This is a genomic window from Acinetobacter calcoaceticus, assembly GCF_900520355.1.
Taxonomy (GTDB): Bacteria; Pseudomonadota; Gammaproteobacteria; order Pseudomonadales; family Moraxellaceae; genus Acinetobacter; species Acinetobacter calcoaceticus_C.
The window spans coordinates 1,210,089-2,132,834 of sequence record NZ_LS999521.1; the positions used below are offsets into that span (position 1 = coordinate 1,210,089).

Sequence of the window (922,746 nt, forward strand, 5' to 3'; positions counted from 1 at the left end):
ATTTTAGGACGTTTAAATGTCGCCGAAAAGCGTAAACCACAAGATGGTCGATTAAAAACTCGGACGCCAAAAGGGCAAGAAACAGAGCTACGTTTATCAACTTTGCCAACTGCATTTGGTGAAAAACTGGTTATGCGTATTTTCGATCCCGATGTCTTGGTACGTTCTTTTCATCAACTGGGTTTTGAAGAGAGCCTATTACAACAGTGGCAGCAATTAACAAAAAATAGTCATGGCATTATTTTAGTCACGGGTCCTACAGGTTCAGGTAAAACGACAACGCTATATTCTTCTTTAAAGCAGCTCGCAACAGATCAGGTTAATGTATGTACCATTGAAGATCCAATTGAAATGTTAGAGCCTAGTTTTAACCAGATGCAGGTCAACAATGCAATTGAATTAGGCTTTGCAGATGGTGTGCGGGCACTCATGCGTCAAGACCCCGACATTATTATGATTGGGGAAATTCGTGATCAAGATACGGCGAATATGGCAATTCAAGCGGCATTAACCGGTCATTTAGTATTATCAACTTTACACACCAATGATGCGCCGTCCAGTTTAACTCGCTTGCACGATTTAGGTGTTCAGCCATTTCTTACTGCCGCAACAATTTTGGGTGTTCTCGCGCAACGTTTAGTGCGACAGCTTTGCCCACACTGTAAACAACAAGCACAAATTAATGAGGACGAGTGGCAGCACCTAACATTCGATTACATTATAGAAATGCCAGAAAAAGTCTATCAGGCTGTTGGATGTGAACAATGTCGTCATACAGGTTATAAGGGGCGAATCGGTATTTATGAATTTATGCCAGTAAGTCTTGAGCTTAAGCATCTTATGAGTAGTCATGTGACGTTAAATGATTTGAGAACACAAACTAAAAAAGAAGGTATAGAACCCTTAAGAATTGCGGGTGCTCGTAAAGTCATTAATGGTGTTACGACATTAGAAGAGGTCTTGCGGGTTGTGCCCTTAAATTAAGTTTTTCTTAAGATTCACCTCATTTATGCATGATGTAATTGCTTTATCCCAAGAGGAAACCAAAAACAGAGGGTAATTATATGAATATGCTTAAAGTAATGATGATGACTGCTGGTATGACTGCCGCTGGTGTAGTTCTAGCGAATACACCAGTCAATCAGGCCGCAATTGCTCCTGTAACTGTAACTAAAGTAAAACAGGCATTAACGGCTAAAGATAGTACACCGATAAAATTACATGGTCAGGTTGTAAAATCTTTAGGTGATGAAAAATATCAATTTCGTGACAAGACAGGTAGCATTACAGTTGATGTAGATGATGAGCTTTGGCAAGGTCGTCCTATTTCACCAAATACAAATGTAACTTTAATTGGTGAAGTAGACATTGATTATAAACCTTTAAAACGCGTCGAAATTGATGTGGATCAAGTTCAGTTTTAATTAATAATCTTAGATGTATTGCCTTTAGCCGCATTTTAATAATGCGGCTTTGCTTTTTTAAAAAAGGCTAGGCAAGATTAAATCAGGATATAACAGGAAAAATAGATGAGAATTTTGCTTGCAGAAGATGATCGCTCTCAAGCTGAAAGTATTCAATCATGGTTAGAGTTAGATGGTTATCAGGTCGATTGGGTGGAAAGAGGTGATTATGCGCTTACAGCAATCGAGCAGCATGACTATGATTGTATTTTGCTTGATCGGGGGCTGCCTCAACTGGCTGGTGAAAAAGTTTTAACAACGATCCGCCATAAACAAAGAAATGTTCCTGTTATTTTTATTACCGCACGTGACAGTATTCATGACCGAGTCGAAGGACTAGATTTAGGTGCAAATGATTATTTGGTTAAGCCTTTTAGTTTAGAAGAGTTATCTGCCCGAATCCGCGCTCAATTACGCAAACAAACTTTGAGTCAGCAATCGGTTTTAACGTGGGGCGATCTGCAACTCGATACACAAGCGAAAGTTGTATCGTGTGCTGGCAAATCTATTGATTTAACAGCGAAAGAGTTCCAAATATTACGTAAGCTGATGGTTCATCCTGAACATATTATTACGCGTGATCAATTAGAAGAAGCGCTCTATGCATGGGGTGAGGAAATTGAAAGTAACGCAATAGAAGTATTTATTTATCAGCTTCGAAAAAAAATCGGGAGTAGCTGCATTAAAACCATACGGGGGCTAGGCTACCGTATGGGAGATTTAAAATGAAATCAAATCGCTCATCCTTGCAGTCACAACTAGTTAAAACCACGATTTGGAGTAGTGTGGTGGTTGGGTTGCTGGCTTTAAGCTTACTCACTATATTTTCTATTTATCACAACATGTCAGTGCAAGACGAAATCATGGACGAAATTTCAGACACATTGCTAGTTTCTGATCTTTCTGGGCACTCTATGAAACAGTTTGATGAGCTCAGTGATGAGTTTGATATTCAGTATGAGTTATTAGACGCAGGCCAATTACTTACTCATTCTCATAGCTATCAGCACGAGCTTTTTGAACAAGGTAATTTATCAGAAGGTTTTTCATATTTTTGGTTTGATGGTCAATTATGGCGTAGTTTGGCTACACAGCAAGAAGACTCCCAACTTCAAGTTGAAGTCTTTCAGCCAATGAGTACCCGTATTGAAGAAGTACTCAAGGCACTTGCTGGGTATAGTGGCCTTATGGTGTTGTTCTGGCTGTTACAATGGGTCATTGTCAGTTGGCGTACTGAACAACAATTGGCTGCGTTAAATCTACTTTCTAAACGTATTGCCCAAAAAACAGCATCAAATTTAGAACCTATTCAAGACCCAGATGTCATTACCGAAATTCAGCCTGTGATTGATGCGCTAAACCAATTACTTGCAAGGTTGCAAAGGGCTCTCGTTGCTGAACAGCGTTTTACCGCAGATGCTTCTCATGAGTTACGATCTCCATTATCTGCCATACAAATGCGTCTTCAGGTTTTGCAGCGTAAATATCAACATGTTCCAGAACTTCATCAGGACTTTGAGCGTATACAAGAAGACGTTTCTAGAAGTACAAAAATACTTGAAAATTTATTGCTTCTTGCTCGTTTGGAACCCAATGAAGCAGAGCAGCCGGAACTTCCCAAGGCGGTTATCGATTTAAATTACTTACTGGCCAGAGTCATTGAAACTGTAGATTTGGATGCACAAGCTAAACAGATGCTGATAGAGACAGATACCTTCTCGACAGAAACTAAAACGTTTGCGAATGAAGAATTGCTCTTTATCGCTTTTAGAAATTTATTTGATAATGCCATACGTTATAGCCCGACTTTAGGCTCTATTCATGTTGAGATTAGTCAGGATGAACAGCAAATTAAAATCTCTATACAAGATACTGGAAATGGTGTTGATGATGAAGTATTGCAACGTTTAGGACAGCGTTTTTTCCGGGTATTAGGTACTCAACAGCAAGGTTCAGGGTTGGGAATTTCGATTACACGAAAAATTATTGAATTGCATAACGGTGAATTACATTTTATGCATGCTGAACAGGGTGGTTTGAGGGTGGAGGTTAATCTTCCATTATAAAAAATAGCATGGTTACCCATGCTATCCATTTTTTGTTTTCCCACGAATATTATTGAAACGCGAGTGTATTTTTATTTAGTTAAAATAAGACGGTTATTGCGAGTGAGGCGTAAACGATATTCCTCGCCAGCATGCATAATGCGGATTTCGCGGCCTAATGCAAAGAGGTTATTAGAATGTAACATTGGTAAGGCGTGAGCTGTTTCATTGTTACGAGTAAATAAGCTAAAAGGTGCGTTCATTTGTTGTGCTCCGTGGTATGTTCTTGAACGATTTAAATGATAATCATTATCGAATAGGTCTGTCAATAATATTTTAAAGATTTTATAAAATGATAAAATTTGCTTACACTTGAGAAAAGTTTTAGAGAGTAGAAAAATGCCTAAACCGATCGTTGATGTCGCAATAGCCATCTTAATTCATCGTGGAAAAATATTAGTTGGATGGCGCGAAGAGCAGCAACATCAAGGTGGAAAGCATGAGTTTCCTGGTGGAAAGGTTGAGCAGGGGGAAACACCCGAAGAAGCCTGTCGCCGTGAAATCTATGAAGAAGTCGGTATCGGTTTAAAAGATTGGCATCAGTTTGATTATATTCACCATGAGTATGACGACATTATTGTCAATTTACATTTATTCCATAGTTATGTGCCTGATGAATTATTAAATCTTATTCATCAACCATGGGGATGGTACACACGGGAACAGCTACTTCACTTAAACTTTCCAAAAGCCAATAAAGACATCATAAAGCGACTCTATTGGCCTCATCTCATCAAAATCAGCCATACGCTTACGCCTGTAGAGCGTAGCAATACTTTATTGTACTGGCGTATAGAAGATGAATCTGAGCAGCAATATATAAAGCAATTAAGTGCTTTAGATGAAAATCAGTTATCAAACTTAATTATTAATACAGATATTTGGCAGCAGTTGAGCCCTGAGTTAAAGAAACAGATTAAGACCGTTCATTTAAAACAATCTCAGCTCATGAATTTGCAGAAGGGCGATTTAACAGTAGGCGTACGCTATATTGCCGCTTGTCATGATGCGGTTTCTTTAAAGCAGGCTGAGCAGATTGGTTGTGATGCTGTTTTTATTAGTCCTATACAACCAACAGCAACTCATCCAGAAGCTGTGGCATTAGGGTGGGAACGCTTTGCTGATCTAGCCCAAAAAAGCCAGATTCCAGTTTTTGCATTGGGAGGAGTGCATCCTGATGATTTAGCCACTGCACAGCAGCATGGTGCATATGGCCTAGCAGGCATTCGTAATTTCTAATAAGAAAATAAAAAGCATTAAAAGCTAGAGAGCTTTTAATGCTTTTTGCGCTTCTTGAACAGTTTTTTGATTATTACGTTGTTGCCCAGCTTTTAAAATGGTCAACCAAAGCTGCTTTTTCATGGCCTGACTTTGGGCAAAACTTAAACCACGTCGTGCTAAAGACTCAGCATTAGAATATTGCTGTTTATGATTTGCTGTAAGGGCAAGAAATAAATAAGTCTCAGCTGCTTGTGGTGCTAAACGCTGTGCTTGAAGTGCATAGCTTTCAGCTTCTGACCATTGCTGATTTTTGTAAGCTTGTTGTGTCTTTTGCATTAACACTTTAAATGCAGGTAACTGACTTCCATCATCATTAAAGCGTTGAAGCTTCTTTTGCTGCGGAACAATAACCTGCAAGTTCTTGCGGTGAATTTCTGGATGCTCATAAGGTGTAATTTTTACACCCGATGGAGTTTCCGTATTTTTCTTCACTGGCGGGGTTGGTGTTTTCTCTTTGGAGTCAGAATGATCAGGCAAAGTTGTACAGCCAACCATAAGAACAGCACCAATATAAAAAACACCTTTCTTCAACATATCCTACTTTCCTGTTAACGCTTAGTTGTTATAACTACCACTTGAAATGACTCGTGAGTTGTTTGACAGATCTTGTTCCATCTGGCTTTCACTTTCACGAATATAACTGTCGGTATTATCATCCTGAGAGTCAAGCGTTGTGTTATCACTTTGTGGCGTATATGTTGGATCAACTTGATAATACGGCGCTCCACATGGCGTAGCACGATGTGGAACCGTGTGCGTTAGCATCGGAATATACATAGCACCATCACAAGCCTGCGCAGATAAATCACCTGATGCACGATCAATCCACTGCCACTGTACAGTGTCTGGCTGACGTATATTTACAGGAGTCTGACGTAATTGCTTCATCACATTAATCCATACGGGCAATGCACCAGATGAGCCCGTTAGGCCAGTAACTTTGTTGTCATCTAAACCTAACCACACGACAGCCACATGATTACCTGAGTAACCTGCAAACCATGAATCACGTGTGTCGTTAGTCGTACCTGATTTACCTGCCAATTTTAACGCTGGAGATAAGCTGCTATAAGCTGCACGACCAGTACCCGAAGACATCACCTGTTGTAGGCCATAATTCATAATATAGCCGACAGAAGGATCAATCGTTTGTTGAACATTAAGGCCATAACGGTCAAGCAAACGACCATTCGCGTCTACGACAGATCGAATTGCACGAGTTGGATATTTAAAACCACCTGTAGCGAAGTTCTCATAGATTCCGAGCACTTCCATTGGTGACATATTGACTGCCCCAAGGAAAATTGAAGGGTAGGCAGGAATTGTTGATTCAACACCAAACTTTCTTAAATTATTGCTAAATGTAGATAGACCAAATTCTTGACCCATGCGTACAGCAGATAGGTTATATGAATTTGCTAATGCTTCACTCAGGCTGACTACACCATGTCCACCACCACTGTAGTTTTTAGGAGTCCAGCTTTTTCCTCCATCTACAGGAACACTAATCGGCGCATCTTCAATTTGGCTTGCCCAGTTATAGCGTCCAGATTCAATAGCACTTAAATAAATCACAGGTTTCAATAAAGAACCGACTTGACGTTTCGCATCTAAAGCACGGTTAAAACCAGTGAAGTCTTGTGTAGAACCAACCGCTGCAACTAACTCGCCATTTTCAGGATGCGCAATCAGTACCGCGCCTTGTAAGTTTTTCAAACGCGCTGGATTACTGTTAGCCAAACGATCTACTGAAGCTTTAAATGCGTTTTGAACTTGAGTTTGAGTAATTGGATCTAAGGTCGTAAAAATACGTAATCCCTGATTGGTTAAATCACTTTCTTGATACTCTGTACGTAATTGACGACGGACAATATCTAAAAAGTCTGGGAATTTTGCAGGGCCTAAACTTGGTTTACTTAACACATTTAAAGGACGTGCAATTTCATCTTCATATTCGGCTTGAGTTAAATAACCCATCACACGCATATTATTTAACACGGTATCGCGGCGTTTTTTTGCACCTTCAGGGTTTTTCCAAGGGTTATATAAAGAAGGACCTTGAACCAAACCTACTAAATAAGCTTGTTGTGCAACACTAAGTTCACGTAGCGGTAAACCGAAATAAAATTGTGAAGCCAAACCATAGCCATTAATTGAATAGCTACCATTTTGACCAAGGTTTACTTCATTTAAATAGGCTTCTAAAATTTCATCTTTGCTGTAATGCAGTTCGATGAGTAAAGCCATTAACGCCTCATTAACTTTACGTTTTAATGTGCGTTCTGGAGTGAGATAGAAATTTTTAACTAATTGCTGAGTCAGGGTTGATCCACCTTGACGTTTTCCACCTGTGACATTACTGACCAATGCACGAGCCGTACCGCGAATTGAAATACCATGATGATGATAAAAATTACGGTCTTCTGTAGAAATTAAAGCTTCAATGAGTGGTTTAGGGACATTATTCAGTTTAATGAGTACACGATCTTCATTGTGTTGAGGATAAATTCCTCCAATGAGTAGCGGTTCTAAGCGCGCAACGCCTGTTGAAGAAGGTTTGGTACTTCGAACTTCAACAACTTGATCATTGGCAAAACTTAACTCTAGTACTTGCTCTGGTTCAACACTATCACCGTAGTCAAAACCACGTGTGTGGATATACATATTGCTGCCTTGAGCAACATAACTTCCAGACTTGTCATAATTACTTGAAGTTTTGTAACCCAATAGCTTTAATTCTTGAGTGAAATTTGCTTGAGAAATAGGCGCGTTGTTATAAATTTCCAAAGGTCGTGCAAACACTTTGGCAGGAATATCCCAACGCTGTCCTTCAAATTTTTCACGGATAATATTATCTAAACGAATCAGATAGATACTAAGAGCAATAAAAGCACCAATGATTAAAATCGAAAAGATTAGTGCAAAGAAACCGATACCACGTTCAAACTTCATAAAAATGAGATAAAAACCCTAACAATGCCTGTAATGATGCGATAGCTTGTCATCAATTTGCAATGATAAAACTGTGAATAATTGGAAAAGTTAGATTGAATTTTACAGCATCTTGTAGTTATGTTTTTTTAAATTAATCGGGTTAATGTTATTATAGGCGAGTATCGCAGCGGAGCTTACTCATTCGTGCAAATTTCACATAAGTCCTTCAGAAACGTCGGGTTAATCGGTCGACCAGATAAATCATCAGTTGTAGAAACACTATGTTTAATTCATGATCATTTGTTGAACTTAGGTTTGAACCCCATTTTTGATCAGGAAACAGCCGAATTAGTGCCTTATGATCATGCACAGATAGTAAGTCGCCATTTATTAGGTGAAGTTGCTGATTTAGTTATTGTGGTTGGAGGCGATGGTTCGCTACTCCATGCGGCGAGAGCGTTGGTCCGTTACAATACGCCTGTAATAGGCATCAACCGTGGACGACTAGGTTTTTTAACTGATATCAAACCTTCAGAAGCGATTTTTAAACTTGATCAAGTCCTTCAAGGGCATTTTCAACTTGATCGCCGTTTCTTACTTGAAATGGAAGTACGAACAAATGGCGAAGTTATTTATGATGCAATCGCTTTAAATGATGTTGTTTTGCATTCGGGTAAGTCCGTCCATATGATTGACTTTGAACTCAACATTGATGGTCAATATGTTTATCGTCAGCATAGTGATGGTTTAATTGTTTCTACTCCAACAGGATCAACTGCCTATGCTTTATCAGGTGGTGGACCAATTTTACATCCAAGTATGGATGCGATTGCATTAGTTCCAATGCATCCCCATACATTGTCATCACGTCCCATCGTAGTCGGCGGGCAAAGCGAAATTAAAATTGTTATTCGCGAAAATCGAGTTTTGCCGATGGTGAGTGCTGATGGACAACATAGTATATCGCTGAATGTCGGAGATAGTTTACACATCCGTAAACATCCATTTAAACTAAGTTTATTGCATCCACCAGGTTATGATTTCTATATGGCCTGCCGTACCAAACTTGGTTGGAACCAAGATTTTGAATCTTTTCAAAGAGATGAATCATGAATATTGAACAAATGCTATCTGTTTTAAACCCTGAAATTGTAGAGCGTTTAAAAACAGCAGTAGAAATTGGTAAATGGCCAAATGGCGTTGTTTTAACAAAAGAGCAGCGTGAAACTTGTATGCAAGCTGTCATCGCTTGGGAATTAAAGAACTTACCGGAAGAAGAACGTACTGGTTATATTGACCGCGGTAAGAAAGAAGAAGGTGAAGTTTGTGAAGATGATCATCACAAGCATGAGCCAGAATTTAAGCCAATTCGTTTTGTTTAATTTAAGAAGCTCAGTGATTACTGGGCTTTTTTTATGTTTATCAAAATATAATAAAGAATCCTATGAAACGTTTAAAACCTATTTACGTACTATTATTTCTAATATTGTTTAGTGGTGCTGCATTAGCCAAACAGCCAATTGAATGTTTACTCAACGTGAAGGTTGTTGCGAGTCGGAAATACACTCCACCTCAAGCTAAATATACAAGTATAAAGAACGACGGTTATCCCATGTTATTGATTGGGATTCAGGTGCTGGAGTCGCAAACAATACGAAGCTCCCAAAAGATCAAAGCGCATCATTTATATTGTAAGACACTTATTGGTCAACAACGAGATGCTTATCTTTCGGGTTCCTACGATTCTAATAAGATTACAATCAAAATAGGTGATCACTTGAAACTAAGAAATATTCATTCTTCAGGTCAGGAATATCCATTTTGGCCAGATTTTTATTATATTGAACCTTAAAACCAAGGCTATCCGATATAACCTTGGTCATTCATATATTAGAAACGACTATTCCATAATGCTTTTGCTTTCAGCATTGCCTCTTCAAAACTAGTAACAACTCCCATGGTATATAGTGCAATTCCGATGGTTTCTGTTACTGCCATTTCTCCATATTCATGATGCTGCTGACCTAACCATACTGCTTTAAAAGTTGCTAAATCTAATTCTTCTTCAGTTGGACTACGTTCAGGTGTGAGCTTTGGTAACTCATGTTCATAGAGTTCACCATTTTTAATGCCACAAATGAGTGTTTTGGCATCCGGATTTCGCTCAAATTCACCGCCTTCACCCTTAATGACTGCACTATTTTGATAGCCTAAGCGCAGTGCACTATGTTGATGGGAAGTTCTATAAGCTGGATGGAATATAGCTTGTAAGGTGACCTTTGCATTAAAAGGATTTATTAAGCGGGCTAAAGTATGAATAGGCGAACGTAATCCCATCACATTTCTCAAGGAAATCAGTTCACTTAAAACAGGTGAAATCACGTCTAATGGTAAGTATGCGAAATTTTGCTCTGTTAGATGTGTACGAACGTCTTGTTCTGAATGACAAATTGGATAATCAAGATATTCTAAAACCTGCTCGGTATAAACTCGATTCAGTGTGTGACCTGATGCGCCGTGCATGACAATTTTATAACCGTGCTGTGCAAGGGTGAGGGCTGCTAACAAAAACCATGGGTAGTGTTTACGTTTACCTGCATAGGATGACCAGTCTAGATCGACATCTAAAGGCTTAAAATTAAGCTGGTCTCTAGTCGCTTGAACAAATCCCGCGAGTTCATCAATAGATTCTTCTTTAACCCGAAGCAGCATTAAAAAAGCGCCTAACTGCACATCAAGCACTTCACCTTTTAAAATCATGGTAAATGCCTGATAAGCTTCTTCATAGCTTAAAGAGCGTGAACCACTTTTTCCTTTCCCTAAAATACGGACATATTGAGCAAAGGGGTGTTCAGCATCTTTATAAATATTACGTTTAGTATTCATCATAGTTCAAAAGCAATAAAAATGTGGGATGTAGGCAGCTCAAAATGAAATGTCCACAAGTGTTTAATCAATATGACATAAAAAACCGCTGAAAAAATATCAAAAGTGTTTCTTATACTAAAGTCTTAGAGCTTCCTGAGTGTTTTTTGTGCGTATTAGCCAAAAAATTAACCGAATTGTTATTTAATTCGAGTAAACTTTCTTGTGCTTTTTTGAGCACTCATATCATAATTTTCTGTGATTCTCCTATATCTTCAGCTTTTTATTGAAAGAGTAAGAGGTTATTTCTAACTACTCAAAGTGGTTAGAAACTTTAGGTATTCTCCTGTTTTAGAAAACAACTTTTTTGTTTTCATTGAGGTAGTAGGAAGGTTTTTTGTTTACAAAGAACCGTTTCCCTTTTGCGGTGTTCATGTGAAAGGTTAGGGCTGTGTATTCGTAAAGAATAGACGTTTCATTTTGGTATTTCCAACGGACTTGGAAATATAGATTGAAGTAAAGTTATGGCTAAAAAACCGATTTATAAATCACTTTATTTTCAAGTGATTGTTGCGATTATTGCGGGTGTTTTGGTAGGGCATTTTTCCCCAAGCACAACGCAAATTGTCAATGGTGTCGAACAACATATCCCAGGTTTAGGTGAGCAACTCAAGCCATTAGGTGATGCCTTTATTCGTTTGATCAAGATGATCATTGCCCCTGTTATTTTCTGTACCGTGGTAAGCGGTATTGCTGGCATGGAAAGCATGAAGTCAGTCGGGAAAACGGGCGGCGTTGCATTATTATACTTTGAGATCGTTTCAACAGTTGCACTTCTGATTGGCCTTGTTGTAATTAACATTGCTAAACCAGGTGTAGGAATGAATATCGATCCTACAACGCTAGACACCTCGGGCATTCAAAAATACGTCAGTTCTGGTGAGTCACAATCTACCATTGATTTCTTAATGCACATTATTCCAGATACGGTTGTTGGTGCATTTGCAAATGGTGAAATCTTACAAGTCCTTCTTTTTGCAATTCTCTTTGGGTTTGCTTTACATAAGTTAGGTGATGCTGGACGTCCAGTTTTAAAATTTATTGATCAAGTTGCACATGTGTTCTTTAACATTGTGAATATGATCATGAAACTGGCTCCGATTGGTGCATTTGGTGCGATGGCATTCACCATCGGTAAATATGGCGTTGGTTCACTCGTACAATTAGGGCAATTAATTCTCTGTTTCTATATTACATGTTTACTCTTTATCTTCTTGATCTTGGGTACAATCAGCCGTATTAGTGGATTCAGTATCCTCAAGATGATTCGCCTGATTCGTGAAGAGCTATTAATTGTACTTGGTACATCTTCTTCTGAATCTGTTCTGCCGCGTATGTTACGTAAACTTGAAATTGCAGGTTGTGAAAAATCAGTCGTCGGTTTAGTCATTCCAACAGGTTATTCATTTAATCTTGATGGCACGTCAATTTATTTGACCATGGCTGCAATCTTTATTGCTCAGGCAACGAATACACAGCTTGATATTCAACATCAGATCACTTTATTGCTGGTTCTCTTAATTTCATCTAAGGGTGCTGCAGGTGTAACGGGCTCTGGCTTTATTGTGATGGCAGCAACTTTATCTGCTGTAGGACATATTCCAGTTGCAGGTTTGGCATTGATTTTAGGTATTGATCGGTTCATGTCAGAAGCCCGTGCTTTAACCAACCTTGTTGGTAACTCTTTAGCAACGATTGTGGTTGCTAAATGGGTCGGCGCTTTAGATAAAGATAAGCTCAACGATGCCTTAAATAATCCTGATGAAGTCGACAGAAAAATGATGGAACCAAAAACTCCTCAAGTCGCTGAAGGTCTAGATTAATTCAAATAAACCTATATAAAAAAGGAAGCTAAAGCTTCCTTTTTTATTGGCTGACTGAAAAGTACAGTTTTAATGAGCGGCTATGCCATGACAGTGGCTAAAAAAATGATTAGCATGCACAACAACGAGATTCGATAAAACAATAAAGCTGAAGGAAAATATTATGTTGGCATACGATGCAGATTTAGAATTATTCCGTGATAATTTTAAACGTTTTATGAGTGAGCATATTGCGCCTCACTACGACCAATGGGAACGCGAAGGAATCATGCCTCGTTCAGTTTGGAATCAACTGGGTGAAAATGGCTATTTATGCGTGGATATTCCAGAAGAATATGGTGGTTATGGAGTTCCAACATACTATTCGTTAATGCTCGTTGAAGAGTCTGCACGTGCTGGTTTTTGTGCATTATCAACAGCCATTTCTTGCCACTCTGAAATTGCTGCACCCTATATTCTACATATTGGGACAGAAGAGCAAAAACAATACTGGCTACCGAAAATGGTAACAGGTGAAGTCGTTGGTGCAATTGGTATGACTGAGCCAGGAGCAGGTTCGGATTTACAATCAATGCGTACCAGTGCCATCTTGCAAGACGATCATTATTTATTAAATGGTTCAAAAACATTTATTTCAAATGGACAACATGCTGATCTTGTTGTACTTGCAGTAAAAACAGATCCTCAAGCGCGTGCAAAAGGTGTTTCATTATTATTAGCTGACACTCACTTAGAAGGCTTTAAAAAAGGAACCAACCTCGACAAAATTGGCCTACATTCTCAAGATACCTCTGAGTTGTTTTTTGACAATGTGAAAGTACCGAAAGACCAGTTGCTTGGTCAAGCGGGGCAGGGTTTTACTTATTTAATGCAAGAATTACCACGTGAACGTACTGCCATTGCATCTACTGCAATTGGGGCAATTCGCGGCGCAATTGATTTGGCAACAGCGTATGTAAAAGAACGCCAAGCATTTGGTCAACCCATTTCACAATTCCAAAATACCCGTTTTGTTTTGGCACAAGCAAAAATTGATGAGCTTGCTACAGCTGCTTTTTATGAAAGAAACGTTGCTTTATATCAAGAAGGCAAACTTGATGTTGAAACGGCTGCGGCATTGAAAAGTTTCAGTAGCGATATGCAAATGAAAGTCGCAGATAATTTGCTCCAACTTTTTGGTGGTTATGGCTATATGACCGAATATCCAATTTCACGTTTCTTTGTAGATGCTCGTATTCAACGTATTTACGGTGGTACAAACGAGATTATGAAAGAAATCGTAGCACGTGGATTAATTGGTAAAGCCTAATTAAATAGATTTAAAAAAAAGCCTGCCTTCGAGTAGGCTGTTTTTTTACTATTTGGCAGGCCGATGAAGTACAGGATAGTTTTGTTGTTTCGGTAGTTGGTGTAATGCATGATTAATCTTTCTTAAAAACTCATCGGCTTCATCTTGACGAACTGAATCTTCGGTGTAGGTGCTACGCTTTTGAATATTGACACTACAACCAATTATTTCCATATTTTCAGGATTAAAAGTCCAGTCATTTGGATTCTTTAAATTAATATTTAAATCGCTTTCACAGCTTTTCCATAAACGTAAAAACTCATTTGATAATTCTGTTCTAAATCCTCGTACTGGATAAACCGAAAATCCTTTCATCTCGGGATTGGCAAATTGCACAAACATGTCTACAGGCATACCACCCCAAACGATTGCAGTATGTTCTGGTAAAGTGATGCTAGTTAAATTTTTCTCTTTTAATGCATGCGCTTGTTCATATTCCTGCTTAAAATGTTGTGATTGATAAGTGAGTTTGGTTTTAGGCGGTAAAGTAATACCTCGGATTTGATTGCTCACAGAAGTGATATAGTACGGGGAACGATCACTACCATTACAACCCGCAAGTGTTGAACATCCCCCACAGGCAGTTAAGCTAATACTCATAAAACTTAGCAGACCTAAAACAATAATTTTATTCATTCTATTTTACTGTTGTTATGACATCTTTAAGCAGTATAACCAATCTATGCTTTGATAGATCTATCTTTAAGAGAGGGGGGCATGCTTCTCTTTAATTTAGGTATGTTTTATTTAGCAGCTTGCTTTGTAGGCTCATCAAATAAAGATTTACAGCTTTCTAAGTTTTGGCACGAAGCAAACATAAGTGCTTTCGGTAAGCTACTATATAAATTAGTAATATGCTGTTCAGCAGGATTGTAAAAATGCCAATAAGTAAATTGATCTGAACGTTTATTTTCAAGAGCTTTAAAGAAATCTGTTTCATTAAACGTATTAGTAAGTTGAGTGCGAGGCCCGCCTTGTTCGTGTGTACCGACTGTGGTCATGAGCATTGGCGCTGTGAGTGGTTTTTGAGTTTGCCATTGATTCAACTTTTGAAATAGCATGCCTTGATCAAACCAGAGAGATGGGCTTGCAGCAAAGTAACGCTGGAACGCAGCAGGCTTTTGAAAAAAATGATAAAGCACAAATAAGCCGCCAAAAGAATGTCCATATAGGCTCTGTTGTTGGCTATTCATTGGAAACTGTTTGGCGATTTCTGGTTTGAGCTCATCGTTTAAAAATGCGATGAACTGGTCAGCACCACCATATTTATATTTACCTTGTGCCTGAAATTCAGCAGAAGGTTTTGGCGTGTAATCATAAGCACGTTTTTGTGCATCAAAAGTTTTTTGTTTAGGGTAACCGACCGCGACGATCATCAGCGGGCCTAAACCTAATTTTGTAGAACCAGTGCCAATAGATTGAGCGATATTGACTGCACTTGGAAAGGTTGCATTTCCATCTAAAATATAAAGTACCGGATAACCATGTTGTGGTGGGGCAACGGGTGGTTTATAGATTTGAATTAAATAATCATGGCCTGTATTTTTAGATTTAATTTGAAATTGTGCCTGATTATTTTGAAAAACGATTTTTGATTGATTTTGTATAGGATTTTGAGCTAAAGCAGCACAACTTATTAAAGAGCTCAGAAGAAAACAGCAAGGTAAAAAGAAAAATGAGTTATGCATAATGGACAATAGTAAAATTTATAACACAAATGATAAATGAAAATCATTATCAAATAAAGTGATCAAAGAAATGTGAGCAAAAAGGTTAATGAAAAAAGCTCTTACAGCCATATTGCCTAACAAATCAAAGCAGACTATTGTTATACTCTCGTTTAAAAGATGATTTTACTGAGGCTGCATTCTAATGATCAACGATGATCAAAACAAAACGACTTCTCTTAGTTTAGAACAAATTCGCGAAGATATTGATAGCGTAGATCAACAGATTCAAGAATTATTAAATCGACGCGCAAGCCTTGCTGAAGCTGTTGCAAAAGCTAAATTTGCTTCTGAAGAGAATCCTTTGTTTTATCGTCCTGAGCGTGAAGCGCAGGTATTACGTAAAGTCATGGAGCGCAACCAAGGTCCTTTGTCTGATGTAACCATGGCGCGTTTGTTCCGTGAAATTATGTCTGCTTGCCTTGCTTTAGAAGCGCCGCAAAGTATTGCATTTTTAGGACCAGAAGGGACTTTTACTCAGTCTGCTGTGCTTAAGCATTTTGGTAAAGATGCGGTTGTACGTCCACTTCCAACCATTGATGAAGTCTTCCGTGAAGTGGAAGCAGGCAGTGCACATTACGGTGTGGTTCCAGTCGAGAACTCATCTGAAGGTGTTGTGAACCATACTTTAGATTGCTTCAAAACATCGAATTTAAATGTGATTGGTGAAGTTGAATTACGTATTCATCATCAATTTCTTGTTTCTGAAAATACACGTAAAGACAGTATTAAGCAGATTTATGCTCATCAACAAACTTTGGCTCAATGTCGCCAATGGTTAGATGCGCATTATCCGGGTGTTGAGCGCGTTGCTTTAAACTCAAATGCAGAAGCTGCACGTCGTATTCGTAATGAATGGCATTCGGCAGCGATTGCATCTGATATTGCAGCAGGCATGTATAACCTTGAAATCTTACATAGCAATATTGAAGATAATCCGGAAAACACAACACGATTCTTAGTCATTGGCCGTGAAAAAATTCCACAAAGTGGCAATGATAAAACATCGTTATTGATTTCAGCGCATGACCGTGCGGGTGCTTTATTAGAAATTTTAGCGCCATTTGCAAAACATAATATTAGCTTAACAAGTATTGAGACTCGTCCAGCATTACCTGAAAAATGGGCATATGTATTCTTTATCGATTTAGAAGGGCATATCGAACAAGAGAATGTTGCTGCTGCGATTAATGATATTCGCCCAATGGTGAAAGAGATCCGTATTTTAGGTTCTTATCCTGCCGCTGTTCTGTAATCACTTATGTTGGAATAATGACATGCATGAAGATAAGCATGTCATTATGCTTAAAAACAAATTGCTCAATGGTTTAAATATCTTTGAGCAAAAGCAAAGTTGAAGTTATGTCACAACCCCTATTTAAAAAAGTTGCATTTATTGGTTTAGGACTCATCGGGTCGAGTTTAGCTCGTGTTATTGTTGCAGAAAAGTTGGCGACAACTATTGTGGCATCTACACGCTCACATAAAACTTTAGAAGATGCAAAATCACTTGGTTTAATACACGAAGGATTTTCTGATCCGGTTGAAGCCGTGAAAGGGGCAGATTTAGTCGTTTTAGCCTTGCCAGTGCGTGCTACACAAAAAGTGCTTGAGCAAATTAAACCTTATTTGTCGGCAACCACAATTTTAACCGATGTAGGAAGCACAAAAGGTAATGTCGTTGATGCAGCGAAAGCTGTATTTGGTGAAGATTTACCAGAAGGTTTTGTACCGGGGCATCCTATTGCGGGTAGTGAACACACAGGTGTTCACGCGGGTAAAGTTGACTTATTTGCAAATCATAAAGTGATTTTAACGCCGTTACCAACAAGTGCAGAATGGGCTGTTAATAAACTGATTCAACTTTGGTCGGCAGCAAAAGCTGAAGTCATTTGTATGGATGTTGCCAAGCATGATGAAGTGCTGGCACATACGAGTCATCTACCACATTTAATGGCATTTAATCTGGTCGAGCAACTTGCGAACCGTGAAGATAATCTCGATATTTTCCGTTATGCAGCAGGTGGTTTTCGTGACTTTTCGCGGATTGCTGCCAGTGATCCACAAATGTGGCATGACATTTTCTTTGCCAATAAAACAGCCATATTAAATGCTGTAGATGGTTTTGAAAAACAGCTTACAGTACTTAGAAAATTGATTGAAAACGAAGATTCTCATGCATTAATGGGTTTACTCGGCCATGCTCAAGCAGCACGTCAGCACTTCAATCATATGTTAGCCAAAAAACCTTTAATGGAGAAAAATAAGGTGACACAGCAATTCAGTATCTTACCGGGAAATAAAACTTTTAAAGGTAAATTTACCGTACCGGGTGACAAATCTGTGTCACATCGCTCCATTATGTTTGGTGCTATTGCCGAAGGCACTACTCATGTCACTGGCTTCCTTGAAGGTGAAGATGCATTAGCAACTTTGCAAGCTTTCCGTGATATGGGAGTAAGTATTGAAGGTCCTAACAATGGTGAAGTGACTATTCATGGTGTAGGCATGCATGGTTTAAAAGCACCAGTAAGTGCTTTATATATGGGCAACTCTGGAACAAGCATGCGTTTGCTTTCAGGTATGTTATCAGCTCAAAAGTTTGATTCTGTCATGACAGGTGATGCTTCACTTTCTAAACGTCCAATGGAGCGTATTGCTAAACCATTGCGTTTAATGGGCGCACAAATTCGAACTACGGGTGAAAAAGGTACACCACCTGTCAGCATTACTGGCGGTCAACAATTAAAAGCGATTCAATACGATTTACCAATGGCATCTGCTCAAGTGAAGTCTGGTATTTTACTGGCTGGCTTATGGGCTGAAGGTGAAATTTCTGTGACAGAACCAGAGCCAACACGTGACCATACTGAACGTATGCTTCGTGCATTTGGTTATGATGTTAAAACTGAAGGCAACAAAATTTCTCTAGTTGGTGGCGGCAAATTAGTAGGTACTGATATTCAAGTACCATCGGATATTTCATCTGCTGCTTTCTTTATGGTGGGTGCTGCAATTACTGAAGGTGCAGACGTTGTGCTTGAAGCAGTAGGGATTAACCCAACGCGTACTGGCGTAATCGAAATTTTAAAACAAATGGGTGCTGACCTAACTGTTGAAAATGAGCGTATTGCAGGCGGTGAACCTATTGCTGATATTCATATTAAAGGCTCGCGTACACTTAAAGGCATTCATATGCCAGAAGACCAAGTGCCTTTAGCAATCGATGAATTCCCAGCATTATTTATTGCAGCAGCTTGTGCTGAAGGACAGACCGTATTAACTGGCGCAGCAGAGCTTCGCGTGAAAGAGTCTGACCGCATTCAAGTGATGGCAGATGGCTTAAAAATTATGGGTATTGATTGCACACCAACTGAAGATGGCATCATTATTGAAGGCAAGGGTAAGTCTGGCGATTGGTCACCAATCTTTACAGGTGGTGAAGTTGAATCACACCATGACCATCGTATTGCCATGAGCTTTAGTATGGCAGGCCTTCGTAATTCTGGTCCGATTACGATTCAGGGTACGGAAACAGTTGCGACAAGCTTCCCAACTTTTACTGAGTTGGCGAATCGTGCAGGCTTAACGATTGAAGTTAGCCAATAACTTTTTACCTAACACATTTTATAATTGCTAACACAATAGCAACGGCAGCAGCGGGCTAAATGCTTGGCTGCTGTTTGTTTATTGCTTATGCTAAGTGCAGATAATGATAAAAGTGTTAGGACAAAGGATGAAAAAATTACAATTTATTGCCAGTTGCCCACAACATGGGGTGCTTGATCATCCACCAAATGAATGCCATATCACCCAAGAATATGTCGCGGCTTTATTATTTAAACAATTGGAACATTATGGTTTTGATGCGCAGCATATTGTGCATGAACATGAAAAAGTAGAAGTCAGTATTGATAATCATCTTTTACCCTTGTCTATTACTTGTCAAAAAACAGACCATGATGGGCATTTGATGTGTGAAATTTCTGCCAATCCCGATGAAGAGCAAGATTGGTTTGAGAAAATTGAAACACAAAGCATCATTCGTCAGCTTGCACAGGCAGTTGAAAATAGTCTGAAAGCTGATCAGAGTTTTTCACAATTTATTTGGAAGTCTTGATCAATTAATTATATTTTTATGAAGTAAGGGTGAACATATTTGTTCACCCTTTTAATTTATTAATATTGATAAGAATTATTTATTTTTGTAGTGACATTATTTAATAAAAATTAACAAACGAAAAAATAATATTGTTTGCATTTTGAACTAATTTTCTATTAATTTAAAAATGCTTTTTAACAAAAAACTACTCAATTTCTTCTTCTTATTTATATTATTTTACAGAGAATTAACATGAATATAATTTCCAGTTATTATTCAAAAGGCTTTGGTATATTGATTATCTCCTTATTATCAGCGTGTAATAGTGATGATCAAGATACAACCATAAATTCAACTAATCAGAAGCTGTTAGAAGAAACTATTACTTCCTTGGAGAATCTTAAGCAAAATTTAGTATGGCAAGAAAATCAGTGTGATAGTGTCTATTCTAAAGTTATCGGTGAGGTGGCAATTGCTCAAAAATCAGCGGCAGAACTAAGAGCTAATATCGCTAGTTCAGATAATTTAGGAGTTTTTCTTGATAATCAAATTATTCCTAAACTAGCTCAGCTTACCGATGAGTCGACTGTATTAAGAGTGAGGTGTAATGCCCCCGACTATGATGGAACAGGAGTAAGTATTGAGCGGCCTGCCATGCTAAGAGAAATGTTAAGTGAATGGCAAGGAACAATTAATTTATTAATTCGTCAAATAAATAATCCGCCCGATATGAATCCTGAAATTAAATTAGCTTCATTAACAAATATTAATATTAATCAATCAACATTAGCAAAGTCCAAATTTAAAGATTGTTCAGATAGTTTTTGTCCAGAAATGACGGTTATTCCATCTGGTAGTTTTTTTATGGGTGGAAACATAAATGAGCAAGAACAACAAAATGTACCGTCTCAATCTCGACCATATGAATTACCTCAACACTTAGTACAAATCGAAAAACCATTTGCAATGTCAACTTATGAAACAACAATTGCTGAGTTTCAGGCTTTCCAAAAAGAAACTGGATGGGAAGTCGAGGGATGCCGTAATTGGGAAACGCGCGATGGTGTTTTCAATATGTGGTATCGAGATGATTTAAATCCAAATAATTCGGGTATGAATCAAACACTTCAGGATCCTGTTGTATGTGTACGCCGTGAAGATGGAAGAGAATTTGCGAAATGGTTATCTAAAAAAACAGGTCAGACATACCGTCTACCAACAGAAGTTGAGTGGGAATATGCAGCGCGTGCTGGAACGACAACAGCATATTATTGGGGAGATGACCTTAATCTTGATCAAGCTTGTAAATATGCAAATGTATTAGATCCAACTACAGCGGTAGCACTACCCCAAACAAGTGGTTGGAATCTATTTAATTGTACGGATGGTTATGCATTTACGTCACCAGTCGGGAAATTTTTACCAAACAATTTTGGTTTATATGATATGAGTGCCAACGCACGAGAATGGGTGGATGATTGTTGGCATTCAAATTATGAAAGTGCTCCTAGCGTGAATCGTCGTTGGGGTGAGGAAAATAATGGACAGTGTAATTTCCCAGTTTTACGTGGAGGAGCATGGATATATAACACTTATAATGTACGAACTGCTTATCGTAATGCTTATGTAACCTCACAAGCTCGTTCAATTATGTGGGGATTCCGTTTGGTTCGTGAAATTTAGCTTTGATTTTTATATCTAATATATTCTACATTTAAAGCCATTTTTTAATTTATCAGCGTCGATTTTAATAAAAAGCTAAAACTGCGCTGATAAATTCTTATCTTTTAATAAACCTACGTTTATTAAGAATATTTGTGAGAGTATAAATATATGGTGTCATTTGATTTTTCGAACTTATCTCCTCAAGTCGTTTGGCAACATTTTCAAACACTTTGCACAATTCCTCGTCCATCAAAACATGAACAGCAACTTCGCCAATATTTGCAAGATTGGGCAGAAAGTCGAAATTTAGAAACTTATGTAGATGAAGTAGGAAATTTAATTGTTCGTAAGAATGCGACTGCGGGTAAAGAGCATGTGCCCGGAGTGATTCTTCAAGGCCATTTAGATATGGTCACACAAGCCAACACTGGCACAGTACACGACTTCTTTAAAGACCCGATTCGCCCAGTTCTTGAGGATGGCTGGTTAATTGCCAAAGACACTACATTAGGTGCAGATAATGGCATTGGAGTGGCATTGGCTTTAGCCGTTTTAGATTCAAATGATATTGCTCATGGACCAATTGAAGTTCTTTTAACGGTTGATGAAGAAGCAGGCATGAGTGGCGCACGGCTTTTACAGGCAGGTGTGCTAAAAGGCAAATGGTTGTTTAATATTGATACAGAAGAGTGGGGCGAGTTATATCTCGGATGTGCTGGTAGTATTGATGTTGAAATGGAACAGCTACTTAATTATGAAAAAATCCCTGAAAATTTGACCATTGTAAACATTCAGGTTGCAGGCCTCAAAGGTGGTCATTCTGGTGTAGATATTCATTTAGGACGTGGCAATGCCAACGTTATTTTAGCTCGCTTTTTAAATGAGTATTTAGCACAATTTGGCGGACATCTTGTTGAGTTTAGTGGTGGTTCAGCTCGTAATGCGTTGCCTAGAGAAGCAGTTGCCACTATTGCAATTTCGCCTAATCAGTTACCAGAACTAGAAAAGTTACTTGCTGAATATCAAACGACATGGAAAAAACAGCTACAGGGTATTGATGATAATCTGCAATTAACTATTCAACCGAATAGCGCTGACGTGACGGGAGTGATTACTCAGCAACAGCAAAACGAATGGTTGCAAGCTTTGGCAACAAGCCCATATGGTGTTGCAAGTATGAGTCAGGCTCTACCAGACGTGGTTGAAACTTCAAATAATCTTGGGGTTGTAAAACTAAATCGAGAGGGTGGAAAAGCTGTTTTAATGGTTCGCTCAATGGTAAATCAAGAAGCTGAAGATTTTGCAAAGAAAATTCAGGCACATTTTAGTCAATTTAATATTGGCTCTACACTCACACCGTTAGTTTCAGGTTGGACACCAAATCCTGATTCGGCTGCTTTAAAGTGCTTACAGCAAGCCTATCAGACCGCTTTTAATATCGAGCCAAATCTCAAAGTAATTCATGCAGGACTAGAGTGCGGGATTATTGCCGAGCATTATCCTGATTTGCAGATGGTTTCATTTGGACCAGACATTCAAGGAGCGCATGCACCGGGTGAGCGAGTAAAAGTAGATACGGTAGAGAAATGCTGGAAGTTGTTGGTGACGGCTTTAGCATCTGTAAAGTAATTTTTTAGAAATAAGAAGCTCATTAGTGAGCTTCTTAAACGTTGACCTTTACATGAAAATGATTTGTACCTAACTCGATAAATTCGATTTTATAACTCATATGATTTTTATTCGATTTTTAAAAGTTGTCCGGCTTCGTTTAAAGTAAACTCATCAAAATCATTTGCTAAATAAAAATGGCCTTTATAAAACTGGCGGACTTCTTCAGCAATAGCTTGCTGTCCAGCTTTATCCTGATGCCTAGGGCTAAAATGCGTCAGAATTAAATTATCCAAAGATTGCTGCTCTGCAAATTCAGCCACCATTTTTGCAGAGCTGTGCATTGGTCCTTTGCCTACTTTATCTAAAACCTTTTGCAAATACGTTGATTCATGGATGAGTAATTGAGCATCTTTGCAAGCATCGGCTAATAGTTCAGGCTGATCATTATCACCACCTATAATTGCATGAATCTGCTGATTTTGAATTTTGATAAAGTCTTTAGATTTTAAGATTTGTCCCTCAAACTCAACATCGTAGCCTTGTTTTAAATCACCCCAAATCTTGCCTTTAGGTACGCCAAGCTGAGTTAAAGTTTGGATATCTAACTTTTTCTGCATAGACTTTATGTAAATGCTAAAAGCAAAACTTGGAACACGATGGCTTAATGGATGTGCCTGAACGATGAATTCATCGGTGAGCTGTTGTGGCTGTATTGCTTCATTAACATCAATAAATTTGATTGGGTAGGGTAAATGCAAATCCGTAAGTCGGGCAGTGATTTCAAACCATTGCTGAATTTCTTTTGGTGCAATGACTATTAACGGTTTTGTACGGGCATTCATGCCTGCACTTGCCAGTAAACCAACTAAACCATAACAATGGTCGCCGTGAACGTGTGTAATACAAATGGCAATTAGGTTTTGTAGCGAAAGTCTGGCCTGTTGAATGCGGTGCTGAGTACCTTCTCCAGCATCAATTAAAATCCAGTCCTTATTTTTGTTGTTACGAATCGCTAATCCTGAAACATTGCGTGAAAGAGTGGGTACACCCGATGACGTACCTAAAAAATTAAAATGAAGCATATTCTTGGAGTTTTTAAGTCAAATGCGTATTGTATATTATAGACACTTATAAAATTTTATAGAAATTATGGCGAACAAATGATAGCGACCGAGTGAAAAAATATTTGGCCCGTTTTGGTTTAAGTTGGAATAATTTTTAGTCGTTACAGGGCTCATGAAATGATGGACATAGACTCAATCTATGCCCATCAAACCACAATTTATTTCATGATAATAAAGCGTGTAATGATTTGGCGAAGCTGTTTTAAATAGCCTGTAAAGAAATGATTAGCGCCTGGTAAAATCGTAATTGGGTGCTTTTGCGGTTTTGCCCATGCAATTGCATCTGAAAGCAAGGTAATGTCATCTTGCTCACCATGAATGAGTAGAATATCACCTTGAATTTCAGGTGTTTTATAGTGGCGCAAGCCCACTACGGTAGCCGTTGGTAAACCACATAGAATTAACTGTACAGGTTGTAATTCAGGATTAAGTTGTGCAAAGCATTTTGCCATAACATGTGAACCGAAACTGAAGCCACCTGCATAAAATGGCAAGCCTTCATGAAGCTTACGAACATGTTCAATTACAGCTAAAATATCTTCAGTTTCGCCATGGCCTTCATCATGAATACCTTCACTGCCGCCTAAGCCGCGGAAACTCGGACGATAAACAATACAGCCATATTCATTAAAGATTTGGGTTAAAAGTGCTGGGACTTTATGTTGAGGGGTTCCACCTTGCAATGGATGCGGATGGCATACAACCGCAAAGCCTTTGATTTCACCTTCAGGGCGGTCTACAAAAAGTTCAATTTTACCTACTGGACCCTGGATGAAAGTTTGCTCAGACATATAAGAACCGCTAAATAACAATACGTGGTGCTATTTTACCGATAGTCGTCATTGAAAACACGAGTTAGCATTAAAAAATATCTACTGTTATAGTTGGGATTAAGAATAATTTTTTCAGGTTGTCTATGCTTGCTTTAATTTCTCCTGCAAAAACTTTAGATTATGAAACAGCTTTACCCACAGATGAATTTACTCAACCACGATTGCTAGAGAACTCAGCACAATTAATTGATGTGTGTTGCAAACTTTCTGCATCGGAAATTGCGAGTTTAATGAGTGTGAGTGAGAAAATTGCCACACTTAATGTTAATCGCTTTAGAGATTGGAAGCCCGAATTTGATTTTTCAAATGCTCGTCAAGCGATCTATGCATTTAAAGGTGATGTATATACAGGTTTAGATGCTTATCATTTAAAAGACAAAGATATTGATTTTGCACAGCAGCATTTACGTATGCTATCTGGCTTATATGGTTTATTACGTCCTTTAGATTTAATGATGCCTTATCGTCTAGAAATGGGCACTAAATTAAAAAATTTACGTGGTCATAATTTGTATGAATTCTGGGGTGAGATTATCACCAACCAGATTAATGAAGACTTGCATGAAACTAAATCTGAATTACTTGTAAATCTAGCTTCAGATGAGTACTACAAATCGGTCAACGAGAAGAAAATTAAGGCTGAAATTGTTAAGCCTGTTTTTCTTGACCAGAAAAATGGCAAATATAAAGTCATTAGTTTCTATGCGAAAAAAGCACGCGGTTTAATGGCTCGTTTTATGATTGAAAACCAGTTAAATAAAGCTGAGGATATTAAAGCGTTTAATACTGATGGATACTACTTTGATGCTGAAAACTCATCAGCAAAAGAACTGGTATTTAAGCGAGATGAGCAATAATCCTAAGAAAGGATAGTATTTTATGATGCAGCTTTATTTATCAAAATTGGAACATGTTTGGTTTGAGCTGCATCAGTATTATCACTTATCTGGGCCGCAAAAAATCTTAGATATACTCATCGCTGCTTATAGTGAAAAGCAGCGGGCTTATCATACTGTTCAACATTTATATGAATGTTTAATTCTGTTCGAGTCAATTCGAGCAGAATTAAATGATGCGCCTGCAGTGGCATTGGCAATTTATTTTCATGATGTTATCTATGATCCACAAGCCAAAGACAATGAGCTTAAAAGTGCTGAACTCTTTGAGCAATATATGGCTCAAGACTTAACAGTAAATACAGTTCAGAAAATAAAACAGTGGATTCTTGCTACCCAAAAGCATGTGTCGACTGATGTCCCAGATTTACAGTTTTTATTAGATATTGATTTAGCTATTTTGGCAGCAACACCTGAACGTTTTACGGAGTATGAACAGCAGATTCAACAGGAATATTCTTGGGTTGACCCACAAGTATATTCAATTAAAAGAAAAGAAGTTTTAACGCATTTTTATCAGACTAAGCCACTTTACCAAACTGCATATTTTCAAAAGAATTTTGAGTTAAGAGCTAAGCAAAATTTAAAGCACATATTAGATATAGCCTAAGCTAAATATAATAATCTAGATCTATTAAGTAGAGTAGAGCGATATAGATTTTTAGACTTTTTAAAAAGTGGGAATGGCTAAGAGGAGAGAGGAATCACTGAAAAAGCAGTGATTCCTTAGAAATAAATTATTTAAAGAAATAACCTGTTTCTGGTGAGCTTGCATTTGCCATGCGTTTACGTGGCATGCGACCTGCTGAAAATGCTTCACGACCTGCTTCAACCGCTTTTTTCATTGCAGAAGCCATCAAAATAGGGTTATGAGCCGCAGCAATCGCTGTATTCATCAACACACCGTCACAACCAAGTTCCATAGCAATAGCTGCATCACTTGCTGTGCCAACGCCTGCATCTACCAAAACTGGCACTTTTGCATTTTCTTTAATAATTGAAATAGTATGCGGGTTTAAAATACCTAAACCTGAACCAATAAGACTGCCTAAAGGCATAATTGCAACACAGCCCATACTTTCAAGTTCTTGAGCAATGATCGGGTCATCAGAGGTGTAAACCATAATCTCAAAACCGTCATCAATCAAAGTGCGTGCAGCTTTTAAAGTCTCGGTTACATTTGGATATAATGTCTTTTCGTCGCCCAAAACTTCAAGTTTTACCAAGTTGTGACCGTCTAGAAGTTCACGCGCTAACATGCAAGTGCGTACTGCGCTATCAGCATCAAAACAACCTGCGGTATTTGGCAAAATTGTATACTTTTCTGGCGGAATGACAGACAGTAAATTTGGCTGATCTGGATGTTGTCCAATATTCACACGGCGGATTGCAACAGTAACGATTTCTGCACCACTTGCTTGAATGGCTAAATCTGTTTCATTTAAGTCTTTATATTTGCCAGTTCCTACCAATAAACGAGATTGAAAAGAACGTGAACCAATAATGAGAGGGGTGTCTTGCATGGATAACTCCGACTTAGCCGCCGCCAACAGCGTGAATAATTTCGATACGGTCATGTTGAGCAATAGTGATTTGCTCTAATTTGCTTTTTGGAATAATTTGCTGGTTGTATTCGACCGCAAATCTTTTTCCTTCAAGTGCCAAAGCCTGAATGAGCTGCATTAGGTTTTGACAAGGCGTGTCCGTTAATTCGCCATTTAAATAAATTTGCATGATCACATTCCAATTATTTTGCGTATTTGAGGGCATTCCAAGCCAAAACGAGCCATCCAGCTATCATAAATGCTCCACCAATTGGGGTAATTGCCCCTAAAATTCGCGGTAATCCAAGCGCCATGATATAGAGAGAACCACAGAAGAATAAAATACCGATCTGAATCAATATGAATGGCAATTTAATAGGAAACGTAAGGATGACTTTGCTTAAAATACCAAGTGCTAAGAGACCTAAAGCATGGTAGAAAAAATAGTCGGTTGCAGTATGCCACCAAACAAGTTGCTCAGGACTCGCGTGAGCTTTAAGACCATGTGCTCCAAAAGCACCCAACATGACTGCAAAGGCAAGATTAAGGGCTGAAATGGCAATCCACATAACAAAAAACGCAAATGAATAATGAAAGGCAACGTTATCATAGATTGGGTTGGCTAAACATAGCCAGATAAAACAAAAGGGCTAATCGCCCTTTTATTTTTAAACTTATTTTAGCTTGCAGACATAGCAATTTTAATTTTTTCCATTGCATTCTTTTCAAGCTGGCGAATACGTTCTGCTGATACATTATATTCGGCCGCTAACTCGTGGAGAGTAGACTTATCATCATCTAACCAACGACGTTGTAAAATGTTACGCGAACGGTCATCTAACTGATCCATTGCATTATGTAGGGCAGATGTACTTTGCTCTTCCCAGTCTTCATTTTCGACTAAACGAGCTGGATCATAGCGGTTATCTTCAAGATACAATGCAGGTGCAGTATGTGGGGTGTCATCATCGTCGTCGCCTTGAGCTTCGAAAGCAGCATCATAAGCGGTCAAACGACCTTCCATCTCCAGAACTTGCTCTGCCGTTACATTTAAGTCATTCGCAATCGATTGAGCTTCTTCGAGCGTTAATTTTTTACTCGATTTTTTTAAACTACGTAAATTGAAAAATAATTTACGCTGTGCTTTGGTCGTTGCAATTTTGACAATACGCCAGTTACGGATAACGTATTCGTGAATTTCTGCTTTAATCCAGTGGACGGCAAAAGATACAAGACGCACGCCCATATTTGGGTCGAAACGCTTCACGGCTTTCATTAAGCCTAAATTACCTTCTTGAATAAGGTCGCCTTGTGGTAGGCCATAACCTGCATAGCTGCGCGCAATGTGAACGACGAAACGTAAATGCGACATTACCAGCATTTTTGCGGCATCAAGATCTTGGTCATAATAATAACGTTCAGCAAGTTCTTTTTCTTGCTCAGCCGTTAAAATAGGAATCTGATTGACAGTACTGATATATGCACCAAGGTTTACACCGGGCGCAGACAATGACAGGGGCATCAATTGATTGCTGCTGTCACTCATGATTTCTCCTTGTGGGATCGGATGGGATAACCAATAAATTCATCTTAATTTGAATCAGCTTCATAATTAAGGAAAATTGGGTAGAAAAATGTAAAATTTTATGCAATTTCTAATCTTTTAGTTTAGCAAAGAATTATTGAGTTTCAATTAAATAGTGAAATTCTCTTTCGGATATATGTGTAGTCTGACACATAAAATGATGTAACCCACAGTAACGAGTTACATCTATTTCACTATGAGGGTCAGAAGATTTTAATAAGAATTGCTGTTTACCCGATACTTTTTTGAGTTCACGTTTTAGCATTAACAGGGGCATCGGACAGGGTTGGCCCAAAGCGTTAATTTCAATGACTGCTGTAGTAAAAGAAGAGTTGGTCATTCATTATCAAAACAACTAAAAAAAATATTCTAACAAATTTTTTATAAATGCGGCACATTTTATAAAAGAAGAAACATGCAATTACCTATAAAAAACATTGTAATAAGCTGTTTAAAAAAAGGACTAAAAATAGGGGGGATAATTGAAAAAAATTCTATTAATTGTCATAAACCCATGGTAAGCTCGAACCGTTTTAGGATTTACCACACACTTAAAATGGTTTAAAAACCCTATAACAAATGGATGTAACCGGAAATTGTTGATAGTTTTACAGAATGATTACAAGCTTTAAGATTATAAATATTTTAAAAACTTGTTTGCTCTGCTGTTTGCAACACCGGAAGGTCCTTTTTTCAACATCTGAGGATTGACTTATGACAGCTCGCGAACAAGGCGTAGTAAAGTGGTTTAACGACACTAAAGGTTTTGGCTTTATTCAACGTAACGGCGGTGATGATGTATTCGTTCATTTCCGTGCAATCGTTGGTGATGGTCACCGTTCTTTACGTGACGGCCAACGCGTAGAATTTAGTGTAGTACAAGGTCAAAAAGGTTTTCAAGCTGAAAACGTTCAGCCTTTAGACTAATTCATCTTTTGATGAATCACGGACGCTCCAATTTTTGAATTGGGGCGTTTTTGTTTATAATGATCTTCTCATTAGAGAGATTGTTTGTTAGAGCATGTATTTATGACATCTGGTTTTGAAACCTTGAATTTACATCCGCAACTTAAAAAGGCGATTGATGCTTTAGGGTTTAAGCAAATGACCCCGATTCAGCAAAAGGTTTTAAAATATACGTTGGGCGGGCATGATGCAATTGGTAGAGCACAAACAGGAACAGGTAAAACTGCTGCTTTCCTGATTAGTGTAATTAATGACTTGTTACATAACCCGATTCAAGAGCAGCGTTTTCGTGGTGAGCCACGTGCCTTGATTTTAGCGCCTACTCGTGAATTGGCATTGCAAATTGAAAGCGATGCGAAGTTACTCACAAAATTTTCAGATTTACACATCGTGACACTGTTAGGTGGCGTAGATTTTGATAAGCAAAAGAAACAGCTAGATGCTAATTTTGTAGATATCATAGTTGCCACTCCTGGACGACTAATTGATTTTGTAGAACAAAAAGAAGTTTGGCTCGATCAAATTGAATTCCTAGTCATTGATGAAGCTGACCGCTTATTGGACATGGGTTTTATTCCTTCTGTAAAACGTATAGTGCGTTATTCTCCGCGTAAGGAAGAACGCCAAACCCTCATGTTCTCGGCTACTTTTAGTTATGACGTGCTTAATTTGGCGAGACAGTGGTTATTTGAGCCAATCACTGTTGAAATTGAACCTGAGCAAAAAACCAATAGCGATGTTGAGCAACGTGTTTATGTCGTAGCTAAACAAGATAAATATCGTTTGCTACAAGATATTTTACGTGAAGAACCTATCGATAAAGTCATGATTTTTGCTAATCGACGTGATCAAGTACGCCGTCTTTATGATCATTTAAAGAGAGATGGATATCGGGTCGGGATGCTTTCAGGTGAAATTGCTCAAGATAAACGTTTAAAAATGTTAGACCAGTTTAAGCAGGGTAAAAATAATATCATGATCGCAACTGATGTTGCAGGCCGTGGTATTCATGTTGATGGCGTATCTCATGTGATCAACTATACTTTACCTGAGCAATCAGACGATTATGTGCACCGTATTGGTCGTACAGGCCGTGCTGGGTCGCAAGGTGTAAGTATTAGTTTCCTTTCAGAAGATGATGCTTTTTACTTGCCAGAAATTGAAAAAGCAATTGGTAAGAAATTACCATTAACCCGTATAGAGGGTTATTGCTAATAAAAAAATCCCAATCATTTGATTGGGATTTTTTTTGATTAATTAATTTTACAATAGAAAGTAAGTGTAGTTTGGTAGTCATCATCTTTTGCTAGAGATGCATTTTTGCCAGTTAAAGTACCAATCACACCAGCTGCTGCTTCAACCATTTGGCCTGTTTTCTCGCTTACTACATCTTTTAATACGCCGTTATATGTTGTTTTTTCATCTACAACAACTGGCGTAGTATTTTTTGAACAAGTTTTTTGAGCGGCAGTAATTGCATTATTTTTTGCAATTAGATTTGTCTTACCAATGCCCGTGACTTCAAATTGATTATTTTCTTTTTGAACAGCCAAGGTGTTTTTAGGGGTAGTGGCACAAGCACCTAGTAATAAAACAACACTGCTCAATGCACTCGCTAAAATTATTTTTTTCATGGTTCACCTAATATGTTTAATCGTCAAAAGATCTAACTATTTGAACACAAGTTTTCTAATTGATTTTGAAGAGGTTGTATTAGTTTTGATGTTTTGTCTTAGCAAAATGTCAAAATATGAACTCGTTATTTTTATGTTCTAGATACAATGGTGGATTATCGGTAGATTATGCTAATCTATTTTGAATTTTTTGAGTTAGATCAATATTAATGACGGATTCAGCAACACAGATAATTCATCAGAATATTCACCAACGTCAATCTATTGGTCAATTGATTGAGCCTGCACCAAATACAGATCAATTAGAATTGGCCTTTCAAGCTGCTTTAACTGCTCCTGACCATCATAGACTTAAACCCACACGTTTTGTCGTTATCGAGGCTGAACAGCGTGCTGCGTTTGGTGAGGTTTTAGCGAAAGCACTAGCTGATTTAGGTGAAACTGACTCAGCGCAACTTGAGCGAGTTAAGCAACATCCTTTTCGCGCACCTTTACTCATTTTAGCGCTTACGCAATTGCAAGATCATCCTAAGGTTCCGCATTTTGAGCAGATCTTAAGTACTGGGGCTGCCGTACAAAACCTTTTATTGTCTTTACAAGTTCAAGGTTTTTCCACCATGTGGCGTAGTGGGGCTGTTGTCGAATCAAACTGGTTAAAACAGCATTTAGGATTGCAACCACATGATTTAATTTCAGGTATTATTTATGTGGGCACAGCAGCTAAAGCGATTGCACCGCGTGCAGATATTGAAAGTAAAGAATTCGTAAAAGTTTGGCAGGCATAAAAGTCTGTAAAAGTAAGAAATAGGATAATAAAGCATGGCTGAATTTAAGTTTACAGATTTAGTGGAACCTGTTGAGGTCGATAAAAAAACAGCATTACGTATTACTGTGTTAGGTGGAGGCAGCTTTGGTACGGCTATGGCGAATTTAGCTGCACGTAATGGCTGTGACACCATGATCTGGATTCGTGATGCCGAAACAGCAGAAGAAATCAATAAAACCCATATTAATAAACGTTATTTGCCAGACTTTGTTTTAGAGTCATCATTACGTGCTGTGTCTGACCTTGAACAAGCCGTGTGTGATCGAGATATTATTTTGGTGGCAATTCCTAGTCATTCATTTCGTGATGTATTAAAACAAATTGCGCCTTTTATTACTGCACAAGCGGTTGTCTCTCTAACGAAGGGCGTCGAGGCTAAAACTTTTAGCTTCATGAGCGATATTATTCGTGAAGAATTGCCAGAAGTTCCTTATGGGGTGTTATCTGGACCAAATCTCGCTAAGGAGATTATGGCAGGTATGCCATCTGGTACTGTTATTGCCAGTGATTCTGAATTAGTTCGTTATGCTGTGCAGCATGCTCTTCATAGTGCCTTATTCCGAGTTTTCGGTAGTGATGATGTGCATGGTGTTGAACTAGGGGGCGCACTTAAAAATATTTATGCAGTTGCAATGGGAATTGGTGCTGCTTACAAAATTGGTGAAAACACCAAGAGTATGATTTTAACGCGCGCCTTGGCCGAAATGAGCCGTTTTGCAGTCAAACAAGGGGCAAATCCCTTAACGTTCTTAGGTTTATCTGGCGTTGGTGATTTATTTGCAACCTGTAATAGTCCTTTAAGCCGTAATTATCAGATTGGTTATGCTTTAGGTTCAGGTAAAACACTTGACCAAGCGAGTAAAGAGTTGGGGCAAACCGCGGAAGGAATTAATACGATTGTTCAAGTGCGTGGTAAAGCAGAAGAACTTGACGTATATATGCCTATTACCAATGCCTTATATGAGGTTATTTTCGAGGGTGCACCACCTTTAAATATTGCCTTATCTCTTATGAAAAATGGGCACCGTAGTGATGTTGAGTTTGTTTTACCTCATCATGAAGTCTGAAGAAGAAATGTCATAAATTACGGTTATAATGCAAGAATTATTAACAAGGAATATTTATGCAACTGACATTGGTTCGTCATGGGGAAGCCGCTCCTCCAGTGAATGGTAATGACACTAAACGTCCACTTACCGCTCGTGGGCATGCTCAAGCTGAGCAGACAGCAACATTTTTAAAGGATATTGTTAAGCCTGATATTTTTGTAGTTAGTCCTTTATTGCGTGCTCAAGAGACATTGGCACATATTCAAACTTATTTTAAAGATGTTCCTGTGCTGTTATGCGATAAAATTAAACCCGATGATAATGCGAAAGAAGCAGTTGAGTGGTTGTCTCAGGTTCCTTATGAGTCAATTGTCGTCGTGTGTCATATGAATGTAGTAGGGCATATTGCCGAATTACTGACACATGAAAACTTTAATCCATTTGCACTTGCCGAAGCTCGAATTTATGATCAGGCTGTTATTGCAACTGGTTTATCAACACAAAAAAATAGTTTTATACCCACAATATAATTAAAAAGGTCATTTAGCCCATTATGCTGTATTTATGGATGCCTGAAACCAATGAAATATGGCATTGGTCTAACGGAGAAAACTGGTTGCAGGCAGCAAGTCTTGATCAACTCATACAAGACCTGCAATTACATCAAGGAAAAGAGGCTGTCATCTTTTTCCCTAGTCGCCATGCTCAGGTACTCCAGCAGCACATGGCAAAGTCTCATTACAAGCAATTAGGAGCAGATGGCGTTAAATATTTGCTTGAAGAATTTGTAACTTTGCCTATTGATCATATGAAAGTAGTGCATCATTTTCATGCTGATCAACTCACCGTATTGGGAGTGGCAAAAACAACAGTAGAAACATGGCAGCATGCGATGGCTTTGCTGCCTATTAAACTCGTTGCTTTCTTGCCAGACTTTCTGGTTTTACCTGAACCTCAAGAGCAGCAAGTGGTTTTGTGTAATATTGACCAGAAATTACTTGTGCGTGAAAGTAAATGGGTGGGTAATTCACTCGATGATTTAGCATTATTTTTAGAGTTTCAATCAGTCGAAACTCATTATCAATATAGTGGTTTAACAACAGAGCAACTCGAAAGTTTGGTGGCAGCATCAGATGCCGAACATCATTCTGAATTTATCTATCAATTTCAGGGTTTAGATAAACCTAAACAGCATCCTTTTAATGTTCTACCGAAAGCCAAAGGGCAAGAGCATACGGTTTCTGGTTATTGGAAAGCGTGTGCCGCTATTGTTTTAGCAATTATAGTGGTTCAGTTTAGTTATGATTTTTTGCGTTGGATAAAGTTAAGAAATGTGGCTAATCAAACCGCGGAACAGACGGTCGAGCAATATAAATATTGGTTTGGTCCTTCAAGTCGGGTAAATGAGCAAAATATAAAAAGCCAATTTGAAAGTCATTTACGCATGAGTAAGCAAGGTGATACACAAGCACTTTCTTTATTGAGCCGTGTTGGTCCTATTTTAATGCAAAGACAAATTTTAGCTCAGCAGTTAGCTTATGATGCATCAACACTAACTATGGCATTAAAAGCAAAGTCAGCAGATGATTTGCAAGCTTTAACACAACAACTTAACCAGCAGGGATTCAAAGCTGAATTGGGTAATGTTCAAGCCGATGGTGGTGGGGCAATTGGAGTGGTGAAAATACAATAATGAAAATGATAACTCAATTGCAAAACCGCTTTGACCAGTGGATTGAACAGGTCACTCAATATTTAGACCGTTTGACTGTGCGTGAGCGGGTTATGGTGGTCTTTACTACAATTTTTCTTGTAGTGACTATTGTAGGGGCTTCACTTTGGAAAATGCATTCCTTGGCAGAGCAACAACAACAGCGCTTAAATGATTTAAAAGATTTGATGGTCTGGATGCAGAGTAATGCAGTTACCATGAAACCAGCGAGTGAACTTGAGTTGGGCCAATCGGAAAAAATACAACGAGTAGCTCAGCAACAAGGTTTAACGGTCACTTCTCAACAAAATGGTGAGCAATTACAAATTATTGTTACTCATCAGAATTATGCAATTTTAGCGAACTTTTTAACCCAACTTGCGCAAATGGGTTTAAGTATTCAAAAAATGGAAATGGTTTCAAGTGAAGGACAGATTAAATTAACAGCGACGGTTCAATAACATATTAAAATATGCTGTTCTTAAGCATGGTGTTTTGTGCTACCTGTGCCTATAATATGCCTACCTAAAATCAGTAGACTGTGATTGGTATGTTATATTCACTTGCTCGCCCGATGTTGTTTAGTTTAGCACCAGAGCGTGCCCATGAATTAACATTATCTATGCTTGATAAAGCACATAAGTTCGGCCTGCTACGCCAGAGCGTAGAATCGAAACCAACAACCTGTATGGGAATTGAATTTCCAAATCCGGTAGGTTTAGCGGCTGGGCTTGATAAAAATGGTGCACATATTGATTCTTTAGCCGGACTAGGTTTCGGTTTTATTGAAATTGGTACAATTACACCTCGTCCTCAGTCGGGTAATCCACAACCACGATTGTTCCGTATTCCTGAAGCGAAAGCCATTATTAACCGCATGGGTTTTAATAATGAGGGTGTTGATAAGCTTGTTGAGAATGTTAAAGCTTCAAAATTTAAAGGCATTCTAGGTATCAATATTGGTAAGAATGCAGATACGCCTGTAGAAAAGGCTGTTGATGATTACCTGATTTGCCTTGAGAAAGTTTATAACTACGCTTCTTATATTACCGTTAATATCTCATCTCCAAATACTAAGAACTTAAGAAGTTTACAAAGTGGCGATGCATTAACTGAATTATTGCAAACATTAAAAGAAAGACAACTTGAGCTTGCCGAGCAATATAACCATTATGTTCCTTTGGTTTTAAAAGTTGCGCCTGATTTAACAGCAGAAGATGTTGAGTTTATTGCAGCACAATTGTTGCAATTTAAAATTGATGGTCTAATCGTTACAAATACGACTTTATCGAGAGAAGGTGTAGAAAACCTTCCCTATGGTAATGAGTCAGGTGGCCTATCAGGTGCACCTGTTTTTGAAAAAAGTACAGAATGCTTGCGCTTATTTGCTCAAACGTTAAAAGGACAAATACCATTAATTGGTGTCGGTGGAATTTTATCGGGTGAACAAGCGGTAGCCAAACAGCAAGCTGGGGCAACATTAGTGCAGATCTATAGTGGACTGATTTATACCGGTCCTACTCTTGTAAAGCAATGTGTTGCAGCCATGACTTAAGTGAATATGAACACAATTGATATCATTATTCTGATACTTTTGCTCATTGGGGGGCTAAACGGTTTGCGACAAGGATTTATCAAAGCCTTTGCGAACTTGGTAGGATGGATCATTGCATTAATTATGGGTGCAAAATATGCTGTCCTTCTTGCGCCGTCAATGTCAGGTTTAAGTCATGATCCAGTGGTTCAAAAGATTGCAGCTTTCGCATTTATAGCACTTATGATCATTGTTTTAACATGGATCGTCACTGCATTTTTAAATGGCCTCTTGAAAAGTCTGAAATTGGGGCCATTAAATCGTTTAGCAGGTGGTGCTTTTGGTTCTTTAAAAGGCTTGTTGGTTGTGTTGATTACAATGCAGGGCGTAGGGCCTTGGGTTGAAAGTTCACCACACTGGAAACAGTCCAGACTTATACAATTTTTACTGCCTTATGCACCTTTAGCGACCGAGTTGTCTAAAGATGCAGCAAGTGAGGCACTTCATCAAATAACATCTGGGGGTAGTGCATCAAGCACCCCTTCAAAACCAGTGGACGAATCGGAAGATTTAGAAAACCGATCCGACCATTCGACAAAGAATCCTTTTTATTAATTCCTAGCTTGTCTGCGAGGTTGCTATGTGTGGAGTTGTTGGTATAGCCGGTAAATCGCCAGTGAACCAAATGTTGTTTGATGCTTTAACGATGTTGCAACATCGTGGGCAAGATGCAGCTGGAATAGTAACCTGCCATGAAGGCCGTCTTTTCCTTCGTAAGGATAACGGTATGGTGCGTGATGTTTTTCATACTCGTCATATGAGAGCATTACTTGGTAATTATGGTATTGGTCATGTACGTTACCCAACTGCTGGTTCTGCTAGCAGTGCTGAAGCACAACCATTTTATGTGAACTCACCTTACGGTATTACGCTCGCACATAATGGTAATTTAACCAATGCCGAAGATATTCATGATGACCTGTTTAAAACAGATTTACGTCATATGAATACTGATTCTGACTCAGAAGTTCTTTTGAACGTATTCGCGCATGAGTTGCAGAAGAACGGTACTTTAAACCCTACACCAGATGATATTTTTCACACAGTTACTCGTGTACACGAACGCTGTCTAGGTGCATATGGCGTAGTGGCAATGATTACCGGTCATGGTTTAGTGGGTTTCCGCGATCCAAACGGTATTCGTCCACTGATCTATGGTTCACGTATGACTGAACAAGGCGAGATGGAATATATCATCGCTTCTGAATCAGTTGCTATTACAGCGCTTGGTTTTAAAATTGAGCGTGATATTGAACCTGGTGAAGCAATTTTTATCACTGCTGATGGTGAATTGTTCACAAGACAATGTGCAGCTAATCCAAAATACCGCCCATGTATTTTTGAATATGTTTATTTTGCACGTCCTGACGCCATCATTGACGGAATTTCAGTTTATAAAGCTCGTTTAAAAATGGGTGAAAAGCTTGCTCATAAAATTTTACGTGACTGGGGCGAGGACCATGATATTGATGTGGTTATTCCAATCCCAGATACGAGCCGTACTTCAGCATTAGAACTAGCAAATATTCTAGGTGTGAAGTTCCGTGAAGGTTTTATGAAAAACCGTTATATCGGTCGTACCTTCATTATGCCTGGTCAGCAACAGCGTAAAAAATCTGTACGCCAGAAATTAAACCCTGTAGAACTTGAGTTTAAAGGCAAGAACGTTTTACTAGTTGATGATTCAATTGTTCGTGGCACAACCTGTAACGAAATCATCCAGATGGCACGTGATTCTGGTGCAAAAAAAGTATACTTTGCATCAGCAGCACCTCAGGTTATGTATCCAAACGTTTATGGTATTGATATGCCTGCTAAAACTGAGCTAATTGCTTCAGAACGCAGTGTAGAAGAGATCCAAGAAATTATTGGTGCTGATCGTTTGGTTTTCCAAGAATTGGAAGACTTGAAAAATGCTGTACGTACTAGCAAAGTGCCTGATCTAACTGAGTTTGATTGCTCTGTTTTTGATGGAATCTATGTAACAGGTGATATCGATGGAACTTATCTAAATAATTTGGAGCAGAAGCGTAATGATTCTGCTAAAAAGAAAAAAGATGGTTACATTGATGTTAATGTTGACGCAGCTTCTGTAGATTTAACAGGCATTAAAGAAGAATAGAAATAGCTGAAAAAAGCGGGTGTTTCCCGCTTTTTTCTTTTATGATGAAAACTAACAATGTAATTGGGAATATTTACATTGAAAGAAGTAAGCCACTATCTCATCGAAAATAAGAATATGGCATGGTCCATCACTATGTGTTTGGTTGCTGTGCTGCTTACTATTTTTATCTTAAATTTAATTTTAGGTCTACTCGTCCATTTTTTTGATTATAGTCAACCCATCTGGTGGCACACTTTAAGTCCTTATTTTGTCGCGCTTTTACTTTTTATTATGGTTTGGTCAGTAGTTACTGAACTTTATATCTTGCGTAAAGGTGGACATTCTTTAGCAAAACAGCTTAAAGCACGTCGGTTAGTAAAAGAAGAAAGTACGCCAGAAGAACTGGAAGCATTAAAAATTACTGAATATTTGGCGCAAAATTTTTCACTTAAAGTTCCAACCTTATATGTTTTACCTGATGAAGTAGGCGTAAATGCCCTTACGGCAGGTTTTCACCCTAAAGATATTGTGATTATTTTGACTTGGGGGGCTCTGCAAAATCTAGATAAACTTGAACTATATGGTTTGTTGGGCCATGAGTTTAATCAAATTTTGTCGGGTGAAGCCGTTGAGAATACTAAATTAAAGATTTTATATAGTGGATTAACAACTTTTAGCCAGTGGGGCAGTAAATTGGCGAAACAAGGTTTTAAGCGCTATAGCCCAGGTTATAAACATAAGTTTGAAACCGTCTTTGTTGCGGTGGGTGGCGTCATTTGGTTGGCTGGAAGCCTAGGTGTACTGATTACCCGCTTCATTAAATATTTAACTCTGAGTGGACGCACATTTCGTAATGACCAAAAAACGGTACGATTATTAAAAAATAGTGCCAATACTCAGACTTTGTTACGTATTTATGTTCATCATTCCGGTTCACAAATTCATAGCGCTTATTCTGAATCAATTGCGCATATGTGTTTTGCTAACTCACTTAGTCCTCAAAGCTGGATGAATATTCACCCGAGCATTCGTGAGCGTATTTATGAGTTAAACCCGACTTTGCTACAAGATTTGCAATTAGAAAATTTAAAAAAACTCCGCAATCGTCCGTTATTTAGCTTATTTCATTTTTTAGAGGAATCTGAGAAAGAAATTTATGTTCCGTGGTCATCTCCACAACCGCTACCTTTATTAAGATTGTCACCCATTAGTTTTGCATTAAATGATGCCATTAAGCCTCTTAATAGTGATGTGCGTCGAAATAAGAAGCGTCCTGAGCTAATCCAGCGTGCGCTACAAACTGCTACGGGTTCACGTGAGGTAATGGTCGCTATTTTGATGATTCGTCAATATCGAGAATTCATCCCTAAAGATGCACCAGTAAGTCATGCCATTATTGATGCCTTATTAAATCTTGATGGTCGTATTCATATTCAGATATTTCATGATGCTTGTAAAAACATTGGACATATGCCAGCAAGTATTGCGCGGCAATTTCTTACTAAGCTAGCGCTCATTATTCAGGAAGATGGTGAGATTGGTTTGCTAGATGCACTTTTGTTAGAGCAGGTTAAATATGAACTGAATTTGATGCCCCTGCATTTACCAACTGCATTTGAAGAAGTAAAACCTCAAATTGTTCGTTTGATTGATGCCTTGCTTCATGTTCAACAAATTAATAGTCCAAATCAGTTAGAAGTCCGTGATCGTATTTTACGTTCTCTGCTCAATCCTGATGAAATGAATATTTATGATGAAATTTCGGATGAGCCTTTAGATCTTGCTGAAATTTTAAATGATATTGCAGGTTTATTATTGCGTGATCGTCTTAGTATTTTAGCGATTGCGGAAATGTGCTTGTGGAGCGACCGCATTATCACTCAAGATGAATTAGATGTACTTGAATTACTTTATTGGCGTTTCGGCTTTGAGACAGAAGAAATTGTTGAGCAAATGCAAAAAAGAAATAGTGTTATGATTATTTAAAAGACATCTACAATTATAAAAACAGCTGAACGAAATAAAACACTGAAAAAAAACCTGAAGCCCGTTAGAATGTAGATTGAGTAGAGGTATTGATTCAAACATGATTGGGCAGCAAAGAAATATACTGGCAACTTTAGGAATTGATTTATGGATTCCTAAGACACAGGTGTGCCAAAAAAATAATGCTCAAAGCCTTTGGCGAGATCATGTTGTTGAAGAACCTGAACCGATTATATTGCCTTCTGTAGAACCAGTCGTTTTTGAGCAGCCCACAAAGCCGAAAATCAACGATATTCCAAAAGTTGAACCTGAAATTGTGGCGCCAGTTTCAATACAGGTTCAACCTGTTATAGCACCTCACAATGAAGTGCAAGCGCCTATCATTAAGATTGCATCATTTGAGTTACAGGCTTTTTCTCTTGAGAAATGTGTTATTTTTTTAGATGTTACGAATTTAAGTGAAGAAGAAAAACAGCTTTGGACCAATATACAAAAAGCAAAAATAGGGCAGTATGCTGAATTAAAATGGCCTTTTCCGTTAGCGACTTATCAAGATCAGCGGGGCGCTGGTTCATATATACAAGGCTTTTTAGATGCTGTCGCGGCGGAGAAGAAAATATTGTGTCTTGGTGACTGTTCTTATATTCAACACGCCAATATTATTCATTTAGCAAGTTTAAAAGAAATGCTGGAGAAACCACTCCTTAAAAAAAGGTTATGGAAATTAATGCAAGATAACAATGAGTAGTAGGGATTTACATGAAAAAAGTTGTAGTATTTAGCCAAATTGATGAAGAAATTTTGTCTCGATTACAACAGAATTATCATGTTGTAGTTCTTAACCCAAAATTGGGTGATATTAATGAACAAATACGACAACACGTTATAGATGCTGACGGAATGATTGGCGCAGGACGGTTACTCAATGAAAGTAATCTTGCACCAGCTCAAAAACTAAAAATTATTTCATCTGTAACGGTGGGCTATGACAATTATGATCTGGCTTATCTAAATCAAAGAAAAATCTGGTTATCAAATACACCTCATGTCTTAACTGAAACAACAGCTGATCTTGCTTTTACATTGTTACTAAGTGCTGCTAGAAAAGTTCCTTTTCTTGATCATTGGACTAAACAAGGTGAGTGGAAAAGAACAGTAGGGCCTCAGCAATTCGGTTTGGATGTTTTTGGAAAGACATTGGGAATTATTGGGCTTGGTAATATTGGTGCTGCAATTGCACGGCGTGGTTTTTATGGATTTAACATGAATATTGTTTATCATAATCGTCGTGAAAAGCCTGAATTAGCTGAACCATTAAATGCAGAATATCTTGGTTTAGAACAATTACTCCAGCAGTCTGATTTTGTAGTAACTGCGGTTGATTTAAATAACGAATCGAAAGCTTTAATGGGTAAAGCTCAGTTTGAACTTATGCAAAAACACGCTATTTTTATTAATATTGCGCGTGGTTCAGTAGTTGATGAGCAAGCTTTAATTGAAGCTTTGCAGCAAAATCAGATCTTTGCTGCTGGTTTAGATGTGTATGAAAAAGAACCTTTACAAGATTCAGCACTTTTTAAATTGCCAAACGTAGTCACTTTACCTCATGTAGGTTCAGCTACTGCTGAAACCCGTAAAAAAATGGCAAATCTTGCCTATAAAAATCTGGTTGAGGCTTTAGAGGATAAAATTCCTAGATATCTGGTAAACCAAAACTTTATATAAGTGATTAATAACACTTCATTGCAAAACTAGTCGATTTCGAGTGATATAGTAAAAGTCTATTGATTGAACATCATTTTTTATGGTTCACATCAGTAGACTTTTTTTATGGTTTAATTTTAATAGAGAAAAACTTTTGAGATTTTTGCCAGTTATTTTAAGTGCGACTTTTATAGCAAATGCTTCATTTGCACAGTCTTTCGACCCTCAGTCATCTGCAAATCAGGTGGAAATTCCGAATATTGGAAGTGGGATAGGCTTGCTTGATCAACAAAAAGAAAAATTTATTGGTGAAAAAGTATTCCGTGAAGTTCATAAGCAAATGCCAGTTCTCCAAGATATCTGGCTCGAAGACCAATTTTTCCAAGTATTTTCAAGTATTTTGAGTGAGACTCAACTTGGTCAGCCTATTGGTCTAGTTGTTATTAAAGATCCACAAATTAATGCTTTTGCTGTTCCGGGCGGCCTATTTGCGCTCAATACTGGGCTTATTGCTTCAGCTCGCAATATTGATGAAATTGCTGGGGTTATGGCGCATGAGATTGCGCATGTATCACAAAGACATTTTAGCCGTTCAGAGGAAGCCTTTAAGGGACAAACTTTATTAAGTTTAGCTGGGCTTTTAGCAGGGGTGGCAATAGCTGCACAGGGCGGTGGAGATGCAGGCGCAGCAGTGATGTTGGGAACACAGGCTGCACTAATGGATAGCCAGTTAACATATAGTCGAAATCAGGAACGTGAAGCAGACCGTATTGGCATGCAATATATGTATGCAGCGGGTTTTAACCCTCAAAGTATGGCAGACTATTTTGAAACAATGCATCGTGCAACGAGTCGGGTAAGTTTTTTACCAGATTTTTGGCTGACTCATCCATTGACGACCGAGCGTATGAGTGAAGCTCGGCTTCGTGCAAACCAAATGCCTAAAGTCAAAAATCGTATGTATGATGCAGATTTTGAAATTTTAAAATGGTACACAATGGTGGTTTCAAATCAGGCTACTGAAAACCAACTACAGAGTTTGGCTTCTCAGAAAAATATTGCTGGTCTTATTGGTTTGACAGCTTTTTATGCAAAACAGGGTGATTATGCACAGGCACAATCTACCTTAGATCAAGTGAAATCTAGTGGAAAACCCCTTGTTATCTTATTGCAGACAGATATTTATCTGGGGCAAAACAAACTTGATCAAGCTTATTCTTCAATCGCTTCTACACAAATGACTATGCCTGAAAATAGAGCTTTTAGTTATAAATTGGCTGAAGTGCTGTTACGTCAAGGAAAATTTGCACAAGTTCAAATGCTTGTTCAACGATTTATTAATAAAAACCCAAGAGATATACAAGGTTGGCAATTTTTACAGCAAGCCGCTAATTTGGACAAGGCAGGACCGTTGAGAGCAGTTAATGTTTTGCGCTATCGAGCAGAAGCTGAATATTGGTCTGGAAGTGAAGAAAATGCAATTAAATCAATGTTGCATGCTCAGCGTTTAGCAAAAGACAATCAAGCAATGTCAGCTAGAATAGACAGTAGATTAAAACAAATGCAAGATGAGCGAAGAATGAAAATTTGAAGATAGATCTTTCAAAATTTTCAGTTAGACAAATATGCATAAACTAAAAGGAATTTTAGTTTGAAGGAATATAAAATTTAAGAGAAGAAATTAAGCTAATTTAGCTTTAATTTTTGCTGAAACTATAGAAGGATCGGCACGCCCGGCTATGATCGGACGTAGAGAATTCATCACCTTACCCATATCTTTCATGCTAGTTGCTTCTTGAGCAGAAATCGTTTGCTCAATGAGAGAATCAAGCTCTTCCTCAGTCATAGCTTCTGGTAGAAACTGAGATAAAATCTCAGCTTCGGCTTGTTCTTTACTAGCTAAATCATCACGACCAGCACCTTCAAAGGCTTTGATCGATTCTTTACGTTGTTTAATTTGCTTTTCAATGACCGCAAGAACCTGAGCGTCGCCAAGCTCTTTGCGCTCATCGACTTCGATTTGCTTAATTGCTGCTTGTAGACCACGCAAAACCGTCACTGTTGCCATATCTTTGGCACGCATAGAAGTTTTTAATGCATCAGTAATTTGGTTTTTTAAAGTAGTCATAATTCAGCAGTCAATCACAAATTAATTAGTAAAGGCGAGTAGTACGTACAGATTCGCGAGCCAATTTCTTTTGGTAGCGTTTAACTGCAGCAGCTTTTTTGCGCTTACGTTCTTGAGTTGGTTTTTCGTAGAATTCGCGTTTACGAACGTCAGCTAAAACACCAGCTTTTTCGCATGAACGTTTGAAACGACGGATAGCTACGTCAACTGGTTCGCCTTCTTTCAACTTAACTTGTGGCATGTAAAATCCTCTAGATTATGGATAAGATCAAGCACACTATTGTGCCGGATCACAAGTGAAGGTCAGTATTTTACTCATTTACAACTCATATCACAAGTCTATAATAGCGATTGCAATATTTTGACTCATATAAAAGGCAGTTTTGATGATTGTTTTAGGCTTGGAAACTTCTTGTGATGAAACAGGGTTGGCACTTTATGATAGCGAACTCGGCTTACGGGGACAGGTTCTTTATAGTCAGATTAAACTTCATGCCGAATATGGTGGAGTAGTACCTGAACTTGCTTCTCGTGACCATGTTCGTAAATTAATTCCTTTAATGAATCAATTGCTTGACCAAAGCGGAATAAAAAAGCAAGAGATTGATGCGGTTGCTTATACGCGAGGTCCTGGCTTAATGGGAGCCTTAATGACAGGGGCTTTATTTGGAAGAACTTTAGCTTTTTCTTTAAATAAACCTGCAATTGGTGTTCATCATATGGAGGGGCACATGTTGGCACCTCTACTCTCAAGTCAACCACCCGAATTTCCATTTGTTGCTTTATTAGTTTCAGGTGGACATACACAATTAATGGCCGCTCACGGTATTGGTCAATATGAACTCTTGGGTGAGTCTATTGATGATGCAGCTGGAGAAGCTTTTGATAAAGTTGCAAAAATGATGAGTTTGCCGTACCCAGGCGGTCCAAATATTGCAAAATTAGCTTTAAGCGGTAATCCGTCAGCATTTGCATTTCCGCGCCCAATGCTTCATCAAGGTTTAGATTTTTCTTTTAGTGGTTTAAAAACCGCAGTTTCTGTGCAATTGAAAAAATTGAATGGTGAAAATCGAGACGCGGATATTGCAGCTTCATTCCAAGAAGCAATTGTAGATACCTTAGTAAAAAAATCAGTAAAAGCTCTAAAGCAAACTGGACTAAAACGTTTAGTTATCGCAGGTGGGGTGAGCGCAAATTTACGATTACGTGAACAGTTGGAAACTTCATTAGCTAAAATTAAGGCACAAGTTTACTATGCTGAACCTGCCTTATGTACTGATAATGGGGCAATGATTGCTTTTGCTGGTTATCAGCGCTTAAAAGCAGGTCAACATGATGGTTTAGCTGTAACCACAACACCACGTTGGCCAATGACCGAATTGTCTATTCCTGAATAAAACTATTTTTATTCAAAAGCTTTTTGGTTTTCGATATCAATGTATTCGATATAACCACGGCCTTGAACTTCGTTGCCGAAGTAATTACCAGTAAATTTATAGCCACTAGCATAACCTCGCCCATGACCATAACGGAGTGGGCAGTCAATTTCTGCCTGAATATTCAAAATAATTTGTTTATTCTCATTTCGAGCAATCCACGAAAAGTATTTCGGAAGTCGCATTTTTTCTCCAGTCGGTGAGATGTATTCATCGACTTGATGAGAAATAACGTCAAAGCTAACATCTGTATAAATTTCAGCTGGCTGATCAAGATGTCTAATATGCAGGGTATAAGCTACTGTCTGTCCAGCAATATCTGCTTTTGTAAGAAGAAGTTGAGTGGTCTCATTTAAATTAATAATTTGATAAGTAAAAAAATCAAGCGGCAGTTTATAAGCGTCAGGAAGAAGTTTGTTTATGAAACTATGTGGACCAACTGCTCGTGCATATTCATACGTACAGAGTCCCTCACTTTCAATGCGTTCTGCTTGATAAATTAAAAAGCCTTTAAACTTTGCCAATAAACTAAAATGATCATAAATTGGTGTTTTTATAAACCACGAAACATATGATGTAACATCAATATCAAAGTCGAAATCAAGTCCATCATAATGTCCATGGATATGAACTTGCGGAAATGTCCCTTGTATTGAAATTTCTTTGCCTAATTCTATCAAGCTTCCGTCTTTATCAATTTTTGTATCATTAGGAACGATGTAAGCCTTAAGCAAAGCTTGCTCAACTGCGGCGGTACTTGAAAAAAAAGTGGCAGTTTTTCTGGGGTCTTCATTAATTATGTCGTCATGATCAAAGGCTAGCGCACCAGGTGTGCCTAATAAAATCATAATATTTAGATAACGATGTGGTTTGGGTAAAAGGGGAAAAAAGATACCGTAATGTGTCCAGCTATAATATTTTTCATCAACTCGTGGGCGAATGATATGAGACTGCGTAAAAGGAATAGTTGAGTATTTTTCTGCTTGATCCAAGGCGCCTTGCGCGAGCAATAAGCTTTGACCTAAAACTTTGCTGCCTATAGAAATTTTGGGCAATTGTTTTTTCATATATAAACCTAAATAAGGATAGGACTATCTTTGTTTTAGATTATGAGAAACAACTGCCAAATCTAAGCGGTTTTTAGGCCAAAGCCAGGGCTTTGCGGGACATTTCGTTTAATTGTTAGACAACTGTTTTAACCCATTTAAACCAATCCAGTGCTTTGAGAACTGGTAAGCAGCACGTCCAGAGCGTTGACCACGCATTTGGCACCAACGTAAACTTTCAGCACGAACTTCGTCACTAAAAGTCATGTTTGCTTTATGAATATAATGCTCTACGATTTCTAAATATAAACTCTGGTCCATTGGATAAAAAGATAACCATAAACCAAAGCGATCTGACAAAGAGATCTTTTCTTCAATGGCTTCTTGTGGATGTAATTCAGTATATTGTGGAACATCAACTCTAGTTACAGGTGTATTCTCATGCATGAATTCGGGTAACAAATGGCGACGGTTACTGGTTGCATAAATAATAAAATTACTCGAACCAGATTGTAGTGAGCCATCTAATACACTTTTTAAACTACGATAGTTTTCATCTTCAGCATTAAAAGCTAAGTCATCGCAATATACGATATATTTTTCAGGTCGGTTTTGAATGAGTTTTTGAATTTTAGGTAAGTCTGCTAAATCATCACGCTCAATTTCAATTAAACGTAACCCTTGATTTGCATATTCAGTCAATAAAGCACGCACAATAGATGATTTACCTGTACCACGTGAGCCTGTTAAAAGTACATCATTTGCTGGTAAACCATTTAAAAATTGCAAAGTATTTTGAATAATTTTTTCTTTTTGGCGGGCGATACCTTTTAAGTCATCTAAATAAATATTTTTGGGCGTATAGATGGCTTTAAGCTGCTGATTTTCCCATCTAAATGCAGGTGCAGTAAAATCTGTCTCTTGTTTAGGTTCAGGTAAGACTTGCTGTAATTGATTTAATACAAGTGATAATGTCTGAACTAAATTGTCTGGTAAATCAATGGTAGCCATGGTAAGTCAATCATGTTAAACAGTAATTTACTAAGATACTAACACCGAAAATAACAGGCTGACAAAAAAGTTGTTGCTATACAGTTTATCGGTTTTGCAATTGATTGAAATCTTCAGACCGCGCATAGTGTTGTCATGTCTATTCAGTAAAATCATCTGTGAAGATGAGGACGAAATATGTTTGAAAAAATACGAAGTGATATGAATCCGCATCAGGCTTACCGTATCAAAAAATTACAACGTCAATTAGACATGGCTGAATCTTATGAAGAGTGGAAGTCTTTTGCATTAAAACTAGATGAAGAAACTGGTGTGCAAGAGTGGAAATTTGATAATAGTTCACCTTATTTCGATGCGGAACTTATTTCTTATCGATATACCTTACTGAAAAGATACCGCCAGCAACATCGAACATTAGATTTAATCTATCTACTCAAAGAAGGCCTAACATACGATATTGCAAACATTGGTCATCCAATGCTTTTTGCTGCAACGCATGTGGGCACAAAAAAACTAATTGAAGATTATATTGAAGAAGTTAGCCAAAGCTTGGCCTATATTGCTTCAAGTGAATGCATTACTTTCCAACGAAAAGAAAAAATTGAGTTTTTTGAAAATTGTGAAAAAGCATATGGACAACCGGCTCTTATGTTCTCAGGTGGGGCGACTCTAGGTCTTTTCCACACTGGGGTGTGTAAAGCTTTAATTGAACAAGACTTAATGCCTAAAGTGTTGTCTGGCTCAAGTGCAGGGGCAATTATGACAGGCATGCTCGGAACTTCTGCTAGTGAAGATGTTCAAAATTTATTAAATGGAGAACAATTCTTTAGCGATGCTTTTCATTTTAGAAAACTTCGTGAACTCATTAAGGGGAATGGTGGCATTGCCGATGTGCATTATTTGAAAAAATTCCTTGTTGAAAACTTAGGTGATCTTACTTTTGAGGAAGCTTTCAAAAAATCTGGTTTAAATATTAATGTTGCGGTTGCTCCCTATGATGCAACCGAAAACCCGCGGATCATGAATGCCATTATGACCCCAAATGTTTTAGTGTGGAGTGCTGTATTGGCTTCATGTGCTGTACCTGTATTATTTCCGCCAGTACGTTTAACCAGTAAACGTTATGACGGTGAACATACACCTTATATGGCAAACACAAAATGGGTAGATGGCAGTGTAAGAAATGATTTTCCGCAAGAGAGAATGGCACGTTTATATAATTTAAATTACACCATTGCCAGTCAGGTTAACCCACATATTGTGCCATTTATGCAAAATGATGCAGACCGCTTTCGTAAGGATGTTTTAAGCTGGCCAGAACGTATTTTAAGACGTCAAGGCAAAGTACTGTCGATGGGAATTATGGATTTTACCCGTCAAAGACTTGGTTCTATTTCTCCAGTCAGAAGATTGTTAGATCATGGATATGGCGTAATGGGGCAGCGTTATTATGGCGATGTTAATATTATTGCTAAATATGGCTTGAGTCACTATACCTATACTTTACAAAACCCACGTCCACATTTGTTTAAACGTTTGCAACGAGAAGGGGAGCGTGCGACTTGGCCAAAAATTTCTTCAATTGAGACCCATGCTCGTATTGGCAAGACGATTCAGCATTGCTTAGAAGTTTTGCGTTTTGAAGAAAAGCAACAACAGCCAGAGTCTTACTATGCTGAAGCATGATTTTGCTTCGCATATTGAGAACTTAAAAAGTGTGACAAAACCTGCGAGTGCCGCTTTAGGGCGGTATCTATGGACATTTAGCATAGATAACAAAGATTATTGGTTAAAATATCATTTGCCTAAAACGCATGTTCAAAGTGAGCAGGATTTTATCCATGAACAATTATTTTACGAAGAAATTAATCATCAGAAACCTGCGTGGCTTTTACCCCATAAATTAATCGAAGTGAGTGCCATTCCTCAGTTGAACCATTCTTTAGGCAGGGTTTTAATTTTACCTCATACTGATTTGTGGTTTGGATCATTGCTTTCTAAGACAGATTTAACTGATATATATCATACGATTTGGTTCGCGTTAGATAAGCTCGCAGAACTCCATAGATTTGGTTGGATTCATGGAGATATTAAGAAAGAGCATTTTCGAAAGTTTCAGCAAAATTCTTATTTGATTGATTTTGAGAAAGCCCGACTTTTATCAAGTTCAGATTCAAGGATGGATGCTACGCCACGATATATGGCGCCAGAGCTGTTTGGAGGGGCGTGTAAGGATATACAAAGCGATTTATACGCATTTGGTGTTGTTTTATATGAATGGTTAACCCAAACTCGCTTAGAAGCAAGCAATTACTATGATTGGGCAGTATTGCATTGCCAAAATTTAACCATTCAATTACCCGCACAGTTTATGAGTTTTTATCCATTACTTTCAGGCTTATTGCAAAAAAAGCAGCAAAATCGATTTACAAATGCTGCTGAAGCGATCAATTGCTTAAAAGCAGTTTCAATCTGATAAAAATCATTGATCTAGTTTCTGTATACAATTTACACGGTCAGATTTATTTAGAAAAAAAACACTTGTCACTGTTAGATCTTATCGCTAATATACACAGCCATCGGGGGCGTGGCGAAATTGGTAGACGCACTGGATTTAGGTTCCAGCGCCGCAAGGTGTAAGAGTTCGAGTCTCTTCGCCCCCACCACTTTAAGTTAAATCTTAAAGTTTAATGTAGATGTTAATTCATCTATATTTTGGAAGAGGATTGGTGTAATGGTAGCATGACGGTCTCCAAAACCGTTCGTCAAGGTTCGAGTCCTTGATCCTCTGCCACATTTATTTTAAATAAATGTCCCAGATGGGGGCGTGGCGAAATTGGTAGACGCACTGGATTTAGGTTCCAGCGCCGCAAGGTGTAAGAGTTCGAGTCTCTTCGCCCCCACCATTAGAAGAAGCAAGACGATGTTCTTGCTTTTTTTATGATTAAATCATTAGCTATTTAATCGTACATATAGAGGATTGGTGTAATGGTAGCATGACGGTCTCCAAAACCGTTCGTCAAGGTTCGAGTCCTTGATCCTCTGCCAATGATTTAAAAAAAAGCTCCTTTTTAGGAGTTTTTTTATTGCCTAGATTTTTTAAAGCTCAAATTATTTCATGCCTTCGTTCATATTTTCATTTAGCCATTGAATAAATTATGAGCGATTACCTTTCTGTTCCTTGATATTTTATCTAATCAGATCTAAGTCGTTGGTTAAGTAGAGAATATATTAATATTTTAGTTGCTCTATTAAGTTATTGTTTTTCTGTTTTTTATTATAATTTATAAAATTTTTTTAATAAAAAGCTTGAATAGAAATTTATTTCATGTATCATGCTCTTAACTAGAAAAAAGTCTTGTTAGTAAATCTTCTTTAAAGTATCGTAGTTTTAGTCATAATCCTTCGTTTTTTAAGATCTTAACTCAATTTGTTATTCTTTTTTCAAAGTTATGTTAGCGTCATTGTAAGATGATACTAAAATATTAGAAATCAGTAGGATATATCATGTCTAATACAGTAAGTGGTACAGTAAAATGGTTTAACGAAACTAAAGGTTTCGGTTTCATTCAACAAGATAATGGTCCAGATGTGTTTGCTCACTTCAAAGAAATTTCTGGCTCAGGTTTCAAAACTTTGCACGAAGGTCAACGTGTAACGTTTACTGTTACTCAAGGGCAAAAAGGCCCAAATGCTGTAAATATTATTCCACAATAATATTTCAGTAAGAAAAAAAAGCACTATTTAGTGCTTTTTTTTATTTCAGTCTTTTAAAAGAAATTCTGTTGTTCTTTTAAATACTATAAAAGCCTTATTAAAGAGGGCTTTTTTTATGTCTAATAGTTTGTATGTCTAATAAATCTTCGCGATCACTCATCGGTTGTTTTTAAAACATAGATTTAGTGTAGGTATAAAATATAAATGATCAGGAATAAATATGTGCTAGATTGAAAAATCTTTAGATAAAGAAATTTTATATTTCACGGAATTGTTAATGAACGTTAGACTGTGTTATGCCAGCCAACGAAACGAAAAAAATGAAGATTTATTACAAGATTTACGTGATATCCTGACAGAAGCTCGAAATTTCAATGATTTGAATCAAATTTGTGGTGTGCTCTATTATGCTGATGATGCTTTCTTTCAATGCCTAGAAGGTGAGCAAGAGTTAGTGGAACAATTATTTGAAAAAATTAAAAATGATCAAAGGCATTACAATGTTAAATGGCTGTGTACATATTCCATTGAGAAGAACTCTTTTCAACGTTGGTCAATGAAATATGTACAACGTAATACGAATATTGAATCTTTCTTTTTAAGTATGGGAGAAACTAGTTTTAATCCCATTCGTCTTGATGAGCAGAATTTAAAAATTTTCTTAAATGAATTATCAATTGCTGAGCAAAGCAAAATTAATACAGGTAAGAAAGTAGGTATGGTTAAGCGTGGGGTGAACCCTTTCTAGCTATCACCCCGATATGGATAGTCTTGAGTTTAGGAATCATTTTAGTCATAACAAGATATACAATGACTGAACTTGCGAGCATCCATATCACTTCTAAACTTTGGCTAATCACAAACATTGCCCAGTAAAAAAAGCTAAATAAAGCGAGACATAGTCCACTACCTTTGAAATACCAAGTAATAAATATTCCAAAAAGTGCTGAAGAGAGCAGAAGGTTGGTCGTCTCATTCATTCCTAAATAGTTAAAGAAAATAATCAGTAAGCATAAAGCTAACATTGATAGTAAATATACAAATATATTTTTTGCAATAAACATTTTTATATCCTATCTGATGATTAAAAAAATATCTTTCCTCTGCTTCCAGAGGAAAGATAGTACATATTAATTTTTTGAGATTCTTTTTCTATTATTAAGAATTTTTATATTAATAAAGATAATGTTACCGTTTCTCCAGATCTCTTCATTAATATTCAGCTTTCTATTTAATAGTAAAGAGTGCTTATATGTGCCGAAATTAATTATAAGAAAAACAATGAGTTAATTTGTAGGTTTTGACTTACATGGTTGTAAGAAATTGCCTACAATTGTATAAAATATAGACGAATTTTACAAAATAAAATTTACATTAAAACTTTATATATCAATTGGTTATTTGGTTTTATTGTTGAGATGGGTTTTACATAAATAACAAAAAGTAACATATGTTTTGAGCTATATATTTCTCAAAATAAAAAAGTATGAGTTCATTAAATGAATATTCAGTAAAAAGTTATTTTATGAAATTATCAGAATAAGTATTTATTAATATTAGAAAATTAATAATTAAAAGTTATATGCTCTAATTTATACATTAAAAATTAGATAGGATTGGTAACCATACAGAGATGAGTAGTGTTAGCGCCATCATTTTATTAAAAATATTCATATGCTTTGGTTTTGAAAATAATCGTTTGCTTAGCCTGCCAGCTAAAGCCCATGTGTAAAGACAAGGAATAGCTATAACAAAAAAAATGAAGGATAAAATTGAGATATTCACCCAGATATCTTGCCCCTGTTTTGTGTAGACACTAATCACTGCAAAAGCCATCATCCATGTTTTAGGATTAACTGCTTGCATAAAAAAGCCAGTAAGAAAACCAATCGGATCTTTTTCTTTGTCTTGCTCTAAATGAATAATAGGGTTGTAATTATATAATTTCCAAGCCAACGAGGTGAGCCAGATTAAACCAATGAGAGTCATAATTTTTTGAATAATTGGGTAAGCTAGAAGGGTTGAACCCAGCCCAATGCCAACGATGAGCACAAGTAGAGCAGCCCCGATGCAAGAACCTAAAATGACAGGAAATGTTTTAGAAATTTTATAACGGCTACTTAAATTTAAAATTATAAAATTAGTTGGGCCGGGAGTAATTGAGGCAACAATAGCAAATAATGAAAATGCAATAAGGTTTTCCATCTTGTCTGTTTTAGCGAATAGGGGGCTACAAGATGAAATAATTAAGATTTTTAATCTTGAAGATTTGTGCAAATTTTTCTATAGGCCGCAGGTGTTAAACCATAGCAGCGCTTAAACCACCGACTTAAATGACTTTGGTCAGCAAAGCATAAATCTGAAGCAACTTGTGCGGGAGATATGCTTCTGGCGAGTAAATCACGCGCTCGTGTAAGTCTAAGTTGAATGAGGTATTGATGAGGTGCCAAGTGAAAAGTTGCTTTAAAAATGCGGTGAATATGGTATCTGTCTAGGCCTATCATGCGAGCGATGTCTTCAAGTCCGATATCTTCAAATAGATGATCATGCAAAATATCTCGGATTTGGTATGCGATTCGAGGCGTGTGAGTATAAGGCGATTGGTGAGCTTTTTTTAGCCATTTCCCTTGTGCGATATACTGAATAAGTAGGTCTAGACTATTATCTTTGACGATATTCATTTCTTTATAGTGCAGATGCTGGAATGCTTGAGAAGTAATAATAGCGAGTTGTTCATCTGATTTTAATGGTGCATCAATGACTAACTCGTAGTGATCAGGGCTATTATGAAATAAGCCTTGGATTCGTTGTTTTAACCAGTCTGGATGTAGGTATAGCATTTGATAGGTAAAGCCATCAGACGCAGGAGCATGTCCATCATGGATTTCTTCTGGTTCAAGCATAAAGACTTGCCCCGCATGACTATTGATTTGCTTTTTACGACAGTGAAATTGTTGAATGCCGGATTCAGTTACACCAATTAAATAGCTCGAATGCCAGTGGGGATCATAAGCATGACCAGTAAAATGGGCACGGATTGTTTCAATACCTGTATTGGTATCTTTTGAAATATCCACCCAGTTACCCATAACAATCCACCAATAAATTTTTAAGTTTTGCCCTTAGAACGGTACAAAAGAGGTGAGTGTAGTTCTAGAAGATTTGTGCAAAATCTTTAAGAAAATTGAGCAATTTTTTGAACTCAATGCAATTTTATCTATGGATAAAATTTGCCAAGCAGGACACCAAACTAAATATCAAAGCACTCAGGCCAATAACTTGAAAGAAAGTTGATAAACTTGCATCAAAATATAGAACAGCGATACTTCCGATAACAGCTGCAATAATCATTCTGATGGTACCAGCTAAGATAGGGCCTAATAATCGTTTTGAACCTTGTCCTGCAAAATAAAGAGCCATACCTATACCTATTGCTCCGTAAAAAGGCGCAACATGCTGCAAGTAATTTGTTCCAGTCTGAAGGACAGATGGATCATGACTGAAAAAACCAAGCCAAATGGAAGGAAAAATACTAAAGAAAAGTCCTATTGAGCCAGTGATAAGGAATGTAATAAAAACCCCGATCCATGTGATATGACGTGCTCTTTGAAATTGCCCAGCTCCATAATTAATACCTACCATGGTCATGATTGCTGAACCGATGCCGAACATAAGCGGAACTTGCACGTAGTCTAGTCGGGAAGCAATACCGTACCCAGCGATTGCATCAGAACCAAATTGACCAACTAAGGTTGTTACGATGACAACAGTTAAATTGAGTTGAATTATTCCAATAGCAGACAGTGAACCAATACCAAGAATATCTTTGAAGAACTGAAAATTGATAGGCTTGATCGATAATTTGATAATGCTATGCGTTGTTCGCATGTGCCTAATTAAGCATATGATGGCAAAAATATAATAACTTAAGACAGCGAGCCCAGCTCCAGCTACACCCAATGAGGGAATGAATCCCCAACCAAAAATGAAAATAGGTGATAGGGGTAAAAGTAGTACTCCACCTAGAAGCGTTATGCGGGCCGGAGTTTTTGTATCACCTGCACCGCGTAATGCGGCTGAGAGTAGGGCTACAGCCCAGATGAGCGGTGAACCCATAAAAATAATATTGGAATATTTGAGGGCTGCATCTAAAGCTAAGCCACTAACGCCCATTAAGTGATATATCATCTGGGCTGAGGTGAGCATAACAATACTAAAAACTCCTCCCAAAATGCCAGCAAGAATTACACCATGCCAGACAAGGGATTGGACATCTTCTGATCGGCCTGCTCCAGAAGCCCGAGCAATTGCTGAAGCTAGTCCTCCACCAAATCCACCATTCGCTAGCATTTGCATGAGCATAAGAATTGGGAACACTACGGCTACACCAGCTATTACATCAGTTCCTAGAGAGCTAACAAAATATGTTTCTAGTAATCCAATCAGGGTTTGTACGAGTAGAACAGCTATGGTGGGTAACGCCAGTTTTAGCATTACTTGGGGAATTGGTCCGTTTAAGATCGCATGATTTAAATCATGTGTATTTAACGGCTGGCGTACTGATTGTTCCCGCATAATAATTCTCGCTTTATAAACTGCTTGTCATAGAGGTAATAGGGTTCCTTCAAAATTTTTGAGGTTGCCAGCCGCCACCCAGTGATTTATAAACTGCTACAGCAGCAAGGGCTGAATCAGTTTGTGCCTGTACTTTTCTATCTGAAAATTGCAAAGCACTCGAATTTGCTTGTAATACTTCTATTTGACTGTTAATTCCTTTTTGATAAGCAATTACAGCGATTTTCTGTGCATGCTTTAGTGCATTTTCTCCATCTTGAAGTGCTACGAGTTGTTCTTGTCGTTTAGATAAAGTTGATAATGAGTTCTCTACATCTTCAGCTGCATGTAAAACGGCTAACTGGTAGGCTGCAAGCATTTCGGCTTCTTGCCCCTTAGCTAAGCGAATTTGTGCATTAATTCGACCAAAATCAAATAAGCGCCAACGCAAGTCTAATAAGCCAGCAGCTTGATTGGCACCACTTGAAAATAGGTTTCCACTTGCTATGGTTGAACTACCAATTAAGCCGCTTAAAGAAATCTTGGGATAGTATTCTGCAATCGCACTGCCAATACGTGCATTTGAAGCTGCCAATTGTCTTTCAGCCATGATGAGATCTGGGCGTCTACTTAAAAGATCGTGAGGTGTTCCTGTTTCTGTAATGTTAGGAATAACAGGAATTGGTTTTACTTCCGCTAGTTCAGCTTGGTGAGTTCCTGGTACGGTTCCAAGCATGACGTCGAGTGCATTCATGGCAATGTCTAGATTCATTCCAAGTGCGGGAACTACAGCTTGAACTTGAGCAACATTCGCTTTAGCTTGTTTGACCTGAAATTCAGATGCCAATCCTTTGCTATATAAAAGTTGAATAATTGAAAGAAGTTTTTGTTGCGTTTGTAATTGTTGCTGGGCAATGTCTAATCGAGATTGTAATCCTCGAATATTAATATAAAGATTTGCTGTTTGCGCTGCGACCATTAAACGGACTGCTGATGCGCCTGCATTCGAAGCCTGATAGTTTGCTAGAGCACTTTCACGGTCTCTTCGAAGACCTCCGAAAATATCTAATTCCCAAGTGGCACTGAGGTTTGTCTCATAAGAACTACCATGTCGGTCAAAATTAGGCATTGAATTTAAAACTTGCCCCAGTGGAGTGTCAACGGATTGGTAAACTTTAGCTGCTTGCGCGTCAACAGTACCTATTGGGCGTAAAGAAGCATTGACTGCCGATAAGCCTGCTTGGGCTTGAGTTACACGGGTATATGCTTGGGTCAGATCAAGATTTTGTTTTAATGCTAATGTGATATATCGAGTAAGTTGAGGGTCATTAAAGCTTTTCCACCATACTTCAATATCTGCTTTGGTTTCGTCACTTGATGAGTTTAATGGAGCGCCAATGTATTGCTCGGGTAGCGATATATTGGGACGTTTATAATTAGGACCTACAGTACAAGCAGCAAGAATGCTGGTGAGTATTGGTAAGAAAACGATAGATCTAGATAACATATTTTCCCCAAGGCGAGATTTTGAACAATGGTTTAATTGTGACTATAATACAATTTAGTCACTTGTTGTCAATATCAGGGGCCAAGAGTTAAACTACGACTTTCACACAAAGGTTTGAATTGAAAATATGAGTAAAGAAAAAAGTAGTTATCCTGTTTCAAAGCGAGGACCGGAAGATCATGAGGTCAGGGACCAAATCGTGGTTGCTGCTACAGAGCATTTCAGCCGCTATGGTTATGAGAAAACTACAGTTTCTGATCTTGCAAAGTCTATAGGCTTTTCTAAAGCTTATATTTATAAATTTTTTGAATCTAAACAGGCAATTGGCGAAATGATATGTGCCAATTGTTTGCGTGAAATTGAAGATGAAGTTAATACAGCTATTAATGAAGCTGAATATCCAGCTGAAAAATTAAGAGTGTTATTTAAAGTAATTGTTGAAGCAAGCCTTCGTTTATTTTTTCAAGACCGCAAGCTCTATGAAATTGCCGTTTCTGCTGCTTCTGAGAAATGGGATGCTACAATCGCTTATGAAAATCGAATTCTTAAAGTAGTACAGAACATTATTCAAGAAGGTCGCCAATCAGGTGATTTTGAAAGAAAAACGCCAATTGATGAAGCAGTTAAGGCTATTTATTTAGTCATGAGACCTTACCTACACCCATTACTTTTACAACATAGCATTTCATATAACACGGATGCTCCAGTACTGCTTTCTAGTCTTGTACTGAGAAGTTTATCGCCATAATAAATTTGTGACTATTGACTAAATTGGTCACTTGATTAAAAATGAGTCTCCTGATTAATTTCTTCAAGGGGGGGACTCTAATATGCGTTATCGTCGCCTTATTCCATTTGCTGCAATATATTTATTTCCTTTTTTCTTGCTAGGTTGTGCTGAAAATACACAATCTGACCCTCGTACTTCGGCACCCTTAGTACGAGTCGCAACTGTGCAAGAAGAAATTACTTCTGACTCAAGAGCATTTACAGGCACGATAGGCGCACGGGTAGAAAGTGATCTTGGTTTTCGTGTCTCTGGCAAAGTAATCAAACGGTTTGTTGAAGCTGGCCAGACTGTAAAACGCGGACAGTTACTGATGCGTATTGATCCGGCTGATTTGGAACTTGCTGCCAAAGCTCAGCAAGAAGCTGTAGGCGCAGCCAAAGCACGTGCTGAACAAGCAGAAAAAGATGAAGCTCGATATCGCGATTTGCGTGGAAGTGGAGCTATATCTGCTTCCGCCTATGATCAGATTAAGGCCGCAGCAGATACGGCGAGAGCACAGCTAAGTTCAACGCAAGCTCAAGCTAAAGTTGCATTAAATGCCAGTCACTATGCCGAATTAACAGCCGATGGTGATGGCACAATTATGGAAACACTGGTTGAACCGGGGCAAGTTGTAAGCGCGGGTCAAACAGTAATTCGTTTAGCTCATTCTGGTCAAAGAGAAGCGGTTATTCAGCTTCCTGAGACCTTACGCCCTGCAATAGGAGCTATTGGTCAAGCCACTCTCTTTGGTAAAGAAAATATAAGTGTCCCAGCTAAACTTAGACAGTTATCAAATACAGCAGATCAACTCACTCGTACTTTTGAAGCACGTTTTGTATTAGACGGAGATTTAGCAAATGCTCCTTTAGGTTCAACCGTCACTGTACGGATTGGAGCTCAAAATCAGAGTCCACAACATTTTTTACAAGTACCGATTGGTTCATTACTTGATAAAGGAAAGGGGGCTGGGGTATGGGTAATTAATGGAAAAACTCAAAAAGTAACGTGGCGTTCTGTTGTTGTTAAACAGGTTGATGATGAATATGCGTATGTAACTGGCAATATTCAAAGTGGAGATCAAATTGTTGCTCTAGGTGCACATTTACTTCGAGAAGGCGAGTTAGTCCGTATTACATCACAGGCAAAAAATCCTTCAGTTAGAAATGAAGGAGGGCGCTCATGAGCGAGAAAGGTTTTAATCTGTCGGCTCTTGCTGTCCGTGAACGGGGTATCACGCTATTCCTGATTTTTCTGATTTCAATTGCAGGCATCGTTGCTTTTTTTAAATTAGGTCGAGCTGAAGACCCAGCTTTTACAGTGAAGGTCATGACCATTGTGACTGCTTGGCCCGGTGCAACTGCCCAAGAAATGCAAGATCAAGTCGCTGAAAAAATCGAAAAACGGATGCAGGAGCTGCGTTGGTATGACCGAACAGAAACCTATACCAGACCAGGGCTGGCTTTTACCACACTAACCTTACTTGATAGTACGCCACCTTCTCAAGTTCAGGAGGAGTTTTATCAAGCGAGGAAGAAAGTAAATGATGAAATGAGCAATTTACCAGCTGGTGTAATTGGACCGCTGGTTAATGATGAATATGCAGATGTAACTTTTGCATTATTTGCTCTGAAGGCAAAAAATGAAGCACAAAGATTATTGGTGCGTGATGCAGAAACCATAAGACAGCAATTGCTCCATGTGCCTGGTGTAAAGAAGGTCAATATTATTGGTGAGCAATCTGAACGTATCTATATTGAATTTTCACATGAGCGCTTGGCAACATTAGGCGTAAATCCACAAGATGTATTTGCTGCACTTAATAATCAGAATGTACTTACTCCCGCGGGTTCCATTGAAACCAAAGGTCCTCAAGTTTTTGTCAGATTAGATGGTGCTTTCGACAAACTACAAAAGATTCGTGATACGCCGATAACTGCCCAAGGTCGTACTTTGAAATTGTCAGATATTGCGAGTGTTAAACGTGGTTCTGAAGATCCGGCAACTTTCATTATCCGCAATGGCGGTGAACCTACCTTACTGTTAGGGGTAGTCATGCGTGAAGGATGGAATGGATTAGATCTAGGTAAAGCCTTAGAGAACGAAGTTGGCTCAATCAATGAAGATTTACCTCTTGGCATTAGTTTGAATAAAGTCACTGATCAAGCGGTTAATATTAGCTCGTCAGTAGATGAGTTCATGCTTAAGTTCTTTGCAGCATTGCTTGTGGTAATGTTTGTAAGTTTTATCAGCATGGGATGGCGCGTTGGCGTTGTTGTTGCTATGGCTGTGCCACTTACATTAGCTATTGTTTTTGTGGTGATGTTGGCAACGGGTAAAAACTTTGACCGAATTACACTGGGCTCTCTTATTTTAGCCTTAGGACTCTTGGTTGATGACGCCATTATTGCCATTGAAATGATGGTCGTCAAAATGGAAGAGGGCTTTAGTCGTATCGCGGCGTCTGCTTATGCATGGAGCCACACGGCGGCACCAATGCTCTCTGGAACACTGGTCACAGCGGTTGGATTTATGCCAAATGGCTTTGCTCGGTCTACGGCTGGTGAATATACCAGCAATATGTTTTGGATTGTCGGCATTGCACTTATTGCCTCATGGATTGTTGCTGTAGTTTTTACACCTTATTTGGGTGGGAAGATGTTACCTGATTTTAAAAAGGTCGAAGGTGGGCACAATGCAATTTATGACACCCCACGATATAACCGTTTCCGCCAAATTCTTGAACGTGTAATTGCTCGTAAATGGCTTGTTGCCGGCAGTGTTATAGGATTATTTGTTTTGTCAGTAGGTGGAATGGCATTGGTGAAAAAACAATTTTTCCCAATCTCTGACCGTCCTGAAGTCCTTGTTGAAGTACAAATGCCTTATGGCACATCAATTACACAGACTAGCGCTGCTACAGCCAAAGTTGAAGCTTGGTTAGCTAAGCAAAATGAAGCAAAGATCGTGACTTCGTATATTGGTCAAGGTGCACCTCGTTTTTATTTCTCAATGGGACCTGAGTTACCAGACCCATCCTTTGCCAAGGTTGTGATACGAACTGATACGCAAGAGGAACGTGAAGCCTTAAAACATCGTTTAAGACAAGCTATTTCGAATGGACTTGCTTCAGAAGCACAGCTACGTGTAACACAACTTGTCTTTGGGCCATATTCGCCATATCCAGTGGCTTACCGTGTTTCAGGTCCTGACCCAGAAAAATTACGTGTAATTGCAGCTCAGGTTCAGCATGTTATGAATGCCAGCCCAATGATGAGAACTGTAAATACCGACTGGGGAACACGTGTACCAGCACTTCATTTCACCTTGGAACAAGACCGCTTACAAGCAGTTGGTCTGACATCAAGCTCAGTGGCACAGCAACTACAGTTTTTATTAACAGGTATCCCGATTACCTCTGTGCGCGAAGATATTCGTACAGTACAAGTCGTTGCCCGTTCTGCAGGTGATATAAGACTGGATCCTGCAAAAATTGGTGATTTCACACTCACTGGGGCAAATGGACAACGTATACCTCTGTCACAAATTGGCAAGATCGAAGTACGGATGGAAGAACCTGTCATACGCCGTCGAGATCGGGTCCCAACCATTACTGTTCGGGGAGATATTGCTGAAGGGTTGCAACCACCAGATGTATCTACCGCAATTACCAAACAGCTTGAACCCGTTATGAAAAATCTACCGAAGGGTTATCGCATTATTGAAGCAGGTTCTATTGAAGAGTCGGGTAAAGCCACTAAAGCGATGCTTCCTATTTTCCCGATCATGTTGGCAATGACTCTGCTCATTATCATTCTTCAAGTGAGATCTATCGCTGCAATGATTATGGTGTTTCTCACCAGCCCGCTGGGATTAATCGGTGTGGTACCGACACTTCTTTTATTTCAGCAGCCATTTGGTATCAATGCATTGGTTGGGTTGATTGCATTGTCTGGAATTTTGATGCGCAACACACTCATTTTGATTGGGCAAATTCAACATAACAAACAATCTGGGCTAGATCCGTTTAATGCAGTTGTGGAGGCCACAGTACAACGTGCCAGACCCGTCATATTAACGGCCTTGGCTGCTATTTTGGCTTTCATTCCTCTGACTCATTCAGTGTTTTGGGGAACGCTGGCTTACACACTGATTGGTGGAACGCTTGCTGGAACGATTTTAACGTTAGTTTTCCTGCCGGCTATGTATTCAATCTGGTTCAAAATCGGAACTAAACCAGCGGTTTAATGATCAGATTTTTAAATTTAAAAATTATTGGAGTTCGTATGTCAAACTCAAAAGTGGTTGTAATTACAGGTGTTTCCTCTGGAATTGGTCGGGTTACGGCAGAAAAATTTGCTAAAAAAGGCCATAAAGTATTTGGAACAGTCAGAAATAAAGTAAAAGCCCAACCTATAGAAGGGGTTGAGCTCGTTGAAATGGATGTGTCTGATGAAGACTCTGTCCAGCTTGGGATTCATTCTATTATTGATAAGGCTGGGCGTATTGATATTTTAATTAATAATGCTGGAGCAAGCCTGATCGGTGCAGTAGAAGAAACCTCGATAAAAGAAGCAGAATTTTTATTTAATACGAATGTATTTAGTATTCTTCGTACCATACAAGCGGTATTGCCTTATATGCGAGTACAGCATTATGGGAGAATTATAAATATTAGTTCGGTATTGGGTTTCCTTCCTTCACCTTATATGGGGCTATATTCGGCAACCAAACATGCAGTTGAAGGGATGTCGGAGTCTTTAGATCACGAGCTTCGTCAATTTGGAATTCGAGTGACAGTTGTCCAACCTTCTTTCACCAAAACCAATCTGGATAAAAATGCGCCGTTGGTAAGTGCAAAAATTCCTGAATATGACAATGAACGTAGCTTAGCTACACAGGCCATATCGAATCAGATTAATCATGCATCTCAGCCGGACGGTGTTGCAGATACAATTGTCGCTGCTGCGATTGGCGATTGGCAAATGCGCCGTACACCATCTGGACAAGCATCTTTATTAAGTAAGTTACGTCGCTTCATGCCAAGTGGTCCTGTTGATAAAAGTATTAGAAAGACTTTCGGTTTGAAATAACTTATTTTTATCTTATAAAAACTAAGCATAAAATTTATGCTTAGTTTTTATTATTTTGAGTCGCTATTTAATTTTTGATTTTTAAATTCTGCCCATTCAATAAGTGCTTCCATAGAAGGGCCTAGTGCTAACCCTATTTCAGTAAGTTCATATTCAACTTTAGGGGGGACTTGTGGATAGACGGTCCGTTTAATAATCCCATCTTGTTCTAATTGTTTAAGTTGCTGAATCAGCATTTTTTGATTAACGCCTTCGATAAGTTTTTCTAATGCAGAGAAACGTAGGGGTTGTTTTGCTGCAAAAAGCTGACAAAGGATGATTATTTTCCATTTCCCCTCAATAACTTTAAGAGCTTCAGTGGTGATTTTTGCCCATACTAGCCGCTGTTGAGGGTCTTCACAATTCCAGTCGCGTTCTGCTTTCATACTTACCTTTTTGGGATATACTTACTTTTTTGTGTGTACTTCCTATTATCTCAGCTTATCTTTAAACTTAAAAGTGTTAACTGTATTAAACTTCTAAAAAGGTTGTTATATGAAAATAGGTATGATTGGTGTGGGTAATATTGGAAAGACCCTTGCATGTCTTTTTAAAGAAGCAGGCCATACTATATATGTTGCGAATTCTAGAGGTGTGGACGGTGTAAGAAAAATTGCGGATGAAATAAACGTAGAAGCAGTCGATATATATGGAGCTGTTAATTCTTCAGATGTTGTTATTTTATCAATTCCTCTCCCAGCTATAAAAGAATTGCCGGCAGATTTATTTTACTCAGCGCCTACAGATAAAATTATTATAGATACGAGTAATTATTATCCTGATTTCCGTGATCCGCATATTAAAGAAATTGATGATGGAATGACAGAAAGTGTTTGGGTATCCAAGCAGATTAATCGTCCTGTTATTAAAGCTTTTAATAATATTTTAGCTTATTCACTTGCAGAATTAGGCCAAGTTGAAGGAAGTAAAAATAGATTAGCGATAGCAATTGCTGGAGATAGCATCCCTTCAAAAAATGTTGTTATGAGCCTTGTTAACGACATAGGTTTTGACCGTGTAGATGCAGGGAATTTAGAGGATTCTTGGAGACAACAACCATGTACGCCAGCATATTGCTGTGATTATGATCAGCAAATGATGAGGAAAGGAGTCGCTATTGCTCAAAAAGGAGAGGCTCAAAAAAAACGTGATCGTTTACCTGAACTCTTCTCAAGCTTAGGGGCTAATCCAACGCATCAGGATATTGTGCAAATGAACCGAGACTTAAATCCAATAGTCGATTAAATTTTAAAGATTATGTTCTAAAACTTAATTTTAATAATATAAAGGCTTATTTTTTTATAATGATTAAATAAGCCTAATTTTTGGAATTAATAAAAACTCCTTTATTTAATAGATTTGGTGGCAACTATCTAAGAATTAAAAACTTATTAGTCGTAAAGTTTTGAATAAATAAAGATTTTTTAAGAGGGCAGATTAATGCTTTTCGATTCATAATTCCATAAATTAAATAGACATATTCTTGCGATGAGCCAACTAATGCAAAAAGTTGATCTTGCTGATCAATACCAATAAGGATTTCATTGGTTAATTTTAACATATCAAAAGGTGAGGCATTCTTGTTGGCCTCAACAGATATATTGAAATTCTCAAATGTTTTCTTGATATCAAGTAAGGAATAATAAAAATTTTGCTGGTTTCGGTAAGCCGGTAAATAGGTAGTAATATGTTCTATATCTATGGGTTTATTGTGCTTTGCAGCAATAGCCGAGGCAATAATAAAAGCAATATTTGAAGTATTTGAGTTTATTGAACTCATTTTTAATTTAGAGATAGAGTTCTGGATATTATCAGGTATATGTTTAACAGAAGCTGAGCACATATTTATTGACCTATAGACTGTAGTAGCTTGGGATGTATTCAGCCCTGCTAATAATGGTATAAAAATCATGAGTTGTTTTAATTTAAGCCTCATATCAAGCTTTATATGAAACTTTTTGCTTAACAAAATTTCAGGTTTCCGTAGCAGTTTTTAATACCTATCTGTCCAGAGTCAATAGGATTAATAATTAACTCTCTACCAACTAATCCTCCTAATGCCTCGCCAAGTCCTACATCAATCCGCTGTTGCGTTTCGATATCCGTGAGTAAAACTTTAGGTAAGGAAAGCCACCATCCAGGTTGAGCGGCTACAGTATTGTCGAAAGTTCCTGTACTTATTTTTTGCCAACGGATGGCCTCTTTTTGTAAGGACAATGATGCGTCACTAGTAGGGATTGTTCCTGCTGCATCTTGGGCTAGTAAAATTTCATGGAAACCAGATAGAGGATAATCTTTTAATGTGGCATTACTTAGAGTTAAACCTAAAGGTAGATCTAAGATACCTAATACACTTAGTGGACCAGTTTTAGCTACTACATTATCCAGCGTTGCTGATGTAGCTCGGTTAAGAATAAGCTGTTTGTTATAATCATTAATATGTGCTTCTGTAGAGATCAATCCATTTGCAATCACTACATTCTTCAGAACAGTATTAGTAAGCGTTAAATTCAAATCACCAGATAAAGAGTTAATTCCTGCTGTGTCATCCGCTAATGTTGTTAAATCTGTATTTGATCCCAATCCAAGTTTGCCTAATATTCCTAATGCTCCAAGACGAAAGCCAACAATTTCTCGAGTAGAAGCACTGTTCGGCGATTTTATAGCAAACTCGATAAAAGGATTAGTAATAACGGCATCTGATCCTGGATAACTACCATTTACGGGGAGGACACCTGCTAAACTAATATTTTCAATATCAATGTCACAACCCACTCCTTTAGTCCCACCGCAACCTAGCTGTAAACGTTTAATATTTGCATTTAACTCTACTTGTGCTTCCATTCCGAGACGATAAAAACCTATATCTGTATTTGGATTACCATTTTGATTAGCTGCAATATTGGTTAGATTAAATAATGCTTGGCCCGTTACACCAGATAAACTTTTGTCATCTAAGCGATTAAGTTCGGCGTTTACAAGAGAACTGACCAACATCAATGGTATTGTAAATAACAAAGCCTGTTTTATACTTCTAAGATTGTTCATATCAGTTCCTTTGCTTAAAGATAATTAGGCTCAAGAGAAAAGTTAAAAATTTACTTTATGAGCCCAGTATCCTTTGCTTCACAGCCTTATTGTTTGAGTGTGATTCTAGGTGATTGTTTTGTTTAAGCATTCTTACTGAACAAAAATAGGATTTATCTTCTGGGGAGGATAAAACTACAGTAAAAGCATAATGTGTTCAGTGCACACATTATGCTTATAATATGTGCGCGGTGTCAACATGTCGTCTATACAATCTCAAAAGTCAAATTATCATCATGGAAATGTACGTGAAGAATTATTAAATGCAGGACTAGTTCACTTAAAAGATAATGATGCCGAGAGTCTTAGTTTTCGGGAAATGGCGAGACAAATTGGAGTAAGTGCCAATGCGGTATATCGGCATTTTGAAAACAAAGATAGCTTTCTGACAGCGCTGGCTGCAAAAGGGTTTCAGAGATTAGAAACGGAGCAAAGCCAAACGTTGCAATATGCTAATTCTCAGCCCGAGGCTTTGAAACTATTTGGTTTGGCCTATATCAACTTTGCAAAAAATAATCGAAATCTTTTCGCTTTGATGTTTAATCCTGAATTACAAAAGAATGAAGGACTTGAGTTAAAAGAAGCCGTAGATAGTACATATACTCAATTACATCAATTAACCGCTTCAATATTAGGTGTAGATGAAAATGATGCTCAAGTTGAAGTATTAGCAATGTTAAGTTGCAGCCTTGTGCATGGCCTTTCCCATCTTTTATTAGAAGGGCGCTTAGCTGAATCAGAAGAAAAAGCGAATAATTTAGTCTTATTAATTATGAATTTTGCGACCAGTTTGCTTGCTGAAGCTGGCGTGGATAAACATTAGAATATTGAATCTAAATTTATTTTTGTAGCCTAAAATTTCGTGGTGAGACGCCTTTCCAGCGTTTAAAAGCTCTGGAAAATGCTGAAACTTCAGAATAGCCCAATTGAGTGGCCACTTCTTCAACGGTTAAATTGGTTGTTTTGAGTAGGTCTTCGGCTAAGTCTTTACGAATGTCGTCAATAAGCTGTTCATAGGTAATTCCTTCAATTGCAAGATGGCGTTGTAAGGTTCTAAGGTTGACCTTAAGATGTGCTGCCATTTCATCAATTTTAGGCATTTGAGAGGGTTGTAGGAGTAAAATATTCCTGACCTTTTGGCTGTAGCTGCCTAGAGAACTTCTTCGCGTCCAAAGCTGTTGGCATTCTTCTTCATATCGTGCACGAATAAATGGGTCTGCTTGAGGTAATGGTAAATCAAGCAAACGGCTTTCAAAAATAATGCAGCTACGCGGTTGATTAAATTGAATGGGATAACCTGCCAATTCGGGAAATTTATCGGCATACACAGGTGCAGGTAAAGCAACATTAATGCTCATTACAGGAAACTGGATAGGCAAGACATCTCGTTGAATTGATATAACAGTTATAAGATCTCTTTCAACCAGAAAACACGCTAAGTCATCAGGCAATTGACTATGGTCAAAAATCAGTAACGTATAGATACCTTCCTGAATAACTTCTAAATTGCAAAAAATGGAACTAAGTTGAAAGTATCGCATAGCAAAATATAAGGCTTCTTTCATGGTCTGACTGCTAAGAATGGCAAAACCCCACGCACCAAATGTCGTTGTATGGTGCCTTAGACCTGCTTCTATACTCAAGGGAAGTGTAGGATCTAGTAGTTTAAGTAAATTTCGAATAACTAAAAATTCTTGTTCTGCTTTTACCTCAAAGTTAGGTTGCGACAAATCATCCAAAGAAATATGTGTGTTTTCAATACAACTTTCAGGTGTTAAACCATATTGCTGACCTATCATAAGCAATATGCGAATAGCACTGATACTGCGAGGAAAATCCCAATATAATTGTATAGACATGCTTTATGTGTCATGAAATGTCAAGTTTGGTAGTATAAAGTCATTCTGCTAATGTTCAAAACTTTATATCTTTTCGGATAGGATCAAATCCGATAGGGATATATAAAATGCTAAATAATAAAGACGGCAAGCACGAAAGTTTAACGGTTGCTTTAAAAGCTTTATATGATCAAACTAAAGCAAAAGTTGGTGATGTAGACCTAGCACATATCAGAAATGTTGCCGCTTACTCTCAAGCGATTAAAGCGCGTAGTAATGAGTTGATCCAACAAGGTGGAAAACCTAATGCCATAATGCGTGGCGCGATATTAGGTGCATTGCATACATTACTTGAGTTTTCTGAACTTGGTCATAACATCATGCATGGTAGTTATGATCATTTGCCAAATGCAGGTTCTTTCCATTCTGAACGGTGGGTTTGGAATTTTATGGTGGATCCTTATGAATGGCGTGTGATGCATCATCAAAATCACCATCCTTTTACTAATATCGTTGGCGTAGACCATGATTTGGGATATTCCTTTTTACGTATTAAGCCAGGTCAGCCATGGTATGGTCACCATACTTTGCAACTTCCACTGTTGTGGGTTTTATTATTAACAACACCTAATCTTGTATTTTCTCTTTTTACTGGAGCATCAGCTGCTAAAACAGAAGGGCGTAAAGTACTTAGTCGAACAACCATTGAACAAACCTTAAAACTGACAAAAAAATATATTGCTCAGCATTTTTGGAAAGATCCTCTTTCGGTCTCTCCTCATCGGATATTGCCGACATTTTTTGGAAATTATCTGAGTACAGTTTTGGGCTATGATTTGACTGTTGCTGTCTTATTTCTGGAACACCATTCACCCAATGTTGAGTTATTTAGTGACCCGGGATTGAGTGAAACAGAAGAAGAGTATTTTCGCCGTCAAATTTTAGCAACGAGTAATTTTACGCCTTATGCCCAACTTGATCATTATTTTAAAACATTGTTGGAAGAGGAAGTTAAATTCGATAATCCACCTGCATTTGATGTGTTTTATGGTGGATTGGACACCCACTTAGAGCATCATTTATTTCCAGACCTACCATGTAATCGTCAAAGAGAAATTCAGCCCTTTGTTAAAGAAATCTGTTTGCAGCATGGCTTACCTTACAATGTTATGTCTCTTGAAGATGTTGTGCCAGATATGATGGTTAATGTACTCAAATTGGCGAGTCCTGTAGGCGAGCAAGAAAGAGGAAATTTTTTTAAAATACTAAAAAGTCCTAAGGAGTTATTACGTCGAGTCGTATATGGAGCCCGATATAAACTGCCAGATAATATGACGTATTTAAATAAGCCTCGTTTTTATAATGTACCTGTTAAGGTCCTTGCTGTTTTTCCGCAAGCAGGAAATCAGGCTTTAATGATACGTTTTGAAAAACCTCAAGGATGGGAGGGCGTAACTTGGGAAGCTGGTGCATTTATTTCTGTACGGGTTGACGTCGAAGATGAAAGTCTGGTTCGACAATATAGTTTGTTAAGAGACAGTCACGAGGCAGATAATTGTTTGGAAATTGCCGTCAAACGTGTAGAGGGCGGACGTGTTTCGAATTATATCAATGATCATATTAAGAAAAATTCACATATGATTTTGGTAGGAGTACCGCAGGCCTCTCCCGATTTTATTCTGAAAGAAGTACCTAAACAGATCGTTTTCCTTGCGGGTGGTGTTGGTATTACGCCAATTTTGAGTATGTTACGTAAGGCAAGACGTGAAGTTCCACATAGCCAAGTTAAGTTACTTTATTTTAACCGTAATGAGAGATCTATTATTTTTGAACATGAATTACGTGAAGTTGCCAACTTATCTGGTTTTGATGTGCATTTTATATGTAATAAGATAGACCCTAATTATTCGATTTCAGGGCAAATGTATCAGGCGAAACTAAATGCTGAATTACTAGCTAAAGTGGTTCCCGATATAACAGCACATGAAGTGTATGTTTGTGCTCCACCAGGATTTATTGCTGCCTCAAAATCTATGTTACTGGATTTAGGATTACCTGAAATACAATTTCATACAGAGAGTTTTACCCCTCCGGTAGTAGAGCACCCAACTGATGGTAAAGATCATGTTATCCACTTTGCACGGAGTGGTATTGAGATTGTGGTTGATGGAGGGACAACGCTATTAGAAGCTGCACGTTTGGCTGGCGTTAATATTCCATCGGGATGTGAAAGAGGGTTATGCCGTGCTTGTGTCTGTAATAAGCTACAAGGCGTTACTACTTTAGATCAATATAAGGCACAACCAGATTTGCGTATTACCACCTGCAACAGTTTGCCTCGTTCGGATAAGTTGGTACTGGATATTTAACATCTTTGAATATGGAATTATTAGTTTTTACTTTAAAGCTTAAGAGTTAATCACCACAATAATAAAAACCAGCGTATGGCTTGCTACGCTGGTTTTTATTATTGTTTAAACGAACTAACCTGAGCGCTCAACTAACCAGTTACTTATTTCAGGCCAGACCGCAGTAGGTGCTTGGCTTCCGGAAACGACACCCATGTGTCCACCCAGTACGACCTTAAACGTTTTATCTTGGCTGCTAATTAAATCCATGAGAGGTTTAACAGCATCAGCGGTCACAATAATGTCCGTACTACCACCCAGTGCTAACACCGAACATTCAATATCTTTTATATAGGCTGTAAGTTCACCGAATTTCACTACACCGTTGGATAATTCATTATCAATCCAGAAACGAAGGATGATGTCACGCATGACTCCACCCGGATAAGCCAGCATGTTGTCGATAAATGAACTAGAAGTTGCGTGGTCAATAATAAATTCTCGGTTATCGAGATTTTTAAAAAGTTCCCAATACGTTTTTAGATTTCCAATCGGGTCAGTTAATTTAAAGCCTAGCGTGTTTTGCCATCCATGAATATGAAATGCCTTACTCGGCACATGGTGACGAATACGAAACGGCGTATGTTTGCGAACCCATTGCGCAGGTTTGGTTAAGCTGCCATAGAGTTTCCCCATATAACCCGCTTTATGCGTATCGATAGGGGAAGCTAAAATAATTAAGTTTTTAATATCTTTGTCTTTAAATAATGCGGTATAGCAGAGTGAAAGTGCACCGCCCAAACTCCATCCATGTAAAGAAAGCTGTTGTTGACCACTGTGCAAGCGGACCTGCTTTAACATTTCAGGCATAAAGACTTTAATGTAGGTGCCGAAATTGTATTTTGCTTGATGTCGGGTGGGCACGCCCCAGTCAATTAAATAGACATCAAAACCTTGTGCTAAAAAGAAGCGGACAAAACTGCGAGTAGGAAATAAATCATAAATGAGCATGTTAACTGCTAGTGGTGGAACGATAACTAACGGTACGCGGTGTTTAGGTGTAGAAGTATTCGTCTCATTTCTATAATGCCGTAAGCTAATAATTTCATGCTTATAAATCACGTCAAATGGCGTTTTTCCTGACAAGGCAATTTGAGGACCTCTAAAAAATAGATCCGATGCATTGATCAGCATGTGAGGTATTTTTTGACCAGCACCTGTCTGAAGAGATTTTTTAATGGACTGTAGCTGTGGAACGTTCTGTCGAACTTTAAGCAATAAACTCATTGAATATAAAACCTATAAAGATGTTGCCCAGAACAATAACGAGCTGGTCTTTTAAGGATATTAAATGGAATGACAGCTAAGTTCAGTGACTTAAAAGACAGGATTTTCTGTTTAAGGTATCAAGGGGTAATTATTTCTAATTAAGAATATTTAAGGTTAAATATTTGAAATTAATAATTAAATTAATATTAGTGAATCATTTTATATAAAATATTTAAAAAATTAAGCTTTTTAAAAGAATGGTGAAAATTTATTGGTAGAGTAATTTTGTAAAGTTTGTTTGTGTTTTTTTTACATATTAAAAAATAAAATATAATTATTTTACAATCCTTTGGGAATGTAATTGGAAAGTAGTATATATGGAATTTGTATTTAATGGTTTTTATACACTAATTTCCGCGGTCATTGTCCTTTTATTGGGCCGCTTCCTTGTTAATCGAATTGATTTTTTAAAACGCTACAATATTCCAGAACCTGTAGCAGGCGGTTTAGTTGCTGCGGTCGTCTCGCTACTTGTCCATACCATATGGGGATATAGCATTGTTTTTAGTAGCGAATTACAAACCAGTTTTATGCTCGTATTCTTTGCTTCTATTGGTTTAAGTGCCAATTTTATGAAGCTTAAAGAAGGCGGCATGGCTTTGGTTATCTTCTTAGTCTGTGTAGCATCCTTCATTGTTGTGCAAAATGCGGTAGGCATGAGTCTTGCGACTTTGCTTGGCCTTGACCCACTTATTGGCTTGATTGCGGGTTCAATTACCTTAACGGGTGGTCATGGTACAGCAGGAGCTTGGGGGGAAATTCTAGAAACTCAGCATGGTATTCAGGGTGCTCTAGCTTTAGGTATGGCGAGTGCGACTTTTGGTTTGATTATTGGTGGTGTGATTGGTGGCCCATTAGCGAAATTACTCATTAATCGTTATAGCCTTGCACAACCAAAAACCAATGCTGAAATTCAACAGCGTGATGGTCATGTTGAGCAAAATTCTGATGACCTTGCTCCGTTTGAAAATCCACATCAAGTTCGTTTAATTACAGCCGATAATGCAATTACTACACTAGGTATGTTTGCAGCGTGTTTGGCATTTGCTGAATTTATGACAGGCTTTAGTAAGGGAACTTGGTTTGAGTTACCAACCTTCGTCTGGGCGCTGGGTGGCGGGGTAATTTTAAGAAACATCTTAGAAAGCGTGTTAAAAGTTGATATTTTCGACCGTGCGATTGATGTATTTGGTAACGCTTCATTGTCACTTTATTTAGCAATGGCATTACTTTCATTAAAGCTTTGGCAACTTGCAGATTTGGCTGGGCCTCTTGTTGTAATTTTGGGTGCTCAAACCATTACAATGGCGTTATATGCGGCATTTGTGACGTTCCGTGTAATGGGTAAAAACTATGATGCAGCGGTGTTATCAGCAGGGCATTGCGGTTTTGGTATGGGGGCAACACCAACGGCGGTTGCAAATATGCAAGCCATTACTAACATGTATGGACCGTCACATAAGGCGTTTTTAATTGTTCCACTTTGTGGTGCATTCTTTGTCGATTTAATTAATGCAACGGTTATTCAGCTGATGTTGAAATTCGTTGTTTAATCAAAAAAAGCCCGTAAGGGCTTTTTTTATGAGTGCTTATTTATGAGTATTAAGATAAAGAGGTATCTCGTTCATACATATAGGCTCAATTTTTATTTTTAGGATGCTTTTTCTCAAAACTAATAATCGCCCTTAAACATGGTTTCACATAGAATAAATTGCAGATAAATAAAATGAGAAATGTATGAGCTCAGAAGCGCATTCAATTAGCTTGGTTGCTCCCGTGGTTTTATTGGCGGCTGCTGTAATTGCAGTTCCTATTTTTAAACGTATTGGTTTAGGTTCGGTATTAGGTTATTTAATTGCAGGCCTAATTATTGGCCCATTCGGTTTTGCTTTTTTTCAAGATTCTGCTGCAATTTTACATATTGCCGAGTTGGGAATTGTGATGTACCTATTTCTGATTGGTTTGGAAATGCAACCATCACATTTATGGAGCCTTAGACGCGAAATTTTTGGCCTTGGCACATTACAGATCATCATTTGCGCACTGGCTTTGACTGGCGTCGGACTGTTATTTGGTTTTACGTGGCAAGTTGCTTTTATTGGTGCAGCAGGATTTGTATTAACGTCGACTGCTATTGTGATGCAGTTATTGGGCGATCGAGGTGACTTGACTCAACCTCGTGGGCAAAAAATTGTAGCCATCTTATTATTTGAAGATTTACTGATTGTACCCTTACTGGCTATTGTCGCTTTTATGGCGCCTAACCATGTTGTCGAAAGCACATCTGTACGTTTAGAAAATATAGGCATTGGTTTAATCGCAATTGCAGGTCTTATTGCCGCAGGTTATTGGTTACTTAATCCATTATTTAGACTCTTGGCGGCTGCTAAAGCCCGAGAAGTCATGACTGCTGCCGCATTATTGGTTGTATTGGGTGCGGCGTTGCTCATGCAAGTGAGCGGTTTGTCTATGGCGATGGGTGCTTTCTTAGCTGGTGTGCTTTTATCTGAATCGACCTTTAGACATCAAATTGAAGCTGATATTGAACCATTCCGAGGAATCTTGCTGGGCCTGTTTTTCCTTGGGGTTGGCATGTCCTTGGATTTATCAGTGGTTGCTCAAAACTGGCAGCTCATTGTTAGTGGTGTAGTTGCCCTCATGCTTGCCAAAGCGCTTATGATTTATATTGTCGCCCGAATAACGAAAAGCCCTCATACTGAAGCGTTGGACCGTGCCTTACTCATGGCTCAAGGCGGAGAGTTTGCCTTTGTACTTTTCTCTGCCGCGCTAAGTGCCCAAGTTATTGACAATACTATTAAATCTAATCTTACCGCTATTGTTGTGCTTTCAATGGTTTTGACACCAATTGTCGGTATTATTTTTAAACGGTTTACTCAATTTAAAGCGAATGTTTCATTAGAAAACGTCAATATTGCCGAGGGATTAAGTGGCAGTGTTTTAATGATTGGATTTGGGCGCTTTGGACAGGTCACCAGTCAATTATTATTGGCAAGAGGGGTAGATGTCACCATTATTGATAATAATACGGACATGATTCAAAACGCGGAAAAATTTGGTTTTAAAATTTATTATGGCGATGGCTGCCGCTTAGATATTCTACATGCTTCTGGCGCTGCAACAGCACAAGCGATTGTGGTGTGTGTAGACAGTAAAGAGACAACCAATAGAATTGTAGAACTCGTCACTCATGAATTTCCTTTAGCGAAATTATTAGTCCGTTCATATGATCGCGAGCACTCACTGCATTTAGTCAAACAAAAAGTAGACTTTATGATCCGTGAAACGTTTGAATCTGCGATTAAGTTTGGTGGTGTTATTTTACAAGAACTTGGTGTGGATGAAGACGAAGTAGAAAGAATTACCGAAGAAATTCGAGATCTTGATAATGAGCGCTTTGAAACTGAAATCGCAGCAGATGACGTAAATGCGGGAGTCGGTATGCAATATACACATACGCATCCCCGACCAACAGCGCCATTGATTCGACCAAAACGGGAAGGGCGGATTTTAAATAAAGAAGATGCCTCAGATAACGATTCTTGATGCGTATAAAGTTCTATAAAAGTTCTGTTTAGAAGAACTTTTATAGAACAATAAATCCGATTCGACTACCAATAAACCATCTTAACTGAGTGAGATTAGATTTTTAGTCACATTATAAGCCCGACTACAAATGCTCTAAAGCTGTGCCTTTAACTGGGTTTCTACGCCAGTAATAAGGTTGCAAAAATCTAAGAAAAAGCTTCCACGGCGTGATCCAAGCGATGCGTCGGTTGGTTTTTTTATTTTGAATAATTTGTTTTGCTAAATACGCACAAACAATTTCTGGCGGGTCAATCACAAAGAAAAATAACCGTTTCATCTTTTTCCAGTTTTGGATGTTGCCATTGGTCCAAGAAGAAACTAACAGGTCTGTTGCAACCATGCCTGGGCTGAGTGTGCCAGTTAAAATGGGCGTCGATTTTGTCTCTTTATAAAGCGCTTTACTGAAATAACTTACGGCCCGTTTTGTGGTTGCATAAGGCGTCATGCCTGCACTCCATTCGCCGTTGCTTCCCCAACCTTCCATATTAAAGATTTGACCATAACCTTGTTTAAGCATTCCCTTTAAGGCCACTTGTGAGCCCAACATCGTGCCTAAAATATTGGTTGAAACAGCCGCGTTTAACTCTTCTGGCTGAAGGTCAACAAAGTCTTTGGTTGGGTGGCAGCTTCCTGCATTATTCACCCAGACATTCACGTACCCAAAATGCTCAATTGCACCATCCCATAGGGTTTGCACATCAGAAATTTGAGTTACATCGCAACACAAGCCAATGAATTTTTCTTTATTGAAATGAGTTTCTAAATGAGAAAGAGCCTGCTTAAGATGCTCTGGGTTACGTCCAGCAATGACAACAGAACATCCAAGATCTAAAAAAGCATGGGCAAGGGCTAAACCTATACCTTTTGTGCTGCCTGTAATGACCACACTGCAAACTTCAGTTTTGGGTAAACTCATTGCACTCTCTATATAAAATCTTTAAAAATAGTTACATGAATGGCTGTAAGTTAATTTTGCTCACTTAATAAGATGAGATAGACAATAGATAAACTTATCATCGAAAGATTCATTACGATAGGGTTGTAGGGCAAGATCAGGGTAGAGGGTATTAAAAAACCAATTAAAAGAAGCAGTCCAAGCAAACCCAAAATACTTAAATAGTGAATATATTTATGCGCAGTAAAGAGAAAACATAAACCAAAAATTATTTCGGCTATACCAGTTGTGTGGCCTGCAAGTTTTGCATGTTCTAAAGACAATCCCACCCATTGCCATACAAAAATTTCATCAGAATTAAGAAAAAGAAATTTAGGAACGAGACCTTGATAAAACCATAAAAGAGCGAGAATAAGGTTTATAAATTTGAAGATATTAATATTTTTCATGAAAAGTACTTTAAGAGTTTAAAATTTTCTTTAGATTAGGTTTGACCTATTATCTTTAGGTTTATTTATTTGTTCAAGCTATATGGATGAAATCAGCTAACTTAGGACTTTTGATCAATCTTGATATACTATGAAGTCAAGGAAAATAATTAACACGTAATATATCTAAAATTTAGGGGCAAAAATGAAAAGAAAAAATACAAAGATAGGAGATGTATTTGCTGTTAAAGTCGATAGTGAGTGTAAAAAATACTTTCAATTAGTAGCTTTGGATTTAACTCAATTAAATAGTGATGTAATTCGAGTGTTTAAAAAAGAATATTCTGAAAATACTCATCTCGATTTATTTGAAATTATTAATGATGAGGTAGATTTCTATGCACATTGTATAACTGTTTTTGGTATTAAATTAGGTTTCTGGAAAAAAGTTGGGAACATGCCCGACGTTAGAAGTATTGATGTGTTATTTCGTAGTAGCAGCGATAGTCCAAAAACAAAAATATCTAATAATTGGTGGATTTGGAAAGTTAATGAGCCACAGCAATATGTAGGAAAATTAGAAGGGGAAAACAAATTTGCAGAAATTGGGAGTGTTATACCACCAGATAGTATTATTTATAGGATAAAAACAGGTAGGTATGATTTCTTATACCCTGAATTTGAATAAAATTCTCTTAATGTATTCTATTTGAAAGTTTTTTATTTTTAATAATAGATTTTTTAATTTCCTCAAGATGTCCCTTATTAACATTCAATTGCAATTTATCAAGTTCTAATATGGAACTCTGTTTTTGAGCAAATTAAAATAAAGGATCTTAAAAATGCTAATCTCAAGCCATAGATTACCGAAGAGTCTTAAGGACAAAGCCAATCAAAAAGTTGCTAAACTTTCAGGGTCATTGTTAGGAGCTGTTACACCAGAGCGGCAATCGGTATTGCCAAAAGAGTTTGAACTTACTCCTCATACTCTTTATAAACGCTTTGGGAGCACACATTACGGGATCATGGTACCTGACTTACCTGAACCATTCCGATACTTATCTTGGGCTTCAGTTTTAGGTTATGTAGGATTTACGATTACAGATACCAACTATCAAATGTCTAAGGATGGAAAAGGGGATACAGCTTCGTTAGTGCATGGAACAGCCTTATCGACAACTTCTGAAGCTTACAGAACATATTCAATTAAAGATGATATTAAATTTAGCCAAAATCCTTTTGCGATTAATTTTGATAATCAAACTATCATGCATGAGCAAGGTGATGGATTCTTACTCATTACTAAAAGAGAAGATTTAGAGCTAGAACTTTATTTAAAGCCCACAAAAGCTATTTCATGGTTTGCCTATAGTGGCCTGTATAAGCACTTTAGTGTGCTCATGCAATATGAAGGTCATATCAAACAAAAGGGAAATAGTGAAACCGTTCAAGGACTTTGCACGTTGGAGTCTTGGAAAGCTGTAGCTACCTCAATGCTCAAAAACAAATGGTTAGTTGAGAATATTCAACTTCCTGTAAAAGTCTTTAGCTATCAAGTTATTAATATTGACCACGAACAGCAGTTATTGCTGGCTTTTATTTGCTATGAAGACCAACCCATTTTGACTTCTGTTTACTATCGTCATATTGATGGAACATCAATTCAATACAATGGAGATATACTTTTTGAAGTAACGAGTCTTCAACAAGAACCGCAGATTACTCCCGATAATTTTTCAATGAATGTACCAAATACTTTTCGCTGGGTTGCTTATCACAAGAATCAAAAGGTTTTAAATATTTCAGCACATGTAGACACTCCATATTGTTTTGGATTGGCTGCTGGTTTTGTTTCTTCATATGTATGGCAAGGTGAATTCTATGATCAGGCATTGGTTGGCAGAGGTTATCTTGAATATATAGACCGAAGATAAAATCACTTTAAAGCTTAATCTTTATCTACGGCTTTAAGCGAATTGGGAAAATATCTGATTTATAAACCCAATTTAACAATAGATTTTAATTATTTATCCTTACTTTTTAATGATCTATTTTAAAACAGATGTCATTCTGTGTGCTTGACTGTAATAGGGTTGAGCACTATCCTTTGCCTGCTGGCCTACATCGCCAGCCGGCTTTGACAGGCTGTTTTTCATCTAGGGCACCAAGAAAGTAATTTTTTGGTGACGAACTCGTTCGTCCTGCCTTCGTAGCGGTAGGACGGAGGTGGGACGCCTTGTGCGTGCCGGTTCCTAGATGACTGGTCTGTCAACCCACCTTCGTTCTGCCACCATAATTATTTGACAGTAATTCGGTAGAACTTCTATTTCATCTAGGAGTCCGCCATGCGTACTATTTCTTGTTATTTTTTGGCCTTTGCCAAGCTCTCTCTATCCATACCGCTCAACTGGTCTTTAAAACGGTTTAAACATTTATAGGTTTAGCCTTTAGATCGTTACGACTAAAAAATCATATCAACAATAAAGCTTGAGATAGGTTAGCGCATCCTTTGTGTGCAGCTTTCGCATGCCTGTTTTTAGCACTCATTTTAAGAGTGAAGGCATTTCTATCTCTTTTATATACAACAAAAAATTATCTTTGAGCAGAATGTTTATGCCAAATTTAGAATCTTCATTCAGAGCATTAAGAGTGCTCCACGCGGCAAGAGACCTATTTAATCAACATGGCTTTCATAAGGTCGGTGTCGACCGAATTATTGCTGAAGCCAGAATTTCAAAATCCACTTTTTATAATGATTTTCACTCTAAAGAAAAGCTCATCGAGATGAGCCTAACTTTTCAAAAAGATGCATTAAAAGACGAGGTATTTTCAATTATCCATTCATATCGTGAACTCATGTTGTTCGATAAGCTCAAGAAAATTTTCTATTTACATGCAGATTTAGAGGGCTTTTACCATTTGCCCTTTAAAGCAATTTTTGAAATTGAAAAGCTTTATCCAACCGCCTATAAGGTCGTAATTGACTATCGAAATTGGCTCATTGATGAAATTTATAAACTACTTTTAACACTAAAAGTTACGGCCTCAATTGAAGATGCTCACCTGTTTTTATTTGTGATTGATGGCGCTATGGTTCAACTTTTAGGAGAAAATCAGCTAGATGACCGAGATAGATTATTAAACTATTTTTTAACCATGGTTAATTAAGAATCAACAAATGAAAAGCTCCTTATTTAAGGCGCTTTTTTATGTCTTTTCTCTTATTTATATAATTTAATAAAGTAAATCGAAAAAATCGTATTTAATTTTCTCTTGAAGAAATGAGATTAGTTTGGCACATTGCTAAGAAGTAGAATTCTATGCAAGCGTTGTAGCAAGCAGTTCTGACACAGTAAAAATTATAAATTTCAGAGTATAACTATGCGGCTTAATGAATTAGCAGGTTGTGAGGAGTGCGATACAGTCTATCGTAGAACCCCGCTTGCTTATGGAAAAAGAGCTTATTGCGTATGCTGCGGTGCTGAACTCTATCGGCACACCAAACCTTTTTCAACATTGTTAGCTTTGATTTTAACTGCCTTAATCGTATTTATTATTGCCAATAGCTTTCCTATCGTAAAAATTGAATTACAGGGAAATACCTCTGAAACCACCTTACTTGGTGCGGTGTGGGTGATGTTTCATTATGATCGGGCTTTCGTGGGCTTACTCATCTTAATCACTACTTTTATTGTGCCGCTTTCTTATCTTTTGTTACTTACCTATGTGTTGGGTACAGTGAGTGTATTGAAGAAAAGGCCAACGTTTTTGGTGATGGCATTGCGCACACTTTTTTTTATGAGAGTGTGGGGAATGGTTGAGGTGTTCTTAATCGGAATTTTGGTCACACTTGTAAAGTTAGTGGGAATGGTATTGGTGATTCCCGAGATTGCTTTGTGGGCATTCGCAGTCTTAAGCATATTGTTGGTCTATATTACTTCGATGAAGGTGAGTGATATATGGAACGAAATTGATAGGTCACTGCCATGAAAACAATAAAAAATGTGACCCAAGCAAAAAGTCCGCAACACGGATCGGTACTTAAGCCGTATCCACGAGCCAAAGATCTCTCATTAATTGTGTGCCATTGCTGTGGGGTCGTAAATTCTGCTCAAAATGAAAAAAGACGACGAAATAAAAGCCATCAAGTTTTACGTTGTATTCGGTGTAATAGCGTGCTGCATTCACGTAAACCAGCGAGTTTAAACCGAACCTTTGCTTTGGTAGTGGCTGCAACCATCCTTTATATTCCAGCCAATGTACTTCCAATGACGGTGACTGACTCACTTTTAGGTAGTCAGCAAGATACGATCATGAGTGGGGTAATTTACTTTTGGCAAAGTGGAGACTATTTGGTTTCAGTGGTCATTTTCATGGCTAGTATTTTTATTCCAATGTTAAAGCTACTGATTTTGTATTTTTTATTATTTGCGGTATATCTACAGAAATCGGCAGGTTGGAAATTTTTACCCGAGCAATGCGTTAAATTATATCGAATTGTCGAGTTTATCGGACGCTGGTCAATGATTGATGTTTTTGTGGTGGCACTTTTAACAGCCCTCATTCAGATTCAATCGCTGGCTACAATTTTAGCTGGGCCGGGTTCGATTGCTTTTGGTGCGGTTGTGGTGTTAACCATGTTCGCATCTTTAAGTTTTGACCCACGTATTATTTGGGATAACTTCTACACATCTCAGAATACAAACAAACCGTCTTCTGTTGCTTCTGAAAAAACAACAATTATTCAGGCAGAACATCCGCCGTTGAATAATGATTCTATTAATCCCAGTCAATAAAAGAACAATGAGTATGTCTGAAAATGAAATAACCACTGGTAACTCAGATCATCGTGATACAGATGTTGAACTGGATAGCATGAATGATTTGCCAGAACCCCAAGAAAAGAAAAGTCGATGGAAGCCTTTATTAATCTGGCTCATTCCATTAATTGCTCTTTTAATCGCGCTTTCATTAGCTGTAAAAGCGCTATTGTCTCATGGCCCTACAATTGATGTGTCTTTTCGGACAGCCGAAGGGCTAGTCGCTGGTAAAACCACAGTTCGCTATAAACAGGTGGATATTGGTGTAGTACGGCAGATTGATCTTTCAGATGACCGTTCACACGTTATTGCCAGAATTGATTTGCGCAAAGGTGCGAGTAATTTTGCAGCGAAAGATTCACGATTTTGGGTGGTGCGACCGCGTATTGGGACGAGTGGGGTTTCAGGAATAGACACCTTATTGTCAGGTTCATATATTGAAGTGGATGGGGGAAAATCAGAAGAGGATAAGTTTGAATTTACTGGATTAGAAGTGCCGCCAGTCATATCCTCAGACGTTCCCGGAAAAGTATTTTTCTTAAATGCAGATGATCTTGGTTCGTTAGATATAGGTTCTCCAATTTATTATCGTCGAATTAATGTAGGGCAAATTACTGCCTATAAATTATCTAATGATGGCAAGAATGTTGAACTACAAACGTTTATCCGCGCGCCGTATGACAAGTTTGTAACCACCGATGCACGTTTTTGGCAGGCAAGTGGGATTGATGTGACCTTAAACGCTTCAGGCTTTAATTTAGATACTCAATCTCTGGCAAGTATTGTCGCAGGGGGTATTGCTTTTGGATTCCCTGAAGGCTCACATGCTACGATGGCAGCGAATCAGAGTCGCTTTAATCTTTGGGACTCAAAATCTGATGCATTAAAAGAACCGGATGGTCAAGCTCGTGGTGTGATTATGTATTTTGATCATTCATTGCGTGGGCTTACGGTCGGTGCACCAATTGATTTCATGGGTATTGAAATTGGTAATGTTAAATCAATAAATGCCGAGTTTTATGACCACTATAAACAGATTCGTATGCGTGTTGAGGCGGTCATTTATCCTTCACGTGTTGAAAATGGTCAGGCGCTTAATCCAAACAGTGAAATTTTTAAAGATTTTGTTGAGCATGGATGGCGTGCTCAAATGAGAACCGGAAACCTTCTAACGGGTCAAAACTATATTGCGCTAGACAGGTTCCCTAAAGCCAAACCAGCCACATTACAAATCTTAGGTGATAACCGTGTGGTGATTCCAACTACACCAACTGAACTGAGTGGCTTACAAGCACAAGTTTCTCAAATTGCAGACAAATTAACGAAATTCCCGTTAGTTGAAATTGGGCAAGATGTGCGTAAAACGCTTAACAATATGAACACAGCCATTGAGTCTACCGACAAACTGGTTAAACAGTTAGATGGTAAAGTTGCACCTGGTTTACAAGCAACCTTAGACGATGTTCGTAAAACTGTAAGATCATCTGAGTCTATTTTGTCGAGCGATGCGCCGTTACAACAAGACGTACGTAAAGCATTACAGCAAATGACCCGTGCTGCTGCCTCTTTACAGTTAATGTCAGACTATATTGAACAACACCCTGAATCAATTATTCGTGGTAAGACACCAGAGACCGATGATGAAAAATAAAAACCATCTATCTTTTCAACTTCCTAAAGCAGCCAAATGGCTGCTTGGGAGTGGCTTGTTTTTAACGGCAGTTGCCATGACAGCATGTTCGAGTTCGCCAACGCCAAACTATTATACGATGTCCCCTAAAGTTACTCCGGTCACCAGCTCAACTGTGCAGGTGATTGAAGTATTGCCAGTCGGGATTCCAGACCGATTAGACCGTGCACCTTTGGTGCTACAAGACAGTAGCGGCAAGTCTACGGTGCTAAACAATGAGCGTTGGACATCGACCATGGGTACGCAATTACGCGATACTTTGTCTGCGGGTCTACAGCAAAAACTAGGGGCAATTGACAGTTATAGCAGTGGGCTTGCTGGAAACAATCAACCGTTATATCGAGTTTCTACAGACTTTTCTCATTTTGATATTATAGATCACAACAATATTAATATTGCTGTGTCTTGGGTTGTGAAGCGTCAGATACCTCCAACTCAATTAGAGTCAACTAATGCAAAAGTAATCACTAATAGAGGAGCTCAGCTCAATTGTAGAATTGCTTTTAAACAGCCGATTGATCAAAAAGCTAAAAAAATGGAAGCCATTGTAAGTGCTTCAAGTGAGGCCATGAGCCAAATTATTAATATTGTTTCTTCTTCGATCGTGGCGCTAGATTCAAACAAAAAAGCGGTTATTAGCAATGGTGTTTGTTCGTAAAACGTCTCGCTTTTAACCAACCCCTTTATTTGTGCAAAACAGATAAAGGGGTTTTTTATTTTAATTGCCTCGATAGGTTGAATAACCATAAGGGCTGAGTAGTAACGGAATATGGTAGTGATTTACACTTCCATCTACTTTAAAAATCACAGGTACTTCTGCAAAAAAAGTTTGTTGTTTGTTCTTTTTAAACCAGTCTTCAGTTTTAAAGGTAACTTTATAAACACCTTGCTCTAGTTTTTTATTTTCTGGATAGAGTGCACTAATACGGCCATTTGAGTCGGTCACTTGTTGGTTAAGTTTAATCCACTGGTTATTTGTGTTTTTTTCTAAAACCACTTCAACCTGAGAAGATGGCAAACCAGTTTCTAAATTTAAAACATGCACACTGAGTGGATTACTCTGTGCAAATGTAGCCGAAGCAATAAATAAAGAAGATAAGGCAATAAATGATTTAGACATGATGAATCCTTATGAATGAAAAATGGTTTCAATGGCTTTACTTGCACATAGATTGTCATTTTGAGCACCACCAGCACCCGCAACGCCAATCGCCCCGATCACTTGGTTCTCAAAACGAACAGGTATGCCACCTCCTAACAACAGTAAATTTGCCAGTGTGGTTAAATTTTTTGCATCGGGGTTTTGGTTACTGTTTTGGCTTAAAACCAAGGTCGAAGTTTTGGTAGATAGCGCCGTATAGGCCTTTTTCTCGGCAGCGATTAAATTATGTGGACCAACTAACTCATGCCGTTCAGCAGTTAAAGTGTTACCACCACGGTCAACAATAACGACTGCAATGTTTTGATTTAGTTTTTTGCATGCCTCTTTAGCACTGTCGGCTAGCATTCGTGCAGTTTTAAGATCTAATGAATAGACTTGATTCAAAGCAGGGGGCTGTGCAAAAGTACTATTACCCAATACCGCGGCTGTTAGCATCAGCCAGTTCAATTTGTTCATGATGATTGCCTCTATGTCGCTTTGAAAATCTTAAACAAATTGAATAATTCCAAGCATGACAATCACATTACAAAGTTGTCATCTTTCAAAAGAGTCTCTACAAAATGCGTATCCTTGTTATTGAAGACGAAATCAAAATCGCCACTTATTTGGTTAAAGGATTAAAAGAATCTGGATATCAAGCGGAGTGTGTTCATTTAGGGCTTCAAGGTTTAGAAATGCTAAAGAGAGATCAATATGACTTGCTTATTCTTGACGTGATGTTGCCTGACATAGACGGCTGGAGCGTATTACAAGTACTGCGCCAGTTCTCCAAAATTCCGGTTATTTTCTTAACGGCAAAAGATCAGGTGATGGATAGAGTCAAAGGTTTGGAATTGGGTGCGGATGATTACTTGGCTAAACCCTTTTCTTATATTGAACTATTAGCGCGTATTAAAAGCCTATTAAGAAGACAACAATATTTGCAGGAAAATGAACTGTCTATTAGTGATTTAAAAATGGACTTGGTCAGTCATAAAGTATGGCGTAATGGAAACCTGATTGAGCTGAGCAAAACTGAATTTAATTTGTTGCGTTACCTGTTACTCAACAAAGAGCAAATCGTGACGCGCAGACAAATTGGTTCCGAAGTCTGGAATATTAACTTTGATACCGATACTAATTTTATTGATGTGGCAGTACGCCGTTTACGAAGCAAAATTGATGAAGGGTATGAATTAAAGCTTATTCATACCATCCGTGGCTTGGGCTATAAAATTTCGGTTAGCTTATGAACTTTAAATTTCTACGTTCGCTTGAAGTCCGTATTACATTACTGGTCACGCTCTGTTCTGCCTTAATTTTATGTTCAGTCGGCTTTATGACCTATTTAGGTATTAACCAAATTTTATTAAAGCAGCAAGATAAAGCTTTAGCAGACAGAATTAATCGCTTGGAAATTTTGCTACAAGATAGCGAAAATGTAGAGCAAATCATTGCGCGGCCTAAGCTTTATCAAAACATGCTCGGCAACCAAGACAATTTGTTTCTGCTCATTCATAAAGATAAAACCTTAATTAATATCAATCCGCTCCATATTCAGTTACCTCAATTTGCAGAGCGTACAAGTCTCCAATTCCAAGACTTAGCTAGCAATGAATATCCAACGCGAATTGCGTGGAAAACCATAAAAATTAATAACGAGCCTTATCAGCTCATTGCAGGTAAACAATGGTCTGAGCGGATTAATATTATTTTACCTTTTCAAAAGAACCTTTTGATGTATGTGATAGGAGGTGTATTTGCAATCTTTGTGCTTTGTATTTTAGCGTGTCATCTGGGTTTAAGGTCGCTACAACAGCTTCGCAAGCAAACACACTCTATTAACGTAAATCAGCTCCAGAAAAGATTAAATCTCTTAAATTCACCTTTAGAAGTTGAGCTGCTTTCAAAAGATATAAATCACATGCTTGAGCGTATTGAAAAGGGCTATACCCAGCTCAACCGTTTTTCTGAAGATATTGCTCATGAGTTCCGTACACCTTTAAATAATCTGATTGGGCAAACTGAAATTGCTTTAACTGGCGAACGCTCAGTTGAGCAATATGAAGATTTGTTGGTGTCTCATTTAGATGATTACCACAGATTAAAACGCATGATTGATAGCATGCTTTTCTTGGCAAGAGCCGATCAGAAAATGGTTCTTGTAAACAAACAAGAAATAAACGTCCAAGATGTTATAGATGGGCTATGCCAGATTTTTGAATATCAGGCCGAGGAACAAGAGTGTCATTTTAGTTTCAACTTAGAAGCCCAGAAGTTATTTGCAGATCCAGAGTTATTTCAAAGAGCAGTCTACAACCTTGTTTTAAATGCGCTCGTACATGGTGGTGATAAGCGATCTATTTATATCGCCACTAGACATAAAATGACTGAGCATACGCAATGGGTGAGCCTGACTGTAATAACAGGTGGTATTTCAATTGCTGAACATCAAATTGAGCATCTTTTTGAAAGATTCTACCAATGCCACTCAAGTCGAAGTGATGAGAACCAGACAGGTGGCTTAGGTTTATCGATTGTCGCTTCAATTATGGATCTACATCATGGCCTATATCGGGTCTATAACACGCTCGAAGGGGTATGTTTTGAGCTTAATTTTCCAATTGCAGATGTTCCAAAGAAATACAATTAAATCCTTATTAATGTTCCTTAATCTTTAAAATTCACACTTTGTTCACAACCCTCTGGCGTATGTTTAAACATATGAAATAAATAGAAGAGGGTCGTTATGAAATTATTATTTAAGTCACTTGTCATGAGCAGCAGTCTTGCAGCGGTTAGCTTAATGCTTCCTTTGAGCACCTTTGCCGACACAAATACGAAACCAGTGGCTGTTGAGTCTATCGATATTAATAAATACGCAGGTAAGTGGTATGAGATTGCACATTTACCTATGTTTTTTCAGCGTAATTGTGTAGCCAATACAACTGCAAACTATTCCATTAACGCAGACAAAACCGTTGGTGTTTTAAATAGTTGTACCAACAAAGATGGCAAAATGATTTCATCTGAAGGTGTGGCCTATTCGCAAAATGAGGGCAACAGTAAATTAAAAGTGAGCTTTTTGCCTTCTGGTCTAAGATGGATTCCTTTTACAAAAGGCGATTATTGGGTTTTAAGAGTTGACCAAGATTATCAGGTCGCTTTAGTCGGTGGTCCAAGCCAGAAATATTTATGGATTCTTTCTCGTAGTCCTCAAATTGATGAGGTGACATATCAGTCTTATCTGCAAACCGCAAAAAGCTATGGCTACGACGTTTCTAAACTCGTTAAGACAATACAGTCTAAATAGCGAAGCTACTGATTAGGAAGATTCTTATATTTATCTCTTAATCGAGTGAACTTCACATAAAATTCATTGCGCATTTTCTAAATTAGAACCAAAAGAAATGCTTTAGATCAGGAAGAATCAATGTCTAAATTTTTTCTGCGCTGGATCGATAGCTGGTCAGATTCAGAAAATGCGCAAGTGGGTACTTCTAGCGAATATGTCCTTGAAAAGAAAATTCAATGGTTAAGAATAATTCCTTTTATTTTATTGCATATCGCTTGTTTAGCTGTGTTTTGGGTGGGGGTATCTTGGTTTGCAGTTGTCTTCATGCTGGGGTTTTATTTTCTACGCATGTTTGCAATTACAGCTTTTTTTCACCGTTATCTTTCACATAAAACTTTTCAAACATCACGTATTGTCCAGTTCATTTTTATACTGATCGGAACCATGAGTGCACAGCGTGGGCCGTTATGGTGGGCAGCACATCACCGTTATCATCATTATTTTACCGACACCAATCAGGACCCACATTCAGCGAAAGCAGGCTTTTGGTATTCCCATGTAGGCTGGTTTTTGAATGAGCAGAATTTTGCTATTCGAAAAAAAGTGATTAAAGACTGGTTGAAATATCCTGAGCTGATTTGGCTTGACCGATTTAGTTTGCCTATTGTGATTTTTACAGCTTTGGCAATTTATGGTTTTGGTTCGTGGCTTGCGCAACATTTCCCTGAGTTGGGAACTAATGGCTTACAGCTTTTGGTGTGGGGATTTGTGGTTTCTACCGTTCTCTTAACGCATGCAACCTTATGTATTAACTCACTCGCACATCGTTATGGTTCACGAGAGTTTAATACCCCAGATGACAGCCGTAATAACTTTTTACTTTCTTTAATTACCTTAGGTGAGGGATGGCACAACAACCATCACTTTTACGCGGGTAGTGTGCGTCAAGGTTTTTATTGGTGGCAGATTGATATCACCTTTTATGTGCTCAAACTGATGTCTTTATTTGGTTTGGTGTGGGGACTAAAGCCAGTACCAGCGAAGGTCTATCAATATAAAAAGATTAAAGATCTACCGATAGAAAAAATTGAAAATGGGGAAGTGTTATGAAGATTGCCATTGTGGGTTCGGGTATATCGGGACTTTATGCTGCATGGAAATTGTCAAAACAACATCAAGTTACCGTATATGAAAAAAATAGCTATTTAGGTGGTCATACTGACTCTCATGAGCTGGATATAGAGGGCGCTAAAGTTGCGGTAGATAGTGGTTTTATTGTGTTTAATGACTACAACTATCCGTTATTTACCGACATGCTTAAAAATTTGGGAGTTGAAACTCAAAGCAGTGACATGAGTTTTTCGGTGAATAATCTGGTCAGTGGGCTTCAATATAACCCCTCAAAAAAATGGTCGCTCTTTGCCCGTCCGCAGAACTTTCTAAACCGTAAATTTCTACAAATGCTCTCAGATTTGCTGCGTTTTTATGATGATAATAAAAATATTGATGTAGCAGATTTTGACCCTAATTTATCTATTGAAGGCTATTTAGACCTACACAAATATAGCCATGAGTTCCGTTATGAGCATCTTTATCCGATGTGTGGGGCATTATGGTCGGCTCCGGTTGAGCAGGTAGGTCAGATCCCATATCGATTTGTCGTGAGCTTTTTTCAGCATCACCGCATGCTACAGCTAAAAGAGCGGCCACAATGGCAAACAGTCAAACACGGTTCAGCAAGTTATATACATGCTATTCAACAAAACTGTCCATCCATTGAGTGGAAATTTGCAGAAGTAAAAGGTGTGAGCCGTTCACAAGAAACTGTGTTTATCGAAACAACTGAAGGGCAAGCAGAATATGACTGGGTGATTTTCGCAAGCCATGCCGACGATAGCCTAAGTTTAATTAACGATGCTTCATCGCTTGAACGAGAAATACTAAGTCAATTTAGCTATCAAGATAATCACATGGTGGTTCACCGTGACACTTCAATTATGCCTAAAAGTCGTTTGCAGTGGGCAAGTTGGCATGTACATGTAACGCCAACATCGCAAGTTCAAAGCAATGAGTCCGACATACATTATGGTTTTACCTACTGGATGAATAATTTGCAGAATTTACCCTGCAATACTCAAGTTTTTTCTACTTTAAATCCGAATATGAAAATTAAAGCCGAAGACATCTTGGTTGAACGCCAATATCGTCATCCTGTGTTTGATACTAAAGCGATTCAAACTCAATCTCGTTGGCAAGAAATTAACGGACAAAACAGAACTTCATTTTGTGGAGCGTATTGGGGCTGGGGGTTCCATGAAGATGGTGCCCGCAGTGCAGCACGTGTTGTAGAGCAAATTTTACACTTATAGAAATAGGTAAGGAGCTTTTCAAATGTTATTAAATAAACTTGCTATAGCTCCTACACTTATTCGTCACCGACGCTATAGCCCCAAACAGCATCAATTCACATCGACCTTAAATTACTTATGGTTCGATCCAGATCAATTAAATGAGATTGCAAAAGATTGCTCACTTTGGTCAACCAATCATTGGAATGTCTTAGAACTATCCAAAAATGATTTTTTAAATATGTATCACGGGTCTATAAAGGAAAAAGTAGAAAAAGCGATACTGCAAAATAACAACTTACATATTAGACCAGACTGGCAAATCAGAGTATTGGCTTTACCTCGTTGTTTGGGTTTTCGGTTTAATTCGGTCGTATTTTATTTTGTTTTAAATAAAGCCGGAAAACCCGTATTTATTGTCAGTGAAATTACTAATACCCCATGGAATGAACGAAAAGTTTATATACATGACTGCTCAAAACAACAAAGAAATATGAGTGATTATCAGAGTTTCGATTTTCATTTTGAAAAATCATTTCATGTTTCGCCGTTTATGCCCATGCAGTTGACTTACCGCTGGCGATTTAGTTTTTCAGACCAGCAAAATGTCATTCACATGCAGCTCTTTGAAGAACAAAAACAAGTGTTTGATGCAACTATGCGGTTTGAACTTGTGCCCATCACATTTCCTTCACAGCAGTATCGATATGCTCTTATGAACAGCCTAGCCCCTTTTAAAATGTTGTTTTCAATATATTTAGAAGCATTTAAGTTGTGGCGAAAAAAAGTTCCATTTTATCGTCATCCTAAAAAGATCAAGGTAGATAAGACATGATAAAAACATTTCTTTATGGTGAAGATGACTCACTACCGTTACTGCTCAAGAGTCTTCTCAAACTACGTCATGGACAGATCACTTTTCAGGGCGCGTGGAGTGGTACGGTTGGCGAGGTTTCAGACTTACATGCTGTGATTGAAGTTCGCAATCCTTTGCTGATGGATCTCATTTTAAAAAATGGTGTTTTAGGAGCAGCTGAAGGCTATATCCGTGGTGATTGGAGCAGCGAACAACTTGTAGAGTTGGTTCAGATATTGGCACGTAATCGAGATGTATTAGACCAGTTTAACCAGAATGTTATTGCACAGGCGAGCCAGTTTTTTCTGAAGGGTTGGTATAAAAATAGAAAAAACTCTATAAGCGGGAGCCGTAAAAATATTGCTGAGCACTATGACTTAAGTAATGACTTTTTTAAATTATTTTTAGACCCGTCGTTAATGTATTCGAGCGCCGTTTTTGAAAGTGAAAACATGTCACTCGAAGACGCATCTGATTTTAAAAAAGAGCTCATCTGTAAAAAGTTAGATTTAAAACCAATGGATCATTTGGTTGAAATTGGAAGCGGTTGGGGCGGTTTTGCCATTTATGCAGCCCAACATTATGGCTGTAGAGTGACCACCATTACCATTTCACAAGCTCAATACGATGAAGCCGTTACTCGTGTAAGTGAAGCTGGGTTGGCACATCGAATTGATGTGCAATTAAAAGACTATCGCTTGCTCGAAGGAAAGTTCGATAAGTTAGTTTCAATTGAAATGGTTGAGGCCGTTGGCGCGCAATATTTATCAACATATTTTGATCAGTGCAAAGCGCTGTTAAAACCGAAAGGTTTGGCATTTATTCAAGCCATTACCATTGAAGATTTTCGTTATAAAAAAGCATTAAATACAGTCGATTATATTAAGCGTTATATTTTTCCTGGTAGCTTTATTCCTAGCGTGAGTGTATTGACTCAAACCGCCTCTGAAAGTGGTTTAAGGCTAAAGCATTTAAATGACATCGGTTTAAGTTATGCAAAAACAATTCATCACTGGCGAGCACGGTTTTTAATCGCACGGGAGGAAGTATTGGCTCTGGGTTTCGATGAAAACTTCATTCGCATGTGGGATTTCTATTTATGTTATTGCGAGGGTGGTTTTAAAGAAGGCGTGATAAGCAATGTTCACTTGTTGTTTGAAAGTAGCAATTACTAACTCGAACACATCAAGCAAGGAGACTGCTCATGTTTTGGAATTTACTGATTCTAGATTTAATGATCATGTTGCTGAGCTGGCTACTTGCCACTGCAAATGGTCGAGCTGGAATTGTAGATGCCGCATGGAGCTGCTGTCTGGCAGTAAACATTATTGTGTCTTCTTTACTCATTTCAGTAGCTCCAGTTGAAGTGCGACTTTTTGTCGGTATTTTTAGCAGCTTATGGTTTTTAAGACTATTTTGGCACCTGTTAAGACGTTATCAATCCGAACAAAGAGAAGATGGTCGTTACGCGAACATGCGTCAAGCCATGGGTAAGTTCCAGCACGTTGGCTTTTTATTATTTTTTATCTTTCAAACCTTTTTGGTGCTTTTGTTCTTTTTTCCGATGTGGACGCTACTCAATGTAGAGGCAACTACATGGAGTGGCGGATATAAAATCGCTTTAGTGATTGCTGCTGTCATCATGGTGATTGCCTTTATTGGAGAGCAGCTCTCTGATCAGCAGTTATACCGATTTAAATTAAATCCAGAACATCATGGCAAAACGATGGATCAGGGTTTATGGCGTTATTCACGTCACCCAAATTATTTTTTTGAATGGTTACACTGGTTTGCCTATCCAATCATTGGTTTAGCTGCGGGCCAGTATTTATTGTGGATTTATCCGTTACTGATGTGGCTATTTTTATACTACGTCACGGGTATTCCATTTAGTGAAAAACAAGCAATTAAAAGCCGCGGTCAAAATTATCTTGATTATCAACAAAAAACATCAATGTTTATTCCGCGAAAACCCAAAAAATAGGTGCGCATATGGATTTTATTGTTCATCAGTCTTTAAAAATTGTTGAAAGTGGTGTGATTCCAGATCATGCAATTCGGGCAGCAATCCGTGCTTTAAGCAAAAAGCGCTTAATTCAAGAAGGGCGTTATGACCCTGAACAAGGGGCACAGCGGTATATGGATGTGCTTAATATGCTGAAACGGAGCGAAATCGCCGTTGAAACGGACAAGGCAAATGAGCAGCACTATGAATTGCCGACTGAGTTTTTTCAGGCAGTGCTTGGAAAAAGACTCAAATATAGTGCTTGCTATTTTCCGACTAAAACAACAACTTTAGATCAAGCAGAAGAGCTCGCACTTCAGCTTTACTGTGAAAGAGCACAACTTAAAAACGGCCAACATATTTTAGAGCTAGGCTGTGGATGGGGTTCTCTAACATTATGGATGGCAGAAAACTATCCGCGCTCACAGATTACTGCTGTTTCAAACTCTGCAACCCAGAAAAAGCATATTCTTGGGCAAGCAAAGTTGAAGGGTTTAACGAATCTTGAAGTGCTCACATGTGATGTGAATGTGCTCGAATTAGACCAAGATCAGTTTGATCGGGTTGTATCGGTTGAAATGTTTGAACACGTTCGTAACTATCAACGTCTTTTTGAGAAAATTCAGGGATGGTTGAAGGCAGATGGGCTACTTTGGTGTCATATTTTTTGCCATCGCTTTTTACATTATCCTTTTGAAGTAAAATCAGATTATGATTGGATGTCCAAGTATTTCTTTACTGGTGGTTTAATGCCTGCGACGTCAACTTTTTTACATTTTCAAGAGCATTTAGAATTGGCTCAACAGTGGCAGTGGTCGGGTGAGCACTATATGAGAACCGCAAATGCTTGGCTTGATAATATGGATAATCAAGAAGTTGAATTGAAGCCTCTGTTTAAAAAAATCTATGGAAAAGATGCCAATATTTGGTGGCAACGTTGGCGTATTTTTTTCATGGCTTGTGCTGAGCTGTTTGGTTTTGAGCAAGGACAAGAATGGGTCATTGGTCACTTTTTATTTAAAAAGAGAGCATTGTAATTTCTACAGCCTATCCCGGCGATAAAGATATGATAAGAACTCGACATGATGGCAAATCTAGTCATCCATTAGCCAAAATGTTCAATCGATATTATTGGTTGCAGATTGGTCTGATTGCATTATCGATCGTGGTCGGGTTGGCTTGTAGTGCATGGGTCATTAAAGGCTCTTTACTTAAAACCGCTTTAGAGCAGGAAATGGAGCATTACTGGTTACGTATAGATCGTGACCCAAATGCAGATTTACCGGATACGAAAAATTTATATGGATATCGGTGGAATACAGAGATTGCACCTCAACCATTTCGGGGCATGCATTTAGAGAGTGGGGTACATCGAATCTTTGTTGATGGTAAAGAGCGTATGACGGTCTATGGTGAGCGTAATGGTCAGCATGTTCTGTTGGTATTTGGCGAGAGCAATGTCAATAAGCTGATCTGGCTATTTGGGCTGGCTCCGCTCATGTTTAGTTTGTCTGTGCTATATAGCTTTTTATGGTGGTCAAATCGAAAAGCCAGACGCTATTTTTCCCCAATTACACGCTTGGCAAATGCTTTAGAAAATATCGATTGGGCACATCAAGATACCCAAGCATCTCCTTTTAGAGATATTAATACCAATGGCAACATGGAAGCAGAATATCTCAAGCAAGCCTTAGAAAAATATCATCAAGTTTTAAGTGATTTTATTCGACGCGAAAGGGAATTTACGGGAGATGTGAGCCATGAATTACGCACTCCGCTTACGATTTTAAAGGGTAATGTGCAACTTTGTCAGGCGAAATATGGAGAGGATAAAGCCTTAGTTCGTCTTCATAATACGATTGAGGATATGCAGTTATTAGTCGATACCTTACTGGCGATTGCACGTAATACAGTAAAAAGCTTACCGTCTGAGAAGAATTTTTTATCTAGAATTGTGAAGGATCTAGTCGAAAGTTTACAAGCAGTGAGTGAGAGTAAGGGAATTCATATTCATATTCAACCCGACCTTTCTGAACAGCCGCGCTGGTTATATCCCTCTATGACTAAAATGGTTTTAAGCAATATTTTACGTAATGCATTGAACTATTCTCAAGGCTCACAAATCGATATTATTCAACAAAAAAACAGCCTAATTATTGCTGATAATGGAATTGGAATTTCTCTACCTAATGATGTGAAAGTACAAGAGCTCAGTGACTCCCAACTTTCTTTAAAAGTTAAAGGCCATGGAATTGGTTTGCAATTGGTGCAAAAGCTTTGCAAACAATTAGGATGGCGAGTGGAGTTGTTTGATCGGCAGTACTATTTAGCTACTCATCCTGAGTTGGACTTAGAACAGGCAACAGGTTTAATTGTTGTGGTCTATTTGAGCTAACTTACAGAACTGTCTAAAGCAATTTTTAAACCGACGCCTGCCACTGTATGTAATAGCTTAGGGTCAAAAGGTTTATCAACCATTTTTCTTAAGTTATATATGTGACTGCGTAATGCATCACTTTCAGGTTCTTCATCGCCCCATAACTCCATCATCAGTTCTTGTTTGGTCACCACTTTTGGAGATTGACGCATCAAAATTTTTAATAATTTAAATTGAATAGGCGGCAATTCGATATTATTTCCGGCACGAATAACTGTTTGGGTTGCGCTATCAAGAATTAAGTCATGAATCTGAATTTTATGGTGAGTAACTTCGCCAGCTGCTCTTTTAATTAATGCACGAATCCGCATCACTAATTCATTAAAATCAAAGGGTTTAACCAAATAATCATCTGTTCCAGCGGTAAAGCCTTTAAGTTTGTCATCTAAAGTATCTCTTGCTGTCAGCATAAGGACAGGAATATCAACACCTTGTTCGGTGCGGAGCCAGTTACATAGGTCATAACCTGAGCCGTCCGGTAAGTTTATATCGAGCAGCAAAAGATGATAATGCTGCGATTTGAGAAAAGTCCGTGCAGCATCTAAATTACGCGCATGATCGATGATATAACCATGCACTTCAAGAAATTCGCAGACGGTTGCTGCAAGTTCAAAATGGTCCTCAACCATGAGGATAAAATGATTACCCATAAGATTTTATTAAGCCATTAATTTAATAATTGTTGTTTCAATTTAGCATTAAATGGTTCGCTACCAAACCAGATTTTAAAATATTGATTTGCATTCGGATTGTTTAAAGAACCGAGTAGCTTCTGGTTTAATTTTAGTTCCAGTTTTTGATTTTCTTGCTGGTAATACAAACTATATAAGTCTCCATTTTTGATGGGTCTATAAAGTTCATTAATATGATTAAGCGGAGATTTTGCATCAAATCCACTAATATTTTTCTTTAAATAATGGGTTGCTGCGCGCTTAAATGCCCACTCGGGAATATCGAGGTTATAGCTAAAGTCCATTTTGATGCTTTGACTCTGCCAATTTTTTAAGCAATCTTCAGCAAAGTAACTGACATTTCCCACCTTTTTACTCGTGACCATTAAAGGTGCTGAACTGCATTTTTTCAGTTCAGCCGCATTCGCTTGAGATACGATCAAGATTCCCAGAAATATTAAGACTCGACTTTTTTGAACGGCAATATCCATTTATAGACTCCTCCAAAGATTGGTAAAGAACGGTAGAGACCATTCGCCGGATCCCAATAATCTTGCTGGAAAATAATTTTTTGCTGATCATTAATCTTAATTTGACTAATTCCATAAGAAGCCATGGTTTTTGAACGACCTAACATTTTAAAGTCATAGGTCATGTACCAATGGATATAGGCTGTATCTTGATGGTGAGTTGCACTAATGAGTTTTACAGTGACATTACTTACTCTGGCATTCATGCCTTCAAAATGTTTGATCAGATCTGTTTTCTGAGAGAACTGCGAGAGTGTGTCGTTAATATAAAGCTGATCAGCATAGAGACTACCTGCATTGTTTACAAAAGAAGGGGTGCCAAGTGTATTAAATGCGGCAACAAAACGATTACCGATATCTAACGCCTCTTCGTCATTTAATATTATTCCATTAATTTTTTGTTCAGCTTTGCCGTAGTCACCTGAGTAGCTAGGCACACTTTTACACGCTGTTAAACCTACCAAGGTAATCAGCCCTAGGGCTGTGGTTATAATTTTCATGTCTATATCCGAGCCAACTTTATAAGATTAAATTAAAGAGCTGGTCGTGAAGTTTGCGTGAATTCTTATGTTTTTAGATTGACGTTTAGAGGCTGGTTTTTTAGAAAGGGTTAGATATCATCTCTCTCAAAATATTTTTGAAATAATGCTTTAAAAATTTACAGTTCTTTCCTGAAAAAGATAACATCCATATTTAAGAAGTTAGACGAATTCACTTTTATAAAACCGAGTTTATTTAATAGGTTGTGGGCGGGCAAATTATTTTCTTCTGAGAAAGCGATAACATGCTTAAAGTTTCGATTTTTCATGTCTTCTAGTAACTTAAGTGAAGCTTCAACAATATAGCCTTTATTTCGTTCACTTTTAATAAGCCTAAAACCTAGTTCAGCTTCCGTTTGACCATTAACTTCACACGTTTCAAAACCACAATAACCAATAATTCTGTGTGTTTCTTTTAAGATGATAGCCATTTTGCCAAAATTGTAATTTTTATAATGTTCTAAAATTTCTAAAAATCGACGAGTTGCAGCTTCAGTAGACAAAGCACCGTAAGGCGAAAAGGCCATAAAATCTTTGTTTTGAAACATCTCAATCATGATGGATAAGTCTTTATCGAGGAATGGTTTTAAAATTAAGCGATCTGTCTCTAACATAGTGTTCTTATTAAATGGTTTGAAAAGTATTTTTATCTATAAAGATTTTTTTGGATAGCTCAAATGCTATTTTTGAAGGTTCTTCATTTGTTAAAAACCTTTGGCATTTTAAGTTTATATATAAAGGAAATCTGTTTCTAATTTTCTTTTCTTCACTCCATGAAGAGCAATTTAAATATTCTCTTTGTAGTTGTCTTCTTACAATTTCCTTCACGCAAATTTCAAGCTCGAAAGAAGGTAAAAGTAAAAAGGTCAAAGAACTTTCTTCAATCTGAGCTTTGATCTCATGATAACTATCCATAAGTTCATTAGGGTAAGTCATAAATCCTGAGGAACATACAATTATGTTTATAAGATCAGGGTTTATAGTTGTTATTAGACTTCTATATAACTCAATGTTTTTAATAGCATATTCTTTATAACTATATTTGGCTATAAATTGAGAAATATCTCCTATTTTAAGCATAAAGTGCTCATCTAAATCATAATAAATAGCACCGAAATCTATAGCAAATTGTTTAGCAAGACTTGTTTTTCCAGCTCCACCTGGACCAATGAAATGTATAAGCAAGAGGCAACTTCCTTTATTAATTCAGCCTTATTTCACCAATAAATATAGTTTATGTTTTCACCAGAAATCTGTCTCATAGCAGCGATGAGCAATCTTTCAATTATCTTATCAAGAGCTAGATAATTTGGAGGAAAACTCTCTAACGTAATAACATCGGTACTTATTTCCCATAAGTTTTCTTTAACTCTCATACTCTTTTTTATTTGAATAGAATTTGTTTTTTGTTGAAGTAAATCAATACAATCATTTATTGGAGCTTCTACAAATCCTACTATCTCATTATCTTTCGGCTTGAGCTCGGATAAATCAATATTTAAAGGCAATAAAAAGATATGTTGAAATTCATTTGCAATGTAATTTTCTGCTATATGGCAAGCCGTTTGTCGAATTCCAATAGAAATTAATTGATTAAATCTCACATCAATTCCTAATTCTTCTTGGCATTCTCTTATGCCATCTTCAATGGTTTCACCTGCCTCGTAATGCCCACCAACAGAGATATCAAGAAAACTTTTTCTGTCGAAAGTATAGTTATCAGAATTTTTTAGCTGAAAATAAACATATTGAGTTGATGGGTTGTATACAAGGCAAGTAAAAACCCTATGCCATAGTCCCAATTGATGCGCTAATTTTTTATTAACAACACCCATGTATTCGTAATTATCATTAAATATATCAATATCCATGTTATTTTTTAATCGACTATAAAGTTTAAGAACATATTTTATGTGGTTTATAAGATAGAAATTAAAAGAAAGCAATTTTATTCTAGCTGCGCTTTACTCATAAGAGATATAGATAACTTTTGAATAAATAGAAGGATTCAATAATGAAAACAATTGGTTTATTAGGTGGAATGAGTTGGGAATCTACAGCGCTTTATTATCAACAAATTAATAAAATGGTTCACGGTAAATTAGGAAAATTGCACTCTGCTAAGGTCATTATTAATAGTGTGGATTTTGAAGAAATCGCAGCCTTACAAGCGAAGGGTTTATGGCAAGAAGCTGGCGCATATTTAGCTGAGCAAGCACAAAATTTAGAAAAAGCAGGGGCAGAGTGTATTTTGGTGTGTACGAACACCATGCATAAAATTGCATCGCAGATTGAGGATGCTATTACGGTTCCTTTCTTACACATCGCTGATGCGACAGCAAAAGAAATTGTGAGTCAAAACATTGGTAAAGTCGCACTGTTGGGAACAGCTTTTACAATGGAGCAAGATTTTTATAAGGCTCGACTACAGGAGCATGGAATTGACGTGATGATTCCAAATGAAGCCGACCGAAAGATAGTACATCGTATTATTTATGAAGAACTTTGTTTAGGTGTAATAAACCCAGATTCAAGGCAAAAATACGAGACTATTGTAGAGGCGCTTATAGCTGAAGGCGCAGAAGGAATTATCTTGGGTTGTACCGAAATTTGTATGTTGATTGGTGAGCTTAAATTCTCGGTTCCTTTATTTGATACGACTGCCATTCATGCAAAAGAGGCGGTGAGTTTTAGCTTAAATGAAAATAAAAACTCTAATGGTACCAATCTACGCATGACTGCTGGGAGTATTCTTTAGCAATATTTCAAATATCCTTTGTCATTAATCGTTAAGCCTGTGTCGTCAAATGTAAAGTGGCACATATCCTACTTATTGTAGTTTGAGTTATTGCTGTTATAGGCACTTAATAAAAAACCAAAATATGGGATAGGACATGACGTTGACGAAAGCTATACGTTTCTATGGAACAGGAACGCCTGAAGTAATGCGCTATGAAGATGTAGAAGTAGGAGACCCAAAAGCTGGAGAAGTACGCCTACGCCATGTGGCAGTCGGTTTAAATTATGCCGATACATATTTTCGTAATGGAACATATAAAATTCCAATGCCTAATGGCATGGGTGTCGAGGCTTCTGGTGTTGTCGAAGCTTTAGGTGAAGGGGTCACTCAGCTTAAAGTGGGTGATCGGGTCACTTATACAGGTTTTTTAAATACTTTAGGTGCATATAGCACCAACCGTCTAATTTCAGCAGATGCGCTGATTAAATTACCCGAAGAAATTTCTTGTGAAACAGCGGCAGCCATGACCATGAGAGGGTTGACCGCTGCTTATCTAATGCGCCGTATTTATAACTTTAAAGCTGGCGATTCAATTTTATTGCATGCAGCTGCAGGCGGTGTTGGGTTGATTGTTTCTCAATGGGCTAAATTACTTGGCTTAACAGTTATCGGTACCACATCTTCTGAAGAAAAAGCTGCCGTAGCACGAGCTCATGGTTGTGATCATGTCATTAATTATAGCCATGAAAATGTTGCTGAACGTGTACGCGAGCTAACTGGTGGCGTTGGTGTAAATGTCGTTTTCGATAGTGTCGGTCAAGCCACTTTCATGAGTTCATTAGATTCTCTAAAACGCCGTGGTTTATTAGTCTGTGTAGGCACTGCATCTGGTCCAATTCCTGCTTTTGATCCGGTATTACTTGCCATAAAAGGTTCACTGTTTGTAACGCGTCCAGCTTTAGCAGATTACATTGCAGATCCTGCCGAGAAAAAAGAACTGGCCAATGAATTATTCGATCATGTTCGACATGGACGAATCAAAATTGAAATTAATCAGCGCTATGAGCTAAAGGATGCCGTGCAAGCTCATCGTGATTTAGAAGCACGTAAAACAATAGGTTCATCAATTTTTGTAATTTGAAGGGATTTCTTATGCAAATTGAACAGCTAACTTGCAATATTGGTGCAGAGTTAAGTGGTATAAAACTGTCTGATGCAATTTACGACGATGGTTTATTTTCTGAAATTCGTACCCAACTGCTTAAACATCGTGTTTTGTTTTTACGAGATCAACATTTAACCCGTCAGGATCATGTCGCATTTGCAGAAAAATTCGGGCAATTAGAAGCTCATCCAGCGGTCAGGAGCCATCCTGATCATCCTGGTTTATTGCAGATTTATAAAAGCCCCGAAAGTCCAGTTGATCGTTATGAAAATTCTTGGCATAGCGATGCAAGCTGGCGCAAGGCCCCACCTATGGGATGTGTGCTGCATTGTGTTGAATGTCCATCTGTAGGTGGCGATACAATGTGGACAAATATGGTCATGGCCTATGAGTTTTTACCTGAAGATATTAAGGATAAGATTGCAGACTTACGTGCGTACCACAGCATAGAAGCGAGTTTTGGCGCTGCGTTGCCACTTGAGAAGCGTTTGGAATTAAAAGAAAAGTTCCCCGATGCAGAGCATCCAGTGGTACGTACTCATCCTGAAACGGGCGAGAAAATTTTATACGTCAACGCGTTTACCACCCATTTCAGTAACTATCACACCAAAGAGCGAGTCAGATTTGGACAAGATGCCAATCCGGGCGCAGCTGAACTACTACGTTACTTAATTTCTCAAGCCTATATTCCAGAGTTTCAAGTACGCTGGCGTTGGAAGCCTAACAGTATTGCAATTTGGGATAACCGCAGTACACAACACTATGCCGTGATGGACTATCCGCCATGTCATCGAAAAATGGAACGGGCCGGCATTATTGGTGACGCAACCTATTAAATCTACAGATTAAAAAATTCTATCTGATTGAAAATTCATAAAATATATAAGGAGATGCACATGCAATTCTTTGACGATTCTTTGCACCCAGAAAATATGGAAAAAGTGGTAATCACGGTTGCGCCGTATGGACCGGAATGGATGCCTGAAGACTTTCCCGAAGATATTCCTGTGACCATGGATGAGCAAATACAAAAAGCGGTCGAGTGTTATGAAGCGGGTGCTACGGTGCTGCATTTACATGTCCGTGAGCTTGATGGCAAAGGCTCTAAACGTCTCTCAAAATTTAATGAACTCATCGCAGGTGTTCGTGAAGCTGTGCCTGACATGATTATTCAGGTGGGTGGTTCGATTTCATTTGCACCAGAGAGTGAAGGTGAGGCGGCACTATGGCTAAGTGATGACACTCGACATATGTTAGCCGAACTTACACCAAAACCTGATCAGGTCACGGTAGCTATTAACACCACCCAAATGAATATTATGGAATTGCTCTATCCTGAATATTTAGAAGGGACTTCATTGGCACATCCAGCGACTCAGGCAGCCTATGCTGAGATGACCGTGCCAGCTGGTCCAGCATGGGTAACTGAACATATTAAGCGCTTGTGTAAAAACAATATTCAACCACACTTTCAGTTAACGGGAATGCATGGTCTTGAAACCCTAGAACGTATGGTGCGTAAAGGGTTGTATATGGGGCCGTTAAACTTAACTTGGATTGGAATTGGTGGTGGTTTTGATGGTCCAAACCCATTTAATTTCTTTAATTTTATTCATCGCGTACCTGATGGGTGTACTTTGACATCCGAATCTCTGCTCAAAAATGTATTACCTTTTAACACCATGTCGATGGCAATGGGGTTACATGCTCGTGTAGGTAACGAAGATACGATTATTGATCATCACGGACGCCGTTTTTCCTCTGTAGAGCAAATTAAGCAAACCGTTCGGATTGCCCATGAATTAGGTCGTGAAATTGCATCAGGAAAAGAAGCTCGTGAAATTTACCGCATTGGGGTGCAATACAACAGTATCGAAGAAACCCTAATCGCAAATGGTATGGCACCCAACCGTAAAGCAGGGCACAAAGGCGTTCCTCAGCGTAACTAATGTAACAAGGTCTAATGGAATTTAGACCTTAATTGTAGTGCAGCTTATTTGCTTTGAGTTTAAAGATGTAATGCTGCACTCGCTCAATAGAAATTATAAAAAATACAAGGAGGTCTTATGAATGCGCATCAGTATTCAGATCAGATGAGCGATGTTGATACGTCAATCAGTATACCTCGTCGTTATGCATGGCTTGTTTTTGCTTTAACTTTTGGTTTACTCATTTCAGATTACATGTCACGGCAAGTATTAAACGCAGTCTTTCCGTTGCTCAAAACTGAATGGTTACTCAGTGACAGCCAGCTAGGTTTGCTCAGTGGCATTGTCGCCTTAATGGTAGGTTTATTGACTCTGCCGTTATCTTTATTAGCAGACCGTTTTGGACGAGTTAAAAGCTTGGCCATTATGGCGGCATTATGGAGTTTAGCGACTTTAGGGTGTGCACTTGCTGAAAACTATGAGCAAATGTTTATTGCTCGTTTTATGGTTGGTGTAGGTGAGGCGGCCTATGGCAGTGTTGGTATTGCAGTGGTTGTAGCTGTTTTTCCAAGGGAAATGCGTGCAACACTTGCTAGTGCTTTTATGGCTGGCGGTGTATTCGGTTCATTTTTGGGTATGGCCTTAGGTGGTGTTCTCGCTCAGCACTTTGGCTGGCGTTGGGCTTTTGGCGCTATTGCTTTATTTGGCCTCATTTTGGCTTTTCTATATCCAGTTCTAGTCAAAGAAAAAAGAATAGCTTCTTCACATCAAAATAAGAATCGTAGCAAAACCAAGCACATTCAAAGTCCTTTAAAAACTTTATATTCAAGTCGTTCAGTCATTGCCACTTACATTGGTAGTGGGTTGCAACTATTTGTTGGTGGCACGGTGATTGTCTGGATGCCGAGTTATCTCAATCGCTATTACGGCATGAGTACTGACAAAGCAGGTGTAATGGCAGCAGTGATTGTACTCTGTAGTGCTGTAGGTACAATTCTATGCGGTATGTTATGTGATTATTTGGGCCGTAATTGTCCTGATCGTAAGGTTAGTTTAGCCATTACATACTGCTTGGTCAGTTGTGTGCTTTTATTAATTGCTTTTGCTGTGCCTGCGGGGCGCAGCCAGTTACTTCTAATTTGCCTTGGAATGTTTATTGCCCTAGGAACCAATGGTCCATCCAGTGCCATGGTAGCCAATCTCACACATAACTCAGTTCATGGCTCTGCGTTTGCAACGCTCACCTTAGCTAATAATTTTCTGGGTTTAGCGCTTGGTCCTTTGGTCGTTGGCAAAGTATCTGATGTGATCGGTTTACACAGCGCATTTCAGCTGATGCCATTGGTCAGTATTGCAGCCGCTGCCGTATTTTTTTATGCCAAACGCCATTATCACAAAGATATTGCACGCTTTGAACAGCAAGGAATGACTGAACTTAAAAATCATTCAGATAACCAAATACAAAAATGTAGGATGAATAATAAATGATGATTCGGCAATTACACATTGATGTATTTTTTGACTTTATTTGTCCTTGGTGTTTGATCGGAAAACGTCAGTTACTGATCGCTATAAATAGATTTTATCAGCTTCACCCTAGCGTCAAAGTTGTCGTGCATTGGCGAGGTGTTCAGCTCATACCAGACTTGGCAGTTGAAGGAGTGCCTTTTCAAACATTCTATTTGAAAAGATTAGGTAGCTTGACAGCAGTTCACATGAGACAGGAACAAGTCAATAAAGCCGCAAATAAGGTTGGCCTCAAAATCGATTTTGAACAGATTAAACGCATGCCAAACACGGCTAAGGCTCATCGCTTATTTGATAAAGCTTTAAAGATCGGTACTCCTGAGCAGTGCAATATGCTGTTAGAACAGCTCTTTGCTGCATATTTTTATGATGGCTTAGACATTGGAAATACCACCACTTTATACAAAATCGCGAAACGTTGTGGCTTCCCACCTGAGCTAATCAAAAATTTACTTATTCAAGATCATCAAGATTTTATCTCTGCAAGTACAGGAGGTAATGGTGTGCCTTACTTTATTTTTGATCGGGCCTCTGCATTAGTTGGAGCGCAATCAGCAGATGCACTTTATCAAGCGATGCACGAGGCACTTGTTGTTCAGGGAGAATTAATGTGACTACTCGATTTGAAGTACCTCTAGACAAAATACCGAATTCAGGCGAACGGGCTTTTTTTAAAGTCGGAGATAAAACTCTTGCGCTATTTAATATTGCGACTCAATTTTATGCAATCGATGACAGTTGTCCTCATCAGGGCGCATCGCTATTTAGCGGACGTTTAGAAGGACGAGTAATTCAGTGCTGTGCCCATGGTCTACGCTTTGATTTAACAAATGGCTGTTTAGTTAATTCTTCTCAGCTCAAAGTTGCAACCTATCCCGTAGAAGTGATTGAGGAAAAAGTATTTATTGTGATGGGTTCTGGGGAAAATCATGGCTAGCTTAGTTTTGAAAAATTTTACCCAGCGCACACGAGAATTAGCACCGGGTTTTGTGGTCAGTTCAGTCGTTGCTGCGGCTGCCTGTTTTTTATCTGAGCACTATGGTGCCCCAGTCATGTTATTTGCCTTACTGCTAGGTATGAGTCTAAATTTTTTAGCAGCCGAAAGTAAATGTAAGGCAGGTATTGAATTCACCGCACGTACTGTGCTTCGAATGGGTATTGCCTTACTCGGCATGCGTATAACTTTAGGACAAATCACTGCACTAGGGTGGCAGCCTGTAGCCTTAGTCATAACTCTGGTTATTGTAACAATCGCCGTTTCAGTGATTGCTGCTAAAATTTTAGGTTTCCAAAGACTATTTGGTATGTTGACCGGTGGATCAACCGCAATTTGTGGTGCTTCAGCTGCGCTAGCATTGTCAGCTGCCTTTCCAAATCATCCCCAAAAAGAAAAAGCGACCTTGTTTACTGTCATTGGGGTCTCTGCACTTTCAACATTAGCAATGATTGTCTATCCAATGATTGCGAAGTGGTTAGAGCTATCGCCACAAGCTGCGGGTGTCTTTCTCGGAGCTACCATTCATGATGTAGCGCAAGTGGTGGGAGCAGGTTATAGCATGTCTACCGAAACAGGTGATACTGCGACTGTAGTTAAACTGATGCGTGTAGCAATGTTACTTCCAGTGATTGTTTGTGCGGCAATGATTACCCGCATGCAAGGTGCAGATACAATGGGGGAGCGTCCACCATTACTGCCTTGGTTTGCAGTTGGCTTTTTAATACTGGCTTGTATTAACAGTACAGGGTGGGTACCAGTAATGATTCAAAATGGAATAAACGATTTATCACGCTGGTTTTTAGTCATCGCAATTAGTGCTTTGGGTATGAAAACTCAGTTGAAAGAATTGGCATCTGTCGGGATTAAACCAATTCTTCTCATGGTCGGTGAAAGCATATTTTTAGTGGTATTAGTTTTAGCCTTAATGCACTTTTGGTTTTAAGTTAATTTTAAATCTTTAGAGGAGGTTCTGGGTTATTCACAAAACTTCTTCTTTTATTTAAAGCTGTTTTGAATCAATTCATCTTCTTTACTCTAAATACACCCGTGTTTAATTCAGTAGCGATTTGTTATGACTACGCCACATATTCGGTGACATCCCAAATTGATTAATGAACCAACGCGTAAAAGAGCTCGGCATCGAATAACCTAAAATATCAGACACTTGAGCGAGTGAATAATTTAGATTTTTTAAATAGCGCAATACGAGGTCTTTACGTACTTCATTGATTAAATCACTAAAACTCGTCTGTGCTTCTTCTAAGCGACGCTGTAAGGTCCGGACATGAAGACCATGTGTTTGAGCGACTTGATCAATCGTAGCGCGACCCATTGGTAAAAGAAGATAAATACTTTTACGAATATCAAAAATCATGGTTGATTCATTACTATTCTGTAAAATATCTAAATAACGCTGTGCATGGTTGGCCATAGCCAGATTTGCTTGAGGATTTGTTGTATCAAGTTCGGCCGCGGTACAAACAATACCATTAAAGTCACTTCCAAATTCTAAGGCACAGCCAAAAATCCGCCGATGGAGGGTTAAATCGCTTGGTGGATTATGGGTGAAGTGAACACTTAATGGTCGCCATTTTTGCATCAGTAACGCTGCACAAAAACGATGGGTAATTCCTAAAGCAAGTTCAGTGGCTTGACGACTATATCCGCAAGTTGTAGTCACGACTTCTTCTCGAATAACCACCGTATCATCGACTTCCTCAATATAAATCTCAAGTGAGTTATTGAGTAAATTCCTATAACGAACAATCGTTTGTAAGGCATCTCGTAAAGTGTGCTGATAATTTAACAAAAGGCTAATTTCACCAAAATCTGCAATTTCGCGTTGCTCTGCCATATGTAAACCGAAAACATCGCAGCTACTCATTTGGGCTGAGTCTTCAAGCAAGGTAATGGCTTTATCTACAGGAATGCGTTGTTTAAGATCATTTAATTGAGTTTGACTAAGCCCAACACGTGATAATAAATGGTAGGGGTTTAGATCTAATTGTTGAGCAACTGCCAAATAATTTTTTAAAGAGGCCGTATGCGCAAGAGGTACCATTTTATTATCTCCTTGTTCTTAATCAGCCATATTCCTTACAGCTCATATCTAGTTATAACCAAAATATACACATTACAAAAGCTTTTATTTAAGAGCTTAATTGTTAAGTACGCTTAATTTGAAACTTCTTCTCTTAAGTTAATTGTAATTACAAAAATTATTTTAATGAATTTAAGAAATTTTAAAAAGATGTGTCGTCAAATGAAAAGTCCGTGACGCCTTATGTACACCATTAACTGAAATGAGCCTTTATTGTGAATGGAGTTTTATAAAAATTCTTGTGCATCCTAGATGGCAAAGTTCACAGGCGTCAAAATGGAAAAAATACAAACCAGAGCAACGATTTTAATTATTCCGGGGTTACGCGACCACGTTCCCGAGCATTGGCAAACGATCTTAGAAACAAGACTAGCGAAGGTTCGCTCCGTACCACCTGTACAAACCAATAAACTCAATTGTGAAAATAGAGTTGCTGCCATACAAGTACAGCTCGAACAAATACAAGGTCCTGTCATTTTAGTTGCCCACAGCGCGGGTGTTCTGATGACTATACACTGGGCTGCCAAACATCAAAGACCAATTCAAGGTGCTCTACTTGTTACCCCACCTGACTTAAACGAAAGTTGGCCTGCAAATTATCCGAGCCCAGTCGTACTTCATCAAGAAGGATGGAACCCTTTACCTCATCAAAAGTTACCTTTCCCTAGCATTTTGGTTGCAAGCACCAATGACCATTTAGCTCGCTATGAAGCTGTAAGTGATATGGCAGAAAAATGGGGTAGTCAACTCGTAAATTTAGGTGCGGTGGGACATTTGAACCCTGCATCAGGCTTTGGTTATTGGCCCTTAGCTGAGCAATTTATTCAACAGTTAGATCAGGGGGAACAACCTGCGTAGTACGAAAAAAATACCTGCTTATGTAAACCATTTAAAAGCCAATGGATGGCTTTGAGTAATAAGCAATAAATAAGAACAATCATATTTACAGGGAGATAATATGATGAGGCATTACGTATATTTAAATCAAACAAACCAACATATTTTATATATTCAAAAAATAGGTGTTTCATTAAGTCTGATTTTATTCATGTCTAAAGCAAATGCAGCTAGTTTTGATGTTGATAAAGACTGGAAGTTCGATACAAAAACGACATTAAGCCTTGGTGCCAGTTGGAGTACACAAGATCCATCCGTTTCATTACTTTATCGGCCTGACGCTAATAAAATAGGTAAGCAAGGTTCTAGCATTGATGTGAATGGTGATGATGGGCGCATGAATTTTAGTAAATATGATGCCATCTCACAGATCATTAGAGGCATAACTGAAGTCAAATTAAATGGAAAACAGCAGGGTGCGGTCATCAGTACTAAATACTGGTATGACCATGCCTATGAGACAGGAGAAGGAGACTTTAAACCCTTTAATGATTCAGCGTGGCCAAGGCTCGCAAAGTTCAAAGGAATTGATTTATGGAATGCCTATATATGGAAAGATTTTGAACTTAACAATGGACGAACTATAAACTTAAAACTGGGTAAACAGACTTTAAGTTGGGGGAAATCTCAGTTTTTCCAAAACGGTTTAAATTCGGTGAGTGCATTCGATTTTGCTGCAATCAACCGACCAGCTGGTGATGCAAAAGAAAGAATCATTCCAACCGGAATGTTCTCATTTGATACAAGCATTAATAAAAATTTGAAAATAGAAGGATTCTATCAATTTAAATTTAGGCCTTCAGTTGTTGATGGCAGCGGGACTTTCTTTGAGATTTCAGACTTTGTTCCCGAAAACGCGGGACCAGTTCTGATTGCTGGAGGGGGTGATAAGTTATCTGATACGGCAGTGCGTTTAGGTAGTTATATTCCACGTGCAGAAAGTAGAAAAGCAAAGGACAATGGCCAATATGGTATTGCTTTAAAACAGACATTACCAAGTTTAAATAATGCTGAGTTAGGTATTTACTATGCGAATTATCATAGCCGTAATGCAAACTTTGATGGAACGGCAGTAACAGCGCGGGGGCCAGAGCATTTTAATACCGCAAGTTATTTTTCTATCTATCCTGAAAATATAAAAATGTTTGGATTAAGTCTGACTGGGAAAGTTGGCACCACAACAGTTTTCAGTGAATTAGCACACAAGCCCAATCAACCTTTGCAATTAAACGGTACCGACATTGTGTATGCTCAAGTGTTATCGGATGGCACACCATTTTCCCCTCCAGGGGAAACTGTTGAATTAGGCCAATATATTCAAGGATATGTACGTTTACCTGTAACACAATTTTCGGTCGGAGCAACTGACAGCATATTTAATATTTTGGGCGCAAATTCGATGACATGGTCTACAGAGTTTGCCTTAAATCATATCGCAGATATTGGTAATCATCGAATAGGTCGGACAGGTGCATTTGGCCGTAGTGAGCTTTCAACAGGTGCTTATAATCCCGAAACAGGCGACTTTAAATGTACGCCGTATGGTACAGCTCATCTTACAAATGCAGAAATTGACAACTTAAATGAACGTTTTTGTAATAAAAATGGATTTTTTAATGAATGGTCATTTGGTTACCGATTACGTGGCGCATTAAGCTATCAAGATATTTTACCTTCTACAGTTATTACTCCAAGTCTTAGTTTTAGACATGACGTTCATGGATATAGCCAAAACTTTCAAGAAGGTCAAATGAGTGTAAGTGCCGCGTTATCTATGACTTACCAACAAAAATATACAACAGAGATTGCCTATAATAACTTTTTTGGTTCTAATGAATTTAGCACCATAGATGATCGAGATTTTATATCTTTAACATTTAGAGCTAATTTTTAGTTTAATTGTTTTCTTAAAAATTATAGAAAGCCCCTTTATAAATGAGATTTTAGAATGGAGAATAACTTTTGAAATTTAGATCAAAAATTGATTGGTGGCTTTTATTAATATTTATTGTTACTACTGCCATCATTGTTATGAAAATTTATGAAGCAAATCATAATTATTCTTTAGCTTCAAATTTTCCGCATCTCATTATTTATAGTTTAATTATTTTTGTCATTTGGCTTCCAATTTTTAACACTTATTACGTAGTAGAAAACGACACCTTAATTATTAAGAGCTTGGTATTCCGATGGAAAATTAATATTAATGATATTACTCAAATAGAACCTACTCATAATCCACTTTCATCTCCAGCGCTCTCATTAGATCGACTCAAAATTTATTATATGAAAAATGGAGAAGTCGCATCAGTGATGATTTCTCCGAAAGATAAAGAAGGTTTTTTTCAAGCGATAAACAAAAGACCCAATTAAAGTTTCTTGTTTAATTACCTATATCAATTACGCTATTTCCATGACGACAAAAAATAAATGGAGATAACCCATGCCTACACGTTTTTTACTGCCAATTTTTGGCACTACGGTTTTAATTATATTAGCTGGATGTGCTTCATCCTCTCAATATTCTATTAACGAGAGCTATGGGCCTGAACCAAAATTGCCTGAGCCTAAATCAAGTTTATTTCCAACCGTGAATATAGCACCAGCAGAAGGCTGGCCGAGTGGTGTTATGCCAACGCCTGCAGAAGGTCTGAAGGTAAAAGCATTTGTACAAGGGCTTGAACACCCGCGTTGGCTTTATGTGTTACCAAATGGTGATATATTGGTGGCTGAAACAGATGCTCCGTCTAAACCAGAAGATGGTAAAGGGATTAAGGGTAAAATTATGACTTTCGTGATGAGACGTGCAGGATCATCTCATCCGAGTGCTAACCGTATTAGTTTACTTCGTGACACCAATGGAGACGGAGTAGCTGATCAAAAAACCGTATTTCTCAAAGATTTGAATTCCCCATTTGGTATGGCACTGGTAGGTAATAACCTGTATGTCGCCAATACCGATTCACTTATGCGTTTTCCTTATCAAGAGGGCGAAACTCAAATTACAGCAAGTGGAACTAAAGTATTGGACTTACCGGGCGGTCCTTTAAATCACCACTGGACCAAAAATGTGATCGCTAACCCAGCAGGTACAAAGCTTTATATTACCGTCGGTTCTAACAGTAATGTTGCTGAAAATGGTATGGAAAAAGAAAAAGGTCGAGCACAAATTATGGAGTTTGATATTGCAAGTGGTCAGTCACGTCCATTTGCAACGGGACTGCGTAATCCAAATGGTATGGCTTGGCAACCTCAAAGCGGAAAACTCTGGACGGTTGTTAATGAGCGTGATGAAATTGGCAGTGATTTAGTCCCTGACTATATGACGTCAGTTCAAGATGGTGCTTTTTATGGCTGGCCTTATAGCTACTATGGTCAACATGTAGATATACGAGTAAAACCACAAAATCCTGAAATGGTTGCGCGTGCAATTAAACCTGATTATGCACTAGGTAACCATACTGCTTCTTTAGGCCTTACATTTTACGCAGCCGAACTCATGCCACAATTTCGTGGTGGTGCATTGATTGGTCAGCATGGTTCATGGAACCGTAAACCGCATAGTGGTTATAAGGTAGTGTATGTGCCATTTAGAAGTGGTCAACCATCTGGGCCGCCTCAAGATATTTTGACTGGATTCCTCAGTGATAAAGGTAAAGCTTATGGGCGTCCTGTAGGTGTAGCAATAGATTTTTCTGGGGCAGTGTTAGTCGCAGATGATGTGGGCAATACTATTTGGCGAGTTTCGCCAGTTGCAGAGACGACTTATGAGAGTCCAACCAAACAGCCAGTTAACAGCTCATTAGCTCAACCTTAAACTGAAGATTGATTAAAGATAGGTTTATTTTATGGAAATATTACGGTTATCTGACCATCCTAAATATAAAGAAATGGCTGCACATTGGTTTTCCGGAAAGTGGCAAGTACCTGTAGAAGCCTATCTTGACAGTATTCAGATTTCCATTGATCAAAAGCATATTGTTCCACAGTGGTATGCCGTTTTAGACGAAAATAATCGTTTAATTGCTGGTGCAGGAGTTATTGATAATGACTTCCATGAGCGCAAAGATTTAACACCAAATTTATGTGCTTTATTTGTAGAAGAAAATTATCGAAATCAAAATATTGCAAAGAAAGTTTTAGATTTTATACGTCAGGACTTAAGTAATCACGGCATCAAAACACTTTACTTAATAACAGACCATACTGAATTTTATGAAAAATGTGGCTGGCAATTTCTAACTATGGTGAAAGATGACGAGGGTGAGATGGTCCGTATGTATGTAGCAGAAACTTTCCAATAGAATTTCAATACCATCTAAAAGAGAAGTTTTCATATGGAAGGCTTCTCTATATTAAAAAATGCTTTTATTGCTTAATGTTTGAAATGCAGAGAGAGAAATATTATTTGACTTTAATAAGTTGATTTTTAAGAGGAACTATAAAAAATAATTAAATTTTTAAATATTTGAGGTTTTATAAAAACTATTTATAGCTATTTAAAATTTCATTTTCAGATTTATTGAGTTGATCTGATAAATTAAAGTTCTTTCCAATTTATTATTAAATTTTGATAGCATTCGCGGTATACACAATAAGAACTGTTGATACGAATTATGACCGATCAATTAAGAGCAAAATTTGAAAATTTAGAACTTAACGCAGGTTTAGGGAAAATCAGCGCCTTTATTTCAATGTCACTCAGCTTACTTTGTTTATTTGGTGCTTTATGTTTTTTATTTCCCAGTGTATTAACCACCCCAGAACTTCGTCCTCTTTACGCAAAGCACTATAATCTTTTCTATTATGGCCTGATCACTGGCATTGTGATTAGTGCAGGTTTTGGTGCATTCAGTGCAATTGTTCGTCAAAACCGATATGGGTTCTACGGGCTATGTTTTTCACTTCTGGCAGCAGTTTTGGGTTGCGGCGTAATTGAAGCACCCGTTTTACCAAGTGTACCGTTTTATGCAGGCATCGATTATTTTGTACTAACCCTATTCATTCTAGCGTTTGTTTTTATTCCGCTTGAAGGTTTTTTTGCTAAAAATCCTGAACAAAAAATATTAAGGGTGGGCTGGGTGACCGATATGAAATATTTCATGGTCAGCCATGTTGGGATTCAATTATTTAGCTTTTTAACGGTTATGCCAATTCAATATTGGATTACGCACCTGCCTGATAACCCGATTGTACCTTATGTACAAGCTCAACCGATTTGGCTTCAATTTATTGAGTTACTTATTGTGGTCGATTTTACGGTGTATTGGTTGCACCGTGCTATGCATGAAGTTAATTTCTTATGGCGCTTTCATGCGATTCATCATTCGACTGAATATATGGATTGGTTAGCATCTTCTCGTTTGCATGTCATAGAAGTACTGATGACTCGCTTTATTGCGACTTTACCGATTTTCCTGTTGGGTTTTCATACTTCAGCTGTTTTTGCTTATTTAGTTTTTATTTCATTTCACGCTATTTTTATTCATTCCAATGTACGTTTTCGTTTTCCATATTTGCGCTGGATTATTGCAACACCAGAATTCCACCATTGGCATCACTCTTCAGAAAAACCTGCGATTGATAAAAATTACGCTGCTTTTATTCCACTTTATGATGTTGTTTTCAAAACAGCCTATATGCCTAAACATTTGGCAAGTGTATATGGAACGGTTGGTTATAAAATCCCAAATAGTTTTGTAAAACAGTTTACTTGGCCCTTTAAAAAGTATGTAAAGCGGTTTTTAAAACCTTGGCGTGATCAGTAAATTCCTAAAGTCAGCTTCATTTGAGGCTGACTTTTTAACACATCATTATTTGCTTTTTATATTTTTAAAAATCATTACGAGGGCAATCAGAGCAAGGCTAATAATTAAACTCATATAAATATTAGCACTGTTCATAAGTCCGATTTTACCCACAAAGTAGCCTGCAAGAATTGCCGGAATACTAAAAGCCAAATAGCTTTCAACAAAAAATGCAGCCATCAGACCAGCACGTTCTTCTGGTAACGCTAGAGGCATTACTGTGCGAATAGCACCCATAAAAGCGGTACCAAAACCCACTCCAGTAATAATAGAACCTAAAAATAAAACTACTGCGTTTGTAAAATTAATCGCTAAAAATAAAACGGTTGCCCCAATAATGATGGATAAGGTACCCGTCAGCAAAATACGAAAATTTGTAGATTTTCTAAGTGTCAAAATGCCTGCTGCACCTGAGAGTGCAAGCGCCATAAACATAATCCCGTTTAACCATGGAGAAGAGGTTTGAAAAATTTTTGCCAGCAAAGAGGGCATAAGTGATAAGAAAAAACCACTGACCATCCAAAGTGCAATGTTAATCGGACTAATACTTAATAAAGCACTTCTCGCTTGGTGAGGAATAGCCATGTTGGGTTTTAAAGAAGCAAGTGCGCCCGATCTTTTTTGTGCAGTTTCAGGGTTAAAAAAACTTAAAATGAGCTGAAATATAAAGAGGACACATAAAAGCTCAAAAACGAGCTGCAAAGGTTGAGCTGAGAATTGCAAAATAATACAAGTGATAAAGATACCAGCTGCCATACCGACCATTGGAGCAATACTATTAATCAGAGACCCTTGATGCTTACTGAAATCTAAAATGGCGGCGCCTATAGCAGAAACGGCAAGTCCGGTCGCGATACCTTGCAGACCACGAGCAATAAATAGCATAGAAACATCTGAGGCAAACAGGAAAAAGCTCATTGAAACAATTTGCAGAAAAATCGCCGAAAGAATGACAGGCCGACGTCCAATATAATCAGATAAAGAACCAATAATGAGTAAAGAGGCAAGTAAGGTAAATGCGTAGGTTGCAAAAATTAAGGTTAATGTGACAGGCGAGAATTGCCAAGCTTGCTGATACAAGCGATATAGAGGAGTGGGAGAGCTGGATGCGGCCATAAAGGTCATGAGTGTGACGGTGTTTAAGGTCAACGCAATTTTTGAATCTAGTCGAAAAACAGATCTAGACACTTTCGAACTTGAATTGTTCATATAAGATGAATAACATAAAAGCGAATATTTAGCTTTTATACATTATTTTTACACTAAAGCAAATCCTTAGCTTTAGTGTATTTTGTATATACAAATAATATTTTAATTATTTTTTTATTGAAGTAGAGCTGATTAATGGCAAAAGTTGTTACTGGGTTACGACCAGGTGGCCGTAGTGAAAGAATTCAAACTGCGGTACACCAAGCAGTCAAAGAGCTTCAAAAAACATTGGAGCAAAGCCAAATCACCATACCCATGATCGCTCATGAGGCAGGAGTAACACCTTCAACAATTTATCGCCGTTGGGGAGACATTAATCAGTTATTTTCAGATGTTGCTCTAAATGAACTCAAACCTGATATGGAGCCAAAAGATTTAGGTTCATTTCAACTTGATGTTACCGCATGGGTCGAACAGTATTTTGAAGAGTATTCTTCTGAAGTAGGACAGGTCTTACTACGTGATGTGTTATATGCAGCTGAATCTTCGAATGCCCGACAATGCGAAACCTTAATTATTCAACAACTCGATATTATTCAAGCTCGAGCAAGATTACGTCATGAACCAACCATTTCGAATCAAGAAATTATTGAAGCAGTCATTGCCCCTATGCTATTTCGAATCTTATTCACTGATCGTGCATTAGGCTTAGATTATGTCCATATTTTATTAGAGCGTTTATTTAAGAACTATCCCAATTTTAATTAATTTATAGCAACCTACTAGTCTAAATATTTAATAAGAAATAGTCGTTTTTCTTATAAAAAACTATATATCAATTTTTCTTATTATTTTTAAAATAAATTTTCATAATTTATAATTCATATGTTTTATATAAAATCATTTATTTAATAAATGGTTGGCTTGAGGTAGATAAACAAGTACTCATGGCGGGTTTTATCACTTTTTATGGTATGAAATTTTAATATAAATAATGACTTATTTAAAAAATTAACTATTTTTTCGATATTTAAAACTTAAAAATAAAAAGTATTCTATACAATTTAACGCATGATTTTTGAATTTGACATTTTTTAAATTTATAACACAGGGTGTTTTTTATTCTTTACAATGGCTTTTCCTTGTTAAAGCAGCTTGTGGTGCTTGCTTTATATTTTATTTTTTTATCCCCATCGAAAAGGTATTTAGATAATGGATTTCAATACCCTTGACCAAGAAACGGTACAGAAAAAACAGAAATTTCACCAAATTTTGTATGTACAGGTCATTTTTGCAATTATTTTGGGCATTTTAATTGGTCATTTTTACCCAGAACTTGGCGAGAGTTTAAAACCACTTGGTGATGCATTCATCAAGATTGTTAAGATGATTATTGCTCCCGTCATCTTTCTAACTGTTGTTACCGGTATTGCCAGTATGACAAACATGAGCCGAGTTGGCCGTGTGACTGGTAAGGCTATGCTCTATTTTCTGACCTTCTCAAGCTTGGCTCTTGTAGTTGGTATGATCGTGGCAAATATTATCCAACCAGGTAAAGGCCTTAACATTGATCCAGCTACCTTAGTCAACGACAAAGTAAATACTTATGTTGAAAAGGCGCATGCAACAAATATTACCGATTTCTTCATGAATATTATCCCGCAAACATTGGTCAGTCCTTTGGCTGGTGGCGAGATTTTGCAGGTGTTATTTGTAGCGGTACTATTTGGTATTTCGTTGGCTGCTTTGGGTGACCGAGCACGTCCAATTACCGATTTCTTAAATAACTTAACAGCTCCAGTTTTCTACTTAGTTGGTATGTTAATGAAGCTTGCTCCAATCGGTGCTTTTGGTGCAATGGCTTTCACGATCGGCGCATATGGAATTGAATCAATTGGTAATCTATTACTGTTAATCATGACGTTCTACATTACTGCTGTGTTATTTATTCTAGTAATTTTAGGTGCAGTAGCTCGTTATAACGGCTTTTCAATTATTCATTTAATTCGTTATATCAAAGATGAACTTTGGTTGGTTTTGGGAACAAGTTCTTCTGAAGCAGCTTTGCCATCTTTAATGGACAAAATGCAAAAAGCAGGTTGTGAAAAATCAGTTGTAGGTTTAGTCATTCCAACAGGTTATTCATTTAACCTTGATGGTACAAATATCTATATGACTATGGCGGCTCTATTTATTGCGCAAGCTTGTAATGTAGATTTATCAATTAGTGAACAAGTTGCGTTACTTTTAGTCGCAATGGTAAGTTCTAAAGGTGCAGCAGGGGTGACTGGTGCAGGTTTTATTACTCTAGCTGCAACTTTATCGGTTGTACCAGCTGTTCCTGTCGCAGGTATGGCTTTAATTCTTGGTATTGACCGCTTTATGTCTGAGTGCCGTGCTTTAACAAATTTAGTGGGTAATGCATGTGCAACAATTGTTGTGGCACGTTGGGATAAGGCTTTAGATAAAGATCTTCTTGATAAAGCATTAAAGAACCCTAAAGCAGATTAACCTCATAAAAAAATCTGTAGCTAAGGGCAATTTGGGAGGGTAGCCCTGCTACAGATTTTTTTAATAACTAAAAAATATATTTTAATTAAGCCATTCTAAAGTTCTACAACATTACTTATCTTTTAAGAAAGACAATATTGTAATTAAAATCAAGTCGTGAAAAATTATGCTTTTAAGTGATCCTCAAACTCTTCACCTAATTGCATCGCTAATGAATTACCTGCTAACTCACAGGTTACTAAACCATATTCTTTTTTAAAACTAAAAGTAAAACCTTTCCCGTCAGCAAGATTTTTAACTGAATACCCTAACTTTTCTAACCAAATGCGAAACGCAATCAAATTTTTAGCTTTAACAACCTTTTTCACGTGAGAACTCCTTCTATCCGTGGCATTACATCTTATTTATTAATAGGGTTTTAATTAGATTTTTTAAAGGGGTAAAACTTTTTTTTATTTTGCAACTTGTAAAAAAAGTAAGATAAAGAAATAAAAGATTCCATTTTTACAAAATTATGAGTGAGTTATATGATTAAAAAATAATAACTTTTTATTTAAAGAGCTGTTTATGCGATTGTTTTTAAAAATTATAAATTCAACGTTGTTTTTAGAATAATGAGCAAATAAAAAACAGAGTAAATGTAAAAAATAATTACAAGCAGCAGGTAATAAGCAAAAAGATACAGTTCTTAAAATGAAACTGTATCTTCTTTGAAAGCTTAATTTTAGAAATTATCTTTAAGCGCACGCAGGTGAGCGAAGTCTTCAACACTTTCTGCGCGAAGAAAGGGGTTGGTTGCTAATTCAAGTTCAATCGTGCTCGGTAATGTGATTAATTTTTGTTTACGTAGCTCACGGACTTCTTCAGCTCGTTCTGATAGGGCATGGTTGTGAGGTTCTACTGTTAAGGCAAATTCAGCATTTGAAAGCGTGTATTCGTGCGTGCAATAAACTTTTGTGGGGGTTGGTAAAGCTGCCAGACGACTCAGTGAGTGAAACATTTGTTCGGCTGTGCCTTCAAATAATCGACCACACCCCATTGCAAATAAGGTATCACCACAAAATACAGCCTCTAATTCTTCAATAAAATAGACAATGTGCCCTAAGGTATGACCAGGGGTTGCAATAATCTCTACTTTTAAATCATTAAATTTTAGATGATCGTCATGCTGTAAAGGGTGGGTAATTCCCGGAATTTTGGTGAGCTCATCACGTGGGCCATACACAGTAATATTTTGAGCAGCTGTTAAATCAGCAACACCACCAATATGGTCTTTATGCCAATGAGTAAGCCAGATTTGTTTTAAATTTAACTGATGATTTTGACAAAATTGAATTACCAGCTGTGCTTCTGTTGGATCGACTGCTACAGCTTCTTGGGTTTCAGTATCTTCTAAAATCCAGATATAGTTTTGGAGGGCATTCTGCACATCGATAAAATGAATTCTATAACGCATTGTTTTATCCTGAAACTAAATCCAAAGAGTAAATGAATAATGACTAATTCTGATCATACCAGAAAATGGAATTGAGCCATGCACTCAACTGTTTTTAATAAAAGGGTTATATAAAACAAAAAAAAGCCCCCTAAAAGAGAGCTTTTTTGTATGGAGGACTTAACGGAGCTTAGCGAGCCAGTTCCCTAGCGTTTGTACAATCTGTACTAATAACAGTAGGATAATCACTGTTAAAATCACAACGCTGGTATCAAAACGTTGATAACCATATGAAATCGCTAAATCACCAATACCACCTGCACCAACTGCGCCAGCCATGGCGGTTGCACCAATAAGACTGATTGTCGCTGTGGTAAGGTTTAAAATCAGTGAGCTGCGTGCTTCAGGCAAAATAAAACGAGAGATAATTTGCCAAGGTGTAGCACCCATCGCTTGAGCGGATTCAATAATTCCTTCATTTACTTCAAGCAATGAAGTTTCAATCAGACGTCCCATATAAGGGCCAACATAAATAGTCAATGGAACAATAGCTGCCCATGTACCAATTGAAGTACCAACTAATAGCTTAGTGAGAGGAATTACTGCAATGAGTAAAATAATAAAAGGAAGAGAGCGTAAAGCATTTACAATTGGATTAAGTAAATGATAAATCACTTTATTGGGTAAAATGCCTTCCGGACGGGTAACTAATAAAATAATTCCCTGAATAAAGCCCCAAATGCCACCAAACAAAAGTGCGAAGAAAACCATATGAAAGGTTTCTTGCAAAGCTGTAACGAACTGATCAATAGAAAGGGAGCTGTGCCAGAAAGGTTGAGTGAGTTCAGTTAACCACTGTACGATTAAATCTCTCATACTTGATCTCCTGATTGAACTACACCTACTTCATTTTGTTCTAAAAACTCAATAGCCTGCTTAATGAGCTGAGGATCACCTAAAAGCTGCACAAACATTTGACCAATGACTGTGCCATTAATTTCAGTCATGTTGGCAAATAAAATATTTAAGCTAATATCGAATTTTTTAATTAGTGACTGAATTACAGGTTCTTGAGCAGAACGCCCTAAAAACTGTAAACAGTAAATACTATGATGATGCTGGTTTTCGAGCTGATTTAAAATATTCACAGGCAACTGTTGATGTAAAACAGTTTGAATGAAGTTTTTAGTGGTTGGATGTTGAGGTTTACTAAAGATATCAATCGTTGAACCTTGTTCAATGACTTTACCTGCCTCCATCACAGCTACATGATCACAAATAGTTTCAATGACATCCATTTCATGGGTCACCATAACAATCGTGATTTTTTGCTCTTGATTAATTTTTTTGAGTAGCTCTAAAACTGACTTGGTTGTTTGCGGATCAAGGGCAGAGGTTGCCTCATCACACAAAAGAATTTTTGGATGATTTGCTAAAGCACGGGCAATACCGACACGTTGCTTTTGTCCGCCAGAAAGTTCATCTGGATAAGCATCTTTTTTATGCTTAAGATCAATGAACTCCAATAACTCATTTAAGCGCTTTTCACGTTCTACTTTATTGTAATTCAGTAGACGCATTGGCATTTCAATGTTTTCAGCAACCGTCTTGGTTTGTAGTAGATTGAAGTGCTGAAAAATCATGCCAATACTGGCACGTTCCTGACGTAATGAGCGTGCATCTAAAGCGGTGAAATCTTTCTGATTAATAATGATTTGACCTTCTGTTGGTCGCTCAAGTAGGTTGATCAGGCGGATTAAGGTACTTTTACCTGCACCACTATAGCCAATGATGCCAAAAATACTGCCCTCTGGAATCTCTAAATTGATTTGGTCGAGTGCGCGTATGGTTTGACTTTTGAGCTGATAGTGCTTTGAAATGTTTTTAAATTGAATCATATCGTCAGAAGCTATGCTGGAAAGAAAAAACAGGCAAAGAGAATTTGCCTGTTTCACGTTTCGGCTATTATATTACTATTTAGCTTCTGAGAGATAGCTGATTGGTTGATCTACGTCAACTTTTGTTCCACCAAAACGCTCTGTTACATACTTTTTAGCTGCTGCACTATGATATAGCTGTCCAACTTTTTGCAAAACAGCATCATTTTTACGTGAATCAGCAGTTGCAAGAACGTTGACATTAAGTCGTGTGCTTTGATCAACAGGCTCATAGAAAATAGAATCTTTGAGTGCGTTCAAACCACCTTCCATTGCTAAGGTGTTACCTAATACAACGGCATCAACTTCATCTTTAATACGTAATGCTGTTGCCATTTGGATTGGTTTGATATCGATCTTTTTACTATTTTCGATGATATCGTTTGGACTGCCTTGAGCCGGGTTAAAATCAGCTTTAAGTTTGATTAAGCCAGCTGTTTGTAATAAAAGTAAAGCACGAGCTTCGTTGGCAGCATCATTTGGGATTGCAATAATTGCACCCTCTGCGAGCTCATCAATTTTTTTGTGTTTACTTGAGTAAATACCCATTGGCTCAAGATATGTGGTAGAAACTGGCGCAATCTTATCTTGGTTTGATTTATTAAATGCAACAAGATATGAATAAGATTGGAAAGCATTCAGATCTACTTCTTTGTTTGCAATGGCTGCATTCATAGAAACATAGTCTGTAAAGTTTTTCACTTCTAACTTTAAGCCAGCAGCTTGGGTTTCAGGTAAAGTTGCGATATAGCGCCAAATATCAGCATCTGAACCTGTAGAGGCAATCACTACCGTTTGTACTTGGGAGCTATCATTGTTTTGTTGTGTCTGTGGAGAACCTTCTTGTTTACCACACGCTGCCAATAGTACTACTGACATACTTAAAAAAAGACTGATCAGCTTTTTCATTTAAAAAAGTCCTGATTGAAGAGATATAGAAAAATAAGTATTGATCTATATCTATATGAAATGGGAGGAGTTGGAATTACAACAGGTTTAAACTCTGATATCTTTTTCAGGGGTTCCATAATTTGCTTGCATACTTTGGTGGTAAGTGAGGGTAATTGTTTTATAAACAAAAAACTGTTTCCCCAAACAGTTAATCCCAAACAATAGCCAAATGAGTGTTCATAAATTTAGAACATTAGAAAAACTCTCTACAGTTATAATGTGTAGAGCAAGTCGCTATGAAAATTATTAAAACAGCAGTGTTTATTGACAGTTCCAACGGTATGCCAATCATATCAATAAAAGGGTGGTTGATATAGGGTGCTTCTTTTCTATTTGTTGATATCTTTAAAAATATAATAAAGATTTATACGATTTTTTATATGGTTTCACATAATAGAAAAGCCTCTATATAGAGACTTTTCTATTAGAATTTTAAACTTGAAAGTTTTTAAGCTTTTTCACGTGCAATTGCGCGGTAGCCAATGTCGTTACGATATTGCATACCCGTAAAGGTAACTTGACCACATACTTCTAGTGCATTAATTTGTGCTTCAAGAACGCTATCGCCCAATGCCGTTACACAAAGAACTCGACCGCCAGAAGTCACGATATGACCATCTTCACGAGTTGCTGTGCCAGCATGGAAAATTTTAGTATCTTCAGGTGAGTGTCCGATACCTGAAATTACATCGCCTTTGCGTACGCTATCAGGATAGCCTTCTGCTGCGAGTACAATACCAATTGACTTGCGTTCATCCCATTCAGCTTCTTTTGGCAAATTACCAGCAATACCAGCTTCTACCAATTCAACAAGAGATGACTTTAAGCGCATCATGATTGGTTGAGTTTCAGGATCGCCAAAACGACAGTTAAATTCGATCACACGTGGTTGACCTTGCTCGTCAATCATTAGACCAGCATATAAGAAACCAGTGTAAACATGTCCGTCAGCAGCCATACCTTCTACAGTTGGGTGCATGATTTCAGACATAACGCGTTCGAAAATATCAGAAGTTACAACTGGAGCAGGAGAGTATGCACCCATACCGCCAGTGTTAGGACCTTGATCGCCTTCAAAAATACGCTTGTGGTCTTGTGAAGTTGCCATTGGTAAAATATTTTTACCATCAATCATACAAATGAAAGAAGCTTCTTCACCTGCAAGGAACTGTTCAATCACAACGCGTGAACCAGCATCACCAAATTTGTTGCCTGCAAGCATGTCATCAATTGCTGCAAAAGCTTCTTCGTTGGTCATTGCAACGATTACACCTTTACCAGCAGCAAGACCATCAGCTTTAATTACAATTGGTGCGCCATTTTTTTCAACATAAGCTTTAGCTGCATCTACTTCAGTGAAAACATCATAGAAAGCAGTTGGAATGTTGTGACGCTTTAAAAAGTGCTTAGCAAATGCTTTTGAACCTTCAAGCTGCGCTGCATATTGAGTAGGTCCCCAAATTTTTAAACCTGCTTCACGTGCAGCATCAACCACACCATTAACTAATGGTGCTTCTGGACCAACAATAATAAGATCAACATTATTTTCTTTAGCAAAAGCAATAATTGCTGAGTTGTCTAAAATATCAAGTTGAACATTAATACATTTATCTTCTGTTGCAGTTCCAGCATTACCTGGTGCAACAAAAACTTGAGTAACATTGGTATCTTGCGCAATTTTCCATGCTAAAGCATGTTCACGACCACCACTACCTAAAACTAAAATATTCATTTTTAATTTGTTCCTTAACTTTAATCCTTTTCATCCCCCTCTATCCCTCAAGGTGGAGAGTTAGCTCCATTATTGTGGAAAACCCTCCTGAATGAAAGGAGGGTTAGGGAGGACTAAATTTAAATTAGTGGCGGAAGTGGCGCATACCAGTGAAGACCATTGCAATACCAGCTTCATCAGCTGCTGCGATTACTTCTTCATCACGCATAGAACCACCTGGCTGAATAATGCATTTAATGCCAGCTTTAGCCGCATTATCAATTCCGTCACGGAACGGGAAGAATGCATCAGATGCCATTACAGCGCCTTCAACAACCAAACCAGCATGTTCAGCTTTAATGCCAGCAATACGAGCTGAGTTAACACGGCTCATTTGTCCTGCACCAACACCAATAGTTTGGCGGTTTTTTGCATAAACAATTGCATTTGATTTTACATATTTCGCAACTTTCCAAGCAAAGATGAGGTCATCAATTTCTTGTTCAGTTGGTGCGCATTTGGTTACTACTTTAAGATCATCTTTAGTAATCATACCTAAATCTTGATCTTGAACTAATAAACCGCCATTAACACGTTTGTAGTCAAGTTGTGGTGCACGCGCGTCTATTGCAGGTAATTCACCACATACTAGAACACGTACGTTTTTCTTCGCGCCAGTAATTTCAAGCACGCCATCAGCAATACTTGGAGCAATAATTACTTCAACGAATTGACGCTCTACAATTGCTTGAGCAGTTGCAACATCTAACTCACGGTTAAACGCAATAATGCCGCCAAAAGCAGATTCTGGGTCAGTCGCATAAGCTAAATCGTAAGCAGCTTTAATGCCGTCTAAAGAAACAGCAACACCACAAGGGTTAGCATGTTTTACAATTACACAAGCAGGTTTTGCAAATGATTTAACACATTCAAGTGCGGCATCTGTGTCTGCAATGTTGTTATAAGACAATTCTTTGCCTTGTAACTGTTTTGCCGTAGAAACTGATGCTTCTTTTGCATTTTCTTCAACGTAAAATGCAGCAGATTGATGTGGGTTTTCACCGTAACGTAAATCTTGTGCTTTGTTCAATTGAGTATTGAACGTACGAGGGAATAAATCAGCTTCGCCTTCGGTCTTACCAACGCGAGCGCCTAGGTAAGAAGCGATCATGCCGTCATATTGGGCAGTATGTTCAAATGCTTTAACAGCTAAATCAAAACGTGTTTCATAAGAAAGTGAACCAGCAACTTTTAATTCAGTAATAACTGTATCGTAATCTGAAGCATTTACAACAATACCGACTGAAGCGTGGTTTTTAGCAGCAGCACGAACCATTGTTGGACCGCCGATGTCGATATTCTCGATAGCATCAGCAAGTGAACAGTCAGGTTTTGCAACTGTTGCAGCGAATGGATAAAGGTTCACAACAACAAGATCAATCGGATCGATGTTGTGTTCTTCCATTACTGCTTCGTCTAAACCGCGACGAGCGAGAATACCGCCATGAATTTTTGGATGTAATGTCTTAACACGACCATCCATCATTTCAGGGAAGCCAGTATGTTCAGATACTTCAACAACAGCGATATTATTATCTTTAAGCAACTTGTATGTGCCGCCTGTAGATAATAGTTCTACCCCTAAAGCTGCAAGGTTTTGAGCAAATTCGACAATTCCTGTCTTATCAGATACAGAAATCAAAGCACGTTTAATAGTCATGATGTTTAATTCAACAATTTCAAGTCTACGGATTAAAACCAATAAGCATAAAAAAATGCCCACGACGTCGTGAGCATTTTATCATTTATTCACTCATTAAACCGTGAGCTTTTAACTTTTTGCGTAAAGTGCCACGGTTGAGTCCAAGAATCTCGGCAGCACGGGTTTGATTACCACGTGTATATTCAAGAACTACAGATAAAAGAGGTTTCTCCATTTCTGCTAGCACCATGTCATATACCTGAGATGGTTGCTCACCTTGCAATTGTGCAAAATAATGGCGAACTGCGCGATCAACGTGGATGCGAAGAGCAACATCAGATTGTGCAGTAAAAATAGGAGATTTGCTATTCATGCGAGTTAATCCGAAAATCAAATACTAGCTTGGATAAAGTAGTATATAAATGTGGTCTAAAAATACGGAGTCCTGTTTTAGATCCTAAAACAGTGACTCTAAAACATAAGAACAATTAGCTTGCCATATTTCTTCGTATTGAATAAAAAATAAGCGTAACAATAGTTAAATATTTGTTACAGCCCCCTCAAAAACAAAAAAAGTTAGGCTATGTGCTTAAAGTAGAAAAGCACACATGCTTAACAGTATTTTTTTTGGATTGAGAGCGAGGAGTATATGAGTCAAAGCTTTCGTGGCGCGTATCATACCATTGTCTAGGAAAAAGTGAGCAAATTAACTGCATTTTTTTTTATTTTTTTTTCACTTTTTTTACATTTTAGGGGTGGACAATTTCTAATCGATAATTTAGTAAGCTTTTTTTGCTTCTGTTTAGCTCAAATTGGAATCGGAAAGGGGTGTTAGAGGGAATACGTTGAATACCCCGTAAGTTTTCAACAAGATATTGTTGAGGAGTCAATATAACTTCTTCTGTTTTTTTTGAGTCTGTTGCAAAACTCAACTTTAGGTTGGGAAGTTCAATACTTTTATCATTCTGATTAAGCAATATGCCTGAAAATTGCGTATGACTTGTGTCAACTTTGCGGAGTTTTAACTTTTCTATATAAATAAGTTGATATTGTTCGGCTGACTTATTGCAGTGCAGTGTTTCGCAAACATAATTAAATGCATGGCTGACGGTTGGGCTTGCATGCATGAGCTTAGGGTTAAACCAGAGAATTTGAAAAGTAAAAACTAAAATCAAAATAAGGTTAGCAGAGCTCCAGAGCGTGTAGTACAGCCAACTATGCTTTTTATTATTGTCTTGTTCTTGTGCGGATGTTTGTTCAGCTAAATTAAGATTGGGTAGTGCGTTAATAGGTTCGTTGTGAAAATAATTTAAATTGTTGAGATAAGTTAAAAGATCAATATTTGAGTTTTCAACTTTTTGATCAAAGATATCTAACACATGAGAATGCGTCATATATCTTGCTTGCATAGAACCATTGGCTAATGTAGATGAGTTAACCATGACTGGTTGTTCAATATTAACCAAATGGGTGAGGGCATTAAAATTAAACTCACATTTAGGACAACAAACCATACCCTGAGCAACAGTCAATTGAGTAAGGGATACTTTATAAACTGTTAAGCACTTAGGGCAGCGGGTTTGTTTTTCATTCATGAGTTAAAATATTCTCAGTTTATTGTTTTGCGTTTTCCTGAAATGCGACACCAATTTTCTTCGCGTTTTTCGACATCTAATATATCAAAAAATTCAGAATAAACATCTGAAACATCAGCAACTTGCTCTTCAATCACACCAGCAAGCGCGAATTCACCATCAGATTTAAGCAATTTTGCAAACTCTGGTGCAAGTGCCATTAACGGACCTGCTAAAATATTTGCAACCAGAACATCTGCTTGTTGAGATCCGAATTCTTGATTAAATTCTTCAGGAAGGCCAACATATAGACGATCTAATACGCCATTAAGTTCAGCATTTTGTTTTGTTGCTAAAACAGCCTGAGGGTCAATATCAGTGGCATATACTTTTTTAGCGCCTAATAATAAAGCTGCTACACCTAAAATGCCTGAACCACAGCCATAATCAATAACGATTTTATCTTTAACGTCAGCTTTACCTAACCACTGTAAACATAAGAATGTACTTGCATGGTTACCTGTACCAAACGCAAGGCCTGGGTCTAACTTAATATTAGTTGCATCAGCTTCTGGTGGCTCTAGCCATTCAGGTACGATCCAGAACTTTTCCCCAATTTGAATTGGCTCGTAATAGTCCATCCATGAGCGTTCCCACACTTGATCTTCAAGCTCGGCATGGCGCATAGGGACATTTGGTAGCTGAGCTTTTAAGAAAGCTTCTAAAGTGTCGACATCAATAGGGTCTTGTTCGTCTTGTTGATAAATGCCGGTCACAATCACTTTATTCCATAAAGGTGTTTCACCTGGTAATGGTTCAAGTAAAGCCTGATCTTCAGCATCATCCAGAGTTACGCTTACCGCACCTAGAGACATTAAAAGTGTTTCTGTGAACTCAACTTGTGCTTGATCAACGGTAATGTGTATTTGTAACCACTTCACGAAAAGGACCTAAAAATTTTATTTAAAGGCGTATTGTAGCTGACTAGACGATTTTAAAAAAGAAAGCGGCCCATCTTTAATGGGCCGACTTTAAAAATACTGAGAAGGTATAGCGGAAAATAAATTGCTTCTTCTATACCTTATGCCGAAACAAATTAAGGAGCAGGGGCTTTAAATTGTAACTTACCGTTTTCATTCGGTTGGCAAGTACCATTAAAAGTTACGCCATTATGGCTGTAAGATACCCATTCGCCTTGCTGCTTTTTAGCACATGCTCTAACTTGTTTTTGAGTTTCGGCTTTGCTCATGTCTGCAGCATGTGTAAAAGTTACGCCTGAAAAACAAAGTAGAGATGCAGTTAAGATTTTTAACATGGTCGATTTCATTTTGTATTCCTTCTTGTCGCGTTAATTTTAAAGTCATAGAAGTGCTGTACATTTTTTATTCTAAGATGAATTTGTTTTAATAACATTCACTTTGTATTGAATTCATGAAACAAAATGTCAAATCTTGTGGCGTACCGTAAATTATGTGAAGACGATTTTGTAATTATGTACATCAATAAGCAGATAATTTTGCTATAATGTTCCGTCTTTTTTTTTCTGGTGTTTTGTACTCATGCACTACCCTAAAGTTTATGATGTTATCGTTATCGGTGGCGGTCACGCAGGTACGGAAGCGGCCCTTGCTGCTGCGCGTATGGGACGACAGACTTTGCTTTTGACCCATAACATTGAGACTTTGGGTCAAATGAGTTGTAACCCAGCAATCGGTGGTATTGGTAAGTCACATTTAGTACGTGAAATTGATGCACTTGGCGGAGCAATGGCTTTAGCTGCCGATAAAGGTGGTATTCAGTTCCGTATTTTAAATTCACGTAAAGGTGCGGCAGTACGTGCAACACGTGCTCAAGCTGACCGCGTTCGCTATAAAGCTGCCATTCGTGAAACATTAGAAAATCAAGCAAATCTTGATATTTTCCAGCAAGCAGCTGATGACCTGATTGTTGAAGGCGATACTGTTAAAGGTGTTGTTACTCAAATGGGCGTTCGCTTTGACGCTAAAACAGTGGTGTTGACTACTGGTACATTCTTGGGTGGTGTAATCCACGTTGGTTTAGAAAAATCAAGCGGTGGTCGTGCGGGTGATCCACCTTCTATTGCACTTGCTCAGCGTTTACGTGAATTAAAATTACCTGTAGGTCGCTTAAAAACTGGTACACCACCACGTATTGATGCACGTTCGGTTGATTTTTCAGTCATGATTCCGCAGCCGGGTGATTTCCCATCTCCGGTTATGTCATTCATGGGTGATGCCTCTATGCACCCTGAACAAGTAAATTGTTATATCACGCATACCAATGAAAAAACTCATGACATTATTCGTGGCGGTTTAGACCGTTCACCAATGTATACCGGTGTTATTGAGGGTGTTGGTCCGCGTTATTGCCCTTCAATTGAAGACAAGATTCATCGTTTTGCAGATAAAGATTCACATCAGGTGTTTTTGGAACCAGAAGGTTTAGATACACACGAGCTTTATCCAAATGGTATTTCGACTTCGCTTCCATTTGATGTGCAGTTTGAGCTTGTTCGCTCTATTCGTGGTATGGAAAATGCCCATATTTTGCGTCCAGGCTACGCGATTGAATACGATTATTTCAATCCACAAGCTTTAAAATTTACTCTCGAAACTAAAGCTATTAGTGGTCTATATTTTGCTGGCCAAATTAATGGTACGACCGGTTATGAAGAGGCTGGTGCTCAAGGTTTACTTGCTGGTTTAAATGCTGCGCGCCGTGCGTGGGAGCAAGAAGAGTGGACACCTAAGCGTGACCAAGCTTATATGGGCGTATTGGTTGATGACCTCATCACTTTAGGTACTAAAGAACCATACCGTATGTTTACCTCACGTGCTGAATACCGTTTAATGTTACGTGAAGACAATGCGGATCAACGTTTAACTCCTGTTGGTCGTGAACTTGGGTTGGTTGATGATGTGCGTTGGGCTGCTTATTGTGAAAAAATGGAAGCGGTTGAGCGTGAAACTTCTCGTTTACAACATTTGTGGGCAGCACCAAATAACCCTATGGGCAAAAAATTCGTTGAGATGACGGGTGCTGACTTAAGTAAAGAATGTAGTGCGATTGATTTGCTTAAACGCCCTAATATTAACTTTGGTCAAATTGCCGAACTTACGGGTTCTGAAGTTTCTGAACAAGTTGGTGAGCAAATCGAGATTGCTGTGAAATACGAAGGTTATATTAACCGTCAGCATGAAGATGTGGCACAGTTAAAGCGTCTTGAAGAAACTAAAATTCCTACCGACTTTAATTATGATGTAGTTTCTGGTTTATCACGTGAAATTACCCAGAAATTAAAAACGGTTCTTCCGGAAACATTAGCTCAAGCAAGTCGTATTCCTGGTGTTACACCAGCAGCTGTTCAGCTTGTAATGATCACAATTCGTAAAAATAATATGATTAAGAAAACAGCTTAATCTGTTAAATGCAAAAAAGCCCAGCTAAGACTGGGCTTTTTTATTTTCTGTTCAAAAATATATAAAAACTTCCTAAGGAAGAAAATAGATTTCGCTTCCTTTTTTTCTTATTTCACATATTTCAAGCAGCCAGTTATATTAAATTCACGTTCAAACAAGAGGGCTTTAACCATGACAATGAAATCAATTCGCTACAATAGAGATGAAATGGCATGCCAATGCTCATGTTCAAAATAGCGAAAAAGAAAGAGCAGATCAGTTTTGTAGGGGGAGAACACATTGATCTGAAAACAAGTATAAATATAAGAGCCAATATAAAATTAAGAAAATTATAATTCAAAATCTAAAGAGAACCTTATGGTTCTCTTTTTTATGTCTATTTGCTCTCAGATTCAATTTCCCGCACAGCGTTGTGTACCTGCACTGGTTCGATATGCAGTAATTTCTTACCAAAACTACGTAACCACCACACCAGTTGAGATGTAAAAGGTACGGTTGCTGTAACTTCTACGATATTTTCTGCAAGTGGGATTATGGTTTGGTCTTTACTTAACTGACTTTCATAGAAAGTTCTAGCAGTTTGCTCTGTCATGGTTAATGTGAGTTGAATTGATTCAGTTGGCTGTTTGTAGTCCACTCTAAAACCTAAGGCACCTGAATCGATATAATGATCAATATCAAAATTGACAGGATGCAGTGCTCGACTATCTAAGACTTTTGCTGATTTAAAACGGTGCAAGGCAAACGTTTGAACTTCAGTTTTATCATGTCGTGTGCAAATTAAATAAATTACCGCACCTTTTTGTACCAAAGCCAAAGGATTTAAAATATAGGTTTTGTCCTCGCCCTGATTGACTCGTGCTCGATAAATACATTCTATTTGTTTGTCTTGGAGTAGACCTTCATAAATTGCTTGTTGGGCATTTCGGTCCACTACAGGAGGAATAAGGGGTTGGCTTGCTGGTACGATGCGTACTCGGTTAATCCATTGCCTAACATTATTTTGTGTAGAGAGACTGCGTTTAGCCAAATCAAACCAAGGCCCCATCTCATCAAGCAGACTTGGTGGAAGTAAGTGTTTAAGATGTTCCTCAACCATCATAAATGTTACTGCCTGAGAGCTAGTCATGTGAGGTAAACTCTGAATAGGCGCATCGGATTGCCACCGCCAGCCTTGAGGTACAGCCTTATTACTTTCTATTGGAAAGCGCTGAGCAATTTGGTTTAAATCACGCTGAATAGTCCTTAAACTGATATCAATACCTTCACGTTCAAGCATTTCTTGTAATTCCCGTGTCCCGATCCATTTACCGGTAGGGAGGCGAGATAAAATCTGCCATTGGCGATATAAACTATTTGAAGTTTCTTTTTCTATTACAGACATAAGCGTAATACATCTATATCCAACTGCTTTGGTGTCAACACAATAAAAAATCTTTACACATTTAGCAAGTTTGTCAGATTCGGTTTATAGGTCCTTTTACAATCAATGTTAAGATTTAGAAGAAGAAAGTTATAACAAAGCACCGTAAAAATATTAAAGATATATAAATGGCACTGAAATTGCTTATTTAAAAATGAAATATAGATAAATGATAAGACGAGGTGGTTATGTCAGAACAAGAGCATGAATTACATATAGATAATGATTTTTTTATACAAGAGCAGACAACTACGGCACTCATTAACCCAACCTCTTTTTTAGAACATATTTCCGTACAAACCAACCTATTTGAGCAGCTAAAATCACAGTTTTTTAATGAGATGCTTGATGATGTAACATCAAATGGTGCGGCTTCTAAAAAAATTGAGCAATGGTTGAGTATCCGTACTCTAGATGAATTAAAAGAATTGAATGCTCAAGCGAAGCAACATTTTCTTTATCACGGCATTACTTTTAACGTATATGGTGATAAAGAAGGTGCAGAGCGAACAATTCCTTTTGATTTAATTCCAAGGGTGATTGAAAAAAAACAATGGGAGAAAATAGCTTCGGGCTGTGCGCAGCGTGTTAAGGCATTAAATTACTTTTTAGATGATATTTATCACGGACAACATATTTTAAAAGAACAACTCATTCCCGAAGAACAAATTATGGGGAATGATGCTTTTCAGCCACATATGCTTAAACATTCTCTGAAAGGTAAAATTTATTCACAAATTAGCGGAATTGATATTATCCGTGATGGCGAGGGAGAATTTTTTGTACTTGAGGATAATTTAAGAACACCTTCTGGTGTCTCTTATATGATCGAAAGCAGAAATATTAGTCAGCAATTGATGCCGGAGCTATGTGCAACCAATAATTTACAAGGAATTGAGCATTATCCCAGACTTTTAAAAGAAATATTGCAGGAAAATTCACCTGCGGACAGGCCTTTTATTGTGGTGTTAACACCTGGTCGCTTTAACAGTGCTTATTATGAGCATGCTTTTTTAGCCCGAGAAATGGATGTGCCATTGGTTACAAATCGGGATTTATTTGTAGAAAGTGACCAAGTTTTTGTTAAAACCATTCGTGGACGTCAAAAAGTAGATGTAATTTATCGCCGTCTAGATGATGATTTTTTAGATCCTTTGGCATTTCGACCAGATAGTGCTCTTGGAGTAGCAGGTCTGATGTCTGCCTATTTGCAAAAAAATGTTGTAATTGCGAATGCACCTGGGACAGGGGTGGCTGATGATAAATCTATTTATCCTTATGTTGATCAAATGATCCAATATTATTTGGGTGAAACGCCAATTCTAAAAAATGTACCTACTTACCAGTGCCGTAAAGAAGAACATTTAGATTATGTTCTTTCTAATCTTGAGCAATTGGTAGTTAAAGAAGCACAGGGTTCTGGGGGCTATGGCATGTTAATTGGCCCTAAGGCAAGCTCTTGTGAGATTGATGACTTTAGAAAAAAATTGATTGCTACACCCCACATGTATATTGCGCAGCCTACATTGGCTTTATCCGTTGCTCCTACGCTAACAACTGGCGGGGTGGCTGAACGACATATCGATTTACGTCCATTTGTATTAAGTTCACCTTATCGTACAGAGATAGTGCCGGGTGGCTTAACGCGAGTGGCCATGCAGGCTGGCTCTTTGGTCGTAAATTCTTCCCAAGGTGGCGGCATAAAAGATACATGGGTTGTCGAAACATTACATTCCTAATTGTGGGTTAAAGAGGAACTTTATGGTTTTACTCAATTCGAGTGCGCATCAAATATATTGGTTGGGTCGATATTTAATGCGAGTTAAATTTGCTGCCTCTCACTTACCCTTTACACAAGATGAGAAAGCAACAAAATTTGCAACAGCATTTGGTTTGGTAATAGAAAATGCTGAATTACTAAATCACTATATGTTAGACAAGAAGCAAACATTTTCGTTACTGAACCAGTTCGTTATTGCTAAAGATAATGTTCAGGAACTAAGAGGTATATTGTCATCAAATGCTTATGCAGAATTAAATAATGTTATTAACACGCTTCAAGCCCAACCTGAGGCTTTGAGAAAAGCTGTTGAACAATGTACTCAAATATTAGAAGCGGAGAATGAAGATGTTTGTTTATTTCTGCATTCAGGGCAAAAAATAGAGCAATTCGATATAGAGCTACGTTTTGGGCAAGATTTATCAGCCCTTGTATCTGAGTTGGATATTGTGGTGCAACGGCTTGCTGGCTTAGATTGGAAAAACATAGATCAAAATTGGCAGGTACTAAAGCATCAGCAAACGTGGGACGCTTATTATACTTTTACACAGCAGTTGGAACATATGTTTGAGGTGTGATTATGAAATTGATGGTGAATCATCAAACGCATTATAGCTATACTGAAACTGCTCAGAACAGTATCCAGTATATTAAAATGATGCCTCAAACATCGCCGCATCAACATGTTATGAACTGGGCAATTAGCGTGCCAGGTGACAAAACGATAAAAAGGGACATATTCAACAATGTATGGATGACGGCTAGTCAGCGTTATCAATACCAACATCTTACGTTTATGGCTCAAGGAATCGTTGAACTTCAAAATGTAGAGCTGGGTTGTGTAAATTTATCTACACCTACAAATTTGTTTTTGCAGATGACAAGTGCAACTCGATGTGATTCAGAAATGTTGGACTTTGCCAAAAATATTGTGGTGGTCAAAGACCGACAGCATATTGCGTTATTAAGTGAATACATTTTGCAGAAAATACTCTATCAGCCTGAAAGTACTTCGGTTCAGACAACTGCAACTGAAGCATTTCACGCTGGGCAGGGAGTATGCCAAGATCATGCCCATGTTTTAATTGCGATGTGTCGTGCGCTACAATTACCAGCACGCTATGTCTCTGGTTATCTATTTGATCAAAACTATCCGCACCTTGCTAGTCACGCTTGGGCAGAAGTATTTTTAGAAAATCAGTGGTATTGTTTTGATGTAAGCAATCAGTTGTTTACACCCAAACATCATATCTACCTTGCAGTTGGACGTGATTATCTCGATGTTGCACCTATTCGTGGTGTAAGAGAGCAAGGAGGAGTTGAGAACATGATGTCTGTGGTTCAAGTGTTGGCCTGTTGAATGTAAAGAGAATGAAATGACCTATTGTTGTGCGCTAAGATTGGAACAAGGTTTAGTGTTTATTAGTGACACTAGAACTAATGCAGGAGTTGATCATATTTCTGTGTTCCGGAAATTGCATACTTTCGGCGTTACTGGAGAGCGTTTCATGGCCTTACAAACAGCAGGTAATTTAGCGACGACACAAGCTGTTATAGGTCATTTGCAAAATGCGCTTACTTTGCAGCAAGAGCCTAATTTATATAGTGTTAATACTATGTTTGAGGCAGCTGAATTAATTGGTAAAACCTTGAAAACTGTTCTAGAAGATATTAGTACAGATACTCAAGAACAAATGAATTATGCCTGTAGTATTTTGGTGGGTGGACAGATTAAAGGTGGCGACATGCAGCTTTATAATGTCTACCCGCAAGGTAATTTTATTTGCGCAACTACAGATACACCTTACTTTCAAATAGGTGAGAGTAAATATGGCAAACCTATTTTGGACCGTGCTTTATATTATGCAATGCCATTAGATGATGCATTACGTTGTAGCCTAATTTCTTTTGACTCAACCTTGCGCTCAAATGTTTCTGTGGGCTTGCCGCTCGATGCATTAGTTTATAATAAAGATAGTTTTGTTATTCCGGTGGGTAAACGAATTACTGAAGATGATCCGTATTTTTCACAGATTAGTAAACAATGGTCAGATACTTTGCGTCGCGGTTTACAGGAAATGCCAAAACCCACTGATGATTACTGGCGATAAAATTATTAAAAGTTAATAAAAAAATCCAAGCATGCTTGGATTTTTTTATATTTTTTTTCTTTAACTGTTTTTTCGAGTGGGGCGATTACTTAAGCGGCAGAGCAATTCATATCCTATTGTTCCATTTGCATCAGCAACTTCATCCACTAGGCGGTGCTCACCCCAAAGTTCTACTTGGGTGCCTAATTTCACCTGCTTACCTGTAACATCAATTGCAAGCATGTCCATACTAACTCGGCCTACAACTGCACAGAGCTGTTTATTAATAGCGACATAGTTTTGTTTAATATAAGCTCGTGGATAACCATCGCCATAGCCAATAGAAACTATTGCAATATCCATTTTTTGTTGTGCGCAGAAGGTTGAACCATAACCTACATGTTCTCCAGCTTGAATATGATTCACTGCAATCACTTCTGCTGTAAAGGACATGACTGGTTTTAGGTCAAGATCATGGACTGTTTTATCTGCAAAAGGCGAAGCGCCGTAAAGCATAATGCCGGGACGAACATAGTCAAAATGTAAATCTGGCCATTTATAAATAGCAGCCGAATTACAGCAAGACGCTAAAACTGGATCACAAGCTTGCTTAATCTGTAAAAATTGTTGTTTTTGTTGCTCATTGAGTGGATGGTCTACATCTGCATTTGCGAAATGCATCGCCAGTACACAGCTAAAGCCTTCAGCTTTTAAAGTTTTAATAACTTCAATAATTTCAGGAACTTTAAAACCTAAACGGTTCATACCACTATTGAGCTTAACCCAGACTTTTAAACCTTGAGCGATGTATTCTTGCTTATGTTTAATTAGCCATTCAAACTGCTGTTGATGGTGAATTACACATTCAAATTTTTGTTCAATTGCAATAGGCATTTCATCTTCAGAAAATGCCCCTTCAATTAAAGTAACAGGTTGCTGAAATCCAAGTTCACGAATTTCTAAGCCTTCTTGTAGGCAGGCGACACCAAAGGCATCTGAGGCATTTAAGGCTGCTAAACAGTCTTTGATTCCATGTCCGTAAGCATTAGCTTTCACCATACTTACAATTTTTGAATTTGCTGCGAGTTGTTTGACACGGTTTAAATTATATTGAAGCGCATGGCGATCAATATAAACTGTTGCTTGGCGCACCCTCATTTACTCCTTTGGGCTAGAGATAGAGTTTATTCATCATCATCGTATTGGCTGTAATACTCAGGAGAGAGATTACTAAATCGGGTATATTGACCTTCAAAGGCAAGGCGAACTGAACCAATTGGACCGTTACGCTGTTTACCAATAATAATTTCTGCGGTACCGGCTTCTTTCGACTCTTTGTTATAAACCTCATCACGGTAAATAAACATAATCAAGTCGGCATCCTGCTCGATCGCACCAGATTCACGTAAGTCTGACATTACGGGGCGTTTATTTGGTCGGTTTTCCAGACTTCGGTTGAGCTGGGAAAGTGCGATAACAGGGCAGTGCATTTCTTTTGCTAATGCTTTCAAGCTACGTGAAATTTCTGAAATCTCGCCTACACGGTTATCACCCATACCTGGAACTTTCATGAGTTGTAAATAATCGACCATGATACAGCCGATTTTACCATCATGCATTTTGGCAATGCGTCGAGCACGGGCACGAAGTTCCGTTGGAGGTAGGGCAGATGAGTCATCAATATACAAATGCATTTGTTGAAGCTGCAAAATTGTGCCAGTAACTTTGGTCCATTCATCAGCATCTAAGTTCCCCGAGCGTAAATGTCCTTGGTGAACTTTACCCATTGCAGAAATAAGACGCATCGCAATTGAGTCCGCTGGCATCTCCATTGAAAATACCAGAGCGGGTAGCTTGTTATATTGTAGAACGCTTTCAACCAAATTCATGGCAAAAGTGGTTTTACCCATAGATGGACGTGCAGCAACAATAATTAAGTCACCAGCTTGCATACCTGATGTTTTATTATCAAGCTCTAAGAAACCTGTGGTTAAACCTGTAATATTGCCATCTAGTTTTGATAATTCATCAAGTTTACTAATTACATCTGCGGTGACAGAGCTAATAGATTTAGGACCTGCATCTTTTTTATTGTTATTGTGCTGTTCGGCTAGAGAGAAAATATTAGTTTCTGCTAGATCTAGAATTTCACTAACACCTCGACCTTTTGTGTCATAAGCATTTTGTAAAATTTCAGTACTAACTTTAATCATACTACGAAGCGTAGAGAACTCTTTAATTTTAGTGGCATACGTTTCTAAGTTGTAGAAACTTGATGGGGAATCAGCCATAAGCTGCATTAAATATTCTTCGCCACCAATAGCATCAAGTAAATTTTGTTTTAAAAGCCAATCATTCACCAAGACAGCATCATAAGGTGAATTTTCTTGCGCTAATTTTTCGATTGCACGGTAAATATATTTATGACGGGTCGCATAAAAATCATTTTCTTTTAACATATCACTAACTTGCTCGAACGATTCGGCAACTGTCATTAGTGCAGCAAGTACAGCTTGCTCAATGGCTAAATTGTGAGGGGGAGTGCGAAACTCTTTAAGTTGCCCTGATTCACTCGTTTTATTTTCTGTTCGAGATGAAAGAGTTAAAGAAGTGGCATTCGCCTGAGACATAATTAGACCTGATGATAAAGAAAGGTGTATGCAAATAGCCTGTAAGGCCGAAGACTATCTTAAAACAAAACTAAATAAACTACCTAATTAAAAAACCAATTAAACTAAAGAACTGATCAGGAATTAATATATCTTATTTTAAAAATAGGGCACATAAAAAAAGAGCATGCAAAAGCATGCTCTTTTTTTATGAGAAATTACTCAGATACGATAGTAACGAGAACTTCTGCAACAACATCATGATGCAATTGGATTGCGATGTTGAATTCACCAGTGTGACGAAGCGCGCCATTCGGTAAACGAACTTCTGCACGGTCAACTGTAAGACCAGCATTCGTTAAAGCGTCAGCGATGTCACGAGTACCGATAGAACCGAAGAGTTTACCTTCGTCACCAGCTTTAGCAGTGATAACGATGTTAACTTCATTCAATTGTTCAGCACGTGCTTGAGCAGCAGCTAAAATTTCAGCTTCTTGCTTTTCAAGTTCAGCGCGACGAGCTTCAAAAGCGGCAGTGTTAGCTTCAGTAGCTGCAACTGCTTTACCTTGAGGGATAAGGAAGTTACGGCCGTAACCAGCTTTAACTGATACTTTATCGCCTAATTTACCAAGGTTCTTAATGCGTTGTAATAAGATAACGTCCACAGATCACCTCACTTATGGTTGTCAGTGTACGGAATCAAAGACAAATAGCGAGCTTGTTTGATAGCAAGTGCTAATTGACGTTGATAACGAGCTTTAGTACCAGTGATACGGCTAGGAACAATCTTGCCGTTTTCAGTGATGTACTGTTTTAAAGTATCGATATCTTTGTAGTCGATGTACACAACATTCTCAGCTGTAAAGCGGCAGAACTTGCGACGACGGTAAAAACGTGCCATTGATGTTCTCCTTATTCAGCTTCTTGAGCAACTTGCTGTGCTTCTTCACGTTGAGCTTTACGCGCACGCTTTTCTTCAGCACTTTTAGCAAGCAATGACTCTTCAGTGATTGCGTGTTCACGACGGATGATAAGGCTACGAATGATCGCGTCATTATAACGGAATAATTCTTCTAGCTCATCAAGCGTAGTTTGACCACATTCAACATTCATAAGAATGTAGTGTGCTTTATGAATTTTGTTAATTGGGTAAGCCAATTGACGACGGCCCCAATCTTCTAAACGGTGAATTTGACCTTCAGCTTCTTTGATCTGAGAGATATAGCGTTCAACCATACCTACAACTTGATCGCTTTGATCTGGGTGTACTAAAAGTACGATTTCGTAATGACGCATTGTCAGCTCCTTACGGTTTAAACAGCCCCTAATAAATAAAAAATTAGAAGCAAGGAGTCATAACTTAAAAGTTATGTCGCAAAATTTGCGAAGGCTGAATTATAGGTAAAAGTTCGACTAAAAACAAATCTTTTGATGAGAAAAGTAAAATTTCTTTACTATAAGAGAAAATCCTCCCTTATTTAAAAGAGAGGAAGATTTGGAGCAGGGGATTGATAGGTAAAGCTAAAGCTCAAACTTAACAGGGTAATTAATATGACCGAGTAGAGGAAAAAACTTTTAGCCCAAAGTTGGTCATTTTCAGCTTTAAATCCAATAATTGATAAATAGAACCAATATGCTGTTAATGCATTAAAGGTTACTAGAAAGAATATATTGGTATAGCCAAAACAATACAAACCATTCAATACGGCTGCAAACAACAAGATATAAATGACACACTCTACTTTCGTGCGATAAATAGAACGTGCAACTGGCAGAATGGGGATTCCCGCATTTTTGTAATCGTCAAAACGATAAATAGCAATTGCCCATGAATGTGGCATTTGCCATAGCGCATAAGCCAAAAACAAAAGTAAGGCGGCTACATCAAAATGATGAGTTACTGCTGTATAACCAATAACAGGAGGACTCGCTCCAGAAATACTACCAATTACGGTTTGATGGATTGAGGTACGTTTTGTCCACAAACTATAAAAACCGACATAGACAATAAAACCAATTATTGCAAACAAAAAAGCGTAAGCATTTACACCGAACCACAAAATACTAAAACCGATAAGTCCCAGAACAAATGCATATATAAGTGCAACAGTGGGAGAGATAGTTTTTGTGACCAACGCACGATTTTGTGTACGCTGCATTTTGATATCGATGTCTTGGTCTATAACATTATTTACAACACAACCAGAAGCTACAACTAAAGTTGTTCCAATTAAGGTGAGTAGTAATAATAAGATGTCTATAGAGCCTTGGGCGGCTAAGAAAAAGCCGCCCAAGGTGGTAATGAAATTACCGAAGAGAATTCCTGGTTTAGTCAGGAATAGATATTTTTTCAACATGACAATCAGTTTAGATCATCATATTGTAGTGAAGGTAATTCATAATCCACACAGAACCGATTAAAAGCACCGCGATACATAAGATTGTGTAGATAAATGCGATCATATTCCAGCGTTGTTCAGATGATGTATTCATGTGTAGGAAGTACACAAGTTGTACAAGAACCTGAGCAACAGCAGTGATGGCAATTACTGTAACTAAGATGCCACGACTGAAACCACCCGCCATCACCATCCCGAACGGGATGATGGTGAGGATAACAGACAGGACAAATCCAACAGTGTATTGCTTAAAGTTACCGTGTGACGCACCTGCAGCATTATGGTCATGACTACTCATTAGAGAACTCCCATTAAGTAAACGACGCTGAATACACAGATCCAAACGATGTCAAGGAAGTGCCAGAACAAGCTTAAGCAAGCTAGACGACGTGTATTCGGTAATGTCAAACCTTTAGTTTTGATTTGATACATCAACACCAACATCCACACTAAACCAGAAGTTACGTGGATACCGTGTGTACCAACCAAAGTAAAGAACGATGATAAGAATGCACTGTGAGTTGGACCATGGCCTTCATGTACAAGGTGATGGAACTCATAGATTTCCATCCCGATGAACGTTGCACCAAAAAGGAATGTAATGAATAACCAAGTGATCACTTGATTTACATTCTTTTTATAAGATGCAAGTACAGCAAAACCAAAAGTTACCGATGAAATCAATAAGGCAAATGTTTCAGTTAACACATAGCCTAATGAGTCATGGAATAGGTCATATGCACTTGGAGTTCCTGGTGGAATATGACTGCTTAATACAGCGAACGCAATGAAGAGTGATCCGAAAAGAATCAAGTCACTCATCAAGTATGTCCAGAAACCAAAGACCGTTAAATCAGTGTCATCATGTTCATGATGACCATCGTGGCCGTGGTTGTCGTGATGAAGTACTTCAGCCATTTCCTTAGTCCTTCTTCAAGTGTTTTTCAAGTAAAGCATAGCGTTCGTTTTCAATACGCTCAACTTCAGCAGCTGGAACGTAGTAATCAACATTCTTAGTGAATGAGCTTACGATTAAGCTAACAACAGCTGAAACGAATGAAACGACAACAAGCCACCAAATATGCCAGATGAGAGCAAAGCCAAGGATCGTAATGAACATTGCAATGACAAAACCAGCAGCACGATCAGTCGGCATGTGGATGTCTTCATATTTAGTGTTGCGTGCGTATGCTACGCCATTTTCTTTGTCAGTCCAGAAACGGTCAATACCGCTTGCATCTGGTTCATGCGCAAAGTTATAGAACGGAGCAGGGGAAGAGGTTGCCCATTCAAGCGTACGACCATCCCATGGATCACCTGTAAGGTCCATGTTGTCTTTACGTTGTAAGAAACCAACAATGATTTGCATTAAGAAACATGCAATACCAATCGCAACAAGAACAGCACCAAATAATGCAATTGCAAGGTAAGGATCCCATTCAGGGTTGTCATACGTATTCAAACGACGAGTCATACCCATGAAACCAAGGATATAAAGTGGCATGAATGCAAAATAGAAACCGAAGAACCAGAACCAGAACGCAGCTTTACCCCATGCTTCATTGAGCTTCCAACCAAACATTTTTGGCCAGTAGTAAATGATGCCGGCAAACATACCAAACACCACACCACCGATAATTACGTTATGGAAGTGAGCGATCAAGAATAATGAGTTGTGTACCAAGAAGTCCGCAGGTGGAACAGCCATAAGTACACCAGTTAAACCACCGATACCGAATGTTACAAGGAAGCCAAGAGTCCATAACATTGGAGTAGTAAAGGTGATGCGACCTTTATACATGGTGAATAACCAAGAGAAGATTTTCACACCAGTAGGAATCGCAATAACCATGGTCATGATACCGAAGAACGCGTTAACGTTCGCACCAGCACCCATGGTAAAGAAGTGGTGAAGCCATACAACGAACGCAAGAACAGTAATCGCGATAGTTGCATACACCATAGACTTATAACCGAACAACGCTTTACGAGAGAAGGTTGCAACGATTTCTGAGTATAGACCAAATGCTGGTAATACCAAGATGTATACTTCAGGGTGACCCCATGTCCAGATCAAGTTCACATAAAGCATTGGGCTACCGCCAAGCTCATTTGTGAAGAAATGGAAGCCGAAGTAACGGTCTAGAGTTAACATTGCAAGTGTGCCTGTTAATACAGGGAACGAAGCAATGATTAATACAGCCGTACAAAGTGAAGTCCACGTAAAAATAGGCATATCCATCAGTTTCATGCCAGGTGCACGCATTTTGATGATGGTAACGAAGAAGTTAACACCAGATAAAAGCGTACCTAGACCAGAAACCTGAAGTGCCCAGATATAGTAGTCAACACCCACACCAGGAGAATATTGAATGCCAGACAGAGGAGGGTAAGCCATCCAGCCAGTCGCAGCAAATTCACCTAATACAAGTGAAAGCATCATCAAACCAGCAGCACCAGCGAATAACCAGAAACTTAAAGAGTTCAATAATGGGAATGCAACGTCACGAGCACCAATCTGTAAAGGTACAGAGATGTTCATCATACCAACAACGAGACCCATTGCTACGAAGAAGATCATAATTACACCGTGTGCGGTGAAGATCTGGTCGTAATGGTCTGGATGTAGATAACCTTCGCCGCCGCCTTTAGCGAGGAAAAGTTGTAGACGCATCATAATTGCATCGGCGAAACCACGCAAAAGCATGACCACAGATACAAGAATGTACATGATACCAATTTTTTTATGGTCTACCGTAATAAACCACTCATTCCACAAATATCCCCATTTTTTGAAATAGGTGATACCGCCAAGCACAACAATTGCACCAAGTGCCATAAGGACCATGGTGACAAGCACGATTGGCTCTGTCGGGATAGAGTCCCAACCCAGTTTACCAAAAATCATATCCATGTCTTATTCCCCTTGAGCAGCGTGTTCAGCTGTTGCATGCGCAGCAGAGTGGTCAACACCATGATAGTTACTCATATAATGGTTGATAATTGTTTCAAACAATTTTGGTTCAACTGAAGAGTAATAAGTCACAGGGTGTGGCTTAGTCGGGAACGGTTTCATAGCTTCAGCTTTAGCAAACGCTTCTTCATCACCAGCAGCTTTAGCACGATTTGCTAAATGCTCGATCTGATGCTTAGAGCGGTTACCATCACGTAAGGTTGCTAATTCAGCTTGGTCAAGCGTAGTTTTTTGAACTGCTTCTGGATTAATAGTAGAACCATTACCTGCTTTTACAGCTGCTACCCATTCGTTGAACTGTTGCTCTGTAACACTATGCGCCTTGAAACGCATTTGAGAGAAACCGTAACCTGAGTAGTTAGAAGAGAAACCACGATATACGCCAGTTTCATTTGCTAACAAATGAAGGTGAGTTTGCATACCTGCCATTGCATAAATCTGCCCGCCTAACTGTGGAATGAAGAATGAGTTCATTGTAAAGTTAGAGGTGATTTTAAAGCTTAACGGAGTTTTTTCAGGGAAACGTACTTCGTTAACAGTTGCAATGTTTTGTTCAGGATAAATGAAGATCCACTTAAACTGTTCTGCAACAACTTGAATAGTTAAAGGAGCTTTATCTGATTCTAAAGGACGGTATGGGTCATACTTGTGGGAACCCCACCAAGTTAACCAAGCTAAAATACCAATAATAATGACAGGGATACCCCATACTACAACTTCAATTGTAGTTGAGTGTGCCCATGTAGGTTTATAGTCTGCATCTTTATTTGACGCGCGATATTTCCAACCAAACCATAATGCCATGATGATTGAAGGAATCACCACAAGTAACATTAAATAGATCGCAGTCATCATAAGGTCACTTTGACCTTGACCAACTGGACCTTTAGAGTTTAGAAGTACCATATCACCACCACACCCAGTCAAAAGTGCGGCAAGCGTTGATAAAGACAATACAGCTAAAATCGTTTGTCTCATTTTACAACCTCGGTGAAGAGTCCCATTCCCTAATTAAATATGGGATAGCGATTAAAGTGTCGCATGATTGAGAACGCTAATCCTTAAATTTAGACTTCTCAATTATATGACACCGCTACGTTGTAGGGCATTATGCCTCATATCGACAAACTAAGCTATACATAAAGCAGGCTGAAATAATTGTTTTAAAACCCGATTTTTTTTGTAGGGTATCTATTTTATATAAAGCTTTTATTTAAATATCAACTCTCTATAGAAAAAAGGAGGCGGGGTGCCTCCTTTTTTTTTAGACCTTAAATGAATGAGTCATTCGCTATCATTTGATCACTTTTGTTCTTGCAATTTTGTCATGTAGCGCTTGTCGCTTTTGCCCTAATGCAAAAGCATAGTCAATAATTGTACTAATAGGCATAAACAGCAAGTTTAGTATGATGAAAACAATGCTTCTTAATAAGAAGATGCGAGTTAGATTAACTTTACCATTGCTCTCGGCATCTACAATTTTAATTCCAACAATTTTCTTACCTATACTCTGCCCAAACTTTGTTAAAAGAAAGGCTTGAATTGCAAGCATGATTACTACGTAAATAAGCATAGAATGCCAAGCTTCTATAGGAATTAAAGTGAAAAGCTGGTGTTGTAGTTCTGCTGCTTTAGTTGAAGCAACTTCAGTTGATTGCATTTGTTTTTGCAATTCAAATAATTGCTTATATTGAGATTCATTAAAGAAAAAAGAAGGAATTGCAGCTATTGGTAACCAAAGCAATAAATCAATAATTTTTGCCAAAGCTCGAGATGGAATAGAGGCAAGTTCGTGAATCTTAGGCTCTACACGAATTTGACGAATAGTTTCATTAGGGGAGCTGTTCGTGTTTATGACAGGTGCAGAATAACCGATAGGTTGATATACAAGTTTACCTTGGGTTAATTCTCCTAAAGCTTTCCACTCTGTCATGCCTTCATGCCAAGCTAAATCAGTTAACAAAATTTGTTGGCTAGCCAACATTTGATTTACTTGTTCTAAGGTGTAAGGCCCAGCTTGTTGATTATTACGTGCCAAGTAAATTTGCATAAATAAAAATTCTCTGTTCTAAAGATGAAAAAAGACCCACGGATGGGCCTTTTTTTATAACATATTAGATTTGCTTGATTTTTTCTTCAGCAAGGAAGAACCATGTATCTAAAACTGAGTCAGGGTTAAGAGAGACAGACTCAATACCTTGTTCCATTAACCATTTTGCAAGATCGGGATGGTCTGAAGGACCTTGACCACAGATACCTACATATTTACCCGCTTTACGGCAGGCATGGATCGCCATTGAAAGAAGCGCTTTAACTGCTGCATCACGTTCATCAAATAGGTGTGAAACAATACCTGAGTCACGGTCAAGACCGAGTGTTAACTGAGTTAAATCATTCGAACCGATAGAGAAACCATCGAAATGCTCGAGGAATTGTTCAGCTAATAGGGCATTAGTTGGTAATTCACACATCATGATTACTTTTAAGCCATTCTCACCGCGTCTTAAACCATTTTGTGCTAGTAACTCAATAACGCGTTTTGCTTCAGATACAGTACGTACAAAAGGAATCATGATTTGAATATTGGTTAGACCCATTTCATCACGAGCTTTCTTAAGCGCACGGCATTCTAATTCGAAACAGTCACGGAAGTTCTCAGATACATAACGGCTTGCACCACGGAAACCGAGCATTGGGTTTTCTTCTTCAGGCTCGTATAACTTACCGCCAATCAAGTTTGCATATTCATTTGATTTGAAGTCAGACATACGAACAATAACAGGCTTGTCACCGAATGCAGCAGCAAGAGTCGCAATACCTTCAACCAATTTTTCAACATAGAAATCTACAGGTGAAGCATAACCCGCAGTACGAGTCAGAACCGCAGCACGAGTTTCACGAGGTAGACTATCAATATTGAGCAGGGCTTTAGGGTGCACGCCGATCATACGGTTAATAATGAACTCAAGACGAGCAAGACCAATACCTTCATTTGGAATTTGAGCAAAGTCAAACGCGCGGTCCGGGTTACCTACGTTCATCATAATTTTGAACGAAAGCTTAGGCATAGATTCAATTGAGTTACGTTGAACTTCAAAATCTAAAGCACCTTCGTAAATGAAGCCAGTGTCACCTTCAGCACAAGAAACAGTTACTTCTTGACCATCAGTCAATACTTCTGTTGCGTTACCACAGCCTACAATAGCGGGTACACCAAGTTCACGTGCGATAATTGCCGCGTGACATGTACGACCACCACGGTTAGTAATAATTGCTGCAGCACGCTTCATTACCGGTTCCCAATCAGGGTCGGTCATATCTGATACAAGAACGTCGCCTTCTTGAACTTTGTCCATTTCTTTAATTGAGCTAATAATGCGGACTTTACCAGAACCAATACGTTGACCAATTGAACGACCTTCACAAAGAACAGTACCTCTTTGTTTAAGAAGATAGCGTTCCATTGTGCCTACATTTTGACGGCTTTTTACCGTTTCAGGACGAGCTTGAACAATATAGATTTGACCATCATCGCCATCTTTTGCCCATTCGATATCCATTGGCGCACCGTAGTGCTGCTCAATAATAAGCGCTTGTTTAGCTAGCTCTTGTAACTCATGATCATTTAAAGCAAATTGTTGACGCTCTTGTTTTTCAACATCAACAACGACAACCGATTTACCAGCAGAACCTTCTTCGCCATAAATCATTTTCTGGTGTTTTGATCCAAGGTTACGGCGTAAAACTGAATGTCTACCCGCATTTAATAATGGTTTAGATAAGTAAAATTCATCTGGGTTCACGGCACCCTGCACAACCATTTCACCTAAACCATAAGATGCTGTAATAAATACAACTTCACGGAAACCAGACTCGGTATCAAGGGTAAACATTACACCCGCAGCGCCAGTTTCAGAACGAACCATACGCTGAACGCCTGCAGAAAGTGCAACGACGTCATGGTCAAAACCTTGATGTACACGGTAAGAAATCGCACGGTCATTATATAAAGAAGCAAATACTTCTTTAATCGCAATAAGAACGTTATCAATACCGCGAATATTCAAGAAAGTTTCTTGCTGACCTGCGAATGAAGCATCTGGTAAATCTTCAGCAGTTGCAGATGAACGAACGGCAACCGCGATTTCTGGGTTGCCGTTAGAAAGTGTTGTAAAAGCGGCGCGAATTTCTTGTTCTAGGGTTGCAGTGAGTGGAGTCTCTACAATCCATTGACGAATTTTAGCGCCTGTTTCTGCAAGTGCATTTACATCATCAACATTGAGTTGAGCAAGTTCTGCTTGAATTCGAGCGTTAAGACCGCTTTGATCTAAGAACTCACGATAGGCATCAGCAGTAGTTGCAAAACCGCCAGGTACCGATACACCAGCATTTGATAAATGGCTGATCATTTCACCCAAAGATGAGTTTTTCCCACCTACGAGTTCGACATCGTGTTTCCCTAATTTTTCTAGACCGATTACGCGCGCTTCCAAAGTTTTCACTCCACTTTTGCAGTATTAATGTCTATCTTGGCATGAAATTATAAAAATAAAGTGCTTAGTTGAGAATTATACTAAGCGACAGTCATGTAAGATCAGTTTACTATAAAGATTATATAGTACTAAGACAAATGTTTAAGGAGAATTTTAATGTCAGAAAGTAAACAATTTAAGCGAAGCGTTTTTTTTATTTCTGATGGAACTGCAATTACTGCAGAGACTCTTGGACATTCGTTATTAGCACAATTTCCCAATGTAGATTTTGATATCCATATCATGCCGTATATTGCAACCGAAGAGGCGGCAATGGAGATTGTGGTTGAGATTAATCGATGCCAAACCAAAGATGGTTGTTTGCCTTTAGTATTTGATACTTTAGTTGATCCGCATGTACGAGAAATCATTAATACGGCTAAAGCAGTTAATCTTGATGTATTTGAAGGGCTAATCAGTAAGCTTGAGCAAGAGTTAGGAATCCCGCCGACAACTTTGGTTGGACAGACTCATGCGGTAACCGATTCTGAATCTTATAAAGCCCGTATTGATGCTGTTCATTTTGCGCTTGATAATGATGATGGAGCACGTACTCGTCATTATGATAAGGCGGATTTAATCTTAATTGGAGTTTCTCGTTCGGGTAAAACGCCGACCTCTATTTACTTATCGCTTCAATTCGGTATTCGTGTTGCAAACTATCCATTAACAGAAGAAGATTTGGACGATAACCGTTTGCCAGCAGTACTAAGACCACATCGTAGTAAATTGTTTGGTTTAATGATTGATGCTGAGCGATTAGTTGCGATTCGTAGTGAGCGTAAAGCTAATAGTCGTTATGCAAGTTTTAGCCAATGCCAAATGGAACTTAGAGCAATTGAAGGAATCTATATTTCAGAAGGCATTAAATATTTAAACGTGACTGAAATGTCAATTGAAGAAATTTCAACACGTGTTTTACAAATGACAGGATTAAAACGTCGTATTGGTTAATTTAATCAATTGCTTATTTTAACCATTCAATTTGTGTATATTAGTTTATAAATAAGTTGAATGGTTTTTTAAATATAAAATACAATAAAAATAAAAGTTTTAAATATAAAACTAAACATTATTAAATGTTTTTTATTGGTTATAAACCTGTAGTTCTTTTGCAACTCATTTGTAAATTTAAATAACACTATTGAAAAGAAGTGTATGTATTTTATTGTGCTGAAAAATAGTAATTATTTAATTTTACTAAATATTTTAAAAAAACAATCAAAAAAAATCCACATTTCAAAAAATGTTAACTAGGTCACACTATTTTACTGTTGTGTGATTATTTATTTATTTTTAATTATACTTTCCCACCTCGATATGGGACTATCCGATTATCAAAATGCTAAAAAAATGTGTTTTTTCATTGGTATACATCTTACCTCTCAATTTATATGCTGCTCAAGTGGACGAATTGAGAGAGCAGGCTATTCACACTTATAAAGCTGGACAAACTCACCAAGCAATATTTCAACTGGACCAATTGCTAAAAACTTATCCGCATGATCAAAAGTTGTTAGCTGATTATTTAGTTGTAATGTCAAATGAAAAAAAAGATCTATTAACTTTTTCTCAGCATTTAGCCAATATTAATTCGGTTACTTTTCCAGAATATGGACAGTTACCTTTAATACGTAATTTTCGTGATTTTAAACACTTTAAAAATGCGATTGATTGGTCGAATAAATTTAATATTCAAAAAACACTTGATGGGCAGATTTTGTTAGCAGTTTTATATGCTGAAGCTCAAGATATTGTAAATGCCAAAGCACAGTTAGCAAAAATTAATAGTAAAAATCTGAAGACTGATCAACTTGTACAAATAGCCTATGCATATCGTCTTATCAATTTACCTGTAGATGCTTTATCTGCAATTGAGCAAGCATATAAGCAGCAGCCCCAGTCTTTTGCAGTTTTACAAGAATACAGTTATGACTTAGCGGCTGTGGGGGCTTATAACAAGGCTCAGCAGTTATTGCTTACCAGTGATAAAAATACACAAATAGAATCGTTACAGCACTGGCTACAAGTTAGTGAGTATTCTCAACGTGTAAATAACGCTATTGCTCGTTATAAATATTTGAATCGGGAAGGAATGTCGGATAGTGAAGGCTTTGCTGAGCTTGATGCTGTGTTGAAGCAAGGTGAGCAAATGCAACCTTTGATTCAACCGTCAGACCCTAATTATTTAAGATTCCATTATGACTATATATATGCGTTAGATTTCCGTGGGCGTACTCGTACAGTACTGGATCAATTTACTAAACTAAATGTACCTTTAGAAAAACTACCTGCCTATATTCGTCATGCCATAGCTGATAGTTATTTGGCTGAAAGACAGCCACAACAAGCTGAGCTTGCTTTTAAAACCTTGTTTACTGAAAAAAACTATCCAGATATGACGGTATACACTGGACTGTACTATTCATATATTGAACAAGAAAAATATAAAGAAGCTGAACAATTTTTGGGTGAAGTTGATCGACTTGTTCCGATGTATAAATATAGTCAGGCAAAAGGGGTAGACAAAACAAGTCATCCCGACCGTGATGACTATATTACTTTACAAGGCATGCATTTAGCTTATGCAAATCATCTTGATCAAGCAGAAAAGCATTTTCAGAAACAAGTAGATTTGGCTCCTGCCAATGAGGGTTTAATTAATAATTTAGCTCGTGTCGAGCGTTGGAGAGATAAGCCTCTAGAGTCTAAGCAAACTATTTCTCGTTTAAATGGTTTAACACCAGTTTCCAAAGATACTCGAATTAATCAGATGCAAAATGCTCAGACTTTAGGGGATATTCCAGAGTGGCGTAAAAATACTGAAAGTCTTTTGGAATATTATCCTGAAGATGGCGGGGTAATTAAAAGTCGAAAAGAGTTAGATGACCGCAATAGACCGACAATTTCTCACTCAACCACTTGGGGCCAAAGTAAGGCAGCCGATAGTAGCGATTCTGTGAGTGGGCAAAATGGTTTAAAAGACCGAGAAATGGAAACTCGTCTTAATAGCCCATGGATTAAAGATAATTATCGTTTATTTGCTTGGCATCAAGATCGTTTCGGAGAGTACCGTTTTGGCGATGTACATGACCAACGTTATGGTGTTGGGGCTGAGTGGCAAGCGAACCGTAAGGCGTTGTCAGCGATTTTATCGCAAAGTACAGATGGCGGGCAAGCAGGTGTTCGTCTTGATTGGTCTCAATGGTTAAACGACCACTGGCAATACCAATTGCAATATGACAGCCAAGCTAATATTCCATTACAAGCAATTGATGCTGGTGAGGATGGGCAAGCTTACCGTGCTGCTTTGACATGGCAAAAAGATGAGTCACGCCAAATTGGGGCGAGTTATGGCTTAACCGATATAAGCGATGGTAATACACAACAAGAATTTTCAACTTTTTGGCGTGAACGATTATTTGATGCGCCGCATCATATTACTTACGGGACCGTTCGTGGATTTTATGGCAGCAATAGTCAAGATCAGACCGCTTACTTTAGTCCCAGCAATCATTACAGTGCTGAGTTGAATTTAAGCCATGACTGGGTAACTTGGCGAGAATATGAACGCTCATTTAAGCAGCATTTTGAGGCTGGAGTCGGACTTTATAAACAAGCAGATTATTCAGCTAGACCAACATACTCTTTGCAATATCAACATCAATGGCAGCTCTCACGGACTTGGCAGCTCAATTATGGAATTGGTTGGCAATACCATCCATATGATGGTCATGATGAACAACATACCTACGGTATTTTCGGATTTGAAGGGCGTTTTTAATGAATAATATGATGTCAAAAATGTTGAGCTGTGTGTTTGCTTCAACATTATTACCCGTACAATTTTCTCATGCCCGAATTGAAACTGAATTACCAAAAAATCATACGGTTTCTTTAACTTTTCATGACGTACGAGATGATGTACTAAAGGAAGGTGACCGTGATGTTTATGCGATTCAGACCAATAATCTGGCACAGTTTTTAGATTGGCTGAGTCAATCTGACTGGAAGCCGATTCGTTTAAAAGATATTGAGGAGGCCCGCCGACAAGGTAAGGAGTTGCCGCATAACTCTATTCTACTTACTTTCGATGATGGGGCCTTGAGTAGTTATAGCCGAGTATTTCCATTACTTAAGCAATATGATATTCCGGCAGTTTTTGCTCTTCCAACCAGTTGGATGAATGGCAATACGCAGGCAGGTTATGAAGCCTATGGTCAAGGTAACTTGGTGAACTGGGCTCAAGTTCGTGAAATGCAAGCATCAGGGTTAGCTGAGTTTGCAAGCCATAGTGACGATTTGCATCATGGCATATTAGCCAATCCTCAAGGTAATGAGCAGCCCGCTGCGACTTCGTATGCATATTTAAAATCTCAATCACGTTATGAAACAGATGCAGAATATCAACAACGTATTTTGCAAGATTTGAAGAAATCCTATGCCGTTTTGAAAAAAGAAGTCGGTGTTAATCCCAAAGCAATTATTTGGCCTTATGGCGCTGTAAATGAGCAACTGGAAAAACTAGCGCAGCAAGCAGGCTTTGAGTTTTCTTTCAGTTTGGGTCGTGACGGTATGAATCGGGTGGGTGATTCAACATTTAAACGAAGCTTGGTAATAAATAACCCTACAGCTGAACAGCTCACTGAAGGCATGTTAAATATTTTGAACTTTGAAGAGTCTGATTTATTTAAAGAACCTCGTCATTTTGTGAGTATGGATTTAAAGCAGTTAGCAGCTGCACAAAATACTCAAACAGATGAAAAATTAGGACAGTTATTATCAAAACTGTATAGCTTAAAAAACAATGCCTTAATTTTAAAACCTTTGGAAGATAAAAATGCCGATGGGAAATATGATGTTGCTTATTTCTCTACAGATAAAATGCCTGTGCAACAAGATATTTTAAACCGTAGTTTATGGCAGGCTCAAACTCGTGCAGGCCAAGCGGTAATATTAGAGTTGCCGGCTTACCCTCAGAAAGATAAGCCATTTTTAGCAGTAGATTTGGCAAAAGATATTGCACGCTTAAATAGTAATTTAAGTGGTATTCAGCTTAATGCGGGAACAGCTTTAAATTGCGAAATGCAAAAAGTAACTGTGCAAGAGGGTAGTTGTATTGAACAATCAAAACATCTAGCACAACTTAGCCAACTTACCAAAAATGCTGTAAAGCCGTATTTAAATATGAGTAACCAAGGGCAATTTATTTTATTGCTTACTCCTGATTTAGATCATGTAGAAAACTTACCAGCGCTTTTAAAAACACTTTTATCGCAACATGATTTGGTCAATTTAAAGTTCAATATGATTGGCAAGAAAAAACAATTTAATCAATTGTTAGCCCTATTAAATACGCTTAATGGAAAAGATAAGCAAAGAATAATGATGACTTTAGTATTGCCGGAAAACTCTCAAAAGACCAGTTGGGAAGAAGTACAGCAAGGGCTCTTTTCGATTCAGCGTATAGGAATTCAGAAATTCGGTATTGATGGCTATAATTTTGAAAAATCAAAAGATGTACATCAATATTTATATAATCCACTTAGCTTGAATTATAGCCCTGTTATGTATCAGCCTTTTGCTGGATTAGTAGAGGGGAAAAAGTAATGAGAGTATTACTCGATATTCTATTTGCTTTTGCCTTTTTATATCCTTTACTCATGGCTTGGACATGGATGGTAGGGGGGCTTTGGTTTTTCTTTAAAAGGGAATACCGTGAACAAACACTCCCTGAGCCAACCAGTGAAGGGTGCAGTATTATTATTCCGTGTTTTAACGAAGAAGCCCAAGTGCGACAAACAATTCGTTATGCACTGCAAACAAAATATCCTAATTTTGAAGTGATCGCTGTCAATGATGGAAGTAGTGACAGGACCGCCGAAATCCTTGATGAATTGTCAGCGCAAGATTCACGACTTCGGGTTGTACACTTAGCAGAAAATCAGGGTAAGGCTGTAGCTTTAAGATCGGGGGTGCTGGTCAGTAAATACGAATATCTTGTTTGTATTGATGGGGATGCATTGTTACATCCACATGCAGTACTTTGGTTAATGCAGCCATTTATTAATTTCCCGCGAATTGGTGCTGTAACGGGTAATCCACGAATTTTAAACCGATCTAGTATTTTAGGGAAATTACAGGTTGGTGAGTTTTCTTCGATTATTGGTTTAATTAAACGTGCACAGCGTACATATGGTCGTATTTTTACAGTATCTGGTGTGATTGCAGCGTTTCGTAAAACAGCGCTCGTTCGAGTTGGGTTTTGGTCAGACGATAAAATTACCGAAGATATTGATATTTCTTGGAAGCTACAGCTGGACCATTGGGATATTCAGTATATTCCACAAGCGCTTTGCTATATCTATATGCCCGAGACATTTACAGGTCTATGGAAACAGCGCCTTCGCTGGGCACAAGGTGGGGTAGAGGTTCTTTTAGAATATATCCCGCAAATGTTTAAGCTACGCGTACGCCGTATGTGGCCAGTGATGATTGAAGCTCTAGTTAGCATTATTTGGTCTTATGTGATGATTCTGATATTCATTCTGTTTTTTACAGGGTTATTTATTGAATTACCTTTGCAATGGCAGATCAAAACACTGATGCCACAGTGGTATGGCGTGATATTAGGCGGCACATGTCTGATACAGTTTTTGGTGAGTTTGTGGATTGACCAGCGTTATGACCGTGGTCGCTTCTTTAGAAACTATTTCTGGGTTATTTGGTACCCGTTATTTTTCTGGTTACTTACTTTATTTACAAGCGTTGTTGCCGTACCAAAAACTTTATTTAACACTAAAAAACGTGCTCGCTGGGTCAGCCCAGACCGAGGCTTCCGTGGAGATAACCCATGAAACCTGAGGAAAACAAAGATATAGAAGAGTTAGATATTCCTGAATATATTGACCAGCCGGAATATGTGAAAAATAAAACAGCAAACTATACATTGCAAACTGTTGGGTGGTTTTGCTTAATGTGGTTACTTTTCCCATTGGTTTCACTGTTCTTATGGGTTTTTGAAGGCCACCTAATTTATGATTATGTCTGGGTCGATCATTTATCCGAAGTTAAGACCTTACTTCATTTAGCATTACTCATCGGGATTAGTGCCCTCATTTTGATTTTGTGGGCGAGTTATAACTGGATTAGATTTAGTGGTGAGGACCGACGGATGAAAGCGGCAAATAGTTCTGTTGAACTGTTAGCAGCTCAATTTTCAGTTAGTCCTGAGATCTTAAGTGAGTTGCAAAAGAAACAACGCATCATTTTACATTACGATGATCATGGCAATTTTCAAAAATATGAGTAAGTGATAAAAAAGCATGGCCTAAAAACCATGCTTTTTATTTTTATGCAGTTATTCTAATAATGATGTCGACAGGTTGTTCTATACCATCCATGCTGTGAATTGATGTATTGTTAACTTTAACAATGGGCCAAGTTTGTAACTTACAATTGGGTTTTTGGAGTGCAGCATAATAACTATCAGATTTAAAAAATACTTTTTTAGTCGTTGCAGTATTGGGTGTTAAAAGGCGCTTAAGCCATGTTTCACTAACCTGAGTGTCAAGAAAACGTAAGGCCAAAAGACTTTTTACTCGATTGTTAAATAATCTTCGATTTTTAATAATGAGTGGATGAGTAATTAATTTATTTGTGCCCATTTGACTGTGGGGCAAAATAAAATGAGGTGTAATTTGAAATACGGTCACAAATTTTGCTTGTTGGCAAATTTTTTCAAGATGGGTCACGGTATCTTGATTTGTACCAATAATAGCGACAGATGAATGTGAAAAATCAAATTCTTTAATTGAGGTAGATGGAATAACTTGACCAGCAAAGTCTTCAAAATCTTGAGACGTATTTTGAAAAATTACTGATTTTGAAGCGTTATTTTTAATATTAATACTCATTTTCCAAAAGTCCTTTTGGTTTTTCAATCATGATGTTTTTATCGTTTTAATATAAATAACCAAGCAGGAAGTTGGGGTAAAGTCTTTTCAGATAGATGGTCATCTCACACTTGAAATCAATTCAAGCGTGAGAAAGAGAAGCGGAGTTTTAATGTTCTGTTTTTACATTCATGAGTTGCGTAAAACTCTCTAGACGTTTTGTTGTGTCGTATATATCACAGGTAAAAATAAACTCATCAACATCGTATGTCGCTAAAAGCTTTTGTAAACCAGTGCGGACAGTCTCAACCGAGCCTATTTGTGCCATTGCATAGAAGTTTTCAACAGAAAGCTGTTCTGCTGTATTCCATAGTCCCTGCATTGATTCAACTGGCGGTTTAAGCTTTAAGCTTTCGCCACGAATTAAGCCTAATACACGTTGGTATGCACTTGTTGCTAAAAACTGTGCTTCTTCATCAGTATTTGCGACTACAACAGGTACACCCATAGACACGTAAGGTTTATCTAAATAAGCAGAAGGCTCAAAGTTCTCACGATAGAGTTGAATGGCTTGGCCTAGCATACGTGGTGCAAAATGCGATGCAAATGAGTAGGGTAGACCAAGTTTTGCAGCCAATTGTGCACTAAAAAGACTAGATCCAAGTAACCAAACAGGAACATGAGTATTTTGCCCTGGCGTTGCAATAATCTTTTGTCCTGCTTGAGGTGCATCAAAATATTTTAGAATTTCGACAACATCTTTTGGAAATTGATCTTCTGTTTCTTGATGCCCACGACGTAAAGCTCGCATGGTGAGTTGATCTGTACCCGGAGCACGACCTAAGCCAAGTTCAATACGATCTGGATATAAAGTAGCAAGTGTTCCAAATTGTTCTGCGACAACTAAAGGAGCGTGGTTAGGAAGCATAATGCCGCCTGAACCTAAACGAATATGTTGTGTATGTGCGGCAATAAAACCTAGCAATACTGCTGTAGCAGAACTCGCAATTCCATCCATGTTGTGATGTTCTGCAAGCCAGAAACGTTCATAACCTAGTTTCTCTGCATGTTGTGCTAATTCTAATGCGTGACGTAACGAAAATTCGATGGTTTTATCATTACGAATAGGAGCAAGTTCCAAAATTGAAAACTTGGTATCTTGAAGTGATCGCATGCGATATTCTCGAATAAGGATATATCGAAATACTACGATATATAAGGGTTAATGTATATCGTTTTTTTTCGATATTAGATTTTGTCTCTCAATAAAAAAGCACCCGAAGGTGCTTTTTATGCATGTACAAATTAGCGATTTTTATACCAGCCACGATGTAAACCATTGTCATGACGACGGTTACCACCTTTATAGTGACGACGGTCGCCATCGTCATATCTACGATCATCTCGATCATAACGGCTACCACGATCATAGCGATCATTGTAGTCACGATCTTCAGAAACTTTACGCCCTAGTGCTGAACCACCCGCCGCACCTACCGCCGCACCGATGTAGCCACCGTTGGTACCGCCCATGTTCTTACCGACTGTATAACCAGCACCGCCACCTAAAGCACCACCAAGGGCAGCTTCAGTACGATTACGACGGTCACTAGCCGCCGCCGCACCACCAGCACCACCTAAAGCAGCACCAATTGTTGCGCCTGTTGTACCACCCATGCTTTTACCAATTGCTGTACCAACAACACTACCTAACGCAGAGGTTGCAGCAACACGTGTACCATTATCTGCATGTGCAACCGTCACCATAGACGATGTTGCAATTAATGCACTAGCTAACCAAATATTCATTTTCATCTTGCAGCTCCATGTCCTTTTTACTGAGAAGGACAGTATTTTTATCTTGAGATAAATGTAATCAAAAATTTCGTGATAATTATGGAGAAGCCACAAGGCGATACGATACTTTTGTGTCTGTTTGTATTGTTTATATTAATCTATGGATGAATCATGAGCAAAAGAGAGAAGCTGAATATTTGTTGGCCCTAATAAAAAAGCACCCGAAGGTGCTTATAATTATTTCATCAAATTTGATTAGTGATGACGACGGTGTTTTTTCTTCCAGTGCTTAGAAGATCTGTCAGCATCACGGTCTTTAGAGATTTTATTACCTAAAGCAGAACCACCCGCTGCACCTAAAGCAGCACCGATGTAACCACCGTTCGTACCGCCCATGCTTTTACCAACAGTATAACCTGCACCACCACCTAAACCACCGCCAATTGCAGATTCAGTACGGTGACGACGATCACTTGCAACAGCGGCACCACCAGCACCACCTAAAGCAGCACCAATTGTCGCGCCAGATGTACCGCCCATGCTTTTACCAATTGCAGTACCAGCGACACTACCTAGAGCAGAAGCAGCTGCTACATGTGTTGTATTATCAGCATGCGCTACAGTAACCATAGAAGTTGCTAAAACAGCGCTACATAACCAAGAATTTAATTTCATTTTCTACTCCGTGTCCTTAACTGCAGGACCCTAATCTTTTGTTACGGCAAATGTAACAAAACACGTTTCTTAAAATGTGGAGAACCATCAATTCATTATTGTAGTTTAGTGTCAGGTTTGTATGTTTTCTATTAAAATAGAATGTTTAATACTCATATAGATAAATATGAGTCTCATTTAGTTTTAAAGAGTTCATTACTCGCGATCTGAACAGAGAAAATTGATCAAAGCTCTTGTGGCAGAAGACATATGTTTATGTTGTGCGTACAGTAAAGAGAAGGGACGTGTGTGACCTGCATAAGCCTCAAGTAAAGGTTGTAATTTTCCTTGCCGAATTTTTTCATTAACGATAAATTCGTAACTCTGGCATATCCCTAATCCACTTTCAGCTAGAGAAACTACGCCTAAAATATCTTCTTTTACCAAAATCCGATTTGTCGGTGTCCACTGGATTTCGTGATCGCCATTTTTAAAGAACCATGGCGTTATCTTGCCACTACTTGGTAATTCAAAGGCAATACATTGGTGATGATTTAATTCTTCCAAGGTTTGAGGCACACCCACGCGTTTTAAATAATTAGGAGAGGCAACGAGTTGAAGAGGGGCAAGTTCCAGCGGTCTTGCTACAAGAGAGCTATTAGGAAGATGCCCTTGGCGAATAGCTAAATCAAAACCTTCAGCAATTAAATCAACATTTCGATTAGAGATACTGATCTCAATTTGAATGTCTGGATATTGCAAAAGAAATTTTTCTAATAAAGGTGGTAAGCGATAGTGTCCATAAGTTGTAGGAACGCTTAATTTGATTTTTCCTGAAATTTGCAGTTGTTCACCTTGAATCACACACTCTGCATGGTCAATTAGCTGAAAGGCATGCTGCATTTTCTCATAATAAAGTTGACCTGCTTCGGTCAGGCTTAAATGGCGAGTCGTTCTTCTAAAAAACTGGATACCTAACTTTTTCTCTAGCCGTGTAATTGTTCTACTAATGACTGAAGGCGTTGTGGACAAATAAATTGCAGCTGCACTAATAGAAAGCTTTTCAGCCACAATTAAAAACACTTCAACATCGGCAAGATGGTCAAATTGACGAGACATTTTGTCCTCAAACGCAAAAAAGATTTTCAAATGTGGTTGTTTATCTACCCCATTGGCAAAAATAGAATATATCCATCCAAAATATAAATCCAGCAAATGGTTGGAATGAAGGTTAAATGATGAAATCTCTAAATAAAATAATGCTTGCAATAGTTACCGCTTCAGCAGCATTCAGTGCAAATGCTGCCCATGTATTGATTGTATTGTCTGATGAAGGGCAGCTAGAGCTAAAAAATGGTCATATTTTTAAAACTGGTTTTTATTTAAATGAGTTAATGCAACCTACAAAAATGCTTTTAGATGCAGGGCACACAGTGACTTTCGCTACACCAAAAGGCAAAGCTCCAACGTTAGATGAGTCATCAAATAGTGTGATGTACTTTAACCAAGATGAAAAAGCATTAAAGCAGTACGTAGGCTTATTGCATGACCTTAAGTTAACGTCTCCTCAAGATTCTCCAATTTTGAGTCTATCTCGTATTGAGCAAATTGGTATTGATCAGTTTGATGCTATTTATATTCCAGGTGGACATGCACCTATGCAAGATTTGTTAAAAGATAAACAACTTGGGAAAGTTTTGACAGCTTTTCATAAAGCTAAAAAACCTACAGCACTGGTTTGCCATGGCCCTATTGCGTTGATGTCAACGTTACCGAATGCTTCGGAAGTCGTTCAGCAACTTGAGCAAGGCAAAACCGTAAAAACTGGAGAGTGGATTTATAAAAATTATCGGATGACTGTAATTAGTAACCAAGAAGAAGAACAAGCGAAGGCTTTGTTAAAAGGTGGTGAAATGAAGTTCTATCCACAAACGGCATTACAGTCAATTGGTGGTAAATATCAAAGTAATACGAATGCTTGGTCTCCAAATGTAGTGGTGGATCGTGAACTTATTACGGGACAAAATCCGGCCTCGGCTGTTCTGGTGGGTAAAACATTATTAGAAAAATTAAAATAAATAGTCAGGTAAAGAGGTTTTATGAATAAAGCCTCTATTGCCCGATTGGGAGAAAAAGGTGATGTATTATTTTCTATAGAAAAGCTAAATTATAAGCTGGTAATAAATCTCATCTGAAATCATTATATTTATAAGTCGTTACTTACTGTGAAAGTTGATGAATTGGCTGATTATATATGTCATTTGAGCGGCATAATCTGTAAACTATGCGCTATTTTTACGATTTTGCTTATCTTCTATACTTACATAGCATTTGATAAGCTTTTTGGACTTTTGAGATATTTCCTCTTATGAAAGCGTCACTCCGTTTACGACTTGATCAACTCTGTGATCGACATGAAGAACTTACCGCGTTGCTTGCAGATGTGGAAGTGATCTCCGATAACAAACGTTTCCGTAAATTGTCTCGTGAACATAGTGATTTATCTGAAATTACAGAAGTTTGGGGCAAATACCGTCAAGCAGAAGAAGATATTGAAACTGCTGAAATGATGAAGTCTGACCCTGACTTTAAAGATATGGCAGAAGAAGAAATTCAAGCGAATAAAGAATTGCTTGGGGAGCTAGAAAGCCAGCTCAATATTTTGATGATTCCAAAAGATCCAAATGATTCTAATGCAGCTTATTTAGAAATTCGCGCCGGAACGGGTGGTGATGAGGCTGCAATTTTCTCTGGTGATTTATTCCGCATGTACAGTAAATATGCCGAGACACAAAATTGGCGTATAGAAGTACTTTCTGAAAATGAAGGTGAGCATGGTGGCTTTAAAGAAGTCATTTGCCGTGTGGACGGTGATGGAGTATATGGTCGCCTAAAATTTGAAAGTGGTGCGCATCGTGTGCAACGTGTACCTGCAACTGAGTCACAGGGGCGTGTTCATACATCTGCTTGTACAGTTGCAATCTTGCCTGAAATTGATGTCGATACAAATGTCGAGATTAACCCAGCAGATTTACGTATTGATACTTACCGTGCATCTGGTGCAGGTGGTCAGCACATTAATAAAACCGATTCAGCGGTACGTATTACTCACCTTCCAACAGGTACAGTTGTTGAATGCCAAGAAGAACGTTCACAGCATAAAAACAAAGCCAAAGCGATGGCATTATTAGTTTCTCGTTTAGAAAATGCGAAACGCGCAGCGGCGGATGCAGCGACTTCTGAAATGCGTCGTGACTTAGTGGGGTCTGGTGACCGTTCTGAACGTATCCGTACTTATAATTACCCACAAGGTCGTATGACTGATCACCGTATTAACCTCACTTTATATAAGTTAGATGCCATTATGGAAGGTGATTTAACTGAATTACTTGATAGCTTACATCGTGAATATCAAGCAGATCAGCTTGCAATGCTTGCTCAGGAAAATGGCGGCTAATGAATATTGCTCAAGCGCTTGCAATTCGTGGTGAGCCTGACAGTTATGAACGTCAGGAAAATGCTTGGTTACTTGAGCATTTTCTAAAAATCAATTCACTTGAATTAAAGTTTAGACTCGAGCAAGAGTTAACAACCCAGCAAGAGCAAGACTATATAGCTGGTCTTGAGCGTATTAAAAATGGTGAACCTTTAGCTTATGTGACAGGTTCACAACCATTTTGGACGCTGGATTTAAAAGTGACTTCCGATACTTTAGTGCCACGGCCTGATACTGAGGTTTTAGTTGAAACCGTTTTAAATCTAAGTTTGCCAAATAATGCAAATATTGTTGATTTGGGAACAGGGACAGGTGCAATTGCACTCGCTTTAGCGAGTGAGCGTCCAGATTGGCAAGTTACAGCAACTGATATTTATGCGCCCACTTTAGAGGTCGCAAAAGAAAATGCTCAAGCACATAATTTGTATCACGTGAATTTTGCTTGTGGTGCTTGGTTTGAAGCACTTGAGCCACAAAAGTTTGATTTAATTGTATCTAATCCACCATATATTGACCCTGAAGATGAACACATGCAGGCACTGGCAACAGAACCACGCCGTGCATTGGTTGCAGATCAGCAGGGTCTAGCTGATATTGAAATTATTATTGCCCAAGGAAAAAACTGGTTAAAACCACAAGGCTGGATTGCTCTGGAACATGGTTATGATCAGGGACAGGCTGTTCGTACTATTTTTGCTGAGCATGGTTTTAGTGAAATTAAAACTATTCAGGACTACGGCCAAAATGATCGAGTCACTTTGGCATGCTGGATTTAAAATTACTTTTGTAGTGTATCACGCCAACGTAATAACCAGTTTTCTAGAAGTTTCATTAAGGTATCGGTTACTTTACCCAATAGGGCCAATAAAATAATTGCAATGATAACAATATCAGGTCGAGACGTTTCTCGACCATCACTGAGTAAATAGCCAATCCCTTGCGTGGCTGCAATCAGTTCAGCTGCAATCATAAACATCCAAGATAAGCTTAAGCTGTTGCGTAAACCCGTTAAAATACCGGGAGATGCTGCTGGCAAAATAATAGATATAATCCGCTGAAAAGTATTAAGCCGATAAACTTTTCCAACTTCAATCAGTTTTCTATCTACATTATGAATTGCTGCAACTGTATTGGTATAGGTTGGAAAAAAAGCTCCGATTGCAATCAATATAATTTTAGAGCCTTCATCAATTCCTAACCAAAGTAATAACAAAGGAATCCATGCAAGACTTGGAATTGATTTAATTGCTGAAAAAGTCGGTTCCAAATAAGCTTCTGCTTCTTTGCTTAATCCAACCCAAATCGCAAAAATTAAACCTAAACCACTCCCTGCAATGAAACCTACTAAAACACGCCATGTACTAATATAAATATGGGTAAAAAGATCACTGTGAGCTAAATCCAAAAAAGATTGCCACAAACTACTTGGCGCGGGTAGTAAATAAGCATCGACGTATCCATTTCTGACTAAAAACTCACAACCCACTAAAAAGATTACGGGAATGAGCAGTGCTTTAAACCAACGTTTAAATTTATTGTTTAAATGCTTTTTCTGAGATTTTAAAGCTTGCTGAGCTAAGAATTGATTTAGCTCAGCTTTGTTAAATGAATCACTCATATATTATTTCACGACTTTTTGAGCAAAACGTGGGTCTAACAACTGGTCAACCACTTGATTAACATTAGTGCCTTTTCTGACCAAGTCTTCTTCTGTCAAAATTTTGCCAGAACGTTTTAGTGCTTGTGCTTGAGTTGCCGATGGAATGCTTTGATCAAAGTTGGTTCGGCTCAATTGTAGTTTAGCCACAGGTAGGGGAAGTTTTGATTCTTGAGCTAAAAGTGCTGCCACTTTATCAGGATTAGCTTTTGCCCATTTTCGGGCTTTTTCATAGGCTTTAATCACTGCTTCAACCGCTTCAGGACTTTGCTTTGCAAAATCTTCTTTAACACTCAGTACGCTATAGCTGTTAAATCCAACATTACGATAAAGTAACTTAGCGCCTGATTGAATTTGAGCCGCAGCCATTAACGGATCAAGCCCAGCCCAAGCATCTACTTGACCACGTTCTAATGCAGTTTTTCCGTCAGGATGCTGTAAATGAACCAGTTGTACATCGCGTTTACTTAGGCCTACTGTGTCTAGTGCCTGTAAGGTAAATAAAAACGGATCTGTGCCTTTGGTTGCTGCAATTTTCTTACCTTTTAAGTCTTTTAGATTTTTAATTGGTGAGTCTTTTGCTACCACAAGAGCGGTCCATTCAGGTTGGCTTTGTACATAAACGGTTTTAATTGGGCTACCATTTGCTCGGCTTAATACAGCTGCTAATCCAGCGGTAGATGCAAAATCGATGCTATTGCTGTTGAGATATTCTAATGAACGATTGCTACCTTGACTGAAAACCCATTTAATTTGAGTATTTGGTAATGCTTTCTCGAGAAGTTTTTGATCTTTTACGACTAAGCTGGTTGGTGCATAGTAAGCATAATCAAGTTTAAGTGTAGTCGGAACTGCTGCAAAAGCAGATGAAGCAAATACAAACCCCAATGTTGATGCCAACAAAGTCTTTGGTAGAGAAATTTTTGATTTTAAAGACATAATAAAAGTAGAACCAGAATTAAATAATAGATCATCCTTGCATGGGTTCGATTCTTTCTAAACTTAGTTATTTTGATTTATAAATCAGATTGAAAGATAAAAGTTTAGAAGAAATTCTAAGTAACTGTTTTTATAGTGATTATTGAATTTTAAGTAATATACTTATCTGAAATATTGAATTTAAAATATATAAATATCATAAGCATAAGTATTAAAGTTTTAAGCTTTAGTTCGATATGTATATTATTGCTTGTGTGCGGTTAAATTATTTCGGTACGCACCTGGGCTGACACCAGTCCATTTTTTAAAGGCACGGTGAAATGCGCTTGGGTCTTGGAAGCTTAAATCTCCACTAATATCTTGAATTGAATCATGAGTTTTACTTAAACGTTCAACCGCAATATCACAGCGGATTTCATTTTTAATTTGCTGGTAACTGACACCTTCATGTTTCAGTCGGCGTTGAACGGTTGCTTCAGAAATATTGAGCTGTTGTGCAACATCTTTAAGTTCGGGCCATTGTGCAGGATGAAGTTTCAATAAATGACGACGAATAAGAAGACTTAATGCATTTTCATTTTTAAAGCGAACTAAAAGATTTTGCGGAGTTTGCTCTAAGAAATCATAAAGTGCTTTTTTATCTTTTTTAATTTTAATATCTAAATAGTGAGCATCAAATTCAATTCGGTTTATCTCGGCATTAAACTTAATGTCTCCACCAAAACGGACTAGATAGTCTTGAATATCTTGAGGTTGAGTACAACGTACTGAAATCTTGTTTAAGCCAATTCGTTGATCTACCAACCAGCACATAAGTCCATGCACCAATATTAAAAAAGTCGCATAGGTAAACATACGTTTGGGTTGTTCACGATCACGAATGACCAAATAGGCTTTTTGCTGATCCCGAATTAATTCACCCTGTAGATCATCTAGAATAAAGTTAAAAAACTTCAATATATCGTAAAGCGCCTTTTCTAAAGTTTCCGCCGTACTGACAAGTTTAGTCAATAATTTATAGCTACCTCGACGCATAGGGTGGCTGTCCATACCAAAAAACTCATCGTTCATGGCATTGGCAAGTTCTATCCATAGTTGCGCATATGTCGTAACGGGCACACGTGCCTTGGGAGACATCAGTAATTCGGCAGGAATTCCCGCTTTATTTAGAATTATTTGAGTATTTAGCCCTTTGGCATAAGCAGCACCCAGTGCTTCATGTACCAGTGCAATCGAAATAGTTCCTTTACTTAAAGAAGATTGGACAACCATGTCAAAGACTCATATTTTCTTCATATATTTCAAGTGAAATATTTCATATTTAAAATTTGGATTGATCAAAAGCTGCAAACATTTTGAGGCTTTTTGAAATTGTATCGGAAAACAACAACTTTTACTCTCACTACTAAGTTTAAAGAACATTTCTATAGGACATTACATAATGAAAATTCAAGGGAAGCATTTCGTGATTACAGGTGGTGGCTCTGGCTTAGGGGCTGCAACAGCTGAATATTTGGTGCAACAAGGTGCTTCAGTCACATTGGTAGACATGAATGTAGAAGCTGGTGAGCAGCAAATAAAAAAATTAGGATCAAAAGCTGACTTTGTAAAACTTGATGTAACCGATGAAGCTGCTGCTGAACAGTTCTTTAAGGATGTATTAGTAAAACATGGCAGTTTGCATGGTTTAGTTAACTGTGCGGGTATTGGCCCTTCTGCAAAAGTGATTGGCCGTGAAGGTGTACATGATTTAGGGTTATTTGCAAAGACTCTACAAATTAATGTTACAGGTACATTTAACATGCTGCGTTTTGCAGCGGATGCGATGAGTAAAAACACAGTTGAAGCAGGCGAAGAAGACCGCGGCGTAATTGTAAACACAGCCTCAGTTGCAGCATTTGACGGCCAAATTGGTCAGGCAGCGTATTCCGCATCTAAAGGCGCTATTGTGGCTATGACATTGCCAATTGCTCGTGAGCTTGCTCGCCATGCGATTCGAATTATGACCATTGCGCCAGGAATTATGGAAACTCCAATGCTTAAAGGGATGCCGAAAAACGTTCAGGATGCTTTAGGACAAATGGTGCCATATCCGTCTCGTTTAGGAAAACCAGAGGAATTTGCCCGTTTAGTTGGGCATATTGCTGAAAACTCATATTTAAATGGTGAAGTTATTCGTTTGGACGGTGCAATTCGTATGGCGGCAAAATAATAAAAATAAGGATGTTTAAATATTAATTTTTTTAATAATAAATTTTGACGACAAAAAACCGCAATTGCTCTGCGGTTTTTTGCAATTGAAACGAAATCAATTTTTTGATGATTAAAGCTTAGCTTTCACTTGTTCGCCAATTAAATAAAAGGTTCCACCCGCAATTTAGTGCAGGCTTCGAAGCTCTTTCGGTGCGTCTTGAAAGTACCAATGTCCATCTTTAAAAACGCGGCTATCTGCCCAAGCGCCCACAACAGAACCAATAAATAAATCATGAGCTGACTGATTGTGAGGTTCTGGAATAAGTTTACACACGAGCCATGCAATGCAACCTGATACAAGCGGGCTTGTAAGACCTTCTTGATAAAATAACTCAACCCCACAATGCTCAAGTTTTTGCGGGTCATCTAATTTACTAATTGTACCAAGTTGATGCGTCATATCGAGCTGCGCATAGCAGGGAACTTGTAGGGTGAAATAACCGCTTTGTTCAACAAGCTGACGAGTTTTAGTACTTTTATCGAGAACAACGGTCACTTTGGCAGGGGTGAGTTCTAATGCACATGCCCAAGCGGCTGCCATCACATTTCGGTCATCTCCATGCTGAGCAGAGACAAGTACAGTTGGGCCATGATTTAACAAACGATACGCTTTTTCTAACTCTACAGGTGCAATATATGATTGGGACATATTTAGCCTAAGTAATTAAAGAAAATAGATATTTCTATTGTTGCAGAAAGCTTAAAAGAAGTAATGCGTTGGATAAAAGTTTAAAGAATAAAACACTGTTTTTATTTTATGGCTTTCTTAATGCCCGACTTAATCATAAAATCATTTAGCCTCTAAGTGAAAGGATCAGTGCGTGACAGAGCTTCAAGATATCGATTTTGTAGAGTTAAGTGATGAAGAAATGCATCTCTATAGCCGTCAGATTTTACTTGATGGATGGGATATAGAAGCTCAGGAAAAACTCAAACTTGCCAATGTGCTGATTGTCGGGGCTGGTGGAATAGGTTGTAGCAGTGCAGAGCTACTAGCGCGAGCAGGGATTGGAAAGATTACACTCATTGATGCAGACACTATTGAGATAAGTAATTTGCAACGTCAAATTGCATTTGGTCATGAAGATATCGGACGTTATAAAGCTGAAATTTTAGCTAAACGTTTACAGAAAATTAACCCTTATATCTGTGTTGAATACTATAACGAACGTTTAGACGTACATAACATTGATAGACTTGTTGAACACCAAGATGTGGTTTTAGATGGATGTGATAATTTTACAACCCGCTATTTAGTAAATGCAGCTTGTAAGAAGCATCAGGTCGCATTAATTAGTGCTTCAGCAATTGGTTTTCAGGCACAAATGTTTATGGTTGAAGGAGATTCAGCGTGTTATGAATGTCTTTTTCCAAAAGAACAGCATAGCAACGAAGGCCTACGCTGTGCAGAGTCAGGCGTACTTGCTACTACTCCTGTAATGATAGCGTCATTACAAGCACATCACACTTTGTTATATTTAGGGTTAAATCGTGTACCTTTAAAACAGAAACTTTTACTGTGGGATGGCTTAAACATGACACAACGCATTGTGAGTTTTGATAAAGATGTAAATTGCCCACTTTGTCAGGCAAGCTAATCAGTAAATGAGATAAAATTTGCTACACTCAACCTGAATGATTTGGTTTTGAAGAAATATGAAAAAAAATATTTTGTTTGATGGGTTACGTTCCGTTGCCCGCATTGGTGAAACAGCAGTGGTTGCGGCCAAAGCTGGAATTAAATATGCAACTGAAAAACCAAGTAATGCCAAACTCATGAGAGAGACCTTTGAGTCACTTGGCTCAACTTATATTAAGCTTGGTCAGTTTATTGCGAGTACACCATCGCTTTTCCCTCGTGAATATGTAGAAGAGTTTCAAGGTTGTTTAGACCAAACACCAACACTGCCATTTAGTTATGTTCAAGGTGTGCTTGCATCTGAGTTTGAAGGGCGCGATTTAAATCAGATTTTTAGCTATATCGATGAAAAACCGTTAGCTTCTGCGTCAATTGCTCAGGTTCATGCAGCTAAACTCACTACAGGCGAAGATGTTGTTATTAAAGTACAAAAGCCTGGTGTTGAAACCATTTTATATACTGACTTAAATGTGGTGCATTGGGCTGCCAAGCTGCTTGAACGTGTAGTACCTAAAATCAAATTTGCTGCACTTTCTGAAATTGTCGATGAAATTAAAAGCCGTATGGTTCGAGAAGTTGATTTCATTGAAGAAGCACAAAACTTAGATGATTTTGTTGAATATCTTAATATTTCGCAAAACCATGCTGCGACTGCACCCAAAGTTTACCATCAGTTTTCTACACGCCGTGTTTTAACCATGCAACGTTTATATGGTGTGTCTTTGACAGATTTTAGTGTTGTAAAACAATACGCCAAAGATCCATCACAAGTACTTATTACGGCAATGAATACGTGGTTCGGTAGTTTGATGCTATGTAAGAGTTTCCATGCAGACTTACATGCCGGAAACCTAATGTTGCTCGAAGATGGTCGAATTGGTTTTATTGACTTTGGTATTGTAGGGCAGCTAAACCCAGAAGTCTGGACAGCATGTATGGCCTTTATGGATGCATTGCAAAAAACAGATTATCAGGCCATGGCTGAAAACATGCTGAAAATGGGCATGACACATAACAAAGTTGATGTTGAAGTATTGGCACAAGATTTAGAGCGCTTATTTAACGGCGTATTAATGTCTGATCCTCAGCAAATTTTGGCATCCAATCCTGCCGATTTAAACGACATTATGATGGATATGGTTGGGGTTGGAGAACGCCACGGCATTAAATTCCCTCGAGATTTTGCTCTGTTATTTAAGCAAATGCTTTATTTCGATCGTTTTATGCGCGTACTCGCACCATATACCGATATTTATGCAGACCAGCGTTTGAAAATGGTTCAAAATATGGAACCTGCTTCGTTGTTAAAGCACTAAGGTCAGTTTAAATTTATGGATGCCATTATTATTGAAGGGTTAAAGGTTGAAACAGTCATTGGTTGTTTCAACTGGGAAAGACAAATCATTCAACCTTTAATGTTGGATTTAACCATCCATAATGATTTGAGCCGAGCTGCACAGTCTGACAAACTTGAAGATACTCTCAACTATGCACAGATTTGTGAAATATCGGCTCAGACCATTCAGCAAGCGAAACCTGAGTTAATCGAACATGCGGCTCAGCTTGTTTTAGAGTGCTTGTTTAATACTTTTCCAACGATTGAGTCAATTACTATTACTATTCGTAAACCTGCCATTATTGCAGAAGCTAATGCAGTAGGAATCCGTCTTGAACGTACCCGAAACAATTTTTGCGCTCGCGTTAGCGAGTAATCTAGACTCAGAACAACACTTTACTTTTGCTTATACGCAATTGGCAACATTGGGGAAAGTGCAGTTTTCATCGGTTTATCAAATTCCATGCCGAGATGGCATTGGAGATGATTACTGGAATTCGGCATGTCTATTAAAAAGTTCTTTAAATTCTTCACAAATCGAAGCTTTTTTAAAAAAACTTGAATTAGATTCAGGTCGTGTTCGCCCATCTCATCATATTTCACTCGATGTGGATTTGATTGCATGGGGAAGCGACCTAGACCATATGCAATTTAATTCTAAAAAATTACCATTGGCACTAGATGTAAAAATTCCTTTATATGAGCTTTGGCATTGTGAAAATTTGAAGACAGATGAGATGCTTTATCCAATCGTCAATTTTAAAGTTTAATGTCTTTCAATTTAGATTTTACGCAAATTTTACGCGGGCTTTGAGTTCCTCAATAGAGAATTTACGAGCATTTTACCGATACTGAAATTCACTAAATTAGTGTTATTTCAGGACAATAAAGATGCTTATAAATTCTCAAATGCGCATCTTGCATCAGTCTGGCATTGTCTTATGCGGACTTAAAAAAAATGATATTTCTTCATTTCTCCTTATTTCCAGTTTGGCAAGTCAAGCCGTGGGATTTAGAGGAGAGTAATCATGCTAGAACTTATACTTGTTTTATTTATCGCTATTTTTTTAGCATGGTGTCTCAGTAAATATCTATCCAAAGTGATGGCAAATCAGCCGATGTGGGGTGATGGATTATTTCGTTGGATTGAAAATCCTGTTTATCGCTTGTTAGGTGTATCTCCACAACAACAAATGAACTGGAAACAATATTCTCTAGCATTTGTTGTTAGCTGTATTTTTCTTGCAGTGGCTATTATTGCTATTTTTATGATGCAAGCATGGCTACCATTAAATCCTAACCATGCACCAAATATGAGTTGGGACTTAGCGTTACACACTGTTATTTCATTTTTAACAAACACCAACCAACAGCATTATTCTGGCCAAGCTCAGTTATCTTATTTGTCGCAAATGACAGGTATTGTGGGCCTGCAAGTCATTACTCCAATGATGGGGCTGGCTTTGGTTGTCGCGACTTTAAGAGCGTTCTTTTATCAGCGTCCAAGCCACATTGCAGCCGATGTTGCCGAGCAACCAGATCAAATTTTAATTGGTAACTATTGGGCAGATGTAATTCGCCCTACAGTACGCTTTTTACTTCCACTCTGTTTTGTCTGGTCATTATTGCTCAATAGCCAAGGCGTCCCAGCAACTTTTCAGGGTGGACCAGAAGTACAACTTATTGATAAAGCCAACACTCTAGAAACTCAAAAAATTCCTTTGGGGCCAGTTGCACCGATGGTGGCTATTAAGCAATTGGGTAGTAACGGTGGTGGATGGTACGGTCCAAATAGTTCTGTGCCTTTAGAAAATCCAACACCACTTTCTAATTTGCTAGAAATGATTGCAATTTTACTCATTCCAATCACAGTAATTTTTATGGTTGGGCATTTTACTCAGCGTAAAAAGTTTGCTTACTTTGTCTTTGGTAGCATGCTTTTTATGTCGGTTATTTCAGGTGCAGCGGCTGTCTGGTCTGAGAGTATGTCATCTACAGCATCTCAACTTGCCGTAATGGAAGGTAAAGAACAACGATTTGGACCAGCCGCATCAGCAGTTTGGGCAGCTGTCACAACTCAAGTAAATAACGGTTCGGTCAATATGATGCATGATTCTTCTGCGCCGCTTACTGGTCTGGTTGAACTCATTAACATGCTGATTAATGCCATTTGGGGTGGTGTGGGCTGTGGTCTGCAACAGTTTATGATTTATCTATTACTTGCAGTATTTATTGCAGGTTTAATGACAGGTCGTACCCCTGAGTTGTTTGGACGCAAGATTGAAGCTGCTGAAATTAGGTTACTCGCGATTATTATCTTGATTCAACCTTTGGTCATCCTTACCTTTACTGCATTAACCCTCAGTATTCCGGGTCTATCAGGCATCAGCAATCCGGGACCGCATGGCATTAGCCAAGTGTTTTACGAATATGTCTCTGCATTTGCCAACAACGGTTCAGGTTTTGAAGGCCTTGGAGATAACACCGTATGGTGGAACGTCACTTGTAGTATTGCCTTACTTTTAGGACGCTTCCCGACCTTAATTTTACCCTTAATGATTGCTACACGCTTAGCTGCAAAAAGAAAAGCACCTGAAACAGAAGGTAGTCTTCAGGTTGAAACTCCAACCTTTGCTTTAACGCTGATTACGATTGTTGTTCTGCTTACCTTATTACAATTTATGCCAGTTCTTGTCCTTGGGCCAATTGCCGATCAACTTTTTTTGGTTAAAGGCTAAGGAGGCGAGTGAAAATGAATACACAAACTCATGTAAATAGCCATAAAAAAACCATGGCAGTACCAAATTTTGAAGTTTGGAAAAATGCATTTGTGAAATTGCTACCACAACATGCAATTAAAAATCCTGTGATGGCAATTGTATGGCTTGGCACAGTGGTTACTGCAATTAGTACCATTTTGGGTTACACCACACTGTTATTTGGTTTTGCAGTAACAGCTATCCTGTTCATTACCATTTTATTTGCCAACTATGCCGAAGCTGTTGCAGAGGCTAGAGGTCGTGGTCAGGCATCTTCATTGCGTGCAGCAAGAGAAAACTTAACCGCTCGAAGACTCAATTCTTTGACCGACCGTCAAGCGACTCAAGTTCCAGCAACTGAGCTTCAATTAAATGATTTTATTGAAGTTCATGCAGGTGAGCTTGTTCCAGCCGATGGTGAAATTGTAGAAGGTTTTGCCACTATTAATGAATCAGCTGTTACAGGTGAGTCTGCGCCTGTGTTACGTGAAGCTGGAACTGACCGTTCTGGTGTTATTGGTGGGACTAAAGTCCTTACAGACAGCATTATCGTGCAAGTGACTGCTGAATCTGGTCAAAGTTTCTTAGACCGTATGATTGCTTTGGTCGAAGGTTCAAATCGTCAAAAAACACCGAATGAGATTGCACTTGGCTTTTTGTTAATGGTGATGACACTCACGTTTTTAATTGTCGTGATTAGCTTGCCGTTTATTGCCAATTATTTACATGTTGAACTTGATCCAGTGGTGCTCGTGGCGTTATTGGTCTGTCTAATTCCAACAACCATTGGTGGCTTATTGCCTGCGATTGGGATTGCAGGGATGAACCGTGCACTCAAAGCCAATGTCTTGGCAAAATCGGGTAAAGCTGTAGAAGTTGCTGGTGATATCGATGTGCTTTTACTCGATAAAACAGGAACCATTACCTATGGTGACCGTCAAGCGACCTCTTTTTATCCTTTAACTTCGGTAACGGAGTCGGAATTGAGAGCTGCTGCTTGGGTAAGTTCGCTTGCAGACCCAACACCAGAAGGAAAGTCGATTGTTAAGTTAGCAAAAGAACAAGGGCTAAAACAGCAAGAACCTGAGCAGGCTGAATTTATCTCTTTTAGTGCATCAACCCGAATTTCTGGTGTGAATTTCCCTAATGGTGATCAAATTCGTAAAGGTGCGTTAGATGCCATTTTGAAATTTGTCGATGAAGATTATTCTCAAGATTTAGAGTTAAAAGCGCGTGTTGAACAAGTTGCCAAAAAAGGGGCAACACCATTAGTCGTAGCAAATCAAAATCATGTATTGGGCGTGATTGAACTCTCAGATGTGATTAAACATGGTATTAAAGAACGTTTTGCTCGTTTAAGAGAAATGGGCATTAAAACCGTCATGGTGACAGGTGATAACCCATTAACTGCTGCTGCGATTGCTGCTGAAGCTGGCGTAGATGACTATATTGCTGAAGCAAAACCAGAGGACAAATTGGCTTGTATTCGCATTGAACAACAACAAGGTCGTTTAGTTGCGATGGTCGGTGATGGAACCAACGATGCGCCTGCATTAGCGCAAGCCGATATTGGCTTAGCCATGAATTCTGGTACACAAGCTGCGAAAGAAGCAGGCAATATGGTCGATTTAGACTCAGACCCGACCAAACTACTGGCTGTGGTTGAAATTGGTAAACAGCAGTTGATTACTCGTGGTGCCTTAACAACGTTTTCTTTAGCAAATGATGTGTCTAAATACTTTGCAATTTTGCCTGCATTATTCGCTGCAGCGATACCGCAAATGCAGGTTTTAAATGTTATGCATCTGGCGAGCCCAAGCAGTGCGATTTTATCGGCATTAATCTTTAACGCGATTATTATCCCGCTATTAATTCCAATTGCTCTTCGAGGCGTGAAATTTAAACCTTCAACTGCAACTCAGTTACTACGTCGAAATATGTTGATTTATGGTGTGGGTGGTGTGGTTCTACCATTTATTGCCATTAAAGCGATCGATGTGGTGATTGTTCAATTATTTGGTTTGTAATCTGGAGTTTGAAATGAAAACTTATGTACAAAATTCAGAAGCAAATTTGGGTCAGACCTTAAGAGCATCTTTAGGATTATTAATTTTTACTCTAGTGGGGTGCGGTGCTATTTACAGTGCTATCGCTACTGGTGCTGGACAGGTTTTATTCAATAATCAAGCGAATGGTAGTTTGATTGAAATAGATCACAAAGTTGTTGGGTCAACTTTAGTGGCTCAGCCATTTGTCGGGAATGAATATTTTCATCCACGTCCTTCGGCAGCAAATTATGACCCCATGGCAATGGCGGGTACAAACTTAGCTCGTACTAATCCTGAGTTACAAAAGCAAATTGACGCTCAGATACTCGCAGTGAAAAAGCAAGATCATACAGGCAATGCACATATTCCAAGTGATTTGGTGACTAAATCGGGTAGTGGTATCGATCCACATATTAGCCCTGAATCTGCTCAGTTACAGGTTCATCGAGTAGCTCAAGCACGCCATTTAGACCCTAAAGTTGTGGAAGGGCTTTTGCAAAAACATATTGAACCTATGCAATTTGGTGTATTGGGACAAGCTTGTGTTAATGTATTAGAGCTCAATATTGCTTTAGATCAATTACAATCTACACAGTAACTTAAAAATAAAATTGTTAGTTTACCGGATGATATCAAGTGCAAAGCAATCGCGAAAATCAGGCTGAAGCCTTATTAAACCACGTTAATAGATATCAAGCCGGTCGACTAACGGTCTTTCTCGGTGCAGCGCCGGGTGTTGGAAAAACCTATGCCATGCTTGCCCGTGCCAAAGAGTTATTTCAACAGGGCACTGACGTTGTTGTAGGTATTGTCGAAACCCATGGAAGAATAGAAACTTTAAAAATTTTGGAAGGCTTACCTGAAATTGCTAGAAAGGAAATGCAATATCAGGGGCATACTTTAGACGAAATGGACCTAGATGCTATTTTGCTGAGGCATCCAGAAATTGTTCTGGTTGATGAGTTGGCTCATCGAAACATACCAAATAGTCGTCATGAACGGCGTTGGCAAGATGTCAATGAATTACTAGATGCAGGTATTGACGTATTCACCACCATGAATATTCAGCATTTAGAAAGCCTAAATGATGTGGTGTACCAGATTACTGGCATTAGGGTAAGTGAAACTGTACCAGATAGAGTGTTTGATCGTATTCGAGACATTCGTTTAATTGATTTGCCAGTCAGTGAGCTCATTGAAAGGCTCCATCAGGGAAAAGTCTATGTGCCCGATCAAGCAAATCTGGCATTACGAGGCTTTTTTAGCATTTCAAATTTAACTGCACTACGTGAACTAGCAATGCAATGCGTTGCTGAACATGTCGATTCAGATTTAAAAGAGAGTTATGCCTCTAAAGGCTTGAAGTCTATATCGTTGCAAAATGAATTAATGATTGCGATAGATGGACAAGGTTCTTCTGAGTATTTAGTACGGGCGGGTTGTCGTTTAGCAGAACGTTATGGTGCCGTTTGGACAGTAGTCAATGTTGCTAAAAGTTTAGGCACTCAGCAGACTTTAACAAACTCTGAAAGCTCATATAAGAAAGAATATATTGAAATTGATCGGGCGTTTGAACTAGCTCGGCAACTGGGTGGTCGGACAGAAGTTTTATACGGTCATCAAGTAGCATCAGTATTAATGGACGCTGCGGTAGATCGGGGAATCTCAAATCTGGTCATTGGTAAAAGTATTTCACCATGGTGGTTAAAGTTATTTAAGAAAAATTTGGCTCAGCAATTACTGAATCAAGAAAGCTCAATTGCATTAACTATTTTGCATCCGGAACAGGGCATTAAAAAGATAACTCAGTTTGAAAAGCCGTCTTTTCTATCTTTAAAAGAAAGTATTTTTGTTTTAGCCGTTACCTGTGCCAGTATTTTTATAGCGCACTTTGCCGAAGTTTTATTAGGTATTGAAGACTTTTCTGTCATTTTTATTATTTCAGTTTTAATTGTAGCAACGAAAACTAGAATGCTTGCTGCGGTAGTAGCCGCTCTTATTTGTTTCTTAGCCTATAACTTTTTCTTTATTGCACCGCGTTTTACTTTTCAGATTTCAGCACATCAAGGTGTGGTTACCGTTGTGGCTTTCTTTACAGCAGCTTTAATCGCTGGGCGCTTGGCTTCTCAATTACGTCAGCAGGTTTTATCGTTAAAAGCTGCAAATGCCTACACTACGGTGATGCAAGACTTGGCGCGTAAACTTTCTCGTGCAGTGAACCTTGAAGAAGTCATGCAAACAGGACTTATGACCTTAGAAACACAACTTCAAACTAAAGTGTGGATTTCTATTCAAGATAGAGTGATTTCATCTGACATAGAACTAAATGATAAAGAAAAAGTGGCAGCAGATTGGTGTTTGAAGCATCAACAACCATGTGGGCGTTTTACCGATACACTTAGTCAGTCAAACTGGTGGTTTTTACCATTTTTAGAACAGAAAAATAGCCTAGGTATTGTGGGAATTTACTTTAAAGATGAAGTTGTTTCTTTAAATTTTGAGCAAAAGAAACTGACTGAAAGTGTAATTGAATATATTGCGCAGGCAGCACTTCGAACCCAACTGGTTAATGAGCTTGAACAAGCAAAAGTCACCAGTGAAACAGAGCGATTACGTTCTGCTTTATTATCGTCGGTATCGCATGATTTACGCTCACCACTTGCTTCTATTATTGGAGCAGCTGATACGCTTGCCCATTTTAAAGCAGATATGTCAGAGCAAGATCAGCAAGATTTACTCGAAACCATTCATTTAGAAGGTGAGCGCTTAGATCGTTATATTCAAAATTTGCTTGATATGACACGTTTGGGGCATGAAGGCTTATCTCTAAAAAGAGACTGGATTGGTGTAGATGAATTAATTGGTTCGGCAACCCGCCGTTTGAAGCGTTATAAACCAGATACTCAAGTGTTGGTCGAATTACCTGAACAAACCATTAGTTTATATGTTCATCCAGCACTCGTAGAGCAAGCTATTTTTAATGTTTTAGAAAATGCTGCAAACTTTTCACCTCCAGATGAACCAGTCATGATTCGGGCTTCTCTTTTGTTGGATGATGAAATGAAAATAGAAATTGAAGACAGAGGAGCGGGAATTCCTGAAGATGAAAGAAACCGCATTTTTGATATGTTTTATACTATGGAACGTGGAGACCGCGGAAAATTCGGTACAGGTTTAGGACTGACAATTGTGAAAGCAATTATTGGTGCTCATATGGGTACAATAGAAGCATTTTCAGGACGTCAAAATAAAGGTACTTTAATTCAAATCAAACTACCCATTCATCCAGTAAAAGAATAAGTTGTAAAGTCATGATAAGTTCAGAAACATCGCCTGTAGAAACACGTATTGTGATTATTGATGATGAGCCTCAAATTCGTAAATTTTTAGACATTGCCTTAAGAACACAAAAATATAAAACCACTCTTTGTGAGACTGGTTACAAAGGTCTGGAGGCTTTGGCAACACAAGGTGCTGATTTAGTTATTTTAGATTTGGGTTTGCCAGATTTAGACGGTAAAGAAGTGCTTCAAGAGTTACGTAGTTGGTCGAATGTTCCTGTGATTGTGTTATCTGTACGCGCCGATGAATATGAAAAAGTTGCCTTGCTAGATGCGGGTGCAAATGACTACATGACCAAACCTTTTAGTGTTCAAGAGTTATTAGCGCGCATACGTGTCATTTTAAGAAGCCAACCCATTCAGCAAGAAGCTCATGTTTATGATGACGGCTACCTTAAAGTTGATGTCATGCAGCGTTTAGTGTGGATCGAGCAACAGCCAATTACTTTAACTCGAAAAGAGTTTCAACTGTTGACGCTGTTAATGCGCTATCAAGGGCAGCTTTTAACACAACCTCAACTGTTAAAAGAACTATGGGGACCAACCCATCAGGAAGATACTCATTATTTACGTATTTTAGTGGGCAAGTTGCGCGGTAAACTTGGAGATAATGCAATTCATCCACGTTATATTGCAACTGAACCTGGTGTTGGATTGCGTTTTTTAGCTAAACAAAATAATCATTAGGTTTATATTAATTAAAGATAAAAAAACCTTAGGGAATTTCTCCCTAAGGGTTCGCTAAATACAGTGTTTCTTTATTTTTATGCTATAGTATTTTTTTAGTTATATATCCCAATGTTGTTCTGCTTCGGTCATTTGACTATAAATATTTTGATATTCAGCCTGTTTAACTGTGTACCAATGCTCTACAAAGTCAGCTCCCAAATATCCTTTTAAAATAAGACTCCCTTTAAATATTTTTAATGCTTCTGGCTGATTGTTGGCTAATAGAATGTGCTCATCAGGAAATTTTAAAAGATGTGCAGGTTTTGGTAGTGGTAACTTATGAGATAAGCCGTAAGACACACCGGCTAAAATCGTAGCTGTAACCAAATAGGGGTTACAGTCGGCTCCAGCAACCCGATATTCTAAGCGTTGATTTTTTAAATCTGAGCATGGAATTCGAATTGCGACATTACGATTATTGGTACCCCAATTTGCTTCTAATGGCACATGATGACCAATTTTAAAGCGTCTATAAGAATTAATATTGGGCGCTAAAATAGCCATAGATGCAGGCATTAACTCAATGAGTCCGCTAATCGCGCTGAGTAATTTGGCCGAAGGTTCATCTTTTTCTACTGCTGAACTAAATACATTTTCATGGTACTGATTGAGCAAGCTCATATGAAAATGCATGCCACTACCAGCCTTTGCCAAGTTCGGTTTCGCCATGAAACAGGCAGTTAAATCATGCTTTCTTGCGACTTGTTTTACAATTCTTTTTAAAGCATTAATTTGATCGCAGAGCTTTAAAATATCATGAGTGTGTTGAAGGTTTAATTCGTATTGTCCAGGTGATGACTCTGCAACAATAGCGGTAATTTCAATAGATTGTAGTAGCGCGGCTTTTTCAACTTCTTCTAAGACTTGTTGATAGTTATTTGGTGCATCTATGTCAAAGCATTGGTTTTCCAAACATGTTTCAGTGTGATGGTTGGGTGAGAAAAGATAAAATTCCAGTTCAGCAGCCATAACAGGAAAATAATTGTTAGCGTGTAACTGATTTAATAATTTTTTTAATATATTGCGTGGTTCATATCGACAATCTGAGCCATCTTCTTCTTTCATTGATAGGTAAAGCTGGGCATTAAATTCAGGGGATAAGGCACTTGGTTGCAAGCTGCCTAAAATGGGCAGGCAAAGTCTGTCTGGTTCACCAATATATTTTCCTAGGCCTGTCTCTTCAATCACTTTTCCATCAAGACTCATTGCATAAACAGAAAGTGGAAAATAACATCCATTTGAGAGATTTTTGAGACTTTTAACATCAATTCGTTTGCCACGAATATGTCCATTTAAATCATGTAGACAAATATCAATGTGCTGAGTATGAGGATATGAGTTTAAATATTCATCGACTTCTTTCAAAAATAAATCGGGTTGGAAAGTACTGGCTTGTGTTGGTGGAGTAAAATCGTCTGATATTTTAAAAGCCTTAAGGTGAGAATCTTGTAAGTTTAAGTTTGGATAAATATGTGTACTCATTATAAAAACCTTGGTGGTTATTTAGCTAAAATCCTACCGCAAGCTGTGAGGTTAATAGCATAAAAAAAGAGTAAAATGATTAAAGAATAATTTTTGGAATATTTAGTTTTTTTGCATGAATAATCAATTGTTTGAGTCTAATCTTTATAATTAAAAATTTAAGTAAAATTAGCGTATAAGAGTGATCTAAAAGTTATCAAATTTCATTTGGTCTTATTTTTTAGGTTAAACAATGTTAGGAATTATAGCCTTTCAATTTGGTGAGATGATCAAACTGATTTAAACTTAAAGGCTTATCCAGTGAGTTAGTTTTTTTGAAGTCTTGAATAGAGCAAGATCTTTTAGGGTATTTACTGGAATTTTATTTTTGCGTTTTTTTTTAAATTTATTTTTTGAGTTCTCTTAATATGAAAAATATCGGTTTAGCCATTCTAGCAATCAGCCTCTCAGGTTGTGCTGCAATGAGCGTAGAAGAATGTAAGACTGCAAATTGGTCATTAGTGGGTGAGAAAGATGGTTCAAAAGGTTCGTCGCCACGTTTAGACCAATATTACAAAGCATGTGGAAAAGCCAATATTGTCCCAGATCAAAAGTCATATGAACGCGGGTATAAAGAAGGTCTTGGGTACTATTGCCAGCCAGCCAACATTTTTTATAACGCTTTAGAAGGTAGTGGCAGTATTAGCGTGTGCCCAGTTGAACAGCGTAGTCGTTTAAGACCTTATTATCAGGTGGCTTCCGATTACTATAATGCAAAAAATGAGTATGACCGTTATGACGAAAAGTTTAAGCAATATTCTGACAGTGCTTACAACGAAAAATTAAAGCCAGAAGAGCGTGAACGTTATCGTAAGCTTTTAAGAGAATTACAAATTGATCGTGACCGTATTAATCGAAACTATTGGAACTCAATTCGAGATATCGAGCGTTTCAAATACGATCATGGCTTAAAATAAAAATCGAATAAAGGATTGATCTGAACCAGATCAATCCTTTATTTTTTTAAAGATAATAACTGGTTTTTGTCATGAGTTTTGAAATGGCTGTCATGGTAATTTTTACAGCGTAAGGTAATTCAACGCCGCCTGCTTCCAGTGCAGTATGTCGATGATGTAATTCATCTTCATTCATTTGCTCTAAAATTTTACGAGAGCGTTCATCTTGAGCGGGTAACTGATTTAAATGATCCTGTAAATGAAGACTAACCTGACGTTCAGTTTCGGCCACAAAACCTAAGCTATATTTGTCACCTACAATACCGGCAAGAGCACCCATACCATAAGAAAGGCCATACCAAATTGGGTTTAATAAACTGGTATGACTATTTAGCTCTTTTAAACGAACTTCACACCAAGCTAAATGATCTTGTTCTTCAACTGCCGCTTGCTGCATTTCTTGACGTACATTCGGTAATTTTGCCGTTAATGCCTGACCATGATAAAGGGCTTGAGCACAGACTTCACCACTATGATTAACACGCATTAAACCCGCTACATGGCGAGCATCTTCTACCCCTAGTTTTGCTTCAACTGTTTCGGCTGGATTTTGGCGCTGCGCTGCTGTTGCACCCGGAACAAGACTACGTAATGCCTGATCAAAAGAGTTAATAAGTCGATCGATGCCTGTATATTGGCGCATAAATTAGTCCTCTAAAGAAAGGTGGGCTGTGGCAAGCATTGGTTTTAGTCGAGCTAGAAGCCAAATACTAAAGATTGCACTAAGTACAGCCGTAATAATAAAAAGTATTTTAATATCAATTTTTAAAACACTTAAGATTAAGATTGAAAAAATTGCAGAAGAAACCATAAAAACGGCATTTAAAATGTTATTCGCTGCTACAACACGAGCACGATGTGAACGTGGTGAATAAGCCTGCATCATGGCATAAAGAGGGACAATATAAAAACCGCCACTAATTCCCAGTAAAGTCACTGCTAACATGACATGATAGTAAACCCAGCCTTGGGTAAAAATATCTTTTAAAGTGAGTAATGCCCCAGTTCTTTCAGGTACGAAAGCTAAGCTAGCAGCAAGATATAATGCAAAAACAGTAAGACCTATTGCACCAATCGGTACCATTTTAATATTAATTTCTGAACCCCCAATTTTACGGCAAAGAAGAGATCCGACACCAATACCAACCGAAAAGAAAGTCAGCAAAAGGCTAACGACATTTTCTGAAGCGTGAAGGTTCTGTTGAGTGAGCTGTGGAATTTGCGTTAAATAAGTAGCGCCATAAAACCAGTACCATGAGTTACCTAATAAAATAGTGAATACTAAAGGTAAGCTTTTGGCATATTTAATTGTTTGAAAACTCGTACGAATAAAATTCCAGTCTATTTTTAAATCTGGTGCAGCAACTTTTTGCGGTAAGACAAATCGACTACACAAATAGCCTAAGCCAGCAATAATCACAACTGTAAGACTAATCCACAATAAATTTCCGTGTGATGATGCAATCACCGCACCACCTAAAATCATCCCAAATAAGATTGCCATTGAAGTGCCCGACTGAAACAGAGCATTACCGGACATCAACTCATGTGGTTTTAAAATTTCAGGCAAAATTGCATATTTGATAGGACCAAAAAATGTTGAATGTGTACCCATTAAGAATAAAGCAAGCAGAAGCAACCATAAGTGTCCCAATAAAAAACCGGCAGAGCCGATGAGCATAATGATGATTTCTAAAATTTTTATGCCGCGGACGAGTTGTGAACGCTCATATTTATCTGCAATTTGTCCGGCAGTGGCCGAAAAAAAGAAATAGGGCAAAATAAACAAGAGAGCCGCTAAATTATTAAGAGTACTAACAGGGGCAGATTGCTGCTGAATCAAACCATAAGTAATCACTAATAATAAAGATTGCTTAAAAACGTTATCATTTAATGCCCCGAAAAACTGGGTAAAAAACATCGGTACGAACCGACGTGATGTCATCAGGTGCTCATCTTGTTTCATCATGTGCAAACTTCATTGTGTTTTATAAAAAAATGTGACCGAGTGTTAATTTGCATCGAAAACCATGTATGATATTTTTAACGCTTGATTAAATGAAAAATCAATGGTTTTGAGTGAGTTTTACACTTACCTTGGTGCGTTTTATTAAAAATAAGTTAGAGTTTTCTATGTCTTCTAAAATTAAGTTTAAACAGTCAACTCTCTCTCATTCTATGCATTTAATTTTAAAAATGCAGGGGATTCCTAAACTTATTTGTAGCAGCTTGTTGTTAACCGTTTGTGTAACGCCAAGTTTTGCTCAAACTTCTGTTGAGAGTAACTCTTCAACTTTAAATCAGACGATGTCTGATGCGTCAACTGAACAATTAGCGTCAGTGGATCAGCAAAATAATGTTCCAATAACAGATATTGCTACCCTTGTGACTCAAGCTCAGCAACAACAAGATAGCTTGGCTATATTGCAACAACAAGAACAATTTCCAAATCAAATTGACGAATTTAAGCCAATTACACTTGATAATCTTGAGGATTTGCCTGATTTGCCTGTCGATCAAAACATGGCAAATGAAATTTATAAAGTTGCTGAAGAAGCTAAAAGTGAAGCGCAAAACTTCCAAAATGGGACTCAAAAGCTACCTGAAGTAACGGTAAGTGATGCAACACAGTCTGAAATACAGGAAATTAAACAAGCACCTGTAAATATTGATCAGCTTATGCAAGAGATTAAATCTGATAGCCAGATTGTAGTCGAAGCCAATGAAACTGGAAAAACCTTACCAGAGTTAACTCCAGAGACCGATGCCCCGCCTGAACAAGCTGGTTTCTTTAAACGTATTTTAAATAAAGTGCGTCCGCCACGTGCAATTCCAATGGAACAAGTACCGCGTATTAGTGCAGAAGTAAGCGGTGCTTCAGATGTGCTGGCTAAAAACATTAAAGGTAAGTTATCAACATTCACCCAAGAATCATTCGAAGATTTTAATGCAGCTTTACCTCAACTCAGAACATTAAGTAATCAGGCTGCTCAAGCAGTTGGTTATTATAATGCCGAGTTTAAATTTGAAAAATTAAGCCCGAGTCGGGTTCGTGTTAACGTTACGCCAAATGAACCAGTACGAATTAATGAACAAAATATTGAATTTACTGGTGCTGGTGAAAAACAACCCCAGTTTCAAGTTATTCGCTTAGTTCCTGATCAGGATGTAGGCGATATTTTTAACCATGGTTTATATGAAACTACGAAAACCCGAATTGTCAACGCAGCATCAGACAATGGTTATTTTGATGCTTTTTGGCGCTTACATGATGTAAAAGTAAGTCAGCCAGAAAATAAGGCTGATATTAATTTACGCTATGAAACAGGTGAGCGATACAAATTAGATAAGGTTGAGTTTCGTATGAGTGATCCATCGAAACCTTTACCGTTAAATTTGAATGTTTTAGAAAGTATGGCGCCTTGGAAAGATGGCGATGATTATGCTTTTTGGCGTGTCAATGTTTTAGCAAATAATCTAACCAACTCGCGTTATTTTAATTACACCTTAGTTGACTCAATCAAACCTGATCCAATTGAAAAACCACTTGAGTTACCACCAGATTTACAGGCTTTAGTTGACGAACAAAATATTGATGTTGATGAATCTAATTTACTTTCACCAGAAGAAAGACAACTTGCGAAAGCACGTCAATTAGCGACATCTAATAAAGAAGTGACACAAAATGTAATAGATGAAAAACAGTTTGCAGGAACACAAAATGTAAAAGGTGCAGAGGCTAAAATAGCGACTTTGCAAAGTGCTTCAGTTCAGCAAAATGAACAAGAAACTGAACAAGACCGCCTGCAAGCACAAGCACGTGAAACAAAAAGAATTCCAGTCATCGTGACCTTAAATGCAGACAGGCTAAATAGTTTAGAAACTGGTGTCGGTTACGGGACCGATACAGGCGCACGTTTACGTAGTCAGTATCGCCGTTCTATTGTGAATAAATATGGTCATTCTTTTGATGCCAACTTGGAAGTTTCTCAAATTCGTCAATCGATTGATGGGCGATATAGTATTCCTTATAAACACCCATTAAATGACTATTTTAATATCGTGGGCGGATATGAGCGTGAAACTCGTGATGATATTGGTCCAGATGTAAGTTTGTTAACTGAATCTGCTGTTGTTGGTGGTGAGCGTGTAATTAAACGGCCCTTAGGGAACTGGCAACATACCATTGGTGTCCGCTATCGTTTAGACCGTTTGACCCAACAGGGTGATGTTGATATTTCGGAATTACCAGATGCTTTTAAAACGGCTGCATCTGAGCAGGAAGCCTTATTATTTAGTTATGAAACGTCTAAAACCTCTAGTAATACACGTTTAAATCCAACGAAAGCTTTTAAACAAACCTATAAGGTAGAATTAGGCAGCGAGAGTTTACTGTCCGATGCCAATATGGCAATTGCAAGTGCAGGTTGGAGATTTATTTATTCTCTTGGTGAAAATGACGACCATCAATTCGTTGGAAGATCTGACCTTAGCTACATTTTTACCGATGATTTTGACAAGGTTCCGTACAATCTTAGATTCTTTACCGGTGGTGACCAAACCATTCGTGGCTTTGATTATAAGAGTCTTTCCCCAGAAGTCGATGGATATAAAATTGGGGGACAAGCTTTGGCTGTAGGTTCTTTAGAGTATAACTATCAGTTTAAAGACGGTTGGCGAGCCGCCGTTTTCTCTGACTTTGGTAATGCCTATGATAAAGACTTTAGTAATCCAGCAGCTTATAGCGTTGGGGTTGGAATTCGCTGGAAGTCTCCAATCGGGCCAATCCGTTTAGATGTCGCTTCGGGTATTTCAGATGAAAACCATCCGATTCGTTTACATTTCTTTATAGGCCCACAACTTTAAAAATAAAATTTTATTAGGTTTATTTTATGGCGGAAGTAGAACAGCAGCCAACTTCGGCACCTAGCTCTCCTAAGAAGCGGCGCATTTTGCGTAGTTTCGTGCTGACGATATTGATCATATTTTTATTATTAGCGTCTTCGTTAGTGATTATGATGTCAACAGATCGCGGAAGTCGTTTTTTATTAGATCGGGTTTTAGAGGCTCAGAAAATAATTAAATATGAATATGAAGGCGGTAACTTACTGCGCGGAATTATTCTTAAGAATGTTTTGGTGCAATTAAAGGACGTTGATGTTTCATTAGATAGAGCTGACGTAGGTTTAGGATGGCGCTCTTTATTATTAGAAAAAGAAGTACATTTAAGTCATGCAGATGTACGTAACTTACATATTATTAATAAAGCTCCGCCGTCTGGTAAAGCGTTCGAATTTAAGCCGATTAAGTTACCATTTGTTCTACGCGTTGATGAAGCCGATGTTGATCATTTAGAGATTAAGTTAGCGACCTCAGATGTAGATTTTCATGATGTTCATTTACAAGATGCGCTTTGGTCAGAGACCAAACTGGAATTTGAAAAATCTAGTATGGATATGGGCTATCTTTCTGTCCATAATGCCACAGGAAAAATGGATTTTAGTGGTAAATACCCATTAAATGCGACAGCAGATTTAAGAATCCCATCTCTAAAAAGTTTAAATATTCAAAATATTAAAGTCGCAGCTCGCGGAAGTTTAGATACTTTAAAAGCTGGTGTTGCAACAACAACTCCAGATTTGTTAACGGGTTGGGTGGTGTTACATCCTGTTCGTGATGAAGTTCCAATGCAAGGTGAGTTATTACTCAAAAATTATCACTTACCTTTATTGGTTGAACAAAAATTATTTGCAAAAAATGGTGTGATCAAGTTTCAAGGTGATATTAAACAACTTAATCTAGCGCTTGATACTGACTTAAAAGGTGAGAATTTACCTGAAGGTCAATACAACGCTTTAATGAATACTGACTTAGTTCATCAACTTAACATTACCGATTTTAATGGTCAGGTAATGAAAGGTGCTGTGAACCTTAAAGGTTTAGTGAACTGGAAAGACCATGTTACTTGGGATGTCAAAGGTCGTTTAGACCATATTAATCCTAAAGACAAAGCCATTCCTCAGGTTGTTCAAGACTTTTTACCGCCAAGTTTAGATGCTACTGTTGCTTCAACCGGCTCTTTGGAAAAAGGTACTGAAGTATTTGCTAATGTTGATTTTGACCGTTACGAGTCTTGGAAACTCAAGTTTAACCAGGCGCCAGAAAAAAATAATAAACCTCAACCAATGCTTATGAATGTAGCGTGGACGAAAATAGACCGCGCAATGCCTTATATTGGATGGTTAAGCAGTGACAATGGTCAGGTTGATTTGACATTACGTGATGGTCAGCAAGATATTAAAGTTGCTACAAAAGTTTATCAGCATGAAAAAACCTTATTGCCAGCAGGACAATATCTAGCCAATCTGAATGTTAAAGATAATGTTTTAAATGTTCCCAATTTTAGTTTTACTGCTGAAAAAGGTAGCTTAACTGGGCAGGCTAAAGTGTTGCTTCCTACTGAAAAACGTCAGTTGGTTTGGAACGCATTGTTAAATGCAAAAGATTTTAATCCACAAAGTATTCATGCGGCAGCACCTGTTAATCTTTTAAATGGTTCGATTAAAGCAAATGGTTTTGCTAAACCAAACCAGCAGATCATTCAATTTGAGAAAATTGACTTAACTGGTCGACTGGCTCAAGCAGGTCAAGAGACGATAAGTTTGGGTGGAAAGAGTACAGCAGCATTATTATTTCATGATGTGAAAGCTGGTGGTGGTTTTAAAGGTTTTGCAGTTAATTATGATGGATCTTTAAAAGCCTTAAAACAGGCAAATGGTTTATTGAAGTTTTCTATAGCGGGCACACCAGATTTTATTCGAATTAACCAGTTACAACATGATGGGATAGCTGGAAAAATCTATGCCACAGGTTCTGTAAATTTAAAAGATCGCATTGCATGGGATATTAATAGTTCATTGGTACGTTTTAAACCCCAATATTTTACCTCAGCTGTAAAAGGCGAAATTTCAGGGAATCTGAAAACTCAAGGGGTTTGGTCAGACCATTTGAAACGAATTAATATTCAACAATTGAATCTTGCAGGCTTTTTAAATAATAAGCCTGTTCGAGGTAAGGGTAATTTATCTTTATTGATGGATTCTAATCAAAAAGGCTTTTTACCTCAGCAATTTGAAGCAAATAATTTATTTTTAGTGTATGGCCAGAATCAGCTACAAGCGACAGGTAATGCCCAAAATCTAAAAATCAAGCTCAATGCGCCCGCACTCTACGAGTTATATCCGGGTCTACGCGGTCGAGCTTATGGCGACCTGAATGTACAATCACAGCCACGTTTAAAAGCAACAGCAAATATCGCAGTAGATGATTTTGCTTTTAATACTTTAGTCAGCGTGAAGAGATTGAGTATTCAGGGTGAACTTCCAACATCGGAAACAACACCGACTCAATTAACCGCAAAATTAGATAATTTGCGTAGTGGAAATAGACAAATTCAGTCTGCCGAATTGAATTTAACCGGAACAAGAAAAGCGCATTTATTGAAAGTACTCGGCAATAATAGTATTTCCAAATTCTATGTTCAGTTGGCAGGTGGGTTTAACCAAAATAATGATTGGTTAGGCCAGATTCAGAAAGGAAGTTTTGATTCAAGACGCATTCGTTTGGCACAAAATCAAAATGCTCCAGTGATTTTTTCTTCTGCACGGTCTGAGCTATATGTAGGTCAACACTGCTGGCAAAGTGCGAATAGCCAGCTCTGTTTTGACCAGCCGGTACGGGTAAGTAAAGCACGCGGTAATATCTCGTTTGTAACTCAAAACATGGATTTAAGTGACTTCGCGGCATTTATGCCAGAAGGTTTAGCGATAACTGGGCAATTAAATGGTTATGCCAAGGCATCGTGGGTAAATGGAGGTAATCCAAAACTTGACGCACGTTTAATTACACGCAAAGGTGAAATTGGTTTAGCTGCTGAAGATCCACAAGACCCAGCAACCACTCTGGCTTATGATGAGTTGGGTGTTATTGCAAAAAGTGTATCTGAAGGACTTTTATTCCGTGTTGATGTGAAAACACCTGATATTGGTACGGGTTATGCGAACGTTATTATCAACCCATTCCAACCATCAATGCCAATGCATGGTGAGGTCGCTTTTAATGATGTTCAATTAAAAGTCTTGAAACCATTTATTCAAGATGTCCGCAAACTGAGTGGGACTTTAGCTTTGGCTGGTAAAGTCAACGGTACATTAACTCAGCCACAATTTACTGGTGAAATGCGTCTGAAAAATGGTGCAATCAGTATGATTTCGCTGCCAGTTAATTTAACGAATGTTCAGGTTTATTCGTCAATTCGTCAGGACATGGCAACAATTGATGGCGCGTTTAACAGCGGTCAAGGTGTAGGACTTTTAAAAGGTAGTTTTGAATGGAAAGATGCACCACGTCTTCAATTAAACCTCAAAGGTGATAATTTACTTGTACGTCAGGCCCCATTAATTACTGCAATTGCCAATCCAAACCTTACACTTGATATGTATCCTTTCGATAAGCGTTTAAGCTTAAAAGGGTCGGTAGATGTTCCTCGTGCACGTATTTCAATGCCGGAAACAACGACCCCAGTCATTAATACCTCATCTGATGTCCGCATAGTTCGCCAAGGCCAAGATCCGCTTGCAATTTTACGTGCTGCTAAACCTTGGGATATTCGAGCGGATATTGCTGTTAATATTGGAAACCAAGTGATATTCCAAGGCTTTAACAGTAATATTCCATTAGTTGGTCGTTTAAATTTAAGCCAACGTGGTTACGAGACTGCAATGAGAGCTAATGGAGCAATTGGTGTCAGTCAAAAAGTGAAAATTGAGGCTTATGGGCAAAGTCTAGATTTGAATCGAGCGATTGCGCGTTTCAATGGTCCATTGGCAAATCCAACTTTAGATATAGACGCAAACAAAAATGTTCAGGGTAGTATGGTTGGAGTACGTGTTACAGGGACTGCGACATCTCCAAACATTCAGGTTTATAACGATGCAGGTCTATCTGAGCAAGAAGCATTGAACGCGCTCGTTACTGGGCGTATTAATGAAGGTTCGAGTGGTTTAAGTAATGCAGAAGGCTTTAAGTCTGATGTAAATAACACCATTGCCGCTGCGGGTATCAGTATGGGCTTGGGTGGTACACGAGCTTTAACTAACCAGATTGGACGTACTTTTGGTTTAAGTGGATTAGCTTTAGATGCACAAGGTACAGGGGATGATACGCAAGTAAGTTTAACGGGCTATATCACACCGGATCTGTTTATTCGTTATGGTGTCGGTGTGTTTACGCCAGTGAACAAGCTTACGTTGCGTTATCAAATGAACCGCCGTTTATATCTAGAAGCAAGTCAGTCTTTAGAAAGAGCGATCGATTTATTCTACAACTGGCGTTTCTAAATGTATGAATTAAAAGCTCACTCCAAGTGGGCTTTTAATTTAATAACACCTTCATAAGATTTAAAAAATTGAATATTTATTATATGAACCATGGTTTGTTTTCAAAGGAACCAAATCTTGAATATGGTTCTGATTAAAGAAAATTCACTTGAAAATTGCTGTTTTATAAATTAGTTTTCAGAAACATTAAATGAAATTAGATTGATAATACCTTGTTGATAAGTGCAAATAAGGTGAATTTTTCAAGGAAATAAACGTGAAAATAGATACTTATATTGAAATAAAATATGGCAAGGACAACGATACAAATATTAAATATCGTGGGCTAATTCAAAAATTAACAGCAACATTGTCGTTGACGCTTTTATCATTTGGATGGTGCTCCACTGTAAATGCTGCACAGCAACAAATCGCTTTAGTAGGGACATGGACATCGATTCCTGATGCACCGCTTGTGCAAAAACCAAAACAAGCCAGTGAAGGTTTGTACCAGCTTCAAGTTAATAGCGATGGGACTTTAACTCCTGTTAAGGTGTTGAAAATGAAAAGTCCTTCTTGGATTGTGAAATCTAAAGATGGCCGTTTTGCATATACCACTAATGAAGAAAATGATGGAGCGGTAACTGCGTTATCAATTCAAAACGGAAAGGTGAAGGTGTTGAACACAGTGAATAGCCATGGTGGACATCCAACACACGCATCAATCAGTTTAGATGGTAAATTCCTGTTTGTGTCGAACTATTCGGCATTCGATAAAGGTCGTGGTGGGGTGGCTGTTTTGCCAATTTTGCCAAATGGCCATTTGGGTGAAATGGTTCAAAATATTGTTTTTAGCGAAGGTTCTGGTCATGTTAAAGGTCGTCAAGAGAGTGGTCATGCACATTCGACAACTTTCAGCCCAGATGGCAAGTATTTATATGCGAGCGATCTTGGAAATGACAAAGTCTATACCTTTCGTTATAACCCGAATAAGCCTCAACCACTCGAAGCGGATAGTAGTCGAGATGTGACCTTTACGCACGGTTCTGGCCCGCGCCATATGGTCTTTTCACCAAATGGCAAATATGCCTACATTACCGCAGAAATGCGAAGTGAAATTGTGACATTTAACGTACAAGATGGTCATTTGAAAAAAGTAGCTGAGCTAAAACTAATTCATGAGGACAAAACACCTGAATTTAAGAGTGCGAGTGGAATTATCCTCAGTCCAAATGGCAAATATGTGATTGCTGCCAATCGTGGTACAGACAACAAACTTTTGGTATTTAAAATTCAACAAAATGGATTGCTAGGTAAGCCAACAGTTTATAAAGCGAATGGTATTGAACCACGGGCTTTCTCATTCGATGCATCTGGTAAATACCTATATGTGACAAACGTTTTTAGTAATAACATTAGTTTATTTTGCTTTGATGCAAAAAATGGCACCTTAAAACCTGCTGGTGATGCAGCAAAAATACCAACACCTACGGATATTAAATTTTTTAATTAACCCGAAACATTAAACTGACATTTCTAATGCTTGATATAAAAAGACCGAGGGTTTTCTATCTCGGTTTTTTTTATGGCAATTTTTGCAAAAATGATGATTTTCCGTATGATATCAACAGCAATAATTAGTGTAGTGAAATGATGAAAAAGATTTTATTGATTGCAATGAGTTTGTTCTTTGTCGGTTGTTCAGAAAAGAAGCCATTAACACCCGAAGAGCAGTGGCATGGCTTTTGTACTAGCGTAGGAAATGCGGCTAGAAGTATTGTTTTTGATCGCCAGCAAGCAATTGAAAAAGCTCAAGCAGTTGAGCATGCAAATAAAATTGAAGATGATGTTACGAAAAAGTTCATTCTTAATGTTATTGAAAAAGTTTATGCAATTCCAAAAGAAGAACTGACAAAAGATTCTCAAGCACTCCAAGAAAAAGTTAGAAAGCAAGCGATGGATGAGTGTTTGGCAACACCTCATGACAAAATGCCAAAATATAAATCGTTCTAATTGGGTAAGGTTATTGAATTTCCTCTCATCTGAGGCTATTCCGCTTAAAAATAGCCCAGATTTGGCTAATATGCTTATTATTTGTACATGGGTATTTAGATACAAAATAATGGGCATCACGGAGAAACACCCCGTTTTCATTAACTTTTACCTTGAACTCTAGTAAACTTTTGTAGTCCATATTACTTGTGAAGCTTTTTAAGAAAGCTGGAATTTGCAAGTAATTTTTCAAAAAAAGAGGAATGAACACCGTGCTAGAAGCTTACCGCCAACACGTTGAAGAACGTGCCGCACTCGGAGTCCCACCGAAGCCACTTGATGATGCTCAAACAGCTCAGCTTGTTGAACTATTAAAAAATCCACCAGCAGGCGAAGAAGCGTTTTTGGTTGATTTGCTTGAAAACCGTGTTCCTGCAGGTGTTGACCAAGCAGCTTACGTAAAGGCAGCGTTCTTGGCAGCGATTGCAAAAGGCGAAGCAACTTCATCACTCGTTTCTAAAGAGCGTGCAGTTTACTTACTTGGCACAATGCTTGGTGGTTATAACGTAGCACCACTCGTTGAGCTTCTTGACAATGCTGAACTTGCAGGCCTAGCTGCTGAAGCGTTAAAGAAAACACTTCTTGTATTTGATGCATTCCATGACGTAGCAGATAAAGCAAAAGCGGGTAATGCCAATGCTAAAGCTGTTTTACAATCTTGGGCAGACGCAGAATGGTTCACAAGCCGTCCTGACGTTCCAGAAGAAATTAAAATCACTGTGTTCAAAGTAACTGGTGAAACAAATACTGATGACTTGTCTCCAGCACAAGATGCTTGGAGCCGTCCAGATATCCCACTACACGCCAATGCAATGTTGAAAAACGAGCGTGATGGTATCAATCCTGAAAAACCAGGTGAAGTTGGCCCGTTAAACCAAATCAAAGAACTCATCGCGAAAGGCAACCAAGTTGCTTATGTGGGTGACGTTGTTGGTACAGGTTCTTCACGTAAATCTGCAACTAACTCTGTACTTTGGTTCTTCGGTGACGAACTTCCACACATTCCAAACAAAAAAGATGGTGGTGTGTGCTTAGGTTCTAAAATCGCTCCAATTTTCTTTAATACAATGGAAGACGCAGGTGCATTACCTGTAGAAATCGACGTTGCTAACATGAACATGGGCGACGAAGTAGTATTGAAAATTGACCATGCTGCTGCAAAAGTTACTGCTTTTAAAGATGGCGTACAAATTTCAGAAGCAGAACTTAAAACTCCAGTACTTTTAGACGAAGTACGTGCTGGTGGTCGTATTAACTTGATCATTGGTCGTGGTTTAACAACTAAAGCACGTGAAGAATTAGGTCTTGAACCTTCTACATTGTTCCGTACACCTGTACAACCTGCTGACACTGGCAAAGGCTTCACGCAAGCTCAGAAAATGGTTGGCCGTGCATGTGGTTTAGCTGAAGGTCAAGGTATCCGTCCGGGTACTTACTGTGAACCTAAGATGACTACAGTGGGTTCTCAAGATACAACTGGTCCAATGACTCGTGACGAGTTAAAAGACTTAGCTTGCTTGGGCTTCTCTGCTGACTTGGTAATGCAGTCTTTCTGTCATACTGCTGCATATCCAAAACCAGTTGACGTAACTACTCACCATACATTACCTGACTTCATCATGAACCGTGGTGGTGTATCTTTACGTCCAGGTGACGGTATTATCCATTCGTGGTTAAACCGTATGTTACTTCCAGATACAGTAGGTACTGGCGGTGACTCACATACACGTTTCCCAATCGGTATTTCATTCCCAGCGGGTTCTGGCCTAGTTGCGTTCGCAGCTGCAACTGGTGTTATGCCACTTGATATGCCAGAGTCTGTACTTGTTAAGTTCAAAGGTAAAATGCAACCTGGTATCACTTTACGTGACCTTGTACATGCAATTCCTTACTACGCGATTCAAGCGGGTGACTTAACTGTAGAGAAGAAAGGTAAGAAAAACATCTTCTCTGGTCGTATCCTTGAGATCGATTTATCAGAAATGGAAAATGACTTGACTGTTGAGCAAGCATTTGAACTTTCTGATGCATCTGCTGAACGTTCTGCTGCTGGCTGTTCAATCACACTTTCTGAAGAGAAAGTTGCTGAATACTTACGTTCTAACATCACTATGTTGAAGTGGATGATTTCTGAAGGTTATGGCGATGCTCGTACTATGGCGCGCCGTGCTGAAAACATGCAGAAGTGGTTAGAAAACCCAAGCTTGTTAAAAGCTGATGCTGATGCAGAATACTTAAAAGTTTACGAAATCGATCTTGCTGACATCAAAGAACCAATTCTTTGCTGCCCGAACGATCCAGATGATGCGAAACTTCTTTCTGACGTTCAAGGCGACAAAATTGATGAAGTATTCATCGGTTCTTGTATGACTAACATCGGTCACTTCCGTGCAGCGGGTCAGTTACTTGATAAAGTACCAAGTGGTTCATTAACTACTCGTTTATGGTTAGCTCCACCAACACGTATGGACGAGCACCAATTAATGGAAGAAGGCTTGTATAACATCTATGGTCGTGCTGGTGCGCGTACAGAGATGCCAGGCTGTTCACTTTGTATGGGTAACCAAGCACGTGTAGCGCCGAATACAACATGTGTATCGACTTCTACTCGTAACTTCCCGAACCGTTTAGGTCAAGGTGCAAATGTTTACTTAGCTTCTGCTGAACTTGCATCTGTAGCTGCGGTTCTTGGTAAATTACCAAGCCCAGAAGAATATCAACAGTATGCGTCGCAAATCGACAGCGCATCTGCTGACATCTACAAATACTTAAACTTCGACAAGATGAGCGAATATACTAAAGAAGCTGATCAAGTTGATACTAAGAAAATTTCTGCTGCTCAATTGACTTAATGAGCTAGGAACAAGAAAAGCCTATCGGCTTTTCCCTAGCGCAAGAGCAAAGCTATGCTTTGCTTGAGCAAAAAGATAAAATAAGGGCTGATTAATCAGCCCTTATTTTTATAATAATGAAAAGCATTGTAAATATAGAAGATAATATTCTTGATTTAGAAAAAATTCTTTATAAAGAACAAAATCTTGAAGAGTTAAATAGCTTAATTCAAAAATTATTTTCTAGGATATTAAAAGCGTATCCTTATATAAAATTGCCAATGTTTTCTATAATTCCAACAAAGGATCTAGAATTTACTGTTTGGTATCAAAATCCAAATGCTATTACTGAGACCTTATTAATTAAGCAGAATAATTTCGAAGCATATATATGGAAAAGTTCTGATCAGAAATGGTATTTAGATGATTTGTATTCTGAACCACATCAAATTGCCAAAAAAATAATAGAACGTATTCCTATGTTTCATTCTATTCCTGAAAATCCTAGAGAGGTAAAGTATCTATTGGAAATAGGGATAATACATTTTGATCCTAAATTCTTTCCAAAATTTTCTGAAATAAAACTTGAAGATACCCATGAGATTCTGACATGGGATGATCGTTTCTTATTGATAGGCACCCGACTCAATAACCTTAAAATCTATAGTCATGAAGAGTGGAAAGATTTGATTGATAGAGAAAACTACTATTTAGAGTAAGAGAATATTTTATGGCACTTGAACATAATTTTGTTTTATTAAATAAGAATAAGTACTCTTACGATGAATTTTGTGAGCTTGCTGGTAAGATTTATTATTTAAGTTTAGAGGAACACTCCTATTCGTAAGAAATATCCCTCAACTTTAAGTCACCAATAACCCAATACTTTCCACCAAAGTCCGCCAATTACTACAAAAATAATGATATTAACCACGCCCATGACAAAGCTAGCTTTCCACCATTCATCAAGTGGGGTGTAGCCTGAACCAAACCCAACCGAGGAAGTTCCAGTCGCATAATGGGCTAATGCCATGAGGCTGCTACCATCATTAAAGCAAACAATATTGGCGGTGAACCGAGTAAAAGTTTCGCCGTATAAAAGACTACAAACATTGCGGTAATATGTGCCGTGCTGCTAGCAAATATAATGATAAAAAAATTCAAAAACCTTAAAAATAAATAGCGGTAATTACAAGTTTTCATTTCTATGGAAAAGATAATTCTTTTAAAGTTAAGTATCTCTTGATTCAAATGAAGATTGTTAAGTTTTATTTTAAAATTGTGGCTTTGAAAATGATATCAGAATTATACATTCTCTATATGGGTATCAGTTTAATAAATAGTACTTAGTATTGTTAATTTTAAAAAAAGTCATAAAGATATTTATTTAAATTAATATATCCTCATATTATTTTTTAGAAAATTTTAAAGATTAAAAAATAAATTTTATATCTAGATTAAGCTATAAAGGGTATAAAAATTATTAAATAAAATAATTTAAATATATTATTGGGTAAAAAACAGTCTTTCTGAGTTTTAATTTCTATTAAAAGTGTGAATTGGTTCATGAGTTTATTTAAAAATACTACATATATCATTTTTTAATTTGATCCATATAAAATTAAATATAGTACTAGAAGTTAACTGGTGTTTTGTTTTAAAATAATTAAATGAACTTAAAAATAATTAAAAAAAATATAAGTATTTTATATAGGGAATTTGAGAATGTTAAAGACGGTAGTTGAATTTAAATTTGATGATTATCAATCATCTGAGCAAAAGGTGCATTCCAATGAAGGAGGCGTTTTAGTTCAAAAAACTGAAGATATTGCACAATATATTTTTAGTATATTGAAAAATAGATATCATTTAAATGTCGAGCTATATAGTGAAAACTGGGGGTGGCAAATTGAGATTCCTTTGCCTGAAATAACCATGCATCTTGGAATCAGTGTCTATAAAGAATATAGCAATGGATTTGCAGTTTTTATCTCTCCGAATACACCTATTTTAAGAAAGTTTTTATTTAGAAAACTTGATATTACCCATCATATTATGGTGCTGCAAAATTATATAAATATTATCTTAAAATCACACCCAGGGATCTATGATGTGTTGTGGTGGCAAGAAAATGAATTTCGATGTCTAGCAGCGATTTGAAGTGGGAAAAGTGAAAAATTTTAAATATTGAAGTGAGTGAAGGAAAATTTATTAAAGACTATATTGGTGAATAGAGGGCGAGAGCTTACTATATCTTCAATATCAAGTGGTCAGATCAATATGCAAAATTCAGCTTGGAAGGAATTGCGTAAGTTCTTCTATAATAATCTTCATAATCATGACTATGAAACTACGATAAGTAGATGTATTAATTATTTTTTAGTTGTTTTGATTGTTGGTAATGTCGCTGCTGTTTTATTAGAAACAGTAAATGATTTATACACAAGTTACCATGCTTGGTTCGACTATTTTGAAGTTATTTCAATTGCAGTTTTTAGTATTGAATATTTATTAAGATTGTGGAGTGTTGCAGATCGAGATACGACACAATCTGCATGGAAAATCCGCTTGAACTGGATGAAAAGCGGGGAAGCAATTATTGATTTGATGGCAATTTTACCTGCTTATCTCAATTTCTTTGTACGAATTGATCTTCGTATGCTCAGAATCCTACGGTTACTTCGTTTATTAAAATTGACACGGTATTTTATCTCCCTACAGATATTGTTGTGTGTGATTAAACGTGAGAAAGGGTCTTTTCAGGCAGTTATCTTTATTTTAATTATTATGATTATTATGACTGCTTCTGGCATTTATGTGGTTGAAAATAAAGCTCAACCAGAAGCTTTTAGTTCAATACCTAAATCTATGTGGTGGGCAGTGGTTACTTTAACTACAGTAGGTTATGGCGATGTGACCCCAGTCACCAGTTTAGGAAAGTTACTAGGCGCACTGATTACCATTTTGGGTGTTGGTATTGCAGCGTTACCAGCCGGTATTTTAGCATCTGGGCTTGCAAATGAACTTAATCAACGTAATCAAAGACTAGAGCAAGAATTTCGTGAATTACTTCAGTTACGAGGTATTGATATTTTACATGATGAAGCTGAAATAGAACGGATTCGCCAAAAAGTAGGCCTGCCAAAAGAACAGGCGCATAATCTGATTATTCAAATTATGCGAGAAAAAGTATTAGAGCAAGAAGAGTCGGTTAGAGAGCAAAAATGTTATTGCCCTCACTGTGGCGGAAAGCTAACTGATTAGAAATAATGAGTTAGCATCTTCTTTGATTAAATTTTCTTACTTGCTTTCTCTACGGCAAATGCAATAAGTAAAATGATAAGACCACCGAGGCTCAAGACAAAACCAACCCAGATTGGTGCGATCCAACCCATTTGGTGACTGAGTACCCATCCACCAAGAAATGCACCTAATGCATTGGCCATATTAAAGGCAGAGTGATTGAGAGATGCTGCTAATGTTTGAGCATCTCCTGCTACATCCATTAGACGAGTTTGCAAAGCTCCGCCTAACCCCATTACAGTGAGACCAATCAAAAATAATGAAGCAATAGCAGTATAGATATTGCTCATTAAGAAACTAGCAACAACAAAAGCGATAGCTGAGCTAATGAGTACGCCTACAATCGTTTTGTTCAGGTTTTTATCTGCAAGCCATCCAGCTGCTAAGCCACCAATAACCATACCGCTACCCCAAATAGCTAAAGCGATAGGGACAATTTGGATATTTACTTGTGTATATTCAGTCAAAATAGGTGAGACATAGCTGTAAACAGAAAACATGCCTCCAAAACCGATGGCGCCTACCGCTAGTGTTAACCACATGTTGATATTTTTAAGGCCAGCTAATTCTGTTTTTATACTTGCTTTTGCTTGGACTGGGATATTAGGTACAAAGAAGCCAACAGCAATTAAAGTAAGAAAAGCAATGGTTGCTGAAAACTCAAAACCAGCTCTCCAGCCAAAATTTTGACCTAACCAAGTTGCCAGAGGTACACCAATCACAGTTGCAACTGTAAGACCCATCATCATTTGAGCAACAGCAGATGCTCTTCGCGATGGACCCGCTAGTTCAGCTGCAACTAATGCTCCGACTCCAAAATAAGCTCCGTGTGGTAAACCAGCAATGAAACGTGAGATTAAAACAGTTTCGGGGGTATGAGCTAAAGCGGTACAGGCATTTGCAATGCCATAAAAAAGCATTAAGCCGAGCAATAAAGTTTTTCTAGGAACTTTGGCTCCAAGAATAGCGATGATAGGAGCGCCAATCACTACACCTAAAGCGTAGGCACTAATAAAGTGGCCAGCTTCTGGTACTGTAATATTTAAATTATTTGCAATTTCCTGAATCAGTCCCATTGCGACGAATTCGGTGGTTCCAATACAAAAACCACCTACAGCCAGTGAGAAAATTGCTAAAAAGAGTGAATAGTGTTGATGTGCAGAAGAAAGAGGGGATTGCGGGGACGCCATAATAAATTAAGAAGAGACTCAAAAAAGGAAGTATAAGGGAAAAGAGTGCAGAATAATAAAAACAAAAATTAAGATCGCCGAGGCTAAGTACAAAAACAACCAGATAAGGGTGATCCAAACCATTTGGTTAAGAACTCAACCACTTTCTTTTTGAATAAAAGATCAGAGAATTTTAAACTTGAATATTAAATGATAATAATAATGATTTTTATTTATGTATACTGTAGCTGCTATTTTTTGTCTGAAAACTTTCACCGTTGTGTACAACAGGATTTTGTAATAATGAATAAATTTTTAATACTTTCTCTTGCATTCGCATGTAGCTATAGCTTTGCTCATGAACCTTATGTAGCACCGTTAGCTTATAAAACTGAACAGACTCAAGTACCCGTAATTGCAGGTTATGCCGAAGAAGCATTAAATAGTGAATATGCTTTAAAGGATGCCAACCTTACCGTAATTACTCCTAAAAATGAGCTTAAGACCGTTAAGCCAGAAGCTTTACACAAGTCTGTAACTGTTTTTGATGTAGATTTGCCAGACGAGGGAACGTATATTCTTCAAACTCAAGCAAGTTATCCTTTAAGCTATGTATATGACCAAAAAACATGGCATTTATTTTTTGATATGCCAGCTGATAAAGCCCCACCAAAAGCAGAACGCGAATATTTGATTCCAGCTGACCTTAAAACAAAAACAATTAAAACAGAGCAAGTAACACGAGAGTGGACATTGCAAAGTTATCTTTCTAAAGGAAAAGTTTCAGATATTCAACTTCCGAATACACCAATAAAAGTTAATTTTTCTGTACACCCAAACCTGATAAAAGCTGCTCAATCGATTAAGTTATCTGTAACTGAAAAAGGACAGCCTTTAGCTTATGCTGAAGTTAATTTAAGAGAAAAAGGCACAACTGATAAACAAGCACAGCCATTTAAGGCAGATAATAAAGGGCAAGTTGAGCTCAAATTTCCAAAAGCTGGTGAGTATTTATTGGAAGTAACAACACCAGTAGATTTAAAACTAAAGCCTAAAAATCAAAACTATACAATTGTTAGCTTAAATGTGTTGGCCCAATAACTTTTAGCATTAATTAAAATTAGATCCAATACGGGTCTAATTTTAATTAGGGAGCAGAAATATATTCAATAACATAGGGAAGGAAGGGAGCTATCTCAATTTTAAAATTATAAGAATTCAACTAATAAAAAATAGTAAAATAAAATTCATGTTGAAGTTGACTAATTAATTTTGTGATAAGATGAATAGTATTCATTAGTAAGAATTTATCTAAAGTTGATCGATTTTTTGAAAAATAAAGATGAGATTAGAGCATTTATAGATAAATCTATTTTTCAAGCGTGGAACCATGTTAGAAATTCGTCATCTTAAAACCTTAGTTGCCTTGCGTGAACACGGTTCATTGGTCTCGGCAGCAAATGACCTTTGCTTAACGCCTTCTGCTATTTCTCATCAGTTAAAAGAATTAGACCATTGGTATGGGGTAGAGGTTGTTAATCGTCGCAGCAGACCTGTTAGTTTTTCTAATGTAGGGCAGCGCTTACTCAAGTTAGCCGATGACGTTTTGCCACAAATTCAGATTACTCACAGTGATATCACGCGTATTGTCCATGGACAGACTGGCAGAATTATTTTTTCATCGGAATGCCATAGTTGCTTTGACTGGTTAATGCCGTTATTAAATCAATATCGACAGCAATATCCAGATGTTGACTTAGATTTTGCTTCAGGTTTTGAAGCAAATCCGCATGAACTTTTACAAAATGCAGAATTTGATTTGCTCATTACAGCAGATCCAATTGCATTAAAAGGAATTGAATATTTCCCAATTTTTGAATATGAATCACGTTTGGTCTTATCAAACACGCATCCATTGGTACGTGCTGAAAATATTACAGTTCAAGAGTTAGCGGAAGAAGTTTTAATTACTTATCCAGTTGATAAGCATCGTTTAGATATTATGTCCAAACTTTTCATTCCTGCGAATATTCAGCCTAAACAAATAAGAACAACAGATTTAACTCAAATGCTTATTCAGCTTGTAGCAAGTGGTCGAGGCATTGCTGCATTGCCTGATTGGGTAGTGAATGAATATGAACAAAAGGGATGGGTCACAAGCCGCCGTTTAGATTGTGTTTCATCTACAGGCTTAAGACGAACTTTATATGCGGGCTATCGAACTGAAGAAAAAGAGAAAAGTTATTTTGAAGGTTTCTTGAAGCAATTGGAAAAGTTCTCTTTAAAACGAAACTCCTATTATTCTGGTTAAAGTAAATAATTTAGCCTAAGTATAAAAAGGTGCTTAATTGCACCTTTTTTAATATCGACACTTTATTTACCAATAAATAAGGAAAGTAAACCCGCTGCAATAAGAGGTCCGACTGGTACACCACGAAGTAAGGCCACGCCTGCAACTGTACCAATGAGTAAGCCTGCAACAACATCAGGCTGGCTTGACATAAGTTTTACTCCACGGCCGCCTAGCCAAGCGACTAACAAACCAATTGCGATAGCAACAAGTGATTTAATACTAATAAATGATTTTAAAATAGTCTCCCCACTGAGCTTTCCACTCGCAATGGGAGTGAGTACGCCAATCGTTAAAATAAGAATTCCTAAATTAAGACCATGTGCTTGAATGTAAGGGAAGAATTCACTTAAAGGTGTGATTTTAACGACAATCAGTACACCCGCTGCAATGGTTACAGCCGCATTTTGACTTAATAAACCGCAGACAAGCAGAACTAGTAAAACAACTAAATTAACATCAAATTGGGCAAGCATGAGAAGCAGAAATGGAAGTAAATAAAATGGAATTGTATAATATTTAAGAGCGGTAATGTGAAAGCTTTAAAAGATACAGCCGATTTCAGATCTTATTTTTAATAAAAATTCATTGTATATCTCTCAATGATAAAGAGTTTTAGTTCTTGGTTACGCTTGGAAACAATGTTATGTAAATTAACAAGTTAAAAGTTATAGTTTTAAAAAAATGTGATATAAAAATAGTCATTACTCATGAGTGCAGGACATTTTTATGGATATTATAGATATCAAAATTAAAGATCAGTTTGATCAGATACATAATGCAAAAGCTCAACTAAAGAAAAATTTAGTTGAACATGAAAATGAATCTTTAAAATTAAGTCAGCGTATTGAGCATATTATTGTTGATAATGAAATTATTTTACCTACTACAGAATTGTTATTTGAAAGTGAGCAGAATGAAAATATTTATCGGGTCATTGAAGAGTAGGGTGTGAATTGAATTAAGTAAATGCAAAGAGCTGCTCGTAGCGTTTAGTAAAAAGTGGAAACTACGTTAAAATGACGGCTTAGTTCTAATGAGAAAACTTCATGCTGCTGGAAAAAATTTTACAATCTCAAGGGTTTGGTTCACGTAAATATTGTCAGCAGTTAATAAAAAACGGATCTGTAAGTGTTGATGGAGAGGTTGCTGATGATCTAAAGAAGCAATTCTCTCCTGAAAATTTAGAGTTTTCTCTTTTTGGACAAACTTATCAATATCGAGAAAAAGTTTATATTGCTTTAAAAAAACCAAAAGGCTTTGAATGCTCACACCAACCTCAGCATCATCAAAGTGTTTTTAGTCTTTTACCTGAAATCATGATTCATCGAGGTGTGCAGGCGATTGGTCGTTTAGATCAAGATACAACCGGTTTACTCTTAATTACCGATGATGGTAAATATCTTCAAGCTTTAACTCATCCTCGTAAACATGTTCCGAAGGTTTATCATGTTACGACTATAGACCCGGTCACGCCTGAGCAAATTGAAATGTTAGCTCAAGGGGTGAGCTTACATCAGGAAAAAGGTATTTTTGCTGCAACTGATGTAGAAATATTGGAAACTCATCAATTAACGATGACCATTCATCAAGGCGTTTATCACCAAGTCAAAAGAATGATTGCCGCTGTAGGAAACAAAGTAGAAGCGTTGCATCGCCATCAAATAGGGCAATTGGCTATACCTGAAATTGCAGAGGGAGAATGGATTTATTTATCTGAAGAGCAAAAACATCTCGCCCAAAATATTACTTAAGAAAGCAATGAAATGTTTGGAATTCACTGTCCCGAATAAAGCCCATTTGTTCATATAGGCGATGAGACTCATGGTTATTACTTTGAGTTTCTAAACTAATTCGCAAAGCATTTTCTTGTTTTGCAAATAAAATTGCTGTATCGATTAGCTGTTTAGCCGAACCTTGACGACGGAAAACGGGTGTAACATATACATCATCTAAAATATAGTAAGTTGAGCAAGCAACTGAAGAAAAACCTAAATAGAGTAAAATAAAACCTGTGATTTTATCGTCTTTAATATGAATGAAAAACACACTTTCTCTATTCTCAAAACGCTGCTTGAGAAAGTGAAGTGATTCATTAAAATTAGAAGAGGCCCCATAAAATTGGCGGTATTCATCAAATAAAACGGCGAGTTGCTCTAAATCTTCAAAAGTCGCTCGTCTAACGATCATTTGGCACTCCTTGTAACTTATCATTATGTTTTTACAAAGAGAGCATAACCAAAAAAAGAGCTTTTTGACGTTAAAACTTGTTTATAAATGCAACAGTGTTAAATTTTGTCGCTTTCACCAAGAAGAGCATTTAGTTCTTCAAATAAATCTTCATGATCATCATCTTCAGCTAAAGTTGATGAATTTGGGTTTAATGATGATACTTTCGCTTTTCTCAGCTTTAATAATTGTTCCATATTAATCGTCTGATTTTCAATTGCAAACGGAATGGATTTAGTTAATACGACCTGTTTAAAAAAAAGTCGTACCGCTTGGGCAGGGGTAATTCCCAATTGTTTAAAAACAGCAAACGCCTGTTTTTTCTCTTGGGAGTCCAGTCGAACCTGATAAACTTCTGTTTTTCGCATGAATAACAAAACCAAATGATTTTTAATTTTTAGAAATTTATTTTAAACCATTGCAATGTAATTTCAATGTTTTTCGGCATAAAATACAATCTTTTTGTCATTACGCTTACATTACAATGTCAATTCAAACTTGGAATTAAAAGACATTTCCTCTTTTGTTAGCGGATCTAGAAATGAAATATGCTTAGCTAGAAGCTGCAATGACTCTGAGAAATCCTCTTCAGCCTTGTGCTGAACCGTGGGGTAAAATGGATCATTTTTAATCGGAATTTCTAAATAATTAAGATGTACACGAAGCTGGTGTTGCTTACCAGTAGTTGGTGTTAAACGGTATTTAGCCCAAGTTTGGTTGTGCTCAATAAGCTCAATATATGTTTGGCTATTTGCTTGAGCATTGGCCACAACTTGCATGGTGTAAAAAGGAGTACCTTTATCTAAATGCAAACATAGTGTTTGGGGGAGTTTTAATTCTTTTTTATAAGGTGCGACTGCGTGATAAATTTTATTGACTTGACGCTCTGCAAATAATTGTTGATAAACACCACGAGATTCAACCCGTTTGCAAAATAGAACTACCCCAGCAGTTTCACGGTCTAATCGATGTATCGGTGTTAAAAATTCATTGCCAGTCTGTTTTTTTAGTCGAACTAATAATGTTTCTTGCACATATTGTCCGGTTGGACTAATTGTTAAAAAATGAGGTTTATCGACCACCAGTAAGTCATCATTTTCAAATAAAATTCGATGTTCGAAAGGAACATGGGGCTCATAGGCAAGAAATCGATAATAAAAAATATGCGTATTGCTTTGATATGGACTATCTAGTGTTAATTTTTGTCCATTTGCCTCATAAATAAGCCCATCTTGAAATCGTTGTTGCCACTCTTGTACTTTAATATGTTGAAAATGTTGGCATAGATACTCATAAATAGTTTGAGTATTTGTTTGTGCAGGAAGATAGACTTGGCTTGCGCTCACCCCATCAATCATGGGCGGTAGAAATTCGTTTGGACTAGACATAAAAAATGTAAATATGTAAGAGAATTGATATAAAAAAAGCCAACTTCTAGGGCTTGAGTAGGCTTTTAAGGCAGGGCAATGTTATCATATCGATTATTTTGAATCATGTTATGTGTGCTATGTCGTATTCATTGAAATTGGTCTTAAATCATGAAGAAGATACTGGGCGTCTAGCTCAAGCGTTGGCGCAACATGTTCAGTCGGGTGTGATTTATTTAATTGGAGATTTAGGTGCGGGTAAAACCACACTTACGCGCTATTTCTTACAGGCTTTAGGTCATAAAGGCTCGGTTAAAAGTCCAACCTATACGCTGGTTGAGCCGTATAAAATCAATGACAAAGAAATTTTTCATTTTGACTTATATCGTTTGAATGACCCTTATGAACTTGAATTAATGGGAATCCGTGATTATTTAGATGTCACAGACGCATTATTTTTATTTGAATGGCCATCAAAAGGTGGTGATGAAATTCCTCAGGCCGATATCATCATCGATATTCAAAAGTCAGAGGATGAGTTGAGTCGTTTTGTAACTTTAACTTTACCCACAGAACATTTGTATCAGACTTTGCAGGAACAGCTTCATGACTGATGAAAAGCTAACACAACGTCGTATCCATACACTAGACGCAGCGTTAGCCAACCAGATTGCTGCTGGTGAGGTGATTGAGCGTCCTTCATCTGTTGTTAAAGAATTATTAGAAAACTCTATTGATGCTGGTGCAACTGAGCTCATTGTACGGATCGCTCAAGGTGGTTCGACCCTCATAGAAATTATTGATAATGGGCATGGTATTCATTCTGAAGATTTGGCATTGGCCGTCATGCGCCATGCGACAAGTAAAATTAAAACTGCAGAAGATTTACACGCGATTGTAAGTTTGGGATTTCGCGGGGAGGCACTTGCTTCGATTGCCGCAGTTTCAAGATTGACATTGACCAGTAGCCAAGATGAAAGTGGTATTGGCCATCAGGTTGAAGTCAATGGCACAGCCTTTGATCATCAAGAAGTACAAGCTGTTGCTGCTCAAAAGGGAACTCACATACGTGTTCAGGACTTATTTTTTAATGTACCGGCACGCCGTAAATTTTTAAAGAAACCAACGACTGAATTTGGTCATATTGAAGAGATTGTTCGTCGTCTGGCTTTAACACATTTTGATATACGTTTTGTGCTTGAACATAATGATAATATTAGAATTAATTTACCTATAGCAGATAGCGGTGAGTTACGTTTTCAGCGAGTACAGCAATTATTAGGTTCGCAATTTGTACAAAATGCATATTGGATGGATGCCGAAAGTATTAGCATGCGTTTATCGGGTTGGCTTGGCCATCCTTCAGATGCACGTGCGCAGGCTGATATGCAATATGTCTATGTAAATGGACGTATCGTCAAAGATAAAACGATTTCACATGCGCTACGTATGGCATATGACGGTATTTTACATGGACATCAACATTCATCTTATTTACTGTTTTTAGAAGTTGATCCTGAAAATATTGATGTAAATGTTCATCCTACAAAACATGAAATCCGGTTTTTAAATCAAAGAGAAGTGCATGAGTTTGTAAGGCATTATGCAAAAGAAACTCTGTCGCAATTTCAGACAGCGAGCGCTGATTTAGCTCAAGCGATGAAAGTGGATGAAACCTCAGATTATTCTGTACAGCCTCAACCTAAATATCAGGAACAATTTACGCTGCATCGTGCAAATGAAGCTTTAAATCCAGATAATGAAGCGCGAACTCAGAATGCATCGACAGAGCTATTAACTGATTTTAATGCTAGCCGTCCACAAACTATTCATTATGCCGATCAAACGCCAAAATATAATGGATCTCCTCAGCTAAATAATGCGTTAAAGACATACTTGGCGCCACTGCGTGATCAGCCCGCTAACTTTTCCGTGAATGAAAATATTGAGCCAGTAGCTAAGGTCGATGAATTTCCATTAGGTATCGCAATTGCACAACTTCATGGAATTTATGTTTTAGCGCAAAATACAGAAGGGCTAATTATTGTTGATATGCATGCAGCGCATGAGCGAATTTTATTACAACAAATGAAAAATGCTTGGGACAAACCAGAGTTTTGGACGTCTCAGCAGTTGCTTATCCCTAAAGTCATTTCTATTAGCCGTATGCAGGCAGTGCGTGTGGAAGAGTTGAAACCTCAACTTGAGCGCTTAGGACTGGAAATTGATTTATATGGGGATGAGCAGATTATTGTTCGGGGAGTGCCAGCCATATTACAAAAAGCTGACTTTGAAAATCTTATTCCTGAACTTTTAAACGATTTAGATCCAAATGATGAAGCACAAGGATTACTTCAAAAAAGAGACGAATTATTAGCTGGAATGGCATGCCATGGGGCAGTGCGTGCACATCGACAACTCAGTCTGTCTGAAATGAATGCTTTACTTCGCCAAATGGAACAAACCGAATTTGCCAGCCAATGTAACCATGGAAGACCAACTTGGCGTGCATTTCCATTATCTCAATTAGATAAATTATTTGCTCGAGGAGAGTAGTTTTACATGTCAAATCAATTGCCCGTCATCAATTTAATGGGACCAACTGCGAGCGGGAAAACCGCTTTGGCATGTGAATTATACGAACGTGGAAATTTTGAGCTGATTTCTGTTGATTCTGCACTCGTTTATAAAGATATGGATATTGGTACTGCTAAGCCAACTCGTGAAGAACAAGCGCTATATCCTCATCATTTAATTGATATTATTACACCTCTTGAAGTTTATTCAGCTGCTCAGTTTGTTGAAGATGCGTGTAAGTTGATTGATGACATGCATTCACGTGGGAAAACTCCTATTTTGGTGGGAGGCACAATGTTGTACTTTAAGTCATTATTAGAAGGCCTATCGAGTAATTTGCCAAGCGCAGATGCCCAAATTCGGGCAGCAATTGAAGAAAAAGGTTTAAATGAAGGGTGGCAGGCTGTTTATGATGAGTTAGCTTCCGTTGATCCTGCTGCGGCTATAAAATTTAATGTGACTGATAAGCAAAGAATTATTCGAGCACTAGAGGTTTATAAGCTTACGGGTGAGCCAATTACTAAATTACAGGCAGAACAACCAAAAAACGTACCATATCGATACATATTTCATAATTATGCTTTACTTCCAGATCGGGTAGAATTACATCAACGCATTGAGCAAAGATTAAGCAAAATGTGGGAAATCGGTTTTTTGAGTGAAGTTGAAGCTCTAATTGAAAAATACGATTTAGATGAAAATTTACCCTCAATGCGTTCAGTGGGTTATCGACAAGCACTAGAATTTCTATTAAAAAGTGATATAAGTCTCAAAAGTAAACGTGAAATGGAGGATAAAGCTTTATTTGCAACACGACAACTTGCCAAACGTCAATATACGTGGTTACGTTCTTTGCAAGAAATACACGATTTTAAAACTTACTTGACGATAAAGCAGGCGAAAGAAGACTTGCGAAACTCTTATGGATAAAGCAAAATTTGCACACTGTCTTTTTATAATTTTTAGTTGAAAAATAAAGATAGTTTTTTTGCGCTGATTTAAAAAATTTTTTTGGAGTTAAAAATGTCTAAAGGTCAAACTTTACAAGATCCGTTCTTAAATTCTCTCCGTAAAGAACGTATCCCTGTTTCTATTTTCCTTGTGAACGGTATTAAATTACAGGGTCATATTGAATCATTTGACCAATATGTTGTTTTATTAAAAAATACTGTAAGTCAAATGGTATACAAACACGCGATTTCAACTGTTGTTCCAGCGCGTAACCCACGCCCAGCAGGCGCACAAGGTACCGGCTTCCCAGCACAAGGTGGCACTCAAGGTGGCTTCGGTGGTCAACCTACTGGTGGCTTCGGTGGCGGCGCTCAAGGCGGCTTCGGTGGCGCTCAAGGTGGCTTCGGTGGCGCTCAAGGCGGTTTCGGTGGTCAAGGCGGCTTCGGTGGTGCTCAAGGTGGCGGCTTCGGCGGTCAAGGCGGCTTCGGTGGTGCTCAAGGTGGCGGTTTCGGCGGTCAAGGCGGCTTCGGTGGTCATCAAGGTGGTTTTGACAACGACACTAAATTTGAAGATGGTCAAGAAGACGAAAATAATCGTTAATTGAAATCTAAAAAGAAACCAGTCAGATAATGACTGGTTTTTTTATGTTTATTTATAGGTGAATTCAAAATATTAAACTCATCCAAGGTCATGATTTGATCGTGGTGACTCAAATATTTAAATAAATAGAGTTGTAAGTCATGTTATTGATATTGGCGGCTGCCTTAAGTAGCGTCTTGGTGTCTATTCTATTAAAAAATTTAAAGAAAAAAGGATATCAACCACTACAGATGATTGCATGGAACTATGCAAGTGCAAGTCTATTTTGCTTTTGGTGGTTTAAACCTAATATTCAACAGGTTTCTATACAACATACACCTTGGTGGTTAATTGTTGCTTTAGGGATAATTTTACCTAGTATTTTCTTGTGTCTTGCTAAATCATTGGAGTATGCAGGAATTGTTAAAACGGAAATCGCGCAACGTCTTTCTGTAGTACTTTCTTTATTAGCTGCTTATTTCTTTTTTCAAGAACAATTTAATACGTTAAAACTATGGGGTATAGGATTAGGTATTTTTGCAGTTTTACTAGTTTTATTTGGACAGCTAAGTTCCGCTTCAGGTCATCAATCCCGGAAATCAATTTTTGCTTTATTGAGCGTTTGGGTTGGCTATGCAGCAGTAGATATTTTATTAAAATACACAAGTAGTTTAGGTCTTCAATTTACACTCACTCTGAATCTTATTTTTATTACAGCTTTTATATTATCAATTTCATATTTATTGGTGCAGAAAACCCAAAAATGGCAGGTTAAAAGTACTATAGCTGGGTTGGTGTTGGGGGTACTTAATTTCTCAAATATTGCTTTATATGTGAAAGCTCATATTCTTTTAAAGGATTCGCCCGCAATTGTTTTTGCAAGTATGAATATTCTTGTTGTGTTATTAGGAATTGCAAGTGGAGTGATTTTATATAAAGAAAAATTAAAATGGCCTACCACTTTAGGTATTTTATTTGGGATAAGTGGCGTGATTTGTTTAGCTAAGGCAATGGCTTTATAGTTCAAGAGAGTTGAATCTCTTGAACTATTCTACTTTTATAAATAGGTAAAAATAACTTCATCTGGTAGGCGTGATTTAGGTAGTTTGGCATTAAAATCGTTTTCACTGCGATAACCTAGGGAAACAATGACTGAACTACGTAAGCCTTTCTCAGTTAAACCTAACTCAGTATTTAAAATCTCTTCATCAAAGCCACCCATTGGGGTTGCATCAATTCCTTCTAAACCTGCAGCAAAAAGTAGTTGCCCAAGAGCAATGAATGTTTGATTTTCCATCCATCCAAATAAATTTTTCTGCTCATTTCGATAGAACTCAACATAGCCATGGCGAGTATCTTTTTGGCCTAATTTAGCTTTTTCATCTTTAAAACGACCACTTAAATCATCTTGTTCAAGTAATTGATTTAAGTATTCAGATGAAATGTCTGTTTTTGTGCAAAATATAAGGGTGTGTGATGACTCAAGCACTTTAGGACCATTGTAAGCATATTTACCGGTTAAGGCTTTCGCTATTCTTTCTTTAGCTGCAAGGTTATCTGCAACGAAAAAGTGCCAAGGCTGTATATTCACTGAAGAAGGTGAAAAACGTAAAATTTCTAATAATTTATTAATTTTTTCTTGAGGAATTTTCTTTTCAGAATCATACGCTTTTGTTGTATAGCGACTTTTAACAGAATTCAATAGGTCCATAGGTCTACTCCATATCAATCTTATGGCAATTGAGAGAATTTAATCTTTGTCATCATACGCTATTTTATTCAAAAACATTTCCTATGTAATTTGATAAAGAAATATAATGCTCATATAAAGTTTTAGTAATCTATTGAAAATGATTGATTTAATGCCACCTGAGGCAAAGAGTAAGTTGCGAGAAACTAGAATTGTTAAAGCCTTTATCATTCTTATATTTGTATTGAGTCTGCTTATTTTATATATTGAGTATCACGATCATGCACATATAAGCTGGAAATTTATATTTATTGCCAGCATGTGTGTGATTTACGATTCTGATTTAAATAAAAAAATTAAAGAATTGAAAGTTGAAATAAAAAGTGACTAATTTCTAGCTAATAATTCCAGACAATCAATTCGAGCTGTTGCGTATTTGAGGAGGGATCAATTTCCAAAATATAAGCCTGATCTTCACGCCAATCGCCAAGAACAATTCGTTGTTTATCTTGCACTTGATGAATTGAAGGGCGATGAGTATGGCCATGAATCAGTGTATCTACATCTGCTAAAGCAGACAGAACTGCTTGCTCATTTACATCCATGATTTCATAGCTTTTTTGCTGTTTATCCGCGGAGCTTCTCTTGCGGAAGCCATTAACCAGCTTAGTGCGAAAACTGAGTGGAGTTCGACGTAAAAGAGCGACTAATAGAGGATTTCGAATAATCTTTTTAAATCTTTGATAAGAAACGTCATCTGTACATAATGCATCGCCGTGTTCTAGACGATATTGATGTCCTGCAATATTGAGGGAATAAATATCAGGGAGTAAGACGCCATTAAATTTATTGAGGAAAATTTGATTAAGAGCAAAATCACGGTTACCGACTTGAAAGTAAACCCGATTTCCTTTTTTGTTAAAGTCTTTTAGGGCCTCAACAATTTCATCAAGCCATGGTGCTGAATAATCATCTCCAATCCAAGCATTAAACCAATCGCCTAAAATGTAGAGTTGAGTATTTTTATCTTGGTAATGCGCCAATAAGTCTAAAAACCCTCGAACGAGTCGAGGGTGTTCAGGTGACAAATGTAAATCTGAGATAAACAGATAAGTCACAGCTTTATCCTAAAATTATTCAGAAATAATTTTAGCAGATTCGATTACAACGTTTTCTAATGGAACGTCAGCGTGATAACCACGGTTGCCAGTGCGAACACCTTTGATCGCTTCAACAACGTCTAAACCTTCAACAACTTTACCAAATACAGCATAACCCCAACCTTGAGCAGTTTTAGAGGTATGGTTTAAGAAAGAGTTATTTTTCACGTTAATGAAGAATTGTGCAGAAGCAGAGTGAGGAGCTTGAGTACGCGCCATTGCAATTGTACCTTCGTCGTTGCTTAAACCGTTATCAGCTTCATTTTCAATTGAGTCACGTGTTGCTTTTTCTTTGAAGTTTTCATCCATACCGCCACCTTGGATCATGAAACCATCAATGACGCGGTGGAAAATAACGCCGTCATAAAAACCGTCACGTACATATTCTAAAAAGTTTGCTACTGTTTTAGGTGCTTTTTCAGCATTCAGTTCAAGAACAATACGACCTTTATTGGTGTTTAATTCGACTTGAGGAAAACTCATTACATTAATCTCCTAAACATGGGCTTATGACCATGGGTTTTTGGTTGAGAGAAGCATAAGCAAACTGTAAACTACAAGGCAAGTAAAAAACGTTAAAATCTTTGTGAAAAATGAAGATAGCGTTTAAATTTTTCGAAATTTTATCTACAAAGAAGTGATTGATACACTATGAAGCCTAATGATGTTGTCTCGAGCCTGCCAAATAACCCGACACCGAATACTCATGCCTCTGTCGATTCTGCGCAGCAAGAACAACAGGCTGGCTTAGATTTTGTTCGCCAAGTCATTACTGAAGACTTGGCTGCTGGTCGCGCAAAGCAGATCGTAACGCGTTTTCCACCAGAACCAAATGGCTATTTACATATTGGTCATGTAAAAGCGATTTGCCTAAACTTTGGTGTGGCTGAAGAGTTCGATGGTTTATGTAATTTACGTTTTGACGATACAAACCCTGATGCTGAAGAACAAGAGTATGTAGACGGTATTGCGAATGATGTGAAATGGCTTGGTTTTAACTGGAATGGTGAGCCACGCTATGCATCAGGTTATTTTGATCAATTATATGCATGGGCTGTTCAATTGATTGAGCAAGGCGATGCCTATGTGGATTTACAATCTCCAGAAGAAATTAAGTTAAACCGCGGTAGTTTTGTTGAACCGGGTAAAAATTCACCATACCGTGATGCATCTGTTGAAGAAAACCTTGCTCGCTTTGAAAAAATGCGCAGTGGTGAATTTAAAGAAGGTGAAGCTGTTCTGCGTGCCAGGATTGATATGGCAAGCCCAAACGTACATATGCGTGACCCAATTTTATATCGCGTATTGCATTCAGAACATCACCAAACAGGTGACAAGTGGAAAATCTATCCAATGTATGACTACGCTCATCCATTGTCTGATGCTATTGAGGGGATTACTCACTCGCTTTGTACATTAGAGTTCCAAGATCACCGCCCGTTTTATGACTGGATTGTAGAAAAAGTAAAATCTGAAGCGGTTCCACATCAGTATGAATCTTCACGTTTAAATGTGGACTACACCATTACATCAAAACGTAAATTACGTAAATTGGTGGAAGGTGGTCATGTGAATGGTTGGGATGACCCACGTATGCCAACTGTAGTCGGTATGCGTCGTCGTGGCTTTACTGCTGAAGGTTTACGTGAATTCTGTAAGCGCGTAGGTGTGTCAAAAACTGACGGTATTGTAGATGTTGCAATGCTTGAGTTTTGTATCCGTCAATCTTTGGAAAATACAGCTTCGCGTGGTATGGCTGTTTTAAGTCCACTTAAAGTGACTTTAACCAATTTACCGGAAGATATGGATCTTAACCATGCTCGTCATCCAAACGTGGATATGGGTGATCGTGTAATTCCTTTAACCAAGGAAATCTATATTGACCGTAAAGACTTTGAGGAAGTACCGCCAAAAGGCTTTAAACGTTTAATTCCTGACGGTGAAGTGCGTTTACGCCATGCTTATGTCATTAAATGTGATGAAGTGATTAAGGATGCTAGTGGTGAAGTAGTTGAGCTGAAATGTTCAATTGACCCTGAAACTTTGGGTAAAAACCCTGAAGGCCGTAAAGTGAAAGGCGTAATTCACTGGGTATCTGCGACTAAAGGCATTCCTGCTGAAGTACGTATTTACGATCGTTTGTTCACAGAAGCAGACCCTGAAACAGGTGATGATTTCTTGGCAAACCTAAATCCGGATTCGATGAAAGTGTTAGAAGCTGTCATTGAACCTGCTTTGGCACAAGCGAGCCCTGAAGATCGTTTCCAATTTGAACGCGAGGGTTATTTCGTTGCTGATCAACATGATCATTCACCTGAAAAACCAGTGTTTAACCGTATTCTCGATTTGAAAGATAGCTTTAAGCCTGAGAAAAAGTAAGCCGAGTAACATGTTTTTGAGTAAATAGCAGATATAAAAAAGCCCAACTCAGTTGGGCTTTTTTATATCTATTTTCTTACCTATATTATTCTTTATTATGCTTTGGCAAATAAGCTAAGCTGGATTAACCACATAAAAATAAAGAACAATAATGATAAGAAGAATAAATGCTAGCGATAAATAAGTATTCACCGTGTTAAAGCTTTTAATAAATTTCAGGATTTCCATAGTAAATCAGCGTTTATTTTATGTTACAAAATGAATAAATTAATAATACACGGAAATTAATTATAAAGGTTCCCAAAGATAGATTAATAATCCATCTTTGGGTGAAAATTAAGCATTTGGTTTTATAGATATAATATAATTAATATATTGAATTAAAGATTAATCACTATATCCAATTCGTTTAAGAAATTTTTGAATAACGTCAAAAGCTGCTTGTTCAAGGCTCTGAGCATATTGCTGATTTTGTTGGCGAAGTTTTGGAATTGAGATATTTGCATGGCGAAGTTCACATGTATGACCAATTAACCATTTTTCAAAATGTTCTTCAGTACTTTCAATGTGAAACTGTAAGGCAAGAATATTATTACCGACTTCAAATGCCTGATTGGTGTAAATATCAGAGCTGGCTAAGAGCACTGCATTTTCAGGAAGGTCGAAAGTATCGCCGTGCCAATGTAGAACATGAACATTATTAAGCAAACCAGATAAAACCTGATTAGCGCGTAGGCTTAAGCTCAGTGGACCCCAGCCAATTTCTTTTTGATGTCCTGCATATACTTTTGCGCCAAGTGCATGAGCAATAAGCTGTGCACCTAAGCAAATTCCAAGTGTAGGTTTATCAGCTGCTAGACGTTGTTTGAGTAAAGCGATTTCATCTTTTAAGAATGGATAATCGTCAGTTTCATAAACGCCGATTGGGCCACCTAAAATAATGGTTAAACCTTCATGTACAAAAGCAGGGGTTAAATCATCAACACCCGCCTCAAAATAACGGACACGAAATCCGAGTTGATAAAAGACATCTTCTAATGAACCTAAGTCTTCGAAAGCAAGATGCTGAATGGCATAAATAGTTTTTGGGAAGGCGTTTGTTGTGCTCATACAAATGATTCATAGAAGATCAATATGTGGAGTATAGCGATAAATATAAAGAAGAGAATATCTGTATAAATCGCTAATACCCAGGAATTGATATTTTTCGTTGAAATGATGTTGTTATGCAAAGGATTATCTATTTATCAATAAATCCCTATACATATTCTATTGTTTAAAATAATAGCTTTTGAGTTCCCTCAAGACCTATATCTGAAAGTTGATGTTCATCTTTTAAATTAACGCCTGAAAAGCCGAGCTGTTTTGATTTTTTCATTAATGTCATTAAACGTTGTACCGCAACAGGAATGCTTAAACCTGCTGAGCGAACATTGGAAATACAATTGCGTTTCGCATCTGAACAACCTGCATAGGCATTCCATGTGTAGTAAATTCCCATACTGTCAGGAGAGCTTAAACCTGGGCGCTCACCAATCAGCATCACAAGCATGGATGCTTTAAATATTTCAGCAACTTCATCACCTAAGGCAACCCGACTGCCTGTCGCAAGTGAAATTGGTGCAAGACTCCAGTTTTCTTGCTGAATTTGTTCACTCAGCGCTGCAATAAATGCCAATGCATTCGCTTCAATTGCTCTTGCAGAGAGTCCGTCACCTACCACAATACAAACATCGTACTGTTGTGGGTTTTCTGCATATTCCTTAATTAAGACATCTTTTGATTGGCTTGAAAGCTGACGCCCTAAATCTGGACGCTTAAGGTAAATTTCTTTATTAGCGGAATTACTTTGAATATGAAGACTTTTGAGCTGCTTTTGCTGTAACTGTTCAGATAAATATGAAACATCTAGATTTTGATAAACCGCATCTTTTGCTTGTGCATGAGACAACTGAAACTCAAGTAAGGCTCGTGTTGGGATACTACAGCCTGCACGGCCCAGAGCAATACGGGCATCGGTAAACTGTTTGAGTTTTTCCCACTGATCTTGATGGGTAGAAGAGGGATATTGAATATCGCGATTAAGTTTCATGACGTTCTCCCTAGTTCATGAGCAGACGAGAGAATTGGTCAGGCATGTGATCTGCCCAACAAATTTGTGAATTCTGCTGTTTAAAAATACCTTGTTGTTCAAGCCAAGCAGAAAACTCAGGGGCTGGCTTTAATCCTAAAAGTTGTCTTAAGTAGAGGGCATCATGGAATGACGTCGTTTGATAGTTGAGCATGACATCATCTGAACCCGGAATACCCATAATAAAGTTGATGCCCGCGGCGCCAAATAGGGTAAGCAGAACATCCATATCATTCTGGTCGGCATCGGCATGGTTGGTGTAACAAATGTCGCAGCCCATTGGCACACCAAGCAATTTACCGCAGAAGTGATCTTCTAGGCCTGCGCGTATAATTTGTTTGCCGTTAAAGAGATATTCGGGGCCAATAAAACCGACTACTGTATTGACCAGAAGCGGGTTATATTTTCGGGCTACGGCATAGGCACGAGTTTCCAATGTTTGCTGGTCAACGCCGTGATGTGTATTGCTTGATAAGGCGCTGCCTTGACCAGTTTCAAAGTACATAACGTTTTGTCCAATGGTCCCGCGTTTGAGTGCTAGCGTGGCTTCATATCCTTCTTGTAGTAAGTCGAGCGATATTCCAAAACCCTCGTTGGCTTGTTGAGTGCCAGCAATTGACTGAAACATTAAATCAATCGGCACATTTTTTTCAGCGAGTTGAATACCTGAGCTGATATGCGTGAGCACACAAGATTGGGTTGGAATTTGATATTCCTGAATCACATGATCAAGCAATTTCAGTAGCTCTGACAAATTATGTAAGTTATCTGTCGCAGGATTAATGCCAATCACGGCATCGCCATTACCATACATCAAACCATCTAAAATACTGGCAGAAATACCGAGCACATCATCAGTCGGGTGATTGGGTTGTAAGCGAGTGGAAAGATGGCCTTTTAAACCGATGGTGTTGCGAAACTGGGTAACGACTTCACATTTGCTGGCAACATAAATCAAATCTTGATTGCGCATAATTTTGCTGACAGCAGCCACCATTTCTGGAGTTAAACCTGATGCTAATGCTTTTAAGCTTTGGGTGGTCGCTTCTTCTCCAAGCAACCAATTTCGAAAATCGCCCACTGTAAAGTGTGAAATAGGGGCAAAGGCTGCCAAATCATGTTCATCAATAATTAGACGGGTAATTTCATCTGTTTCGTAATCGACCACAACTTCATTTAAAAAGGTTTTAAGAGGTACATCGGCTAGAGTCATTTGTGCCGCAACATGTTCAGTTGCATCTGTTGCTGCAATACCAGCTAACTCGTCGCCTGAACGTAACGGCGTTGCTTTTGCCATTAATGTCTTTAAGTCAGCAAAGTGATAGTGTTGATTGGCAACAATATTACGATAACTCATGATTGCATCCTTATCTGGTTTTATAGTTCTTGTTCTGCGGCTTTAATATTTGCAAACTCTTCTTCTGGTGTACCTTTCACTAAATGATAACGGCTATAGAATAAAAAGTAAGCAATAAATACGACATAAATAGCGGCAGCAATAAACCAAACTTTTGGATTAACAACAAAGCCCGCAACTACAGCAGCGACTGCTAAAACTAATGCAATACTTGAAGTAACGATTCCTCCAGGAGTTTTATAAGGACGAGGCATGTCGGGTTTAGATAGGCGTAGTTTGATGTGGGATAAGAGAATCAACACATAAGAGATGGTTGCACCAAAAACGGCAATTAAAATCAGTGAATCGCCTTCTTTAGTAAGTGAAAGCAAGAAACCGATAATGCCCGGAATAATAATCGCAAGATAAGGTGCTTTATTTTTATTGGTTAATGAGAGTGAAGTCGGTAAATAGCCAGCACGTGACAGTGCAAAAATTTGACGCGAATAGGCATAGATAATTGAAAAGAAACTTGCGATTAAACCTGCTAAACCCACAAAGTTTACAAAGGTCGCTAGCCATGTATTAGCTCCATAAACTTTAACCAGAGCGTCTACGAGAGGAGCGCCAGAGTTTTGCAAAGTACTTGCACCCGCTGCGCCCGCACCCAAGAATAAAATGAGCATGGCAAACACCGTTAATATGAGCATTGCACCGATTAAACCCCGTGGGAGAGATTTGGCTGGATCTTTCGCTTCTTCGGCTGCTAAAGGAACACCTTCAACTGCAAGAAAAAACCAGATCGCAAAAGGAACTGCTGCCCAGATACCTAAGTAACCATGGGGTAAAAAACGACTTGCGCCTACCCCTGTACCAACTGGAATATCTAACAGGTTTTGTGCATTAAAATGCGGAATCATTGCAGCAATAAACACTATAAGAGCAACCGCTGCGACAAGCGTAATTGCAAACATGATTTTTAAGGCTTCACCAGCACCTTTCAAATGTATGCCCATAAAAATGGCATAGCAGGCGAGGTAAATCATCCAGCCATTAATACCAAATAAAGATTCGCAATAACCACCAATAAATACTGCAATCGCCGCAGGGGCAATTGCATATTCAATTAAAATAGCTGTTCCTGTTAAATAGCCACCAAAAGGACCAAAAGCCGCGCGGGCAAAACTATAACCACCACCCGCCGTAGGCATCATAGTGGACATTTCTGACATAGAAAGGCATAGGCACAGGTACATAAGTGCAGCAAGTGCGGTGGCAATAAACATACCGCCCCAACCACCTTGGGCAATGCCGAAGTTCCAACCGGCAAAATCACCCGATATCACATAAGCTACGCCTAAACCAATCAGGAGTAACCAACCGACCGTGCCTTGTTTAAGTTGGCGTTGTGCAAAATATTCTGCTGACGAGATTTCAGTGTTTGAAGAAATGACGGAAGCTGTTTCTGGTTGATTCATACAATACTCCTTGGAGTTGGTTTGTATTAATCAATGCAAAAGCAATGCCTAAATGAAGCGATTTAAAGGTTTGATGATGGTTTTTTATTCCAAATGATAAAAACTCATGGTTTAACAACATAAATAAAAAAGCCAGCAATCTAAATTACTAGCTTCTTACATAATTAATGATCTTACTTCTTTCTAGTGTTGATAGCCTGGTATCAACTTGGTGCAGAACTTAGAAGAAGCCCATTGGTTTCGTTGAATAACTCACCAACAAGTTTTTAGTTTGTTGATAATGATCTAACATCATCTTATGGTTTTCACGGCCAATACCTGACTTTTTATAGCCACCAAATGCAGCGTGAGCAGGGTAGATGTTATAGCAGTTTGTCCAGACACGACCCGCTTCGATCGCACGACCAGCACGATAAGAAATGTGTGCTGAACGTGACCAAACGCCTGCACCTAAACCATACATGGTGTCATTGGCAATTTTGATTGCGTCGTCAAAGTCTTTGAATGTTGTCACAGCAAGCACAGGTCCAAAAATTTCTTCTTGGAAAATTTGCATGCTGTTGTGACCTTTAAAAATAGTCGGATCAACATAGAAACCATCGCCTACTTCTTTACGGCCACTACCGCCAAGTAAGAGTTCTGCACCTTCTTCACGGCCCGTATTAATACAACTTAAGATTTTCTCTTGTTGTTGTAGAGACGCTTGAGCACCAATCATGGTTTCAGTATCAAGTGGGTGACCCGTTTTAATACGTTTTACACGCTCGACAGCCATTTCCAAGAACTGATCAGCAATGCTCTCTTGTACTAAAGCACGAGAAGGGCAAGTACATACTTCACCTTGGTTCAAGGCAAACATTGCAAAACCTTCAAGCGTTTTTTCTAAGAAATCATCTTCTTTGTCCATGATATCTTCAAAGAAAAGATTTGGTGACTTACCGCCAAGTTCTAAGGTTACTGGAATAATATTTTCGGTCGCATATTGCATGACCATTTGCCCAGTTTGGGTTGAACCTGTAAATGCAATTTTGGCAATACGTGGATTTGTGGCTAACGGGCGGCCAACTTCTGCACCGAAACCATTCACAATATTAAGCACACCCGGCGGTAAGATATCTTGGATGAGTTCAGCAACCAGCAAAATTCCTACTGGTGTTTGCTCTGCCGGTTTAATCACAACACAGTTACCCGCAGCTAAAGCAGGAGCAAGCTTCCATGCTGCCATTAAAATAGGGAAGTTCCATGGAATGATTTGACCCACGACACCTAGCGGTTCATGGAAGTGGTAAGCAATCGTATCTTCATCAATTTCAGAGATGCCGCCTTCTTGAGCGCGAATACATCCAGCGAAATAACGGAAATGGTCAATTGCAAGTGGAATGTCTGCTGCTAAAGTTTCACGTACTGCTTTACCGTTATCCCAAGTTTCTGCTACTGCTAACATTTCAAGATTTGCTTCTAAACGATCAGCAATTTTTAAAAGTATATTAGAGCGGACCGTTGGCGAGGCTTTATTCCATGTTGCTTTGGCTTTATGTGCTGCATCTAGAGCGAGTTCGATATCTTCGGCACTAGAGCGTGGAATACGGGTAAAAGCTTTTCCGTCAACAGGAGATACATTGTCAAAATAAGCACCTTTTACAGGTGCAACCCATTCACCGCCAATAAAATTTTCATATTGTGATTTGAATTGAACTTTTGAGCCCGATTGATTTGGATCGATATAGCGCATATAAATATTCCTTTGCTTTTTAGGACTAAAGACTAACAAGAACCCTGTCAGTAGGTACTTTCGTACTTTGTATAATTAGGATATAAAGAAGAAGGTTGGAGAAAGGTTGGAATAGAAATGTGGATATATAAGGAACTTACAAATGTTCACAAAAAAGGATTTATTGCAGCAACGGACGTTGATTGATCAACTGCGTACGCAAAATAGTCTCTCTCCTCAAAATGCTGCCAAACTGGGTCAAAGTATTGCAAGTTCATGGGAACGGTCAGCCTCTGCTGCGATTCCTAAAGAACGCTTTGCGGCCCCATTAGTCGAGAAAAAATCTGCTTCACAAAATGCTTTAGATATGGCCCTAACGCAATGTGCTGATGATTTACGCCATATTGCTGAGCAATCTTCAATGGTGATCGCTGTTGGTGATATTGGAAGTACGATTATTTGGACGGCAACAAGTGCGCAAATGCAAAGTGCTGCTGAGCGTGTTCACTTTGTGCAGGGTGGTCAATGGCGTGAAGAATTTGTCGGCACCAATGCACTGGCTTTGTCTTTAAAAACTCAACAATCAAGCTGTGTTTTTTCCAATGAACACTATATGGAATCGATTCATGATTGGGTGTGCTATGCCGCGCCAATTATCGATCCTTATTCAAAACAAACCCTTGGGGTAGTTGATTTATCGACGACTTGGAAGAACCATAATAGTTTAGGTATTTTGGCGGCTGAACGTTGTGCGTCAATTATTCAATCTGCCTTGCTAGAGCAGCAGCGTCAACAATTAAATATTCGGGCATTTTCGACGCCACAAGTTAAATTTAATGGCAAAAGCTTGTTATTAACACCGCGTCAAATTGAGATTTTAACCATATTGGCCTTATGCCCGCATGGTTTGACTTTAGAGCATCTTTATCAGGCGCTTTATGGCGAACGTAAAGTCAGTATGGGTACGCTTAAAGCTGAAATGTCTCAACTTCGAGATATTTTGGGTGGCTTGCTTGGTTCACGCCCATATCGTTTGCTTGTTCATGTAGAAGCCGATTTCTTGCAAGCTGAACAAGCACTGGATGCGGGATATGCGGCTTCTGCTTTGCAGCTTTACACAGGTGTTTTTCTGGCAAAAACTGAAAGTCCGTTTTTATGTGCATGGCGTGACTGCCTCGAATCACGTCTAAGCGATGCAATTTTTAAAACCCAAGAAACCGATTTATTACTTAAGCATTTGGCTCATTTCCCCGAAGCAATTGATGCGGTAGAACGCCTTATGGAGTTAGTACCGAGCGAACATCCTGCACATCAACTGCTGGTGAAATACCTTGACTCGCCTAAGCTCAGTTAAGTGACTTTTTGATCCAGCCACTGGAATAATTGTTGATAGACTTGTTCCCGTACTGGCTGGGCCGAAAGGACTAAATCATGTAATCCATTGTGAATAGAGACAATGGAGACATCACCTTTGATTTTTTTACCATGTTTTGCAATGTCTTTAACATCTAAAATCACATCACTTTGAGCCGCTTCTGCTCCCCATTTTTTAGGGTTTTTGGTTTGATGAGAATGCATAATCAGTGCGGGAACATTCAGTTTAACCCCGCGATGTATTTCTTTTTGTGCCGTATGAATTGCATGTAGAAAGCTGAGTTGAACAGTAGACGCAGACGTTGGTTTCCAGTCCAGATTAAAGTCCCATTCGCCTTTAAGTTCTTTATGAAGGCTCGCGGTGTACCATTTGTTCAGTTGGCTTGGGAATTTAACTTTTGGCAGATATTTTCCTACTCGGCTGAGCATTGGAATACCAAACTTTTTTTCGACCAAGCTTAAATTAAAGTCGTAAAACGGGCTGTTTGCCCACAGCGCTTTAATAAGAGGGTGGCTTGGGTTATGGGCAGCATAAAGCGTTGCTGTCAGACCGCCAGTTGAATGGCCTGCAAGCAAGACTTGAGTGTGTTGTTCTTTAGTAATAATATCTAATGCTTGAGTAATTTCGGCATCGTATTCACTTAAATCAAGCACATTATAGAAAATTTGATGGGGTAGCTTTGAACGGCCGTATTTTCTTAAATCCAAGGCATAGAAGTCATAACCATGCGCATTGAATTTTTCAGCCATTTCAGTTTGAAAGAAATAATCTAAAAACCCATGAATATAAAGCACAGCTTTTTGAGTAGATTGAGCGGCCTTCTTACGAACTAGAGTTGCTACAACTTTACCTTCATAATCATCGGGAAAGTTGAGTGTGAGCTGTTCGTAGCCAGTTCCTAAAATATCTGGGGCATATGTTTGAGTAGCTGAGGATGTATTCATTTTTATCGAGCTATTGTAATTAAGACATGCTGAGTATCCTTCAATGAAATGGGCGAATTGTCAATCAGGTTTAGAGGTTGGTTTGGAATAGAGGTTTTAAAAAAAGGGGAATACCGCTGGAGCTAAGTATTCCCCAAAAAGTAAGTCAATGGTCGGAGGGGTTTGACTTACTAGAGGGACATGCCATTTACATCAGTATTAAAGTGCTGCTTTAAAAATCTCCACAACTTGCGCATGATTTGCTTTACGTGGGTTGGTCAGCATACATGCATCTTTTTGAGCGTTATCGGCCATGACTGTAAGATCTTCAGTTTTCACGCCTAACTCTGTTAAACCAGATGGAATGCCGATGGATGAAGACAGTTTGCGGATGGCATCAATTGCAGCATACGCAGCTTCCATCACAGTTAGCCCATGAGTTTTTACGCCCATTAACTCAGCGATTTTTGCGTAGCGATCTGGGCAGGCAATCAGGTTAAATTCACATACGTGTGGTAATAAAATTGCATTACATACGCCGTGAGGTAGGTTATAGAAACCGCCCAATTGATGCGCCATCGCGTGAACATAACCTAAAGATGCATTGTTAAATGCCATGCCAGCTAAGTACTGTGCATAGCTCATGGCATCACGAGCTTCGATATTTTCACCATTTGCGACAGCAGGTTGTAGCCACTGACTAATCATGGTAATCGCTTTTTCTGCACAAGCATCGGTAATTGGGTTAGCCGCCGTAGAAACGTACGCTTCAACAGCATGAGTTAAAGCATCCATACCCGTTGCAGCTGTTAAACCAGCAGGTTTCGCAATCATGAGTTTCGGATCATCAATTGCAATAAGTGGAGTACAACGCCAGTCAACAATTGCCATTTTTACGTGAGTGTCTGTATTGGTAATAATACAGAAGCGAGTCATTTCAGATGCAGTACCAGCTGTGGTATTGATTGCAATCAGCGGCGTCATTGGTACTTTGCTTTTATCAATACCTTCGTAATCACGAATATGACCACCGCCAGCAGTTACTAATCCAATTCCTTTCGCACAGTCATGAGAAGAACCACCACCTAGCGAGACAATAAAGTCACAGCCATTGTCGTTATAGGCATTTACACCATTATGAACATTGACGTCTGTTGGGTTTGGTTCAGCACCCGGGAATATATGGCTAGCAACGCCTGATTCAGTTAAATAGTTTGCAATAAGATCTGCGACACCAAATTTAAATAAGCCTTCATCGGTCACAATTAATGCTTTTTTTGCGCCGAGGTTTTGTGCCTTTGTACCAATTTCTTTGGCACATCCTGGTCCAAAGAGTGATACACAGGGAATATAAAAACCGTTTGTTTGATCTGCAATATTTTTAAAAGCCATGGAGTGATTCCTTCTTCCATAAATCCATTGTTTGTTATTACAGGTGAGCCTCACCATGGCCTTAGTATTGAGATCTGAAGATCATTTTCCTACCTACCAAAAACCTACCAAATATTATTTTGCTATTAATTATTGATTTATATTGGTTTTATAGAAATTTTTTCACATTCATTTAATTTTTTCGGGAAAATCGTTAAGCTATGGGCTGTTGAAGATGTACTTACGAGATTATGAAACAGGAAACTGCGCTTAAACTGCTTAAAGCAGGGGAAAATGTCTTTTTAACCGGCTCGGCTGGTGCAGGGAAAACTTATACACTCAATCAGTACATTCAATACTTAAAAGCACGTAAAGTGCCTGTGGCTATTACGGCGTCTACAGGTATTGCTGCAACACATATGAACGGTATGACCATTCATACATGGGCAGGCATCGGCATTAAAGATCAGTTAACTGATGATGACCTAAAACGTATGAAAGAGCGTAAATATCTCAAGGAACACCTTGAAAATGCGCAAGTTCTCGTCATCGATGAAATCTCGATGTTGCATGCAAAACAGCTTAATCTTGTGAATCAGGTTTTAAAATATTTTAAAGAAAGCGATGAAGCTTTTGGTGGTATTCAAGTCATTGTGGCCGGAGATTTCTTTCAGTTACCGCCAGTTGGACGTAATAGTGAAGCCAACCGTGACAAGTTCTGTTTTATGTCGGATGCATGGGTCGAAGCCAAATTTCGCGTATGTTATTTAACAGAACAACACCGTCAGGATGATGAAATTCTTAACCAGATTTTAAATGCCATTCGTGCGCAAAATATTCAATCAGATCACCTACACGCACTGCGTCAATCACGTTCACATGATATTGGTGAAACCTTTACCCGTCTTTATACGCACAATATGGATGTTGACAATATCAATTGTCAGCACTTAAATGAAATTGATAATGAAGGGCATCAATTCAATGCGGTTTTAGATGGTAATGAAAAACTGGTAGAAACATTAAAATCTTCAGTTCGTGCACCAGAAGAACTTACCTTAAAGAAACATGCAAAAGTCATGTTTGTAAAAAACAACTTTGATATGGGATATATCAACGGGAGTTTAGGTGAAGTCATTGGTTTTGAAGAAGATGATGAAAATGGTTTGCTACCAAAGGTAAAACTAACCGATGGCACGACATTGCTTGTTGCGCCTGAAACTTGGTCAGTTGAAAACGATGCAGGCAAAGTAATTGCTAGTTTTCAGCAAATTCCACTTCGTTTGGCATGGGCAATTACCATTCATAAAAGCCAAGGGATGACCTTAGAAGCTGCTGAAATTAACCTCATGAACACCTTTGAAAAAGGTCAGGGCTATGTGGCATTGTCGCGTTTAAAATCTTTGACCGGTTTAAAATTATTAGGTATTAACGAGCAAGCTTTAGAGTTAGACAGTTTGGCTGTAAAAGCCGATCGCCGTTTTCAAGAGCTTTCTAAAGAAGCGGAAGTTAATTTTGCTGATGTAGATTTAACGCCGCAACACAAAGCCTTTATTCGTCACTGTGGCGGAACCTTAAATGAAACAGAAATTTCTCGTAATGAGAAAAAACTCTCAAAAGGTGCGAAACAAAATTACGCCTCGGCAACGTTAGATGAAACACGTGCCTTGTTTGAAGAAGGCTATGAAATTGAAGATATCGCCCATGAACGTGGCCTTACCCCAGCAACCATCATTAATCATTTGGCCCGACTTCATAAAGAGCAAAAACTGGATATTTCTGTTGCTCATCCTGGTGAAGAAGTGGTCGAAGAAATCCGTAAAATTTATAAAAAACTGAAAAAGCGACAAAATCCAGATCATTTTTCTGATGACGGTTCGATCAAACTAAGACCAATCGTTGAAGCAACCAGTCCTCGAATGGGATATGATCAAGTTCGATTAGCTTTATTATTTATTGAGTAAAGTTTAATTAATTTAATTACTTATTACATAAACTGAGGTGGCTATGCCGCACGTTGTAGTTGATTATTCAGATAACTTAACTGGATTAAATGCAAAACAATTACTTGAAGAAATTAATACCACGCTCATTGAAACAGAGTTATTTAGCCCAGAAGATATCAAAAGCCGTGCGCGTAAAGATGAAGTTTTCCTAATCGGTTTAGGAGCTGACCAAGCCTATATTCATGTGAAAGCCTACATTTTGTCAGGAAGAAATGCAGAGCAAAAACAGCTGATGGGTGATCAGTTATTAACGGCACTCAGTAATAAAAATTATCTAGAACAAGGGTTTAATAAAGAAATTCAATTGTGTGTTGAACTCATTGATATGCCGAGAGAAGATTACTTCAAGCAAGTTATATAATCTTAAAAAACGCAATTTCGATCAAGAATAGAGATCAGCACTATGTAAAAGTAGTGCTATCGAATGAACAGACATAAATGTATGGCTGTATATACCCAAAAGCTGCAACTGGTTTGCGATTATATTCAAAGACATTTAGATGAAGATTTAGATGTCGATCGACTGAGCCAGATTGCAGCCTTATCTAAGTTTCATTTTCATCGTATTTTTGCCATTCATATTGGTTCAAATGTGATGAAGTTTATTCAGCTTTCTCGTTTAAAACGAGCCTCTTTTCAAATGGCTTTTGAACCCGATCTCAAGATTATTGATATTGCATGGCAAGCAGGGTTTGATAGTCCAGAGGCATTTACTCGTGCATTTAAGCGCTCATTTGATCAAACTCCTCGCGCTTTTAGAGATAAACCAGACTGGGAATCTTGGCACCAGACGTTTGTTTTTATACTTCCGAAAAGTGAGCTAAAAATGAATGTAAATATTGTTGAGCGACCTGCTGAAAAGATTGCCTATCTGTCCCATTTAGGAAGTCCAGATAAAGTTTTTGAAACTGCTGCACGTTTTATTGCTTGGCGTAAAGAAACAGGGTTATCACCTGTGATGAAGTCTAGAACTTATGGTATTCCGTTTGCTGACCCTGAACAGACACCGTCTGATGAGTTTCGGTTTGATATCGCGGGTTCAATTGAAAAAATTGTGCCTGAAAATAGTTACGGCGTACAAACAGGAGAAATTCCTGCCGGTTGTTATGCGACCATAAGACATTTGGGTAGCCATGACCAGATCAAAGAAAGTGTGTATTACATTTTTAAAAACTGGTTACCTGAGCAACCCGAAGAAGCAGGGGATTATCCAGTCTTCTTTCACTATCATAACTTTGTGCATGATGTGAAAGAATGTGATCTTATTACAGATATTTATTTACTTTTAAGATAATTCTTTACCATGGAAGGCATAACTTGCGGTTATGCCTTTAAACCTAACAGCTTTATATTTGCATATTGCTCAATCAGGTTGGCATCTAACATATGGATATAATCCATAAAAATGTTACTAAAACTTCCCATAGTTTGTGCCTGATTCGCTGCAAGTTTACCCGCAATTGCAAAATGCACATGGGCTGAAAGTGCTGCAATGGTTGGAGCCGTTACTGCACTATATGCAGCGATTAATGCGCCCAAAGCACAGCCAGTTGCTGTAATTTTAGGTTGTAAGGGGCTACCGCCGTTAATTTGAATAACGACATCTAGTTCTTTAGATAAAATGTAATCTGACTCGCCTGAAATTGCGATACAGTCTGTATGTACTAATAACGCGTAGGCCTGTCGATAGGCATCATCACTACTTAGGGTGCTATCTACACCTTTAGATTGAACTTGATTGCCTGCAAGCGTACTGATTTCTGAAGCGTTACCACGAATTACGCTAGGCTTAAACTGTAAAAGTTCATCTGTCATTTGACTGCGCCAAGCTAAAATTGGTCCATAGCCCACCGGATCAAGCACCCATGGAATATCATTTAGCTGCGCTGTTTTAGCTGAGATCTGCATGGCTTGCATTTGCTCGGTGGTGGGCGTACCTAAATTAATACTTAAAGCTGATGAAATTTTTGTAAAACTTTCTGCTTCATAGGGATTATCAATCATCGCAGGTGACGCACCAGAGGCTAGTAATATATTGGCCGTATAGTTAGCCGCAACGCTATTGGTAATACATTGTACAAGAGGTGTTCTTGCCTGCATGTTCTGCCAAGCTTCAATGACCTGTTCAATCAATCTAGATGTTGATGTCATATTATTATCCCTATTAAGCCAAAGTGATTATAAATTTAGTGGGTAAAATAGTGATCTTGATGCTTACATTTTTGGCAAATCAATGAAACATAATCTGCTGCATCATAGTCAACGCTTAAGTCATTTGAACCACAATACATACAACGTTTGACAGAATAAAAATTTAAACGTGGTTCAATTTTTCGCCATGCTTTCCATACAGGCTGTACAAATATTTGTTCGTCATAACCTAAGAAACGGTTAAGCAGAATGTAGCTCATTTTACTATAGGGAATATTGTGCGGACGAGGCAGCATTGACGTTTCCCACTTTTCGGTCACGGCTCTTTCGCGATATTGTTCTAAAGTCTTCTTTAATAGATTCGTGTTAATAAATTTATCATTGCGAGTTTGCAAGGCTTTTTGCTTATAAAGATATTCAAGCGCGGTTTGTACAAGATAATAAATTTGTCCAATTGCCAATGAATCCATTAAACGATAACAAAAGCTTTGAAAATTTGAATTTCCAGCAATCTGGATGCCCCAAGTTCGACAATAGAATTGCATAAACTGAATAATTTCTTGATAGAGTACCTGAAAAAGTACGTCTTTAACTTCATCTGCACTACGAAAAGGAATACCAAAGCTTAAATTTTCATAAAACCAATTACGTAACTGTTGAGCCACACTAAATAAACTTGGATCGCTGTAGCCATCTAAACGAATATTTAAGTGAAAACATTGTGGGTCATCAGTTTGGTCATTTGCATTCAAAATGCCATCTTTATGCAACTGTTTAATTAAATAGTTCTGAAACATCCAGTTAGGCGTGATGTGATGGTATTTAATCTTATCCCAATGAATATATTCATCATGAGCGATGTCTTCGCGGGCATATTCGTCTAAAAGACTTAGCAAGAAAAGTTTATGTAAAAAGCTGAGTTGTTCTAGACTGCGTTGTGGCTGCTCTTTTGATTTAAATTGGCGTTGTTCTTGTAAGCGTGTTTGTTGTAAAAGCTTTTTCCGTTGTTTGGTACACGTTTCACAGTGGCAAGTCATCCTTTCATCTTTAAATATGCGGTGCTGACAATGACTGCATTCATGAAATTGAATGTCTTGTTCAAATTGCTCGGCATCTACCCAGTACATTGAAGCTTGGCAGAGAGGACAATGGCTACTTTCATCCAGTTGTTTCTGTAGAATTTGTAAGGCCATTTTGCTCCGAACATAAAATAAAAATGATGAGGCTATTATACACAGCCGCACTGTAGATGGCTGAGATTGCTAGTTTCGTTTGTTATTAAAATAAAAAGACCTAAAATTTATGTAGAGATTTTAGGTCTTTATTGAGAGTTAAATAGTTAATTAAACAGGGCACGGCAAGTTCTCATCGTTCTGTCCAAGTTTTTTGGCATTAATAAGTGCCTGCACTTTTTTACTTGGTAATTTTACTTTGCCTAGTGCATCGTAGGTATTCACAATGGTTGTAACCTCCTGAGTCGTCATAGAAATACCTTCCGCAGATAAGAACACGGCAATCACATGGTGATCGAGTCCTGCTGAAGATAGATCATGAATAGCTTTAATATTTTCTAAACGATGAAAATGTGCTTTTAATTCCATGTTGACACCTCTTGCTCTTATTGAAATACCCATATTGGTCTAGTTGATTAGGCAAGAACCATGCCCAAAATGTAAGCTGACTCTAAAAAATGTTAAAAGCTAAAGGTGTTTTATTTTTATTGTATAGATTGCTTATATAAACAACGATTATCGTAAATTTGGTCTAATCTGTGCTAATAAAACAAGATTCTAATTTGAAATGTATAAATGAAGTCCCATTAATTTCATAAAGGTAATTAAATACAGTATGTATGACTTGGCGTATGATATTTCATGGCGACTCATACTACCGTTTAGACGAGTATATAAGGAATAAAGATGAATATTGCGGCGCAGCCTCCAGTTCAGGCAGATCAAACAGTTTATTTAAAAGATTATCAAAAACCTGCCTTCTTGGTTGAATCAATTAATCTAGATATTCAAGTATATGATGACAAAACAGTTGTTGATTCAACACTGGTCATGAAGCGCCAAACTGAGGGTGATCTGGTTTTGCTAGGCCGTGATCTTGAGCTGCAATCTGTTCAGCTAAATGGTCAAATTCTTACTTCTGCACAATATTCACTCGATAGTGAGCAACTGGTGATCACTGATGCACCAGATGAAGTCATTTTACAAATACAAGTCATTATTCATCCTGAAACGAATACTCAATTAGAAGGCTTATATAAAGCAGATGACTTGTTTGTGACACAGAACGAACCTGAAGGTTTCCGCAAAATCACATTCTATCCAGACCGTCCAGACGTACTTTCTGTATTTACTACACGTGTAGAAGCAGACAAAAAATATCCAGTGTTACTTGCCAATGGTAATTTGCTTGAAACGGGTGAGGTAGGTGAAAACCGCCACTTTGCAATCTGGCAAGACCCAACCAAAAAGCCAAGCTATTTGTTCGCTTGTGTCATTGGTGATTTAGCAGTTCTTAAAGATCGCTATACGACTTCTGAAGGGCGCGATGTTGCTTTAGAAATTTATGCAATTGAGAAAGACATTCCAAAATGCCATATCGCAATGGAAGCATTAAAGCATTCTATGCGTTGGGATGAAGAACACTATGGCCGCGCCTACGACCTCGACAACTATATGATTGTTGCGGTAAGTCAGTTCAACATGGGCGCAATGGAAAATAAAGGTTTAAATATCTTTAATACTTCATGTGTGCTTGCTGATGAAGAATACACAACTGACGCTGCAATTATGCGTGTACAGTCTGTGATTGCCCATGAATATTTCCATAACTGGACAGGGAACCGTATTACTTGCCGTGACTGGTTCCAGCTCTGCTTAAAAGAAGGTTTAACCGTATTCCGTGATCAGTCTTTCTCTGAAGATTTACAATCTGCTGCTGTTCAACGTATTGATGATGTAGCTGTGCTTAAATCACATCAGTTCCCTGAAGATGCAGGTCCATTATCGCACCCACCACGTCCAGATCACTTTGTCGAAATTAATAACTTCTATACAGCTACTGTTTATGAAAAAGGTGCGGAAATTAACCGCATGATGTCGACCTTGTTAGGTAAAGAAAAATACCGTCAGGGAACCGATGAATATTTCCGCCGTCATGATGGACAAGCCGTGACTGTAGAAGATTGGGTTGCCGCGTTAACTGCTGGCTCAGGTGTCGATTTATCTGCATTCTTAACTTGGTATAACCAGCCTGGAACACCAAAGCTTGTAGCAAAAGGTGAATATGATGCAGTCGCTCAAACGTATCGTTTAAGCTTTAAACAGAGTTTAAAAGCGCATCCTAAATATCCAAATTTAAAAGCTGTGCCAATTCCTGTGGCATTGGCACTGTTTAATGCAAAAACAGGCGAGCAATATACATTGCATAGTGAAAGCTTGTTTGTAAACGATGTTAAAGATGGCGTGTATTTGTTTGACCAAGATGAGGCAATCATTGAGTTTACAGGTGTGACTGATCAACCAGTTGTTTCGCTACTCCGTAATTTCTCTGCACCCGTAAATCTTGTATTTAATTATACTGATGACGAGTTAGCTTTCTTAATTCAGCACGAAACAAACGGCTTTAACCAATGGCAAGCAACGCAAACTTTGCTTGAACGTATTTTGCTAGACGACCATTCTGCTGATGCATACATTCAGGCAATTCAACGTACTTTGCCTGAGTTAGTCGGTCGCGACCCGCTATTGGCATCGCGTTTGTTTGATGTACCAAGCGAAGGTTATTTGGGTAGTCGTATCGATCAGAACTATGCACCAGCTGATATTCATGTAAAACGTGAAGCATTGCTCAATCGTTTAGCACAAGAGTTGGGTTCATTCTGGAAAGATACTTACCTTACACTTGACCCAGATCTGCAAAAAGAATTTTCTTTGGCAATGGGTGTGCGTGCGTTAAAGAACATTATGCTGATGATGATGGCTCGTCAGGGGGATCAAACTGCATTTGAACTCGCACATGTGCAATATCAGAACACAGGTAATATGTCTGAACGATTAGGTGCGCTACGTGTACTTGTTTGGCAAAATGCACCTCAAGCTCAAGATGCGCTTGCTGATTTTTATGACCGTTTTAAAGATGAAGCTTTATCTTTAGATCAGTGGTTTATGATTCAGGCAGCAAACCCAAATGCGACAACAGAAACAATTGAGTATTTAACTCAACATCCGGACTATGATTTAACAACGCCAAACCGTATTCGTGCGGTGAGTGGAGGGTTGTCAAATAACCCTGAAAACACGTGGGGTTTTGGTGTAGCTCACTTCATTAATCTTGCACAATATCTTGATGAAAAGAATCCGATTTTAGGGTCTCGTTTACTACAGGTATTATCTCGTTGGTATACATTGGCAGAACCTCAGCGGACTCAAGTGCAACAGGCTTTGCAAGCATTACAGCCTAAAGTGAAGTCGAAAAACGTCTCTGAAACTTTAAATAGTATGTTGAGCATTTAATTAGGTTTAAATATAAAAATAAAGGTCTCGTAAGAGGCCTTTATTTTTATATATCTCTATAAAGATTTATAGCTTCAAAGAAATAATTGTCCTTATAGATGGTTCATCTCTAACGCTGCTGCTCATCATTTTATTTTTACTTAATTTATAATCTTTAATAGCTTATTTTAAATATATCTTTAAATGAGATGGGTAAAATTAAAAATTAGGTAGAATGACAATATAAAAAATAACTAATAAAATTTATAATTAGCCTTACTTTTATAAAATTAGCTAAATTTTTGACATATTTACTTAAATTTTACTTAATAAATTTTGTAAAGGGTTTATTTAAGTTATTAAAATCAAATGATTGGATTTTTTTAATGTTGGTTTTTGTAGTCATGAGGTTAATTTGAGTAATTATATTCTATTAATTGGAAATTAAAATAATAATAAGATCATACATTTTCATTGTTTTTATGTATGATGTTTAAAAATAGGGTAAAAAATAAACTTTAAAAGGAGCAGTCAAATAAAAATGATTGTAAGAATAAGTACCAAATTTTTATATCTATTAATTTTAACAATTTAATTTAAAAGGTTTTGACTATGAAAAAGATTTTTTTTCATTTATCAGTAATTGCTGTAGGACTATTTTCTCTCAATACAGCAAATGCTGCGACAGCAACAGGTACATTAACTGTTAGAGCTACAGTAACCAATAGTTGTGTCCTCAATACTTCCGCAACAGGCACCACGACAAATGCTGTTCTAGACTTTGGTACTTTAAGTTCTATTGCGAGTAATGTGGATGCTGATACGACAACGACTGGCGGCACACCAATCACAGTGTTATGTAATAACACTGTGCCATGGGCATTGTCATTCGATGGCGGCCAAAATGTTCTATCGACTCAACGTCGTATGATTGGCGGTGCGACAACTACTGAATATATTCCCTATAACCTTTTTTCTGACACAGGTCGTTCAACAGCGATTGGCATCGCAACGACAGCTTATAGTGGAACGGGTACAGGTAACGTTCAGACCGTGAATGTTTATGGCCGTATTCCTGCTGGGACGACTTTACCAAGTGCCGGTAGTTATGTTGATACCGTTACAGTGACAGTAACTTATTAATTTTTATAAAGTAAATATGTTGTTAGCCCTTTTTGAAGGGCTAATATATTAAAAATAGAAATTCGAGTAAAACATGAGAAAAAATATCTTTATTATTACAGGCTTAGTCTTGTCTTTATCTAGCACGGTTGATGCAGCTACAATTCGCCTTTCACCTGTAACTGTGGAACTTTTAAGTAATCAAAATGCATCTTCTTTAAGTCTTTATAATCAATCGAGTGAAAGTACTGATTTACAGGTACGTGTATTTGAATGGAATCAAAAGAATGGACAAGACCAACTCATACCTACCGATGAGATTGCTGTCAGCCCGCCATTTTTAAAATTAAAGCCTAATGATTCTTATAATCTACGTGTAGTCAGAATTAACCCTAAACCTGTTTCTGGCGAAAAAACCTACCGTATTATTATTGATGAGTTACCTAAGCCTGTAGATAGCCGTAAAGCTGATCAAGGTATAAATGTATTGCTACGTTCGTCATTACCTGTGTTTGTGGTGAATAAGGATGCAATAACCAAATTAAGTTGGAAAATTGATGCAAATCAAAAAGCACCATCTTTAAATATGAGTAATATCGGAAATCGACATGCACTTTTAAATAATTTAACGCTTGTAGATGCAACAGCAAATAAAAGTTATCCCATTCAAGTAAATACAATAAATGGTTATATTCTTGCGGAACAGACACGCAGCTACACTATTAATAATTTTACATATCAGCCAAATCATAAATACAGTGTTTCTCTAACAGTGAATGGTAAGAAAATCACACTTTAAGAGGCTTATATGAAATATATTATAGGTGTCTTATGTGTTGCATATTTTCCTGTCCATTCTTTTGCTGAACAATTACAAGATAGTACAAATACTTCAGTTGCCAGTATTCCTAACTCTATAGGTAGCAAAAATAAAAATGCACAGGTAAACATGAATGATCTAGAGCCAGTTAATAATTTCACTCAGCTTTTTCTCAATGTTTCTATTAATGCTAATACTTTTGAAGATTTAGTTGTTGTAAAGCAATTTAAGGATGGGAAATTATATATCCGGCCCAATGAATTAAAAAAATTAAGAGTTAAAGTAGATGAGAATATTGCTGATACCCAGTGGGTAAGTCTTAATGAACTTAAAGGTGTTGAGTTTAAATATCTGGAAAATGAGCAGTCTCTAAACTTACAAGTTCCTTCAAGCATGTTGACGGATTATTCAGTTGACTTAAATGGTCAACAGCTCACAAGCTCTCATTTACTCAAAATGAAACCCTTAAACGCTGCCATTCTGAACTATAGCCTCTACCATACCCTGACCAATGACGAGAATGTCTTCTCTGGTTCGGCAGAAGGGATCTTTAATAGCGCAATCGGTAACTTTTCATCAGGTGTTTTATATAACGGTAGTAATGAAAATAGTTATAGCCATGAAAAGTGGGTACGTCTGGAAAGTAAGTGGCAATATGTCGACCCTGAAAAGATCAGAATATATACCTTAGGAGACTTTATTTCCAATAGTTCGGATTGGGGAAATAGCGTACGTCTGGCAGGTTTCCAGTGGTCGAGTGCCTACACTCAACGAGGTGATATTGTCACTTCGGCATTACCGCAATTTTCTGGCTCGGCTGCATTACCTTCGACTTTAGATTTATATGTCAACCAGCAAAAAATTTATTCAGGATTAGTGCCTTCAGGGCCGTTTGACGTTAAACAGCTCCCGTTTATTTCCGGAAATGAAGTCACACTTGTGACCACCGATGCAACGGGGCAGCAGAGCATTACCAAACAGGCTTACTATTTTTCATCTAAAATTTTAGCTAAAGGCATTAATGAGTTTTCAGTAGATGTCGGGGTTCCACGTTATAACTTTGGACTGTATTCAAACGATTATGATGATGCCACCTTCGCTTCGGGTGCGATCCGATACGGCTATAGTAACTCACTGACCTTAAGTGGTGGTGCAGAGGCTTCAACAGATGGGCTATCAAATCTGGGCACTGGCTTTGCCAAGAACCTGTTTGGTATTGGGGTGGTCAATGCTGATATTGCAGCGAGCCAGTATAAAGATGAAAACGGTTATTCTGCCTTAGTTGGTTTAGAAGGGCGTATCAGTAAGAATATTTCGTTTAATACCAGTTACCGTAAAGTATTTGATAACTATTTTGACCTTGCCCGTGTGTCTCAAATTCGATATTTAAAAGATAACCAGACCGATGCTGAACCCAAAAACTATCTGAGCTACAGCGCACTGGCAGATGAGATTTTTAGAGCAGGGATTAACTATAATTTTTATGCAGGCTATGGGGCTTATCTAGGTTATAACCAGATTAAATTTAGTGACAACTCTTATAAGTTATTGTCTGCCAATTTAAGCGGAAGCCTGAACAAGAACTGGGGATTTTATACCTCAGCGTATAAAGATTATGAAAACCACAAAGACTATGGCATTTATTTTGCGCTGCGTTATACACCGTCTACCCGAGTTAATGCGATTACGAGTGTATCAAGTGATAGTGGCAGGTTGAGTTATCGCCAAGAAATATTTGGTTTATCAGAACCACAAATCGGTTCATTTGGATGGGGTGGCTATGTTGAGCGTGATCAGGATGCCAATCAAAACAATGCATCGGTGTATGCCTCTTACCGCGCCCGTGCTGCTTACCTGACAGGTCGATATAACCGAATTGGGGATAACGATCAGGTTGCAGTTTCAGCGACGGGATCGTTGGTTGCGGCAGCTGGAAGGATTTTTGCGGCCAATGAAATTGGAGATGGCTATGCGATCGTGACCAATGCTGGACCACAAAGCCAAATTTTAAATGGTGGAGTCAATTTAGGCGTAACTGATAAGTCTGGAAGATTTCTGATTCCTAGTTTAATGCCATATAAAGAGAATCATATTTATTTAGATCCGTCGTATCTTCCTTTAAATTGGAGCGTTAAATCTACAGATCAAAAAACGGTGGTGGGTTATCGCCAAGGCACTCTGGTTGACTTTGGTGCTCATCAGGTCATTTCCGGATTAGTGAAACTTATTGATCAGAACAACTCACCTTTATTGCCGGGTTATAGCGTTCGAATTAATGGCCAACAAGATGGAGTACTGGGTTACGACGGGGAAGTATTTATTCCAAACCTATTAAAACAAAACAAACTTGAAGTCGATCTTCTGGATCATGGTTCATGCCAAGTTGACTTCACCTATAACAGTAATCAGTACTCAACTAAAAAATTGGGACCTTACGTATGTCGCTAAATATTATGAATAAGGCTCAAATAGAGAGCTACAAGAAATTTTCATTATTTTTAAAATACTTCATAGGTATGAGCTTATTTTATTTTGTTTATGCACTTTTTAGTCCTGCACATGCGGCTTGTACAGTAAGCGGAACAACCAATAATACTTTTACCTACACGGCAGCAAATATTAATAATGATGCAACCGTAAACCTTTCAGGCACAATTACTTGCACGAATTTAGGACTTCCTCAGATTTCTAATTTCATGTGTATGAAAACCATATTTACCGGAACCACAAATGCCCATAATAGTGTGTCGTTACCCTATACAGTCACTGCAACTGTAGGTGGAGCTGGGTCTTCTAGCACAAACCAAACTTCGAATGTCTGGTACGGCCCAGTGAGAACCGTCGCTTCAAATAATATTGTGAGTTACTCGGTCAATGTAAAAGTACCAGCCCGAACGGGGTCGCTCATTGCATATCCTCAAGGGACATATACGGCTTCGGTTCGGTTGTATTGGGATATGGATCTTTTGGGTTTATCATGTGGTGATTTAATTGGTGGCTGGGATTCAGGCGATACGCTACTAACAGCAAACTTTGTGGTACCAAGTTTGTGTCAATTAAACTCAACTTCAACTGTAGATTTTGGCAATATTAATGATATTAGTACGACTAAGCGTGATTACACTGCGCAAGGGGCTGTAAATTCGACCTGTAATTATGGAACGCCATATAGTATTTATTTAGGGGATGGCAATAACCGTATAAGCGGTGGATTTAGGCGTATGACCAATGCTAATAATGAATATATTCCCTATCAGTTATATAAAGATTCTAACTATAGTACGGTGTGGGATGCTACAGGCGGTGTAACCAATGTTGGGGGAGCAGGGGGAGTGTCTGGTACAGGAACAGGTAGCGCTCAAACGACCCCAGTGTATGGAAAGATTCCGCAAGGTACTTCCATCGCAAGTACACCAGGAAACTATTCGGATAGTGTTGTTGTTACAGTAACTTATTAATTTATCGAGTCTATACACGGTTCTATTTTTATAACATGGTTCCGTGTAATTTTAATTATATTCAGTGAAATTAGCCGAGCATAAAAAGATATAAATCAAATGATTTTAGTTTTTTGAAACTTGTTCGTCATTAAAAATAGTTTGACTTAAAAATGCATACTGTATATTTATTGATTGGTTCTAAAAAAGAACTAGTAAGTAAAATAGGCAATTAAAATAAAGGTAAAGAAATGTCGGATATTATTTTGCATCAATGGGAGATTTCCCCATTTTGTCAAAAAGTTTCAAGAATTTTGAAATTTAAAGGAATTTCATTTGAAATAGTTAACTATAACGGCATTTTGGGAGCAAAAGTTCCTTTACTCAGTAAAGTAGGCAAGGTGCCTGTAATTGACCATAATGGACAGCGGATACAAGACAGTACTCAAATTGCCCGTTACCTAGAAGAAACCTACCCAAACACCCCTCGACTTTATCCGGCAGATCCAAATCAAAAGGCACTTGCAGAGTTATGGGAGGACTGGGCAGATGAATCTCTTTATTTTTATGAAGTCTATTTACGCGTAAATGATCCAGAAGCGTTAGATGAAGCAATTCGTATTAGCAGTATCGGTCGCCCAGCATATGAAAAGCCTATAGTAAAAGGATTTATTTTAGCTGAATTAAAAACACAGCTTTTCTTTCAGGGCCTTGGCCGAATGAAAGCTGAACATGTTCAAGCAGAGTTTAGAAGACACCTCGACCGTATTGAACAAGTTTTATCACAAAGTGAATGGTTAGTTGGAGATTCACAAACAATTGCAGACATTGCTGTTGTCGCTCAACTCGGTGAAGTGATTCGCACAAGCAAAAAATTTCGTAAAGAAATTTTGGATCGTCCGTTTATTGAATTATGGTATAAAAAACAAAAAGGGTGAAACGACCATGACATTAGCAACACCAGATAAAAAATTAGATTGTGTAGTTGTTATTGGCGTTGGGGCATCGCAGGGTATTGGTGCAGCTGTGAGCCGTCGTTTTGCAAAAGAAGGCCTAAAAGTTTATGTCGCTGGGCGTACTTTCCAGAAAATTGAAGCAGTGGCTGCCGAAATCCATTCGAAAGGTGGTAATGCTGTCGCATTTCGTTTGGATGCAGAAGATGTCAAACAAGTACAGGCCTTGTTTGACACAATCACCAGTCAAAATGAGCGCATTACCGCTGTCATTCATAATGTGGGAGGGAATATTCCCTCAATTTTTTTACGTAGTCCGCTGTCGTTTTTTACTCAAATGTGGCAATCCACTTTTTTATCAGCTTATTTAGTTTCTCAAAGCTGTCTAAAAATCTTTAAAGATCAAAACCACGGTACGCTTATTTTTACTGGAGCGAGTGCGTCTTTGCGAGGAAAACCTTTTTTTGCTGCCTTTACGATGGGTAAATCTGCCTTAAGAGCTTATGCCTTAAATCTAGCTCAAATGTATAAGTCACAAAGCATCCATATTGCTCATGTGATTATTGATGGAATGGTCGATGGCGATAGAGTCAATAAGGCATTATTTGGCCTAGGGCGTTTAGCCCGTCTTACGCGTGGAACGGGTGGGCTCAATATTGATGCAATTGCAGAAAACTATTGGATGCTTTACCAACAAATGCCTGAGCTTTGGACACATGAGTTGGATTTACGCCCTTATCAAGAAAAATTTTGAGAGACTAAAATGCTAAAAAAAATATGTCAAAGGTTTCAAAAAAAGCAGGGCTGTGTGGTCATTGCTGGTCATGATTTACACCTGATTGAGCGTGACTTTGTAATTCTAGATAAAAATGCACAATTTCCATTACATCTTTATCAAGTTGTGCATGATTCAGCCGAAAAAAATATGCAAGTCCATTCTATAAATGATGGCGTGACAGCAGTTCATTTGAACTTGGTAAATACTGATCATTTCAAAAGTTTGATGCGTTATATTTCCAGTCAAAGACACACAATTGAACTCTGTATGTTTCAGCCGAACTTTTCATCTTCACCAAATATTGAAGCTTTATCTTTAGAAGAGATTGAACACCATTGGCAAACCACAGGTTTAAGTGCGGTGAGTGTCGCGCAAGCTGTGATTAAGCCAATGTTAAAACAGCAGCGGGGCACAGTTATTTTTCTTGGAGCACCGTTTAGCAACTCGACTCATTATGATGTATTAAGCCAAAGCATGTTTGCGGGCGTTCGCGCTTTATCTCAGTCATTGGCAAGAGAGTTTCAACCTAAAGGCATTCATATCGCCTATTGTATGGTTGAGAAATGGGAAGGACAAAACCAACATTTTATTTCATCTGTTAAGCAAGTGTGCCAACACATCTATCAGCAACCTGATTCGGCATGGAGCCAAGAACTTAGCCTATCTTGAAATTTTACTTTCGCATGTTCTTAAAATACAGTACTGATCTGGAATGATGACAGAACAATAATTTCGATAGGTATTTACATGGCAAAAATTAAGAGCGCTCAGCAAGCGGTTAAAGTGGTTTGTACGTTGGTAGCTTTCATGGGTTTTTCTTCATTAGCGCAAGCGTATCAATATAATCAAACTGCCCATTTAATTAATGAGCGCTTATCTTATATGAAGGATGTAGCGGGTTATAAAGCAGAGCAGCATTTGCCGATTGAAGATTTAATTCAAGAAAAGAAAGTTCTTGATCAATCTGTTTCCGAAGCTGAATCTTTTGGTTTAAATAGCGAAACAGTGAAGCCATTTATTGTGACTCAAATGAATGTTGCTAAGGTAATTCAGTACCGATATCGAGCAGACTGGTTGTCGAGTCCGGAAACCAATTGGAAGCCTCAGGATTTACCAGAAGTACGTCTAAAAATTAGTACGTTAAACACTGAACTTCTAAAGAATATTGCCGATCAACTTAAAAAAAATAATAACAAAGCACCTCATAGCTGTGGCTACATGTGGTCTGTTCAGCATCCTCAACTTAAAGAAGCGGATAAGAAGGCTTTATGTGTGGCATTAAATAAAATTAAGTTAAAAGAATGAATTTATTTAAGATAAGTAAAACATTGAATTTATTATCAGGAGAGTTTTTATGAAAAAAACCTCTTCAATATCTTTTCTTTTTAAGAAGAGGTATTTACTGATATTTTTGTTAGTTGCACTCTTTGCTTATGGCAAATACCACAATTACAAAGAAAAGATTTTATTTAGAGAATATTATTTACATCCACCATTGTATAGAGAGATTTGGCCATCTGAATTTGACCCTAATGGAGTCACATTAGATATTCCAGCAAATTATCTTATGGATGCAACTGCTATTTCTGAATCTTCACGAAAGAAAGATCTGGAATTCAGAAAAAAGCAACGATATGAGAGTAATAAAGCCTTATGTGATAGATTTCAATGTACTGAGCTTTTTCAAGTTCTTTTACCTGATTACAAAGGTAAAACATTAGAGAATTTACATATTTTTAATCCTGAATCAATAAGAGCTGATTATGAAATACCTAAGGACTGGCAAGAGTTTTATAAGTATGTAATTTGGTTTTCCTTAAATAGCTGGATACCTAAGAACCATAAAGTGAATGCTAGTGATGCAGAAATTACAATGGGTATAAATTTAAGTTCAGTGTTTCATCCGAAAGAGTATTTTGAAACGCCAAAATTAATTAAATATATACAAACTAAACCAGCTCCAGAATTAGGCTTAACAGAAGTTGTATCACTAGATCCTAATTTACCAGGCGAGTTCTATAAAGTTCTTGTTTATAAGGATTGGCGAAAGAAATATCCTGATGATGTAACAGAGGATTATAATCATTATAAGATTTATTTTAAAAAAGATGCTGATGGAAATATAGCCTCTTATATTAGTTGTAGTACTTTTGCTCGTACTTATTTATTAAGTAAACCAGATCCTGAACAGGCTATTCTAGAAGACTATGCTAAACCAAATCAGCAATACTATTGTAGCCATACTTTTAATGTGAAGGGACTGCCGATGAGTATTACCGCACATTACAGTGATAAGCATTTAGCTGATTGGCAGAATATAGAAAATAATTTAACTCGGCTTATACAGTCATTTCATGTTAAAGAGACTAAGTAAGTTTCAATATTTAAAGCTCTTGTTATTTAAAGAGCTTTTTTTATATCTAATGTTTTGATTCTTTCTTTTTGAACATTGACACTCAAAACCTCTACGATTATTCTTTGCCTGCTGGCCACATTGCCAGTCGGCTTTGACAGGCTGTATACCCAAAGCACACGAAAAAGTCTTTCTTTTTTGTGGGCATCCCTGCGTGCCCCCTCTGCGGCGGAATGATCTGACCCCATAAAGTTGGACAGTTAATTAAGCAGTTTTTAAAAACTGATTTCTATATTGTACAGGGGATAAACCTTGTAGCTTCACCTTGATTCTCTCATGATTATAATAATGAATGTACTCTTTTACAGTTTTCTCTAATTCATCAATTGATTGAAATTTTTCACCATGAAAGCATTCCGATTTTAATATTCCAAAGAAGCTTTCTATTACAGCATTATCCAAACAATTTCCCTTACGAGACATACTCTGAATTAAACCATGTTGCTTTAATTGCTGCTGGTAATGGGCCATTTGATATTGCCATCCTTGATCGGAATGGAGAATTGGTTTTTCATGTCGCTTAAGTTTAGCCAAAGCATGAATGAGCATCTCTTTTACTAACTCATAATTGAGTTTGCGTTGGATTCGGAACGTAATAATTTCCCCATTAAATAAATCTATAATTGGGGATAGGTAAAGTTTTTCACCATTCACATTAAATTCCGTTACATCAGTTGCCCATTTCTGATTTGGCCGATTTGCTTTAAATTGCCGTTGTAAAATGTTATCAGCCACCATCCCGACACAACCACTTTTATATGAGCGATATTTTAGTGCTCTGATCCTTGATTTGAGTCCCATAGTTTTCATGAGGCGATATACGCATTTATGGTTAATCATTATTCCTGCACTTTTCAAAGCAAGAGTAATTCTACGATAGCCGTAACATCCTTTGTGCTTGTGATATATCGACTTAATATTTTGTTTTAGCTCAGTATATTTATCATTGGAGCGTAGAGCTTTCATGTGGTAGAAATAAGTACTACGGGCTATCTTCGCGATACCGAGTAATAGTTTCAATGGATAGATATGCCTTAATTCTGAAACAACCTGAACACTGTCTGCGGTAGAAATTGAACTTAAGTACGCTGCTTCAGTTTTAAGGCTTTTAGCTTTTTTAAGAAAGCGACCTCTGCGCGCAAAGCTGTAACCTCATCAATGAGTTCTTGTTGAGACTTGTCTTTATCATCTCTGATTGGCTTAACTACTTTGATTTTATCTTGCCTAGTCATATTGGTATAAGTCCGTTTAGTATTAAAACCAGCAATCCCTTCTTTATGATACTGAGCTAACCATCTTCTTAAAATTGACGTCCCGCTCAGATTTAATCGTCTTCTTACTTCTCTTACGGGTATCTTATCAAGAAGCATTTGTATCGCATTGATTTTAAATTCTGGAGAATAATAAGTCTTTTTAATTTTAACATTAAGCCCATCAGTACCATGTGCTTTATAGTTTTCAATCCATAACCGGATGGTTTGGAGATCTACATTAAACTCTTTGGAAAGAATTTTATAGCCTTTACTCCCATCTAAATAAGCCTGAATTACTTTTAGTTTTAACTCTTTTGAATGCTTTGGAACTGGCATAGGACACACCTTATAAGTTTAAAGAGTCTAACTTATGGGGTGCAGTTCAGAACGGGAGGGGGACACCTTCGGGTGTGCTGATCTTTTGGGTATCAGTCTGTCAACCCTCTCTCGTTTCGTCACCATTATTTGACAGTAATGTGGTGAAGCTTCTTTATTACCCAAAGGAGTCCGCTCATGCGTACTAATTCTTCTTATTTCTTGGCCTTTGCCAAATTCTCTCTATTCATACCATTCAACTGGTCTTTAAAACGGTTTAATCGACTCTAGGTTTTCTACACCTTTAGATCATTACGACTAAAAAATCATAGCAACAATAAAACCTGAGATAGGCGAACACACCACTTTTGTGTCGTTTTCACATGCCTGTTTTTAGTGCTCATTTTAAGAGTGACGGCATTTCTATCTCATTTATATACAACAAAAAATTATTTTAAACGGTATATATATGCCAAATTTAGAAGCTTCATTTAGAGCACTACAAGTGCTCCACGCAGCAAAAGATTTATTTAATCAACATGGGTTTTACATCGGGATAGATCGAATTATTGAGGAAGCCAAAATCCCTAAAGCCACTTTTTATAATTACTTTCACTCTAAAGAAAAATTGGTTGAGATGTCTCTGACTTTTCAAAAAGACGCATTAAAACATGAGGTGTTTTCTATTATTCATTCGTACCAAGAACTTATGGTTTTCGATAAGTTAAAGAAAATCTACTTCTTACATGCAGATTTAGAAGGCTTTTATCGTTTGCTATTTAAAGCGATTTTTGAAATTGAAAAGCTTTATCCAGCGGCCTATAAACACGTCATTGACTACCGTAATTGGTTCATTAACGAAATTTATAAGCTGCTTTTAACCGTAAAAGTTACAGCCACAGTTGAAGATGCTTACATGTTTTTATTTGTGATTGATGGGGCAATGGTTCAGCTTTTAAGTGCAAACAAGATCGATGAAAGAGATAAGTTATTAGAATATTTTATGTCGATGTTCGTTTAGATTAATTAATACTCTAGTGTTTAATACCTATAAAAAAGCCCTCCGAAGAGGGCTTTTTTTTCAATTAAATTTAGCTTTAAAAGTCAAAAGATGTTTGTAGATAGAAAGTACGTGGCAGTCCTACATATTTACCGCCCGTAGAGTCTGTTGAGCGAGTAAAGTATTGCTTATCAAAGACGTTTTTGATTCCGCCAGCAATTTTTAAACCTTTAACTTGTGAACTTAAGTCATAAGAGGTACGTAGAGCAAAAGTGGTATAACCTGGAATGTCTCCGTATTTACCGTCCGCAGTTTCTTCTGTTTGATAGAAATCACTATCAGGAACATCTGGTGAATGCTGCTTAGACTGTGCAAACATATCAGCATTTAAAGACCATTTATCCATGGTATAACCTAACCCAACATTACCGACATGACGCGAGTAAAATGGTAGGTCTTTATCTTTAAACTGACCTGCTTCAGCTACTGCTTTGGTAAAAGTATAGTTGCTATATACTTTTAAGCCTTCTAGTGCATCGGATAATTGACCAAAATCGTAACTAATACCTGTTTCAATACCCTTATGGCTAGTCGCACCTAAATCTGTCCAGATTCCGTTATTGCCAGCATCACGTACCAATGAAAGCTCTTTATCAAAATCTAGATAGAACACGGTAAATTCGGCATTTAAACCGTTACCTAAATATTTGGTTCCAATTTCGTAGTTGTTAGACTTCTCTGGGTGTAAACCTTCAGTTGTAGCAGTTGCAGTCGTTCCTTCAAGACGAGCCAACTGGCTGTACTGTTGTGGACCAAACGATACGCCAGCATTAGCAAATATATTCCAGTTTTCATTTGCTGAGTACACGACAGACAAACTTGGTAAAAACTCATCTGAATCAATTTTTGGATAAACTGCGTTCGCTAGACCATTTTTATCATATCCAGTGAAACTATTGTGGGTTTCAATTGATTCAAAGCGGACGCCGGGTGTGATCGTCCAACGACCGAGTTCTATACGGTTATCAACATATACCGCATGCGCTTTAGTACCACCCTCACTACTGCTACGTGGAGCAAAATCTGGAACTGCTGCACCTGAACCATAAGATGCGGTACGTCCGGCAAACTCAGAACTTTCTTCTTTTAAGTAGCGATAGCCAACTGTTACTTCATTTTGAGTATTACCAAGTTGATAAATACGTGAGTAACGCGGTTCAATTGCATAGACCTTGTAATCACGCGGAGCAGAATCAAGACGTTTTTGGCCATTCGCTAATACGGTCTCAAGATTACTTGTACGGAAAGAGTCAATGTAATAACTCAGAACTTCAAAATTATTTTTTTCATCTTTATGGCTATAACGTAAAGAGACATCTGTACGTCGACCTGCAAAATAGTTTTTTTCACCAGAAGACTGATAAGGGTTTTCAGCATACTGAGCCTGAGTTAAACCCTCTGGCATTTCGCCTCGACCTTCATAATGATGAAGATTTAAAGCAACTGAATCTTTATCATTAAATTGATAAGCTGACTTTAACATTACATCGTCAATATCAATCTTGTTGTTAGCTTCTCGATATCCATTTCCTTTAGTCCCTGAATATAAGAGAGCAAGGCCTAAACCGTTGTCTAGAGTTCCCCCAACAAAGAGATTAGGGCTAAGTTTTACTTGGTCCGTACCAGATGCATATTCTGAAGTTAAGCTAACAGTTCCACTAAAATCTTGTGGAATTGATCGAGTGGCAAAGTTAATAATTCCGCCTACGTTTTGAGGCCCAAAACGAACTGACCCAGCACCACGTACTACGTCAACTGATTCAATATTACCTATTGAAACGGGTGCTAAAGATAATTGTGGTTGTCCATAAGGAGCAAATGAAAGAGGAATACCATCGACAAGAACTGTTGAGCGTGGTGAAAGACGTGATGCTAAACCACGCACACCAATATTCAATGAAACGTCACTACCACCAGTTCCACTACTATCTTGTGCTTGAACTCCAGGAATTTGCTTTAGGGCTTCTCGAATTGAAGTTGCTGCTGTTTCATCCAAACGCTTGCGGTCAACAATAGTTCGAGCACCAGGGTGTTTGTGAACTGTTTCAGCATTTGCTTCTTCTAACCAGTTACCTTGCGCCTTAATAGTGATGGTTGGTAATGCGCTGGTAGCTGTATCTTCGGCATGTGCTGGAATTGCTAGATAAGTACAAGCAAGTCCGATCGCATAGCTAAGAGTAGAAACTTTGAACTTAAAATTTGGTTGTGAAAGAGCAGATGAGCGTTCCATGTTGATGTATCGAAGTCCTAAACGATAATTATAATCATTATAGCGAAAAAGTAACAAAATTTTATGAAAAGGTTTAATTTTTTCCTTGGAATTTTAAACAATTTCTAAAAAATGAGATTTGATATTAATTTAAAAAGTATGCTTATAATTTTTTATATAAAGAAAAAATTTTAGCAAGATTCAGGTGAACTGTATTTATGTAAAGCTTGCAGAGAGCTCATTGATATGCATACAACCCTCATTCTTAAAGACATTAGAAGTATAAAAGGGTTGGGGTACTTAAAATTAGGTTTTTCTAATAGTTGTAGGAAAAAATCAGCAATAAGTTGAGTTTGAAAGCTATTTGTGTGAAATTGAAAATAATTTAATAAATATTTTTAATAAAAATCAAAAGATTATTAATTTTTTTTGAACAATTGTTATAGTATTTTTATATTAAATTATTGTTTTAATAATCAATAATCATTATTATTCGCGCTAATATTTACATGAAGACACAAAATACATATGGAATTTATTAAGTCTCGCAAGAAGATTGCTAAATCAGCAATAGCCTCTTCATTATCAATTGTAGCTACAACTGCAATGGCTGCGCCAGAAAATTCTGTACCACTTCCATTAATTCATGTTCAAGCAGATGCAGAAGTTGCACAGAGCCTTAAAGTTGATAAATCGGCTAATTCTAAGTTCGTAGCACCTTTATTAAATACACCAAAATCAGTTTCGGTAATTTCTAAACAACTTATTGAAGATACGAAAGTAAATACATTAAGTGATGCACTTCGTACTGTACCAGGCATTACCTTAGGTGCTGGTGAAGGCGGTAACCCGAATGGTGATCGACCGTTTATTCGTGGTTATAACTCAGAAAGTTCAATGTATGTTGATGGTATTCGTAATGCATCATCACAAAACCGTGAAATGTTTGCGATTGAGCAAGTTGAAGTGACTAAAGGTTCTGCTTCTTCTATGGGCGGTGCAGGTTCTGTTGGTGGTAGCATCAATATGATTTCTAAAGTTGCTAAAAAAGGTGACTCTTTAGAAGGCTCTGTGCAAGCAGGTACCGATAACTACCAACGTATCACCTTAGATGGTAATAAAGACTTTGGTAATGGTACTGCTGCTCGCGTTGTCTTAATGGGACACAAAAATGAGAAAGCTGGGCAGAGTGATGGCGCTGAATACAAACGCGTAGGTATCGCGCCTAGTATTACATTTGGATTAGATACACCAACACGTGCGACCTTAAGTTACTACTATCTAAGATCAGATGACACTCCAGATTCAGGTGTTCCATATAATTATGATGCCTCTAAAAAAGCCACTGTTGGCAAGCCAGTAGATGTTAAACAAGGTATTTACTATGGTTTAAAAGGTCGTGATTTCCAAAAACAAGAAAATCACATTGGTACTTTTAAAGTAGAGCATGATTTAAATGAAAATCTTACTCTTGCTAACACCTTACTCTATAGCAAATCAAAAAATGATTACCTTTGGACTCAACCAGATGATTCAAAAGGTAATGTAGCAAACGGCAAAGTTTGGCGTCGTATCAACTCTCGAATTACAGACACTGATGTTTTCACTGACCAATTATCTTTAAGAGGTAAGTTTAATACTGGAGCTATCAAGCATAGTTTCAATATTGGCGCAGAATATAGTGATCAAGAGTCAGATAAAGGTAGCTACTCAACAACATATCCAGGTTATGCAGGCTCTACAACAGGCGGTTTTAATAGTGACTGTGCTATTAATGATGCATGGTGTACTTCATTAACTAATCCTAATTCTAAAGATGTGTGGTTAGGTGGCCGTATCGCCAATAAAGCAACAACGACAACGACTACAAAAAATACTTCTGTTTATCTATTGGATAATATTGAGTTTAATCCTCAATGGTTACTTGATTTAGGGGTTCGTTGGGATAAGTTTGATACTGAACAGGTTACAAATGCCACAGGAGCAAAAATTGAAAGTAATAAAGATTTTGTTACTTACAATACAGGCATAACTTTTAAACCTACTGAAAACGGTAGTATCTATGCAAGTTATGCAACTTCTGCCAACCCTGTAGGTGTTGATGGTGGGGACGGTTCTGAGTCAATTGGCCAAGCTTATATGGACCTTAAACCAGAAGAAAGCCAAACAATTGAACTTGGTACAAAGTGGAACGTTTTAAACGAAAAACTTAATTTGACTGCTGCCATTTTCCGTACAGAAAAACAAAATACTCGTATTCAAATTGATTCAAGCACTTATACCAATGGTGGTGATAGTAAAGTTGACGGTATTGAACTTTCAGCAAATGGTAATATCACTGATAAATGGGCTGTTAGTGCAGGGTATACGTACTTGGACAGTGAAAATACTGATCCAGGGCCAAGTTGTAGCCGTGCTGGTGTATGTACTCCTGAAAATGCAGCTAAAGGCAAGCAACTTCCAAACGTACCTAAAAACTCAGCATCATTGTGGACTACATATAAAGTCTTACCACAATTTACTTTAGGTGCTGGGGCTTTCTATGCTGACAAAGTATATGGTGATGCAGCTAATACAAAATGGGCTCCATCATATGTTCGCTATGACGCGATGGCTCGTTATGACGTTAACAAGAATGTTAACTTGCAACTTAACTTAAATAACTTATCTGATAAGCGTTACTTTACTAAAGCGTATGCTTCACACTATGCAACTGAAGCAGAAGGACGTAGTGCAGTAGTATCAGTTAACTTCAAATACTAATAAGTTTAAAAAATTATTAGTCTTAAGAAGTAACCTAAAATAGCCTCAATTTGAGGCTATTTTATTAATTAGAGCTATTTTTAGAGGTATCGCCGTGATTCACCATATTCCTAATGTACTTAGTAAAGAACAAGTCCAGTTTTTCCGTCAAGAAATGGACAAAGTAGAATGGGTGAATGGAAAAGTCACTGCTGGTACACTTTCGGCTATGGTAAAACATAATCAGCAATTGCCTGAAGATCATCCTCTAACTCATCAATTGAGTAATATCATCCTTGATGCTTTAGGAAAACATCCATTATTCCTATCTGCTGCAATTCCACTAAATATCATACCGCCTTTATTTAATCGCTATGAAAATCATGAGTCGTTCGGTTTTCATGTAGATAATTCAATACGGCTAATACGTGGTAGTAATCAGCGTTTAAGAACAGATTTGTCTTGTACTATTTTTTTAAGCGAGCCTGAGGAATATGAAGGTGGCGAGTTAGTTGTTGAAGATACATATGGTTATCATGAAATTAAATTGCCTGCTGGTGACATGATTTTGTATCCATCTACTAGTCTACATGAAGTGACAGCTATTACTTCAGGCTGTCGTATAGCATCTTTTTTCTGGGTACAAAGTATGATTCGTGATGATGCAGAGCGACATATGTTATTTAATCTAGATCAAACTATTCAAAACTTACGTATGCAACTAGGTGATGATCACAAAGAAGTTTTGAACTTAACAAACACTTATCACAACTTAATCCGTAAGTGGGCTGATGTTTAAACAAGCAAGAAGAGTAGCTAAGTAGCGTAAATTATTTAATATGCTACTTATAGACATTTACTTCAATATTTAATGCTTTTTCATCAATTTTTTTCAACAAACATTCTAATAGTTCTTCTACTTTATCATCATATTCGAAAGGATGAGATTTGCCAGTTTTTGTATTAATAAGATTTAAACTAATTTTATTAGAAGCTGGTCTATAAATTCCTCTATTACTTTTACCCAAAACAACTCTTTTAATTAATTTTCTATGTTCAAGTTCCGCTAAAGTACGATATGTAGTAGCTAGACTTATTTTTAGGTTTTTCTTTTGGGATAACAGATATATTTCTTCTGCGGTTATTCCTTTATCGTTCTCATGTAAAAAACGAAAAATAGCAACTCGCGAAGGCGTAGCTGATAAACCATTTTCAATTAACTCTTGATGATAATCCATTTAGTTCCTCTGCTAATGGCTTATTTGCATTTAAATTGATTACTAAGGCTTTTTTAGTAGTGGGTAAAAAAATCTATTTGAAAACCAATGATATTAATCTTTATTGTAAACCATTTGGTATAAAAAGTATTATGAGAAAAAGTAAAAATGCTGAATTCAAATGATAAAAGTTAGAAGCCGATTCTTTTTCGAAGAAAGCCATACCTAACATTAAACCTGAAACAGTATTTTTAGGGTTTTGGTACCAGAGGGATAATGGAGCGGGAGCCAGATTGATCGCTAATGCTTCATTGGTAATTTTTTGATCAACTAATGAGGGCAGTAAATTGATGAGTACTGATAAGCCAGCAGTGTAGGTTTGCAGATTAAATTGTTTTAAACATTTAATTAGTTCATCACGCCGAGCACTATAGGTTCTCTTTGTTCGTCTTGAATGTCTTAAAAAATGACCTTCATGCATAAACTCTTGAATTGAAAGTTGTAAATATAGTGATGGAGCTTATATTCTCATATTCATGTGAAATCACCTTTTATATGCCTATGTGGTTGAGGATAATATTGAGTCTAAAGTGAATAAGGAGAAGCCAAAAATTTATCAGGTAGGTCAGAGCGGGTTTAGCTTGGGCTGAGTCAGTAACTAAAGTCTCTACAACCGCAGTGCCTGATGACGTATATCAGCTTGTCTATTCTGTATTTGATGAAAAAGAACTTGTAGATTTAACTATCGTTATTAGTTTTAGAAATCCGCCTCAAGCTGCAAAGTAATAGTTAGGTGAATATTAAACTAAATAAAAAGCCCTCTAGCGAGGACTTCTAACTTATCTAAAAGAAGGTTGGCTTAAGATTTTGTAGACCTTTTCTTTGTATACATCATTGGAAATGACACCTTTATCTCGCTGTTGTTTTAGTGATCTAAATTGCTGGCCACGAATTTCTCTTTGAATATTCACATTATCATGATTTCTAATGTAGTAAAGACTACGCTCATGATCACTCATATTGACTGTTTCTTCAGTAGAGTAGGACGGCTTAGCTTCATTTTCTTGATACTGTTTTGCAATTTCAAAAAAATCTACATTTTGATTATTGGTGGCAGAATTAGAAAAGTCTTTCGGTTGCCCATTAAACTGATGGTTTTTAGAACTCACGTTCACTTCAAGAATGCTTTTGTGCTTATTAAATTGAGGGTGATTATATTCTTGTTTCATTTGAAACGTATTTGTGTCAGAAAATACTGCGGGATAAAAAAGACTAATATTTAAAAATAAAAAAGTTAATAACAATCTATTCATTTCTTTTGAAGTCCAATTGAAATTGAGTAAATCACTGTATTGTAACATTAAAGTTGGATTTTTAAAGGTTTAAGTTTCAGAGTATTTGATCATCTGGTCAATAATATGATGAATGGACTGGTTTGTGCGGAGTTCTATTGAGAGTTCCGCTCAAAAAAAACTTTATATAAGATGAGATCTAATATTTTTAATTTTAGGATATTAGCTATTATCTAATTTTAATATCTGTCCCGTAACAGATTCTGTTTTTCATAATGCTTCTTTTAAATTAATTGTTAAGTATTACTAAATAGTTTCGGTGTGACAACTGCGATTCAATTTGTTAAATTGTGTGGTTTTTATAACAGTGGGCGAAATTTATGAAGACATTTTTAGTTATATCTTTATTGGGTTTTGGGCTGATTGGCTGTGCTTCCTCTACATATAATTCTCAAGAAAATTATTTAAATAAACCTCCAATTGTTCCAGAAAATAAAGCTTTTAATAGTTTTAAAACACCTGATCATGGAATTTTTACAGATCAAGATATCTATAATATGCCAGAAAATTCAAACATGAATATCCGTTATGAAGCCCCTTTTTAAAGAAAAATAAATCATTAATCGAAGCAAAGGTAGATAAGGACGACTTACTACCTTTGCTGACTAGAGATAATCAATGATTAATGCCTCCTTCGGGTGGTTTTTTAAATTTTAAACTGTTAAATTTTAATTATTGAAAAAAGGTATTTTAAATGAAAAACTTCAGTATTATTGCTTCTTTATTTTTATTAGTTGGGTGTACGACTGGTCACAAACAGGTCATTCCTGTTCAAGTGACTGATAATAAAATTACTTCAGAGGCTGAGACATATAAAAAGCAATACCAAAAGAAAATTTATAAAATATGGGATATTCCAAAGTCTTCTACTGGCATGAGTGCAAGCGTTAAAGTATTTTTAACTGACAGTGGTGAAATTGAGCAAATCATCTTTTTAGATAAAGAAGAACAGAAATTTAAAACAAGTATTGAAAAAGCGATCTGGCGTGCAAGCCCCTTTGCTTTGCCTTCAAATCCTGAAGTAAGAAAACAAGCAAGAAAATTCAATATGAAATTTCAGGCGAAATAAATAAGTTCTTCTTAAGCATGAGGGGGGTGAATTTAGAATTGTTTAAGTATATAAATTTGTTCTCTAGCTTTATGAATACCGAAACTAGTTAGTTTAATCGCTATTAATATTTCCTTTAAAAGAAAAAGTAATCCCATTTTAGAGGGGTAAATGTATCTTAAAGTGTCAGTTACACAAATGATGATTGTTTGGTATTGAATGTATCCGTGAATTATTTAAGCATGGAGTGACACAAGTTAAGTAAAGGATGAATCTCATGATAGATGAAGAAAAACCCTTAAATTTTGACGATGATGAAGAGCCTCTTGAATTTGCTGATGAAGAATTTATCGATGATAAAAAAGAGGATGAATTATATAACAGTATTACAAAAGATGGCTCAAGTGTAGATCCCGCAGATGATGGCGAGCGGCACATTCGTCCTGAAGATGGGGATCCCATAGAAGTTGAAGAATAATTCAAAGCCCAATTCAATATTGGGCATTTTTAATAGGTTTGACTTTTATCTGAATAGTACGATATGCCCGAGGTTAATTAATCATTATCATTAATGACTCGAAAAATTAAGAACTACGCAATGAGCGTAGAGATGTATATTACGTTTTGAGTTATAGATAAAAACTAAGATCATAGGGCATTAAATGCAAAAAATATTGGATTATCTCCGCAAATTTTTTACTGCCAAGTCTCAGCAAGATGCAGCAGCGGGTCACCTCATTGCTACGGCAACTGATAATAGCGATGAATTGATAGGCGTCGCCGTTGATGAGATGTCTCTTAGTTTAGGAGGAATAGATCTGATCTGTAATTTTGAAGGGTTAAAACTCAGAGCTTATGATGATGGTAATGGCGTGTGGACTATTGGATATGGCACGACACGATATCCTAATGGTAAGCGTGTAAGTGAAGGAGACAGATGCACGCTTGATCAGGCTAAAGCCTATATGCAGCATGATTTAAAGATATTTGAACGTGCCGTAAATAGTTCTGTAAAAGTACCTTTAAAACAGAATCAATTTGATGCATTAGTATCTCTAACTTATAACATTGGGGTAGGTGCCTTTAAAAACTCGACTTTACTCAAAAAGTTAAATTTAGGTGATTACAAGGAGGCTGCAAACCAGTTTGATGTCTGGGTAAATGCAGGCGGTAAGCGTTTGCAAGGACTCGTTAATCGTCGTGCAATCGAAAAGAAATTATTTTTATCATCAAAATAGTTGCCTCAATTTTTTATTAAACTTATCAAAAAGACATGAAAAAGCCTCGGATAGTCTGGGCTTTTTCATATATAAATTAATTGGATTAACTTTTATCACCTAAAGTAATTCGAAGCCTGTTTAATGCTCCCATGAGTGAAATGCTGGTCGTTAACTCTACAATTTCTCTTTCACTAAAGTATTCGGTTAATTGAATTTTTACAGTTTCAATTTTTTCAGATAGAAAAGTGACTGCTTCTGCAAGTTCAAGAGCGAGAAGCTGCTTCTTTGAAAAGACATTCGAATGTTTATAGCCCGGAATTTTATCAATGACTTCTTGGCTTAGTCCCATATCCCTTAATTCCTGAGCATGAAAAGCGCAGCAGTAAGCACAGCCGTTGATTTGTGACACATATAACTCAGCTAAAGCAATTATTTGAGGATCAATGCCTGAGTTACGAATAGATGCATGTGCTGAGTACAAATGGCTAATCGTTTTTTTAGCAATTTCTTTATATTCCATAATATAGGCCAGTCTTTTCAAGATAAAAAACTATTATTTAGCACTAGGTATAGATTGTAAATTAGGCACTATTTTGTTATATAGGTATATTTTTTATACTTAATTAATCAATGAAAGATAATATTTCTGGCTGTTCTGTAGAAGAGGCAATGACAGTATTAGGTGGTCGCTGGAGAATGTTAATTATTTCATTTCTCATCGAAAGACCTATGCGCTTTAATGAGCTAAGACGTGCAATACCTAATATTTCTCAACGGATGTTAACTTTAGAATTACGTTTTCTTGAAGAAGAAGGGTTTATTAACAGAGAAGTTTTCGCGGAAGTTCCTGTTAAAGTTGAGTATTCATTGACGGAAGATGGCAAGAAATTAAACAGTTTAGTTGATGTGCTAAAAGAAGTTGGTTCTTGGCTAAAAATAAGATAATGCGGTTTATTTTATAGTTTTATTTAGTTTTTAGCTCAGGCCGAGATCGTATGTCATTATTTTAACAGGATCATTTATACAAATTTTAGGCGTAAAAAAGCCTGATGCTACGAATCAGGCTTCAGTATTCATCAACAATAGGAGTTAATGAACAAGACCAATCTAACAGACCTGCGCTATAAAGGCAAACTAATGGTCGACCGGACAGTTCATATGAGCATAATTTTTCTCAAATTATAGGCATTAAAAAAGCCCTTGCTCGAAAGCGAAGGGCTTAGTCGTTCATTGATCTAGCAATGAACTATATAAGGCTCATCTCATACTAAGTTCAGTATATCTGAAATTGAAGCAACAAAGAAGAAAACATTCTAACTATCTTCCTCATTCTATTTAAACTCAATTTATTCGTTCTTATTGCAACTTACATCTTTGATAAGCCAATACACAAAATTTGCACTTTGGTTTTTTGAGGGTGTGGTATTTGTGGGTGGGCTCCGATTAGATTGGCTTAGTAAGTAAAACCATAGCTGTCTGTAAATTATTCAAGATAAAATTCTATATGAATCTATTGAAGAATGACGGGGCTAGAGGTAGGCAAGGAAGTAGAGATGAATTTAATTAGATTAGAAGAACTTTCAATGGTGAGTAATGCTGTTTTGACACCCCAATTAAACAATTGGCCGTCTGTACTATCTACAAAAATGGGCGATGCTTCCTGTAAAAAGCATAAAGACAATTTTTTGGAACAGTTTGATAAAAAATTTTATAAAGAATGGCTAAAACAACAAAAGAAAATACTTAAAAGTATTCCGAGTAATGCTGTTTTACTCAGCATGAAAGATCCTATTTAGCTTAGACATTAGTTACGTTTTAAAATATGCATTACAAGGATGAGCATTTAGCTAAATAACTTTACGTAGGTATGCTTGTTAGTCATAACTTGTTCTAGAGATACTGACAATATAAATGAAAGCAAATGACATAAGGTGAAATAGGCAAATACAAAATAATAAAAAAGCATTTCCGTAGAGGTAAATTTTTATGGTTAATCTTCATCAGAAAACACTTTTTGATATCTTGACTCAACATCAGGCTTATCTATATCGGGCATCTTCAAGATCAGTCAATGAACTTCTCAATTTATTTAATTCTGAAACGGTTAATATGCTTACTAAGTTAGGAAATTTGTTAGATGAGCTAAATGAGAAGGAAAAAGCCGCATTGGCTGGTGGCGTTTATTCAACCGCTAATTTAAGAAAGATACGTACACTTATTTCTCAATGGTTTAATCTGATTAATGAAGCTCTGACTGACACTTTTACAATATCTGCTGTGGCATTGGCTGTATATGAAGCCAGATATATGTCAAAAATTTTTGGTGGTAAACATAAAGAATTAAAAGGCGAGCAGCTCTATAAAGCTGCTAAACGTGTTCCTTTAGCAGGTGGAGCATTAGTTGATGAGTTACTCTCTAAAATTGCTGAGGTTGCTCGCCAAAGAGTTGAATATGCGATTCGTGATGGTCTTAACAATGCCGCTACAACCCTGCAAATTGTTCAGCGTATTCATGGAACTAAACGCCTTAAATATGAAGATGGGCTACTAAATAGTACTAAAGCTGATATTGAACGAACTGTACGTACGATTCGAAGCCATATATCTAATCAGGCATATTTAAATAGCTATAAACAATTAAAGTTTGAATATGTCAGATTTGTAAGTGTTCTTGATGGTAGAACATCGAAAACATGCGCTGCACTTGATGGTACGGTATGGCAGCTTGACGACCCGACAAAAAAAGTTCCTCCTTTGCATCCGCATTGCCGCAGTATTTTAGTTCCAACTCACGAGGATGGTCAGCTTATTGGAAATCGAGCTTTCATTATGGATGAGAGGAAATTTAAGGATATTCCTAAAGATGAGCGTGAACAATTAACTGGTCAGCTAGATGCAAATACTTCTTTTAAAGAGTTTTTTAAGCTGACAGATAATTTCTTTCAAAAAGAATGGTTAGGGCCTAAAAGGTATCAACTATATAAAGAAGGGCAATTTGACTTTGATAAGTTCTTTGATCCAGAAGGGCGGTTATATACGCTTGAAGAGCTTAAAGAACTTGATGAGCGAGCTTTTAAAGTGTTGGGATTGTGAGTTAGAGCACAAGCATTTGGAAATAAGATTTTTATTTTTGATAAATTCTAGTTTTAACTAAACATACATACTTAAACAATTAGTTGAGAAAAGTTTCAGTAATTTCATCACATAGCATGTTAAGTTTTTCTCAATCATAAAAATTTAAAAGGGATGAAAAAATGAAATTTTCCTACCAAGATCTTGCTGGAAATAATGTTGAAGTAGAGTGTGAAAGTTATATTCATATACCCTCAGGAACAGCAATGAAATCTACAGAAGTTGGTAATTATCACCCTACTGAAAACTTCAATTTCTTTAAGAAAACTGAAGCTGATTCTGTACCCATCTATCGATTTGCTATTGACCGCAATTCTAATGTTTTTAATAGTGATGAACTTCCAGCATTAGCTCAAATTGGTAAAAACTGGAAAAATTTAGATTAAATTTATTACTTAAAATAAAGCCTTCAGTCGAGGGCTTTATTTTTTTTGAATACAAGCATTAAGCCTAGCAAAATTGCAATCATTCCTATTAAGCCTGCCAGCGGTAACTTATTTTTTAAAATTAAAAAATCTAAAATTGCAGTAACAATAGGAACCAGATAGAACAGGCTTGTCACATTTACAATATTGCCCTGATTTAAAAGCCGATAAAGTAAAAGCTGGGCTACTACAGAAATTAAGATTCCAAGAAATAAAATAGAAATAATCAGTTGTGAATTCCAATGTACTTCAAAATGTTCAAAAGGAACCAAAAACAGGCAGACTACCAGACTGACTATATATTGTAGCGGTAAGACATCTGTAGGGGCTTGTTGAATGTTCTTTTGCATGATGGCCCCAAAAGTCATACATAGGAGGGCAGTCAAGGCAAATAGCATTCCAATTGGGGCAATAAATGACATTGACAGGCTTTTCCACACTAAAAGTATGAGTCCGGCCAATGAAATGCATAAGCCCAAAAGTTTTTCTTTTGGCCAACTCTTTTCAATAAGACAAAGCGTTAAGATTGGCTGTATTCCCATAATTGTAGCCATTAAGCCAGGTGTGACCCCATACGCCATGGCTTTAAAGTAGCATATCGAATAACCAGCAATAATAAGAAGGCCAGTAAGCAGAACTTGTTTTCGAGTTCCATGTTTGGGTAAAAGTCTTTTTCTAAAAAGAGCAAGTACAAACAGAATAATTAAAGCAGTAGAAAAGCGCAGAATTAATAATGCTATGGGTGAGGCATTATCAAGGCCCCATCGAGTAAAAATTGCGGCACTACCCCAGAGTAAAACAAAAGCGGATGTTGCACTTTGTGATGCAAGCATCTGTTTATTTAGGCGCATAAAACCTTCTCCTAGTGCATAATACCTAAGAAATACGAAATGATGAAATTGTTAGTAGGTGTTGCTATTACCGTGTGATTTAGACATTAATCAATTCACAGATAGTTTCTTTAACAAAAGTGAATTGTTTTACCTTTTTCTAAATTCAGTATGGAAGAGAGAATAAATAAAGAAAAGCGCATAATTCTTTTATATACTATTTGAAAATCGAATAGATACATTGTAATGAATATAAAAAACTTACAAATTGATTGGCTAAAGTGTTTTGTCACAGTAGTAGATACTGGTTCATTATCAAACGCGGCGCCTGAGTTATATCGTTCACAATCTGCTGTTAGCATGCAGTTAAAAAAATTAGAAGAAGCACTACATTGCCAACTTTTAATACGAACGCACAGACAAATTGAATTAACCTCTCAAGGGCAACTACTTTTAGGCTATGCACGCCGTATTCTCGATTTGCATGCAGAAGCACAAATGGCATTTCATGGAGATGAATTAACGGGTCGTATACGCCTTGGAGTGCCCGATGATTATGCTTCTAAATATTTAACACCCGTACTTAAGCGTTTTGCGCCGCGTTATGGAGGTGTTGAAATCGAGTTGATCTGTGAGCAATCGACTTCATTAATTCCACGAGTAGAGAGTGGTGATATAGATTTGGCTTTAATTTCGAGAGATAACGCTCGTCAAGGTACACTTTTATTTCATGAACCAATGGTATGGGTAGGCTCTCCACAATTTGAACTCTGGCGAGAAGACCCACTCCCAATTGCAGTTTATGAAAGTACGAGCCAAGCCAAAAAGAGTGCTATTCATTCTTTAGCATTACAAGGACGCCGTTATCGTGCTGTATACAATAGTTCAAGTTTAGCAGGTCAAATCGCAGCAGTTGAAAGTGGTTTAGCAATCGCCGTGTTCACGCAGTGTAGTGCACCTGAACACTTAACCATATTAGGTGCTGATCATGGCCTAGGACCTTTAGAGCCTATGGAGACTGCTGTTTATCGAAGTCGGTCATCCTTAGAGTCAAAAGCTGTAGATCACTTATATGAATTACTCATTAAAACGCTCAGACATTCTGTTAATGTTTAATCGCCAAATATTAAGTTGATATTTAAAAATAAAACGAAAGAGCTTTACATTTTTGCGTTAAATCTACAAAAAAGCCTAGAAACGTATGCTGAACGTAAAACTAATAAAAAGTATTTATTAACTCACTATCTGAATAATTTATGAGGTGAAATATGAAAAAAATTATGGCTACCTTAAGTTTAGCTGCCATTATTTCTTTAAGTGTGAGTGCTTGCCAAGGTGAAAATGATACAAAACAGCAAGATAAAACGACCACCCCTCATTCAATGGACAATGATTCATAACCCAGATGAATACCGAAGCCCATCGTAAGATGGGCTTTTTTATATCTTTTTATTATCATCTGAAAATGTGATTTGTAACTCACAATATTTATTTTTAATGGCACTGTTCAAAATATGTTGACTAGTATGGTTGGTTTTAAATATATTTATATTCAACACGGATCATTTTAAATATAACCCTATATTTAAAATAAATTGATTCAAATGCCATCAGATCAGAAATTTAACCTTTAAATTTGATTATAAAAATATTAATTAATCAAGGAGGTGGGTATGGATGCTAAATTTCATTCTGAAAATGAATATGGTTTTATTCTAGACATATTGAATACTTATGTTGTGGTAAAGAAGACATTAAAAAATGATCATTATCCTTATGATTCATTTGGTTATCTTCTTGCTCTTTATCAACCCCTAAAAGTCTATATTCCTCAGCTTCCACATCCGAAAATTTATATTGAGATTGGTGGAATTTCATATGATCGAATGATTGTTATGCAAACAACAGACGAGACAGAAGCCATGAATGTTTTATTGGATTTAGGACAACTCGTCGTTTAACAATTAAGAGATATTTTTAGTAGTCAGTTTAATTTACTTAAGGAAAACTCTTTCTTAAGTAAATTAACGACACAACAATACGCTATAAAATAGTTATCGGAAGAGAAAATTTAAAGAAATTATTTGGTATTTTTATTCATCCTCATTAAACAAAGACTCTAATAAGATACAAAAAATCACAAAAGCTAAATCTATAACTTTAAAAGAATTTGTTTATATAACTAAGAACACTAAAAGTAGGTCATGGTAATGAAAAAAATATTCTTAGCAACACTCACTGGGTTGGCTTTATTGAGTAGTAATGCGGTATTGGCTAAACCAGATACTGCTTTGTTAAAAGAAGCGACAAAAAATGTAGTCACGGTGTCTAAAGCAAAAACTTTAGCTGATGAGTCCGGTGTTACGTTAACAGGCACCATCGTAAAGCATATTGCTGGTGATCATTTTGAGTTTAAAGATGCTACGGGTTCAATTGTAATTGATATTGATGATGACTTGTGGAAGCCTCTACAATTAAAAGCTGGAGATAAAGTACGTGTTGTAGGAGAGGTGGATACACATAGAGTTAAGCCTACCGATATTGAAGTTTTTCAGATTGAGCGTGTTAAATAAAGCCAGATTATTTATATAAATATTGCTCAGCTCAAATAAAAAAGAAAACTCCTGTTCTGAGGAGTTTTCTTTTTAAAGATTAAAATTTTTAATTATTGTGTTGCATTAAATGCCTCATGATAGCTGACATACCCTTTAGCAATATTGCCCGAGAAGCTTAAAGCTTGGAAATACTCACTTGGCACATCAGGCAAAATGAGTTCGGGATAGGTTCTAAAACCAAATCGGCTGTAATATTTGGGGTCACCGAGTAAAACACATCCTTTTGCATCTAAGTTTTTTAATTTTTCTAGTGATTTATTCATCAAAAGTGAGCCAATACCAAGCCCTTGTTTATTTGGATGAACCGAAATAGGCCCTAAACCATACCATCCCATTTCCCCTGAACTTATTTGAACTGGAGAAATAGTAACATGCCCAACAATAGCGCTATCTTCAATCGCAACTAGTGAGACTGTAAGTTGTCCGTGGTTTCTTAAACTATTCACAATAAAATGCTCGGTATGACTCGTGTGCTCAGCATTTTGAAAAGCTGCTTCTGTTAGTTTTTCTATTGCGTCAATATCCTCATTTCGTTCATCACGAATCGTAATATTCATTCAAGATTCTTCCTTATTTATTGAACAATCATACGCTTTAATTTTTTAAATAAGTAAAACTATAATTTAGATTTCTAAGATACCTTATTTGTTACTAATTATAAAAAACAACTACTACTTATGAAACTCATACATAAATTAAAATTTTATAAAAATTATTTTTAATATAATAATTTAAAAATATTTTGAGGGTTATAAATTGAAAAAAATCATTAAAACTTTATTATTATCTACACTCATTTCAACTACATCCTTCACTGTTTTAGCAAAAAATGTTGAGCAAAAAGTTAATTTTTTACAAGGTTCAACACATACCACATTAACTGGAAAATTTCAGGGTTATGATGATGTGAGATATAGGATTTATGCAAAGAATGGGCAAATATTGAAATTTAATATTAATAGTCTTAGTAATTTAGCCTATGTCAATATTTTTGCACCAGGGAAAAAACCAGGTAAAGATAATGCATTATTAATTGGCTCAACTGTAGGATCAAAAGGAGAGCTCACTTTACCTGTGGATGGCGATTATATTGTTCAAGTTTATCAAATGCGTAATAGTGCTCGTAAAAATAAAACAGTGAAATATAGTCTAGATGTCGAAATATTAAATAAAGTAAAAAAATAATAGTTGATAAAATTTACTAGCTTTCACATGAGAGCTAGTAAATTTGAAAAATGGTATAGATACTCATTATTCGATTAAAGAAAAGGACTCATGAATGCCACAACTTTCCACAAATGTTTGATCATGTGAAATGAGTAATACAGCACCTTCATAGCTCTGAATAGCAGTAGCTAATAATTCTCTAGATTCAATATCTAAATGATTTTCCGGTTCATCTAATAACAGGAGTTCCGGTGTAGGGTGGATCTGGCTAAGTGTCAATAAAGCTACTTTGAGTTTTTCTCCACCACTTAGTTGTGATAAGAGATAAGTACTTTTATCACCGCGAATTCGAAGTTGACCTAATAAATTTCTCCATTCTAATTCTGAAAGCTCGCTATTCATGTGAGTTAAATTCTCAATAACAGTCATCGCATCACATAAAAAGTTAAAGTTTTGATCGAGATAAAAGCACTCTACAAACAAGTGCATACTTTCATTGGGCAGATTTTTCTGTGCATTAATTGCTTTAAGTAGTGTTGATTTTCCAATACCATTTTGACCCGTTATGTGGATTTTTTGGGCTGCCTGTACAGCTAAATCTATGGGTTTGTGAGTTCCATATTTTAGTTTGAGTTTTTTAATTCGAAGAATTTCTCCAGATTTTTTATGGAAAGTAGGGAAGACAAACTGTTGTGGCTTAACGGTCTCAAGACGCATTTTTTTGTCTTTTAAATCATTTTGACTATTTGAAATTTGTCGTTGGTGCTGAGACTGTATAGCCGCAATACTTTGACCTGCTTGTTCCTTTTTAAAATCGAGCAGAATTTTGGCTTGAGAATTTGATTCGCGTAATTTATTCCCAGCACGTTCACGTTTTTGAGCTTTCATTAATACTTCATGTTGCTTTTGCTTCATGTGTTTAACGTCGCGTTGGTTTTGTTGAATAGATTGCTCTAAAGCTGCTACATGAGTTTGATATTGCTCATCAAATTTCTCATAGTTTCCTGTTGTGTGATGTAAACCATGTTCATTTAAATGATAAATATGATCTACTTCATTCAACAAAGTTCGGTCATGACTAATGATAAGCGCACCTGCGGGGTGTTTCTTCAACTGATCAATTAACCATTTTCTAGATTCCTGATCTAGATGGTTACTGGGTTCATCAAGCAGTAAATAATGATCTGATTTTAAAAATAAACAACTTAATGCCAATTTAGTTTTTTGACCTTCGCTTAGATTTTTAACGGGAAAGTCTAAATCAGTGGGCAAATGAGCAGACTCTAATAAGTTATTCCATAAGATGGGTAAATCCCATTTGCCTTCCAATAAATCATAATCATTGAAGCTGGCAACGCCTTCCTCAACTCTCTTAAAAGCCTGATAAATGTCTACGATATCTAATGCTTCGGCTATGGTCAGTCCTGTTAACCGATGCAATTGAGGTAAATATGCATGTTTTATATGCCACGATATTTGCCCAGATGTAAGAATTGAATCTAAGCTAAGCGTCTGATTTAACATTTGCATAAGCAAAGATTTGCCTTGCCCATTACGGCCAATTAAAGCCGCTATCTGATTCGATTCAAGACTAAAATTTAATTTTTTAAACATAACTTTAGATGAAAATTCTAAAGTGAGTTGTGATATTACACATGCCTGCTGAGTCATAGAAAACCTCATAAATACAGGATGTACAAAATAGGAAAAAGTAGTTTTAAGCAGGGACGTTAAATCACAAAAAATAGTCTATTTTGCACATCAAAAAAGAAAAAATGATGAGAAAAAGACTTACTTCATTGGCGTGACTCACGAAATTGGAAGAATGAGAAACTATTCTATCTGGGTTTTTAGCTAGTGTAAAATTTATACAAAAGGTTTTGTTAAAAAACCCAATCGTTAGATTGGGTCTTGTGCATCTAAAAAAATTTATTCTTTTACAACCAATACCTGAATTTTAGTACTGTTTAAAACATCTTGAGCAAAACTACCCAAAATAAGCTTTTGGAAGCCTTTGCGTCCATGAGAACCAATCACAATCAAATCGGAACCTAAGCCTTCTACTGCTTTAAGGATGCCATCTGAAGAAATCTCACCTTGGATAATTTGAGTTTCAGCATCAATACCTTCTTCGGCACATAAAGCTTTTACTTTTGCGAGAGTTTTTTCTGCATTTGCGCGTGCTTCAACAAAATAATCTTTTACAACAGGTGAGATGTAATAAAAATCTACACCGCTAAAAGGATCTACCGCAACTAAGCTAATAGCAGTCAATTTACTTCCAAAAGCCTTTGCAATATGAGCTGCTTGTCTTGCTGCTGCTAATGAAATTTCAGAACCATCGACAGGTACAATAATATGTTGGTAATTCATAATGTTATTCCTCTTATTTACAGTTGTTATATGTATGAAGCATTTATTAATTAAAGATTAACATATTTCATTCTGGGTAGACATCTATTCGACTAAAAGAAAGAGAAATTAAATAAAATCATTTTAAATCAGTTGTTTGTATTTATTTTCCTAATGGTTTTGATGGTGTCTAAGCGGCATTGCTAAATAATCGATAATATTTACATGAAAATTACAAAAAATTACCCTTCATATTTCTGTCATATAGAAATCGTATAACAAAATAGTAAATTAAGGGGAGAGAGGAAGATGGCTGATTTAACAGCAAAGAAAGTCAATAAACTCATTGAAGAGTTTCGTCAGACAGGTAAAGAACCCGAAAAGTTAGTGATTGGCTATAAAACCTATGCCAGACTGATGACCGAAGATAAATTTGCAGAAAAAATTGTCCCTTCACGGGAAGACTCAAAAGAACGGTTATATAAAAATCTAAAAATTAAACTTATAACTGAAAAACATTACTTTGAAATTAAATAAAATTTATGTGAAATACATCACTTGTTATTAAAGTAAAGTAACACTTAAATAAGTTTAATAACATGTTCAATGTATAATGATACAAATTAATAGTGTAGCAAACATTTGAAAACAGCAATCGTTTATAAACTCGATAGAATAAATTGCTTTTATTTTTAAGTAGTGGAATAAATTGAAATGCCAACACTCAGTGTAATTATATTTTATGTTTTAGCTATATTAGGCAGTATAGCTGTTATTTGTGGATTATTCAGTTTAAGTGTTTTTTTAATTATTATTGGATTAGCTCTATTATTTGCAGCATTATTATTAAAAAAAGAATTTAAATTAGATATTTTATTCTGGAAATAGATATAATATGTATTTGTATTTTTAGTTGTCTATAAAACTATTTCAATAGAACTGAAACGAAAAATTTCAGTTCTAAATAATTAAATTAGTTTTTATGATGAATATTGATGCAATAACGTTTTTTTGATCAAATTATTACAATAAAATATAAAAGTAGAAATTTTTAAATTTATTTAAGTATTTAAAAATAAAAAAGTTTCATTTAGGATGAAAGTAAAATTGTAAAAGCGTTTGTAGCGATTAAACAATAACAAAGCGAGGTGAGCATGACTTATAAGTATGAGTATGCAGGGTTCTGGTTAAGATTTGGTGCAATGATTATTGATACTCTTATTCTTTTTTTAGCGGTTATTCCTGCGGCATGGATTTTTTATCAGGGGGATTATGATCTAGTCTTTGCCACGGGCTTAAGTTCGAAACCACAAAATTATGGGTTCGATTTAATCGTGAACTATATATTTCCTTTATTGTATTCAATTTTATGCTGGCTGTATTTTGCAGGTACTCCAGGTAAACGATTGATGCGATTAAAAGTTTTAGATGAAAAAACCGGTAATAAGCTAACACTCATGCAGAGTATTATTCGATATATTGGCTATATTCCATCAATTTTAGTCTTTGGTATTGGTCTTTTTTGGGTCGCATTTGATGCAAAAAAACAAGGATGGCATGACAAAATGGCAAAATCAGTTGTAGTAAGAGAGCTATAAGAAATAAGATGAAAAAGCGTTCATAGCATTGGAAATAAGGGCTATGAACGCTTTTTTATTAACTTTTTTTGACTTTAAGTTTTAAAATAAAATATACAACTACACCTACAATAAGTCCCCAAAAGGCTGACCCGATACCGAAAAATTGAATGCCAGAAGCACTACATAAAAAGGTAAATAATGCAGCTTCACGGTCTTCAACCTGAGCAAATGCGATTGCAATGTTGTGGCTGATCGTACCAAATAATGCAATACCTGCTAAAGCCACAATAAAAATATGCGGAAAAGACATCAGTAAGCTTGTCAGTGTTGCAGCAAACAAGCCCATTAAAATATAGAAAAGACCACAGCTCATGCCTGCAATATATCGTTTACTTGGGTCTGGGTGGACTTGATCGTCTAAGCTTACCGCAGCACTGATGGCAGCAATATTAACGCTGTAACAACCAAAAGGTGCAAGCACCACTTGGGTTAAACCTGTCCAGCCGATTAACTGGTTGACGTTTGGTTTGTAGCCATAACTCTTGATCATGGCAATTCCAGGTAAATATTGCGAAGCCATGCTAATCACAAAAAGTGGCAGAGCTAATCCCAAAAGTGCTGACCAGCTAAAATCAGGACTAATCCAAACAGGTTTAGCCAAAGACCACTGAAGTGTAGGCATATGAAATTCTAAAAAGACAGGGCATAGGGCAATACCCGCAAGTGCCGTGAATACAATGCTATATCGGGGCCATAATTTTTTTGTTATTACATAAATAACCAGCAAAGATAAAACGAATTCCCAATCATTTTGCAAACTGGCGAATAGGGAAATACCAAATTTGAGTAAAACACCTGCAAGCATGGCACTGGTTAAGCTTTGCGGAATGTACGAAAGCGCTTTTTGAAATATACCTGAAAAGCCTAAAATAGCAGTCAGTAAACCGCCTATTAAAAAAGCACCAATCGCTTCATTTAAGCTATAGCCACTGCCTGTTGCCATAATTAAAGCGAGGCCAGCGGTTGACCATGCTGTCGCTACAGGATATTTAAATTTCCAAGAAAGTATGAATCCTGATAAACCAATACCTAAGCCTAAAGCCCAAAACCATGAGGTGATTTGCTCGGGTGAAGCACCTAAAGCTTGAGCCGCCTGAATTACTAAAATGGCCGAAACACTAATACCTATTAAAAAAGTGATAAAGCCAGCAAATACGGCCGGAATTGAAAAATCTTGAAGAATCTTTTGCATAGCTAAATGTTCTAAATCCCTGAAAAATTAATATGTTTCTGTCTTTGCTTTCAGCTAGGTAAATCTAACAATTTTTTTAAAGAAGGTGCTTTCTATTTTTAACTTAAAATAGAAATAATATTTTCAAAATATTGAATAATGCTATTATTCCTTTCTTAAATAATACTAAATTTGGGATATTGTTTTATGGGAGAACAGGCTGAAAATTTGACAGTGCTTGAACTTAAAATTATGCGTGCTTTACAAGAGAATGGACGTTTAAGTAATGCTGAACTGGCTAAACTGGTAGGTATAAGTACTTCATCTTGTTGGAATCACACACAGCGTCTTTTTAAGGTTGGAGCGATTCTAGATGTGCGTGCTCGGATCAATCCGAGTATGGTGCAGCGTGATACGGTGGTGCTCGTTGGTGTGGTTTTAGACCGCTCAACTCCAGACAGCTTTCAGGCATTTGAACAAGCATCTGGTGATTTGGAAAATGTTTTGGAATGTTATCTGGTGGCGGGAGAGGTCGATTATTTTTTAAAAATTCGTGTTAAAGATTTAGCTGCTTTTAACCGATTTCATAGTGAAAAAATTATTGCTTTACCGGGAGTAAGACAAGTCAGAACATTTTTTGTGCTCAATGAAGTTAAAACAGATGGCATGCTGGCATTTTAGCAGTTCATTATGTTTTAACTTGATAAATGCAAAAACGTATAGGGTACAGATTATTAGATTGTTGAGGTTGCCAGTTTTAAACCGAATCCGAAAAATAGAATCCCTACTAAAAAAATACTACTTGCTGCAATTTTATGGTTCTGTTTAAAAAATGCTGAAAGTTTAATTCCAGAGAAGATTAATGCAGTTAAATAGCTAAAGCTAATAATTTGTAAAATAACCGCTAAAATTAAAAAACTTAGTGCCGGATAGGCATAATCGGGTTCAACAAATTGAACAAAGAAAGATAAGAAAAATAAAATCGCTTTAGGGTTGAGTAAACTAATACTTAATGCCGTTTTATAAGGATGAATTTTATCTAAAGCGGGTAAATCAGCCATTTCTGGTTGTGGTTGATTACGTTGTTTCCATCGTTGAATACTACCTTGTAAGAGCTTAAAGCCTAAATAAGATAGATAAAGTGCACCTGTTAATTTAAGAATAACAAATACCCATGGGAATGCTTTTAATAAAGAGGCTGCACCTAGTACGGTACAAAGCATTAAAATGAGATCACCGGTAAAAATACCTAATGCACCCATATATCCAGTTTTAATGCCGTAACGTGAAGCAATTGACATCACATAAAGAGAATTGGGTCCCGGCAATAACACAATTAGGAACGTACCGATAATATATGTTGTTAAATCTGTTATACCGAACACGAGAAACCCAATAAAAAAACCGATTTTTGCCATGATAACAAAAATCGGTGATTTTGTATGAAAAGTGCAGTTTTTTAAGGTTTAATTTCTGCATCAATTCCAAAAGACTGACGTAATAAAAAACTTAATTGGTCACGAGCTTTAATAAAGCCATCAACACCACCTTGTAAAAGCTGGAATGCCATTAAGTCATGATTAAGTTCGTCTTTAAAACTTTGTTCATCTTGAGCTGGTCTAACAATAGCTTCTGCTTGCTTTGATTTAGTTGCATCAAGAGCTGCATCAACTGTACGTGTATCTTGCTCAAGCTGGGTAAGTAAGCCCGGAGAGATCGTCAGTAAATCACAACCTGCCAATCCAAGAACCTGATCGACACTACGGAAGCTCGCACCCATTACTTGAGTCGGGATATTTTGCTGTTTGTAATAGGTATAGATTTTTTTAACTGAAACCACGCCTGGGTCTTTTTCAATTGGATAAGAATCGACACCTTCAGCCTTTTTGTACCAGTCTAGAATACGGCCTACAAATGGTGAAATTAAAGTTACTTTTGCATCTGCACAGGCTTGAGCTTGATGTAAACCGAAAAGCAGAGTGAGGTTACAAGCAATCCCTTCCGCTTCAAGCACTTTAGCAGCTTGAATACCTTCCCAAGTCGACGCGATTTTAATAAGAATACGTGACTGGTCAATTCCATAACCTTTGTAAAGTTCACATAATTCATGTGCTTTTTGAATGGTTGCTTCAGTGTTATATGAAAGAGCAGCATCAACTTCGGTAGAAACACGGCCTTCAATAAGCTTTAAAATTTCTACGCCAAACTTTACGGTTAAAATATCAATGGTTCGTTCAATCAGCTCATCGTTGCTATAGCCTTCTTCTTTGGCTTGATAATAAGCATCTTCAATGAGTTCTTTACTTTCTGGTTGTTCTGCTGCTGCTGTAATCAACGAAGGATTGGTCGTCGCATCTAGAGGGCGAAATTTACGAATTGCATCAAGGTCACTACTATCGGCAACAACGGTCGTTAATGTTTTTAATTGGTCAAGTGCTGTATGAGTCATTGATATTCAACATCTTCAATAAAAAATCTTATGTTTTCTTTATAGCACAAAGTATATTCATGCTGTCGATATATCAATTGTTATATTTCAAATAAAAACGTTTAGGTTATGCATCTAAATTTAAACAATATTAAGGTGCATGTTGTGTTCGTTGCTTTCGGATATATTCAATAAGAAATCTGGCTGCTACACCAAGTTCACTTTCGCGGCTCCAGACCAAGTCGACATAATATTCAAATCTTGGAGTGAAATCTAATAAATCCAATACTTTAAGCTTGTTTTTTAATTCAGGATTTTCTTTAAACATTTCTTGCGGAAGAACTCCCCAACCTAGATTACGTAAAATCATTAAGCAAGCAGAGTGGTGGTTGTCTGTACGCCAGTAATGTTTTGAAAACAGTAATTCAGGTTTTAACGTCTCATCTCGACTTGCCACCACAATTTGCCGTGTGGTAAGGATCTGTTCGTAAGAAACCTGATTTTGGGTTGCAAGTGGGTGATTTTTTGCAATAACTGGAATTAAAGCCTCGCGTTTGAGCTCAACAAATTGTTCTCGGTTGTCCAGATGTTCACGTTCAAACATGAGTGCAAGTTGGGCTGAACCATCTAGTAACATTTGTAAAGCGTCTTCTTGAGGTGCCGAAACAATATTAATTTGGAGGTCAGGAAAACGACTCTCTAGCAGGCAAATATAGTCGGTCCAGTTAGTGTGTAGTAATTCAGAGACGATCACAATGGTTAAGTTAGCTTCTAAACCTGTGCTTAACGCATGGGCATGTTGTTTCCACTGGTTCATCTCAATTAAAAGCTGAGAAGTTTTTTCATATAATACCCGTGCTTGATCAGTAGGAACGGGTTCACGGCCCTTACGATCAAATAAGGTTAAGTTCAGATCAATTTCTAAGTTGGCAATAGACATGCTTACAGCCGAAGGAACTTTTCCAAGTTTACGCGCTGCTGCTGAAAAGGAGCCTGTTTCAATCACTGCTTGAAACATGAGTAGTTGTTCTTGATTAATATTCATCTGTCAAAAAAACTGAAAGAATCTGATTGGATTAATCAATATTATAAAAATAAAATACGTCTTATCCAAGTATTATTGAGTATTTAAAAATGTTGATTTCCAAGAGAAGGCTCATTCATGCAATCAGTTATGAAGGAATTTTATTGGTCATCATTGCGATTGCATTAAGTTTTATTTTTGATATGCCGATGGACGTCACCGGAACACTCGGTGTGTTTATGGCAGTGGTTTCAGTTTTCTGGAATATGATTTTTAACCACTACTTTGAGAAAGTAGAGCATAAATATAATTGGGAAAGAACAATCCCTGTAAGGATTTTGCATGCGGTTGGTTTTGAAGGCGGTTTGCTGATTGCAACAGTGCCGATGATTGCTTATATGCTACAAATGAATGTCATTGATGCGCTTATTTTAGATATTGGTTTAACCTTATGTATTTTGGTCTATACCTTCATTTTCCAATGGTGTTATGACCATATCGAAGATAAGTTTTTCCCTGAAGCAAAAGCTGCCTCACTACACTAAATTTATAAATCCTAAAATGAAATAAGCACCCATTTGGGTGCTTATTTTTTGTAGTTAGATGTAGAAATTATTTCTCTACAATTGCAACTACACCTTCACCGCCAGCAGTACAGATAGAGATTAATGCGCGGCCTGAACCTTTTTGATTAATCAATTTAGCAGCAGTTGCTAAGATACGACCACCAGTTGCAGCAAATGGGTGACCTGCACCTAAAGATGAACCATTTACGTTCAGTTTAGAGCGGTCAATTGAACCTAAAGGTGCATCTAAGCCAAGACGTTCTTTACAGAATTTTTCGTCTTCCCACGCTTTTAAAGTAGACAATACTTGAGATGCAAAAGCTTCATGAATTTCGTAGAAATCAAAATCTTGAAGTTTAAGGTTAGCGCGCTTAAGCATACGAGGTACTGCATAAGCAGGAGCCATCAATAAGCCTTCTTTAGGGCCATTTTTACCAATGAAGTCCACAGCAGCGGTTTCTGAGAAAGAAAGGTAAGCTAAAACTTCATGACCGTTTTCTTTTGCCCATTCTTCAGAAGCAAGTAACACAACAGATGCACCATCAGTCAACGGCGTTGAGTTACCCGCTGTCATTGTTGCAGTTTCGCCTTTACCGAAAACAGGCTTTAATTTAGCAAGTTTTTCAACTGTACTGTCTGCACGTAAGTTGTTGTCACGGTTAAGACCTAAGAATGGAGTGATTAAGTCGTCAAAGAAACCGCGCTCATAAGCAGCAGCAAGTTTTTGATGGCTGCTTGCAGCGAGTTCGTCTTGAGCTTCGCGAGTAATACCCCATTCTAATGCAGTAATTGCTTGGTGTTCACCCATTGAAAGGCCAGTACGTGGTTCACCATTGCTTGGTGCATCAAGAAGCTTTTTAAAATCAATTTTTGTTAATGCTTTAAGACGGTCTTTACCAGTTTTCGCAACGTTGAGCTCAAGTAATACTTTACGTAAGCCATCACCAACAGCGATTGGTGCATCAGAAGTGGTGTCTACACCGCCTGCAATACCGACATCAATTTGACCAAGCGCAATTTTGTTTGCCACAACAAAAGCAGCTTGTAAACCTGTACCACAAGCAATCTGAATGTCGTAAGCTGGAGTTTCAGGTGCAAGATCTGTGCTCAATACAACTTCACGAGTCATATTAAAGTCACGGCTGTGTTTTAAAACAGCACCAGCAACGACTTCACCAATACGCTTACCTTGTAAGTTAAAGCGCTCAACCAAACCATTCAATGCTGCTGTCAGCATGTCAGAATTCGATGCTTTAAAATAAGCAGTATTTGAACGTGCAAATGGAATGCGGTTGCCACCAATAATTGCAACGCGGCGAACAGTGTTTTGGCTCATGGTTTTATCCTGTTGAACAGAAGTTTTGGTTTTTGTTGCTTTTGGTGCTGCAGCTACATTAGAAGATGTAGAAGGGGGGGCAGAAGCAGCGCTCTTATTACGAGGGCTTCGTGCAGGTGCAGTCGTTGAACGAGTACGTGTCGTTTTTGGTGTATTAGTTGCTGCTTTAGGAGTAGTGCTGTTACGCTTAGCCGTGTTAGAAGCCGACTTTGATGTATTTGACACTTTTTCCTGAGCAGAATTCTCGACTGCTGGATTTTCTTGAGTTGTTTTGCTCATAAGGCTTTTCCAAGCATATTAACGATATTCTTATACGCTACCTTAACACAATTCAAATAGACCTGTATTGACTAGAATGACATTGTAGATAGCATTCAGGTCAAGACATCAAAAGATCAACTCAAGTATGATTTGGGATGACTCTAATGAACGACTGCTTTCATATTGTTTCTCCGCATTTCCTAACATAATGAAGCCTGTCGTAGAAAATCATTTTTTTGAGAGATAATAATCATGACTGATCAATACCAAGCATTTACACAATCTCCAATTGGTAAATTCGTTGTTAAAAATTTGGGTTTACCATCGCCTGTAGCATTAGAGCGTTTTGAAAATGCTCAGCCAGTAGTGAATGGGGCAGTATTGGTTGGCGCGGCGCCGTCAAGTGTATTGTCTGGTGCGATTGCACAAGTACTTAGCAATATTCATGCAGACAGCTATGTAGGCAATAATGTTGCACTACAACAAGACGCTGCAAAAGTTGGTTTAAATTTACGTCCATTCAATGCTGGCGATAAAGAATCAAAATTTAAAGCAGTTGTATTTGATGCTTCTGGTATTCAAAACTCAGAACAGTTAAATGAGCTTTATAAATTCTTTAACCCGATTGCACGTCAAGTTGCGACTTCTGGTCGAGTTATTGTGATTGGTACAACACCTGAAACTGCAAAAACTGTAAAACAGGCGATTGCTCAGCGCGCTCTTGAAGGTTTTATCAAATCTGTAGGTAAAGAATTTAAAAAGGGTATTACTGCTCAAGTTGTCTATGTAGATGAAGGTGCTGCTGCAAACCTTGAATCAACTTTACGCTTCTTGCTTTCTCCGCGTTCAGCTTATGTATCTGGTCAAGTTGTTCGTATTTCTAAAGCAGATGTCGTTGATGTTGATTGGGCAAAACCGCTTGCTGGTAAAACTGCGTTAGTAACAGGTGCAAGCCGTGGTATTGGTGAGGCAATTGCACATGTATTGGCGCGTGATGGCGCTCATGTCATTTGTCTAGATGTACCTCAGCAGCAAGCTGACCTTGACCGTGTAGCTGCGGACATTGGCGGTTCTACATTGGCAATTGATATTACAGCTGCTGATGCTGGTGAAAAAATTAAAACTGCTGCTGCAAAACAAGGCGGTTTAGATATTATCGTCCATAATGCGGGTATTACTCGTGACAAGACTTTGGCAAACATGAAGCCAGAGCTTTGGGATTTAGTGATTAACATTAACTTGTCTGCTGCTGAACGTGTAAATGACTACTTGTTAGAAAACGATGGTCTAAATGCAAATGGCCGTATTGTTTGCGTATCATCAATTAGTGGTATTGCAGGTAACCTTGGTCAAACGAACTATGCTGCATCTAAAGCAGGTGTGATTGGTTTAGTGAAATTTACTGCACCTATTCTAAAAAATGGGATTACCATTAACGCAGTAGCACCTGGTTTTATCGAAACTCAAATGACTGCTGCGATTCCATTTGCAATTCGTGAAGCTGGCCGTCGTATGAACTCAATGCAACAAGGCGGTTTACCTGTTGATGTAGCAGAAACGATTGCATGGTTTGCATCAACTGCATCTACAGGCGTAAATGGCAACGTGGTACGTGTCTGTGGTCAAAGCTTGTTAGGCGCTTAAGCACTCTGAGCTAAAGATAAGGGGTGCTTAGGCATCCCTTTTTTATTCAAGAATCTATAAATTATAAAAGGTTAGGTATGAATACTCGTCATTTTAGCCAGCTACCAAAAGCGGCATTGGCTTATCCAAAAGTTGTGCAAGGTTTAATCTTTAAAAAGCCTAAAGGGCCAAAAATCTTGCCGCAAGTTGAATATGTGGTTGATAGTCTTGAGATTGATCAAAGTCATCTCAAAGCTTATAACGAAGTATGTGGCTTTAAAAATAATGGCTTCGTACCAGCAATTTATTTGGCTGTGCTTTCTCAAAGTTTGCAAATGCACATGATGACGGCAGAAGCTTTTCCATTTCCGATTTTAGGCTTAGTCCATATTCGTAACCAGATTAAACAAACCAGACCGATTGGTGTGACTGAAAAATTAACTCTGTCATGTAAGTTTGGGGAATTAAAACCGCATGATAAAGGTGTTCAGTTTGACTTTATTACCACGGCAAAAGTTGGCAACGAAGTAGTTATGGAAGGCCTAACGACTTATTTATCTCGCCAAAAAGTCGAGAAAAGAGTTGGCGAAAAAGCTAAAGAAGAGCAGGTCCCAGCTTATGTGCCAAAGGCAGAGTGGGATATTTTAGAAAACACAGGTCGCCGTTATGCGAAAGTGTCAGGTGATTTCAACTTAATTCATATCCATGCCCTTACTGCGAAAGCATTTGGCTTTAAGCAAGCAATTGCACATGGCATGTGGAGCAAAGCTAAAGCACTAGCGAACCTTGAATTACCAAATGCTTATGAAGCAGATGTGTGGTTTAAGCTGCCAATGTTCTTACCTTCAAAAGTTGAGTTCTTAACTGCCAATGCAGATAAAAAGACTGATTTCTTGATTCGTAATACGAAATCACAAAAACCGCATGTTGCAGGAACTGTAAAAGCATTATAAAAATATCAGCAGCCTGAACAGGTGTTTGGGCTGCTTTTGAGCAAAATAACAAAAAATGCAAGGAACTTCATGTGATTAAAGACATTCTGTTGGCCGATACCCATAACTATCACGGTATTTTAGATGAACGTTTTATTGATTTAGCTCACCAGTTTAGCCGCCTTCAAGATGCCAGAACGGGACAAGGTGGAGCTGCATTAGCGGTTTATTTTAGAGGTCAGAAAGTTGTCGATATTTACACCGGTCTAAAATCACAAACTGAAGCTTGGCAACCAGATACCTTGGCAGTTTGCTACTCTACAGGTAAAGGTATACTTGCGACTTTAGCTCACATTGTAGTAAGTGAGGGTTTTTTAGAATACGACAAACCGATTTCGACTTATTGGCCTGAATTTGCACAAAATGGTAAAGAGCAAATGACATTACGTCATGTGCTGAGCCATCAAAGCGGTATGTTTGATATTCGAAATACCATCGAAAGTGCGAGAGAAATGCTCGACTGGCCACATATGTTAGATATGGTCGCGGCTGTTAAACCAAGATTTGTCGCGGGAGAGGGTAATGCTTATCAGGCATTAACATTTGGTTGGCTTGTTGGTGGGGTGCTTGAAAAAGCAACTGGTCAGTCTTTAGCTCAACTCATGCAAAAATATCTGGTTGAACCATTGGATTTAGATGGGGCATATTTTGGTGTACCAGCAAGCGAATTAGATCGTGTAGCACGTTTAATTATTCAATCGAAACCAGAAACTAAACCTGTATCTGCGTCATCTGAGAAGAAGAAAAGCTTTAAACCACGTAAAAGTTCACTTTCAGAAAAAATGATTACATGGACGGGACAAAACCCTCAAGATTTTCAAGATGCCATGATTCCTAAAGGCATGAAGCATTTTAGCTTTTTTAGTGATGAAGGGTTGCAAACCGTTATTCCGGCAGCAAATGGCGCTTTCACTGCAAATAGTCTGGCAAAAATTTATGGAATGCTTGCAAACCAAGGGGAATGGGATGGGCAACAACTGATTCGTCCAGAGATATTTAAAGAATTGAGTACCATCCAAAGTTACGCACGTGATCGGGTTATGCCGATTCCAATGAATTGGCGTTTAGGTTATCACCGTATTATTACCATGGGTAAGCGTGCTAAAAATGGCTTTGGACATATTGGCTACAATGGTTCAGGTGCGTGGTGTGATCCTGAACGTGATCTTAGTTTTGCTTATACTCATAACTTTCAGATTGGTTCAATCACGGGTGACTATCGTTTATGGGGGCTTACTCAAGAAGCTTTACGTTGCACCGACCAAATTTTAAAAGGCCGCAAAGGCTGGTTCTAAATTCTGTACTTTCAACCATGCTGGTATTTTAATAAATGCCAGCTTCTACATTTATAATAATTCTAGGCGAATAATCACTTCTGTATGGCGCTTAAAGTCATCTTCAGTTAAACCTTGTAATCCCAGTTTATAAATTCCTTCTAATCCACACACAAAAGCGATAAGCCGCCAAGCAATATCTGTCGAATTAGATATGTCTTTAAATTCGCCTTCCTTTTTTCCACTTTCAATTGCTTGAACAATCGTTTGATGCCAACTTTGCATGGCCAAGTTATAAGCTTTTTGTATTTCTACATCTTGTTCAATCAAGAGTTCAGCTTCATTCCATAATCGTAAGTAGGGCTGAAGTTTATCTATATTTTCTGCACCTAATAAAATGAAGAGTCTTTGAAATTGACTATTTGTTTGTAAGGTTTGTTCAATTTCATCAAGCTGTTCCATAAGCTTTAAAAAAGCTTCAGCTTTTAAGTGAGATCCCGACGAAAAGTGATGATGAACTTGTCCAGTAGAGGTTTGGGCTTCACTTGCGATTCTACGTACCGTCATGGCCGTAAAACCTTCAGCCAAAGCAACTTGCATGGCAGCTTGCAGAATCATTTCTCTGCGTTGATCACGATTAAGATAGGCCATGTTTATTTCACCTGACTGAATTCGAGACAAACTACATTAAAATTTAAAGTTGGACAAGTGTCCAATTGTGTATATAATAACCTTAATTTGAACACATGTCCAAGTTTTGGATATCGAAGAGCGTTATGCAAAAGAAATGGTTAATTCTGACAATCATCGTCCTTATTTATTTGCCGGTTACAATTGATGCAACAGTGATGCATGTTGCAACACCATCTTTAAGTGCAGCATTGAATTTAACTGCCAATCAGCTTTTATGGATCATTGATATTTATTCACTGATTATGGCGGGTTTGATTTTGCCGATGGGTGCACTCGGTGACCGTATTGGCTTTAAAAAATTATTATTTATTGGAACTGCAATTTTTGGAGTTGGTTCACTGGCAGCTGCTTTTTCACCAACAGCCTATGCCTTAATTGCTTCCCGTGCTCTTTTAGGGCTAGGAGCAGCCATGCTTATTCCTGCAACTTTATCAGGCATTCGTAATGCTTTTACCGAAGAAAAGCAAAGGAATTTTGCACTTGGCCTTTGGTCTACAGTAGGGGGCGGTGGTGCCGCTTTTGGTCCATTAGTGGGTGGTTTTTTACTAGAGCATTTCCATTGGGGAGCAGTATTCCTCATCAACATCCCAATTATTTTGGTTGTTCTGGTCATGATTGTCATGATCATTCCTAAGCAGGAAGAGAAAACTGATCAACCAATTAATTTAGGCCAAGCTTTAGTGTTGGTTGTGGCAATTTTAAGTCTGATCTATTCAATTAAATCAGCCATGTATAACTTCTCAGTACTTACAGTCGTGATGTTTGTAGTTGGGGTAAGTGCTTTAATTCACTTCATTCGAAGCCAAAAAAGAAGTACCACTCCAATGATTGATTTGGAGTTATTTAAACATCCAGTCATTTCTACCAGTATTGTTATGGCCGTTGTTTCAATGATTGCTTTGGTTGGCTTTGAATTACTCTTGTCTCAAGAATTGCAGTTTGTGCATGATTTTTCTCCATTACAAGCAGCCATGTTTATTATTCCATTTATGATTGCAATTAGTTTAGGTGGTCCATTAGCAGGAATCTGTTTAAATAAATGGGGACTTAGACTTGTATCTACTGTTGGGATTTTAATAAGTGGCTTTAGTCTATGGGGACTTGCCCAGCTTAACTTTTCGACCGATCATTTTTTAGCGTGGGCGTGTATGGTCTTTTTAGGTTTTAGCATTGAGATTGCCTTACTAGCTTCAACAGCCGCCATTATGTCTTCTGTACCACCAAACAAAGCAAGTGCAGCAGGTGCGATTGAAGGTATGGCCTATGAGTTGGGTGCTGGTTTAGGTGTCGCTATTTTTGGCCTAATGTTGTCTTGGTTTTATAGTCGCTCAATTATTTTGCCAGAGGAACTCCCGACGAACTTAATTGAAAAAGCGAGTATTTCGATTGGTGAAACCATGCAATTGGCTTCTAACCTTGAAAGTCCTTTGGGAGGACAATTAATTGCAGTTGCTCAGCAAGCTTTTAGCTATGCACATAGTTGGGTACTTACAATCTCAGCCATTTGTTTCTTCTTTTTAACAATATTTGTCTGGTTTAGTTTTCCAAAGAAAGTAAGTTAATGATCTAAACAAGCTTAACAGTTGTGGAAAAAGAGAGAGAAATTTCTCTCTTTTTCTTGTTATAAATATAATTTTTAAATACACATAAATTGATAAAGCTTTCTTCATCTCAGAATATTATTAGTTATTTAGTTCTCATAAAAAGATTATTCTTTAATAAGTTTCATATTTTTATTTCAAAATGATTCAGTGGTCATGTAATTGAAATTTAATAAAAAATTAATTGATCAAAAATTGACTGTAAAAAAATGGTTTGTTAATCTGCTACTCGAAAAATCTAAAAACAAATAAAAGAGGCTGCTGTGAATTTAAAATTAAAAACATCACTTATTATCGGAGCAATTGTTGCATCTTCACTTGTATATGCCGCAACTGTACTTTCACCCAATCAGAATAATAATAGTGGATCAATTCCATCTGGTTATTCAGATTTAGAATTTTCTTTAGCAAATGGGAATTGGGTCAAAAATCTCTCTTTACCAGCAAGTGCTAATAATTTAGACAAAATTACAATTCGCTCTAGTGCGGCTTATAGTAGTTATTTAGATACTTCTAATACGAATATTCCGTTAGAAGTGTTGAAGATAAATAGCGGGGATGTTTACCAATTTGTCTTTAATACCGCTCAAAATAAATGGATTGCTCAATTAGCGACAGTGAGTCCTACGAATGGTGCTAACTATGAGGTTGTACCGTTAACAACTGCATCCATACAAAAAGTACTTATTCAAAATGATAAATGGGCACAAACCATTGCATTACCAAGTGACGTACACGATGGAACGACTGTACGAATTGTTTCCACAGCAAGTGCTGATTCCAATATAGATAAAGCAAATTTGCTATTCCCAAGCAGTTTTTTATTAAAAAATGGGTCTGAATATTGGTTTAAATATTATTCGGCTTTAGGGAAATGGGTGCCAGAATATATTAAACCGCAGAAGTTAAATGTTCAGCAAATTGGAACATCTTTAGCAGTTGTAAATAGTCCACTTACAGAAGTTTCATTTGGGGATGGGAACTGGGTATCCAATTTCACTCTACCAGCGACTGCAAATGATCGGGATAGAATTGTTATTAAATCTACGGCGACTTGGTCTGCAAAAATTAATAATACCAATATTAATAGCCAAGCGACTTTAACGCTAAAAACAGGCGATCAATATGAGTTTATGTATGTCAGTGATAAAGGATATTGGCAGCTGATCTCTTCACCAACGAAGGTGATTGATTCATCGGCAACAATTCCTGCAATTTTACCGAATATGACTCAACCCGCTTTAAAGGTAAAACTTTCTACCTCAAATTGGCAGCCAACCTTGCAACTACCAGTTAAAGCTCAAGTCGGGGATAAGGTGGTTATTGCGTCAAATGCATCGGCAGACACCTTTATTAATGCGGCTAATGGTTTGTCTACAGCAATTAAAAATGGTGAAAATCGCCGTTTTATTTACACGGCTCAAGGCTGGTCAGTAGATAGCTACACAATTGATATGTTGTTGGTTTCTAGCCCAGAAGTAAATTCAATTTTAGGTGAAAGCGCTGCAAAATTGAGAATGATTGAAGGTGTAAATTTAACGAATTTAACTGCTGAAAATTCGAATGCACGTTTTTACTTAAGAGATGTGGGCTATTTAACTTATAAAATACCTGCTGCAACTTTAAAAGAAGCGATTTCTTTTGGACGTGATGACACGACTGTACAAAATGAACGCAAACGCGTATTGGCCGATGGCGTCTATTATCAAGGCAATGAACCAGGCGATGGCGGTTGTGGCTGGGCATGGATTAATGCATCTTCATATAACATGATTGGTGCAAATGATATTGCAGGTTGTTCTTTTGCTGCGATGCGTCATGAGGTGGGACATAATCTTGGCCTATACCATAATGGTTCAACCAATATTGGTTCAGGCTTTGCTCATCCTTTAGGGAGTACTGCGATGGGAGGCAACAATATTAATTTTTACTCTAACCCGTATCTATATAACCCTAAATATGGTGTTCGTTTGGGTGAGGAAGGAAAAATTGATGCGGTCAGTGTCATTAACCTAAATGCACAGAAAATTTCTTTATATAACTAATCTCTATTTTTAGCCGTAAATAATGAAAAAAAATAAATTGTTAATAGGAACTGCTATCGCTTGTTTAGCGCTAGCAGTTCTCATCTGGCTCGCATTTTCACAGCAAAGTTCTTCTGCTTTAACGTCATCTGCAGATAACCAGAAAGGTGAAGTTAGCTTAAAGCGAGTTGAAAGTCAGAATGGTTTTACTCGTCAAAATACAATGAATTTGAGTCCGTCAGAGAAAGAAAGATTATCTAAGCAACAAATTGTTTTTAATGAAATAGAAAAGGATCAGCTGCCTTCTAATGTTAATTTTCCATTGATTAAAAATGGACAAGGTATGGTGATTAAGTATGATCCAAACGTGATTGAACTCAAAAAAGTAGGTGATACGGTTAAGTTTCAAATGTTGGAATATGGCATTAACCGCACAGGGAAAATTGTAGAGATCGAGCCTGTTGACCAAGATATTGTTCGGTGGACTGGGAAATTTGATCAGGGAGATCCAAATCAGAATTTCTTTACCATCACCCAAAGTCAAAAAGACCACTATACGATCATGCAAATTTTTACCGAAAAAGGAAATTATTCGGCTGAAATTAAAGATGGGGTTGGGCTGGTACAAACGATGGATGACGGAGTCACTGATCAGGAGTTACATCATGATCACCCTTAGTCAAATAAATGGTTTGGATGGGAAAAGAGTATAGTTCGCAGTTTATCTGTACGGATATGAGCTTTATGCGTTCACTCTCTTTTAAAAACAAAGTATGCTTATACCTGTAACAAGGAGCATACATGTATCAAGTACTTGCTAGAAAATACCGTCCACGTAATTTCAATGAGTTAGTGGGGCAAAACCATGTTTCTCGTGCATTAAGCAGTGCATTGGAACGCGGTCGTCTACACCATGCTTATTTATTTACAGGAACGCGTGGTGTGGGGAAGACCACAATTGCACGTATTTTAGCCAAGTGTTTAAACTGTGAAACAGGTGTGACCTCTACACCATGTGAAGTCTGTGCAACTTGTAAGGCGGTAAATGAAGGCCGTTTTATTGACCTGATTGAAATTGATGCTGCTTCAAGAACAAAAGTAGAAGATACGCGTGAACTTTTAGACAACGTTCCATATGCGCCAACGCAAGGTCGTTTTAAAGTTTACCTGATTGACGAAGTACATATGTTATCTACGCATTCCTTTAATGCGTTATTAAAAACATTAGAAGAACCACCAGAACACGTTAAATTTTTATTTGCAACGACTGATCCACAAAAGCTGCCGATTACGGTCATTTCACGTTGTTTGCAATTTACATTGCGCCCTTTAGCTGTCGATGAAATTACAAAGCATCTTGGCACTATTCTTGAAAAAGAACAGATTGTTTCTGACCAAGATGCAATTTGGCAAATTGCCGAGTCTGCTCAAGGTTCATTGCGTGATGCATTATCTTTAACCGATCAGGCAATTGCCTATGGTCAGGGTGCTGTACAGCATCAAGATGTTAAAGAAATGCTCGGTCTAATTGACCGCACCATTATTTATGATTTGATTTTAGCGATTCATCAGAACCAACGTGAAAAAGTTAGTCAGCTTTTATTGCAATTTAGACATCAAGCGCTCGATGTTTCACTGGTGCTTGATCAGTTGATTTCGACATTGCATGAATTGGCAATTTTGCAATATCTGCCTGATTTGAGTTTGAAATATAGCGATGAAATCAATCGCAAAATCATGCAACTGTCCAAGCTGATTTCTGCTCAGGATTTACAACTGTATTATCAAATTGCATGTAAAGGGCGGTCTGACCTCCAACTTGCCGTGACGCAAGAACAAGGTTTTGAAATGTGTATTTTACGCTTATTGGCATTCCGTCCTTTAGCGCCAAATGAAATTGTGGTTTCAGAGCCTGTTCAACAAAATCAGCAAATTGTGTTGAATCCCCAAGTTCAACAAACAGCCCAAGATATTGCTCCTGTAAGTGCTATTCAGCCAGTTGAAGTTATTAGCCAACCCGCTATAGTTGAACCTGAACCTGAACCTGAACCTGAACCTGAACCTGAACCTGAACCTGAACCTGAACCTGAACCTGAACCTGAACCTGAACCTGAACCTGAACCTGAACCTGAACCTGAACCTGAACCTAATCAGGATTTAATGGTATTTGATCCAAGTCATCATGAGTTAATCGGATTTGAGTCAGCATCTGTTCAAGAAACAAGTAATGTTTTGGAGGAAGATTTTATTCCTGTACCAGAACAAAAGTCAGTACAAGTTCAGGCTGAAACCATCGCTAAAAATATTGAACCTGAACCAGCTTTTACTGCTGAGCCTATAGGTTTATTTGAAGCGCCTAGCACTGATTTTTCAATTGCCCAAGATACGCCCGTTACTGATGATTTAGCCTTAGAATCTGTTGTCGAGCAACCGTTACTGGTGGAAACCCCAGATGCGATTGAGAAGGTTGCAGTTGTAAAAGAAATTAGTGCAACTGATAACGGGCAGCTTATGCCTCAAGACATTTTGAAGCTAACCACGCAAACCTTAGAAGGCGAGTGGACACTAGCAAAATGGGAATATTGGTTTAGAACTAGTCAACTTTCTCCAGCTGTTCAAGAGCTTGCTCAGCATGGCGTGATGACAGGTCAAATTGGTGGCAATACAGTTTTCCATATTCCTCAAGAATATGAAAATATGTTGACTCAATTACAACAAGGTCTTATTGATGCATTAAATGAGCAATGGCCTGATACCCAATTTACAGTTGAATATGGTGCTGTAAATACGGCTACACCATATATCATTCAAAGTGCGCGTAAAGAAAAAGCCTTTCAAAGAGCAGCTGAGTTATTACAACAGCAGCCAGTCATTAAAAGCCTCATAGAGACCTTTGATGGCGAATTACAAAATATTCAATTAAAGCCTTAACTTTTTAGTCCTGTGATGAGCTTGGAAATTATACAATTCCATGCTTTTTCACGGGATTGAAACATTCAGGTCACGTCACTGTCATTGTACTTTTCTATGTTAGCCATTTTAGATTCTAAATGGATTGAACATAGATATGAAAAGGCAATACGCAGGAATAACTTCTTTTAAATATTCATATTTTTTATTGATCAGCGCACTTTTGCTGAGTGGTTGTAACGACTCGTCAAATGATAATTCAAATACACCAGATACAGGTAAAAAGCCTGTAATGCGCTGTGCTCCATAAACTTAAATAATAAAAAGAACCTGATCATGATTACACGTCGTAAATTTTTAAATTACTCTTTAAATATGGGTTTTGGTGCTGCGGCATTGGCAGCTTTCCCATCTAGTATTCAAAAAGCTTTGGCAATTCCTGCAAACAATAAAACAGGCACAATTCAAGATGTCGAACATGTCATTATCTTAATGCAGGAAAACCGATCTTTTGACCATTATTTTGGAACATTAAAAGGCGTTCGAGGTTTTGCTGATCGTTTTACGATTCCTTTACCAAGCGGCCGCTATGTATGGGAACAACTCAGAAGTAATGGGCAAGTTTTAACGCCATTTCATTTAGATGGTACAGCCAATAATGCACAGCGTGCAGATGGTACGCCACATACATGGAATGACAGTCAGTTGGCTTGGGACAGTGGGCGTATGGCGAATTGGCCAGCCCATAAAACCGATATATCAATGGGCTATTTTAAAGAAAAAGAAATTCCATATCAGTTTGCACTTGCAAATGCTTTTACGATTTGTGATGCCTACCATTGCTCTATGCACACTGGAACAGATGCGAATCGGTCTTTTCACTTAACAGGTACAAATGGGGCAACACCAACCAAGCGATCATTTGTAAATAATGAATGGGACTGGATTGATGGTAACCCAGCTACGGCAGATCGTGGTTATACGTGGAAGACTTATGCAGAACGTTTGGAAGAAGCCGGTGTAAACTGGATTTGTTATCAAAATATGCCAGATGAATGGGGCGATAATATGCTTGGTGCATTCCGCTCATTTAGAAAGGCAAATATCGCATCTGGTTATCCGGTTGCAAGTGGTGGTGAACCAAACAAACCGTATGCCGATACAGGTCAAAAGTTACCATATAAAGCTTATGATGCTGCGACTGATAATGCCAAAAATCCATTATATAAGGGCATCGCAAATACTTTACCGGGCAATAAACCAGAAGAATATCTCGACGCTTTTAAACGAGACATTCGTGAAGGGAAATTGCCACAAGTCTCTTGGATTAATGCGCCGTCAATTTACTGTGAACATCCAGACCCTTCAAGCCCAGTTCAAGGGGCGTGGTTTATTCAAGAAATTATTGATGCATTAACTGCTGTACCAGAAGTTTGGAGTAAAACAGCACTGATTATCAATTTTGATGAAAATGATGGTTACTTTGACCATATGCCATCACCATCAGCGCCATCTCGTCTTAAAAATGGTCAGTATGCTGGAAAATCGACATTAAGCAGTGCTGATATGCAGGACGAATATTTTGATCATGCTGCGCCTGAGGGAAGCCATTCTCAGCCTACACCTGATGGACAAGTTTATGGTCCGGGTCCTCGTGTACCGTTATATGTGATTTCTCCATGGAGCCGCGGTGGTTGGGTCAACTCGCAAGTTTTTGACCATACGTCCGTGCTGATGTTTTTAGAAAAACGATTTGGTGTAAAAGAGCCGAATATTAGTCCATACCGCCGTGCAGTGTGTGGTGATTTAACCAGCGCATTTAATTTTAAAACACCAAATGCAGATGTTCTACCACAGCTCAATGGAAAACAAACACGTTTACAAGCAGATGAGTTAAGAGAGCATCAAGAAGCCTTGCCTGCTGTTCCAGTACCAACAGATAGCAAATTACCGATTCAGCAAAGTGGTATACGTCTGTCACGTGCATTGCCTTATGAGCTGCATACGAGTGCACGTTGTAAAGCGGATGGTAAGGTGCAATTGATTTTCTCTAATACGGGGCAGCAAGCGGCGGTTTTTCATGTATATGACAAGCTCAATCTCGACCGTATTCCAAAGCGTTATATTGTCGAGCCGAATAAAACCTTAGATGATGAATGGGATGCTTTAAAAGATAACTTAGGTCGTTATGATTTATGGGTGTTAGGCCCAAATGGTTATCATCGTCACTTTAAAGGAGATACTCAACGTATTGTCGATAGTGGAATTAAACCTGAAATTCGAGTGTGTTATGACATCGCCAATGGTGATGTTTATGTAGAGCTGATGAATGATGGGACTAAGGATGCAATATTGACGGTAAAACCATGCGCATATCGACAGGATGCTCCATTACAACTGACCGTAAAAGCGGGTCAAATCGTTAAACAACACTGGGCTTTGGCTGAGGTTGGACATTGGTATGATTTTGAAATCACGAGTCAGAGTGATCCATATTATTACCGACGTTTTGCTGGCCGAGTTGAAACGGGTGAAGACTCTTTTAGTGATCCCGCAATGATGTAAGTTTAGGTGGGCAAAAAGAGCAGCTTATTTTCTTTTTGCCTCATTTTTTATAATAAAAATTTCTCTAAAACGTCACGAGTAGACTCAGAAATTGGAATCGTTTTTCGGGTTTCACGGTCAACAAACACATGTAAAAAATGTCCTTGGGCTGAAGCTTGTTGTTGACCTTGTTTAAAGATTGCCAATTCATAACGCAGTGAAGTGTTACCGATTTTACCAATCGCAACGCCTACTTGAATAATTTCTGGGAATGACAATTCTTGAAGAAAACTACAAGCTGAATCGACCACTAAGCCAATTGATTGTGATTGATGAATATCAAAACCTGTTTCTTGAATGAGTAAAGCATTTGCTGCTGTATCAAAATAGCTATAGTAAGTCACATTATTCACATGACCGTAGATATCGTTATCTGCCCATCGAGTTTGAATATCTAAAAAGAACTTAAATTGATCACGGGTTTTTAAAACGGGTTTAGTCATCAATGAATCGCCTGATAAATTGCCAAAGCAGCAGCTTCTGTCATGTCACGTGGGTTATTTTGCAGTAAGCGGGTTTGTAGCATGGCATCTTGCGCAAGCCTAGGTAAACTGGACTCTTCAATACCCAAATCTCTAAGTTTTAAAGTCAAACCACTGCGGTCTAAGTGGTTTTGCATATGATCAATAAACAAGTCACATAAACCGTCAGTGCTACCATTACTATATGGGTCTAGCCATTGCATAAGCTCTGCATAATATTGTTTGGCATTTGGCGTATTAAATTTTAAGACTTCAACCAATACTAAGGCATTGGTATGCCCATGCGATAAATGAAAATGCCCACCGAGTGGATAAGCCAAAGCATGCACAGCGGCAACTGGAGAATTAGCAAATGCCTGACCTGCAAGCATAGAACCGAAAAGCATGTTTTGTCGCGCTTCGAGGTCATTTTCATTCTTAAGCACTTTAGGCAAATTATGGTTCAGTAATTTCAAAGCATGTTTGGCTAAAATATCAGTATAAATATTCTTTTTATGTTTAGAGGTATATGCCTCAATGGCATGCACCATCGCATCAATACCCGTTGCAGCAGTAATATGAGCGGGTAAATTTTGAGTAAAGGTCGCGTCAAGAATTGCTGTATCGGCATAAAGCACTGGAGAGACAATTCCCATTTTAGTGGTTTCACCCGTTGTGACAATCGAAATTGGAGTGACTTCCGAGCCTGTACCCGCTGTAGTTGGAATTAAAATGAGCGGAAGACGAGTAGTTTTTATTTGATTTACGCCATACATGTCTTGCAAACTTTGAGTTTGGTCGGGGTGTGCCAACAAAGCAATTACTTTTGCAACATCTAAAGAACTACCACCACCAAAACCAATAATGGCATCTACATTTTGTTGTTTTGCATAATTGGCTGCATCTAATACCACTTGTTCCGGTGGGTCAGCCTGAACATCGGCATAAACGACATAATCAAGATTAAGCGTATCTAAAATTTGAAGAATGGGTAGGTGTAGCTGATTTTTGATCATTCCTGCATCGGTCACCAGTAATAATTTGCCGTAACCTTTTTGTGCTAAAACATTCTGTAATTCTTGTATAGAGCCTAAGCCTGAGATGATATTTGGAACGGTTTGCAATTGAAAATGGCTCATATACATTATTCCCTTATTTTTGAACATTATTGTTGAACGGTTCTATAAGACTCAATCTTTAAATAACTTAGCATAAGACACTCTAAAATAAAGTAGTTCTGAAGTGATTATATTTTATGTTGTACGAGCTAATCACTATTTTTACGGGGTTGGATTGGGATGGTAGGGGGCGATCACGCAAGATGTTTAAAAGCTCATCGGAAGGTGGGCTTTTTGTTATTTATACTGTTCGGTAGATTTTCCTGAAGGCTACTAATTCATATAATGCCCTAACAATTTATAATTTTATTTGGTTCAAAAAGTGAAAATTTCTAAAACTTTACTTAATCTTATTGGATGTACTTGTTTAATGCTGAGCTCCGCAGCAATGGCGAAAACTAGCTCTAGCGTCTATTCACCTAAAAAGGGTGTCATTTGTGACAAATATATCTGTGCTGACAAGAAGGGTGTATCTAAAAAACTTACAGCCAAATATTTAGGAACTAACAAAGCGAACAAAGCATTCTCTCAAGGCGATTTTGATACCTCAGCATTTACACTCTCAAACGGCGTATTCTGTGATACAAAAACAAAACTATGTCATGTCGACCGATACTTTGAAAATGGGCATCGTAGTAAAGTTGATAGAAAAATGACGGATAAACTTTTTAAATAAATAATTCTTGTCTTAGTTTTAAAAAAAAGCCCTTAATGATTGGACTTTTTTCTAGATGAATATTTTAAATTGAATTTTAATAAAACGATTATTAAATATTAAAAATGAATCTAAAAAGTTAGGTGATGAAAAAAATCTAATAAATTGTCTGATTACTTTTAGTGTTACTGGGTGTGTTTCCAATTAGCCTAAAGGTTACTTCATTAGAAGTAAAACCTAAAGATATTTATTTCATCCAGATGAGCCTAAAAGCTCAAAGGATAACCATTCATTTTATTATAGTGAAAATTAAATATTGATATTCCATAATAGAAGCTTTTTTAAAATTACCGCTTATCATTTTTTAATCAATGTTTATAAATGCTTAGCTATACTATTTGCTCAAATAAAAAAGGAAGATTACATGAATAAAATTATTTTGGGTTTATTAATCTGCAGTGGATTTTCAGTAAATATTTATGCTACCTGTACTTATAATTTTGATGCAACTCAAGCATCAAGTTGATGCGGTAAATGTAGCAGGAGGGAGACCGATTAAATTAATGTCTCCGATCAGTATTTCTGAGCAAAAAGGTACGGCAACAATTGGTTATATAGGAAGTACACCAGCTGACTAGATTGTAGCTTTAGGTAAAATGATAAGCCTACCTTCTATACAGACTACTTTAGTTGATAAGTCAGTAATAGGAACAAATATTGTTGCTGCAGAATTTATATTTGATGTTTTCAATATTAAAAACATTACATTAGGAGATAGCCATGAAGTTCAATAGTTAGCTTTTAATGTATCGGGAGCTTCTAATTTAAAGAATGAAATTAGTTTAGATCTTGATTATGGATTAATTAATAAAGATGCAAATTATGTTGATGGAAGCTATGTGACTCTCACGGGAGCAAGTACTAAAAGAGATACTTCTGGCTCAGTAGTTGCAAAGGAGCTTGATCGAAAGGTAATTCTTGTTACGGTACCAACAGATGGCAAAGTTAGGGTTGGACTTTATTTTAATCAGGTTAGTAAACAAATAGGTTATATCATCAATGGTACTAATTATGGATACCTTAACTTACTTGCTGAAAACTCTTTAAAAAGTATTGGATTTAAAGGGACAGGAATACAATCATCAAATGTCAACTCTAAATTTCTTGGTAAAATTATTGATAAAGCAAATATACAGTTTACCTATCCAACAGGTACCACTGATATTTGTGGCAGTACCATTTAAGAATTTTATTAAATTAGAAACCACTCATTTTAGTGGTTTTTTATGGGAGAAATTTATGGGGGGAAAGAAAAAAACGACTAGTTTTAGTTTTGATGTAGCTAAACAGGCAGAAGACAAAGTTAAGAAAATTACTATGAAAACTATATAATTATAGAAGTTAGTGATGCCAATAGTCACTTTTTAGGAGACGGGCTTCATATAAATTTAGCAGGTCTCGACAAGTTATGAAGAATTTCTATTTTATTCAAATCATTCAACGAATAATTTATTGATATAAAAGGCCCTGCAATTTGCAGGGTCTTTTTTAGAATCTGTTCTTTAAACTTAGAGCTGGTTTTTCTATTAGTTTCCAGCTTAATATAGCTAAAATTATTGTGACTATGAATGTAAGAAATATATAGATTGGTTCATGCAACAACCCAATGGTCACAAGAGTATTTACAACAAGCATATGATAAATATATATCCCATAAGAAATGTCATTGTGTTTTAACAACTTATCACTGAGATTTTTATGAGAAAATGCAAATGATAGAGTGACCAAAGAAAGCAAAGCTGTTGTAATTATTTGGAAAATGTTACTCATCTCATAAGCATGTGTCTCTTTACCTAAATACACTCCGAATATTAAAAAATAAACTACATAGATCGTGAACCAAACAATAAACTTATTCTCAATAAATTTAGATAATTTTGTCCAAAAAATATAGAAAGATGAACCGATCAAAAAATTAAAAAGATAAGGAATGATAGATACAAAACTTAATTTTTTAATAATATTTTCATCGAGCCCAGCAAAATAGAAGTTTGCAATAAGGGATAATATAAAAAGAAGAAGTAAAACAAATGCTCCTTTTAGTTTTTTCATAAGAAAAAATATAATGGGAACAAGAATGTAAAATTGAACTTCAACTGTAATTGTCCATAAAGCTCCATTGGGTGTACCTACACCCCAGAATTTTAAAATTTCTGGTGTATAAAACTGTAAAATTGTTAATTGACCAATTAACCATATATAAAAACTTGTATGTGTAAGTAGAGAAAATGAAGAGAAAAAAATGAGAAGTAAAACTGTAATAAATAAGCATACGTATAGAGCAGGATAAAGCCTTAATATTCGATTAATACTGTATTTTTTAATATCATGATTACGATCAAATGCCCAAAAGATAAGAAATCCACTGACAGTAAAGAATATTGGAACACCAGGAAAATATTGGAAAAATTTATCAAAAAATTCACGTAATAAACCATTTATTTTCAGGTGATTTAGACTATGCATATATACGACTTGACAGGCTGCTAGAAGTCGAATGAGGTCGAAATTATTAGTCCGGGGAATTGATAAGAGCATATCCGTATTGACTGTTGTTATTAAAATCGAAAGCAATTCTACAGGGCAGCTAAATCTTAGTCGTTGAGTTTTTTTTATGTTTATGTTTTTGTTTTTATCAAAATATGTTTTCTTAAATTCATAATTAAGTCAGTTTAAGTATTTGTAATTTAAATATTAAGAAAAGAATATTATGCAAGATGTTCCTCTAAAATTTAGCTACTATTAAAGAAGCTTTAAAGTGCTTGGTACTGCTTGCTAACTATCACCAAGGCGATGTAAAAGGCGTTATCTTGTAAGACCATTGCTACATTGAAATCTGTGAACAAAAAAACTAATCAAGAACAATTTTTCTATAGTTGAATTGTTAACCAGATTACATTGTGAAGGCGTTAGTTCTTTTATTAAAAAATATGCTCATATGATTAATAACAATGTTAATTTGAGTGTTTGCCTTTAAGTCCTTTGAAGGGGCATTAACCTAATAAAAAAATAATATAAAAAAGTTATTCCTTTATGTAAAAGCCTTCTGATGAGGGCTTTATTATTTTCCTGAAAATTAGAAGATCAGCTACTTTGTCGACTGATTTATCAACTTTTAATCTATTGATAAACATTATTTTCCTTTTCAAGCCATGTGAGTTTTGACAAAATGCATCACGTCACAATGGTCAATTCAATTCTGACAATAATTTATAGTTTTGTTAGGATTTTGCATGCACCATATTTATTTCTATGTAATTCAAATATTTGGAAGTAATTTCTAATGGAAACACAATATAAGGTGTTATGTGTCTGTTTAGGAAATATTTGCCGCTCTCCCACGGCTGAAGTAGTTTTTAGGCATTATTGTGATACACATCAACTCAATATATTTGTCGATTCGGCTGGAACCAGTAATTATCATCCAAACAAAGCACCAGATCAGCGTAGTCAGCTGCACGCTAAAAAAAGAGGTTATGACTTATCTTCATTGCGTGCAAGACAGCTTTCAACTCAAGACTTTTTAGAGTTTGATTTAATTTTGGCAATGGATCATCAAAACTTTGATGATATTCATGACATGCTACAAAGTGCGGTTTCTCAGTTTGGTACACATCAAATTCGTGCAAAAGTAGCGTTAATGAGCGAGCATGATCCCCAATATCCACAACAAGCCTTGCCTGACCCTTATTATGGTGGCGCTGAAGGCTTTGAACGCGTACTCGACCAATGCGAATCAAGTAGTTTGGCGTGGATTAATATTTTACAAAAACAATTGAATGTTTAAGAATAGGTTTTTCAATACGATGCAAATTCAAAATCAGGTACAGCTTAAGCCATTCAATACTTTGAGTTTAGATGTAACAGTTTCTCACTACACCAAAGTCCAAACTATTCAGGATATTGAGGAAGCTCTGGGTTTTGCTGAGCAGCATAATTTAAATGTACTTGTATTATCGGGCGGTAGTAATATGCTACTGCCGCAACAGATCAATGCGTTGGTTATTCATCTTGATATTCAAGGAATTGAAGTTTTATCGAACGATGATGATTTTGTTCGAGTTAATGTTGGTGCAGGCCAAGTCTGGCATGATTTCGTTTTATATAGCACTAATCAAAATTGGTTTGGCTTACAAAATCTCGCACTTATTCCTGGATTAGTCGGCGCTTCACCTGTACAAAATATTGGTGCTTATGGGGTAGAGGTGGGTGAGTTTATTGAGTCAGTACAAGTGTATGACCGTAAATTAAAAGAAACTCAGACAATTTTAGCGGCAGACTGCCATTTCGCCTATCGTCATAGTATTTTTAAAGATGATCCGAACCGTTACATTATTACGCACGTTACTTTTAAATTACTTAAACAACCACATTTCAAACTTAACTATGGTGATTTGAAGCAAGCAGTCGGAGACAACTTGACTGCCGAGAACTTACAAAATCAAGTCATCCATATTCGCCAAAGTAAGCTCCCTGATCCCAAAGAATATCCAAATGTGGGTAGTTTCTTTAAAAATCCGATCGTTAATCCTCAAGAATTTGAACGTTTAATCACACAATTCTCAACAATTCCACATTATCCTCAAGCCCATGGAAACGTTAAAATTGCAGCAGGCTGGTTAATTGATCAGGTGGGTTGGAAAGGTAAACAACTCGATATGGTGGGAATGTTTCATAAACAAGCGTTGGTTTTGGTCAATTATGCCAATGCATCTCTCACGGATGTAAAGAAAACTTATCAGGCTGTACAACATGATGTTGATCAGCGTTTCCATATTATGTTAGAACCAGAACCTGTGCTTTATAACAGTTTAGGTTTAATTGAAAATCATACGGAATAGTTTTATGCCACAAGTACACTTAATGGTACGTTTAGTACAAGTAGTCACCGCGCTATTTTTACTATTAGGCTGTTTCGTGGTTTTTTTATATTCGCCGTTTTATTCAAAATTAATTGTAGCTGGACTTAATTATTTTGTACCGGTTGATGTTAATCAAGTCGCCGCTGAAAGCCAGAGACAGGCTGCATTAAGTGAGCATGACAATTTAGAACCAGGTTCAAATCTATGGATTGCTCGTCAAGCATATTTAAAGCTGACTGAAAAAGCATTACGTGAAAAAAAGACAACTGATCTGACCTATATTCAAGAGAACTATAAAGCCTTGCAGCAAATTATTCTCTTAGAAGAAAAGGAACAAGATTTAGAGAAGGAAACAGCAACTGTAACTGTTCCTTTGGTCGTAAAAAAATCAGAAATTGATGCTGCAGATGAAGCAAGTAGCCCAGTTGACAAGTCATTTTTGATTAATAGCTCTGAAAATAAGGCACTTACAGAACAATATACAGAGTTCTTGGCAAGAAAGCCTGAAGTACCAGAGCATCAACAAGCTGTTAGTGAGCCTGAACAGAAAATTGAGTATGTCCGTAAAAACCCGATACCTATCCAGCCTAAAAAATTATCAGAACCTTATGCAATTGTTGTGTTGGGTGGCGGATTAACCTTAGATAAAAATGGAAAAGATATTGTAGTTAATGGTTATACACGCTTGAGACTGGAAAAAACCTTAGAAGTTGAAAAACAAAATCAGCTTCCTATTGTACTGAGTGGTGTTGAAGCCCCTTATATGCAAACTTGGTTAAAAGAGCGTGGTGTTGATGCAAAATTACTAGAAAATCGAAGTATGAATACCTGTGAAAATACACGATTTAGTTCTTTATTGCTTCAGAAAAAAGGTGGAGCACCTACGGTCATGTTGGTGACAGATGAATACCATATGCCACGTACACGTCGACTATTTGCTTTAAATGGTATAGAAACGATTCCTGTTGTAGCTCCGATGCCAACACCACTTACACGCTGGCAACCAAGTGTACAAAATTACGATCATAGCCGCCGTGCGAATTATGAATTACTTGCGACAATTCGCGACATGTTGTTTGGTTCAAGCGATTGTCGAGAGGTACCTTAATGTCAGATATCCCGTTTCTCAATCCTGCTGTATTAAAACAATTAGATTTACCGGTCCCGAATCGTGATCTCACACCCCAGGTTTTAAGCCCACTCAATTTAAATACACTAGAAGAACCATCTCGCGATTTGCTAGCCTATCGCAAGTTGTATGGTTTACATTTACTTGAATGTGACCATTGGCAGGGCTATGTTCAAATGCCATTATTTCGCTTACATGTGCAGGTTTTCAAACCTAAAATAGACAAAATACAAGGTACTGTCTGTTTATTACATGGTTATCTTGAGCATAGTGGTATTTATCAGCCCATCATTCGAGAAATTCTTGAACAAGGTTTCAGTGTAATTACCTATGATTTACCTGGTCATGGCCTCAGTAATGGTTCACCAGCAAGTATTCAAAATTTTGACCACTACCAACAAGTTTTGATGGCTGTTTATCAATATGTCAAAAATGCAGATCAGTTGCCTAAACCTTGGGTGGGAATTGGTCAAAGTACGGGTGGGGCAATTTGGATGCATCATTTATTAGAATATGCTGAAAAACGCCAAGACCCGATTGTAGATAGAGTCTTATTACTTTCTCCTTTGATTCGTCCTGCAAAAACAGCATGGTGGCATAACCCAGTCGGGTTAGGCATTATTCGTCGTATTAAAAGACAGGTTCCGAGACACTTTAGACGCAATAATCATAATCCAGAATTTTTGCGTTTTATTCGTTTAAAAGATCCGTTGCAGCCTCGAATGATGGGAATGGACTGGATTTTGGCAATGTCAAAATGGATGCAAGAAATGGAAGAGCGGCCTGCTTGCCGTATTCCTGTTTGGCTTGCTCAAGGCGCTCTCGACCAGACGGTTGATTGGCGTTACAACATCGAATTTATTCGTCGTAAATTTAGGCTTCAAACGCTATTAATGCTTGAAGAAGGTTCACATCAATTAATTAATGAACGTGCAGATATACGTGCGGCTTTAACAGGATTGATTCCAGCCTTTTTGCATGCAAAGCCAAAACATTTTTATTATTAAAAAATCATGCATCTATCCAATAATTCTGGATAGATGCATGACTTAATCTTTGTCGCTTTATTTTGAATTTTGATAAAGCTGCATAAAGTTTTTATAAACTGAAGATTGTTTTTGTGGACTATACATATTGCGTTCAATCGTTCCTTTATCTGTTTTGATTAAAACGTTTACATTTTGAGCATCTTTAAACTCTTGCAAGAATTTGCTTGGAATAATAAAGAATGTAGTTGAATGTTTAGGAACTAATCGGCTTACATTCGCTTTTTCAGTGGCTTGAGCGGGTTGATAATTAAATCGTTTCCCATCGATATCAAATATTAACTCGTTAATATCATAAAAGTTATAACTACTACTTAAATGAACATCTACGCGAAGCTGATCTTTTTGATTCTCGTTCCATTTAACGAGCATGCTAGGACATAATTCAGTTGGTAAACAGTTGAGCTGACCAGCTGTCTTTACTACTGTAGGAGCGGTTGCTTTATCTGTACCAAATTGTGTGGTGCTACAAGCCGTTGTCAGTAGACAAGAACTCAATAAGAGTAGAGATTTCTTCATCATATAAATTCCAAGACAGTATGTTTAATATTATTTATGTTAATGCCAATAAATTTTGGCATAAATTAACGAGTAGTTGGGCTTAAAAATAAAAAAGGTTTGGCAACTTTAAAGGAAGAAGTAGCATCACCTGCATAGATATGACTTTGATCGGGCCCTAAATCAAGTCTACGTGTTTTACCATCTTTAAAGTTAATCTTTTTTAAGTCGATCCAAAATACATTTGGGGATAGGGCAGATTCGAAAAAATAGAGCATCTGTTTATGATCGGCTACAGTTCGCCAACGAGTCGAAGAGATATTAGGTTCTTCTTGAGTATTTAGCCCATAGGGAACAGATGCATTTCGAATCACACTAAATACAGAGGCTTGAGCCTGTTTACTATCATCATTTTTAGGAATTGCATTAATATAAAATGATGCGCGTGCAAAGCGATCAGATGCTCGGTTTGTACCAGGAAGCATGATCGTTCCACCAATTTGTTTCCAATATTCGGCAAGTGCGAGTTGCTTATCGAAAGTAGGTGAGTTAGTCATGACTTGATAGTTACGACTATGGTGAATAGTCTGCTTTCCGTCAATATATTCAATAATTGCGCTATCACCTGTTTTGTCAGAAATAGATAAATGCAGAGTAGTAAGCCTTGATTCGCCTGGAACATTGTCGGTAACAATGGTGTAAGGTTCTTTTTCTAAGGCTTTGACAGCCTCATCTACAGTTGCAAAATTATCGAGTACATATTGTGCCCAAGCAGCAATGCTTAGTAATGGTTTATTAGTTTTTTTTACATCTGGATATTGAGATTCTACTAACCATAAAATATTGGCAACCAATCCAGCTTCATTCATGCCATCTGTTGTGGAAACTTCATAACCTGTAGCAATCACACTTCCATATTTAGATGTCCATTTTATTGAATTGGAGCCTGCACTACCATCACGGGTAACCCCGCTTGGCATAATCCATAAATTTGTACCCGTATCAACTTTCCAGTCCATCGAACGAGCCGTAATAATATGTTGATTATTACCTAAATATACAGCACGTGTACAAGCAACAGTATAGCTACTTAAGGCTACCGCCAGTGCAACAAAAGAAGAGATGAATGTTTTTTTCAACATGATGGAATACCTTCTTGTTATAAGCATTAAAATTTTTTATTAAATAAAATTAAAATGTGTACGTTATTTATACTTTTATATTAGGTGAAAAATCTATTAAATACAAATCAAAAGGAGAGTAAAATTTAATCAAAAAATCACAAATTAGTTTTAAAGATGGAAGAGCATCACACTATAAATGTAATGCTCAAATGATAGGATTAATATAAATTAGAAATGATTAGCATCAGCCATATTCCACATACGATAATAGAAATTATCATCGTCATTATTAAGTTCAGATTGTAAAAGTTCACCTTCTTTTAAGAAAAAATGCAGTTGAGCATAGTTCTTAATTTCGCGGTCATTTACTCGCTGAGCCAAATGGTGGGCTTTAATATCTGAAGGATGACGTAAACCAGCTGCCGCAATCATTTCTGATAACGCATGCAATGTATTTTTATGAAAATTAAATACCCGTTCTGATTTGGTTGGTACATCAATTGCTTTTTGACGGTCTTTATCTTGGGTTGCAACACCTACAGGGCATTGGTTAGTGTGACAGCTTTGTGCCTGAATACATCCAACAGCAAACATGAAACCACGTGCTGAGTTAACCCAATCTGCACCTAGTGCAAAAGTACTAGCAATATCAAATGCACTGATGATTTTACCACTAGCACCAATCTTAACTTGATCTCTTAACCCAGCACCGACAAGGGTGTTATGGACAAAGCGCAAGCCTTCGCGTAATGGAGTACCAATATTGTCGCTAAACTCAATTGGTGCTGCACCTGTACCACCTTCAGAACCATCAACCACAATAAAGTCAGGAACAATTTTTGTTTCGAGCATTGCTTTAACAATACTCATAAATTGCCAAGGTTGACCAATACACAGTTTAAAACCAACTGGTTTACCGCCAGATAATGTGCGCAATTTCTGTAAGAAATGCATCATTTCTATTGGGGTAGAAAAACTAGAGTGCTTTGCAGGAGAAATACAGTCATGATCGCGCGAAACGCCGCGGATTTCGGCAATTTCTGCGGTAATTTTATGTTTAGGTAAAATACCGCCATGGCCCGGTTTTGCACCTTGGGAAAGCTTCAGTTCAATCATTTTGATCTGTGGTAATTGGGATTGTTTGGCAAACTTTTGCTCGTCAAATTTCCCATCTACGGTACGACATCCAAAATAACCACTGGCAATTTGCCAAACAATATCACCACCATTTTCTAGATGATAAGGGCTTAAACTACCTTCGCCAGTATCATGATAAAACCCACCTAACTGCGCTCCTTTATTTAACGCAAGAATTGCATTCGCACTTAAACTACCAAAGCTCATGGCAGAGATGTTCATAATGGATGCGCTATAAGGTTGAAGGCATTGTGCATTACCAACCTGAATACGGAAACTCTTTGGATCTGCTGGTGGGCAAGGGCTTATTGAGTGGACAATAAAGCGATAGTTTTCTTGATAAACGTCAATAATTGAACCAAAAGGTTTATCTGCATTTTCATTTTTAGCGCGTTGATAAACTAGACTTCTTTGCATACGCGAAAAAGGTAGAGCATCTTGATCCGCTTCAATAAAGTATTGACGAATTTCTGGGCGTATATCTTCAAACAAAAAACGGAAATGCCCCATAATTGGGTAGTTTCTTAAAATTGAATGTTTATTCTGCAAAACATCATAAAGGCCTAATAAGCTTAGTGCACCCGTGAGTACCCATAAACCGTTAAGTAGAGTATCTGAAATAAAATAATAGATACTATGAGGGGTATATACAGTGCGAAACCATGTAATGCTGAGTGCAGTAAAAATACATAAGAACCAGAGAGAATGGCGTGAAAAAAATGTATTGAGAAATTTATGTCGAATGATTTGTGCTGGACTCGCCATATTGGAACAAATTCCTAATGTTTTACTGGCACATACCTTGCCAAGAAGCGAGTAAAACTACAAGTATGAAATTGTTAGTTTTAGGGGACAAGAAAGAGTACATTCAAAGGCTCGCTTGATTTAAAAATATATTTTTAAATAGAAAGTATTTTGACTATAAATAATATTTAATCTGAAGATTTTAGCATTAAGATAAATTATAAAATTAATGGATTTTATAAATGTTTAGTTGTACTGAAAAATATATTTTGTTAAATCAATTTATAAAAAACTATATATAAACTAAATGTAAATTTAGATTTATTTAAAAATAAGAGAATTATTTGAATGTTATTTTTTATTTTGGAATACTTAATGCTGTGCTATTTAATTATTGTTTGCTAATATAAATAAATTGAAATAATATTTTTTAATAGACATTACTAAAACTATATAAGATTCTAAAAATTATTTAAGGACTGAAATGAATTGGAAATTATTAATATGCTCTATTTTTCTAACAGGAGTCTTTTTCTTAACTTTAATGTTCTATCTAGGTTTTGACTTTGATACTTTCAAAAAAGTCGTTCTAATACAAAGTTTGTTAGTCGCTGTGGCTATCATCTTTGACTCTATGGAACGAAAGAATAATCCTATTTTTCCAGGATGTATTGTTTATCCCTTACTTGGCATTGTATTTGTTTTAGGATTTACACCTATTTTAGATTTTTTTGCTGAAAGACCTAAAGGATTTCATAGTTGGGATATTAGAAATATGTTTGTGATCAACTCTGGCAGTGCAGACTATCATTTTAGGAAACTGGCTTGGTATGGCAAAGCCTATATACAATTAGGTTTTGCTATGGTGGGTGGATTTCTCGGCCTGTTTTTTCATTTAATTTTTAGAAATAGTTAAGCTAATGCTACCTTCTTATGGTAGGTGAAAAGTTGTTTTAATTACTGAAAATTCTTAAAAAATCCTAGAACTGTTATAAGTTACTTAGATTTCTTATTCATAAAATATTGTTTTCTTATTCATTTAAAATATATAGAACAATCAGTAGTTTACTTTTTATTCTTGTTTTTTTGACCAAAGGTTAAAAAATTATAAATTACTAAAAGTGATGGTAAATTTTAACTAATGAAAATATATAATTTTTTTAGTAAAACTAATAAAAACTGAATAAAAGTATCGAAAATTCATATAAAAAGTGTAATAAACCATAAAACTTTTTCTAATTGAGAAATTCATCAGAAGTTGAACTATTAATTGATATTTAAAATGAAACTTATGTTAGTGTTTTTGTTGTTTTTTTGTATTATGCGCGGTCAGTAGAGTAAAAAAATAATGCTTTGAAAAAACAATCAGAAAAGCTAGTGATTGTGTTGGGGAAGGCTAGTTTTTACATCTATTAATTTTATTGGCGTAATGTAAAAAAGGTTTTTAACCATGAAAAAGTCTCTCATTTGTTTATCAGCAATTGCTATGGGTTTAATGTCTATCAATGCCGCAAATGCTGCAACTGCAACAGGCACCTTGACTGTTAAAGCAACAATTACGAATAGTTGTGTATTGAATACTTCAGCTACAGGTACAACAGCAAATGCAGTTTTAGATTTCGGTACTTTAAGTTCTCTTGCTAGCAACGTGGATGCAGACACCACAACGGGTGGTACTGCAATTAAAGTTTTATGTAACAACACTGTGCCATGGACTTTGGCTTTTGATGCTGGCAAAAATGCTCAAACGACTCAACGTCGTATGATTGGTGGCGCAACAAGCAACGAATATATCCCTTACAACCTCTTCTCTGACACTAATCGTGCAACAGCGATTGGTATTGCAACAACTGCATATAGCGGTACTGGTACTGGTGCGCCACAAGCAGTTAACGTATATGGCCGTATCCCTGCTGGGACGACTTTACCAAGCGCAGGTAGCTATGTTGACACCGTAACTGTAACAGTGACTTATTAATTTTTAATAAGTTTTATTGTGTCATTGCTAGCTCTTGATTGAGAGAGCTAGCCTAATTTGAGAAAAGTAGTTCTGGGCAAATCATGAGAAAAAATATCTTTGTTATTACAAGTTTATTGTTATTTTTGCCTAGTATGCTGAACGCTGCATCAATTCGTCTTTCGCCTGTAAGTGTTGAAATATTAAATGATCAATCGGCGTCCTCAATTAGCCTATATAACCAGTCAAATGAAAGCACTGATTTGCAGGTACGTGTATTTGAATGGCGCCAAAATGCTGGGCAAGATCAACTCATACCTACAGATGAGATTGCGGTTAGCCCCCCGTTTTTAAAATTACAACCTAATGATTCTTATAACTTACGTGTAGTTAGAATTAATCCAGCACCAGTTTCTGGTGAGCAAACATACCGTATTATTATTGATGAACTACCGAAACCGATTGATAACCGTAAAGCTGATCAAGGGATTAACGTACTACTACGTTCGTCATTGCCTTTATTTGTCGTAAATAAAGATGCAATGACTAAACTTACGTGGTCAATACAACAAGAACAAAATAATTCTTCTCTTATGATTAGCAATGTTGGCAATCGACACGCACTTTTAAATAATTTAACACTTGTTGATGTAACAGAAAATAAAAGCTATGCCATTAAAGTAAATACGGTGAATGGTTATATTCTTGCTGGCAAAGCAAAAAATTTTAATATTAGCCCTGATTTTAAATTTCAAGCGGATCATAAATATAATATTTCATTGAATATTAACGGTAAGCAAACATCTCTTTAAAGAGGCACATATGAAATATCTCGTAAGTGCCTTATGTGTTATGTACTTGCCGATTCATGCTTTTGCTGAATCATTGCAAGATAACACCAATATTGCTTTACCAAGTATTCCGGAAGTTACAAGCTCTTCTCATCAGGTGTTTAGTTCTGATAAGGCATATACACAGCTTTTCTTAAAGATTTCTATTAACTCGGATATTTCAACAGATTTAATATCGGTACGCCAAGATCAAGATGGAAAGCTATATATTCGTGCTCGTGACTTAAAAGTTTTAAGGGTAAAAATGGATGAACACACTCCAGATAGCCAATGGGTGTGTATTAATGAGCTAAAAGGAATCCAGTTTAGATATCTAGAGAATGAACAATCTCTAAACTTACAAGTTCCTTCAAGCATGTTGACGGATTATTCAGTTGACTTAAATGGTCAACAGCTCACCAGCCCTCATTTACTCAAAATGAAACCCTTAAACGCTGCCATTCTGAACTATAGCCTCTACCACACCCTGACCAATGACGAGAATGTCTTCTCCGGTTCGGCAGAAGGGATCTTTAATAGCGCAATCGGTAACTTTTCATCAGGTGTTTTATATAACGGTAGTAATGAAAATAGTTATAGCCATGAAAAGTGGGTACGTCTGGAAAGTAAGTGGCAGTATGTCGACCCTGAAAAGATCAGGATATATACCTTAGGAGACTTTATTTCCAATAGTTCTGACTGGGGAAATAGCGTACGTCTGGCAGGTTTTCAGTGGTCGAGTGCCTACACTCAACGTGGTGATATTGTCACCTCGGCACTACCGCAATTTTCTGGCTCGGCTGCATTACCTTCGACTTTAGATTTATATGTTAACCAGCAAAAGATTTATTCGGGGCTTGTGCCTTCGGGTCCGTTTGACATTAAACAGTTACCATTTATTTCCGGAAACGAAGTCACGCTTGTGACCACCGATGCAACCGGTCAGCAGAGCATTACCAAACAGGCTTATTATTTTTCATCTAAAATTCTGGCAAAAGGCATCAATGAATTTTCAGTAGATATAGGGGTGCCACGCTATAACTTTGGGCTATATTCAAACGATTATGATGATGCCACTTTTGCTTCGGGTGCGATTCGATACGGTTATAGTAACTCACTGACCTTAAGCGGTGGTGCAGAGGCTTCAACGGATGGGCTATCAAATCTGGGCACTGGCTTTGCCAAGAACCTGTTTGGTATTGGGGTGGTGAATGCCGACATTGCGGCGAGCCAGTATAAAGATGAAAACGGTTATTCTGCCTTAGTTGGTTTAGAGGGGCGGATTAGCAAGAATATTTCGTTTAATACCAGTTATCGCAAAGTATTTGATAACTACTTTGACCTTGCCCGTGTGTCTCAAATTCGATATTTAAAAGATAACCAAACCGATGCTGAACCCAAAAACTATCTGAGCTACAGCGCACTGGCAGATGAGATTTTTAGAGCAGGGATTAACTATAATTTTTATGCAGGCTATGGGGCTTATCTAAGTTATAACCAGATTAAATTTAGTGATAACTCCTATAAGTTATTGTCTGCCAATTTAAGCGGAAGCCTGAACAAGAACTGGGGATTTTATACCTCAGCGTATAAAGATTATGAAAACCACAAAGACTATGGCATTTACTTTGCGTTGCGTTATACACCGTCTACCCGAGTTAATGCGATTACGAGTGTTTCTAGTGATAGCGGCAGGTTGAGTTATCGCCAAGAAATATTTGGTTTATCAGAACCACAAATCGGTGCATTTGGATGGGGTGGCTATGTTGAGCATGATCAGGATGCCAATCAAAACAATGCATCGGTGTATGCCTCTTACCGTGCCCGTGCTGCTTACCTGACAGGGCGATATAACCGAATTGGGGATAACGATCAAGTTGCAGTTTCAGCGACGGGATCGTTGGTTGCGGCAGCTGGAAGGATTTTTGCGGCCAATGAAATTGGAGATGGCTATGCGATCGTGACTAATGCTGGACCGCAAAGCCAAATTCTAAATGGTGGCGTTAATTTAGGCGTAACTGATAAGTCTGGAAGATTTCTGATTCCTAGTTTAATGCCATATAAAGAGAATCATATTTATTTAGATCCGTCGTATCTTCCTTTAAATTGGAGCGTTAAATCTACAGATCAAAAAACGGTGGTAGGTTATCGCCAAGGTGGTCTTATTGACTTTGGTGCTCATCAGGTCATTTCAGGATTAGTGAAACTTGTTGATCAGAACAACTCACCTTTATTGCCGGGTTATACAGTTCGAATTAATGGCCAAGAAGATGGTGTACTGGGTTACGACGGTGAAGTATTTATTCCAAATCTATTAAAACAAAACAAACTTGAAGTCGATCTTCTGGATCATGGTTCATGCCAAGTTAATTTTGCGTATGAAAATAATCAATACAGTGCTAAAAAATTGGGGCCTTATGTATGTCAATAACTACTGCGAGCCATAGTTTTTGGATGAATAGTAAAAAGTTTTCATTGGCCATAAAGTATATTTTAGCACCTGTTCTGTTTTTTATATTATATGCATTTTTTAGCTCTGCACATGCGGCTTGTACGGTAACCGGAACCACTAATAGTACGTATACCTATACGGCTGCCACCATTAATAGTGATGCAAACATCAACTTTTCTGGCACGATTAGCTGTCTTGGTGGACGTACTACTCCTGAAATTTCAGCTTATATGTGTATGAAAACCGTATTTACGGGAACCACAAACACCAATAACAGTGTTTCATTGCCTTATACGGTCACTGCAACTGTAGGTGGCGCAGGTTCTTCTAGCACAAATCAGACCTCAAATGTTTGGTCTGGACCAGTGAGAACAGTCGCTTCAAATAATATTATTAATTACTCTGTAAATGTAAAAGTTCCAGCCCGCACTGGTTCTCTTATTGCGTACCCTAAAGGTACATATACTGGTACGGTTCAGCTTTTCTGGGATATGCAGGCAAGCTCTAGCACTGTTTGTGAAGGAAATAGTGGAGGCGGGTGGGACTCAGGTAATGCCACTATAACTGCTAATTATGTTATGCCAAGTTTGTGTCAATTAGATTCAACTTCAAATGTAGATTTCGGCAATATTAATGATATTGGCACAGCCACTCGTGATTACACAGCACAAGGCGCAGTGAATACGACTTGTAACAATGGAACACCATATAGCATTTATTTGGGGGATGGAAATAACCGTATTGTTGGCAGTTTTAGACGTATGACAAATGGTAGTAGTCAATACATTCCTTATCAGCTATATCAGAACTCGACTTATAGTACGGTATGGAACACAACTGGTGGTGTAACCGTAATTGGAGGCGCTGGGGGCGTATCTAAGACGGGATCGGGGAATGCTCAAAGTACAAATGTCTATGGAAAAATTCCGCAGGGTACAACTATTTCAACGACTCCAGGTAACTACTCAGACACTATAGTTGTTACAGTCACTTATTAATGATCTGTTGGAATTTGATATTGAGTAAGTTTCTGGAGTTGGATTGGTAATGCAAATACCCAAGAGTTTTAGATTTAATATTTAAGCTAAGCTTAATTTGAACATTTAAAGAAAAGATAGATGTAAAAAGGTGATTAACGGTAATGTTGTTTTAGAATAAGTAAAAACAGAAAAAGACAAATTAAAAAAATAAGAAAAAACATCTGATGAATAAATACCTTATGAATATTAAATGTATTTTTACACAAGTTAACACATTGTACAAATTAAATTACAGTTCTCTTATCTTTATTTAATCTTTCTTATCAATAAAAAAAGATTTTAAGGGCAAAACTGGTTATTAATAAATTATTTATTTGTATTGGAAAACAAAGTGTTAAAATTGTAGGGTTGGGGTGCTTTGATATATACAACTATCTCGAATTTTAACCTATTGAAAATACCAAGGTTTACAACTTGTTCCAACCACTTACAATCCGAACTAGACTCGGTGGATTCTACTTCTTCTGCTATTGCTGAAGAACTTTTAGATACCGATGGGAACTGTGGTACTGGCTTTGCAACACCACTTTTATAACCTGCTTTAAATTTACTGAATAACTAAGGTAAAGCAGGTTGGCGAGATCTTGCAGTAGATGGGATTCATGGATCAGCAACAATAAATGCCCTTAAAGTGTACTTGTCCAAACGTAGTAAAGAGGGTGAAAAGACTCTGGTACGTGTTTAATATCATGCAAGGTCAACGCTATATTGAAATTTGTGAGCATAATCCACGACAAGAACAATTCTTCTATGGCTGGACCGCTGCTAACCGAGTTTCCTTATGAAGGTTCTAGTCTTACTGTGTATTCTGCTTTGAGAATGTACATTTCAAGGTAAAGATAGAGACATGATAAGTAAGTAATGAGTCCTGCGGGAAATAGGACTCATATAATACAGAAGATTTTAATATTTTTTATCTAAACTTATTTCTTGGTGGCTATTGCTGCTAAGAGAAGTCCTCCAGTTAAAGCAATATGTTCTAAAACAATTTGGAAATCTTGAGTTCTCTGTGGTTCAGCTAATTCCCAAAAGGGGTGTCCAACAGGAATACAAAGTAAAGTGAAAACGGTAAGTATTCCTGCACCTAACCATGTAAGTCCTGCAAAATTTGAAATAAGTAGAATTGATCCTACAAGTTGAACAGCTATAGTTGCAAAAGCAAATAATTGAGGAAGCGGTAGATTCGCTCGAATCATTTCATTAACAACAGCATCAAAGTTAAAAACACCAAAAATACCAGCAATTAAAAAAAATGAAGATAAAACTATTCTTCCAATAACTAATGCGTAATTACTTGCTAAAGCATTTTGAATTAAGGATGCCATAAGAAGGTAATTCCTGTTCAGGGTTGATGGTAATGATCGTTACCATCATACTTTTGTACATGGTAATGTCAATAGCCATGGCACGCCTTTTATTTTGTAGGAAAGAATTGTGATAAGTGAAAGTAGCAAAACCAAGCAAATTGATAATAAAAATCGCCTTATAATTCAGACAGTAGGTGATATGTTTCTGGAGCATGGTTATTCAAGAGTCTCTATTAATGCAATTATTTCTAAGATAGGCGGATCTAAAAGGGACCTATATGCTCAGTTTGGAGATAAAGAAGGGCTTTTTAGGAGTGTGATTGCTGATGTATGCCAGCAAGTACTTGATCCACTAAAAGCTTTGCCTATAGAAGGTGGTTCTATTGAGCAAGCTCTCACTTCTTTTGGAAGAATATTTTTATCAGTACTTTTATCTTCACGCGTAATTGCTTTACAGAAATTGGTACTTTCCGAAGCGACTCGTTATCCCGAGTTTGCAAAGACATTCGTACAATTAGGCCCAGTTAGCGCATATACTTTAGCCGCAGATCTTTTAATGAGAAGAGCTGAAGTTGGGGAGATAAAAGTTTCAAAACCGAAAGTCATGGGTGCTTTATTTTGCGATATGCTCATCTCAGATCTACAATTCAAAATTATATCTGGTGAAATAGTTTCTGATAGCCAAATAGATGAACGTGTTGAGATGGCGGTTTCAACTTTTCTAAATGGTATAAAAAACTAAAGCTCTCTTTAGAGGGTTTTTATTATTTCTGTCAACAATAATTCATTTACGTTCTAATCGAAATGATAGAATTGCGACGATCAGTAATTTGATGAGTAGTTTCTGCTTAAAAAGCATGCAGTCTACAAATTTTTTTAAATTGATTGGAAATTAAATTTGTAGACTGATTTGTAGATTAGTGAAGTGCAAAATACAGCATATCAGTACAAATGGATGCAACTTTAATTATAATTAACTATTTGAAAATTCAAGATAAAGCAACTTAATGCAACCACTTACAATCCAAACTAGACTCGGCGGATTCTACTTTTTCTATTATTCAATTGTTGGCACTTTCATGCCTTATTGGAACTTATATCTTCAAGATCAGGGGTTTAACTATCAAGAAATTGGTATTTTATCATCAATTGCCATTGTAACGCGTTTTTTTGCGCCTTTAGTTTGGGGGTGGATTGCTGACAAATCTGGTAAAAGAATGCTACTAGTACGTTTGGCGACTTGGATGGAATCATGTATATGGTTGGCTATTTTTATAGTTCCAAATACCTTTCAATCTATTGCTTTACTCATGCTTATTTTTAGCTTCTTTCAAAATGCTATTTTAGCTCAATTTGAAGGAGTTACTTTATTTTGGTTGGGCGATCAAAAAGCTAAACTTTACGGCAAAATCCGTAAGTGGGGATCTGTTGGATTCATTGTGGGCGTTTTCGTTATTGGTACACTTCTAGAAATAGTACCTATTTCGATGCTTCCGATTTTATTATTAATTATTGCTTCATTGGCATTTATTTGGTCTTTCACAATTCGAGAACCGGATGGTGCGCCTACCTCACAAAAGCAGTTGGAGCCTTTACTTCCTGTACTTAAACGCCCGATAGTAGCTGCATTTTTTATAATTGAATTTATTTTACTTTTTTCACATGCGCCTTTTTATAGTTTTTATAGTAATTTTCTGAAATCTTTGAATTTTAGTACGACTGAAATTGGATTTTTATGGGCTATGGGGGTTTTTGCAGAAATTTTTATGTTTTCAATTGCTCCAAAGGTTTTTCAACGTTTTTCATGGCGTAGTTTGGTGATTGTATGTCTGCTAGTGACGAGCATACGTTGGATGTTAGTGGCACTATTTTCGCATTACTTTGTTGGTCAACTTTTTGCACAGTGTTTGCATGCTTTTAGTTTTGGTCTATTTCACTTAATTGCAATGCGAGTTATTTTTCAAAATTTCTCAGCTGGACAACAAGGGCGTGGACAAGCTCTTTACAGCACCATGTGGGGGTTGGGTGTGGCTTTTGGTAGTGTTCTGGCTGGGCATTTTTGGAAAATTCTTTCCGGTGAGCTCATCTTTATGTGTGCCAGCTTGGTTGTGCTCTTAGGTTTATGCTTTGTAATGTGGCTTCCTAAACACATCGATTCTTCAACGGCATAAGCTTGAGATAATGTAAAACAAGGCATTTATATTGAAAAAAGCAAGTAAATATAAAATTGTTTGATGACTTGTTGTAGCACGTTACAGTTGAAAAATATTGTTTTTATATGGTTATGAACCCGTGATTTTGTCAAAAAATATGCTAACTTAACTTCATGCGTTTAATGATTAATAAATCTATGAAAAATATTTATATTATTGGATTATTGTGGGCTTGTTCTGGTTTAGCTGTGGCAGAAACGGCTACTCAACAGCCAGCCGAACAACCCGTTCGGACTGCAAGTAATCCTAATGCTATACGTATTGTTACGCGTCCTGAAATTATGGGATTATGGGGAATGGAAATTCCAAATAATAAGAAATGTGTGGAATATTATAACTTCCGTAGTAGTAATGATGTAGTGATCAAAAGTGGTCAAGAATGGTCATATGGCTTATATGAATATCAACCGTCAGATGATCCTAAAGAGCAGTTAGCTGCTTTGGTCATGCAAATTAAATTTGATAATAATAAAATGGATTGTTCTGGACAGAAACAAGATCAAACAGGTGATGTTTCTCAATATTTTGTACAGTGGAAAAATGATCATACTATTAACTTCTGTTCAACCGCTAAGGGTGAACAGTGTTTTGCGACTTTGCGTAGAGTACTACCATAAAGTAATAGATATAAAAAAGCCTCTTTATAAGAGGCTTTTTTTATTATACAGTTTCAGCTTTCTTCTTTTCTTCCAATTGCTTTAGCAAGTGTTTTTCAAGGTAATGGATGTCCATTGCTTGAGAGCAGAAGCTCTTATCTTGCAAAATAAGATCTTTATGCAGAGGAATATTGGTTTTAATTCCTGTAAGGATCATTTCATCTAAAGCTTGACGCATACGTGCAATTGACGTTTCACGGTCTTTACCATGAGAAATCAATTTGGCAATCATAGAGTCATAGTAAGGTGGAATGCTATATTCTGGATAGATATGAGAGTCTAAACGAATACCAGCACCGCCTGGTGCATAGAAACTTTCGATTTTACCTGGTGAAGGTAAGAAAGTTGTTGGGTCTTCAGCATTGATACGACATTCGATTGCATGTCCTTGAACTTTGATATCTTCTTGTTGAAGTTCTAGTCCTAGGCCGCCTGCAATACGTAGCTGTTGTTCAATAATGTCAACACCAGTCACCATTTCAGTAACAGGGTGCTCTACCTGAACACGAGTGTTCATTTCGATAAAGAAGAATTCACCGTCTTCAAATAAAAATTCAAACGTACCAGCACCGCGATATTGCATTAACTGACATGCATGAACACATGCTTCTAGAATATCAGCTCGAGCTTGTTCTGGTAGATTTGGGGCAGGCGCTTCTTCTAGCACTTTTTGATGACGACGTTGTAATGAACAGTCGCGGTCATATAAATGAATCGCATGACCATTACCATCACCAAGAATTTGAACTTCGACATGGCGAGGTTTCTGTAAAAAACGCTCCATGTAAACTGTATCGTCACCAAACCACATTTCTGCATCGCGTTGTGCTGCTTGAACTGATTCAAGTAGTGTATCTACACGCTCAACAATACGCATACCACGTCCGCCACCACCAGATGCCGCTTTAACAATAAGCGGGAAGCCGATTTCTTTAGCTTCTGCCAAGGCATTGTGGATGGTCACAGCATGGTCGCAACCAGGTACAGTAGGTACACCAGCTTTTTTCATGGCAACAATCGCAGAAACTTTATTCCCCATAAGGCGAATATGTTCTGGGCGAGGGCCAATAAAAGTAAAACCTGAACTTTCTACAATTTCAGCAAATTCAGCATTTTCTGAAAGAAAACCATAGCCGGGATGAATAGCATCGGCACCGGTAATTTCTGCAGCAGTAATAATTGCCGGGATATTTAAATAGCTATCACTACTTGCACCCGGACCAATACATACTGCTTCATCAACAAAACGTAAATGCATCAAGTCCTTATCGGCATCTGAATAGATCCCAACAGTCTTGATTCCTAATGTTTTGCAAGCCCGGGTAATTCGTAAAGCGATTTCACCACGGTTTGCAATTAAAACTTTTTGCAACATAGACGTCCCCGAGGTAATTACGCGCGATAACGGAATAAAGGTTGACCGAATTGGATAACATCACCATTTTTCACTAAAATTTCTTCAACCACGCCACTTTGAGTTGCTTCAATTGGGTTCATGATTTTCATTGCTTCAATAATACCCAAAGTTTCACCAGCAGATACAGTTTGGCCTACTTTAACAAATGGTGCTTCACCTGGGCTTGGAGCAGCGTAGAACACACCAACCATTGGAGAAGGTTCAACTGCTCCACGTGGTGTTTTTGCTACTGGTGCTTCTGCAACAGAAGCTGCCGGAAGTGCTACACCAGCCGCAGCAACGACTGGATTACGGCGAGTTAAAGCGATTGATTGATCACCTTCTTTAACTTCAATCGCTTGCAAGTCAGACTCAATCATTAAATCGATGAGTTTCTTAATTTTGCGGATATCCATGGGCGACTATTCCTAAACTAGTTTGGGTTAGATGGTTGAATTTTTTCAATAGCGTAATCGAGTGCAAAGCTATAGCCTTTTGCACCTAGACCACAAATCACGCCAATTGCTTTATCAGATAAATATGAATGATGTCTGAATGCTTCTCTTGCATGAACATTCGACAAATGTACTTCAATAAATGGAATGGCAACGCCGAGTAGGGCATCGCGTAGGGCAACGGAAGTATGGGTGAGGGCCGCAGGATTAATAATAATAAGTTTTACGCCTTCGGTTTGTGCCTGATGAATACGGTCAACAATGGCACCTTCCCAATTGCTTTGAAAAGTATCTAATGTAATTGAAGCGTTTTGAGCTTGGATAACGAGTTGTTGGTTAATATCACCTAATGTAAGATGACCATATACTTCTGGTTCGCGTTTTCCCAGCAAATTCAAATTCGGTCCATGAATCACCAAAATGGTCGAACTCATTCAGATTGCTCCAGCTCTAAAGTTGCAAATATCCTTTGCAAGATGTCTGCAAAGTTTGCTTATTATGGCATAGGTTTCTACAATTTTTTTATAATTTGTTTTAATTGTCGCAGAAAGGGTATACCAAATTCGGCTTATATATTGTGAATTTTGCGATGATTTAGCAATGTTAAAAAATGACAAAATTTCAAGTAATTTAATGAAGCTTATTTTAAACTGAATTGACAAAAACAGTTCATGTATTTTGTGTAACGGTCATAGAATTCTCTCCAATTAAAAGTAGCTCATTCCATCGGGTTAGATAGTTTTTTGAACGGTGACATTGTTTCATATGCCAAGATGGGCTACGTGAATGATAGCCCACTTGTAAATAGTGACTACCGAATCGATTACGGACTGTACTTAGTGTTTTCATGAGTTGTTGTCTTTGCTGAATCAACTCAAGAGGTTGCCATAAATCATCAATGTGATGTTGACGGGCATGCAAACCACAAAATAAAACTCCAATCTTAATGTATTTTTTATTTTCTTTATATAAAACATCAATTTGTTGCATTGCTGCTTTAGTTATTATGCATAGATCATCTGTTGCATAATTTAAGCCAATCGCTTGAGATGAGGCTTTTTTATAAGGTGATTTATCTATTTTTTCATAAAGCATGACTTGAATGCAGGCACAGAGTTGCTCTTGTTTCATTAAACGGCGGTGAGCACGGTTGAGATGAAAGATAAGCGCTTGTTTAATAATCTCAAGGCTGGATAAAGCTTGAGCAAAACTGCGTGATGCTAAAATTCGTTTTGTTGAAATAGCGGGATCATCAAGTTGAATACAGGATTGGCCTTTTAGCTCACGAATGGTACGTGCCATAACCACAGAAAAAGCTTTTGCTAGATGATGTTCATTGGCAAAAGTTAAGTCTAGGCATGAATAAATTTCATAGCTTCGTAATTGTTTGACCAATTGGTAGCCAACTCCCCAAACTTCTTTGACCGAAGTGTGTTGCATGAGGTCTTCAAGAAGTAAGGGATCTAAGGTGGTAAAATTACAAATCCCATTAAAGCTTTTAATTTTTTTTGCATAGTGATTGGCTAACTTAGCTTGAGTTTTTGAATAGCCGATGCCAATACAGCAAGGTAAGCTTAACCATTTTTCTAAGGTTTTCACGACTTTGGCGCAATAAGAATGGATATCTAGAGATTGAAGATAAGGGGTCAGACGGATAAAGCATTCATCAATAGAATAAGCTTCTAAATCATCAGGGGAAAAAAATTCACCTAAAACTGAAAAAAAGCGACGTGACATTTCGGCATATAAAGTGTAGTTGCTTGAATAGACGTGTACGCCTGCTTGCAGAGCTTCTTTTTCAATTTGATACCATGGGATTGCCATTTTTATACCCAAGTCTTTTGCTTCTTCGCTGCGTGATACAACGCATCCATCGTTATTAGAAAGTACTACAACAGGCAAACCAATAAGTTTGGGGTTGAATAGTCGCTCACAGCTGACATAACAATTATTAATGTCTACAAGCGCATAAATTTCTCGATGTGAGATTTCCATTATGATTTCCCCTTAAAAATATTGGTAAAGCTACATGCATAAATTGAGTTTCACAGACACGATGTTGAAAAGTGTTGGTAGAAAGTTATATTTTGAATATGTAACAAAATCAAGTTAACAAAATTTCTGCTAGAAAGCTAGGGTAGTCCCGACAGTCGGCTTCAAGCCAATAAAGAAAAGAAGGTAAGACTTAAATAATTTTTAAATAAAAAAAGGAGACCGTAATAGATCTCCTTTTTTGTGACACATACTATGTAATTTTAATTACCATTTATGGCTATAAGAAACTTTAAGCGTTGCCCCATTTGCCACTAAATGGCTAGTGTTATCGCTAGTTCTTAATAATTGACTATAGAGAGGGTAGTACTTACGATTAAACATGTTTTCTAAACCAATCGTCACAGTGTCTTTCTTGTTAAGCGCAAAGCTACTGATTAAATCGGCTGTTGTGTAAGACTTCACATCATAGCGACCAAAACCATTTACACCATTTAAGCGGTAATCTTCTGAACCGAAGTAAGTTGCTTGTAGACGGTTGGTCCAAGTTTCTGTTGGACTATAAGAAACGTAAGCTGTGAGTTTTAAAGGCGGTATACGGAAGCCCGTCATATCACGGTCTGTATCACTGCCTTGAGGTGTTTCGCGCCCCTTCATCCACGTTACACTACCACCAGTTCCCCAAACATTTGCATCATTAAGATAGTCAACAGTTGCTTCAACACCAGTTACTTTTTCTTTTGTTCTAGCAAGCACCAGACCATTGTTGAAAGATTGCACAGCCCCAAGATCAGATGTTGAGTGGAATACCGCTAAACTTGATGAGAAGTTATTGAAATTACCTTTCCAGCCCAGTTCGTAGTTATCAACTTTTACAGGTTCTAAAAATGATGAGCCAAGGTTAAAACCTTCACCAGCATTACGGATAATTAAACCTACATCAGGCAACTGAAAACCTTGGTTAAACGATGCATAGATCGAGTTTTGATCATTTGGAGAAAAGGTCACATTAGCATTGTATAACCATGCACCAGCTTTCACTTTTCCGCCTGGAACAGTGTAAGGGTTGGTCTTACCTAATTGTGATAATGGAACAAAACTATCAATTTGCGCATAGCTGTCTTCATAGCGTGTACCTGCTTCAGCTGACCATTGGTCATTAAAGCGGTGTTTTAACTGTATAAAACCGCCAACACTTTGCGTGGTGAGTTCGGGTAAATAAATGAGCTTGCCAGTTTTTACAAATTCTAGACCACCTGATTGATCATAAATTTGAGGGTCAAAAATATCTAAAGGCATTTCGCTTTTTTCACGGCTGAAGTCACCACCCCAAACCAATGATGTATCGCCTAAAAACTCAAGTGGTGTTGTAACAGTTAAGCGGCTACCGAGTACATTATTTTCTTGATAAATCTGGTCGACTTGTTTGCCACGGTTCGCATTTCCACGAGCATCAAATGGTGAAAAACGGGTAAAGAAGTCGCGGTAATAAATTTGAGCATCAACCTTATTACCCAATAAGTCTTTATTGGTATAGGTTAAATTGTATATTTGGTTTTCATTTTTATTTTGGTCTTTAAGCTTTAATCCTTTGATGGCTTTCGCTGGCACAGTTCCAACTGGAGCTTTTTTTACACTTGGGTCAGATGCATAATCTGAGTCTTGCTCGGCATTATAGTAGTTTGCTGCGAATTGTAGGTATTGATTGTCATCAATGTGATAACCAAGCTTACCGCCTACGCTGTAGCCATCGGAATCATAAAGGTCGCCCTGACTTGGTTCAGGTGCAACACGATCACCACTTGCATCGTACGGACTACCAATACGTTGATAACCAAAGTCGAGTGCATAATCAAAAGCGTTAAAGCTGCCTGTGAAATATTGATGAATATCTCCGCTTAGGGCATTAGAACGGAAATTTGTTAAAGGTGTTTGAAGTCCAACTACAGTGTTTGCTGTAGGTTCGCCACCCGCAGCTTTCGTGGTAATTGAAATAATACCGCCGGCAGCACCGCCGCCATAAATTGCATTACTGCCTCGAATGACTTCAATGTTGGCAATACTTTCTGGGTCAATTGAGGAAAGTCCGCGTGAAGTATCTCGTGTTAAGTTCATCGGCACGCCATCAACCAAGATGAGGGCATTACGACCACGCAAAGTTTGACCGTAATCGGTAATAGTACGGCTTGAGTCAGACAGGCCCGGTACAGCTTTTGCTAATACAGTCGCAATACTTCCAGATGAACCATTTCTTAAAAGTTCAATTTGTTTTTCATCTAGCTTGGTGACTTGCTTGGCAGAAGTAGAGAGTTCATCTGCACGTGAAGCGGAAATTGTAATTGTAGGAAGTGCTTCGGGCTTTTTTTCTGTTTCTGTTGGCTCAGAGGGTGAGACCGCGAAAGCAGAGTTTGAAAGAAAGATGAATCCACTAAGTGAAAGAAGTGGAATGATATTTTTTACTTCAGACTTTCTTGTAAAAAGTTTATTACTTTTTATCTTATTTCCCATTTTCTCGCCCTGAGAGTGATTTTAAATTGAGCGAATTATAAATGAGAATCATTGTAATTAACAACATTATTAATTGCTGAAAAAATAATATATTTGAAATTTATTCAATGAATTAGGGGAATAGGTATTTATTCCCCCAAAAAATTGAATAGCGATCAGATTTCTTTGAAGGTATTTAAATGATTTTGATGGGCACGGCGAATAATGCTTCGGTCATCACCGAGTACAAAAAGCTGAACAGATTGTTGTTTCCAAGCTGTTATATCTTCTGGCTTTCGGGGAATTGCGCAGAAATACTTATTGCTCATTTTTGTCTTTACATACATCTTTTGGACTTTTTCTTTGACCTTCGGATGGCTGGTTTCCCATGGTATTCCCATAGACTGAGAAAGGTCGGCTGCACCTTCAAGAATAATATCAATGCCGTCAACTTTTAAAATTTCATCAAGATGTTCTAGTCCTTCCAGGCTTTCAATCATGGCAACCACAACCGTCTCGTTTTTCGCTTGTTGAACAAAACTGGCTAAATCATCAATGCCATATCTATTTAATCTTGTCGAGTTAAGACCTCTTTGCCCAAGCGGCATATAGTGGCAATAATTCACAGCTTCTCGTGCCTGCTGGGCATTTTCAATACGCGGAAAAACAATGCCTGTTACCCCTGCATCAAGCAGAGGTAGAACTAAATGGTTGGCGTTTAAAGGCACTCTGACAAAAACATCAAGACTCATGGCTCTAGCGGCTAAAATCATGGTCTCGACTTGGGACGTGGTAAATAAAGTATGTTCTAAGTCGATAATAATAAAGTCATAGCCCGCAAGTGCCAGTTGCTCGACATTAATCGGAGACACTACGGAACAAAATATTCCGTAGAGCGTCTCGCCATTTGCTATTCGTTTCTTAAAAGAAATCGAATATTTATTCATATTCAATTTCCTTAATGAGACTTAGCGGGTTTGGTATGGTTTGTACTCTTAGGCGAATTTCCGGAAGGAAACGACGGCTTGCTAATTGTTCAATATCAATGGTGTCATCTGTAAAGTTGAACAATTCATATCGCTCGGCAAACTCTGGATGAGCTTCCTTGTGCTGATTGATGACGGTTCTTAACATGGTCCAGAATTTGATTTCATCGAAGTCATAATGCTCATTTAAGAAAATCGCTAACTCTGCCAAATTTACAAACCAAAGCGCATCTTGAGTAAAGTCTCTTAACTCATTTGGAGAATGGGTTTCCAAGAATGAGTTTGGGTTAATTTTGGCATGCTCTTTTGGCGCATCTTGTAAATTTGGTAGAAGGTCTGGCTCACGTAAAAGATGACGACTAAAACGAATCCCATCGTGGAAGTCTTTCAAAGCAGCTTTAACTGGTAAGCCATTTTTATGAATCAGAACCATATTTTGCGCATGTGACTCTAAAGCTAAGCCATGGCACCACAAAATATGCATGATAGGTAAATAAGCATTGGTGAGTAACTTTTCCAACCAGAACTCGATACCGTATTCTTGAATCCATTCATCAATTAGAGGCTTTTGGTCAATGTCGACTTGCATGAGGCCAGTTACCGGTGTTGCCGATTCACCTTCTTTTAAGTAACTGTAAATACTTTCGCGCCAAATGCAGGCGAGTGCGCCGTATTGAACAGGTAAAGCAATTTGCTGCTTAACTGAAAGTCCAGCAATCTCTCTTAAAATAACAGGCTTGCGATGCTTTTCTAAAATATGGTCTTGCTCGACAATTTTATAAAGCCAGTCACTCATTTTTGCAGCATTTTGAACGGTATGCGGTGCCAATACACGAGATGTAGATGTATTTACCAAATTCATTGCCAACTTGAGAGAAAGCGCTGAGATATCACTAATATTCGATAAAGTTCTGATCGATTGCTGTGGTAAATAAGTTGGACCTTCAATATCTAACGGGATGATGAGTTGGTTGCTAATTGCATCTTGATAATATAATTCAATAATTTTATCCCACTGCCACGGATGAATTGGGGTGAGGATATATTCCTGAAAATCTACATTGTTATCTTTTAATTGATCACTAATTGCTTGTAGATCTTTTTCTGAAAAATGCTGTTTATAAAGCTGCTCTAAGTTAATCGTTTCGCTTAAAACTAATTTACACAGACTGTTATGAGTCGCGACCCATTTGACTGGAAAGCCTTCAGAAAGCTCAGGTGCATATTTTTGGTTTTCTTTTAAATCGAAGCCGATACGAGACTTAAAACTCGGATGATATAGGTGTGCATTGGTAATTCGTGCTTCTTGTTCTAGGTAAGGCAGGGTTCTTAAAGGTTGAGCAGGTGCTTGGCTTAAAGTCTGCGCATGTTTAACGTAAGTTAAATTGAGTTCATCATTAAAGTTTTGCCATTTAACTGGGTCAGCTTCAATAATATTTTTTAGATCGGCAAGTAGCATTTTTAAGTTAGGGCGAGTTTCAGCGCCCAAAGTAATATCAGAACGGACTAGGCTTAAAGGATCTAACTTAATTCGTTTAAAGCTGAAATGTCGTTTAGCGGCGCATGTATAGAAAACTGTATCTGAAATATAAAACTTGATCTGACCTTTAGAAAGTTCATATTTAAAGGTATTTTCAAAAATGAGCGCTTCTAATAATTGGCTCATCACGCGATTTTCTGCAAGAGTCTTATAGTTGGCTTGCTGTGTCGGCTGAAGAGGGCAAAGGGCTTCTGCGCCGCGATATTTATAAATAGGGTTTTCAACTTCAATCCAGATTGGATTGCCACCACTGTGGTAGAGCGTATTTAACATATTTGCCTTGATTGGTAGTGTGAGTGAATTAATTAATAAATCGCGGTAGTGCTGGCCTTTGGCGGTAAATTTTTCTTGTGTGAGCGTAAGGCGTGTGGCTTCCCAAAGTTCAGATTCTTCAATCACCGTAACTCGCGCAATTGCACTGATGAGATGCGCAATGTGATTGATCACGAGGTAATATTTTAAAAAGGTCCAAGCATCTTTTTGAGAGAACCAAACGGTACTATCTTCAGAAATAGATGAGTCATCTTCTATCATTTCTGGAACAATACTAATGCCTTCCATATCTCGAAGAATAAGGCGATGTGGATAGCCATTTTTAAATTCCATTAAACTGTTTTGCATATGGGCTTCTACGCTAATGCCTTTATTTGCAAACAACTCAACTAATGGAATAAGTGAAACTTTAACGTACTGTTTCCACCAAAAAGTAATAAAGTCTTTAGCATCGTTCGATTGTAAATTTTGGTTGGGTGCAGCTTGCTGAATAAAGCTTAATAGAGGAATTTCATGATGTTCGTTTTCTTCGACCAAGCCACCGAGCATTCTGGTATTTTCTAGTACATCAGGTGTAAGTCCAGCTCTATAAATAATGCCAAATGAACTCTCAAGCTCTGGAATTTTGACTGTTTTCGCCTCTAACTCTGGCAGAATAACAAGGTCTGGATATTGCTCATTAATCTTGTGATTAATAATAATTTTGCTTGCATCAATTGCTCGTTCCATTTCATCCATTGGATTATTACGAATGAAACTGGTAATTCGCACATCAATTGAGAGCTTTAAGAATAGGTTCGATTGAGGTAACCACACCGTGCGAACGGAGGAGGTTGGCCATACGGTTTGGCCTAATGCACCCAGATGTATGATTTCTTGACTGTCTAAATGTTTCTTTAAAGACGAGTGTTGAAGCAAGAAATTGGCTTGCCACGGATGGGTCGGCATGAGCTCATAATTTGCTAAGTTCTCTTGCAAACGCTCTTTTGCAGTTTCTAAAACTTCGTTTTCAATACGATTAGATGGCTGCTCTTCGCTTACAAGCTTTTCGATTAAAGAAGAATGAACTGCAAAGTAGTGGAGTTGAAAACTTGCGCCTAACTCTGGGCTATACTTGTTCATGTCTTCTTTCGAAAAACCTAAATTGGCTTTCGAGGTCACATGAAAAGGATGTCCATATAGCATTCCTTGTTCAGTAGCTTGAAAACCACTCAGCTCTTTAGATGTTGTTAGGGATGGTTTATTTTCTAAAAAGAATTTTGTGTTCTCGATACTATTGGCAATATCGGAATAAAGGTTCTTGTTTTGGTTTTTGTCTTTGAATAGGTTATTTAACTCATCTGTAATGAGCTTCACCAAATTTTTAGGATCAGTTAGCGAGTCAAATGTATTTTCGCTTAAGTTTTGCAGAGCAAAGCCACGCTGATATCGATGATAGCCAGTGGTGGAGAAGTGTTGAACTGCTCCGTAAACAATCGTATTAGACGCACTAAACGTATAAGAAAAATAGATCGAGTTAGGCTGTTCTGCATATATTGTGAATAAAGGAGAATCTTGAGCTGAGATAATGTGCTCTTCAAGATCTACTTTAAGTTCGCGAAAGAAAGTATTCAGGTACTGTTCGAAAAGTTTATAAGACCATGCATCGGTTGTAATAATTGAGTTCATTCTTGTGCCTCTTTTAAAATTGTATCCATTAAGAATCTGTTCAAAATCACCACTAATCCCGCACCGATAAAAAATAGTGAGGTGCAGATTAATGCAGCAGTAATATTGAAAAATGAGTAGGTTAGCGTGATAGTGATCGGACCAAAAAGTTGGCCTAAGACAAAAGCACTGTTAGAAATGCCAATCACTTTTCCTTGGCTTTGACTGCCAGCTTTTAGAGAAATCGTGTGTAAGATCGAAGGAATAAGCGCTGCAAAGCAAAAACCTTGTATGAGTCGTAATACGAGAATGAGCCAGAGATTAGACACCCATACCAACGCGAAAATCGTGATGCCACAAATTAAAGATGCATAAACGAAGTTATTAAAAGAATCTCCTTTATCATCATTTCTTTTTCCCCAATAGGTTGCCGCAATAAAAGCCGCTCCCCATGAAAGCGCATGGATTGTGCCTGTTAAACTTGCAGCAGATAACGATGAGTGAATGTTTTGGCTTATTTCACTAATGTATAGAACGAAGCAAGACACTAGACCAAAGCCACCGGCTTGAACCAAAATACCGGCGCTTAACCATGAAAAAATTGTTCTATCAAAAAAGTCTGGAATTTTAGATTTTTCTTTGGTTTTTACAGCCTCAGTTTTAACAGGATTGGCTAATAAAAAGGATGCGATCACAATTAATGTAACTACAATAAATGCAGTTGCATTGAGTAATATTTCAACCCGCCAGTGGTCTATAAATATACCGCCAAGCACGGGACCACATAGGCAAGCTAGTGCAACACTACTTTGTAGTTGCCCAAAAGCGGCACCTCGTTGTTGTTCATTAGAAAGATATGAAACATAGGCATTCAAAATGACTGAGAGACCGCAAAAACCGAGTAAAATTCGCGCGAAAATAAATACGAATAAATGCTGTGCGCTAGCCATGAGCAGTATTGAAATACAAAAACCAGCCAGTGAAAGTAACAAGGCTTTTTTATGGCCAAACGTATCTGCTAAATGACCAACAATCGGTGCTGTAAATAAACTGCCAATAGCCGGAGCCGCGAGTGCCAAACCTGCCCAGATAGTGGGAGCACTCATATGCGCCGTCAGTTTTTCCATATAAAGCGGCATGATCGGAATAAGCACCATGAGCCCGAAAGTGGAAAAAAACTGGCAGAGCAAAATAATGAAATGATCTAGGCGAGATGAGCGCATGATTTAGATATCCATGGTCTCATAGCTAGAAACAGATAAGCTGTGATAAGGGTTTGGCGTGCTTCCTATTTTGCTTGGCATTCCTGTTGAGTCGCTTTCTTGAGCGAGTAAAGGCGTAAGTAGCTGTTTGAATGGCCAAGTTTTATTGTCGAAAAGATAGGTTTGAATCTGGGATTTTGTCTGTTCTGAAATCGGTTGGGTTTCTACAAAATCTTGAATAATGTCTTGAACCATTTCCCAGAAATCGCTTTCTGAACGATCTGTATATTTCAAGGTAGCTAAAGCAATTGGGTAGAGGTTAATTTGAATCCCTAATGTGATGAAGTAATTAAATAAGTCTTCATTTCTAGTAAAGATAAGATTGTTCGGCGTACTCGTGTCGATGGTATAGGTTGGAGGTGTGAAGCCACTTTCTTCAATTGCTGTCGTACATATTCTTAATGTATCGTGGTCACGTAAAATAAAGCATTTGAACTTATTATTTTCATAACACACCATGGTGTTTTGCCCATGGCATTCAGGCATGATTCCTTTTGCCCAAAGCGTTAAGAATGTTTGAATAAAATGGACACTTAGATCTTTTAATAGTGTCCATTTATCACCTTCAACGCCTAAAGCTTCCCAAGGGTCAACATAAGTACAGCTTAAAGCTGACATGGTAATTGGGGTGACGTCTTTATCTTGGCAAAAATCGGGTAGGTGCCTTACTTGGCAACCGATTACACCTAAATTTTTTACAATGTGCTCTTGTTTACCCAGTACCCACCAGTGAGTTTCATTACTCAAAAAGAGACGATTTTTTAATAAAGGCGTTTCATTAATGACTTCATTTAAAAAATCATATGCCCTGTGACCATTCATTAAATAACGTCCCGGCATAGAACGGATCGCACCTAATGTTTTGGCATTCGTTGATAGTTTTAAATGTAGATTAGGGTTTGCGTTATGAATAAGCGTTCTTAAAGATGAGGTCGGTAAACCAATTGTCGTGACATGGATCAGGTCAATACCGTCATACTTATTTTCTTCAAATTTTAAATAGCGATGTTGAGTCTCTAGTAAAGGAAGGGCTAAGTAGTCATCTGAAAGCTCGGCCATTTTTTCAGTAATATTATTGTCCTCAGCTTCTGATAACAGAAGCTCTTTATGAGGAATCGAATCCATATTGTTGATCACGTCATCTTTCTTAAAAGCCCACCAATACACTTCAATTTCTTTTTGAGTTGTGAGTGGTGCGAGTTCACCTTTTGAGTGGGCGAACGGATGAAATGGACGATCAGCAACTAGAGAGAGCAATTCACTTGTAATTAAAGGTGAGGAAAATGAAAGTGCTGACTGTAAAATTTGAGGGATTTTTTCAGCCGTTACTAAGTTGTCGAGCCAATAGTCAATTGCCTTTTGATGATGAGGTGAGGGCCACCAAGATGCTTTTGTTAAATAAGTAAAAACTTCAGAAATAGAAATTTTAGAAGTCGTATTACTCAAGAGGTTGTGAAGCAAAACTTCGGGTTGAGTAACGCAGAAAGGATTTACACCATCTACTTTTAAACAGCTGAAATAGAGTTCCGATGCATGATTTAGAGTAATTGCCAAATAAGGCTTTTTATAGGAAATATGATCTCTAAAATTTCCATAATTCTCCATGTAAAGGGCATCTATCGTTTTTTGTAGTTGAGCTGTGTAAATCCGATCTAACATTTTAGTTATTCCTATTCTTATAAAAGTGGTAGAACCGTGCCAACGTTTTGTTCTTGTGCGGCATTGAAGAACCACTTAGCGCAAACAATATCGTCAATCGCCATGCCCATTGGGTTCAGCAAAATGATTTCATCTTCATGTTCGCGACCATTTTTATGGCCAATAATGATGTCGCCAAGTTCGGCATGCAGTTTTTCACGGCTGAATAAGCCATCTTCAACCAGTACGTTGATGACTTTCTTTTCTCGGTTTGATTGGTCCCAGTCATCTACAATCACTTTGTCAACTTTTAAGAACACTTCAGGTTCAATATCCATAATTGAAATATTGGAAACAAAGCAGCCCTTTTTAAGCCACTCAAACGGGATGTAAGGCTTATCTGAAACGGTACAGGTAATCAGCACATCTGCTTGCTGAATCGCAGACTTGGCACTGTCATGAATTTCAATTTCTAGATGTGGATATTCTGATAAGAACAATGCTTTGAGTTTTTCGGCAGCTTCAGGGTTCACATCAAATAAATGTATTTTTTTCACTTGAGCGTATTGTTCAAGTACAGTCTTAATCTGCATTTGAGCAATTGGTCCGCAGCCAATCACGGTAATGTCTGAAAAGTCTTTTTTCGCTAGATATTTAATCGAAACACCAGTAATTGCAGCAGTTCGCATTGCGCTAATTAAGCTGCCTTCCATCACTGCGACTGGGTAATTTGTTTCTGAATCATTCAGAACAATAAGCGCGCTGGCACGTGGAATATTGAATTTTTTAGGGTTATGTTGTCTTGAGCCAATCCATTTGATTCCAGCAATCGGGTCATTGCCGCCTAAATAACAAGGCATTGCAATAATACGGTCAGCAATATGATCTGCACCTTGCCAGCGGAGGTAAGGTTTTAAGGGTTGTACAAACTGTTTATTTGCATGCAGGGTTAAACCTTCGGTAATCGCTTCAATAAATGAATTGCTATGATTTGCGCCAAGATTTAATAAATCTGATTGACTCAGGTAACGAAGGGTAGCCAAATTGCTCATGAATATTTCCTAAGGAGAGGGTTAAACAACATTTTGTAAAGTAAGGTTTTCTTGACGTCGTAAGTTTCGATTGAAGTGACGTTTTTTGATCATTTCGAACCACTCATCTGCATAAACGAGATCTAGATAACGATCGCCTCGATCAGGCAGCAGCGTTAAGACACATGAACCTTCAGGAATGGTTGGAATGAGTTTTTTTATGGCTGAAATAGATGAGCCGCTGGAGCCGCCTGCAAAGATTCCTTCATGTTCAAGGAGTTCTCTGCAACCGACTGCTGACTCATAGTCATCTACATAAATGACATCATCAATTTCATCGGGAGAGAGTAGAGGGGGAACAGTACTTGCACCGATGCCAGGAATCTCGCGTGGACCAGAGGTGCCACCAAACAAGACAGAGCCGACAATATCGACTGCAATCACTTTTAATTCGGGGAACTTTTCTTTAAGGCGGCGGGATACGCCCATAATCGTGCCAGAGGTACTTGCTCCAATCACGAGGTAATCAATTTTGCGATCTATTTGATTTATGATTTCTTCTGCTTCACCAAAATAGTGGCTTTTCCAGTTGTTTGGATTTGCGTATTGATTAATCCATACAGCATTTGGTAATTGTTCACATAGTCGCTTTACAGTATCAATTCTGGTTTTTAAATAGCCTCCATTTTGATCTTTCTCAGAGACCATATGGATATTGGCTTTGTAGAGCTTCAACATTTGTAAGTTTGCTGAAGCAATTTTAGGGTCAATAACGGCAGTAAATTTTAACCCATATATTTTGCATGCCATTGCGAGTGCGATGGCCAAGTTCCCTGAAGAACTTTCAACAATATGGCTATCTTTATTAATTGCTCCAGATTTTAGACCTTCCTGTAACATGAATAATGCTGGACGGTCTTTAATACTTCCTCCTGGGTTTAACAATTCCATTTTCGCAATCACTGAGATCGATTGATGCGTGAATAGCCTTGATAATTGTAATAGTGGCGTTTTACCTATGCAGTCGAGAATATTTTCATGGATCATGGTAGATCTTCTCAGGTTTTTATGTGATGTGAATGATAATGATTATTAATTAAATTATCATTACTATTTGTGACAAGATTGTTGCGGTTTGTAATATGAAATTGAGGGTATTTATAGGATTTTTCACTAATTTTTTTTAAGTAATTATTTGAATCGTAATGTTTATATTTTATAGATGAGTTAATTAATAAACTTTTTAAATATAAGTAGATAGGCAGGAAATTACTTTTTGCTAAAAAAATAATTTAATGAGCATATGGTTTTGTAAATTAAAAGTGTTTTAAAAAATTAAAGTGGAAACCTATTCTGATTAACCTAATTTGCATGCCATTTTTTTCTGTGTTTATTAAGATTTTTATAGGAAGGAGTGGTAGGCAGAAAGTGCAATTTGCACTGCTTTTTAAAATTATAAGAATGGTAGAACGAAATTGATCAAGTGGCAGTTATTGATATGAAAATGTCTGAAAATGATAAATTTAGATGGCTATGATGAGTTCTATAAGCGCTATATTTTGAATGGATCAATTGAGTCCAGAAAGTATAGTAATGCGTGTTTCGCATTTTGTCTTATGGGTCTTTCAAGCTGTCTTTTTTATAAAAGACAGCTTTTTTTATGACTGATTAATTGAAAATGCTAGAAGTTATAATCGTTGTCTAGCTTGATTATAAGCCTCAAGGTTAATACATTGATGACTCAATATATTGATTTGAGCTTGCTCTAACTGAAGGTCATCCCACTTTTGCATTTGTTGGAAGAGCCAATAAAAATCTTCTACTTTTGGAAGTGCGTTTTCTTTTACCAAATGACGCACAATATCTTGAATCATGTAGTATTTGTCGACATGCACCTCTTCTGAGCAATGAAAACGAACAATTCCAGACTCGACCAATAATTTTAGAATTGGAGCAAAGTCTTGTAACTCACTCAATTCTTGTTGAGCTTTCATAATTGCAGCGGTGAGTGCAATCAAAGTTTGTGGATGTTGTTCAGCCCATTCCTGTGTTACGGCTAAAACTTTATCAGCCACAGTAGGAATAACGTTCTGACTTGAACAGATCATTTTGCTTAAGCCAAGAAGCTCACCTTGAGTATTCCAAGGTTCACCTACACAAAAACCATCTATCACATGTTTATCTAGTGCTTCAACCATATACGGTGGTGGTAAGGTTTTGAGCTGGATTGATTGAGCGAGTTTTGGATTTGCTAGAGCTAACCATTCTCTTAAACAATAATGATGAATGGAGTGCTTAAACACATGAGCTAAAGAAATGGAATGATCTTGTTCAAGATAATCTGCTAATTTTTGAGCCGTTACTTGAGCCGTATCATTTTCTTGAAGTTTAAGTTGATGCGTTAATTTCTGGCTTAAACTGATAAATGCACGATTTTCACTCAAAACAAGTGAAGTTTGTAGCGGCGTACCAATTTGATCTGACCCGACTGCGGCCGCAGGTAACATTGCAGATAAGCAGTGGGCTGCATCTAATAAACCAAAAGCAAGACGGTCGCGAAGACTTGCCCAAGATGCTTCTTTAACTAAAGTAACGTCTAAACCTACATCTTCAAAGAAACCTTGTTGTTTAGCCCAAAGCAACGCAAGGCAATCAAGTAAAGGAATATAGCCGAGTTGTAATTGAGTCTTTTCTAATGTGCTCATTTATTCATCCTTTAGTTGATTGCCAAGTAATTTTTGGGCGTCAAGTAAACGCCGTGCCATTTCTCCAATCGTAATACGGTGGCTCATAGCATTTTTTCTGAGGAGCTGAAATGCTGTATCTTCAGGAAGGCCATGGAGTTGCATCAGTAAAACTTTGGCTTTTTCAACATCTTTGCGGTCAGCGAGTTTGGTTTGAGCTTCTTTTAAGTCACCTTCGAGTTTTTTGTGTTTTTTATATTGCTCAATTGAGATTTCTAAAATGGTATGTAAGCGGGCAGGATCGATGCCATCGACAATATAAGCAGTTACTCCCGCATCTATGGCTTGTTTGATTGTGTCTTTATCTGAATTTTTGGTGAACAGTACGGTAGGCAAGTCATAACTACTGACACAGCTTTCGATAATGTCACGGTGAGGATGATCCATATCAAGCAAGATCACATCAGCTTGCAAATGTTCTATGCGAAAGATATTCAAATGATCCAAAGTAAGGCAGGCGACCACTTCAAAATCATTTTCAAGCAGACTTTTTCTTATATAGTCGGCTCGCGCATGATCATCATCAATAAGGGCTATTTTGAGTTTTGGCATAAGTTCAGAAAATCAGGCTAAGAAAATGCGCCAATACGACGCGTTTTTGTTATCAGTTTTTAAAGCAAGATTAGTGCCATAGAAAACTAAAGAAAAAATCAATATTTAATGGCACTTTAGCATGTTAAATGATCGGTCTGATCAATTTTGGTGCAAAAATACGGTTCATTTTGTAGCAAGGCGTATTTTTATTTAAACCATATAAGTGTACAGTGATAGAGCAGGCGAAATCAGGTTTGTTTCTTTACTTACCTATTGAAAATTTATATCTATATGAAATTAAATATAAAAAATATTATCAGCTTAAATATTTAAAATATTGGCATGCAAAGTGCTTACTTAATTACAGGTCGAAGACGACCATGAGTTTTAAAGACGGCCAACGATGTCCGTTCTGATCGAGTTTGTGAGTGCAACCGTACACACAAAGAAGTTACGTTCAGTCGGAGTGAAGGTCATGTCTTTATTTTTATTGCATAAAAAAGTTACATCTGAATTATTTAATTTTTCAGTTTCAGCGATGCGAGCCTTCTCTATGAGGGGGCTCGCTTTTTTTATTTCTTTTTATGACTTTGCTGTGCATTGGGTGTCGTCAACGAGTGAAAAAAATTGGTTTCAAGCAGCTATACGCTTTGTGAGCTTGATTCGCTTCTCGGTAGAGCACAAAGCAAAAGAACAACGTCTATTTGAGAACGGAATAACGCAGCTTAAAAGCAACGTGATTTGAGGAGAAACACTATGAAATTGGTAATGATTGGTCATGGTATGGTGGGCCACAAATTCATCGAAGCCATTTTAGAAAAAGCAGATGATGAACTAGAAATCACTATCCTCGCGGAAGAACCTCGTATCGCGTATGACCGCGTACATTTAACTGAATATTTCTCAGGGAAATCGGCAAAAGATTTATCTTTGGCGCGTTTTGACTTTGCCGATGCACATGGCATTGACTTACGTCTAAATACAAAAGCAACTGCAATTGATACGGCTGCACAAACCGTAACAACCAACCATGGCGATGTGATTAGCTATGACAAATTGGTGTTGGCAACGGGTTCTTATGCCTTTGTTCCACCCATTCCGGGTAATGACCGTGAAAACTGTTTTGTTTACCGTACCATTGAAGACTTAGATGCGATTCGTGCAGCGAGTCTAAATGCAAAAACTGGTGTAGTCATCGGTGGTGGTTTGCTTGGTCTTGAAGCAGCTAAAGCATTACGTGACCTAGATTTGGAAACACACGTTGTTGAGTTTGCGCCACGTTTGATGGCAGTTCAAATTGATGACTTGGGTGGTAAAGTTCTACGCCGTAAAATTGAAGATTTGGGTGTAAAAGTTCACACGCAAAAAGCGACTCAATGCATTGAATGCGGCGATAATACGACACATGTCATGAAGTTTGCTGATGGTAGTGAACTTGAAGCAGATATCATTTTATTTTCGGCAGGCATCCGCCCACGTGATGAACTCGCGCGTAATAGTGGTCTGGCGATTGGTGAACGTGGCGGTATCGTGATTAATGATTACTGTCAAACCTCAGATAACAACATTTACGCAATTGGTGAATGTGCGCTTTGGCAAAACAAAATCTATGGCTTGGTTGCACCAGGCTATGACATGGCACGTATTGCAGCAAAGCACATCTCAGATGAAGAATGTAACACTTTCGCTGGCGCGGACATGAGCACCAAGTTGAAGTTGATGGGTGTTGATGTTGCCTCTGTTGGGGATGCACATGCCATGACTCCAGGCGCATTAAGCTACTTCTATGCAGATGAGCATGCACTGGTTTATAAAAAGATTGTTGTAAATGCGGACAAAACTAAATTGCTTGGTGCAGTTTTGGTCGGCGATGCCAAAGAATATAACGACCTTTTACAAATGATGCTGAATGGTCTGGCGTTACCAGAAGTACCTGAAAGTTTAATCATGCCGGGCTTTGAACAATCAGCAGGTAAATCTGGTGGTAGCGGTGTAGATTTACTGCCAGACAGCGCAACCATCTGTTCATGTAACAACGTATCAAAAGCGGACATCTGCCAAGCAATTAGTGATGGTTCGACTTCTTTAGGTGCATTAAAGAAATGCACCAAAGCAGCAACTGCATGTGGTGGTTGTGCACCATTAGTGACTCAAGTTTTAAAGTCAGAGTTACAACGTCAAGGTGTAACCGTTAACAACCACATTTGCGAACATTTCCCGTACTCACGTCAAGAGTTACATCACTTGGTTCGTGTTAATGAAATCAAAACTTTTGATGATTTGATTCACCAGCATGGCCACGGTTTGGGTTGTGATATTTGTAAACCGACTGCGGCAAACATCTTGGCTTCTTGCTGGAATGATTTCGTACTTGAGCCAAGCCATGCTGGTCTACAAGACAGTAACGACTACTACTTGGGTAACATTCAAAAAGATGGTTCTTACTCGGTTGTACCACGTATGGCAGGCGGTGAAGTGACTCCTGATGGTTTGATTGCTATTGGTCAAATCGCGAAAAAATATAACCTTTATACCAAAATTACTGGTGGTCAACGTGTTGACATGTTCGGTGCACAAGTTCACGAGCTTCCATTCATTTGGGAAGAATTGAATGCAGCTGGTTTTGAATCTGGTCATGCATACGGTAAGTCATTACGTACTGTGAAATCTTGTGTCGGTAGCACTTGGTGTCGTTATGGTGTAGACAACTCGGTTGGTTTGGCTATTGAGCTTGAAAACCGCTACAAAGGTTTACGTTCACCACATAAATTAAAAATGGCGGTGTCTGGCTGTACACGTGAGTGCGCGGAAGCGCAAAGTAAAGACGTGGGTATTATCGCGACCGAAAAAGGTTGGAACCTTTATGTATGTGGTAACGGTGGTATGAAACCGCGCCATGCAGAATTGCTTGCATCTGACCTCGATAAAACAACGCTTATCCGTTATATCGACCGTTTCTATATGTTCTACATCCAAACCGCAGATCGTTTACAACGTACCAGCGTGTGGCGTGACAACATGGAAGGCGGGCTAGATTACCTTAAATCTGTAGTTGTTGATGACTCTCTTGGTTTAGCTGCTGAGCTTGAGCGCCGTATGGAACACATCATTGGAACCTACCAAGATGAATGGCGTACTGCGGTAGAAAACCCTGAAGTCCGTAAACGCTTCCAGACTTATATCAATGCAGGCGCGAGTGAACAGGCCGATCCACACATCCAATTTACGACTGAACGTGGTCAAATCCGTCCATTATCAGATGTTGAGCGTTCAGAAGACCGTATTCCAATGGTTGAAGCATAAGCAGGAGAAACTCTATGAATATTGTACAAGACAAAAATATGCTTCCTGATGGTCAATGGATTGATGTGTGTGCACTTGATGACTTAACACCAAACACTGGTGCAGGTGCGTTAGTAGATGGTCAAGCGGTTGCAATTTTCCGCGTGGGACATGAAAAACGCGTTTATGTGTTAAGCAATAAAGATCCGTTTAGCCAAGCAAATGTCATGAGCCGCGGCATTATTGGTGATTTACAAGGCGAACGTGTGATTGCATCACCGATTTATAAACAACACTTTAGTTTGGCAACTGGTCGCTGTTTAGAAGATAAAGATCAAAAACTTTCAGTTTATCCAAGCAAAATTGTTGATGGTCGTGTTTTGATCAACCCCGTGCCACAAAAAACTTATATTACCAATACAGGTGTCTCTCAAGACAAACTGAAATTGGTACTGATTGGCAATGGCTTAGCAGGTATGCGTTGCCTAGAAGATTTACTCGACATGGCGCCAGATCGTTATGAAGTCACGGTCATTGGTGAAGAACCTTGGGGTAACTACAACCGTATTATGTTATCTCCGGTTTTATCGGGTGAAAAAACCATTGAAGACATTATGCTGCACCCACCAAAGTGGTATAGCGACAAAGGCATCAAGTTTATTGCTGGTGACAAGGCCGTAAAAATTGATCGTCCACGTAAAGTGGTTTACACCGAAAAAGGTCAGACGGTTGATTATGACCGTTTGATCTTGGCAACCGGTTCGGCGCCATTTATTCCTCCAGTTCAAGGAATAGATTTAAAGGGCGTTTTAACTTTCCGTGATATTTATGATGTTAACACCATGATTGAATACTGCGGTTCAAAAACCAATGCAGTGGTGATTGGCGGTGGTTTACTCGGTTTGGAAGCAGCTTACGGTTTAAAACAACGCGGTATGAATGTGACCGTGCTGCATTTGATGGACCGTATTATGGAGCGTCAACTCGACGGCCGTGCGAGTCAGTTACTGCGTCACAGCATTGAACAAAAGGGCATTAATATTATTACCGAAGCCAATACAGAAGCCTTGGTAGGTGATGAAAATGGTCATGTAAAACAGATTCGACTCAAAGACGGTACTGTTTTAGAGGCAGACCTTGTGGTTTTTGCAGTCGGTATCCGACCAAATATTAGCTTGGCGCAAAGTGCAGGTTTACGCTGTAACCGCGGTGTATTGGTGAATGACACTATGCAAACCTTTGACCCAAGTATTTACGCAGTTGGGGAGTGTATTGAACACCGTGGACAGACCTTTGGTTTGGTTGAACCATTATGGGGCCAAGCTTTTATCTGTGCGACGCACTTGGCTGAGCACGGTAGCTTGACCTTTAAGGCGCCGACTGTACCGACTCAGTTAAAAGTCAGTGGTGTCGATGTATTCTCTGCGGGTAATTTTGAACCTAAAGATGATTATGAAGATATTATCCTGAACGATGAAAAACGCCAGATTTACAAACGCATTATTATTCAAAGCGATAAAGTGATTGGTGCAGTTTTGTTTGGTGATACTGAAGATGGCATGTGGTATGCAGAGTTAATTGCAGATCAAACCCCTGTTTCGTTATTCAGAAATAAACTGTTGTTTGGTCGAGATTTTGCATTAAAAAATGCAGGCTAAATAGGGAAAGGAGCAGTTATGAACAGTATTCCAAGCGTTGAAATCGATAGCTCCGATCATGTTGCAAAAACAACTAAAACAACATGTCCATATTGTGGTGTTGGTTGCGGTGTCAGTGTACACGTTCAACAAAATCCTCAAGGGCCTCTAGTTCAAGTTGAGGGGGATGCAGAGCATCCTTCCAATTTTGGACGCTTATGCATTAAAGGTAGCCGTCTTGCGGACACATTGGGGTTAGAAACACGTGTTTTACAGCCAATGATGGGGCGTAAGTCTAACCGGACTGTAACTACATGGGACGATGCAATCGATAAAATTGCCGATAAATTTCAGTCGTGTATCGACAAATACGGTCGTGACAGCATCGCCTTTTATGTTTCAGGACAATTGCTTACCGAAGACTATTATATTGTTAACAAGTTTGTAAAAGGCTATTTAGGTACAGCGAACATCGACACCAACTCAAGGTTATGTATGTCATCAGCAGTAGCCGGACATAAACGTAGCTTTGGTGAAGATCTTGTACCAGCAAGCTATGAAGATTTTGAACACGCAGACATGGTGGTATTGGTGGGTTCCAATACTGCATGGTGTCATCCGGTACTTTATCAACGGATTATGCAGGCAAAGAGCCAAAACCCAGATATGTTTGTGGTGGTGATTGATCCACGTTTTACCAGTACTTGCGAACAAGCCGATTTGCACTTGCCGATTTTACCAGGCCAAGATGTAGCCTTGTTTAATGGTCTATTTCAATACCTATATCAAAATGGTCATGTCGATCAAGCTTTTGTCGACGCTTACACCGAAGGCTTACAAGAAGTTTTGGCAAGCAGTCAACCAGAAATGGATATTGCATACGTTGCAAAACGTAGCGGCATCTCTTTAGACAAATTGCAGCAGTTCTTTGAGAAATTCGCTCAAACTGAAAAAGTGGTAACACTATTTTCAATGGGTGTAAATCAGTCAAGTCAGGGTGTAAATAAAGCCAATAGTATTATTAACTGTCATTTACTCACTGGAAAAATTGGCAAACTGGGCGCAGCACCATTTTCAATGACAGGGCAACCCAATGCGATGGGTGGTCGAGAAGTGGGTGGCTTAGCAAATATGCTAGCAGCTCACATGGACTTAGATAACCCAGTGCATCAAAAAGTCGTGCAAACCTTTTGGGATAGCCCATTTATTGCGACCCAAGCGGGTTTAAAAGCAGTTGATTTGTTCCGTGCTGTTGAAGATGGAAAAATTAAAGCAATCTGGATTATGGCAACTAATCCTGTTGTGAGTTTGCCTGATGCAGACCAAGTAAAACGTGCATTAGAAAAATGCGAGCTGGTCGTGGTGTCAGATATTTGTGCCGATACAGATACGACAGCATATGCTGATATTTTGCTTCCTGCCTTAGGTTGGGGAGAAAAAGACGGTACAGTAACTAACTCTGAACGCCGTATTTCACGTCAACGAGCTTTTTTACCTGCTCCGGGTGAAGCAAAAGCAGATTGGTGGTCAGTGAGCCAAGTTGCGAAAAAATTAGGCTTTAATGGTTTTGACTTTGCGGGTGCAAGTGACATTTTTAATGAGCATGCCGCACTATCTGCACAAGATAATGTAGATATTGATGCACGTGAAGAAAGTAATACATTCCGTTATTTCAATCTGAAAGGTTTAACAGACCTAAGGGTAGCCGAATATGATGCTTTAGAACCGATTCAATGGCCAGTATGGAACAAAAACCAAGACATTAAAAAGGTTCAACAACTGTTTAGTAAGGGCCAGTTTAGCCATAAAAATGCAAAGGCAAAACTAATTCCAACCGTTGCAATTGATCCAGTTCATGCAGTTTCAGAAGACTATCCACTCATTTTGAATACGGGGCGTATTCGTGATCAGTGGCACACCATGACCCGTACTGGTTTGTCAGCAAACTTGACGAGTCACCGTGCGGAACCATTCTGTGAGATTCATCCGAGTGATGCATTAAAGTTTGGTGTACGTGATCAAGGCTTGGTTGAAGTTCGTTCGAAATGGGGCAGTTGTGTTCTGCGTGTGACATTCTCATCGGGTGTACGTCGTGGGCAAATTTTCGCACCTATTCACTGGACTGAACAAGTTGCCTCCGATGCCCGTATTGGTAAAGTCGTTAACCCTGAAGTTGATGCAATTTCGGGCGAGCCTGAATTTAAGCATACACCTGTCACCATTCAACCGTTTTATACAGCATGGCAAGGCGTGTTATATATCCGTGAAGGTTTCGACTCTCATATTCAAGAATCGCTACATCACTGTGCATGGTGGACCAAGGTCAAAATGGTAAAAACCAACCGCTATGAACTTGCAGATCGCCAAACTTTTAATGATACTCAAAAGAACCTGAAAAGCTTTTTACCATTTGCAGATGAAACTTTTGAATGGTTAAGCATAGAAGATATTTCTTCTCAACTCAGCCACAGCATTATTTTGAAAGATGGCATTGTAATTGCAAGCTTATATATTGCACCGCCAGATTTATTGCCAGACCGTGACTGGGTGGCTAGTCTGTTTAAACGTGAACGTTTAAGTGCCTTACACCGCAAAGCTTTGCTAGCGGGTATGCCGATGTCGGCTACTAATAATGATGGGCCTTTAGTGTGTAGTTGTTTTAAAGTAGGTAAGAATAAAATTATTGAAGCGATAAAAACACAAAACATTACCCATGAAAAACAGGTCACTGCTTGTTTAAAAGCAGGTGGAAACTGTGGTTCATGTTTAGCTGAAATCCGTGGCCTGATTAAAGCTTGTCAACAGGAGGTGGAAGTGTGAATAAGGGATATCCCGTAACTGATCTAGTCATTCTGGCGGGTGGACAAGCCCGCCGTATGAACGGTTTAAATAAGTTGTTGCAGCAATTTGATGGTGAAACACAACTTTTTAAAATTCACCAAAAATTAAAATTATCGGTGTCTGAAATTTGGGTTAACAGTCATCGTGACTATTCAATTTATCAGAGTATCGTGCCTGATATTCGTTGTTATCAAGATGATGCATCAGGTTTTTTAGGCCCGCTTATGGGGATGAAAAGTGCATGGTCGAATGTTGAGGCAGATTATGTTTTGTTCATTCCTTGTGATGTGACTTATGTGCCTACGCAAGTTGTTGCAAAATTACATCATGCGATACGCAAAAATAAACAAGCTCAAGCGGCCTATGTTTCAATCAATGGGGATGCGCTGTATCCATTTTGTTTATTAAAACGCGAAAGTCTGGCAACCATAGTTCAGCAAATTGAAAAACAACAATTGAGTTTGAAGGAATGCTTTAAATTATTGCATGCACAAGTTGCCGTATTTCAGAAACAAAACTTATTTTTTCATAGCATTAATTCGTTGGATGAACTCCAACAATATAAGCAAATCAAAGCATTTAAAGAGATTTTTACAACGAGTTAAGTGTTTATCATAAATTTAAAATTCATATTGATCGCATGGAATAACTGTTTTTTAATTTTTGATTTCTTGACTATTTGTTGGATAAGTTCTATTTTGGAACTTGATATTTCATTCCAGTGAAATATATAAAAATAAAGGAGTCAATAGGAATGGTAGAAGCACTGAAGCAAAATACAACAGATGTTACCGCATGTATTTTGTGTTCAAGAAATTGCGGGTTAAGTGTCGAAATTAAGGATAATCAGTTTACCAAAATCAAAGGCAATCCTGAGCATCCTTTCTCTCAAGGCTACATTTGTCAAAAGGCAGCAAGATTACAACACTATCAGCAGCATGCAGACCGCTTGACTACGCCGTTAAAACGTCAGCCAGATGGTTCTTTTCAAGAAATTAGTTGGGACAATGCTATACAAGAAATTGCCGAGCGCTTAGTTCATATTCGAGATAATTTTGGCGGGACTGCTTTTGCTTCCGTAGGCGGCGGTGGCCAAGGTAACCATCTCGGTGCAGCTTATGGGCGTCAACTTTTACTAGCCATGAAAAGTTATTACGCATACAACTCTCTTGCCCAAGAAAAAACGGGTGATTTCTGGCTGAATGGACGTTTATTTGGAAGTCAGGCCTGCCATACCACCGAAGATGTTGAATACGCTGACTACGTTCTGTTCATTGGTACAAATCCATTTCAAGCACATGGGATTCCAAATGCACGAGACACGCTAAAGCATATTAAGAAAGACCCTAACCGGACTATGGTGGTATTTGACCCGCGCGTTACCGAAACAGCCAAACAAGCAGATATCCACGTGCAATTAAAGCCTGGAACTGATGCTTTTTTAATGTCAGCCATGATTGCTATTATTATTAAAGAACAACTTTATGATGTGCAGTTTATTGAGCAGCATACGCATGGCTTTGAAGAGGTAAAAACAGCTTTTAACCGTGTCCCGATTGAAGAATATATTGCTAAAGCGGATGTACCAGTCGATTTGATTTATCAAGTGACTAGAGATTTTGCCAAGGCTAAAAGAGGCTGTCTGCGCATTGATTTAGGTATTCAGCATACTTTAAATACAACATTAAACGGATATTTAGAAAAACTACTGTATTTAGTGACTGGTCACTTTGGAAAACAAGGTACCAATAATTTGCATACCATGTTTATTCCAATTTTAAGTGATACAGATGAAAGAAAATCGAAATATCGACGTAGTGTTTACCATAAAATGTTCCCGATTTCTGGATTTTTCCCACCAAATATTTTGCCGGATGAAGTATTAAAAGCAGGTGAAAAACGAATTCGCGCAATTTTTGTAGATAGCTGTAATCCTTTAATAACTTACCCCGATACACCTGCCTATGAAAAGGCATTTAAGGCGTTAGATTTATTGGTCGTGGTCGATGTTGCCATGACGGAAACGGCTAGGTTGGCAGATTATATTTTGCCTGCACATACTCAGTTTGAAAAATGGGAATTTACAGGTTTTAATCTTGAGTTTCCTAAAAACGGTTTTCATTTAAGACATCCTGTATTCACGGCTCAAAGCAATACTTTACCCGAAGCAGAAATTTACACGCGGTTGCTTGAGGCTATGCAGGTTATTCCTAAAAGCTTTCCATTGTTAGAAAAAATAGCTGCGGTCGACTCGAAAAAAACAGCATATTTACCTTATCTGTCGGCTTTAGGCGTGACCTTCGCTCGGCATAAAAAATATATTCCTTTTGCAGCCTCAATTCTTTATCGCACTTTAGGTAAGCGTTTAGAAAACTCAGCTGCTTCAACGGCATTTTTATTACCTCTGTCTATTCAATACGCTGTTTTACATACAAAAGCTGTTCGCCGTGTGGGCTATAAAGGTAATCCTTTAACCTTAGGTGTTCGCTTGTTTGATCAAATATTAAAGCAGAGGTCAGGCGTGGTGTTGTCGCAACATGAATATGAAGAAGTTTGGAAGCTGGTTGCCTATAAAGACAAAAAAATACGTCTGGCTATTCCCGAAATGTTAAATGAGTTGGCAAATTTAAAAAATCATCAATTTAGTATTGAAGAGTTTCCTTTCATCCTGTTGTCAGGTGAACGTCGTAGTTATAACGCCAATCAAATTTACCGCGACCCTGCATGGCGAAAAGTAGATGCAGAAGGGGCTTTGCGAATTCATCCTGAAGATGCGACAAACTTGAATGTAGCAGTAGGAGATCAACTCAAATGTATCTCACAACACGGAGAAATTCAGGTCACCGTAGATTTTGATGAAGGTATGAGAAAAGGTGTTGTTTCTCTTCCACATGGCTATGGCATGCGCTTTCAAGGTGGAGAGCCGATAGGACCACAATTAAATCTTCTGGTGTCTGCTGAACATTGTGATCCGTTGTCTAAAACCCCGTACCATAAATATGTACCCATCCGTTTAGAAAAATGCTAGAAATAATGTAGGGTATTTCAGAGATTAACGCCGCACTCATTTGATACAGCTTTCAAATTTAAGTTGAAAATAGTACGGCGATTAATCTAGCTGATGCCCAAAAAGTTATGGATGATAATTAGAATTGGAACAAATTTTGCATAAACAGCAGAGCACTATTGAAGAGCAATTTATTATTTTAATCGCCCATAAAAAGTGCCCGCAATATTTGAACTGTTCTCGACATGAGTGCAAATGATGAAACAATATCACTCTGAAACTGCGCCAATGCTTCTGCAAGATCAATATGGGCGCATCAAGCGGAAGTTACGTATTTCGGTAACGGATCGCTGCAATTTTAAGTGTGTATATTGCATGCCTGAACATCCAGAATGGCTAAACAAACAAGACCTGCTTAGTTTTGAGGCACTTTTTCAATTTTGCCATTTTATGGTGCAGCAAGGTATTGAAAGTATCCGTATTACGGGGGGCGAACCATTAATGCGTCAAGGTATTGTTCACTTTGTTCGTGATTTACAAGCTTTGAAAGTGTTAGGTTTAAAGCGGGTTTCAATGACCACCAATGGACACTATTTGGCTAAATATGCTCAGCAGTTAAAAGACGCGGGTTTAGATGATTTAAATATTAGTTTAGATAGTCTTGATGCTATTCAGTTTAAAGAACTCACCAAGAAAAAATTAGAACCTGTTCTAGAGGGTATCCAAGCTGCTAAAGATGCTGGATTACCTTTTAAAATTAACTGTGTATTAATGAAAAATAAAAACAACGATCAGATATTACCGATGGTGAAGTGGTCAATTGCCAATCATATTCCTTTACGCTTTATTGAGTTTATGCCTCTTGATGGCGATGCGCTTTGGTCGAGTAAAGATGTGGTGAGTGAAGCTGAAATATTACAAGTTTTGCAACCTCACTATTCAGTACAGGTCGTCGAACAAGAGCATGAACCAGCACGCCAATATTTGATTAACAATAGCTACGCCCTCGGAATTATTTCCACAATCACTCATTCATTTTGCCATCAATGTGACCGGATACGACTAACGGCGCAAGGTGAGTTATACAACTGTTTATTTGCACCGCAGGGGCTAAATATTAAACCCCTGCTTCAATCATTATTACGTGCAAATGACTCATCCGATCATGCGCTGCATATTCAACAGTTAACAGATATGGTTATGCCGTATATCTGGCATAAAGCTAAAGGTTTTTATGCCTTACAACATCAACAAGCCCGTAAAATCAGCATGCATATGCTTGGGGGATAAATGCAACAATCTATTCAAATTAAAATCGAAACGTTTGGTGCAATTGAAAAATTGCTTCCTCAAAATCTTTCGGTAGTTTTTCCTAACCAGATTTTGGTTAAAGATGTATTAGATGAAATTGTTTCATTACATCCGGAATGTACACAAGCCATGGAAAAATGTGCATGTGCAATTGGTGATAATGTCATAACGCGTCAATCTGCTTTAAGTGAACCATGTACTTTGGTTTTATTATCGCCAGTTGCTGGAGGTTAAGTCATGCAAGATTTTGCACGTATACAAGAGCAGGCTTTAAGTTTAGATACTTTTGATCCTATCCAATCATTTCCTGAATGTGGTGGAATCGATATTTTTATAGGTACGGTTCGTAATCACCATGAGGGTAAAGCTGTTAAGGCGTTGAAATATACGTCATATAAGCCACTTTCTGAAAAAATGATACGTGAAATTGAACTGGAAATTGAGAAAAAGTATCAGGTATCTTATGTGCGGGTTATTCATCGGATTGGATATTTGGATGTAGGTGAAACAGCCATTATTGCGATTGCTTATGCAGCTCATCGCCGTGAAGCGTTTCAGGCATGTGAGGAAGCGGTTGAGCGGGTGAAACATGAAGTACCAGTTTTTAAAGAAGAGTTCTTTACAGATGGTACAAGTCACTACGTAGAAGGTTGCTGTATTCGCAAAGATGCACCGCAAGAACACAAGCATCACCATCATACCGGCCATGAACACCAACACTGAATATGCACGACTAGGATAAAAAATGAAAAACGTAGGAATGAAGCCGGAAAGTTATCGTGTTGCTGAAGCACAGGCAATTTTATATGCACCGCCACATTGTATTGAGCTATTAAGACAAGGGAATACTGAAAAGGGTGATGCATTAAAAACCGCACGTGTTGCAGGAATCTTGGCAGCCAAACGCACCGATGAGCTAATTCCTTTATGCCACCCGTTACCGATTTATCGTGCAGACGTTGAATATGAATTAGAGCATGATTTCGTAAAGATTATTACCGTAGTTGAGACCATTGGCCCTACAGGGGTTGAAATGGAAGCCTTAACGGCTGCAAGCCTTGCAGGTTTAACGATTTATGACATGTTAAAACCACATTGTGAGCCAGAAGAACTCTGGATGGATCAATGTAAACTGCTTAAGAAAAAGGGTGGGAAATCACACTTTAAACGAGTACTTCGTCAACCCGTTTCGGCAGCGGTCATTGTGTTATCCGACACCGTTGCAGCCGGTAGAAAACCCGATACAGCCGGAAAATCTGTGGTTGAAACTTTAACTGAGGCAGGATTCGATCCGATTCATTACCAAATTTTGCCTGATGAAGCAGAAACTCTAAAAGATTTAGTGCTTGAGTTGAGCAAATCATATGCTTGCATTATGACGGTTGGTGGAACTGGAATTGGTAAGCGTGACATTACAGTCGATACATTAGAGCCACTTTTAGAACGTAAATTAGACGGTTTAATGGAAGCAGCGCGATCTTTTGGACAAAAACGCACGCCATATGCAGCAATGTCACGTGGGGTAGCAGGTTTTATCGATCGCTCTCTAGTGGTGACTTTACCGGGAAGCCGTGGTGGAGCAAGTGAATCAATGGCTGCTATTTTACCCGCCCTTGTTCATATTTTTGATGTTTGCCGTGATTTACCGCATCCAGGAGGTTATGAATAATGTCAGGTTGTGGTACAGAGCGTGGATTAATTAGTGTAGATGAAGCTCTTGAGCTGATTATTAAGCAGCCAAAAAAGTTGGGTTCGATTAACCAAGTTCTTCAAAATAGCCTAAGTAGATATCTCGCTAAAGAAATTTATTCAGAAATTAATCTGCCAAGTTTTTCTCAAAGTGCGGTAGATGGTTATGCACTTTGTAGCCATGCTGAAGATTTGCAACAACAAAAATTTCAGGTTACGGGCGAGATTCGTGCGGGAAGCGAAAGCCATGACACCCTTAAAGAGGGTCAGGCTATTCGTATATTCACAGGCGGTAAAATTCCAGAAGGAACAACCCATGTTGCTCGGCAGGAAGTCGTATCGGTTCTTGCAGCACAGGAAATTTGCTTAACTGAGCATATACGTCCTCAAGCTGATATACGTTTTACCGGAGAGGAAATTCAAAAAGGTCAATTGCTTGCCCAAATTGGACAGTTTCTAAATATTGGAAGTTTGGCCGCCTTAAGTATGGCTGGTGTGCGAAAAGTTAAAATTTACCGTGCGCCGAAAGTTGTTGTTTTAGTGACTGGAGATGAAGTCGCCGAAACCGCAGAAGATCTTATCGATGGCAAAATTTTTGATGCAAATGGACCATTACTAAAAGCTTGGTTTGAAGATTATGGCTTAGATGTTGAATTGATTCATGTGGCAGATGAGGCAGAGCAAGTCATGCATTACTTTAATCAGTGCAAAGACAGTCATGATGTTATTATAACGACAGGTGGAGTCTCTGTTGGTGATTATGACTTTGTACGACCATGTGCTTTTGAGGTTGGTTTTGAACAAATCTTTTGGAAAGTAAAACAGAAGCCGGGAAAACCTCTATTTTTTGCTGAATATTCCCAGCCAGAAAGAGGCCATCATTGTTACTTGTTAGGCTTACCGGGTAATCCTGCTGCTGTATATGTGGCTATGCAGATATATGGTAAAGCCTTGTTAGATAGCTTGCAGGGGAATCAGGCGGGGCCAGAGTGGTTTAGTGCGATTTTGGAGCATGACTTAAAAGAAGATGCACGTGAACGTTTTTTGCGCATGTATGCTTATTTTGAAAATGGACAGCTTAAAATAAAAAGTCTGGCAAAACAGCAATCACATATGCTGAGTAACTTAATGCAGGCCAACTGTCTTGTTCGAATTCCAGCGGGTGTAAAACTAGAAGCGGGTTATATATTAAAAGGTATATTTATTTCAAATTAAGTATAAAGAAAGAGAAATATGGCTCATTACGCCGTGAATGAGTCATATTTATTCAGCAATTTTATATTTTCTATAATGAATAATTTTTATAAAAGTTAATAAGCATTTATTTTTTTAGAATCAATCTTGCATATATTGTGACAAGTGGTTTAGGGTATAAACTATAGAGCCATTGGGCTAAATAATATCGAGGAATGCATAAAGATGAAATGGGACGACATCGGTGATCAGCCTTGTTCGGTTGCTCGTATGCTATCAGTAATTGGCGATCGATGGACGATGCTAATACTACGTAATGCTTTTATGGGAATACGACGTTTTGACGACTTCCAGAAATCATTAGGTGTAACTCGTCATGTTCTTTCAGATCGTTTAAAACGCTTAGTTGAATATGAAATTTTAGTCAAAGCACCTTATTTTGATAGACAAGAGCGTTTTGAATATCGACTAACTGATAAAGGCTTTGAGCTTTATCCAATTATTTTGTCTATGGCGAATTGGGGCGATAAATGGATGGATCAAGGTTTAGGTAAGCCATTAGAATATCGTCATAAAACTTGTGGGCATAAGTTTGAACCAGTTATGGTGTGCTCGGTGTGCCGTGAGCCTTTACATGCTAAGCAAGTACAAGTGTCAGCAGGACCAGGTTATTTTGCGTATATTCAACAAAAACAAGCCTAATATTTTGCTCTATAAACTATGAAAACTCTTGCTGAATGGCATTGGCGAGAGTTTTATAGATGTGTTCGTGGTTTGACTGTGCCACATTAAAACGTATGAATTGACCAGCATTAGATGCTTGGCTAAAAGCATTGCCTGGGGCAAGAATAACATTATGATTAATACAATATTTCGCAATTTTTGAAGCTTCTAAACCTTCAGGTAAATGACACCATACAAAAATTCCAGCTTGTGGCTTAATCCATGGTCTTATGCCAAGAGGTTCAAGTTTTGTGATGGTTTCATGCATGGCTTTTGCTAGACGTACTTTTAATAACTCTAAATGCTTGCGATAAGAGCCGTCTGTCAAGGCAGAGAGTAAAACCTCTGCGGAAACGCCGTTATGCGAGAAATTGGTGGCAATTTTTAAATCGGTAAGCTGATCAATCCATTCTGGTTTAGCAATAATATAGCCACAACGAATAGACGCAGATAATGTTTTAGAGAAGCTTCCAATAAAAATGACGCGTGAAAGATTATCTAAAGCTGCAAGTCTAGGGGCGGGAGTATATTCAAAATCTGAGAAAATATCGTCTTCAACTACAATCAGGTTAGATTGTTCAATCAGCTTTAACAGTTGGTATGCCGTAGATAGAGAAAGTGTGGCACCAGTTGGGTTGTGAATGCCTGAATTGGTGATATAGAGCCGAGGATTATATTTCTCTATGGTCTCTTTAAATGCTTCTAAATCTGGGCCATTTGCGGTGTAGGGTACTCCAACCACTTTAACTTGATGAACTTTGAGCAAGGCATGAAAATTAAAATAACACGGGTCATCAATGATCACTACATCATCAGGCTTTAATAAAAACCGAAAAACCAAATCAATCGATTGCGTTCCCGAATCTGTTAAAAGTACTTGATTTAGATTTGCATCTATTCCTTTCGATTGAGCACGTCTTGCTAATAAATCGCGTAAAGCTGGTAATCCTAACGGGGTTGAATAACCCATTAAACAAGCGTCTGTCCCTCTTGCAGCAGCTCTTAATCCTTTGCGAATACTCTCTAAGGGCATCCAGTCATCGGGTAGCCAACCGCATCCAGGTTTAAAAACATCAGCTTTTGCTTCTAAAGATTGACGAGAGATCCATAACGGGTCTACGGAACGTTCTAATTGAGGGCTTAATTCACTTAAAGCTAGAGGTGCAAGTGGGCCAACAATATAAAAGCCTGAGCCAGTTCGCGATTCAATTTTTCCAAGCGCAATTAGTCTTTCATAGGCTTCAACAACTGTTGAAACAGAAAAGCCAAGATCCTTGGCTAACTTACGAACAGAAGGTAAGCGTGCTCCAGGCATCAAAGATCGGTTTTTTATTTGTTGTTCAATCTCTGAAATGACAATTTCAATTTTTGTTTTTGCCTGATTCACTTGTTTGTAATCCTAACTGTACTGGTTATAGATACATAACAGTTCTTTTAAATTGTACTGCTTTGTATCTGGTTTTATCACCTTAGCACAGCTTAAATTCTTCGTATAGTGATGGAGAAAATTATGAATAGGTTTATGAATGGCTGGGTGAATGGATTTATTGGGGTAGCTATTTTTGCCGGGTCTCTACCAGCAACACGTGTTGCTGTAATGGGATTTGAACCTGGGTTTTTAACGGCAGCACGTGCAGCAATTGCTGGTATTTTGGGGCTTATTCTTATTTTAGTTTTAAAACAAAAAAAGCCAGCCAAGCAAGATTGGTGGCCACTTGCCATTGTTGCTATAGGCGTAGTGATCGGGTTTCCTTTATTTACAGCGCTTGCCTTGCAATATATGAATGCAGCCCATTCAATTGTCTTTGTTAGTCTTTTGCCACTTGCAACTGCAATCTTTGCTGTGCTGAGAGGTGGAGAAAAACCGAATCAATTTTTCTGGATATTTGCAGTCTTGGGGAGTGCAGTTGTTTTCGCTTATATGTTTTTCCTTTCTGGTGATACATCACTTGGAATAGGGGACTTTTACATGTTGATGGCGATTATTTTCTGTGGTTTTGGCTATGCAGAAGGTGGTGTACTTTCAAGAAAAATCGGTGGGTGGCAAGTCATTTGTTGGGCGCTCATTCTGTCATTACCCTTCATGCTGTTCTTTACTATTTTTTATATGCCAGCTTCATTTCAGAGTGTGTCTACATCAGCTCTAGTCGGTCTTATGTATGTGTCTTTGTTTAGTATGCTGATTGGTTTCTTTTTTTGGTATAAAGGGCTTGCTCAAGGTGGAATTGCTGCCATTAGCCAACTACAGCTCTTACAGCCATTAATGGGTCTAGCCATTGCGGCAATTTTATTGCACGAACATGTGAGTTGGTCCATGTTAGGAGTAACAGCAGCCACTATTTTGTGTGTCGCTGCTGCAAAAAAGTTTGCTTAACTTTATAAACAATTTGCTGGTTTAGGAATGCCTGCCAAACGACTCAAATGACGGGCAACTAAACCAGTATTAAATTGCTGCTGTAAAACAGCATTATTAATGTCTGGACTTACGGTTTTCATAAGATATTTGATAAGTGGGCGAGTTGCTGGAGAATGCCCAAACTGTTGGTAAAACTGACGAACAGCAGCTAAAACTTCAAAATGCCAATCAGTTAATTCAAGATCAAGTGACTTAGCGAGTTCTTGTGCAACTTCAGGATTCCAGATCGTATAATCAACCAAATGACCATCTTGGTCTAATTCTAAATTCATGAAACTAGCCTAAATCTATTATTTAAGAGAAATACAGCGATTAAATGTTAAAGCAAGATCTGCAAATTGATCATAGTCCAATACATTTATCTGAGTTAAGGTATCTGTATCGAGTAAAACTTTTTCGACACTTAAGCACGAAACAGATTCAAACTGTTGAATAACTTGAGCTGAAAGTTGAGCAACAGAATCGCCCATAAAAACAATCTGATCACCTACCTGATAAATATCACGCAATTCATCAATAATTTTAGGGGTATTGTGATAAGAAGACTGCACTAGATAAAGTGTTGATGGATTCATTAAATTTACACCTTTATCTACCAATATAGAACATGATCAAAAGATTGAATGAACTCAGTATTTAGCTGGACGAACTCAAGCTCTTGTTCAGTGTCGCGAACAAAAGGATGCTGCTGATTTTTGCTTTCAATAAGAATTGGGCTCAAATCATAAAACTCAAAGCTTTCGACCATATTTGAAGCCACTTTGAAGGCATGATGAAACTGCTTAAAGCTTAGATCATTTTGCAAAAGACTAAGAGCAGCATCTTTCAATAATACTTTGACTGGTGAGCCAAAGGTTGCTAAAACCATAGTAGCAGAAAGGCTTTCATTGATTTGAAGACTAGTTAAGTTGGCTTGGCTTAAAATGACGAGTACAGATTTCACACAATATACCTTTTAAAAGCAACAATCTAAGCAAACAAAGTAACTTAAAATTGAATAAGACGAGATGCTGACTGTACTGCATCAGCAAGTTCACCTAACCCGACGAGTTCAAAGTCTTTGGCAAGGTTGTGATGAGTCAGGTGATGGCGACTGGCATTTTCTGCATCGGTAATACCACGAGCGAGGGCAGCACTCACACAAACAGGAAGTCGAATCGAGAGCTTTTGCCATTCATGCGTTAAATTACGCTGGTCGTCAGGAACCCATTGAAAATCATTAGCAACCTGCACGCCATCTTGGTAAAAGAATACACGAAAGTCTTCATTTTTACTTTTGAGTGCCTGAGCAAATCCTAAAGCATGCCAAGCATGGATGGAAGTAGGAGCAGAGGTAATTAGTAGTAATGTACTCATTAAGAATTCACTATGGTCATACGTCTAAATGGGCGTAGATACATTAAGAGAAAGGTAAGTATACAATGATTTTAGTGACAGGTGGTTTAGGCTTTATCGGTTCACACATTGCTTTGAGTCTAATGGCTCAAGGGCAAGAGGTGGTAATCGTCGATAATTTGGCTAATTCGACCCTGCAAACGTTGGAACGGCTAGAGTTTATTTCTGGCATGTATGTTCCGTTTGTTAAACTTGATGTACGTAATACGCCCGCACTCAATAAGGTCTTCGAACAATATTCAATTGATGCGGTTATTCATACTGCAGGGTTTAAATCAATTGAAGAATCCAATCTTAAACCACTTGAATATTATAATGATAATGTCAGTTGCATCATGAGTTTGCTCCGTGCCATGCAACGTACGGGCGTTCGTCACTTTATTCAGCTGTCAAGCCTTGCTGCCTATGGAAAATCTGGTCTGCAATTAAGCGAAACAGACGAATTCAATTATGCTTACCCTAATCCTTACATTAAGTCTCAACAGATGATTGAAGAAATCATTCGTGATACTTATAAAATCGATCATGAGTGGAAAATTGCGATCTTGCGCTTATCTAACATTGTAGGTGCGTTTGAACATGGCGTACTCGGAGAATATGTCGCGCAGCTTCCAAAAAATATTGTGCCGCTTGCCATGCAAGTTGCAGCCATGCAACGTGATTTAATCGAATTACAAGACCAAGCAACCACTTCAGATCATACGACTGAGCGTAGTTTTCTACACGTTTTAGATGTGTGTGATGCTGTAAGTGCAAGCTTACATTGGCTGCGTAACCAAACGCATTGTTGTGAGGCATTTAACATTGCCCATGATCAAGTTCACTCTATTCGTCAATTATTAGATGAAATTTCACAGGTAACCCAAGCTGAAATTGCGACTCAACCTGCGATTTATAAGCATGTCGAGTTAGAGCAAGTTGGGGCAAATATAGAGAAAGCAAAAACATTATTGCAATGGGCGCCTAAACGATCATTAAAGCAAATGATTGAAGATGAATGGCGGTTCTATCAAAATACATTAAATGGAAGATAGGATAATGATTCTTATTTACAATAATGGAATGCTTGAGTACGATACTCATATTAACTAGCCAGAGCAAAACTTGCTTCAGCCCGTGAGTTCTTTTACCAGATAACTGAGGTTTCTATGCAAACACGAATTGAACATGACACTATGGGTGAGATTGAAGTTCCAAATGAAGCATTGTGGGGAGCACAGACTCAACGCAGCTTACAGAACTTTAAAATCGGGCAAGAACGATTACCACGTGCCATGATTCGAGCAATGGGGCTAGTAAAAAAGGCTGCTGCAATAACCAACGCTGAACTTGAACAGTTACCGCAAGATTTGAGCCAATATATTGTGGGCGCGGCTGAAGAAGTGATTGCAGGCAAGTGGGATTCTCAATTTCCTTTAGTTGTTTGGCAGACGGGTTCTGGTACGCAAAGTAACATGAACTGTAACGAAGTGATTGCAAATATTGCAAACCAGAAATTAGGTCAAGCGTTGGGTGCTCAGAAACCAGTACATCCCAATGATCATGTCAACCGTGCTCAATCAACAAACGATTCATTTCCAACGGCCATTCACGTGGCGGCAAGTTTGCAAATTAATGAATTACTCATTCCGGCAGTAGAACAACTTAAAGCGACTTTGCAAAAAAAATCTGATGAGTTTCAATCTATTGTTAAAATTGGCCGTACCCATTTACAAGATGCAACGCCATTAACATTGGGTCAAGAATTTAGTGGTTATGTCTCTCAGCTTGAGCATGGGATCGTACGCTTACAACAGGCATTAACTGGCTTATATGAATTACCATTGGGTGGCACTGCGGTCGGTACAGGGCTAAATGCACATCCTGACTATGCAGTGAAATCAGCTGCACAACTTGCCTTGCTTACAGGCTTACCGTTTGTGACTGCTCCAAATAAATTTGAAGCACTTGCGGGACGTGATGCTGCTGTTTTTGCATCTGGTGCCTTAAAAACGCTTGCAGTCAGTTTAAATAAGATTGCCAATGATATTCGATGGTTAGCAAGTGGGCCACGTTGTGGTTTCGGTGAAATCCGTATTCCAGAAAATGAACCTGGTTCAAGCATTATGCCGGGCAAAGTAAACCCGACACAAAGTGAAGCAATGACCATGGTCGTTGCGCAAGTGCTTGGAAATGATACGACTATTAATGTGGCCGGTGCTTCAGGTAACTTTGAATTAAACGTATTTATGCCTGTAATTGCTTACAACCTATTGCAGTCTATTCAATTGCTTGGTGATGCTTGTAATAGTTTTAATGATCACTGTGCGGTGGGAATTGAACCTAATCAGGATAAAATTGATCACTTCTTACATAATTCACTCATGTTGGTTACTGCTTTAAATCCAGTGATCGGCTATGAAAATTCTGCAAAAGTTGCAAAGACTGCTTATAAAGAGAATAAAACTTTAAAGCAGGTGGCAGTTGAGCTTGGTTTAGTTACGGCAGAGCAATTTGATGAAGTGGTTAAACCTGAAAAAATGGTTTCACCAAATAGTAAATAATCTCTTCTGATAGACTTTTTTATTTTCAAATACTTCTGTAATATCCGTAAGTTGCTAAGTACAACAAAAGTCCTGAATGATCAGCGCAAAAAATCATAAGGGGAAGGCCCGCTTGAAAAAGTGGGCTTTTTTTATACCTTGAAATACTAATGTCATATCTAGACTTTAGTTTTGCTAAGTTATTTTATTTTAATTCCAAGTAAATGAGAAAGACTAAATCAATAGTTGTTTTAGCAATAACAGCTTGTACATTGTCGGGTTGCCTACAAATGTTTCCACCTTCTGTAGTGGAGGTGAATCCTAGTGTTTACCAACTTCATGCTCAAAGTAATGCATTTGGTTCAAGAGAAGCCTTGAGGTCAAAGTTAATCGGGAAAGGAGAAGAAATATGTAAAAATAAAGGGTTTGATGAGTTGGATAGTAATAACAAAATCGTAAATCATCATACTGTTTACAATTCAGGACGGCTTATTCCAGTGAATACCAAAGCAGCCGTTTTGAAAGTTAAGTGTAAAGATTAATTTAAATAGAAGTTAGCTCATGTGATAGTCAGTTCTGCCAGACATATAACGGTATAAGAAACCCGACTAAGTATCGACTAATGGCGGGGTTTTTTATTATTAAGTATTTCTGTAATATTTATATATTAGTTTGGCGCTGAACGATTAGTGCTAGAAATCAAAAGAAGGGCGGATCTTTTTTCGCTAGCTTCATTTCTGCTTGAGAAGAGGAAGAGAGCTTTTTTATTATTTAAGAAAAAACATAATTTTTTAGATGGAATTTAAATAGTGATGTACACAATTAGATATGTTCATCGGAACAATATTTACTATATTGCTTCGAATATTGAAGGAAATTTTATTATTCTTGAGTCACTTGATTCAGAATTTCGTATGGGCCATCAAATTTCTTATGATGGTGAGCAGGTATTTAACCTTACTTTGAATGATGAAACTGATGCAGTCATTAAACTACAGAGTGATGAAAAAACAGCATACGAATACTTACTTTCGGTTAAATAAATTAGCTTTTGAGTATGAAGTATTTCTGTAAGAACTAATTAAGAGTAGAAGGTACTCTACAAAATAAAAAAGTTAAAAAGCTTTGTTTCTTTTGAAAAAGCTATGGTATGGTTAATCACACTTTAATTATGGCAGTTAAAACAAATGAACTGTTTATTGAATAAAATCACGACAACCACCACGACCTTTAAGGAAGGCTGCGTGTGATTTTTTATTAAAGTGACTTAATAAGATGACCAAACCCAGCCAATAATGGCTGGGTTAATTTTTCTCTGTTCATTATTGGTTTTACAGAGAAAGATTATGAAAAAATTCAGTAGTAACTCAAAATCGGCTTTACTCGTCATTGATATGCAAAATGGCCTATTTAATAGCCAGTCTAAGCCACATAATGCTCAACTTGTACTTTCAAATATTGTTAGCCTTATTGAATATTGCCGCTTGAATGATAGACCAATTATCTTTATTCGGCATGTCGGTGAGAGAGGCACACCATTAGATCCAAACGGCCCGAACACTCAACTGATCACAGACTTACCTTTTAATCCACATAAAGATACAGTCATTGAAAAAATGTACCCGAGCAGCTTTAAAAATACTGTTTTAAAAGAAGTGTTAGAGAAACTTGATGTTGATGAAATCATAATTACTGGAATGAAAACTGAGTATTGTATTGATACTACTGTTAGGACTGCTTCAGAGAATGGATATAAAGTGATATTAATCTCAGATGCACACACCACAACTGATTCAGTCGCTTTAAATGCTCTGCAAATAATTGATCATCATAACCAAGTTTTAAGCAATGCTTTTGCTCAGTTAAAGACGACAGCACAGTTTATTTCTTAAATTTAATTTAGACATAAAGTGAACAACTTTATTCAAAAAGTCTTATTAGCTGTATATCTATTACGGCATAAGAAGCCTTGCTAAAGACGAGTTGTTGGTAGAGTTTATAGCGATGGTAGGAATTGAACCTGTAGTAACAAAGAGCCCTTTTCGGAGGGCTTTTTATCAAGAGGGTGTAAGTTTCACTAATTAATGGCGAATTAGCGTTGAATAAGCTGTCATAATTGTTAAAATGCGCACCTTGTCCTGTTTTTATATTGTTTATTGTTTTGCATCCATTTTGCAAAATTAAATATAAAGTAATTGAAAACAGAAACTTAGCTAAGGATTTTTGAATGCTCTCTATTTATTTAACAGATACCGAACAACATGTGCAATTTAATGATTATCCCGGTGATCAGCCTGTTAAGTTTCTGTTAAATCTTAAAAAGATTTTCCCAAGTACAGGTGATCTGTTGTTGCCGGTTTTACCTGACGATAATGATCTAGAAAATGTAACGTGGGAATCAACTTCTGAAGATTTTGATGTCTTTAAAAAGCTATTAGCTGGATGGGGTGTTATTGAACTCCGTTTAAATGCAATTACGGCTTATAAAGATAAAAATTTTGCGAATGAGTTAGTGAAGCAAGCTCAAGCGAAACGTAAGAAAACAGCACAAAAAAATCATGAACTCTCTTTGGTTGCCCTTGATTATATTTTTATGCACGAAGTTCACGCATTGATTGATGCAGAATTGGTCACGATTGGTGAGAAATTTTATTTACCAACCTTGCGTGAGCAATGGAAAGGTACAGTTTCAGACCCAGTGCTCAACGGAAAATTCTAATTAAACACAAAAGGTGAATTTATAAAGATTTACCTTTTTTATTTTTATAATTAAATTAATGGCTTATAACTTGATAATTACTGGTACAAAAGTTTACAAGAAAAGAATGCGTTTTTTTTAAAGTGGCAGATACATTGCTTATATAAATACAAAATTATTGCGGGAGAGAGGTTCGTAAGAACCCGCCGAAGGAGCAACAAGCCCGGAAACTCTCAGGCAGAAGGACTGTAATAATTAAAAAATCTGGAGAGAAGCTTAGATTTATAAGAAGTGAAAATAATAACTTATAAATTATAAACTCACCGAAGGGGAAGATCTTAACGTTAAAAGGTAACGTTGGGGTCGAAACTCTCAGGTACCAATGACAGATGGGCTGTACTGATGAAATGTTTTGCATTTCTGAGGAGTCTGTTATGCCACATGTTATTGTGATAGGTGCGGGAATCACAGGGGTTACCTCTGCCTATGAATTATCGCAGCTGGGTTATCAAGTCACAGTGATTGATCGACATCTATATCCTGCAATGGAAACATCATTTGCCAATGGAGGGCAATTATCGGCTTGTAATGCGGAAGTATGGAACCAAAAAGCCACTGTAGTTAAGGGCTTTAAGTGGATGAGACAAAAAGATGCACCGCTATTGCTGAATCCTTCATTTAGTTTGCATAAGTATAGTTGGTTGGTTGAGTTCTTATCCCATATTAAACACTATGAAGCGAATACGATCGAGACGGTCCGATTGGCATTACTCGCCCGTAAGCGCTTGTTTGAAGTTGCAGAAAAGGAGCAGCTTGAGTTTGATTTGGAGAAACGTGGCATTCTTCATATGTATCATAGTAAGGCCGATTACGAGATCGCTAAACAAGTCAATCATGTCTTGAACAAAGGTACATTGGAGCGCTATTCGGTTTCTCCTGATGAAATGAAAACAATAGAGCCATCGTTGACGGGTGACTATTTTGGTGGCTATTACACGCCAAGTGATGCAACAGGTGATATTCATAAATATTCAACCTCTTTGGCTGAAAAAACTAAGCAATATGGCGTTCAGTATAAATTTGGTCTGGAAGTCACAGATATTAAGTGTCATACAGACAAAGTGATCGTAAGTTGTCAGCCAAGTGCAGAGCATCCATATCTTGTTGAATCCGATAGCATCCAGATCGAAGGTGATGTGCTTGTGGTTTGTGGTGGTGTAGGGAGCTATCAACTTGCTGATATGATTGGTGAGCGTGTAAATGTTTATCCAGTAAAAGGCTATTCAATTACCGTGCAATTAAAAGATGAGCAAAGTGTGCAGAATGCACCGTGGGTCAGCTTACTAGATGAAAGTGCAAAAATCGTGACTTCTCGTTTAGGTAAAGATCGACTGCGTGTGGCGGGTACTGCGGAATTTAATGGTTACAACCGTGACATACGGGCTGATCGTATTCAACCATTAGTGAATTGGGTAAACCGTAATTTTGATATTTCAACTGAGCATGTGGTGCCTTGGGCGGGGCTAAGACCTATGATGCCAAATATGTTGCCTGTGGTGAAGCAGTCTAAACAACCTCGTATTTTCTATAATACCGGACATGGGCACTTAGGTTGGACTTTGTCTGCGGCAACTGCAGTTTTAGTCGGTCAGGATATTGCCCAGAAATATCCAGTCTAGAAAGTAAAAAGCCAGTGTTTAAACACTGGCTTTTATTTAACGTATTAATCATATAATCGGTAGATTCCGCTAAAACGCTCACAGCCTTTTTGTTGTGTTTTCACATTAAGTAAAGCTTTTTGAAAATTAAACTGATATTTACAGTTATGTTCATTGTCTAAAATTTCACTTTTTTGTTCAGGTGAACTATAGGCCATCAAAGAAATCGTTTGAGTTTCTTTGCGGTTATTTGGATTGCGATATGCGATTCCTTCAATCTTGATTTTATCCTTTGCAAGCTGATGGACCTGAATGTGAACAGGTTGTGCAGCTATACGTCCATTTTCAAACTTAAGATAATGTTGAGTAAGTGTTTGCTTAAGTGACGCATAAAAATTTAGGTCATCAGTACGTAAATCAAACTGTTGCTGAACGCATGTATTACTCTTGCATTGCTGAGTATGTTTAGACCATAACTTTTGTGTATCCTGTAAAAGCTGTAAGGGGGCATCAGTAACTAAATATGCAGAAAGATATTTATTATTGAGTTGCTTTCTCGATTCACTAAATGTTTTTGAGCAGATTTTAAGCTCAGTTCCAGAATTGGAGCAGTCTATTGATTCTGCAAAGACAAGAGATGAACATAAACAACTCAGTGTCACGGCAAAACTTAATCTTTTCAAATGATTCATATCAGTATTAGACAGCATGATCGCTTATACTTTCAGTCTACTTTGCTAGGTGTACTATAGCGAAACAGAAAGGCTGAATACAAGATTTCTTAAGTTTTTATGGAAGGTAATGATTATATGGTTGCTCAAATTCGTATTGGACAGGGAATGGATGTGCATGCCTTTGAAGCAGGGGACTTCGTTACATTGGCTGGCATTCAAATTCCACATACACATGGCCTGAAAGCGCACTCTGATGGTGATGTGGTACTTCATGCCCTATGTGATGCTTTGCTAGGCGCTTTGGCACTCGGAGATATTGGGCAGCATTTTCCTGACACTGACCCAGAATACAAAGGCGCAGACAGTCGAGTATTGTTAAAGCATGTTTATCAACTCATATTGGATCGTGGTTATCAATTAAATAATGCTGATATTACGGTGGCTTGTGAGCGTCCCAAATTAGCTAAGCATAATTTGGAAATGCGTCAAAGCATTGCTGATGTTTTAAATGTAGATGTTAATCAAATCAGTATTAAAGCAACGACAACCGAAAAACTAGGGTTTACCGGTCGTCAAGAGGGTATTTTAGCAACAGCAACTGTTTTAGTCTCTCATCACACCAAGTGATCGGCCTGTTGCAAAGATTGTTGAAGCTCAATAGTTGCCTTACGTCCTTGTAGTTGTAAGGTAATACTATGAATAAGCCCTGTCCAAGTTTCATTAGGTTCCCAAGTTTCGTGAAGTAAATCTTGAGAAGTAGGCATGTCCATATTCATATAAAACTGTCTGTAAACATACATAAGGCAACTAGAGCGATCATTTTTAGTACAGTGAATCCAGACAATTTCATTCTGGACCAAATGATCAATGAGATCGAGTACCAATAAACATTGCTCTGCAGATGGCGTTTCCCAATCAATTGGAATGTGGATGTAATTTAAACCAATATCTAGGCAAATACGATCCTCATTCTCAATGTGGTTTGGTGCATTACTTAAAGCAAGGTTAATGACTATGCTACAACCATATTCTTTAATCAGTTTTAGTTGTTCGATTGATGGTTGAGCCGAACTAAATAAGTGCTCATGAATAACGGAAAAATTAGGGATTTGAGCTAATGATTGTTCAATAGTTGTCATGGTCGTACTCGGCAAGAGTAAGTTTGGCTTGTTGTGTTGAATGTTATACACGATTATATCTAAGAGATAAAATACAGCTTGCTTATATATTCATCAGCCTCAACAAGAATATTAAAAAAATTATAATAAATAAAAGAAGTCATTTAGAAAATAAAAAAACAGCACAATAAAAGTGCTGTTTTTTAGAAAGAAATTAAGCTTATTTCAGGCGTTCATTTAATAAGAATTCCATCAAAGCTTTTTGTGCATGTAAACGGTTTTCCGCTTCATCCCAGACTACTGCATTTTTATGGTCGAGCATGGTTTCGGAAATTTCTTCGCCACGATGTGCAGGTAAACAATGCATGAATAAACATTCAGGATGAGCAAGTCCCATTAATTTTTCATTGACTTGAAAAGCAGCAAAGGCTCTTTCGCGAAGCTTCTGTTCTTCTTCTTGTCCCATGCTTGCCCATACATCTGTCACAATGAGGTCAGCATTTACGGCAGCATCTTCTGCATTGTCAAAAACTTCAACACAATGACCAAACTCTGCTAAAAATTCAGGTTTAGGCTCATATCCTTTCGGCGATGCAATTTTGAGTTTAAAGCCCATCATGTGTGCAGCTTCAATATATGAGTTACACATATTATTGCCATCACCAATCCAAGCAACGGTTTTGCTTTTAATGCTACCGCGGTGTTCAATATAAGTCTGTAAATCTGCAAGTAACTGGCACGGATGATGGTCATCTGTTAAACCGTTAATAACAGGAACTTTTGAATACGATGCAAAACGTTCAACAATGTCATGACCGAAAGTACGAATCATCACAATATCAAGCATACTTGAAATTACACGTGCTGAGTCTTCAATTGGTTCACCACGACCTAATTGTGTGTCGCGAGGCGATAAGAAAATCGCACTACCACCAAATTGATTAATGCCTGCTTCAAAAGAGATACGTGTACGCGTGCTTGATTTCTCAAAAATCATTCCCAATACTTTACCAACAAAAGGTTGATATACCTGATTGTCATGCTGCATTTTTTTAAGCTCGCTTGCGCGTTCTAAAATGCGATTAAGTTCTAGAGTGGATAGATCACGTAAAGTCAGGAAATGTCTTAGAGCCATGTAGCTACTCCATAATAATTGTTATGAAATACAACAATTATCTGTTGTTGGCTGGGTGGATGTGGAAAAAAGAAGTCTACTATACTATAAGCATTTTAAAATGCAAAAGAATTAGACTTTATGATGGCCTCTTAAGAAAACATCAACACAATAGTTAATATAATCAATTACTTCTTTTTCATTTGGTGGGAGTGGCATCCCCATAATCATGCGCCATTCAATATCACGTAAAACTCCAAAATACATTAATGAAGAATGGTCGGGAGATGTACAATGAATCTCGCCAGATTGATGGGAAATTAAAAGTGCTTGTGCAATCGTATTTTGTACATCTTGAGCACATTTTTCATATAGATATTGGCTTAAAGTGGCATTGCATTGAGTTTGTTCAATCACTAGGCGTAAAAAGGCAATATGTTCAGGCTGGATAATGTGAGTGTAGAAGCGAATGAGTGTGTGAATTAAATAGTCGCGTAATGAACTTTGAGAGGGGTGAAATGCTAGACAAATATCTTTAAAAAACATTTCACGGCGATAATCGCAAATTGCGGTAAATAAGCCATCTTTATTACCGAAATATTTATAGATAGAAGTTTTTGAACCTCCAGCATGATTAACAATGTCATCAAGAGAAACGGCATCATATCCTTTATCCAAAAACAGCTCGGTTGCACTTAGCAATAGAGCTAAGCGACGTTCTATACCTCTGCGTGTTTGGGGTTTTTCACATACTGAATGATGTGACTCAAGGACGGAATCGTGCATAAAATTTCATAACAACGGTTAACTTTGCTTGTTTAGTATAGCAAAACTATCTTTAAGGGTGGTCATCACTATTTTTTTAGATCATCTGCTGAACAGTAATCACTTTATTTAAAAAATAAATGAATAGAAAATATAAACTTAGAGTGAATTTTGAAAATATTTAATGATGTAACCTGATGTTCATTTTTAAATTTAATAAAAAATAAAGCGGCTAAGAATGTTTTAGCCGCTTTTAATTTAGGTACTAAGCTTTTTAGGCTTCAGTTTGGGTAACCTTATGTTCATCTTCTTCATCATCGTCAGCAGAATCCATTCCAAGTTCTTTTAACTTGCGAGTTAAGGTATTACGGCCCCAACCCAGTAATTCTGCTGCGTGGCGTTTACGCCCGCGAGTTTGCAGTAAGGCTGCATTAATTAAGGTGCGCTCAAACATTGGGGTCGCAATATCCAGAATCTTCATTTCACCATTTTTAAGTTTTTGAATTGCCCATTGGTTAAGCAGTTCATCCCAATGATGTAGTGAAATGCGGTCAAATGAAGGTGCAGGTTGCCCTGATTCACTATTTTTTTGTAGTGGAACTTGTTTAAGTTCAGAAGGTAAATCTTCTGGATAAACTTCACGTCCGGTGATCATTACAGTTAACCAGCGACACGTGTTTTCAAGTTGTCGAACATTGCCGGGCCATGGCAACTGTTGCATATAATCTGTTGTCTCGGTACGTAAGATTTTTGGGCTCACGCCAAGTTCTTTACCTGCGCGTGCAAGAAAATGCTGAGCAAGCATTGGAATATCTTCGCTACGGTGCGCAAGTTTAGGAATGTGAATGCGAATCACATTTAAGCGGTGATATAAGTCTTCACGGAATCGACCTTCATTCACCAGTTTTTCTAAATCTTGATGCGTTGCCGCAACGATTCGAACATCCACTTTAACTGGGATATGTCCACCTACACGATAAAATTCACCGTCGGCGAGCACACGAAGTAATCGAGTTTGTGTTTCAAATGGCATATCACCAATTTCATCAAGGAATAATGTTCCGCCATTTGCTTGTTCAAAGCGGCCTTGATGCTGAGTATTTGCGCCTGTAAAAGCACCTTTTTCATGACCAAATAACTCGGTTTCAATCAAGTCTTTTGGAATTGCTGCCATATTTAAAGCAATAAAAGGCTTAGCACGACGAGGCGAATGCTTGTGTAAAGCATGCGCGACTAACTCTTTACCCGTACCTGATTCACCATTAATTAAAACAGTAATATGAGATTGAGATAAACGACCGATAGCGCGGAAAACCTCCTGCATTGCAGGAGATTCACCAATAATTTCTGTTGATTGAAGAGGCGTAGCTGTTTTTGTCGCTTCTTGCTGTTGTAATTTGTTGATATGCAGGATTGCACGATTAACCAAGGCTAAGGCTTCATCAATATCAAATGGCTTTGGTAAATATTCAAAGGCGCCTGTTTGATAGCTTGAAACAGCAGACTCTAAATCGGAGTGTGCAGTCATAATAATGACAGGTAAATCTGGATGAGAGTTTTTGACTTTAGATAAGAAAGTTAAACCATCAATTCCAGGCATTCGAATGTCGGTTAAAATGACATCGGGCGCATCATGGTGTAAACGTTCAAGTGCAGTTTGAGCTTCTTCAAAATTAGTGACATCAAAACCTTCTTCTTTAAAGGTCTTTTCTAATACCCATCGCATGGCGCGATCATCATCAATAACCCATATTTTATTTCGCGACACGGTCTGACTCCCAAGGTAAATATAAGCTAAAAATAGTTTTTCCAGGAACAGATTGGCATTCAATCATTCCATTATGTTGATGCATAATATTCTGTGCAATACTCAGGCCAAGCCCAGTACCTTTTGCTCGTCCAGTAACCAATGGATAGAATACTGACTCTAAAATACTCTCTGGTATACCTGGTCCATTATCCTCAATATCGACCCGCACAGTAGATCGGTTCAGCACACCATTAATCGTGACAAGACGTTGTATGCGGGTACGTAGAATTAGCTCTGGTTCCTGATCTGTGAAAAATGACTTATTTTCCGTGATGGCTTGAATCGCATTTACACTAATGTTGAGCATCACCTGTATGAGTTGATCTCGATCAGCATGAACATCGGGTAAAGACAAATCGTAATCACGAATAATTTTAATTTTTTTCTTGGTTTGATTTGCAATAAGAGAACGTACCCGTTCTAACGGCTCATGCACATTAACATTCTCATAACTTGGCAGTTGTCTAGAACCTAACATGGTATCAGCCAAGTTGGTTAAACGATCTACTTCATTAATAATGACATCGGTGAATTCCGCATAAGTCTTATCATTTAAGCTGCGAGCGAGTAACTGGGTTGCTCCCCGAATACCTGCAAGTGGGTTTTTAATTTCATGCGCAACGCCACGCACGAGCTGTCTAGCGACCTGATGTTGTTGAACAAGATTTTCTTCTTTTGAAATCTTTAACATGCGATCGATTGGGTTGAGTTCGATCAACAATAATGGATGGTAGCTTTTACCTGCATTTAATTGAGAAACTGTGTAATCCACATGCAGGTCTTTAAAGTTGACATTAATGACAGCTTCTCGGCGCGTATAAGGTTGTCCGGTTTTTATGGTGTTCAATAAAGCTTCATGCGTATTAAAAGTATCGTCAGGGGCATGAAGTAAGTTTAAAACTGGCTGCCCTGAAGCACGTAGTAAACTTATATCAAATAGTGCTTCGCAAGCTGAATTTAAGTAAAAAATATTCAAATTACTGTCGATTAATAAAATCGCAGTAGTTAAATTGTCTACCAAGAGGCGATAGTCGATAGGGGTGTGTTGATCCATTAGCGAATCGTTCCTGTCTTAAAATAGCGCAATGGCATCTTCATTGGTTATCGGATTTTCACCGTTATAGAACATGAACGATGCAAAATATACGCCAACTTTGTTTATGGGTTATTTTAAAGTTAAAAACGCGCTGAAATCGTTCTTTATATCTTTTGATCAAAACAGATAGCTCAAATCTAGATAATAACATGATCTAAATTGGTGCAAAGGTGAGTTTTGGTGCAAATGTTGGTTGTATTTTGGTGCATTACACAAAGAGTAGGCTTTCCACCTATGCTTGAGACAAGAAAAGACATACAATACGCGCATTCAAGTGGAGCGCAGATTCATGAAGACCCCCAAAGTCGGTTTTGTTTCTTTAGGTTGTCCTAAGGCATTGGTAGATTCTGAACGAATTTTAACTCAGTTAAAGACTGAAGGTTATCAAGTAGCATCAGATTATGATGGTGCTGATTTAGTAGTTGTTAATACCTGTGGTTTTATTGAATCTGCGGTACAAGAGTCGCTAGATGCAATTGGCGAGGCCATTAGTGAAAATGGTCGAGTGATCGTTACTGGGTGTTTAGGTAAAGATGAAGATAAAATTCGTCAAATGCATCCAAACGTTTTAAAGGTTACTGGGGCAGCAGCTTATCAAGATGTGATGGAAGCAGTACATGAATATGTACCAGCACCACCTAAACATAATCCGTTTATTGATTTGGTTCCTGAACAGGGAATTCGCTTAACACCAAAGCATTATGCCTACTTAAAAATATCTGAAGGATGTAACCATCGTTGTACCTTCTGTATTATTCCAAGTATGCGTGGTGACTTGGTTTCTCGTCCAGTTGGTAGTGTATTAGAAGAAGCTGCGGCACTTAAAAGAGCGGGTGTTAAAGAAATCTTGGTTATTTCCCAAGATACATCAGCTTATGGCGTAGACACCAAGTACAAACTTGACTTCTGGAATGGTCAACCGGTTAAGACAAAATTCTTCGATATGTGTGAAGCACTAGGCCAATTAGGTATCTGGGTGCGTCTACACTATGTTTACCCATATCCACATGTGGATGCGGTAATTGATTTAATGGCACAAGGTAAAATCCTGCCATATCTAGATATTCCATTCCAACACGCAAGCCCACGTATTCTTAAGTTAATGAAGCGTCCGGCTCATAGTGAAAATACATTAGAAAAAATTAAATTATGGCGTGAAAAATGTCCTGATCTTGTGATCCGTTCTACTTTTGTGGTGGGTTTCCCAGGTGAAACTGAAGAGGACTTCCAGATTTTGCTAGATTGGTTAGTTGAAGCTCAACTTGATCGTGTAGGTTGCTTTACCTATTCACCAGTCGAAGGCGCAACGGCAAATGATTTGCCAGATCATGTGCCAGAAGAAATTAAACAAGAGCGTTACGAGCGTTTTATGCAAGTCCAGCAACAAATTTCTGCTGCCAGATTGCAAAAACGTATTGGTCAAACGATGACTGTATTAGTCGATAGTTTAGAAGATGAATATCCTGTTGCCGTTGCACGTTCTTATGCTGATGCTCCGGAAATTGACGGTAATGTGTTCGTAGAAGATATCGATAAGAACACTATTCAACCGGGCGATATGTTGGAAGTCGAAATTACCGATGCGGATGAATACGATTTATTTGCAAAGTTAATTAAAATTAAATCGGTTTAATCGAAATATATTTAAAGAGCATTCAGTTTAAGAGGTTTTGGAGCAAAGTCATGGCGGAAACAATTAGCCCTCGTTATTCACGTATTCTATTAAAATTATCTGGTGAGGCATTGTCAGGTAATAAAGATATGGGTATTGATGCCCAAGTTTTAGATCATATGTCCCTTTCAATTGCACACTTGGTTGGCTTAGGTGTACAAGTGGGTATTGTTGTGGGTGGCGGTAATTTGTACCGTGGTAGTCAGTTGCAAAAAGATGGCCTAGTTGGTCGTGTAACAGGCGATCAAATGGGTATGCTTGCAACTGTGATGAATGGCTTAGCTATGCGTGATGCTCTAGTTCGTCGTAATATCAGAACTCGTCTTATGTCTGCATTGCCAATTGGTACAGTGGTAGAGTCTTATTCAAGTCGTGATGCTATCCGTCATTTGAGTCAAGGTGAAGTTTGTGTTTTCGTTGCGGGTACAGGAAATCCATTTTTCACAACGGATACAGCAGCATGTTTACGCGGAATTGAAATTGAAGCGAATTTGATTTTAAAAGCGACTAAAGTAGATGGCGTTTATAATAAAGATCCAAGTAAATTTGAAGATGCTGTTAAATACGATCATTTAACCTTTGATCAGGTGTTAGATGAAAAACTTGGTGTTATGGATTTGACGGCTATTTGTTTATGTCGCGACCATAATGTGCCACTGCAAGTTTTTGATATGAATAAATCAGGTGCGTTATTGTCAGTAGTAATGGGTGAAAAAGAAGGGACGCGCGTTACTAAATAATGTACGTGTTACCGAAAGCTCTTTATACTAGCGCTAAATTAAATTTGTTAAATATATCTTTGAATAAATAAGTAAGGTAGATCATATGATTAACGATCTGAAAAAAGACAGTGAACAGCGTATGTTAAAAACTCTAGAGTCTTTGGAGCTAGGGTTTGCTAAAGTTCGTACTGGCCGTGCACACCCATCAATCTTAAATGGTGTGATGGTTCCTTACTATGGTTCTGATGTGCCTTTAAATCAAGTAGCAAACGTGGGTATTGAAGACTCGCGTACCCTTGTTGTTCAGCCATTTGAGCGTACAATGGTTTCAGCTATTGATAAGGCAATCCGTGAAAGCGATCTTGGTTTAAACCCAATTACAGCAGATGCGATTCGTGTACCTTTACCTGCATTAACTGAAGAAACACGCCGTGATATGCAAAAAGTTGCGCGTAATGAAGCAGAAAATGCAAAAGTTGCGATTCGTAATATCCGTCGTGATGTATTAGGTGATATTAAATCATTGCTAAAAGAAAAAGAAATTTCTGAAGATGATGAGCGCCGTGCCGGTGATGATATCCAGAAAATTACTGACAAATATGTTGCAGAAGTGGACAAACGTCTTGCAGCGAAAGAAGCAGAATTGATGAAGGTCTAATTTTATGACCGATTCTGAAGAGTATCATCTTCCCAAGCATGTTGCCATCATCATGGATGGCAACAACCGCTTTGCAAAAAAAAATCAAATGCAAAAAGGTGATGGGCATCGGGAAGGTAAAAATGTTCTTGATCCTATTGTTGAACATTGTAAAAAAACTGGTATTCGTGCTCTAACTGTTTTCGCATTTTCAAGCGAAAATTGGAATCGACCGCAGTATGAAGTCGATCTGCTTATGAAACTTCTGGAAGAAAGTATTCATGAGCAAATACCTCGCATGAAGAAATTTAATATTGCTTTGCGTTTTATTGGTGATCGTTCTCGTTTATCGTCACACTTAGTTGCCTTAATGGAAGATGCAGAGCAACAGACAGCACATCATGACACTATGACCCTAACCATTGCGATAAGCTATGGTGGGATGTGGGATATTGCAAATGCAGCAAAACAGGTTGCTCAAGCAGTTTCTCGTGGTGAGTTTGATGCTGATCAAATAAATGTTGATTTGTTCGAAAAATATGTCAGTCTAAACGATCTGCCAGCTGTGGACCTATTAATCCGCACAGGCGGAGATTATCGCATATCTAATTTCTTGTTATGGCAAGCAGCTTATGCGGAACTGTATTTTACGGAAGCTTTATGGCCAGAATTTACAGTAAAAGAGTTCGATCATGCATTGAATGTTTTTTCAGGGCGTGAACGTCGTTTTGGTAAAACATCTGAACAAATTCAGCAAGAGAAAATAGAGAATTTATAATGTTAGAGCGGATTGTTACCGCATTGGTACTTGTTGCAGTTGTTTTAGGCTGTATGTTTGCTACGCAATCACATTATCCAATGTTGATTCTTATGATTGTTGCAGCAGGGGTTGCGGGGTATGAGTGGTATAAATTAATGCCTCGCGAAACTGCAAATGCTGTAAAACCTAAAGCTTGGTGCTATGGTCTGCTTGTTGCATTTGTTTCAGGTGTTGCCCTATTTTTCCACGATATTGCGTTACTTTTGTGGTCTGCTTCAATTTTGACTTGGATTGTAAGTGTATATTGGGTTAAGTCATTTCCTGAGTTTGATGGCTGGTATAACGCGACCTTATATGTGATTGGCATAATTTTAGTTTGCGCTGCGGTAACGTCAATTTTTGTAGTATGGCAAAGCTCACCATGGTGGTTAATGTATCTGTTCTTGCTCGTATGGGGCGCAGATAGTGGTGCTTACTTTGTTGGTCGTAAATTTGGAAAAAGAAAGCTAGCTCCGACCGTGAGTCCTAATAAATCAGTAGAAGGTTTGTACGGTGGTATTATTACGACTGTAATAATAATGGTAGTTGTGCAATATCATTATCTAAATTTAACTTTAATTCAGCAAATTCTGTTTCTTATATTGTCATTAATCACAGTATTTGGTTCAGTTTTGGGTGACTTATTTGAATCAATGATTAAACGTCGTGCCGGTATTAAAGATTCTGGTCGTGTTCTACCTGGTCATGGTGGTGTTTTAGATCGTATTGATTCTTTACTTGCTGCAGCCCCGATCTTTGCAACGGGAATGTATATATTAAAACTTATTGGTGTAGATTTATAGATGACACAATCTGTTTGCATATTAGGTGTAACCGGTTCCATTGGTCAAAGTACCTTAAAAATTTTAAATCAACATCCTGATAAGTATTCAGTGTTTGCAGTTTCAGCTCATAGCCGAATTTCTGAGTTAGTTGAAATTTGTAAACAATTCCAACCAAAAGTAGTGGTTGTTCCTGAGCAAAAAGTTACAGAGTTATCAGCTCTATTTGCACATAATAAATTACAAAATATTGAAATTTTGGTTGATCAGCAAGGTCTGGTAAGCATTGCTTCACATCCAAATGTGGATGTTGTTATGGCCGCAATTGTTGGGGCGGCAGGTTTGTTGCCCACTTTGGCTGCTGTGAAAGCTGGTAAACGTGTATTATTAGCGAATAAAGAAGCTTTGGTTATGTCTGGTGAAATCATGATGCAAGCAGCACGTGATCATCAGGCATTGTTATTGCCAGTCGACTCCGAACACAATGCTATTTTTCAGTCATTACCTCATAATTATTTAGAAGCCGAAAGAAATGGGCAACCACAGCAGGGCGTATCTAGAATTTTATTAACAGCCTCTGGCGGTCCTTTTTTAAACCATTCTTTAGAGCAATTAAAAGAAGTTACTCCTCAGCAAGCCTGTAAACATCCTAATTGGTCTATGGGACAAAAAATCTCAGTTGACTCAGCTACTCTTATGAACAAAGGATTAGAGTTGATTGAGGCATGCCATTTGTTTTCAATATCTGAACATTTTGTTACAGTTGTTGTCCACCCACAAAGTATTATTCATTCTATGGTGCAATATGTGGATGGTTCAACATTGGCACAAATGGGTAATCCAGATATGTGTACGCCAATTGCACATGCTTTAGCATGGCCTGAGCGTTTACAGACGAGTGTTCCTGCTTTAAATTTATTTGAATATTCTCAGCTTAATTTTCAAGCGCCAGATATTCAAAAATTCCCCGCACTTGATTTGGCACGTCAAGCAATGCGAGAGGGCGGTTTGGCACCTACTATTTTAAATGCCGCAAATGAAGTTGCTGTTGCTGCATTTTTAAAGCAACAGATCGGATTTACAAATATTCCACAAGTGGTAGAACATACTTTGCAAAAATTGGAAAATTCAGTTGCTGAAAACATTGAGTGTATTTTAGAGAAAGATGAAATAGCACGACATGTAGCACAGCAATATATATCAAGTATAGGAGGCTGAAATGAGTGCATTATTTATGATTGCAGCAGCGGCTCTTTTACTTGGTCCTTTAATTGCAATCCATGAGTTCGGCCATTATTGGGTTGCACGAAAATTAGGTGTTAAAGTTTTAGTATATTCCATTGGTTTTGGACCTACCTTACTCAAATGGACATCAAAAAAATCTGGAATCAAATACCAGCTTTCAGCTTTACCATTGGGCGGCTATGTCAAAATGCTCGATGAGCGTGAAGGTAATGTTGCAGAGCAGGATTTACCTTATGCATTTAACCGTCAAAAACCATGGAAACGTATAGCAATTGTTGCAGCTGGTCCTTTAATTAACTTGATTTTTGCTGTCTTACTTTTCTGGATCCTATTTTTACCTGCACAAGAACAACTAAACACTAGAGTAGGTAAAGTCATCCCAAACTCACCAGCAGCAGCTGCACAAATGCAAGTAGGTGACAAGATTATTGCAGTTGATGGAAAAGAAACGCAAACCTGGGAAAAGCTTAACTTTGCTTTGATTGATCGTGTAGGTGAAACCGGCAGTGTAAATATTGATGTAGACCGTGCTGGTACTGAGAAAAATATTGTTTTACCGATTAAAGACTTCTTAAAAAATCAGAATGAATCGGCTTTAGATACATTAGGTTTTTTACCATACCGTCCCGTTATTCCAGCTGTTGTGACTGAATTGACTCAAGATGGAGCTGCAATTCGTCAAGGAATGAAAGTAGGTGACCATATTGCTTCAATTAATGGTCAAGTAATGAAAGACTGGTTTGATGTTGTAGAAATAGTACAACATTCTCCAGAGAAATTACTCAATATTGATGTGTTACGTAATGGTCAAGTAGTTCATTTGCAAGTCATGCCTCAAGGAAAACGGGACAACATGGGGCAAGTGAGCGGTGTTTTGGGCGTGAAAAGTGATGCAGGAAAAATTACAATTCCTGACGAATATAAGCAAACAATTCAATATACTCCAATAAAAGCTTTCGAGATGTCACTAGATAAAACTGGTCAAATCTCTAGCATGATATTGAGTTCAATAGTAAAAATGGTTAAGGGTTTAATTGGTTTAGAAAATTTATCTGGACCAATTACAATCGCAAAAGTAGCGGGACAAAGTGCAGAAATGGGGTGGCAGACTTTTATCTCATTTATGGCTTTAATGAGTGTAAGTCTTGGAATTTTAAACTTATTACCAATTCCAATGCTAGATGGTGGACATCTGGTTTATTACATTATTGAAGCTATTCGTGGGAAGCCTGTTTCTGAACAAATACAAATGTTTGGTCTAAAAATTGGTATGGTACTGCTCGGTAGTATGATGCTTTTGGCTCTATTTAACGATTTTATGCGTTTGTAAACGTATATGGATTTATAACTTACTGGAAAAAACTGGCATGCGGCACACACATTTTTTAATGCCTTTGGCACTTGTTAGCGCTATGGCAGCGGTACAACAAGCATATGCAGCTGATGATTTCGTTGTTCGAGATATTCGCGTAGATGGCTTAGTCCGTCTTACTCCTGCAAATGTTTATACCATGTTGCCAATCAACAGTGGCGATCGCGTTAATGAACCGATGATCGCAGAAGCAATTCGAACATTGTATGCCACTGGACTTTTTGACGATATTAAAGCATCAAGAGATAACGATACTTTAGTTTTTAATGTCGTAGAGCGCCCAATTATTTCAAAGCTTGAATTTAAGGGTAATAAACTTATTCCTAAAGAGGCATTGGAACAAGGCCTCAAAAAAATGGGAATTGCTGAAGGCGAAGTTTTTAAGAAATCGGCTTTACAAACAATTGAAACTGAATTAGAGCAGCAATATACCCAGCAGGGTCGTTACGATGCTGATGTAACCGTTGACACAATAGCTCGTCCAAATAACCGTGTTGAACTTAAATTAAATTTTAATGAAGGCACAGCCGCTAAAGTTTTTAATATCAATATTATTGGTAATACTGTTTTTAAAGACAGTGAAATTAAACAAGCCTTTGCAGTTAAAGAAAGTGGTTGGGCTTCTGTTGTAACGCGTAATGACCGTTATGCTAGAGAAAAAATGGCAGCGAGCCTTGAAGCTTTGCGCGCTATGTACCTTAATAAAGGTTATATTAATTTCCATATTAATAACTCACAGCTTAATATTAGTGAAGATAAAAAGAATATCTTTATTGAAGTTGCTGTAGATGAAGGCAGTCAATTTAAATTTGGACAAACCAAATTTTTGGGTGATGCACTTTATAAGCCGGAAGAATTACAAGCTTTAAAAATTTATAAAGATGGCGATACTTATTCTCAAGAAAAAGTAAATGCTGTTAAGCAGTTGTTATTGCGTAAATATGGTAATGCTGGTTATTACTTTGCAGATGTGAATATTGTTCCGCAAATTAATAACGATACAGGTGTTGTTGACTTAAATTACTATGTAAACCCAGGTCAGCAAGTCACTGTACGTCGTATTAACTTTACAGGTAATAGTAAAACTGCCGATGAAGTATTACGTCGCGAAATGCGTCAAATGGAAGGCGCTTTAGCCAGTAATGAAAAAATTGATCTGTCTAAAGTTCGTTTAGAACGTACGGGATTCTTTAAGACGGTTGATGTTAAACCCGTGCGTATTCCAAACTCACCAGATCAGGTGGATTTAAACGTCAATGTTGAAGAACAGCACTCGGGTACTACAACATTAGCTGTAGGTTATTCACAAAGTGGTGGTATCACATTCCAAGCAGGTTTGAGTCAAACTAACTTTATGGGAACGGGTAACCGTGTTTCAATCGATTTGTCTCGTTCTGAAACTCAAGATTACTATAACTTAAGTGTTACCGATCCTTACTTTACAATTGACGGTGTAAGCCGCGGTTATAACGTTTACTATCGTAAAACGAAACTAAATGATGACTATAATGTTAATAACTACGTTACCGATAGTTTCGGTGGTAGTTTAAGTTTTGGTTACCCAATTGATGAAAATCAAAGTTTAAGTGCTTCTGTAGGTATTGATAATACTAAGGTAACGACAGGTGCATATGTATCGACGTATGTACGTGATTACTTATTAGCAAATGGTGGTAAGGCAACTGGTAAAGATACTTATTGTCCAATAGATCAGCAAGAGCCTGTAAAAGATGAGCAGGGTAATATTATCGAAATCAAGTGTAAGATAACACCAGTTAGTTATGACAATGCATTTGAAGGCGAATTCTTTACATACAACTTAAATTTAGGCTGGTCATATAACACATTAAACCGTCCAATTTTCCCAACATCAGGGATGTCGCATCGTGTAGGTCTGGAAATTGGTTTGCCAGGTAGTGATGTTGACTATCAAAAAGCAACTTATGATGCACAGGCATTCTGGCCAATTAGTAATACTGGTTTCGTACTGCGTGGTTACGGTAAGCTTGGTTATGGTAATGATTTACCATTCTATAAAAACTTCTATGCAGGTGGTTATGGTTCTGTTCGTGGTTATGATAACAGTACCTTGGGTCCGAAATATTCAAGTGTAAATTTACAAGAAACCAATCAAAATGACGGTTCTCCAGAAGAAGTGGGGGGTAATGCTTTAGTACAATTTGGTACTGAGTTAGCTTTACCGTTACCTTTCAAAGGGGACTGGACTCGTCAAGTGAGACCAGTCATTTTTGCTGAAGGTGGTCAGGTATTCGATACCAAGTGCGACGTTGGTTCTTATTCTATGATTATGAATGGTCAGCAAATAGCAGATGCTAAAAAATACTGTGAAGATAACTATGGTTTCGACTTAGGTAATATGCGTTATAGCGTAGGTGTTGGCTTCACATGGATTACCATGATCGGACCATTATCTCTTAGCTATGCATTCCCTTTAAATGATAAGCCTGGTGATGAAACTAAAGAGATCCAGTTTGAAATCGGTCGTACTTTCTAAGTGCGACTTGACTAAACATGAAATAAGGACACAAATTTAAATGAAAAAATTAAATATATTAATGTTAGGACTAGGTCTGACAGTTTCGGCTATGACTAACGCTGCGGGCTATGGTGTTATTGATCTTGCTAAAGTTGTTGAAAGCAGTGCTTATTTGAAACAACAAAACGCAAGTTTAAATCAATCAGTTAAGCCAACCACAACTCGTCTTGAGCAATTAGGTAAAGAATTAGAAGGTCTTCAACGTCAAGCCCAAACTCAAGGGCAAAAAATGAAAGAAGATGATATTAAAAAGCTTCAGGCACAATATCAGACAAAACTCAATGAATTTAATTCGACTCAACAAGGTTTGCAGTCTAAAGTTCAAACTAGTTTGCAAGGAATGAATTCAACTTTTGAGAGTCGTGTGAAGCAAGCAGCTGAACAATTACGAAAAGAAAATAATCTTGACTTCATTTTGAATAAAAATTCAACTGTTGCCTATGACGCTAAGTATGATTTAACTGATAAAATGATACAAAAGGTTAATTCAATGAAATAAATTAATGAAAGTGCAACATTATCGTTTAGATGAACTGGCTCACTTAGTAAATGGTGAGCTAGTAGGTGCGGGTAGCCTTCAGTTTATAAACTTAGCAAGTTTAGAAAATGCTGAAACTCATCAGATTGCTTTCGTGAATGGCGAAAAGTATATAGATCAAGCAAAGACTAGCCGTGCAGGTGCGTACATTGTTACAAGCCTTATTAAAGAACAGCTTCCTGATAAACAAAATTTTATTATTGTTGATAATCCTTATTTAGCTTTTGCTATCCTTACCCATGTTTTTGATAAAAAAATTACATCGGTAGGTATAGAAAGTACGGCTCAAATTCATCCTTCTGCGATTGTTTCTGAAACAGCATATATTGGTCATTACGTCGTAATTGGCGAAAATTGTGTGGTCGGTGATAACACGATTATTCAGTCTCATACTCGACTGGATGATAATGTGGAAATTGGAAAAGATTGTTTTATTGATGCTCATGTCACTATTACTGGTGAATCTAAATTATTTGATCGTGTGCGAGTTCACGCAAGTACTGTAATTGGTAGTGAAGGCTTTGGCTTTGCACCATATCAAGGAAAGTGGCATCGCATTGCTCAATTGGGTTCAGTTATTATTGGTAATGATGTTCGCATTGGTTCAAATTGTAGTATTGATCGAGGTGCATTGGACAACACAATTTTGGAAGATGGGGTAATTATTGATAACCTTGTGCAAATCGCGCATAACGTTCATATTGGTTCAAATACAGCTATTGCTGCTAAATGTGGAATTGCTGGTAGTGTTAAAATTGGCAAAAACTGTATTCTAGCAGGGGCTTGCGGTGTATCAGGACACCTTTCTATTGCCGATAATGTGACTTTGACTGGAATGTCAATGGTCACAAAAAATATTTCTGAAGCTGGAACTTACTCTTCAGGAATTGGATTGTTTGAAAATAGTCATTGGAAAAAGACAATTGTACGTTTGCGACAATTAGCAGATGTGCCATTGACCCAAATCACTAAACGACTTGATCATATACAAGCTCAAATAGAGTCTCTTGAATCAACCTTTAATTTGCGTAAATAGAATATTATGACCGAGTCAACTACACCTAAATTTGCCATCCCTGAATTACCAATGCAGATTCAAACGATTCGTCAATATTTGCCGCATCGTTACCCATTCTTATTGGTTGATCGTGTGACTGAAGTTACTGACAATAGTATTGTTGGTTATAAAAATGTTTCTATCAATGAAGAGTTCCTACAGGGACATTTTCCAGAATATCCAATTATGCCTGGTGTTCTAATTGTTGAAGCATTAGCTCAGGTTTCAGGCGTTCTAGGATTTATTATGAACAATGAAACGCCAAAACCAGGTTCTTTATTCCTGTTTGCTGGTGCGGAAAGGGTTAGATTTAAAAAACAAGTAGTTGCTGGTGACCAACTTGTATTAAAATCTGAATTAGTAATGCAAAAACGCGGTATCTACAAATATAATTGTACGGCTACCGTTGACGGTATTGTAGCAACAACCGCTGAAATTATGATTTCACACCAAAAAACAGAGCAGGCATGAGCAATCACGACTTAATTCATTCTACGGCCATTATTGATTCATCTGCAGTGATTGCTCCAGATGTCCAGATAGGACCTTATTGCGTTATCGGTCCAAATGTGACGATTGGTGCGGGTACTAAGCTACATTCACATGTGGTAGTGGGTGGTTTTACCAAAATTGGTCAAAATAATGAGATTTTCCAGTTCGCAAGTGTTGGTGAAGTGTGCCAAGACTTGAAATATCAAGGTGAAGAAACTTGGTTGGAGATTGGTGATCATAATTTAATTCGTGAGCATTGCAGTTTACATAGAGGAACGGTGCAAGATAATGCTTTAACTAAAATAGGAAGTCATAACCTATTGATGGTTAACACACATATTGCACATGATTGTATTGTTGGTGACCATAATATTTTCGCCAATAATGTTGGTGTTGCCGGACACGTACACATAGGTGATCACATCATTATTGGTGGTAATTCTGGTATTCATCAATTCTGTAAAATCGATTCTTACAGTATGGTGGGTGGGGCATCACTAATCCTAAAGGACGTACCAGCTTACGTGATGGCTTCTGGTAACCCAGCCCATGCATTTGGTATTAATGCCGAAGGAATGCGCAGGAAGGGTTGGTCTAAAAATACAATTCAAGGTCTCCGAGAGGCTTATAAGTTAATTTTTAAATCAGGACTTACCTCTGTTCAAGCTGTTGAGCAGATTAAAAGTGATATTCTTCCAAACGTTCCAGAAGCTCAATTATTAATTGACTCTGTTGAACAGTCAGAACGTGGTATTGTTCGCTAAGAAAATATATTAAAAAAAGACACCGCATATTGCGGTGTCTTTTTTTTCTTAAAATTATTATTTATTAAAAAACTTGGCTTCTTCAGATTTTGGATACTGACTTAAGATTTTAGTTTTATATTGGTTTGCTGAAGCTGTATTTTTATCGACATCTTTAGCAATACTATAGAGTTGATAAAGAGCACGAGGAGCTTTACTAGAATTTGGATATCGAGTTGCTACGACATTATAGTTCTTTTTTGCCTCATTATAGTTTACCGGATCAGTTGCTAAATTAAATTCAGCTAACCAAAAATAAGCATTTCCCGTATAAACACTATTTGGGTGATTTTTGATAAAATTTTGCATTGGGGCGATAGCTTTTTTTGCGCCACCTTGCTTATAGGCGTCTAAAGCTACAGTGTAAGCTGCCTTTTCAAGTTCTACTGAGTTTGATTGATTTTGTGAAGGTGGTTGAGACGCTTCTGGTTGTGGTGGAGGTGTGGTGGAAGGGTTGCTTGTAGGGGTAGCGTTTACCACTTTGTTCTCTACTGTAGAGGCTTCTGTGTTTGCTGGAGCTGGAGTGTCACTGTTTGCCGGATTGTCTGATGGAGCACTTTCTGGATCAACCTTCTGATTAAGTAGTTCTAAGCGTTGATCTAGGTCAGTATAACGATTAGATAAATCTTTTTTCAATTGTTCGATATCGTTTGATTGTTCTTCTAATTGCCCACGTAAGGCACGTACATCATTCTCTAATTGTTGGTTTTTTTGCATTAATTCCCAGTTTAAATTACTAGGTACTGAAACATTATTAGATGAAATGTTAGTTGAGCTACCACCGCTTTGGCTTAAACCGCGAGACTCAATTGGAATGTTGGCATAGAGAGAGGTAGTGCTCATTAAGGCAATAAATAATAAAGAATGCTTCATCAATCGCATGAGTATAAGTCCATAATTTTATGTAAAAGCCAACTTGAGAAAGGAATATATAAACTATTCACTTAACTATCTAAGATTTTAATTGGTCAATGCAATTAAAACAGCTAACAATATAAATGCAAGAATAGTTTACAATCTTCAAGCATATTTTATCCAAAATAAGATACAAGAAAAAATATGCGAGAAAGATCTATAGAAATTTATGAATTTTTGCTGATGAATTAATCAATTGAAACAGAAACTTGCTTAAAACTGGGAAGAAGGCTTGCAACTCTTTTAAAAATCTCTATACTTTGTCTGGCAATGGTAGCCCCGCTGGTGGCTTCGCAATTGTACTCTGTGAACCCCGCCAGGACCGGAAGGTAGCAACGGTAGCAGATCTATGATGTGCCGAAGTTTTGCTAGTGGGGCTGCCACCATTGCTCTTAGTCCACTCTCCGTTGGACTGCTTTTATAATTACATCTAAATCAAATCCTCTATATTGTAAGAATCTAATCTGTTTTGCTTTAAGCTTTGGATCTTTTTCTACTTCTTCGCCAAATTTTTTCACTTTCAGTTGATACGCTTGTTCTATCCAATCAATATTGTGAATATCCTCTGCAATTAAATCATTTTCGATTTGTTTTGTTTTTAAAGCTTGCTTAATACGGTTTGGCCCTTTGCCTTTACGAATCTGGCTAGCAAGCATTTGTTCAGCAACACGTTGATCACTTTGATAATTCTTTTCAGATAATTCCTCAACAAGTTGTTTAACCTCTTCGGGATTTTGTGCATAACGAGTTAATTTGTCAGTAAGTTCTGCTTTGGAATAATCTCGACGAGTCAATAAAGCAAAAGCATAAGAGCGTAAACGTTGACCTGTAAGTAAAGCTCGTTGTTGAGATTGTTCTTCAGTTCTTTTGAACATAGTATTAGGATTCCCTTGTAAAAAAACGCCCCGAAGGGCGTTTTAAAGCTCATGAATAATTAAGATTCTAATAAAACATCAGCTTCTTCTTCATCTTCAACTTGAGCAGCATTAGTACCTGTTGTTAACAGTTGTTCGCGGATATTACGTTCAATCTCTCCAGCCATTTGAGGATTCTCTTCAAAGTGGCGAATAACATTGTTCTTACCTTGACCAATTTTATTACCTTGATATGAATACCAAGCACCTGCTTTTTGTACGATATCTTGCTGTACAGCTAAATCTACAAGTTCGCCTAACTGGTTTGTGCCTTTACCGTATAGGATTTGGAAAAGAGCTTCTCTGAAAGGAGGAGCCATTTTGTTTTTAACAACTTTAACTCGAGTTTCAGAGCCGACGATTTCATCGCCTTCTTTTACTTGACCAATACGGCGGATATCTAAACGTACAGAAGCATAAAACTTCAATGCGTTACCACCAGTCGTGGTCTCAGGGCTACCAAACATTACCCCAATCTTCATACGAATCTGGTTAATGAAAATAACCATACAGTTTGAGCGTTTGGCATTACCAGTAATTTTACGAAGTGCCTGACTCATTAGACGAGCTTGTAAGCCCATATGAGAGTCACCCATTTCGCCTTCAATTTCTGCTTTAGGGGTAAGTGCAGCAACTGAATCGACAACAATCATATCAATTGCGCCAGAGCGAACTAGCATATCTGCAATTTCGAGAGCTTGTTCACCGTTATCAGGCTGTGATACAAGCAGGTTGTCAATGTCCACACCAAGTTTACGTGCATATTGTGGATCTAATGCATGCTCTGCATCGATAAATGCACAAGTACCGCCAGCTTTTTGACATTGTGCAATCGCTTGTAGAGTCATTGTGGTTTTACCAGAAGATTCTGGACCATAAATCTCGACAATACGGCCTTTTGGTAAACCACCAATCCCCAATGCAATATCTAAAGTCAAAGAGCCTGTAGATACAGCTTCAACTGCTTGAACAGTGTTGTCACCGAGACGCATCACCGTATTTTTGCCAAATTGTTTCTCAATTTGACTTAGCGCGGCTTGTAATGCTTTGCTTTTATTCTCATCCATCTCAAAAACCTCAATACTCTATGTTCATCACGTTTAACCCAAGTGGATGCATTGAATCTCAACTTGTTTCACTGAGTTAATAGTGACAGATTTTTTCTATAGCTTCTATGTGTTGTATGTGTGTGTGCGACACAACTCGACGTTTTTATTTATCATCGTATGACCAATTTTGATCATTCTCCTGTTTAAACCGAATAATTTGTCGACGATCCTTTTTAACCGGTCTGTGATCAGGTCGAGCTAGATTATGCAATTTTCGTTGGGATGCAATCAACTCCCGTCTAGCAATACTCACTTCGGTTTCTTCATAAAGTTGCTGTGCGACCGGAGCTGGACCACGTGTGTTTGAAAGGGCTTTTATCACAACTGTTTTTTTATCAAAACCTTGCTGAATAATAAGTTCCATTCCCACTCGAATTTCTTTGGAAACTTTTACACGCTCATTATTGTGATGTACTTTACCTCCTTCGATCGCCGCTTTAGCAATTGAACGAGTTTTAAAAAAACGAGCAACCCATAGCCACTTGTCGACACGCATGGTCTCTACAGCATCGTTTTCACGCAATTTTGACATCATTATCCTTTCTATCAATTTGATTCAATATAGACAGCAAATCTGTAAGCTGATCTAGTGCTTTATAGTCTAAATCTTGATGCTGTCTTATATCTTTTAGACTTGAGGGCTGTGAGATAGTAAACAAGTGTTTAATACCAAATTTTTCTGCCGTTTTTAATACGGGAGCCGTATCGTCAATAAAAATCGTGTCATCTGGATTGAAGAAGTGTAATTGTTGGAGCTCTTGCCAAAAATTAATATCTTCTTTGGCATAACCAACTTGTTCACTTGATATGATTACATCAAAGAAATGTTCAATTGCAATATTGTCGAGCTTTAAACGTAAGCTAGCGCGGTCAGCATTAGTCACCAGCCAACACGTGTATCCTTGTTCTTTAAGTTGTTGCAGAAGCTCAGTACAGCCAGAACGAGCTTGGATTTTAGATTGAAATTCTTGTTGTAATTTAAGTACATCAACTCCTACAGTTTTAGTCCAATAGGTTGATGAATACCAAACAAGAGTGTGCCTATGTGTTTGATAAAATTGATATAGCTTTTTTTGGCTCTCGGCAAGGGGGAGTTGATGTCTTTTCGCATGTCGTTCAGGAAGACATTCATTCCAAATGAAATCATCAAAAGCGAGATCTAAGAGGGTACCATCCATATCAAACATTACAATTTTAGACATGCGTCAAAAAACTCCAAAGGCATTCAAAGCACAATTTTTCAAATGAATTTGTCATATAACCCTTAAAAAATAATAATTTGGGAATGATTTTTAGCTTTCAAAGAAATTCAAAGCTCAACAAAGCAATTCATGCAACAAACAAAAATTTGTACAAGAGTTTGTACAAAATATTATAGCTGGCATGGACGGTAAGTTGCTTAAGATATTTTGTAAGTTGGACTTTATCTGAAGAGAAAATGGCTTTAAGTGATACCTGGTTAAAATCTAATAACGGAAAGGTTAGAGATGCTACGCAAGTTGTAAATGACAGAGAAGGTTTATCAGTTCGCATATCCCCAAAAGGGAAAATTGTGTTTCAAATGCGGTATAGATTTAATAATGCTTCAAAACGAATGGATATTGGAACTTATCCAATGATGAGTTTGAAAGAAGCACGAGCTGAAGTAGCTGAGAATAAAAAGGAATTGGATAAAGGTAGAGATCCTTTACAACTTAAATTAAAAAAAGAGACAGCTTATTTAGCACAACCTACAGTTCGTGAAATTTGCATTGAGTTCTTTGATACAGCTGCTTCGCATAAAGCAGCATGTAAAGATGATAAAAGAGCATTTGAAATACACGTATTTCCAAGATTAGGTAAACGTATTTGTGATGAAGTTACTTTACAAGAATGGTCAAAACTTTTGCTATCTATTGTTAGTTATGCAAAAACAGTCGCTGTAAAGGTTCTTGGAAATTTGAAGTTAATTATGCGCTGGGGATGTATTCACGGAAAATTACAAGAGCAAACTTTATTACATATCAGAGCAATTGACCTAAACGTAAGAAAGAATTCACGAACTAGATATTTAACAGAACAAGAGATTTTTTGGGTTATCCATGCAACTTTTCTGTCAACTGGAATGTCACCAAAAAATAAATTTATGGTTCTTTTTTTATTAATATTTGGTTGTCGTGTAGGGGAGTTGAGAACTGCTAAAAAGAGTAATTTTGACTTTCAGAATCATACATGGACAATTCCCCCTGAGCAGCATAAAACAGGAGCAAGGTCAAAGAAAGCTATTGTTAGGCCACTAATTCCTCAGGTAGAAATTCTACTTAGACAGGTATTTGAACTTTCACCACCGGATTGTGAATGGGCCTTTCCAATTATTAAGGCACAAAAATATAAACCTACTCAGAAAGGTTTTCAAACAACGCTTCCTATTTATATTAATGAAAATGTCAAAAAATATTTTGATGTTGATATGAACCATTGGACTACTCATGATTTGAGAAGGACAATGCGTACACATATTTCTGAATTTGCTCCACCGCATATTTGTGAAATTATGCTTGGGCATGCTTTACCGCAAATTTGGGGTACGTATGATTTAAACCAGTACTTGGAACCTCAGGCGCAAGCTTATGCAAAATGGTTTGATAAGCTCTGCGCCATAATCAATAATTATGAAAGGTTTGATATTAAAGGCTCAATTTCAAGTGCTTCTAAATATCCATTTCTAATTTCCCAAGAAGCAACCGCTTTAACACCGTATAAATTGGTTGCTCTTCCGTGACCTTTAAAAATGGGTTCAGGAAAGGGGTCGGAACCTCTTTCCCGCATATTTTTTAGAGTGCCTTTCGATATTTTGTACCTTTGTAAAATCTCTGGTGTTGAGATGTAAATTGCCATTAAATTTAGACCTCCTTGCTTTTCACTTTCATTTAGGCGACTAACTGATATCTAAGTTGATTCATTTTTGCCATTCCGCGCATACGCAGTTGATCGACAAATTGTTTATCTCTATTCATCCAAGCTCGACAAAAAGAAGAAAACTGTTTTTGGCAAACTTCATTCATTTCAAATCCTTTACTAGTTTCTTTTATAGAAATCTTGGCAACGTCCTTGCCTCCTTTTAAGACAATGAAACCTTTCTTATAAGAAGCATAGAAACCATTTTCAGACATCCAAACAGTGAATGGATAAGACATAGAGTCAGGGATATACTTCATCATGTCAGAATCTCCAAATAGCATCTTTAAGCTTTGCCTTATGTAACAAGTGTTCAGTTTCATAGAGAGATACATTTGCAAACACCTGAGTTCGGTTACCGATCACAGTAAATGTTCGTGTTTTGCTGTTATAAATCTGAATCATTGCTTTTGCATCCACCCAGCATCTTTGCGTTTAGACTGACAGGCGTTATAAACGGTCTGTTGAATAGGGGTGTTTTTATACAGCTTATAAATTTTATTTAATTGTTCAAAACTCTGAGCTGTTTGTACTGAAACAAGAATGCTTTCAAGTTCATCACGAGAATACGTTTTTAAATTCTCTTGATTTGAATCCCTAGGAGGCATTGTTTGCGAATTAGTATTCTGTTCTTCAGATCGAGTACTAGCTTCCGCATAATTTTTATCTCGGAGAGTTTGAAGATATTGGTGAAACTCTCTGGCCCTTTGTTGGTGACCAGGTGTATTCCAAAGTTTTGAATGAATATCCCCAGTAAGACCAATTTGGCTCATACACTTTACTAATGCATCAGTGACTGACTTTTTTGGGGCTTCTTCATCATATTTCATCTTAATTGGTGTGTTTGCATTGCCAGCTGTTCTATAGACTGCTTTTGTTGAACCCATATGTTCAACTAAGCATTTTTTGCCATCTCTCATATACCAAAATTGAACCATTGCCCAATGCAATTTAGTTTCTAGATCAAGTGCCTCAAACCCCTGATTTTTAATTGAAAAACCCCAGCCATCGCCACAAGGTCCAAATACCTCTGTACAACGAAAAGTTAACCAATAAGGATGTGTTGATGTACCTTTATATTCCTTGCCTTCGATAGTTGTTGTTTGACTTGGATCAGTTAAGAAAAGTTGATCCCAAAGTTCACGATTTTTTAAATCCAACATAGGAAGCTCCTTAATGATTAGGCCAGCACAAACCGCAGTTGTGACATTTCCATTGACTACCTGAGCCAGAATGACTAACACCCAAAGTACATTTTTCATTAGTACATCGAGAACAAGTCCCATAAATCACACGAAAAGATTTCATAACAAACATCTGTTTCACCTTCTATTAACGTGAACCTAGAAATCCACGACGGATTTTGTAGGCCTTGCGATCAGGAGAAGGGATGTGTGTTTTGCTATAAATTTCATCCAATTCACGTTTTCTTTGTTTTTTAATTTCCTCTTCTAAATTACGGAGGATCCATGCTTTAGTATTGAGCGTATATTGAGAAACAGGGGTTAATTCACCTGAATCATCAATGGTATATACACTTGTTAAAGTGTGAGGTGCAGCATAAGTTGTGAAGCCCAATCGAACTTTATATAAATTACGTTCATCATCTTTCCCCTTAAACTCGCGGAAAGATTTATTGTTTGTCTGCCCAGTAGGGCTATTGTTATAACGTCTAGAACCCCGAAGAAAGTTAGTGTTCATTGAGCGCCACCTTGTTTAACTACAAGTACTTCAAATTCAATTGATTCACCAGAATTAAACTGCTGCTGCCAATGTTGAGCTTTCTTTTCACGAATTTGAGCTTCACTATCACATGCATATAAAAAGCCAATAATGATTGTGCTAAAAGCCAAGAAGAATAAGACGTAAGGCCATTTACTATCTTTTTTAAACTTTTGCTCCTCCGGCGTAGGGTGCTGGTAGAGTTTTGAAGTAGCAGGCATATTTGTTTTGTTTGCGCTAAGTTCTGGTACAAAACAAATAGGGGTAGTTGGAGACGATTGACTGCTTATATATTTTTGATTCATAATAATTCGCCTTGATACGTTAAGTATTGGTAGAAGAAGCCTCGAAGCCGTCCAAAGTCATCGAGGCTTTTTCATGTTTTGGTGAAATTATTATTCATCAATGAATAGATTAATTCAACAACAAATTATTCACTAATGAATTAATTGTACATAAATTAATCAATATAATTTATTAGGGGCGAAAAAAAACCCAGTATTAAACTGGGTATTTCCTATTTATTTACATGTGTTTACAAGGGTTAACATTCAAATGAATAGAATCCAATCATTTTTAGTTTTTGATCAAATTATTTTTCGTCAAAATCATTAATCTTGCTAACTCATCATTAAAACTATTTAAAGCTTCTTTTATCTTTAATGCTGCTAATTCATGGTTTTCAAAATTATCTAAGATGAAAGACTCTTCAACTAATGGATGATGTTCATTAGAAATATTTTTAATATTTAAAAGAATATTAGCAGCTAATTCAGGTTGAGTTTTTATAACTTCTTCTGCGAAAGTTGTTAAAATACTATTAATTCCTTGAAATTCAGTTACTTTAAACATCTTATTTTTCCTTAAAACTCTCTATGCATTCCAACGACTTTACCAACCAACTTACATTCTTCTGTTAGTTTGATAATTTGTTCAGGCCATTTAGTATTTAGAGGCTCTAAATATTTTTCTTCACCTTCTTCAATTATTAATCTCTTAAATGTAGCTTGTGTATCGCCAGCGCATGAAACGATAACTAAATCATTTGTTTTTAAATCAAATACTGGAAAATCAGGATTTACATAAATTCGATCACCTGGTTCAAACTTCGGTAACATCGAGGTACCAGTAACTATAAGTCCATAAGCATTCTTTCCTGCCTTTTTCATTGGTGGAAGCCATTCAAGAATCTCAGTATCTTTTAATACTGTTAGAACGTCTGTAAATGAACCCGCTGCAACCCATGAAATTACAGGGACTTGATCCCCATCTAATTTTAATTTATTTGATAAATTTACATTGTTATCAAGTAACCCATCTTTTTCATTACTTTTTTGATTTTCAATAACTTCTAAATCGCTATTGATAAGTGTATTTGCATCATAACCAGCCCATGAAGCAAGTTTCTCCACTGTGGAAATTTTAGGTTCTTTATATTGCCCGTTCTCCCAACGAAAAAGTGTGGGTTGGGGTACTCCAGACTTTTTACTAAGCCCTGTGGTAGTGGTGCTGTACTTCTTTAACAGGTACTTAACATTTTTTTGAAGGTGCATTTTTCCAACTCCAAGATGGATAACTAATTTTATTCAAAAATGAATATTTTTTGTGAAACAATTCATTGGTGTATTGACAACTATTCATTAGTGAATAAAAATATGCCTTAACACGGAGGCATTAATATGTGCATGAATATTCAAGATAAGGTTATTTACCTTTCAAATAGCCGAGGTTTGTCTCAACAACAAATCTCCGAACGAACTGGTATTTCTCAAAGCTCTGTTTCAAAAATCTGTAGAGGTGAACAAAAGGAAGTTGCTTATAACAAAGGTGCAGCTTTAGACACTTTAATAGCAAATGAGCGGATGAAAGAAGCCGTGGAAGCAAAGTCCAAAAATCTAAAAGTATCTGCTTGATTACTACTGTTTGTAGGATAAGAGGCTTAACTATGGCTGAAAAACTTTTAGCAAATGCTTCAGCAAAATTAACTTTAGACGAAAAAGCAAAGATGAATTGGATTGCCAAGTTAGAGGGCAAGAATTCTCTATCAAATCTCATCCGCTCTATGTGTAAGAAAAAGATTTCAGAAGTAGAAGGTGAGATAGCAGATACAAGCTCTCTCGAAGTAATTAAAAACATTTGCACAAGAAAAATCTCAGAAGCAGAAACTGAATACGAGTTTCTCAGAAATGTATTTATTGGGTCAAAAGAAAGCGGGTATACCGAAGATACCTTTGAATTAGTGCCTCTAAGGGCAGAAAAATCACGGCATTCAAATGCAAGTGATAAATCAGTCCAGCTTGATTTACTTAGCTGGAAATAAAAAACCACCCCCTGCGCCAACAGGAAGTGGTTATGGCTTGTTCCCTCACCTTGGAGTAAAGGAAACGTGTGTAATTTAACAAATCATCCCTGCCTAGGCAAATGTACTGATTTTAATGAAGAACAGTGCTCCACTTGCCTAATTAAACAAGATGCCCCGCATCAAAACGTAGAACCTCAAACCGAAAAGGTTTGGCCGTTAGGAACAAATCATACTGATTCTGAGGGAGCACCATGGAAGCGTGATGATCAGAACAACTGGTGGTTTTGGCAAGAAAACTTTGGTTGGACTAGATATGTAGGTCCGGTGAACAAAGCTTTCTTAGATTCGCGTTTTGAAGTGGTGACAAGTCAATGATTTATGAAATCAGTAAACACAAAGAAAAATTCAGTTTTGAAGCACCAAATTTGAAAATTGCTGCTTTAGTTGTTTGTTCACTATGCCATGGACAATATCCAGCAAGATCAGTAGATGGCGAGCTGTTCGTACCACAATTTATTTTTGGTGGTCATGATGAATGGTTCATTTCTAATTTCGGTACAAATTTTGTCGAAACCCTTAATGAGGTGCTTTCACATGAAAAAGAGAATTTTCATCAAAGTTTAAACACTGTCTTAATGGGAAATGCAGAAAACAGAAAGGCATACCAAGAAACTAAAGAATTCACTATTAATACACCTAAATCTGTATATGAACATTCGAAAGAACGACTTGACTCTAAATATAATAACTTTTGCCAACGTGCTTGGAATTTTGCTGAACAAGTGAGCTTGTTTAAACCAGCTCGCAAAGGTGATGCTTTATGAAATATGGTTCAGTTTGTTCTGGTATCGAAGCAGCTACTGTGGCTTGGCATAGTTTAAGTTTTGAACCTACTTGGTTTTCTGAAATTGAGGAAGTACCTAGTCTCATATTAAAACATCATTATCCATCAGTTCCCAACCTTGGTGATATGACATTAATCCGAGATAAAGTTAAAACTGGGGAAGTGGAAGCACCTGAAATTCTTGTAGGTGGTACACCATGCCAAGCTTTTTCGATGGCTGGCTTAAGGAATTCTTTAGATGATGAACGTGGACAGTTAAGCCTAGAGTTTGTGAGATTAGCAGATGAAATTGATTCAGCAAGATTTATTCAAAAACAGCAGCCTTGCATCATTGTCTGGGAAAACGTCCCAGGTGTCCTCAACACCAAAGATAATGCTTTCGGATGTTTTTTGGGAGAGTTGTCAGGTGCGGGGTGTGAGTTGCAGCCGTCAGGGCGAAAGTGGCCAAACGCTGGTTGTGTGCTTGGACCATCTAGACAAGTCTATTGGAGAGTCCTTGATGCTCAACATTTCGGACTTGCCCAACGACGTAAACGTGTGTTTGTTGTCGCAAGTGCTCGAGCAGAATGTATCGGAGAAATACTTTTTGAGCGAAAAAGCATGCCGAGGAATCTTAAGAAGGGCGATAGCACGAGGAAAAGTTCTACCAGAAATTGTCGAGTTTACACTCAAAGAGCAAGCGAAACTCTTAGCGGAAAAACCTTCACTCCTCCAATTTTAGCTTCTCATGGTCAAAAGAAATGGTTGGGCAATCAAGAGGCATTTTGTGGTGATTATTATATTAAACATGCTGTCGGCATAGGTGGTATTACTGCGAATGCTGCAATTTCAAATGAAGTATTTCCAACTTTATTAGCACGTCATGGAGATGTTTACGTCATCCTTAGTTATGGTTTAAATGGAAATACTATCGGACATTTGGGTAACTCCGGTTCCAGAGGAACTGGTATTAACACTGAACTTTCCTATACGTTAGTTTCAACGAAAAAGAATGCTGTAGTTTATTGCGGGACTAAAAATGATGCTTTATTTGATATAGCAAAAGAAATTGCACCCACAGTTAGATGTGGCGGAAAATATGGGGGGGCAATTCATCAGCCAATTTTTAAATATATCCCTCCGAATATCTATTATCTAGCACGTTACTTAACTGAAGTTGAATGCGAACGTCTTCAAGGCTTTCCAGATAACTACACCAATGTAAAAGGTGTAGCTTCTGGTAAGCGATACAAAGCTTTAGGTAATTCAATGGCCGTTTCAGTAATGAAGTGGATTGGAAGTCGTATTCAAAAAAATTACAACCAAACAAAAAATACGGAATATTCAAATGGCTAGAGCAAGAAACATTAAGCCCTCATTCTTTATGAATGAAGACATTATCGAATTACCTTACGAAGCACGTTTACTATTTATTGGGCTTTGGATATTAGCGGATCGAGAAGGGCGTTTAGAAAATCGACCTAAAAAGATCAAAATGTCTTTATTTCCAGCAGACGATATAAACGTTGCAGAACAGTTAGAGAACATTTCTAAATATGGTTTTATCGAGTTTTATAACGTTGATGGTACAGATGTAATTCAGATCGTTAACTTTGTTAAACATCAAAATCCCCACGGTCTAGAAAAGGACAGTGAGCTACCTGACAGTAAAGGTATTTATACTGTTCATAACCGTAATCCGAAAAACAAGACCACTATTGGGAAGCCGGTTCATGTAAATAAAGTTGATCGTGAGCATTTTTACAATAAAACAGGTCCATTTGCATCTAATAACGCTGTTGTGGCAAGTGAAAACAGTTTTCAGAGTAACGAATCGGATCAAGTTAACAGTAATGGAAATTCACAAGAACAGTTAGATAACAGTTCTGAAACTGTTCTTATCTCAGATCAAAACGCCCTGATTCCTGAATCCTTTAATCTGAATCCTGATTCACTGAATCCTGAATCCTTTAATTTGAATCCAGAAGATAACAACTCCGCCGTTGGCGAAGTTGAAGCGCCTACTCAAGCAAAATTTAATTTTAAGTCTGCTTTGAAAAAACATGGTGTACCTGACAAGGATGCTACTGAGTTCGTGCAAATCCGAAAGGCGAAGAAAGCTCAAAACACTGAAAACGCTTTTGAAGCTCTGCTAAACGAGACTGAAAAAGCTGAAATCACTTTGCCCCAAGCGATTGAATACTGTCTGAAAAGACAAAATCCTTGGGGGGCCTTCAAAGCGTCTTGGTTCAAGAGGGACCAATCTGAAATCACTACTGGACAACAGCAGAATCATCAATCATTGCCCAAAAATGTGAATGATCAATGGGGAGCGCCAAAAACATATGAGCCAGTAGTGGGGTACAAGAGATTGGAAGGTGAATTGATATGAATGCGATGCCCCAAAAACTGAAATACAAAACTTTTGAAACTAGTCAAATGTGTCGTATTCACAAAGAGCTAATGATCAATGTATTTGGTCGTATTGTTTGCCAATCATGTGTTAGTGGGCAAATGGAAGAGTTCAATGAAAAATATGAGTCGGAAAAGAATACTCGAATTTTAGATTTGAAGATGGCCCGTGCTGGTATCCCTAAGCGGCATGTTTCAAGTGGCTTTCAAAATTATATTGTGGATCATAAAGGCCAAGATTTTGCTAGATCTACTTGTGAAAAATTCGTCAAAGACTTCAAAGAAGGCAAATTTAGAAATTTACTACTTGTTGGTCGTACCGGCACGGGTAAAACACATCTCGGATCCTCAATTCTAAAAAATATCATCATCAAAGATTGGGAGGCTGTTTATTTAACATCTGCAGAATTGGCAGAGGATATCGCAGGTGCTTATCGCCGTAATGGTGATAGTGAGGATGAGGCATTAAAACGCTATGTCAAAAAAGATCTCTTGATTATTGATGAATATGGCCTACATGACCGTGCAGAAAAACGGCCTCAACTCCTTGAGTGCGTCCATAAAATTCTACTTACTCGTTATGACGAGATGAAGCCTACAGTTGTGATCTCAAATCTTAGCTTAAATGAGGTACATGATGACCTTGGGGACCGTCTATGGTCCAGATTTCAGCATGATGGTTTAGATATTGTGGAATGTGATTGGGATGATGCTCGCACACGTGGAGGTAAAACTGAATGAACGCATTTGTTGATATGAAAAAAACAGAATACTCATTAGTTGCATACTCAAACGTAGCAGCTAAATCAAAAGAGCGTGAAGAACTGGAAAGAGCAGTTACCAAGTGGTTAAAAACACCTAGTAATAAAATTAAACCAGTTAAACCTAAACAGTCTGAATCTATGGCTCATGGAAATCCAAGGGCTTATAAACGCATGGGTTGTCGCTGTGAAATTTGTGTTACTTGGGCCATTTCATCAGGTTTTGTAAAGACTAAACCGAAGTCAGAAATAAAGCGTAGTCCAGATGAGCGCCAATTGCGTATACAGGCACAAAAAGAGGGTTTAGATAGGTTTGCTCGGGTATTTAAAGAAGACTGGCAATTACTAGCATTTGAGATCGGTTATGCAGTTACAGCTTTTCAGCTTGAACGGGTTTATCAAGGTAAATCTGAAATTGATCAATATTTCACATGGAAGTATGTGAAGAAAATTGCTGATCAATTAGTTGCTGAAAAGTTAAAAGTTAATGGGGGAATGTGAATATGAAATCTAATTCAACCAGCAGAAAACGCTCAAAAAAATATAATCCAAACAAGCTAACACCAGCGCAAATTCAAGCTAATCAAAGAAAGGCTGAATTGCGTAGAGAAGCTGCTCAAGAATATGTATACATTATATTGTGAGAACTAGTTATCGCTTTAGTTTTTGTAAGTTTATAGTCCGCAACTTCCCCAAGGTGCGGACTTTTTTTAATATTAAATTATAGTTAATCTAGCTAAATTATATTTTTTTAATACCTCATAGTTAGTTAAATCTTTTAATTGCAAAAATCCAGCACCATGTCTCCATTGGGGAAGATAAACCTCTCCCCAACCACCAGCGTCTTTACTTTCATAGATAGTTTCAATAAAGCTTAAATCTTCAAATTTAAATAGTTTAACAAGCTCATCATATTTAGATTTTTTTTCAGCCTTAGAAAAAACTGTTAATGGGCGGGGTCTCCAGCCTTTGTTAAGTGCTAAATGAGGCCACCACATTATATGACTTTTATTTTCAAGAAGAGTGATTGCAGCTGATTTAAGATATAAAATTATATCAATATCAACTAAATCATTAAAATTGACAATATCATTATCAATATTTAATTTTAGAAATTCACTAATTGGTTCAATTTTATCTGGGTAAATTCTTTTAAGATAATTAAGACTTTCTGAAGGTGCGAAAATCTCAAAACTTGTAGAACGTTCCCTAGAGTGAACTTTTAAATGTTTTGGAGAGTAGATATAAATTTCTTCAAGTAAATCTTCTATAGCTGAAAGTTCATCATTTTTTAGATAGACTGCTAATGAGGAAGTAAATATTTGATAAATAATTGATTCAAAAAGTGAAATATTTGCTATGGAGTATGATTCATTAGGTTCAACTTCTAAAAACTTTAAAGATAATTCTAGAAATTTTTTAAAATGTTTAAAATGTTTTTGATCAGGGGCGTGGATACATAAAGAATTTAACAGGTGTTTATATTCTCTTATATGTGGTTGAACTAAATTAAAGTTTTTTAGAATTGCTTTTGAAGCAAGTGCTTCATCATTTTCAGTAATAATTAATTTATCTAACTCACCTAAAAGCTTATAAAGATAAGTATTAATTAAACCGCTAATGTTCGATTTGCCTTTTTCGATTGCATCTAAAGCAAAACGGTATTCCGTATTAGTTCTTAAGGAAGTATCGTTGGCATCTTCAGTTATGTAACTAGGTCTTTGACCTGATCTCTTCGGACGCTCATATTCAAATCTTCCATATATCCAACGGACAAGTTGTTCAAATTGATTTGGAAAGTTATCTGAGTCAGATAGGTCTATATATATTCTACTTGAGTAAAATACTGGTGGTTTTGCCCCAGGTTCAGCAATAACTGCAACAATATCTTTGGTTTCTTTTCTAGAGTAAAGTTCTTGAGATAGAATGGTTGATTCTGTTCCAACACCACCTGATCGATTATTTGCTCTTTCTGTATATTTTTGATCAATAACCATAATAATTTTAGTAATACTTGGATCTAAAACCATGCCCTCCATGAATGCTATTGAATCTTGTCCAGGTCTTAAATCCCATTTATCAAAAATTACATGTATATCTGCATCGTGAAGAGAATGAGCTAATTCATCTACCCATTTTTCATGTTCTGGTGTGGTCCAGCTATATGAAATAAATACTTTTGGTTTTTGATCATGTATTTCAGTCATTTTAAGTTATCTTGAAAATTAAAAGTTGAGATTAAATGTGAATAATTCACTATAAAATAAAATAAAATTTAATCAATTTATATATAAGAACTAAATTTAAAATTCATTTTTTATGATTGGAACTGTATCGAACGACACAATAACTTTTAATAAATAATCATTTAGATAAAATTTAAATGAGTTTTTCCGAATGTCATCACGTTCAAAACGCCGTCAGTGGAGTGAATTTTTCTCAAATAATAAAAGACAAGAACTCTTTAAGGATTTCAATGTTTCAACTGGTCCAGACAAACGGAAAAAGAAAAAAGCTAGCTCATCTAAACAGGTGTTTTTCCCTTGCCATGTAGAAAAAGAAAATGACGGTGAAAATAGTATATATAGTGGAAGCACAGGCGGTGTTATCATTTCTGGTAAGCAATACATCACCATCAAATTGCCTTATGGATTAAGCGCTAACGAGATTTGGCGGGCTACAATTGATCAGAATGGCAAACAAAGAAATAGTCTTTCAGTAGGTGCTAAGAAGTATAAAGACAAGGTTCATAAGCAATATGGACCTATGTTTCGGGCACTTAAACTAAAAGCTATCGATCAACTTTGTGAGATTCGATTAATTGTTCAACCACCAATTAAAACACGGTCATATAGCGCTAAAACTTATCCACGGTTTGATATTGATAACTATCCAAAATTATTAATTGATAGTGTCAAAGGTGAAGGAATGCTTTTCAAAGACGACAATATTTTCATAAGTGAACAAATTCAGCTGGCAGAACCATGTGAAGAGGGTTGTGTTTGGCTTTCTTGTGTTTTAACTGATGAAACTGATTGGTTGTCAAAAACTGTAGATTTTGAATGGCTGGCTGGGAGAAGTATTTAAATGGCGAAAAAGAGCGATTTGCAACGTCGAGTACTCATTGGTAGAAAACTTGCAATGGCACGTGATATGTCTCAACTACGTCAAGAAGACGTAGCCATGGATATATTCGGTACACCACATAAGAATCGAATGAGTGAAATTGAAAATGGTAAGTTAATGCCCGATGCGGAATTACTATCTTTGCTCTGTCAAAAATATGGTGTCTCTTCTGACTGGGTATTAGGTTTTACTATTGAGCCAGAATTAGATAAAACTACTTCGGTAGCGGGAATTCTGTTTAATAGTCTTGGCGATATGATGAGTGAATATACTCAAGCAATGGCCTTTCAATTAAGTATGGCTGCAGCCCAGCATATTTCTTCATTTCCTAAAGCTTTAACAGTTGAGTTACTGGAAGCATCAAAAGGGCTTATTCAAGCTTGTTTATCACTCGACAAAACATCTCAAGAAAAAGTTTTACCGGAACTTCAAGCATTAATGCAAATTGTTCGAGAATGCGAACAAAATCGTGCTAAACAAATTCGTAACTTAGAAATGGCAATTGATGACGTTTTCCAGCGTGATGAAAACGATTTACAGGAAAAGGCATTGATTGACCTTATTCAAAATAGAAAGCGTTTTAGTAAAGCTTCATTGCAGCAACAATCTATAGCTGAAGTAAAACAAATAGGTCTATTTGCTGAGTAAGGGATAGACTGTAATGGCTCGCAAGATTGAATACTCTGAAGCAATTTGGAACAGACTAAAAGAGGTCTATGAAACTTCGCCTAAAGTCACTTGGCAAGGTTTGGTTGATCAAGTAGGCGAAGAACTCAATTGTGAGATGCCTTCGCCGTCTGTCGTTCGTCGTAAAGCGCTCGCTGAGAAATGGAAAAAGAAAGCTAAATCTCTAGTCAAGAAGACTGCACGAGAACTTAATAAAGAAATAAAAAAATTGACTAATAAAAACAATGGTCAAAATGAGACTCAAGATTCTGAAAATAAAGACAAAATTAATAGTCAAAATTCTGTCAAAAAAACGTCAAATATTGCTGAATTTAATAGTCAAAACTCAAAAAATAATGGTCAGCACAACGGCGGTCATTCATCTGTCAATGAAAACTATCTAAAGTCTGCAATTGTTGTAAAAAATAACCGTGTGAGAGCTCATAAATTAGGTGAGTTAATTACCGATACAATCGATAGCGTTATTCATATACGAGACGAAGTACTTAATCTTAATAATCCTACAGAAGACGAGTTAGCACTGGTCAAATTCAAGATGGGCTTAATTAGTCAGGTTGTAGATTTAAACGTTAAGCAAAGTATTAGTATTTCCAACATAGCAAGGACAGAAGCCTTATTTTGGGGATTAGATGTAGATGATCTGAAAGACCAGTCAGAAGTCCAAGCACGGCGTAGTTCTGTTATATCTGGTGCTGAAGAGCGTATGGCAATTGCTAAAGCTAATATGAAGAAGAAAAAGGAAGAGGCATTTGCGCGCAAACTTGCATTAATTGAAGCTGGTGAGGTAGATCCAGAAGATGAAATTAACGAATAATAAGTAGAATTTTAGACTTTTTTCAAAATTATTAGCAGGTGCTTACTATAATGTAGAGAACACTTACAATTTAGGAGAATGTTCACTATGTCATCAAGTATTACCGCTGCTGAAGCAGCAAAAATTGCTGAGCAAAATAAACCTACGGTAATTTCTATTACTAATGAAGTAGACGAAAGAATTAAGAGTGCTATGACGCACGGGGTTAGATTTACTTCTATCTCTTATAGTAAATCATCAGTGAATATTTCAACTTTAGAAGAGGTTAAGAAAGGCTACTTGAAGCAAGGTTTTGAAGTACAAATCTTCACTGAAAGTCCAAATGATGTTTCTTTTATTGTACGATTTTAAAGATTAGGAACCACATTTATTATGACCTAAGGTTAACTGTAAAAATGCCCTATATCAGTATGGGGTATTTTTTTTATGGCTAAGCAAGAAAGCGGTATCGAGTACGATGATTTGGGTTTCATCATTGGAATGAAGCGAGTTGAAAAAAAAGTAAGCACGATTGATTCAAATATTGAAAAGATTATCGAAATACTTACTCAAAGCTTTGAAGAGCAAAAAGCAGAGTTTGCAAAGCCTCAGCCTAAACTGACTGAATTTCAAAAGATGCTTAATGCAGTCAATAATAGACCTGCTGTTGATTTCGAAGATTTATTAAAAGGAAAAGCCAATCCAATAACTAAGTCTTTAGTTGTTGCTGACAACTTCGTTAAAGATTTTGCTGATGTATTGGAACAATCAGTTAGTGAGCTTAATACAGCAAATAAAGAACGTATAAATCAGCCTAAAGCACGTAAGCAAGCAATAGAAATAAATAGCCATGAAGATTTGGGGAAGATTGTTAGCCCATCTACACCAGAACGTGACGAAAAGGGCCGTTTTGTATCTAACAATAATGATGCCCAAAACCAATCATCAATTAGAAAGGTTGCCCAAACGATAACAACGGCGATTAAAGGTGTAATGCCGAACTCACCACAAGGTGTAGATCCTACAGTTGATGCAATCAATGAGGTTGGTCATTTACTTTCACCTGTACGCCGTGCAGCTGGTTTAGCCTTACGGCCATTAACTGGATTGATGCGTAGTAAAAAACGTAATGAACCATTGCCAAGGGAACAAGAGAACCATAATCGCAAACAAATAAAACTCTTGCAGCGGATAGCCGATAATTTAGCGTCTAGAGGCGGTTTGCTTGGTTCCTTAGGGAAATTACTTACTACCGTATTATCTGCTGGCGGTGGGCTTCTGGGTGGTGCTCTGGGCAAAGGAAAGAAAGGTATAGGGAAATTAGGAAAGGGCTTGGGTAAAGTTCTCAAGTTTGGCCGTGGTTTACCCGTGATGGGTGCTTTAGCTGCTGGTGCATCACTTCTTGATTGGAAAGATCAAAGCACTAAAGAAAAAGGCGGTACTGTTGGTAGTCTTGCTGGGGGGGCTATTGGCGGTGCAGTAGGTTCTATATTTGGTCCGGTTGGCACTGTAATCGGCGGTATGGCTGGTTCATGGATTGGAAATAAACTTGGTACCGTTGTTGCGCCGTATTTTAAAGAATGGACTGATTCACTCATTGCCGCTGATGTACCAGGTCTTATATCTACAGCTTGGAAGGGATTTGTCAGTTTTGCATCTAATGCTCTCGAACAAGCAAAAGGTACTGCTTCAAAAGTTGTTGACGGTGTAAAAGATACTGCAGGTGATACTTTAGATTTCATCAAGGATAAATTTAACCGGCTTAATCCATTTCATGACGGCGTTCCAACTTGGGGAGTAGGCCAAGGTGTCTATAAGCCGGGTTTTGGGGCAAATGCACATGTTCCAGCATATGGCTCAACTGTTTCCCCTATTGGTGAAAAGACAAAGGAAAAACAACTTGCTGTCTATAATGCTATGAAAAAAGCAGGATTCAATGATAACTGGGCTGCAGGTTTAACTGCTTCTGTCGGTAGGGAAAATGACTATCAAGATAAATATCTCTTTGGTAAACATCAAGATAAAGCTGGTGGTACGAATATGGGTATGATTTCTTGGCAAGGAGCTCGTAAAGATAAACTTACTGCATATATGAAAGAACGGGGATTGTTAGATAGCAGCGGGAATATTGTGAAGAGCCAAGCATCATTAGATGCTCAAGGTGCTTTTATGAAGCAAGAAATTAATACTAATCCTGAATATGCATCAGTTAAAGCTTATATGGAACAAAATCCCAATGCTTCAAGAGAAGATGTTGCAAGAGTTTTAGGGACTAAATATGTGAAATGGGCTTATGGTCAAACAAAGCTTCGCAATGGGAAATCATTTGACTACAGACCACATTTAGACAAGGAATATAAATATAGGGCTAATATTGATAATTCAATTCAGGAAAAGAAACCCAATTTACCTAAAGAAAATAAAACAGCAGTTACCCAAAATTCATCAACTAATATTGTAGATAACACTAGAGCAAAGGTAGCCAGTATTGTAAGCAGTAAGAAAGCTATTGTTCCTCAGGCAACTAAACGTTCAAGTCCTCAGCTAGATAATCAAAACAAATTATTGACGAAAGTTACGCCGTTTAAGCAACCACTAAATACTCCTAATCCGCAGGAAGTTGTTGTTGTAAATCAGAATAATGGTAACATCGGGCAGAATGTTAATGACCGTTTCCTTGCTCATGCACTTACTGGTGGTATAGGAATGGGTCAATTAGACATTTAGATTTAGGAATATTTATGACTTTAAAATTATTAAAATTTACTATCTTTGCCACAGCAGCTTTTACAAGTTATGTTCAAGCTGCCACAGGTGTTAATGATATTTTGAGTACAAGAGTTACAGAGGTTAATCATGCAACAACCAATTCGCCAAAATCGGTAAGTGAACTTTGCATTTTTAGTTGCAAGTTATTAAGCACAAGTCCAGATGTGTCATATGGTGGCATCGAAGACCTTTATATTCTCTTGCAAGAAAAGTATGGTTTAGAAACGAAGCCGAGCTGTAAATTCTATAAAAGGACAAGTGGCAATGTAATGCTAGATACTCAATATAAAATTGCAGCTTTACAGGGGATGCCAAACCCCGATGCATATTCAGATACCATTTTTAGAAATTTGATATATAAATCAGGAATATATTATTCTTCAGATGTAAATGTAGACATTTATTATGATTTAGTTGACATTGCTAGGATTAATAATCCGGAATTAGATGAAAATGACAAAAATAATCTAATAACAACTTTCCAAAAGCGTCATCGTTTTATTGCAAACAGTTGTGGTGAAAAATTTATGGTGGCCTATGACAAGTACTTAAATAAAGTGAGTGAGTTAAGAGAGGCTGAATATATTGAAGCAATTAATAAAAAGAATGCTAAAGAGCGAGAAAAGGAGGAATGGGAAGAAGAAATCCGTCTAGCAAAACAAGCAAGGGATCAAGCGGATGCAGAAAGGTCAGAACGTGCTCTAGCAAATGAAGCTGAAAAACGGGCTAATACACAAAAAAGAAATCAATGCCAGAACAGCAATGGTTATAAGCTGTTTTTAGCATCATCCAGTGTTGTCAGTTATCGTAATAGTATTAAAGCTGGTCAGGATACTTTGAAAGAAGAAGATAGATTCTCAAGTATTAGTGGCGTTACTCGTTTAGATCGTCGCTATACTGCTGCTCAACGGATAGAGTATGGGCAAAAAAATCTAAATCAAAGCTTTGCCAAGTATAAACAATTGGGTGGAAGTGCAAGTAGTGTTGCTACTGTGACAGCTCTAAATAATCCATGTAAGGGTTTGTGATTTTTACAATATAATCAAGAAAAACCGCCGTGATAGTTAGACACGGCGGTTTTATAACTATTTTAATTCTTTGAATATATTAAGTTCTCTGTTTTTTATCTTTTCAATCATGGGCTGTAATACTGCATCTTGCTCAATTTCATCTTGAATACATTTTGAAATAGCTATAAAACCATTCCAATATTCATGATTTGAATACATATTTTTATCCCATATATCTTCCCACCACATGTTATTGGTAGCATTTTTCAATACAAATAATGGATGAATGATACCCTGAGAAAGTTCTGAAAATTTTGATTGGTTAACAATAAAACTTCTAACATTTATGTTATTCGATGATCTAGTATCGATATAAAATTCATATAATATTCGTAATGTTAGAAAAAAGCTTTTGAGCATACTTGTCCCGCCAGCACCAATAACATTACTTACATGCATTGGGGTCGTTATAATATCAACCTTCCATTCATTGTATTTACGGATAATTAAAAATTCTCCCTCCTCAGAATCATTTCTGACAAGATAAATATCCTTTGGTTTTTCATTTTCATTATTAACAGCGGGGTTAAGAGAGATATTTAAGATTTGTTTTACAGCTTCTTCAGGACTTAGGGATAACCTGTCAGATTTCACATTAAAAATAGGCATATCTTCATGCTTGAGCCACTCTTTATTGACTCCAAAAAAATTTGCCAATGATTCTAGTTCTATAAAACTTGGTTGTACTATACCTGAAAAATAATTTTCATATAGAGAAGCAGACTCTTGTCCCATTCTTTCTGCAACTTTAGAAGGGGTTAGTCGCACATAAGAAACAGAGTTAGACATTTCGATACAAGTATTTAAGCGGGAAGCTACTAGAGAAATATTGTCAAAATGTAATTCGTTTTTAAGAATATTCTCAATATTTTTTAAACGTTCAAGTAGTGATAATTTCGTCACTGGTAACTTTTTATCAATTGAAATAAGACTCTTTGAAATAAGATCAAGAATAGCTGTATTGAGAGAAAAGTTATTTTTTTCAGCATACTGTGTGACTTCATCGTATTGCTCTTGAGGCATACGAACTTGTGTTCGTTTCCAGTCATCTTGTTTTTCACGAGTCATGAAATTTATTCCGCAACAATCATTGACACTGATTTTAGTGGTGTAGTATCTTGTTGTCAATGACATTAAATTTAATGTCAAAAAGCCCCGAGTAATCTTGCAGGATCGCTCTCGGGGCCTCTACCAACAAACCGCAAGGATCATTGATATGTCTAATTTATCATATATACCGCAAATTGTGTCGTTTCATGGCACTGAACTCTTCATTGTTGAGCATGAAGGGCAACCTTATACCCCGATGAAACCTATTGTTGAAGGAATGGGGTTGGACTGGAAAAGTCAGTTTGTGAAGTTAAAGGAACGTTTCAGCACAACTATGGTGGAAATCACCACAGTTGCCAATGATGGGAAAAGTCGTTTAATGACTTGCTTACCTGTTCGCAAATTAGCTGCATGGCTTTACTCGATTCATGCAAATAAAGTCAAACCAGAGCTTCGTGATACGGTCAGGATGTATCAAAACGAATGTGACGATGTGCTTTGGAACTACTGGACAAAAGGACAGGCAATCAACAAGCGATTTATCATTTCTCCAGAAGAGCAAAATGCACTACATGCGATTGTGGACCGCCGTGCAGGGAAAGATCGAAGTCTAAGAGTCTCGATGTGGATACGTCATAATCGGCACTTTAATATTTCAAAATATAGTCAATTACTTTCAATCCACTTCGATGATGCGAAAAAGTATCTTGAGACGATGTCACTTCAAGAGCTAGCTCCAACTGAAACAGATACTCTACAACGGCTAGAGAAGTTTGTAGATAATCTCGCTGCGCGTTATCCAGCTCTTGAAAACCCTTTGGCATATGAAATTGCACAGCATTTAAGTGAGAAGCTAAAGTATCAATCTTCAACTGGTCCTAAAAACTTTTGGGTCTCAATTCAAGAAAACGGCGTTATTTCTGTTCATCAATATTCACTTCATCACACACCCATTAATGTTGTGCAACTGCGTGAAAAGTTTAATGGCTTGTGGGAGTTTTTACATAAAGATGAGGTGCTTGAGCTGGGTAAAGTATTAAAACGATTTCCCTATGAACCTGTGAACTGAAAGGGTATATCATTAAATTAAGACGTTCTTAACTGAACTCCCCTTAGAAGAAAGCCAGCTAAAACAGCTGGCTTTTTCATTTCATTTGACAAAACCTTGTATAGCTTTGGACAGATTTTTAATTATTATTTCTCTTTCATAACGAAAATCTAAAGATTTAGGAATTTGAACATTTAAAACTTTCTGTTGAGCCGGTGTTAGTGGAATTTTATCGTTCTCAATTAAATCAGTGTCCTTAAAGATAATATTTGGGCAATTATTAATACCAATCACAGGAATTTTGGACTTTTCACAACCTGTAATCTCAACAAAAATTTGCCAAACTTTAAGTAATTTTCCTGATCCAAACTCATTGCCAACTCAAATGATTATTTAAATAAATATTATCATATAAATAAGTGTCTATTAGGCATTAAATGAAATATAAGACTGTTATATATATACATCGCAACTATACAATCAGAGAAGAAGAAAGAGCAGATGTCATGTATGATATAGTTTGACTATGATAGAGAGTAAAATACAAAGCACTATTTATTTTTCTGAAAGCATCTTGTAAAATTTATTCCCCTTCAGATAAACCTGCTGATTTTGAATGTCTAAAACCAGTAATTGGGTAGCCATATGGAGGCCCAGAGATGCAAGCTTTTCTCAGACCCTATACTAAATCGTCATAACTTAAATTAAAAGTATTTTTTCACTTTTAAAAATATAAACCCTATTGTTACCTGCTTTATGTTTCGATTAGTGTAAAGGCAATAAAAAAGCTCTCAATTTGAGAACTTTTTTATTAAATAAACAATTAGGCTCTACTATTTACAAATAGACATGAAACCATTTACTTATTCATTTAAGAATATAACTAACGCATCGTCACGAACTCTTCAGATGATGTAGGATGAATAGCAACGGTATTATCAAAGTCCTTTTTAGTTGCCCCCATCTTTAGAGCGACTGCAAAGCCTTGTAGAATTTCATCCATATTCAAACCAATCCCATGGATACCAACAATTTTTTCCTCTACACCAACACATATAAGCTTCATTTTAGTGAGTTGTTTATGTTGTGCCACGGCGTCATACATTGCTGTAAATGAAGATTTGTATACTTTAACCATATCTTTGCCAAATTCTTCAATCGCTTGTTCTTCGGTTAATCCAACTGTTCCAATAGGCGGGTGACTAAATACTACAGTGGGGATATTGTTGTAATCTAAGCATTCATTAGGCTTGTTATTAAATAACCGTTCTGAGAGCCTACGACCGGCAGCAACTGCAACAGGTGTTAATTCAACCTTTCCAGTAATATCTCCAACTGCATAAATACCAGTGTGTGTTGTATTTTGGAACTTATCAACTTTGATAAACCCTTGTTCATCCAATTTTATATTTGTTAATTCAAGTTGGAGAGCTTTGGTATTGGGATTCCTTCCAACAGCCCAAATAAGACAATCTACAACTTGTTGAGTTCCATCTTTTAAATGCAACATGATAGAACCGTCTTCTAATTTTATTACTTTACTGATTTCAGCATTTTTATGAATTTTAATATTCTCACTCTGCATATTTTCTAATAATGCTTCTCCTAAGAACTGATCTAGATTACGCAGGAGTTTTTCGCGTCGAATAAAAAGCTGGACATCTGAACCTAATGATTTGAGGACACCAGCTATTTCTACTGCAATATATCCTGAACCCACAATAGCGGTACGTTTTGGTAATACTTCTAAATCAAAAAAGCCATTTGAGTCGATACCATGTTCAGCACCTTCAATTGCAGGCCAACTCGCTTCTGTACCAGTAGCTATGAGAATGTGATCAGCTGTTAATAAATCTCCGTTTACTTCAATTGTGTTTTTATCAATAAATTTTGCAAACCCATGTATGACATCAACATTATTTTTACTGAGTACATTGTTATAAGAGGTGTGAATTCTTTCGATATATGCCTGTCTATTTTTAATGAGTTTCTGCCAATCAAATGATTTTACTTCCGTAGTAAAACCATATGATGGCGCATATTGACGAATTGCGTCAGCAATATGAGCAGCGTACCACATCACTTTTTTAGGGACACAGCCAACATTAACGCATGTGCCACCAATATCTCCTGCTTCAATTAATGCACATTTTTTTCCATACATGGCTGCTCGATTTACAGAGGCTATACCGCCACTGCCTCCACCAATTGCAATATAATCGTAATGTTTAGACATGGATAACTCCTTTATTTGCTGAATAGTAGAATCCAGCAATACCTAGAATGGGGCCAATCAATAATATCCATGCTGAATCCAAGCCAATTATTTCAAAGGCATAGGTTGTCAATGCAATAGATATGATAGTCAGTGTAAAACCAATTGAATTTTGAATAGCTAATGCCGCACCAACTTTTTCGGATGGACAAGATTGGGCGGAAAGCGCAGAGAATTGCGGTGAGTCTGCAATAACAGAGGCTCCCCAGATCGCAAATAAAACCAATAAGAACCACGCAGGTAAAAAACGCCAGCCTAGAGCAAATACCAAGCAACTAAAACCTGAGATAGATAAAGATCCTATAGCAACATATCTATTACCTATATATTTAGAAAGATATCCGCCCACCAAGCAACCAATTGCTCCACATGCCATTACAAAAAAAGTAAGGAGCGAAATATTGTTGTATCCCAATTTTTCTGGAATACCTGATTTAGCAATAAATAAAGGAATAATCGTCCAAAAGGCATATAATTCCCACATATGACCAAAATAACCTATAGCAGCTGCACGAAATTTTCGAATTTTGAAAACCTGAAAAGTACCATCTGATGACACTATATTTTGTGGTTTTGGAGAGACTATTGGGTCTCCTAGCCGATAAATTAACAAGGCTGCAATCAATGCAAGACTTGAAGAACAGATCATGACTGTTTGCCAAGCAAAATGAGTGGGGAAACTATTAATAAAATAGGGAAGAGCCGTGCCTAATGTCAGCATAGCAACTAATTTTGCTAGTGCTCGCCCAGCCTGATGAGGTGCCCATAGAACGATAAGTTTCATTCCGATTGGATAAATCCCTGCAAGACATAATCCCACAAGAAAACGATATATAAGGGCATCCATAAGTCCATGAGCTAACCATGCAAAGCAGAAGTTAAAAAAGGCGCCTAATAGTGCTGAACAAACAAAAATATGACTGGCTTTAAAGCGGTCTGCTATTTCTGTATAAGCAAATACAAAAGTTCCAATGATAAATCCTGCCTGAACAGCGTTGGTAATCCAGCCAATATCTGCAACTGTTATCTGCCATTGTTGCATTAAATCTATTGCTGCACTATTTGCACTAAACCACAAGGATGTGCCCAATAGTTGAGCCAAACTAATAATAGTAGTGGCATGTAAGCCATAAATTTTTTTATTATTTTGAATGTTGTAACCTACCATGTAAGGCACTCCCATTTAGGTAGATACATATTTAAAGTACTACCGTAAAATTAGAGGTTGTCCGATGAATATTTCACCTGACATAAAAATTAAACTAATTTTGTTGGGATGGTCATAGTGGGTGCTATACATGGACGAATATAAAGGGAATGCTTTATTTAAAGCATTCCTATATTTTCTTTTATTAGAAATAGATTAGATATTTGAGTTTAAAAATATTTAAATATCCGAGCCAATCTTAAGAAAGCACGCCAACAATTTTTCCTATTACCTTAGGATCAAGTTCTGTTCCATTATTCATTGCCCATCTTACAAAACTACTGCCTTCCATTAAACTTAATAATTGAAAGGCTTTCTGATTTTCATCACCTTCGGCAAGTTCTCCATTTTCTACTCCTAAATGGATAATTTTTTCTATCCAAGATAATTGGATTTCAAAATATTTACGGGTCAACTCTTGCATGCTCTCTGGTAAAACAGCCATTTCAGCAGCAAGAGCTCCACATAACGGTAACATTCCTTCAGACATTGAGCTTCTAAATAAGGAAGCAAAGGCACAAAGACGTCCGAATGCATTAGGAAAATCACGTTCAATTTTTTCAAAATCTTGAATAGTCTGTTCAATATATGTTTCGACTATTAAAATTCCTAAATCTTCTTTTTTTGGGAAATAATGATGAATACTGGCTTTTTTAATACCAACAATTTTCTCTAAATCGGCATAACTAAAAGCAGCATAACCTCTTGATCTCAACATAAGCTCTGCTGAGTTAATTAAACTTTGGCGAGTATCAATGGTCATATTCGTAGTTCCCAGACTAGAGAGATTTGGCGGCATACTATAGCATTGTTGTTAAAGATGAATCATCTGATAAACGAGTATGCCACCCATCACATATTATTTGTTTGCAATCACTAATTGCGGTTTCATTCGAATTGATCGTGAAAAATTGGCGAAATTTGGTGAAGTTTTTAGAACAGCACTATGGATTTCATCCAATTGTTCTTGTGTTCCATCTGTATCAATAACTACAGTGTATTGGACTTCATCATATCCAGGATTAATTTTTTCATCTAAGCCTAAGAAACCTCTAAGATCAAGCTCTCCAGAAGTATCAATTTCTAATGAATTAATCTTGACACCTTTAGTAGCAGCAATAGCTACATAAGCAACTGTAAGACATGCATTAAGTGCAGCCATCAATAATTCTTGTGGATTAGGTGCACTATCTGTTCCTAAAATTTCATGAGGTTCATCAGCAGCTATATGGAAGTTACGTTCATAAGTCTTACCAAAGAGTTCATAAGATTTCACAGTTGAAACAGAACGTGTTTGACCCGCCCATCTTGTTTGTACATTAAAACGAGCTTTTGAAGTAGTAGGATTCTGGCTTACTTTATCTGCAAATTGTTGAAAAGCATTTAGATCAATTTCATTTACTACATTGTTCATTATAGAACTCCAATTAAGATATAAATTGTGGTGAATGGAGAATAATTTCCCCATCACTAAGCTTGTCTATGTAACCTCTGGTGAAGTTACATTTCGTCATAAGCATCTAAAGTTCGTGCCGAGTACACATAGGCTGCACCAGCATTTAAAGCGATAGCAGTTCCTAAAGCTGCCGCAACTTCTTCTTTTGTAGCACCTGCTTTTTTAGCCGCGCCCGCATGAGCTGATATACAACCATCACAACGCGTAGTAACTGCTACTGCCAACGCAATCAACTCGTGAGTTTTTGCGTCGAGTACTTTATTTTCACGCGTTGCAACTTCTAAGTTGTGAAAAGCAGTGGCAACGGGTTTATTTGCTTTTGCAAAATTACCAATGTTTTTAACCAATGCAGATAATCTGTTAGTCCATTCACCGTTCATTTTTGAAACCTCATCATTTATTAAATATTATTTGCCTAGTTTTCTTGATGCCATGACACCACCATCAACATCCCAAATAGCACCAGTTACCCAAGATGTTTTTTCAGAAAGAAGGAATACAATAGTTTCTGCTACATCGTTTGGGGTACCGTTTCTTCCTAAGGGATGGAAACTATTGAAATCTTGAAGTGCATTATCTAATTGATCTGAAGGAATGAATCTTTCAAAAATACGGGTTTCCACCATGCCGGGACTAACAGCATTTACTCGAATTCCATGTTCTGCTAGCTCTGCAGCCACATGACGGGTCATAGCTTCTAAACCCATTTTTGCCATTGAGTAGGCAGATGCGGTGACAGTTTCGATAGCTTGGCGAGCTGCAACAGCAGAAACATTTACAATTGAACCTTCTTTATTCTGCGCAACCATTGATGAAGCAACTTGTTGGGTAATAAAGAAAAATGCGCGGTTTAGATCCAGAAAATTGTTATAGTCATTTAGCGAATGCTCTAGGAAGCTTTTAGGATAAAAAATTCCTGCTGAATTAACTAATAAGTTAATGTCTTTATGTTCACTATCCAATTTGCTAATTAACTTTTGAACACTATCAAAATTTGTTAAATCAGCAGTCAGTGCAAAAACTTGTTCTTCAGTTGTTATAGCAACTAATTGTTTACGGGCAGTCTCGGCTTTATCTGTGCGATTGCCAACAATTACTACAGTCCCACCTTGTTCAGCAACTTTCTTTGCTGTTTCTAAACCAATGCCACTAGTGCCACCAATGACGAGAAGTTTCTTGCCTTTAAATTGTTGCTCACTCATATGATCACCTAATCATTAATACCAATCAAAAAAGTAGCCTACCTACTAGTTGGTTTTTAGATTATATAGGCTAATTTTAAATGTCAAGCACTAGCGGAAAATAGTTTGGAAAATTATTCAGCTTTAATCTCAGATTTCGTTAAGCAAAGAGAACCAATGGAACTCTTTTCTTCGTTTTGCTCATCATTTTTTGATTCGTACTTTATGAGTTCTTCTAAAGCTTTTTGGTAATCGGAGATAGGCTTTACTCCTACAATATGATGGATTAATTGCCCATCTTTGAACATTAATACAGATGGTAAACCCCATATATTATAACGGGTTGTTAAAACTGGCGCCTGATCAACATTAACTGTGCCAATAGTTAAATTAGCTTCAATACTTTTCACAAATGTATTAAATAAACTTTCGCTATTGTGGCACGGTGGACACCAAGGAGCATAAAAACGGACCATTGCTAAGCCTTCTTTCCATTCAATTTCATGAAAGCTATCTTCGTTTAAAGCATGTAATTTACGCATTATAAAACTACCTCTTTTCTGTATTTGCAGATTCAGAATTCATTTGGTGAATAGTATTTAATCACTTATTGAGCGCAATAAATTTCAGCGGTAAATTAAAAATACTATTGCCTACCTACTAGTTGGTTGATATAGTGGCATCAACTTATCATTTGTGCAATAGGAATGAGGGAGTGCAAATTTCGTACTTCTAAAACAGGTCAATGCCTGAGTCATTCACTGAATGATGAGTGTGGTTAAAGAAATTTCTTAATTATCTGTAAATCTCTCTAGAGGTCTGTGATGAATAAATTATTCACTCCCCATAATTTGGTGGATATCCAATTAAAAAATCGCGTAGTAATGGCACCCATGACGCGTACACGAACATTGAATGGGGTTGCAGATGAACTTACTGCGCTTTATTACTCCCAGCGAGCTTCCGCAGGTCTAATCATTACTGAAGGCTTACCTGTGTCTGAAGAAGGGCGTGGTTATTTATATACGCCTGGTTTATATAATGATGAACAAATGCAAGGATGGAAAAAGGTTACTGAAGCAGTGCATGCAAAAGGTGGTCGTATTTTTGCTCAGCTCTGGCATGTGGGAAGAATGTCGCATGTTTCAGTTTTACCTGATAATCAAGTGCCTGTTTCTTCTGGGGTTATTCCAGCGACCAACACTACAGTATTTGCATATACTGATTCGGGTGAACCCGGTCCAGTTGCGCCTAGTAAACCTCGAGCTTTAGAAACTGAAGAAATCAAACGTGTTACTCATGATTTTGTTAAATCTGCACAATTAGCAATTGAAGCTGGGTTTGATGGCATTGAAATTATGGCTGCAAATGGATTCATATTTGACCAGTTCCTCAGTACTGAGTTAAATAACCGAACAGATCAATATGGCGGAACTGTTGAGAATCGCCAACGTTTTCTTCTAGAAACTATTGATGCTATTTCCCAAGAAATTGGCCATGACAAAGTGGCTGTCCGACTTTCTTCTTTTGGTCGTATTTATGACTTGGCACCTTATGAAGGCGAGGTTGATACTTGGGCAAATATTGCGTCAGCTCTTGGTAAACGTAAATTGGCCTATGTCCATTTGTACTATCAACCTACCTATGAAACAGCACCTTTAGAAGCCCAAAATTTTAAAACTTTATTCAGAGAAACTTTTTCTGGAACTATCATCGCAGCTGGTGGTTTTAATCAACAAAGTGCTGAGGCGGCATTAGAAAAAGGTGAGGTTGATTTAATTGCGTTTGGTGTCCCTTATATTGCTAATCCCGATTTAGTAGAGCGGATGCAGAATAACTGGCCCTTGGCGGAAAGTGATCGCACAACATACTACGGCGTAAGTGGATCTCCAGCAAAAGGCTATACAGATTATCCAGAATATAACGGCAAATAAACAATGGGGTGCCTAGTTATTTTTTGACACTAGGCATTAAAACTTCTTTGTTTTTAAACATCTAATAAATTTACTGAGATATTTATGAAAACTCTTCCTTCACAAATTACCGTAGATATATGGTCAGATTTTGTTTGCCCTTGGTGCTGGATTGCTAAAAAAAGATTTGAGAAAGGTTTAGATGCCTTTGAACATAAGAATCAGGTAACTATCCAATATCACAGTTACCGTCTAGCAAGTGGCCTTACACCACAGCCTTTTAAAGATGCATTGTATAAAAAATTTGGTGGGAAAAGTGGCGCTGATGCGATGATGAGCCATGTAAAAAGTGCAGGTGAGCTAGAAGGTCTGGTCTATAACTTTAATAGTATGCTTTTTGGCGATACTTTAGATGCCCATGCCATTGTAAAGTTGGCGCAACAGAAGGGTGTTGGTGAACTATTAACAGAAAAGTTTTTTAAGGCAAGCATAACTGAAGGTAAGTCTATTTTTGATCATAAGGTGTTGGTTGAGCTTGCTAATGAAGTTGGAGTTCCTCGTGAAGAAGCTAACAGTGCCTTTAGTAATATTTCGTTGAAACAAGAAGTTTTAAAAGATGAAGCCAGTGCACATGCGATGGGTGCTAGTGGAGTGCCGCTTTTCATTATAAATAATAAATATTCAATCAGTGGTGCTCAGCCTATAGAAACTTTTTTAAGTGCATTAGAGCAGGTATGGGAAGAAAAGCAGAATGAATTAGTGATCACAGAGGGTCAAAGCTGTGGCATTAATGGTTGTAGTATTTGATTGTGTAGTTGAGTAAATTGATAGGGAGAACTTATGTATCACCCTATCAATTTTTAAACATACGGTTACAGCAGTTAATGTATGAATTTTCATATTACTATTATCCTAAACTAATATTTTAAGTGCTTTATCTGGTCTATTTATAACCATAAACTAGAGGGTTGTCATAAGTTAACTTATTTTTTATTATAATAATATTGGTCATTTTGTGTATCTCGGAACATTCTATTTATAGAGACGTGCCAAAAATAAAGACCATGCTAATGCATGGTCTTCCTTTAGTAAGCTAGTTGCAGGAGCAATCTAAATATTATTGCAATAAAAAGTAAGCTGAAGAAACCAATAAGCCAAAGTAATATAAACCATTGTGATTGAGATAATCTCATCGAATTTCTCCTAATGATAGCCCTCATCGCCAACACGTACTTTATCCCTAAATACCCAATATGCCATGATGGTGTAGATAATGATAATCGGGATTAGAATCAATGCACCGATCAGTGCAAATAGTTGGCTATTGGCTGGAGCAGCCGCATCCCAAATGGTAATAGAGGGTGGAATAACATAAGGGAAAATACTGATCAGAAAACCTGTATAGGCTAAGAACACTAATGCCAAGGTATATAAAAAAGGCATGGACTCCTGATGTTTTTGACAAGCTCGAATCGTTAAAAAGGTGAAAACCACTACTAGAATCGGAACTGGACTGAAATATAAAAGTTGAGGTGGATTAAACCAGCGTTCAGCAATTATTGGATGTGCCATTGGTGTATATATACTCACCGCTATAAATATCAGTAACAATGCTATGATCAGCCTTGGCATTAAACGATACATAGCGCTTTGCAATACATCATCCGTTTTCATGATGAGCCAGCCACAGCCGAGTGCAGCATAAACAACTACCACACCTACACCTGTGAACAGTGAAAATGGTGTTAACCAGTCTAAACCACCACCTGCATAACGCCCATCGACAATATTTATTCCCTGAATGTAAGCACCAAGAATTACACCTTGTAAAAAGCTAGATAATACTGACCCGCCTATGAATGCCGCATCCCATAAGGGCTTGCTACGATTTGCTTTGAAACGAAATTCAAAAGCAACACCTCGAAAAATCAACGCAATAACCATTAATATAATTGGTAGATAAAGTGCTGATAAAACTGCGGAATAGACCATTGGGAATGCTGCAAATAAGCCAGCACCACCAAGTACCATCCATGTTTCATTACCATCCCAGACAGGCGCAACGGTATTCATCATCACATCTCGTTCTTGCTGATTTTTGATGAATGGAAACAAAATACCAATACCGAGATCAAAACCATCAAGTACAACATAAATGAAAACGCCAATGGCAATAATTACAATCCAGATTAAAGATAAATCAATCATGGAGAAGCTCCTTGATCTTTATCATCAAGATATTCATTTGCGGCACTGAGTGGTCGCATAGGTGTTTTAAAATGACCGACACCGCCAATTTCATCTTGTTGGCTATAAATAAATTCAGGGCCTTTAAGCATAAGTTTCAACATGTAATAAATGCCAATACCAAAAACAATGCAATACACCACGACAAAGATAATCAGAGTTAAACCCACTTGCTCGGCTGAAACAGGAGAAAGAGCATCTTTTGTACGCATAACACCGTAGACCACCCATGGTTGACGGCCTACTTCTGTGGTAAACCAACCTGCGAGTAATGCAATAAAACCTGATGGGCCCATCAATAATGCGAAACGATGAAACCATTTACTTTCAAATAGTTTCCCTGTTTTTCTCAACCATACTCCTGTAAATGCCAGTAATAGCATCAACATGCCTAAACCAACCATGATACGGAAACTCCAAAAAACCACGGTTGAATTAGGACGATCTTCAGGTGCGAAGTCTTTTAAGCCTTTAACTGAGCCGTTCATTGAGTGCGTAAGAATAAGGCTTCCTAGATTTGGAATTGCAATTGCATATTTGGTACGTTCTTCTTGCATACTCGGAATACCAAATAAATACAATGGCATACCTTCATCATAATTGGTCTCCCAATGTCCCTCCATAGCTGCAAGTTTTGCTGGTTGATGTTCAAGCGTATTTAAACCATGTGCATCACCAACAAAGACTTGTAAGGGGGCTAAAATCAAAATCAGCCAAAGTGCCATAGAAAATGACTTTTTAACCAACTCGTCTCGACGACCTTTTAGTAAATGCCAAGCTGCGGTGGCTGCTACAAGTAAAGCTGCAACCATAAAAGCAGCAATTGCCATATGAGCAAGCCGATAAGGGAAAGAAGGATTAAAGACAATTGCAAACCAATCTTGTGGAACGATAATGTCATTTTCAATTGTGAATCCTTGAGGAGTTTGCATCCAACTGTTTGAAGACAAAATCCAGAACATTGAAATACAGGTGCCAATTGCAACCATAAGGGTGGCAAAGAAGTGGGCTTTTTTACCAACACGTCCCCAACCAAACAGCATAATACCTAGAAATCCTGCTTCTAAAAAAAAGGCACTAAGAACTTCATAAGTGAGCAATGGACCTGTAACGCCTCCTGCAAAGCGGGAAAACTCGCTCCAATTGGTACCAAATTGATAACTCATCACCACACCTGAGACTACACCCATCCCAAAGGCAACAGCGAAGATTTTGACCCAATATTTAAATAGGTCTTGGTAGATTGGATTATTTGTACGCAACCAACGCCATTCTAAAACTGCTAAAAAACTTGCAAGCCCAATCGAAATTGCAGGAAAGATAATGTGAAACGATACCGTAAATGCAAACTGTATTCTTGCTAGTTCAAGTGCTGTTAAACCCAGAGTCATACGCGTACCTCATCTTTTTGTTGATGAGCTAAACTTATAGCTATAGACATTTCTACCCGTTTAAGAGTATGAAAATAAGGAAAAAACATAGTGATAATCTCTTGAAAATATTAATTTTTCAAAACTAGAGTTTTGAGCTTCAAGTGGAAGATCATCAAAGAGGAGGGGCACGCCCTTGTGGAATTAGAAATAGTTGCTGGAGTTGAAAGAAAACGTGAAAATTGTTTTCAACAAAAGCAAGAAACCGGACCTGAATTCGAATAAGAATTTGTTTTAGATCAAGGTCAGGTAAGGGTACAACATGGCTGTATACCACACAGTACTGACATTGATGTCCTGTATCATGGTGATGGTGGCTTGCTACTGTAATGTCAGATGAGGTGGCGTGTGCTGCATGTTCCATGTGATGAGACATGCTGTATTGCTGTTCTGATGTACTGTGGTGATCGTTACTAGAAGGTGCAACAGAATGATGAAGTTGTAATGCTTGAGCAATAGTCTCACATACTGGAGAAATTTGATATTTCTCTGGCAGTAATGGCTGTAAGAACACAGCGATTTGTAACAAGACTGCATATAATCCTAGCAATCTTCCAAAAACCATCAACACCCAATTAATCTCTTTCTAAAAATCGGTTGCGCCCTACTATAACAAAAATCTGATTATCTCAAAGTTATAATTGATATTTCTTATAAATTGAGATTTCTATCTATTGAAAATGAAGAGGCACAAACTATTTTAATAGGGGGGATTAAACTTCTTATTTTTATTTAGGATTTATTATAAGATCGTTGTGTCTATAGTGAGACAAACTTTTACGTATAGTGTATACACTAACAATTGCTTACATTGTAAGGGCTGTGTTAAATTGTCATCGTCTCAATATTGAAAAAGCTTATCTTGAGAGTTGCTCTAGCCCTTGCCCTTATGGCAATGTTTCTGCAATCCGTTGTATTTATACAACCATTATTGCCAGCACAATACCGTATTGCGCTGGTCTGTGTCACTATTTCCGATGCTTTTTCCAATACTATAACTACTGCTCAACAACATAATTCCCATCATTTATCTGATCATTCAGATCAGCATCACATGATGCATGAAGATCAAAAAATCTATAAAGAACAAAGTATTCACCAACATGATATTGGACATGAATGTCCATTTTGTACGGTATTTGCCAATTTAACTACTGGCTTGGACTTTAGTCTTGAAGAAGTCTTTGACCGACTTTTTGTTCGAATGTTGGCATTTGAGCGTAATTTTCAGCATATTTATTTTGCTTTACAGCGTTTATATTTATTGCCACAAGGGCGAGCACCTCCTTTATTTGCTTAAATTTCAAATGTTTTATGTTTTGAGACATCCATTGGGTGTCTTAGCGGAAATTTATGCTTAAAAGGAATTGAAATGTCTCAATTCAAGTTAAACTCATTCTTAAATGGGAACTGTTTTATTGTTTCAACTCATGACGTATCAAAATCAATTTTGATTAATTCTGCTTTGTTTTATCGACTAGGTTTTACTTTTTTGGTTTCGGGATTATTTGGAACCACTACTTTTGCCTCAGATGATTTACAACAAACAGTGCAATTACCAATATTAGTTATCGAAGCGCGAAAAGATCTAAATACCGCATCTCTTCATTTAAAACAGGTGAATACAACAGAAAGTCGATTAGGATTAACCTCTCAAGAAATGCCAGCGACAGTTCAAATAATCACTCAAAAAGAAATGCAAAAGAAAGGTTTAAGAACAGTTAAAGAAGCCTTTGGGAATGTGACAGGTGCAACCGTTGGAAATGTACCAGGTATTCCGGCAGTTCTGACGATGCGTGGCTTTTCTGGAAATATGAATACTGTTTTACAGGATGATGTTCGGATTGGTACCTCTACTTTTGTTGCTCGTGATTTAGATGTCTGGAAATATGAAAAAATAGAAGTACTAAAAGGTCTATCATCTGTTTTATTTGAGGAAAAGGCCTTAGGCGGTGCAGTACATGCAAGTGGTTTCTATACCGATACTGCTAATACATATTTCGTAAAAGGCTATACGACATATGATGCATCACTTGCGTATGATCTAAAAAATATGACTTTTACGCTTTGGGGAAGAAATTTAGCCGATAAGTTTTATGGCGAATACTCTGGTTATTCATCTAAGCAAATTTATATCGGGGCACCAAGAAATGTTGAGCTTGATGTGACATTTAAATCTTAAAAGCTAACAAACAGTCTATTCATGAATTCAGAGTCGTATATGTCTAAATTTTTATTTCATCCACTAGCGTGGAGTATTTTTATCATTCAGTGTTCAACAAATACAGTTGCAGCTGAAAAGCAATTGAGTTTAGATGAAAGCACAGAGCGGTTACCAACGATTACGGTTACTGCTGAGAAACAAGATGAGAGGCATACTTCCTCACAGGCGATTACTCAGTTTAATCATGATTTATTGGATGTACCTTTTACAAAATCCCATGTCTCAGAAAAAGATATTCAAAACTATAATGTTCAAGGTGTTAATGATGCTTTGGCTTTTGTAAATGGCGTCGTCTATCAAGATAGTTATGGTGGCGGTTTCTGGGATAACTACTCATTTCGTGGATTTAGTACTGACCCTAATATGGGAACGATCTATATGCGTAATGGTTTAAGTTCTGTGAGTGGCATTCATAGTCCACGAGATATGGTAAATATTCAAGCGGTTGATTTCTTAAAAGGTCCTATGGCTGCGATGTATGGTCAGGGAGCAATTGGTGGAATTATGAATATCACCACTAAACAACCTGAATGGCAACGTAAGAGTACTTTAAGTCTTAGCGGTAGTATTTTAGAGGAATATCGACTCTCGGTTGATACAACTGATGCCATTAATGAGGATTTTGCTTATCGTTTAGGCGCCTCTTATGAAGATAATAAAAGTTTTAGAGATCAAGTAGATAATCAGCATTATTATCTTGCACCACAATTAGCTTGGAAGATATCAGATCAAACCCAATTAAATCTTGATACGGAGTTTGCCGAATATCAAGGTGTCTTTGACAGAGGTATTCCAATGGTTGATGGCAAAGTTGCTGTAAATAAGAAAACATTCTTGGGTGAACCAAGTGATGGCGATATTAAAATTAAGGATCAGATGTATCAGTTACGTTTGAATCATGAGTTTGACGATAATTGGAATAATACGACAGCGCTTACTTACAGCCATGGAGAGCGTGAAGGTACTTCTACCGAAATTGGTTCAATTGCTACAGATGAAAGAACAGCAAATCGTTTCCGTCGAGCTCGTCAATTTGAAACTGACACGATAAATTTTCAGTCAATTTTACGAGGTAAGTTTGATACTGGTTCTCTAAAACATGAGTTAGTAACTAATATAGAAGCTGGGCATTATACGATTGACCAAATTCAGCGAAGAAATGCAGCAGGTACAAATAGTCCGATTGATATTTATAATCCAGTTTATGGCCAAAATATTTTAGTTCTGACACGAGTGACTAAAAATACCAAAGAAACACAAGACATGATCGGTATTAATATTCAGGATCAAGTATTTTTAAATGATCAATGGAATATCTTATTGGGAGGGCGTTTTAACCGCTTAGAACAGCAGATTGATAACCATCAAACTTTAATTTCTTCACAACAAACATTTACACCGTTTACACCACGAGCCGGTATTAATTTTAAACCAACTGACCGTCTTTCATTTTACAGTAACTGGGGTAAAGGTTTTGAACTTAATACTGGGTTAAATAAAAACAATGAACTTTATGAACCGGAAAAAACGAACAGTTGGGAACTAGGTACTAAATATCAGTTTTTACCACAGAGTTGGTTAGGTTTAACCTATTTTGATTTGGATAAGCGTCATTTGCTTACAGAAGGTATTACTGATAGTTATGTTGACAATGGTCATGTACAAAGTCAGGGGCTTGAAGTTGAGTTACAGCATCAATTTAGCGACCGTCTCCGAGTGAATGCCAATTACACTTATACTGATGCTTCAGTCATTGAAAGTGAAGTGGATAAAAAAGGTTCAAGACTTAAAAATATTCCTAAGCATACAGCAAATTTAAGTGCTGACTATCAATTGAATATCTTTGGTCATGAGGCAGGACTAGTCGGGAATATTAACTATTATGGACAGCGTAGTGCGAATTATATTGATAATGGAACAACTTTACCTGAATTTACAGTAGTGAACATTGGTGGTTATTTACAGATTCGTCCTGATCTACGTGCCCAACTCAATATAGATAATCTTTTCGATAAGGATTATTACGTTGCGAGCTATACTAATTTTTGGGTACAGCCTGGTGAACCATTAAAAGCAACTTTGCGCTTTGATTGGTCTTTCTGATTTTTTAAGTGAGATAGTGAAATTAAACAAATTAAGTTGAACCGTGATGAAGAAAAGATTATTGAGCTCTTTTATTTTTGCTAGCTTAATGATGGGTTGTGACCAGCATGAACAAGCTACAAATAATGAGAAAGTCAGTTCAGAAGTAAAAAAACCTTTAGATGCCCAACTTCAAAAATGGGTAGGTCATTATAAAGGAAGTCTTCCTTGTGCTGGTTGTGTTACATTTTGCGATGAGTGTAATGGCATGAATGTAGATTTAAATATTCATGCAGATCAAACCTTTCGACTAGAAAGAACGAGTAATAGTGATCACAACAAGCATGAGTTGTATGTTGGAAGTTTTAGCTTCTTGGATAATGGGAAAATAAAGATTCAACTACAGAATGTGAAAGAACGAAATCAGCTAATTTTAGGTAGTGGTTATGTTGAAGTCTTAGAGACTAAGACGGGTTTACCTTATCAGTCCTTTGAAGATTTCCAACTCGATAAACAGACCTGAAAACTATTAGGCGCTATAAAAATAGTGCCTAATAGTAGAAAATTAATAAATCCATATATCTAAGTTAATAGGATTAGATAAATTAATACTACTGACAGGACAATAGTTAGTTGATGTTAAGCTGTAACCTCAAATATCTGTAATCTTTTTTTTAAAGGTTACACCCTAAAAGCCTTGTGCTATAAGGCATTAATCTCAGTAATCTCATGGACCTAAAAACTTTTGGGTTTCGATTCAGGAAAACGGCGCTGTTTCTGCTCAGCAATATTCATTACATCACACACCTGTAAATGTAGTACAACTACGTGAAAATTTTAATGAGTTATGGGAGTTTTTACATAAGGATGAAGTACTTGAGTTAGGTAAAAACGCTTTCCCTATGAACTGATGAGGGTAAATCATTAAATTAAGACGTTCCTAATTGAACTCCCCTTATAAGAAAGCCAGCTAAAACAGCTGGCTTTTTTCATTTCACAAAATATTGTATAGCCTTGGACAGATTTTTAATTATTATTTCTCTTTCATAACGAAAATCTAAAGATTTAGGAATTTGTACATTTAAAACTTTCTGTTGAGCCAGAGTTAGTGGAATTTTGTCATTTTTATTACTAACAAGAGAGTTATCAATATCAATCAAAATGTTAAGTTCGTCAGTACGTTGAATATTCAACCATTGGATTTGAACTTTCATTTGAGGAAAAGTAGCATTGAAGAAGGGTTTAAATTTTTTTGTAGAAATTGATATCTTTTGACCCTTATGCTTGCGAACAATTAACTCATTTGTATTACATAGTAGAGTGTCTTCATAAACTAAGTCTTCGCCAAATTGTTGAATCTTATTTGGATCAAGATGAATCTCATGACCTTCATAATTTAAATACATTTATAAATTCCATATTAATAATTCATTGAAGTTTCAGCCATTCTGTGTGGCCTATCACTTACTTGTATCATTTATTCGGATGAATTGTGTAGTTAAATTTTAAGAAAATGCAATCCTTTGAAAATTGGATGGAACCACTCACAATTCAATCAATTCAACATTCCTATTCTAGCTTCACAGGCTAGACCGTACATCGAAAGGGAAATGATTATCTACCGTCCATTTCCTTGCCTGTCATTTTTTGACGGTTAGGTAGATAGAAATGAATGCAGTAGTTAAATTTCAAACAGACACTATGACGAGCTTAGAATTATTAAAAATAATTAATGAGGCTCGAATTACTTATGGGGAAGCCTCTATCAGAGCAAATGATTTTCATAAACGTGTTGAAGATGAATTAGATGATGAAGACTACGAAACTTTCGTAGTTCAAAATATAAACAAAACAACTACTACTGCTTTTAAATTAAATGAAGATCAATGCACTTTAGTAGCAATGCGAGAATCAAAAGCTGTAAGAAAAAGTGTTTTATTGAAGTTAAAAGCTAAACAGCAAGCCTTTAGAATCCCTCAAACTTATGCGGAGGCTTTAGCATTAGCTGCTGATCAAGCAAAACAACTTGAAGAGGCCGCTCCTAAGGTACGACACTACGATACGGTAGTAGAACGGACAACTTTATTAACTGCTACACAGGTGGGACAGAAAGTTAAGTTTTCAGCAGTAAAGCTAAACAAAGTATTAGAAGAGCTAGATGTCTACAACAAAACCTTAAAGCGTGGAAAGGCTTTTAAACAATGGTTCGTTGATGCTGGTTACGGAATCATGCGTCAAACAGATAATGGTTTTTCACAACCAATGTTTACAACAAAAGGGGAAGCATGGGTTGTCGAAAAGCTAATTTGCGAGGGAGTTTGCTAATATCTTATAAGATACGGAATACTTAATAAAATTCATCTAAAGTGTGAAAAAGTATTCATGAATACTGTCTTGTTATTGTCATATATTTAAAATACATTTGTAGAGTATTTTATACATTCTAATAATTTGCTTTAAGCAATGCATCATAATAAATTCCTGAAATACAAAAAACCCATTCGCAAGAGTGGGTTTTTTAATGGAACTCACAACATTTTAGTAGTTAATGTAATAGCAAAATTACCTCAATTATTTGAGGTTTTTATCCATGGGCAGTCTAAATCTTGCAGCTGTAACGGCGACAACTCCATACATTAAAAAGATCCAATCATCTTTAGAAAAAGCAACGGGACAAACTATCCTTACTCCTGAAATTTGTAAGGTTAAACGTGTTGCTGGTGTTAGTGTCTTACCCGTTACTTTTTTCTTTTCTGGTGGTGCAACACTCACAATTTTTATCCGTGCGGTTGCCGATGTTACAAAGGCAGAAATTAACGATAAAGTCGTCGTATTGTCTGGTGATTTCAGTGATGACTATAAGCCTACTTTTGATAATGCTGTAAATGGTGTGGCAAAGCTTATTCGTGAAGCACAATCAAAGATTCAAGACCAAAACAAACGCGAAAAAGTGCGTCTACCTCCACGCCGTACTTCAGTAGATCAAAAGGCTAAAGAAGTTCAAGAACAAGAGCAAAAGCTTGATGAAGATTTAGCAAAACAAACGGCGCAACGGGATCAACTTTTGGAAAAAATTGAACTAGCCAAACAGCAGCTTGGTATTAGTTCTAATACGGAGGTTGGTCAATCCGAATTGGGAAAGTCGATTAGTGAAATCGTATCCATTTCAAGTGATATCAACTACAGAGGATGAAGTCTTGTTTAAAAATTCCACTTCATTTAAAGTATTAAAACACAGCAAATTCAACTCCAAATGAATCTATTGAAAAGGTCATACTTGGTTCTACTTAGAGGAGGATGATAATGAATAAAGTAATGTTAAATATGCCTCTTGAGTTACAGGCGAAACGTGCAAAAGAAGCTGGTTTAACATTGCAAGAATGGCAAAAAGCAATGGAAATTAAATTAGCGAAAATGCATCGCAGTGCTGTTAAATCAATGAGACCGACAGGTAAATTTGTTTCAGTTTCTCGTGCTGATGCTGAGCGTTTCCAAAGAAAAATGGATTCAGCAATTGCATAGAATGCTTAAGAGTTTATGATTAAAAGGTTGCATAATTGCAGCCTTTTTTATTTAAAATTGAAAGGATTTATTGAATGAAAAATACTAAAAGTGGTTTGAATAAAAATAAGAAGAACGAAATACCTTTAGTTCGAATTCTTACTACTAAAGAAATCGAATCATTGCGTCAAAACAAACGTGATGCTTATGCCCAAATGATGAAAATGAATTAATAGTTATATTTTTAAAAAGACTGCCTAATAGCGGTCTTTTTTGTTTTGGAACTCACTAAACATCGATCATTCTTAAACAATTACCCTTATAAAAATGCTAATAAAGGGTAGTGCAATGCAAATTCAGATCGGTATCGATATTGTCTTAATTCTTGCGTTTTTTACTTATCTCTACGTTGTAACCGGATGGAATAGTAAAAATAAAGCAACATCTATAAAACAATTACGCCAATTGCCTATTAGTCTTCTATTTAAAGAAATCAGATTGATGTACTTCATATGCATGGCATGCGTATTGATCACCATTCTTTTGGTTGATTGGCGAATCTATAACGTTGCTAATTATTTTGATGCATTAAGCGTTTCACTTTGGATATTTATTATCTATTTCTCAATTTTTTCAACTTATCAGATTGGCACGGCAATTCTAGTGAAGCTTTTGACGATTTTTTGCAATAGGTCGTCTTCTTAATGATCACTGCTAAAACAATCTTAGATATGGTCGGTTATTGGCTTAATCACCCCGTCAATGGAAAATATGGTTCGGATTTTGGTGCACCTATTTATGAGCTCCTAATGACACCACTCGACGCGAGAGTTGCTGATAGTTTCATTAATAAGATGAAGAAAGACATACCTATTTTATCTGAGCTTAATTCTGATCAATTAGCACTTTACTCAGAAACAGAAGGTTTTGAGACTGTCCATATTTATTTAAACATCATGAATGTGAATATTGACCTAAACCAAGTAGCAGAACGACTAAGTAAACCAGTAACAGGTGAAACATATGACATTAATGCAAGCTGATTTTGAAGCCCAGCTCCAAGCAGCGATAGATGATTATGAGATTCAGGAACGTTACAAAGCTCAAGATCCACTAGTCGTTCACCAGCTGCGTTCTATGGCTAGTTTTTTAACTGCATTTGGCCCAGAAATCGATATCGCATCAATTGAGCCATTCACTAAGACACGTGACCGTTCCATTATTGCAGATGCAACTAATAAAGGCATTTTACCAATAGGGACGCCGTGCCAGCATTACATGGAAATCATTAATCGATCTACAAATCCTATTAGCTTTAGCCAAGGTAGAATGATTGAGGATCATAGCGGCGGTAGAGTGTGGCGATTACTTCAATCAATTACAGTTAAAGCTGGTGAAACTGCAGAAGTAATTGCAGAGCAAAGCGAATACCGTGAAATCAAATACGTTATTCCAGTAACTGAAGGTTTTCATAAATATCGATTAGATCTTTTAGAGGACCTTTCATTTGCAAATATTTCTATTAAGCAGGGCAATAATAACTTTGTAATTAAGCCACGCTGGATGAATGTTGAACCTGGTGAATATGCTGTTACGGTCACTACAGATAATCTTAGAAGATTATTTATTGAATTCGGTGATTCTGAGAGAGCAGGTCGGACAGTACAAGCAAATAAAACAATAACTTTTGGGATACTTGAAACTTATGGTGAGGTTGATGCCAATCGTTTGAAAGATGCAGCTTTACTTGATGTTCTTACTAATGATGAGCAGCGTGTATCAGTGCGTTTTAAAGTCGGTGGATTGGTGAGACAAGGTGTTGATCCATTATCTGTTTCTGAATTACGTTTATTATCAAGCTATCCTTCACTTTATGACGATGACGCCGTATTTCTGGGGAACTTTGACTATGCGGTCCGTAAAAAGTTTATGAAACGGGCTCAGTTTATTTCTGTCTGGAATGAAACACTTCAAGAGCAACATTTTGCGATTACTTACCGCGACATTAATCATTTAAATCTTGTAGTTGTTGCTAAAAACCCAGATGAGCAAACGACCTTAGAGCAAGATATCTGCAGTTATATTGGTTATTGCGATAACTTGTATAAAGACAAGGTAAATGTACATGACGTAGTAGAAAAGCCATTACCAATAACAATCACGGGCACATTAGCCTCAGTACATAATACTGATATGGTTAAAACCCAAATTATCGAATTAATAGTTCAGCGCTATGGCCGTGAATCGCTTAGCTCAAGCAGGTGGTTAGTGAATGGTTTTAATAGTCAAGAAATGGCAAAGCTTATTAATGACAATATCGTAGCTTTTCAAGACCGGATGAGTGATTTCTCAATCAAACTTTCAAATGAGATTAATAAACCTAATGAATGGGTTTACGTCACTAAAGACAGTATTACAGTAAATATGGAGCGTACAGCTGATATTTCGGGGGCAACATGGACCCTATAAACTTTACACGACCTATTGACGAACACTATGTAAATACTGGCTTAGAGACGGCACTCTCAAAAGCATTTAAGAAAGTATTTGCACAAAACTTTGAACAGTCTCTACAAGACTTGCTCGATTATGGTTGCCCTCACATCGGTAGTAAAACAGTTATAGAACGGTTCTCAAAACAAAATGGACTTGTTGTTTTAAGACGTAATAACACTTCTGACACGTTGATGAGAATTATCTACTCCAATTGGAGCAGTATGGGTAATAAAAGGGGAATAGCCTTTTTAGAGTTCATTTTGAGAATGTTGTGGGGAAAGGACCATTTTCAGATTATCCGGTTATGGCATAGCTTGGAAAAGCTAAAAGAATATCCTATTTATTTATCTGATGTAGAAAAGCCAAATTACTTCTTAACTAGTCGCATTAGAATTGTTTTAGATAAAACAGTTGATGCAAATGAAGTGGTGGAGCTGTCACCTATATTACGGCGTTTAGTACCAGCCAATATTGTTGTTAAAGTTCACTCGATGGCATTTGATAGGGATTTAGGTGCTTCAAGTTTTGCAGCAGCAATAGTAGTAAAGCCATTTGAGATTTATAACTTAATTTAAATCAATAGGTTGTATAACCGTTCTTTTTACTATGCTGGGAATTTATCAGATTATTCTCTGAGATAACCAGCATCAGTTGAAACCTCTAAATGCAATTGATTCCTATTTATTATTGATAATAATATTCATTTGTAATAAAGTTTATAGTTTATGTAGCACTTTTAAAAATATAAAGGTTATAAAAACATGCATTTGAAAAAAAATATTTCGATATTAGTAACTACAAGTATCGTGAGTAGTTCTGTATTAGCTGTAGATCCGATATATGTTGGCACATTACCGCCTTTAACATTCTACGGTACGCCAGATCCTGTATTAGACATAAACCAGATAAATTCAACCTCACAAATCTTTTATCAAGACATGCATAGGGGCATTCATCCTATTTATAATTCGAATCAAACAGCTAGTGTATTCAAGAGTGGAGATAACAGTGATTGTCAAACGCCTAATCCTGTAAGAATTAATAGTGGGGAAAAACTGCATGAAGAAGTTGCTTTTACAACTAATTGGGAAATGCCTTTAAATTATTCTAGAATCTATTATTCACAAGATAAAAAGAATGAGATAGTAAGTGATTTAGGTTTTACCCTAGACAGTACAAGTTTTGGAAAACGATGGGCTGATAATTATGATGTACAGTTAAGAGATAAGGCAATTTATGCTTATCAAAATAAAGTACAGTTTATTAGGCAACTACCCGATGGTGCATTTTCACCTATTTCTGAAGCAAGAGATTATAGTCAAATATCTAATCCATATACTTTACCGAATGGAGATATAGAAACATATACAATAGAAGTTTTTAATAATAGTCCACGCCTGCATCATGGAAACATAAAGAGTAGAAAAAATTTACATGGGATTGGTTGGGAGCAAACAACTGACTCAGCGACACGGATAACTACAATTACCCATACGAATGGCAAAACTATTAAAATAAAACCCGCAGGTAATTCTACAACTGAGGTAACGGATCCTGCTGGAAATGTTTATACTTTCAAATGGAATGGTACACGGCTTGTCGAACTAATTTACCCAAATAATTTGGGGAAAAAAACATATCATTATGGAGAGAATGGAGCTGGTGCGGATCTTCTTACAGGTATTTCTATTGATGGTAAACGTTATTCGACTTATCTCTACGATGGTGAAAGAACAATACAAAGTGGCCGCAGTGATGGAACTCAAACTTTTAAATTAGAGTATGGCAATAATTATACTATTGTAACTAATCCTTTAGGTGCTGTTTCTAAGTATATTTATACAAATGATAATAAAGATAAGTTGACTAAAATCGAACGTAGTGGTGTAAATAATTGTCCAAATAGTAATGCTGTAACTAAATACGATAATAATGGGTATGTTAGTTCTGAAATCGATTGGAATGGAATTGAAACTACTTATCGACGTGATGCAAATGGGCTGTTGATAGAAAAAAGTACACCTGCGAGTAAATCAGTTACCAAATACACTTGGCTTAACTCACCCTATTTAATTAGTAAAGTCGAAAATCTAAAGAATAATATCGTGACATCTGACATCACGTATTCATATTATTCTTCAACTGATACTGCTAAAAATCGTATTAAAAGTATTAAATCTTGTAGTAAAGTTGGAACAACTACCTGTAAAACAATTGGTTATGGTTATACATTCCATAGCAATGGTATGCTTAAAGATGTAGCAATAAATACTAATGAAAAAACATCAACTTATACTTATGATGCTATAGGGAATCTTATTCAATATAAAAACCCTTTAGGTCATATTACAACTTATTCTAATTATGATGGTTTGGGTAATGTCGGTAAAATTACTGATCCAAATGGGTTTGTAATTGAGTTTAGCTATGATGCACGTGGACGTGTCATAAATAAAAAAGAAACTCTAGCCAGTGATCAAATTCGTACAACCACCTATCAATATGGAGCTTTTGGAATTACGCAAACTGAAACTAACGGTATGCGTGAGACGATTAATTATAATGATAACGGTACAGTTGCGAGTATAACAAACGGGACAGGTAACACGATCTTAAGTGGACAATATTTTACTTATTCTAAATTAGGAAAATTATTACGTGTAGATTATAAGGAAGGTTCTAATATTCGCTTTAGTCAGATAAAAGAACATAATCAACTTGGATGGACGACAGCAAATAAAGGGAATAACGCGCAAAAAATCACTTATGAATATGATGGAAATGGAAATATCATCAAAGAAACTGACTCTTTTGGAAAAATCACTACATATGCCTATGATGCGAATAACTATTTAAGTGAAGTGAAACGACCAGATGGTTCAACTACCCAAACAATCTATGATGCCAATGGTAATTTGACTTCCATAAAAGATGGTAAAGGTAATACTACAAGTCATACCTATGATGGCTTTGGAAACTTATTATCATCTCAAAGCCCAGACAAAGGATTAACAAAATTTAGTTATAATGTCGATGGAAACGTAATTCAGCTGACACGTGCCAATAATATAGTTACCACATATACTTACGATGTATTAGGACGTCAAACTAAAGCGCAGACTGGTACTCAAGTGCATGCATGGGTATATGATAATTGTACAAATGGTAAAGGCCGTTTGTGTGGAACATCGGATGGTACAAGCTCTTCAGGATATGGATACAATAAAGCTGGACAAATGATTGTTCAGACCAGAGTGATAAACGGTACAAATTATCAAACACATTGGTCCTATGATAACTATGGACGTTTAAGCAGTGAAAGTTTTGCAAATGATAGTTATAAAATATCATATGGCTATGACACTTTGAGCAGAATCAATACAGTTAAAGTTCGAGTACAAGGTGCTGATAAAGATGTAGTTAAAAATATTACATATGAACCTTATGGTGATATTAAAAGTTGGACATACGGGAATGGTTTAACACGTACAACTAGTTTTGATAAGGATTATAGAATTACTGGTATTAATACAGAGGCCATTCAAAAGTTAAGTCATAGCTATAATACAAATAACTTGATTAGCAATGTTGATAATAGTCTAGAAGTAAATCGATCGGCTACTTATACTTATGATGCTATAGGGCAACTTACTAAATCAGCTTCTACACAATATACAGAAAGTTGGACTTTTGATAAAAATTCAAATCGAAGCACTCGAGTAGGTAATACTAACCTAACAACAAATTATCAAACTAATATTGGAAATAGATTAGCCAGTACGACAACAACTGAAGCAAAAAGCTTTAGCTATGATGTGCTTGGAAATTTAATTAAAAAAACTGGTCATGGAGGGATTGTAGATTACAGCTATGATGGCTTTAATCGCCTAAAAACTGTGAAAGCTGGAAGCAACAGTACAAGTTATGATTATGATGTATTTAATTTGCGAACTAGGAAAACTGGTGGAGCTGGCAACGTAAATTATATTTACTCCCCAGATGGCAGATTATTAGGTGAATCAAATACTTCAGATACTAATATCAGTACAGCTTATGTTTGGTTGTATGGACAGGTAATTGGTGTGGTCCGCAACAATACATTAAATTTTGTACATAATGATCATTTAGGAAGACCTGAAGTTTTAACTAATGCCTCTAAGACTATTGTATGGAAATCTCAAAATAACAGTTATGACAGCAATGTGATTCAAAGCAGTATTGGACAATTTAACATTGGTTTACCAGGTCAATATTATGATGTGGAATCTGGGCTTTGGTACAACTGGAATAGATATTTTGATGGAACTGTAGGTCGTTATACGCAACCTGACCCAATTGGATTAGCTGGTGGAGTAAATACTTATACGTATGTTGGGAATAATCCTGTGAATTTTATTGACCCCTATGGTTTATGGTCATTAAGTATTGAAGGTTATTATGGTGTAGGTGGTGGTGCTTCAATTAGTTATAACAATGGGACATTAGAAGTTACTGGTAAACTTGGTGTCGGGCTTGGTGCAGGGGTTGGTCTTGACCCTAATGGCAAACCTTCGAAACATGCACTGGATTGTGGTTCAGGTGCTATCGCAAGAACTAATTCAAAACTAGAAATGGGGGCGGGAATTGGACCAATAGAAGCTACACTTTTCGGAGTTTCAGGATATACAGGGAATGGACTTGTACAATCAGAAAAAGGTGGTGATTTTCAATTTAACAAACCTCAATTAGTTATACCTGGTGTTACTGTCGATCCTTCGAAAAAGTTTTCATGGCGTATAGGGGGAAGTGTGGGCGGCAATGTTTCTGCAGAATTCGGTCATTATTCTAATTGGTAATTATCATGAAAAAATTTATAATTTTTGCTGTAATAGGTTTATTAATTGCCCTTTTAGTTGAGCCAGTACTAGATAAAGCAATGAAAAGTGATGAAGACACTAAATACATTGAAAAAATACTTTCTGATGACTCTAAATTAAAGAAGGATTACGGAGAGGTTGAAAGCTATAGTATTGTTTCTAAAGGTAGGTTTTCTGGTTCGCCTAGTTTACCTGCCCATAACCATTATAAAATCCGTATTCAGACAAAAAATAATAGCCAAGTTATATTTCTTAATATATTTAAGGATGAATCAGGGAAATTATTAAAGTATGAATACTCTGATTAATAATTATATTTTGGAACTGTTGAGTTAGCGCTCAAAGACAAAATGATTTCATAGTCCTGTACATAAGTTCAGGACTTTTTTATATGCAACAAGATCAAATTACTGTTTTAGTAGGAATTGCTGAAGGAATTAATAAGAATGATGAAAACCTCTTGGTTGATCACTTCTTAGGGTATGCAAACCGAGAATTAGAACCACAAGAAATTGATAATGTAGTTAAAGGGGAAATGGTTGAAGGCATCACAGCCTACAAGCAAGGGCACTACTATAAGATTTCATCTAATAATGAAAAGCAAAATGCCAATGACTTTGAAATTAGCATTCACTTCCAAGATGGCCCAATCTCAGAACATGGTATTAATGGGGCGACCAGTGAAGCGTTATTACAAATCCTAATCCACCGTACAAAGACTTTGGATGAAAATTTCCCAAGTGAGTTCAACAAACAAGCGATTGCTTATATGGAAAGTGCGTTGAACGAATTTAATAAGCGAACATCCGAGCGCCGTGCTCGTGGTGTTGAAGGCACACTTGTTAAGTAATTGGGTGAAGTATGCGATTAAGTATTTTTTGTCGAAAGCGTGGTTGTTCTCAATTAATTGACTTATCTGAAATGGATTGTATGCAAGTATCTAAAAGTGATCATAGAGGCAGCATGGTTTATGAGAGCTTTTATGATGTTTTTATCTCTCTTAAAAGTGGATACATCTTTGATGCAACCCTAGAAGATAAACAACATGACAAGCTACTGGAAATGATTAAGTTTGATCAAAAGATATGATCTGGAACTGATTAAAATTCGATAGCTAATGAACTGAAACAATAGCCCCAAACAGCATTGGGGCTATTTTTATGGCTAGCAGAAATAGAAAGACTAAAGTTCTCTCTTACAACCTACATGATCGATGCCGTAAATATACTGGTGTAGATCGAAGTAATGTCGATGTAGGCGCAATGATTAATTTGATTAATAGTGACCATGTACAAGAGATGGTTTCTACTAATTCATTGCAGGGCTTTTACGGACATCATATTCGACAGCGCTATGGTATGGTGCCGCCTGAAACGGTGATCATAAAAGGTAGAATCGTATATCTTTCACGGGCATTTAAAACAATTGAGTTGCGTGCTTCAAATGATGGAACGGTTGAACACCGAGAAGAGTTTTATGATAACGAACCTGGTGAGATCGCATTACAAGATTATAAAGCTCAAGCGGGTGGCTTTAGTACATCAGTTAATTACAAGAATATCGGTGGTCGTCTCATTCCAACGGGCTTTTTTGGTTTTGACTTTGTTGCACAGCCTAACTATGCAAGTAATGTCGGTGATGGTCAGTTATTTGATGGTTTATTTGTTCCTGAAGAGCCAGAAGGCATTGTTTCTTGTTTTGATAGTGCAACTGATATTTCTCAGTTATCGCCCTCTGAAATTGTTATTGCTCAATTGCTTGAAGACCAAATCTTCCAGACTTACGACAATATCAACAGTCAGATCCACCTTTTAAATGAGTTGGGTAATGCCCAAGGTTTAGTAGGTGAATTATCCGATGAAATGGCGAAACAAAAACGCCGTCAAGAACTAAGAGAAGAACGTAAAAAAGACCTTTATACAGGCATGGTTCATGAAGTTAAAAGCTTTGATTCAGTACAGCAACACGCCGTACAAGTTCTTCAAGGTTTGGACCAACCAAATGTAAAAGAGAAACAGCCGAAGCCGAAAAAGTCTTTTGGCAATATTTTTAGTGTATGGGGGTAAAAATGAATTACCCCAATGATTCACTAAAAAGCATTCAAAATGCTTGGTATAAGCAGCTTGTTAATTTTCGGGCTTGGTATATGCCTGAGACGCAATTAACGGCTGACTGGAAATTAAGAGCCATTGGCGGCGCTATAAAAGCATGTCCGTCACGGATGATGGATGATTCAGAGGCGATGCTTTCTGAATACAGAAAAAGTCAGAAGCATGATGAAGGGTCAAAAGTACTTTTACCCGTAATGCTCACAGCTACAGCTCTTACAGATCAGCCGCCTGATGTTAACCAGTTATTACCAGTCCCTGATTTCATTGAGACAATTATTGATGAAAAGCGGGTTAAGGTTCGACTGGTACCAACAACAGTAAGAGCTCAAATCGCATTCTTTGCCACTAATCCTAATGACTTACGCTCAGTCATTGATCAATTTTGCGCGTATATGTCTAGCAGTGATAACCGCCGTTTCAACGTGCCTTTCCAGCAATGGAATGAGCATGTTGTTAATTCAAATTTCACCGCTTTTGAAAATGAGCTTTTTCCATCCCCAGTCCCTAGTGAAGCAATCAACCTTTCTATCTCAACTGTAGATATTCAGCTAGTCGGTTATACGCCAAATGTCATTGGTTTTGGAGGTCCTTTTGACCAAAACACGGGTAATGGCTATGAACCTGACGGATCAGCGGTGGAACAGCCCGCAATTAACGACAAGGTCGTAGTGCAAGCTGACCAATACACGCCACTCGATCACCAGCGCGTGAAGGGTGACATTGAGACAGGTGAAATTACAGTTGAGCGTATAGATGACTGACTTAATCGATAAAGCACAAGAAAGTGCTGAATATTTACTACAGCAAGAAATTGCGAACCGGTGCCGTTTTGAAGGTGAATCTGAAAAAGAATGCCTTGAGTGTGGTGAAGAAATCCCTGAGCGACGTAGAGCTCTTGGTGGCGTGAAGTTCTGTATTGAATGCCAGACCAAGTTAGAACGAAAACGGCGTTAGGGGAAAATGCTATGTCTGAAATTATTCGTATAGACAGCCGTGTTGCCGGTTTCTCAGATCAACCGATTCGTTTAATTGGAGCTGTTTTTGCTGACACTGGCGAGCTAGTGATCCAAAAGACTGAAGTTTATTCAAATTTACCTGTACCAATTAAATTAAGAGATCAAACGGTTGTAGTGACTGACTCCCCAGATCAGGTACAAAACTGGCAATTAAGTTTCAATGCCAAAGAGCACTTAGAAGAAGTGATTTCAATTTACCAAGCTCGTTTCAGAGCAAAGTTAATTGAAATTGAGCCGAAGCTTAACCAGTACAACCCAAAAAACGTACTTGAAATCCGTAAAGTCGATAAAAACGGTCTTCAGCAAGAGTTTGATAGCAGCAGTTTAAACAACGGGCACATTGCAATCCTTTTAGCGGTTTGGGCAAGTACAAAAATTGCTAAAGGTTATTCGATTACTGAGGGGAACCAGTTTGAAGAAGATGCAGTAGATCAAACCATGCTTCCTTTTTCATTCTTTTAATTGATGGTGTTTTTACGGTATGGCTTTAGCACCATTGAAAGAAATCCCTGAATGGTGGGAACTTTGTGAACGTTATCGATACGACATCTATGCTTTCGCCGTAGAAGCTTTAGGTGTCGAACCGACATGGCAACAAGAATTACTTTTTGAATCAATAGCCTTTGATGGTAGCCGTACCTCCGTTGCTTCGGGCCATGGCTGTTTTGGTAAAGGCACATTAATCAAATTAGCCAATGGGAAATTTATACCTGTTGAGCGTATTAATCTAAATCATAAGATCCTTGCTGCAGATGGCAAAACAGAGCTGGACGTAATAAAAACAGTAACCGGTTATCAGGAAATGTTCCGGTTTGAATATGAGAATGGTAAGGCTCATACCTTTAATAAATCTCATATCCTTTGTTTAATCTCTTTATACGATGGTAACGGCTGGTCAAAGGGCGACAGGATTGAATTGCTTGTTTCCCAGTACATGAATCTTAAGCCAGAAAATAGAGAACAGTTTGCATCCTATCGGCTTGAAGATGGGGAAATTAAGCCTTTAAAAATCTCATTGGTAACTGGGCTTGGTGAAGGCAAATATTACGGCTTTGTACTTGATCCAGATCCATTCTTTTTAGGTGAAGATGATTTAGTCCTTCATAACACTGGTAAAACTGCCAGTGCGGGTATTGTTGCCCTGTGGCATCTCTTGTTTTTTGATGAATCAATCATGATGTTTACTGCCCCGCAAATCGGGCAGTTAAAAAAACAAGTTTGGAAAGAAATCAGTATCAATCTAGCGCGATTGAAACAAGGGCCTTTGGCATGGCTCGCTGATTATGTTGGGTATCAGTCAGAACTGGTTTATATCAAGGGATATAAAGAAAAGTGGTATGTCTTTGCTAAGACTGCACCAAAGCATCAGCCAACTAACCTCGCTGGTAACCACGGCGATAACTATATGGTGTGGGTCGATGAGGCCAGCGGTGTAGATGATGCTGTACTTGATGTGGCGTTTGGTGCTTTAACGCATGAAGATAACCGCGCTGTAATGACTTCTCAGCCTACCCGTAACGCGGGTATGTTCTATGAGACTCATCACAAGCTAAGTCATCGGGCTGGTGGGGTATGGATTGCTTTAACTTTTAACGGGGAGGAATCACCCCTTGTAAGTAAGCAATCTCTAGAAGAACAACGGCAAAAATATGGTAGCCGTGACGATGCACAATACAAAATTCGTGTACTTGGTGAATTTCCTGATTTATCCGATGAGTTCTTAATAACCAAGCGTCAGACAGAAGAAATGTATGTTGGCGCAAGTATTTTTGATGACCATCAATTCGGCTATATTATTACCGTGGACGTGGGTGGTGGTGTAGGTCGAGATGACTCAGTTATTGTAATTAGTAAGGTTTGGGGTGAGGCTCAATGGGGAGAACGAGCTCGCCGTGTAGAAGTGGTAGATATTCCGCTGTGTAAAAACCGAGACGATATTCTTGAACTATTCGCAAAAATTAATGAATTACTTTTACAGTATCCAAATGCAAACTTAGTTGTAGATGATAACGGTGCTGGTAAAGGCTTAGGCCAATACTTGAAAAAACAAGGCATTTTCTATGTGCCTGTATACTGGGGTTCACAGTGCTTTAGTAACGATAACCGCAAAGAGTTTACAAATAAGCGTTCCTTAGCCTACGTTGGATTTGCTCGAGCAGTCGCAAGTGGCCGCTTTAAGATGAAAACGAAAAAGCACCATGTAAAAATTAAAGATCAATTGATCCACATTCCTTACCGCTTTGATGACTTTGCTCGATATAAAATTTTGAGTAAGGATGAGATGAGACGTATGGGTATTAAGTCGCCCGATTTAGGTGATGCTTTTGCTTTCTTATTTTTAGAAAATGTTCATTACACAGAAGCATATGAAACTGTAAATGTAACGGATGATACGCCAGAAGGCCGAGAACAAGCGGATCGTAAGTCTAGATTTGAAGCTTTAAGACAAGCTGCAGAAAATGATCAAGCTAATGGAACTGACCCCTAAAATAACCTTGAGCCATAGCTACCATAGTTAAATAAATCATATGGGTGAGTTATGGCTATTAACTTCTTTTTAACTGATGTTGGTCGGAATGCTTTAAATAAAGTTGGTGATGTCGCTAGTTTTGGTGGGGAATTGACACATCTTGCCGTTGGGACAAGCAAATTCGATGCGTCAAAAGAGGCAAAAACTTTAACTACACTTAAAAATGAGTTAGCTAGATTTTCTTTAAATGGTGGAGATGTAGATTCAGAAACGGGCACTTTACGTTTTGTGATGAGTATTGAACCTACTCTAACAATGGAAGTATTTGAGTTAGGGATTTATCTATCAGATGGTACTTTACTTGCGGTTGCTTCAACGACTACAGCTGAATCAATCATGTCGTTACATGCAAACGTTGTTGCAATACTGACATTTGGATTTGTTTTAACTGACGTTAATCTAGATAAAGTAACAATTAAGATTGATCCCAATACTCCAATTGCTGTCATGTTGATGAACCAGCATAGCGCTGATGAAGATCCACACCCGCAATACGGCGCATTAACTCGTAAGCTTATGACCGAACATAATGCACACGAAGATCCACACCCACAATATGCATTTAAGAAGGACGTGAAGACCAAGGATGATGATTTACAATATCAGATCGATGGTTTAGATACTTCATCTAAAAATTTAGTAATACAGCTAATAGATTTAAAAAAATATTTAGATTCTCAATATCCAAAACTAATTGGTGCAGGTGTCAATGTTGGGAAGACCGCAATTATCGATTTAGGTGGAAAAGTAACGGATTTACGTGACTCAAAATATGCTATTCAACTTACACCAGAAAGTTCTCATGAGGGATGGTCAATCACTCGGGCTGAAAAATCGTTCTCTTATGAAGTTTGGAATCGTTCAGGTCAAAATCGAATTGACTATTCAGGTGCCGTTAGTTGGTCCGTTCTTCAGGTAGCAGCAGAAACACTAAATGATGGTAACGGCGATTACACTGTACCAGGCGTTTATATTATTCCAATTCAGCCTAAAGAGCTAAAAGAGTTCATTCTAGTTGGCGCTGGTGGAGCTGGGGGCGGCAGTGTATGGGAATTAGGAGTTTTGGCCCACGGAACACATGGTACTGATACACGCTTACGTTTAAATGAGCTTGATTTGGCTGTTGTCGGTGGTGGGAAAGGCGGGACAAGCGGCCAATGGTCAAATGGTAGTGCGTTCTCTAACGGTGCAGGTGGTTTAGCTAGTGCAATTACGGTTACTTCAAGCATTACGGAAATTTCTAGAAAACTCGGTAATGCTGGTACAGCTGCAAACCAGTTGAACCATAAAGGCGGTGCTTCTGTAAGTACAGTTTCAAACTGGGGTGCGGGTGGCGATGGTGCAAATGGTGTTGGTGATGATGGCTGGGCACTTGGCGGTGGTGGTGCCAGCGGTGGTTTACTCATTTGTAGATATTCCAATACATCCGAAAAAATGCAGTACATGACTCTAGTTGTTGGCGAAGCTGGGCATATAACAGAAAGTAATGGTAATAGCGGTAAAACGGGTATTGGCGGCTTTGCCCGTGTAAGTACTGTTTCAGCATAAGCAGGTGAAACAGTATGAGAAATGATTATCGAAATGCTATTAGAGACCTAATTCACCGAAATCTTCAACGAAACAATATTCAGAATCTGATTGTTTGGGAAATCAAAGAGGATGAATCACAAGATCCATCACTCTTAAGCTACAAACTTTATGGTTCACGAAATCAAATTGATGCGGTTCTTGTGGCTTGTGGAGCCAATGGTATTTGGGAAAAGTTACCACTTCAAAAGGTAGCATTTCCAAGGCTTGCAGATTTATTAAAACTTCAAAAAGAATATTTGCAGGATAATTAATATGTCAGAGTTCAAGCCAGATGATTTCCGCCGTGCTCAGCTTCAATTAAATCAGTCTTTGCAAAACGGTGCAGTACGTAGAGATCAACAGAGTCGTCAAAAAGCGGACAGGGACCAAAGGGCGTTTGCTGAAAAAGAAATTGAATATGATGATTGGGGACGAAAGATCCCTAAACCTATGTTCTTGCGGCCACATGACATTTCGCAAGGTGAAAAATACGATGTTGAACGGGTTCTTTTTACAACCTTAGGTCAGCAAAATGGAGAAGTGCCAAGGCGTATCACCCGTGATGATATCTTGGCATTTCAAGAAAACATTCAACTTTTAAAAGATCAATATAGTAAAGGTATTACCCCTCAAAACATCATTAATTTAAGCCGACAAGATGATATTGATCGGGCAAATGAGCAAATCCATTTGGCGGTACCAGTAAGTAGAAAAGCAGGTTTAGTGCATTTACTCACTAATGCCGGTCCAAAAAGTAAAGTCTTAAATCACCACGTTGAAATTGAGTTCTCAAACTTTAAATCAGTTGTTTTTGATATTGATAAACAAGCCTCAAGTACTGTTAAAAACCGTTTGGCTAAAGGGAAAATCAAATTCCAATGTGATTGTGAGCGACATACGTTTTGGTATCGATACATGGCAACTATTGGTGGTTATAACCTAGGTCGAGATGAAGGAGGTTTCCCGAAAATACGTAACCCTCACTTGTCTGGTGTGGCTTGTAAGCATGTTTTGCGTGTTGTTAAGTGGATAGGTTCACCATCAGGCATTGCATATCTTAAAAAAGAAGTAGAGAAAGACCGCCAGAAACAAGTTGGTGCTCGATATAAGCAAACTGATAAGCAAATTCAGAATTCGATTAATGAACAAGTAAAAGATTTGATGAATGGTTCTACGAAACCAATCAAAGCAAATATTCAAAAAGCTGAAAATGAAATGATGCGTAGAGCAGATAAAGTTGCGAAAAAGCTCTTAGAACGCGAATTAAAAACCCTCAAACGTTTTGAGATTGAAACGGTAAGAGCAAGTCAAATTGAAAGAATTCAAGCCTTGCATAAGTCAGGTGCTATTGATCAGGACATGTTAAATGTCTTCATGAAAGGTTTAGGTAAAAATGCTAAATAGATCAGTAAATCAAGTTGCTAATGGTCGCCGTTTAGCAGCGAGACGTGTTGTTATGAATGCATTAGCAAGTATTCCAGCACAAGTTTGGCGTAAAGAAGTGATTTTCAATAATCCAGCTGAAGATTCAAAACCAATAGATCCTTTATCTTTTGAAGCAAACACACTATCGATTCAAGACGAGCCTAACTACAAGTATGAATATAAAGGCGCTGCTTATGTTCATTTCGATAAATTTAATGGTGGCTATATTCAAAAGAACTTCTCTATGAATAACCCCTCGGATTTGGTGCTAACTGCTCAAGTAGAGCCATTTAATGATGAGTTGGACGATGTATTGGAAAGGATAATCAACATTCCCGACATGATCCTAAAAGAAGGGGATCTTTTAGGGTTAATGATTTATGAAAATTTAATGTTGTGGTTTGAAATCGTAAATATCACTGGTTTTAGCCTCATGGCAGATTTTGGCAGTAAGTATGTTTTAAACCGTAGAGATGATTTGTTTATTGCACCTATGGGTGATGGAGAGAGTTAATGAGTTATTTAGTTTTTAATGAAAAAGGTAAAAAGGCTGGTGATATTGAAATAGCCGCACAATGTACTTCTGCAATTTTCAATTACCAGGTAATCGGGAACGGGGCAGAAGTAGAATTTTTCGGAAGTAATGTTCCGAATGCTGACCCACAAAATGATTTACATTGGGTGCCAATTATTACATTAACAGCTGCTGCACCGGATACAGAACCGTTTCGTCAACATTGCTGGGATAAGCTCCGTTATAAAGTGAAAACTGGTGATAGTGTGGAAATTTATGTTTCTAGTGGTGTAAGCGGATAGCTATATCAATAAAGGGCTGAGATTGTCCTTTAGCTACATTTTCTTTGTCCTCATTTTTGGGGACTTTTTTATATTTGGAACCGACCAGAATCAAGAAAAAACTCACATGTCAGACTTTGGTTATCTTAAATAGAAAGCCAAAGGCTGGTTTAAAATGACTGTTTTATCAGACGAAGTTCGTAAAAAGTATGATGCGCAACGTATTGCTACAGCTCAGTGCCAAAATTACTATTTTAAAGGTACAGATGAATTTGAAAATGGATTCGATAGTGCTCAAGTAGAATCAGGGGAATACCCAGAAGTTTTAAAAGCTATTTTTGATTCCATTGGTATTGAACATGCACCTGAAGTTGATAAAGCTGTGATGTATGGGGTAGCACAATACCAAACTCGTCATGGTGGGGAATTACCACATCCCTCAATTATCGCAGCTGCATTAACTGCTGGTTTAACCGGTGCTAAACAAGTTACAGCATTACCTGCTGAAGCACTTAGTTACTACGACAGCCTTAATGAATCAGGTTTTGATGATGTTAATCATCAACATCATGAATCTGTAAGTATTGTACCAGCCATTACCGTGGCAACCATTGCCAACGTTATTGCGTATGCAACACCTATTGTTGCAATGATTCCGAACTCTAATGGTTCTAATGAAGTTCCTCTTGTATCAATTCGCTTTGTCACCAATCGTGACTTTGGTGCAATGAAGAAATCAGAATACTTAGATGGTGCGAATGCTTCTAAGCCATATGTAGAAGGGCGTTTCCGTTTTGCCTTGTCGAATGGCGGTGCAGGTGTAACGTACTCGGTAACAGCACGAACTTCTTACGATGACTACAAAGCTAAAACACCCGATGCTAATGCAAAATTATTGCCGTTTCTTGCCGGTAATGTATCAATCAAAATTAACGGTAAAGAAGTCGCACATACCCGTAATCGCACAAAGTCAAAACTAACAGGCAAGATCTCCGCTATTGCAGAAAAAGATGTTGTAATCAATGGTGTTGAATACCGTGTAGTCGGCAGTGAAATTGATATTACAGCTAGTAAAATTAGCGTGACATTAAATCAAGCCTTACCAGCTGGTGCAAAAGTTGAAGTCCATCTAGTTGCAGATTTTGATGCTCGTGATGGCAACAATAACTACTTGATGATTCCGGTCGGTGTAGATTTTGAGCCTGAGTACGAAAATTTGGTGGCATCACCAATTATGGCACAGGTTACTTTATCAACTTTATTGCAATCTCAAGTGAATAATGAGCTTAAGCTTGGTTTTCTGGGACAAGCTTTAGCAATTGTTCAAGGAAAAATTTTCTTGGAACAAACTGTTCGATTGTTAGGTGAAGCTAAAGACTTGGCTGAGTACTCAAAACGTGAAGTTACTTTTGATGCGTCTCGTGGTGTGACTGGTAAATTAGCAGCTGCATTTAATACTACTGCGGATTTGTTTGGCGAAGTAAATAAGTTTATTTCCGCTGCTAAATTGGACATTAACCAGCGTACTGGTGGCTCTACTGTTGCATATGATCTATATGTCGGTGACAGTGGAGCAGTCTTCTTTAATCAGTTGTCGAATGATAAAATGCCGACAAAAACGGGTTATACCGCTGGTTACGGTCAAATTGTTCGCATCGGAACCCTTGCCGATGGTACCAATGTTTATCATGCGCCTTCAGCCCAAGAGCTTGTAGCAGAAGCAGATACTGCTTTTGATATGCTTTTAATTGGTCGAGGAAATGAACCAATTCGAGCGCCGTTTGTAGGCTTCATTCAAACTCCATTATCTGTTATTGAAACACGTCCAGATGCACGTGAATCAGTATTGACCTTAATTGGCTCACAAGCTGCAGAAATGAACCCGTTCGAACGTTATGCAGATCAGGGCTATGTCATCCACTGTATCAATATGCCTTCCCTCAAAAATTCGTAATACATGACCTGAAAGGCGCGTTTCGATGCGCCTTTTTTATTCTAATTCTTGTAAGGAAAAGCTCATGGCTGGAACAACTCAGAGTACCGATGAAACATTAACGTCTACAGATGATCAAGCTACTATCAAACAAAAAAATACCCGAAGTAAAACCAACAAAACTACAGAAACTCAAAATACCCAAGCTGGTGATGAAAAAGCTTCAGATCAAGGAGATTTATTAAATCCCCAAGACCAAGATAACAGCGACTCCAAAGCAGAAAATTCAACACCAGATGAAGTAAAAATCAGTGAAAAGGTCAATAATGAAACCGAATCAAAAGTAAATGAAATGGACAAAGAAGAGGTCAATACAAAGCCTCAAGAAACAAGTTCTTCTACAAACACTCAACTCATTGATGGACCATTAGCAGAAGCAAAGGGCAATAACGTAGATCTTTTAGTTATTAACGTGACTAATAACAGTTTTACAACTGTTCTAGAACCTTTATCACGTGTTGCTCTCGAATCAGGTAAAACAACTAGCATTACGTGCCATAACCAAACATTTAAACATCAGGTCCTTGAAAACTTACGACAATTGAAAGGGCTAGGTAAAAACTTAACAGTTGAGTAATAAGATGACTAGTTTAATTATTGATGGCACAAACCCAATTATGGACGCTGTAGGTGATCTACCAACTCAGCGGGTTATTACTTTGCAGAATAACGGTTTAAATGACATTACAGAACCATTTTCTCAAGTCAAAGTAAAAGCTGGTGAAAAATTTACTTTTACTTTGATTGGTGATGAAGCTTATAAGCAATTACTTGGGAATTTAGATCAAATTAATGGTTTAAAAGGAAGTGTTCTTGAGATTGTACCTTCTGAACCAGAAGTACCAGCGGAACCAGTTGGTGCCTTGTAAAAACAAAGTAATTTTAAAAACCACTTTCGAGTGGTTTTTTTACATTGGAACTAGCTAGGAAACAGTTTATGCCCAGAGCTCAAAATACCTAAAACAAATAGCCTTGGGCGTGTAATGTAATGAATATACTTGCTCTATCGAGTACTGGTGAGCTATCCCTCGTAGCAGGGGCAAGCCCATCACTCAAATTAGAATTTGATACATACAGTTATCTTGCTAATGCTGAAATCAACGTGGCTTTTTTTGCAAAAGTAACTAGCCCACGTGGTCCAGCTGATATCACAATGCGTTTGATAATTAGAGATGCTGTTACTGGTGATCTGATTGTTTCTGTGCAGGGATCAGTAGACGGAGATATTGAAACCTCTACTTCTATTGTGGCCGTAGCTGATGCCAAAGAATATTTCGAGAAATTTGAATTAACGCTAGGCATTGATGCGTTACAAGCAATTCTCAAATCAACTGCATACAACGAAGTTAATAGTTTGGGCAGAGCTTCAAAAACATTGGCTTTAGAGGATGAAGCTTTACCTTCATTTAATGCAGATGAACTATATAAAATTCTCATAAGCCAATTAGATGCTCCAGCATATCTGACATTACCTAATCCCCATGATTTACCAATTTATGTTGCCGCTCAACGAGCAGCAACAAAATTACGTGTTCCATTAGATGCAGAAATTGACCCAACATTTACGGCAGAGCAAGCGGCCCAATTTGCTAAAAGTGTGGATGCCCAATCTCAGTTTGTGCAATTTATATGGAGTCCTAACCTTTGTCGGGCTCGTGATGCAGTCACTCTTAGAGGCCGTAAAGTACCTGCGTATTATTTAGGTCACTATATTGGCGATAAATTATTACGAAATGCCAAGTTGAATAAACAGGGTTTTGCACCTTTGAAAGACGCCGTAGCATGGAAAAGCTATCCATTTACAGCAAAAAACCTTAGCCAGATGCCAGATATAGATCTTGAAGATGAACAAATTCAAGAAATGTTAGCAAAGGCTAAAGTCAATGTAGTCCGTCCTGTGAAATTTGAAACGACTTTATTTGTTTTAAGTGATGTTCTTACTCAGTATCAAAGCAAAAACAGTGCACTACGGTTAATTCCAGCTGCTGAAATTTCTGCTCGTGTTACTAATAAGTGTATTGAGATTCTTAAAACATACATGTTTCAAGCTACGCCAGATTTTATCAAAAAAGCGGGTGATGACATTCAAGCGTTCCTTGAAGGTGCTTCGAGTGAAACGACTGGTTGGTTAAAAAATGCTGAAGAACTTGGTGGCAAGCCTTTTGAATTTTCCTTAGTCCCAGATACGGATTTCCCATATGAGCGGGTCCGCCTTTATTTGGCGCATGGTGTAGTAGGTACTACTCGCGCTGTAATTTTCGATGACGATGTTTTAGTTAAATAATTTAAGGATCTTAAAAGATGAATCCATTTGGCCCAACCACACACAAACCTTTAGAATTACGTAAATTTGATTCAGCAGCTGAGCAAATTTCGATAGTTGCAAATAAGGTATCTAGTACTGACCGAGAGCAACAGTCAGTTATTGAACAAGTACGTCAAATTGCTCTAAACATCCTTTCTGATACGGTGGATGCTATTAGCGAAAATCAGCTTGAAGAAGATGAGATGGGCATTGATTATTTGGATGGATTAATTATTGATGCTTTGGGGGATGCAAGTGATGCTATATATGAAAATGCATTAATGTCTTCTCTTTCCGATGCTTTTTTAACATTTGGTGTGGTAGATACTGATATTGAAGAAATTTTCAGTGAAAATGTCGAAGCAGCAGATGTAGCCTTAGAAGCAGCTGTAAATACCGTGCTCGCTAATATGCCTGACGAAGGACCAGAATTAGAGGAACTGATTCGAGAATTCATTTTCGGTGAAGCTGATGAAACAGAAGAAGGCTTTGATTCGGTTGCCAAGAAAATTAAAGCTCGTAACGGCGCATTTAGCCAGCGAAGCGTTAATGGCCGTAAAGTCCACTATCGCGGTGTTTTAGCTATTCGTCAGGGACAGAGAACCGTTGTTAATAAGCGATTACCAGGCCAAAAGGTACGTTTAACCTCGGCTCAAAAATCTGGTATGAAGAAGGCGCGTTTACATGCTTTTTCCGCAAATGCCATCCGCAAGCGTTTACGATCATTTAATAAAGGTAAACGTTTAGGTATTTATTAATCGCTCAATAGGTAAAGTCATTGATTTGGCTTTACCTTTAATACAATAAATTGAGGAAATAAGCATGAATACAACACAGATTTTAGGTGAAGCGCCGGGCATCCAATATCAGAAAAAAACTGATAAAACTGAAGCTACAACAAATCAGTCTTTAACCAACACAATCATTATTGGCCGTTTTAAGCGTGGTCGTTTTGATGAACCCATGACGATTCATAAAGGGAATATCCGTGGGCAACTTGGCTATGACCCAAAAAACCCTGACTACATTTGCGTACAAGAATGTCTTGAGCGTAATGTACCTTCGGTGCAAGTACTCCGTGTCGCGCCTAATATTGGATAACTAATCTAAGATAAAAATAGCTGCCTTAGAGTAGCTATTTTTAATTAAATTAATAATTTTATTTTTTTTAGAAATATAAATTAATAATTATTTTTATGTTTATATAACAATTAATTATAATTTTATTTCAATTTAAATATAATTTATATAGCTCATATCTGAGATCTTAATTTATTTAAAGTTTCTTATATGGACTTTTAGTTTTTAATTTAATTAAATTTAATATAAAATATAGTTCAAATATGAACTTTTAATTGCCTTAAGGTTTCAAATATGGACTACAAAGGAAAGTTTTTTCCGCTAGACGCTGAAAATTTTATAAAAGATTTAAGTCAATTGATAAAATTTTATCGATTAGAAAAGAACATGCGTCAAGTAGATCTGGCAGAGGCTGTAGAGGTTTCATTATCGACTATAAAGCGCATTGAGAACGCTGATACTTCGGTAGAAACAGGAGCACTACTTAAAACGATTTGGTACTTAGGAATTTTAGATAAGTTAAACCAGTCCTTACCAAAAATAAAAAAAGAAGAAGTTATGCATAAACGTATTCGAGTTGGTGTTGTAAAGGATGAGGATTTTTAATGAAGCAGACAATATATTTATATATTCAAGCGCCTGATACAACTGAGTTTGTAGTTTTAGGTCGTTTAACTGTCGCTAATGATAAAGGGGAGTTTATCTATAATCCTTCATATCCGATCAATTGGGTACCAGATGAAATACAGTATCCATTAAGAAAGGGACATATATATGAAGTAAATGAAAATAAGGGCATACCTAATTTTGTAATGGATATTGTTCCTGATGCTTGGGGCCAAGTAGTGCTACAGAGAATTTTTGGTGCAGAAAAAGATACCCCATGGACAAGTTTAGATTACTTAATTCATTCAAAAAACTCAGATAGATTTGGGGCTATTTGTGTAGGAGAAATAAGAAAAGTTACTAAAAAAGCAACAGATGAAAACTTTCAAGATATGCTTAAACTCGAAGATTTCTTGGAATTTACTAATAATATTAGAACAGGGAAAGAGATTGATAAAATTAGTTTAGCTCTAGCACAAACTACATCATTGGGTGGTGCAAGACCTAAAATAACACTATATGATGATAAAAAACTTTATCTGGCAAAACCTAAAGATATAAATGATCCTGCAAATATTCCACGAATTGAGTATGCATGTTTAAGTTTTGCGGCGAAAAAAGGGTTTAATGTCGCAAATCACAATTTAAAAACAATTAACCACAATGGTATAGTCAAAGATATTTTAATTTTAGAACGATTTGATCGCGAATTTGATAAAGAAACGAAAAGATTTTATCGTTATCCAATGCTGAGTGGTTTAACTTTATTAAATGCTGCATGGACAACAACTGATCGTTCGAGATGGTCATATCCATTGTTAGCAAATGAAATGCTTAGAAAAAGAATTTCTCAAGAAGAAATTCATGAATTGTATAGGCGTATGCTTTTCAATGCTCTGATTGGAAATGATGATGACCATCCCAAAAATCATGCATTTATATTTCAAGGTGGAAGATGGCAATTAGCACCGTTATTTGATGTAGTACCCCAAGTTACTTATGTTCCGACAACTTTAGCCATGCAAATTGGGGATGATGGTACAAAAATTACAAGGAAGAACCTATTGAGTAGTGCTTCAAGTTTTAAAATTGAAAATGAAGTTGCTAAAGATATGTTAGATGAAATACTCAGTTGGAAAGATGAACTTAAAAATCACTATATAGAACTTCTATCTCCTCAAGACTTCGAGATAGTTTGGAGTAAAATTCCAAATATTGAGTAAAAAAATCCGATAAAAAAGCTACCTTTTATGGTGGCTTTTTTTATGGAACCACTCAACTTTGTAGAGGCTATAACCTTTTAATCTTGGTGCGTATAACAGCCTTTTGAGCATCAAAATTATGCAACAAGCTAACCCAATTTTACTTAATCAGCTTAAACAAGATTACATCGCCTTACAGCAACTTGGTTCACCACTATTAGCTTGCCAAGGTATGTTTGTGCCTCGTGGTATGGAAGATCTTCGCTTCTTATTTAAAAGTTGTCCACGGCCTATTGTCAGTAATGAAGATCCGGCAGAAGTTCAATATGCAGGTGGTTTTACGGGTATTGTTGCTGGACCACCCAAAACCAAATACACAGGTAACCTTCAGATTTTAGTTACCGAAGCAGGTCATGACCAAATTCTAGCTGAATATATCGTTGCTAGTGGGGGAATGATTCATGGTGATTATTACGATGGCCGTCTAGGTAGTTTTACCCGTTCTTATGCACTTGAAAACTGTGCTATTCGCTTTGAATCAGCGGAATATGATTCAGATAGCCGCTCACAAGTCATGACTGTTTCATGTCCAATTGATTACAACTATTTCGGTAGCTTTGCAAACATTGGAAATAATGGAAGTATCCAGCCAGGTAAAAAAGAAATCGATGGTACAGCTGATCTTGTTAACCGAGTTCAGCAAGTTATCAATACTGCTCAACAAGCCACTAGCCTTGTTAATGCAGTTTCTGGTGTAGGTCGCCAATTGGGCAATCTTTTCGGGTAATTGATATGAAGTTATTACCTGAATCTGAGGGGTATGCTGTAGTTGCTGGTTCTATCCAGCAACTTTCAGAAGAACTCTACAAAGAATATCAATTAACTGGTTACTCAATTTTGCTTGAGGACATCGTTAAGGCGTTTATTGAAGAGACAAAATCTTATGCGGGATGGGCTGTATTAGATTGCCAGTCCAAAGCGACCACCAGTATTGAACTGAATGAAACCATTGAACTTAACGGCGATGAGTACGTAATCATTCTGCCTTTAGTTAAGGCACATTGTGATCTTTTGCAAGCACGATTAGTTGAGGCTACAAGAGGGCTAGGAGTAGAAAGTTATGGACTTTCTGTCTCAGAAGCACAGCAAATCTATAATGAGAAGAAAGACGATTTACCAAAACTTGCATTTTTAATGGCCCCAATGAGTTTTAACATGGGGAACCGTTAATGCAAATCACCATTGTATCTGCGGGTAAAATTATTCCTGCTTCAGAGCTCATAAGTGCAACCTTACGCACTGATCTTGTACCTATTCCAGCATCAATTGAATTTACTGTCCAATCTACAGCAGAACTAGACTCCCTTTTGAAAGAAGGGGAGCAACTAACTGTAAATGATATTACTCATCCATTTGAATTAATCAAAGTCACACCACTAAAAACTCAGACCATTAAACAAGATCGCCGTGTTGGTGGGATCTCGTGTATTGGTATTTTGGCAGGTTGTAAACGTCTTATCGAATATTCTAAGCAAGCTGTTATCAGTAATGAAACCTCTTTTAATTCTGTAATTCGCGCTTGTGGGGCAACAATCAGTCTTGGCAGTGATTTACCCTTGCCAAAATTCGTATGTTTAAAAGGAAGAATGCCTACACAACGTTTGGCCCATTATCTGCAGCAAGAAGCAGCGGTTATTTGTTTTCAAAAAAACAAGATATCGGCTCAAAAAATAGATTCTTTATTTAAACAGGAAGCTGTCACAAAACTAGATCCAAGTAGCGTTGTTTGGATATCCAGTAAACCTTTGGAACTGATGCAAAAATCATCATTCGTGACCGTGGAGAATAATGGTTCAACGGTTGTTGGTGATGACTCAATAACCCCTGGACATACTGTTACTCAAAGAGCTGGTTTAGATGCCCGTCAAATAAAGAACTTGGAAAAAGTTTTGATTTTGCGGGGGACCATAATAAGACCGCTAAATTTGAATTGGAATGCAGGCGATATATTCGAAATTGATAGTAAGAAGTATGTCGTTTTAACAGCTGCACATCATATAGATACAGGCGCAATCGGGGGATCAATGGGGACTTCATCAAAGTTCTGGATTGCTAATTTGTAGGTCAAATATATGAATGGTTTCACACGTGCAAAGATTTTAAGTTACAACGCAAAAGTTCGTACTGCACAAGTACACATTCATGGTTTAACAGATGGCGCGAGTGAAGGCATTACAGCAACTTTTGCTTACCCCGTAGGTGACAGTGATCTAGATACTGAAATTCAAATTATTGATGGAGAAGACGTTTATGTTTTCTTTGAAAATGGTAATGAAGAACGACCAGTAATTCATAGCTATGTAAGTCACGGAGACGGCGCGATAGTCGGTGTACGACGAATTCGTCAAGACAACATTGAATTTATTTCTAAAGAAAATTTAAAAGTAGATTCTGGTTCAACCGTTTCGATCAAAACGCCGTTGATGAATGTGCAAGCGAATACACAGCAAACTGGTAATAGTACATTAACAGGTAATAGCACCGTAGTTGGAAATACCTCAGTTGCAGGTAATAGTTCAGTTGCGGGAAGTATGGCCGTTGGGACAACTCTTACGGTTGCTGGAGTTCCTTTAGATCCCAAAGCATTTCAAAGTGCGCTTCAAGATGCAATTGATAAATTGGAGGATTTAAAAGAAGAGTTAAAAGAGCAAGCGGAAAAAATTGATGAAAATAAAGATCAAGTTAGCCAAGAAATTGACGAAAAAATAAAAGAAGTAGAAGAATTAATCGAAAATATTAAGGACTCAGATGCATATAAATTGCTTGAAGAGGGTATTAATCATATCGATGAAGAAGTGCAAAAAATTCATGACCAAGTAAAAGAAGTTGGTCAGGAAGCACAAAGTAAAATGGATGAAGTTCGAGCATATATAGATCAAGAAATTATTGATACCAAACTAATCGTTGAACAACATACAAATGATGCAAACCTACGCTTAGATGAAGCTAATCAACGGATAGATCAATCTGTACAAGCTAATGAAGCAATGGTCGCAGATGCTCAACAACGGGCTATTCGTGCTGAAAAAGAACTCGATGATAAAATTGGTTTTATCAAGAGCGAAACAGATTCAATTATTGCTGATGTTCGAAGTGATTCAGATGAAATTCGCTTAGTTGCAGAGAATGCAAAAAAAGTTGCAGATCAAGAAATTATTGATCGTAAAAAACAGGTTGATGAAGCACTAATTGTTGTAGACCAAACTAAAGCTGCTCTAAAGCAGGATATTGATCAGAACTTAATAAAAGCTGGTCAAATGGTTGATGCAGCTAAATTAGCTATGGGTGAAGAAACCAACACTTTAATTAACCAAAAAATTGAACCAATCGTAAGCCAAACAGAAGCTGCTGTTAAAAAGGTTGATCAAGTTGCTGCACAGTATGTCGATCTTGATAAGAAAGTCGCTACGGGTTTTCTAGCAGAAGCTGAAGCACGTGCCAATGATAAAGAAGCAATTACCCAAAGTTTTGAACTTAAGTTTTCAGAAATGCAAAATGAATTGGGTAAATCAAATGCATTAATTTCGGAAGAGTCAGAAACACGTGCAGCTCAAGATAAGGCTTTTACTGAACAAATTAGTACAGCCCAGTCTCAAATTGGAGACAACAAAGCTGCAATCAATAGTGTTGAGCGAACAGTAGTTGAACTAGATAAATCTGTTGCTGAAAAAACTGGTCAATTGCAAGCAAGCCTTGATACGGCAAATGGAAATATCTTAAACGCTAATGACTTAGCTCGAATGCAATCATTAGGTAAACCACTACGCGATGATCCCACTTTCAAAGAAAGCAATAATTTAACTGCTTATGTTAACCAAGCGGGTGCTACCTATACACGACAAGTAAAATCCGCAGATAACCCAACAGCTTCAACTCATGAAATTCTTATCAGATCTACAGCCCTATTGGGTTCGGGATGGTTCCCAAATACACCATTACTTTCAGCTGCTTCAAATAAGATTTTCTTAGTAAAACAAATCATCAAAATCCCAGTAGGTTTAAAGCTTCAACCATATGGAAATGCATTAGGTACTGGTGGATTCCTGAAAGTTTTGGGAAGTGCAGAGGGGACAGGTAAATTTGAAATTTATTATTCTGTAATTAAATGTGGACCAGATATTGGCTCAACAATTCAAGGTCATTTCAGACCTATTAATAGTATCAATCCACCAATCGCTTCAGTTGAAAAACCAGTTGATGTAATTGTTGCTTCATATGAAGTTTGGGATGTCACCACTGTAAATGACACTATTCCAAAAACTTGGCGTGATCAAGTAACAGGCAATGCTTCATATATTGAAAAGGTAGAAGCTTCAGTAAAACTTGTCGATGATAAAGTAGTTTCAGAAGCCCAAAAGCTTGAACAACTTAAGACAGACTACAATTCTAATAAAACAAAAACTGAATCAGATTTAGTAACTATCACAAAATCTGTTTCAGATGGGGATAAGGCTTTATCTTTACGTATAGATCAAACAAAAGCTGCTTTAGAAGAAACAGACAGACAATCTAATGCAAATATTCAAGAAGTAACCGAATCTTTAGCAGAATTTGAACAAGCTACCACAACAAAGTTTTCAACATTAGATACTAATATTTCTAAAGAAAATCTGAAAGTTCAAGGCCAAATAGTTGAAGTTCAAAAAAGTGTCACTACATTAGAAGGCAATACTAATACGAAAATTTCGGGGCTTACATCATCTATTAAGTCTACCGACGATATTGCTAAATTAGCTTTTAATAATGCTGCAGAAGCTCAGCAAACTGGAACAACAGCTGTAAAAGCTACTGAAGCATTGGCTCAAAATTTATTAAGTTTAAAGTCACAAACTCAAGTAACTACGGGTGTACGTGCGGTTGCTACATCAAAAGGTATTGATGACTGGACAACTTGGCGTACTACTGGTGAAGCAAAAGTAATTCAGGATGCTGATGCATTGGGCGGTTATATTCTTGAGCTTGGGAATAATGTTGGCAATAATGAAGCGTGGTTACACTGGAATAACTTTGCAAAAATTAACCCAGATACACTTTATAGAGTTCGAGCACGTTTCCGACGTGTAGCAGGTGATACGGGAAGCATATATCTAGGTGTCTCCTGTAAAAATGCAGATCAAACTTATTATGTAACTACTACAAATGTCCTAGCTACAAATATGGGCTCATCAAACTACTTATTATCTGCGGTTAAGCCTATTTTAGGCGAATGGCAAGAAGTAGTAATGTACTTTAAAGGTAAGTCTACTGGTGCAGCAACGGGCCTAGGCACTATTGATAATCCGCGTACATTCCCAGCTCAAGCAGAATATTATGCCCCAATGTTTATTGGTAACTATTCTGCTCAACCAGGTATAAGTCAGCTTAATTTCATCATTATTGAAGATAATAACTCTTTAGCATCCGCAAATGATTCAACTGCAACAGCAAATGATTTGTTCAAGACTGCAACGAATCGTACTGAAGCTGAAGCAGAGCGGACTAGTGAACTCGAAGCAAGAGTAGAAAATGCAGAAACTGGTATTAAAACTAACGCTCAGGCTATAACAAAAACAGCCACTAAGAGTGATCTAGAAAGTGCAATGGGCCGAATTTCAACTGATATCACTGCAGCCGTAGAAAATATTAAGCTTGGTGGGGTAAATGCCGTAGCAAATTCTGAAGCTCCAAGAACTTCAACAGCAGCAACTAGTCGTGAATATTTATTATATGAACGAAGCAAAGAGCTAAAAGCATTTTATGATGAAAACTTAGATAAGCCAGTTACTATTTCTTTTGAATTGAGTGTACCCGTAGCTGGAACAGTTCAAGTTTATTCTTCCAATGGATCTGCACATTTTTTTATTACTTCTGTGACAGTTACAAAAGCGAGTGAATTACAAAAATTCGCCGTGACAGTATTACCGAAAGCACATACAGGAAGTACAACTGAATCCACTATTGAATTTTATGGAACTTATGGCTCAGGTCGAATTCCAACAATTCAAAAATTACAGATCGAAGCAGGTAATAAAGCTACAGCGTGGAGCCCAAGCCCTCGGGATACTCATAGTTCATTAAGTGCTAATGCGGAAGCGATTAAAGTCACTCAAGCGGAAGTGAAGAAGCATGGTGATACTTTATCTTCTCAAAGTATAGATATTTCAAAGCTAAGAAATGATCTAACTTTAACTAATTCTGAAGTAAGCAAGAAAGCCTCAACTGAAGCATTAGAAACAACAAAATCGGCAGTAACAGAACAAGCTGGTTTACTAAAAGCTGTAACTGAACAAGCAAACACCTTATCTGCCAATCTAAATAAATCGGCACCAGCTGGTACGAACCTATTAATAAACTCGAATGTAATGGGTACGTACAATGGCGTTTCATATCCTCATTTACGTTATAAATTAGGCGAAGATTGGGAAGTTGGAGCGAAGTACACACTTCTATGGTGTTCTGAACATACACGAGGTGGGGGAGATACGAACTCAAGTTTAGCAGTATATGCTGGTGGAGGCAGTCAGCTCTTACAGCAACTTGTCAGCACAGCAGGAAAAGTAATAAATAAAATTACCTTTACTAAGACTTCTGCAGGTATAGCTAATGAAGTTCACTTCTACATGCTAAACAGGCCAACAGCAGATAAGCAAAGTGTAGGTACTGTGTACTGGGCCGTATTAGTGAAAGGGGAATTTATAACTACTGACAGCTGGATTGCGAGTCCATATGACTTTAATGCAGCTTTTGATCAAGTTTCAGCTAACCTCACCGAATTTAAGCAAACGTATGTAACTGAAAATGAGGCATTAGCACAGCGCACATCTAAGCTTGAAGCCGGTATGACAGATGTAGAAAAGAATATTTTTAACACTGCTCAAGCTCTGAATAATTATGCAACTAATACAAGACTTGATGAAGTTACGGCGTCTCAAACAAAAACCTTTAATACTTCACTGACAAAATTGGATGAAGCAATTAAATCGGCTAATGACAGTGATTCTTTAGCTGGCGATTATAACTGTAAGAATCCTGATATGTGGTATAGCCATTATGGCTGGGATATGTCTCAATATTTTAAGACAACTACTACAGGAAAAGTCGGAAATACAGTATTCAGAAAGGATACTAGTAATCCTGTAAACTGCTTTAATTACAATAAACAGGCACTACCAAATACCCGCACTTATATTGTGAGCTTTCTTGTTCGCCGAAGCTCCGATTCAAATGGACTTTGTTATATCCCAATTGGCCGTGCCAAAAATGACGGTAATTTTTCTACTGCAAATTATACAAGTATCGGTGTACCTGTTTCAGAAATACCTGCAAATGAATCTTGGACCTTAATTTCCAAGGTCATTAATATGACTTCTGTTGCTGATACATACCCTCAAATTCAGTTGGGTATAGCTTTAGGTCATACTGGGAATAGTGGCTGGTGGGAAGCTCAAGCATATAGAATCTCCCCAGTAATGAACGAATCTGATGTTGATAGTACTATCGTTAAATCATCGATTCTTGTTGATTATTCGAGCAAATCGGACACTACAAAAGCGATTTCAGCTGCGACAGAATCACTTGATGCTAAATTCCGACAAAAATTTGGTGACTTGTGGACCAATAGTTCAGCCACATTAGATAGTACTCGTTACACGAAAACTGAAACAAACCAAGCTATTGCTGAAGAAAGTAAGGTTATAAAAGCAGCCATTTCATCAAGTGGTGGCGATAACTTAATAAAAAATGGTGATTTCTCGGCCGCTTTAGGATCTTTAAATTGGCGACAAAATTCACCAGTAGCAGGCAGTGTATTAGAAGTATTTAAAGATGAGTTTGGTGCAACATGGGGAAAATTTAGATCAACTAATACTTCTACTTATTTTAAAGGTTTTGTTGAGACTATTACTGTAGCTGAAGGTTTAGAAATGAACCAGAAATACACATTGTCATTCAAAGCAAAATCAATGACAGCTGCCCAGACTCAAATTTTTCTAATTATTCATCGTAGAGATGCTGCAGGTAGTAACAACCAAATTGGAACTGCATGGAGTAACATTCCAACTGATAAAGAAGTTTTATGTACATATACATTTGATACAAATCTTATTAATTTACAATATATTAACTTAATTCTATATGCGCAAATCGGATTTGCTCCTGACTTCTTAATTCGTGAAGTGCAAATTGAGAAAGGTGAGTTAGCTACAGGTTTTAGGAAAAATCCGCGTGAATTAGAAAAAGGACTTGAGGCTAATTCTACAGCGATAGAAGGTACCAAAGCTGATGTTCTGAAGAATGGCGACAAAATTACAGCCCTTTCTGAGAGCTATACCGTCCTAAAATCTAATGTTGATACGAACAAATTAGCTGTGGATGGTAAGTTTCAAGAAATTAATTCTACTATTAGTGATAACCAGCAAAACACAACGCAATCAATCACAAATTTAGAGTCAGGTTACAAGCAATTGAACCAAGACCTCGGGCAGGTTTTTAACTATCGCGTTTATTCATGTGGTTGGAATGGCTTTTTTACTGGAATCAAAAACCTAAAAGGTGAAATCAAATCAGTAGCTTCAGCTCGTGGATTCTCAGTTCATGTCTTAGCTGCGGATGGGTCTATTTCTACTTCTACTCGTTACGATACTTACGCGGCTGTAGCGAACGCTACAGCGATGAGTAATGCCATCTCAGCTATTCCGAACGACACCTTTGTTATTGTCACTAACTACGACAGCATTGGAGTGAATATCGCTACTGTTAAAAATGCCCTAATTTCATTAGGGGCAAATCCATTTACAATTGATCAAATTTCTGGGCGTGATGCATACATTTTGATTGGGCAGAAAGGGATAGGTTCAGGTCGAGGTATTGAATTACATTCAACACCGGATACAGGTCCAAATGGGGCCAAGCAAATCATGCTAGCAATGCAAGTGGTTAGTGGTATTCCGATTGGCCTAGCCAACAATAGCGGTAATTTGCAAAAGGTTTTAGAAAATCACGCACAAATACTTCAGGAAAAAATTACTCGATCTGATGCAAAAGAAGTTTTTGCTGAAGAAATTAAAATCTTTTCAGCAAAATTAGATACCTTGCGATACTCAGAAGAAAACTGGATTTTACTTGGTGACGATACGAAAATTTTAAGTATCTCAACAGGAACCAACAGAACAGTTGCTGTATGGGAACTTCAATACAAACATAAAGAAATTCCTATCGATAAAGGAGATCCAATTGTAGCCCGTATCAAATATACTGCTGCTGGATTAGTTGGCGCGACTTGTAGCATTCAGTTTCATGGAGCAACTTATAGCATTGGATTGCCTTCATTTATTGTTGCGGCCAGCGGTGAAATTGAATTGACTGGTATTTTCCCTTCTGATGTAAAAGCTACTGCATTTGAAGCTATCCCATTAGGTTTGCGCTTTGATAATGCGCCGTCTGGGGGAACATTTACGATAACAAATATGTTTATCAGCCGTGGTAATTCTGCACCTAATTTTAAAGGAGGTTTTAGATCTTCTCTCAAGCAAAATGCTCAGTTTGTAGAAGACACCTTTATTAAGGCTGATGCAAACAAGGGTGTCATTGTTCAACAGATCAACCAATATGATGCTGGTGTACCTGGTGGATTATCTACAGTAGTGAAAACAACAAAAGCTACAGCTGACCAAACTTCACAAGATCTTGCAACTCTCAAAAATACCGAAATTTCACAGTTACAAACAAGTACTAACAATCTTGGCTCGGCATTAGAAAACACAACAATGTTGGCAATGATGATTACGAATGGAAAATTGTTACAAGGAGATGTGAACTTTAAGAAGGGTAATAATGCAGTAGGTGTATATAACAATGCTGGCAATGGGAATGTTACTGTTACGCGTATTGCAAAAAGTGCGGATAACCCGACAACATCAACACATGAGCTGGAAATCAAAACCATTGGTGCAGCGAATCCAGTCTGGGGTGGATTTTTCCAACTTGTTTATGGCCGTGCAAATGCAGTATTCGTCATTAAATACTTAATCAAACTACCCGTAGGATATAAGTTGGTGAATGCTGGTAACTCGATGGGTACGGGTGCGATTGATCGATTTATCGGTAGTGTTGATGGTACAGGTAAGTTTGAAACGTATATTCGTATGATTAAGTGCGGAGCTGTAGGTACTTTCTCGAACTCAGGCCATGTATATGTTGCAGGTGGATCTACGCCAACTGCTACGGCTCCTTTGGTCTGGACTTTGGCTCAAATTGAACAATACGATGTTACTGATTACGCTTCAGCAGATCCCACACTGCAAGATTTTGTTTCTACGGCCACTGATTCAATTTCGACTCTAACAAACTTTAAAGAAAGCTGGGCTAGTAAGCTATCTGAGATGTCATCTATGTTAGATAGTAAAAACAGTGCATATATTTTGAATGCTGATATTACTAATACAACTGTAGAGAAAGCGATTGCAGCATCATCTCAAAAGCTTACTTCTGAATATACAAATGCTATGAGCGTTCAGCCACTAAGTTCAGGTGGTGGCAAAATTTTTGCTAAGCCATTAACTTGGCGTCAAGCAATTACTACTTCTGGCACTCTTGTAATTAAAACGCCAATTACTATTAATGCTTACATGACTAAGATCAAAATCTCAGGTTATAACTACAATAATAAAGAAGATAATACTTTTGATATGGATCTAGCATTTTATGCTTATACATCCACCACACCTTTTTATCAAAACATGACAGCTCGTTCATTTGGGATAACAATGGATGAAGCACATGCAATCACGAAAGGTTTGGCTCTAGCCTTAGATAGTAACAATAAAGTATGTATCTTGATTACAAAAAAAGATGCTTGGTCTTATCCAGCAATTACTGTTGAGTCAGCAACAATTACTCATACTAACCCACCAGATTATTTTAAGGATGGGTGGTCAGCGGCCATTGAAACGGACTTATCAGTATATAAATCAGTAACTCCTTTTACTGTCACCTCAATGATGGAAACTACAGCTGGATCTCAGGCGAAAGTTGATGTTCCGATGGGACAATTAAGTGATATTGCTGCTGATAACAAACTGACTCCGGTTGAGAAAAAGCAAGCTAAGCTGATCTGGGATACTCTCTATCAGACAGACACAAGTTTACGTGCTGAAGCTGTAACTTACGGTATTTCTTCATCTGCTTACGCTACGGCATTCAGTACGCTAAATACTTATTTGGCTGCTCTGTTTGCCAATATGAATGTGACCAGTACAATTGATCGTAATCAATTTATTACTAACTTTGCGAATGTTCATAATGCTCGACAAGAGCTGGTAAAGTTAATTTCTGAAAAAGCAAAAAACCTTGCGGACAATGCACAAAATAGTGCTAACAGTAAATCTAAGACATTTACGACTCAACCAACTATTCCTTATGCTCAGGGTGATATCTGGAAAAATGGTAATGCAGTTTCAGTTGCAACAGTAGGGCGAACTACTGGTTCATTCATAGTTTCGGATTGGATCAAAGTTGGCGATGTAACCGCTGAAAATACTGCAAATGATGTCATTAATGTAAATGGGGTAGCAGCAGCAACAGTATCTTCAAATGCTCAATTGGGTAAAACTCTGTCAGATAACATAATGTCTGACCTTGTTATAACCCCAGTAGAAAAATCCAGTCTAAATAATGAATGGAATAGAATAAAGGCTGAATACTCGAATTTACTAACTCAAGCAACAGCATTAAATGTAACAAGTACTTCATTTACGGCAGCATATAATGCAATCAATGGTAGTGTTCCACGTATTGAGCTAGATGTTCTAGTTAGTATGACTACTAACTATACGATGACCGCAGCGAATAGAGATGCATTTAAGGCGAAACTAAAGGCTTACTATGATCAAGCTGAAGCAATAGCTAAGGCTGTGACTGATGCAGTAAATAGTGCAGCAACAAACGCTCAAAACATTGCAAATAGTAAGTCTAAGACTTTTACCTCACAACCAACTATTCCTTATGCTCAGGGTGACATTTGGAGAAATGGTAGCACTGTTTCAGTTGCAATAGTTGGTAGAACTAGCGGTTCATTTACTGCATCTGACTGGACAAAAGTAGGTGATATTACTTCTGAAAATACTGCAGCTGATACATCAAAAGTAAACGGTGTATTGTCATCTACAGTAACGGCCAATGCCGCTGCGGGTAAACAAATTGCTGATGATGTGATGTCAGATTTAGTGATTACACCAACTGAAAAGTCAGCTTTGTACAATAGCTACAAAGATATGGAATCCAATTTTAACCGGTTGCAAAACTTGGCTAACCCTTGGGGTATTTCTGTCACTGCTGCAAAGTCAGCATGGGATAACCTAAATAATTTATCTCCAAAATTCTTTACAGATATAATTTCAACAACAACAACTAAAACCACCCTAACCGCAGTTCAACGCGACTCGTTGAAGGGTCGAATTAATACGTTCTATACAGAAGTAGCAAATTTAGATAAAGCAGTCACAGAGTATCTAAATAAAGCTGCAAATGATGCTAAAGACTTAGCTTCGACAACTAAAGCTACCTTAGAAAGGGATTACTTAACGGCTTCAAAAACTAATGAAGCTATAGCATCTTCGACTGAACGTATGACAGCTTCGTATTCTGCGAACAGTCAAAAAATCATGGCCTCTGTATTGGATACTTGGTTTAAAGATTGGCTAATTAAAACTCCAAGTGGAAATAAGCCTGAAATGACGATAGTGGCAGATGCAACTTGTCGTGGAGGGTATGCTTTAAGAGTTGGTAATAACGTTGGAAACGATGAAGCATGGTTGAATTGGTTTGCATCTTTACCGATTGATGACAGCAAATACTATCGTGTGAAGTATAGATTCCGCCGTGTGAGTGGTACCGGTGTTGTTTATGTAGGTGCAACATGTCAGAACGCTACGAAAACAAAATATGTAGCCCAAGACAATACTGAAATTAATGATATTGGAGCGAGTCATTATCTTGTTGCTGGTACCGCACCAGCTTTAGGATCATGGATCACAGGAACAGCATATTTTAAAGGAAGGTCTGCTGGTGCTAGTGCCGGTGCTGGAACACTTTTAAGCCCTAAAACCTTTGCAAATAAGGCTGCATTCTTTACGCCAGTTTTCATTGCTAACTATTCAGGGAAAGCAGGGGAAGTAGATTTAGATTTTATTGATATCGAAGATGCAGACAATATTGCCGACTTTGAAAATTTCAAAACTACTTACACAACTGATGTGGGTGCCTATGCAGGGGCGCTTCAAACCTTAGTATCGGTTTACGGCCAAAATGCTATCAAACTTAAATCACAAGTAGATTTAATTGATGGTGTAAAAGGCAAATATGTAATGGGAATGGATAACAACGGGGTGTTTTCTGGTATGTCGATGGTAAGTGAATCATCAAATGGAACTGTTGTCAGCTCTATAGGTTTCCAAGCAGATAGAATCTTTTTCACAACTGGTTCTTCTTCAACAAAGTACATCCCTTTCATTATTCAAGATAATCAGGTGATTATGAATAGTGATGTATTTATTAAGAATTTGACCGCAGCAAACTTTAAAGCAAAATCTCTTACTGCTGAATTATTTAATGTAGATAAATTGAGTGCAATCACTGGTGAACTTGGAACTTTAATTACTTATAAAGATCCATCGAAACCTACTGGTACCCGTACTGTACAAACAGGTGGCAAGATTGAAGTGTATGACGATAACAACGTTGTAAGAATGCGTTTAGGTTTTTGGTAAAGAAAAGGGCTAGTCATCTAGCCCTAATTTTTGGAGATTCAAATGCCTTCAGGTTTAGAAATTTATGATGCAAATGGAGTTCAGAAATTTAATAGTAACACTGATAGAGTACTGAATTTTATCGGTACTTCAACAGAGACTTTTTCTGGACCAGTTTCTCAATACCTTACAGTGTTCACTAGAGTCAAAGCTGGAATTACAAAAGATAGGCATATTATTAGACCTATTTCTGTAAGAAAGGATGCTAGTTCTACAGGTAATTGGCAAATTGATACAGTTATGTATGTTCCACAAAATGGAAGTATTGATTTTTTAGTTCATCTGTTTGGATGGAATAACTTTGATAGTACTCAAAAGCTTATTATTGATTATGCAATTTATAGGGTTTAGAAGTGTTTGCAGAATTTAATTTAGACAATGGTGATATCAACTTTTCAGATGATACTAAACCACTTTTGACTGATTATTCACGAGTAGCACCTATATCACTACAACCTTATGATGGTTCAATTTGGTATGGAGGGTCAAAATTTTTACAGTTTGCGCAAGTACCAGCGAATATAACGAACAGTACAAATAATTTAGTTGGTTTTAAGGCTGACGACAATAATATCTTGCAAGTGGGGTCAGACGCTTTTCTAGTAACACAATATGGTTCAACCCCATTCAACATTGATGTTAGAGTACACCTTCAAAATCATATAGTTAATTATTCAGATGCATATATAAGTACCTACGATGCAACAGGTAAAATAATGTGGTCAGCATCTGCTTTTATAACAGCACCTAGACTTATAGCTAGATTAGAAATTACTAAGGACTATATGAGCCCAAGTAATGCCCCTTGGTTAATTTATAATAGTCCAAATGATAAGCCACTATATCTACTTACTCCTCCATTCAATGGTATCTACGATTTAAATGGAGACGGCATATCTTATGAATCATGCATTCAAGTAAAGTGGGAAAATAATGGAAAGCGAATCATGGTTAATTTATCTACTGGAAGAGAAAACAACCATTACAATTTATTGATGCGGTATGGATATGTTCCAGTATATGTCGTGCAATATCCTTAGCACCATTCTTGACTTTCACGGCCTTCATGCCAATTACCTTCGTAGCAATGTCTTATTTCATGTGCTAAACATTGAGGATATTTGCGTAGGTAGATGACACACGTGTCACCCGTAATATCAGCATAAGCGAGGGTTTTGGGATTACCTCCGTTTAGTTTTTTAATTTCAATGTGAGAAATTGTACGTTCTGGAAACTGAACAACTTTATTGTGCTCAATAAATGTAGAGCAGCCACTTAAAAAAACAAATAATATTATCAAGTATTTCATGAGAATAATTTTACCAACTGTATGAGGAAAAAGGCAATATTGAATTTTAAGATTTAAAAAAAGCGCTCTATATAGAGCGCTTTTTAAGTTTTATTAAGCTGGCTGGTCTGAAGCAGGTTCTTCTTCAGGAAATGTATAGTTAACTGCAACAGCACCAGTTTTGCGATCCCAACCTAAGGTAAGGGTCTCGAATTCAGGATTGTTTTTATAACGTTGGTTATTGACAATATCAGTAGTTTTTTGAGCTAATTCGATATCCAATGCGGTAAAAACTTTTACACCTTCAGTCATTACAATGTCCTCTAAACAGATTAAAAAATATGTGCAGATAGAATTGCATGCTGACAAATTATGAAATCTGTATGGTTCCAATTAAGTTTGGAACCCATCTCAAAGTTCAAAGAGAGTAGCCATCAAAATACTTAATTATTTACGTATTTTGGCTTAGTTATGTCTTCTCGGTTCTTATCGTTGTTACTCGGAGAAAATGTTAATTCATATGATCAGCCTAATATGGCTAATCAGGATGCCACAGCTCAATTATATGAATCGATGGCTCCGTTTTCACTTGGGACTAATCAAACTAAAGCCAATAAGAAGCGTACACGAAAAGAAATTCTAACCAAGTGGGAGAAAATGCTTCGTTTTGCGCCTATTGCTGAAGGTATGGGCATCCATGTTTCGGCGGCACTTGGTGGAGATTCATATAGCGGCCAACAAGTATTTATTACACCTGCAGAACGGTTAAAAACGGCGAAAGGTCCAGCAGCTGAAAAACAAAAAAAACAACTTGATGAACGCCGTGTTGTGATGGAAAAGTTGATCAATAAATATTTGAGTAAACTGGCTCGAGATGCAATTTCCTTTGGTGATTCATATGCGCGTATCTATGGGAAAAAAGGAAAGGGTTTGGTTGATATGGTATGTAATGAATATACATATCCGCCGTTAGTACAAGCTTTTGAACAAGGCAGTAAAACGGTAGCATTCTTTTGCTTAGATCCTCGAAATTGGCAGAAGACAATTACCAAATTAAATACGATTCAAATGGTACGTTTCAAAATGCCTCGCATGAGTAATATTGCTCAATATGAGCTTGTAGAAACCGGTCTAGTCACCAAAATGTTAGAAGGTGATGATCCAGATGAATTGCCAATCTTACCAGCACATCTAGGCGGCTCATTCCTTTACGAAATTGAAGATATTTATGATGATGTGATACTTGCTTTGGCATCTATGAACAGCCAACAAATTGCAGATACCGTAAATCAGATGTTTTTGACGGTAAATATGTCAGGTATGCCACCAGCACAACGTCAAGCTTACGTTCGTGGTCTAGAAGGTTTACTAAAAAATCATGAAGCATATGTTAAGGATGCTTTATCAGGTGGGGATGCGGTTTGGAATACTGCTTTTCATATGCTTCCTGTATTTGATGAAAAACAAGTACTAAATCCTGTTGGAGATATCAAAAACCAGCGGAGTTCACCCATTAACATTGAACAATTCATGATTAATGTCCGTTTGTTAATGGGCGGGATAGGTCTAGACCCAAGTATGGTAGGGTGGGCTGACATGTTAACTGGTGGTATTGGTGAAGGTGGGGCATTTCATACTTCTGCACAAATCATGCGGCGATCACAAGACATTCGAACAGCAGCTTCTGAAGGTATTAATCAAATTCTGCATTTAGATTGGGGTTTTGCTTATAACGAACAATTTGAGCCAGAAGATTATCCTTGGCAAGTTGAATACTATTCAAACCAAACTGCAGCGGCAACAGAAGAAATCAGTAATGCCCAATCACGAATGAATACAACGCTCCTTAAAACTCAAGTAATCGCTGCTTTAAAAGAATCTAATTTAAATGTTGAAATTATGGCCTATATTCTTGAGCGCGATACAGGTATGAAATATGAAGAAGCCAAAGAACTTGCTGAAAGTATTGCTCAAAGCCGTAAATTTTCAGAGGATGAAGAATAATGGCTTTTTTTGAATATGAAACACAGAATAAAACTACTAATAACAGTTTTGGAAATGTTTTAAATCCTTTCAAAGAACGTTTTGCCAGACATCCTGTCTTATGGTCTGGATTAACAGTTGATAAAGCTGTTTCTCATTATCAAGAGCTTTATGCATTAGGTACACTCTCAGCTGCTCACTTCGGGATTGAAATTAGACCATACCGAGAAAATAGTAAAATTGCTCAAGCGAATATTCCAATTTTTGATCCTTCAAATAAAGTGGCTTGGTTAGCCAATAATGTTGATGTATCACTTCTTGATGCACAAACCGATGCAGTGCATATTGGTCATTTTCAACTTAACCATGTAACTGGCAATGCATCAAATGAAATAAGCATCTCATTTATTGAAACTAAAGCAGCAGCCATTGCAAATAGTGCATTAGCTATAAAGCAGATAATGTTTAACAAAGATGGGACGCAGCCGCCGCCTATAGAGTATTTAATGCGTTTAAAAATATACGCTTTTGATAAAGGTGCAAGAAGTCAGCATCAGTTTGAAATTGAGCATCTAGTATCATTACAAGCAGGAAATTTACCTTTAGATGCCTCAAATAAAGCTCATTCAATCGTTACCTTAAATTTCACTAAAATGTTTCCTAACTTTTTGTAATAATTAAGGATTGAGTAACTTGGTAGTTTAGTAATATTTTTATATTAAAATGGCTCACTTAATATTAAATTAGTGAAAATTAAGATAGAGATAATAGTGATTAATTCTATATGAATATCAGTTATATAATATTTACTAAATATGAGAATTTGATATAAAAAGAAATTAATGTGCACTAAAATAACACTTCATATTATATGTGGTTGTTTTTTAAAAACAATAATAATTGATTCAATATGGTGCATTATTATATTTCTTATTAGTTTCATGGTTTTAATTTATGCACTATTATAATGCATTGTAATTTTTATAAATTGTTTCTGAAATTTTTTCTATTGGGTTTGTTTGACATGGAAATGAAATAATTATAAAAGATAATATATGGTAATTAATATTTTTCTGATATTAATTATTTTAATAAATTCCAGCAAATAAATATTTTAAAGGAAAACTTATGAATTATAGTGAATTACAATTAACTGCAAAAAAAGTGGCAGAAAACGAATGTCTTACACACTGGTCTAATCATAGTAATAATTTTACATATTCTCAATATAGTATTCTGGTTAATAACCTAAGACATTGGCTAGGTCCAACTGCTTCTCGACTCGATTTAGGTTGTGAAATTCTAAAAAAAAATCAAACTAATGAAAATGAACAAAACCACAATATTTTAAAAATAATTGAAGCTTTTGAAATGAATATTGCTGAGGAAAAAGGTTTAGATGACGGTCAACCCCATGCTTATTTATTTATCAAATCAGTAAATTCATATAGTCAGGTTTTATATGACAAAATTCCTGAATATGGAAAAGGTATAGAATCAACGATGAAATTAAAAGATGAGTCTGAAAAACTTTTTAATAGTGATCTATATATTATGTTAGGTGCTGCTTTAGCTCAAGAAATCCATGCTTTACCACAACTAGAATTACTAGTGAGGGGAGCAGAAAAAAATAAAGAACTTTTTTCTGACGAAAAATGGTTAGAAGTTTCCAATTTTTATGATATTCATTTAGATGGAACTGAAGCACGTCATGCTGAAGATTTAAATAAGACCATATGGTCAATAATTGATACTGATGCCAAAAAAGAAAAATTCATGATTGGTTTTAATAAATTTCTTGAACTTCTCGATAATTTTTGGAGCAGTTTATACTTAGAGGTTAAGAATGCATAATATTAACTATGTATTCATTAGTGTTTTAGGGGGACTAATTGTCCCCCTACAGTTGGCAATGGTAAATGCTTTCAGAAATACTAGTGGTGCTACACAAATACAATCTACTTTTTATCTTTATGTTGGGGGTGCCATTGCCTCACTTATAATTGCACTATTTATGGATGGTGGTATAAAACCTCCTGCATATGGGCAAACTACTTGGTGGATGTGGATGCCTGGATTTTTAGGTTCCCTTTACATACTTTGTATGTTTGTTGCAGCTCCAAAAATTGGTGCAACGACCACTCTTTTATGGGTTTTTATAGGCCAAATGCTTTTTGCAACGATTATTGATAGTACGGGTCTACTTGGTGTACAAATAAGAAAGTTAGATGGTTTAAAAATCCTCGGCTTAGGTTTCATTTTAGTTGGAGGACTTATCATGATTTATAACGAATATCGAAAGGTAACTAATTAAAAGCCGCTCTAGCGGCTTTTTTATTTAAATGTCTAATTATTCACATATTTCACTTATTTTATATTTTACTTTCTACTAATTTATCAGTTGAAGAAAGAGCAATATTAATAAGTTACTCATAAATAATTTTATTCTAATGATCCTTTTTTATTAGTTTTTATATGTTGAATTTTGGAACCTATCAATAGTTAAGAATATTTCAGCTGAGAAAATATCCTCAAATTAATATGAGGATAAATCGGTGAATGTTAAATCAATTTTCATTCAAACCCATGGACCACATCAAAGTCGAGCAGTTGCTGGTTTTGACTCAGTGAATAGTGGTGCTTGTTCAATTGGGATTATCAAAGGTGATTACCGCCAAATTAATGCCTTAGTCACTGAAGACTCCACAGAAAATGACCTTTGGCGTGTTGTAAATTTAAAGGGTAAAAAGAGTGGAATTGATGCTTTTGACTCAGTAGCGGTTTTAGGAGCTATTGATGACCAACATGCTGCTGATTTAGCAATCTTGCAATTTGGCCGTATGTTTGATGCTTGCGTTACAGATGTTATTGAAACAAATCAATTTGGGCTTAAACGTCAACTATCTTCTAAACTGTTCAATTTGGCTTGTTCAAAACCTATTCAACGATGGCAATTAGAACAGCTACAAAACGTTATTACTGCTGAAACACCTCAATGGGACGATATTAATTTAGTCTCTCATAGTGGAGACACTTCAAAGCTGCTGTTAGATATGCAGCGAAATGATGATTACAGTGAATTATTAAGTAAATTTGATGGTTTGCCTTCGCTGTTGTGTGCTCTTGGTGTAGAAGAGGCGCATTACGACTCTATCATTATTGATTATCAGCATTTAGAACAGCTTTCGGCAATCCTAAATCGAGCTATGGATCAGTTTTCGAAAACTGGCGTTAAAGTTGTAAATGTCACTGAAAGTAAGCCTTTCAAACATAAAAAAGTACTTCAAATTGCGCTTACTTATGATTTTGATGACGGCCAGAACTTTACAATCCTTTTCCATAAGCCAGATAGATTATCCAAAAATATTAGTCCAGCAGATTCATTAGTTTCTTGGAAGATCTTAATGAATAATCGTGATATTACTGCCGCTATTCAACCAAACCAAGGTGAAGGGATATCAATCCCAGTTTTAGCTGGTCGAATCATGAAGTTGATTAACCAAAACAGTAACCGTTTTAAACGTTTACAAGCTAAAAAAGCCGAAAAAGCTAAAGCATTGGCTAAAGCCGAAAATCGGGTTTTAGAAAAACAAAACTTGTTGTCTTCTTTAAAGCAAGAAATAGAAAGTTTGCAATCTGAACTAGACAATTTAGCTACTTCTAAAACTGAACCGGCGCCAGAGGTGGCACCTGAACCAGAGCCTGAGGTGGCACCTGAACCAGAGCCTGAGGTGGCACCTGAACCAGAGGCTGAGGTGGCACCTGTACCAGAGGCTGAGGTGGCACCTGTACCAGAGGCTGAGGTGGCACCTGAACCAGAACCTGAGGTGGCACCTGAACCAGAGCCTGAGGTGGCACCTGAACCAGAGGCTGAGGTGGCACCTGAACCAGAGGCTGAGGTGGCACCTGAACCAGAGGCTGAGGTGGCACCTGTACCAGAACCTGAGGTGGCACCTGAACCAGCACCTGAGGTGGCACCTGAACCAGCACCAGAGGTGGTACCTGAACCAGAGCCTGAGGTAGCACCTGTACCAGAACCTGAGGTGGCACCTGAAATACTACAAAATCTATTAGTTTCAGATGCTTCGAATCCATTGTATAAGTCAATCATTGAAGGACAAGTAGGCGTAAGTTTGGAAGTACTAGAACAAGTTCGAGATGAGGCTGAAAAGAATTTAGAGGACCCTTTATTAGTTCCAGCTGTAACTGAGTTACTTAATCAAATTAAAGTTAAGGAGAGCGTTTAATGATATTTAAATTAATTACGCCTTCTGTAATAGCAACGGACCCTTTAATTGTAATTGATCAAATGATTAGTTTCTTTAAACCAACGCAGCCCTTAACTGGGCTTTTACGGGGTAGAACTAATAATGTTAAGACGGCTAAAGGGGCAAAGATTTCGACTGTATTCGCATTAGTTGATATTGGACAAGTCATTGCATCTCATACAACAACCGGTGCAGAAAACCCAAACTATCCTCAAGAATTGCAACCACGAGATCGTAGTCGTGAATCATCAAAAGCATGGGTACATAAAACTGCTAATGATCTAGATCCCGAAAGCCTTGGCCGCTCGGGACGGGCAGATACGGGAGCACCGATAACCGGTGATGATTTAGTTGTTGAATCAGGAAATGGCCGAACCATGGCAATCAAGCTTGCATATGAGCTTGGTACCGCAGATGAGTATAAACAATGGTTGATTGAAGAAGCCGATTACTTTGGTTTTAGCACTGAGCAGGTACAAGCCATAGCTAAACCAATTTTGATACGTATTCGTACAACTGAGATCGATAGAGCACAATTTGCTATTGATGCAAACCAAGATGATAAGTTGTCATTTACAGCTACAGAACGAGCTAAAGCCGATGCTAAACGATTAGATGAGAATTTACTGGCTCTCTTTAACCCAAGTGAAGACGGCGATTTACTAGCAGTAAGTAATCAAAAGTTCATTCAAGGTTTTTTAACTAAATTAGGTGATACAGAAGCAGCGCAGTACACCACGAAAGATAAAAAACCAACACAAGCACTCATTAATAGAATCAAGGCTGCAATTTTTAGTAAAGCGTACAACGATGATCGTCTGTTAGAAATGATGGCTGATCAAACAAAACCAGATCTTCAAAATATGCTTAATGCACTAGGTGTTGCTGCTCCTAAATTTATTGAAGCACAAGCTATTAGCCGTGGGAATGTTCAAGATATTTCAGATCAAATCGTGGATGGTGTGGAGCAAGCCATAGATCAACGTGTTGCAAATGCAATTATTGATGCAGCAAATACTATTTTATCAGCAAAGCAAAATGATCAAGATATTGTTGAGTTTGTACAGCAGCAAGGTCTTTTCGAGGATCTGGGAGAAGGTGTTGCTGAGCTGGCCGTGTTTCTAGCTAAGAATAGCCGCAGTTCAAAAAAAATGAGTATGTTGTTTAAAGCTCTTGCGGAATTTGCAGAAAAACAGGCTTTAGATAGCATTAACGTTGGGTTATTTGGTGAGCCTGAACCCGTTAGTGTGAAAGATGCAATCCAATATGCAAAGCAAGTACTTGGAAAGGATTTCATAAGTGTAGAAATGTATGATTCTATTGAAGGGATAAACATTTCTAGTAACCATAAGATAGTTCGCTTAACGAAAGAGGGAGCAGAACGTTTTCATAATTCTTTGAAAATTAGTGTTGATTTAGCTTCTGGTCCAGACAAATCTGTTGTGTTCAATCTGGATAATGATTTAAGAGCTGCATTTCTTAAATCAGAAATTGATAAACAAGCTCATAATGCAGCAACATCTCCATTCAATTTGTTATCCGAACCTACTGAAGAACAAAAAGTTTCAGGTGATTATCAAAAGGGCATTATTGAAATTGCTGGTTTAAAAATAGCAATTGAAAATCCGGCAGGTTCTCTACGTTATGGTAAAGATCAAGATGGCAACTTTTGGCAAATCTTAATGAAACACCACTATGGATATATTGAAGGCACACAGGGCGCAGATGGAGATGAAATAGATGTATTTGTGAAAAGCGGGCTAGAGAAAATACCTGATTCCGTTTATATCATTCGTCAGCAAAATAAAGATGGAACTTTTGATGAGCATAAAATCATTATAGGCGCTAGTGATTTCATTGAAGCAAAAAATATTTACCATGCAAATTTTGACGAAAATTGGTCTGGCTTTGCAGGAATTAAAGAGATTTCATTAGAAAGTCTCAAAGCTAGTTTGAATCATACATGGAGTGAATTTGATTCAATTTTGCAGCAACTACCGACATTAGACATAGTAAATGAAAATCCTCTCGATGCTATTAATCAAATGATTGATCATGTAAAGCAAAAATTTCATACTTACGAAATACAACCACCTAGAATAAAAGTATATGGTTGGAAATCAGTTGAAATGGCAAAGCACTTAACTTACCGAGAACTTCATCTTTTAAAATATAAAACTAATCATGAACATAAATTATCTATTCCTAATGGGATTTATAATGTTGATGAAAAAGGGCTTAAAAAACTCAATGCAATAAGCTGGGCAATCTATCATAGAGATAAGTTATTCCGCGAAGGTAAACTTGCTAATGAAATGCAGCCAGATTCTAGTGACATTATCAACATTCAAAATGAAGCTAAGAGATATATTGAGCTGGGTTTATTTGATAGCGTAGTAAACGAAAATGATAATTTTCTTTTAGATGAAATTGATGATTCAGAAAAAATGAGAATAAATGACATTCTATACGAAGGATTAGATGTTTAGTTCTGGAACCTACTAAAAATTAAGTACTTATGAACATTCAACATAGGAATGTAAAGTTCCTATGTTGAGGAATATTTTTCCAGATCAAAGTACTAATCAAATTTTTCTTTTCTTCCTTTTCTAGCTATTAATTTATTCCTGTAACTGGAATTCCTCACAACATTTCTTTATAACATTTCTTAGCCACTGATGTGCTAAGTCACGTTCTTTCCTAATATGCCAGGCTTGCATATATGAGAATCCTGGAAGGTTTATCGGAGGGGCAAATTGGCAAAGTGATTCATGATAATTTTCTGAACACACAGATCTACTAGCAACTGTTAATATCAAATTAGTACCTGGTAATAACTGCACAGCCGCACTCCAATGAGGCAAGGCGACATTGATATGACGTTTAAGTCCTTTAGCAGCCAACGCTTTCTCGATTTCATCAACTGAGTCAGGCTTGAGTCCAAGCATCACATGTGGCCTTTCAAGCCATTCTTCCAGTGACAAATCTCTATTCTTAGGTAGATAGGTTCTATCTGCGAGGCAGATAAACTGCTCAGGAAAAAGGAATTCTTTCTGAATTTCCTCATTATGCACTGGAAAAATTCCAAGAGCTAAGTCAAGCTCACCTTCTTCTAGTTGCATCAGCATCATTTCGCGACTTGCCTGACTTATGGCGAGATCAATACGTGGAGCCACTTTATTTATATGACCTATGAGCTTGGGTAGTATGATCCTTGCTGCATAGTCTGACATTGCAATCCTGAATGTACGTTGAGCCGTAAAAGGATCGAATTCGGGTGAACCAAGCATTTCATTTAACTCAGTTAATGCACCTTCGAGTGAAGGTAATAAGCTTTGCGCGCGTACTGTTAAAACCATCTTTCCATCTTTACGTACCATTAATGGATCATTGAATAAAGATCGTAATTGAGACAGAGCATGACTAACGGCTGGTTGGCTTCTGTGTAATCTAATAGCCGCACGAGTGACGTGTTTTTCGGTCAATAATGCATGAAGTGTTAATAAAAGATTTAAATCTATTCTACGAAGTTCATCCATGGTGTGCATACTCAACATGCATATAAACGATTTTTATAAATATATCGTATATGAAATAATAATTACATCAAATAATCATTCACCTGAAGAGGCTTAATATGTTGAGTAAAACAATGCTGTTCTCTCTGATACCAGCAGGAATGGCATTTCTAGCTGGTGCGGTATTACCTTTTCAGGCAACAAGCAATGGTGAAGTAGGAAAAGCTCTAGGTCACCCTCTTTGGGGAGCTATAGTTTCGCTTATCGTAAGTGCAGCGGTCGTACTTTTACTATTATGGCTTCTAAAAGTGCCTAGCCCACGTGTCGGTAATGCCTTACAGGCACCATGGTGGGTTTGGATTGGTGGTGTGCTAGGAGCTGTCTATGTTGCAAGTGCAGCAGCATTTGCCCCTAAGTTAGGAGCTGGTGGATTTATTGTACTAGTTGTAGCGGGTCAAATGATTGCAGCAGTTGTTGTTGATCATTTTGGATTAATGAATTTAACACCACGTCCAATCAATCTCGCACGATTTGCAGGCGTATTTTTCATTCTTGCTGGAGCTGTATTAATTCAATACGGTGGACACATATCTTCTGCCGATGCAACAACTACTACTGATCAGCAGAATAGAATTTAAAATCAATATGCTAAGCAGTTTCTAGCGAATTGCTTAACCTATGAAAGTAATTTAATCAAGGAATCTAAACATGAATATCGTAAAAATCCAATTCAGTGATGGTCGCCCCGATGTAGCAGGCATTCAAGATGTAAATAATGTCTTAAATGCAATCGGAGTACGTGCAACTACCATTAAAATTCCTACTGAAGCTCGTCCATTACTTAAAGCATATAAGAACCGTGCTATTACAGAAGGCGAGGAGCATCAACTAATCTCTATTTTTAATTTGAATCGCGCTGAATTAATGGAACAAATCCAGCTTGCTGGTCGTACTCCAGTCATTCCTGATGGTGGTGTATTCACAACTGAAGGGGGCCAATCTTCTTATCCTAAAGTGTATGACATGAAAGCAATGTCACCAGAAGTACAAAATTTTGTTCTAAATAAATATGGTCGTCTACATGTGAATACTTCTGATACTGGATTAGGTATTGACGAAGTTATGACTGTTATTACAGGTGGACCTTTCACTTGGATGTTCCTGTTACCTGATGGTGTATTAGCTCGTCTCACCGTAGAATTTATAGGTGAAAATGAAGATGCCGTTCGTCTGAGTTACCCTGGTATTCGAATGCACGCAGGCTATATGGATGCCAAAGAAGGTTTAGTTGTTGCTTTTGCTCATGGACCGGACAACTTTGAAATTAAATATGAAGCAGATATTCAATATTCAGAGTTACTTGGTGACAATCCATGGGTTGACTTCTCTGGTGAAATGCCTCGACTACACAGTAAACTTGCCTAGAATTTTTTATACAGATAACTACTATCACTTCTATTATTAAAACAAAATTAGTGAATACAAGTTGTTGTAAAATATAAATTTATTATATATCTTAAAAATACTCAGTTCTACGTATCTGAGTATTTTTAATTTTTTACTATTTATATTGATTTCATTACATCTGCTTTACAAAAGCCATAAGAAAATGTTTTTTTGATGAAAATTTTCAAAAATGATTCAACATGTAATTCGTGAAATAAAATAAGTATTTTTCTGCTTGGAACCATTATTAGATGATAAAATTTTAATTACTAATAATAGTCTTATCTTTTAAGGTAGGACTTTTTTATGTCCAAAGCTTTAGCATATGCACCAGCTGTAAATACAGCAAAAACTAAGTTGCCAAGTACTGAATCAGATCCATTCTATGGTTCTATTTCAAAGCATAAATATGCAGAATTTTCTCTTTGTGATAAAGATGGTAACCCAATAGCGTCACCTGTAATTAGAGCATTGCTTACTGAAGGTGATAAAAGCATTGAGAGCCAATGGCAAACTCCGTTTGAAAATAGCAATCCTGAGCTAAAAATGCCTATGTTGATGGCTAACTTGCAAACTGGGCAAATGCTTCAAGTCGCTGGTTCTTTGGGAGAAAATTCCCCTTTTAAGTCTGCACTAATTGATATGGCATCAGGACCTTTATCAACTGCTGAAAATGCACTAAAGAGTGTTGAAGGAAGAACAAATTTAACCAAAGTGAATACAACGCAAGTATTCCTATCTACTTCTTCAGTACGTCTCAATTTATCAGTCTTTTTCTTGGCCTTTAGTGATGCGAAATCAGAAGTTGAAGACAGAATTATGCAATTGGAGGCATGGAGTCTGCCAGTTACATTATCTTCAGATTCTACGCTACAGAATGTCGTTAATGACTCAAATACAGCCCTAGAAGGATTATTTTCAGGTGTAATCCCGCCTTTTGTATCTCTTACTACCCATGGCAAAACTTATAAACCCTTTATTATTGAAAGTGTTTCAGCACCAATAGTCGCGCCAATTGATGAAAAAGGTAACCGGTTAAGTTTGGCCGTCAATATTAGTTTAATGAGTCGTACTGCATGGGACTCAAAAGACATTTATTCATTATATGGAGGCAACTAATGATTACATTTGATCCTGTGCCAGTTGGTGAAAATACCTTCCAAATGCAAGAGCTTAGTTTTGAACAATGTTTAAAAGTCTCAATTATTCAACCTCATTTAAATGAAAAGAGGCTTACAGCCTTTCTAAAATCTGTCTTAGATAGTGTGTTTGATCCATTACTTTTAACGATTCAAGAACGGTATTTACTGCTACTTAAGTATCTTGAAAAACAAAGTAATACTATGTTGGAAGTGGATACTGACTGGACTAAAGTTTTCCTTCGATCTGAAATCTTATGGAAAACTGAAGTTTCTCTGAATGGTGTAACTGTTAGACAGTTAAATGGAAAAGAAGCGGAGTTCCTTGAAGCGAATTGTAAGAATGTCGCGGAATGGATTGCATGCATGATGGCTTTTCAGCTGAGCTATTCTAATCATGAGCACTTAGCTTTATTGCCGGATAGAACAAATCCACAATTATTTGAAGAACAATTTAAACAACGGCTAGACTTTATCAAGAAAATGCCAGCGAGTGATTTCGATTTGTGCTATCAAGATTTTAATAATTTAAACAACGAGTTATTCACTCATTTACGGTTAAGTGTCGATAACTATGGCATTTTAGTGGAAAGAGGTGCAGATGACGCGCCTGCTCGATTTCGCACCGCTTCCGTCTTTACTGGAATCATCAAAGAGTTGGACCGATCTTTTGCTTGAGACTGTTAATAGTATTTCTGCAAACTGTCCAATGCCTTTGTTTGATGCTTTGAAAATGCCTTTGAGTTTTGAAAGTACTTATTTCAATTCTTCTGCATGGGAAAGCCGCAAAAAATATTTAGAAAATGAAGTTGAGCGGCACAATGCTTTTATAAAACTGGGACAGGAAGTCATTAAGGGGCTAAATGCATTAGCTAGTAGAAGTCGATAATAATTAATTATTAAAAGTCTGAATTATTCAGGCTTTTTTTATACCTTTCTCTTTGGAACCATACTCATTTTAAAACCATAATTCTTGCAAAAATAACCACAAATGAAACGTGGGGAATAGGTCATGTCTGATCATCAGGCAATTGAAGTCACAGTTACTACTTTTGCTAATAAGACTACTTTCTGGAGTGGTTTAGCAAGTGCTTTTGGCTCTTTAACATCAATTAATTGGTTGAGCTATACGGGTGCAATTGTGGCTGTAGTTGGCCTATTCATCAGTTTAATTTTTCAGTGGAGACGTGATCGCAGAGAACGTAAAGAAAGTGAACTACGTGAAAAAGAAAGCGAGTTACGTATTAAAGCTTTAGAGCAAGAAAGTTTACGAAAGAGGAACGATGAATGAAGTTAATTGAAAACAATGCTTGGCAGTATCTTTCTGTTAAGTTACCCGCCGTAGGTGCATTCATCATGTTAATTATGCTCCCAGCGCTGCAATGGGGGGTAGATTATGAAGTTATCCCCGAAAAATATCATGCATTTGTTACTGGTACATTGATGCTTGTTTTGTCATGGATTGGAAAGAAAATTTCTCAACCTCGACTTAACGGGCCTCAATTAACAGGTGAGTTAGTTGGAATCAATTCTTTGTTGAATATCCCATCACCAACAAAGCTTGATGAATTAGCATGGATTGCAGAAGCTAAAAAGCATCTTGGTCTTCAAGAAATACCAGGTAAACAGCACAATCCAACTATTTTGAAATGGTTAAAAGAGCTTAAAGCTTGGTGGGCCGATGATGAAACAGCGTGGTGCGGTACTTTCGTTGCTCATTGCTTGAAAGTAGCAGGAATTACTTACCCTAAGCATTGGTATCGTGCATTAGATTACGTAAATTACGGCGCAAAATTAGCAAAACCCGCTTATGGTTGTGTTGCTATTAAAACCCGTAAAGGTGGGGGTCATGTTTGCTTTGTTGTAGGACGTGATAAGTCTTCAGGAAAACTCGTTTGCCTTGGTGGTAACCAATCAAATAAAGTGTGTTACGCACTATATAGTGAATCAGAATTCCAAGAGTTCCGTTGGTATGGACGTACACCTCAACCAGCAAGTAAACGTTATTCTTTACCACAATTAAAGGGCGTAACAGCAACTAAGGTATCTGAAGCCTAATGAAGTTACTATTACTGAGCTTTCTTTTATGTGGTTGTACGGCACATACGATTAATAGCAATGTAAATGTTTCAATATGCGTAAGAGCACTTTAAAAAAAGCCCTGAACATTCAGGGCTTTTTATTAATGAAGATACTTTTTACTCTAAGTCATCTAATAAAAAAGTGGTACTTTAGTTCAAAAGATTGTTTTCAACATGTATGGCTATACTTCTTCCCGTTGCACAAGATTGGAGGTAAAGGTCAAATGCTGATGTAATGCTTGGATCCGTCAGAAGATAAGACAAATTTTGAAAACCCTCAAAAAGTCTATAATCGATCAAGAAATTGGCAAGAATCAATCAGACAAGCTTTGCGTGGAATTATTTATTCTAAACCAGACAGTTGCGCGGCTTGTACTGCTACTCCACGCACATTACATAAATATTGGAAACTCGGTGAGGGGTACTCAGGATTATGAAAAATTTAACATTAAAACATTACATGGCACTTGTTTTGATTCTTTCTGGGACTATTGCAATTTGCTTTGAATCTCTCACAAAAGGGTTTGTCACCTATGTACCTTATGGCGGAGGTGAGTATGTTTACTTGAGAGAAATGCAAGGCTCAACTGAAGACGAGAGTATACTTCTTTGGTTCTTCGGCATAGTAAGCGTTATCCTTGGTGCGATAATGTACTTTGTGAAGAATATTACTTATGTTCTGAGAATTGGTTTTTTTGTTTATGTATTCCTATTCTTATGTGTATTTATGACTGATAGTGATACTTTAAACCAGCTCATTATTAATACGGTTAAGTTTGATCATAATATTTACCTGATTTTATGGAGCCTTTTTTTGGCCCTCTACACAGGTATCTTCATCAAGCTAAATATCCAGCAAAATAAGTTAGAAGATTAAATATTGAAAAAAATAAAAAATCCTCAACCGAGGATTTTTTATTCTAAAAGTTAATAGTATTCTAATTTACTCTTATATTTAGACATTTCTTAAGTCAGATTAAAAAAATCTTTTTTCAAAGAAAAATTGGCAGAAAAGCTTATATGGACAATTATAAAATGATTATAGAAAACTATAAAAGAACCCTCATAAGAGGGCATAACTATTAATTCCTATATTTTATTGAATATAATCTTGAAACTCATGCTGATGGCATGTTTGGAAATATTTAGGCCATTTAGCTTTAGTTTTGCAGAGTAATCTAAATTGCTCTGGAGCATCTAAATTAACTTTTACTACATAAATTTCAACTGATGAGTGTAAAGAGTGGAGTTTTCTTAAGTCATCTGTTAAATAACGTGGATAGTACCCAATTGTTGATTGACTATCCTTTTCAAATAAAAGTATAGCATGAGGGTCATTGACATTAAGGTCTTCTAGCTCATATCCAATAATTTGATTTTCTTTAAGTGTTTGGATTTTTAGCTTTTGGTCTTTATCTAAATATCTAATACCACTCACAAAGAAAGTATTAAAGTAATATCCATCTTGTTGTTCTGGAACGCTAATAACACGATAATTATCAGTTGCCTTTTCTCCTCCTGAAATAGCAAGTAGGTCCAAATAGTTTGACTCCGATGTTAAATTGCACCAGTCAAATAGGGCCTCATGTTCAGGTCGGCTTGCAGGAGGAATTCGATTTTTAAGAAATCCAAACAATTCATTTGATTCATACGTTTTTGATTTCTCAGTCATTCTTGGAAAGGGTTGAAATCTAGGGTTTTTTGCTCCTTCAGTGTAATTAAGTAAATATGTACCAGATTCCATTTGAGTAAGTTTGGCTACAGCATGCCACATTCTTCCTGAATGAGAGGTGTCTTGCCAAAGAATAAAAACTGTTTTCATTTGAAAATTCACTCAGTTCCTGCGGTTTCTGTTTAATCGTTCAATTTTGAGTTCGCAATGATAGTATCTTTATTGCATTTAATCATCTCTAAGGCAAATCTTTTAGACACATCACTCATTAAATGATCAGGAATTTTATCGATTATGTTTTTGAATTGGCCTTCATTAATCTCAATTAATCTAGTAACCCATGCATGGTAGGCTGCAGGATACAATTTCCCGAACTCTTGAAAAGCTTCAATAACTTTTAGACGAGTATTTCTATCTTGTTTTAGGTAAAACCATGATTTTGCTCTTTTAGTATATGCTTTAACTGAATTCCCTTGATCTTTTGTTTTAAGACGTTCCTCTTTTTTCTCATCATTAATATTCTTTCCTAGACTGGCGCCATGGTCGAATGTAAGAGCTAAATGTCTATCCCCATTTACTCTTTGAATCATTCCCCAATTTTCATTGTGTCTGTCTTGATTAGCAATGAGAGCATCAAGCATAAGATAACCGACGAAAAATTCTCCTGCTGTTTTGATATTTGGTAGTTCATTAAAGCCTAAAGGCTTTTTTCCAATAAGAAATCTTATAACAATATAGACACGAGGAATAGTTTGGTGGACAAGATCCATAGAATCTGAAATTTTAAATCTCTCTAATAGTTCATTTCCAAGAACCAAGGATTCACCTCGATTTTGAGAAATAAAGTTTTTTGAAACTACTCCACGCAAACCTTTATAAATAGCCAACTCATAGTGAACATGAGGGATACCTAATAAGCCTCCTATTTCACATGCTATTTTCTCTGAACAATCTTCACCTATTCTTAAATGTTGTTGACCATCCTTTTTTGTAACTTGAATCGATTTAAACAGATATTCTTCGTCATCTTTAACATACCAAAACTTATCTTTTGTGCCTAAGTATTCAATATTGTCTTGATCTATATTAGATATATCTACAATATTGTATTTTTCTTCCATCCTAATAAAGCCTTCACCATTCATTTGTTTAATTATCAATAATATTTGTTCATTCTCATAGCATTTTCTTCTACGTTAAAGGCCCTTATTCTAGACTCAATATTAAATCCTGTTAGGTAGCAGTATGACCTACACGTAATATTAATCGAACTTCATTCATTATTATCTTTTGTCATTGCAATTTACAGCATTCCAACCAGTTACAACCTACCTGAGCTGTAACATTAATTGCCTTTTATCTTTACAGCAATGAATGTTGAATTTATGTAACCAAGATGCATGTTTAGATAAGTCATGCAGTTTCAATTATTTAAATTTACTTAAACATACTGCTAGAATTGTTTACTTAATCTTTACTTTATAAAATCATTATTTTTCTTGGAGCTTCTGGTGAGAACACGTTTATTTCCTTTATTAAGTATATCTATTTCAATTTTTTTAAGTGCGTGCTCCTCTCCATTTATCGAACCTAAAGACATCCTGCCTATTTCTACTACTGATCAAACTCAACAAGCGATTGGCTCCTATTTTGATGAAGCTCAGACACAGGGTGTTATTGTCATTAAGGATGGGCACAATATTGATACTTATGGTAATGATTTAACCCGAGCCAATACATTGTATGTACCTGCATCAACTTTTAAGATGTTAAATGCTTTAATTGGTTTGGAAAACAATAAAGCTACAGTCGATGAAGTTTTTAAATGGGATGGGAAAAAGCGTTCATATTCTATATGGGAAAAAGATATGAATTTGGGTGAAGCCATGAAGTTATCAGCGGTTCCTGTATATCAAGAACTCGCAAAACGGATAGGCGTAGATCTAATGCAAAAAGAAGTAAAAAGAGTCAAATTTGGTAATTCAAATATTGGGACAAAAGTTGATGACTTTTGGTTGGTAGGCCCATTAAAGATTACTCCTATTCAAGAAGTTGAGTTTGCTGACAAACTTGCCCATCAAGAGCTACCATTCAAACAGCAAGTACAAAAACAAGTCCAAGATATGCTGTTAATAAAGGAAGTAGAGGGTAACAAAATTTATGCAAAGAGCGGGTGGGGAATGAATGTCACCCCTCAAGTAGGCTGGTTAACAGGTTGGGTGGAACAACCTAACGGGAAAAAAATAGCTTTTTCATTGAACATTGAGATGAAACCAAACATGCCTGGTTCAGTCCGTAATGAAATAGCTCTTAAATCATTAAAACGCTTAGGTATTATTTAATTAGTTCTATATTTAAAGCCCAATCATAATTGATTGGGCTTTAAATCACACAAGTTTATTCACATACTTCTACAAAGTTTCGCGCAGTCTTATCTTTGCTGTCGCGTAGCTTAATGATTTTCTGCCGTTCGCCATAAAGACTGTGAACATCATTTAATGTTTCATCTTTAAGCTGGCTTTTGTATGGACCTTCAACATTGTTTACGTAGTTTTCCATGAAGACTGTCATCCAACATATTGTGTTGAGGTCTCCATAGTCGAAGCCGTTCTTATCTAAGCCTTTAACCCAGTCAGAGTACTGTTCATTTAAAAGACTGCGTGATGTTTCTAACTTAACATAGGAATTGTTAAACAAAGAGTTTTTCAGGGCAGGCTCACTGTTTACATTCTTGTTGGCTTCAATGATCAATCTATAATTGTCAGTAGCATAGTTCTTGAGATCTACTTTTACATAGTTATTGATGTCTTCTTTATCTGTCGAAGCTTTACAAGAAGTCAGGAATAAGCAGGAAAGTAGTAATATTGGTATTAATGTAATTTTCATATTGAGAAACGGTTATTAGGTGGGGAATAGTGGTACTTCTGAATATATAAAGAAACAGTAGCTTGATCATACGGGCGACCGAAGACATTTTTATACATATATTCGTTAATACCATATGGTCCATTGTTGGTAAACGTTGCTAAAGCATTAGCGGCAAGTACAGGCTTACTCGCATTAGATAATGCCAAATCTATTATTTCACCAAAGTTTTGTTTAGCAATTGCCATACGAGCTTTAAAGGTATCCTTTGCAAGTTCTGTAATCATCTCGGCACCTTTATTCCTAGAGTGCTTCTGAGCATAAAGAGTGAACTTCAAATACATCATCGTATGGAATGAATAACGTTCTAACACTTCATCTGTAAATTGACGTAAATCGAATTCAAGACCAAAGCGTATTGCAAGATCATGCTCAAAAGGATAATGCTGTTTGATCCAGTCCCATTGTGCTTGATTCATCATGAAAGTATAAGGTACTGTTGTATGATAGTTTAGAATCTTAACAATGCTATTACATAAGAGAGGGTCCAGTAACTCATCCGCATGACAGACCTTAACCTCGTTATCCAAAGAGGGAATTAATGTCGGTGAAAATACTTTATCTTGTGCCATTTTCAATCCTTAAAGCGGTGGTAGCGGTTTAGAAGCATCAATCGTCTGAAACTCCACCTCATCAGGTGTAGCAGCATTGATAATATGTGTTTTACCTTCTTTATCGGTCCAACCGGTTTCTACCTTTCCATCCTTTTTATAAATAATTGAATAGGGAATATCACTAAAGACCTTTTGTGTCTTCTCGTCCTTTAATTGGAACTGAATTCCATATTCTTTTGGTTTATCTTCAACAAAGTTATCTTGGGCAGCCGTATTAGTAGTAGCTGAACTTTGAGACGAACCACCATTATCCTGAACAACTAAATTTTGTTGAGGCAATAATTTGCAACCACATGAAAGTGAATCATTCACTCTCGCTGCAGCTTTACCAAAAATTTGCATGTATGGATCGCCAGAGACAATAGTCGCAACTATCTTATGAGTTGGGCAGGTTGCTTTATCACCGACACAGGCAACGGGAATCCCGTCAATCAGGAACATGTTGTTCCCAGAAATTACTTGGCCACCACCAGAAGTTGGGCAGCCTATTGTTATATATGGTGTTGCCAAAACTATGCCTTCTTATTTTCGTGAAGTGGCAAAATCATAACAAAGTAAGGGTAGACAATTCTGTATAGTTTTATTGTAATTCCATTTTTAAGAAAGAAGTTTAAGTTTAATTTCTATTTATAAGCTTCTTTTCACGAATTATGTAATGGGATGACCATTTATATTAACTTAATATAAAATTGAATATAGCTTACTATTTAATCTGAAAAATTATGAATAATTGGAAAAAATTAGAGAAACATGTTCAGGAAGTGTATTCCTTTCTTCTAAATATGAAGGATGAGGGAATTGTGGTAGGACATGATGTCCAAATTATTGACAAGATGGGCCGATCACATCAAGTTGATGTTTTTTACCAATTTGAAAAAGCTGGGGTAATTCATAAGGTTGCAATTGAGTGTAAGGATCATGGGCGGCCAATTGATAATGGTCTAGTTGCCAAGTTTTATGGAAAATTAATAAATGCTGGTGATATAAGAAAAGTAATGATTTCAAAATATGGCTATCAGAAGTTAGCTAAGGAAATTGCAGAAGATAATGATGTTCTATTACTAACTATTGATGAACTCCCTAAATTAAATGAGTTAATAGCAGGACGCATTAAATCAGTAGCTTTGCCAGATGATACAACTATTGGTGAACCATTTTGGACTATCATGGAATTACGAAATGGGAGTGTTAGTGGAAGCTATTACGGAATTGATAATGTGACTAATCATAAAGATTTCGTTCTATTTTACTCTAGGGACCATGCTCAAAGATTTTTTAGAGAAGAAGAACTTGATAGTAAAAATTGGTGTATTAGAGGTATGCCTCAATATGTATTTAGGGGTTTTCTTCTTATGCTTCAATTTTTTGAAAGCCGAGGTTACGGGGCATCCATTTTTTTTGTTTCACCAGAAATATCTGAGAGAGATCGATTTTATCGTATGAGTATGTCAAGTGAAGTACTGGGTGAACAATACTATTTGGGTGAAATGCCAGTTCTTAAAAGGGACTAACGGTGTAGTGTTTAATTGTAGCTAATAGAGTAAGTATCGGCGGATAGTGTGTCATGAATTAGCATTTTGTATCAACTGGTCAAGGTTAGTCAAATCATCTGAAGTGGTTTGCTAACCTTTTAATATTTTTTAAGCTTTTGAAAAAAGTTAATTTGGATTTTTAACCCAAGATTTGAACCCAATTAGAGAAACTATAATCCCAATGATTGTGAGAACGGCAGTTATTATCAGCCAAAACAATTTTATTCTTTCATATAAAACTAATGTATAGGTTGCCTCGAGATTTTCTAAAATTACCTTCTCTGTTTCAATTCCTTTCTTTTCAGACTCCTTTAAATTTATTAGTATTTCATTCTTGTACTTTGATAGATCTTTTTTGTTTTTTATTGCATTGTTATGAATATTAATGCTTTTATTCACTGTGTCAGCGTAATCATTATATTTGAAAGTTGTTTCTTGAACTTTAACCAATGCTTTTATTCTATATATTTCAGTTCGCTCATAATTACTAAGAGAGATATTTATTGCCCAAAAGATAAGAGCTAGACCTCCAATCGCGAGAAATTTATCAAGCCTATCCAATGGTATTTCTAAAGACATTTTTATAGATTCCTTTAATAACTAAAAACTACCAAATTTCAGTTTTATATGGAAATTGTGGTTTGAAATCATGAAGTTCAAATCCTTTTATAAATACAATTTCAAATGTATCAGGTGTTATCATTTTTATCTTTGCTCTAGCACAATCAACCTCTCTACCTCCTTGCCTCTTATGAATTCTAATAATAAAAGATCGACGAAATGCCTTTTCAAAGTAAAAATCTAATTCTTTTGAGTAGCTATTTAAAACTATCGTACCATTAAATATGTGAGATTTTGAGTTGTTGATATATATAGTAAAAAATACCGAATCTGTACTACTAAAGTCTCCTTCATTTGTCCAAGATTCTTGTTCAAGAAAACGTTTTCTCGTTTCTATCATTAATTTATTGTTATGTTCTAGAAAAAAATAAATTAGTGTTATTAAAGCAATAAAAAAACCTAAAATTGTACAAATATTCGCTATTAAACTAATAATTTCAGTCACTACCTGATTTGTTATCATTAATCACCAACTGTTCCTAAAATAGGAATCTTCTGTGGCTCAATCATCCGAGCCCTACCAATAATCTCAGCTAACTCATCATAAGTTAAATTAAAAGAATCTTCACTATCAAAACATAGACTATATTTTTGCCCTCATATTCTGGTGGTGTGGGTGGCACAAAACGCTTAGGTATAAGTGTTTGGGTTAATTGATCGTCAGTTAGTCGTGTAAAGTTCATACTAGGTTCCTCATAAAAGATTTAACTGAGCAAATATTTGCTCAAAATCAGTAAGAATTAATAAAAATGAGCAAATATTTTCTCATTTTGTTATCAATGGCAGTTCATCCCACCTAAACGGATTCCTACTCAATTTATCCCGCGACATCGACCAGTTTCGATTTGGTACAAAACATGGTCCGACACCGAGTTTTTTCTTTCCAAACTTACTGTGAATACCATCCATGGCTTTCATCAAACATTCCTTTTTCTCTATGCGCTCAAAGTCGGTTAAGAGGTCATAAGTATGACCAGACTTAGGCTCTAGACAGGTCAGCACAACACCACATTTTTTATATTTAATTCCTTCTTTGTAGATATCGTTCAACATTCTTGTTGCAGCTTTAACAAAATCAACTGCGCAATCCGTCGGTTCTGAAAAAGAGCCTGTAATAGATTTATTGTAAAACGGCACATTTGGGTCGAAAGGGTTTGACTGCACAAAAGCAATCATACATCCGCATAAAAGCTCTTCATCACGTAGCCTTTTACATGCATCCTGAGCATACATTGATATTGCTTCTTTAAGATCTGTTAGTTCAGTTACGCGACTACCAAAAGACCGGCTTGCAACTATTTGCTTTTTTGAAGGAGGAGTGTGCTCGATCTCAATGCATGAGATGCCCTGTAATTCGTAAATAGTGCGGGCCATGACTATAGAAAATTTCTTTTGCATCTCTCGAGGTTCAGCACAAGCTAAATCAAGCACTGTATTAATTCCCATCAATTGAAGCTTTTTTGAATGCTTACGACCGACCCCCCAAACTTCAGATACTTCAATTAATGAGAAATAATATTCTTTGTTGCAAGGATCCATGTTTACGAGATCGCACACACTATTAAACCCCACATTCTTTTTAGCTATATGGTTAGCTATCTTCGATTCAGTTTTACTTCTTCCAATCCCCACACATACCGGCAATCCTAGCCATTTCCATATTTGTTGGCGCATTTGTTGCCCGACCTTTTCAAGATCGAAATTCTTTTCATAAGCAGAAAAATCAACAAAACACTCATCTATAGAGTAAGGTTCAACTTCTTCTGCGGTTACGTACGAGCTCAGAATCTTATGGAAACGTCTCGACATTTCTGCATACATTGCATAGTTGCTTGAAAGTACGATTACGTTGTGCTGCTGAACAATTTCTTTAATTTGGAATAGGGGAACTCCCATTCTGATACCGAGTGCTTTTGCTTCATTTGATCTTGCTACTGCACAGCCGTCGTTATTCGAGAGGACGATAGTACTTTTATTATTCAAACTAGGGTTGAATACTCTTTCACATGATACATACATGTTATTGACGTCAATCAGGAAAAAGACTTTGTTCTCATGTTTCATGATTTTTTTCTTGTCATCTTAATGATATGGGTGACAACACCCCAGATAATCAATTCTTGGTTATCTAATAAGTAAATATTTTTATAATCGGGATTTTCCGCTTTAAGCCATTGTCCTGTTTCATCAATCATCAGGCGTTTCACTGTGAAATCATTATCTATTAGCGCTACAACTATATCGCCGTGTTTTGCATCAAGGCTACGATCTACAATTAGCTCGTCATCAATATCGATACCAGCGTTTAACATTGAGAGAGAGGCGACTTTTACAATAAAGGTTGCTGTCTCATTTTTAATTAAGTGCTCGTTCATATCGAGCGCTTTATCTATATAGTCCTGAGCTGGGCTCGGGAAACCTGCCGAAATCTTCTCAAGTGCATAAGGAATAAGCATATGAGAAGTTGGAACAACTAACTTAATAGACATAACTTCAGATAAAACAGCACTTTGTAAATACGGTTTTATCTGGATGATGGATGGTGCAATTTCGCTCATAAAATATCCTCTATCTTGAATTTGTAACGTATTCAAGATGATATGCTAGAGCTCAGTTAAAATTCAAATTTAAAAAACTGTGGATAAATAGGGACTAGTCATAACTTGTCGCGCTAGAAAGTGTATTTGGTCGGAAAGTACTCTTCAGTTAAATTGAAAAGCACTTTTAATTTTGAAAAGAAGTTTAATCTTTTTTTTCTAAATTAGGATTTTCATCAAAATGAAGCCAACCATTTTTCATCCAAGTTTCAACTTTTTCTTTACCTAAAATATGAAATAGATTATTTAAAAGGGAAAATTTTGCTTTTTGATCAAAATAATAAATAAAAACTCTAACTTTATTATCAGAAATTTCATTAAAAGAAAAAATTTCATTAATATAAACTTCATCGGATATATCTAAGGAATGGCCCCAAATTTGTATGTTTAAATCGAAATTCTCAATAGATTTTTTTATTCTATTTATTAAAGTGTTGTAAGAGGGTATGTTGCTGGGTAGTGGTACACCAGCTCTATAGTCTAATTTCGACTCGCTTAATTCTTCATTTAACAACTTTAAATCATTAAGTTTTGAATTTAAAAATTGATAATTAGTATTCTTATAAATTTTTTGGTGATACTTGGTAAAACCATACGCTTTTAATCTTTTTAGAGAAACATCTTTTAATTCTGAAATACCAAGTACTAAATTGTGTGGTTTACCTAATTTTCCATGAAGAAAATGAATTGTTGCAGGGGTTTCATAAAAATTTTCAAAGGTAGTGGTGTAGTTAAAAGAAAATACTTCATCAATACAATCAGATTTATTAAAGCTGAATTTTTTAAAAGGTAATAGTTTGTCAACAACTAAGCATAAATATAAGTTAAAAAGATCAATAAAATCATCTAATTGATCTTGTAGATGTTGTAAATATTTCTGACTGTTAAATCCATATTTTTCATCATTCGGTACTGTATAAAAAGAAGAAGAAATAAATCCATACCTATATCCTGGACTATTTGCAGTTACTTCCTCTTCAATAAGATTTAAGCATGATAAAAGGTGGAATTGTATTTCAGAGAAATAATATTGATTAATTCTATCAGAATACTTTGTATAAACCGGATAATTAAAAATTCCATATGTATTATATTTTTCTTCAATTTTTTCTATAGCTTTAGCAACTAAAACTAATGCCTCTTCAATTTTTTGTTCAAAATCAATCCATGTTTTTATTTCAGTAAAATGATTGTGAAAATATTTATACCATGAGTTCTTGTTTAGTTTGTCTTTAATGCTTTTAACTTCATTTTGTGGAATTATTATTTTATTGGTGTCGTACAAAGTTTTGGTTTTGTCAAAGAAGTAATATTCACTTTCTAATAGCTCACCAAAAATATTTTTAAACTCCATATCTATATTATTTTTTTTAAAATTTTGAATAGATTGCATGGCAAACATAAAGTGATCATATTTTGTCGGTAAAAAGTGTGATAAGTCAAAGCCATTGCCGACAACTAAAATATTCACATGTGTTTCCTTAATATAAATTTTAAAGAAGATACATTAAAAAATAATAGTTTTAAAGACTTAGCTAGCTTGAAGCTTTAGGTAAAAATTCAGCTTTAAATTCACCTAAGGGCATCTTAAAGAAAAATTGATCAGCATCTTCTTTTTTACAGTTCAACCAATCTTCCCTGTATTCTTCAGGGATTACAATAATTGACCGTTTCTCATCTTCAGATTTGTGGAACTGACCCATGAAAGGGTGGTTGTCAGCGTTGATAGTCAGCATCGACATTGATCGAACTTGCTGCCCATTAATAACAGTTGATTCGTAAATTGCCGCGATAGTGAAGGGCAAGCCATCTTCTCTAAAAATTCCCCAACGTTCTGCTTTCCCGTTTACATAACGAGGTTCATAAATTTTTTCAGCTGGTATTAAAGCAAACTGACTTTTTGCCCAAGCATGTTGAAAACTTGGAAGTGTGGCAACCGTTTCTGTTCTAGCGTTGTAGGTATAACGAGAATACTTTAGGTCATGTTTCCATGTGGGGATTAATCCAAACTTAACCTGACGCCATTCTATGTTCCCCTTGTTACTAAAAAGTAAAGGGCAGTCGTAACCAGGGTAAATATCAGCTTTATACTCAAAAGTAGGTTCAAAAAGATTAAGCAGGTGTACCCGATCTTTTTCTATAGGTTTGTAATTTGCACACATAGCTAAATCCTTTAACTTTTTTATAACTTATTATTTTTGTACAAACTTGTGTACATATTTTTATTACAACTTGTGTTTTTAGGAAATAGTATAGAAAAATCAATTATTTAAGAAATGTACCATTCTTATCAAACATTATAATTTTAGACATATTTTTAAATATCTCCAAAATCATTTAAAACAAAATTTCTAAGACACATCAACCATATATCCTTTTAAAATCATAAATTAAACAAACTTATAAACACTCAAATTAATTTAAAGCTCTATCCATTAATTTTCTAAAATTTGTACAGATTAATAGGATGGAGAGGGAAGATAAAGGGTTTGAAATTATAACGCGGAAGTTTGCAAAACAAAAAATAATAATGAAACAGTTTTAGTAGAAAATTCTTTCGTTGGTTGGGCTAAAAAACATCACCATAATCTTATAAATTGGAAATATAAAAATTTATTTAAGGTTTTGCTTTATTATGGTTAAGTTCGCTTACATAGTATACGTATTGACAAACATTTTATAAATTGAAGAATACTTGTTTAAAGTTATATTTAAAAATATGTCTATAAGAACTTAGGGAAAACAATGAAAATTGGATTTATTGGCGGAACCAATGACGGTATCGTAATCAATGCTGCCGATGGCCTTGATACTTATAAACTTGACTGGCACTACAAAGCAGAAAAACACTGTGAATCACAATTTACATTAGGGCTTAATGGACCTGAATATGATTATTACAATTTATTAATTCTAAGAAAAAATAAAGAGGCTAAACTTTTTTATGTACTTACTACTATGGAGAAAGAGGAAATAGCCAATAAAATCCATGAATATTGGGAATGCTCGACCTGTGTTGGTTACGACTTTGATGAGTAAGCATTCCTGATTTCATATAGCACATGTGCTCTTAATTCGTGATGGAGAGGAACTTTAGGGTGGTTAAAGCTCTTCACTTTCTGCATTCCCAGCCTTTCCATTACAGCTTGAGATGGTCTATTAAGAGTAGATGTGAATGACACGACCTTATTTAAATTGAGTACATTAAAAGCATAGTCTAAAACAGCTTTTGCTCCTTCAGTTGCATAACCTTGCTTCCAAAATTCTTTTGCAAGTCGCCAGCCAATTTCCACGCATGGAGAGAAATCAAATTGTTCAGGTTGGTTATGCAAACCAATAAATCCGATAAATTGATGGCTTTCTTTTAATTCTACTGCCCAAAACCCCCAACCATTTTCATCAATGAGAAGTGAAATTTTTTGTATTAAGTTAAGACTTTCTTGGGGTGTCAGTAGATTTGGGAAAAATTGCATGACGTCTTGATCTAGGCCCATTTTGATAAAAGGCTCAAAATCATTTTCTTTCCATTGTCTTAAAATTAAACGTTTAGTTTCGATCATAGGATTGCTCTTGGATGGAAAATTTGAGATTAAAGTGGTTTTTGCACAATCTTCTGTAAAATGATTTTAGAGTTGATGCTTACGACACCTTTAATTTTATTTAAAGTATTAATAACAAAATGCGAAAAAGAATTTAGATCTTTAGTCGCCACGTGTAAAACATAATTAGATTCGCCCGTAATAATATAGGCATTAATCACTTCATCAAAATTTTTGATCTGACTTAAAAAAAAGTTGTGATCGTTTTCGGTTAGTTGAGCAAGTTTAATTTCAACAATGGCCTCAATTTTTATGCCTAATTTTTCATAATTGACTTTTGCCTGATATTTTTCAATTACTCCATTGCTTTCTAAAATTTTGACACGTCGATGACAAGCTGATGCGGAAAGATTAACGAGATCGGCGAGTTCTTGGTTACTTAATCGAGCGTTATCTTGCAAATGCCTTAAGATTTTTAGATCGGTTGCATCTATATTCATTTTCGAATCTCATCCGTATATTTTCGTTTTAATTAGAATTTTATACGGAAATTAAAGAATTTAATCAAATATTATCGAATAAATCGTAAGAATTGCCATGATAAAATTCAAACACAAAGGAAATGTTGAAATAGGTGAAATAACAAATGATTACTCATGAACAGTGCCTGTATTGGGATCAGGAAGATGAACTCAAAAAATTTAAAGATGAATTTGCGCTTCCAAAAGAAGTGATTTATTTAGATGGTAATTCTTTAGGCGCAAGACCAAAGAAATCATTAGATGTCGCTCAGCATATTATTTCCCAAGAATGGGGAGAGGATTTGATTAATAGCTGGAACAAAGCAGATTGGTGGGGATTGCCAACGAGATTAGGCGATAAAGTTGCAAAGCTAATTGGTGCAGAGCAGGGTGAAGTTGTCATTTCAGACTCTACTACCTTGAATTTATTTAAAGTCTTATCAGCAGCGGTAAAAATTCAAGCCGAAAAATTTCCAGAACGTAAAATTATTGTTGCAGAAAAAGATGCCTTCCCAACAGATATTTATATTATTGAGGGTTTCATTGATTTAATTCACCAAGGTTATCAAGTTGAATTGATTGATGGCCCAGATGATTTGTCACGTGCGTTAGAAAAAGATGTAGCAGTCGTTGTACTTTCTCATGTGAATTATCGAACTGGATATTTCTATGACATGGCATCTATTAATCAACAAATTCACGCTAAAGACGCTTTGATTATTTGGGATTTATGTCACTCAGTTGGCGCAGTTCCTATGGACTTAAACCAGAGTAATAGTGATTTTGCGATTGGTTGTACTTATAAATATTTAAATGGTGGTCCAGGTTCTCCAGCTTTGTTGTGGGTAAATCAAAAGCATCGTGACCAGTTCTGGCAGCCGTTATCGGGGTGGTGGGGCCACAAAAAACCATTTGAGATGTCACAGCACTATGAGCCCGCTAATAGTATCCGTCGTTACTTATGTGGAACTCAGCCCATCATTTCTATGAGTTTGATTGAATGTGGTGTTGATATTTTCTTGCAGGTAGACATGCAAAAAATACGTGAGAAATCTCTAAAATTGACAGATTTGTTTATTCAACTCGTCCATCAGGAATGTGGGCAGTTCGGTTTTGAACTTATTACCCCTTTAAATCATCAATATCGTGGCAGCCATGTCAGTTATCGCCATGAATATGGCTATGAAATTATTCAGGCACTCATTGCCCGTGGTGTGATTGGTGATTACCGAGAGCCAGAAGTATTACGTTTTGGAATTACTCCTCTATACCTAGGTTTTGAAGATATATGGAATGCCGTACAGCAACTTAAGCAGATCATGCTGAATAGCGAATGGAAAAATGAGCACTATTTGGTTAGAGGCGAAGTGACCTGATATTTGGGAAGCAAAATCAGAAAAATGGCTAGGAGGGCCTATGAGCAGTTTTGATGAAATACAAAATAGAGAAGCGGGCTTACATAAGAAATTATCTGCAAAGCAAATGGGAATGATTGCAATTGGTGGAGCGATTGGTACTGGACTGTTTATGGGAAGCAAGTTTGCAATCAGCTTTGCTGGCCCAGCCGTTATTGTTAGTTATGCGATTGGTGGCCTAATTGCATTTGCTATCATGGCTTGTTTAGCTGAAATGACAGTTCAGCATCCGACTTCAGGTTCCTTCGGCGCCTATGCAGAACATTATATTAGTCCACTTGCAGGGTTTTTAGTCCGTTATTGCTATTGGGCATGCATTGTATTAGCAGTGGGCACAGAGATTACAGCAGTTGCTGACTATATGAAATTATGGTTCCCACATGTCGGTTCTTGGATCTGGATTGCTTTTTTCTCGGTTACCTTGCTGGTTGTAAATGCATATAGCGTTAAGGCTTTTGGATTGGTTGAATATTGGTTTTCGACCATTAAAGTCTTCGCCATTATTGTATTTATTCTTTTGTCTATTGGCATATTGACTCAGAGTCATGAAGGAACAGGACAAGTCATTTCCAATTTAACTGAGCATGGCGGCTTTTTCCCACATGGTTTTAGTGGGGTTTGGATTGGAGTCATTATTTCAATATTTAGCTATTTAAGTATCGAAATGATCGCTGTTGCGGCAGGTGAGGCTAAAGATCCGGAGCGAGCTGTTAAAACTGCCTTTAAAAGTACTGCAATTCGCTTAATCCTATTTTATTTACTGTCTTTATTTTTAATTGTGGCACTTGTTCCATGGACGGATTTAATTGGTACTGAAACAACTAGCCCTTTTGTAATGGTAATGAAAATTGTAGGTATTCCATATGCAGACAGTATTTTAAATTTCATTGTAATTGTCGCAGCTCTATCAGCTATGAACAGCATGCTCTATATCTCAACACGTATGTTGTTTAGCTTGTCGCGGGCTGGTGATGCCCCAAAGCTATTTGGACGTATTAGTAGTAATGGTGTGCCAGTTAACGCGCTGCTCTTATCTGCTGTTGGTATTGGTATTGCGAGCATTGTCTATACGATTAATCCAGCTTCAGCTTTTCCCATCATGATTGCGCTATCCATGTTTGGAGCATTATTTACGTGGGGTAGTATCTTTGTTACGCATATGTTTTTTAGAAGAAATATGACGCAACAAGGTTTGCAGTTAAAGTTTAAAGTTCCAGCTAGTCGGTTTATTTCGTTGTTGGGATTAATCGCGATTTTAAGTATCACTATTACGACTTGGTTTACCAATGAATTTAAGTCAACTCTACAATTCGGTGTTCCTTTAATTGTTGTTCTTACGTTTTTCTATTATTTAAAACGCTCATCAGCCAAGCTTTCTTTGAGTGCTCATGAAGAATCGTTGAAGTGAGAAGCATATGAAACAATATGATAATTCGATTACTGTGGCTAATGAAGATGAGATACTGACTAGCTTTCAAATAAGAAGTTTAGTCAGCTATCAAGAATATAGACACATTCGAGATATTCAATATGGTGCTCATCCCCGATCTACGTTAGATTTATTTCCTGTAGAACAGACGAATAAAACCATTATTTTTATCCATGGTGGATATTGGCAGTGGTGTGAGAAATCAGATTTTGCTTTTATTGCGCCGTATATTTTAGAACAAAGAGCTCAATGTATTCTTCTAGAATATGACTTAGCTCCACAGAGTAAAATTGCAGATATTGTGACTCAAGTTTATCAAGCTCTCGATTTCATTGCAGGGCAAGATTGGATAACCGATGAAGTTGTGTTGGTTGGACATTCGGCAGGAGCTCATCTCGGCGCATTAACTTTAGACCATCCACTCATATCTGAGATAGTCTTCTTAAGTGGAATTTATGATTTAGAGCCAATACAAAAGACCCATTTAAATCATGCGCTAAATTTGACAAAAGAAGATATTTTGAAATATAGCCCTATTTATCATAAAGAGAGAATTCATATCCCTTGTAAAATCTTATGTGGAGAACTGGAACTCGAAGAATTGAAATGGCAAAGTCAGATCTATTTTGAAAGTAAAAGTAGCCAAGATCTGGATTTGGTTCAGTTTAAGCTTATTCCAGAGGTCAATCATTATTCAATTCTAGATTATTATTTTAAGTCGGAATTCATATAAGTAATTGAAAAATATATTATATAACCTCTATCTGTATAAAAAGGATTATATTCAAAATTTAATTGCCACCAAAATGTGAGCTCAATCACAACTAATCCTATTTTTTGCAGAAAGTACTAGTTGTTGTTGACCTGACTATTAAACTTAATTAGATTAAAAAGATAGTGCTTTCTCACTAGACGACAAAATGTTTAGCTGTTGTTTGGATGAGTTTCAAGTCCGTAGCTTCCCAAGATACGGACTTTTTTATTTTTTAATTATAAGTAAAATATAATAACTATTTATTATGATTTTTGATCATCTTGGAAGGTATTAAACTTTAATAGTTTTATAAATTTTTAATGAATATTGTAAATATAATTTTAGAACTTACTGGCTTTAAATGGGGCTTATAAAATAAGTTTATAATAAAATTTATATAAAATATAATTTAAAAACAACTTCATAAATTTGTCATATTTCTTAGCTAAATTAAAGTTATAAAAAGAAAAAACGATAACAAATAATAAATACTGTTCTTTAATTTTGAATCCAGTCGGCTCCTATGGGTTGGCTTTTTTATTTGAAAGAGAAGGAGCCTTTATGAAAGTACAATATTTTGAAGGTGGGATGTATGAACATATGTGTCCGGCTTGTGGGCATCTCCACTATATTCCGGTAGAGTATCCCTTTTCTAATGGACGCCAGTGTACCTTTAATGGCAGCTTTGAGAAGCCAACATTTAATCCGGACATAAGTATTGTTGGTCGTTGTCATTATTTTATTAAAGAAGGGTTTATTGAATACGCTACCCATAGTAAACATCATTTAGCTGGACAAAGAGTAGAACTACCTGAGCTAGAAAATGGATAAATGTTTTAATTATATAATATTTTTATTTGTTTTTTTGAAGTAATATTTTTTTACGTATTTAATACTGAAGCTTTATAGTTAAAAAATTTGTAAATCTCTTCTAGTTGCTGATTTATCTAAATTCTGAAATAATTTTTATAAATAATTGTTTTTATTGTGTGTTTATGGATATTTGGAAATTTTTGCGAAGCTTTAATACTGTTGGAACATATCTTTCGATTTCTACTTTTATATTAGTGGTACTGATTATATATTTCTATATTTTAAATCCCACATAAAATTTTATGCTGAAAAACATGAGCCAAATTTTAATATTAAAGTTCTATATTTTTATTTTATTTGAATTGGTTCACATTTTTGATTAAAAAAATATACTAGCGTTGTGAAAAATAAGATTTTGTGAAAATATAATTTGGTTTCAGTACAGGAGAGTATAAGAAAAATTTCTTTCTAAAATATTTAAACCTTAAAGATAAAGATAGTACAGATCATAACAAAAATGCCTGAAATAAAAGATATGGAGATTTTTCATGAAGTTTTGCCAAGTATCGGCTATTTTCTTAACAATGGCCGCCGTCAATTTTGTCTATGCCGCAACCCCCACATCAAGCTCTATCTTAGATTCTTCGCAAGTAAAAGGAATTATTAAAAACCAATATATTGTTATTCTTAATAAAGATGCTGGCCGACCTACAGATTTTGCCCAGAATATTGCTAAGCAACATGGAGGCAAAGTTCTACAATCTTATGACACTGTACTTAAGGGTTTTGCAATTTATTTGCCAGATACAGCGGCTACTGCTTTTGTCGAAGCAATGAAAAAAAATCCACAAGTACTTTCAGTAGAAAACGATACAGTCATGAAAATTGATGTGACTACTCAGAGTAATCCGGATTGGGGACTAGATCGGGTAGATCAAAAAGCTTTGCCTTTAAATTCTACGTATTCTTATTCACAAACAGGTTCTGGCACGACTGCTTATATTGTTGATACAGGTATCTTGTCTAGCCATCAACAATTTTCTGGACGTGTACAAGCAGGTTATACGGCGATATCTGATGGGAAGGGCACGACTGACTGTAATGGGCATGGGACTCATGTCGCTGGTACGGTGGGTGGAAGTGCGTATGGGATTGCAAAGAATGTAAGTTTAGTTCCAGTTCGAATTTTAGGTTGTGATGGTTCTGGTGCCTCTAGTAACGTGATTGCTGGTTTAGATTGGATATTAAAAAATGGTAAAAAACCTGCTGTTGTAAATATGTCGTTAGGTGGAGATGCAAGTGCATCTTTAGACAGTGCAGTTGAAAATCTATTTAATAATGGTTATGTCATGGTAGTGGCAGCAGGAAACTCAAATACGGATGCATGTAACTCTTCACCAGCAAGAGTGAGTAAGGCAATTACAGTTGCAGCTACAGATAATACTGATACACGGGCAAATTATTCTAATTATGGCAGTTGTGTTGATATTTTCGCCCCAGGAAGTCAGATCAATTCTGCATGGATTGGTAGTAATACAGCAACTAAAGTGCTAAATGGAACTTCAATGGCTACTCCACATGTTGCTGGCGTGGTTGCTGAAATGTTGCAAAGTGCACCTACTGCAACACCTCAAACAATTTCAACTAATCTTGTAAACCAGGCGAGTAGTAATGTGGTAAAAAATCCATCTGGTAGTCCAAATCGTTTGTTATATAAGGCTCCTTAATAAAAAATGTAATCCGTAGATCATAAAAAGGTCCCGAAGGACCTTTTTTAAATTTTAGCGTGAGTACCATATTTATCAATCATGATTGAACTGGCTTCATTTAAGCCGCGTACAGTAACTTTTATGCCATTTTTTTGAAATTTATTGATGGCCGAATCAAGCATTGCTACTGAGGTCACATCCCAAATATGTGAGTGAGTTAAATCTATAATGACGTTTTGGATTTCTTCATTAAAGTTAAAACTTTGTAGAAACTTTTCAGAAGAACTAAAGAAAATCTGACCTCTTAAATCATATAAACGGGCTTCACCTTCAAAAGAAGCATTTACATGGATGTCATTTTCAAGTTTATTTGCTAAAAATAATGCCGAAAGTAATACACCAGTCAATACACCTAGCGCTAAGTTATGAGTGGCAACCACCACAACAACAGTTGCGATCATAACGATATTGCTACTTTTAGGATTAGTTTTAAAATGAGTTAGAGAACTCCACTCGAAAGTACTAATTGACACCATAATCATAACAGCCACAAGAGCAGCCATTGGAATAACCTTCAGCCAATCACTTAAAAAAACAACTAAAATCAGTAAAAATATGCCGGCACAGAAAGTAGATAAACGCGTACGACCACCTGATTTTACATTAATCATTGATTGGCCAATCATCGCACAACCCGCCATTCCACCCATAAAACCTGAGGCAATATTGGCAATACCTTGACCTTTGCACTCTTGAAATTTATCGCTTGGAGTGTCCGTCATTTCATCAACAATTGTTGCAGTCATCATTGATTCAAGTAAACCCACTGCAGCAAGGGCTAAAGAATAAGGAAGAATAATAAGGAGTGTTTCTGAATTAAAAGGAATATCTGGAATTAAAAAGATAGGTAAGGTATCTGGTAATGACCCCATATCACCAACCGTTCGAACATCCATACCTAGAAAAATGGCGAGTAGCGTGATAATAACAATACAAATGAGGGGCGAAGGAAAGAATTTTCCAATTTTGGGAGTGTAAGGAAATAAGTAAATAATTCCTAAGCCGATTGCAACTAATAAGTAGACATGCCATGTCACGTTTACTAACTCTGGTAATTGAGCCATAAAAATGAGGATGGCGAGGGCATTAACAAACCCAATAACAACCGATTTGGAAACAAAACGCATGAGTTTAGCGAGTTTAAAATATCCAGCTAAAATCTGTATGGCACCGGTTAAAACAGTTGCTGCAAATAGGTATTGAAGCCCATGGTCCTTTACAAGTGTCGTCATGACTAGGGCCATTGCACCTGTAGCTGCCGAAATCATAGCGGGACGACCGCCAACAAATGAAATAATAACGGCAATACAAAAAGATGCGTATAAACCAACTTTGGGATCTACACCTGCAATAATTGAAAATGCAATTGCTTCGGGAATTAAAGCAAGACCAACAACAAGACCTGAAAGAATATCTGCACGGACATTAGAGAACCATTGTTCTCGGACATTCGATAACATGAGGGAATAGCCTATAGTTCTAAATTTTGAAAAGGCTAGTGATGTGATATATCAACACAAGCGACTACACCACATCACTAAATAATGATGAGTTATTTACAATGATAAGGGTAAATAAACTTAAGGTGGCGTAAGTGTCATGATGATAGAGAATTTGAGGCTTTTAAAAGTGGCGAAAGAATAACATAGGTTGTTAAAGTTGACTAACTTGAGCTTATTAAATCGGGTCGATAAAAGAGTTAATCGTAATTTTTCATTTCCGCTTTGGGCATCGAAGTAAATTCATTTAATGGCATGTCTAAGAAAAAATCTCTTGCTTCAGAATGATTACAGTTGAGCCAATCATTTCTAAGATGATCCGGTATTACAATAATTGAGCGTTTTTCATCATCAGGTTTATGAAATTGTTTCATGAAAGGATGTTGGTCGGCATTAATGGTTAATAGCGACATCGATCTCACTTTCTGCTCATCAATTATCGTTTCTTCATAGATCGCAGCAAGTGTAAAAGGTTGCCCATCTTGACGGAATATGCCGTACCAATGCGCTTTTCCATTAATATATTTTGGTTCATAAATTGCTTCAACAGGAATAAGGGTAAATTGGTCATTTGACCACGCATGTTTAAACGAACGTTTTTGCTCTACGGTCTCCGTTCTTGCATTATAAGTTGCATACTTGAAAGAAATTTCTTTTGCATAGGGCGGAAGCATTCCAAATTTAGCTTTTCGCCATTCAACTTCATTTTGATGGGATAAAATGAGAGGGCAATCATCGCTAGGATAGACGTCCATCTTATATTCAAAAGTTGGTTCAAATAAGTTTAATTGATTGGCATGAGTTTTCTTTATGGGTTTAAAATTTGCGCACATAAGATATCCCTATATATAAAATACTCTTCAATTACAGCTTCTAACTTTTAACTTCTTTAGATGTATATTTTTATAATTAGAATTGTCTCTTTGAGTATTAATTTTTATCTATCAATTACTTCGTTAATAAATGGTTATTTAAAATTATGTTCATTTTAGAAAGTATTAAGATATAAAATTAATAGAGTAAGTATAAAAAAAGATCGACCTTAAGTTTAAGTTACTCATCTTAAAGGTAACTTTGTATAAGTGTTCATCCATTTTGAATAGCTACTTTTATGCAACAGAGCCTTTCAGAAATTTAGATTTTAATAGATTCGTTATTCATCATAATACAAATCATATAGAGAACTCATACAAACCCTTTATTAGAGGTTTGAAAATTCTCGGAAAATTTTGACAATTTATAAGGTGGACACATGAATAAACATTTATTGGCTAAAATTACTTTATTAGGTGCCGCTCAGCTACTTACACTCAACTCTGCATTTGCTGATATTCCTCTTACTCCATCTCAGTTTGCTAAAGCGAAAACAGAAAATTTTGACAAGAAAGTTATTCTCTCTAATTTAAATAAGCCACATGCTTTGTTGTGGGGGCCTGATAATCAAATTTGGTTAACTGAGCGGGCAACAGGCAAGATTCTAAGAGTTAATCCAGAGTCGGGTAGTGTAAAAACAGTTTTTCAAGTTCCTGAAATTGTAAATGATGCGGATGGACAAAATGGTTTATTAGGTTTTGCCTTCCATCCTGACTTTAAACATAATCCTTATATCTATGTTTCAGGCACATTTAAAAATCCGAAATCTACAGATAAAGAATTACCGAATCAAACGATTATTCGTCGATATACCTATAACAAGGCAACAGATAGTTTTGAAAAGCCTGTAGATTTATTAGCTGGATTACCTTCATCGAAAGACCATCAGTCGGGCCGTCTTGTCATTGGTCCAGACCAAAAGATTTACTATACGATTGGTGATCAGGGGCGTAACCAGCTTGCTTATTTATTCTTGCCAAACCAAGCACAACATACGCCGACTCAACAGGAACTGAGCGGCAAAGACTATCATGCCTATATGGGTAAAGTATTACGCTTAAATCTGGATGGAAGTATTCCAAAAGATAATCCAAGTTTTAATGGTGTAGTTAGTCATATTTATACGCTCGGTCATCGTAACCCACAGGGCTTAGCATTTACTCCAAATGGAAAACTACTGCAATCTGAACAGGGCCCAAACTCTGACGATGAAATTAATCTCATTGTTAAAGGTGGTAACTATGGTTGGCCAAATGTAGCGGGTTATAAAGATGACAGCGGTTATGCGTATGCAAATTATTCGGCAGCAACCAATAAAGCACAAATTAAAGATTTAGGACAAAATGGTTTAAAAGTAGCAGCAGGTGTTCCTGTGACTAAAGAGTCTGAATGGACTGGTAAAAACTTTGTGCCGCCGCTAAAAACCTTATATACCGTCCAAGATACCTATAACTATAATGACCCCACTTGCGGGGAGATGACTTACATTTGCTGGCCAACAGTTGCGCCGTCATCTGCTTATGTCTATAAGGGCGGCAAAAAAGCAATTTCTGGTTGGGAAAATACATTATTGGTTCCATCTTTAAAGCGCGGTGTTATTTTCCGTATTAAGCTAGATCCAACTTACAGTGCTACTTATGATGATGCTGTACCGATGTTTAAGAGCAATAACCGTTATCGTGATGTGATTGCAAGTCCAGATGGGAATGTTTTATACGTGTTAACTGATACTGCCGGAAATGTCCAAAAAGATGATGGTTCTGTAACGAATACATTAGAAAACCCCGGATCTCTGATTAGATTTACATATAAAGCTCAGTAACAGAGGCTATTAAAAAAACCGATCTACATAAGATCGGTTTTTTTCAGTTTAAGAAAAACTATTCAGTTACGACTAATACCGGTAAATGAATTTCTCCTAAAAGAGCTTGAGTCACACTTCCTAAGAAGAACTTTTTAAACCCTTTTCGACCATGAGAGCCAATGACTAACAAGTCTGCTTTGAGCTCAGTAGCTGCTTTAATAATTTCTGTGTGAATTGTTTGACCTTCAACAATTTTTGTTTCAACAGAAATTCCATGTTGGCTAAATTGCTCTTTTGCTTGGTCTAAAATACCCTGAATAGATGCTTTAGCTTTATTAAAATAATCCTGTGCTAATTCTGTACTATCAATGAATTCTACAGAAATAAAAGGATCTATCGTAAGCGCATATACTAGAGTCACTTTACTACCAAAGGCTTTAGCAAGACTTGCAGCGTGATTTACAGCAATGAGTGAAGTAGGAGAACCATCGACTGGAACCAAAATATGGTGGTAACTCATATATTGCTCCTTATTGTCTTTTGACAATGTTTATCTTAGAAGAAATTAAGTTTGTTATCGTTATGGTTATATTATCGCCAATTTTTATAATTTTATTGTTTATTTTTAGTGTGAATAAGTGAGCCGTAAATTCTCTTAAGCATTTATCTTAAGACATGATAATGACTTTCTAAATAAGGCTGATTTTGCTTAAGTATAGAGATAACTTGGTTAGCATCAACAGCAGATTCAAACAAAAATCCTTGGCCTATGTTGTATCCAAATTGACGAAGTAATTCTTCTTGTTCTGGGGTTTCGATGCCCTCTGCAATGAGCCCAAGTGACAGATTAGGGGCGAGTAACCCAATCGCTTGTACAATGGCATAGATAGATGGGTCATGTTGCATCTTTTGTATAAAACTACAATCCACTTTTAAACTGTCAATTGGATAGTCACGAATATGGGTAAGCGATGAAAAACCTGTACCAAAGTCGTCTAGTGCAATACGTACACCATGTTGTTTTAATTTATTGAGCGCTCGGATCACATAATCTGAACCTCGGTCACCCAGCATATGTTCAGTGACTTCTACTTCAATATAATGTGTTGGAATTTGAAATTGATTGATCTTTTTCAAAAGCCGTTCAGCATAGTTGTCTCTTAAAAACTCGACAGGTGCAGCATTGAGCGAAACAGGAAGAGGTTTAATATCAAGATCTATCCATTTTGCGATGTCACGTAAAACTTGATGCTGCATAGTTTCACCGATTTTACTCGCTAAGTTATAATCTTTAAAAGCCTCTGCAATTTGTGATGGATAACCTCTTTGAGCTGAAGTTGTATGCCATCGTAATAAAGCTTCAAAACCTACAACACGATGGGTTCTTAAGTCGACTTTGGGTTGATAGTAGGGCTGGATTGTATGATGGCGAATAAGCTGTCGCGCTAAATTAAGTTGAGATGCGACTGTTTCGGTCATTTGCATCATGCATGGATCATACATGCGAATACCGCCACGACCACGGGCTTTTAAGTCATGCAATGCCATATCTGCACAACTTAGTAAACCTGACTGGTCTATAGCATCTTGGGGATAGATCGCACAACCGATACTCATACCGCCATTTAGAGCATTACCTAAATAGGTAATAGGCAGATTTAGCTGCTGAAGTAAAATGGCTGCTAGATCGCGTACATCATTTTCAGATTTAAGGTTATTAATAATAACTGCAAACTCATCTCCACCCAGTCTTGCAACAAAACATCTTTCATCATCAACACAATGACTAAACCGTTTGGATAAGACTTTTAAAAGATGATCGCCTGCGCTATGTCCTAAAGTGTCATTAATATGCTTAAAATGATCAAGATCAATTAATAGTAAACCAACACTTGTTTGATTATCTTTTGAATATGCAAGGGTACGTTTAAGCTGGAATTTAAATGAACGACGATTACATAATCCAGTTAGTTCATCTCGCTCACTCATGTTTCTAAGCAGATTTTCTGCCAAATGCTGTTGAGTAACGTTACGTGATACACAAAGTATTTGTATGATTTCACCATTTTCCCGATGAATCGGGGTAAGCATATTATCCCAATATTCGGGGTCCTGACTTGGTAAACAGCTCATTCCAGCAAATCTGGCAATTTTGCCCTGAAGCGCTTTTTTTAAAGCGACGCGTCCACGTTTACGAATATGAGGTGGCAAAAGCTCAAGCCATTTCATACCAAATTTTGTTTCATCAACAGGAACACCCAAAGCGAGGCATCCTGATTTGTTCATATGAGAAACTGTGCCGTCTACATTTAATACTTTAATGCAATCTACACTGATGTCTAACATTTGATTTTGTATTTCAATATTCTTTTGTAAGTTTTGTTGTTCTTGAATATCGTGATCAATATCTAAAAAGCTGACATACCATTCACTGGCTAAAGAAGAGCCGCGATATTTGGATGCTTGAATGGAGAGTTTGCACCATCTATATTGATTGCCACTTTGTAAAAGTCGGCATTTTAATTCTATTCTTTTTTTCAGACGAATTGCTTCAAGCCATCTATTTTTGACTTCATCTAAATCGACAGGTGATATAAAATCCAACCATTGCTGAGGTAATGGAGAAAAAGTTTCCTGCCAATATTCTGTACACTCTACATTGCAATATAATATCAAGCCATTTTCATCACTTACCCAAGTCGGTAGTGGAATTTGCTCAACAATAAAATGCTTTTGGGTGTTGTTCGACATTGAAGTCATAACATGCCTAGAAAGATTGTATGGGCGGGTAATCTATTTATCAGTCATTATTGTAATCTTTCTGTAGTAACCAAAACAGTAATAAATAAATCTCACCTGTCTTTTTTTTGAACTAAATTTGAGGTGTTAAACAAATTATATACTTAATATTTAATTTATGTTTTTGTTATTTATTGATTTTTATTTGTGATAAGTTAAAAAAATATTTATGCTTATTTTTGTAAAAAACTTATTAAAACAGAAGCTTATAATTGCCTTTAAAGACTTATCTTAATAAGACCAATGAAAATAAATTATAAAAATGATATGAAGTAATTTGCAATAATTAAAATTTTAATAAAACAAAATTTAACCATAATATATAAAGAGGGAAAGGTTTTAAAAAGTCTGATTAAATACAATAACCACTATTAAGTTTACAAAAGTAATATAAAATAAAGGCTTATATTATCGTAAAATCGTTTTCATCAAGAAGGATATATATTTCCTTTTTGTGCATTTTATAGCCTACATTTTCCCCAAGATGTAGGTTTTTTTTATTCTTAATTTTTGATTTTATAATCTCTAACTATTAAAAATAAAAAAAAGCCAAATGGCTTTTTTATACAGTTTCAGGTTGCTTCAACTCTTGTTGAATATAAAGATTCATATAATATTGTTCAATATAATCATCAGCATAATTGTTTGCTAAGGTTTTTGTTGCCACTTGTTCATGTTTTAAATAGCAGTTTGTTTCGAGGTCTTTTTCAAGTACCCACCATTGACGGTTAATACGACGCACTTGAAACTTGTCACTTTTGTATTTTCTTTTAGCCATTTTCAAAAATTTGCTATTCAGTTGTTGAAAGAGAATTTCTACTGGACTTAGAGGCTCAAGTCAACAGATGAGAAGTTAATTGATTATTTTATGTAGGGGAGTTGTTTCTATTAAGACCTAGATGAAGCATTAAAATAGAGAAAGCTCTCGTAAAGAGAGCTTAATTATTAGTATAAAACATCTGTTTCTCTTTTAACGAGAAAGATTCTTTAAAAGTAATTTTAAACTTTCCATCATTTTTTCTAATTGTAACGGAGTGATACCTTCGAAAGATTGTTCGAGTACCACGCTGGTTAGATCATTAATCTTATTGATCATTTCAGTACCTTTTTCTGTAAGTACTACGCGGGTGATTCGACCATCGGTCTGACAAGAATAAGTTTCAACCAAACCTTCATCTTTTAAACGATAAACAATCTTAGTAGTCGTCGACATTTTTGAAATAATCATATCTGAAAGTTCAGAAACACTCGCATGGGGCTTACTGCTTAAAGCCAACATAATGCGTCGACGTGAGTTATCTAAACCATATTTTTTTAAAGCATTATCAATATTTTGTACATACTGAGCATGTACTTGAGTAATCCAATAATATGGAAAATCTTCAAGAGTAAAAGATTCTGTTGTAGGTAAAAAACGCGCATACTTCTTTGTCATTGACTTTTCCCCATACCTTGGTGGATCGCATTTCTGGTGAACTATCTTTAATAGTTGAAAAATATAGTTTCATCAAGCAAGTTATATCAGGACTTTACTTGGTGAGCAAAATTTATATAGTTAAATTTAACAATGACATGGTTTAACGGTCCTTATCTTGATAAACATTTCTATACTTTGCATAAACTACAAATACTCTTCTTCTATAGTCAAAGTTTGTTGAAAGTTAATGTGACTGAATGGGTCATCGCCATTAGTTCCTTAAAATCTTTGACAGATATACAAGATTGCATTGAGGCTTGCTTGATTGTTAATTAAACAATATTGGCTTGCAGACGCATCGTAGAAAAAAAATTATGATTTGACCGTGGCATTGAACGAGATAGTTTTTGTCTCTAAAGTCATAATTACGAAAAATTAAGATATTTAAATAATAAATGTTTATAAATATCAAACTCTTGATGTGTTTTGTTTTTGATAAAATTTACCATACATTTAACATGAATCATCAATTATTTAGTAAATTAAAAAGGGATCGTTTATTAACTTGTTGATTATTTTAATAAAATTAAAAAAACTGGTTGAGTAGTTAAGTTTATAAATTTAACTTTTTTATCTATAAATTATATTTTTAATAATTTTTACATCAGACAGGATGTCGCTCATCTTTTGAATCGAAAAAAGAACGACTTTAACTGTTATGTTAGCAAGAAGAAGTACCTGCACAGGTTATGGCAAGGGCTACTCAGATTAAGTGATATAGGCCCTATTAGAATGGTTTGTTCAATAGGTTGAGCTTACGATTTTATTTGATTAAATAGATATAGTTTATAAAAAAGGGAGAACTTATATTCTCCCTTTTTTAATTATGAAATGGTCACACCCTTTTCTTCTATCTTTTTCTTAACAATTGCATAGCTTATTCCAGTAACAATACTACCAGCAGCAATTGCAGCGAGATATAACCAAGCGTGATTAATTGCATTTGGAATTAAAAGAACAAATACACCGCCGTGAGGAGTTACTAATTCGCAATGGAATAAGGCAACAAGTGCTCCTGTCACGGCGCCACCTAAAATACAAGTTGGGATAACACGCATTGGGTCTTTAGCTGCAAAAGGAATTGCACCCTCTGAAATAAAACATAAACCTAGTACAAAAGCGGCTTTCCCAGCATCTTTCTCTCCTGTGCTAAATTTATTTTTGGCCACGAAAGTTGCAATAGCCATACCAATAGCAGGGACCATACCGCCCGCCATTGTTGCCGCCATTGGCATATAGGTATTTGTTGTTAGTAATCCGACAGTAAATGCGTAGGCTGCCTTATTGATTGGACCACCCAAATCAATACACATCATGCTTGCTAATATAATTCCCATTAACACAGCATTTGTTGTACCCATATTGTTTAGGAAGTCTTTCATTAGCTCAAAAATATGTGCTACAGGTTGTCCAACCACATAGAACATAATAAGGCCAACAAATAACGTACCTAATAAAGGAATAATTAAAATGGGTTTAAGCGCTTCTAGACTAGTTGGAAGTTTAAGTTTCTTTGCAATAAAAAGAGCGATATAACCTGCAAGGAAACCAGAAACAATACCGCCTAAAAAACCTGCTTGTAATTGAGAGGCGAGTAAGCCGCCAATTAAACCAGGTGCGAGTCCAGGACGATCAGCAATCGAGTAGGCAATATAACCCGATAACATTGGGACCATAAGCATAAATGCAGCGGCCCCAATTTGTTTTAAGATCGCAGGTAAACTTCCAGCTTGCTCAGCAGCATTTAGACCAAAGCATAAAGAGAGGGCAATTAAAAGACCTCCTGCTACGACCATAGGTAACATATAAGAAACACCTGTTAAGAGATGTTTATATACGCCAACCTTTTCGGTTTTATCTTTGTTTTCGGCTGATGTTTGTTGCTTACCTTGTTCTAAAACTTGAGCATTACTCATTGCTTCAGCAAAGGCTTTATCTGTTTGCTTTAATGCAAAACCAGTGCCACATCGGTAAACACGCTTGCCCACAAAACGGTCTGTATTAACTTCAATATCAGTTGCAAGAATTATGATATCTGCCTCAGCAATAGCTTGAGCTGATAAAATATTTTTCGCACCAACGGAACCTTGTGTTTCTACTTCAATATCATAACCAAGTTTTTCTGCACCTTGTTGTAAAGCTTCAGCAGCCATAAAGGTGTGTGCAACCCCAGTAGGGCAAGCTGTAATTGCAACAAACTTAGTTGCTTTGTTTACTGATGTCGTATCACTCTGCCAATCTTGAGCTGGCTTAAAATGATCTAAGGCAGTTTGAAAAGCTGAATGAGCATCCTTTTTTATCTCTTCAATGCTAATTAAAGACAAAGGGTGGGTACCAAAAATATTAAGATCTTTCGGGCGTTGTCCAACAACAATAACTTGATCTAAGTTTTCATTCGCATCGAATTCATCAAGCGGAATAATGTTATTTGGATAACCCTGTTGGGTGGCGACTTGTGCAAGTTTACGAGCTAAAATCAAAGCATTGACTTGCTGTTGCGGACTATTAATGACAAATAATAAATATTTAGCAGTTGGCATCAGATTCACTCAATGAATTGATTGTAGTTTGGGCTTTTAATTGGACTAGCTTTTCAGCATTTGGAATCCGAAAGCCAATTTGTGTGACAGCATGGCTCGCAATTGCTGTAGCGGTTTTTAATGTTTCTTCAGCAGAAAAACCATTCATTAAGCCATGAATCATGCCTGCTAAAAGAGAGTCGCCTGCACCAACGGTACTTTTAACGACTACTTTAGGGGCTTTGGCATGAAGTGGGTGAGTGTTGTGTAGCCAGTTTACACCGTCTTCACCCATCGAAATAACGACATGCTCAATTTCAGCTAAGTTTTCAAAAAGCTTTTTTTGTTCAGCATAGGTCGTGGCAGGAAGCTGATAGCTTTCTACTAATTCATCAGTATTGGGTTTAATCATCCAAGGCTGACACTCAATTGCAGCGACTAATGCTTTACCACTTGTATCAAGAGCAACTTTTTTTCCTTGCCTTTGAATGAGCTTAATAAGCTGCTTTAACTCATCAATACTAAAACCTTGTGGAAGGCTTCCTGCAATAGCAACGACTTCTACTTGCGGCAAAATCATTTCGATTTTCTGAAATAGGTTCTTTTTGTCTTGTTCAGAAACTAAAAAACCTTTTCCATTTAAATCAGTCATGCGGCCGGAATGTTCAGCAATTTTTATATTTTGGCGAGTTTCACCTTCAATATAAATAAACTCAGGCTGGAATTGAGCTTCCTTAAAATGGTTATCAAAAATCTGTCTGTTAGTGGTTCCTAGAAAACCAGAAACAATAACCTCATGTCCCAAGTCTTTTAAAACCTGTGCAATATTTAACCCTTTGCCTGCTGCATGTATTTCTACAGATTCTTGGCGATTTACTTCGCCAACCTGTAATTCATTGAGTTGTATAGTCACATCAATTGCAGGATTTAAAGTAATTGTTAAAACTTTAGCCATTACTGTTCCTAATCTTTAGATTTCTTGTTCGGAGAGCTGACGTACAGCAGGGGCGCTATCACATTCTAGTGCACGTTTTGCAAGCATTTGAGCTTGGCTGTAGTCAAGTGTACGAATTTGGGCTTTTACCAAAGGAATACTATTCGGAGACATGCTGAGCTCATCTACGCCTAATCCCATAAGGATCGGTACAGCTTTTGGATCAGCTGCGAGTTCTCCGCATACACCCACCCATTTGCCATATTTATGTGCAGCTTTTACAGTATGATCAATCAATTGCAAAATGCTTGGGTGGAGGCCATCTGCTTCAGCCGAGAGGATAGGGTGACCACGGTCAATAGCTAAAGTATATTGAGTTAAGTCATTTGTTCCTATACTGAAAAAGTCCACTTCTTGAGCAAGAATAGGGGCAAGTAAGGCAGCAGAGGGAACTTCAATCATAATGCCAACTTCTAAATTGTCACATGGATGTAAAGTTTTAACCTCATCAAGAATTGCCTTTGCTGCACGCCATTCTTCTACACGACCAATCATTGGAAACATGATTCGTAAAGGGCGATCATCTGCGGCTTTAAGCAAAGCGGTAAGTTGTTGACGTAACAGCTCTGGCTGTCTTAGCGTCAAACGAATACCTCTTAGACCTAAAAATGGATTTTCTTCTTCAGCAATTGGAAGGTAAGGAAGTGGTTTGTCACCACCTACATCAAGAGTACGTACTACAAGTGGGCGACCAGCAAGGGCATCTAAGACAACACGGTAATCTGTTTCTTGGGCTGCCTCATTTGGGGCGCTGCTATGAGCCATAAAAACAAGCTCGGTTCTGAGTAGACCGATTGCTTCGGCGCCACATTCTACTGCGTGGGCTGTAGCTTGAACTTTTCCTAAATTGGCAGCAATTTCGATCTGGTGTTGATCTAGAGTAATCGAAGGTTCTTGACAGTGGCGTTCAGCTTCTTCACGAATTTTTTGTTGAAGCTCACGCTCCTGCTTTGCTTGTTCGATTTGCTGAGAATTAGGGTTTAATACAAAAGTTCCTGTATCTCCATTAATTAAAAGAGAACTCTTTTGTTCAATATCTAATACTTGATCGCCAGCACCCACAATGGCAGGAATACCTAAAGCACGAGCAACAATAGCGCTATGGGCACTAGCACCGCCTACAGCTATCAAAATACCCGCTACACGATCTTTATTAAGGCGAGCCACATCACTTGGCCCCACATCATACATGATCAAGATATAAGGCTCTTTTGGCTCTTCGATAATAACTTCACCACAGAGTTGAGCTAAAACCCGATCGCCAATATCACGTAAGTCTGTAGCTCGTTCAGCCAGTAAACGGTCTGGTAAAGCTGCTTGTTCTTTGGCTGCTGCTTCAATATGTTCATACCATGCAGCAGGGGCAGAAAGGTTTAAGTTAATCTTTTGATAAACACCATTAATGAGATCGGGGTCATCCAACATTTCCAGATGTGCTTGGAAGATTTGCTTAATTTCCGTAGCTTCAGATTTCGCAATCACTTGGTGAATATTGTTTTTAACTGCATGAAGTGCAATATCTAGTTTTTCTTTTTCTGCTTTAACACTTAAACCCATACGTTCATATTGATAAATCTTAGGTTTAATGACATGTACGGGGCCAAAAGCTAAGCCGCTTGAAGCTGGAATACCTGTATTTGCACTTAATGTTTTCGGCAGTGATTTTACTGTTTGAGACAATTGAGTTTCTTTGATATCTGGAGGCAGAATTGGTTCAACTTCCTCTCCTAAGCCTTGTTGCACGACCTGAATAACTTTATCTAAAGCTTCAACTGCATCTGTTTCTGGCTCGGCAATAAAACGTAAGGTCTGGCCGCGTTTACATCCTAAGGCTAATAAACGAGTCAAACTTTTAGCTGAAACAAAATTACCTTCATCTACTGCGACTTGAATATCGCCTTGAAAACTTTTTGTTAAGTTGACCAAATGAGTCGCTGGTCTAGCATGTAATCCATGTGCATTGGCTAATACAACTGAGCGATGAGGCCAATCTGGAATAACATCTGCACCAATAATTTTAGCAATTTCATTTGGTGTTTGTGTTTGATCTAGCTGAGCGACTTGTTCTGGATTAAATAAAATATCAATGAGTCGGTTAAATCTTTGACTATCTAACTGCTCATTGGCAGCAATACAGACTAGCGTATTTAGTTTTTGCCCATCCAGATCTAGAGTATGGCGGGGCTTTACAATACTGATTGCAGGCTGTTGAACAAATTTACTGCTAGAAATAGACCAGATTTGGTCTTGCAACTGGATAACTTGATCTGGCTCAAGTGAGCTTAGAAAACCACATTTTACGAAATTATGTTTTTTTAAAATTTGAGAGGCTGACCACAACAAATCTTCAATATCTTGAGATTCAATTTCAGTTTGAATTAAATTTTCGTGCAGAGTTAAAGATAAAGGTTGAGCTTGTAAGAGTTCAATAATTTGCTCAGGTTGTGTCGCATTTTTTACCTGTTCACTGACATCTTGCATTAAAGCTCGAGTTAATATTTGTAGTACTTGTAAATGTTCATCAGATTTTGCTGCAATAACCACAGCTAAATAAATCGTGTTTTCCCCATCCCATATTATTCCTTCAGGAAAGTGAGCTAACCGAATACCTGTTTCTAAAATAAATTCACGAGATTGCGGAGTGCCATGTGGAATTGCAATTCCTTGACCTAAATAGGTGGCGCTTTGCTGTTCGCGATTGATGAGTCCTGTTATATATTCAGGTGTAACTAACCCATCTTTTACTAATATATCTACTAGACACTGTAATGCATGCTTTTTATCAACAGCATGTTGATTCATATGAATATGTCGAGGCTCGAGTGCTAGCATACTTATCCTTGAACAATTTCTTTGGTTTTAGCTAAAACAGAAAAAAAGAAGCTGTTTGTATTAAAATAGGTTAGTTTACCCGTTTTTAAACAACAGCTTCAGACAAATTACCATAGCAGAACTTTAAGGTTATATCGACGTATTTACGTAAAAAAATGCTTATTAAAAATACAAAGGAATCGCTACTTAATATATTTTAATTTGTTATGGTAACTATAAATTTAATAAAGTGATTTTATAAAAAAGAAGTATTAATAATAAAAAAAACCTCTACACCGGATTACGGGCATAGAGGCAAAAAGTAAATGATAGAATTTAAAATTAATATTGAATTTCTTGCTCTAAGAGTGACCACAGCTTTTGATGTGATTTTTTAAACATTAACATGTGTCCAATTGATTTATAACCGAGTTTGATCGGGTTTAGTTCTAGCATTTTAGTAGGGGCATTCGGATATAAACTTAATAAATCCTCAACATTGTGTTGAGTGGCAATTTCATCGTCACTTGCCCAAATCGAAGTAATGGGGCAGACAATCTCAGTATGAAAGTCATGAAAGATAGTTTTACCAATGGCATTTTTTACATAGCCTGGGTTGCTACAAAATTCTCTCCATTGTTGAGCAACTTTTTTAGGTAAGTTTTCACCCATTCCAATAAATTGAGTAGCGCCATAACCTTTTAAAGTATTAGAAATTGGAAAAATAACATTAAACATAACAGGGGCCAGAAACTTGGTTTTACCTTTAAGTCCTTTTACATTGCCAGTAGAGCCTGCTACCGCAACAACTTTTGCTACCTTATGAAAATTAGGCACAATTCCTAATAATTGCCCACCGGCACTGTGGCCAAGCAGAGTAACTTGTTCTGCTTGTGTTTTTTCTAATAGGGCGTCAATTGCGCAAGGAATATCAAGCGTCCCCCAATCATTAATACTTGCCTCACTTTGCTTTAAAGGTCCATGCAATGAATCTCCAATTCCACGGAAATCAAAGCTTAATACTTCATAACCTTGTTGGCTTAACCATGTAGCAAAAGAATGATAAAAATTTTTAGTAATGCCTGTGGCTGGGCAAATCAAAACAGGATTGGCCGATTTTTTTGTTTGAGCTGGATAAAATTGTGCAGCAAGTTGATAACCATCTTCGCAGGTCATCCAAAATGATTCAAAAGTGTTATCCATAATATTACGTAATGATTAGCTTATTGATGACTTTAATTTACATGAGTTCTAAAATGATACTTGATTAAAGTGTGACTATAAAGTCAGGATTTATGCTATACAGCTCATTAAATTTTAATAAAACGAATAATGAGGAAAAAGATGGATTTATCAAAAGCTGTACAGTTAGCGATTGTATTTAGTGGCATATTTTTATGGATAGGAATGTTCACAGGGGTGTGGAAATATTGGCAAATACGCCGTTCGGAATTGAGTCGTGCGCATTATTATGTCGATATTGCTCATCGAAGTAGCTTACTTTACGCAGCTGCTAGCTTAATTCTTGCTGCACTAAGTTATTTTACTGTTTTAAATGAAAATATTACTTTGTGGTGTGTTCTAGCGAATGTCTTATTTTTTAGTTTTTCAATATTGGTTTACATCATACATGGATATTTGCAGGACACGACAAATCAATTCAAAACTCCACATCGATTAGGCAGATTTAACTTGCCTTCGTGGTTAATGTCTTTAATGATGGTGGCATTGATTATTACTGAATTATTAGCTACAGCTATTTTAGTTATGGGAGCAATTTTTTTATTTTTAGGTATATAAAAATGGATGATCACTCATCCATTTTTTAATCTTGCAATTATTGTTGACTAAGACGTCTTTTAGCTAACTTTCGCATTTTATGATCGACGAAAGCCCACAAACAAAATATGACAGAAACAACCATCGCATACATAAAGTATTCGGGTTTTAAATTTCCTTTAATCATACCTTGAAACAGCAAAGTCAGCATAAGAGCAAGCGGTGTTACTCCATAAACAACTGAATCTTTGCTGTTCAGAGTGTTAATGAAGACTTGTTTGTTGAAATGTAATGATAACATCTCCATCCCTCCTTGTAGTTGTGCTAAAACCTAATGTTTTAGTCAAGAATAAGTTTTAAGCTTAATGTTTTACTGCTATTTTTAATTCAATTCAATAGAGAATAGCAATTTTTTTGAGCAGTTTTATAAAAACCTCTATATTTATAAAAGCTTAAGGTATTAAAAAAGTAAATATTAAATATTTTTGTATGAAATACTTATTCTTTTAGGGAAGAGAAATTATTTAAGTGAAAAGTGTATTAATTTCTCTTTCCTGTTAATTTATTTTAGCTATTTTGCTTTTTAAAAAAGGTATCAATCGCATGTTGAGCAATTTCTGCATCTTCAAAGGATTGAACACCAGATACACCGATAGCACCTAAAATTTCACCGTCATGAATAATCGGTTTTCCACCTTCTAACATCCCTTGAGCGCTAGGCATACTTAAGAAACCAAGACGGCCACTTTGCAAAAGTTCTTCATAAAATTTTGAAGGTCTACCTGATATTGATGAGCATTTTGCTTTTTCTAAGCATAAGTGTGATGATAAAGGAGAGGCGCCATCTAAACGTTTCATGAGTAATAATGAGCTTGTTTCATCAACAATCGCAATGCTGACTTTAAAGTTGTGTTCAATAGCATATTTTTGAGCTTCTTCCATTAAAAACTCTGCATCTGCTAATGTTAAGTAATATTTAGTTTTCATTGTTGCTCTTCTTTCCTGAGTAAGCTAAAAATTATTTTAGTGTAATTTTACAGTAAAAATTGATTATATCTATTGTTTATTTGTCATTAAAAGCTAGTGTGGAAATAAAATGCTGGCTGGGTAAACACAGCATTTTATTCAATATATAAAATCATGTTTGGATAAAACTCGATTTCAAAAAAGCCACTAAATTAAATGTTTTTGAATTTAACTTTGTCGATAATTACGGTAATTACAAGAACAACTAAAGATGGGATCAACCAAGCTAAGTTTTGTTCATTTAGTGGTAAATGTTGTAGAAATTCAGGTAAATAATCACCAAAACCTGCAACTTTAAGACCATCAATAATGCCGAAAATTAAAGCAATACTCGTTACTGAACCGACAATAAAAGAAGGTTTGTGCCAAAATTTCCAAAAGAAGCTCAGCATAATCACCACAATTGCAGGTGGATAGATTGCACTTAAAACTGGTACTGATATAGCAATCAGTTTAGTTAATCCAAGATTAGAAATAATGAAAGAGAAACCAACTAAAATAAAGACTAAAAGCTTATAGGGTAATTTAGTTAATTGAGCAAAGTACTCACCACACGCACACGTTAATCCAATCGCTGTAACCATACATGCTAGAAAGATGAGGCCAGTTAAGAATAATGAACCCATATTTCCAAAAGCATGCTGAACATATGCATGTAAAATTACTGCGCCATTTGCTGCATTTGGTGCTACTTCATGGCTACCTAAACCTAATTTGAACAAGCTTAAATAGACTAAAGTAAGACCGGCACCCGAAATGAGACTGGCAATAATTGCATATTTGGTCACTAACTTTTTATCAGTTACACCGCGAGAGTAAATCGCTTGAATAATAACGATACCAAATACGAGTGCACCTAAGGTATCCATGGTGAGATAACCGTTTACGAAACCCTCTGAAACCGGAGACGCAACGTATTGATTAATCGGTGCAGGAACGTAACCTGCAGGAATCATGACCGCCGCAATTCCTAAAATTGCTAAAGCGATAATTTTTAGCGGGGCAAGTACATGTCCTACTGTATCCAAAAGCTTGTTTGGATAGAGTGAAACTACAGTTACAAATGAAAAATAGATTGCACTATAGATTAGAAGACTGCTACTTGAGGTTCCAAAATAAGAGGAAAAACCAATTTCATAAGAAACAGTAGCTGTACGTGGGGTCGCAAATAGAGGGCCGACCGATAAATAACAAACAACAGTTAAAATCAGACTTGCCACCCGACCTAAGGGAGAACTAATAATTTCAATGGATCCCTGCATGCGAGAGAGTGCCATAATGGTAATTACAGGTAAGCCGACAGCCGTAATCAAAAAGCCTAGTGCAGCTAACCAGACATGTTCACCAGCTTGTTGAGCGACGATGGGAGGAAAGATAATATTGCCAGCACCAATAAAAAGGGCAAAGGTCATAAAACCTAAGGCAATAATATCTCCAGTGCGAAGATGTTGCATAAATTAAAAGTGAATAAAAAAGAAGGAATTTTAGAGCAAAAGTAATCATGTTCAAGCGCTAATTTATGTGAAAAAGCTTTTTTTCGGGTGGTTAAAACGATATCTGGTGATATAAGCATTTGTTTGGTTAAAGTATGTACTTGAAAAGCCATTAAAAGGACAAAAGAACTTCTTTTTAAGTTCTGACTTTTTATAAAAAATATGTAAGAATAAAAAGATAAATTTTTATTGTGAATGCTGAATGTTTAAGCATTTTAGGCTTTTGGTCTGACTTATATTCATCCTAAAATATTTTGAATTACCTTAGGTTTTTGTAGGGAAGGGCATGTTTCTTGTCTGCGAGGATAGAATTGAATGAGAGCTTCTACTGTTACCATTAAAACTGAACAAGATCTGGAAAAATTAAGAGTTTCTGGACGCTTGGCGGCACAAGTTTTAGAAATGATAGGGGCCTATATTAAACCGGGCGTATCTACTGAATATTTAGATAACCTCTGTAATGACTATATTGTAAATAATTTAAAAGTTATTCCCGCTAATGTGGGATATCACGGTTTTACAAAAACAATATGCACCTCAGTCAATGAAGTTGTTTGCCATGGAATACCATCGCCGAATAAAATCTTAAAAGATGGCGATATTATTAATATTGATGTCGCAATTATTAAAGATGGTTATTTTGGTGATACGAGTCGCATGTATTTTGTGGGTAATGTAAATCCACAAGCGAAAAAACTTGTTGATACAACCTATGAAGCGATGGTTGCCGGTATTCATACCGTTAAGCCAGGCGCTACATTAGGCGATATTGGTTATGCTATTCAGTCGGTTGCTCACCGAGAAGGCTATAGTATTGTTCGAGAATATTGTGGGCATGGGATTGGTAAGGTTTATCATGAACAACCCAATGTTCTACATTATGGACAGCGCGGACAAGGCTTGATATTAAAGAAAGGAATGGTCTTTACCATTGAGCCAATGGTGAATGCGGGTAGACCACAAGTGAAAGAGTTAAATGATGGCTGGACAGTCGTTACTCAAGATCTTTCGTTATCTGCTCAATGGGAACATATGGTTGCAGTAACAGATACTGGCTTTGAACTATTAACCCCATGGCCTGAAGGTGTGGGAAATTATCCTGCAATTTGAAAAATATAAAAAAAAGTTCGATAAATTATCGAACTTTTTTATTTTAATGCTCAGAAAGATGTTCTACTAAATAATCAATAAATACTCGAACAGCAGGTAGTAATCCTCGGCGTGATGGATATACGGCATGTAATATTCCATGCGGTGCTTTCCAGTCCGGTAAGATTTGTAGAAGTTGCCCAGACTTCAGGAAATCTTCTGCTGCACTCTCTGGTAATAATGCGATACCACAGTTCTGACTAGCCAATTGAGCCAACATGTGTATATTTGTGCCCATTACAATAGGGCTGACTTTGACTTTTTTCTGTTGATTGTCAGGTCCATGCAAAATGAATTGTTGATCAAGATGATCTTCAGACAAACTTAAAATACGGTGCTCACTGAGCTGCTCTGGATTTTTTATATCTCCAAACTCATTTAAATATGCCTGACTTGCGAATAAACTTTGTTCTATAAGGGCAAACTGTCTAAGAACTAAACTTGGATCATCATCAAGTTTTGAGCGAACTCGTAAAGCGATATCAATCCCTTCGTTAATGACATCCACTCGACGGTTACTCACCATAAGTTGCAAACGAATTTCTGGATATTTTTTTAAGAAAGCAGGTAGGATTTTTGGTAGTTGATTTTGAGCAATATCAACAGGCACACTAACTTTTACCACGCCTCTAGGTTGAATACTTAAATGATCAATTAAATCATGGGCAGCTTGTGCAGCATTCATCATGACTTGAGCATGTCTATAAATATCCATCCCAATATCTGTAACAGCAAAATGACGAGAACTACGCTGGATTAAACGAACCCCCAAGTTTTCTTCTAAACTGTACACGCGACGACTTAATTTTGATTTTGGTATATCCGTTACACGCTCAGCAGCACTAAAACCACCATGCTCAACAACAAGAGCAAAACAATAAAAATCATCAAGATCAGTGAGCATTAAAATATCCTATTTATGCAACAAATATGATTTTACATTATTATTTTTGCAACGATAATTCTTATACTAAATTTTTTGTAAGTAGAGGATAAATTCATGATCTATTTAATAAAGATGTTTTTTGAAATGATATTGTAATTACGATGTAATTTTGATGTATGTATTTTAATTGAACTTGTGGCCTATCTATAGAACTATTAATCAATTTCTTCTACACTATAATTTTTCTTTACCCTTCAAATCTAATGCCTTATCAATTAATAGAACTTTCAGATGCCTCTACAAATATTAAGTGTCCATTTTGCAAACAAGCGATAATTGACTGGGCACAAGAACAATATGTTCAGCCATGTGAGCACACTTTATTTATTGCTATGGATTTAGGATTCGAATTTGTCGCAGATCGATTTGAAGAGTGTATGAGTCAAAGCGTGGATGAGTTGCATGAAGACCCAAATATGAATATTTTTGAAGCTCTAACGACAACGGCTTATGAAAATCTAATTGTTTTAAAATCTGATTTAGGTGTGGAAGGTCTATTTCGCTATGTTGGCGTGAGTGATTTTTAACGTTAAGAGCATAAAAAAGCCAATCTATTGATTGGCTTTTTTATTATTTACGCTTCTGGTGCAGCGCTATATTGTTCAACTAATGGTTTTAATTCGCCATTTTGGAACATTTCAAGCATGATATCGCTACCGCCAATCAGCTCGCCATTTATCCAAAGTTGCGGGAATGTAGGCCAATTCGCAATTGCTGGTAAGATTGCACGAATATCAGGATTTTCCAGAATATTTACATATGCAAATGGACGACCAATTTGACTGAGCGCCTCTACAGCACGTGCAGAGAAACCACATTGTGGAAACTGTGGAGTGCCTTTCATGTAAAGTAAAACGGGATGCTTCGCAATTTGATCGCGGATTAACGCTTCAGTATCACGTGCTTGTTCAGTCATAAATAGATCCTCAACTAATCTAGCAGCATTATAGGGGGTGTTTATGTTGCTTTGCAAACCGCCTGATTACTTAAAGTTGCATTGAATATTCAATATTTTATTGTATAAACCGAAGTGATAACGAAAAGCGGACGAAATTTTAGATAAATGATTGATGAGACTTTTCATCAGAGCCAGTTTTTGCTTATATAAACCCTTCTTAACACCTCATACAGACAGAGTTCGATATGACTGATATTACCCTAGCTCCAATACAACCTGATCAACCATCACACTTAATGGCTACTTATGGTCGCCAAGCGATCAGTTTTGTACGAGGCCGAGGGGCATATCTATATACTGAAGATGGTACAGAATATCTAGATGCCTTAACTGGTATTGCGGTATGTGGTTTAGGTCATGCGCATCCAGTCATTGCAGAAGCAATTGCTGAACAAGCTGCAACACTTGTGCACACAAGTAATTTATTTGAAATTCCTTGGCAAACTGCCGCTGCTCAGAAGCTTGCCGAAGTGTCTGGCATGGAAGAGATCTTCTTTTCAAACAGTGGCGCTGAGTCAAATGAAGGTGCGATTAAGATTGCTCGTAAATTTGGTACTCAACAAGGTGTACGTTTGCCAAAGATTATTGTGGCAGAACAATCATTTCATGGTCGTACTTTGGCAACACTTTCAGCAACGGGTAATAAGAAAGTACAAGATGGATTTGCCCCCTTGGTAAATGATTTTATTCGTGTGCCATTTGGTGATGTAGAAGCAATTCAAGAAGCAGCTTTGCAACATCCAGATATTGTTGCAATTTTGATTGAGCCAATTCAAGGTGAGGGTGGTATTAATACTGCTCCTCAAGGCTTTAGCTATCTTGAGGAAGTTCGCAATATTTGTAATCAGCATAACTGGCTCATGATGCTAGATGAAATTCAAACAGGTAATGGGCGTACTGGTAAATATTTTGCATATCAGCACACCAACATTGTGCCTGATGTCTTGACGACTGCGAAAGGACTCGGAAATGGCTTCCCAGTAGGTGCTGTAATGACACAAGGTGAAGCTGTTGGTTTATTGGGGCCTGGTAGTCATGGTTCTACCTATGGCGGCACTGTACTTGGTTCTCGTGTGGTTTATACAGTCATTGATACAATTCAAAAAGAGAATGCTGTAGAAAATGCGGCGGTAGTAGGACGTTATATTGTTGATCAACTTCGTGCACAGTTAGCCAACAAGAATATTCAAGTGCGTGGTTTTGGCATGATGATAGGTATTCAATTGCCTAAAGACTGTGCTGAACTCGTTGCCATTGCGCGTGATCAACATAAGCTTATTATCAACGTTACAGCAGGTTCGGTCGTTCGCCTATTACCACCTATTAATATGACTCAAGCGCAGGCCGATGACTTGTTAGAGCGTTTAGTTGCTTTGATTAATAATTATCTTTAAGTTTTAGTGTTAAAAAATGGGCGTATAAGCGCCCATTTTTTATTTCAAATTATTAGCCAGAGATATATTGTTTTAACTGTTCAATTAAGTTTTTTTGATCTTCCATTGCAGCTTTTACCAAGTCACCAATAGAGATAAAACCAACTAGTTTTTCATTGTTCAATACTGGTAAATGACGTAAGTGACGATCTGTCATTAACTGTAAACACTCTTCAACGGTGTTGTTCAGGCTTACAGTAAGTACTTTAGATGTCATAATTTCAGCGACTGTAGTGCTATATGACGAACGTTCCATAAGCGTTACTTTTCGGGTGTAGTCACGTTCAGATAAAATTCCGACAACTTTTTCACCTTCAGCTACGACTAGCGCACCAATTCCTTTATCAGCCATGATCTTGATGGCTTCAAGGACAGTAGCTTCTGGAGAAATTGTAAAAATATCTTGCTCTGATTTGTTTTTGATTACTTGTGCAACGATTGTCATTTCTTCTGTCCCGTGTTTTATCATTTTGTTTTAAATTAGCTTGATTTTATAAAAATGCAAAGACTTGATAGTCATTCAAATACAAGTTTTACACTCAAGCGTTCAAAAAGCATTCTAATAATGGTGAAGAACCTAAAGAAAACTTAAGCTCTTTGCCAGTGCGGATGTTTAAAAAAGAAATGATGCATTTGCTGGGTAGATAATTTTAACTTCCTATGAGAAGAATTAAACAAAGCAGGTGTAACATTGAGTCGGGTTAAAGTTGGTAATAAAGATTCGTGAAAATCTTTGGGGGTAATTCTTCTTGGTTTGTAGTGTGGCCAATGTTCTTTAGCGTAGCGGTGAGCTTGCAATCCATTGAGCCAAAAAGGAAAAATAAAGTCTTCCTGATCTGATTTAATTGCCCAACCTTGATGAAATAATCCCCAAAGAACTCCGCAATACATCATGGTTCTTAAAATATAAATCTTAATCATCAAGTCTTTTGAAACCGGTTGTAGATTGCTTAAACTATTCATTGTCAATTTAATGGTTCTTAACTTGTCTTACTTATTATAGAAAAAATAGATGACATTTCAGTTTAAACAGGTATCAAATCGTAAACAAATATTCCCAGCTATAAAAATGCTACTTGAGCTACGACTCAATTGGTAAAGTGAAGCTTTGGCGAAACGCAAGGCAAACGAAGTGCGTAGTGAATTATATTTATTATAGAAAGTTTTTACAGGTATAAAAAAACGCCACCTGAGCAAAACAAAGCGATTAAAGCTTTGGTGAAGCGCAAGAAGAGATAAGGGATGAATTGGTTTATATCAAATTTTTACAGACATAAAAAAACGCCACCTAAGTGACGTTTTTTTATGCTTGCATTGTGGCTAACTTTTGCCAATATTGTGCTTTAAGTGAGTCACGTTCAACACGGAAACCTTGATAATACAATTCTGCTAAGAATAGAGCCGCTTTACCGTGCCCAGCGCGAGCAACTTCTTCTAACTGTGTAACTGCATCTTGAAAGTTCATTTGAGAATGAATAGTGTTTACTGCAGTTGCGTATACATGTTCTAAATCATGATGAGAGATACGTTGAATCATATAAAACTCCTTATTGTAATTATGATTACTTTTTTCTAAAGGCCACTGCCTTTAAATTAATTTAACTTAGAATTATTAAACTAATATTACAAATTGATGGATTTGTCAACTATTTGTGCTTTTCGCTTAATTCACTATTAGGATACATGATTAAACATTATTCACAAATAATTTTGATTAAAATCAATATGAGAATAAAAGACAAGGAGAATAAAATATGACAAATACAATCGACGGCTTTGTTTTTGATACTCCGCCTAAAGAGGAACAAATCATAGAACTGGCCCATTATCACCGTAAATTATTAGATGAAGCGATCTTTCATCAGGAAATCCATTTAGGGGATTATTGTCTTGCGCAGCGCAAAAGGGTGTTTGATTTTGCTGGGCATTTGGAACCCACCCAAAAAAGCTGGTTTTATCAAGTTTATGATGGGGAACTTCGAAAAATTGCTGATGAAGACGAATTGCACCCAGCTGATGCAGAAGAAGGACTAAGTATTTTTGCGATGTTTTTAGTCTTAGTGATTATTGCAGCAATTTTATACTTTTCTGTCATTCGTTCACTAATAAGTTAAGCATACTATCCAGTAAGGTACGATTATTAACCTTACTGGATGTTTGATCTTGTGCTTATGAGCATTGAACCCTACACTACACTAATTCGAGGTAGGTCATGCTCATATTCAAACAAAATTTTCTTAAATTAAAGTCTGAGTTAAAAGTTGATCAATGTTTTAACCTATTTGTGGTTATTGTCATTGGCTGTATTTTTGTGCTGTCATATTTAGCATTACTTCGGCCTATTAGTCCGGATCAATATCAACGAATTATCCAACTATCTCATCAGGCGACTTATCCAAGAACTCAAGACATGGCTGAGTTGCTTATAGCTCAGTCGGAAATTCATCGGGCAGAGTATTTAAAGTTAATGCATGCTTACCAATTTGAAGGTGCTCATGTTAAGCAATATCCAGCACTCGCTCAGGAAGATACTCAGTAAATGAGTAAATCAGACTAAATCTTGGTTTGCCAAGCGTTTTGAATACTATTGTGGCAGGCAATGTTTTGAATTTATGCTAAACTTTCTCTTTTTAAACGCGCTGCTTTTCAAGGAATCGGCATGCAACAACAATCGAATATGCAAAATAAATTCTTGATAGATGCTGAGATCGGTGATGACGATGTCACATTACCTAATTTACCTGCTATCGATGTTCCCATCGTTGAATCTCCTGTTAAATCACAAGAAAGTACGGAATTAGCCGAGACTGAATCTTCTTCTACCAATATAGAAACTGAACAAACCAAATTTGGTTTTTTTGGTCGGATGAAGGAAGGCTTAACAAAGACTCGTCGTAATTTCGCCGATGGTATGGTTAACATTCTGATTGGCGGAAAAGAAATTGACGATGAATTGCTTGAAGAAGTTGAAGAGCAATTATTGGTTGCGGACATTGGTGTAGAAGCAACTAAAACGATCATTACCAATTTAACAGAACGAACAGCTCGTGGTGATTTGATCTATTCCCACTCTCTTTATAAAGCGTTACAAGAAGAGTTGGTTGCTCTGTTGGCTCCACGTGTGAAACCACTACATATTGATCCGAACAAATCACCTTATGTGATTTTGATGGTCGGTGTAAATGGTGTAGGCAAAACTACAACCATTGGTAAATTAGCGAAGCGTTTACAAGGTGAAGGTAAAAAAGTGATGTTGGCTGCCGGTGATACATTCCGTGCAGCAGCGACAGAACAATTACAGATCTGGGGTGAACGTAACGATATCTCTGTAGTCGCTCAAGGTCACGGAGCTGATAGTGCCTCTGTTATTTTTGATGCCTTTGAGAGTGCTCGTGCTAAGGGAATTGATGTATTAATTGCAGATACAGCAGGTCGTTTACATAATAAAAGCAACTTGATGGAAGAGCTTAAAAAAGTTAAACGCGTTATGCAAAAAATTGATGCAACTGCACCTCATGAAATTATGTTGGTAGTAGATGCGGGTACGGGTCAAAACGCGATTAACCAAGTGCAAGAGTTTGACCAAGCTGTGGGTTTAACTGGTATTACAATTACTAAGTTAGATGGAACTGCGAAAGGCGGCGTGCTCTTTAATATTGCTAGTCGCAGTCATGTGCCAATTCGTTTTATTGGTGTTGGTGAAAAAATTGATGATTTAAGACCATTCTCGGCTAAATCATTTGTCGCTGCACTGTTTGAAACTGATAAATAAAATTGGTTATCAGCAATGAAAAGCTTCACTAAATGGTGGAGCTTTTTTATATGTATATCTTTTTTTATTGTTGCGAAAATAAAACGAACTGTCATATTTTTAATGCTGATTATAAAAAATGAGTTCAATACACTGTATTCATTCCCAAACAACGGCCCATGGTCAAACAAATAGGTAGGAAATAACAAAATGTCTACTTTCTTAGATAAAATTAAAAATCGTCGTACAATTTATGCAATTGGTAAAAATGTTGCATTAGATCGCACTAAAATTGAAGAGACAATCCGTGAAGCGGTTAAACATAGCCCTTCAGCTTTTAACTCGCAATCTTCACGTGTGGTGACACTATATGGTGAATCTCATGCTAAATTCTGGAATTTAGTTCGTGAAGCATTACGTAAAATTGTTCCTGCTGAAGCTTTTGCGGGTACAAACACAAAAATTGATAGCTTTGTAGCTGGTGCTGGTACTGTACTATTTTATGAAGATCAAGCTGTTGTTAAAAACTTACAAGAGCAATTTGAATTATATGCAGACAACTTCCCAGTTTGGTCTGAACATTCAAGCGCGATTGCTCAATTTGCAACTTGGACTGCGCTTTCAGAGCTTGGTTTAGGTGCATCTTTACAACACTATAACCCGATTGTTGATGCTGAAGCAGCTGAAGCATTTGATGTGCCTGCAACTTGGAAATTACGTGCTCAATTAGTATTTGGTTCAGTTGAAGCACCAGCAGGCGAAAAAGCATTTATTAATGATGCTGATCGTTTCAAAACCTTCAACTAATTTAAGTTGATTAAAAAAGAGTACCTCATTAGGTGCTCTTTTTATGTCTTTAGAATTAATAAAAGGACTAAATAAAATAGATACTGATTAAATTCAATTATATATTTAAAAATAATAATTCGGAAAATTAGTTAGTAACTGCACTGTCATAAAATAGTCACAATCATATTGCATATTGCTCATGATTTAATAGATTATCAAATACAGAGAAAGAAACAGATGACTTTAAGATTAAGCGTTGCTGCAATTGGTTTGTTACTCAGTGGTTCAGTATTTTCAGCAGTTACAATTACAGCACCAGAGGAAATTGTAATCCTTGCGGTGAATGGTCAAGAAGTCAATTCTGGGTTATTTCGTTCATCTAAAAATAACTATAAAGTCGATGCGGGTGAAACCAGCTTAAGCGTGCGTTACCAAGAATATTTTGAACATTTAAATGGCGAGCATGACATTGTTAAATCTGGCGTAGTCACAATTCAAACACCTACATTGCAAGATGGGAAAACTTATAAGCTTTCGATGGTAGATGTGCCTAAAGATTATGAAAATGCGAAAAAGTATGCTGAGCAACCAACGGTTGCTTTGTATAGTGCAAATAATGAATTAATTGTGAAACAAACGGGTGCAAACAATGAAGCAAAACCATGGTTTGCAACTGGCTTATTGGGTAAAGTAACTGACTTTACGACTAAATCATCTAAACCACAGCCTGAGGCGGTGTATGTAGCGGCTAAACCTACTTCCGCTCAGGTTGTGGTACCAGCTCCAACATCTATGCCAGTAACGGGTGTAGCCCAAACCAATGATCAACGTTTAGTTGAAACTTGGCAGAAAGCCTCAAAAGCTGAGCGTCAAAAATTTATGGCATGGTTAGCTGAACAATCAAATTAATTAATTGCTATTTAAAATAAAGCCGATTTAATATCGGCTTTATTTTTAGAATTTTTATAAATAGCCTAAGTATATTTTATGACTAATTTAAATTTCCGTTTAGCTCAATTCGCTGATATTCCAAAACTCGTAGATTTAATTAATAAGTCTTATCGAGAACAACAAGGTAGAAGTTGGACAACTGAGCTTGAGTTTGTAAAAGGGCAACGTATTACAGAGCACCAATTAGAAGAACAGCTACAACTTTCGAATTCGACATTATTGGTAGGGGAAAGTAACTCTTCCAAAATTGTTGCATGCATTGGACTTACATTTGAAAACAATCAGGTTGAGGTTGGGACGTTCTGTACAGATCCTCATGTTCAAAATATGAGAGTGGGTCGCTCTGTTTTAGAATATGCGGAGCAATATGCATTGAAAGAAGTTCCTTGTCTGCTCAATGCCGTAATGTATGTGCTAGATGTACGTTCAGAGTTGATTGCTTATTATGAACGACGTGGATATATAAAAACGGGTAATGAACAGCCATATCCAGTTGAAGCAAATGTAGGGGTACCAATAGTACCTATTAAATTAATTGAAATGAAAAAAGACCTCAAATGAGGTCTTTTTTGTTTAGGTTAGAAACCAGATGTAGTAGCCTAAAAGCATGAGAGGCCATGCTACCCATGGACTAAATAACCATTTCCATAACCAGAAGTTTGGTACAAAACCCACTCCATAAATAAAGCCACCAGAAATACCAATCATCACTAACATGAGTTGACTATGATTGTAGTGTCCGTTTGCATCTAACATGAGTGAAGGGTAAACAAGCAAAATTGCAGCAAGAGGCAATGCCAACAGAAATGAAAGGGCCATTGCGAATGCTTGAACTTTTCGATGATTTGATGCTGTCATTGCTTTTGCCATGATTTATTCCTCATCTAAATTTTGATGATGTTCGATATAAAGTGCACTAAGTACACCTGCAAAACATGCCATCAAAATGCCAAGGATCCATGCGAAATACCACATTTGCTTCTCCTTAATACAAGCTATGCGAGTTTGACTCGATGTGTTTGTTGGTAATGACGCCCCACATTTTGTAATAAGACCAACTGGTATAGATCAAAATGAGTGGTACAAAAATGCCAGCCGCTACAGTCATAACGCCTAAAGTAAGGTGGCTTGAGACAGCATCCCACATCGTCAAGCTAGAATTAGGATTAATACTAGATGGAAGCAAGAACGGAAATAGGGCAAAACCTGCGGTTAAAATCGCTCCTACAATCATTAAACTTGTGCCAGTAAAACTTAAGCCTGCTTTTGCTTTTGAAGCTGCAATAATTGCAATGATTGCGCCTACTATTGCAAGAACTGGGGCAACTTTAGTAATTGGATAGGTACTGTAGTTGTTCATCCAGCCAGGGTTGTTATTTGTAACTACCTCTTTTGCTAAAGGGTTGAGTGCAACATTTGGATCAATAGCAACTGCATAGCTATAACCCGGTACTTGCCCAAAATACAGCCATGCCCCAATAACAAGAAAACAAGCTAAAAATATAACTGCCATGATCTGAGTTGCTTTGGCAGAACGTTGCTTTAAAGCGTTGTCTGTTCGTAACATGAGCCATGCACCGCCATGGGCACAGAGCATAGATAGACTGACAATGCCGCAAACTAAGGCGAACGGGTTTAAAAGAGCAAAAAAGCTGCCAGTATATTCAGAGCGTAAAGTGTCATCTAAACCAAAAGGTAAGCCTAGAAACAAATTACCAAAGGCTACACCGAACACAAGCGCTGGAACAGCACCGCCAATGCATAGGCCCCAATCCCATGAATTACGCCATTTGGTGTTTTCAAGTTTTGAACGGTAATCGAAGCCGACTGGTCGCAGGAAAAGTGCGAATAAAACCAACAGCAGTGCCCAATACATACCAGAGAAAGCTACAGCATATACCATCGGCCATGCGGCAAATAATGCACCACCAGCGGTAATAAACCACACCTGATTGCCATCCCAGTGCGGTGCAATAGTATTGATAGCGGCACGGCGTTCGTTATCAGTTTTTCCAACGAAAGGCATGAGGGCCATAGAACCCATATCGAAACCGTCAGTGAGAGCGAACCCGATCAGAAGTACGCCAACTAACACCCACCAAATGATTTTTAATAGTTCATATTCAATCATGATAAAGCCTCCCCATTAACAGCTGTTTTCGGTTCCTGCTTTTCAAAATGGTATTTACCAGTGTGGAGAGAGCTTGGCCCTAAGCGAGCGAATTTGATCATTAAATACATTTCAATAATTAAAAGAACTGTATAGAAGGCAGCTAAAGCAATTATAGAACCCCATACATCACCAGTACTTAAGCTAGAAGTAGAGAGGTGGGTTGGTAAGATTTCACCAATAGACCATGGTTGACGACCGCCCTCAGCTACATACCAACCTGTTTGGGCAGCAATCCAAGGAAGAGGCAGTGCAAACAATGCATATTTCAGTAGCCAAGGTTTATTTTCGGCATTTCTTTTTGCTACCGCCCAAGTTGCTAAAATGAATAAAAGCAACATTAAGAAACCTGAAGCTACCATTGCACGGAAAGAGAAGAAGAGAGCTGTAACATTTGGAACTGTATCTTTTACAGCGGCTTGAATGTGTTGCTCTTTCGCATCAACTACATTTGGTTCATATTTTTTAAGAAGAAGGCCATAACCTAAATCTTTTTGATTTTTTTCAAATGAAGCCAATAACTCGGGTGAACGATCACCTGCACGAAGTTTTTCAAGCTCAGCGTAAGCAAGCATCCCGTTACGAATGCGAACTTCGTGCTGTTGCATGAGATCTTTAAGCCCAGTAACTTCTTTGGTTGTTGAACGGGTTGCAATTAAACCTAATGCATATGGAATTTTAACTGCATAATCTGTCCGCATTTCTTCATGGTTCGGTATACCAAATAAAGTAAATGGAGCTGGAGCAGGGTGAGTATCCCATTCAGCTTCAATTGCAGCCAGTTTGGTTTTTTGAACATCACCTAATTCATAGCCAGATTCATCCCCGAGTAAAATCACTGAAAGTGTAGATGTAAGACCGAAAATCGCAGCAATTGCAAATGAACGACGAGCGAAAGGAAGATCACGTTTTTTAAGCAAGTAGTAGCTTGAGATAGCTAGTACGAAAATTGCACCAGTTACATAGCCTGCTGATACAGTGTGAACGAATTTAACCTGAGCTACGGGGTTAAAGATAAGCGCGCCGAAATCGACTAATTCCATACGCATCGTTTCAAAGTTGAATGCAGCACCTACTGGGTTTTGCATCCATCCATTAGCTACTAAAATCCAGAGCGCTGACATGTTAGAACCAAGCGCAACTAACCATGTTACTCCTAGATGCTGAACCTTACTTAAGCGGTCCCATCCAAAAAAGAATAAGCCAATAAAGGTCGACTCAAGAAAGAATGCCATAAGGCCTTCGATTGCTAATGGTGCACCAAAAATATCACCGACATAATGTGAGTAATAAGCCCAGTTCGTTCCAAACTGAAACTCCATGGTTAAGCCAGTCGTTACCCCTAACGCAAAGTTAATACCAAATAGTTTTCCCCAAAATTTAGTCATATCTTTATAAATTTCTTTACCAGAAATGACATAGGTGGTTTCCATAATGGCAAGAATAAAAGCCAAACCTAAAGTTAAAGGGACGAAAAGAAAGTGATACATGGCGGTCATTGCAAATTGAAACCGCGAAAGATCAACCACGCTTTCAGAAATCATCAACGTGTCTCCTTAATGTGGGAAATGTTATCGCCAGCAATATGCTCGGCGACCTGATTGTCGAAATTTTTGGGGATGGTGGGAGCATCAAACCAAATGTGTTTAATCGTTAAAAGAAGCACTATTTTTATTATTAGAATAATAGTGATTTCTTTAATTAAACGACTATTAAGATTTTGAAAATTAAAGCTCATAAATTAAACCTCATTTGATATTAATTTCATTATTAGTCAAAATATAATAAAAATAAACAATAAATATATTTTAAATAAATATTTAAATAATTAGGTTATAAAAAACAAATACTTAATATTTAAAAAATAATACCATACTAAAATAGTTTGAATTGATTGTTAAATCCAACTAAAACACTTGTAAATAAAATTATTAAGTTGATTAAAATGGTTTTTTTTTGAATTTAATTCCGACTAAAATAGTTGTGTATAATAATTTTTAGTTTATTTCAAACTAAAATGGTCGGAATAATAAATAATTAATTAAAAAAGAAAATAATAAAATAAAGGCGTAATAAAGCCTGCAAAAAGCAATAAATAATAGACTGTAAAATTATTAAAAATTAATCGGGTGCGAAAAGATCGTTTGATATAGAGATTTTTTTGGCCACATAGTGGCTTTTATGCACTCTGACGAGAATGACTTGGGAATGTAATTCGAGTTCGCCATATTCCGGTTCTACTTGAACGTAGTGAAGTTGACCAAATTCATCACGTACGCGTGCTTGAGCAGAAAAGCCTGGTCTGGCATTACCACTAGAAATGGTCGCTAATCGCCCTAAAAGGTTATAATTGGTATGTGTAAGCTTCGGCTTAATCACTTGGTCAAGGCAGTGAATCATGAACACAGTAAAAAAGATTGCGATCACAAGTGCCGGGACGATTAAATAAAATGGTGAAATAAAATAATGCTGTATTGCGAAGAAAGAGAGTTGTAAAAAGTAACCTGCATAACTGAAATTGATGAGTAAAAAAACAAAAATTAGAGCTTTAGAAAATTTAACATTAAGTAGCGGTGAGTTAGAAAGCCAATCTGGTGCAATTTTTTTAAGCAACTGACTTGGACGGAGTCCAATATACATACCAATGGTTTCTACCACGCTGAGTAATATCAAAGCCACCACACTTAAGTGAAAAGGCATAAGATAATAATTAAAAAAGAAATCAGCCATGGCAGAAACTCTAATGTTGATAGTCTCAGTCTACGATATAGATACCGCCATCTGAATGTACTTCAAGCTCAACTTTATTTAAAAAATCACCTAAACATGGTCCTGAAATACATTCGCCTGTTTCCACAGTAAATAAGGCACCATGAGTAGAGCATTGAATGTATTCTTGATCTTGGTCAAGAAATTGATTTTCTAAATATTCAAGCTCAGTTTGTAAGTGAGGGCATAAATTCTGATAAGCATAGAATGCGCCGTCACGTTGCGTAACGAAAATAGTAGTTCCTTGTAAAGTGTCAAAAGCTCTAGCTTCACGCTCAGGAACTTCTTCCGTCATACAGATCCTTTCCATTTTAAGCACATTCCTTCTGAAAATTTTCAAGAAGTTTAGCATAATCATTTACAGCTAAACGTGGTCCGAATTGAGAGACTACTTCACTCGAAATTAAGATGGCTAACTGAGCCGCAGCATTCAAATCTTGATGATAATTGAGGGCATAAAGGAATGCGCCTGCAAATGCATCGCCTGCGCCATTTGTATCAACGGCTTCAACATGACGTCCCGCAACATGGAAGTGCTGAGTTGGGTTAGAAACTAATGCACCTTTGGCACTTTGTGTAATGACTACGGTATGATTTTTAAAACGTAATTGAGCAAGAGCATCTTCTACAGACGTTGTATTGGTATACATTAAGGCTTCTTGCTCATTACAAAATAGTAAGTCTACGCCATCATCCATGAGCTCTTCCAAGCCTTCACGAGCGTATTGCACCATGGCAGGGTCTGAAAGAGAGAGGGCAATTTTAACGCCATTTGCTTTTGCAATTTCTCTTGCTTGTTTTACAGCTTTACGAGCCGTTTCACTTGTAGAAAGATAACCTTCAATATAAAGCCATTTTGCTGTTTTTAATGGTTCAAAATCGATTTGATCTTGAGACAGTTCAGCCGTAATACCCAAATAGGTGTGCATCGTGCGTTCAGAGTCAGGGCTAATTAACACCATACAGGTACCAGTTACACCTTCACTGATCGATTTTGGTGTGGTCTGGATGTTAGCCTCATTTAGACCTTGTAGGTAAATTTCCCCTAAATCGTCATGACCAACGCGGCAACCATAAAAAGCAGTTCCACCTAATGCACTAAAGGCTACAGTTGTATTTGCTGCTGAACCGCCACTTGCTTGACCTTTGTAGTCTTGGTGCTGCTTTAACTCTGCATAAAGAGCAGATTGAGTGTCACCATCGGACAACTGCATTGTGCCTTTTTGCAAACCTTGTTGACTAAGAAAATCATCAGACACTTTAAATTCTTGGTCGATTAATGCATTACCAATTGCAAAAAGATCTACAGTTGCCATATGTGTTGTCACAAATAAAAAAATCAGGTTGATAAGTTTACACCATTGCTTGGATTTGCTGTAGTTTGTTGAATAAAATTCAGTTAATTCAAAAATAGTGGAGAAATATTGTTGTTTAAATATGCTTTAGATCAGTTTTTAATACAAAAAATTGATGAGTTGCCAGAGCAAATTATTGAATTAAGCTTAGTTTCTCAGAATGAGGGTTTTAGATTTATCAATAGATTGATAGATGAATATCAATCTGGCCAGAACTGTTTTGATCAAGAAGGAGAAGCTTTATATAGTATGCAATATGCTAATCAGTTAATTGCCATTGGTGGAATTAATACTACTCTAAATAAAGACATGGGTAGGTTGAGGCGATTTTATGTACATCCTGAATACAGACGACATGGTATGGGTGAATTATTACTTAGAGCTATAGAAGAGCATGCTAAAAAATATTTTAATGAAATAGTTTTATATACAGACACTCATAGAGCAGCTGCTTTTTATAAGAAAATGGGATATTCCGAGACAAATATACCGAATAGTAATTTTTCAAAAAGAATGAAATGAGTTCTTTAATATTTAAAATCTAATCGTAAGTATGCCTTTGAAACTAAATAACCTATTCATCGGAATTACTTTGTTTGGGGCTTGGTGGGGCAAATAACTCAAATTGATGGGCTTTTTTATTTATTGGGTAGCATATACATAGAATTAAAAGCTTTTGTTCTGGTAGGATAAACATTCATGGCTATGTGCTTGATATCAAAGCCGTGCCAATGAAAACTAATACTCAACAAAAACATAGTATTTTACTTGGCTTTTGTTCGCCAATCTCAAGCTGACTCAGGCTATAATGAGACTTATTCACTTATCCGATATGTTAGGAGATCACATGACTGTAGATGTCACTGAAACCATTTCTCAAACTGTTCACCCTGCGTTTCAGTTGCTACGTCAGCACCATGTAGAAGCATTAGATATTTTAGTATCTGAATATAAGCATAAAGTGACAGGTGCGGTGCATTATCACTTGGCAACTGATTATGACGAAAATGTATTTCTTGTTGCTTTTAGAACACAGCCTATGGACTCTAAAGGTACTGCACATATTTTAGAACATACAGCTTTGTGTGGGTCTGAAAAGTTTCCAGTACGTGATCCGTTCTTTTTAATGATTCGTCGTTCTTTAAATACTTTTATGAACGCATTTACAGCAGCAGATTGGACAGCATATCCATTTGCGTCTCAAAATAAAAAAGATTTCCAAAACTTACTTTCTGTTTATCTTGATGCGGCATTTGCTGCCAATTTGAATCCACTTGATTTTGCTCAAGAAGGTATTCGTATTGAACTTGAAAATGATCAACCTGTTTATAAAGGTGTAGTTTTTAATGAAATGAAGGGTGCCATGAGTGCGCCGTCTGACCAACTTTATCATCAGTTGGCTCATCATTTATTTCCTGAAACCACCTATCATTACAACTCAGGTGGCGACCCGAAAGATATTCCTGATTTAACGTATGAACAATTAGTCGATTTTTATAAGGTACATTACCACCCAAGTAATGCTGTATTTATGACCTTCGGGAATCAAACAGCGTATGAGTTGCAAGAGCAATTTGAAAAACTAGCTCTAAATAAGTTTTCTGCGGGTACAACTTTATATTCTAAGCCTGAAAAACGTTTAGCTGCGCCAATTGAAGTAACAGAAAATTATGGCGTTGATAGTGATGATTTAAAAGATAAAACTTATCATGTCTTATCTTGGTTATTACCCGAAGCAAATGACGTTAAATTGCGTTTGGGAATGCGTTTAGTTGAAGGGATTTTGTTAGAAAATTCAGCTTCACCACTGCGCCATTATTTAGAAACGTGTGGTTATGCTCAATCAACAGGTCCATTAATGGGCGTAGACGACAGTAATTTTGAAATGACTTTCTACTGTGGTGTTCAAGGTTCAAATCCTGAACATGCGCAAAGCTTTAGAGAGGGTGTTTTAAATATTCTGCGTGATGTTGCTGCAAAACCAATTGATAGCGATTTAGTTGATGCAATTTTGCATCAGATTGAATTACATCAACGTGAAATTAATGGCGATGGTACACCATACGGTTTAAGTCTAATTTTAAATGGCTTGAGTGGTGCGATTCACCATAATGACCCAATTCAAATTTGGGATGTTGACAGCGCAATTGCACAGGTTAAAGAAGAGTTGAAAGACCCAATGTGGTTATCAAATCTGATTCAAACACATTTGCTTGATAACCCACATCGTGTGCAGATGACTCTAGTTCCAGACCCAACCAAGTCTGTAAAAGAACAAGAAGCAGAAAAAGCCCGTTTAGCTGCTATTGGTGAAAAACTAACAGATGCTGATAAGGCTGAAATCATTGCTAATACCAAGGCTCTAGAGGAACGTCAGGATACTCCAGATAATCTTGAATTATTACCAAAAGTAGGCTTAGAAGATGTACCTGCTGACTTGCATATTGTACAAGGTCAATTACGCGAAATTCTTTGCAATCGCATGGATACGCCGTTGAATTTGTATCATGCTGGTACGAATGGTATTTACTATCAACAAGTGCTTATTCAAATTCCTGAAGATATTGTGAAGTCACCGTATTTCAATTTGCTTTCTATCTTGATGGGCGAAGTGGGTGCAGGTGAATATGACTATCTTGAACTACAAACCTTACAAACGGCTGTAAGTGGTGGTTTAGGAATGGGCGCTTCATTACGTAGTAAAGTTGATGACAAAGATAAAATTAGTGCTTGGTTAACGTTAACGACTAAGTCTTTGACTCAGAAGTTTGATGCTATTCATTTATTAAAATTAGCATTTGAACAGCTCCGATTAGATGAGAAAGAGCGCATTATTGAGTTATTGCAACAACGTAAAACACGTTGGCAATCTCGCTTATCTGGAGCAGGTCATAGCTACGCAATGCAAATCGCATCACGTAATATGAGTGCTTTGGCTCAACGTGATTATCAAAACACAGGTTTAGGCGCATTAAACTGGTTAAGTGAGCTTGTTGCTAAAATTACTCAAGACTCTACTGCATATGATGATCTGATTGCAGAATTAAAACGTATTCATCGTAAATTATTGCAAGCGCCTAAACAGTTCTTGCTGGTATGTGAAGAACATCAGTCTGAACGTTTAGTTGAAGAAATCCAAAATGTTTGGGATAAATTAAACGTTGATGCAACTGCAACAGAGTTAACTCATGTAGAACAGGTAAATGATAATAATCATGAAGCATGGTTAATTCAGACAAATGTTCAGTTCTGTGCTTCGGCTTATCAGGCGGTGGATGTGTCGCATCCAGATGCAGCTCCGTTAATGGTATTGGCAGCTTATTTACGTAATGGGTTCTTACATAGTGCCATTCGTGAGAAAGGCGGTGCGTATGGTGGTGGAGCAAGCTATGATGGGAATGCATGTTCATTCCGTTTCTATAGTTACCGTGACCCACGTTTAGCAGAAACTTTTAAAGACTTTGAAGCAAGTGTGCAATGGTTATTAAATGCGGAACAACAGCCTCATCAGCTTGAAGAAGCGATTCTTGGACTTGTTGCAAGTATGGATAAACCAGGTTCACCAGCGGGTGAGGCGATTACTGCATGTTATGCATTGTTGCATGCAAGAACACCAACTTTCCGCCGTACCTTACGTGAACGCTTGCTGCATGTAACATTAGATGATTTACAACGTGTTGCTCGTCAATATTTAGTTGAGCAAACTCCTGTAAAAGCTGTAGTTGCACCATTTGCAAAACGCGATGAGTTGCAGCAATCAGGTTTTACCATTCAACAAGTTAATTAAAATAAAAATTGGAGATGAACATGGCGTTCAGACAATTTGAACGCACATCTTTACAGCTAAGCATGGGTATCGTGCTTAGCTGTTTATGTGCGTCTGTGACATATGCTGACACCTTGGCACCTGTAACCCCTGCGACAGTAGATGCATGTGTTGCTCTTGCTTCGAATGCCGATCGTCTGGCTTGTTATGACTCTGTATTTAAACCGTCAGCTTTACCAGTTATTCAAGCTGCGGCTGTACCAGAGCCTGTTAAAAAAATTGATGCACCTGCTGTTCCACCTGAAACCTTTAAAGAGAAGATGGTAGATACAGTGAGTAATATCAAAATAATTGGTAAAGCCCCAAAACTTGAACCTACTACTTCTTTGCTAGATCAACGTTGGGAGCTGTCTGAAGAGAGTAAACTAGGGGTTTGGAATATCCGTGCTTATCAACCGGTCTATTTGTTACCAGTATTCTGGACCAGTGACAAAAATGAGTTGCCACATAGTCCAAACCTAAATAATACGGTGACAGAAGATCAAAATCTGAAATCAACAGAAAGTAAATTTCAGATTTCTTTAAAAACCAAAGCTTGGGAAAATATTTTTGGTAATAATGGCGATTTGTGGGTCGGTTATACACAATCTTCACGTTGGCAGACATTCAATGCTGAAGAGTCTCGCCCTTTCCGCGAAACGAATTATGAGCCTGAAGCAAGTTTAATGTTTAGAACAAACTATGAATTGCTTGGTTTAGATGGTCGTTTGCTTGGCGTTACTTTAAATCACCAATCAAATGGTCGTTCAGATCCATTATCTCGTAGTTGGAACCGCGTAATCTTTAATGTGGGATTAGAGCGCGGTAACTTTGCTGTAATGCTTCGTCCATGGATTCGTCTTGAAGAAGACAGTAAAGATGATAATAATCCAGATATGGAAAATTACATCGGTCGTGGTGATTTAACAGCATTTTATAAATGGAAGGAAAATGACTTCTCTTTAATGCTACGTCATTCATTGAAAGGTGGTGATGACTCTCATGGTGCTGTTCAATTTGATTGGGCTTTTCCAATCAGTGGAAAATTGCGTGGACATTTCCAGTTGTTTAATGGTTACGGTGAAAGCTTAATTGACTATAACCACCGAGCAACTTATGCCGGTTTGGGTGTATCACTCTTGAATTGGTACTAAGTCTTTACTCGTAAAAAGCCGCTTTAAAAGCGGCTTTTTTATTATCCAATTTGAATATTGGCTTGAGGGTGTTTGAGTCGACTTTTTTTCGGAGTGGCAATTAAATAAGCCAGTGTTAATGGGCCGAGTCGCCCAGCAAACATCAACAAACTTAAAATGAATAAACTACCATTATGTAGCTCTGGCGTGATTCCACGAGAAAGCCCTACAGTACAAGCTGCTGAAACAACCTCAAACAACAAATTCATAAAGTCTGCTTTAGGTTCTAAAAGCAAAATAATAAAGAATCCCATGAAAATGAGTATGCTGGTAATTGCAGTTACAGCTAAAGCTTTATACGTAGTTTCGTGTGCGACTGAATGATTAAATATTCGGATTTCATCTGTACGCCGTAAAAATGAAATAACACTGAGCACTAAAATTACAAAGGTTCCAACTTTAATTCCACCTGCTGTACTGAGCGAACCACCACCAATAAACATAAGTAGCATCATGAGTAAAGAGCTGCTATTGGTCATTGCGCCTGTATCAATGGTATTAAATCCTGATGAGCGCGGAACAGTGGCTTGAAACCAAGCATTTAATGCTTGATCACCTGTACTGAGCATTCCTAGGGTATGAGGGTTTTGAGCTTCTAAAGCCCATATTAAAATAAAAGCAGCAAGGTTAATAATTGCAATCGTTATGAGAATTAATTTGCTATTTGGAGTGAGTTTTTTCCATTTTTTATTTTGTTTAATGTCCATGAGAACCAAAAAGCCAAGCCCGCCCAATGTATAAAGTATGCTAATGGTTATACAAATAACATAATTACTTTGAAAGTTTATTAAACTATTAGAAAATAAGGAAAAACCAGCATTATTAAATGAAGAGATGCTATAAAAAATAGCATAATAAAGCCCACGCGCAAAACCGTAAGTCGGTGTAAAGGCGGTGGTGAGGATAATTGTGCCAATAAGCTCAAAAATTAGGGTATACGTGACAACGCCTTTGGCCACAAAAGTAACTTTTGATAGGCTTGTTTGCCCGAGACTATCTTGTGCCATCATTTGCTGTTTAAGGCCAACTTTAGGTGACAAACTTAATGCAGCCAATATGGCAAAAGTCATAAAGCCCAAACCACCAGATTGAATCAGCAATAAAATAATAGTTTGCCCGAATAGGGTAAAAGACTCATGAATATTTAAAACAGATAAACCAGTAATTGTGACTGCTGAGGTTGCTGTAAAGAGCGCATCCATCCAGCTTACATGACCCGTGTTGGCAAATGGCAGTTTTAGTAATAAAGTGCCAAAAATAATAAAGCCCAGAAACCCCAGTGCCAAGAGTGAAGGAGGGCTTAAATTTAATGTTTTATGGGGCTTGGGATATATAGACATATTTTTAGATTTCGTTTCTTATATGAAGCAATTAGAAAGTTTCTTTAACTGCGCTAAATGACCTTCTAAAATAAGAATGTCATGTGTTTGCAAGGTGAAATTTTCTTCGGTCTCAAACAAAATTTGCTGCTGTCTTTTTACAAGTAAAGTTTTGACCTGTGGAGCTTGCTGCATAATGCCATATAAATTAATGCCATGAAGTTTTTCAGGAATTTCAATTTTTATAATGTAGTGGTCATCTTCTAAAGACATATAACGACTAACCATTGGATAGTTCAGGGCTTGAGCAACGCGTACCCCCATATCTTCTTCAGGATGAATAATTTTATTGATGTTGAGATGCGACAAAATGGTGTGATGTGCTTTGGTTTTTGCTTTTACCCAAATCTTGTCCATACCTAAATTTTTTAAATTCAGGACACACAAAATACTTGCTTCAATATCTTCACCAATTGCGACTACTACAGCATCACAATTTTGGATATTCAGTTCGTCAAGTACATGTTCATCGGTCGCATCAGCAATGACGGCATGAGTTAAAACGTTGGCAAGATTTTCAACATTCTTTTTTACCGTATCAATGCCAATAACATCATGATTTAATTTTGTGAGCTCTTGAGCAACTGTTGCTCCGAAACTCCCTAAGCCAATGACTGCAAACTGTGCCATGTTGGTCCTTGTTTCCTGATTAGACGTTTATTTTTAAGGATATTTTCTTTGAGATAAAGAGAGGCAATGTAAATATGATGGGAATATTAGAATAATTATATGAATAAGCCGACAAATTAGTCGGCCTATTCAACAAAATCGAAGATTATTTCAAGAAACGTTTGTAGCCAACATTATTCGTAATTTCTGCATATGGATAACTAATCTGCTCAAGAGTTTCAATCAATCCATCAGGGTTCTGTTTCGCATCGGTGGCTTGTAAGCCGACTAAAACACGTCCTTCTGCTGCACCATGGTTACGGTAATGGAATAGGGTAATGTTGTGGGTTGGACCTAAACGAGTTAAGAATGTTAAGAGGGCACCTGGACGTTCAGGGAACTCAACACGGAACAATCTTTCATCATCTAGATTTGCATGACCGCCAATTAAATAACGAATGTGTAGTTTGGCAACCTCATCGTCAGAGAGGTCATCTACCACATAATTTTGCTGCTTTAATTGTTCCAGAATTTCATGACGCTCTGCATCACCACCTTTTAAGCTAATACCGACAAATACTTGTGCTTCTTCTGTATTGTTTGCTCGGTAGTTAAACTCGGTGATATTGCGTCCATGTAAAGCACGGCAAAAACCTAAGAAAGCACCTTTTTCTTCAGGTAAAGTAACTGCATAAATAGCTTCGCGCTGTTCGCCTAGCTCGGTGCGTTCTGCAATATAACGTAGGCGATCAAAATTCATATTTGCGCCACATACAATGGACACAATATTTTTATTGCTGATTTTATGTTCGGTAATATATTTCTTGATCCCAGCAAGGGCCATTGCACCAGATGGTTCAACAATGCTGCGATTTTCATCAAAGGTATCTTTAATGGCAGCACAGATTTCATCTGTGTTTACTGTCACAATCGCAGGTTCAACAATTGGACCAGAATTATCAGACTTACGTAGACGAATAATATCAAATGGTAAAGCACCGATTTGTGCAACGGCAGTACCATCTGCAAACAAGCCTACATGCGGTAAGATTACACGTTCATTGGCTTCTAAGGCTGCTTTTAAACATGCAGACTCTTCATATTCAACACCAATAATTTTCACATGAGGGGCAACTTCACCAAGGTAAGCTGCTACGCCTGAAATAAGGCCACCACCACCTACAGCAACAAACACATATTCTACATCACGCCATTGACGTAATATTTCATTTGCAATAGTACCTTGACCAGCAATCACAAGTTCATCGTCATAGGGTGGAATAAAGACGAGACCTTCAACTTCGGCACGTTGTTGCGCATATTTATTTGCGATATCAAAACTATCGCCATGTAACACAACTTGACCGCCCAAGCGTTTAACTGCTTGAACTTTAATGTCCGGAGTTGTGCTTGGCATAACAATAATCGCTGGAATTCCTAAACGTTGGCCTGATAATGCTACGCCTTGAGCATGGTTGCCAGCAGATGCACAAATAACCCCACGTTCGAGTTGTTCTTTGGGAAGTTGGCTAATACGGTTATAGGCACCACGTAATTTGAAAGAAAAAACAGGCTGTAAATCTTCACGTTTAAAACGAATAATATTATTTAATTTTTGACTAATTCGTGGAGCTGCTTCGAGAGGCGTTTCAATTGCAACATCATAAACCGTTGCTTGTAAAATTTGTCGTACCACACGAGACAGCATGTTCATCTTCCCTATAACAGTTTAAAATAGGAAGTTATTGTAGCAAACCCCTGTGCATTTGCGCCGATTATTGGTGCATAAATGTCAAAAAATAGTTGAGTGATGTCATGAGTCTATACGCAACCCAAGATGAAAAGAAACAAGCTGCTGCGCAAGCTGCTTTAAAACACTTACCCAAAGGTGGCATTTTGGGGGTTGGGACTGGAAGTACTGTAAACTTTCTAATTGATTTATTGCCTGAATTACAATTAGAAGCTGCTGTGGCAAGTTCTCAAGCAACAGCTGATCGTCTTAAAAAATTAGGCATCGAAGTGGTAGATATGAACCATGTGGGTGGTTTAGATGCATATGTTGATGGTGCAGATGAAATTGACCGTCATATGCATATGATTAAAGGTGGGGGTGCTGCATTAACACGCGAAAAAATTGTAGCTTCAATTGCTAGGAAATTTGTTTGTATTGTTGATGATTCAAAATGGGTTGATCAACTCGGACGTGATTTTCCACTCCCTGTAGAAGTTATTCCAATGGCTCGCTCAGCCGTCGCTCGTAAACTCGTGGCTTTAGGTGGTGATCCGGTTTATCGCGAAGGTGTAGTAACTGATAATGGTAATGTCATTTTAGATGTATTTAATCTTAATATTTTAAATGCGATTGATGTAGAAAAAATTATTAATAACATTCCAGGTGTTGTGACTAATGGTATTTTCGCTCTAAACCCAGCAACGATTGCAATTGTTGCAACAAATAATGGTATTGAAGAGCGCACAGCACAGTAATGTCTGCGAAGATGCCAGAAATTAAAATCGTTCGACACGTAAGAGCAAGAAAATTGCGCTTACGTGTTGAGCCAGCTTCAATACGCCTGACAGTTCCTTTATTTTGCAGTAAAAAGCAAATTCAGCATTTTTTGGCGCAATCTGAGCAATGGTTGATCGAGACGTGGGATAAGCAACAACATGTTCAGTCTGCTTCACTTGAAATTCCTTCAGAAATCTATTTTTTTAATAAAGACCAACCGTTTCAAATTGTTGTACAAAAGCAGCACCGTGTTTTTCAATTTGATTGGGAAAACAGTTGCTTATTTATTAAAGATACACAGCCATATTTGGCATTGCAAAGAGCAGTTATTGCGTTTGCTAAACAAGAATTACCCGAGTTTTTAACCGAGTTAAGTGAACATACTCAATTGAATTATCGAGAGTGCACAATTCGCCGTCCAAAAACTCGGTGGGGAAGTTGTAGCAGTCAGCATAATATTATGCTACATGCAGGATTAGTGCTCATGCCACACGAGATTGCTCGCTATGTCGCTATTCATGAGTTGGCTCATACTAAATATTTTGATCATAGCCCTGCATTTTGGGCAGAAGTTGAAAAATACGATCCATATTTTCAAAAACACCGCAGACAACTTAAATCAAATCCGTTGCCTGCATGGTGGTATGTCTCAAATTAACTAAAACTACATTCTAATTGTGGTGTTTGTAAGCTATCGGGTGCTTTTCGGCTATCTAGACCTGCTTTGGCACCCACGATTTTATTTGCTTTAATCGATAATTGTATAAAGTTGTATTGCTGCGTTGAGTTATTTGGTTCGGCTGAACTTGAGTTGAGTAAATAACTTGAGCTTGCAGCATCTGTTTGCAATAAATTATCTGTACTATCAGCGCTTAAAGCAGAGCGATAAGTCTGTGATCCTTTAATAAGTTCGATTTGACCATTCGCACGGAAATTAAGTTGGCAACCTGTTGAAGTGTCTTCATAGCGACCAACTAAATAATCTGTAGCTGGTAATTTTGGGTCGGAAAGATTAATGCTAGTCAAACCTTGTTTGCAAGGATATGCAGATCCATTACAGGTTGCGGTAATGCCGCTAAAACCAACGGCACGACGATAATCACCAGCCCCATCTATACGGAAAAAGTCAGTGGTATTTCCGACAGGTACGCCCCCTGAATATAGTTTCTTTTGCAGTAGATCATAGCCTATTTGATCTAAGCTTTGAGTATCTGCCAATTTTAAAGTAGCGGCTTTTAAATTGGTTGCAAAAGAATCGCGTGTTGTTTTTTGATTAGTAGCAATATCTAACAGTGTATTTTTTACTGGATCAATATTATCTGGAGCAGGCGTGAAAATAGGGGTGAAGGTTGTTTGATCCCCATGAAGTTTTTTTCCATCTAAAAAGCCATCTTTTAAATCGGTTGCCAAACTTTTAACAAGATCTTGGTATGTAGTTGTTCCACCATGAGAAGTTGACCAATATTGTAAGTAGCCAAAGCTAAGATAGCTATCTACATACGTACTAGGCTGCTTAGTGGAGTACTGCAACAAAGTTAGAACTGTGAGGGTGTTGGCTGGACTTAAACTTGGAATATTTGCATCTTTGAACGCATTAAGAAGCGATCTGTAAACGTCTTGAGAAGCTAAATCCACATGCAATTGTTCAATACGGGTTGGGTCAATCGTCTCTTGCGGGAGTTGTCCTGAACGTATCACAGCACGTTGGTAAACGGCTTCACTGCTTGGACTTATGAATAGGGTTCTGCCATTTACACTGTTCGGTGTAATAAACGCATGATAAATACCAGAGAAATTTTGGTATGTTGAAGTAATTGGATCAAATACTTGAGATGAATTTTGAGTCGTAATTTCTACGCGATATAAACGATTTAATTTAGCGGTAGGAATTTTGACATTAAAGCTGTTTAAACTTGCAATTGAAGTATTTAATAAAACAGAGTTAGTGGTGTTGTCATATACTTTTAGCTGGATATTACGCATTTCTACAGGAGATTTAAGAGTAACATCAGTCGTTGCCTCGGGAGCGGGATCAACGGGTGTTGGCGTGCTTGGTGAGTTGCCACTACTACTGCCTCCACCTCCGCAACCTACAAGTAGTGCACTTAAAATTAATGTGCTCAAGCCAAGGTAAGTGTGTAATTTGGTTTCTTTTGATTGATGAAGCATCCTAGCTCTCCAAAATTAAATCTAGTATTTATTTGCTGATATTTGTTTAGTTATGACAGTTCAATAAGTGCTATCTAATTGTCGCTAAAATTAAAAAAATTAAAATTACCAAGCATGAAATGGTTTTGTAAGCTTGGACATCCTGTCATACTACCGCACAAGTATAGATTCAAAAATTGAGGTAATGCACGTGATTTCTGTCGGAATTGTTGGTGGAACGGGTTATACAGGCGTTGAACTATTACGTATTTTATTACGACATCCTAAAGCGCAGGTTCGAGTTCTTACTTCACGTACAGAAGCGGGCAAACCAGTTGCAGATATGTTCCCTAATTTACGTGGACATACTGATCTTCAATTTTCAGATTTAAATATTGATGATTTAAAAAAGTGTGATGTTGTGTTTTTTGCGACTCCTCATGGTGTTGCGATGCAGCATGCAAAAGAATTGATCGCAGCTGGTACTAAAGTTATTGATTTAGCAGCTGATTTCCGTTTGCAAAATCTTGAGCAGTTTGAGAAGTGGTATGGCATGGAGCATGCTTGCCCAGAAGTATTGGAAAACTCAGTATATGGTTTGGCTGAACTAAACCGCGAAAAAATTAAACAGGCGCAAGTGATTGGTAACCCTGGTTGCTATCCAACAACTGTTCAATTGGGTTTAGCTCCACTTTTGAAATCAGAACAAGCATTGATTGAAACAAAAAATATTATTATTGATGCGAAGTCAGGCGTTTCTGGAGCTGGCCGTAAAGCAAGCTTAGGTATGATTTATAGCGAAAATGCTGATAACTTCAAGGCTTATGGGGTTGCAGGGCACCGTCATCATCCGGAAATTGTTGAAGCATTAGAAAATATTTCTGGGAAAAAAGGTGGCTTTGAAGGGCTCTTGTTTGTTCCTCATTTAGTTCCAATGATTCGCGGTATGCTCAGTACAATTTATGTCGACTTGACAGAAACTGGAAAACAAACTGATATTCAGGCATTGTATGAGCACTTTTATGCAAATGAAAAATTTGTTGATGTGATGCCTGCTAACAGTTCGCCTGAAACACGTAGTGTGCGCGGTGCGAATGAGCTTCGTATTGCTTTATATAAGCCGCAGCCGAATAAACTTATTATTCTTGCGGTACAAGATAACCTTGTGAAGGGTGCATCTGGTCAAGCTGTACAAAATATGAACCTTATGTTCGGCTTTGATGAAGATGAAGGCTTACAAGGGATTGGTTTATTACCATAAAAAACTCTTTTTTGCTTCACACATATTTAAATTTCGATTTAAATGTGTGTCTTGACTCTGATCTTAAACACTGAGATGACGATGCAAAACTCTGGACAGACGACTTCGGCAGAAAGTTCGTTGCAAAAGAAAAATTTTTTAAATACCAATAAACCTTTGTTTATTGGCGCGGCTATTTTAATGAGTGGTTGTCTTGCGCTCGGCTATACAATTGGACACCGCCAAGGTCTTACTGTTGTAGGTTACGATGCAGATGCAGAGCAATTGGTTGAAGTGGTGCAAAAGCAAAAAACAGCTTTAGATGCGGTTAATAAAAGCCTGAACGCTGCAGTACAAGAGCGTGATGTTGCTGTAACAAATGCAAATGATCTGTTTGAAGCTCTTAATCAGGCCAATGCTGATAAAACTCAGCAAGAAGGTATGAGTAATATCTATCGTGATATCTTGAGGCAGCGCGGTGGTCTAAGCTTGACGATTCAAAATTTGGCGATCAAACCTCTGCCTGAAAATGCTTATGAATATCAATTAGATTTAGTACAGGTGAGCCCAAGCAAGCGCCGTGCTTCAGGATCGATTGAGATAAGACTCATTAAAGATACAGAAGTTTTGGTTGTACCACTTGAAGCTAAAAACTTTAACTTTACTGACTTTGAGCGCTTAACAGGTCGTTGGACGATGCCTAAAGGTTTTACCCCTCAATTTATTGAGGTACGTTTAACCGGCGGTTCTGATACACCAGTTATTAAACGTTTTAGTTGGCAGCGCGGTAAACCTGTCGAAACACCTTCTGCTTTTGTGGCAGAAATTCCTCAAGCTGAAGCAAATTCACAATAGTAACATCCTATGCGAACAAATAAGCGTCAAACAAACTTAAAAGATATCAAGGCTTCTTTTCAGCAGTCTGGTTATGTCGATTGGCACTTCCATCCACGCTTAAGTGATTCGCAAAACGAAGATCATGACGGAGAGGTTGTTGTACAAACAGCACCTCCTGAACTCAAGCGTCCGCCGTTATATGCAGTCGTATTAATGAATGATGATTACACGCCAATGGACTTTGTAATTGAAATTTTACAACAATACTTTGCAATGAATCTTGACCAAGCAACTCAAGTAATGCTAACAGTACACTATGAAGGTAAAGGTATTGCTGGGGTCTATCCAAGAGACATCGCGGAAACCAAGGCAAACCTTGTTAATAATTACGCTCGATCGCAAGGTCATCCATTACTTTGCCAGATTGAGCCTAAAGCATAAGGGGGTTACATGCTCAGTCGTCAATTAGAAGTATCATTACGTTTGGCTGTTAGCATGGCTCGTCAAAAGAGACATGAGTTTCTTACAGTTGAACATTTATTATTAGCGCTACTCGACAACGATTCGGCCGTGAATGCGTTAAAGGCATGTGGGGCTGATATAGTTTCTTTACGTAAAGAATTAGAAGAATATGTAGAACAACATACTCCTAAGCTTGGCGAAAATAGCGAGCAGGCGCCTCATCCAACAGAAAGTTTTGACCGCATTTTGCAACGTGCTATTTTCCATGTGCAATCAAGTGGCGGCGATCGTACTGTTGAAGGTGCGGATGTTTTGGTCGCAATGTATTCAGAGCGTGATTCTTTTGCTGTGTATTTGCTTAAACGTCATCAAATCAATCGATTGACACTGACTCAATACTTGTCTCATGGGACACGTAAAGATGAAGTGCAAGTTGAAGAAGAAGTTGAAGATATTGAGGGTGAAACGAGTACGGGCAATGCAGGACCATTAGAGCTTTATACGCTGAACTTAAATGTTGAAGCGCAAAAAGGCAAAACTGATCCACTTATTGGTCGTGAAAAAGAAATTGAGCGTACAGCACAAATTCTGTGCCGCCGTCGCAAAAACAATCCATTACTGGTAGGTGATCCGGGCGTTGGTAAAACCTCGATTGCTGAAGGTTTGGCATGGTTAATTGTGAATGGTAAGGCGCCTAAACCTTTGAGTCAGGCTGAAGTCTATAGTTTAGATATTGGTGCATTAGTTGCTGGGACTAAATATCGCGGTGACTTTGAAAAACGTTTAAAACAATTGCTTAATGCTTTGAAGAAAAATCCAAATGCGATTTTATTCATTGATGAAATTCATATGATTATTGGCGCGGGCTCAAGTATGGGCAGCACAATGGATGCTTCGAATCTCATCAAGCCAGCTTTGGCAAATGGTAGTTTGCGTTGTATCGGTTCAACGACGTTCCAAGAATATCGTCAGGTTTTTGAAAAAGACCATGCGTTATCACGTCGTTTCCAGAAAATTGATGTAAATGAGCCAAGTATTTCTGAAACAATTGATATTTTGCGTGGCTTAAAATCTAAATTTGAAGATTTTCACCACGTACAATATGACGATAAGGCATTGGTATCAGCTGTAGAGCTTTCTGCTAAATTCATTAATGATCGTTTCTTGCCAGATAAGGCAATTGATGTGATTGACGAAGCTGGTGCTCAGCGTCGTTTGAAGGCTGAAAGTGATGATAGCTTGATTACGGTAGAGAATATTGAAGACATCGTTTCTAAGATTGCTCGTATTCCACCAAAAACTGTTTCTAAAGATGATAAGTCAGTGCTTGAAAATCTTGAGCGTGATTTAAAACGTGTTGTGTTTGGTCAGGACGAAGCGATTACTGCATTAGGCTCAGCGATTAAGTTGTCTCGTGCTGGATTGAAATCACCAGATAAGCCAGTAGGTAGTTTTGTTTTTGCTGGCCCAACAGGTGTGGGTAAAACTGAAGTCACTAAACAACTGGCGAAGTTGTTAGGTGTTGAGCTGGTGCGTTTCGATATGTCTGAATATATGGAACGTCATGCAGTTTCACGTTTGATTGGTGCGCCTCCAGGTTATGTCGGTTATGACCAAGGCGGGCTATTAACTGATGCGATCCATAAAAACCCCCACTGTGTTTTGTTACTAGATGAAATTGAGAAAGCACATCCAGATGTGTTTAATCTCTTGTTACAAATCATGGATCATGGTGCTTTAACAGATAACAATGGGCGTAAGTCAGACTTTAGAAACGTTATTATTGTCCTGACTACGAATATTGGAGCAGAAAGTATTTCTCGTGCGAGTATTGGTTTTACTGAACAAGATCATAGTTCTGATAACCAAGAAGCGATGAAACGTGCTTTCTCACCAGAGTTCCGTAACCGTCTAGACAGTGTTATTCAATTCAAGTCATTACCAACAACTGTTATTGAGTCTGTAGTTGATAAATTCTTGACAGAGTTACAAGCTCAACTGGATGACAAGCAAGTTGTACTTGATGTCGATCAAAGTGCTCGTGATTGGTTGGCAACCAACGGTTATGACCGCTTGATGGGTGCACGTCCAATGCAACGCCTGATTCAAGAACACTTGAAGAAACCATTAGCTGAAATGATTTTGTTTGGTGAACTGGCAGATCATGGTGGTAATGTGGCTGTATCAGTGAAAAATGAAGATGGCAAAGCTGTTGGCTTAAAGCTTGAAGTTTTTGAAGATCATCATACGGCAGAACCAGCATAATCTATGTTAATTGATAGTCTTACTATAACCCGAATACTGAGTGTATTCGGGTTATTTATTATCACAGCAATTGCTGAAATTCTTGGTTGTTATTTCCCTTATCTGATTTTAAGAGAGGGTAAGTCTACTTGGCTGTGGTTACCTACAGTTTTAAGTTTGGCTGTCTTTGTATGGCTGCTGACCCTACATCCAGCCGCTTCAGGGCGAATTTATGCTGCATATGGCGGTATTTATATTTTTACTGCGTTAATGTGGCTGCGCTTTGTTGATCAGGTCGGTTTAACAAGATGGGATATACTGGGTGGTCTAATCTTGCTTTGTGGAGCTGGCTTAATTATTTTGCAACCTCAAGGGCTGATTCGTTAAGACAATGAGTGAATCAAATCTTAAGCGTGAAAATAAGAAGTTTTTTCAAAAAAAAGACTTGTCAAAGCCTTCAACAATGCGTATTTTAGATTTAAGGAACATTTTTTTATATTTGAGATAAAGATGTTAAATCTATCTGTGAACACTAACGCATATTATTATTTTTGGCAATTTAGATAGTTGCCTGAGCGTATTCGGGCATGAGAAAGTTGCCCATCACAGTTAATACCTGATCGGCAACCCCGATCAGGTTTTTTTATGCTTTATCTTTTTGAATCGAGGAACTTAAAATGAACAACATGACTTATTCGTACTTTAGCAACTTTTATTGGTTTTACTTTTGCTTACCTTTACCAACGAATAGATCCAAAACGCTCAAATAAATGATCGGACTGAATAGATTGCAGTCCCAAGGAAAAACCAATGAATGCCCTAAATACTTTATTGACACAAAGCAATACAAAAGAAATACCAGTTAGTTTACCTGTCCAGTTAAAAGCAAAATATCCGCTTGCACAATCTTTCGCGCGTCAAATTGCCGAACACCGTCAAACTATTCAAAATATTCTTAGCGGCAAAGATCGTCGGTTAATGGTAATTACAGGGCCTTGTTCAATTCATGATCCAGTTGCAGTACTTGAATACGCTGAAAAATTGCAAAAATTACAAGAAAAAGTAAAAGATCAGATTTTTATCGTGATGCGTGCATATATTGAAAAACCACGTACAACTGTGGGTTGGAAGGGTTTTATGTATGATCCAAATTTAGATGGCTCATCAAATTTACAACTTGGTTTAGAGAAGTCTCGCGAACTTTACCTGCAAATTATTGAAAAGGGTTTACCAATTGCGAGTGAAATTTTAAGTCCAATGGCAACTGGTTATTTTGATGATTTATTAGCTTGGGGCGCAATTGGTGCTCGTACAAGTGAGTCTCAGATTCATCGTGAAATATCAAGCCACATGCCCTACAGTATTGGTTTCAAAAATGGTACTGATGGCTCAATTCAGATTGCTTTAGATGCAATTCAATCAGCACAAAATGAACATCAATTTCTAGGAATGAATCAGCAAGGTTTACCTTCAGTGATTCAGAGTGCTGGTAATCCATTACCACACTTAATTTTGCGTGGAGCGAATCATGGACCAAACTTTGATTTAGCTTCAATTCAGGCAATACGAGAAAAACACAAACAAAATCTTCCCGCATTGGTCATTGATTGTAGTCATGGCAATAGCAGTAAAGATCCGTTACGTCAGCCAGAAGTTTTACAGCAAATCGTTGCTGAACGTTTAAAAACACAAGTAAAGGGTGTCATGATTGAAAGTCATTTAGTTGATGGCAGCCAAAAGATTTCTTGTGATATGACTTATGGACAGTCAGTAACTGATGGTTGTTTAGGATGGGGAAAAACAGAGCGACTTTTGTTAAGTGTCTCTGAACAATTAAAAGTGAAAGAGTTAGCCCATTCTGCTTAATCATTTATAGGTTTAAAAAAGGGATCTGTGAGCAGATCCCTTTATTTTTTTAAGAAGCATGATTTAATTCTGATAAGAATGTTGTGATTTCATGCCCAAATTTTTTCGGTTCGGTCAGTAAAGGTGTATGGCCTGAGCGTTCAAAATATATTGTTTTTGCATGCTCGATACTATGTGCAATAAGTGTCTGCCCAGTTTCAGGATAAAGTGTCGAATTGCGACCTATAAAGAAAGTCGTAGGGCACTGTAATTGTTGAAGAGCTTCACGATAATCTTCATTGTGATAAAGATAATTTTCGACATACCAAAATAAATAATCTAAACGCTGAATGGGTAATAAATATTTTTGTAGAAAAGGCTGTTTGAGAGCTGTTTTAAAAACCAAAGGACTAAATGGATTGTTACTTTGCAACTCAATAAAATCTACCCACAGACGAACCAATTCTTGTCGATCTGGAAGAAATAATTCATAAAGATATTTAGCAGTTTTGTGTTTAGATAATAACTGATAGATATCATTTAATAATTGTTTGAACTGAGTATGAAGAGGACCGAATAGACCATATTCCCATGTTGAATCCACAGATATTTTTGGTGTTTGATCAATATGTAAATAAGCCTTTAACTGCTGTGCCAGATGAGCATGTTTCATACCATGCATGGCCGTCGTGGCGCCCATTGAATAACTCATTAAGATAAAGTTATCGAGTTTTAATTGTTCTATTAAATGAGCGACATCTTGCCAATGGCTAGAAATTGCATCTTGCTCAGGAATTGCGCAGTTTTTTGAACCACCAAAACCACGCCAATCTGGAATAATAAACTCATATTCTTTACGGTTTGCATAGATAAAGGGTAGCCATTGCCAGCTTTGCATGCCAAGACCAGATAAAACCAAAACTGGCTCACCACGACCAATTCGGCGTACAAATAAATTTTCCTGATCGGGCATGGTGTAATATGGCATGGCTATTCTCCAGATACGCTATCTTGGGCAAAGCGTTTTAATTGAGGGATGACTTGTTCCAACCACTTAATCCATTCACTTTCCATAGTAATCCCAAGTTCTAAGATCATTTTGTGAATGTATAACACACGGTCATTTAGATCATTGCTGTCTTTAAAATCTTTGTCATAAATACTTTGATAAAGTTTCAGCTTCTCTTGATGTAAACCAAGATGCCTTAACAGTTCAGGTAATATCTGATTATTGCTCAATTGTGCTTCAGCACGCAATCTAACCATTAAATCATCACGAAGCTGTGCAGGTTCACTTTGTTGAGTCATCCATGAAGCTAGCTCGATACGCCCCAGTTGTTCAACTTGATAAGTCTTTTTTCGACTATTTTCCATTTCATTTTCTAACGTTGAAACCCAACCTTTTTTGAGCATGTGGTTGAGTTCACGATAAATTTGCTGATGAGTGGCATTCCAGAAAAAACCGATTGAACGGTCAAAGCGGCGGGCAAGTTCGAACCCTGTGCTTGGTCGTTCAAGCAAGCTGGTCAATAAAACATGGGGAAGTGACATAGCAATCCGGTTTGTAAGCAAAAGTAAAGTGTGACTTATGAGATTATGCAACATGTTGCATAAAAGTCAAAATTTGATTATAAATTGATGCAACAAGTTGCATTAGCAAGCTAGTTGCTAGCCAAAGGAGAAAATATGTCAGCTTATCCACATTTATTAAAGCCACTTGATTTAGGCTTTACTACTTTAAAAAACCGTGTGCTTATGGGGTCTATGCATATTGGATTAGAAGAAGCGCCGCAGGGATATGAACGCATGGCTGCGTTTTATGCTGAGCGTGCAAAAGGCGATGTGGGGTTGATTGTAACTGGCGGTGTTTCTCCAAATGATGATGGTGTTGTATTTAGCCATGGTACCAAGCTCGATACAGTTGAAGAAGCTGAAAAACATAAAGTGATTACCCAAGCTGTCCATGACGCTGGGGGTAAAATTGCCATGCAGATTTTACATACTGGGCGTTATTCTTATCAGGCAAATAACGTTGCACCTTCAGCAATTCAAGCACCGATTAACCCTATTAAGCCGAAAGCTTTAAGTTCTGCCGAAGTACAACAGACCATCGATGACTTTGCAAACTGCGCCAAACTTGCTCAGTATGCGGGTTATGACGGTGTGGAAATCATGGGTTCTGAAGGTTACTTAATCAATGAGTTTATTGCTGCCCGTACAAACCATCGCGATGATGAATGGGGTGGTAGTTACGAGAACCGTATTCGTTTTCCTATTGAAATTGTAAAACGCACACGTGCTTTAGTCGGTGAAAACTTTATTATTATTTATCGTCTATCGATGCTTGATTTAGTTGAAGGTGGTTCAAGTTTTGATGAAGTGATTCAGCTGGCAAAAGAAATTGAAAAAGCAGGCGCAACGATTATTAATACAGGAATTGGCTGGCATGAAGCTCGTATTCCAACCATTGCAACGAAAGTTCCTCGAGCTGCGTTTACGTGGGTTACTGAAAAACTCAAAGGTCAAGTCTCTATTCCTTTGATTACGTCCAACCGAATTAATACCCCAGAAATGGCTGAACATGTATTGGCATCTGGTCATGCTGATATGGTTTCTATGGCACGTCCAATGCTGGCTGATGCTGAGTTTGTCTTAAAGGCAAGTGAAGGCCGTAGTGATGAAATTAATACCTGTATTGGATGTAATCAAGCGTGTTTAGATCATATTTTCTCAATGAAAATCGCAACTTGTTTAGTGAATCCGCGCGCATGTTATGAAACTGAACTTATTTTTAAAGATGCACAAGTTCAAAAGAATATTGCTGTTATTGGTGCAGGACCTGCGGGTTTAAGTTTTGCTGTATATGCAGCAGATCGTGGACATCAAGTTAAAATTTTTGAGGCAAGTCATCAAATTGGTGGGCAATTTAATATTGCAAAGACTGTTCCTGGAAAAGAAGAGTTCTATGAAACCTTGCGCTACTTTGGTCGCCAAATTGAGTTGCGACCAAATATTGAGTTAGTTTTGAACCATAAAGCAACTTATGAAGAGTTGAGCCAAGCAAATTTTGATGAAATTGTGGTTGCAACTGGTGTAACGCCTCGTCAATTACAATTTGAAGGTATTGATCATCCTAAAGTACTCAGCTACTTACAAGTTTTAAAAGAACGTGTAACAGTGGGCCAGCGTGTAGCGATTATTGGGGCGGGTGGTATTGGTTTTGATACGGTTGAATATCTTACTCACGAAGGTGAAAGTGGCAGCTTAAACCCAGAAAAGTTCTATGCTGAATGGGGAATTGATACTCAATATGAGAATGTTGGCGGGTTAAAACAGCCAAAAGTCGAAGATTCGGAACGAGAAATTTATTTACTGCAACGTAAAGCTGCTGCTGTAGGGGCTGGTTTAGGTAAAACTACTGGCTGGATTCACCGTACAGGTCTGAAAAATCGTCAAGTCAAAATGCTTGCCGGGGTTCAATACGACAAAGTAGATGATCAAGGACTTCATATAACAGTAGATGGGCAACCAAGCGTACTTGAAGTTGATCATGTTGTGATTTGTGCGGGCCAAGAGTCTTTCACTGCAATGTATGAGCAATTAAAAGAAGACGGAAAAAATGTTCATTTAATTGGTGGAGCTAAAGAGGCCGGAGAGCTAGATGCAAAACGCGCTATACGACAAGGTGCTGAATTAGCAGCGACACTATAAATCTATATGGGCATTTCTTTGAAAAGGAAATGCCCATAATTTCATTAAGTAAATTAAAGGAAAAATAATAATGGCACTTGAAACAACAAAACAGTCTTTAGAAAAATGGCATCACATGATTCAGGCAGGTAACTTGTCTGATCTAAATGATTTATTAGCCGATGAAGTCGTTTTTCGTTCTCCTGTTGCCCATAAACCTTATGAAGGAAGGCAAGTCGTTTTTTTCATTCTGAGTAATGTTATTCAGGTATTCCAAGACTTTACTTATCATCGTGAGTTTTATACGGAAGATGGCGAAAATGTGGTACTTGAGTTCAGTGCAAATGTAAGCGGAAAGTCATTAAAAGGTATTGATATGATACGTTTTAATGAGCAAGGCAAAATTATTGATTTTGAGGTAATGGTACGCCCAATGAGTGGGTTAGCTGCACTGGCTGAACAAATGGGTGCAAGAATTGCTAAGTTTCAACCTTAATAATTTTATTAAATAGCCTAAGTAGTACAGAGATCATTAAAATGTGGTTAAAACTTTCAACTTTAGCATTGTTACCTGTATTATTTATTCAGGGAACAAAGGTTCGTAAGAATACACCACGCTTGCTAGAAGCCAGTGGTGATAGAGAAGGTCTCGTTGGCAAGGGAAGAGCTTTGTCATTACTTATTTTAGGTGATTCAGCAGCAGCAGGTGTTGGTGTTGAAACCCAAAAAGATGCTTTATCTGGCGCGATTATTTCTGAGTTACAAGACCAATATTTGATAAGTTGGAAGCTTCATGCAAAAACAGGCGATACCACTAAGCAGGTTTTTCAAGCTTTACAGCATTTAGAACAGCAAAATTATGATGTTGTCGTTACATCTATTGGCGTTAATGATGTGACAAAATTAACGTCAGCAAATTTATGGATAAAACAACAAAAGCAATTATTTCAACATATACAGGCACGTTTTCAGCCTAAACTCATTATTGTTTCTGGCGTTCCGCCAATGCAACATTTTCCAGCTTTACCAAATCCATTGGCTTGGTTGTTTGGAAAATATGCAGAGCAAATGAATCAGGCATTATATAAATGGTTAGAATCACAAAACCAATTCAGATTTATTCAATATGATATTGAAAGTTTTCAAGCGATGAATTTACCTATGGCAAGTGATGGCTTTCATCCGAGCAAAGAAATTTATGCAATTTGGGGACAGCAGGTTGCAGCATTAGTGCGGCAATCATTTAACTCATAATCAGAGGTCGTGATTGGATATGGGCATATCTACTTTAAATAAAATTAAAGCTTTCGGTTCAGAATTATTTGCTTCGGTGTTAGGTGCTGAACAGCCAAAAGTCTATTATGACCCAAAAGGGAAAATTAAAGATGTTTTGGATAAATTGCCCCAACTTAAGCAAAAATATCGTCCTACGCCATGGTTAGCTAACAATCATGTTCATCTTTTATATTTCGATATTATTAGAAAAAAGACCATCAAGCTTGAATATGACCGTATTGACCAGCTCAGCATGAAAGATGGTGGGGTAACTGCGATTGCATGGTATGGCTATAATCTTCCAAAAACTACTCCTACAGTTGTCATCATGCACACGATTACAGGAACACCTGAAAGTATGCGTGAACTGGTGAAAGATCTACATCAATATACGGGATGGAGAATAGCACTATGCTTACGCCGTGGGCATGCTGGTCTACCTATGCCTGTACCACAGATTTCTCTTTTCGGCTCAACAAGTGACCTTAAAGAACAGCTTACGCATATTCAAAATTTGTTTCCAGAATCCGATTTGTATGCTGTTGGTTCCTCTGCCGGAACAGGATTATTAGTTCGTTATTTGGGAGAGCAAGGCACTGACACACCATTTAAAGCTGCTTTTGCAATGTGTCCAGGCTACAACACTGAGATTGGTTTTAAAAATGTTCATCCGTTCTATAGCAAAATGATGACCAAAAAGTTATTCAAATATTTTATTCATCCTTATCAAAGTACTTGGAGCAAGGTTTCTTCTTTAGAAAAAGTTCTAGCGACGACTAGTCTGGAAGAGTTTGAAAAAGAATACTTTGAAATGGCTGGTTTTCGGGACTATCAAAGTTATTGTCAGGCAATTAATCCAATTTATGTATTTGAAAATGTCAAAATTCCATTAATGATTCTTAATGCTGAAGATGATCCAGTATGTTCTATTAAAAATTTAGAGCCTTACAAGGAAACTATTCAGCAAATGAGTAATATTGCAGTGGTAACCACTAAAAAGGGAAGTCACTGTGGTTTTTACGAAGGGTGGAAAAGCACATCATGGGCAGCCAAATTAATATCGAATTATTTTATGGTTGACCATAAACGATGACTATATTGCTGTAATTGGTTAAAGAAAGCCCATTCAGTAGATGGGCTTTATGTTTTTATTAGATCAGGATAAAAGTAATTTTGAGTTTTTTAGTCCAATTTTGATTTTAGTGCTGGCAACGAGATCTTTTTCGTCAGTTTGGTTGGGGTGAAAATCAAAGCGATAATAGTCAAAGAATTTCGGAGTTAAAACTTTATATTGTGTTGTCATAAAACCAAGAAACTTACGCCAAGATTTAAAATTAAGAAGTTGGCGATCCCGTTTCATAAGAACGAATTGATAAATTGTTGAGAAGCCTGTAATTAAAAATAGACTTAAAGTAAAGACTGTAATGCGAGGGAGATACGCACTCAGCCCATTTCCATACAAGTGTTGATAAAGATCAAAAGCCACAGCTTTATGTTCAGTTTCTTCAATACTGTGCCACAACCATAAATTACGAATAGTTGAGTCTGTCATCAGTTCATTAACAGACTGCATCATGCTAACCACAAGTACCGCTGTATAGTGCTCTAAGCCAACTGTTACGAGCAAATTCCATTTTTTGCTAAAAACTTTTTCAATCGTTTTCAAAACGATGCCAGTTACTTTTTCTAAAGATTCTGGATCTAAACCATGTTGCTGTGCACTCACGTGAAAAGCATGATGTTCTTTAGAGTGCATGGCTTCTTGACCAATAAAAGCACTGATTTCCCGATCTAGAAGTTCATTCGACTTTGCTTTGGCACGTAATGCTCGAACTGAACGAACAAAATATGATTCGCCTTCAGGGAACAATGTAGATAAACCCGTAAAGTAATGTGTAAAAGTGGGTTCGTTATTACACCAATAACGAGGCACATTTTCAAAATTATAGTCCATACGACGGACTGGAAATGAGGCGGGCACGCGATTTGATACAGTATTCATTTTAAGCTCCAATCTTCTTTTAATTTTAGTTCCAAAAAGGAACTTGATTGAAAATTACATCTCAGACTATGGAACGTCAATGCTTATTCAGATGAAAGAAGTAGATTGTCCTAAATTGATATCTAGGAAAACTTTAAAGATAAATTGGAAATAAGAAAAGTAAAACTGATTAGTGCGTTAATAATTTTAATCATATTTAAAAAGCCCAAATCAACTGTTCAATTTGGGCATATTCATACGGGAACTTAGTTTTTAAGCGCAGGTGTAGCAGCAGCAATTGCAGCGGCAACAGCATCATCTTCAGTTTGAGATGGTTCAGTTGGCTTAGCAGGTTTTGACTGCACTTTCTCAGGCTTAGGCTCTGCTTTTGACTCAGGTTTAGGTTCTGGCTTTGGCTCAGGTTTAGGTTGTTCAGAAACAGTTGTTTGAGAACTTTGATCAGAATGGGCAGGGCGAGTTTCACGGCGAATTTCAGTTGTAGTGTTCGCTGTTTCTTCGTGATGAACTTCAACTTGCGTTGGTTCCTGCGTTTGAGCTTCTTCAGTTTTAACACTTTCTAAAGACTCAAATTTTGCAGGTTCAGCAGGCTTCGGTTCTGAAACAGCAGTTTCAACCTTTTCTTGCTCTTCTTCAGGTGTTTCTTTTTTGACGCATGCGGTTAACAATAGTCCAGCCGCAATTGCAGCGCAGATTAAAAGTTTTTTATTTGCCATTGCCCTAAACAACATTTAATTGAGGAGCTCGTATTATAACAGCAAAAGAGAATGAAAAAATCATGTGAGATTGACCTAATTTTTTATTAAAAATGCTGATAGAATAGCCAGTTGTTTAATGATCTTTGAATTGGTGCGGTTTGACTTTGCTTTATAGGGGCAGAGTACAGTAAAATTGCCCAACATTGTAGGCCGATTTCGGCTTGATTGTACGAGAAACTTAATGACCCATTTTATTTTTGTTACTGGTGGTGTGGTTTCATCGCTAGGTAAAGGTATTTCTGCTGCTTCAGTTGCTGCACTTTTGGAAGCCCGTGGCTTAAAAGTCACAATGGTTAAAATGGATCCTTACATTAATGTCGATCCGGGGACCATGAGTCCTTTCCAACATGGTGAAGTTTTTGTCACAGAGGATGGTGCCGAAACTGATCTAGACTTGGGTTATTACGAACGTTTCTTACGTCGTGCGAAAATGACCAAACTGAATAACTTTACCAGTGGCCGTGTATATCAAGATGTTTTAAATAAAGAACGTCGTGGTGACTACTTAGGTGGTACGGTTCAAGTTATTCCACATATTACAGACAACATTAAAGAACGTGTACTTCGCGCAGGTGAAGGTTACGATGTTGCAATCGTTGAGATTGGTGGTACGGTCGGTGATATCGAATCACTTCCGTTTATGGAATCAGTTCGTCAGTTAATGGTTGAGCTTGGTCATAAACGTACCATGCTGATGCATTTAACATTGTTGCCATATATCAAATCTGCAGCTGAGTTAAAAACCAAGCCAACTCAACATTCAGTGAAAGAGCTTCTTTCAATTGGTATTCAGCCAGATATCTTAATCTGCCGTACTGAATATGATGTAGATGTTGATACTAAACGTAAAATTGCATTGTTCACTAACGTGGAAGCGCGTGCCGTTGTGGTATGTAAAGATGCGAAAACGATTTATCAAATTCCACGTACATTCTATGAACAAAACGTTGATGACTTGATCTGTGAACGTTTTGGGTTTAATGATCTTCCAGAAGCTGACTTAACCGATTGGGATAATGTAGTTGAAGCATTGCTGAATCCTGAATACACGGTACGTGTTGCGATGGTTGGTAAATATGTTGAACTTCCAGATGCTTATAAATCTGTGAATGAAGCACTTTTACATGCGGGTATCCAAAATCTTGTGAAAGTACAGATTGATTATGTCAATGCTGAAGAACTTGAAAGCCAAGACGTTTCTATTTTGCAAACAGCCGACGCAATTTTAGTTCCAGGTGGCTTTGGTGAACGTGGTACTGAAGGCAAAATGAAAGCTATTCAGTATGCACGTGAAAACAAAATTCCATTCTTGGGCATTTGTTTAGGTATGCAATTGGCTGTAATCGAATATGCACGTCATGTTGCCGCAATGCCAGAAGCATCTTCTACCGAATTTAACCGTTCTACAAAGTATCCATTGATTGGTTTAATTACCGAATGGTTAGATGAGCGTGGCGAGTTACAACAACGTAGCGTAGAGTCTGACTTAGGTGGAACTATGCGTTTAGGTGCACAAAAATCTGAATTAGTTGAAGGCACAAAAACACGTGAAGTCTATGGTAAAGCAGAAATCACTGAACGTCATCGTCACCGTTATGAAATGAATAACCGTTTCATTGAGTCGATTGAACAAGCTGGTATGAAGATTTCTGGTTACTCTTCGGCACAACATTTGGTTGAAACTGTAGAAATTCCTGAACATCCTTGGTTTATTGCTGTACAATTCCACCCGGAATTTACAAGTTCACCACGTGATGGACATCCATTATTTGCTAGTTTTATTGGCGCTGCGAAAAACCAGCATCAAAAAAGTAAATAATGCGATTTTAAATAAACTGGGAAAGTTTAAATGTCACAATTAAAACCACAAGAAGTTGTACGTTTAGGCGATATACAAATGGCAAATCATTTGCCATTTGTATTATTTGGCGGAATGAACGTACTTGAATCAAAAGATTTAGCTTTCGAAATTGCAGAAACGTATGTGGATATTTGCAAACGCTTAGATATTCCTTATGTATTTAAAGCGAGTTTCGATAAAGCAAATCGTTCTAGTCTGCATTCATTCCGTGGTCCTGGACTTGAAAAAGGTATTGAATGGTTAGGCGATATTAAAAAACATTTTAATGTACCTATCATTACTGATGTTCATGAACCATACCAAGCTGAAGCAGTTGCAGAAGTAGCTGATATTATTCAGTTACCGGCTTTCTTAAGTCGCCAAACTGATCTTGTTGAAGCGATGGCAAAAACACAGGCTATTATTAACATTAAGAAAGCTCAGTTTTTGGCACCTCATGAAATGCGTCATATCCTGAATAAATGTTTAGAAGCAGGAAACGATAAACTTATTCTTTGTGAGCGTGGTTCAGCATTTGGCTATAACAATCTTGTTGTAGATATGCTTGGCTTTGACACCATGAAAGAAATGAATGTTCCTGTTTTCTTTGATGTAACACATGCGTTGCAAACTCCTGGTGGTCGTGCTGACTCGGCAGGTGGTCGTCGCGCTCAAATTACAACTTTAGCACGCGCTGGAATGGCAACAGGCTTGGCTGGATTGTTCTTGGAAGGTCATCCAGACCCAGAACATGCAAAATGCGATGGACCTTGTGCATTACGCATGTCGCAGCTTGAGCCGTTCTTGGCACAAATAAAAGAATTGGATACTTTGGTTAAAGGATTCAAAAAGTTAGACACCCATTGAGTTTTTACTCATTTACGCTGCTTTAATCGCAGCTCATATTCATTCAACAGAGGAATTGTTCATGAGCCAAATCGTTGACATCCGTGCACGTGAAATTTTGGACTCTCGTGGTAACCCAACCATCGAAGCAGACGTAATTTTAGAATCTGGGATTGTTGGTCGTGCATGTGCACCATCTGGTGCTTCAACTGGTTCTCGTGAAGCTTTAGAACTACGTGACGGTGATAAATCACGTTACTTAGGTAAAGGCGTTAAAACTGCGGTTAACAACGTAAACACGATTATCCGTGACGCTTTAGTGGGCAAATCAGTATTTGAACAAAAAGACATCGATAATACGATGATCGAACTTGATGGTACTGAAAACAAAGAAAAATTAGGTGCAAATGCAACTTTGGCTGTGTCATTAGCTGCTGCACGCGCTGCTGCTGATGAAAAGAAAATTCCTCTTTTTCAATACATCGCTGACTTACGTGGTCAAACGATTTTGACTATGCCTGTACCAATGATGAACATCATCAATGGTGGTTCACATGCAGACAACAACGTTGATATTCAAGAGTTTATGATTGAGCCAGTAGGCTTCACTTCATTTGCTGAAGCATTACGTGCAGGTGCTGAAATCTTTCATTCACTAAAATCAGTTTTAAACAAAAAAGGTTTAAACACTGCTGTGGGTGATGAAGGTGGTTTTGCACCAAACTTGCGTTCAAACGAAGAAGCAATCACTGTTATTCTTGAAGCTATTGGTCAAACGGGTTACAAAGCTGGTTCTGACATTATGTTGGCGCTTGACTGTGCATCTTCAGAATTCTACAAAAATGGTCAATACATCCTTGCAGGTGAAGGTAATAAAGCATTCACAAGCAACCAGTTCTCTGATTATTTAGCTGGTCTTGTAAACCAATATCCAATTATCTCGATTGAAGACGGTCTAGATGAGTCTGACTGGGAAGGCTGGAGTTACTTAACTTCAATTCTTGGCGACAAAATCCAATTGGTGGGTGATGACTTGTTCGTTACAAACCCTAAGATTTTACAACGTGGTATTAATGAGAAAGTAGGTAACTCTATCTTAATCAAGTATAACCAAATTGGTACGTTGACTGAAACTTTAGATGCAATCTATCTTGCTAAAGAAAATGGCTATACGACTGTAATTTCTCATCGTTCTGGTGAAACAGAAGATTCAACTATTGCTGACTTAGCAGTAGGTACAGCGGCTGGCCAAATTAAGACTGGTTCACTTTGCCGTTCTGACCGTGTTTCTAAGTATAACCAATTACTTCGTATTGAAGAGTTGACTAAAGCTGCTTACCGCGGTAAAGCTGAGTTTAAAGGTTTAAATTAATCTTTAAATAAAAAGTTAAAATTAGTTTTTTAACATTTTAGGGTGCTATTTTTCTGTTTTTAATAGGAAATAGCACCTTTTTATTATCCTAATCGGCGTGTTTTTAAAGACTCAGCCCAACTGTGATGTTTGCAACGGGTACATTCTTGATCGATTTTATTTAAAATTTTAGTTTCACCACATTTCATACATGAATAAAAAGTATTGATTTTAAGTACGTCCGCTTTGCAATAAGCATCAGGGAATAATGGCAAGCCCCATTTTACATCCTCATCTTCAAAATAAAGCAGACTGAGAATACCATCGGACTCCAGCAAAGCTGTTCTCACTTGTCCAAGATGTTCAACATTTTGTTGACGCATTTCCGAGAAAAACTCATCATGTGAATATGATTGTCTTTGGAAATCTTTGTAGACTACAAGGCCATCCTTAACAATACAAAGTGCTTTTCCTTCAAGCAAATCTTCAATTTTTTTATGCTTTACCATGCTCCATGTAGCAAATCGATAAAGAAAAAGAATAACGATAAACGCGACGAAGGCATGGGCAATAGGTAGGTCCTTAGTAAACATTGGGTCACCGGCAGCTGAACCTAAACATAAAATAATTGCGAGTTCAAAAAGGGAGAGCTGACGTATACCTCTCTTACCAGATAATCTTAAAAAACTAATAATGATTATGAACATCACGGTACATCGCACTAGAATTTCTAAAACAAAGTTCCAGGTCGTGTCACCTATGAAAATATTAAAAAAATCCATTTTTTCTCCTTTTGATAGGTGAAAGAAATCTTTATAAAATTCTTAGCAAATTAAAAATAGAAAAAATATACTTTTTAAGTAGTTATTGGTTAAAAATTCGAAATATATGCAACTTTTTATGAATTTTTCTCAAACAATTTTTTATGAGTCAACTTCCTATTGATCATCTGATCAAAAGAAGGTGCATCAAAACAATAGACTTATCAAGAGGCATTTTAAAAGTTATATGAGTTTGTATTTATAGAGAGGAGTACAAATATTAGGAGTTATATTCCGAGACGTACTTTCTTATTATTCTTATTATTGAATAAATTAAGCTTAACAAAGATATAAGCTGTAAATATGTCTGATAATAAGATTTAAGAAAATAGCTTAATAACAATAAGAAGTATAAGGGATCGAATCTAAACGTTTTTGAAAAATAGATGGATTCATAACGTTTTCATACATTTGTTGATAAGTTTTTTTGTGATCCTCAATGTTGTGATAATTGATAATTTCTTGGAGTTTATCTTTATATTCTATGTGTCCAGCATGAAACATGGCTGCATAATGGCCCCATAAAGCATATTGATATCGCAAAGCAGCTTTAGGGATTAAATTTATCTCATTTAAATAACTATTCGCGGTTTTTTCATAACATGCTTTTACTTCATGAGCATCCTTTTTCATTTTACTTAAGAAAATGCATTGTATCTCTTGTAGGTTTGAACTATCTGTTTTTGCTAGTATTTTTTCAGTAACTATATAAGCTTCATTAAGACAACCTAAGTGTATAAGTATTTTACGTTTAGTTTTTAAAAAGTTTAAGTTGTTATCATTAGAAGGTATCTTTTTTAATAAATTTTTTAATTTTAAATGAGCCGTAATTTGGTCTTGTTCAGTATTTAGGTTGTAAATAATATCATTATATTCATATATATAAGTATTAACTTGTCTATGTTTCTTCTGAGTATCCTTCATATTAACTATTTTTGAAGGGCTATCATCAGTAGGGTGATCACAAGCGCTTAAACCTAAGCTTACTAAAGAAAACGCTAAAATTTTGTGCACTACAATTTATACCCTTATTCTCTTTTATGAGATTTGATAAGAATAATAAAATATAAAATAAAATACTGTGTAGTTTTTTATTTCTCTCCTTATTGAGCAGTTCCATGGTAAATCTTAATTTGAAAATTAGTTTATATTTTTTATTGAATCAATAATATAAGGCCCTTTGTTTGAGCACTATAATTCAACAGGATCTGTACTCAACCTGTTAGAAATCCTTTTTTGTGCATGGATAGCTATTACATGCTTAATACTTTATAGATTAATAATTTAATCTACATAAATAAGAATAATTATTAACTTGAAGTTGATAACAATTATCATTCATGTTAATTTTTGTGCCGATCTTTTGCTATTGTGTAACAAGGAACATGGTAGTGAAAGGCTAAATATATGGTACAGCACATTGGTTATTATGGAATTTTCTTATGTACAATCCGCTCTTTAGAAAAGCATTTAGAGTTCACCCTTTAGCACTTTCTATGGCTTTAACGGTACCTTCAATTGTTTATGCAGATGAGGCAATGGGAACAGCCACTTTAGCAACGATAAAAGTACAAGCAGAACAAGAAAATTCCGCTGTTACCGAAGGTTCGGGTAGCTATACAGCAAAAAGCACAAATACTTCTACAAAATTAAATTTGTCTCTTCGTGAAACTCCTCAATCGGTCAAAGTTTTAACTCGTGAATATTTAGATGATCGAAAAATCGATTCTTTCCAAGATTTAATGAACAATATTACGGGTGTTTCAACTTCACGCACCGATGAGCGCCAAAAAGCTTATGCGCGTGGCTTTGAGGTGGATTATTATTTACTGGATGGAATGCCTAGTACAACCAACTTAAGTATAGGCGATCTTGATCTAGATATTTATGATCGTGTTGAAGTCGTTAAAGGTGCTAATGGCTTAACAACAGGCGCGGGGAACCCTGCGATGGCACTTAACATGATCCGTAAACATGCTAATGCCAAAGAGCTTACAGGTAATGTTAGTACATCTTTGGGTTCGTGGAATTCGTGGAGCAGCTCAGCAGATATCTCTACACCGCTTAATGCTGATGGGTCTTTGCGTGGCCGTATGTTTGTAAAGCATTCCGATGAAAAATCATTTATGGATTTTTATGAGAAAGAACGTAATGTATTTTATGGTGCCCTTGATTATGACCTGAGTGATAAAACAAGTATGTCGCTTGGGGCTACTTATCAAGAGTTACACCGTGACGGTATCCGTTGGGGCGGAACACCGGCTTTTTATACTGATGGGACTCGTACTAATTTTTCTAGAAGCTTAACAGTAAGTGCGCCTTGGACTTATTGGGATGTGAATACAACCGCAGTATTTGCAAACTTAAAGCAGAATTTATTTAATGACATTAATTTAAATATAGCTTATACATTCCGCAAAGAAGATACGGACTCTATGTTGTTATATACAGCAGGCCAAGTAGATAAGGCGACCAATACCAGCCCATTAGAAAATCCGAATGATGAGAAGCATAAAGCTGATTATGTTTCTGTATATGGCGCAAAAGCTGCAAATGAAGAAAATAATTTTGATGTCTTTATCAATGCTCCATTTACGCTTTTTAATCGTCCACAAGAAATCATTATTGGTGGATCTTGGAATAAGAACGAAAAGACGAAAGATATTTTTGGTGGATCTAACACAAACCAAGACATTGAAAAATATTTAGGTGGTCCGCTTAACTATAACGATATAGCTCAAGAGTTGCTTCAGCCTGTTGTTTTAAACGGTAAAAATGCGCTAAATGAAACTACACAAACTGCCGCATATATTGCTGGTAAATTTCAAATTCTTGATCCTTTAAAAATTATTGCTGGTGCACGTTTATCTAATTGGGAATATAAGTCTGAAAATGATAAAGGTAACCGTGAATTTAACAATGAATTAGCACCATATATTGGCGCTATTTATGATTTTGCCCCAGATCATTCTGTGTATGCGAGTTATACAGAAATTTTCAAACCTCAAGAACGTAAAGATGTAAATGATCAATATATTGACCCGATTACAGGTAAGAGTTATGAGGCGGGGTTAAAGAGCGAATGGTTTGGAGGGCGTTTTAATACAGCGTTGTCAGTATTCCGAATAGAACAATCTAATTTTGCTGAATCGATACCTGGCCGATTCATTATTCGCAATGGTACACAAACTACAGAGCAGGCTTATCGAGCTGTAGATGGGGTTGAAAGTAAGGGCTTTGAATTTGAAGCTGATGGTGAAATTAACGACAACTGGGGGATTAGTTTCGGTGTTGCTAATTTCGAAGCAAAAGATGCAAAAGGTACAAAGGTTAATACGACAAACTCTCGAACAACTTCGAATTTATTTGTTAAGTACAAACTTGATCAATGGAGTGCAGGACTTGGTTTAAATTATAAGAGTAAATACTACACGGGTAGTGGAAGCTCCCGTATTGAGCAAGATGCTTATGTTTTAGCAAGTGCGATGCTAGGCTATCAACTAGATAAAAATATCAAACTTCAATTCAATATTGATAATATATTTGATGAGAAGTATTACGAAGGTATTGGTGAAAACTCAATGAATTGGGGAACACCACGAAATGCAACAGTACGTGTTCGTTATAATTTCTGATTTAGACTCTCATAAGCAGTCGATTTGTGAAAGCCCTCTGATGAGGGTTTTTCTATATTTACTCAGCATAATTTAATTATACTTAGACTAGCGTTTAGGTGCATAGATTGATTTATAAGCAGTTGTACTTATAAATATTATTTCCCTTTCAAATTCCATTCATTTTTGACAAAATGAAACAAGTCACAATGGTCAATTAAAGTAATATGCCCATTAATAATTTTGCTTAAATTTTTGCAGGAATTGCGCATGTTGTTTGTTAATTACTATACAATACAAACTCTTAACGAAAGTTTTTAATTAAAAATCTTAATGATATGTTAGAAGTATTTCGATCCACTTCAAGCAAACTGATATTGCTACTGGTTATTGTTTTAGTAGCTATACTGCAATATCAATTTTGGTTAGGTGAGGGTGGTTATATCCCTCATCAAGCTCTCATGCAACAAATTCAGCAACAAGCTGAGGTAAATGAAGAGCTTAAAGAACGAAACCGTATTTTGGCGGCAGAGGTTTTTGACCTTAAAAATGGTACAGAAGCAATAGAAGAACATGCTCGCCTTGATCTTGGTTTGGTTAAACCTCACGAGACATTTGTTCAAATGAGTACAATCAGTACCCATTACAAGCCTATTTATATTGACCCGAACGCTAAAGTTGATTTGGAAACGAATGAGACACCTGCATCTCCAGATATCCCAGACTAAATTATGGGCAGTGATTCCAGCTGCAGGATCGGGAAGTCGATTTTCTAAAACTGAATTGAAGCAGTATCAATATATTCAGGATAGGACTGTTTTAGAACACACTATTGGGCGTATAAGTCAGCTTCCGTTAAATGGTTATGTTTTGGCAATTGGTACACAAGATACCTTTGCCCAGACTCTTGCATTTCAAAATATAGATAAGGCGCATTTTTGTACTGGTGGAGCCGAGCGAGTCCATTCGGTGCTAAATGCGTTAAATCATCTTTTAAATTTTGCCGATGAAAATGATTGGGTGCTTGTACATGATGCGGCTCGGCCTTGTGTAACAATTGAGTGTTTGAATGCACTTGTGGCAAAGGCAATTGAATCAAATGAGAGCGCTATTTTAGCAATTCCTGTTCGTGATACTTTAAAGCAGGTTAAGACAGGCAATCATATTGATAAAACGGTCAGCCGAGATTTATTATGGCAAGCTCAAACTCCTCAAATTACCAAAATTGGTAAACTCAAAAAAGCAATTGAACAGGCTTTAGAGAATAACGTCACTATTACCGATGAGGCAAGTGCACTCGAATATATGGGTGAAACTGTACAGGTTGTGATGGGACGTTCGGATAATATAAAAATTACCTATCTTGATGACTTAGAACTTGCGCGTTTGATTCTTCAATCTCAGTCTTAATTTGATTATTTTAAAATTGCTTGGATAATTAAACTTTCTAAGCAATTCTTTCTACATATCTATTTATAACAACTCATATTCTTTTACATTTATAAGTCTTACGATTTAACAAGATCGGACAATTACACATAGATAATGTTCGATCATCGAACAAATAACACTTATACCGAACAAAACCATAGCGGGATAACTAGATCAAATTATAAAAATTATCAAGAATGTTTAAAAGGGAAATCTAAGGGAAACACTCGGGATTGAGTGAAAATATTTATCTATTCTTCTCGCCTCAGTGTGTCTAACTCTCTTAGCTATCTCTTCCTGAATGAGCACAATGGAGTTGTCTAATGATTGACAAAAGTAAGTCCTCACTTACCGAGGTTCTGTCGCAAATTAAAGATGGTGCCACCATCCTGATTGGTGGTTTTGGTACCGCAGGACAACCCGCTGAACTCATTGATGGACTAATTGAACTGGGTGTTAAAGATTTAACGATTGTCAGCAACAATGCCGGTAATGGCGATTACGGTCTGGCTAAACTGCTTAAAGCAGGATCAGTTAAAAAAGTCATCTGTTCTTTTCCACGTCAGTCAGACTCTTATGTGTTTGATGAGCTGTACCGTGCCGGAAAAGTAGAGCTTGAAGTCGTACCACAAGGTAACTTGGCTTGTCGTATTCAGGCAGCAGGTATGGGACTTGGGGCTGTGTTTACCCCAACAGGCTTTGGCACACTTCTAGCTGAAGGTAAAGAAACCCGTGAGATTGATGGTAAAGACTACGTACTTGAATATCCAATCAAGGCTGACTTCGCCTTAATTAAAGCTTACAAGGGCGACCGTTGGGGCAATCTGGTTTACCGTAAATCTGCACGTAACTTTGGCCCAATCATGGCCATGGCTGCTGATGTCACCATTGTTCAGGTTTCTGAAGTAGTTGAATTAGGTGGATTAGATCCAGAACACATTATCACCCCAGGTATCTTTGTACAGCACGTTGTTCAAGTCGCGCCAGCACAGTAAGCAATAAGGAGAAATAACATGAGCTACCAGAAACTCAGCCGTGACCAGATTGCAAAACGTGTGGCACAGGACATTCCTGATGGTGCATATGTGAACTTGGGCATTGGCTTGCCAACCAAGATTGCAAGCTATTTACCTAACGACAAAGATATTTTCCTTCATTCTGAAAATGGTTTATTGGCTTTTGGCCCACCACCAGTGGCGGGTGAAGAAGACCCTGAACTGATTAATGCAGGTAAAGAGTTTGTGACCATGCTAGAAGGTGGCAGCTTTTTCCACCATGGTGACTCATTTGCCATGATGCGTGGTGGTCACCTTGATATTGCAGTGCTGGGTGCCTTTCAGGTTGCAGCGAATGGTGACTTGGCGAACTGGCACACGGGTGCACCGGATGCGATTCCTGCGGTGGGTGGTGCGATGGATTTAGCAGTGGGTGCCAAAAAAGTATTTATCACCACAGACCATGTGACCAAACAAGGTGAACCGAAGATTGTGGCTGAGCTGAGCTATCCGGTGACGGGTAAACGCTGTGTTGACCGTATTTACACTGACCTTTGTGTGATTGATGTGACCAAAAATGGTTTAAAGGTGATTGAGAAAGTGGAAGGTCTTAGCTTTGACGAGTTACAGGGTTTGACTGGTGCAACTTTGATTGATGCGACACAAGGATAAGGACGTAGGGAAATGACTTTAAAAAACGCTTATATCATCGATGCTATCCGTACTCCATTCGGCCGTTATGCTGGTGGTCTTGCACCTGTCCGTGCCGATGACCTTGGCGCTATACCGATTAAAGCCTTAATGCAGCGTAATCCAAATGTAGATTGGGAACAAGTTGATGATGTGATCTATGGCTGTGCTAACCAAGCCGGTGAAGACAACCGTAATGTTGGCCGTATGTCAGCATTGCTTGCAGGTTTACCGTATCAGGTTCCAGCAACCACCATTAACCGTTTGTGTGGTTCTTCACTCGATGCCATTGCTATGGCAGCCCGTGCTATTAAGGCAGGTGAAGCGAACTTGGTTATTGCTGGTGGTGTAGAAAGCATGAGCCGTGCACCCTATGTGATGGGTAAGTCAGACAGTGCTTTTGGTCGTAGCCAGAAGATTGAAGACACCACCATGGGCTGGCGTTTCATTAACCTTAAACTTAAAGAATTGTATGGTGTAGACACCATGCCCCAGACTGCCGAGAACGTAGCTGAAAAGTTTAACGTGAATCGTGCAGATCAGGACCAGTTTGCCTTGGCGAGCCAACAACGCACCGCAAGCGCGCAAGCCAAAGGCTTTTTTTCTAAAGAAATCGTAGCAGTTGAAATCCCTCAGCGTAAGGGTGATGCTGTTGTGATTGATACCGATGAACATCCACGTGCATCAACCACGCTTGAAGCTTTAAGCAAACTTAAACCTGTTGTAAAAGCAGATGGCACAGTTACTGCGGGTAATGCTTCAGGTATTAATGATGGTGCAGCAGCACTGCTGATTGCTTCTGATGAAGCAGTTCAAGCTTATAACTTAAAGCCACGTGCCAAAATCATTGCTTCAACAGCAGTGGGTGTGGAACCTCGTATTATGGGTTTTGCTCCAGCACCTGCAATTAAAAAGCTTCTTAAACAAGCCAACCTGACTTTAGATCAGATGGACGTAATTGAGCTTAACGAAGCCTTTGCTGCACAGGCTTTGGCAGTGACCCGTGATTTAGGTTTACCCGATGATTCTGCCAAGGTAAATCCAAACGGTGGAGCAATTGCTTTGGGTCATCCGCTTGGTGCGTCAGGTGCACGCCTAGTGACCACAGCCTTAAACCAGCTTGAACAAACAGGTGGACGTTATGCCTTGTGTTCAATGTGTATTGGTGTTGGCCAAGGCATTGCACTCATTATTCAGAGAGTCTAATCATGAGCCAGTTATATGCCAGCTTGTTTTATCAAAAAGACGTCACTGACATCTTTAGTGATTCATCATTAATTACATACATGATTCAGGTTGAAGTTGCGCTAGCTCAAGCACAGGCACAAGTTGGTGTGATTCCTCAAAGTGCGGCTAACACAATTGCACAAGTGGCTGAACAAGCACTAGAAAAGTTTGGCTTTCCAGCTTTAGCAGTGGCAACTGGACTAGCTGGGAATATTGCTATTCCGTTTGTAAAACAACTTACAGCAATTGTTAAAGACGTTGATGAAGATGCTTCACGCTATGTGCATTGGGGAGCAACCAGTCAGGATATTTTAGACACAGCGTGTATTTTGCAATGTCGTGATGCGTTGAACATTGTGGAAGCTCAACTTCAACAGTGTTACACCACTGCATTGCAACAAGCTAAGCAATATCGTCATCAAGTCATGATTGGGCGTACATGGTTACAGCAAGCTTTGCCAATTACTTTAGGACATAAGCTTGCACGTTGGGCTTCTGCATTTAAACGTGATTTAGACCGTATACAAGCAATGAAACCACGTTTACTCACTGCTCAGTTGGGCGGTGCTGTGGGTTCATTGGCTTCTTTGCAAGATCAAGGTTCACTTGTGGTCAGTGCATTTGCAAAGCAACTTGATTTAGCTGCACCTACATGTACTTGGCATGGTGAGCGTGATCGCATTGTAGAAATCGCAAGTGTGCTCGGCATGATTGTTGGTAATACAGGCAAAATGGCACGTGATTGGTCTCTTATGATGCAAACCGAAATTGCAGAATTGTTTGAACCCACAGCGAAAGGTCGTGGTGGTTCATCAACCATGCCTCATAAACGCAATCCAGTAGCGGCTGCTTCAGTACTTGCAGCAGCAAACCGTGTGCCAGCACTCATGTCTAGCATTTATCAAAGCATGGTACAGGAACATGAGCGTAGCTTAGGTGCGTGGCATGCAGAATGGTTGGCAATCCCTGAAATTTTTCAACTATGTGCTGGAGCATTGAGTCGTACTGGTGAAGTTTTACAAGGTTTCGAAGTTAATGCTGAGCATATGCAACGGAACCTTGAGTGTACCAATGGATTGATTATGGCGGAAGCAGTCATGATGGCACTTGCTCCAAAAATTGGCCGTTTAAATGCTCATCATGTGGTTGAAGTAGCTTGTAAAACAGCAGTGGCACAAAACCAGCATTTATGCGATGTCGTTAGCCAGTTAGATGAAGTAAAAGCACAGTTCAGCCGAGATGAAATTGTGGAAATATTTAAACCAGAAAACTATTTAGGCAATATTCAGCAACAGATTGATGCAGTTTTGCAAGAAGCACAAGGAGAGTCAAAGTGAAACAGACTATTAGCAACCGTCAAGGTAAACAGTTAGCTGTATACACTGAAGGTTTAAAAGATGCTCCTGTGCTTGTGTTTTCTAATTCGTTAGGAACAGACCATGGTATGTGGCAACCACAAGTAAATGAACTTAAAAATCATTTCAATGTCATTACATATGACACACGTGGCCATGGTGAAAGCGATGTAATTAGCGACACCACATTGCAAAATTTAGCGGAAGATGTTGTTGATATTTTAGATGCCTTAAATATTGAAAAAGCACATTTTTGTGGCATTTCAATGGGTGGCATTACAGGGCTTTGGTTAGGTATTCATTATCCAGAGCGCTTCCATAGTATTACTGTTGCGAACTCGGCAGCCAAAATTGGGCAGGCTGATGCTTGGTTGAGTCGTGCAGAATCTGTAGAGCAAAATGGTCTGGCTGAATTGGTTAAAACCACACATACCCGTTGGTTTAGTGAAAAATTTGACTATCAACATAATGTTGTTGCACAGACGACCATTCAAAGTCTTGCAAATACACCAGCACAAGGTTATGCCAATGCATGTCGTGCTTTAGCGCATGCCGATTTAAGAGATGAAATTGCACAAATCCAAATTCCGGTGCTGCTGATTGCAGGAACATACGATCCGGTGACTACAGTAACAGATGCTGAGTTTATGCAGCGAGCGATTAACAACAGTCAACTTGCGAAAGTGGATGCATCACATCTTTCTAATATTGAGCAACCGCAAAAATTTACTCAGGAACTAACTCGGTTTATTCAACAGCTCTAGAAATTTAGCAGTTTAAAAGGAATTGGCCTTAAGGAGGCAAATATGGCGTCTCAGGATTACGCTGCACCAAATAAAAGTATCGATGCTCAAGCACTGATCAATGATGCTCCACTCAGTAAGTATCAATGGATGATCGCAATCATCTGTTTCTTAATTATTTTTACTGATGGTATCGATACTGCTGCGATGGGTTTTATCGCTCCAGCTTTGGCTCAGGATTGGGGCGTTGACCGCTCTCAGTTAGGCCCAGTGATGAGTGCTGCACTTGGTGGAATGATTATTGGAGCTTTGGTTTCTGGCCCAACAGCTGACCGTTTTGGTCGCAAAATTGTTTTAGCTGTTTCAATGCTTATTTTTGGTGGTTTTACCTTGGCATCTGCCTATGCAACAAATCTGGATAACCTTGTTGTATTGCGCTTTTTGACAGGTATTGGGCTGGGTGCAGCTATGCCAAATGCCACTACATTATTTTCTGAATACTGTCCAACACGCATTCGTTCATTACTCGTGACATGTATGTTCTGTGGCTACAACTTAGGTATGGCAACAGGTGGCTTTATTAGTAGTTGGCTGATTCCGACTTATGGCTGGCATAGTTTATTTTTGCTAGGTGGTTGGTCTCCTCTGATTTTAATGATTTTAGTGATTTTCGTTTTACCTGAGTCTTATCGCTTTTTAATTGTGAAAGGTAAAGACCCTGAAAAAGTACGCAAAATTTTAAATCATATTGCGCCAACTCAAGTTCAAGATGTAAGCACTTTTTATGTTCCAGAAGAAAAAACTGAAACCGCTCAAAAGAAAAATGTCTTTGGAATTATGTTTTCTAAACCTTATGCGAAAGGAACACTTTTGCTTTGGTTGACCTATTTCATGGGCTTAGTGGTTGTTTACTTGCTTACAAGTTGGTTACCAACCCTCATGCGTGAAACAGGTGCTTCAATGGAGCGTGCTGCATTCATTGGTGGATTGTTCCAGTTCGGTGGTGTGGTAAGTGCTTTATTTATTGGCTGGGCAATGGACAAGTTCAACCCGAACCGAGTGATTGCTATTTTCTATTTTGCCGCTGGTCTATTTGCAATTGCTGTGGGTCAAAGCTTAGGAAATTCAACTTTACTTGCTGTGTTGGTTCTTTGCGCAGGTATCGCGATTAATGGTGCGCAATCTTCAATGCCAGCTTTAAGTGCACGTTTCTACCCAACTCAATGCCGTGCAACAGGTGTGTCTTGGATGACAGGTATTGGACGTTTTGGTGCGGTAGTTGGTGCTTGGATTGGGGCTGTATTACTGGGTAATGATTGGTCGTTTACCGCCATTCTCAGTTTATTACTAATTCCAGCGACTGCTGCGGCTGTTGCTGTATTTGTTAAATCACTTGTTGCGCATACCGATGCAACTTAATGGAGGTCTATCACAATGAATGATGAACAACGCTATAAACAAGGCATTGAAGTGCGGACTGAAGTTTTAGGTGAAAAACATGTTGGTCGGTCTTTGCAAAACCTAAATGACTTTAACCAAGATTTTCAAAATTTTATTAGTCGTTATGCATGGGGTGAAGTGTGGTCTCGTCCGGGTCTACCACGTCATACACGTAGTTTAGTCACCATTGCAATTTTATTAGCTCTAGGCCGCGAAGATGAACTACGTATGCATTTACGTGCATGTTTCAACAATGGTGTAACTAAAGAAGATTTAAAAGAGTTGATCTTACATAGCTCGCTCTATGCAGGTTTACCTGCTGCAAACGCTGCAATGCATATGGCCGAAGAAGTCTTTAAAGAGTTGGGAATAGAAGTCAACTCAGTTGCAGCGAAAGAACAGGATTAAGGAGATAAAGATGTCACAACATAGCTGGGGTGCTTACGCCCAACGTAATACAGAAGATCATCCACCTGCATATGCGGAAGGTTATAAGACAAGTGTTTTACGTTCGCCAAAAAATGCATTGATTTCTATTAATGAGACTTTAACTGAAGTCACTTCACCGCATTTTTCTTCAAATTTGTTTGGACCAAAAGATAACGATTTGATTTTGAACTATGCCAAAGATGGTTTGCCAATTGGTGAGCGTGTCATTGTTCATGGTTATGTTCGCGACCAATTTGGTCGTCCTGTAAAAAATGCACTTTTAGAAGTATGGCAAGCCAATGCTTCTGGCCGTTACCGTCATCCGAATGATAAATATATTGGTGCTATGGACCCTAACTTTGGTGGTTGTGGTCGTACATTAACCGATGAAAATGGCTTTTATATTTTCCGTACCATTAAACCGGGTCCATATCCGTGGCGTAACCGCATTAATGAATGGCGTCCGGCACACATCCATTTCTCTTTAATTGCTGATGGCTGGGCTCAGCGTCTAATTTCACAGTTTTATTTTGAAGGCGATACGCTCATCGATACTTGCCCGATCTTAAAAACGATTCCTTCTGAAGATCAACGTCGTGCATTGATTGCACTAGAAGATAAAAACAACTTTATCGAAGCTGATAGCCGTTGTTACCGTTTTGACATCACTTTGCGTGGTCGTCGAGCGACTTACTTCGAAAACGATTTGACTTAATCAGGAGCCTTAGCATGAATAACTGGAATTTTCAGGAATTAAAAGAAACTCCATCTCAAACAGGTGGTCCTTACGTTCACATTGGTTTGTTGCCACAACAAGCAAATATTGAGGTTTTTGAAAACAACTTTAATAACCAGCTTGTACAAGACCAAACTCAAGGCCAGCGTATCCGTCTTGAAGGGCAAGTATTTGACGGATTAGGTTTGCCGTTACGTGATGTGCTTATCGAGATTTGGCAGGCCGATGCAAATGGTATTTACCCAAGTCAAGCTGATACACGTGAGCAAAAAGCTGACCCCGCTTTTCAAGGTTGGGGCCGTACAGGTGCAGACTTTGAAACGGGTATTTGGAGCTTTAATACCATTAAACCGGGTGCAACTGCTGGTCGTAAAGGTTCAACTCAAGCACCACATATCGCTTTAGTGATATTTGCTCGTGGTATTAATTTAGGTCTTCATACACGTGTTTATTTTGAAGATGAAGCCGAAGCAAATGCTAATGATGCAATTCTAAATAGCATTGAATGGGCACCGCGTCGCCAGACCCTTATTGCAAAACGTTCTGAAGAAAATGGTGAAGTTATTTACCGCTTTGATATTCGTATTCAAGGTGATGACGAAACCGTATTTTTTGATATTTAAGAAACACCCAAGGCTACACATGATCGCCCATGGATGCGTGTAGCCTTTTAAGGATGAACGATATGAACATGAAAACATTATTAAGCCTAAGTTTGCTTGCACTCCCATTTTTTACAGCACAAGTGAATGCTGAACCTGTTGCTTTAGCTACTCAAACACAACCTGCGGCTACAGCTGTTAAAACGATTGTTCCGATTACAGCAAAAACCAAAGAACAAGCTTTGGCACAAGCTCAAGTGATTGCAAATACAGCAGATGCTGATTTGGCAGAATTCCGTATCGATTTATTGAGTTTTGCTAGTGACACAAAGCAAGTGATTGCGTTGGGTCACGAATTGAAAAAGATTTTAGGCAATAAGCCAATGATTGCCACAATTCGTACTAAAAACGAAGGTGGCCAACTTGAAATTAGTGATGCGGATTATGGTAAGACTTATCAAGCTTATTTAAAAAATCCGTTCATGGACTGGCTAGACGTTGAAATGTTCCGTGATCAAAAAGTTGTTTCAGAAATCGTTCAAAAAGCACATCAAAAGAAAGTGCTGATTGTCATGTCTAATCATGACTTCCAAAAAACGCCAAGCCAAGATGAAATTGAAAAACGCTTATTAAAACAAGATCAAATGGGGGCAGATGTTCTCAAAATTGCAGTAATGCCAAAATCTAAACAAGACGTTTTTACTCTAATGAATGCGACTTTAAAAGTAAGTCAGCAAACCACTAAACCATTGTTGACCATGTCAATGGGGCAGTTAGGGACGATTTCTCGTGTTGCGACAGCCAATATGGGCGGAAGTTATAGCTTTGGCATGATTGGTGAAGCGTCTGCACCGGGGCAAATTGATGTGACCAAGCTCAAACAGATTTTAAAAACCGTTCAACCAGCAAACCCATAAATCATAAGGACATGATGAAATGAATACATTACGTTTAACTACTCTTGCATTAGGTTTGATGGTTTCAGGTGTAGCCGCTGCGCAGACTTATGTTGTTGACCGTTATCAGGACGATAGCAATAAAGGTTCTTTACGTTGGGCAATTGAGCAAGCCAATGCTAACCCAACCGATGCGAGCGAAATCTTGATTCAGGCAGTGGGCAAAGCACCTTATGCAATCAAATTAAACGGTGCACTTCCTGAAATTAAAGCGCCAGTCAAAATCATTGGCACCCAGTGGGATAAAACTGGTGAATATATCGCGATTGATGGTTCAAATTATATTAAAGGCGAAGGTGCGAAAGCTTGCCCAGGCGCAAACCCTGAACAGTATGGGACCAATGTGCGTACGATGACTTTACCGGGCTTAGTACTACGCGATGTAAATAACGTTACTTTAAAAGGACTGGATATTCATCGTTTCTGTATTGGTGTATTGATTAATCGTTCAAGCAACAACCTCATTCAACACAACCGTATTAGCAATAACTACGGTGGTGCGGGTGTCATGCTTACTGGTGATGATGGACAAGGTAACCCAACTGCAACCACCACCAATAACAACAAAGTATTGGATAATATTTTCCAAGACAATGGCGATGGTTTAGAACTAACCCGTGGTGCTGCATTTAACTTAATTGCAAATAACCATTTTGTTTCAACCAAAGCAAATCCAGAGCCGTCACAAGGTATTGAAATTTTGTGGGGTAATGACAATGCCGTAGTCGGTAATAAATTCGAAAACTATTCGGATGGCTTACAGATTAACTGGGGTAAGCGTAACTATATTGCCTACAACGAAATGACCAATAACTCGATTGGTTTTAACATGACAGGCGATGGCAACATTCTTGATAGCAATAGAGTTCATGGTAACCGTATTGGTGTCGCGATTCGTTCGGAAAAAGATGCAAATGCAAAAATTACATTGACTAAAAACCTGATTTGGGACAATGGTAAAGATATTAAACGCTGTGAAGCTGGCGGTTCATGTGTACCCAATCAGCGTTTAGGTGCAATTGTATTTGGTGTACCTGCACTTGAGCACGAAGGATTTGTAGGTTCTCGTGGTGGTGGTGTAGTTGTTGATCCATCGAAACAACAGAAAACATGTACTCAGCCAAATCAACAAGGCTGTAATGCTCAACCTAACCAAGCAATTAAAGCACCTAAATTAACCGCTAATAATGGTTCAGTTGCTGTAGAAATTAATGGTTTACCAAATCAACGTTATCAAGTTGAGTTCTTTGGAAATCAAAATGCAGCATCAAAAGAAGCTGAGCAATATTTAGGAGCTGCTACTGTTGCTACAGATGCGCAAGGTAATGCAAAAGCGAATTGGAAGCCAACTGTAAAAGTTGCCTCAATTACAGCGAATATCACTGATCGCTTTGGAGCGACGTCTGAACTTAGTTCGGCCGTACAAATTAAATAATAACAATAAGAGAAGCGCCTCAACCGAGGCGCAGCATAGAAATATAGAAATGATAAAAGGGACTTAAAATGCCGAATTTAATGAAACTGAGTGTGTTAACGATTGCTGTATTAGGCAGTCAATTTGCGCTTGCCAATGAGCCGTGGTCACAAGACCGTCAATGGTTACTTGGCGACTGGAATGGTGAACGTCAGCAATTAGAGCAACAGGGTTATAAATTTACTGCTTCTATTATGAGCCAAGCTGCCACAAATTTAGATGGTGGTTACAACGACAGCAATACTTTTGAAAATGCTGCACAACTTTCTTTAGGCGCAAACTTTGATTTAGAAAAAATTGCTGGATGGAAAGATACAACGGCCAGTTTAGTCGTGACTAAACGTGACGGGAATGCATTAACTCTCGAGCGTATTAAAGACCCGCGTTCTAGCCAATTAGGCAATGCTCAAGAAATTTATGGTCGCGGTAAAATCTGGCGTTTATCTCAAGCATGGGTCAAAAAAGGTTTTGCTGATAATACAGTACAGGTCAAAGTCGGTCGTATGGGTATGTCAGAGGACTTTAATGGTTCTCAATGTGAATTTCAGAACTTATTGCTTTGCGGTGGGCAGTTAGGAAAATCAATCGGTTCAATTTGGTATAACTCGCCAGTCGGTGTTTGGGCTGCAAACGTTAAATATCAATTTGCGCCTGAGTGGACTTTTGGAATTGGTGCGTATGAAGTCAATCCAGACAACATTAAAACCGAATCAAATAGTGATGGCTTTAATCTGGATATGAATAACGTAGAAGGTGCAACCATTCCAGTTGAACTTGCATGGAAACCAAAACTTGCTGCTTTTAATGGCTTACCCGGTGAATATAAAGTAGGGGCGTTGTACTCAACCGCAGAAGCGAATGACATTAAAACTGCGGGCAAAGTTCATGATGGAAAACAAAGCTTCTGGATTAATGCTCAGCAACAACTTACCCATAAAGGTGAAGATCCTAAACGCGGTTTATATGTAAGTTTGAACGGTGTGGTAAATGATAAAGCGACGACTTTTGTTCAAAGTACTCAACAACTTGCCCTTTGGTATAAAGGGCCATTTGATAGCCGTCCAAACGATTCGATTGGTTTTGGTATTGCCAATTATGTGGTCAATGATCGTGCTAAAGATAAGCAGATCGCAACGAACGAAAGTCGTGGATACTATAGCTATGATGCGATTGCATCTGACTATATTCCAATTCAAGACGACGAGCTAAATGTCGAATTGAACTATACCTACCAATGGTCTCCGGCCGTTATGTTACGTCCAAATATTCAATATATCCATCAACCTGCCGGTGTAAAAGCGGTCGATGACGCTTGGGTGACGGGACTGAGCGTAAAAGTCAATTTTTAACAATGTTGATGGCTGGTTAGACATAGTTTAACTGGCCCAAATGCTTGAACTATTGTGTTCAGTATATGTGGAGTAGGATCTATGTCTGAGTCAGATTCTAAGTTTCATATCTTATTCAAAATATGGTGTTTTCTATTAGGCCTAGTTTTATTGGCTACTGGTGTTTTTTACATCGTAGGCGGTGGAAAGCTAGTGTCATTAGGTGGATCTTGGTATTTCCTCATCGCAGGGCTGTTGATTACCATTTCTGCAATTAGTATTTTTCGTAAAAAAGCACTTGGTGTTTGGATTTTTGCGGCTGTTTTTGTTGGCACCGTAATTTGGTCATTTGTTGATGCTGGATGGGAATTTTGGCCGTTATTCTCGCGGTTAATGTTTCCTGCTGGTCTTTTTGCTGCATTGTTATTTACCTTACCTGCAATTCGACGTTACCAATTCCAAAGCAGTTTGGCATCCTCATCCTATGCGGTAGGTGGATTAGTTGTTGTTGGTATGTTGATTGCGTTCTATCAAATGTTCCAACCGCATCCAACAGTAGCAAGTTCAGGTGAAAAGCTACCTTTAGTACCAGTTGACCCTGCTAAAAAACAGGTGAATTGGGAAAATTATGGAAATGATGCAGGTGGTAGTCGCTTTGTTGCTCTCGATCAAATTAACCGAGATAACGTTCATAAACTAAAAGAAGCTTGGCGTTTTAGAACAGGCGATTTTACAACAGGTAGTGGTAATGGTGCTGAAGACCAAATGACCCCGCTACAAGTTGGAAATAAAGTCTTCTTATGTACACCACATAATAATATTTTTGCGATTGATGCGGACTCTGGTAAACAGCTTTGGAAAGCTGAAGTGAACTCTAAAGCCGATGCTTGGGAGCGTTGCCGTGGCGTTGCATATTTTGATTCAACCAAGCCACTTGTACAACCAACTTTGGCTGGTGCAAATCCAGTAACCACAGTTGCAACCAATACGACATGTCCACGTCGTTTATATACCAATACACCAGATGGTCGTTTAATTGCAGTGAATGCAGATAACGGTCAGCGCTGTGCTGATTTTGGTGTCAATGGAACAGTTGATCTGTTAGAAGGCCTTGGAGCTGGAACCAAAGCGCCACGTTTTGAAGTGACTTCTGCACCGACTATTGCAGGCACAACCATTGTGGTGGGTAGCCGTATTGCCGACAACGTTGCGGCAGATATGCCGGGTGGTGTGATCCGTGGTTATGACGTCATTACGGGTAAACTTCGTTGGGCATTTGACCCGCGTAATCCAGATCCTAATTACGTTCTTAAACCGGGTGAAACTTATAAACGTAGTTCGGCAAACTCTTGGGCTGCAATGTCTTATGACCCGCAAATGAATACGGTGTTCTTACCTATGGGTAGTTCATCTGTCGATATTTGGGGGGGTAACCGTAATCCGTTAGATCACAAGTACAACACTTCTGTTTTGGCACTTGATGCGACAACAGGTAAAGAAAAGTGGGTATATCAAACTGTTCATAATGATTTATGGGACTTTGACTTACCAATGCAACCGAGTTTAGTTGACTTCCCATTAAAAGATGGTACGACTAAACCAGCTGTTGTGATTGGAACCAAATCAGGCCAATTCTTTGTACTTGACCGTGTAACGGGTAAACCACTGACCAAAGTGATTGAACAACCAGTTAAGCCTGCAAATATTCCGGGTGAACAATACAGTGCAACCCAACCACGTTCTGTTGAAATGCCACAAATTGGTAATCAGACTTTAACTGAGTCAGATATGTGGGGTGCAACGCCGTTTGACCAACTCATGTGTCGTATTAACTTCAAGTCAATGCGTTACGAAGGTCTATTTACTGCACCGGGTACTGATGTTTCATTAAGCTTCCCAGGCTCTTTGGGGGGTATGAACTGGGGAAGCATTGCCTTTGACCCGACACATCGTTATATGTTTGTCAACGATATGCGCCTTGGCTTATGGGTTCAATTGATGGAGCAAACTCCTGAAGATATTAAGATTCAGGCGAATGGTGGAGAGAAAGTAAACACAGGTATGGGTGCTGTACCAATGAAAGGTACGCCATTTAAAGTAAATAAAAACCGTTTTATGTCTGCGCTTAGCATTCCGTGTCAAAAACCACCATTTGGTACCATGACTGCCATTGACTTAAAAACTCGTCAGGTCGCATGGCAAGTACCGTTAGGTACGGTTGAAGATACAGGGCCTATGGGTATCAAAATGGGCTTAAAAGCACCAATTGGTATGCCAACTATTGGTGGACCAATGGCAACGCAAGGCGGTTTGGTTTTCTTTGCAGCAACACAAGATTACTACTTACGTGCTTTTGATTCATCTACAGGTAAAGAACTGTGGAAATCACGTATGCCAGTAGGTAGCCAAGGAACCCCGATAAGCTATGTTTCACCGAAAACAGGTAAACAATACGTGGTTGTTACGGCAGGCGGAGCTCGTCAGTCTCCTGATCATGGCGATTATATAATCGCATATAGTTTAGAGAAGTAACTTAATGGGCAAAAGAAGAGCATTCTTCTTTTGCCTTTAACTTTAATACATTTTTTATATTAAAATAATAGAGTAATTCCTATTGTTTTAACTAGATAGCTTTACCAAATAGTAAAAAAGTGCTTTAACTTGTTGCAAAACCTAAAATATTCCTACGATTGATAATGCTTGAACACTAGATATAGTCGAACGATTAGGTATTTTTTCACAATGTTTTACCTATAAATAAAATCTATTTGTTTATTAAGTTTTGTTTAACTTAAGGTTGTGAATTTTAATTAGAAATAAACATTATTGACTTTTTAGTCCTAAAAAGTAGGATTTTTTTGCTGGAAAAACAAGCGTAAATATATATTTATATTATATTTATATAATTTATAGCATTACGTTAGAATGGTCATCGCAGGTTATTACTACCCAGTAATAATTTGTATTTCAGGAATTTAAGCTTTTATTGGCTTAAGGCTCATCGCAAGATGGGCCTTTTTTTATGCGATTTAGATCATAATATTTGATTATTATAAAAATAGCCTAAGCATAGACAGATATGAATTAATGAAAACAATCACAAAAAATAGTCTTTAATGACAAGAAGTGTATGATTTGATAAATTAAAGCCACTTGATAATAATAGGTGATACGATGAGATTTTTAATTCTTGCAACTTTATCTGGTTTAGCTTTGATGGGTTGTGCTTCTGTTCAGCAAGCACCGAATACACAAGAAACTATTCGTTATGCTTCTAGCCCATGCTTTGGTGCATGTCCAATCTATTCTGTAGAAGTAGCACCTACAGGTTTAATTCGTTTTGAAGGTAAACAATACACTAAAGCTATAGGCGTTAAAGAAATTCAAGGCAGTATAAAAGACTATCAAAAACTTGTAAGCGATTTAAAAACTTATCGACCAGAAACAGGTACACAAGCGAAATCTGGTGGATGCCAGCAAACCGCGACTGATATGTCTAGTTATTATATTTCGTGGATTCAAGCAAATGGGACAGAAACAAAGTTAAGCCACTATAAAGGATGTATGTCTCCAGCGAACAATAAACTGAATAAAATTATGGATAGCTTGCCAGAGCAGTTAGGCATTAAAGATCTAATTTAATGGTAAAAGCCCCAAGAGTTTGGGGCTTTTTCTTGTTAAGAAAATTTATATACTTGGGAGTTTTATCTTAAGTATTTCTAAAAGAATAAGCGTATAATACATATTATAAAAACATATATTGTTTGGATTAAACTATGTCAAATATTGTCTATGCCATTTTAGGCGGTTTACTACTAGGCATTGCAACTATTGGTTATTTATATATAAACGGACGTATTGTAGGGATTAGTGGGTTAATCGCTCAAATCATTAAGCCGTCTAAAGACACGTTTAAAGGCTCTGCATTCTGGTTCATTGCGGGATTAATAATTACACCTTTCATATATGGTTATTTTTATCAGCCTGAAATTGAAATTAAAGCCAATATATTTGCACTTATGTTAGCAGGCGTACTTGTTGGTTTTGGAACACGGCTCGGATCTGGTTGTACAAGTGGCCATGGCATTTGTGGCATGAGCAGGTTATCAAAACGCTCAATGATAGCGACAGCAGTTTTTATGTTTGCTGGCATGTTAACTGTTTATATCATTCGTCATGTGTTGGGATAATCCTATGAAAAATATCTTTGCTTTTATATTCGGTAGCTTGTTTTCATTGGGTTTAATGATCTCTGGCATGTCTAATCCTGAAAAAGTTTTAGGTTTTTTAGATATCTTTGGGCAGTGGGATATTAGCTTAATGTTTGTGATGTTAGGTGCAATTGCTGTGGCATTTATTCCATTTCAAAAGGCTATAAAAAGCCCTAAAACACTTTTTAATGAACAAATTCAATTACCAACCCATACACAGATTGACCAAAGATTAATTGCTGGGGCTTTTATTTTCGGTATAGGCTGGGGAATAGCAGGGATATGTCCAGCGCCTGCTTTAACGCTTATAGGGTTAGGACATTTTGAAGCGCTTTATTTTATTGTCGCTATGTTATTAGGGATGTTGATTTACCGAGTCTTAAATAAAGGAAATTAAACCTATGCAACAACCTCTAGTAAAAGATTTTTTTGATGAAAATACCAATACTTTTAGCTATGTTGTTACAGATTTAGCAACTCGCCAATGTGCCATTATTGATAGTGTGCTTGACTACGATGCAGCGTCGGCAACAACAAAAACAACCAATGCTGATCTGATTATCGATTATGTTTTAGCTCAAAACTTTAAAGTGCAATGGATATTGGAAACACATGTACACGCAGACCATATGACTGCTGCCCAATATTTAAAAGCCAAATTAGGTGGAACTATTGCGATTAGTAAGAAAATTGCAGTTGTTCAAGAAACCTTCTGTGCTATTTATAATTTTGAATTTAAGAAATTTAATGAAAATCAACCTTTTGATTATTTATTTGAAGACCATGAGCATTTCAAAATAGGGGATATAGCAGCCTATAACATTCCTACGCCTGGGCATACACCCGCTTGTTTAAGCTATGTGATTGGTGATGCCGTTTTTGTGGGTGATACATTATTTATGCCTGATTATGGTTCGGCTAGATGTGACTTTCCCAAAGGAAGTGCTGCTGCGCTCTATGACTCTGTACAACAGCTTTATACACTTCCTGACGACATGCGTATGTTTTTATGCCATGACTATAAGCCCGAAGGTCGAGATGAATACATCTGCCAAACAGATATAAAAACTCAAAAGCAAAGCAATATTCATTTAAACCGACAAGTTTCTAAAGAGTCATTCATAAAAATGCGTCAAGAACGAGATGCAACTTTAGCAATGCCAAAACTAATCTTGCCTTCAATTCAAATTAATATGAATGCAGGAAATTTTCCGGAACCTGAAGCGAATGGCATCCGTTATTTAAAAATACCATTTAATTATTTTTAGAAATAGCCTAAGCATATCCATCCAGTCATTACCAATAAACAAAATAGCCTAAGCAAATAATAAAATTTATCTCATAAAAATAGCCTAAGTATGATTTAAAGAACTTGTCTCAAATCCCGCGAAGTCTCTTGCAATAAAGGCAAAATGTGTTGTATTAAATATTCTTCAGTTGTTCTCATGGTAGGTGAAACAATATTTAAAGCAGCAACAACTTTAAAGTCTTGTCCATAAATAGGTACGGCGAGTGCATGAACACCTAATTCATGTTCTTCACGTGAATAACACCAATCTTGTTCTCGAATCTCTTGTAGTAACTCTAAAAATTTATCGTTTTCAACATGCGTATATTTGGTTAAACGCTGTAGCGGGTATTTTTGAAGCCAGTCCAATTGTTCTTCTTGACTTAAATGTGCCAGTAAAATTTTACCCGCCGAGGTCGCATGAGCAGGTAAGCGATTACCCAAGTGTAAACCGTATGGATTTACACGGTCAGTTTGTTGGTGTGCCGCACTACGCGCAATGGTAATGGCTTCATAACTATCAAGTACCATCACTGAATAAATCAGAGATGTTTGGTTGGTTAGAAGATTTAATAGAGGCTGAGATACTTTTGGAAGCTGAGCTGCACCTAAATAAGCCCCTGAAAATTTCAGAACTTTGGGGGTTAAATAGTAATAGTGGCCATCTGATTCAAGATAACCTAGATATTCTAAAGTTAATAAATGGCGTCTTGCTGCTGCTCGAGTAAGTCCGGTTTTTTCAGCTGCCATAGAAATATTTAAACGATGTTGATTGCTACTAAAACTATCTAGAATTGACATGCCTTTACCAATACCAGCAATGTAGTCTTCATGACGAATCGTTTTTTTATTGTCCTGATTCTGGATTATTCGTTCATCTTTACTCATGACAGGTCCTTGTACGATGTAGGCGTTAGTAGATCAATTTGCTTTACTGAAAAAGTTTAATAATTTCATGTCGCAAAAATTGATGCCTTAAATTATCCCTTAAATCTTCATGCCAAAACATCCCCATTTTGATATTGGTCATCTCAAATGGGAGTGAATGCAACCGAATTTCCGAACTATAGGATAAATGCTGCAAAATCATTCGGGGCATAGTCAATATTGCGTTGGCTTGAGCTCCCAAAACTTGTAACGCCGTTGAGTAGTTTTGACAGCGCATGAATACATTTCTTGAAATTTTTTGATGTTGGTTTAAATAAATATCTTCAAGTAAAGCACCCGTACGGCGTGATGAAACACCGATGTGTCGACCATTGATATAACTAGATAAATCGACTTCTTTAAGTTGACTGCAAATGACAAACTCATCTGTTACCAGATGGTCAAAGCTAATTTTTGGAGATAAGTATTGTTCTAAATCAATCACGAAATCGAGCTGCTGTGTGGCCAAGTCCGTCATAATATGTTTTCGATCTAGCTTCATACTTACAAACTGCAAATCTAAATTAAGATTTTGAAAATGTTGAGCAAGTCTTGGAAGAATAATAGGCTCAATTTCATCATGCACGGCGATTTTTAAGTTTTTTAAACTGGTTGGGTCAAAGACATGTTTCTGCTGGCTAATATTTTGAATGGTTAAAAGCGCTTGCTTCACAGTGGGGTAAATCTGTTCTGCAAAAGGCGTGGCAGACATTTTATTGCCTACACGTATAAATACATCATCTTCGAGCTGTTGGCGTAACCGTTGCAAAGCATGGCTTGCTGCCGATTGCGTAATATTGAGGCTACTTGCAGCATTCGAAATACTTTTTTGCTCATAAATCGCGATAAAAAGAGGATATAAATTGATATCAATTCGATGGAAAAAGCTTAAGTCTAGACCATGCAAGTTATGAATATTATTCATGAGGTATTATTTAATAAAATCATTTCATTCATATTAAGTTTCAAGTTATGGTGATGTAAAGACAAGATAATGATGTAAAGGAAAAAGAATGTTTGAACTATCAAAAACAGCTCAAGATTTTGTCGAGCGAACAAGAAGATTTATTTTAGAAGAAATAGAACCTGTTGAAGCCCAATTTTGGGAAGAAGTTCATGAGTTAAATCCGGATGGAAACTGGAAAGAGTGGCAGTGGCCTGAGCTTTTAGAAACGCTGAAATCTAAAGCAAAGCAAGCTGGCCTTTGGAATATGTTTTTACCAGATGACAAGTTGGGTGCTGGTTTAACAGTTCAAGAATATGCTCACATTGCCGAATTAACCGGTCGTAGTTTATTGGCACCCACTGTTTTTAACTGCAATGCACCTGACACTGGGAATATGGAATTGTTATGGCGCTATGGTAGTGAACAGCAAAAACAGCAATGGCTACAGCCGTTATTAGATGGAAAAATTCGTTCGGTTTTTTGTATGACTGAACCAGACGTTGCTTCAAGCGATGCAACCAATATGCAAGCTACTGCACTCATAGAAGGTAATGAAATCGTTTTAAATGGCAAAAAATGGTGGTCTTCTGGTTTAGGTGACCCAAATGCCAAAGTCATTATTTTTATGGCGCACACACCAGATGAAAGCAAAGACCGCCATCATCAACACTCCATGGTTTTAGTACCTATTGATACGGCGGGTGTTGAAATCCAACGTATGTTGCCTGTATTTGGTGACTACGATGCACCACATGGGCATGGTGAAGTTCATTTTAATAATGTTCGAGTACCTTTTGATAACTTTATTGGTGGAGCTGGTCAAGGTTTTGAAATTGCTCAAGGCCGTTTAGGACCTGGTCGTATTCATCATTGCATGCGCTGTATCGGCGCTGCTGAAAAAGCACTAGAACTCATGATTGATAGAGGTATGTCTAGAACGGCGTTTGGCAAAGAAATTTTAAAACTCGGTGGGAACCTCGAACGGGTAGCCGATGCGCGGGTAGCGATAGACCAAGCTCGGCTTTTAACCTTGTATGCAGCCTATAAAATGGATACTTTAGGGAATATGGCCGCTTTAACAGAAATATCTGCAATTAAAGTGGTGGCTCCAAGTGTTTTAGAAAAAGTAGTCGACATGGCGATTCAGCTACACGGCGGTGCGGGCGTTTCAAGAGATACACCATTAACCGGTTTCTTTGCTCAAGCACGCAGTTTACGTTTAGCTGATGGTCCAGATGAAGTACATAAAGGCATGATTGCCAAATTAGAGTTAGCCAAACGTGGTTACGGTCGTCATAAGAAAGTATAAGTTTAAAGGAAATTAGAATGTCGGTAATTGATATAGGCGGTGAAGTACGTGAAGGTGAAGAACTTGATATTGGGGCAGTTGAAAACTGGTTAAAGGGCCAAGGCGTTGAGTTGGTCGGTCCAGCAGCCGTTACTCAATATACGGGTGGGGCTTCAAATTGGACTTATCGTTTAAAGTATGAAAATACCGATTTAATTTTACGACGTCCTCCAAAAGGAACAAAAGCGAAGTCTGCTCACGATATGGCCCGTGAATATATGGTGCAAAAAAATCTTGCGCCTTATTATCCGGTACTTCCTAAAATGGTGGCACTTTGTCAGGATGAAAGTGTCATTGGCTGTGATTTTTATGTGATGGAACGTATTGCGGGAATTATTCCTCGTGCAAAATTACCGCCTGAGCTTGGTTTTAATGAAGAAGATGTTCATCAACTTTGTATAAATGTGCTTGATAAGCTCATTGAATTACACCAAGTCCCTTATGAAAACACGCCCTTAGCTGAATTGGGTAAAGGAGTGGGATATTGCCGCAGACAAGTTGAAGGTTGGGACAAGCGCTATGCAAAAGTTAAAACGCTCAATGTTCCTTCATTTAAGTACGTTCGAAAATGGCTAAATGATAATATCCCTCAAGACTCTACGACTTGTATTATTCATAACGATTGGCGATTTGATAATGTGATTTTAGATCCAACGCATCCAACTGAAGTGATTGGCGTGCTGGATTGGGAAATGGCAACCTTGGGTGATCCATTAATGGATTTAGGCAGTGCTTTGGCCTATTGGGTTGAGCCTACGGATAACATGATTTTTAGATCGACACGCCGTCAGCCTACCCATTTAAAGGGAATGTTTTCTCGTAAAGAAGTTGTTGATTATTACCTACAAAAAACAGGTCTGAACCCTCAAAACTGGGCTTTTTATGAGGTATTTGGTGTATTTCGTTTAGCCGTGATTGCTCAGCAAATCTATTATCGCTATTACCATAAACAAACCCGAAATCCAGCTTTTAAAGATTTCTGGATCGTCATTCATGCGTTACATATAAGAGCTTTAAAACTTATTGGACAGCAAAAAATTCAAGAATCGGAATTTGCTCAGCAATCTCTACAGAAAATACAGGGTATTTTAAGAAAATGACCACAATTTATCTGGTAAGACATGGACAGGCATCATTTGGTAAAAGTAACTATGATAAGTTGTCTGAAAATGGTGAGGCTCAAGCGACTTTATTAGGGCAATATTTTAAGCAAATATTGAAAGAACAACCTTATGTTGTTGCAGGTACTATGCAGCGCCACGAGCAAACTGCACAACTCGCATTAAATGAATGTTTTCCCGATGCGGTGATTAATCACAATAGTTTATGGAACGAGTTTAACCATCAACAGGTTTTTGCACGTTATGAACCGCGTTTTGAACAACCTGAACTGTTAAAAGCTGATGTAGCACAAGAACAGAATCCGCGTGCATATCTTGCCAAAATATTTGAAGGTGCGATTGGACGCTGGACTGATGGCGATTTTCATCATGAATATGATGAGTCATGGCCGCATTTTAAAGACAGAGTTGAAACCGCACTACAACAACTTTGTGATGAATTGGCAAAAACCAAACCTCGTTATGCAGTCGTTTTTACCTCTGGTGGTGTGATTTCTGTAGCAATTGGCAAATTGCTTGAACTGAGTCCAAATCGAACTTTTGCCTTGAACTGGGCAATTACTAATACAAGTCTCACCACTTTACGTTTAGTTGGAAATGAAGCTCAGGTTTTAAGTTTAAATGAACATCATTTTATTAAAGCTGAACGTCCAGATTTACTGACATGGATTTAAAAATAAGGATAAAAGCATGGCAAAGACAATTTTAATTACAGGCGCAAGTTCTGGTCTGGGCGCAGGTATGGCCCATGAATTTGCAGCGAAAGGCTATAACTTGGCGATTTGTGCACGCCGTTTAGACCGACTAGAAACTCTAAAAACCGAACTTGAAAATGAATATGGCATTCAGGTGCTTGCAAAAAGTCTAGATGTGACTCATTACAATCAGGTTTTTGAAGTTTTTCGTGCATTTAAGCAAGAGTTTGGCTATTTAGACCGAATTATTGTCAATGCCGGAGTCGGAAATGGTCGCCGTATTGGTAAAGGCAATTTTGAAATTAACAAAGCCACCGCTGAAACCAACTTTATTTCTGCTTTAGCGCAATGTGAAGCTGCGGTTGAAATTTTTAGAGAGCAAAATGCAGGCCATTTGGTGGTGATGTCATCTATGAGTGCCATGCGTGGATTACCAAAACATTTATCGACCTATGCGGCAAGTAAAGCTGCGGTTGCGCATTTGGCTGAAGGTATTCGTGCTGAATTATTGAGTACTCCAATTAAAGTTTCAACAATTTTCCCAGGTTACATTCGCACTGAAATGAATGAAGGTGCGAAACATTTGCCATTTGAAGTCGATGCTAAAACAGGATGCAAAGCACTGGTCAAAGCTATCGAAAAACAACCTGTAAAAGCTTATGTGCCAAATTGGCCATGGTTGCCGATGAGTATTGCAATGAAGGTCTTGCCTTTAAGGTTGGTCAATAAATTAGGATAAAAATTACCCCCTAAATTTTAGGGGGTAATTTTTTATATTTAAAACTTCTTGGTGTAATTGACAAATAAACGATCTTCACCAAAGTCATTGCCATGTTTGACGTTGTAATCAATACGAATATATTGCAGGGCAACACCTTTTAAGAACGGCTGTTGAAACGCATAGTTCAGAATGACATTTGACTCAGTTTCATGGTTTTTCTCGCCATTAGCTGCTTTAAAGTCATGTCCATAAACATATTTCACCATCGCATTTAAGCCCGGCACATAGTCCTTAAAGTCGTAGCCATACATCACATGGTAAGACTTTTCATCTTCTTTAAAGAAACCAGTAGCGTTCCAGTTAATGAAATAGGTTTCAGGTAAGAAGCCATCCGGTAATGGGTAAGCTGATTCACCAATAATTTGTTGATAACCTACACCAAAGGTATGGTTTTTTACTTTTACCGTTTCAAGTAGGCCGATATTCTGCGCATCAATGTCAAAAGTATTGCCATCATCTTTTGCATTGAAGTATTTAAACTTGGAAGTCAGGGCAAAAGTTGGTTGTTTCCAAGTATGTTCAAGCCCTACATAGTGCTTGTTATACAGATCTTCTAAATTACCAAAGTAATATTCACCCTTTAAAGACGGCGTAAATTGATAACGCAGGTCAATATAATTCAAACCATCAGATTCTTTAGTAATTCCATTTGCAGTGAAAGAAAACTTTTTAAAGTCTTCTTCATTTCGTGGCGAGACTTTTTCAACCCGACCAATTTCGGCATAAAGCTGATCTGAAAGTTGCGACTTAAGATTGGTTCCCCAATATGAAGTAAGTAACTGACGGCTCGCATCGACAGCAGTTACGGGTAAATCTAACCAGAGTTCACCCACGCTTAGTAATGTTTTGTCATAACCCAGCTTTAATGTAGCGCCGTATTTTAAATAGTCCGATGCCTGAGATTGAGTGTCTTTGTTAAAAGGCAAAACGGTGTCGGCGACATGTTTGTCTGAACTTAAGCGCACGGCGTATTGAACAGAAGCATCGGCACCAATGGTAATTGGCTTATCTGCAATTTGCAGTGGGGTGTCATGCATTTTCGATTTATAAAATAACGATGCTGCCTGAGACCAACTTCCCGTATCTTTGAGTGCATCATTATCAAAATTACGATTGATATAGGCATTCTTTAAAGTGAATTTCCATTCATCTTCAGTTTGCTGATTCGGATTTGCAGCCCATGAATTGCCACACATCAATACTAAAGTTGCTATAGCTAAAGTCTGAGGTTTAAAGCGATGTAATAATTCCATAATCCATTTCCAAGATAGATGCGCCAGTCCTAGGCATTACGTATTGTGAAATATTTGTGTCGTACTCCCTAAGTTCTTATAGGGAGCGTTGTTAAATAGCAGGTGTTTGCTTCAATTAATTTAATTTTTCAAGCTTCATGCTTTCACTAAAGAATTTGCAGCCTTTGAAAAGCAAAATTAAAGCCAGTACACAAGAGAACCCACCAACAATAGATAAAGAAGAACCCACCATTAATGGATTACCAAAAACTTTATCTGTAATGATTGCTACTAGCGTTGTGCCAATACCAAGCCCAATTAAGTTACTGACCAAAAGGAAGAGGGCAGAAAGACGTGCTCTAAATTGATTTGGGGCCAACATTTGTAACGCAGTTGCCGAGATCACCAGAGGGAACGATGCAAAGAACATCGCTGGAATGAGTAGACTCACTGAAAGCCAGAGTTGGTCAGTTTGAGTAAAAAATGAAATTGGAATAATAAGACCAACAATACCAATCACTCCGGTAATCATCGGAGCATCTTGGCGTCCTTTTTTAATAAACCAATCATTTAACCAACCTGCACAAAACACCCCTAATGTATTGGCAATTAACAGAATCGTACCGAGCATGTAACCTGTTTCTGTTGGAGCGAGTTGAAACTTACGAATATAAAATGCAGGTGTCCAACTAGTAAGACTGTACAGTGCCATAGCATAGAAGGTAAAACCTAAATAGTGACAGGCAAAGGTTTTTGAATGCTTTTTAATAAACTGAAGACATTGTGTAAATTTAACTTGGTCAACTTGACCATTTTGGTTGAGCTGCTGTCCTTTACGTGCTGGGTCTTTAACTGTCAGGATAAATAGCAAACCAATAATGATGCCGGGTAAACCCACAACCAAAAAGGCGATTTGCCATGCTTTAATAGCGCCCAACAATGGAACCTCAATTAAAGTCACGCCTTTAAGTAAGTTAATGACATAGCCACCGACTAAAAAGGCAATACCACCACCTAAAAAAGCGCCAATCGAATAGATACCAACAGCGCGGCCTAACTTGTCCTTGCTGAACATATCGCTAAACATTGAATATGCAGCAGGAGATAAAGCAGCTTCGCCCACACCAACGGCCATACGGCTTAAAAATAGTTGAATGAAGTTTTTACTTAAACCACAAGTGGCTGTTGCCAGACTCCAGACAATAATACCGATAGAAATCAGTTTCGGGCGTGAAAAACGGTCGGCAATATAGGCTAGAGGTAAACCCATTACGGCGTAAAACAGTGAAAAGGCAAGGCCATGTAATAGGCTAAACTGAGTATCTGAAAGTTGAAGATCGGCTTTAATTGGCTCAATCATCAGTGCCAGAATTTGGCGGTCAATAAATGAAAATATGTACGCTAACATACAGAGTACGACTACATACCATGCATATGCATTGGTTTTCTTTTGTGTCCTTTCAACAGCGATATTACTTTGGTTCATACACTTAATCCTTATGTATAAAACTCTTTTAGAGAAGTTGAATCTCGGCTATCTATGTTTCCTAAAAGATAGTTTGGTTTCCCCCCAATAACTTTTGAAAAATAAATAACCTATTTGATTGAAGAATTGCCTTACATACAAACTGTATATACAGACAAAGATAGTTAAAGAAGAGGGTTAGAATTCCTATATAATGGAAATATTATTTTCTTTTTATATGTAAAATTCCATTACTTATTAAGTATGTTTAGATACCTAATAGGTATTTAAACAATCAGAAAATTTATAAATGACTATGAATTATAGAAAGGAAAAGAAGAATGAAACTTTTAGCTTTTTGATAAATATTAATAATTTTTAGAGAGTCGCAGAAGATCATATCGGTTTTCTGCTGACTCTTTCATGTTTAAACAAGATAAATAAGAAATCTAAGTTAGCTTGAAGGCATCAGATCAAATAATTTCTTCAACTGGTTATTTAGATTGTGGAGTTCATCTTCTGAAAAAGCATTCAAAATACCAGCTAAGGTCACAACACTAATCTGATTAATTTGTTCAACCAGCTCAATACCTTTAGCAGTTAATTTCACCATCGAGATCCGTTCATCGGTGGTAGAGGAGTAGACCTCAACAATTTCATCTTCAACTAATCGATATACCGCCTTGGTTGCAGTGGTTAATTTTAAAGTAGAAAGATTGGCAATGTCGGTAATACTGGCTTCACCTAAAGCATTGGTACTTAAAATAATTTTACGGCGTGTATTGTCGATACCTAGTTTTTTTATTGATTTTTCAATAAGTTGTGAATATTTTCCATTAACTTGGGAAATCCAAAAAAAAGGGAAATTTTGAATACTCGACGGTTCTTTATTAGGAAGAAATTGTTCTAAATGATCAAGCATAGCTAAGCAATAACTTAGGAAAAAAGGGTAATCCTATTATAAACAAAATTTTGCATATTTCCTTGAGTACAAATTATAAAAAATACTTGACAATTCCACTAAATTTTCTCATATTCTAATTAATAGATAAAAATACATGGAAAAGTGAATGAATATTATTAGCCAAAGCGTGCGCAAAGGAAGTGGCAAGCTCAAGGTCATGGTTAAAGACACAATTGATATTCAGGGTCTAAAAACCATTGCTGGCAGTCGAGCTTTATTAGGTGTTGAACCAGCTCAAGATGATGCTGAAGTCGTTAAAAACATTTTAAAAGCAGATTGTGAAATTACTGCGAAAACGAATTTGCACGAATTGGCTTTTGGCATTACCGGCATTAACCATGCTTTTGGTACACCCGTTAATCCAAAATATCCTGAACTTATTCCTGGCGGGTCTTCAAGTGGCTCGGCTGCGGCTATTGCAGCAAAACAAGCTGACTTCACTTTAGGTACCGACACGGGTGGTTCTATTCGTATGCCCGCTGCGTGCTGTGGAGTTTATGGTTTAAAACCGACTTTTGGTCGTGTAAGTCGAAAAGGCGTATATCCGTCGTCCAGTTCTTTAGATTGTGTTGGGCCTTTTACAAGTTCAGTCGAAATGATTGAAAAAGCCATGCAAATTATTGACCCAACTTTCAAGCCTACTGAATGTACTAGCGCACCCAAACTTGCTGTTCTCGATGTAAAAGCAGATGACATTATTTGGAATTGTATTCGTCAAGCACTTCAAAAAGCGAATTTACAGACCACTTTAGAAAAAGTTGAACATTTTGAAGCTGCTTTTGACGCAGGCATGCAGATTATTAATTATGAAAATTGGCAAGCTTTTGGTGAGTTAACTCAAACGGGCTTAATTGGTTCTGACGTAAATAACCGTTTATTAAAAGCTGCTGAAACTACCTTAGATCAAGTAAAACAAGCAGAAATTGTGAGACAGCAGCTAACTCAAGAACTCGATGCTTTATTAGAAAAATATGATGCATTGATTTTACCAACACTTCCGCAAATTCCACCGAAAGTTACTGAAGCTGAAAATACAGTCGCTTTTTTGAATCTGACGGGTTTAGTTCGTCCATTTAATTTATCAGGACATCCCGCCATTTCAGTACCACTTGAAACCAGTGAAGGTTTACCTGTGGGCTTACAGATCGTATCGAAGCATCAAAAAGATGAGCAATTATGCGCAATAGCTAAATTTTGTGTTGATGCAATGCAATAAATTACAAGGAGTTAGATGATGAATAAGTTGTCTAAAATGGAGTTTGCTTCTCAAGACCAAGCAATAGATTTAGCTGCTTTGTGTCAAGAAATTCGTGAGCGCGCCTGTACAGGCGAATTCGATAATCAGGCGTATGTGAGCCAAGACATTATCGAAAAACTTAAACAGATTGGTGTTTACCGTGCATTAGTTCCAAAACGTTTTGGCGGTGAAGAATGGTCACCACGACAGTTTTGCGAATTAATCGAAACTTTATCTAAAGCTGACGGTTCAGTGGGTTGGGTAGCAAGTTTCGGTATGAGCCCTGCGTATTTAGGAAGTTTGCCAGAAGAAACGCTTAAAGAATTGTACCAAAACGGGCCAGATGTGGTCTTTGCTGGAGGTATTTTTCCGCCGCAGCCTGCCGAAATTACCGATGAAGGTGTAGTGGTTCGTGGACGCTGGAAATTTTCAAGCGGTTGTATGGGAGCCGACATTGTTGGTGTGGGGATTTCACCGCTTAAAAATAATGAAATGCAAGGCTTACCACGTATGGCAGTGATGCCTGCAAAAAAAGCCAAAATTGAAATGACATGGGATACCGTTGGCCTAAAAGGTACTGGAAGCCATGATTTGGTGGTCGAAGATGTATTGGTCGAAAAGAAATGGACCTTTGTACGTGGCGAACCTTCAAAACTAAGTGAGCCATTTTTTAAATATCCGTCACTCTCTTTAGCCACTCAAGTATTAACGGTGGTGGGTATTGGTGTTGCTGCTGCTGCATTAGAAGAATTTGAAAAATTGGCACCCGGTAAAGCATCTATTACAGGCGGGTCAGAAATTGCAAACCGCCCAGTCACTCAATATGAGTTTGCTCAAGCAGATGCAGAGTTTCAGGCGGCAAAATCTTGGTTTTATCAAACCATGGACATTGTCTGGAATGAAATTATTGCTGGTCGTGAAGCAACTGCTGAACAGATTAGCGATATGCGTTTGGCATGTACCCACGCAGCTCGAGTTTGCGCCAAAGTGACCCGAAAAATACAAATGCTCGCGGGCATGACAGCTATTTATACCAACAATCCATTTAGCCGTTTTGTTAATGACACAAACGTGGTGACTCAGCATGCCTTTATGGGCGATGCAACATTACAAAATGCAGGATCAATCAGTTTCGGGTTAAAACCAACCCCAGGTTATTTGTAAGTTTTTAATTTTTAAAAGGATATTGAGATGGAAGCTAAAAAATCATTACGTGTTTTATTCTGCATGGGTATTAACCAAAACTTTTTTGATGCGGAACCTGCTGAAGCAAAAGCAGTTTGGGCAGCATTTGGTGAAATGTGGAATGGCATTCATGACTTACCGGGCGTACATGTTTTTGGAAATCTTGATGATGACCAAAGTATGGTTGGTCCAAGTGCAGGTTGGCCATGGACGACATACTTGCTTGCAGATGTTCCAGATATTGAAACCGTACATGCCGCTTGTAATTTGTTTAGAACGACAGTGGTGGGTGAAGGTCCATACAAACTTTGGAAATATTGCAAAGTTGAAGCTCGTGTTGGGCGCGAATTGATTATCCAACGTTAAGGCGACTGTAATGACTGACAAAGTGAATATTGCAGAAATCATGGAACGGTTAGAACAGTTGGAAGCCCATAACGCTATTCGTAACTGTCTGAACCGTTATATGGAAATCTGCGACGAGCTCAATGCAAATACAGATCTTGATGAGTTAATGAATCTTTTTGATCAAGACTGCATTTGGGAAGGTATTGGTGAGAAATATGCCAAATCTTTTGGTCGATATGATTCTTGGCAGTCGATTTACGACATGTTTAAAAGCTATACCCAAAAAGAATCTCACTTTGTCATGAATGCGCACTTTGTAAATTCAGAGCAAATTTATGTAAATCAAAATGATGCGAAAGCTTCATGGCTTATGTTGCAAACTTCAACTTTTAAAGATGGCCGTAGTCATCTGAATGCAGCAAAGCTCAATGTGAAGTTTCAAAAGCAAGCAGATGGAATATGGAAAATTAAACATTTCCAAACACAGAATATTTTCAGTCGTCCCGTATCGCATTGGCACAGTGAAGCTGAACTGCCAGTACCTTCCCAGGAATGACCCAGGACATATTTAAAAGGACTATTGATATGAACAGTATTATCCCGACGCATAACATTGGCACTGATTACGAAACTTTAGTTAAAAGTGACCGTGCCCATACTTCTCTTTATAAAGATGAGCGCATTTTTGATGAAGAAATGGAAAAAATCTTTTATAGCACTTGGGTGTGGGTTGCTCATGCCAGCGAAATTCCAGAAGGTGGAAGCTATAAAACCATTAACATCGGTAAACAGCCTGTTGTTGCGGTACGTGACCGTAAAAAGAAAGTCCATGTACTTTTAAATCGTTGCCGTCACCGTGCAGCAACCGTATGTGAACATAAAAAAGGCAAAACCAACAGTTTTGTATGTCCGTACCACGGTTGGAGCTATGCATTAGACGGTAGCTTACGTGGTGTGCCATCTCCGGAAAGCTACGGTGATTGTTTAGATAAATCTGAGTTACCGTTGGTTAGTCTGCGTGTAGAAGAATATAACGGCATGATCTTCGCTTCATTTAAAGAAGACATTCAGCCGCTTGAAGAGTTCCTTGGACCTGCAAAAAAATGGATTGACCTGTTTATGAAACAAGGTGCGGGTTATCCAATTAAAGTGTTGGGCGAGCACCGTTTCCGTTTCCCTGGTAACTGGAAAATTCAGCTTGAAAATACAACCGATGCATATCACTTCCCGTTGGTACACAAGTCATTCTTAAGTTCTGTTGATGAAAAAACCGAAGAACTCTTTAACTTTGAAAACCAGCCGGGCTTTGTTGAAGATTTAGGTAATGGTCACAGTGTGATGGTGATGATTCCTGAACTGGTTGATTTAGATGAAGAGCTCATGGAACGTCCAATTCAGGAACGTTTTGAAGACTTAGCTCAAGCTTTGCGCGACGAAGGCCATGAAGAATTAGAAGTGCGCCGTATTGTGCGTGCAGTCGGTGGTTCTGGCTTCAACTTAAATTTATTCCCAAATATTGCATGCTCAATGGCGTTCTTCCGTGTGTTACAGCCAATTTCAGTTGCTGAAACAGAAATTCATCACTCGGTGATTACGATGGATGGCGGTCCACAAATTGCCAACCAATACCGCTTGCGTTTGCATGAACATTTCCAAGGTCCATTTGGTTTTGGTACACCAGATGACTCTGAGGCTTGGGAACGCGTACAACACGGCGCCAATGCTGGTAATGATTTATGGATCATGTTGAACCGTGGTTTACCGGGCGAAGTGCAAACTGAAGATGGCTTAAAAAGTGATGTCAGTGCTGAAACAGGTATGCGCGCCGCCTATCAGCAGTGGAAAAAGATGATGACGGCTTAAGGAGAGAGCAATGAATATGAATCTGCAATTATTAAATGAAGTCACTGCTTTCATCTGGGCTGAAGCAGATATGTTAGATCACAGTGAATACCGTGAATGGCTCAATTTATGGAATGAAAAAGGTGTCTATATCATTCCGATTGACCCAAACCTAACCGACTACGAAAACAATCTAAATTATGCCTATGACGATAACCATATGCGTACTTTACGTGTAGAGCGTCTTGAAAATGGTGAAGCGATTTCAACTGCACCTAAGGCAAATACCGTACGCAGTGTTTCTCGTGTACGTGTTATTCAAGACCAAGATAATGAAATCGTTTTACGCTGTGCTCAAAACTTACGTGAGTTCCGTAAAGAAAACCTCAAGCATTACACCGCAGATATTACTTACCATTTGGTTCGTGATGCTGATACGGGTTTTAAAATTAATCGTAAAATCATCAACTTGGTTAATTCAACCGATACCTTAGCTGGTATTAGCTACATTCTTTAGGAGCAGCAAATGAAACAAGTTGTTTTAGTGACAGGGGCTGCTTCTGGACTCGGTAATGTTATTGCTGAATATTTTGCGAGCCAAGGCCATCAAGTGATTTTGTCAGCCAGTACGCTTGAAAAGGCCGAAAAGGCAAAGGCGCAAAGCCAGCATGCACAAAATATGTTTCCCTTGAAATTAGATATTTCGGTCGAAGCAGATTTTCATGCAGCGGTGCAATGGATTGAAGAGAAATTTTCAAAACTTGATGTGTTGATTAACAATGCAACTGTCACTAAGGCAACTCCGGTATTAGAAATTACCGCAGCCGATTTTGATTGGGTGACTCAAGTCAATCAACGTGGCACTTTTCAGGCTTGCCAAATTATTGGTCAATATATGGCTAAGAAAGGCTATGGACGCATTATTAATATGGCGTCTTTGGCGGGGCAAAATGGCGGTACTGCAACAGGTGCACACTATGCGGCAACCAAAGGTGCCATTGTCACTTTAACCAAAATTTTTGCCAAAGAATTTGCAGCAAAAGGGGTGACGGTCAATGCGATTGCACCGGGACCGATGGAATCACCAATTGTTCATAGCGTGGTGCCAGACGAAAAAATGGAACAGTTCATCCAGAATATTCCGGTTAAAGCTTTAGGAAGTATGCATTTTATTGCCGAAACTTGTGGGTTGCTCGCGAGTCCAAATGCGGGGTTTGTGACTGGTGCAACATGGGATATTAACGGTGGTTTATTCATGCGCTAAGCATGTAGCTTAAGCATGAAAAGGGAGTTAAATCATGACTACACTTTATGATGTTGTCGTTAAAAATCGCCATGTTGAAGGCGGAAATATTGCAGTCATGGAATTTGAGTCTGCAACTTCTGCAAGATTGCCAAAAGTTGAAGCGGGTGCGCATATTGATGTGCATTTACCAAATGGCATGGTGCGTCAATATTCACTTTGCCAAAATCCAAATGACGAAGGTAAGTTCCGTCTTGGTATTTTACGTGACCCTGAATCACGTGGTGGCTCAGTTTCGGCTTTTGATGAAATCAAAGATGGCATGCAAATTCAGGTGAGTGAGCCAAAGAATTTATTTCCACTTTTAAAAGCCAAACACAGTGTACTGATTGGTGGTGGAATTGGAATTACACCGTTAATCACAATGGCATATCAACTTGCCTCTGAAGGCACATCCTTTGAGCTTCACTACTGTGGCGCTAGTGCTGAAAACTGTGCTTTTGTTGATGAAATTAAAAATGGTGAGTTAGCAAAATACACAACCTTCCATTTTAAATCCGAAGGTGCAAGCCACAGAGCGTTTTTTGAGTCTGCCATTAAAGATATTGATCTTGAAAGCCATATTTACACTTGTGGTCCAGTCGGTTTTATGGACTGGGTGATTAACCTTGCCACGACTCACGACTTTCCTGAGCAGCAAATCCACAAAGAATATTTCCAAGTCGAAACCGACACTTCTGGAGATTCATTTGAGGTGGTGGCAGAGCGTAGTGGAAAAATCATTATGGTTGAAGCAGGTGAAACCATTTTGCAGGCTTTGGCTAAAGAAGGCATCGAGATTGAAATGTCTTGCGAGCAAGGCGTATGCGGAACCTGTATGTGCGATGTGATTGAAGGCGAACCTGATCATCGAGATGTTTATTTTACTGATGAAGAAAAAGCCAGCAATGAGCAAATATTGGTGTGCTGTTCGCGCTCTAAAACACCGAGACTAGTTTTAGATATCTAATGCTCTCGCGATTTATATGGATGTAAGAGAAGGTTTAGGAGAAAGATGATGAATGTATTACAACAAATAGATGAGCTTACGGTCGATCCACTACAGTTTCGACGGGCATTAGGAAATTTTGCAACAGGCGTTACCATCATTACTGCACAAAATGCACAAGGCGAGAAAGTTGGTGTAACCGCCAATAGTTTTAACTCGGTGTCGCTCGATCCACCACTTATTTTGTGGAGTATTGATAAAAAGTCTTCAAGTTTTTCGGTATTTGAAGAAGCCACGCATTTTGCCGTCAATATTTTATCGGGCACGCAAATTGAGCTGTCTAATAAGTTTTCGAGACGCAATATTGATAAATTTGCAGACACAAACTTTCAGCTTGGTGCAGGACGTGCGCCAATTTTAGAAAATTGTTCTGCGGTGTTTGAGTGTGAACGTTATCAGGTTGTTGAAGGTGGTGACCACTGGATTATTGTTGGTAAAGTGGTTCGTTTCCATGACCAAGGCCGAAGCCCGTTGGTGTACCATCAAGGTGCATATTCTTGTGTGATGCCGCATCCAAGCCTTCAAGTTAAGCAAACTGAAGAGAACGGCGTAGACCAAACACATTATGGTCACTTATATAATAATGTCTGCTACTTAATGAGTCGTGCTTTTAAAGCTTATCAAACTGACTATATTCCTAAGCAAATGGCTTCTGGCTTTCGTACCAGTGAATCACGTCTTTTACTCGTTTTGGCAAGTGGTACTGCCTCAAGTAAAGAAGATTTACCGCGAGATATTGCCATGCCAATGCAAGAAGTTGAGAGATCGGCCGAAATTTTAAAATTTGAAGGATTGCTGGTCGATCACGATAATTTATACGCACTCACCGAAAAAGGTAAACAAACGGCGCAATACTTATTTGAAATTGCTGATAGTCACCAAAATGAGGTGTTTAAAAAATATTCTGATGAGCAAAAGGATATTTTTATTACCATGCTGCAAGACTTTGCAGGTGTAGCATAAGCCCTATTAAGCTGATAAATTGAATTGATTTATCAGCTTTTTTATACGTAGATCACTACGATTAAAAAAATTCCAAGGACGAGGAATTTTTTGGCACACAATTTGTTTATCAATAAAACATGATTGCAAATAAGCCAAAATAGTGGACCACAGCGAAATAAGAACTTCCGCTATGGCAGCTACACGGAGGTAAAAATGAACCAATATGTAAGTGATGCATTGCTGAATTGGACAACCCATATCAAGAATGTTTGCGGAAATTTTGAAACAGATTTTGATGGCACCCGTAATTTATTCATTGGAGAAGTTCAATGCTTTTTATTGGGCGATACCGAAATTGCGTTCATTAGAAATAATGCCAATAAGATTGTCCGAAAAGCCGATGAAATCGATCGAGTGAATAATCGTTTTTGTTTTTTGATTTTGCAATATTCGGGAAAAATGCTGCTCGAATATAAAAATGAAACTTTAAGTCTGAATGAAGGCGATATTGTATTGGTAGATCCGGTCGAAACCATTTCGATGTATCCGCAAGGTTTGGTTAGCCAGATTTCAGTGCACTTGTCGCGTGAAAAATTACTTAAAGAAAATATTAGTACTGAATATTTTGGAAAGCTGATTACTCAAAATATGAGCGGTTTTTTACTCAAGAATATTTTGAAAAATATGTCTGCTGAGAACATCAAACTTTGGTATGCAACTGAAGATGGTAATGCTTTTGAAGATGCTCTAATTGCTTTAATCAAACCTACAATTAATTATAAAAATATTAATAGCTCTAATAACCTGATGGAAAAAGCTGAGCGCTATATTATAGAAAACTTAGCAAAACCGGATTTAGCACCTAAATTAATTGCAGAACATATAGGGGTGTCATTACGTCATCTCTATCGTCTATTTCTTCAAGAAAATTTATCTATTAACAAATATATACAGCTCAAACGTTTAGAAAAAGTAAAAGCAGATTTACTCGATAAAAGAAATAAACAAAGCTCGATTACCCAAATTGCTTTGAAATGGGGCTTTTGGGATGGCGCGCATTTTTCAAAAATATTTAAGAAGACTTATGGTATCTCTCCTAAAGAATTTAGAGAGGGTATGTCGGCTTAAACCTTTCATCTTTTGATGTCATTTTTAGACAAGTTCTGGGTCATTCCTGAACAAGCTAGCCCTATGTAACTGTGTTGAAATTAAATTCATTAGAGCAGGCTAGATAAGCTTAATAACCTTAAAACTATTAAGTTGGTCTAATGAATTTCACTCACAGGAAAGTGCATTTTTAACTGTCTGATTCAGATAGTTCAGGGATAGATGAAAAGGATGAAACCAATGCGTAAACAACGATTATTGAATGACATACAAAAAATATTGGCACTTAACTTATCAATAGTTGCTAGCTTTTGGGGATTAAATACTCAAGCTTATGCTCATGGTGAAAAGGCCGAAATGGTGTCACTTTATCAAAACATGAGTGAGCAGGGCGCCAAAGTTGTAAAAGATGATTTTACCAATACCTATATGATTACTAAGGGTTCTATGGTGGTTCGAGCTAAACCTAACTCAGATCAGGTTTTAGTGAACGGAAAGCCTTTCAAGCTCAGTGTGCCTTTACTAATTAAAGATGGTAAACCTGTTATTGGAAAAGACTTTTTTAATGAAGTATTCCAGTCTGGTTTAGATCAAACTTTCAAAATTGAAAATACGTTTCATCCTCTTAATAGTTTAAATTCTGACGAAATTAAAAAGACATTTGATGTCATTAATCGCTCGAAATACACCTATAAAAATATGCGTTTTGCCGAGTTAAAGCTTAAAGAGCCTGAAAAAGCAAAAGTTTGGGATTACTTTATTAATCACAAAGAATTTAAAGACGCTCGAATTGCATCTTTCATTTTATTAAAAGGGAATCAAGCGATTGAAGGTGAAGTTAATCTTAACACTCAACAAGTCACCAAATGGAATGTACTTAAAGACACTCATGGAATGGTGCTTCTAGATAATTTTGAGGCCGTACAGCGTGTAATTGAGACAAGTAAAGAGTATCAAGATGCTTTACGCAAACGTGGCATCACAGATGTGAAGAAAGTGATTGCTACACCACTGACCGTTGGATATTTTGGCGGTAAAGATGGTCTTGATAAACAACTCAATATATTAAAAGTCGTCGCTTACCTCGATGTAGGAGATGGTAACTACTGGGCGCATCCTATTGAAAATTTAGTTGCTGTAGTCGATTTAGATAAAGAAAAAATTATCAAGATTGAAGAAGGTGCGATCATTCCTGTGCCGATGGCAAATCGACCTTATATGTCGAATAAGCCAGTAGCTAATAAGCTAAAACCACTCAATATTACTGAACCTGAGGGTAAGAACTTTAGCATTACTGGCCAAACCATACATTGGGGGAATTGGTGTTTGCATGTGGCCTTAGACTCTCGTGTTGGCTTACAGCTTTCAACAGTGACCTATAAAGATAAAGGTGTGAAGCGGAAAGTCATGTATGAAGGTAACCTTGGTGGAATGGTGGTTCCATATGGCGACCCTGATATTGGATGGTACTTCAAATCTTATTTGGACTCTGGCGAATATGGGATGGGAACCCTTACCTCATCTATTCTTCCGGGAACTGATGCACCAGACAACGCTGTTTTACTTGATGCCGTGATTGCAGATTACAAAGGCCAACCACAAGTAATTCCAAATGCTATTGCTGTGTTTGAACGTTATGCTGGACCTGAATATAAACATCATGAAATTTTTGGTAACCAAGATGCCAGTGAAGCACGCCGTGAACTTGTGGTGCGTTGGATTAGTACAGTCGGTAACTACGATTACATGTTTGACTGGGTATTTGCTCAAAATGGTGTAATTGGAATTAATGCGGGCGCAACAGGTATTGAAGCCGTGAAAGGCGTTAAATCACGCACCATGCATGACAGCACTGCAAAAGAAGACACCAAATATGGAACTTTGATTGACCATAATATTGTGGGTACAACGCATCAGCACATCTATAACTTCCGTTTAGATATGGATGTAGATGGTGAAAAAAACAGCTTCATGCACATGGACCCTGTAGTGAAGGCCAACGACAAAGGTGATGTTCGTACAAGTACGATGCAAATTGATAGTAAAGTGATTAGTAATGAGCAAAATGCGGCTGAAAAATTTGATCCATCCACTATTCGCTTACTCACGAACTTCAACAAGGAAAATAAATTAGGTAATCCGGTTTCTTACCAACTTATTCCGTTTGCAGGTGGAACACACCCTGTTGCGAAAGGTGCCAATTTTTCTAAAGATGAATGGTTATTTAAACGTTTGAACTTTATGGATAAGCAAATTTGGGTGACGCAATATAATCAGGATGAACGCTATCCTGAAGGTAAATATTCAAACCGTTCGACTCATGACACAGGGTTAGGACAATTCATTGGCAACAACGAAAATATTGAAAATAAAGACCTTGTGGTGTGGATGACAACAGGTACAACGCATGTAGCACGTGCTGAAGAATGGCCAATCATGCCGACAGAGTGGGTCAATACCCTCATCAAACCGTGGAACTTCTTTGACAACACGCCGACTTTAAACTTGGGTGAAGAAGAGCAAAACACGCAGCACGACCATCACTAAAAATGTGCATGAGCCAGAATGGGTAACGAATAAGTTACCCATTCCTGAGCGCTGGTAAGCCGTTCACAAAAAGGAATTTCTCAATGAAAAATTTATTTTCTCAGGTTGTGAGAGGGACTCTCTTTGTCTCATTTTTTTCAACTGCGCATGCTGGTGAGCTTGAAATTAAACCGACTTTTGAAGCAACTTTTGGGGCTTTTAGTAGCGGTAAAAGCTATAACGGCGAAAACCTAGATGACGAAAGAATAAATTGGCAAGAAGGCCACCTTAAATATGGTGCTAAAGGGCAATATACCTTTAAAAATAATCAGCTCTATGCAAGCTTGAGCGGTATTAGCTCTGCAACATTTGGTGATGGTGATGCAGGCCAAAATAGTAATGGTAAAGAACGCAAAACAGATGTGAATGAATGGGTCATTGGCTTTAAAGACGGTACCAATAAAGATGAGTTGAAGACTTATGATTTAAGTATTGGCCGACAAAACATTATGATTGGCGACGGGTTTTTCATTGCGGGTGATGCATTAAATCTCGGCAAACCTCCAGCAGATGGCGCCTTAGACCGAGGCGGGGCATATTATCTGGCAGCGCGTCGAAGTTTTGATTTTACCAGTCTGCTTCAATACAAACTGAAAGAGAATACAACGCTAAAACTGGCTTATTTAAAATCGAATAATAAAGCACAATTTTTATCTGAACTCTTTGTAACTGATCTGATGTATCAGATTAAAGATAAGGGTGTTGGGTTTACTTACTTAAATGTATTAGACCTTAAAGATGCTGAACAAGTTTCAGGACGAGAAGACCTTAAAAATTATACTTTGCGGTTAAATTATCAACCTTTACCAGAGCTACAAGTTAAGTCTGAGTTTGTTATTCAAGATAAAAAAGATAGTCAAGAAAATGCAGGTTACGTAGGGCTGAACTATAACTTTTTATCTTCAAAATATACGCCGTCATTAGGTTACCGTTTTAGTCATTTTTCAGACCAATATGATCCTATGTTTTATGGGAATACAGTCGGGTTCGGCACGTGGTTTCAGGGCGAAGTTGCCGGAAATTATGCTGGCCCATTTAATAAAAATGCAGATATTCACCAAGTTTCTTACATGATGAGCTTAAAAGAAAATTTTATGTTAGGTGCTTTGGCTTATAAGTTCAAAACAGTCAATAAGTCTTTAAGCAATGTGGATGGACATGAGCTGGATGTGTTCTCGGTTTGGTCCGTCAATAAAAAATTCAATGTTATTCCGTTGGTTGGACTCTATAAGCCTAAACAGGATATCCAGAGTGGCGGCACTCAAAACTACGATGACAAAACCAATGTGTATGCACAGTTGATTCTGCAATACATCTATTAATAGATTCTTTTAAATGAATTGAGAGAAATAAAAATGAGTGAAGTTCAAATTCTAGCAAGCGTACAGCAATTTATGGCACGTCAACATGGACACTTTATTGATGGAAAATTAGTTGCTGCTGAGTATTTAGATAAAGTAGATATAGTGAATCCATCGACTGAACAGGTTGTTGCTCAAATTAGTATTGGTAGTCAACAAGACGTTGAAAGCGCCGTGAAAAGTGCTGAACATGCTTTTCAAAATGCTTGGGCGGAAACTACGCCGTATGAACGTGGCGTTAAACTTAATAAACTGGCTGATTTAATTGAGCAATATGGTGAAGAACTTGCACAGCTTGAGTCGTTATCTACCGGAAAACTCATCAATATTTCTCGCCATCTTGAAGTCGCACAATCTGTTATTTTCTTAAGATATTTTGCTGGTTGGGCAACCAAAATTAATGGTCAAACCATGCAACCCTCTATTCCTTCCATGCAAGGTGAAAAATATACAGCCTTTACTTTAAGGCAACCGATTGGTGTAGTCGCAGGTATTGTACCTTGGAATTTTTCACTCATGATCGGTGTTTGGAAAATTGGCTCAGCTTTAACAACTGGCTGTACCATTGTGCTTAAGCCAAGTGAGTTTGCGAGCTTATCCTTATTACGTTTAGCCGAACTTGCCATTGAGGCAGGTATTCCAGCTGGTGTGATTAATGTGGTTACGGGTAAAGGCGATACAGGACAATATTTAATTGAATCGCCGCTCGTTAAGAAAGTCTCGTTTACAGGTTCAGTACCAACAGGCATTGCGATTGGCAAGCTCGCAATGAGCAGTGATTTAACTCGGGTAAGTCTGGAGCTGGGCGGTAAAAATGCCATAGCTGTTTTGGCTGATGCCAATATTGATGAGATTTTACCAACTTTGTTGCAAGCAACTTTTGTGCATCAAGGTCAAGTTTGCGCATCTCCAGAGCGGTTTTTTGTACACCACACAAAATATGATGAACTAGTCGAAAAGCTATCCAAAGCACTCTCTGGGTTCAAAATTGGGTCCGCGATGGATGAGGACAGTATGTTTGGTCCACTCTCTAATCAGCCACATTTTCATAAAGTGAAGCACTATTTAGATTTGGCTAAAGCCAATAACCAGATTATTGCAGGGGGGGAGGCTTTAGATCAGACAGGATATTTTGTGCAGCCGACTTTAATTTCCTTTAAAAATACGGATGATCCTTTATTTTCAGAAGAGACGTTTGGTCCAGTGGTCGGAGTAATGCCGTTTGAAACTGATGAAGAGCTTATTCAGCTTATGAATCAATCACGCTTTGGTTTAACTGCAAGTATCTGGACAAATGATCTGTCCAAAGCTTTGCGTTTAATTCCTAAAATTGAAGCAGGGACTTTATGGGTCAATATGCATACTTTCTTGGATCCATCGGTTCCATTTGGCGGCGTTAAAGCTTCAGGGATAGGCAGAGAGTTTTCAGATGCATTTATTGAAGATTACACTGAATTAAAATCGGTCATGATTCGGTATTAAGCCAATAAAGAGGTTTGTCATTTTATAAATAACAAACCTCTGTCTTTAAAATAAAAATTGGACTAAAAGTTAATAGTTTAAAGTGATGCTTTGTTGAGTTGATTGGTCGATTTGCTTTTGGCTAACGGCATCATCTTTGCATTTGTAACTTTCAAATAAAGGGAGTTGGTCAGCAAAGTGGGCATCAGGTTTTCCATTTTGATTAATAAAGCCACTTTGTCCAGGAGCTAAAATTGAACACATCGTGACTTGATTTGGATTTAAAACCACTCTGAAGGTTGCACTTCCCGTATTTCCATAAGTGCTGAGCTGTTGTTCATACGATGGATCAGCCCATGGAATACCTACCGAATTTTTGCTAGAAAAGCCCATGGTTGCGACCGGAATTTTCCAGTCATTCGGGTCAGTAGAGTGATATTGATTTGAAAGTTCAGTCAGCGCGTTTTCTAAAGCTTTTAACACAACCTCATCTGCTGTTTGTCCTTTTAAGAAATCAACGTTCTGAGGAACGCTTGCCTGTTTTCCTTGCAGTGCATTCCAGACTAATTTCGATGCACTCGCTGGTTGTGCACTCCGTGGATCATTATTTACTGGATAAAGCGTATCGGTATAACGCTTATAAATATTCTCTGAAAGATTAGGTTTGAGTACCAGTTCAATCATTTGATTGAGCCATACACGTGTAATTGCTGGTGCTGCACCTTGATAGTATTTTGCTTCGCTGTCTGGACGTAATTTAAGGTCCCAATTGGCAAGTAAAGGAGCTATTTTTTTTGCTAATGGCGATGCTTTAGGACTTTGTGCAGCTTTAATCATATAAGGCACAAAATAGCGTGCATTTAAATCAGACCATGCTGCCATTTTATTAATTTCCCAAATTTCTTGCTGACTCAGTTTAGGTTTACTTTCTAGAGGTTCAAGCAGTTCATTGACCCGATCGACATAAGAAAAGTTTGATGAATCTGAGCGTAAGCCAGCATATGCTTTGTTATTCCAGCTTGTGACATAACCTTTTTGCGGATTGTATTCTTTAGGGTTGTGTGAGAAGTCATAAAAACCTTGCCACTCCATTGAACCATCGCCTTTAGCTGGAAGCTGAATATGCTGGTTTTCAGGGCGAATAGGTAAGCGGCCTAAAGCAGCAACACCAATATTATTTTTAGTATCGGCATAGAACCAAGTGATAGATGCAGCGACACGTTTGGCTTGAGCAAGAAACTCATCCCAGTTAGAGGCCTTCGCGGCATTCGCCCATCCTAATAAGCTTTCAATTTCTACGCCTTCCCAGCTACGTTTTTGTGCGTACGCCGTATGGGTATTTTCATCCCATGTACTTACAAAACCTTGTTTACTCTTATAAACATCTAAAACATGGTCAGCTTGATTCTTAACTTTAATTTTTACTTGTTTGTGCTCAAATGGAATATAACTCCCTTTATATAAATATTCTTTTGAATTGCTTGGATTTAAAGTGAGTTGATAAACATCGTTAGTATCGAGCGAACCTACGGTAGAGCCCCATGCTATTTTTCCATTGGTTCCAAATAAAATCGCAGGTAATCCAACTGGAGTAATAGCAGTCAAATTATAGCCAGCGCCATGTAAACCAATGCTATAGGTGATTGCTGGTGTATACCAGCCTTGTTGGGGGCCATTATATAAAACTGCTTGGCCTTCAACGGTTTTATCGCCTTTTAAAACCCAAGCATTACTTGCAGTCGGTACGCCATCTACCACACTTTTACCTAAAGCAATGCGAGCTTGGGCTAAATAGTTTTTTGCTGCTTTATTCGAGATGGGGCTAATGTCTTTAACAATTTGCTGTTGGCGCGCTGTTAGCTGTGGTTTTTGTGCAGATTGAATAATGGTCGGAGCGCTTGGGTCATCTAGCCAGCGTAATTGTTGATAGACTTTAAGGCCTTCTTCTTGGCCCTTTTCTTTTTGTAGTTGTGTGAGTAAATCTAAATTTGAGACTTCAGAACTTGCCGAAAAGAAGCGATTTAAAATTAAGCCCACCCAAACCATAGCAATATCTTCTGTTTGCCACGTTGAGGGTTTAAAACCATGATCTGTGAACTCTTTAGGCATAAGATTTGGATCTGCTAAAACCTCTTTTAACCGTTTATTAAAACCAGCGGCATAACCTTCAAAAATTGCTCGATCTTCAGGTGAGAGCGCGGCAAGTTGCTGTTTAATGTTTTCTGGGTCAAAGCGGTTATGTGTAGCAATATCAAATTGAAGATAGTCGGGGCCGAGTACCTCAGCAACAGTGCCTAGTCCTGTACGTTTTGACATTTCCATCTGGAATAATCGATCGGTCGCTACCGAATAGCCATAACCGTAGAAAAGTCCGTAGGTATCATTTGCATATACATGGGGCGTACCAAAGTTATCACGCTTAATCGTGATCTGCTTTTGTGTAGGCGTTGGGTCTAAATTTGACGAAGAATTACAACCAGCTAAAAACGCACCTAAAAGTAATGTTCCATATTTAATTAAAGGGCGTGTAGGGTGAGGCCGAGAGTTCAGCATAAGTATGTTCAATTTAGATATCCTTACTTTCATTGTGATGTAGAAGTGAATGATTTAAGAATCAACTTAGATTCACGTCACTGATGAACAAGCCCTGTTCATGAAATTAAAATACTGTTATTTATCCATGTAATTTTCCATCACATTTGAGGTATATATTTATACCTTCTCGAACAAGTTATTTAAATTTCTATTTTGAGTTAATAAAAAAGGCCATGATTGGCCTTTTTAGAAATGAATGAATTTTATAAAAACTAAATTAGCTCACTAAAAAATCCTTTAAAATTTTATTAAAAGCTTTCGGCTGTTCTACATTTGAAATATGAGAGGCGTTTATTTCTGCAAGCTTTGATTGGGGAATATGCTGCTGCATGAATTCACCATCTGCAACAGTTGTTACTGGGTCTTGAGTTCCAGCAACCACTAATACAGGAACTTTAATGTCTTTTAATTGCTTACGGACATCCGCTTTAGCCAAAGCCTCGCAACAATTGGCATAACCTATTGCGCTGCCAGCACTTAAGTCGTTACACAGGTTGTTGACAATTGAAGAGTGACTTTGGATAAAGGGATCTGTAAACCATCGCGAAGCTGCTGTAGCTGCGATTGGTTGTAAACCTTGCTCACGTACTAATTTTGCACGGTCAAGCCATGCTTGTTCTTGTCCAATTTTAGCGGCAGTATTTGCCACAACCACGTGACTAAAACGGTCTGGATAGTGAATTGCAAGCCATTGACCCGTTAAACCACCCATAGAAATACCACAAAAAGCAGCTTTGCTAATATTCAGGTGGTCTAGTAATCGGACAACATCCTCACCTAATTGCGCGACAGTGTATGGGCCGTCAGGTGTAGATGATGAACCGTGACCACGTGTGTCATAGCAGATCACAAAAAATTGATCTTTTAACTCATTAAACTGTTTTTTCCACATGCCATAGTTGGTGCCCAAAGAGTTGGAAAACACCAAAGCAGGGGAAGACGGTTCACCAAAGGTCTGATAATTAATTTGTGCATCGGCAGATTGAAAAGATGGCATTTGTTTCTCCTTAATGTGCTTCAACACGTTCAATAATGAGTGCAATCCCTTGCCCCACACCAATACACATTGAACATAAGGCATAACGGCCACCTGTTTGCTCAAGCTGGTTTAAGGCTGTGGTCACTAGACGTGCACCTGAAGCACCAAGTGGATGACCCAAAGCAATTGCACCACCGTTTGGATTGATCTTGTCAGAATCATCGGGTAAACCTAAATCACGAGTCACTGCCAAAGCCTGTGCAGCAAAAGCTTCATTGAGCTCAATCACATCCATCTGATCTAAAGTCAGGTTGGCTTGTTTAAGAAGCTTTTTGATTGCAGGTGCTGGAGCAAATCCCATAATGCGAGGTTCTACACCCACCGCTGTTGAAGCAATGATCTTGGCACGTGGTTTTAGGTTGTAAGCTTGAACTGCTTCGTCTGAAGCAATCAGTAATGCTGCTGCACCATCATTAATGCCCGAAGCATTACCCGCAGTGACTGTACCATCTGCTTTAACAACTGGCTTAAGCTTGCTTAAAGCTTCAAGTGTAGTTGATGCACGTGGATGTTCATCGGTATCGATCACAACAGCATCCCCCTTACGCTGAGGGATTTCAACTGCCACGATTTCTTTAGAAAAAAAGCCTTTGGCTTGCGCGCTTGCGGTGCGTTGTTGGCTCACCAAGGCAAACTGGTCCTGATCTGCACGATTCACGTTAAACTGTTCAGCCACGTTTTCGGCAGTCTGGGGCATGGTGTCTACACCATACAATTCTTTAAGTTTTGGGTTAATGAAACGCCAGCCCATGGTGGTGTCTTCAATCTTCTGGCTACGACCAAAAGCACTGTCTGACTTACCCATCACATAGGGTGCACGGCTCATGCTTTCTACACCACCAGCAATCACCAAGTTCGCTTCACCTGCCTTAATAGCACGGGCTGCCATAGCAATGGCATCGAGTGAAGAACCACACAAACGGTTAATGGTGGTTGCCGGCACCTGATACGGTAAACCTGCAAGTAAAGCTGACATACGGCCAACATTACGGTTGTCTTCACCGGCTTGGTTTGCGCATCCATAGATCACATCATCGACCTGTTCCCAATCTACATTCGGGTTACGCTGCATGAGAGCTTTAATCGGCACAGCGCCAAGGTCATCGGCACGGACAGGTGCAAGACCACCGGCATAACGGCCGAATGGGGTACGGATAGCATCAATGATATAAGCGTTTTTCATTCTAACTTTTGTCCTTTACTTCAGGCCTTTGAGCCATTCTCCGTAGGTATTTCGCGTTGGCGACATGGATGTCGCCTCGTTACTCAGCACAACAGGGATGTTGTGTCTGAGTAACAAAGGTTTTTGGTTACTTTTTTAAAAAAGTGATACGAATTAGCTGGTGGCATCTGGCTTAAACAGATAAGACTCCGTTGTGATGATTTATAAATTTTCATATCAACGAATAACATCACGGTTGTAATTTACTGTGATATCCCTAGGTCTGTTGCATAAGCGATACCTTACTTTTGAAAGGTCAAAAGTAACAAAAACCTTTGTTGAACAGAGGAGGCTTCCTTGCCTCCCTGTCCAACGGGCGACATCCATGTCGCCTGTCACGATAGATAGTGCTGTTTAAACTTTACCCTTGTGTCGCATCAATCAAAGTTGCACCTGTTAAAGCCTGTAACTCTTCAAAGCTGAGGCCTTCCACTTTCTCAATCACCTTTAAACCTTCACTAGTCACATCAATCACACAAAGGTCGGTGTAAATACGGTCAACACAGCGTTTACCCGTTACTGGATAAGTTAGCTCAGCCACAATCTTCGGTTCACCTTGCTTGGTTACATGATCTGTGGTGATAAATACTTTCTTGGCACCTACTGCCAAATCCATCGCACCACCAACAGCAGGAATCGCATCCGGTGCACCCGTGTGCCAGTTCGCCAAGTCACCATTCGCTGCAACCTGAAATGCACCCAGCACTGCAATATCAAGGTGACCACCACGCATCATGGCAAATGAGTCACCGTGATGAAAAAAGCTACCACCTTCTAGCATGGTCACAAACTCTTTACCCGCATTAATCAGTTCGGGGTCTTCTTCACCCGCCACTGGTGGTGGGCCAAAAGCCAATAAACCATTTTCAGAATGAAGGAAAATATCTTTGTCATTAGGTAAATAGCTTGCGATCTTGGTTGGCAAACCAATGCCTAGGTTTACATAGGCCCCATCGGGAATGTCTTGTGCCACACGTTTTGCAATCTGGTCACGGCTGAGTTTCTGGTAGCTCATGTTATTTCTCCTTATTGCTTACTGTGCTTGCGCGACTTGAACAACATGCTGTACAAAGATGCCTGGGGTAATGATGTGCTCTGGATCTAATCCACCTAACTCTACTACCTCAGAGACTTGAACAATGGTGACATCAGCAGCCATAGCCATAATCGGGCCAAAGTTACGCGCAGATTTACGGTAAACCAGATTACCCCAACGGTCGCCCTTGTAAGCTTTAATCAAGGCAAAATCAGCTTTGATCGGATATTCAAGTACGTAGTCTTTACCATCAATCTCGCGTGTTTCTTTGCCTTCAGCCAAAAGTGTTCCAAAGCCTGTTGGGGTAAACACGGCACCTAATCCCATACCCGCTGCCTGAATACGACACGCCAGATTACCTTGTGGTACGACTTCAAGCTCTACTTTTCTGGCACGGTACAGCTCATCAAACACATAAGAGTCTGACTGACGAGGAAAAGAACAGATGACTTTTTTAACTGAACCGGCTTTCAGCAGTTTAGCCAGACCATAATCGCCATTACCGGCATTGTTGCTGACAATGGTCAGGTCCTTAATACCCAGTTCAATTAGTCCATCAATGAGTTCAGCGGGTTGTCCTGCGGTACCAAAACCACCAATCAGGATGGTGGCACCATCTTTAATTTGCGACAGAACCTCGGTAAGTGAGGACTTACTTTTGTCAATCATGTGAAAAACCTTAAAACGTGGGGTAAGGGTGTAGATTATTTATGACTACCGCTAAAAATTTATTCGAAATTCTTAGGGGTGGTCATAAATAAAGCTTCCAAAAGATAGATTAAAAGCGAACTTTTAATCCATCTGACTTAGATTATTAAGCACTAGCGCGACGGCGTTCAACTTCAGTAGAAGGTGCAGCAGCGGCATCTTTCACAAGTTCGATGTTGAATGTGATGTGTTTGAAAGCGTGATCTAAACCACGACGTTGAATTTCAACTGGGTCAGTTACATCAACTGCTGTTGCAACTAAGCCATCACGGGTTGCAAAAGCAAAGTCGTCCCATAAATACTCATCACCCTCAATGTTGAATTGAGTTGTAAGCTTGCGGAAACCCGGTGCAGAAACGAAGTAATGAACGTGAGATGGACGGTTACCATGACGACCTAACTTGTTAAGAAGCGCTTGGGTGGTTCCTTCTGGAGGGCAACCATAACCAACAGGCATAGTCGTTAGAGCAACATATTTACCATCAGCATCAGTCAAAATACTACGACGTAAGTTAAAGTCAGATTGAGACTTGTCAAAGAATGAGTAATTACCCAAGCTGTTGGCATGCCATATTTCAACTTTTGCATTTTCAATGATTTTGCCATCGGTATCTGTCACAGTACCTTCAATAATTAAGGTATCAATTTTGCCTGTTTCAGTACCATCATCCATACGTGCAAAACCAACAGTTTCAGGCGCACCAGCTACATAAAGTGGGCCTTCGATGGTACGAGGTGTACCACCAGCAACGCCTGCTTTGGCATCGGCTTCATCAGCACGTAAATCAAGGTAATGCTCAAGACCTAGACCCGCTGCCAACAGTCCAAGTTCATTGGCTTGGCCTGCATCTGTGAAATATTCCAAACCTTTCCACACTTCTGACGGTTGGATATCTAAATCTTCGATGGCTTGAAATAAATCCCCGAGAAGGCGCACTACAATTTGCTGAACACGTGCATCGACTTGGCCTTTAGCTGTGTCGATATTCATTTGTTTTACAAGCGCATCAATTTGTTGACGGTTCATACTAAAACTCCTTAAGTATGCAATACGGTTTTGGGTGGCAGTGTTGCGGGCAATTTGTTTTGCTAGCGAATAATGACTGCCACATTCCTTGTTACCTTCTGAATCAATATATTTAGTTTTTAAATGGACTTCAGAAATCACATTTAAAAATTCTTTTTGATTTACGAATCATCATCACGAACAGAAGAAGGGTGGCGATTAAGTGCCATGACTTCGATGTTCATGTAAGGATAGAGGGGTAATCCCTGTAAAATATTGTGCAATTCCTCATTGCTCTCTACATCAAAAATACTGATGTTTGAGTACTGACCTGTAACTCGCCAGATGTGACGCCATTTACCTTGACGTTGTAAGTCTTGCGAATAGGCTTTTTCAACGGCCTTAATTTCATTTGCTTTGTCGGCTGGCATATCAAGTGGAATATGCACATCCATACGTACATGAAATAACATGGGAAACTCCTTATCCTGTTGCCTTAGCGACGTAACTTCTCAACTTTGTTTTCATCAATTTCAATGCCTAGGCCTGGAGCTGTTGGCAAGTGCAATTCAAAGTTCTCGTAGCGTAAAGGTTCTTTTAAAATTTCTTCGGTCAGTAATAACGGGCCAAATAATTCGGTACCGAATGCTAATGTTTCAAAAGTTGCAAATGCATGAGCGGAAGCAATACTGCCTACGGGACCTTCGAGCATGGTGCCGCCATAAAGGTCGATTCCAGCCAAACCTGCAATTTTGGCAACTTCACATGCTTCAATTAGACCGCCAGATTGCTCAATTTTTACTGCAAATACATCTGCACCATGATTTTTTGAAATACGGTACGCACTGTCTGGTCCAGTTAAAGCTTCATCAGCCATGATTGCGACATCAAAACGGTGGGTTAAACGAGCAAGTGCTTCAGTATTTTGAATAGCACAAGGTTGTTCGATTAAGTCGATTCCGCCATCTTGCAGTTGTTGAATACCTTGAATACATTCCAGCTCTGACCATGCACGATTTACATCAACACGTACACTAATATCTGCACCTAGTGCTTTTTTAATTGCAATGACATGGTCAACATCGTGCTGTAAAGGGCGAGCACCAATTTTGAGCTTGAACGTGTTATGACGTTTTAGCTCAATCATTTTTCGTGCTTCAGCAATATCTTTTTCTGTGTCGCCAGACGCCAGAGTCCAAAGTACAGGTAAACTATTGCGTAGACGTCCACCTAAAACTTCGCTTAATGGCACGCCTAAACGTTTTGCCTGAATATCAAGTAGGGCAGTCTGAATGGCACATTTCGCAAAGCGGTTACCATTAATATTTTTACGAATCAGTTTTAGTGTTTGAGCAACGTTTAAATCTTTAACTGATGTGAGTAATGGTGCAAAGTAAGTATCAATATTGGCTTTGACACTTTCAGGACTTTCTTCACCATAGTTCAGTCCACCAATGGTGGTCGCTTCACCCCAACCGACAATACCATCCGTAGTCGTAATTTTAACGAGCACCAAAGTCTGAGTACGCATTGTGGTTACAGACAACTGGTGAGGACGGATAGTTGGAATATCCACAAGTATGGTTTCTATGGTTCTATACATGAAGTTTCAACTATTTCAAACTTATTTACATACCATAGAAGAATGTAATAGCCTAAAATAGATATAGAACGGTATTTTAAGATACTAAAAAGGTATATTAATGGAATTAAGACATCTACGTTATTTTGTTACCGTTGTTGAAGAGCAAAGCCTGACAAAAGCGGCTGAGAAGCTTTTTATTGCCCAGCCACCTTTAACACGTCAAATCAAAAAACTAGAGGAAGAGTTAGGGATTGATTTGTTTGTGAAAGGTTCACGTCCATTAAAAGCGACAGAAGCAGGCCTGTTTTTTTACCAACATGCGGTACAAATCTTAACGCATACCGCTCAAGCGGCTTCTATGGCTAAAAAAATGAAGCTGGTCGATAACATTGTCAAAGTAGGTTATGTCAGCTCACTGCTTTATGGGCGTCTACCACAAATCATTTATTTATTTAGACAAAAAAATCCTGACATTCATGTTGAACTGATTGAGTGCGGAACACGAGATCAGGTTGAAGCTTTAAAATTAGGGAAAATCGATTTAGGTTTTGGTCGATTACCCATTAGTGATCCAGCCATTAAAAGACTTCTACTTAGAAAAGAAAAATTAAAATTAGCTATTCATAAAAAACATCCTTTAAGTGAATTTCAAGATTCGGGAATTTATTTATCTCAAATTATTAATGAGACGATTTTTTCTTATCCAACTACGCCTAAGCCGAACTTTTCCACCACCATTCAAGCTTTATTTACCAAGTTAGGTTTAATTCCAGCTAAATTCACCGAAGTGCGAGAAATTCATATGGCATTGGGACTCGTGGCGTCCGGAGAAGGGATTTGTATTATTCCAGAAAGTGCCTGTGACATTGGAATGAAGAATTTAACTTACTTAAATATCTTAGACTTAGAAGCTTATAGTCCGATTTCTCTATCTATGCGAAACATGGATCAAAGTTCGTATATTCCTAAAATTTTAGATTGTATTGAAGAGATCTATAGCCAAGAAGAAGTGTCTAGAAATTTGAATTTATAAATTTTTAATACGATTAAAATTGAATTTTCATGTTATTTTAAAACTTTAAACCTATAGGTAATATGTAAAAGGAATTATTGAATGAGAAAAATTTTAGGACTAGCTTCTCTCATTATGTCTACTGGTGTTGTACATGCTGAACAATTAAATGAACAAGAACAAATTTCTCCATACAGTGCAAATGTAACTTTCGCGAGTCAATATATATCACGTGGTTTCCAACAAACATGGGGTAAACCAGCTTTACAGATTGGTTTAGATTATGCAAATCCGAATGGATTATTTGTGGGTACTTGGGCATCAAATGTGAGTTCAAAGTATCTTCGAGATGCTTCAGTTGAGTGGGACGTTTATGCCGGTTACTTAAAAACTTTTGATAAGTTTTCGGCTGGCATGACGGTTTTTTATTACTACTATCCGGGAGCTGAAAGCACACCTGAAACGGGTAATACCAGTTATAACTATGGCGAAATTGTGCCGCAAATTGGTTATGGACCTTTAACGCTTAAATACTTCATTACTTACACGCCAGATTATGCAGGCTATAACTCAAATACGATGGGTGGGCCAGAAGGTAAACGCTCAAGAGGAACAACATATCTGGATTTAACTTTTACGCAGCCAATAAATGAAACTTGGACTTTTGGTGCCCATTATGGCTATGAAAGAATTAAAAATTTCTCAGAAGCTAATTTTCAGGATGTTAAAGTCGAGCTTATTAAAGATTTAGGTGACGGTTGGAATACAGGATTAGCCTACACCAAAGCTTGGGATAAGGATGGGTACTATAAAAATTATACGAATGGTGAGCCAGATGCACCTATTTCGAATCCGATTGACTCAATATTTACGGTATCAGTGAAAAAGGTTTTCTAATTTCAAAATATAAAAAACACCTGATTACTTTGTCTTGGGATAATCAGGTGCTAAATAATTAAGATGTATAAAAATTATTTTTTGATTAAATCGTAAGCCATTTTAGTATCGTCTAATTGAACGAGAGAGGCATGGCGTGCTGATAATGGATCTTTATTTTCAATTGCTGTCAAAATTGCTTTATGCCTTGGCAATGAATGACCTTGTAAATTGGGGCGTAGACTGGTGACCTGAATAGATTGCTGTAAGGGTAAAACCAGCATTTTTGACATATAGGCCAATAGTTCATTATGTGTTGCTTTGGCAATCGCCAGATGAAATTGAATATCTGGCTCTATAAATTCTTCCACCGTTACAGCTTTTTTCATACCTTCATAGGCATGTTTAATACGTTGAATATCTTCATCGGTGGCTGTGCTTGCTGCAATATAAGCTAACTCTGGTTCAAGAACTCGTCGTACGGTAGAGAGAGTCTTAAAAAACTCATGTTCAGGAGTGGTTTGAATTAGCCAAAAAAGTACATCTGGGTCGAGTAAATGCCATTCATCTTTAGGTCTAACAACGGTACCAATTTTAGGCCTTGAGTAAGTTAAACCCTTGGCATTTAAAACACGTATCGCCTCACGAAAAACAGGTCGGCTGACTTTGTATTCCTCACACAAATCAACTTCACTTGGCAGCTTTTCATTTTCCAAAATTTCTCCAGAAACAATTTTTAGCCCGAGTTGTTGAACAATTAATGCATGTTGGCTTTTGCTAGGAATAGGATTTTTATAGTCAGCTTTACTCATATTTTACTATTACGACACGTTGAATATCCTATGGTATAGATGACCTTGTCTTTTAACAAGGTCATCTTTTTATAGAAATAAATTTAGTGAGAATGGCGTGGAACTTCTGAACCGCGGCAGCCAACCAAGAAATCAAAATCACAACCTTCATCTGCTTGTAAGACATGTTCTACATAGAGTTTGCGGTAGCCACCAATAAAACTTGGAGCAGCAGGAGGCACTAAACTCTCAAGACGTTGTTTAAGCTCTTCATCACTCACTTCTAGGTGAAGTTTTCCTTCATAGGCATCGAGTTTGATGAAGTCACCATTTTGAACTGCGGCTAAAGGTCCACCAGCCATTGCTTCGGGTGCAACATGTAAAACTACGGTGCCGTATGCTGTACCACTCATACGTGCATCGGAAATACGGACCATATCGGTAATGCCTTTAGCTAATACCTTTGGTGGTAGCCCCATATTTCCAACTTCGGCCATCCCAGGATATCCTTTAGGACCAGCATTTTTCATGACAAGAATACATGTTTCATCGACATCAAGGTCCGGATCGTTAATGCGGGCTTTATAGTCATCGAAGTTTTCAAATACGACTGCACGACCGCGGTGTTTCATCAGTTCAGGTGTTGCAGCAGACGGTTTAAGCACTGCACCTTTAGGGGCTAAATTACCGCGTAAAATACACATGCCGCCATCTTGTCGAATTGGATTATCTATTTTTCGAATGACTTCATCGTTATAAATAGGTGACTGCTGGCAATTTTCCCAAATGGCTTGACCATTTACGGTTAACGCTTGTGGATGCGGTAATAAATTCGCTTCGCCCATACGACGAATTACGGCAGGTAAACCACCACTATAATAAAATTCTTCCATTAAAAAACGGCCAGAAGGCTGTAAGTCAACAATGGTAGGCATGCCACGGCCGACACGGTTCCAGTCATCGAGTTGTAAATCGACCCCAATACGGCCGGCAATTGCTTTTAAGTGAATAACCGCATTGGTAGAACCACCAATTGCAGCATTGACTTTAATGGCATTTTCAAAAGCTTCTTTGGTTAGAATTTTAGATAGACGTAAATCTTCATGCACCATGTCGACAATACGCATACCCGATAGGTGAGCTAATACATAACGCCGAGAATCAACTGCTGGAATAGCTGCATTGTGCGGTAAAGAAGTGCCTAGGGCTTCAGCCATACACGCCATTGTAGAGGCTGTGCCCATGGTATTACATGTACCAGCTGAGCGTGACATGCCAGACTCGGCAGATAGAAATTCATTTAAATCAATTTTGCCCGCTTTTAATTCTTCATGCATTTGCCAAACGATGGTACCCGCACCAATGTCTTTACCTTTGTGTTTACCGTTAAGCATCGGCCCACCAGTCACCACAATGGCTGGAATATCACAGCTTGCAGCACCCATTAATAATGCAGGTGTCGTTTTATCACAGCCCGTAAGTAGCACGACGCCATCAATAGGGTTGCCACGAATGGCTTCTTCAACATCCATGCTGGCCAAGTTCCGCGTGAACATAGCGGTTGGACGCAAATTTGATTCACCATTTGAAAACACTGGGAACTCCACAGGGTAACCGCCTGCTTCCAAAATCCCTTTTTTTACATGTTCGGCAATTTTTCGAAAATGTGCATTACAGGGTGTGAGTTCAGACCATGTATTACAAATTCCAATGATCGGTTTACCTTGAAACTCATGGTCAGGAATTCCCTGATTCTTCATCCAACTACGATACATAAAGCCATTTTTATCCGTTGTACCGAACCAGGCTGCTGAACGAAGAACTTGTTTGTTTTTCATACAAATTTCCCTATATAGTATTACTATTTAAATTTATTTAAATCAAAATACACTAAAAAAATTACTTTTAAAAGGTTTGAAATTTAAATAGTAATACTATATTTTAAATAAAAATGATTATTTGTGAGCAAGAAGCTCTATACATAAATAATGGAAATGGAGACAAAGATGGATTTTGAAAAGGATGTAATACGGACGGTCACGTTTAAGCTCATACCTGCATTAGTCATACTTTATCTGGTCGCATATATAGACCGAGCTGCTGTTGGTTTTGCTCATTTGCACATGGGTGCTGATGTTGGAATTGGCGACGCAGCCTATGGTCTAGGAGCAGGTCTATTTTTTATTGGATATTTTCTTTTTGAAGTACCGAGTAACTTACTTCTAGACAAATTTGGTGCCCGCAAATGGTTTACCCGCATTTTGTTGACGTGGGGGCTAATCACCATGGCAATGGCACTCATTCAAGGACCAAAAAGCTTTTATTTTCTACGGTTTCTACTTGGTGTAGCTGAAGCAGGCTTTTTTCCGGGTGTTTTATATCTGATTACGCAATGGTACCCAGTACGCCACCGTGGAAAAATCATGGGCATGTTTGTGCTTTCACAGCCCATTGCCATGATGATTGCTGGGCCTTTAGCAGGTCTATTACTTGGCATGGATGGCATTGCAAATTTACATGGTTGGCAGTGGTTATTTATTGCAGTTGGATTGCCTGCGGTTTTATTGGCTTTACCAACATTCCTTTGGCTGCCAGATAATATTGATAAAGTGAAATGGTTGAGCATTGAGCAAAAGCAATGGCTTAAAAATGAACTTATTAAAGATGAAGCGGAATACGATCAAACTCGACACGCCAATCCATTACATGCTTTAAAAGATAAACGCGTACTTTTATTGGCACTCTACTATTTACCAGTAACTTTAAGTATTTATGGTCTAAATCTGTGGTTGCCTTCTATTATCAAACAATTTGGAGGCGGCACCGATCTTCAAATTGGTTTCTTGTCTAGCATTCCCTACATTTTTGGAATTATTGGTCTTCTCATTATTCCACGTAGTACTGATCGTCTAAATGATCGTTATGGACACTTAAGTTTTCTTTACGCATTAGGTGCTTGCGCAATGTTTTTAAGTGGTTGGTTACATTCTCCAGTCATGCAATTGGCTGCTTTGGCTGTGGTTGCATTTTGCCTATTTTCATCAACGGCTGTGTTCTGGACTTTACCGGGGCGTTTCTTAACAGGCACAAGCGCTGCTGCTGGTATTGCCTTAATCAATTCTGTTGGGAATTTAGGTGGCTATGTCGGGCCGTTTGGTATCGGACTTTTAAAAGAATACACAGGAAATATGGCTGCTGGTTTGTATTTCTTATCAATTGTCATGATTTTCGGCTTGATCTTGACCTACATCGTATATGCCAAGCTCGAACGTCAAAAAACACAAACAGTGAATATTCAAAAGCCATTCTAAAGGAATAAAACATGCAAATTATTCAATTTGAAAATCGTGCAAATCAGCGTGCCGTCGCAAAAGTGGAAGGCAACATGGTGTATCCGGTTAAAAATATTCAATCGGTTCGTGATTTAGCACTTTTGGCAATTCGTAATAAAGTTTCATTGGAACAGCAAGTTGAGACTCAAGGTTTTGAAGCAGAAACCTATGATTATTCATCTTTATTGGCAGACCTAAAAGTCTTGCCACCATTGGACCATCCAGATCCGACACATTGTTTAATTTCTGGCACAGGTTTAACCCATTTAGGTTCTGCATCTGCACGCGACAAAATGCATCAACAAAATTTAAGTGATGATAGCTCCGTCACAGACACCATGCGGATATTTCAGTGGGGTCTACAAAAGGGCCGTCCAACAGAAGGACAGGTGGGCGCACAACCAGAATGGTTCTATAAAGGCGATGGTTCAATTGTGGTGAGACCAGGAGCAGATTTGCCTTTACCTCCCTTTGCCGAAGATGGCGGAGAAGAACCTGAAATTGCAGGCTTATATGTCATTGGCGAAGACTTAAAGCCTTACCGAATCGGATTTGCACTGGGTAATGAATATTCTGACCATGTGATGGAACGCCGTAATTATCTATATCTAGCTCATTCAAAATTGCGTTTTTGCAGTTTTGGTCCAGCTTTACGGACAGGCGAATTACCAAAACATTTAGTGGGAACCAGCCGTTTGCGCCGTGATGGACAAATCATTTGGGAAAAAGAGTTTCTGTCGGGTGAAGACAATATGTGTCATAGCTTGGCAAATCTAGAATATCACCACTTTAAGTATCAACAATTTTTAAAAGCAGGCGATGTTCACATTCACTACTTCGGTACAGCGACTTTGTCTTTTGCTGACGGTATTCAAGCGCAAGTAAATGATGAATTTGAAATAGAAATGAAAGAGTTTGGCTACCCGCTTAAAAACAAACTTGCCCCTACACAACCAGAACTACCTATTGGTTCAGTCATTACACTTTAAGGAATTTAAAATGGTCATTGGATATAACTTTATTGGCGGTTCACGCAGTGCTCAAAGTACAACACTATTAAAAAGTGTGAATGCAACGACGGGCGAATCTCTGCCTTATGAGTTTCACCATGCAACCGAACAGGAAATCAATCAGGCCTGTGAAGCAGCCAGTCAAGCTTTTAAAACTTACCGTCACACTTCACCTGAACAGCGTGCAACCTTTTTAGAAAATATTGCTGATGAACTCGATGCTTTAGGTACAGATTTTCTAGAGGTCGTTTCACAAGAAACTGCCTTACCACTTGCACGTTTGCAAGGTGAACGCGGTCGTACCAGTGGACAAATGCGTTTGTTTGCCAAAGTGTTGCGCCGTGGAGATTTCCTAGGCGCCCGTATTGATACAGCTTTACCAGAACGCCAGCCTTTACCACGCCCAGACCTACGCCAGATTAAAATCGGTGTTGGCCCCGTTGCAGTATTTGGTGCCAGTAACTTTCCATTAGCCTTTTCAACTGCCGGCGGCGACACTGCTTCTGCTTTAGCAGCCGGCTGTTCGGTTGTGGTGAAAGCCCATAGCGGACATATGGCGACAGCAGATTTTGTGGCTCAGGCAATTGAACGTGCGGTAGAGAAATCAAATATGCCTAAAGGCGTATTTAACATGATTTATGGCAATGGTGTGGGCGAACCATTAGTGAAACATCCTTTAATACAGGCAGTAGGTTTTACCGGTTCACTCCGTGGTGGACGGGCTTTATGTGACATGGCAGCAGCACGTCCACAACCGATTCCAGTATTTGCTGAAATGAGCAGCATTAACCCAATGCTAATGTTGCCAGAAGCCTTAAAAAACCGAGGTGAAAAAATTGCACAGGACTTGGCAGATTCAGTGGTTCTGGGCTGTGGTCAGTTCTGTACCAATCCGGGATTAATTTTAGGAATCAAATCAGCCGAATTTAGTCAGCTCATTACTAACCTGACTGAAATTATGGGCGGAAAACCTGCTCAAACTATGCTGAATGCCGGAACCTTAAAAAGCTATGCGGCAGGTCTGGAACACTTAACCGAGCACCAAGGCATTGAGCACTTGGCGGGCCAAACCCAACAAGGCAATCAGGCACAGCCTCAATTGTTTAAAGCCGATGTTGAGCTTTTACTGGCAGGTGACCAGCTTTTACAAGAAGAAATCTTTGGTCCGGCAACTGTCATTATTGAAGTTGAAGATAAAGCGCAACTTCTTCAAGCCTTACAAAGCATGAACGGTCAGCTCACTGCGACTTTAATTGCTGACGAAGCCGATTTAACCGAGTTTGCAGATGTGGTTCCGGTGCTCGAAGAAAAGGCAGGCCGATTACTGTTAAATGGCTATCCAACGGGTGTTGAAGTGAGTGATGCCATGGTGCATGGTGGACCGTACCCAGCAACATCAGATGCCAGAGGCACCTCGGTTGGAACCTTGGCAATCGACCGATATTTACGTCCAGTGTGTTACCAGAACTACCCGCAAAGTTTATTGCCGGAGGCTTTGAAAGACAGTAACCCGTTGCAGATTTTAAGACTCGTAAATGGTGAGATGACCAGAGGCGCGATCTAATAAACTAAAAAGAGACCTGTTAAGGGTCTCTTCTTCATTATTTGTTATGAATAGCAATAAATCTACAGTGGAGTGGGCAAATTAAGTACTACCTGAGCGTCTTCCACCACATCTAAACGTAGAATTTTTGAAGCACCTAATTCATTTAGTAACCTTGTTAAAGGTCCCTCATTTTTTTCAAGTTGCACATTTTTCGGGAAAAGCTTTTGTGCAAAAGAAAGAATATTAGATTGAACTTCTGTTTGGTGCCATGTTCCATCAACCACATGTAGCATGGTGGCTTTGTTGATATGCGTTTCAGAATCGACATATTTTAATGTTGGAACAGCTGTTTTTAGACTTAAATCTAATTTGCCATTTAAATCGGTAATATTAGCTTGAATCTCTTTTGGGTTAATGTTGACATTAATTTTAGTCAGCCATTTCGGTAGCTGGTAACCATATACGCCTCGTACTCTGGCAATTTCTGTATCTACAGGCAAAGCTAAAACATGGGCATGAAAATGACGTTGACGAATCGATTTCATTAATTCTGCAATGTGTGGCCCACGAGCATTAGGTTTACGTACAACAATCGCAATTGACACTTCGTTATATGGGTCATTGTCACAAACTGAATAGGCAAAAAATGTGACGGCTACCAACCCATAACCCGGAAATGGTTGTAGTGGCGTTAAAGCAGCGGGAAGTTTTGCCTTAATGTGCTTAATCGGAGCGAGCATTAAAAGCTGTACATTAGCACTACGATAATAAAAGTTAGGTGCCCAAACAGGACCTACACGAGATTCGACAATTTTTTTAGGAATATGACGGAAAAAATCGATGTTGCCAGCAGCAGGGTCTTGAGCGACTTCATCTAAATCGGGATTCATTCTAAAACGGTCATAATAACCACCTTTGGGTACTTTGACTTTTTGTTGCCCAAACTCAACCTCAGTAAACTGTTGTTTTATATTCATGAGAGTTCACCTTTACATTAATTGACCGAGTAGCTACGTTTGTCCATATCGAGACGTGTTAATTTATAGCCAATGTAGTCACTATAAGATTAAAGTTAACTTTAAAGTCAAGGCTTTAATTTTCATGTGTAAAAGCTTTAATATTTAAAAGAAATAAAATAAAAAACAATTAAATATTAAAAAGATACAAAGTACCCTAGACTATTCATATAAATTTTATTTTAAAAATAAGTTAAGACTGTTGACCTTAAAGCTAACTTTAACCTTAGTATAAACATTCAAACCTTTATAACGATCTACAAACAGATTTTCAGCAGGAGAACAAAGATGGGTTATGTAACCACAAAAGATGGCGTAGACATTTTCTATAAAGATTGGGGGCCACGCGATGCCCAAGTTTTATTTTTTCATCACGGTTGGCCTTTAAGTTCAGATGATTGGGACACTCAATTACTTTTCTTTTTAGGAGAAGGCTATCGTGTGGTGGCTCATGACAGACGAGGGCATGGTCGCTCTAGTCAAGTCTGGGATGGTCACGATATGGACCATTACGCAGACGATGTTGCAGAGGTGGTTAAACATCTCAATATTAAAAATGCAATTCATATTGGCCACTCAACAGGCGGTGGTGAGGTGGCTCACTATATCGCTCGTCATGGCGAAGAAAATGTTGCAAAAGCTGTCCTTGTCAGCGCAGTACCGCCGCTGATGGTTAAAACTGAAAATAATCCCGAAGGTTTACCAAAAGAAGTTTTTGATGACCTACAAAATCAGGTTCTCACAAACCGTGCGCAATTTTTCCGTGACTTGCCATCTGGCCCGTTCTATGGTTTTAACCGACCTGATGCGAAGCCATCGGAAGGTATTATTGCTAACTGGTGGCGTCAGGGGATGACGGGCAGCGCGAAAGCGCATTACGATGGTATCGTAGCTTTTTCACAAACTGACTTCACCGAAGATTTAAAGAAAATCACGGTTCCTGTTTTAGTGTTACATGGTGACGACGACCAGATCGTGCCTTATAAAACTTCTGGCGTGAAATCTGCTGAACTGCTTCAAAATAGCCAACTCAAAATCTACCCAGGCTTTTCGCATGGCATGTTAACCGTAAACCATGAAGTGATTAATGCGGACTTATTAGCCTTCATTCGCGAGTAATTAAAAGTATTAAACTGTAAAAAGAGGCATAACAAATGTCTCTTTTTTTATATAAAAAATAAGTTAATTCAATTTATTAAGTGATATAAGGTGAAAAAGTATTGACATTAAAGTTAGCTTTAATCTTAAAGTGAAGCCATACTGAAAGAGGTCATTCCAATGAAAGTGTTCGAAAAATTAGTATTTCCAAATGGCTCATATGTTTCTAACCGTATTGCCAAAGCGGCAATGGAAGAAAATATGGCTGATATTAACCATGCGCCCTCAGAAGAGTTGATGCGTTTATATCAGGCTTGGGCGAATGGTGGTGTAGGTCTAATCATTACTGGAAATGTGATGGTAGACCGTCGAGCAATGACTGGACCGGGAGGTGTGGTGCTTGAAGATGAAAAGCATCTAGATACTTTTAAAAAATGGGCACAAATTGGACGTTCGAAAGGTGCGCAGGTTTGGCTTCAAATTAATCATCCGGGTCGTCAAATGCAAGCCAATCTTGGTCAGCAAACATGGGCACCTTCGGCAATTTCACTAGATTTAGGCAAAATGTCAAATCGCTTTAATGCACCAATCGAAATGAATGAAGACATGATTGCAGAGGTGATTCAACGTTTTGCAAATACGGCGCGTTTAGGTGAAAAAGCTGGATTTACCGGAGTTGAAATTCATGCAGCGCATGGCTATTTATTAAGTCAGTTTCTTTCTCCACTCAGTAATAAACGCCAAGATCGTTGGGGTGGTTCTTTAGAAAACCGAGCGCGTATTTTAATTGAAATTGTTAAAGCAGTCCGTGAAGTGGTGACACCTGAGTTCACTGTTGCCGTAAAGCTAAATTCAGCCGATTTCCAACGTGGTGGATTTAGCGCAGAAGATGCCCAACAAGTCGTTAAAATGTTAAATGAACATGCAGTCGATTTGGTTGAGCTCTCTGGTGGTAGCTATGAAGCACCTGCAATGCAGGGCCAAGCACGTGATGGGCGGACACTTGCCCGTGAAGCTTACTTTTTAGAATTTGCACAAGAGATTCGTAAAGTGGCCAAAATGCCTGTTATGGTGACAGGTGGCATTCGTCGTAAACAGGTCGCAGAACAGGTCGTCGAAAGTGGTGTAGATATGGTCGGTATTGCAACTGCTTTAGCAATTGAACCTAATTTGCCAAATGCTTGGAAACAAGGCCAGAATATTACTCCTGAATTAAAACCGATTACTTGGGAAAACAAAACACTTGCTTCACTTGCCAATATGGCGGTGGTCAAATTCCAGTTACGTAATTTAAGCTCTGGTAAAAAAACAAAACCGACTGTTTCACCAGCTTGGGCTTTAATATTGCAACAATCAGCTATGTCATGCCGTACCCGCCAATACAAAAAAGGTATGCGTGACTATTCATTTGCTTCTTAATAAGTGAGTTGTGTTATGACAAATCCTAACGATTCAAACTGGATAATTTATGGAGCAAATGGCTACACGGGCGAGTTAATCGCTCGTGAAGCTATACGTCAAGGTTTAAAACCGACACTTGCAGGTCGTAACAAAGAAAAAGTTGAGGCACTTGCTCAAGAGTTAGGGCTCGACTATAAAGCTTTTGGGCTTGATAACGTAGATGCGGTAAGTGAGCAACTCCAAGGCTTTAAACTGGTCATGCACTGTGCAGGGCCATTTTCAGCTACTTCAAAACCCATGATGGAAGCATGTATAAAAGCAGGTGCTCATTATCTCGATATTACGGGTGAAATTTCTGTATTTGAATTAGCGCAGTCACTTAACATTCAAGCAGAAAAAGCCGATATTGTGCTTTGTCCGGGTGTTGGCTTTGATGTGATTCCGACAGACTGCGTGGCAGCTGCACTGAAAGAAGCACTACCAGATGCAACCCATTTAGCGCTTGGTTTTGACTCTAGAACTGGGTTTTCACCGGGTACTGCCAAAACAAGTATAGAAGGTATGGGGGAAGGCGGAAAAATTCGTAAAAACGGAAAAATTACCACTGTTCCATTAGCACATTATGTTCGGACCATTGATTTTGGTGACGGTAAAAAAAGTGCCATGAGTGTTCCATGGGGAGATGTCTCTACCGCTTTCTATACAACAGGTATTCCAAACATTGAAGTGTTTGTTCCGGCGTTTCCAAAAATGATTATGGGCGCAAAAATGATGAACTATGTACGTCCAATATTAAGACTTAAAGCCGTGCAGAAGTTTATTAAGGCGCGTATTGAAAAAACAGTCGTTGGACCAAATGAAGAGCTCCGCGCAAAAGTACCGACCTATGTTTGGGGTGAAGCCAGAAATTCACGTGGAGAAATAAAAACCGCCCGCATCCAAACAGAAAATGCTTATAGCCTTACGGTCAATGGTTCACTGACCGTGGTGAATTATTTACTCAAAAATACCGTTAAAGGTGGTACATATACACCAGCAAAACTGATGGGTTATAAGCTAGTGACTGAGCTACCGGGTTCTGGACCGTTGGTCATTACTTAACAAAAACTTGGTTAAAACAGCATATTTATAGAGGAGTCCCGAATAAGATAATTCTTGTTCGGGCAATGGATAAAAATTAAAGATATTTCAAAGAATACAACTTCATTTAGGTTCAAAGAAAAACAGAAAACAAAACACTCCACGAGAAATAATTCAAATTGAATATACTAAAATGTAATGCATATTTTTTATAAACAATGGAATGTAAATAATGAGAAAACTAGTACTGTTCCTACATGCATCACTTGACGGTTTTGTCGAAGGTCCAAATGGGGCAATGGATATTGGCTGGATTGCTTACGACGCCGATTTAGCAAATCATGCAAAAGAAGTTTTAAGCACGGCCGACACGGTGATTTGGGGACGCGCGACTTACCAAATGATGCATGGTTACTGGCCATCTATACTTTCCAATCCAGAAGCTTCGGAGCACGAAAGGAATCATGCAGAATGGATTGAAAAGACTGAAAAAATCGTTTTTTCAACAACCTTAGATAAAGTTGAGTGGAATAATTCTAGACTTGTAAAAGATCATGTTGAAGAAGAGATCAATAAGCTCAAACAGCAATCGGGTAAAGATATGGTTATTCTCGGTAGTCCTAGATTTGCGCACTACCTCATGCAACTGAATTTAATTGATGAATATAAAATTACAATTTCTCCAGTCTTGATTGGTAATGGATTGCCTTTATTTGAGGGTGGTAGTGAAAAGACGAATCTTAAACTCATCGAAAATAAAACCTTTGCTTCAGGAGCGATAGGTCTTCATTACCAAAAGATAAGCTGATCTTTTCTAAAGTATTTGTATACCAGAGACGAATTACAGAGCTCGTCTATAATTCGTCTTTTTAGATTTATTGAATCGTACTTAAACGTTTAATGACAGCTTCGGCAATTTCTTTACTCGATTGAGGATTTTGCCCAGTAATAATTCTGTCGTCTGAAACTACATAAGAAGTAAATGGAACAAACGCTCGCTTGTATTTTGCTCCACGTTCAATGAGTCCCTTTTGTAAAGAAAAGGGAACTTGAGACTTAATACCTGACAGTGTTTCTTCAATATTTGCAAAACCAGTAACGGTTCTATTTGTAATTAACGATTTGCCATTTTCATCTTGTAGAGGTAATAAACCACCTACACCGTGACATACCGCTGAAATGACTCCGCCTTGTCGATAGATTTGTTCGCTAATGTTCTGCAAAGATTGATTGTTTGGAAAATCCCACATAGTGCCATGACCACCGGTATAGTAAATGGCTTTGTATTGTGATGGGTTAATTGCACTCGGGGATAGTGTGGTTTTTAGAAGTTGCATAAAGGCCGGGTCGGCTAAATGGTTTCGTGCCGATTTATCTAAGTAAATTGACTTTAAACTACGCTCATCTAACGGAACTTCACCACCGAGTGGACTTACAAGATCCATTTTATAGCCAGAGGCTAAAGCGACATCATAAAAATGAGTGAGTTCAGTCAACCAAAGTCCTGTTTTATCAGAACGAGTAGGGTAAGCTGAATGATTGGTCATCACCACTAAAATTTTTCCGCTTACTTTAGTCAGGCTTTGAGTTTTAGCTGACTCTGCGGCGTGTACCGCATTTGAAGTTAAAAAGATGGCGAAAATAATTGTTAACCAACGCTGAATATCCCAAACTTTAAACATGACAGGTTCCTCATCAATCACCTGTAGTCAATCGTATGTTTAAAGTTCGCTTGAAGGTCAATAGAATTTGTAGAAAATTTATGGTGTTTTTGCTTTGTCGTAGTAGAGATTCATGAGTCTTTCTGCATTTTCTTCGCAAGTAATCTCATCTGGCTTGTTATTAATGGCTTCAATCATTGTATGTAAGTTTTGCTTACTTGCTTTTAGTTTCTGTTCTAAAAGTTCTATTTCTTGAATTTTAGTTTCAAGTGTTTGAATGAGTTCATCGTGGTTCCAAGTAGCAACTTTTGAAGGCAAAAAAGCTTTAATTTCTGCTAACGTAAAACCAACTTGCTGTGCTTGTTGAATCAAAGAGAGTTGCTTTAAATCGTTGTTACTATATTCGCGATAGCCATTTGATTTTCTCTTAGCTTTAGGCAAGAGTTTGATTTGTTCATAATAACGAATTGTGGGCGTGCTTAAGCCACTTAATTTAGATAACTCACTAATATTCATAGCCACACATTCTCTTGACATTAAAGCTAACTTTAGACTTATAGTGTTGTAAAAGCAAGGTTCATAACTTTACCAAGCACACACTTTCATTAACAAGTTTCTATGCTTTGATAAATTAATGAACAGAATTATAAATATGAAAATGAGGTGAAGAGATGTCTAAACGCATATTACATGTCGTGACTAACGTTTCACGTTACAAAGATGTAGATGAGCCCACAGGTCTATGGTTAGGCGAACTTACCCATGCCTATGATGAGTTTGAGAAACAAGGTTATATTCAGGATATTGTAAGTCCGAATGGTGGAAAAACGCCGATTGAACCAAAGTCACTCGGTGCTTTAGTTGCCGATAAATCTGTCAAAGCGAGAGAAGACGATCAAGCATTTATGACTTTGCTGGCAAATACATTCAAACCGTCAGATATCAATTGGCAGGATTATGATGCGATTTATTACACTGGTGGCCATGGGGTAATGTGGGATTTTTTAGATAACCCTGAACTTCAAGAAATCACCAAAAATATTTATGAAAAAGGCGGTATTGTGTCGAGCGTTTGCCATGGCTACTGTGGCCTACTTAATGTAAGGCTTTCCAATGGTAAACGGCTTATAGAAGGGAAGAAGTTAACTGGCTTTGCATGGAGTGAAGAAATTTTAGCAGGGGTAGCAAAAAAGGTGCCTTACAATGCCGAAGAGTTAGCAAAAGAGTACGGTGCAGACTATGAAAAGGCTTTAATTCCATTTGCACCACATGTGGTTCAAGATGGAAATTTAATTACAGGCCAAAATCCATTTTCTGCTAAAAAAACGGCTTTAGAAATTATAGAAAATTTAGAAAAAGCCTAATAAATTAATCTACACAACAATAAACCCCAAAAGTAAAACCAATAAAGGTTCTCTGCTTTTGGGGTTTTAAAATAAGCTATCTAGAAAGGATAACTTTAAGGAACAATAACAAAATCAGGATTTGCTATCGAAAAAACAGTATCAAGGTCTGCCGCAGGCGGGTAAATCCAGACAGTATTAATTTCCTGTTTAATTTTTTTAGCATCTTCACGTACAAATTGAACTTTACGGTCCCAACCTTCTGTGTAAAGAGCTCCCCATGCACCTAAGTCAAGACAAGTGACATACTTTGGTTGGCTATATGCATGTAACGGTAAATCGACCAATTCTGCGGCTGCGTTGTAACCAGCAACACGGCCTAGGCTCATGGCATGCTGGCAAGACATCACATTAAAATTACCGAACTCATCGGTTGGAACTTTTACCGTATCACCCGTCACAAAAATATTTTTTGCTTCGGGTGCATGTAAATAAGCATCCCCAATAATACGGCCTAAATTATCTTTTTCACCTGAAATTTGAGAAGTGAGTGAGTTCGCCCGCATGCCCGCAGTCCAAATAACAGTTGCAGCCTCAATTCTTTCGCCGTTAGAAAGTGTTACCCCTGATGCATCAAGCGCAGAAACACGTACTCCAGTTTTACCTTCAATGCCTAGTTCTGTGAGTGCTTCTTGAATTACGGCAGCAGCTTCATCTCCCATTGCTGCACCAATTTCTGTTGAGGAATCAACTAAAACCACACGCACATCAGTTTCACCCAAAATACGACGCAGGCGTTCGGGCATTTCAGTTGCTGTTTCTAGGCCAGTTAAACCACCACCGGCAACCACAACAGTATTACGCGCTGCATTTGCAGCTGAGTTGACTAAGTTTTTAAGATGTTGATCTAGTTTTTCGGCATCTTCTAATGTACTTACACTAAAGCCATATTCTGTAAGGCCCGGAATGGGCGGCATAAAAGTGGTACTTCCAGTTGCCAGAATAAAACGGTCATAGCTTAAGGTTTGTTTGTTGCCATCGGTGGTTGAAACCTCAATGGTCTGTTGGTCGCCATCAATTTGATTTACCCAGCCTGCCAGAAATTTAACTCCAACCACGCTTAATAACTCTGAAATATCAGGGTTCATATTTTCAAGTACGGGTTCATAAAGACGAGGACGAATATCAACATTGGGGGTAGGGGAAACCATCACTACTTCAATATTTTGTTCTTGCGAAGCTAGGTGAATTGCTCTTTGTGCAGCAAGTGCAGCCCATAAACCAGCAAAGCCAGAACCAGCAATAATAATACGCTTACTCATTTGATTATCCTTTTGATAGGTTTTTTCGGACAATAAATTCCAGCTCATCACAAATTTAGGGTGAGCGAATCCTTTCTCTGATTGTCCGAAAAATCTGAGAAGGTGTTTAAAACGATTAGGGGAGTTTTATGTCAGGGTTTGAGGCCCTATCAGCTCGTTAGTCGGGGGTGTCCCGAGATATTTTATTTTTCCGCATTTTTGCTGTTCTTCCTTCGATGCGTTCATTGATCCAGCCATTTACATCACTAAAAAATACGTCGGGTGCATAACGGCCAAAACGGTCTGCAATATCACCAAGTGTATGAGCACCTAGCGCATCTCGCATGGCTTTTTCGGCCTGTAGCATGACGGCATGCACTGCACACACACCACTGGTTGCCCAATCTGGCGGGGCATGATTAAAGACTGCACACTTCCCACGGACTTCTTGGCACTCAAAAAGCGGTTTTTCACCTTCGATTGCATTCACGATATCTAAAAAACTGATTTCATGAGCCGGTTTGGCCAGTAAATATCCACCGCGAACACCTTCTTGTGCAACAACAAGGCCTGCCTTTTCAAGTTTAGGAAAAATCTTGGCCATAAAACTCGGAGAGACTCCTTGTAATTCGGCCAGATCCTTACTACTCAAAGGTTTATCTTCATTGTTCACAAGAAAAAGAAGACAGTGAATCGCATACTCGACGCTACTAGTGATATAAGCCATTTAATTTCATAATTGATCAATTACAAACACAGACTAACTCGGTCTGTGTTTTTAGTCAACAATAAAACTAAGACAAAGTAAGTCCTAGTTTTATTATTGAGTGATTTTGATAAAGAAAATATTAGTTATATTAATGAATTTAAAAGCCTTTAATGAAATATTAAGAGAGAAAATAATTTAAAACTAGCGAGAAAAAATTATGAACGCCACCAATAATTTTCTATATTTGGCTCATTCAGATTTAGGATTTCGCCCATTTGTGGTGTGCTAATGCCCAAATCTTTTTGCTTAGCCAAACCGACAATACGTTCAAATGGATCGTCCCAAGCATGAAGCGCCAAGTCAAAAGTACCGTTATGCACAGGTAATAAATGACGTCCTTTTAAATCGAGATGGGCTTGTAAAGTTTGCTCTGGTTGCATGTGAACATCTGGCCATTCTGGGTCATAAGCTCCAGTTTCAATCATAGTGAGATCGAAAGGTCCATAACGATGTCCAATCTCTTTAAAGCCATCAAAATATCCCGTGTCACCGCTAAAAAATACGCGTAGATCACTATCAATAATTACCCACGATGCCCATAAAGTTGCATTACTGTCACTCAAGCTTCGGCCCGAGAAATGATGTGCAGGGGTGGCTACCAGTTCTAAACCATCAATATGTGTCGTGTCCCACCAGTCGAGTTGTTGAACTTTTTCTGCTGGAACTCCCCATTTAATCAGGGCATCACCCACACCAAGCGGTGTTATGAAGTGCTCAACTTTGTCTTTAAGTTGCATTACTGCGTGGTAGTCCAAGTGGTCGTAGTGGTTATGCGACAAAATCACGCCTTTAATGGGTGGTAATTCATCAATGCTGATTGGCGGTTGGTGAAACCGTTTTGGCCCAATCCATTGAAAAGGAGAGGCGCGCTCCGAAAAAACAGGGTCGGTTAGCCAAAACTCATTGCGCAATTTTAACAATATGGTCGAGTGCCCCAGACGAAATAGGGAACGGTCAGGTGCACTAAGAAGTTGTTCTTTCGACAAACTTAAAACTGGAATTTGTTTGTTTGGAACAGTATCTTTCGGTTTGTTAAATAGAAACTTCCACATCAACTGAAGCGACTTACCAAAAGAAGGTTTGTGCTGGTTCGGACGTGTATTTCTAAATTTGCCGTCGTGTTGCTGTGAAGGCATTAAGGGAGAGGGCAAGTCTGTTGTGTTTGAAATAGTCATCTTGTTTTTCCTTTAGTGGAATAAACCTATATGTGCAAATAAGAACTTTAAGCGTACTTATTAATATCTATATAAATGAGTATTTACTCACTCATTAATTAGTTCAAAAATAAGGACGCTATAGGTCCTTATCTTTTATTTATATTGAAACTGCATGCCAAAATGCTTCAAAACCCGATTTGCGATAACGCTCGGTTTGAGAAGGGTCTTGGGCAATAAAATTCAGTGTGACTTCGGCAAGCGCCCCCAAAATTGAAGCAATAAATAACGGTGGGTAATCACGTAGTGTTCCACCATTAATATGTTCTTGAATATTTTGGGTCAGATCGCAAAAGGTTTGCATACCAATTTGTTTGCTTTGCTCGGTAATTTGTTCAGAGGTTGAAAGCTGTGCCATTACTTTGCGTTTGAGTGGAGCTTCTAAACTCCAGTCCAAATAGCTTTGCCAAATATGAGACATTTGTGTTTGCAAATCGGCGTGAGCAGGGTAATTGAGTATCATGACCTGACGAAGTTCAGCCTTTAGCGAAAGATAGAGCTGATTAAGCAATTCTTCTTTGTTACTAAAATAGGTAAACAAAGTACCTTCTGCCACGCCAGCGACTTTGGCAATTTTTGAGGTAGACGCACGTTCGCCAAGCTCTGCCAATGTTTCAATAGCAGCACTTAAAATTGCATTACGTTTATCTTCACTACGAGGACGAGCCATACACAAACATATTAATTGAGTGATTACTCAATCATACATAAAAATAGCTAGGGTGCAAGAAATGTTTTGTAGAGGAAGTCAAATTTACGAACACGCCAATAAGCTCAGAATTTTAAAAAGATTATAGATTTACTTTATATTGTTAAGCTTACATTTAAGATTTTCCTTAAATATGTAATTAAATGAAAAACAATAATTAATTAAATATTTTCTAGCCAATTTCACATTGACACCTTAAATATTGCAGATTACCATTTGCGGGCTGGCCTACATTGCCAGTCGGTTTTGACGGACCGATATTTGAACCACATCAGGACTATTTCTTCTGAGGAAGAGTCTTGTGTGCACACCTCGTTCCCTCCCGTAGCGGTAGGACGGGAGTGGGACACTTTCGAGTGTGCTGGAGTTCAAACCAGTCCGTCAACCTGCTTCCGTTCTGCCACCATAATTTATAATGTTTCGGCAGAACTCCATACTTAAAGGAGTTGGCTTTGCACATTCATTATTTCTTGGCAGCCTTTGCCAAAAGCTATATCGACACAACTTAACCCATCTTTAAATGGTTTGATGGCCTTTAGGCTTGTCGAACTTTAAATCATTTCGTTTAAAAACTTAGCAACAATAAAACTTGAGATGTGCCAAGCACAGTCTTTATGGCTTTGCTACGCCTTTTTTCACCCTCAAAAGGGTCAAGGCTTTTTATATCTCATTTATATACAACAAAAATTTATTTTATAACGGTAAAACTATGCCACATTCAGATCTCCCATTTCGTGCTTTAAGTGTGCTTCATTCTGCAAGATATCTTTTTAATAAACATGGCTTTCACAATGTCGGGGTAGACCGAATTATTGAAGCAGCAAAAATCCCGAAAGCCACGTTTTATAATTATTTTCACTCAAAAGAACGTCTTATCGAAATGAGTCTAACCTTTCAAAAAGATGGTTTAAAAGAAGAATTACTTTCAATTATTTATGCTCAAAAAGACTTAACGCTAATTGAAAAACTTAGGAAAATATACTTTTTACATGCCGATTTAGAAGGGCTTTATCATTTGCCGTTTAAAGCTATTTTTGAAATTGCGAAAACACATCCAAAGGCGTATCAGGTCGTAATTGACTATCGAAACTGGTTGATCAAGGAAATTTATAATCTGCTTTTAACAACCAATGTAAATGCTTCAAAACAAGATGCCCACATGTTTTTGTTTGTGATTGATGGAGCAATGGTTCAGCTTTTAGACCCGAGTAAACCAGATGAACGGGAGAGGTTGCTTGAGTATTTTTTGTTGGGGTTGGGGTGAGAGAAAAGCATATTAATCTATGAATCTAAAATAAAATTTGTTTTATCAAGTAGTCAATGTAATTTATATTTTTAGAAAATTTAAATAAATGCATCTTTATTAGTCATATATTTTTATCTTCAATCATAAAATTTACAATGAAAGAAAATGTCACATGAAGTAGGTAGCCTTATAATGATAAGGATGTAAATTTAAAAATGAATCATATTAAAGAATGGACAATTAATATGGCTAATCAAAAAAGTGATCTACACCGGCAACAAGAGATTGATCAAGATCGCCAAAATAAACAGCAAGATCAACAATTCGAGCAAAACCAACAGGATCAACAACAGCAACAAAACCACCAATACCAACACCATATACCAAATCAACAGCGGCAACAAAACGTGAAAGATCAGAAAGATATACAGCGGCAAAAAGATCAGCAAAACTGATAAAACTATCGCAAATGTATAAAAAACCTCAATATCTCATTGAGGTTTTTTTATACGTATTTAAGCCGATTTCTTGTAGCAGAAAGCATCCTATAAATATCATGATTTTTTATTTAAGGAATATCCTTGTCCTTATTGGCACAGAGTATCTTTGGTCATCTCACCATTAACCAGCCTTAAAATCTGCAACGGGTTGCTGTCTTTCAAAGCCTCCGGCAATAAGCTTTGCGGATAGTTCTGGTAACACACCGGACGTAAGTAACGGTCAATTGCCAAGGTTCCAACGGAGGTGCCTCTGGCATCTGAAGTTGCTGGGTATGGCCCACCATGCACCATCGCATCACTCACTTCAACACCCGTTGGATAGCCATTTAACAGTAAGCGACCTGCCTTTTCTTCTAGTACAGGAACCACATCGGCAAACTCGGTTAAATCGGCTTCATCAGCAATTAAAGTTGCAGTGAGCTGACCGTTCATGCTTTGTAGCGCTTGAAGGAGCTGAGCTTTATCTTCAACTTCAATAATGACAGTTGCTGGCCCAAAGATTTCTTCTTGCAGAAGCTGGTCACCTGCAAGCAAAAGCTCAACATCAGCTTTAAATAATTGTGGCTGAGCCTGATTGCCTTGCTGGGTTTGACCCGCCAAATGTTCAATGCCTTGGTGCTCAGTTAAGTGTTCCAGACCTGCCGCATAGCTTTTTAAGGTTCCGGCATTCAGCATGGTTTGAGCAGGTTTGCCGCCCATAATATTGGTCAGATTACTAATGAGCTGACTAAATTCGGCTGACTTAATTCCCAAAATTAGGCCCGGATTGGTACAGAACTGACCACAGCCCAGAACCACTGAATCTGCTAACTCCTGTGCAATTTTTTCACCTCGGTTTTTTAAGGCTTCTGGCAACATCAGCATTGGGTTAATACTGCTCATTTCAGCAAATACTGGAATCGGTTGTGGACGTGCTGCTGCCATGTCACATAAAGCACGACCACCACGGAGTGAACCGGTAAAACCAACCGCCTGAATTAGCGGATGCTTAACTAAAGGTTCGCCCACACCATTACCGTAGATCATGTTAAATACGCCTTTAGGCATATTTGATTTCTCTACGGCACGTTCAATCGCTTGCGCGACAAAGTCTGCTGTGGCCATATGTCCGCTATGGGCTTTCACCACCACAGAACAGCCAGCTGCTAAAGCAGAAGCAGTGTCTCCACCTGCAGTTGAAAAGGCCAATGGAAAGTTACTGGCACCAAATACTGCAACAGGGCCAACACCGATTTTAATCTGGCGCAGGTCTGGGCGCGGTAGAGGCTGACGCTCTGGTAAAGCTGTATTAATACGGGCGCCTAGAAAATCTCCACGGCGCAACACTTTGGCGAACAGACGCATTTGTCCACTGGTACGGCCACGTTCACCTTGCAAGCGTGCAAGTGGTAAAGCAGTTTCTTGTGAAACGACCTCTAAAAAATCTGTGCCTAAAGCATCGAGTTCATCGGCAATGTTTTCTAAAAAGGTTGCACGCTGTTCAGGTGAAGTGTGACGGTAAGTTTTAAAAGCTTGACTGGCTGCGTCACAAGCCTGGTTCACTTCCTGTTCGGTTGCATGGTGAAACTCATAAGGCAGAGATTCGCCTGTCGTTGCATTCACACTTTTTAATAAGTTTGTACTTTGAGCACTGCGTGAACCGCCAATAAAGTTGTGTCCAATAATGTTCATAACGAATATCCTGAAATTAATGAGAGTGTCTTGGAAGATTATTTTGGTTGACCACACGCATGTATAACGTTGCAGGCTCTAAGCAGCCGCCCGTTGATAATTGGCCTACCATATTTCGATACATTTCTTGCCAAGGTGTTTGAGATGCAGACACAGTGGGTTGCCATTCCTGACGGCGTTTTTCTAACTCTTCATCAGAAATGAGTACATTAACGGAGCGATTATTTAGATCAATGCGCAATCGATCGTTAGTTTTTAATAACGCAATTCCACCGCCTACCGCTGCTTCTGGTGACATATTTAAAATAGAAGGGCTGGCAGAGGTTCCACTTTGACGGCCATCTCCTAAGCAAGGCAGTGAGTCAATTCCCTTTTTAATTAACTGTGCGGGTGGGGCCATATTGACAACTTCGGCACTGCCCGGATAACCGACTGTTCCAGCACCTCGAATGACCAAAATACAACGTTCATCAATTTCTAAAGCAGGGTCGTTAATTCGTGCGTGATAATCTTCGGGGCCTTCAAAAACAATCGCTCTTGTTTCAAAGCTATTTTCACTATTGGGGTCAGATAAATACGTTTTCTTAAATGCTTCGCCAACGACAGACATTTTCATAATGGCGCTGTCAAAGAAATTACCACTCAGCACAATAAAGCCTGCACCATGTTTAAGTGGCTGTTCATAGGGGAAAATCACATCTGCATTTGAGGTTTTTGCATTTCTAGCAATTTCACCCATTGTTTTACCACTGACCGATGCACAGTCTTCATGTAAAACACCTGATTTTTGTAATTCATGCATAACCGCAGGAACGCCCCCAGCGCGGTGAAAGCCTTCACCTAAATATTTACCCGCAGGCATACAGTTCACAATTAATGGAATATTTTCTCCCACGCGTTGCCAGTCTTCTAAACTCAGTTCAATGCCCATATGGCGGGCAATTGCAATTAAATGGGGAGGACAGTTACTTGATGCGCCTAGAGCAGACGCTACGGCAATAGCATTTTCAAATGATTGTTTGTTCATGATTTTAGATGGACGTAAATCTTCTAAAACCATTTCGCAAATTCTTTTTCCTGTCATATAGGCCATTTGCCCACGCTCGCGATACGGCGCAGGAATGCTTGCACATGTGGGTAATGACATACCCAAAGCTTCTGCCAAGGCATTCATTGAAAGTGCAGTGCCCATGGTGTTGCAATGCCCAACCGAAGGTGATGCCGAAGTCGTCATTTCCATGAAGCCTTCATAGTCAATTTCACCTGTTGCAAGTAAATTGCGTGCGTGCCAGAGCACTGTGCCAGAACCAATTAACTCGCCCTTAAAATGACCGTCTAGCATTGGACCACCAGATAAAACAATGGCGGGTAAATCTGTAGTCGCAGCTGCCATTAAACAAGCAGGTGTGGTTTTGTCACAGCCCGTTGTTAGCACCACACCATCAAGTGGATAACCATGTAATATTTCAACTAAACCTAAATAAGCTAAGTTCCGGTCGAGTGCAGCAGTCGGACGGCGCGACTGTTCTGCAATTGGGTGAACTGGAAATTCCATTGGAATACCGCCCGCATCACGAATGCCTGCTTTAACCCGTTCAGCCAGTTCTTTGTGATGGCGGTTACATGGAGTTAAATCACTACCAGTTTGCGCAATGCCAATAATTGGTCGGCCCGACTGTAACTCGGCACGGGTCAACCCATAATTCATATAACGTTCAACATAGAGCGCTGTCATGTCAGCATGTGTAGGATCATCAAACCATTCTTGGCTACGTAAAAAAATCCGTTTATCTTGATCATTCATTTTTAGATCCTTTCACTCATACTTTTTAAAATTTAACTTTTTCACGAAATGAATATTACAATTCAACTGATCGATAATACGTGAAAATTATAATAATTCTCGTTGTTTCAAATTACGCATTAATGCATTTATTCCAAAATTCCACGGCGTTGCTTTGTCGCTTGTCATGACGGTGTTATATAAAGTGCCTAATTTAGGTGAATGAATACGAACGACATCGCCGACCTTATGTGTAAAGCCTGCGCCAGCTTGTTCTCGATCTTGAGTAGGTGCAAATAGAGTTCCCAAGAACAACACAAAACCGTCTGGATATTGATGATTTTCATTGAGTGTTTGCTGGATTAAATCTTCTGGGTCACGGCTAATTTGTGACATAGAACTGATGCCATTGAGCACAAAGTTATCCGTACCTTGAATTTGCAGTTCAACATCACAAGCACGAATATCATTTAAAGAAAATGTCTGATCAAAAAGACGAATAAAAGGGCCAATTGCACACGAAGCATTATTATCTTTTGCTTTACTTAAGAGCAAAGCACTACGACCTTCAAAGTCCCGTAAATTAACATCGTTGCCTAAGGTTGCGCCTAAAATTTTACCGTTGCTATTTGCAACTAATACCACTTCTGGTTCTGGATTATTCCACTCAGACTTAGGGTGAATACCAATATTTTGACCCGTTCCCACGGCTGCTAAAACAGGTGCTTTGGTAAAAATTTCTGCATCTATTCCAATACCCACTTCAAGATATTGAGACCACATGTTTTGTTCAATTAAATATTCTTTCAGTTGTAGTGCTTTTTCTGAACCGGGTTCGATTGTTTTTAAATTATCACCAATCACATTTTGTACAACTTCACGGATGGATTGAGCTTTTTGTGCATCGCCACCAGCTTGTTCTTCAATCACTCGCTCTAACATGCTTGCGGCAAAGGTTACACCAGCCGCTTTAATCACTTGTAAATCAATAGGAGCTAAAAAATATGCTTTATTTGTATCTGGCTCAGCGATTGTATTTGCAAATAACTCATCAATTGACCCGATTAATTTCCCTTCAATTTCAGATAAAGCTTTTAAAGGATCTGGACTTTCAAGCAAATGAGAAATCGTGTGAAACTTCTCTGAAATATCAAAAACCTGATTACCTTTTAAAATGATAGGTGAAGGGCCGGCAATTTGATTTGGGATCCACGCACGACCAATTAAACATCCTTGGGTAGCATCGTCTGGTAATGAGTTCTGGGAATTTAAGGTAAAGTTCATTTAAAGCATCCTTCTTTTATTTGAAATCATGATATGTTTCTTATTTAATAAACACCAATCGTAATAATTTAATTATTAATAACGAAAAGTTATCGAAAAGGAATTTTATAAATGGCGGATTTGACTTACGCAAGCTTAAATAATTGGTTGAAATTCAAACATTTGGTTCTGCTTGAAACTTTAGCTCGAACCAATAATATGCATTTGGCTGCCGAGCAGATGAACTTAAGTCAACCTGCGGTCAGTAAAATGCTAAAAGAAATTGAAGGGTTGCTTGGTTTTCCTGTTTTTGAACGATTGCCCCGAAATATGCCAGTCACTGCTTTGGGTGAACATGTGATTCGCTATGCGCAGCGTGTTTTAAACGATGCAAAGCATTTCGTCGAAGACATTGAAATTTTACGATTGGGTGGACACGGTTTTTTAAAAGTTGGTGGTATCTTTGCGGCAACCGCTGTGGTGATTCCAAACTCAATTATTGAAATCAAGAAAAAATGGCCACTACTTTCTATCGATGTGGTTGAACAAACCAGTGACCATTTAATGGAAATGTTAAGCGAACATACTTTAGATTTAGCGATAGGCCGTTTTACCGATGTGACTCAAAGTCAGTTTTTCGATTTTCAACCTTTAGGCCCAGAGCCGTTTTGTATTGTTGTGAATAGTGAGCATCCATGTGCTCAAAAAAAATTCTGCACTTTAGAGGAGTTACTCAACTGGCCGTGGGTGCTTTATCCTAAAGGCACCCCAATTCGAGAGCGTATGGAAGGTGCATTTGCCCGAGCAAAAGTCAAAATACCTTTAAATACGGTGAATACCATGTCTATGCAGACCTTTTTACAGATATTAAAAGGCGCGCCAATGGTTGGAATGTTGCCAGAAGCGATGGTGATTGATCAGGTAAAAGAAGGGCAACTACAGATTTTAGAAACGGATTTGATTTTAGATGCACAAGATTATGGAATTTTGACACGTAAAGGTGAGCCTGTTTCTGACATTGCATCGGCATTTATCAACATTTTATTAAAAAACGCAAAACGTAAATAAAAAGATAGGCCTCAAATCAGTAAAGAATTTGGGGCTTTTTTTATTAAAAAATAAGAAAAATAACTGGCTATTGTTGAATTATATAAACATAAAACTGATATTAAAAAGTTATCAATATTTAGAAATTATTCATTGGAAATTATTGCTTGGACTCCTTATCGTTTAATTCACGATGATTAAAAAATTTTTAAGTGAATAAAAATTAGGAAAGGATCCCTGTATGAATGTACTAATCACTGGCGGAACTGGTTTTATTGGAAAACAAATTGCGAAAGAGATTCTAAAAACCGGTAGCCTTACTTTAGATGGTGCTCAACCTAAAGCCATCAATAAAGTTATTCTTTTTGATGCATTTGCTGGTGAAGATTTACCGCAAGACCCGAAAATTGAAGTTATTGTTGGTGATATTACCGATAAAACCACTGTGGCAAATATTACAGACAATATTGATGTGGTATGGCACTTGGCCGCCGTAGTCAGTTCAGCAGCGGAGGCTGATTTTGATTTAGGAATGGACGTTAACCTTTATGGCCTATTAAATTTATTAGAAGAATTAAGAAAAAAACAGACACGGCCACGAGTCATTTTTGCCAGTGGTTGCGCTGTATTTGGCGGTCAATTGCCAGAGGTGGTAACAGACGAGACAGTAGTTACCCCAAAGTCTTCTTACGGCATGCAAAAAGCGGTAGGCGAATTACTGGTGTCTGATTATTCAAGAAAAGGCTTTATTGATGGCCGTATTTTGAGACTACCGACCATTGTGGTTCGTCCCGGTAAACCAAATAAAGCAGCTTCTACCTTTTTTAGTTCAATCATTCGTGAACCGTTAAAAGGCGAAACGGCAGTTTGCCCCGTACCATCAGATACCCCAGTTTTTGTTACTTCACCACGGCGCTGTGTTGAATCGATGATTAAGGCTGCCACCATTTCAACAGATGTACTTCAAGATAATCGAATTATTCCCTTACCGGGATTAACAGTCACGGTTAAAGAAATGCTTGAGGCGCTTGAAAAAGTTGCAGGCAAACAAGCAACCGATTTGGTGCAATGGCAAGAAGACCAAACCATTCAACGTATTGTTAAAAGTTGGCCTGTTCAGGTGAAGGCTGAATATGCCGAATCTTTAGGTTTCCGAGCAGATGAAAATTTTGAAAGCGTCATTCAGGCACATATAGAAGATACCCAAAATTAATGGCAGTGATCGCCAGTTGATGTGAGAGTTATTATGGAAGATATCAAAAATGTAACTGCTCTCGAAGAGCAGACGATTAAGCGTGTTTCGAGTCGAATTATCCCGTTCCTCATTATTTTATTCATTATGGCATTTCTCGACAGAACCAATATTGGTTTTGCTGCGCTACACATGAATGATGCACTTGGTATTACTCAAACCATTTTTGGTTTAGGTGCGGGCGTATTTTTTCTTGGTTATTTTATTGCAGAAGTACCAAGTAATGTTTTACTTCATCGGTTTGGAGCAAGAATCTGGATTGCCCGAATCATGATTACTTGGGGAATCATTGCTGGACTTATGGGTTTTATCCATAGCGGTACTCAGTTTATTGTTTTACGGTTTTTACTCGGAATTGCCGAAGCGGGTTTCTTTCCGGGTGTTATCTTTTATTTAACTTTGTGGTTTCCTGCAAAATATCGTGCCCGCGTTTTCGCAACCTTCTATCTTGGATTGCCAATTGCTCAAATTATTGGGGCACCAATTTCGGTAGGCCTTATGCAATGGGGTAATACCATTGGCTATGAAGGCTGGCGCTTAATGTATATTTTGGAAGGTATTCCTTCAATTATTTTAGGATTAATCTGTCTAAAATATTTAACCAATAATCCTAAAGAAGCCGAGTGGTTAACAGCAGAGCAGCGTCAATGGTTAATGACCACGTTAGAGCGTGAAGAACGAGAGAAAGAGCAATCTACAGAAGTGGCTTTAACCAAAGGTGAAATGATTAAGCAAGTGTTTAAAAACCCATTGGTCTGGATTATGGCAGTTGTTTATTTTGGAATTACTTCTGGTTCAAATGCGATGTTTTTCTTTTTACCGAGTGTATTAGAGTCATTCCGCAATACCTTTGGTATGGAAATCAGCCTCATTCAAAATGGTTTACTCACCGCAATTCCATACGCTTTCGCGGCAGTCGGCATGGTTTTATGGAGCCGCCGTTCTGACCGTAAACAAGAACGTTATAAACATGGAGCTTGTGCTGCACTCATGGCTGCTTCCGCAATCGCTATTGCCTTAATTGTGAATCAGCCTTGGGCAATTATTGTAGGTTTTATTCTTCTTGCGATTGGTGTGTTTAGTGCAATTAATATTTTTTGGACCATTCCTGGGCAAACTTTAACAGGTGTAGGTGCCGCAGCCGGAATTGGGTTAATTAACTCGGTCGGCAACTTAAGTGGTTTTACTGGTCCGTATTTAACAGGTTATTTATATACAACCACTGGAACTTACACAGTGGCCTTTCTTGTGATTGCTGGATTTGTTGCAATGGGTGGTTTAGGGTTGTTGTTATTGGCTAAGTTAAAATCGAATAGCTTAAAAGCAGAACAACAACAATTCAAAGTTCGAACTGCGACGGAGATGAAATAATGGCGACCATCGGATTTGTTGGTACAGGCATTATGGGTTTGCCAATGGCCATGAACTTATTAAAAGTAGGGCATCAAGTTAAGGTCTGGAACAGAACTCCATCTAAAGCAGATATTTTAAAAGACGCTGGTGCAGAAGTTTGCAGTGAACTTGAACAAGTCGGACAAGATGTAGAGTTTTTAATTTGTATGCTCAGCGATGGAAAAACTTGTGATGAAATTCTGTTTAAAGAACACGGTGCCATCTCGCAGTTAAAGCCTGAAAGCACGGTCATTGTGATGAGTTCGATACCGGTAGAAATTGCAAAAAAACAAAGTGAAAAGTGTAAAGAAAGAGGTCTTAGATACTTAGATGCTCCTGTTTCTGGCGGAGAAAAAGGTGCTCAAAATGCAAGCTTAGCCATTATGGTTGGCGGTGAAGCTAAAACATTTTCACAAGCTGAAACTATTTTAAGTGCAATGGGACGACCAATTTTAGTGGGTGGGGCTGGCTGTGGTGAGCTTGCAAAACTCGTCAATCAAATGATTGTGGCAACCACCATTGCAACCGTAAGCGAAGGATTATTGCTTGCCAGTAAAGCTGGAGCTGACCCCGTAAAACTTAAACAGGCATTAACAGGCGGTTTTGCAGACTCTCCGATTTTGCAGCAGCACGGTGAACGGATATTAACGCGCAATTTTAAACCCGGAGGTACTGCTCGCACCCAATATAAAGATATTGATACCGCCATTAGCTACGCCAAATCACTTGAGTTGAATTTACCGATTGCTGAATTGGTCAATCAACTCTTTCAGAATATGGTTGGGGCGGGAGACGGTGAGCTTGATCATTCTGGTCTAATTCGTGAGTTAGAGCGAATGAACCATTTAGCTCTATAACCTTTTATAAATTCACTACGAATGGTTGAATAATCAAAATGTTTAATTAACCATTTGTAGTGTTTTTATCTTCACATCATCATGCTCAAAGTTCAGCTATTTTTAAAACAACTTTTCCTTTTGAACGGCCAGTATTTACATATTGGAATGCTTCCTTGATTTGAGCAAAGTCATATGTTTGGTCAACTATGGGTTTAATTTTTCCAGCTTCTACTAATTCAGTAATTTTTGAGAGCTGTTGACCATTCGGCTGCATAAATAAAAATGAATAGGTAATGCCACGTTTCTTTGCTTTATGGCGAATTGACCAGCTTAAGAGCGGGATAACACATTTTAGAAATCGGTTTGGATTAACTGCTTCTGCAAAAGCTTGGTCGGGTGGACCTGAAATACTAATAATACGCCCACCACGTTTAACCACATTCAGCGATTTCTCTAAAGTTTTTCCACCTTGCGTATCTAAAACCACGTCATAGTCTTTAAGTTCTTGCTCAAAGTCTGCCGTTTTATAGTCAATAATAATGTCAGCGCCTAGTTCTCTAACCCAACGAGTGTTTTTACCACTTGTTGTTGTGGCAACAATAGCTCCAAGGGACTTAGCAAGTTGAATCGCAATTGATCCCACACCGCCAGAACCTGCATGGATGAGCACTTTTTGTCCTGATTGAACTTTAGCAATTTCAACCAGTGCTTGCCATGCAGTCAATGCCACCAGAGGCAAAGAGGCCGCTAGTTCTATCGAAATATTTTTAGGTTTAAGGGCAAGTGAAGACTGCTGAACCACTGTATATTCAGCAAAAGCGCCGTTTAGATCGATCTTGGCATAGACTTCATCACCAGCTTTAAACTGAGTAACGTTCGATCCAACCTCTATAACTGTGCCTGCAAAATCACTGCCTAATATGAAAGGAAATTTTACTGGGAGAATTGCTTTAAATTCACCCTCTAAAACTCTTATGTCGAGAGGGTTGATACTCGCTGCATGCACTTTAACAAGCACAGCATCTTTTGACAGAGAAGGTTTTGGCTGTTCACCGACTTGTACATCATCAATATGGCCGTAACGGTTAATGTAGGCTGCTTTCATTTGGAACCTCTATTTTTTGAAATTTGTTTTCATGTTTTATACGTTTAAGTTTGCTCTAAACTTTCACGCTGCGTTGAATTAACTTGTCAAAAATCTTTGCAGGCGCAAATCGTCTTAAAGCTTTTAGTTTTTGTGCAGTTTTGCCTGCTGTGTAACGTGGTACCACATGTTTACTTTGAATCACCTCTAAAATTGCATGGGCAACAACGCTTGGCTCATCTGACTTATTCATTGAATGAATCATTTGTTGATGGAGCTTTTTACGAGCTTCATCATAAAAAGAAACTTTATTGTCGGCTTCAAGTAAATTCATTCCTAAAGACGTATTGGTATACGCCGGTTCAATCAAAGAAACACGAATGTTTTGAGACCTTAATTCATGGTCTAAAGATTCAGAATAACCCTCAAGTGCATGTTTAGACGCAGAATAAAGTGCGCCAAATGGCATAGGCACAAGTCCAAGAATTGAACTGATATTTAAAATAAGTCCTGATTTTTTCTGACGCATGTGTGGAATAACTGCGCGAGTCATTCGAACGGCACCAAAAAAGTTAGTATCAAAAATAGCCTGTGCTTGCTGCATTGAGCTTTCTTCAGCGCCAGCGGGTGATATTGCAAAACCAGCATTGTTAATTAAGACATCAATTCGACCTTCATTTGCAATTATTTTTTCAATGGCCTGCATTACCGACTCGTCTTGGTTCACATCTAACTCAATAAGATGAAATTTATAGTTTGATGAATTTTTTGTTTGTCGGCTTGTGCCATAAACAATAAATCCTACCTCATGTAAAAGGTCGGCGGCTGCTAAACCAATACCAGACGATGCACCTGTAATGAGAACCACTTTGCTGGTCATATCATGTTCCTTACTTAAACTTTGTCGCCTGAACGAGTGAATTCCGGCTTGATTTTTTCATCATAATCTAAAATTAAATTAGTTACTACTAAAAAGATAGTGACAAATAAATAATGTGGTCGTATAGTAAGTATTAAATGAGTAGTAACTGTAAAGGGTGTCGCTAATCTCAATAGATTGCTCATCGAAACAGTTAAATCAGTTGAATGAATAGAATTAGGATCAAAACAAATGAAATTTCTATTAAATACAATTGCTATGGGGTTAACGGCAGTATCTATTTTTAGTACTCCCTTAACTCAGGCAGAGACGGTGGCATCTATTTCTTTTAGTGACCACGTAACTCAGGAGAAGAAAATGTCATCAAATACTGTTATCAATCAGCAATCAGGCCCAATCTCCCAGTTAGATACAAATTGGAAAAATGTGCCAACTCAATTTATTAGTGCAGGTGGCGTTAACTTCGCCTACCGAGAATATGGTCAACAAAACGGTGGAACGCCTGTCATTTTCTTAAATCATTTAGCGGCTGTTCTAGATAACTGGGACCCACGAATGATTGATGGAATTGCGGCTAAACATCATGTTGTCGTGTTTGATAATCGTGGTGTTGGCGCTTCTACAGGTAAGCCAGCCCAGTTGATTGAGCAGATGGCAGACGATGCGATTGCTTTTATTCAGGCAAAAGGATTTAAAAAAGTTGATTTATTTGGCTTCTCGATGGGCGGCATGATTTCACAAGAGATTGCTTTGAAGCAGCCGAATTTAGTTCGAAAAATGATTTTATCGGGAACTGGCCCTGCGGGCGGTACAGGAATTAGTACCGTAGGACGAATTTCAAATTGGGATTTAGTCCGTGGAATGGTTACCCACCAAGACCCTAAGGTTTATCTTTTCTTCACACGTACAGAAAATGGTAAAGCTGCTGCAAAACAGTTTATTCAACGTATTAATGAACGTACCGAAAACCGCGATAAAGAAATCACTATTTCTGCCTATCGTGCCCAGCTTAAAGCACTCAAAAAATGGGGAAGTAAAAAACCTTCCGACCTTTCTGTGATTCAACAACCTGTGTTAGTTGCCAATGGTGATCATGACCGAATGGTGCCAACAGTAAATACTTATGATTTAGCAAAGCGCTTACCGAATAGCTCACTTGTTATCTATCCAGATGCTGGCCATGGTGGAATTTTCCAGTTCCATGATAATTTTGTAAAACAATCACTTACATTCTTAGATAAATAAAAGCTTAAATTTAGGATAAAGACAATGACTACTATTACTCACCAAACAGCCGAGACCCAATTCATTGAAGTAGATGGAGCAAAATTTGCCTATCGTCGATGGGGTAATGCAAATACAGGGCAACCACCGCTATTTTTTCTTCAGCATTTCCGAGGTGGTTTAGACAACTGGGATCCACTCATTACTGATGGTTTGGCAGAAGGGCGTGAAGTCATTTTATTTAATGGACGAGGCGTTGCTTCATCTACAGGCCAGCCCCGTACTCGCATTGAAGATATGGCAGACGACGCGGCAGCAGTCATTCGTGCATTAGGCTTAAAGCAGGTTGACCTATTAGGCTTTTCACTTGGAGGGTTTCAGGCACAAGATTTAGTACGCCGTCATCCTGAACTTGTCAGAAAGCTGATGCTCTTAGGTACAGGACCAAGAGGTGGTAAACCACGTGGAGATGATCCAGAAGTCGCTGCTCTGGTATTAAAGCACGCAACAACTGCTGTGCCTTCTGAAGAAAACTTCCTATTTTTATTTTTTGGCCGATCTGAAGCTGCTATTCAGGCGGGGCATGAATTTTGGCAACGTCGCCATCAGCGTAAAGACCAAGATCCAGCAAGCTCAGTTGAAGTCATGCAGGCACAGATAGAAGCCAATATGCATTTTTTACCTAAACTTGATGAACAAGATCCTTTTGCACATTTACGTGAAATTAAACAACCTACTTTCATTTTAAATGGTGTTGATGATGTGATGATTCCGACCATCAATGCCTACCACATGGCACTTAACATTCCAAACGCTCAGCTATTTATTTATCCCGATGCAGGGCATGGTGCCCAATTTCAGTACCCTGAACGCTTCGTAAAACATGCAATCCAGTTTTTAGATGAATAATGCTTATGAGTTCGGTCCATTCAATTTGATGAATCAAGAAGATAAAAATGATGAAATTTAAATTATTGCTGTGGATGCTGACCAAGCTCATGCAGCGTGCTGTAAAAAAGAACCTGAAATGCGCAGCTTTTGTGAAAGATAAAAATGTCATCTTTCAAATTCAAACAGCAAGTGGTGAAGGCCGCTATTTCGAAGTGAAAAATGGCAAGATTAACTCTTACTCAGGGCTAACCAAGTCACCAAGTTTTACCTTTACGTTTAAAACGGGTAGCAAAGGGTTTGCCGTGTTGTCAGCGAAAGACAGTGTAAACACTTTTTTAACTGCACTTAAAACACAAGACCTTGTCATTACTGGAAACTTTGTGGATGTGATGTGGTTTCAAAGTTTAGTGGACTTTATTCAACCTCATTCAAAACCCTCTTTAACTGTTTGAGATAAGCCATGACTCATTTGCAATTAAAAACCAATCTTTTGAATCAGCCTTTAACTTTACCGAATGGTGTCATCATTCCAAACCGGTTAGCGAAGGCTGCAACCAGTGAAACTTTAGCGACTTATGCCAACAACCCAAACGAAAAACATGTTCGGCTATATCAGCGTTGGGCTACATCAGGAATTGGGATGATCATAACTGGCAACATTATGATTGACCGACGTGCCTTAGGTGAAGCGGGCAACGTGGTGGTTGAAGATGAGCGTGATTTTGCAATTTTACAGAAATGGGCAAAATCTGTGACCGAACAAGGTTCTCAATTGTGGGCACAGTTAAATCATCCGGGAAAACAATCACCAAAAGGGCTAAATGTCCGTAATATTTCTGCATCGGCAGTGCCATTTGGTGCAGAAATGCAGTCTTTATTTGCAACACCACATGAAGCCACACACGCAGAGATTTTAGAAATTATTCAGCGCTTTGGTCGTAGCGCAGCGATATGTAAAAAGGCTGGATTTAGTGGAGTCGAGATTCACGCTGCACATGGTTATCTCATAAATCAGTTTTTGTCACCTTTGCATAATTTAAGAAATGATGAGTGGGGTGGTACACCAGAAAAACGCCGCCGTTTTTTAATGGAAGTTTATGCAGAAATCCGAACACAAGTCGGTAAAGCGTTTCCAGTTGCAATTAAGCTTAACTCGGCAGACTTTCAAAAAGGCGGCTTTACCGAACAAGACTCGTTAGAAACAATTCAGGCTTTAGCAAATGCAGGCATTGACCTGATTGAAATATCGGGTGGCACCTATGAGTCTGGGGTAGCCAAAGCACCACAAAAAGCATCGACAATTGCGCGTGAAGCTTTCTTTATTGATTTTGCAGAAAAAGTGAGAACACTGGTAAAAACGCCGTTGATGGTTACAGGTGGTTTTCGTACCGTAGAAGGTATGAATCAAGCTTTGCAGTCTCAAGCGTGTGATGTTATTGGGATTGCAAGAATTATGGCAATTGAACCTGATGTACCTAAATATTTGCTAGCAGGTAAAAATGGTCTTCAGTCGGTGCAACCTATTAAAACTGGCATCAAAAAAATTGATAGTCTTGGCGTGATGGAAGTACTTTGGTACACCCAGCAACTCAAACGGATTGGAAAAGGTAAACAACCAAAACCTAAAGAAAGTGGCTTATGGGCATTTATTAAATCGGTTTTACGCAGTGGTTGGGGCACATATGCCACCCAACGTAGCCGAGCAAAATAACCAATTGATTTTAAAGAGAACCAATAAAAAGCACTCCAATTGAGTGCTTTTTCTAATTTAAATTATTCGCTATTTTTGACTAATCGGACGGGTACCAATTTCAGCGCCAGTCATTTGGTCAATTACAATCGGCTTAATTTCAGTACCTTGTTCTGCATCAATGAAAGTCACCATTTTTTCAGGCTGTTCATAGGGCTTATATTTTCGGCCCCATGCACCAATCACAAATAAAACTGGTAAAAAGTCTTTACCTGCTTGAGTTAATACATACTCTTCGCGTGGTGGATGTTCAGAATATTGTCTTTTTTCGAGCAATCCTTCATCTACTAAAACAGACAACCGTTTTGTTAGCATGGTTGGCGCAATACCTAAACTTTTACGGAACTGATCAAAACGAGTAAAACCCGCATGAGCATCTCGCAATATCAGCATGCTCCATGCATCGCCTAGCACTGAAAGGCTTCGGGCAATGGGACAAACTTCAAGATTGATATTTTTACTCATAGGAAATGAATTAACTTAATAGTAACTACTAAAAAAATACTAACATAAAGTGGCGAATTAAGCGAGTTTGAATGCTTAATATACAATAATAAGTCTATTTCTCGAGTCAATTTTGAACTATGTCTGCACTAGGCTGACTTTCTAATAACTTAGATAAATTATTTTCAAGCCAAGTAGTTAAATCAAAAAGTCGTTCGGAAGCCTCTCGTCCAAAGTCTGTTAATTGATAATCTACACGAGGCGGTATTTCTTCATAATCCTGACGTACGATAAAACCATCATGCTCAAGCGTTTTTAAGGTTTGTGCCAACATTTTTTCACTAATGCCATCAATAATTTTCTTTAATTCATTAAAACGCAGACGCTGATCTCGAAGTGCAACTAAAATCAAAACACTCCAACGGCTAGTAAGTGTTAATAAAATTTTTCGAGAGGGACAATCTGCTGCAAAAACGTATCCTTTCATCACTCACCACCTTAATTACAAAAGTTTACATTTGTTTCTAAACTTACTTTTAGGTAAGTACTTACTTTTAGTAAGTTAAGGTACTACGATGATTGAAATATATCAACTACCTCAGATGGAGATCATCATGCGTATTGCAGTTACTGGTGCATCAGGTCAACTCGGCCAATTGGTTATTTCTCAATTACTCGAACGGACTGAGGCAAAAAATATTGTCGCATTAGTTCGCAATCCAGAAAAAGCATCAGATTTAAGTTCAAAAGGGATCGAAGTGCGTGCTTTTGATTATGGCCATGACGCAGATAAACTTTCGGTTCAATTGGTTGGTATTGATAAGCTTTTATTAATCTCATCGAGTGAAGTTGGTCAACGTACAGTACAGCACCAAAATGTGATTAATGCGGCAAAACTTGCAGACGTAAAATTTATTGTTTACACGAGTTTATTAAACGCAGATACATCACCACTTCTATTAGCACAAGAACATGTTGAAACTGAAAAATATTTAAAAAAATCGGATATCCCACATACCTTATTACAAATGGATTAATGAAGAATTTACATTAGAAGCAAAAATAGGCGGAAAATTTAAAGATTTGATAGATAATTGGTCATGTGACTCAGTATTTTTAGAACCATTACTCATAGATATAGCAAATTTACACTGCGAAGAATTAATAGATAATGATTTACGTAAGTATCCTCCAAAATTTATTAGACCTCCCTTTACTTTATTACCACTTGAAATTCATGTGATTAATAAATTACGTGCACTAGATAAATTAGATGAGATATCTTTCAATCATCCTTTAATGAACACTCATTCAGCAAAAATTAAAGAATTTGAAGTGATAGCTGATGATTTGATTGAAACGATACAGATAAATTTTTTGTAGTTGAGTAAATCAACCAAAACATTACAAAGATGTGAGCTTTTTTATTACACATTGCTTAAAAAATATACAGAAACCTCTCTAAAACGAGTTGGAATGCTACAAATGTGGATGATAATTTAAACTCCACTCTTCCTAATAAGTGAGGTGAGCAATGAAATTGTTAGCTTTGGTTAGTATGGGGGTTGCAGCGAGTTATTGGTATCAAACTATAAAAAATGGCAAGCCAACTCTTCGAAAACCAAATTTTGATGAAATAGTAAAAAAATTTGTATTAGCAGAATTTAAAGCCTAATGCATTTAATCATCTTAATTAAGAAGCTCATCGGAAGATGGGCTTTTTTATTGGAGTAAAGTTTGTCTCTTAATTATAAGTACCAATACTGAATTATCTAAGTTCGTCGAATATGTTTTGGTACGGAAATTCTTGCTAAATATCTATTATTGGGGTTTCTATCTTTTAACTCATGATATATTGATACTAATTAGAAAATTTAAAAGATATGAAACGATATATTTTTTTAGGGCTCGTGATGAGCCTACTTTCAGCTTGTTCAAATGTTGAATTAAATCCTGATCAAGTTTCCAATCAAGCTCAAGAACAGCAGCCTGTTCAGGTAACAACAATTGAATCAAAAAAAGTTGGTTATTGCATTCCAGATGAGGCAAAAAAACTTATTGGCCAATCTGTTCCGAGTGAGGCAGAGTTAAAGAAAATAACTAATGCTGGTGTTGTGCGGATTTCTCGTAAAGGTCAATCTGTTAGAGCAAATTTAGTTTATAACCACTTGAGCGTAGTGATAGATGATGATTCGAAGATCATCTATTCAAACTGTAGTTTAAGATGATAAATAAGATCAAAGAAATTATGTGTAAATAAAACAAAAAATAACGGTTTATAATATTTTGTTTTATAAATTATAATTTTTAAATTTTTCCTTAGAAATAGTATATTTAATGATGAATTGTTAAAGGGGTGCTTAAGGATATTTGGTCTATGCTTCAATTTTGGTTGGTTTTTATATAAACAATATATCGTTATATTTAAATCTTATTTTTTGAAAATAAGATGAAAAATGAAAAAGATATTAGCACTAACAATTTTAATTTCATCCTCTTGTACATTTGCTGCATCAAATGAGGGAATTGAGCAGGACATCCGTAGTTATTCTTTATTGCATGGCGTTAGCACAGCAGAAGCAAATAAAGCATTATTTTTAGAAGCTAACCGAGACTCTGCACTCGACGCTATTGAAAAAGAATTTAAAGGCCGTATAGCTGGTATTTATATTGAAAGTTCACCTACATATAAAATTGTGGTTAGAATTAAAGGTTATGGTCAGAATGAGAAACGAAATGTAGCAGTAGGAAATGCAATTTCCAAAAGTAATTTGCCTATTGATATCCAATATGGCGCTAAAGAAACCAGGGAAGTTGCTAAAGGCCAGATAAATAAAGCACAAAAACTAGTAAAAAATTATTTTAATACTATTCAAACTCTTAGCTACAATGAAAAAAATGGGAATATTGTTGTTGAAGTTAAAGGAAAAAGTACTGCTGAAAATTTAAAGAAGGTTGATCAAGTACAATCTCTTTGGAAAAATCCAAATCTACCAATTGAAATTAAATTTGTTAATTGGACTATCAAACCTTTAGTCGATGCTCATGGTGGAACTTTTATTGCGGGACAAATCGATCCGACAAGATATGGAGACTATAACTGCTTTTGGTATTAAAAACGCTAGTGGTACAAAGTAAATGAGTACAACTGCTCATTGTCCGAATAACTTCAAGAGTAAACAGGATGGAAACAATATACATTTGTAGGTGAGATTCCATTTGCGCAGATCTAATGATCTTCAGTGGAACGGTATTCTTTCACTTAGAGCAATAGATGATGTAACAGGTGTTTGTCAAGGATATTACTATGGTCCTACAGATAAAATTTATGAGAATGGTTTTTCTTTCATTTACTAATTAAATTTCATAAATGCGATAGCATTTTTTTTGGATATAGGTAAATACAGCATAGTCCGTAAATTAAGCCCCACTAAATATCGATTATTGGCGGGGCTTTTTACTTTGTGTGTTAAGCTGACCTTTATAATTTTATGGTTTCTTACAATGTTCATTTGTATTGGTGGTGATTTAGACGGTGAAGTTGTTAATAACCGTGAAGGAACGTTCTTTAAAGCTAGTGAAATAAATTCCTTAAAAGAATCAACATACAACCGCCAGAGCTATATTATTGGTGAAAATATATATCGGTTTTGGCTGTGTGCGGAGTTGAGCTATGCTGAGACAACAAAAATAGCGAATGATTACTTGGCGCAAAAACATCCATATCTTTCATAATTCAGATATTAAAAAATAAGCCCGCCAATTTTGGTGGGCTTAATCTATCTAGAGTAAGTAGGCTAAATCTTGGTTAAGTGAAAAACAATTAAAAAAGCCCCTCATATCTGAGAGACTAGTCATATCAATTTTCTGGAATGAATGGCTGCAATTTCTTAAATAACTAAACAAATCAAATTGATAAAAGTAATTAATAGTAGAGTAAATCAGTGCACTAATTTATTCTTTATAGTAGCAGAGCCTCAAAATAACTTCCAAAGCACTGTTAATAAGAAATTATTTGTTATTAGGATCAGGTTGTTCATTATTCTCAGGCAGATCTTTTACAGTGCCTGGAACTTGTGAAGGCTGAGTTTCAGTAGGTGGTGTTGATGCAGAATGCTTGTTCATTTGAGCTTTAATGATATTGGCGTGGTTAGTTGTATTTTGAGAAAAACTTTTAAAACCTGTCATTTTTATCTTCTTATCTTCACTAGGGAGTGTTCATAGTACGCTTTAAAAGCCTTTACATTACGGTAGTTGTAAGACTTATATGTGTTGATATGTCCTAGAAAAGATCTTTATCTCGACGACTTATTTCATAAATAAAATCAATTATATATAACCTGTTGAGTCTTATCCTTTAAATTTTGAAATTACGGTATCCAACTTTCAAGTAGGGGTACATAAAGCACACATATATAAATTTTCTCAAGATATGGGATTAATAAAGTTTTAAAAATTAATTCAATCTAGTTGCCTACAAAATATTGATAGTATAAAAATATCGTTGGGCATAATATGTAGGATTAAATTGGAGCATATTAATGCTAAAAGACATTACAATTATTGATTTCCAAGGTAAAGAAAAAAAAGCGCAGGCAAACTATACAGAAGTAAATACTAATAAAATCAGTCATTCATCTAGAGTTCAGAGACCCAAAGTTGAATATATTTTGTTAAAAGGTGAATGTATTTACCCTACTTTAAATTTGGTTTTCAACAGTTCCGATGGCAACAGCTATTATATAGAGTAAACATGACCCACTTCGGTGGGTTTTTTAATGGGTGATTTTAATTAGCCGAACGTCTTATGCACAGGAAGCCCGCTTTGATTTGGTCTTGGCATTCTGCTAAAAGAATGCACAATAGAAGCATGATGGGTGCTCCGATCTTACTGTCAGCTTTGGAAGAGCTTAAAGAAAAATGTATTAAATCTAAAGTACATTAAATTTAGTTGCCAACAAGAACTAAAAAACTTAGCTACACAGCTCCTACACGGGACTTTTTCTTTTGATGGAATGATAAATTAAACTGAATTAAAGGTCGTCGTGATATGGTATAAAAGCACCTCCAATAATAAGGACTATATATGTCAGACAATTCAACAAAATGGCTTTGTGTGGGTGGTGTTCTAAGTGGCGAGTGGCGAGAGCAGCAATTAGAAGCATTTGATGTTGATCCAAATGATTTAAATACTCATAGTTATGAAGCAATGAAACTCATTAATCCTGTTACCAAGGCAGAACAGGATTTCTATGTATATACTGAGCTACAAGAACAGGCATATGATAGGGCAATAAATTTTGCCTTATCCAAAAATCAATAAGATCAAAAGAGCACTTAGGTGCTCTTTTTATTGGGTGAAATTTATTCTACAAAGTAATTTGTAAACACCAGATGATCTTAAATATACATTAGAGAAATGAGAGTTATGTTTAAATAGTAGATCTTATAAGTCTATCTTATTGCTGGTTATAAATGATGTTAAGCTTATAACGTATAACTTTGATGAATAAAGAAAATCACATATTATGAAAGCTATTTTATTATTTTTGGTTTTTGCTCTCTCAAATACCATTGTTTTTGCTGAAGATAAAAATGATTTAAATCCTGAACCGAAATATGCGTATGCTGAAGTTTTGATTGAGCTTTACAAAGATGGACGACATGAGGAATATTTAAAAAAAAGCAGTGGATTTAAAGATTTAGATGAGAAAATACTTAAGGCTGTAAAGGAAGCCCATTTCAAGCCAATAACCAATATAAATATAGACCGCATGTATCTAACGCAACCGTTTAAAATTGAACTTAGTGATACTGAAATTAAAAAGAATTAAAGTATTTTTTTATCTGAAGACATGACCTGTTAACTAATTTCTTAATTCCCAAGGACTCGCTTCTCAAGCATTTCCATGAAAGTTTTTAAAATATTATTGTGGTTTTTGCCTTTGTGAGTAATTAAGCATATAGGTGTGCTGTAATGCATTTTTTCCTTTGAAACAGCTTGCATGAACCCATCTTCAACCCATTTTTTTGCGTAGTGGTCGGGTAAAAAGCCTAAAAATTTTCCAGTTAAAATCAGAAATGCAATCCCTTCACGGTCACTTGCTGTCGCTTTACAATCTAAAAGCTGGTGCAACTTGGCTGCTTCTGATGTGATCGCATAATTAGGAAGCACTGCTTGCCATTTTTTTAACTCATCTAAGTCCATCTTGCTGCACTGGCCAAACAATGGATGGTTTTTACCGCAATATAAAAATGAACTTTCGCTATATAAATCAAAATAATCTAGGCCAGACAGCGGAGTAACAAGAGGAATAACACCCGCATGCAAACGGTTGTCTAGCACACGGCACTCAATATCTGACAAGGTACTCATACTAATATTAATAATAACTTCGGAGTGCTCTTCAGCAAGTTGAGTCAAGGTGTTGGTGATATAGCCTCTAGGCATAGTCACAAGGTTATTAATAATTCCAATATTAAATTCACCCTTAAGGCGATTATGCATTTGATTCACTTTAGAGCGAAAGTCTTCAATCGCTGCTGTGAGTACTTCGATATATTCTAAAATTTCCCGTCCTTCATCGGTAAGGGCAAAACCTGCGCGGCCACGTTGGCACAGCCGAATACCCAGACGATTTTCTAAATCGCTCATATGCAAACTAATTGCAGAGCGACTAATGCCAAGAATACTTTCGGCAGACGTAAAGCTATGACAGTCGCAAACCGTTTTAAATATTTTGAGAAGTTTTATATCAAAATTAGTGACTTGATTTAATTTTTTAGGCTTCATTTAGTTTTGTTTTTTAAATCTAAACTCAAGATAATTTGAATTTATCAAACTTATCACGCTATGTACACTCAAACCATAATTTGAAAATAAACAGGAATGGTTATGTTTGATACGGATAAATTCAGCGATTCTGAGCATACTTTGGACGCGGTTCAAACCAATAATAATATGCACATAAATTATCAGGCACACTGGATGCCTTTTTCTGCAAATCGAAACTTTGCTAAAGACCCGCGTATGATTGTGGGCGCAAAAGGGTCATATCTGATTGATGATTCGGGCCGTGAAATTTATGACTCACTTTCAGGTTTATGGACTTGTGGTGCAGGTCATACCTTGCCTGAAATTCAGCAAGCGGTAAGTGCTCAATTAGGTCAACTCGACTACTCACCAGCTTTTCAGTTTGGGCACCCATTGTCGTTTCAATTAGCTGAACGAATTATTCAATATATGCCTGAAAAATTGCAGCATGTGTTTTTTACTGACTCAGGTTCAGAGTCTGCCGACACCGCAATTAAAATGGCGCGTGCCTATTGGCGAATTAAAGGCAAACCAAGCAAAACCAAGCTGATTGGGCGCGCACGTGGCTATCATGGGGTCAACGTTGCGGGAACCAGCCTTGGTGGTATCGGCGGTAACCGTAAAATGTTTGGTCAGCTCATGGATGTAGACCATTTACCGCATACCTTACAGCCCGATTTAAGTTTCACTAAAGGCTGTGCTGAAACTGGTGGTGTAGAGCTTGCCAATGAAATGCTTAAGTTAATTGAGTTACATGACGCATCGAATATTGCCGCGGTCATTGTAGAACCAGTTTCAGGTTCTGCTGGGTGTATTGTACCGCCGACTGGTTATTTAAAACGCTTAAGAGAAATCTGCGATCAACACGATATCTTGCTGATTTTTGATGAAGTCATTACGGGATTCGGGCGCATGGGGACGTGGACGGCTTCAGAATATTTTGATGTTACGCCAGATATTTTAAATTTTGCCAAACAAATTACCAACGGCGCTATTCCACTCGGTGGTGTGGTCGCAAGTCATGAAATTTATGACGCTTTTATGCAGCAAGACTTACCTGAACATGCTGTCGAGTTTACCCATGGCTATACCTATTCGGCGCATCCGGTGGCTTGTGCGGCTGCTTTAGCAACACTCGATGTTTTAGAAAAGAAAAATTTAATCCATCAATCGGCTGCATTGGCTCCAAGCTTTGAAAAACTCTTACATGAGTTAAAAGGCGCTCCAAACATTATTGATATACGCAACTGCGGGCTGATTGGTGCTGTGCAATTAGCGCCACGTGATGGCGATGCCACCATTCGAGGCTTTGAGCTGGGTATGAAACTCTGGAAAGAGGGATTTTATGTACGCTTCGGAGGCGACACGCTTCAGTTTGGTCCAATGTTCAACAGCACTGAGGCAGATATTGACCGCTTAATGAATGCCGTGGGCGATGCACTGCACCAAGTGAATTAAGGCATATAGACATTTTATGGGTATCTATAAATTCAATGGATGCTCTTCAACATCTAAATGAAAAATACAGTTTGATCTGCAAACCGATTGTGTAAGGAGTAACAACAATGACAAATGGCCTAGAAAATTTTAGCTATGACGAAGTTTTAACTGAAAATAGTACGCATAGCGAACAAGCCAAAAAAGTGCTAGGGCATTTCATACAAGGAAGAATTGTATCTAAATCGGCAAAAAAACAGCCAGTTTACAATCCTGCAACGGGTGAAATGAGTAAAGAAGTTGAAATTGCTGATGCAAAAACAGTGAATGAGTCCGTTCAGGTAGCCGAACAAGCTTTTCCTGCATGGCGAGATACGCCAGTCATTAAACGTGCACGTGTCATGTTTAAGTTCAAACAATTATTAGAACAAAATGCCGAAAAGATTTGTGCTTTGATTGGGCAAGAGCACGGTAAAATTTCTCATGATGCTCAAGGCGAACTACAACGTGGCATTGAAAATGTTGAATATGCTTGCGGCGCACCAGAGCTTTTAAAAGGGGAATATTCAAAAAATGTCGGTCCAGATATCGACTCATGGAGCGAGTTCCAACCGTTAGGTGTTGTGGCTGGTATTACACCATTTAACTTCCCAGCCATGGTCGCTTTATGGATGTTCCCAATGGCGTTGGTCTGCGGTAACTGCTTTATTTTAAAACCTTCTGAAAAAGCGCCTTCTGTAGTTTTATACCTTGCAGAATTATTAAAACAGGCAGGTTTACCTGACGGCGTGTTTAATGTGGTGAATGGGGATAAAGAAGCGGTAGATGCTTTATTGCATCATCCAAAAATTCAGGCGGTTAGCTTTGTGGGTTCAACACCAATTGCCGAATATATTTATCGTACCGCAACATCCACGGGCAAACGTTGCCAAGCGTTAGGTGGGGCAAAAAACCACGCGATTATTATGCCGGATGCCGATATTGATAACGTCGTAACTTCTTTGTTAGGTGCGGCATTTGGTTCTTCAGGTGAACGCTGTATGGCGTTGTCTGTGGCTGTCGCAATTGGTGATGAAGTTGCTGATGTCGTGATTGATAAGTTAACTCAAGAAATGAAAAAATTGAAGTTCGGTCACTATGCAGATGCAAGCAATGATTTTGGCCCACTGATTACCCAAGCACATAAAGATAAAGTGCAGGCCTATATTCAAAGTGCAGAACAGCAGGGCGCAAAAATTGTGGTAGATGGCCGTGATGCGAAACCAGCAGGCTATGAACAAGGCTTCTTTGTTGGACCAACTTTAATTGATCAAGTCACACCAAACATGACCAGTTACCAGCAAGAAATCTTTGGTCCTGTTTTACAGGTCATTCGTGTCAAAACCATGCAAGATGCAATGCAGCTCATTAATGACCACGAATATGGCAATGGTACTTGTATCTATACTCGTGATGGTGAAGCCGCACGCTATTTTACCAACAATATTCAAGTGGGGATGGTCGGGGTCAATGTGCCGTTACCTGTACCAGTTGCATATCATAGTTTTGGTGGTTGGAAACGTTCATTGTTTGGTGATTTATATGCTTACGGGCCAGATGGTGTGCGTTTTTATACACGCCGTAAAACTATTACGCAGCGTTGGCCTTCAACTCAGCTTCGTGAATCTAAACAATTTGCTATGCCTACATTAAATTGATGAATAAAAGGGAAAACTCTGATTTTCCCTTTTTTGTTTTGTACAAGTTGGAGAAGTACATTTTTAAGACGGTTTTAAAATCAGTTTGTTAATTTGAAGGAATCGAATATGAACAATGATAAAACAATAAAATTAAGTGAAGGACTTTCTAATCGACATGTCACCATGATTAGTATTGGTGGCGTTATTGGTGCAGGTTTATTTGTAGGCTCTTCTGCGGCAATTGCAAAAGCAGGCCCTGCCGCTGTACTCGCTTATATAATTACAAGTATTTTAGTTTTTCTGGTCATGCGCATGCTGGGCGAAATGGCCGTAGCGCAGCCCGATACAGGTTCATTTTCTACATATGCCCGTAAGGCAATTGGACCTTGGGCTGGGTTTACCATCGGATGGTTATATTGGTGGTTTTGGGTGCTGGTTATTCCAATTGAAGCGATTGCGGGTGCTGAAATTTTACATGCTTGGTTCCCGCAAATTTCTAGTGCTATTTATGCATTCGCCTTTATTATTTTACTTAGTCTAGCCAATTTTTTTAGTACCAAAAGTTTTGGTGAATTTGAGTTTTGGTTTGCGCTGATTAAAGTCTTTGCGATTGTAGTATTCATTATTATTGGGGTAATGGCTGTATTTGGAATGTGGCCTTTAGCCAAAAATGTCAGTGGTGTCGGCAATCTATTTTCAAATGGCGGTTTTATGCCACATGGCATGGGCGGAGTTGTATCGGCCATTTTAATCTCAGCATTTTCATTTTTTGGAATAGAAATTCTTTCTATTGCTGCTGCTGAATCAAAAAATCCAGAAGAAAAAATTAAACGTGCAACCAATTTGGTGCTTTATCGAATTATTTTATTCTTTGTCGTTTCGATTTTTCTTGCGGTTGCTTTGGTCGATTGGCGTTCACCAGATTTACAAAAGTTTGGAACTTTTCAGTTTGTATTGATGAGCCTACATGTTCCAGAAACTAAACTGATTATGGATGCCGTGGTATTTATTGCGGTTGCAAGTTGTATGAATGCGGCGGTTTATACCTCATCTCGCATGTTATTTGCTTTGGGTACCCGTCAGGAAGCCCCAAAAGTTGTGACAAAAATTAATGGAGCAGGTGTACCGACTTCGGCTGTATTTTTATCTACTTTGGTTGGAGTCGTCTGCTGTGCTGTCAACTATATGTTTCCAGGCCAAGTCTTTGGGTTCTTGCTCTCAACCACAGGCTCAATTGCGTTACTGGTGTATTTGGTGATTGCATTTTCACAATTACGCTTAAGACATAAATGGGAAAAAGAGGGCACAGCCGTATCTTTTAAAATGTGGTTATTCCCATGGTTAACTTGGTTTGTGATTTTAGTCATTATGACCGTTTTAGGTTATATGTTCTTATCACCAGCCTATAGTTATGAAACGACTTTATCTTTGGGCGTAACTTTGGTGGTGGTTGTTTGTGGGTTGGTCGTCACGCGAAAGCGTAAAGCAACCAGAGCGGTTGCCATAAATTTAGATTAATTATTTTAAAAATTAGATTGCTTATAATTAAAAAAGAGACCGTAAATGGTCTCTTTTTTCTCTTATCCCAAAATAAAAGTGAGTTATTTCTGAGTTGTATCCACAGAAACTAAAACAGATAAACCAGGACGTAATAATTTAACGTCTTTTTGATTTTCAACAAGTTTGATGCGTAATGGAAGGCGCTGAACAATTTTAGTAAAGTTACCAGTCGCATTGGTTGCAGAGATTGGAGAGAAAAATGCGCCAGTAGATGGAGAGAAGCTGTCTACCACACCTTTTAATTCAGTATTATAAGCATCGACATACACTTTAACTGGTTGTCCGATTTTGATTTGTTTTAACTCAATTTCACGAAAGTTCGCTTCTACGTAGACTTGATTTAAAGGCACAACAACCATTAATGGATTACCAGCGCCAACAAAGTTACCGACGTTGGCAGACTTTTGACCAATCATGCCATCAATAGGTGCTCGAACTTCTGTATAGCTTAAATTTAGTTTTGCTTTATCAAGTGCGGCTTGTGCTTGTTTAAGGGCAGCTTGTTTCGCTTGTACCTGAATCTTGTATTGGTTGAGTTGATATTGAGCGTCTATTACTTTTTCTTTGCTGCTGTCTAAGTCAGCATATTGTTCGGTCAATGTGGTTTTTGACTGCTGTGTAATTAATCTCGACTCGGCACCGAGCGCCTGTAATTGTTCATACCGCGCCGTATTATCTTTTGTGAGTTTAATTCCAGCTTCTACTTTTCTAAGCTGAGCCTCTGTTTCCCGAATAACTGTCGGTTGTCTTTCAACGGCTAACAGGGCTTCGCTTAAGTCAGCTTGTGCCTTTGCATAATTAGATTCGGCTTCAGCCAAAGCAGCTTGATAATCACGTGGATCAATGCGTGCTAAAAGTTGCCATTTTTTTACAGTCTGATGATCTTTAATATAAATTTCTTCAATATTACCAGACACTTTTGGGGCAATGGTTGAGTACTCTACATCCACACGCGCATCGTCTGTTTCAATAATCGATGAGGGTAAAAAGATAAGTTTTAAAACCCACAAAATGGATGCTAAAACAATAATGAATGCGATAACCATAACCCAATGCTTTTTGAGATATTGCACCTTTGTTAACTTGGGTGGTTCAGTGTGGGTGGTATCTTGGGCTTCGAGAGTACTCATAAAGATTTTCCTGAGTTATGACTATTCATTAACTTAATGAGAGCAATACGTGGCGGGTAAGTTCTAACGGGCAAAATCAGCATAACAATGAACAAAATTGCTGTAAGTCCGGCCAAAATCAGATATTGATCGCTAATGACTAAAACAGATTGCTGCGCTTGAATCGCAGAATTTAAGGCCGATAAACCGCCTGAAACCCGTTCTGCGCCATTTTCAGTCAGTACAGGTGGGGTAAGTGGATTAATGACAGGGCCTTGAATATTTTGAAAAACATGTTGGGCTGTATTTTCAATCAGTCGTGTTGAGTGATATTCACCACGTACTCGGTTCACCCAATCCAAAATACAAACACCAAGTACGCCACTAATGGCTCGCGGGGTATTAATCATCGGTGAAGCATAAATTGCCATGGTTGGATGTACGCTATTTGTACCCATCATGAGTAACGAGAGCACTACACAGGTTTGCCCTAAACATGAAATTGCATGCCAAAAATAGAACTGATCTTGGTTCCATGTTGTATCGAGTTGGCTTGCACCTAGGCAGCCTGCAATCACCAGAAGCAAACCAAAGCCATGCACATAGCGGCTGTCGACCCAAGCTTGATTTAAAAGCTTAACCACAATGGGAATATAGATAAATTGTAATGCCGCAATTTGTAAACCAATCCACATGGTTTGAGTCGGTTTATAGCCGTGTACAGCACTCAGGTAATTGAGCGGTAATGTACTTGTCGACATCCCAATAATCACAAAGCAAAACAGTGCAAAAATGGCATAAGCAAAATTTCGTATTTCGAGCATTTGCGGTTTAACTAATGGGGATGGAGAACGCCATTCATGTATGAAAAATAACGGTAATGTAATGGCACTTATTAACGCCAATACACTAATCAATTTAGAGTGGAACCAATCTAGATGATTGCCATGCAATAACATAGTACTCAGGCTTGCCAAGCTAATAATCGCTAAAGTAGCGCCTGTCCAATCGTAAGTTTTTATTCTTGAATAATTTAAAGGGTCTTGAGGAATACCAAAATAAACCAACGCAGCGCTTAAGGCACAAAAAGGAATGGTTTGAAAGAAAATCATCTTCCAACCCAGCACATCTAAATAAAAGGCAGAAAGTGCAGCACTTAAGTTGGGAAAGAAAGTCGCAGTTAATGCGTAGCAGGCTAAGCCCCATAGTCGAATATCTGGCCCCAGAAATCTGAGCGCACAGGCCATGAGCAAAGGAATGGTTAAACCATTGGCTAGACCTTGTAGGGCGCGTAATAAATAAAATATTTCAATATTGGGACTAAAAGGAATTAAAACGCTAGAGAAGAGGCAAAGCCCTATGGCAAAAAGAAGAACTCTCCGCATAGAAAAAATGACCGCCCAACTGGTCGAAAGTATCATGCCAATAATCATGGCGCTGGCATAAATACTGTTGACCCAATAACCCGAGTCGACACTAATGCCCATAGCTCCACGTATGTCGACTAAGGTAATGCTGGTAATTCGGTTATTAAATTCGACAGTCATTGCAGCAAATATTGCACCTGCTAAACCGATGAGTGGCTTTGTATTCATCTTTTACCTTAAATCTTAAACATCAATTCATTGCACGGAGCAGATATTTATTGTACTGTACCGATCGGTACTGTACTCTCTAATTAAATTGCCGTCAATTCTCGATTTTGAACTTTTCGATGAGTTACACTACAAACGAAGTCGCTAAAATTTTTATAAGGTCTATATGTCTGGTTCAACGAAAGCTAATGAAAAAGATCAAAAAATTCTGGATGCAGCAACAAAGTTTTTTCTGACTCATGGTTTTAGTGGCACAACAACAGACATGATTCAAAAAGAAGCGGGCGTTTCAAAAGCCACCATGTATGGTTGTTATAAAAATAAAGAAGTGATGTTTGCTGCCGTGATTGAACGGCAATGCACCAACATGCAAGAACAAATTATTTTAGTCGAGACAAAAGCCAAAAACCTACGTTCTGCTTTAACTGAAATGGGGAAAACTTATTTGTGTTTTATATTATCGCATTCAGGTTTGGCTTTTTTTAGAGTATGTATTGCAGAAGCGGTCAGATTTCCAGAATTATCTGAAAAATTCTTTCAAGTTGGTCCACAAAGACTCGCTAATATTATTGCGGGTTATCTTGAGAAATCATCAAAAAAGGGTGAAATTGAATTAGAGTCTTCTTCGGATATCGCCGCGAATATATTTTTAGCTCTATTACGAAGTGATGCCCATCTTAAGTGTTTGACTCATCCTAACTATATAATATCGGACAATGAAATTGGTTCGTGGGTTGAATATGCCGTTGATCTGTTTTTGAAAAATATCAATTACAATGAGAAGTTAAAATAATTTTATAAGTACTTCAGGTCTCAAAAGTTGGTAAGAATAGTTTTATTTTTTGCTTATTTAAGAGTAAAACAACTTGATATTTAATCTATATGGATTATTCTTTTTCTCTAAAGGTTAATGCATAAGAATGGGGATATTTTCTTAAGTTAACACCATTAATTTTAACTTGTACTGTGGAAGCTAATGAGTAAACAAACTAAAGAAAAATTGATAGAAGCAGCTATCATTCTTTTTTCACAAAATAATATTGAAACGCTATCGGTACAAAGAATTAATGAAACTGCTGGAGTTGCAAATAAATCAGCACTTTATTACCACTTTAAGTCAAAATGGGGCCTCGTGGAGGCTGCATTAGATCATGTCATGCAGCCTTATATTATTGATAGTTTAGAGTTATTAAATGCTATCCCGCCCGATAATGTGCAGGTTTCTGATGTTGTAGATGCTTTAATGAAACCCATGGTAAAAATACTTTTACAGAATAACGGAATTCATTACATCAAATTTTTCTCTAAAACGATTAGTGCCGGAGATGAAGGGCGCGTTATTGTTGCAAAAACTTTAGTACCTATTGCCAATAAAGCCGTAGATTTATTACAGCAAGCTTTACCTGATGCAGACCCTAATGCGATTTCACTTAAAGTACTTTTTACTTTTAATATTATTTTAAATGTGATCAGTGATATTGGTCTTGAGCATTTTTGGCCCACAGAGGTTAAAGACCATAAACTACTCGCTAAATATCTAAAAGATTATATTGAAGGCGGAATTCGTTTTAAAGCAGATCATTTTTATTAATAAGCCTAAAAAAACTCCTATCTTTCATTGAGCAAGCATTGCTTCATCTCGCCCTACATTTTTATAGAACCAGTTTAGACAGTACGGTTTGAACTCTATTCCCTTGTGTAATCAAACTTTTTCTCTAGTGTTGATATTTTAATAAATATTTGTAAGCATTTGATTTAATTTTAAAAAATAATTTTCTTCATGGTTGATAAAAATAGCTTGATATTTAATCTAGTTGGATTATTATTTTAATCTAAATGGATTAGGTCTCGAAAAAATTCGAGATTAAGAAATATAACAAAGAGATCAAGAGATGAAGTTTTTATCGCTTGGTCAAGATGGAAAAGTATTATGGAAAAATTTAATCAGTTAAGGATTGCAATATTATTTACGGTTATTGGCTCTGTGGGCTTGAGCGCGTGTAATGATAGTGATGATTCTACTCAGGGAAATAAGCCAGTAAATCCAGATGCCGAGTTAACGGATTGCATGTGGCAAGATTCTGTAACAAGCAAACAGCATACGGGAGAAGACCCGTTAAATTATGCTTTTCCTGATTCTAATGTAACGTATTGGTCATCAGAATTTACGGTTCCAGAAGGTGCAAAAGTAATGATTGATGGGGATTATCCTTATTCACGTCACTTTTCATTGGTGAGCTATACCGCAAAAGGTGAGCGAGTTAATTCATTATTAGATGCTGCTATTTTACCAAATCAAGGTTCAATCAACCCGTTTGTAGTCGGGAATAACCGTATGGGCAAAGCGCGTAGCTACTCAGCACAATTGCAATTAGGAGATTTACCAACAAATCCTTTAAGTAATACGTTGTATGCCCCTAAAACAGTTGATGGCAAAGTTGCCATTTTATATCGTGTATATGTACCCAATAAAAACATGGATATTAAAGGAAATGTGAGTTTCCCTCGATTTAAAGTTCAACTTGCAAATGGGGAAGTTAAAAAGGGTCAAGATGTTTGTAATGTTCTACAAGTAAAAAAAGCACCGATTGATCGTATATCAACAATGCCATTAAAAAATACTGTAGATGCATTTAACCAAAATAGATATGAGGGTTTTCCTGCACAACAGGAACCAAAATGGTACAAAGCCTTTAGTGCCTTAGATAGCTTTAAATGTATTTATAAATTCGACCCTATTACAAAACAGCCTATCGATAAATGTGAAGGTTTGGCGGTCACCCCTAAACTGGGTTATTGGGCTACACCTGACAATGAATATGTTTATGCAGCGGTAAGTAGACGATTAGGTAAAGTGATAGAACTTCGAGGTAAAGTTCCAACTACAGAAAAAACTTTTAATAATGATCAGTTTGTTCAAAAAACAGATGTACGTTATTGGTCAATTTGTACAAATGAAGTGATTTCAACTGCGACAAATTATTGTCTCTATGACGAAAATATTCAAAAAGTAGATAAAGACGGTTTCTATACCATTGTTGCTTCGTTACCAGAAGATCGACCAGCGAATGCACGAGAAGAGTGTGGGGTATATTTCCTTGAGCTAAGCCCTCGTGGTTCAGGTTATACAGCTGAAGATGGTAAAGCTTTCGGTCACTCAGATTTTGGTTTATTTATTATGCGTAATTTATTACCTGATAATGCCTTTGCTCACGCCGTTCAGAAGGTGAAAGTACCAGGTGAAGAAAAAGTAGTAATGGGTGATTATTTACCAGATATTCGTTACACCTCTAAAGACGCCTTTGAAACAAAGGGATGTTCTTAAAATCTAGATATAAAGAAAATCAACCAATCTTTTAATGAAAGATTGGTTTTTTCTTTAGTACGCTAAAAAGTTCTAATTCAATAAAAATATTCCCCATCTTTAAGGGATGAAAAGTATATAAAATATTAAGGAAATATTATGAAAATTAAAGTACTAACGGTCTCATTATTATCTGTTCTTTCGCTCAATGCATTTGCTGAAAATAAAGTAGAGAAGGCGGTTATTGACTCAAATGCCTCTTACAGTAGTAAGTACAATCTACAAGATGCTGATGAATTTAAGAATGCTGAAAAGGGTTTCATCGCTAAACCTACTGGCCAAATAAAAAATGAGCAAGGAGATGTGATTTGGGATTTTGATGCATTTAATTTTATTAAAGGTCAAGCTCCCGATACTGTAAATCCAAGCCTGTGGAGACAAGCAAAATTAAATAATAATGTTGGTTTGTTTAAGGTTACCGATCGTGTCTGGCAAGTTCGAGGCTTTGATCTGGCAAACATGACCATCATTCAGGGTAATACAGGCTGGATCATTGTTGACACGTTAACATCTAAGGAAACTGCTGAAGCGGCTATTAAATTTGCAAGACAGCATTTAGGTGACCAGAAAATTTCAGCGATTGTTTTTACGCATAGCCATATTGATCATTTTGGTGGGGCTCTCGGCGTTATCTCTGCTGAAGAATTAAAGCAAAGAAACATACCCATTGTTGCTCCTGAAGGATTTATGGAAGAAGCGACCAGTGAGAACATTATGGCAGGACCCGCCATGACTCGTCGAGCAACCTACATGTATGGTACATATTTACCTAAAAATACAGAAGGTTTGGTTGATAATGGTTTAGGTAAAGCTGTAGCAGTCGGACAAATCGGAATTTTAGAACCGAATCAGTTGATTATGCAGAAAGAACAAAAATTGAATATCGATGGTTTAGATTTTGTATTCTATAACGTTCCAAGTTCAGAAGCGCCGTCAGAATTAACTTTTTCCATTCCTTCACTTAAACTTTATAACGGCGCAGAGATTCTCTCCCACACGTTACATAATCTTTATACTCTAAGAGGGGCTAAAGTACGCGATACTTTAAAATGGGTCGGTTATCTTAATCAAGCTTTAGAGCAAACCCAAAACTCAGAAGTTTTTATTGCCCAACATCATTGGCCAGTTTGGGGTCAACAAAATATTCAAGAATTTATTAAGACACAAAGAGATGTCTATAAATTCATTCATGATCAAACAGTTCGTTATATGAATTCTGGTTTAAATGGTGCTGAAATTGCAGAGAAGATTAAACTGCCGCCTGAGTTAGACCAAAAGCTATATGCTCACGGCTATTATGGAACTTTAAAACATAATACGAAGGCTGTATATCAATACTACATGGGCTGGTTTGATGCCAACCCATCAAATTTAGACCCTTTATCACCTAAAGATGCTGCAAAGAAATATATTGAACTGGCAGGTGGAGAGGCGAATGCTTTGAAAAATGCTCAGCAAGCTTATGACAAGGCTGAATACAGATGGGCTGTGGAAGTTCTAAAACATTTAGTATTTAATAACCCAAAGAATTTTCAAGCCAAAGAATTGCTGGCAAAAACTTATCGACAATTAGGATATTCAGCTGAAGCTGCGACTTGGCGTAATTTCTATTTATCGGGTGCACAAGAATTACAAGGCGTTACTCCAGTTAAGAATACCTCTGGTCGTTTAGGTTTACTTATTCATACGCCGACTGAAAGATTTCTTGAAGCGATGGCAACCAATCTGGATGTTGAAAATTTAAAAAATGAAAATCAGTGTATGAACTTAGTTTTGACTGATACACAAGAAAATTTTTCATTACGGATTGAAAACTCGGTCATGCTCTTTGATAAATATGACAGTGATCGGTTACCTACAAACTGCCCAACGTTGAAACTGACTAAACTTTTATATTTAAAGTTAATTACTGGTGAAGTTGATGCTTCGAAAGTTTTATTTTCTAAGGACAGCGAAATAAAGGGCAATCCGTTAAAAATTGGCAAGTTCTTTTCTTTATTTAAAAAGTCTAGCAATGGTTTTCCAATTGTGACTCGTCCAGAAAACTGAAAATATCCAAGATAGAGCCATAGAAAATTCAAGCTAAAGTATCCTTAAGCAATGATTTCAACCTAGCAGCACTTGATAGGACCTGAAAATCAAGTGCTGCTTTTTAACTTTATATAAACCAAATTATTCGATGTGCTGGTGTAAATTTGTAGGTTCTAACTTCTAGTCTCTTTAAAAAGTGAGCGTTACGTGAGAAGAGTAATTTTAGCTGCTACATTAAGTTTTGCTGTACTAGGTATGCAAGGTTGTCTTTCTTTACCTAATAAAGTTGATGAAAAACCTGCTGAAAAGAAAAACGAGTATTTTTCAGAAATTATTAAGTTTAAAGGTTTAAGCCAAACGCAAATTTATGATGCTTCTAAAAACTGGCGAAATAATGTTGTGGATTATGTTTCAAGTCGAAAGATTATTCAGGCAGATGAAGTGAATAAAGTCCTGATAATTAAAGGACATGCAGGGCTAAAATTTGATAATTGTATGGACTGTCTAAGCAGGAATATGATTAAGGTCGCAGATGATTCCTTTAACTATACTATTGAAAATAGAAGTTAAAGATCATCAAGCTAAGCTTACTTTTAGCAATATAGAACCTCGTGACAATCGTAATAATCATTTTTATAAAGATAAAAATGCAGCTATAAAAAATCAATTAAAGAACATTGTGGAAGACTATAAATTTCATATCTTACATCCCAATGCTCAGCCTGTAGGCGCGAGTCCAATGTAGTTTTCTTATATTGGCTTATAAAAATATAATTAAAGAGTCAGATAGAACCATGAGAGATAAATATCTAAGGGAAATACGCATTTATCTTTCCTAAGTAGGTGATATCTCTCTCTTAATTATAAAAAAAATAAATATTGCATATAAAAATCTTGAATAAATATTGATTTCCTGTATGCTTAATTTAACTAGAAAAAAGACTTGTAGTAAATCTTCTTTAAGTATCGCAGTTTTAGTCATAATCCTTCGTTTTTTCAGATATTAAGCTCAATTCGTTATTATTTTTTCAAGTTAATTTGTCATTTTAAAATGGCTTAAATTATTAAAATTCAAGGATATGTTATGTCTAATACAACTAATGGTACAGTAAAGTGGTTTAACGAAACTAAAGGTTTCGGTTTTATTCAACAAGAATCTGGTCCAGATGTGTTTGCTCATTTTAAAGAAATCGCTTCTTCTGGCTTCAAAACTTTATATGAAGGTCAGAAAGTAACGTTTAATATCGCTCAAGGCCAAAAAGGTCCAAGCGCTGTAAATATTATTCCAGAATAATAAGCGATAAAAAAAGGCCCTGAATATTCAGGGCCTTTTTTATTTATTGTGAATCAACTTCAATCACAATTTTGCCAAATGCGCCTCTAGAAAGATGGTTAAAGGCTTCAATAGCTTCTTCAAATTTATATACATGGTCAATAACCGGTTTAATTTGATGTTCATTTAGAAACTTGTTCATACGTTCAAATGAAACTCTTGGCGCTACTGCTATTCCTCGAAGTTTGGTCTGACGGAAAATAAGTGGCATTAAATTCAATTGGGTGGTTTGTCCAGTTAGAAAGCCAACTTGGGCCACGGTGCCTGCTACTTTTGTGGCTGCAATAGATTGATTAAGTCCATTACCGCCCGCAACCTCAATTGTTACATCTACACCTTTACCATCAGTTAATTCGAGTACTCGCTCATCCCAATTTGGATGAGTTTTATAATTGATTCCCTCATCTGCACCCAAAGCGCGAACTTTTTCTAAATTTATATCATTGCTTGATGTAGCGATGACTCTTGCCCCATAGGCGTGAGCTAATTGGATTGCAAAAATAGAAACACCACCAGTCCCTTGTACAAGAACATTTTGTTCTGGCTTAAGGTTACCTATATCCATAAGTGAATACCAAGCTGTTAATGCAGCAATAGGTAATGTAGATGCTTCAGCATCAGACATATTATCTGGAGCTTTTACTGCGCTTTCTTCATGCAAAATCATATATTCAGCAAGACCACCTGGTAATGGCATACCTAAACAATATTCCGGTTCATTGGGTCCAGGTTCTTCATCAATCCAGCGAGAATAGAGAGTAGTATTGACTCGATCACCTAATTTAAAACGCGTTACTCCTTCACCCACAGCCACAACTGTACCTGCTGCATCGGATACGGGAATTAAAGGTTTTGGAACCATGTGGGGTTCATAAAAACCTTCAATAATCGCTTTATCTCGATAGTTTAAAGAAACTGCTCCAACTTTAATGAGGAGTTCACCAGCTTTTGGAGTTGGGGTTTCCACTTCCTCTAATTTTAAATTATTTAAACCAAAATCTTTTAGTAACCATGCTTTCATCATCTTTTCCTCTTAAATGAACTTGATAACTTTCTTACTTAGCTATCATTTGAACTCATCTTAATTCAAGAAAATAATTTTATTAATATGATAAAATTCTAGTCATTGTGGAATAAAATTCCTTAATAGGTGATTTATGGATAGTAAGTTTTCAGGAATACTCGAGTTTGTTACGGCTGTAGAGCAGGGAAGTTTTACTGGTGCAGCAGAAATACTTGGAATTACCGGATCTGCGGTAGGAAAAAGTATTAATAAATTAGAAAAAAGATTGGGTGTCCAACTTCTTCACCGCACAACCAGACGCATTTTTTTAACTCCCGAGGGAGAAGCATGGCTTGTGAGTTGTCGTCGTATTTTGGAAGAATTAGATCAAATAGAAACATTACTTTCGACAGAAAATTCATACCCTACAGGGCGTATAAGAGTTGATCTTCCTACGACTTTTGGCCGTCGATATATTTTTCCGATTTTATTAGATTTAGCTCAGCAATATCCTCAGTTGGATTTATCTGTAACCTTTCAAGACAGGGCTGTAGACATGATTAGTGAGGGGGTAGATCTTGTTGTCAGAATAGGTGACTTAGAAGATTCTACTGACTTAATTGCAAAATCACTTGGGCACCAAACACTTTTAATTTGCGCTTCGCCAGTTTACTTAGAAAAGAATGGTTATCCCTCCAATAAAGAGGATTTAAAACAGCACAACTGTCTAATCGGTTGGAGAAGAAATTATAAAGGGCAATGGTTTTTAAAAAATGCACTAGGGGAAATGGAAGAGTTCAAAATTAAATATAGACATGAAATTCCAGACGGTGATGCTTTACTAAGCGCATGCACTTCCGGTCTTGGTATTGCACAACTACCAAGTTGGTTAGCTTTTGATGCATTAAAAGCTGGAAAGTTAATTTCTATTCTTCCAGAGATATCGGGTGTAGAAATACCAATTCATGTGCTATGGCAAAAAAGATGGCATTTACAACCCAAAATAAGAGTCGTAGTTGATGAAATAACAAAGTTCACGCATAACAAACCTGAATTATTTTTAGAGTAATTCAGGTTATAAAAAATTAATCTGCGATATGCTTGTCCATTTTTATACGCTCTTTATATCCACCGACGGCGGAACCCCAAAAAAGCGTTTATATTCTCTGGAAAATTGCGACAAACTTTCGTACCCGACCTGAATACTGGTGGTTGAAATATCACATTCTTCAGTCATCAATAAGCGCCGTGCTTCGGTCAGCCTCATTCTTTTTTGATATTGTAAGGGACTCATTGAGGTTATATCACGAAAATGCTGATGAAAACTTGAAGCGCTCATACCCATTGTGCTTGAAAGCTCTTCAATGCTAAATGATTTTGCAAAATTTGTTTTCAACCATTCAATGGCTTTCACAATTCGATGGCCTGTAGTTCCTGCCGCTACAATTCGTTTAAGCCGATCACCTTGTGGGCTCATCAATAAACGATAAAAAATTTCTTTAATAATCAGAGGCGACAAGATTGGAATATCTTGTGGAGTGTCTAATAGTTTTAATAACCGTATAAAAGCATCATTCAGTTCCGAATTTACGACTCCAACAGCCATTCCTTTTTTTTCAGTATTTATGTCTTTAAAAGGGATATGGGCTTCAAGCATGATTTGGGCAAGTACATAGGGGTCTAGTCGTAGCACTATTGAAAGATAAGGTAGTTCAGCCGATGCTTCAAGAACTTGAGCAATCACTGGCAGGTCAATTGCCGTAAAAAGGAAATGATTAGAATCATAGGTATAGGTTTCTTCACTAAGAATCACCTGTTTTTTCCCTTGAGCAATCATACATAGACTGGCATCCATCATGCTGCTACTTGGTTGGGTCAATGTTTCAGCACGATATAAAGTCAGTCCCATGATAGGTGTTTCAAATGTACCTTTTTCTCGGGTCCATTGATCAACAAGTTGAGCTAATTCTTGATTATGGTTTATAGACCTATTCGCCATTCAGATTTCACCGATTACCCTCTGTGTTTTTATTGTAGGCATTTCACCTCAGAAAAATAGAGAGAATTGCAACAATTCGGAGGATTAGGCAAATCTGCAAGAGGAATAGAACAACATCTATCAAGTTTCATTTTTATACTGATGAACATGGCAAAAAAGTCGATTGATTAAAGTCTGCTGGGTCATTGTTTTCAAAAACGTATTCATGGGTATTCAAAATCAATAGCCATCAATGAATATCCAGTGATGAAATCGCCTTTATTTAAACATTAAACATGAGAGAAAAAATATGACAATTGAAGTTTTAGGTTATGCTGCGCTGTCATCAGAAACTCCTTTAGTTCCGTTTAAGTTTGAACGTAGAACCCCACGTGAAGATGATGTTGTCATTCAAATTGAATATTGTGGTGTCTGCCACTCCGATTTACATCAAGCTAAAAACGATTGGGGATTTAGTGCTTATCCGTTAGTTCCGGGCCATGAAATTGTAGGGCGTGTAACCTCGATTGGTTCCAAAGTCACTAAATATAAAATTGGTGACCTCGTAGGCATTGGCTGTATGGTAGATTCATGCCGTACTTGTTCTGCTTGCCATTCAGGGCTAGAGCAATATTGTGAAGAAGGTAACATCCAGACTTATGGCGGTGTCGATCGTCATGATCAACGACCAACCTATGGTGGATATTCTCAAACAATTACGTGTAGCGAAGATTTCGTCTTAAAAGTACCTGAAAATCTGGATGCTCAAGCTGTACCGCCATTACTTTGCGCGGGGATTACCACATGGTCGCCTCTACGTCATTGGAATATTGGAAAGGGTAGTAAAGTTGCAGTCGTTGGTTTAGGTGGCTTGGGACATATGGCAATTAAACTTGCAAATGCTCTAGGTGCGGAAGTGACATTATTCACTCGCTCAGCTAACAAAGAACAAGATGCAAAACAACTCGGAGCGCATCATGTTGTGTTATCAACAGATGAGGCTCAAATGAAATCAGTGTTAAATCAGTTTGATTTAATTATTGATACTGTGCCTTATAACCATGACTTGAAGCCTTATATTCCAACTTTAGCTTTAAATGGAACCATTGTGTTGGTTGGATATTTGGGTGAAATTAGCGCAAATTCAGTTCCTATGATTTTAGGAAGAAGATCAATTGCTGGCTCGGTGATTGGCGGGATTAAGGAAACACAAGAGTTACTTGATTTCTGTGGTGAACATAACATCGTTTCTGAGATCGAAATGATTGATATGCAAAATATCAATGAAGCTTTTGAGCGTATGCTAAAAAGTGATGTGAAGTATCGTTTTGTGATTGATATGAAAACTTTATCTGATCATTAATCTTATTTGATCTTTGCTGTGCATTCTGAACGTAGAGTGCACAGTACACCGAGTTAATACGGATGTGGATGTTATAGTTTAGATGGGATGTATTTACGCATTGCAAGGATGAGTATCGTAAGCAAAATACTAAAACCAAAAACAGGTAAGCTTAGGCCTAACACAATGCCAGCTAGCATTAACAATACTTTTTGCTGACCAGTTGCACGCGTCCAAACAAATAAGCTTTGACCAACAAAGTGACTTGTCATAAGTTTTAAGTTTGAGTTTTTAAATGCAGCTTTATATGCATAAATAATCATGAAACAAAGCGCAAGCGCATAAAGCGCAAGAACTAACTGATTCATCCAACCAAATAAAATACCAATATGAGCATCAACTCCCCACCGAGTTAGCTTAGCAACGAATGAGTAGTCTTTAAAGGCAAGTTGATCGATAACTTTGTGTTGTTCCATATCAATTGCGATGCTATCTGCTTGAGTTGGCCATTTACGCTGAATCTCGGCCACTTCCCAAGCTTGATTTCCGCTGGTGGGTGGTTTGATTTGTATTTGTGCCGCATCAATACCATGTGCTCTGGCTATTGAAAGAGCGGTATCAAACTCACTTGAGACAATATTTAAATTAAGGTTTTCACTGTGTGGCATTTCGTGATGTTCATGATGCATCACTGTTGGTAAATTATCTGTCTGAAGAGAAGTTGCTAATGTTGGGGTTTGCCAGTTGAGCCATTGACGAGCAACCCGAATATTATCTCCGGCCCACTCCGACCATGTAAGACCAGTAATGGCGATGATTAATAAGAGTGGAAATAAAAATAAACCAAGCGTGCTATGCCATCTTAATAATTTATTTTTTTGTGTTTGCCTGATTTTAAGATTTTGACGACGTTTCCACCAATTATACAGTCCAGTTAAAGTCAAAATGGCTAACCAACTTGCTGCCAGTTCACTATAAAAGCGACCCCATTTTCCGAGTAATAAGTTGCTATGTAACTGGTCGAGCGTAGTTCGAAACGGTAGAACCCCGCTTGTACCATAGACAGCAAGGTGGCCTTTGGTTTTAAGCGTAAAGGGATCAATAAAAACGGCTTCACTGGTAAAATCATGTAAAGGATCTGAAAAAATGATACGAGTTGTCTGGTCAGCACTTGGGGCGGGTCTAACTTCAATCACCTGTGCAGACTTGGGCATCACTTGCTTTGCGGCTTCAATTTGCTGACTGAGCTTATAGTGTGCTTGGTTCAATGGTTCAACATTTAGAACATCTTTATACATCGCTTGTTCAAGTTGTGGCGTAATCGCATAGAGTAAGCCGGTGATTGCAGCAACCAATATCAATGGTGCAATAAAAATACCAGCATAAATATGAATTAAACGAAAAAGACTACGCCAGAAGGATGAATGGGTCAGCATTAGAAGATAATGTCTATCAGGTGTTGGGCTGGATTATAACGATTTATCTCTTGTGATGTTGATTGAGCTGTAACCTCTATTAAATTATTTGAATAGCCCTTATGCAGACTTTTTAACCCAATAATTAAACAGTTTTTATTACTTGGTAAATTTGGCGTTTTTTTTGCTTACTATCTAATACCTTATCTAACATACTTAATTTGATTGTTGTATAAATGATGATTCAAACTATTTTGCTCTCTTATAGTGTGTTTTTCACATGAAAAATGCACCAAATAGGCGCGTCTTTTTATTTTGCACTGTATTTGTGCGTTGGGTGCTGTAATGAAGTTATTGCTTTCAATACTCACTTTACTCATTCTATGTGGATGTTCTTCATCTGAACAAAAGCGAAAAACACAAGAAAAGTTAGCAGCCCATTCGATATGTGTTTTTGATAGTACAAATACAAAAGTCTGTGTAGATAAACCAGCACAAAGAATTGTGTCTTTGTTTGAGTCCGGTTTAGATGGCTTATATATGCTAGGGCAAGGCCATAAAGTGATTGGTATACCAGCTGAAGTGTACATACAGCCTTTATTATTTAATGCCTATTCAAAAATCGATCAACGTATTGCCAATAGAGAGCTTGCTACACCTTCGCAAGGTGCAAATGCCACCAATATTGAAAGTCTCGTGCTGTTAAAACCAGATCTGGTGATTTTGGGGAGCGGACAAACCCAAACAATTGAACTGTTAAGGCAGTTTGGCATTGCTGTATATGTGATGGAGTCTGGCACTTACCAGCAAGTGAAAGAAGAGCTATCTGAAATCGCTGTGCTTAGTGGTGCTCAAAAGCGTGCTCAAGAAATTTTAAGTTTTTCTGATGAAATTGTGGCAGAGGTCACAGCTAAAACTGCACGTCAGCCAAATAAACAATCGATTTACTATGCATGGTCAGGTGGACGAATTTTTTCTACCTCGGGACGTCAATCGATTACCAATGACTTTATTGAGCTGGCGGGTGCTTACAACATTGTTCAGGCCAATGCCAATCAACCCAATGTGAACCCCGAAACCTTAATTGAATGGAACCCAGACAATATTGTGCTTTGGAACACCAACCCAAAACTGATTTATGAACGAAAAGAATTACAAGGTTTAAGCGCCGTACAAAACCGAAAGGTCTTTAATTTGAGTCCCGCATTTATATATAACCCACACACCATCAAAATTATTATTACGGCGATTTATTTGAATCATAGTATTTATCCTGAACAGTCCGATCTACCTGTAAGTGCTTTACAACAGCGTATTTTAACTCAGTTGTATGGTGAGCACCTTGCCAAAGCGTTGGTGCAATGAATATGCAAAAGCTGAAATATTATTGGTTTTACCCGTTACCCGTCGTGATGATTTTTATCTCGCTGCTCATTGGGCCAACGCAGACATTGAATGCATGGGACTATTTGCTGTGGGGCGTGCAAGCGGTCTTCGGTACACCATATTTTGATGCTGAACAATTTAGACTGATGCAAAATATTCTTGTGAATGTCAGACTACCCAGAATTTTACTGACCTTTATGGTGGGGGCTGCATTGGCAACGGCGGGTAATGGCTTGCAGGCGTTATTTCGTAACCCATTGGTCGACTCTTATGTACTCGGTATTTCATCTGGCGCGGCGTTTGGTGCAGCCTTGGCACTTTCTTTAAGTTGGCTTTCACCCAATCTATCCGCCTTTATTTTTGGTGTTTGCGCTGTTGCCTTAACGTATTTATTTGCGCATCAAAAACATGAAAGCCAGACGTCTTTAGTGATGGTAATTTTATCGGGCATGATTGTTTCGGGGCTATTTTTGGCTGGTCTCACGGTGATTCAATATTTAAGTGATCCATTTAAATTGCAAGCCATTGTGCAATGGACCATGGGTAACTTACATCAAGCTTCTTGGCAAAAGGTTCAATACGCCGTGCTACCAATCTGCATTGGCCTTGCCGGATTATTTACGATGCGCTGGCGCCTAAACTTAATGGCACTCGGTGCCGAAGAAGCGCAGGCGGTTGGTGTTAACCCACGCTGGGAACAGCTTCTTTTAATTGCTTTGGTGACTGTATGTACTTCAACTTCTGTGGCTGCAGCAGGCATTATTAGTCTATATGGACTCTTTATGCCGCATATTGTGAGAATGTTGGTTGGGCCAGATCACCGCTACAGTATTCCTGCCAATATGGTGTTGGGCGGTAGTTTTCTACTGATGATTGATAACTTTTCTCGGGTTTTGTTGACGTTTGAAATACCAATTGGCATTTTTACCATGCTACTTGGCGCTCCATTTTTCTTATTATTAATGAAAACACAAAGGACTCATTGGGCATGATTCAAATTGATCAGTTAAATTATGCCTATGGGCACAAACAGGTTCTTAAAAATATTCATCTGGAGTTTCCTGAAAATCAGTTTTCAGTGATTTTAGGGCGTAATGGCTGTGGGAAATCGACACTTTTTAAATTGATGGCAGGCCTAGAACCCGTAAAAGATGGATTAATCCGTTATTCAGGAAAGCCATTATCGGACTTTAAAGGTAAAGATCGGGCTGCATTACTTGGCTTTTTACCGCAATTTCACAAAACCGTATTTCCATTTTTGGTTAAAGATGTCGTGATTACTGGGCGTGCTGCTTTTAGCCGATATCGTCCTTCAAAATCAGATTGGGAAAGAGTAGACCAAGCTCTATTTGATTTAGACATTGAGCATTTACACGATCGTCCTTATACCGAGCTATCGGGGGGCGAAAGACAATTGGTCATGATTGCGCGTATTTTAGTGCAAGCACCAAAAGTCATTTTACTGGATGAGCCAACTAACCATCTTGATGTTTATTATCAGTCTTATTTAATGAAAAAATTGCGTCAGTTGTCGCGGCAAAATTTTACGGTCATTGCGATTATGCATGATCCCAACTTGGCATTTTTATTTGCAGACCAGCTGTTTTTCATGCGCGAACATGAGGTAGTTAAGCCTGAGTCAAAAACTCGAATCACCGATCCGAAGTTTTTAAAAAGTGTCTACGATGTTGAGTTCCATGAAGCCATGATTCAAGACAAAACCATTGTTATCCCTGATCATTCTTGGCTATAAATATGACATTTCACTATCAGCTAGCGGACAAATCAGACTATGCATCTGCGGTAGAGTTTGCACTTTATACTAGACAGCTTTTATTCCCAGAAATCTATCATGGGCAAGTTCCCAAAGATTTACAAAATTTTGAGCAATATTATGCCAATAACCCATTAGGTTGCTTTATTACGGTAAAAGATAAAAACCGTATTATTGGCACCATTGCATATCGGGCGTATGACCATCGTTTTGATTTAAATCTGCCACCAAATACGGTTGAGGTCGTCAAGTTATTTGTACTGCCTGAATACCGCCGTAGTGGCATAGCGACCAAGCTATGTGACATGTTGTTTAGCCATGCAAAAAAGAATGGAATTGCTACTTTGTATTTGCACACTCATCCATTTTTGCCTGCGGCTGAAGCGTTTTGGACTCTACAAGGCTTTGAAGTCATTAATCGAGAATGGATCGAGACGTATGACACCATTCACATGAGTAAATCTTTATAGTGCTTTATCATGCACATGAAATCTTTTTTGAAAATGGGTAGGCAGATAGCCCATAATTTTACTGAACATTGCTGTAAAAGCTGCCGAGTGTTCATAGCCCAAACTAAATGCAATTTCAGTAATCGAGATATTCTCTTTTAATGCATTTAAAGCATAGATGATGCAGACCCGATTACGCCATGCTTGAAAGGTCATGCCAGTTTCTGATTTAAACCAGCGATGAAAAGTTCGTTCACTTTTATTGTGATCATGCGCCCACCAGTGATTGCACTGTTGTGATTGGTGTTGAGCAAAAATATGTCGATGGTCTTCGCATTGATAGCACCGACTACATTGCAAAGGCATTTCACAAAGTTGCTGTGATGTAAGGCTTTACGAATGGTAAATTATTAGGTGAATTAATAAAAAATTTATACGCATTTTCACCACAGGTGGCAGCTGCAGCAGCCTTAAAAGATTTAAAAAATATTTTAAGGCATAACTACTAATCTACTAGTAATATTCTATGTAATGGATATTTTATTCTATCTAGCAGGTTTCCAAAAGAAAATCTCTAAACCAGCGTTGTATAGAATCATGGTGTGTGCGTTCATGCCATGCCATTAATTTATTATAACCACCAACTTCAATCGGTGGTTTTTTGGAAATAATACCTGAATCTTTCTCTAATAAATGATGTGGAGCAACAGCAATCCAATCACTATTTTTAAGAATTTCTGGTAACAATAAAAAGCTTGTAATAGACATTACAACATTTCTCTTTTTCCCGATTTTCTCCAATGCAACATCTGTAGCTCCAGTGAAACCACCTCCATCGTAAGAGACTAATACATGATTGAGAGAGCAAAATGTATCTATATCAAGCTCTTGATTAGCTAATGGATGATTTTCTCGCATCATACAAACATAGTTTTCTTTATGGATTATCCGTGAACGAAGGTTCAAGGGAACTGTTGGTTCACCCACGATAATAAGGTCAAGTTCTCCATTCATCAGCATAGCTTCGACATTCCGACCATGAATAGACATCAGAGCTATTTTGACTTTTGGTGCAATCTTATTTAAAGCTAATGTAAAAGGTACACCTACACAATGCATACCGTTATCAGTCGCAGCAATTCTGAAAGTTGTTTCTAGTTCCGCTGGATTAAAGATAGGCGGTTGTATTAATTGCTCAATTTCACTTAATATTTTCTTTAAAGGTTCAGCTAAAGCAAGAGCTCTATCTGTTGGAACCATACCATATGATGCCCGAACAAATAATGGATCATCAAAACGATCTCTTAGACGATTAAGCATGCTACTAACAGCAGGTTGAGTTAAAGCTAATTTATCTGCTGCACGTGTAACATTCTTCTCATCTAGTAATGCATCTAAAGCTTTAAGTAAGTTTAAATCGAGATTATTGATATTAGCCATATTTATAGCATGTATATATTTTGATAATTATATTTATAACAAAGCCTTTTCTATTATGCAAAGCTCCAATTTTAAAGAGCCACCACAATGATAAAAACCTCATCAAAATTTATAGGTGATTGTTCATTACCTATGAGTAAACTTGCATTAGGTACAGTTCAGATTGGTTATGAGCGCGGAATTAGCTTTGATCAAGCTAAAGAAATTATATATTCAGCTTATCATGAGGGTGTTCGATACTTTGACAGTGCACCAATGTATGGATTTGGGCGGGCTGAATATACATTGAGTACCGCTCTACATGAGTTAGAGATCAGAAAGAGTGTTCTTGTCAGTACCAAAGTTGGACGTGTTTTAAACTCACAAGGCTTTTATTCTAAAAATACGTCTTGGTACTTAAATTATCCTGATTACTACTATGACTATACTTATGATGGGGTAATGTCATCTTTCGAAGGTAGCTTAAAACGTACTGGATTGGATCATATTGATTTATTGTTAGTGCATGATCTGGGGAAAAAATGGCATGGAGATAAAGCTGAACTATTTTGGAATCAATTTTGTGAAAGTGGCTTTAAGGCTTTAGAAGAATTGCGTAGGAATAGGAATGTTTCAGCAGTTGGACTAGGTGTAAATGAAACTGAAATTGTTTTAGAAGTAGCTAAAGAGTTTAAAATTGACTGTGCATTGATTGCTGGTCAATATACTTTATTAGATCATAAAAACTCATATGAAGATTTAAAAAAGCTATCCGAATCTAATGTAAAAATTTTAGCTGCGGGAATCTTTAACTCTGGTGTGCTCGCCTTAGGTAATACTTCACAAGCTAGTTATAATTATAAAAAAGTACCAGCTGAAATCGTCTCTAAAATACAGAAAATTCAAGTCATTTGTCTAAAATACGATGTATCTCTTGCCACAGCAGCTTTGCAATTTGCAGCAAGCCATCCAGCAATTACATCTTTAGTTTTCGGTGCTAAAAATAAAGAAGAAATTATTACTAATACCCGATCTTTTTCAAAAATAATACCTTATGAGTTTTGGGTAGAACTGAAAAGCGAAAACATCATCAGTGAGCAAATCCCTATAAAAGCCCTTAATTGATCTTTCTATAGAGTATTTTCTGTATGAGATATTAATGTGATTAATAGTATATATATAATTCTATAATTATATTTATAACAATGGTTGCACTAGTATTTTCATAACAGTTGAACATGCATTCTTTTCTAAAGGCGAATGTTGTTGTCTACGACTGAACTCTCATACTGAAGTAGGAAATTAAAGATGTCTAAACCAACTTATGTGGCTGAATATAATGCAATTGTTGAAGTATTAAATAAATATAATCAAGGTGGTAAACAAGCAGATAGCAGTATTATGAAACCTGCTTTTAATGAACAAGCAACTATCTTTGGCGTTGATGCTGACAATAAACTTATTGGTGGTCCTATCCAAGGTTTATTCGAAGTGATTGATCGTGATTTTAGTCCATCACCAGATGCCCAAGGTGTAATCGTAAATATTGATATCGTTGGCACTGCTGCAAGTGCACGTATAGATACTAATGATATTTCTGGATTTTGTTTTACAGACTTCTTTAACTTATTGAAAGTAGATGGTAAGTGGACAGTTGTTAGTAAAATTTATCATACCCATTCAACAAATTAATGTTTGGAGCGGGCATGAATTATTTAGAAAACAAAGTAATCATTATTACTGGAGCTTCTTCCGGTATTGGTAAAGCTTCAGCCAAAATTTTAGCGGCTGAAGGGGCTAAAGTTATAGCGGTTGCAAGAAATCAAGAACGTCTTAATGGACTAGTTAATGAAGTAACAAAGCATGGGGGTGAAATCACAGGCTTTGTAGCAGATGTTACCAATCTTGATGACTCTAAAAAGCTTGCTCAATTTGCTAAAGATACTTATGGCTCTGTCGATATTCTAATTAACAATGCTGGACTTATGCTGTTTTCATATTGGAGCGATTTAGCAATTGATGATTGGAACAAAATGATTGATACCAATATCAAAGGCTATTTGAATGCTATAGCAGGCGTATTGCCAATTATGCTTGAGCAAAAGTCTGGACAAATCTTGAATATGGATTCAGTTGCGGGACATCAAGTAGATCCTGCTGCGGGTATCTATTGTGCAACAAAGTTTTTTGTACAAGCGATGACTGAGTCAATGCGTAAAGATTTGGGTGTTAACCATGGTATCCGAGTTAATACTGTTAGTCCCGGTGTCATTAATACAGGCTGGGCGGACAAAGTCACTGACCCTGAAGGTCGTAAGGCAGCCCAAGAGCTCAACAAAATTGCCATAGATCCAGATGATGTAGCACGCGCTGTAGTCTATGCACTTAATCAACCTGAAAATGTCACTGTGAATGATTTAATCATTTCTCCAACGCGTCAAAATTGGTAACCACTATCTATCTTTCTTTCGCTTTTCCTATTCTTACAAGATGTGAGGTGGAGAAGCGATGCTTTTTACTCAGGGTTGGATATTAATCACTTTATTATGAAGGTGTATCTATGAATATTCTTGTTGTTGGTGCAAATGGAAGAGTAGGTTCTCATTTGGTCAAAACATTGGCAGAAATGGGGCATTCAGTTTTTGCAGGAGCTCGCAAAGATTCATTGAGTTTTACGAATCCTTCTATTCAGTTTTTTGAATTGGATTTGCTAGCTGATTTGCAAAAAATCATTCAACGTTTTGAATCTGTAAATATAGATATAATTTACTTCACTGCAGGCTCTAGAGGAAAAAATCTTCTTCAAGTTGATGCTTTTGGTGCAGTGAAAGTGATGCAAGCCGCGAAAGCTGTGGGTATTCGTCGATTTATAATGTTGAGCTCAGTTTTTGCACTACAACCTGAACGCTGGGGTGAGTCATTCTTACAGAATATCACTGATTATAATATTGCAAAATTTTTCGCAGATCATTGGTTAGTTCATCAAAGTAATTTGGATTTTACTATCCTTCAACCAGGTGCATTGCAAGAAAAATTAGGTAGTGGCCGAATCAAGATTAATGTCTCTGAGCCTCTTAGTAACAGTATTGATAATGTCGTTGAAACACTTGCAGGTATTTTAAGTGCTCCAAATACGATTGGTCAGGTAATTACGATGGCTGATGGTGACATTCCAATTATAGAAGCGCTCAATCAAGTCTCCCCATAAAGTTTTACGTTTCTGTTTAATGCTTTTAAAGCAAAGATTAAGTTCAAAGATTTTTTAAATTGAAGATGAATATGATGAATCCTAAATACTCTCCCTTATTCCAACCCTATACTTTAAATAATGGGGTAACGATTAAAAATAGATTAGTCGTTGCTCCAATGACACATTTTGCTTCTAATGATGATGGTAGTTTAAGCCATGAAGAACGTGCTTTTATTCAAGGACGTGCAGAAAACTTTGGCTTATTCATTAGTGCAGCGACTTTAGTTTCACCTGAGGGTAAAGCATTTGTAGGGCAGCCCGAGGCTATTAGCGATAAAGATTTACCTAGTTTGAAAGCAGTTGCTGAATTAATTAAATCTCAAGGTGCAAAAGCAATTTTACAAATTCATCATGGTGGGAAACTCAGCATTGATGAATTGTTAAATGGTGCTGAAATGGTTGCGCCATCAGAAGATCTAGAATCTGGATCACGTGAACTCACACATTCTGAAATTAATGATTTAATCCGAGCATTTGCTAATGCTGCTGATTTGGCTATTCAAGCGGGTTTCGACGGTGTCGAGATTCATGGTGCAAATGGTTATTTAATTCAGCAATTTAACTCAGCACAATCAAACCGCCGCACGGACGAATGGGGTGGTAGTATTGAAAAACGTATGCGTTTTTCACTATCGATTGTAGATGCTGTACATGCTGTCAAAATGAAACATGGGTTAAATGATTTCATTATTGGTTATCGGTTTTCACCAGAAGAACCGGGAGAGCACGGTTTAACAATGGCAGATACATTTGCTCTAATTGACGCATTGGTAGAAAAACCAATTCAATATTTGCATGTATCTCTTTGGGATTTTTATAAAAAAGCACGTAGAGGGGCAGATGTAAGCTTAACTCGTATGCAACTTCTACATGAGAGAATTGCAGGTAAGCTTCCATTAATTGGTGTCGGAAGTTTATTTAGTGCAGATCAGATATTAGATGCATATGAAACTAAATGGGCTGAATTTATTGCAGTTGGTAAAGCAGTAATGATGAATCCCGATCTTGCAACATTAATTTCGAATGGGCGCGAGAGCGAAATTGTTTTAGCAATAGACCCTCATAAAGCTGATCGTTATCGTATTCCTAATAATCTGTGGCAACAAAATATGAGCCGTTTATCCTATTTACCTCCACTTAAAGATGACTCTGAGTGGAAAACAGTTGATATTTAAATATTGAGTATAATATGGCAATTCAATCTGTACCTTTAGAAAAAGCATATCGCTTATTGAACCATGGACCAACTGTGTTGGTCTCTGCAAAACATCAATCTACTGAGAATGTGATGGCTGCTTCATGGGCTTGTGCATTGGAGTTTTCTCCAGCGAAAGTCACTGTGGTTTTAGATAAAATGGCATTTACACGTTCTTTAGTTGAACAAAGTGGATGGTTTGCATTACAAGTTCCTGTTGCACAGCAGGCTCAAATGGTTGTGGATGTTGGAAGTGAAAGCCTAAAAGACCACCCAAATAAATTGAATGAATTTGGTGTAAGGCTATTTTATCAAGATGGTTTTCAAACTCCATTAGTCGACGGGTGTGTAGCTTGGCTACTCTGTAAACTAATTCCAGAGCCACACAATCAAGAAACTCATGATCTTTTCATTGGAGAGGTAGTTAGTGCTTGGGCTGATGATCGTGTCTTTAAAGATGGCCACTGGCAATTTGATAACGTACCGATAGAACTAAAAACTCTACATTATATTGCTGGTGGACAGTTTTATGTTATAGGCCAAGGACTTAAGGTAAATAAAGGGCCTTAGTCTAGCTTTATTTTACTGTATTGGCATTTTCTATGTACCAATACAGTAAATATTTTAATCATGTTAAAGTTAGAGATATTAAAGATATTGAAAATAAAATAAAGAAAGTACCAATAATTTTGTTAAATAAATAAAAGATTTTTGGTTTTTTTATTAACACTTTAATCTTTTCACCACCCCAAATGTAGATGAGCATCCAAGAAAATTCGCAAACAATAAAAGTAAAAATCAGTATTGAATATTGGGGAAGCAGAGGTGAGTTGGAATTAATAAATTGAGGGAGAAATGAAATAATAAAAAGTAATGTTTTAGGATTACTAATAGCTATAAAAAAACCATTAATAAAGGAATTTTCATGTGTTTTATATTCGGATGCATTGTTATATTTTAATTGTTTTGATTTATATTTTAAGTGTTTTATTCCAATTGTAAATAAGTAAATAATTCCAAATAAATTAATTAATTTTATAAATATAGTTTGTAAATTGCTTAAAAATAAGAGTGTAAGGCAACTTGCTGTAATTGATATTAATACTCCTAGTAAACATCCTGTAGTTGATATTAAAGTTTCCTTTAATGTTTGGTTAATTCTCGTATTCAATACGAATACCATGTTAGGGCCTGGTATTGCTGATAGGACAGAAATAGTGGATAGAAACAGGAGCCAAGTATATAAGGTCATAGTGGTTCATTAAATTTTAAATTATAGTTTTTAAATAAAAATATAATAAACAATACTTTTTTATTAAGTAGATAAAAAAATATTATATGCATATATGATTTTGATAATCATTAGTGTTTATTTAATTTGTTTGATTACAGTGACTTAGATTGTATATAGGAATAATTTGTTAATTTGAGAAAATATTTTTGTTTCTAAACATGCTTTTTTTTATATAGCATTAATTTGTTTAAAGGATGTGAGTAAATAAGATCAAAAAGATTCTTATTATCTTAAATTCCTATCAGATATAAAGGATTATACGAGTAAAGACAGAATCTAAATTTTAGATTTTAACTCGAAAAACCTTTCTATTTTAAATTTTTATTTAAGACAAAAGTCAATTTAATAGAGGTTCCTATGAGTTTAGCACCATTCCATTTAGCTATCCCTGTTTATGATTTACCTGCTGCAAGAGATTTTTATGGTGAAGTTTTTGGTTTAGAAGAAGGAAGATCTAGTGATCACTGGGTTGATTTTAATTTCTTCGGACATCAGCTAGTTATTCATGAACATCCTAAAATGGATTATCAAGAAAAAGTTGTTTCTAATTCTGTGGATGGCCATGATGTGCCTGCTCCACATTTCGGAATTATTCTTAGTTGGGAAGATTGGGAAACTTTAGCTGAAAGATTAAAGTCTTTAGGTACAAAGTTTGTGATTGAACCCTATGTACGTTTCAAAGGTAAAGTTGGCGAACAAGGAACTATGTTTTTATTTGATCCGTGTGGTAATGCGCTTGAATTTAAAGCATTTAAAGATATGACTCAGCTTTTTGCGAAATAAAGTAATGAGGGATACGAATATTATTTGTATCCCTTTTTGAGGACATGAAGAAACAAGGATGATTTATGAAAAGTATTTCTTTGGTATGGCAAATATTAATTGGTCTTCTTTTAGGTATTTTAGTCGGGTGGTATTTTAATGTAAATCTAACTCATCAAGTTTGGGTAAGCACTGAAATATTAAAACCGTTAGGCGATATTTTTATTAATATGATGAAAATGGTCGTTGTACCTATTGTATTGTGTTGCATGATCTTAGGCATCGCAGGAGGAGGTGATAATAAGTCTTTTGGAAAAATGGGTGCGGGTTCTCTCCTTTATTTCTTTACAATAACAAGCCTTGCGATTGTTTGGGGTTTATTATTGGCCAATTTTTTTCAACCTGGGGTTGGAACAGATATATCTGGGATGGCACACTCAGCTGTAGTACTGCATACTGATACGAACAAAGGCGCTCTACAGATTATAAAAAATATCGTGCCGGAAAATATTGTGGTAGCCCTATATGAAGGAAAACTACTATCAATTCTATTTTTTGCGATTCTTTTTGGCTTAGCATTAAACAAAATTCCTGAAGAAAAAAGTAAACCTGTAATAACAGTTTTACAGGGAATATCTGATGCATTGTTTAAGCTTGTAAGTTTAGTCATGGCTTATGCACCGATTGGTGTGTTTGGTATGATCGGAGCGACAGTTGCGACTTTTGGCTTCAGTTCTTTATTGCCATTACTGAAATTAATTGGAGTCGTTTATCTAGCTTTAGCTTTATTTGCTATTTTTGTTCTAGGTACTGTGTGTTTGTATATAAGAGAAAACTTATTTCACCTTATTAAATATTTTAAAGATGAGCTCATTCTAGCTTTCTCAACTGGTGCGTCTGCTGCTGTCATGCCGCAATTAATGCAGAAACTCGAAAACTATGGTGTTCCACGCCGTATTGTAAGTTTTGTAGTACCTATGGGATATGCATTTAATTTAGATGGAGCATCAATTTTCCTAGGTGTGGCTACAATTTTTGTCGCTCAATTATATGGAATAGATTTGACTATCTCTCAACAAGCATTATTGGTTGTGACTATGGTCTTAACATCTAAAGGGGCAGCGGGAGTTCCAGGTTTTGCAATTCTAATTTTATCTGCAACTTTAGCTACAGCTGGTTTACCGCTAGAGGGTGTTGCGTTAATTGCTGGTATTTTTAGAATTATTGAAAGTGGTACTACAACATTAAATGTTCTTGGAAATGCTATTGCACCACTTGTTGTAGCAAAGTGGAAAACGAAACGGTTAGAGTCTTTTAATACTGTAACTGAAAATTAAAACCAAAGATAAGTATCGCACTAAGAGATACTTATCTATATAAATTTAGGAAGTGTATAATTTCTACAAGGATTGGTTTTATCATTTAATGGAATGCAGATAGTATGTTTCATGAGCTCAAAACCCTTATAGCAATTAAAAAATATGGTTCATTTAGTGCTACAGGTAACAATGTGGGGCTTACTCAAGCAGCTGTCAGCGCACAAATCAAATCTTTAGAATCTTATTTGGGGATTAAGCTCTTTGAAAGAAATGGAAAAACTGTTCAATTTAATAGTGAGGGTTTACGCGTACTTGCATTAGCTGAGCAACTTTTTGAACTCGTTGATAAGATGAAACAACCCGAATGTATGGCAGATTTTACGGGTGAGATTAGAATAGGGGCAATTGCCTCGATCCAATCAAATATTTTGCCAGAAATACTTGAAGAACTATTCAAATATTTTCCTAAAGCAAAAATTAAGCTTATACCAGGAGTGTCATTCAATTTATTCCATCAGCTGGGAAAAAATGAGATAGATCTCGCGATTATCATTAAGCCTAATTTTGAAATTTCAGATGACTATTGTTATTACACCTTAAAAAAAGAGCCTATTTTTCTTATTACCCCAATTGATATTCACGAAAAACACCCTGTTGAAATTTTGAAAAATAATCCGTTTATACGTTATGACTATTCTTCATTTGGGGGGAAAGTTGTAGCAAACTATTTAAATAGAAATCAAATAAAAACAAATGACATCATTGAGGTAGATGAAATTGAAGCAATCATCAGAATGGTAGAAAAAAACTTAGGTGTAGCTTTGATTCCAGATATTGGAATGAATAAATTAAAAGAAAAAAATATTAATATTATTGATCTGAAACAACCAGATTTATATCGAGAAATTATTATTATCCATAAAAAGAATACTGAGGATTCAATTATATCAAGTATTGTTTCTAAAATAGTCGAAGGCGTGGCTATTGGAGATAAGTAATTAAGTCTATTCATTTCTCAACAAAGCATATGTGCTATTGATATGAAAAGATAAACATCCGACATTAAGTCGGATTTTTTATTGCGTAAAGTTAATTGAGATAGATTGTAACAATCTCGAAATATGTGTCAGAAATCTCACATCAAATGTCATTCAGCGATTGCCTTAAAAAGTTTGAAAATTAGACTTGAAATATATAGTGGCTTTGTGCCACTATATATTCATCGAAGGTCATCAGACAAAAAGAGGATGATATGGCTATCCAGCTTTTAGATGCGGCAAGAAATGAAATTCCAGTGAAATTTACGCAGTTTTCTGGTGGAGAGCGTCATGTTCAAATTGATGAGACAACCTTAAGTTTACTATCTGGCACCGTATTGGTTCGTGCACAAATGACCACAAGCCACGATGTGATGGACTATTTACTACTTGAAAATATATTGCTGAATCAGGGTCTAACCGTTGACCTAGAAATTCCGTATTTTCCTTACGCACGTCAGGACCGTATTTGTGCAGCAGGCCAAGCATTTTCACTCGATGTTATGACTAAGTTACTCAACATCAACGCAGACAAAAAAGCGGGAAAACAAGGCAAGGTAACTGTATGGGATTGCCATAGTGAAGTAACAACAGCATTACTTGCCGCCAATACTTCTTTTAGTGAAGTTGTAAATGTCAGTTCAGTCGACATCATCGCAAAGAATGAAGCGCTGAGTGCATTGTTAAAAGATGAAAAAACAGTACTGATTTGCCCAGACAAAGGGGCGAAAGCACGTACACAAATGGTTGCAGATGCTTTTAATCACGAGCGTAAACAACCCATCACTATTGTTCAGTGTGATAAAAAACGTGACCCAGTGACTGGCAAAATTTTAGGTACACATGTACATGCGACTGATTTATCAGGCCTAACCGCGGTAATCACCGATGACATTTGCGACGGCGGTGCAACTTTTATTGGTATTGCCAAAGAACTCCGTCACCTCAATTGCCATAAGGTCGTTCTGTATGTGACCCACGGTATTTTTAGTAAAGGAATTGAAGTTTTTGATGGGCTGCTAGATCAACTGTTTACTTCAGACAGCTTTCCACAACAGCCAACAGACAAAATTTCAGTAATTGCTTTTGCAGCAAAATAAAGAGAATAAAGATGACTATTAAACTTAACCCGCTAAACGCTATCGATTTTTATAAAGCTGATCACAGACGTCAGTATCCAGTAGGCACAGAATATGTGTACGCAAACTTTACGCCGCGTTCATCTCGACTCGCTAAAATGCTGCCTGACTTCGATGATAAAGTTGTATTTTTTGGTCTTCAGGGTTTTATCAAACACTTTTTGATAGATACGTGGAATGAAGGCTTTTTCAAGCAACCTAAAGACAAAGTGGTAGCTACTTATAAACGCCGTATGGATACTTCATTGGGTGAAGGCGCTGTACCCGTTGATCATATTGAAGCATTACACGACTTGGGCTATTTACCATTACGCATTAAAGCATTGCCAGAAGGCAGCCGTGTCAATATGCGTGTACCCGTGCTGACCATAATTAATACCGACCCGCGTTTCTTTTGGTTAACTAACTATATTGAAACTGTATTAAGTGCTGAGCTTTGGAAAAGCTGCACTACGGCCACAATTGCCTACGAATACAAACGTTTATTAACGCAATATGCCTTAAAAACTGGTGCTCCACTCGATTTTGTACCTGTGCAAGCACACGATTTTAGTAGCCGGGGCATGAGTGGAATTTATGATGCGGCGCAATCTGGTGTGGGTCACTTAACCAGTTTTATCGGAACAGACTCAGTTACTTCAATTGACTACGCTGAAGACTACTACAATGCCACCGGTGTGATTGGTGTGTCTGTACCAGCGACCGAACACAGTGTGATGTGTATGGGCACAGAAGACAGTGAGCTAGAAACATTTAAGCGTTTAATCTGTGAGCTTTATCCGTCTGGTGTTGTCAGTGTCGTGTCTGATACATGGGACTTCTGGCGAGTGATTACAGAGTTTACAGTGGCTTTAAAACCTGAAATTCTGGCACGACAACCCAACGCTTTAGGTTTGACTAAATTAGTTTTCCGTCCTGACTCTGGTGACCCTGTCAAAATTATTTGTGGTGACCCAGATGCCGAAGTCGGCAGCCCAGCGTACAAAGGCGCGGTTGAATGTTTATGGGAAGTGTTTGGTGGTACAACCACTGACCAAGGCTATAAAGTACTGAATGAACATGTCGGTTTAATTTACGGTGACTCTATTACTTTAGACCGTGCACAGCGTATTTTAGAAGACCTTGAAGCTAAAGGCTTTGCTTCAAACAACTTGGTGTTTGGGATCGGCAGCTTTACCTATAACTATTTAACTCGCGACACCTTTGGGTTTGCTGTAAAAGCGACTTGGGGTCAGGTGAATGGTGTAGGCCGAGAGCTGTTTAAAGACCCGATTACTGACTCAGGCGTAAAAAAATCTGCGAAAGGTCTATTGCGCATCGAAGAAAGTGAAAATGGTTTTACCTTGTTTGATGAGCAAACAGCGGAACAAGAACAAGGCGGAGCACTAAAAACGGTCTTTGAAAATGGTAAACTTCAATATGAGTGTACGTTGGATCAAATTCGTGAGCGTTTATCCATCGCATAACTGAGTTTAGATGAGCCGTTACATAGTGGACGGCTCGTCGTTTTCATTGAGAGACTGAACGTGACTATTCAAACTGAACAAGAATTCCTTGCCAGTTATGATCGCCGAGATTATGACGCACCTTTACTGACTGTAGATATGGCTATTTTCTCGGTATTTAATGGTCAGTTGCAGGTATTACTCATTAAACGGCCGAATTTTCCAGCCAAAGACCAATGGGCTTTACCGGGTGGTTTTGCCGATTTAACCCATGATCAAGACTTGATGGCCACGGCTTATCGTAAGCTGGTCGAAAAAACAGGGATTGCCTCACCTTACTTGGAACAAGTTGCCTCTGTCGGCAACGCCAAACGTGACCCGCGCGGCTGGGCCGTGACCATTTTGTATTTTGCTTTAATCGATTTTAATGCCTATCAACATCAAGAGTTGGCTGAATACAGCGAATGGGTGCCTGTAGCAAAAGCACAAGATTTAGCATTGGCTTTTGATCACAACGAATTACTCACCTTGGCATTAGAGCGTTTAACCAATAAAACTCGCTATACCGCATTGCCCGCCAGTCTCATGCCAGAATTATTTACGCTAACCGAGCTACAAACTATTTATGAAATTATTCTTGGGCAATCGCTAGATAAAAAAGCGTTTAGACGCCGTATGATAGAAGCTGGCGCAGTTGAAGAAACCAATCACAGTAAAATTGTGGGTAAACGACCAGCTCAACTTTACCGCTATGCACTCGATTCTTTTGATTTTATATTTCCTCGTTCACTCGAATTACCAAGAAATAAAGAGGGTGAAGACAAACAAAACAATGAGCTTTCTGACTAGCGCATATTGATGCACTTTGTTTTATAATGCCGCGCTTATGATTGATGTCATGTTTTGATCAGCACTTTGCCTATGTCACACGTTTCTCTCTGTTTCCAGCAAAACCAGTTTTTTGTGTTGGTGGAATACCTCACTTCACTGCATGAAATTTATCCTGTGAAACATGAGTTGGCGGGATATCCGGCTGCAATGACATTGGCAGATCGTGTACATTCAGATCATGATGTCGCGCCGCTTGAGGCCAGCAAAAGTTACCCTGACTCAATAGAGAAAGTCTTACACTTTTCAGGTAAGGCCCGAGACATACAAGACTTTGAGCAGTTTTTAGAGCAAGCTCAAGCAGCCAATATTCAAAACTTGTTATTGCTTACAGGCGATAAACTCAAAGAACATCATAATGGTCGAAATGGACAGCCTCGTACTCGATACCTAGAATCTGTAAACGCCGTAATGGCTGCTAAACAGCATGGTGGATTCCGTATTGGCGTTGCCTTTAACCCATTTAAATATGTTGAAGCTGAGCGTGACGCACAGTATTTAAAACTGCATAAGAAAATTAAAGCAGGCGCTGACTTTATCATTACCCAATTGGGCTATGACATTGATGCCTTAAAGCAAGCCAAATCATTTTTAACAAAGTACGGCTATTTGCAGCAAATACTGGCTTGCGTCATGCCTCTAACTTTGGGCCGCGCCAATTTTATGGTGAAGCATAAGGTCGCAGGTATTGTGATTACTGCGCACATGCTAAAAGTCTTAGCAGATGAAAAACTAGCAGGGCATACAGACCGTGTTTATTTGCGCTGTGCTTTACAGATTTTGATTTGCAAACACTTAGGGTTTGCAGGGATTCATTTATCTGCCTGCCATAAGCCAGAAGAGCAAATGCTGCTTGAAAGTTATATTGAGCAGTACAGACATCTGGAGCTTGATTCCTTAGAGCAGCTTTGGAATTCACTTTGGCAAGTCACGACAGGCAAAGAGTTTTCACCTGAAATTGCTCGTTTTTCTCGTCAGCCAACGTCTAAACAATTAATTAAATATCGCCAATTACATGTGATGCATGAAGCAATGTTTGGGTCGAAAATTGCTAAAGGCGTTGGACGCTTTATTTTTAAAGCATCTTTTTGGGAAAATACTTTGGTCGCCAAAGTACTACTCAAAACTGAAGTGCTGAGTAAATATAGCTTAGTGGGCTGTGAAAGCTGTGGTCAGTGCCGTTTAGGTGACACTTTATATATTTGCCCTGAAACGTGTCCAAAAGGTTTAGCCAATGGGCCTTGTGGCGGTACAACTTTAGACCGCTGTGAATTTGGTGACCGTGAGTGTATTCATTCAATCAAAGCAAGACTTGCAAAAGCGGTTGAACAAACCGAAATATTAAAAGAGAAACTGATTCCAACTGTACCACTTGAAACGAGAGGGACCAGTTCTTGGAAAAACTGGTATTTAGCGACTTTGTAATTATTAAAAATTTTAATTCATAAATCTGTAATTTTAGTTGTTTAATTTATTAGGTGCATCTCCTAAGTTGACAGTAAAAATGAACAAGAAATGCTTTTTTATAGGTTTATAAAGAAGTTTAATAATTAATTATACTGCTTTTAGGGTAGTCCTCTTATTAAAAAAAACTACAAAAATTATGAAATATATTTATTGAGCTAACTTTAATATTTAAGTTTCTTTATTTTTTTAAAACTACAATATTTATATTTTATTTTCATAAGAACAACAGGGAAGTTGTTAATTGTGATGAAATTCACATATTAATTAAATTAATGATATGTAGTATTCAAAAAATTGAGGTAATTTTTAGAGTTTAGTAATTAGTTTTTTGTACTTACTCTTCTTATTCTTAGAAGTAGGATTATCTAAAAACATATATATTTTATATTAAATAATTGATTTTTAGGTAAATTATTTTAATTAAAAATAGTTTTATAGAAAAATATTAGACAAAATCTAAAATTAAATAATTTTTAAATATAGTTTTTATAATATTTAGCTTATTGGCAGAAATAGAAAAAATATATGTCAAAACGGTCAATGATCTTTAATTGACTTAAGAATGATAATTTGCACTAATTTTACGCTATCACGATTCATTTAATAAAACCTAGTGAAAAGTTACGTAAAAAAGACGCTAATAGTTTATTGGTGTAAATAAAAAATCGAATATTACAAATAAACGGAATGAATATGGATAACGTAGCTCAGCTAGAAACTGATACTAATTTCCAAAGTCGAAAAAAGATAACTTGGGGTGTTTTTAGTGTCCTGCTGTTATTTTTAGTCGCGGGCATTATATATTATTTTTTTGTATACCGATTTTATCAATCTACTGATAATGCTTATGTGCAAGCAGATGTCACTTGGGTGATGCCAAAGATTTCAGGCGAAGTGATGGAGTTAGTGATTCACGATAATCAGTCGGTAAAAAAAGGGGAAACCTTAGCTATATTGGACCACCGCGACTACCAAGCTCGTTATGATCAGGCTAGTTCTGTCGTGAGCTTAAAAGAAGCGGCGCTAGGCGTACAACAACAAAATGAAAAGTCTGCCAAGTCTTCAATTACTGAAGCAAGTAGTGGCGTTGTTGCAGCGCAAGCAGACTTATCTCGCTTAAGAAAAGATTTTGAACGTTATCAAGATTTATTAAAAGATGGCGTAATTACCCGCCAAAACTTTGAAGGGGTTCAGTCTCAATATTTAACGGCTCAAGCACAGCTCAGCAAAGCACAAGCCGCCGTAAATGCAGCAGAAGCTCAGTTGGGTAGTTTACAGGCCAGTAGAGCGCAACTTTTGGCAGATATTCAAAGTGCCAATGCAAACTTAAACCTGTATCAGGTCGATCTTGCTTCATCAAAAGTGGTGAGCCCAGTCGCAGGGAAAATAGGAAGCCTTGCGATCCAGAAAGGTTCGCGTGTTTCTCCGCAAACCCGCTTAATGGCGATCATTCCTGAAAATAGTTTGTATGTACAAGCGAACTTCAAAGAAACTCAAATTGAAAAAATGCATATTGGTCAGAAAGTTAAATTAAAACTTGATGCCTACCCAAGCCTGACTTACAACGGAACAATTGAGAGTTTTTCACCAGCCTCTGGTGCAACTTTCTCACTTATGCCACCAGACAATGCCACAGGCAACTTTAACAAGGTTGTACAACGTATTCCTGTACGCATTGCCATAGATTCAAGTCCGCATATTGATCTTATAAAACCCGGAATGTCGGTTAGCGCTACGGTTGACCTAAGAACTTAATAATAAAATTTTTAGGTAATCAGAAATGAATAAGCATATTGACGCTGAGTGGAAGTTTCCCGCAAAGACGGCTTGGGCAATTTTTGCTGCCATGATTTTTGGCAACTTTATGGCGATTCTTGATATTCAGATTGTGGCGAGTTCTTTAAATGAAGTTCAAGCTGGCATGAGTGCAAGCCGCTATGAAGTGACTTGGGTGCAAACGGTTTATTTAATTGCCGAAATTATTGCGATTCCAATGTCGAGTATTGTTTCGCGAGTGCTTTCGACACGGGTCTATTACACCATCTGTGCAATTGGCTTCACCATCAGTTCTTTACTTTGTGCGTTGGCATGGAACTTAGAGAGTTTACTGGTTTTCCGTGGCATTCAAGGCTTTATGGGCGGCGGGATGATTCCAACCTCCATGACCGCATTGTACTTACTTTTCCCAGAAGCAAAACGTTCATTGCCTTTGGTTATGTTTGGAATGATCAGTACTTTAGGTCCAGCCATCGGCCCAACCATTGGCGGTTGGCTGACTAATAATTTTTCATGGCACTGGATGTTCCTGATTAATATTATTCCGGGCATTATCATTGCCACGATTATCTACACAGGTCCAAATATTGACCGTGCGAATCATTCACTCATCAAAAGCATGGACTGGCTCAGCCTCATTGGTATGGCGATGTTTTTGGGTGGACTGGAATATTTCCTTGATGAAGGCGCACGGCATGACTGGCTTGCAGACACAGGCGTTCGGGTTGCTTTCATGATCTGCGTTGTGGGCGGCATGATTTTCTTCTCTCGAAGCTTTACCCAGCCCAAGCCTTTGCTCGATTTATCCGTATTTAAGAATAAAAACTTTACCTTAAGTGCCATCACAACTTTTGTGATTGGTATGGCGCTGTATGGCTTGGGTTACATGATTCCAGTGTTCCTTGGGCAAGTCCGTGAAATGAACAGTAGCCAAATTGGTCACGTCATGATGGTGACAGGCATTGTTATGTTCTGCTTCGCACCGTTCCTTGCGTGGCTTATTCCCAATTTTGATACCCGCAAAACAGTATTTATTGGAATGATTCTGGCTGGTTTTGGTGTGTGGCTCAATTCTCACCTCAGCATTCACAGTGATTATGACTTTATGTTCTGGCCGCAAATCTATCGTGGTATTGGCCTCATGATCTGCCTAATTGTGGTTTCACATTTAGCCATGAGCACTTTGCCACTGAGTAAAGTTGCCGATGCCAGCGGTATTTATAACCTGATGCGCAATATTGGCGGAGCGGTTGGACTAGCACTGATTAACTCATCATTAGACTGGCTGACTGCGCTTCATGTTACCCAGATTAATCAGTCGATGACCCCGCAGAACTGGATTTTTACTGAAAGACTCGATCAGCTCACGGCGCAATATCAGGAAGTCGGCTCAAATGCACAGCAAATAGCGCTCAGCGTGATCTATCGTGACATTCATTTTCAAGCACTTACATCTAGTTTTAATGATTTATTACGCATGCTCGCAATCATCATGTTTGTGACCGCCTTTTTAACCATCTTTATGGATCGGGGGAAGAAAATGAATATGTAGCTATTTAGAAATAAAGAGCAGCTTTCAAAGAATGAAAAACAATAGGGCATATCAAAACATATCCCTTCATAGAAAAAGAACATTTTTATGAGTTTTCTAATATCGGTAGATGAGATCGGGGAACTCGCAAATTAGAGGTGGAAGGTTAAAGGATTATGATTAATACAACGTATAAATTGATTTCAAAATTGAACCTGAAAAACACGACTTATGGTCAATATTTTGAAAAAGAGCAAATCGATACTGACCGATTAAAAGTGATGTATTCCATTTACGAACAGTATTATGAAAATACAAGATTTTCTATTTTCGTAGATGATTTTAAAAATAAAAGCGGTGCAATCTTAATTTTTGACTCGGAAACAGATGAGATTGTGGGGTTCTCAACCGTTGTTGTGCAGCACTTTTACTTAAACGGTAAGGACTATACCGTGTTATTTAGCGGTGATACGGTCATTTTGAAGAAGTTTTGGGGCACGCGTAGTCTGCAAAGTACCATGCTCAAACTCATGATCAAGCTTCGAATCAAATATCCATTTAACGAACTCTATTGGCTACTCATTTCTAAAGGCTATAAAACTTACCTGCTACTCGCCAATAACTACTATGTGTACTACCCAAATATTAAAGATGAAAACCAGCATCTATCCGAAGTGGTCGAGCACTACTGTGAGAAATTCTTTGGGGAATATTATGATAAAGATGCGGGCCTCTTAAATTTTGGAGATGACTATCAACCATTAAAAGGTGAGGTCGCACCGATTACTGCCGAAATGAGAGAAAAGAACCCAAATATTCATTTCTTTGAGCAGATGAATCCAACATGGAGTGCGGGTACGGAATTACCGTGTATTGGTCGATTAGGCTGGAAAGATCTTGCGCGTTTCCCAGTAAAGCTCATCACCAAACCCACGAGTAAGGGAAAATTTGAAGCCTGTGTAACACATAAAACAAAACGTAGAGAGGCCATCCAATGAAACCTAATGAATGGCTAACTTTGGGTTCGCATCTGATTTTAAAACAATGGTGTGATGCATCCGATCGTAATTTTCAAAAACGGTTTAATGCGTTAGAAGCAACACAACGCCAAATTCTGCATTCGATTTTACAGACATCGACTTTGGCCAAAGATAAAAAAGTTCAAAACTATGAGCAGTTTGTAAAATCATTTCCTGCGACACGTTACGGCGCGTGGCGAGAAGACATTCAACGTTACCGTGAACAGAAACTTTCACTATCTACCAGTAAACTTGTTCGTTTCCAGCCGACGAGTGGGTCGAGTGAACAGATTAAGTTTATTCCATACACCAAGCTGTTTTTAGATGAGCTTGACCATGCGATTGCGCCGTGGATGGCGAGTTTATACCGTAAATGTCCGGAACTGAGTTCGGGAACGCATTATTGGTCGGTGTCATGGTTACCTGAAAGCCAGCGTGAAGTTTTAAAAGATAAAAACTTAAATGATGATAGTGCGCTACTGGGTGTAGGTAAGCGAATTTTATCTAAGTTTACCCAAGCGGTTCCAAGTAATGTTGCATTTGCAGCCAATGCCGATGATGCACTCTTTGCCACGATTTGTTATCTGGTGGCAAACCGTAATTTAGCCATGATCTCGGTGTGGAGTCCAACGTTTGCGCTGCAATTGCTTGAACGTTTAGAGTCAATGCAACAGGAAGTTATTGAAGTTTTACAAAGTGGTTCATGGGGCAATCGTCAGGCTTCATTAAAAGAAGTGACTGCACCGCATAGTCCTGAAAGCGCTCAAGCCTTAATTGACAGCTCAAACGGCGAACAGATTGACTTCAAACAGCTATGGCCTAAGTTAAGTTTAGTGTCGAGTTGGGATACCGCAGGTTCAAAAGCTTGGGCTGAAAAATTAAAAGAGAAATTACCCAGTGTTCAGTTTGAAGGAAAAGGTCTATGGGCGACGGAAGGCGTAGTGACTATTCCCTATAATGACCAATACCCGCTGGCGTATCAAAGTCACTTCTATGAATTTGAATATTTAGAGGGCGACAAACAAGGTCAAATCATTCCGTCGTGGCAGCTTAAACAAGGTGATGTGGTGAGCCCACTCATTACATCTGGTAATGGCTTGCTTCGTTACTGTATGGATGATTGCTTACGCGTGACTGGCCTTATCGAGCAAATTCCGTGTTTTGAGTTCCAAGGCCGCCGTTTTGGTGTAGATCTGGTCGGTGAAAAACTCGCACCTGAAACTGCCCAGCAATTATTGTCGCAGTTAAATGAAACAGAATCTAAAGCGATTTCTTTACTGGCGATTGATACCGAGCAACACGTTAAGCCGTTTTATTGCGTGCTTTTTGAAGGTGAAATTCATCACAGCATTAGCAATGAATATATCGACAGTATTTTGCGTCAAAACTTCCATTATGAACTTGCTCGCAACCTGGGACAGTTAGATCAGCCACAGATTCGTCAGGCCAATAATGGTTGGAGCGCTTACAAAAAACTGGTCATGTTTGACGGTATTATCGAAGGCAATATCAAGCCTGAGCCACTCAAAAAAGTCACCCTCAATAGTTTGGAACAACTATGAAAGGGATAAAGCAATTTAATACTCGGTTTTTAACACTTCGACACGCCGTGTATCTTGGCATGTTGCTTGTGTCGAATACACATGCCATGACTTTAGACAAGGCTTTGTCTGCCAGCTTAAGACATGAAAGTCAGCTTGAGGTCAGCCGTTTAAGCGTGAATCAGTCAAGCGCTATGCTTGAACAAGCGAAACAGCGTGATGGACTTAAAGTCAATTTAGTCGGGCAACTTGACTATGAAAGAATAGATACGCCTTCACAAGTCCTATTTCCAACCGAAGGAAACCGTAAAGGTCGAAGTTTGCAATTGCAGGCGGATTATCCGATTTATACCTCTGGACGACACCGTTTAGGAATTGATGTTGCCGAAAGCCAGCTCTCTGCACAAAACCAAGGGTTATCTGACCAAAGATCGGAAACCATTTTAAATACTGTGATGGTTTATACCGACGTATTAAAGAAGAAAGCCATTTTAGAACTCAGACAAAAGACCATGGCGAATCTGCAACGGTCTTTATATGAATCGAAGCGCCGTTTTGACGTGGGGATGATTACCCGCGCGGACTTGGCTCAGGTTTTGGCACAAGTTGCCCAAGGTCAAGCCGATATTACACAGGCGCAATCTAATTTGACCGTAAGCGAAGCACAGTTTTACCAAGTGACGGGTGTAACGCCTGAAAACCTTGCTGCAATTAAGAAACTACCCGCTATTCCCGCTAACTTAGATGAAATTTTGGCTCAAACCAAAAACCATCCAGCTTTAATGCGTAGCAAATATGAAAAACAGGCTGCCGAGAAACAATATGCTTTAACTAAACGTGAACTCTGGCCTACGGTCATGCTCACCAGCCGTGCCGGAAAGCAAGATGAAGCAAGCTATATTGGTTCTGAAAGTAATAACTATATGGTTGGGGTGCAGTTGAATGTACCGCTATACGATGATGGTTTAAATCGGGCCAATGTCAAAAAAGCACAAGCCGATATAGATTTGGCTAACCAAAAAACGCGAAGTCTTGAACTGGATTTGAATAAGCGTACCCGCACGACTTACGCGCAGCTTCAAACCATTCGACAAAATAAAGAAGCACTGGCAAATGCCATAGAGGCTGCGTCGATTGCCTTTGTCTACACACGTAAAGAGTTTGATGTTGGCACCAAAACCACGTTTGATTTGCTCAATACCGAACAAAAATTATTGGATGTCCAAACCCAAAAAACAGTCAATGACCAAGACGAAGTGGTGTTTGTCTATCAGTTACTCGACCAAATGGGGCGTTTAAATAATTTGGTGCCCGTACAGACCGCACAACAGGTGAATAATGAATGAAAACAAATCCGCCACTTGCTGATAATACCCTGATTACCCGTGAAGCAACTTTGGCAGACGATCAGGCTTTAAGAGACTTGATTGCCGTACCCATGACCACCAAAGGGATTCAAATTAGCTTTCAGCGCGAACCGAGTTATTTTAAAGCGTCTGATATTGTCTATCGACATAAATTGCATGTTGTGATTGAAGACACCGAGAGTCAGAAGCATGTCGCTTGTTATAGTAATGGTCATCGCCCATGTTATGTCGATCGGAACGTTCAAAACTTACGATACGCTGGGGATTTGCGAGTAGACCACAATTATCGTGGGAAATCACTGGTTAAGGTTTTAGCAAAGCATGTAAAACAAACCATGCATGAACCGAATTATAGCCAAATGATTATTTTTGATGATAACCATGCCGCACGCGCTGCCATACAAACGGGCAAAACGGGAATGCCTGATTATTATGATGAAGGGCTCATCGAGACATTAAGCCTGACCGACACGGGCGCAAAAAGAAAAATCACGGCTTTCTTAAAGCAGATTGATAAACAGAATAATCTTCAAGAGATCCGCACCTGTGTTGCCGAAGCTCAGCACGTGGAAGCTATGAACCAGTTTATTAGCGACATGGCCGAGTTTTATAACTTTATTCCTGCTTATAATTTTGAAGAACTTGCCCAAGGGCATCAGTATTTTTCAGGAATAAAACTCTCGGACTTTTTGCTTTATTTTAAGGGTGAAAAACTGGTGGGCATGTTTGGCTTGTGGGATCAGCACAGCATTAAACAAACCAAAATTTTGCATTACAGTTCAGTCATTGGAATTTTTAGACCCGTTTATAACTTGCTAACTCCAATTACTAAGGGTATGCGTTTGCCTAAACTTGGCGACTCTATTCAGTACCATGTGTTACATACGCTTATGTGCCATCCACAAGATTTGGCGTTGCATCATAAAATGCTCGAAGATGCCTATAACAAATCAAAGCAGCAGGGCGTTGGTGTGGTGAGCTTTACGCTTTCCCATAAAGACCCGCGCTATCAGCTAAACCAGTTTTATAAAGGTGAACGCTTAACAGGAATGCATGGTTTTATTAGTTATGAAGGCGACCCACGACCACATTTTGATAAAAACCTGATTCCATATCTAGAAGTCGGACGTATTTAATTTAAAGCTTGAAGTGATACTTTGAATGAAGCCCACGAAAGTGGGTTTTGTCATTTTGAATATGATTGATGAAGTTGAAGATCCGTTTATAAAAGAAAATATAGCAATAATTTATAATATAATTATTTAATTTTTAATGGAAAAGTATTTTAATTTTTATTGAAGCATAGTCACTAAACGTACATATAGCGCAACTACTATACAAATCGAAATTTAAGAACATGGTAGTTAAGTGATGAAAAAAAGTTTATTGGGCGGTCTTATTCTGTCTTTGTGTACAACTCCAGCTTTTGCACTAAATATTTTATTGGTTAACGATGACGGTCTAACCAGCAATGTCAAAGCACTCTATGATGAATTAAAAGCAAATGGTCATAGCGTACTTGTGTCTGTACCGTGTTCACCACAAAGTGGTCGTGGTGGTGCAATCGTCATGTATAGCTCAACAACCATTTCTGCGGATAATGATAAGCAAATTGCAACTGAAAACGGTTGTCACAATGGTGCTGCACCAATTGGCGCACCTGCGGCTGGAACCTTTACCAAAGCAGGTTATACCAATGGCGACTGGAATTACACGCATGGCACACCAGTGATGGCAACAGTTTATGGACTAGATGTGGTTGCACCAAAACGTTGGGGTAAAGCACCAGACTTAGTTTTATCTGGCCCGAATGAAGGTCAAAATGTTGGAAAAGTCGTTGTACACTCTGGCACGATTGGCAATGTTCAGTTTTCGGCAGGCCGCGGTATTCCATCTATTGCATTAAGCGCCGATACAAACACGGTAGATGACAAAACTTTAAACAACCCTAACTCTGCAATTGTGGCAAAACAAACCGTAGTGTTATTAAAAGAATTACAAGCTAAGGCAGGTAAGGGCCAATTGTTGCCAAAAGGCATTACGCTTAATGTTAATTTCCCTAAAAATTTAACAACCAGCACACCTTTTGCTTTTTCAAAAATTGGGACGTATGACTTATATAAATTGAAGTTCCAAGTAACCAAAGACAATAAAGGCAACAATCAATTTGGTCTAGGAATAGACGCGGCACCATCGGCTCCAACAGCCGCGCAAATGTCGGATGAAAGCGCCGTAATGCAAAGCAAAATTGCTGTAACTGCAATGCAAGTTGCTTACGACCAGCGACCAGCAGCTCAAGAATGGCTCAAAATTCGTTTAAAAAGCCTATTTAACAAGTAAGGAGAAAGACCATGAAACGTTGTTTGTTGGTTTTACTTCTTGGGCTTGGATTGGCGGCTTGTAATGACAATGATCATGATGACCAAGTCTCAACTGAAAAACCTGCCTTAGCTCCGAGCTTAGATGTCGGTACTTATATTATTAGTACCGAAACTGAAGAAGAGTTACCAATGGCGGGTAAATACTATTCTGGCGCAGATGGTTCTAAATTATTGGTTTTAGATGATGATGAAAACCGTGCCAAGATTGTGATGAGCTACGATGCAAAAACCAAAGCTTGGCAGAGCAATCAGTCTAATCAAGCGATGACCGTTGAATTAGCGCATTATGAAAAAATTGATGATCAGAAACTTTCAATTAATCAATTAGCCGGCACATACGATTTATCTTTTCCAGATGGAACAACGGTAAATGCCGAGGTCAATGCACAAGGCAAAATTGTCTCGAAAGACCCAAATTGTGTGTTTACAGGTGTTATTAGTGAAAGTGCATTAGCGAATACGGCAAGCTATCAACTGACCGATAACAAGTGTGATGCGCTAAAAAACAACTCGAAAGGTTATGTTGTGGTGGATGAAGACTTAGAACCTATGAGTTTTAGACTCGTATCTGACACGGTTGCATCAAAAGATATTTGGGCATTTGCACAATCTTAAAAAATGAAAAGACAACGGATTCATTTCGTTGTCTTTTTATTCCAACCTATCTTGTGCTGTTGAAACAATTAACATGGTTTGAAGATAATAATCTACACGTGATTGATTATTTTCCTTATGTGAGTTATGCGCATTAAAGGCTGCATCATGAAGTTTCACGATTCGAGCGATCGGATTCAAACTACAACGAATTAAATATTCTTCGCGTGTTTCAGTTTCCCGTTTAGTTAATGCATCAACGGCATCACGAACTTCTTTTCCGAATAAACTTTCGATTTTGTCTAGCGTAAGAGGTGTGTCTTCAACACTATCGTGTAGAAGGGCTGTAATAATATAGACTTCTGAAAATCGATGCTCAATTAATGAATTGACCACACCTTTAATATGGTAATCAAAGTAATCGTGAGAACCATACTTTTGACCTTGATGAGATTCTTTTGACAATTTCTCTGCTAATTCAACTTTATTTTGAGTCATTTTTTGCTCTTATCACTTTAAGTATATGACGCGGCCTAATTTGTGAGTTTGGTCGCTTAAATCACAAGTTTATACTGAATAGCCACTCATAAAAACTCTCTTTAATAACGGTAGTCATTCATTTTTATTTATTAATTCTTAGTTGAGGTGGGCCAATCTAGAAATTAAGTTTTTGAAATTTTAAACTTTAACTTAATGATATAAGGGTAGATTAAAAATATTACTTAAGAATTTCCTTAATTATGTAATTAAATGAAAAACAATAATTATTTAAATAATTTCTAGCCAATTTCACATTGACACTTCAAATATTGAAGTTTACCATTTGCGGGCTGGCCTACATTGCCAGTCGGTTGTCGCAGACCGTATTAAGACCGCATCAGGATTATTTCTTCTGAGGAATAGTTTTGTGCGTAAGCTCCTCGTTCCCTCCCGTAGCGGTAGGACGGGAGAGGGACACCCTCGGGTGTGCTGGATGTCTTAACCAGTCTGCGAACCCTCTTCCGTTCTGCCACCATAATTCTAATGTCTTGGCAGAACTCCATATATAAGGAGTTGGCTTTGCACATCCATTATTTATTGGCAGCCTCTGCCAAAAGCTATAACGACACAGCTTAAAACATTTAACGCAGCTTGATCGCCGTAAGGCTTTTTCAGGCTTTAGCTCGTTATTACTTAAAACTTAGATAATTAAATCTTGAGATGTGCTGGGCACAGTCTTTACGGCTTTGCTATGCCTTTTTATATCTCATTTATATACAACAATAATTTTTTATAACGGTAAAACTATGCCACATTCAGATCTTCCATTTCGTGCTTTAGGCGTACTTCATTCAGCAAGATATTTATTTAACAAATACGGCTTCCACAATGTGGGGATAGACCGAATTATTGAGTCGGCAAACATCCCCAAAGCCACGTTTTATAACTACTTTCACTCAAAAGAACGTCTCATTGAAATGAGTCTCACTTTTCAAAAAGATGGACTTAAACAAGAGGTGATTTCGATTATCAATGTTCAAAAAGAATTAACGCTAGTTGAAAAACTCCGCAAAATTTATTACTTACACGCCGACTTAGATGGGCTTTACCATTTGCCGTTTAAAGCGATTTTTGAAATTGCTAAAACACATCCCAAGGCTTATGGGACCGTAGTTGATTATCGTAATTGGCTGATCAATGAAATCTATCATTTGCTTTTAAAAAGCAATGAGAATGCTTCAAAACAAGATGCACACATGTTTTTGTTTGTGATTGATGGAGCAATGGTTCAGCTTTTAGACCCAAACAAACCAGATGAACGGAAGAGATTACTTGAGTATTTTTTGTTGGAGTTTGGGTGAGAGAACATTTTGATTGAAGTGCCGTACCAATAAGTAGGATTTAATACGTGGTACGGCTTTTAGATAATTTATCTATAAATATAAATCTATTAAAAAGAAATAAATACAAGATTAAAGAGCAGAATAAAAACTTAAGAGTTAATAAAACTATATTAGACTTTGGTGAATAGTTTGTTTTGTATACTATACGTAAAGAAAAAAATGTGATAAAAGTTCAAAAAAACAGCTATTTAAAATGTCATGATTACAGAAATTAACGATTTGATAACTAGTAAACTTAGATCCTGCCAATTAGAAAGTATTGAAACCATACAGCGATATTTAGAGTCTGGGTCGGAAAGATCTTGTCTTATTAGCCTTCCTACAGGAGCTGGAAAAAGTGGTGTAATTTGTACAGTTGGTCATTTTTCTAGTTTCGAAAAAATATTAGTTGTAACTCATCGAAGAGCTGTATGTGATCAATTATATAAGCAATTGAAAGGAAAATTCTTTCAAAAAATCTTACAAGAAGATGTAGATTACAAGCAATTTTTGATAAAAAAAATCTTTAACCAAATTAATAATACTGATGATAATGGTATTTATTGTACTACCTTCCAAAAAATTACAAGTCTAAGTGAAGAAGAATTAACAGCTTTAGAAAATACATTTAGCCTTATATTAATTGATGAAGGACATGCTGAACCATCTCCTAAATGGGGGACTGCGATTAGAGAATTAAATGCAAGAAAAGTAATAATAACAGCAACGCCTTATAGGAATGATCTTTTTAGCTTTGATATAGATGCAAAACATAGCTATATTTATACTTATAAACAAGCTGTAAAAGATGATGTAATTGTAGCTCCTATATTTGAGACAATTACATTATCTAAAGCTTCAGAAAATATTGAATTAGATACCGATTTTTCAAATATTTATGAAAAAATAAATAAAATTAAAGAATTACAACCCGATGCTGTTTGCATCATTAAATGTAAAGAATTTCATGATATAGAATTATTTTTTTCAAAATTTAAAGAATTATATAGAACTGCCGCAATTCATGATCAATTTAAAGATAAAGAAATTGAAAATATTTATCGTGATGTTCCTGCAAATTTAGCAGAATTGAATTATGAAGTTTTAATTCATCAGAGAAAATTAGATGAGGGTATTGATATACCTGAGGCTAAAATTTTGATCTTAACCTATCCTGTAGGTAGTGGAAAAGAGTTAGTACAAACTATCGGGCGGGTAGTAAGAATATATCAAAACTATCAGCCAACAGTGTTTGAAATATCAACTCAAAGTAATAATAATTTATGGGAAAATTATCAAGAATTTGATGAGTATATTTCCAATCCTGAATCAGCAGAACGCTTTTTAAATACTCTCGATACTGCTCTTCTAGTAGAAAATTATTTAGATGTTTTTCCTGAACATAGCTATTTTGACTCTTGCTATCGGAAAAAATTTAATTTTAAAGAATTTAATCCCATTAATTCTTTAGAAATTCCTCTCGCCTCAGTCTGTTTTTATAATAAATTGGCCAATTTTAGTTTGAATGACTGTATAGATAAGCTTTATTGGGAGTTCCAGAGAGAAGGTGCATTAACGAAATATGATAGTGAGTCAGGAGTAATTACATCTGTTTGTTTTAATAATTCTAAATTTCTCAAAGATAGTTTATTTTTTGAACCATCTTTAGAAATTATGATAATAAGAGAAATAGGAGATATTATTTCAATTTTTGATAGTAAAGGCAGAAAATTCAATAATAGAGAGGATCTTAAAATTGGCAGAGTTATTGATCTCGATAAATTGTTTAGTGTTGTAGCTAAAACAGAACAAACCCGAACAAAGCAGGCTAATACACGAGCACTTCAATTTAGCGAAAGTCGACCAGAAAGTATATCCCTAAAGAGTCGTGATCTAGAGGCGACTAACCATTCACAATCAAACTCCACGTATGCAGTTACAACTGCTGTAGTATCAAATATTAACGAAAATGATAAAATTGACTCTTCTTTTTATTTAGGTGTAGGGTCTGGACGAATCTGTGATCAGAAAAAAAATAATTTCACTTATGAAGGTTTTATTGAGTGGCTAGACCAAATAAATATAGCTTTTGTTAAAAATGGACAAGTAAGAAGCCGTTTTCTAAATTCTTTTGCACAGGCTATAGATGAAGCTCCTGAAGAAGAACCTATAGCTTGTATATTAGATTTCTCAGATATTTTGGGTATCTTGGAAATTAGCTATAATGGTTTTAAACAGCAAATAGATAATACTTTCATTTATAAAAAATATTCGAAAGGAATTTCTTTTTTTAATTTTTATTATTTAACTACTAATAAGTATACTGTTTACTTACCAACTTATAATTTAAAAAGCCTTATAACTTTTAGTTTTGATGATAAAAAAGAGCTTATAGCTCATTGTTATGATGATATAACTTTTTTTATTGATGGTTGTGAAGTAAAAATTAATGAATTTTTTAATAGGAAAAGTGTAAAATTATTATATAAAGATGGAACAAATTTTCTCAATGGATTATTTTACAAACACAAACTTCCTGTGGAAAAAGGTGAGCTAAATCATAGTATTATGAGTGGTGTAATTCCATTAGATTGTTTGTTAAATATTAATTTAACAGAAAAAGATGAAGATAATTTATCAATTGTTACTTTTGGAAATAATTCAATTTTTTATTTAATTGATCAGATGTCTAATGTGCAAAATCCGAGTGTCAGTCTAAATAATTTAGGCCAATTTTTCGAACATTTACCAAATGTAGATCTAATGTTATGTACAGATATGGGGACTGAGCCAGCGGATTTTATTTTATCTTCAAAAGATAAGGTTGTATTCGTGCATGTTAAATGTGGAAAAAGTCCGAAATCACCTGAATCCTCAGCAGGTGCAATATATGAAGTGGGAAGTCAAGCTCTAAAAAATCTACATTATTTATTAAATAGCAGCCCTTCACGTTATGCCAATATTACAAATATTAAAGGGGCATGGCCTCGACCAAATGGTAACACTAAAGGAATATGTTTAAATAATCGTATTCGGTTATTTAATAAAAAATTTGATATGCATCATTCTTTAGATGATGTTATTGAAGTGATTGATGATCGTCGAAAAAATCCTTTGGTATCTAAAGAAATATGGTTGGTCATGGGTAATTCTTTTTCGTATAAGCATTTTAAGGATCAGTTAAGTAGCCCAAGTATGGCTTGTGCTGAAACAGTTCAAGCTTATCAACTTTTAGACACATGGTATAGCCAAACATCTAATCAGAATGTTGAAATGAAAATATTTGTTTCTCCATAAAGTATATTTTCATGGTGTAATGCTAAGCTCTAAAGGATAAATGGTCTACGGATGAAGTAGCCCGTTTATCTTTTATTTTAAAAATTTTTCTAAAATATATCGCTTCTGCTCTTACATACATTGGTAAACGCAGGAGAGCAGACATCTTTAATAAGATCTAATGAAATTTTATTCAAATAACTTTGAGAAGAATGATGAAAAAGATTGAAATTTTAGAGGTAAATGAAATTGGTGATTATGAAGAAGGCCTATCGTTATTGTTAGAAGATTCTATCAATAACGGAGCTTCAATAGGCTTCTTAGCTCCTATAGAAAAGAATGAGGTTTTAAATTATTGGCGTGAGGTCAACCATAAATTAGCAGGGAATGTCGCCTATGGATTGCTATTTAAGAAGTAAGGATTGGGCAGCTATATTTTTTAGGTATTTCGGTACTCTAGATATAGTAAGTTTATTAATGGTTAACAATAAATCTTGATCAATGCTATTGAAGCCATATGTGTGACAAATATTCGTACAAAGATAGTTGAATAATTGAGCCGTAACTTCAGCATCTGCTTCTGCACGATGAGCTGTGCCATTAAACTTAATGTTGAATAAGTCTGCCATTGCCCCAAGTCGATAACTGGGTTGATGAGGTAAAATACGGCGAGCAAGTTTCAAAGAACAAATGAGTCCATTGTGTGATGGATTTAACTCCTGTCGAATACTTTCTGCTTTTAGGAATTTCTCATCAAATCCTGCATTGTGAGCAAGTAAAGGATCTGTTCCAATAAAGTCCAATAGAGAAGGAATGACTTCTTCCACTAAAGGAGCATGATTAACCATATCTTGAGTAATACCAGTCAACTTTGTGATGTAGTATGGAATATTTACACCACAGTTTATTAGTGAAACAAAACGTTCTGTGATTTCACCTTCTACAATACGTAAAGCCGCAACTTCTGTAATACGATCGCCAGCCTCAGGGCTGACTCCTGTGGTCTCGAAATCAAGTACAATGATTGGCGAAACATTCATAAAACGCTTTCTCTATTAGAAATTAGGTATTAAAAGCACAATACTTTTCATCATAATAGCTTTAAGTCAAAGATAGCACTAAGTTAACTTATCTTAATATTCAAATTATATTAGTAAGTGATATGTTTAGCTGTTAGGTTATGCCGAGCACAGCCCATTTACACGGGCTTATAAAGAGTGGTCGGGTAAAACGCCCCAATAAGCCCGAGAGGAAATGAATAACTGAGGGTAGAGCCTCTTAAAATAAGATGTGCATATGTTTTGAGTATTCATTCATCGTTTAACGCACATTCAAAATTACTTGGGTTTTCTTTGCATCTCACTTTTTTCAAAAAGTTCATCATTTTAGGGTCGTAGATATCTGCCTTGGTTAGCTGTATTCGTGCCTCACGCATCATTTTCATATAATTTAATTGTTCATTTTTAGGAATATCCATCCAGTATTTTGAAGGAATATCACTTTCATATTTGGCAATAATCCCAAACGTTCTATTTAATTGGCTGGCTACCCAAGTTCGCGACTTTTGTCCAAAACCTGCTGGAAACTGGTCTTTACGAATAATAAAATTTGCTGAAATTTGAGTTAAGGGAAAACGAATGATTGCTCCTTTGTCACCTAAACCTTTGTGTAGCTCAAAAGGTTTAAATGCCACAATAGGAGCGGGCACAATATCAATTTCATGGTTATTAAACTTTGCACCGGCATTGGTGACGTCTACCGATACAGCCTGACCTCCGACATGTTGCACAAGCTTTGGTTGAGCTTCATCATATTTAAATACCCCAATTTTTTTACCGGCAGCTTTAGCGAGTGTATTGATACTTCTATCATTTACAAATAAATATGCAGGGCCAATTGTGCCTAAACCTGCAATTTCGTAAGGACCTACCACCATGTTTTTTGCGGCCATTGGTGAGGATAAAAGCTTATAGGCATTAATTGCCGTTTTCATATTTGTTAATGCGCCAACAGCATCTAAAGATCCTGTATATTTATTAAACTGACGGCCACGTAAGCCACTAATAATAGCGCCATCACATTTTCCGACTTTTAAATCTTCAGCCGCAACGCGCTCATCAACATAGGCTTTTAAAGATAGATCTGCTCCCCAATTTTTGGCTTCAAGTGCATAATCTTTGGCTAGAGCGAAAGCATCTCCCGATTTACCAATTGGGTCAAAAACACAGACGACTTGTTGTTTTGCATAAAGAGTTGTTGTTAAACATGTAATTGTAATAAATAAAATAATTTTAAAACGATCCATATTTAGTTATCCATTATTTAAATTATAAAAATTATTTTATAAAGCTTGATTAGGTTAGATATGACATTTAAACAAAAATTTTAAAGGAAAAAGTCAAAAGACAGGTTTGCTATCTAATATCAGGCAATACGAAAATGAGCAAATATTTGCGCAAAATTGAGATATTTAAATAAAAATGCGCAAATATATTCACAAAATCTTTTTTTTATAGTATTTTTGAGAAAATATTTGCGCATTTACTGCCATGAAAAAATTAACAATACAAGCCTTACTAGATAAAAACTGGGTAGATATAGCAGATCTAAAACTGCTAGAACCTAAGTTGGGTTCAACGAGTGGCAGTGAATTAGAATATGAATTGGATTATGCAATTCAATATTTAGACAGACGAGATGAGCATGCCTGTAGTCTATCACTTCCTGTACAAATTCTTATAAAACATGAATCGAACACATGGTTTGGCTTTTTAGATGATATCGTGCCTTCTGGTGCTGCACGACGTTATTGGGTGAATTATCTAGATTTACAACGTTTAACCTATTCTGAGCAAGAAAGTATTTTGTTAGAAAAAGGGGGGATGGCGCCCGTGGGTAATTTACGAATTAAGGAAGCCTTGCCTCCTATAAATCCAGAATCAACCTTACACTTACGTTATTTTAGCAAGGAGGATGTGGCTGAGCGTAATATTGATTTTCTGGAATATGCTCAGCAAATGGGTGCCATTAGTGGTGGTGCAACTGGCGCAGGCGGGGAAGCTCCCAAATTACTTATCCGAGTTTCACCAGAACAAAAAGTCTGGATTGATACCTATCAAGAAAATTTTGATCAGCCAGATCAACATTATTTAGTTAAGTTTCCGAGAAATAAACGTAGCGAGATCGATTGTGACATTCTCAGAGCCGAATATTATTACTATCAGGTGCTCACTGAATTAGGTTTCAATACGATTGAAACAACCCAAATGAAGCTCATTGAAGGTACAAAGTATCCTTCTTTGTGGCTACCAAGATTTGATACAGAATGGCGTGATCAACAGTGGCATCGCCATGGCTTAGAGTCTGTTTACTCGGTATTAAATAAATCTTCTGGCAGTCATCTCAACCATTTTGAAGTAATTAATGATCTGTGTAGATTGCTGACTCGCATTGATCCCGATTTTGATGCACCACAATTCATCTGTGAGTGGCTACAACGAGACTTACTCAATATTATTTTTGGTAATTCAGATAATCATGGTCGCAATACATCATTTCTAAAAAAATCTGGAAAGATTTCTCTTTCACCTATTTACGATTTTGCACCTATGAAAGCTGATCCAGAAGTTGTGACCAGATCGACGACTTGGGGAAGTCCGTATGAAGAAGGCGGTGAATACCGTTGGGCTCAAATTACTCAAAAACTTACGCCTTGGTGTGATCCTGATTTATCTCTAGGAACATTAAAGTCTTTGGCAATTAATCTGCTTGGGCTAAAACAACGATTGGTTGATAAAGGAGTACCGAAAAATATTATTGAAATGCCAGCGCTATCATTTGATTACATAGAAGCTAAATTGAAAAGATGGGAACTGCTATGAATATAAAAAATCAGACTCAAGATCGTCAGCAAGTTCTCATCGATTTATATAAACAATATTTATTGAGTGAGATTACGCTGGGACAATTGCTGTCGCATTTGCGAAAGAATGTACTGGGTTTATCGCAAGAACAATATGCTGCTTTAGTCGGGATAAGTCGTCGAACATTAACTGATATTGAGCAGGACAAAGGTAAACTTACTCAATCAGTGTTAGATAAGGTGTTTAAGCCACTGGGTTTAAAAGCAGGTCTTGTACCTACGCATGAACATATTGTTGGCAAAATTATAAAGCCATCCGAGTGAGTGATTAAATTAGTAAACGTTCACAAGGGTACGCTTGTGAACAGTGTTCTGGTTCTTTCCAATAAATTTCAGTTGTTTTATTTTTTCTTTTAAAATTTGGAAATTTACCCAATAGATGTTCCTTTCATTCACAATGCGTTTGAATGAGCTTCACCGTTAAACAATAAAAAATATGCAAAAATTCTAGTCAGGCAAATCACTAATTTGAATGAAATTAGTAATAGGAATGCCATTTATTTTTTAATTTAAAGGATTGAAGTAGCCATGACTAGCTTTTCAAATATTGAGTCTCAGTCACAGCAAGTTGTGCAGAAAGACATAAAAAAATCCTTAATTGCGAGTGGCATAGGCAATTTATTGGAATGGTATGATTGGACAATTTATGCTGTCGCTTCCGTATATATTGCTTCAGCATTATTTGATAAAACTGACCCAACATCAGCATTGTTAAATACATTAGCTGTCTTTGCTGTTGGCTTTGTTTCTAGGCCAATAGGTGGATTTGTATTTGGTCCACTTGCAAATAAATATGGCCGAAAAAATATTATGCTGGTCACGATGGTAATGATGGCTTTAGCAAGCTTAATGATTGCTTTTATTCCATCTTATGAAGAGATTGGAGCATGGGCATCAGGTCTATTACTCATTGCTAGATTGGTTCAAGGTTTCGCTCATGGTGGAGAAACCGCAACCTCATATGCATATATTGCAGAAATTGCTCCACCCAAAAGACGTGGTTTATGGTCTAGCATGTCATTTTTTGCAGTGGGTGCTGGGTCATTATTAGCAACACTTTTTTTAGCATTACTCAATGTGACCTATACAGATCAACAAATGCACGAGTGGGCATGGCGAATTCCTTTTGCTATTGGTGGTGGGCTTGCATTTTTTGCAATTTATCTCCGTAGAAATATGATCGAAACACATATTGAAAAAAATAATGATCAAATGTCAGATGAGGTAAATTGGCCTTTTTCTAAAATTATGAAAGTCGGTATTAAGCTTTTCTTTTATGAGGCAGGTTCAACTTTAACCTTTTATACATGGGTCACTTGTGCAGCTATTTATGCAATCGGCATACAAAAAATGCCTGCAAAAGATGCTTTTATGATGAGCTGTATTGCACAAGTAATTTATCTGATCTGTCTACCATTTCAAGGGCGGTTATCTGATTACATTGGAAGAAATAATAACTCTTTAATCACTTACATTGGTTCATCTTTATTGCTGTTCCCATTGTGGTCATTAATTAGTAATGAGCCTTGGACTTTGTTAGTTGCTCAAAGCATTGGGCTATTTACAATGGGTTTCTTGATGTCTTGCAAACCAGCAGCCATGTCAGAACAAATTCCAACAAAATATCGAACTAATTTTCTCGGCTTCTTCATGTCTTTGGCAGTAACCATTTTTGGTGGTACGGCTTCCTATGTGAATACTTGGCTTTACTCAATAGATAAAGGTTGGATTTTTAATGTTTATCTAATTGTGGTATCCATAATCGCTTCAATTGCAGTATTAACTTGGAAGAATAATAAAGGCATTGATTTAGATCAGGTTAAGTAAAAACTTAAAAGCAAAGACCGAAATAGAGGTCTTTGCTTTTTTTATGGAAATTTAAGAATATTTAACGGAGTTATAATGCAAAAATTATTTAAGGATAGAAAAGTTCTAATTACGGGTGCTGGTAACGGTATTGGTGCCGCAATTGCAGAGCATCTTGCCCAGTTAGGTGCGACAGTTGCGCTAATAGATTTTAATTGCAATCTATTGGTCGCTAAGCATCAAGAGTTGGCAGATAAAGGCTATCACGTCAGTTCATTTTGTGCTGATATTGCTAATTATGAAGCTTGTCAGGCTGCCTATGAATATTTTTATAACGAAATAGGCTTTATTGATACTTTAGTAAACAATGCTGGGATTTCACCAAAGCATCAAGGACATGCCCATAAAATCTGGCAATTATCTCCGGAAGAATGGCAACGGGTAGTAGATGTTAACTTAAATGGATCTTTTAATTTGATTCGTATTTTAGTTCCTCAGATGATTAAACATAAGTTTGGAAAAATTATTAATACATCGTCAGTTGCTGCAAATGCATATCTTCCTGTGGTTGCTTGCCACTACAGTGCAACAAAAGCTGCAATTATTGGCTTAACTCGACACTTGGCTGGAGAGCTGGGTGCTTACAACATTCATGTAAACGCAATTGCACCCGGACGCATAGAAACGCCTATGGTTTTAGAAGTAGGCAATCAAGTAAACCAACATGTGATTGATGATACGCCTTTAGGCCGATTAGGTTCCCCGACAGAAGTCGCAAAAGTCGTAGAATTTCTGGCTTCAAATGACAGTAGTTTCGTCACTGGACAAGTGATTGATATAGCAGGTGGTTGGCTCATGCGATAAAAAAGGGAGAAGTCTCCCTTTTTTCTTTAGCAATAATGATTGGTTTTTATTATTGCCTGTTTCAGGTTTTCTTTATTCAGAGGAGGTTCAAAGTTTTTACTATAGTCATTTTGCAGTGTATGCATAATGATCGTTTCTAACATAGAATCACTGATCTCTTGATGATATCCCAGTTCAGCAATTGTGGTCGGTAAATCAACAGATTTAAGAAAATTAATCAGCTCAATAATAAAAATATGCTCTCTATTTTCTAATACAGCTTGAACAACGGTACCATAAGCCACTAACTCTCCATGTAAATTGGTAGCCAGTTCTGGAATGGCTGTTAAACCCCTTATAAGAGCATGTGCTAAAGATAAGCCGCCACTTTCAAAGCCTAAACCACTTAAAAGTACTGTCGACTCAACGACTCGTTCAACTGAAGGGGTAATATGGTGCTGTTTGACATCTTCATACGCTATTTTTCCCCATGTGATGAGATTACTATAAGTATTATTTGCTAATAATAATGCTGTTTCTAAAGGTGGTGTCGAAAATGAATTCAGGCCATGTGAATTTTTACATTGGTTTACTTCAAACATTTTACTAATAGCATCCCCAATACCCGCAGCAAAAAAGCGAGCAGGCGCCTTTACTATGGTATCTAGATCAACTAATACAATATCTGGGTTTCGATTTGTTTTTTCTACACCTTGAACCTTATGATTCGCATCATAAACAATTATGAGCCTACTTGTAGGGGCATCGCTAGACGCGACTGTAGGGCAAATAATAATGGCTATATTTAATTTTTTTGAAATACCTTTAGTGGTATCCATTGCTTTACCGCCACCTAGTGCAATAATGGAATCGATATCGTGTTGTTCCATACTACGACTAAGTCGCTCAATCGTTTCATAGGTACATTCGCCAGGAAACTTATAGCTAATAAAATCTAAATTTGACTGCTTAAGCGACATAGTGACTTTATCTAAAATAGGTCCCTCAATAGCTGGATCATAAATAATTCCAGTTTTTTTAAATTGGTGTCTTGTTGCAATATCACCAATATTTCTTAGAGCATGTTCACCTTGAATATATTCACCAGGAAATCCCATTATTTTTAACATATCTAATCCTTTAATAAACTTGGTTAATTTTCAGTAGTAGAAAAGACAAAATGCCAATCACTTTACGAATTGGCATTTCTTTATAAAAGGCAGTTACTATCGGATGATTTTTTCTAATTCACTTTCAGGAATGCCAATATTTTTATAATGTTCTCGTGTGGCTTCTAATTTAGTAAACACATCTTCATAACCTACAGCTTTTCCAAATGGGTCTACATATGTATAGCCGCCATGCACGATAAATAGCGTAATCATTTCAGTAACATCTTCAGGTACGAAAAGAGTATGGGTTTCGCCAGGTGGTTCGTAAGCAAATGATTTTTCTTCTGCAATCCAATCATGCTCAAGATAATACCAACGACCTTTAAGTACGAATGCATGTACTGCTCCGGTATGACGATGTCTAGATAACACACCACTTTTTCGAACACGTAATAAGTTTATGTAGTAACCAGAACTAGTATTTAAAAGCAGAGGTTTAAAACTTACAGAGTCAGAGGTAGGCACCCATAAATTATCGTCTTTCAAAGCCTCATCTAAAACGCCTGGAATTACAAGATCTGGCGACATATAGGGAACTTGTGGTAACTGAAAAGGCATAAGTTCTTCATTGGCTGAATAATCCGGATTTCTTTGCTGTAGCATCACTTTCTCCTTGAAATAAAGCATTCCGATTGAGTTAGATACTAGCAAAAGCAATTTGATCGTAGATTGCGCCAAATTCAAACTACATGTGAATAACAGGCAAAGTTTATGTAAATTAAAAGCTGTTATATTCAAATTTACTCTAATGATGTTTGAGAAAAATATTATGGACAATTATCGACAACTGATGGCCTTTATTTGGGCATACGAACATGGAAGTTTTTCAGCAGCAGCAAGAGCAAATGATTTAACACCATCTGCAATTAGCAAGTTAATTAACCGGCTAGAAAATCGTTTAGGTGTGCGTCTTATTCAAAGAGGAGCCAGACAACTCACATTGACCGAAGAAGGCGTTGCATATTTAAAGAGTGCACGAAATGTTGTAGCTGCAATGAATGAGGCTGACTCTTTAGCTGAAGCATTTCCAACCCGTGTGAGTGGTGTTTTAAAAATTAGAACGATGCCAACTTTTGCACAACATCAAATTTTACCTTGGTTACCTGAGTTTCTAGATAATTATCCATCCTTAAGTGTAGATTTTGAGTTGAATGCGGTATATCAGGATGATTTTGATCGTGGTGTTGATATCGCAATTTATGGAGGGATACTTCCATCTTCATCAAGAATTGCAACTCGAATTGGAGATAGTGAGTGGATAACCTGTGCTTCACCCCAATATCTCGAAAAATATGGAACACCTAAACACCCTCAAGAATTGTTACAGCATCGTTGTTTTCACTTTAATTTTTCAAGTAGTTGGAATAATTGGGACTTTGTTGAAAATAATGAAAGTTTTATTGTTCCTGTCAAACCGATCGCATCCTTTTCTCAAGGGACTTTTTTGAGAGATCTTGCATTAAGAGGAGAAGGGATAGTAAGACTAGCGGATTACCATATTGGTGAAGATATAAAACTTGGAAGACTGACACCAATTCTGGGGAATTTTCGCTCTGGAATAACTGAACCTCAGTATATTATTTATGCAAATCGAAAACTTCAAAGCCCTAGAATTAAGTGTTTTATTCAATTTTTACAGCAAAAAACCAAAAATAAACCGTGGCGAATTCACTAATATAAGTAGTAAAAGTTTTGATAGCTACGATTTCTGTTTGGCTTTTTGGCGTAAGACATACAAATATAAGCTTTCTACTTTTTCACGTGCCCATGGTGTGGTACGTAAGAATCGCAATGATGATTTAACACTTGGATCTATGCAAAAACATCTAATTTCAATTTTACGACTTAAGCCTTCAAATCCACCGTAGTAATCCAATAATTCATCCAAAATGTCAGCAAGTTTTTTGCCGTGTAAAGGGTCATTGGAGGTGTTCATAATAGATCAACAATATTTTGGGAGGCTATTATTATAACCTGAGCTAGTTGGTAAATGAGAGGGTTAGATTGATCTAAACAAGCCCTAGAGATTTGCTTAAATTTGTTGTGAAGCAAATTGAGTAGAGGTTTGATTTACACATAACACATACTTTAGTTCGAACATACGTCTGATCAAACTATTGTGATTCAGTGAAGGTCAAATGTAGCCTTAGCAACACCATAGAGTAGCGAAGCGTTATATATGGTATAGTTTCTCATATATCCTATTTAACATAATATACATTATGCGAACAATTATATAATTCCTTATTATGTGTTTAGTTCTATCAAGCTTTAGCTACATTTTCTTCTTGCTGTTGCCTTACCATCACAGTTGTACGATAAAAAATATTGCTGCCATTGATGACAACGTCACTAGAATAAAGATTTCTTTATTCAGATAATATTTATAAAACTCAAATAAATGTTGATGATCTTCATGAAATTTAACTACCTGCATACATGGCACCATTTGCTCAAGTCCATGATCAAATTTCTGTGACTCTAGAATTAAACGAATATTCATTGTGCTTTTGTCTCCAGCACGTGCATCTACTTTGAGTAATTTTCCTTTAGATGTTGTATTTGAATACTACTTATTAGGCTTTTTCTCTAGCCCATATTTCTACCTGATATAGTTTTATTTTAAAAAATCGTACATGATTATATTCCAAGAAGAATTTTAATAAGCCTTAGAAAGCTAAAATTAGCTTTTGCACCTTAATATATTTAAAATGTGTAATAATTTTTAAATTATGTCTATGTAGTGATCACTTTTGAAAAATAATTTAATTTCCACTTTGTAATTAAAAGGCGTAATTAATCACATTTTAAATAAAATTAGCATCTTGCTTCTCTGAAATTTATTTTAGATACAAATGCTAAAATTATAAAAAATAAATTATATATTTATTAAATATTTAACCATATATCATTTAATTCTTTATTTTTATTGAATTCTTTTATAAAAATAAAATTCATAAATATCAATAACTTAACTTTGTATTGGAGGTTTTACAGTCCTGTAATTATTAATATTAGAATAATTTTAACCATTACATTATTTAATGTAATTAATGTGATTTATATCACATAGAAATTAATAATTTTTATTGGTTTAAAGTTAATGATTGTTTTTAAATTAAAAATATTGTATCAAATATATATAAACTATTTTATAAATAGGCATATAAAATGAAAAATAATATTTTTAAACTTCTTATTCTGATGGTGCTTTCTACTTCCCCACTATTTTGTTATGCAAATAACACAATAATGATAAGAGGAAATATTGTTGAAGATACATGTTCAACAGAACGTAGCGAGATAGAATGTGTTGAGGTAAATAATTTAAATATTAAACTTGATAGTGAATATTTAAACAAAAATAGTCTTTCTAACTTAGCTCAACATAATGAGAAAATGGACACTAGCATTGAAAGCATAGGTTCTAACCACAAAGTCGTGCTTATCAACTATCATTAACTTAATTAAGTATAGTATTTGAAGCTCTTTGTACAATAAGCATGATTAAAGAGTGATTTGTCGTACTCATCGCACATTTTGATGAAATAATAGATAAATCACTCTTTTTCTATAAAAAGTGACTATTTGTATGTTTTTTCTGTATACATATGTACAATTTATTCTATATAATTGTATTGTAAGAATTTAAGCTTATTTTTCACATAAATTGTTCAATTCTTTTCTCTTTACATAGTGTTCTTATGTAACTTGCTTTTTTCCGTAGTGTCCCTTTTTATAAAATAAAAAACCTTTTATAAACAGCTATATAAGCTATTACTTCTCGTTCTATATGCCAAATACAAAATGTGATTCAATTAAAATTATGAAAAAATAATGTGATCTAGTTTGCATTTTGTTTGAGAAGTGTTAAGATCGCCGCATTACTTTTCAAGATGTCAAACACTGGAAAAGTAAGGAAATAAACTTTTATCCAGACTTTTGAGAAAACACTATGAAAAAACTTGCTTTGATCGCTGCTCTTTCGGTTGTAGGGATTGCGAATGCTCAAGCTGCTGATGGTACAATTACAATTAATGGTTTAGTTACAGACAAAACTTGTGACATCGTTACCCCAGCTGGTAAAGACTTCACAGTTACTCTTCCAACTGTTTCTAAACAAACTTTAGCTGTTGCTGGGGATGTTGCTGGTCGTACTCCTTTCCAAATCAACTTAGCTAACTGTTCACAAGGTAAAGTGGCTACTTACTTCGAACCAGGTGCAACTGTTGACTTTAATACTGGTCGTTTACTTAACCAAGACGCTACTGGTGCTAAAAACGTTAACGTTCAACTTTTAGGTAACAACAACAACTTCATCCCAGTACTTGCTGCGGGTGCAAATGGTGCTCAAGCTAACTCTCAATGGGTTGACGTAGCTGAAGGCGCAAGTGCTGACCTTAACTACTATGCTGAATACTATGCAACTGGCGCTTCTACTGCTGGTAAAGTAACTACTTCTGTTCAATACACAATTATCTATCAATAATTAATTGATAGCGGGGTTTCTATGTTCGCATGGAAGCCCTGTTTTGTGTAACACCTTCCCGAATCTTTCTTGGTTGAGAATTCTGAAATGAAATTGAACAGTTATAATTTTTTGTTAGGTTTGGCATTTGCTTCAGCGGTTGTCGCACCTGCTACTCAAGCAGAAATTGTAATTCATGGCACCCGTGTAATTTATCCGTCGGATGCTAGAGAAGTTACGCTACAAGTTAGCAATAACGGTTCAAAGCCAGCACTTGTCCAAGCTTGGATTGATGAAGGTGACCCAAAAAGTACACCAGACCAATCAAAAGTTCCTTTTATGATTGCTCCTCCTATTTCTCGTGTTGAAGCAACGAAAAGTCAGACCCTCCGTATTACCGCTTTGCCAAATGCTTCTCAATTAAATCAGAAGCAAGAAACAGTTTTGTGGTTGAATATTTTAGATATTCCACCTAGACCTACTTCAAAAAGTGAAGATACGACACCTGATAATTTCCTGCAACTTGCAATTCGTTCACGTATTAAGTTCTTCTATCGTCCATCATCGATTAAAGAAGATGCGAATTTAGCATCAGATAAGCTTCAATGGATTAAATCTGGTCAAAGTTTAACGGTAAAAAATCCAACTCCTTTTCATATCACGTTGACTTCTGTTTACCAAAAGGCAGGTGATAAAAAAGTTGATTTATTACCTCAAGGGCTAATGATTAAGCCTTTTTCTGAAGCGTCAGTTCAGCTTAAGAATGGCAATCTTCAAGATATGAGTTTTATTAATGTCAATGACTACGGTGGTCGAGTCGAACACCCAATAAAACTTTAGTAATCAGATTTATCTTTTTAATAAATTTAAGCACCTATATGTGTAGGCGGACTTAGCTATGCCAAAAAAAAGGCAAGAATCTTATAAATTATTAAAACGCCATATTTGTTACTACTTGGCTTCTGGTGTTGTTACAATGACAATGCCTGTATTCGTGCATGCTGAAGAAACAGCTACGAGTGCTCCCGTAGAGGCTGAATTCGATTCTGCTTTTTTAATTGGGGATGCACAAAAAGTCGATATTTCTCGTTTTAAATACGGCAATCCTGTTTTACCTGGTGAATATAACGTTGATCTATATGTAAATGGTCAATGGTTTGGTAAACGTCGCATGGTCTTTAAAGCATTAGACCCTAATAAAAATGCAGAAACGTGTTTTACAGGAATGAACCTCCTTGAGTACGGCGTTAAACAAGACGTTTTGTCGAAGCATACTACCCTTCAAAAAGAAAATAATAGTTGCTATAAAATTGAAGAGTGGGTTGAAAATGCATTTTATGAATTTGATACATCTCGTTTACGTGTAGATATTTCGATTCCGCAAGTTGCTTTGCAAAAAAATGCGCAAGGCTATGTCGACCCGAGTGTATGGGATCGAGGTATTAATGCTGGTTTTCTATCTTATAGTGGTAGTGCCTATAAAACATTTAGTCAGTCTGGTGACCGAAGCGAAACAACAAACGCATTTATGGGCGTTACAGCTGGACTAAATGTAGCAGGTTGGCAATTACGTCATAATGGCCAATGGCAATGGCAAGATACCCCAGCTGAAAATCAATCTAAATCTGATTATCAAGAAACAAGTACATATTTACAAAGAGCCTTTCCTAAATACCGCGGTGTTTTAACGCTAGGTGATAGTTTTACAAACGGCGAAGTATTTGACTCTATTGGTTATCGTGGTATTGATTTCTCAAGTGATGATCGAATGTTACCAAATAGTATGTTGGGCTATGCCCCTCGTATTCGTGGTAATGCAAAAACCAATGCAAAAGTTGAAGTTCGTCAACAAGGCCAACTTATCTATCAAACAACTGTTGCGCCAGGTAACTTTGAAATTAACGACCTTTACCCTACTGGTTTTGGTGGCGAGATTGAAGTCTCTATTATTGAAGCAAATGGCCAAATACAAAAATTCTCGGTTCCGTATGCTTCAGTTGTACAAATGTTGCGTCCGGGTGTAAACCGTTACTCTTTAACTGTGGGGCAGTTCCGCGATCAAGACATTGATATTAATCCTTGGGTTGTTCAGGGTAAATATCAGCAAGGGATTAACAACTATCTAACAGGTTATACAGGCATCCAAGCAACGGAAAACTATGCCGCTGTGTTATTAGGTGCTGCTTTTGCTACACCAATCGGTGCGGTTGCGTTAGATGTTACCCACTCTGAGGCTGACTTTGAAAAGCAGTCATCACAATCTGGGCAAAGTTTCCGTTTAAGTTATAGTAAGTTAATTACTCCAACCAACACAAACTTAACACTGGCAGCTTATCGTTACTCAACAGAAAACTTCTATAAATTACGTGATGCTTTGCTTATTCGTGATTTAGAAGAAAAAGGCGTAAATACCTATGCTGCTGCGGGTCATCAGCGCAGTGAATTCCAAATTACTTTAAACCAAGGGCTACCTGAAGGTTGGGGTAATTTCTATGTAGTTGGCTCATGGGTTGACTACTGGAACCGTAGCGAAAGTACTAAACAGTACCAAATTGGTTATAGCAATAACTACCATGGTTTAACCTATGGTTTATCTGCAATTAATCGTAAGATTGAGTACGGTTCAAATGATACGTCGCATGATACTGAATATTTAATGACGCTTTCATTCCCAATTAATTTCAAGAAGAACTCAGTCAACGTCAACGTTACTGCTTCTGAAGATAGCCGTACTGTTGGCGCAAGCGGAATGGTGGGTGATCGCTTTAGTTATGGTGCTTCTGTCTCGCATCAGGACTATGCAAATCCATCATTTAACGCAAATGGTCGTTATCGTACTAACTATGCAACTGTTGGCGGCTCTTATAGTATTGCTGATTCTTACCAACAAGCAATGGTTAGCTTAAGTGGTAGTGTGGTTGCACATTCAGAAGGCATTTTATTTGGACCTGAACAAGGCCAAACGATGGTGCTTGTGCATGCACCTGATGCAGCTGGAGCTAAAGTTAATAATACCGTTGGTTTAAGTGTGAATAAGGCAGGTTATGCGGTTATTCCGTATGTGACTCCGTACCGTCTTAATGACATTACTCTTGATCCACAAGAGATGTCGAGCCAAGTAGAACTTGAAGAAACGAGTCAACGTATTGCACCTTTTGCTGGTGCAATTGCTAAAGTTGATTTTGCAACTAAAACTGGTTATGCAGTTTACATTAATAGTAAAACTGCTGAAGGCAACAGTTTACCGTTTGCAGCTCAAGTCTTTAATCAGAAAGATGAAGCTGTGGGTATTGTTGCGCAAGGTAGTATGATTTACTTACGTACTCCTCTTGCTCAAGATCGTCTTTATGTGAAATGGGGCGACGAAAGTAATGAACGTTGTTCGGTTGAGTACAACATCAGTAATCAGTTGCAAAATAAGCAACAAAGCATGGTAATGACTGAGGCTGTCTGCAAATGAAAAAATTACTCTTAAACAGTGCATTAGTTGCAGTAGGTTTTTGTATTAATACGGCAACTCAAGCTGCGTGTTCAACTAGTTCGGGCTTCAAAACAATTGATGTTCCTATGCGGGTTGGACGAGTTGTAGTTCGGCCAAGCGACCCTGTAGGTAAAGTTTTAGTTAAATCACTTTTTGAGATCAGGCCAGATCCTTATACTACATATACCTGTAATAGCACAGATATGATGGTGGCACAGTTATTACAGAATTACCCAATTAGTATACTTGGTGATAGCATCTATTCAACAAATATTCCGGGAATTGGTATTCGTCTCTATCGTGAAGCGTTTAATGCTGGAAATTTCTCTGGCTATTACCCTTATACTCGTCGTGTCCCAGGCACTCGCATTAACCTTGCGGAAGGTTATTTTGTTGTAGAAATTGTGAAAACAGCTGAAAACACTGGATCCGGAACTTTAGTTCCTGGTGTTTATAGTACTTATTATGCTGGAAACCGAAGTGATCGTCCGTTTTTAACCAGTACAGTTTATGGTAATGCGATTACTATTGCCTCTTCATCTTGTGAATGGCGTGGTGCTATTAATAAACAAGTACAGCTGCCAACGGTTACAAAGGCTGGGTTCAAAGGTGTTGGTTCAACTCAGGGAGACCAGTCTTTCGATCTAAATATTTTGTGTAATGGTGGTGTAAACCCAACAGGTTATGAAGAGAAAAACCTCATTAGTTTGAGTTTTGATTATCAACAAGACGGCACTAATACCCAAGTTTTAAAAAATCTTGAACCAAATGCAACTAAAGCAAACGGTGTTGGAGTTCAACTTTTATGGAATTATCAAAATAAGAATCAAGTTATTGGCCTAGGTAATAAACTAGAATTGGGAACAGTGAAATCAAATCAAACCATTCAATATGATGTTCCTTTAACAGCTCGTTACTATCAAACGGCAGCAAATGTTACGCCTGGTAAAGTTCGTGCAATGGCTACTGTAACTATTGAATATGATTAATCATATTCAATAGTTTATAAACCTGATAATTTCAAATATTTAAAAATTAATAATAAATTTTAATTTATCACTACTTTCTAAAAATTTAATACTTAACTAGATAGGAATGTTTATGAAAAAAATAGGTATAGTTGCTGTTAGTGCAGTGACATTATGCTGGGCCATGTATGAAGTATCTTCTGATAATACCAATACAGTAACGCATAGCGAGTCAAGCCCAAAAGTAGCATCTAAAAAATTTTCATCAACTGCAAAGAATGAAAAATTAACGTCTCAAACCCTTTTGGCAAAAACAAATTCCCTTAATTCTGCCCCAGTGTGCCAATACAATTTTGATGTAACTCAGGAAGATCTCGATCTATGGAATAATGAACACCCTGATTTTCCTATGAAAATATTCCCATTGATAACTGGTCAAAAATTTGGTTTTAAAGTAGAACCTACGCCAGAAAGTCAGTATGGCTACGTAGATTATGTAGCTACAAGTAAAGTAGATAGTCTGAATTCGGTTAATGAAATTGGTGATTTAACGATACCTCACACAGGTATTATTGCATTTGAAATGGAACTTAAAATTCCAACATCAACTCTTGGGAGTTCATCACTTGGAAATTCTACTTATTACTCCTCTAGCATTGGATTTAGTGGGGTAACAAATAATGGTTATACAATTAGATCCAACTATTGGTTTGATATGGGGGGGTATGATCCAGATTTTGGTGAGAATCCTGCTAGATTAAACTATTATGTAGCTTATCGACTTAGTGATAATAGTGGGCCTAACAATCCATATTATAAAGGTCAAAACATGACAAATAATTCAAATGAATACCAAAGATTAGGGATGTATATTAATCAGAAAACTAAGCAGGTTGGCTTTATTGTAAATGGTGTTGATCAGGGGTATCAATCTACTTTACCTGCTCCACTAGAGAATATACGTTTTTCTGTCTCAAGTAGTATAGGAATATATTCTAATCAATTATTTGGACAAGAATTGTCAAATGAACTGATTACTGACCGTAATTCGCTACAGTTTAACTACCCTCAGGGCACAACTGACATGTGTGGTAATGCAATTTAAGATATAAACTATGAAGTGTAAAAAAGGGCTGAATCACAGCCCTTTTTTTATTTCATTTAGAAATGAATGACAGTACGAATTGATTTACCTTCATGCATTAAATCAAAAGCTGTATTAATGTCTTGTAGAGGCATGGTGTGAGTGACAAAAGGTTCAAGTTGAATCTCACCTTTCATCGCATCTTCAACCATTTTTGGAAGTTGTGAACGGCCTTTTACCCCACCAAAAGCAGTGCCTAACCATTTACGACCTGTAACCAACTGGAATGGACGAGTCGAAATTTCTTGGCCTGCACCAGCAACACCAATAATAACCGATTGTCCCCAACCACGATGTGCACACTCTAGAGCCGAACGCATAACATTGACGTTACCAATACATTCAAATGAATGATCTACGCCCCAGCCTGTCATTTCTACAATCACTTGCTGAATAGGTTTATCGTAATCTTTAGGGTTTAAGAAATCTGTAGCACCAAACTGCTTAGCAAGTTCAAATTTATCTGGGTTTGTGTCTACCACAATAATTTGCCCAGCTTTCGCTTGACGTGCGCCTTGTACAACAGCTAAACCAATACCACCCAAACCAAATACAGCAACAGAGTCACCTTCTTGTACTTTTGCTGTGTTATGCACGGCGCCAATACCCGTAGTCACACCACATCCAAGTAAACAAACTTGCTCGTGATTCGCTTCAGGATTGATCTTAGCTAAAGATACTTCTGCAACTACCGTATATTCACTAAAGGTTGAACAACCCATGTAATGGTAAATCGGTTCGCCATTGTAAGAAAAGCGCGTGGTGCCATCCGGCATTACACCTTTGCCTTGAGTTGCACGTACGGCAACACACAAGTTAGTTTTTCCGGATTTACAGAATAAGCATTCTTTACATTCAGCTGTATAAAGTGGAATAACGTGATCACCTGGTTGAACGCTTGTTACGCCCTCACCGACTTCAACCACAACACCTGCACCTTCATGACCTAAAATTGCCGGGAAAACACCTTCTGGATCATCACCAGATAATGTAAAAGCATCGGTATGACATACCCCTGTATGGGTAATTTTTATTAAAACTTCACCCGCTTGAGGTGGCGCAACATCAACTTCAACAATTTCTAAAGGTTTTCCTGGGGCAAAGGCGACAGCTGCACGAGATTTCATCTTTGGGTTTCCTTTAAATCATTCGGTATTTATAGTCGAGCAAAATAGATTATGTAACAGTAATACAAGAGCTTAATTTGCTTAAATTAAAATTGGCTTTTATGACAAGCTATCACAGCATAGCCAGTCGGATACGTCTAAGCAAGCCCATGTTTCAAAAAGAAGGAAACCTCTTGCTTGAAGAGGTTTCTTATCAAATCACTTATCTTATAAACGGCTTATATTTACTTATAGGTAAATATCTGGTGGATATGGTGTGTTATCACTAATTGGAGAATAAAGCGTATTTTCTACAAAAAAGCCATTTGGGGCTTGAGTAGTATCGATGGTAATTGAATCAAACATGATTTGTGGATATGCCCAGATAAATTGCTTCATTAAACCCAAAGAAACATTATTTTTCATGTCACCAAAAATTCGTTGCCAGATGGGTGTTCGATAAGGTTTTGTTTTATCAAATCCATAAATATAGGCAATAGATGCATCAGGAACGAATCCGGATAAATAAACGACTTTATTTGCAGGATAGCCCAAACCTTGTATAGGTATTTGGGAAACTGCCTGATGTGCTAAGTCTAAGCGAGCTTCTAATAGCCAGTCATAGGCTTCCGTCATCATGTAATCAAAATTAGGATATGAATAGTGCGTGCTTGGATAGTTAATATAAGTTGCTAGTGTCTGAATTGGAGATTGAATAGAAGGAAAGAAAATGAGTGGGCTAACTTTTGCACTGGAGTATTTGGCTTTGATAACGGTGCGAATGTTTTGACAGGTTTGCCCTAATTTATTTCTAAGCCATGTTTTAAACTCATCATACGGCGTTCCTGTTTTATTCATTGCCTCATAAATTGTGCCTAAATCTGGCGCATATAAACCTGTGTCTGCATTAAAGGCCAGTTTTGTTGGATAGTCATACACACAAGGTAAATTTGTGCCAGTGTTATACCACCACCACGGCTCACCAATCTGCATATTTACAGCACATCCTCCTACAACCATTGCATCTGCAAACTCAATAAAGACTTTATGTAGGTAGGCCAATGCATTTTGGTCACTTAAACTAAAAAAATAGCTCGGTGGTTGGTAGCCTGTTTTACCTAAATTACTATTCCAGTCACGCTGTGCCCAAAACTCGTTGGCACCCAAGGAATACATTTCAAAACTTACCCCAAAGATGGGTTGCATACTGGCGTTATGTAAAGCCTGAGCATATTTCTCATGCCATTTACGAGTACATGAGTTAACAACAGCCTCACCCGTCACCAATGTATCTGGTATTTGCCATTTATTAATATCACTTTTCCATTTCATTTCAGGGTAATGCGACATTCCACAATAGTGGTTAACCAAACCTTGATATCCCAAAGCAGCCATATTGTTGACTAAGCGCTGCGGGTTTAAATCGTAATGGTCGTCATAGCTGGTACAGATGCCATAGCTATGCTGAGGCACAACAACACGACTCAGATTTAACTTTGCATTTGTTCCGGTAACAACCGAGTTGGTTAGGCGAATGTAGCCATCTTCAGGCTGGCTTAAAGGTGTGGCTGATTGGCTATTATAATGGCTAGTGAAACCGGAAAATGAGATCCGCTGAATATTGGTGACTGGGAAGCTATCTGTAGCAGAAAAGCCGGCTTTTACTGTATCCCAGTTAATATGAATATGCGCTGTACGAGATGAAGGATTATTTGCGTATCTAAATAAGACAACATAGGCAATTTTATCTACACCATTTTCATTATAGTATACCGTTAAAGTTGGCGTTAAACTTGGATTGTTCAGCACTGGCATCGTGGCAGATAACTCAATATCGAAGTCCCAAACTACCCCTGCATAGCTATATTTGGTTTGATAAGCTAAAAATTTATGGTCTTTAGTGTCATAAGAATCCCACGTAATTCCTACCAAATCATTTGCCATCCGCGCTCTAAAAGATGCTTCAAAACCATTTCCATAATTAGTAATAGCAAAAGACATCGTTTGTGGACCGTCTATTCTCCAATAGATAGGACTAAACCGATCAATAAGTGTATTTTGAGTGATGGGATGTAGTGATGAATTAGAATTATTTTGTATATTTTGTGGGTTAGTTATCATGTCGTCATTCTCTTAATGTATTAAGAGGTTTTATATTAAATAATAATTCTTATTTTATTGTTCAGATAAGTAACAATGAGGTTTAAATTATTTACAGTTAATATTTTTATAAAGCTCAAAATAAAGTTAAACAATAAATTTAATATTATCCTAAAATATTTTTTGCACTGAGGAGATAATAAATGACAAATTTTATTCAGCCTATAAATTTTAAGGCATTGTTTGTATTTACTCCTCTTGTGTTTGCACTAACAGGTTGTAGTGAAGTTTTACATACCCAAAGAACTATACCAATAAAGATATCTTCAGAAAGTATCGCTTATCCAGAAGTTGATACAGCTTTAGGGGAAAAGTTACAGCCTAATGAGGAAGTGTTAGCCCAGAACATAGCTCAAGTCATTGAAAAGTCAATTCGTGAACAATATACGGCGGGAAATGCTTTACGTGATGCCCATCCTAAAGCACATGGGTGTGTTCGAGCTGAATTTCATGTCTCAAAAAATATACCGACTCAGTTTGCTAAAGGGGTATTTATCCCCGACCAAAGTTATCAAGCATGGATTCGTTTTTCCAATGCTTCAAATGATGCCACTAGTGCTGACATTGAGAAAGACGCACGTGGCATAGCGATAAAACTTTTAGGTGTATCTGGAGAGAAAATTTTAGAAAGTGAAAAGCAAGCAACCACCCAAGATTTTATTATGATTAATCACCCAGTCTTTTTTGCGAATGATGCTAAACGATACCTTTCTTTTATGAATGATGTGAATAGCCATAATATGATTAGAAAACTTCATATTCCGTTTGCCTTAGGCTTTAAAGGAACAATGAATGCACTTGGAGCACGTAACTCACAAATTGCAAATCCGCTCCATGCACGTTACTGGTCTATGGTTCCCTATCAGTTGGGGGTTGGTAATGATCGACAAGCAGTTAAATATTCAGTACGTGCTTGCTCAGTGACAGCAAACAATCTACCTAAAAATCCGAGTCATGATTTTTTAAGAGAAGCTTTAAAGAATACTTTGCAAAATACTGATGCATGTATGGAGTTCCTTATTCAGCCGCGGACCTCAAATAAAATGCTAGTAGAAGACTCGATGACAGAATGGGATGAGAGAGCAGCTCCTTTTTATCAAGTAGCGACTATTCATATTCCAAAGCAGGAATTTGACACACCTGAGCAAAATAAGTTCTGTGAAAATCTATCTTTTACGCCGTGGCATGCCTTACCCGAACATAAGCCATTGGGGGCAGTAAACAGAATGCGTAAAATCATTTATGAAAATATAAGTAGAGTTCGACACGATATGAATTCAGCGCCTAAACAAGAACCTTGAAAGTGATCTTGTCTTACTAGGATCTTTCTCATTTGATGGCTGTTTTGCTGGTATCTACGGTGATTCGATCAATAAAATCTGCTAGCCATAAAATAAAGTCATCTTCATTTTTATGTTTTGGAATCAAACTCATATCTAATTTAATGGGTAACTCATTTTTTACACTAACAACCGTACCTTCGAAGTTCACAAAGTTATATAAAAATTTTAATTCTGTACCAGTAATGGCTTTTTTAATTTCTATAATGAGATTATTTAAGTTTTTAAAGTGATTGTTTGAAGACTTACTTTTAATATTTTTATTAATTTTTTCTGCTAATAATAAGTATTTTGGCATATTTATCTCCTTATTCGTTGTTTAAAAGATATAAGTATAAGATTTCAGTTATAAAATAAGTTTATAATTTTTATTAAATTGTTGCTGTTTTTTAATTTTAATTGATAGGTTGTGTATAATGCAACTAGTTATTTTTTTGAAGTGTGATGGGGTTTGAATTATATTCTGATTAAATTGATTGGTATTTTAATTTCATCTAAAAGCCATCGATTCAAATTCTATATTAAATAGGCTCAATATTTAAAATATTAAGCCTATTTAATTTTTAATATTCACTTAAGTCTAAAAGTATTAATCTAAATCTTAAGTGAATTTTTGGAAACTCTTCAATTTATGAATTTTTCCACATTTTCTGCATTCTTTAATTTCGTCATGAGCAATATCAAAATCATATTCCCAGATGTGAATACAGAAAACTTGTCTAAGATTGTGGAGCATAGACACCTCCTTATAAAGAACCAACTCAGCAGTAAGTTCTCTATGAATATACTTAGCTTATTTAGAGGAATTTTCCTCTTTAGCCTTTTCTTCCTTGTGTCTACAGCAGTAACCGAAAACAGCACCCGCACTAAAGAAAAACATAGCTTTGAACATATATATCTCCAAAAGGTAGTTAAGTAAATTTAAAACTAACATTGAAGGTTGTATCTGTTTTTAGTCTAATGAATCTGATTCTGTGCATTATGCAAACTTTTGTGAAAAGTTATAACAATATATTTTATAAGAATAAGGCGAGTTAAATTAAAAAACCGCCCCAGAAGGCGGTTGCTGAATTTACAGCGACATATAGAAGTGTAGTAGACGATCACTTCTATATTTTTTAAACTTATTTTTCTTCTTTTATAATTTTAGTGAAGGCATCTGATTTGAAATAATTAATAATCATCTCTCCATCATCACCTTTCGATGACACTTTAGGAGGCTCTTCATAGTTAAACTTAAAGTCTGGAGGAATAAATTTTGAGATCGGAGGAAGCTTAGCCTCTCCTCCTGTGGTAATTCTTTCAATAAAGCCGGCGAGCCAAAGTATATATTCATCTTTATTTTTATGGTTGGGCATGAGACTCATATCCAACTTAATCGCGCACTCTTCTAACGGCTTGGTTAAGCACTCCTCAAAATCGATAAAATTATATTTAAGTTTAAACTTAGTTCCTTTAATTTCCTTACGAATTACACCAACCAACTGATTTAAGTTCTCTGCTGAGTTTTCTGAAAATAAATTTTTGTCCTCAATCTTTTTGTACACATTCTCAGCAATGATTAAATATTGTGGCATCTCCTTTTCTCCCTTTTATTGTCCAGCTACTCATTCAGCTTTTTAAGGAAGTATGATAGATATTATGTTTTATAATGTAATTGTTGTATTGCTATTTGTAATTAACGTGTTTTTTGTGAAACTTAAAAGCATAACCATCCGAAAAAATTAAAGTTTAAGCCTAATAGCAGTTAACTTTTGATTTTTCTGCTCTTCACTATCAGAGCATAATGAAGAAGCTATTAAGATTAATGCGTTAACCTTTTCAGGAAATTGTTCCGCTATAGATCTAGCAATATAGCCTCCAAGTGAGAATCCAATCAGAATAAAGTTTTTTGGTGCATTTTCAGCGATATTTTGGGCAATTTCTTTTATGGTCCGCCCTTCTTTTAAAGTAGCCCGAAATATTTCCCACTCTTTAGGCATCTCATTTACGGCTTCATCCCAGAGAGACTCATCAAGCATATAACCGGGAATTAAAACAACCGAAAGAGTCTCTTTATTCATACTTTTTAACACTTTAATAGGGATCCTTTATAAGTATTTACACTAATCTTAACTGAAATAAAATCACTATATAAATTAAACAGTATTATCTCTAGAAGAACACCAGACTATAAATGATCTTCTCTATCCTTCAAGGAGATATAAATGAAAATTAGAGCCTCACGTACATATTCTGCTGCTTCAAATATCTATTTTATTTCAAAAGAATATAACTGTACTGTTATTCCTGTAAAAGGTATGTGTTTTACAGATATGGGTTTAACTGAAGGTGGAGTAATTCAACCTGTAGAAATTACTGAGGTGACTATAGAGCCTGAGAGCAATTCGTATCATGTTCTTTTAGGGCGCGATACACGTGAATATGAAAAAGAAGAATTAAAAAGAAAGTTTGAAGATATGAAGTCTCATGGTTGGGAATACATAGAAGATTTGCTTTAAAATATGTCTATACCTAATATTCAGTCAGATTACCGACTAAAGTAGCCCTCATCCGAGGGCTTTTATATAAATCTACATATTCACATCAGTATTGAGAGATTAATTATTTTTCCTCAATACTGCCAAAAGCTTTTCTCCAAGCATGAGGACTTGTGCCATATTTTTCACGAAACGTTTTTCTAAACATAACCGTATTGTTGAAACCAGAGAGCTCGGTTATTTGTTCTATAGACAGTTTCGTTGTCTCCAATAATTCACAGCTGTACCTAATTCTTTCTGTGTTGATCCACTCTACCAAAGTCATTCCAGTCGCTTTTTTAAAATGCCGTGTAAATGTCCTACGTGTCATATGTGCTTTTTCAGCTAAAATTTCAATACTATGCTGCTGAGCTAAGTTTTTTCTTAAAAAATCGAGTAGGACATTAATTTGCGCATCTTGACTTGAATTCGCCACAGGTTGTTCAATGAATTGGGCCTGTCCTCCTTCTCTATGTGGAGGAATGACCATAACTCTAGATACTTTATTCGCAATTTGTGCGTTATATATTTCACGAACTAAGTATAAACAACAATCAAGAGCTGCTCCTGTACCAGCAGATGTAATAATTCTCTGGTCTTCTGTATAAAGAGCATCTGAGTCGAGTCTAATATCAGGAAATCTTTCGTTAAAATCTTGTTCGGCCAACCAGTGCGTAGTGGCTTTTTTATTGCTTAACAAACCAGCATACGCTAGTGCATAAGTGCCATAGCATAGACCAACAAGTTTATTCCCTTTTTGATACGCTTGTTGAAGGCTTTCAATAAGAGAAGGTTCTGGCTTATGGTTAAAATCATCCCAACCAGGGATAACGATAAGATCACATTCTGGAATTAGCTCTATTCCGCCATCAGGAATAATGACCATTGACTGTTCTGTTTTTACAGGTTGTCCATCCATCGAAAATATTTTTAGCTTAAATAAGCTCTTATCCTCAATTTTTATATTGAAAATGATATGCGGAATAGAAAAATGAAATGGATTTATATTGGGATAAACAAATAACCCAATGACTGGTATTTCCATACAAATTCTTTAGCTGTGAAAAGTATAAATATAGCATTTTGTCCTAATAGTTTCGATAGTTGTCCTTAAGGACAATTTTTTATATTTATCTCTTTCCTCATAATTTCAATATCAGTAAATTATCTGGAATTAGATATGAAAAAAATCTTAAATAGTTCTCTTATCGCTATTACTTTAGCAACTGCTTCATTCAATTTATATGCGAATGAAAGTGTCCAAAGAGATACGTCAAAGATAACTCACCTACAAGAAGTTCGTAATGCAACGGTAAAAATTACGTATGCAGATACCACTTTTTTAGTTGATCCAATGTTTGCAAAAAAAGGTTTTTATGAAGGATTCCCAAATACTTACCGAAGTTATTTACGTAATCCCTTGGTAGATTTGCCTATTAAACCTGAAACGATTTTGGAAGGTGTTGATGCCATTATTGTTACACATACTCATTTAGATCATTGGGATGATGCCGCACAAGCAGCTATACCAAAGAACATGCCTGTTTTTGTACAAAACAAAGATGATCAAAAGACCATTCGGTCTCAAGGTTTTAAAGATGTACGTATCTTAACTCAGACCACATTTGAAGGTGTCAAAATAACTAAAATCGGTGGCCAACATGGTACTGATGAGATGTATCGCAATTCTAAGCTAGGGGCTGCTTTAGGTGAAGCCATGGGTATGGTTTTTGAAGCAGCTGGTCATGAAACAATTTATGTTGCTGGTGATACTATTTGGCGTCCCGAGGTCGATCAAGCTATAGAGAAATTTAAACCAGAAGTGATTGTATTAAATACAGGTAATGCTTTGATGGAAGGATATAAAGAATCCATTATTATGGGTAAAGAAGATACTTATCATGCTACTCAAAAAGCACCCAAGGCTAAAATTGTTGCTGTTCATATGGATGCAATTAACCATATGTCTGTATCACGTGCCCAGCTATCTGAATATGTAAAAGAAAAAGGTATTCAAGATAAAGTATCGATTCCTTTAGATGGTGAAACAATCTCTTTCTAAGTTTTAATACTCGCGTTAAGCTTACATTGGAAAGCCCTGATTGTTCAGGGCTTTTTTGACAAATTGTTTTTGATGCTATGTCACCAAACATACTTTCAAGTTTATTAATCTTGATGCGAATTGTTTCTTTAGATTTTAACTTTACGTCCTTTTCTAAATAATATTTCTCTCAGTGTTTTTTAATGAAAAATGCGGCTTACCACCTTTCTCTATTTCGGCCTTGCCAGATTTTAATTCAAGTAGCTTTAATGCTGCCCACTGCTCACATTCCTTTGCTGTATCCCGAGTACAAGAATATCTTTGTTTGTTAAAAGTCACGCTGATACGGTAAGTTTCCTCACGTTTAATAGGGTTTGGTAGCTTCATTTTTCTGGTGTAGATTTCTTTTTACTTTAACAATTTTATGCCAAATATAGCTATATAAATAACCTTTTGGCGCACATATAGATGACTATAAGATGGGTTTTGAGTAAAGATTATTTGGCTAACATACTGTTTTTTAATTAAATTATAATGGATGAAAATAAGTATGCTTAGAATTCATCAACTCTATCAGCAATATAGTAGTATGGCATTAAATGCTTGGTGCTTTACAAATACACCTTCGTATAACGATACATACGACCCTGATGAGAACGATACAGTGACGAATAGCTTTAATTGGTTAAATGATGAGCAAGCTACGGAAAAAACTAAACAAGGACTAACCGCTTTTGTAGCACTAGATGATGCCTTTATCAGTATCGCTTCTCGTATGTATCTCATTAGAAATGCAAAAGAAAAAATCGATTTACAATATTATATTTGGACAAATGATTTTGTTGGAAATTTAATGCTGCATGAATTACTTACGGCAGCAGATCGTGGCGTAAAAATCCGCTTACTCATTGACGATCAAAATGGCGTAAAGCTTGATGGTGTTCTCAGAAGCCTTCTCCACCACCCTAATTTTGAAATTCGCTTATTTAATCCATACAAATTCAGATATATAAGAATTTTAGACTATATTTTCCGTTTCAAAAAAGTAAACCATCGAATGCATAATAAATTAATTATTGCAGATGGAGTAATTGCAGTAACAGGTGGTCGAAATATCAGTAGTGAGTATTTTGATGCAAGTAGTGAGTTTCAGTTTACAGATCTGGATATTTTATTTTATGGGCATACAGTACAGCATGCTCAAGCCGTTTTTAATGATTTTTGGCAAAGCGAGCTAAGCCAAAACGCCACTGAGTTGGTCGGAACTTGTGCTGCCCACCACTTGCAATCTTTACGACAGCATTATCATGATCTACTTCATGAAAGTGAAAATCATACTCAAACCGAAGATAAGCTTTACGATGCACAAACTTATTTAAAAGAGCTTTTAGAAAGCTATCCAATTCAATGGTCAAAAGCGTATTTTGTTGCAGACTCACCTAAAAAAATTTTAGAAGTAGCTTCTAAAGAAGAGATGCTTTATGGACAAGTTATGGCCATTATGGGTGAACCGAAGCAGCATATAGAGTTAGCTTCAGCTTATTTTGTTCCTACCCAGCAAGGCACTTACTATTTAAAACAGCTAAAAGTGCAAGGGGTTAAAGTCAGGGTTTTAACCAATTCTTTTGCTGCAAATGATGTGGCAATTGTGCATGCTTTTTATAGTCAATATCGAGTCGAAATGCTCAAAAGTGGCGTAGAACTATTTGAGTTTAAACCATTTTTAGAACGTAGACGTAGAACATGGTATGAGGTGGTGACGGGAAGCGTTATCCCTGCAAAAGGTAAAAATAAATCGAGTTTACACGCCAAATTTTTTGATGTAGACGGTAAAGTATTTATTGGTTCATTTAATTTTGACCCACGCTCGACTTACTTAAACACCGAGGTTGGTCTGGTGATTGAGTCGAGTCAATTACAGGCTCAAATTTCTGTGATGCTCGATCAGCATTTACCTCAAGTCGCCTATCAGCTTAAGCTAAATAGTGAAGGGAAAATCATTTGGCTAGATTATCAATCGGATGGGAACGTTATTGAATATGAAAAAGACCCAGATACGAGTCTTTTCCAACGCACAATGATTAAAGCTGTTTCATATTTACCAGTTGAATGGATGATGTAAAGACGCTTCAGTTTTATTTATAAAATACCAATTTCTTTAAAGAATTTTTGATAAGCCTCAGCTTTCTTCTCTAATGCCAATGGATAAGCTCTAGAGGAAGATGGTAAGCGATATAAATTAATATCTCTTCCCGCAAAGTACGTCGATGTAGACATTCCTATAAGCGGCTTTTCAGTGTTCTCTGGTAAAACTGAAATTAAAGTGTCAGTTGCTTTATCACCTGTAGTCATGATGGTCTGACATAGCGGAATCTGTTGAAGTAGAACCGCAAGATCTGTTGGCGTTACTATTTCAAGAAATTTATCGGCGGCATTCCCCTTTAATCGCTTAATTTGGTAAGCAGTATCAAAGATCGCAATACCTGTTTCAATCAAGAAGTTTCGAATACGTTCTTCATTAAATTTTTTTAGGTTTTCACTTAAAAAATAAGTTTTGTCTTGGAAAAAGATTAAACCAAAAATTCGCCACATGTCATTTTGGAAATTCGGATAGTAAAAATCCATTTTCCATTTATTACGTGGTGGTGGAAAGCTACCTAACATTAATAGACGCGCATTATTAGGTAAAAATGGTTCTAGTGGATGTGTTTCTATCTCAATTATCATAAAAAATCAGTGTTTACTTAAAAACTTTATAAATAAATTAACCTATTTCTTCGTTAATCACGAGTCAAGAAATGCAATTTCTCTTCATTAAAGCGTTAATATAAAAAATTAGCTCTGACTTAAATGTATCGAAGCGACACCTGTGTAAGGGCCGCTTCAATAATTTAAAACTTGCAAAGTGTGTTGGTGGAACAAAAATTATTAAGAGTTAAGGACTTTAAAGACCTTGCCTGTTCTTGGATGAGCAAAGGTATTATCTTGATCTAAATTAATGACTTTATCCGAAATCACAATTTTAGAAAGTGGCAACCAATTTTGCTCCCTCTCAGCTTCGACAAAGTTTTTTTCATAAATATTTTCATAAATTTGTTCAACAACAATTTCCATACCACACATACTTTTAGCGTTAACTTCTTTTAAAATATGGCGTTTTGACATTCTAGTCTCCATTTTTATTATCCGCATCGATAATAATAAAGACTCCACTGATACAGTATGTAAATTTTAATAATGAAAGTGTTTTTTTTGTTTTAATCATACTTTTGTAATAATTAAATGAATAGTTGAGTAATTATTTGAGTTAAAATAATATCTTTAAATTAATCTATTTAAAATAATTATGAGTTTTAATAAAAATTAAAGGGTTCAATTGAACCCCTTTTTATTTAAATTTAAACTTGTACAGTGTGATCCAGTGAACCATTAGTTTGATTTTGAGTCCTGTCTTTACTAGTCACTGAGTCAGTATCACTATCCGTGTTAAAACTTTTACTGTTCTTTTGCTTTTTCTTGTACATAGACATCCCAATCGCAATACCTGTACCTATTACTAAAATTGACTTTAACATTTTGCACCTCTTCGACTGATGGAGTAAATTTTGATAAATCAACTTAAATTAATAGCACATAATTTGTTATTTAACGGCTTTCATTTGCGCCGCTTTTGTAAGGTGTTTAATTTTTATGTTAATTGAAGAGTCCAATAATTAAAAAGAATAAATTTTGATACAAAGCAAAAAGCCTACTCAAATGGGTAGGCCTTTTACTGTATTTCAGGACTAAGCAGTATTATGAATTACTTTTAAGTAATTTTATTTATCTTTAAATACACTACAAATGTATTTAATGCAGATCTTTTAGTCAAGATAGGATTGAGAGAATGCTAATAATTAGTGATTATTGTGATTACTATCACGTTTATTTGATTGAGATAAGAAAAAACCCATTTCTACTTCTCATGAAGAAATGGGTAATGTGAAAACCACAAAAGACCTGAAATACTAAATGTTCTTACATTCAGTAAGGTTGAGTTTAGTGAATTTAACGAATGGTTGACAATTAAACTATTTGTATTTTTTTTAGTCATTTCAGCCAATCAAAAAATGCAAATAATTAGTTATGTTCAATATGTTTAGCTCTAAAACTATTCACCTAGAATCCGATAAAGCACGTTTATCCAATTCGTAAAACATAGTTTTTCAATGAGTTCGCTTGAATAATGACGTTGTTGCATACGATTGATCAGCTCGCGTAGCCCTGTAACATCTTCAAGCTCGGCCCCGATGAGTGCGCCGTCAAAATCAGAACCAAAACCCACATGTTCTTCGCCCAAATGATCCATTAAATATTCTAAATGATCCAAAATGACATCTATTGAGGTTTCTGCATTTCGCTGTCCATCAGGCCTTAAAAAAGCAACATCAAAATTTACCCCGACCATGCCCTGACTATTTCGAATTTCTTTGAGCTGGCGGTCAGTTAAATTGCGCGCTTGGGCGCATAATGCATGGGCATTTGAGTGTGTTGCTACGATTGGTTGCTGCAATAGATCTACAGTATCCCAAAAAGCCCGTTCATTCATGTGGGAAACATCTATCACCATTTTTTTATCGGCACAGCGATTTACAAAGTTTTTGCCGTCTTGTGTAAGGCCTGCTCCTGTGTCGGGTGAGTGAGGAAACTTAGCATTTAAGCCATGTCCAAAGCGGCTTGGTCTATTCCAAAGTGGGCCGATACTACGAAGACCTCTGTCATAAAACACATCAAGTAAATCGGTTTTTTTTTGTAAAGCTTCTGCACCTTCCATATGCAGCATAATGCCCAGTTTCTGCATGTCTACACAACTCTGAATATCCTGAACTGATGTGCAAATTTGAATGTCTGTAGAACCTTTTGCGAGTTGGTGTGCTATATCGAGTTGCTCTAAGCAAATCTGTTCAATTTGCCGCTGGGTAAAATCAGAAGCATTTTGATCAAATAGTTTATTGGGATGATGCTGTTGAACATAGCTAAATGGAGGTAAAAAAATGGCAAACATTCCACCAACAAAACCTGCTTGCTGGCAGCGTTTTAAATCAAGATGGCCCTCTAGGCGTTCATGAATAAAAGCATGTACGGGATCTGCATGATCACTTAGCCATAGACGCGTTAATGCATCATTATGTCCATCAAAAACTGGAATATTGCTAGGCTTCATGAACATTCCTATTGCTTGCTATTTATCGGTAATTGTGTGGACTGGAATATTTTGTGTAGCACTTAAAGATTTAGAGTTTCTACTGTTCCGAAAAACAAGCTGTTGTAGTGGAGCGGCTACATGACTTTCTGCCCGTGCTTGCTCAATCATTTGATGATACGGCGATTTATCACATACAGGATCGGCATTAGCCGCATCTCCGGTCAACATATAGGCCTGACAACGACATCCGCCAAAGTCACGATCTTTATCTGGGCAACTGCGGCAGCCTTCAGGCATCCATGCATCACCACGGAAATGATTGAATCCAGTTGATTTGTACCAGATATCTGACAATTTATGTTCACGGACATTTGGAAATGAAATTGGTAATTGTCGTGCTGCATGGCACGGCAGTGCCATACCATCTGGAGCAACTGTAAAGAATATTTTACCCCAGCCATTCATACAGGCTTTTGGTCGTTCTTCATAATAATCAGGTACTACAAAAATGAGTTTGCAGGGATGATTTTGCGCTTTTAATTTTTCTCGATATTCATTGGTAATACGTTCCGCACGTATCAGTTGTTCTTGTGTTGGTAGCAAACCTTGACGGTTTAAAAAAGCCCAACCGTAAAACTGACAAATTGCTAACTCGACGGTGTCTGCATTGAGCTCTAAACAAAGATCAATAATTTGTTCAATCTGGTCAATGTTATGCCGATGGATTACAAAATTGAGCACCATCGGATAATTATATTTCTTAACCAGTCGGCACATTTCATACTTTTGTTCAAAAGCATATTTTGAACCTGCCAAGGCATCATTTACCACAGGATCACTGGCTTGAAAGCTCACTTGAATGTGATCTAGCCCTGCTTGCTTTAGATCGGCAATGCGCTTTTCGGTGAGTCCCATACCAGAAGTAATCAGGTTGGTATAAAACCCTTGTTGATGAGCATGTGCAACCAGTTGTTCTAAATCTTGGCGTACCAATGGCTCGCCGCCAGAAAAACCAAGTTGAACGGCACCCATCTGGCGGGCCTGATCAAAAACGTCAAACCATTCTTGAGTGGTCAGTTCATTTTTATGCTGGGCGTAGTCCAATGGGTTTGAGCAATATGGGCATTGTAGCGGACAACGATAAGTGAGTTCCGCTAATAACCATAAAGGTAGGCCAACACCTTCTGTCATACTAAATCGATCCAGTGTTGCTGCTTTGCGACCAGCATGTAATCCACTACATCTTGATCAATCTCAGCAATCTCACCAAATTTTTGCTTTAACTGGGCAATAATTGCGGAAACATTTTGCTGACCATCAATATATTGCCCGATTGCCCCTGCACTTTCATTTAACTTGATCATGCCTTCCGGATATAAAATCACAAAACCATTTTGAGCTGGTTCGAACTGAAAACGGTAACCTTGTCGCCATGTCGGCACAAGGTTTAAATCAAACTGCTCTTTATTCATTTAAATAGTCCTTTGTGCCAAACCCGTTTGCTAGTCACACTGTGATACGGTGCTTCATTGTGAACATATGCCAATGTTAAAGCATCTAAAATGCTCCATAAAATATCCAGCTTAAACTGCAATATTTCAAGCATTCGTTCTTGTTGCTCATGAGTCGTAAATGAATCAAGCGTAATTGTTAAGCCATGTTCAACGTCACGGCGTGCCTGACTTAAACGTGAACGGAAATACTCATAGCCTTTATCATCAATCCATGGATAGTGCTGTGGCCACGACTCTAGACGTGATTGATGAATTTTCGGGGCAAACAACTCAGTTAAAGAACTACTTGCCGCTTCACGCCATGAGGCACGACGTGCAAAGTTCACATAGGCATCTACGGCAAAACGAACACCTGGTAATACCAGTTCTTCAGAAATCACTTGTTCACGACTCAAGCCCACAGCTTCGGCTAACCGTAACCATGCTTCTCGGCCACCGCCATCAGGATATTCACCATCTTGATCAATCATGCGTTGAATCCATTCTTGACGAACGCGTTGGTCTGGGCAATTCGCCATAATGGCTGCATCTTTGAGCGGGATATTAATTTGATAGTAATAGCGGTTTGCAACCCAAGCCTGAATTTGTTGTTGAGTTGCTTTGCCTTCATACATCATCACATGAAATGGATGATAGATATGATAATACTGGCCTTTATCAATAATCGCTTGTTTAAATTGTTCGGTCGTTAAAGCTTCAGGTGTTTGAGTCATGTTTCACCTTAGAGTTCAATCTGCATGCCATCATAGGCAACTTCTACGCCATTTGCTTTAAGCTCAGCAAACTGGCTAGAGTTTTCATTTAAAATTGGATTGGTATTGTTAATATGGATGAGCACTTTTTTAGGTGTACTCAGCTGATTTAAATACGACAGTGAACCACCTTCGCCACTAATATATAAATGCCCCATTTCACAGCCAGTTTTTTTACCAACACCCGTTTGTTGCATTTCATCGTCTGTCCAGAGCGTTCCATCAATCATGACGCAGTCTGAACTCTGCATAATTTGCATGATGTGATCATCAATTTTTCCAAGACCTGGTGCGTAAAATAACTGTTTTTGTGTTTTATGGTCTTTGATAATTAAGGCAATGTTGTCGCCGTCATGTGGATCATTTCGATGTGGTGAATATGGTGGCGCAGCACTTTTAATAATTAAAGGTAAAAATTCTAAATTTTCAAAACCATCAATTTTAAAAGCTTGTTTAGGGTTAATCTCGTGATATTGAAGACCACCATTCCAGTGTTTGAGCATATTAAAAACTGGAAAGCCAGTAGTCAGGTCCTGATAGACCATTTCTGTACACCACACATTCATTGGACAACCTTCACGTAAGGTTAAAAGCCCAGTGGTATGATCTAACTGACTATCCATTAAAATAACGCTAGTGATGCCTGTATCACGCAATTTACGCGCTGGTTGAGCTGCTTTAAATTCGAAAAGCTGCTGGCGAATGTCTGGTGATGCGTTTAATAAAATCCAATCTATTCCATTTTCAGAAACAGCAATTGAGGATTGAGTCCGTGCTTTAGCTTGGATTGTACCTGTGCGAACACCATGACAATTGGGGCAATTACAATTCCACTGCGGGAACCCGCCTCCGGCAGCTGAGCCTAAAACATGAATATACATAAAATAATATCTTATTAGAAAGAGATAAGCCCTAGAACAAGACTAGGGCTTATGACACATTTAGATGAAATTGATTAACGTGCTTCGAAGTACATAGTCACTTCAAAACCAATGCGTAAATCAGTAAAAGCTGGTTTAGTCCATTGCATAAATTATCTCCGGTTCATATTAATCTTATGAAATGAATCACTTGATTAAATTTGATAAGGCAATTAAAAATTTATTCTAAATAAAAAATTGGGATTTGTAGACAACTTCTAGCTAAGATATTGTTCGATAATTGTGTTTTTTGTCCAAATTTTAATATTTCTAACCCATCAGCCTAGTTATAGGCTAATAAAATAGAACTTTATTAAAATGGTAAATTTTTTTTATTACGCTAATTTGGCTCGATCATTAACTTTTTTAATGTTTTTCTATTTTTTATCATCTTCATTTTTCATCAAATATTCATACTAAAAGCGTATTTTTTTATCCGTCTTAATTGATCAAATGATAAAAAAATGAAAAATTCAACAACACTATTTAAAGTAACATCGCTTTCTCTGGCGATGATTGTATTGGCTGGGTGTAATGACAATGATGATAACGACACAGCACCACCTGCCCAAAGAAGCAATCAGACCGTAAATATCTTAGCTTTTAACGATTTTCATGGAAATCTTGAGCCACCAAAGCGTTATGTTGAAGCACCTAATCCAAACGATGCAACGCAGTCGGTTCGGGTTCCTGTGGGTGGAGTCAGTTACTTTGCCGATGCAATTAAAAAACTTAAAGCAGAAAATCCAAATAATGCTGTGGTTTCGGCAGGCGATTTAATTAGTGCTTCCCCACTTACCTCATCTTTATTTTTAGATGAACCGACCATTGAAGTCATGAATGATATTCAAATTGACTTTAATGCGGTAGGTAACCATGAATTTGACCGTGGTACAGATGAGTTACGTCGTTTGAAGAACGGTGGATGTCAGCAATACACGAGTACTACACCTTGCCAAATTAATAAAAACTTTAGCGGTGCAAAATTTGATTTTCTTGCAGCTAACGTAGCAATGAAAAATGATGCGAGCAAAACAATCTTTCCTGCCTATAAAGTCAAAACTTACGGCGGTATTCCAGTTGCATTTATTGGTTTAACCCTTAAAGCAACGCCGAGTATTGTTTCGGCAGCTGGCATTAAAGATGTGGAATTCCGTGATGAAGCTGATACGGTAAATGCCTTGATTCCTGAGTTACAAAAACAAGGGATTGAAGCAATTGTGGTTGTAGTACACGAAGGTGCCGCACCAGGTACTAAGTTTAATGAAAAAACATGTGATGGCTTAAGCGGCCCGATTTTAGGTATTTTAGATAAGCTTAATCCAGCGGTTGATATTGTTGTTTCGGGGCATACGCATCAATCTTATATTTGTGACTATGCTACAAAAAATCCGGCAAAACCGTTCTTGCTTACCTCAGCTGGACAATATGGCACGCTTATCACTGACATTAAGGTTGAGCTTGATGGTAAAACTGGTGATGTGATTAAAAAGGATGCTAAACAGGTTCCTATACAAAGTGAAGCCTACACATCTGGTACAACCACTGTAAGTCTTACAGATCTCTATCAAAAATTTAGCAAAACGCCAAGCATTGAGGCCATTTTAGATAAGTACCGCCAAGCTGTGACCACCATTTCAAGCCGTGTGGTTGGAACTGCGACAGCAGTTGTAAGTCGTACTCAAGTCGAAAGTGGTGAAAGCCCACTAGGGATTATGATTGCCGATGCTCAGCAAGCGTTTGCCTTAAAAGCAAGTAACCAAGGTTCTGACTTTACACTCATGAACCCAGGTGGTGTACGTGCAGACCTACTCATTAATAGCAGTAACCAGATTACCTTTGGCGATGTTTTTGCGGTTCAACCCTTTGGTAACTCTATTGTGACTTTGAGCTTAACTGGCAAACAGATTAAAGATGTACTTGAACAACAATGGTCTGGTGCAAATGCAAACTCACCTAGAATTTTACAGCCATCTAAAGAATTAAGTTATCAATATGCGGCAAATACTTCTGTTTCACCGCGGGCAAGTAATATTATGGTTGCTGGTTCACCATTGGTTGACAGTAAAGTATACCGTGTGACGGTAAATAGCTTCTTGGCAGATGGTGGCGATAACTTTACGGTATTAAAAGAAGGTCAAAACCGTGTAGGTGGTGGTCAAGATATTGATGCCCTTGAAAGCTATATTGCTAAGAATTCACCGTTAATTATTCCAGCTACAACTCGAATTAACGTCATCAAATAAGAAATTTAATAAAAAAAAGGACAGTTCAGGCTGTCCTTTTTTATCTAAACTTTTTATTCTGTATAGAGATTAAGCTCAATACTACTAATATCTGCTCCAGTATTTGCAAAAATAATTTCCATGACTTCATGAAGTAATTCATTAACTTTCTCATGCTCAAAGTTAGAGGCTTCTGATGTTTTAAGACAAATCAGATTACAGCTCATTTTATCTTTTCTAATTTTGTAGATGCTTTTGCTTTTTCCTAAGAATACTCTTTTGATGAGTTTGCGATTTTCAAATTCAGATAAAATTCTATAGATCGTTCCCAAGGTTATTTTATATTCATTTTTAATTTGAGCATAAATATTGTCTGCGCTTAAACCTTGTGGATTCTGATTTAAGATTTCAAAAACGTGTATTCTCGATTTTTTTATCGGTAGTCCGTTTAATAATGATTTTGAAGTTGCCGTCATGATTAATTAGCCTGAATATTTAGAAGTATAGAAATTCTTAAAATTATTTTGTCTATACTTACTTGAAAATTATGGGTATTTGTGGTTTAAAAAACAAAGCTTATTCCCCTATGAATAAGCTTTGAGCTTAGTTTTACCTTAGAAACTATAAGTCGCTTTTACAAAATAATTGCGTCCATAGAGTTTGGTGTTGAACGTTTTGTTTTTATCTTCTAGATCAACATCGGTCAGGTTTTTTACGCCATAGTCCAATGTTAAACGTGGTGAAAGTGGTGACGTAAATGTCACGTCGTAAGTTGTATAAGCTGGTAACTCTTTAGTTGCTGAGTACATTTGTTTACCCACATAACTTACGCCTGCATTTACCCGGAAATCTTCAACGGGTGCCCAAGAAATTGAACCATTAGCGAGCCACTCTGGTCGTTCAGTTAAATCTTTACCTGTAGTTTTGTTTTTTGCATCTAAGTAAGTTGCATTTGCTTTCACACCTAAATTATCTGTGAAGTCATAACCACCAGTGAGCTCAACCCCTTTGAGTTCTGCACGGCTTACATTGGTCCAAATTTTTCTAAAATCACCTTCTAAACGAGGGTCTCCATCACTTAAGGTAATCGCTTCAATCAGGTTCTTCACATCATTTTGGAAAACCGTAACTCCAGCATTCCAATTTGGTCGAGTCACAATTAAAGAAGCTTCATAATTCGTACTTTCTTCGGGATCTAAATTAGGGTTACCTCGAATATGACAACTACCGCCACATGAGATCATTGAATAATTGATATCTAACTGTGCTGGAGATGGAACCTTATATGCCTGTCCTACACCACCTTTAAGGATGACACCTTCTGCTAACTCATATGTTAAATACGCTTTACCTGTTGATTTTCCATCAAAGTCATCAAAATCGTCATAACGTCCACCTAAAGTTAAGGTCAGCGCATCGTTAATGTGGGTATCGTTTTGAACAAATACACCGTAGCTCTTCTGCTGGTTTTTTCCAGTGCCGATATAACTCACAACATCGGTAATTTTCTGATCTTTATAATCAAAACCAGCGGTGGCGTTATTCATCAGCCAATCAAAGTTAGCGAAAGCACGGCCAATTAAATTTTCTTGCTTATATTGACGACTTTGCGGTGCGTCATACTCACTGTCGTAGTCATAAATTTTGGCTGTTTCTTTACCAATGTATGCTTCTGTTTTACCCCATCCCCATTTTCCGCGGTGCGCAATGCCCACATTGGTACGTTTCATTTCTGATTCTTGAATTGAAGTTGCAGCATCTTGGGTAAGAGGTCGTTTATCGTTGTTATAACCCAAATCTAAATCTAAAGTTTGTTGATCACTAATATTCCAGCTTAAAGTACCGTTTACATTTTTAGTGTCTTTTTCTACAAAGTACGCCCCATCTGGATCTGGCTTACCATTTCGATACCATGCATCACGGTTATAGGCATCACCTGCCAAAGTAAAACTTAAATTATCGGTTAAACCGCCATATAAGTTAAACCCGTAACGGAATTGATCCTTACCATTGCCACGGTCTGCTCGGTTATATTGCCCAAAGATCGAACCATGAAGCTGCCCATCTTCGGCTTTTTTGGTAATAATATTGATTACCCCACCCATGGCATCTGCACCATAAAGTGATGACATTGGCCCACGAATGACTTCAACACGTTCGATACTATTTAAAGGAATTGCACTCCAGTCAAAGTCATTGCCTCGCCACATTGCTCCGTTTGATGACATGCGTTTGCCATTAAGCAAAATTAAAGTGTAGTTACCCGATGTGTTGAGCATTCCTCGGATAACAATTTTATCTTGTCCACTATTGTAGTTATAAACCCCAGCTTGTTTTTGTAAAACATCAGCAAGACTGAGTGCTGCACTACGTTCAATCTCTTCACTAGTAATCACACTAATCGATGCAGGTGCTTTATCAACATCTTGTTCTTTTAATGCTGCTGAAACCACAATGGTTTTAAGTTTTTGAACAGGTTCATTTTTATCAGATTTTTCTGTGTCCAAATTTGCTTGAGCCGCAAATGGAAGTAGTGTTGAGATGGCGACCACCAGCGCCTTTTTGGTTAATGTCATTTCTCGACCCCTCTGTTAAATAATAATTACCATATGATAATAATTATCATTTGTAATGATGGGATGCATCATATCCTCATGGCTTTCAAGGTTCAAGATAAAAATAAGTATTAATAATATAATGATAATCATTATTGTTTGTGGTGTAAAAAAGCGTTAATATTATACTTGCGTGTGCCTAAAAACCTATTTAAAACAAGCTTAAAGTAGACATAACAATGCTCTCTCGTTTTTTTATTTATCACCCTATCTTTGTTTGTGTCATTGCAATCACGATTCTTATTTTTGGTTTTTTTGCGACTTTGGCCATGCCTGTCGAACGCTATCCTAACCTTGCACCACCGAGTGTTTCTGTTGTTACCAACTATCGTGGTGCTGCTGCTGAAACTGTAGAAGAAAGCGTGACCCAAATTTTAGAACAACAAATAAAAGGTCTGGATAATTTGCTTTACTTTACGTCCTATAGTGAATCATCGGGAACGAGTAGCATTGATATTCACTTTAAAATTGGAACAGATATTGATAAAGCACAGTTACAAGTACAAAACCGAATTAATGGTGCGTTAAACCGTTTGCCAGAAGAAGTTCAAAGGCAAGGCGTAAACATATGGAAAACCACGGGTGATATGCTGCTTATTGTTGGGCTATATGATGAAACAGGAAAAGCCAGCAATATTGAGTTGTCTGATTATATGGTGAATCACTTTGAACAACCTTTAAGTCAGTTACAAGGAATTGGTGAGGTTGATGTTTTTGGTTCAAGTTATGCCATGCGAATATGGTTAAATCCAAATCAGCTTAGAAATTACCAACTTGTGCCGAGTGATATTGAACAGGCCCTCGAAGATTATAATACTCAAATTGCTGCGGGTTCGATTGGTGCAATGCCTTCCGCTTCCGACCAGAATATTTATGCAAAAGTAAAAGCAGGTTCACGTTTAAAAACAATAGATGATTTTAAGTCGGTAGTAGTTAAAGCGAATATTGATGGAAGCCTTGTTTATTTAAAAGATGTCGCGAGAGTCGAATTAGGTGCAGAAAATTATGAAAGTATTAATACGCTTAATGGTTATCCATCGGCAGGCCTAGGTATTTCTTTAAGCCCTGATGCCAATGCAATTGAGACTTCTGCTCTTATTAAAGAAAAAATGGCTCAGCTTAGCCAGCATTTACCAGCCGGATATAAAATTGTCTATCCAAGAGACAATACCCCCTTTATTGAAGAGTCAATTAAGCAGGTCATTATCACTTTGCTTGAAGCGATTGTATTGGTCGTGATCGTTATGTACCTCTTTTTACAAAATTGGCGCGCAACACTGATTCCAACCATTACGGTTCCTATTGTAATTAGTGGGACATTTGTGGTGTTGTATTTGTTTGGAATGAGCATTAACACCCTTACCCTATTTGCACTGGTTTTAGCGATTGGGCTGTTGGTGGATGACACGATTGTAGTGGTCGAAAATGTTGAACGACTTATGCATGAACAACAGCTGAGTGTACGTGAAGCTTGTTTAATGTCGATGCAAGAGATTAGCGGTGCATTGGTTGGTATTACACTGGTATTAACCGCAGTATTTATTCCAATGGCTTTTTTTAGTGGTTCGACGGGTATGATTTACCGTCAATTTTCTATTACCTTAGCGGCAGCCATGTTGTTATCGCTATTTGTTGCCATGACTATTACGCCAGCAATGTGCGCAGTTTTATTAAAAAAACATAATACAAAGCCAAAATGGGGAAAAGCGCTTGAGCTTGCTCTTCAAAAAGTCAGATCAACTTTTAGTTTTTTATCCGTTCGCCTAATTCAGTTCAAAGTTTTTTCCAGTTTGTTAGTTGTGGGCATAGCGGTTATTTTATTTATGATTTACCGCGGCTTGCCTACAAGCTTTATTCCTAACGAAGACCAAGGGCTACTTGCTGTTCCCTATAGTTTGCATAATAGTGCTTCGATGAGTCAGACCGAAGAAGTTGGAAAGCTCGTCAATCATTATTTCTTTGAACATGAAGCCAAAAATATTAATACCGTACTTGTGGTGAATGGACAAAATTTTTCAGGAAGTGGGCCAAATCTAGGCATGGCGTTTATTTCGCTTAAACATTGGAATGAGCGTAAAGGCGAAGCCAATACGGCGAGTGCTATTCGTGAACGCGCTCAAACTTATTTGCAAAAAAACTTGCCAGCCAAAGTGATGGTAGGAATGCCACCAAGCGTATCTGGTTTAGGACAGTCTGATGCTTTGGAACTTTGGCTTAGAGACGTAAATGGTCAAGGACGCGATGAGTTAATCAAGCAATATAAAGCCCTAGAAAAAGAGGCGCGGAACTATTCGGCCTTTGAAAATTTAAGTCCCCTTGTGAGTGAAGATAAAGCCGAAGTATTTATTCAACTCGATCAGAATAAGGCAAAAATGTTAGGAATTGATCAGCAAGCGATACGTTCAACTTTATCTACCGCTTGGGGTGGAAACTATGTTGGTGATTTTGTTGAAAGAGGTCGAATTAAAAGAATTATTATGCAGGGTGACTCTGAATTTCGCTCTAAACCCGAAGACTTAGCTTACTGGCATGTACGAAACAATACAGGTGGAATGCTTTCACTCGCGCATTTTGCTCAAAGTCAGTGGACTGGTGGACCGGAAGCTTTAACTCGCTTTATGGGATTAGCTGCTATACAACTTGAAGCGAATATCAGTCCAAGCTTTAGTTCAGGACAAGCCATGCAAGAACTTACGGATATGGTTGCTAAACAATCTGGTGTAGACGTTGCTTGGAGTGGCCTCTCGTTACAAGAGCAGCAATCTAATCGGCAGGCTATCTTTTTATATGTCATTTCTATTTTGTTTATTTTCTTATGTTTGGCAGCTTTATATGAAAGTTGGAAAGTCCCATTTATTATTTTATTAGGCCTACCTTTAGGAATTACGGGCACTATTATTTTTGCCAAGGTCTTTAACTTACCGAATGATGTTTATTTTCAAATTGCTCTATTAACGGGTATTGGCCTGTCTTGTAAAAATGCAATTCTAATTGTGGAGTTTGCGACCCAAGCGCTCAAACAAGGAAAAAGTAAAATCGACGCAGCAAGTGAAGCGTTAAAGTTGCGGTTACGTCCAATTTTGATGACTTCCCTTGCTTTTGGTGCGGGTGTTATTCCTTTAATTTTTGCGACAGGTGCAGGCGCTGCTAGTCGTTATGAAATTGGGATGAGTGTATTTGGAAGTGTTGTGTTTGGCACCTTACTTGTACCGCTATTTACAGTGTTTTTCTTTGTTATTATTCATAGTGTGCCAAGTTTTCAGTGGTCAATCAGCAAACTCAGGTTTACTCGAACTTTGAAATTTAACCGCCGTATTAAAAAAGATAATACCTCTTTCTAATTATTAAAATAAAAAAATGGCAGATATTAAATCTGCCATTTTTTATTCTTTCAATTTAAGCGACTAGCTTATCAATCCAAACTTCTAGTGTTGGTTGTTCGGCTAAATCTTCAAAGCTCACCTGTGCACCGTAAGCTTGCCATTTACCTACCAGTGTCATGAGGCGTACCGAATCAAGCCCAAGCATGAGTAAGTCATCATTTAACTGAATGTCTGATGCAGGAATCTGTAGCTGTTCACTCACTGCCAAGACAATACCTTCTTGGGTTAACGGCGATGCAGCTTGTTCAAGTTCCCAAGCTCGTGTGACTTGTTGGGTCGTCATGACTTGTGCGCATCGTGTACTAGCATATTTCAAAGCCATATCGTGCTCTTCACGACTAAAGTCAGCAAGTGCATCTCCACATAAAAACGGTTGAATGTTTAGCATAAAGGCTTCTGCTGCGCTCATGAGGCAGCCAATATGAGCATAAACACCACAAATAATGAGCTGATCACGATTTGACTCACGCATGAGCTGTTCAAGTGGAGAAAACTTAAATGCGCTATAACGCCATTTTGTTAAAACAGTATCATTTTTCTGAGGCGTAATTTCCGGCAAAATTTGGGTGATATTTGGATCATCTTTTAGACCACTTCCCCAGAAATCAGTTAATAACTGGCGATGTTCTGGCGTCTGGTTACCAGGCTGGGCGGTATAGACCACAGGGATATTAAACTTGCGTGCAGTTTCAATCAGTTCTTTGGTATTTTTAATGAGCTCTGGAATAGGCGCTTGAGTCTGATCATAAAAATCTAAAAAATATTGCTGCATATCATGAACCAATAAAACAGCGCGGTTGGTATGCAACTGCCAATGTGTTTTATTCGCCGTAAATTCATGCGCTTGGGGCATGCTGTAACTAGCAATTTTTGGAATACTCATCAAATTTTTCCTTTTTTACCTTTAAGCAAGAACATTGGTTTTAGTTTCAAGTTGTTGACGCAATCTTTTTTTGTCGATTTTTCCAAAGGCTGTGTATGGGAATTGCTCGATAAATTCCACGCGATCTGGAATTTTGTAGGTCGCAAGTCCATAGTCTTTAAGGTGTTGGCGTACTGACATCGCAAGACGAATTGGGCTTGGATCATCGCTTTGGGATTGCCATGCAACAAAGGCACAGCTTTTTTCACCCATAACCTCATCAGGCATAGCAACCAGTGCCGCTAGGCGAATTTGTGGATGAGTTAATAGAGCTTGTTCAACTTCTTCGGTCGCAATCTTTTCCCCAGCACGATTAATTTGTTCTTTAGAACGGCCTTCGACAACAATGCAGCCATCTTCACGAATACGAACTAAATCGCCAGTGCGATAAAAGCCGTCGGGAGTAAAAGAGCGCTCATTGTGCTCTGGTGCTTGGTAATAACCGCGAATGGTATATGGACCCCGTGTAAGCAAATGCCCCACTTGCCCAGCTTCTACTGGTTGATCGTTATCAGCTAGCACTAAAATTTCATCATCTTCTGAAATTTTTAAACCTTGGGTATGGATAATTTGCTCTTTGGTCATATCAAAACGGGTGTAGTTCACCAGCCCTTCAGCCATTCCAAAAACTTGTTGCAGATTGACCTTAAACTCATCAATCAGGCGTGAGGCAACTGCATCAGGTAATCGCGCCCCACCCACTTGTAAGCAACGCAATGTCGATAAGATTGGGTTTTGATCTTTTGCAGCTTTATCCATCCAAGGTCGAACTAATGCGGGAACAAGGCAGGCATCGGTAACACTATGTTTTTTTATTAATGGAAATGCCGTATCAGGACTTGGATCGGTTCCTAAAACGACCGCTCCACCTGCATAAAAAATACCTAAAGAACCAGCTGAGCTCATTGAAAAGTTATGCGCCGCAGGTAAAACCATGAGTAAGCGTGATGACTGGTCCAGACAACAGATTTTTGCGCTCTCACGAACACTGTAGAGGTAGTCGTCATGGGTACGTGGAATAAGCTTAGGAACCCCAGTACTTCCACCAGAAAGCTGTAAAAAAGCAACTTGATCTGCCGTAGTCGGCGAGATCGCCTCATCCAAAATTTTTGTTTCTTTTAATAGGTCTTGAATGGCAGCAAAGTTACCAGCATTTCCAAGTACAAATACATGTTGTAAGCAAGAAGCTGTTTGCTGAAGCTTTTCGGCAAGTTCTCTGTAGTCAAATTTTTGTGCACCAAAATCAGCACAGAAATAAGCTTTTGCTTGAGTCTGTTTGAAAAAACTACTGAGTTCTGCATAGCGATGTGCAGGTAAAGACATTACTGGTAGTGCACCAAGCCGAATAAGTGCAAAAAATAAAACATAAAACTGATAGTGGTTCGGCATTTGTACAACTGCTTTGTCACCCGCATGTAAGCCGTGTTGATATAAATGGCTTGTACAGCAATCGACTAAATAATCAAACTCAGAGTAAGTAACGGCTTTTTCACCATCATAGATTGCAATATTTTTCGGGTACTTTTGAGCACTTTCTCGCAAGAAGTCACTCAAGTTTTGCCCAATCCAATAACCTTTTTTACGGTAAATCTCAGCGAACTCTGCTGGATATGGCACAGCACCATCCAAATAAACTTGTGTTGTCATGTGTTTGATCCTTGGATTGGCAATTGATTGGGTGAAATGTGGAATCCGTCCAGCACAGTACGGAATTTTGCGGCAGTTTCAGCATGTTCAGCTTGCGGACGAGAAGCTTCCACAATGCCTGCACCAGCAAATAAACGCGCAATATTTTGATAAATTCGTGCACACCGAACGGTTACCGACCATTCACCATTACCTTGTTCATCTGCCCAGCCCATGGTTCCTGCAAAGAGTTCACGATTAAATGGTTCAAGTTGCTGAATTAAATCTTTGGCTACTGGGCTCGGTTCGCCACAAATTGCAGGCGTTGGATGTAAGCGTTCAATGAGATCAAATACATGGGTGTCGGCTTGTTTTAACTCACCAGTAATATGTGAAGCCAAGTGCCAAAGACGTTTGGTACGAATGAGGGATGGTTGCTTAGGAACATGTAATTGTTTGCAAAAAGGTGTGAGCTCATCTGCAATCATTTCGATCACAAGTGCATGTTCACGTTGATCTTTTTGTGAAGCGAGTAATGCTCTGGCGTTATTTTGGTCTAGGGTTGGATCGTCATCACGAGCCAATGTGCCAGCAACCGGTTTACTCCAGATTTTTGTATTTTGCTTTGCAATTAAAAGTTCTGGGCTTGCACCGACAAACCAACCTTCACTTTGAGGATGTCTCGCAACAGCGTAGTTATAACCTTCAGGATTATGTTTGGCTAAATTGAAAAATAAGTCTGAGACTGGAATATTTTGTTCATATTCAAGTTGTAAAATGCGCGCTAGAACAGCTTTATCCAGTTTCTTTGCCTGCATTTGCTGAACCAGATATTCAACTTGCTGCTGATAATGTTCACCTAACGGGAAATAATCAACCTTGTTTAATCTTAAAGAACTAAGATCTATATCAGATTGTGCATAGAGGACCTTCTGACATATTTTTGCATTTTGCATGAGCATTAAATTGACATCTGCTGCCGAGCAAAACGGCAGTCCGCCCATAATTTTGACGTCTTTATAACCGTCGTTAATTGCTTGCTGTAATTGAATTCGCGCTTCTTGTAGCCAGTCTTTTAAAAGGCTATTTTTAGCGACCTGAATATCTTGTAATTTCTGATGACTATTGATTGTGTATTCTGGTGTAGTAAAAATAAAACCCGCATCATGTCCGCACTTTAGAACCTCTTGAGCAAGTGCAACGTGGCTTTCAGTAAAATTTTCTCGTTGGATAAAATACGGATGTTGTGCCGACATCTCGTGACTCCTTATACCGTTATTTTGTTGTAATGAATGAGTGTTTAAACGCCTAAAGTGGCTCCCCCATCAACCACAATTTCTTGCATGGTAATTTGTGCTGCCTGATCGGAAAGTAAAAAGCTGACTGTATTTGCAATGTCTTCAGGCTGGGCTAATTTTCTTAAAGGAATGCCTGTGCGGTATTGGCTTAAATCGCCATCAATTACCGCTGGTGGCGGTGTATTGTCCGTCCACAACTGCTGTTGCATTTGGGTTAAAGTTGAGCCCGGTGAAACAATGTTGAGTCGTACCTGATGAGGTGCGATTTCAAGTGCAAGATTACGGCAGTAATGGCTCAGCGCGGCTTTACTTGTAGCGTACATGCCCAGTTGTATCCGTGGCATACGTGAACTATTTGAACTAATCGTGACAATACTTCCCTGTTTTTTTTCACAAAAATGTTTGGCAAGTTGCTGACTAATCGCAATAGGTGCCATGACATTTACCGCAAAAAGTGTTTCCCAATCTTCTGTTTTTGCTTCAAGCATAGAACGTATAATCAAGACACCTGCTGCGTTCACTAAACCTGTAATGTTGTGCTTTTCTAAAAGATCGGCAATAAGCTTTTGAGTAGCTTGTTGCTGTGTAATGTCCTGTGAAATGCCTTGCCAACGTAAACATTCATCTGATGTCAGATTTTTGCTGATTTCCCATTGTTCTGGGTTTTCCTGCCGGTCAATACCGATCACTTGATACCCTTGTTGCAATAATTGCTTTGCAATAGCAGCTCCGATACCTCTTGCAGCGCCTGTGACTACGATGGTAGAGCTCATGTTTAACTCCCGTCTGATTTGTTCACTAAATTGCACAATATAATTGCAAATAATTATCATTATTATCAAGGGCGATAAATATCAAACATCAGATTACAATCTAAATTAAGTTATTTATTAACCATAATTTCAAAGTAAGCTATTGTTTTTAATTAATATTAATAAAAATCATCTTTTTTTATTGATTATAATGATAATTGTTTTCATTTACTAATGAGAATCATTCTGATAATTTGACCGCGCTTTCTTGTCGATATGGATTCAATCATGAAGCCATTTTCTATGCCCTTACACCCCTTGTTTCAACAATCAAATGTTGGATGTGAAACTTGGTGGAATACCGTTAAAAAATTAGGTAATCCCCTTGTTAGTGTGCAAACAAAAAATAAAACTTCTTGCACTTTTGTTTGGCGCAAACCCCAGCACGAAGAGTGTTGCTTCGTTTATATCGATGTCTATTCACAAAGCCCATCTATCTATCAAAAGTGGAATCGTTTTAGCCATATAGCTGGGACAGATGTGTACTTTTTTGAAATAGAGCTCCCTGTGGCGTGGAACGGTAGTTATGTTGTAGTTACAGCTAGTGAGGAAGCACCACAAACAAATTGTGCGGCAACGCGACGATCATGGTGGCAAACCCAGCTTAAACAAAATGCTCAGATTGACTCATTAAGTCATCAGCAGTTTTATAGCGGACACTTGGCTCGTTACATTAATCAAGTTCAACTCGAAAAGACAAAACAATTACTCGCCACTCCTTGCTCTATTACAAAGACTTTTCAGTGGTCAAGTGTGTTATGTGAACAAGACTATTTAGTTGATATTTTTATTAGCGGTCAGGTAGTTCCAAAGCCATTACCACTCGTTATTTTTCTTGATGGGCAAGTCTGGAGTCGAGAGCTTTCAATTCTTTCCGAAATTCGAGATTTAACCAATTTAAAAAAACTCCGTCCAGCTGCATACGTATTTATCGATAGTTTAAACAGCCAACAACGTATAAAAGATTATGGTTGCCATGATGGATTTAGTCTGGCGCTTGTAAATGAATTATTAGAAATTCTTTTAGAACAATATTCATTTATTTCAACAATAAACATCACTTTATGCGGTCAAAGTTTAGGTGGTTTATGTGCTTTGCATAGTGCATTACTTTTCCCAAAAGTTTTTACATCGCTAGTTTTGCAGTCTGGCTCTTATTGGTGGTCAGATTTTTCTAACAGCGCTTTGGGACGAAACCATGCAGGTAACCTTTTAGAACTACTCAATTTATCTCATCCATTACCAAAAACAACTCAAATTTATATCAGTGCAGGCACGTATGAAACCGATATGCGGGACGATGCCCACCAGCTTTATCAACAATTGCAATCATTCAATCAAGTGAGTTTTCAAACTTTTTCAGGCGGCCACGATGCGGTGAACTGGCGTGCAGACTTGCTTAAGGCATTGCAAAAAATTCTTTCACTATAACCATTTGTTTCATCAAGGATAACAATATCATGAGCAACTTACAGGAAAACTATATTAATCCTTTCGATAATGAAAGTTTGTCTTTTCAGGTTTTAAAAAATCAGCAAGGTGAATTCAGTTTATGGCCAGCCCAACATCAGGTGCCATCAGGTTGGGACGTTCAACATGGTCCAGATACACGGGCTTCGTGTATTGCGTATGTAGAAAAGCATTGGGTTGCGATTAACCCCTTTCAGCAAGCGTAAAGGAGTATTGTCATGAATCAGGCATTAAATAATGAATTTACTTCCGATATTTCACAACCAGCTCGTTTTGAATTGGCATCTACTCAACTCGGTATTTTTCTTGCCGATCATTTAAGTTTTATTGAAGACTTATATACGATTGCACACTGCTTAGAATTACCAAAATCTATTGATATTTCAGTGTTTAAGCAAGCAATTCAAATGGGTTTAAATGAAGCTGACACTGTGATTGCTTCATATTCATCGGATCCGGCACAGCCCTTTATTGAACTTAATAAGCAAATGCAGATTCGAATCGAAGAATTTGATTTTTGCCATTTAACCCCTCAAAAAGCTCAGCAACGGTTATGGGATTGGATGCCATCTGACCGCCAATGCGCTAAATCACTTAAAGCTGGTGAATCTCAACTGTTCCGTCAGGTGTTATTTACTACACACGACAAAGTGTATTGGTATCAACGTTATCATCACATCATGCTTGATGGTTTTAGCATGATTAACCTCACAAAACGAATTGTTGAGTTATATCAACAATTACAAGCTGGAAAAGACCTTAGTTCTTCACCTTTTATTGATATTAATGATGTCATCTTAGAGCGTCAGGCTTATGAAAATAGCCATCAATTTAAAATAGACCAAGCTTTTTGGAAGGCTTACTGTGAAGACTTGCCTAGTCCTATTAGTTTAAGTACACACCACTTAGCCTCGAAAACAACAGCCCAATTTGTTAAGCACCAGCTGCGTTTTTCTACAGGAATTTTAGAGCAAATTCAGGCTTTAGCAGCACAATTAAAATTAGCTTTGAATGACATGATGATGTCATTGTCATTACATTATATTTACAAAATGACAGATAAAGCCGAGTTGGTTAACGGTATTCCATTTATGCGCCGTTTAGGCTCAAAAGCAATTCGCTCAACATTACCGACCGTAAATGTATTGCCTGTGAAGTTTAATGTGGCTGAAAAAGACAGTTGGGTGAGCTTGGCTCAACATGTTCAAAAACAATTACGACAAATTCGTCCGCATCAGAAATATGATGCTGAACAAATTTTAAGAGATTTAAATAGTATCAATATCCATGAACGAATGTATGGTCCTATTTTAAATTATAAAGCTTTTGATCAAGACTTGGTGTTAGATGGTGAAAAGGTCAAAACCCATCATATCTCAACAGGACCCATTGATGATTTTGAGTTTTCTTTTATCGTTCAAGATCATGAACTCATTATCGAATTACGTGCGGATGCGCAGCGTTATACTCAAGATGAGTTACTCATGCATGGTCAGCGTATAACGCTGCTATTAGAGCAGACTTTATTACAACCAGAGCATCCATGTAGCAATTTTAATATTACGACGCCACAAGAACTTAGTGCGCTCACAAAAAGCGGTATAGGCCCTCGCGTTAACCATCCTGAACAATATAATAATGTTCTAGATCTCTTCTATGAACAAGTTCAAAAGTATCCGGAACGTATTGCAATTATTAGTGGTGAACGTCCGAATCTACAACAACTTAGTTTTTCTGAACTTGCAATTCGGGTGAACCAACTTACCCGTTTTTTACAGGAAAATGGCGCAAAAAAACATACGGTTATTGCGGGTGCTATTCCACGTTCTATCGATTCAGTTGTTGTGATGCTATCGGTATTAAATTCGGGTGCAAGCTTCTTACCACTCGATTTAGATTACCCAATCGATCGTATGCAAATGATGTGTGAAGATGCCAATCCATTGTTTGTGCTTACAACACAGGCGCTGTCAACCCAATTACCTCAAAATATTCAGCAAGTACATCTTGACCATATTGATGTTCAAAAGCAGATTCAACAACAAGAAACAAGTGATATTCCTACCCAGAGTCGTAATTTCGATTTTCAGGATGTGGCTTATGTGATTTTTACATCAGGCAGTACCGGGCGTCCAAAAGGTGTTATGAACACACATGGTTCGCTACTCAACCTGATTTTATCGCATAAACCTACAATTTATTGGCCTGTACTTAATGCTGTAGAGCAGCGTTTTCCTGATCGTCCATTACGCGCAGCACATACACACTCTTTCTCATTTGACTCTTCTTGGTTGCAAGTTTTCTGGATGTTATGGGGACAAGAGCTACATATTTTTGATGAAAACATGCGCCGTGATGCATTTGGCTTAGTTCAGGAAATTCAGCAACGACAAATCGATACACTCGATTTACCGCCGTCTTTTTGCGCCCAAATGATTACCAATGGCTTATTTGCAGATGGTAAGCATCACCCAAGCCTGATTTTAATTGGTGGTGAAGCTGCGCCTTTAGCTTTATGGCAACAGCTTAATGCTCAGCCAGAGCTTTTTGCACATAACTTATATGGCCCAACAGAGTATACGGTTGATACTTTCCGTGCAGAATTAAAGCACACATCACGTCCAGTCATTGGTAACCCAATTGGTAATACTCAAGCATATGTACTTGATCGACATTTACAGCGATGTGCCACTGGCGTGATTGGTGAGCTTTATATTTCTGGCTTTGGTATTGCTAATGGTTATTTAGGTCGTGCTGACTTGAGTGCTGCTCGTTTTGTTGCCAATCCATTTGAATATGGGCAACGCATGTACCGTACGGGTGATTTGGTGCGTTGGAATACGGCTGGCAAGCTTGAGTTTATGGGACGCTGCGATGACCAAATTAAAATTCGCGGTTATCGGGTTGAAATTGGTGAAGTTGAAAATGCGCTTTCCGTTTTACCAAATATTGAAAGTGTTGTCGTCATTGCAGAGCCAATTAATAACAGCCATCGTTTGCTCGGTTATTGTGTGGTCAAAGACGTTGAACTTGATGAAAAAATAAGTGAGCAATTAAGTCAGCAGTATTTAAGTCAGTTACGTCAAAATTTACCTGAATATATGGTGCCTTCAGCCCTCACAGTCATGGCTGAATTTCCCCGAAATGTAAGTGGTAAGGTTGATAAAAAAGCCCTACCGCGTCCGAAGGTTCGCAGTCATAGTCGTATGGCAGAAACACCTGAACAGAAGCTTTTATGTCAGATTGTCGCATCTGTGCTGAAACTAGATTCTATTGGGATTGATGACGACTTCTTTATGACAGGTGGCGATAGCATTTCTGCCATTATGGTGTGTACTCAACTACGGCAGCATGGTTACAGCTTAAGACCAAGTGATGTATTCCAATTCAAAACAGTTGCTGCTCTGGTACCTCATCTGACACGTTTAGATGAGCAACAAACAGCCATTTCAAAACCTTTATTTTCAGCAGACCTAGAACAAAAGGTTCGAGAAAAATATGGCAAAAATAGCACGATTCTACCTTTACTTCCTTTGCAAAAAGGCATGCTGTTCTTATCTCAAATAGAAAATAAATCGAATTATAATGCCTTTACCCGTCTTAGCTTAAATGGAGACATTGATCCGGTACGTTTGCAGCAAGCGCTGATTGCCGTACTAAAACGTCACCCTCAATTAGGTGGACATTTTGATAGCGAATTAGCTGAAGAACCTGTTTTTATCTATTCATTGCACCCTACTCAAGCTTGGCCAGTTCAATTTTGTTCGGTCACTCCCGATTTGCTTGAGCAAACCATTCAAGAGGTATTACAACAACCGATTCACCTCGACCAACCCTATGGTCTGATTCGGGCAACTTTAATTCAACATGCTCCTGAACAATCAGAACTCTTGATTATGGTGCATCATCTGCTAACCGATGGCTGGTCAACTCCACTGTTTTTACAAGACTTTATTAAGGCCTATCAGCAAACTAACCAACAATTGCCAGTGCTTAAACATAGCTATGAAACGGTGATTAAAGCCTTATCTGGACGTGATCATGAAACGTCAAAAGTAATATGGCAACGTGATTTAGCTGATTTGCAGCCACTTATTTTATTTAATCAACCACAGCAAGCTGTACAGGAAACTTCATATCGTTTAAGTGCTGAGTTGGGTGCGAAACTTCAACATAAATTACGCCAACAAGGCATCACACTCAATGTCTTCATGCAAATGATCTGGGCAATGACTTTAAATATTTATGTTCATCGTGAAGACATTGTATTTGGAACTCCTGTTTCTGGGCGTTCAGCACCTATCAATGGTTTAGAGCAACAAATCGGATTGTTTTTAAATACTATTCCGGTACGTGTACAGTTGAACATGCAGCAAACACTTTGGGAACAATTAGCTCAGTTACAGCAATTGCATGTTGAACATTTAGAACACGACGGTTTAGGACTGGGTGCAATTCAACAATTAATGGAGCAAGGTAATCTTTTCGATAGTTTGTTAGTCGTAGAAAATTACCCAGATAACCAATATTTACAGCAAAAACTTGGCGATGCGGCTATTTCTAAGCTCACAAATCGCGGTTATAGCCATTATCCGCTTGCGTTGTTAGTCATCCCTGATCATCAAATTGAATTACTACTCGAGCAACGTGGTGTAATCGATCAGCCAGAACATTTCCTACAGCGAATGGTTCAATTTATTGAAATTGCATTAAATGAACCAGAAACGGCTTTAGGCCACTATCGCTTACAATTGGCTGAAGAGCGTGAATTAATCCAGAAAACGAATCAAACTCAGTATTATGTTCGCCCAACAACATTACAGCAATTACTCAGAGAGCAAGCTCGAATTACTCCTGAACAAACGGCGTTATGTGATGAAGCTCATCAGCTCAGTTTTAGTGAAGTCCGATTACAAGTTTGTGCTTTAGCACAGCAACTACAACTTGCAGGTGTACAGGCTGGAGATATTGTTGCCGTTGCCCTACCAAGGTCGGTCAAACTGAGTATTGCTATTTTAGCGGTGATTGAAGCAGGTGCAGCTTATTTGCCACTCGATTTACAACATCCGACTGAACGTATCAAATTTATGTTGCAAGATGCTAAATCTAAACTTTTGATTGGTGAACAAAAAGATCTAACAGCTATTTCTCAACCATCAATAGCCACCTTTGCTTTCGATCAATTGTTTGATGAAACAAAAGTTGATTTAAGCAGCTATAAAACGACAGTCATTACCCCACAGCATCCGGCATATTTAATCTATACCTCAGGTACAACAGGTCAGCCGAAAGGTGTCATGGTTTCTCACCAAGCCATTGTGAACCGTATTTTGTGGATGCAATCAGAGTATCCACTCTCAGCAGCCGATACGATTCTGCAGAAAACGCCATGTACTTTTGATGTTTCTGTATGGGAATTTTTCTGGTCATATTTGGTGGGCGCTCGATTAGCTATGGCACCTGTGGATGCACACCGTGACCCATTGGCATTATTAAATCTCATTCAAAAATATCAGGTAACGACATTACATTTTGTACCATCAATGCTGGCTGTCTTTGAAAATGCTGCTACCGAAATTTTATCTCTTACTCAGCGTCAAAGTTTACCAATCCGCCGAGTGTTCTGTAGTGGTGAGGCATTACCAACGGCTTTAGCAAAATCATTTACTGAGCACTTTAGCTGTGAGCTACATAACTTATATGGCCCAACCGAAGCTGCGGTAGATGTGAGTTATATGGATGCAACGTTGGGATTACATCCTGAAGAAAGTAGCGTTGCAATTGGTTATCCGGTCTGGAATACGCAGCTTTATATTTTAGATCAATATTTACGCCCTGTTCCTGTTGGAGTGGACGGTGAGCTTTATTTAGCAGGTAACCAACTCGCCATGGGTTATTTACATCGAGCAGACCTAACAGCAACACGCTTTGTGGCAAACCCGTTTGTCGCAGGTCAAAGAATGTATCGCACCGGAGATATTGCCCGTTGGCATGCAGATGGCAGTATTCAATATATGGGCCGTGCAGATGATCAGCTAAAAATACGAGGGCAACGGATTGAACTGGGTGAAATTGAGCAACAGCTACGTTTAGCCAGTGGGTTAGATGATGTGATTGTCCACCCTATTGTTTCTGAGCAAAATAAAGTAGACGTTCAACTAGTTGCTTATTTGCAAACAGCGACATCTGTTGACATTGATCAGTTGAAGAAACGTATTGCGAAACAGCTTCCTGCTTATATGTTGCCAACACACTATATGTTAGTTGAGCAATTCCCATTAAGTCATAATGGTAAACTAGATCGTAAAGCACTACCGCGACCACAACTTGATACTTCAAATACAGAAAAACAGTACGCCACAACTGCTTTTGAACATGAACTGACAAGTATTTTCCAGCAAGTTTTAAATACAGATCAAGCGATTGGTGTGAACGAAGATTTCTTTGCCATTGGTGGACATTCCATTTTGGTCATGAAGCTTGCAATTGAAATCCGAAAAGTATTTAAGCGGACCATTCCAATTGGTCAGTTGATGAGTCATGTGACTATTCAGCGTTTAGCGGCTTTGCTTCTTACACAAGAACGTTTGGAAGAAGTTGAACAAACTGGTATGCAACCTGTTTTACCAATCCGTTCTGGCTCTGGGCATCCATTATTCTGTTTCTTCCCAGGTTCTGGTTCGGCATGGCAATACACTGTGCTTAATCGTTATTTGCATTCAGACTTACCAATTATCGGGTTGCAGTCACCTCGCCCAGATGGCCTATTGGCAAATAGCGTTGATATGGATGAGTTGGTTGAAAAACAACTTGAGATTATTCGTAAGCAACAACCGACAGGACCTTATACCCTATTAGGTTATTCACTTGGCGGCACAGTCGCTTATGCGGTTGCAGCAAAGTTAACTGAACAAGGTGAAAAAGTTGATTTTCTCGGCTTGTTAGACACTTACCCTGCCGAAATTCATCAGTGGTTAGATTTATCTGTAGAAGAAATGAATGCTGAAGCCGAACAGGAACAGCTTCAATTCTTCAATGATATTCTGGTCGATGCAGATACGGCGCTAAACGAAGAAACTCGCCGTTTACAAGAGGATATTTTTGCAAACTATCGTGATGCAGTCCGTTTATTAAAACCTTATAAAATGCCGCACTTTGAAGATGAACTACATTTAATTGTTGCTGAAAAAGATTTACTTCCATATATCCAACCAGAACAACAATGGTCGCCTTTAGTTAAAAAGCTCAATATTGTTCGCCTAAGTGATGCAGACCATACCGATTTATTATCTCCGCAGCAGCTTGAAACCCTTGGCCCAATTTTAAATCGCATGATTTGTCAGGCACGCGATTTAGAGGAGCAAATGCCATGAGTTTTAAATCAATATTGACCGATTTTAGTCTTTTAAAACGTAATGCTCATTTTCGACATGTATTTATTGCGCGCACGTTGTCCCTGCTGACGATTGGCATGCTTGTGGTTGCTATTCCCAAACAAGTCTATGACTTAACTGGTAGTTCGTTAAATGTTGCTGTTGCAATGGCCTTTGAAGGCGTTGCGATGTTTATTGGGTTGTTACTCGGTGGTTTGCTGTCAGATAGAAAAGATCGAAAATGGCTGATTTTATTGGCGCGCAGTGTTTGTGGTTTGGGTTTTGCAGGGCTTGCGATTAATGCCATGTTTGAGCATCCTTCGCTCTATGCCATTTATTTTCTCTCAGCATGGGATGGCTTTTTTGGTGCTTTAGGTGTAACCGCAATGATGGCGATTATGCCTGTGATTGTAGGACGTGAAAATATCGTACAAGCCCGTGCCATCAGTATGGTATCCGTACGACTTGCTACCGTTATTTCACCAGCAATCGGCGGTATTTTAATTGCGGCTAGTGATGTAGCAACCGTGTATTGGGTCTCAACAGTGGGTACTTTACTCACTGTGTTTTTATTGATGGGGCTACCTGCACTTAAACCGCAACATGCAACTAATGGTGAGAGTCCTCTTCGTCAATTAGCTCAAGGGTTTAAATTCGTTTTCAAAAACAAAGTGGTTGGCAGCACGATTTTAATTGGAACATTGCTTAGCTTTAGCAGTGCTATTCGCATTATTTTTCCACAAATGGCAGATGAAATCTTTCACGGCGGCGCGTTTGAACTCGGTCTTATGTATTCGGCCGTACCTTTAGGTTCAACCCTAGGTGCCTTACTCAGTGGATGGACAACACGATTACTCCGACCAGGCTTAGTCATGCTCTACACGTGTCTAGGTGTCTTTAGCTGTATGATTATGATTGGGCTTTCACCTTGGCTAATCGTGACTTTACCAATTTTATGTGTTTTCGGATATTTAATGTCGATTGCCAACTTGCTTCAATACAGCATTGTGCAAGGACACACGCCTGATGAATATTTAGGCCGTATTAATGCAATCTGGCTCGCGCAAGATGCGTTAGGCGATTCGATTGCCACAACAACTTTAGGACTTTTAACGCGGTTTTTACCAATATCAGGAAGCATTCTCTTCTTCGGAATATTAAGTTTTGCGGTAGGATTTATGTTCTTATTCAATTCTCAAGATATGCGTGAAACGGGATTTCAAGATCCTAAACTACAAGAAAATTAAGTCATAACTTAAAAGAAGGCAATTCGTTGCCTTCTTTTTTTTAAGCAGAACTACGGAAAAACCCAAGTCATAATATGGTCTTGTTCTACGGCCCAACCACCTTGATATTTTTCTAAGAGTTGATAGCGATTTCGTATTTCTGGTGCAAAAGCTAAAAGTAATTTTTGGTTTTCAAAATCAATATCGACTACCGATGCTTCTAAAAAGTCGATGTATTGTTTAGCTAGAGGATATACAGCTTTATATAAGCTTTCTTTAACAGAAAAAATTAAGCTCACAAATTGAGCAAAATCAATACATTCAAAGACTTTAACTTTCCAGAGTTCAAATTCAGAAGGCGTTAAAATAAGATGCGCACTCTCTTGAGCAAATTCAGAGCTTACCCAGTGTTCGATATCAATTCCTAAATAACTGGCTTTGTCGGATAGCGCAACGATTAACTTATTTTGTGAATGACTAATACTACCCAAAACATGAGTTGGCCAGACGGGCAAATGTTCGTGCATAGACGTTAGTGGCTGATCTAAACCAAAATGATGACTTAAAACAGCTTGAGCCAATATCCTTCCATATAAATACTCATGTTGGCGTTTAGGGTGCGCTTGAGCAATCAGTTTTGGGGGTTTTAGCTGCTGATCTATATGTAAATGCAATGTTTTTGATAAGTCTAAACCATAACAATAGAATGGCATTTTAAATAAAGTTGGTTTAGAGATTTCAAAAATTAACTTACAAAGAGACTCAGGAATATATAAATAATCACACACAACATTTGACATCAAGTAAATAATTTTTAACGAGTTATCTCCTATCTTATCGCATGGCAATAAAGTGATAAATAATTATATTTATCATTTGATAATAATTATTATTTACTTATACTATTGGATAAATTTTCCCCTTAATTTATTTAAAAATATTGATCATGAAACTTATAGGACTTTTTTTGACCCTGTTGGGAGCAGTCAGTATCTATTGTAGTCATAGCAACCAAAACCTGTTATCTCAGCATCTTCCCACTCTATTTAAGTATTTAGGCCTATTGTTTTTAGTCATTGGATTAATTGCACTCTTTGCCAGCTTACCCAAAGTTGTTGCCGCTTTTTGTTGGTTCATGCTTATCATTTTTGCATGGTCGTTCCTTCCTTTTATGGCGCTTTTTAAACGGAAACTGGTTTCATGAAAGCTAAAATTCAGTCTCCTATTCAGCCAGATTGGTGGAGTAAAACTTTTGCTGGTGGTGTTCTAGGGCTAAGCCTTGCCATTGCTTTTGGCAACCTGATTGTTTTATTGGGGCAGCCTTATATTTCAATGGACCTTTTGGCCCAATTAGGCATGTGGAGTATTCCTTGGGTTTGGATGCCAATTATGTTTGGCACCTATTTCTTTGTGACAGGAAGACAAGCAATGGTTTATTTATTTGTTGCCAACGTACTGGCTTATAGCTGTGTGTTTCTAATTCGGGGTTAAATAATGAAAGTACGTTCGGATATCATGAAACTTGCAAAAAGCATGCATACTTGGGTGGGTGTATGTGCAGGGATTTTACTTTTTATCTGCTTTTTTGCTGGCGGCCTCAGCATGTTTCAGCACCATATTAGTAAGTGGGCCACACCAACGCAGCAAGTTTTACCTAAAGTCTCACCCGACCAATATAATGAGCTGATTCAGAAAGTACAGACTGCCTACCCTGCAACCCAACAAGGCTTTACTCTCAATTTATCGTCGAATGAATTTCACTATGCGCCCATTACGTGGAGTGAACATGGACGTGGAGATAGCTTTAATGCTGCTCAGTCCACGTGGATGGCCAGCTTAGATGAAAAAGGTCAGTTAATTGTTGCTCAAGAAAACTTATCTAAAGCGGGCTGGCTGATAGAACAGTTACATGAAACAGCAGGTATACCGGGCATGGCAGGCCATCACGGATTGGGTCTCTATGTGATGGGTGTAGTTTCGATTTTATATTTTCTTGCTCTGCTTTCGGGCGTAATTATACTTTTACCGACCTTAGTAAAGGATTACTTTGTTATTCGCCCAGGCAAGAATAAAAAGCGCTTTTGGTTAGATGCACATAACGTAATTGGAATTACCAGCCTACCTTTCCATATCATTATTAGTATTAGCGTTATTGTCTTTGCTTTTCATGACTTTTTTTATGATGCGATTGGACAACTTGCACTCAAAGGACAGCCTGTTTTTCAACGTTCGCCTCCTGCACTTATTCAACCAAAACAAACACAAATTGATGTGCAGCAAATATTAGCTCAAGCCAAAAAAGTTGCGCCTGAATATTCAGTTGACTATATCCAGTTCAGTGGTCTCGATAAACCTGAAAAAGCCAATGCACGAATTGCCCTTTATAGTTCAGATCAGATGTTGCGCGGTGCGAATCATGACTTTATGCGGATGAATCCATATGCAGTTGAGCACTTTAATCATAAAGGCATTAACACGCAGACGGATGCAGGTAATAAGTTAATCAACGCCATGTTTAGCCTACATTTTGGAAGTTTTGGTGGTACGGGTGTACGCTGGATCTATTTTGTTTTAGGTGTTGGTGGAGCTTTCTTATTTTATACAGGTAATATTCTTTGGGTGGAAACTCGTGCTCGTAAGCAAAAGCGTGCTGAAGACCCAGTTCCAGTGCAGCGCAAAGATGTGGTGTTCCTTGCGAACTTAACCATAGGTGCATGTTTAGGATGTGTTTTAGCTGTAGTGGGCACCATGTTGAGTAGCCGTTGGCTTTTCGCAGCATTCAATATTGAAAGCATGAATCACCTTTTTATGTATGGTTATTATGCAATTTTCTTACTGACTTTGATTTACACCTTTGTCATTGGCTATGCAAAAGCTTTACCTCAACTGCTATTAACCTTAGTTTTGGCGTTATTTGCGATTCCTCTAACCTCTCTTACAGCCTACTTAATTCCACAAAGTGGTTTATGGGTTCATGGTGGAGAAATTTTGGTGGTTGATGTCTTAGCTGTCATTTTTGCTTTTGCTTTTTGGCGTTTTTATCAGCAAGCTCAAGATCGTCTAAAATCTGCTCCACTGGGCAGTTTATGGGCTGGCTAATACAATAAAGCCTAATCAACCAGACTGAAATAATGTGTGAAATTTGAAGAATTATAAAATCCACATTGTTTCGGTCAGTTGTTTAATTTCTTGAATATCATGACTCACATAAATCATCGGAATTTTTATTTCCTGTTTTACCTTTTGAAAAAAAGGAATAATTTCAGCTTTATGTGCGGCATCTAATGCTGATAAAGGTTCATCAAGTAATAACAGCTTTGGTGAATATAACAATGCTCGACCTAGTGCCACGCGCTGCTTTTCCCCACCTGAAAGTTTGATAGGCATACGTTCTAGCAAGTGCTCTAACTTTAATAATTCAATAATGTAATCTGCTTCAAAGTGACGTTCTTGTTGGGATAGATGCTTAAGACCAAATAATAAATTTTGCTTTACCGTTTTATGCGGAAAAAGCTGAGCATCTTGAAAAACCAATCCAACATGTCGCTTTTGGGTGCTCAAATTAATTTTTTGATCGGAATCAAACCATGTTTGATCCTGTATTTTAATGAGTCCACTGCGCGGAGTGTTCAGGCCAGCAATAGCATGTAATATTGAAGTTTTACCGGAACCTGATGCACCGAATAAACCAATAACTAAAGCATCCGACTGAAAATTAGGTTCAATAAGAAATTGACCCATGTGTAGCTGAAAGTGGCAATCAATTAACATAATATTACTGCCCTAAGCGCTTTTTTTGATAGCGATGAAACCACTGTGCAAACCATAATGCTAAAAAAGCGACACTTAAAGATAAGACAATCAACCTTTGAATAGCTGCTTCTGTATCGGGTTGTTGCATCAGGCTATACATGGCTAATGGTAAGGTTCTTGTTTCATCAGAAATATTGCCAACAAAAGTAATGGTGGCCCCAAACTCACCTAAACTACGGCAAAAACATAAAATGGCACCAATTAAAATGCCACTACTGGCAAGTGGCAACGTGACATGAAAAAATGCCCCTAAAGATGAAGCACCTAATGTCTTTGCTGCCATTTCTAAACGTTGATCAACTAACTCAATCGCTAGGCGAATGGATTGCACTAAAAGTGGAAAACCCATCACTGCCGAAGCAAGAACTGCCCCTTTCCAGTTAAATGCGAACTCCAATCCTAAAGGTGCTAAGTATTGCCCAATAATGCCGCGGTTTCCAAAGACTTGTAATAGCAAATAACCCGGCACAACTGGGGGCAGTACCAATGGTAAAAAGACCAATGTTTCAATGAATGACTTACCCCAGAACTCTTTACGTGCCAATATCCACCCTACAAAAATTGCAGGAATAAGGCTGACAATCAGGCAACTTGCTGCAACCTTACAAGAGAGTTGAAGAACGCTAAGCTCTTCTGGGGTTAAAGAAAACATCATGGTTTTGCTGGAGCCAATACACTAAAGCCATATTTTTTAAAAACGACTTTGGCTTGGTTGCTTTGTAAAAATTGATAGAACTTTGTTGAGTTCGGATTCTTTTTAATCATCCCGACAGGATAAATAATTGGTGAATGGGTATTTTCCGGAAATACGCCAGCTACTCTCACATCTTTACTAATCGCTGCATCGGTTGCATAAACAATGCCCACCTGACATTCACCACGTGCAACGAAATTTAACGCCGCTCGAACATCTTCTGTTTCGACTAATTTTGGCTCAACACGGCTCCACCACCCTAAATTTGTAAATGCTTGTTTGGCATATTTGCCCACAGGCACACTTTTAGTATCTCCAGTACAAATCTTCCCTGTAAACGCTTTATTCGGATCAGTAGTTTTATCTAATTTAACCTTTAATGATTGTCCTTTAGGTGTAATCAGTACCAATCGATTACCTAGTAAGTTTAAACGGTCATTTGCTGTGACTAATTTTTTATTTTGTAGATAATCCATCCATTGCGTATCTGCTGAAATAAAAATATCGGCTGGTGCGCCAGCTTCAATTTGTTTAGCTAATGTCGATGAACCTGCATAAGAAGTTTTAACTTCTATATTATTTTGTTTTTCGTAAATTTTTTCTAAATCACCCATGGCATTGGTCAAGCTTGCTGCTGCATAAATCGTAACTGATTCTGCATGTGCTGAGTTGTTAAATAATAATCCTAAACTCAGCATAGTACTTAAAAGCATCATTTTCTCAATCTGGGGAGCGCTTAACATTATTTTTCACCTTCTTATTGATTTATGCAGCGATATATATCCAAGAATATAGCGATAAGCATAGCTTATGAAAAGTAGAATTATTTAAAGATAGATGACTAAAATGCTCATAGAAAGTGCATCTTATATTTTTGAGCTATATTGGAGCAAAATATAAAAGAACGATTTTATGTTTAGATTCTATCTAATATTCATCTATGTTTCTTTTTTAGCATGATTTAGATAGGTTTTATGGTCATCACTACATCAAAAAGATAATAGCGATGACCATAAATATCTGTAAACAGATCAGTCGTTTATGCCAGCCACTTTTTTAGATACGCAATAAAAACGTCTATCCCAGACCATCATTTAAGATAGTGCAGAATAGACGTCTTTGTCTGTGTAACTGAAATTGCAGCAGTGCTTTTTCAGCGAGCATTTTAAACTAAGCAAAAGCCATACCAACCTATTCAATCTATATAAGTTTTTAATCTATTTTCTTTAAATAATTACTCATGATTTGGTAGTCATTTTCTAAGGCTTGGCGAGCATTGATTTCCATTTGTCGGTATTGCTCTAAAACTTTCTGGCCCAAAGCTGTGACTGCTGCCCCACCGCCATGTGTTCCGCCCGTTTGAGTTTCAACTAAAGCTGTTTCAAAGCACTGATTCATGGTATCGACCAACTGCCATGCACGGCGGTAGCTCATATTCATAGATTTTGCCGCTTGTGAGATCGAACCAGTTCTCTCAATTGCTTCAAGTAAGTCTGCCTTTCCAGGACCAAATGCAATATTTCGCTCTGAAAGAATTCTGATTTGTAATTTTAATTTATGTTCTTTCACAGACTTAACTCACAAGGTTTTACTTTATGCTCTTTAGGATTATAGGGAAATTAAAAAGATAGGACATATACATTTTTAAAATGCGATTTTATCTTAAAAATAGTGTGATTAAAAAATCAAAACTGCACAAAGTGGATAAAGAACTGGAAAAAACGGATAGAGCTAAAGGTCTAATCGCGGTTCAATCAGTTAAAAGCTGAATGAATAAAGGATTGAGCAAATGACCTCATCTAATTTAAAACAATGGAATGATTTTGTAGATGGATGTATCGACTTCCGTCCTAAAGATAGCGTGTTTCGTATCGCCCGTAATATGTTTACCGAGCCTGAGCTATTTGATTTGGAAATGGAACTTATTTTTGAAAAGGTTTGGATTTATGCATGTCACGAAAGTGAAATTCCAAACAATCATGATTTCCTAACTGTTCAAATTGGTCGTCAGCCGATTATTGTCAGCCGTGATGGTAAAGGCGAACTACATGCCATGGTCAATGCTTGTGAGCATCGCGGCGCGACATTAACACGTGTTGCTAAAGGCAATCAGTCAACCTTTACCTGTCCGTTCCATGCATGGTGCTATAAGTCAGATGGTCGCTTAGTCAAAGTCAAAGCACCGAGTGAATATTGCGAAGATTTCGATAAATCAAGCCGTGGTTTAAAGCAAGGCCGTATTGCCAGCTATCGTGGTTTTGTATTTGTAAGCCTTGATACGCAAGCAACAGATACTTTAGAAGACTTTTTGGGTGATGCAAAACTGTTCCTTGATTTAATGGTAAATCAATCACCAACGGGTGAACTAGAAGTTCTTCAAGGTAAGTCATCTTATACCTTTGCAGGTAACTGGAAACTACAAAACGAAAATGGCCTAGATGGCTACCATGTTAGTACCGTTCACTATAATTATGTATCGACAGTCCAACACCGCCAGCAAGTCAATGCATCTAAAGGTAGTGATCTCGACACCCTTGACTATAGCAAGTTAGGCGCCGGTGATTCTGAAACTGATGATGGCTGGTTTAGCTTTAAAAACGGTCATAGTGTGTTGTTTAGCGATATGCCGAATCCAACAGTTCGTCCGGGTTACAGCACAGTTATGCCTTATTTAGTTGAAAAATACGGCGACAAATATGCTGAATGGGCAATGCATCGTTTAAGAAACTTAAACTTGTACCCTAGCCTGTTTTTTATGGATCAAATTAGTTCGCAACTTCGTATTATTCGCCCTGTTGCGTGGAATAAAACCGAAGTTATTAGCCAGTGCATTGGGGTTAAAGGTGAATCTGCTGAAGCACGCCGTAACCGTATTCGTCAGTTTGAAGATTTCTTTAACGTGTCGGGTTTAGGGACACCAGATGATTTAGTCGAGTTCCGTGAACAGCAAAAAGGCTTTCAAGCACGACTTGAACGTTGGAGCGATATTTCTCGTGGTTGTCACTCTTGGGAATATGGTGCAACGAAAAACTCACAAGATTTAGGTATTCAACCCATCATTACTGGCCGTGAGTTTACCCACGAAGGACTATATGTAAACCAACATGGACACTGGCAACATCTAATGCTTGATGGCTTAAATAAGAAAGCATTGAAAATGCAAGATATTACTTTCGAAAACAATATCGTAATGGATGAGGTATAACCATGTCACAAGAACTATATTTTGCTGTATCTCAGTTTTTGTACAAAAAAGCAGAACTTTGTGATGCTTATGACTGGGATGCCTATTTAGACCTTTACGATGAAGATAGTGAATATCATATTCCACAGTGGATTGATGACCATAACTATGTTCAAGATCCGAATCAGGGCTTGTCTTATATTTATTACGCAGACCGCACTGGACTCGAAGACCGTGTATTCCGTATTCGTACCGGAAAAGCAGCTTCGGCAACGCCATTACCACGCACTTTACACAGCATGAATAACATTCGAGTTAAAACACTGGATGATGGTCTAATTGAAGCAAAAGTTGCATGGCAAACACTGTATAACCGTCAAGGTTTAGAAGGCTGTTTTTACGGACACGCTACTTATCTTTTACGCCAAACAGCAGATAGTTTCCGCATTCGTCGTCAGCACAGCATTTTGCTCAATGACAAGATTGATTCCGTTTTAGACTTCTATCACGTTTAAGGGGAATGAAAATGGGACATTCAGTTGCACTTAACTTTGCCGATGGCAAAACCTTTTTCATTTCGGTAAATAACGACGAATTGTTGCTCGATGCAGCAGTTCGCCAAGGAATTAACCTACCGCTAGACTGCCGTGAAGGTGTTTGTGGTACCTGTCAGGGACAGTGTGAAACAGGCATTTATGAACAAGAATATGTCGATGAAGATGCATTAAGTGAGCGTGATTTGGCTGAGCGTAAAATGTTAGCTTGCCAGACGCGTGTGAAATCGGATGCAGCTTTTTATTTCGATCATGATTCAGCCATTTGCAATGCTGGTGATACTTTAAAAATTGAAACCAAAGTGACTGCGGTTGAGCTGGTTTCTGAAACGACAGCAATTTTGCATCTTGACGCGAGCAGTCACGCTGAACAACTTCAGTTTTTACCGGGTCAATATGCTCGTTTGCAAATTCCAGATACTGAAGATTGGCGCTCATATTCATTTGCCAATAGACCGAACGCAACCAATCAATTGCAATTTTTAATTCGTCTATTGCCAGATGGTGTTATGAGCAATTACTTGCGTGATCGCTGTCAGGTTGGACAAACTCTACTCATTGAAGCACCTCTAGGTAGTTTCTATTTGCGCGAAGTAGAACGACCACTGGTTTTTGTGGCAGGTGGAACAGGATTATCAGCTTTCTTGGGAATGCTTGATAACTTGGTTGATCAGCCTAACTCACCTGCAGTTCAGTTGTACTACGGCGTAAACAATGAAACCGACCTGTGTGAACAACAGCGTTTACAGGCCTACGCAGAACAGCTTCCAAACTTTAGCTATCACCCGATCGTGACTAAAGCAACGGAAAGTTGGCAAGGTAAAGCGGGTTATATTCACGAGCATTTAAATAAAGATCAATTGGCTGAGCAGGCTTTTGATATGTATTTATGTGGTCCGCCACCGATGATTGAAGCCGTAAAAAATTGGTTAGATGAGCAATCTTTGCAAAACTATCGTATTTACAGCGAGAAGTTTTTACAGAGCAATACATCGCGCTAAAACGTAATAGCTATTACCTAAACATAGAAAAATTAAATCAATTCAATATGCTCTGTAAGGAGTGTATTGAATTTTTTGTATAAAACAATAAAGTTAATGAATTTCAATATTTTAATATAAAAACAAAAATGATGCTTTTTATCTAATTTGGAAAAAATGGATGAAGATTAGGACTTATTGGATAGTGACTACTGGCTAAAAATAGTTCAATCAAAGTCATGTAATAACTTTGATTACATAAGAAAAGCCCAGCCATTTTCTAAATTAAGGCGTTTTATTTATGCATCGACCATGGCCAATTTATGGACAACAGAAAACGTTAATGCTCATCAATATTTTATGTTGCAGTGCATTTTCTACTCAGGCTTATTCAGCGGATGAAGAATGGAAATTTACATTAAAAAATGCATATATAGATAGAAACTATGACAATCCAGATGTAAAAGACACGGGTAGCTGGTCGCAATCAGTTTCTCTATTTTATAACTCCAATATGCATGACACGCCGTTAGAAATTGGCGGAACCCCGATTCAAATTGGGGCAAATGCTTCAGCACAATATGCGGTTCGCTTAAGCCAAGATAAACATGTTGCAGATACCATATTACCTTTTGATAAAGCAACTCAGTCCCAAGCGCCCGATTATTTAAAATATGGTGCAACATTAAAATTAGGCTATAACAAGACTCTACTAAGCATTGGTGAATTATGGCTGGATTTACCCGTAACCACTGTAGATGCAAGTCGTCAGCTACTGACCTCTTATTGGGGAACCAACCTTAAGTCTCAATTAAACGATAAGCTTTTTGCTGAAATTGGCCGTATTGAAAAAGTATCGCCACGAAATGAAGAAGACTTTCACCGATTTTCTTTTACTTCAAAAGGTGTGACTGGCTACTCCGACGGCCTTAACTACATAGATCTGCGCTATCAAATCACGCCTACGTTGAAGGGCGAATATTACTTTGGAAATATGGAGAATTTATATAATAAACATTATGTCGGTGTTGAACACCTATGGAAAAACTCCAATTTTTCAGTTAATTCAAAATTCAAATATTTCAATGCCAAAGATAATGGAAATCTTTTCGACATCGATGCGCAGAATGTAGGTTTATTAGAAACGCTTAAAGTAAAAAATCACAGCTTTGGCTTGGGTTATCAACAAATTATTGGTGAGTCTGCCTACCCGCTACCTGATGGTTTCTTGCCTGAAACTTATTTTATTAACTGGAATACAACTGGTTTCTTCAAAAAGGATGAAAAGTCTTATCACTTCATCTATGGCTATGACTTTAAAGATCAGGTGCCCGGTTTAAATACGACTTTCAAATATGTATATGGCGATCACTTTAAATCAGCAGATGGCTTAAAAAACAAAGAAAATGAAGCAAACGTTATTGTCAATTATGCCCTTCAACAGCCTTTTCTCAAAGGTTTAGCCCTTCAGTACATCTTTATTAATTACGACATTAAGCATGGAAATGATTTCTCTGAAAACCGTTTCTTTGTCAATTACAGCAGAAAATTTTAATGAGTTAAGGAATACATATGAAAACAATAGATGCAAATACGATTATCAACCGCGAAAAACTATCCCCCTTACAATGGACGGTTTTTATCCTAGGATTTTTTGTCTTCTTCTGTGATGGCTTAGACACAGGGATTATTGGTTTTATTGCTCCCGCTTTACTGGATGACTGGGGAATTACCAAGCCTCAACTTGCTCCTGTTTTAAGTGCAGCTTTAGTCGGTATGTCAATCGGGGCAATCATTTCGGGGCCTTTGTCTGATAAGTTTGGGCGTAAAGGCGTCATTGTTTTTACGAGCCTATTATTTTCAATATTTACGATTTTGTGTGGTTTTGCCGACTCGACTCAAGATTTAATGATTTATCGCTTTATTACAGGTATAGGTTTAGGCGCAGCTATGCCAAACATCAGTACCATTGTCTCTGAATATATGCCTGTAAAACGTAAAGCATTCCTTACCGGTCTTGCTGGCTGTGGTTTTATGCTGGGTATTTCTTGTGGCGGTGTGTTATCAGCTTATCTGTTAGAAAGTTATGGTTGGGCTAAGGTCATTATTATTGGTGGAAGTATTCCCCTCATTTTAGTGGTTGCCTTATTACTTAAATTACCTGAATCAACTCAATACTTAATTACGCGCCAACAACAAGATAAAGCACAGCGTATTTTAGAAAATATTCAGGGCCATTCATTTCAAGAACCTGTAAAACTTGTTTTAACTCAAACAGAAAATGCCTCAGATGAAAATCCGGTTAAAATCGTTTTGGGGAAATACCTGTGGGGTTCAAGCATGCTTTGGCTGTGCTGCTTTACGAGTCTTTTAGTGTTTTATCTTTTAACAAGCTGGATGCCAACAATTTTAAAAACAGCTGGTTTTACGACGCAACAATTTAGTTTAATTGCAGCTATTTTCCCTTTTGGTGGTGTGATTGGTGCAACCATTATGGGTTGGTACATGGATAAACTGAACCCGACCACAGTCATTAAATACTCTTATTTAATTGCTTTTGGGCTATTTATTGTCGCTGGTCTGGTGAGCTCAAATATTTTCTTGTTAGGGCTTACTATCTTCTTAATTGGTGCATTACTCGCGGGTGCTCAATCTTCTTTACTACCGCTTGCAGCTATGTTCTACCCAGCAGTGTGCCGTGCGGTTGGCGTTTCGTGGATGCATGGTATTGGTCGTATCGGCGCAATTATAGGTGCTTTTTTTGGATCACTCATTTTCACGTTTAACTTAAGTTTAAGTGGTATTTTCTTCATTCTCGCATTGCCAACGTTCATCTCATTTATTGCCCTTAGTCTTAAAGTCATTCATGAAAAATCAAAAAGTAAACAAGTGTTGAAGCTTGAAGAAAGTATATAAATATTAATCGATAAATAAAAAACTGATTTAGGCAACTAAATCAGTTTTTTATTTGGAAAATTAAATATCAGAAAATTTTGCCTTTAGTTTCACTTGGGTTTTCGCCAAACTCTTCACGATATTCTTGAGAAAAACGACTTAAGTGGTTAAAGCCCCAATCATAAGCAAGCTTTGAAATAGAAATTTTTCTATCTGCTCCTGTGGTGCTCAAAATCTTATAAATTTGTTGGAGACGATATTTTTTCAAATAGGACATTGGACTTGTGCCGTAGCACTGTTGAAATTCGTCATACAACTTTGATTTTGAAACCCCAGCCAGACGTTGCAAATCTTCTGCACGGATTTCTTCATGGGCATGCTCAATAATAAAATTACGAACTTTACGAAGGTAAGCTGGTTCATCCTGATGTGAGAGTAGTTTTAACGCTTCAGAATAATTATTTTCTTGAGACAATAATAAAGCTTTAATGACAAAATTTTCATAATCTTCAGACAGCATCTGCAAACCATAAAAATTGCTATATTGCGATTTTAGCTGTAAAAAATTCTGAATATTTTTCCACCAAGCACCAATAAGTTGCTCAGAATCTAGATGCATTTCAGGATTAAAAATGATGGGAGTTTCTATGGGTTTATTCAGTAGATCTGCAAGAACAATTTGCATACTCCGCTCAGGAATAACCACCTGAAATTTTCTGCAATCTTTATCAATCACTAAATCTTGCTGATCGTTATTTGAAACAATCAGACCTCTGTTTTCATCAGATTGATAATGAGCGCCACGAATGTTGAGAACTTGTCGCCCATGTATCGGCAAACTAATGCTATAAGCTTTTAAATTTGAGATATTAATGGCTACATTTGCACCATAACTGATCGTGCCAATTGCCATTTTTTTATTAGGCAGGCGCATTCCATCATAGTGAAAATCGAGAGTATCTTTGTAAATTGTGTCTAGACGGTGTTCTCCACAAATCGTGGACATCAAATTCTGCGCAAATTCAGCTTTGCGTGAATAATGATTGAGTTCCGTCTGTTGGCTGAGTGATATCATATCCTTTTCACCTAGCTAAATAACTTATTGCTAAAAAAGCAACTTGTATGCCAATTAATATCCTTTAATTGACGAATTTTCTTGAAAATTATCATATCAAGAAAGAGAGTAAAGATTACTTTCTCATACTCTATTAGATTTTAAAATTGGAAATAAGTTAAATACCTTTAAAGTATAATTTCATACCTTAAAAACTTATTTTATTGGATTTTTTATAAGCAACTATAGTTGAGATAAATCATCGTTTTGAACACTAAACTTACATATCTTTTATTTATAAAAAAACCGCTTATTAAAGAATAAGCGGCTTTTATAAAACTCTAAATTATTGTGCGGTATAACCACCATCCATAACCACAGCCTGACCCGTTACCCCACCTGCTTTGTCACTCGCAAGGAAAATTGCATAATCAGCAATTTCTTCAACAGATAACAAACGTTTTTGAGGAACCATTGCCAAAATTACATCTTCAAGTGCACTGTCTAAACTTACATTACGAGTTTTTGCCAAATCTGCGATTTGACCACGAACCAATGGTGTATCAACATAACCTGGGCAAAGTGCATTTACGGTAATACCATCGCGTGCGCATTCTAATGCCGCAACTTTTGTCAAACCGATTAACCCATGTTTAGCACTGTTGTAACCTGCTTTTCCAGCAAAGCCAATCAAGCCATTAATTGAAGCCATATTAATAATACGGCCAGATTTTTGAGCTTTCATGATTGGAAAAACATGTTTAATACCAATAAATGAACCCGTGAGCATGACTTGAACTAACTTTTGGAAAACAGCCGTTGGAAATTCTTCAATAGATGCAACATGTTGAAAACCAGCATTATTAATTAAGATATCAACCGTACCAAAAGTCTGCTGAGTTAACTCAATCGCTTGTTTATAAGCATCTTCGTCAGTTACGTCACATGGTGCAGATAGTGCGTCAAAGCCTTGTTCTGTTAGCAGCTTTGCCGTTTCTTGGCACTTTTCGGCATTCATATCAGAAATGACAACTTTCGCACCTTCTTGAGCAAATTTCTTGGCAATCTCTAGACCGATACCACTTGCAGAACCTGTAATAAAGGCTACTTTTCCGTCTAAAAGTTTAGTCATCTATTTACTCCTTAATACTTATAACGTGCTGATTTAAACAATACCCGTCACGGTAAAGACCGTAATCACAACAAATACCGCTAATGTTTTAATTACGGTGACTGCAAAAATATCCTTATACGACTGTTTATGGGTTAAACCTGTAACAGCAAGCAATGTAATCACAGCGCCATTGTGAGGAAGCGTATCCATACCACCCGATGCCATTGCAACCACGCGATGCATGACTTCTGGCGGAATACCGGCTACTAAAATCGCAGCGTTATAGTGTTCAGCCATCGCACTTAAAGCGATACTCATACCACCAGAAGCTGAACCGGTAATACCCGCTAAAACCGTTGTGGTCACTGCTCCATTCACTAAAGGATTTGTGAAGGTACTACTCATTGCATGGCTAATCATGGCAAAGCCCGGTAATGAGGCAATAATCGCACCAAAACCATATTCAGAAGCTGTATTCATCACTGCTAGAAGTGAACCGCCAATACTGGCATTAATGCCTTCTTTAAAGTTAGTCACTACACGCTGATAATCAAATAAAATTGCAGAAATAATCCCGACAATAAGCGCTAAACCAACAGCCCAGATGGCACCAGTTTTTGCAACATCTACAGTGTAGTCAGCTAAACCAACGGCAGCAAAATCAAAGCCATTTGGATACCATTCTTTAATCGCTTTAGACAAATATTTGTTCATCACAGCAACGAGAATAAGAGGTACAAATGCTAAAAACTGACGAGCTGCACTACCATTATTTTGCAGAGTCATATCGGCTTCAATTTCTTGAGACGCCGTATTGTTTACTCCAAACCCAGAGAAGCCTTCCCCTGCTTTTACAGCAGCACGACGACGCCACTCTAAATAGCTCAAACCTGCACATAAAACAAAAATGGCACCAATAATCCCTAAAAACGGTGCGGCATAAATATTGGTACCAAAGAATGTAGTTGGAATTACGTTTTGGATTTGCGGCGTACCCGGCAATGCATCCATGGTAAATGTAAATGCACCAAGCGCGATAGTTCCCGGAATTAAACGTTTTGGAATATTAGCTTGTCTAAAAAGTTGGTTAGCAAAAGGATAAATTGCAAATACAGCAACAAATAAGCTGACACCGCTATAGGTTAAAATTGCACCTAATAATACAACCGTTAAAATTGCTTTTTTAGCCCCAATCCATCTCACAATAGTTCGTGCAATAGACTCGGCAATTCCAGACATTTCAACGACTTTACCGAAAATTGCCCCGAGCAGAAATACAAGAAAGTAATCTTTAATAAAGTTCACCATTTTGGGCATAAATACACCCGAATAAAACGGCAAAACATTGGCTGGGTTAATGAGCAAAACCGCGAGTAAGGCACAAATTGGTGCCATGAGAATGACGGAAAAACCCTTGTAAGCTGTATACATTAACAGCCCAAGTGAAAGTAGAATTACAAATAATTCCCACATATATTCTTTCTCCCTAAAGAATAGATATTAGGTTCAATAAAATTACCAAAAGATATTTAGGTTATCCCAAACCTATAATGATAAAAATCACAATATCTATGCTTGGTAATAGGTAAATGAGCTAAAAAATAAAATATCACTAAAATATTTAAAAACAATGTAATTTATTTAAATTTTAAAATAATATATAAAATACAAATACTTATATTATTTAATTGGTAAAATTTAATTATTTAAAGAATTACTATTGTTTTATAAAACTAATTAATTATTGAGTAAATTATATTAATACCTCCATATTATTTAACAAAGACAATTAAATAATATATTTTTTAAAATAATTTAATAAATATTCTTTAATTTTTTCAGAAATATCATATTAGAAGAATTTTCATATAAATTACCCTTCTAGGTGAGTTGAGTAATTTAAAGAAAAGATAGGATGTAACTATGACCAAGCGGGACTCTTACACCATTTTACTTTCTTCCAGAAAATAAAAAACCCACTCATTGGGTGGGTTTGGTCAGTTAAAGTTTGAAATTAAATAGCTTCTATAACGATATACTTTCCTTCATAGAAAAGACCTTCGGTACTTGTTTCTTTTAATTTGCAATAAATCGCAATCGGATGGGTCAATTTTCTATTTTCGTCACTCGGAACATGCGTAATCCCAGATAAAAAATTTGAATTATCATTTTCTAAACTCCAGGAAGCACCACTGTCTTTATGCCATTTGCTATTTGGATATTTAGAATCTAACCATTCAATACATTGCTTCATTGTTGAAAATTTTTTTGTTTCCTCTTTTTCAATTTTTGATGCCGCACTTACCGAGGCTCCAAACGTTAAGAATAAAGCTCCAATTAAAGTTTTTCTCATGAAAATACCCTTTATTATTAATAATTAAAATTTAAGAACTTAAGATATAAAAAAACCACCCTTAGGTGGATTAGTTTTTAGGAAGAGTTTTGTTAATTTCACTACTGGCAGTTTCATGAAGTTTTAATAAGTTAAAACTTTCATAGTTAGCTAAAATACAAAAAAGAAGAGCGGCTAGTAAAATTAGGGTTATCTTATTCATTTCATTTTACCTTAGAGATTTTATTTTTTATAATCCCGCAATGGTACATTAAAATATTATCAAAACCTTAATTATTAAGAATCTACCACAATTTATTACAAAAGCTGCTTTAAACTTAACCAAATTTTTTAAATCTCTTAATAGCAATACGACTTACGAATCAACAGCAATGAGCAGACGTAATTTTTGGGTCATCTTTAGTTCATTCAAGTAATAAAAACGACTGCTGGATTATGAAGATGGTTATCTATAATTCTTTAGCGCACTTCAATGAAGCTGCCTTTAAGTCATTATCGGCTTTGTAGACCATATTTGAATTAGAGGCACTCAGAGTTATTCTAGCTTCGAGTATATCTCTGTTTAAAAGCTTCACTTCTAGAGTCATACCATTTTGAATGTAAATTATACTATTTGCATACTTAACTTTGTTGAATACAACATGCCCACTGGTATCGTCACAAAGTATTCCGTTGCCATCTGAATCAAGTTTTATTGTTGATATGCTTGGGCCAATCGAAATTGTCCATATCCCTGGTACTGAAAGTGTTGAAGGTTCCACTTCACTAAATTTATTATTAATCATATGATTAGTTGGAGTTACACACCCACTTAATAAAAAAAACAAGCTCAATGCAAATATCTTTTTCATGAAGTTATCCATTTTAGTTATGAGTAAAATTTACCAGATCGGAAAATAGAAAACTACCCGAAGGTGACTTAAGTAGTTCAGCCTATTGTTCTGCACTTTCTTTTTCATATTTTTTGTCAAAAAACATCATATTAGACAAGTTTTCGTATAAATTACCCTTCTAGGTGAGCTGAGCAATCTAAAGGAATGAAATGACGCTTAAACAACTAAAAGCTTTTTTAGCCCTTGCGCGGACACTCAACTATGCCAATGCATCTTTAGAGTTACATCTAAGCCAATCGGCTTTAAGCCTCACCATCAAAAGCTTAGAGGAAGAATTAGGCGGTAAATTGTTTAACCGTAATACACGCCGTGTTGAGCTTACACAGGAAGGCAAATCCCTCATTCCCTATGCTAAAAAATTACTTGCCAATTGGGAGGAAATGGAAAACGATGTTAAACAACGCTTTAAGCTTAATCGTGGAACATTAAGTATTGCCTCAATGCCATTTGTGACTCATGCAATTCTGCCAGAGGTGATTCATCAATTTTTAGCACTTCATCCCAATCTGAACTTTTCAATTCAAGATATTCCCAATGAGACCATTATAGAAAAAGTACAAGATGGTATTTTTGAACTGGGTATTTGTTTTGAGCCTGATCTTACCGAAGGCTTAGAGTTTAAACCTTTGTTTGAGGAAGATTTCTTAGCCTTATTACCTAAAAATCATCCTCTTGCCGACTCTGATTCTATTACATGGCAAGAGCTTTGTTCAAATCCATTCGTTACATTGCAAAAGCCTTCAATTGTTCGATATTTAGTTGAGCAGAATTGTTTGCGAAATAATATGACGCTTGATTTAAAAGTTGAATGCCATCAAATTTCATCGCTTTCGAGCTTTGTTGCTTACGGAATTGGGGTAAGTGCGATTCCAAGGCATTTTGCGAAACATATTAATAAAGAACATAATGTATTAATCGAATTAAAAGACGAAACTATTCGTAAGACCGTTGGAATTGTTTATAAAAAGAATTTTGAAATTTCAAATATTTCTACTCAATTTATTGAGGCATTGATTCAATATAAATTTTAAAAATTAAATACTGGATTTTAGGATGAGATAAGCTTACGGCCAAGGTGAATTTCTTAATTATTATATTTTTCAATAACCTGAGACAATATTTTAAAAGATTTTAGCTTTGTATGCTTCTGATCTTTTGTTGTTAATTTGATAGCATTCATTGATTATACTTATTAATCCTTTAAAAAAATTAACTTCTATAATACAAATTGAGATGCTAAAAGTAAGATTACTAAGGGATATAGGAAAATAATAGAATGAATAAAGTTTATGCCAATGCAGAGGCAGCACTAAAAGATGTTATTGCAGATAATCAAACACTTGCCGTTGGTGGTTTTGGTTTATGCGGAATTCCGGAAAAACTGATTGTTGCAGTTAAGCAAAGTGGCGTAACTGGTCTTACTTGTATTTCAAATAACGCAGGTGTAGATGATTTTGGTTTAGGTATTTTGCTTCAAACTAAACAGATTAAAAAAATGATCTCTTCTTATGTGGGAGAAAATAAAGAATTTGAGCGCCAATATTTAAATGGTGAACTTGACGTAGAACTCACTCCACAAGGGACCTTAGCTGAAAAGTTACGTGCTGGTGGTGCTGGTATTCCTGCATTTTACACTCAAACTGGTGTAGGCACACTGATTGCTGAAGGTAAAGAAGAACGTACCTTTAAAGGCAAAAACTATATTTTAGAAGAATCATTAACAGCGGATATCGCACTTGTTAAAGCATATAAGGCAGATAAAGCGGGTAATTTAGTGTTCCGTAAAACTGCTCAGAACTTTAACCCTGAATGCGCAATGGCTGGAAAAATTACGATTGCAGAAGTTGAACAAGTTGTTGAAATCGGTGAGTTAGATCCAGATGAAATCCATTTGGCAGGTATCTATGTAAATCGTATTGTACTTAATGCATCACCTGAAAAGCGTATTGAACATAAAACTTTAAGCACGGAGGCAGTATAAAATGGCTTGGTCACGCAATGAAATGGCACAACGTGCTGCGAAAGAACTTGAAGATGGGTTTTATGTCAATTTAGGTATTGGCTTACCTACCCTAGTTGCCAATTATATTCCTGAAAATATTAATGTTTGGCTTCAATCTGAAAACGGTTTATTAGGTATTGGCGAGTTTCCAACTGAAGAAACTGTTGATGCCGATTTAATTAATGCAGGTAAACAAACGGTTACTGCTCGCGCTGGCGCTGCTTTTTTCTCAAGCTCAGCTTCATTTGCCATGATCCGTGGCGGCCATGTAAACATTGCAATTTTAGGTGCAATGGAAGTTTCCGAAAATGGAGACTTGGCCAACTGGATGATTCCGGGTAAGAAAGTCAAAGGTATGGGCGGCGCGATGGACTTGGTTGTTGGTGTCCAAAAAGTTGTTGTTCTTATGGAACATTGTGCAAAAGATGGTACGCCAAAAATTGTGAAAAACTGTAGTTTACCTTTAACCGGTAAAGGTGTTGTGCACCGCGTAATTACTGACTTAGGTGTAATGGACATTACTCCACAAGGTGTTGAACTGATTGAACTTGCTAAAGATGTCACACTTGAACAGATTCAAGCTGTTACAGGTGTCGAATTCTATAAAACCTTAGTTGCTTAAATTTTAATTTTTTAGTTAGCCAGACAAGACTTAAGCTAGAAAGTGAGCTTAAGTCTTAGCCTTTTTAAGCACCGGATGTGCTGTCTATAAGAACGAGAAGGATTTTTTCAGCTATGGAAAAACAGCAAGGAATTTTTGAAAGATTTGCCCTTCGGATTAGTGATTGGTCTGAAAAGTGGTTTCCAGATTCATATATTTTTGCACTACTCGGCGTCATTATTGTGTCGATTGCCGCTTTGGGTATTGGTGCCCCAATTCAAGATGTAGCAACTTCTTTCGGTAACGGTTTCTGGAGTCTTATTCCCTTTACCCTACAAATGACCATGCTGATTATTGTGGGTTATGTCGTTTCTGTATCTAAGCCAATAAAATTCCTGATTCAAAAAATGGCGCATATTCCAAATTCTGGGCGTGGTGCTATTGTTTTGGTTGCAACTGTCAGCTTGTTAATTTCACTGGTCAATTGGGCGGTAAGTACCATACTTACTGCACTTTTGGTGATCGCATTAGCGAAGCGTAAAGAGCTGAATATGGATTATCGTGCTGCCGCAGCGGCTGCGATTATTGGTATGGGTGCAACTTGGGCATTAGGGATCAGTTCTTCAGCAGCACAGCTTCAAGCGAATAAAAGCAGTTTGCCTGAGTCGATTTATAATTTGACCGGTGTTATTCCATTTACAGAAACCATCTTTCTTTGGCAATCCATTGCGATGACCATTATTCTGGTGATTGTTTCAATCGCAATCGCGTATTGGTCAGCGCCAAAAGGCAATAATGTTAAAACGATTGAAAGTTTTGACATTCAGTTTGAAGAAGAAAAGCCACATGAGGAAAAATCTACTCGTCCGGGTGACTGGTTAGAAAACTCGCCTATTTTAACGATTATTGTGGTGGCTTTAGGCTTAATCTGGATGTTTTTTGAATTTTCAAAAAGTAATCCGATCATTGCCATTTCAAGCCTAAACACTTACAACTTTGTGTTTTTAATGCTTGGGTTAGCGTTACATGGCACACCACGAAACTTCTTAAATGCTGTTTCAAAGGCAGTTCCAGCTGTATCAGGAATCTTAATTCAGTTTCCGTTGTACGGAAGTATTGCATTTATCATGACGCAAGCTTTAAACAGTCAGGATTTATCGCTGTCACACTATGTTGCCGAGTTTTTCGTCTCAATCGCTTCAAAAGAAACCTTTGCAATTGTGATGGGAATTTACTCCGCCATCCTTGGGTTCTTCGTGCCATCTGGCGGTGGAAAATGGATTATTGAAGCCCCATATGTCATGCAAGCAGCAAATGATTTAAAAGTTCATTTAGGCTGGTCTGTACAAATTTATAATGCAGCCGAAGCTTTACCGAATTTAATCAATCCATTCTTTATGCTTCCAATGTTAGGCATTCTAAAACTAAAAGCAAAAGATGTGATTGGTTTTACAGTCACTCAGCTCGTCGTGCATTTTCCTTTAGTTTTATTTTTATTGTGGTTCTTTGGAAGAACGCTTAGCTACACCCCACCTACTTTTTAATTTACGGGCGCCTTTAGTCTCGGCTAGAGGCAAATTTAGCAAATACACCAATAAGAGATATTAAGATGAGTTCAATTGTTATAGTTTCAGGTAGCCGCACTGCAATGGGCGGTTTTCAAGGCAGTCTATCCACTTTAACTGCACCAGAACTTGGCGCTGCTGTCATTCGCGAATCGATCCAACGTGCAGGTGTTGCACCTGAACAAGTAGATGAAGTTATTTTTGGTTGTGTATTGAGTGCAGGCATAGGTCAAGGGCCTGCTCGTCAGGCTATGCGTAAAGCTGGTGTACCTGATCATGTAGGTGCAGTCACCATTAATAAACTTTGCGGTTCTGCCATGAAAGCAGTGTTAATGGCATCAGACACCTTAAAAGCTGGTAGTGCTAACATTATTGTTGCGGGTGGTATGGAGTCCATGAGTAATGCTCCATATATTTTGCCAAAAGCACGTGGCGGCTACCGTATGGGCCATGGCGAAATTAAAGATCATATGTTTTTAGATGGTCTTGAAGATGCTGAAACGGGTCGATTGATGGGTTCTTTTGCGCAAGACATGGCAAATACCAAAGGCTTTACACGTGAGCAAATGGATAACTTTGCGATTTCTTCACTGAAAAAAGCGCAAACTGCCATTACACAAGGTTACTTCAAAGAAGAGATTGTTCCTGTTGAAGTAAAAACTCGTAAAGGTACCGAAGTTATCGATCAAGATGAGCAACCATTAAAAGCGAATCTTGAGAAAATCCCAACATTACGCCCTGCCTTTAGCAAAGACGGTACAATTACAGCTGCAAACTCAAGCTCAATTTCTGATGGTGCTGCTGCATTAGTACTCACTACTGAAGAATATGCAAAAGAGCATGGTTTAAATACTTTAGCAAAAATTGTTGCAACTTCGACCCATTCACAGCATCCAAGCGAATTTACAATTGCTCCGATTAGTGCGATTCAAAAAGTACTTGAGCGTGCTGGCTGGTCTGTTGACGAGGTAGATGCTTGGGAAATTAATGAAGCTTTTGCAATGGTTGCAATGGCACCAATTCACGACTTAGGTATCGATGAAGCAAAAGTTAACATACATGGTGGTGCATGTGCTTTAGGACACCCAATTGGCGCAACTGGTTCAAGAATTATCCTTTCTCTTATCTATGCTTTAAAACGCTTAGGTAAAAAGAAAGGTGTTGCTGCGTTATGTATTGGTGGCGGTGAAGCTACAGCAGTCGCAATTGAAATCTAAAAATTCAAAACAAAGAAGATGTAAGAGTTTTTCTTACATCTTCTTTTTTAGACTTTAAAAAGTTCATAACAGGTTTGGCGGAACCATTTATGGCTACTTTTATGATGACAAGACATATGCCAATGTTGTTTAACATCATAAGTTGGGAAGTCGAGAGGTGCCGGTAAAATCTGTAAATTTTCTCTGACCAATAAGACTTGGCTCAAATAATACGGCACGGTTGCAATCGCATCTGTTTCTTGAACGACTAAACCCACCCCTAGATAACTTGGTAAGCGAATTAGAATATTTCTGTCTAATCCTTTGTTCTGTAATTCATTTTTAATATGGTAGTGACCGATCCCTGCATCAATATCGATATGATATTCACGCATATAGTCTTCTAAAGTAAAATTATTTGGATCTAAACGAGGATGGCTCTTTGAGCTAATCACAACATAATGTTGTTTGAAAAACTTCTGTTGATAAAAGCCTTCTTCCAATTGGGGTAAAAAGCCAATTGCAAGGTCAATTTCACCATTTGCCATTTGATAACTAGTTTCTGGTGTAATCGGCCGAATATTCAAGCGAATTAAAGGAGCTTTCTCTTTTAAATAGTTTGTTAATTGCGGCAATAAGACCAGATGAGATACGTCAGTCATCGCAATAGTAAAAAGTTGATCCGAAGTAAGTGGGTCAAAGTTCACACTAAAGTTGTTAATACTTTCAACTTTATCAATAACTTCACTAATGAGTGGAAAGATTTCTTTAGCCAATTCGGTTGGAATCATTTCATTCCCAACACGAATAAAAAGCGGGTCATTAAAATGCTGACGGATTTTGTTCAGTCCATTACTAACACTCGGTTGTGTGAGGCCAATCGCATCAGCAGCCATTGAAACGCTTTTAAACCGATAAATATGATAAAAAATATTTAGTAATCTACTATCTAGATCAAACAAAATTGTCTCCGTCTGGATCAAATAATCCATTCAAAAGGAATGAAATCAGGTACAGCATATATAAAAATGCTCACTAGATTTTTGAATTATTGATATATGGTCTAAATTAACAAAGAACCTAGACCATGAGCAATGCTTTATAAAGCCTTTCATCATAAAGACAAAGGTATGGGCGCTTTAATTGATTACTTTGTATGTAAATATGTTGAATACAATACATATCCTTATAAGTTTTTATAAATTTTAATCAGGCTGAGTTTGGAAGCCCTTCCAGATTTGCTGGACTGCTTTGTTATCACTCAAATTATTTTTAAAAATATAAATATCTTGAGGAAGACAATACTCATGATGATCTAACATAACCAATTTTCCATTCGCAAGATCTTCTTCTACATTGATTTTTGGAATCCATGCAACGCCTAGACCTTGTAATACGAGCTCCTTTAAATTAGTTGCATTATCAGTCTCGTATAAGGTTTTATAAATCAGCTTACCCTCGATCAGTTGGTCTACTAATTTTCGCAAATAAGCATGTTTACTATAAGCAAGCAATGAAAAATTATTTTGAATTGTATGCTTAGGCGTATGGTCTGCTTCGGTAGCCGATACAGGAACAATCTCTGTTTCAGCAATCTTGATCCCACTTAAAATATCATCACCAACACGGTTAATATGAGATCGGTCTGCATAACAAATCATAAAATCGCAGGCACCTTCTTTTAAAAGAGATAAACCCTCGCCACTATTTGTCGCTACAATTTCAATTTTTAAATCACGCATAAACGTTGGAAATTTTTTCAAAAAAGTCGTTAAAAAACCAGAAGCTAGTGAGTGAACCACACAAAAACGAATGGTAGATTCGGTTTCATTTTTAATATTTTTAATCAGCTTAGCGGTCTCTTCCACCTGCTTCTCAATATTTTTAGACATAACCAGCATAATTCGCCCGATGTCTGTAAATTCAATATTATTTTTATTATTTCTAATAATAACTTCAGCTCCAATCATCTCTTCTAATTGCTGAATTCTACGTGTAAAAGCGGATTGACTAATAAATCGTTTTTCTGCTGCTTTTGAAATAGAACGCTCTCGCTCCAATGTCAAAAGATCTTCTACCCAACGTACTTCTAAGTTCATTTTATGCATTCCCTTTTTATAGTTATGTCCTTAATTTATCTTGTTGGGAAGCTGAAGAAATAGCTGAATAGATGAATGAAAAATATAAAACATGGGAGTACCTGCAAAAATGCGATGGAAGAATGGCAAAGCCAAACGATAAAAATAAGTATTTAATAATTCTGACATAGAAAAGAGCGTAAGAGAATAAAAGACTTTGATTTAACTCTACAACTCATACAAATATAAAATTCTTCTAATAAAAATTATTTTAAATCAATAATTAAATTAAACATAACGCTAGTAAATGAATAATTCAACCTTAATAAAAAATAAGAATAGTCCGATGATTTCTTCATGTTTTAATTTTGATAAAAAAAGTCCGCACCTTGGGGAAGAATACGGACTGTAAAACTAAAATATTACTATTTTGATCATTTCAGGATTTAAGCTTTCTGACCTAATGAACTCATTCAAATCAGAAGATATATTTGCAGTATAGTTCCACTAAAGAAACCTGACTATTCTACTAAAGTATCTATCCCAAATCGGACCGAAACAAATTTCTAATATTCACCAATGAGATAATATAGCTTTCTTGAAATTTCAACCATCATGTTAGAAGTATATTGAGTAATTTCAAAAACTTGCTTTTTCTGTGGATTAAATACCATATTATCTTTTTCATCGCTAAAAAAGATATATGTGGTGTATTTATCCATTTGATGGATATGCTCTTTTAAGCTTACTTTTTCCCCAGAATTGGGATCATAGGCGATAAACTTCATTCTCATGAATTTTGTCTCTATACATACAGTCTTTTACCTAAAATTTAATAAAACTTAGATAAAATAATATTTTGATGGATAATATAAAATAGTTAAGCTGAGTAACCGTGGCTATTTATAAGATATGGCTACGATATTATTTGCCTTGTTTACAGAGGTTTCTGCAGAGGCAATAGACTGCTCAGCTTCTTTAAGCAGACGAGAGGTTTTAGACTCACTCTTCTCTTCACCATGGAAAAGTACATAGTATGTAAAACTACCCAAAATAATTAATGCAGCTGTGACTTTTAACATAAACTTAAAAACTAGGATTTTTTTGTATTATAGTGCCTTTTATGTGAAATGCATCACATTTTTATATAAATTTGTTAGATAAGCTACACTTTCGATAATATTATGGCCGTTAAGTTACTTGATAATTCACTTAAATTAACGAGTCTAAAATTTTGTATACGGTTATTTTTTTAATTACGTGATCATTTAGTTCATTCAGTAATTTTATACATTAAATTTAACTAAACAGTAAACCATTAATTTAAAAAATAAAATTTAGATTTAATGAGCAAAGAAAAAAGTTTTTTTATTTTTAGGTTTAGAAAAGAAAAAATCTGATATGCAAAAAATGCATAATTAACTTGATAAATGCATTAGAAGTGAAGCATTTCGAAATCTAATATGAATTATCTACTCTACTAATTCGAAGTTTAATGATGAACGCTGAAATTACCACCCGTATTGAGAAGGATCTTATTGGTTATAGAGAAATCAATAATAATGATTATTACGGAGTTCAAACATTACGTGCTCTAGAAAACTTTAACTTAACTCAAAGCAAAGTTAGAGATTTCCCTCATTTAATTAAAGCGTTAGCAATGGTAAAACTTGCTTGTGCTGAAGCGAATCATAATCTTAAAAGCTTAGATCAAACTAAATTTGAAGCAATTGAATACAGTTGTAATCAACTTATTCGCGGTAATTTTCACGATCAATTCCCGATCGATATGTTACAAGGTGGTGCTGGTACTTCAACCAATATGAATGCAAATGAAGTATTGGCGAATGTTGCTTTAGAATATATGGGACATGCAAAAGGCCAATATCAATATTTACACCCTAATAATGATATCAACATGTCACAGTCTACAAATGACGTGTACCCTACTGCAATTCGTTTAGGCTTATTATTAAATTTAGACGAATTGAATCTCCCTTTTAATAACTTAATTTTAAGTTTCCGTAACAAGTCTCAAGAATTTGCTCACATCTTAAAAATGGGTCGTACTCAGTTGCAAGATGCTGTACCAATGACATTAGGTCAAGAGTTTGGAGCTTTTGCAGTAACCTTACAAAAAGATCTTGAGCAAATTAATACGCTTATTCCAAATGTACTGGCTTATATGAACCTTGGCGGTACAGCGATTGGTACAGGAATCACCACTGAATTTAACTATCGCGAACTTGCGATCCAAGCGCTTGCAAAAATCTCTGGTAAGAAAATTAAGTCATCTCCTGATTTAATCGAAGCAACTTCAGATATGGGCGATTTCGTTCTTTTATCTGGTTTATTAAAACGCACAGCAACTAAGCTATCGAAAATTGCTAACGACTTGCGTTTACTTTCAAGTGGACCTCGTACCGGCATTAACGAAATTAACCTAGAAGCACGTCAACCGGGTAGTTCAATCATGCCGGGTAAAGTAAACCCAGTTATTCCAGAAGCGATGAACCTTGCTTGTTTCCAGATTATTGCAAATGATTTGGCTGTAACTTTGGCTGCTGAAGCGGGTCAATTACAGCTTAATGCAATGGAACCACTTATTGCATTCAAACTATTTGAATCGATGGATTTGCTTGGTAACGCGATGACAATGTTCCAAAGTAAATGTATTGATACGATTACGGCGAATCCTGAGCATTGTAAAGCTTTAGTTGAAAATTCAATTGGTATTGTGACTGCACTTAACCCATATTTGGGTTATGAAACTACAACTCGTATTGCTAAAACTGCAAACGAAACTGGAGAAAGTGTATTGGCACTCGTTCAGAACGAAGGCTTATTATCAGCACAAGTGCTTGATGATATCTTGTCGATTAATAATATGGTTAAACCAAAAATGTCGGCTTAATTCCTGAAATAAAAAAAGGAGCTTTTATAAGCTCCTTTTTTTATTTGTTTTATAAATTTTAAAAATTAAAAGTTGTAGAGAATTGAGCTGTACGAGGATTACCTAAGAATAAGTAGTCATCGCCCATAAATGCGCCTACATCACGCCAATATTTCTTATTAAATAAGTTGTCAATATTGAATCTAAACGTCGTGTCATGCCCAGCAAAATTTGTTTTATAGGCGGCACCAATATTAAAGACGCTATATCCACCTACTTTTGCAGTTGCCTCTTTGTTTGCATATTTACTACTACTATATTGCATACCACTGAGTAATCTTAAACCTTCAACTGAAGGTACTTTATAAGATAACTGAGCAGTTGCCCGTACTTTCGGTACATTTTGAGTTTGATGACCTTTGTAGCTGTCACTATCAATATCAACAAGGCGAGATTTGGTATAGGTAATACCTGAGCTTACATCTACTGTATCTGTTAATGCACCTGTTAAACCTAATTCAATACCTTGATTGTGCTGTTCACCTTGCTCAATAAAATCGAAAGTTCCATCGGCATTGACTTTGCTATATTGATTATCCTGTTTTAAATCAAAAATAGCAGCTGTTAGCAAGAAGTTTTGTACTTGTTGCTTAATACCAAGTTCAAATTGTTCAGAATTTCTAGGTGATAAAATTTCAAGAGCATTATTAGAAAACCAAGGTGCTTCACTACCATCCGATAAACCTTTGGCATATGAAGCATAAAGATTAGACGTAGCAGCTGGGCTATACATGAGCGCTAATTGTGGTAAGAACTTATTTAAATCCGTATCTCGGCTTTGCTGCCCATCTGAATTATAAGCTTGCTCATCAAGGTGAATAAGTTTTCCACCTAGTAGAGTTGACCATTGATCGTTAAATTGAACTCGGTCAGATATCGTGAAAGCAGTCTGATTGCTTTCTAGAGCTTTGTAACGATCGCCTAAGCTTTCTGATGATGAGCTATAGTCAATCGTATCTTGATAGATATTACCTGTTCCTACCGCTACATTAAGAGGTGTATGGTGCTTTAAGGTCTTATAAGTACGTTGTAGTTCCAAAGCAACTTGGTGCTGAATGTTGCCAGTATTGAATTGACCATTTAACCCAGCAGCAAACTGGTTGGTAATACGTGTGTCATCTGGACTACGGAAATCGTAAATATCGTAATTACCATGTTTATCAAAAGTATTGCCTAAACCAGTAACTTCACAAATATCGTTATAACATCCCCATGGGAAAGCACTATTATCATCAATCACAACACGGCTTTGCGATGCACTTAAACTGCCGTTCCACTGATCATTAAAGACATATTGATATTTCAAGCTGGCATTTACACTGTTATTGACAACAGGCTTACTCCAAGACTGATAACCCAATAAACGGTCTTCATCAACATTTGTTGGTACTTGTCCATCAAGCAGTTGATACCCCGGAACTGAGCGTTGGCTTTGATGCTGAGCTTCAATATCAAATAATAGTTTAGAGCGATCATTAATTTTCCAATCTAAAGCAACTGAACCAAACTCACGTTTACCATTTGCGTGGTCAACATTTGGGTGAATACTTTCATGGGCTAAATTAATTCGATAGCCAAATTTATCATTCAAAAAGCCGCCTACATCCGTTGCAAGTGTATAACCACCTTCTGAGTTTGCATCTACGGTAATACTCTTAACATCGGCAGGTCGTTTGGTCACATAGTTGACAACACCACCTGGAGTCGACATTCCACTTTGAATAGCAGAAATTCCTTTTAAAATTTCTACCCGCTCTTTATTTTCTAAAGCAACGTTTTGTTCACCACGAATGTTATGGCCATTAATGAGATAACTTGAACCTAAATCGAGCGAAAAACCACGAGCTACGAAATTTGGATAATAGCCAATTGCAGCGTAGCCATCCCCTAAAGATGAATCATTTTTAATAACATCAGTCAGTGTTTTTGCGTGTTGATCTGCTATGCGCTCAGATGTAATTGTTGTGATAGAGGCAGGAATTTTTTTAATATCGCCTGTTTGAAAACCAGATAAATCAACTTTTTTTGAGGAATATAAAGCATCAACGTTTTGGGTAGCATTCACGGTAATAGTTGGGAGCTGTGAAACCTCCGCTTCATTTGCATAGACTACAGATGTCATCAGTGCAATAGATGAAGCCAATGCTGTTTTAGAACATGTTATGAAGTGAAGATTTAACGAGTGTCTGTCCATTGAATAACTACCTGTCCTACAGTGCATAATATAAGTGTGCTAAAAGTCGGAGATCTTCCATATTTTTTAGCCTCGAAAGAATACAGGGACAGATATCCAGAAACAACAAATTATATAATTTTTAGATCAAGTGAATTTTATGTAATAAAGCATGATCATTATATGAATTTTATTTATTTTCTTTGAAATTGAGACTATAACTTTTTAAGTATTACCAAATAGTCAAAATAAAACTATGCTCAAAATAGGACTAAAAATAAGGAGGAATACAATAACGAATATGGTTGATAAATTAGATATTTGATTTTAAATAAAATTTATGGTGCGATGATCATATAACCAAATTAAGGAAATGTTCGATAATCGATAAAAATATCTTTAAATCGAACAAAAGATCATACAATCACTAGAATGAAAATTTAAAATTATAAAAAATGCATGGAGAGGAATTCTAAGGTAAGTACTCAGGATTGAGTGATATTTAAAAACTCTTACGATTTCCTGCTCATTACACCTAAAAATTTCTATTTTTTTCTGCTAACTGACGGAATATATATGACATACACTAAGGAAGAAAAACGTAGCAGAATACGCGGTATTGTTGGTGCGGCCTCTGGTAACCTTGTTGAATGGTTTGACTTTTATATCTATGCAGTCTTTGCGGCTTATTTTACACAAGCCTTAACTGCACCTGACATGGATAGTTCGACCAAAGCTATTTATGTCTGGGGTGTATTTGCTGCAAGTTTTTTCATGCGTCCTATTGGTAGCTGGATATTTGGGCGTATTGCAGATCGACATGGTCGAAAAAAATCAATGGTCATTTCTATTTGCTTAATGGCATTGAGTTCCTTCTTATTTGCTGCCTTGCCTACTTACGATCAAGTCGGATTATTTGCTCCTTTTCTTTTACTCGTTGTCCGCTTACTTCAAGGCTTATCAGTCGGTGGTGAATATGGTGCCGTAGCAACCTACATGAGTGAATTAGGATTAAAAGGTCAACGTGGTTTTTACTCCTCTTTTCAATACGTCACACTCTCTGGTGGTCAATTACTGGCAAGTTTGCTCGGCGTAATTTTATTAACGTTTTTGAGTGAGGAACAATTACTTAATGGTGGTTGGCGTATTCCATTTGTTATTGGTGGTATTGCTGCAATTGTATCTTTACTCGCTCGTAGTCGCTTAGAAGAAACGCTTTCTCATCAAGACAGTGAACGTGCGGGATCAGGTAGTTTAAGAGAACTCTTTAAAAAACACTGGAAAACATTCTTATTGGTGGTTGGTTATACCTCTGCTGGTTCATTAACTTTTTATGTTGAAACCGTTTATTCAAAAACCTATTTAACGAACTTAGGTATGGATGGAAAAACCGTTGGTTATATAATGACCTTCGCGTTGTTTGTCTATATGTGTGCTCAACCTGTATTTGGTTCAATTTCCGACCGTATTGGGCGACGTTCTTCAATGTTGGCTTTTAGCTTATTATCTGCGATTTTTATCTATCCCGTTATGGCAATCGGAATGCCTAATTATATAGATTCGCCGATCATCATTACCTTGCTCCTCATTTTTATGATGTTGATCTTGAGTTTCTATACATCTATTAGTGGTTTAGTTAAAGCCGAAATGTTCCCTCCATATGTGCGTGCATTGGGCGTAGGATTTTCTTATGCAGTAGGTAATGCCATTTTTGGTGGGTCGGCACCTTCGGTTGCATTACAGTTTAAAGCTGCTGGAATTGAAAACACCTTCTTCATCTATGTCATTGTTATGCTTATTATCTGTTTCTTATGTAGCCTTGCGCTTCCGAAAAAACCAGATTATTTAGAACATGACCATTAAATAAAGAGATGCCTTCTGCCAAAAAGTAGAAGGCATTTTTAGTAATTAGAAAACTCTTTTAAGAAAACCCAAGGATAAATTCCTTTGTCATGTCCATCACTAAAACAGATTTGGGCACCATATCCTTGATCAAACATTGCGGTAATTTCAATTTCCGCCTGTTCAATTTTTATTTGTTTTATACGTTTTGACCTGCAAAAACCGCACGGACAAATTTCTCTAAGATTTTGATGACTCAAGCATAGGCTTGAACCATCACTCCAAATAAAATGAACTTGTTTATTTAAAATATCTACACGGATATCAGGTCTGAGTTGCATACGCCCCCTCCGTGATTTGAGTTAATCCAATACGAATTGCTTTTCGGACTTCAGGATCAGGGTCATGTTGATGCTGCTCTAATAGCATTTGAGCTTCTTGTGTGCCAATTTCACCCAGCGCTAAAGCAACTTCTTTGCGTAAATTGCTAATTTCATGTTTAAAATTAACTGCTAAATCTGTAACGGCCAAACTCGATTTTAATAACCCTAAACTGCGTACAGCTGCAATTTGTACTTGCCAGTAAGGGTCAGATAAAGCGCTAATTAATTGCGTTTCAAGCTGAATAATACGTAATTTTCCAATAGTGAGTGCCGACTCAACTCGTAGTTGCCAACTTTTAGCACCTAGCGAATATTGAAGTGCCTGAATTACATCGGCCGATATAGTTTTACTATAGGCAAGACCACCTGTTGCTATTCTACGTACTTCATCATCTACATCTGTTTCAACAATTTTTGCCAATATTGCAATGGCTTGATCTTGTTGCAACCAGCTTAAAGCACTCACAGCTTCACGGCGTACAAGAATATCTTGATGCTGTACCAAAGCTGATATTTCTGCAAAGAACTGCTGTGGTCGTAAAGGTTTTAATGCACGTAAAATTGCGCTTTTTACAAAAGTATTTTCATGCTGTAAATATGGTGCAAGTACATCAGCTGATGCAGCTTCTTTGATTTCACTTAAACTCTGACTTGCTGCCTGACGAACATCAGCACTTTCATCTATCAAAGCTTGAGCAAGCACATATAAGCTCGCTTCATCTTCCCAACTTTCTAGTTTTTTAGCAGCTTCTTCACGGACCAAAGCGGAAGGATCATGTTTTAATGCGTCATGTACCCAAGGCAATAAATCTGGATTTTCCTCATCACCAATATTCATTAAAGCAACAAAACGAACCTTTTCATCTGGTTGATTTAGCTGGGCGAGAAATTCCTGATTATATTCATCTTGGTCGTCTAAGGTTTGATAATAAAAACTCATTCGTATTCCTTGATTTGTGCTTTCTTTCCAAGCCCTAACGGGTTTAAGCGACTTAACTCTTCTTGTTGAGTGGCTTCCTTTAAAGTTTGCATGCAATGTTTTTTAATGGTTGTAAATTCACTACTCGTAACAAGTTCGATATCACGTGGACGTTCAAAATCAAGGTTGATTTCCTCAATAATTCGGCCCGGTCTATGGCTCATAATCAGTACTCGATCTGCGAGAAAAAGTGCTTCATCAATATCGTGGGTAATAAATAAAACTGAAGTTTGAATTTCTTGCCAAATTTCGAGCAATAGCATTTGCATTTTTAAACGGGTTTGAGCATCAAGTGCTCCAAAAGGCTCATCCATTAATAAGATTCGAGGCTCATTAATAAGTACTCTCGCAATTTCAACTCTTTGCTGCATACCGCCAGAAAGTTCGGCAGGAAATTTCTGCTCAAATCCTTTAAGCCCAACCAGATCAATCATCTTTCTGGCTTGTTCTATACGGCTATGCTTGCTGATTCCTTTCATCTTTAAACCAAAAGCAATATTTTCTAAAACGCTTTTCCAAGGAAATAAAGTATGCTGCTGGAAAACCAATCCTCTATCCGGATGCGGTTCAATAATAGACTCATTGTCGACTGTTAAAGTTCCTGAACTAATGGGTAAGTGTCCTGCCAAAGCCCCTAATAATGTTGACTTTCCACAACCTGAAGGCCCTAATAAACAAATAAACTCACCCGGTTGTATTTCAAAATTGACCCGATCTAATGCTTGAAAGCGATTTTTACCTTGCCCTAAATGTAGTGATAGATTTTGAATGCGTACATGGCCTTGTGTAATTGACATTTTAAGACTTCCTCAATTGATACCATGGGGTAAATCGATTTCCAATCACACGGACTAAGGTACTACTGAACATACCTAATGCCCCGATCAGCACCATGCCAACTACAATATTGCTGTAATTTTGCAAGGTGAAAGATTCCCATGTGAAATAACCAATTCCGTGTTGGCCTGAAATCATTTCAGCGGTGACTAAACAGAACCAACAAGTACCCATTCCAATGGATAAACCGGTAATAATGTTGGGTAATGCACCCGGAATAATGACTTCACGGATAATGGCGAAATCAGAAGCGCCTAGACTTTTTGCCGATGCAATTAATCTTGGGTCGACTGCACCGACACCATGGACTGTGTTTAATAGAATCGGAAATAAAGCGCCAATAAAGGTAATAAAAATCATGGAAGCTTCTGATGATGGAAAAATCAGAATCGCTAAAGGAATCCATGCAACTGCTGGAATTGGGCGTAATACTTCTAATGGCGGCATTAAAAATGCAGCAATTTTTTGATAACGTCCAGCCAACAATCCAATGCCTACACCAATCAATGCAGCCAATAAAAAGCCAATTACAACTCGAAAAATACTAGATTCAACATGTTCAAATGCTGTGCTGAGTTGAAAAAACGACCATAGCGCATGTACAACATCTAAAGGTGTCGGTACATTGCTAAAGTTCACAATACCTAAATTTATTTTAAATTGAGCCAACGCCTGCCAGATTGCTATCCAGAAAACTATGGATGTAAAAGCGATTCCATAATTTTTAAAATGTGTTTGATATGACCTCAACACCTGAAAAAACTTGAGTAAAAAAATGCTTTGGTTCTTGGGTTTTGTCTGGGCTAAACTACTCATTCGTCACCTCCTGATATGTGAGTAAAACAACATCAACCATGGGTCACTAGCTGAATGGTTTTAAAGTCATATACTTTTCCGCCTTGTTGTTTAGCCCATTTTTCAGCATCATCTTTTAATAAAAAGGCCTGCACTTGACCTGCTTTATCTGTGGCGTACCATGCCAAATTGGCAAGCAATTTAATGTCGGATTGATGATCTTGGCTATAAACCACACGTACGGTTTTTCCTGCCGTTTGAATTTTCTTTAAATCAGAAAAAGCATGCTCAGGTGTTTCATAGCTACGAACCTTTTCTTCACCCTTTACCCAAATTTGAGTCACTCGATTAAACGTTTTGATGGGTTGTCCTGTTAAAGCATCATTTGCAACTAATAGCGATTTTGCATAATCAGAAAGTTGTTGGCTGTAATTGAGTCCAGAAGCCTGAAATGCTTCTTTAATGTATTGGTCATCAATAAATTTATTTACATCGAGACTACCATCGTTTTTGCCTAGAACTTTTAAGGTATCTATGGCAATTTGGGTTGCTTTTCGATATTCAGGTTTCCAAGTCAAATCACGAGTTTGTAGACCTAATGGTCCATGAAACAGATAAACCACCTCGGCAGGAATACCCGTTTTTTCTGCAATCAGTTCACTATATTTTTCAGGTTGTTCCCGAATCAGACGATTTGCTTCAATAGTCGCTTGTAAGTAAGCTTTTATGACTTCTGGATGTTGCTGTGCATAATCCTTGCTGGCAAGTGAGCCATGAAATGTCGGTGATTTTGCTTGTGAACCATCATAGATTTTTTTAGCAAAACCTTGGTAAGCAAATAACTCTCCAAAGGGTACAAAGTCAGCATGCGCAGCAATCTTATGACTTTTTAATGCAGGCCCCGCCACTTCTGGAGCCTGAGCAATCACTTTAATATCTTTATCAAGTTGCCAACCTTCAGCTTGAATCGCTCGTAGTAAGAGGCCATGAGCAGTTGAGGCAAAAGGTACAGAAATAGTCTGTCCTTTTAGTTCTTTCAGTGAGGTGACTTTTGAGTCAATTGGAACAACAATCGCATTGCCACTGCCATTAATACTGCCTGACAACGGTGCTAAAAATATGCTTTCTTTTCCAGCTTTTTTAAATGCAGCTAAATTGTTTACAGCAGGAAAGTCGGCCATTGCTCCCAAATCTAGACGCCCAGCTACCATCTCACTGGTTAGTGGTGCACCAGAGGTGAAGTTTTTCCATTGAATGTCGTATTTAACATGCTTGTATTGACCATCTTTAGGTAAATATTTTGGTAATAAATTCAACTCACGAACAAGTAATCCACCACTTGCACAGTTAATGGTTGTGTCTTGTGTACCAATCGCTACCCGAACAGTTTCACTTTTGCTGCCACACCCAATAGTGCCGAGGACAATAACGCCAATTAAACTGCTCAGTAATAATTTTTTATTTCTATCTTTCATTTTATGTATTCCAAATTAATTATTTGAGTAAGTATGGGATATTTACTTTGACTGCATCCGTTGGGCAGTCCTTTTCACAAGGCATGCAGTACCAACATTCATCAAATTGCATATAAGCTTTTTGAGTTATAGGATCGATTGCCAATAAGTCCATTGGACAAACATCTACACAGACTGTACATCCTTTATCAGCAATACATTTATCTTCATCGATAATGACGGGAGCGATAGTACGGTGCTGAATTTCTTTAAAAATAAAAGCCATTGTTTGAATTCCTGATTTATTTAGTCTGTAAGAGCAACATCTTTTTGAATGCGTAAACGGTCATAAGACATAGCTTCATCTTGATTAATCGGAACCACATAAGGCTCAATTGTTTTTTTGAAACTGGTCATGTTGCCGTTTTCATCTTTTTTCAAATGTGCATGACAGAACCATTCCGAGTTATTCTTCTGAGGAAAATCTGCACGATAGTGATAAAGGCCCCAACGGCTTTCTTGTCTAAACAATGAGGCTCTGGCCGCCATTTCTGCGCAGTCTCGAATAAAAGATACTTCAGCGGCGCGCATGAGTTCATGCGGGTTTTGTGCAGAAATTCGGGCAATATCCTGTTTTATTTCTTCAAAGCGTTTAAGCCCAATTTCCATTTTTTGGCGCGTTTTAGGTGGCTGCAAATAGTCATTTACAAAACGGCGCAACTTATATTCCACTTGTTCGGCTGGTAAACCTTCAACGCAATTAAGTGGAGCAAAGATTCGTGCTTTCTCTGCCTCTATTTCAGTTTGGTTCAATTCACTATCTAGAGTTTCGCTCACATATTGTGCTGCGTTTACTCCAGCAAACCAGCCATAGGTAAATGCACCAAGCATATAGTTATGTGGTACGGCAGCCATGTCTCCTGCACTATATAAACCTTTAACTGATGTTTCTGCTTTTTCATTTACCCATACACCAGAAGCACTGTGTCCACTGCAAAAACCTATTTCTGAAATATGCATTTCCACCATATCTTGACGATAATTGGTACCTCGGCCTTCATGAAAACGTCCGCGACTTGGGCGCTCATTGGTATGTAAAATCTCCTCAATAGTTTGAATCGTTTCTTCAGCCAGATGATCTACCTTTAAATAAACTGGACCATTACCACTTTCCAGCTCTTGGTAAAATTCCCACATCATTTGACCACTCCAGTAGTCACATTCAATGAAACGTTCACCTTTACTGTTGGCGGTATATCCACCCAATGGGCCTGTGACATAGGCACAAGCTGGACCGTTATAGTCTTTAATCAGCGGATTAATCTGAAAGCATTCTAAATTGGCAAGTTCTGCACCTGCATGGTATGCCATGGCATAACCATCGCCTGCATTGGTTGGGTTTTCATAAGTTCCCATTAAATAGCCTGAAGTTGGTAAACCTAAACGCCCTGCTGCACCACAACATAAAATGGCAGCTTTAGTTTTAATGACATAAAAATCACCACTACGGCAGTCAAAGCCAAGTACACCATTGATTGCACCCTGCTCATTTTTTAAAAGCTTCGTAGTCACAATTCGGTTGTTAATTTTAACTTGAGCACGCTTTAACTGACGATATAAAACCTTTTTTACATCATGGCCTTCAGGCATTGGTAAAACATATGCGCCCATGTGATGTACTTTTTTTACAGCAAACTCACCCGTTTCATCTTTTTCAAATTTAATGCCCCATTGATCAAGTTGTTGAATGGTTTTAAAACTGTGTTTGGCATATGCATATACAGTTGTCTGGTTAACCACTCCATCGTTGGCAATCGTAATTTCTTTGGTGTATTGCTCTGGTGTTGCGTACCCCGGAATAATGGCATTATTAAGCCCGTCCATACCCATTGAAATAGCACCACTACGCTTTACGTTAGCTTTTTCAATCAGTAAAACTTTTAGATTGGGGTTTTCCTGTTTTGCTTTAATTGCTGCCATTGGCCCAGCAGTTCCACCACCAATAACGACAATGTCATATTCAAGATATTTAGTTTCCATGGTTGTATATTCCTTATTTTTATTTCTGTTCTTAACGATGAATACGTAAACGGTATTGGAACGTATCACCTGAAAAATAGAGATATTCATAGTCAATCGGTTGCCCATTTGCATCGTGGGTCAAGCGTTCTACGCGTAATATAGGTGTACCTAACTCCACTTGTAGTAAGGCCGCTAACTCTTCATCAGCTACTGTGGCATCAATGCTTAAATCAGCATGCCCCAGTGGGATACCGCACTCTTCTTCGAGGGCTTTAAAAATATCGGTAGTACGTAAATCAATCGCTTTCTCTTTAAGTTTTAGCCCAATATGTTCTGGTAAGTAGGTCAACTCATAGGAAACCGGCTGGCGGTTTAGCAAACGAACACGTTGAATTTCATACACATTGGCTTTAACAGGTAGTTTCAATTTCGGTACGACATGCACAGGAATTTGCTTAAGCTCAGCCGAGATAACCCTGTTCAAAATTTCATGACCCGCAGATGACATTGCTTCAGCAAAGCCTTGTAAATTTGAGATGTTCTGGAAGGTTTTTGGCTTACTTACAAAAGTTCCTTTGCCTGGAACTTTGAAAATGTAGCCCTCTAACTGTAATTGAGTTAATGCCTGACGAACTGTAATTCGACTCACACCAAACTGTTCAGCAAACTCATTTTCAGATGGAATTTGGCTAAGAACAGCATATTCACCATTTACGATTTTATTGAGAATGAGTTCCCTTAACTGATCGTAAAGAGGTTTATGATTTTTTGAATCTTGGGGGAGCTGGCTCATGCTGCACAACCTGTTATAACAACTTGAGCAAATAATGTATAAAATGTTTCTGTAGTGGAAATAATTTAAAGCGATAACTTTAGTTGAAAATATAATTTTTATTAATTTCAAAGTGTTGATATACATAAAAACGTAAGATTGAAAAAATGATCATCAAAAGTACATCTGGCTTTGCTATGCTGTTAAAAATAATTTGGCCTTTCTAAAGCAAATATTTTTATAAATTAAGTTCTATTTTAAAGAGATGGATATGCTACAAAAAGAAGAAACCATCGCGGATGGGCCAGTGGAAAATATCAGTTTCTGGCAAGCTTTTTTATTTTGGTTGAAATTGGGTTTTATTAGTTTTGGTGGACCAGCGGGACAAATCGCAGTCATGCATCAAGAACTGGTTGAGCGAAAACGCTGGATTTCTGAGAAAAGATTTTTACATGCACTTAACTACTGCATGTTACTACCTGGCCCCGAAGCACAACAATTGGCGACTTATATTGGTTGGCTCATGCATCGAACGGCGGGTGGGCTGGTTGCTGGTATTTTATTTGTATTACCCTCTTTATTCATTTTAATTGGTTTATCTTGGGTTTATATAAAATTTGGAGATGTACCTGTTATTGCTGGAATTTTCTATGGAATTAAACCAGCCGTAACTGCAATTGTATTTCATGCTACTTACCGTATAGGTAGCCGCTCTCTTAAAAATAAATTTTTATGGGGAGTTGCAATTGCTGCGTTTTTTGCCATTTTTGTTTTAAAACTTCCCTTTCCTCTTATTGTTTTATCAGCTGGTATTGCAGGCTACTTAGCCAGTAAAAAATATCCTGAGCTATTTTCTTCAGCGGCGGGTCATAAAGCCAGTCAAAAAGATTATGGCCGTGCATTTATTGATGATGATACGCCCACGCCAGAGCACGCTAAATTCCAATGGTCGCGCTTAGCTAGACTTATTTTTGTGGCAATCACTTTATGGTTATTACCCCTCTTAGCTTTAGCTTCATATTTTGGATGGCATCATTCTTATACTCAAATGGCATGGTTCTTCACTAAAGCAGCTTTACTTACTTTTGGTGGTGCATACGCCGTTTTACCGTATGTTTATCAAGGTGCAGTGAATAACTTTGGTTGGCTTTCACCTACTCAAATGATTGATGGACTCGCTTTAGGTGAAACCACGCCGGGGCCACTGATTATGGTTGTTGCTTTTGTCGGTTTTTTAGGAGGTGTGAATCATGCATTACTTGGCCCAGAACATCTATTTTTTGCTGGAGCACTGGGTGCAGTCATTGTCACTTGGTTTACTTTTCTTTTTTCATTTGTCTTTATTTTTGCTGGTGCGCCCATTATTGAATCTACCCATAATGAAATTAAATTTACGGCGCCCCTTACTGCAATTACCGCGGCTGTGGTCGGTGTGATTTTAAATCTGGCATTATTTTTCAGTTATCACGTGCTATGGCCCCAAGGTTTTTCTGGACCCTTTGATGTTGTTGCGGCTTTAATTACAGTCGCAGCATTTATTGCCTTATTCCGTTTTGAAATTAATGTGTTATACGTGATTTTTGCATCAGCACTGGTTGGATTGCTGGTTTATCTTTTATAGAAAATTGAACATGAGTCTTTTAACGTAACTGTGAAGGACTCATGCCATAAAACTGTTTAAAGCGATGGCTCAAATGGCTAGCCGAACTAAAACCACATACTAGAGCAATATCTTGTAAAGAGAAATGTGAAGATTTAATAAGTCCTTTCGCCTTCAACAACCGTCTTTGCATGACATATTGGTGAGGTGCCATATTCATAGATTGTTTAAACATATGAGCAAAATGATATTCGCTTAAATTCACAACATTTGCTAAATCAGACAAAGTAAGTGCTTGATCTAAATGATCTTCAATCCAATCTTGAATATATTTAAGTTTATGAGGTGCAAGTCCACCTTTAATGGCAGGCTGTTGCCATTGAACATTGCTATATTTTCGAATTAAATGATTCAGCAATAAACTGGCTGTTGTGCTCATTTGCAAATGATTTGAAGAATCTTGCCAGTCACAATCTAGCAAGAAAAACTGATATAACGCGCGAATCCGTTCGTCATCACTAAATGTAACTTCATTAAGTTCAATTTGATTAGGTTCTTTGTCCCATATTTTTTCCGCGACATCACGCAAATGCTGGTCGGTATAATACAAGTGAACGAATTTAAGCCCACCTCTTATATCCCAAGTCGACTCCTGATGTTCTGGCAATAAGCAAAAACGCCCCGGCCCGCCGCCATTTTTCCAGCCCACAGGTGTTTTTTGATAGCTTTCATAACCATCTTGAATATAGAGACTTAAAGTGTGGTGGTCGCTACAGACACTTACACGATCTTGTTGATTAGACCAAAATGCAAGTTGCATATTTTCATCAAGCACCACGGTTTCGTGAAGCTTGGCTTTAGATTGCTGTAGCTGTTCTAAAGTTTGATAGGCCATGCCAATTTAAAACGAATATCATTGAACTTAAGTTAACCATATTCAGCAAAATTGAGCTAGTTTAGATCTATAAAAAACGCAAGATCTTGCATGTACAACACAAGAATATATACGTGAAAAATGAAACATTCCTCGATACTTAAGCTTGGTAATCGAGGATGAATTTATGAATATTTTACTCTATGTTGCAGTGGTGTTGATTTGGGGAACAACATGGATTGGAATTGCCATTCAGAGTCATTATGCAACACCCGTCGTCGCAATTTTGTGGCGTTTTGCCATTTCGGCCTTATTACTTTGGGTAGTTTTACTATTTTCAGGAAAATTACAGCGAATTGCATTAAAAGACCATTTATTTTGTATGCTACAAGGTCTATGTGTTTTCGGCCTAAACTTTATTTGCTTTTATACCGCAGTTAAATATGTAAACAGCGGTTTAGAGTCTGTCATTTTTTCGATGGCTGTTTTCTTTAATGCCATTAATGCCCTTATCTTTTTTAATCAAAAACCTTCACCAAATTTTGGTCCAGCTGCACTTTTAGGTTTAGGTGGCATCGTTTTACTATTTTGGCATGATCTCATAAATAGCCAGTTTAATGCTCAGTTATTATTAGGTATTGGGCTATGTGCTGTAGGCACTTACGGTTTTTCTTTAGGGAATATGATCAGTGTTAGACATCAAAAACGTGGTTTAAATATCTTTTCAACGAACTGTTATGCCATGACATATGGTGCACTGGTGATGTTAAGTTTAGCTTTATTTACTGGTCAAAATTTAATGCCTCCAATGAATTTCCCATTTTTAAGTTCAGTACTTTACTTGGCTGTATTTGGCACAGTTATTGGGTTCTCTGCTTATTTTTCTTTAGTTGGGCGAATTGGTGCTTCAAAAGCAGCATATAGCACGTTGCTCTTCCCTTTAGTGGCTCTAACTGTTTCTACCTTCTTTGAAGGATATGAGTGGACCTTAAATGCTGTAATTGGAATTTTATTAATCTTACTTGGCAACTACTTAATGTTTAGTAAGTTTGAAATTGGAAAAAAGTTATTTAATAGTCAAAAAAATTGTGAGAAGCAGGCTTAAAAGCCTGCTTTTTTTATAAATCATAATTAATTTTAGCAGCCCGTTTTTAGCATCAACTCAAAATCTTTTAAAGCAGCAGCTGCCGTAGCTAAAGGCGCAGATGCTCCTCCACTTACAACAAGCTCACCCATTTCTTGAGTTAACACTCGAATGCATTTATTAGAACCTTGCAGATGAGCAAAAGAATGATTTGGCGGAACTAATCTTAATTCAACACCTGTTTGAATTTGCTGATTTTCAATATGAATAAAACCCACCAGACGAGGAATTAGATCTTCTTTTTTCCAGTCACGAATATGATCGGCAGTAACATGGCTGATTCCTTGTCTTGGAATATCTTGAATTTTTATATCAGCTCCCAAAACGGTATTTGCCAATATCGTAATTTTAGCAGCCGTATCCCACCCATCTACATCAAAAGAACTATTAGGTTCGGCAATACCTTTTGCTTGAGCTTTTTGAAGAGATTCTGCAAATGTACATTCATGTTGCAACATATCATTTAAAATAAAATTTGTAGTTCCAGTAAAAACACCTTCTATTGCTAAAATCTGACAGCCTGCTAAGTTATATTCAAACAAATCAACTGTCGGTAAAGCCGCAGCCGTCGCGCCGCTAAAAAATAATTTTTTATTGTGTTGATGTGCCAAATTAATTATTTTTTTGCCCTCTACAACTAAAGCACCTTTAGATACTGCTATCGCATTCATGTTATGTGTTAGAGCATAATTTAAATAAAACAGGCCTTTGCCCCCTGTCACATAATCACTTGGCCCAGTCTCAATAATGACATCCGCCTGTACCTGTTCTAAAAACTTTTGCTCAGTTTGACCTGCTTGATATTGAGTTTTATCTAGCCACTTGGCAGCTTGCAAACCGTCTTGATCAATTAAGCCGGATGATGAGTTGCAGACACCCACTAAACGAGCATCAATTTGATATTTTTGTTTATAGTATTCAGATCGATTTAAAAGAAGCTCTGCAATTTGTTGTCCAATCCGTCCAAAACCACAAATTGCCACGTTAATTCGCTTCATATCGTTTTCTCAAAAAATTTAAATGGTTTAAATTCAAAAGTTTCCAAAGTTAATGTTAAGGCTTCATTTGGAAACTTGTATTTATAAAGGTGAGTTAAAATACTATATCACTTAGATATTTGTGAGATTAACAATCTTAACTACCATATAAATTGCGACAGCAAAAACCATTAAAGCAAAGACTTTTTGTACAATTGCAGCCGGAATAAAACGAATGGCTCGACGTCCGACTAACATACCGAATGCACATGCGAGTGCAAACGCACTGGTAATGCCTACTGGATAGTGAAAACCCTCTGCAATATGCATCACAATACTCGTTCCACTAATAAGAAAAATAATCATGAGTGAGGTTGCAACAATACTATGCATGTCGAGATTAGTGACTCTTCTAAGTGCAGGTACGATCACAAAACCACCGCCAACCCCTAACATTCCCGTTAAAAGCCCAGCAATAATCCCGATGCTCGCGAGAACACTTCCCGTTTTAAAATTCCAGATGAAACGCCCCGTACTTGGGTTAACCTGACACGGTGGGTTGTGAAAATCTGATACGCGATTGCTGATGAGTCGATAGCCTACTGTAAACATAACTAAGCTAAACATGAGCATGAGCCAAATAGGAGAAATCGTGTTGGCTATTAAAATTCCGATATGTGCCATAGGTGCGCCAATAAGGGCGATCCAGATTGCAGCACGATAACGAACCATCTTTTTAAATAGCCCTTCAATCGTTCCAATCAGTGTAGACAGCGCAACTGCCAATAAACCAATTGGTGCTGCTTGAGCCACGCTCCAGCCTTGACTGGTCATTAGTGCAGGTACAGCAAGAATGCCACCACCCGCTCCTGTAAGACCAAGTAAAAAGCCAATCACAATGCCTTCAACGACAAGTAATAACATATCAGAAGCCTAAAATTTCATGTTTTGCATTTGCAGTGAACTGCTGTAATTGATGTGGTAAAGTTATTCCTCTCTGCAAGGTTTTAACCACCTTTCAGGGTAAATCTTTGTTGAACTATTCCACTTGAGTACAGCTTTCGCCTTCTTTCGAAGCTTCAATCGCTTCTCAGAGTAAAGCGTTGCTTTACTTATCCTCTTAACTCGAGCACAGCTCTCGACTTGCGCTCGGGTAAAGATTATTAATCTTTACTTATCCTCGCTCAGGTTTGACCATCCATTCGCGGCCTTTGAGCATGCCTTGCCAGTAAATTGGCGGTAAAACCTGTTCTTTAAGTAGCCATGCCAATCGAGATGGTCTTTGCCCATCAATCACCCACTTCGGAAAACTTGGAAGTAACTTGCCGCCATAGCCAAACTCAGCCAGAACAATCTTTCCACGCTCTACGGTGAGTGGACATGAGCCATAGCCGTTATATTCACAAAAGTTTTGCTCACCTTTAAGTTGTGCTAGAACATTTACAGCCACTATCGGAGCTTGAGCACGTGCCGCAGCAGCAGTCTTGGCATTAGGCGCATTCATCACATCACCTAAAGCAAAAATATTGGCATGCTGTGTGTGTTGTAAGGTTTGCGGGTTAACGCTCACCCAGCCTGCTTCATCAGTGAGAGTACTTGCACGAATGAAATCAGGCGCTTGTTGCGGTGGAACCACATGCAACATATCGAAATCGGTCTCGACCAATGCTGCATTTTCATCATTCACAACTTTAAACCATGCTTTTTTTGCAGGTCCATCTACTTTGACAAGTTGATGGTTAAAGTGCAGTTCAGAACCATATTTTTCGACATATTGCATCAGTGCAGGCACATACTCCTTCACCCCAAATAAAACAGCGCCAGTGTTATAAAAGTGAATTGAGATATCTTTAAGTCTGCCTTGCTTTAACCAATAGTCGGCCGAAAGATACATTGCTTTTTGAGGAGCACCAGCACATTTAATTGGCATAGGAGGTTGGGTGAAAATTGCCTTTCCACCATTTAATTGTTGTACCAGTTCCCATGTATAAGGCGCCAAGTCATAGCGATAGTTAGAGGTCACCCCATTTTTACCAAGGGTTTCGACTAGGCCTTCAATCCCATGCCAATTCAGTTTTAAACCGGGACATACGACCAACGCTTTATATTGAATGGGTTGGCATCCTTCCAGAATAACCTGATTGTGGTCGGGGTCGAATCCAGCAACAGCAGCTTTCATCCATTTCACTTTGGATGGAATCACACTTGTCATTGAACTTGCTGTTACTTGCGGCTTAAAAATACCGGCCCCTACCATGGTCCAGCCGGGTTGATAATGATGCGTATCTGCCGGATCAATAATGACAATATCTAAGTTTGGTTCACGACATAAGAGACTAGATGCAACAGAAATTCCAGCTGCTCCAGCACCAACAATCACAACACTATAGCAAGGAATCGTTGCTGATTCATGATCACGTTTTAAAATACGTGGCACTAAGCCTTTTAGGTTAAATCCAAGTTTATGACCTGTTTCGACTAACAGAGCTGCATCTTTTGGGTCAACTTCGGCCAAAGCCCATAAACTGATTGCACGCATGCCAGAGCGGCAATACGCTAAAACAGGTTTCTGGGCATTCTGATAAAACTGCTTAAAATCGTTCACTTGCTGATCGGTAATTTTGCCACTTGTCACTGGCTGATAAATGACTTGTATACCTAACCTTTGTGCTGCTTCTTCAATTTCAATCACATTGGGTTGGTCTGCACCTTCTCCATCTGGACGGTTACATATCAGAGTTTTTACTCCCTGATTTGCAATTTTTGCGACCTCATCGGCAGTGATTTGACCAGCAACATAAAAATCTTGATCAATTTGTTTGAGTTCCATATTGCCACCTTAAAATTGCGAAGTTGAGCCACAGGCTTGATTGGCAGGTAATGCTTTATCGATCTGTTTTGGATATGGCAGATTTAAATTATTCATCAATTTAATAAAATCTTCACGCGAGCGATTCTGTCCTAAACGTGAATTCTTTAAGCGCTCATTACCAATAGTCGAAGACAGGCGACCTTTATAATCATGTCCCGGATAAACAATAGTATCGTCAGGCAAACTAAAAAGTTGTTTATGAATACTGTCATAAAGTGTGCCAGCATTACCCGCTTGGAAGTCAGTTCGACCACAACCATCAATTAATAATGCATCACCAGTAAAAACCATATTTTCAACCAGATAACTCGTACAAGCATTGGTGTGACCTGGTGTATAGCGTGCTTCAATATTGAGATTGCCCAGTTTAAGCATGCAACCATCTGTAATTAAAATATCTCCGCAATTTACACCTGAGTTTCGATGTAAAACCGATTTGCAATGGAAGCGTTCACGCAGCAAATTCGCAGCCGTGATATGGTCGGCATGAACATGGGTGTCTAAGGTATATATGAGTGTAAATTGAGGCTGCTCTAATTCTTTTGCATAAATCTCTATATCTGATGCGACAGGGTCAATTAAAACGGCCTCTAATGTTTCTTCGCATGCAAGCATATAGGTATAAGTCGAACTTTCTTGCTCAAAAAACTGCTTAAAGAACATGGTTTATAACCCCAATAATTTATTTCTTTCCTATATTTTGCAAATAAGATGCCAATTATTTTAAATTAAATAATAAACATAAAAATCAAAAACTTAAAATAATAAGTAAAATTAAAGTTAGAAAATAAACTCAGCTTGATGTTCCTATGAAACTCAAGTATGTTTCAATGAAACGATTATGAAACACAGACAATGGCAAAGTTAAATTTTGAGTCAGAACAAGATTTTTTTATTTTATTTGAGCAATTAAAAGCTTTATTCCCAAATGCGAGCCTGTTTTTAGCTGATATCACGACTCAAGCAATTCACTATAAATTTAATACGGATGATATTTCTGTCGAGAGCATAGCCGCACTGACTCAAGATCATCACAATCAATATCTTGAAATTAATACTCATAAAGTTAAAAAACGATTTATCTATCAAGAGCATGATATTTATATTAAAGAGAACCATTTTATTGGGAAGCTACATATTTTACAGCCAGTTGGCATAGAAGAAGATTTTGCTGATCAAGTACAATTAACAGAGCAATTAAAAGACTTAGCCAAGGTTTTTAATAGTTGCTCACCAGAAATGACCCGAATGTTTTCAATCATTCAAAGAGTCGCCATTACCGAATTTCCAGTGCTCGTCCGCGGTGAATCCGGTAGTGGCAAAGAGCTTGTGGCAAAAGCGATTCATGATTATAGCCAGCGTAAAAATAAGATTTTCGTAGCTATTAACTGTGCAGCTTTAAATTCTAATATTTTAGAAAGCGAACTGTTTGGGCATGTTAAAGGCGCTTTCACCGGAGCAATTCGCGATCATAAAGGCGTGTTTGAACGTGCCGCGGGCGGAACTCTTTTTCTTGATGAAATTGCCGAGATTCCTTTAGAACTTCAAGCTAAATTATTACGTGTATTAGAAACAGGTGAAGTTACCCCAGTCGGCGGTGAAAAACCGATTCAAGCCAATGTCCGCATTATTACGGCAACGCATAAAGCTCTGCGTGAGGAAGCTAAGGCTGGGCGTTTTCGTCACGATCTACTCTATCGGTTACGTGTGATTCCAATTTTTATACCGCCACTCAGAGAGCGAAAAGTCGATATTCCACTGATTGTCGACCAGATTTTAAAAGAAAGCTCCACTCAACTCGACACGATGCCTCGTCACGTCAATCAAAAAGCCATGCAAGTTCTACTTAATTATGACTGGCCTGGGAATGTTCGTGAGCTTAAAAACACCTTGCTTTATGCGTTAACAATGGCCAATGGTAAGGTCGAAATTGAAGTTGAAGACTTACCAAATGAACTCTTAAATGCTGAGGATTACGTTAAATTGCCAGAGACAAATACGGAACTTAATCCGGAAAATGTGCAAGCAGCTTTAGAAAAATATAATCACAACCTGAATATGGTTGCCAATATTTTTGGGATTAGCCGTACAACACTTTGGCGTTATCGACAAAAACATAAGCTTTAGGGAGGTATTTATCTAATCTAAGGCGTATCATACTGCTCTTGGTTAGGTTCGTTTGTTCAAAGGCTTTATATGATTGTCCGTGATAAAAGCAATGTATTTAAATTATTATTTGCTTGGAAAGGAACAATTTTGCCGAAGGTTCTGCCTGCGCTGAGCATTGTTATTCTCATTTCAGCATTGATCGTTTTTCTTTCTTTTTATCATGTCATTCAAATTCCGACAGTTCCCACAATTGGATTTACCATTTTTGGCGTCATTCTTTCTATTTGTACGGGCTTTAGAAATAACGCCTGTTATGACCGTTGGTGGGAAGGACGAAAACTCTGGGGTGCTTTAATTGCAAATGCGAGGCATATTGTCAGAGATAGCCATGTTTTATCAGATGAACAACGTGAACATTTAATTCATCAGGTACTAATTTTTAGCAATTTATTACGTGATCGACTCCGTCAGCAAACTGTTGAACCGACCCAATTTCTTGAACATGCCTATTTAAATAACTCTTCACTTGATTATTTAAATGAGCATATTAATGCCCCACAATTTGTCTTAGAAAATATTCAAAAAGATTTGGTTAAAGTGCTTAAAAATTGCGAGATTAGCGATATTATCTACAGCACACTGAATCGTCATATTGTGGAGTTAGGCAATATTCAAGCAGGTTGTGACCGAATTGCTGGGACACCTTTGCCCTACTCATATTCAGTACTTTTACATCGTGCTGTTTACTGTTTTTGTTTTATATTACCTTTTAGCCTAGAAGCAACTTTAGGCATCTGGACACCGCTTATTGTTGGTCTTATTGCTTATATGTTTTTAGGTTTAGATGCCTTAAGTGCCCAAATTGAAGAACCTTTTGGTTTGCAAGAAAATGATTTACCGCTCGATTCAATTGTTCGCCTGATTGAACGAGAGTCTTTAAGCTCTTTAGGGCAGCCATTACCGCCTATTATTGAAGCCAAAAATAACAATTTACTTTAATAAAAAAGAGCGAATCATCGCTCTTTTTTATGGGTTTATCATTTCATTTATGGCTGTACAATAATTTTAACCGCTGACTCATTATTATGAATTAAGGTATCAAAACCTTGTGAAATCAAATCGTCCAGTTGAATACGCTGAGTGATGAAAGGCTCTAAATTTATTTTACCCTCTTCAACCAGCTTAATGGTTTCCTGATGGTCATTTACGTAGGCAATTGTACCTCGTACATCAAGCTCCTTCATTACCACACTATGCACATTAATTGATGCTGGATGGCTCCAAATCGAAACAATCACAATGACTCCAGTCGATCTAGTTGCAGTCACCAAAGTATCTAATACTTTATTAACGCTACTACATTCAAACGCAACATCGACGCCATCACTATTGGTGATCTTCATAACCTCAGAAACCACATCAACTTCTGACGGGTCTAAAATATAATCTGCAACTCCTGACTCTTTTGCTTTTTCCTTACGTTTTGCACTCAACTCGGTAATGATGACAGTAAGCCCTTTCGCTTTTAAAATTGCCGAAAGTAGTAAACCAATTGGCCCTGCACCACCAACCAGAGCAATATCACCAGCTTTGGCGCCACTTCGTACAAAAGCATGATGACCAACCGATAACGGTTCAATTAATGCTGCTTGGTCTAATGGAATTTTGTTGGAAATTGGATGTACCCAACGGCGTTTAACCGCAATTTTTTCCGATAACCCGCCGCCACGACCACCTAAACCAATAAAATTCATGTTTTTTGAAAGATGATAATTATCGTCCGGCCCAGTCGGCACATCGTCAGCCACAATATAAGGCTCTACCACTACATGTTGACCGATTTCAATATCATCAACACCTTCACCTACCGCATAGACCACACCTGAAAACTCATGTCCCATCGTAATCGGAGCTGATTCACCTGAAATAGGATGTGGATGTCCACACGGTGGAATAAAAATTGCTCCTTCCATGAACTCATGCAAATCTGTACCACAAATTCCACACCAAGCAACCTTAATGCCTACAGTGCCAGCAGTGACTTCTGGTTCTGGGATATCTTCAATACGGATATCGCCTCTGTCATAAAAACGTGCTGCTTTCATTATTATCTCCCTCAAATCAGGATGTTGTTTTAGCGATAGACTATTCCGCCGTCCGTTAAAATCGATTGACCCGTAATGTAATCTGAATCTTCACTCGCCAGAAAAGCAACTAATGCGGCTACATCGTCTGGCGTTTGGGCTCTACCTAAAGCAATGCCTTCTACATACTTTTTATAAGTTTCACCTATAGCCGCACCAGTAATTTCAGCAAAACGTTTATCAATTTCAACCCACATGTCGGTTCCGACAATTCCAGGGCAATATCCATTTACCGTAATACCGTGACTGGCATATTCTTTTGCGGCGGCTTGGGTAAGCGCACGTACTGCAAACTTGGTAGCAGAATAAACACCCAGCAAAGCAAACCCATCGTGGCCTGCAATTGAGCAAGCATTAATAATTTTACCTTTATGTTGGCGTTGTTTAAATTTTGCAGCAGCAGCCTGTATTCCCCACAGTACACCGCCAATATTGATATCAACGATTTTATGAAACTCATCTGGTGTGGTATCTGCAATCGCCTGAACCTGAGCGATACCAGCATTATTAATCATGACATCAAACCCACCAAGAGTTTGCTCAGCATGATTTATAGCGGCATACACTTGCTCGCGGTCACTGACATCGGCAATAAATGTGCTCGCATTTACACCTAAAGCCTGAATTTCCTGTTGCACATCATTCAATCGATCTTGTTTCATATCGACTAATGCAATGTGTGCTCCTTCTTGCGCCAAGCGCAGGGCAATCCCACGGCCAATGCCTTGGGCTGCTCCTGTTACTAAAGCGACTTTATCTTTTAATCCCTTAACCATGTTCAACTCCTGTAAATGCAGAATTTCTACATATGAATCGCTCGCTGCATTGAAGCCAAAATGGACTCATGCATGGCTTCTGATAATGTTGGATGTGGGAAAATCACCTGAGCAAGACTTTCATCAGTCGCTTCTAAATATTTAGCAATCGCAAAGCCCTGAATGTGCTCGGTCACTTCATGGCCCACCATGTGTGCCCCAAGTAGTTCGCCCGTTTCTGCATGTATGACAGTTTTAACGAAACCTGACGCATCTCCAATTGCCAAAGCTTTGCCATTCGCAGTTAAAGAAAACTTGCCAATTCGTACGGGTAAGTTCTGAGCTTTTGCTGCACTTTCAGTCAGACCAATGCTAGCCACTTGCGGATGAGTAAAAATACAACCCGGAATTTGGCTACGGTCGAGTGAATGCACATTTGCTACACCAGCAATTTTCTCGACACATATCATGGCTTCATGACTTGCTTTATGGGCAAGACACGGCGCTCCTGCCACGTCACCAATTGCGTAGAGACCAGCCACATTGGTTTTACAATAGTCATCAATTGCCACAAAACCTTGCGGAGTGAACTCAACGCCTAAATATTCAAGTCCTAAATTAGTCGCGTTAGGCTGTACACCAATTGCCGAAAGCACACGGTCAAAAATGATCGTTTGAACATCATTTGCAGTTTCAATTACACAGTGGACCTGACCATTTTCAATTTGAATGCTTTGAATTACGGCACCCGTTAGGACCTTCATTCCTTTTTGTTCAAACTGTTTTCTGACAAATTGAGCAACTTCTGCATCTTCAGTCGGTAAGATTTGTTTAGCTAAATCAATAAGTGTGACCTGACACCCTAAGTCTTGATAGAGGCTGGCAAACTCACTACCAATTGCACCCGAACCAACGACGAGTAAGCTTTTTGGCAGTTCTTCTGGAATAAGTGCTTCTTTATAACTCCAGACATACGTTCCATCGACAGGAAGTTGAGGAATATGTCGGGCTTTTGCACCAGTTGCTAAAATAATATGTGGTGCACTTAAAGCCTGACTTTTACCTTGAGCATCTTTAACTTCAAGTTTTTCTTTAGCAGTGAGTTTGGCGCGACCATTAAATACAGTGACCTGATTCTTTTTAAGCAAGTAATCTATGCCCTGCACCAACTGTGCCGAAACTTGACGGCTATGTTGCACAAGCTTTTGAATATCAAAATCGAGTTGGGATACCTGAAAGCCAAACTGTCCAGCATGTTTAAACTGGGTTGCAAGCTCTGCCCCTGCAAGCAAAGCTTTAGTTGGAATACACCCCCAATTCAGGCATATTCCACCTAAATGTTGCTCTTCTACAATTGCGGTTTTTAGCCCGAGCTGGGCTGCACGAATTGCAGCCACATATCCACCCGGTCCCGCACCAATCACAATCAAATCGAATTGAGTTTCTGACATGCGGGATCTCCTACACCAAAATTAAAGCTGGATTTTCAACAAACTGCTTAAAGCTGGCCAAGAACTTTGCACCTACAGCACCATCAATAACCCTGTGATCGCAAGACAATGTTGCCGTTACAATCTCACGAACCACTACATTTCCATTTTCAACAACAGCACGTGGTTCTGAAGCACCCAATGCCATAATTGCACCTTGCGGTGGATTAATAATCGCGTCAAATTGTTTAACGCCAAGCATACCTAAGTTGGAAATGCTAAAGCTGCCTCCCTGAAATTCATCAGGTTGTAACTTGCCGGTTTTGGCACGCGTTGCCAAATCACGCATGTCATCGGAAATTTGTGCTAAAGACTTCTGATTGGCGGCTTTCACAATTGGTGTAATTAAACCGTTTGGAATCGCCACAGCCACCGAAATATCGGCTTGTGAAAATTGCAAAATTGACTGTGTTGCTTCATCAAACTGAACATTCACTTCAGGCACTTTAATGAGTGCTGCTGCAGCGGCTTTAATCAGCATGTCATTAATAGAAAGTTTCACCTGTGGAACAGTCTCATTAATCTGCTTACGTAAATTCTGCAAAGCTTCTACGTTTAGATCGACTACAAGACGGAAATGCGGTGCATTACGTTTTGCCGCTTGCAAGCGTGAGGCAATCGCTTTGCGCATACCATTCATCGCGACAGTGGTGATTTTTGATTGCGGTTGAGCCACAGCGCACTGAGCCGATTGTTCATTTACTGCCGTTGGGTTGTTACGGTGGTAAACGGCTTCAACATCTTCTTTGCAGACACGGCCTCGGGTACCTGAAACACGGCAGTCGTTTAGGTTAATACCCCATTGTTTTGCCAAACGGCGTGCAACTGGTGTTGCCAAAACACGGCTATCATCGGCCGTAGATTTAACTACTTTAGCTTGATGTGGTTGTTTAACATCTGGCCACTGGCCTCCAGCAGCTTGTACAGCCTTTTGGATGTCTTGAACGCTAATACGCCCTTCACGACCTGAACCCGTCACTTTTGCCAATTTAACATTATGCTTTTCAGCAAGTTTCAAAGCATGTGGAGTTGCAAAAAACTCATCAGATGCTTGATAGCCTTGTAATGACTCGGGTACATCGTAGTCACCTTTAGCAGCCTTTACTGGAACTGGAGCACTTGCAGCTACAGACTGTGGTTGTTCTGCTTTTTCAGCAACAGGTGCAGATGTTTCCGCTTTACTCTGTTCCGAAGATGCTTCAGGGGCTTTAGCTGCTGAACCACCGAGCGATGTAATAAATGTTTCAATTTCTTCATCAGAAACTTGGCTTTCAGCACATACAGCAATAAGACCACCGACAGGCAAAGTGTCCCCGTCTTTTGCTAAGATTTTACGGAGTGTTCCTGCAAAAGGTGCTTCTAATACATTGACGATTTTTGTGGTTTCAATTTCACAAATTTCATCACCCTTATTAAAGCTGTCGCCTTCTTTAATCAACCATTGGGCAATCGTGCCTTCTTCCATGGATAATCCCCATTTCGGGATCTCCAGCGTTTTAATTTCGCTCATCCTAAGCCTCCAATGTTTTTCGTACAGCTTGCTCAATACGCTCTACACTTGGAATCCATTCTTTTTCTAAAACTGGTGAGAATGGAACAGGCGTATGTGGTGGCGTTACGAGCTCAATAGGCGCTTTTAAATAATGGAAACCTTTTTGTGCAATTAGGGCAGCAATATCATGTCCGAAGCCACAGCGCGCCGCTGACTCATCTACAATCACAACACGCCCAGTTGAAGCGACTGATTCCAAAATCCCTTCTTCATCAAGTGGAGAAATTGTTCGAGGGTCCACCACTTCAACCGAAATACCATCTTTTGACAGTTTGTCTGCTACTTCATTAGCACGATGGACCATCAAACCTAAAGCAATAATAGTTACGTCCGTACCTTCTCGGGTGTAATTCGCAACTCCAAAAGGAATGGTATAGGCTTCATCTGGAACGTCACCTTTAATGTCATAGAGCATTTTATGTTCACAGAACACGACAGGATCGTCATCTCGAATTGCTTGAATTAATAGCCCTTTCACGTCGTATGGACTAGATGGAACCACAACTTTTAAGCCCGGAACCGCGGCAAATACGTTATAAGGTGATTGAGAATGCTGAGCTGCTGCAGAAAAACCCGCGCCAATCATGCCGCGGACAACCATTGGCGCTTTTGCTTTGCCACCAAACATATAACGGAATTTAGCGGCTTGGTTATAGAGCATGTCATGGCACACGCCGTAGAAATCCATAAACATTAGATCGGCAACAGGACGTAAACCTGTTGCAGCAGCACCAGCCGCCATACCAATAATTGCTGATTCGGTAATCGGGGTATCAATAACACGTTCCGAGCCAAACTCTGTCCACAAACCTTTGGTTACACCCAGTACACCACCAAAGCCTTCAAGCTGGTTATCTTCGGTATTTTTACCGCCATGTCCACCACGCACATCTTCCCCCACAACAAACACAGTGGGGTCACGGCGCATTTCTGATTCAATGGCTTCTTTAATTGCATTACGAAAACTTTTATTTGGCATCTTTACTATTCCTTTAGTAAGAGACATAGACGTCGGTAAGGAGTTGTTCTGGTTGTGGGTATGCCGCAGCACGAGCTTTAGCAACTGCATCATCGACATTTGCCTTAGAGGCTGTATCTATCTCGTCTAGCTTGGCTTCATCAATTTTGCCTTTGACTTTTTCTCGGAAAATTTTCAAAGGATCTTTATTTTCTTTAATGAAATCGACTTCTTCTTTAGAACGAATCAAGCCAGGATCACCTTCGAAGTGTCCATAAAAACGGTTAGTAATGGTTTCTATAACGCTTGGGCCTTCACCACAGCGCGCACGTTCAATAGCAGTTTGAGCCGCTTCATATACAGCAAAGAAATCGCTACCATCGACTTTAACTGCCGGCAAACCGAAACCTGCCGCACGGCCCGCAATGTCTTTACTTCCTACCGCGTAGTCATGGCCTGTCCCCTCACCAAACCCGTTATTCTCAAAGACAAAAATCACAGGAAGCTTAAGTACAACAGCCATGTTCATTGCTTCAAAAGTAAGACCTTGGTTTGAACCGCCGTCACCGGTAAAAGAAAGCCCGACACCACCAGTTTTTAAGGTTTTAGCTGTTAGCGCTGCACCAATTGCCAAAGGAGGCCCACCACCCACAATCCCGTTGGCTCCGAGCATGCCTTTATCTAAATCGGCAATATGCATAGAACCGCCTTTTCCTCGGCAAAGTCCGTCATCTTTACCGAAAATTTCCAGCATCATGCCGTGAATGTCACAGCCTTTGGCAATACAGTGCCCATGACCACGATGGGTTGAAGTGATATAGTCTTTATCTGTTAAATTTTCACAAATACCGACTGCCACAGCCTCTTCACCACTATATAAGTGAATAAAGCCGGGAATATCACCATTGGTATTTTCTTCGTGAAGTCGATCTTCAAATTCACGAATATCACGCATACGTTTATATGCTGCGAGTAATTGCTCTTCCGTTAATTGCATATCCTTTTCCTTTATTATCTTGATTTTAAAAAATCAACCAAGTTTCAAGCGAAAATGCTAGTTCGCTATAAATAATTAAACTCAAAATCAACAATCAATCTATTAGACTAAAAAGTTTTTAATTAAAATAATTCCAATTAAACCATTAATTTCAAAAACTTAACCATTGAAAATATTTTTTGAATTTTTTTATATTTTTCATTTAGTTGTAAAACAAACCTTTAACCAACCTTTATTATTTTATAATACTCGCCACACTCTGTATTTATAATTAATTGCAATTTATTAAAATGATTTTAATAGGACTTTAATTTTAAAAATCAGAGTTTAATTAAGTTTTAAAAAAATGGAATTAATAATATGGATTTTAAAAGACAAGTAGAAACTGGTATTAAATTAAGAGGTGCTGATAAAGTATCTCGTATTCCCATTAAGGTTATACCTACACAAGATTTACCAACTAAACCTGAGTGGATTAGAGCAAAAATTACAGATTTTGAAGAAATTAAACGTATTAAAAATCTGTTGCGTCAGCAAAAGTTACATAGCGTTTGTGAAGAGGCTGCATGTCCAAATTTACCGGAATGCTTTGGCGCCGGTACAGCAACATTTATGATTATGGGTGATATCTGCACCAGACGTTGCCCATTCTGTGATGTCGCTCATGGTCGCCCAAAACCTTTAGATGAAAATGAACCTAAACATTTGGCTGAAACGGTCGCTAACCTAAACTTAAAATATGTAGTGATTACCTCTGTAGACCGTGATGATCTACACGATGGTGGAGCTGCACATTTTGTAAAATGTATTGAAGAGATCAGAAAGCGCTGTCCAGAAACCCTAATTGAAATTTTGGTCCCCGATTTTCGTGGTCGTTTAGAGACAGCCCTTTCGACTTTGAGCTTATCTCCTCCAGATGTGTTTAATCACAATATAGAAACTGTTCCACGTTTATATAAAGCCATGCGCCCTGGCTCAGACTATCAACATTCGTTAGAGTTATTAAAACGCTTTAAAACCTATTGTCCCGATATCAAAACCAAATCTGGTTTAATGGTTGGATTAGGAGAAATCGAGGCAGAAGTGCTTGCCCTACTGAACGATTTGAAAGACTATCAAGTTGACCTTGTGACCATTGGGCAATATCTTCAACCTTCAAAATCACATGCACCTATTCACCGATTTGTAAATTTACAAGAATTTGAAAGATACACTCTGCATGGTAAACGACTAGGTTTTAAAAATATTTGGAGTGCCCCTATGGTCCGTTCTAGCTACTTTGCTGACCGACAATATTTTGGAGAAACTGTACCAAAACCTTTTAGTCGACAAGATGTCTTATCTTAAGGATCAGGTAATTAACAAAACTTATCCAATAGGCTAATGGTCAACCCTTTTAAAATTATTTAAGGTAAGGAGACAACTAGGAAATAGTCACAATAAAAAAGTTATAACTGTTGAGCGGCTACGGATACGCCATTTCAATGATAAAGGAATTTCGATATGGATATGTCAGAACAATTATCATCGCCTTTTATGGATAATACTCCGTCCTTCTTTCGGCCGGAAAAGTCATCTCATGCTCAATATTTAGGAAAAAAGCCATCAGTTGACCTTGAAGCAGCTCCTATATTTGACTTAAGTGAAGAATGGGAACATTCATTATTCGGACGTTCTATTCATGAGTGTCACCGAAACTTAATGCACATTGCCGAAGATGCTGATATGGCAATTGGTGTGACAGATCCTCATGGCACTCTGCTATGGACATGGAGTAGTCATCCTATGCGTTCATCGGCAGAGCAAGTTCATTTTGTTGAAGGCGGCCAGTGGTCTACTCAAGCAGTTGGGCAAAATGCCATTGGTTTAGCATTAAATACTCATTCAGCTAACTGCGTTTACTCACATGAAAACCAAATGAATAGTGTTAGAGATTGGGTCTGTTACGCTGCACCGATTACCGACACGCAGACAGGCCAATTTTATGGGATTATGAATTTGTCTACAAAATCTCATAAGCATAACTCGTTAGGTCTTTTGGCAGTTGAACGCTGTGCTGACATTGTTAAACAAGCGATTCAGCTTCACCAAAAAAATATTTTATACATTAAGGCTTTCGGCACTCCAAAGATTCAATATAACCAATGCAGCCTGACATTAACTCAACGTCAAATTGAGATTCTGTGCATTCTGACACTATGCCCAGAAGGTATTAACCTTGAAGAATTACACTATGCTTTATATGGTGATCGGCCAGTAAGTACCACGACGTTAAAAGCAGAACTTTCACAACTCAGAAACTTAATTCCCGATGTGATCGAGTCTCGTCCATATCGACTTAACTGTGAAATTCAATGTGATTTTTTAATGGCAGAACAAGCATTAAACCTAGGCTTCACAGCAACAACATTAACTCTTTATCGGGGGAGTTTTTTAGCTAAATCAGAAAGTCCATTTTTATGTGCATGGAGAGACTGTTTCGACGCTCGTTTAAGCCATGTAATTTATCAAATTGAAGATGTCGATCAGTTATTACGTGTTGTAGGCCGAGTCCCAGACCGTGTAGATGCAGTAGAGCGTTTGCTTGAGTTATTACCTGAAGACACGCCTTATCGAGCAAAACTTTTAAAATTACTTGAATAAATATAAAAAAGGGAAATACACATAGATATTTCCCTTCTTTTTAAGGTGAGATCAAGCAGAGGCTTGAAGCTGTACCTTATAGCAATCATCCAAGGCTAATTCATAATAGCGTAGCCCTTCTTCGGCCGCATGAAATGCTTTTTTCTGCCAGTCAGAACGATCATTGCACAACCGTTTAATCAGCTCCATAGCCTCGTAAGGATGTAAATCATCATAGTGAGCATGCGCACGCAACCAAGCTAAAGAACGTTTATTAATAGACACTTGCGGGTGATCGGTATAGGTGTGAATACCTTTGTATACTTGAATAGACCAATCCCCTGTCGCCCATTCAATTGCAAGATTTGTTGCAGCAAGACATTCCGCCAAATTACCACGGTGGCTCATATTCCATAAAAAATGATTCACCGCATTCATCGCAGCTGGCGGTCGTACATGGTCGAGTTCATCAAGAGTTAAGCCAAAACCTCCAGCCCAATCGCGATACCATTGTAAATGTCGCTCTTCTACCTTGATATTTTGAATTAACCAATCTCGTGCTTCTGTAACCCCAGGTTCAGAAAACCCCGTTGCTTTGGCTAATGCTCCAGCCATGTATGACGGGAAATGGGCAACCAATGGATAAAAGTTAAGTAAGGCATAGCGAAAACTATCTAGGCTCAATCCCCCATTGGCCATTTCCGTAAAAAACGGATGTTTACTTACTCGTTCTTTCACTGGTAGCAGATCATCCCAGAACTGCTGTGACCATTCATTATGCGGCGTAATTTCTAAATGCATTCCATATTGATTTAGAGCAGTCATTGCTAATTTTCCTATTTATATGACAGCAATCATCTGTATTTCACGCTATAAGTCTATCCGAAAATGATAAAGATACAATCGTTAATCGACCATTTGTAACTTTTTTCGATGGATTGTGAATCTTTAGATACTTACTACGCTAATCATTGAAATGTCGTGATTTTTATCACATTTAACATAGATAAAAATCATTACTTTTTTAAAAAAACTGTATTATTATTTTGAATAAACCACACATTATATAATCAATATTTTTAGATGGAACTTTACTAAAATAAGTCTCATTTCATGACAACTTCCAATATAGTGAGCATTAATTATGAAGTTGCAAGGTTCCAATATATTGGGACAGGAACAAATAGATTTATTAACCACACGAGGCTTAAACTTCGTTTGGTTCCCAAAGCAGCTTGAAACGATCTATCGTTCTCAATACCAAAATGGTGCTGCCTATGAGTTTCGCTATAGAGCTCCTATTATTTTAATATTATATATATTTTTAAGCTTTGGTATATATCAAGTTTTACCAACTGAACAAGTTTTATCCTGGTTTAGCTATTATTCATGGGTCGGTGTAATAATTACTATTGCTTGGGTTTTATCATTTATTAAAAAATTAAATCAGTATTTTGATTATTATGTAGGAATTGGTTCAGCTTTAGCTGTTGCGATTACTTTTATTTTAATTAACGTCATTGAAAATGGACAAGATAATGTTCTTTTTCATGCAGCAATGATGTATGCCATTGTGATTATTTATGGTGCTGTAGGTATGCGCTTTTATACCGCCATATTTGCTGGATGGATGGGAGGACTTGTTGGAATTCTGGCAAGTAACTACTTAAATGGGGTGATCGACTGGACCTTTTTGAACCGCACTTACACCTTTAGTAGTTTTTTGGGAATGACCCTTGCCTATGCAACTGACCGTCAACATCGAGAAAACTACTTACAAAACTGTATGATTGAGCTGAATCGTATTGAATTGATGCAACAAGCACAGCAACTCTCATTACTTTCACAACAGGATGCTCTCACTGGTCTAGCCAATCGGCGCTATTTAGATGAAACGTTGGATAACGAATGGCGCCGTGCTTTACGTCATGAAACCCCGCTTACTATCATGATGGTCGATATTGATTACTTTAAGTCATATAACGATACATTAGGTCATCTAAAGGGCGATGAATGCTTAAAAGAAATCGCAATTGCTATTTCTTCTATTGCTGCTCGTAGCGGTGATCTGGTTGCTCGTTATGGCGGAGAAGAGTTTTTACTTTTGTTTCCAATGACAAATACTCAGCAAGCCTTGATCCAAGTTGAACGATTGATGAGCGCCATTAATAAAATCGCTATTGAGCATCCATCTAGCAGTGTTTCTGGGTCTGTAACAATTAGTGTAGGTGTTGCCACCACGATTCCACGTTTAAATGATTCAATTTCAGCTTTTGTTGCACGTGCCGATCATGCATTGTATAAAGCCAAAACTAATGGCCGTAATCAATATAAAATTGCTGTAAACGAAGAACAAATTGTAGATTTAACTTAAAAATTCAGGCTTTTATAGTTTCTTTTTTAATTAAAATGAATAGAAATAAACAATTAGCTTTCCCATCCGTGGCAAAGCTAAAATGTAATTTAGAACAAATACGTACAAAAACCTCTTTTATTTAAACTTAATAAATTTACCGGCCTTCAATACATTAATATTCAATTTCTAGATAATAAAAATGATAGCTACAGCTAATTTAGTATAAAAAAATTCCACTTCATTAGAGTTCACCTTTTAACCTTTTCCAAAATTTAATTAAAAAATAAAATAATGAATTTTGTTCTATTCTTTGCGGCACATTGGAAATGGCTTCAGCTGAAAATGGTAAAATCGAAACAATATTCTCATGTATTGTTTCATAATTTGGATAGGCTTCTTTTTTTATTATTTCTATAATTTTTTGTATTTCATCAAGAGATAAATTTAAAAATCTCTTAATTTCTTGAGCCGTTTTTGACTCAATAGATAATAAAGCACAAACTCTAGTGACATTAACAATCTGTTCTGCATGAATATTTTTAAAGTTTGGATAACAAATAAGCTTATAAATAATTTTTGTCTCTAAATGTTCTTTAGATACTATATTCTCATTATTTATTATACGTTCTTGATGACTTATTTTGAAATATTCATTCTTCTCAATATCTTGTAAAATATTTAGAAGTTCCTGATATCTTATTGGTCTCTTCAAACCATACTGATAACCTTTTAAAAGCTCAGGGTTATTACTTAATACGATCTTAATTTTTTTAGGAATAAGTATATTGGTATAACCACTATCTAAATCAATAATATGTATATCTGGATTGTTTTCACTGTATATCCAATTCCCCAAAAGATGAGATGACAAAGATAAGTCATGAATAACTTTTATCATTGCCTCTAAATTTTTAGGCAATAGCCTATCCTTTGACATACAGCCAATTCTATATGTGCTCTGATTCATTGATATTTCCCCAATTTCAATGATGACTTTGAAAATTCTTTGTTTAAAGTAATAAAAATTTAAATATGTAATAAACTTATATAAAAGCAATTTGAGTAAAATTACCTTTAAGAGATAAATATAAATATTTGGTACAGTAAAAAATTTAACAAGATTAATTGCCAAGCTCTACAGATGAATATACTCAAAAATAAATCGCAGAATATTATATTTATATAAATATTATAAGACAAGGAAATAATTTAAAATTTAATTAAACTTAATATAATAAAAATTTAAAACCCCATATTTAATTTAAATATGGGGTTTCATTTACTCTAATCAAAAATTATGACTATGGTTCAATTGGAGAAAATGGTGGAATAACATCTGCATTTTGAGCACGATGACGTAAAAAATGGTCCATTAAAACAATGGCTAACATTGCCTCTGCAATTGGTGTCGCACGCACACCTACGCAAGGATCATGACGGCCTTTAGTCAAGACATCGGTATCTTCACGATTTAAATTAATCGTTTTACCCGGTGTCGTAATGCTTGCTGTTGGTTTTAGTGCAATAGCAACTCGAATGGATTGACCACTTGAGATACCGCCTAAAATACCGCCTGCATGATTCGCTAAAAAGCCATTACTGGTCAATTCATCACGTGTTTCATGACCAAACTGTCCAGCAACTGCAAAACCATCACCAATTTCAACACCTTTAACCGCATTAATACTCATCATCGCGTGAGCAATATCAGCATCTAAACGGTCAAAAACAGGTTCGCCCCAACCCACAGGAACTTTTTCAGCTAAAATTTCTAGCTTTGCGCCGCAGCTTGTTCCTTGTTCACGTAAAGATGTCACTAAGGCTTCAAAACGTGAAACTGCGTCTACATCACCACAGAAAAATGGATTATTCGTAACTTCATTCCAATCCAGTTTTTCAGCAACTTCATTACCAATTTGGGTAACATGTCCACGTATCAAGACACCAAATTTTTCTGCTAAATATTTTTTAGCAATTGCACCCGCTGCAACACGCATAGCAGTTTCACGAGCACTTGAACGGCCACCGCCACGATAGTCACGGAAACCGTATTTTTGTGTATATGTATAATCGGCATGGCCAGGTCTAAAAGTTTGGGCAATATTGCCGTAATCTTTTGATTTCTGATCAGTATTCTCAATCAACAAACCAATTGGCGTACCTGTCGTTTTACCTTCAAAAACACCTGAAATGATTTTAACTTGATCAGGCTCTTTACGTTGAGTCGCAAATTTAGAAGTACCCGGTTTACGACGGTCAAGGTCTTTTTGCAAGTCTTCTTCAGACAGCTCAAGGCCCGGTGGCACACCGTCAACAATTGCCATTAAGCCAACGCCATGAGACTCACCGCAAGTAGTTACACGAAAGAGTTGTCCAATACTATTCCCTGCCATATGCCCAACTCCTTATATTTGCTCTTCAAATAGTTTTCTATAACGGCGACATTGTTCAGCAGTCAAAGCAAAAATACCTGAACCACCTTTTTGGAAAGTGAGCCAGTTGAAATCAATCGTATTAAAGTTCTGACGCATTGACCATTCAGAATTACCGACTTCAATGACAATCAGGCCATCTTCAGTTAAGTAATCTGCCGCTTGTGCAAGCATTTTACGAACTAAATCTAAACCATCTTGGCCTGCTGCCAATGCGAGTTCAGGTTCATGTAAAAATTCTTCTGGTAAGTCAGCCATGTCTTCAGCATCGACGTACGGTGGATTACTTACAATCAAATCATACTGGTTTTCAGCTGGAATCTTGGCGAATAGATCCGACTCAAGCAATGCAACTTGATATTGCTTATTGTGGTGCTCAGCATTAATTGAAGCAACTTCTAGCGCTTCTTTAGAGATGTCAGTTGCATCTATTTCAGCATCTGGATAAGCATAAGCCAAAGCCACTGCAATACACCCAGAACCTGTACACATATCTAAAATACGATGCGGAGTTTTAGGGTTTGCATTTTCTGGCAAATTATTGAGCGCTTCGCGCATTTGACCATTTTCATCTAAACAATATGGCGCAAAACGTTGTTCAATTAATTCTGCAATTGGTGAACGTGGAATGAGTACACGCTCATCTACATAGAATGGTTTATTAAAGAAATACGCAAGATTTAGTAAATAAGATGTTGGAATACGGTCATTGATACGGCGTTCCAATAAACTTAAAAATTCTGCTTTTTCACTTGGTAATAACTTCGCATCTAGAATTTGTGCGTCTGCTGACCATTCAAGAGATAAGGTTTGTAAAACTAATGCAGAGCTTTCTGCAAAATAATCTTCAGTACCTTGTCCTAAATGTGCATCATGTTGACGTAATGCTGATACCCCAAAACGAATAAAATCTCGAATTGTTGATAAATTTTCAGCCGCTTCCTGTAAGTTTTCAGGGCTAATCGTCGGTCGCTCCACTTAGGCGTCTCCAAAGGCAAATTTTGCAAAGTGACTATTCTACTGAGTGAGGTACAGCAAAGCAACGCTTTGCCCTGTGAACCGGAGTTTTACAGACCTATCTTGAACAATCACACGTTAAAATCAGACTACTTTGTTTTAATTATAAAATAATGAAATTTAATTTAGATGTTCAAAACAAAAAGCAGCCCTTAAATGGTAGGCTGCTTTTGAAGTTTAATGAGTTTTAAAGCTTAAGCTTTTCAGCAACATAATCAGAGTCTTTATCCCCACGCCCCGATAGATTCACCACAATCATGGTTTCTTTAGCTAATTGGGGAGCTTCGCGAATTGCCCATGCAACAGCATGTGAGCTTTCAAGCGCAGGAACAATGCCTTCAACTCGAGAAAGTGTCATAAAAGCATCTAAGCACTCTTGGTCAGTTGCGGTGCTATATTCAACACGACCTAAATCTTTTAAAAAACTGTGTTGTGGGCCAACGCCCGGATAGTCAAGTCCCGAGGCAATAGAATGCACGGGTAAAGGTTCACCTTCCTCATTTTCAAGGACATAACACGCCATACCATGAATTTGACTTGGCTTACCTAAAGTTAGCGTTGCCGAATGCATATTGGTATCTAAACCATGTCCAGCAGGTTCAACTCCTACCAGTTTCACATCGGAATCATTTAAAAATGCAGTAAATGCACCTATTGCATTTGAACCGCCACCGACACATGCCACAACATAATTCGGACTTTTCCCAAATCGCTGATGGGTTTGATCTTTAATTTCATTGCCAATAATCGATTGAAAATCACGAACCATCTTAGGAAATGGATGTGGACCTACCACGGAACCAATCGCATATATAAAGTTTTTTGGGTCTTTTAAATATTCTTCAAATGCACTATCAACAGCATCTTTTAATGTTGCTGTACCACGTGTTACTGCGACCAAATGAGCACCTAAAATTTTCATTTTGACAACATTTGGATGTTCTTTTTCAATATCTACTTGCCCCATGTGAATTTCACAAGGAATCCCCACCAAAGCACAAGCTGTTGCCAAAGCTACCCCATGCTGACCAGCACCAGTCTCTGCAATAACTTTCTTTTTACCCATATATTTGGCAAGTAAAGCTTCGCCTAAACAGTGATTGATTTTATGAGCACCTGTATGGTTCAAATCTTCACGTTTTAAATAAATTTGTGCCCCACCTAACTGATCAGAAAGGCGTTTGGCATGAAATAGAGGACTTGGGCGGCCAACATAATTCGCAAAAAGATCGGTCAATTCATTTTGAAATTCAGGGGAGTGTCGAATTTCTTCATAAGCAACATTAATCTCATCCATTGCCTCTTTTAAATGTGGAGGAATGAACTGTCCGCCATATTCACCAAAAAATCCTTGTTCATTCGGCAAAGCAATACCGTTAATTTGATGTTGCATATTGTCTCTCTGTTAAAATTATTAAAGTTATTAAGTTTATCTAGAAAGGTAGCGTGTCATATCCTCAATGCCTTTTAGCGTCATTGGGTACATATGATTTTCAAAAATTTCTTTAATCCAGCCAATGGTTTGAGTGTAATGCCAATAGCTTTCAGTCTCTGGATTTAACCATGCTGTTTTATCAAAATGGTGACGTAAGCGGCGTAACCAAACCTCACCCGTCTCATCATTCATATATTCAACAGAGCCGCCAACCGATTTCAGCTCATACGGTGCCATACTGGCATCACCCACTACAATTACACGATAGTCGCGGCCATAGGTGTGAAACAGATCCCATGTATTCATACGGGTAGCTGTGCGGCGGTGATTATCTTTCCACACATAGTCATAGAGACAATTATGGAAATAAAAATACTCAAGCGTTTTAAACTCGCTTTTAGCCGCACTAAAGAGTTTCTCACATTGGGCAATATGAGCATCCATAGAACCGCCTACATCGAACAACATAAGCACTTTTATTCGATTTCGACGCTCAGGTACCATTTGAACATCAAGGATACCTTGCTTGGCTGTTTCACGGATTGTACCGTCAACATCCAACTCTTCAGCTGCACCTTGACGCGCAAATTTACGCAAACGGCGCATAGCAATTTGCATCTGACGAGTACCAAGAACTTGGTCGTCATCTAGATTTTGATATTTACGCTGTTCCCATACTTTTACCGCTGAACGTTTACGGCCTGGCCCACCAATCCGTACTCCTTCAGGATGATCACCAAAAGCCCCAAAAGGTGAAGTACCACCAGTACCCACCATGCGATTACCGCCTTGGTGTTTCTTATGCTGTTCGCGTAACCGCTCTTCCAGCATTTTCATCAGTTCTTCTAAGGAACCTGCTTTTTGGAGTTCTGCTCTTTGTTCAGGAGTTAAATGCTTTTCTAGAAGTTCTAAATCAAACCAGTCTTTTGGAAGTTTATGAACTTGTTTAAGCAACTCATCCAGATCAAAGGTTTCGATACCGTCAAAGTAGTCTTTTATGGCACGGTCAAACTTGTCAAAAAAGCGTTCATCTTTAACTAAAATAGTTTTAGCAAGTTGATAGAACTCTTCTTGATCGGCAAAAACCAAACCTTCACTTACTGCACGGTTTAAGTCAATAAGTTCACGAGTTGTAACTGGAACACCGTATTTACGTAAGGTGTAAAATAACCGCACAAACATGGGTTATTCCCTCCTTTAACGTCGAGACATGAAAGCCAAACGTTCGAGGAGTTGCACATCCTGCTCGTTTTTGATGAGTGCGCCATACAAAGGCGGAATAGCTTTAGATGCATCTCGATTGCGTAATACATCTTCAGGTATATCATCTGCCATGAGCAAACTTAACCAATCAATTAACTCAGAAGTTGATGGTGGTTTCTTCAAATTAGGAATTTCACGTAGTTTAAAGAAAACCTGTAAAGCTTCGTTGACCAGTGTTGCAGAAATATTCGGGAAATGAACATCGATAATTTCTCGCATGGTCACTTCATCTGGAAACTCAATGTAATGAAAGAAACATCGACGCAAGAAAGCATCTGGTAACTCTTTTTCATTATTCGATGTAATAATTACAATTGGGCGTTGTGTTGCCGTAATGGTTTCACTTGTTTCATAAACATAAAAAGACATTTTATCGAGTTCATGCAACAAGTCATTTGGAAACTCAATATCGGCTTTGTCAATTTCATCAATTAACAAGACACAACGCTCTTCACTGGTGAAAGCTTCCCACAATTTACCGGGTTTAATATAGTTCTTAATATCGTAAACACGGTCATCACCTAACTGGCTGTCTCGTAAACGAGAAACAGCATCATATTCATACAACCCTTGCTGTGCTTTGGTTGTCGATTTGATATGCCAAGTAATAAGTTTTAAGCCCAAACTTTCTGCTACTTGTTCAGCAAGTAAAGTTTTACCCGTGCCCGGTTCACCTTTAACCAGTAAAGGCTTTTGTAAAGCACGGGCTGCTTTTACAGCGAGCTTAAGACTGTCAGTCGCGATATATTGATCTGTACCGGTAAAATGTTGGGTATCAGCAGACATGTGAAGACCTTATTTTTCTATTTCAATGGTTAGATGGAACGCATGTTTTTGTTTATTGAATATTTTGACCAACAATATCCAATCACCAAACCTAGACCAACTACAAACAGAATTAAAGATAAATTTGACCAAATTAGAGGGCTATCTTTAGTTAAAACACCAAAAAGTAGTCCAAAAATAGCAGGTGCTACCGATGCATTCGGCCCTTCAGACACTGTTGGTGTGACTAAAATAGCAAATACAACAAGCCAGCTAATTGCACCAAAAGTTGTAGGAAGGCGACGCATTAATCGCCACCAACACCATAAAGCAATAATAGCGCCTATTCCATAAGCTGTTAATGCAATAGCATCTTCAGGAATAACATCCAAAAAAGAAAATAATTGATTCATTATTCCAGTTTGATTTTCACGCACCACGTAAGCCCTCTGGTTCAACCGCATTTGGGTTAATTAACCCTTCTGGCGGCATCTGAAGAAAGAAACCTTTTGTTTGTAATGAGTCTAAAACATGTAAAACATTAGCACGCGCCAATTTACGTGTTGGAGCTAATTCTAAATGCATGACAAACGTTGCACGGCCAAACGCTTGTAAAACAGCTTCGGGAATTTTTTCAAACGGATCAGCTTGTTCCGCATCGTCAGGATAGTTTGGACGAGCAATATAAATGTACATTTCATCTTTTTTGCTCGATCTATAAATATCACAGTGCATTTCAAATCAACTCTTGAACTAAGGACAGCATACATGAAAAAAAACGACTCACACACGCAGGTTTGTTTACGCATCAGTCGTTTTTTTAATTCTTGGGAAATATTAACCTACAACATTGATTAAGGTCGATAATAACTTTGTTCCAAACTAAAGCTGGTCTTCATAAAAATCAATAACCAATTGATTTAAAACACTAAATATAATTATTCATTTTAATAAAATAAAAACAATTTTAGAAAAAATACCAAATTGTTCATTATTGAGTAATTTTTGTGATCTGTTTTTAATACTTTTACCCTTTAATATCATGAAATTTATCATATTAAAGTTAGATATTACCTTTTTAAAATTCACATTTAGGTAAAACTTCTAACCACTTAACAAACATTAACAGACATTACTTAACTGGTTTAAATTCTCAATATGTTTCAATAATAAGTATCTTAATAATAGATGTGGAGGATGAACTTATGCCTCGTGGCGATAAAACAGCTTACACAGCAAAGCAAAAACGTCAGGCTAAACATATTGTTGAGAGTGAGGAAGACAGAGGCCATTCTCAAGAAGAGGCTGAACGAATCGCATGGTCGACCGTCAATAAACAAGATGGCGGCGGTAAGAAAAAGTCTCATTAATATAAACTTTGAATACTTCTTTAGTCTTGGCTAAAGAAGTATTTTTATCAAAAACAAGTTAATGCGGTTTAGAAAACTCGAGAGCTTCTTATATAGTCATCGCTTACTTGATTTAAGGCATTTAAAATAGCACTATCATCTTGACTTAATAGAGCTTCATTGAGGCATTCCATGTAGCCTATGAGCGTAGTTTTAGATGCATTGGCAAATTCAGATGTTACTGCTTCATCTTCATATAAAATCACGTAACTACGTGCAAAACCATAGATTAAATAGATGGCTGCTTTTTCTTTTGTGTTTTGAGATTCTTTTAGAGACTGTTCACAAGCATTTTTTAAATCTTTAAATGCATCTGTACCAGTAGATTGATTTTTGAAAGATAAAAGTATTGTTTGGAAGTTCATATCCATATTCCACTTAAAAAGTAAAGCTACAGAAGATGATAGGATCTGTCAAATAAAATCATGATTAACATGGATCTAAATGTAAATAAATTTATGTTCTCTTTTTAATTCTATATAAAAGACCGCTCTTAAAAAGCGGTCTACTAAAAAATCGATATTTAAAAGCTTATTTCTATCGTTATGGTTGTACCAGAGTGCTCAATATTGGTTGAAACATTGAAGCCTCTTCCTCTAAGTTCCTCTTCTACGTGTGTGAGATGATCAGGACTTACAGCGTCAATAGGAAACAGGAAAGTTGCTTTTCGCTGCCCTCCCTTAGATTCAATTTCAGTACCTATTAAAATTTTTTCTAACATGGCCTCTTGATTAATTTTAAAATTTTTAGCATTTTGACGCGCTTGTTCAGCACTAAAGTTATTAAGCATATTTATCTCTCTAATTATTAATTTATTTAAGTTTATAGCATAAAAAGATTATATAGTTTTAGTGTTGTGTCGTTAATTCCGACCAGAAATAAGCTTATTGATTAAATAACATTTCTATCCATTCAATAAATTTTCTGGCATTTCTATTTTTAAACTCTTCTTTCTTTGGAATGTAGTAGCACAGCTCTGATTGAATTAATTGAGTTTTAAGCGGTTGTATAAGATTTGCTTTAATAAATCTCTGAGCAAGTGTAGAAGAACAAAATACCAGTCCATTAGCCGCTAATGCTTCATGTATTCCAAAAATTTCCTGATCAAACTTCTTAATTGTTATTTGCGTTCGGTCCCATCCATTCAGCTCAAGCCAAGTCTCTAGTGGCGGACTTGGTAGTGCTTTATTTTTCCATTCTGTGGTGAATAACGTTATTGGCTCAGTCGTATATTTGGAAAGATCAAGTTTAGATGCACCAAATACATTAAAAGACTCATATTTAAGAATATCGTTAGAAGGTATTAAAGATACATCACCATATCGAATAGGTAATGTATATAAGTGATTTTCTAGCGCTTCTCCGGTAGAAAATTCAACTGAGATATCAGGATGTAGTTGATAAAATTCATTTATTGAGGGAATTAACAACAGTGCTGCTAATGAAGAGGTGGTCACCACTCTGAGTGTATTTCCATTTACTGTTATTTCATCTAGCGCATCTTCAATTTTACGAAATCCTTCAGAAATCGCTACTGCTAGCCTATCACCTGTGGTTGTAAGCGTTATTTTTCTTACCTGTCGATGAAATAAATCAACATTTAACCTGCTTTCAAGATTGGCAATATGATGTGAAATTGCAGTCGGTGTTAGCGAAAGCTCTTCAGCAGCCAATTTAAAACTGCCTAGTCGGGCAGCTGATTCAAATGCTCTAAGTGCTTGCAATGAGACCTGCATGCTTTCTCCTAAACCATAAATATAGGTGATTTAAAATCATCTATAGCTGTGATTTTCTCGTTTGTCTACTTCTTATTTAAAACTCAAAATAAATTAACTCCTAACCTTTATGGAATTTATAATGAGTAAGATGTTACATATAGATACTAGCGTGCGAGCTGCAATTAACCCCAATCCAAATCATAATTCTATTTCAAAAAATATTGCCAGCCGATTGGTCAATTCATGGAAAAATAAAAGGCCTATGGATGAATATATTTATCGTGATGTGGGAATGAATCCGCCCCCATTTATTACTCAAGACTGGATTGATGCTGTCTTCACACCTGAAAATAAAAGAACTAAAGCTCAATGCGATGTCTTATCAATATCAGATCAGTTAATAGCGGAAGTTTCGAGTTCAGATATCATTTTAATTTCTTCTCCTATGTACAATTACGGTATGCCAGCTCAACTAAAAGCATGGTTTGACCAAATTATTCGGATTAATAAAATATTTGATTTTGACCTTGCTCGAGGAGACTTTCCTTTACAACCTCTTTTATCTGGAAAAATTTTAATCATTATCACATCTAGTGGAGAGTTTGGATTTGAGAAAGATGGCATTCGTAAGAACATGAATCATCTTGTACCTCACCTGCGTACGCTCAGCAAATATTTAGGCGTAGAGAAAATTTATGAAATTGCTTCAGAATATCAAGAGTTTGGAGATGAACGACATATAAATTCATTAGAAAATGCTTTTCAAAAAGCTGAAGAACTTGTAGCCGAACTTGCTGGTTCATTCACAAAAAATCCGTAGAATATTAATAGTTAATTTTTAAAATTTAATAACCTACTGACATTTTAACTGGGCTATATCATTAAAAAATAAAAAGCCGACCCAATTGGGTCGGCTTTCTTATTTCTGCACTGAAACAAACTTATAGTTATATATTATTCATATTGAAATTGTTTTTCTTGCCTTCAAGAATATACAGACCTGTATGTTTAATCAATTGAATTTTTCTCATTGAATCGGTTAATTTAATTCATTATCACTTTTACAAATTAAAACTTCTTCAATTCATCACTTTACTAGCTTTTAAAATAAGTTAATTATTTACTATAACTAATATAATTATTCATTTTATTAACTATTAAAGTTAAATATCTATTATTCTAGATAAAAACTACTCAATTTAAAATTTAAGGCATTCAAATCTTCATAATCAAAAAAAGCCCATCACGAAGATGAGCCTTTTAAATTTTAACCATCAAATCATTTTAAATTGATAGACTTTCTTTTTCTTCTTGAAATAAATGAATTAACGGTTGAGTTAATAGCTCATAACGCCAACCCAAAAGATAATCAGGTAAATCTTGTTCATCCCCTTGAGAAAGAACATGTTGATGAATTGCATTTAGCCATTTTTTTCTAAGTAATACTTCTTTAGGAATAGAAGTTTCACTTATTGCGTGGGCAAGTACCACATCCATTTTATGTAAAGTTTCTTGAGATGTTACTTTAAAAGGTTTAGCAATTCTTGTTGGCCATTCACTTTCACTCGGTAAATCTTTCAGTAATTCTAGAATTGTTTTTCCATATTCACGAACTACATTTGGGCGAATATCTTTAACTTGCGAGAGTTGAAAATTATTACGTGGATTCTTTTCAACCATATCAATCATGGTTGAGTTTCTAAGAATAAAACTGCGTGGTTGATTGGTCGCTTTAACAATGTATTCACGCCATTCACTTAAATTTTGCAATTGCATCAATTGACGGCGCGAATGACGATAATTACCAACATCGGCATAGAGTAATTCTGTAGGCGTTTCACTAATAATTTCTTTAGTTAAACTACTACAATCTTCAAGAACATAGTCATAAAGCCCTTTCTGCTTAAGTTGTTCTTGAATATGATGAGCTAACTTCATTATATATAGAACATCATTGGCTGCATAACAGAGTTGCTGAGGCGATAAAGGCCGAGCCAACCAATCAGATCTTGTTTGATCTTTTTCAATGTCAATGTCGAGACAAAGCTTTAAAGCACCTTGGTAACTCACTTGTAGCCCATGGCCTAAGAAAGAAAGACCGACTTGAGTATCAAACACATTAAGCAGATCTTCTTGATCAGCGTAATGGTAGATTAAATCGATGTCTTCCCCACATGCATGAAAAATATTTTGCTGTGCGACAAATATTTTTTTCCAAAACTGACTTAGATCTAATGAAACACCATCCAACAGATAGACATTGCCATTTACATTGACTTGGCATACCCCAAGTTTAGGCCAGAGTGTGTCAACCTTAATAAATTCTGTATCAAGTCCATATATTGAACATTGATCCATTTTTTGAAGAACATCAACCAATTCGGTTTGCTGTTGGATAAACTGAAACATGCTTTCTCAAGTAAATGCAAAGAGTGCTAAGAACTCTGGTATATATAACATAGAAGTAGGAAATTACCACTTAAACCTTTATGAATACTCTATTTTTGAACAATTCTTCGCAAATAGATAATTTTTTGATCTTTTATTTATGCTTTTAAAGTTAACTCCAAATATTCATTGTTTAAAATCGCTAAGATCTTTTTCATTCTTATGTGCTTTCATATTTTATTTAAACGATTTTTTCTAATTAAAGCCAACATAATATTTGTCTTTAATAGCTAAATTAATAAACTTAATTCAATTTTATATAGCATCAAAGAAATAAGCATCGGAATGCTTATTTCATTCTCATGCGGTTGTGAACTGCCTGACTTAAAGTATGGCTATCAACATATTCAAGTTCACCACCTTGCGGTACGCCTTGAGCAATACGCGTCATTTGTATAGGTAAGTGCTTAGTCGCCTCTACCAAATAATGAGCGGTCGCCTGCCCCTCTACAGTCGCATTCGTGGCCAAAATCACTTCTTCAATAGTGCCTTGACTTAAACGCTGAATCAGATAAGGAACACCAATTTCTTCTGGGCCAATACCATCTAAAGGAGAAAGATGCCCACCTAAAACATGGTATTTACCACGAAAACTACCACTTTGCTCAATCGCCATTACATCTGCTGGTGATTCAACTACACACAATAGTTGGTCTTCCCGCTCAGTTGAGGCACAAATATCACAAATTTCATTTTCAGTTAGAGAATGGCAAACGCTGCACTCATGAATATAACTTGAAGCCTCATGTAAAGCATGAGCTAATGCAAACGCACCTTCTCGATTTTTCATCAAAAGATGTAATGCCATACGTTGAGCCGACTTCGGACCAACGCTAGGCAATATACGTAAAGCTTGAACGAGTTGTTCAAATCTATCACTAAACACAGAACTTCCTTAGAACATGCCCGCTAAGCCAGGTGGCAAGCCCATACCAGAATTTGCTTTTTGCATTTTTTCTTCTGAAATAATTTCTGCTTGACGCACAGCATCATTTACCGCTGCAGCAATCAAATCTTCAATCATATCTGGTTCATCTTGAAGGAGTTCAGGATTAATTTCGATACGTTTTACAAGATAGCGACCATTCATGGTTACTTTAACCAAACCACCACCAGCTTCTGCTTGGACTTCAGTTTGGGCAAGCTCTTCTTTCGCCTTTTTTATATTTGTTTCCATATCTTTTTGCATGCGCTGCGCTTGCTGCATGAGCATATTGATATTCATAACTTTACTCCGTATCTCTATCAAATCTTTAAAGTATTATTCGTTATTTGGTAATACTTTATAAAAACTCAATCTCATTGAACCAACCCATGTGATTAAAATCCATACAGATTAGTGCATTGAACTCAAATTAATCCGTAATTCTGACACAATAGACTAATGTTTTCTATCAGTATCTCTAGCTCTATTCGACGTAGCTACATGAGAAGCGTGGTTAAACTTAGGTACATTTCATAAATAGCTAAATTTTAAACATTAAAGTCTTATAAAAATTTAGGTCACTATTGAGAGGCCTGTAATCCTTTATCAATTGTTTTATATTCACTTAAAGGAACTTTTTTAAACGAGGTATTTGCTTGTTGAATAGATTTATCAGCTTCTTGTACCGACTTCTCTGCATTGTTAATCAATAAGGTTGTTTCATTCGCTGGGTTCTGATTCGGTTTGGTCAGTAATTTGTATCCCACCACCCCGATTACCCCCACCACGACAACGATAGCAATTGGCTTAAGCATTTTAAAACTCACATTTTTTTTAATTAAATTTAAAGTCTTTATACCCTGTGCCCTTACCTCTCATTTAAACAAAAATGTAGGCTTTTTATTGCAATTCTGAAATTTGAGTAACATTTAAATATAAAAAACCATCTCGATTAAAGAGATGGCTTCATGAACAAAATAACCAAAGAGAATTATTTCGATCGAAATAATTAGATTAAATCTAGACCACGTGAGATATCACGGATAATGTCGTTAATATCTTCCAAACCTACCGATACACGTATTAAACCCTCTTGGATGCCCGCCGCGGCTTTAGCTTCGGCAGAAAGTTTGCCATGTGTAGTCGTTGCAGGATGTGTAATTGTTGACTTCACGTCGCCCAAGTTACCGGTAATAGAAATAAACTTGGTATTATCGATGACTTTCCAAGCACCTTCACGCTCGCCTTTAACCACGAAAGAAACAATCCCGCCAAAACCATTTTGCTGTTTAGCAGCAAGTTCATAACCTTCTTGATTTGGCAAACCAGCGTAGTAAACTTTTTCTACTTTTTCATGAGTAGATAACCATTCTGCAAGAATTTGAGCACTTTCACAGTGTGCTTTCATACGCAAACGTAAAGTCTCTAAGCCTTTTAAGAAAATCCATGCATTAAATGGACTCATTGATGGCCCAAGCGTACGAACAACACCGAAAACTTCTTCTAACAACTGATGATTACCGACAACAGCACCGCCTAACGCGCGTCCTTGACCATCTAAATATTTAGTTGCCGAGTAAATAGCAAGATCTGCACCAAATTTTAATGGTTGCTGCAAAACAGGCGTACAGAAACTGTTATCAACTGCAAGTAATGCACCATTCGCATGGGCAATATCTGCAAGCGCCTGAATATCTGCGATCTCAGCTAGAGGGTTAGATGGTGACTCAACAAATAAAAGTTTAGTCTCTGGACGTACTGCGTTTTTCCATCCATCCAAATCACACAAATCAACAAATGTAATATCTACACCAAACTTGGCAATATATTTTTCAAACAATGCAACAACTGAACCAAAAACTGCTCTTGAGCAAATGACATGATCACCCGCTTTTAGATACGCCATAGCAACTGCCAAAATTGCACCCATTCCCGAGCTTGTCGCTACAGCTCGTTCAGCGCCATCTAAAGCTGCCAATCGTTTTTCGAACATGCCTACAGTCGGATTAGTAAAACGAGAATAGATATTTCCTTGAACCTGACCAGAAAATTTTGCTGCAGCTTCAGCTGCATTTTCATATACAAATGATGAAGTCAAAAAAATCGGTTCGCCATGTTCACCTTCAAAACTACGAGTATGTCCGGTACGAATGGCTAAGGTATCAAGTTGGTATTCTAAATCATCAGACTGGTTCATTAAATGTTCGCCTTTACTGGTCATGTACTAAAAACTATCATCATTTTGAGTGTCTAAGGTATTTAAGGTCAAGGTAAACCTTAAAATTATCGCTTAGACTTTATTCAATCTTTAGTAAATAGTTGGTAAAGCAAGATGAAACGCTTAAAGTCCCTTGTCTCTGAACAAAGTCAAATGAAGCATCTTTCTGCCCGACTATTTCACCCAAAAACATTGGTTCTATCACAAAGCACTCCCTATGAAGTCATTGGCGAGTTCAATCAAACCCGTATTCGCTATTACGCAGCAACACAGAAAAGATTTAAAGAGCCTTTAGTATTTGTGGCCCCACTCGCCATTAATATGGCGATATATGATTTATATCCTTACCGTTCTTTAATTAAATATTTCCAAAATGCTGGTTTCGATGTCTATTTGGTCGATTGGGGCCGTTTAAAATTTAAAGATAGACATCTTAATTTTTTATCTTTTATTGAAGATTTTATTCCTAAAGCTATAGAGCTCATCCGAACACACTCAAAAAGTGAGCAAATCTCACTCCATGGATGGAGTATGGCTGGCATATTTGTGACTTTATATACTGCTCTTAACCAACCTAATTACATTAAAAACCTGATTGTTCTTGGTAGTCCAATAGATAGTTATGCATCTGGCCATATTGGAAAGCTCTACCAGACCATGAATCACTTTATTGGTCGCAATAAAAAAATTCAGGACCGTATTTATTCTGGATTGCCAAAACGCCTTATTCATAGTCCCGGAATTTTAAATTCATTAGGCTTCAAAATTCTTGATCCTAAAGGTTGGTTTGATGGTCATATGCAATTGCTAAAAAATCTTGGTGACCTACAATTTGTACAAGAGCATGCAACCTTAAGTAATTTTTTAAATAACATGATTGATTACCCTGGAGGGATTAATCAGGACATGTTATTTAATGTCTGGCTACAAAATCCGTTAAAACAAGGCGTTATTCAGTTAAAAGATAAGAAAATCGAATTAAAAAATATAGATTGCTCTCTCTTAGTTGGTGCGGGTCGTAGTGATCAGTTGGTAACTGCTGAAGCTGCTTCTCCATTAAGTCAATTGACAAGCAGTCAAGATGTCACGTTTACTCTCATCCCGGGCGGTCATTTAGGCCTAATGTCGAGTCAGGCAAGTGCTCTGGAGTTCTGGCCAAAACTGGCAAAATGGCTGACCGAACGTTCAACACAAATTTAAGGATAAGGTCATAAGTCAATCTGCTGCATGTATTAGTTTGGGTCCTAACTATTGAAAATTTATAAGGCATTGCTAGATGCAAGTAAATTAGACTAAAAAAGCAACCGCTCCCATAAACAAAAAGCCTTATAGAACCCTTCACATAAATTAAATATAAAAAAAGCCCATTTCAATTTTAGAAATGGGCTACAAAAACTATCAAACGCAGCAATTAAGGACAATATAATAGAAGCTAAAACATGTAAAATCAATACATCTTTCAGTTGAATTGTAATCTAAGATTAATTTGAGCTTATTTATATTTTAGATATCAAAAGAAAAAGCCCATTTTCGTCTAAATTAAAATGGGCCCAGTGAATTCCACTTAATCCTAAAATACAAAATGTGATAATTATCACGCTTTGTATTTTTATAATGTCATTGATATATTTCTTTTTCATTGACCTCATTTCCAACTTAAGCCGTCTATTTAGCAAATAAAAAAGCTATAAAATCTTATTTTTCCCTATAATTTTTTATATGTTCTCCCCCGAATTAGGAGCATATTTTTCTATCACCAATAAGAGTTAGAATGAATTAAATGAAAATCAAATTCTGGAAATATATATAAAATTTAGCTTAAGTTTATGTTTTTATTTGATTTTTATAAATTATTGATATCTAAAGTTTTTATTTATTTTGTAAACAATTTATCAACCAAAATGACACTTGAGTAATTAATAGTCATTGAAATATTGGTAATAAACCTTATATTGAGTACAGGTTCATACCTTTAATTGAGGAAACGCTCATGAATAAATTTATGGTTGCAGTCTTTACTGGCATGGTGAGCATTGCTGGTTTAAACGTTCAAGCTGCAACGCCTGAGCAAGAATGTCAGAAATTGCAAGACGATTATAATTTGATTTATGCATCAAAAGGCTTTTGTTTTAAAGATCCTGATGCTAAAGAAAAATATGGTAATGAAAACTGTCATACGACAAAACCAAAGTTTTCTGACAAAGAGCAACAACGTCTTGATGCGATTAAAGAGCGTCAGAAAGAATTGAAATGTAAATAATTTTTAAAGGAATAATACATGGCATACGATGATCAAAATATCTTCGCAAAAATTTTACGCAATGAACTTCCAGCGATAAAAATCTATGAAGATGATCAAGTTCTAGCTTTTATGGATATTATGCCTCAAGCCGATGGTCATACATTAGTTATTCCAAAAACACCTGCTGTAACGCTGCTTGATTTACCCCCAGAAGCAGCCGCTTATACCATACAAATTGTTCAGAAAATTGCGAAAGCAATGGAAAAAGCCCTCAATTTAGAAGGTATTGTCTTAATGCAACTTTCTGGAGCAGCGGCAGGCCAAACTGTTCCGCATGTTCATTTTCACCTTATTCCTACAAATGTGCATCAACTTGGACGCCATGCTGTAGAGTTAGGTGACCAAGAAAAAATCAAAGGATTAGCTGAGAAAATTAAAGCAGCTCTTTGATTTTTAATTCATTAAAGCGGAGTTTTGACTCCGCTTTTTTTCGTCTAAAAATTATAAAAATTAAAATAATTAATATATTTCTAAATTTTAACCGTCATAAAACTGTCATTTATTTTTCACGCCCCTGTCACAAAGTTTGCCGATACTGCTTAGCAAGTTGGTGAGCTTTTGTAACTTTTTGTACATAAGTCAACTACAAAATAAATAGTTAACTAGGCATACGCCATTTTTAAATACTTTTGGAGAAATCTCAATGAAGAAATTGCTACTCGCTGCCGCAGTTGCAACTTTGAGCATAAACGCGGTGCAAGCAGCGCCAACTTTGTATGGCAAACTGAATGTTTCTATTAACCAAGTTGACAATAAAAATTTCGATGGAAAAAGTGACGTTACCGAAATTAACTCAAATTCTTCTCGCATTGGGGTAAAAGGCGAAGAGAAATTAACTGACAAGCTATCTGCTGTTTATTTAGCCGAATGGGCAATTTCTACTGATGGCTCAGGTTCTGATACTGATCTTAGCGCTCGTAACCGTTTTATCGGTTTAAAAACTGAAGGCGTTGGTACATTAAAAGCAGGTAAGTATGACTCTTACTTCAAGACAGCTGCTGGTGGTAACCAAGACATCTTTAATGATGACACTCGTTTAGATATTACCAACATCATGTACGGCGAAAACCGTTTAGACAACGTGATTGGTTTTGAGTTAGACCCTAAATTGCTAGCTGGTTTAACATTCAATATTATGGCTCAAACTGGCGAAAGCACTTCTGACAGTAAAGATGGTGAAACTGGTAAAGATAGCAAAAATGATAGCTTTGACTCAGTATCAACTTCTCTTGGTTATGAAAACAAAGACCTTGGCTTAGCAGTGGCTGCTGCTGGTGACTTCGGTATAAAAGGTAAATATGCTGCTTACGGTCTGAAAGATGTTTATACAGATGCTTACCGTGTAACAGGCTCTTATGACATCGCAAAATCTGGTTTTGTAGTAGGTGCGTTATGGCAACATGCTGAACCTACTGATGACTTGACTGCATATGGTCAAACATATAAATCAGATGGCGCAATCGATAAAGCTGGTAAAGCTTATCGCGGCTTAGAAGAAGAAGCTTATGCGGTAACTGCTGCTTATAAAATTCCTAATACTAAGCTTAAAGTGAAAGCAGAATACGCTTCTGCTGAAACACAAGTAAGTGGTCAAGCAGATCGTAAAATTGACTTGTACGGCTTAGGTCTTGATTATCAAATCAACAAACAAGCTCGCTTCTACGGTATTGTTGCTCAGCAAAAACGCGACTGGATTAAAGAAGACGACAAGCAAACTGTTGTAGGTACTGGTATCGAATATAACTTCTAATCAGTTATCTTTGATTCATATCTAAAATAAAAGGGCTAAAGCCCTTTTATTTTATTGTGCAGATTAAAAAAGCCGATATAAAAATTATCGGCTTTTTTTAAATTTGTCACTTACTTTAAGAAACCACTTACGAGATTCATGACATTTTGAATATCTTGGTTTGCTTCTTGATGATCAGTACTGTCACCCTGAGGCGTTAATGAGTCAATGACTTGAGGTAAGACTGAAGCAATTGCACCGTAAACTTCTTCTTTCGGTGCTTGTGCTTGCTGAGCAACTTGTTCAATATCAGAAGCATTAAATAAGCTTTGTAATTGTTGAGTAGGAACGGCACTATTCGCTTGATTTGGATCGACCCAGCTTTGAACCTGATTACCCAGACCTGCTCCTTTTAACTTTTCTAAAGCAGCTTGTAAGCCGCCTTGTTGTTGAACCCAGCCTAAAATTAAAGGCACAACCGCAATCAATAAACTTTGTACACCACCGCCTGCTTGAGGCGCATTATTATTATTTCCAGTCACTTGACCTAATACAGAACCTAATACTCCACCAAGGCCACCTTGAGCACCAGAAGAAGTATTACCCCCCATTTGTCCAAGTACAGAACCTAAAATTCCACCCAAACCGCCTTGACCTGATGTTTGTTGATTCCCACCTAAAGCTTGCTTAGCCAAAACCTCAACAATACTGCTTAAATTTGTCATGTGTAACTCTTATGTATGGTTTACACATGAGCATACGCGGATTCTTGTTAAGACAGCAAAAGCCAAATTGTTAAATTTTGAAAGAGGTTAAATAGTCTTTTACCAACGGAATTTATTCCAGTTTTCAGGGTTTGCCCAAAATCTTGAGTTAAACCAATCTGGAACATGTTTATAGGTCAATATATTAAATTGCCATAAAGCAAAATCGCTACCATGCGAAGTCTTATCAATGAGTTGGGTAAACCCTAAAGAACGCAATAATTGTTCATCACTTCGTTTGCTCACCACAACAATTCGTTTTGCTAATAAATCACGTAGTTTTACTAATAATTGTGATTTTTGTACTTCAGTTATGTTCTGCATTTCATCGGTATCAAATAATACAAAACCCAAATCATAACGCTGAGTAAAAGGCAGACTTAAAAGCTCAGTTACGGTAAAATAACGCCATTGAATTGCGTTATTCTGGTCAATTTTCTGGCCAATACAAAGTGCAGTATGAATGGGCTGTTCTTTTGATAAATCGTCTAGCATAGAAGTGATGACATTTTGTTCAGCCATGACTGCAACCCTTAATTGAAAGATGTGAGTTTAAACTTTATGGAACTACAAGGCATTTGCCATAAAATGCATGCAGGCCTAAAAGATGCTAGTGTAACTGATCAACAGACAACCAAGGCAAATGTTGAATACAAATTTGTATTAGACCGTTCAGAAATTGATCTTCCTTTTAATTTAGGACAAGAACTAGAAATCGAATGGACAGGTAATATTTATTGCACTTCTTGTGGCACTAAAACACCCAAGTCATATTCTCAAGGCCACTGCTTTAAATGCTTTAAAACTAAAGCGGAATGTGACCTCTGCATTATGAAACCGGAAACATGTCATTACCACTTAGGTACATGTCGTGAAGATGACTTTGCCCACAATGTTTGCTTTCAGCCGCATATTGTCTATTTAGCGAATTCTAGCGCTTTGAAAGTGGGTATTACGCGTGTCAATCACATGCCAGGTCGTTGGTTAGATCAAGGTGCAACTCAGGCCTTACCTATTTTAAAAGTAGGTTCACGTCGCTTATCTGGCCAACTTGAAACCATGTTTGGTTCTTTAGTTGCTGATAAAACTGATTGGCGCAAATTACTCAAAGGCGAGGCTGAACCACTTAACCTTGTTGAACAACGAGATCAGTTAATCGAAGAGTTTGCACCTAAAATTCAAACTATTCGTGAAGAATTTAGCCAAAATCTTGAATTTAACGAAACTGTTGAATTATTAGAAGATGAGTTACCGCGTGAGTTTGTTTACCCAGTTGAACAATATCCTGAAAAAATCAAATCATTAAACCTCGATAAAACACCAAAAATTCGTGGTGTATTACAGGGTATTAAAGGTCAATATTTAATTTTTGATATTGGCGTGATTAATGTTCGTAAATATACAGGTTATGAGCTTATAGTACGTGCTTAAGCTAAAATAGAAATAGGCATTCAGAAGAATGCCTATTTTTTTAATTACTTTTCTAAAATTCTTAAAATTGCCTGTACTGAATCTTCTGTATTCCCAGAAATAAGCTGTTTATGCATGGTTAAATGTTGCATCACTTGAATTTGAGCTTTTTCAATATTCATCAGTTTTTCTATTTCAGCAGCTAAATTTTCTGGTGTTGCATCCGCCTGAATCAGCTCTTCAATTACTTTTTTACCAGCAATGATATTCGGCAAAGAGTAGTAAGGAATTTTGACCAAAAACTTCGCAATTAAATAGGTCAGCCAATGCAACTTATAAAAAGTGACCATAGGTCTATGCATTAACATTGCTTCCAATGTCGCTGTTCCAGAAGCTAAAGCAATAATGTTACTAGCATTCATGACCATACGGCCAACTTTTGATTCAGTGTCTGTATTTTCTAAAATATGAACTACAGCTTTTAAATGAGGTGCTAATTGTTCAACACCCTGCTCAATCTGCTGTTTACGTGCATCGTTAATTGCAGGAATTAAAAATTGAATATTTGGATATTTCTTGTGCAAAATATTGGCAGCGCCCAATAGCATAGGAAGAAGTCGTTCTACTTCACCTTTACGGCTGCCTGGCAACAAAGCAATATGTTTTTGATTTTCATCAATACCTAATTGTTGTTTAGCAATTTGAATTGGATTTTCAAGCGGTAATTGCTTTGCTAAGGGATGGCCTACAAAAGCTGCTGGAACTTCATATCGCTGATAGAAAACTTTTTCAAAAGGAAATAAACAAAGGATTAAATCTATACTCTGTTTAATGCCATGAACACGTCCCTGACGCCACGCCCAAACTGATGGACTCACATATTGGACGGTTTTTATTGGAAGATTCTTCTCTTTAATACTTTTGGAAAGTCTAAGATTAAAATCTGGCGCATCAATACCAATAAAAATATCAACGGGTTGCTCCATCCATTGGTTAATTAAACTATCACGTACCGCAAATAATTTTTTTAAGTCTTTTAGTACTTCAACAATCCCCATTACCGACAAAGTTTCCATCGGGTAATAGCTTTTAAAACCTTCAGCAATCATTTGGGGACCACCGATTCCCTCAAATTCAGCATCAATTCCCTGTTCACGAAAACTACGCATGAGCTTAACGCCAAGTGTATCTCCAGAAACTTCCCCAACTACAATGCCTATTTTAAGTTTTCGGTTTGCCAAGGCGATTTACCCAAGAATTTGAAATAATGCATTCTAGCATAGAGATTTATCAATCTTGAACTTGATGCTTAAGCTATAAACACAAGACAAAATTTTATCTACTATCTAAAATTACATTAAGTATTTATCTTTTAATCTAAATTAACAATACTTTTTCAATTGTAGCTTTTATTTACAAACAATAGAATAAATGAGAATTATTAACATTATCTTTAATCTTATGAATATCCCACCTCGACCGTTTAAGCTATCCGTCATCGCCTGCGCGATTTGTTATGCGAATCTCACCTATGCTCAAGATACTAATGTGCAAGCCCTGCAAACGATTAAAGTAAAAGCTTCGGATGTTGAGCAATCTTCAGAGCAAACCAAAGCCTATAATGTTAAAAACTCAAATAGTGCAACTAAGCTTAATATTGAAGCTAAAGAAACCCCTCAAACCATTAATGTCGTTACTCGTCAGCAAATTGAAGATTTTGGTTTAACATCCACACGAGATATTTTAAGTAATACACCAGGTGTGACTGTAACTGGATTAGAAACAAACCGAACCACTTATACTGCTCGTGGTTTTGATATTTCAAATATTTTGGTTGACGGGATCGGTATCCCTCAAGTTGATAGCTATAATTATAATAATAGTGATGCAGACAGTTATTTCTACGATCGTGTTGAAATCGTAAAAGGCGCTGATGCCCTAACAAATGCTCTAGGTGATCCTGGTGCTACAATTAATTATATTCGTAAACGCCCTACCAAAGAATTTCAAGCAAATGCTGGGGTGAGCTATGGTTCATGGGATACCCAACGTTATGAAGCTGATATTTCAGGATCTCTTACTCAAGATGGTCGTGTACGCGGACGTCTCGTGGGTTATGAGAAAGTAGGAGATTCTTATCTAGACCGCTATTCAGAAGAAAAAAATGGATTTCAAGGAATTTTAGAAGCTGACGTTACAGACACCACAAATGTTTCAGCAGGATATTCGAAAACTCGTCAATACGCCAATGGTTCTCAATGGGGTGCTCTACCCTTGGTTAATTCCAAAGGTGAACCATTAAGTTATTCTCGTAACTATAATTATGCACCGTCATGGACATACTACGATTGGGAAATAGATAATTATTTTGCCAATATTGAACAAAAATTATGGGGAGACTGGAAGTTAAGATTAGGCTATAACCTTAAGAAATCAGATGTTAAAGATAAAATGCTTTATCTCAATGGATTTCCTTCTGCTACTGACAATACATCTGGTATTTCACTATTACCAGAGATTTATAATCAAAAATTTAAAGAAACTACTACTAATGCAGACATTCAAGGTACTTTTAATTTATTAGGGCAGCAACACGAAGCAAATATTGGTTATAACTGGTCAAAATATAGTGCTCAAAGTGTTTATTCGTATGGCAGTAGTTTAGGTGTTATTACCACAGACTTACCAAGCTGGACTCCTGAAGAACCGACTTGGGGAGACTTTACCTATGCTGACCCAGAAGAAAGAACCATGAAGTCCGTTTACGGTGCGACTCGTCTTCATTTAGGTGAGGATCTGAAATTTATCTTAGGTGCCAACTACACTGAAATCGACACTTTAGAATATAAAAAGAATAAAGTTTCTCCATATGCAGGTGTTACATATAACTTTACTCCTGAATACACAGGTTATATGAGTTACACCTCTATTTTTAGACCACAAACTGTTATCGATCTTTCTACTAAACAAACAGCTGTACCAGTTGAGGGTGAAAGCTATGAATTAGGTGTAAAAAGCGCTTGGTTAGATGGAGCTTTAACAGGAAATATCGCCATCTTTAGAACAGACGAGGATAATTTTGCACTAGATCCATTATGGGATCCGCTTTATAACAAATATTCATCCCCGATTGGAACAATTAGATCACAAGGTGTTGAGGTCGGATTAACTGGAAAATTAACTGATAACTTAGATTTAGTTTTTGGTTTTTCAACATTTAGTCTAAAAAATATGGAAACGGGTGAAAGAGGCAGACCTAATATCCCAACTCAAACGCTTAACGTTTTAGCTTCTTATACTGTTCCACAAATTCCAAAATTGAAAGTAGGTGCAAGCATTAAATGGCAAGATGATATACATGACACCTCTTACTCAACTGTAAAACAAGATGCATATGCATTGCTTAACGTTATGGCCAGTTATGATTTAAATGAACATGTACTGTTCCAAGTGAATGGAAACAATCTAACAAATGAAAAATATTTGTCAGGCTTATCTGGTGGCCAAGGCTACTATGGCGCTCCAGCCAACTATACAGTTGCTATAAAGTTTAAATATTAATATCGTAGCCAATCTCAATTTAGGGATTGGCTTTACTTATTATTCTTTGTGTATGTGTCAGTAAAGATGTCCAAAATTGTAAATCTCCCAGTGTCATATCGTATAAAAGTTTTCTATCGATTCTTGCTAGTTTTCGGTATGGGTTTTGCCTGTATGGCGTATTTAAGTCTTGGACTTACTGGAATTTTCCGTTTGACCTTAGATAAACCTGAGGCCATCTATCTTGCAGCATTTATAGCAATTCTATTTTACGTATTGTTCGTCATTATAGGTTTTTGCATTCAATCGCTTTTGAAACTCACTGGGTTATCAATCGTACTCTGTGCCCTTTTCTTTTTTGCAACGCGTATGGTGGGTTATGCATAAAGGTATACGCCAATCTATGGCATGGCTACACTCCTGGACTGGTTTAATTTTTGGATGGCTCGTATTCGCCATTTTCTTAATGGGAAGTTTGTCTTATTACCGCCACGAAATTAATTTATGGATGCAGCCTCCACTTGCGCAATATGAAGTAAAGCAAGATATTGCTATTAAAACAGCCTATCAATACTTACAAGACCATGCTCCAGATGCCAAATCTTGGTATTTAAATGTTGCAACACCTGAGAGTCCGGTAAACACCATGTATTGGGAAAAACCAGACGGCGGTTATGGAAATGCAACTCTGGATGCAAACACAGGCCAAGAGCTTAAACTTTCGGCAACGCTAGGCGGCGATTTCTTTTACCGTTTCCATTATCAACTCTTCGGTTTGCCAATATTCATCGGACGACTAATAGTATGTCTTGCCGCATTTATTATGTTGATTGCTTTAGTTTCAGGCATTATTACCCATAAAAAAATATTCACCGACTTTTTTACTTTGCGTACATTTAAGTCTCAGCGTTCATGGCTAGACTTTCATAATATTTCTTCGGTCATTGCACTTCCTTTCTTTTTAACCATTACCTTTACAGGCTTAGCTATTTTCTTTTATTTATATCTGCCTTGGGGAATGCAGAAGCTCTATCCAGAAAATCCATATCAATATTTTACCGAAATACGTACAAAGGCTGTGCCCGAGAACGAGTCAATACAGCCAGCTCAGAACCTATCTATCGAAAAGTTATTAAGCCAAGTGCAACAAAATTGGGGAAATCAAACTTTATCGACAATGAGTATAAAAAATCCAAATACCAATCAGGCACAAATCACCTTTATTCAAAAAGAAGATCATTCAATTACCCGTAATCAGGCTCAAATTACATTGAATGCATCAACAGGCGAAGTCTTAGCAGACACACGTAATAATAGTGCGATTGCAACGCTGAATGCGGGAGTCTACGGTCTACACATGGCAACATTTGCCCAGCCTTTACTTCGCTTAGGTTTCTTCTTTTCTGGCATTTTAGGTTGTGTCATGATTGCGTCAGGCTTGTTACTCTGGAGCCTTAAACGCCAAATTCAAAATAAGAACAGTAAGTTTCACTTTGGACACTATTTAGTTGACCGTTTAAATGTCGCAACTTTTGTGGGACTGCCGTGTGCAACTGTGGCCTATTTGAGCGCAAATCGATTATTTACAGTTACTTCAACCACCATCAATTATGAAATTTATAGTTTTTTCTTGGTTTGGCTAATCAGCTTAATCATTGCTTTAGTCACTAAAAAACAATATTTATGGCGAACTCAACTGAGTATTTTTATTCTGCTTTGTATGGCGCTTCCAATCTTAAATTTAAGCTATTTACTTCAACATGACTATATTCAAAGCTTCAACAATTATTGGGTCTTTGCACGTATAGATGTATTTTTGTGGATATTTGCAGGCTTAGCGATTTTTATATTCTGCAAAATTCAACCTATTCAGCATAAAGCTGTAGAAAAAGTCCAAAAAAAGCTGAATAAATTAAATACTGAGGTGAGCTCATGATCTTTATAGCTTTCATCTTAATTTTATTAGGAATGTATTTGTTATTTATGGCGAGTGAAAAATATCGATCGCCAAAATCAACAGGCCATTTCAAATCATTAGCTCAAAAATATTACCCATACTTTAAGATAGCTGCATTCATATTGTTTGTTTTATGCGCATATATTCTGATTCGACATTATAACTTTTCAATTGGTTTTGTTAGTTGGTGGATCTTTGCAACGCCGTTAACTTTTGGTCTCATCCTTTTACTGAACCCATTAAAATCATCAAAATAGTCTTTAATACTAATAATTTGATGAAAAATGTCTCAGACTAAGCAATATTTTGATTGCTTAGCTTTTTTTTGCATAAGTAAATCATTATTCATGACAACTGTTTATCTCTAAAAGGAATAAGATATGGACATTTCGTGATAAGTGGCGATAAAGATGTTTGGTCCTTTTGAATTTATCTTAGCGGGTATGTTAGTTGGTTTCTGTGTAGGGATTACAGGAGTTGGTGGTGGATCATTAATGACACCAATTTTAATTAGTCTTTTTAGAATTGAACCGCATATCGCAATTGGTACCGATTTACTTTATGCCGCAATTTCAAAGTTCTGTGGCTCTATGGTCCATGCTAGAAAACTTAATATTGTCTGGCCAATTGTTTTATGGCTTGCAGTGGGTAGTATTCCGGCATCTTTCGCTACATCTTGGGTACTTGAACACTTTTTAAGCCAGTCAACTCACTATAAAGCTGTGTTAACCATGGTTTTAGGTTTTATGCTAACTCTGACGGGTGTTTCAATTATCTTTCGTTCTCGAATTGAAAAATTCTTTAATCGTTTTAGAAGTAAAGAAACAGTACAAACAGAAAATGAGCAATTGGCTATTCACCATAAACGCCTCTACATCATTATTATGGGTATTATTTTAGGCGTGTTCGTAACGCTTTCATCGGTTGGTGCTGGTGCATTTGGTATTATGGCACTCGTGATCATGTTCCCGAACTTGCCAATGATTCGAATTATTGGTTCAGATGTGGTACACGCCGTATTGCTTACCTTAGTGGCGGGCCTTGGACACATGAGTGCTGGTAACGTCGACTTTACGCTTCTTATGTGGTTATTAGTAGGTTCAATTCCAGCAATTATTGTAGGTACGCTCATTAGTTCCCGCATGCCAGAACGTTTAATCCGAAAAATTTTAGGGATTACTCTATTTGCTCTCGGTGTTAATTTTATGGTTAACCCGGTCAAAGCAAAACCAAAAGCCCCTGTGGTACAACAACAAGTAGTGATTGCTGAAAAAACAAGCAACTCAACTGAACAATAGCAAAATCAATAAGATTTTTCCAAAGCGAAATACCATGAGATGTAGGATTTTCATAATTATTTCATGGTATATTCAGTACACAAAACAACCTTTAGTATGATCGAACCAGTGACAGCAATGAATACACATTCAAAATCAGTTTCCAAGCCAGATATCGACGACGTTAATATTAAAAGCATTCAAACTCTTGTAACTCCAGCCGAGCTTAAATCAGAGCTGCCTTTATCTGATGTTGCTTCACAAACCGTCCTAAAAGGTCGTGAAACCATCCGTAATATTTTAGATGGCTCAGATAAACGTTTATTTGTCGTTATTGGCCCTTGCTCAATTCATGACCCTAAAGCTGCTCACGAATATGCCGATCGTTTAAAAGCATTAAATGAAAAAGTTAAAGACACTTTATATTTGGTTATGCGTGTTTATTTTGAAAAACCACGTACAACAATTGGCTGGAAAGGTCTAATCAATGACCCAGATATGAATGACTCATTTAATATTGAAAAAGGTTTGCGCATTGGCCGTAAGCTTTTACTTGAATTAAATGAAAAAGGTCTGCCATGTGCAACTGAAGCACTTGACCCGAATTCTCCACAATACTACCAAGACTTAATTTCATGGTCTGCAATTGGCGCACGTACAACCGAAAGCCAAACTCACCGTGAAATGTCTTCTGGTCTATCGTCACCAGTTGGTTTTAAAAATGGTACGGATGGTGGCTTAACTGTTGCAACCAATGCCATGCAGTCTGTTAAATATGGTCATAGTTTCTTAGGCCTTAATGACGATGGTCAGGTTTCAATTATTAACACCAAAGGCAACCCATACGCACACGTAGTTTTACGTGGTGGTAATGGTAAGCCAAACTATGATGCTGGCTCTGTTGAAGAAGCAGAAAATGCTTTGGCTAAAGCAAAAGTAAGCAATAAAATCATGATTGATGCAAGTCATGCAAATTCAAACAAAGACCCGTACTTACAACCACTTGTTCTTAAGAATATTACTGAACAAATTTTAGATGGAAATAAGTCAATTGTTGGTCTTATGGTTGAAAGTCACTTAAAAGGCGGCCGCCAAGATATTCCAGAAAATCTTTGTGATCTAGAATATGGTAAATCAGTGACTGATGGCTGTATTGACTGGGAAACAACCGAAAAAACATTACTTGAAATGCATGAAGCTTTAAAAGACGTTTTACCAAATCGTTAATCCATCTTTTTAAGAATATCGATTAAGCCCTCTTTTTTGAGGGCTTTTTATTTTAATGAAATTTCTAGATAAGCCGTAATAGGGTTTAAAAGTTTTATTATTTATAAATAAAAATAACTTACGATAAAAGCAAAAAGCAGCACAGTTTCGCTAAGCTCAATCGCGGCCCCCACAGTGTCCCCTGTAATGCCACCAATACGTTTTATAAACAGATGTCTTAAATAAACAAGGCTCATTAAAAACCCAATCACGGCGATTAGACCTTGCCATCCCCAATATAAAGGTAACAGCAAAACTAACCCAATTATTATCCAAGAAGCTGTTTTAGGTAAATGGTCGGTCAGAGAACGGCCTAAACCTTTTTCACGAACATACAGTGTAGTTAAAAATAAAATGGATGGCACAAGGCGCCCAAGTGCAGGAACCAATATTAAAAATAGCATTTGATGTTGTTCAATCAGTACATAGACCAGTGCGAACTTGAGCAGACATATAACAACTAAACTCAGTACTCCAATGGGGCCACAACTTGGATCCTTCATAATTTGTAAAGTACGTAGCTTGTCTCCAAAACCACCTACCCACGCATCTGCCGTATCTGCCAGCCCATCTAAATGCAAACCGCCTGTTAGCCAAATCCATAAAGTCATTATGATGGGGGCAAGTAGAAGAATTGGTAATTTTGCGAAAAGACATGCAATAAGAAAAAGAATGCCACCGATAATGAACCCAACCAAGGGATAAAACAAAATAGCTCGACCATTTTGTTGCGCCGTCGGCATTGTCTTTAACTCGATTGGCAGAACAGTTAAAAATTGCAATGCGATCCAAAAGGGTGTCATATCCAATCCAAGTCTCTAACTGATCTATATTCAAAACAGATTGAATTATGAAGAAATAAAAATGGGAATAGCAATCCCTATTCCCATTAAATACTTCAGAAAACTGAAAATCTATTGTATTTGATAGCATTGTTTCAATTTTATATAGTCGTAGTAGAAACTGGTTGGGCTATAACGCGCGTAGTTACATGCAGACTTAAATAAAGTCTCTTTTTCGTTATAAAGCATTTTTACCAAAGTATTGCCTTGGTTATTTTGATAAATATCCCACTGTATATTGGCAGCCATAGGTGAAACCACTTCTGCGCGCCATGAGCTGGTTGAGTAATTATACGTCTGGCGAAGTGGTAAAGGCTGCATCATATTATGTAAGTCTAGGCTGGTGGCCAGAGGAATAATAATTTCTGCATGAGCAAAACGTAAAACCGCTTTGTAAGGTTGAGCTTTATTGACTACAGCATCAACTTGTTGAAATAAATCTTGCTTTAAACCTTGGGCGATTGCACTTGTGACTTGATTTGACTCTGTAAAGCTTGGACCTTTTTCATAAAAATCATTTGCATCATTAAATCCGGCATAGAATTTTGCGGCTTCTACAGGCATATATTTATCAAAATCGATACCTTTTAGTTCATCTTTCATGCCACCAGAAATCGAATAAAGCTCATACACATAAGCTGCTGCATCAACTGCACTGGCGATAGTGTTTTTACCCTTACCTTTTTCCGTAATTTGCTCACCTTTAGGCGAAGTGACTGTAAAAGACCCCGTATTACTAAAGCTATAACCTGTTGTACCCAATTTTTTAATAAAATCTGCTTTAAAAATTGGACTTAACACAGTTAAAGCGACTTGTTCAGCTTGAGTATGATTTGATAATTCATCTAACTTTTGGGTTAAATCTTTATTATTTTCTTCAAAATCTTGATAGGCCTGACTTGCATCATAAATTTTCTGTTGGTTAGCACTTAGCGGCTGAGTTAGGTCTTCATCTGCATTCAAGCTATGGAAATAAAGTTTAAAACGGTCTACCCCACCATCTTCAACACTTGGCACGCTTTCACTCGATAAATTGGTATAAGAGACTGGAACAATTTTATCTTTGAGCTGCGGTTGTTGTTTAATGAGTTCAGCCGTGAAAAATTTAGCACTATCTACCGCACGATCCACACCCGAACTTTGTACCGATATCGAAGCTTGTTGATTAAATAAATTCGGTAATCGTTGTAATAAACGATCAGCAATCCCGCGATGTTCTAAAATACCAGTCATGGTTTCATTACCATAACCAAACTGACGAATTCCTTCCACGCCGTAACCTAACAGAATATTGGCTTTCATCATGGCCTCTAGGTCAGCACCTAATTGCTCACCTAACGGCGTTAAGGCATTTTCTGCTTTTGCCTGTTTCCACAAATTATAAAGTGCTAAGTCATATTTGAGACTTGATAAACCTCTTGAGCCATGGCGAGCCACTAACTCTGTAAAAACAGGTTGGAATCCACTTGGTGCTTGTTCATAGCTTTTTAATTCTTGTTGAGGTTGGTAAGGTGTCTTTGTTTGATAATACTTTGATTGGGTTGTAGGTGGTGTCGTTGGCTGATCATCTTGATCGTCATTATTATTACAAGCCACAAGCACTAATGACGCGGCAAGCAGCGTTGTTTTAAATAAAATATTCATAAGTCAGATAAGCTATTAATAAGAAATGCTCATATCTTAATTTTTAGCAATGACAGTACGATTACAATATTTCAAATATCTTTATAAAAATAATAACTTACAAGTGTATAAAAATATAAAGCTGCTATCTCAGTATAAAAGTTAATTGACCATCTGTTTTAGAAAATTCGAGAGAATATAAATTCCCAAGCTCCGCTGGCATTTTAAGTAGGTCATCTAAAGGCTGTTGCCCGGCTAAACAAACCAATAATTTAATTACGCCCCCATGGGTAACAACTAAAGCATGTTGCCAGTTTTGGCTCTGCATTTGATCAATTAATTGCTTAAACCCAATCAAAACTCTATTTTGAAATAGAATTAAACTTTCTGCATTAGGAGGACAATACTGACTAGGCTTTTGCCAAAAATTTGCTAGCAACTCGGGTGAGGTTTCATAAATCTGCTGTGTTGAAACTCCTTCCCAATCACCAAAATACATTTCTTTTAAATCGGGACTTAAAACTAACGGTAATTCTTTTTGTTCAGCTAGCTGCTCGGCAAAACAAGCACAACGTTTTAATGAGGAACTAACAATCACATCCCATGGCTGATTTGCGACTTGCTCAATGGTTGACTCCATTTGCTGCCAACCTTTTGCTGTTAACTCATCATCTAAATGCCCCCGTAAAGTATGGCTAAACTGAGTTTCACCATGTCTGAGTAAATCAATTTTCAATTTACTCAATTTTGTCTCCACTTACAGCCGCTTGAGCAAACGTTGCCATTTGATTATGTAATACGCACGCCATTTTAACCAAAGCCAAAGCAGCACCAGCTCCACTACCTTCACCTAAACGCAAATTCATCTTTAAAATTGGCTCAGCATTAAGTTCTTGTAAAATACGGCAGTGACCATATTCTGCCGATTGATGTCCAAATAGCATCCAGCCCCGTACATCAGGGTTCATTCGTACCGCACATAAAGCAGCTACCGAACTAATAAATCCATCCACAATCACGGGTAAACCAATTTGAGCACATCGAATATAAGCACCAGTTATGGCAGCAATTTCCAAGCCACCTACAGCACTTAGGATTTTAAACGCATCACCAATGACATGTTGATAGTGACGCTCTATTGCCTGCTCAATAACTTCAATTTTATGTCTTAACTGATCGGCACCAATTCCTGTACCTACGCCAGTTAATTGCTCAGCCGTCTCATTTAATAAAAGACATGCTAACGCAGAAGCAGAACAGGTATTTCCAATTCCCATTTCACCCGCAATATAAATATCTGCACCATTGGCTTTAGCTGTACCTACGCTCTTTTTTCCTAATTCTAAAGCAGCACGACATTCCTCAGCATTCATTGCAACTTGTTTTGCAAAATTTGCTGTGCCTGCCCGAATACAATAACGCTCAACACCTGCATATTCGTACGCTTCGCCTACTGTGCCACAATCGATAACTTGTAAATGAGCTTGATGATATTTAGCAATTACACTAATTGCTGCACCACCAGTTGTGAAGTTTTGCAACATTTGACGTGTGACAGCTTGAGGATATGCAGAGATATTTTCTTCAACCACGCCATGATCGCCTGCAAAAACTGTGATCCATGGATAATTAACTTGAGGATGAGCGTTGGACTGTAAACTAGCAAGTGTAATTGCAATCTGCTCCAAATCACCTAAAGCGCCCGTAGGTTTAGTGAGTTGGAGTTGATATTGTTCAGCTTGTTTTTTTGCTTCCAGATTAGGTTGCTTTACCGATTCTAACCACCAGTTCATTTTACTTCTCACCTTTTAAAATCATTGGAAAACCAGCTACACAAAACACAACTTTATCTGCAATTTGTCCTAGAGCTTGATGCAGTCTGCCTGCTTCATCTACAAAACGACGGCTAATCTCGCCTAATGGCACAACACCCAGACCAGTTTCATTACTGACTAAAATAATTTCTGATTGAAGCTTAGGTAAAACGTCTATTAGTTGCTCACATTCAAACTCTTGAACGTTTTGATCATCTAAAAGTAACAAATTCGTTAGCCAGAGCGTTAAACAATCCACCAAAATGATTTGATTAGGTCGATCAATTTTTTGCAGAACTTCTGCTAAATATAATGGCTCTTCAACTAAGGACCAGTGAGCAGGACGCTGATTTTGATGGTGTGCAATTCGGTTTTGCATTTCTGGATCAAGCGCTTGCGCCGTCGCGACATAAGTCACAGCTAATTGCATAGATATTGCCGTTTGTTCAGCCAGTCGACTTTTACCAGAACGAGCACCACCCAAAATTAGTTGCAACATGAATCACCTAAAAACAAATGCTGATATGGATATAACTTACCTTGTAAAGTTTGAGCCTGATAATAACCAAACGTCAAATGCTCAATTTTAAGTTCAAATTCAGCATGCTTATATTGTACAGGCAATTCAGAAATTTTTTGCAAAATCAAATCACTACTATAGTCTTTTTTATATAACCCTAAGGTAATGTGTGGGCAATAATCTAGAGCTGCAATTTCATTAGAAACCGTGCCTAACTTCTGTCGTATTAGAGATAAGATATTTTCGGCATCTTGAATTTCTACAAATAAAGCACTACTAAAACTATCAACTGCTCCAATTTTTAAATGAAATGGAGCAAAATCCTCTTTTCTTAAAATTTCTCTCTGCTGCTCAAACTCATTAAAACTAAAATCATCTTTATAAAGTTTAGATTCTTGAGTCAAAAAACCGCATATAAACAGCGTGACATGATATTGACGGCTATTAGGTTCTAATAAAAAATCTGAAAAATGCGCGCGTAATGTATCTAAATAATCAACTAATTTTTGATCATTAATTTCCAGATACCATAAAGCATAATTTTGACGCCCACAGTGCCATTCCCGATAATCCCGGATAAATGTTGGCACCATGAGCGTAGAGGGTTTTAGCAGCACAGCTTTAATTCAAAATGATTCAATTTTTGTATTAAAGCATGTTTACCTTTCAATTCAATTGTAGAGTGCAAATTTATTGAACGAATTTAAGCATATTGAGTGCGCGTAGTGTTGGAGTTAGTACTATTCATGTTCAAAGGTTGCTTGCCTTGTTCAGAAAATAAATATTGAATTAATTGCGTCAACTCAACTTCCAACTGCCGTTTCTGAACTGTACTCAAATCTAAATTCTGAATTTGTTGCTGTAAATGTTTAATCGCATCAGCCTCATCCATTTTCAAAAATTGAATTGCATAGGCATAACCCAAAGCAGCACCCTTTAATAAGTTTTTATAGGGTAAGTCATGACTAATATTCACCACAATTGATGCTATTACCCGTTCATTGTGACTCAGTTTTCGTAGAGGATCTCGCGCCACACGCTGACATGGATCTTTAAATGCATATTCACATGAATCTAGAAAACTTTGCGCAAGTCGATCCAGATCTTTTGCGTAGTTAGGCAACACGATTGCAAGCCCTTGCTTTACTTCTGTAATTAAGTTCTCAGCAAAAGCTTTAACAGAACTATCTCCCATAGCAACACCAATAGAATCATAGTCCAGTAACGATGCATACCAAGCAAGCATCGCGTGTACGCCGTTCCACAGTCGGTTTTTGATTAATTGAATATCTGTAATTTGCTCAACCAAGACAACTTGGCGCAATTTTTCGAGTAAAGGGCTACCTTTTTCTACATAAATTGGCATATCAGTTTCGCTATGGAACAAGATTAAATCCATGCTTTGTAATATATGTCCCGGCTGAAAATTACGACGCATATTATCTACATATAAAGAGGCCTGATTTTGCTGATCTTGGGTCAGTTTATTGCAATCTTCAATTTCGACCTGCTCCTCTTGTTCCACATCAGATAAATGCTGTTCAAGAAAATGATGCTTAATGCGAAGCTGACGATATAGATTCTGATTAGATAGTTTTGAAACCATACGGTTTACAACGGTATCGCAAAAGTAATGTTCTTTTAAAATATGCTCTGTCACGTCCTCATCATTAGTTAGTTCTAAAAGTGCTTCTCTAAGATGCTTCATCACCAAATATTTGGCGCCAACTTTATTTAAAATAATTAAAAAAGTTAATGGTTCTATACATGTTTCTAATGTCGAGTTAAAACGAGCGTATAAACCCTTTGCAATCGTCTTTGACTCAGCTTCAATCGCTTGTTCAGGCAAGCAAAGTGCGATCAAACTTGAATGGGTATACATCTCTAACATTTGCTGTTCATTGTCTGAGTCAACAATTGTCATATTTTCAATGCGTTCATCATAAGAAAACTGCCCATAGCGAATGCTATAAGTTCCAAACGCATTTACCGCTTCGCGGAATAGGCTGTTTCGGGTAGAAGCAATAATACGTCTTGGTTTGGTGTATCCATCCCAGTGCGACAAGATTTGCGCTATATAACCGCCACCAATAGCACCAAAACCATGTATCCCAACGGTAAGTTGATTTAGGCTTTGCGGAAAAGGTTCTTGTACTGCTGGCATATCCACAATAGGAATAAATTGATCAAGATCTGTTAAAAAGTCATACATCTGATCGTAATAAAAATCGGCTTTTGCCAACATTTCATCATTTGGTTCTTTAATATCTTTTAATAAAATTGTTTGACCTTCTGATGTGTGCGCTGACGTTAAGCCATTTTCAGAATCTTCGAACATTAAACATTGGTTAGCATCTAAATGAAGTTGACTTGCTGCTTTTAGAAATATTTCAGGATGAGGCTTTCCATTTTGTACTTCATCCCCACAAGTAATCACATCAAAAAACTTATAAACATTTGCGTTAATTAAATATTCTTCTGCTATTGCTCTGCGACTTGAAGTAGCCACAGCCATTCTCAAACCCGATTTTCTTAAACGTTCTAAAACTTGAACCAAACCTTTTTTGATAGGTACGCCGTTTTTTCGTATGTGGTCAAGCTCCATCTCATCGGCTCTTTTTCGTATCTCTTTATATGGAACATTTACACCATATAAACGTTGAGCCAATTGTTCAGCGGTAGTTGCACTTAAACCTAAACATTGCATTAAATATTCGTGTGAAAATTCCTGTCCAATGAGTTCTTGAGATGCGTGTTGCAATGTTTGAAACCGCAACCTCTCAGTATCAAACATTGTCCCATCCATATCAAAAATTGCTCCATGAACAGGTTTTCCATGAAAAATAAGCACGTTTTTACCTCTTTTTTGATCATGTTTTATTCAGGGTATACAAAAAATTGGATAAAAAGGCAGGATGTTAATAAATGAAACATTAGTGGTTATTTTTTAATCAAAAATATAAGTAAACTGTTACTGAGCAGAGTTATAAGCCTAAAAAGGTTGAACAATATAAATAATTATGAAGCTGGCTTTAAATACAAGAGCAGCAAGCCATCCTTGCTTGCTGTTCTTGGTTTATTCTTTTTGTTGCGCTGATCGTATTTATTTTTCTTAGTTCCATTTACCGCTGCTTGGACCTGCATGTTTTTATAATATCTTGCAGGTGTACACATACCAAAAATCAACTCATCTTTCGCCGTTATTCTTGTCTGAGCCTCTGGTATAACTTTAAATCGCCTAAAAACTTAGTATTACAGTAGTAGGCGTTAAATTTAATTATTAAAATATTCTTTAACTTTTAATATAGATAATGATAATCATTTTCATTTGTTGATGCAAGTTTATTTTGCTATTTTTATATTTAATAAGGAATATCTATGATTTATAGATATTCCTTATATCAACTCACATTAATAATTAAATGTATAACTGAGGCCATAAGTACGTCCTTCAGCTGGGATACTTTCTACAAGCCCATATACTTTTTCTGCTTGTTGACTATAGACAGTACGATAGTCTCTATTCCAAACATTATATACACCAAAATCTATACGTCCTTTCCACCACGCTGGGAAATGTGCCAAAACATCCATCGTGCTATAGCCTTTAATTTTTACAGCTGAAAGTGAGTCATCTTTTACGGCTTCATTTGTACCCTTTATAGCAAGCATTTGCACACGAGCGCCATATCCCTCATCATTGTTCCACTCGGCAAAAACAGTACCTTTGATTGGTGATACCTGAAAAGCATTCAACTCTTTCCATTTACCATCCGTATCTTTATATTGACCTCGCGTATAACCAAGCGTTCCCCCCACTTTAAACTCTTCCATAAATGGATAGGTCGCCGTTAGTTCAGCACCATATACACGCTGGTCTTTGTCCATAACCTCAGCAACAGTTTCTTTATTACTGTTCTTGTAAAACTGAACTACTTTATCTGAAGTATTATAGAAACCTGTTATACCTAGATTTAGGCTTTGCTCCCCTTGTAAACGCCAGCCTAGTTCATAGCTGTTTACACTAATAGGTTGGATATTCGCTGTTGAGATATTAAATGCATCACGCATCATTCGTTGTACATCTGGAAAGCTAAAACCTTGAGAGAAATTAGCAAATATTTGCTGCTCGTCTGTTAATTCATATATCGCTCCCAAATTGAATAAAACCGCATCGTCATTTACAGCTCCGTTTGGCTGTATCCCATTTTTAGTCGAGTACTGTTCAGTTTCAGCTTTAATATATTGATAACGAGTACCAGCCTGGACATTCATACGGTCCGTTAAAGCGTAATCACCTTGTAAAAAAACGCCAGCGCTTTGAATTGTTGTATTTGGACCAGCATCGGAGATTTTACCTGTGGGTTTATATGTCAAACCTGTATTAAATGCTGTGAAGTGCTCATAATGTTGATGATCTTTTTCATGTTCATAATCTAAACCATAAGTTAGATTAAGATCACGATTTATAATATTTAAATCACTTTGTACTGTTGACCGCAGACCAGCAACTTCGATTTCAGATTGAGATTGTTTTGCTTCTGTACTTTCCCCTCCTAAAAAGACTGGAAAGAAACGAGCGTCTTCTTTACGGTAATATCCTTCTAGATTTAAGACCTGACCTAAAATATCTTTATTTTGGTATTGAGTGTTGAATGCGTAGCGCTCTGTAAAAGGCTGATTAGATATTTCTAAACCCTTCTTCCCAATATATGAATTAGGCGCTCCTCCATAAATATAATTTTTCCCATAATCAGGACCATAATTCGTGTCTTGTTCATCTTTATAATATTGCGCACCCAAACTTAGTGATTGGTTATCAGTTAAATCTATATTTATACGACTGTTAATATCAATTGTATCAGTGTCAGGACGGCTACCCTGCATAGGTGCTATAGCAATACGATCACCATGGCTATCGAACTGAGACCCGCGACTAGTGAAATTAGCCCCTAAGAAACCATTTATATTATCTTTATTAAATGAAATAGATTGGCCAACTTCATAAGCTAGACTATCACTCCGAAATGTATCAGAAGACGTAATACCAAGTTTAGTCTCAAAACTCACAGGTTTAGTCGAATCAGCACGTTTTGTAATAATATTAATGATCCCACCGGTAGAACCAGATCCATAAATACTCGTAGCTCCAGCAAGGACTTCTATACGTTCAATCATGCCTGGGCTAATACTATTTAACTGTCGAGCAACATCGCGTGATCCATTTTGAGATACGCCGTCAATCATGATCATGACATCACGACCACGCATTGTTTGCCCATAGTTGGTACTCGTTCCGCTACTCACCCCAAGTGATGGAACTAACTGAGCCAGAATATCGGCAATTTTTCGTCCAGCTGTTGCTTGTTGTTCAATTTGCTGCTTCTCAATCGTTTGAACTGTACCTGCAATTTCAGCAATATTTTTGGGTGTTCTTGTCGCCGTCACTATAATTTTTTGCAATTGAGCTACAGGCTTTTGTATCGCTTGATTATTAAGGGTTGCCTTCTCAATATTTGTATTCGCATAAACCTGCTGCGCAAATATTGCTGCTACAGCAATACAACAAGGTTTTAATTTAAAATATCGTGGTTTAGCACACGTCAAATGATTTGAGTTAGCCCCGACCTTTTTATATTGATGCATTTTTTCCTTTCTCCAAGCCCAAAAGTTATTAGTTAAGTTTTATAAGGCTCGGAATAATACTAAATATAAGTAATAATGAGAATTGTTTTTATTAAAAAATTTAATTTAATACTACCTATCTTAAAATTAGTTAATTTAATGAGATAAGAAAGAGATTTATTTTACTAATCAAGCACATCAACAAATTGAGCATTTAAAAGCTGAGCTAAATCTTTAGGGTTTAAACCAATATCAAGCCCTCTTTTTCCGCCACTGACATAAATTTTGCTAAAGTTTTGTGCTGATGCATCAATGACAGTTTTTAAACGTTTCTTTTGGCCTAAAGGGCTAATTCCTCCTACCAAATATCCAGTTAAACGTTCAGCATCTTTAGGGTTAGCCATCTGTAATTTTTTACATCCAAACGCCGTAGCTACTTTTTTTAAATTTAATTGGTGATTAACCGGCAAGACAGCAACAAAATAATTCTTATCGTCACTTACCATTAGAGTTTTAAATACTTCTTTTACATCTAAAGCTAATTTTTCGGCTGCCTCTAACCCAAAACTTTTGGCATTTGAATCATGTTCATATTCATGAATAGAAAATTCAATTTTATTACTTTTTAACAATCTGCATGCAGGAGTCATAATAAATGGTGTTATAGATGAAATTTTTCCGATTATAGGTTTTTTAGAAAAATTTTAAAATTTACTTAGGCTATTTACAACAGTTACATAAAAACTCAATCAGCAACTGAAGAAAAAATAATCTCACCTTGATATTCGCGGCTCGACTCCATATATTTTATTTAGATTTGAAGTCTGAGCTGACAATTTATGAGTTATAAACACAACAATCTGATGGCAATGCGTCATCGTTTTTGGGATGAATCTTCAGATTCTGTATTAAATGAAAAACAGTTTTTGCAGCAGACGTTAATTGAACAAGGTATTTTTAATAATGCAACTCTTGATGATGTTAAGTATTTCTTTTATACCCTGCCGAGCATCATTATTGTGAAAGCTCATGCACTTGGTTTTATGCATGATTCAGTCAAACAGATGTTATTGCAACATATTCAGAGTAATCGCCTTCATTTGATGCAGAAATCTGAATTAAAGATTCAATTTAAGATGTAATCCGTTTTGTTATCAAAGATCCGTTTTATTTTAGTTTTACTTATCTGAAGGATGTTAATTTCTTAAATTTCTATATTGCTCAGGCTATTTAAGAGCTAATGAAATAAAGATGGTAATTTCGACCTATCATTCAGTCCGAGAGAACTATTTTAATACGCTTAAAACATGTAATATTCGTTACAATTTTAGATCACAGCGTTTGGCTGCATGATGCGCATAGGATTCTATTTTCATGTCAAATCAGAAAGATAAGCTTAAGAGTTTAAAAACTTCTTCCATGGATCGACGCTTATCAATCGCGAAAGCTTCTTTACTTGCGGGAACACGTTGGGCAACTGCAAGTGCTTCTTCTATTTTTTCTAATGATGAAGAAAAAGAAAAGAAACGCAAAAAAGCGATGAGCGAACAAGCTAATTATCTGGTTTCTGAAATAGGTAAACTTAAGGGTTCTATTGTTAAAATTGGGCAAATGATGGCTCTTTATGGTGAACATTTTTTACCAGAAGAGATTACACAAGCATTAAATACCCTAAATAACCAAACCGTTGCTTTAGATTGGCCTGCAATTAAGCCACATCTACAAGAACAACTGGGCGCTAAATTAAATGATTTAACAATTGACCATGAGCCAATTGGTACCGCCTCTCTCGCACAAGTACACCGTGCAACACGTAAATCAGATGGCTTGGAATTAGTCCTAAAAATTCAATATCCAGGTGTTGCCAACGCAATTGATTCAGATATGAGCTTGTTTAAAAACATGCTTAAACTGACACGTATGGTGCCACAAACCCGTGAATTTGATCAGTGGTTTGATGAAGTGCGTGAGATGATGCATCGTGAAGTTGACTATGATGTTGAAGCTGCCACTACTCGTCGCTTCGCTGAACGTTTAAAAGATGACGAGCGTTATATTGTTCCGACAATTGTAGATGAATATTGTACGAACCAAGTACTTTGCATGACTTTCGAACGCGGTGTCCCAATCAATAGCCCTGTTATGTTGTCTTTGCCTCAAGAGCGTCGTAATCAGCTTGGTGAAGCTTCACTAGAAATTGCTGTTCGTGAAATTTTTGAATGGGGTGAAATGCAAACCGACCCTAACTTCGGTAACTACCTTGTCCGTTTAGGTAATGGCCAAGATGTTCAGGATAAAATTGTATTATTAGACTTTGGTGCTATCCGTCAGTTTGATGAACATTTGTTATCGGTAGCACGTAATTTAATTCAGGCGGGTTATCAGCATGATAAACATGCGATGGTACAAGCAATGACTGGATATGAGTTTTTTGAGGCAATGCCTGAAAGTATTAAACCGGGCATGGCCGATGTCTTTTTAATCGCGACAGAAGCATTTAGTACCCCTGTAAATAATCCAGAAATGCCCGCCGGCCTTATGGATGAACATGAACGTTATGACTGGAAGAAAAGTCAATTACATAGTCGTGTTATGCAGCAAGCAAGTAAATCAATGGCATCACGTTATTTCTCAGTTCCTCCAAAAGAATTTATGTTTATTAGCCGTAAATTTATTGGAGCTTACACATTTATGACGGTTATTGATGCAAAAACAAATGTGCGACGTATGATTCGTAACTTTGCTTAATTTAATAAAGGACTAGAATGATTCTATGTCATTCTAGTCAATACATCTCTACTCACCCAATAACCAAATTATTTTAAACAAATAAAATCAAAAACTTAAAATAATTTCACTTCTTAACTACCATTTATCTACTCATTTTTGGAATGTCAGTAACGACATAGTTTTTTACTATCAGGCGTGTCAGCATAAAACAATAACAATGTGTTAGGACACCATAATCATGACAAGTATGATCAATAAAGCTCAGGGTTTGGGTTTATCGCTGATCACTAAATTGGCTGGAAGCGATGTACTTGATCAACTCAAGTTGCGTAAATTTATAGAAAAATCTCTTTATCAAGGTTCGAAAGCTGGTTTTAGAGCGTTAAGCCAGACTCAAAAAGCATTTAAACCGAAACAGATCTCCCAACAGCGGTTACCTCAACAACAAAAAACTCTGTTTGATTTAAGCCTAACTGAAGAACAACAAATGACCTCTGAAGCAATGTCTCAATTTGCTCAAGAAGTTTTATTAGGGTTAGCTCACGAAGCTGATCAAGCTGGTCAGTTTCCAGAAAGTCTCTGGCAATATTTAGAAGATTTAGGACTCAATTACTATGCCCTTCCAGAAGCACTCGGTGGTGTAGCAGCTGAACAAAATATTGTTAGTAATTTACTGATTGCCGAGAAACTAGCACAAGGTGATTTTAGCCTTACAGCAGGATTACTCAGTACATTTAGCGTCATTAATGCAATCACGCGTTGGGGTTCAACCGAAGTTCAATCGATGTACTTACCTTGTTTTGCAGAAGACTCAGACATTACAGCAACTTTTGCGGTACAAGAAGCCACTCCGGCTTTTAATCCTTATGAATTAAAAACCAAAGCCTCACTTGAAAATGATCAATTTTTTATTGATGGTGAAAAAACACTTGTTATTTTAGGTGATTTGGCCGATGTATTTATCGTAAGTGCAGACTTTAACGGCAAGCCAGATGTATTTGTTGTGCAATGCAACGAAACAATTTCAATTAAAAACACCTCCGCCATGGGTCTTAAAGCGACAGAAACGGCAACTTTACGCTTTAATAACACACCTGCTCTACGCTTAGGTGCAGCAGATTTTGATTACACCGCCTTTTTAGATTTAGGTAATTTAATGTGGTGTGCAATGGCTGTGGGTACCTGTGAAGCGGTTAAAGCGTATTGTATTAAATATGCCAATGAACGAACTGCTTTCGGTGAACCAATTTCACATCGGCAAAGTGTCGCTTTCATGATTGCAGATATGGCAATTGAAATTGACGCAATGCGTATGCTGGTTTTAAATGCGGCAAGCCTTGCAGAATCAGGCAAGTCGTTCCACCGTGAAGCTTATCTGGCCCAACTACTTTGTGCTGAAAAATCCATGAAAATTGGTACAGATGGTGTGCAAATTCTTGGTGGACATGGTTTCACAAAAGAACACCCAGTTGAACGTTGGTACCGTGATTTACGAGCTACTGCAATTTTACAATCTGGCTTACATGCTTAAATGATCAATCAGAGGATACTATAATGAATTTGCAAAATCCTAGAAAATTCAAAATGATGATTGATCAAGCACGTGATGTTGCAATCAACGTTTTACGCCCTATTTCTCGTAAATATGATAAAGCTGAGCATGCTTATCCTAAAGAACTCGATATGCTTGCCTCACTCATCGATGGAATGAACGAAGGTGGCGAAGGTATTAATGCCGGAGCTGCGGGTGCTGGTAACCGTGGCGATACAGATAACGAAGGCATCCGTAACGGAACCAATATGTCTACCGCTCTTGGGATTATTGAGATGTGTTATGGCGATACAGGCTTATTGCTGAGTATGCCACGTCAGGGTCTTGGGAACTCAGCCATTGCTGCTGTTGCAAATGATGAGCAATTAGAGCGTTTCAAAGGAACATGGGCAGCAATGGCAATTACCGAGCCAGGTTGCGGCTCTGATTCTGCTGCTATTCGTACAACTGCAACCAAAGATGGTAATGACTATATTTTAAATGGCGAAAAGATTTTTGTGACCTCGGGCGAACGTGCAGACTCTGTCGTAGTCTGGGCAACACTGGATCGCAAAGTTGGCCGAGCAGCCATTAAATCATTTGTAGTACCCAAAGGTACACCTGGAATGAAGGTTGAACGTCTCGAACACAAATTAGGAATTAAAGCCTCAGACACAGCAGTGATTAGTTTTATTGATTGCCGTGTACCTGCTGAAAACCTTTTAGGAAATGCTGAAGTTGATGTTGCAAAAGGTTTTGCCGGAGTGATGGAAACTTTTGACAACACTCGCCCTCTCGTCGCTGCAATGGCAATCGGTTGTGCTAAAGCTTCTCTAGAACGTATTAAAGAGATTTTTAAAGATCAACTCGATCCTGACTATTCTACACCTTATCTACACACCTCTAATCTTGCAGCACAAATCTACCGTATGGAAGCTGAGTGGGAAGCTGCTCGCCTGCTTATGTTAAAGGCAACGTGGATGGCAGATAACAAAAAGCCAAACTCTAAAGAAGCTTCTATTGCTAAAGCCAAAGCTGGCCGTGTGGGTAACGAGATTACTTTAAAATGTGTCGAACTGGCTGCAAGCGTTGGCTATAACGAAGACGAGTTACTTGAGAAATGGGCGCGTGATTCGAAAATTCTCGATATCTTTGAAGGTACTCAACAAATTCAGCAATTGATCATTGCTCGCCGAGAACTGGGTAAATCTTCTAGCGAACTAAAATAATAATTAAGGGAATTTCTTCCCTTAATTTATTAGCTCTTTATATCAAAACTTAAAAGCCCTCTAGTCTAATAACTAGAGGGCTTCGTATTTCAGGAATTAATGTTTTATTTATTCAGTAGTTGTACTTTCTAGCGCTTTATCAATTACCCCAAATTTCTTAAAGATTCTTGCACGACGCTTTGATGAAATATTCGCTTTGTTTAAATCACCTTTATAGTGATCAAAAACACGTTTATCCATCATTTTAAACCATAACGAAGGGATTAAGGCTGGTAGTAGCATACTTGCGTAACCGCTTGGTAGCTCTGGTGCCTCATCAAAATGACGTAATGCTTGGAATGGACGAGTCGGATAAGCATGATGGTCTGAATGACGCTGCAACTGGTACAAGAATAAGTTTGTTACTACGTTATTATTATTCCAGCTATGCTCAGGCATTGTGCGCTCATAATTACCATCAGCTTTTTTCTGACGTAATAAACCATAGTGCTCAATATAGTTAATAATTTCGAAAAGACTAATCCCATAAAAAGCTTGAGTGGCTAAATATGGAATTGTACCTTTACCAAAAATTCCAATCATAGAACCATGAAAAGCGGCAGTCATTCCCCAGCCTTGTAATAATTCATTATCTGAAGACCAGAATTCTTTACCTTTACGTTTTAACCGATTTTTTTCAATTTCTATTGCGGATTTAAAAGAACCAATAACAGTACGTGGCCAGAATTCATAGAATGTTTCACCCATACGTGATGAAGCTGGATCTTCTGGTGTAGCTGCACGTTTATGATGACCGTAAGGATGCTCAATACGGAAATGATTATAACCTGTAGGAACTAGAGCAAGATGGGACAAAATATGGTCTATACGATCATGCTTATGACTTAACTCATGGGCTGTATTAATTGCAATACCATTGATTGCTCCCATTGAGATACCAAGTAAAATCTTATCAATAAAAGATGTTGTTTTACGACTTGTTAAATAACATGCATACACATTTGCAGCATACTGTAGAGGAATAAAACTCTTCACAAGACGTGAGTAATATGGATCTTTTTCTAAAAGCTTAATTTCTTCATCTGTCGGATTTCGAGCATCCTTCCCAACAATTGTGTCAATTACAGGAATCACGACATGTAATACAAGTGGACCACCTAACGCGAAAACTTTCTTTAAAGGGCGTGGACCAAACTGATAACCTGCTAAAATACCTAAACCGATAGCAGGTAAAGCAGGACTAATCATCCATAAAAAGCGTTTGCGATCTATTTCACGCATAGACGCACGCACTGGCATAAGTTCTTGCTGAACATTTACTGGTGCATTCATAGCCATATTTCCTTTTTCTATATGTCTATATAGTTAAAGAAATAGTGTTTAGTTAACAGTAGTAAGCGTCCAAAAAACCTATGTTAAAGTCTTTGGCATTTTCTTCCACTTTTTTGTCCTAAAAACACATGTTGATCTATTCTTATAGCTCACTATAATTTTATTAAAATAATGATTGATCATTTAAATATGGATGCACTAAGTAAATTTTTTGATGATATTCACCTGAATAAGTCTGAATACATCTATTTAAAAGCGCAAGGAGAATGGGCTTTTAAAACACAAGATCAATCTGCTCTACTTGCGTATATTGTTTTAACTGGTTCAGTATATATACAACTTAATGCTTTAGAAAAAATAACTGCAACTGCTGGTGATATTATTTTAATTCCTTCGGGAAAAGCACATAATGCGACTGACTCAAAATCAACAGCAAGTAAGTTGGTAGATTTTCTGGATATCACTTCGCTTTTTAACGGTCACAGACAAGACGCAATCGAGTTTGGTACTTCATCTCCAGATAATACATTATTGCTATGTTTACGCTGCCAAATCGATACTCATATGGCTGGGCCGCTCATTAATGCATTGCCGTCCATCATGCATATTCAACATGAAAATCAAACTAATCCACCTGAATGGCTACAAATTGGACTCTATTTTCTAGCAATCGAAACTCAAAAAATCAGACCGGGTCATGACAAAATTATTGATCATTTAGTCAGTATTCTGCTCATTGAATGCATTCGTGATCATATTCAACAGATGACAGATCAACAAAACTGGTTAAGTGCCTTAACACATCCTGAACTGAGCAATGCACTATCTGCTATTCATAGCCAACCCGAAGTAGCATGGACAGTTGAGTCTTTAGCTGAACAATGCTGTATGTCACGTTCTAAATTTGCAAACATATTTAACAGTATTATTGGTGAGCCACCCCTCACATATTTGCAGCATTATCGTTTCCGTTTAGCAAGTCAGTATTTACGCACAAGCAACTTATCAATTCAACAAATATCAAATAAGGTCGGCTACTCATCTGAAACAGCATTTAGTCAGGCATTCAAACGAATTTTTGATTTATCTCCTAAACAATATAGACAGCAATATATTGGACATACCTTAGATTAACTACCAATAAAAAAAGCGCCTCAGCGCTTTTTTTATTGAATCAAATTATTATTTAATTTTCGCATGTGATTTTAAATATTGACTGTAATCTTCTAATATTTGTTGACCACGCGATTGACGATAAAGTTGCTGTAACTGCTGTAACTGATCAGCAGGAATAGCATTTGCAGTAGATGAATTTACATTTGAAACTGCAACAACAACTAGCTCATTTGGTAAATTCGCTGTTGAAACAGACCACATACCTGGCTTAGGTGTAGCTGCACTAAATGCTGCGCGCTCAATTTCACGCTTTAATCCTTGCGAACGACTAAATACGCCAGCCGATTCAAATGCTACTTTATTTTTAACAACAACTTGATCTGCTGGTTGAGTTTTAAATTCAGCCAACATTGTAGCAATTTTTGCTTGAACAGCTTTACGCGCTTTTTCATCGATAACTTTTGCTTTCGCTTCATTCATCGCTTGTGCTAAAGGTTTTACACCAGCAGCATGATAATCACGTACTTTAACCCATACCGTATCACCATTCGCTAACTGAATATTAGACGATGCGTTACGGTCACCATTTTTCACGTCATCATTAAACAATTTAATTTTAACGTTTGGATCACTTAAATATGGATTTTGTGTAGCTAAAGTCACGCCATTTAATGATTCAACTTTTGTACCTTTAACTTCTTGTACAATGCCTTCTAAAGAATCATTACCCACTACGGTTTCATTTAAGCTATTTACCGAGTCAGAATAAACATTCGCAACTTTGTTCTTCTCAACTTCTGCTACTAAACGAGCTTTTTCAGCTTCAAATGAAGGGATCTGATTGGCTTGAGTTTCTGCCTCAATAATATGATAACCATATTGGGTTTTTACTGGTTGAGAAATTTGTCCATTTTTCAAGTTCACTACAGTTTTATCAAACGCATCAGAGAAAACACCTGGTGCATATGCTTCAACTAAACCACCTTTTGCTTTCGAACTTGGATCTTCAGAGAACTGAGATGCAGCTTGTGCAAATGTAAGACCGCCTTGAATTTTCGCATATACTTCTTTAGCAAGTTTTTGAGCTGCTGCATCATCACGAGCATCTGTAGTAATTAAAATATGCTTCACAGTTCGTTTAGCATCTTTTTTCTGATTTTCAACGAACTTGCTATACGCTTGCTGAAGTTCAGCTTCAGTTGCAGGAGCTGGTTTAGCCATCATTGATGGAGAAAGAACAACATAATCCACATCAACAGAAACCTGTTGTTTAAACTCATTTTGATGTTTGTTGTAATAATCCGTAGCTTCTTGATTAGATGCAGTTAAACCTGTTTTATAACCATCCAATTTAATACTAGACAAATGTAATGTACGTTGCTCAGTTTGCAAATTCGCAATTTGCATTAAATCAACTTTACTTACTAAGGAGTAATCAGAAAAAGTTGACGTTAGCATTTTTAAAGCATGATCTTGACGAAGGCTAGATATTAAGCCCTGACTTGTCATACCAATAGAACGTAAATAATTTTCATAGAGTTTTTGCGAGAATTGTCCATTCTCTTGCAAACTAGGCTGCTGAGCTAACATTTGCTCAATTTGAGTATCACTCAATGAAATGCCTAATTTTTCAGCTTGTTGAATTAATAAATTACGTGACACTAAAATATCGAGTGCTTTAGCCTGAATCACAGGCAAATTAAGTAGACTCTCATCACCTTTAACAGCAGCTAAATATTGTTCTTTGTAAGACTGAGTTAAAGTTTCAAGGTCTTTTTTAGATATTTCTTGGCCATTTACTGTTTTCGCAACATCAGCCTTGTTTCCCCTATTAAAATATCCTTCAATACCTACAAGTGCTAAAGGGGTCAAAAACAAAATTAGAAGGACTTTGCCGAGCCAACCCTTAATGACTGTACGAAACGATTCCATAAGTATTCCAATATTTTATTTCGAGGAGAATTTTAACTGAAAAACCACAATCAATGAATGAGCAATATTGGTCAATTCAGATATTTAATAAAAAACGCGCCTATATTGGCGCGTTTAATCATCTTAAAAGATTAAGCTACTGAATCTTTAAGACCTTTACCAGCTTTGAAGCTAGGTACTTTTGTTGCTTTAATTTGAAGCTCTTCACCAGTTTTAGGGTTACGTCCAGTGCGTGCAGCACGTTCTTTAACACTGAAAGTACCAAAACCAACTAAAGTTACTGTGTCACCTTTTTTAAGTGCTTCAGTAATTGACGCAATTGTCGCATCGAGTGCCTTGCCTGCATCAGTCTTAGATACTCCCCCTTTTTCAGCAATTGCATCGATTAATTCTGATTTATTCATGAATAAAACATCCTCTTAATATCGTTTGTTTAAGGTCCAAGGCTATAGTTTAAAAGGCCATGACGCCTTTATAGCAATGCTTTAGGGGAAAACGCAATACTAGAGCAGGGCTTTTAGCAAAAATAAATGCTAAAAAACTGTTATATATTTGCTAAATCCCAACTTTTTTTTACTTTTTATTCAATTTTGCTTTCAACTGTTGATTTTCTTCTATTAAAGCATCGACCTTAATATGCAGTTGTACAAGCAGCTGTTCGATGTGTTGTAAATCCTTCGGCGTCACCAATCCAATACGGTTTAAAGAATGATTAACACTTGTATCAAGAATCTTTTCTACTTTATCTTTCGTTTCAGATACAGATTCTTTTGCTTTTTCTGTGACCTTACCAACAGTATTATCTGCTAAATCTCCAGTTTTAGATTCTAGCTCTTCACCTACCTTAACCAAAGAATCAAATAGCTTGTTACCTTCTTCTTCTGCACGTGAAAAAGCCCCTAGTCCTGCTAACCAAATTTGCTTGGTATATTTCCTAAAATCCAAAGCCGACTTCCTTGAAGCTCTTGATTTTAATTTATTTTTTTCTTCTAACTCTTCTGTCGGGGTATCTATATTTGCATTATCCATTGATCTAAGCTCCTAGTCAGATGAGAGAAATGATGACTGATTTGACCACAAAATATTTCTATAATATCAAAGTAAAGACTTGATCCATTTACAAAACTGTTCTACAAAGCAATTAAGTCATGTAAATATATTTAACAGGACATTTATTAAAGTTTGGGATAGGATGTCCCATTCTTCAGTTAACTACTATTTGTAAGGATAAACTTTTATGAGTGAAACGCAACAAAGACAAAAACATCCCCGTCTGTTGCTGAATATTGTTCTAATTATTTTAGAAACTTTCTTTTCATTTATACTCACCCACGATGGTGTTCTTCGCTTGCAAGCGAAAAAGTTTATTTCAAATAAAACAACTATTCGTATCAATAGCTACCTTCCTTTTTTTGACTTCTATGTTCAATTTACAGAAAAAGGTTTGTTATTCGATATCCACTCTTTTGATCGGCATATTGATCTTGAAATTAATAGTACGCTGATCGATTTGATTAAAATTTTTGCTTTTGCAAACCAGCGCAGTCTTAAGAACATGCGTATTGATGGTGATGAAGAAACGAAAAAAGAGTTATTTGACTTAATCTCTCACCTTACGCTGCCTAAACTTTTAGCTGACTGGAAGCAATGGTTTAATACACCTGATGATGAAGCTGAAACTCTTGCTTCCCGTAAACGAATTGCCTCCTTGCTTGAAAAAATTGATCAACAACGTTCAGAAATCAATTCACTTCAAGTGGAAATTAAACAATATCAAAATCGAATTACTCGCTTACAACAACGTCAACGCAACATTAACTTAGGCTTTGGTATAATTACCCTGATATTTATTGTTTTTTTCATATATAATTTGTGGATAGCTTAAATTATTTTTCCATCCTGATCCTGCACTTGAATTAAAAATAAAAAAACTTGACTATTTTAGTCGGGATTCATAAAATCCTATTATCTAGTCTTAACATGTGTATCGAATCATGCGCCTTACAACTCGCGGTCGCTACGCAGTGACTGCTCTACTTGATTTAGCTTTGCAGCCAACTGAACAAACGATCACGCTCGCCGAAATTGCCGCTCGTCAATCTATTTCAGTTGCTTACTTAGAGCAGTTATTCGCTAAACTTAAGCGTCATGGGTTAGTTTCTAGTGTCCGTGGTGCAAATGGTGGTTATCATTTGGCTCGAAACGCTGATGAAATTACTGTGTTAGAAATTATTGAAGCCGTAAATGAAACCGTTGATGCAACACGTTGCGACCACAAAGCTAACTGCCAAAATGGTGCAATGTGTCTTACTCACGATTTATGGCAAGAACTCTCTCATCATATTGCCGACTATTTAGCAAAAATCTCTCTTGCCGACCTCATTAGCCGAGACAACGTTCAAACTGTTGCATTGCGCCAAAATGTGACTGGCACAGATTCAGCTCTTTTATCGGGTACAGGTATTTGATATGAAACGTCCAATTTATCTTGATTACGCAGCAACCACTCCAGTAGATCCGCAAGTTGCAGAACGTATGATGGAGTGTTTAACTTTCGACGGTACCTTTGGTAATGCTGCATCTCGTTCCCATGCTTATGGCTGGCAGGCAGAAGAAAAAGTTGAATATGCACGTGAGCAAGTTGCAAATTTAATTAAAGCTGATCCACGTGAAATCGTTTGGACTTCTGGTGCTACCGAATCAGACAACCTTGCACTTAAAGGCATAGCTCAATTCTATGCATCTAAAGGCAAACACATTATTACAAGTAAAATTGAACACAAAGCTGTTTTAGATCCTTGTCGTGAGTTAGAAGATCAAGGTTTTGAAATTACTTATTTAGAACCAGAACCGCAAACAGGTTTAATTACCCCTGAAATGGTGAAAGCTGCCCTTCGTCCTGATACCGTTCTTGTTTCTCTTATGATGGTAAACAACGAAATCGGTACAGTTACAGATGTAGCAGCAATTGGTGAATTAACACGTGCCAATAAAACATTCTTCCATGTAGATGCTGCTCAAGCTGCCGGTAAAGTTGATATCGATTTATCTACCATGAAAATTGATCTTATGAGTTTCTCAGCTCATAAAATTTATGGTCCAAAAGGTATCGGTGCATTATATGTACGTCGTAGCCCACGTGTTCGTTTAAAAGCACAAATTCATGGCGGTGGTCATGAACGTGGTATGCGCTCTGGTACTTTAGCAACTCACCAAATTGTTGGTATGGGTGAAGCTTTTGAAATTGCTGGCAAAAGAATGCACGCAGAGCAAGAACGCATTCGTAAACTACGTGACAAACTTTGGAATGGTTTACAAGGCCTTGAACAGGTTTTCTTAAACGGCCATCCAACTCAAAACGTTGCTAACTATTTAAATGTCAGCTTTAACTTTGTTGAAGGTGAATCTTTAATGATGGCACTTAAAGATGCTGCTGTATCAAGTGGTTCTGCTTGTACTTCTGCAACTTTAGAGCCTTCATATGTTCTTCGCGCATTAGGTTTATCTGATGAGCTAGCACACAGCTCGATCCGCTTTAGTTTTGGTACATACACAACTGAAGAAGACATTGATCATGTGCTTACAATTACCAAAGCCGCTGTTGAGAAATTACGTGAACTTTCTCCGCTTTGGGATATGTATAAAGAAGGTATCGATCTTTCTACGGTTGAATGGGCAGAACACTAATTCATTGAAATTAGTGTTTTTACCCTCATATTAATATTAGGCTGACCCCGAGGTTTGGAGAAGCGACATGGCTTATAGCGAAAAGGTAATTGATCATTACGAAAATCCACGTAATGTTGGTGTTTTAGATAAAAACTCTGAAAATGTTGGTACAGGTATGGTCGGTGCACCTGCGTGTGGTGACGTGATGCGTTTACAAATCCAAGTAAACGATAACGGTGTAATCGAAGAGGCACGTTTTAAAACTTATGGTTGTGGTTCTGCAATCGCATCAAGTTCTCTTGTAACCGAATGGTTAAAAGGTAAGACTCTTGATGAAGCTCAAACCATCAAGAATATTGATATTGCGACTGAGCTTGCACTTCCACCAGTAAAAGTTCACTGTTCTGTACTAGCTGAAGATGCGATTAAAGCTGCGATTGAAGATTATCGCACTAAAAAATCTAAAGCGTAATTTGTTACCATTGTAAACGTTGGAGTTTTCATGATTCATTTAACTGAAAATGCTGCGACTCATATTAGCAATTACCTTAAAAATCGAGGTAAGGGTGAAGGCATTCGCGTGGGTGTGAAAACTTCTGGTTGTTCTGGATTGGCCTATGTTCTTGAGTTTGTAGACTCTATTGATGAACATGACCAAGTTTTCGAACAATTTGGCGTTAAGGTATTTGTAGATCCAAAAAGCTCAGTGTATTTAGAAGGCTTAGAAATGGACTACGTTAAAAATGGCCTTAATGAAGGGTTCGAATTTAACAATCCTAACAAAAAAGGTGAATGTGGCTGTGGTGAATCTTTCACTGTCTAAGCATTCTCCTTTCATCTCTCATTAAAACAGTGTCTTTCTATAGCACTGTTTTAATGTATTTAATTAATGTGGACCTCATTTCCAATGAATCATTTTGAGTTGTTCAATTTACCCGTAGAACTCGATATCGATTTGGCGAGCTTAAAATCTAGTTTCTTGAGTTTGCAGCAGCAGTATCATCCAGATAAAGCTGAAGATAAAGATCAGGCGTTGATCAAATCAAGTGAAATCAATCAAGCTTTTAAAACTTTGTCGCAAGTAGATAGCCGCGCTGCTTATCTATTGTCACTCAAAAAGCAAGATCACCACCTCGATCAATCTATTAGCGATTTTGAGTTCTTACAATCAGCATTAGAAATTCGTGAACAACTTGATGAAGCAACTTCACAAGAGCATTTAAGTACACTTAAACAAGAAGTGTTTCAATGGATGGATAGCCTAGTTCGCGAATTTAAAATTGATTATGCAGATGAGGACTGGGGCGAAGCTCGAGATACCGTACGTAAATTACGTTTCTTTCAGCGCGTTCTTAACGATATTGAAAAAGCAGAAGATCAAATGTTGGATGATGAAGACAACTTTGATTTAGACGACGATTTTTAATTTTGCTTTTTCCAAATTATATTCAAGGGATTTAACTCATGGCACTTTTGCAAATTGCTGAACCGGGTCAATCCAGTGCCCCACATCAACACCGCATTGCGATTGGTATCGACCTCGGAACGACACATTCTTTAGTTGCGACAGTGTTATCAGGCAAACCTAAAGTACTCAATGACGAAAAAGAAAGAAGACTCCTTCCTTCTATTGTGCACTATGGAAATGATGTAACTCACTATGGTGAAGAAGCAAAGCCTTTCCTTATTGCCGATCCTAAAAATACAATTGTTTCTGTAAAACGATTTATGGGTCGCTCAAAAGCAGATATCAAATTTCAGCATCCCTATGAATTAATGGGTTCTGAAAATGAGATGCCAGCTTTTGAAACACGTGCTGGTCGCAAAACCCCTGTTGAAATTTCTGCTGAAATTTTAAAGCAATTAAAAGACCGTGCTGAAGCTAGCTTACAAAATCCAATAAATGGCGCAGTGATTACCGTTCCTGCCTATTTTGATGAAGCTCAGCGACAAGCAACGCGTGATGCTGCTCAGCTTGCGGGCTTAAATGTATTACGTTTATTAAACGAACCAACTGCTGCTGCTGTGGCTTATGGTTTAGACCAAGAAACTAATTTAGCTACAGATCATAACTATGTAATTTATGATTTAGGTGGTGGTACTTTCGACGTATCAATCTTGCGTTTCTCACAAGGCGTCTTTGAAGTACTAGCTACAGGTGGCCACACGGCTTTAGGTGGTGATGACTTAGATCGTCTCATTGTTAAATGGGCTAAAAAGCAGTTAAATATTGATACTCTGAGCGATGAAGCATATGCAGTATTCATTGTTGCTGCTCGTCAAGCAAAAGAACAACTATCTACACAAGAATCAGTTCAGTTAAAACTGCTTGAAAATGCCCTAACACTTGACCGACCAACTTTTGAAAGCATTATTCAAATTGCTTTAGATAAAACAATTAGTGTTTGCAAACGTGTTTTACGTGATGCAAAACTTGAATTATCAGATATTCAGAATGTTGTATTAGTGGGTGGCTCTACCCGTTCGTATGCTGTTCAGCAAGCAGTTCGCAATGTATTTAACCAAGAACCACTTTGCACAATCAATCCTGATGAAGTAGTTGCAATTGGTGCTTCTATTACTGCTAACCAATTAATTGGAAACAGTCAAGACGGCTCATTACTTTTAGATGTCACTCCTCTTTCACTTGGCTTAGAAACCATGGGTGGATTAGTAGAGCGTCTTATTTCACGTAATACCGCTATTCCAGTTGCTCGTCGTCAAGAATTCACAACTTATCAAGATGGCCAAACTGCCATGCTTATTCATGTGGTTCAAGGTGAACGAGATTTGGTAGAACATTGCCGTTCATTAGGAAGATTTGTTCTTCATGGCATTCCACCAATGACCGCAGGTCAAGCACGCATTGAAGTTACCTTTCAAGTAGATGCTGATGGCTTACTTACAGTTTCTGCTCGTGAAGCCACTTCTGGTGTACAGGCTCAAATTGACATTAAGCCATCTTACGGTTTATCAGAATCTGATACTGAGCGCTTATTAATTGAAGGTTTCCAACATGCAGAAGAAGATAAAAATCTGCGCCATTTAAAAGAAACCAAAGTTGAAGCTCAGCGTGAACTAGAAGCTTTAGAACAAGCCCTTAAAGTAGATGCCGATTTACTTGATGAAAAGCAGCTTGAAGCACTTACTTCTGCTCAAAACCTGCTAAAAGCACAACTTGAAGGCGACGATATTCAAGCAATTGAAAAAGCTGTAGAACAACTTAAAGTACATAGTGATGCTTTTGCCGCACTGCGTATGAATCGACATATTGACCATGCCTTAAAAGGTACAAAACTTGAAGATTGGTCAAATTCAAACTAAAGGTATAGGTGATCAATATGCCCCGTATTAAAATACTTCCTCATGCTCAATTCTGCCCTGAAGGCGCAGAATTTGAAGTTGAACAAAATGCAAATCTTTGTCAAAGTTTGCTTGACCGAGGAATCAAAATTGAACATGCATGTGATATGTCGTGCGCTTGCACAACTTGTCACGTAGTTGTTCGTAAAGGCTTTGATAGTCTAGAAGAAATGGATGATGTTGAAGCAGATCTTTTAGATCGTGCTTGGGGTCTTGAACCTGACTCACGCCTTTCCTGCCAAGTGAAAATTGTTGATGAAGATTTAGAAATTGAGATTCCTAAATATACAATCAATCACGCTTCCGAAAGTCATTAAAATAGAAAAGCTGCTTTAAAAGCAGCTTTTTTTTACTTTAGTTTTAAACCTTAAAGCTAATCTTTTTGATCAATTTCAACAGGTTTAACTTCATCTTCAAGTCTTAAACGTGCAATACCTTGAGTATTAATTAAAGTTTGTTGGACTTTAAGCCTTTGAATCATTTTCTCAAGAACTTCCACCAATTCAGGATATTCATAGTTTTGTACTTCTTCTAAATTAAGTACTAAATGGAAGCCTTTATACTCATAGTCAAACCATTGCTGATGATCTGATTTATTCCCTGAGTATTTCTCCATCACCTGCCATGTCTTTACTGCACCTTGAATACCTTTTAAGTAAATTGGCGTTTTGGGAGCACAAAGAAAATCACTTTTGATTAATTGATAAGTATCATCTGAAATTAAGATTTCATCTATTTCAGCAGCATATTGTAAACGAGCTGCTAAATTCACATCACGACCTACGATGGTGTAAGCCATACGATGTGTTGCTCCATAATTTCCTACGTGGCAGTAACCGGTACTAATTCCCATACGGATGTGTAGAGCTGAATAGCCCATTTTTTTCCAACGTTCACGTAACAACTTCATTTGTTGACGCATAGCGATTGCCATTTCTACGCAGGCTTTGGCATCTTGCTCTACACCTTGAGAATTCGGATCACCAAAAAATATGAGGATGGCATCTCCCATAAATTTATCGACAGTAGCTTCATACTGCTTGGCAATTTCCGTCATATGGCTTAAATAATCATTAAGCAAAAATGCCAAATCATCAGGAATTAAAGTTTCTGATAACTCTGTAAAACCTTGAATATCAGAAAAAAATACAGTCATTTTTTTTCGTTTATATTCAATTTTTGCTTCCGCTTCACCGCGCATAATAGATTGCCACAACTGGAGTGGCGCATAACGGCTTAATTGATTAGCAAAAGCAATATACCGCGTCATTTGATCATAGTAATGTTGACGCTGCTGACTGATTTTTTTAACCCAACGATGTTGGTAGTAATTTCCAATGGTGATAAACATAACCAAACCAAGGAGTGTAATTACAGTTAACTCTTGGCTAGTAGGTTCAAAATATGTATAAAAACCAAATAGGAAGAAAGTACTTAAATAAAAAATAATCGCGCCTAACAGGCTAGTCAAACAAATGACTGCGAAAGAGATACGGCTATTAATTGCAGAATAAAATAATGCAAATACTGCAATAAATGTAGGCACCAAATTAAGATGCAGGCCCGCTAAGGTAACCGCTACAACAATTGCATCAATTGCAAAAAAGACACTTTTTTGAGTTTTCTTATCAAATTGGTATTGAAGCCAGTGTTCTAGCTTCGAACTAATAAAAAGCAAAAATATAAAAAAGGGAGGAACGTAGATCTGATAATTTGTATTAGGTGAGGTAAAAGCATAGATCACTAAAATTAAGGACAGAATTGAATATCCCATCAAGCGATGAAAATATGCAAACTGCTTAGGCTCTCTATCGATAAACCTCTCTAATTGCACCCTATCCTCCACACCTCAATGTAGCCACATTCATATAAATGTGGCATTACATCGATTTAATCCATGCGCCAATCAAAAGGCATATCACCCTGACCACGTAAAGCAAGCATAAGAGTTTGACGCATATGAGCCAGTACATCATTGGTGTATGGCACTGCTGGTATACCCCAAACTGGCTTAGGCCATGCAACATCATTTTGATAACGCACGACATGATGGAAATGCAACTGAGGCACCATGTTACCTAATGCGGCAACATTCATTTTATCAGCACGGAATACTCGAGCTAACTGGCTAGACAACCAACTAGATTCACGTAAAAACTGTTCTTGATCAGCTTGGCTCAATTCATATAATTCTGTGATTCCCGGCACACGAGGGATTAAAATCAGCCACGGGAATTGCATATCATTCATTAAACGACATGTTGAAAGCGGAAAATCGCCTACAAAAAAAGTATCTTGAGCAAGTTGTGGATGCAAACTAAACATATCTTTTATAAATGACAATAAACAATAATGGCTAATACTATCACATCAGTTTTGATGTGAGTATTGCTAGTGTCTGGTTTGATTACAAATAACAATGATTTTATGCACTTATTCCTCTTCTGATCCGAGAAATCGTGCATAAAACCATGCGATCAACTTAGATAAAATTTACATGTAGTAAAAAATGCGTCAAAACATCATTTATACATGTATTTCAGTTAATAATTTCGCTAACAAATCGTTAATGAACTGGATACGTTTTTCATGTTCCTCTAGCTGAACCATAACTTTTAAACGCTGTCCGCCCTCCATACGATAATAGGTCGGATGCTTTTGCATGAGTTGAATAATACTAATCGCTTGAACAGGAGTATCTGGTGAGAATTCAATATTGCCACCTTGAGTATTAATATCGATCTTGGTGATACCTAGGTGTTCAGCTTTCAAGCGAATCTGATGGACACTAAACAGATGTTTAACCGATTGCGGTGGAATACCAAAACGGTCAATTAATTCCATACGGATGTTATCGAGTTTTTCTTGCGTATCTGTATTACTAATACGTTTATAGAACAATAAACGCTGATGCACATCACCTAAATACTCATCAGGGATAAGTGCAGGGATATGTAAATTAATTTCCGCAGTCAGTGATAACGGTGCATCAAAATTCGGTGTTTTACCTTGCTGAATTGCCTTAGTAGCTTTCTCCAACATTTCCATATACAAGCTATATCCAATTGCCTGCATTGAACCGCTTTGTTGCTCACCTAAAAGCTCACCTGCACCGCGAATTTCTAAGTCTTCTGTAGCTAGCATAAAACCAGCGCCCAGAGTTGAAGCACGCTGGATTGCATCCAAACGCTTTTCTGCATCACCTTTTAAATGTTTTAGAGAAGGAACTAATAAATAAGCATAAGCTTGATGATGTGAGCGTCCCACACGGCCACGTAATTGATGTAATTGAGCTAAACCAAGTTTGTCAGCCCTTTCTATTAAAATTGTGTTGGCATTTGGAACATCGATTCCAGTTTCAATAATGGTTGAGCATACCAATACATTAAATTCTTTGTGATAGAACTGCTGCATGACTTGTTCGAGCTCTCGTTCTCTCATTTGCCCATGAGCTACTGCCACACGAGCTTCAGGCACAAGAACACGGAGGTTTTCGGCAGCCCTTTCAATCGTATCGACTTCATTGTGTAAGAAATATACTTGGCCACCACGTAGTAATTCACGCAAGATGGCTTCTTTAATGGAAGCTTCCGTATGTTCTTGTACAAAGGTTTTAACCGCTAAACGACGAGCTGGTGGTGTAGCAATGATAGATAAATCACGCATTCCCGAAAAAGCCATATTTAAAGTTCGTGGAATGGGTGTTGCAGTAAGCGTCAACATATCTACATCTGCACGCAAAGCTTTAATGCGCTCTTTATCACGCACACCAAATCGATGTTCTTCGTCGACCACCATTAGGCCCAAGTCTTTAAATTGCACATTTTCTTGCAAGAGCTTATGAGTTCCCACCACAATATCGACTTTACCAGCAATTAAATCTTCAATATTTTTTGTATGGGTTTTATTTGAGCCAAAGCGTGACAAGACTTCTATACGTACCGGCCAATCAGCAAAACGATCTTTAAAAGACTCGTAATGTTGTTGTGCAAGTAAAGTTGTAGGTACCAAAACAGCAACTTGCTTGCCGTTTTGCACAGCAACAAACGCGGCTCGCATTGCTACTTCAGTTTTACCAAAACCTACATCGCCACAAACAAGTCGATCCATAGGTCTAGCTTGTTGCATATCGTGAAGTGTTGCTTCAATAGCATTCGCCTGATCAAGGGTTTCTTCGTAGGCAAATCCACTGGCAAATTGCATATAAAGTGATTGATCAAGTTCAAAACCAAAACCAGGTTTTGACTGACGACGTGCTTGTATATGTAATAATTCGGCTGCAACATCATGAATTTGTTCTAAAGCTTTGCGTTTAGCTTTACTCCACGCATCACTTCCAATTTTATGAAGTGGAGCTAAATCTGGGTCTCCACCACTATAACGACTAATAAGATGCAAATTAGTCACAGGCACATAAACTTTTGCCCCTTCAGCATAATTTAGTTGCAAGAATTCATAATCTTGCCCTTCAATTGCTAAAGTAACTAATCCTGCATAACGCCCCACACCATGATCAATATGAACAACAGGAGCATCTATACTTAATTCAGTCAAACTGCGAATTAAGAACTCTTCTGAAACTTCTTGCTGACGTTTACGACGACGCTGAACTACCCGATGTTCATATAACTGATTTTCTGAAATAACCGACAATTGGTCTGTTAAAAGCAACCCACGGTCTAGCGGTGCATTTGTAATAGCAATCGCAAATTGACTGGTCTGAAATTGCTCAAAACTGTCTACGCCAGGAATATCTCCTAAACTGGCACGTAAACCATCTCTTAAGCTTTCACGTCGACCTGCACTTTCTGCAACCAACAAGACCGGATGATTTGCTTCATCAATATATTTTTTGACTACCGCGAATGGTTTTTCTTTTTTTGGATCGACCGCTAACTTGGGTGGCGGCTCTACCTTAAAGTTTAATGCACCAGCTTTTTCTTCAACCGCTTCTGCACTCACGAGCATACGCGGAAATTGATTTAAAGCATTGAGTAAATGATTCGGAGCAATAAATAATTCTTCAGGAGGAAGAATTGGCTGATCTGCGTTATGACGTCTGTCTTCATAACGACGAAAAACTTCTTTCCAAAAATTTGTTAAATCAGTGTCTACATCATTAGTTGTAATTACAATGCAATTCTTTGGGAAGTACGTTGCAAGTGTACTTTGTGCTTCCATTTGTGATTTATCAAAAAACAATGGTAAATAAAATTCAATTCCCGGTGAAGCAATTCCCTCCAAAACATCTTGATAAATTGGATTTTTCTTGGGGTTTGCTGTAGGGAAAAGTTCAGAATACCGATCTCTAAAAATTGAACGGGCTTCTTTTAATGGAAATTCTTTTGCAGGTAAAACTGTAAAACTTTTTAGAGTTGTTGTGGTTCTTTGCGTTTCTGGATCAAAGAATTTTAATGTATCAATTTCATCATCAAACAGATCAATACGAATAGGCGCTTCTTGTCCTGACGCAAAAATATCCATAATACTGCCACGTACAGCAAACTCACCGTGATCATAAACAGTATCTACCAAATGATAACCAGCTTGTACCAATCGTAACTTCTGTTGCTCTAAATCGAATTTTTGTCCAACATGAATATCAAAATGTTCACCCAAAACCCATGAATACGGTGCAACTCTTTGAGCTAAAGTACTTGCTGAAAGGAGTAATACACCCTTCTGAGGCATATTAGATAAAATTGCGAGACGTTCTGAAACAATATCTTGATGAGGTGACAAGCGATCATATGGCAAGATTTCCCAATCAGGAAAAATTGTCGGTTTTATGCCATAAAACTCAAGTTCACTTTCTAATTGAGCAACATGTTGGTTATTTCGAGCCACTACAACGAGCAAAGATGAATGCTGAACAGCAATTTCTTTGAATAATAATGCAGCAGATGAACCTAATAACGACCCTACCCAACGCTTTTCACCGGCTTTGAGCTGTTGTAAATTCAATTGAGAGATTTCTTGTTGAAACATGTATGTGGCTTTTATCAGCTAAGAAGATATGAGCCTAATAGTAGCATGATGTTTTTAGTGAATTGAGTTATTTTTTTGAAAATCAAACTACTAGTTAGCTCTACCTTTTATATTTTTTAATCAATCAACTATGATTATTTATCACGCAAAAACAAAACGTAATATTGATTTAATATTTGTATAATCGCTTTAAGCTGAAGCAGTTTTTCTTGTGTATTTCCTAATCTTTCTACATAACGTTGAGTTGCGATTTCCAGATCAATCTTTTCATTAATTTGTGGAGTAATTAAAAATAACTTTTGAAGATTATCAAAATTTTGCAATTTACGGTTTGAGAAATACTCAAGATGTTCTGACCATTTTTCATTAATCACTACATCTTTAATGATAGGACCGCGTTCAGAATCAAATTTTAATTGATTCTCTTGCAAGTAAGTTTGTTCTGGTGTTTCTTTTGAGCCTTGAAAAAGCTGCGTTATCTTCTTAAACATTTTATCACATCATATTAATTTTCAATTCAAGCAATGGAAGTTCTAGTTACTCCCATCATTTAAGCCTTCTAATTTAACGGCTATTCATCGCCTAAATCATCAAGGAAATCGACAGTAGGTACAAAAAATAAAGTACCAGTCTGTGCGGTACTAAAGTCAAGCAACCGATCAAGATTACCATGCTCATTTCCTAAGAACATGTTTTCTAGCATTTGTCGGGTTGTACTAAATTTACGTGAGTAACCAATAAAAAATGTGCCATATTCATTTTTTGACGGGTTTGAAAAAGGCATATTAGCTCGCATAATTTTAAGCTCATTACCGTCTGCATCATGTGCTTTACTTACGACATTATGAGCTGTTACAGGCTTTTCATCATCACCTAGCTCAATATCATTGAACTTTTTACGGCCAATTACCTTTTCTTGCTCTTCATCGCTCAACCCACGCCATTTCTCCATGTCGTGTGTGTATTTCTGGATAAAAGCATAACTCCCCCCGATAAAATCAGGATCTTCATTGCCTACTAATGCCCACTGCGCTGCAATAACTGGTTCTGGATTTTCTGTTCCATCTACAAAGCCAATAATCGCTCGCCCATCAAAATAACGAAAACCATGAACTTCATCAATTGAATAAGTCACTTTACCAAGTTGTTGATTGATTATATTACCCAGCTCATAACATAGAGCCTGACGATCAGCACGGATATGAAAAAATAGATCACCATGTGTTGAAACAGCCGTGTATTTCGGCCCTTTAATTTCTTTAAATGTTTCTAATTCTTGAGGTTTCGCTTGCTCTGGAAATAAAATATCCCATGCATTGGAACTAAAACCCAAAGTAGCATTAAATTTACTTTCTGGATAACGATTGGACAGGCTTCTTGTTAATGCGGAAAAATTACTAGCAAAATCTTTTACTTTTTCTATTACAGAATCACCTTGAGTGAGTCCCAATACGATAAATAGTGCATTTTCACCAGGACTGCTCGTTACAGGTTGAATTCTCATACATTCCATAAAATATGCCTTATTTGGGTACTTAATCTTATTAATTTAGCATATTCATGTTCTTATGAAATCTGATCTTTCTCAGAGTTTAAATAAATTATCTTAAACTCTGAGAAATTATCTTAATTAATCAGCGACCATATTGCTTCTTTAAATATTTTACGATTTGAGCAGACTCAAACATCTTCACTCCAGTATTTGGATCTACTAAATAAGGCACCTGCATTTTACCTTGCATAATAGGCAACATTTTTTCTCGTTTTCCACCTCTTAGAGGTACATATTTACCCGGTTTTAAGCGAAGAATAGCTGGGCCTTGATCTTGCCATCTTTCTTTTGCCACATTATGCAGAATATAAGGAAGCTCTAGCTCACAGAGTAGACTTCTTACAACTCGGGAATAAGGACTTGCCTCAAAACTCCATAACTCAAGTTTTTGCTCAGGTGCAGCTCTATTAATGATTTTTTTGTTTATCCAAACTCCCCGAGCGCCATTTAGTATGGTTCCAGCAAATGCAGCATAAGGGACCTTAGGGTAACTCGAAAATTTTTGAGGTGTCTTTCCAGACTTACCGTAGTGTTTAAATAAATGATGAATAATTTCTTGTGACTCATATAAGTAGTCACTTGTATTTTCATCTACTAAAAAAGGAAACTGTAATTTACCGCCAGTCTCTTTAACAATAGAACGATACTTCAACCCACCTTTAGGGCATGGATAAATTTCAACATCCAGATTTAAGAGAGTAATCACTTCGCGAACACGACGGCAAAATGGTGAACCTTCAAATTCATATAACTTCAAGGCTTTTACAGGTTGCTGAGGAAATGCTGTACCTGTTACGCCCCGACCACCTTCAGCAATTGCAGAGACAACCGCCTGTAATACTTTAATTTGATGATTCACCATCATGCGATCCTTTATAAACTGTGATTACACTAATTTTTCTTTTGAAATCACAATTCCATTATTATCAGCATAAATATAATCGCCTGATTGAATTGTGACACCACCAAAATACAAAGTGGTATCTACTTCGCCAATGCCTTTACGATTACTTTTTTGGGGAATTGCTGCCAATGCATGTATACCTAAATCAAGGGTAGCAATAGCATCGACATCGCGTACACAGCCATAAATTACAACACCATTCCAGTTATTTTTAACTGCCGATTCCGCAATCAGGTCCCCCATAAGCGCACAACGCATAGATGCACCACCATCTACAACGAGTACCTTATCTGTACCATCTGTTGCCAATAACTCTTTTACACGCGAGTTATCTTCAAAACACTTTACTGTTACAACCTGTCCCCAAAAAGTTTTACGCGCCCCATAACTTTGAAAGAACTTTCCATCCATTGAGGGAATTACAACTTGTAAGTCTTTTTCAGGGTTATCATCTAATAAATCACATGTTACAAATGGTATTGTCGACACTTCTACTCTCCCTTATCGAGTTTTCTGTATGCTCAGATTATCATATCGTTTGAATGCTTCAATTTGCATTAGCGCCGCTACGACCATGGTATGAGCCAATTGCTCTGCAGTTACAGGCTTATATTTGAATGGTTTCTGCAATTTATTCTCAATAAATTTAAATAGACTTTGCCCCAAGTCTTCGATAAGCCGTACATCACTGCGCTTACCAATAAGTAAAGAGGGTCGAAAAATAGATAATTTTTCAATTCCCAGACTCTCAATATAATCTTCTAGTTGCCCTTTCACTTTATTGTAGAAAATGGGTGAATTCGAATTTGCACCAAGCGCACTTACCAACAAAAGATGAATATTTTTATCTTGTACCAAATCTGCAAAATGAGCATTGATTTCATAATCTACCGCATAGAAACCTTGCTTTGAGCCCGCATTTTTTAATGTTGTGCCCAAACAGCTAAATGCATGGGTATGACCATTCACATCTTCATCATTCAACATTAAGAGATCTTCTATGATGAGCTGATTAACTTTGTCATATGTATTAAATACTTGAGATTCTTTTCTAACCACTACGGTAATGGCTTCAAATTCTGGAGCCTGCTGGAGCTTTTCTACAAGCGCTAACCCGACTAGCCCTGTTGCGCCTAGCACAATCGCTTTTTTCTTACTTGCTGTCATTTTTTATCCATCCCTATCTAACTTTGTTTTAAATTTAACCTTTTCTTACCGTTTTAACAGCCCCTAAAACAGCTTAAAACGTTCTCAAGGCTTGACTTCACGGTGTCTATTCATCACAATATGGCACTTGTTTACGGGCTGGTGATGGTTACACCAGTTTACTGGATTGACCACAGCCCGCCCAGACCAACTTATTTTCAAGGAGTGCAAGAGTGGCAAACTCTGCTCAAGCTAAAAAACGTGCGCGTCAAAACGTTACTGCACGTAAACACAACGCAAGCTTGCGTTCTATGGTTCGTACATACATCAAACGTACTTTAAGTGCAATTGCTGGTGGTGATCATGCTGTTGCTACAGAAGCTTACCAAAAAGCTGTTCCTGTAATCGACCGTATGGCTGATAAAGGCATCATCCACAAAAATAAAGCTGCTCGTCATAAGAGCCGTTTAAATGCTCAAGTTAAAGCGTTAGCTAACTAATTAAAGCATGTAAAAAAAGCCCAATAGGGCTTTTTTTATGATCTATCGTTTTTGAGCTTATAGCGTTTTTCCAAATTTGGCTACATTTAGCTCATAGGCCTTACCTCTCCAAATCCATTTTAATTTGCAATTTGGAAATTCTTCGCCTTCAAACCATACAAATAGACCTTCCATCATTTCAGGCCAATCTTCTTTCTTAATTTCATTTTCACCAGAAATTACAGCAACAATTGCAGCAATAATAGTGTCATGGCTGACAGCTAAACTAAGCCCGCCTTGAGTTTTAGGATGCGTATGATAAATAAGCTCTAATACATCTAAAACACCAGTAATTGGGTGTTTCATACCAGGTAATGCATTATTTACAAAACTATTAATAAAACCTAAAGCACCTTGCTTTTTAAAATAAGGGGCAGCTTGTTGTATGTCTAATACAAAACTCCCCGGCTCAACCAGTAGTCCTTGCTCAATAATTTCAATCGTATGCGTATTAAATTCAGGCCTTACATCATCAGCCCCTTCAATCATGAGTGCAGCCGTATCGACACAACGCTGTATTGGACTTGAAATACAATGCTGAATAACACGATCTGTATTTTTAATTAAATAGTTACCCCATGCCTGCGCAAGCTCACGCCCTTGAGGAGTGAGTTGGAGATCATATCCAGCTAAGCCCTGCCCATCTACAAGTTCTCTTAGAGAATGACGCGTAAATAAGGTTACAGGAGTTGAAGCATCGGGCAATAAATCAATTGCTTCAAACATACTTTTAGGCAATAAATCGAGTGCCATTTTTATCTTGTCATCTTTTTTCAATACTTTGCCACTATAACATGTCTGGCATAACTCTCAATCAATAACACCTGCTTGGGCTAATGCTTCAAATGCTATTTTTTTGCTTTCCTGATCACGAAATGCGATAAAGCCCTTATTTAAAACCGTGTGTCTCTGATTATATTCAAAAGGTTTTCCATCAAGAGTAAGTAAGCCACCGCCTATACTTTCTAACAAACCTTGACCAGAACTTGTGTCCCATTCAGAAGTTGGATGAAATCGTGGATAAATATCGATTTCACCTTCTAGCATCATGCAGAATTTGTAGGCACTGCCTGCTTCTCGTCGAATAATGCTATGTTTTTCTTCAATAGGTTGAATAAATTTTTGATATTTCGGATTTTTACTGCCATGACTAAGTCCTATTTGTATAGGCTCATCTGGCGAAAACGAGGTTATTTGATATTGGTACCACTGTTTTTGAGTGAAACTATATTTAAAAGGCAAATCTTGCAGATATCCCAAGTACACGACTTGTTCACATGGCACAGCAATAACTGAAAAAATCGTTTCTTTACCCTTAATCAAACTTAGGTTGATTGTAAACTCATCACGCTCATGTATGAATTCTTTAGTTCCATCAAGAGGATCTAACATCCAGCATGTGGACCACTCATGCCGAGCACTATAATCACTTTCTTCAGACAAAACCGGCAAGTCTGGCGTAATCTCTGCCAAGTGCTTTAATAAGAAAAGGTTCACTTTTAAATCTGCTTGAGTTACAGGTGAGTCATCTTGTTTTTCGTGAATAGTGAACTCATAACCCGCAGAATAATTTTGATATTCTTGTAATAAAATTTGGCTCGCTTGCTCCAAAATTGGAAGAAGCTGATTAATCAAAGTATCTTGTGGGCGTGTAGTTGTTATAAACATAAATATGCTCTACATAGTTTCATTTCTATTATAGGTGAATTATGAACGATTCAGTATTCGCCAACAGTTTGATTTACTAAAATAGTCATTTATCTTAATCATTAGGTAATCGCTGCTTTCAGTACACACTATGTAGTTAATATGAATAATTATAGTGTTTAAAAGAAGCCTTTATCACGTACAAAAAACAATCTACAAGTTATGAAAAATAAACAACTTAAATCAGATTTATCCATTTCCTTTTCATATATTTCTTGTTATGTTCAATCACACAATAACAAGATGGAAGAAAGCGCACATGATGCTATATGGATATCATTTCTCGACAATCGAACATAACTGGGAAGAACTCACTCCCTTAAATGAGTTCCTACAAACATTTGCAGATGATGATGGTGGTGTTTCAACAAGAGATAAAGAGTCTCTCAAAGAAATCATTGCAAAATCAGATACAGCTTTGGCTTTAGCAAGAGAAATGGGTTGGGATGGTAGTTACACAGGATGTCCTTATCTATTTTGGTTACCAAGTAAAAATAGCCAGTCTTTTGAATATGGCTTTGTATTTAAACAGACATCAGACAATACCACTTTTGTTATTTCGCCAATTGAGTTGAGCTACCTAGCTCAAGATTCAGAAGTGCAAACATTAAGTAAAACTATTGAATAAGCAACATAGGTTATTGATTCAGATCTGACATCAATAACCTCATTTTGCTTTTATTTATGTTAATCAAATATGCTTAACTGTGGTGTAGGTTTTATAATTTTTTCTTTTGGTACATGCGAGCATTCAAACTCTTCAACTGGAAAACCTTCGATAAAGCTTGAAATATCGGGTGACTCCAAACTCAACCACTCTTCTAATCGGTCATGTGGAATCACAATCACTGATCTTTTGACATCTCCAGGCTCGTGAAAATCTTTCATCATTGGGTGGTCGATCGCATCCATGGTCAACATACTTGCAGAACGAATAACCGTCTCATTGATTTTGCAAATTTCATAAATGGCTGCAATAAAAAAAGCCTGTCCATCTTTACGGCGTACTCCCCACCGCTCGGGCTTATCATTTATATATTTACTTTCATAAAACTCAGTCACCGGAATCACACCGAACTTACATTTAAGTGCAGCTTCTTGAAAACTCGGTTTTTGGAAAATCGTTTCATGACGGGCATTGTAAGTATGTTTTGCTATGTTTGTATCTTCGGCCCATTTTGGAACCAAACCAAACATGACTTCACGCCATTCAAGACCTTGTGGTGATTTGAATAATAGTGGCATTGTTCCCGCGGGATAAACCTCTTCGGCATATCTAAAGCCGACCACAGGCAACTGGAGTTGCTGCAATTGGGCAAGAGTTAAAGGTTTAAAGTTAGCGCACATAGCAAGAATAAACTACTGTATTTTTACTCTCTTATTTTATAAGCATTTAGTCAATAAACCAAATAAAAAGGCACTCGAACGTGCCTTTAACGACATAACTTTACGCTCACGAAATGTGCTGAATTCCTTGAGGAATAGCCTGTAATAGCCGTTTAGTATAATCATGCTGAGGATGTGCATAGAGCTCATCCGAATTGGCAATTTCAACAACTTCACCATGATTCATGACCATGACCTGATCAGAAATATATTTCACAACCGATAAATCATGTGAAATAAAGATATAACTGAGTCCAAACTCATCTTGTAAATCTTGTAGTAAGTTAAGAACTTGTGCTTGGACTGAAACATCGAGCGCCGAAACAGATTCATCACAAATCAAAATTTCAGGCTTTAGGGTTAAACATCGTGCAATCGCAATACGCTGACGTTGCCCACCCGAAAACTCATGAGGATATCGATAATAAGCTTGCTCAGGTAAATTCACTCGTTCAAGCAGTTCAAGCGCAATTTGTTTACGCTCAGCATCATCTTTACCAATGTTATGGATTTGCATAGGTTCTAATAAAATCTGCCCAACCGTAAAGCGTGGATTAAGAGAGGCATAGGGATTTTGAAAGATAATCTGGATTTTCCGTTGATATTTAGCAAACTCTTTTTCTGTTAATGAAAGAATATCTTTTCCTTCAATAAAAGCCTGCCCACCAGATGCTTGATGTAAGCGCATGAGTAATAGACCTACCGTCGTTTTACCTGAACCTGATTCGCCGACTAAACCTAAAGTTTTTCCTTTAGCAAGTTTAAAAGAAACGCCTTTTACAGCCTGAAACTCTTCTTTGCCAAATAATCCCTTACGGCTATAAAAGCTTTTTTTCAAATCTTTTACTTCTAAAATAATTTGCTCATCGCCATTTAAGCCACGTTTACGCTGTGGAATTTCGGAAGCATCAAAACTTTGCTCAACCAAGACATTATCTTCTTGGCGCATAAAATCACTAGTCACAGGCAACCGATAAGGACGCTGTGATATTTGGGGACGACAGTAAAGTAATGCTCGGGTATATACATCTTGAGGTTGTTCAAGAACCTGTTCAGCAGCGCCTTGCTCTCTAATTTCCCCCTGACGCATCACAATGACTTTATCTGCAATTTCACCGACCAACGCCAAATCGTGGGTAATAAAAAGCATCGACATTTGCCGGCGCTTACGCAACGATTCAAGTAAATCAATAATCTGCTTTTGAATGGTGACATCAAGTGCCGTCGTCGGTTCATCAGCAATAAGTAGTTTAGGCTCACAAGCAATCGCCATTGCAATCATGACCCGTTGCTGTTGACCACCGGAAAGTTGATTTGGATAGGCATTAATTTTAGTTTCAGGTGAAGGAATACCTACTTCTTTAAGTAATTCTAAAACTCGTTGTTGTGCTTGTTTACGGTTCAATCCCATATGCAAACACAACACTTCAGCAATTTGATTACCAACTGTAAAAACTGGATTTAAAGATGACATCGGTTCCTGAAAAATCATGGCAATATCTTTACCACAGATTTTCCGCATATCTTTACGAGACAAACTGAGTAAGTCTTTGCCTTCAAATATAATTTTACTTTGATCATCAATTTTGGTTTGCCCTACAGGTAGTAATCCCATAGTTGCCAAAGAAGTTACCGATTTACCACTACCCGATTCACCGACTAAAGCAACTGTAGTATTTGCTGGAATATCAAAAGAAATTCCTTTTACGGTTTCAATATATTGCTTATCTTCACCTTTAAAACTTACCCGTAAATTTTTAACATGAAGTAACGGCGCATTATTATATTCTTGTTCTATCATTTGGACCTTCCTCTTATTTTAGCTTTGGGTCTAACGCATCACGAAGTGCATCAGTAAACATTGAAAATGCGGTCACCAAAATAGCCATTGCGACAGAGGCTGCGACTAGCTGCCACCACTTACCTAAAAGAAGTTCACTTTGTGCTTCATTTAACATGCTGCCCCAAGACACCACACCGACTGGTACACCAAAACCCAAGAAACTCAAAATGACTTCAGATTTAATAAAAGAAACCACCAAAATCGACATTTGAACTAAAGCGATATGGCTAACGTTTGGAAAAATATGAATGAACATACGGCGGAAATGTCCAACGCCAATTGCTTTAGCTGCAAGAACGTATTCACGTGCAGTATGTTTCATATATTCGGCACGAATTAACCGATAAACACCCGTCCAACCCGTTAAACCCAAAATCAGAACAATAGATAAAATGCCTTTTTGTTGAAGTACGGCAGCAATCGCAAGCACTAATAATAAATATGGAATTGAGGTAAAAATGTTATAGAACCAGTTAAGAATATCATCGACCCAACCGCCAAAATATCCTGAAATTGCACCTAAAAGCGTACCGATACCTACTGCAAGTAAAGCAGATATAACCCCAACAAGAATTGAAGTTTCAGCCCCTTTAATTGTTTTCTTTAAAACATCTTGTCCCCACTTATCAGCTCCAAAGACAAGTGTACTTTTCAGTTCTGTTTGCTGGTCTAAAAGATGTCCACCAAGTTGCTGATCAATGGCTTTCATATCATCAGCTAATGGGTCAGCTACGCCATAGTAATCAATCGCGTCCCCTGAACTCTTGCTTTGTTTAATCTGCGCATTCAGTTCTTTGATAACATCTTTTAAAGGATCTACCGGATTTATTGGTAACTCCTCGTCAACCGCCGCAGCATTTTGTTCAGCATCTGTTGTCTTATCTGCACCTATAAATGTGGGAGGTGCGTAGCTCACTGCAACCTCTTTATTCCAGTCAGATGCAATCACACCCGTCATTGATAGAACCAAGATAATAAAATAAAGCAATACGATCGCTAACGATGACATTGCGATCTTGTCAGCCCGAAGACGTCGCATGGCAAGTTTCCACAGACCAGATGAATGAGCTTCGGCTTTTGTTTGTTGTTTTCTTTTTGATAAAACGCTCAGCATAGCCCACCTACTTCAACTGTACACGTGGATCAACCACTTTGTAGACCAAATCAGCAATCAGATTAAAAATCATGGTTGCAGCTGCGATGTATACTGTAATTGCCTTAATAACAGGAAAATCACTTCGTTCAACTGCAATAATGACCTCTCGACCAATACCAGGAATACCAAAAAAACGTTCAATTAAAAATGCGCCTATGAGTAACGCCGGTAAAGTAGACATCACATCGGTAATAATCGGAATTGAAGCGTTACGTAGTACATGAACTCCCAAAATTCGGCTTTCACCGACACCTTTAGCACGTGCCGTTCTAACGTAATCTTGATTAATCTCATCAAGCACAAAACTACGATACAAACGTAAGGTCGGTGCAATACTCACAACCAACATGATTAAAACTGGAAGTAAGGCAAATTTAAATAAATTCTCAGTAAAGGTGTCACTCCAGCCTTGTACAGGGAACCAACTGAGCTGATAAGCCAAAACATATTGAAAAACAATAATGTAAACTAAAATACTAATTGACATAGCAATAGTACATAGCATCATGACCATACGATCAGTTAAAGAACCTCGTACCGCTGCAACGGCTAAGGCCAAAATAATTGAAATAACGGTCTGTAAAATAGTGAGCGGAATTAAGAGCGTGAGCGACGGCCCTAAGCGGGTTAAAATAATTTGGGAAACAGGTTCGCCAGTACTCCAACTTGCACCATAATCAAAAGTCAGAATCTGCTTAATGAAAATCCAGAGCTGGACGTAATACGGTTGATCGACACCTAGCTGTTTACGAATGTTTTCGATCTGCTCAGGATTGGACATCTTGCCTGCTAAAATATAGGCTGGATCTCCACCGACCCAGTTAAAAAGAATAAAAATAAGTAAGACTACCCCCAACATGGTTGGAATCATCTGCCATAAACGCCGAATAACATATGCCAGCATAGTGATAATTCCTTATTTAACCCGTTGTCCGGTAATTTCATTAAAGAATGCTTTATTGTCAGGCTCACGACCAAGAAAATCTTTCACTAACTCAGCTGCTGGTTTTTGGCTACCCTGCGATAAAATCGTTTGACGGTAACGTTGCCCTACTTGCGGATTATTGAGGTTATCGCCATACGCAGAAAGCATATCTAAAGCTAAAACCTCAGACCACATATAGCCGTAATAACCTGCTTGATACCCCCCCATCAAATGCCCAAACTGCCCTGGAAACTCTGTTGTTGGTACATAACCTAACGCTGTAGCAGCTTCCATTTTTTGCCAATTTTCTAAAGGCTTTACTTTTAATGCATCAGCAGTATGTAATGACATATCGTACTGTGCATAAAGAGTTTGACGCGCATAACGCAAACCACGTCCATAATTATGTACTGCTTTTAAACGAGCAATGAGTTCGTCATCAACACGTGGACATGCCGGGTCACAATAATCAGCCACTTTAGATAAAGTCTCTTTACGGCGTGCCCACTCTTCATACATTTGAGACGGCGCTTCTACAAAATCACGCTCTACGGATGTTCCCGACTGACTGGCATAACGTGTATTTGATAATATGCCATGTAAAGCATGGCCAAATTCATGAACAAAAGTTTCTAGCTCATCACTGTTTAAACCTTTACGGTTAAAATTGGTGACTAATGCTGAAACGGGTAATCGATTGGTTAAAGTGCTACCACCGTATACACCCCAAACTGCGGCATGGCCATATTTCCCCTCACGAGGGAATTTATCCATATATAAGCCACCCAAAAGCTTTCCTGTCTTTTTATCAACTACATCGTAATATTCAACTTCGTTCTGCCATGCTTTAACTTTGACAGGTTTAAAATCAATACCGTAAAGCTCAGAAGAAATAGCAAACAACCATTTTTGTGCAGCTAAAGTCGGAAAATAATCACGAAGCTTTTCCTGATCAATCTGATATTTACTCTTACGAAGTTTTTCACTCCAGTAAGCTTCACTCCAACGTGTTATCTCGGTTTTATCTAAAGGCGTTTTTAAAGTTTGCGCTTTAAATGCTCGGAGTTCTTCGACTTCTTTACGTTCAAGGGGTGCTACTTTTTTTTGTACGTCTGCCAAAAACTGGTTTACAGCATCAGGGGTTTTAGCCATACGATCTTTTAAAACCCAATCCGCATAACTTGCTTTTCCAAACAATTGTGCCAACTCATAACGCAAATCTATTGCCTGCTTGAGTAGTTTTAAATTTTGCTCAGTACCACGGCGTGTAAAAGCAATCTGATATCTTTTTCGGGCATCATCATTATCTGCCAACTCCATAAATGGCCGATATTCTGGATATTCAAAACCAACCAAATAATTTCCTTTCGCATTCTTTTTCAAACCTGAAATATAACTTTCTGGTAAACCCTTCATCTCTTCAGGAGTAAACTCAAGTTTTTCAGGGTTATCACGAACGTTACGGGCATATTCTTGTTCTAATTTAGTCAATTCATCCAGAATAGCTTTCATTCTTGCGCGTTTTGTAGGTTCAAGTTGAACACCTGTATCTTCAAATTGGCTCAAGATATCTTGACGATATTTTTTATCAACTGGGTCAGTTGCTTGTGTATTTTTAATTAAGTTATATAGTTTGGGATTTTGAAATATATCGGTGTGAAACTGATTAATTTTGATTTCACAATCTTCCGCCGCTTTACGCAATTTTGCATCTGGGTCTACGTTGCTATATAAGCTTATCGGACCTGAAAAATCTTCAAAATGAGCAAAAATTTTATCCCATTTTGCCAAAATAGGTGCCGCTGCTGCGTTGGCATCAACAGGTGTTTTCTCAAAGTCTGTAATCTGTTGCTGAATTTTTTTTAAATTAGAATCACACCATGTTGGAAGCTGTTTTGCTTTAAGTAATGGCAATGTAGCACGAGTTATTTCAGCTGAAGCATAGTGGTTTATACCTATAGCTAACATACATAGCGTTGTCATTTTTAGTGTTTTATTCTTCATCATATCTCCAGATTTTTCATTTAATGATTAGATTTAGTATTTGTATCAATATCAATGTACATCCACTCAGCATGTAAAATTGGATGCTTCTTATATCCAATAATTTGTGGCTGGGCCAACATATTTCGGTAGCGGGCATAGGACATCTGCACAGGCATATAGACTTCTAACAAACGCGTCATTTTTCGATAAAGTGCATCCCGTTCAGGGCCAGCTTTCATTTGTTGAGTTTGGCGATACAACTGGTCAAACTCTGGAATCGGACCACAAGACCAGTTCGTCATATGTGTATTTGGACCATAAAAATTCTGCATAAAATTATCACCATCAGGATAATCCGCAATCCATGCAGAAGCACCAAACATACCTTCACATTGTTTTTGTGCACGAATTAGATCTGCAAACAGCATGGGTTTAAACACCATTCGAATATTCAAACTATCAAAGTTTTTTTTCCAAAGTTCAGCACTTTGCTGACCAATACTGTCACTGCGCGCCATATATTCAATGACGAGGGGCTTCCCGTTTGGTTGTGTGCGCCAACCTGATGCATCTTTTTTATAGTGATATCGATCTAATAGTAAATTTGCTGCTTTCACCGAATACGGCGTACTGGTTCTATACTGAGGGTCATATCCCACGACACCGGGTGGTACTGGAAAATGTAGACGCTCGGCATCATCATTTCTTACTAATTTAATTTCTTGATCTAGTGAGCGAGACATTGCAATTGCACGGCGTAATGCAATTTTTTCCTTACCCATTCCTCCAACGACCGGATTTTTAAGGTTCCAATAAATATAGCTAATTTCAGGATCAACAATACGAGATAAATGAACACCTTCTTTGGCAAGCTCAGGTCTTAATTTACCGTCTTTAATCGCCTTCGCGACCAATTGCCCTTCAAGCTGAAATATATCAATTTCACCACGCTGAAATGCCAGCCATCGTGATTGATTTTCTTCCATAACCTGAATATCAATTGTACCAATTTGAGGCATTTTTTTGCCTTTCAGGCGCTTCACAATTGCCTCATCCTCAGGGCTACTGGCTGCAAAGTTCCAAGTGAAACCACGAAAATCTGGATTAGATTTTAAAACAATACGCGAAGCAGGCACCCATTTACTGAGTACATAAGGTCCTGTACCTACAGGATGTCCCATGACAAAACCAGCTTTGTCTTTATACTTTTCGATGACTTCACGCGCCACAGCACCTGTCGGGTCATGTGCCAGTAATAAAGGAAAGTTATAGTCAGGCTGAACTAAACGAATAACTAAAGTGTATCTATCCGGTGTTTGTAAACCACTTACCTTTTGGTCATAGTTAAATTTTCCGGTTTTATTGGCTGCTTTTATTAGTGCATCCATACCTTCAATTTTGTTCTCTAACAACCAGCTGTTGGGAGAACGTAAATTCGGATCCAACAACCGTTTAAAAGAGTACGCATAATCATTGGCCGTTAACTCTCTAGGCTTCCCTTTAAAAACAGGGTCTGGCGTAAAATAAATGCCTTTTTTAATGTGAATGGTATAAGTCAGGCCGTCTGCACTCACTTCGGGCATCATGGTTGCAACTTGTGGGACGAGTTTGGCTGGCCTTGCTAAATAATCATAGGTATATAAAGTTTCAAATATTGAAGTGGTTACATGCGCCGAATATAAATCATGTGAGTACGCTGGATCGAAACCTGTTTCAGCTGTCGGGAATACATAACGTAAAACTTTATTTGGATCGGCGGGGCTTTTCGCAAAAATACTTGTAGATCCCGTTAATGCCATGCTGGCAAATAACAAACCGACACCACAATGCTTGAGCTGTTTTATTAAATTTTCAGTCATATTTATCTTTATCTAAAATTATTTTTTAACAGGGGTAATATCAAGATATTGCCAGTTTGTATTCATCATTGGGTGGGGTTTAAATCCCTGAACTTGCGGCTGTACCAACCAGTTACGAAGTCGAGTTACATGAATAATCCACGGATTGTCAGCTTCAATCTGGCGGTTAAGCTTTTCATAATATGGTAGACGTTGTTGGGGTGGCAAATGAGTGACTTGTTTATAAAGAGCGTCATAAGTTTTAGACTGGTAACAAGCATGGTTTCCTTGCCCCGCGTTTGGACCATAAAGTAATTGTGCAAAATTGTCTCCTTCAGGATAGTCAGCAATCCATGCTCCACTCCAAATCATATATTTACATTGAGTTGCAGCTTTTAAATTATCCGCAAAATTACTCACCTTGAAGTCAGCGCGAATACCAATAGCATCCAGATTTTTTTTCCAGAGTTCGGAATGAATAACCGATGCTGAGCTATTTTCATTATTAATTTTTAAAACCAAAGGTTTCCCGTTTGGTAAGTTCCGGTAGCCATCAGCCCCTTTTTTATAACCATAATGATCAAGTAGTTTATTGGCTAATAGCGGATTGTATCCTACGCTACTCCTGTACTTCGGATTATATCCATTTACACCTTCAGGTATAAACATCTCTGCTCTAACAGCTTGACCTTTGTAAGCCTGTCTTATACTTTCTTTTTGATCATATGCCAAAGTAATTGCTCGACGAAGCGCGATCTTTTCTGGGCTAAAACCACCAATCACCGGATCACGCATGTTCATCATCGTATAGGTAATTTCAGGTTCTTTATTAGGGAAATGCTTAATTCCTTTTTTTTGAAAAGATGCTTTAAGTTGTCCCTTATCTAAAGCTTGAGGAACTGCATTCGCAGTAAGTCTATCAAAATCCAATTGACCAGACTGAAAAGCTAACCATCGTGACTGTTGCTCTTCAATAATACTGACTACAACTTTACCAATTTGCGGCATTTTCTTACCGCTCATTTCTTTAACAAGCTGATTATCCCACGGCATTCCTGTTGACTTAAAGTTCCACACGAACCCCCGATAATCAGGATTGGCAACCAGCTCGACCTTACTTCTTGGTACATATTTACTTAACATGTAAGGCCCTGTCCCTACCGGATGCATACCAATACGGTCGCCATAATAATCAACAACCTCTTTGGCAACTCCACCAAAAGATATATAGGCAAGAATATAAGGAAAATTAAAGTCTTGCCGAGTTAAAGTAAGTTGTAGAGTATATCGATCAAGCGCTTTCACTCCTGCAATGGGTACAGCATAATCAAATTTTCCAGTTTTCTTTGCCTTAGCTACAACCGCATCGGCACCTAACAATTTCCCATCAATGAATGAAACAGAAGGTGCCCTATTTTCAGGATCTAAAATGCGTTTAATTGCATAAACATAATCTTCTGCCACAAGCTCGCGACGTTTACCTTTAAAAGCAGGGTCATTGGTGAAATAAATACCTGGCTTAATTTTAAATGTATAAACTTTACCGTCTTGTTCAACCTTAGGCAGACTTTCAGCCGTATAAGGAACTAACTGCACAGGACGAGCTAAATAATCATATTTAAGTAAAGGCTCGAAAATGGCTTCTGCAATACTGCCACTATAAAAATTGGTGGTTTTAACCATGTCAAAACCATCATCAGGTGCTTCATATGCAACATGTAATATTTTGTTTGGTTGTGCAGGCGTTTGGGCGAAAGCACAAGAAACTGATGTAATAGCCAGACTTAAAATGGCGAGCTTAAAAATTTTTAATTTCAAGTTCCTACCTACTTAATTAATATTTTAAAGATATTATCCTTTTGAGTAACATCTAAATCCGCATAAGAAAAGTTCTTTCTCAACGGACTACTTTCTTCTTTGTAAATTATTAAATGTTTTATTCAATCTTTTATTTGATCAAATGGAAAAATCTAACAATAAAATTAGAAAGCTGTAACTATCTAATATAAAGCGAATTTCATGCCATATTTTATGATCAAGAATAACCTATATAAAAATATTTAAAATTTACATCTTTATTAGGCACTTAAAGCTGATTGGAATATATAAACAAAAGTAAGTTTTTGCCAAATATTATATTTATATAACTTATCCATTATTAACCTATAATGCACAATTAAAAGTCATAATTGTTTCATTTTAGCTCAAAATTTTTTTATAGTTTAAATAGAAAATCTCCACATATACAGCTGATTTATCTATAAAAAGTAAAACTCAAAAGAAATGTTACATTATACAATTACATTTTAAAAAGTTCTAAAAAGATACAAAAGTAAAAAATAAATACATGAACAATCCAATAATGATTATTTTTTATACAAATAATTTTGGAACTTTTAGCCAACATAGAAAAACTTACCAAATGGAAAACTTTTTAAACAAAGATAAAACTCTAAATCCTCATCACAACCATAATAAAATCAATATTTATCAACATTTTGCATAAGCTAAAAAAAGAAAAATATATAGTTGGCACTTGCTTTGCTTAAACACTTTTCAGCAATATCGCTAACTACAACAAAAAGGGATCAAATCCACGATGAAAAAAAAATACAATGTTCGATCTCAGGTAACCCCCAAGATTGGCAAAACAATTCTTAAATTAAGCACCCTTAGTTTAAGCATGATGTGTCTTACCCTGGCACAAGCAGCAGAAACAGAACAATCAAGCAATGATGATAAACCTGTCAAAGTTGTAAAAGTTGCTGTGACAGGTTCTTCAATTAAGGGGGTTGCAGCTCAAAGTGCTTCACCCATTACTGTTGTAAAAGTTGATGAAATCTTAAAACAAGGGGTAACCACAACTGAAGAGGCTTTAGCAAAAATTAGTGCAAACCAATCGAACTTTGTGACTGCAAGTAATGTTGGTGCAAGTAGGACGGCAGGTTCAGCAGCGAACCTTAGAGCCTTAGGTGCCAATAAAACACTTATTTTACTGAATGGTCGTCGGTTGGCTGCAAATGCATATGATAGCGGCGTCACAAACTTAAATATTATTCCACTCGCAATGTTAGACCGCATTGAGGTTTTACGTGATGGTGCTTCTTCCATTTATGGAACAGATGCAATTGGTGGGGTAATTAACTTTATTACTAAAAAACAGTTTACGGGCCTTAATCTAACCGCAGGTTATCAAAAACCAGAAGAAAAAGGCGGAGAACAGCAAGATTACAGCATCTTTGGCGGCTTCGGTGATTTAGATGAAAATGACTATAACGTTTTTGGTGTTGTCGACTATCGAAAAGGCGATGATGTTATGGCCAAAGACCGTAAAGTCAGTCGGCGTGGAGGGATATTACCCGAATTAGGTATAGAAAAAGCCAGTAGTGGCTCATTTCCCGCCAATGTTCCGGGCTTGAGTAACCCATATGCATCTACAGGTTGCGGTGATAATCCACTTGTTAAGACGAGTAAGGATGGAAAAACTTGTCTATATAACAGCCAAGCTGTGATTGGAATTGTTCCAAAGACAGAAGATATTTCAGCAATGGGCCGAGCTACTTTTAAACTGAACGATAACTTTAATGCGATTGCAGAATATTTATATGCAAGAAGTGAAGTCACTACTTCCGTTGCGCCAGATGTATTTTTTGATTTAACACTTGACCCTAGCAGTAAATATTATCCAGGAAATGGCATAACCCCCGCTCTTGCTGGCGCTACTGGAACTATCCCTCTATATCTACGTTCACAGTCTGGTAATCGTGTAAGTAATAGTATTAACCAGTCACATAGATTATTTGCCGGTATTGAAGGTGAAACTCATGGTTGGGATATTAATTCAGGCGTTACCTATGCGCATAGCAGTGCATCTGATGCTGTCGTAAGCGGCTATTTAAATTTTGACAAAACACAAGAAGCTTTAAACAATGGCACATTAAACCCGTTCGGGCCGCAAAACCCTGAAGATGCCAATGTATGGAATCAGTTAGGTGTTGAAGGTAAATACTTAAAAGCTAACCTAGATACAACTACTGTCGATTTCACTGCAAGTCGACCTATATTTAAATTACCAGCTGGAGACGTTGGTTTTGCAATTGGAGCAAGCTATCGTTATGAAGATTGGACTTCAAAAGTCGTTACTGATGTTGCCCGAGTCGCGCCTAGTGCAGGCATCGATCCGGATGAGCCAGTAAATACTGGCGATCGTAATATTAAATCGGTATTTACCGAATTTCACATTCCTCTTCATAAAACTTTAGAAGCTCAAATTGCTGCTCGTTATGATGACTACAATGATTTTGGTGATACGTTTAATCCAAAATTTGCACTTCGTTGGGAACCTATTAAACAGTTAATGTTCCGTACAACTTATAGTACTGGCTTCAGAGCTCCAACACTTTGGGAAGTGAATGGACCAAATTCAGTAACCAATACTGGTGGATACTATTATGATCCCGTACTCTGCCCAGGGGATGTCTTAAAACCAGGTGGTGTAAGAGAACGTGATTGTAATATGCAATTTGATAGACAAAATGGAGGTAATAAAACTCTAGATCCGGAAGAATCAAAGTCTTTTACTGCAGGCTTAGTATTTGAACCAATTAAAAATTTAGCTTTCACTCTTGATTACTTCAATATCGAAGTAGACAAGCAAATTGCTACACTTTCAGAAACTGCTATTTTTGACGATCCAGTGAAATATGCAGACAAATTTGTACGTAATCCGGATGGCTCATTAGATTATATTATTACAACACAACAAAATTTAGGTGGAATTAAAACCTCAGGTTTTGATGTCGGCTTAAGTTGGGTTTCTCCAATGACTGCTACAGGTCGATTCGGTTTCAACATTGATGGTACATATATAACAGACTACAAATATCAAGCCGAACCAGATGGGGACTGGAAAAGTGTTGCCGGCACTTATAGTGGTCTAGACTACCAAGCTATTATTCTTCGCTGGAAACATACTGCAAACCTAAATTGGAATTATGAAAACTGGGCTTTAAACCTCCAACAAAACTTCTCTCGCGGTTATCAAGATCAAAATTCAAGTTCTTCTGTTAAAGCAGGCTATCGAAATCACAAAGTGAGCGACTATACAACCTATAATATTTCAGGTACTTACAAAGGCTTTAAAAATCTAGAAGTCACCGCAGGTATTAAAAATATGTTTGATGAAGCTCCTCCTGCTTCAAATGTCGGTGACAACTTCCAAATGGGATATGACCCACGTTATGCAGATCCTTTAGGACGTACGTACTTTGTCCGAGGTACCTATAAGTTCTAAATGGTTGTTCTGCAAATATAACTCTCAAAAGTTAGTTTGCAGAACAAATACCCATTCTTAGCCAAACAGTCATTTATAAAATTGTTTGTCTACAGTTTCAGGAGTAACTATGGGCATGACTTTTACAGACATAGAAAATAAATCTGCAAAGCGCCTTATTGGTATTGCTGCAGTACTTTTTCTGCATCTTCTTGTTGCCTATATTCTGATGTCAGGTTTAGCAAACAATATTCAAAAACCAGCAGAAAAACCTGTGGAATTACAAATTATTCAGGATATTAAGCCTCCGCCTCCTCCAAAACCAGAGGAGCCCAAGCCTAAGGAAAAACCGCCTGAGCCACCTAAAATGGTAGAAAAGGTAGCCAAAGTACCTGAGCCAGTGAAACAGGTTGAAAAAGTGACACCTGTACAAAAAACGACTCCAGTCGCTCAACCCACTAAAGTTGCTACCCCAGCTCCTGCTGCACCTAGTACCCCGTCGCCAAGCCCCGTTGCCGCACCGGCTCCAGTGGCAGCTGCCCCTGCTCCTAAACCAGCTGGCGTAACTCGCGGTGTTTCGGAAGGTTCTGCTGGTTGTGAGAAACCTGAATATCCACGTGAAGCAGAAATGAGTGGTGAACAAGGTACAGTGCGCATTCGAGTTTTAGTTGATACCAATGGCAAGGTTATAGAAGCGAAGGTAAAGAAATCGAGCGGTAGTAGGATTCTTGATAAGGCGGCAACGAAAGCCTACAGCTTATGTACGTTCAAACCAGCAATGAAAGATGGCGTGCCTCAGCAAGACTGGTATGAACTTGAATATCCATTTGTAATTGAATAAATAATTGAATTAGCAAGAAATTAAAAATATTGGAGATAATATGATGAAAAAATCAACTCAACCGTTAGTACGTTTCGCTTCTGCAAGTCTAATCGCAGCTTGCTCTTTACTTCCATTAAGCTCGGTTTTTGCAGAAGAGACTAATACTCCAGTTGCAACAGCAACCACTGAGTCAACTTCAAATGCGACAACTCCGACTCCACCACCGAAACCAGCCACTAGCGAAACTGTTAAAAATCCTTATGGCCTAGAAGCGCTTTGGCGTGAGGGAGATTTAGTCGCTAAATCCACTTTATTTATATTAGTGCTGATGTCGATTGGCACGTGGTACATCATTGTCTCGAAATTTTTACAGCAAGCAAAAGTAAAACGCCAAGGTAAAGAAGCAGAGAAAAGTTTTTGGGAAGCAACTTCACTAGATAATGCAGCCGACAATTTAGAACAAAGTAGCGCCTATCGTTTTATTGCAGAAAAAGGCATTAACTCAACCAAATCACACGGCGGCTCTTTACTTGAGCGCATTGACTTTAATACATGGGTGAGCATATCAATTCAACGCGCAATTGAAAAAATACAAAATCACTTAGGTGGTGGTTTAGCCTTTTTGGCAACTGTGGGTTCAACCGCACCATTTGTTGGTCTTTTTGGTACGGTTTGGGGAATTTATCACGCATTAACAGCCATCGGAATTTCAGGTCAGGCATCTATTGATAAAGTTGCTGGCCCAGTCGGTGAAGCTCTCATTATGACAGCGATTGGCCTCGCAGTTGCAGTGCCTGCTGTACTTGGTTACAACTGGCTGACTCGCCGCAATAAAGCTGTGATGGAAAATGTTCGTTCGTTTGGTTCAGATTTACACGCGGTTTTATTAAGCGGAGAAATTAATACCAATAATTCAGTTAACCGCAACATTAAATAATCAGGAGCAAACATTATGGGTATGAGTGTTGGCTCTGAAGATGATGATGAAATGATTGGTGCGATTAATACAACACCTCTCGTTGATGTCATGTTGGTTTTACTTATTATTTTCCTTATTACGATTCCGGTAGTCACACATACGGTTCCGGTGAAACTACCAGAAGAAAAAAATACTCCGTATGCCACCACACCTGAAAATATTCAACTTTCAGTAAACAAGAAAGGAGATATTTTCTGGAATGAAAGCTATGTGCCTAATAAAGAAATATTGCTATCAAAGCTTCAAGTAGTTGCACAAAAAAGGCCTCAGCCAGAAGTTCATATTCGTGGAGATCAACTTACTCATTTTGAGGCAATAGATCAGGTCATTAGCACCACTAAACAAGCTGGTATTGGCAAAATTGCCTTTGTTACTACCCCTCCAGCCTCCCAGTGATTACTTTAAGGAGAATTTCATGGGTATGAATGTCGGTTCAAATAATGATGATGACGTGATGTTAGAAGTCAACATGACACCTCTTATTGATGTCATGCTGGTACTCATTATTATGTTTATTATTACCATACCTGCGCCAAACAACGCGATTAATATTAATTTGCCAAATGGCACACCACCACCAACAAATGAAAAGCCACCTGAAGTGATTGATGTGCGAATTGATGCTGCAGGCAAAGTATTTTGGAATAACCAACAGGTTTCTGACCGCACCGCACTAGAGACTTTATTTCAAGGTGTTGTTGCCAAAAAAGATCAAGACCAGATCAAACTCAAACCTGACCAAATGGCTGAATATAAAAACGTAGCAATGGTCATGGCTACAGCACAGCGTTTAGGTGTCACTAAAATTGGTATAGTGAGTAATAATTAAGTCATAAATTCGATTTATTCTTCCAAATAAAAAAGCCTCCGAAGAGGCTTTTTTTATACTAGGTTAAAATTAGTCACCTGTATAACCTTTTAACTTTAAACGAGCAGCGTGTAGTAACGGCTCAGTATAACCAGAAGGCTGTTCACAACCTTTGAAGATGAGGTCAGAAGCTGCTTGGAAAGCAATATTGGTTTCAAAGTTAGCTGCCATTGGCGTATACAATGAATCATTTGCGTTTTGCTCATCAACAATTTTTGCCATGCGTTTAAGCACTTCTTCAACTTGATCACGAGTCACAATACCGTGACGCAACCAGTTCGCAACGTGTTGAGAAGAAATACGTAATGTTGCACGATCTTCCATTAGGCCGACATTATTAATGTCTGGAACTTTTGAACAGCCTACGCCTAAATCAACCCAACGCACAACATAACCTAAAATACCTTGGCAGTTATTTTCAAGTTCGTTGTTAATCTCTTCTGCTGACCAATTTGTCTCAGGCGCAAACGGCGGAGTCAACAAGTCATCTAATGACAACATTTCTTCAGCTTTTAACTGATCTTGACGTGCCTTTACATTAACTTGATGATAATGCATTGCATGAAGCACTGCACCAGCTGGAGATGGAACCCAAGCACATGACGCACCCGCATTTGGATGTGCAGCCTTAGTTGCCAACATATCTTTCATACTATCCGGTTTTGGCCACATGCCTTTACCAATTTGTGCTTTACCTTGTAAACCACACTTCAAACCAATTGCAACGTTACGGTTTTCGTAAGCAGCGATCCATTTTTGTGTTTTTACAGCTTCTTTACGAACAACTGGTGCAGCTTCCATTGACGTATGAATTTCATCGCCTGTACGGTCCATGAAACCAGTATTAATGAAGATCGTACGGTCTTTTGCAGCAGCAATACAGTTTTTCAAGTTTACAGATGTACGACGTTCTTCATCCATAATACCGATTTTCAATGACTTCGCTGGTAATCCTAACGCTTGCTCAGCACGTTCAAATAACTCTACAGCAAACGCAACTTCTTCTGGACCATGCATTTTTGGTTTAACAATATACATAGAACCTTTACGTGAGTTCTTGTTTTCGTTTTCACTACGAATGTCCGCAACTGACAACAACGGTGTTACCAATGCATCCATAATTCCTTCGAAAATTTCTTCACCATCTACCAAAATAGCTGGGTTAGTCATTAAATGACCTACGTTACGAAGTAACATAAGTGAACGACCATGAAGTTTTGTTGTGCCACCAATTAAGTTTTTAATTTCGCGGTCTTTATTTAAATCACGAACAATCGTTTTACCATTCTTCTCGATAGATTCTTGAAGCGTACCCTTCATTAAACCTAACCAGTTACGGTAGCCTTCAACTTTTTCTTCAGCGTCTACTGCTGCAACAGAATCTTCTAAATCCTGAATGGTGGTTACAGCTGCTTCAAATGTTAAGTCTTTAACACCGGCTAAATCAGTTTGGCCAATTGGGCTAGAGGCATCAATTTCGATAATGACATGAAGGCCATTACTTAGAAGTACAACTTCTGTAGGATTCGCATCTTCACCGTTAAAGCCAACAAACTGAGCTTCATGAGCTAAACCTGTTTTTGAACCATCTTTCAAAGTTACTACAAGTTTATTTTGCTCAATTGCATATTTTGTCGCATCTGCATGTGAACCTTCTGCAAGTGGAAAAACTTCATTTAAGAAATTTTTAGCGAACTCAATAACTTTTGCACCACGTACAGGGTTATATCCTTTACCTTTTTCAGCTCCGCCTTCTTCAGAAATTACATCGAAGCCGTAAAGTGCATCATATAAAGAGCCCCAACGAGCATTTGCTGCATTTAAGCAATAACGAGCATTACGTACAGGTACAACTAATTGCGGCCCTGCTAATAATGCAATTTCTTCATCAACATTTTCAGTTGTAATTTGAAAGTCTTCAACTTCTGGCAATAAATAACCAATTTCAGTTAAGAACGCCTTATAAGCACCTAGTTCAAATTTGTTGTTACGGTGCCATTCATCAATTTTTGCTTGTAATTCATCACGCTTAGCCAATAATGCTTTATTTTTTGGGCTAAGATCGACAACAACTTGCTCAAAGTTCTTCCAGTAAGTTTCACTATCTAAACCAGAACCTGGTAAAGCTTCATTTTCGATAAAATCGTAAAGTTCTTTAGCAATCGCTAACTTGCCTTTTTGAATACGTGCAGTCATTGTCTTTCCTGAAGTTGCTACTTTTTATACCAAGAGAATCCTAGTATACCGATTTAAATTAAGCTGAATACTAATATCACATTCCTAAATAGTAAGCATTTTCCCTTGTAAAACTATTGACAAAGATAAATTTTTCTATATAGGGAATATTAAAATTCTAACTAGGATTCCCAACAATTTATTCAATATTTAA

The 922,746-nt window shown here is 37.6% G+C and carries 864 protein-coding genes, 4 tRNA genes, 1 other RNA gene, 18 pseudogenes and 1 riboswitch (1 of these 888 cut by a window edge); of the genes and pseudogenes, 516 read left to right on the forward strand and 371 right to left on the reverse strand.

The window, feature by feature from the left end:
• From AC2117_RS05700 to AC2117_RS05715, 4 genes are all read left to right on the forward strand, one after another.
• Positions 1-984 carry the 3' portion of a GspE/PulE family protein gene (locus tag AC2117_RS05700; RefSeq protein ID WP_133972519.1) on the forward strand. The gene continues 774 nt to the left of window position 1, outside the view, so 984 of the gene's 1,758 nt are visible here — the last part of the coding sequence; its start codon lies off the left edge, out of view; its stop codon occupies positions 982-984.
• Positions 985-1,064: 80 nt separating this feature from the next.
• The gene (locus AC2117_RS05705) at positions 1,065-1,424 is read left to right on the forward strand and encodes a NirD/YgiW/YdeI family stress tolerance protein (protein WP_133972521.1); all 360 of its coding nucleotides are present in this window, start codon (positions 1,065-1,067) and stop codon (positions 1,422-1,424) included.
• A 105-nt stretch (positions 1,425-1,529) separates the two neighbouring features.
• Positions 1,530-2,192: a response regulator transcription factor gene (locus AC2117_RS05710; RefSeq protein ID WP_133972523.1), complete on the forward strand. Its 663-nt coding sequence runs from the start codon at positions 1,530-1,532 to the stop codon at positions 2,190-2,192.
• A complete protein-coding gene (locus AC2117_RS05715; RefSeq protein ID WP_133972525.1) occupies positions 2,189-3,529 on the forward strand; it encodes a sensor histidine kinase in 1,341 nt (446 codons plus the stop codon). The genes AC2117_RS05710 and AC2117_RS05715 overlap by 4 nt, the downstream gene beginning before the upstream one ends.
• Before the next feature lie 71 nt (positions 3,530-3,600).
• Here AC2117_RS05715 and hemP read toward each other — a convergent pair whose 3' ends face one another.
• Positions 3,601-3,771 carry a hemin uptake protein HemP gene (gene hemP, locus AC2117_RS05720; protein ID WP_004643472.1) on the reverse strand — a complete coding sequence of 57 codons (171 nt, stop codon included), beginning with the start codon at positions 3,769-3,771 and terminating at the stop codon, positions 3,601-3,603.
• A gap of 136 nt (positions 3,772-3,907) precedes the next feature.
• Here hemP and AC2117_RS05725 point away from each other — a divergent pair, with 136 nt between their 5' ends.
• Entirely contained in the window at positions 3,908-4,807 is a 900-nt protein-coding gene (locus tag AC2117_RS05725) for a thiamine phosphate synthase (protein ID WP_133972527.1), read from the forward strand.
• A gap of 24 nt (positions 4,808-4,831) precedes the next feature.
• Here the strand turns inward: AC2117_RS05725 and AC2117_RS05730 are convergent, their stop codons facing one another.
• Positions 4,832-5,383, reverse strand: a complete 552-nt coding sequence (locus AC2117_RS05730) for a tetratricopeptide repeat protein (RefSeq protein WP_133972529.1) — start codon at positions 5,381-5,383, stop codon at positions 4,832-4,834.
• Between the two features lie 21 nt (positions 5,384-5,404).
• Positions 5,405-7,801: a penicillin-binding protein 1B gene (gene mrcB, locus AC2117_RS05735; RefSeq protein WP_133972531.1), complete on the reverse strand. Its 2,397-nt coding sequence runs from the start codon at positions 7,799-7,801 to the stop codon at positions 5,405-5,407.
• A gap of 186 nt (positions 7,802-7,987) precedes the next feature.
• Here mrcB and AC2117_RS05740 point away from each other — a divergent pair, with 186 nt between their 5' ends.
• From AC2117_RS05740 to AC2117_RS05750, 3 genes are all read left to right on the forward strand, one after another.
• Positions 7,988-8,896, forward strand: a complete 909-nt coding sequence (locus AC2117_RS05740; protein ID WP_003650688.1) for an NAD(+) kinase — start codon at positions 7,988-7,990, stop codon at positions 8,894-8,896.
• Positions 8,893-9,165, forward strand: coding sequence for a YeaC family protein (locus AC2117_RS05745; protein ID WP_133972533.1), 273 nt, complete (start codon positions 8,893-8,895; stop codon positions 9,163-9,165). Before AC2117_RS05740 ends, AC2117_RS05745 begins: the two co-directional genes overlap by 4 nt.
• Before the next feature lie 62 nt (positions 9,166-9,227).
• On the forward strand, positions 9,228-9,635 hold the full coding sequence (locus AC2117_RS05750) for a hypothetical protein (RefSeq protein ID WP_133972535.1): 408 nt from the start codon (positions 9,228-9,230) through the stop codon (positions 9,633-9,635).
• A 38-nt stretch (positions 9,636-9,673) separates the two neighbouring features.
• Here the strand turns inward: AC2117_RS05750 and AC2117_RS05755 are convergent, their stop codons facing one another.
• Positions 9,674-10,669 (reverse strand): glycosyl transferase family protein, encoded by a 996-nt coding sequence (locus AC2117_RS05755; protein ID WP_133972537.1) that lies wholly within the window; start codon positions 10,667-10,669, stop codon positions 9,674-9,676.
• Positions 10,670-11,172: 503 nt separating this feature from the next.
• Here AC2117_RS05755 and AC2117_RS05765 point away from each other — a divergent pair.
• Together AC2117_RS05765 and AC2117_RS05770 are read left to right on the forward strand one after the other, a co-directional pair.
• Positions 11,173-12,531: a dicarboxylate/amino acid:cation symporter gene (locus AC2117_RS05765; RefSeq protein WP_133972539.1), complete on the forward strand. Its 1,359-nt coding sequence runs from the start codon at positions 11,173-11,175 to the stop codon at positions 12,529-12,531.
• A gap of 163 nt (positions 12,532-12,694) precedes the next feature.
• Positions 12,695-13,840 (forward strand): acyl-CoA dehydrogenase family protein, encoded by a 1,146-nt coding sequence (locus tag AC2117_RS05770; protein WP_133972541.1) that lies wholly within the window; start codon positions 12,695-12,697, stop codon positions 13,838-13,840.
• A 48-nt stretch (positions 13,841-13,888) separates the two neighbouring features.
• On the opposite strand, the gene AC2117_RS05775 is transcribed toward AC2117_RS05770, so the two are convergent.
• Together AC2117_RS05775 and AC2117_RS05780 are read right to left on the reverse strand one after the other, a co-directional pair.
• Positions 13,889-14,515, reverse strand: a complete 627-nt coding sequence (locus AC2117_RS05775) for a hypothetical protein (protein ID WP_133972543.1) — start codon at positions 14,513-14,515, stop codon at positions 13,889-13,891.
• Positions 14,516-14,622: 107 nt separating this feature from the next.
• A complete protein-coding gene (locus tag AC2117_RS05780) occupies positions 14,623-15,567 on the reverse strand; it encodes an alpha/beta hydrolase (protein WP_133972545.1) in 945 nt (314 codons plus the stop codon).
• Between the two features lie 184 nt (positions 15,568-15,751).
• On the opposite strand from AC2117_RS05780, the gene pheA reads away from it, so the two are divergent.
• The 5 genes from pheA to AC2117_RS05805 all read left to right on the forward strand — a co-directional run bounded on the left by pheA (position 15,752) and on the right by AC2117_RS05805 (position 23,002).
• Positions 15,752-16,861, forward strand: coding sequence for a prephenate dehydratase (gene pheA / locus AC2117_RS05785; protein WP_003650703.1), 1,110 nt, complete (start codon positions 15,752-15,754; stop codon positions 16,859-16,861).
• Between the two features lie 107 nt (positions 16,862-16,968).
• Positions 16,969-19,215 carry a bifunctional prephenate dehydrogenase/3-phosphoshikimate 1-carboxyvinyltransferase gene (locus tag AC2117_RS05790; RefSeq protein ID WP_197730993.1) on the forward strand — a complete coding sequence of 749 codons (2,247 nt, stop codon included), beginning with the start codon at positions 16,969-16,971 and terminating at the stop codon, positions 19,213-19,215.
• 127 nt (positions 19,216-19,342) lie between these two features.
• A complete protein-coding gene (locus AC2117_RS05795) occupies positions 19,343-19,726 on the forward strand; it encodes a hypothetical protein (RefSeq protein WP_133972549.1) in 384 nt (127 codons plus the stop codon).
• Between the two features lie 234 nt (positions 19,727-19,960).
• A complete protein-coding gene (locus AC2117_RS05800) occupies positions 19,961-21,391 on the forward strand; it encodes a formylglycine-generating enzyme family protein (RefSeq protein ID WP_171459055.1) in 1,431 nt (476 codons plus the stop codon).
• Between the two features lie 150 nt (positions 21,392-21,541).
• Positions 21,542-23,002 carry an aminoacyl-histidine dipeptidase gene (locus tag AC2117_RS05805; RefSeq protein WP_133972551.1) on the forward strand — a complete coding sequence of 487 codons (1,461 nt, stop codon included), beginning with the start codon at positions 21,542-21,544 and terminating at the stop codon, positions 23,000-23,002.
• 107 nt (positions 23,003-23,109) lie between these two features.
• Here the strand turns inward: AC2117_RS05805 and AC2117_RS05810 are convergent, their stop codons facing one another.
• The gene (locus AC2117_RS05810) at positions 23,110-24,066 is read right to left on the reverse strand and encodes a ribonuclease Z (protein WP_133972553.1); all 957 of its coding nucleotides are present in this window, start codon (positions 24,064-24,066) and stop codon (positions 23,110-23,112) included.
• 200 nt (positions 24,067-24,266) lie between these two features.
• Positions 24,267-24,899: an alpha/beta hydrolase gene (locus AC2117_RS05815; RefSeq protein ID WP_133972555.1), complete on the reverse strand. Its 633-nt coding sequence runs from the start codon at positions 24,897-24,899 to the stop codon at positions 24,267-24,269.
• A gap of 125 nt (positions 24,900-25,024) precedes the next feature.
• Here AC2117_RS05815 and yaaA point away from each other — a divergent pair, with 125 nt between their 5' ends.
• The gene (gene yaaA, locus AC2117_RS05820; RefSeq protein ID WP_133972557.1) at positions 25,025-25,798 is read left to right on the forward strand and encodes a peroxide stress protein YaaA; all 774 of its coding nucleotides are present in this window, start codon (positions 25,025-25,027) and stop codon (positions 25,796-25,798) included.
• Positions 25,799-25,820: 22 nt separating this feature from the next.
• Positions 25,821-26,447, forward strand: a complete 627-nt coding sequence (locus tag AC2117_RS05825; RefSeq protein WP_133972559.1) for a metal-dependent hydrolase — start codon at positions 25,821-25,823, stop codon at positions 26,445-26,447.
• Between the two features lie 127 nt (positions 26,448-26,574).
• On the opposite strand, the gene AC2117_RS05830 is transcribed toward AC2117_RS05825, so the two are convergent.
• The 5 genes from AC2117_RS05830 to AC2117_RS05850 all read right to left on the reverse strand — a co-directional run bounded on the left by AC2117_RS05830 (position 26,575) and on the right by AC2117_RS05850 (position 29,306).
• Positions 26,575-27,360, reverse strand: coding sequence for a thiazole synthase (locus AC2117_RS05830; RefSeq protein ID WP_133972561.1), 786 nt, complete (start codon positions 27,358-27,360; stop codon positions 26,575-26,577).
• A 13-nt stretch (positions 27,361-27,373) separates the two neighbouring features.
• A complete protein-coding gene (gene thiS / locus AC2117_RS05835) occupies positions 27,374-27,571 on the reverse strand; it encodes a sulfur carrier protein ThiS (protein ID WP_042897149.1) in 198 nt (65 codons plus the stop codon).
• 13 nt (positions 27,572-27,584) lie between these two features.
• Positions 27,585-27,950, reverse strand: a complete 366-nt coding sequence (locus tag AC2117_RS05840) for a DUF423 domain-containing protein (RefSeq protein ID WP_004643452.1) — start codon at positions 27,948-27,950, stop codon at positions 27,585-27,587.
• Positions 27,951-28,060: 110 nt separating this feature from the next.
• A complete protein-coding gene (gene rpoH, locus AC2117_RS05845) occupies positions 28,061-28,927 on the reverse strand; it encodes an RNA polymerase sigma factor RpoH (protein ID WP_003650733.1) in 867 nt (288 codons plus the stop codon).
• A 133-nt stretch (positions 28,928-29,060) separates the two neighbouring features.
• Entirely contained in the window at positions 29,061-29,306 is a 246-nt protein-coding gene (locus tag AC2117_RS05850) for a sulfurtransferase TusA family protein (RefSeq protein ID WP_042897147.1), read from the reverse strand.
• 374 nt (positions 29,307-29,680) lie between these two features.
• Here AC2117_RS05850 and AC2117_RS05855 point away from each other — a divergent pair, with 374 nt between their 5' ends.
• Both AC2117_RS05855 and rhlB read left to right on the forward strand, forming a co-directional pair.
• The gene (locus AC2117_RS05855; protein WP_000126912.1) at positions 29,681-29,893 is read left to right on the forward strand and encodes a cold-shock protein; all 213 of its coding nucleotides are present in this window, start codon (positions 29,681-29,683) and stop codon (positions 29,891-29,893) included.
• A 102-nt stretch (positions 29,894-29,995) separates the two neighbouring features.
• Positions 29,996-31,147: an ATP-dependent RNA helicase RhlB gene (gene rhlB / locus AC2117_RS05860; RefSeq protein ID WP_197730994.1), complete on the forward strand. Its 1,152-nt coding sequence runs from the start codon at positions 29,996-29,998 to the stop codon at positions 31,145-31,147.
• A gap of 38 nt (positions 31,148-31,185) precedes the next feature.
• Here the strand turns inward: rhlB and AC2117_RS05865 are convergent, their stop codons facing one another.
• A complete protein-coding gene (locus tag AC2117_RS05865) occupies positions 31,186-31,566 on the reverse strand; it encodes a hypothetical protein (protein WP_005046134.1) in 381 nt (126 codons plus the stop codon).
• Between the two features lie 209 nt (positions 31,567-31,775).
• On the opposite strand from AC2117_RS05865, the gene AC2117_RS05870 reads away from it, so the two are divergent.
• The 12 genes from AC2117_RS05870 (at position 31,776) to AC2117_RS05925 (ending at position 44,131) form a co-directional block, all read left to right on the forward strand.
• On the forward strand, positions 31,776-32,351 hold the full coding sequence (locus tag AC2117_RS05870) for a nitroreductase (RefSeq protein ID WP_133972565.1): 576 nt from the start codon (positions 31,776-31,778) through the stop codon (positions 32,349-32,351).
• 34 nt (positions 32,352-32,385) lie between these two features.
• Positions 32,386-33,459: an NAD(P)H-dependent glycerol-3-phosphate dehydrogenase gene (locus tag AC2117_RS05875; protein ID WP_133972567.1), complete on the forward strand. Its 1,074-nt coding sequence runs from the start codon at positions 32,386-32,388 to the stop codon at positions 33,457-33,459.
• 56 nt (positions 33,460-33,515) lie between these two features.
• The gene (locus tag AC2117_RS05880) at positions 33,516-33,971 is read left to right on the forward strand and encodes a SixA phosphatase family protein (protein ID WP_042897139.1); all 456 of its coding nucleotides are present in this window, start codon (positions 33,516-33,518) and stop codon (positions 33,969-33,971) included.
• Positions 33,972-33,994: 23 nt separating this feature from the next.
• Positions 33,995-35,134 carry a type II secretion system protein GspL gene (gene gspL, locus AC2117_RS05885; RefSeq protein ID WP_133972569.1) on the forward strand — a complete coding sequence of 380 codons (1,140 nt, stop codon included), beginning with the start codon at positions 33,995-33,997 and terminating at the stop codon, positions 35,132-35,134.
• Positions 35,134-35,613: a type II secretion system protein GspM gene (gene gspM, locus AC2117_RS05890; protein ID WP_133972571.1), complete on the forward strand. Its 480-nt coding sequence runs from the start codon at positions 35,134-35,136 to the stop codon at positions 35,611-35,613. Before gspL ends, gspM begins: the two co-directional genes overlap by 1 nt.
• Before the next feature lie 89 nt (positions 35,614-35,702).
• Entirely contained in the window at positions 35,703-36,707 is a 1,005-nt protein-coding gene (locus tag AC2117_RS05895; RefSeq protein WP_133972573.1) for a quinone-dependent dihydroorotate dehydrogenase, read from the forward strand.
• Positions 36,708-36,713: 6 nt separating this feature from the next.
• On the forward strand, positions 36,714-37,301 hold the full coding sequence (locus AC2117_RS05900) for a CvpA family protein (protein WP_042897132.1): 588 nt from the start codon (positions 36,714-36,716) through the stop codon (positions 37,299-37,301).
• A 25-nt stretch (positions 37,302-37,326) separates the two neighbouring features.
• Positions 37,327-38,868 carry an amidophosphoribosyltransferase gene (purF, locus tag AC2117_RS05905; RefSeq protein ID WP_133972575.1) on the forward strand — a complete coding sequence of 514 codons (1,542 nt, stop codon included), beginning with the start codon at positions 37,327-37,329 and terminating at the stop codon, positions 38,866-38,868.
• A 78-nt stretch (positions 38,869-38,946) separates the two neighbouring features.
• Positions 38,947-40,836 (forward strand): M48 family metalloprotease, encoded by a 1,890-nt coding sequence (locus tag AC2117_RS05910; protein WP_133972577.1) that lies wholly within the window; start codon positions 38,947-38,949, stop codon positions 40,834-40,836.
• Between the two features lie 100 nt (positions 40,837-40,936).
• Positions 40,937-41,584, forward strand: coding sequence for a hypothetical protein (locus tag AC2117_RS05915; RefSeq protein ID WP_133972579.1), 648 nt, complete (start codon positions 40,937-40,939; stop codon positions 41,582-41,584).
• A gap of 11 nt (positions 41,585-41,595) precedes the next feature.
• A complete protein-coding gene (locus AC2117_RS05920) occupies positions 41,596-42,561 on the forward strand; it encodes a 2-hydroxyacid dehydrogenase (protein WP_133972581.1) in 966 nt (321 codons plus the stop codon).
• A gap of 142 nt (positions 42,562-42,703) precedes the next feature.
• Positions 42,704-44,131, forward strand: a complete 1,428-nt coding sequence (locus AC2117_RS05925) for a M48 family metalloprotease (protein WP_133976216.1) — start codon at positions 42,704-42,706, stop codon at positions 44,129-44,131.
• 90 nt (positions 44,132-44,221) lie between these two features.
• Here the strand turns inward: AC2117_RS05925 and AC2117_RS05930 are convergent, their stop codons facing one another.
• On the reverse strand, positions 44,222-44,668 hold the full coding sequence (locus AC2117_RS05930; protein ID WP_042897124.1) for a GatB/YqeY domain-containing protein: 447 nt from the start codon (positions 44,666-44,668) through the stop codon (positions 44,222-44,224).
• A gap of 25 nt (positions 44,669-44,693) precedes the next feature.
• Positions 44,694-44,909 carry a 30S ribosomal protein S21 gene (rpsU, locus tag AC2117_RS05935; protein WP_001136722.1) on the reverse strand — a complete coding sequence of 72 codons (216 nt, stop codon included), beginning with the start codon at positions 44,907-44,909 and terminating at the stop codon, positions 44,694-44,696.
• Between the two features lie 145 nt (positions 44,910-45,054).
• Here rpsU and tsaD point away from each other — a divergent pair, with 145 nt between their 5' ends.
• The gene (gene tsaD, locus AC2117_RS05940) at positions 45,055-46,065 is read left to right on the forward strand and encodes a tRNA (adenosine(37)-N6)-threonylcarbamoyltransferase complex transferase subunit TsaD (protein WP_133972583.1); all 1,011 of its coding nucleotides are present in this window, start codon (positions 45,055-45,057) and stop codon (positions 46,063-46,065) included.
• 8 nt (positions 46,066-46,073) lie between these two features.
• On the opposite strand, the gene AC2117_RS05945 is transcribed toward tsaD, so the two are convergent.
• Both AC2117_RS05945 and AC2117_RS05950 read right to left on the reverse strand, forming a co-directional pair.
• Entirely contained in the window at positions 46,074-47,171 is a 1,098-nt protein-coding gene (locus AC2117_RS05945; protein WP_133972585.1) for a DUF6670 family protein, read from the reverse strand.
• Positions 47,172-47,279: 108 nt separating this feature from the next.
• On the reverse strand, positions 47,280-48,161 hold the full coding sequence (locus AC2117_RS05950) for an ATP-binding protein (protein ID WP_133972587.1): 882 nt from the start codon (positions 48,159-48,161) through the stop codon (positions 47,280-47,282).
• A 177-nt stretch (positions 48,162-48,338) separates the two neighbouring features.
• On the opposite strand from AC2117_RS05950, the gene AC2117_RS05955 reads away from it, so the two are divergent.
• From AC2117_RS05955 to AC2117_RS05990, 8 genes are all read left to right on the forward strand, one after another.
• Positions 48,339-49,847, forward strand: coding sequence for a DUF3336 domain-containing protein (locus tag AC2117_RS05955; protein WP_133972589.1), 1,509 nt, complete (start codon positions 48,339-48,341; stop codon positions 49,845-49,847).
• Positions 49,834-50,637, forward strand: coding sequence for a protein kinase domain-containing protein (locus tag AC2117_RS05960; RefSeq protein ID WP_133972591.1), 804 nt, complete (start codon positions 49,834-49,836; stop codon positions 50,635-50,637). The genes AC2117_RS05955 and AC2117_RS05960 overlap by 14 nt, the downstream gene beginning before the upstream one ends.
• A 105-nt stretch (positions 50,638-50,742) precedes the next feature.
• A tRNA-Leu gene (locus AC2117_RS05965) sits at positions 50,743-50,827 on the forward strand.
• A 54-nt stretch (positions 50,828-50,881) separates the two neighbouring features.
• Positions 50,882-50,955, forward strand: a tRNA-Trp gene (locus AC2117_RS05970).
• Positions 50,956-50,982: 27 nt separating this feature from the next.
• Positions 50,983-51,067: transfer RNA gene (locus AC2117_RS05975), tRNA-Leu, on the forward strand.
• Positions 51,068-51,135: 68 nt separating this feature from the next.
• Positions 51,136-51,209 (forward strand) — tRNA-Trp (locus tag AC2117_RS05980).
• A gap of 459 nt (positions 51,210-51,668) precedes the next feature.
• Positions 51,669-51,878, forward strand: coding sequence for a cold-shock protein (locus tag AC2117_RS05985; RefSeq protein WP_003650775.1), 210 nt, complete (start codon positions 51,669-51,671; stop codon positions 51,876-51,878).
• A 277-nt stretch (positions 51,879-52,155) separates the two neighbouring features.
• Positions 52,156-52,626, forward strand: a complete 471-nt coding sequence (locus AC2117_RS05990) for an AnBLUF65 family BLUF photoreceptors (protein WP_133972593.1) — start codon at positions 52,156-52,158, stop codon at positions 52,624-52,626.
• Here the strand turns inward: AC2117_RS05990 and AC2117_RS05995 are convergent.
• The 5 genes from AC2117_RS05995 to AC2117_RS06015 form a co-directional block, all read right to left on the reverse strand.
• Positions 52,601-52,942, reverse strand: a complete 342-nt coding sequence (locus AC2117_RS05995) for a hypothetical protein (protein WP_042897118.1) — start codon at positions 52,940-52,942, stop codon at positions 52,601-52,603. The genes AC2117_RS05990 and AC2117_RS05995 overlap by 26 nt on opposite strands.
• 535 nt (positions 52,943-53,477) lie before the next feature.
• Positions 53,478-54,083, reverse strand: a complete 606-nt coding sequence (locus AC2117_RS06000; RefSeq protein WP_133972595.1) for a LysE family translocator — start codon at positions 54,081-54,083, stop codon at positions 53,478-53,480.
• A gap of 50 nt (positions 54,084-54,133) precedes the next feature.
• Positions 54,134-54,967: an AraC family transcriptional regulator gene (locus tag AC2117_RS06005; RefSeq protein WP_133972597.1), complete on the reverse strand. Its 834-nt coding sequence runs from the start codon at positions 54,965-54,967 to the stop codon at positions 54,134-54,136.
• 124 nt (positions 54,968-55,091) lie between these two features.
• A complete protein-coding gene (locus AC2117_RS06010) occupies positions 55,092-56,453 on the reverse strand; it encodes an MATE family efflux transporter (RefSeq protein WP_133972599.1) in 1,362 nt (453 codons plus the stop codon).
• 49 nt (positions 56,454-56,502) lie between these two features.
• The gene (locus tag AC2117_RS06015; RefSeq protein ID WP_133972600.1) at positions 56,503-57,939 is read right to left on the reverse strand and encodes an efflux transporter outer membrane subunit; all 1,437 of its coding nucleotides are present in this window, start codon (positions 57,937-57,939) and stop codon (positions 56,503-56,505) included.
• Positions 57,940-58,066: 127 nt separating this feature from the next.
• Between AC2117_RS06015 and AC2117_RS06020 the strand changes: the two genes are divergently transcribed.
• From AC2117_RS06020 to AC2117_RS06035, 4 genes are all read left to right on the forward strand, one after another.
• The gene (locus tag AC2117_RS06020; RefSeq protein WP_133972602.1) at positions 58,067-58,687 is read left to right on the forward strand and encodes a TetR/AcrR family transcriptional regulator; all 621 of its coding nucleotides are present in this window, start codon (positions 58,067-58,069) and stop codon (positions 58,685-58,687) included.
• Positions 58,688-58,769: 82 nt separating this feature from the next.
• The gene (locus AC2117_RS06025; RefSeq protein ID WP_133972604.1) at positions 58,770-59,894 is read left to right on the forward strand and encodes an efflux RND transporter periplasmic adaptor subunit; all 1,125 of its coding nucleotides are present in this window, start codon (positions 58,770-58,772) and stop codon (positions 59,892-59,894) included.
• Positions 59,891-62,956, forward strand: a complete 3,066-nt coding sequence (locus AC2117_RS06030; RefSeq protein WP_133972606.1) for an efflux RND transporter permease subunit — start codon at positions 59,891-59,893, stop codon at positions 62,954-62,956. Before AC2117_RS06025 ends, AC2117_RS06030 begins: the two co-directional genes overlap by 4 nt.
• 38 nt (positions 62,957-62,994) lie before the next feature.
• Positions 62,995-63,801, forward strand: coding sequence for an oxidoreductase (locus tag AC2117_RS06035; RefSeq protein WP_133972608.1), 807 nt, complete (start codon positions 62,995-62,997; stop codon positions 63,799-63,801).
• Between the two features lie 50 nt (positions 63,802-63,851).
• On the opposite strand, the gene AC2117_RS06040 is transcribed toward AC2117_RS06035, so the two are convergent.
• A complete protein-coding gene (locus AC2117_RS06040; protein ID WP_133972610.1) occupies positions 63,852-64,226 on the reverse strand; it encodes a winged helix-turn-helix transcriptional regulator in 375 nt (124 codons plus the stop codon).
• 109 nt (positions 64,227-64,335) lie between these two features.
• Here AC2117_RS06040 and AC2117_RS06045 point away from each other — a divergent pair, with 109 nt between their 5' ends.
• The gene (locus AC2117_RS06045) at positions 64,336-65,085 is read left to right on the forward strand and encodes an NADPH-dependent F420 reductase (RefSeq protein WP_133972612.1); all 750 of its coding nucleotides are present in this window, start codon (positions 64,336-64,338) and stop codon (positions 65,083-65,085) included.
• A 124-nt stretch (positions 65,086-65,209) separates the two neighbouring features.
• Here the strand turns inward: AC2117_RS06045 and AC2117_RS06050 are convergent, their stop codons facing one another.
• Both AC2117_RS06050 and AC2117_RS06055 read right to left on the reverse strand, forming a co-directional pair.
• Complete coding sequence (locus tag AC2117_RS06050) at positions 65,210-65,683, reverse strand: hypothetical protein (RefSeq protein ID WP_133976218.1); 474 nt, start codon at positions 65,681-65,683, stop codon at positions 65,210-65,212.
• A 119-nt stretch (positions 65,684-65,802) separates the two neighbouring features.
• Positions 65,803-66,888: a hypothetical protein gene (locus tag AC2117_RS06055; protein ID WP_133972614.1), complete on the reverse strand. Its 1,086-nt coding sequence runs from the start codon at positions 66,886-66,888 to the stop codon at positions 65,803-65,805.
• Positions 66,889-67,126: 238 nt separating this feature from the next.
• On the opposite strand from AC2117_RS06055, the gene AC2117_RS06060 reads away from it, so the two are divergent.
• Positions 67,127-67,750, forward strand: a complete 624-nt coding sequence (locus AC2117_RS06060; RefSeq protein ID WP_042897102.1) for a TetR/AcrR family transcriptional regulator — start codon at positions 67,127-67,129, stop codon at positions 67,748-67,750.
• A 16-nt stretch (positions 67,751-67,766) separates the two neighbouring features.
• Here the strand turns inward: AC2117_RS06060 and AC2117_RS06065 are convergent, their stop codons facing one another.
• Positions 67,767-68,786, reverse strand: a complete 1,020-nt coding sequence (locus AC2117_RS06065; RefSeq protein ID WP_133972616.1) for an AraC family transcriptional regulator — start codon at positions 68,784-68,786, stop codon at positions 67,767-67,769.
• Between the two features lie 107 nt (positions 68,787-68,893).
• On the opposite strand from AC2117_RS06065, the gene AC2117_RS06070 reads away from it, so the two are divergent.
• Entirely contained in the window at positions 68,894-71,134 is a 2,241-nt protein-coding gene (locus tag AC2117_RS06070; RefSeq protein ID WP_133972618.1) for a fatty acid desaturase, read from the forward strand.
• Positions 71,135-71,248: 114 nt separating this feature from the next.
• Here the strand turns inward: AC2117_RS06070 and AC2117_RS06075 are convergent, their stop codons facing one another.
• Positions 71,249-72,400 (reverse strand): alpha/beta fold hydrolase, encoded by a 1,152-nt coding sequence (locus AC2117_RS06075; RefSeq protein WP_133972620.1) that lies wholly within the window; start codon positions 72,398-72,400, stop codon positions 71,249-71,251.
• A gap of 359 nt (positions 72,401-72,759) precedes the next feature.
• Between AC2117_RS06075 and gltS the strand changes: the two genes are divergently transcribed.
• Both gltS and AC2117_RS06085 read left to right on the forward strand, forming a co-directional pair.
• Complete coding sequence (gltS, locus tag AC2117_RS06080) at positions 72,760-73,995, forward strand: sodium/glutamate symporter (protein WP_133972622.1); 1,236 nt, start codon at positions 72,760-72,762, stop codon at positions 73,993-73,995.
• A gap of 184 nt (positions 73,996-74,179) precedes the next feature.
• The gene (locus AC2117_RS06085; protein WP_133972624.1) at positions 74,180-76,006 is read left to right on the forward strand and encodes a monovalent cation:proton antiporter-2 (CPA2) family protein; all 1,827 of its coding nucleotides are present in this window, start codon (positions 74,180-74,182) and stop codon (positions 76,004-76,006) included.
• Between the two features lie 124 nt (positions 76,007-76,130).
• Here the strand turns inward: AC2117_RS06085 and AC2117_RS06090 are convergent, their stop codons facing one another.
• Both AC2117_RS06090 and AC2117_RS06095 read right to left on the reverse strand, forming a co-directional pair.
• Positions 76,131-76,964, reverse strand: a complete 834-nt coding sequence (locus AC2117_RS06090) for an SDR family NAD(P)-dependent oxidoreductase (RefSeq protein WP_133972626.1) — start codon at positions 76,962-76,964, stop codon at positions 76,131-76,133.
• A 50-nt stretch (positions 76,965-77,014) separates the two neighbouring features.
• The gene (locus AC2117_RS06095; RefSeq protein WP_133972628.1) at positions 77,015-77,392 is read right to left on the reverse strand and encodes a DoxX-like family protein; all 378 of its coding nucleotides are present in this window, start codon (positions 77,390-77,392) and stop codon (positions 77,015-77,017) included.
• A gap of 184 nt (positions 77,393-77,576) precedes the next feature.
• On the opposite strand from AC2117_RS06095, the gene AC2117_RS06100 reads away from it, so the two are divergent.
• The 7 genes from AC2117_RS06100 (at position 77,577) to AC2117_RS06135 (ending at position 84,539) form a co-directional block, all read left to right on the forward strand.
• Positions 77,577-78,059 carry a hypothetical protein gene (locus tag AC2117_RS06100; RefSeq protein WP_133972630.1) on the forward strand — a complete coding sequence of 161 codons (483 nt, stop codon included), beginning with the start codon at positions 77,577-77,579 and terminating at the stop codon, positions 78,057-78,059.
• Between the two features lie 154 nt (positions 78,060-78,213).
• On the forward strand, positions 78,214-79,305 hold the full coding sequence (locus AC2117_RS06105; protein ID WP_133972632.1) for a DUF6670 family protein: 1,092 nt from the start codon (positions 78,214-78,216) through the stop codon (positions 79,303-79,305).
• Between the two features lie 679 nt (positions 79,306-79,984).
• Positions 79,985-80,539 (forward strand): TetR/AcrR family transcriptional regulator, encoded by a 555-nt coding sequence (locus AC2117_RS06115; RefSeq protein WP_133972634.1) that lies wholly within the window; start codon positions 79,985-79,987, stop codon positions 80,537-80,539.
• A 213-nt stretch (positions 80,540-80,752) separates the two neighbouring features.
• Positions 80,753-81,361, forward strand: coding sequence for a paraquat-inducible protein A (locus AC2117_RS06120; RefSeq protein WP_133972636.1), 609 nt, complete (start codon positions 80,753-80,755; stop codon positions 81,359-81,361).
• On the forward strand, positions 81,358-82,167 hold the full coding sequence (locus AC2117_RS06125) for a paraquat-inducible protein A (protein WP_133972638.1): 810 nt from the start codon (positions 81,358-81,360) through the stop codon (positions 82,165-82,167). The genes AC2117_RS06120 and AC2117_RS06125 overlap by 4 nt, the downstream gene beginning before the upstream one ends.
• A gap of 7 nt (positions 82,168-82,174) precedes the next feature.
• Positions 82,175-83,842: an intermembrane transport protein PqiB gene (locus AC2117_RS06130; protein ID WP_133972640.1), complete on the forward strand. Its 1,668-nt coding sequence runs from the start codon at positions 82,175-82,177 to the stop codon at positions 83,840-83,842.
• Positions 83,832-84,539, forward strand: coding sequence for a membrane integrity-associated transporter subunit PqiC (locus tag AC2117_RS06135; protein ID WP_197731017.1), 708 nt, complete (start codon positions 83,832-83,834; stop codon positions 84,537-84,539). The genes AC2117_RS06130 and AC2117_RS06135 overlap by 11 nt, the downstream gene beginning before the upstream one ends.
• Before the next feature lie 60 nt (positions 84,540-84,599).
• On the opposite strand, the gene uraH is transcribed toward AC2117_RS06135, so the two are convergent.
• Both uraH and AC2117_RS06145 read right to left on the reverse strand, forming a co-directional pair.
• Entirely contained in the window at positions 84,600-85,001 is a 402-nt protein-coding gene (uraH, locus tag AC2117_RS06140) for a hydroxyisourate hydrolase (protein WP_133972642.1), read from the reverse strand.
• Positions 85,002-85,010: 9 nt separating this feature from the next.
• On the reverse strand, positions 85,011-85,478 hold the full coding sequence (locus AC2117_RS06145) for a GlcG/HbpS family heme-binding protein (protein ID WP_133976222.1): 468 nt from the start codon (positions 85,476-85,478) through the stop codon (positions 85,011-85,013).
• 125 nt (positions 85,479-85,603) lie between these two features.
• Here AC2117_RS06145 and AC2117_RS06150 point away from each other — a divergent pair, with 125 nt between their 5' ends.
• From AC2117_RS06150 to AC2117_RS06195, 10 genes are all read left to right on the forward strand, one after another.
• Positions 85,604-86,275 (forward strand): heavy metal response regulator transcription factor, encoded by a 672-nt coding sequence (locus AC2117_RS06150; RefSeq protein WP_133972644.1) that lies wholly within the window; start codon positions 85,604-85,606, stop codon positions 86,273-86,275.
• A complete protein-coding gene (locus AC2117_RS06155) occupies positions 86,272-87,675 on the forward strand; it encodes a heavy metal sensor histidine kinase (protein ID WP_133972645.1) in 1,404 nt (467 codons plus the stop codon). Before AC2117_RS06150 ends, AC2117_RS06155 begins: the two co-directional genes overlap by 4 nt.
• Before the next feature lie 96 nt (positions 87,676-87,771).
• On the forward strand, positions 87,772-88,335 hold the full coding sequence (locus AC2117_RS06160) for a lipocalin family protein (protein ID WP_133972647.1): 564 nt from the start codon (positions 87,772-87,774) through the stop codon (positions 88,333-88,335).
• Between the two features lie 120 nt (positions 88,336-88,455).
• Positions 88,456-89,427 carry an acyl-CoA desaturase gene (locus AC2117_RS06165; RefSeq protein ID WP_133972649.1) on the forward strand — a complete coding sequence of 324 codons (972 nt, stop codon included), beginning with the start codon at positions 88,456-88,458 and terminating at the stop codon, positions 89,425-89,427.
• Positions 89,424-90,686, forward strand: coding sequence for an NAD(P)/FAD-dependent oxidoreductase (locus tag AC2117_RS06170; RefSeq protein ID WP_133972651.1), 1,263 nt, complete (start codon positions 89,424-89,426; stop codon positions 90,684-90,686). Before AC2117_RS06165 ends, AC2117_RS06170 begins: the two co-directional genes overlap by 4 nt.
• 22 nt (positions 90,687-90,708) lie before the next feature.
• Positions 90,709-91,500, forward strand: a complete 792-nt coding sequence (locus tag AC2117_RS06175) for a DUF1365 domain-containing protein (protein WP_133972654.1) — start codon at positions 90,709-90,711, stop codon at positions 91,498-91,500.
• Positions 91,497-92,696, forward strand: coding sequence for an SAM-dependent methyltransferase (locus tag AC2117_RS06180; RefSeq protein ID WP_133972656.1), 1,200 nt, complete (start codon positions 91,497-91,499; stop codon positions 92,694-92,696). The genes AC2117_RS06175 and AC2117_RS06180 overlap by 4 nt, the downstream gene beginning before the upstream one ends.
• A gap of 29 nt (positions 92,697-92,725) precedes the next feature.
• A complete protein-coding gene (locus AC2117_RS06185) occupies positions 92,726-93,505 on the forward strand; it encodes a DUF1295 domain-containing protein (protein ID WP_133972658.1) in 780 nt (259 codons plus the stop codon).
• 8 nt (positions 93,506-93,513) lie between these two features.
• The gene (locus AC2117_RS06190) at positions 93,514-94,563 is read left to right on the forward strand and encodes an SAM-dependent methyltransferase (protein ID WP_133972660.1); all 1,050 of its coding nucleotides are present in this window, start codon (positions 93,514-93,516) and stop codon (positions 94,561-94,563) included.
• A gap of 29 nt (positions 94,564-94,592) precedes the next feature.
• On the forward strand, positions 94,593-95,921 hold the full coding sequence (locus AC2117_RS06195) for a sensor histidine kinase (RefSeq protein WP_133972662.1): 1,329 nt from the start codon (positions 94,593-94,595) through the stop codon (positions 95,919-95,921).
• On the opposite strand, the gene AC2117_RS06200 is transcribed toward AC2117_RS06195, so the two are convergent.
• The 6 genes from AC2117_RS06200 to AC2117_RS06225 form a co-directional block, all read right to left on the reverse strand.
• Positions 95,918-96,613 carry a response regulator transcription factor gene (locus tag AC2117_RS06200; protein WP_133972664.1) on the reverse strand — a complete coding sequence of 232 codons (696 nt, stop codon included), beginning with the start codon at positions 96,611-96,613 and terminating at the stop codon, positions 95,918-95,920. The two genes, AC2117_RS06195 and AC2117_RS06200, sit on opposite strands and share 4 nt — an antisense overlap.
• Before the next feature lie 17 nt (positions 96,614-96,630).
• Positions 96,631-97,125, reverse strand: a complete 495-nt coding sequence (locus AC2117_RS06205; RefSeq protein WP_133972666.1) for a chalcone isomerase family protein — start codon at positions 97,123-97,125, stop codon at positions 96,631-96,633.
• Positions 97,092-97,664: a nuclear transport factor 2 family protein gene (locus tag AC2117_RS06210; protein WP_227549232.1), complete on the reverse strand. Its 573-nt coding sequence runs from the start codon at positions 97,662-97,664 to the stop codon at positions 97,092-97,094. Before AC2117_RS06210 ends, AC2117_RS06205 begins: the two co-directional genes overlap by 34 nt.
• 158 nt (positions 97,665-97,822) lie before the next feature.
• Complete coding sequence (locus AC2117_RS06215) at positions 97,823-98,317, reverse strand: GNAT family N-acetyltransferase (RefSeq protein ID WP_133972668.1); 495 nt, start codon at positions 98,315-98,317, stop codon at positions 97,823-97,825.
• A 10-nt stretch (positions 98,318-98,327) separates the two neighbouring features.
• Positions 98,328-98,888, reverse strand: a complete 561-nt coding sequence (locus tag AC2117_RS06220) for a shikimate kinase (protein WP_133972670.1) — start codon at positions 98,886-98,888, stop codon at positions 98,328-98,330.
• Positions 98,889-98,920: 32 nt separating this feature from the next.
• The gene (locus AC2117_RS06225; protein ID WP_133972672.1) at positions 98,921-99,574 is read right to left on the reverse strand and encodes an NUDIX hydrolase; all 654 of its coding nucleotides are present in this window, start codon (positions 99,572-99,574) and stop codon (positions 98,921-98,923) included.
• 143 nt (positions 99,575-99,717) lie between these two features.
• Between AC2117_RS06225 and AC2117_RS06230 the strand changes: the two genes are divergently transcribed.
• The 8 genes from AC2117_RS06230 to AC2117_RS06265 all read left to right on the forward strand — a co-directional run bounded on the left by AC2117_RS06230 (position 99,718) and on the right by AC2117_RS06265 (position 107,003).
• The gene (locus tag AC2117_RS06230; protein ID WP_133972674.1) at positions 99,718-100,461 is read left to right on the forward strand and encodes an aspartate/glutamate racemase family protein; all 744 of its coding nucleotides are present in this window, start codon (positions 99,718-99,720) and stop codon (positions 100,459-100,461) included.
• Between the two features lie 136 nt (positions 100,462-100,597).
• A complete protein-coding gene (locus AC2117_RS06235) occupies positions 100,598-101,584 on the forward strand; it encodes a quinone oxidoreductase family protein (protein WP_133972676.1) in 987 nt (328 codons plus the stop codon).
• An 11-nt stretch (positions 101,585-101,595) separates the two neighbouring features.
• Positions 101,596-102,444 carry a TauD/TfdA dioxygenase family protein gene (locus AC2117_RS06240; protein WP_133972678.1) on the forward strand — a complete coding sequence of 283 codons (849 nt, stop codon included), beginning with the start codon at positions 101,596-101,598 and terminating at the stop codon, positions 102,442-102,444.
• Between the two features lie 60 nt (positions 102,445-102,504).
• The gene (locus AC2117_RS06245; protein ID WP_133972680.1) at positions 102,505-103,557 is read left to right on the forward strand and encodes a 3-keto-5-aminohexanoate cleavage protein; all 1,053 of its coding nucleotides are present in this window, start codon (positions 102,505-102,507) and stop codon (positions 103,555-103,557) included.
• Between the two features lie 117 nt (positions 103,558-103,674).
• The gene (locus tag AC2117_RS06250; protein WP_133972682.1) at positions 103,675-105,024 is read left to right on the forward strand and encodes an MFS transporter; all 1,350 of its coding nucleotides are present in this window, start codon (positions 103,675-103,677) and stop codon (positions 105,022-105,024) included.
• The gene (locus AC2117_RS06255; RefSeq protein WP_133972684.1) at positions 105,021-105,677 is read left to right on the forward strand and encodes a DsbA family oxidoreductase; all 657 of its coding nucleotides are present in this window, start codon (positions 105,021-105,023) and stop codon (positions 105,675-105,677) included. Before AC2117_RS06250 ends, AC2117_RS06255 begins: the two co-directional genes overlap by 4 nt.
• Positions 105,674-106,000, forward strand: coding sequence for a Rieske (2Fe-2S) protein (locus AC2117_RS06260; RefSeq protein ID WP_133972686.1), 327 nt, complete (start codon positions 105,674-105,676; stop codon positions 105,998-106,000). The genes AC2117_RS06255 and AC2117_RS06260 overlap by 4 nt, the downstream gene beginning before the upstream one ends.
• The gene (locus AC2117_RS06265; protein WP_133972688.1) at positions 105,993-107,003 is read left to right on the forward strand and encodes a YeiH family protein; all 1,011 of its coding nucleotides are present in this window, start codon (positions 105,993-105,995) and stop codon (positions 107,001-107,003) included. The genes AC2117_RS06260 and AC2117_RS06265 overlap by 8 nt, the downstream gene beginning before the upstream one ends.
• A 108-nt stretch (positions 107,004-107,111) precedes the next feature.
• Here the strand turns inward: AC2117_RS06265 and AC2117_RS06270 are convergent, their stop codons facing one another.
• Positions 107,112-108,122 (reverse strand): AraC family transcriptional regulator, encoded by a 1,011-nt coding sequence (locus AC2117_RS06270; protein WP_133972690.1) that lies wholly within the window; start codon positions 108,120-108,122, stop codon positions 107,112-107,114.
• Between the two features lie 291 nt (positions 108,123-108,413).
• On the opposite strand from AC2117_RS06270, the gene AC2117_RS06275 reads away from it, so the two are divergent.
• The 6 genes from AC2117_RS06275 (at position 108,414) to AC2117_RS06300 (ending at position 114,826) form a co-directional block, all read left to right on the forward strand.
• Entirely contained in the window at positions 108,414-109,019 is a 606-nt protein-coding gene (locus AC2117_RS06275) for an RBBP9/YdeN family alpha/beta hydrolase (RefSeq protein ID WP_133972692.1), read from the forward strand.
• Between the two features lie 103 nt (positions 109,020-109,122).
• Positions 109,123-110,952, forward strand: coding sequence for a DUF1302 domain-containing protein (locus AC2117_RS06280; protein ID WP_133976226.1), 1,830 nt, complete (start codon positions 109,123-109,125; stop codon positions 110,950-110,952).
• 68 nt (positions 110,953-111,020) lie between these two features.
• Positions 111,021-111,431, forward strand: coding sequence for a PH domain-containing protein (locus AC2117_RS06285; RefSeq protein ID WP_133972694.1), 411 nt, complete (start codon positions 111,021-111,023; stop codon positions 111,429-111,431).
• A 70-nt stretch (positions 111,432-111,501) separates the two neighbouring features.
• Positions 111,502-112,875: a PQQ-dependent sugar dehydrogenase gene (locus AC2117_RS06290; RefSeq protein ID WP_133972696.1), complete on the forward strand. Its 1,374-nt coding sequence runs from the start codon at positions 111,502-111,504 to the stop codon at positions 112,873-112,875.
• 31 nt (positions 112,876-112,906) lie between these two features.
• Positions 112,907-113,362 carry a GNAT family N-acetyltransferase gene (locus AC2117_RS06295; RefSeq protein ID WP_133972698.1) on the forward strand — a complete coding sequence of 152 codons (456 nt, stop codon included), beginning with the start codon at positions 112,907-112,909 and terminating at the stop codon, positions 113,360-113,362.
• Between the two features lie 312 nt (positions 113,363-113,674).
• Entirely contained in the window at positions 113,675-114,826 is a 1,152-nt protein-coding gene (locus AC2117_RS06300; protein WP_133972700.1) for a sterol desaturase family protein, read from the forward strand.
• Between the two features lie 45 nt (positions 114,827-114,871).
• On the opposite strand, the gene AC2117_RS06305 is transcribed toward AC2117_RS06300, so the two are convergent.
• Entirely contained in the window at positions 114,872-116,074 is a 1,203-nt protein-coding gene (locus tag AC2117_RS06305; RefSeq protein ID WP_197730995.1) for an MFS transporter, read from the reverse strand.
• Between the two features lie 135 nt (positions 116,075-116,209).
• Between AC2117_RS06305 and AC2117_RS06310 the strand changes: the two genes are divergently transcribed.
• Positions 116,210-116,782 carry a TetR/AcrR family transcriptional regulator gene (locus tag AC2117_RS06310; RefSeq protein WP_133972702.1) on the forward strand — a complete coding sequence of 191 codons (573 nt, stop codon included), beginning with the start codon at positions 116,210-116,212 and terminating at the stop codon, positions 116,780-116,782.
• A 444-nt stretch (positions 116,783-117,226) separates the two neighbouring features.
• Positions 117,227-118,525 (forward strand): dicarboxylate/amino acid:cation symporter, encoded by a 1,299-nt coding sequence (locus tag AC2117_RS06315; protein ID WP_133972704.1) that lies wholly within the window; start codon positions 117,227-117,229, stop codon positions 118,523-118,525.
• A gap of 164 nt (positions 118,526-118,689) precedes the next feature.
• On the opposite strand, the gene AC2117_RS06320 is transcribed toward AC2117_RS06315, so the two are convergent.
• The 11 genes from AC2117_RS06320 to AC2117_RS06375 all read right to left on the reverse strand — a co-directional run bounded on the left by AC2117_RS06320 (position 118,690) and on the right by AC2117_RS06375 (position 129,162).
• The gene (locus AC2117_RS06320) at positions 118,690-118,893 is read right to left on the reverse strand and encodes a hypothetical protein (RefSeq protein ID WP_003652518.1); all 204 of its coding nucleotides are present in this window, start codon (positions 118,891-118,893) and stop codon (positions 118,690-118,692) included.
• 356 nt (positions 118,894-119,249) lie between these two features.
• A complete protein-coding gene (gene gloB / locus AC2117_RS06325; protein ID WP_133972706.1) occupies positions 119,250-119,981 on the reverse strand; it encodes a hydroxyacylglutathione hydrolase in 732 nt (243 codons plus the stop codon).
• Between the two features lie 159 nt (positions 119,982-120,140).
• Positions 120,141-120,836, reverse strand: a complete 696-nt coding sequence (locus tag AC2117_RS06330) for a methionine ABC transporter permease (protein WP_003652516.1) — start codon at positions 120,834-120,836, stop codon at positions 120,141-120,143.
• Positions 120,833-121,858: a methionine ABC transporter ATP-binding protein gene (locus AC2117_RS06335; protein WP_003652515.1), complete on the reverse strand. Its 1,026-nt coding sequence runs from the start codon at positions 121,856-121,858 to the stop codon at positions 120,833-120,835. Before AC2117_RS06335 ends, AC2117_RS06330 begins: the two co-directional genes overlap by 4 nt.
• A gap of 75 nt (positions 121,859-121,933) precedes the next feature.
• Complete coding sequence (locus tag AC2117_RS06340) at positions 121,934-122,806, reverse strand: MetQ/NlpA family ABC transporter substrate-binding protein (RefSeq protein ID WP_133972708.1); 873 nt, start codon at positions 122,804-122,806, stop codon at positions 121,934-121,936.
• A 490-nt stretch (positions 122,807-123,296) separates the two neighbouring features.
• Entirely contained in the window at positions 123,297-124,580 is a 1,284-nt protein-coding gene (gene purD, locus AC2117_RS06350) for a phosphoribosylamine--glycine ligase (protein WP_133972712.1), read from the reverse strand.
• 124 nt (positions 124,581-124,704) lie between these two features.
• Positions 124,705-126,279, reverse strand: a complete 1,575-nt coding sequence (gene purH, locus AC2117_RS06355) for a bifunctional phosphoribosylaminoimidazolecarboxamide formyltransferase/IMP cyclohydrolase (RefSeq protein WP_133972714.1) — start codon at positions 126,277-126,279, stop codon at positions 124,705-124,707.
• A gap of 85 nt (positions 126,280-126,364) precedes the next feature.
• A complete protein-coding gene (fis, locus tag AC2117_RS06360) occupies positions 126,365-126,634 on the reverse strand; it encodes a DNA-binding transcriptional regulator Fis (protein WP_001086304.1) in 270 nt (89 codons plus the stop codon).
• A 376-nt stretch (positions 126,635-127,010) separates the two neighbouring features.
• On the reverse strand, positions 127,011-127,856 hold the full coding sequence (locus AC2117_RS06365) for a zinc-ribbon and DUF3426 domain-containing protein (protein WP_133972716.1): 846 nt from the start codon (positions 127,854-127,856) through the stop codon (positions 127,011-127,013).
• A gap of 14 nt (positions 127,857-127,870) precedes the next feature.
• The gene (prmA, locus tag AC2117_RS06370) at positions 127,871-128,776 is read right to left on the reverse strand and encodes a 50S ribosomal protein L11 methyltransferase (RefSeq protein WP_133972718.1); all 906 of its coding nucleotides are present in this window, start codon (positions 128,774-128,776) and stop codon (positions 127,871-127,873) included.
• Between the two features lie 155 nt (positions 128,777-128,931).
• The gene (locus tag AC2117_RS06375; RefSeq protein WP_133972720.1) at positions 128,932-129,162 is read right to left on the reverse strand and encodes a hypothetical protein; all 231 of its coding nucleotides are present in this window, start codon (positions 129,160-129,162) and stop codon (positions 128,932-128,934) included.
• A 232-nt stretch (positions 129,163-129,394) separates the two neighbouring features.
• On the opposite strand from AC2117_RS06375, the gene mnmG reads away from it, so the two are divergent.
• A complete protein-coding gene (gene mnmG / locus AC2117_RS06380; protein WP_133972722.1) occupies positions 129,395-131,275 on the forward strand; it encodes a tRNA uridine-5-carboxymethylaminomethyl(34) synthesis enzyme MnmG in 1,881 nt (626 codons plus the stop codon).
• Between the two features lie 376 nt (positions 131,276-131,651).
• On the opposite strand, the gene AC2117_RS18985 is transcribed toward mnmG, so the two are convergent.
• Positions 131,652-132,659 (reverse strand): helix-turn-helix transcriptional regulator, encoded by a 1,008-nt coding sequence (locus tag AC2117_RS18985; protein ID WP_227549233.1) that lies wholly within the window; start codon positions 132,657-132,659, stop codon positions 131,652-131,654.
• A 227-nt stretch (positions 132,660-132,886) separates the two neighbouring features.
• Here AC2117_RS18985 and AC2117_RS06390 point away from each other — a divergent pair, with 227 nt between their 5' ends.
• From AC2117_RS06390 to AC2117_RS06405, 4 genes are read left to right on the forward strand one after another with little or no spacing between them, the layout of a single operon-like run.
• A complete protein-coding gene (locus AC2117_RS06390; protein ID WP_133972724.1) occupies positions 132,887-134,437 on the forward strand; it encodes a circularly permuted type 2 ATP-grasp protein in 1,551 nt (516 codons plus the stop codon).
• 22 nt (positions 134,438-134,459) lie between these two features.
• On the forward strand, positions 134,460-135,056 hold the full coding sequence (locus tag AC2117_RS06395; protein WP_133972726.1) for an alpha-E domain-containing protein: 597 nt from the start codon (positions 134,460-134,462) through the stop codon (positions 135,054-135,056).
• 2 nt (positions 135,057-135,058) lie between these two features.
• Positions 135,059-135,838: a transglutaminase family protein gene (locus AC2117_RS06400; protein ID WP_133972728.1), complete on the forward strand. Its 780-nt coding sequence runs from the start codon at positions 135,059-135,061 to the stop codon at positions 135,836-135,838.
• A 16-nt stretch (positions 135,839-135,854) separates the two neighbouring features.
• Complete coding sequence (locus AC2117_RS06405) at positions 135,855-136,589, forward strand: proteasome-type protease (RefSeq protein WP_042897064.1); 735 nt, start codon at positions 135,855-135,857, stop codon at positions 136,587-136,589.
• Positions 136,590-136,649: 60 nt separating this feature from the next.
• Here AC2117_RS06405 and alr read toward each other — a convergent pair whose 3' ends face one another.
• The 12 genes from alr to ppsA all read right to left on the reverse strand — a co-directional run bounded on the left by alr (position 136,650) and on the right by ppsA (position 149,052).
• A complete protein-coding gene (gene alr, locus AC2117_RS06410; RefSeq protein ID WP_133972730.1) occupies positions 136,650-137,720 on the reverse strand; it encodes an alanine racemase in 1,071 nt (356 codons plus the stop codon).
• Positions 137,721-137,752: 32 nt separating this feature from the next.
• Complete coding sequence (gene dnaB / locus AC2117_RS06415; protein WP_133972732.1) at positions 137,753-139,198, reverse strand: replicative DNA helicase; 1,446 nt, start codon at positions 139,196-139,198, stop codon at positions 137,753-137,755.
• A 197-nt stretch (positions 139,199-139,395) separates the two neighbouring features.
• The gene (rplI, locus tag AC2117_RS06420) at positions 139,396-139,842 is read right to left on the reverse strand and encodes a 50S ribosomal protein L9 (protein ID WP_004700828.1); all 447 of its coding nucleotides are present in this window, start codon (positions 139,840-139,842) and stop codon (positions 139,396-139,398) included.
• Positions 139,843-139,850: 8 nt separating this feature from the next.
• The gene (rpsR, locus tag AC2117_RS06425) at positions 139,851-140,078 is read right to left on the reverse strand and encodes a 30S ribosomal protein S18 (RefSeq protein ID WP_004791454.1); all 228 of its coding nucleotides are present in this window, start codon (positions 140,076-140,078) and stop codon (positions 139,851-139,853) included.
• An 11-nt stretch (positions 140,079-140,089) separates the two neighbouring features.
• Positions 140,090-140,473 (reverse strand): 30S ribosomal protein S6, encoded by a 384-nt coding sequence (gene rpsF, locus AC2117_RS06430; RefSeq protein WP_042897058.1) that lies wholly within the window; start codon positions 140,471-140,473, stop codon positions 140,090-140,092.
• Between the two features lie 182 nt (positions 140,474-140,655).
• The gene (gene cyoE, locus AC2117_RS06435) at positions 140,656-141,534 is read right to left on the reverse strand and encodes a heme o synthase (RefSeq protein ID WP_133972734.1); all 879 of its coding nucleotides are present in this window, start codon (positions 141,532-141,534) and stop codon (positions 140,656-140,658) included.
• 10 nt (positions 141,535-141,544) lie between these two features.
• The gene (locus tag AC2117_RS06440) at positions 141,545-141,874 is read right to left on the reverse strand and encodes a cytochrome o ubiquinol oxidase subunit IV (RefSeq protein ID WP_133972736.1); all 330 of its coding nucleotides are present in this window, start codon (positions 141,872-141,874) and stop codon (positions 141,545-141,547) included.
• Entirely contained in the window at positions 141,874-142,494 is a 621-nt protein-coding gene (gene cyoC / locus AC2117_RS06445) for a cytochrome o ubiquinol oxidase subunit III (RefSeq protein WP_016145819.1), read from the reverse strand. The genes AC2117_RS06440 and cyoC overlap by 1 nt, the downstream gene beginning before the upstream one ends.
• A gap of 4 nt (positions 142,495-142,498) precedes the next feature.
• Positions 142,499-144,490 (reverse strand): cytochrome o ubiquinol oxidase subunit I, encoded by a 1,992-nt coding sequence (gene cyoB, locus AC2117_RS06450; protein ID WP_133972738.1) that lies wholly within the window; start codon positions 144,488-144,490, stop codon positions 142,499-142,501.
• A 3-nt stretch (positions 144,491-144,493) separates the two neighbouring features.
• Positions 144,494-145,528, reverse strand: a complete 1,035-nt coding sequence (gene cyoA / locus AC2117_RS06455) for a ubiquinol oxidase subunit II (RefSeq protein WP_133972740.1) — start codon at positions 145,526-145,528, stop codon at positions 144,494-144,496.
• Positions 145,529-145,844: 316 nt separating this feature from the next.
• The gene (locus AC2117_RS06460) at positions 145,845-146,600 is read right to left on the reverse strand and encodes an RDD family protein (protein ID WP_133972742.1); all 756 of its coding nucleotides are present in this window, start codon (positions 146,598-146,600) and stop codon (positions 145,845-145,847) included.
• Positions 146,601-146,664: 64 nt separating this feature from the next.
• Complete coding sequence (ppsA, locus tag AC2117_RS06465; protein ID WP_171253681.1) at positions 146,665-149,052, reverse strand: phosphoenolpyruvate synthase; 2,388 nt, start codon at positions 149,050-149,052, stop codon at positions 146,665-146,667.
• A gap of 147 nt (positions 149,053-149,199) precedes the next feature.
• Between ppsA and AC2117_RS06470 the strand changes: the two genes are divergently transcribed.
• From AC2117_RS06470 to pgaD, 5 genes are all read left to right on the forward strand, one after another.
• Complete coding sequence (locus tag AC2117_RS06470; protein ID WP_133972744.1) at positions 149,200-150,036, forward strand: pyruvate, water dikinase regulatory protein; 837 nt, start codon at positions 149,200-149,202, stop codon at positions 150,034-150,036.
• Between the two features lie 388 nt (positions 150,037-150,424).
• Positions 150,425-152,866, forward strand: a complete 2,442-nt coding sequence (pgaA, locus tag AC2117_RS06475) for a poly-beta-1,6 N-acetyl-D-glucosamine export porin PgaA (RefSeq protein WP_133972746.1) — start codon at positions 150,425-150,427, stop codon at positions 152,864-152,866.
• Positions 152,866-154,692, forward strand: a complete 1,827-nt coding sequence (gene pgaB, locus AC2117_RS06480) for a poly-beta-1,6-N-acetyl-D-glucosamine N-deacetylase PgaB (RefSeq protein ID WP_133972748.1) — start codon at positions 152,866-152,868, stop codon at positions 154,690-154,692. Before pgaA ends, pgaB begins: the two co-directional genes overlap by 1 nt.
• Entirely contained in the window at positions 154,692-155,939 is a 1,248-nt protein-coding gene (pgaC, locus tag AC2117_RS06485; RefSeq protein ID WP_133972750.1) for a poly-beta-1,6-N-acetyl-D-glucosamine synthase, read from the forward strand. Before pgaB ends, pgaC begins: the two co-directional genes overlap by 1 nt.
• A complete protein-coding gene (gene pgaD, locus AC2117_RS06490) occupies positions 155,936-156,394 on the forward strand; it encodes a poly-beta-1,6-N-acetyl-D-glucosamine biosynthesis protein PgaD (protein WP_133972752.1) in 459 nt (152 codons plus the stop codon). The genes pgaC and pgaD overlap by 4 nt, the downstream gene beginning before the upstream one ends.
• Before the next feature lie 40 nt (positions 156,395-156,434).
• Here the strand turns inward: pgaD and AC2117_RS06495 are convergent, their stop codons facing one another.
• From AC2117_RS06495 to AC2117_RS06520, 5 genes are all read right to left on the reverse strand, one after another.
• Positions 156,435-156,998: a flavoprotein gene (locus AC2117_RS06495; protein WP_133972754.1), complete on the reverse strand. Its 564-nt coding sequence runs from the start codon at positions 156,996-156,998 to the stop codon at positions 156,435-156,437.
• Positions 156,999-157,146: 148 nt separating this feature from the next.
• Positions 157,147-158,151 (reverse strand): LLM class flavin-dependent oxidoreductase, encoded by a 1,005-nt coding sequence (locus AC2117_RS06500; protein WP_133972756.1) that lies wholly within the window; start codon positions 158,149-158,151, stop codon positions 157,147-157,149.
• Between the two features lie 131 nt (positions 158,152-158,282).
• A complete protein-coding gene (locus tag AC2117_RS06505; RefSeq protein ID WP_133972758.1) occupies positions 158,283-158,792 on the reverse strand; it encodes a hypothetical protein in 510 nt (169 codons plus the stop codon).
• A gap of 237 nt (positions 158,793-159,029) precedes the next feature.
• On the reverse strand, positions 159,030-159,449 hold the full coding sequence (locus AC2117_RS06515) for a glycine zipper domain-containing protein (RefSeq protein WP_133972760.1): 420 nt from the start codon (positions 159,447-159,449) through the stop codon (positions 159,030-159,032).
• 195 nt (positions 159,450-159,644) lie between these two features.
• Positions 159,645-160,547 (reverse strand): LysR family transcriptional regulator, encoded by a 903-nt coding sequence (locus AC2117_RS06520; protein WP_133972762.1) that lies wholly within the window; start codon positions 160,545-160,547, stop codon positions 159,645-159,647.
• Positions 160,548-160,666: 119 nt separating this feature from the next.
• Between AC2117_RS06520 and AC2117_RS06525 the strand changes: the two genes are divergently transcribed.
• The 3 genes from AC2117_RS06525 to prmC all read left to right on the forward strand — a co-directional run bounded on the left by AC2117_RS06525 (position 160,667) and on the right by prmC (position 163,700).
• A complete protein-coding gene (locus tag AC2117_RS06525) occupies positions 160,667-161,506 on the forward strand; it encodes a type 1 glutamine amidotransferase domain-containing protein (protein WP_197731018.1) in 840 nt (279 codons plus the stop codon).
• A gap of 290 nt (positions 161,507-161,796) precedes the next feature.
• A complete protein-coding gene (prfA, locus tag AC2117_RS06530; protein ID WP_042897038.1) occupies positions 161,797-162,885 on the forward strand; it encodes a peptide chain release factor 1 in 1,089 nt (362 codons plus the stop codon).
• Positions 162,885-163,700 carry a peptide chain release factor N(5)-glutamine methyltransferase gene (prmC, locus tag AC2117_RS06535; RefSeq protein WP_133972764.1) on the forward strand — a complete coding sequence of 272 codons (816 nt, stop codon included), beginning with the start codon at positions 162,885-162,887 and terminating at the stop codon, positions 163,698-163,700. Before prfA ends, prmC begins: the two co-directional genes overlap by 1 nt.
• A gap of 2 nt (positions 163,701-163,702) precedes the next feature.
• Here prmC and AC2117_RS06540 read toward each other — a convergent pair whose 3' ends face one another.
• From AC2117_RS06540 to AC2117_RS06550, 3 genes are all read right to left on the reverse strand, one after another.
• Positions 163,703-164,542, reverse strand: a complete 840-nt coding sequence (locus AC2117_RS06540; protein ID WP_133972766.1) for an ABC transporter permease — start codon at positions 164,540-164,542, stop codon at positions 163,703-163,705.
• Between the two features lie 3 nt (positions 164,543-164,545).
• Positions 164,546-165,520, reverse strand: a complete 975-nt coding sequence (locus tag AC2117_RS06545; protein WP_133972768.1) for an aliphatic sulfonate ABC transporter substrate-binding protein — start codon at positions 165,518-165,520, stop codon at positions 164,546-164,548.
• 243 nt (positions 165,521-165,763) lie between these two features.
• Positions 165,764-166,792: an AraC family transcriptional regulator gene (locus AC2117_RS06550; protein ID WP_133972770.1), complete on the reverse strand. Its 1,029-nt coding sequence runs from the start codon at positions 166,790-166,792 to the stop codon at positions 165,764-165,766.
• A 169-nt stretch (positions 166,793-166,961) separates the two neighbouring features.
• Between AC2117_RS06550 and AC2117_RS06555 the strand changes: the two genes are divergently transcribed.
• Positions 166,962-167,732 carry a 3-hydroxyacyl-CoA dehydrogenase gene (locus AC2117_RS06555; protein WP_133972772.1) on the forward strand — a complete coding sequence of 257 codons (771 nt, stop codon included), beginning with the start codon at positions 166,962-166,964 and terminating at the stop codon, positions 167,730-167,732.
• A 165-nt stretch (positions 167,733-167,897) separates the two neighbouring features.
• Here the strand turns inward: AC2117_RS06555 and AC2117_RS06560 are convergent, their stop codons facing one another.
• The gene (locus tag AC2117_RS06560) at positions 167,898-168,422 is read right to left on the reverse strand and encodes a flavin reductase family protein (protein ID WP_133972774.1); all 525 of its coding nucleotides are present in this window, start codon (positions 168,420-168,422) and stop codon (positions 167,898-167,900) included.
• A 172-nt stretch (positions 168,423-168,594) separates the two neighbouring features.
• On the opposite strand from AC2117_RS06560, the gene AC2117_RS06565 reads away from it, so the two are divergent.
• From AC2117_RS06565 to AC2117_RS06605, 9 genes are all read left to right on the forward strand, one after another.
• Positions 168,595-169,371 (forward strand): HesA/MoeB/ThiF family protein, encoded by a 777-nt coding sequence (locus tag AC2117_RS06565; RefSeq protein WP_133972776.1) that lies wholly within the window; start codon positions 168,595-168,597, stop codon positions 169,369-169,371.
• Between the two features lie 58 nt (positions 169,372-169,429).
• Positions 169,430-170,728 (forward strand): ABC1 kinase family protein, encoded by a 1,299-nt coding sequence (locus tag AC2117_RS06570; protein WP_133972778.1) that lies wholly within the window; start codon positions 169,430-169,432, stop codon positions 170,726-170,728.
• 15 nt (positions 170,729-170,743) lie between these two features.
• Entirely contained in the window at positions 170,744-171,124 is a 381-nt protein-coding gene (gene folB / locus AC2117_RS06575; RefSeq protein WP_133972780.1) for a dihydroneopterin aldolase, read from the forward strand.
• Positions 171,081-171,518: a 2-amino-4-hydroxy-6-hydroxymethyldihydropteridine diphosphokinase gene (locus tag AC2117_RS06580; RefSeq protein WP_133972782.1), complete on the forward strand. Its 438-nt coding sequence runs from the start codon at positions 171,081-171,083 to the stop codon at positions 171,516-171,518. The genes folB and AC2117_RS06580 overlap by 44 nt, the downstream gene beginning before the upstream one ends.
• A 258-nt stretch (positions 171,519-171,776) precedes the next feature.
• On the forward strand, positions 171,777-173,486 hold the full coding sequence (gene kdpA, locus AC2117_RS06585; protein WP_133972784.1) for a potassium-transporting ATPase subunit KdpA: 1,710 nt from the start codon (positions 171,777-171,779) through the stop codon (positions 173,484-173,486).
• 8 nt (positions 173,487-173,494) lie between these two features.
• On the forward strand, positions 173,495-175,534 hold the full coding sequence (kdpB, locus tag AC2117_RS06590; RefSeq protein WP_133972786.1) for a potassium-transporting ATPase subunit KdpB: 2,040 nt from the start codon (positions 173,495-173,497) through the stop codon (positions 175,532-175,534).
• 13 nt (positions 175,535-175,547) lie between these two features.
• Positions 175,548-176,153 (forward strand): potassium-transporting ATPase subunit KdpC, encoded by a 606-nt coding sequence (gene kdpC / locus AC2117_RS06595; protein WP_133972788.1) that lies wholly within the window; start codon positions 175,548-175,550, stop codon positions 176,151-176,153.
• A 38-nt stretch (positions 176,154-176,191) separates the two neighbouring features.
• The gene (locus AC2117_RS06600; protein WP_133972790.1) at positions 176,192-178,855 is read left to right on the forward strand and encodes a sensor histidine kinase; all 2,664 of its coding nucleotides are present in this window, start codon (positions 176,192-176,194) and stop codon (positions 178,853-178,855) included.
• A gap of 11 nt (positions 178,856-178,866) precedes the next feature.
• Positions 178,867-179,583 carry a response regulator gene (locus tag AC2117_RS06605; RefSeq protein ID WP_133972792.1) on the forward strand — a complete coding sequence of 239 codons (717 nt, stop codon included), beginning with the start codon at positions 178,867-178,869 and terminating at the stop codon, positions 179,581-179,583.
• Between the two features lie 99 nt (positions 179,584-179,682).
• Here AC2117_RS06605 and AC2117_RS06610 read toward each other — a convergent pair whose 3' ends face one another.
• On the reverse strand, positions 179,683-181,107 hold the full coding sequence (locus tag AC2117_RS06610) for a glutamine synthetase family protein (protein ID WP_133972794.1): 1,425 nt from the start codon (positions 181,105-181,107) through the stop codon (positions 179,683-179,685).
• A 407-nt stretch (positions 181,108-181,514) separates the two neighbouring features.
• Between AC2117_RS06610 and AC2117_RS06615 the strand changes: the two genes are divergently transcribed.
• A complete protein-coding gene (locus AC2117_RS06615) occupies positions 181,515-182,063 on the forward strand; it encodes a DUF2799 domain-containing protein (protein ID WP_133972796.1) in 549 nt (182 codons plus the stop codon).
• A gap of 46 nt (positions 182,064-182,109) precedes the next feature.
• On the opposite strand, the gene coq7 is transcribed toward AC2117_RS06615, so the two are convergent.
• Positions 182,110-182,745: a 2-polyprenyl-3-methyl-6-methoxy-1,4-benzoquinone monooxygenase gene (gene coq7 / locus AC2117_RS06620; protein WP_133972798.1), complete on the reverse strand. Its 636-nt coding sequence runs from the start codon at positions 182,743-182,745 to the stop codon at positions 182,110-182,112.
• A gap of 3 nt (positions 182,746-182,748) precedes the next feature.
• Positions 182,749-184,071: an MFS transporter gene (locus tag AC2117_RS06625; protein WP_133972800.1), complete on the reverse strand. Its 1,323-nt coding sequence runs from the start codon at positions 184,069-184,071 to the stop codon at positions 182,749-182,751.
• Positions 184,072-184,235: 164 nt separating this feature from the next.
• Here AC2117_RS06625 and AC2117_RS19220 point away from each other — a divergent pair.
• The 7 genes and pseudogenes from AC2117_RS19220 to AC2117_RS06660 form a co-directional block, all read left to right on the forward strand.
• Positions 184,236-185,817, forward strand: a pseudogene (locus AC2117_RS19220) (POTRA domain-containing protein); the annotation flags it as partial.
• A gap of 95 nt (positions 185,818-185,912) precedes the next feature.
• Positions 185,913-186,968 (forward strand): annotated as a pseudogene (locus tag AC2117_RS19225) (autotransporter assembly complex protein TamA); the annotation flags it as partial.
• A 26-nt stretch (positions 186,969-186,994) separates the two neighbouring features.
• Positions 186,995-191,500, forward strand: coding sequence for a translocation/assembly module TamB domain-containing protein (locus tag AC2117_RS06635; protein ID WP_133972802.1), 4,506 nt, complete (start codon positions 186,995-186,997; stop codon positions 191,498-191,500).
• 256 nt (positions 191,501-191,756) lie between these two features.
• The gene (locus AC2117_RS06640; protein ID WP_133972804.1) at positions 191,757-192,992 is read left to right on the forward strand and encodes a lactonase family protein; all 1,236 of its coding nucleotides are present in this window, start codon (positions 191,757-191,759) and stop codon (positions 192,990-192,992) included.
• A gap of 137 nt (positions 192,993-193,129) precedes the next feature.
• Positions 193,130-193,492 (forward strand): hypothetical protein, encoded by a 363-nt coding sequence (locus AC2117_RS06645; protein ID WP_133972806.1) that lies wholly within the window; start codon positions 193,130-193,132, stop codon positions 193,490-193,492.
• Between the two features lie 251 nt (positions 193,493-193,743).
• On the forward strand, positions 193,744-196,383 hold the full coding sequence (locus tag AC2117_RS06655; protein ID WP_042897255.1) for a bifunctional aconitate hydratase 2/2-methylisocitrate dehydratase: 2,640 nt from the start codon (positions 193,744-193,746) through the stop codon (positions 196,381-196,383).
• Between the two features lie 116 nt (positions 196,384-196,499).
• On the forward strand, positions 196,500-197,081 hold the full coding sequence (locus tag AC2117_RS06660) for a hypothetical protein (protein ID WP_133972810.1): 582 nt from the start codon (positions 196,500-196,502) through the stop codon (positions 197,079-197,081).
• A gap of 149 nt (positions 197,082-197,230) precedes the next feature.
• Here the strand turns inward: AC2117_RS06660 and AC2117_RS06665 are convergent.
• Positions 197,231-197,508: pseudogene (locus tag AC2117_RS06665) on the reverse strand (anion permease); the annotation flags it as partial.
• A 579-nt stretch (positions 197,509-198,087) separates the two neighbouring features.
• On the opposite strand from AC2117_RS06665, the gene AC2117_RS06670 reads away from it, so the two are divergent.
• A complete protein-coding gene (locus AC2117_RS06670; protein WP_133972812.1) occupies positions 198,088-198,522 on the forward strand; it encodes a hypothetical protein in 435 nt (144 codons plus the stop codon).
• A gap of 120 nt (positions 198,523-198,642) precedes the next feature.
• Positions 198,643-199,626 carry an ion transporter gene (locus AC2117_RS06675; RefSeq protein ID WP_133972814.1) on the forward strand — a complete coding sequence of 328 codons (984 nt, stop codon included), beginning with the start codon at positions 198,643-198,645 and terminating at the stop codon, positions 199,624-199,626.
• 26 nt (positions 199,627-199,652) lie between these two features.
• On the opposite strand, the gene AC2117_RS06680 is transcribed toward AC2117_RS06675, so the two are convergent.
• Positions 199,653-200,855, reverse strand: a complete 1,203-nt coding sequence (locus AC2117_RS06680) for an MFS transporter (protein WP_133972816.1) — start codon at positions 200,853-200,855, stop codon at positions 199,653-199,655.
• A gap of 282 nt (positions 200,856-201,137) precedes the next feature.
• On the opposite strand from AC2117_RS06680, the gene AC2117_RS06685 reads away from it, so the two are divergent.
• Positions 201,138-201,935 carry a DUF4198 domain-containing protein gene (locus tag AC2117_RS06685; RefSeq protein WP_197730997.1) on the forward strand — a complete coding sequence of 266 codons (798 nt, stop codon included), beginning with the start codon at positions 201,138-201,140 and terminating at the stop codon, positions 201,933-201,935.
• Positions 201,936-202,224: 289 nt separating this feature from the next.
• Positions 202,225-203,145: a LysR family transcriptional regulator gene (locus tag AC2117_RS06690; protein ID WP_042897004.1), complete on the forward strand. Its 921-nt coding sequence runs from the start codon at positions 202,225-202,227 to the stop codon at positions 203,143-203,145.
• A 62-nt stretch (positions 203,146-203,207) separates the two neighbouring features.
• On the opposite strand, the gene AC2117_RS06695 is transcribed toward AC2117_RS06690, so the two are convergent.
• A complete protein-coding gene (locus tag AC2117_RS06695) occupies positions 203,208-203,660 on the reverse strand; it encodes a DUF441 domain-containing protein (protein WP_042897001.1) in 453 nt (150 codons plus the stop codon).
• 253 nt (positions 203,661-203,913) lie between these two features.
• Here AC2117_RS06695 and AC2117_RS06700 point away from each other — a divergent pair, with 253 nt between their 5' ends.
• Positions 203,914-204,132, forward strand: a complete 219-nt coding sequence (locus AC2117_RS06700) for a hypothetical protein (RefSeq protein ID WP_133972818.1) — start codon at positions 203,914-203,916, stop codon at positions 204,130-204,132.
• 101 nt (positions 204,133-204,233) lie between these two features.
• Positions 204,234-204,938 (forward strand): pseudouridine synthase, encoded by a 705-nt coding sequence (locus AC2117_RS06705; RefSeq protein WP_133972820.1) that lies wholly within the window; start codon positions 204,234-204,236, stop codon positions 204,936-204,938.
• Here AC2117_RS06705 and AC2117_RS06710 read toward each other — a convergent pair.
• The 3 genes from AC2117_RS06710 to AC2117_RS06720 form a co-directional block, all read right to left on the reverse strand.
• Positions 204,931-205,374 carry a GNAT family N-acetyltransferase gene (locus AC2117_RS06710; RefSeq protein ID WP_002122286.1) on the reverse strand — a complete coding sequence of 148 codons (444 nt, stop codon included), beginning with the start codon at positions 205,372-205,374 and terminating at the stop codon, positions 204,931-204,933. The two genes, AC2117_RS06705 and AC2117_RS06710, sit on opposite strands and share 8 nt — an antisense overlap.
• 98 nt (positions 205,375-205,472) lie before the next feature.
• Positions 205,473-205,781 (reverse strand): type II toxin-antitoxin system RelB/DinJ family antitoxin, encoded by a 309-nt coding sequence (locus AC2117_RS06715; protein WP_133972822.1) that lies wholly within the window; start codon positions 205,779-205,781, stop codon positions 205,473-205,475.
• A 111-nt stretch (positions 205,782-205,892) separates the two neighbouring features.
• On the reverse strand, positions 205,893-206,801 hold the full coding sequence (locus AC2117_RS06720; RefSeq protein WP_227549234.1) for a pseudouridine synthase: 909 nt from the start codon (positions 206,799-206,801) through the stop codon (positions 205,893-205,895).
• A gap of 119 nt (positions 206,802-206,920) precedes the next feature.
• On the opposite strand from AC2117_RS06720, the gene tsaE reads away from it, so the two are divergent.
• The 5 genes from tsaE (at position 206,921) to AC2117_RS06745 (ending at position 211,909) form a co-directional block, all read left to right on the forward strand.
• Positions 206,921-207,394, forward strand: a complete 474-nt coding sequence (gene tsaE, locus AC2117_RS06725) for a tRNA (adenosine(37)-N6)-threonylcarbamoyltransferase complex ATPase subunit type 1 TsaE (RefSeq protein ID WP_133972824.1) — start codon at positions 206,921-206,923, stop codon at positions 207,392-207,394.
• A complete protein-coding gene (mutL, locus tag AC2117_RS06730) occupies positions 207,387-209,336 on the forward strand; it encodes a DNA mismatch repair endonuclease MutL (RefSeq protein WP_133972826.1) in 1,950 nt (649 codons plus the stop codon). Before tsaE ends, mutL begins: the two co-directional genes overlap by 8 nt.
• 6 nt (positions 209,337-209,342) lie before the next feature.
• Positions 209,343-210,287 (forward strand): tRNA (adenosine(37)-N6)-dimethylallyltransferase MiaA, encoded by a 945-nt coding sequence (miaA, locus tag AC2117_RS06735; RefSeq protein ID WP_133972828.1) that lies wholly within the window; start codon positions 209,343-209,345, stop codon positions 210,285-210,287.
• Positions 210,288-210,380: 93 nt separating this feature from the next.
• Positions 210,381-210,908, forward strand: a complete 528-nt coding sequence (gene hfq / locus AC2117_RS06740; protein WP_197730998.1) for an RNA chaperone Hfq — start codon at positions 210,381-210,383, stop codon at positions 210,906-210,908.
• Between the two features lie 140 nt (positions 210,909-211,048).
• A complete protein-coding gene (locus AC2117_RS06745) occupies positions 211,049-211,909 on the forward strand; it encodes a DMT family transporter (protein WP_133972832.1) in 861 nt (286 codons plus the stop codon).
• A 35-nt stretch (positions 211,910-211,944) separates the two neighbouring features.
• Here AC2117_RS06745 and nfsB read toward each other — a convergent pair whose 3' ends face one another.
• A complete protein-coding gene (gene nfsB, locus AC2117_RS06750) occupies positions 211,945-212,598 on the reverse strand; it encodes an oxygen-insensitive NAD(P)H nitroreductase (RefSeq protein ID WP_133972834.1) in 654 nt (217 codons plus the stop codon).
• A 139-nt stretch (positions 212,599-212,737) separates the two neighbouring features.
• Between nfsB and AC2117_RS06755 the strand changes: the two genes are divergently transcribed.
• Positions 212,738-212,968, forward strand: coding sequence for a hypothetical protein (locus tag AC2117_RS06755; RefSeq protein WP_133972836.1), 231 nt, complete (start codon positions 212,738-212,740; stop codon positions 212,966-212,968).
• Between the two features lie 7 nt (positions 212,969-212,975).
• Here the strand turns inward: AC2117_RS06755 and AC2117_RS06760 are convergent, their stop codons facing one another.
• Together AC2117_RS06760 and AC2117_RS06765 are read right to left on the reverse strand one after the other, a co-directional pair.
• On the reverse strand, positions 212,976-213,695 hold the full coding sequence (locus AC2117_RS06760) for a UDP-2,3-diacylglucosamine diphosphatase (RefSeq protein ID WP_133972838.1): 720 nt from the start codon (positions 213,693-213,695) through the stop codon (positions 212,976-212,978).
• Positions 213,696-213,710: 15 nt separating this feature from the next.
• Complete coding sequence (locus AC2117_RS06765; RefSeq protein WP_004791583.1) at positions 213,711-214,220, reverse strand: peptidylprolyl isomerase; 510 nt, start codon at positions 214,218-214,220, stop codon at positions 213,711-213,713.
• 168 nt (positions 214,221-214,388) lie between these two features.
• On the opposite strand from AC2117_RS06765, the gene AC2117_RS06770 reads away from it, so the two are divergent.
• Positions 214,389-216,116: a glutamine--tRNA ligase/YqeY domain fusion protein gene (locus AC2117_RS06770; RefSeq protein ID WP_133972840.1), complete on the forward strand. Its 1,728-nt coding sequence runs from the start codon at positions 214,389-214,391 to the stop codon at positions 216,114-216,116.
• A 114-nt stretch (positions 216,117-216,230) separates the two neighbouring features.
• Here AC2117_RS06770 and AC2117_RS18990 read toward each other — a convergent pair whose 3' ends face one another.
• The 6 genes from AC2117_RS18990 to AC2117_RS06795 all read right to left on the reverse strand — a co-directional run bounded on the left by AC2117_RS18990 (position 216,231) and on the right by AC2117_RS06795 (position 222,793).
• On the reverse strand, positions 216,231-216,344 hold the full coding sequence (locus tag AC2117_RS18990; RefSeq protein WP_080592263.1) for a hypothetical protein: 114 nt from the start codon (positions 216,342-216,344) through the stop codon (positions 216,231-216,233).
• A gap of 159 nt (positions 216,345-216,503) precedes the next feature.
• A complete protein-coding gene (locus AC2117_RS06775; protein WP_133972842.1) occupies positions 216,504-217,226 on the reverse strand; it encodes a glutamine amidotransferase in 723 nt (240 codons plus the stop codon).
• 166 nt (positions 217,227-217,392) lie between these two features.
• Positions 217,393-218,208, reverse strand: coding sequence for an ethanolamine ammonia-lyase subunit EutC (gene eutC, locus AC2117_RS06780; RefSeq protein ID WP_133972844.1), 816 nt, complete (start codon positions 218,206-218,208; stop codon positions 217,393-217,395).
• Between the two features lie 10 nt (positions 218,209-218,218).
• On the reverse strand, positions 218,219-219,604 hold the full coding sequence (locus tag AC2117_RS06785; RefSeq protein ID WP_133972846.1) for an ethanolamine ammonia-lyase subunit EutB: 1,386 nt from the start codon (positions 219,602-219,604) through the stop codon (positions 218,219-218,221).
• A 20-nt stretch (positions 219,605-219,624) separates the two neighbouring features.
• The gene (gene eat, locus AC2117_RS06790; protein WP_133972848.1) at positions 219,625-221,061 is read right to left on the reverse strand and encodes an ethanolamine permease; all 1,437 of its coding nucleotides are present in this window, start codon (positions 221,059-221,061) and stop codon (positions 219,625-219,627) included.
• A 220-nt stretch (positions 221,062-221,281) separates the two neighbouring features.
• Positions 221,282-222,793 carry an aldehyde dehydrogenase family protein gene (locus AC2117_RS06795; protein ID WP_133972850.1) on the reverse strand — a complete coding sequence of 504 codons (1,512 nt, stop codon included), beginning with the start codon at positions 222,791-222,793 and terminating at the stop codon, positions 221,282-221,284.
• A gap of 142 nt (positions 222,794-222,935) precedes the next feature.
• On the opposite strand from AC2117_RS06795, the gene AC2117_RS06800 reads away from it, so the two are divergent.
• Positions 222,936-224,126 carry a helix-turn-helix domain-containing protein gene (locus AC2117_RS06800; protein WP_133972852.1) on the forward strand — a complete coding sequence of 397 codons (1,191 nt, stop codon included), beginning with the start codon at positions 222,936-222,938 and terminating at the stop codon, positions 224,124-224,126.
• Here the strand turns inward: AC2117_RS06800 and AC2117_RS06805 are convergent.
• Complete coding sequence (locus AC2117_RS06805; protein WP_133972854.1) at positions 224,123-225,091, reverse strand: alpha/beta hydrolase; 969 nt, start codon at positions 225,089-225,091, stop codon at positions 224,123-224,125. The genes AC2117_RS06800 and AC2117_RS06805 overlap by 4 nt on opposite strands.
• Positions 225,092-225,289: 198 nt before the next feature.
• Positions 225,290-226,462, reverse strand: coding sequence for an iron-dependent methanol dehydrogenase (gene mdh / locus AC2117_RS06810; protein WP_133972856.1), 1,173 nt, complete (start codon positions 226,460-226,462; stop codon positions 225,290-225,292).
• A gap of 230 nt (positions 226,463-226,692) precedes the next feature.
• On the opposite strand from mdh, the gene AC2117_RS06815 reads away from it, so the two are divergent.
• The 3 genes from AC2117_RS06815 to AC2117_RS06825 all read left to right on the forward strand — a co-directional run bounded on the left by AC2117_RS06815 (position 226,693) and on the right by AC2117_RS06825 (position 229,741).
• The gene (locus AC2117_RS06815; protein ID WP_133972858.1) at positions 226,693-228,405 is read left to right on the forward strand and encodes an AAA family ATPase; all 1,713 of its coding nucleotides are present in this window, start codon (positions 226,693-226,695) and stop codon (positions 228,403-228,405) included.
• Between the two features lie 43 nt (positions 228,406-228,448).
• Positions 228,449-228,808: a 5-carboxymethyl-2-hydroxymuconate Delta-isomerase gene (locus AC2117_RS06820; RefSeq protein WP_197730999.1), complete on the forward strand. Its 360-nt coding sequence runs from the start codon at positions 228,449-228,451 to the stop codon at positions 228,806-228,808.
• Positions 228,809-228,889: 81 nt separating this feature from the next.
• A complete protein-coding gene (locus tag AC2117_RS06825; RefSeq protein WP_133976240.1) occupies positions 228,890-229,741 on the forward strand; it encodes an AraC family transcriptional regulator in 852 nt (283 codons plus the stop codon).
• Between the two features lie 29 nt (positions 229,742-229,770).
• Here AC2117_RS06825 and thiM read toward each other — a convergent pair whose 3' ends face one another.
• The 3 genes from thiM to AC2117_RS06840 form a co-directional block, all read right to left on the reverse strand.
• Complete coding sequence (gene thiM / locus AC2117_RS06830) at positions 229,771-230,598, reverse strand: hydroxyethylthiazole kinase (RefSeq protein WP_133972863.1); 828 nt, start codon at positions 230,596-230,598, stop codon at positions 229,771-229,773.
• 35 nt (positions 230,599-230,633) lie between these two features.
• Entirely contained in the window at positions 230,634-231,791 is a 1,158-nt protein-coding gene (locus AC2117_RS06835; protein ID WP_197731000.1) for a hypothetical protein, read from the reverse strand.
• 150 nt (positions 231,792-231,941) lie between these two features.
• Positions 231,942-232,199 (reverse strand): hypothetical protein, encoded by a 258-nt coding sequence (locus tag AC2117_RS06840; RefSeq protein WP_042896973.1) that lies wholly within the window; start codon positions 232,197-232,199, stop codon positions 231,942-231,944.
• A 318-nt stretch (positions 232,200-232,517) separates the two neighbouring features.
• On the opposite strand from AC2117_RS06840, the gene pepN reads away from it, so the two are divergent.
• The 10 genes from pepN (at position 232,518) to AC2117_RS06890 (ending at position 244,587) form a co-directional block, all read left to right on the forward strand.
• Complete coding sequence (gene pepN / locus AC2117_RS06845) at positions 232,518-235,124, forward strand: aminopeptidase N (protein WP_133972865.1); 2,607 nt, start codon at positions 232,518-232,520, stop codon at positions 235,122-235,124.
• Between the two features lie 585 nt (positions 235,125-235,709).
• A complete protein-coding gene (locus AC2117_RS06850; protein WP_197731001.1) occupies positions 235,710-236,246 on the forward strand; it encodes a spore coat U domain-containing protein in 537 nt (178 codons plus the stop codon).
• A 73-nt stretch (positions 236,247-236,319) separates the two neighbouring features.
• Positions 236,320-237,024: a molecular chaperone gene (locus AC2117_RS06855; protein ID WP_133972870.1), complete on the forward strand. Its 705-nt coding sequence runs from the start codon at positions 236,320-236,322 to the stop codon at positions 237,022-237,024.
• Positions 237,025-237,033: 9 nt separating this feature from the next.
• A complete protein-coding gene (locus AC2117_RS06860) occupies positions 237,034-239,493 on the forward strand; it encodes a fimbria/pilus outer membrane usher protein (RefSeq protein WP_133972871.1) in 2,460 nt (819 codons plus the stop codon).
• Entirely contained in the window at positions 239,484-240,503 is a 1,020-nt protein-coding gene (locus AC2117_RS06865; RefSeq protein ID WP_133972873.1) for a spore coat U domain-containing protein, read from the forward strand. The genes AC2117_RS06860 and AC2117_RS06865 overlap by 10 nt, the downstream gene beginning before the upstream one ends.
• Positions 240,504-240,733: 230 nt before the next feature.
• Positions 240,734-241,420 carry a glutathione S-transferase family protein gene (locus tag AC2117_RS06870; RefSeq protein WP_133972875.1) on the forward strand — a complete coding sequence of 229 codons (687 nt, stop codon included), beginning with the start codon at positions 240,734-240,736 and terminating at the stop codon, positions 241,418-241,420.
• Between the two features lie 7 nt (positions 241,421-241,427).
• Positions 241,428-242,189, forward strand: a complete 762-nt coding sequence (locus AC2117_RS06875) for an SDR family NAD(P)-dependent oxidoreductase (RefSeq protein WP_133972877.1) — start codon at positions 241,428-241,430, stop codon at positions 242,187-242,189.
• Between the two features lie 9 nt (positions 242,190-242,198).
• Positions 242,199-242,882, forward strand: a complete 684-nt coding sequence (locus tag AC2117_RS06880) for an SDR family NAD(P)-dependent oxidoreductase (protein ID WP_133972879.1) — start codon at positions 242,199-242,201, stop codon at positions 242,880-242,882.
• 78 nt (positions 242,883-242,960) lie between these two features.
• Positions 242,961-243,518 (forward strand): chorismate mutase, encoded by a 558-nt coding sequence (locus AC2117_RS06885; protein ID WP_133972881.1) that lies wholly within the window; start codon positions 242,961-242,963, stop codon positions 243,516-243,518.
• 49 nt (positions 243,519-243,567) lie between these two features.
• On the forward strand, positions 243,568-244,587 hold the full coding sequence (locus AC2117_RS06890; protein ID WP_133972883.1) for a hypothetical protein: 1,020 nt from the start codon (positions 243,568-243,570) through the stop codon (positions 244,585-244,587).
• 243 nt (positions 244,588-244,830) lie between these two features.
• On the opposite strand, the gene AC2117_RS06900 is transcribed toward AC2117_RS06890, so the two are convergent.
• Positions 244,831-245,700 (reverse strand): IS3 family transposase, encoded by an 870-nt coding sequence (locus AC2117_RS06900; protein ID WP_227549250.1) that lies wholly within the window; start codon positions 245,698-245,700, stop codon positions 244,831-244,833.
• Positions 245,701-245,705: 5 nt separating this feature from the next.
• Complete coding sequence (locus tag AC2117_RS06905) at positions 245,706-246,215, reverse strand: helix-turn-helix domain-containing protein (protein WP_133972402.1); 510 nt, start codon at positions 246,213-246,215, stop codon at positions 245,706-245,708.
• A gap of 448 nt (positions 246,216-246,663) precedes the next feature.
• Between AC2117_RS06905 and AC2117_RS06910 the strand changes: the two genes are divergently transcribed.
• The gene (locus AC2117_RS06910; RefSeq protein ID WP_133972887.1) at positions 246,664-247,215 is read left to right on the forward strand and encodes a TetR/AcrR family transcriptional regulator; all 552 of its coding nucleotides are present in this window, start codon (positions 246,664-246,666) and stop codon (positions 247,213-247,215) included.
• A gap of 76 nt (positions 247,216-247,291) precedes the next feature.
• On the opposite strand, the gene AC2117_RS06915 is transcribed toward AC2117_RS06910, so the two are convergent.
• The gene (locus AC2117_RS06915; RefSeq protein WP_133972888.1) at positions 247,292-249,484 is read right to left on the reverse strand and encodes a TonB-dependent receptor family protein; all 2,193 of its coding nucleotides are present in this window, start codon (positions 249,482-249,484) and stop codon (positions 247,292-247,294) included.
• Positions 249,485-249,991: 507 nt separating this feature from the next.
• Here AC2117_RS06915 and AC2117_RS06920 point away from each other — a divergent pair.
• Both AC2117_RS06920 and AC2117_RS06925 read left to right on the forward strand, forming a co-directional pair.
• Positions 249,992-252,226, forward strand: coding sequence for a TonB-dependent receptor (locus AC2117_RS06920; protein WP_133972889.1), 2,235 nt, complete (start codon positions 249,992-249,994; stop codon positions 252,224-252,226).
• Positions 252,227-252,320: 94 nt separating this feature from the next.
• Positions 252,321-253,004 (forward strand): Fe2+-dependent dioxygenase, encoded by a 684-nt coding sequence (locus AC2117_RS06925; protein WP_133972891.1) that lies wholly within the window; start codon positions 252,321-252,323, stop codon positions 253,002-253,004.
• A gap of 43 nt (positions 253,005-253,047) precedes the next feature.
• Here the strand turns inward: AC2117_RS06925 and AC2117_RS06930 are convergent, their stop codons facing one another.
• The 3 genes from AC2117_RS06930 to AC2117_RS06950 all read right to left on the reverse strand — a co-directional run bounded on the left by AC2117_RS06930 (position 253,048) and on the right by AC2117_RS06950 (position 254,783).
• Positions 253,048-253,443, reverse strand: a complete 396-nt coding sequence (locus AC2117_RS06930; RefSeq protein ID WP_133972893.1) for a Fur family transcriptional regulator — start codon at positions 253,441-253,443, stop codon at positions 253,048-253,050.
• Positions 253,444-253,543: 100 nt separating this feature from the next.
• Positions 253,544-253,903, reverse strand: coding sequence for a hypothetical protein (locus AC2117_RS06935; RefSeq protein ID WP_227549235.1), 360 nt, complete (start codon positions 253,901-253,903; stop codon positions 253,544-253,546).
• Between the two features lie 358 nt (positions 253,904-254,261).
• Positions 254,262-254,783 (reverse strand): hypothetical protein, encoded by a 522-nt coding sequence (locus AC2117_RS06950; RefSeq protein WP_133972895.1) that lies wholly within the window; start codon positions 254,781-254,783, stop codon positions 254,262-254,264.
• Positions 254,784-255,094: 311 nt separating this feature from the next.
• Here AC2117_RS06950 and AC2117_RS06955 point away from each other — a divergent pair, with 311 nt between their 5' ends.
• The 4 genes from AC2117_RS06955 (at position 255,095) to AC2117_RS06970 (ending at position 257,060) form a co-directional block, all read left to right on the forward strand.
• Positions 255,095-255,319 carry a hypothetical protein gene (locus tag AC2117_RS06955; protein WP_133972897.1) on the forward strand — a complete coding sequence of 75 codons (225 nt, stop codon included), beginning with the start codon at positions 255,095-255,097 and terminating at the stop codon, positions 255,317-255,319.
• A gap of 149 nt (positions 255,320-255,468) precedes the next feature.
• Positions 255,469-255,843, forward strand: coding sequence for a TonB C-terminal domain-containing protein (locus AC2117_RS06960; RefSeq protein WP_133972899.1), 375 nt, complete (start codon positions 255,469-255,471; stop codon positions 255,841-255,843).
• Between the two features lie 256 nt (positions 255,844-256,099).
• A complete protein-coding gene (locus AC2117_RS06965; protein ID WP_042896955.1) occupies positions 256,100-256,300 on the forward strand; it encodes a hypothetical protein in 201 nt (66 codons plus the stop codon).
• A 184-nt stretch (positions 256,301-256,484) separates the two neighbouring features.
• Positions 256,485-257,060 (forward strand): lysozyme, encoded by a 576-nt coding sequence (locus AC2117_RS06970; protein WP_133972901.1) that lies wholly within the window; start codon positions 256,485-256,487, stop codon positions 257,058-257,060.
• Positions 257,061-257,145: 85 nt separating this feature from the next.
• Here the strand turns inward: AC2117_RS06970 and AC2117_RS06975 are convergent, their stop codons facing one another.
• The gene (locus AC2117_RS06975) at positions 257,146-257,562 is read right to left on the reverse strand and encodes a carboxymuconolactone decarboxylase family protein (protein WP_133972903.1); all 417 of its coding nucleotides are present in this window, start codon (positions 257,560-257,562) and stop codon (positions 257,146-257,148) included.
• A 110-nt stretch (positions 257,563-257,672) separates the two neighbouring features.
• Here AC2117_RS06975 and AC2117_RS06980 point away from each other — a divergent pair, with 110 nt between their 5' ends.
• From AC2117_RS06980 to AC2117_RS06995, 4 genes are all read left to right on the forward strand, one after another.
• Complete coding sequence (locus tag AC2117_RS06980; RefSeq protein ID WP_042896952.1) at positions 257,673-257,987, forward strand: winged helix-turn-helix transcriptional regulator; 315 nt, start codon at positions 257,673-257,675, stop codon at positions 257,985-257,987.
• Positions 257,988-258,595: 608 nt separating this feature from the next.
• A complete protein-coding gene (locus AC2117_RS06985) occupies positions 258,596-258,838 on the forward strand; it encodes a hypothetical protein (RefSeq protein ID WP_133972905.1) in 243 nt (80 codons plus the stop codon).
• A gap of 190 nt (positions 258,839-259,028) precedes the next feature.
• A complete protein-coding gene (locus tag AC2117_RS06990; protein WP_133972907.1) occupies positions 259,029-260,135 on the forward strand; it encodes a minor capsid protein in 1,107 nt (368 codons plus the stop codon).
• 161 nt (positions 260,136-260,296) lie between these two features.
• Positions 260,297-260,560, forward strand: coding sequence for a hypothetical protein (locus AC2117_RS06995; RefSeq protein ID WP_042896951.1), 264 nt, complete (start codon positions 260,297-260,299; stop codon positions 260,558-260,560).
• 23 nt (positions 260,561-260,583) lie between these two features.
• Here AC2117_RS06995 and AC2117_RS07000 read toward each other — a convergent pair whose 3' ends face one another.
• On the reverse strand, positions 260,584-261,450 hold the full coding sequence (locus tag AC2117_RS07000) for a DMT family transporter (protein ID WP_133972909.1): 867 nt from the start codon (positions 261,448-261,450) through the stop codon (positions 260,584-260,586).
• 225 nt (positions 261,451-261,675) lie between these two features.
• Here AC2117_RS07000 and AC2117_RS07005 point away from each other — a divergent pair, with 225 nt between their 5' ends.
• From AC2117_RS07005 to AC2117_RS07020, 4 genes are all read left to right on the forward strand, one after another.
• A complete protein-coding gene (locus AC2117_RS07005) occupies positions 261,676-262,545 on the forward strand; it encodes a LysR family transcriptional regulator (protein WP_133972911.1) in 870 nt (289 codons plus the stop codon).
• Between the two features lie 152 nt (positions 262,546-262,697).
• Entirely contained in the window at positions 262,698-262,829 is a 132-nt protein-coding gene (locus tag AC2117_RS07010; RefSeq protein ID WP_133972913.1) for a hypothetical protein, read from the forward strand.
• A 273-nt stretch (positions 262,830-263,102) separates the two neighbouring features.
• Entirely contained in the window at positions 263,103-263,390 is a 288-nt protein-coding gene (locus AC2117_RS07015) for a hypothetical protein (RefSeq protein ID WP_005039828.1), read from the forward strand.
• Between the two features lie 249 nt (positions 263,391-263,639).
• Positions 263,640-264,002, forward strand: coding sequence for a NirD/YgiW/YdeI family stress tolerance protein (locus tag AC2117_RS07020; RefSeq protein WP_133972915.1), 363 nt, complete (start codon positions 263,640-263,642; stop codon positions 264,000-264,002).
• Between the two features lie 92 nt (positions 264,003-264,094).
• On the opposite strand, the gene AC2117_RS07025 is transcribed toward AC2117_RS07020, so the two are convergent.
• Positions 264,095-264,601 carry a GNAT family N-acetyltransferase gene (locus tag AC2117_RS07025; protein ID WP_133972917.1) on the reverse strand — a complete coding sequence of 169 codons (507 nt, stop codon included), beginning with the start codon at positions 264,599-264,601 and terminating at the stop codon, positions 264,095-264,097.
• Positions 264,602-264,679: 78 nt separating this feature from the next.
• Here AC2117_RS07025 and AC2117_RS07030 point away from each other — a divergent pair.
• Both AC2117_RS07030 and AC2117_RS07035 read left to right on the forward strand, forming a co-directional pair.
• Positions 264,680-264,766: pseudogene (locus AC2117_RS07030) on the forward strand (hypothetical protein); the annotation flags it as partial.
• 34 nt (positions 264,767-264,800) lie between these two features.
• On the forward strand, positions 264,801-265,229 hold the full coding sequence (locus AC2117_RS07035; RefSeq protein WP_133972919.1) for a DNA breaking-rejoining protein: 429 nt from the start codon (positions 264,801-264,803) through the stop codon (positions 265,227-265,229).
• A gap of 66 nt (positions 265,230-265,295) precedes the next feature.
• Here AC2117_RS07035 and AC2117_RS07040 read toward each other — a convergent pair whose 3' ends face one another.
• Positions 265,296-266,882, reverse strand: coding sequence for an ATP-binding cassette domain-containing protein (locus tag AC2117_RS07040; RefSeq protein WP_197731002.1), 1,587 nt, complete (start codon positions 266,880-266,882; stop codon positions 265,296-265,298).
• 258 nt (positions 266,883-267,140) lie between these two features.
• Positions 267,141-267,584 carry a universal stress protein gene (locus tag AC2117_RS07045; protein ID WP_004643207.1) on the reverse strand — a complete coding sequence of 148 codons (444 nt, stop codon included), beginning with the start codon at positions 267,582-267,584 and terminating at the stop codon, positions 267,141-267,143.
• A 288-nt stretch (positions 267,585-267,872) separates the two neighbouring features.
• On the opposite strand from AC2117_RS07045, the gene AC2117_RS07050 reads away from it, so the two are divergent.
• The 3 genes from AC2117_RS07050 (at position 267,873) to AC2117_RS07060 (ending at position 269,161) form a co-directional block, all read left to right on the forward strand.
• A complete protein-coding gene (locus tag AC2117_RS07050; protein WP_133972921.1) occupies positions 267,873-268,100 on the forward strand; it encodes a hypothetical protein in 228 nt (75 codons plus the stop codon).
• A gap of 177 nt (positions 268,101-268,277) precedes the next feature.
• A complete protein-coding gene (locus tag AC2117_RS07055; protein ID WP_133972923.1) occupies positions 268,278-268,451 on the forward strand; it encodes a hypothetical protein in 174 nt (57 codons plus the stop codon).
• Positions 268,452-268,717: 266 nt separating this feature from the next.
• Complete coding sequence (locus AC2117_RS07060) at positions 268,718-269,161, forward strand: RDD family protein (RefSeq protein WP_133972925.1); 444 nt, start codon at positions 268,718-268,720, stop codon at positions 269,159-269,161.
• A 58-nt stretch (positions 269,162-269,219) separates the two neighbouring features.
• Here the strand turns inward: AC2117_RS07060 and AC2117_RS07065 are convergent, their stop codons facing one another.
• Positions 269,220-270,395, reverse strand: a complete 1,176-nt coding sequence (locus AC2117_RS07065) for a benzoate/H(+) symporter BenE family transporter (RefSeq protein WP_133972927.1) — start codon at positions 270,393-270,395, stop codon at positions 269,220-269,222.
• A gap of 186 nt (positions 270,396-270,581) precedes the next feature.
• Between AC2117_RS07065 and AC2117_RS07070 the strand changes: the two genes are divergently transcribed.
• Positions 270,582-271,055 (forward strand): Lrp/AsnC family transcriptional regulator, encoded by a 474-nt coding sequence (locus AC2117_RS07070; RefSeq protein ID WP_133972928.1) that lies wholly within the window; start codon positions 270,582-270,584, stop codon positions 271,053-271,055.
• 53 nt (positions 271,056-271,108) lie between these two features.
• On the opposite strand, the gene leuE is transcribed toward AC2117_RS07070, so the two are convergent.
• The 3 genes from leuE to AC2117_RS07085 form a co-directional block, all read right to left on the reverse strand.
• The gene (gene leuE, locus AC2117_RS07075; protein WP_133972930.1) at positions 271,109-271,759 is read right to left on the reverse strand and encodes a leucine efflux protein LeuE; all 651 of its coding nucleotides are present in this window, start codon (positions 271,757-271,759) and stop codon (positions 271,109-271,111) included.
• Between the two features lie 74 nt (positions 271,760-271,833).
• A complete protein-coding gene (gene tal / locus AC2117_RS07080; protein WP_133972932.1) occupies positions 271,834-272,823 on the reverse strand; it encodes a transaldolase in 990 nt (329 codons plus the stop codon).
• Between the two features lie 130 nt (positions 272,824-272,953).
• Positions 272,954-273,847 (reverse strand): LysR family transcriptional regulator, encoded by an 894-nt coding sequence (locus tag AC2117_RS07085; RefSeq protein ID WP_133972934.1) that lies wholly within the window; start codon positions 273,845-273,847, stop codon positions 272,954-272,956.
• 89 nt (positions 273,848-273,936) lie between these two features.
• On the opposite strand from AC2117_RS07085, the gene aceI reads away from it, so the two are divergent.
• Positions 273,937-274,371 carry a chlorhexidine efflux PACE transporter AceI gene (gene aceI, locus AC2117_RS07090; RefSeq protein ID WP_026057096.1) on the forward strand — a complete coding sequence of 145 codons (435 nt, stop codon included), beginning with the start codon at positions 273,937-273,939 and terminating at the stop codon, positions 274,369-274,371.
• Positions 274,372-274,438: 67 nt separating this feature from the next.
• On the opposite strand, the gene AC2117_RS07095 is transcribed toward aceI, so the two are convergent.
• Positions 274,439-276,007, reverse strand: coding sequence for an acetyl-CoA C-acetyltransferase (locus AC2117_RS07095; protein WP_045430848.1), 1,569 nt, complete (start codon positions 276,005-276,007; stop codon positions 274,439-274,441).
• Positions 276,008-276,241: 234 nt separating this feature from the next.
• Between AC2117_RS07095 and AC2117_RS07100 the strand changes: the two genes are divergently transcribed.
• From AC2117_RS07100 to AC2117_RS07110, 3 genes are all read left to right on the forward strand, one after another.
• Positions 276,242-277,633, forward strand: a complete 1,392-nt coding sequence (locus AC2117_RS07100; protein WP_080027325.1) for a 3-oxoacyl-ACP reductase — start codon at positions 276,242-276,244, stop codon at positions 277,631-277,633.
• A gap of 77 nt (positions 277,634-277,710) precedes the next feature.
• Positions 277,711-278,565, forward strand: coding sequence for a MaoC family dehydratase (locus tag AC2117_RS07105; RefSeq protein ID WP_080027324.1), 855 nt, complete (start codon positions 277,711-277,713; stop codon positions 278,563-278,565).
• A 71-nt stretch (positions 278,566-278,636) separates the two neighbouring features.
• Complete coding sequence (locus AC2117_RS07110) at positions 278,637-279,899, forward strand: serine hydrolase domain-containing protein (protein WP_133972936.1); 1,263 nt, start codon at positions 278,637-278,639, stop codon at positions 279,897-279,899.
• A 51-nt stretch (positions 279,900-279,950) separates the two neighbouring features.
• On the opposite strand, the gene AC2117_RS07115 is transcribed toward AC2117_RS07110, so the two are convergent.
• Positions 279,951-280,529, reverse strand: a complete 579-nt coding sequence (locus AC2117_RS07115; protein WP_133972938.1) for a TetR family transcriptional regulator — start codon at positions 280,527-280,529, stop codon at positions 279,951-279,953.
• Positions 280,530-280,654: 125 nt separating this feature from the next.
• Here AC2117_RS07115 and amvA point away from each other — a divergent pair, with 125 nt between their 5' ends.
• The 5 genes from amvA to AC2117_RS07140 all read left to right on the forward strand — a co-directional run bounded on the left by amvA (position 280,655) and on the right by AC2117_RS07140 (position 289,671).
• Positions 280,655-282,133: a multidrug efflux MFS transporter AmvA gene (gene amvA, locus AC2117_RS07120; protein ID WP_133972940.1), complete on the forward strand. Its 1,479-nt coding sequence runs from the start codon at positions 280,655-280,657 to the stop codon at positions 282,131-282,133.
• A gap of 302 nt (positions 282,134-282,435) precedes the next feature.
• Complete coding sequence (cpaA, locus tag AC2117_RS07125; RefSeq protein ID WP_133972942.1) at positions 282,436-284,217, forward strand: metalloendopeptidase CpaA; 1,782 nt, start codon at positions 282,436-282,438, stop codon at positions 284,215-284,217.
• A 22-nt stretch (positions 284,218-284,239) separates the two neighbouring features.
• Complete coding sequence (gene cpaB / locus AC2117_RS07130) at positions 284,240-284,875, forward strand: metalloprotease secretion chaperone CpaB (protein ID WP_133972944.1); 636 nt, start codon at positions 284,240-284,242, stop codon at positions 284,873-284,875.
• A 122-nt stretch (positions 284,876-284,997) separates the two neighbouring features.
• Complete coding sequence (locus AC2117_RS07135; RefSeq protein ID WP_133972946.1) at positions 284,998-287,127, forward strand: DNA polymerase III subunit gamma/tau; 2,130 nt, start codon at positions 284,998-285,000, stop codon at positions 287,125-287,127.
• A gap of 315 nt (positions 287,128-287,442) precedes the next feature.
• The gene (locus AC2117_RS07140) at positions 287,443-289,671 is read left to right on the forward strand and encodes a phosphocholine-specific phospholipase C (protein ID WP_133972948.1); all 2,229 of its coding nucleotides are present in this window, start codon (positions 287,443-287,445) and stop codon (positions 289,669-289,671) included.
• 47 nt (positions 289,672-289,718) lie between these two features.
• Here the strand turns inward: AC2117_RS07140 and AC2117_RS07145 are convergent, their stop codons facing one another.
• Both AC2117_RS07145 and AC2117_RS07150 read right to left on the reverse strand, forming a co-directional pair.
• Positions 289,719-290,153, reverse strand: a complete 435-nt coding sequence (locus tag AC2117_RS07145; protein WP_133972950.1) for an acyl-CoA thioesterase — start codon at positions 290,151-290,153, stop codon at positions 289,719-289,721.
• Entirely contained in the window at positions 290,153-291,310 is a 1,158-nt protein-coding gene (locus AC2117_RS07150) for an iron-containing alcohol dehydrogenase (protein WP_133972952.1), read from the reverse strand. The genes AC2117_RS07145 and AC2117_RS07150 overlap by 1 nt, the downstream gene beginning before the upstream one ends.
• Positions 291,311-291,659: 349 nt before the next feature.
• Between AC2117_RS07150 and AC2117_RS07155 the strand changes: the two genes are divergently transcribed.
• The 3 genes from AC2117_RS07155 (at position 291,660) to AC2117_RS19005 (ending at position 293,188) form a co-directional block, all read left to right on the forward strand.
• Positions 291,660-291,965 (forward strand): YcgJ family protein, encoded by a 306-nt coding sequence (locus AC2117_RS07155; RefSeq protein WP_133972954.1) that lies wholly within the window; start codon positions 291,660-291,662, stop codon positions 291,963-291,965.
• Between the two features lie 458 nt (positions 291,966-292,423).
• Positions 292,424-292,582: a hypothetical protein gene (locus AC2117_RS19000; protein WP_227549236.1), complete on the forward strand. Its 159-nt coding sequence runs from the start codon at positions 292,424-292,426 to the stop codon at positions 292,580-292,582.
• Between the two features lie 261 nt (positions 292,583-292,843).
• Positions 292,844-293,188 carry a DUF4882 family protein gene (locus AC2117_RS19005; RefSeq protein ID WP_227549237.1) on the forward strand — a complete coding sequence of 115 codons (345 nt, stop codon included), beginning with the start codon at positions 292,844-292,846 and terminating at the stop codon, positions 293,186-293,188.
• A 304-nt stretch (positions 293,189-293,492) separates the two neighbouring features.
• Here AC2117_RS19005 and AC2117_RS07170 read toward each other — a convergent pair whose 3' ends face one another.
• A complete protein-coding gene (locus AC2117_RS07170) occupies positions 293,493-294,470 on the reverse strand; it encodes an acyltransferase family protein (RefSeq protein ID WP_264757593.1) in 978 nt (325 codons plus the stop codon).
• A gap of 817 nt (positions 294,471-295,287) precedes the next feature.
• Here AC2117_RS07170 and AC2117_RS07175 point away from each other — a divergent pair.
• Genes AC2117_RS07175 through AC2117_RS07190 form a run of 4 tightly spaced genes read left to right on the forward strand, consistent with a single transcriptional unit; the run spans position 295,288 to position 299,002 of the window.
• A complete protein-coding gene (locus tag AC2117_RS07175) occupies positions 295,288-295,791 on the forward strand; it encodes a low molecular weight protein-tyrosine-phosphatase (protein ID WP_133972958.1) in 504 nt (167 codons plus the stop codon).
• A gap of 19 nt (positions 295,792-295,810) precedes the next feature.
• Positions 295,811-296,845 (forward strand): UDP-N-acetylmuramate dehydrogenase, encoded by a 1,035-nt coding sequence (gene murB / locus AC2117_RS07180; protein ID WP_133972960.1) that lies wholly within the window; start codon positions 295,811-295,813, stop codon positions 296,843-296,845.
• A 4-nt stretch (positions 296,846-296,849) separates the two neighbouring features.
• A complete protein-coding gene (locus AC2117_RS07185) occupies positions 296,850-297,974 on the forward strand; it encodes a YdcF family protein (RefSeq protein ID WP_133972962.1) in 1,125 nt (374 codons plus the stop codon).
• Positions 297,974-299,002, forward strand: a complete 1,029-nt coding sequence (locus AC2117_RS07190) for an alpha/beta hydrolase (RefSeq protein WP_133972964.1) — start codon at positions 297,974-297,976, stop codon at positions 299,000-299,002. Before AC2117_RS07185 ends, AC2117_RS07190 begins: the two co-directional genes overlap by 1 nt.
• Before the next feature lie 57 nt (positions 299,003-299,059).
• Here the strand turns inward: AC2117_RS07190 and AC2117_RS07195 are convergent, their stop codons facing one another.
• From AC2117_RS07195 to AC2117_RS07205, 3 genes are all read right to left on the reverse strand, one after another.
• Positions 299,060-299,563 (reverse strand): hypothetical protein, encoded by a 504-nt coding sequence (locus AC2117_RS07195; protein WP_133972966.1) that lies wholly within the window; start codon positions 299,561-299,563, stop codon positions 299,060-299,062.
• Between the two features lie 62 nt (positions 299,564-299,625).
• The gene (locus AC2117_RS07200; protein ID WP_133972967.1) at positions 299,626-300,681 is read right to left on the reverse strand and encodes a linear amide C-N hydrolase; all 1,056 of its coding nucleotides are present in this window, start codon (positions 300,679-300,681) and stop codon (positions 299,626-299,628) included.
• Positions 300,682-300,891: 210 nt separating this feature from the next.
• Positions 300,892-302,565 (reverse strand): FMN-binding glutamate synthase family protein, encoded by a 1,674-nt coding sequence (locus AC2117_RS07205; RefSeq protein WP_197731003.1) that lies wholly within the window; start codon positions 302,563-302,565, stop codon positions 300,892-300,894.
• 463 nt (positions 302,566-303,028) lie between these two features.
• Between AC2117_RS07205 and AC2117_RS07210 the strand changes: the two genes are divergently transcribed.
• The 6 genes and pseudogenes from AC2117_RS07210 to AC2117_RS07235 all read left to right on the forward strand — a co-directional run.
• Positions 303,029-303,460 carry a hypothetical protein gene (locus AC2117_RS07210; protein ID WP_133972969.1) on the forward strand — a complete coding sequence of 144 codons (432 nt, stop codon included), beginning with the start codon at positions 303,029-303,031 and terminating at the stop codon, positions 303,458-303,460.
• A 534-nt stretch (positions 303,461-303,994) separates the two neighbouring features.
• Complete coding sequence (locus AC2117_RS07215; RefSeq protein ID WP_197731004.1) at positions 303,995-304,522, forward strand: spore coat U domain-containing protein; 528 nt, start codon at positions 303,995-303,997, stop codon at positions 304,520-304,522.
• 83 nt (positions 304,523-304,605) lie between these two features.
• Positions 304,606-305,313 (forward strand): molecular chaperone, encoded by a 708-nt coding sequence (locus tag AC2117_RS07220; RefSeq protein ID WP_133972971.1) that lies wholly within the window; start codon positions 304,606-304,608, stop codon positions 305,311-305,313.
• A gap of 40 nt (positions 305,314-305,353) precedes the next feature.
• Complete coding sequence (locus AC2117_RS07225; protein WP_227549251.1) at positions 305,354-307,762, forward strand: fimbria/pilus outer membrane usher protein; 2,409 nt, start codon at positions 305,354-305,356, stop codon at positions 307,760-307,762.
• Positions 307,753-308,781: a spore coat U domain-containing protein gene (locus tag AC2117_RS07230; protein WP_133972975.1), complete on the forward strand. Its 1,029-nt coding sequence runs from the start codon at positions 307,753-307,755 to the stop codon at positions 308,779-308,781. Before AC2117_RS07225 ends, AC2117_RS07230 begins: the two co-directional genes overlap by 10 nt.
• Before the next feature lie 484 nt (positions 308,782-309,265).
• A pseudogene (locus AC2117_RS07235) lies at positions 309,266-309,608 on the forward strand (putative peptidoglycan-binding domain-containing protein); the annotation flags it as partial.
• Positions 309,609-309,746: 138 nt separating this feature from the next.
• Here AC2117_RS07235 and AC2117_RS07240 read toward each other — a convergent pair.
• Positions 309,747-310,148, reverse strand: a complete 402-nt coding sequence (locus tag AC2117_RS07240; RefSeq protein ID WP_133972977.1) for a DoxX family protein — start codon at positions 310,146-310,148, stop codon at positions 309,747-309,749.
• Positions 310,149-310,257: 109 nt separating this feature from the next.
• Between AC2117_RS07240 and AC2117_RS07245 the strand changes: the two genes are divergently transcribed.
• The 3 genes from AC2117_RS07245 (at position 310,258) to AC2117_RS07255 (ending at position 312,960) form a co-directional block, all read left to right on the forward strand.
• On the forward strand, positions 310,258-310,872 hold the full coding sequence (locus tag AC2117_RS07245) for a TetR/AcrR family transcriptional regulator (protein WP_133972979.1): 615 nt from the start codon (positions 310,258-310,260) through the stop codon (positions 310,870-310,872).
• 265 nt (positions 310,873-311,137) lie between these two features.
• Positions 311,138-312,301, forward strand: a complete 1,164-nt coding sequence (locus tag AC2117_RS07250) for an MFS transporter (RefSeq protein ID WP_133972981.1) — start codon at positions 311,138-311,140, stop codon at positions 312,299-312,301.
• Positions 312,302-312,456: 155 nt separating this feature from the next.
• Positions 312,457-312,960: a hypothetical protein gene (locus AC2117_RS07255; protein WP_003652266.1), complete on the forward strand. Its 504-nt coding sequence runs from the start codon at positions 312,457-312,459 to the stop codon at positions 312,958-312,960.
• A 43-nt stretch (positions 312,961-313,003) separates the two neighbouring features.
• Here the strand turns inward: AC2117_RS07255 and accC are convergent, their stop codons facing one another.
• From accC to sbnA, 11 genes are all read right to left on the reverse strand, one after another.
• Positions 313,004-314,374 (reverse strand): acetyl-CoA carboxylase biotin carboxylase subunit, encoded by a 1,371-nt coding sequence (accC, locus tag AC2117_RS07260; RefSeq protein ID WP_133972983.1) that lies wholly within the window; start codon positions 314,372-314,374, stop codon positions 313,004-313,006.
• A gap of 17 nt (positions 314,375-314,391) precedes the next feature.
• Positions 314,392-314,811, reverse strand: a complete 420-nt coding sequence (gene accB / locus AC2117_RS07265) for an acetyl-CoA carboxylase biotin carboxyl carrier protein (protein WP_042893985.1) — start codon at positions 314,809-314,811, stop codon at positions 314,392-314,394.
• A gap of 17 nt (positions 314,812-314,828) precedes the next feature.
• Positions 314,829-315,284 carry a type II 3-dehydroquinate dehydratase gene (gene aroQ / locus AC2117_RS07270; RefSeq protein ID WP_004791768.1) on the reverse strand — a complete coding sequence of 152 codons (456 nt, stop codon included), beginning with the start codon at positions 315,282-315,284 and terminating at the stop codon, positions 314,829-314,831.
• Positions 315,285-315,519: 235 nt separating this feature from the next.
• Positions 315,520-316,845: a Y-family DNA polymerase gene (locus AC2117_RS07275; RefSeq protein WP_133972985.1), complete on the reverse strand. Its 1,326-nt coding sequence runs from the start codon at positions 316,843-316,845 to the stop codon at positions 315,520-315,522.
• 264 nt (positions 316,846-317,109) lie between these two features.
• Positions 317,110-319,350: a TonB-dependent receptor gene (locus AC2117_RS07280; RefSeq protein ID WP_133972987.1), complete on the reverse strand. Its 2,241-nt coding sequence runs from the start codon at positions 319,348-319,350 to the stop codon at positions 317,110-317,112.
• Between the two features lie 155 nt (positions 319,351-319,505).
• Positions 319,506-320,276: an HpcH/HpaI aldolase family protein gene (locus AC2117_RS07285; RefSeq protein WP_133972989.1), complete on the reverse strand. Its 771-nt coding sequence runs from the start codon at positions 320,274-320,276 to the stop codon at positions 319,506-319,508.
• Positions 320,269-323,796, reverse strand: coding sequence for an IucA/IucC family protein (locus AC2117_RS07290; RefSeq protein WP_133972991.1), 3,528 nt, complete (start codon positions 323,794-323,796; stop codon positions 320,269-320,271). Before AC2117_RS07290 ends, AC2117_RS07285 begins: the two co-directional genes overlap by 8 nt.
• A complete protein-coding gene (locus AC2117_RS07295) occupies positions 323,793-324,998 on the reverse strand; it encodes an MFS transporter (protein ID WP_133972993.1) in 1,206 nt (401 codons plus the stop codon). Before AC2117_RS07295 ends, AC2117_RS07290 begins: the two co-directional genes overlap by 4 nt.
• Before the next feature lie 3 nt (positions 324,999-325,001).
• Complete coding sequence (locus AC2117_RS07300) at positions 325,002-326,642, reverse strand: IucA/IucC family protein (RefSeq protein WP_133976250.1); 1,641 nt, start codon at positions 326,640-326,642, stop codon at positions 325,002-325,004.
• Between the two features lie 71 nt (positions 326,643-326,713).
• The gene (gene sbnB / locus AC2117_RS07305) at positions 326,714-327,727 is read right to left on the reverse strand and encodes a 2,3-diaminopropionate biosynthesis protein SbnB (RefSeq protein WP_003652251.1); all 1,014 of its coding nucleotides are present in this window, start codon (positions 327,725-327,727) and stop codon (positions 326,714-326,716) included.
• Between the two features lie 21 nt (positions 327,728-327,748).
• On the reverse strand, positions 327,749-328,753 hold the full coding sequence (gene sbnA / locus AC2117_RS07310) for a 2,3-diaminopropionate biosynthesis protein SbnA (RefSeq protein WP_042894001.1): 1,005 nt from the start codon (positions 328,751-328,753) through the stop codon (positions 327,749-327,751).
• 516 nt (positions 328,754-329,269) lie between these two features.
• Here sbnA and AC2117_RS07315 point away from each other — a divergent pair.
• Positions 329,270-329,374, forward strand: coding sequence for a hypothetical protein (locus AC2117_RS07315; RefSeq protein WP_133972995.1), 105 nt, complete (start codon positions 329,270-329,272; stop codon positions 329,372-329,374).
• A gap of 20 nt (positions 329,375-329,394) precedes the next feature.
• Here AC2117_RS07315 and AC2117_RS07320 read toward each other — a convergent pair whose 3' ends face one another.
• Both AC2117_RS07320 and AC2117_RS07325 read right to left on the reverse strand, forming a co-directional pair.
• The gene (locus AC2117_RS07320) at positions 329,395-330,411 is read right to left on the reverse strand and encodes an ABC transporter substrate-binding protein (RefSeq protein WP_133972997.1); all 1,017 of its coding nucleotides are present in this window, start codon (positions 330,409-330,411) and stop codon (positions 329,395-329,397) included.
• Positions 330,412-331,002: an ANTAR domain-containing response regulator gene (locus tag AC2117_RS07325; RefSeq protein WP_075431447.1), complete on the reverse strand. Its 591-nt coding sequence runs from the start codon at positions 331,000-331,002 to the stop codon at positions 330,412-330,414.
• A gap of 385 nt (positions 331,003-331,387) precedes the next feature.
• On the opposite strand from AC2117_RS07325, the gene AC2117_RS07330 reads away from it, so the two are divergent.
• From AC2117_RS07330 to AC2117_RS07385, 12 genes are all read left to right on the forward strand, one after another.
• Complete coding sequence (locus AC2117_RS07330; protein WP_133972999.1) at positions 331,388-331,729, forward strand: hypothetical protein; 342 nt, start codon at positions 331,388-331,390, stop codon at positions 331,727-331,729.
• Between the two features lie 11 nt (positions 331,730-331,740).
• A complete protein-coding gene (gene nirB, locus AC2117_RS07335; protein ID WP_133973001.1) occupies positions 331,741-334,287 on the forward strand; it encodes a nitrite reductase large subunit NirB in 2,547 nt (848 codons plus the stop codon).
• 14 nt (positions 334,288-334,301) lie between these two features.
• Positions 334,302-335,924 carry a nitrite reductase small subunit NirD gene (gene nirD, locus AC2117_RS07340; protein ID WP_133973003.1) on the forward strand — a complete coding sequence of 541 codons (1,623 nt, stop codon included), beginning with the start codon at positions 334,302-334,304 and terminating at the stop codon, positions 335,922-335,924.
• A gap of 18 nt (positions 335,925-335,942) precedes the next feature.
• Positions 335,943-338,723, forward strand: coding sequence for a nitrate reductase (locus AC2117_RS07345; RefSeq protein WP_133973005.1), 2,781 nt, complete (start codon positions 335,943-335,945; stop codon positions 338,721-338,723).
• Positions 338,720-339,349 carry a molybdenum cofactor guanylyltransferase gene (locus AC2117_RS07350; RefSeq protein ID WP_042894015.1) on the forward strand — a complete coding sequence of 210 codons (630 nt, stop codon included), beginning with the start codon at positions 338,720-338,722 and terminating at the stop codon, positions 339,347-339,349. Before AC2117_RS07345 ends, AC2117_RS07350 begins: the two co-directional genes overlap by 4 nt.
• Positions 339,350-339,498: 149 nt before the next feature.
• Positions 339,499-341,772 carry a molybdopterin-dependent oxidoreductase gene (locus tag AC2117_RS07355; protein WP_133973007.1) on the forward strand — a complete coding sequence of 758 codons (2,274 nt, stop codon included), beginning with the start codon at positions 339,499-339,501 and terminating at the stop codon, positions 341,770-341,772.
• A 228-nt stretch (positions 341,773-342,000) separates the two neighbouring features.
• The gene (gene moaA, locus AC2117_RS07360) at positions 342,001-343,041 is read left to right on the forward strand and encodes a GTP 3',8-cyclase MoaA (protein WP_133973009.1); all 1,041 of its coding nucleotides are present in this window, start codon (positions 342,001-342,003) and stop codon (positions 343,039-343,041) included.
• Complete coding sequence (locus tag AC2117_RS07365) at positions 343,042-343,296, forward strand: MoaD/ThiS family protein (RefSeq protein WP_042894016.1); 255 nt, start codon at positions 343,042-343,044, stop codon at positions 343,294-343,296.
• A 3-nt stretch (positions 343,297-343,299) separates the two neighbouring features.
• Positions 343,300-343,785, forward strand: a complete 486-nt coding sequence (locus AC2117_RS07370) for a molybdenum cofactor biosynthesis protein MoaE (protein WP_133973011.1) — start codon at positions 343,300-343,302, stop codon at positions 343,783-343,785.
• 22 nt (positions 343,786-343,807) lie between these two features.
• Complete coding sequence (gene moaCB, locus AC2117_RS07375; protein WP_133973013.1) at positions 343,808-344,731, forward strand: bifunctional molybdenum cofactor biosynthesis protein MoaC/MoaB; 924 nt, start codon at positions 343,808-343,810, stop codon at positions 344,729-344,731.
• Positions 344,731-345,966, forward strand: a complete 1,236-nt coding sequence (locus AC2117_RS07380; RefSeq protein WP_133973014.1) for a molybdopterin molybdotransferase MoeA — start codon at positions 344,731-344,733, stop codon at positions 345,964-345,966. Before moaCB ends, AC2117_RS07380 begins: the two co-directional genes overlap by 1 nt.
• Positions 345,967-346,170: 204 nt before the next feature.
• A complete protein-coding gene (locus AC2117_RS07385; protein WP_133973016.1) occupies positions 346,171-346,647 on the forward strand; it encodes a winged helix-turn-helix transcriptional regulator in 477 nt (158 codons plus the stop codon).
• Between the two features lie 16 nt (positions 346,648-346,663).
• Here AC2117_RS07385 and AC2117_RS07390 read toward each other — a convergent pair whose 3' ends face one another.
• Entirely contained in the window at positions 346,664-348,055 is a 1,392-nt protein-coding gene (locus AC2117_RS07390) for a PLP-dependent aminotransferase family protein (RefSeq protein WP_133973018.1), read from the reverse strand.
• A 123-nt stretch (positions 348,056-348,178) separates the two neighbouring features.
• Here AC2117_RS07390 and AC2117_RS07395 point away from each other — a divergent pair, with 123 nt between their 5' ends.
• Complete coding sequence (locus tag AC2117_RS07395) at positions 348,179-349,042, forward strand: DMT family transporter (RefSeq protein WP_197731005.1); 864 nt, start codon at positions 348,179-348,181, stop codon at positions 349,040-349,042.
• Positions 349,043-349,044: 2 nt separating this feature from the next.
• On the opposite strand, the gene AC2117_RS07400 is transcribed toward AC2117_RS07395, so the two are convergent.
• The 4 genes from AC2117_RS07400 to tusD are packed head-to-tail and all read right to left on the reverse strand — an operon-like array spanning position 349,045 to position 350,440.
• Positions 349,045-349,356: a TusE/DsrC/DsvC family sulfur relay protein gene (locus AC2117_RS07400; RefSeq protein WP_042894025.1), complete on the reverse strand. Its 312-nt coding sequence runs from the start codon at positions 349,354-349,356 to the stop codon at positions 349,045-349,047.
• Positions 349,357-349,374: 18 nt separating this feature from the next.
• Positions 349,375-349,659, reverse strand: coding sequence for a DsrH like protein (locus tag AC2117_RS07405; protein WP_133973020.1), 285 nt, complete (start codon positions 349,657-349,659; stop codon positions 349,375-349,377).
• Positions 349,660-349,676: 17 nt separating this feature from the next.
• On the reverse strand, positions 349,677-350,027 hold the full coding sequence (locus AC2117_RS07410; protein WP_133973022.1) for a hypothetical protein: 351 nt from the start codon (positions 350,025-350,027) through the stop codon (positions 349,677-349,679).
• Positions 350,028-350,071: 44 nt separating this feature from the next.
• Positions 350,072-350,440, reverse strand: coding sequence for a sulfurtransferase complex subunit TusD (gene tusD, locus AC2117_RS07415; RefSeq protein WP_133973024.1), 369 nt, complete (start codon positions 350,438-350,440; stop codon positions 350,072-350,074).
• A gap of 65 nt (positions 350,441-350,505) precedes the next feature.
• On the opposite strand from tusD, the gene AC2117_RS07420 reads away from it, so the two are divergent.
• The 7 genes from AC2117_RS07420 to AC2117_RS07450 all read left to right on the forward strand — a co-directional run bounded on the left by AC2117_RS07420 (position 350,506) and on the right by AC2117_RS07450 (position 357,378).
• On the forward strand, positions 350,506-351,513 hold the full coding sequence (locus AC2117_RS07420) for an NAD-dependent epimerase/dehydratase family protein (RefSeq protein ID WP_133973026.1): 1,008 nt from the start codon (positions 350,506-350,508) through the stop codon (positions 351,511-351,513).
• A gap of 114 nt (positions 351,514-351,627) precedes the next feature.
• Positions 351,628-353,022 carry a class II fumarate hydratase gene (gene fumC, locus AC2117_RS07425; protein WP_042894029.1) on the forward strand — a complete coding sequence of 465 codons (1,395 nt, stop codon included), beginning with the start codon at positions 351,628-351,630 and terminating at the stop codon, positions 353,020-353,022.
• 203 nt (positions 353,023-353,225) lie between these two features.
• Complete coding sequence (locus AC2117_RS07430; protein ID WP_133973028.1) at positions 353,226-353,543, forward strand: hypothetical protein; 318 nt, start codon at positions 353,226-353,228, stop codon at positions 353,541-353,543.
• 270 nt (positions 353,544-353,813) lie between these two features.
• Entirely contained in the window at positions 353,814-354,044 is a 231-nt protein-coding gene (locus AC2117_RS18910; protein WP_197731006.1) for a hypothetical protein, read from the forward strand.
• A gap of 303 nt (positions 354,045-354,347) precedes the next feature.
• Entirely contained in the window at positions 354,348-354,893 is a 546-nt protein-coding gene (locus AC2117_RS07440) for a cysteine hydrolase family protein (protein WP_133973030.1), read from the forward strand.
• Between the two features lie 335 nt (positions 354,894-355,228).
• A complete protein-coding gene (locus AC2117_RS07445; protein ID WP_133973032.1) occupies positions 355,229-355,720 on the forward strand; it encodes a hypothetical protein in 492 nt (163 codons plus the stop codon).
• 150 nt (positions 355,721-355,870) lie between these two features.
• Positions 355,871-355,958: riboswitch (glycine riboswitch) on the forward strand.
• A gap of 175 nt (positions 355,959-356,133) precedes the next feature.
• The gene (locus AC2117_RS07450; protein ID WP_133973034.1) at positions 356,134-357,378 is read left to right on the forward strand and encodes a D-amino acid dehydrogenase; all 1,245 of its coding nucleotides are present in this window, start codon (positions 356,134-356,136) and stop codon (positions 357,376-357,378) included.
• 44 nt (positions 357,379-357,422) lie between these two features.
• Here AC2117_RS07450 and AC2117_RS07455 read toward each other — a convergent pair whose 3' ends face one another.
• Positions 357,423-358,067, reverse strand: a complete 645-nt coding sequence (locus AC2117_RS07455; RefSeq protein ID WP_202741849.1) for a hypothetical protein — start codon at positions 358,065-358,067, stop codon at positions 357,423-357,425.
• Positions 358,068-358,166: 99 nt separating this feature from the next.
• Here AC2117_RS07455 and ispF point away from each other — a divergent pair, with 99 nt between their 5' ends.
• On the forward strand, positions 358,167-358,658 hold the full coding sequence (gene ispF, locus AC2117_RS07460) for a 2-C-methyl-D-erythritol 2,4-cyclodiphosphate synthase (protein WP_003652198.1): 492 nt from the start codon (positions 358,167-358,169) through the stop codon (positions 358,656-358,658).
• Here ispF and AC2117_RS07465 read toward each other — a convergent pair.
• The 5 genes from AC2117_RS07465 to glnL form a co-directional block, all read right to left on the reverse strand.
• Positions 358,646-359,170, reverse strand: a complete 525-nt coding sequence (locus tag AC2117_RS07465; protein ID WP_042894227.1) for a protein tyrosine phosphatase family protein — start codon at positions 359,168-359,170, stop codon at positions 358,646-358,648. The two genes, ispF and AC2117_RS07465, sit on opposite strands and share 13 nt — an antisense overlap.
• Before the next feature lie 199 nt (positions 359,171-359,369).
• Positions 359,370-360,284 (reverse strand): ornithine carbamoyltransferase, encoded by a 915-nt coding sequence (gene argF, locus AC2117_RS07470; RefSeq protein WP_133973036.1) that lies wholly within the window; start codon positions 360,282-360,284, stop codon positions 359,370-359,372.
• 111 nt (positions 360,285-360,395) lie between these two features.
• A complete protein-coding gene (locus AC2117_RS07475) occupies positions 360,396-361,049 on the reverse strand; it encodes a TetR/AcrR family transcriptional regulator (RefSeq protein WP_133973038.1) in 654 nt (217 codons plus the stop codon).
• A 253-nt stretch (positions 361,050-361,302) separates the two neighbouring features.
• Positions 361,303-362,796 carry a nitrogen regulation protein NR(I) gene (glnG, locus tag AC2117_RS07480; protein WP_133973040.1) on the reverse strand — a complete coding sequence of 498 codons (1,494 nt, stop codon included), beginning with the start codon at positions 362,794-362,796 and terminating at the stop codon, positions 361,303-361,305.
• A complete protein-coding gene (gene glnL / locus AC2117_RS07485; RefSeq protein ID WP_133973042.1) occupies positions 362,783-363,892 on the reverse strand; it encodes a nitrogen regulation protein NR(II) in 1,110 nt (369 codons plus the stop codon). The genes glnG and glnL overlap by 14 nt, the downstream gene beginning before the upstream one ends.
• 331 nt (positions 363,893-364,223) lie before the next feature.
• Here glnL and rimO point away from each other — a divergent pair, with 331 nt between their 5' ends.
• The 12 genes from rimO to lpxA all read left to right on the forward strand — a co-directional run bounded on the left by rimO (position 364,224) and on the right by lpxA (position 376,571).
• Complete coding sequence (gene rimO / locus AC2117_RS07495) at positions 364,224-365,567, forward strand: 30S ribosomal protein S12 methylthiotransferase RimO (RefSeq protein ID WP_042894136.1); 1,344 nt, start codon at positions 364,224-364,226, stop codon at positions 365,565-365,567.
• A 50-nt stretch (positions 365,568-365,617) separates the two neighbouring features.
• Complete coding sequence (gene pyrH / locus AC2117_RS07500) at positions 365,618-366,346, forward strand: UMP kinase (protein WP_003652185.1); 729 nt, start codon at positions 365,618-365,620, stop codon at positions 366,344-366,346.
• Between the two features lie 85 nt (positions 366,347-366,431).
• Entirely contained in the window at positions 366,432-366,986 is a 555-nt protein-coding gene (gene frr, locus AC2117_RS07505) for a ribosome recycling factor (protein WP_042894139.1), read from the forward strand.
• 4 nt (positions 366,987-366,990) lie between these two features.
• The gene (uppS, locus tag AC2117_RS07510; RefSeq protein ID WP_133973044.1) at positions 366,991-367,743 is read left to right on the forward strand and encodes a polyprenyl diphosphate synthase; all 753 of its coding nucleotides are present in this window, start codon (positions 366,991-366,993) and stop codon (positions 367,741-367,743) included.
• On the forward strand, positions 367,743-368,567 hold the full coding sequence (locus AC2117_RS07515) for a phosphatidate cytidylyltransferase (protein WP_133973046.1): 825 nt from the start codon (positions 367,743-367,745) through the stop codon (positions 368,565-368,567). The genes uppS and AC2117_RS07515 overlap by 1 nt, the downstream gene beginning before the upstream one ends.
• Positions 368,568-369,764 (forward strand): 1-deoxy-D-xylulose-5-phosphate reductoisomerase, encoded by a 1,197-nt coding sequence (gene ispC / locus AC2117_RS07520; RefSeq protein WP_133973048.1) that lies wholly within the window; start codon positions 368,568-368,570, stop codon positions 369,762-369,764. It begins immediately after the preceding gene.
• 1 nt (position 369,765) lies between these two features.
• Complete coding sequence (rseP, locus tag AC2117_RS07525) at positions 369,766-371,121, forward strand: RIP metalloprotease RseP (protein ID WP_133973050.1); 1,356 nt, start codon at positions 369,766-369,768, stop codon at positions 371,119-371,121.
• Between the two features lie 37 nt (positions 371,122-371,158).
• Positions 371,159-373,678, forward strand: coding sequence for an outer membrane protein assembly factor BamA (gene bamA / locus AC2117_RS07530; protein ID WP_197731007.1), 2,520 nt, complete (start codon positions 371,159-371,161; stop codon positions 373,676-373,678).
• A 40-nt stretch (positions 373,679-373,718) separates the two neighbouring features.
• On the forward strand, positions 373,719-374,219 hold the full coding sequence (locus AC2117_RS07535) for an OmpH family outer membrane protein (RefSeq protein ID WP_042894155.1): 501 nt from the start codon (positions 373,719-373,721) through the stop codon (positions 374,217-374,219).
• A 4-nt stretch (positions 374,220-374,223) separates the two neighbouring features.
• Complete coding sequence (gene lpxD, locus AC2117_RS07540) at positions 374,224-375,294, forward strand: UDP-3-O-(3-hydroxymyristoyl)glucosamine N-acyltransferase (protein ID WP_133973052.1); 1,071 nt, start codon at positions 374,224-374,226, stop codon at positions 375,292-375,294.
• 6 nt (positions 375,295-375,300) lie between these two features.
• Positions 375,301-375,786: a 3-hydroxyacyl-ACP dehydratase FabZ gene (gene fabZ / locus AC2117_RS07545; RefSeq protein ID WP_003652176.1), complete on the forward strand. Its 486-nt coding sequence runs from the start codon at positions 375,301-375,303 to the stop codon at positions 375,784-375,786.
• Positions 375,783-376,571: an acyl-ACP--UDP-N-acetylglucosamine O-acyltransferase gene (lpxA, locus tag AC2117_RS07550; RefSeq protein ID WP_133973054.1), complete on the forward strand. Its 789-nt coding sequence runs from the start codon at positions 375,783-375,785 to the stop codon at positions 376,569-376,571. Before fabZ ends, lpxA begins: the two co-directional genes overlap by 4 nt.
• 57 nt (positions 376,572-376,628) lie before the next feature.
• Here the strand turns inward: lpxA and AC2117_RS07555 are convergent, their stop codons facing one another.
• Positions 376,629-377,492, reverse strand: a complete 864-nt coding sequence (locus tag AC2117_RS07555; protein WP_133973056.1) for a YbgF trimerization domain-containing protein — start codon at positions 377,490-377,492, stop codon at positions 376,629-376,631.
• A 313-nt stretch (positions 377,493-377,805) separates the two neighbouring features.
• Between AC2117_RS07555 and ffs the strand changes: the two genes are divergently transcribed.
• An RNA gene (gene ffs / locus AC2117_RS07560) (signal recognition particle sRNA small type) lies at positions 377,806-377,902 on the forward strand.
• Between the two features lie 15 nt (positions 377,903-377,917).
• Here the strand turns inward: ffs and AC2117_RS07565 are convergent.
• The 4 genes from AC2117_RS07565 to AC2117_RS07580 form a co-directional block, all read right to left on the reverse strand.
• Positions 377,918-378,400 (reverse strand): regulatory protein RecX, encoded by a 483-nt coding sequence (locus AC2117_RS07565; protein ID WP_042894165.1) that lies wholly within the window; start codon positions 378,398-378,400, stop codon positions 377,918-377,920.
• 59 nt (positions 378,401-378,459) lie between these two features.
• Positions 378,460-379,506: a recombinase RecA gene (gene recA, locus AC2117_RS07570; protein ID WP_133973058.1), complete on the reverse strand. Its 1,047-nt coding sequence runs from the start codon at positions 379,504-379,506 to the stop codon at positions 378,460-378,462.
• A gap of 145 nt (positions 379,507-379,651) precedes the next feature.
• Complete coding sequence (locus tag AC2117_RS07575; protein WP_075431440.1) at positions 379,652-380,080, reverse strand: RNA-binding S4 domain-containing protein; 429 nt, start codon at positions 380,078-380,080, stop codon at positions 379,652-379,654.
• On the reverse strand, positions 380,064-380,750 hold the full coding sequence (locus tag AC2117_RS07580) for an HAD-IA family hydrolase (RefSeq protein WP_133973060.1): 687 nt from the start codon (positions 380,748-380,750) through the stop codon (positions 380,064-380,066). The genes AC2117_RS07575 and AC2117_RS07580 overlap by 17 nt, the downstream gene beginning before the upstream one ends.
• A gap of 236 nt (positions 380,751-380,986) precedes the next feature.
• Here AC2117_RS07580 and AC2117_RS07585 point away from each other — a divergent pair, with 236 nt between their 5' ends.
• On the forward strand, positions 380,987-382,309 hold the full coding sequence (locus AC2117_RS07585) for a tyrosine-type recombinase/integrase (protein WP_133973062.1): 1,323 nt from the start codon (positions 380,987-380,989) through the stop codon (positions 382,307-382,309).
• A 148-nt stretch (positions 382,310-382,457) separates the two neighbouring features.
• On the opposite strand, the gene AC2117_RS07595 is transcribed toward AC2117_RS07585, so the two are convergent.
• The 6 genes from AC2117_RS07595 to AC2117_RS07620 all read right to left on the reverse strand — a co-directional run bounded on the left by AC2117_RS07595 (position 382,458) and on the right by AC2117_RS07620 (position 385,760).
• Positions 382,458-382,748: a hypothetical protein gene (locus AC2117_RS07595; protein WP_171459058.1), complete on the reverse strand. Its 291-nt coding sequence runs from the start codon at positions 382,746-382,748 to the stop codon at positions 382,458-382,460.
• 138 nt (positions 382,749-382,886) lie between these two features.
• Positions 382,887-383,648: a hypothetical protein gene (locus tag AC2117_RS07600; RefSeq protein WP_133973066.1), complete on the reverse strand. Its 762-nt coding sequence runs from the start codon at positions 383,646-383,648 to the stop codon at positions 382,887-382,889.
• Between the two features lie 169 nt (positions 383,649-383,817).
• On the reverse strand, positions 383,818-384,186 hold the full coding sequence (locus AC2117_RS07605) for a hypothetical protein (RefSeq protein WP_133973069.1): 369 nt from the start codon (positions 384,184-384,186) through the stop codon (positions 383,818-383,820).
• Positions 384,183-384,512, reverse strand: a complete 330-nt coding sequence (locus AC2117_RS07610; RefSeq protein ID WP_133973071.1) for a hypothetical protein — start codon at positions 384,510-384,512, stop codon at positions 384,183-384,185. The genes AC2117_RS07605 and AC2117_RS07610 overlap by 4 nt, the downstream gene beginning before the upstream one ends.
• 271 nt (positions 384,513-384,783) lie before the next feature.
• Positions 384,784-385,059, reverse strand: coding sequence for a hypothetical protein (locus AC2117_RS07615; protein WP_133973073.1), 276 nt, complete (start codon positions 385,057-385,059; stop codon positions 384,784-384,786).
• A gap of 11 nt (positions 385,060-385,070) precedes the next feature.
• Positions 385,071-385,760 carry an XRE family transcriptional regulator gene (locus AC2117_RS07620; RefSeq protein ID WP_133973075.1) on the reverse strand — a complete coding sequence of 230 codons (690 nt, stop codon included), beginning with the start codon at positions 385,758-385,760 and terminating at the stop codon, positions 385,071-385,073.
• A gap of 132 nt (positions 385,761-385,892) precedes the next feature.
• On the opposite strand from AC2117_RS07620, the gene AC2117_RS07625 reads away from it, so the two are divergent.
• The 9 genes from AC2117_RS07625 to AC2117_RS18840 all read left to right on the forward strand — a co-directional run bounded on the left by AC2117_RS07625 (position 385,893) and on the right by AC2117_RS18840 (position 391,149).
• The gene (locus AC2117_RS07625; protein WP_227549239.1) at positions 385,893-386,120 is read left to right on the forward strand and encodes a helix-turn-helix domain-containing protein; all 228 of its coding nucleotides are present in this window, start codon (positions 385,893-385,895) and stop codon (positions 386,118-386,120) included.
• Positions 386,121-386,152: 32 nt separating this feature from the next.
• A complete protein-coding gene (locus AC2117_RS07630) occupies positions 386,153-386,527 on the forward strand; it encodes a hypothetical protein (RefSeq protein ID WP_133973079.1) in 375 nt (124 codons plus the stop codon).
• Positions 386,528-386,593: 66 nt separating this feature from the next.
• Positions 386,594-386,884 (forward strand): hypothetical protein, encoded by a 291-nt coding sequence (locus AC2117_RS07635; RefSeq protein ID WP_171459059.1) that lies wholly within the window; start codon positions 386,594-386,596, stop codon positions 386,882-386,884.
• Positions 386,881-387,333 (forward strand): hypothetical protein, encoded by a 453-nt coding sequence (locus AC2117_RS07640; protein WP_133973081.1) that lies wholly within the window; start codon positions 386,881-386,883, stop codon positions 387,331-387,333. Before AC2117_RS07635 ends, AC2117_RS07640 begins: the two co-directional genes overlap by 4 nt.
• Positions 387,330-388,688, forward strand: a complete 1,359-nt coding sequence (locus tag AC2117_RS07645; protein ID WP_133973083.1) for a DNA cytosine methyltransferase — start codon at positions 387,330-387,332, stop codon at positions 388,686-388,688. Before AC2117_RS07640 ends, AC2117_RS07645 begins: the two co-directional genes overlap by 4 nt.
• Positions 388,681-389,724, forward strand: coding sequence for a hypothetical protein (locus AC2117_RS07650; protein ID WP_133973085.1), 1,044 nt, complete (start codon positions 388,681-388,683; stop codon positions 389,722-389,724). Before AC2117_RS07645 ends, AC2117_RS07650 begins: the two co-directional genes overlap by 8 nt.
• On the forward strand, positions 389,721-390,485 hold the full coding sequence (locus tag AC2117_RS07655; RefSeq protein ID WP_133973087.1) for an ATP-binding protein: 765 nt from the start codon (positions 389,721-389,723) through the stop codon (positions 390,483-390,485). Before AC2117_RS07650 ends, AC2117_RS07655 begins: the two co-directional genes overlap by 4 nt.
• Entirely contained in the window at positions 390,482-391,006 is a 525-nt protein-coding gene (locus AC2117_RS07660) for a hypothetical protein (protein ID WP_133973089.1), read from the forward strand. Before AC2117_RS07655 ends, AC2117_RS07660 begins: the two co-directional genes overlap by 4 nt.
• Before the next feature lie 2 nt (positions 391,007-391,008).
• Positions 391,009-391,149 carry a hypothetical protein gene (locus AC2117_RS18840; protein WP_171459060.1) on the forward strand — a complete coding sequence of 47 codons (141 nt, stop codon included), beginning with the start codon at positions 391,009-391,011 and terminating at the stop codon, positions 391,147-391,149.
• A gap of 72 nt (positions 391,150-391,221) precedes the next feature.
• Here AC2117_RS18840 and AC2117_RS07665 read toward each other — a convergent pair whose 3' ends face one another.
• Positions 391,222-392,712 (reverse strand): toll/interleukin-1 receptor domain-containing protein, encoded by a 1,491-nt coding sequence (locus AC2117_RS07665; RefSeq protein ID WP_133973091.1) that lies wholly within the window; start codon positions 392,710-392,712, stop codon positions 391,222-391,224.
• Between the two features lie 190 nt (positions 392,713-392,902).
• On the opposite strand from AC2117_RS07665, the gene AC2117_RS07670 reads away from it, so the two are divergent.
• The 6 genes from AC2117_RS07670 to AC2117_RS07695 all read left to right on the forward strand — a co-directional run bounded on the left by AC2117_RS07670 (position 392,903) and on the right by AC2117_RS07695 (position 398,908).
• On the forward strand, positions 392,903-393,592 hold the full coding sequence (locus AC2117_RS07670; protein WP_133973093.1) for a RusA family crossover junction endodeoxyribonuclease: 690 nt from the start codon (positions 392,903-392,905) through the stop codon (positions 393,590-393,592).
• Entirely contained in the window at positions 393,593-394,279 is a 687-nt protein-coding gene (locus AC2117_RS07675; RefSeq protein ID WP_133973095.1) for a helix-turn-helix domain-containing protein, read from the forward strand.
• Positions 394,280-394,292: 13 nt separating this feature from the next.
• Positions 394,293-395,132, forward strand: coding sequence for a hypothetical protein (locus AC2117_RS07680; RefSeq protein ID WP_133973097.1), 840 nt, complete (start codon positions 394,293-394,295; stop codon positions 395,130-395,132).
• A gap of 87 nt (positions 395,133-395,219) precedes the next feature.
• Positions 395,220-395,483, forward strand: a complete 264-nt coding sequence (locus tag AC2117_RS07685) for a hypothetical protein (protein WP_133973099.1) — start codon at positions 395,220-395,222, stop codon at positions 395,481-395,483.
• Positions 395,484-395,558: 75 nt separating this feature from the next.
• On the forward strand, positions 395,559-397,838 hold the full coding sequence (locus tag AC2117_RS07690) for a phage tail tip lysozyme (protein WP_133973101.1): 2,280 nt from the start codon (positions 395,559-395,561) through the stop codon (positions 397,836-397,838).
• A 14-nt stretch (positions 397,839-397,852) separates the two neighbouring features.
• The gene (locus AC2117_RS07695; protein WP_133973103.1) at positions 397,853-398,908 is read left to right on the forward strand and encodes a hypothetical protein; all 1,056 of its coding nucleotides are present in this window, start codon (positions 397,853-397,855) and stop codon (positions 398,906-398,908) included.
• Between the two features lie 57 nt (positions 398,909-398,965).
• Here AC2117_RS07695 and AC2117_RS07700 read toward each other — a convergent pair whose 3' ends face one another.
• The gene (locus tag AC2117_RS07700; protein ID WP_133973105.1) at positions 398,966-400,018 is read right to left on the reverse strand and encodes a helix-turn-helix domain-containing protein; all 1,053 of its coding nucleotides are present in this window, start codon (positions 400,016-400,018) and stop codon (positions 398,966-398,968) included.
• 148 nt (positions 400,019-400,166) lie between these two features.
• On the opposite strand from AC2117_RS07700, the gene AC2117_RS07705 reads away from it, so the two are divergent.
• On the forward strand, positions 400,167-401,069 hold the full coding sequence (locus AC2117_RS07705) for a phage antirepressor N-terminal domain-containing protein (protein ID WP_133973107.1): 903 nt from the start codon (positions 400,167-400,169) through the stop codon (positions 401,067-401,069).
• Positions 401,070-401,931: 862 nt separating this feature from the next.
• Here the strand turns inward: AC2117_RS07705 and gorA are convergent.
• The 7 genes from gorA to AC2117_RS07745 form a co-directional block, all read right to left on the reverse strand.
• A complete protein-coding gene (gene gorA / locus AC2117_RS07715) occupies positions 401,932-403,284 on the reverse strand; it encodes a glutathione-disulfide reductase (protein WP_133973111.1) in 1,353 nt (450 codons plus the stop codon).
• Positions 403,277-404,491 (reverse strand): MFS transporter, encoded by a 1,215-nt coding sequence (locus AC2117_RS07720; protein ID WP_133973113.1) that lies wholly within the window; start codon positions 404,489-404,491, stop codon positions 403,277-403,279. Before AC2117_RS07720 ends, gorA begins: the two co-directional genes overlap by 8 nt.
• A gap of 238 nt (positions 404,492-404,729) precedes the next feature.
• Positions 404,730-405,293: a TetR/AcrR family transcriptional regulator gene (locus AC2117_RS07725; protein WP_133973115.1), complete on the reverse strand. Its 564-nt coding sequence runs from the start codon at positions 405,291-405,293 to the stop codon at positions 404,730-404,732.
• A 96-nt stretch (positions 405,294-405,389) separates the two neighbouring features.
• Entirely contained in the window at positions 405,390-405,944 is a 555-nt protein-coding gene (locus AC2117_RS07730; protein WP_068556605.1) for an OsmC family protein, read from the reverse strand.
• An 86-nt stretch (positions 405,945-406,030) separates the two neighbouring features.
• Complete coding sequence (locus AC2117_RS07735; RefSeq protein WP_013197542.1) at positions 406,031-406,366, reverse strand: carboxymuconolactone decarboxylase family protein; 336 nt, start codon at positions 406,364-406,366, stop codon at positions 406,031-406,033.
• Positions 406,367-406,393: 27 nt separating this feature from the next.
• Positions 406,394-407,188 (reverse strand): SDR family NAD(P)-dependent oxidoreductase, encoded by a 795-nt coding sequence (locus tag AC2117_RS07740; protein ID WP_068556606.1) that lies wholly within the window; start codon positions 407,186-407,188, stop codon positions 406,394-406,396.
• Between the two features lie 113 nt (positions 407,189-407,301).
• The gene (locus AC2117_RS07745) at positions 407,302-407,709 is read right to left on the reverse strand and encodes a thioredoxin family protein (protein ID WP_133973117.1); all 408 of its coding nucleotides are present in this window, start codon (positions 407,707-407,709) and stop codon (positions 407,302-407,304) included.
• A 282-nt stretch (positions 407,710-407,991) separates the two neighbouring features.
• Between AC2117_RS07745 and AC2117_RS07750 the strand changes: the two genes are divergently transcribed.
• Complete coding sequence (locus AC2117_RS07750) at positions 407,992-409,101, forward strand: alkene reductase (protein ID WP_133973119.1); 1,110 nt, start codon at positions 407,992-407,994, stop codon at positions 409,099-409,101.
• An 84-nt stretch (positions 409,102-409,185) separates the two neighbouring features.
• Complete coding sequence (locus AC2117_RS07755; RefSeq protein WP_133973121.1) at positions 409,186-409,887, forward strand: DsbA family oxidoreductase; 702 nt, start codon at positions 409,186-409,188, stop codon at positions 409,885-409,887.
• A gap of 396 nt (positions 409,888-410,283) precedes the next feature.
• On the opposite strand, the gene cydB (AC2117_RS07760) is transcribed toward AC2117_RS07755, so the two are convergent.
• The 3 genes from cydB (AC2117_RS07760) to AC2117_RS07770 form a co-directional block, all read right to left on the reverse strand.
• Entirely contained in the window at positions 410,284-411,288 is a 1,005-nt protein-coding gene (gene cydB, locus AC2117_RS07760) for a cytochrome d ubiquinol oxidase subunit II (protein ID WP_013197552.1), read from the reverse strand.
• Positions 411,285-412,718, reverse strand: a complete 1,434-nt coding sequence (locus AC2117_RS07765) for a cytochrome ubiquinol oxidase subunit I (RefSeq protein WP_013197553.1) — start codon at positions 412,716-412,718, stop codon at positions 411,285-411,287. Before AC2117_RS07765 ends, cydB (AC2117_RS07760) begins: the two co-directional genes overlap by 4 nt.
• A 154-nt stretch (positions 412,719-412,872) precedes the next feature.
• Positions 412,873-413,322, reverse strand: coding sequence for a DUF2946 domain-containing protein (locus AC2117_RS07770; RefSeq protein ID WP_032063020.1), 450 nt, complete (start codon positions 413,320-413,322; stop codon positions 412,873-412,875).
• A gap of 324 nt (positions 413,323-413,646) precedes the next feature.
• On the opposite strand from AC2117_RS07770, the gene AC2117_RS07775 reads away from it, so the two are divergent.
• The 5 genes and pseudogenes from AC2117_RS07775 to AC2117_RS19175 all read left to right on the forward strand — a co-directional run.
• Positions 413,647-414,057: a DUF2946 domain-containing protein gene (locus AC2117_RS07775; RefSeq protein ID WP_032063021.1), complete on the forward strand. Its 411-nt coding sequence runs from the start codon at positions 413,647-413,649 to the stop codon at positions 414,055-414,057.
• 72 nt (positions 414,058-414,129) lie between these two features.
• Positions 414,130-414,939: a Plug domain-containing protein gene (locus AC2117_RS07780; RefSeq protein WP_171459061.1), complete on the forward strand. Its 810-nt coding sequence runs from the start codon at positions 414,130-414,132 to the stop codon at positions 414,937-414,939.
• Between the two features lie 39 nt (positions 414,940-414,978).
• On the forward strand, positions 414,979-417,084 hold the full coding sequence (locus tag AC2117_RS07785) for a TonB-dependent receptor (protein ID WP_133973123.1): 2,106 nt from the start codon (positions 414,979-414,981) through the stop codon (positions 417,082-417,084).
• A 46-nt stretch (positions 417,085-417,130) separates the two neighbouring features.
• Complete coding sequence (locus AC2117_RS07790; protein ID WP_133973125.1) at positions 417,131-417,586, forward strand: copper resistance protein NlpE N-terminal domain-containing protein; 456 nt, start codon at positions 417,131-417,133, stop codon at positions 417,584-417,586.
• 208 nt (positions 417,587-417,794) lie between these two features.
• Positions 417,795-417,974, forward strand: a pseudogene (locus tag AC2117_RS19175) (hypothetical protein); the annotation flags it as partial.
• A gap of 78 nt (positions 417,975-418,052) precedes the next feature.
• Here the strand turns inward: AC2117_RS19175 and AC2117_RS07800 are convergent.
• Positions 418,053-418,469 carry a hypothetical protein gene (locus AC2117_RS07800; protein WP_133973127.1) on the reverse strand — a complete coding sequence of 139 codons (417 nt, stop codon included), beginning with the start codon at positions 418,467-418,469 and terminating at the stop codon, positions 418,053-418,055.
• Between the two features lie 262 nt (positions 418,470-418,731).
• Between AC2117_RS07800 and AC2117_RS07805 the strand changes: the two genes are divergently transcribed.
• The 37 genes and pseudogenes from AC2117_RS07805 to AC2117_RS07980 all read left to right on the forward strand — a co-directional run bounded on the left by AC2117_RS07805 (position 418,732) and on the right by AC2117_RS07980 (position 459,429).
• Positions 418,732-419,388, forward strand: coding sequence for a phage antirepressor KilAC domain-containing protein (locus tag AC2117_RS07805; RefSeq protein WP_133973129.1), 657 nt, complete (start codon positions 418,732-418,734; stop codon positions 419,386-419,388).
• A 265-nt stretch (positions 419,389-419,653) separates the two neighbouring features.
• A pseudogene (locus tag AC2117_RS07810) lies at positions 419,654-420,241 on the forward strand (hypothetical protein); the annotation flags it as partial.
• Between the two features lie 125 nt (positions 420,242-420,366).
• Positions 420,367-420,585, forward strand: coding sequence for a hypothetical protein (locus tag AC2117_RS07815; protein WP_133973133.1), 219 nt, complete (start codon positions 420,367-420,369; stop codon positions 420,583-420,585).
• 74 nt (positions 420,586-420,659) lie between these two features.
• The gene (locus AC2117_RS18845; protein ID WP_171459062.1) at positions 420,660-420,797 is read left to right on the forward strand and encodes a hypothetical protein; all 138 of its coding nucleotides are present in this window, start codon (positions 420,660-420,662) and stop codon (positions 420,795-420,797) included.
• A 115-nt stretch (positions 420,798-420,912) separates the two neighbouring features.
• Positions 420,913-421,269, forward strand: a complete 357-nt coding sequence (locus tag AC2117_RS19180; RefSeq protein WP_133973135.1) for a hypothetical protein — start codon at positions 420,913-420,915, stop codon at positions 421,267-421,269.
• On the forward strand, positions 421,269-421,607 hold the full coding sequence (locus AC2117_RS07825; protein ID WP_133973137.1) for a hypothetical protein: 339 nt from the start codon (positions 421,269-421,271) through the stop codon (positions 421,605-421,607). The genes AC2117_RS19180 and AC2117_RS07825 overlap by 1 nt, the downstream gene beginning before the upstream one ends.
• Positions 421,588-423,033 (forward strand): hypothetical protein, encoded by a 1,446-nt coding sequence (locus AC2117_RS07830; protein ID WP_133973139.1) that lies wholly within the window; start codon positions 421,588-421,590, stop codon positions 423,031-423,033. The genes AC2117_RS07825 and AC2117_RS07830 overlap by 20 nt, the downstream gene beginning before the upstream one ends.
• On the forward strand, positions 423,021-423,635 hold the full coding sequence (locus AC2117_RS07835) for a hypothetical protein (RefSeq protein WP_133973141.1): 615 nt from the start codon (positions 423,021-423,023) through the stop codon (positions 423,633-423,635). Before AC2117_RS07830 ends, AC2117_RS07835 begins: the two co-directional genes overlap by 13 nt.
• A 186-nt stretch (positions 423,636-423,821) precedes the next feature.
• Complete coding sequence (locus tag AC2117_RS07840) at positions 423,822-427,895, forward strand: RHS repeat-associated core domain-containing protein (protein WP_133973143.1); 4,074 nt, start codon at positions 423,822-423,824, stop codon at positions 427,893-427,895.
• Positions 427,896-427,900: 5 nt separating this feature from the next.
• A complete protein-coding gene (locus tag AC2117_RS07845; RefSeq protein WP_087400758.1) occupies positions 427,901-428,224 on the forward strand; it encodes a hypothetical protein in 324 nt (107 codons plus the stop codon).
• Positions 428,225-428,307: 83 nt separating this feature from the next.
• A complete protein-coding gene (locus tag AC2117_RS07850; RefSeq protein WP_133973145.1) occupies positions 428,308-428,766 on the forward strand; it encodes a hypothetical protein in 459 nt (152 codons plus the stop codon).
• Positions 428,767-428,777: 11 nt separating this feature from the next.
• Positions 428,778-429,005, forward strand: coding sequence for a hypothetical protein (locus AC2117_RS07855; protein WP_133973147.1), 228 nt, complete (start codon positions 428,778-428,780; stop codon positions 429,003-429,005).
• A gap of 71 nt (positions 429,006-429,076) precedes the next feature.
• Entirely contained in the window at positions 429,077-429,982 is a 906-nt protein-coding gene (locus AC2117_RS07860; protein ID WP_133973149.1) for a hypothetical protein, read from the forward strand.
• Positions 429,983-429,984: 2 nt separating this feature from the next.
• Complete coding sequence (locus AC2117_RS07865) at positions 429,985-430,788, forward strand: hypothetical protein (RefSeq protein ID WP_133973151.1); 804 nt, start codon at positions 429,985-429,987, stop codon at positions 430,786-430,788.
• On the forward strand, positions 430,781-430,981 hold the full coding sequence (locus AC2117_RS07870) for a TraR/DksA C4-type zinc finger protein (RefSeq protein ID WP_013197572.1): 201 nt from the start codon (positions 430,781-430,783) through the stop codon (positions 430,979-430,981). Before AC2117_RS07865 ends, AC2117_RS07870 begins: the two co-directional genes overlap by 8 nt.
• 11 nt (positions 430,982-430,992) lie before the next feature.
• Positions 430,993-431,505: a hypothetical protein gene (locus AC2117_RS07875; RefSeq protein WP_133973153.1), complete on the forward strand. Its 513-nt coding sequence runs from the start codon at positions 430,993-430,995 to the stop codon at positions 431,503-431,505.
• Between the two features lie 19 nt (positions 431,506-431,524).
• A complete protein-coding gene (locus AC2117_RS07880; RefSeq protein WP_133973155.1) occupies positions 431,525-433,531 on the forward strand; it encodes a terminase in 2,007 nt (668 codons plus the stop codon).
• A gap of 51 nt (positions 433,532-433,582) precedes the next feature.
• Positions 433,583-435,121 carry a phage tail protein gene (locus tag AC2117_RS07885; protein WP_133973157.1) on the forward strand — a complete coding sequence of 513 codons (1,539 nt, stop codon included), beginning with the start codon at positions 433,583-433,585 and terminating at the stop codon, positions 435,119-435,121.
• Positions 435,122-435,135: 14 nt separating this feature from the next.
• Positions 435,136-435,414 (forward strand): hypothetical protein, encoded by a 279-nt coding sequence (locus AC2117_RS07890; RefSeq protein WP_013197576.1) that lies wholly within the window; start codon positions 435,136-435,138, stop codon positions 435,412-435,414.
• Position 435,415: 1 nt separating this feature from the next.
• Complete coding sequence (locus AC2117_RS07895; RefSeq protein WP_133973158.1) at positions 435,416-436,546, forward strand: hypothetical protein; 1,131 nt, start codon at positions 435,416-435,418, stop codon at positions 436,544-436,546.
• Positions 436,536-437,081 carry a hypothetical protein gene (locus AC2117_RS07900; RefSeq protein ID WP_133973160.1) on the forward strand — a complete coding sequence of 182 codons (546 nt, stop codon included), beginning with the start codon at positions 436,536-436,538 and terminating at the stop codon, positions 437,079-437,081. The genes AC2117_RS07895 and AC2117_RS07900 overlap by 11 nt, the downstream gene beginning before the upstream one ends.
• A complete protein-coding gene (locus AC2117_RS07905; protein ID WP_133973162.1) occupies positions 437,081-437,383 on the forward strand; it encodes a hypothetical protein in 303 nt (100 codons plus the stop codon). The genes AC2117_RS07900 and AC2117_RS07905 overlap by 1 nt, the downstream gene beginning before the upstream one ends.
• A gap of 154 nt (positions 437,384-437,537) precedes the next feature.
• Positions 437,538-439,316 carry a hypothetical protein gene (locus AC2117_RS07910; RefSeq protein WP_133973164.1) on the forward strand — a complete coding sequence of 593 codons (1,779 nt, stop codon included), beginning with the start codon at positions 437,538-437,540 and terminating at the stop codon, positions 439,314-439,316.
• Between the two features lie 64 nt (positions 439,317-439,380).
• Entirely contained in the window at positions 439,381-439,932 is a 552-nt protein-coding gene (locus tag AC2117_RS07915) for a hypothetical protein (protein ID WP_133973166.1), read from the forward strand.
• A 4-nt stretch (positions 439,933-439,936) separates the two neighbouring features.
• On the forward strand, positions 439,937-440,224 hold the full coding sequence (locus AC2117_RS07920; RefSeq protein WP_133973168.1) for a hypothetical protein: 288 nt from the start codon (positions 439,937-439,939) through the stop codon (positions 440,222-440,224).
• 119 nt (positions 440,225-440,343) lie between these two features.
• Positions 440,344-441,639 carry a hypothetical protein gene (locus AC2117_RS07925; RefSeq protein WP_133973170.1) on the forward strand — a complete coding sequence of 432 codons (1,296 nt, stop codon included), beginning with the start codon at positions 440,344-440,346 and terminating at the stop codon, positions 441,637-441,639.
• Between the two features lie 17 nt (positions 441,640-441,656).
• Positions 441,657-442,418, forward strand: coding sequence for a hypothetical protein (locus AC2117_RS07930; RefSeq protein ID WP_133973172.1), 762 nt, complete (start codon positions 441,657-441,659; stop codon positions 442,416-442,418).
• Positions 442,419-442,482: 64 nt separating this feature from the next.
• Positions 442,483-442,761, forward strand: a complete 279-nt coding sequence (locus AC2117_RS07935; protein ID WP_133973174.1) for a hypothetical protein — start codon at positions 442,483-442,485, stop codon at positions 442,759-442,761.
• Positions 442,762-443,034: 273 nt separating this feature from the next.
• Positions 443,035-443,346 (forward strand): helix-turn-helix domain-containing protein, encoded by a 312-nt coding sequence (locus AC2117_RS07940; protein WP_133973176.1) that lies wholly within the window; start codon positions 443,035-443,037, stop codon positions 443,344-443,346.
• Complete coding sequence (locus AC2117_RS07945; RefSeq protein WP_133973178.1) at positions 443,346-444,569, forward strand: type II toxin-antitoxin system HipA family toxin; 1,224 nt, start codon at positions 443,346-443,348, stop codon at positions 444,567-444,569. The genes AC2117_RS07940 and AC2117_RS07945 overlap by 1 nt, the downstream gene beginning before the upstream one ends.
• 118 nt (positions 444,570-444,687) lie before the next feature.
• Entirely contained in the window at positions 444,688-445,335 is a 648-nt protein-coding gene (locus AC2117_RS07950; protein WP_133973180.1) for a hypothetical protein, read from the forward strand.
• Positions 445,335-445,778, forward strand: coding sequence for a hypothetical protein (locus AC2117_RS07955; protein WP_133973182.1), 444 nt, complete (start codon positions 445,335-445,337; stop codon positions 445,776-445,778). The genes AC2117_RS07950 and AC2117_RS07955 overlap by 1 nt, the downstream gene beginning before the upstream one ends.
• On the forward strand, positions 445,778-446,671 hold the full coding sequence (locus AC2117_RS07960; protein ID WP_133973184.1) for a hypothetical protein: 894 nt from the start codon (positions 445,778-445,780) through the stop codon (positions 446,669-446,671). Before AC2117_RS07955 ends, AC2117_RS07960 begins: the two co-directional genes overlap by 1 nt.
• A gap of 9 nt (positions 446,672-446,680) precedes the next feature.
• A pseudogene (locus AC2117_RS07965) lies at positions 446,681-455,977 on the forward strand (interleukin-like EMT inducer domain-containing protein); the annotation flags it as partial.
• 1,128 nt (positions 455,978-457,105) lie between these two features.
• A pseudogene (locus AC2117_RS19230) lies at positions 457,106-458,350 on the forward strand (DUF1983 domain-containing protein); the annotation flags it as partial.
• A gap of 42 nt (positions 458,351-458,392) precedes the next feature.
• Positions 458,393-458,740, forward strand: a complete 348-nt coding sequence (locus AC2117_RS07975; RefSeq protein ID WP_133973186.1) for a hypothetical protein — start codon at positions 458,393-458,395, stop codon at positions 458,738-458,740.
• Positions 458,741-458,742: 2 nt separating this feature from the next.
• A complete protein-coding gene (locus AC2117_RS07980; protein WP_133973188.1) occupies positions 458,743-459,429 on the forward strand; it encodes a hypothetical protein in 687 nt (228 codons plus the stop codon).
• A gap of 362 nt (positions 459,430-459,791) precedes the next feature.
• Here the strand turns inward: AC2117_RS07980 and AC2117_RS07990 are convergent, their stop codons facing one another.
• On the reverse strand, positions 459,792-459,989 hold the full coding sequence (locus AC2117_RS07990; protein ID WP_133973192.1) for a hypothetical protein: 198 nt from the start codon (positions 459,987-459,989) through the stop codon (positions 459,792-459,794).
• A gap of 159 nt (positions 459,990-460,148) precedes the next feature.
• On the opposite strand from AC2117_RS07990, the gene AC2117_RS07995 reads away from it, so the two are divergent.
• The 7 genes and pseudogenes from AC2117_RS07995 to AC2117_RS19190 all read left to right on the forward strand — a co-directional run.
• On the forward strand, positions 460,149-461,681 hold the full coding sequence (locus tag AC2117_RS07995) for a hypothetical protein (protein WP_133973194.1): 1,533 nt from the start codon (positions 460,149-460,151) through the stop codon (positions 461,679-461,681).
• Positions 461,681-462,334: a hypothetical protein gene (locus tag AC2117_RS08000; protein ID WP_133973196.1), complete on the forward strand. Its 654-nt coding sequence runs from the start codon at positions 461,681-461,683 to the stop codon at positions 462,332-462,334. Before AC2117_RS07995 ends, AC2117_RS08000 begins: the two co-directional genes overlap by 1 nt.
• 454 nt (positions 462,335-462,788) lie before the next feature.
• Positions 462,789-463,514: a DUF3865 domain-containing protein gene (locus AC2117_RS08005; protein ID WP_133973198.1), complete on the forward strand. Its 726-nt coding sequence runs from the start codon at positions 462,789-462,791 to the stop codon at positions 463,512-463,514.
• A complete protein-coding gene (locus AC2117_RS08010) occupies positions 463,507-463,974 on the forward strand; it encodes a DMT family transporter (protein WP_133973200.1) in 468 nt (155 codons plus the stop codon). Before AC2117_RS08005 ends, AC2117_RS08010 begins: the two co-directional genes overlap by 8 nt.
• A gap of 241 nt (positions 463,975-464,215) precedes the next feature.
• Positions 464,216-465,907 (forward strand): hypothetical protein, encoded by a 1,692-nt coding sequence (locus AC2117_RS19015; RefSeq protein ID WP_133973202.1) that lies wholly within the window; start codon positions 464,216-464,218, stop codon positions 465,905-465,907.
• Positions 465,907-467,343, forward strand: a pseudogene (locus tag AC2117_RS19185) (hypothetical protein); the annotation flags it as partial. The gene AC2117_RS19015 and the pseudogene AC2117_RS19185, both read left to right, overlap by 1 nt.
• A gap of 195 nt (positions 467,344-467,538) precedes the next feature.
• Positions 467,539-468,417 (forward strand): annotated as a pseudogene (locus AC2117_RS19190) (hypothetical protein); the annotation flags it as partial.
• A 132-nt stretch (positions 468,418-468,549) separates the two neighbouring features.
• Here the strand turns inward: AC2117_RS19190 and AC2117_RS08025 are convergent.
• The gene (locus tag AC2117_RS08025; RefSeq protein WP_133973204.1) at positions 468,550-469,467 is read right to left on the reverse strand and encodes a LysR family transcriptional regulator; all 918 of its coding nucleotides are present in this window, start codon (positions 469,465-469,467) and stop codon (positions 468,550-468,552) included.
• Positions 469,468-469,565: 98 nt separating this feature from the next.
• Between AC2117_RS08025 and AC2117_RS08030 the strand changes: the two genes are divergently transcribed.
• From AC2117_RS08030 to AC2117_RS08065, 8 genes are all read left to right on the forward strand, one after another.
• Positions 469,566-470,084 (forward strand): DMT family transporter, encoded by a 519-nt coding sequence (locus AC2117_RS08030; protein ID WP_133973206.1) that lies wholly within the window; start codon positions 469,566-469,568, stop codon positions 470,082-470,084.
• 70 nt (positions 470,085-470,154) lie between these two features.
• Positions 470,155-470,871, forward strand: coding sequence for a hypothetical protein (locus AC2117_RS08035; RefSeq protein WP_133973207.1), 717 nt, complete (start codon positions 470,155-470,157; stop codon positions 470,869-470,871).
• A gap of 327 nt (positions 470,872-471,198) precedes the next feature.
• Complete coding sequence (locus AC2117_RS08040; RefSeq protein WP_133973209.1) at positions 471,199-472,011, forward strand: hypothetical protein; 813 nt, start codon at positions 471,199-471,201, stop codon at positions 472,009-472,011.
• Positions 472,011-472,709 carry a hypothetical protein gene (locus AC2117_RS08045; RefSeq protein WP_133973211.1) on the forward strand — a complete coding sequence of 233 codons (699 nt, stop codon included), beginning with the start codon at positions 472,011-472,013 and terminating at the stop codon, positions 472,707-472,709. Before AC2117_RS08040 ends, AC2117_RS08045 begins: the two co-directional genes overlap by 1 nt.
• Entirely contained in the window at positions 472,702-472,920 is a 219-nt protein-coding gene (locus tag AC2117_RS08050; protein WP_133973213.1) for a hypothetical protein, read from the forward strand. Before AC2117_RS08045 ends, AC2117_RS08050 begins: the two co-directional genes overlap by 8 nt.
• Positions 472,921-473,043: 123 nt before the next feature.
• Complete coding sequence (locus tag AC2117_RS08055) at positions 473,044-473,322, forward strand: holin (RefSeq protein WP_133973215.1); 279 nt, start codon at positions 473,044-473,046, stop codon at positions 473,320-473,322.
• Positions 473,319-474,089, forward strand: a complete 771-nt coding sequence (locus AC2117_RS08060; RefSeq protein ID WP_133973217.1) for a TIGR02594 family protein — start codon at positions 473,319-473,321, stop codon at positions 474,087-474,089. The genes AC2117_RS08055 and AC2117_RS08060 overlap by 4 nt, the downstream gene beginning before the upstream one ends.
• 456 nt (positions 474,090-474,545) lie before the next feature.
• Positions 474,546-474,989 (forward strand): hypothetical protein, encoded by a 444-nt coding sequence (locus AC2117_RS08065; protein WP_133973219.1) that lies wholly within the window; start codon positions 474,546-474,548, stop codon positions 474,987-474,989.
• Positions 474,990-475,208: 219 nt separating this feature from the next.
• Here the strand turns inward: AC2117_RS08065 and AC2117_RS08070 are convergent, their stop codons facing one another.
• Entirely contained in the window at positions 475,209-475,934 is a 726-nt protein-coding gene (locus AC2117_RS08070; RefSeq protein ID WP_133973221.1) for a hypothetical protein, read from the reverse strand.
• Between the two features lie 32 nt (positions 475,935-475,966).
• The gene (locus tag AC2117_RS08075) at positions 475,967-476,929 is read right to left on the reverse strand and encodes a hypothetical protein (RefSeq protein ID WP_133973222.1); all 963 of its coding nucleotides are present in this window, start codon (positions 476,927-476,929) and stop codon (positions 475,967-475,969) included.
• A gap of 354 nt (positions 476,930-477,283) precedes the next feature.
• On the opposite strand from AC2117_RS08075, the gene blaOXA reads away from it, so the two are divergent.
• Positions 477,284-478,126, forward strand: a complete 843-nt coding sequence (gene blaOXA, locus AC2117_RS08080; RefSeq protein WP_413773097.1) for an OXA-679 family carbapenem-hydrolyzing class D beta-lactamase — start codon at positions 477,284-477,286, stop codon at positions 478,124-478,126.
• Between the two features lie 55 nt (positions 478,127-478,181).
• Here the strand turns inward: blaOXA and AC2117_RS08085 are convergent, their stop codons facing one another.
• Genes AC2117_RS08085 through AC2117_RS08095 form a run of 3 tightly spaced genes read right to left on the reverse strand, consistent with a single transcriptional unit; the run spans position 478,182 to position 479,833 of the window.
• Entirely contained in the window at positions 478,182-478,670 is a 489-nt protein-coding gene (locus tag AC2117_RS08085; protein ID WP_133973224.1) for a hypothetical protein, read from the reverse strand.
• Positions 478,667-479,281, reverse strand: a complete 615-nt coding sequence (locus AC2117_RS08090; RefSeq protein WP_133973226.1) for a hypothetical protein — start codon at positions 479,279-479,281, stop codon at positions 478,667-478,669. Before AC2117_RS08090 ends, AC2117_RS08085 begins: the two co-directional genes overlap by 4 nt.
• 9 nt (positions 479,282-479,290) lie before the next feature.
• Positions 479,291-479,833, reverse strand: coding sequence for a PAAR domain-containing protein (locus AC2117_RS08095; RefSeq protein ID WP_133973228.1), 543 nt, complete (start codon positions 479,831-479,833; stop codon positions 479,291-479,293).
• 212 nt (positions 479,834-480,045) lie between these two features.
• Between AC2117_RS08095 and AC2117_RS08100 the strand changes: the two genes are divergently transcribed.
• Complete coding sequence (locus AC2117_RS08100; protein WP_133973230.1) at positions 480,046-480,834, forward strand: restriction endonuclease; 789 nt, start codon at positions 480,046-480,048, stop codon at positions 480,832-480,834.
• A gap of 147 nt (positions 480,835-480,981) precedes the next feature.
• Here the strand turns inward: AC2117_RS08100 and AC2117_RS08105 are convergent, their stop codons facing one another.
• The 7 genes and pseudogenes from AC2117_RS08105 to AC2117_RS08135 form a co-directional block, all read right to left on the reverse strand.
• The gene (locus AC2117_RS08105; protein ID WP_133973232.1) at positions 480,982-481,434 is read right to left on the reverse strand and encodes a hypothetical protein; all 453 of its coding nucleotides are present in this window, start codon (positions 481,432-481,434) and stop codon (positions 480,982-480,984) included.
• Positions 481,435-481,462: 28 nt separating this feature from the next.
• A complete protein-coding gene (locus tag AC2117_RS08110) occupies positions 481,463-481,939 on the reverse strand; it encodes a hypothetical protein (RefSeq protein ID WP_133973234.1) in 477 nt (158 codons plus the stop codon).
• Positions 481,939-482,159 (reverse strand): annotated as a pseudogene (locus AC2117_RS19020) (hypothetical protein). Before AC2117_RS19020 ends, AC2117_RS08110 begins: the two are co-directional and overlap by 1 nt.
• A gap of 82 nt (positions 482,160-482,241) precedes the next feature.
• Positions 482,242-483,540, reverse strand: coding sequence for a Y-family DNA polymerase (locus AC2117_RS08120; RefSeq protein WP_133973236.1), 1,299 nt, complete (start codon positions 483,538-483,540; stop codon positions 482,242-482,244).
• On the reverse strand, positions 483,537-484,034 hold the full coding sequence (locus tag AC2117_RS08125) for a LexA family protein (protein ID WP_133973238.1): 498 nt from the start codon (positions 484,032-484,034) through the stop codon (positions 483,537-483,539). The genes AC2117_RS08120 and AC2117_RS08125 overlap by 4 nt, the downstream gene beginning before the upstream one ends.
• A 184-nt stretch (positions 484,035-484,218) precedes the next feature.
• Positions 484,219-485,544, reverse strand: a complete 1,326-nt coding sequence (locus tag AC2117_RS08130; RefSeq protein WP_133973240.1) for an AbiH family protein — start codon at positions 485,542-485,544, stop codon at positions 484,219-484,221.
• Positions 485,545-485,608: 64 nt separating this feature from the next.
• Positions 485,609-486,235, reverse strand: a complete 627-nt coding sequence (locus AC2117_RS08135; RefSeq protein ID WP_133973242.1) for an SOS response-associated peptidase family protein — start codon at positions 486,233-486,235, stop codon at positions 485,609-485,611.
• A gap of 583 nt (positions 486,236-486,818) precedes the next feature.
• On the opposite strand from AC2117_RS08135, the gene AC2117_RS08140 reads away from it, so the two are divergent.
• Positions 486,819-487,112: a hypothetical protein gene (locus AC2117_RS08140; RefSeq protein ID WP_133973244.1), complete on the forward strand. Its 294-nt coding sequence runs from the start codon at positions 486,819-486,821 to the stop codon at positions 487,110-487,112.
• Here AC2117_RS08140 and AC2117_RS08145 read toward each other — a convergent pair.
• Complete coding sequence (locus AC2117_RS08145; RefSeq protein WP_133973246.1) at positions 487,094-487,633, reverse strand: GNAT family N-acetyltransferase; 540 nt, start codon at positions 487,631-487,633, stop codon at positions 487,094-487,096. The two genes, AC2117_RS08140 and AC2117_RS08145, sit on opposite strands and share 19 nt — an antisense overlap.
• 29 nt (positions 487,634-487,662) lie before the next feature.
• Positions 487,663-488,112: an Lrp/AsnC family transcriptional regulator GigD gene (gene gigD, locus AC2117_RS08150; protein WP_042894182.1), complete on the reverse strand. Its 450-nt coding sequence runs from the start codon at positions 488,110-488,112 to the stop codon at positions 487,663-487,665.
• Positions 488,113-488,258: 146 nt separating this feature from the next.
• Here gigD and kynU point away from each other — a divergent pair, with 146 nt between their 5' ends.
• The 6 genes from kynU (at position 488,259) to AC2117_RS08175 (ending at position 494,271) form a co-directional block, all read left to right on the forward strand.
• Positions 488,259-489,509, forward strand: a complete 1,251-nt coding sequence (gene kynU / locus AC2117_RS08155; RefSeq protein WP_133973248.1) for a kynureninase — start codon at positions 488,259-488,261, stop codon at positions 489,507-489,509.
• A gap of 40 nt (positions 489,510-489,549) precedes the next feature.
• Positions 489,550-490,956, forward strand: coding sequence for an amino acid permease (locus AC2117_RS08160; protein WP_133973250.1), 1,407 nt, complete (start codon positions 489,550-489,552; stop codon positions 490,954-490,956).
• Between the two features lie 7 nt (positions 490,957-490,963).
• The gene (locus AC2117_RS08165; RefSeq protein WP_133973252.1) at positions 490,964-491,710 is read left to right on the forward strand and encodes an alpha/beta hydrolase; all 747 of its coding nucleotides are present in this window, start codon (positions 490,964-490,966) and stop codon (positions 491,708-491,710) included.
• Positions 491,711-492,292: 582 nt separating this feature from the next.
• A complete protein-coding gene (locus AC2117_RS08170) occupies positions 492,293-492,562 on the forward strand; it encodes a DUF6527 family protein (protein WP_133973254.1) in 270 nt (89 codons plus the stop codon).
• 164 nt (positions 492,563-492,726) lie between these two features.
• On the forward strand, positions 492,727-492,840 hold the full coding sequence (locus AC2117_RS19025; protein WP_227549242.1) for a hypothetical protein: 114 nt from the start codon (positions 492,727-492,729) through the stop codon (positions 492,838-492,840).
• Positions 492,841-493,092: 252 nt separating this feature from the next.
• Positions 493,093-494,271 carry a S8 family peptidase gene (locus AC2117_RS08175; protein WP_133973256.1) on the forward strand — a complete coding sequence of 393 codons (1,179 nt, stop codon included), beginning with the start codon at positions 493,093-493,095 and terminating at the stop codon, positions 494,269-494,271.
• A 47-nt stretch (positions 494,272-494,318) separates the two neighbouring features.
• Here the strand turns inward: AC2117_RS08175 and AC2117_RS08180 are convergent, their stop codons facing one another.
• Positions 494,319-495,773 carry a SulP family inorganic anion transporter gene (locus AC2117_RS08180; RefSeq protein ID WP_133973258.1) on the reverse strand — a complete coding sequence of 485 codons (1,455 nt, stop codon included), beginning with the start codon at positions 495,771-495,773 and terminating at the stop codon, positions 494,319-494,321.
• A 239-nt stretch (positions 495,774-496,012) separates the two neighbouring features.
• A complete protein-coding gene (locus AC2117_RS08185; RefSeq protein ID WP_133973260.1) occupies positions 496,013-496,645 on the reverse strand; it encodes an SOS response-associated peptidase family protein in 633 nt (210 codons plus the stop codon).
• Between the two features lie 419 nt (positions 496,646-497,064).
• Between AC2117_RS08185 and AC2117_RS08190 the strand changes: the two genes are divergently transcribed.
• On the forward strand, positions 497,065-498,507 hold the full coding sequence (locus tag AC2117_RS08190) for a glucose/sorbosone family PQQ-dependent dehydrogenase (RefSeq protein WP_133973262.1): 1,443 nt from the start codon (positions 497,065-497,067) through the stop codon (positions 498,505-498,507).
• Between the two features lie 58 nt (positions 498,508-498,565).
• Here AC2117_RS08190 and AC2117_RS08195 read toward each other — a convergent pair whose 3' ends face one another.
• The 8 genes from AC2117_RS08195 to AC2117_RS08230 form a co-directional block, all read right to left on the reverse strand.
• Positions 498,566-499,009, reverse strand: coding sequence for a universal stress protein (locus AC2117_RS08195; protein WP_133973264.1), 444 nt, complete (start codon positions 499,007-499,009; stop codon positions 498,566-498,568).
• 143 nt (positions 499,010-499,152) lie between these two features.
• The gene (locus tag AC2117_RS08200; protein ID WP_133973266.1) at positions 499,153-501,249 is read right to left on the reverse strand and encodes an EAL domain-containing protein; all 2,097 of its coding nucleotides are present in this window, start codon (positions 501,247-501,249) and stop codon (positions 499,153-499,155) included.
• 601 nt (positions 501,250-501,850) lie between these two features.
• Positions 501,851-502,066, reverse strand: coding sequence for a hypothetical protein (locus AC2117_RS08205; protein ID WP_133973268.1), 216 nt, complete (start codon positions 502,064-502,066; stop codon positions 501,851-501,853).
• 192 nt (positions 502,067-502,258) lie between these two features.
• The gene (locus AC2117_RS08210; RefSeq protein ID WP_002121027.1) at positions 502,259-502,723 is read right to left on the reverse strand and encodes a MarR family winged helix-turn-helix transcriptional regulator; all 465 of its coding nucleotides are present in this window, start codon (positions 502,721-502,723) and stop codon (positions 502,259-502,261) included.
• Between the two features lie 866 nt (positions 502,724-503,589).
• Positions 503,590-505,305, reverse strand: a complete 1,716-nt coding sequence (locus AC2117_RS08215; RefSeq protein WP_133973270.1) for a fructose-specific PTS transporter subunit EIIC — start codon at positions 505,303-505,305, stop codon at positions 503,590-503,592.
• Positions 505,292-506,239: a 1-phosphofructokinase gene (gene pfkB / locus AC2117_RS08220; protein WP_133973272.1), complete on the reverse strand. Its 948-nt coding sequence runs from the start codon at positions 506,237-506,239 to the stop codon at positions 505,292-505,294. The genes AC2117_RS08215 and pfkB overlap by 14 nt, the downstream gene beginning before the upstream one ends.
• Before the next feature lie 15 nt (positions 506,240-506,254).
• Positions 506,255-509,110, reverse strand: a complete 2,856-nt coding sequence (gene ptsP / locus AC2117_RS08225) for a phosphoenolpyruvate--protein phosphotransferase (protein ID WP_133973274.1) — start codon at positions 509,108-509,110, stop codon at positions 506,255-506,257.
• Positions 509,111-509,431: 321 nt separating this feature from the next.
• Entirely contained in the window at positions 509,432-510,292 is an 861-nt protein-coding gene (locus AC2117_RS08230; RefSeq protein WP_133973276.1) for an alpha/beta fold hydrolase, read from the reverse strand.
• 141 nt (positions 510,293-510,433) lie between these two features.
• On the opposite strand from AC2117_RS08230, the gene AC2117_RS08235 reads away from it, so the two are divergent.
• The gene (locus AC2117_RS08235; protein WP_133973278.1) at positions 510,434-510,889 is read left to right on the forward strand and encodes a hypothetical protein; all 456 of its coding nucleotides are present in this window, start codon (positions 510,434-510,436) and stop codon (positions 510,887-510,889) included.
• Between the two features lie 37 nt (positions 510,890-510,926).
• Here the strand turns inward: AC2117_RS08235 and AC2117_RS08240 are convergent, their stop codons facing one another.
• From AC2117_RS08240 to brnQ, 3 genes are all read right to left on the reverse strand, one after another.
• The gene (locus AC2117_RS08240; protein ID WP_042894212.1) at positions 510,927-511,169 is read right to left on the reverse strand and encodes a hypothetical protein; all 243 of its coding nucleotides are present in this window, start codon (positions 511,167-511,169) and stop codon (positions 510,927-510,929) included.
• A gap of 266 nt (positions 511,170-511,435) precedes the next feature.
• Positions 511,436-511,855 carry a GlcG/HbpS family heme-binding protein gene (locus AC2117_RS08245; protein ID WP_133973280.1) on the reverse strand — a complete coding sequence of 140 codons (420 nt, stop codon included), beginning with the start codon at positions 511,853-511,855 and terminating at the stop codon, positions 511,436-511,438.
• A gap of 191 nt (positions 511,856-512,046) precedes the next feature.
• A complete protein-coding gene (gene brnQ / locus AC2117_RS08250; RefSeq protein WP_133973282.1) occupies positions 512,047-513,348 on the reverse strand; it encodes a branched-chain amino acid transport system II carrier protein in 1,302 nt (433 codons plus the stop codon).
• A 354-nt stretch (positions 513,349-513,702) separates the two neighbouring features.
• Between brnQ and map the strand changes: the two genes are divergently transcribed.
• Positions 513,703-514,497: a type I methionyl aminopeptidase gene (map, locus tag AC2117_RS08255; RefSeq protein ID WP_133973284.1), complete on the forward strand. Its 795-nt coding sequence runs from the start codon at positions 513,703-513,705 to the stop codon at positions 514,495-514,497.
• Between the two features lie 43 nt (positions 514,498-514,540).
• Here map and AC2117_RS08260 read toward each other — a convergent pair whose 3' ends face one another.
• Complete coding sequence (locus AC2117_RS08260; RefSeq protein ID WP_075431434.1) at positions 514,541-515,440, reverse strand: LysR family transcriptional regulator; 900 nt, start codon at positions 515,438-515,440, stop codon at positions 514,541-514,543.
• 245 nt (positions 515,441-515,685) lie between these two features.
• Between AC2117_RS08260 and AC2117_RS08265 the strand changes: the two genes are divergently transcribed.
• Positions 515,686-516,009: a hypothetical protein gene (locus tag AC2117_RS08265; RefSeq protein WP_133973286.1), complete on the forward strand. Its 324-nt coding sequence runs from the start codon at positions 515,686-515,688 to the stop codon at positions 516,007-516,009.
• Positions 516,010-516,056: 47 nt separating this feature from the next.
• Here AC2117_RS08265 and grxD read toward each other — a convergent pair whose 3' ends face one another.
• The gene (grxD, locus tag AC2117_RS08270) at positions 516,057-516,398 is read right to left on the reverse strand and encodes a Grx4 family monothiol glutaredoxin (protein ID WP_042894221.1); all 342 of its coding nucleotides are present in this window, start codon (positions 516,396-516,398) and stop codon (positions 516,057-516,059) included.
• A gap of 227 nt (positions 516,399-516,625) precedes the next feature.
• Between grxD and AC2117_RS08275 the strand changes: the two genes are divergently transcribed.
• The gene (locus tag AC2117_RS08275; RefSeq protein ID WP_133973288.1) at positions 516,626-517,834 is read left to right on the forward strand and encodes an aspartate aminotransferase family protein; all 1,209 of its coding nucleotides are present in this window, start codon (positions 516,626-516,628) and stop codon (positions 517,832-517,834) included.
• Positions 517,835-517,886: 52 nt separating this feature from the next.
• On the opposite strand, the gene AC2117_RS08280 is transcribed toward AC2117_RS08275, so the two are convergent.
• From AC2117_RS08280 to AC2117_RS08290, 3 genes are all read right to left on the reverse strand, one after another.
• The gene (locus tag AC2117_RS08280) at positions 517,887-518,318 is read right to left on the reverse strand and encodes a CBS domain-containing protein (protein WP_042894230.1); all 432 of its coding nucleotides are present in this window, start codon (positions 518,316-518,318) and stop codon (positions 517,887-517,889) included.
• A gap of 143 nt (positions 518,319-518,461) precedes the next feature.
• Positions 518,462-518,836, reverse strand: coding sequence for a DUF2750 domain-containing protein (locus tag AC2117_RS08285; protein WP_197731008.1), 375 nt, complete (start codon positions 518,834-518,836; stop codon positions 518,462-518,464).
• 340 nt (positions 518,837-519,176) lie between these two features.
• Positions 519,177-519,410: a hypothetical protein gene (locus AC2117_RS08290; RefSeq protein WP_003652111.1), complete on the reverse strand. Its 234-nt coding sequence runs from the start codon at positions 519,408-519,410 to the stop codon at positions 519,177-519,179.
• Positions 519,411-519,627: 217 nt separating this feature from the next.
• Here AC2117_RS08290 and AC2117_RS08295 point away from each other — a divergent pair, with 217 nt between their 5' ends.
• From AC2117_RS08295 to AC2117_RS08320, 6 genes are all read left to right on the forward strand, one after another.
• A complete protein-coding gene (locus AC2117_RS08295) occupies positions 519,628-519,987 on the forward strand; it encodes a hypothetical protein (protein WP_042896041.1) in 360 nt (119 codons plus the stop codon).
• A 98-nt stretch (positions 519,988-520,085) separates the two neighbouring features.
• Positions 520,086-520,412: a hypothetical protein gene (locus AC2117_RS08300; protein ID WP_003652108.1), complete on the forward strand. Its 327-nt coding sequence runs from the start codon at positions 520,086-520,088 to the stop codon at positions 520,410-520,412.
• Positions 520,413-520,532: 120 nt separating this feature from the next.
• Positions 520,533-521,645, forward strand: coding sequence for a signal recognition particle-docking protein FtsY (gene ftsY / locus AC2117_RS08305; protein ID WP_133973290.1), 1,113 nt, complete (start codon positions 520,533-520,535; stop codon positions 521,643-521,645).
• A 189-nt stretch (positions 521,646-521,834) separates the two neighbouring features.
• A complete protein-coding gene (locus AC2117_RS08310; protein WP_004643073.1) occupies positions 521,835-522,431 on the forward strand; it encodes a nitroreductase family protein in 597 nt (198 codons plus the stop codon).
• Positions 522,432-522,650: 219 nt separating this feature from the next.
• A complete protein-coding gene (locus AC2117_RS08315) occupies positions 522,651-523,322 on the forward strand; it encodes a DUF2057 domain-containing protein (RefSeq protein ID WP_133973292.1) in 672 nt (223 codons plus the stop codon).
• A gap of 78 nt (positions 523,323-523,400) precedes the next feature.
• Positions 523,401-523,925: a GNAT family N-acetyltransferase gene (locus AC2117_RS08320; protein WP_133973294.1), complete on the forward strand. Its 525-nt coding sequence runs from the start codon at positions 523,401-523,403 to the stop codon at positions 523,923-523,925.
• A 12-nt stretch (positions 523,926-523,937) separates the two neighbouring features.
• On the opposite strand, the gene AC2117_RS08325 is transcribed toward AC2117_RS08320, so the two are convergent.
• The 8 genes from AC2117_RS08325 to AC2117_RS08360 form a co-directional block, all read right to left on the reverse strand.
• On the reverse strand, positions 523,938-524,237 hold the full coding sequence (locus AC2117_RS08325) for a cyd operon YbgE family protein (protein WP_080593069.1): 300 nt from the start codon (positions 524,235-524,237) through the stop codon (positions 523,938-523,940).
• On the reverse strand, positions 524,238-524,339 hold the full coding sequence (gene cydX, locus AC2117_RS08330; RefSeq protein ID WP_000270276.1) for a cytochrome bd-I oxidase subunit CydX: 102 nt from the start codon (positions 524,337-524,339) through the stop codon (positions 524,238-524,240).
• A 10-nt stretch (positions 524,340-524,349) separates the two neighbouring features.
• Positions 524,350-525,495 (reverse strand): cytochrome d ubiquinol oxidase subunit II, encoded by a 1,146-nt coding sequence (cydB, locus tag AC2117_RS08335; RefSeq protein WP_133973296.1) that lies wholly within the window; start codon positions 525,493-525,495, stop codon positions 524,350-524,352.
• Entirely contained in the window at positions 525,492-527,078 is a 1,587-nt protein-coding gene (locus AC2117_RS08340) for a cytochrome ubiquinol oxidase subunit I (protein WP_133973298.1), read from the reverse strand. Before AC2117_RS08340 ends, cydB (AC2117_RS08335) begins: the two co-directional genes overlap by 4 nt.
• Complete coding sequence (cydP, locus tag AC2117_RS08345; RefSeq protein WP_133973300.1) at positions 527,078-527,272, reverse strand: cytochrome oxidase putative small subunit CydP; 195 nt, start codon at positions 527,270-527,272, stop codon at positions 527,078-527,080. Before cydP ends, AC2117_RS08340 begins: the two co-directional genes overlap by 1 nt.
• A gap of 383 nt (positions 527,273-527,655) precedes the next feature.
• Positions 527,656-528,264, reverse strand: coding sequence for an OB-fold-containig protein (locus tag AC2117_RS08350; RefSeq protein ID WP_042896065.1), 609 nt, complete (start codon positions 528,262-528,264; stop codon positions 527,656-527,658).
• Between the two features lie 25 nt (positions 528,265-528,289).
• Positions 528,290-528,598, reverse strand: coding sequence for a Rieske (2Fe-2S) protein (locus tag AC2117_RS08355; RefSeq protein ID WP_133973302.1), 309 nt, complete (start codon positions 528,596-528,598; stop codon positions 528,290-528,292).
• A 16-nt stretch (positions 528,599-528,614) separates the two neighbouring features.
• Positions 528,615-529,619: an adenosine kinase gene (locus tag AC2117_RS08360; protein ID WP_133973304.1), complete on the reverse strand. Its 1,005-nt coding sequence runs from the start codon at positions 529,617-529,619 to the stop codon at positions 528,615-528,617.
• A gap of 111 nt (positions 529,620-529,730) precedes the next feature.
• On the opposite strand from AC2117_RS08360, the gene AC2117_RS08365 reads away from it, so the two are divergent.
• The 3 genes from AC2117_RS08365 to AC2117_RS08375 all read left to right on the forward strand — a co-directional run bounded on the left by AC2117_RS08365 (position 529,731) and on the right by AC2117_RS08375 (position 534,617).
• Positions 529,731-530,180 carry a GNAT family N-acetyltransferase gene (locus tag AC2117_RS08365; RefSeq protein ID WP_133973306.1) on the forward strand — a complete coding sequence of 150 codons (450 nt, stop codon included), beginning with the start codon at positions 529,731-529,733 and terminating at the stop codon, positions 530,178-530,180.
• Positions 530,181-530,505: 325 nt separating this feature from the next.
• A complete protein-coding gene (locus AC2117_RS08370; RefSeq protein WP_197731009.1) occupies positions 530,506-533,445 on the forward strand; it encodes an insulinase family protein in 2,940 nt (979 codons plus the stop codon).
• Between the two features lie 20 nt (positions 533,446-533,465).
• Positions 533,466-534,617 (forward strand): phospholipase A, encoded by a 1,152-nt coding sequence (locus tag AC2117_RS08375; protein ID WP_133973308.1) that lies wholly within the window; start codon positions 533,466-533,468, stop codon positions 534,615-534,617.
• A 41-nt stretch (positions 534,618-534,658) separates the two neighbouring features.
• Here AC2117_RS08375 and AC2117_RS08380 read toward each other — a convergent pair whose 3' ends face one another.
• The 3 genes from AC2117_RS08380 to ilvA form a co-directional block, all read right to left on the reverse strand.
• On the reverse strand, positions 534,659-535,996 hold the full coding sequence (locus AC2117_RS08380; protein ID WP_133973310.1) for a TrkH family potassium uptake protein: 1,338 nt from the start codon (positions 535,994-535,996) through the stop codon (positions 534,659-534,661).
• Positions 535,997-536,014: 18 nt separating this feature from the next.
• Positions 536,015-536,665: a potassium channel family protein gene (locus AC2117_RS08385; protein WP_075431430.1), complete on the reverse strand. Its 651-nt coding sequence runs from the start codon at positions 536,663-536,665 to the stop codon at positions 536,015-536,017.
• Positions 536,666-536,810: 145 nt separating this feature from the next.
• A complete protein-coding gene (ilvA, locus tag AC2117_RS08390; protein WP_171459063.1) occupies positions 536,811-538,358 on the reverse strand; it encodes a threonine ammonia-lyase, biosynthetic in 1,548 nt (515 codons plus the stop codon).
• A gap of 101 nt (positions 538,359-538,459) precedes the next feature.
• Here ilvA and rpiA point away from each other — a divergent pair, with 101 nt between their 5' ends.
• On the forward strand, positions 538,460-539,131 hold the full coding sequence (gene rpiA / locus AC2117_RS08395) for a ribose-5-phosphate isomerase RpiA (RefSeq protein WP_133973314.1): 672 nt from the start codon (positions 538,460-538,462) through the stop codon (positions 539,129-539,131).
• Complete coding sequence (locus tag AC2117_RS08400; RefSeq protein WP_133973316.1) at positions 539,131-539,811, forward strand: SprT family zinc-dependent metalloprotease; 681 nt, start codon at positions 539,131-539,133, stop codon at positions 539,809-539,811. The genes rpiA and AC2117_RS08400 overlap by 1 nt, the downstream gene beginning before the upstream one ends.
• Here AC2117_RS08400 and AC2117_RS08405 read toward each other — a convergent pair.
• A complete protein-coding gene (locus tag AC2117_RS08405; protein WP_133973318.1) occupies positions 539,808-541,322 on the reverse strand; it encodes a hypothetical protein in 1,515 nt (504 codons plus the stop codon). The genes AC2117_RS08400 and AC2117_RS08405 overlap by 4 nt on opposite strands.
• A 184-nt stretch (positions 541,323-541,506) precedes the next feature.
• Between AC2117_RS08405 and argC the strand changes: the two genes are divergently transcribed.
• From argC to AC2117_RS08435, 6 genes are all read left to right on the forward strand, one after another.
• A complete protein-coding gene (gene argC / locus AC2117_RS08410; protein ID WP_133973320.1) occupies positions 541,507-542,562 on the forward strand; it encodes an N-acetyl-gamma-glutamyl-phosphate reductase in 1,056 nt (351 codons plus the stop codon).
• 75 nt (positions 542,563-542,637) lie between these two features.
• Complete coding sequence (locus AC2117_RS08415) at positions 542,638-543,396, forward strand: DUF6776 family protein (protein WP_133976269.1); 759 nt, start codon at positions 542,638-542,640, stop codon at positions 543,394-543,396.
• 9 nt (positions 543,397-543,405) lie between these two features.
• Complete coding sequence (gene clpS, locus AC2117_RS08420; RefSeq protein ID WP_002121129.1) at positions 543,406-543,819, forward strand: ATP-dependent Clp protease adapter ClpS; 414 nt, start codon at positions 543,406-543,408, stop codon at positions 543,817-543,819.
• Positions 543,820-543,828: 9 nt separating this feature from the next.
• Entirely contained in the window at positions 543,829-546,105 is a 2,277-nt protein-coding gene (gene clpA / locus AC2117_RS08425; protein WP_042896081.1) for an ATP-dependent Clp protease ATP-binding subunit ClpA, read from the forward strand.
• Between the two features lie 3 nt (positions 546,106-546,108).
• Positions 546,109-546,471, forward strand: coding sequence for a YnfA family protein (locus tag AC2117_RS08430; protein WP_133973322.1), 363 nt, complete (start codon positions 546,109-546,111; stop codon positions 546,469-546,471).
• 423 nt (positions 546,472-546,894) lie between these two features.
• Positions 546,895-547,950, forward strand: a complete 1,056-nt coding sequence (locus AC2117_RS08435; RefSeq protein WP_133973324.1) for a 3-deoxy-7-phosphoheptulonate synthase — start codon at positions 546,895-546,897, stop codon at positions 547,948-547,950.
• A gap of 49 nt (positions 547,951-547,999) precedes the next feature.
• On the opposite strand, the gene AC2117_RS08440 is transcribed toward AC2117_RS08435, so the two are convergent.
• Together AC2117_RS08440 and AC2117_RS08445 are read right to left on the reverse strand one after the other, a co-directional pair.
• Entirely contained in the window at positions 548,000-548,917 is a 918-nt protein-coding gene (locus tag AC2117_RS08440) for an alpha/beta fold hydrolase (protein ID WP_133973326.1), read from the reverse strand.
• A gap of 2 nt (positions 548,918-548,919) precedes the next feature.
• Entirely contained in the window at positions 548,920-549,480 is a 561-nt protein-coding gene (locus AC2117_RS08445) for a PadR family transcriptional regulator (RefSeq protein ID WP_042896087.1), read from the reverse strand.
• 135 nt (positions 549,481-549,615) lie between these two features.
• On the opposite strand from AC2117_RS08445, the gene AC2117_RS08450 reads away from it, so the two are divergent.
• From AC2117_RS08450 to AC2117_RS08465, 4 genes are all read left to right on the forward strand, one after another.
• Positions 549,616-551,640 carry an NADPH-dependent 2,4-dienoyl-CoA reductase gene (locus AC2117_RS08450; RefSeq protein ID WP_133973328.1) on the forward strand — a complete coding sequence of 675 codons (2,025 nt, stop codon included), beginning with the start codon at positions 549,616-549,618 and terminating at the stop codon, positions 551,638-551,640.
• Positions 551,641-551,710: 70 nt separating this feature from the next.
• Positions 551,711-552,115: a nuclear transport factor 2 family protein gene (locus AC2117_RS08455; protein WP_133973330.1), complete on the forward strand. Its 405-nt coding sequence runs from the start codon at positions 551,711-551,713 to the stop codon at positions 552,113-552,115.
• A 41-nt stretch (positions 552,116-552,156) separates the two neighbouring features.
• Positions 552,157-552,873 (forward strand): SGNH/GDSL hydrolase family protein, encoded by a 717-nt coding sequence (locus AC2117_RS08460; RefSeq protein ID WP_133973332.1) that lies wholly within the window; start codon positions 552,157-552,159, stop codon positions 552,871-552,873.
• 19 nt (positions 552,874-552,892) lie between these two features.
• Complete coding sequence (locus tag AC2117_RS08465) at positions 552,893-553,987, forward strand: YheT family hydrolase (protein ID WP_133973334.1); 1,095 nt, start codon at positions 552,893-552,895, stop codon at positions 553,985-553,987.
• Positions 553,988-554,050: 63 nt separating this feature from the next.
• Here AC2117_RS08465 and AC2117_RS08470 read toward each other — a convergent pair whose 3' ends face one another.
• Positions 554,051-554,896: a metal-dependent hydrolase gene (locus tag AC2117_RS08470; RefSeq protein WP_197731010.1), complete on the reverse strand. Its 846-nt coding sequence runs from the start codon at positions 554,894-554,896 to the stop codon at positions 554,051-554,053.
• Positions 554,897-555,141: 245 nt separating this feature from the next.
• A complete protein-coding gene (locus AC2117_RS08475; protein WP_133973336.1) occupies positions 555,142-555,609 on the reverse strand; it encodes an internalin in 468 nt (155 codons plus the stop codon).
• Between the two features lie 223 nt (positions 555,610-555,832).
• On the opposite strand from AC2117_RS08475, the gene AC2117_RS08480 reads away from it, so the two are divergent.
• The 3 genes from AC2117_RS08480 to eno all read left to right on the forward strand — a co-directional run bounded on the left by AC2117_RS08480 (position 555,833) and on the right by eno (position 559,709).
• Positions 555,833-557,470, forward strand: a complete 1,638-nt coding sequence (locus AC2117_RS08480; RefSeq protein ID WP_042896100.1) for a CTP synthase — start codon at positions 555,833-555,835, stop codon at positions 557,468-557,470.
• A 30-nt stretch (positions 557,471-557,500) separates the two neighbouring features.
• Positions 557,501-558,358 (forward strand): 3-deoxy-8-phosphooctulonate synthase, encoded by an 858-nt coding sequence (kdsA, locus tag AC2117_RS08485; protein WP_133973338.1) that lies wholly within the window; start codon positions 557,501-557,503, stop codon positions 558,356-558,358.
• Positions 558,359-558,419: 61 nt separating this feature from the next.
• On the forward strand, positions 558,420-559,709 hold the full coding sequence (eno, locus tag AC2117_RS08490) for a phosphopyruvate hydratase (protein WP_133973340.1): 1,290 nt from the start codon (positions 558,420-558,422) through the stop codon (positions 559,707-559,709).
• 83 nt (positions 559,710-559,792) lie between these two features.
• Here the strand turns inward: eno and AC2117_RS08495 are convergent, their stop codons facing one another.
• The gene (locus AC2117_RS08495) at positions 559,793-560,470 is read right to left on the reverse strand and encodes a DUF421 domain-containing protein (RefSeq protein WP_133973342.1); all 678 of its coding nucleotides are present in this window, start codon (positions 560,468-560,470) and stop codon (positions 559,793-559,795) included.
• 372 nt (positions 560,471-560,842) lie between these two features.
• Complete coding sequence (locus AC2117_RS08500) at positions 560,843-561,523, reverse strand: hypothetical protein (RefSeq protein WP_133973351.1); 681 nt, start codon at positions 561,521-561,523, stop codon at positions 560,843-560,845.
• Between the two features lie 428 nt (positions 561,524-561,951).
• Here AC2117_RS08500 and AC2117_RS08505 point away from each other — a divergent pair, with 428 nt between their 5' ends.
• The 20 genes from AC2117_RS08505 to AC2117_RS08600 all read left to right on the forward strand — a co-directional run bounded on the left by AC2117_RS08505 (position 561,952) and on the right by AC2117_RS08600 (position 583,008).
• Positions 561,952-564,144, forward strand: coding sequence for a TonB-dependent siderophore receptor (locus AC2117_RS08505; RefSeq protein WP_413773098.1), 2,193 nt, complete (start codon positions 561,952-561,954; stop codon positions 564,142-564,144).
• Positions 564,145-564,461: 317 nt separating this feature from the next.
• The gene (gene ftsB / locus AC2117_RS08510; protein ID WP_004643028.1) at positions 564,462-564,851 is read left to right on the forward strand and encodes a cell division protein FtsB; all 390 of its coding nucleotides are present in this window, start codon (positions 564,462-564,464) and stop codon (positions 564,849-564,851) included.
• Positions 564,817-565,533 (forward strand): 2-C-methyl-D-erythritol 4-phosphate cytidylyltransferase, encoded by a 717-nt coding sequence (gene ispD, locus AC2117_RS08515; protein ID WP_133973353.1) that lies wholly within the window; start codon positions 564,817-564,819, stop codon positions 565,531-565,533. The genes ftsB and ispD overlap by 35 nt, the downstream gene beginning before the upstream one ends.
• A gap of 344 nt (positions 565,534-565,877) precedes the next feature.
• Positions 565,878-566,549 (forward strand): 3-oxoacid CoA-transferase subunit A, encoded by a 672-nt coding sequence (locus tag AC2117_RS08520; RefSeq protein ID WP_133973355.1) that lies wholly within the window; start codon positions 565,878-565,880, stop codon positions 566,547-566,549.
• Between the two features lie 18 nt (positions 566,550-566,567).
• Positions 566,568-567,221 carry a 3-oxoacid CoA-transferase subunit B gene (locus AC2117_RS08525; protein ID WP_133973357.1) on the forward strand — a complete coding sequence of 218 codons (654 nt, stop codon included), beginning with the start codon at positions 566,568-566,570 and terminating at the stop codon, positions 567,219-567,221.
• A gap of 12 nt (positions 567,222-567,233) precedes the next feature.
• The gene (gene pcaF / locus AC2117_RS08530; RefSeq protein ID WP_133973359.1) at positions 567,234-568,445 is read left to right on the forward strand and encodes a 3-oxoadipyl-CoA thiolase; all 1,212 of its coding nucleotides are present in this window, start codon (positions 567,234-567,236) and stop codon (positions 568,443-568,445) included.
• Between the two features lie 2 nt (positions 568,446-568,447).
• Positions 568,448-569,803 carry a 3-carboxy-cis,cis-muconate cycloisomerase gene (pcaB, locus tag AC2117_RS08535; protein WP_133973361.1) on the forward strand — a complete coding sequence of 452 codons (1,356 nt, stop codon included), beginning with the start codon at positions 568,448-568,450 and terminating at the stop codon, positions 569,801-569,803.
• Entirely contained in the window at positions 569,800-570,585 is a 786-nt protein-coding gene (gene pcaD / locus AC2117_RS08540; RefSeq protein WP_133973363.1) for a 3-oxoadipate enol-lactonase, read from the forward strand. Before pcaB ends, pcaD (AC2117_RS08540) begins: the two co-directional genes overlap by 4 nt.
• 42 nt (positions 570,586-570,627) lie before the next feature.
• Positions 570,628-571,983 (forward strand): MFS transporter, encoded by a 1,356-nt coding sequence (locus tag AC2117_RS08545; protein WP_042896112.1) that lies wholly within the window; start codon positions 570,628-570,630, stop codon positions 571,981-571,983.
• 15 nt (positions 571,984-571,998) lie between these two features.
• The gene (gene pcaC, locus AC2117_RS08550; protein WP_005306044.1) at positions 571,999-572,412 is read left to right on the forward strand and encodes a 4-carboxymuconolactone decarboxylase; all 414 of its coding nucleotides are present in this window, start codon (positions 571,999-572,001) and stop codon (positions 572,410-572,412) included.
• Positions 572,413-572,422: 10 nt separating this feature from the next.
• Entirely contained in the window at positions 572,423-573,148 is a 726-nt protein-coding gene (gene pcaH, locus AC2117_RS08555) for a protocatechuate 3,4-dioxygenase subunit beta (protein ID WP_042896114.1), read from the forward strand.
• Positions 573,149-573,162: 14 nt separating this feature from the next.
• The gene (gene pcaG / locus AC2117_RS08560; RefSeq protein ID WP_133973365.1) at positions 573,163-573,792 is read left to right on the forward strand and encodes a protocatechuate 3,4-dioxygenase subunit alpha; all 630 of its coding nucleotides are present in this window, start codon (positions 573,163-573,165) and stop codon (positions 573,790-573,792) included.
• 68 nt (positions 573,793-573,860) lie between these two features.
• Positions 573,861-574,688: a type I 3-dehydroquinate dehydratase gene (gene aroD, locus AC2117_RS08565; RefSeq protein WP_133976275.1), complete on the forward strand. Its 828-nt coding sequence runs from the start codon at positions 573,861-573,863 to the stop codon at positions 574,686-574,688.
• Positions 574,689-574,707: 19 nt separating this feature from the next.
• Positions 574,708-576,162 carry a nitrous oxide reductase family maturation protein NosD gene (locus AC2117_RS08570; RefSeq protein WP_133973367.1) on the forward strand — a complete coding sequence of 485 codons (1,455 nt, stop codon included), beginning with the start codon at positions 574,708-574,710 and terminating at the stop codon, positions 576,160-576,162.
• 68 nt (positions 576,163-576,230) lie between these two features.
• Positions 576,231-577,550 (forward strand): carbohydrate porin, encoded by a 1,320-nt coding sequence (locus tag AC2117_RS08575; RefSeq protein WP_133973369.1) that lies wholly within the window; start codon positions 576,231-576,233, stop codon positions 577,548-577,550.
• Between the two features lie 81 nt (positions 577,551-577,631).
• The gene (locus tag AC2117_RS08580) at positions 577,632-580,061 is read left to right on the forward strand and encodes a glucose/quinate/shikimate family membrane-bound PQQ-dependent dehydrogenase (protein WP_133973371.1); all 2,430 of its coding nucleotides are present in this window, start codon (positions 577,632-577,634) and stop codon (positions 580,059-580,061) included.
• 642 nt (positions 580,062-580,703) lie between these two features.
• Positions 580,704-581,171, forward strand: coding sequence for a DUF6438 domain-containing protein (locus AC2117_RS08585; RefSeq protein ID WP_133973373.1), 468 nt, complete (start codon positions 580,704-580,706; stop codon positions 581,169-581,171).
• A 134-nt stretch (positions 581,172-581,305) separates the two neighbouring features.
• Positions 581,306-581,719: a YeeE/YedE family protein gene (locus AC2117_RS08590; protein WP_133973375.1), complete on the forward strand. Its 414-nt coding sequence runs from the start codon at positions 581,306-581,308 to the stop codon at positions 581,717-581,719.
• 4 nt (positions 581,720-581,723) lie between these two features.
• Positions 581,724-582,137: a DUF6691 family protein gene (locus tag AC2117_RS08595; RefSeq protein WP_133973377.1), complete on the forward strand. Its 414-nt coding sequence runs from the start codon at positions 581,724-581,726 to the stop codon at positions 582,135-582,137.
• Between the two features lie 4 nt (positions 582,138-582,141).
• Positions 582,142-583,008 carry an MBL fold metallo-hydrolase gene (locus AC2117_RS08600; RefSeq protein WP_133973379.1) on the forward strand — a complete coding sequence of 289 codons (867 nt, stop codon included), beginning with the start codon at positions 582,142-582,144 and terminating at the stop codon, positions 583,006-583,008.
• Positions 583,009-583,103: 95 nt separating this feature from the next.
• Here AC2117_RS08600 and pcaU read toward each other — a convergent pair whose 3' ends face one another.
• The gene (gene pcaU / locus AC2117_RS08605) at positions 583,104-583,916 is read right to left on the reverse strand and encodes an IclR family transcriptional regulator PcaU (protein ID WP_133973381.1); all 813 of its coding nucleotides are present in this window, start codon (positions 583,914-583,916) and stop codon (positions 583,104-583,106) included.
• A gap of 43 nt (positions 583,917-583,959) precedes the next feature.
• Positions 583,960-584,880 carry a LysR family transcriptional regulator gene (locus tag AC2117_RS08610; protein WP_133973383.1) on the reverse strand — a complete coding sequence of 307 codons (921 nt, stop codon included), beginning with the start codon at positions 584,878-584,880 and terminating at the stop codon, positions 583,960-583,962.
• Positions 584,881-584,968: 88 nt separating this feature from the next.
• Here AC2117_RS08610 and AC2117_RS08615 point away from each other — a divergent pair, with 88 nt between their 5' ends.
• Genes AC2117_RS08615 through AC2117_RS08630 form a run of 4 tightly spaced genes read left to right on the forward strand, consistent with a single transcriptional unit; the run spans position 584,969 to position 588,804 of the window.
• Complete coding sequence (locus AC2117_RS08615) at positions 584,969-586,210, forward strand: acyl-CoA dehydrogenase family protein (protein ID WP_133973385.1); 1,242 nt, start codon at positions 584,969-584,971, stop codon at positions 586,208-586,210.
• Between the two features lie 17 nt (positions 586,211-586,227).
• Positions 586,228-587,349: a phosphotransferase family protein gene (locus tag AC2117_RS08620; RefSeq protein WP_133973387.1), complete on the forward strand. Its 1,122-nt coding sequence runs from the start codon at positions 586,228-586,230 to the stop codon at positions 587,347-587,349.
• Complete coding sequence (locus AC2117_RS08625) at positions 587,346-588,044, forward strand: histidine phosphatase family protein (RefSeq protein ID WP_133973389.1); 699 nt, start codon at positions 587,346-587,348, stop codon at positions 588,042-588,044. Before AC2117_RS08620 ends, AC2117_RS08625 begins: the two co-directional genes overlap by 4 nt.
• A 16-nt stretch (positions 588,045-588,060) precedes the next feature.
• Positions 588,061-588,804: an SDR family oxidoreductase gene (locus AC2117_RS08630; RefSeq protein WP_133973391.1), complete on the forward strand. Its 744-nt coding sequence runs from the start codon at positions 588,061-588,063 to the stop codon at positions 588,802-588,804.
• A 38-nt stretch (positions 588,805-588,842) separates the two neighbouring features.
• Here AC2117_RS08630 and AC2117_RS08635 read toward each other — a convergent pair whose 3' ends face one another.
• From AC2117_RS08635 to AC2117_RS08645, 3 genes are all read right to left on the reverse strand, one after another.
• Positions 588,843-590,099 carry an OprD family outer membrane porin gene (locus AC2117_RS08635; RefSeq protein WP_133973393.1) on the reverse strand — a complete coding sequence of 419 codons (1,257 nt, stop codon included), beginning with the start codon at positions 590,097-590,099 and terminating at the stop codon, positions 588,843-588,845.
• A gap of 115 nt (positions 590,100-590,214) precedes the next feature.
• Positions 590,215-591,564: a spinster family MFS transporter gene (locus AC2117_RS08640; RefSeq protein WP_133973395.1), complete on the reverse strand. Its 1,350-nt coding sequence runs from the start codon at positions 591,562-591,564 to the stop codon at positions 590,215-590,217.
• Positions 591,565-591,997: 433 nt separating this feature from the next.
• Positions 591,998-592,465: a MarR family winged helix-turn-helix transcriptional regulator gene (locus AC2117_RS08645; RefSeq protein WP_133973397.1), complete on the reverse strand. Its 468-nt coding sequence runs from the start codon at positions 592,463-592,465 to the stop codon at positions 591,998-592,000.
• 148 nt (positions 592,466-592,613) lie between these two features.
• Here AC2117_RS08645 and AC2117_RS08650 point away from each other — a divergent pair, with 148 nt between their 5' ends.
• The 13 genes from AC2117_RS08650 (at position 592,614) to AC2117_RS08710 (ending at position 606,891) form a co-directional block, all read left to right on the forward strand.
• Complete coding sequence (locus AC2117_RS08650) at positions 592,614-593,723, forward strand: amidase (protein WP_133973400.1); 1,110 nt, start codon at positions 592,614-592,616, stop codon at positions 593,721-593,723.
• A 36-nt stretch (positions 593,724-593,759) separates the two neighbouring features.
• On the forward strand, positions 593,760-594,908 hold the full coding sequence (locus AC2117_RS08655; RefSeq protein WP_133976277.1) for an acyl-CoA dehydrogenase family protein: 1,149 nt from the start codon (positions 593,760-593,762) through the stop codon (positions 594,906-594,908).
• Positions 594,909-594,935: 27 nt separating this feature from the next.
• Positions 594,936-595,295 carry a hypothetical protein gene (locus AC2117_RS08660; protein ID WP_000387554.1) on the forward strand — a complete coding sequence of 120 codons (360 nt, stop codon included), beginning with the start codon at positions 594,936-594,938 and terminating at the stop codon, positions 595,293-595,295.
• 10 nt (positions 595,296-595,305) lie between these two features.
• Entirely contained in the window at positions 595,306-595,833 is a 528-nt protein-coding gene (locus AC2117_RS08665) for a nuclear transport factor 2 family protein (RefSeq protein WP_133973402.1), read from the forward strand.
• A gap of 29 nt (positions 595,834-595,862) precedes the next feature.
• Positions 595,863-597,140 (forward strand): aromatic ring-hydroxylating oxygenase subunit alpha, encoded by a 1,278-nt coding sequence (locus tag AC2117_RS08670; protein WP_133973404.1) that lies wholly within the window; start codon positions 595,863-595,865, stop codon positions 597,138-597,140.
• A gap of 10 nt (positions 597,141-597,150) precedes the next feature.
• Complete coding sequence (locus AC2117_RS08675; protein ID WP_004642994.1) at positions 597,151-597,636, forward strand: aromatic-ring-hydroxylating dioxygenase subunit beta; 486 nt, start codon at positions 597,151-597,153, stop codon at positions 597,634-597,636.
• A 9-nt stretch (positions 597,637-597,645) separates the two neighbouring features.
• Positions 597,646-598,383 (forward strand): SDR family NAD(P)-dependent oxidoreductase, encoded by a 738-nt coding sequence (locus AC2117_RS08680; protein ID WP_133973406.1) that lies wholly within the window; start codon positions 597,646-597,648, stop codon positions 598,381-598,383.
• Between the two features lie 34 nt (positions 598,384-598,417).
• Positions 598,418-599,371, forward strand: coding sequence for a PDR/VanB family oxidoreductase (locus tag AC2117_RS08685; protein ID WP_133973408.1), 954 nt, complete (start codon positions 598,418-598,420; stop codon positions 599,369-599,371).
• A gap of 45 nt (positions 599,372-599,416) precedes the next feature.
• On the forward strand, positions 599,417-600,373 hold the full coding sequence (locus AC2117_RS08690) for a p-hydroxyphenylacetate 3-hydroxylase reductase component (RefSeq protein WP_133973410.1): 957 nt from the start codon (positions 599,417-599,419) through the stop codon (positions 600,371-600,373).
• A 195-nt stretch (positions 600,374-600,568) separates the two neighbouring features.
• Entirely contained in the window at positions 600,569-601,483 is a 915-nt protein-coding gene (feaR, locus tag AC2117_RS08695; protein WP_133973412.1) for a transcriptional regulator FeaR, read from the forward strand.
• A gap of 210 nt (positions 601,484-601,693) precedes the next feature.
• The gene (tynA, locus tag AC2117_RS08700) at positions 601,694-604,009 is read left to right on the forward strand and encodes a primary-amine oxidase (RefSeq protein ID WP_133976279.1); all 2,316 of its coding nucleotides are present in this window, start codon (positions 601,694-601,696) and stop codon (positions 604,007-604,009) included.
• A gap of 83 nt (positions 604,010-604,092) precedes the next feature.
• The gene (locus tag AC2117_RS08705) at positions 604,093-605,370 is read left to right on the forward strand and encodes a hypothetical protein (protein ID WP_227549243.1); all 1,278 of its coding nucleotides are present in this window, start codon (positions 604,093-604,095) and stop codon (positions 605,368-605,370) included.
• 33 nt (positions 605,371-605,403) lie between these two features.
• Complete coding sequence (locus AC2117_RS08710; RefSeq protein WP_133973414.1) at positions 605,404-606,891, forward strand: NAD-dependent phenylacetaldehyde dehydrogenase; 1,488 nt, start codon at positions 605,404-605,406, stop codon at positions 606,889-606,891.
• A gap of 69 nt (positions 606,892-606,960) precedes the next feature.
• Here AC2117_RS08710 and AC2117_RS08715 read toward each other — a convergent pair whose 3' ends face one another.
• The 8 genes from AC2117_RS08715 to AC2117_RS08750 all read right to left on the reverse strand — a co-directional run bounded on the left by AC2117_RS08715 (position 606,961) and on the right by AC2117_RS08750 (position 616,079).
• Entirely contained in the window at positions 606,961-609,423 is a 2,463-nt protein-coding gene (locus AC2117_RS08715; protein ID WP_133973416.1) for a penicillin acylase family protein, read from the reverse strand.
• 259 nt (positions 609,424-609,682) lie between these two features.
• Positions 609,683-610,462 (reverse strand): 3-oxoadipate enol-lactonase, encoded by a 780-nt coding sequence (gene pcaD / locus AC2117_RS08720; RefSeq protein ID WP_133973418.1) that lies wholly within the window; start codon positions 610,460-610,462, stop codon positions 609,683-609,685.
• 10 nt (positions 610,463-610,472) lie between these two features.
• Positions 610,473-611,687 (reverse strand): 3-oxoadipyl-CoA thiolase, encoded by a 1,215-nt coding sequence (pcaF, locus tag AC2117_RS08725; protein WP_133973420.1) that lies wholly within the window; start codon positions 611,685-611,687, stop codon positions 610,473-610,475.
• 400 nt (positions 611,688-612,087) lie between these two features.
• Complete coding sequence (locus AC2117_RS08730; protein ID WP_133973421.1) at positions 612,088-612,741, reverse strand: 3-oxoacid CoA-transferase subunit B; 654 nt, start codon at positions 612,739-612,741, stop codon at positions 612,088-612,090.
• 18 nt (positions 612,742-612,759) lie between these two features.
• Complete coding sequence (locus AC2117_RS08735; RefSeq protein ID WP_133973423.1) at positions 612,760-613,431, reverse strand: 3-oxoacid CoA-transferase subunit A; 672 nt, start codon at positions 613,429-613,431, stop codon at positions 612,760-612,762.
• A gap of 145 nt (positions 613,432-613,576) precedes the next feature.
• Positions 613,577-614,497, reverse strand: a complete 921-nt coding sequence (catA, locus tag AC2117_RS08740) for a catechol 1,2-dioxygenase (protein WP_133973425.1) — start codon at positions 614,495-614,497, stop codon at positions 613,577-613,579.
• A gap of 161 nt (positions 614,498-614,658) precedes the next feature.
• Entirely contained in the window at positions 614,659-614,949 is a 291-nt protein-coding gene (gene catC / locus AC2117_RS08745; RefSeq protein ID WP_003651954.1) for a muconolactone Delta-isomerase, read from the reverse strand.
• A 23-nt stretch (positions 614,950-614,972) separates the two neighbouring features.
• The gene (locus AC2117_RS08750) at positions 614,973-616,079 is read right to left on the reverse strand and encodes a muconate/chloromuconate family cycloisomerase (RefSeq protein ID WP_133973427.1); all 1,107 of its coding nucleotides are present in this window, start codon (positions 616,077-616,079) and stop codon (positions 614,973-614,975) included.
• A gap of 100 nt (positions 616,080-616,179) precedes the next feature.
• On the opposite strand from AC2117_RS08750, the gene AC2117_RS08755 reads away from it, so the two are divergent.
• Positions 616,180-617,094 carry a LysR family transcriptional regulator gene (locus tag AC2117_RS08755; RefSeq protein ID WP_075431426.1) on the forward strand — a complete coding sequence of 305 codons (915 nt, stop codon included), beginning with the start codon at positions 616,180-616,182 and terminating at the stop codon, positions 617,092-617,094.
• A gap of 81 nt (positions 617,095-617,175) precedes the next feature.
• Positions 617,176-617,970 carry a TorF family putative porin gene (locus AC2117_RS08760; RefSeq protein WP_133973429.1) on the forward strand — a complete coding sequence of 265 codons (795 nt, stop codon included), beginning with the start codon at positions 617,176-617,178 and terminating at the stop codon, positions 617,968-617,970.
• Positions 617,971-618,044: 74 nt separating this feature from the next.
• On the opposite strand, the gene AC2117_RS08765 is transcribed toward AC2117_RS08760, so the two are convergent.
• Entirely contained in the window at positions 618,045-618,761 is a 717-nt protein-coding gene (locus tag AC2117_RS08765) for a FadR/GntR family transcriptional regulator (protein ID WP_133973431.1), read from the reverse strand.
• 83 nt (positions 618,762-618,844) lie between these two features.
• Positions 618,845-620,578 (reverse strand): IlvD/Edd family dehydratase, encoded by a 1,734-nt coding sequence (locus AC2117_RS08770; RefSeq protein WP_133973433.1) that lies wholly within the window; start codon positions 620,576-620,578, stop codon positions 618,845-618,847.
• 168 nt (positions 620,579-620,746) lie between these two features.
• Between AC2117_RS08770 and abaQ the strand changes: the two genes are divergently transcribed.
• Genes abaQ through AC2117_RS08785 form a run of 3 tightly spaced genes read left to right on the forward strand, consistent with a single transcriptional unit; the run spans position 620,747 to position 624,646 of the window.
• Positions 620,747-622,051: a multidrug efflux MFS transporter AbaQ gene (gene abaQ / locus AC2117_RS08775; RefSeq protein ID WP_197731011.1), complete on the forward strand. Its 1,305-nt coding sequence runs from the start codon at positions 620,747-620,749 to the stop codon at positions 622,049-622,051.
• 11 nt (positions 622,052-622,062) lie between these two features.
• The gene (gene araD1 / locus AC2117_RS08780) at positions 622,063-623,061 is read left to right on the forward strand and encodes an AraD1 family protein (RefSeq protein ID WP_133973435.1); all 999 of its coding nucleotides are present in this window, start codon (positions 622,063-622,065) and stop codon (positions 623,059-623,061) included.
• A 10-nt stretch (positions 623,062-623,071) separates the two neighbouring features.
• Positions 623,072-624,646 carry an aldehyde dehydrogenase (NADP(+)) gene (locus AC2117_RS08785; protein WP_133973437.1) on the forward strand — a complete coding sequence of 525 codons (1,575 nt, stop codon included), beginning with the start codon at positions 623,072-623,074 and terminating at the stop codon, positions 624,644-624,646.
• A 62-nt stretch (positions 624,647-624,708) separates the two neighbouring features.
• Here the strand turns inward: AC2117_RS08785 and AC2117_RS19145 are convergent, their stop codons facing one another.
• On the reverse strand, positions 624,709-625,605 hold the full coding sequence (locus AC2117_RS19145; RefSeq protein WP_133973439.1) for an acetoacetate decarboxylase: 897 nt from the start codon (positions 625,603-625,605) through the stop codon (positions 624,709-624,711).
• Between the two features lie 327 nt (positions 625,606-625,932).
• Between AC2117_RS19145 and AC2117_RS08795 the strand changes: the two genes are divergently transcribed.
• The 4 genes from AC2117_RS08795 (at position 625,933) to AC2117_RS08810 (ending at position 630,031) form a co-directional block, all read left to right on the forward strand.
• Complete coding sequence (locus AC2117_RS08795; RefSeq protein ID WP_133973441.1) at positions 625,933-626,763, forward strand: alpha/beta fold hydrolase; 831 nt, start codon at positions 625,933-625,935, stop codon at positions 626,761-626,763.
• A gap of 159 nt (positions 626,764-626,922) precedes the next feature.
• Positions 626,923-628,161 carry an NADH:flavin oxidoreductase/NADH oxidase family protein gene (locus tag AC2117_RS08800; protein ID WP_133973443.1) on the forward strand — a complete coding sequence of 413 codons (1,239 nt, stop codon included), beginning with the start codon at positions 626,923-626,925 and terminating at the stop codon, positions 628,159-628,161.
• Between the two features lie 15 nt (positions 628,162-628,176).
• The gene (locus tag AC2117_RS08805) at positions 628,177-629,244 is read left to right on the forward strand and encodes a saccharopine dehydrogenase family protein (protein ID WP_133973445.1); all 1,068 of its coding nucleotides are present in this window, start codon (positions 628,177-628,179) and stop codon (positions 629,242-629,244) included.
• 211 nt (positions 629,245-629,455) lie between these two features.
• Positions 629,456-630,031: a dihydrofolate reductase family protein gene (locus AC2117_RS08810; RefSeq protein WP_133973447.1), complete on the forward strand. Its 576-nt coding sequence runs from the start codon at positions 629,456-629,458 to the stop codon at positions 630,029-630,031.
• Between the two features lie 67 nt (positions 630,032-630,098).
• On the opposite strand, the gene AC2117_RS08815 is transcribed toward AC2117_RS08810, so the two are convergent.
• Both AC2117_RS08815 and AC2117_RS08820 read right to left on the reverse strand, forming a co-directional pair.
• A complete protein-coding gene (locus AC2117_RS08815; protein WP_133973449.1) occupies positions 630,099-630,905 on the reverse strand; it encodes a type 1 glutamine amidotransferase domain-containing protein in 807 nt (268 codons plus the stop codon).
• 78 nt (positions 630,906-630,983) lie between these two features.
• A complete protein-coding gene (locus AC2117_RS08820; RefSeq protein WP_042896186.1) occupies positions 630,984-631,400 on the reverse strand; it encodes a MerR family transcriptional regulator in 417 nt (138 codons plus the stop codon).
• A gap of 155 nt (positions 631,401-631,555) precedes the next feature.
• On the opposite strand from AC2117_RS08820, the gene AC2117_RS08825 reads away from it, so the two are divergent.
• Positions 631,556-632,248: a type 1 glutamine amidotransferase domain-containing protein gene (locus tag AC2117_RS08825; protein WP_133973451.1), complete on the forward strand. Its 693-nt coding sequence runs from the start codon at positions 631,556-631,558 to the stop codon at positions 632,246-632,248.
• Positions 632,249-632,343: 95 nt separating this feature from the next.
• On the opposite strand, the gene AC2117_RS08830 is transcribed toward AC2117_RS08825, so the two are convergent.
• From AC2117_RS08830 to AC2117_RS08845, 4 genes are all read right to left on the reverse strand, one after another.
• A complete protein-coding gene (locus tag AC2117_RS08830) occupies positions 632,344-633,549 on the reverse strand; it encodes an NAD(P)/FAD-dependent oxidoreductase (RefSeq protein WP_133973453.1) in 1,206 nt (401 codons plus the stop codon).
• Between the two features lie 157 nt (positions 633,550-633,706).
• On the reverse strand, positions 633,707-634,255 hold the full coding sequence (locus AC2117_RS08835) for an RrF2 family transcriptional regulator (protein ID WP_005040253.1): 549 nt from the start codon (positions 634,253-634,255) through the stop codon (positions 633,707-633,709).
• A gap of 197 nt (positions 634,256-634,452) precedes the next feature.
• Positions 634,453-635,472: an MBL fold metallo-hydrolase gene (locus tag AC2117_RS08840; RefSeq protein ID WP_133973455.1), complete on the reverse strand. Its 1,020-nt coding sequence runs from the start codon at positions 635,470-635,472 to the stop codon at positions 634,453-634,455.
• A gap of 139 nt (positions 635,473-635,611) precedes the next feature.
• Positions 635,612-636,181 (reverse strand): TetR/AcrR family transcriptional regulator, encoded by a 570-nt coding sequence (locus AC2117_RS08845; protein ID WP_133973457.1) that lies wholly within the window; start codon positions 636,179-636,181, stop codon positions 635,612-635,614.
• Between the two features lie 748 nt (positions 636,182-636,929).
• Here AC2117_RS08845 and AC2117_RS08850 point away from each other — a divergent pair.
• Entirely contained in the window at positions 636,930-637,484 is a 555-nt protein-coding gene (locus AC2117_RS08850) for a TetR/AcrR family transcriptional regulator (RefSeq protein WP_133973459.1), read from the forward strand.
• Between the two features lie 227 nt (positions 637,485-637,711).
• A complete protein-coding gene (locus AC2117_RS08855; protein ID WP_133973461.1) occupies positions 637,712-637,921 on the forward strand; it encodes a hypothetical protein in 210 nt (69 codons plus the stop codon).
• Between the two features lie 132 nt (positions 637,922-638,053).
• On the opposite strand, the gene AC2117_RS08860 is transcribed toward AC2117_RS08855, so the two are convergent.
• The 3 genes from AC2117_RS08860 to AC2117_RS08870 form a co-directional block, all read right to left on the reverse strand.
• A complete protein-coding gene (locus AC2117_RS08860; protein ID WP_133973463.1) occupies positions 638,054-639,637 on the reverse strand; it encodes an aldehyde dehydrogenase (NADP(+)) in 1,584 nt (527 codons plus the stop codon).
• A gap of 16 nt (positions 639,638-639,653) precedes the next feature.
• Positions 639,654-641,441 carry an IlvD/Edd family dehydratase gene (locus tag AC2117_RS08865; protein WP_133973465.1) on the reverse strand — a complete coding sequence of 596 codons (1,788 nt, stop codon included), beginning with the start codon at positions 641,439-641,441 and terminating at the stop codon, positions 639,654-639,656.
• An 87-nt stretch (positions 641,442-641,528) separates the two neighbouring features.
• The gene (locus AC2117_RS08870; protein WP_133973467.1) at positions 641,529-642,704 is read right to left on the reverse strand and encodes a fumarylacetoacetate hydrolase family protein; all 1,176 of its coding nucleotides are present in this window, start codon (positions 642,702-642,704) and stop codon (positions 641,529-641,531) included.
• Between the two features lie 111 nt (positions 642,705-642,815).
• Between AC2117_RS08870 and AC2117_RS08875 the strand changes: the two genes are divergently transcribed.
• From AC2117_RS08875 to AC2117_RS08890, 4 genes are all read left to right on the forward strand, one after another.
• On the forward strand, positions 642,816-643,751 hold the full coding sequence (locus AC2117_RS08875) for a LysR family transcriptional regulator (RefSeq protein WP_133973469.1): 936 nt from the start codon (positions 642,816-642,818) through the stop codon (positions 643,749-643,751).
• 220 nt (positions 643,752-643,971) lie between these two features.
• Positions 643,972-644,943 (forward strand): D-erythronate dehydrogenase, encoded by a 972-nt coding sequence (gene denD, locus AC2117_RS08880; protein ID WP_133973471.1) that lies wholly within the window; start codon positions 643,972-643,974, stop codon positions 644,941-644,943.
• A gap of 33 nt (positions 644,944-644,976) precedes the next feature.
• Positions 644,977-646,353, forward strand: coding sequence for an MFS transporter (locus AC2117_RS08885; RefSeq protein ID WP_042896206.1), 1,377 nt, complete (start codon positions 644,977-644,979; stop codon positions 646,351-646,353).
• Positions 646,353-647,231, forward strand: coding sequence for an NAD(P)-dependent oxidoreductase (locus tag AC2117_RS08890; RefSeq protein WP_133973473.1), 879 nt, complete (start codon positions 646,353-646,355; stop codon positions 647,229-647,231). The genes AC2117_RS08885 and AC2117_RS08890 overlap by 1 nt, the downstream gene beginning before the upstream one ends.
• A gap of 85 nt (positions 647,232-647,316) precedes the next feature.
• Here AC2117_RS08890 and AC2117_RS08895 read toward each other — a convergent pair whose 3' ends face one another.
• Together AC2117_RS08895 and AC2117_RS08900 are read right to left on the reverse strand one after the other, a co-directional pair.
• Positions 647,317-648,318, reverse strand: coding sequence for an NADP-dependent oxidoreductase (locus AC2117_RS08895; RefSeq protein WP_133973475.1), 1,002 nt, complete (start codon positions 648,316-648,318; stop codon positions 647,317-647,319).
• 55 nt (positions 648,319-648,373) lie between these two features.
• Positions 648,374-649,177: an oxidoreductase gene (locus AC2117_RS08900; RefSeq protein ID WP_133973477.1), complete on the reverse strand. Its 804-nt coding sequence runs from the start codon at positions 649,175-649,177 to the stop codon at positions 648,374-648,376.
• A gap of 231 nt (positions 649,178-649,408) precedes the next feature.
• Here AC2117_RS08900 and AC2117_RS08905 point away from each other — a divergent pair, with 231 nt between their 5' ends.
• The 4 genes from AC2117_RS08905 to AC2117_RS08920 are packed head-to-tail and all read left to right on the forward strand — an operon-like array spanning position 649,409 to position 653,003.
• Positions 649,409-650,422: an alpha/beta fold hydrolase gene (locus AC2117_RS08905; protein WP_133973479.1), complete on the forward strand. Its 1,014-nt coding sequence runs from the start codon at positions 649,409-649,411 to the stop codon at positions 650,420-650,422.
• Between the two features lie 24 nt (positions 650,423-650,446).
• Positions 650,447-651,310 carry an alpha/beta fold hydrolase gene (locus AC2117_RS08910; RefSeq protein ID WP_133973481.1) on the forward strand — a complete coding sequence of 288 codons (864 nt, stop codon included), beginning with the start codon at positions 650,447-650,449 and terminating at the stop codon, positions 651,308-651,310.
• 47 nt (positions 651,311-651,357) lie between these two features.
• Entirely contained in the window at positions 651,358-651,744 is a 387-nt protein-coding gene (locus AC2117_RS08915; protein WP_133973483.1) for a helicase, read from the forward strand.
• Positions 651,745-651,752: 8 nt separating this feature from the next.
• A complete protein-coding gene (locus AC2117_RS08920; protein WP_133973485.1) occupies positions 651,753-653,003 on the forward strand; it encodes an NADH:flavin oxidoreductase/NADH oxidase family protein in 1,251 nt (416 codons plus the stop codon).
• Between the two features lie 69 nt (positions 653,004-653,072).
• Here AC2117_RS08920 and AC2117_RS08925 read toward each other — a convergent pair whose 3' ends face one another.
• Together AC2117_RS08925 and AC2117_RS08930 are read right to left on the reverse strand one after the other, a co-directional pair.
• The gene (locus AC2117_RS08925; RefSeq protein WP_042896221.1) at positions 653,073-653,507 is read right to left on the reverse strand and encodes a winged helix-turn-helix transcriptional regulator; all 435 of its coding nucleotides are present in this window, start codon (positions 653,505-653,507) and stop codon (positions 653,073-653,075) included.
• Between the two features lie 106 nt (positions 653,508-653,613).
• The gene (locus AC2117_RS08930) at positions 653,614-653,973 is read right to left on the reverse strand and encodes a winged helix-turn-helix transcriptional regulator (RefSeq protein ID WP_133973487.1); all 360 of its coding nucleotides are present in this window, start codon (positions 653,971-653,973) and stop codon (positions 653,614-653,616) included.
• A 127-nt stretch (positions 653,974-654,100) separates the two neighbouring features.
• Here AC2117_RS08930 and AC2117_RS08935 point away from each other — a divergent pair.
• From AC2117_RS08935 to AC2117_RS08955, 6 genes and pseudogenes are all read left to right on the forward strand, one after another.
• Positions 654,101-654,514 (forward strand): annotated as a pseudogene (locus AC2117_RS08935) (NAD(P)H-binding protein); the annotation flags it as partial.
• A 55-nt stretch (positions 654,515-654,569) separates the two neighbouring features.
• Complete coding sequence (locus AC2117_RS18860; protein WP_171459045.1) at positions 654,570-654,869, forward strand: hypothetical protein; 300 nt, start codon at positions 654,570-654,572, stop codon at positions 654,867-654,869.
• Positions 654,870-655,020: 151 nt separating this feature from the next.
• Entirely contained in the window at positions 655,021-655,161 is a 141-nt protein-coding gene (locus AC2117_RS08940; RefSeq protein ID WP_075431416.1) for a hypothetical protein, read from the forward strand.
• A 208-nt stretch (positions 655,162-655,369) separates the two neighbouring features.
• Positions 655,370-655,714: a hypothetical protein gene (locus AC2117_RS19030; protein ID WP_227549244.1), complete on the forward strand. Its 345-nt coding sequence runs from the start codon at positions 655,370-655,372 to the stop codon at positions 655,712-655,714.
• A gap of 228 nt (positions 655,715-655,942) precedes the next feature.
• Entirely contained in the window at positions 655,943-656,602 is a 660-nt protein-coding gene (locus AC2117_RS08950; protein ID WP_227549245.1) for a hypothetical protein, read from the forward strand.
• A gap of 388 nt (positions 656,603-656,990) precedes the next feature.
• Positions 656,991-657,221 (forward strand): hypothetical protein, encoded by a 231-nt coding sequence (locus tag AC2117_RS08955; protein ID WP_133976285.1) that lies wholly within the window; start codon positions 656,991-656,993, stop codon positions 657,219-657,221.
• Positions 657,222-657,497: 276 nt separating this feature from the next.
• On the opposite strand, the gene AC2117_RS18865 is transcribed toward AC2117_RS08955, so the two are convergent.
• Positions 657,498-657,674, reverse strand: coding sequence for a hypothetical protein (locus AC2117_RS18865; protein WP_171253679.1), 177 nt, complete (start codon positions 657,672-657,674; stop codon positions 657,498-657,500).
• 353 nt (positions 657,675-658,027) lie between these two features.
• Here AC2117_RS18865 and AC2117_RS08960 point away from each other — a divergent pair, with 353 nt between their 5' ends.
• The 3 genes from AC2117_RS08960 to AC2117_RS08970 all read left to right on the forward strand — a co-directional run bounded on the left by AC2117_RS08960 (position 658,028) and on the right by AC2117_RS08970 (position 659,320).
• The gene (locus tag AC2117_RS08960) at positions 658,028-658,237 is read left to right on the forward strand and encodes a hypothetical protein (RefSeq protein WP_042896239.1); all 210 of its coding nucleotides are present in this window, start codon (positions 658,028-658,030) and stop codon (positions 658,235-658,237) included.
• A gap of 335 nt (positions 658,238-658,572) precedes the next feature.
• A complete protein-coding gene (locus AC2117_RS08965) occupies positions 658,573-658,809 on the forward strand; it encodes a hypothetical protein (protein WP_042896241.1) in 237 nt (78 codons plus the stop codon).
• Positions 658,810-659,014: 205 nt separating this feature from the next.
• Positions 659,015-659,320, forward strand: a complete 306-nt coding sequence (locus AC2117_RS08970) for an energy transducer TonB (protein ID WP_133973489.1) — start codon at positions 659,015-659,017, stop codon at positions 659,318-659,320.
• A 41-nt stretch (positions 659,321-659,361) separates the two neighbouring features.
• On the opposite strand, the gene AC2117_RS08975 is transcribed toward AC2117_RS08970, so the two are convergent.
• Positions 659,362-660,279, reverse strand: coding sequence for a LysR family transcriptional regulator (locus AC2117_RS08975; RefSeq protein ID WP_133973491.1), 918 nt, complete (start codon positions 660,277-660,279; stop codon positions 659,362-659,364).
• 96 nt (positions 660,280-660,375) lie between these two features.
• Between AC2117_RS08975 and AC2117_RS08980 the strand changes: the two genes are divergently transcribed.
• The 3 genes from AC2117_RS08980 to AC2117_RS08990 all read left to right on the forward strand — a co-directional run bounded on the left by AC2117_RS08980 (position 660,376) and on the right by AC2117_RS08990 (position 664,934).
• Positions 660,376-661,758: an aspartate aminotransferase family protein gene (locus AC2117_RS08980; RefSeq protein ID WP_133973493.1), complete on the forward strand. Its 1,383-nt coding sequence runs from the start codon at positions 660,376-660,378 to the stop codon at positions 661,756-661,758.
• A 107-nt stretch (positions 661,759-661,865) separates the two neighbouring features.
• A complete protein-coding gene (locus AC2117_RS08985; RefSeq protein ID WP_133973495.1) occupies positions 661,866-663,434 on the forward strand; it encodes a CoA-acylating methylmalonate-semialdehyde dehydrogenase in 1,569 nt (522 codons plus the stop codon).
• A gap of 108 nt (positions 663,435-663,542) precedes the next feature.
• Entirely contained in the window at positions 663,543-664,934 is a 1,392-nt protein-coding gene (locus AC2117_RS08990) for an amino acid permease (protein WP_133973497.1), read from the forward strand.
• A gap of 83 nt (positions 664,935-665,017) precedes the next feature.
• Here AC2117_RS08990 and AC2117_RS08995 read toward each other — a convergent pair whose 3' ends face one another.
• Together AC2117_RS08995 and AC2117_RS09000 are read right to left on the reverse strand one after the other, a co-directional pair.
• Entirely contained in the window at positions 665,018-666,106 is a 1,089-nt protein-coding gene (locus tag AC2117_RS08995) for an HlyD family secretion protein (protein ID WP_133973499.1), read from the reverse strand.
• Positions 666,103-667,680, reverse strand: coding sequence for an MFS transporter (locus AC2117_RS09000; protein WP_133973500.1), 1,578 nt, complete (start codon positions 667,678-667,680; stop codon positions 666,103-666,105). Before AC2117_RS09000 ends, AC2117_RS08995 begins: the two co-directional genes overlap by 4 nt.
• A 166-nt stretch (positions 667,681-667,846) precedes the next feature.
• On the opposite strand from AC2117_RS09000, the gene AC2117_RS09005 reads away from it, so the two are divergent.
• From AC2117_RS09005 to AC2117_RS09030, 6 genes are all read left to right on the forward strand, one after another.
• Positions 667,847-668,473, forward strand: a complete 627-nt coding sequence (locus AC2117_RS09005; protein ID WP_133973502.1) for a TetR/AcrR family transcriptional regulator — start codon at positions 667,847-667,849, stop codon at positions 668,471-668,473.
• Between the two features lie 183 nt (positions 668,474-668,656).
• Positions 668,657-669,271 carry a TetR/AcrR family transcriptional regulator gene (locus AC2117_RS09010; RefSeq protein WP_133973504.1) on the forward strand — a complete coding sequence of 205 codons (615 nt, stop codon included), beginning with the start codon at positions 668,657-668,659 and terminating at the stop codon, positions 669,269-669,271.
• A 339-nt stretch (positions 669,272-669,610) separates the two neighbouring features.
• Positions 669,611-671,005, forward strand: coding sequence for a hypothetical protein (locus tag AC2117_RS09015; RefSeq protein WP_133973506.1), 1,395 nt, complete (start codon positions 669,611-669,613; stop codon positions 671,003-671,005).
• Positions 671,006-671,143: 138 nt separating this feature from the next.
• Positions 671,144-673,093 (forward strand): alkyl/aryl-sulfatase, encoded by a 1,950-nt coding sequence (locus AC2117_RS09020; RefSeq protein ID WP_133973508.1) that lies wholly within the window; start codon positions 671,144-671,146, stop codon positions 673,091-673,093.
• 189 nt (positions 673,094-673,282) lie between these two features.
• Positions 673,283-673,645: a DUF4468 domain-containing protein gene (locus AC2117_RS09025; RefSeq protein ID WP_227549246.1), complete on the forward strand. Its 363-nt coding sequence runs from the start codon at positions 673,283-673,285 to the stop codon at positions 673,643-673,645.
• 514 nt (positions 673,646-674,159) lie between these two features.
• Complete coding sequence (locus AC2117_RS09030; RefSeq protein ID WP_042896259.1) at positions 674,160-674,369, forward strand: cold-shock protein; 210 nt, start codon at positions 674,160-674,162, stop codon at positions 674,367-674,369.
• Positions 674,370-674,412: 43 nt separating this feature from the next.
• Here the strand turns inward: AC2117_RS09030 and AC2117_RS09035 are convergent, their stop codons facing one another.
• Positions 674,413-675,432: a zinc-dependent alcohol dehydrogenase family protein gene (locus AC2117_RS09035; protein WP_264757594.1), complete on the reverse strand. Its 1,020-nt coding sequence runs from the start codon at positions 675,430-675,432 to the stop codon at positions 674,413-674,415.
• Positions 675,433-675,565: 133 nt separating this feature from the next.
• Here AC2117_RS09035 and AC2117_RS09040 point away from each other — a divergent pair, with 133 nt between their 5' ends.
• A complete protein-coding gene (locus AC2117_RS09040) occupies positions 675,566-676,480 on the forward strand; it encodes a LysR family transcriptional regulator (RefSeq protein WP_133973511.1) in 915 nt (304 codons plus the stop codon).
• 42 nt (positions 676,481-676,522) lie between these two features.
• On the opposite strand, the gene AC2117_RS09045 is transcribed toward AC2117_RS09040, so the two are convergent.
• Entirely contained in the window at positions 676,523-677,410 is an 888-nt protein-coding gene (locus AC2117_RS09045; protein WP_133973513.1) for an AraC family transcriptional regulator, read from the reverse strand.
• 289 nt (positions 677,411-677,699) lie between these two features.
• Between AC2117_RS09045 and AC2117_RS09050 the strand changes: the two genes are divergently transcribed.
• Positions 677,700-678,752, forward strand: a complete 1,053-nt coding sequence (locus AC2117_RS09050; protein WP_133973515.1) for an NAD(P)-dependent alcohol dehydrogenase — start codon at positions 677,700-677,702, stop codon at positions 678,750-678,752.
• Positions 678,753-678,823: 71 nt separating this feature from the next.
• Here AC2117_RS09050 and AC2117_RS09055 read toward each other — a convergent pair whose 3' ends face one another.
• Positions 678,824-680,167, reverse strand: a complete 1,344-nt coding sequence (locus AC2117_RS09055) for a PepSY-associated TM helix domain-containing protein (protein ID WP_133973517.1) — start codon at positions 680,165-680,167, stop codon at positions 678,824-678,826.
• A 324-nt stretch (positions 680,168-680,491) separates the two neighbouring features.
• On the opposite strand from AC2117_RS09055, the gene AC2117_RS09060 reads away from it, so the two are divergent.
• Genes AC2117_RS09060 through AC2117_RS09075 form a run of 4 tightly spaced genes read left to right on the forward strand, consistent with a single transcriptional unit; the run spans position 680,492 to position 683,776 of the window.
• Positions 680,492-681,511 (forward strand): ABC transporter substrate-binding protein, encoded by a 1,020-nt coding sequence (locus tag AC2117_RS09060; protein ID WP_133973519.1) that lies wholly within the window; start codon positions 680,492-680,494, stop codon positions 681,509-681,511.
• A 2-nt stretch (positions 681,512-681,513) separates the two neighbouring features.
• Positions 681,514-682,524, forward strand: coding sequence for a FecCD family ABC transporter permease (locus AC2117_RS09065; RefSeq protein WP_133973520.1), 1,011 nt, complete (start codon positions 681,514-681,516; stop codon positions 682,522-682,524).
• Positions 682,521-683,285, forward strand: coding sequence for an ABC transporter ATP-binding protein (locus tag AC2117_RS09070; RefSeq protein WP_133973522.1), 765 nt, complete (start codon positions 682,521-682,523; stop codon positions 683,283-683,285). Before AC2117_RS09065 ends, AC2117_RS09070 begins: the two co-directional genes overlap by 4 nt.
• Positions 683,286-683,287: 2 nt before the next feature.
• The gene (locus AC2117_RS09075; protein WP_410374393.1) at positions 683,288-683,776 is read left to right on the forward strand and encodes a GNAT family N-acetyltransferase; all 489 of its coding nucleotides are present in this window, start codon (positions 683,288-683,290) and stop codon (positions 683,774-683,776) included.
• On the opposite strand, the pseudogene AC2117_RS09080 reads toward AC2117_RS09075, so the two are convergent.
• Together AC2117_RS09080 and AC2117_RS09085 are read right to left on the reverse strand one after the other, a co-directional pair.
• Positions 683,771-684,034 (reverse strand): annotated as a pseudogene (locus AC2117_RS09080) (helix-turn-helix domain-containing protein); the annotation flags it as partial. The gene AC2117_RS09075 and the pseudogene AC2117_RS09080 overlap by 6 nt on opposite strands.
• A gap of 270 nt (positions 684,035-684,304) precedes the next feature.
• A complete protein-coding gene (locus tag AC2117_RS09085; protein WP_133973526.1) occupies positions 684,305-685,195 on the reverse strand; it encodes a LysR family transcriptional regulator in 891 nt (296 codons plus the stop codon).
• Between the two features lie 87 nt (positions 685,196-685,282).
• Here AC2117_RS09085 and AC2117_RS09090 point away from each other — a divergent pair, with 87 nt between their 5' ends.
• The 6 genes from AC2117_RS09090 to AC2117_RS09115 all read left to right on the forward strand — a co-directional run bounded on the left by AC2117_RS09090 (position 685,283) and on the right by AC2117_RS09115 (position 690,189).
• Positions 685,283-686,299 (forward strand): aldo/keto reductase, encoded by a 1,017-nt coding sequence (locus tag AC2117_RS09090; protein ID WP_171459066.1) that lies wholly within the window; start codon positions 685,283-685,285, stop codon positions 686,297-686,299.
• Positions 686,300-686,482: 183 nt separating this feature from the next.
• Positions 686,483-686,866 carry a nuclear transport factor 2 family protein gene (locus tag AC2117_RS09095; protein ID WP_133973528.1) on the forward strand — a complete coding sequence of 128 codons (384 nt, stop codon included), beginning with the start codon at positions 686,483-686,485 and terminating at the stop codon, positions 686,864-686,866.
• A 14-nt stretch (positions 686,867-686,880) separates the two neighbouring features.
• Positions 686,881-687,624: an SDR family oxidoreductase gene (locus tag AC2117_RS09100; protein ID WP_133973529.1), complete on the forward strand. Its 744-nt coding sequence runs from the start codon at positions 686,881-686,883 to the stop codon at positions 687,622-687,624.
• 110 nt (positions 687,625-687,734) lie between these two features.
• Entirely contained in the window at positions 687,735-688,382 is a 648-nt protein-coding gene (locus AC2117_RS09105) for an SDR family oxidoreductase (RefSeq protein WP_133973531.1), read from the forward strand.
• Positions 688,383-688,453: 71 nt separating this feature from the next.
• Positions 688,454-689,599, forward strand: a complete 1,146-nt coding sequence (locus tag AC2117_RS09110) for an NADH-dependent flavin oxidoreductase (RefSeq protein WP_133973533.1) — start codon at positions 688,454-688,456, stop codon at positions 689,597-689,599.
• 14 nt (positions 689,600-689,613) lie between these two features.
• A complete protein-coding gene (locus tag AC2117_RS09115) occupies positions 689,614-690,189 on the forward strand; it encodes a flavin reductase family protein (protein ID WP_133973535.1) in 576 nt (191 codons plus the stop codon).
• A 58-nt stretch (positions 690,190-690,247) separates the two neighbouring features.
• Here AC2117_RS09115 and AC2117_RS09120 read toward each other — a convergent pair whose 3' ends face one another.
• On the reverse strand, positions 690,248-690,871 hold the full coding sequence (locus tag AC2117_RS09120) for a LysE family translocator (protein ID WP_133973537.1): 624 nt from the start codon (positions 690,869-690,871) through the stop codon (positions 690,248-690,250).
• Between the two features lie 399 nt (positions 690,872-691,270).
• On the opposite strand from AC2117_RS09120, the gene AC2117_RS09125 reads away from it, so the two are divergent.
• From AC2117_RS09125 to AC2117_RS09195, 15 genes are all read left to right on the forward strand, one after another.
• A complete protein-coding gene (locus AC2117_RS09125) occupies positions 691,271-691,696 on the forward strand; it encodes a VOC family protein (RefSeq protein WP_133973539.1) in 426 nt (141 codons plus the stop codon).
• A gap of 65 nt (positions 691,697-691,761) precedes the next feature.
• A complete protein-coding gene (locus AC2117_RS09130; protein WP_133973541.1) occupies positions 691,762-693,012 on the forward strand; it encodes a cation:dicarboxylate symporter family transporter in 1,251 nt (416 codons plus the stop codon).
• A gap of 104 nt (positions 693,013-693,116) precedes the next feature.
• Positions 693,117-693,992 (forward strand): LysR family transcriptional regulator, encoded by an 876-nt coding sequence (locus AC2117_RS09135; RefSeq protein WP_133973543.1) that lies wholly within the window; start codon positions 693,117-693,119, stop codon positions 693,990-693,992.
• Positions 693,993-694,246: 254 nt separating this feature from the next.
• On the forward strand, positions 694,247-695,131 hold the full coding sequence (locus AC2117_RS09140) for a phosphoribosyltransferase family protein (protein ID WP_133973545.1): 885 nt from the start codon (positions 694,247-694,249) through the stop codon (positions 695,129-695,131).
• A gap of 11 nt (positions 695,132-695,142) precedes the next feature.
• Complete coding sequence (locus AC2117_RS09145; protein WP_133973547.1) at positions 695,143-696,636, forward strand: nicotinate phosphoribosyltransferase; 1,494 nt, start codon at positions 695,143-695,145, stop codon at positions 696,634-696,636.
• Positions 696,637-696,696: 60 nt separating this feature from the next.
• Entirely contained in the window at positions 696,697-697,464 is a 768-nt protein-coding gene (locus AC2117_RS09150; RefSeq protein WP_133973549.1) for an NUDIX hydrolase, read from the forward strand.
• Positions 697,465-697,536: 72 nt separating this feature from the next.
• Positions 697,537-698,928, forward strand: coding sequence for a methylenetetrahydrofolate reductase C-terminal domain-containing protein (locus AC2117_RS09155; RefSeq protein ID WP_197731012.1), 1,392 nt, complete (start codon positions 697,537-697,539; stop codon positions 698,926-698,928).
• 735 nt (positions 698,929-699,663) lie between these two features.
• Entirely contained in the window at positions 699,664-700,725 is a 1,062-nt protein-coding gene (locus AC2117_RS09160; protein WP_133973551.1) for an HlyD family secretion protein, read from the forward strand.
• Positions 700,726-700,750: 25 nt separating this feature from the next.
• On the forward strand, positions 700,751-702,298 hold the full coding sequence (locus tag AC2117_RS09165; RefSeq protein ID WP_133973553.1) for a DHA2 family efflux MFS transporter permease subunit: 1,548 nt from the start codon (positions 700,751-700,753) through the stop codon (positions 702,296-702,298).
• Positions 702,299-702,486: 188 nt separating this feature from the next.
• Positions 702,487-703,275, forward strand: coding sequence for a hypothetical protein (locus AC2117_RS09170; RefSeq protein WP_171459089.1), 789 nt, complete (start codon positions 702,487-702,489; stop codon positions 703,273-703,275).
• Positions 703,272-704,858: a GH3 auxin-responsive promoter family protein gene (locus tag AC2117_RS09175; protein WP_133973557.1), complete on the forward strand. Its 1,587-nt coding sequence runs from the start codon at positions 703,272-703,274 to the stop codon at positions 704,856-704,858. Before AC2117_RS09170 ends, AC2117_RS09175 begins: the two co-directional genes overlap by 4 nt.
• On the forward strand, positions 704,855-706,183 hold the full coding sequence (locus tag AC2117_RS09180; RefSeq protein ID WP_227549247.1) for a TolC family protein: 1,329 nt from the start codon (positions 704,855-704,857) through the stop codon (positions 706,181-706,183). The genes AC2117_RS09175 and AC2117_RS09180 overlap by 4 nt, the downstream gene beginning before the upstream one ends.
• Positions 706,180-707,340 carry a hypothetical protein gene (locus AC2117_RS09185; protein ID WP_133973559.1) on the forward strand — a complete coding sequence of 387 codons (1,161 nt, stop codon included), beginning with the start codon at positions 706,180-706,182 and terminating at the stop codon, positions 707,338-707,340. Before AC2117_RS09180 ends, AC2117_RS09185 begins: the two co-directional genes overlap by 4 nt.
• A 232-nt stretch (positions 707,341-707,572) precedes the next feature.
• The gene (gene surE, locus AC2117_RS09190; protein WP_133973561.1) at positions 707,573-708,544 is read left to right on the forward strand and encodes a 5'/3'-nucleotidase SurE; all 972 of its coding nucleotides are present in this window, start codon (positions 707,573-707,575) and stop codon (positions 708,542-708,544) included.
• Between the two features lie 11 nt (positions 708,545-708,555).
• Positions 708,556-709,200: a hypothetical protein gene (locus AC2117_RS09195; protein WP_133973563.1), complete on the forward strand. Its 645-nt coding sequence runs from the start codon at positions 708,556-708,558 to the stop codon at positions 709,198-709,200.
• Positions 709,201-709,236: 36 nt separating this feature from the next.
• Here the strand turns inward: AC2117_RS09195 and AC2117_RS09200 are convergent, their stop codons facing one another.
• Positions 709,237-709,677, reverse strand: coding sequence for an HD domain-containing protein (locus tag AC2117_RS09200; RefSeq protein WP_133973565.1), 441 nt, complete (start codon positions 709,675-709,677; stop codon positions 709,237-709,239).
• A gap of 788 nt (positions 709,678-710,465) precedes the next feature.
• On the opposite strand from AC2117_RS09200, the gene AC2117_RS09210 reads away from it, so the two are divergent.
• From AC2117_RS09210 to AC2117_RS09220, 3 genes and pseudogenes are all read left to right on the forward strand, one after another.
• Positions 710,466-711,020, forward strand: a complete 555-nt coding sequence (locus tag AC2117_RS09210; protein WP_133973567.1) for a TetR/AcrR family transcriptional regulator — start codon at positions 710,466-710,468, stop codon at positions 711,018-711,020.
• A 240-nt stretch (positions 711,021-711,260) separates the two neighbouring features.
• Positions 711,261-714,338: a DEAD/DEAH box helicase gene (locus tag AC2117_RS09215; RefSeq protein ID WP_133973569.1), complete on the forward strand. Its 3,078-nt coding sequence runs from the start codon at positions 711,261-711,263 to the stop codon at positions 714,336-714,338.
• Positions 714,339-714,532: 194 nt separating this feature from the next.
• A pseudogene (locus AC2117_RS09220) lies at positions 714,533-714,726 on the forward strand (GNAT family N-acetyltransferase); the annotation flags it as partial.
• On the opposite strand, the gene AC2117_RS09225 reads toward AC2117_RS09220, so the two are convergent.
• Entirely contained in the window at positions 714,722-715,357 is a 636-nt protein-coding gene (locus AC2117_RS09225) for a PolC-type DNA polymerase III (protein ID WP_133973571.1), read from the reverse strand. The pseudogene AC2117_RS09220 and the gene AC2117_RS09225 overlap by 5 nt on opposite strands.
• A gap of 130 nt (positions 715,358-715,487) precedes the next feature.
• Between AC2117_RS09225 and AC2117_RS09230 the strand changes: the two are divergent.
• Positions 715,488-715,559 (forward strand): annotated as a pseudogene (locus tag AC2117_RS09230) (hypothetical protein); the annotation flags it as partial.
• A gap of 67 nt (positions 715,560-715,626) precedes the next feature.
• On the opposite strand, the gene adeT1 reads toward AC2117_RS09230, so the two are convergent.
• Positions 715,627-716,622 carry a putative multidrug efflux protein AdeT1 gene (gene adeT1, locus AC2117_RS09235; RefSeq protein ID WP_133973573.1) on the reverse strand — a complete coding sequence of 332 codons (996 nt, stop codon included), beginning with the start codon at positions 716,620-716,622 and terminating at the stop codon, positions 715,627-715,629.
• Between the two features lie 244 nt (positions 716,623-716,866).
• Here adeT1 and AC2117_RS09240 point away from each other — a divergent pair, with 244 nt between their 5' ends.
• From AC2117_RS09240 to AC2117_RS09255, 4 genes are all read left to right on the forward strand, one after another.
• The gene (locus AC2117_RS09240) at positions 716,867-718,198 is read left to right on the forward strand and encodes a type II toxin-antitoxin system HipA family toxin (protein WP_133973575.1); all 1,332 of its coding nucleotides are present in this window, start codon (positions 716,867-716,869) and stop codon (positions 718,196-718,198) included.
• Positions 718,195-718,503, forward strand: coding sequence for a helix-turn-helix domain-containing protein (locus AC2117_RS09245; RefSeq protein WP_005040627.1), 309 nt, complete (start codon positions 718,195-718,197; stop codon positions 718,501-718,503). Before AC2117_RS09240 ends, AC2117_RS09245 begins: the two co-directional genes overlap by 4 nt.
• Before the next feature lie 264 nt (positions 718,504-718,767).
• Positions 718,768-720,066 (forward strand): MFS transporter, encoded by a 1,299-nt coding sequence (locus AC2117_RS09250; RefSeq protein WP_133973577.1) that lies wholly within the window; start codon positions 718,768-718,770, stop codon positions 720,064-720,066.
• A 75-nt stretch (positions 720,067-720,141) separates the two neighbouring features.
• Positions 720,142-720,909: an SDR family oxidoreductase gene (locus AC2117_RS09255; protein WP_133973579.1), complete on the forward strand. Its 768-nt coding sequence runs from the start codon at positions 720,142-720,144 to the stop codon at positions 720,907-720,909.
• 26 nt (positions 720,910-720,935) lie between these two features.
• On the opposite strand, the gene AC2117_RS09260 is transcribed toward AC2117_RS09255, so the two are convergent.
• Positions 720,936-722,018, reverse strand: coding sequence for a glycerol dehydrogenase (locus tag AC2117_RS09260; RefSeq protein WP_133973581.1), 1,083 nt, complete (start codon positions 722,016-722,018; stop codon positions 720,936-720,938).
• A 96-nt stretch (positions 722,019-722,114) separates the two neighbouring features.
• On the reverse strand, positions 722,115-722,663 hold the full coding sequence (locus AC2117_RS09265; protein WP_080027104.1) for a 2,4'-dihydroxyacetophenone dioxygenase family protein: 549 nt from the start codon (positions 722,661-722,663) through the stop codon (positions 722,115-722,117).
• Between the two features lie 88 nt (positions 722,664-722,751).
• Between AC2117_RS09265 and AC2117_RS09270 the strand changes: the two genes are divergently transcribed.
• Complete coding sequence (locus AC2117_RS09270) at positions 722,752-723,735, forward strand: LysR family transcriptional regulator (RefSeq protein ID WP_264757595.1); 984 nt, start codon at positions 722,752-722,754, stop codon at positions 723,733-723,735.
• A 24-nt stretch (positions 723,736-723,759) separates the two neighbouring features.
• Here AC2117_RS09270 and AC2117_RS09275 read toward each other — a convergent pair whose 3' ends face one another.
• Entirely contained in the window at positions 723,760-723,996 is a 237-nt protein-coding gene (locus tag AC2117_RS09275) for a VF530 family DNA-binding protein (RefSeq protein WP_074947644.1), read from the reverse strand.
• Between the two features lie 1,235 nt (positions 723,997-725,231).
• On the opposite strand from AC2117_RS09275, the gene AC2117_RS09285 reads away from it, so the two are divergent.
• The 6 genes from AC2117_RS09285 to AC2117_RS09310 all read left to right on the forward strand — a co-directional run bounded on the left by AC2117_RS09285 (position 725,232) and on the right by AC2117_RS09310 (position 732,082).
• Positions 725,232-725,522: a hypothetical protein gene (locus AC2117_RS09285; protein ID WP_133973583.1), complete on the forward strand. Its 291-nt coding sequence runs from the start codon at positions 725,232-725,234 to the stop codon at positions 725,520-725,522.
• A gap of 493 nt (positions 725,523-726,015) precedes the next feature.
• Positions 726,016-726,549, forward strand: coding sequence for a fimbrial protein (locus AC2117_RS09290; RefSeq protein ID WP_003651778.1), 534 nt, complete (start codon positions 726,016-726,018; stop codon positions 726,547-726,549).
• A gap of 87 nt (positions 726,550-726,636) precedes the next feature.
• Positions 726,637-727,368, forward strand: coding sequence for a molecular chaperone (locus AC2117_RS09295; RefSeq protein WP_145988275.1), 732 nt, complete (start codon positions 726,637-726,639; stop codon positions 727,366-727,368).
• A gap of 58 nt (positions 727,369-727,426) precedes the next feature.
• Positions 727,427-729,988 carry a fimbria/pilus outer membrane usher protein gene (locus tag AC2117_RS09300; protein WP_133973585.1) on the forward strand — a complete coding sequence of 854 codons (2,562 nt, stop codon included), beginning with the start codon at positions 727,427-727,429 and terminating at the stop codon, positions 729,986-729,988.
• On the forward strand, positions 729,985-730,998 hold the full coding sequence (locus AC2117_RS09305; protein ID WP_133973587.1) for a fimbrial protein: 1,014 nt from the start codon (positions 729,985-729,987) through the stop codon (positions 730,996-730,998). Before AC2117_RS09300 ends, AC2117_RS09305 begins: the two co-directional genes overlap by 4 nt.
• Positions 730,999-731,110: 112 nt before the next feature.
• Positions 731,111-732,082: a DUF4882 family protein gene (locus tag AC2117_RS09310; protein ID WP_227549248.1), complete on the forward strand. Its 972-nt coding sequence runs from the start codon at positions 731,111-731,113 to the stop codon at positions 732,080-732,082.
• Between the two features lie 56 nt (positions 732,083-732,138).
• Here the strand turns inward: AC2117_RS09310 and AC2117_RS09315 are convergent, their stop codons facing one another.
• Together AC2117_RS09315 and AC2117_RS09320 are read right to left on the reverse strand one after the other, a co-directional pair.
• Complete coding sequence (locus AC2117_RS09315; RefSeq protein WP_003651772.1) at positions 732,139-733,248, reverse strand: S-(hydroxymethyl)glutathione dehydrogenase/class III alcohol dehydrogenase; 1,110 nt, start codon at positions 733,246-733,248, stop codon at positions 732,139-732,141.
• A 228-nt stretch (positions 733,249-733,476) separates the two neighbouring features.
• Complete coding sequence (locus AC2117_RS09320; RefSeq protein ID WP_197731013.1) at positions 733,477-735,348, reverse strand: phage capsid protein; 1,872 nt, start codon at positions 735,346-735,348, stop codon at positions 733,477-733,479.
• Between the two features lie 182 nt (positions 735,349-735,530).
• On the opposite strand from AC2117_RS09320, the gene AC2117_RS09325 reads away from it, so the two are divergent.
• A complete protein-coding gene (locus AC2117_RS09325; RefSeq protein WP_133973592.1) occupies positions 735,531-736,688 on the forward strand; it encodes a catalase family protein in 1,158 nt (385 codons plus the stop codon).
• Between the two features lie 28 nt (positions 736,689-736,716).
• Here AC2117_RS09325 and AC2117_RS09330 read toward each other — a convergent pair whose 3' ends face one another.
• The 3 genes and pseudogenes from AC2117_RS09330 to AC2117_RS09340 all read right to left on the reverse strand — a co-directional run.
• Complete coding sequence (locus AC2117_RS09330) at positions 736,717-737,025, reverse strand: hypothetical protein (RefSeq protein WP_133973593.1); 309 nt, start codon at positions 737,023-737,025, stop codon at positions 736,717-736,719.
• 826 nt (positions 737,026-737,851) lie between these two features.
• Entirely contained in the window at positions 737,852-738,304 is a 453-nt protein-coding gene (locus tag AC2117_RS09335) for a hypothetical protein (protein ID WP_133973595.1), read from the reverse strand.
• Positions 738,305-738,460: 156 nt separating this feature from the next.
• A pseudogene (locus tag AC2117_RS09340) lies at positions 738,461-738,790 on the reverse strand (alpha/beta fold hydrolase); the annotation flags it as partial.
• Between the two features lie 144 nt (positions 738,791-738,934).
• On the opposite strand from AC2117_RS09340, the gene AC2117_RS09345 reads away from it, so the two are divergent.
• The gene (locus AC2117_RS09345; RefSeq protein WP_133973597.1) at positions 738,935-739,228 is read left to right on the forward strand and encodes a hypothetical protein; all 294 of its coding nucleotides are present in this window, start codon (positions 738,935-738,937) and stop codon (positions 739,226-739,228) included.
• A 103-nt stretch (positions 739,229-739,331) separates the two neighbouring features.
• Here AC2117_RS09345 and AC2117_RS09350 read toward each other — a convergent pair whose 3' ends face one another.
• Positions 739,332-740,291 (reverse strand): GlxA family transcriptional regulator, encoded by a 960-nt coding sequence (locus tag AC2117_RS09350; RefSeq protein WP_133973599.1) that lies wholly within the window; start codon positions 740,289-740,291, stop codon positions 739,332-739,334.
• Positions 740,292-740,426: 135 nt separating this feature from the next.
• On the opposite strand from AC2117_RS09350, the gene AC2117_RS09355 reads away from it, so the two are divergent.
• Positions 740,427-741,308, forward strand: coding sequence for an MBL fold metallo-hydrolase (locus AC2117_RS09355; protein ID WP_133973601.1), 882 nt, complete (start codon positions 740,427-740,429; stop codon positions 741,306-741,308).
• Between the two features lie 517 nt (positions 741,309-741,825).
• Entirely contained in the window at positions 741,826-743,409 is a 1,584-nt protein-coding gene (locus tag AC2117_RS09360; RefSeq protein WP_133973603.1) for a phospholipase D family protein, read from the forward strand.
• Between the two features lie 17 nt (positions 743,410-743,426).
• Here AC2117_RS09360 and AC2117_RS09365 read toward each other — a convergent pair whose 3' ends face one another.
• The 8 genes from AC2117_RS09365 to pqqA all read right to left on the reverse strand — a co-directional run bounded on the left by AC2117_RS09365 (position 743,427) and on the right by pqqA (position 749,768).
• Complete coding sequence (locus AC2117_RS09365) at positions 743,427-744,014, reverse strand: uracil-DNA glycosylase family protein (protein ID WP_133973605.1); 588 nt, start codon at positions 744,012-744,014, stop codon at positions 743,427-743,429.
• Between the two features lie 201 nt (positions 744,015-744,215).
• Positions 744,216-744,452 (reverse strand): hypothetical protein, encoded by a 237-nt coding sequence (locus AC2117_RS09370; protein WP_133973607.1) that lies wholly within the window; start codon positions 744,450-744,452, stop codon positions 744,216-744,218.
• A 985-nt stretch (positions 744,453-745,437) separates the two neighbouring features.
• The gene (locus AC2117_RS09380; RefSeq protein WP_133973608.1) at positions 745,438-746,490 is read right to left on the reverse strand and encodes a dipeptidase; all 1,053 of its coding nucleotides are present in this window, start codon (positions 746,488-746,490) and stop codon (positions 745,438-745,440) included.
• A gap of 18 nt (positions 746,491-746,508) precedes the next feature.
• The gene (pqqE, locus tag AC2117_RS09385; RefSeq protein ID WP_133973610.1) at positions 746,509-747,663 is read right to left on the reverse strand and encodes a pyrroloquinoline quinone biosynthesis protein PqqE; all 1,155 of its coding nucleotides are present in this window, start codon (positions 747,661-747,663) and stop codon (positions 746,509-746,511) included.
• Positions 747,660-747,944, reverse strand: coding sequence for a pyrroloquinoline quinone biosynthesis peptide chaperone PqqD (gene pqqD, locus AC2117_RS09390; protein WP_049836639.1), 285 nt, complete (start codon positions 747,942-747,944; stop codon positions 747,660-747,662). The genes pqqE and pqqD overlap by 4 nt, the downstream gene beginning before the upstream one ends.
• The gene (gene pqqC, locus AC2117_RS09395; RefSeq protein WP_092705809.1) at positions 747,941-748,699 is read right to left on the reverse strand and encodes a pyrroloquinoline-quinone synthase PqqC; all 759 of its coding nucleotides are present in this window, start codon (positions 748,697-748,699) and stop codon (positions 747,941-747,943) included. Before pqqC ends, pqqD begins: the two co-directional genes overlap by 4 nt.
• Before the next feature lie 8 nt (positions 748,700-748,707).
• Positions 748,708-749,619, reverse strand: a complete 912-nt coding sequence (gene pqqB / locus AC2117_RS09400) for a pyrroloquinoline quinone biosynthesis protein PqqB (RefSeq protein WP_133973612.1) — start codon at positions 749,617-749,619, stop codon at positions 748,708-748,710.
• A gap of 74 nt (positions 749,620-749,693) precedes the next feature.
• On the reverse strand, positions 749,694-749,768 hold the full coding sequence (gene pqqA / locus AC2117_RS09405) for a pyrroloquinoline quinone precursor peptide PqqA (RefSeq protein ID WP_001982218.1): 75 nt from the start codon (positions 749,766-749,768) through the stop codon (positions 749,694-749,696).
• Positions 749,769-750,122: 354 nt separating this feature from the next.
• Here pqqA and AC2117_RS09410 point away from each other — a divergent pair, with 354 nt between their 5' ends.
• The gene (locus AC2117_RS09410) at positions 750,123-751,904 is read left to right on the forward strand and encodes a bifunctional metallophosphatase/5'-nucleotidase (protein WP_133973613.1); all 1,782 of its coding nucleotides are present in this window, start codon (positions 750,123-750,125) and stop codon (positions 751,902-751,904) included.
• A gap of 53 nt (positions 751,905-751,957) precedes the next feature.
• Here the strand turns inward: AC2117_RS09410 and AC2117_RS09415 are convergent, their stop codons facing one another.
• Together AC2117_RS09415 and AC2117_RS09420 are read right to left on the reverse strand one after the other, a co-directional pair.
• Positions 751,958-752,359, reverse strand: coding sequence for a transcriptional repressor (locus tag AC2117_RS09415; RefSeq protein ID WP_133973615.1), 402 nt, complete (start codon positions 752,357-752,359; stop codon positions 751,958-751,960).
• A gap of 138 nt (positions 752,360-752,497) precedes the next feature.
• A complete protein-coding gene (locus tag AC2117_RS09420; RefSeq protein ID WP_133973617.1) occupies positions 752,498-754,459 on the reverse strand; it encodes a TonB-dependent receptor plug domain-containing protein in 1,962 nt (653 codons plus the stop codon).
• Between the two features lie 218 nt (positions 754,460-754,677).
• On the opposite strand from AC2117_RS09420, the gene AC2117_RS09425 reads away from it, so the two are divergent.
• A complete protein-coding gene (locus AC2117_RS09425) occupies positions 754,678-757,839 on the forward strand; it encodes a multidrug efflux RND transporter permease subunit (RefSeq protein ID WP_133973619.1) in 3,162 nt (1,053 codons plus the stop codon).
• 55 nt (positions 757,840-757,894) lie between these two features.
• Here the strand turns inward: AC2117_RS09425 and AC2117_RS19035 are convergent, their stop codons facing one another.
• The 5 genes and pseudogenes from AC2117_RS19035 to AC2117_RS09445 all read right to left on the reverse strand — a co-directional run bounded on the left by AC2117_RS19035 (position 757,895) and on the right by AC2117_RS09445 (position 762,500).
• Positions 757,895-758,083 (reverse strand): phosphopantetheine-binding protein, encoded by a 189-nt coding sequence (locus AC2117_RS19035; protein ID WP_235823111.1) that lies wholly within the window; start codon positions 758,081-758,083, stop codon positions 757,895-757,897.
• A 30-nt stretch (positions 758,084-758,113) separates the two neighbouring features.
• A pseudogene (locus AC2117_RS09430) lies at positions 758,114-758,764 on the reverse strand (isochorismatase family protein); the annotation flags it as partial.
• Positions 758,765-758,785: 21 nt separating this feature from the next.
• Positions 758,786-760,450, reverse strand: coding sequence for a (2,3-dihydroxybenzoyl)adenylate synthase (locus tag AC2117_RS09435; RefSeq protein ID WP_133973623.1), 1,665 nt, complete (start codon positions 760,448-760,450; stop codon positions 758,786-758,788).
• Positions 760,447-761,685, reverse strand: a complete 1,239-nt coding sequence (locus AC2117_RS09440; protein WP_133973625.1) for an isochorismate synthase MenF — start codon at positions 761,683-761,685, stop codon at positions 760,447-760,449. Before AC2117_RS09440 ends, AC2117_RS09435 begins: the two co-directional genes overlap by 4 nt.
• Positions 761,686-761,729: 44 nt before the next feature.
• Entirely contained in the window at positions 761,730-762,500 is a 771-nt protein-coding gene (locus tag AC2117_RS09445; RefSeq protein WP_133973627.1) for an SDR family oxidoreductase, read from the reverse strand.
• Positions 762,501-762,767: 267 nt separating this feature from the next.
• Between AC2117_RS09445 and fes the strand changes: the two genes are divergently transcribed.
• Genes fes through entS form a run of 4 tightly spaced genes read left to right on the forward strand, consistent with a single transcriptional unit; the run spans position 762,768 to position 772,629 of the window.
• Positions 762,768-763,970, forward strand: a complete 1,203-nt coding sequence (gene fes / locus AC2117_RS09450; protein ID WP_133973629.1) for an enterochelin esterase — start codon at positions 762,768-762,770, stop codon at positions 763,968-763,970.
• 29 nt (positions 763,971-763,999) lie between these two features.
• A complete protein-coding gene (locus tag AC2117_RS09455; RefSeq protein WP_003651732.1) occupies positions 764,000-764,215 on the forward strand; it encodes an MbtH family protein in 216 nt (71 codons plus the stop codon).
• A gap of 12 nt (positions 764,216-764,227) precedes the next feature.
• On the forward strand, positions 764,228-771,382 hold the full coding sequence (locus AC2117_RS09460; protein ID WP_133973631.1) for a non-ribosomal peptide synthetase: 7,155 nt from the start codon (positions 764,228-764,230) through the stop codon (positions 771,380-771,382).
• Positions 771,379-772,629: an enterobactin transporter EntS gene (entS, locus tag AC2117_RS09465; RefSeq protein ID WP_133973633.1), complete on the forward strand. Its 1,251-nt coding sequence runs from the start codon at positions 771,379-771,381 to the stop codon at positions 772,627-772,629. The genes AC2117_RS09460 and entS overlap by 4 nt, the downstream gene beginning before the upstream one ends.
• Before the next feature lie 50 nt (positions 772,630-772,679).
• On the opposite strand, the gene AC2117_RS09470 is transcribed toward entS, so the two are convergent.
• Positions 772,680-773,408: a 4'-phosphopantetheinyl transferase family protein gene (locus AC2117_RS09470; protein ID WP_133973635.1), complete on the reverse strand. Its 729-nt coding sequence runs from the start codon at positions 773,406-773,408 to the stop codon at positions 772,680-772,682.
• A gap of 400 nt (positions 773,409-773,808) precedes the next feature.
• On the opposite strand from AC2117_RS09470, the gene AC2117_RS09480 reads away from it, so the two are divergent.
• Positions 773,809-774,099 carry a hypothetical protein gene (locus tag AC2117_RS09480; RefSeq protein WP_133973639.1) on the forward strand — a complete coding sequence of 97 codons (291 nt, stop codon included), beginning with the start codon at positions 773,809-773,811 and terminating at the stop codon, positions 774,097-774,099.
• A gap of 3 nt (positions 774,100-774,102) precedes the next feature.
• Entirely contained in the window at positions 774,103-775,707 is a 1,605-nt protein-coding gene (locus tag AC2117_RS09485) for a PepSY-associated TM helix domain-containing protein (RefSeq protein ID WP_133973641.1), read from the forward strand.
• A 51-nt stretch (positions 775,708-775,758) separates the two neighbouring features.
• On the opposite strand, the gene AC2117_RS09490 is transcribed toward AC2117_RS09485, so the two are convergent.
• The 4 genes from AC2117_RS09490 to AC2117_RS09505 form a co-directional block, all read right to left on the reverse strand.
• Complete coding sequence (locus AC2117_RS09490; protein ID WP_133973643.1) at positions 775,759-776,379, reverse strand: ATP-binding cassette domain-containing protein; 621 nt, start codon at positions 776,377-776,379, stop codon at positions 775,759-775,761.
• A 4-nt stretch (positions 776,380-776,383) separates the two neighbouring features.
• Positions 776,384-777,076, reverse strand: coding sequence for a molybdate ABC transporter permease subunit (gene modB / locus AC2117_RS09495; RefSeq protein ID WP_133973645.1), 693 nt, complete (start codon positions 777,074-777,076; stop codon positions 776,384-776,386).
• Positions 777,073-777,858 (reverse strand): molybdate ABC transporter substrate-binding protein, encoded by a 786-nt coding sequence (gene modA / locus AC2117_RS09500; protein WP_133973647.1) that lies wholly within the window; start codon positions 777,856-777,858, stop codon positions 777,073-777,075. The genes modB and modA overlap by 4 nt, the downstream gene beginning before the upstream one ends.
• 469 nt (positions 777,859-778,327) lie before the next feature.
• Complete coding sequence (locus AC2117_RS09505; protein ID WP_133973649.1) at positions 778,328-778,684, reverse strand: winged helix-turn-helix domain-containing protein; 357 nt, start codon at positions 778,682-778,684, stop codon at positions 778,328-778,330.
• A gap of 220 nt (positions 778,685-778,904) precedes the next feature.
• Here AC2117_RS09505 and antA point away from each other — a divergent pair, with 220 nt between their 5' ends.
• From antA to AC2117_RS09530, 5 genes are all read left to right on the forward strand, one after another.
• Positions 778,905-780,320: an anthranilate 1,2-dioxygenase large subunit gene (antA, locus tag AC2117_RS09510; protein ID WP_133973651.1), complete on the forward strand. Its 1,416-nt coding sequence runs from the start codon at positions 778,905-778,907 to the stop codon at positions 780,318-780,320.
• A 2-nt stretch (positions 780,321-780,322) separates the two neighbouring features.
• Positions 780,323-780,814 carry an anthranilate 1,2-dioxygenase small subunit gene (antB, locus tag AC2117_RS09515; RefSeq protein WP_133973653.1) on the forward strand — a complete coding sequence of 164 codons (492 nt, stop codon included), beginning with the start codon at positions 780,323-780,325 and terminating at the stop codon, positions 780,812-780,814.
• A 5-nt stretch (positions 780,815-780,819) separates the two neighbouring features.
• Complete coding sequence (gene antC, locus AC2117_RS09520; RefSeq protein WP_133973655.1) at positions 780,820-781,854, forward strand: anthranilate 1,2-dioxygenase electron transfer component AntC; 1,035 nt, start codon at positions 780,820-780,822, stop codon at positions 781,852-781,854.
• 322 nt (positions 781,855-782,176) lie between these two features.
• Positions 782,177-783,388, forward strand: coding sequence for an OprD family outer membrane porin (locus tag AC2117_RS09525; RefSeq protein WP_413773099.1), 1,212 nt, complete (start codon positions 782,177-782,179; stop codon positions 783,386-783,388).
• Between the two features lie 17 nt (positions 783,389-783,405).
• Positions 783,406-784,749: an MFS transporter gene (locus tag AC2117_RS09530; RefSeq protein WP_133973659.1), complete on the forward strand. Its 1,344-nt coding sequence runs from the start codon at positions 783,406-783,408 to the stop codon at positions 784,747-784,749.
• A 67-nt stretch (positions 784,750-784,816) separates the two neighbouring features.
• Here the strand turns inward: AC2117_RS09530 and AC2117_RS09535 are convergent, their stop codons facing one another.
• The 5 genes from AC2117_RS09535 to AC2117_RS09555 form a co-directional block, all read right to left on the reverse strand.
• Positions 784,817-785,803, reverse strand: coding sequence for an AraC family transcriptional regulator (locus AC2117_RS09535; protein ID WP_133973661.1), 987 nt, complete (start codon positions 785,801-785,803; stop codon positions 784,817-784,819).
• Positions 785,804-786,128: 325 nt separating this feature from the next.
• A complete protein-coding gene (locus tag AC2117_RS09540) occupies positions 786,129-786,914 on the reverse strand; it encodes a 3-hydroxybutyrate dehydrogenase (protein WP_133973663.1) in 786 nt (261 codons plus the stop codon).
• Between the two features lie 33 nt (positions 786,915-786,947).
• Entirely contained in the window at positions 786,948-788,369 is a 1,422-nt protein-coding gene (locus AC2117_RS09545) for a GntP family permease (protein ID WP_197730896.1), read from the reverse strand.
• A gap of 541 nt (positions 788,370-788,910) precedes the next feature.
• Positions 788,911-789,249, reverse strand: coding sequence for a hypothetical protein (locus AC2117_RS09550; RefSeq protein WP_133973665.1), 339 nt, complete (start codon positions 789,247-789,249; stop codon positions 788,911-788,913).
• A gap of 449 nt (positions 789,250-789,698) precedes the next feature.
• Entirely contained in the window at positions 789,699-790,100 is a 402-nt protein-coding gene (locus AC2117_RS09555; RefSeq protein ID WP_133973667.1) for a J517_1871 family lipoprotein, read from the reverse strand.
• Positions 790,101-790,291: 191 nt separating this feature from the next.
• On the opposite strand from AC2117_RS09555, the gene AC2117_RS09560 reads away from it, so the two are divergent.
• From AC2117_RS09560 to AC2117_RS09580, 5 genes are all read left to right on the forward strand, one after another.
• On the forward strand, positions 790,292-791,173 hold the full coding sequence (locus tag AC2117_RS09560; protein WP_133973669.1) for a LysR family transcriptional regulator: 882 nt from the start codon (positions 790,292-790,294) through the stop codon (positions 791,171-791,173).
• A gap of 245 nt (positions 791,174-791,418) precedes the next feature.
• Positions 791,419-792,123 carry a CoA transferase subunit A gene (locus tag AC2117_RS09565; protein ID WP_016138175.1) on the forward strand — a complete coding sequence of 235 codons (705 nt, stop codon included), beginning with the start codon at positions 791,419-791,421 and terminating at the stop codon, positions 792,121-792,123.
• 1 nt (position 792,124) lies between these two features.
• Entirely contained in the window at positions 792,125-792,766 is a 642-nt protein-coding gene (locus AC2117_RS09570; RefSeq protein WP_042896384.1) for a 3-oxoacid CoA-transferase subunit B, read from the forward strand.
• A 113-nt stretch (positions 792,767-792,879) separates the two neighbouring features.
• Entirely contained in the window at positions 792,880-794,289 is a 1,410-nt protein-coding gene (locus AC2117_RS09575; protein ID WP_133973671.1) for a short-chain fatty acid transporter, read from the forward strand.
• Between the two features lie 65 nt (positions 794,290-794,354).
• The gene (locus tag AC2117_RS09580; RefSeq protein ID WP_133973673.1) at positions 794,355-795,527 is read left to right on the forward strand and encodes a thiolase family protein; all 1,173 of its coding nucleotides are present in this window, start codon (positions 794,355-794,357) and stop codon (positions 795,525-795,527) included.
• A gap of 47 nt (positions 795,528-795,574) precedes the next feature.
• Here AC2117_RS09580 and AC2117_RS09585 read toward each other — a convergent pair whose 3' ends face one another.
• The 4 genes from AC2117_RS09585 to AC2117_RS09600 all read right to left on the reverse strand — a co-directional run bounded on the left by AC2117_RS09585 (position 795,575) and on the right by AC2117_RS09600 (position 798,666).
• Positions 795,575-796,468, reverse strand: a complete 894-nt coding sequence (locus AC2117_RS09585) for a LysR family transcriptional regulator (RefSeq protein WP_042896782.1) — start codon at positions 796,466-796,468, stop codon at positions 795,575-795,577.
• A gap of 243 nt (positions 796,469-796,711) precedes the next feature.
• A complete protein-coding gene (locus tag AC2117_RS09590) occupies positions 796,712-797,605 on the reverse strand; it encodes a LysR substrate-binding domain-containing protein (protein ID WP_004642755.1) in 894 nt (297 codons plus the stop codon).
• Positions 797,606-798,150: 545 nt separating this feature from the next.
• Positions 798,151-798,372 (reverse strand): hypothetical protein, encoded by a 222-nt coding sequence (locus AC2117_RS09595; RefSeq protein WP_080028261.1) that lies wholly within the window; start codon positions 798,370-798,372, stop codon positions 798,151-798,153.
• A 111-nt stretch (positions 798,373-798,483) separates the two neighbouring features.
• Entirely contained in the window at positions 798,484-798,666 is a 183-nt protein-coding gene (locus AC2117_RS09600; protein WP_042896391.1) for a hypothetical protein, read from the reverse strand.
• A gap of 413 nt (positions 798,667-799,079) precedes the next feature.
• Here AC2117_RS09600 and AC2117_RS09605 point away from each other — a divergent pair, with 413 nt between their 5' ends.
• Positions 799,080-800,498, forward strand: coding sequence for an aspartate ammonia-lyase (locus AC2117_RS09605; protein WP_133973675.1), 1,419 nt, complete (start codon positions 799,080-799,082; stop codon positions 800,496-800,498).
• Between the two features lie 58 nt (positions 800,499-800,556).
• Here the strand turns inward: AC2117_RS09605 and AC2117_RS09610 are convergent, their stop codons facing one another.
• Positions 800,557-802,758: a TonB-dependent siderophore receptor gene (locus AC2117_RS09610; RefSeq protein ID WP_133973677.1), complete on the reverse strand. Its 2,202-nt coding sequence runs from the start codon at positions 802,756-802,758 to the stop codon at positions 800,557-800,559.
• Positions 802,759-803,286: 528 nt separating this feature from the next.
• Here AC2117_RS09610 and AC2117_RS09615 point away from each other — a divergent pair.
• Positions 803,287-804,573, forward strand: a complete 1,287-nt coding sequence (locus tag AC2117_RS09615; RefSeq protein WP_133973679.1) for an MFS transporter — start codon at positions 803,287-803,289, stop codon at positions 804,571-804,573.
• Positions 804,574-804,611: 38 nt separating this feature from the next.
• Here the strand turns inward: AC2117_RS09615 and AC2117_RS09620 are convergent, their stop codons facing one another.
• Genes AC2117_RS09620 through AC2117_RS09655 form a run of 8 tightly spaced genes read right to left on the reverse strand, consistent with a single transcriptional unit; the run spans position 804,612 to position 811,815 of the window.
• Entirely contained in the window at positions 804,612-804,893 is a 282-nt protein-coding gene (locus AC2117_RS09620; RefSeq protein ID WP_133973681.1) for a DUF971 domain-containing protein, read from the reverse strand.
• Positions 804,877-805,875 carry a HEAT repeat domain-containing protein gene (locus AC2117_RS09625; protein ID WP_133973683.1) on the reverse strand — a complete coding sequence of 333 codons (999 nt, stop codon included), beginning with the start codon at positions 805,873-805,875 and terminating at the stop codon, positions 804,877-804,879. Before AC2117_RS09625 ends, AC2117_RS09620 begins: the two co-directional genes overlap by 17 nt.
• On the reverse strand, positions 805,872-806,711 hold the full coding sequence (locus AC2117_RS09630; RefSeq protein WP_133973685.1) for an ABC transporter ATP-binding protein: 840 nt from the start codon (positions 806,709-806,711) through the stop codon (positions 805,872-805,874). Before AC2117_RS09630 ends, AC2117_RS09625 begins: the two co-directional genes overlap by 4 nt.
• A 1-nt stretch (position 806,712) precedes the next feature.
• Positions 806,713-807,567, reverse strand: a complete 855-nt coding sequence (locus AC2117_RS09635) for an ABC transporter permease (RefSeq protein ID WP_133973686.1) — start codon at positions 807,565-807,567, stop codon at positions 806,713-806,715.
• Between the two features lie 32 nt (positions 807,568-807,599).
• A complete protein-coding gene (locus AC2117_RS09640) occupies positions 807,600-809,021 on the reverse strand; it encodes an ABC transporter substrate-binding protein (protein ID WP_133973688.1) in 1,422 nt (473 codons plus the stop codon).
• A gap of 19 nt (positions 809,022-809,040) precedes the next feature.
• Positions 809,041-809,286, reverse strand: coding sequence for a ferredoxin family protein (locus AC2117_RS09645; protein WP_005040873.1), 246 nt, complete (start codon positions 809,284-809,286; stop codon positions 809,041-809,043).
• A 20-nt stretch (positions 809,287-809,306) separates the two neighbouring features.
• Positions 809,307-811,040, reverse strand: a complete 1,734-nt coding sequence (locus tag AC2117_RS09650) for a fumarate reductase/succinate dehydrogenase flavoprotein subunit (RefSeq protein ID WP_133973690.1) — start codon at positions 811,038-811,040, stop codon at positions 809,307-809,309.
• Between the two features lie 31 nt (positions 811,041-811,071).
• The gene (locus tag AC2117_RS09655; RefSeq protein ID WP_133973692.1) at positions 811,072-811,815 is read right to left on the reverse strand and encodes a GntR family transcriptional regulator; all 744 of its coding nucleotides are present in this window, start codon (positions 811,813-811,815) and stop codon (positions 811,072-811,074) included.
• A gap of 250 nt (positions 811,816-812,065) precedes the next feature.
• On the opposite strand from AC2117_RS09655, the gene chrA reads away from it, so the two are divergent.
• Positions 812,066-813,415, forward strand: a complete 1,350-nt coding sequence (gene chrA, locus AC2117_RS09660) for a chromate efflux transporter (RefSeq protein WP_133973694.1) — start codon at positions 812,066-812,068, stop codon at positions 813,413-813,415.
• A gap of 19 nt (positions 813,416-813,434) precedes the next feature.
• Here the strand turns inward: chrA and AC2117_RS09665 are convergent, their stop codons facing one another.
• The gene (locus AC2117_RS09665) at positions 813,435-814,289 is read right to left on the reverse strand and encodes a helix-turn-helix domain-containing protein (protein ID WP_042896405.1); all 855 of its coding nucleotides are present in this window, start codon (positions 814,287-814,289) and stop codon (positions 813,435-813,437) included.
• Positions 814,290-814,455: 166 nt separating this feature from the next.
• Between AC2117_RS09665 and AC2117_RS09670 the strand changes: the two genes are divergently transcribed.
• Entirely contained in the window at positions 814,456-815,373 is a 918-nt protein-coding gene (locus AC2117_RS09670; protein WP_133973696.1) for a DMT family transporter, read from the forward strand.
• 32 nt (positions 815,374-815,405) lie between these two features.
• Here AC2117_RS09670 and AC2117_RS09675 read toward each other — a convergent pair whose 3' ends face one another.
• From AC2117_RS09675 to AC2117_RS09690, 4 genes are all read right to left on the reverse strand, one after another.
• Positions 815,406-816,410, reverse strand: coding sequence for a homoserine dehydrogenase (locus AC2117_RS09675; RefSeq protein WP_133973698.1), 1,005 nt, complete (start codon positions 816,408-816,410; stop codon positions 815,406-815,408).
• A gap of 111 nt (positions 816,411-816,521) precedes the next feature.
• Complete coding sequence (locus AC2117_RS09680) at positions 816,522-817,313, reverse strand: sulfite exporter TauE/SafE family protein (RefSeq protein WP_133973700.1); 792 nt, start codon at positions 817,311-817,313, stop codon at positions 816,522-816,524.
• 250 nt (positions 817,314-817,563) lie between these two features.
• Entirely contained in the window at positions 817,564-819,219 is a 1,656-nt protein-coding gene (locus AC2117_RS09685) for a bifunctional protein tyrosine phosphatase family protein/NAD(P)/FAD-dependent oxidoreductase (RefSeq protein WP_133973702.1), read from the reverse strand.
• Between the two features lie 9 nt (positions 819,220-819,228).
• Positions 819,229-819,924 (reverse strand): MBL fold metallo-hydrolase, encoded by a 696-nt coding sequence (locus AC2117_RS09690; RefSeq protein ID WP_133973704.1) that lies wholly within the window; start codon positions 819,922-819,924, stop codon positions 819,229-819,231.
• Positions 819,925-820,116: 192 nt separating this feature from the next.
• Here AC2117_RS09690 and AC2117_RS09695 point away from each other — a divergent pair, with 192 nt between their 5' ends.
• Positions 820,117-821,388, forward strand: coding sequence for a sigma-54 interaction domain-containing protein (locus AC2117_RS09695; protein WP_133973706.1), 1,272 nt, complete (start codon positions 820,117-820,119; stop codon positions 821,386-821,388).
• A 69-nt stretch (positions 821,389-821,457) separates the two neighbouring features.
• A complete protein-coding gene (locus tag AC2117_RS09700) occupies positions 821,458-822,369 on the forward strand; it encodes a bestrophin family protein (RefSeq protein WP_133973708.1) in 912 nt (303 codons plus the stop codon).
• A 47-nt stretch (positions 822,370-822,416) separates the two neighbouring features.
• Here the strand turns inward: AC2117_RS09700 and AC2117_RS09705 are convergent, their stop codons facing one another.
• Genes AC2117_RS09705 through AC2117_RS09730 form a run of 6 tightly spaced genes read right to left on the reverse strand, consistent with a single transcriptional unit; the run spans position 822,417 to position 829,266 of the window.
• Entirely contained in the window at positions 822,417-823,475 is a 1,059-nt protein-coding gene (locus tag AC2117_RS09705; protein WP_133973710.1) for a 2,3-butanediol dehydrogenase, read from the reverse strand.
• 29 nt (positions 823,476-823,504) lie between these two features.
• Positions 823,505-824,290 carry an acetoin reductase gene (locus tag AC2117_RS09710; protein ID WP_133973712.1) on the reverse strand — a complete coding sequence of 262 codons (786 nt, stop codon included), beginning with the start codon at positions 824,288-824,290 and terminating at the stop codon, positions 823,505-823,507.
• A gap of 26 nt (positions 824,291-824,316) precedes the next feature.
• Positions 824,317-825,720 (reverse strand): dihydrolipoyl dehydrogenase, encoded by a 1,404-nt coding sequence (gene lpdA / locus AC2117_RS09715; protein WP_133973714.1) that lies wholly within the window; start codon positions 825,718-825,720, stop codon positions 824,317-824,319.
• Positions 825,721-825,730: 10 nt separating this feature from the next.
• Positions 825,731-827,269 carry a 2-oxo acid dehydrogenase subunit E2 gene (locus AC2117_RS09720; RefSeq protein ID WP_133973716.1) on the reverse strand — a complete coding sequence of 513 codons (1,539 nt, stop codon included), beginning with the start codon at positions 827,267-827,269 and terminating at the stop codon, positions 825,731-825,733.
• A 1-nt stretch (position 827,270) separates the two neighbouring features.
• Complete coding sequence (locus tag AC2117_RS09725) at positions 827,271-828,290, reverse strand: alpha-ketoacid dehydrogenase subunit beta (RefSeq protein WP_133973718.1); 1,020 nt, start codon at positions 828,288-828,290, stop codon at positions 827,271-827,273.
• Between the two features lie 13 nt (positions 828,291-828,303).
• Positions 828,304-829,266 (reverse strand): thiamine pyrophosphate-dependent dehydrogenase E1 component subunit alpha, encoded by a 963-nt coding sequence (locus AC2117_RS09730; RefSeq protein WP_133973720.1) that lies wholly within the window; start codon positions 829,264-829,266, stop codon positions 828,304-828,306.
• A gap of 360 nt (positions 829,267-829,626) precedes the next feature.
• Between AC2117_RS09730 and lipA the strand changes: the two genes are divergently transcribed.
• Together lipA and AC2117_RS09740 are read left to right on the forward strand one after the other, a co-directional pair.
• A complete protein-coding gene (gene lipA, locus AC2117_RS09735) occupies positions 829,627-830,613 on the forward strand; it encodes a lipoyl synthase (RefSeq protein ID WP_133973722.1) in 987 nt (328 codons plus the stop codon).
• A gap of 156 nt (positions 830,614-830,769) precedes the next feature.
• Positions 830,770-831,909: a transcriptional regulator gene (locus AC2117_RS09740; protein WP_133973724.1), complete on the forward strand. Its 1,140-nt coding sequence runs from the start codon at positions 830,770-830,772 to the stop codon at positions 831,907-831,909.
• A 51-nt stretch (positions 831,910-831,960) separates the two neighbouring features.
• Here the strand turns inward: AC2117_RS09740 and AC2117_RS09745 are convergent, their stop codons facing one another.
• Positions 831,961-832,713: a TenA family transcriptional regulator gene (locus tag AC2117_RS09745; protein WP_042896429.1), complete on the reverse strand. Its 753-nt coding sequence runs from the start codon at positions 832,711-832,713 to the stop codon at positions 831,961-831,963.
• A gap of 319 nt (positions 832,714-833,032) precedes the next feature.
• Here AC2117_RS09745 and AC2117_RS09750 point away from each other — a divergent pair, with 319 nt between their 5' ends.
• Complete coding sequence (locus AC2117_RS09750) at positions 833,033-834,262, forward strand: GGDEF domain-containing protein (protein WP_133973726.1); 1,230 nt, start codon at positions 833,033-833,035, stop codon at positions 834,260-834,262.
• A gap of 223 nt (positions 834,263-834,485) precedes the next feature.
• Here AC2117_RS09750 and AC2117_RS09755 read toward each other — a convergent pair whose 3' ends face one another.
• The 8 genes from AC2117_RS09755 to AC2117_RS09790 all read right to left on the reverse strand — a co-directional run bounded on the left by AC2117_RS09755 (position 834,486) and on the right by AC2117_RS09790 (position 841,846).
• Positions 834,486-835,211, reverse strand: coding sequence for a hypothetical protein (locus AC2117_RS09755; protein WP_075431523.1), 726 nt, complete (start codon positions 835,209-835,211; stop codon positions 834,486-834,488).
• A gap of 334 nt (positions 835,212-835,545) precedes the next feature.
• Positions 835,546-836,637 carry a chorismate synthase gene (aroC, locus tag AC2117_RS09760; protein ID WP_133973728.1) on the reverse strand — a complete coding sequence of 364 codons (1,092 nt, stop codon included), beginning with the start codon at positions 836,635-836,637 and terminating at the stop codon, positions 835,546-835,548.
• A 12-nt stretch (positions 836,638-836,649) separates the two neighbouring features.
• Positions 836,650-837,654: a 50S ribosomal protein L3 N(5)-glutamine methyltransferase gene (gene prmB, locus AC2117_RS09765; RefSeq protein ID WP_133973730.1), complete on the reverse strand. Its 1,005-nt coding sequence runs from the start codon at positions 837,652-837,654 to the stop codon at positions 836,650-836,652.
• Positions 837,655-837,880: 226 nt separating this feature from the next.
• A complete protein-coding gene (gene trpB / locus AC2117_RS09770; protein WP_133973732.1) occupies positions 837,881-839,086 on the reverse strand; it encodes a tryptophan synthase subunit beta in 1,206 nt (401 codons plus the stop codon).
• A 36-nt stretch (positions 839,087-839,122) separates the two neighbouring features.
• Entirely contained in the window at positions 839,123-840,310 is a 1,188-nt protein-coding gene (locus tag AC2117_RS09775) for a vWA domain-containing protein (protein ID WP_133973734.1), read from the reverse strand.
• Between the two features lie 15 nt (positions 840,311-840,325).
• On the reverse strand, positions 840,326-841,177 hold the full coding sequence (locus tag AC2117_RS09780; RefSeq protein ID WP_133973736.1) for an AAA family ATPase: 852 nt from the start codon (positions 841,175-841,177) through the stop codon (positions 840,326-840,328).
• A 29-nt stretch (positions 841,178-841,206) separates the two neighbouring features.
• Positions 841,207-841,593 (reverse strand): hypothetical protein, encoded by a 387-nt coding sequence (locus AC2117_RS09785; RefSeq protein WP_042896437.1) that lies wholly within the window; start codon positions 841,591-841,593, stop codon positions 841,207-841,209.
• Positions 841,586-841,846: a YcgL domain-containing protein gene (locus tag AC2117_RS09790; protein ID WP_240490109.1), complete on the reverse strand. Its 261-nt coding sequence runs from the start codon at positions 841,844-841,846 to the stop codon at positions 841,586-841,588. Before AC2117_RS09790 ends, AC2117_RS09785 begins: the two co-directional genes overlap by 8 nt.
• Positions 841,847-842,361: 515 nt before the next feature.
• Between AC2117_RS09790 and AC2117_RS09800 the strand changes: the two genes are divergently transcribed.
• Positions 842,362-842,526: a hypothetical protein gene (locus tag AC2117_RS09800; protein WP_042896440.1), complete on the forward strand. Its 165-nt coding sequence runs from the start codon at positions 842,362-842,364 to the stop codon at positions 842,524-842,526.
• A 68-nt stretch (positions 842,527-842,594) separates the two neighbouring features.
• Here the strand turns inward: AC2117_RS09800 and AC2117_RS09805 are convergent, their stop codons facing one another.
• The 3 genes from AC2117_RS09805 to AC2117_RS09815 form a co-directional block, all read right to left on the reverse strand.
• Positions 842,595-842,930, reverse strand: a complete 336-nt coding sequence (locus AC2117_RS09805; RefSeq protein WP_133973738.1) for a hypothetical protein — start codon at positions 842,928-842,930, stop codon at positions 842,595-842,597.
• A gap of 158 nt (positions 842,931-843,088) precedes the next feature.
• Positions 843,089-843,355 carry a hypothetical protein gene (locus AC2117_RS09810; protein WP_133973740.1) on the reverse strand — a complete coding sequence of 89 codons (267 nt, stop codon included), beginning with the start codon at positions 843,353-843,355 and terminating at the stop codon, positions 843,089-843,091.
• A gap of 94 nt (positions 843,356-843,449) precedes the next feature.
• A complete protein-coding gene (locus AC2117_RS09815; RefSeq protein WP_133973742.1) occupies positions 843,450-844,301 on the reverse strand; it encodes a LysR family transcriptional regulator in 852 nt (283 codons plus the stop codon).
• Between the two features lie 118 nt (positions 844,302-844,419).
• Between AC2117_RS09815 and AC2117_RS09820 the strand changes: the two genes are divergently transcribed.
• Complete coding sequence (locus AC2117_RS09820) at positions 844,420-845,103, forward strand: FMN-dependent NADH-azoreductase (RefSeq protein WP_133976303.1); 684 nt, start codon at positions 844,420-844,422, stop codon at positions 845,101-845,103.
• Positions 845,104-845,567: 464 nt separating this feature from the next.
• Here the strand turns inward: AC2117_RS09820 and AC2117_RS09825 are convergent, their stop codons facing one another.
• The 5 genes from AC2117_RS09825 to AC2117_RS09845 form a co-directional block, all read right to left on the reverse strand.
• Positions 845,568-846,692, reverse strand: coding sequence for a ribonuclease D (locus AC2117_RS09825; protein ID WP_133973744.1), 1,125 nt, complete (start codon positions 846,690-846,692; stop codon positions 845,568-845,570).
• Positions 846,693-847,020: 328 nt separating this feature from the next.
• Positions 847,021-847,617, reverse strand: a complete 597-nt coding sequence (gene recR / locus AC2117_RS09830; protein ID WP_005047371.1) for a recombination mediator RecR — start codon at positions 847,615-847,617, stop codon at positions 847,021-847,023.
• Between the two features lie 9 nt (positions 847,618-847,626).
• A complete protein-coding gene (locus AC2117_RS09835) occupies positions 847,627-847,956 on the reverse strand; it encodes a YbaB/EbfC family nucleoid-associated protein (protein ID WP_075431395.1) in 330 nt (109 codons plus the stop codon).
• Positions 847,957-848,237: 281 nt separating this feature from the next.
• Entirely contained in the window at positions 848,238-848,471 is a 234-nt protein-coding gene (locus AC2117_RS09840) for a hypothetical protein (protein ID WP_133973746.1), read from the reverse strand.
• A 194-nt stretch (positions 848,472-848,665) separates the two neighbouring features.
• Entirely contained in the window at positions 848,666-849,853 is a 1,188-nt protein-coding gene (locus AC2117_RS09845; RefSeq protein WP_197730897.1) for an O-succinylhomoserine sulfhydrylase, read from the reverse strand.
• Positions 849,854-849,988: 135 nt separating this feature from the next.
• Here AC2117_RS09845 and AC2117_RS09850 point away from each other — a divergent pair, with 135 nt between their 5' ends.
• The 4 genes from AC2117_RS09850 (at position 849,989) to AC2117_RS09865 (ending at position 853,926) form a co-directional block, all read left to right on the forward strand.
• The gene (locus tag AC2117_RS09850) at positions 849,989-851,074 is read left to right on the forward strand and encodes an alpha/beta fold hydrolase (RefSeq protein ID WP_133973750.1); all 1,086 of its coding nucleotides are present in this window, start codon (positions 849,989-849,991) and stop codon (positions 851,072-851,074) included.
• A gap of 790 nt (positions 851,075-851,864) precedes the next feature.
• The gene (locus AC2117_RS09855) at positions 851,865-852,134 is read left to right on the forward strand and encodes a YARHG domain-containing protein (protein ID WP_003651599.1); all 270 of its coding nucleotides are present in this window, start codon (positions 851,865-851,867) and stop codon (positions 852,132-852,134) included.
• Between the two features lie 18 nt (positions 852,135-852,152).
• Complete coding sequence (locus tag AC2117_RS09860; protein WP_042896449.1) at positions 852,153-852,566, forward strand: HIT family protein; 414 nt, start codon at positions 852,153-852,155, stop codon at positions 852,564-852,566.
• 253 nt (positions 852,567-852,819) lie between these two features.
• On the forward strand, positions 852,820-853,926 hold the full coding sequence (locus tag AC2117_RS09865) for a porin (protein ID WP_133973752.1): 1,107 nt from the start codon (positions 852,820-852,822) through the stop codon (positions 853,924-853,926).
• Positions 853,927-854,036: 110 nt separating this feature from the next.
• Here the strand turns inward: AC2117_RS09865 and AC2117_RS09870 are convergent, their stop codons facing one another.
• Both AC2117_RS09870 and AC2117_RS09875 read right to left on the reverse strand, forming a co-directional pair.
• Positions 854,037-854,630, reverse strand: coding sequence for a YidB family protein (locus tag AC2117_RS09870; RefSeq protein WP_133973754.1), 594 nt, complete (start codon positions 854,628-854,630; stop codon positions 854,037-854,039).
• Between the two features lie 99 nt (positions 854,631-854,729).
• On the reverse strand, positions 854,730-855,191 hold the full coding sequence (locus AC2117_RS09875) for a DUF6231 family protein (protein WP_133973756.1): 462 nt from the start codon (positions 855,189-855,191) through the stop codon (positions 854,730-854,732).
• A 39-nt stretch (positions 855,192-855,230) separates the two neighbouring features.
• Between AC2117_RS09875 and AC2117_RS09880 the strand changes: the two genes are divergently transcribed.
• Positions 855,231-856,100 (forward strand): DUF2797 domain-containing protein, encoded by an 870-nt coding sequence (locus AC2117_RS09880; RefSeq protein WP_197731019.1) that lies wholly within the window; start codon positions 855,231-855,233, stop codon positions 856,098-856,100.
• 44 nt (positions 856,101-856,144) lie between these two features.
• On the opposite strand, the gene lpxB is transcribed toward AC2117_RS09880, so the two are convergent.
• Complete coding sequence (gene lpxB / locus AC2117_RS09885; RefSeq protein ID WP_133973760.1) at positions 856,145-857,320, reverse strand: lipid-A-disaccharide synthase; 1,176 nt, start codon at positions 857,318-857,320, stop codon at positions 856,145-856,147.
• 220 nt (positions 857,321-857,540) lie between these two features.
• Between lpxB and AC2117_RS09890 the strand changes: the two genes are divergently transcribed.
• The 6 genes from AC2117_RS09890 (at position 857,541) to AC2117_RS09915 (ending at position 864,080) form a co-directional block, all read left to right on the forward strand.
• Complete coding sequence (locus AC2117_RS09890; RefSeq protein WP_133973762.1) at positions 857,541-859,640, forward strand: TonB-dependent siderophore receptor; 2,100 nt, start codon at positions 857,541-857,543, stop codon at positions 859,638-859,640.
• A gap of 66 nt (positions 859,641-859,706) precedes the next feature.
• On the forward strand, positions 859,707-860,006 hold the full coding sequence (locus AC2117_RS09895) for a hypothetical protein (RefSeq protein ID WP_197730898.1): 300 nt from the start codon (positions 859,707-859,709) through the stop codon (positions 860,004-860,006).
• Positions 859,999-861,555, forward strand: coding sequence for a PepSY-associated TM helix domain-containing protein (locus AC2117_RS09900; RefSeq protein WP_227549190.1), 1,557 nt, complete (start codon positions 859,999-860,001; stop codon positions 861,553-861,555). Before AC2117_RS09895 ends, AC2117_RS09900 begins: the two co-directional genes overlap by 8 nt.
• Positions 861,552-861,833 carry a DUF1634 domain-containing protein gene (locus AC2117_RS09905; RefSeq protein WP_133973764.1) on the forward strand — a complete coding sequence of 94 codons (282 nt, stop codon included), beginning with the start codon at positions 861,552-861,554 and terminating at the stop codon, positions 861,831-861,833. Before AC2117_RS09900 ends, AC2117_RS09905 begins: the two co-directional genes overlap by 4 nt.
• 153 nt (positions 861,834-861,986) lie before the next feature.
• Complete coding sequence (locus AC2117_RS09910; protein ID WP_133973766.1) at positions 861,987-862,874, forward strand: sulfite exporter TauE/SafE family protein; 888 nt, start codon at positions 861,987-861,989, stop codon at positions 862,872-862,874.
• Between the two features lie 117 nt (positions 862,875-862,991).
• Entirely contained in the window at positions 862,992-864,080 is a 1,089-nt protein-coding gene (locus tag AC2117_RS09915) for a 3-deoxy-7-phosphoheptulonate synthase (RefSeq protein WP_197730899.1), read from the forward strand.
• A gap of 101 nt (positions 864,081-864,181) precedes the next feature.
• Here the strand turns inward: AC2117_RS09915 and AC2117_RS09920 are convergent, their stop codons facing one another.
• From AC2117_RS09920 to ybaK, 9 genes are all read right to left on the reverse strand, one after another.
• Entirely contained in the window at positions 864,182-864,922 is a 741-nt protein-coding gene (locus AC2117_RS09920; protein ID WP_133973770.1) for an adenosylcobinamide-GDP ribazoletransferase, read from the reverse strand.
• A gap of 111 nt (positions 864,923-865,033) precedes the next feature.
• Positions 865,034-866,605, reverse strand: coding sequence for a histidine-type phosphatase (locus tag AC2117_RS09925; RefSeq protein ID WP_133973772.1), 1,572 nt, complete (start codon positions 866,603-866,605; stop codon positions 865,034-865,036).
• A gap of 124 nt (positions 866,606-866,729) precedes the next feature.
• Positions 866,730-867,329, reverse strand: coding sequence for a histidine phosphatase family protein (locus tag AC2117_RS09930; protein WP_133973774.1), 600 nt, complete (start codon positions 867,327-867,329; stop codon positions 866,730-866,732).
• On the reverse strand, positions 867,322-868,377 hold the full coding sequence (gene cobT / locus AC2117_RS09935) for a nicotinate-nucleotide--dimethylbenzimidazole phosphoribosyltransferase (RefSeq protein WP_133973775.1): 1,056 nt from the start codon (positions 868,375-868,377) through the stop codon (positions 867,322-867,324). The genes AC2117_RS09930 and cobT overlap by 8 nt, the downstream gene beginning before the upstream one ends.
• Position 868,378: 1 nt before the next feature.
• Complete coding sequence (cobU, locus tag AC2117_RS09940) at positions 868,379-868,897, reverse strand: bifunctional adenosylcobinamide kinase/adenosylcobinamide-phosphate guanylyltransferase (RefSeq protein ID WP_133973777.1); 519 nt, start codon at positions 868,895-868,897, stop codon at positions 868,379-868,381.
• Positions 868,885-869,511, reverse strand: a complete 627-nt coding sequence (locus AC2117_RS09945; RefSeq protein WP_133973779.1) for a 2'-5' RNA ligase family protein — start codon at positions 869,509-869,511, stop codon at positions 868,885-868,887. The genes cobU and AC2117_RS09945 overlap by 13 nt, the downstream gene beginning before the upstream one ends.
• Before the next feature lie 110 nt (positions 869,512-869,621).
• Complete coding sequence (mtlD, locus tag AC2117_RS09950; RefSeq protein ID WP_197730900.1) at positions 869,622-871,769, reverse strand: bifunctional mannitol-1-phosphate dehydrogenase/phosphatase; 2,148 nt, start codon at positions 871,767-871,769, stop codon at positions 869,622-869,624.
• Between the two features lie 560 nt (positions 871,770-872,329).
• Entirely contained in the window at positions 872,330-874,564 is a 2,235-nt protein-coding gene (locus AC2117_RS09960) for a TonB-dependent receptor (protein ID WP_133973781.1), read from the reverse strand.
• A 164-nt stretch (positions 874,565-874,728) separates the two neighbouring features.
• Positions 874,729-875,193 (reverse strand): Cys-tRNA(Pro) deacylase, encoded by a 465-nt coding sequence (ybaK, locus tag AC2117_RS09965; RefSeq protein WP_133973783.1) that lies wholly within the window; start codon positions 875,191-875,193, stop codon positions 874,729-874,731.
• Positions 875,194-875,382: 189 nt separating this feature from the next.
• Here ybaK and AC2117_RS09970 point away from each other — a divergent pair, with 189 nt between their 5' ends.
• The 4 genes from AC2117_RS09970 to AC2117_RS09985 all read left to right on the forward strand — a co-directional run bounded on the left by AC2117_RS09970 (position 875,383) and on the right by AC2117_RS09985 (position 880,033).
• Positions 875,383-875,685, forward strand: coding sequence for a hypothetical protein (locus tag AC2117_RS09970; RefSeq protein ID WP_034677196.1), 303 nt, complete (start codon positions 875,383-875,385; stop codon positions 875,683-875,685).
• 232 nt (positions 875,686-875,917) lie between these two features.
• Positions 875,918-877,291 (forward strand): ABC1 kinase family protein, encoded by a 1,374-nt coding sequence (locus AC2117_RS09975; protein ID WP_133973785.1) that lies wholly within the window; start codon positions 875,918-875,920, stop codon positions 877,289-877,291.
• A gap of 229 nt (positions 877,292-877,520) precedes the next feature.
• Entirely contained in the window at positions 877,521-878,804 is a 1,284-nt protein-coding gene (locus tag AC2117_RS09980; protein ID WP_171459090.1) for an acyl-CoA dehydrogenase family protein, read from the forward strand.
• A gap of 23 nt (positions 878,805-878,827) precedes the next feature.
• Positions 878,828-880,033 (forward strand): acyl-CoA dehydrogenase family protein, encoded by a 1,206-nt coding sequence (locus AC2117_RS09985; protein WP_133973789.1) that lies wholly within the window; start codon positions 878,828-878,830, stop codon positions 880,031-880,033.
• Positions 880,034-880,141: 108 nt separating this feature from the next.
• On the opposite strand, the gene AC2117_RS09990 is transcribed toward AC2117_RS09985, so the two are convergent.
• A complete protein-coding gene (locus AC2117_RS09990; protein WP_042896471.1) occupies positions 880,142-881,365 on the reverse strand; it encodes an alkane 1-monooxygenase in 1,224 nt (407 codons plus the stop codon).
• A 189-nt stretch (positions 881,366-881,554) separates the two neighbouring features.
• Between AC2117_RS09990 and AC2117_RS09995 the strand changes: the two genes are divergently transcribed.
• Positions 881,555-882,499, forward strand: a complete 945-nt coding sequence (locus AC2117_RS09995) for an AraC family transcriptional regulator (protein WP_413773092.1) — start codon at positions 881,555-881,557, stop codon at positions 882,497-882,499.
• Positions 882,500-882,547: 48 nt separating this feature from the next.
• On the opposite strand, the gene AC2117_RS10000 is transcribed toward AC2117_RS09995, so the two are convergent.
• The 3 genes from AC2117_RS10000 to AC2117_RS10010 form a co-directional block, all read right to left on the reverse strand.
• Positions 882,548-884,413: a SurA N-terminal domain-containing protein gene (locus AC2117_RS10000; RefSeq protein WP_133973794.1), complete on the reverse strand. Its 1,866-nt coding sequence runs from the start codon at positions 884,411-884,413 to the stop codon at positions 882,548-882,550.
• Positions 884,414-884,544: 131 nt separating this feature from the next.
• A complete protein-coding gene (locus AC2117_RS10005; protein ID WP_001043034.1) occupies positions 884,545-884,817 on the reverse strand; it encodes an HU family DNA-binding protein in 273 nt (90 codons plus the stop codon).
• A gap of 169 nt (positions 884,818-884,986) precedes the next feature.
• Entirely contained in the window at positions 884,987-885,442 is a 456-nt protein-coding gene (locus AC2117_RS10010) for a phasin family protein (protein WP_133973796.1), read from the reverse strand.
• A 208-nt stretch (positions 885,443-885,650) separates the two neighbouring features.
• Here AC2117_RS10010 and AC2117_RS10015 point away from each other — a divergent pair, with 208 nt between their 5' ends.
• From AC2117_RS10015 to fdx, 8 genes are all read left to right on the forward strand, one after another.
• Positions 885,651-886,298 carry a hypothetical protein gene (locus tag AC2117_RS10015; protein ID WP_133973798.1) on the forward strand — a complete coding sequence of 216 codons (648 nt, stop codon included), beginning with the start codon at positions 885,651-885,653 and terminating at the stop codon, positions 886,296-886,298.
• Positions 886,299-886,407: 109 nt separating this feature from the next.
• Positions 886,408-886,881 (forward strand): Rrf2 family transcriptional regulator, encoded by a 474-nt coding sequence (locus AC2117_RS10020; protein ID WP_003651563.1) that lies wholly within the window; start codon positions 886,408-886,410, stop codon positions 886,879-886,881.
• A gap of 1 nt (position 886,882) precedes the next feature.
• Positions 886,883-888,100 (forward strand): IscS subfamily cysteine desulfurase, encoded by a 1,218-nt coding sequence (locus tag AC2117_RS10025; protein WP_133973800.1) that lies wholly within the window; start codon positions 886,883-886,885, stop codon positions 888,098-888,100.
• A 67-nt stretch (positions 888,101-888,167) separates the two neighbouring features.
• Positions 888,168-888,554: a Fe-S cluster assembly scaffold IscU gene (gene iscU, locus AC2117_RS10030; protein ID WP_003651560.1), complete on the forward strand. Its 387-nt coding sequence runs from the start codon at positions 888,168-888,170 to the stop codon at positions 888,552-888,554.
• A 30-nt stretch (positions 888,555-888,584) separates the two neighbouring features.
• Positions 888,585-888,905, forward strand: a complete 321-nt coding sequence (gene iscA, locus AC2117_RS10035) for an iron-sulfur cluster assembly protein IscA (RefSeq protein ID WP_003651558.1) — start codon at positions 888,585-888,587, stop codon at positions 888,903-888,905.
• Between the two features lie 84 nt (positions 888,906-888,989).
• Positions 888,990-889,508 (forward strand): Fe-S protein assembly co-chaperone HscB, encoded by a 519-nt coding sequence (gene hscB / locus AC2117_RS10040; RefSeq protein WP_042896480.1) that lies wholly within the window; start codon positions 888,990-888,992, stop codon positions 889,506-889,508.
• A 38-nt stretch (positions 889,509-889,546) separates the two neighbouring features.
• The gene (gene hscA / locus AC2117_RS10045) at positions 889,547-891,406 is read left to right on the forward strand and encodes a Fe-S protein assembly chaperone HscA (protein WP_133973802.1); all 1,860 of its coding nucleotides are present in this window, start codon (positions 889,547-889,549) and stop codon (positions 891,404-891,406) included.
• 17 nt (positions 891,407-891,423) lie between these two features.
• Complete coding sequence (gene fdx / locus AC2117_RS10050; protein WP_133973804.1) at positions 891,424-891,762, forward strand: ISC system 2Fe-2S type ferredoxin; 339 nt, start codon at positions 891,424-891,426, stop codon at positions 891,760-891,762.
• Between the two features lie 56 nt (positions 891,763-891,818).
• On the opposite strand, the gene AC2117_RS10055 is transcribed toward fdx, so the two are convergent.
• From AC2117_RS10055 to AC2117_RS10090, 8 genes are all read right to left on the reverse strand, one after another.
• On the reverse strand, positions 891,819-893,279 hold the full coding sequence (locus tag AC2117_RS10055; RefSeq protein WP_042896482.1) for an adenylate/guanylate cyclase domain-containing protein: 1,461 nt from the start codon (positions 893,277-893,279) through the stop codon (positions 891,819-891,821).
• A 56-nt stretch (positions 893,280-893,335) separates the two neighbouring features.
• Positions 893,336-893,770, reverse strand: a complete 435-nt coding sequence (locus tag AC2117_RS10060) for an HIT domain-containing protein (RefSeq protein WP_133973806.1) — start codon at positions 893,768-893,770, stop codon at positions 893,336-893,338.
• Between the two features lie 201 nt (positions 893,771-893,971).
• Positions 893,972-897,433: a transcription-repair coupling factor gene (gene mfd / locus AC2117_RS10065; protein WP_133973808.1), complete on the reverse strand. Its 3,462-nt coding sequence runs from the start codon at positions 897,431-897,433 to the stop codon at positions 893,972-893,974.
• 134 nt (positions 897,434-897,567) lie between these two features.
• The gene (locus AC2117_RS10070) at positions 897,568-897,924 is read right to left on the reverse strand and encodes a hypothetical protein (protein WP_042896486.1); all 357 of its coding nucleotides are present in this window, start codon (positions 897,922-897,924) and stop codon (positions 897,568-897,570) included.
• Between the two features lie 80 nt (positions 897,925-898,004).
• Positions 898,005-898,937 (reverse strand): Dyp-type peroxidase, encoded by a 933-nt coding sequence (locus AC2117_RS10075; protein ID WP_133973810.1) that lies wholly within the window; start codon positions 898,935-898,937, stop codon positions 898,005-898,007.
• Positions 898,938-899,067: 130 nt separating this feature from the next.
• On the reverse strand, positions 899,068-899,850 hold the full coding sequence (locus AC2117_RS10080) for a glutathione S-transferase N-terminal domain-containing protein (protein ID WP_133973812.1): 783 nt from the start codon (positions 899,848-899,850) through the stop codon (positions 899,068-899,070).
• 21 nt (positions 899,851-899,871) lie between these two features.
• A complete protein-coding gene (gene rraA / locus AC2117_RS10085; RefSeq protein ID WP_133973814.1) occupies positions 899,872-900,378 on the reverse strand; it encodes a ribonuclease E activity regulator RraA in 507 nt (168 codons plus the stop codon).
• A 12-nt stretch (positions 900,379-900,390) separates the two neighbouring features.
• Positions 900,391-901,056, reverse strand: a complete 666-nt coding sequence (locus tag AC2117_RS10090; protein ID WP_133973816.1) for a nucleoside-diphosphate sugar epimerase — start codon at positions 901,054-901,056, stop codon at positions 900,391-900,393.
• A 212-nt stretch (positions 901,057-901,268) separates the two neighbouring features.
• On the opposite strand from AC2117_RS10090, the gene rpsT reads away from it, so the two are divergent.
• The gene (gene rpsT, locus AC2117_RS10095; RefSeq protein ID WP_003651535.1) at positions 901,269-901,535 is read left to right on the forward strand and encodes a 30S ribosomal protein S20; all 267 of its coding nucleotides are present in this window, start codon (positions 901,269-901,271) and stop codon (positions 901,533-901,535) included.
• A gap of 57 nt (positions 901,536-901,592) precedes the next feature.
• Here rpsT and AC2117_RS10100 read toward each other — a convergent pair whose 3' ends face one another.
• On the reverse strand, positions 901,593-902,327 hold the full coding sequence (locus AC2117_RS10100) for a histidine phosphatase family protein (RefSeq protein ID WP_133973818.1): 735 nt from the start codon (positions 902,325-902,327) through the stop codon (positions 901,593-901,595).
• A 57-nt stretch (positions 902,328-902,384) separates the two neighbouring features.
• Positions 902,385-903,242, reverse strand: a complete 858-nt coding sequence (locus tag AC2117_RS10105) for a 3'(2'),5'-bisphosphate nucleotidase CysQ (RefSeq protein ID WP_004642659.1) — start codon at positions 903,240-903,242, stop codon at positions 902,385-902,387.
• A gap of 298 nt (positions 903,243-903,540) precedes the next feature.
• Here AC2117_RS10105 and AC2117_RS10110 point away from each other — a divergent pair, with 298 nt between their 5' ends.
• Positions 903,541-903,909: a hypothetical protein gene (locus AC2117_RS10110; RefSeq protein ID WP_003651529.1), complete on the forward strand. Its 369-nt coding sequence runs from the start codon at positions 903,541-903,543 to the stop codon at positions 903,907-903,909.
• A 59-nt stretch (positions 903,910-903,968) separates the two neighbouring features.
• On the opposite strand, the gene AC2117_RS10115 is transcribed toward AC2117_RS10110, so the two are convergent.
• The 7 genes from AC2117_RS10115 to AC2117_RS10145 all read right to left on the reverse strand — a co-directional run bounded on the left by AC2117_RS10115 (position 903,969) and on the right by AC2117_RS10145 (position 914,233).
• On the reverse strand, positions 903,969-904,628 hold the full coding sequence (locus AC2117_RS10115; protein WP_133973820.1) for an SOS response-associated peptidase family protein: 660 nt from the start codon (positions 904,626-904,628) through the stop codon (positions 903,969-903,971).
• 106 nt (positions 904,629-904,734) lie between these two features.
• Complete coding sequence (locus tag AC2117_RS10120) at positions 904,735-906,468, reverse strand: ABC transporter ATP-binding protein (RefSeq protein ID WP_133973823.1); 1,734 nt, start codon at positions 906,466-906,468, stop codon at positions 904,735-904,737.
• A gap of 13 nt (positions 906,469-906,481) precedes the next feature.
• Positions 906,482-907,624, reverse strand: coding sequence for an ABC transporter permease (locus tag AC2117_RS10125; protein ID WP_133973825.1), 1,143 nt, complete (start codon positions 907,622-907,624; stop codon positions 906,482-906,484).
• Positions 907,625-907,631: 7 nt separating this feature from the next.
• Positions 907,632-908,570 (reverse strand): ABC transporter permease, encoded by a 939-nt coding sequence (locus AC2117_RS10130; RefSeq protein WP_133973827.1) that lies wholly within the window; start codon positions 908,568-908,570, stop codon positions 907,632-907,634.
• A gap of 12 nt (positions 908,571-908,582) precedes the next feature.
• Positions 908,583-910,595 carry a M3 family metallopeptidase gene (locus tag AC2117_RS10135; protein ID WP_133973829.1) on the reverse strand — a complete coding sequence of 671 codons (2,013 nt, stop codon included), beginning with the start codon at positions 910,593-910,595 and terminating at the stop codon, positions 908,583-908,585.
• A 20-nt stretch (positions 910,596-910,615) separates the two neighbouring features.
• Positions 910,616-912,436, reverse strand: a complete 1,821-nt coding sequence (locus tag AC2117_RS10140; protein ID WP_133973831.1) for an ABC transporter substrate-binding protein — start codon at positions 912,434-912,436, stop codon at positions 910,616-910,618.
• Positions 912,437-912,454: 18 nt separating this feature from the next.
• Positions 912,455-914,233 (reverse strand): ABC transporter substrate-binding protein, encoded by a 1,779-nt coding sequence (locus tag AC2117_RS10145; protein ID WP_133973833.1) that lies wholly within the window; start codon positions 914,231-914,233, stop codon positions 912,455-912,457.
• Positions 914,234-915,014: 781 nt separating this feature from the next.
• On the opposite strand from AC2117_RS10145, the gene AC2117_RS10150 reads away from it, so the two are divergent.
• The 5 genes from AC2117_RS10150 (at position 915,015) to AC2117_RS10170 (ending at position 920,318) form a co-directional block, all read left to right on the forward strand.
• Positions 915,015-917,708, forward strand: a complete 2,694-nt coding sequence (locus AC2117_RS10150) for a TonB-dependent receptor (protein WP_197730901.1) — start codon at positions 915,015-915,017, stop codon at positions 917,706-917,708.
• 109 nt (positions 917,709-917,817) lie between these two features.
• Complete coding sequence (locus AC2117_RS10155) at positions 917,818-918,528, forward strand: energy transducer TonB (protein ID WP_133973837.1); 711 nt, start codon at positions 917,818-917,820, stop codon at positions 918,526-918,528.
• 40 nt (positions 918,529-918,568) lie between these two features.
• Positions 918,569-919,447 (forward strand): MotA/TolQ/ExbB proton channel family protein, encoded by an 879-nt coding sequence (locus AC2117_RS10160; RefSeq protein WP_133973839.1) that lies wholly within the window; start codon positions 918,569-918,571, stop codon positions 919,445-919,447.
• Between the two features lie 15 nt (positions 919,448-919,462).
• Positions 919,463-919,885, forward strand: a complete 423-nt coding sequence (locus AC2117_RS10165; protein ID WP_133973841.1) for an ExbD/TolR family protein — start codon at positions 919,463-919,465, stop codon at positions 919,883-919,885.
• A 19-nt stretch (positions 919,886-919,904) separates the two neighbouring features.
• Entirely contained in the window at positions 919,905-920,318 is a 414-nt protein-coding gene (locus AC2117_RS10170) for an ExbD/TolR family protein (RefSeq protein WP_017389510.1), read from the forward strand.
• A 69-nt stretch (positions 920,319-920,387) separates the two neighbouring features.
• On the opposite strand, the gene AC2117_RS10175 is transcribed toward AC2117_RS10170, so the two are convergent.
• Entirely contained in the window at positions 920,388-922,553 is a 2,166-nt protein-coding gene (locus tag AC2117_RS10175; protein WP_133973843.1) for a malate synthase G, read from the reverse strand.
• Between the last annotated feature and the right edge of the window lie 193 nt (positions 922,554-922,746).

Bases quoted from the DNA above. Each gene is read 5' to 3' on its own strand.
- AC2117_RS05705 (WP_133972521.1), top strand. From the start codon at position 1,065: ATGAATATGCTTAAAGTAATGATGATGACTGCTGGTATGACTGCCGCT.
- AC2117_RS05710 (WP_133972523.1), top strand. From the start codon at position 1,530: ATGAGAATTTTGCTTGCAGAAGATGATCGCTCTCAAGCTGAAAGTATT.
- AC2117_RS05715 (WP_133972525.1), top strand. From the start codon at position 2,189: ATGAAATCAAATCGCTCATCCTTGCAGTCACAACTAGTTAAAACCACG.
- hemP (WP_004643472.1), bottom strand. From the start codon at position 3,771: ATGAACGCACCTTTTAGCTTATTTACTCGTAACAATGAAACAGCTCAC.
- AC2117_RS05725 (WP_133972527.1), top strand. From the start codon at position 3,908: ATGCCTAAACCGATCGTTGATGTCGCAATAGCCATCTTAATTCATCGT.
- AC2117_RS05730 (WP_133972529.1), bottom strand. From the start codon at position 5,383: ATGTTGAAGAAAGGTGTTTTTTATATTGGTGCTGTTCTTATGGTTGGC.
- mrcB (WP_133972531.1), bottom strand. From the start codon at position 7,801: ATGAAGTTTGAACGTGGTATCGGTTTCTTTGCACTAATCTTTTCGATT.
- AC2117_RS05745 (WP_133972533.1), top strand. From the start codon at position 8,893: ATGAATATTGAACAAATGCTATCTGTTTTAAACCCTGAAATTGTAGAG.
- AC2117_RS05750 (WP_133972535.1), top strand. From the start codon at position 9,228: ATGAAACGTTTAAAACCTATTTACGTACTATTATTTCTAATATTGTTT.
- AC2117_RS05755 (WP_133972537.1), bottom strand. From the start codon at position 10,669: ATGAATACTAAACGTAATATTTATAAAGATGCTGAACACCCCTTTGCT.
- AC2117_RS05765 (WP_133972539.1), top strand. From the start codon at position 11,173: ATGGCTAAAAAACCGATTTATAAATCACTTTATTTTCAAGTGATTGTT.
- AC2117_RS05770 (WP_133972541.1), top strand. From the start codon at position 12,695: ATGTTGGCATACGATGCAGATTTAGAATTATTCCGTGATAATTTTAAA.
- AC2117_RS05775 (WP_133972543.1), bottom strand. From the start codon at position 14,515: ATGAATAAAATTATTGTTTTAGGTCTGCTAAGTTTTATGAGTATTAGC.
- AC2117_RS05780 (WP_133972545.1), bottom strand. From the start codon at position 15,567: ATGCATAACTCATTTTTCTTTTTACCTTGCTGTTTTCTTCTGAGCTCT.
- pheA (WP_003650703.1), top strand. From the start codon at position 15,752: ATGATCAACGATGATCAAAACAAAACGACTTCTCTTAGTTTAGAACAA.
- AC2117_RS05790 (WP_197730993.1), top strand. From the start codon at position 16,969: ATGTCACAACCCCTATTTAAAAAAGTTGCATTTATTGGTTTAGGACTC.
- AC2117_RS05795 (WP_133972549.1), top strand. From the start codon at position 19,343: ATGAAAAAATTACAATTTATTGCCAGTTGCCCACAACATGGGGTGCTT.
- AC2117_RS05800 (WP_171459055.1), top strand. From the start codon at position 19,961: ATGAATATAATTTCCAGTTATTATTCAAAAGGCTTTGGTATATTGATT.
- AC2117_RS05805 (WP_133972551.1), top strand. From the start codon at position 21,542: ATGGTGTCATTTGATTTTTCGAACTTATCTCCTCAAGTCGTTTGGCAA.
- AC2117_RS05810 (WP_133972553.1), bottom strand. From the start codon at position 24,066: ATGCTTCATTTTAATTTTTTAGGTACGTCATCGGGTGTACCCACTCTT.
- AC2117_RS05815 (WP_133972555.1), bottom strand. From the start codon at position 24,899: ATGTCTGAGCAAACTTTCATCCAGGGTCCAGTAGGTAAAATTGAACTT.
- yaaA (WP_133972557.1), top strand. From the start codon at position 25,025: ATGCTTGCTTTAATTTCTCCTGCAAAAACTTTAGATTATGAAACAGCT.
- AC2117_RS05825 (WP_133972559.1), top strand. From the start codon at position 25,821: ATGATGCAGCTTTATTTATCAAAATTGGAACATGTTTGGTTTGAGCTG.
- AC2117_RS05830 (WP_133972561.1), bottom strand. From the start codon at position 27,360: ATGCAAGACACCCCTCTCATTATTGGTTCACGTTCTTTTCAATCTCGT.
- thiS (WP_042897149.1), bottom strand. From the start codon at position 27,571: ATGCAAATTTATTTAAATGGCGAATTAACGGACACGCCTTGTCAAAAC.
- AC2117_RS05840 (WP_004643452.1), bottom strand. From the start codon at position 27,950: ATGTGGATTGCCATTTCAGCCCTTAATCTTGCCTTTGCAGTCATGTTG.
- rpoH (WP_003650733.1), bottom strand. From the start codon at position 28,927: ATGAGTGACAGCAGCAATCAATTGATGCCCCTGTCATTGTCTGCGCCC.
- AC2117_RS05850 (WP_042897147.1), bottom strand. From the start codon at position 29,306: ATGACCAACTCTTCTTTTACTACAGCAGTCATTGAAATTAACGCTTTG.
- AC2117_RS05855 (WP_000126912.1), top strand. From the start codon at position 29,681: ATGACAGCTCGCGAACAAGGCGTAGTAAAGTGGTTTAACGACACTAAA.
- rhlB (WP_197730994.1), top strand. From the start codon at position 29,996: ATGACATCTGGTTTTGAAACCTTGAATTTACATCCGCAACTTAAAAAG.
- AC2117_RS05865 (WP_005046134.1), bottom strand. From the start codon at position 31,566: ATGAAAAAAATAATTTTAGCGAGTGCATTGAGCAGTGTTGTTTTATTA.
- AC2117_RS05870 (WP_133972565.1), top strand. From the start codon at position 31,776: ATGACGGATTCAGCAACACAGATAATTCATCAGAATATTCACCAACGT.
- AC2117_RS05875 (WP_133972567.1), top strand. From the start codon at position 32,386: ATGGCTGAATTTAAGTTTACAGATTTAGTGGAACCTGTTGAGGTCGAT.
- AC2117_RS05880 (WP_042897139.1), top strand. From the start codon at position 33,516: ATGCAACTGACATTGGTTCGTCATGGGGAAGCCGCTCCTCCAGTGAAT.
- gspL (WP_133972569.1), top strand. From the start codon at position 33,995: ATGCTGTATTTATGGATGCCTGAAACCAATGAAATATGGCATTGGTCT.
- gspM (WP_133972571.1), top strand. From the start codon at position 35,134: ATGAAAATGATAACTCAATTGCAAAACCGCTTTGACCAGTGGATTGAA.
- AC2117_RS05895 (WP_133972573.1), top strand. From the start codon at position 35,703: ATGTTATATTCACTTGCTCGCCCGATGTTGTTTAGTTTAGCACCAGAG.
- AC2117_RS05900 (WP_042897132.1), top strand. From the start codon at position 36,714: ATGAACACAATTGATATCATTATTCTGATACTTTTGCTCATTGGGGGG.
- purF (WP_133972575.1), top strand. From the start codon at position 37,327: ATGTGTGGAGTTGTTGGTATAGCCGGTAAATCGCCAGTGAACCAAATG.
- AC2117_RS05915 (WP_133972579.1), top strand. From the start codon at position 40,937: ATGATTGGGCAGCAAAGAAATATACTGGCAACTTTAGGAATTGATTTA.
- AC2117_RS05920 (WP_133972581.1), top strand. From the start codon at position 41,596: ATGAAAAAAGTTGTAGTATTTAGCCAAATTGATGAAGAAATTTTGTCT.
- AC2117_RS05930 (WP_042897124.1), bottom strand. From the start codon at position 44,668: ATGACTACTTTAAAAAACCAAATTACTGATGCATTAAAAACTTCTATG.
- rpsU (WP_001136722.1), bottom strand. From the start codon at position 44,909: ATGCCACAAGTTAAGTTGAAAGAAGGCGAACCAGTTGACGTAGCTATC.
- tsaD (WP_133972583.1), top strand. From the start codon at position 45,055: ATGATTGTTTTAGGCTTGGAAACTTCTTGTGATGAAACAGGGTTGGCA.
- AC2117_RS05945 (WP_133972585.1), bottom strand. From the start codon at position 47,171: ATGAAAAAACAATTGCCCAAAATTTCTATAGGCAGCAAAGTTTTAGGT.
- AC2117_RS05950 (WP_133972587.1), bottom strand. From the start codon at position 48,161: ATGGCTACCATTGATTTACCAGACAATTTAGTTCAGACATTATCACTT.
- AC2117_RS05955 (WP_133972589.1), top strand. From the start codon at position 48,339: ATGTTTGAAAAAATACGAAGTGATATGAATCCGCATCAGGCTTACCGT.
- AC2117_RS05960 (WP_133972591.1), top strand. From the start codon at position 49,834: ATGCTGAAGCATGATTTTGCTTCGCATATTGAGAACTTAAAAAGTGTG.
- AC2117_RS05985 (WP_003650775.1), top strand. From the start codon at position 51,669: ATGTCTAATACAGTAAGTGGTACAGTAAAATGGTTTAACGAAACTAAA.
- AC2117_RS05990 (WP_133972593.1), top strand. From the start codon at position 52,156: ATGAACGTTAGACTGTGTTATGCCAGCCAACGAAACGAAAAAAATGAA.
- AC2117_RS05995 (WP_042897118.1), bottom strand. From the start codon at position 52,942: ATGTTTATTGCAAAAAATATATTTGTATATTTACTATCAATGTTAGCT.
- AC2117_RS06000 (WP_133972595.1), bottom strand. From the start codon at position 54,083: ATGGAAAACCTTATTGCATTTTCATTATTTGCTATTGTTGCCTCAATT.
- AC2117_RS06005 (WP_133972597.1), bottom strand. From the start codon at position 54,967: ATGGGTAACTGGGTGGATATTTCAAAAGATACCAATACAGGTATTGAA.
- AC2117_RS06010 (WP_133972599.1), bottom strand. From the start codon at position 56,453: ATGCGGGAACAATCAGTACGCCAGCCGTTAAATACACATGATTTAAAT.
- AC2117_RS06015 (WP_133972600.1), bottom strand. From the start codon at position 57,939: ATGTTATCTAGATCTATCGTTTTCTTACCAATACTCACCAGCATTCTT.
- AC2117_RS06020 (WP_133972602.1), top strand. From the start codon at position 58,067: ATGAGTAAAGAAAAAAGTAGTTATCCTGTTTCAAAGCGAGGACCGGAA.
- AC2117_RS06025 (WP_133972604.1), top strand. From the start codon at position 58,770: ATGCGTTATCGTCGCCTTATTCCATTTGCTGCAATATATTTATTTCCT.
- AC2117_RS06030 (WP_133972606.1), top strand. From the start codon at position 59,891: ATGAGCGAGAAAGGTTTTAATCTGTCGGCTCTTGCTGTCCGTGAACGG.
- AC2117_RS06035 (WP_133972608.1), top strand. From the start codon at position 62,995: ATGTCAAACTCAAAAGTGGTTGTAATTACAGGTGTTTCCTCTGGAATT.
- AC2117_RS06040 (WP_133972610.1), bottom strand. From the start codon at position 64,226: ATGAAAGCAGAACGCGACTGGAATTGTGAAGACCCTCAACAGCGGCTA.
- AC2117_RS06045 (WP_133972612.1), top strand. From the start codon at position 64,336: ATGAAAATAGGTATGATTGGTGTGGGTAATATTGGAAAGACCCTTGCA.
- AC2117_RS06050 (WP_133976218.1), bottom strand. From the start codon at position 65,683: ATGTGCTCAGCTTCTGTTAAACATATACCTGATAATATCCAGAACTCT.
- AC2117_RS06055 (WP_133972614.1), bottom strand. From the start codon at position 66,888: ATGAACAATCTTAGAAGTATAAAACAGGCTTTGTTATTTACAATACCA.
- AC2117_RS06060 (WP_042897102.1), top strand. From the start codon at position 67,127: ATGTCGTCTATACAATCTCAAAAGTCAAATTATCATCATGGAAATGTA.
- AC2117_RS06065 (WP_133972616.1), bottom strand. From the start codon at position 68,786: ATGTCTATACAATTATATTGGGATTTTCCTCGCAGTATCAGTGCTATT.
- AC2117_RS06070 (WP_133972618.1), top strand. From the start codon at position 68,894: ATGCTAAATAATAAAGACGGCAAGCACGAAAGTTTAACGGTTGCTTTA.
- AC2117_RS06075 (WP_133972620.1), bottom strand. From the start codon at position 72,400: ATGAGTTTATTGCTTAAAGTTCGACAGAACGTTCCACAGCTACAGTCC.
- gltS (WP_133972622.1), top strand. From the start codon at position 72,760: ATGGAATTTGTATTTAATGGTTTTTATACACTAATTTCCGCGGTCATT.
- AC2117_RS06085 (WP_133972624.1), top strand. From the start codon at position 74,180: ATGAGCTCAGAAGCGCATTCAATTAGCTTGGTTGCTCCCGTGGTTTTA.
- AC2117_RS06090 (WP_133972626.1), bottom strand. From the start codon at position 76,964: ATGAGTTTACCCAAAACTGAAGTTTGCAGTGTGGTCATTACAGGCAGC.
- AC2117_RS06095 (WP_133972628.1), bottom strand. From the start codon at position 77,392: ATGAAAAATATTAATATCTTCAAATTTATAAACCTTATTCTCGCTCTT.
- AC2117_RS06100 (WP_133972630.1), top strand. From the start codon at position 77,577: ATGAAAAGAAAAAATACAAAGATAGGAGATGTATTTGCTGTTAAAGTC.
- AC2117_RS06105 (WP_133972632.1), top strand. From the start codon at position 78,214: ATGCTAATCTCAAGCCATAGATTACCGAAGAGTCTTAAGGACAAAGCC.
- AC2117_RS06115 (WP_133972634.1), top strand. From the start codon at position 79,985: ATGCCAAATTTAGAATCTTCATTCAGAGCATTAAGAGTGCTCCACGCG.
- AC2117_RS06120 (WP_133972636.1), top strand. From the start codon at position 80,753: ATGCGGCTTAATGAATTAGCAGGTTGTGAGGAGTGCGATACAGTCTAT.
- AC2117_RS06125 (WP_133972638.1), top strand. From the start codon at position 81,358: ATGAAAACAATAAAAAATGTGACCCAAGCAAAAAGTCCGCAACACGGA.
- AC2117_RS06130 (WP_133972640.1), top strand. From the start codon at position 82,175: ATGAGTATGTCTGAAAATGAAATAACCACTGGTAACTCAGATCATCGT.
- AC2117_RS06135 (WP_197731017.1), top strand. From the start codon at position 83,832: ATGAAAAATAAAAACCATCTATCTTTTCAACTTCCTAAAGCAGCCAAA.
- uraH (WP_133972642.1), bottom strand. From the start codon at position 85,001: ATGTCTAAATCATTTATTGCCTTATCTTCTTTATTTATTGCTTCGGCT.
- AC2117_RS06145 (WP_133976222.1), bottom strand. From the start codon at position 85,478: ATGCTAACAGCCGCGGTATTGGGTAATAGTACTTTTGCACAGCCCCCT.
- AC2117_RS06150 (WP_133972644.1), top strand. From the start codon at position 85,604: ATGCGTATCCTTGTTATTGAAGACGAAATCAAAATCGCCACTTATTTG.
- AC2117_RS06155 (WP_133972645.1), top strand. From the start codon at position 86,272: ATGAACTTTAAATTTCTACGTTCGCTTGAAGTCCGTATTACATTACTG.
- AC2117_RS06160 (WP_133972647.1), top strand. From the start codon at position 87,772: ATGAAATTATTATTTAAGTCACTTGTCATGAGCAGCAGTCTTGCAGCG.
- AC2117_RS06165 (WP_133972649.1), top strand. From the start codon at position 88,456: ATGTCTAAATTTTTTCTGCGCTGGATCGATAGCTGGTCAGATTCAGAA.
- AC2117_RS06170 (WP_133972651.1), top strand. From the start codon at position 89,424: ATGAAGATTGCCATTGTGGGTTCGGGTATATCGGGACTTTATGCTGCA.
- AC2117_RS06175 (WP_133972654.1), top strand. From the start codon at position 90,709: ATGTTATTAAATAAACTTGCTATAGCTCCTACACTTATTCGTCACCGA.
- AC2117_RS06180 (WP_133972656.1), top strand. From the start codon at position 91,497: ATGATAAAAACATTTCTTTATGGTGAAGATGACTCACTACCGTTACTG.
- AC2117_RS06185 (WP_133972658.1), top strand. From the start codon at position 92,726: ATGTTTTGGAATTTACTGATTCTAGATTTAATGATCATGTTGCTGAGC.
- AC2117_RS06190 (WP_133972660.1), top strand. From the start codon at position 93,514: ATGGATTTTATTGTTCATCAGTCTTTAAAAATTGTTGAAAGTGGTGTG.
- AC2117_RS06195 (WP_133972662.1), top strand. From the start codon at position 94,593: ATGATAAGAACTCGACATGATGGCAAATCTAGTCATCCATTAGCCAAA.
- AC2117_RS06200 (WP_133972664.1), bottom strand. From the start codon at position 96,613: ATGGGTAATCATTTTATCCTCATGGTTGAGGACCATTTTGAACTTGCA.
- AC2117_RS06205 (WP_133972666.1), bottom strand. From the start codon at position 97,125: ATGGATATTGCCGTTCAAAAAAGTCGAGTCTTAATATTTCTGGGAATC.
- AC2117_RS06210 (WP_227549232.1), bottom strand. From the start codon at position 97,664: ATGAAAATTATAACCACAGCCCTAGGGCTGATTACCTTGGTAGGTTTA.
- AC2117_RS06215 (WP_133972668.1), bottom strand. From the start codon at position 98,317: ATGTTAGAGACAGATCGCTTAATTTTAAAACCATTCCTCGATAAAGAC.
- AC2117_RS06225 (WP_133972672.1), bottom strand. From the start codon at position 99,574: ATGGATATTGATATATTTAATGATAATTACGAATACATGGGTGTTGTT.
- AC2117_RS06230 (WP_133972674.1), top strand. From the start codon at position 99,718: ATGAAAACAATTGGTTTATTAGGTGGAATGAGTTGGGAATCTACAGCG.
- AC2117_RS06235 (WP_133972676.1), top strand. From the start codon at position 100,598: ATGACGTTGACGAAAGCTATACGTTTCTATGGAACAGGAACGCCTGAA.
- AC2117_RS06240 (WP_133972678.1), top strand. From the start codon at position 101,596: ATGCAAATTGAACAGCTAACTTGCAATATTGGTGCAGAGTTAAGTGGT.
- AC2117_RS06245 (WP_133972680.1), top strand. From the start codon at position 102,505: ATGCAATTCTTTGACGATTCTTTGCACCCAGAAAATATGGAAAAAGTG.
- AC2117_RS06250 (WP_133972682.1), top strand. From the start codon at position 103,675: ATGAATGCGCATCAGTATTCAGATCAGATGAGCGATGTTGATACGTCA.
- AC2117_RS06255 (WP_133972684.1), top strand. From the start codon at position 105,021: ATGATGATTCGGCAATTACACATTGATGTATTTTTTGACTTTATTTGT.
- AC2117_RS06265 (WP_133972688.1), top strand. From the start codon at position 105,993: ATGGCTAGCTTAGTTTTGAAAAATTTTACCCAGCGCACACGAGAATTA.
- AC2117_RS06270 (WP_133972690.1), bottom strand. From the start codon at position 108,122: ATGGTACCTCTTGCGCATACGGCCTCTTTAAAAAATTATTTGGCAGTT.
- AC2117_RS06275 (WP_133972692.1), top strand. From the start codon at position 108,414: ATGGCAAAGTTCACAGGCGTCAAAATGGAAAAAATACAAACCAGAGCA.
- AC2117_RS06280 (WP_133976226.1), top strand. From the start codon at position 109,123: ATGAGGCATTACGTATATTTAAATCAAACAAACCAACATATTTTATAT.
- AC2117_RS06290 (WP_133972696.1), top strand. From the start codon at position 111,502: ATGCCTACACGTTTTTTACTGCCAATTTTTGGCACTACGGTTTTAATT.
- AC2117_RS06295 (WP_133972698.1), top strand. From the start codon at position 112,907: ATGGAAATATTACGGTTATCTGACCATCCTAAATATAAAGAAATGGCT.
- AC2117_RS06300 (WP_133972700.1), top strand. From the start codon at position 113,675: ATGACCGATCAATTAAGAGCAAAATTTGAAAATTTAGAACTTAACGCA.
- AC2117_RS06305 (WP_197730995.1), bottom strand. From the start codon at position 116,074: ATGAACAATTCAAGTTCGAAAGTGTCTAGATCTGTTTTTCGACTAGAT.
- AC2117_RS06310 (WP_133972702.1), top strand. From the start codon at position 116,210: ATGGCAAAAGTTGTTACTGGGTTACGACCAGGTGGCCGTAGTGAAAGA.
- AC2117_RS06315 (WP_133972704.1), top strand. From the start codon at position 117,227: ATGGATTTCAATACCCTTGACCAAGAAACGGTACAGAAAAAACAGAAA.
- gloB (WP_133972706.1), bottom strand. From the start codon at position 119,981: ATGCGTTATAGAATTCATTTTATCGATGTGCAGAATGCCCTCCAAAAC.
- AC2117_RS06330 (WP_003652516.1), bottom strand. From the start codon at position 120,836: ATGAGAGATTTAATCGTACAGTGGTTAACTGAACTCACTCAACCTTTC.
- AC2117_RS06335 (WP_003652515.1), bottom strand. From the start codon at position 121,858: ATGATTCAATTTAAAAACATTTCAAAGCACTATCAGCTCAAAAGTCAA.
- AC2117_RS06340 (WP_133972708.1), bottom strand. From the start codon at position 122,806: ATGAAAAAGCTGATCAGTCTTTTTTTAAGTATGTCAGTAGTACTATTG.
- purD (WP_133972712.1), bottom strand. From the start codon at position 124,580: ATGAATATTTTAGTTTTAGGTAGTGGTGGTCGTGAACATGCTTTAGCA.
- purH (WP_133972714.1), bottom strand. From the start codon at position 126,279: ATGACTATTAAACGTGCTTTGATTTCTGTATCTGATAAGACAGGAATT.
- fis (WP_001086304.1), bottom strand. From the start codon at position 126,634: ATGAATAGCAAATCTCCTATTTTTACTGCACAATCTGATGTTGCTCTT.
- AC2117_RS06365 (WP_133972716.1), bottom strand. From the start codon at position 127,856: ATGAATGAAAAACAAACCCGCTGCCCTAAGTGCTTAACAGTTTATAAA.
- AC2117_RS06375 (WP_133972720.1), bottom strand. From the start codon at position 129,162: ATGAAATCGACCATGTTAAAAATCTTAACTGCATCTCTACTTTGTTTT.
- mnmG (WP_133972722.1), top strand. From the start codon at position 129,395: ATGCACTACCCTAAAGTTTATGATGTTATCGTTATCGGTGGCGGTCAC.
- AC2117_RS18985 (WP_227549233.1), bottom strand. From the start codon at position 132,659: ATGTCTGTAATAGAAAAAGAAACTTCAAATAGTTTATATCGCCAATGG.
- AC2117_RS06390 (WP_133972724.1), top strand. From the start codon at position 132,887: ATGTCAGAACAAGAGCATGAATTACATATAGATAATGATTTTTTTATA.
- AC2117_RS06395 (WP_133972726.1), top strand. From the start codon at position 134,460: ATGGTTTTACTCAATTCGAGTGCGCATCAAATATATTGGTTGGGTCGA.
- AC2117_RS06400 (WP_133972728.1), top strand. From the start codon at position 135,059: ATGAAATTGATGGTGAATCATCAAACGCATTATAGCTATACTGAAACT.
- AC2117_RS06405 (WP_042897064.1), top strand. From the start codon at position 135,855: ATGACCTATTGTTGTGCGCTAAGATTGGAACAAGGTTTAGTGTTTATT.
- dnaB (WP_133972732.1), bottom strand. From the start codon at position 139,198: ATGTCTCAGGCGAATGCCACTTCTTTAACTCTTTCATCTCGAACAGAA.
- rpsR (WP_004791454.1), bottom strand. From the start codon at position 140,078: ATGGCACGTTTTTACCGTCGTCGCAAGTTCTGCCGCTTTACAGCTGAG.
- rpsF (WP_042897058.1), bottom strand. From the start codon at position 140,473: ATGCGTCATTACGAAATCGTACTTTTAGTACACCCAGATCAAAGCGAT.
- cyoE (WP_133972734.1), bottom strand. From the start codon at position 141,534: ATGTTGAAAAAATATCTATTCCTGACTAAACCAGGAATTCTCTTCGGT.
- AC2117_RS06440 (WP_133972736.1), bottom strand. From the start codon at position 141,874: ATGAGTAGTCATGACCATAATGCTGCAGGTGCGTCACACGGTAACTTT.
- cyoC (WP_016145819.1), bottom strand. From the start codon at position 142,494: ATGGCTGAAGTACTTCATCACGACAACCACGGCCACGATGGTCATCAT.
- cyoB (WP_133972738.1), bottom strand. From the start codon at position 144,490: ATGGATATGATTTTTGGTAAACTGGGTTGGGACTCTATCCCGACAGAG.
- cyoA (WP_133972740.1), bottom strand. From the start codon at position 145,528: ATGAGACAAACGATTTTAGCTGTATTGTCTTTATCAACGCTTGCCGCA.
- AC2117_RS06460 (WP_133972742.1), bottom strand. From the start codon at position 146,600: ATGCAAATTTACTTGGCACGTAATAATCAACAAGCTGGGCCTTACACC.
- AC2117_RS06470 (WP_133972744.1), top strand. From the start codon at position 149,200: ATGTCAGAAAGTAAACAATTTAAGCGAAGCGTTTTTTTTATTTCTGAT.
- pgaA (WP_133972746.1), top strand. From the start codon at position 150,425: ATGCTAAAAAAATGTGTTTTTTCATTGGTATACATCTTACCTCTCAAT.
- pgaB (WP_133972748.1), top strand. From the start codon at position 152,866: ATGAATAATATGATGTCAAAAATGTTGAGCTGTGTGTTTGCTTCAACA.
- pgaC (WP_133972750.1), top strand. From the start codon at position 154,692: ATGAGAGTATTACTCGATATTCTATTTGCTTTTGCCTTTTTATATCCT.
- pgaD (WP_133972752.1), top strand. From the start codon at position 155,936: ATGAAACCTGAGGAAAACAAAGATATAGAAGAGTTAGATATTCCTGAA.
- AC2117_RS06495 (WP_133972754.1), bottom strand. From the start codon at position 156,998: ATGAGTATTAATATTAAAAATAACGCTTCAAAATCAGTAATTTTTCAA.
- AC2117_RS06500 (WP_133972756.1), bottom strand. From the start codon at position 158,151: ATGCGATCACTTCAAGATACCAAGTTTTCAATTTTGGAACTTGCTCCT.
- AC2117_RS06505 (WP_133972758.1), bottom strand. From the start codon at position 158,792: ATGAAAATGAATATTTGGTTAGCTAGTGCATTAATTGCAACATCGTCT.
- AC2117_RS06515 (WP_133972760.1), bottom strand. From the start codon at position 159,449: ATGAAATTAAATTCTTGGTTATGTAGCGCTGTTTTAGCAACTTCTATG.
- AC2117_RS06520 (WP_133972762.1), bottom strand. From the start codon at position 160,547: ATGTCTCGTCAATTTGACCATCTTGCCGATGTTGAAGTGTTTTTAATT.
- AC2117_RS06525 (WP_197731018.1), top strand. From the start codon at position 160,667: ATGAAATCTCTAAATAAAATAATGCTTGCAATAGTTACCGCTTCAGCA.
- prfA (WP_042897038.1), top strand. From the start codon at position 161,797: ATGAAAGCGTCACTCCGTTTACGACTTGATCAACTCTGTGATCGACAT.
- prmC (WP_133972764.1), top strand. From the start codon at position 162,885: ATGAATATTGCTCAAGCGCTTGCAATTCGTGGTGAGCCTGACAGTTAT.
- AC2117_RS06540 (WP_133972766.1), bottom strand. From the start codon at position 164,542: ATGAGTGATTCATTTAACAAAGCTGAGCTAAATCAATTCTTAGCTCAG.
- AC2117_RS06545 (WP_133972768.1), bottom strand. From the start codon at position 165,520: ATGTCTTTAAAATCAAAAATTTCTCTACCAAAGACTTTGTTGGCATCA.
- AC2117_RS06550 (WP_133972770.1), bottom strand. From the start codon at position 166,792: ATGGTTGTCCAATCTTCTTTAAGTAAAGGAACTATTTCGATTGCACTG.
- AC2117_RS06555 (WP_133972772.1), top strand. From the start codon at position 166,962: ATGAAAATTCAAGGGAAGCATTTCGTGATTACAGGTGGTGGCTCTGGC.
- AC2117_RS06560 (WP_133972774.1), bottom strand. From the start codon at position 168,422: ATGTCCCAATCATATATTGCACCTGTAGAGTTAGAAAAAGCGTATCGT.
- AC2117_RS06570 (WP_133972778.1), top strand. From the start codon at position 169,430: ATGAAAAAAAATATTTTGTTTGATGGGTTACGTTCCGTTGCCCGCATT.
- folB (WP_133972780.1), top strand. From the start codon at position 170,744: ATGGATGCCATTATTATTGAAGGGTTAAAGGTTGAAACAGTCATTGGT.
- kdpA (WP_133972784.1), top strand. From the start codon at position 171,777: ATGCTAGAACTTATACTTGTTTTATTTATCGCTATTTTTTTAGCATGG.
- kdpC (WP_133972788.1), top strand. From the start codon at position 175,548: ATGAAAACTTATGTACAAAATTCAGAAGCAAATTTGGGTCAGACCTTA.
- AC2117_RS06605 (WP_133972792.1), top strand. From the start codon at position 178,867: ATGATAAGTTCAGAAACATCGCCTGTAGAAACACGTATTGTGATTATT.
- AC2117_RS06610 (WP_133972794.1), bottom strand. From the start codon at position 181,107: ATGAGTACACATATTTATCCAAACTTAAACTTACAAGATTCTCACCTT.
- AC2117_RS06615 (WP_133972796.1), top strand. From the start codon at position 181,515: ATGAAAAATATCGGTTTAGCCATTCTAGCAATCAGCCTCTCAGGTTGT.
- coq7 (WP_133972798.1), bottom strand. From the start codon at position 182,745: ATGCGCCAATATACAGGCATCGATCGACTTATTAACTCTTTTGATCAG.
- AC2117_RS06625 (WP_133972800.1), bottom strand. From the start codon at position 184,071: ATGATGAAACAAGATGAGCACCTGATGACATCACGTCGGTTCGTACCG.
- AC2117_RS06635 (WP_133972802.1), top strand. From the start codon at position 186,995: ATGGCGGAAGTAGAACAGCAGCCAACTTCGGCACCTAGCTCTCCTAAG.
- AC2117_RS06645 (WP_133972806.1), top strand. From the start codon at position 193,130: ATGATGAAAAAGATTTTATTGATTGCAATGAGTTTGTTCTTTGTCGGT.
- AC2117_RS06660 (WP_133972810.1), top strand. From the start codon at position 196,500: ATGAAAAGCATTGTAAATATAGAAGATAATATTCTTGATTTAGAAAAA.
- AC2117_RS06670 (WP_133972812.1), top strand. From the start codon at position 198,088: ATGTTAAAGACGGTAGTTGAATTTAAATTTGATGATTATCAATCATCT.
- AC2117_RS06675 (WP_133972814.1), top strand. From the start codon at position 198,643: ATGCAAAATTCAGCTTGGAAGGAATTGCGTAAGTTCTTCTATAATAAT.
- AC2117_RS06680 (WP_133972816.1), bottom strand. From the start codon at position 200,855: ATGGCGTCCCCGCAATCCCCTCTTTCTTCTGCACATCAACACTATTCA.
- AC2117_RS06685 (WP_197730997.1), top strand. From the start codon at position 201,138: ATGAATAAATTTTTAATACTTTCTCTTGCATTCGCATGTAGCTATAGC.
- AC2117_RS06690 (WP_042897004.1), top strand. From the start codon at position 202,225: ATGTTAGAAATTCGTCATCTTAAAACCTTAGTTGCCTTGCGTGAACAC.
- AC2117_RS06695 (WP_042897001.1), bottom strand. From the start codon at position 203,660: ATGCTTGCCCAATTTGATGTTAATTTAGTTGTTTTACTAGTTCTGCTT.
- AC2117_RS06700 (WP_133972818.1), top strand. From the start codon at position 203,914: ATGGATATTATAGATATCAAAATTAAAGATCAGTTTGATCAGATACAT.
- AC2117_RS06705 (WP_133972820.1), top strand. From the start codon at position 204,234: ATGCTGCTGGAAAAAATTTTACAATCTCAAGGGTTTGGTTCACGTAAA.
- AC2117_RS06710 (WP_002122286.1), bottom strand. From the start codon at position 205,374: ATGATCGTTAGACGAGCGACTTTTGAAGATTTAGAGCAACTCGCCGTT.
- AC2117_RS06715 (WP_133972822.1), bottom strand. From the start codon at position 205,781: ATGCGAAAAACAGAAGTTTATCAGGTTCGACTGGACTCCCAAGAGAAA.
- AC2117_RS06720 (WP_227549234.1), bottom strand. From the start codon at position 206,801: ATGTCTAGTCCAAACGAATTTCTACCGCCCATGATTGATGGGGTGAGC.
- tsaE (WP_133972824.1), top strand. From the start codon at position 206,921: ATGTCGTATTCATTGAAATTGGTCTTAAATCATGAAGAAGATACTGGG.
- mutL (WP_133972826.1), top strand. From the start codon at position 207,387: ATGACTGATGAAAAGCTAACACAACGTCGTATCCATACACTAGACGCA.
- miaA (WP_133972828.1), top strand. From the start codon at position 209,343: ATGTCAAATCAATTGCCCGTCATCAATTTAATGGGACCAACTGCGAGC.
- hfq (WP_197730998.1), top strand. From the start codon at position 210,381: ATGTCTAAAGGTCAAACTTTACAAGATCCGTTCTTAAATTCTCTCCGT.
- AC2117_RS06745 (WP_133972832.1), top strand. From the start codon at position 211,049: ATGTTATTGATATTGGCGGCTGCCTTAAGTAGCGTCTTGGTGTCTATT.
- nfsB (WP_133972834.1), bottom strand. From the start codon at position 212,598: ATGGACCTATTGAATTCTGTTAAAAGTCGCTATACAACAAAAGCGTAT.
- AC2117_RS06755 (WP_133972836.1), top strand. From the start codon at position 212,738: ATGATTGATTTAATGCCACCTGAGGCAAAGAGTAAGTTGCGAGAAACT.
- AC2117_RS06765 (WP_004791583.1), bottom strand. From the start codon at position 214,220: ATGAGTTTTCCTCAAGTCGAATTAAACACCAATAAAGGTCGTATTGTT.
- AC2117_RS06770 (WP_133972840.1), top strand. From the start codon at position 214,389: ATGAAGCCTAATGATGTTGTCTCGAGCCTGCCAAATAACCCGACACCG.
- AC2117_RS18990 (WP_080592263.1), bottom strand. From the start codon at position 216,344: ATGGAAATCCTGAAATTTATTAAAAGCTTTAACACGGTGAATACTTAT.
- AC2117_RS06775 (WP_133972842.1), bottom strand. From the start codon at position 217,226: ATGAGCACAACAAACGCCTTCCCAAAAACTATTTATGCCATTCAGCAT.
- eutC (WP_133972844.1), bottom strand. From the start codon at position 218,208: ATGAAACTTAATCGCGATATTCAATATCCCTCTTCTACCCATCAAGAT.
- AC2117_RS06785 (WP_133972846.1), bottom strand. From the start codon at position 219,604: ATGAGTTATCGTAATATTGTTGCCAATCAACACTATCACTTTGCTGAC.
- eat (WP_133972848.1), bottom strand. From the start codon at position 221,061: ATGAATCAACCAGAAACAGCTTCCGTCATTTCTTCAAACACTGAAATC.
- AC2117_RS06795 (WP_133972850.1), bottom strand. From the start codon at position 222,793: ATGCGCTATATCGATCCAAATCAATCGGGCTCAAAAGTTCAATTCAAA.
- AC2117_RS06800 (WP_133972852.1), top strand. From the start codon at position 222,936: ATGTTCACAAAAAAGGATTTATTGCAGCAACGGACGTTGATTGATCAA.
- AC2117_RS06805 (WP_133972854.1), bottom strand. From the start codon at position 225,091: ATGAATACATCCTCAGCTACTCAAACATATGCCCCAGATATTTTAGGA.
- mdh (WP_133972856.1), bottom strand. From the start codon at position 226,462: ATGGCTTTTAAAAATATTGCAGATCAAACAAACGGTTTTTATATTCCC.
- AC2117_RS06815 (WP_133972858.1), top strand. From the start codon at position 226,693: ATGAAACAGGAAACTGCGCTTAAACTGCTTAAAGCAGGGGAAAATGTC.
- AC2117_RS06820 (WP_197730999.1), top strand. From the start codon at position 228,449: ATGCCGCACGTTGTAGTTGATTATTCAGATAACTTAACTGGATTAAAT.
- AC2117_RS06825 (WP_133976240.1), top strand. From the start codon at position 228,890: ATGGCTGTATATACCCAAAAGCTGCAACTGGTTTGCGATTATATTCAA.
- thiM (WP_133972863.1), bottom strand. From the start codon at position 230,598: ATGACATCAACATCTAGATTGATTGAACAGGTCATTGAAGCTTGGCAG.
- AC2117_RS06835 (WP_197731000.1), bottom strand. From the start codon at position 231,791: ATGGCCTTACAAATTCTACAGAAACAACTGGATGAAAGTAGCCATTGT.
- AC2117_RS06840 (WP_042896973.1), bottom strand. From the start codon at position 232,199: ATGGAATTAAAAGCACATTTTCATCGTTTAGAAAATATTAAAGCTATT.
- pepN (WP_133972865.1), top strand. From the start codon at position 232,518: ATGAATATTGCGGCGCAGCCTCCAGTTCAGGCAGATCAAACAGTTTAT.
- AC2117_RS06855 (WP_133972870.1), top strand. From the start codon at position 236,320: ATGAGAAAAAATATCTTTATTATTACAGGCTTAGTCTTGTCTTTATCT.
- AC2117_RS06860 (WP_133972871.1), top strand. From the start codon at position 237,034: ATGAAATATATTATAGGTGTCTTATGTGTTGCATATTTTCCTGTCCAT.
- AC2117_RS06865 (WP_133972873.1), top strand. From the start codon at position 239,484: ATGTCGCTAAATATTATGAATAAGGCTCAAATAGAGAGCTACAAGAAA.
- AC2117_RS06870 (WP_133972875.1), top strand. From the start codon at position 240,734: ATGTCGGATATTATTTTGCATCAATGGGAGATTTCCCCATTTTGTCAA.
- AC2117_RS06875 (WP_133972877.1), top strand. From the start codon at position 241,428: ATGACATTAGCAACACCAGATAAAAAATTAGATTGTGTAGTTGTTATT.
- AC2117_RS06880 (WP_133972879.1), top strand. From the start codon at position 242,199: ATGCTAAAAAAAATATGTCAAAGGTTTCAAAAAAAGCAGGGCTGTGTG.
- AC2117_RS06885 (WP_133972881.1), top strand. From the start codon at position 242,961: ATGGCAAAAATTAAGAGCGCTCAGCAAGCGGTTAAAGTGGTTTGTACG.
- AC2117_RS06890 (WP_133972883.1), top strand. From the start codon at position 243,568: ATGAAAAAAACCTCTTCAATATCTTTTCTTTTTAAGAAGAGGTATTTA.
- AC2117_RS06905 (WP_133972402.1), bottom strand. From the start codon at position 246,215: ATGCCAGTTCCAAAGCATTCAAAAGAGTTAAAACTAAAAGTAATTCAG.
- AC2117_RS06910 (WP_133972887.1), top strand. From the start codon at position 246,664: ATGCCAAATTTAGAAGCTTCATTTAGAGCACTACAAGTGCTCCACGCA.
- AC2117_RS06915 (WP_133972888.1), bottom strand. From the start codon at position 249,484: ATGGAACGCTCATCTGCTCTTTCACAACCAAATTTTAAGTTCAAAGTT.
- AC2117_RS06920 (WP_133972889.1), top strand. From the start codon at position 249,992: ATGGAATTTATTAAGTCTCGCAAGAAGATTGCTAAATCAGCAATAGCC.
- AC2117_RS06930 (WP_133972893.1), bottom strand. From the start codon at position 253,443: ATGGATTATCATCAAGAGTTAATTGAAAATGGTTTATCAGCTACGCCT.
- AC2117_RS06935 (WP_227549235.1), bottom strand. From the start codon at position 253,903: ATGCATGAAGGTCATTTTTTAAGACATTCAAGACGAACAAAGAGAACC.
- AC2117_RS06950 (WP_133972895.1), bottom strand. From the start codon at position 254,783: ATGTTACAATACAGTGATTTACTCAATTTCAATTGGACTTCAAAAGAA.
- AC2117_RS06955 (WP_133972897.1), top strand. From the start codon at position 255,095: ATGAAGACATTTTTAGTTATATCTTTATTGGGTTTTGGGCTGATTGGC.
- AC2117_RS06960 (WP_133972899.1), top strand. From the start codon at position 255,469: ATGAAAAACTTCAGTATTATTGCTTCTTTATTTTTATTAGTTGGGTGT.
- AC2117_RS06965 (WP_042896955.1), top strand. From the start codon at position 256,100: ATGATAGATGAAGAAAAACCCTTAAATTTTGACGATGATGAAGAGCCT.
- AC2117_RS06970 (WP_133972901.1), top strand. From the start codon at position 256,485: ATGCAAAAAATATTGGATTATCTCCGCAAATTTTTTACTGCCAAGTCT.
- AC2117_RS06975 (WP_133972903.1), bottom strand. From the start codon at position 257,562: ATGGAATATAAAGAAATTGCTAAAAAAACGATTAGCCATTTGTACTCA.
- AC2117_RS06980 (WP_042896952.1), top strand. From the start codon at position 257,673: ATGAAAGATAATATTTCTGGCTGTTCTGTAGAAGAGGCAATGACAGTA.
- AC2117_RS06985 (WP_133972905.1), top strand. From the start codon at position 258,596: ATGAATTTAATTAGATTAGAAGAACTTTCAATGGTGAGTAATGCTGTT.
- AC2117_RS06990 (WP_133972907.1), top strand. From the start codon at position 259,029: ATGGTTAATCTTCATCAGAAAACACTTTTTGATATCTTGACTCAACAT.
- AC2117_RS06995 (WP_042896951.1), top strand. From the start codon at position 260,297: ATGAAATTTTCCTACCAAGATCTTGCTGGAAATAATGTTGAAGTAGAG.
- AC2117_RS07000 (WP_133972909.1), bottom strand. From the start codon at position 261,450: ATGCGCCTAAATAAACAGATGCTTGCATCACAAAGTGCAACATCCGCT.
- AC2117_RS07005 (WP_133972911.1), top strand. From the start codon at position 261,676: ATGAATATAAAAAACTTACAAATTGATTGGCTAAAGTGTTTTGTCACA.
- AC2117_RS07010 (WP_133972913.1), top strand. From the start codon at position 262,698: ATGAAAAAAATTATGGCTACCTTAAGTTTAGCTGCCATTATTTCTTTA.
- AC2117_RS07015 (WP_005039828.1), top strand. From the start codon at position 263,103: ATGGATGCTAAATTTCATTCTGAAAATGAATATGGTTTTATTCTAGAC.
- AC2117_RS07020 (WP_133972915.1), top strand. From the start codon at position 263,640: ATGAAAAAAATATTCTTAGCAACACTCACTGGGTTGGCTTTATTGAGT.
- AC2117_RS07025 (WP_133972917.1), bottom strand. From the start codon at position 264,601: ATGAATATTACGATTCGTGATGAACGAAATGAGGATATTGACGCAATA.
- AC2117_RS07040 (WP_197731002.1), bottom strand. From the start codon at position 266,882: ATGACTCAGCAGGCATGTGTAATATCACAACTCACTTTAGAATTTTCA.
- AC2117_RS07045 (WP_004643207.1), bottom strand. From the start codon at position 267,584: ATGAATTACCAACATATTATTGTACCTGTCGATGGTTCTGAAATTTCA.
- AC2117_RS07050 (WP_133972921.1), top strand. From the start codon at position 267,873: ATGGCTGATTTAACAGCAAAGAAAGTCAATAAACTCATTGAAGAGTTT.
- AC2117_RS07055 (WP_133972923.1), top strand. From the start codon at position 268,278: ATGCCAACACTCAGTGTAATTATATTTTATGTTTTAGCTATATTAGGC.
- AC2117_RS07060 (WP_133972925.1), top strand. From the start codon at position 268,718: ATGACTTATAAGTATGAGTATGCAGGGTTCTGGTTAAGATTTGGTGCA.
- AC2117_RS07065 (WP_133972927.1), bottom strand. From the start codon at position 270,395: ATGCAAAAGATTCTTCAAGATTTTTCAATTCCGGCCGTATTTGCTGGC.
- AC2117_RS07070 (WP_133972928.1), top strand. From the start codon at position 270,582: ATGGGAGAACAGGCTGAAAATTTGACAGTGCTTGAACTTAAAATTATG.
- tal (WP_133972932.1), bottom strand. From the start codon at position 272,823: ATGACTCATACAGCACTTGACCAATTAAAAACATTAACGACCGTTGTT.
- AC2117_RS07085 (WP_133972934.1), bottom strand. From the start codon at position 273,847: ATGAATATTAATCAAGAACAACTACTCATGTTTCAAGCAGTGATTGAA.
- aceI (WP_026057096.1), top strand. From the start codon at position 273,937: ATGTTGATTTCCAAGAGAAGGCTCATTCATGCAATCAGTTATGAAGGA.
- AC2117_RS07095 (WP_045430848.1), bottom strand. From the start codon at position 276,007: ATGAGCAAAACAACTCAAGAAAATCCAGCAGTCGAGAATTCTGCTCAG.
- AC2117_RS07100 (WP_080027325.1), top strand. From the start codon at position 276,242: ATGACTGATCAATACCAAGCATTTACACAATCTCCAATTGGTAAATTC.
- AC2117_RS07105 (WP_080027324.1), top strand. From the start codon at position 277,711: ATGAATACTCGTCATTTTAGCCAGCTACCAAAAGCGGCATTGGCTTAT.
- AC2117_RS07115 (WP_133972938.1), bottom strand. From the start codon at position 280,529: ATGGCCTATCTTAATCGTGATCAACGCAGAGAAATGATTCTGCAAGCT.
- amvA (WP_133972940.1), top strand. From the start codon at position 280,655: ATGCAAAAGAAATGGTTAATTCTGACAATCATCGTCCTTATTTATTTG.
- cpaB (WP_133972944.1), top strand. From the start codon at position 284,240: ATGAAAAAAAATAAATTGTTAATAGGAACTGCTATCGCTTGTTTAGCG.
- AC2117_RS07135 (WP_133972946.1), top strand. From the start codon at position 284,998: ATGTATCAAGTACTTGCTAGAAAATACCGTCCACGTAATTTCAATGAG.
- AC2117_RS07140 (WP_133972948.1), top strand. From the start codon at position 287,443: ATGATTACACGTCGTAAATTTTTAAATTACTCTTTAAATATGGGTTTT.
- AC2117_RS07145 (WP_133972950.1), bottom strand. From the start codon at position 290,153: ATGACTAAACCCGTTTTAAAAACCCGTGATCAATTTAAGTTCTTTTTA.
- AC2117_RS07150 (WP_133972952.1), bottom strand. From the start codon at position 291,310: ATGAGCCATTTTCAATTGCAAACCGTTCCAAATATCATCTCAGGCTTA.
- AC2117_RS07155 (WP_133972954.1), top strand. From the start codon at position 291,660: ATGCTGAGCTCCGCAGCAATGGCGAAAACTAGCTCTAGCGTCTATTCA.
- AC2117_RS19000 (WP_227549236.1), top strand. From the start codon at position 292,424: ATGCTACCTGTACTTATAATTTTGATGCAACTCAAGCATCAAGTTGAT.
- AC2117_RS07170 (WP_264757593.1), bottom strand. From the start codon at position 294,470: ATGCATAGTCTAAATCACCTGAAAATAAATGGTTTATTACGTGAATTT.
- AC2117_RS07175 (WP_133972958.1), top strand. From the start codon at position 295,288: ATGGAAACACAATATAAGGTGTTATGTGTCTGTTTAGGAAATATTTGC.
- murB (WP_133972960.1), top strand. From the start codon at position 295,811: ATGCAAATTCAAAATCAGGTACAGCTTAAGCCATTCAATACTTTGAGT.
- AC2117_RS07185 (WP_133972962.1), top strand. From the start codon at position 296,850: ATGCCACAAGTACACTTAATGGTACGTTTAGTACAAGTAGTCACCGCG.
- AC2117_RS07190 (WP_133972964.1), top strand. From the start codon at position 297,974: ATGTCAGATATCCCGTTTCTCAATCCTGCTGTATTAAAACAATTAGAT.
- AC2117_RS07195 (WP_133972966.1), bottom strand. From the start codon at position 299,563: ATGATGAAGAAATCTCTACTCTTATTGAGTTCTTGTCTACTGACAACG.
- AC2117_RS07200 (WP_133972967.1), bottom strand. From the start codon at position 300,681: ATGTTGAAAAAAACATTCATCTCTTCTTTTGTTGCACTGGCGGTAGCC.
- AC2117_RS07205 (WP_197731003.1), bottom strand. From the start codon at position 302,565: ATGGCGAGTCCAGCACAAATCATTCGACATAAATTTCTCAATACATTT.
- AC2117_RS07210 (WP_133972969.1), top strand. From the start codon at position 303,029: ATGAATTGGAAATTATTAATATGCTCTATTTTTCTAACAGGAGTCTTT.
- AC2117_RS07215 (WP_197731004.1), top strand. From the start codon at position 303,995: ATGAAAAAGTCTCTCATTTGTTTATCAGCAATTGCTATGGGTTTAATG.
- AC2117_RS07220 (WP_133972971.1), top strand. From the start codon at position 304,606: ATGAGAAAAAATATCTTTGTTATTACAAGTTTATTGTTATTTTTGCCT.
- AC2117_RS07225 (WP_227549251.1), top strand. From the start codon at position 305,354: ATGTACTTGCCGATTCATGCTTTTGCTGAATCATTGCAAGATAACACC.
- AC2117_RS07230 (WP_133972975.1), top strand. From the start codon at position 307,753: ATGTCAATAACTACTGCGAGCCATAGTTTTTGGATGAATAGTAAAAAG.
- AC2117_RS07240 (WP_133972977.1), bottom strand. From the start codon at position 310,148: ATGGCATCCTTAATTCAAAATGCTTTAGCAAGTAATTACGCATTAGTT.
- AC2117_RS07250 (WP_133972981.1), top strand. From the start codon at position 311,138: ATGCAACCACTTACAATCCAAACTAGACTCGGCGGATTCTACTTTTTC.
- AC2117_RS07255 (WP_003652266.1), top strand. From the start codon at position 312,457: ATGCGTTTAATGATTAATAAATCTATGAAAAATATTTATATTATTGGA.
- accC (WP_133972983.1), bottom strand. From the start codon at position 314,374: ATGTTGCAAAAAGTTTTAATTGCAAACCGTGGTGAAATCGCTTTACGA.
- accB (WP_042893985.1), bottom strand. From the start codon at position 314,811: ATGGATATCCGCAAAATTAAGAAACTCATCGATTTAATGATTGAGTCT.
- aroQ (WP_004791768.1), bottom strand. From the start codon at position 315,284: ATGAGTTCGACCATTTTGGTGATTCATGGACCGAATTTGAATTTGCTG.
- AC2117_RS07275 (WP_133972985.1), bottom strand. From the start codon at position 316,845: ATGGAAATCTCACATCGAGAAATTTATGCGCTTGTAGACATTAATAAT.
- AC2117_RS07280 (WP_133972987.1), bottom strand. From the start codon at position 319,350: ATGGGAAATAAGATAAAAAGTAATAAACTTTTTACAAGAAAGTCTGAA.
- AC2117_RS07285 (WP_133972989.1), bottom strand. From the start codon at position 320,276: ATGAATAAATATTCGATTTCTTTTAAGAAACGAATAGCAAATGGCGAG.
- AC2117_RS07290 (WP_133972991.1), bottom strand. From the start codon at position 323,796: ATGAACTCAATTATTACAACCGATGCATGGTCTTATAAACTTTTCGAA.
- AC2117_RS07295 (WP_133972993.1), bottom strand. From the start codon at position 324,998: ATGCGCTCATCTCGCCTAGATCATTTCATTATTTTGCTCTGCCAGTTT.
- AC2117_RS07300 (WP_133976250.1), bottom strand. From the start codon at position 326,642: ATGGAGAATTATGGAAATTTTAGAGATCATATTTCCTATAAAAAGCCT.
- sbnB (WP_003652251.1), bottom strand. From the start codon at position 327,727: ATGAGCAATTTGGCTACCCTTCGTTACCTGAGTCAATCAGATTTATTA.
- sbnA (WP_042894001.1), bottom strand. From the start codon at position 328,753: ATGATCCATGAAAATATTCTCGACTGCATAGGTAAAACGCCACTATTA.
- AC2117_RS07315 (WP_133972995.1), top strand. From the start codon at position 329,270: ATGGATCAATTGAGTCCAGAAAGTATAGTAATGCGTGTTTCGCATTTT.
- AC2117_RS07320 (WP_133972997.1), bottom strand. From the start codon at position 330,411: ATGAGCACATTAGAAAAGACTCAATTACAACTCGGCTATATTCCTTTA.
- AC2117_RS07325 (WP_075431447.1), bottom strand. From the start codon at position 331,002: ATGCCAAAACTCAAAATAGCCCTTATTGATGATGATCATGCGCGAGCC.
- AC2117_RS07330 (WP_133972999.1), top strand. From the start codon at position 331,388: ATGTCCGTTCTGATCGAGTTTGTGAGTGCAACCGTACACACAAAGAAG.
- nirB (WP_133973001.1), top strand. From the start codon at position 331,741: ATGAAATTGGTAATGATTGGTCATGGTATGGTGGGCCACAAATTCATC.
- nirD (WP_133973003.1), top strand. From the start codon at position 334,302: ATGAATATTGTACAAGACAAAAATATGCTTCCTGATGGTCAATGGATT.
- AC2117_RS07345 (WP_133973005.1), top strand. From the start codon at position 335,943: ATGAACAGTATTCCAAGCGTTGAAATCGATAGCTCCGATCATGTTGCA.
- AC2117_RS07355 (WP_133973007.1), top strand. From the start codon at position 339,499: ATGGTAGAAGCACTGAAGCAAAATACAACAGATGTTACCGCATGTATT.
- AC2117_RS07365 (WP_042894016.1), top strand. From the start codon at position 343,042: ATGCAACAATCTATTCAAATTAAAATCGAAACGTTTGGTGCAATTGAA.
- AC2117_RS07370 (WP_133973011.1), top strand. From the start codon at position 343,300: ATGCAAGATTTTGCACGTATACAAGAGCAGGCTTTAAGTTTAGATACT.
- moaCB (WP_133973013.1), top strand. From the start codon at position 343,808: ATGAAAAACGTAGGAATGAAGCCGGAAAGTTATCGTGTTGCTGAAGCA.
- AC2117_RS07380 (WP_133973014.1), top strand. From the start codon at position 344,731: ATGTCAGGTTGTGGTACAGAGCGTGGATTAATTAGTGTAGATGAAGCT.
- AC2117_RS07385 (WP_133973016.1), top strand. From the start codon at position 346,171: ATGAAATGGGACGACATCGGTGATCAGCCTTGTTCGGTTGCTCGTATG.
- AC2117_RS07395 (WP_197731005.1), top strand. From the start codon at position 348,179: ATGAATAGGTTTATGAATGGCTGGGTGAATGGATTTATTGGGGTAGCT.
- AC2117_RS07400 (WP_042894025.1), bottom strand. From the start codon at position 349,356: ATGAATTTAGAATTAGACCAAGATGGTCATTTGGTTGATTATACGATC.
- AC2117_RS07405 (WP_133973020.1), bottom strand. From the start codon at position 349,659: ATGAATCCATCAACACTTTATCTAGTGCAGTCTTCTTATCACAATACC.
- tusD (WP_133973024.1), bottom strand. From the start codon at position 350,440: ATGAGTACATTACTACTAATTACCTCTGCTCCTACTTCCATCCATGCT.
- AC2117_RS07420 (WP_133973026.1), top strand. From the start codon at position 350,506: ATGATTTTAGTGACAGGTGGTTTAGGCTTTATCGGTTCACACATTGCT.
- fumC (WP_042894029.1), top strand. From the start codon at position 351,628: ATGCAAACACGAATTGAACATGACACTATGGGTGAGATTGAAGTTCCA.
- AC2117_RS07430 (WP_133973028.1), top strand. From the start codon at position 353,226: ATGAGAAAGACTAAATCAATAGTTGTTTTAGCAATAACAGCTTGTACA.
- AC2117_RS18910 (WP_197731006.1), top strand. From the start codon at position 353,814: ATGTACACAATTAGATATGTTCATCGGAACAATATTTACTATATTGCT.
- AC2117_RS07440 (WP_133973030.1), top strand. From the start codon at position 354,348: ATGAAAAAATTCAGTAGTAACTCAAAATCGGCTTTACTCGTCATTGAT.
- AC2117_RS07445 (WP_133973032.1), top strand. From the start codon at position 355,229: ATGCTCTCTATTTATTTAACAGATACCGAACAACATGTGCAATTTAAT.
- AC2117_RS07450 (WP_133973034.1), top strand. From the start codon at position 356,134: ATGCCACATGTTATTGTGATAGGTGCGGGAATCACAGGGGTTACCTCT.
- AC2117_RS07455 (WP_202741849.1), bottom strand. From the start codon at position 358,067: ATGCTGTCTAATACTGATATGAATCATTTGAAAAGATTAAGTTTTGCC.
- ispF (WP_003652198.1), top strand. From the start codon at position 358,167: ATGGTTGCTCAAATTCGTATTGGACAGGGAATGGATGTGCATGCCTTT.
- AC2117_RS07465 (WP_042894227.1), bottom strand. From the start codon at position 359,170: ATGACAACTATTGAACAATCATTAGCTCAAATCCCTAATTTTTCCGTT.
- argF (WP_133973036.1), bottom strand. From the start codon at position 360,284: ATGGCTCTAAGACATTTCCTGACTTTACGTGATCTATCCACTCTAGAA.
- AC2117_RS07475 (WP_133973038.1), bottom strand. From the start codon at position 361,049: ATGCACGATTCCGTCCTTGAGTCACATCATTCAGTATGTGAAAAACCC.
- glnL (WP_133973042.1), bottom strand. From the start codon at position 363,892: ATGGATCAACACACCCCTATCGACTATCGCCTCTTGGTAGACAATTTA.
- rimO (WP_042894136.1), top strand. From the start codon at position 364,224: ATGAAGACCCCCAAAGTCGGTTTTGTTTCTTTAGGTTGTCCTAAGGCA.
- pyrH (WP_003652185.1), top strand. From the start codon at position 365,618: ATGGCGGAAACAATTAGCCCTCGTTATTCACGTATTCTATTAAAATTA.
- frr (WP_042894139.1), top strand. From the start codon at position 366,432: ATGATTAACGATCTGAAAAAAGACAGTGAACAGCGTATGTTAAAAACT.
- uppS (WP_133973044.1), top strand. From the start codon at position 366,991: ATGACCGATTCTGAAGAGTATCATCTTCCCAAGCATGTTGCCATCATC.
- AC2117_RS07515 (WP_133973046.1), top strand. From the start codon at position 367,743: ATGTTAGAGCGGATTGTTACCGCATTGGTACTTGTTGCAGTTGTTTTA.
- ispC (WP_133973048.1), top strand. From the start codon at position 368,568: ATGACACAATCTGTTTGCATATTAGGTGTAACCGGTTCCATTGGTCAA.
- rseP (WP_133973050.1), top strand. From the start codon at position 369,766: ATGAGTGCATTATTTATGATTGCAGCAGCGGCTCTTTTACTTGGTCCT.
- bamA (WP_197731007.1), top strand. From the start codon at position 371,159: ATGCGGCACACACATTTTTTAATGCCTTTGGCACTTGTTAGCGCTATG.
- AC2117_RS07535 (WP_042894155.1), top strand. From the start codon at position 373,719: ATGAAAAAATTAAATATATTAATGTTAGGACTAGGTCTGACAGTTTCG.
- lpxD (WP_133973052.1), top strand. From the start codon at position 374,224: ATGAAAGTGCAACATTATCGTTTAGATGAACTGGCTCACTTAGTAAAT.
- fabZ (WP_003652176.1), top strand. From the start codon at position 375,301: ATGACCGAGTCAACTACACCTAAATTTGCCATCCCTGAATTACCAATG.
- lpxA (WP_133973054.1), top strand. From the start codon at position 375,783: ATGAGCAATCACGACTTAATTCATTCTACGGCCATTATTGATTCATCT.
- AC2117_RS07555 (WP_133973056.1), bottom strand. From the start codon at position 377,492: ATGCGATTGATGAAGCATTCTTTATTATTTATTGCCTTAATGAGCACT.
- AC2117_RS07565 (WP_042894165.1), bottom strand. From the start codon at position 378,400: ATGTTCAAAAGAACTGAAGAACAATCTCAACAACGAGCTTTACTTACA.
- recA (WP_133973058.1), bottom strand. From the start codon at position 379,506: ATGGATGAGAATAAAAGCAAAGCATTACAAGCCGCGCTAAGTCAAATT.
- AC2117_RS07575 (WP_075431440.1), bottom strand. From the start codon at position 380,080: ATGTCAAAATTGCGTGAAAACGATGCTGTAGAGACCATGCGTGTCGAC.
- AC2117_RS07580 (WP_133973060.1), bottom strand. From the start codon at position 380,750: ATGTCTAAAATTGTAATGTTTGATATGGATGGTACCCTCTTAGATCTC.
- AC2117_RS07585 (WP_133973062.1), top strand. From the start codon at position 380,987: ATGGCTTTAAGTGATACCTGGTTAAAATCTAATAACGGAAAGGTTAGA.
- AC2117_RS07595 (WP_171459058.1), bottom strand. From the start codon at position 382,748: ATGATGAAGTATATCCCTGACTCTATGTCTTATCCATTCACTGTTTGG.
- AC2117_RS07600 (WP_133973066.1), bottom strand. From the start codon at position 383,648: ATGTTGGATTTAAAAAATCGTGAACTTTGGGATCAACTTTTCTTAACT.
- AC2117_RS07605 (WP_133973069.1), bottom strand. From the start codon at position 384,186: ATGAACACTAACTTTCTTCGGGGTTCTAGACGTTATAACAATAGCCCT.
- AC2117_RS07610 (WP_133973071.1), bottom strand. From the start codon at position 384,512: ATGAATCAAAAATATATAAGCAGTCAATCGTCTCCAACTACCCCTATT.
- AC2117_RS07615 (WP_133973073.1), bottom strand. From the start codon at position 385,059: ATGTTTAAAGTAACTGAATTTCAAGGAATTAATAGTATTTTAACAACT.
- AC2117_RS07620 (WP_133973075.1), bottom strand. From the start codon at position 385,760: ATGCACCTTCAAAAAAATGTTAAGTACCTGTTAAAGAAGTACAGCACC.
- AC2117_RS07625 (WP_227549239.1), top strand. From the start codon at position 385,893: ATGAATATTCAAGATAAGGTTATTTACCTTTCAAATAGCCGAGGTTTG.
- AC2117_RS07630 (WP_133973079.1), top strand. From the start codon at position 386,153: ATGGCTGAAAAACTTTTAGCAAATGCTTCAGCAAAATTAACTTTAGAC.
- AC2117_RS07640 (WP_133973081.1), top strand. From the start codon at position 386,881: ATGATTTATGAAATCAGTAAACACAAAGAAAAATTCAGTTTTGAAGCA.
- AC2117_RS07645 (WP_133973083.1), top strand. From the start codon at position 387,330: ATGAAATATGGTTCAGTTTGTTCTGGTATCGAAGCAGCTACTGTGGCT.
- AC2117_RS07650 (WP_133973085.1), top strand. From the start codon at position 388,681: ATGGCTAGAGCAAGAAACATTAAGCCCTCATTCTTTATGAATGAAGAC.
- AC2117_RS07655 (WP_133973087.1), top strand. From the start codon at position 389,721: ATGAATGCGATGCCCCAAAAACTGAAATACAAAACTTTTGAAACTAGT.
- AC2117_RS07660 (WP_133973089.1), top strand. From the start codon at position 390,482: ATGAACGCATTTGTTGATATGAAAAAAACAGAATACTCATTAGTTGCA.
- AC2117_RS18840 (WP_171459060.1), top strand. From the start codon at position 391,009: ATGAAATCTAATTCAACCAGCAGAAAACGCTCAAAAAAATATAATCCA.
- AC2117_RS07665 (WP_133973091.1), bottom strand. From the start codon at position 392,712: ATGACTGAAATACATGATCAAAAACCAAAAGTATTTATTTCATATAGC.
- AC2117_RS07670 (WP_133973093.1), top strand. From the start codon at position 392,903: ATGTCATCACGTTCAAAACGCCGTCAGTGGAGTGAATTTTTCTCAAAT.
- AC2117_RS07675 (WP_133973095.1), top strand. From the start codon at position 393,593: ATGGCGAAAAAGAGCGATTTGCAACGTCGAGTACTCATTGGTAGAAAA.
- AC2117_RS07680 (WP_133973097.1), top strand. From the start codon at position 394,293: ATGGCTCGCAAGATTGAATACTCTGAAGCAATTTGGAACAGACTAAAA.
- AC2117_RS07685 (WP_133973099.1), top strand. From the start codon at position 395,220: ATGTCATCAAGTATTACCGCTGCTGAAGCAGCAAAAATTGCTGAGCAA.
- AC2117_RS07690 (WP_133973101.1), top strand. From the start codon at position 395,559: ATGGCTAAGCAAGAAAGCGGTATCGAGTACGATGATTTGGGTTTCATC.
- AC2117_RS07695 (WP_133973103.1), top strand. From the start codon at position 397,853: ATGACTTTAAAATTATTAAAATTTACTATCTTTGCCACAGCAGCTTTT.
- AC2117_RS07700 (WP_133973105.1), bottom strand. From the start codon at position 400,018: ATGACTCGTGAAAAACAAGATGACTGGAAACGAACACAAGTTCGTATG.
- AC2117_RS07705 (WP_133973107.1), top strand. From the start codon at position 400,167: ATGTCTAATTTATCATATATACCGCAAATTGTGTCGTTTCATGGCACT.
- gorA (WP_133973111.1), bottom strand. From the start codon at position 403,284: ATGTCTAAACATTACGATTATATTGCAATTGGTGGAGGCAGTGGCGGT.
- AC2117_RS07720 (WP_133973113.1), bottom strand. From the start codon at position 404,491: ATGGTAGGTTACAACATTCAAAATAATAAAAAAATTTATGGCTTACAT.
- AC2117_RS07725 (WP_133973115.1), bottom strand. From the start codon at position 405,293: ATGACCATTGATACTCGCCAAAGTTTAATTAACTCAGCAGAGCTTATG.
- AC2117_RS07730 (WP_068556605.1), bottom strand. From the start codon at position 405,944: ATGAACAATGTAGTAAATGAAATTGATCTAAATGCTTTTCAACAATTT.
- AC2117_RS07735 (WP_013197542.1), bottom strand. From the start codon at position 406,366: ATGAACGGTGAATGGACTAACAGATTATCTGCATTGGTTAAAAACATT.
- AC2117_RS07740 (WP_068556606.1), bottom strand. From the start codon at position 407,188: ATGAGTGAGCAACAATTTAAAGGCAAGAAACTTCTCGTCATTGGTGGC.
- AC2117_RS07745 (WP_133973117.1), bottom strand. From the start codon at position 407,709: ATGCGTAAATTACATGCTTTAAACGAAGATAGCTTTCATGAAATTGAA.
- AC2117_RS07750 (WP_133973119.1), top strand. From the start codon at position 407,992: ATGAATAAATTATTCACTCCCCATAATTTGGTGGATATCCAATTAAAA.
- AC2117_RS07755 (WP_133973121.1), top strand. From the start codon at position 409,186: ATGAAAACTCTTCCTTCACAAATTACCGTAGATATATGGTCAGATTTT.
- cydB (WP_013197552.1), bottom strand. From the start codon at position 411,288: ATGATTGATTTATCTTTAATCTGGATTGTAATTATTGCCATTGGCGTT.
- AC2117_RS07765 (WP_013197553.1), bottom strand. From the start codon at position 412,718: ATGACTCTGGGTTTAACAGCACTTGAACTAGCAAGAATACAGTTTGCA.
- AC2117_RS07770 (WP_032063020.1), bottom strand. From the start codon at position 413,322: ATGGTTTTTGGAAGATTGCTAGGATTATATGCAGTCTTGTTACAAATC.
- AC2117_RS07775 (WP_032063021.1), top strand. From the start codon at position 413,647: ATGGCAATGTTTCTGCAATCCGTTGTATTTATACAACCATTATTGCCA.
- AC2117_RS07780 (WP_171459061.1), top strand. From the start codon at position 414,130: ATGTCTCAATTCAAGTTAAACTCATTCTTAAATGGGAACTGTTTTATT.
- AC2117_RS07785 (WP_133973123.1), top strand. From the start codon at position 414,979: ATGTCTAAATTTTTATTTCATCCACTAGCGTGGAGTATTTTTATCATT.
- AC2117_RS07790 (WP_133973125.1), top strand. From the start codon at position 417,131: ATGAAGAAAAGATTATTGAGCTCTTTTATTTTTGCTAGCTTAATGATG.
- AC2117_RS07800 (WP_133973127.1), bottom strand. From the start codon at position 418,469: ATGTATTTAAATTATGAAGGTCATGAGATTCATCTTGATCCAAATAAG.
- AC2117_RS07805 (WP_133973129.1), top strand. From the start codon at position 418,732: ATGAATGCAGTAGTTAAATTTCAAACAGACACTATGACGAGCTTAGAA.
- AC2117_RS07815 (WP_133973133.1), top strand. From the start codon at position 420,367: ATGAATAAAGTAATGTTAAATATGCCTCTTGAGTTACAGGCGAAACGT.
- AC2117_RS18845 (WP_171459062.1), top strand. From the start codon at position 420,660: ATGAAAAATACTAAAAGTGGTTTGAATAAAAATAAGAAGAACGAAATA.
- AC2117_RS19180 (WP_133973135.1), top strand. From the start codon at position 420,913: ATGCAAATTCAGATCGGTATCGATATTGTCTTAATTCTTGCGTTTTTT.
- AC2117_RS07825 (WP_133973137.1), top strand. From the start codon at position 421,269: ATGATCACTGCTAAAACAATCTTAGATATGGTCGGTTATTGGCTTAAT.
- AC2117_RS07830 (WP_133973139.1), top strand. From the start codon at position 421,588: ATGACATTAATGCAAGCTGATTTTGAAGCCCAGCTCCAAGCAGCGATA.
- AC2117_RS07835 (WP_133973141.1), top strand. From the start codon at position 423,021: ATGGACCCTATAAACTTTACACGACCTATTGACGAACACTATGTAAAT.
- AC2117_RS07840 (WP_133973143.1), top strand. From the start codon at position 423,822: ATGCATTTGAAAAAAAATATTTCGATATTAGTAACTACAAGTATCGTG.
- AC2117_RS07845 (WP_087400758.1), top strand. From the start codon at position 427,901: ATGAAAAAATTTATAATTTTTGCTGTAATAGGTTTATTAATTGCCCTT.
- AC2117_RS07850 (WP_133973145.1), top strand. From the start codon at position 428,308: ATGCAACAAGATCAAATTACTGTTTTAGTAGGAATTGCTGAAGGAATT.
- AC2117_RS07855 (WP_133973147.1), top strand. From the start codon at position 428,778: ATGCGATTAAGTATTTTTTGTCGAAAGCGTGGTTGTTCTCAATTAATT.
- AC2117_RS07860 (WP_133973149.1), top strand. From the start codon at position 429,077: ATGGCTAGCAGAAATAGAAAGACTAAAGTTCTCTCTTACAACCTACAT.
- AC2117_RS07865 (WP_133973151.1), top strand. From the start codon at position 429,985: ATGAATTACCCCAATGATTCACTAAAAAGCATTCAAAATGCTTGGTAT.
- AC2117_RS07870 (WP_013197572.1), top strand. From the start codon at position 430,781: ATGACTGACTTAATCGATAAAGCACAAGAAAGTGCTGAATATTTACTA.
- AC2117_RS07875 (WP_133973153.1), top strand. From the start codon at position 430,993: ATGTCTGAAATTATTCGTATAGACAGCCGTGTTGCCGGTTTCTCAGAT.
- AC2117_RS07880 (WP_133973155.1), top strand. From the start codon at position 431,525: ATGGCTTTAGCACCATTGAAAGAAATCCCTGAATGGTGGGAACTTTGT.
- AC2117_RS07885 (WP_133973157.1), top strand. From the start codon at position 433,583: ATGGCTATTAACTTCTTTTTAACTGATGTTGGTCGGAATGCTTTAAAT.
- AC2117_RS07890 (WP_013197576.1), top strand. From the start codon at position 435,136: ATGAGAAATGATTATCGAAATGCTATTAGAGACCTAATTCACCGAAAT.
- AC2117_RS07895 (WP_133973158.1), top strand. From the start codon at position 435,416: ATGTCAGAGTTCAAGCCAGATGATTTCCGCCGTGCTCAGCTTCAATTA.
- AC2117_RS07900 (WP_133973160.1), top strand. From the start codon at position 436,536: ATGCTAAATAGATCAGTAAATCAAGTTGCTAATGGTCGCCGTTTAGCA.
- AC2117_RS07905 (WP_133973162.1), top strand. From the start codon at position 437,081: ATGAGTTATTTAGTTTTTAATGAAAAAGGTAAAAAGGCTGGTGATATT.
- AC2117_RS07910 (WP_133973164.1), top strand. From the start codon at position 437,538: ATGACTGTTTTATCAGACGAAGTTCGTAAAAAGTATGATGCGCAACGT.
- AC2117_RS07915 (WP_133973166.1), top strand. From the start codon at position 439,381: ATGGCTGGAACAACTCAGAGTACCGATGAAACATTAACGTCTACAGAT.
- AC2117_RS07920 (WP_133973168.1), top strand. From the start codon at position 439,937: ATGACTAGTTTAATTATTGATGGCACAAACCCAATTATGGACGCTGTA.
- AC2117_RS07925 (WP_133973170.1), top strand. From the start codon at position 440,344: ATGAATATACTTGCTCTATCGAGTACTGGTGAGCTATCCCTCGTAGCA.
- AC2117_RS07930 (WP_133973172.1), top strand. From the start codon at position 441,657: ATGAATCCATTTGGCCCAACCACACACAAACCTTTAGAATTACGTAAA.
- AC2117_RS07935 (WP_133973174.1), top strand. From the start codon at position 442,483: ATGAATACAACACAGATTTTAGGTGAAGCGCCGGGCATCCAATATCAG.
- AC2117_RS07940 (WP_133973176.1), top strand. From the start codon at position 443,035: ATGGACTACAAAGGAAAGTTTTTTCCGCTAGACGCTGAAAATTTTATA.
- AC2117_RS07945 (WP_133973178.1), top strand. From the start codon at position 443,346: ATGAAGCAGACAATATATTTATATATTCAAGCGCCTGATACAACTGAG.
- AC2117_RS07950 (WP_133973180.1), top strand. From the start codon at position 444,688: ATGCAACAAGCTAACCCAATTTTACTTAATCAGCTTAAACAAGATTAC.
- AC2117_RS07960 (WP_133973184.1), top strand. From the start codon at position 445,778: ATGCAAATCACCATTGTATCTGCGGGTAAAATTATTCCTGCTTCAGAG.
- AC2117_RS07975 (WP_133973186.1), top strand. From the start codon at position 458,393: ATGCCTTCAGGTTTAGAAATTTATGATGCAAATGGAGTTCAGAAATTT.
- AC2117_RS07990 (WP_133973192.1), bottom strand. From the start codon at position 459,989: ATGACTGAAGGTGTAAAAGTTTTTACCGCATTGGATATCGAATTAGCT.
- AC2117_RS07995 (WP_133973194.1), top strand. From the start codon at position 460,149: ATGTCTTCTCGGTTCTTATCGTTGTTACTCGGAGAAAATGTTAATTCA.
- AC2117_RS08000 (WP_133973196.1), top strand. From the start codon at position 461,681: ATGGCTTTTTTTGAATATGAAACACAGAATAAAACTACTAATAACAGT.
- AC2117_RS08005 (WP_133973198.1), top strand. From the start codon at position 462,789: ATGAATTATAGTGAATTACAATTAACTGCAAAAAAAGTGGCAGAAAAC.
- AC2117_RS08010 (WP_133973200.1), top strand. From the start codon at position 463,507: ATGCATAATATTAACTATGTATTCATTAGTGTTTTAGGGGGACTAATT.
- AC2117_RS08025 (WP_133973204.1), bottom strand. From the start codon at position 469,467: ATGGATGAACTTCGTAGAATAGATTTAAATCTTTTATTAACACTTCAT.
- AC2117_RS08030 (WP_133973206.1), top strand. From the start codon at position 469,566: ATGTTGAGTAAAACAATGCTGTTCTCTCTGATACCAGCAGGAATGGCA.
- AC2117_RS08035 (WP_133973207.1), top strand. From the start codon at position 470,155: ATGAATATCGTAAAAATCCAATTCAGTGATGGTCGCCCCGATGTAGCA.
- AC2117_RS08040 (WP_133973209.1), top strand. From the start codon at position 471,199: ATGTCCAAAGCTTTAGCATATGCACCAGCTGTAAATACAGCAAAAACT.
- AC2117_RS08045 (WP_133973211.1), top strand. From the start codon at position 472,011: ATGATTACATTTGATCCTGTGCCAGTTGGTGAAAATACCTTCCAAATG.
- AC2117_RS08055 (WP_133973215.1), top strand. From the start codon at position 473,044: ATGTCTGATCATCAGGCAATTGAAGTCACAGTTACTACTTTTGCTAAT.
- AC2117_RS08060 (WP_133973217.1), top strand. From the start codon at position 473,319: ATGAAGTTAATTGAAAACAATGCTTGGCAGTATCTTTCTGTTAAGTTA.
- AC2117_RS08065 (WP_133973219.1), top strand. From the start codon at position 474,546: ATGAAAAATTTAACATTAAAACATTACATGGCACTTGTTTTGATTCTT.
- AC2117_RS08070 (WP_133973221.1), bottom strand. From the start codon at position 475,934: ATGAAAACAGTTTTTATTCTTTGGCAAGACACCTCTCATTCAGGAAGA.
- AC2117_RS08075 (WP_133973222.1), bottom strand. From the start codon at position 476,929: ATGAATGGTGAAGGCTTTATTAGGATGGAAGAAAAATACAATATTGTA.
- AC2117_RS08085 (WP_133973224.1), bottom strand. From the start codon at position 478,670: ATGAAAATTACATTAATACCAATATTACTACTTTCCTGCTTATTCCTG.
- AC2117_RS08090 (WP_133973226.1), bottom strand. From the start codon at position 479,281: ATGGCACAAGATAAAGTATTTTCACCGACATTAATTCCCTCTTTGGAT.
- AC2117_RS08100 (WP_133973230.1), top strand. From the start codon at position 480,046: ATGAATAATTGGAAAAAATTAGAGAAACATGTTCAGGAAGTGTATTCC.
- AC2117_RS08105 (WP_133973232.1), bottom strand. From the start codon at position 481,434: ATGTCTTTAGAAATACCATTGGATAGGCTTGATAAATTTCTCGCGATT.
- AC2117_RS08110 (WP_133973234.1), bottom strand. From the start codon at position 481,939: ATGATAACAAATCAGGTAGTGACTGAAATTATTAGTTTAATAGCGAAT.
- AC2117_RS08120 (WP_133973236.1), bottom strand. From the start codon at position 483,540: ATGAAACATGAGAACAAAGTCTTTTTCCTGATTGACGTCAATAACATG.
- AC2117_RS08125 (WP_133973238.1), bottom strand. From the start codon at position 484,034: ATGAGCGAAATTGCACCATCCATCATCCAGATAAAACCGTATTTACAA.
- AC2117_RS08135 (WP_133973242.1), bottom strand. From the start codon at position 486,235: ATGTGTGCAAATTACAAACCTATAGAAAAAGATCGGGTACACCTGCTT.
- AC2117_RS08140 (WP_133973244.1), top strand. From the start codon at position 486,819: ATGAAAATTGGATTTATTGGCGGAACCAATGACGGTATCGTAATCAAT.
- AC2117_RS08145 (WP_133973246.1), bottom strand. From the start codon at position 487,633: ATGATCGAAACTAAACGTTTAATTTTAAGACAATGGAAAGAAAATGAT.
- gigD (WP_042894182.1), bottom strand. From the start codon at position 488,112: ATGAATATAGATGCAACCGATCTAAAAATCTTAAGGCATTTGCAAGAT.
- kynU (WP_133973248.1), top strand. From the start codon at position 488,259: ATGATTACTCATGAACAGTGCCTGTATTGGGATCAGGAAGATGAACTC.
- AC2117_RS08160 (WP_133973250.1), top strand. From the start codon at position 489,550: ATGAGCAGTTTTGATGAAATACAAAATAGAGAAGCGGGCTTACATAAG.
- AC2117_RS08165 (WP_133973252.1), top strand. From the start codon at position 490,964: ATGAAACAATATGATAATTCGATTACTGTGGCTAATGAAGATGAGATA.
- AC2117_RS08170 (WP_133973254.1), top strand. From the start codon at position 492,293: ATGAAAGTACAATATTTTGAAGGTGGGATGTATGAACATATGTGTCCG.
- AC2117_RS19025 (WP_227549242.1), top strand. From the start codon at position 492,727: ATGGATATTTGGAAATTTTTGCGAAGCTTTAATACTGTTGGAACATAT.
- AC2117_RS08175 (WP_133973256.1), top strand. From the start codon at position 493,093: ATGAAGTTTTGCCAAGTATCGGCTATTTTCTTAACAATGGCCGCCGTC.
- AC2117_RS08180 (WP_133973258.1), bottom strand. From the start codon at position 495,773: ATGTTATCGAATGTCCGAGAACAATGGTTCTCTAATGTCCGTGCAGAT.
- AC2117_RS08185 (WP_133973260.1), bottom strand. From the start codon at position 496,645: ATGTGCGCAAATTTTAAACCCATAAAGAAAACTCATGCCAATCAATTA.
- AC2117_RS08190 (WP_133973262.1), top strand. From the start codon at position 497,065: ATGAATAAACATTTATTGGCTAAAATTACTTTATTAGGTGCCGCTCAG.
- AC2117_RS08195 (WP_133973264.1), bottom strand. From the start codon at position 499,009: ATGAGTTACCACCATATTTTGGTTCCAGTCGATGGTTCTCCTACTTCA.
- AC2117_RS08200 (WP_133973266.1), bottom strand. From the start codon at position 501,249: ATGACTTCAATGTCGAACAACACCCAAAAGCATTTTATTGTTGAGCAA.
- AC2117_RS08205 (WP_133973268.1), bottom strand. From the start codon at position 502,066: ATGGCTAAAAGAAAATACAAAAGTGACAAGTTTCAAGTGCGTCGTATT.
- AC2117_RS08210 (WP_002121027.1), bottom strand. From the start codon at position 502,723: ATGACAAAGAAGTATGCGCGTTTTTTACCTACAACAGAATCTTTTACT.
- AC2117_RS08215 (WP_133973270.1), bottom strand. From the start codon at position 505,305: ATGCCAACTGCTAAATATTTATTATTTGTCATTAATAGTCCGCAACAG.
- pfkB (WP_133973272.1), bottom strand. From the start codon at position 506,239: ATGGCTAAAGTTTTAACAATTACTTTAAATCCTGCAATTGATGTGACT.
- ptsP (WP_133973274.1), bottom strand. From the start codon at position 509,110: ATGCTAGCACTCGAGCCTCGACATATTCATATGAATCAACATGCTGTT.
- AC2117_RS08230 (WP_133973276.1), bottom strand. From the start codon at position 510,292: ATGGATAACACTTTTGAATCATTTTGGATGACCTGCGAAGATGGTTAT.
- AC2117_RS08235 (WP_133973278.1), top strand. From the start codon at position 510,434: ATGGATTTATCAAAAGCTGTACAGTTAGCGATTGTATTTAGTGGCATA.
- AC2117_RS08240 (WP_042894212.1), bottom strand. From the start codon at position 511,169: ATGTTATCATTACATTTCAACAAACAAGTCTTCATTAACACTCTGAAC.
- AC2117_RS08245 (WP_133973280.1), bottom strand. From the start codon at position 511,855: ATGAAAACTAAATATTACTTAACATTAGCAGATGCAGAGTTTTTAATG.
- brnQ (WP_133973282.1), bottom strand. From the start codon at position 513,348: ATGCAACATCTTCGCACTGGAGATATTATTGCCTTAGGTTTTATGACC.
- map (WP_133973284.1), top strand. From the start codon at position 513,703: ATGAGAGCTTCTACTGTTACCATTAAAACTGAACAAGATCTGGAAAAA.
- AC2117_RS08260 (WP_075431434.1), bottom strand. From the start codon at position 515,440: ATGCTCACTGATCTTGATGATTTTTATTGTTTTGCTCTTGTTGTTGAG.
- AC2117_RS08265 (WP_133973286.1), top strand. From the start codon at position 515,686: ATGCCTTATCAATTAATAGAACTTTCAGATGCCTCTACAAATATTAAG.
- grxD (WP_042894221.1), bottom strand. From the start codon at position 516,398: ATGACTGAACAAGCACGTGATACTGAAGCGTTAATCCGCGATCAAATT.
- AC2117_RS08275 (WP_133973288.1), top strand. From the start codon at position 516,626: ATGACTGATATTACCCTAGCTCCAATACAACCTGATCAACCATCACAC.
- AC2117_RS08280 (WP_042894230.1), bottom strand. From the start codon at position 518,318: ATGACAATCGTTGCACAAGTAATCAAAAACAAATCAGAGCAAGATATT.
- AC2117_RS08285 (WP_197731008.1), bottom strand. From the start codon at position 518,836: ATGAATAGTTTAAGCAATCTACAACCGGTTTCAAAAGACTTGATGATT.
- AC2117_RS08290 (WP_003652111.1), bottom strand. From the start codon at position 519,410: ATGATTCAACGTATCTCTCATCATGATTTAGAACATGTATACGCAACT.
- AC2117_RS08295 (WP_042896041.1), top strand. From the start codon at position 519,628: ATGACAAATACAATCGACGGCTTTGTTTTTGATACTCCGCCTAAAGAG.
- AC2117_RS08300 (WP_003652108.1), top strand. From the start codon at position 520,086: ATGCTCATATTCAAACAAAATTTTCTTAAATTAAAGTCTGAGTTAAAA.
- ftsY (WP_133973290.1), top strand. From the start codon at position 520,533: ATGCAACAACAATCGAATATGCAAAATAAATTCTTGATAGATGCTGAG.
- AC2117_RS08310 (WP_004643073.1), top strand. From the start codon at position 521,835: ATGTCTACTTTCTTAGATAAAATTAAAAATCGTCGTACAATTTATGCA.
- AC2117_RS08315 (WP_133973292.1), top strand. From the start codon at position 522,651: ATGACTTTAAGATTAAGCGTTGCTGCAATTGGTTTGTTACTCAGTGGT.
- AC2117_RS08320 (WP_133973294.1), top strand. From the start codon at position 523,401: ATGACTAATTTAAATTTCCGTTTAGCTCAATTCGCTGATATTCCAAAA.
- cydX (WP_000270276.1), bottom strand. From the start codon at position 524,339: ATGTGGTATTTCGCATGGATCCTTGGCATTTTGATGGCATGTTTTGCA.
- cydB (WP_133973296.1), bottom strand. From the start codon at position 525,495: ATGATTGAATATGAACTATTAAAAATCATTTGGTGGGTGTTAGTTGGC.
- AC2117_RS08340 (WP_133973298.1), bottom strand. From the start codon at position 527,078: ATGATTTCTGAAAGCGTGGTTGATCTTTCGCGGTTTCAATTTGCAATG.
- cydP (WP_133973300.1), bottom strand. From the start codon at position 527,272: ATGAGCTTTAATTTTCAAAATCTTAATAGTCGTTTAATTAAAGAAATC.
- AC2117_RS08350 (WP_042896065.1), bottom strand. From the start codon at position 528,264: ATGGCTGATTTCTTTTTTAATTATTATCTTATGCCTTTTCACTTAAGT.
- AC2117_RS08355 (WP_133973302.1), bottom strand. From the start codon at position 528,598: ATGACGGAAGAAGTTCCTGAGCGTGAAGCTAGAGCTTTTGACACTTTA.
- AC2117_RS08360 (WP_133973304.1), bottom strand. From the start codon at position 529,619: ATGGCAACTGTAGATCTTTTTGCAATTGGTAATGCATTAATCGACCAA.
- AC2117_RS08370 (WP_197731009.1), top strand. From the start codon at position 530,506: ATGACTGTAGATGTCACTGAAACCATTTCTCAAACTGTTCACCCTGCG.
- AC2117_RS08375 (WP_133973308.1), top strand. From the start codon at position 533,466: ATGGCGTTCAGACAATTTGAACGCACATCTTTACAGCTAAGCATGGGT.
- AC2117_RS08380 (WP_133973310.1), bottom strand. From the start codon at position 535,996: ATGTCTATATATCCCAAGCCCCATAAAACATTAAATTTAAGCCCTCCT.
- AC2117_RS08385 (WP_075431430.1), bottom strand. From the start codon at position 536,665: ATGGCACAGTTTGCAGTCATTGGCTTAGGGAGTTTCGGAGCAACAGTT.
- ilvA (WP_171459063.1), bottom strand. From the start codon at position 538,358: ATGAACATGCTGTCTCGTGTGGTACGACAAATTTTACAAGCAACGGTT.
- rpiA (WP_133973314.1), top strand. From the start codon at position 538,460: ATGAGTCTATACGCAACCCAAGATGAAAAGAAACAAGCTGCTGCGCAA.
- AC2117_RS08400 (WP_133973316.1), top strand. From the start codon at position 539,131: ATGTCTGCGAAGATGCCAGAAATTAAAATCGTTCGACACGTAAGAGCA.
- AC2117_RS08405 (WP_133973318.1), bottom strand. From the start codon at position 541,322: ATGCTTCATCAATCAAAAGAAACCAAATTACACACTTACCTTGGCTTG.
- argC (WP_133973320.1), top strand. From the start codon at position 541,507: ATGCACGTGATTTCTGTCGGAATTGTTGGTGGAACGGGTTATACAGGC.
- AC2117_RS08415 (WP_133976269.1), top strand. From the start codon at position 542,638: ATGACGATGCAAAACTCTGGACAGACGACTTCGGCAGAAAGTTCGTTG.
- clpS (WP_002121129.1), top strand. From the start codon at position 543,406: ATGCGAACAAATAAGCGTCAAACAAACTTAAAAGATATCAAGGCTTCT.
- clpA (WP_042896081.1), top strand. From the start codon at position 543,829: ATGCTCAGTCGTCAATTAGAAGTATCATTACGTTTGGCTGTTAGCATG.
- AC2117_RS08430 (WP_133973322.1), top strand. From the start codon at position 546,109: ATGTTAATTGATAGTCTTACTATAACCCGAATACTGAGTGTATTCGGG.
- AC2117_RS08435 (WP_133973324.1), top strand. From the start codon at position 546,895: ATGAATGCCCTAAATACTTTATTGACACAAAGCAATACAAAAGAAATA.
- AC2117_RS08440 (WP_133973326.1), bottom strand. From the start codon at position 548,917: ATGCCATATTACACCATGCCCGATCAGGAAAATTTATTTGTACGCCGA.
- AC2117_RS08445 (WP_042896087.1), bottom strand. From the start codon at position 549,480: ATGTCACTTCCCCATGTTTTATTGACCAGCTTGCTTGAACGACCAAGC.
- AC2117_RS08450 (WP_133973328.1), top strand. From the start codon at position 549,616: ATGTCAGCTTATCCACATTTATTAAAGCCACTTGATTTAGGCTTTACT.
- AC2117_RS08455 (WP_133973330.1), top strand. From the start codon at position 551,711: ATGGCACTTGAAACAACAAAACAGTCTTTAGAAAAATGGCATCACATG.
- AC2117_RS08460 (WP_133973332.1), top strand. From the start codon at position 552,157: ATGTGGTTAAAACTTTCAACTTTAGCATTGTTACCTGTATTATTTATT.
- AC2117_RS08465 (WP_133973334.1), top strand. From the start codon at position 552,893: ATGGGCATATCTACTTTAAATAAAATTAAAGCTTTCGGTTCAGAATTA.
- AC2117_RS08470 (WP_197731010.1), bottom strand. From the start codon at position 554,896: ATGAATACTGTATCAAATCGCGTGCCCGCCTCATTTCCAGTCCGTCGT.
- AC2117_RS08475 (WP_133973336.1), bottom strand. From the start codon at position 555,609: ATGGCAAATAAAAAACTTTTAATCTGCGCTGCAATTGCGGCTGGACTA.
- AC2117_RS08480 (WP_042896100.1), top strand. From the start codon at position 555,833: ATGACCCATTTTATTTTTGTTACTGGTGGTGTGGTTTCATCGCTAGGT.
- kdsA (WP_133973338.1), top strand. From the start codon at position 557,501: ATGTCACAATTAAAACCACAAGAAGTTGTACGTTTAGGCGATATACAA.
- eno (WP_133973340.1), top strand. From the start codon at position 558,420: ATGAGCCAAATCGTTGACATCCGTGCACGTGAAATTTTGGACTCTCGT.
- AC2117_RS08495 (WP_133973342.1), bottom strand. From the start codon at position 560,470: ATGGATTTTTTTAATATTTTCATAGGTGACACGACCTGGAACTTTGTT.
- AC2117_RS08505 (WP_413773098.1), top strand. From the start codon at position 561,952: ATGTACAATCCGCTCTTTAGAAAAGCATTTAGAGTTCACCCTTTAGCA.
- ftsB (WP_004643028.1), top strand. From the start codon at position 564,462: ATGTTAGAAGTATTTCGATCCACTTCAAGCAAACTGATATTGCTACTG.
- ispD (WP_133973353.1), top strand. From the start codon at position 564,817: ATGAGACACCTGCATCTCCAGATATCCCAGACTAAATTATGGGCAGTG.
- AC2117_RS08520 (WP_133973355.1), top strand. From the start codon at position 565,878: ATGATTGACAAAAGTAAGTCCTCACTTACCGAGGTTCTGTCGCAAATT.
- AC2117_RS08525 (WP_133973357.1), top strand. From the start codon at position 566,568: ATGAGCTACCAGAAACTCAGCCGTGACCAGATTGCAAAACGTGTGGCA.
- pcaF (WP_133973359.1), top strand. From the start codon at position 567,234: ATGACTTTAAAAAACGCTTATATCATCGATGCTATCCGTACTCCATTC.
- pcaB (WP_133973361.1), top strand. From the start codon at position 568,448: ATGAGCCAGTTATATGCCAGCTTGTTTTATCAAAAAGACGTCACTGAC.
- AC2117_RS08545 (WP_042896112.1), top strand. From the start codon at position 570,628: ATGGCGTCTCAGGATTACGCTGCACCAAATAAAAGTATCGATGCTCAA.
- pcaC (WP_005306044.1), top strand. From the start codon at position 571,999: ATGAATGATGAACAACGCTATAAACAAGGCATTGAAGTGCGGACTGAA.
- pcaH (WP_042896114.1), top strand. From the start codon at position 572,423: ATGTCACAACATAGCTGGGGTGCTTACGCCCAACGTAATACAGAAGAT.
- pcaG (WP_133973365.1), top strand. From the start codon at position 573,163: ATGAATAACTGGAATTTTCAGGAATTAAAAGAAACTCCATCTCAAACA.
- aroD (WP_133976275.1), top strand. From the start codon at position 573,861: ATGAAAACATTATTAAGCCTAAGTTTGCTTGCACTCCCATTTTTTACA.
- AC2117_RS08570 (WP_133973367.1), top strand. From the start codon at position 574,708: ATGAATACATTACGTTTAACTACTCTTGCATTAGGTTTGATGGTTTCA.
- AC2117_RS08575 (WP_133973369.1), top strand. From the start codon at position 576,231: ATGCCGAATTTAATGAAACTGAGTGTGTTAACGATTGCTGTATTAGGC.
- AC2117_RS08580 (WP_133973371.1), top strand. From the start codon at position 577,632: ATGTCTGAGTCAGATTCTAAGTTTCATATCTTATTCAAAATATGGTGT.
- AC2117_RS08585 (WP_133973373.1), top strand. From the start codon at position 580,704: ATGAGATTTTTAATTCTTGCAACTTTATCTGGTTTAGCTTTGATGGGT.
- AC2117_RS08590 (WP_133973375.1), top strand. From the start codon at position 581,306: ATGTCAAATATTGTCTATGCCATTTTAGGCGGTTTACTACTAGGCATT.
- AC2117_RS08595 (WP_133973377.1), top strand. From the start codon at position 581,724: ATGAAAAATATCTTTGCTTTTATATTCGGTAGCTTGTTTTCATTGGGT.
- AC2117_RS08600 (WP_133973379.1), top strand. From the start codon at position 582,142: ATGCAACAACCTCTAGTAAAAGATTTTTTTGATGAAAATACCAATACT.
- pcaU (WP_133973381.1), bottom strand. From the start codon at position 583,916: ATGAGTAAAGATGAACGAATAATCCAGAATCAGGACAATAAAAAAACG.
- AC2117_RS08610 (WP_133973383.1), bottom strand. From the start codon at position 584,880: ATGAATAATATTCATAACTTGCATGGTCTAGACTTAAGCTTTTTCCAT.
- AC2117_RS08615 (WP_133973385.1), top strand. From the start codon at position 584,969: ATGTTTGAACTATCAAAAACAGCTCAAGATTTTGTCGAGCGAACAAGA.
- AC2117_RS08620 (WP_133973387.1), top strand. From the start codon at position 586,228: ATGTCGGTAATTGATATAGGCGGTGAAGTACGTGAAGGTGAAGAACTT.
- AC2117_RS08625 (WP_133973389.1), top strand. From the start codon at position 587,346: ATGACCACAATTTATCTGGTAAGACATGGACAGGCATCATTTGGTAAA.
- AC2117_RS08630 (WP_133973391.1), top strand. From the start codon at position 588,061: ATGGCAAAGACAATTTTAATTACAGGCGCAAGTTCTGGTCTGGGCGCA.
- AC2117_RS08635 (WP_133973393.1), bottom strand. From the start codon at position 590,099: ATGGAATTATTACATCGCTTTAAACCTCAGACTTTAGCTATAGCAACT.
- AC2117_RS08640 (WP_133973395.1), bottom strand. From the start codon at position 591,564: ATGAACCAAAGTAATATCGCTGTTGAAAGGACACAAAAGAAAACCAAT.
- AC2117_RS08645 (WP_133973397.1), bottom strand. From the start codon at position 592,465: ATGCTTGATCATTTAGAACAATTTCTTCCTAATAAAGAACCGTCGAGT.
- AC2117_RS08650 (WP_133973400.1), top strand. From the start codon at position 592,614: ATGAATATTATTAGCCAAAGCGTGCGCAAAGGAAGTGGCAAGCTCAAG.
- AC2117_RS08655 (WP_133976277.1), top strand. From the start codon at position 593,760: ATGGAGTTTGCTTCTCAAGACCAAGCAATAGATTTAGCTGCTTTGTGT.
- AC2117_RS08660 (WP_000387554.1), top strand. From the start codon at position 594,936: ATGGAAGCTAAAAAATCATTACGTGTTTTATTCTGCATGGGTATTAAC.
- AC2117_RS08665 (WP_133973402.1), top strand. From the start codon at position 595,306: ATGACTGACAAAGTGAATATTGCAGAAATCATGGAACGGTTAGAACAG.
- AC2117_RS08670 (WP_133973404.1), top strand. From the start codon at position 595,863: ATGAACAGTATTATCCCGACGCATAACATTGGCACTGATTACGAAACT.
- AC2117_RS08675 (WP_004642994.1), top strand. From the start codon at position 597,151: ATGAATATGAATCTGCAATTATTAAATGAAGTCACTGCTTTCATCTGG.
- AC2117_RS08680 (WP_133973406.1), top strand. From the start codon at position 597,646: ATGAAACAAGTTGTTTTAGTGACAGGGGCTGCTTCTGGACTCGGTAAT.
- AC2117_RS08685 (WP_133973408.1), top strand. From the start codon at position 598,418: ATGACTACACTTTATGATGTTGTCGTTAAAAATCGCCATGTTGAAGGC.
- AC2117_RS08690 (WP_133973410.1), top strand. From the start codon at position 599,417: ATGATGAATGTATTACAACAAATAGATGAGCTTACGGTCGATCCACTA.
- feaR (WP_133973412.1), top strand. From the start codon at position 600,569: ATGAACCAATATGTAAGTGATGCATTGCTGAATTGGACAACCCATATC.
- tynA (WP_133976279.1), top strand. From the start codon at position 601,694: ATGAAACCAATGCGTAAACAACGATTATTGAATGACATACAAAAAATA.
- AC2117_RS08705 (WP_227549243.1), top strand. From the start codon at position 604,093: ATGAAAAATTTATTTTCTCAGGTTGTGAGAGGGACTCTCTTTGTCTCA.
- AC2117_RS08710 (WP_133973414.1), top strand. From the start codon at position 605,404: ATGAGTGAAGTTCAAATTCTAGCAAGCGTACAGCAATTTATGGCACGT.
- AC2117_RS08715 (WP_133973416.1), bottom strand. From the start codon at position 609,423: ATGCTGAACTCTCGGCCTCACCCTACACGCCCTTTAATTAAATATGGA.
- pcaD (WP_133973418.1), bottom strand. From the start codon at position 610,462: ATGCCATCTTTTCAATCTGCCGATGCACAAATTAATTATCAGACCTTT.
- pcaF (WP_133973420.1), bottom strand. From the start codon at position 611,687: ATGAAAAACGCTTATATCATTGATGCTATCCGTACCCCATTCGGCCGT.
- AC2117_RS08730 (WP_133973421.1), bottom strand. From the start codon at position 612,741: ATGAGCTACCAGAAACTCAGCCGTGACCAGATTGCAAAACGTGTGGCA.
- AC2117_RS08735 (WP_133973423.1), bottom strand. From the start codon at position 613,431: ATGATTGACAAAAGTAAGTCCTCACTTACCGAGGTTCTGTCGCAAATT.
- catA (WP_133973425.1), bottom strand. From the start codon at position 614,497: ATGAACCGTCAACAAATTGATGCGCTTGTAAAACAAATGAATATCGAC.
- catC (WP_003651954.1), bottom strand. From the start codon at position 614,949: ATGTTATTTCATGTACGTATGGATGTGCATATTCCACTTGATATGCCA.
- AC2117_RS08750 (WP_133973427.1), bottom strand. From the start codon at position 616,079: ATGTATAGAACCATAGAAACCATACTTGTGGATATTCCAACTATCCGT.
- AC2117_RS08755 (WP_075431426.1), top strand. From the start codon at position 616,180: ATGGAATTAAGACATCTACGTTATTTTGTTACCGTTGTTGAAGAGCAA.
- AC2117_RS08760 (WP_133973429.1), top strand. From the start codon at position 617,176: ATGAGAAAAATTTTAGGACTAGCTTCTCTCATTATGTCTACTGGTGTT.
- AC2117_RS08765 (WP_133973431.1), bottom strand. From the start codon at position 618,761: ATGAGTAAAGCTGACTATAAAAATCCTATTCCTAGCAAAAGCCAACAT.
- AC2117_RS08770 (WP_133973433.1), bottom strand. From the start codon at position 620,578: ATGAAAAACAAACAAGTTCTTCGTTCAGCAGCCTGGTTCGGTACAACG.
- abaQ (WP_197731011.1), top strand. From the start codon at position 620,747: ATGGATTTTGAAAAGGATGTAATACGGACGGTCACGTTTAAGCTCATA.
- araD1 (WP_133973435.1), top strand. From the start codon at position 622,063: ATGCAAATTATTCAATTTGAAAATCGTGCAAATCAGCGTGCCGTCGCA.
- AC2117_RS08785 (WP_133973437.1), top strand. From the start codon at position 623,072: ATGGTCATTGGATATAACTTTATTGGCGGTTCACGCAGTGCTCAAAGT.
- AC2117_RS19145 (WP_133973439.1), bottom strand. From the start codon at position 625,605: ATGAATATAAAACAACAGTTTACTGAGGTTGAGTTTGGGCAACAAAAA.
- AC2117_RS08795 (WP_133973441.1), top strand. From the start codon at position 625,933: ATGGGTTATGTAACCACAAAAGATGGCGTAGACATTTTCTATAAAGAT.
- AC2117_RS08800 (WP_133973443.1), top strand. From the start codon at position 626,923: ATGAAAGTGTTCGAAAAATTAGTATTTCCAAATGGCTCATATGTTTCT.
- AC2117_RS08805 (WP_133973445.1), top strand. From the start codon at position 628,177: ATGACAAATCCTAACGATTCAAACTGGATAATTTATGGAGCAAATGGC.
- AC2117_RS08810 (WP_133973447.1), top strand. From the start codon at position 629,456: ATGAGAAAACTAGTACTGTTCCTACATGCATCACTTGACGGTTTTGTC.
- AC2117_RS08815 (WP_133973449.1), bottom strand. From the start codon at position 630,905: ATGTTTAAAGTTTGGGATATTCAGCGTTGGTTAACAATTATTTTCGCC.
- AC2117_RS08820 (WP_042896186.1), bottom strand. From the start codon at position 631,400: ATGAATATTAGTGAGTTATCTAAATTAAGTGGCTTAAGCACGCCCACA.
- AC2117_RS08825 (WP_133973451.1), top strand. From the start codon at position 631,556: ATGTCTAAACGCATATTACATGTCGTGACTAACGTTTCACGTTACAAA.
- AC2117_RS08830 (WP_133973453.1), bottom strand. From the start codon at position 633,549: ATGAGTAAGCGTATTATTATTGCTGGTTCTGGCTTTGCTGGTTTATGG.
- AC2117_RS08835 (WP_005040253.1), bottom strand. From the start codon at position 634,255: ATGGCTTATATCACTAGTAGCGTCGAGTATGCGATTCACTGTCTTCTT.
- AC2117_RS08840 (WP_133973455.1), bottom strand. From the start codon at position 635,472: ATGACTATTTCAAACACAACAGACTTGCCCTCTCCCTTAATGCCTTCA.
- AC2117_RS08845 (WP_133973457.1), bottom strand. From the start codon at position 636,181: ATGGCTCGTCCTCGTAGTGAAGATAAACGTAATGCAATTTTAAGTGCT.
- AC2117_RS08850 (WP_133973459.1), top strand. From the start codon at position 636,930: ATGCCACATTCAGATCTCCCATTTCGTGCTTTAAGTGTGCTTCATTCT.
- AC2117_RS08855 (WP_133973461.1), top strand. From the start codon at position 637,712: ATGGCTAATCAAAAAAGTGATCTACACCGGCAACAAGAGATTGATCAA.
- AC2117_RS08860 (WP_133973463.1), bottom strand. From the start codon at position 639,637: ATGAACATTATTGGACACAACTTTATTGGCGGTTCACGCAGTGCTCAA.
- AC2117_RS08865 (WP_133973465.1), bottom strand. From the start codon at position 641,441: ATGAATGATCAAGATAAACGGATTTTTTTACGTAGCCAAGAATGGTTT.
- AC2117_RS08870 (WP_133973467.1), bottom strand. From the start codon at position 642,704: ATGAACTTTACCTTAAATTCCCAGAACTCATTACCAGACGATGCTACC.
- AC2117_RS08875 (WP_133973469.1), top strand. From the start codon at position 642,816: ATGGCGGATTTGACTTACGCAAGCTTAAATAATTGGTTGAAATTCAAA.
- denD (WP_133973471.1), top strand. From the start codon at position 643,972: ATGAATGTACTAATCACTGGCGGAACTGGTTTTATTGGAAAACAAATT.
- AC2117_RS08885 (WP_042896206.1), top strand. From the start codon at position 644,977: ATGGAAGATATCAAAAATGTAACTGCTCTCGAAGAGCAGACGATTAAG.
- AC2117_RS08890 (WP_133973473.1), top strand. From the start codon at position 646,353: ATGGCGACCATCGGATTTGTTGGTACAGGCATTATGGGTTTGCCAATG.
- AC2117_RS08895 (WP_133973475.1), bottom strand. From the start codon at position 648,318: ATGAAAGCAGCCTACATTAACCGTTACGGCCATATTGATGATGTACAA.
- AC2117_RS08900 (WP_133973477.1), bottom strand. From the start codon at position 649,177: ATGACCAGCAAAGTGGTTCTCATTACAGGTGCATCGTCTGGTATTGGT.
- AC2117_RS08905 (WP_133973479.1), top strand. From the start codon at position 649,409: ATGAAATTTCTATTAAATACAATTGCTATGGGGTTAACGGCAGTATCT.
- AC2117_RS08910 (WP_133973481.1), top strand. From the start codon at position 650,447: ATGACTACTATTACTCACCAAACAGCCGAGACCCAATTCATTGAAGTA.
- AC2117_RS08915 (WP_133973483.1), top strand. From the start codon at position 651,358: ATGATGAAATTTAAATTATTGCTGTGGATGCTGACCAAGCTCATGCAG.
- AC2117_RS08920 (WP_133973485.1), top strand. From the start codon at position 651,753: ATGACTCATTTGCAATTAAAAACCAATCTTTTGAATCAGCCTTTAACT.
- AC2117_RS08925 (WP_042896221.1), bottom strand. From the start codon at position 653,507: ATGAGTAAAAATATCAATCTTGAAGTTTGTCCCATTGCCCGAAGCCTT.
- AC2117_RS08930 (WP_133973487.1), bottom strand. From the start codon at position 653,973: ATGAAAGGATACGTTTTTGCAGCAGATTGTCCCTCTCGAAAAATTTTA.
- AC2117_RS08940 (WP_075431416.1), top strand. From the start codon at position 655,021: ATGAAATTGTTAGCTTTGGTTAGTATGGGGGTTGCAGCGAGTTATTGG.
- AC2117_RS19030 (WP_227549244.1), top strand. From the start codon at position 655,370: ATGAAACGATATATTTTTTTAGGGCTCGTGATGAGCCTACTTTCAGCT.
- AC2117_RS08950 (WP_227549245.1), top strand. From the start codon at position 655,943: ATGAAAAAGATATTAGCACTAACAATTTTAATTTCATCCTCTTGTACA.
- AC2117_RS08955 (WP_133976285.1), top strand. From the start codon at position 656,991: ATGTTCATTTGTATTGGTGGTGATTTAGACGGTGAAGTTGTTAATAAC.
- AC2117_RS18865 (WP_171253679.1), bottom strand. From the start codon at position 657,674: ATGACAGGTTTTAAAAGTTTTTCTCAAAATACAACTAACCACGCCAAT.
- AC2117_RS08960 (WP_042896239.1), top strand. From the start codon at position 658,028: ATGCTAAAAGACATTACAATTATTGATTTCCAAGGTAAAGAAAAAAAA.
- AC2117_RS08965 (WP_042896241.1), top strand. From the start codon at position 658,573: ATGTCAGACAATTCAACAAAATGGCTTTGTGTGGGTGGTGTTCTAAGT.
- AC2117_RS08970 (WP_133973489.1), top strand. From the start codon at position 659,015: ATGAAAGCTATTTTATTATTTTTGGTTTTTGCTCTCTCAAATACCATT.
- AC2117_RS08975 (WP_133973491.1), bottom strand. From the start codon at position 660,279: ATGAAGCCTAAAAAATTAAATCAAGTCACTAATTTTGATATAAAACTT.
- AC2117_RS08980 (WP_133973493.1), top strand. From the start codon at position 660,376: ATGGTTATGTTTGATACGGATAAATTCAGCGATTCTGAGCATACTTTG.
- AC2117_RS08985 (WP_133973495.1), top strand. From the start codon at position 661,866: ATGACAAATGGCCTAGAAAATTTTAGCTATGACGAAGTTTTAACTGAA.
- AC2117_RS08990 (WP_133973497.1), top strand. From the start codon at position 663,543: ATGAACAATGATAAAACAATAAAATTAAGTGAAGGACTTTCTAATCGA.
- AC2117_RS08995 (WP_133973499.1), bottom strand. From the start codon at position 666,106: ATGAGTACTCTCGAAGCCCAAGATACCACCCACACTGAACCACCCAAG.
- AC2117_RS09000 (WP_133973500.1), bottom strand. From the start codon at position 667,680: ATGAATACAAAGCCACTCATCGGTTTAGCAGGTGCAATATTTGCTGCA.
- AC2117_RS09005 (WP_133973502.1), top strand. From the start codon at position 667,847: ATGTCTGGTTCAACGAAAGCTAATGAAAAAGATCAAAAAATTCTGGAT.
- AC2117_RS09010 (WP_133973504.1), top strand. From the start codon at position 668,657: ATGAGTAAACAAACTAAAGAAAAATTGATAGAAGCAGCTATCATTCTT.
- AC2117_RS09015 (WP_133973506.1), top strand. From the start codon at position 669,611: ATGGAAAAATTTAATCAGTTAAGGATTGCAATATTATTTACGGTTATT.
- AC2117_RS09020 (WP_133973508.1), top strand. From the start codon at position 671,144: ATGAAAATTAAAGTACTAACGGTCTCATTATTATCTGTTCTTTCGCTC.
- AC2117_RS09030 (WP_042896259.1), top strand. From the start codon at position 674,160: ATGTCTAATACAACTAATGGTACAGTAAAGTGGTTTAACGAAACTAAA.
- AC2117_RS09035 (WP_264757594.1), bottom strand. From the start codon at position 675,432: ATGATGAAAGCATGGTTACTAAAAGATTTTGGTTTAAATAATTTAAAA.
- AC2117_RS09040 (WP_133973511.1), top strand. From the start codon at position 675,566: ATGGATAGTAAGTTTTCAGGAATACTCGAGTTTGTTACGGCTGTAGAG.
- AC2117_RS09045 (WP_133973513.1), bottom strand. From the start codon at position 677,410: ATGGCGAATAGGTCTATAAACCATAATCAAGAATTAGCTCAACTTGTT.
- AC2117_RS09050 (WP_133973515.1), top strand. From the start codon at position 677,700: ATGACAATTGAAGTTTTAGGTTATGCTGCGCTGTCATCAGAAACTCCT.
- AC2117_RS09055 (WP_133973517.1), bottom strand. From the start codon at position 680,167: ATGCTGACCCATTCATCCTTCTGGCGTAGTCTTTTTCGTTTAATTCAT.
- AC2117_RS09060 (WP_133973519.1), top strand. From the start codon at position 680,492: ATGAAGTTATTGCTTTCAATACTCACTTTACTCATTCTATGTGGATGT.
- AC2117_RS09065 (WP_133973520.1), top strand. From the start codon at position 681,514: ATGCAAAAGCTGAAATATTATTGGTTTTACCCGTTACCCGTCGTGATG.
- AC2117_RS09070 (WP_133973522.1), top strand. From the start codon at position 682,521: ATGATTCAAATTGATCAGTTAAATTATGCCTATGGGCACAAACAGGTT.
- AC2117_RS09075 (WP_410374393.1), top strand. From the start codon at position 683,288: ATGACATTTCACTATCAGCTAGCGGACAAATCAGACTATGCATCTGCG.
- AC2117_RS09085 (WP_133973526.1), bottom strand. From the start codon at position 685,195: ATGGCTAATATCAATAATCTCGATTTAAACTTACTTAAAGCTTTAGAT.
- AC2117_RS09090 (WP_171459066.1), top strand. From the start codon at position 685,283: ATGATAAAAACCTCATCAAAATTTATAGGTGATTGTTCATTACCTATG.
- AC2117_RS09095 (WP_133973528.1), top strand. From the start codon at position 686,483: ATGTCTAAACCAACTTATGTGGCTGAATATAATGCAATTGTTGAAGTA.
- AC2117_RS09100 (WP_133973529.1), top strand. From the start codon at position 686,881: ATGAATTATTTAGAAAACAAAGTAATCATTATTACTGGAGCTTCTTCC.
- AC2117_RS09105 (WP_133973531.1), top strand. From the start codon at position 687,735: ATGAATATTCTTGTTGTTGGTGCAAATGGAAGAGTAGGTTCTCATTTG.
- AC2117_RS09110 (WP_133973533.1), top strand. From the start codon at position 688,454: ATGATGAATCCTAAATACTCTCCCTTATTCCAACCCTATACTTTAAAT.
- AC2117_RS09115 (WP_133973535.1), top strand. From the start codon at position 689,614: ATGGCAATTCAATCTGTACCTTTAGAAAAAGCATATCGCTTATTGAAC.
- AC2117_RS09120 (WP_133973537.1), bottom strand. From the start codon at position 690,871: ATGACCTTATATACTTGGCTCCTGTTTCTATCCACTATTTCTGTCCTA.
- AC2117_RS09125 (WP_133973539.1), top strand. From the start codon at position 691,271: ATGAGTTTAGCACCATTCCATTTAGCTATCCCTGTTTATGATTTACCT.
- AC2117_RS09130 (WP_133973541.1), top strand. From the start codon at position 691,762: ATGAAAAGTATTTCTTTGGTATGGCAAATATTAATTGGTCTTCTTTTA.
- AC2117_RS09135 (WP_133973543.1), top strand. From the start codon at position 693,117: ATGTTTCATGAGCTCAAAACCCTTATAGCAATTAAAAAATATGGTTCA.
- AC2117_RS09140 (WP_133973545.1), top strand. From the start codon at position 694,247: ATGGCTATCCAGCTTTTAGATGCGGCAAGAAATGAAATTCCAGTGAAA.
- AC2117_RS09145 (WP_133973547.1), top strand. From the start codon at position 695,143: ATGACTATTAAACTTAACCCGCTAAACGCTATCGATTTTTATAAAGCT.
- AC2117_RS09155 (WP_197731012.1), top strand. From the start codon at position 697,537: ATGTCACACGTTTCTCTCTGTTTCCAGCAAAACCAGTTTTTTGTGTTG.
- AC2117_RS09160 (WP_133973551.1), top strand. From the start codon at position 699,664: ATGGATAACGTAGCTCAGCTAGAAACTGATACTAATTTCCAAAGTCGA.
- AC2117_RS09165 (WP_133973553.1), top strand. From the start codon at position 700,751: ATGAATAAGCATATTGACGCTGAGTGGAAGTTTCCCGCAAAGACGGCT.
- AC2117_RS09175 (WP_133973557.1), top strand. From the start codon at position 703,272: ATGAAACCTAATGAATGGCTAACTTTGGGTTCGCATCTGATTTTAAAA.
- AC2117_RS09180 (WP_227549247.1), top strand. From the start codon at position 704,855: ATGAAAGGGATAAAGCAATTTAATACTCGGTTTTTAACACTTCGACAC.
- AC2117_RS09185 (WP_133973559.1), top strand. From the start codon at position 706,180: ATGAAAACAAATCCGCCACTTGCTGATAATACCCTGATTACCCGTGAA.
- AC2117_RS09195 (WP_133973563.1), top strand. From the start codon at position 708,556: ATGAAACGTTGTTTGTTGGTTTTACTTCTTGGGCTTGGATTGGCGGCT.
- AC2117_RS09200 (WP_133973565.1), bottom strand. From the start codon at position 709,677: ATGACTCAAAATAAAGTTGAATTAGCAGAGAAATTGTCAAAAGAATCT.
- AC2117_RS09210 (WP_133973567.1), top strand. From the start codon at position 710,466: ATGCCACATTCAGATCTTCCATTTCGTGCTTTAGGCGTACTTCATTCA.
- AC2117_RS09215 (WP_133973569.1), top strand. From the start codon at position 711,261: ATGATTACAGAAATTAACGATTTGATAACTAGTAAACTTAGATCCTGC.
- AC2117_RS09225 (WP_133973571.1), bottom strand. From the start codon at position 715,357: ATGAATGTTTCGCCAATCATTGTACTTGATTTCGAGACCACAGGAGTC.
- adeT1 (WP_133973573.1), bottom strand. From the start codon at position 716,622: ATGGATCGTTTTAAAATTATTTTATTTATTACAATTACATGTTTAACA.
- AC2117_RS09240 (WP_133973575.1), top strand. From the start codon at position 716,867: ATGAAAAAATTAACAATACAAGCCTTACTAGATAAAAACTGGGTAGAT.
- AC2117_RS09245 (WP_005040627.1), top strand. From the start codon at position 718,195: ATGAATATAAAAAATCAGACTCAAGATCGTCAGCAAGTTCTCATCGAT.
- AC2117_RS09250 (WP_133973577.1), top strand. From the start codon at position 718,768: ATGACTAGCTTTTCAAATATTGAGTCTCAGTCACAGCAAGTTGTGCAG.
- AC2117_RS09255 (WP_133973579.1), top strand. From the start codon at position 720,142: ATGCAAAAATTATTTAAGGATAGAAAAGTTCTAATTACGGGTGCTGGT.
- AC2117_RS09260 (WP_133973581.1), bottom strand. From the start codon at position 722,018: ATGTTAAAAATAATGGGATTTCCTGGTGAATATATTCAAGGTGAACAT.
- AC2117_RS09265 (WP_080027104.1), bottom strand. From the start codon at position 722,663: ATGCTACAGCAAAGAAATCCGGATTATTCAGCCAATGAAGAACTTATG.
- AC2117_RS09275 (WP_074947644.1), bottom strand. From the start codon at position 723,996: ATGAACACCTCCAATGACCCTTTACACGGCAAAAAACTTGCTGACATT.
- AC2117_RS09285 (WP_133973583.1), top strand. From the start codon at position 725,232: ATGAAAAATAATATTTTTAAACTTCTTATTCTGATGGTGCTTTCTACT.
- AC2117_RS09290 (WP_003651778.1), top strand. From the start codon at position 726,016: ATGAAAAAACTTGCTTTGATCGCTGCTCTTTCGGTTGTAGGGATTGCG.
- AC2117_RS09295 (WP_145988275.1), top strand. From the start codon at position 726,637: ATGAAATTGAACAGTTATAATTTTTTGTTAGGTTTGGCATTTGCTTCA.
- AC2117_RS09300 (WP_133973585.1), top strand. From the start codon at position 727,427: ATGCCAAAAAAAAGGCAAGAATCTTATAAATTATTAAAACGCCATATT.
- AC2117_RS09305 (WP_133973587.1), top strand. From the start codon at position 729,985: ATGAAAAAATTACTCTTAAACAGTGCATTAGTTGCAGTAGGTTTTTGT.
- AC2117_RS09310 (WP_227549248.1), top strand. From the start codon at position 731,111: ATGAAAAAAATAGGTATAGTTGCTGTTAGTGCAGTGACATTATGCTGG.
- AC2117_RS09315 (WP_003651772.1), bottom strand. From the start codon at position 733,248: ATGAAATCTCGTGCAGCTGTCGCCTTTGCCCCAGGAAAACCTTTAGAA.
- AC2117_RS09320 (WP_197731013.1), bottom strand. From the start codon at position 735,348: ATGATAACTAACCCACAAAATATACAAAATAATTCTAATTCATCACTA.
- AC2117_RS09325 (WP_133973592.1), top strand. From the start codon at position 735,531: ATGACAAATTTTATTCAGCCTATAAATTTTAAGGCATTGTTTGTATTT.
- AC2117_RS09330 (WP_133973593.1), bottom strand. From the start codon at position 737,025: ATGCCAAAATACTTATTATTAGCAGAAAAAATTAATAAAAATATTAAA.
- AC2117_RS09335 (WP_133973595.1), bottom strand. From the start codon at position 738,304: ATGCCACAATATTTAATCATTGCTGAGAATGTGTACAAAAAGATTGAG.
- AC2117_RS09345 (WP_133973597.1), top strand. From the start codon at position 738,935: ATGAAAATTAGAGCCTCACGTACATATTCTGCTGCTTCAAATATCTAT.
- AC2117_RS09350 (WP_133973599.1), bottom strand. From the start codon at position 740,291: ATGGAAATACCAGTCATTGGGTTATTTGTTTATCCCAATATAAATCCA.
- AC2117_RS09355 (WP_133973601.1), top strand. From the start codon at position 740,427: ATGAAAAAAATCTTAAATAGTTCTCTTATCGCTATTACTTTAGCAACT.
- AC2117_RS09360 (WP_133973603.1), top strand. From the start codon at position 741,826: ATGAAAATAAGTATGCTTAGAATTCATCAACTCTATCAGCAATATAGT.
- AC2117_RS09365 (WP_133973605.1), bottom strand. From the start codon at position 744,014: ATGATAATTGAGATAGAAACACATCCACTAGAACCATTTTTACCTAAT.
- AC2117_RS09370 (WP_133973607.1), bottom strand. From the start codon at position 744,452: ATGTCAAAACGCCATATTTTAAAAGAAGTTAACGCTAAAAGTATGTGT.
- AC2117_RS09380 (WP_133973608.1), bottom strand. From the start codon at position 746,490: ATGAAGCCTAGCAATATTCCAGTTTTTGATGGACATAATGATGCATTA.
- pqqE (WP_133973610.1), bottom strand. From the start codon at position 747,663: ATGACAGAAGGTGTTGGCCTACCTTTATGGTTATTAGCGGAACTCACT.
- pqqD (WP_049836639.1), bottom strand. From the start codon at position 747,944: ATGAATAAAGAGCAGTTTGATTTAAACCTTGTGCCGACATGGCGACAA.
- pqqC (WP_092705809.1), bottom strand. From the start codon at position 748,699: ATGACTCAAACACCTGAAGCTTTAACGACCGAACAATTTAAACAAGCG.
- pqqB (WP_133973612.1), bottom strand. From the start codon at position 749,619: ATGTATATTCATGTTTTAGGCTCAGCTGCCGGAGGCGGGTTCCCGCAG.
- AC2117_RS09410 (WP_133973613.1), top strand. From the start codon at position 750,123: ATGAAAAATTCAACAACACTATTTAAAGTAACATCGCTTTCTCTGGCG.
- AC2117_RS09415 (WP_133973615.1), bottom strand. From the start codon at position 752,359: ATGACGGCAACTTCAAAATCATTATTAAACGGACTACCGATAAAAAAA.
- AC2117_RS09420 (WP_133973617.1), bottom strand. From the start codon at position 754,459: ATGACATTAACCAAAAAGGCGCTGGTGGTCGCCATCTCAACACTACTT.
- AC2117_RS09425 (WP_133973619.1), top strand. From the start codon at position 754,678: ATGCTCTCTCGTTTTTTTATTTATCACCCTATCTTTGTTTGTGTCATT.
- AC2117_RS09435 (WP_133973623.1), bottom strand. From the start codon at position 760,450: ATGACAACACAAGTTTATTTGGATGGTGCTGTGCCATATCCAGCAGAG.
- AC2117_RS09440 (WP_133973625.1), bottom strand. From the start codon at position 761,685: ATGTCGGCACAACATCCGTATTTTATCCAACGAGAAAATTTTACTGAA.
- AC2117_RS09445 (WP_133973627.1), bottom strand. From the start codon at position 762,500: ATGAGCTCTACCATCGTAGTCACAGGCGCTGCAAGAGGTATCGGAGCT.
- fes (WP_133973629.1), top strand. From the start codon at position 762,768: ATGAAGCCATTTTCTATGCCCTTACACCCCTTGTTTCAACAATCAAAT.
- AC2117_RS09455 (WP_003651732.1), top strand. From the start codon at position 764,000: ATGAGCAACTTACAGGAAAACTATATTAATCCTTTCGATAATGAAAGT.
- AC2117_RS09460 (WP_133973631.1), top strand. From the start codon at position 764,228: ATGAATCAGGCATTAAATAATGAATTTACTTCCGATATTTCACAACCA.
- entS (WP_133973633.1), top strand. From the start codon at position 771,379: ATGAGTTTTAAATCAATATTGACCGATTTTAGTCTTTTAAAACGTAAT.
- AC2117_RS09470 (WP_133973635.1), bottom strand. From the start codon at position 773,408: ATGTCAAATGTTGTGTGTGATTATTTATATATTCCTGAGTCTCTTTGT.
- AC2117_RS09480 (WP_133973639.1), top strand. From the start codon at position 773,809: ATGAAAGCTAAAATTCAGTCTCCTATTCAGCCAGATTGGTGGAGTAAA.
- AC2117_RS09485 (WP_133973641.1), top strand. From the start codon at position 774,103: ATGAAAGTACGTTCGGATATCATGAAACTTGCAAAAAGCATGCATACT.
- AC2117_RS09490 (WP_133973643.1), bottom strand. From the start codon at position 776,379: ATGTTAATTGATTGCCACTTTCAGCTACACATGGGTCAATTTCTTATT.
- modB (WP_133973645.1), bottom strand. From the start codon at position 777,076: ATGATGTTTTCTTTAACCCCAGAAGAGCTTAGCGTTCTTCAACTCTCT.
- modA (WP_133973647.1), bottom strand. From the start codon at position 777,858: ATGTTAAGCGCTCCCCAGATTGAGAAAATGATGCTTTTAAGTACTATG.
- antA (WP_133973651.1), top strand. From the start codon at position 778,905: ATGACCTCATCTAATTTAAAACAATGGAATGATTTTGTAGATGGATGT.
- antB (WP_133973653.1), top strand. From the start codon at position 780,323: ATGTCACAAGAACTATATTTTGCTGTATCTCAGTTTTTGTACAAAAAA.
- antC (WP_133973655.1), top strand. From the start codon at position 780,820: ATGAAAATGGGACATTCAGTTGCACTTAACTTTGCCGATGGCAAAACC.
- AC2117_RS09525 (WP_413773099.1), top strand. From the start codon at position 782,177: ATGCTCATCAATATTTTATGTTGCAGTGCATTTTCTACTCAGGCTTAT.
- AC2117_RS09530 (WP_133973659.1), top strand. From the start codon at position 783,406: ATGAAAACAATAGATGCAAATACGATTATCAACCGCGAAAAACTATCC.
- AC2117_RS09535 (WP_133973661.1), bottom strand. From the start codon at position 785,803: ATGATATCACTCAGCCAACAGACGGAACTCAATCATTATTCACGCAAA.
- AC2117_RS09540 (WP_133973663.1), bottom strand. From the start codon at position 786,914: ATGACTAAACTTTTAGACGGAAAAGTAGCCTTTATTACAGGTTCTGCA.
- AC2117_RS09545 (WP_197730896.1), bottom strand. From the start codon at position 788,369: ATGTGGGAATTATTTGTAATTCTACTTTCACTTGGGCTGTTAATGTAT.
- AC2117_RS09550 (WP_133973665.1), bottom strand. From the start codon at position 789,249: ATGAGAAAAACTTTAATTGGAGCTTTATTCTTAACGTTTGGAGCCTCG.
- AC2117_RS09555 (WP_133973667.1), bottom strand. From the start codon at position 790,100: ATGAAAAAGATATTTGCATTGAGCTTGTTTTTTTTATTAAGTGGGTGT.
- AC2117_RS09560 (WP_133973669.1), top strand. From the start codon at position 790,292: ATGACGCTTAAACAACTAAAAGCTTTTTTAGCCCTTGCGCGGACACTC.
- AC2117_RS09565 (WP_016138175.1), top strand. From the start codon at position 791,419: ATGAATAAAGTTTATGCCAATGCAGAGGCAGCACTAAAAGATGTTATT.
- AC2117_RS09570 (WP_042896384.1), top strand. From the start codon at position 792,125: ATGGCTTGGTCACGCAATGAAATGGCACAACGTGCTGCGAAAGAACTT.
- AC2117_RS09575 (WP_133973671.1), top strand. From the start codon at position 792,880: ATGGAAAAACAGCAAGGAATTTTTGAAAGATTTGCCCTTCGGATTAGT.
- AC2117_RS09580 (WP_133973673.1), top strand. From the start codon at position 794,355: ATGAGTTCAATTGTTATAGTTTCAGGTAGCCGCACTGCAATGGGCGGT.
- AC2117_RS09590 (WP_004642755.1), bottom strand. From the start codon at position 797,605: ATGAACTTAGAAGTACGTTGGGTAGAAGATCTTTTGACATTGGAGCGA.
- AC2117_RS09595 (WP_080028261.1), bottom strand. From the start codon at position 798,372: ATGAAGTTTATCGCCTATGATCCCAATTCTGGGGAAAAAGTAAGCTTA.
- AC2117_RS09600 (WP_042896391.1), bottom strand. From the start codon at position 798,666: ATGTTAAAAGTCACAGCTGCATTAATTATTTTGGGTAGTTTTACATAC.
- AC2117_RS09605 (WP_133973675.1), top strand. From the start codon at position 799,080: ATGATGAACGCTGAAATTACCACCCGTATTGAGAAGGATCTTATTGGT.
- AC2117_RS09610 (WP_133973677.1), bottom strand. From the start codon at position 802,758: ATGCACTGTAGGACAGGTAGTTATTCAATGGACAGACACTCGTTAAAT.
- AC2117_RS09615 (WP_133973679.1), top strand. From the start codon at position 803,287: ATGACATACACTAAGGAAGAAAAACGTAGCAGAATACGCGGTATTGTT.
- AC2117_RS09620 (WP_133973681.1), bottom strand. From the start codon at position 804,893: ATGCAACTCAGACCTGATATCCGTGTAGATATTTTAAATAAACAAGTT.
- AC2117_RS09625 (WP_133973683.1), bottom strand. From the start codon at position 805,875: ATGAGTTTTTATTATCAAACCTTAGACGACCAAGATGAATATAATCAG.
- AC2117_RS09630 (WP_133973685.1), bottom strand. From the start codon at position 806,711: ATGTCAATTACACAAGGCCATGTACGCATTCAAAATCTATCACTACAT.
- AC2117_RS09635 (WP_133973686.1), bottom strand. From the start codon at position 807,567: ATGAGTAGTTTAGCCCAGACAAAACCCAAGAACCAAAGCATTTTTTTA.
- AC2117_RS09640 (WP_133973688.1), bottom strand. From the start codon at position 809,021: ATGAAAGATAGAAATAAAAAATTATTACTGAGCAGTTTAATTGGCGTT.
- AC2117_RS09645 (WP_005040873.1), bottom strand. From the start codon at position 809,286: ATGGCTTTTATTTTTAAAGAAATTCAGCACCGTACTATCGCTCCCGTC.
- AC2117_RS09650 (WP_133973690.1), bottom strand. From the start codon at position 811,040: ATGGAAACTAAATATCTTGAATATGACATTGTCGTTATTGGTGGTGGA.
- AC2117_RS09655 (WP_133973692.1), bottom strand. From the start codon at position 811,815: ATGAGCCAGCTCCCCCAAGATTCAAAAAATCATAAACCTCTTTACGAT.
- chrA (WP_133973694.1), top strand. From the start codon at position 812,066: ATGCTACAAAAAGAAGAAACCATCGCGGATGGGCCAGTGGAAAATATC.
- AC2117_RS09665 (WP_042896405.1), bottom strand. From the start codon at position 814,289: ATGGCCTATCAAACTTTAGAACAGCTACAGCAATCTAAAGCCAAGCTT.
- AC2117_RS09670 (WP_133973696.1), top strand. From the start codon at position 814,456: ATGAATATTTTACTCTATGTTGCAGTGGTGTTGATTTGGGGAACAACA.
- AC2117_RS09675 (WP_133973698.1), bottom strand. From the start codon at position 816,410: ATGAAGCGAATTAACGTGGCAATTTGTGGTTTTGGACGGATTGGACAA.
- AC2117_RS09680 (WP_133973700.1), bottom strand. From the start codon at position 817,313: ATGTTATTACTTGTCGTTGAAGGCATTGTGATTGGCTTTTTACTTGGT.
- AC2117_RS09685 (WP_133973702.1), bottom strand. From the start codon at position 819,219: ATGGAACTCAAACAAATTGATCAAGATTTTTATGTTGCTGGTCAAATC.
- AC2117_RS09690 (WP_133973704.1), bottom strand. From the start codon at position 819,924: ATGTTCTTTAAGCAGTTTTTTGAGCAAGAAAGTTCGACTTATACCTAT.
- AC2117_RS09695 (WP_133973706.1), top strand. From the start codon at position 820,117: ATGGCAAAGTTAAATTTTGAGTCAGAACAAGATTTTTTTATTTTATTT.
- AC2117_RS09700 (WP_133973708.1), top strand. From the start codon at position 821,458: ATGATTGTCCGTGATAAAAGCAATGTATTTAAATTATTATTTGCTTGG.
- AC2117_RS09705 (WP_133973710.1), bottom strand. From the start codon at position 823,475: ATGAAAGCAGCACGTTTTTATGACAGAGGCGATATCCGTATTGAAGAT.
- AC2117_RS09710 (WP_133973712.1), bottom strand. From the start codon at position 824,290: ATGGTTAAGGGATTAAAAGATAAAGTCGCTTTAGTAACAGGAGCAGCC.
- lpdA (WP_133973714.1), bottom strand. From the start codon at position 825,720: ATGTCAGAAACTCAATTCGATTTGATTGTGATTGGTGCGGGACCGGGT.
- AC2117_RS09720 (WP_133973716.1), bottom strand. From the start codon at position 827,269: ATGAGCGAAATTAAAACGCTGGAGATCCCGAAATGGGGATTATCCATG.
- AC2117_RS09725 (WP_133973718.1), bottom strand. From the start codon at position 828,290: ATGCCAAATAAAAGTTTTCGTAATGCAATTAAAGAAGCCATTGAATCA.
- AC2117_RS09730 (WP_133973720.1), bottom strand. From the start codon at position 829,266: ATGCAATTAACGGAAGAGCAATTACTCGCAGCATATAAACGTATGCGT.
- lipA (WP_133973722.1), top strand. From the start codon at position 829,627: ATGGATTTTAAAAGACAAGTAGAAACTGGTATTAAATTAAGAGGTGCT.
- AC2117_RS09740 (WP_133973724.1), top strand. From the start codon at position 830,770: ATGGATATGTCAGAACAATTATCATCGCCTTTTATGGATAATACTCCG.
- AC2117_RS09745 (WP_042896429.1), bottom strand. From the start codon at position 832,713: ATGACTGCTCTAAATCAATATGGAATGCATTTAGAAATTACGCCGCAT.
- AC2117_RS09750 (WP_133973726.1), top strand. From the start codon at position 833,033: ATGAAGTTGCAAGGTTCCAATATATTGGGACAGGAACAAATAGATTTA.
- AC2117_RS09755 (WP_075431523.1), bottom strand. From the start codon at position 835,211: ATGAATCAGAGCACATATAGAATTGGCTGTATGTCAAAGGATAGGCTA.
- aroC (WP_133973728.1), bottom strand. From the start codon at position 836,637: ATGGCAGGGAATAGTATTGGACAACTCTTTCGTGTAACTACTTGCGGT.
- trpB (WP_133973732.1), bottom strand. From the start codon at position 839,086: ATGCAACATCAAATTAACGGTATTGCTTTGCCGAATGAACAAGGATTT.
- AC2117_RS09775 (WP_133973734.1), bottom strand. From the start codon at position 840,310: ATGTTTGTGCGGTTATTTTACACCTTACGTAAATACGGTGTTCCAGTT.
- AC2117_RS09780 (WP_133973736.1), bottom strand. From the start codon at position 841,177: ATGTCTGCTGATACCCAACATTTTACCGGTACAGATCAATATATCGCG.
- AC2117_RS09800 (WP_042896440.1), top strand. From the start codon at position 842,362: ATGCCTCGTGGCGATAAAACAGCTTACACAGCAAAGCAAAAACGTCAG.
- AC2117_RS09805 (WP_133973738.1), bottom strand. From the start codon at position 842,930: ATGAACTTCCAAACAATACTTTTATCTTTCAAAAATCAATCTACTGGT.
- AC2117_RS09810 (WP_133973740.1), bottom strand. From the start codon at position 843,355: ATGCTTAATAACTTTAGTGCTGAACAAGCGCGTCAAAATGCTAAAAAT.
- AC2117_RS09815 (WP_133973742.1), bottom strand. From the start codon at position 844,301: ATGCAGGTCTCATTGCAAGCACTTAGAGCATTTGAATCAGCTGCCCGA.
- AC2117_RS09825 (WP_133973744.1), bottom strand. From the start codon at position 846,692: ATGTTTCAGTTTATCCAACAGCAAACCGAATTGGTTGATGTTCTTCAA.
- AC2117_RS09835 (WP_075431395.1), bottom strand. From the start codon at position 847,956: ATGAATATCAATATGCTCATGCAGCAAGCGCAGCGCATGCAAAAAGAT.
- AC2117_RS09840 (WP_133973746.1), bottom strand. From the start codon at position 848,471: ATGCTTAAGCCAATTGCTATCGTTGTCGTGGTGGGGGTAATCGGGGTG.
- AC2117_RS09845 (WP_197730897.1), bottom strand. From the start codon at position 849,853: ATGAACCAGTCTGATGATTTAGAATACCAACTTGATACCTTAGCCATT.
- AC2117_RS09850 (WP_133973750.1), top strand. From the start codon at position 849,989: ATGAAACGCTTAAAGTCCCTTGTCTCTGAACAAAGTCAAATGAAGCAT.
- AC2117_RS09855 (WP_003651599.1), top strand. From the start codon at position 851,865: ATGAATAAATTTATGGTTGCAGTCTTTACTGGCATGGTGAGCATTGCT.
- AC2117_RS09860 (WP_042896449.1), top strand. From the start codon at position 852,153: ATGGCATACGATGATCAAAATATCTTCGCAAAAATTTTACGCAATGAA.
- AC2117_RS09865 (WP_133973752.1), top strand. From the start codon at position 852,820: ATGAAGAAATTGCTACTCGCTGCCGCAGTTGCAACTTTGAGCATAAAC.
- AC2117_RS09870 (WP_133973754.1), bottom strand. From the start codon at position 854,630: ATGACAAATTTAAGCAGTATTGTTGAGGTTTTGGCTAAGCAAGCTTTA.
- AC2117_RS09875 (WP_133973756.1), bottom strand. From the start codon at position 855,191: ATGGCTGAACAAAATGTCATCACTTCTATGCTAGACGATTTATCAAAA.
- AC2117_RS09880 (WP_197731019.1), top strand. From the start codon at position 855,231: ATGGAACTACAAGGCATTTGCCATAAAATGCATGCAGGCCTAAAAGAT.
- AC2117_RS09890 (WP_133973762.1), top strand. From the start codon at position 857,541: ATGAATATCCCACCTCGACCGTTTAAGCTATCCGTCATCGCCTGCGCG.
- AC2117_RS09895 (WP_197730898.1), top strand. From the start codon at position 859,707: ATGTCCAAAATTGTAAATCTCCCAGTGTCATATCGTATAAAAGTTTTC.
- AC2117_RS09900 (WP_227549190.1), top strand. From the start codon at position 859,999: ATGCATAAAGGTATACGCCAATCTATGGCATGGCTACACTCCTGGACT.
- AC2117_RS09905 (WP_133973764.1), top strand. From the start codon at position 861,552: ATGATCTTTATAGCTTTCATCTTAATTTTATTAGGAATGTATTTGTTA.
- AC2117_RS09910 (WP_133973766.1), top strand. From the start codon at position 861,987: ATGTTTGGTCCTTTTGAATTTATCTTAGCGGGTATGTTAGTTGGTTTC.
- AC2117_RS09915 (WP_197730899.1), top strand. From the start codon at position 862,992: ATGAATACACATTCAAAATCAGTTTCCAAGCCAGATATCGACGACGTT.
- AC2117_RS09920 (WP_133973770.1), bottom strand. From the start codon at position 864,922: ATGACACCCTTTTGGATCGCATTGCAATTTTTAACTGTTCTGCCAATC.
- AC2117_RS09925 (WP_133973772.1), bottom strand. From the start codon at position 866,605: ATGAATATTTTATTTAAAACAACGCTGCTTGCCGCGTCATTAGTGCTT.
- cobT (WP_133973775.1), bottom strand. From the start codon at position 868,377: ATGAACTGGTGGTTAGAATCGGTAAAGCAACCTAATCTGGAAGCAAAA.
- cobU (WP_133973777.1), bottom strand. From the start codon at position 868,897: ATGTTGCAACTAATTTTGGGTGGTGCTCGTTCTGGTAAAAGTCGACTG.
- AC2117_RS09945 (WP_133973779.1), bottom strand. From the start codon at position 869,511: ATGGTGCCAACATTTATCCGGGATTATCGGGAATGGCACTGTGGGCGT.
- AC2117_RS09960 (WP_133973781.1), bottom strand. From the start codon at position 874,564: ATGCATCAATATAAAAAGGTCGGGGCTAACTCAAATCATTTGACGTGT.
- ybaK (WP_133973783.1), bottom strand. From the start codon at position 875,193: ATGACTCCTGCATGCAGATTGTTAAAAAGTAATAAAATTGAATTTTCT.
- AC2117_RS09970 (WP_034677196.1), top strand. From the start codon at position 875,383: ATGAGTTATAAACACAACAATCTGATGGCAATGCGTCATCGTTTTTGG.
- AC2117_RS09975 (WP_133973785.1), top strand. From the start codon at position 875,918: ATGTCAAATCAGAAAGATAAGCTTAAGAGTTTAAAAACTTCTTCCATG.
- AC2117_RS09980 (WP_171459090.1), top strand. From the start codon at position 877,521: ATGATCAATAAAGCTCAGGGTTTGGGTTTATCGCTGATCACTAAATTG.
- AC2117_RS09985 (WP_133973789.1), top strand. From the start codon at position 878,828: ATGAATTTGCAAAATCCTAGAAAATTCAAAATGATGATTGATCAAGCA.
- AC2117_RS09990 (WP_042896471.1), bottom strand. From the start codon at position 881,365: ATGAATGCACCAGTAAATGTTCAGCAAGAACTTATGCCAGTGCGTGCG.
- AC2117_RS09995 (WP_413773092.1), top strand. From the start codon at position 881,555: ATGGATGCACTAAGTAAATTTTTTGATGATATTCACCTGAATAAGTCT.
- AC2117_RS10000 (WP_133973794.1), bottom strand. From the start codon at position 884,413: ATGGAATCGTTTCGTACAGTCATTAAGGGTTGGCTCGGCAAAGTCCTT.
- AC2117_RS10005 (WP_001043034.1), bottom strand. From the start codon at position 884,817: ATGAATAAATCAGAATTAATCGATGCAATTGCTGAAAAAGGGGGAGTA.
- AC2117_RS10010 (WP_133973796.1), bottom strand. From the start codon at position 885,442: ATGGATAATGCAAATATAGATACCCCGACAGAAGAGTTAGAAGAAAAA.
- AC2117_RS10015 (WP_133973798.1), top strand. From the start codon at position 885,651: ATGAGTGAAACGCAACAAAGACAAAAACATCCCCGTCTGTTGCTGAAT.
- AC2117_RS10020 (WP_003651563.1), top strand. From the start codon at position 886,408: ATGCGCCTTACAACTCGCGGTCGCTACGCAGTGACTGCTCTACTTGAT.
- AC2117_RS10025 (WP_133973800.1), top strand. From the start codon at position 886,883: ATGAAACGTCCAATTTATCTTGATTACGCAGCAACCACTCCAGTAGAT.
- iscU (WP_003651560.1), top strand. From the start codon at position 888,168: ATGGCTTATAGCGAAAAGGTAATTGATCATTACGAAAATCCACGTAAT.
- iscA (WP_003651558.1), top strand. From the start codon at position 888,585: ATGATTCATTTAACTGAAAATGCTGCGACTCATATTAGCAATTACCTT.
- hscB (WP_042896480.1), top strand. From the start codon at position 888,990: ATGAATCATTTTGAGTTGTTCAATTTACCCGTAGAACTCGATATCGAT.
- hscA (WP_133973802.1), top strand. From the start codon at position 889,547: ATGGCACTTTTGCAAATTGCTGAACCGGGTCAATCCAGTGCCCCACAT.
- fdx (WP_133973804.1), top strand. From the start codon at position 891,424: ATGCCCCGTATTAAAATACTTCCTCATGCTCAATTCTGCCCTGAAGGC.
- AC2117_RS10060 (WP_133973806.1), bottom strand. From the start codon at position 893,770: ATGTTTAGTTTGCATCCACAACTTGCTCAAGATACTTTTTTTGTAGGC.
- mfd (WP_133973808.1), bottom strand. From the start codon at position 897,433: ATGTTTCAACAAGAAATCTCTCAATTGAATTTACAACAGCTCAAAGCC.
- AC2117_RS10070 (WP_042896486.1), bottom strand. From the start codon at position 897,924: ATGTTTAAGAAGATAACGCAGCTTTTTCAAGGCTCAAAAGAAACACCA.
- AC2117_RS10075 (WP_133973810.1), bottom strand. From the start codon at position 898,937: ATGAGAATTCAACCTGTAACGAGCAGTCCTGGTGAAAATGCACTATTT.
- AC2117_RS10080 (WP_133973812.1), bottom strand. From the start codon at position 899,850: ATGATGGTGAATCATCAAATTAAAGTATTACAGGCGGTTGTCTCTGCA.
- AC2117_RS10090 (WP_133973816.1), bottom strand. From the start codon at position 901,056: ATGACAGCAAGTAAGAAAAAAGCGATTGTGCTAGGCGCAACAGGGCTA.
- AC2117_RS10100 (WP_133973818.1), bottom strand. From the start codon at position 902,327: ATGGCACTCGATTTATTGCCTAAAAGTATGTTTGAAGCAATTGATTTA.
- AC2117_RS10105 (WP_004642659.1), bottom strand. From the start codon at position 903,242: ATGTTTATAACAACTACACGCCCACAAGATACTTTGATTAATCAGCTT.
- AC2117_RS10110 (WP_003651529.1), top strand. From the start codon at position 903,541: ATGATGCTATATGGATATCATTTCTCGACAATCGAACATAACTGGGAA.
- AC2117_RS10115 (WP_133973820.1), bottom strand. From the start codon at position 904,628: ATGTGCGCTAACTTTAAACCTTTAACTCTTGCCCAATTGCAGCAACTC.
- AC2117_RS10120 (WP_133973823.1), bottom strand. From the start codon at position 906,468: ATGATAGAACAAGAATATAATAATGCGCCGTTACTTCATGTTAAAAAT.
- AC2117_RS10125 (WP_133973825.1), bottom strand. From the start codon at position 907,624: ATGCTGAGCGTTTTATCAAAAAGAAAACAACAAACAAAAGCCGAAGCT.
- AC2117_RS10130 (WP_133973827.1), bottom strand. From the start codon at position 908,570: ATGCTGGCATATGTTATTCGGCGTTTATGGCAGATGATTCCAACCATG.
- AC2117_RS10135 (WP_133973829.1), bottom strand. From the start codon at position 910,595: ATGAAGAATAAAACACTAAAAATGACAACGCTATGTATGTTAGCTATA.
- AC2117_RS10140 (WP_133973831.1), bottom strand. From the start codon at position 912,436: ATGACTGAAAATTTAATAAAACAGCTCAAGCATTGTGGTGTCGGTTTG.
- AC2117_RS10150 (WP_197730901.1), top strand. From the start codon at position 915,015: ATGAAAAAAAAATACAATGTTCGATCTCAGGTAACCCCCAAGATTGGC.
- AC2117_RS10155 (WP_133973837.1), top strand. From the start codon at position 917,818: ATGGGCATGACTTTTACAGACATAGAAAATAAATCTGCAAAGCGCCTT.
- AC2117_RS10160 (WP_133973839.1), top strand. From the start codon at position 918,569: ATGATGAAAAAATCAACTCAACCGTTAGTACGTTTCGCTTCTGCAAGT.
- AC2117_RS10165 (WP_133973841.1), top strand. From the start codon at position 919,463: ATGGGTATGAGTGTTGGCTCTGAAGATGATGATGAAATGATTGGTGCG.
- AC2117_RS10170 (WP_017389510.1), top strand. From the start codon at position 919,905: ATGGGTATGAATGTCGGTTCAAATAATGATGATGACGTGATGTTAGAA.
- AC2117_RS10175 (WP_133973843.1), bottom strand. From the start codon at position 922,553: ATGACTGCACGTATTCAAAAAGGCAAGTTAGCGATTGCTAAAGAACTT.